The sequence below is a fragment of the Magnetococcus marinus MC-1 genome (genome assembly GCF_000014865.1).
GTDB classification, from domain to species: domain Bacteria; phylum Pseudomonadota; class Magnetococcia; order Magnetococcales; family Magnetococcaceae; genus Magnetococcus; species Magnetococcus marinus.
The window spans coordinates 392,843-1,315,588 of sequence record NC_008576.1 but is presented as its reverse complement, the minus strand read 5'-3'; the positions used below and the strand labels follow the sequence as shown (position 1 = coordinate 1,315,588).

The window sequence follows — 922,746 nt, the reverse complement described above, 5'->3', positions numbered from 1 at the left end:
GCTGCTGCCGGGTAAAGCAGATCCGTTAACTCTATGGCAGCTGGGGGATAAGGTGGCAGAGCGCGTTGGCTACCCGGTGGATCTGCTGGACCTACGCGCCGCCACCACCGTTATGCAATACCAGATTATCACCACCGGTCGGCGGATTTGGGAAAAGGATCATCAGCCTGCCCTCTACGAGAGCTTTATTCTCAGCGAAAAAACGGCCCTGGATGAAGCCCGCGCACCACTCCTGGAAAGGATTCAACGAGAAGGAACCATCCATGGTTGATGATGTGCTGCTTAATAAATCCGCCACGATTGAGCGCTGCGTGGCGCGTGCTCGGGAAGAGTACAACAAAAACCCGGAGACCTTCGCCCAGGATTTTACCCGCCAAGACGCCGCCATTCTCAACATTCAACGCGCCTGCGAAGCCGCTCTGGACGCCGGGCAGCACCTCATTCGCCGGGAACGCCTAGGCATCCCCCAGGGGGCGCGCCATGTTTTTGAGTTGCTGGCCCAAGCTGGCTGGATCACCACCCAACTGGCTGATTCGCTCAAACGCATGGTCGGCTTTCGCAACATTGCCGTACATGACTACCAAACGCTACAACTGCCCATTACCGTCGCCATCATCACCCAACATCTTGATGAATTGCTGGTTTTTACCCAAACCATCCTTAAGCACCACACCGGAGCAGCACCTGCGCCATGATCGCCTCCGCCCCTTACGATCAACCGTCGACACGACTTCCCCGCCCTATAAAGCCGCTTACACCACCCTGGTCTGTGATGCAGCATTCCCGCTAAAAAATAGCGGATTTATGCGAACAGAAACGGACGTGTGCGGACGCTGCAACCTATCAAAACCCTGTATTTAGGCACAAAAAAGGCCCGTTATGAACGGGCCTGAATTGTATAATGGCGGAAGGGGTGGGATTCGAACCCACGGACCCTTGCGGGTCGCTGGTTTTCAAGACCAGTGCATTCAACCGGGCTCTGCCACCCTTCCTTTGCGGAACCTACATATACCACAATTGGGGGCTAGGTTGGCAACCCCTTTGCCCAATAATCTCCACAATTTTTAGAACATCTCCCCCATACATCCCACAACACCCCCAAACCCCACCAAGAGAGACCAACAAGGTTTAAGCGCACCCGGTTTGAATAGGGAAAAACCTGTTCCCCAGCTTGTCCGTCACCCATGGGCAACCATCCGTGCCACCGCTCATGGTCAACATAAGCGCAGATGGGCCATCACCATGGGCAAGGCTCCCTGCAAACACACCCTACCTAGCCAATGATCTCTAGCCCACCCATATAAGGACGCAACACCTCTGGTACCACCACACGGCCATCGGCCTGTTGGTAGTTCTCCAAAACCGCTACCAACGCCCGACCCACCGCCACACCCGAACCATTTAAGGTGTGCACCAACTCCGGCTTGCCCTTGGCCTCGCGCCGAAAACGCGCTTTCATGCGCCGCGCTTGAAAATCCTCCGTATTCGAACAGGATGAGATCTCACGATATTTACCCTGCCCCGGCAGCCACACCTCAATATCATAGGTCTTGCTGGCACCAAACCCCATATCCCCACTACACAACACCACCGTGCGAAACGGTAAACCCAGCCCCTTTAATACCTGCTCCGCGTGGCCGGTCAACTCCTCCAACGCCGCATAGCTCTCCTCTGGGCGGCGAATCTGCACCAACTCTACCTTGTCAAACTGGTGTTGCCGGATCAAACCCCGCGTATCCTTGCCCGCCGAACCCGCCTCGCGACGAAAACAGTTGGTCCACGCCGTCATGCGCATGGGCAGTTGGCTATCTTCCAAAATCTGCTCCCGCACCAGGTTTGTAACCGGCACCTCGGCAGTGGGAATCATATAATAGGCATCATCCCGGGTGCGAAACAGATCCTCTTCAAATTTGGGCAACTGCCCCGTACCAAACAGACACTCCGCATTGGTCAAAACCGGCGGCAAAATCTCTTGATAACCATGGGAACCGGTGTGCAAATCCAACATATAGTTGGCTAAGGCCCGCGAAAGCCGTGCCCCCACCCCCTTAAAGACCGTAAAACGCGAACCCGCTACCGCCGCGCCAGCCTCAAAATCCAAAATCCCCAGCGCCTCACCAATCTCCCAGTGATTCTTCGCCTCAAAGCCCAGCACCTGGGGATCACCCCCCTCACCCCCGCTGGGGGACCAACGCCGTACCTCGACATTATCCTGCTCACCCAGGCCATCGGGCACCGAGCTGTGGGGCGTGTTGGGCAGCGCCACAATAATGGCCTCCACCTGCCCTTCCAACTCGGCCAACACGCTCTCTAGCTCTTTGAGACGCGGCCCCACACGCTGCATCTGCTCAAACAGATCGCTGGCATCCTCTCTGGCCGCCTTGCGCTGACCAATCTCCTTAGACAGCGTGTTGCGCTGGGACTGCAACTGCTCCACCTCTGTTTGAATGGTGCGCTTACGCCCCTCCAACGCACGAAAGGCGTTTAGGTCCACCGCACCACCACGACGTTGCAATGCTGCCTCAACAGCATCGGTTTCAGTACGAATGCGTTTGATATCCAGCACAGTTAAGCTCCCTCTTCCTCGGATGCAGACGCATCAGCCACACCATCGTCCGCCACACCATCTTCACCCAACGCATCGCCCTCGGTTAGGGGGGCTATGGGTTCGCCCTCTTCATCAAAGGCGTCCACCTCTTCCGCCTCAGCCAGACGCGCCACCGAAACCACCCGCTCACCCTCAGCCACATTGAGCACCCGCACCCCCATGGTGGCACGACCCGCAACACGAATGGAGTCCACCTTGGTACGCAGTACCGTACCCTGGTCGGTAATCACCATCACCTCATCTTGCTCATCCACCACCAGCGCACTCACCACATTGCCGGTCTTATCCCGCACATCCATGCCGATCACGCCCTGCGTACCCCGCCCCTTGGTGGGATATTGGCTCAGGTCACTACGTTTGCCATACCCCTTTTCGGTAATGGTCAGCAGTTGCCCCACCGCCTCACCATCAATCACGGTTAAGGCAATCACCCCATCCTCACCTTTAAGGCGCATACCACGCACCCCCTGGGAGACACGTCCAACCCGCCGCACCTTCTCATCGGCAAAGCGCACAGCCTTACCACCCTGGGCAAACAGCATGATGCGCCCTGGCGCGGCATCCGCGCTGCTCTCATCCTCGGGCAGCTCTTCATCCACCCCTTCGTCCCCCTCAGGCAACTCCGCATCCCCACTGCTCGGCAGCAATGCTACCCCAATGAGATCATCAATCTCCAACAGATTAATGGCGCGTATGCCGGTGGTGCGAATGTTGGCGTAGTTGGAGAGCACCGTCTTTTTAATTAAACCACGACGGGTGGCAAACAGCAGATCCCAGCTCCCCCACTCGGCCTCGGCCACGGGAATGGGCACAATCTGACGCACCTTTTCGCCCTCTTCGAGCTGCAACAGGTTGACGATAGCCTTACCCCGCGAGAGACGACTGCCCGAAGGAATTTCATACACTTTAAGCTTAAACACCCGCCCCGTATCGGTAAACAGGAAGATGGTATCGTGGGTCGATGCCACAAACATCTGCTCCACAAAATCCTCATCCTTAACCCCAGTGGCACTCTTACCCTTGCCACCACGGCGCTGCGCCTGATAAGCCAAGCTGGGCTGCCGCTTGATATAACCGCCATGACTGACCGTTACCACCATCTCCTCTTCCGGGATCAGGTCGGCAATGGAGAAATCCCCTACCGCCTCAACAATCAGGGTGCGGCGTGGGTTGGCATAGCGCTCTTTAATTTCCAACAGCTCCTGGCGGATCACATCCATCAACACACCGTCAGAGGCCAAAATCCCTTTAAGGTAGGCGATCTCTTTTAAGATCTCTTCAAACTCCTCATGGATCTTCTCTGTCTCCAGGCCAGTCAAGCGGTGCAGACGCATATCCAAAATCGCCTGGGCCTGATCCGCCGAAAGGGTATACCCCCCCTCCACAAACTGCGCGGAGCGCACATCATTTTCACCCAAGGCACGGGCCAGCATCGCCTCCACCGGGCCGCGCTCCCACCGTTCGGCCATCAAGCCCTCTTTGGCCTCTGCCGATGTTTTTGCCGCGCGGATCAAGGCAATAATGCGGTCAATATTGGCCAAAGCGACCGCCAGACCCTCCAAAATATGGGCACGGGCTTGGGCCTTGTTGAGTTCAAATATGGTGCGTCGGGTTACCACCTCGCGACGGTGTTTGAGAAAGGCCACCAAAAAGGCTTTTAAACTCAACGTCACAGGCCGTCCATCCACCAACGCCAGGGCGTTGATGCCAAAACTGCTCTGCATGGCGGTATGTTTAAAGAGTTGGTTGAGCACCACATCCGCTTGGTGATCCCGTTTGATCTCGATCACCACCCGCATCCCTTCGCGGTCGGACTCATCCCGCAGGTCGGAGATACCCGTCACCTTTTTTTCGCGCACCAGTTCGGCGATGCGCTCCACCAGCTTGGCCTTGTTGACCTGATAGGGCAACTCATGCACCAAGATGGTCTCTTTGCCATCTTTACGGGTTTCAATGACCGTTTTAGCGCGGATGATCACCGAGCCCCGCCCCGTCTCATAGCCCGACACGATGCCCGCTTGGCCATGGATCGAGCCCCCGGTAGGAAAGTCTGGACCGGGGATATACTGCATTAAGGCGCGGGGGTCTAACTCGGGATCATCAATCAGGGCGCAGGTCGCGTCGATGACCTCCCCCAGGTTATGGGGGGGGATGTTGGTGGCCATGCCCACCGCGATGCCCGATGAGCCATTGACCAGCAGGTTGGGATATTTGGCGGGCAGCACTTCGGGCTCTTTAAGTGAGCCATCGTAGTTGGGGCCAAAGGCGACTGTCTCTTTATCAATATCCGCCAGCAACTCGGAAGCCAGCCGGGTCATGCGCACTTCGGTATAACGCATGGCGGCGGCGGAGTCGCCATCCACCGAGCCAAAGTTGCCCTGACCATCCACCAGCAGGTGGCGCATGGAGAAATCCTGTGCCATGCGTACGATGGTGTCATACACGGCAGAGTCACCATGGGGGTGATATTTACCGATCACGTCACCGACCACGCGGGCCGATTTTTTATAGGAGCGGTTCCATTCGTTACCCAGCTCTCGCATGGCAAAGAGCACCCGACGATGGACCGGCTTTAAGCCGTCTCGCACATCGGGCAGGGCGCGTCCTACGATTACGCTCATGGCGTAATCCAGGTAGGAACGTTGCATTTCATCTTCAATATTGATTGGGAGCCGTTCTGCGGTGGGGGTGGTATCGCTCATGGTCATCCTTTGTTCACCCTGCGGCGTACTCTATGCAGGAGAGGGCACAGAATCCAAATGGGCCAGTTTTTGAAACCGGCATTATACACCAAACCAGCCCATCAACCCAGGGCTGACAAGCTGGCTTAGTGCGCTTTTGACGAAGCTTAACAGGGAAAAATCGGGCAGGAGAGGCCCAAAGCAGGTCTTTTCACCCGCCATGGCTTTTGGCAGCGCCCCATGGCGGAGCGATAAATGGGGCCAACACCCCCTTTAGTCGCGCAGGGCTTATCCCTTGTAACGCAGAAGGGGTCGCTTAACCAACAGAGCCTCCCCCATGCAACCATAGAGACGCCTGAAGAGGTCACGGGCAAGCACGACCCCCTCTTTAGGGTTGGGCCCAAAAGCGCTTTTACGTTCCCGCAGTTCGTTTAACGCCATCAAGCAAGCGCCGGGCACCTTACGGGGGGTCGTTGGGCCAAACAGGCGCCCCGTCTCTCTGGTGAGCGGACCCTGTTTAGACCTCGGCCAATTTTTTAATCTCTTCCTGGGGATCAAAGCCGAGAATGTGGGGCACATCCAGGATGACCAGCAGATCTTTTTGTTGTTGCACCACCGCGCTGATAAATTGGGCGGAGATCCCCGCCATATTGGCTGGGGAGGGGCGCAATTGTTGACCAGAGACCTCTAACACGCCGCCCAACTGATCCACGATCAGGGCGACGGAATCGTTCCAGAACACAGTAGTATGGGCCAGTTCTTCGTCGATTTGGCGCACATGGCTACGGGTTTTCAGGATGATAGCGAACTCTTTACGGGGGTCACTGGACTCTTCTTCACTGCCCCCGAGCCAGCCGAGGCGGTTACGCAGATCGTAGAGGGTTGTGACCCGGCCCCGGTTATTGAGCATGCCGCGAATATAGTTGGGGGAGCCTGGTACGGGGGTGCTCCCGTAGCAGCGCTTGATCTCCTGCACCATACGGATATCGATGCCCATACTCACATCACCCAGGCGAAACGTGCACAGAACCATCCGCTAGACTCCTTAAAACCTGATTATAGCGAGAGATCTTTCACAGAGAACAGGCTGTGAAAGAGCCCAGCAAAAGCGCGCAAAGGGTGGTGCCGGATCACGGGCAAACCCGCTGGGGAGCAGGCTTGCTCTCCCCCGAGCGGTTTATGACGCACCCCCTTAAGAGAGGGAGCTGCCACGCAAGGCCGGTTATGGAACGATCCCCCTTGAGGGGTCCGACTCCAAAAAAACCGATAGAAAACCGCTAACACCATGCGCCCTACTCTAACAGCATAACCATGCCCGCTGCAAGCAGCGTGCGTGCTGTCGCCGCACCTTTTCAGCAACCTAACGCCGCAGCTGGAGGGCACCCTGAAAACAGCGTGCCTGGGTAGCCCCAGCGGGCCTTGGGTGCAGCCTGTGGCCAGCAGGTTCACCACAGGGCAGATGCGCCCCGGCAGCGTGCTGACGGGAGGGTATTTTCGCCCCCAACCCTTGCGACGCCCAGCCACACAGCAGGTCAAACCGAGCTCTTACCGCACCATACCCACGCCGCCCCAGCCAGCGCCGACCCGCAACACCTTTTTACATCATGTTACGGAAAGACCTTTAATAAATAGACTTATCCATTTGAAAAATATTAATGCTTAAAGATAACTCATTTGATGCGGAACCGCTGAATGAGAATCGCGCGTTGCAAATTGGGATAAAAGACGTACTTTATTATCGTCACGCCCTTACTCTATACTCTATATGAGGCGCGCACCTCCAACGTCACCCAATCAAACCCTAAATCAAAACGCCGTCTAGCGAGATAAAGTAGGTTGATGATCGCCAATCAAATTCTTTCCAAAAAACGATTACAAGGGCTACACATTGATTACTGAAATAGTCGAAGTTCTTGAACGATCAGAACAAGGCGTTACAAGGCCTTTTATCTGCCGTGGTAATAATAATAAGCTCTATTTTGTGAAGGGACACGGAGCCGGTAAACGATCACTGCTGTGTGAATGGATTGCAGGAAATCTTGGGGTTTCCCTAGGCTTGCCCATTGCCCCATTTGAGACAGTGCTCATCCCCGAAGCGTTGATTTCATCCATTCCTGAGGGTAAATGGCGTGATCTGGGCACCGGACCAGCATTTGGATCAATCCACCAACAAGCAATGGAACTCACTGCCCAGTCGATGACAGAGGTACCCGACCATGTGCAACAAGATATTTTTGTTTTTGATTGGTGGATCCGCAATGAGGACAGAACATTGTCTCAATACGGAGGGAACCCTAACTTAACTTTGGAAATCGGCGTCCAAAGAACTTATCATTATTGATCATAATTTAGCCTTTGATGACGGGTTTGATCAAGGCAAATTCATGGATTATCAAGCCTTTAGAGAATGTGGCAAGCTCGTTTTTCGTGACAATTTCCTCAGGGATATGTACACTCGGAAGCTCGCTAAGGCATTAGCGGAATGGAATGTCATAGTGGCCACCATTCCAGAGGATTGGAAGTTCCGCGATGAAAGCTATACCGACCCTGTGAACTTTGATCTATCTGTGGCACACAACATTTTGTCAAAATGCCGATCAGATGACTTTTGGGACCCGCTATGGAAAAAATAGCCTGCCAATATACTATTGTACGGTTTGCGCCCTTTGTAGAAACTGGCGAGTTTGCCAATGTGGGTATCCTTATGATAGCTCCAGATCAGCGCTTTTTCGCTTTTAACCTGGAAACCCGTCGTTACGCCAGAATTACTCACTTTTTTGATGAACTTGATCCACAGATTTACTGTGCATCATTACATGCACTTAAAGGTGAATTCGAGCGCGTGCAACGGTTATTAAATGACCACGATTTTTATGGTAGAACAAAAAATGTCACGGCAGATTTCGTGAGGGAAATGTTTGGGGAGATTGTCAGGCCACGTGAAGGCATCATTCGATATGCAGAACCTAGAATCGTACTGACAGAAGATCCAAAACAAAAACTAAATGATCTTTTTGCTTTTTATGTAGAGCGTAATTTTATCACCAAACAGTATGAAGAGTGTGTGCTTGAAAAAGGGATGCGAAAATGGCTTTCTCGGGTGCAACTTGGAGATCGCTTTCACAAAATGCCTATTGGAGATGCTGAGTATCACGCCACATTTCCATTTGTTCAAGTTGATCATGATACCCCTGTAAAAATAATCAAGCCTTTGCATCTGGCTCAATCTAAACCAAGCAAAATTATTGATCACGGTGGAACATGGGCTTTTCGCCTAACCGAACTCAGTCGCCGCAAAACACTTCCTGAAAAAGTCCTGTTTTCAGTCTCTGGCCCCGATCAAATGGATGAGAAACGGTACGCTGCCTTTGAAAAAGCTGTAGATTGCTTGAAACATACAGGGATCGAAGTTGTGAACCACACGAATCGAGATAGAGTTCTTGCTTTTGCAGGAGCTTGATTGTTTGTTCCATTTTGTTATCCAAGCACTTTTGCCGTGGATTGACTGGCCCACAAAAAAACCAGCCCGTAGGCTGGTTTTTTATCACGGCTTACCCCAACAGATTACTGCATGGCGGGCATAGACCCCTTGGCGGCCTCACCGGCCTGCTCCATCCCATGTTGCATGCCTTGATGCCCCATCATGCTGTGATCCATCATCTGCTGCTGCCCCTGCTCCATCATATTATGACCCTGCTGCATCATCTCATGACCCTGATGCAGCATGCCATGGCCCGCCGCGCTGGGGGGCACCATGCCTGCGTGGCTGGGCATCTTTTTCACCGGCACCACCAAACTTAGCTCCTGCCCATTATCAAAGCTTAAGGTTAAATCCACCGTATCCCCCGCTTTCAGGGCGGCCTTACCCATCATCAACATCACATGCCAATCGCCGGGCTTGAGAATGGTCTTGCCCTGGGCCGGTACCGGTATGCGCGACTGCTCCACCATACGCATCACCCCATCCACCGGCATGGAACGGTGCAACTCCACCCGCTCAAACTGCGGGGAACTGGCTTTTAACAAAGATACCGCATCCATGCTGTGGTTCATCAACACCATAAAAGCCGCACTCATGCGCATATTGGCAGGCATCTCCCGCACCCAACCATCAGAGACCATCATGGCATTGGCCGGGGCTTGCGCCTGCGCCACACCAACCCCACTTAACAGCAGCATCACCACCCGCAGCATTGCTTTGATCATGGTTTAACATCCTTTATTTTCATTGTTTTAAGTGTTTTTAACAGCTCAACCAGCGCCTCAGGCGAGCGTTCGCTCGGGAGCAGCGCCACCAACTGCCCAGCAGGATTAACCACATGCAACTTCGCACTGTGGGAGATAAGATAATCGGTATCCGAACGCCCAGGCTCGCGATAATACAACGCGCCCATCTGCCCCGCCACCCCTGCAATGGCCGCTGGCGTGCCCGTGACCCCCATAATGGCCGAGTGAAAATAGCCGGTGTACTCTTTAAGCAACTCCACCGAATCCCGCTGCGGATCCACACTGATAAAAAGCCCCTGATACGCCTCCGCCAGCTGTTGCGCCCCCATAAGCTCAAACATCTCCGCCAGCAGGGTAAGCGAGGTCGGGCAGACATCTGGACAGTAGGTGTAACCAAAAAAAATCAGCGACCACTTGCCCAACAGGCGACTCTGATCAAAAGGCTGCCCCTGCTCATCCACCAACTGAAACTGGGTCACAGGACGCGGCCCTTGCAAAGCGATGCCCTTTAGCGCTGCGGGCACCGCCACCCACTGCGGCGCCCCCTTTTTTTCAGCGGGCTGCGAACAAGCCACCAACAGCAGCCCCATGAATAGCCCTAAGATGGGCCAAATGCCCCACCTCTTTAAGCCGTTTGCCACACTTTTCATTCAGCTTTTCCTTTATATGGGTTGGGGCGCACCCTCCGCTCAAGCCCAGACCATGAACAGAGGCTTCTTTTTAAGAGGTTGGAACAAAAGCGCTTCCCTACCCCACCTCAATGGTGGAAACTCGCACCAAAGCGGGTTAAAATGACGCTTTTGCTGCCGTTGCCTCTCTACCCACCAGGGCAGGAACCGTGCCGACAGGTAGCAAGAGGGGTCGCACCCCCTGTTTATTGGCTTTTATGCACTCAAAAAAGGTATCCCCCATGGCTTTGCAGCTCTCCGCCCTTACCGCGCTCTCCCCCTTGGATGGCCGCTACGGCAGCAAAACCGCCGACCTGCGCGCCCATTTTTCCGAATTTGGCTTAATACACGCCCGTGTGCTGGTGGAGATTCGCTGGTTACAGGCCCTCTCTCAAGAGCCGGGCATTCCTGAGGTTCCCCCCTTCTCCGCCGCCGCCATGGCCCAGTTGGATCACTTGGCCGATGCCTTCGACGAAACAGGTGCCCAGCGCATTAAGGATATTGAGGCCACCACCAACCATGATGTCAAGGCGGTTGAGTACTACCTTAAAGAGTCAGTCGCCACCAGTGAGATCGCCTCGGTTAGCGAGTTTATCCATTTTGCCTGCACCTCTGAAGATATCAACAACCTCTCTCACGGTTTGATGCTGCAAGGTGCCCGGCAAGCGGTGCTACTGCCCCAGATGGACCACGTGGTGGAGGCCGTGACCCTCTTGGCCAAACGCTATCGGGATCTGCCCATGCTGTCGCGCACCCATGGTCAACCCGCCTCGCCCACCACCTTGGGTAAAGAGATGGCCAACGTGGCCGATCGCCTTAAACGGGCCCGCAACCAGTTTGCCCAAGTGGCAATCCCCGGCAAAATCAACGGTGCGGTGGGGAATTTTAATGCCCATGTCAGTGCCTATCCCGAGGTGGACTGGCCCCGCTTCGCCCAAGCTTTTGTGGAGAGCCTGGGCCTAACATGGCAACCCTTTACCACCCAAATTGAACCCCATGATGGCATGGCCGAACTGTTCCATGCGCTGATTCGCTTTAACACCATCCTGATCGATTTTTGCCGGGATGTCTGGGGTTATATCTCTTGGGGATTCTTTAAACAGCGCACCGTGGCCGGTGAAATCGGCTCCTCCACCATGCCCCACAAGGTTAACCCCATCGACTTTGAAAATGCCGAGGGCAACCTGGGCATGGCCAACGCCATGTTGGACCATCTGGCCCTCAAACTGCCCATCAGCCGTTTTCAACGGGATCTGACCGACTCTACCGTGTTACGCAACATGGGGGTAGGCTTTGGTTATACCCTGCTGGCGCTGCAATCGGCACTCAAGGGGATCGGCAAATTAGAGGCTAATGCATCGCGCCTGCTCGATGACCTAGATGCCAACTGGGAAGTATTGGCGGAACCCATTCAGACCGTCATGCGCCGCTATGGTATTGAACAGCCGTATGAAAAACTCAAGGAGCTTACCCGTGGTCAACGGGTGGACCAAGGGATTATGCAGGCCTTTGTAGCCAAATTGGAGATCCCCGATCACGCCAAACAGGCCCTTATGGAGATGACCCCAGCCACCTATATCGGCTTGGCCAAAGAGCTCACCGATCGGTTGGAAGGCTAACCCCCATGGCCGACCGCTACGGCATTGACAGCCATAAACTCAGCTACCACCCCCTACGGGTGGCGCAACTCTTGACCGGTCAAAACCAGTGGGAAACGGCCAAATCCATCTACCCCATCTATATGGAGATCTCCCCCATGGGGGCGTGCAACCATCGCTGCACCTTTTGCGCGGTGGACTATATTGGCTATAACAGCGCCAACAAGCTGGATGCCGATATGATGAAAGCCCGCCTGCCACAAATGGGGGCGTTGGGCATTAAATCCATCATGTACGCCGGGGAGGGGGAACCCCTCTTACACAAGCGCATCAGCGAGATCTTGCTGGATACCAAAGCCGCCGGTATCGACACCGCCTTAACCACCAACGCCACCGTGTTGCCGATGGATTTTTTGGATAAAGCACTGCCTACCCTCTCCTGGATCAAGGCATCCATCAATGCGGGCAGTGCGGAAAACTATGCGCAGATCCACCAGACCAAAGCGGCGGATTTTAATAAGGTGGTGGAGAACCTCAAGGCCATGGTAGCGGCCAGACGGGCGGGAGGATATGGGGTTACATTGGGGGCACAAGCGCTGCTGCTGCCGGAAAATGCCCATGAAATGGCCCAACTGGGGCGCCTCTGCCGGGATGAGATTGGGCTGGACTATCTGGTGGTCAAGCCCTATTCCCAACATATGTTTAGCGAAACCCGCCGTTATGCTGGGCTCGACTACCAGGCTTTAATGGATCTGGAAGCCCCCTTGGCGGAGCTAAACAGTGCGCAGTTTCAGCTTATTTTTCGCCGCGCGACCATGCAAAAGTATCGCGATGAAAACCGCTACACCCAATGCAAAGCCACCCCCTATCTATGGGCCTATGTCATGGCCGATGGCACCGTCTCTGGCTGTAGCGCCTTTTTGTTGGATAAGCATTTTGAGTATGGCAACCTCAATGAGCATGACTTTAAAACCATTTGGGAAGGGGAAAAACGTCATGCTGGTTGGCACTATGTGCGGGAGTCGCTGGATATCAGCCAGTGCCGCAGCAACTGCCGCATGGATGCCGTCAACCGCTATCTGCATCAGTTGGAGCAAGGGGTGCCCCACATTAACTTTATTTAACGCCCCTCTCTAACAAACCGCACCCGCTGGGTGCAAGGTGCATCGAACAATCCCCGTGCCCCTTCGAAGAGCAGCCCCACCCCCCCTGTGAAAAACAGTCTGTGGGGCATAAATCCACTGGCAAACCCTGTCTAGTCATGGAAAAACCGCCAAAAACGGACATGAAATAGAAGATTGGTCTCTGGCAACCTTTGACAATATCGCCTAAAGAACGCACTCTTGGGGGATGTTTATGCACAGGAATTCAAGACTCACCTACACGCTATTTTGGCGGGGCTCGTTATACGGCACGAGGGAATCTTTATGATCGCTCTGGTAACAGGTGGTGCTGGTTTTATCGGTAGCCATCTCTGCGAAATGCTCCTTGAGCAGGGCCACACCGTGCGCGCCTTGGATAATTTTTCCACCGGACGCCGGGCCAATGTGGCGCACCTCATCAACCACCCCAAGTTTACCCTCTACGAAGGGGATATTCGCGATCCTGAAACGCTGGTAACGCCGTTTCAGGGGGTGGAGTGGGTTTTTCATCTGGCGGGGCTGGCGGATATTGTGCCCTCGGTAGAGAACCCCACGACCTATTTTGAGGTCAATGTGCACGGCACCCTCAATGTGCTGGAGTTTGCCCGCCGCAACCAAGCCAAGCGGCTGGTTTATGCGGCTTCTTCCTCCTCCTATGGCATTCCCGAGCTCTATCCCACCCCGGAAGAGAGCCCCATTCAGCCCCAATACCCCTACGCCCTAACCAAATATATGGGTGAAGAGCTGGTGCTACACTGGGCCAATGTCTATAAAATGCCCAACCTCTCCTTGCGTATGTTTAATGTTTATGGTCCGCGCTCCCGTACCACCGGGGCCTATGGTGCGGTCTTTGGGGTCTTCTTGGCGCAACGTTTAAACAACAAACCCTATACGGTGGTCGGGGATGGCCAACAGAGCCGCGACTTTACCTATGTAACCGATGTGTGTGCGGCCTTTTATGCGGCGGCCCAGTCGACGTGGGTAGGCGAAGCCTTTAATGTGGGCAGTGGCGGCCACCAGACCATCAACCGCTTGGTGGAGCTACTGGGGGGCGAGATCACCTATATTCCCAAACGCCCAGGCGAGCCCGATTGCACCTTTGCCGATACCCGTAAAATCCACGCCAAGCTCAACTGGCAAGCCCAGGTTAGCTTTGAGCAGGGGGTGGCCAATATGCTGGCTTGTATTGACGATTGGCGTGATGCCCCGGTATGGGAGCCCGCCTCGATTGCCACAGCCACCGCCTCCTGGTTTAAGCATCTCGGCACCCCTTGAACCGACACCCCCGTTTTTCGGCATCCGCAGCAGGGGCCGGCAACGGGGCGCGATTTTTTGCTTAACTTGAGCGTTGATCAACCGATAACAACCGTAGAGCGTTAGTTACGCCCACCTTTTAAACGGACGGCATGGATTGAAACAGGCGAACATGGCACCTTCACTCAAAGTGTTAACCCTTGATCAGTTAGCGGCTCAGTGCCAAACCCTGCGCATGCAGGGGCAGCGCATTGTGCAGTGCCATGGCACCTTTGATCTGCTGCATCCAGGTCACATGCGCCATCTGCAACGGGCCCGTGAGCAGGGTGACGTGCTGGTGGTTACTTTGACCGCCGACGGTTTTGTCAACAAAGGCCCCAACCGCCCGGTATTTCCTGAGCACCTGCGTGCGGAATCGTTAGCCTCGCTCACCTATGTGGACTATGTGGCGGTTAATTACGACCTTACGGCGGTACCCGCCATCACCAAGGTACGCCCCAATGTTTATGTTAAAGGACAGGACTATAAACAGGCCAAGGATGATATTACCGGCAATATCGCCCTAGAACGCCACGCGGTCGAAGTCCATGGCGGCGAAATCTTTTTTACCGAAGAGATTGTCTTTAGCTCCAGTTCATTAATTAATGACTATCTGGATGTCTTCCCCCCGGCCACCAAAGATTTTTTAGACCAGTTTAAAAAGCGCTGGCCGCCACAGCGGGTGATTGATGCGGTGCGCACCTTTGCCGACATGAAGGTGCTGGTGGTAGGCGAGGCCATTATTGATGAATATTGCTACACCACCCCCATGGGCACCATCGGTAAGGGGGGTAATATTATTGCCACCCGTTATAATGATAAAGAGATCTTTGCGGGGGGCTCACTCGCCATTGCCAACCACCTCTCTGGTTTTGTTAAAGAGGTCGCTTTGCTTACCGGTATTGGCCCCAACTGTCCCCATGAACCCTTTATGCGCCAGCAGTTGCAGGAGAATGTACACCCCCATTTTTTCCACTATGAAGAGGCGCCAACCCTGGTTAAGCGCCGCTATGTGGATGAGACGGCCAAACTGTTTGAGATCTACTACTACGACCCCTCCCCTTTAACAGAGGAGGTCGATCAAGGGCTGTGCGCCTGGATACGCCAGCACGCCCCAGATTATGATTTGGTGGTGGTTCCCGACTACGGCAACGGCTTTATCAGCCCAGCCATGGTGGACGCCCTGTGTGACGCGGCCCCCTATCTGGCGGTCAATACCCAGATTAACAGTGGCAACCGGGGTTATCATGTGATCAGCCGCTATCGGCGTGCGGATTTTGTCTCCCTCAATGAGCCAGAGGTTCGGTTGGCGGCGCACAACCGCCGTGATCCGTTGGAAACGGTCGCCTTGCAGATCGGCCACCAGGTACACGCCAAACAGATGTCCATTACCATGGGTACCAATGGCGCAATGATGTTGGATATTGAGCAGGATCAGGCCATGCGCATACCGGCGCTGGCCACCCAAGTGGTGGATATTATCGGGGCGGGAGATGCCTTTTTAACCTTGGCGGCACTGGCGGCCCGGGCGGGACTCGCCACCGAGCTAGGCGCCTTTTTGGGCAGTACGGCGGCGGCGTTGGATCTGCAAATTGTCTGTAACCGCAGCTTTGTTACCCCAGAGGCACTCTTAAAATTTGCCACTTCACTGCTTAAATAGCATGCGTATCGGCATTGATTTTGATAACACCCTTATCTGCTATGACGCTCTGTTTGTACAGGCGGCGCAGCCTTGGTTGCCCGCTCAATGTCCCGCCGAGGGGTGGCATAAGGGCACCATTCGCGACCATATCCGCCAGCTACCCCAGGGCGAATTAACATGGCAACGGCTCCAGGCCCAGGTCTACGCCCACCGCTTGCAGCAGGCCCCGCCCAAAGCGGGTGCGTGGCTGGCGTTGCAACGGTTTAGCCAACACCAGTTTGCTCTGGTGATCGTAAGCCATAAGAGCCAATATGCCCGCCAGGATCCCCAGCGCATTGATCTGCGCCAGGGGGCACTGACATGGCTGACACGCCACCAATTTTTTACACTGCCGGGGCTGACCCCCCAACAGGTCTATTTTGAGGCCACCCGAGATGAAAAAATTGCCCGCATTGCCCAGCTTGAGTGTGATTTTTTTATTGATGATCTTTATGAGGTTTTGACCCATCCGGGCTTTCCCGCCACAACCCAAGGGGTGCTCTTGGCCCCCCAATCTGGCGGTGACGACCCAGCCCCGTACCAACATTTTACAAGTTGGGCTGCGCTAGAAACAGCCCTTATGGCCGCGACGGCCCCCTTGGTCTCTTTGACCCCTATGGACACCCCCTTGCTATGACCCACATCTCCCCCTCACAGCACGGTGCCCAGGCCGATTACGACCCTTGGCAGTTGGCGGAACATCTGCTGGGCCGCCCCCCCTTGGCCCTGCAACCGGTCGGGGAGAGCGGCTGGAATAACCACCTGTTTAAGGTCAAGACCGAAGAGGGTTTGCTCGCCCTAAAACGCTACCCCGTCAATGATCTGCGTGGCCGTATGGCGCGAGAGGCCGCCGCGCTCTGGTTTTTAGCGGCACACCCCCCCTCTCCCTCTCCCCGTCTGTTGAGCATGGATCCAACCGCCAACGGCATGCTGCTTACCTGGGTAGAGGGCGAGCCCATTAGCCAATCGAGCGCCGACATTGCCACCATAGATGCGATGCTGGCCTGCATGGCCCAACTGCATCAACTGCGGCACAGCAGCACAGCCACCAATCTGGTGGCCGCCTCCGATGCGGTGTTTAATGTGGAGGGTGCCAGAAGGCAGATCCGCCAACGCATGCGCCGCCTGGATGACGCCCGCCAGCAGCACCCCAGACTGGATGATTTTTTACGCCGTTTGCAAAGCTTGGCCGACGAGCTTCTGCCCCGTGCTCAGGAGCAGTGGAGCTGTGAAGATCCCCTACCCAGCGCCCTGCGCACCCTGAGTTTTTCAGACTTTGGTTTTCACAATGCCATCCGCCAGCCCGATGGGCGCATTGTGTTTGTGGATCTGGAATATTTTGGCTGGGATGACCCGGTTAAGCTGGCCTCGGACACCCTCTGGCACCCCGCCATGGCCCTACGCGGAGAGCTGCGCCGCCACTTTTGTGAGCATGCGGTCAAACTTTATGAAGAGAGTGGCGACCACAACATTCGCAAACGATTTGCCACCATGCACCCGCTCTATGGGTTAATCTGGTGTCTGATTGTGCTCAACCCGTTTATTGCATCGGCCCAACAGGCCCCGGCCTTAGTTGGGCAGGCCAACGCCCAGCGTCTGGAGGCCCAATTGGCCATGGCGCACCGCTACGCCGACACCCTTAAAACCGGCTGCCACCTGACCTATCATCCCGCCATCCCCCCCGAGCAGGAGAGCTAAGCGACCATGCGCGCCGCCATTGAACGCCCCCACTTTGACACCCCTGTGCTGGATGACCGCGCCCGTCATCTACGGCGGCTGGTACTGCGTGCCTTGGACAAGGGAGGTCGTGGCCACCCTGGTTCTGCCATGTCGCTGATGGAGCTGCTGCGGGTGCTTTACGACGATGTGCTCAATATCGACCCCCACAATCCCCTGTGGCAAGATCGGGACCGTTGCATCCTCTCCAAGGGGCATGGCTGTTTGGCCCTCTATGCCCTGCTGGCCGACAAAGGGTTTTTTCCCGTTGCAGAGCTGGATCGCTTTTGCCAGCTGGAGAGTCGCTTGGGGGGACATCCAGAACGGCATGTTCTGCCTGGGGTGGAAGCCTCCACGGGGGCCTTGGGGCATGGTCTCTCCCTGGCGGCGGGCATGGCCCTAGCCGCCAAGTTAAAGGGGGCAAGCTGGCGGGTCTTTGCCTTAATGGGGGATGGTGAGATCAATGAGGGCTCGGTATGGGAGGCCGCCCTGTTTGCCGCCAAACACCAGCTCAACAATCTGGTGGCGGTGATCGACTATAACAAGTTGCAATCCTACGGCCCCATCTCTGCGGTGCAGGGGTTGGAGCCGCTGGCGGATAAGTGGCGCGCCTTCGGTTTTGGCGTGCAGGAGGTGGATGGGCACGATGTGGGCGCACTGCGACACTGCTTTACCCAGCTCACGCCGGACCAGCCCAATCTGGTGATTGCCCATACGGTAAAGGGCAAGGGTATTCCCGAGGCCGAGGATAACCCCAGTTGGCACCATAAATCCTCCCTCAAACCCGCTGAAATGGAAAGCCTCTACCAAGCGCTGGCCTAACCTGCGAACAGGAAACCATAACCATGCGACGCCGCTGTTTAGATGAAGTTTTTGCCCTGGCGCAACAGGATGCGCGGGTGCTGTTCATGGGTTCGGACTTAGGCGCAGGCACGCTGGAGACCATGCGCCAAGCCTGCCCCCGGCAGTTTTTTATGGAGGGCATTGCCGAACAGAATCTGATTGGTGTTGCCGCAGGTTTGGCGCTGGAGGGTTATCTGCCCTACGTCAACACCATTGCCACCTTTTTAACCCGCCGTGCATTGGAACAGATTGCCATAGATGTGGCCCTGCACAAGCTGCCGGTGCGGCTGATTGGCAATGGCGGCGGCATGGTCTATGCACCGCTAGGCCCCACCCACACCACCTTGGAGGATGTCGCCCTCATGCGGGCGCTGCCCAACATGACGGTGCTGGCCCCTTGTGATGCCGACGAGATGCAGCGGCTCATGGGGCAGACCTTGGCATGGCCCGGCCCCATCTATATTCGCTTGGCCAAAGGGGGGGATGCGGTGGTCTCCCGCGAGGAGCTGCCCTGTACCATAGGCAAGGCGATTCCCCTGCTCTATGGGCGGGATGTGCTTATTATCAGTTATGGTATCATGGTGCAGCGGGCGCTTACGGCGGCCCACGCGCTGGCCCAGGAGGGCATTGAGTGCAGCGTGCTCAACATGCACACCCTAAAACCGCTGGATGAAGCAGCCATTGTGCGCGAAGCCCAAGGTAAACGGCTGGTGGTCACGGTGGAAGAGCACAGCCAGATCGGCGGTTTGGGCAGTGCGGTAGCCCAACTGCTGGCGACCCGTGATCTGCTGGATGGCGGCCCACGCCTACGTATTCTGGCCTTTGCCGATGCCTTTTGCAGCGGCTATGGCAGCCAAAATCAACAGATTGCCCAAGCGGGGGTGGATGTGTTGGATATTCAGCGCACCATTAAAGAAGCCTTTGTTTAAGTGCCCCGAGGGGGCGAGCCCCCGCGCACACCCACAGAGCCCTGTTTACCCCAGGCGACCGACCTGAGCATAAAGGCAAAAGACCATGGCCCAACTCTACAGCCACCTGAAATTTTTGCGCTTTCACTCTCATCTACAAGCTTTGCAAGAGCGGCGGGTCGAAGCCCCGGTGCATATACGCATCAAGCCGACCAACCTGTGCAATCAGGATTGCTGGTACTGCGCCTATAAGGTAAGCCACCTGCAACTTGGGCAGAACATGGTGGAACGAGACGCCATTCCTGAAGCCAAAATGCACGAGATCGCTGAAGATTGCCTGGAGATGGGGGTGCGTGCCGTCACTTTTTCCGGGGGCGGCGAACCGCTGGTTTACAAACCCTTGCCAGATATTGTCGAGAAGCTGGCCAAGGGGGGCATACGGGTAGCGACCCTCACCAATGGGGCCAACCTCAAGGGGCGTGTGGCGGAGGCCTTTGCGGAATATGGCACTTGGGTGCGTATCTCCATTGATGCGTGGGACGGCCCCAGTTATGTAAAGGCGCGGGGGGTTAAGGATGACGCCTTTGACCAAGTGTTGGACAATATGCGCGGGTTTGCGGCCCGCAATAGCCGCTGTGTCTTGGGCGTTAGCTTTATTGTCACCAAAGATAATGCGGCCCATCTTTATGAGGCGGTTAAGCTGTTTAAACAGGCTGGGGTTAACCATGTTAAGCTCTCTGGCGCCGTTATTTCTAACAGCGGGGCCGATAACAATGCCTACCACCGTCCTTTACACCCCCAAGTTACCGCGCAGATTACCCAGGCGCAGCAGCTTGCCGATGCGCGTTTTGCGGTGATCGACCACTATCATGAGCTAGAAGAGCGGTTTCACAAACCTTATACAAGCTGTCCCTTTTTACAGTTTCTCACCGTGATTGGCGCCGATCAGCGGGTTTACACCTGTCAGGACAAAGCCTATACCGACCTGGGCCTGCTGGGCTCGATTGAGGAGCGGCGCTTTAAGGATTTTTGGTTTTCAGAGGAGAACCGCCAGCGCATGTTTGCCTTTGACCCCTCGGCCAACTGCAATCACCACTGTGTGAGTCACAGCAAAAATCTGGCTATTTTGGAGTATCTCAAGCTAGACCCTGACCACGCCCTGTTTGTGTAAGGAGCCCCCTCATGGCCCGTTTGGATTTTCTTTCGGAGTACCACAACCGCACCCAGCGCAACTATCTGCAACGGGTGATGGAGCATGATAAAGCCGAATGCACCCGCGTGGCCCGTCAATGGGGGTATGAGTATTGGGACGGCCCCCGTCAATTTGGCTATGGGGGCTACCACTACGATGGACGCTGGTTAAAACTGGCGCAGCGGTTGGCGAGCCACTATGGTTTAAAGGCGGGGGATCGGGTGTTGGATGTGGGCTGCGGCAAGGGTTTTTTACTCTATGAGTTGACCCAGGCGGTACCGGGCATTGAGGTGGTGGGGTTGGATATTTCCAGCTACGCCAAGCAGCACGCCAAAGCCGAGGTGCAACAGGCCATCATGCTGGGCCATGCTAAGGCGTTGCCCTTTGCCGACAACAGCTTTGATCTGGTGTTTTCCAATACCACCTTGCACAATCTACCCTTACCGGAGTTGGATCAAGCCATACGTGAGATTGAGCGGGTGGGCAAAGGGGCCGCCAAGTTTATCTGTGTGGAGTCCTACCGCAATGATCGGGAGAAGGTGAACCTGCTCTATTGGCAACTCACTTGCGAATCCTTTTTTACCCCCGAGGCGTGGGCGTGGCTCTACCAACAGTGCGGCTACCAAGGGGATTGGGATTTTATCTTTTTTGAATAAGCGGCAACAACGGCTAAGCAGGCATTGTTCCGTTAGAGTTGCGCAATAGCTCTTATCTTTCCAAGGGATTAAACCGATAAGATAAACATCCTCCCTGGCAGGCAGGCAAAGGGAGGCACCTTTATCCCTATTGGCAAGCGAACTTATGGCTATGGCACGTTTTCTCATCATCGGTGCATCGGGCTTTATCGGCCAACATTTGCTGCGGCAGCTAGGCCCGGAGCAGTGTTTGGGTACCTACGCCCACACTCCCTTTGACGGCGGCATCCATTTTGACCCGACCCTCATTGATCCTGACCAGTTTTTGGATCTCTACGGCCATGTGGAACAGATCTATCTGTTAATGGCGGTGAGCAGCTTGATCACCTGTGCCAACGACCCTCAAGGCAGCTACGCCATTAATGTCGAGGCCTCTAAGGCCATTGCCCTTTGGTGCAAAAAGCATCAAATCCCCCTGCTGTTTACCTCCAGCGATGCGGTGTTTGGGGGGCAACAGGGGCTCTATGACGAGCAGCACATCCCCACCCCCCTTGTGACTTATGGCAAACAGAAGCGCGAGGTTGAGGTTTTTCTCCAAGCGCACCTTCCCCATTTACACACCACCGTGCGGCTCTCAAAAACCTACAGCAGCAACCCCCAGGACAAAACCTTGTTGTCAGCATGGGTGCGGGCTTGGCAGCAGCAGCAGCCCATTATGTGCGCCACCGACCAGCGTTTTAACCCCATCCATGTGGAAGATGCGGTGGTGGGCATGCAGCAATTGATGGCGGGCCAGCACCGGGGCCTTTACCACCTTTGTGGCCCTACCCCGGTAGACCGCTACCAGCTGCTGCTGGATCTGCAAGAGTGCTATGAACAGCAGCTAGGCCCCCTGCCCAGTTGGCAGGTAAAAGCTTGTCTTATCAATGAACTTGGCCTCGCGGAAACCTGGCCCATTGATATTTCCACCCGTATTGACAAATTGCTGGCGACCATCCCCCTACACCCCCGCACCCCACAACAGGGTTGCCAACAGTTGATCCAAGCCATCGTGGCGGAGCGTTCCTGTTAATTGTGACAGAATCACTCTTTTAATGACAATGCCTGACAAACAGGAAAAAACAGGTTTTCGCTAAGATTACTAGCTTTTATTCATCCTATTTGTTATATTTTAATTAACGACAAATGATTGTATGCGTGCATAGATTGGTACGGGTTGCATTTTTGCTTGATTGCGGGAGCCTTTCTGCTCCACAAGGTGGTGTATGATGAAAATTTTTTTATCCTCCATACTATTGTTGGGCAGCTTGTGGGCAGGAGGGCTGGTTTTGGCCACGGCACAAGCTGGGGAGCCTAGAGGGGCAGCCCTGCGGGATTACTGTTTACAGCCGTCCATCGACAGCCACTCAGAGGGTTTGGGTCCGGCACTCTCTCAAGACCAAATCCATTCGGCGGCCTGTCAGAACCTCTATCGGCAAGAGGTAGCGCGTCTGCGGGCACGCAACTTCCAGAAGGAGCACGGCCCCCAGTGGTGCCAACAGCTTATTGAGCAGATTCAGCAGCTAAAAGCCCGCCGCGCGGCGGTGCCGGGTTACGTGGAACAGTTGGTTCAAACCCCCCAGTGTCAGTCTGGGCTGAACAACAATTAACCAGGCCATTTGGCCGCATGCAAGATAGAACGGATTACCCCCTGTTTGCGCACACAGGGGAACAGCCATCTAACCCTTAAATTGATAAGAGATTTTACCATATGAACGACCCTTCTCCCGGTGCCAGGAAAAGGGTTTTTGGGCCTTGTCACGGATAACATGACCATTCAATAAAGTCAGCCTAACTTGAACAAATGACGCTGTTCCGGGCACCCCCCGTCAGCGGGGCTCGCTGGGTTAGGTGCTGGGTGCCCCCTCCAGTTGATCCAACTCCCAGGGGGTAAAACCGGCGCGACTGCGCAAAGTGCGGTCAATGGCACCCTTTGAGCCCGGTTTAAACCGCCCTTTTCCCTCCAACAAATCCAAAAAGGCACGCTGTCGGTCCAACCCACGCTGGCTACAAAGCTGGGCAAACCAGCGGCTGCCCGCCGCCACATGGCCCACCTCCTCTTCACCAATCTCGGCAAGCAGTTGCGCCGTTTGCGGATCCCCAGCCTCTAAAAATTTACGCCGCATGATGGGGACCGCCTCCAGCGCGCGAGCCTCCAAATAGCGGGGCACCAACATCATGCGCTGCAACGGATCTTCCGCTGTACGTTGCGCCATCTCCCACAGCCCATTGTGGGCCGCAAAATCACCATAACCATAGCCAAATTGCCCCAATCGCGCCTGCAATCGCGCATAATGGTCGGCCTCCTCCAAGGCCACCTGCACCCAATCCTGATAATAACCATGGGGCAGACCACCAAACCGCAACACCGCATCCCAAGCCAGATTGGTGGCCACAAATTCAATATGGGTCAAAGCATGAATATGGATCGCCCGCCCCTGCTCTGTGTTAGGGTTGCGTTTCGGCACCTTATTGGGCGGCACCAAACAGGGTGCCACAGGCCGCCCAGGTTCCGTTACCCCCCCATGAGCCATGGGTCCATAATCGGTGTCGGCAGGTAACGCCAACCACAGCGCCGCCGCATACCGGGTAAACGCCATCTTATCCTCTGGGTTTGGGGCATAGTAGGCCGCTAAAGCGGCCTCCCGCGCCGTTGCATAGAGATTATCCATCGACCTCTCCCTCCACCACACACAAGCACCGTCGCGCGACCAAACCCCTACTGACCACCCCATAAACAAGCCACTCTATCGAAGCCGCCGCCTAAGTGAAACCCCCTTACCAGCGCTTACCCATTTTACCAACGGTTGATTCCCCTTAACGGGCAGTCCATCATAGAGGGGGTATCAACCCTGCAACCCCCATGGACCCATGTACAGCAACGATACCCCGAGCTGGAAAAAAGTGCTCAGCGTCTTTGAGCTAAACAGCGCCATCCGCGATCTGCTGGAGGAGGGCTTTGCCTTTGTGCGGGTACAGGGCGAGGTCTCCCGCATCAGCGCACCGGCCTCGGGCCATCTCTATTTCAATTTGGTGGATGAGCAGGCGCAGATCCGTGCGGTGGTATGGCGGGCCAGTAAAGCACGGTTAAGCCATCACCCCCGCGAGGGCGAAGAGGTACTGATTACCGGACGCATCAGCGTCTTTGCCCCACGCGGGGAGTACCAAATTATTGTCGATGCGCTCACCCCCAAAGGGGCAGGCAGCGAGCGGGAAAAGCTGCTGCAACTGCACCGCCAACTGGAACAGGAGGGGCTGTTTGACCCCCAACGCAAACGCCCCTTACCCTATCTGCCCCACGTGATCGGCGTTGCCACCTCCGAGAGTGGCGCCGCATTGCAAGATATCATCCGCGTATTGGAGAGTCGCAATCCCGATTTCCATCTGCTGCTGGCCCCCTGTCAGGTGCAGGGGAGCGAGGCCCCCCAGGCCATTGTACAGGCTCTGCGGGCCCTAAACGCCGATGGCCGCGCCCAAGTGATTATCTGTGGCCGGGGCGGCGGCTCAGCCGAAGATCTGGCCTGCTTTAACAGCGAACAGGTGGTGCGTGCCATCGCCGCCAGCGCCATCCCCGTGGTGAGCGCAGTGGGGCATGAGGTGGATACCACCCTGGCAGATCTGGCTGCTGACCTGCGAGCCGCCACCCCCTCCCAGGCCGCTGAGCTGATTATGCCAGAACGTCTGGCCCTCGCTCAGGAGACCACCGCCCTTGCCCTGCGGCTGCAACGGGCCATGCACCAGCAGCTACATAACCAGCAACGCCGGGTGCAACAGGCCTCTCAACGGCTTCTGCACCCCAGCCGCCGACTGGACCAAGCCCGTCTACGCTGTGACGAACTGCAAATGCGCCTGCAAGGGGTGCTTGAACGCCTTCTACCCCAGCAACAACAGCGTTTGCGGCGCGCCACAAACACCCTGCACCATTGGGCCACCGGGCCGAGCTTACCCCGTCAACGGCAACAGCTAAAACAGCAGCAACACCGCGCCCATACAGCCATGTTATACCAACTGCGCCAGTGGCAAAGCCGTCTGCATAGTGCCCAGCTACAGCTCATCGCGCTATCCCCCCTACAGGTTTTAGAGCGGGGCTATGCCATTGTGCGGGATAACCAAGGCAGCGTGCTGCGGGATGCCCAAGCGGCCCCCCTGGAGAGCACCCTAACCATCACCCTTGCCAAGGGCACCCTGGCCGCACGGGTGACCCAACGCAAGCCTTAACACAACGTGGGAAAAGCGCCATGCATGGACGCCTATTCATCCTCTTGATGCTGCTACTGCCCAGCCCACTGTGGGCTGCCAGCTTGGAGCTTTCAGACACCCTCATCCCCGGCTCGGCGGTACTGCTCACGGTGCGGGATTTCCCCCCTAACAGCACCTTTAAGGGGCGTTTGGGGCAGGAGCCCTTTCCCATCCGCCCCAATGGCATGGCGCTGGTCGCCCTGGATATGGCGCAACAGCCCGGCACGCTGCCCCTAGAGGTGACGATTACCCCACCCTATGGGCCACAACAGCGGCTACAACAGACCATTCAGGTAGGCCCACGCAGCTATAAGACCGAACGCATTGATGGGCTACCCCAAAAAAAGGTGGATCTGGATCCTAAAGATCTGGCCCGCGCCAGCCAAGAGACCAACGCCATCAAGGCGACCTATACCCGCCGAGGGGCGATTCCCGGTTACTTAGGGGGGTTTAGCATGCCCACCAAGGGGCGTTTTTCCGGCGTATTTGGTAGCCGCCGCATTCTCAATGGACAGCCTCGACGCCCCCATAATGGGGTGGATATTGCCGCCCCCACAGGCACACCACTGCGGGCAATTGCCCCAGCCGAGGTGGTTTTGACCGGTCATAACTATTTTTTTACCGGCAATACCGTGGTACTGCACCATGGTGATGGCATGACCAGTCTCTATGCCCACATGGACAGCATCCAGGTTAAAGAGGGGGATATGGTCGCCCGTGGCCAGCAGATCGGGACCATCGGCATGACCGGGCGCGTCACAGGCCCCCATGTACACTGGGGCACCATGGTGCGCGGTCAACGGGTAGACCCCCTGCTGCTACCGGGGATTCGTTCGACCCCCAACTAAACCACGGCCCCTTACCTCACCGCCGAGACAACGCGCCCAGCTGGCCCGCGCTCCCTCAGCCAGCCCCAGCTTGGACGCCCCTAAGTAACCTTACAAAAGCTTATCCACCATTGCTTTTTTTGGGGGGGTGGCCTATTTTGGGCTATTTTACAGGTTGGGCGAAGCGTCACAACACCTTAACCGATGGATCGTCATGAGTAGTGATAAAAAACAGGGCTTTGAAGCCTCACTTGAGCGGTTGGAAGCGCTGGTCGGTGAACTGGAGCGCGGCGAACTGCCCCTAGAAGAGGCACTGGCTGCCTATGAAGAGGGCATGAAATTGGCCCGCTTGTGCCAAAAACGCCTGGATAGCGCCGAAAAACGCATCGAAAAAATCGCCACCCCCAGCGGTGATGAGGAGGCTTGAACGCATGGAGTTAAAACCCTACCTTGCGGATCGTAAATACTTGGTCGAGAGCGCCCTTGACCGGCTACTACCCGCCGCCGACCGAGAGCCCAGAGCCTTGACCGGGGCTATGCGCTATAGCCTGCTCATCGGCGGTAAGCGGCTGCGACCCATCCTAACCCTAGCCTGCTGCGAAGCCGTTGGGGGAGCCCTAGAGCGCGCAATGAACTTTGCCTGCGCCATGGAGTGTGTGCATACCTACTCCCTTATTCATGATGACCTACCGGCCATGGATAATGACGATCTACGCCGAGGTCACCCCACCTGTCACCGGCAATATGGTGAAGCCACCGCCATTTTGGCTGGCGATGCCCTGCTTACCCATGCCTTTGAGCTGGCCGCCAAGCCGGTCACAGGGGTATTGCCCGAGGCACGCCTAGAGCTGATTGGCGAACTGGCGATGGCAGCGGGAACCTATGGTATGGTGGGGGGGCAAATGCTGGACATCCAGGGGGAGAAACGCCCCTTGGAACTGGTGCAGTTGCAAAACATCCATATCCATAAAACTGGCGCCCTCATCCGGGTTGCCTGTCTGGCCGGTGCCCGCTTGGGTGGGGGAACCCCCGATCAAGTTAAACACCTTAAACGCTATGGCGAGGCGTTGGGGCTGGCGTTTCAAATCACCGATGATATTCTCGATGAGGTTGGAGACACCAAAACCCTGGGTAAAGCCACCGGCGTGGATCGCGCTTTGGATAAAGCCACCTACCCCAAACTCATGGGGCTGGCCCAGGCCCGCGAGGCGGCTGAAAATCTTATGCAAGAGGCGACCCGCTGCCTAACCGAGTTCGGCCCGCAAGCCGATCCTCTGCGCGCACTGGCGCAGTATGTCATCGCCCGCACCCATTAATAAGGGATCTGTCAACAGGTTTGGCCAAGCAGGGCGGCACGGTTCAACCGCTGCGAGCCCTTGGCCTATTTCCAAGCATCCGCCTACCACGGGCGGTGCGTGTGCGAAGACTGGGGGCATTTTGTCATCACTCTACCCGGCCCTAACCGGCCTTAAAAGATTCTGCCCATGACCACGCTGCTTTCTACCATCGACTCCCCCAAGGCGTTGCGCCAGCTGAACGAAGCTAAGCTGCCGCAAGTGGCCCAAGAGATGCGCGACCATATCATTGAGTGTGTCTCACAATCAGGGGGCCATCTGGGGGCCAGCCTCGGGGTGGTAGAGCTAACCATTGCCCTGCACTACGTCTTTAATACCCCCGATGATCGCCTGGTCTGGGATGTAGGGCACCAATCCTATGGCCATAAGGTATTGACCGGACGCCGCGATCAATTGGCTAGCATTCGCCAACGCCACGGCTTGAGCGGCTTTACCAAACGTTCCGAGAGCCCCTATGACCCCTTTGGCACCGGTCACTCATCCACCTCCATCTCTGCGGCCATGGGCATGGCCCGCGCGGCCAAGGCCAATGGCATTCAGCGTAAGGCGGTAGCGGTTATTGGCGATGGTGCCATGGGCGCGGGCATGGCCTTTGAGGCGCTTAACCATGCCGGTCATGATAACCATGATCTGGATCTGGTGGTGGTGCTCAATGACAATGAGATGTCCATCTCCCCCAATGTAGGGGCGCTCTCTTCCTACCTTAACCGCATGCTCAGCGGCGGGGCCTATAATGCTTTTCGTGATGGCACCGGCAAGGTTTTAAAGACCATCTCCCGCTCCATGTGGGACGCCGCTAAAAAGGCCGAGGAGCATGTCAAAGGCTTGGTCATGCCCGGCACCCTCTTTGAGGAGTTGGGCTTTACCTATTTTGGCCCCATCAATGGTCACGATTTTGATGCCCTGCTGCCTACCCTGCGCAATGTGCAAAAATTGGGTGGCCCCATTTTGTTGCATGTAATCACCAAAAAGGGGAAGGGCTTTCCCCCCGCCGAAGAGCATCCCTGCACCTACCACGGGGTGGCCCCTTTTGATAAAGATACCGGGATTATTCAGTCCAGCAGCGGGGGCACCTCCTATACCAAAGTGTTTGCTCAAGAACTCTGCGCCTTGGCGGAGCAGAACCCCCACATTCACGCCATAACCGCCGCCATGCGTGAAGGCACGGGTCTTAACCTGTTTGAAAAACGGTTCCCGGAGCGTTTTCACGATGTCGGCATCGCCGAACAGCACGCCGTAACCTTTGCTGCGGGTCTGGCGACCGAGGGCATTTTGCCGGTGGTGGCCATTTACTCCACCTTTATGCAGCGGGCTTATGACCAACTGATCCATGATGTGGCTCTACAAGATCTACCGGTGATCTTTGCCCTGGACCGCGCCGGTCTGGTGGGGGCCGATGGGGCCACCCATGCGGGGGCCTACGACCTCTCCTATCTGCGCACTGTGCCGGGCATGACCATTATGGCCCCAGCGGATGAAAATGAGCTACGCCATATGCTGCACACGGCAGTGGCCCTTAACAAACCTGTCGCCCTGCGTTATCCCCGTGGCACCGCCCTAGGGCTCCCCCCAGAACCGCCCCACGTACTCGAAATTGGCCGGGGCCGCACCCTACGCAAGGGGGAGCATGCCGCCATTCTTGCGGTGGGGCAACCGGTACACCCTGCTTTGGAGGCTGCCGCCATCCTAGAGCAGCAAGGTATTTCGGTTTCCGTCTACGATGCCCGCTTCGTTAAACCCCTGGATCAACGGCTGCTGCAAGAGGTGGCCATGCACGGGGTGGTGCTGGTGGTGGAAGAGAATGCTGTACAGGGTGGTTTTGGCAGCGCCGTGTTGGAGTCCCTGAGTAACCAGGGTGCGCTGGATCGCGGTTTAAAAATCCGCTGCATGGGCATTCCCGACCGCTACATTCCCCACGGCACCCAAAAGGAGCTGCGTGGCGAAATCGGCTTAGATGCCGTGGGTATCGCCACCACGCTCAAAGAGTTGCTGGGCTGACCCCCTGGGCATTTTTATTCCCTGCGGGGCTTTTATGCAGGGGGGGGCCATTGGCACCACCGGCAGACCTCCGGCCCAATGGGCACAAAGCACTTTCACCTCTGCCCTGCAAAACCAATCTTTGCCTTGGATATGATCGTGATTTCAAAGAATGGTTACATGGCCAATGAAAGACCCATCCTAAACGCACAGCCACGGATGAGGGCCTGGAGCAAAGCGCTGCTGCATCTGTTTCTTGGCCGTATGACACACCTGTTATTTGAAACAACGCGATAGCCCTGCCCAATGTCACGCAAAGCCCCCAAACAACGCCTGGATCATCTGCTTATACAGCTTGGCTTAGCCAACAGCCCAGCCCAGGCTCTGGGCCTGATTATGACCGGGCAAGTATTGGTCGAGGATCGCCCCATGTTTAAACCTGGGGAGGCCGTCCCAGAGAGCGCCGCTATCCGCCTAAAAAACAGCACAAAAAGCCGTCAATGGGCCTCGCGCGGGGGGGATAAATTGGTGGCGGGGCTGGATCTTTTTCAGATTGATCCCCAAGGCATGGTGGGGCTGGACATAGGGGCCTCAACCGGAGGTTTTACCGATCTGCTGCTGCAACGGGGGGCCGCCAAGATCTATGCGGTGGATGTAGGCCATGGGCAGCTTGCTTGGCGCTTGGTGCAGGATGCGCGAGTGATTAATCTGGAGCGCACCAACGCACGAGAACTAAGCCCGCAATTGATCCCCGAGCCCATTGATATTTTGGTTTCCGATGTCAGTTTTATCTCGCTGAGCAAAGCACTGCCTGCCCCGCTGAGCCTCTTAAAGCCTGGGGGGCTGGGGGTGGTGCTGGTTAAACCCCAGTTTGAGGCACCCCGTGCCGCCGTGGCAACCGGTGGGGTGGTGCTGGATCTTGCTGTGCAGCAGCAGTGTGTGGCGCGTATTGCTCACTGGCTTACCGCGCAGGGCTGCCGAGTGGTGGGACACACCCCCTCACCCATCAAAGGCCCCAAGGGCAACCAGGAGTATCTGCTGCACTTTAGCAAACCCGCCTGAGCGACCCGCAAGCCCCACCACCAACGACCCGCAAACGACCCCTATTCAGTAGAACGAAAAGAGCCACCTACAGGGCACACCATGCTATGGTGTGCCTAGAGCCCCGTACCCGAGGGCTCCCGGAAGCATCACCCCCATTGGCCCATCCAGAAGGGCTCTCCTCCCATAACCTCACCGTGACGGCTGCGGTTGCAAACGGCGTGGGCTATTTCGTGCTAAAATGACACACGCCATCCCACGCAACAGGTGGGGGTTCCTGGGTATATTGCCCACAGCGCTTAATATAAATCTGAGCCAACTCATCCGTGCTATCTTCTGCGGCCAGCGCACTAAACTGCTCGATGGCACCTTTCCAGTCCTGCTCCAAATAGCGCGCTTTGGCAATCTCCCAACGTTGGCAACGCTCGATTTGCGCCGCACTGACCTGTAAATAGTCGGGGCCTTCCCCCACCAAACCCAGCAGCTCATAGACCTTAACGGGAATAGAGGTCCCTTTCGCCATAACCCGATCCACGGAGCGCACCAAGATACGCTCTTGACAGGCGATTTTAACGGACTCGCTCACCAAAATGGTCGTACCATAATATTTATTCAGCCCCTCCAAACGGGCGGTCAAGTTAACCGCAGCCCCCATTACCGTGTAGTCCATACGGTCCGATGAACCCACATTACCCACCACCATATCATCGGCATGCAGGCCAAAGCGGGTCACCATAATGGCCTGACCTTGGGTTTGCCACGTCTGGTTGAGCTCCTGCATGCGGTGTTTGCTCTCCAGCGCCGCCAAACACCCTTTAAAGGTATGGTCGGCCACCTCATTGGGAGCATTCCAAAAGGCCATCAAGGCATCCCCGATAAACTTGTCGATGGTGCCCTCTTGGGCCAGCACCGCGCCCCCCAGCACTTCAAAATAGGCCGACACCTTGCGCATTAACGCCTCGGGTGGCATACCCTCGGCCATATTGGTGAACTCTTTGACATCGGTAAACATCAAGGTTAGGGGTTGGCGTTTTCCGCCCAATGCAACCTCGGCATGGTTGGCCATCAACTGCCGGACCAGCGCCTTGGGGGCATAGCGACCAAAGGTGTTCAGGGTCGCCTTCATGGCACCAATGGCTGTGGCCAGCGTATGAATTTCATCAATATTGGAGACCACATGCACCGGCCCATCCAGTTCGAAGCGGCCAATGCGTTTGGCCTCTTCGGTGAGGGCTTTGATGGAACGGGCAATGCGCAGGGCAATCCAGTAGCTCAGGGGCAACATGGCCAATACAATGGCTAAAGAGATGAGCAAACTTTGGTGTAAGACCTCTTCAATGGGTTCCACAAAGTGCTTCAAAGGTGCAGTAAGAGCCAGATACTCGCCATTACCAAAGCGACTGGCCACTGGTGAGAGTGTGCCCAGATGCTGTACTCCACCCACCGTCACCATGAAGGTGTGGCTGTTCATTGGCCCATGACCCGTAAAGCGGCTTTTAAATTGCCGATGCACCGCCTCAATCAAGGGGTTATTAAGGTCACTAAGCTGGGCGGGCTGTAGTTTGGTTTGGCCGCTCACTGGGTCCAACTTAGAGACCATGGCCTTATTGGCATCGGGGTAGGCGGTCAAAGCGCCTTCGGCATTAAACGTAAACACCTCCCCGGCCTGGGTAATGCTCTGCTGACGCAAAAAGCGTGAGATCGAGGAGAGGGTTACATCCATCCCCACCACCCCATCCCGCCCGTCCCCGTTAAAGCGCTGAGAAAAAGTGACCCCAGGTTGTTGCAAAAAAGAGTAGATGTAGAGGTCAGATTTTACAGTTTTCGTGGACTCCTGCGCCTTTTTATACCAAGGACGCTGACGGGGATCATAACTGTCGGGTTGAGGTTCACTCTGCCCTAAGAGTTGTTCCTGCTCATCTAAAAAATACCACAAGGACATGCGCTTACCTTGGGCATCGGCCACGATGTGTTTAATCCCAAAAACCGTCTTGGCGGGAGCCCCCAACTTTTCCCGCAAGTGGGGATAGGGCTCCAGATTGGCTGCTTCATGAAAATCGCCATTATCAAAGCCCACCAGCACGGCATAGATATCTCGGCTGGCCCGCAGGGTGGCAATGAGATAGGCTTGCGAGGGGTGTGCTTCTAATAGGTGCAGGTCACTTTTGAGTGCGGGGTTGGCTGCTGCGGCATCGGTAAGGGCGATAATTGGGGTATAAACCCCTTGAATACGCTCAAAAATTTTCTCGCTTTTCTCTTCCATCAAGCTCCAGGCTGACTCGATGGTCACAAAGTGGCTGCGATCATAATTGAACCAAATAATGGAGCAGGTCGCCCCCAGCAGCAGCAGGGATAGAACCGATAAGATATTGATATGAAAAGGTGTTTTACGGTGAGAATAAGCCATACTAAAACCACCTAACCGTTAAAAAATGGCCCGGAGCGGGCTAAGGAGACCCCCAATACGCTGCATTAGTATATTCATGATAAGCCGTTGACGCAATTGAATTTTACCTAAAAGCACCATAAAACATAATATTACAATTCAACATCTTACAGCAATCATGCAACAACTTAAACAGGACAAAAAGTCATAAACTTATAGAATTCGCACGCCAACAGTGATAGATGTTGTGCTGACGGTAAGAATCGCAGGCACCCACCTAGCCCGATCTATCTGAACTTTTTCCCAAGTCTCTTGGCCTTTTTTCAATCTCTGCCTGCATCGCCCTTAGAGCCGAACCACGCAAAAAGTGAGCGTAGAGTAGTATTGGTAAAGTCGATTTTGCTGGACGCTCTGGGTTGATTTCAGGAAAATAATGGGACACCGCTACGGTCGATAGGTGTGCGTCGTAGCAAACCCCAGATTTTGCCCACATAGCCATCGGGCCTCAGCAAAATGCGTGTTCTTTGAAAATCCAGAATCCTGAAGCGCTCTGAGATAACGCTAGAGCAGCCTTGAACGTCAAGAATCCCGTGAAGACGCACAGTAAATCGGATAGTATTAGAGGGGTTTCAGGCATAAGAGATGGAAGGGGATATCCGTGGGGGATCATGACAGCAGCTATAAGCAGCTTTTCAGCCATGCGGATATGGTGCGTGATCTGCTGTTGGGATTTGTAGAAGATGAGTGGGTAGAACAACTGGATTTTGCCAGCCTTGAGAAGGTGAGCGGCAGCTATATCACAGATGATCTTCGTAATCGTGAGGACGATGTAATCTGGCGTGTGCGCTGGGGTCATGAATGGCTGTACCTCTATCTATTGATTGAGTTTCAATCAACCGTAGACTGGATGATGGCGGTTAGGATGAACGCCTATGTGATGCTGCTGTACCAAGATTTGGTGAAATCTGGTCAGGTAAAACGAGGGGCATTGTTACCACCGGTCTTACCGATGGTGCTTTATAACGGCAAAAAAAACTGGACAGCGGCTATTGATGTCAGTGATATGGTGGCTTCTGTCCCGGCTGGCCTAGAGCGGTTCCGGCCTCATATGCGCTACTTGCTTATTGATGAAGTGAGATATGAGGATGCTACCCTAGCTGAAATGAAGAATCTTGTTGCAGCCCTGTTCCGCCTGGAAAAAAGTCAATCGCCGACGGATATAAGGGCGGTTTTAAAAAGTCTGATTGAATGGTTAAAGGCCCCTGAACAATTAAGCCTAAGGCGGGCTTTTACCGTGATGCTAGGCAGGGTACTGTTGCCCAGAAAGGTGCCGGGCCAGACAATACCAGAGTTAAACAATTTGCAGGAGGTTGATGCGATGCTCGCCGAGACTGTGCTGGAATGGACCAAAGAGTGGCAAGCTCAAGGTATGCAAAAAGGGCTTCAAGAGGGACGTCAAGAGGGACGTCAAGAGGGACGTCAAGAGGGACGTCAAGAAGGGCTTCAAGAAGGGCTTCAAAAGGGGCGTCAGGAAGAGGCGGCATCCATGCTGCTCCGACTTTTGTCACGCCGTTTTGGTCCATTACCCGAAGGGATTTCTGCTAAAGTCATGACGGCAAAGGTGGAAGAGATCGAGAACTGGGGAGATAACATTTTCGATGCAAAAACGTTGGGTGACGTGTTTGAATAAAACTCCCTATTTTTCTAAATCTTGACACGCAAACAAGTCCCACCTTTTTCTTCGTTTGTGCGGGGGAGGGATGGACCCCTGACAACAAACCCTTCTTCAAAGCGGTTTTTGTCAGGGGGGGCTCGCTGAGGATTTAAATAATAAATATTTTTTAATCTGAAGCATTCATCCCTATTTATGGACATTAAAAAGACAGAGTCTTGTCAACAAGCAACTATGCTACATACGGTTAACGTGTTATTTCAGACAAACTCAATCCATGCTGCCCCTCTGACAAACGATAAAGCGATAAGATGAAAAAGTGTCATGCAGGACGACCTCTTTCCCCTACGGCTTGAAAGCATTTTTGATCTAGACCACAAACCGACCCCTCTTGCCAACCGCTGCTGGGGATGGCTTGTGTGACAACAACGCGCATGCGATCGCTCAACGTGGTTTAGGCGCAATTGACACGTCCGCAAACACAGGTAAATAAACGCACCATTAACGGTTAAAGAGACGGTTCATGGTGAGCGTGCCTCTGCCCGCTTGATAAACGGCTTGAGCCAAAAAGAGCTCACCACAGGCGATGGCATCCATTAAGGCATCGTGGGCCGCATAGCGAGGTAGATTATAGCGGGTTCGCGCCGTAAACAGGCGCAGAGCGCCAGGCTCGTAGGTGCCGCTGCGACGATCCATAATCTGCCGCTCGATCACCAAAGTATCCACTGCGGGAATAAGTGGCATCTCACCATAAAGCCTTTGACAGGCTTTGCGTATAAAATTCAACTCAATGGGACAATGATGGGCCAGTAAAACATGCCCCTTCAACGCCTTGAGCACCCGGGGCAGCACCACAGACAATGGTTCACCATAGGCCTCGGCATGATCGTCGGTAATGCCATGCACCACCGCCGATGCATGGGAAATGGCCCCCTCCGGCTGCACCAAATAGTGGGCACACCCGCTAAGCACCACACGACCATTGTATACCGGCACAAAACCGACACTCAAAATCTCACTCTTGTTAGGATCCAGCCCCGTGGTCTCCAGATCCAACGCCAGAAATTTTACATCCCGATAGTCGGTCTTGGCATCCACAATGGGGACCGATAGATAATCCCGCACCAACTCATGTTGCGAAGCAGCCCACAACCGCTGGCGACGCCACTCCATAATGGCACGTTTAAAAAACATCGCTTACCCCCACCCCACACTCTGAGTCAGCCCTTTAACCCCATTGCGCACAGCCCAAAATCCCTACTGTGCGCAACACACCCATGGCCCAGCACCCTGTGATACTTAACCGAAGCGCCCCACCTGAAAGCGTTGACCCAAAGCAGCCTGCATGGTCTTGACCACCGAAAAGGCGTCTTTTAAATGGCTGCGGTCAAACTGTGTCAACGCTTCAGGGGGCATAAAATTATCCGCCTTTTTGCCCTGCTTGATCAATTTTGCCTGATGCCGCAAACGCACCGTGTTAATAAAACGCATGGCATCAATCAGGTCCGTAGAGCCCTCTTTGCTCACTGCACCGCCATCCATCGCCATCTTCAGCCGTTCAATGGTATCCACCGCTGTTACCCCAGCATCCAGCGCGTAAACACGGGCTAGATCCACAATGGGCACCACCCCTGTGTGTTTTAGATCAAAGGTATCCTTGTGCTCCTTATCCCGCACCAGCACAAAATTGCGGAAAAATCCCAACGGCGGCGTGTGCGAAAGCGCGTTAAAGGCCATGAACGCCAAAAAGATATTATTGCCCCTGGTCTTGCTCAACATATGCTGCTGCACTTGGGTAAACAGCGCCTCATGCCCGGCCACAAAGCGTATATCAAAAAACACACTGGCTAACATTAAAGCCTTGGGATCGGGCTCCTCGGTCCACTTGCTAAAGTAGCGCAGCCACTTTGATACCGGCTGGCGCCACTCACGGTTGCTGGCCATCACATCCCCTGGGCAGAGATAGTAACCACAGCGATCCAACGCATCACGCATGAAAATCGCCAGTTGTTCAAAATAGGCGCCATGCTCTGCTTCCACATAATCATCGGACAAAATCAACGCATTATCCTGGTCCGAATGCGCCGTCTGTTCGTAACGCGCCTGAGAGCCCCCCACCATCCAAGCATAAGGGACCGGCGACGGCCCCAATTTTTGATGCGCCAACTCCAACAAACGACGATGGATCGCATCGGTAACAGAGGTGATCATTTTACCGATCAAATGGCTATCCACACCGCTTTCAATATGGTTAACCAAAATGTTAGGAATGCGCTCCGACGCCGTCGCAAGCACCTCCACATCCTCCGCCTTGCGCACAATACCCATCAACTGCACCGCCGAGGCCGGCTGGTTGCGCACCAGATCGGTATTGGTAATCATGCCCACCAACTTACCTGCTTTGGTCACAGGAATATGGTGAATATGGGTGCGCATCATCATCAACTGCGCCTCACTTACCGAGGCCGCACTTTCAATGGTGGAAGGATTGGCCGTCATAATATCGGCAACTGGCCGAGCGGTGTCCAACCCGGCCACAATCACCCGTTTACGCAAATCTCGGTCGGTAATAATGCCAATAAGCTGTTCCTGTTCATCCACAATCAACAGCGACGAAACCTGAATCTCCGTCATTTTGGCCGCCGCTTCACGAATGCTCATGTGCGCCGTACCGGTAATGGGTGAGCGGGCCATCACATCTTCGATCGCCTGGATAATAATGGGGGTTTTGCTCTGCACCTCATGAGAATCCCGCACCTGAATGGCACTGCGCAGACGCTGTGCCCCCATGGGGTCAAAGTAATAAGAAAAGTGCGAATGGTTGTCACAGAGCTGGCGAAATAGATCGAAGGGCATAAGGTAGATCAGGCTATCTTCTGTGGCCACATTGGCGTTTTGCACCTTGCCCCCATTCATCAACGAACCCACCCCAAACACATCCCCCTCATCCAGGTGTGCCAGCAGTTGGTTATTGGGATCCCGTGTCTCCACCGCACCGGTGCGTATAATGTGCAGATAGTTATTGTGGTTCCCTGGCGTCAATACCGCTGTATTACGGCGTACATAACGTATCTCTAGCTGACTGGGAATGGTATCCATCACCTCTTTTGGCAACTGATCAAAAGGGTGACGTTGGGTGAGAAAATCCCTGATTTGTAAAAGCTCAATATCCATAACAGGCCAGCCCTTGCTGAATGTTTAACCCCACCCCAAACAGGGTGTCAAAAAGGAGGTGCTTGCCCTCAAGCGCAGATCCCCAGCGCTTTTTGCCCACCCCCACCCCTGATTAGGGGGTGTGCCGCAAGCCCAGGGGCTGAGAGGCCAAGACCGATGCTCATCTCTAAAAAAATGACGGGTTTTATAAAAAAACCCCGCCCAGGCGGGCGGGGTTTCTTCATGCACCACCAGCGCGAGGGCTTAGTGATGGGTCGCCGAACCCGCACCCTTAGGAATGCGGATATCTTCGACCATGTGTTGAATCGCCTCTGGCGGAGCCTTGGTGATCCGGGAGATGGTGAAGGCGGTTGCAAAGTTCAGCAACATACCCACAGAGCCAATTCCCTCAGGAGAGATACCAAACAACCAATACTCTTTGGTGTTGGCAATGGCGATGGGATCAATGAAGATGCCCTTGAAGTAGATGATGTAGCCCATGGTAAACATCAGGCCCACCAACATACCCGCAATCGCCCCTTCACGGTTCATACGGGTGCTAAAGATACCCATAATGATGACCGGGAACAGGGATGATGCCGCCAAACCGAAGGCAAAGGCCACCACCTGCGCCACGAAAGCAGGAGGATGGTAGCCCAAATAACCAGCCACCAACACCGCCACCGCAGCGGCAATACGACCTGCCAATAGTTCGTTTTTCTCGGAGATACCCGGTGCAAAGGTACCCTTGAGCAAGTCATGGGAGATACTGGCCGAAATCACCAGTAACAGACCCGCAGCGGTGGAGAGTGCCGCAGCAATACCACCGGCTGCCACCAAAGCGATGACCCAGTTGGGCAGTTGCGCAATTTCTGGGTTAGCCAGCACCATAATGTCGCGGTCAACATAGATCTCGTTGGCGAAATTTTTGGTGCCCTTTTGAACAGGCTTGGGATTGGGGTTGGTGACCACACGCTCACCATGGGCACCCCGTGCGGTGTCACTAAAGGCAGGCTTGCCAGCCAGGGCATTACCACCCGCATACTGCAATTTACCGTCGCCATTGTGGTCATACCAAGCGATCAGACCCGAGGTCTCCCAGGTTTTAAACCAGTTGGGCATTTCGGTATATTTGGTGCCTGTGCCATCTTTACCATTAACGGTGTTAACCAGGTTCATCATGGAGAGGGCACCCACCGCAGGCGCGGTGGTGTAGAGCAGGGCAATAAAGATCAAGGCCCAACCGGCTGATTTACGCGCATCCCGCACTTTAGGCACGGTGAAGAAGCGCACAATCACGTGGGGCAGACCCGCCGTACCCACCATCAACGCCAGGGTGATGGCAAACACGTCAATGCGCTCTTTGCTGTTAAAGGGTTCGGTATAACTAGAAATACCGATATCCACCAAAACCTTGTCCAAGGTTTGCAGCAGATAGCCAGAACCGTCCAGCATCTCGGAACCCAAAGCGATCTGCGGCAGAGGATTGCCGGTGAACTGGATGGCAATAAACACCGCCGGTACCGTGTAAGCCACAATCAACACACAATACTGAGCTACCTGGGTGTAGGTAACACCCTTCATCCCCCCCAACACGGCGTAGGAGAAGACGATCCCCATACCCACCACCATGCCCCAGAAAATGTCCATCTCCAAAAAGCGGGAGAAGACAATACCCACGCCGCGCATCTGGCCGGCCACGTAGGTAAAGGAGATAAAGATAAGGCAGATCACCGCCACCACCCGCGCGGTTGACGAGTAGTAACGATCCCCAATGAACTCGGGCACCGTAAACTTACCAAACTTGCGCAGGTAGGGGGCCAGCAGCAGGGCCAACAGCACATAGCCGCCGGTCCAACCCATAAGGTACATACCCCCTTCATAGCCCATAAAGGCGATCAAGCCCGCCATGGAGATGAAGGAGGCCGCGCTCATCCAGTCCGCCGCAGTGGCCATGCCGTTGGCGATGGGATGAACACCACCACCCGCGACATAAAACTCACCGGTGGAGCTGGCTTTAGACCAAATCGCAATGCCGATATACAGAGCAAACGACAGGCCAACAAACAGGTAGATTAACAGTTGCAGTTCCATATTGTCTTAATCCTCTCGATCACTCTTCAGAGACGCCGTGCTCTTTATCCAGAGCATTCATTCTGACCACATAGACAAAAATCAGAATCACGAAGGAGTAGATGGCACCTTGTTGAGCAAACCAGAACCCCAGAGGATAACCACCAAGCGAGATGTTGTTCAACACATCCACCAGCAGGATACCAAACCCATAGGAGACAACAAACCACACCACCAAAAGGCTCAACAGCAGGCGCACATTGGCCTGCCAGTAAGCTGTATTATCCGTCTTTCCACTCATACCGTTCTCCCTCATGCTCAAAATTGGCCGTGCGCAAACACCCCACGCCAATAGATTCAGGGGCCGTCCATGGTGCGACCCAACCAAAAAACACACTGCTACCAGGCACAGATTTCACTTAAACGTATATCTGTTGATGGATATTCACAGCACTTATCCGATGGATGATTGATTATTCATACTGCATTCCGCCACCCACTGCCAAGCTTTTTTCCAGAAGCTTTCTATATTTTATTGATAGTTTTACCCATCACTTTTAACTTTTCAATGTATAGTCATATCTACTTATTTTATATGGATATTTTTTTATTCTCTACATGCATTCACAGCAATAGCTAACATTCATGCAATCTATAATGACGTTCTATTTCCTACATATCGTGACATTGATTTCATGAATGGCGTGAATAAACATAATAAAACTTCCTTTTTCTACAACAGCAAACGCTTATATAAGAAGGATTTCCAATACAACCCCATCTTTATTATCCATGCCCCTTTAATTGCCAGCCTCTACTTGCAATCAGATAATCATATATATAATAAAGAATATGTATACCTGCGATGGTGTTACCAACCTCGTTGCGTCTGTAGCAACGTCTACCACGCTACTTAGCCACGCATCGCCGGTTTTTTTATCCCGCAGGAGGGCCTTTCTACAAACACCGCTTTTCTCGCTTGGGCTCCCCTACCCGCTTCTCCTTAACGGCGCTCAAACAGGCGCTCCAGATCCGCCAAACTCAACCGAACATGGGTAGGCCGACCATGGTTACACTGCCCCGTGTGGGGGGTGCGCTCCATCTCCCGCAACAGGGCGTTCATCTCTTCACGGGTAAGCGCCCGCCCCGATCGCACCGAACCATGACAGGCCATGCTGGCCAATACCGCATCCTGGGCTTCGCTCAAAGCGCTCTCCTGACCCACCTGCTCCAACTGCTCCACCACATCCCGCACCAACGGTGCGATCTGGCCCCGCGCCAATAGGGCGGGTACCTCACGAATGACAAAGGCGTTCTGCCCAAAGGGCTCCACAGCAATCCCCAACTGCTGCAAAGTCGAGCGCCAATGGCTCATACGTTCGGCCTCCACCTCGCTTAGTTGCAGCACCTCGGGCATCAACAACATCTGGGTCTCGACCTTCTCCTTACGGGCCCAGGCCCCTTTCATGCGCTCATAGACAATCCGCTCATGGGCTGCATGCTGGTCAATTAACACCATGCCCTGCTCACTCTGCGCCACAATGTACAGATTGTGCAACTGGGCCACCGCCTGCCCCAAGGGGCCATGATCCATAGCAGCCTCATGGTGAGGTGCTGTCGGGCGGGGTTGACCCGGGGCGGGGCTGTAGCTATCCCGGCTCTGCAAAGGCAAGGCCCCCTGCCGCTGAGGGGACCAGTTGGCCACCGCTGCGGCACGGGGCACCCCTTCACCCGCAGGCGGATAGCTGGGCCGCCAACGCTCCGGTTGGCTCACCGCCGCCGGCAACTGCACAGGCTCCGCCAGCCGCTGCTTGCCCAAATCCGCGCCATACTCCGGTGGCTCCTCGGCACTCTGCAATGGGGCTTCGCTGGCTTGATAACACCGCGCCCCCATACCGTGCAGCACCTCGGCTAAGGTGCGTCTAAGCAGGCCATAGACACTCTGCCCATGGCGAAAACGTACCTCGGCCTTGGCGGGATGCACATTGACATCCACCTCTTCTGGGTCCACCTGCACAAACAGCGCGGTCAACGGAAAACGCTCCCTGGGCATCAGATCCCGATAGGCCTCGCGCACCGCCGCCGTCACCACCTTATCCCGCACCCAACGGCCATTCACAAACAGATGCATCGCCGAGGCCGAGCCCCGATTAAGGGTCGGCAGCCCCACCCAACCACGCACCCGCATCTGCGCATCGCCGCTGTTAATCTCCATACAGTTGGGAATAAACTCGGCCCCCAGCACCGCCCCCAAACGCTCCACATAGGCGCTCTCGTCGGCCACCGCGCGATAGTGTTGCACCTCCTTACCATTGAGGCTCAGCTTAAACCCAACATGGGGGTAGGCAATGGCAAAGCGTTGCATCAACTCCATAATTTGATTGGCTTCCGTACGATCTGCCTTGAGGAATTTTAACCGCGCCGGAGTATTAAAAAAGAGATTGCGTACCGTTACCCGCGTCCCCACCGGCATCGCCAACCGCTTGGACGCCTGCCGAGCCCCCCCCATAACCGTGAGTGCCACCCCATCGGCGTTTTCTTCAATGCGGGTAGCCAACTCCAACTGGGCCACCGATCCCACCGATGGCAGCGCCTCACCCCGAAAACCCAGGGTGGCAATGCGAAACAGATCCTCAGCGGTATGAATTTTAGAGGTCGCATGCCGGGTCAAGGCCAAACTGGCCTCATCCTCGGACATACCATGGCCATTATCCACCACCTGCATCAACCGCTTGCCGCCCTGCTCAGCCTTAACCTCAATCAGGCTGGCACCGGCATCAATACTGTTCTCCACCAGCTCTTTGATCACCGAAGCGGGGCGCTCCACCACCTCACCGGCGGCGATCTGGTTGGCGAGGGTTTCTGGCAACTGCTGCACACGGGGACGGCTAACAGGGCTCATGACAGGTCATCTCAGCGGGCCACAAAGGCACAATAGTGGGTTACGGGGCATCCCTGGCATTGGGGTTTGGCGCTACAGTGTTGTTTGCTATGTTGCACAATTAACGCATGAAATTCCCCCAAAACAGGGGCACTGTGGGGCAGCAGCGCATGGACCGCCTGCTGCACGGTCTCATAGGGCCAAGGCTGATCCAACCAGCCCAACCGTTGAAACAACCGCTGGGTGTAACGATCCACCACAAACCAGGGCTGCCCGGCCTCGTAACAACAGATGCAATCTGCCGTCTCTGGGCCGATACCATGCACCGTCAACAGGGTAGCGCGCAGGGCCGCCCCCTCCTGCTCAAACAGCCGTTGCGGGCTATCTTGATATTGGCCCATAAACTGAGCCAACGCTTTGAGTTTTTTTGTTTTTTGACGAAAATATCCGGCACCCTGAATCCGCTCGTGAATCGACTCATCGGGTGCCGAGCGCAAGGCGGCGGGGCTATCCAGCGCGGCCAACTGGAGCGCTCGCACCGCCCCATGGGCGGCGCTCCAACTGGTATTTTGCACCAGCAACGCCCCCAACATCATCTCAAAATGGCTCTGGGCGGGCCACCAGTGTTGCGGCCCATAGTGCTGCAACAGATGGCTGTAGAGGGTTGGCAAGGGCCAACTGCGGGCCTGCATCAAACAAGATGCCTGCCCCGCCGTGCTCATGCCTCATCGTCCTGGCCGCCCCCCCGCTCTGGAATCGCCTGAGCGCTCTCCCCTGGGATTGGCCGTTTAGAGATCTTTTGCAGCATGTTCCACTCATCCACCGTCACCGGACGCCACGCGCCGGGTTCCAAGTTCCCCAATGAAATGCCGCCATAGCCCACCCGCAGCAAACGCGCCACCTGTAGCCCAAAATGGTCAAAGATGCGCCGCACCTCGCGGTTACGCCCTTCACGTAGGGTGATGGTATACCAGCTGTTATTGCCCTGCTCCCGCCCCCGGTCCAAAACGATCTCCAAGGGGCCGGTGGGGCCATCTTCCAGCCGCACCCCGACGGTACGGATCTGCTCCAACTGCGACGCCAACAAAATACCATGGGTCTTGACTCGGTAGACGCGTGGCACCTCCCGCGAGGGGTGCATCAAGCCATGGGCCAGTTGGCCGTCACTGGTCAGAATGATCAAGCCTTCGGAGTTGATGTCTAAACGCCCCACCGTAATCAACCGGCTACTGCCGTGATTTTCAATAAGGTCAAAGATGGTGCGACGCCCCTGGGGATCGCTGCGGGTGCAGATAATGCTCTTGGGTTTGTGCAGAATAATGGCGGTATCGCGGCTACGCTGAGGCGTCACCAATTGACCATCCACCGCTACCCGGTCACGCTTGGCAACCTTAACCCCCAGCTCCGTCACCACCTCGCCATTGATGGAAACCCGCCCCTCTTGAATCCACACCTCGCCCTCACGACGGGAGCAGAGCCCCTGCTCGGCCAACCATTTTTGCAGTCGTGGGGCTTCGCCAATCACCCGCGGCGAGCCCGCCGCCCGCACCGTGCCCGCCGCGCGGGGTGCAACATTGCGGCTTTTGGCGGTGGTGGAGCCCTTACCTTTGTGTACAGCCCCACCGCTGCTCCGTTTGGGACCCCCCGTATTGGTGGCACAGCTCCCTGTGCTGCAACTGACCACACGTTTTTTACGGCGGCTTTTAGCCTGGCTCATAATGGTTTCCTAACACCCTAACAGAAACGAAAACTTCATTTTTTATGCAAACGTAGAGCAACCACCCACCCTAGCGAAAGCGGTGGGTATCCAACGGCAGGCCGATCGCCTGTTGCACCTTACGCATCACCCCTTCGGCACGGGCGCGGGCCTTCTCTGCCCCCTGCGCCAACACCTCTTGCAGATAGGCACGGTCGCCACGAATCTCGGCATAGCGGGTGCGGATAGGCTCCAACACCGCGACCACCGCCTCGGCGGTCTCAACTTTGAGTTTACCATACATATGGTGATCAAAGTGGGCCAATGCCGCCTCCATGCTCATACCGGTCAAGGCGGTATAGATATTCAGCAAATTGGCCACACCGGGCTGATTGACCTCATCAAAGCGGATGGTGGCCTCATTATCGGTGACCGCTTTTTTAAATTTTTTCACGATGCGGGCAGAGTCGTCCAGCATCATCACTTTCGCCAGATCCGACTCCGCACTCTTGGACATTTTTTTGGTGGGCTCTTGCAGATCCTTAACCCGTGCCCCGCCACGAGGGATCATCGGTTCTGGCACCACCAGCACATCCCCATAGAGCCCATTAAAGCGCATGGCAATGTCCCGCGACAGCTCCAGGTGCTGCTTTTGATCCTCGCCCACCGGCACCCGTTGGGTGCCATACAGCAGAATATCCGCCGCCATCAATACGGGATAGGTGAACAGACCGGCATTAATATTATTTTTATGCCGCTGGGACTTATCCTTAAACTGGGTCATGCGCTCCAGCTCACCCATTTGGGTATAGGTATTGAGCAGCCACGCCAGCTCGGAATGGGCCGGCACATGGCTCTGCACAAAAATGGTGCTCTGGCTGGGATCAATCCCACAGGCCAGATAGAGGGCCGCCAAACTGTAGATGGAGTCGGCCAGCTCTTCGGGGTCTTGCCGCACCGTCAGGGCGTGCAGATCCACCACACAAAAGATACAGTCGTGGTCGGCTTGGAGCGCGATCCACTGGCGCAGCGCCCCCAGATAGTTACCCAAGGTCAATTGACCGGTGGGTTGGGCCCCGCTGAACACGACTGGCAGATGGGATTGGGACACAAAAACTCTCCTTACAACACGTCTTTAAAAAATCGTTCACACCCCTCACCACGCGGTGAGAAAAAATCCTGAACCGCCACCGCGAGCCCCCCGCTACGCCATGCTGTCCTTTGCCACCGGTCGGATTAAACGCCCGTCCTCGTATTAGATCAAGCCGGTCATGCTGGCCACGGCGTGGGTCACCATCGCCATCATGGGCCCCAAAATCTGCCCCAACAGGCCGGTGAAAGCCAAACCCATGACAATCACAATCCCCCAGCGCTCCATACCGGCCCAGTAGCGATCCCAGGGATGTGGTAGCACAGCCACAGCAATGCGCCCGCCATCCAAAGGCGGCATGGGCAGCAGATTGAACACAGCCAAAATGACGTTCATCTTGAGCATGGCCAGCAACATCAAGGCGACTGGAGTGGCAAAAAATTCGGGCAAAAAACCCACGCCGTGCAACAGTAGCGCCGCCACCACCGCCAAAATCAGATTCATCAATGGCCCCGCAATGGCGACCCAAAACATAGCCACCCGCAAAGAGCCCCTAAAATTGCGCGGATTAACCGGCACCGGTTTGGCCCCGCCAAACGCAAAGGGCTGACCCATGGTGACCATAGAAAAAATCAGTATCCCAATGGGTACCACAATGGTCCAGATAAGATCAATATGCACCAAAGGGTTAAGACTTAACCGCCCCATCATGGCGGCTGTGTGGTCGCCAAAACGGCTGGCTGCGTAGCCGTGGGCCCACTCATGCAGGGTGATCGCCAGCAACACCCCCGGGGCCCAAATGATGATATTTTGCATAAGGGTTGCCAAATCAGGCATAACCTAGGCCTCTCTCGCTTGCGGCTTCTCCAACAGCAGCCCGATATGGGCAATCAACGGCTCCAGATCCAGGGGCTTTTGCATAAAACGGGGTGAACCGGGCAGATTCCGCACCCCGCTCTCTACCTCATCATCCGCGCTGATGGCAATCACCGGCAGTGCTTTAAGATGCGGCGTTTGCTGCATCCACGCAAACAGCGGGGCACAACGCTCCACCCCACCACCAATATTGATTAATAACAGATCCACCTCGCCTTGTTGCAGTTGCGCCTGAGCGACCTCCAGATCACGCACCGCATCCAGACGCAAATGTTCATAACGGCGCATCAACACCGACATCAATTGCAGATCCACCGGGTTGCTTTCCACATAGAGCACCACTTGGCGCACCGACACAGGCTCCACCAGCGAGGCGTGTGGCTTGGTTGGAGAACAGATCCCACTGTTGGGTAGCTGGAACCAAAAACGGCTGCCTTGCCCCTCCTGACTCTCCAAACCCAACGTGCCCCCCATGGCTTCGACCAACCGCTTAACGATGGAAAGACCGATGCCGGTCCCCTCAATGGTGCCATCTTCCACCAAACGGTGAAACGGCTCAAAAATATCCCCCTGCTTTAAGGCGGCAATGCCAATGCCCGTATCCCGCACCTCAATGCGGGCACGCCCCGCCTCTGCCAAACGACAGCTTATCTCCACCTCGCCCCCTTCGCGGTTGTATTTTACCCCGTTGGTGGCAAGATTGATCAAAATCTGCTTTAACCGCGTGCGATCTGCCTGCACATCACACCGCTCACACACGCCCTCGCCCATACCATGATAGAGGCGAATACCCTTGCGGTTCGCCATGGGCGTGACCAACGCCACCGCCTCGCGAATCACCTCTTGCACATGCACCGGAGCCATTTTAAGGCTGATACGGTTCTCCTCGATCTTGGCCAAATCCAACACATCGTTAATCAGCTCCAGCAGATGCCCACCCGCCTGAATAATTTCACGGGTACACTCTCGCTGGGACTCACTCAAGGGCTCGTTGGGGTCGGACTGCATCACCTGCGCAAAGCCCAGAATGGCGTTCATGGGGGTGCGCAACTCATGGCTCATACTGGAAAGAAAACGGGTCTTGGCCGCACTGGCCCGCTCGGCGACCTCTTTGGCCTGTTTAAGCTCGATCTCCTCCATTTTACGGGCGGTAATATCCCGCACCACCGCCACACACACCGCGCTCTCTTCCAAATGAAAGCTGCTCACGGAGACCCCCAACAACATACGCGAACCGTCCGAGCGGTTGGCGGCCATCTCCCGATAAAGGTTGGCGTGGCTAACATCGCCAGCCCCACCCCCTTCGTGGAGATGGGCATCATTTAAAATGTCGGTTAAAGGGAACTCGGGCAATAACCACTGGATGGTTGGTTGCGGCATGTCGGCCAAGGTATAACCAAAAATACGGGCCGCCGCTGGATTGAGCATCTCAATCTGACCGCTGGCCTCCATCACCACCACCCCTTCATGGGTGTTATCCAAAATCGCCCGCAGACGCTGTTCCGAGGCGCGGTAGCGCTCCTGGGCAGCCTTTTGGGCAGTAACGTCGGTGCGTACCGAAATATATTCCCGAGGCGTACCATCCCCATCCAAAAAGGGCACAATGGTGGCCGAAACCCAATAGGTGGTCCCATTTTTACGCCGGTTTTTAACCTGGCCGTGCCACGTCTGCCCCTGGGTAATGGTCGCCCACATCTCTTGATAAAAGCTGGCAGGGTGCTGGTCCGATTTCAGCATGCGGTGGTTGTTGCCAATCAGTTCATTGGGGGTATAACCACTGGTTTGACAAAATTTTTGGTTTACGAAGGTAATATTGCCATCTTGATCGGTGACACTGACAATGGCGTGTTGGTTAAGCGCGAGCTGCAACTGTTCCAGCTCATGCAGCGCCGAGCGCATATACTCCACCCGGCCCACCGTCTGGCGGCGCTGCCGCACCCGTTCAATCACCGCCCGCACCATCAAACCCGGCTGCACCGGCTTGATCAAAAAGCTCTCGCTCTCCTTGGTTTGGTCCAGTATGCGCCGCCCGGCATTATTTTCGACCATCAGCAAAATCGGCAGATCCGCGTTGCTATCGCTCTGCCGCACCACCGCCGCAATCTCCAAACCATTGGCGTCAGGCATATAGAGATCCAGCAACAGCACCTCGGGCTTAAAACGCTGAATGGCAGGCAGCAGCTCCTCGGCCTCACGGATATAGACGACCTCCATCTCCGCCAGCTCCAGCAACATCTGATAAAAGCGCCCCAAGGGTTCATTATCATCCATAATCAACACCCGCGCCCGCTGGGCGTGGTTATGACGCTGGTGATGGGCAATCAACTGCCGCGCCAACTCGTCCGCAGCGATGGGGCGAGCCCGAAATGCGGTACTCCCCAAACGCACCGCACAGAGACGGTGATCCATATTATCGCTGCCCCCCAATACCAACAGCGGCATGGGCATGGGCTGCTCTTGACAGAGTAAACCGGGAATATCCCCCTCATCCACCCCCGCCGACATCGCCTCCAGATCCACCAACACTGCGGCAGCGGAGGAGCGCACCACCTCATCCCGCATGGCGCGATAGCTGGGCATGGGCACCAGTCGGTAGCCCTTACTCGCTAAAGAGCGGCCCAACTGCTCTAACAAACGTGCATCATGGGAAAAGGCCAACACCGTATGCGAGAGCACCTCCTCCTGCAAAAACAGGCTGTACTCCTTGGGCAGAAAGACCAGCTCTGGCTCGTTTAATTTAAGCTGGGCACTCTCTTGCAAGGCAGCCAGCAGGTCACGCAACTCCTGGCGCATCTGCTGGCTGCTCTGTGGGGGGACATCCTGACGCGCCAATTTTTGTAAAAGATTGCCCGCGTCCTGCGCCAGATCCCGCAAGCCACGGCACTCAAAGGTGGCACAACTGCCCACCACCCCCTGCAAACGCGCATGCCACTGGGCACAGTGCCAACGGCGGTGACGCTTACCTTCGCTGGGTTCTGCCACCAAGCGATCCAAATGGCGGCAGAGCGGCGGAATCTCCGCAAGGAAATCCATGCGCAGGGTTTGAAAACGCTGCGCCAGTTCACGCTCCTGCCGGGAAGGGTGTGACATTATACGCTCCTAGGGGGCGTCCCCATCGACAATCTGGCCATCCTGCATGCGCACACGGCGCCCCATGCGGGCGGCTAAATCGGGATTGTGGGTCACAATCAACTGGGTAAGTTGCTGCTCGGCATTGAGCGCCAGCAGCAGATCAAAAATACCATCCGCCGTATGGGTATCCAGATTACCGGTGGGCTCATCGGCCAACAGCAGCTTAGGCCCCCCCACCAAGGCCCGCGCAATGGCGACCCGCTGCTGTTCCCCGCCGGAGAGTTGACCAGGGCGATGGCTCTGCCGATGGGCCAGCCCCACCCGCTCCAACACCTGCTGGGCCTGTTTGCTGGCGGGAGCCTGCCCCATGCGGCGGATCAGCAAGGGCAGCATCACATTTTCCAATGCTGAGAACTCGGGCAACAGCCGGTGCTGCTGGTAGACAAAGGCGATATTTTCATTGCGCCAACGGGCCAATTGGCTGCGGGAGAGCTTAAACAGGTCGACCCCCGTCATCCGCACGCTGCCGGTGGTGGGACGATCCAGGGTGCCAAGAATCTGAATAAGCGTGCTCTTGCCCGCGCCTGACTGGCCCAGCAGTGCCACCATATCCCCCCGTGCCAGAGAGAGATCCACCCCCTTGAGCACCTCGACGGTGCCCCCCTCGGTTTGAAAACCCCGGGTTAGGTTATGAGCCTCCAGCAGGGGCGTTGCGGTATCATTCATAACGCAGCGCCTCCACCGGGTCCACGCGGGAAGCCCGCCACGCAGGATAGAGGGTCGAGAGCAGGCTAATGCTCAGCGAAATAACGGTAATCCAAAACAGATCCGATGGCAGCACCTGGGCCGGGAGTTTGTCGATAAAGTAGACATCACCATGCAGAATTTGCAAACCAAAGGTGCGTTCAATCCAACCGATGGTACGCTCCAGATTTTCTGCCAGCACCAAACCCAAGGCCAACCCGGCTAACGTTCCACCCACCCCAATGATGCCACCGTTGATTAAAAAAATCGCCATAATCGAGTGACTTCTGGCCCCCATGGTTTTCAGGATCGCAATATCCTTACCCTTCTCCATAACCACCATGATCAACGAGCTGATGATATTAAAAGCCGCCACCAACACCACCAGCGAGAGGATCACAAACATGGTGGCCTTCTCTAGTTTGATGGCATTAAAAAAGTTACGGTTCATCTGCATCCAGTCGCGTATCCAAAAGTGGCCGGATAGCTGTTTTTCCAAATCCTGCCGCACCCCCATGGCCAGATCCGGGTGGGGGGTTTTAACCTCAATACCGGTCACACTCTCTCCCAAGCGCAGCAGCTTTTGAGCGTCGTTAATATGGATATAGGCCAGATTGGTGTCATACTCATGCATGCCCGAATCAAAGATCCCCGCCACCCGAAAGCGTTTAACCCTGGGCACCGTACCGGCGGGGGTCACATTGCCCTTGGGCACCATGAGGGTGATGCGGTCATTGAGCCCAACCCCCAAGTTGCGGGCCAAAGACTCCCCCAATACCACCCCAAAACCGGCCATGGCGGCCACATCCCCGCGCACCATGTTGACGTGCAGGTTGGAAACCCCCTTCTCCCGTTCAGGATCAACCCCACGCAGGGCGATACCATAGGCTTGCCCGCCGTTGTAAATAAGGGCGTTGGCCAACACAAAAGGGGCCGCCCCGGTTACATTGGGACGGCTCTGCACCTTGCGCAGCACGCCCTCGACATCCTCCATGCTGCCGCCGTAGGACTGCACCACCACATGGCTCACCACGCCCAGGATCTGCCGTTGCAGCTCTCCCTGAAAGCCGGTCATGACGGCCAACACCACAATCAGCGCCGCCACCCCCAAGGCAATACCCGCCACCGATAGGGCGGTAATGGCACTAATAAAACGCTGGCTGCGTTTGGCCCGCAGATAGCGCAGCCCCACCCGCCACTCAAAGCTGCTGAACATGGCTGCTCCCAGGAGTTAGGCTCACCCCTCCCGCTTCATCTGCGGGAAGAGTAATACTTCACGAATATTGGCCGCATCGGTTAACAGCATCACCAAACGGTCGATGCCGATGCCCTCACCACCGGTGGGGGGCATGCCATACTCCAAGGCGCGGATATAGTCGGCGTCAAAGTGCATCGCCTCCTCATTACCTGCATCTTTGGCCTCTACCTGCTTTTGAAAGCGGCTGGCTTGATCGGCGGGGTCATTGAGCTCGGAAAAGGCGTTGGCGATTTCACGACCCGCAATAAAGAGCTCAAACCGCTCCGCAATGTCAGGATTGTCATCACTGCGGCGGGAGAGCGGCGAGACCGAAATGGGGTAGTCTATAATAAAGGTAGGAGCCATCAACTTATGCTCCACCCCCTCTTCAAAGATGGTGAGCAGCAGCATGCCATCATCCCAACTGGTTTCGGCTTTAATGCCCAGCGATTCGGCCAGACTCTCCAGATAACCACGCTCTGTGATGCGTGCGGCGTCGGCCTCCATATAACGCACAATCGCCTCAGCCGGGGTTAGCCGCGCCCATGGGCCGCTAAAATCCAGCTCTTGCCCCTGATACGCCACCGTCAATTCACCCTCATTGACATCTTTCACCACATCCTGCACCAGCGCCTCGGTAAAATCCATCAACTCCCGATAGTCGGTATAGGCTTGGTAAAACTCCATCATGGTAAATTCTGGGTTATGCCGGGGCGAAAGCCCCTCATTCCGGAAGTTACGGTTAATCTCGAACACCCGCTCAAAGCCACCCACAATCAGCCGTTTAAGGTAGAGCTCAGGGGCAATGCGCAGATAGAGATCGGTATCCAAGGCATTGTGGTGGGTCACAAAGGGACGCGCCGTCGCGCCACCAGGAATGGGGTGCATCATGGGGGTTTCGACCTCCAAAAAGCCCCGATGCTCCATAAACTGGCGAATGCGGCTAATCACTCGACTGCGGGTTTTAAAGATCTCCCGCACCTCGGTATTCACAATCAGATCCACATAGCGCTGGCGGTAGCGGGTCTCTACATCCTCCAAGCCGTGAAACTTCTCTGGCAGGGGGCGCACCGCCTTAGAGAGCAGCTCAAAGCGCTCCACCTGCACCGTCAGCTCCCCCACCTTGGTACGGAACAGATGCCCCTCCACCCCTAGAATATCCCCTACCTCAATCTTGCGAAAAACCGTGCTGTAGAGCTCGGCCCCCACAACATCCCGCTGAGCACTAATCTGTAGGCGACCACTCTCATCCTGCAAGGTGGCAAAGGTCAGTTTGCCAAAGTTGCGCAGCAGCATAATGCGCCCCGCCACCTTGACGCTCACCCGCTCCAGGGTAGCCGGATCCATCTCATTGCCGTTGGCCCGACTCACACTCGCGAGGTCAATATCGGGTTTAAAGCCGCTGGGATAGGGGTTAACCCCCGCTTCACGCAGGGCTTCTAGTTTAACTTTACGGGCGGCGATCTGCTGGTTCTCTTCCTGTTGGGACATGGTGTTGGTTTCCATCTTTCAAGATAGCAATAGACCCCACCCCCCCATACGGGCCGAGTGAAAGCCAAACTGTTAGGTTGGAGCGTGCGGCGTCAACTCCGCGCTGCCCGCGTGCCTGTGGTTAACCGCTATGGTCATCCCCAACAATGCGTTGCGAGAGGGCCGCCTTAATAAAGCCATCCAACTCGCCATCCAATACCGCATCGGTATTGCCGGTTTCATAGCTGGTACGTAGATCTTTAACCAGCCGATAAGGGGCCAGCACATAGGAGCGGATCTGGTGCCCCCAAGCAATGTCACTCTTGGCGTCGGCCACCGCTTGGGCGGCCTCGGCCCGTTTATCCATCTCTAACTGAAACAGCCGCGCCCGTAGCATTTTCATCGCCTCATCCCGGTTACGGTGCTGAGAGCGCCCCGATTGGCACTGCACCACAATACCGGTGGGCTGGTGGGTAATACGGATGGCCGAATCGGTTTTATTGACGTGCTGCCCACCCGCTCCAGAGGCACGGAAGGTATCCACCCGCAGATCTTTATCGAGGATCTCAATCTCGATGGAGTCATCAATTTCTGGATAGACGTTGACCGAGGTAAACGAGGTGTGCCGCCGCGCCGAGGAGTCAAAGGGGCTGATGCGCACCAGGCGATGCACCCCACTTTCCACCTTGAGATAGCCGTAAGCGTAGTCACCCTCAACCTTGATGGTGACCGATTTAATGCCCGCCTCATCCCCGGCCAGATAGTCAACCTCTTCGGTTTTAAAGCCGGATTTCTCGCAATAACGCAGATACATGCGTAGCAGGATAGAGGCCCAATCCTGGGACTCTGTACCCCCAGCACCGGGATGGATCTCGATAAAGCAGTTGTTGGCGTCGGCCTCGCCGGAGAGCATGCGTGCCAGCTCCAGCCCCTCTAACCGTTTGAGAATGGCAGCCACCTGCGCCGTTACCTCAGCGATCATGCCGCTATCGCCCTCCTCCTGGGCCATCTCCAGCAGATCACGGGCATCGGTGGATTCGCTATTGAGCGCATCCCACTCACCAATGGTTTTTTCCAGACGGTTTTTCTCCGTCATCACGGTGCGCGCACGCTCAGAATCCCCCCATAGATTGGGATCTTGAGCCAGGGATTCCAGCTCGCTCAGACGCTCTTTCCCCTGCTCATAGTTTAAATGACCACGCAATAGGGTAAGCTTCTCCCCAATGGCCTCAAAGGTTCTTTGTATATTCTCTTCCACGGCGTTCGTTCCATTGCTGCGCATGAAAACAGGGCTTTAGCCTTAACACACGGGGACAAAACAGCCACACCCCGGCTCCCCACCCCCAGCCCAGCAGGTGGAATGCCCCTAAGGTCATCCCATGTTTAAGCTAAAAACCTCGCTTTATACCACATTTTAGCAGGTTGCATAAACTGGATTCGCATGTAAGCCGCGTAAAGCGTCACAATAGACCCACGAGACGGGGCAGCGGGGCAACAGCAGGGATGCCGTGGCCGCCGCAACGGACCAGCCAAGCCAGAGGGAATGGCACCAACCAGTGGGCCATCGCACATGAAAACAGAAGGGGAAAGATCATCCACGACACAAAGCAACACAAACAGGCTTAGCGGTCCAACGTCACACCCCGAGCCCGCCCTTTTCCACCAAAAACTGGATAATGGCCGCCACCCCATCGCCCTGTTTAAGGTTGGTAAACACAAAAGGGCGCGACCCACGCATACGCAGGGTGTCTTGCTCCATCACCGCCAAATCGGCCCCCACCAGCGGGGCCAGATCGGTTTTATTAATCACCAGCAGATCGGAGCGGGTAATGCCTGGGCCACCCTTGCGGGGTATCTTCTCTCCGGCGGCTACATCAATCACATAGAGTGTAAGATCAGCCAACTCTGGCGAAAAGGTGGCCGCCAGATTATCCCCCCCCGACTCAATAAAAATCAGCTCCAAATCGGCAAAGCGTAGCTGCATATCCTCCACCGCTGCCAGATTCATAGAGGCATCCTCACGAATCGCGGTATGGGGACACCCCCCCGTCTCCACCCCCATAATGCGCTCCGCCGGCAACGCCCCACTGGCGGTAAGGATGCGTTGATCCTCCTTGGTGTAGATGTCGTTGGTGATGGCTGCCACCGAATAGTGCTGCTGCATCTCGCGACAGAGCCACTCCAACAGCGCCGTTTTGCCCGAACCCACCGGTCCGCCCACCCCTACCCGCAAGGGATTGCTCATGATCGAAACAGCCTTGTATATTGAGTTTCATGTTTAAGGGAGCACCACTCCGCCATCCACGCACAGCCCCCAAGTTCTGCTTGAAAAGCGCTGGCAGGCTGGCTTAACAGAGCGCGGACCAGGGTTTGAATCTCCCCCTCCAGCGCCGATTGTACCAACACCCCCGCCTGCTGACCCAGCGGAATCAAACGCACCGCCGCAGAGATCCAACCCGCCACCATGCCATGCAATAACGCGCTCAAGCCCATGGCTTCGGGCACACCATGGGCGGCACACGCCAATCCCGTTACCACGCCATAGGGCGCATGCTCGGCCAAGCCGTCACCCCACCGCTGCACCCATGGATGAGGCCACCCCTGCTGCACCGCCACCAAAAAGGCCCGCCCCTGACCACGGCTCTCCAACGCCAACTCCGCCGTGGGGCGCAGCGCCTGAGCCCACACCGTGACCTCGTGCAGGGCCGCCCAATCCTGCCGCACCGCCGCACCATAGGCCCCATGAAAGAGCACCCCCTCCCCGTGACCCGCCCCCCACTGCAACAGCCCCTCCAGCCATGTTTGCAGGCTCTCCCGATGGTGGATCAAACCGCACTCCACCCCATATTCCAAACCGTGGGAATAGGTATAACCCCCGACGGGAAAACTGGGGGAAAACCAGCTTTGTAGCTTGAGCAGGGCTGCCTCAGTGCTCATGCACCGCACCCCCAGGGTCGTGGTCATGGCTATGGCCATGAGTGCTGTGGTCGGACGCTTGGGTGCCGGCCTGTGCATGTCCCGCCGTGCGAGGGTCTTGCGCTTGGGGGTGGGCATGCTCGTGACTCTGGCCCCCATGGTCATGCCCATGCTGAGCCGAACCGCCACCATAGGCTCCCCCCTCGGGTGCAAAAGGGGCCATCACTCGGTGTACCGTCGCCCCCAAACCCTGTAACATCGCCATCAACACATGGTCTTCATGAATGCGCATCACCCCACCCACCAGGATTTGCGCGGGGGTGTGGCGGTTGCCCACATGCCACGCCAGACGGGCAGCATTTTGGGCATCCCTTGGGATAATCTCCAGCACCGGCTCCTGGGCGGCAATTACCTGGATGATCCCCCCTTCGTCCAGCAGCAAGCCATCGTCATGCCCCAGCAGCACAGGTCGCGACAGATCCAGTAAAAAGGGGCTGCCCGCATCATCCTGCCACTGAATACGCCGACGAAAACGCTGATCGTAGGGCAGTGTAATCGAACCCACCCGCTCTGCTTGCGCCCAACTGCCCGCGCCCTGTACCGCAATGGCTCGCCGCATGATCCACCCCTTGTTTAAAACAGGAAATAGCGTTGCGCCAAGGGCAATACCGTGGCCGGTTCACAGGTTAACAACCGCCCATCGGCCCGCACCTCATAGGTTTCTGGATCCACCTCCATGTGGGGGGTGGCGCTGTTGTGCACCATATCGGCTTTGCCGATGGTGCGACACCCCACCACCGGCAGCAGGGTTTTACGCAGCCCAAACTGCTGGGCAATCTCCCCATCCAACCCGGCCTGACTGACAAAGTTGACCGCGCTGTGGGTCAAGGCCCCACCAAAGGCCCCAAACATGGGGCGATAGTGTACCGGTTGCGGGGTGGGGATGGAGGCGTTGGGGTCCCCCATCGCCGCCGAGGCAATGGTGCCGCACTTTAAGACCAAATCAGGCTTAACCCCAAAAAACATCGGTTTCCACAACACCAAATCGGCCAACTTACCCACCGCAACCGAGCCCACATAGTGGGCAATACCGTGGGTAATGGCGGGGTTGATGGTATATTTGGCAATGTAGCGCTTAACCCGCTGATTGTCGTTTTGCCCCCGCTCTTCCGGCAAGGCGCCCCGCTGGCGTTTCATCTTATCGGCGGTCTGCCAAGTGCGGATAATCACCTCCCCCACCCGCCCCATGGCCTGACTGTCCGAGGCGATCATGGAAAAAGCCCCCAGATCGTGCAAAATATCCTCCGCCGCTATGGTCTCGCGGCGAATACGGCTCTCGGCAAAGGCCACATCTTCGGGAATCCGGCTATCCAAATGGTGACATACCATAAGCATATCCAGGTGTTCATCAAGGGTGTTGCGGGTAAAGGGACGGGTCGGATTGGTGGAACTGGGCAACACATTGGCCTCGCCACACAATTTAATAATATCCGGCGCATGGCCACCCCCCGCCCCTTCGGTATGAAAAGCGTGGATGGTGCGCCCCTTAAAGGCTGCCGTGGTGTTCTCCACAAAGCCCGACTCGTTCAAGGTATCGGTATGGATGGCCACCTGCACATCCCACTTCTCCGCCACACTCAAACAGACATCAATGGCGCTGGGGGTGGTGCCCCAATCCTCATGCAACTTCAGACCACACGCCCCGGCCCGTAACTGCTCCTCCAACCCCTGGGGGCGCGAGGCATTGCCCTTACCAAAAAAGCCCATATTCATGGGCAACCCCTCTGCCGCCTGGAGCATACGCGCAATATGCCACGGCCCCGGCGTGCAGGTGGTGGCATTGGTCCCCTCAGCCGGACCCGTGCCACCCCCCAGCATGGTGGTAATGCCGCTATGCAAAGCATCCTCAATCTGTTGTGGGCAGATCCAGTGAATATGGGCGTCAATGCCCCCAGCGGTGAGAATACGCCCCTCCCCGGCAATGGCCTCGGTACCGGGGCCGATTATAATATCCACATTGGGCTGCACATCGGGGTTGCCCGCTTTGCCAATGGCGCAGATACGACCATCCTTAATACCCACATCCGCTTTGACAATCCCCCAGTGATCCACAATCAGGGCGTTGGTGATCACCGTATCCACCGCCCCCTCCTGACGGCTGTGCTGGGACTGCCCCATGCCATCACGAATCACCTTGCCGCCGCCAAATTTAACCTCTTCACCATAGGTGGTGTAATCCTGCTCCACCTCAATAATCAGCTCGGTGTCGGCCAACCGCACACGGTCGCCAACCGTCGGTCCAAACATGGCCGCATAGCTGCCGCGATCTAGGGTATATGCCATCGGTTTAGTCCTCCAATTGGCCGTTGACCAAGCCATTAAAACCCACCACCTGCCGCCGCCCACCATAGGGCACCAGGGTAACATCCCGCGCCTGCCCCGGCTCAAAACGGACCGCCGTGCCCGCCGGAATATCCAGCCGGTAGCCCCTGGCCCGCTGCCGGTCAAACTGTAAGGCGGGGTTGGTCTCGGCAAAGTGGTAGTGCGAACCAACCTGTATGGGCCGGTCGCCACCATTGGCCACCGTTAGGGTCAGGGTCTCACACCCGGCATTGAGAATAATGTCACCTGGGGCAGGGAAAAGTTCACCTGGAATCATCAAGCTACTCCTCAACGAATGGGGTTGTGCACCGTCACCAACTTGGTACCATCGGGAAAGGTCGCCTCGACCTGGATCTCATGGATCATCTCAGCGATGCCCTCCATCACCTGCTCCCGGCGTAGCACCGTGGCCCCGGCTTGCATCAGCTCGGCCACACTGCGGCCATCCCGTGCCCCCTCCACCACATAGTCGCTAATCAGCGCAATGGATTCGGGATAATTTAACTTGACCCCCCGCTCCAAACGCCGCCGGGCCACCATTGCCGCCATCGCCACCAGCAGCTTATCCTTCTCTCTTGGTGAAAGATGCATGACGCTCCCCTACCCCTCTCTCATCTTAGCCGTGGGTTAGATATCCCATAATCTTGGCATCCGCGCAGGACGCCCCAACTGACCCCGCAACCAGCTCCACATCTGACCATAGCCTTGCCGCAACAGCCGCGCATCCCACCCCAACCAGCGCACCACCAGCAGACCATGCACCACCCCTGCCGCCACCTTAACCGATGGCCCCTCCATACCGGCCTCTGCCAACCACCCCCGCAGGGGCTCTAACAGTTGGGCGGCCTCCTCCCCGGCCAACAGCAGGGTGGCGCAGCCCTTGGCCCCAGCCAAGGCGGCGGGATGCTGCAAAGGGTGTTGCAGATCCCCCTCCAGCTTGAGCAGGTCGGCCCACACCAACGCCCCCTCACGATGCACCAACCAGCTATCCCGTAACAACCCCTGGCGCAACTGCTCCCCATGGGCGCTGCGCCCAAACAGCACCATCTCCCCAGCCAACAGGCGGGCATTCTCCCCCAAATAGACTTGGGTGGTGCGCCGCAAACGCCCCTGGTCAAACAGGATGGTCTCCTGGGGCAGCCACTCCAAAAAGGCCCCCGCCTCCACATGCAGGGCGATCTGCACCGTGCTATCGGCCCCCGTCGAACGGTAGACCTTCTCTGCCGCCTGGGTCATCACCAACAGCTGGGTATGGGGCCGGGCGATAAGCTCGATATCCAACTGGTCCCCCCCCACCAGCCCACCCGAAGTGGTCACCACCACCCCATGCACCGGCTCGCCGGGGGGCGTTTGGGGAATGATCACCCGCATGGGGTCGCTGTGGTAGAGGCTCTCCAAGCGGCTCTGCCCATGGCGCTGCACAAAAGAGAGCCGCACACAGCCCTGCACCCCCTGACTGGGGTTGCTCTCATACGGTAAGGTGGCTGCGGACCTCATCTTCGTTCATCCCCTCACCCCGGCCTGCCAACACCACCTCGCCCCGGTCCAAGACCACAAAGGCGTCGGCCAGATTGCGGGCAAACTCAAAATATTGCTCCACCAGAATAATGGCCATATCCCCCCGATTGGCCAACAACCGGATAACCCGCTCAATATCCTTGATAATGCTGGGCTGAATCCCCTCTGTGGGTTCATCCAGCACCAGCAGGCGGGGGCGTGTCACCAATGCCCGCGCAATGGCCAACTGCTGCTGCTGCCCACCGGAGAGATCCCCACCCCGACGGCCCAGCATATCCCGCAATACCGGGAACAGCTCAAACAGCTCATCGGGGATGTGCCGCAGCGCTTTGGCCAGCGGAGCAAAACCGGTTTTCAGGTTCTCCTCCACCGTCAGCAGCGGAAACACCTCGCGCCCTTGGGGCACATAGGCGATGCCCCGTCGCGCCCGCTCGGGCGGGCTGAGCCCCGTGATATCCTGCCCCTCCCAGACAATGCGCCCGGCGCGAATGCTCTGTTGCCCCACCACCGCCCGCATCAAGGAGCTTTTACCCACCCCATTGCGCCCCAAGACACAGGTGACTTCGCCCACCTCTGCCTGAAATCCTACCTGTTTTAGCGCCTGACTGGCACCATAAAACAGATCAACCTGTTCCACTTGCAACATGGCTTAACGTCCCAGATAGACCTCAATAACCTGTTCATTGGCCTGCACCGTCTCCAGTGATCCTTCGGCCAACACCGAACCTTCATGCAACACCGTCACCCGACACTGCAAGCTTTTTACAAACGCCATGTCATGCTCAACCACCACCACCGAGTGATCTTTGGCAATCTCTTTGAGCATCTGCGCCGTGCGCATGGTCTCTTCATCGGTCATGCCCGCCGCAGGCTCATCCACCAGCAATAGCTGGGGATCTTGCATCAACAGCATGCCGATCTCCAACCACTGCTTCTGCCCGTGGGAGAGATTGCCCGCCAACCAATCCCGCCGCTCGTGCAGACGAATGAGCGCCAACACCTGTTGAATACGCTGCCGCTGCGCCCCATTGAGCCGGAAAAAGAGCGAGGCCCAAATACTCCGATCCCCCGCCAACGCCAGCTCCAGGTTTTCAAACACCGTCTGGTTTTCAAACACCGTGGGTTTTTGAAATTTACGCCCGATGCCTAGGTTGGCAATCTCCGCCTCATCCAATTTGGTTAGGTCCACCCGATCCCCAAACACCACCGAGCCCACATCGGGACGGGTTTTGCCGGTGACCACATCCATCATGGTGGTTTTACCCGCACCATTGGGTCCAATAATGGCGCGCAGCTCCCCCCGCCCCACATAAAAGCTTAGGGCGTTCAGCGCCTTAAACCCATCAAAACTCACGGAGACCGCATCCAGATAGAGGATAAGATTATCGGGCCGGTGACTGGTGTTAAAAACGCTCATTGGCCCACCTCCGCCACCTGATGATCCCCCTGGGCCGGGGCTTTGCGAGCCCGTAGCCGGTTCTTCCACTGGGCCACCAACCCCACCACCCCCTGGGGCATAAACAGGGTCACCGCCACAAACAGAGCGCCTAACATGTAGAGCCACGCCTCGGGCAGGGCACCGGTAAAGTAGGTTTTGCCATAGTTGACCAAAACAGCCCCCAGCACCGCCCCATACAGGGTGCCGCGCCCCCCGACCGCTACCCAGATAATAATCTCAATGGAGTTCCCTGGCGAAAACTCGCCAGGGTTGATGATGCCCACCTGGGGCACATACAACGCCCCGGCCAAACCGGCCATCATGGCCGCCACCACAAACACAAACAGTTTATAGTTTTCGACTCGATACCCCATAAAACGGGTACGGCTTTCGGCATCCCGCACCGCCAACAGCACCCGCCCCAGTTTGGAGGCGGTGATGTATCGGCACACCCCATAACTCAGGGCCAAAGCGAGCGCCGTGACACTAAACAGCGCCGCACGGGTGGTATCGTCATGCAGGTCAAAACCCAGCAGATCTTTAAAGTCGGTCAAACCATTGTTGCCACCAAAGCCCATATCATTCCGGAAAAACGCCAGCAGCAGCGCATAGGTCATCGCCTGGGTAATGATGGAGAGATAGACCCCCGTAACCCGGCTGCGAAAGGCAAACCAACCAAATACCAAGGCCAACAGCCCCGGCACCACCAGGACCATCAGCGCGGCAAAGGCAAACCACTCAAAACCGTGCCAATACCAGGGCAACTCGTGCCAGTTGAGAAAGACCATAAAATCCGGCAGCTCTGGGTTGCCATAGACCCCTCGATCCCCAATCTGCCGCATAAGGTACATGCCCATGGCATAGCCACCCAGGGCAAAAAAAGCACCATGCCCCAAACTTAAAATGCCCGCATAGCCCCAGATCAGATCCGCCGACAGCGCCAACAGCGCAAAAGCTAGATATTTCCCCATTAAACTGACCACATAGTTGGGGATGTGATAGGGGCTCTCTGGCGCCACCGCCAGGTTAAGGATGGGCACCACAATGGCCGCCCCCAATACCAACACCAGCAGAGCCATCCCCCCACGATCCCCCAACAAAAACCCGATGCGCTTGCTTATAGGTCCCATGGTTTATGCCTCCACCGCCCGCCCTTTTAGGGCAAACAATCCCCTGGGGCGTTTTTGAATGAACAGAATAATGCCGACCAGCACCAAAATTTTACCCAGCACCGCCCCTGCCAAGGGCTCCATAAATTTATTCAACACCCCCAAGCTAAAGGCCCCCACCAGAGTGCCCCACAGGTTGCCCACCCCACCAAACACCACCACCATAAAGCTATCAATAATGTAGCTCTGCCCCAGGTTGGGTGAAACATTGTCCACCTGACTAAGCGCCACCCCCGCGATGCCCGCAATACCCGCCCCCAAACCAAAGGTTAGCGCGTCCACCCAGCCGGTACGGATGCCCATGGAGCCGGCCATGCGGCGGTTTTGCGTCACCGCGCGCATCTGCAAACCCAGCGAGGTTTTGCGCAACACCAACGCCAAGGAACCGATCACCGCCAGCGAAAAGAGAATGATGGTGATACGGTTATAGGTGAGCACCAAGCCCTGACTGGTTTGAATCGCCCCACTCATCCATGAAGGGTTGCTGACCTCTTGGTTGGTGGGTCCAAACAGGGTGCGCACCAACTGTTGCAGCATTAAACTCAAGCCCCAGGTCGCCAACAGGGTCTCCAGGGGGCGCCCATACAAAAAGCGGATAATGCCCCGTTCAATGGCCACCCCAAACAGACCAGAGACCAAAAAGGCCATGGGCACCGCCACCAGCAACGACCAATCCAACCAATCCGGCAGATAGGCCCGAAACAGATCCTGTACCACAAAGGTGGTATAGGCCCCCAACATAACCAGCTCACCATGGGCCATATTGATCACCCCCATCACCCCAAAGGTGATGGCCAACCCCACCGCCGCCAACAGCAACACCGAACCCAGGCTGATGCCCTGGAACAGGCTACCCACCATGTTCCATAGTCTTAAGCGCTCCTCAACCCGCTCCAGCGCAGCCTTGACCACACCATACAGCTCCGCGTGGTTGTTGTGCAGATCCGGCTCCTGCACCAGTTGCGAGAGCAGCGCCCGCACATCCTGCCCACCCACCTGTTCCAGCAAAATCACGGCTGCTTTGCGTTTTTCCAAGCTCTCGCCATGAAACAGCTCAATCACCGCTTGGGCCTTCTGCATAGCAGCCAGAATGGTGGCATCCTCTTCGCGGGCAATGGCCTGTTGCAGGCTCTCCAGCAGCTCCACATCCCGACTATTAAAAATGGATTGGGCCGCCTGTAAGCGTAGGGCAGGATCTTTGCTCAGCAGGGTCAAGCCCCCCAGGGCACCCCGAATCAACCGCCGCAGCCGGTTGTTGATGCCAATCTTGGCCAGCGCACTCTCCTGCACCTGCCCCAGCTCTTGACCGCTTAATGGATCAATCAATAGATAAACTTGTCCGCTTTTTTGGCCGATCACCACCATGTTATCGGTTTTACGTCCATAGAGGTTGCCCTCTAACAAAGCGGTCAGCGCGGGCACTAAGGCCCGATCACCACTGGCACCAAGTTCTTTAATCGCCTGCATTTTAACAGAAAAAGATCGATTATTCAGACGTTGCAGATCATCTTGGCTGGCTGCCTTCGCCAGGGGTGCCGTCAAGCAAACCGCCCACGTCAAGGCACACCACAGAAAAAATTTCAGGGATCGTTGCATGGTGGATCTATCCATCTAAAGGGGGTGTGGCGGACCCCGCCGAGGGGGTCCGCCGGATCAACAGCGGGGTAAACTTAATATTTGGGTTTTTCGCAGTTACCGCAAACCCAGGGGTAGGTCCAATCGGCGGTCAATTTGGCCGACTGGGGAATAAAGTCGGACCATGCGTCACCCACCACGGTACCTTCGGTTTTCCAAACCGTTTCAAACTGACCATCGGGTTGAATTTCACCGATCAGCACCGGCTTGGAGAGGTGGTGGTTGCTGTTCATTACTGCCATACCGCCAGTGAGGTTAGGCACCTTTTGGCCATACATGGCTTGACGCACCGCATCCACATTCGCGGTACCCGCCTGCTCCACCGCTTGCACCCACATATTAAAGCCAATGTAGGTGGCCTCCATGGGATCATTGGTGACGCGCTTGCTGTCTTTAATAAAGGCGTGCCACTTTTTGATAAAGGCGGCATTGGTGTCGTTATTCACGCTCATAAAGTAGTTCCAGGCGGCCAAGTGACCAACCAGGGGCTTGGCGTCAATACCGGAGAGCTCCTCTTCACCCACCGAGAAGGCTACCACAGGGATCTCTTCCGCCTTGATGCCCTGGTTGGCCAGCTCTTTGTAAAAGGGTACGTTGGCGTCGCCATTGATGGTGGAAACCACAGCGGTCTTTTTACCCGCCGAGGCGAACTTTTTCACATCGCCCACAATGGTTTGCCAGTCGGAGTGACCAAAGGGGGTGTAGTTCTCCATAATATCCGCGTCGGAGATACCCTTGCTGTTCAGGTAGGCGCGTAAAATTTTGTTGGTGGTGCGGGGGTAGACATAGTCGGTACCCAGCAGCACGATGCGCTTGGCGGCACCGCCCTCTTCGCTGAGCAGATAATCCACCGCAGGAATCGCCTGCTGGTTGGGGGCCGCTCCGGTATAGAAGACATTGCGGGAGCTCTCTTCACCCTCATACTGCACCGGGTAGAAGAGCAGACCATTGAGCTCTTCAATAACCGGCAAAACCGATTTGCGGCTTACCGAGGTCCAGCAACCAAAGATAACGTCCACCTTCTCTTTTTCAATCAACTCACGGGTTTTTTCCGCAAACAAGGGCCAGTTGGAAGCGGGATCCACCACCACCGCCTCAACCTTTTTACCCAACAAACCGCCCTTTTTGTTCAGGTCATCCACCATCATTAAAACCGTGTCTTTAAGCGTGGTTTCACTGATCGCCATGGTCCCCGATAACGAGTGCAACACACCAACCTTAATGGTCTCCGCCGCTTGGGCCAAACCAGCCCCCAGTAAACTTGCCGCAATGGCTCCCGCACCCAGCAGATGTTTAAACCGCATACTCATCCATTCGCTCCTTACGTCGCAGAGTAAAAGTGTTTCTGCCAACCCATAGAGCAGGGAGCGTGCCTACTTTTCAATCTGCTTAAAAAAGCGGCTACACAATGATTTATCCATTATTTATCTATAGGTTATAGGACACTTTACCACGCAACCCAGCCCTTCCACACCGAACAGCCCAAAAACTGTTAAAAAATTGTCTATCTTAATGTTATTTAATATTATTATCTAATTATAACAAATTTGTTACAATCATACCGCCTAGCATTTAATCAACAACACCAACTCACATGCGCACAAACCATTCATCCAGCACAATTTTTAATCATGCCGCATGACCCCCCAAACGCACAAAGGGGGAACACCATGGCTCCCCCCCCTTGCCTGCCCGCAGCTTTGATCTCCCCAGCCACATCTCCTATTCAGATCACCCCTTGCTGCTGTAAAAAGTGGACCACTTGATCGGCCAACTGCTCCGGGGTTTCATCGCCAGCGGCCAGATGCAGGTCGGGCGTCTGAGGGGCTTCATAAGGGCTGCTGATGCCAGTAAAGTTGGGGATCTCCCCCAGACGCGCCTTTTTATAGAGCCCCTTGGGATCCCGCTGCTCACACACCGCCAGCGAGGCATCCACAAAGATCTCATAAAAGGCTCCGGCACCCATTAACTCCCGCGCCATGCGCCGCTCGTTGCGAAAGGGTGAAATAAAGCTGACACAGACAATCAAACCCGCCTCGACCATTAATTTGGCCACCTCGGCAATGCGCCGAATATTCTCCACCCGATCTTCGTCTTTAAACCCCAGGTCGCGGTTTAAACCGTGGCGCACATTATCGCCATCCAGGGTCATGGTGCGCCGCTGCATGCGGTAGAGCTTTTGCTCCACCAGATCGGCCACCGTGGATTTACCCGACCCGGAGAGTCCAGTGAACCACAAAACACATGGACGCTGCCCATTGGCCGCCGCCCGCGCCGCGCGATCCACCTTCATATCATGCTGATGGATATTGGCCGCCCGCCGCAGTGCAAAATCCACCATGCCACAGCCTACCGTGGCATGACTCATACGGTCCACCAGAATAAAGCCCCCCAGCGACCGGTTTACCTTATAGGGCTCAAACGGCACCGCCCGATCCAAGGCCAGATTGCACACCGCCACATCGTTTAACTCAAGATGGGCCGCCGCCATTTGCTCCCCGGTATTGACATTGATTTTATGTTTAATCTTGGTCACTTGGGCCGTCACTTGGGCTGTACCTATCCTTAACAGATAGGCGCGGCCCGGCAGCAGGGCGGCCTCGCTCATCCACAGCAGATGGGCGGCAAACTGATCCGCCACCTCAGGCCGGGCATTGGCTTGGGCAATCACATCCCCCCGTGAGACATCCAGCGCATCGGCCAACACCAGTGTCACCGCATCCCCTGCAACCGCCTGTTGCAGAGGGCCATCCATGCTCACAATACGAGAGACTTGGCTCAACTTGCCCGAGGGCAGAACCACCACATCATCCCCAGGCCGCACCTCTCCAGCGGCCAAGGTGCCCGCAAACCCACGAAAATCGGCATGGGGGCGATTGACCCACTGCACCGGCATACGCAAAGGAGCCTGCGAGGCCTCTTGCTCCACCGGCACCGACTCCAGATACTCCAGCAGGGTTGGCCCGCTATACCAAGGCATATGACCCTGCCGCTGCACCACATGTTCACCCGTCAGGGCCGCCAGTGGAATCGCCTGTAGGGATGTTATACCCAAGCGTTGCGCCAACGCTTCATAAGCCTGCACCAAGGCCACAAAGGGGGCCTCCTGATACCCCACCAGATCCATTTTGTTCACCGCCAGCACCACCGACTTAATGCCCATAAGCCCCACAATAAAGCTGTGCCGCCGGGTCTGGGTCAAAATGCCTTTGCTGGCATCCACCAAGATAATCGCCAGCTCAGCGGTGGAAGCGGCAGTGGCCATGTTGCGGGTGTACTGCTCATGGCCCGGGGCATCCGCCACAATAAAGGTGCGCCGCTCGGTGGATAAAAAACGGTAGGCCACATCAATGGTAATGCCCTGCTCCCGCTCGGCGGCCAGACCATCCACCAACAGCGCCAAGTCCAGCTCACCCGCACCGGTGGTGCCAAAGCGGCTGGAGTCAGCCACCAACGCCGTCAGTTGATCTTCCATCACCCGTTTACTGTCGTAGAGCAGACGCCCCAGCAGGGTGGATTTACCATCATCCACCGAGCCGCAAGTGAGCAAACGGAGCAGATCCTTTTGGTTTTGTTGACCCACAAAGGCCTGCATATCAAAGTGCGCGGGAGGGGTATGCAAATCCACCATTAGAAATACCCCTCCTGTTTTTTCTCTTCCATGGAGGCCCCCCCATCATGATCAATCACCCGACCCTCCCGTTCTGAACGGTGCGCAACCAACATCTCCCCGATGATGCCCGCCACATCGGTGGTGGTACTCTCAACAGCCCCCGTCAGGGGATAACAGCCTAGGGTACGAAACCGTACCGAGCGTAACGACGGTTCTTCACCCGGCAGCAAGGGCATACGCCCATCATCCACCATAATCAACGCCCCATGACGCACCACCACCGGCCTCGGTTGGGCAAAATAGAGCGGCACCACAGGGATCTGCTCTTGATGGATATATTGCCAAATATCCAGTTCGGTCCAGTTGGAGAGGGGAAAAACCCGGATGCTCTCACCCGGGGCGATGCGGCCATTGTAGAGATTCCACAACTCCGGGCGCTGATTTTTGGGGTCCCAGCGATGGTTGGGGGTGCGGAAGGAGAAGATGCGCTCTTTGGCACGGCTCTTCTCTTCATCCCGTCGCGCGCCGCCAAAGGCGGCATCAAAGCCCCCTTGCTCCAGCGCCTGTTTAAGGCTTTGGGTCTTCATGATGTCGGTATAAATCGAGGCGCTTTGATTGAAGGGGGTAATGCCTTGGGCGATGCCCTCTTGATTGATGTGTACCCGCAGATCCAACCCCAGCGCTTTGACACGCTGATCACGAAAGACGATCATCTCACGAAATTTCCAGGTGGTGTCCACATGCAACAGGGGAAAGGGGGGCTTGCCGGGATAGAAGGCCTTGAGCGCCAGATGCAACATCACACTGCTATCTTTACCGATGGAGTAGAGCATCACCGGTTTACGGAATTGCGCCACCACTTCACGCATGATGTGGATGCTCTCGGCTTCCAGCCGTTGCAGATGGGTCTTCATGGTCATTCCATATCAAAGAGGGACAACTTAAATGAGCCGCGACAGCCCGTACCATACGCCATGCAAGCGCCTAACGTTACCACAGCAACAAAGCCACAACCCAGAGAGAAAACACATGGGGGCTGAAGGGCCATTGGAAAGCGACCAGGGGAGAGGCGGCAAAGGGGGCGGGAGCGGCCAACAATGGCTTGTGGGTACGCTCCCCCAAGGGCAGGTTGCGCGGCGCGAGCACGTGAGGGCCCCTCCCGCCCTCCCCCTGGCAAAAGGCGGCGTGCCCGGTTGGGTTGGTCTCCCGTGAAGAGCACCCACCCAGACCATGCACGCCGCCCAGCTTATGTTTTACTTAACCCGATGCCTAAGCACCCCGTGATGGATGTTAAGACGCAACCCTCCGCCCTTTAGACAAAGCGATGCGGCTTATCCGCCCTGCCCCATGCAGGGTCCGATGGTGGTGGAGAGGGGGCATCCCTCCCGTTAGGGGTTGCTGTTCGTGGATCTGCTGTGTGGGCGGGTGTGGCGACATCCCGCTGCTCCAGGCGCTCTTTGAGGGCGCGCACCCCCGGTGCGATACCTCGGGAAAAGGCACGAATCCCCTCTGCCATGGCGCGACCAGCGGGGGCCACATCTTCCGCCTCGACCCCGATGGCGTGGTGCGCCTGCTGCTTGATAAGCGGACTATGCTCCCCGCTTACAGCGGTCTCCACCACCGGGCTGAGCTGGGCCTGTCGCGGCACCAGCTCGGGACGGAACTTGAGCACCGCCTGCGTGAGCGAACTCAAACCCGGCTCTTTTTGCAGATCCGTGCGTGCCATCACGGCCCGGGTCATACTGTTTAAGCTGTTCATATCAATCATGACCCATGCTCCTGCTGAGCTGCCTGCAACTGTTCCACCTGGGCGATCAACCCCTGTACCGCCCCCAGCAGCAGACCTGCCACATCCAACATATTCAGGGTTACGCCATCCCCCAACCCGGTAACCTGCTGCCAATCTTCGGCATAGGGCCCCACATGCACGGCGTCATCATCCGGCACCATGGCGGGATTATACCGCCACGCCTGCACCGGCAGACGCTTAACCGCATCCAACATATCCTCGGCGGCCAAATCGGCAAAGTGCTGTTTAAAGCGGCGGGAACTGATCCACGCCCCACCAATGGCGCCCAAACCGCCAATAACCGCCCCTGTGGTCGCAGCATTGGCCGCCCGTGCCGAGTTCGCCGCCGACACCTGGGCATTGTAGTTATTTTGAATGGCCCCCATCACATCAGCGGGGGCCACACTGTATTGACTGGGCGCACCAAAACTGGGCGCCTGGATGGCGGGTGAACCCTGCAAAATCGCCGACAACTCGTTCATGGGCTGGGTGCGTTGGAACACCATTTCCTGGATCTCGTCATTGCGCATTTGGCGTCCTAACTGGTACTGCTGGCTCGCCTCTGACGAACCCGCCAGACGCGCCCGCGACTCCAACTCCGCATAGGCTTCATGGCTCTGTTCCTGAAAATCCTGCATCGCTTGACGGTAGGCGCGGGAGTCCAATCCCACCCCTTGCTGGATCAACCGATCTTGCAACTTGGATTGCTCATTGGCCGTACGTTTGTCGAGAAACTGGCTGCCATGGGCGTAGTACTCCTGCATGGCCTGATTGCGCGCCTGCTCTAGGCTGGCGCCATTGGGCACTTGAGCCACCCCATCCAGGGAGAAGGGACCCGCATCAATCTGCCCCATACGGCCCATGGCAATCTGCGCCAAATTGGCGGCAATGGCCTGCTGATCCCCATAAGCCCGCTGGGCATCCTCAGAAAGTGTCACCTTCATGGTGCGGTCGGGGGTGCCGATCTCACCGCTCCAATCCAACACCCCATAAGGGGTCTCTTGACGAAACTGGTTAACCTTGGCGGATTCATTAACCGCCTCTTTATTGGCCGCCGCTTGAGCATTGGCGGTTGCCACCGGATCCGGCGCCGCCGGCATGGCAGGTGCTGATTTACCCATACGTTATCTCCCCCGCCCTTACATGTAGCCCAAACGTTTCATGTTGTGGATAATCTCCTCACGCAAGGTGCGGTTTTGCGCGCTACCCTCTGCCTGGGCAGCACCCAAAGAGCCACTGACCATCTTATTGGCCCGCGCTGCGGCCCGCGCCCGGCGCTGCTGTTCCGACTCTTGCACCGGCTGCGCCACCGTCTCACTACGCATCTGCAACTCGGGATGATTCGCCAGGGCTTCAGCATACAGGGCTGGCAAATCAAACGGCTTACCCTGCTGGAGCTGCTGGGCCATCTCGCCCTCTAACAACGTGCAAAAGGGACGCTTGGGCTGGCCGGAGGCATCCACTTCATCGCGAAAGGCCTCCCACTGCCGTTCCAATTTGTGGGCATCGGCGCGACGCTCCATCCAGGCCATACGCGCTTCCATCTGCTCAAGCTGCTGCATCACCTGTCGAGCCATGGCATGCTCCGGGTTCGGCAGCGGTGCAACACCCGCCCCTTGTACCCCATAGGCCGCAGCGGCATCCCCCCCGAGCTGTGGCGACCGCTCACCCGCATATGCGGGGGCGGCGGGCGAAACCCCTTGCTGCGCCTGCCCGTGTGCCTGCCCTTGTACCAGGGCCTGTAGATCCAACCCCACATGGCGGGCAAAGTGCTGGATATAACCATGGGGATCGGTGCGGGTCATTTCATGAATATCCAGCAGCTCCCGCAAGCCCTGGACACGGGTTTTCCCCAAGCTTTGCAGCAGATCGTCTTGCCGCTTCATCAACTCATCCAGCTCTTCATAGTCGCTAAGGGTCATTTCTCGTTCAATAATAATGGCCTGAGCCTGCTCGGGCAGCTGCAAAAACAGCGCCTGCCAATGCTGCCATGCCGGGGGAATAAGGGTCTCCTGAGCAAGCTCCTGCCCATAACCTTGCGGCCCCTGCCCACTCTGCACCAGCGGTGCCGGGGCAACCCCACCCGACATACGCCCACCTGGCGGATAGGCGGCCTCACCATACTTGGCGGCGATGGCATTATGGTTGTTGATGATCTCTTGACGAAGGCTGTTTGAATTCTGCATGTCCATACTCCAATTGGGTTTAATGGGGGCATCCTCTGTTTGCCCCTTGATTGACACCAGGCAAGGCCATGATCTGGCCTTGCCCATCGCGCCCCCTCGATCCCAGGGGTGCGCTCCCATGGCGGCGCCCTGGCCGCCGCCATAAAAAAACCCGCCACTGGCGGGTTAACCAAAACCTATTGTTTATCTAGTCCAAAAGCGCCCAGACAGCCCCCCCTACACGCAGCGCTCAGCATCATGCGCCCCCATGCAAAGCGGCCCTCAGCCATTCAGGGGGGAGTGTGCGTAACAAACGCACCGATTGCTCTGGGGAGATCCCTTGTAAAAGCTGGCTCAGAGCCTGAGCCAACCCAGGGGGCAGACCGGCCAAAGCGGACGGCAGTTGCCCCGCACCACCCGGCCCCGTGTCTGCCTGCCTCCCCTGCGCAGCCCCCCCTGCGGGCAATCTTGCCACTGCGCTGGGCGCGGCTATGGCCGTCGTCAGCCCAGCTTGGCCGCCCCCCTGGGCCACGCCCAGCTTCTGCTCTGCGGGCAAGGGTTGCGCTGGAGAAGCTTCGAGCTTCTCCAACATGCCATCAAAGGCCGACTCCAAACCGCGAATATCATCAAAGGAGCGCAAGCCAAACTTAAACAGCTCCACCACGGCGGGCATCAATTGGGGCACCTGTTGCAGCATGGGGATGGATTGCTGAAACATCATGCCAATGTGGCGCACGGCCTCCAACCGCGCCCCCTTCTCGGCCAAACGGTCGCCGGTAAGGGTGGAGTCGGTCTGTATATCAATGGCATACAGACGCACCCCGTCATTCTGCAAAAGCTGCAAAGCCTGGGCGATGGGCACATCTCGATTGGCCTCTGCCCCCACCATTTTTGCAATGGTTTGGGGCTGAAAGTGCTCCACCATAATCTCCCCCACCATACGAAACAGATCCCGTACAAAGCGCTGCACTTGGCTTTGTCGCTCCTGCAAACGCCGCCCGCCCCACTGGGATTTAATGGATTGGGCGGTGGCCGTCTCACTGGCTTTACTCACACCCCGCACAATGTCCGAAATTCCGGTGATCTCATAGATCACCGACTTAATGCTCTCACGTACCGAACTGAGCACGGTAATGGCCTGCACCACATCGGTCAGGGGCAGATACTCTATCTGCCCCCGCAACCCGCCCCGTTCGCCAAACAGCGCCCAGTTATCCACCGGGATCAACTGGTTGCCCGTCGATTGCAACAGCGAACCGATGCGATCCCCCAACTCACCATTGTAGACACCAGAGACCTTCACCGCCCGCGTCAGCAGGCTTAGCCGCTCGGTGATTTGATCCAATTCTATGGCTTGATCCTGGTAGAGCAGATAGTCGGGCACGGGAATCATACTATCGGTACTGCGGGTCGCCAGCAGGGGCCGGGGACAGGGAAAAAATCCCTCCAGGCCCAAGGGATCGGGCTCCCAATCCAGTAAAATCCCTTTGTCGCTACCATCCAACCAATAGACACTGCTACTGGCACGATCCCAGATCTCCCACACCGCCCCTCGGTTTTGCGCCGCCAACATCGAGGCCTCATTGCGTTTGCCCTGGGGCAGAAACGCCAACGGCACCTGCTCCCCTTTTTGCCCAAACCGTTCTATGAGCGCCTCTTTGGACATATAGACCCGCCGCGCCACCCAAGTGACCTCTTTCCAATGACGGGCAGGTTCGTGGACAAAATCGGTCCAGTGCAGGTGGACCACCTCCACACTCTCATCGGTAATCAGCGGCACCGGTTCACCATCACGGCCCGGCTCGCTGCCCTCAATTTGGGGTCGATACTGCACCCAGGCCACTCCCCGCCCCGGCAATAGATAATCTTGCACCACCCGCCACATCGCCTCATCCAGATCCATCCGGTCACAGGCCACATGCAACAGCCGTTCGACAATCTCCGAGGCACTGCGGGCGATGGCATCACCATCGCGAAAGCGTCGATGCACTTGGGGTTTTGGCGTATTGCTATAGAGGGTGGGCCGAATGGTTTCCACATTGCTCCACAAAATATTGGTGCGTGAAACATTGCGCTCCTGCACCCCACGACGTTCATTTAGATAGCGCTCAGTCACCGCCCTACCCTGCTCCCGCCACTTTTCACCCCCTTTCAGAGCCAATGTGATCTCCTCCTGCCAACGCTTAGCAACACCCTCTTCATCCAACATAATGGACTCTTTTTTTTCCATGTTGATTGCCTCACTCTCTGGTGCCGCAGGGTGTTGTTGCATGCTCTAGGCGATGCCAACCATAAAAAAAGGCCCCTCCTTGAACCGGAGAGACCTTTTTTAAACAACCCATGTGCTGCACACGCTATGATCTATCAATGAACGCCATTAAACCGTTGCCCGACCGGTTTTTCCGACCCTATAGAGGTTAGCATAGATCCTCTGCCCATCCCGCGTCAAGCATTTTTTTACCATTAATGTTGATATAATCCTTTTTTTCCGTTTTATAGCTAAAATACTGCTGTACTTTAACATCCCCTTTTTTTACGCTGCACACCCGCCGCCACCCAAGCGGCCACAAAAAACTCACCCCGGTTGAGCAACAACCGGAACCCCCGCTCATCGGCCACCCCAACCCCCTTGACCGAACGAGCGATGGGCTCTTGGAGCACATAGCGGTTAATCAAGGCCCGCGCTTCATCCTCGGCCCCATGGCGCAGCATGTGGGAGACCGCCTGTTCCACCAGCTCCACCATAGGCTCAAGAGTATGATCCATAAGCGATCCACGCCCACCATCGATACGGGCCCCGCCGTTCATCAAAATACGCCCTGTCGCCGAAAGGCTTGCATGCCCCCCTTGCAGGGAGCGACGACTGCTCCCCCCCCAACGCTCCAACAAGAGCTTGGCCTGTTCTGAAATTTTCATACCTGCACCCACTCTTTTTGCCTTTTAGAACTTGGCCGCTACCAACCGTTAAGGCTGTTTTTTACCATTTCAAACCATTTTTATAAAGCATTTTATTTCTTTTCGCCTCCGCCACGCTCACGCAAACCCCAAGCAAGCCACGTCGATCTAACCCTTCGACCACACCCTACCTGTTCCCACCGGCTAAAATGGGGCACAATAGAGGCCATCTCCTTGACGGTGGTTGGCTGCGCACCAACCGTCCTAACCGCGATCCACAGGAAAGCTTTTATGTACTACGCCATCGTTGCCCAAGATATCGAGAACAGCCTATCCCTACGGCAGAGCGCCCGCCCGGCCCACCTTGAGCGTCTCAAAGCGTTACAGGCCCAGGATCGTTTACTGGTTGCCGGCCCACTACCCGCTGTGGACCGTGAAGATCCTGGCGAGGCTGGGTTTACCGGCAGTGTGGTGATTGCCCAGTTTGATTCCCTCAGCCAAGCACAAGCGTGGGCGGCGGCTGACCCCTATGTTGCGGCGGGGGTCTATGCCCAAGTCAGTGTTAAACCCTTTAAAAAGGTACTCCCTGCTTAGGGAATGGCACCCGATTTCCCAACCAAAATTTAGAACAGCTCTTGTAAAACAAATGGGTTGATTTTTTTGACGACAAAATCCACCAAAAGGAGTTCGGCCATGACCCCTCGCGTATTGATCCCCATTGCTCCGGGTAGTGAGGAGATGGAAGCCATCACCATCGTCAATATTTTGCGCCGTGCGCAGATTGATTGCACCCTGGCAGGCACCGTAGAGGGGCCGATCCGCTGTAGCCGGGGCAGCGTCATTGTGCCAGACACTACCCTGGAGGCGGTTATGGATATGCCCTTTGACCTCATCGCCCTACCCGGTGGTCAACCGGGCACCACCCATTTGGATGAAGATCCACGCATGCACACCCTGCTACAGCGCATGCATGCCGAGGGCAAGTTTATCACCGCCATCTGTGCGGCCCCCACCATCCTTGCCCACGCGGGCCTGTTGACGGGGAAAAAGGCCACCTGTTACCCCACTCTGCTCGACACCCTGCACGGTGCCGAAACTGTCGCCATCCATGGCGTGGTGTGCGATGGTAACATTATCACCTCAACAGGTCCCGGCACGGCCATGGATTTTGCCCTGACCCTGGTAGAGACCTTGGTTGGAAAAGCGCAGCGGATGCAAGTAGAAGAGGCCTTGGCACGCCCTTAACGGCATTGGCACAGCAAGGGTTGATCTCTCTTGCTTGGCACGGGAGCGAGGCCCTCTGTCGTTGGGTGTTGCAGGTTAGCCACGCAAGCGTAAAACGGCCTTGGCTACGGCATCCAACCTGCCCATGCAACCGCACCCAGCGCTGGGTGGATCGGTGCAAAGCCCAGAACGCACCCATTTTCTCTCCGTCAAAGGAACATCTGCTGGATTTTGTAGCATTTCAACCCGTACAATGACCGAAGCTACTGTAGAACCCTAGGTAAGGCCATACCCCAACCGGAAGGTGTGCCATGTTAAGCGATGATGAGCTGATTGCTGACCTGAAAAAGCGGTTTGACGCCAACAAAAAAGCGCTCTACGACCTGCGCACGGTTACCCGTAAGCTTGAGGAGGTGAATAAAAAACTTGCTAGTTCTGAAGAACTTAAAAGCCATTTTATCGCCCACATGAAAAATGAGATCAACAATCCCTTAAGCACCATTTTGGGCATGGCCCAAGCCATGAGCACGGGTCGCATTCAGGACCCCGAGCAGCTCAAGAGCTTGAGCGCAACCATTTTTCATGATGCTTATGACTTGGACTTTCAGCTCCGCAACATTTTTGCGGCGGCAGAGGTCGAAGCGGGGGATACCTTGGTGGAGACTGTCACCACCGACCTAAACGATGTTATTCGAGATGTGCTGGAAAATTTTGACCACCTCTTGCGCGCCAAACAGATCCAGCTCACCCTGCCAGAAAGTTTGAGCCAACCCCGCCCCTTTGTGACGGACACCACCAAATTTCGGCTTATTCTGAGCAACCTACTCTCCAATGCTATTGAGTTTAACCAACCCGGCGGAGAAATTGTTCTTACCCTGGGTAGCGAAGATCAGGACGCACCGCTACTAACGCTCTACAACAGTGGAGCCACGATCCCAGAAGCCTCTCTCCATGATATTTTTAACCGTTTTACTCAGCTAGACACCGGTACCACCAAGGTCCACCGGGGGCATGGTTTGGGTCTCTCTATCTGTAAAGCGTTGCTGGATTTACTGGGCGGCGAGATCACCGTGAAAAACCAAGCCCAAGGGGGCGTCGAGGTCTCAATATGGATAAGCTCTTTAGAACACAACGGCCAAGAAGGGGGGTTTAGTCTGGATGGTGATCTCTTTTTTGATGATCAGATCGAGGCTTTTTAATGGTAGCGGGCTCCGAGATAGGCACCCATTTTTTACTGCCTGGCACCCTCTATGCCAAGCCGGGCGTGCATCGCATAACCACCGTACTGGGCTCCTGCGTGGCCATTTGCCTATGGGACCAACGCCGCCGCGAAGGGGGCATGAACCATTTTAAGCTGCCTTTGTGGAATGGTGACGGTCTGCCCTCGCCCAAATTTGGCAACATCGCCACCGAAAAGTTGTTAGAAAATCTCCTGCTCATGGGTTGCGACCGCCGCCAAATGCAAGCCAAGGTGTTTGGTGGTGCCGCAGTATTGAACCATCAGAGCGGTCTGCTTAACGTGGGCGAGCGCAACATACAGGTCGCCATGGATATGTTACGCCAATTTAAAATACCGGTTACAGCCCAGGATTTAGGTGGGGAGATGAGCCGTAAAATTGTGATGGACACCAGCACCGGAAGCATCTTGATGAAACGCGCCAAAAACGCATGAGCGTGCCATTTTCCCCTTATGACGGAGAGATTAATTGATGGATGCCCTAACCGCTTTAGAAACCCGCCGTTCGATCAAGTTATTTGATCCCCAGCACACCTTGAGCGAAGCCGAAGAACGGCGTCTTTTAGAGTTAGCCAAACTCTCCCCCACCGCCTTTAATCTGCAACACTGGCGCTTTGTGTTGGTGAAGGACCCCGCGCTGCGCCAACAGTTACGGGCCCTTGCGTGGAACCAAGCCCAGGTGACGGATGCCTCTCTCTTGGTGGTGGTGTGTGCTGACCTCAAAGCGTGGCAGCGTTACCCGGAACGCTGCTGGAGCCATGCTCCAGAGCAGGTGCAGCAGCCCTTATTGAAAGCCATTGATGGGTTTTATCGGGAAAATGAGGCCTTGCAGCGGGATGAAGCCCTACGTTCTTGCGGGATTGCCGCGCAGAGTTTAATGATCGCGGCCAAAGCCATGGGTTATGACAGCTGCCCCATGGATGGTTTTGATTTTGATGCCGTCGGCGAGGCAATTAATCTGCCCGATGATCATATTGTCACCCTGTTTGTAGCCATTGGCAAAGCGGTAGAACCAGCCCGTCCCCGTGGCGGTTTGCTCGATTATGAGGATGTGGTGATTATCGACCGTTTTTATCCCTAAGCCCCACCTTTGTTTAAACCGCCATCCCTGTTCGTTGCGCAGGGGTGGCGGTGATTCCGGGCGCTATGGCCAAATACCCAACTGCCGCATGCGGCGCTGGAGCAAAAACAGACCCAACAGCCCCAGCAGTTGTGCCACCATTAATCCGGCGTAGACCACCACCATTTCATAACGCCCTTGGTGCATACCAGAGATTGCGGCCATTTGGTATATCTTAGAAAAAAACATCAGATTAAAGAGGTTAAGCAGCGCGATCCCTAGACCAAGCCACCGGCTAGGCCCCGCCGTCAAGGGCAACAGCAAGGCCGAAACCGCCAGAAAATAGCCCCCCCACAAGGGAATAAAGCCTGCCACCGCCATAAACAGCGCCACCCAACCCGCCATCGCTGACAGGGGCAACAGCGGAGGTTGTGGGGTGGTTGCCCAAACATTAAAACGGTGCAGCATGTCAACCCAACTTTCTCGCAGCTAAGCCGCCACGGTGGCAACAAGAGATAACCCTCAACGCCTGGACCTCTCACCCTCAGCGCGCCACTGGGTTACGCGTAGCTCCCCGACATCCAGAGCACAGGAGAGATGCCACCGGTGGGTTACACCCCACCTAAGCTCGGCATCGCCCACCCCAACAGCGCAACAAGCAATCCTCACACCATTTACGCTTATTCTGAAAATTCATCCGGGTACAACGGGCATGACTACTAAATTTTGACCAACCGTGTTAAAGTGACCATTGGTTGTTTGAATGGTTATACAGAAACTGTATAAACACCGGAATTTGTCTCACTTTATACGAGCTCCGTAGGGGGGGTTGTGCCTTGCGTGCGCAACCTTACTGCGACAAGCTTGGCGCCGCTGTGCTAGGCTAAAGGATCCGGTCACCTTATACAGGACTGTTCAGGTTTATAGGCGCGCAGATCTGTTTTTTTACGAGGGACGGTCTTAAATGGACTTCTCATTTGATGGTCAACATCTTCTTCACCATCTGGCCGATGGCATCATTATCCATGAGCAGGATATGATTCTCTACGCCAATGAGATTGCCCGCATTATGCTGGGCACAGAGATCCACACGGATCTAACTCAAAGCCTCTTTTCACTCCGCATTGACCCCACCTGCCGGGAAGCTTGGTTACACAACGGGGCCAACCATAGCCACGAGGCCGACAGGGTTAAATTGGTCGACCTCAAACTGCTGCCCGAAGCCAAACCCTTTACGCATGTCGAGGCATTGACCATCCCCTTTCAGGGTAATGAACGGCTGCTGGTCACCACGCTGCGGGATATTAGCGAGAAAAAACGTCAAGAAGAGCGTATACGCCATCAAGCCAACTATGATGCCCTTACCGGCCTGCCTAACCGTGGCCTGTTTTTAGACCGTTTAAAGCTGGAGCTGGCACGGGCCAAACGTACCGACGTGCGTGTCGCGGTGATGTTTATTGACCTAGACCGCTTTAAGTGGGTCAACGACACCCTGGGTCATGCGGCGGGGGACGATCTGCTGCGAGAGGCCTCCAAACGGCTGCTCTCTTGTCATCGCCAATCGGATACCGTGGCCCGCATGGGGGGGGATGAGTTTACGGTTATCCTGCCCGACATGGCCCGTGGTCCCCATGCTGAGCGGGTGGCGGCGCAAATTTTAGAGCAACTCGCCGCCCCTTTTACCCTGGAGGGTCAGGAAGTTACCATCTCAGGATCGGTGGGTGTCACCATTTTTCCCGACGATGCGGACAACCTGGATGATCTGCTTAAAAACGCCGATACTGCCATGTACCGGGCCAAGTCCCAAGGCCGCAACGCCTACCGTTTTTATACCCCCGACATGCATGCCGAGGCGATGGCCCGTATGGCCCTGGAGCGGGAGCTTTCCAGTGCGGTAGAAGACCAAGAGTTGGCGCTCTGTTATCAACCGATTGTTGATCTTAATACCAATCGAATCGCCGGGGCTGAAGCCCTGTTGCGCTGGAACCACCCCACCTTAGGGGCGGTCTCGCCTGAGGTGTTTATACCCATTGCCGAAGAGATGGGGTTAATCGCACAGATTACCGAATGGGCCGTGCGCGAGGCGTGTACCCAAGCCTGCCAATGGCGCAGCCAATATGGTACGGCCAAAGATTTTTTTATCTCGGTCAACCTAACCTGCACCCGCTGCCGGGAGCTTTCCACCGACGACAAAATCCCCTCTATCCTGGCCGAGACCCAACTGCCCCCCCACGCGCTGGTGCTTGAGGTAACCGAGACCATTTTGGGCGAAGACCCCCCCAAAGCGATGGCAATGCTTAACCACCTGAAACAGATCGGTGTGCGCTTATGGCTGGACGACTTTGGCACCGGCTCATCCTCATTAAGCGTGTTGCGCAATCTGCCGGTTTGTGGGGTTAAAATTGACCGTACCTTTGTACCCGATGCCCTTAATGATAAAGAGGCCGAGGTGCTGGTCACCACCATCATCAACATGGGCCGCAGCCTTAACCGCATTTTGATTGGTGAAGGGGTGGAAACCGAAGCCCAACGCCTCTATCTAGAGGGCAAAGGGGTGCAACTGGCCCAGGGCTATTTTTTTGGTAAGCCCTGTTCTGCCGCCGAATTTCCCGATCAATTTTTTGACCACTGATCCTCACCAAATATTGCGCGTAAAGGCGCACCATGGGCCGCATTGCTGGGGCGGGCTTGTTACCTATGACGGCGGGGGGCGCAATCCGCAGCGAGACTACAACCGCAAACGCCCCAAACGCAGAGCGTTGCTCACCACCGTCACACTGGACAGCCCCATGGCCGCCGCCGCCCATGCGGGCTCCAACATCACCCCCCACGGTACCAACACCCCAGCGGCGATGGGGATGAGCAACGCATTATAACCAAAGGCCCAAAACAGATTTTGCCGAATATTAACCAGCACCGCCGCCGACAAAGCGATGGCGCGCGCCACCCCTTGCACATCCCCCCCCATGAGAATAATATCGGCGCTCTCCATCGCCACATCGGTGCCACTGCCTAGAGCAATACCCACATCGGCCCTGGCCAAGGCAGGGGCATCATTAATACCATCCCCCACCATCGCCACCACCAACCCCTGCCCCTGCAACTCTGCCACCACCTGCGCTTTACCATCCGGCAGGGTATCGGCCCGTACATGGCTTGCCGCAATACCCAACTGGGCCGCCACCACCTGAGCGGCCTTGGCATTATCCCCCGTCACCATATAGACCGCACAGCCCCGCGCCTGGAGCGCCGCCACCCCTGCCGCACTCTCTGCTTTAACGGCATCTGCCACCGACAGCAAACCCGCATGCTGCCCCTGCCAAGCCACGTGAATCACACTCTGTCCCTGCTCGGCCCACATGGCAGCCTGCGCCATCAAGGTGGGATCCAGCCCCACCCCACGCTGTTCCAGAAGGATGCTCCGCCCCAATAAAAGCGTCTCTTCTCCCACTTGGCCCTGCATACCATAACCGGTCAACGATTTAACCTTGCTGGCTGCGGCTGGCACCACCCCTGCCTCGCCCAGCCCCTTCACCAACGCCTGAGCAATGGGGTGCTCCGACTGGGCCTCCACCGCCATAACCCCGGCGAGTAAAGCGGCCGCGCCCTGATGGTTAACCAATACCGGTGTGCCACAGGTCAGCGTGCCGGTTTTATCAAAGATCACCGCATTCACCTGCTGGGCCCGCTCCAGCACATCCCCACCGCGCATCAACATACCCAACCGCGCGGCCCGGCCCGTGCCAACCATCACCGAGGTCGGCGTGGCCAACCCCAACGCACAGGGGCACGCCACAATCATTACCGCAATAAAATGGGTGAGACTATGGGTAAAAGGGGCCCCCAACAGCAGCCACCACACCAGCAATACCAGGGTTGCCAACGCCAAAATAATGGGCACAAACACCCCGGCAATGCGGTCGGCCAACCGGGCAATGGGCGGTTTAGCCCCCTGGGCTTGACGCACCATGGCAATAATCCGTGCCAGTGCGGTATCTCCCCCCACCCGGCTGGCACGCATGGTAAAGGGAACCGCCCCATTTAGGGTGCCCCCACTCACCTCATCCCCCAGCCCCTTTTGCACGGGTAGCGGCTCGCCGGTGAGCATGGCCTCGTGCAGATAGGGTTCGCCCACCTCCACCACCCCATCACTGGGCACCGCCGCACCTGGATGTACCAGCAACCGATCTCCCACACGCACCTGCGCTGCGGCTATGGTTTCGGTACCACCATCCTCTTGCACGCGTAGGGCGGTTTGTGGGGTCAGGGCCAGCAAGGCTTGAATGGCCCCTGCGGTTTTCCCCTTGGCTCGGGCCTCCAACCATCGACCAATCAAAATCAGCACAATAATCATGCCTGCGGTATCAAAATAGAGGTGCCCACCCTGCCCGGCTTGGCTCCACCACTGGGGAACCAGAGCGATGCCCACAGAGGCCACATAAGCGCTCAATGAGCCCACACTCACCAGGGTATTCATGTTGGCGCTACCATGTTTGAGCACCTGCCATGCCCCCCGGTGAAACCCCCAGCCCGACCATAACACCACCGGTGTCATGCAGACCCCTTGCAACAGGTTGCGCCACCCTTCATCCAGCGTGGCTACCCCTGGCAACCAACCGTGCATCATCGCCATATTCACCAAAACCAATAGCGCCCCCACCACCAAGCGGTGCTGCAACTGGCGGATCTCCCGCTGTTGCATGGTTTGGGCACGCGATTCGACCTCGCCCTCTTGGCTGGCCAGCAGCGAATAACCCACCCCCTGCACCGCCTGCTGAATGGTTGTCTGGCTCACATAGTCGGGAATCAACGTGACCAACAACGCCCCCGTGGCAAGGTTTGCCGCCACCCGTTCCACCCCGGACAGTTTGGCCACCGCCTGCTCCACTTTGGTTACACAGGAGGCACAGGAGAGCCCCTCTAACTGAAACGTTTGGGTGATGCGCGGCACGGAAAATCCGGTCTGTTTAACCAGCTTTTCCAACCCTTCCAGGGTGACCACGCCCTCAATCCGGGCTGAGGCTGTCGCCAAATTAACACTGGCCTGGGTCACACCCGGCATGCTCTCTAAACGGCGCTGCAAGCGGCTGGAACAGGCCGCACAACTCATGCCTTCGATGGGGAGTTGCATAACAGAAGGAGACAAGGACATAACACAAACCACGCTGGTGGACGAAAAAAGAAGAAACGCACCGCCCCAAAACGCCAAACCGTAGGCGTATCATCTGGAGAATTTAGCCTTACAGCAGAGTATTGTCGCGCTTACCAGACACTTCTGAAGCCCCTTACCGTGGGACCATAAAGTGGGAGCGCTTTTACATATCACACGCTCCCCTACACGTCGTGCTCATCGGGGCCAAAACGTTTAAACCACCACTCATCGGGGGGCAGATAACGCTCGACCTCCTGTTTTGAAAATGCGTATTGATAGTGGGCAATATAGCTTTTAATTAACGCGTGGGCTTCTAAAATGGCCTTGGTCTGGCTGTGGCACTGGGCTGCTTTTTCCGGGGGGTTTTTGTCTGGGTGCCAACGTTTGAGTAGGGCCTTGGTGCGGGTTTCAATATCCGCAAGCGAGGCCCGCTCGCTTAGCCCCAGCAGCTCCCGTGCCGCCGAGATGCGGGCATAGAGCCCGGGTGCAGGCTCACGCATCGGGGTCTGACCAACGACGGGTCAGCGCATAACGATCCTGCGCCGTCTGCCATGGCAGCCTTAACATCCCCAGCAACGAGCGGGTGTGCGGCCCTTGATGGGTCGTGATACCAATCTCCATCGCCACATGACCCCGTTTGGGCTGGGCCGTATAGGTGCCAAACAGACGATCCCAAAGGCTTAGGTTAAAGCCAAAGTTACTGTTCGCCTCGGAGGGTAGTGTGGAGTGGTGAACCCGGTGCATATCTGGCGTCACCACCAGCCAACGGAGCAACCGATCCAACCCCAAAGGCAGCGTGATGTTGCCATGGTTAAACATCGCCATGCCATTAAGAATCACCTCAAACAGCAAAACCGCCGCAGGTGGCGGGGCCAAACAGAGGATCGCCGCAAATTTAATACCCATGGAGAGTAAAATTTCTATAGGGTGAAAGCGGGCACCCGTGGTCACATCGTAGTCAGGATCGGCGTGATGAACCTGGTGCAGCCGCCACAGCAGCGGCAGTGCATGGACCAATACATGTTGCAGATAGATAACCCCATCCAACAGCACCACCCCAAGTAGCAGCGCCCATAGGCTGGGGAGGGACCACATTTGCAAGAGTCCCCACCCTTGCTGCTGCACCTGGGCCGCCCAAACCACCGCCGCCATGGGAAACAGCAGCCGCACCAATAGGGTATTGATGAGCACCAGTCCAAGATTGGCGGGCCAGCGTTGCATGCGGGGATGGCGCGGCACCCGCCGGGGACGCCACCACTCCCACACGGCGATCAGCAGAAAAATCGAAAAGAAGGCCACCACTCTTAGCGTGGGTTCCTGCTGCAACAGCCAGCTATCCATGGTTTTCTCAATTGGTTCAAAGCGGTTCTAGGTAAAATCCAAGCGCGGCGCACACCCCAAAAAACAGAGGACCGCCCATCGGTAACGATACGCGGTCTCGTCCCACACAGCTCTGTTGCTCCCCGATTAACGGGTGCTAGCGACCGTCCCGCACTTTGCGTGTGTGGGCATGCTCACGCAAAATGGTTTCCATATCAGAGCTAAAAAAGCTAATGGCCATATAGCGACCATGGGTGCAATTACGGCACTGTGAGCCCGCACTGGCCCACCCCTTAACGCCACTCAAACTACCGGTGCAGCTATCCTGACCACAACGTACTTCGTTGCAGCTGTTGCATTTATAAATTCGCGCAGGGCGACCACCACAGACGGGACAACGAACACTGGACACAAAAGATCTCCTTCACATACCACAGGGGGGCAAGCTGTACAGACAGGGCGCACCCCACGCTGGTTACCTATCTGGGATCCAGCATAGCACACTCTTTCCAGAACAACCCACTGCATTCAATAGAGTTCTATTGTCGGAAATTTTACGACATAAATTCAATGTTTTTTTGAAATAATACCATTTTAGTCGAAATAGTGATCTTGAAATTACCATCACCGGCGACTCAATGACAGGAGCCTCGCGTCCCAATACACCAACCCTGCCCCCCTTACCGCAACGGCAGCAACCGCAAAGCAGCCACCTTAGGCGCGCGGTTTACTCCTCGCGGTTGGTGGTACCGGGAAAGGGTGGCAGTGGTTCATCCAACACCTTGGGTTTCTCGCCAACCTCCGGCTCCAGCGGGATGGGGCAGCGCCCCAAGGGCATCTCCCACTCCGGTTGCGCCGCTAGCACCTCATCATGCCGTAAAAATTCCAATCGGATCTCGACCCGACGGCTCTCTTCGCGGCTGCTACGGATGCTGGTGGAAGCCGCCCCATCAATGATAATCATGCGCTGCAACTCACGCCGTTGCGCCTCACTAACCTCGGCCTCCATCAGGGTACAGAGCACCGCCTGGGCACGGTTCATGCTCAAACGCACATTGTACAAATAGGTTCCAATATCATCGGTATAGCCCTCAATGTGGACCCGTTTTAACCATTTACCCTCACCCTTTTTGCGCACCTTCAGCAACATCGGCACAAAATCTTTAAGCTGCTGACGTACCTGAGCCGAAAGATAAAAACTATCCAGCTCAAAGCGCGCGCTGTTGCCAAAACTGAGGGTCTGCTCCTTACGGTTGATCACCAGAGGCAGGTTGGACTGTGCCGCACTCTGCTCCAAGGCGTCAAACACCTTGGTGATCTCATCTTTGCGCTGGTTTTGGCGCACCTCATCCCGCGAGGCCACCGCGATCATCGAGATACTCATCACCACCAAAAACAGCATCACCAAGGCGGTCATCAAATCGGCATAGCTGATCCAAAAGGGGTTATCCCCCACATCCAGCCGCTTTCTCTCGGGCAATTTACGCAGATTCATGATCGCTCTCTCCCTCCCCCAGCCGATCATGCCAAGCGGGGGCAGGCACCTGTTGCAGGGCGGCCAACAGCGTTGGCCAATCCCGCTCCGCTACCCCCAGCACCGCCAGATAGGGCAACACCTGCTCCAGTGTTGACGGGCCTGCCAGGGCAGCCGTCACCAACCCAACCATAGCCTGCATCACCACCCCTTGCCGAAAAGCCACCGAGCGCCCCGCTTTGAGCAGACTCAACCCCCCATCCGGGTTGGCCACCACCGCCACCACCGCTTCCGGCAAGCCCCAGTGACGGCAGAGCGCCGCCCCCACCTGCTGCTGCTGAAAACCGAAGCTCTCCTGCTCATAAGCCAACCACTGCGCGGGCGTCCACTCCCCATGCCGTTTAAGTTGCATACGGTACTCTGCATGGTGGCCCAGTAAAGTGATGCGCCCAATCCCTTGCAACAGCCCAGCACAATGGGCCAGTTCCCCAGAGATGCGTTGCCGCGCAGGCACCCGCCCCAGTCGCCCCACCAACTCAGCGCAACAGGCCATACATAAACCCCGATGGTGCGCCTGCGCCGCCAAAGGGTAGAGCGGGCTATAGGGGTTGACCATGGGCACCTCTAAAAACAGATCCTCCAGCAGCCCTTCTAACGCCGTCAGCCCCAACTGCACAACCCCCTGGCGTACCCCGCTGCTGGAGCTCGCCTGCAAAACCATCCCGGTCAAGGCGCCATCGCTCTCCACCAGGCCCGCCACCGCCATAAGGTCCGGGGTAAAATCATCCAGCGCATGCCGCAACTGCACCAGCGTGCGCGGCAGGGGTTGAGGCGGATTTTCCGCGATCCACTGTGTGAGCGAGGAGCTCATACGCCTTCTCCCCAATGCTCGACCCAAAAGCCCGCCGAGAGCTCCAACTCCGCCATGGATTGCGCAAACAGCCCCTGCTGCTGGCGTAGCACCCTCTGCCACCACGCCTCAAAATCGGCACGGGTGGCCCCATCAGCCTCCACCGCTACCTGTTTGAAGCGCTCGGCCAAAGGGGCCACCTGCTGCACAAAACGCCCACTTTGCAGAACCCGCTCCAGCGCTTCCTGGTAGATACCGTATTCCATAAGCGAAAGATCTAAGGCAACCTCATGGGAGCTACTCACCGAAATTTGCTCAAACAAGGCACCAAACAGCTTGAGCAACAACCACTGCTGCCAACTGCGCCGTAAGCCATCGGCCTTGCCTGCCCGCAGCGCCGCCAACATGGGCCCACTATTCTCCTCTAAACGCTGCCGCAGCCAGTGGTTAAGCGGCTCCATGGGCTGCTGTTCATCCTGCCGTCGCAGCCAACCCCGTCGCGCCAGCCATAACCCCAAGCCCAGCAAAGCTTGCGCAAACGCCACCCCATGACAGAGCTGCGCCAACTGCTGTTGACCCTGCTGCCCATAGCGCTGGCTGCGGTGCAACCAAGGTGCTGTGGTAAAGGATTCATCCAAATTCTCGGCATAGGGCTCTAACAAAGCCTCCAAAAACAGCCCCCAGCCCTCGCGATCCTGTAACTGCTCAACCAATTTTTGCCACAGCTCCACCCCTTGGGCATGCGCCAAAGGAGGGAGCCATTGATTGAGTAAAGCCAGGGCCTCCAGCAACGCGACCCCGTTGCGTTGTCGCGCATAAGGCTTGTCGCTGCGGCCATGCAGGATCTGCGGCAGCTCGTCATAGAGGGCATGTAATAGGGCATGATTTAATAGATAATAGGCTTCGGCCATATCCACAGCGGGCATGCTCGGCAGTCTCGGCCAAGCCGGCTCGTCTGTAACCGGTTGCGGCCACGCTTGCGCCATGCTGCGCTCCTCGGCGGCCACAAACAGCAACCCCCCTTGCAGGGTGTGCAACAGGCTTAGGGCGATCTCATAACCCAACTCACTGGCATCATCGTCGGCCATAATCACCAGATCATGAAAGGGTGTTGTGCCCCCAGCATCCACAATCTCCCCCGCCTCTTCCAGCAGCGTCACTGACCGCCCCGCCCCCCGCGACAGCCGCAACTGCCGTTGCTGCACCCGCACCGTCAAACGGTGCCCAAGGGTGCCTGCATCCAGCGTGGCAAAGCTGGCTGCTGCCGCAGGATCCCGCAGCATGCGCAGCAGCTCCAAGCGCTCCCCGGCCAGATCATGGCGTACCAAAGTCTCTCCCCGCCACTTCTCCAAACCCAAACGGCCCCGCGCGGTCACCCGCAACAACCGTTGCCGCCAGCCTGCCCCCTTGTTATGCACCAGCAGTTCGAGTCCCGCCTGCCGTAGGCTCCATTGAGGGGTATCATAAAACCGCAACACCCGCTTTTTTATCCCCCCCTGCCCCTGTGCCATGCCCAGCAACGGATGCTGGTGCAGGCTGTTAGCCCGTTCCGGTGGTACCCGTAACCGTATGCACTGTTTGGGAAACATGGAAACGCCTTATTTTTTGACGAGCTTTTTACGTAGCGCATCCATGCGCTCACCCAGCATCTCAATATAGACCGCTTGCTCCTCGCTGGCACCATGGACCACCTTGCGCAACTGCTGCACCAGCTTGTCCGCCGCCTGATCGGTGCTCTCTTCCATATCCCGCCGCATCTGCTCCATATCGCCACTAAAGGCCCGACTCACCTCATTAAGCGCCCCCATCATCCCCTGATGGCGACTCTCGTTCTGAGCATCAATCGAGGCGATACGGTCCACCAACTGGCTCTTTTCTTCTTCTTTACTCTGCACAATACGCTCAGCCCACGCCTCCAAGGTATGCTGCATGGCCGCCTGCTCTTCGGCCATACGCTTTTGCAGCAGGGTTAAGCGGCCATCCATATCGGCCACCAACGCCTCCAACCGTGGGCTCATGCTGGACGGTTCTGCCACCGCCCCTGTACTGCCCGCCTCCCGCTGTTGGCTCAACTGCTCCATCGCCTGGGCCAGTTGATCGCTACGGGCATTGCTCTGGGCCGTACTCTCCTCCAACAGTTTCTCCAACTCACCCAGGGTACCTTTAAGGCTCTCTTCCATCCGTTTTTGCAGCAACGGCACCAGGGCACTGGCATCCACCCCATCCCCAACCGCACCTGCCATAGGCAAGCCCGCGACCGCCTCCAACAGGGCGGCATTCTGCGTCCGGCTCTGCTCGATTAACAGATCCAATTGTTGGGCGATCGGCTGCCACTGAGACGCCTCGCCACCTTGGCTCTGCAACAGCGCACTCACCTCATCCAGGCCCTCCAAAGAGCCCTGTAACATCTGCCCCACCCGCTGCTCTACCTCGTCGGCAAAGTGCCCCATGGTACCGTGCAACAGGTCGCTCAGGTGCGCCTTGAGCCCGGTTATGGCTTGTAGCTGGCTCTCACCCTGCTGCTGGACCAACTGCTCCAACACCGCCTGCTCCACCCCACTGTCCGCCGGACGAGGGGTCGCGTTCCCCCCTTGCAGCTGTTCAAGCATCTGCTTCGTACTGCTCTCCAAACGGTTTTGCATCTGGTCGCTGCGCTGCACCAACCGTAAAGAAAGCCCCTCTAGCGTATTCATCAAGGCTTGATGTCGGTTGCGGTTGGCCTCGCCCATGCTCTCTAGCCGCTCGGCCATACGAGCATCCCGCTCGGCACCGGTCTGCTGCAACAACGCTCGGATCTCATTAAGGGAGAGCCCCATGGCACTCTGCGCCCGCTCCATGCCTTTGCCAATGCCCTCAACCCGCTGCTGTAGTTGCTGCATATTCTCCCGCAAGGTCTGCCCAACGCTGCTGCGCAGACTCTCTACCACCTCCGGCAAATCCTCCGGCAGACTGCTCCGCATGGTCTTGATCGCCTCCATCACGCCACGCTGCATCATGCCCTGCTCGGCGCGCATCTCGCCCAAGCTCTCCTGCACCACCCCTGTCAGCGCATGCTGCCCTTGCAGCGCCTGCTGCACCTCGGCATAGCGCTGGGCCAACTCTGTCACCACACCATCCATACGTGTCTGGCTCTGATCATGGGCACTGCTGGCGCTGTGCAGTGCTTGACGCACCTCATCCTGGGTGCTCTCCAACGCACCTAGGGCATTTTGCAAAAGCCGCTGCACATCCCCCAGCTCCCCCATGCGGGTACGAATCGCCTGTTGCGCATCCATCACCGACTCCATAAAACGGCGGCTCTCCAAGCCATCGGAGCGGGTTAAATTCATGGCATCGGCACTCTCCCGCTGGGCATCCGCCACCCCGGCCAGATTTTCCGAAATGCTCTTTTGGTACTCACGCAGCTTTTTATATTCACTGGCGGTCTCGGCTTGATGCTCCCGCACCTGCAACAACACCTCACCTTGTAGGTTCAGGTTATCTTGCAGATTACCCAACAGCCCTTCAACCCCCTCTTCCAAAGCCAGCTTCTGACTGTTCTGGTTATGTTGGCGCTGCTCCACATAGGCGACCACCCGATCCAGCCCCCCCTTAAGCACATCCAACATGGCAGGTTGTCCCTCCAAGAGACTGCGCAAGCCGGCCAATTGGGCCGCCGGGTCTTGTTCCAACACCTGCGTCAACTGACTCTCCAACCCCTGCAACTGCGCCCCATAACCGCGCATGGCGGTTTGGATCTCCACCACCCCACCCAGCGCTTCGTGCAGATTCACCAACCCCTCACTCTGCTCTTGCTGGTGCTCCTGAATATTCTCCAAACCGCCCGCTAAAGCCGCCAGCACCAACTGCTGACTCTCCAACCCCTGCTGCAAGCCCTGTACGCTGCCATCCAAATTATCAAGCGCTGCCAAACGTTGCTGCTCCTGAGCCAGCTCACCCACCCGGTCGCGCAACTGGGCAAAGGCTGTAGAGATCCGCTCCATGCGGCTTGCCAAAGCGCTCTCTGCGCCCTCGCTACGGCTCTCCAACTGGGTGAGCTGCTGGGCAATGCGCTCTAGGTGATGATCCACCCCTTCCGCTACGCTTTGCGCCTGCTGTTCGGCTTGGTTCAAGCGCTCGGCAATGCCCTGCAACTGCGCCCCGACGCTCTCTTCGCCCAGCTGCGTCTGTTCGGCCACCTGCGTGATCTGCTGGGCCAACCCAGCAAGCTGTTCAAGGTGCTGCTGCTGACCCTGCTGGAGCTGCGCCACGGCCTCCTGCAACTGCCCCTGAACTCTATCCAACTGACTGCCCAGTTCCCCTTGCCGCTGTTGCTCGTTGCTGGCCGCCTGCTGCAACTGGGCGGCTATGCCCTGCAACTGTCGCTCAGTGGCCTCCCCCTCGCCACGAGCCTGTTGTTGAGCCTGCTGCACCAGTTCCACCACCTGCTGCAAGCGGCTCTGCTGCTCTTCATTCATCGCTTCCAAACGCTGGGCACTCTGCTGTTGCGCATCGCCCTTTTGAATCTGCTCTGCCTGTAGTTGAGCCATCATGGCCACTTGACGATCCACCGCCTCGCCCAACTGTTGAAGCTGCTGCCCACCCTGTAATAACGCCTCACTGTTGGCACTGACCAACTGCTGTTCCAAACGGTGCAGCCGGTTGGCCAGTTTGCGTTGCAGCCGCGCCAACCGATCCGCATGCCGTAGATGGATAGACTCCACCAACTGCTGCATCACATCGCCCCGCTGCAAACCCTGTTGCTGGGCCGCCCGCATCTCCTGTTGGGATTGACGGAGATCTTCCATCCCCTCCAGTTGGGTAAGCAACTGCTGCTGTTGCCCTTGCAAAGCCTCGCCCAGCGCATCGGCGGTGCGATCTTGTGCCGCATGCATGGTGTCTAAGCGGCTGGCCAACGCCAGTTGATCCCTCTGCATCGTCTCCCAAAAGCCCCGTTGCGCGGCCTGCTCTTTAAGTAAGCCCAGCTCCTCAGAGACCATGCTCTCCTGCCGGTGCAGCAGTGAAGAAAGATTATCTAAGCTGGTTTGGTGCTGCCCTTGATTGATCTCAACCCCTTGCAAACGGGCATCGGCATCATTGTGCAAGCCCAACAAACGCTCCAACGTCTCTTCTTGCCCCTCTAGGGCATCCCGCACCGCCTCCAACTCCTGCCCTTGATAGAGATCCTGATCCCGCAATTGGTCCAGGCGCGATTCCAACTGGTTTTGCCCCTCCTGCAAGCTTTGAAAATGTGCCTGCTCGGTCTGCTCTCGCTTGGCTAAATCGGCCAGCAGCGTAACCACGCTGCGCTCCATGGTCTGCACCCCGGTTTGCAGCATCTCTTGCAGCGACTCGGACAAAGAGCCCTGCTCCTGAGACATGCGTGCCAGCAACAACGCCTCCCGCTGAGCCGCACCACGATTGAGGTTATCATCCAACTGAGCCAATACCGCCAACAACTGCTGCTGGCCAGAGCCCTGCTCCGACACGCGCTGCGCCAGCGTTTGCCGAATCTCTTGCAGTGCTGACTCCATCACCGGTAAGCTGCGCGCGGCCTCGACCAAAGCGGCATCATCAAGACCACCGCCCTTGTTTTCTCCCGGTGCCACAACATGGGGTTTTAGGCTAAGCAGGCTCTCATTTAAAGCCACCAGCGCGCTCTTTACCCCCTGTAGTAGCTGCTCCTGTTTGGCCAGCGAGCGACCCAGCTCATCCTGGGCGGGCGGCGGTGTAGCGGGCATCAACTGCTCCAAGCGCTGTGCAATCTGCGCCAACAGCTCAGGCCCACGCGCCAGAGCGGCAAGCTGCGCCTGTTGCCCGGCATCCAACTGCTGGGCCAAGCCCTCTAAGCCACCGCGCATGGCCTGGGCCATGGCGGCGTCGGCAGCCACCGCCTGAGTTGGGGGGGATTCCAACAAGCGCTGCAACTGCTGTTGGGTGGTCTGATTAACCCCCTCAAAACGGGTCATGGCCCCTTGCATCTCCGCCGCCATACCCTGCACCAGCTCAGCCAAACGCTCCACACTCTGCCGCTGCAAGCTCTGCTGCTGGGCCGCTTGCTGGGCGGCGTCTGCCATCTGCCGCACCGGTTCGGCCAGGGCTGCGTGCAGGGCACGGGCCGCACCATCATCCCGCTTACCGGGCTCGCCGACACGCCCCCCCTGGCAAGCCATGTCGGCCAGATATTCCGACTCGACCCCGCCAGGAAAAAGATCATCCAAGGTCCCTTGCAAACGGGTGATCTGGGCATAGCGCCAATGCAGCAACAGTTTTTCCACCACGGTGACCGAGATGGCGGTAAGAATGGCAATAAAAGAGGCCACAAAGGCGGTGGAAACACCGGTGAAGAGATGTTTTAGTTGCAGCGTGACCTGACTGGCTTCCACTGTGGGGTTAAAGTCAGTCAGCCCCAACAAAATGCCCGCAAAGGTCGAGACGATGCCCGCCCCGGTAAGAATGCCCGGCAGATGGCGGAAAAACTCCACCCGCATGGGGGTATCCACCAGATTGGTCTGGTTAAAATAGAGCTCAGCGGGTACCGTGCTGCGGTAGTGGGTGGTGGTCACACCGCTCTCGTCCTCCACCATTTGGCGGTGCAGGGAGTCGGTATAGTCGTGCCATAGGCGGGTAAACAGGGGGTAATAGAACCAACTGTAGAGCTCTGGCTCGGCCTCGCCCCGGGCAAACTCGCCCCGCTTAACCGCCCGCGCCAGCGCACCATGGGCCAGACTGACCCTCAGCGCATCCAGCACCGCTTGCCAGACATACCCCCCTAAAAAGAAGAATAAAAAACCACTGATCACCCCCAACAGTGTCATGACGATAGGGGCTTCGGCCTGATTGCTCAGCGGCACAGCCAAAAAGGCCGGCAGTGGCAACACGGTCATCAATTGGGGGGCATGGCCCGAAACCCAAATACCGGCCATAACCGCCAGACCCATTAATACCAAAGACCATATGGTACCGAATAACGGTCCCTTCATGGTGACACTCCAAAGCTGCGAAACCAAACCAACAGGGGCCTGAACCCCCCACCCACCGCCACCCCCTAACCAACCCGCAAGAGAACGGCGCTGGCTTAGAATAAGGCTATCCCGCCGCAAAGACCATGCTTTGCCTGAGCAATGGAGGAAGTTTCACCCAAACCTCTTTTGCATTGCGCCAACCAAGGGCACACAACAAAAGGTGAGATTTAAAGAACCAGCCATCGTTCCCTCAATCCCACGACCACCTATGCAGCTGGCTTGAAAAGCCTCTGTTTGCCCTGCTCACCCAGGGATGCCCCCCATGCAGAGATGAGCATTCAAAACCGGCGGATACCGCTCTACAAGTGCGACCCTTCACTCCATTAAACACATCGCCGGTTGGAGACCCCCTAAACCGACCATTGCCACACCAGCACACCCAAGCAACAGCCACCCTTACAAGGCACCCTCAGCGCAAGAGCACACGCCTGATAAAACTGTTTGATCCATACATAACACGCCTTGTACGATCTAGCCCCGCGCCCGGGGCACATGCTCAGCCACTAACCCCCATGCGTCTTTTCTGCCCAACCAAAACCAGCGCTTAAAAAAAACATAATATATTGCTTTTATTATTCTTTTTAAAATCGCGCCGCCACTATACCAAATTTTCATACCGCCAACAGGGGCTTGGCCCTGGTTTACCCCATTCATTATGCATATTTTTTAACCATTGAAAAAAATAGACGCCTTTTCTTGAGTCGTAATGCTTATATTTTGTGCATATAACGCCACAAAAACGCCCACACCTTTGAATATTTTGGTTGTTTTTCATGTATTTAACTATACATGGCACGACCCGTGCCCTATAAGGTGGCAGAACGGAGTGGGAGAGTCATTGCTTCTCCCTTCACAAGCCCCCACAGCGCCAGCGGCGCTTAGCTAGGCAAAAAAGCAGGAGCCAAACATGAAATGGATCGTAGCCATTATTAAACCCTTCAAGTTGGATGAGGTACGGGAAGCACTCACCTCTGTGGGTATCTCCGGTATCACGGTTTCCGAAGTGCGCGGTTTTGGTCGCCAAAAGGGCCATACCGAACTCTATCGTGGTGCCGAGTATCGTGTGGATTTCCTGCCCAAGCTCAAAGTGGAGCTGGCCGTGGATGACAGCATCCTTGAGCAAGCCGTCGAGGCGATTCAAAAAGGCGCCAAAACCTCCAAAATTGGTGACGGTAAAATCTTTGTGTATGACCTGGAGAGTGCTGTACGCATTCGTACCGGCGAATCTGGCCCCAGCGCGCTATAAGTTTTGAGAAAGAGGAGCAACTCGATGAAATCCATCAAACGAACCCTGCTGCCAGCCGCCGCTTTGGCTATGGGCAGCATTCTGCCCGCTACCGCTTGGGCCGAAGATACTTTAGACAGTGGTAACACCGCTTGGATGTTGACCTCCACCGCGTTGGTCTTGTTCATGACCCTGCCCGGTCTGGCGCTGTTCTATGCGGGCATGGTGCGTTCCAAAAACGTGCTGTCGGTGCTGATGCAGTGTTTCGCCATTGCTGGCGTCATGTCCATTTTGTGGGCGATTTATGGTTACTCCCTGGCCTTCTCCAGCGCGGCGGATGCAGGCGTCAACCAATTCATTGGTGGCATGGGCGACTTTTTCTTAAAGTCGGTTAAGGCGGACTCCCTAAGCGGCTCCATCCCCACCTCGGTCTTTGTTACCTTTCAGATGACCTTCTTCATCATCACCCCTGCGCTGATTGTGGGTGGTTTTGCCGAGCGCATGAAGTTCTCCTCCATGCTGGTTTTCATGGCCCTATGGGGAACCATCGTCTACCTGCCCATCTGCCACGCGGTCTGGGGTGGTGGTTTCATGGCTGAAGATGGCGTGCTCGATTTCGCGGGTGGTACCGTGGTGCACATCAATGCGGGTGTGGCTGGCTTGGTTGCTGCCCTGGTACTGGGTAAGCGTCGTGGCTACCCCACCACCGCCATGCCCCCCCACAACCTGAGCCTGACCGTAACCGGTGCCGCCATGTTGTGGGTGGGTTGGTTCGGCTTTAACGCCGGTTCTGAGTTGGCTGCCGATGGTACTGCTGGCATGGCGATGTTGGTCACCCAACTGGCCGCCGCCACCGCCGCTATCGTGTGGATGGCGCTGGAGTGGATGAAACACGGCAAACCCTCTGTGCTGGGCATTGCCACCGGTGCGGTTGCTGGCCTGGTTGCCATCACCCCTGCTTCTGGTACGGCTGGCCCCATGGGCGGCATCCTGATCGGTCTGGCCGCTGGCTTCTTTGCCTTCATCGGTGCCACCTCCATCAAACGCGCCCTGGGCTACGATGACTCGCTGGACGCCTTTGGTGTGCATGGTATCGCCGGTATCGTTGGCGCCATTCTGACCGGTGTGTTCGCCGATGCCTCCTTGGGCGGCTCTGGCTTAGCAGAAGGCAAGACCATCATGAGTCAGGTTGCGGTGCAAACGACCAGCGTTGGCTACACCATCGTCTACTGTGCGGTTGCGACCTTCATTATCCTCAAGGTACTGGATGTGATCATGGGGCTGCGTGTGGATGACGAAGCCGAAGAGATGGGCTTGGATCTCGCCGAACACGACGAGCGTGGCTACAATATCTAAGTGTACCAAAATGCGGCCCGGTGGCTTGTGCCGGGCCGCACCGCTACAAAAGCTGGACCTCTTCCTTAACAGCCCCCTTATGCGGGGCTGTTTTTTATCCACCCCTTTATGCAACCCAACACCCCCCCCCTTTAATTCCATCTATTTATCTTTCATCCGCATAAACAGTGTGATACTTTTTGATATTCTGGTTGCCTGTATCGACACATGATGCAAGGTCAATGGCATGGCTAAACATTAAAAACCATCTTTTATATCATACTAATAACTATAAATTCGGCTGCAAAGTTAACACACTTCCAGGCAAACACAGCAATCTGGCTAAAGGAACGCTCTTGACGATGGATCGGTTAGAAAGCGTGTTAAACTTTCCCATCCATTATGGTTTAGGGCAAGACTCTCCCATCCGCAGCCAGTGGCAGCAACATAAATTGCTGACCGCCTTTCAACCGATTTTCAGCCTAGCCCACCAGCGCCCAGTCGGGTATGAAGCCTTGGTCCGCCCCTATCACACCACTCTAGGAGCGATCACCCCCAACCAGCTTTTTGGCAACATCAACCCAGAAGATATTATGCAGCTGGACCGCGCCTGTCGCTTGGCTCATGTCGGCAATTTCAAAACTTTAAACCCTGAAAATAGCTGGTTATTTCTTAATGTTAACCCAACCGTTGTATTGCAGGGCATGCAGGGAGATAACCATTTTCTGCGGGATTTGCTGGCCTTCTTCCAAGTACCCGCCAACCGGGTGGTGGTGGAAATTCTGGAAAAAGCCATTGAGGATGAAGCGCTGTTAGTGGACGCAGTGGCCTATTTCCGTGAGATGGGCTGTCTGGTGGCCCTGGATGATTTTGGCGCAGGTCAGTCCAACTTTGATCGGGTCTGGCGTTTGCAACCGGATATTGTCAAACTGGATCGCAATATGATCCACAATGCGGTTACCAACAGCCGCGCCCGCACCGTGCTACCCGGTCTGGTCTCGCTGCTGCACACCGCAGGCTGTCTGGTCTTGTTGGAGGGGATTGAGACTGAAGAAGAAGCCATGATCGCCATGGACACCGAGGCCGATTTTGTACAGGGCTTTCACTTTGCCCGCCCCCAAACCGACCTAGGCACCATTCTACAAAAACAGTGCCGTGATCTCGCCAGCCTGAGCCGTCGGTTTCGCTCCCATGCCATGGATGAAACCCGTCTCATGTGGCAACGCATTCATCCCCAACTTGAGATGTTCACCCAAATGGTTGAGTGTTTTGCAAACAACCCTCAGCCCGAAGCCTTTGACGCTATCTTGAGCCATAGCAGTGTGTTGCGCTGTTTTATTCTGGATGAAAACGGCATTCAACAAGGCCCCAATCTTGAGTCGCCAACCGAGCTTCGAGAGCGCTTCACCCGTTTTAGCCCAGTCTCCGACGCTACCCAGGCAGATTGGTCTCGCAAAGCCTATTTTCGCCGCGCTGCATGCAATGAAGGCACCATTCAGCTCTCGGGTCCTTACCTCTCAATAACCGATGGTCGCATGTGCCTTACCCTTTCCCAAAGCCTCTTCAGCCAAGGCAAAAAAATGATCCTCTGCTGTGATGTGGCCTGGGAAACCAGCACCCCCCTGATGACCGCCTCATTTAGCCCCTCCAGTCAGGGACTGCAACGGGCTACCGCGATTTCGGCTTAGCCAGTTGCCCAACCGCCTCTTGCAACTGCTCGGCCTGAAGCGGGGTCAATGCGATCCACACCCCGCGCCGGGGTGCTGCCAACCAGTAGCTCGACCCCTCTTGCCAGACAGGTATGGTCTCACCCTGCACCTCTAGGGACAACCATGGCGACTTGGGCGCGGCGGCGGGAACTGCGGCAGGTGCGGGCCTAAGTTCAGCCCCCTCCCGCTGCAAGGCATCCTCCACAGCTTGCCATAAGGGACGCGACCAACCCTGCGCCCTCTTACGCCCTAGGTAGCGCGTGCCATTGGGGTGGTGTAAAACGATCTCTGTGATCGGCTCGGCGTAGGCCACCCGCGATAGCCACTCTAATGGCTCTTCATGCAGCAACGCTTCCATCCCGGCATCAATCCACATCATCTGCTGAGGCTCCCAGGGGCGCCACACCCCATATCGCGCCCCCTCACGCTGCAACCCCACCACCCAGCGCTGCCCCTCGGCATGCTCGACGGTCAGTTGCCATGGCAGGGGAGCCTGCGGCGTATAGGGCTCAAAGCGCTGCCCTTGTAGGCTCATCAACTGGCTCAACCAGCGTTGCAGACGCCCTACATGGGCCGGTTGCAGCGGCAGATCCGCCAATTTTACCCACCATCCCCCCGCTTTACGCACCAGTTGAACCGAGCTTTGACCACGCTGATGCAGCGTTATATGGCGCAACCGTAAGGGGCTCCACCCTGGCAGCAGATGGCGGTCCCGCAGTTGCGTCACCGTCTGGCGCAAGGGCTGTAATGGCGCCAACCCCATGAGCACCACCGAACCATCGGCCAAGGCCACATAGCGGGTGGCTGGGGTGGTGCCACGCTTACCCAACTGCATCCCCCACAAGAGCGCCCCTTGGGCATCCTTATAGGTAATGCGCGCCCCCGTTTCGCCAAGACCAAAAGCCCCTGGCTCCACTGGCCCAGCCATCCGCTTTATCCAACGCTGGTTCAGAGGCTCTAGCAGTTGCACCACCGCTTTTTGATCCAACGACCAGCCGGGATGTGCCTGTACTTGCCAAGCATGGGCTTGGCGTTGCAGGGTAATGGCGACACCATGGCTATCTTGATAGTGGATTTGCTCTACCCGATTGGGGTCAAGATAGGCTCGCTGGGGCAACACCACCGGGGGCTGTGGCCGCTGCCACCACAACAGCGCTCCCAGCAGCAACACCAGCAGCAGCAGTTGAGCATTAAAGCGCCAACCCAGCAACATATCTCCCCCCTACAAATGGCGTCGCAACCACCAGATTCGCCCCCCCACCAACAGCAGTAGCAAGGGTAGCAGCAGCACAAACAGTACAAACAGCCCTTGCACCTGGGCCTCATCCATCATCAATCCGGCATCCACCATGGGCTTAGGTTTCAGCGCGATCAGCGCCTCATCCTGCACCAGCCAGCGCACCATGCCCATGGCCAGATCCAGATTGGCCCCATAGCGGCTAAACCCATCGGCTGCAAAATCAGAGTCTGTCACCACCACCAAACGCTGCGCGCCCTCTTGCACCGCCACCCCCATGGTGATGGGACCTTTGATGTCGGTCTCGGCATCAAACGCCACCCGACCACCGCGCCGCTGCACGTGATTATCTTGCTCCAACCAGCCCTGTTCGGCACCCGCCAGCAGTTTTTCCCGATGCCATGGACCCGCTGTGCGAACCAGTTCCAAGCCGCCCGCCGTCACCAAAAACGGAACCTGATCCATGCCCCTGAAAATATCATGCTCTTTGGGAAATTGCGTGATCAAAGGCGTGGTGGGGTTAGCCCCCAACACCTGTGCCCCCACATCAATCACCATGCCCGGCAACCACCGAATACCATAGGGGGTAAGCAGTGCTTGCAATCCGTCATCCTGGCCTGGGTCCAGCATCAACAGCAGCTTACCGCCATCCTCAAACCATGCTTTAAGGTGCTGCAACTCCCCCTCAAACAGGGCCGATTGAGGACCCGCCACCACCAGCAAATCCAGATCATCAGGCACCTGGGGCTGCTGGTGCAAAGCCACTTCGCGCACCCCATAACCTTCATCCCGTAGCTGTTTGGCCCATTGCCCATAGGCCATACGGCCCGCCCCCGCCAGTGCGTGTTCGCCATGTCCCACGAGAAAACCAATCTGTTTACGCTGCGGTTTGGCCAGCCGCAACAGAGCATTGGTAATGCCGGATTCATCGGGCTGCTCCACTTTTTCCCAGCGCTCACCGTGACGCAGGACCAATACCCCTACCCCCTTAACCCCATAGGGTTCCGCCGCAGCGGGGTTAAGGTCGGGGTCTAACAGATGCAGGGTAAGTTGGGGATTGTGTAAGCGGTAACGCTCCAGTAAGCGCCGCAAAATACCGTCGGGATCCCCCCCCTCTTCGACAAACAGAGTCGCCTGCACCGCCCCCAACGCCTTGACCGCCGCCAGGGATTGGGGACTCAGGGTGTGGCGTTGGTTGGCGGTCCAATCCCACTGTCGATCATGCTGATAGCCCCCCCACAGGAGCATCAACAGCAGCGCAAAGCCCAACAACAGCGCCATCCAATAGTGTAGCCGATGCCGCATGTTAACCCCCCCATACCCGTTGCAGATGCAACCGTAGCGTGGCGAGATAGAGGGCAAAGCCACTCAAACCCAGCAGGTAGAGCAGATCCCACAGCCGCAGGGTACCTTCCAAAAAATTTTGCAAACGGTTCATGAGGGAGAGATGGAGCAGAAGCTGTTGCCAACCCGCCTCGGCAGAGCCAGCCATCCACCCGATAATCCATAGCAGCAGCAGCAAGGCAAACGCAAACAGCGCCGCCATGGCCGGGTTATCGGTATGGGCCGAGGTTGCTATGCCCAGCGCACAAAAAGCGGAACTTAACAAGCCCAATCCCAGCATGCCCGCCGCAACCTGCCCCCAATCCAGGCGGGCAAAGGGCAACAACGACAGTGGCAGCAGCACCAACAGGCCCAGCAGTAGCCATAAAAACAGCAGCAATCCAAAAAATTTGCCCAGTACAATGGCACCCGGTGTAATGGCCGAGGTCGCAAGGGCTGGCCAACTGCCCGCCCGTTTTTCACCCGCTAAGGTACCCATCGTTAAAACCGGCATAATCAACAACAACAGCACGGCCACATTGCTCAACAGGGGCAGCATGACAAAATCGCTCAGGGGTAGCTGCTGCACCCCATAGGCACTGTATTGGAGGAGAGCCTGTTTATAGTTGAGCAGCGCCCCCACAAACATGTACCCCCCCAGGGCCAGCCAGATGGCCATCAAACTCCACGCTAGGGGAGACAGCATAAGCATGCGCCAGCTGTGTCGCGTTAAACACCACAAACCCTTCACCGTAGCTCCTCCTGGTCTGTTTGGGCGAGCGCGGTAAAGAGACTCTCCAAGGGGGCCTGCTGAGGCTGCAATTGACGCAGACCCCAATGCTGGGCCACCGCAGCGGCCAGCAAGGCAGGTACGGGATCCGCATCCTGCTGCGGGGTAATGCGCCACCCTCCCGCACAGGCTTCAACATGCGCCACCCCCGGTAGGGCGGCTAACACCGCCTGACCTGGATCGTTGGCTAAACTTACCTGCACCACTTGGGGAGCTTGCAGATGTTGCTCCAGGTCGGCCATACTGGTATCCAGTTGGATTTTGCCTTGATGAATCAACACCACCCGATCACAGGTCATGCGCACCTCAGAGAGAATATGGGTGGATAACAACACCGCGTGCTGTTGGCCGAGACTACGGATCAACAGACAAATTTCCTGGATTTGCAGGGGGTCTAATCCGCTGGTGGGTTCATCTAAAATCACCACCTCTGGGCGATGCACCAAAGCCTGCGCAATACCCGCGCGTTGTTGATACCCTTTAGAAAGATGCCCCAACACGCGCCCGGCCACGGGGTTAAGACCGCATTGCGCCATAACCTGGCTAACCGCCTCACGGCACTGACGGGCCGCCACCCCGCGCAACCGGGCCAAATGGCTCAGATACGCCTGTACCGTCATCTCTTTATAAAGCGGGGGCTGTTCGGGTAGAAAGCCTATATGCGGTTTGGCCTGTTGCGGGTGGCGCAGCATATCCACCCCGGCCACCTGCACCACGCCCTCTGTGGGGGCCAAGAGGCCAGCCAAGATGGACATGGTGGTGGTTTTACCTGCCCCATTGGGGCCCAAAAACCCCACCACTTCGCCCCGCGCGACGGTTAGGTTAACCCCTTGCAAAGCGGATAACGCACCATACTGCTTGCACACGCCCTGCAAGCGGATCAACGGAACCGGCGCGGCATGGGGAGCCTCGGAGTTTGGCGACAGTTTGACTATTTTAGCATCGTTTTGCATATATTTTAATCACACTAAGTTATGTTTTTAACCAATCAGATGCCTGCCAGGCCCATTCCTGATGGCGAAAACCTCCAACATTTAATGCTATACGTTTGTATTCTTTCGATTCTAGCATCGTAAAACAGCATGGCACAGCGATTGCTCAACAATTGCTCGAAGTCGGGGTGCCATACGCTGCCATATTGTGCAAGCCCACCCAGCCCAGCTCACCGAGCATGGATTTTTCGGGAGGATTTTACCCTGCCCAGCGGGGGATGGATGAAAAATGATCCATTTTTTTCATCGGTACGCACGGTTATGTATGACATCCTGAGAAAAATTGATTAATCTATGTGCTGTTTTACGTGACTCACCCCAACCTCTGCCTTTAGAGAGGTTGGATAAGGCGGCCAGTTCGGCCACACCTGCTAGAATTGTGTCACGTTCTGCCTCAGGGGAAAAGTCTCCATCCCTTCCCTGAGGTCCATTGTGGTTTATGTTATGAGATTATTTAGGCAGCCCAACGCTGCTGTGGGTAATCTTTCAGACGGAAGACTCCTTTCACGAAACTGAGGAAGAGCGAAGCATGGCTAATAAGGAAGCGGTAAATAAAGTTCTGGGCATGATCGATGCCAACAATGTGCGCTTTGTTGATTTTCGATTCACCGATTTTAAAGGCAAGTGGCAACACATTACGGCCCCCGCTCGCATGTTGACCGAAGATGTTTTTGAAACCGGACTCGGTTTCGATGGCTCATCCATCACGGGGTGGTGTGAGATCAACAACTCCGACATGGCCTATGTACCCGATCCTGAATCGGCTGTCATGGATCCCTTCTCCGAGGACGCTACCCTGATCCTCGCTTGTAACATCATCGACCCCTTCACCGGTGAAGATTACAGCCGTGACCCCCGCTCCGTGGCCAAACGCGCCGAGGCTTACCTGGCCTATACCGGTATTGCTGACACCGCCTATGTGGGTCCCGAAGCTGAGTTTTTCGTGTTCGACTCCGTGCGTTACAATGTGGGCATGAACAACGTCTCTTACCACATTGATTCCGAAGAGGGCGCTTGGAACACCGGCACCGAGTATGAGGATGGCAACACCGGCCACCGTCCTGGCATCAAGGGTGGTTATTTCCCCGTACCACCTGTGGACTCTCTGCAAGAGATGCGTAATGAGATGTCCAACCTGATGGAAGAGATGGGTCTAACCATCGAATTCCACCACCACGAAGTGGCCACCGCCGGTCAGTGTGAAATTGACATGCGTTTTGGTACCATGCTGCACACCGCTGACAACATTCAGAAATATAAATATGTTGTTCACAATGTGGCCCACCAGTATGGCAAGACCGCAACCTTTATGCCCAAGCCTATGGCGGGTGACAACGGTTCTGGCATGCACTGCCACATGTCGATCTGGAAAGATGGCAAGCCCCTGTTTGCCGGCAACCAGTATGCCGACCTCTCTGAGATGGCTCTGCACTTCATCGGCGGCATCAAGAAGCACGCGAAGGCTCTGAACGCTTTCACCAACCCCTCCACCAACTCCTATAAGCGTCTGATCCCCGGCTTTGAAGCTCCCGTGCTGTTGGCCCACTCCAGCCGCAACCGTTCTGCTTCGATCCGTATTCCCGCTTCTAATAGCCCTGCGGGCAAGCGTTGTGAAATCCGCTTCCCCGATCCCTCTGCCAACCCCTACTTGGCTTTTGCGGCCCTGTTGATGGCGGGTATGGACGGTGTGGAGAACAAGATTGATCCAGGTCCTTCCATGGACAAAAACCTCTATGATCTGCCCCCCGAGGAGCTCAAGGATATCCCAACCGTATGTGGTTCCTTGCGTGAAGCTCTTGAGGAGCTTTCTAAAGATCGTGAGTTCTTGCTCAAGGGTGACGTTTTCTCCAACGACCTGATTGATGCTTACATCAAGATGAAGATGGATGAGGTCTATGCCGTTGAGCATTGCCCCCACCCCATCGAGTTCCAAAACTACTACAGCGTCTAAGCTGTAAGGTTTGCGGGGTCTGCTGCGGCAGACCCCGACGCCACACGCCGGTCTTGTCTAAAGACCGGCGTTTTTTTTTGCGCGTGACAGCATTTTCCACCCAACACCCTGGGCAAACCATGAACCGTAGCCTCACCACGTGCCACGTGTTGAAAGGGTGGGCATGCCCGAACGAAGGTTATGACGCCATCGGATTATTTTAGACGTAACCTGTGCCTTTTTTATCAAGCACCCGGCCCTGTTTATTGCCTACAGAGAAACCATATACTATTTAAAGTTTTGATTTTATTGTCCATTCTGCTGCCGTCCCTTACCACCGTGGCCCAGGGGGCGACATGTCCAGAGGGGGTTACGCCCCAGGTGAAGCTGCTATGGGTACCGGCCCAGGCCGACACGGTACAGCGTATCTCCCCCCAGGTTTTACATGCCAAGCGTGGTTCCGCTCATCTACGGGGTTTTACCACCACGCGTTTTTTCGATAACGCCCAATTTATCTATCAAATTACCCCCCACACTCAGGGTCATCTTTGCTTACAGATGCAAGCGCTTAACATGAAAATTGGCTATGGCCAGACAGCGATGTTTAGCGAGGACAGCTATCCCCCAGAGAGCTGTAACAGCCGGGTCATTGCAAGCCATGAGCAGCAACACCTGCGCATTTACAATCAAACTCTGCTGGCTCAACTGCCCGCTTTAAAAAAGCGGCTGCTGCAAACCTTGCACACCTTGGTGCTCCCCGCCACTAAGCAGACCCTCCCGCAACGCCAACAGGAGATGGAGCAGCCGATCAAACAGCTTATCGCCCTCAGCACAGAGCGTGCCTTTAAGCAGGTACACCAACACAATGCCCGTATCGACACGCTTGAGAACGATCGTTTGGTACACGCCCAATGCCCCCATTGGTAAGCATGCCCACACCCTCCTCAATCACACCGTTGAGCGGCGCAGAGGCACCCCAATTTTTTTCTTTTCCTTTCTTTTACATAACCATTACTGGCAAATTTCACTTAACTGTTGAACAATAGGAGCGTCATCGTCAACCTGTGAAAGAGCCTCATGAAACCCAACTTTTTTACTCTATTTATCCCCTTCATCCTCATAAACTTCGCACAAAACGCTCAGGCTGCCCCCTGCGCCACACCACCACCACCGACCATTTTAATTCAGGAATTACAAGCCAAACCCTTAAACATTAAACGCATTCCACGCTCTGCATTAATTCGAATGGCTGGCATGCCCTATGTGCGGGGCTTAACGAAGGTCAGCAAATTTTTTAAAAGCACTTTTAAGTTTGGTTTACAACGTGCGGACGATGGCACCCTCTGCCTCTATGTAAAAAGTTTAAATCTGGCGCTGGGCTATCAAGATACCGAAATTTTTATGGACAACAGTTACCCCGTCGGCAGTTGCGAGTTTCGTGTGATCAAGCTCCATGAGCTCAAACATGTGCGGATCTACAATGACTCCCTACTCCGAGAGGTTGGCCCCCTTAAACGTACCATTCAACACACCCTCAGCAGCTTGACCTTGCGCAGCAATGATCGTGGGTTGGAACGCAGTAAACAGCAGTTGGAGCGCAAGGTGGGGGATCTGGTCAAACGTGCCTACCGACAGCTGGACCATCAAGCCTCCCAGGAGAATAAGCGGATTGATACCATAAGTGCCTACCGTCGTGAGCAGCAGCGGTGCAGCCAGTGGTAAGCCGCCCGTGCTAATCCAATCAAGTATCCCCCTTTTTATGCCGATGAGTGGGGTAAGGGTTGGCCAGCAAGCGACCCTGCCCCCAAGGACCGTGCCAGCATGTGGCAAAAAGAGTCCATAACAAAAGATTGGCTTTAAGGGAAATGGGCTCATGGTGGAACGAAGCAGCAACTACACTCAATTGATCTCTCAAGCACAGCATAAATTGGAAGAGGCCGAATATAAGCGCCTGCATGGGGGAGAGGCCGTACCCAAGCGCAAAGATATGCCACCCTCTGGATGGGTGAGCATGGCCGATTATGTGCTCAAAGGCAAACGCCCCCCCCGCAAACAGCCCAAACCAAGCCTACCAGATCTGCCCAAGCCCACCCGTTGGGTAGAGATGTATCAATTTGAGCTACAGGGCATGCGGCCCCCCAAAAAGGTGGTCAATGAGCGGGATTTTTTACCCGCATTTTTGCGCAATCCACCCCCCCCGCCCGAGCCACCACCGGAGCAGTCCATTACCGTGTTTGACGCCCTCGCGGAGGTCTATCAGGTAACACGCATGGCGGATAGTGTGGTCTTTCGCACCCTTAACCAGCTGGCCGCCGAGTGTGCTCAGGAGCAGGCCCAGGGCATACGGGATATCCCCTCTGCGCACCGCTGCCAAATGGATTTACAGGAGGTCTCTACCCGCTACGCAGCCAAGGTTGAAGAGATTTGTGACTGGTATTTGGAGAACTATTTCCGCGACATTCGCAACCCCAACGAGCTTGCCTGAGCAGGGGGAGAGAGCATGAAAGTTCTGGACCAAGAGTCGCTGCATACGCTGTTTGAGCATGCCGCCCGACAGCCGCGTAAACGGACCAATCTAAATTGGCATCCCCAATTAGAGGATCCCATTCAGCGGATGTTCAACGCCTTACAGCCGGGTACCTATGTACGCCCCCACCGTCATCAGGCTGGCCGTTGGGAGAGTTTTGTCCACATTTGTGGACGTGCCCTGGTATTAACCTTTGATGATGCAGGCCGGGTCATGGCACGCCAAGAGCTCAGCGAGGCACACACCCGCGCGGTGGAGATTCCCGGTGGTGTTTGGCATACGCTGTTGTGCCTTGCGGCCAATACCGTGGTGATGGAGGTCAAGAGTGGCCCCTATCAGCCCACCGATGACAAAGATTTTGCCACGTGGAGCCCAGAAGAGGGGGATGCTGCCGCCATGAGTCTCTTGGCCTGGATGACCCATGCCCAGCCGGGCAATGGCTACAGCGCCTATTGATTTTAAGCTGTCGCCGTTGTTCCACCAAGCAGATGGCGGGCATCCGGGCTGGACCCTGCCGCCCGCCATGCTTGGGGAGCAATCCAACCCGCGCCCTCTCCTGTTTCACAAACACCCTCAGCGCCAACTTCCGCCTTGACCTGCCCAAGGCAGACACCGGTTTTATAAGGTACGCGCTTCATCAGGGTGGGAATATTCCCTCCAATGGCCCCAGATTGTTCATGGGGTGGGCCATATGGTTCACGTTGCCACCCAAATGCTGCACCCGCTGGGTCATCACGGTAAAGCGTTGGCTCATCTGCTTTACATCGCCCGAGATACCGCCGACATCTCCTTGCATGGCCTGCAAATGCCCCTGCATTTGCCCCACCGATTGCGTCATGCCGCCCATGGTGTCTGCCATACTGACCATACTGGTGGAGATGACCGGCATACCATCGGTACTCACCCGCATATCGTTGACCGAGGCGGTCATGACCTCCATATCCGCCGACATTTTTTCAAAGTTGGAGTACATCTGGTTCATGTTGTCCAACATATCCCCCATAACCATGGCCATATCCTGGATCATAAAGACCAGCATCACACTAGAGGCCACCAGAATGGTCAAGGAGGTGCGAATAAAGAGTTGGGTGCGTTTGGCGATCTGCGCACCGAACACCTCTACCCGCCGCATCTCGTTACCAAAATCTTCTAAAGAGCCAGAGACATAATCCACCACCAGATGGATATTTTTATCTTGCTCCGTCTCATTGGGTTCCTTGCTCATATTACGTGCTCCCCAAGGGCCAAACCTTATTGGAAGGGACTCATCCAGTTAAACAGACGCGCCGGTCGGGACATACGGTTTACATTGCCATCCAAGCCCTGGACCGCATGGTCCATCAGAAAAAAAGTTTGGCTCATAACATTCACATCCTGCCGCATAGCCCCCATCTGTCCTTTAAGCACAGCCATATCCTGTTCAATGCTCTGCATGCTGGCATACATACCCTTTTCATAACCATCCATAGCTTGAACTTGCTGCACAATGTTGGGCATAACCCCCATATTATCCCGCATCGTGGCCACCGATTTTTCCATGGTCTCCACATTTTTGGACATACTTGTAAAGTTGCGGTTCATGGTCTGCACCACATCGATCATAGACTGCATCTGTGTGGTTAGGGTGTAGATCAGCAGCGCCATGATGATGGCCACAATGGCAAAGCTGGCCACCCCCACCCGCAGGATGATGGTCACCCGTTTGGCCACGCGGATATTCATGCCTGAACGAATATCCATAGCCGCGCGAAAGGCATCCACAGAGTGGCGAAATTTTTCGATCTCCTCATCGGTCAAACGCATCTTCATCTACTCCTGCTAGCCGTGTCACGCAGTTGGCCATACCCTTAGGCTGTGGCTTGTGCGGCAAATCGTTTATTCATCACACTGTAGTATGTCACAGGTATCACGATCAGGGTGAGCATGGTTGAGACAAAGATCCCAAAAATCAGTGAAATGGCCAAACCACTGAAAATGGGATCATCCAGAATAAACAATGCGCCCAATATCGCCGCAAAACCCGTCAGCAAGATGGGCTTTGAGCGCACCGCTCCAGCATGGATCACCGCTTCGGCAAAGGGTAGACCAGCGGATGTCTCTTCATTGATAAAGTCCACCAGCAAAATCGAGTTTCGCACGATGATACCCGCCAGCGCGATCATGCCAATCATAGAGGTAGCCGTGAACTGCGCCCCCATGATCGCATGACCGGGCATAACCCCAATCACGGTGAGCGGAATGGGCATCATAATCACGATGGGCACCACATAACTGCGAAACTGTGCCACCACCAATAGATAGATCATCAGCAGACCAATACCATAGGCAATGCCCATATCGCGGAAGGTCTCGTAGGTAATCTGCCACTCACCATCCCATTTGGTGGAGATCTCGGCGGTCATGCTGGGCTGCTTGATAAAAAAGCGCTCCATGGCCTGACCACCCTGGGCACGCATCTGCCCCATGGCACTGTCGATCTCCATCAAGCCATACAACGGGCTATCCTTTGCACCCGCCATATCACCGGTGACATAGACCACCCGTTTGAGGTTTTTATGGTGAATAACCGGGTTGATCTTGCCATAGGAGATCTGCACCACCTCGGTTAAAGGCACCTGTTGACCCAGATGAGAATCCAACTTTAAGGCCATCAGGTTATCCACACTATGCTTCCAATCGTCGTGCAAGGAGATACGCACAGGGATCGCCTGCTTGGCATCGGTCACATGCAGATAGGTCGCATTTTTCCCCTCTAGGGCGCTCTGAATTACATTGATAACCGATCCGGCATCCACCCCCAACTGAGCCGCCCGTTTGCGGTCTACCCGAATTTGCATGCGCTTGGCTGGGGATTCGACACTGGTGTCAATATCCACAATATCCGGTGTGGCATGGAAAAGTTTTTCGATCTGTTGGGCATATTCGATCTGGGTGACATAGTTGGGTCCGTAGACCTCTACCACTAGGGGTGACTGCACCGGCGGTCCGGGTGGGACCTCCACGATCTTGACGTTGGCACCATATTTCGCCCCAATCTCTTGAAGAGGCTGACGTACCGCCCGGGCGACATCATGGCTCTTGCGCTCGCGGTGATGCTTATCCACCAAATTGATCTGAATATCCCCAACATTAGGCCCTTTACGCAGGTAAAACTGCCGCACCAGACCATTAAAACCAACGGGGGATGCGGTACCCACATAGGATTGAATATCTGTCACCTCAGGTACCGTAATCAGATAGGCCCCCAACGCTTCCATGACGGCGGCGGTGCCCTCGGTGGTGGTCCCTTCAGGCATATCCACCACCACTTGAAACTCCGATTTATTATCAAAGGGCAGCATTTTTAGGATAACCGAACCATTGACCACCAAATAAAGCGAGGCGGCGATCAAGCCAATCATCACCAAGGCCAGCACCGTACGGTTAAACCAAGCTACCTTGCTGGTCACAAACGGACCATAGATACCACGAAACAATTTAAGCATACCCGAAGAGACCTCCTCCGTGGGGGGGGCGTCATCCTCATGGGCCACCGCAGCACCCGCGTGGGCCGCCAAATGCTTGTTGTGAACCCCGTTCAAGCCTTTATAGGTAAGCCAGGGGGTTACTACAAAAGCCACCACCAGAGAGATCAACATACCCGTACTGGCATTGATGGGAATGGGGCTCATATATGGCCCCATCAAGCCCGTCACAAAAGCCATGGGTAACAGGGCGGCAATCACCGTAAAGGTAGCCAAGATGGTAGGTCCACCCACTTCATCCACCGCTTTGGGAATAATATCCAATAGCTTTTTTGTACTGCCATGCATGTGCCGGTGAATATTTTCCACCACCACAATGGCGTCATCCACCAAAATACCGATGGAGAAGATCAATGCAAACAGCGAAACCCGGTTCAAGGTAAAGCCCCAGGCCCAGTTACCAAACAGGGTCAAGGCCAGGGTAAGCAGCACCGCCACCCCCACGATCAACGCCTCTCGCCAGCCCATGGTGAGCAACACCAGCAACACCACAAAGGCGGTGGCAAAACCAAGTTTTCCAATCAGTTTATTGGCCTTGGCTTCGGCGGTGGCACCATAGTCGCGGGTCAGGGTCACCTGCACATTATCGGGGATCAGATAGCCCTTGAGATTGTCCATCTTGGCGATGACCGCCTTGGAGATCGAGACCGCATTCAAGCCTTCCTTTTTTGAAACCGCAATGGTAACAGACTGATAACGTCCAGACTTTTCAATCCCTTTTATCCAAGCCGAGGGCCCAGTAGCAAACCAACCGTAGGAACTCGGCGTATCTGGCCCCAACTCGACATCCGCTACGTCAGAGAGATGAACCAACCGCCCCTCATGTTGAGCGACAACCAGATCGGCGATCTCCTCGGCACTGGAGAGGAAATCCCCCGCATAAACCGGGATGGCTTGATTGCCCTCCACAAAGGTGCCCGACAGGCCATGACGGTTAGCCCCCATTAAACTTTTGGCCAAACCCTCCATGGTCAGACCGTAACCGGCCAGCCGCACGGGGTCCAGTTGCACATTGACCACGCGCTCCACATCCGCCACCGTGTAGACCTTACGGGTGCCTTCAATCCCCTTGAGCTCTGCCTCAACAGAGTGGGCTACTTGGGTCAACTCATAACCGTTGATGGCCGGATCATCACTCCATAGGGTAAAGGAGAGGATGGGTACATCATCAATCCCCATGGGCTTGACCAGGGGTTTACCCACCCCCAACCCCTGGGGCAGAAAATTTTCATTGGAAAAAATGGCGTTGTACAAGCGCAAAATCGCCGCATTTTGGTCTTCTCCCACCCGATAGCGCACGGTCAACACCGCCATGCCATCCCGGGAGAAAGAGTAGACATGTTTAACCCCCGAGACCTCGGACAGCACTTGCTCAGCAGGCACCGTCACCGTCTGCTCCACTTCGGCCGCGCTGGCACCAGGGTAGGGAATAAAGACATTGGCAAAGGTGACAGAGATCTGGGGCTCTTCCTCCTGCGGGGTCACGGCAATGGCAAACAGCCCAAGCAAAAAACCCACAATGGCCAACAGGGGAGTGATCTCCGAATTTTGAAATTTTTTAGCCACGCTACCCGATAGGCCCAATCGCTCACTCATGGATCGCATCCTTTTTACGCATGGATTGGTAGTGACTCAACGCCACCTGGGTAGCCAGCGCAGGCTGCTTGACCACCAGATCTCCCTCCAATAAGCCAGAGACCACCTCGACCTGTTGAGCCTCATCTACCTGGCCGAGGCGCACCATGCGCAACATGGGTGCTGGTTGCCCTGGGTTCATGACATAGACGGCGGTTAATTCGCTGCGCCGTACCACGGTGGATTCTGGAATGATCAGTTTTTCCTGCTGACCGATGACAAAAAACACTTTAACCAGCATCCCCGGATAGATACCTTGTATGCCTTCGGGCAGCTTGATACGCACCCCCACCGTACGGCTCGCGGGGTCCGCTACGGGGAACACCACCACATCCTTAACGGGTATGCGCCTTACCTGCTGCGCCAAGGAGGATGAGATTTCCACCAGCGCCGAGCGGGTGACCCGCACCACATCCGCATATTTTTGCGGAATGTTGGTTATTACCCGCAGCTCATCCAACGAAATTCCCGTAAACAACCGCTGCCCCACGCTGGCATTTTCGCCCAGTTGCACAAAGCGTTGCGTCACATAACCGGAATAGGGCGCACGCAGCACCGTGTCATCCACCCCTTCACTGGCACTGGTGAGCCCTGCTTTGGCGGCGTTCAAGCGTGCGCGGGCCGCTTGCAGCGAACCCTGCGCTTGATCCATTTGCGAGGCCGTCACCATCTTTTGATCAAACAGCGATTTAAGCCGGTTATACTCATTACGCGCTTCGACCACACGGGCTTCGGCTTCACTGACCCCGGCTTGGGCTTGAGAGAGGCCCGCCTGATTGCGCTTACCCTTAAAGCTGAGCAGAACCTGGTCTTTTTTAACATAATCGTTTACGTCAAAGTTTAACTCCACGATGGTACCCGCCGTTTTTGCGGTCATGGTGGCTTGGTTAATGGCCTCCACATTGCCTGGTATTGGGAGCAGTTTGGGGCTCTGCGTTTTGGTAACCGTGACGGTTGCCAAAGACGAAGCTGCGGCCACGGATGATAGACCCACCCACATAGCAACGGACAGCACGAGATATTTGACATAGAGATTCATGAAGCATCACCTGGTTAGAAGTTTGGTCATTGCCTTTTAAAGCCGCCGCTCAGACACCCTTTTGCAACCAACTGTTAATGCGTTGCATGAGTTCACCGTTGAGCTCACCCGCTGCGCGGTGTAGCGCTAATGTATTCAGAACATAGCCAATACGGGCTGCGTTTAAATGGCGTTGTGTATCGCGCAGGGCCCGCTCGGCATTGAGAATATCCAACATGGTCCGCACCCCGGCGGTGAACCCCGCTTGGGTGGTTTTTAAGGCGGTTTGCGCCGATTTTTCCGCCTGTTTGAGAGCGTTTACCCGTGCAATCGCGGTCAACACGCCACGGTAGCTATCCCCCACTTGCCGGGTAATTTTACGGTACAGATCCTCGCGTTTAAGCTGGGCCTCATCCTTTTGCGAGAGCGCTTCGCGCATTTGTGCCTCTGGCCGCCCTCCTTGGAAGAGGGGCACGCTCAAGGTCACACCCAAGACCTGGGTGTTGGTATCGGCCCCCAACCAAGTGGCAGAGGCGGTATTGTTATAGACGCTATGGGAGGCGTTTAGAGAAAGGGTGGGATAGAGACCACCCCGTGCCTTATCGGCCCCCAACTGGGCCGCTTCGGCGGCGACATCCAATACCCGGAACATGGGATTACGGACCAATGCCTTTTGTATCCAGTAGGCGACATCCTGTTCGGGCTTATCGAGGGGAAAGCTTTGCTCAAGGTCCGCCAGGCTGGCAACCTGCTTGCCGATTAACTCTACCAGCGCCTCTTGTCGAGATTCGCGGGTTTCCGCCAGGGCCAGCAGTTGGGCATTGGAGAGATCCACCCGTGCCCTAGCCTCTTCAAGATCCGTGACAATGATCCGGCCCACCTTAAACTCGGCCTGGGCACGTTCCAGCAGGCGAGTAACGGCCAAATTTTCTGCCTGGGCGACTTCCAGATCTTGTTGCGCCAGCAGCACCTGGAAATAGGCTGTTGCCACATCATAAGCGAGCTGCATGGCGGTATCTTCGCGGCTGAGGGTTAGCCGCTCCACATTTTTTTTGGCCTGCTGGTAACCCTTATAGTGGCTGTAGTGGATGATGGGCACCTCCACCTGCAAAGCATAACCATCAATTTTATAGCCATCATGATCCAGGGTGTTTTGTTTGTAGCGTTTGGCCGTAACCTCGCCACCGGCATAGGGCAACAGTTACGAAAAAGCCTGTTTCTGCTGCTCTTGGGCCCTGCGAATGCGGGTATCATCCAGTTGTAATGTCAGACCAGAACGCAAGGCTTGGTGGTAGACATCGCTCAGGGTTTCGGCATGACAGACCGGACTGAACAGTAGAAAGAGAAGGGCGAGTTTTTTCATGACAAAGTACCGTTTCTTGAATCGGTGGTTTGGCTTGATAGGGAGAGCAATTGGTCCAAGCGTGAGGGCGCTTCGCCCCTCCTACCCATAACCGGAGTGGCACAGGATGCTGGCGTGAGTGTGCTCAAAAAACGACCTCCTGTTGAGAGAGACCAAACATTCGATGACTCACAAAATCAACCCCTTGAAAAACGGATCATATCCGTCAACTTTCTCGAAAAATCTCACATTATTTCAGAATACTTCACTATATTTCAATAAGATGCTTACCTATACCTACGCGCCATTAATACCAGATATGCTGTCGCTTTTGAACTATTATTTGATAAAAATAAATCCTGGATCCGTGAGTTTATTTTTAGTTTGCGTCCTGCAACCGTATGGCAAAGCAGATAAATTTGTTATTATATGAACTGTTTTTTGATTCACCCAGGGGGTGAGATGAAGCGGTTCAAATTGGAGCAATCGGAGCAGGAGATCTACACGGCGACCAGTGGTCTGGCACTGGCAGGCGCTTGTCTGGACCGCTATGTGAATTTGGACAAGGAATTGAAGAAAGCACAGCCGTTGCGACACGGTATCAGCCATGCTGACATTGCTCGCAGCTACCTGGGTTTGTTGTTGCAGGGCAAGAGCGACTTTGAGGCGATTGCACAGTTCAGAGAAAATCGATTTTTCATGGAGGCACTTGGTATAGCCCATGTGCCATCCATTGCGAGAATGCGCCAGCGGCTGGATGAAGGGGCTGAATCGTGGTTGTCTGTAATAGAGTGCTGCACAGTTGATTTTTTGGTCAACGCCGAAGTTCCCGTGACGTGCTTGGTGACCGGGCATGTGGCGCTGGATATGGATGTGTTTCCTATGGACAACTCCAGCACGAAGAAAGCGGGGGTTTCCCGCACCTACAAGGGACATGACGGATTCGCGCCCATTGGGGCCTACCTCGGGGAAGAGGGCTGGTGTGTTGGGATGGAGTTTCGTGAGGGCAAACAGCACAGCCAGAAGGGATTTATTTCCTTTTTGACGCGTGTGTTGCCCCAAGCCCGCCGCTTGAGCGCCAGTCACCGTTTACTGGTCCGCCTGGATAGCGGGCACGATGCGCTGGAAACGCGTGTGGCGTTGGTAAACGAGGATACCGATTATATTCTCAAATGGAATCCCCGAACCGCTGATATGACACCCTGGCTGGCCATGGCGGAAGAGGAAGAGTGCTGGGTTGAAACACGTCCTGGAAAGTTTGTTTCCCGGTTCAGCGTCATTGAGGAGCAAAGCTACGAGGGCCAAAGCTATCAGTTCCGGCGCGTGATGCAGGTGACTGAACGCCGAATTGATCGTCACGGACAAGGCTTGCTGGTTCCCGATGTGGAAGTTGAGGGCTGGTGGACATCGCTGGACTTGGTGGAAGAGGATGTCATTGCCCTTTACAAGGCACACGGGACATCAGAGCAATTTCACAGCGAGTTCAAGACAGACCTGGATTTGGAGCGGCTTCCGTCGGGCAAGTTTGCCACCAACGCCCTGGTTATGGGAATGGCGGCATTTGCCTACAATATCCTGCGGTGGATCGGACTTTTGGGTCTGATGGGCAAAGATGGGCCAGTGCGGCACCCAGCTAAGCGTCGGCGTTTGAAGACGGTTATCCAAGAGATGATCTATCTGGCCGCTCGCTTGGTCAGAAGCGGAAGGCGGCTACGATTGCGCTTTGGACTGAATTGCCCTGCATTCGACGCATTCGAACGGGTGTATGAGCGATTTGCTCCTGGAAAGCTGTTGGTTGGATGATCACAGAGCACAGAAATGGCGGCGTGAATGCACGCTAATCCGGGTATTTGCGCCTTGATATTGAAAAATGGGGGCGTTCGGGGTAAACTGAGACAGCATCTGGCCACATATTGCCGGGAAACAGTGGTCTGACCATATTCTGAGGGCAAAAACAGGGGTTGATGTGTTGGGAGAAGCGTTCGGTCAACACGCCCCAAAGAAAGTCACCGATTCAGGTAAATAACAATTATCAATCAATATGAATCCATGCATATAATTATATTTGTATTTTTAATTTATCTAATGACTATGCCGGATACAGATTGCCATATTTTCCCTGTATCCTGCATGGAAACCGATAAACCACACTATAAAATCAATATTTTATGTTTATAGATATAATTATAATCTCTTCATCAAGCATGCTCAACAGCGTGTTTTTCAAACGCACGTTTCACCATTTTAAGGAACAGGGGCCACGTCCTGGATGTTTTAAGAAAGCAGGTGATGAATTCCTGGGAAGAGTGAAGAGTGTTTAAAATCCATTTGGCGCATAAAAAATACAGGAACTCCTTTATAGAAAAATGCTCGAAGTTAAGTGTTACCCCAGTACATGATCCAGGGAGATTTGACGATGATACTTATTACCGGAGCCACAGGATTTGTTGGACAAGCCCTCATTCAACAACTTGTCTCTGAAGGTCATAAAATTCGCGCCCTCGCCCGTCATATACCCGCAAGGCACGCGCCAGAGGGGGTCCAGTATGTCGCAGGGGATATTCAGATCCCCAGCTCCCTACAAACGGCCATGGAGGGGGTTACGTGTGTGATACATCTGGTGGGTATTTTGGCCGAACAGCGCCACCGTAGCTTTGAGGAGATTCACCACCAAGGCACCCTAAACGTGCTGCAAGCGGCCAAGCAGGCAGGGGTTAAACGGTTCCTCCACATGAGCAGTCTGGGCACCCGGGCCAATGCCGTCGCCCGCTATCACCAGAGCAAATGGCAAGCCGAGTGCGCCGTGCGGGAGAGTGGCCTAGACTACACCATTTTTCGCCCCTCGGTGATTTTTGGCCCCGGGGATAACTTTGTAAACCAATTTGCCCGCATGATCCGTTTTTCTCCCATGGTGCCTATCTTAGGGGATGGGCAAAACCGCATGCAGCCCATCGCCGTGGGGGATGTCGCCCGCTGCTTTGCCATCGCCCTAACAGACCGCCAAACCCTTGGCCAGACCTACGAGTTGGGTGGTCCACAGCAGCTCACGTTTCAAGAGATCATGGAGAACATTTTGGATGCGCTGCATAAAAAGCGCTTTAAACTACGCCTACCCTTTGCCCTGCTCAAGCTGGAGGGTAAAATTTTTGAGGTGCTGCTCAGCAACCCCCCGCTCACCTATGACCAGATGCTTATGGCCCAGGAGCACAATGTCTGCGCCGCTGGCACTTCGTTGCCCACTCCCTTTACCTTTACTCCATTAGCCTTTGCCGAGGGCATTCGACGCTACCTAACCCCCTAATTGGCAGCCGCGCATCCTGCCTTTACACAGATCATCGCCCCTGCAACCGGTAACGCCGTTTTAGCCCTTGCGGGGGCATGTTCTGTGTGGCGCGTGTCGGAATAAGCTTGCGGGGTAAATTTCATTTTATAATTATATTTCATATCGTTGCATCACTCATCAAAACACCATTGTACACATCTAAGTTATCCACATTTTTATACAGAGCTGTGGATAAACCTGTGGATAACCCCCGTTTTTGGGCCACCACCAACGCACCCCCTACCCCAACGGGTTTTCCACAGCAGCGGGTAGAATTCCCCAGCTTCTGTGGATGAGGCTGTGGAAAACCTCTGAATAACCCCCACAACCTGCCAATTTATAAGAACAATAAACTTTTTGCCCATTTTTTAACCATTTACTCCATTTAGCGGGAAAGAGATGTTTTTCCACCGTTTTTCCACAGTTATCCACACCCTGTGGATAAAGCTGTGGATAAAAGCCTTTAGCCTGCATGGTACAGGGCCGATTCGGCCATTTTTGCCAACGGCATAAGCCCTTTTTGTGTAAGCGGTTAGCTCAACGCCCGCGCCAGCAGGTGACGGGCATCGGCATCCCAGCCCACAATTTCCACCGGTAGCAGCGTGCCAGCTGTGGCAGGGGTATTTTCCACCACCACATCGAAAAAGCTGTCATTTTTTCCCAATAACCGCCCCTGGGCATCGCTCTGCTCCACCAACACACGGTCATGACAGCCCACCCGCCGCTGGGCCACCTGTTGCCATACCGCTCCCCCCACCATGGCCAACTGTTTGGCCCGTGCTTTAATGCGCGTATCCTCCACATGAAAACGGCGGGGAATGGCGGCTGCGGGGGTATCGGGTCGGGCCGAGTAACGAAAAATGTGCAGCAGTGAGATCTCCAAGCGGCGCACCATGTCACAGCTTTGCTCAAACGCGGCCTCGGATTCTGTGGGAAAGCCCACAATCAGATCGGCCCCCAATACCAGTTCGGGGCGCACCGCCCGCAGTTGAGCAACCCGCTCCAGCAGGGCCTGCCGGGTGCTGCCCCGGTGCATGCGTTTGAGCACTTGGTCATCGCCGGATTGCATGGAGAGATGCAGATGGGGGCAGAGCTTGGGCGCACGCCCCATCAACGCAATCAACGCTGGCTCCATATCCATCGGGTCAATGGAGGAGAGCCGCAAACGGGCCAAGCCATCCAGGCTTAGCAGCTGCTCCACCAAACGAGCCAAGGACCACCCCTGCCCCGTCTGCTCCCGGCCATAGCTGCCCAGGTCGATGCCAGTAAGCACCAACTCTTGATAGCCTGCCTGCAAAAAGCTTTGAGCTTGCGCCATCACCCACTGGGGGGATTGGGAGCGGGATGGTCCCCGTAACGCCGGGATCACACAAAAGGTGCAGCGTTTATCGCAGCCATTTTGCACCTGCACAAAGGCACGCGCCTGCCCTTTAAAGGCATCGGCAGCCACCAGCGGCCCCTCTTCCCAGCGTGGCAAGGGGGCCTCCTCCGCGAGGGGTTCTAATCCGCTCTGGCGCAGGGGCGTACGCGGCATCGGGGCCACTTGCTGGGTGGCGGGTTGCGCCAGGGGTTTGGCTTCCAGGATGGCCAACTCTTTGGCGATGCCGCGTTTTTCCTGATTACCCAATACCAGCGCCACACCGGGTAGCTCCGCCAGCAGTTGGGGATTGCGCTGGGCATAACAGCCGGTCACCAATATTTGGGCATGGGGGTTCTCCCGCGCGATACGGCGAATCTGCTTACGCGCCTGACTATCGCTCTGGGCCGTGACCGAGCAGGTATTGACAATCACCACCTCAGCCGTCTCATCTGCCGTTGCGCTGACGTAGCCCATTTGGGCAGCCTCCGCCTGCATGGCCGCCCCTTCAAATTGATTAACCCGGCACCCCATGTTAATGATGGCGATGCGCTTTTTTGTGGTATCATGGTCATCCATCTTGACGAACGGTTCCTATTGACCTAACGTTGTGGTAACAGGGCAGCTCGTAGGCTGCCTTTTTGTCCCTTTTAGAGATAGACAAGCGGGCCATACGTATCATGCCTTCGGCACTGCGCAACGGTTTTTCCCCTTTTGTACAGAATCTACTGGATGATCTGCACTGGATCGTAGGCCCCATCTATATGGTGGGCGGTGGCCTGCGTGACAGTTTGCGCCACCGCTTTACCGCCCACGAATTGGATTTGGTGGTGCTTAAACCGCTGGATGAAGCCCGCGAGCTGCTACAAAAGGCAGGCTATCCAGCGGTGGTGCAGGGACAACGCCCCAACACCCTTATCCTCCCCCTCAAACGGCAAGAGCCCCCCAATACCATCAACCTCTCCTGCTGCTGTGGCGGAGTTAAGGCCGAACGAGGCATTGAAGAGGATCTACGCCATCGGGATATTACCGTCAACGCCATCGCCTACTGCTGGCCCGACGGCCCTTTGATCGACCCCTTTAATGGGGTGAAAGATCTGGAAGAGAATCGCATTCGCTTGGTCAATGGGGAAGAGACCGTGCGTGAGGACCCCTTGCGCGCCTTGCGTTTTTTCCGCTTTATCATTCAGCTTGCGGGCGAACCTGACCCCGAGGATCTATACGCCGCCGCCCATACCACCCTCTACCAGATCCAACCGGAGCTGCTACGGGGTGAAACCGACCGCATTCTCTCTCTGCCCCTACGCGACAAGCACAGCCAGCACTATATCTTTGAGCTGTTTAAAACGCCACTCGGCAAAGATCTACTCCCAGAATTCGCCCCGCTCAAGGCCTTTCCAGAGCAGCCGAACAGCAAAGAGAGCGTGTGGGAAAATGCCTTAAACACCATGCTCAAGCTGACCCCACCCCAGAGCGGTGAAGAGATCTCACTGCTGGATCTGCGCTGGGCCGCCCTGCTACACCAATTGGGCAAACCGGCCTCTGCCCGCTGGGATGAAAATGGCCTCGTCAATGGTTATGGTATTCACCGGGACCACTCGGTACGACGTAGCGCTAGGGTGTTGCAGCGGTTGGCCTTTACCAAGCGGCGGCAACGACGCATTTTAACCATGATTCAGTTTATGGAGATGCCCTTTCCCCCCAGTGAGCGGGTTTTGCGCCGCATGATCAACCAAAATGTGCCGGTCGAAGGGGTGTTCCGCCTGTTGCGCGCCAAGGCCGAGGCCACCCAAAGCAACAGCCCAAATGAAGAGCAGATCCAGGAAACCTTTCAAAACCTGATGCGCCGCTGCAAACAGATACGCGAGCGGTTAAATACCCCCGCACCAGAGGAGCTTAACCTCACCGGCGGTGATTTAATTGATTTGGTTCGGGGTGAACCTGGACCGTGGATTCAGCAACTCCAACACCATTTGGCTTTATGGATACAGAAAGACCCCCGGCGCAACAACCCTGAACGCCTCAGTGAAGAGGTGCAAAACTGGGTGGTTAACCACCCCAGCCTGGATGACATTGCCCCGGGCAGCCGTTCTAGCTGCTAAGCGGCTCCACCCCCTAGACCGTGATCATACTGCGTTTGGACTGGCGTTTCTCCAACGATGAAGAGAGCAGATAGTCCGTGACCACTTGCAGCGCCTCTTCCGGGCTATCCACAATCTTGACCAGGTTCATATCTTCTGCACTAATATTACCCTGCTGTTCCAGCATTTTATCCCGCATCCAATCCAACAATCCAGACCAGTAGTCCGACCCATAGAGCACGATGGGGAAACGGCCCAATTTGCCGGTTTGCTCCAGGGTTAGCGCCTCAAAGCACTCATCCAGGGTACCAAAGCCACCGGGGAACACGATAATGGCATCGGCATACTTGGCAAACATAAGTTTGCGCAAAAAAAAGTAGCGAAATTCCAGACTAATATCTTGGTGTACATTGGGGGACTGTTCAAAGGGCAAGGAGATGTTTAACCCCACCGAAAGGCCACCCCGGCCATAACAGCCCCGATTGGCGGCCTCCATAATACCCGGCCCCCCTCCGGTAATAATGCAGATCCCCTTAGAGGAGAGCATGCCCGAGAGCTTTTCGGCTGCTTGATAAAAGGGGTTATCCGGCTTGGTGCGGGCACTACCAAAAACCGTAACAGCCGGTTTATTACCCAGTTGACGAAGGGTTTCAATGCCTTCTACCAACTCAGCCTGAATACGCAGCACCCGCCACGCCTCTGAAGTGACAAAACTATCTGCCATATGAAACCGCCTCCCTGAGCTCTACCATCACCATTGCTGCTTCCTCTTGAAGTATGCTTGATTCACCGGGGTTCGTCTACAGCGCCCACACGGCACAAGTAACCCTATTATACCGATTTACTCAAACAGCCTTCCCTGCTCACCAGGCCGCATGGGCAGTCGGCTAGACACCTGGTGCTGGCCCGCTGGCCACCAACGCCACCCCTCTAACAGTGGGAAATAGAGCCCCAAGTGGATAGGCCGCTGTTCCAACGCCCCAAGAATCCGCGCATAATTTTCCAACTGTTGGCGGTAGCGCACCACCTCATTATCCAAAAAGCCATCCACATCCTGCCCGCTGTGGGCCGAAGTTTTATAATCAATAATCCAGCGCACCCCCTCTTCATCCACAAAGGTACGGTCGATAACAATGCGGGTTAAGCGCCCCCCCAGCACCCCGGTTAGCTCCCGTTCGCAGGCGGCCTCTTGATGGCCGTCATGCAAAATCCAACGGCCCAAGAGCGTCGTGAGTGCCTGTTTAAGAGCCTGCACCACCCGTTGCGCGGTCTCCTCAATACGGTTTTTAGCCAGCCCCAGTGCCACCAGACGCGACGCAATGGCCCCTTGCAGCGCCTCGACCCGGGCGGGTCGCCAGCTTGCTACCCCCTGTTGCGCCATAATCTGCAACCACTCGTGGGTCACAATACCGGCCATACGGGCCGGCTCCCCGGCCCAGTCATAGCGGGGCGGCTCCCCCTCGGGTTCTGCCATGCCCTCATCCCGCAACACCGCAACCGCTGGGGGCGGTGGTGGGGGCTGCCAACCATCCGCCAAGCGCTGCAAGGTCTGGGGCCAGAGGGGACGCGGCGCCTGCGCCGCCTGGGGCGGTGGCGGTGGGGCGCCGGGCTCGGCGGGATCCATGGTCGACAGAGTGGGCCAGAGCATACCCAGGGGCAGATTGGCTTTGGGATCTTTATCCTGCTCCGACAAGAGTGCCAACAGGTGTAGATGCTGCTTGGCGCGGGTGGTCGCCACATAGAGCAGGCGGCGCATCTCATGCCGCTCTTGCTCACCTTGCACACGGCGTAAAAAGGCAAACAGGGGGGCCTCTTCATCCGCCGCCGAAGGGATCGGTGCCACCAGCAATTGCCGCTCCACCCCGCCCCATTCATGAATGTGGCTGCGCTCCCACATCTCTAACAAGGGCCGTTCGGACACCTTACCCGGTCGATTGAGACCCGGTAAAATCACCGTATCAAACTCAAGCCCCTTGGATTTATGAATGGTCATCAACTGCACCACCCCAGGACCCGCCTCGGCACCCGCCCCATAGAGACGTTGCAAACGCCCCCCCAAGGCGGGCCAATCCACCACCTCACCCCGGCTTTCCAACTGCTCCAGCAGGGCAAAATAGCGGCTGGCATCCTGCATACCCTCGGCCCCCCCGGCGGTGGCGGGACCACCCAGCGCATGCCAACACCCCTCAATCCACTGCCGCAACCCTACCCGTCCCCGCTGGGCCAACGCCCCTTGCAGCACCTCGACCAAGCGGTTTAGACGCCCCTGGGCCATGGGTTCCAACTGTTCCACTCGTCTCTTATCCTGTAGCGCCTGCCACAGGGGCGTGCCGCTACCCTGCCCCTCCGCCAGCGGCACGAGCTGAGCGGGGCTTAATCCACACCATGGCGCCCGCAGCAGCGCCAGCCACGCGATACGGTCAGCAGGCTGATGCAAGGCTCGGCTCAGGCTCCATAAATCCTGCACCACGGGCCGACGCTCCAGCGCATCAATCTCCACCGCTTGAAAGGGAATACCCGCCGCTTTCAACAGCGGCACCAGCGCCGCCAAGTGGGGCCGCGCCCGCACCAGCACCGCCAATGAACCTTGTGGGTTCTGCTGCCGGGTCTGTTCAATGATCCGCACCATCTGTTGGGCTTCGCGCAGGGCCCCGTCAAGCCCCCCTTGCACCGGATGCCACTGCACCGCCACCCCATGACTGGCCCCATGAAAGGGCACCGAATGATGGTAGGGCACCGCCCCCAGGTCTCTATCTTCCTGTTCAGGAAAGAGCTGCTCAAAGGCTTCGTTAACCCACCCTACCACCCCCGCATTGGAGCGAAAGTTTACCTCTAACTGCAACGGTTCGACGCTTATGCTGCCCAAACCCTGCTCACGCACCTGTGCAAACAGGGCCACCTCGGCCTTGCGAAAACGGTAGATGGACTGCATGGGGTCCCCCACCAAAAACAGTGTGCGCCCATCTTCTGCACTCCAGCCTGCGGTCAACCCCTCCAGCAGTTTGATCTGCAACTGCGAGGTATCTTGAAACTCATCCACCAACAGATGGCGCAGTTTATAATCCCACACCAGGGTTAGATCGGTGGGGTTATCTGGCGTGCCCAAAGCGGTTACCGCCTGCAACGACACCTCGGCAAAGTCCACCTTGCTCACCTTATTAAAGACCCAGCGCAGGTGAGCCACCGCCAACTTGAGCACCAGCCCCAACGCCTCCAACACCGCCCACTCTGCTTCGCCATAACCGGGCGTGGGCATGCTTTTAACCCCTTGCAGGGCCTCATTAAGGGTGAGTTGAAAGCGTTTTAGATCCTCCAGCAACGTGGCATGTGCCGTTTTCTGCTGCTGGGCCTGCTGCTGCTCCTCTTTATTATTAAAGGCGCTGGCGGGAGGAAAGCCCAAATTTTTATCCACCCTTTTGCGCCAAGCGCCATCAGCCGTCACCAGCAACTCAGCCAAACCCCGCCATAAGGGCAGATCATGGGGGGCGGTACCGGGAAAATCCTGCGCATCCAGCCACGACCTTAAAGAAGCGTTCCCCTCGTCGGGCAGATTAGCGGCGGCGTAGCGGGCCAGTTGCACCAATTGCAGACGCTTATGCGCATCAAAGCGCTGGGCGAGCCCTTGCAACTGCCCCTCCACCAGATGCCACAACGCCTGCTCCAACACCTCACGCTGCAAACCATCCTGGTTTTGCAGATGATAGATCCATTGATCCCGCCGCGCCAGCATCTCCACCAGCAGCTGCTCCAGCCGCTGAAAGTCATAATCCCGGTGCTGCAACAGTCGCCAGACGGCTTGATGGCGGGGCGAGTCGGCGGGCTCCTGCATCGACGTTTCTAAACAGCTGCGGGCCGCTTGTTGGTAGAGCGGCTCAGGCTCATCGGCCCGTTCAAAACTGCCGCCAAAGCCAGAGAGCACCGGCATTTGCCGGGTTAAACGACTTGAAAGCGCATCAATGGTCATCACCGCCAGACGCTGGGGATTGTGCAGCAGCTGCCAGCCATGGGCATGATCCTGCGCCAGCGCCCCACGCGCCAGCTCATAGCGTTGCCGCTCAAAGGGTTCAACGGGCACCACACCACGGGCCGCCTCGGCCAGCGCCTCCACAATGCGGCCCCGCATCTCCGCAGCCGCTTTGCGGGTAAAGGTAATGGCTAAAATTTGCTCCGGTTTATCCACTACCGCCAGCAGCCGCAAAAAACGCTGGGTCAGCAGTCCGGTTTTGCCGGAACCCGCCGGGGCTTGGACAATAAAGGAGCCTTCTGGATCCAACGCCCGCGCGCGGGCTTGGGCATCAACCAGCGACATCTTGCACCTCCCCTTGCCGTAACTGCTCTTTACGACACAGCGGGCTCAAATCACAATAGCCACACCCCTTGTCACCCTCATGGGGGTCCACCGCCGCTGAGCCTGCCATAAATGCCTCCACCAGCTCGGTCAACCACTGCCGCCACTCGCTTAACTGCGCTGGCCAGCTTTGGGCTTGACTCTCTTCGCCTACGGGTTTCCACGCCTTTAAGCCGGGTAGCAATTCGGCCTCCTCCCCCATACCGATCCAGGGTTTGTCGCCCTTGTTGGCTTTGAGCGAGGCAAACGCCAAACCCGCCACATGCAGCGCCCCCTGTGCATGGCTAAGCAGGGTGTAAAGGGGTAATTGGGGATCGCTCATGCGTGGCCCCTGCCAATCTTTTGTGGTGGGCTGACCCGATTTATAGTCGATTAACAGATGTCGCCCATCGGCCAACCGGTCCAGCCGGTCCAGCCGTAGCTCTAGCGTGGCCCCAGCGATGGCAAGCTTTTGGGGATCTTCGGCAACCTCCACCACAAAACCCGGCGCACGGGCCAGCTCCACGTCGATCCAACGCGCCATGAGCTGCTGCAAACGCTGCTGCTCCAGCCCTGCAAAATCCCCTTGAACCGTCCATTTTTGCAGCGCCGCCGCCACCGCCTGCGCCACCCACTGCTGGCGCTGCGCAATGCGAGCCTGACGCAAGTTTGCCTCACTCTGTACGGTTTTCCAGAATTTTTCCAACATGACATGGGCCAAGGTGCCTCGCCGCCGATCATCCGCACCCGGCACCGTTACCTCCAACCCTTTGGCCTGCAACCGGTGCAGGGCAAAGGCTTTAAAAGGGCAACTGGCTTGGTTTTTAACCAGCGCCGCACCACCGGGCAGTACCGACTGAGGGGGGCACGTCAGCGGGATCGAAGCCGCTCCATCGTATGCCTGCCAGCGCCCCGCCGCCGCAATAAGCTGGGCATCCAACGGATAGTCCGGGGGAGAGGCCGTCACTGGGGCCAGAGGGAGATCGGACCACAGCGGGGAGATTAGAAAATCCCGATCTCCATCACTGCGGCACCAACTAACCACCACGGTTTTCGCCGCCTGCCGCAGCCGCTGGGTAATCTGGCGAGCAAATGTGAGCTCCCGCTCTGCCGAGGCGCGGGGCATGCCCCATTGACGCTGCAAGGCCAACGGCAGAAAGGGGTTGGGCATGGGTGCGGGGGGCCACTGTTCGTCCCGCATATCCAGCAACCACAAGGCGTCAAAGCGCTCCCCCGCCGACTCCAAAACCCCCATCACCCGCACCGGTGCTTCGCCGCCATCGGGTTGGAAATCCCGCCGTAACGCCATGCCCTGTAACAGCCCTAATGCGCTCTCCCACGGTAAAGCGGGCGCGGTATGTTCCAACGCCGCCCACTGGGTGAGCAGATCCCGCCATGCACTTACCGCCTGATACTCTCGACTGTCTAGGGCACGGTCCGTACCGGGCCAACCCATCAGCTCCAACCAACGACTCACCCGGGCCGCCCACCGCCCTAAGGGCAACGCTTTATCCAACTCCAGCTGGGCCAAGCGGTTGATGCGTTCATACCAACTGTTTTCGCTGCGCTTATGTGTCTCCAACAACCTACACATCTGTGTCACATTCAGGCTAAAGCAGCCAAGAGCGCGCAATTTGGCCTCCAAGGCCCCCCGGCTATCGCGCCCCTTTTCACCCCCGCTAAAATAGGGAGAGCGCAACAGCGCTGCCCAAGCAGCGGGCAATAAAGGCTCTTGCAAAAAGTGCAACAGCAGCAGCGCATCGGCCACCACCGGCGTGTGGGCCAACGCTGACCCACTCGAAATGTTCACCGGCAAGGGCTGCGGGGGGCTGTGGGGACGATCAAAACCAGGGGTTAACACCGCCGCCAAAGTACGCGCCAAACCGCTCTTGATCTCCGGCAGGTTGGGTGCCACCACCCCAATATTGCGCACCCCTGCCTCCAACTGCTGACGCACCCAACGGGCCATGGCCAACAGCTCCTGCTCCTGATCGGCAAAGCCCCAACGCTGCATGCTGTGGGGTTGTAGCGGCTCCGGCAGCCATTGGTTGACCATGACCCCATGCTCACCGGCTAAAACCTGTAAAAAATGCTGCATCTGGGGGGAAACATCATCAAAACCCGCCACGATCAACTGCCTGGGCGGCTGCCAACAAGCCGCACGACTAAGCAACTGACTGCTTAATTGCTGGGCATCCAACAACCCCTCCCGCTGTAAGCGCTGTTGGTAGGCTTCTATCCACTGCAACAGCACTTGGGTTTCCGGCTCCGGTTGCTGGCGCAACAGCTCTTGCGTAACCCCCCACTGTGCCAGTAGCACCCAAGCTTGCCGCGCCCCTTCGGCGGCCCCGTGCGGCGAAAGCAAGCTTTGTCCAACCTCCGACTGACGCACCACCGCCGACCAGATAAGGCGCTCCTGCTCGCCATTCATCAAGCGCGGCAACTCCCGGGCTTTGCCCTGCACCGCTGCGGTCGCCACCGCCTGCCGCCAGCAGCGCTCTAACCAGCTCCCCCAAGCCAGCAGATCTGGGGTGGCCCAAGCTATCAAACCCTGTGCCATCTTGGCCTCACCATGGCGGTGCCGCAGCCAGCGCGCCAAACGACGATTGACCGTGACCACCACCGCTCCGGCATCCATCTGCGCAAACAGCGCCGCTTCGCCCACACAAAGGGGTAAGGCCTCTCGCTGCATTTGGTTCTCTGCTGTGCTGGCAATCATGGTTAAATCCCTTTATGCTCTACGCTAACGACCCTAACCCAAGGCACACCTGGATAGCTATGCATCGACCGACCCCCCACACGCTTATCTCTTGGCGACACGCTGCTCTACTGCTGGTGTGGCTCTGCATGCTAACACCCCAGGCTTTGGCTCTGACCCCAGAACGACAGGATGCCTCGACAGCTGAACAGGAACAATGGCTCACCCGACTCACCCGCCATTATGTCCATACCAACTTGGCGCTACCCCAGCCCGGCGTCTACCAAAAAACCATTGACCTGCTCAGGCAAGAGCTTGAGCGGCTCTTTTTAAATGCACCCGCAGACCTTATGTTCACCCCCAAGCTGCGGGCTGCTTTACAAAGCCTTGCCCACGGCGACCTTGACGCCACCCAACGTCAAATCGCCCTCTTGGATCAATCTTTTAATCATGCTTACAACAAATACCATCCGCTCTATTTACCCCTTTACCGACTACAAGCGGCGCTACAGCAACAACAAGGTAACCCGGCGGAAGCCCTCACGACCCTAGAAAAACTGCTACAACTTGAAGAGCGACTACTCAGCGATAGTCATCCTGCCCTCTACCGAACCTTATTAAACATGGGCGACTTGCTGATTTTGCTCAACCGCATGGAGGCCGCCAAGGGTTACTATGAGCGAGCCTTGACCCTATTCATGAAAAACCCTGGCCCCTATCAACAGGCCCGCATAACTCTGCTTAACCGTTTAAGCCAGATTGAGATGGCCGCACACCGCCCCAAACAGGCGGTACTGCGCTTAGGCACGGCGCTCTCCATGGAAGAGGCCCGTCTGGGCCATGAGCACCCTGCCCTCATCACCACGCTGGATCAACTGGCCACGGCCCTAACCCTAGCCGGTCGTCAATCTGAAGCGATCAAGCAGATTGAACGCGCCCTTGCCATCTGCACCACCCAGTTAGGGGGAAACCCCATGCTCACCGCCCAACTTACCGGTCGTTTGGGGGATCTGGCCGTAGAACAGCAGCAGATGGCACAAGCCGGTCATTTTTACCAAGCTGCCTTGCATACCTTAACCACAACCCATTTAACAGAAAACGACCATTTCCCCACACTCAAACTAAAGCAGGCTTTTATTCATCAAATTTTAGGGGAGTGGTGGCAAGGCGAGTTGGCTCAACGCACCGGTTTAATGGGGCTACAGGCCCACCCACCCCCACCCGGTAGCCAGATTAGCCTTAACCGCGAGGTTGCCACCTATCGCCAGCTTATCCAGGCACTCAACACCTTAATTTGGAATACCGACACACAACCAGACAATCTGAAGGGGGCCATTCTTACCCTCCAGCAACGCCTCAAGGATCTGGGTTTCAATCCCGGTGAGATGGATGGACATCCAGGCCCCAACACCTTGGCCGCACTCACCGCCTGGCGCAATGCCCTGGGCATTGCTGCCCCCCCCATGCGTTGGCGTTTGAGCACCCTGCAACGCGCCTTGCAAGAGGTACCGCCCGCACCGCGCCCCACGCCAAATGATTTGGTGGATATGATTCGCCACGAGCAGGCAATGTCAGAGCAGCACACCACCGAAGAGCCCCTGGACTCCACCAGCGCCATCACCGACAAACAACGTGCGGAGGCGGCCGCCAAAGCTGCTGACGCTGCCGCCGCCCCCCCGCGCCAGGAAGCCGCCACCCCGGCGGTTGACCAGCCAAGCCCAGACGCTATAAAACCCCCTACCGTGATCTCCAACACACCCTCGGCGCCAGTTGCCGCACCCACAAAACCTGCTGCCCCTGAGACCCACGGCACGCCGTTGCAACCCACCGAGGCTGCCAGCCATAAACGGCATCCGCAACCCACGGCACCCGCAACAGTTCTACCCGCTACGGGACAAACGGCCCACCCGAGCACTGGAGATTGATCACCATAAACCAACCCAGCGGAAATAGGCTGGAACTTTTAGCCCATCCTGCGAGCCCAATGCTCTTCTCAACGCCATGGCCATTTGCTTAAGGAACCATACTATGGAATATGCGATTGTTCAGAATGTTAACACCGACTTTGAAACCACCGTTGCCAAACTGCGGGCGCTTTTACCCAGCAATGGTTTTGGCATCCTCACCGAAATTGATGTTTCTGCCACACTCAAGAAAAAACTGGACGTCACCTATCCTCGCACCCTGATTCTTGGTGCTTGCAACCCCCCCATTGCCCACCAAGCGCTGCTGGCCGATCCCAACATTGCTACCCTGATGCCCTGTAATGTGGTGGTGCGTGAAAACAATGAGGGTGGGGTTGAGGTTGCCATCGGCAATTTTTCCGCCATGGCCCGCATGATGCCCAACGATGCCCTTGCTCCGGTCATTGACCAAGCCCAAGAGCGCATGGACAATATACTCAAACAGTTGGTTTAAACGCGCCGACCCACAGCGCCAGCTTGAGCCCAACAAAAAAACGGGGTAGCGTTTCCATACCGTAAGGAACCGCTACCCCGTTTTTATCAAGCTCTCGGCCTTAACGAAAAAAAGGCCCTCCGACAGCTTACCCCTGTCGTCTTGATCCTGCTACCTTACACCGCGTCGCTGTCACGCTCACCGGTCCGAATACGAATGGCCGTATCCACGGGAGAGACAAAGATCTTACCATCACCAATACGACCGGTGCGAGCGGCGTTTTCAATGGCTTCTACAGCGCGCTCCACATGATCATCGGTAAGCACCACTTCGACCTTAAGTTTAGGCAGGAAGTCCACCACATACTCAGCACCACGATACAGCTCGGTATGGCCCTTTTGACGGCCAAATCCGCGCACTTCCGAAACGGTAATCCCTTGAATGCCTACCTCAGCCAGCGCTTCTTTAACGTCATCCAACTTAAAGGGCTTAATGATTGCTTCCACCTTCTTCATTGACCGCTTCTCCTGTGATTTCCATACTTTTTTGGATAGCTGGTTTACACCCGCGCCGCAGTGGTGTTTGGTTGTGTGCCCCCCGAACCATATAGGACGATCACACCCCGCTTAACCCGCACCATAGGTGCCCTCACCCCAGGGCTACGCGCATAAATATTGTGCAACCTCAACGGCCTCCCCGTTCAACCGTTTTTTTATTGTACGCTTTCCCCATTCAAAAGGTCACCCCAAAAAGTACGCCACGGGTCCACAACCCGCCCCTTTTTGGCCTTGCCCTTAGGCTTGCGGTTTGTGCTTTTGCTTGGGGGTTTGGCGGTCAACCTAAGCAAACGAACCAACTTAAACCCGCTACATCGCAGCAAGGGGTGCCCACCGGCGCGGCGGCAACACCCTTTTAAACAGGTTTAACTTTATCTTTAAACAGCTTGTACTTAACCGCCTCAACCATGGCATCGTAAGAGGCGGCGATAATATGGTCCGAAACCCCCACAGTGCCCCAGCGGCAACGGCCATCATACCACTCAATAAGCACCCGCACGGTAGCCTCGGTACCCTTGCGATTGCCCAAAATACGCACCTTAAAATCTTCTAACTTCAGCTCTGTCACCATGGGGTAATCCCGCCGCAGCGCTTTACTTAGCGCCTTGTGCAGGGCATCCACCGGGCCAGCCCCTTCGGCCACCAGATGCACCGATTCCCCCGCTACCCGCATTTTGACCGTCGCTTCTGCCCCCATGGGGTGTTGACCATCCTTGCGCACCCGGCGTTCATCTATGACCCGAAAGCCCAGCAGCTCAAAATAGTTGGGCAACTCCCCCAGCGCCTTCCACACCCGCAGTTGGAACGAGGCATCTGCCCCATCAAATTGGTAGCCTTGGTGCTCCAGCTCTTTAACATCCAGCAGCAGTTCAGTTAGACGGGGATCTTTGGCATCCACCCCTTCAATACCCAACTCCTCTAACTTATAGATCAGATTGCTGCGCCCCGCCTGCTCACTGACCAATACCCGCTGCTGATTGCCCACCAAGTCTGGACTAATATGTTCATAGGTGCTGGCATCTTTAAGCACCGCCGATACATGGATACCCCCCTTGTGGGCAAACGCCGACACCCCCACATAGGGTTGATTTTTCTGGGTGGGACGGTTGGCCATTTCATTAACAAAACGGCTCACCGCCGTAAGTTGGGTAAGATCCTCATCGTCCAAGGTTAAGCTGCGCTGCATTTTAAATTTAAGATTCGGGATAATGGAGATCAAATTAGCGTTGCCACAGCGCTCCCCAATCCCATTAATGGTGCCCTGAATATGGGTGACACCGGCCTCCACCGCCGCCAAGGAGTTGGCTACCGCCAGCTCACAATCGTTGTGGCAATGGATGCCCAATGGTGCGCCCAGATCCGTCACCTCGCCGATCATGCGGCGTAAATCTTCAACCATCGTGCCGCCATTGGTGTCGCACAAAACCAGTGCGTCGGCACCGCCCTCATAGGCGGCTTGCAGGGTCTGGCGGGCATATTCTGGATTACGCCGATAGCCATCAAAAAAGTGCTCTGCATCATAGAACACCTCATCCACATGCCGTTTGAGATAGCGAATGGTATCAAAAATTAACTCTAAATTTTGTGCCAGGGGGATGCCCAAAGCGCGGGAAACATGCAGATCCCAACTTTTGCCAAACACCGTAATCACCTGCGCACCCGACCCCAACAGACCCTTGATAACCTGATCCTCTTCCACCTTAGACCCGGCCCGGCGGGTGGAACCAAAGGCGGTAATGCGGCTTTTTTGCAGCTTGAGCTGTTTAGCCTGCCGGAAAAAGTCATCATCCTTAGGATTAGCACCGGGCCAGCCACCCTCGATATAGTCCAACCCAAGCGCATCCAAACGCTTGGCAATGCGCAATTTATCTTCGGCAGAAAAGAGCACATCCTCGCTCTGAGAGCCATCACGCAGAGTGGTATCATAGAGAACAACAGGGGGGTGCGCTTGAGCGGACATAAGACGTGAACTCCAGAAACAGCGGCGGGGCGGTTCTTATCCAAACCGCCCCGCTGATTGACCACAAAAAAAGGGGGAATCTTTAAGCGTTGATGCGGTCGCTTGGATCTTTTTCCAATTCAAACGCATCGTGCAGGGCACGCACCGCCAACTCGGTATATTTCTCTTCAATCACCACCGAAATTTTAATCTCTGAGGTGGAGATCATCAAAATATTGATCCCCTCGTCGGCCAGCGCCTTAAACATTTTTTGCGCAATGCCCGAGTGACTGCGCATACCCACCCCAACCGCAGAAATTTTGGCAATATCGCTATTACCTTGCAGTTGCCGGGCACCGACATCCTTGACCGCATCTTCCATAACCTTCATCGCCTGGGGAAAATCCGCCTTGGGCACGGTAAAGGTCATATCCGTGGCATCCCCCGCTGGAGAGACGTTTTGCACAATCATGTCAATGTTGATATTGGCATCGCCCAAACGGCCCAACAGATTGGCCGCCACACCGGGCTTATCCGGCACCCCAAGGATGGTGATTTTGGCCTCATTTTTATCGTACGCCAGCCCAGAGACAACAACGCTTTCCATGGTATCCTCTTCTTTCGTCAACATGGTACCGCTACCGGGCTCCAGCGAGGAGAGCACACGCACAGGTACGCTGTATTTCTTAGCCAGTTCAACAGAGCGAGTTTGCAGCACCTTGGCCCCCAACGAGGCCAACTCCAGCATTTCGTCGTAAGAGATACGATCCATCTTACGGGCTTTCGTCACAATGCGTGGATCGGTGGTATAGACCCCATCCACATCGGTATAGATGTCACAACGGTCGGCTTTCAAAGCCGCCGCCAGCGCCACTGCCGAGGTGTCCGAGCCACCACGCCCCAAGGTGGTGATGTTGTTATGACTGTCCACCCCTTGAAAGCCCGCGACAATAACGATGGCACCGGCATCCAGATCCGCTTGAATGCGAAAGGCCTCCACCTCTTTGATGCGTGCCTTGCTGTGTGAACCATCGGTAATAAAGCGCACCTGCCAACCCAGGTAGGATTTAGCCTTCTGCCCCATGGATTCAATGGCCGTCGCCAATAGACCGATGGAGATCTGCTCGCCCGCCGAGACCACCACGTCATATTCACGTTTATTATAGAACTGGGTCAGATCTTCCACCAGCCCCACCAGCCGGTTGGTCTCACCAGACATGGCCGACACCGCCACCACCACCTGGTTGCCTGCCTGCTGTTCGGCCATGGCCATACGCGCCACATTGCGGATCCGTTCAATGGATCCCACCGATGTGCCGCCAAATTTTAGTACGATAAGCGCCACGTCTACCCTCTTCATAGTTTATGATTATCACGCCGCCAGGGGCTGCTCATTCCACCCCTTTTGGTCCAACAAGAGCAACTGGCCGAGGTCACACAACGGCAAAACGCCGCAGGATGAACCAGATCACTCGCCCTGGTTTATCTTCACGGCGCTCTGCAACAGATCCAACCACACCACAGGCGCTTGCCCTTAACCGCAAGCACGCTCAACCAAGCACGACAACAAACCCGGTCACCGCCAAGGAGCGCAACGAACCATGCCTAGCTACAGCTTTTGTCCGCACCGGGGGCATAACCCAGCGTTTGCCGCCCCTTGCTCACGCACCAACCCCTATGCCCCCTGGGAGGGACGCTTACGCCGCGTACCTTTGGCGGCCTCGCGCTCTAATTTGAGTTTTTCGCGCTTATAGCGATCCAGCATACGCATCACCAGATAGCCGCCCAAAAAGAAAGCCAATACAATCATCATCCCCACCAAGGTCCACATCACCGGAGTGTTGGATACCATGGCGTTATACCCATCCGAAGCGCCTTGGATACGGTTCATAAAGTCACCTTTTTTGGTTAATTCTCTGACCTATGCCCTGGAGACAGCGGTGCCTCCACTGCATTCAGTATACCCTTTTGCCGCAACATCGGCAAATCAGCGAACACCCTTAAAGGTTCTCGCAGCACCCTTTACCCATGGATTACAGCTGAAAAGCCACCGGCTCTGCAAAACCGGGCAGTGGATCAATGCGCGTTTCATAAAGCCGCTCAGGATGGTGCAGACCGGTCGGCCCAATGACCCGCACCGCACTCATGGTGGCGGCACCGGCCTGCCCCACCACTGCGACCATCACACCATAGGCATCCAACTGTTTGGCTAAGGCGGCGGGCATCTTCTCCACCGCGCCGGTGAGAATAATGGCATCAAAGGGGGCTGCACTGGCCCACCCTTGGGTCAGATCCCCCACCTGCCAACTTACCGCCAGCGCTTGGGTTAGCTCGGCACCTTTGTCGGCCAAGCCTGGGTCGCACTCCAGCGCAAACACCTGCGCCCCCATATGGGCCATAAGCGCCGCTTCGTAACCGGTGGTTGCCCCCACCAGCAGCACCTTGCTCCCTTGCGTAACCTTTGCCGATTTAATCAACCATGCAATCTGCATGGGGGTCAGGCAGCGCCGCCCTGGAGCCATGGTAATGGGCATATCGGAGTAGGCCATATATTGACGATCGGCCGGAAAAAACTGCTCCCGTTCCACCACCATCATGGAGCCCAGCAGGGTCTCATCCAACACCTCGTGCGGCTGCACCTGGGATTTAACCATGTTGGTCCGTGCCAGTGCAAAATCCATCACTCTCCCCTTCCCATCTATTTAAAAACCCAATCACGCTTCCCCTGTGCTGGCCAGTGGGCCATGCTAACAGGGACAAGCCCCCCCATACCAGTGTCACTCAAAACTTCTACCCCATTAGGGTGGTGCATTGCAATCCAAACCCGCTTTATGGGCGGCAAGCGCCCCTTTTTAATCCAGCGCATTTTGTGCAACAATCCTCTGCATCACCACTGGGTTATGCTCACGCCAGTGCTTTTCGGTTTGGGCCAGCCGTTCAGGGGTGCCCATATCCGCCCAAAACCCCCGCAAGGGGACCCCCTGCAAACGCCCCTTAGCCAGCGCCGCATCGTAGACCCGGTTGAGCGAAAAGGGCTCTATCGCATAACCCTGCAAGGCATGCCGGGCCAATATTTGAATACCACTATAGGTCCAACTGCCCACCACCCCACGACCCCGTTGCAAACAGCCGGCCCCATCCCGCACAAAATCCCCCACCCCTTCAGCTGGATTTTCTACTAAGCCCAACAGGGCATCCATGCGCCGGGGATCAAATCCCTCCAGCAACGGTCGCAGATCCAGATCCCATACCACATCCCCATTCACCACCAAAAACTGCGGGGCATCCAGCAGCGGCAAGGCCTGACACACCCCCCCGCCCGTCTCCAGCAACTGCGGCTCCATGGACCACTGAATCTGCACCCCCCAGCGTTGCCCATCCCCCACCTGTTCCCGCAGTTGCGCCCCCAGATGGTGGGCATTAATCACCACCCGGCGAAACCCCAGCCACGCCAACCGCTGCAAGGTTAAAAAGATCACCGGCGTGCCAGCCACCGGCACCAACGGCTTGGGGGTGTGCTCGGTCCACGCCGCCAGTCGCGTCCCCCGACCCGCAGCCAAAATCATGGCGGGAAAGGGTATCTCCATTACAACGCTCCGGTCTGACGCGCCGCCACTTGGGCAGAACTCGGCTCTGTGCCTGGGGGAATGGTCCGTTGCAACAGCGTGTGCAGCCGCCCTAATTCTGGATAACGGGCCAGTGTTTCCCATACATAGCCCATGGTGCGGGGCACATCGTCCAGATAAGCAAACTTGCCATCCCGCAGCGCCAACCGTCCAAAGATACCTACCGCTTTTAAGTTGCGCTGAATGGCCATCCAATCAAATGCCCGCTCAAAGCTGGCCCAGGTTGGTGCATACCCCAGCCGCTGGGTGGCACCGCTGAGCCACTGCTGCATCATGGCATGGCGAAAGGGGCGGTCCCACGCGACGTAACAGTCCCGTAGCAGACTGGCTAGATCATAGGTAATGGGTCCCATTACCGCATCCTGAAAATCCAGCACCCCAACCTGCCCTTCCAACCACATGAGGTTGCGGCTGTGATAGTCCCGATGCACCAACACTTGGGGCTGCGCCAAGATCGGCCTCAACAGCTCATCAAAGGCCCGCTTAAACTCCGCCTGTTCCGCCCCACTCAAGGTATAACCCATCACCCCAGGGATGTACCACTCGGTCAACAACGAGGCCTCATAGGCAAACAGAGGGGGATCAAAGGCGCGTTGATGGGCAACCGTACCCCCTTCCAACGGTGTCGCCTGTAGGGTGAGCAGGGCATCCACAGCCGCCCCATACAGCCGCTCCGGGGCCACCCCCTGTTGCAGGGCGCGGGCAAAGGTTATATCGCCAAAATCCTCCAACAAAAACAGCCCCTGTTCATAGTCAGCTTGCAAAACCTGAGGCGCCAGCACCCCATGCTCACGCAAAAAACCGGCGATGGCCACAAAGGGATGGCTATCCTCTTTATCCGGTGGGGCATCCATCACAATGCGCGAGGGGTTATCCACCAACCGATAGTAGCGGCGAAAGGAGGCATCCCCCGCCACCTGCACAATCTCTTGATGATGGGGAGCGTGGCGTTCAGCAAAAGCACGAAGGGCATTATCCAGCATGATATTCCTGGCGAAAACGGTGAAGAAGTTGTGTCGTGACCAAACCTGCCGCACGAAACAGCACGCGGCGTCCCAACCCATCTGCGGTTATTTCCAACATAACGTCCAGCCGGTCCTGGGGCAGCCAATCCCCCGCTAAGGAGGCCCACTCCACCAGGGCCACGCCGTCGGGCTCAAACAGCGCTTCGTCTGCCCCAATGGCCTCCAACTCCTCCGGCCCGGCCAGCCGATAGAGGTCAAAATGGTAGACTGGCCAAGCCCCCCCCACATAACTCTGCATGATGGCAAAGGTAGGGCTGCTCACCACCACCCTTTCGCCCAACATCGCCTGAACAAAACCACGGGAAAAAGCGGTTTTACCCGCCCCCAAATCGCCGCTTAAAGCGATCACCAGCGGGGCATCCACCATACCCGCCAACGCCGCAGCCAGCGCCTCGGTCTGCGCTTCGGAGTGGCTTTCCAGCACAAGGGTTGCGGCCATAGCGTGCATGACCTAAGCTTCGTTACTCAGCAGCATGCCACGGATCACATCGCTCTTATCAATCAACCCCAGCAGCCGCTCTTCACCCACCACCGGCACCACCGACACATGTTGTTCCGCCAACACCGTGGCGATCTTGCGCAGATCCGCATCGGGACCCACCGAGATAAGGGTGGGGGTCATAATCTCCGACGCCTTACACGCGGCAACCTTACGCAGATCCTCTTCAAACTGATGACTGCCCCCCACCGAGATCACCGCGTCCAAGATATTGATAAGGGTGGGCAGATGCACCTGCTTGACCCGATCAATCAGATCCCCTTCCGTAATAATCCCCACCAGCACCCCCTCATCTAAAACCGGCACGGCGCAGATGTTCTTCTGGGCCAACAACACCGCAACCTCATGCACCGTGGCATGGACGGTTACGGTTGGCGGGTCGCTATTCATGATATCGCGAGCTGTTAAGGTCATGTTATCTGCTCCTCAGTGGGTGCTTAAACTTGGGCAAACCAGGGCTGTGTGTGTTTTTTTATGCATACCAGTTTGGCACACCCCCTGTACCCATGGTACGGTATTTGGTCTCCGCATTCAATTTCAGGCAATGGCGGTCTTACCCCATGTTAACAAAAATTTTGATTCTTCTGTTGGTAATCGCGGGCGTTTATTCGGTTGGTCGCCTACACGCTCGCTCTGCCGAGGTTGCTGCCGCCCCCCAGCGACGCGCCTTGGAGCACCAACCCCACAGCAGCCGTAGCGCCCGTACCATGGCCCTCTTGGCCCTACTGGCCATTGTGAGCATGGGGGGATTTATGGGGTACAATCGCTGGGCTGAGGGGCAAGAGATCCACCTGATCCGGGTAATCAACAGTCAATCCGGGGAGCACACCCTCTACCGCGCCAAACGCAAGGATATCCACCATCGTGATTTTTTAACCCTGGATGGCCGCCAAATACGCTTGGCCGATCTGGAGCGCATGGAAATTGAACCCACCAGTGAAGGGCTCTAGGTATGGATAACCCCGCCAACATTATCTATCAGCGCCGTCACCAGGGCACCACCGTCGAGGTGGTGGAAAAAGAGGGCTTGCGCTGCCTAACCTTTGGTTCCCACCTGCGCCAGAGCTGCATGTTACTCTCGGACCCTGCCTTTCTCTTTTTGCCCTACTCGCGCCATATGATGGCGGCCCTGCTCTTTTTACCCCAACTTCCCCAGCGTATTCTGCTGATTGGTTTGGGGGGTGGCTCACTGGTTAAATTTTTTCTGCATCATCTGCCCCAATGTCATGTGGAGGTGGTGGAGTATGATCCCCATATTGTCACCATTGCCCAGGATTTTTTCCATCTCCCTAAAAATCATCCCCGGCTCACCATACATCTTGGGGATGGTGCCCAATTTTTCTCCCTTGGTGGCGCCCAACAGGCCCCCTATGACTTGATTTTATTGGATGCCTTTGATGCCAACGGGCTGGTGACCAGCATTTATCGCCCCCCCTTTCTCAAGCTCTGTCAAGACCATTTGGCCGCACCAGGTATCGTCGCCGCCAATGTCTCCCGTGGTAATAAGGGCCATTTTCAAGAGGCGCTGGGCAACTGGAAAAACGCCTATCCAGACTATGGTTGGATGGTCCCTGTCGCCCGCTCACAAAACGCTATTCTCATCGCCACCCCGCACCATACGGCGATGCCGCAACATATGCCCCAGGCCGATCAGGCCCATGCCCTGGGCCAACATCTGCCCCTTAATTTTATCCCCCTCATGGAGCGCATTGACCCCATTGCCAACACTTTTTGGCAGCGTATTGCCCAAGCGGTATCCTCCTAAAATCGCCCCACACGCCCCCTGCGCAATCCGCTTTACGCAGAGCAAGGGTTGCATCGTCACCTCTTTGGTCGCAAAGTATGCCCCGTATTGACCCTAACCAGAGAACCTCTCCCATGTCTTTTTTGAAACAGATCTTCGCTTATATCGCCGCCTCACTGCTCCTGCTGTTGCTGTTGGTGGGCACCATGGCGGCCATCAACCAGTGGCAACAGAACTCGACCACAGCGGCTAGCCAGCAACCGGCCACCGCCCCACAGGCCGCTACCAGCCCTGCTCAACCCTTCAGCCCGCAAGCCCCACCGCTTACGCCAACCGCGCAAGCGGAGATCGTAAAACGGTTGACCCAGCTAGAGACCCAGCAGGCTAAAAATATAAAACGGCTGCATGCGGTTACCAACCTTCAAACGGCCCAAGGCACCGTGGAGATCACCAAAAAAGACAACCGTTGGGAGCTGACCAACCTGTTCACCAAAACCCGCGTCTATCGGCAGCCCATCCTCTTCAGCCCGCCCTTCACACGTCTCCCCAAAGTGATGGTGGCGCTCCAAGGCTTACAGCTCGACAAGGCCACCACCCTCAAAATTGAGGCACAGAACATCACCCCACAAGGTTTTGAGTTGGTGGTCACTTCGCAGTCTGATCAACGTGTTGAGCAGCTAACCAGCGGATGGTTGGCGGTGGAGGGAGACTCCTAGGGGGGTTATTTAATCACCAACAAAATGGGGGTTAAGCCGTGACTGAGATCTAGGCTCTGCATTTTAGCCTTGGCCTCATCCATGCTGACAAACGCCAAACGGACCGAGTAGAGGGTCTGGCCGTCCCGCTGGGAGCTGTGAATAAAGGGCTCCACCCCCGCCTGCCGTACCTTGTCTGCCAACACATCGGCATAGAGTATCTTGCTCACCGTACCAAATTGCAGCACATAAGGCCGATCTAAGGTGTGCCCCCCCGACGCTTCCAGCACAAAGCCGCCGTCGGTGACGGGGATCTTCTCCTGCGCAGCAACACCACTCTCCTGCTCAAACTCAGGCACCACCGCCCCTTGAGGCGCACCAATGGCCTTAGCAAGATTGATGGGCTCCTGTCCACCGCCAATATTGGACACCTGATACGACAACAACGCGATGGGTGGAACCGCTTGCTTACCGGGCTGAGGATTGGGTACGGCAGCAACCTCACCCTTGTGCGCCTCCTTAGTAGCCGTCCCCGCAAGGGTTGGTAGTGCCTTTTGCTGAGCGGCCACCGCGCGCTTAGCGGGACTTTCCCCCTGCCTTTTGCCTTGTGAGGCCGCTTGCACCGCCAACGGGGCTGGTTTGACAAACCCCACAGGGGAGCCATGCTCACCATCGAGTTGGGCGGCCATCCGGGGGGGGGGCACCACTTTGACTTGTGCCAACGGGGGCAGCAGGTCATCCGTCTCTTGCGGGAGGGGTAATTGGGCAGGCTTGGAGTCTGGCATTTTTGGGATTGCTACCTTTTCCACATCCAGCAGAGGCCGTGTCGGGGTAGCATAGGGATAGCGCTCTGCGGGAACGACCGGTTGGTTGAGCGGCGCTTCACGGTTTTGCTGGCCCGTAGGGTCACGCCCCTGCCAAGCCTCGAATAGCGGTAAGGGTAGCAACTGCCCGGCGATGAAACCCAGCAACGGCAACGCCACCCAGCGCAACCCTTTTAGCCCACCGCCAATGGATTTCCAACGCCAATTTTCATGCTCACCGGCCAGGGCTTCGTGGATGGTACGGTTATCAATACGGGTGACTTGCCACTGGCGGGCCTTAATCATGATCTGATTGACCAAGCGGTTAAGCTTGCGGGGATTATCCCCCCCATAACGGGCCAACACTTTAAAGGCCGCAGGGGTGAACTGGTAGTGTTCATCCAACTCCAGCCGTTTGAGCAGATAGGCCACATAGCCTTCCACATCATGGCTATCAAACGGACCCAAGCGCAGACGCTGCTCGACCTCATTCCCCAAAAAATCATAGTCCGGCAACTGGAGCTGTTCATGCAGATGGCGACGACCACTTAACACCAACTGCACCATCACCCCATTGACCGGCTCAATGGCAAGAATATGTTGGACCAAACGGAGATTGTCGCCTTTGAGCAGATGGGCCTGATCAATGGCCAACACCAGACCAAAGCCAGCCTGTAGATGGACATGAATGGCCGCAACCAGCGCCCGGCCATCCTGCCAGAGAGGGGAGTTGATGTTATGATAGCGCTGCTGCACCGCCAAGTCGGCGGCGATTTCGTGAATAAAGGTATCGTTGGGTTGCCCAGGATTTTCCACCAACAGACAGCCACTATGGGGGGGCACCCAGTCGTGCAGTTGGCTGAGCAGATAGCTCTTACCCACCCCCGGCGCACCGGTTAGGGTTATGACCCGCTGCCCCTGCTGCAAACCTTCAAGCAAAGCAAGGCGACACTTCTCAAAGTGGTGTGCAGGATACCATACAGGCCCCGCTACGCTCTCTGTACCGGCCTCTTGCGCGCCCCCATGCGTCATGCCTAGCCTACCCCGCTCTTCATCTGTTCCACCCTCGGCTGCCGACTATAATGCCGCGACTGCCTTGACGATGTCCACCCTCTTGATGCAGCCCCCACCATCCTCGCCAACCCCTTACAAGCCACCTAACGCCACTGGTCGCGGCGACCAAGGGGCAGACGTAAGGTTGGCGGGCCATTTAACCCGCAGGATGGCACCCGCCTCACCCTTAGGGCGGGGGTAGTGGCACCACTAGGCCGCCGCCATACCTTTTTGGGTCAGGGTGGTTTGAATCTGCATAACCAACTGCTGAAAAATGGGTTCCAAAGGCGAATTTTTCAGGTCGCCATCTTCGGCCAGTTCGGCAAAAAAGGATTTGGTGTAGACCATCTGCCGGGAACGGCTTTTTTGAATATGCGCCTCCCAGTTGCTGAGCAGTGAGCTCCAGCCCTTGACGGTCAGGGTCCCGGGCGGGGTGTTGTGGGCGGCACGATCCAAAGCCAGCGCCATGCGCAGACTCTCTAACAGGGGAATGGCACACTCCAACCGTTCATCCTTGGCACGGGTCGAGATCTCTTGAATCTGTTGCCGCAGCCCCTCCACACTGGCGGGACGATAGCCATGATCCTGTCCCTGCACACCGGCGGTGCGGCTGCTGGGGCGACGGCTGCGCGGCTCCATGCTGGGCTCACGACGGCTCGGGGGAGCCTCATCCCGGGAAAGGCTACGCCGGGCTGGCGCGGCACTGCTTGGCTCGGCCCCGTTGCTGTCATAGCTGGCGCGCAGACGAGCAAGCCCGGCACCCCCACGACTAAGAGAAGATTTGGATAGGGAGCTATTATTGGATTTCATTATGACCCTCATGCCGTTGACCTGTTAACGGTCCACCGGAAAAGGCGCAAAGCACGCTTTAGCCATGCCACTGCGCAAACGGTATTGCCATCTAAACGCCCCATTAACAGGGGATCTTACGAACTAGAATAGCAACTGTAGTACCAACTTGCGCACGCCCAGCAAAACGTTCTGAACAAAGGGCCTAACGAACGGCTCAGGCTAAACTCGCCAAAAATCTGGCTCATTCAACACCCTGCCCTGCTGCTTATCCCAAAAAATCTCCTGCAACCGCCAGAGCATCGACACTTATCACCGTTTCCTCCCCCACCACCTCCGCATCATGCCGCACCAGAGCGGGCACCCTTACCCCTTGCATGGGGCCAAGCTCCACACGTTGGCCTTGCAGCCGCAGCAAAAAGCAGCCAGCCACCACCCCCACAATTTTATCCACCCCATGGGTGTGGGGAGCAAAGTAACTGTTGGGCGCATAGTGATAGGTAATCGGGTAGCACCCAAGCTGCCGCATCTCTTGCTCCATAGCCGCCTGATTGGGCCACTCAAACCGTTGAATCATCACCATTCTTCTCCTTGTGTTACGCTTTTACCAAGGCATACATTGTTCCGGTCGCCAAGCTTTCGTACACTGTTTACAGCTTTGTATCCTCTTTTAGGAATGCGCGCACCATGACCCAACCCCAACGTGTCGCCGTTGCCATGTCCGGCGGTGTTGACTCCTCTGCCACCGCCGCCCTATTGGTGGAGCAGGGTTATGAAGTGATTGGGCTGACCATGCAGCTATGGGATCACAGCAGCCCCAAGGTGGCCGGTTCACGGAGCTGTTGCGCCCTGGATGATCTCTACGATGCCCGACAAGTCGCCCAGACCCTGGGCATACCATACTATGTGGTTAATTATGAAGCGGATTTTCGTCAAGCCGTGGTGGACGATTTTATCCAAACCTACGCCGCTGGCCAGACCCCCAATCCCTGTGTGCGCTGCAATCAGATCCTTAAATTTGATCTCTTGCTCAAAAAGGCGTTGGCGCTGGGCGCTGACTTTCTTGCTACGGGTCACTATGCCATTCGCCGCGAGGATGCTCAAGGCGTTCCCCAATTATGGCAGGGCAGCGACCCTGCCAAGGATCAATCCTATTTCCTGTTTACCACCACCATGGCCCAACTCGCCCATGTCCGTTTTCCGTTGGGGGAGATGGACAAACAGCAGACCCGCCAACTTGCCCAACGTTTTGGCCTACACCTCTCCACCAAACAGGAGTCGCAGGATGTCTGTTTTGTGCCCGATGGCGACTACAGCGCCTTTTTTGCCAAACAGGCTCCCCATCTCTTGACCCCTGGTGCCATCGTCGATCAACAAGGCCACTCCCTGGGGCAACACAAAGGCTTGGGCTGTTACACCGTGGGGCAGCGCAAAGGGTTGGGCATTGCCCACCCCACCCCCTTGTATGTGCTCGCCTTGGACGCGCCCCACAACCAGGTGATTGTGGGCCCCGCCGAGGCCCTCTATCAGCAGCAGTTAACCCTGCATCATGTCAACTGGTTAGAGCCCACCCCCCCCACCGAGCCCTTTGCCAGCATGGCTAAAATTCGCTATGCTGCACCACCGGTGGAAGCCCGTGTCGAGCCCCTGCCCGATGGCGGCGCCCAGATCTACTTTAACCAACCCCAACGGGCCATCACCCCAGGTCAGGCCTGCGTTTTTTATGACGGGGCACGGGTCGTGGGTGGCGGCTGGATTGTGTGATGCGGTTGGGCCACCACCCCCAAACCCTGCGGGCCTTTCTAAGGGTTTGCCAACGAGACACCTTTTGATTTAAGGTGTGAGCTCAGCGCTTACCCACAAGGAACAACCATAATGGCCACACTTTCCCTCAAACTGTTAGAGCAGATCCCCTTTTTTTGGGGGTTCACCGCCGAACAGTTGACTATGCTCCTAAATAAAGAGGACGACCTCTTTGCCACCTTTTCCCCGGACCAGTCACTCTGCCGCGAGGGGGAGAACGACGGCACCCTATTTGTGGTACTACGGGGCAGCGCCAAAGTGGTTAGTGACGCCGCCCCCAACACCATTTTGGCCGAACTGGAGGATGGTGCTGTGCTGGGAGAGATGGCTTTGTTGGCGCAACGGCCCCGCAACGCCCATGTGATCGCCACATCCGAACTAACCGCCTTTCGCATCAATGAAGCGACCATCCGTAGTCTGGATACGGCGTTGCAATTAAAGATTGTTCATGAATTGGCCCATGTTTTAATTAAGCGTCATGATGAAACCCGTGATGCCCTGATTAAACAGAAGCAGATCAACGCAACTTTGGTTCATGCCCTGCGCGAAGCCAAACTGGGCGATTGATGCGGTTTTATGGCAACACCCTGCTTTGATTCACAGCTTCCCCAAACTCACGCCAAACAGGGCACAATTATGTTACGCATGTGGGCACTTTTAACGCTGCTAATTTGCTGCTTTCCGCTCCCCGCGCAGGCTGGGACCGCCGAGCCGCTGTTTCCCTTTATTAAATTGGAAGAGCCCTATGGATCGGTCAGTGATGCCGCCAACCGGATCGCCCGCACGCTCTCGGGTGCAGGTTATGTCAGCCTAGGTTTTGCGGATGTCAATAAAGGTCTGCGGGTTATGGCCTTTTATAAACCACAATGGCTGCAAGCCTGGGCCAATAGCAGCCCTGTCGCCCTGTTTGGTGCGGTGGTACATGTGGGGGTTCAACAGGAGGGACGCCACGCCGTGGTTTCATTGGCCAACCCGCTATGGCGCACCCATCTCTACCATATGAGCCCAGCCATCGGGCAACAACTGGCGGCGGATCTGGCGGCTCATTTGGGGCAAGGTACCCCCTATGGGCTCAAACAGGGCTACCCCCCCGAGCGCATTGCCGACCTGCGCTATTTTCCCCTGGCCTATGGTGTCGAGGATTTTACCACCATTGCCCAACACCCCAGCCACGCCAGCGCCGTCGCCGCTGTAGAGGCCGGTCTTAAAAAGTATCATACCCTGGCCAAATCGCTCTACAAGCTGCACCTGCCCCAGCGGGGCACCACCCTGTATGGCATTGCGCCCATCGCCAAGGATGACCTGATCACGCCATTATGGCAAAAGCACACCTTAAAACCCGCAGCCCATCTGCCGTACACCTTACTGGTGCAACCCGACGGCCAGGTACAGATGCACCACCCCCAATTTGCCCTGCTGGCCCACTATCCCAACCTCTCTCTGCGCAGCATGTTGAGCAGTCTGGATGATCTCTACCGCCCTGTGACGGAACTGCTCACCAAAATCGCCCGTTAAAGGCGCGGCATCGGTGTGCGCGACAAAGCGCCCGACATGCGCGCGCCCATCTCGCGCAACAACCACGCATGGGGGCGGGACAAAGCAGCACCAAAATGGTTGCGTCTAAACCCACCTGCAAAGCAGCTACATAAATCGAACAAACATGGGGATAACCAGCGCCTTGGCAGCCCTGAACAGGGCCAGCGCTAACCCGGATATTTCATAAATCCCTTCGACGATCAAGCGAGAGCGTCTGGGATTCATGAAATATCCGGGCTAAGGAGAACGACCCTCAACAAGCGGCCTTCCATCTTGGGAACATGACCAGCAGCCTAAAAACCGGCACCCATTCTTGACCCGCAGGCCCGGTTTAACCGACCGTGAAAAAAGGGGGAGAGCGTCGCGTGACCATCTCCCCCCTTTTTTTATTAGGATTGCTTACCATTTTTCAAGCTTTGAGCAGCAGCAGAAGGAAGTTGCTCAATGCTTTGTTCGACGACTTTCTTGTCACTATCCACAGGGTTCATTGCCGAATCAACGGTGGCAACCGTAGGAACCATAGCGAACATAAGGATGAGTAGTGCAGCGGCCATTTTGTTTCTCCATTTGTTAATATCAATATTAGGACCTGCTTAATGTTATATAGGATTCCGCAAGCTCCGTCTATAAGCAAATGGTAATATTTGTAAAGAATGAGTAACTTACCTGTGATATTTTGCATTGCACCATAATTTTTTACATATCAATATAAATACATTCTTTTCCAATGCCGCGCATGATCCAAAATAAATCAGCCACATATGCTCTCCTCTCGCCCCCACATTTCTGCTGAAAAGCCCACCCCAACACTTTTTTTAGAATTAAAAAAAAGCGGCGCGCTTACAAAAAAAGGGCGTACCGTTAAGTACGCCCTTTATCCCCTGGATCGGTTTTTCCTGCTGCCTATTCAGCTCAGCAATTTTCTGACTTCCACTTAATGCTGCAACCCATGGAAGGGTGCTGAACCTCTACGTTATGCCCCTCGGCAATGGCTATCGCCGCCAGTTTTAGCTCTTCGCGGGTCACCTGGGCGGGATTGCGCGGGGCGTCGTCCAGTCGCCCGCGATAGCGTAGCGTGCGCTGGGCATCGTAGATAAAAAAGTCAGGGGTACAGATCGCGCCATAATCTTTGGCGACCTGCTGGCTTTCGTCATAGAGGTAATCAAAGCTGTAACGCTTTTCGGCTGCACGCTGGCACATCTTTTCAAAGCGATCTTCCGGGTAGCGGATGGCATCATTACTGTTGATGGCCACCACCGCAATCTCACGGGTTGCCAGATACTCGGCCAGACGGATTAAGCGCTCTTCCACCGCTTGCACATAGGGGCAGTGGTTGCAGATAAACATAAGCACCAGCGCCTTGGCATCGTTATAATCAGCCAGTCTGTGGATCTTTCCATCGGTGCCGGTGAGCTCAAACGGGGCCGCTTGAGCACCCAACTCCCCAGGCGGGGTATGCAGCAGTACCATGATTGTTTCTCCCTCGTTATCCCGTGAAACCGATACCCCTATTAAAAGCCTGTGGCCTGCCGCCCCATCACCATGGGCATCAAACAGGTACGGAACTAAGGGTCAAGCCTGTGGGAAGTCGCCGCTCATAGCGATTAGACTTCCTCCATAATCACCTGTTCAAAATCCTGTCCCGCTGACGCGCCACACCCATGCCCCACACCTACCAGGCTCTACCTTAGACCCGCTGTTGCGAAAAGGGCATCACCTCATCCAGAGAGGTTGCGCCACATTGTAACATCAGCAGCCGATCCACCCCCAGCGCCACCCCACTCACCGCCGGCAACCCGGCCTGCAAGGCGGCGAGAAAGCGTTGATCCACAGCAATGGGGGATAACCCTTGCACAAGGCGCTGCGCGTTGACCTGTTCCAGACGGTGCCGTTGTTCAGCCCCGTCGGTTAGCTCCAGATAACCATTGGCCAGTTCCACCCCATTGACGTAAACCTCAAACCGCTGGGCCACCGGGGGGGGACCCGGATCAATCTGCGCCATGGCCGCCCGCTCTGCGGGAAAACCGTTAACCACCACCACCTGCTCATGGGGCAACTGGGGCTCCACCACCACCGCTTGCAGATAGTCCAGCAACGCCCCTCGCTCCAGTTCGGCTGGCAATGACACGGCCCGCTGCTCGGCCCACGCCAGCAGCTCGGCCATTGTGGCCGTATGGGGATCTGGCCCACCTACCTGCATAAAGGCTTGGGCATAGCTCATGGCACAACCTGCTTTTATACCCAATAGATCCCCAATCAAGCCAGCGGTTTCATCCTGCAACTGGGCTAACGACCAGCCCACGCGGTACCACTCCAACAGGGTGAACTCGTGGTTGTGGTGCTCTCCTTGCTCTTCACTACGATAGACTTTACCCAGAAAATAGATATCACCACTGCCAGCGGCCAACAGCCGCTTCATGCAGCTCTCTGGCGAGGTATGCAGGTAGCAAAGCTGTTGGCCATCGTAGCAGCGGATGGGCTCGATATGATGTTCAGGAGCAATGGCACGCTGTAAAGCAGGTGGATCGACCTCCAGCGCAGCGGTACGCGCAAAATGCGCCCGCAGTTGCGCCAAAAGCCGGGCACGCTGACGCAACCGTTCACCACCGCAACCCGGTCGCCACTGTGTCACGCTCTCCAAGGCTTAACCTTTGGCCCGTTCCATATACTCGCCGGTGCGGGTATCCACTTTAACCCGTGCGCCAATCTCTACAAACAGGGGGACCTTGATGGAAGCACCACTCTCCACCACCGCCGGCTTGGTTGCCCCTGTAACCGTATCACCCCGTACACCGGGCTCGCACTCGGTAATTTCCAGGATCATAAAGGAGGGCGGCACCACGTTAATGGCGCGGTTTTCCCACAGCGTCACTTCGTAGACCTCATTCTCTTTAAGCCACTTTTTACACTCTTCCACCTGCTTTTCGCTTAAAGCAACCTGTTCAAAGGTGGCGGGGTTCATAAAGTGGTAGAGCTCGCCATCGTTATAAAGATACTGCATCTCCACATCCACAACATCGGCTTTGGCCACACTGTCGCTGGATTTAAAGGTGCGCTCGATAACCCGACCATCCATCAAGTTTTTAACCTTGATCTTGGTGAAGGCTTGCCCCTTACCGGGTTTTACAAAATCGGCCTTCACGATGATCCACGGCTGATCATCAATCAGAACACGTTTACCTTGCTTCATTTCTGTATGGGATAACATGGATTTCCTCTGTGGAAAGATCGTTCCTATCTGGTGGGGCGTCGTTTAGAGCGCCCATTAAAGCACTTCTGTACAAAAGAACCCATACGTATACCACAAAAGAAGCGGCTTTCTCCACACTTCTTACCGCCTACTCTAGACCTAACCTGACCGCCATGGTATACGGGGAGCCTCGCCCGCCCCAACAACCCATCACCGGTTTGCCACCATGCCCGCAGAACCCCAGCTTACCCCACAGCAGCAACTGGCCCATCGCGGTTTTCCCATGCTGTTGACCCCAACCATGGCCGATTGCATGCGACAACCCCAGGAGCAGGATCCCATCTATCGCCAATTCTGGCCCTCCGCTGAGGAGCTACAGAACCCCCCGCACTACACCACAGACCCCTTGCAAGAGGCCGCCAGCTCCCCCATGCCCGGCCTTGTGCATAAATACCAAGGCCGCGCCCTCTTGCATTTGACCGATGCCTGCCCGGTCCATTGCCGTTACTGTTTCCGCCGCCATGGCGCCATTACATCCCCTATGGATCCACAAGCCGAGCAGCAGCTTGTTGACCATTTAGCCCAAGATCACACACTACAAGAGATCATTTTATCTGGCGGTGATCCGCTCATGCTGAACGCACCCAAATGGCACTGGTGGATGACCCAGTTGGCGCAATTACCCCATCTGCAACGCATCCGCATCCATAGCCGGGTACCCGTAGCAGACCCCTCCCGCCTGACCATCCCCATGCTTGAAACACTACAAAATACGGCTAAATCCGTGGTTTTGGTGATCCATTGCAACCATGCGCAGGAGCTCACCCCAGCCAGTGAAGTGGCTTTACAGGCGTGTCGTCAGGCGGGGTTTTTAGTGCTTAATCAGTCGGTATTATTAGCTGGCGTCAATGACTCGGCAGAGATCTTGGCCAAACTGAATCTAGCCTTGGTGGGGTTGGGCGTACTGCCCTACTATTTACATCTTCTGGACACCGTGCAAGGAGCCGCCCATTTTGAGGTCAGCCCCCAGCGGGCGATGGAGATTATGCGGCAGTTGCACCAGTGTTTGCCCGGTTATGCCCTACCCAAGCTGGTCAGGGAACGCCCCGAACTACCCGGCAAAGAGCCCATCCACTGGTTTTAAGTTCCTATTCAATGCGGAACAGGCGATTAAACTGCGCCGATTCTAAAAGAGTGCGCATCTCCAGGCTGGCCCCACGGACCACCAAATTTTTTGCTGTTCCTTTCACTTGCTCACGCAAGCGCAGCAGAAAACCCAATCCTGATGAGTCCAAATAGCGGGTTTGGCTCAGGTCGATCACAAACAGATGCTCCGGATCTGTTGCGGGTGCTAGGGTATCTATAACGTGCATATGTTTGGCGGCAAAACGCACCAAAATTTTAACCACCGTCTCCTGCTTCCCTTGCGAGATCTCAATCTCACCATCCTCCATGTAACTCATACTTTCATCTCCAACGCTACAGCAGCCCACACTCTTACAGGATTAAAAAAACAGACCTCTACGGGTTAACATTTCTGCATTGGGGCACGATCCAAAGCCCACGGAGTGAAAGCATGCATGGTTTAGCTGAAAATTACCAGTTTCAGCAGGTATTTTTGCAAAAAAAACGGAACTCCATAAAGAAATTCCGTTTTCACATGCCACCACAACCTCAATTTTTGATCTGCATCAAAGAACCGTGAACAGCTTGTCAAACTGCACCGTTTCTAACAGACGGCGAATACCTGGGCGGGCATTACGAATGACCATATTCTCTTTGGTTCCAGAAACCTGTTCGCGCAGTCGCAAAATAATGCCCATACCCGAAGAGTCTAAAAACTCTGTCTCTGTCAGATCAATGATATAGCTGTGATTGGGCTGATCTGAAGGGCGGATATTGTTCACTTCAAAGAGTTGCTGCACATTAAAGCGTCCCCGCACACGGATTACCGTCTCGCTGTCATTTTGGGTTACCACAATTTCCCCAGAATCACTGAACGTCATATCTCACCCCTTATTCTTTGCTCGATTCACTGTTTTAGCCGTTCACCCCATCGCGAAAGCGGCTAGACAGGATTCCGCGACAAAAAAACATTCCCGTCCACCTTTTCTCACCCCGTGATTATGGCACGCACCATGCTCCAGTAACAATTCATAACCGACATAAAACCGATCCTGACCGATTTTGTTTATATGGTAGGGGTACAGCGGCGATATTTTAGCCGTTTGCGCCATGAACCCGCTGTTGAAAAAAGCTTAACAGCACCTCAAGCCGCCGCAAGCTCTCATGCCGCCCCACCAGTTGCAGAATATCATAGATACCCGGCGCAATATCACTCCCAGAAATGGCGATGCGCACCGGCTGCCCGATTTTACCCATTTTCGCCCCTGTTTCCGCCATAACCACTTTAAAGGCGCGCTCCAACCCACCGTTATCCCACTCATCTGCTGTAACGGTGTGCAATTTTTCCAGCAAAGCGGCATAAGCGGGCAAGATATCGGCGTGCAAATGTTTGGCCACGGCTGTTTCGGCATACTCGGTGGGCGCTTTAAAGTAGAACATGGCCATTTGCGCCATCTCTAACATGGTTTTCACCCGCTCCTGCATACCGGGGATAATTTGATCAATAAAATTAGGGTTGGGGTTGTCCACCCCTAGGCGTTGCAGGTGCCACATCAACTCGCCCCGCAACTGTTCAGGCCCTGACTGGCGAATATGCACACCGTTAAGCCACAACAGCTTGGAGGTATTAAAAATCGCCGCACTGCGTCCCACATTGTTGACATCAAACAGCGCCACCATTTCATCCATGGTGAACTCTTCTTTTTCACCATGGGACCAGCCCATGCGCACCAGATAGTTATTCAGAGCACTGGCCAAAAATCCCTCTTCGCGAAACTGCAAGACCGACACCGCACCATGCCGTTTAGACAGCTTAGAGCCATCCTCGCCATGCAGCAGGGGGATATGAGCATAGCTGGGCACATCCCACCCTAGGGCCTGGAACAGATGGATCTGGCGAGGGGTATTACTGGTGTGATCCTCGCCCCGAATCACATGGGTAATCTCCATATCATGATCATCCACCACCACCGCTAGGTTATAGGTGGGGGAGCCATCCGAGCGCAGCAAAATTAGGTCATCCAGCTCTTTATTGGCGATGTGGATGGTACCCTGCACCATATCCGGCCACACCACTTCACCCTCCAACGGGGTTTTAAAACGGATCACATAGGGTTGATCCGAGGGGGGCTCGCTACGGTGGCGGCAGCGGCCATCGTAGCGTGGTTTTTCTTTACGGGCCTGCTGGGCCGCGCGCATATCATCCAACTCCTGCTTGGTGCAGTAGCATTTGTACGCCTTACCCTCTTCCAACAACTTAAGCGCCATATCGGTATGGCGTTGGGTATGGTCAGACTGGAACAGAGGGCCCTCATCAGGATCCAACCCCAGCCAGTGCAGTCCATCCAGAATGGCATCCACCAGCGCCTGATTGGAGCGCTCACGATCGGTATCCTCAATGCGTAGCACGGTGGTACCGCCCACATGGCGGGCTTGCAGATGGCAAAACAGAGCGGTACGGGCACCACCCACATGCAAAAATCCAGTGGGTGAAGGGGCAAAACGGGTACGCATGACCATGATTCATTTCTCGTCATTTAAGGCTCTTGGCACGGGGCTGCACCGGGTTGACACACCCCCCTCTTACATAAACTCGCACAGCCATCTCCCCCAAGGGGAGAGGCCGACTGTGGCATTCTAGCTGGAATAGAGCGTTGTTACCACGGTAACTGGAAATTTACAATGGCGGACCGCCGTTTTTCTCTCCAATCTCCTAGCGTTTACCCCCCGCTGTTTAGTATAATGTTGCGTTTCTATTCTCGAACCCCCTGGTCGATTGGAGCACACACCGTGGTTCAGCCTAAAAATCTGAATGATCCTAACATCTATGCCGAGGCCCTTTGTCGTGCCGCCCTGACCGACGATCAAGAGAGCCTGATGCAATGGCTGGCCGACAACGATGCGGTCGCCAAAGATCCGCTGGTTAAGCGTTATGAATTTTTTGCACAGCGCCTGACCGATATGGCCCCTCGCGCTGAGTTGGGATTTAAATCCCGCACCAATCGTCAAGCCCCGGCCCCCAAAATAGGCCGCAACGATCCCTGCCCTTGTGGTTCGGGTAAAAAATTTAAAAGCTGCCACATTGATCAAGCCGAGCAGTTGAGCTTTAAGTTGGGCAACCCTACGGCCCCCATCATGGCCACCGCCACCGCCATGCTCATTAGTAAAATGGGCCTAGAGGCGCTGGATCAAGTTCCCCGCGACCATCTTTCTGACCTCGTGGCCAGCGAAATGGCCTCGGCCTACTACCGTCACGATGATATTGACGCCGCCCTTGAGCTGTTGGAAGGGGTCATGGATGGGGATCGTGAGCATGAATATCTGCTCTACGATTATTGGATTGCCCGCTATGCCGAGTGGCTGGTGGAGGTCGATCAGGGCAAGCAGGCTGAATCTTTCTTGCTGGATGAGTATGACCACCCCAAGGGGGTAGAGCGTCATCAGGTTGCCCAAAAGCTGGCCGCCTTCTACCTGGACCAAGGGGACCCCAGCAACGCGGAGATCTGGGCCGACACCGCCCTGGAGCAGGATGCCCACAACCCCTTTAACCACTATCTCAAGGGGCTTACCCATCATGCTACCGGCAACTGGGAGCGTGCCATTATCGCCTATGAAACCGCCATTGAGCACACCCAACACCTCGCCGAGCAAGAGCAGCAGGCCCTGCAAGCGATGATTAATGACGCCCTGGACAAGGCCAAACGTCAGGAACTTCCCGATGTTGAGTCAGACGAAAGCCCGACAGAAGTGTAAATAACCAGGGGGACCCATGGTGTCGCAACACCCGGCAAGCTCCAGCTTGCCCGTGAGCAAGCCTTCAACCATGGCGCTTTGGTAGGCGTAGAGCATAACCATCGGCACCATGCCCCCTCAGGCTGGGGCCCACGCCGACCAAGCCAAACGTGCTCTCGCCACACCAACGGCCCCTATATAAAACCATCCCCCTTGCGCTCACACGGGCGCAAGACATTGCATACTTTGGAGCATCAGCAACATGAAGCGCACCCACTATTGTAACGATGTGCGGGAATCCCAGATTGGTGAAACCGTTGTGCTGGAAGGTTGGATCAACCGCCGCCGGGATCATGGCGGGGTTATCTTTGTTGATCTGCGGGATCGCACGGGTCTGGTCCAGGTTGTGTTCAGCCCCGAGCTGTTTGCCGAACCCCACGCCCAAGCCCACACTCTGCGCAGCGAATATGTGATTCGCGCCACCGGCAAGGTGACAGCCCGCAGCGAAGGCACCATCAATCCCAATATGGATACCGGTCGCATTGAGGTGGTGGTGGAGGATTTAACCATTCTCAACAGCTCGCTGCCGCTGCCCTTTCAGTTGGATGATGAGATCTCGGAAAACCTGCGTTTACAATACCGTTTCCTTGATCTGCGCCGCCCGGATATGCAGCGCAATCTGATGTTCCGTCACCGGATCATGCAATCGGTACGTAAACATCTGGATGGCTCGGGCTTTGTGGAGGTCGAAACCCCCATGTTAACCCGCAGCACCCCTGAAGGGGCGCGGGACTATCTGGTGCCCTCACGGGTCAACCCAGGGGATTTTTATGCCCTGCCCCAGTCACCTCAGCTCTTTAAACAGCTGCTCATGATGGCGGGCTATGATCGTTATTTCCAGATTGTACGCTGTTTTAGGGATGAAGATCTGCGCGCTGACCGTCAGCCCGAGTTCACCCAGATTGATCTTGAGATGTCTTTCGTTGAGCCCAACGATGTCATGGAACTCACCGAGAGCGTGGTGGTGGAGGCCTTTAAAGAGGCACTTGGGGTCTCCATTCCCCAACCTGTACGGCGCATCACCTATGCCGAAGCCATGGATAAATATGGTTTGGATGCCCCAGATATGCGTATTACCATGGAGCTGAAAGATCTGACCGAAGTAATGAAAAGTTCGGAATTCAAGGTGTTCCGCCAAGCGGCCACCCTGGAGGGGCGTGGCAATGAGCACGGCTTGGTCAAGGTGCTCAAGGTTCCTGGTGGCGGCAGTTTGACCCGCAAACAGATCGACACCTATACCGAATTTGTAGGCATCTATGGGGCCAAAGGGCTGGCTTATATCAAGGTCAACGGCCCCTGGCAGGAGGATGGCTGGCAATCCCCCATCGTTAAATTTTTGGGCGATGCTGAAAAACAGGCCATTCAAGAGGCTACCCAAGCCCAGGTCGGTGATCTACTCTTCTTCGGCGCGGACAAAGCCAGTGTGGTGAATGAATCTCTAGGCCGTCTGCGGGTAAAATTGGGCAAAGAGTTAGAGATGCTCTGTGACGAAAAATTTGCCTTTGTCTGGGTAACGGACTTCCCCCTGCTGGATTGGGACAACGAAGCCCGCCGCAACACAGCGGTACACCACCCCTTCACTGCGCCCCACCCCGACGACATTATCTATTTAGAGAATGCCGATGGAGCCTCGGTGGAGCATCCTTTGGAGAAAGTGCGCTCGCTGGCCTACGATCTGGTGTTAAATGGTACCGAGGTTGGCGGTGGCTCGATTCGTATTCACGATACGATGCTCCAGCGCCGCATGCTGGAGCTGCTGGAGATTGGCGAAGAGGAGGCCGAGGGCAAATTTGGCTTCCTCCTCCGTGCGCTACAGTATGGTGCGCCACCCCATGGTGGTTTGGCCTTGGGTCTGGACCGTTTGGTCACATTGATGTTGGGGTTGGACTCCATTCGCGATGTGATCGCCTTCCCAAAAACCCAAAAGGCCACCTGTTTGATGACCGAGGCTCCCTCCAAGGTGGATGGCGCTCAGTTAAAAGAGCTGCACCTACGCAGCACCTTTAAGCCCAAAACGGCGGAGTAAGTTACCCGTCCGAGCCACAAAAAAGCCCTCGCTGGTCAACCAGCGGGGGCTTTTTTGTGGGCAGTATGGCGTAACCCTATACTGTAAAGTGGGCCCGGTCACTGGCCAACACCACCTCCCCAGCATAGGCCAAACGGCACTCGGCCAGCCGGTCGCGGTTGGGGCGCCCTTGGGCAAGGGGGTAGAGATGGGAAAGAATGAGCCGTTTCACCCCCGCTTGCTGAGCCACCTCTCCGCACTGCAAGGCGCTCATGTGCCCGGCCACCTGCCCTTGGGCCAGGGTGGAACAATCAAAAACGGCCAAATCCGCAGCGTCACTCAAGCCGATCAACGCAGCAGAGGGCTCCGCATCCCCAGAATAGACCAGCGTGCCTCCTTGGCTTGTCACCCGGTAGCCGATGGCTGCTGTCGAGGTGGAGTGCTGCATGGGGGCAGAGCTCAGGCTCAAGTCACCCAAGCGCACAGCCTGGGGATTTTCCTGCACGACCAGCGCAAAGCCTTTGGGCTTTTTGGTCTGTTGAAAAATAAACTGCTCCAAAAAGGCGGCAAATCCGGTTGGGCCAAAGAGGTATAAAGGCTTATCGCGTTGCATACCGGGCAGATGCAAGGCATGCAACAGGGTCAGCAGATCGCCGCAATGGTCTGGATGGGTATGGCTGATGGCGACACCATCCAGCGTCACCAACGACCCGCCCAGGGCCGTCAGTCGCCAAACGCTACCGCTGCCGCAATCCATCAAGAGCTGGCACCCTAGGCTCTGCACCCAATAACCAGGGGGCTGATGCTCTGGCAGCGGCACACCGGTACCGCTGCCCAAAATGGTAAGCCGCATCGTTATCCTCGCTTAGCTGTGGGGGGCAGGCCACAACCAAGCGGCCCCGCGCACCCCGCTGGAATCCCCATATTTTGCTTTGACCAGCTTGGTATCTACCCGGTCGGAGAAGACATAAGGACCCCATATTTTTGGTACATTTTCATAAAGACGCGCCACATTGGACATGCCCCCGCCCAGCACAATCACATGGGGGTCGACAATATTGATGATGGAGGCCAAAGCGCGCGCCATACGGTTTTCGTAGCGCTCGATGGCGGCAATGGCTTGGGGCTCTTGGGCGTGCAGCCGCTCGGCCACCTGTTTACCGCTCAATTGAGTCGCCGCCGCCGCATTATAGTCCCGGGCAAAACCGGTACCGGAGATAAAGGTTTCAATACAACCCGCTTTGCCGCAGTAGCAGTCGATGCCGGGGCGTTCATCATCCAGCGGGCCGGGCAGCGGATTATGTCCCCACTCCCCGGTGATGCTGTTGCCCCCTTGCAGGAGCTGCCCATTGACCACAAAGCCTCCCCCACAACCGGTGCCCACAATCACCCCAAACACCACGGGGGCACCGGCGGCGGCTCCATCGGATGCCTCGGAGAGGGCAAAGCAGTCGGCATCATTGGCCAAGCGCACCGGTCGTGCCAACATCCGTTCCAGATCCTCGCGCAGGGGTTGATTGATCAGGCAAACGGAGTTAGAGCCCTTCAACCGTCCGGTATAGGGTGAGACCGCGCCAGGGGTGCCCACTCCCACCGGCAATTGGCGTTCCGCCACACCGGCCTGTTGTTCAATGGTGTTAACCAATGCAGCAATCGCCTGCACGGTACCGGCATAATCTCCCTGGGGGGTTGGGCAGCGATGTCGCGCCCGCACCTCTCCCGCGTTATCCATGACAATACCCTCAATTTTGGTTCCACCCAAATCCACACCAATACGCATACCACTATCCTTTATGGCTGGCGAGGCTACGGCCCCGCCATTTATTGATCCATCTTGGCACAAACAGCAACAGAGCCAGCAGAGCCAGCGCCAACAGCCCTTGGTGCATCACATGTTCACCGCCACCGGCGGCCTCTTTTCCCACATAACCCAGGTAGGTATAAACTGCGGTGCCCGGCAACATAAACAGCCACGAAGCGACTATGAAAGTCCAAAAGGGCAGCTGCGTCAAACCAAAGGCGTAGTTAAGCAGGCTAAAGGGGAACAACGGCACCAAGCGGGTAAAGGCGACAAAGCGCCACCCTTCATCCGCCACCCCCTGCATTAAGCTTTTCAGCATACCCCGTGTACGCGCCTGCACCCAATCCCGCAACAGATAGCGGCTCAGCAAAAAAGCGATGCCCGCCCCCAAACTGGCTGCGGTTAGGCTATACAAGGTGCCCCACACGGGACCAAACAGCGCACCACCTGCCATCGTGACCAAAACACTCGGCAACAACAACACCGTCGCTAAAATATAGAGCAGCATAAAGAGCAGGGGCATCGCCCAACCCAGCCCCCGCAACCCCCCTTCCAGAGCAGCGGGTTGTAAATTTCCCCCATAGCGCCAAGTGACAGCCATAGCCAGCAGCAGCAAGAACAGCAGCAGGATCTGAACATACTGTTTTTTCATCCTGCCATCCCTTCTGCAACCCTGCTAACATACGGGCACCGTGTGACAGAGTCATGACGCACGCCACCTTCCTGATCTTCACCCACCAGCCACCGGAATGACCGATGCCAGAGACCCCGCCTAGCCCATTGGTACTGGAGAGCCCTGCCCAAGAGGGGTGGATCGCAGAAGAGCGCATCACCTGCCACCAGTGGATTCCCCCCGAGGTCGAGCCGGTAGAGCGGGAAGGTCGTTATTACTATGCCCTCAAGGATATCGTACCGCTGCGTTCGCGCAAGGCTTGGAAAAAGAAAGGTCGCCGCATTCCCCAAGATGCTGAGCCCCTATCCCACACCGAAGGGGAGCACCCCACCCCACTGTTTGCCTATCACCAAAGCGTGAATGAGCGGGAGTTTTTAGAGCTTCAGCGCGAGGCCATGACCGAACGTTGCGCCCAGTGGAACCAGGCTTGGCTGAGCTTGGACGAGGCCCGCAGCGATCTGTTGAGCAAAATGGGCGAGCAGCGCCCTGAAGAGGTAGAATTTGACCTGCAAGAGCTGTTACGCCGCTATCGGGAACTGGTGGATCAGCATGCTCATTTGCTGCGCCCAGCCCGTGAGTTGGAGCTGGATTTAGGGGAACTTACCCATGCGATCTGGTTCGACACCCTCAACGCCTACCGTCGTTACCGAGACCAAGCCGCGTTGGAGGATCTGGAGGAGCGCAACGATGCCCTCGCCCGCCCCATTTTGGAGCAGATGCGCCATCAGGAACAAGAGAGCCAGGACCCCTTTGCATTACAGCCCTTTTGGGAGTTTTACGGCAAGTTTCACAAACGCTATGAGGGGGCGCTGTTTGAACACCAGATTGCCAAAGCGACCCGCATTGAGGAGTTTCATAATCTTTTCCCCGCGCGGGAGAACTACCGCCGGTTCACGCTCTATCTTGGCCCCACCAACTCGGGCAAAACCTATCAGGCGCTGCAACGCCTCAAGGATGCCGCCACGGGCTGTTATCTGGCCCCCTTGCGGCTGTTAGCCTTGGAGGTGGCCGACACCCTCAACGAGTGGGGGGTGCCGTGCAGTATGGTTACGGGCGAGGAGCGTATTTTGGTCCAGGGGGCCAAGCATACCGCCAGCACCATTGAGATGCTCTCCACCCACACCCGCTATGATGTGGCGGTGATTGATGAAGCCCAGATGGTGGGGGATGCAGATCGAGGCTGGGCCTGGACTCAGGCCATTTTGGGGGTACGTGCCAAAGAGGTGTGCGTCATTGCAGCGCCGTCGGCCCGCCCGGTGATTGAAAAACTGTTACGCCTGACCGAAGAGCCCTGGGATGTGGTGGAGCTGGAGCGTTTAACCCCCTTGCAGACCATGAGCAAACCGGTGGAAGCCCTCGCCGAAATGGAGCCAGGCACGGCCTTGGTGGCCTTTAGCCGTGCCCAGGTGTTGCGTCTTAAAGCGGAGGTTGAGCAGGCCACGGGCAAAAAGTGCGCTGCTCTTTACGGGGCGCTCCCCCCCGAAGTGCGCCGCATGCAAGCCAGACTGTTTAATAGCGGCGAAGCACCCTATTTGGTGGCAACGGATGCCATCGGCATGGGGCTTAATCTGCCCATCAAAACCATTCTGTTTGCCCAGGATCGCAAGATGATCAATCGCACCGAGCACCTACTAACCCCAATGGAGGTTAGGCAGATTGCAGGGCGGGCGGGTCGTTTTGGTAAAAATGAGGTGGGTTATGTGGGCACCTACCGCATTGGTACGGCCCATATTAAACAGGCGTTGCTGGCGGTACCCTTTGATGTCAAAAAGGCCCACTTGGCCCCCAACTTGGACCATCTTACCGCCATTGCTCAGTTACAGGAGGATCAAAAGCTACGGTTAACCCGGCTGTTTACCCTCTTTATCAAGACGGTCAAGCCCGACCCTGCCCTCTATGAACTGGCCGATTTGGACGACCAGACCACCCTGGCGCGCATTGCTGATCGACATAAACAACTGGATCTACCGACCCGTTTTATGCTCTCTGCGGCCCCGGTGCCGCTGCGGGCCACGGTGGTGGTAACGGCGTTTGAACATATGGTGGCGGCCATTGCTAAAAACAGCCCCATCACGCTGCAAGATGCACTACCCACCCCACCCCACAAAGCGGACCCCAACCGGTTGGTCAAGCTTGAGGATGCGGTAAAAATCGTCAATCTCTATTGTTGGTTACACTTCCGCCAAGAGCAGCTCTTTCCCGATCTTGCCGAGGCTGAGGGCCTACGCGCCCATTTAAATACCGAGATTAATACCCTGCTGGGTCGCCCCCGCAAGGTGCGCGAGGCCGGACATTGCGATAAGTGCCACGCCCCTTTGCCGGAACATTGGCGCGGTAAACTTTGCCGCCGTTGCGAACCACCGGGTCGTCGGCATACCGAGCACCCCCCACGCGGTGGTCGTAAACCCATCAAAAAAGAGCCCAACAAACGCAACCATGGTCGCCATGGCTAAGGCAGCTCAAGCTTGGCTAAGCCTTCACAAGCGGTAAAAGCGTTCGCTTGCCCCTCACGATATGAAGGGGGGCGGCTATAGGGCGACCTATATCCACATCCCCACAGGTTTTCCTTGGCCACGAGCGCTCCTCTCTTGAAGGCATGGCACGGCAGAGCTTAGCCAGTTTGGCCGATACGGCCCTGTCAAACGGCAACGCTTGGTTTCGTCCTCCACACCCACTTAGGTATATTTGCACCGAGATTAAGGTGATGTTCGAGCATTCCGGCTGGGCGTGGCACGCGGAATATGGCATAGTTCCAGCTTAGCTAGGGGCTGTGGGCATGCCAGCCATTTCTGGCGCATCGTATGACAGTCGGACAGAACATCACTAGGGCGGCGGTTTAGAACCATGAGCGATCAAAAAAATCCCGGTAGCGGCATCAAACTCTCTCTCCTTCCCATCGGGGAAGAGCAGAACCGTGCCCCTGAACCTTCAGCCCCAGTGCCAACCCCCCCGACCCCCATAACGGGTTTGTCGCTTAAATCCACGGCTGACGACGCCGCCTATATCCAGGACCCTACACCGGTTACGCCCACAAAGCCCGCCGCACCCGTGCAACAGGCCGCACCCGTGCAACAGGCCGCACCCGTGCAACAGGCCGCACCCGTGCAACAGGCCGCACCCGTGCAACAGGCCGCACCCAACAGCGACTTCTCGCCCCCAGATCGGGGTAGCTTTAAATTGGGCTCCAGCAAACCTGCGGCCCCGGCGCCCAACAGCGACTTCTCGCCCCCAGATCGGGGTAGCTTTAAATTGGGCTCCAGCAAACCTGCGGCCCCGGCCCCCAACAGCGACTTCTCGCCCCCAGATCGGGGTAGCTTTAAATTGGGCTCCAGCAAACCTGCGGCCCCGGCGCCCAACAGCGATTTCTCGCCCCCAGATCGGGGTAGCTTTAAATTGGGCTCCAGCAAACCTGCGGCCCCGGCGCCCAACAGCGACTTCTCGCCCCCAGATCGGGGTAGCTTTAAACTGAGCAAAGCCGCCCCTAGCCAGGCTAAGGTCGTGGAGGAAAAGCCCGAAGCCGAAGCGCCTACCCCTGCCAACCAGGGGGCCTTTAAGCTGGGGGGTTTAGCCACCCCTATTGCTAAACGGCCACTACCGGCTAAAAAACAGGGGGATTTTCAACCCACCACGCGGGAAGAGATTGCCCCTGCTGGATCAGCTGGCCAACCCCCTGCCCCCTTTACGGTGGACCCCGATGAGCAGGATGATGCGCCAACTCTTTTGGCACCCATACCACCCATGGGCAAACCCCAATCCGGCTTGAACCAAACGGCGGGGCAACCCAAACCCTCTTTGCTTGCCACAGCCCAGCCCCCCGCCGGTTCCTTCAATTGGGATGAGGACGACGAGGCCACCCTGCTGGCCCCACGCGATACCGATGACGAGGCCACCCTGCTGGCCCCCCACGCTGGGGATGACGACGACGAGGCCACCCTGCTGGCCCCCCACGCTGGGGATGACGACGATGAGGCCACCCTGCTGGCCCCCCACGCTGGGGATGAGGACGACGAGGCCACCCTGCTGGCCCCCCACGCTGGGGATGAGGACGACGAGGCCACCCTGCTGGCCCCCCACGCTGGGGATGACGACGATGAGGCCACCCTGCTGGCCCCCCACGCTGGGGATGAGGACGACGAAGCCACCTTGCTGGCCCCCCACGCTGGGGATGAGGACGACGAAGCCACCTTGCTGGCCCCCCACGCTGGGGATGAGGACGACGAGGCCACCCTGCTGGCCCCTCACGATGCCTTGAATGAGGAGGATGAAGAGGGCGCCACCATACTGGCACCCCCATCTGCATCTTCAGCAAAATTGGCCCATTTAGCCGCCCAGGATGATGCCGATAGTGACGACGACGCACCAACCATCATGACCCAATCCCCCAGGCTAAGCATGCGCGATGAGGATGAAGAGCCCATCACAGGCATGACCCAAGAGGGCATGTCCGACGAGGACGACCCAACCGAAACCACCGCAGCAACCAGTAACACCACCGGGACCACCACGGGCACGGGTTCGGTATTGGCCCGCCGTCGCCGCAAAAAAAAGGATGAGGATGCCGAAGGGGAGGATAGCGATCATAAACACCCCGACGCCCTACCCATCGGTGAACTGCTGTTCAACAATATGTACCAAGTGGAAAAGGTATTGGGCCAAGGGGGCTTTGGGCTTACCTATCGGGCGAAGGATCTTAACCTCAATCTTAATGTGGCCATTAAAGAGTATCTGCCCAAACAGATTGCGCAGCGTATGCCGGACAAATCGATCCAGGCGCGCAACCAGTCTGACATTAAAATGTTCAATCAAGGGCGCGACCGTTTTCTGGATGAAGCCCGTACCCTCGCCCAGTTTAAGCACCCCTCCTTGGTGCGTATTCTCACCTATTTTTCCCACAACAACACCGCCTATATGGCCATGGAGTTTGAAGAGGGGGAACCCCTTTCGGACGTGCTCAAGCGGGAAAAAACCCTGGATGAAAAAGCGATGCTCGCGGTCATTATGCCGCTGCTTCAGGGGGTAGAGGTTCTTCACCAGAAAAAATATATCCACCGGGACATCAAACCCGACAACATTTTCATCCGCTCCAAAGATGGCACCCCTGTGCTGTTGGACTTTGGTTCAGCCCGCCAGCAATCGGGCAATGAGGATGGCCAAATGACCGCCATGCTCACCCCCAACTATGCTCCCATGGAGCAATATTTCGACGACGCCTCCCGTCAAGGGCCATGGACCGATATCTATTCGGTGGGGGCGGTCATGTACCGCTGCATCAGTGGTCGCAAACCTGCCAACGCGCCCCAGCGCAGCAATGCCCTTATGCGCAATGCTCCAGACCCCATGAACCCGGCGGTGGATGTGGGGGCGGGGCGCTACTCCGAAGCGGTGCTAAAAGCCATTGATCTGGCCCTAACGGTGGTGGAGACCGAGCGGCCACAAAAGATCTCTGACTGGCTCAATGCGGTGGCCACCGAAGAAGGCTCTGCCGAATTCTCTTCAGAGATGCTGGCCGCCGATTTTACCAGTGGTCGCAACCGGGTTATTTTGATTGCCGCTGCGAGCATTCTGCTGGTACTGGTTGGAGGTCTCATCTGGCTGGGACAGATTGGCACCGGGGATCTGCTGCTCAGCGATAAGGAGCGCACCCAAAAGGTCATTGCCGAGCTGCGCCTGCAAGCCGAGCAAGGCAATGCCACCGCCATGTATCAACTGGGGCAGCGCCGCAGTGTGGGGGATGGCCTGCAAAAAAATGATGTAACCGCGTTTAACTGGATGGTCAAGGCCGCCAAACAGGGCCACGTGCGGGCCATGCGCCAGGTGGCTTTGGCCATGCGCCAAGGGACCGGCACGGCTAAAAGCCTAACAGAAAGTGTGACTTGGTTTGCTAAGGCGGCCCAAAAGGGGGATGCCCTCTCCCAGTTTTACTATGCCGTAGCCCTTGGCGAGGCGGATCATGGGGATCCGCTCAAACATGCTCAAGCGTTGGAGTGGTTAAAAAAATCAGCGGATCGCGGTTTTGCCCCCGCCCGTTTTGTCATGGCCCAGCTTTATGAACTGGGGGATGAAAAGTTTGCCAAAGATCCGCAAAAAGCTTTTCAACTCTATTTACAAGCCTCCGCGCAACGGGTAGATCTTGCCACCTATCGCTTAGCCCAGCTCTACGACAGCGGCATCGGTACCCAGCAAGACCCCAAAAAGGCCCGTGAGGTGATGACCCAAGCGGCCAATAATGGTCTGGAAGGTGCGCAATACCAGTTAGGGCTGTGGTATAAATATGGGCATGGTGGCCCCATCAGCCATACAGAGGCTTATAAATGGCTGATCAAGGCGGCACGCCAAGATATTATACCGGCTCAATATTTGGTGGGTGAGGCGCTGATTACTGGCATCGGCACCAGCCCCAACTATACCGAGGCGCGTAGCTTTCTCACCAAAGCGGCCAGCCAAGGTTATGTCCCTGCCCAACTTAAACTCTCGCAGATTTTAATGGAAGGGCTGGGCGGCTCATCCAGCGACAGCACCGAAGCAACCATTTGGTTACGCAAGGCCGCCGAGTTAGGCAATCGGGAGGCACAATATCAAATGGCGGTCCACCGCCGGGATGGCATTGGGGTGGATGAAGATATGGCGGATGCCTTTTATTGGTTTGGTGAAGCGGCCAAACAGGGCCATGTGGCAGCACAGAACCAACTTGCGCTCATGTATGAGCGGGGCCAAGGGGTGGTTAAAAACCTGGAAAAGGCGATTTTCTGGTATCGTACTGCGGCGCAGCAAGGCTCCCGAGAGGCTCAAAAGAACTTAGCTTGGATGTACGAAGAGGGCAAAGGGGTTGAAAAAGATATTACCCAAGCGGTCAAGCTCTACTTAATGGCCGCCCGCCAAGGGGATATGAAAGCCCAGAAAAACCTCGCTTGGATGTTTGAGGTGGGGCGGGGTGTGCCCAAGGATATCGTCCGTTCCTATTTTTGGAACGCCGTTGCCGCCGCCGCTGGAGACCAAGACGCCGCTAGCAATCTAAGCCTGATTATTCGCAATATGGATCAGCAGCAGCGCCTGGATGGGGATAAGATGGTCAAGGCGTGGATTAAAGCCAAAAAACAGAGTGATAACGCCTCCAATGGACACGCGACCCAGCTCTAATTTTGTCGCCGCGCTTTGAAATAATTTCCCCCAACTCAACAAAAGCCCAAGCCACGCCTTGGCTTGGGCTTTTATCTTGTGACTAAGCCGCACGGGATTTTACATACGCTCCAGCATGCCCTTGTAGTTTTGAATCATCTTGAGCGAGTCTAAAATATTGCCAACGCCCAGCGCCTTTTTTTGATCCGCCGCCGCCGCAGGTGTTTGCAAGGCTGCCGCAGCGGCAGGATCCACCGGGGCCGCGGCGCTTGTTGCTTCAGCGGGTTTGAGCTTCTCTTTACGCTTCACCTCAACCGGGTTAAACACCTCGACCCACTGTAACGTTTCCCGCCCAGCGATGAGCACTTTATCGGGGCGGATGGTGCGGATTTTGGCCCCATCCTCGAAGGTATCCCCCTCTTTATAAAGCACACCATCAATCACCGCATAGCGATCTTCACCGGTTACAAAGGTCATTGAGATGATACGCTTACGAAAATCTTCGCCCAACGCCTGCATGTTTTCGCGGCTTTGCATGATGGAGTCTTTCGAGTAACCCAACATGGCCATATTGATCTTACCGCTCTCCCGCCCCCGTGGGGAGCGCAGTTGCCTGAGCAGGGGTTCGTTATTTTCCCGCATCACATCAAGCCCGGCATCGGGCTTGGGGAGTTTGCCAAAGCTATTTTCCTGTTTGGCGTTACGTGCGGCGCTATAGGGTGAAAAAAGCCCCCCTGGCAAGCTTTGGCTCATATAGAGGTCATAACCGGTATAGGCAATGGCCAACCCCAGCACAGAGGAGGCGATCAAACCGAGCAGTTTGCTCTTCATGATTCGCGCTCCCGGGTCAATTTAAGCTTAAAATTAAGCTGCAAGATATCGGTATCCAATTGATTTTCCAAGAGCGTATAACCCTTTGAGCGCAGAGCGCTTAAAAATTTTTCGTGCTCCTTGCTGGCCACCGAAAAAGGGTTATCAATGCGCCCCTCAACAAGAATGGTAGGCAATTGGTTTTCGTGGGTTATCAGGAGATGCAAAAGCTGTATTTTACGGTCGGAACGGGCCTGGGAGAGATCCGCGATGATACGTTTGGCATCATAGATTTTGGTTAGGTTGGCAAGTTGCCCAGCAAAGCGCACCATATCCTTTTCGGCATCGCTCAACTCGACCACCGTTTCCACCTGCCCCTGCTGTTCAATTTTACTCTTGAGTTGCCGGGCATCCGCTTGAATCAGCGCGGCATTGCGCTCAAACCAAAAATGCACAAACAGTCCCCCAATGACCAGTACCCATACGGCGGCGGTCAACCAAGGGGCCAAACGTTGTCCGCTATAGGCGGCTTTATCCAGATCTTTATTGACCGCATCCCACGCTTTGAGCAGCGGCAATACTTTGGGTATGGAGGTAATGAGAAAGCTGCCATCCCCCATGGATAAGCGCGAAGGCGAGAGCACCTCTGGCGTGCACTCCAGCAACTCGGCCAGGGCGATGACCCAACTGGCATCAGCGCCACCGGTGGCTTGTCCATCCTCACCCACCCAACCGGTTTTGGCATCCCCTACCTTGGTTTGGCCGAACGCGGTGGACGAGGTTTGCACGGTCGACTGGGACTCACCCCCCTCAACCGCTTCAGATCGGTAGTAACCAAAATGGATGATTCGATCAATCTTTTGGTGGTTCTCTTTTTCCAGCAGTTTCATCTCTTCGGCAATGGTCTCGGCCAGGGCCAATTTGGCCTCACTGGTAGCCGCGAACGAAGACATACGCCCGGCTCCCAAAATACGCCCCTGTTTGCCCACCATATAGTCCACATGGCGGTCATGCTCAAACAACACCACCACGTTCTGTTTGAGCCCATATTTTTCTAAAGTCGCCAGCAACAGCCGGTTAAATGAAAAGGTCAGGTGCAGATCACGGCTCTCAAAGGCCAGATCCTCATAGACCCCCATGTTGGCCCCAGGCACCACGCCAAACAGCACCTCGGTACTGTTTTCACCCCGTTTTTTCTTCCACAGGGTGAGGATGCGGCTATTCTCGTCCCCTTCCCCCATCTCTTGGAGTTTGCGTTGCAGCTTGATCTCGGCATATTTCAGTTGAGCATCCACCATCATCAGGCGTGGTACCGAACCGCCAAAATCGGTGATTAACCAACGATCTCCGCTGACTTCATTAACGTCGGCCACGTCCTTGGCACGCTTAACCGAGAGCTGAACCCGCTGTCCATCCAGTTCAAGTATCGTGTTTATGCTCATTTTGTCTCATACACCAAAAAGGTGCCTTTTATGGATACCAGGGCCTGACTACCCTCCGCACCTGCGTCGTCGCCCATGGCTTCGGTATGCTTTTCCATGACCGGATGCTCACTGGCAAAGAGTTCAAAAGAGACCGGGTCATAATAGTAGTGGCCACCATTGCGGGCATTTTCCAACAAAAAGCCCATCTGCGGCACATCCACCAAACGCTCTTTCATATCCACTTCATAGCGCACCCACTCCCCCCGCACAATGCCACTATCTTGGGCCACTTGGCTAAAGGCGGACATCCGCTGCCGGTAAGCTTTGTAGAGATCCACACCCCGTTGGTACTCTGCATAGGCACCTTGCAACCGCAACACGTTTGATCTAAGTTGCTGGGCTTTTTGATAGGCTTCATAAGATTTTAGGGCGTCACTTACCACAAAGGGCAGCATACCGCCCCCCACCACAGCCAAGATTAATGTGACCAATCGAATGATCTGCAACATAATGAATCCCTGTTCCCAGGCCGAAACCTTACCCCGTTACACATGACCAAAGGGCATCTGAGCCCCCATTTTGCCCCTATCAAAAAAAACATGATAGTCTGCTGCTCAAAGGGATGCTACCCTAGAGTTTAGGATGGCACGCTAATTACACATTATCCTACGCATTTCAAACCTCTGTAGGTAAATACACCTAGCAGACTGTCTGTGCTTGTAACGTAAGGGCCGCTTGTTATATTTTTATGCCCTAGTCGCACCAGCCCTGCAACTTTACACGTTATGCTTGACACACACCATTGAAACGTTAAACTCACACCAGTATCTTAGCTGGAGTGTGGTATACTTCTTTATAGATGAGACAATCCAATCCAGATGGGATCGGGTTGGACGTTAGGTTAGGCGGCGGCCTGTTGGCCGTTCACCCAGATATCCGTGGCCGTACAGGAGCTGTTAACATGTTTAGTTTTGTCAAAAAATACAACCAACGCAAAGAGGCTGGCTTCACGCTGATGGAGATGGCCATTGTGTTGGTGGTGATTGGTTTGATCCTCGGCGCGGTCTCCGTTGGTAAAGATCTGCAACGAAATGCAGAGTACCGCAAAATCACCAACAAGTTTATTGGCCAGTGGGTGCAAGCCTACAACCAGTACTATGAGCGCACTGGGGTTGTACCCGGCGATGTTATTACCGCCCCCACCGGTATTGCCAGTGTAGCCGATGGCGCTACCTTTGCCGAAATTTTCACCAACACCGGTATTAAAGTACCCCGTGGCCGTGGTACAGGTAACGAAAACGAATATCTCTATTATGATGCCGCTGGCAGCCCCCATACGCTGATTGTCTCGTTTGTTAACTCGACGACACCCACCAGCACGGGCACCCTGATCGGTAACTTGATGCAAATTGAAGCGGTCTCCCCTGTGCTGTTCAGCACCCTGGAGAGCTCCATTGATGGCATCGTCCAGTTCGATGATGGTGTGTTCCGTTGCGCCAGCGACATCGCCCCCACAGCCACCACCGTTAAAGATGAGACGGCTGTCACTGCGGCCACTTGCTGGTATAAAATGCAGCAATAGGCTCTGGATTTAATCGACGGTCTTGTTGATGCAGCGTTAAAAAAAAGCCCCCGCCATACGACGGGGGCTTTTCTATACACCCCTTCTCTCATGCGCCTCCACTTATCTTGCTGAAAGCAAGCCCCCCAACTTGGCGTTGTCGCACCCCCACCAACCAGACTAAGAGTCGGCAAACATACAGAGCCCCCTTCAATCTCCCCCACAGCGTTTGGCTTAAGCTTAAATATTTTTAATCAACTGGTAGAGGGGGGCAAACAGCGCCATGGCCAGCGCAATAAACAGACCGCCCCCCACCACAATGGCGATGGGCTCCACCAACTTACCAATATTCCCCACCAACTCATCAAGCTTAACCCGATAATCTTCAGCAATATACTCCAGCTGTTCACTCAAGGTACCCGACTGCTCCCCCACACCGATCATACGCACCACAAAGTTGGGAAAGATCCCCACCTTATCAAAGGATTCCCGCAGGCCAATCCCCGAAACCAAATTCTCCTGTACTTGGTCCAAATGCTCCCGGTAGATCTCGTTGGGAATCGCCTCTTTCAACACCTGCAAGGTGCGCATCACATCCACCCCGGCCCTGAGCATCATGCTCATATATTGGGTAATAAAAGCGAGGTTAAAAGCGGTAAGAATCACCTTAAAAATCGGTGTTTTCATCAAAATTCTTTGGATTAATTTACGCACCGCTGCGCTGGATTTAACCAGGGCGACCAAGGTAAAAATGGTCCCCAATAGCACACCGAAGATCATCCCCACATTGGCTTTGATCACCACAGAACCGTCGATCACCATCTTGGTAAATACCGGCAGATCCAGCTGAAACTGTTTAAACATATCAGCCATGGGCGGGACCACCAGGTAGATCCAGAAGAACATCGCCCCAAAAATGGCCACAAACATAAAGGTGGGATAGGTTAAAGCGCTTTTGGTATCCCGCCGGATTTTATCCATCTTCTGCGTGTGGGCGGCGGCATCACGCACGGTCTGATCCAGGCTACCGGTCTCCTCCCCCAAGCGCACCAAAAAGACCAAGGTATCGGGAAAATAACGGGGATAAGCCGCCAATGCCTCTGCCAGACTGGAGCCACCCTCCACCCGCATAACCAACTGCTGCCCCACCTTGGATAGGGTCGAGTTGTCATGATCGGCAATGGTATCTTTAAGACAGGTGATTAGGGGAATACCGGCTTTAAGCATAACCGCCATGTTGGTTAACCCCTCGGCCAGCTCCTCCATGGTCACTTTTTTTTCAAAGGTGTGGATCGCCAACCCCGCCAACGCTCCCATAAAGGGGCTCAGCGGGTTAACCACAATCACCGTGTGGCCCTGCTGCTCCAGATAGGTGGTAGCCGAAATCGGGTTATCGTAGGGCAGATCTATCAACCCCGTTGCAATGGGGCCATCCTTGCTCAAGTATTTGTAGTAGAAATAGGCCATGCCACCACCGTCACCTGCAGATTATCCCACGATTGCCCTTAATAACCCAGCACCCGCACCACTTCTGACAGGGAGACATCTCCCCGCACCAGCTTGGCGTGGGCACAGGTCTCAATCTCACGATACCCATTGCTTACCGCAATATGGCGCATCTCATCCAAGGTCGCATCATTACCAATGGCAACCGCCAAGGCGGGGAACGAACGTAGCACCTCATAGACCAAGGTACGACCATGAAAACCTGTCCCAAAGCAGGTTTCACACCCCACCCCCCGGTAGAGGGTATCCAACCCCTCAATCTTGAGGTAGTCCAACTCCTCCTGACTGGGGGTATAGGCCTCTTTGCACGTGGGGCAAATTTTACGGACCAAACGCTGACTCACCACCCCAACCAAAGAATCGGCCAACATAAAGGGCGGGATCCCCAGCGAACGCAAACGGGGCAACGCACCAAAGGCGGTGTTGGTGTGCAAGGTCGAGAGCACCAAGTGGCCGGTCTCCGAGGCGGAGATGGCGGTTTCGGCGGTCTCTTTATCGCGAATTTCCCCCACCAAGATAACATCTGGATCATGCCGCAAAAAGTGGCGAATGGCGCTGGAGAAGGTGTAACCAGCCTTGGTATTAATCTGGGTCTGGCGCATCAAGGGAATACGATATTCGATGGGGTTTTCCACCGTCATCACATTCTTTTCGGTCAAGTTTAACGCCCGCACCGCCGCATACAGCGTCGTGGTCTTACCCGATCCGGTCGGCCCAGTCAGCAGCACAATGCCATAGGGTTCGTTAAAAATCTGCCGCACCAGCTCAATATCGTCGGGTTCAAAACCCAACTGGGGCAGGCCCATAAAGTCGCTCTTGGCGGGCAACAGACGCATCACCATATTTTCCCCATAGGGGCAAACCGTGGTGGAGACCCGAAAATCATAGTGGTTGGTCAAAATGGTCTCACCAAAGCTCCCATCCTGGGGCAGACGCTGCTCGGCAATATCCATATCCGCCCGCATCTTCAGGGTGGTAATCACCCGTTTCATGCTGGGGGGCAGGGAAAACATGGGACGCAACACACCGTCAATACGAAAGGCGATGTTAATCGCCCGGTCCATGGGGCGTATATGAATATCCGAGGCGCGGTTTTTAACCGCCAACTGAAAAAGATGCGCCACAAAGTTATCCAGATTGCGCACATCATCCTTATCCATACTAAGCAACTGGATTTCCCGCTCCAGCAACTTCTCCACCGGGTTTTCCAGAAAATAGTAATAGTACTGCACCGCATTGCGGATTTTGCCCTTTTCCCCCTGGTAAAAGAAGGGCTTTAAACCGGTATGGCGGGTAATCAATTTATCCAGGGCCACCACATCATCTGCGGCGGTTACGCACTCAATGGCCCCGGCTTGGGTATCATGGCGCATGGGCAAAAAATCGTTTTGTTCGCAGATATTGCGGTTAAACAGCCGCAGGCTCTCCTCCGCTGGGCGTACCGCGTTAATATCCAGATAGGGGCGATCCTCCTGCTCCGAGATGGTGGTGGCCACATCGTACTGGGAGACAAAGCCCAACCGCTCAAGAATTTCACCCACCCGCTCTTTTGTGATTTTCTGATCCTGCAAAGCCAGACCGATGTGGGCATCGGAGATCAAACCCTTCTCTTGCAGCAGCACACCAATGGGTTTTTTACGCGGCTGATCGTTCATGATGTCACTCCCCCGTGGCTACAGCGTGGCCCACCCCATCCTGCGCTTCAGCCGCATGGGGGGTTTCTCTCTTAAGGTGAACAATAATGGCTGAAAGCTGATAGCGTTTTTTTATCTGGTCCCGCGCTTGAACCGCCACTGCGCCATCAAAATAAGGACCCATGCGTACCACATGCCACACGCCCCCGCTCGCCGCATCCAGTTGCTGTACAAAGGCCGGCATACCGCTCTGCTGCAACTGTTCGGTCAATTTAACGGCCTGTGTTTGCGTCTGAAAGGTCGCTACCTGTACCGCATAACGGAGCTCATCCCCTTGCGCCGCTGGTGCGGTATTATCCCCACCGGTACGGTTGGGTATCACCCCCTCATCCAGAGGGGCAACCACCGCCAGCGGCTGGCTAGGTTGCAACGGCGAAAGGGGCAGGGTACGGGTTAGATTATGCCTAACCGGTTGGTGCCGCAACGGCTGTAACTCGATCATGGTTGGGTCAAGCTGCGCAGCAACAGCAACGTTTGACGCTTGCGGAATATGCGCTTTATTCTGCTGTAATCGTTCAGAAAGCTGCAACTGTTTACGCACATAGAACGCCAACATAAACTGCGTCTCAGCATCGGGCTGGCCGCTCTCGGGTAGATCATAAGCACGTTGAAACGCCTTGATCGCATTCAAGCTCTCTGGGCCAATCATGCCATCGGGCAGACCCTTGTAAAAAGGGGTCATCGCCAACATGCGTTGCAGATGGGCAGAGGCTTCATTCCGTGGACCAACCTGATCAGGGGCTAACCAACGCTCAGGCTTCCACAGCAAGTGAAACGACTCACCCCGCACAGGATCATTATATTTGAGCAGCAAATAGCTTTTGCGCAGGGCATCAGGCACCTTATTTAGGCGCACCAAGCGATAGCCGGATTCGTTATGAATATGTTGGGCCAGCGTCTCCAACCACCCCTCTTGTAGGGCTTGCAGATAACTTTTTGTGTGACGTTGCAGCCCTTTATCACTCAAAAAATGGTGAACTGCCACATAAAATGGCGCATCCTCGGCCCCCATTTGGGGAGCGGTCGCAGACGCAGGAGAGCTTACAGCGTTTTCTACCGCGTTATCCGCAGACGGCATCGGCGCAGACGGCATCGGCGCAGGCAGGGCTGCCAGCGGCGCTTCCGCCATACTCGGGCTACCCATGGAGATCACCACCGGCCCATCGCCCCGCCATGGTGCCTGAGGCACCCCCAACACCCCAGCCAAATAGAGCCCAGCCATCACCAGCAGCCCACCGCCAGCCGCCGCCAACACATAGCGGATAAGAGAAGAGCCCGTCCAGAGGGAACGGCGGTTAGGCCGCCCCCATTGATCGGTCAACCCCACCTCGGCGGCCACCCCATCCACCAGCTTGGCCTCAATACGGGTGGTATTCTCCGCAAACAGTCCGTAGAGGGTGCGATCCATCAATTTATTGATCAAACGGGGATTGCCACCGGTCCAGTTAAACAGCCGAGCATAGGCCTGCTCGGTAATGCCAATCACCCCACCAGAGCCTGCACGGTTGAGGCGAAAATGGATATACTGTTTCATCTCGTCGGCATTAAAGGGGGTAACCTGACCCAAAATAACAATGCGGCTTTTTAACTGGCGCAGCGCGTGCTCATCCAGCCTAGCACTGAGTTCACTTTGTCCAACCAATAGAATTTGCACCAATTTTTCATGCTCTGTCTCCAAATTGGAGATCATGCGCACCAGTTCCAAACTTTCATGGGAGAGGTTTTGTGCATCGTCAAAAATAATGGTGCAGATTTTCCCCTGTTTGTGTTTTTCAATCAAAAATCGGTTGAGCTGTTTTAAGCGGTTGCCCAACCCTCCATCCTCATCCAAGGCGATGCCAAAATCGTGGCAAATTTCCTCGATTAGCTCCACCCCCTGGTAGAAGGTGTTGATGATCAAGGCACTCTCTACCGGATGGTGTTCCAGGGTGTGCAAAATGCGCCGGGTGATGGTGGTCTTACCACAGCCCACCTCGCCGGTAATCACCATAAACCCCTTACGGGTTAGAATGCCGTGGGTGATCTCGGCAATCAGCACATCCAGGCGAGCGGGCAGATAAAAATTCTCCGCATCTGGAACCACCGGAAAGGGGGGGCGGATAAGACCTAAAAACTCCAGATAGAGCTCCCCATAGGCAGGGGCTCGATTACTTGGGGTGGGGTTTAACCCATGTTGGGGGGCACTCATTGTACGTAGCGTTTCATCAATTGGGCAATTTGCAGATCCTCGGGATACTCCTCCCGCAGGGCACGTAGACCTCGCTTGGCCTCACGCAGTTGTCCCACATGGAGTTGGGCCACCACCAGATTAAAGCGGGCATCACGATCCTGCGGCTGAGTATAGAGCACCTTGTACAGCTGCTTAATAGCGCGCCCATAGCGCTGGTTTTTCATATCCCAAAAGGCTTCCATTTTAAGCACAATGGGGTGATCTTCCCCACGGGATTGACGCAACTTGGTGAGCAACTTGGCCACACTCTTCGCCTGCCCCTTTTGCATGGCATAACTTAGGTCTAGCGTCAGCTGACGCACCGACTCCAACTGCACCAGGGTGCTGCTCTCGTCAACCTCACGACCCCTTTGTTCCGGCTCCTCGCTCTGCGGGGCCACTTGCTCTGCCTGAGGCGGCGGCGGTGCAGCGGCTACCGCGCTCTGTACCACACTCTGCACGGGGGGCTCTGGCTGGGGTTCTTCGAGCAGCTGCTCTAGGGAGAGAAAACGCTCCAAGGCATCCGGTAAGGCAGCCTCGATCACCGGCTTTTCATCCCCTTGCGCTGGATCGGCCTGGGCCTGTTGAGGGAGGGCCGCCTCCAACATCGCAAAATAGTCCGGCATGGGCACCACGCTGCCTTTGCTGAACACCTTGACCACGCTCTCCAGCTTAAGATCCCCCAGCGACTCAGCCGAGGCATCCTCTGCCGCGCGGCGCTCCCGCTCGGCTTTATCTTTTAAACGCTGCTGTTGGGCTACCTGCTCCTGTTTTTGCTGATCCAGATAGTAGTAACCTAACCATCCCCCCAGCAGTACCACCACCAAGCCTGCACCGCCCCACACCAGCCCTCTACGTTTTACCGACGGCCTCTCTTCCTCAATGGCTTCGACAACGGTTGGGGCATCCATGGGCTCAGCCGCAACGGTCTCTTCGGCTTTTTTTCTTTGCAGATTACGCATCGCCTTATAAATGACACTCATGGCTGAGCTCCCTGCACCCTCACAGTACCGAAACCCGCAGCATGATAATCATCTCACGGGTTTTATCGCTGCTAGAATCGGTGGAAAAAAGACGGCCTAACAGCGGAATATCCCCCAGCAGCGGCATACCGGTTTTGGTGGCACTTTTTTCCTTATCAATCAGACCACCCAAAAAGACCAGATCCCCACTATGGGTCTCTAGAATGGTGCTCATCTCTTTTAACTCCACCTCGGGCAGGGCCACCTGATTGGTGCCGCCAACCGAAACCAGATCCAGACTAGAGGCGGTCACGTCGCTCTTAATGGGATGCACGGTCATCACCACCCGACCATCCTCTTTAATAAAGGGCGTCACCCCGATCATCAGACCATCAAACACCGTATTGACCACCACATCGGCCTGGGTCGTGGCGGTGGTCCCGGTACCGGTGGTGGTGATTTCACTCTCCGAAACATAGGTGTTACTGGTACCCACACTGATCATCGAGGGTTGACCGTGACGTGCCCGGATGGTGGGATTCGAGAGCACCTGGACATCACCAAACTGTTTCAGCAGATCCACAATCGCCGCACCATTGGCTCCAGAGATCACTAGGCCCAAACCCGTTGCGGCGGTGGTGGTGGTAGGATAGCTAATATCCGCCAAACCAAATGTGTTGCTACTCAGGGCGTTGGTGCTACCAATACGGCCCGTATAGGTCCCGCTCTGCCCCATCATGGCGGCGATGCTACCCTTAAAAGCCCACCAATCGACCCCGGTGCGATAGGTTTCGTTGAGGGTAATCTCCATCACCCGCGTCTCGATCAACACCTGACGGCCAATCACCTCTTTAAACTGATCCACCAATTTGGTCACGGTGCGCACCACCGAAGGACGCGCTTTAAGATGCAAGGTCCCCGTCATGCGGTTCAGGGAGTAGGCTTGACCTTCGGTACCCTGACTGCTGATCAAATTTTGGATGATGGGTTCAATGGCGTCATAGGGGTTGGTAATGTTGCCAGAGGCCCCGCTCATACTGTAAGAGCCGGTTAATTTACCCCCGCCTTGGCCGGAACCCGCATTGCCCAGCACATCCCCGCCCACGGAGAAGTTGGACTTATAGGTGGTCTCTAAGAACTCCAGGGGATAGGTCATCTCCTGGAACATATGGACCCGCAAGATATTCCCATCAATGGCACCATAGAGGTCGGCCAAGCGTAGGATCTCTTCAAACACCTGCGAGGCGGGCATTTGCCGGAAGGAGACCGTAATCACCGGAGGTTCCTCCAACACCCGAGGATCAATCAGCAGGTTCATACGGGTCATTTTGGCCAGCGCTTTGAGGATATGCCGTACATCCTCTTTGTCCATCTCCAGACTGACCTTTAGGTCATCCAGGGGATTATAGACCGGGGGCACCGGCAGAGGCGGCGGGGGTTCGCTCGCGGTGCGTTGCAAGTCCCGTTGGATGGCCCGCATGCGGTCATCCATGTGGGCCCCTTCGCGGGCCAAAACCCGATGAATGTCGCGCCCTTCGGTCAGACCCACGCTCAGCGCTTTCATATCTTGCACCAGCTCGTGGCGCTGGCGGGCGATCTCATCAGACTCTTTGGCAAGCGCAGCATGGGCTTTTTGCAGAGCGCTACCTTTACTCACTTCCCCTTGCTTATCCGCATTTTTGTTGGGCATACCAAGAGATTGGCAGCCACCCAAGAGCAGCAGCAAACCCAACAGCCACACTTTGTATACGCGAGCATTGCTCATCAACCAAAATCCTTCATACCGATCAGCCACAGCTGCTATTTCCTGGATTGATCCGACCACCTGCCCGACACGCATTCCGCCAAGCTTGGTTAACATATCATAAAACGACCGCAAGCCCTATCCAACAAACTTGACCAAGGGGAAAATTTGCGCATTTTCTCATCAAGTACCTGCAAACTCCATGCAAACCACTCGACAAACTTGAAAGCCTGACACGATTACCGCACAATTACCCCATTATGGTCGATACCTTTTACCCATCATGCGGTTTTACCCAAGGATATTAACCGTGCTGCACCGAATCTACACCCTGTTGCTTATACTCGCGGGGGTCATACTTGCCCCACTTTTGTTCTACCGCTATGTCACCACCCCCAAATATCGTGGCACGCTCGCCCAGCGCCTTGGTCAATTGCATCCGCAACTGCTGGCCGATGCCCAACAACGCCCGTTGATCTGGCTGCATGCGGTCTCCGTCGGTGAGGCCATGGCGGCCCGCGATCTCACCCAACACATGGCGCAATGCTATCCAGATCATCTGCTGGTTGTCTCCACCGTCACCAAGACCGGCCAGCAGGTTGTGCAAGAAAAAATGCCCTGGGTTGCTCACCATCTGTTCCTGCCCCTGGATCTACCCCTCTGCATCAATGGGGTGATAAGGGCGCTTAAACCCAAGCTTTGCGTGGTTATGGAAACCGAGTTATGGCCTAATTTTTTCAAGGCTTTGCAACAAATTAACTGCCCCATTGTGGTGATCAATGGACGGCTCTCCCCAGGCTCCTACCGCAACTATCGTCGGGTTCGCTGGGCCATGACGGCCTTTCTTGCCCCCATCACCCACATGGCCATGCAGTCGAGCATGGATGCCCAACGTATGCGAGAGATTGGTGGAGATCCCAACCGCGTCAGCGCCCTAGGCAACTTAAAGTATGACCAAGCCCTCAAGCCACCCACCGCTCTGGAGCAGCAGCAGCTTGTGCAAAAGGTGGGAGCGTTGCCGCCCCGCCAATGGCTCTGGATGGCCGCCAGCACCCATCCGGGTGAAGAGCAGCTGGTTTTACAGGTTTTCACCAACCTACGCCAGCGTCATCCAGAGCTACGTCTTATCCTTGCTCCGCGCCACCCCGAGCGGGCCGAGCCAGTCGCCGCCCTTATCCGCGCCCAAGGGTTGAGCTTTACCCGCCTCAGCCAAGCCACGCCCCCCTGGCAGAGCGCCATTTTACTGGTCGATGGCATCGGTTGGCTCACCCGTCTCTATCCTCACTGCCACGGGGTTTTTATGGGGGGCAGCCTTATCCCTCGGGGTGGACAAAACATGCTGGAACCCTCGGCGTGTGGGGTACCTACCCTGTTTGGTCCCCACACCTTCAACTTTAAACATATTGCTCAGCAGTTGGAGGAGGCCCATGCCGCCCTACGGGTGGCCGATGCCCAGCGCTTAGAGCAACAGCTTGAGTGGCTCTTGCAGAATCCTCTGCATCGGGACCAAATGGGCCATGCCGCCCGCCAAGTGGTGGAGGCCAACACCGGGGCATTGGCACGCACCTTGACCTGCATTCAGGCCATCTACCCCCCCGCAGCCCGAGCCGTTCCATGACATTTTTGCAACGATTATTACCGCTTTTACACGGTGAGCAGGTACCATCGGGGGTCATACAGAAGGGGCTATTGCGGGTTTTAGGATCGCTGGGAGAGGGTTATGGCTACGCGATGCAGAGACGACGGCACCACTATATGCATGGCCATCGCTACCGTTACAGGCCCCCCTGCCCGGTTATCAGCGTGGGCAATCTCACCACCGGAGGCACGGGTAAAACCCCTTTGATACGCTGGCTGGCCCACCATCTTTTGGCGCAGGGACACCAACCGGCCATCATCAGCCGTGGTTATGGACAGCAGAGCCAACAGAGTGTCACCGCCGTCTCTGACCTTGAACAGCTACGCTGTCACCCCCCCATGGCGGCGGATGAAGCCTATCTGTTAGCCCGCGCTCTACCTGGGGTTGCCGTTTTAACCGGCGCTCAGCGCCAGACGGTGATTGAAGCGGCACTGCACAACGGCTGGTGCGACACCCTGTTGCTGGATGATGCCTTTCAGCACCTACGGGTGCAGCGGGACCTGGATCTGCTGCTACTGGATGCCCGCCACCCCTTGGGCAATGGGCGCATGCTGCCCGGCGGGGTGCTGCGGGAACACCCACGCACCTTGCAACATGCCGATCTTATTATTCTTACCCGCGCCGAAGATCCCCAACGCGCCCGACAGGCAGAACAGCTTATTGCCCCCTATCTCAAGGCGCAAACGCCCATTTTACGGGCCACCCATGCCCCAGCGGGTTGGCATCACCTAGACGGCTCAAGCTGCCCCATGCCCCATCAACCCGTGCTGGCCTTTACCGGCATTGGTCGCCCCGAAAGTTTTTGGCACACGCTCGCCACCCAAGGGGTGAGACCACTCGCCCACCGCGCCTTTGCCGACCACTACCCTTTTTCTGCGACAACCCTCTCAGAGCTGGCGCTCCAGGCTCAACAAGCAGGGGCAAGCGCCCTGGTTTGCACCGAAAAGGATGCCGTCAAACTGCAACCGCAATGGTCTCCCCTGCCCATTTACTGGCTGGGCGTCGAGTGGCACTTTATCACCGACCCAGCCCCTTTATTGCAAAGGATCAAAACCTTATTCTGGTAACAAAAACAGGGCATTGTTCGCACAAGGCCCTGTTTATTACCAAATCATTAACCCGGATATTTCATGAATCTCTACGCGATCATCCCAGGGATTCATGAAATATCCGGGTTAATGGTGTATCAGGCCACCACCTCGGGCACATGCTCTTTGCGCACACACTGGAACACCCAAGGATTATCTTCATGGTGCGTGACCTCAACCGCGTCGCAGCTAACCACACTCAGCGATGGATCACCCCCACTCAAACTGTCACGCATCCACTCGGCTACTTGAGCACAGTGGGTGTGGGCAGGCACCGCCAACGATGCCCCCGCCTTGCAGGCCATGGAGAGCAACAGGTTACGATCATAGCTGGTATCGGCCCCGACCAGGGCCACAATGGGCAACGCAATTCCCGCCGTACGCAGGTTGCGTAGCATGCTCCAACCCTTGGTGCCAGGCATACTGAGGTCCATCACCACCCCACGCACCTCGGTATTTTGCAGGATATCGAGCACGTCCAAAACATGCTCCGCAGAGATCGCTTCACACCCAACCTTGTGTAAAGAGAGCTGTAAACGTTCCATTCTTTCTGGGCTTCCATTGACAACGATGATTTTATCCATGGCTCACATCCCGTCCACCAAAAGCGTTACAAGCGCCCCCCTGTTTCGTATTGAGGGCAAGCATAGCGACTTGAAAAGTGCTCTGGGTGGCGGCTGTGTGAAGGATAAACGACAAACGCCATTTTACCCCCGTTTTCTCCCATGAGGGGGGTAAAATGGCGCTCGTGTAAAGGGGTTGCTTAGCGGCTGCGGCCTGGGCCACACCCTTGACCATCTCGACCGGAGAAGGTGGCATCACGAATAATGGGGCGCTGCAAACCAATCTGTTTTTTCAACCGCTCCACCACCGCCTCGGCTTGACCACGGGTCGCAAACGGACCGGCACAAACGCTGTTCATAACCCCGTTATTAACCTCCACTTGGCGCTGAAAAGCGGGCAGTTGCAGCGCCTCGATACGCTGGCGCAGTCGGGTGGCATTCTCCGCATTGCTAAAAAAGCCCGCATAAACGGTATAGTCCTGGCGCCCCGTATCACTAAAGAGCGGCGTTGCAACCACTGCCGCCTTAGGCTCTGGCGCGCTGTTGGGCTTAGGGGCCACAATGGCGCGCTGCCATGTTCCACCTACAGGGGCCACCGCCGCTGGCGCAGCTGCTGCCGTTGAAGAGAGCGTTGCAGCGGCATCGTCCCCCTGCTGAAAGGGAATCACACTGCCTTGCAGACCCAGCTCATCTTTAACAACCCCTTGCACACCCTCGGCTTGAGCGCGGTTTTGATAAGGGCCAACCAACACCCGATAGAGCTGCCGACCACGAGCTTGCAGACGGTTTTGATAGACCGGCAGGCCCAATTCCACCAACCGTTTTTCCATAAGATCCGCCGCCGCTGGCTCCAGATAAGAGACCACTTGTATGGCGTAACGCGCCACCTTAGCCGGTTCCATCGGTGTCTGGGGGGCCTCGCTACGCACGGTTACGGGCAGCACCGCTTGGGGGACAGGCTCAGGCAGCACCGCTTGGGGGACAGGCTCAGGCAGAGCCGAGCTTGGCTGCAAACGGGCCAATCGCTCTGGGTTCCACCGCTGAATGACCCCCGAAATTTTAAAGTGCGCCAAGATGGAGCGCATGGCCACCTCCGCCTCTCGGCGGCTGCTATAAGGCCCTACAAACACACGGGTAAATTGCCCATTTTTGCCCTGCACCTGTTCGGTCGAAACCGGCAATTGACGCTTATGTAGATTGTGTTGCAAACGCTGCGCATTATCCACATTGCCAAAGGAGCCCAACGCCACCACATAGCGGGGCATTGCCGCTGCTACCGCAACTTTAGGCGCAAACAGCCCCAAGGTAGTATCCGCTGCTGGCTGCGGTGTGTTGGCCGTCGGCGTCGTCACCGCCGCAGCTTGAGCCCCCACAGAAGGATTGCCATCTGTACGAATGCGACTCTCTAAACCGGTCTGTTCCACAATAAAACGGCGGGCAAATTCAGCCGCTTCAATACGACTATAGGGACCTGAGAGCACCTGTTGACCACGAGCAGAGGTTTCTATTTGCACGGGCAGCCCCAGATCAGAGATCTGTTGCAGCACCGCCTTAGCCTTCTCCGGGCCAAAATCTCCCCCACCGATTAGCACATAACGGCCATCGCTGGCGGGCTCTGCCATGGTACTCTCCACGGCAGCCGTCGGCTCGGTCACCGGGGCCGCTGGAGGGGCTAATCCAGGTTGGGGTACAGCGACCGGCAGCGGGGTTGGCTTAATTTCGGCCTTCACCACGGGGGATGGCGCCGTATGGGCGGGCATGGGCGGTTGGCTTGCCAACGGCTTAGTGGGTTTTAACGGGGCCGACGGAACCGCAGCATTGGCCATTGCGGTATCCGCATCCGCCGTGTTCAAACGTGCCATGATCGAAAAAGTACTGATATGAATACGTGGACCACCATTAAAGCGGTCATAAACTTTAAAATAGAGCCAACCCGGCGGAAAAGCCCCAGCGACAGAACCCACCACCGTGTAGATATGTTCGGTATCTTCAGCCAGCACGGCATCATAGGCCATATCGGCCACCTTCCGCCGCTGCTCATCAATAATATCGATTTCAAAGAGATGCTTGCCCTTGCTGGCCAGCAGCACATCCATCACAAAATAGCCCACCATGCTGGGATTGCTGGCAGGCAGTACACTGACCAGGGCATTGGGCTTAACCTGGTTCTCTTGCACATCCAGCTTATCGGCAAAATAGGCATTGGTAATAAAAGCAGGCTGCTCCTGGGCGATGCTGCGCATGGGGACCAACAGCATACCCAAAGCCAACACAAGGTAGCTCAGTTGACGAATAGCCATGTATCCCAGAGCGTGTCGATAGGCGCTCATGTTTACTCCCCTGTTGATCCAGCCCCCCGTCGTACTCCTGTCAACCAGAGCTTGGACAGAGAGCTGGCGCGATCCTTTTGTAGCTCTGCGACGTTACTTAACCGCCAGATTGCTGAGCAACCACCAACTCTTCCAACTCTGCGGCATCTTGCGCCACTTGCTCAACACGCCCTTTAGAAACCCCCTCAAGGCGCTTCCACTGGGTCACTTCGCCCCCCTCTAACCCCATCCGGTAGCGCGCCTGACGCAACCCCATACGGGCATCCAACCAGCTTGCATAGGGACCGGTATAGACTTGATAGAGTGGGCCATCCACCTGCGCATCATGCCGGAGGCGAGCCGGAATACCGCGACCGCGCAGATCTGCCACCAAACGCTTAGCGGTTTCAACATCACGATAATGGCCCAGCAGCGCCATAAATTTGGCCATGGGATCCCCCGTAGCCAGAGATTTAGGCTGCACCGGCTGACGCTTATCCTCTGTAACGGCGGGGCTCGCTGCGTCTGGGGGCAGGCTCTGTTTTGCCATGGCCGCCGGTGCTGCGGCACCATGCAACCAAATGCCGGTTGAACCCAGATGTTCACGGGCCACCTGCACCTGCTCACGGGCCTGCTGCTGCGCCCCAAAGGGACCCATCAGCACAAAGGCCGCGCGTTTGTCACTAACCGGTACTTCATAGACTTTAAAGGGGGTACCAATGGTATCCAGCACGCCCTGAATGCGCGAAAGCTGACGGGCTGAGGCGGTGGCCGCAATAAGGTACCAGTAAGAGCCTTGACCATCACGCACCATAGAGGCCCCGGTGGCACCACGCTGGGGGATCTCAAACTGGCCATCCCCATGGATGCACAGCACCTGGCTCTGCCCACCCGGGGTCAACTGGCGGGCAGCCATGCGGGCTTGCAACCAGCTGGTATAAGGGCCTACCCCATCCAAGCGGAAGGTCCGGTCGTCCAGTTTAAGCGGAATATTAAAGTGGGGAAAGCGCATCTTAACATTATCGCTGTTGGCCAGCGCTGGTGAGACCGGCAACCAACAGAGGGTGTCTTCGCCCTCATAAGCCCCGGCGATGGCATTATCCAACCCGGTAATCTGCTCGACCAAACGCAGGGCACTGTGCAACATGGCCGAGGCGAAATGGGTCTCATCCTTACCATTGGCCTTTTGTTCAGCGCGCAGTTGGGCGGCATCAATGGAACGCAATACTGCGGCGGCCTCCTGTAGGGCATCGGGGGAGAGCCGTTTAACACTCAAGGCTGGCTGGGCTTCGCCATTGGCCCCTTTGGGTGTCAAAATATTAAACACCCCAATGGGGGTACGCTCACCACCCACCAGACGGTCATACAGATGCACCGTGCGGGCACCCTCTTTTTGGCCAATTTTACCGACGATGGTATGGATAAAGCCATCTTGTACCGAGGGCACGGCTTCATAGGCTAAGGTATTGAGCTTTTCACCGCGCTGATTACGCACCTCAACATCCAGATTGTGCAATCCCTGCACGTTCATAGCCACATCCATAACAAAGTAGCCCTCACCTTGGGGGGTTACTTCATACAGATTGGATTGATTGGTGGGAAACAGCAAGGTTTTGGCGCTACTCAAATTTTCGGTAAAATAGGCATTGGCAATCTGCGCGGGGGCCTCAGGCTTGTCCCACAGACCAGGGCGCAGCAGCAGCGCCCCCATCAAACCCACAAAGGAGACAACCAGCAGCAGGGAACGCCGAATCCCGTAGCCAGAGAACAGTGAGGTGGTCCCCATGATGCCAATCCTTCCTTGGAAAGTCCGCTTACCTTCTTTGATGACGTCACACTTTTGGGTCAGCTTCCCTGCCGAACACGCAAAACGTCACTTGCAGCGCTTTCTTCGCAAAGATCATGCCTCACATTTTTTTATTACGCTGGTCACGCCAATAGTGGCGGATGAATTTTAAATAAATCAAGAACAAGGCAACCACCAAAAAAAAGGGCGCTGGCCCCTTTACCTGCAACCAAGCACAGAGGAGCGGCACCCCACCCGCCAAAATTCCCACACCCGCCAACAAAGGCGCCACACCCCCCACAGGCACCCCCAAATGCCCCAACAGGTGGTGCAGATGACGCCGGTCCCCCTGCAACGCGCCCTCACCGGCCAACAGCCGCCGAAACACCGACCCAAACAGATCAAACAGTGGCACCAGCACCACCCACAATACCGTTCCTGGTGTGGTCACGGCGGGCTCTTGCTGGGTTAACATCATAGCAAACCAAGCCAAGGCATAACCCAGCACCATGCTACCGGCATCCCCCATAAAGAGCGCGGCCCTAGGCCGCCAAGGGGTGCGCATGTTGTAATAGAGAAAGGGCAACAGCGTCACCACAAACAGCCACGCCAACAGCATCAGTTGCTGCCGTCCGCCCATGGCACTGAGCAGCGCCATCACCACCATCGCCACCAGGGTCACGGCACCACACACCCCATCCACCCCATCTACCATATTGAGGGCATTAATCACCCCAACCACACAAATCACGGTAAACAGCGTACCCAAGGGTGCCAACTCAATGACGCCAAAGCCCAACAGATCACCAAAATGGTGCAGCCCCACCCCACCCCACAGATCCAACATTAAAGCCACCAACACCTGAGCCAACAGCCGAAACCGCACACTCAGGTTGTAGCGATCATCCATCACCCCCATCAACGCCAAAGCACCCATGCCGATAAACAGAGCCGCCTCCCCTCGGACAATGGGACCATCCACCAACAGCCACCAACCACACCCCCAACCCAAAAAAATCGCCAAACCACCCACCACCGGGGTGGGCGTATCGTGCAATTTACGCTCTTGATCGGGATGGTCCAGCAACCCCAAGGGATAGGCCACCCGGCGCAGCAAAGCCAGCAATAGCCATGTGAGGGTAAAGGCGCTTAAAAGTGCTGTCACAAGGGAACATCCTCACGGGTAATCACCCAGTTTCCCATAATCAGGCAATCCATTTTGGTGCGCAAATAACAGTTAAGCGCCTCTTCAGGACGGCACACCACCGGTTCATTTTCATTGAAGGAGGTATTGAGCAAAATGGGTACCCCTGTTATCTCCCCAAATCGGCGGATCAACTGGTAGTAGAGCGGATTGGACGATGCCTCCACCGTTTGCAAACGTCCAGAACCATCCACATGGGTCACAGCGGGGATCAATGCCCGTTTATCGGTTCGGATGGGAAACACCTTCATCATAAAAGGAACCTCATCTTCCCGCTCAAACCAATCGGCCACCGCCTCACGCAAAATGGCCGGGGCAAAAGGCCGAAACGACTCTCGCCGTTTAATTTTAACATTCAAAATCTCTTTCATATCGCCCCGGCGTGGATCACAGAGGATGGAGCGATTGCCCAAGGCACGCGGCCCCCACTCCATACGCCCCTGAAACCAGCCGATCACCTCGCCTGCGGCAATACGCTGGGCGGTAAAGTTCAGCAGTTGCTGCTCATCTTGCATCTGCTGCACCTGACACCCCTGATCGGCAATTTCCACCTGACGGCTTGCCAGCAGCGTGGCAATATCATGCTCCCGGTAGGCGGGTCCCCAGTAGGCGTGGGACATAACCATGGAGCGCCCCTGCTGCGGATTATGCGTCGCCCAATGCTGCACAGCCGCCCCCACCGCCCCACCGGCATCCCCCGCCGCAGACTGCACATAAAGCTGCTTAAAGGGGGTGTTACTGGTGATTTTGCCATTGGCCACCGAGTTCATGGCGCAACCACCGGCCAGGGTCAAGGCGTCGACCCGATAGCGACCATGCAGATGGTTGAGTATATGAAACAGGGCCTGCTCATAGACCACCTGTATGGAACGAGCCAGATCTTTATGAAAGGCTGTAAGGGGTTGATCTTGACCCCGAGGTGGCCCCAACAAAGGTTCGAGTGCGGTGCGGTTATAGAGGGTCGCCACGCGGGGCGCCCCCCCCTCCCAAGCGAACACCGAGGGGATTTTATGGTGTTTAAAATAGCGCATCTCCAGGGCAAACCGCCCGGCGGGCCGCAGCCGCACGATCTTGTTTAATTGATCCACGTAGCGGGGCTCACCATAGGGGGCCAAGCCCATCACCTTATACTCATCCCCATAGTTGGGAAAGCCCAGATATTGGGTGAGCGCTTGATAAAAAATGCCTAAAGAGTGGGGAAAATGGATCGCCCCATCCATGGAAAAATCGCTGCCCTGCCCTAACCCCCAAACGGTGGAGCTAAAATCGCCAAAACCATCCACCGACAACACCACCGCCTTGTCATAGGGCGAGACTAAAAAAGCCGAGGCCATATGGGCCCGGTGGTGCTCCACCGCCACCACTTGTCCTTGAAAGGGGGTGCCAGGGAACAAGCGTTCCAGCTCTTGCGCCACCCCACCCCGTTTGCCTGCGCTGCGCACCCGATCCAGCAGCAGCGCCGGGCTGGGCCAGCGCAGCAGGGTAAAGGCCAGCTTACGGCCAAGGTTGGCTTTGGGGTCTGTATTGACCGCCACCACATCCACATCCGACAATGCCACGCCCGCCGCTTGCAGACAGTAGCGCAAGGCGAGCTCTGGAAAGCCCGCCCAATGTTTGATCCGTCGAAAGCGCTCTTCTTCCGCCGCTGCGATTAACCGACCATCCACCACAATGCACGCCGAAGCATCCGCGTGGTAGGCGTTGATCCCAACAATCACCTGCATGGTCTACCCTTTCAAGCTCCACCCATTGGGCGGTTTTGACGGTATGAACGCCTAAAACGACGCCTTTTGCCATCCCTCATTTTGGAAAAACCTTAAACAGGATACACGAACTGGGCCAATCCCACGAAGCATTCCCTTTTCAACACCGCACCGTAGCAGGCCCCCAATTTGCATCCCTATGCAAACAACCTTCCCCATAGCCCAAGCGTTTGCCGCCAAGAGCACCCGCCAGCGTTGCAAAGGAGTTTCCATGAGCAGCTATCTCAATGCCCTGATACTGCTGGCCGAAGGGGGCGATCCCGAAGCCCAGCACCGCATTGGCGTCTACTGCCTGCAAGGGGATGAGGTACAGCAGGATTTAGAGGGCGCACGACTCTGGTTTGCAGCCTCGGCTCAGCAGGGCTACGCCCCCGCCGCTTATGATCTGGCCCTGCTCTATCTGCAAGGCATCGGTGGAGAGCGAGATGCAACCACCGGATTGAGGTGGCTTCGCCAAGCGGCTATGGCAGGGGATGCCAAAGCACAAAACAATCTTGCCATTCACTTACTTAGCGGTGATGGCCAAGAGCCCGACCCCTTACAAGCGCTGATTTGGTTTGAACTGGCCGCCCGCCATGATTTGGCCGAGGCGCAAGAGAATCTAGCGGCCCTACGCCAGGCAACCACGGCAGAACTACAGTTCAAAGCACAGCTCGGCGTGGAGGCCATTTTGGCACAAATGGGCCAATAAACCGGAATCAAGCCCGCCTATACAGAAAAAGCCCTGGCACCATACGGCACCAGGGCTTTTTTATCCGCACAAAACAGCGACAGCTTAGAACTCGTAGCTGTAATTCAAGCTCCAGCTCAGTTGGCTGTGCTCTACCGTAATGTCATCGTTTGCACTGGTCGAGTTCAGCGAGATGGCCTTGCTGTTGGGCACATAGACCACCGAAGCGTTCACTTTGCTCCCTTTGCCAAAGTCATAGCCAAAACCGCCGGAGATATGGCTCTTAACCGTTGCTGGGAAGAGCATGTTCAAATAGGTGTTGGGGATAGGATTATCCGCCAAGTTCAAACCGGCGCGGAGTGCCAGTTTTTCTGTGGCCTTATACTCCGTACCCAGCGAGAGCACAAACTGGTCATCCCACTTCTGGTAGAGGAAGGCATCCATGGTCATGTTGGCAAAGCCGGCCGCGTTTGCATCCGCCTGGGTGGCGTCGGATTGAAACGACATGGAGAACTTTTTCATGGTGCTGGACCAGTCCGTCCAGGAGATATCCCCGACGAACATCCATTTATCGCTGTACTCGTAAGCGGCACCGAAGGCTGCCTTTTGGGGCCACTCAAAATCCTTGACGGTGATCTTACCGGTCACAGGGATGGAGGTATCGCCACCACCCATATCGACGTTAAACCACACTTTCGCGTTTTTGGAGGTTAGATCCTGCATCGCGGTCTGGGAGTGGTAGGTACCACCAAGGGTCAATTTAGGATTGACTTTATAGGTAAAACCAACCTTAAACGCGGCACCAATGCCATCGGCTTCGCCGAACATATCGCTGCCGTTGGTCCAATCGAAACGCGCCCAGTTCATGTCGACGATGGGGGCACCCAACATACCGGCCATGGTGGTCACCATGGAGCCGCTAAATTGGCCATTGGCATAGAGCTGTTGGAATTGGTTACCGTCGATATCCATCTGTAGGTCCAGGCCCATCCAGACCATATCCACACTACCGCCCACATTCAACTTTTCGTTGACTTGGTAGGAGAAAGGCAGCATAAAACGCCCCACCCCAAGCTCAGAGCGCTGCTCTTTGCCACTCAGGGTACCGTTGGCATCTGCACCACCCAAACCAGACATGTCATCCCACAAATTGGTATCCGAGAAGAGCGATGTCCCCTCTTTAAAACTCGGTACCCATGCCACCTTGTGCCAAGACGGCCAAGCCATAACGCCACTTACCTGAACGACGAACATAGGAGAGCGAGGGCATAAAATAGGCGTCACCATCGGATTGAGCCGAAGAGGTGTTGCTCTTCAGCTCCACATCGGGACCCAGCATGCGCAGACCCAGACCCAGACGACGATCGCCTTCCCACAAACCCAGGGTAGCCGGGTTGTTCATGGCGGCCGAGTTACCGGTGTCGTAGGCCATCGAGGCCCCACCCATGGCGTGGGAACGGGCACCATAGCCCTCCAAGTTCATACCATTGGTAGCGTGAGCTGTACCCACATTGGCGCCAACAGAGACCGCTCCAGCAGCAATCAATAGATATTTAATGTTCGATTTCATGATTCCCCGTCCATCCCTCAAACCAGCGTTTAACCCGACTGTCGGATCCGAAGCTCTGCGTAGCGTCAAGCCATTCTGTTCAGACACGCGACCCCTTAATCATAAATCCATTCATCGACGAATCCCCCGCAGGAGTTAAGCCAACTTTTCGCCAACTCCACACAACCCCATAATTTTGTAAGTTGAAAAAGTTCCCTAACCACTTATCCGCAACAGCGATTCGTGGATATGCCCCTCATTTACAAAAGTATATATTTTCGTGCACTGTTCACATAACCTCCATTTGCCTTTTTTTACCAGAAAAAAATCAGCCTATCGGGTAATCACCCTATACAAAAAATTTCATGCCATGATAAATATTTCTGCTCACAAATGATTACGCCCCCCCGCCACAACCCTTAAATTGACAAAAACAAAAATCGAAGTTGGCTTTTGATTTGCAACATGTGTAAGAATGACAGAAATGGATTTTTGGTTTGTTTCCGTCTGTTACCCTAATATCGCACCATGGGACAACTGACAAGCTGTCAGGAATAGGGGCGTTGGATGGTATCCAAATTGTCCGTGACCCTATCTATTACCCAGGGTCGCGCAAGGCTTGGCATGGGGTCATTAAAGATCGCGACAGCCATCCGCCATGGGTTTATGCCAAACATACTTAAAAAGTGAAGAGCCTCCATACCATAGAAAAGAGGACATAACCGTGAGTGGGCACTATAAACAGTTCAACCTTAAAAGCCGCTTTATCATTGGCTTTGTGGTTATGTCGGTGGTTGTGATTTTATTTGGAATTCTGCAACTCTCCATGACCCAAAATCAGGTAGAGCGCACCTACGACTTAAAGCGCTATGGCGAAAAAGCCACGCTGCTGCACAAAATGCTGCTCAACTTGGAGAGCACTCAGCACACGATTACCCGCACCCTAGCGGGTGAAGCGATTGCCCCTCTACAGCAAGAACTGGCCAGTCTGGCGCAAGGGGCAGCCGCTCAATTCAAAGCGTTTCAAAACACGCCCAATGTGGGCAAGCCCATTCGTTTAGCCAAAACGGTAGGGGAGCACTACCCCAACAGCTTCACCGCAGCCAATACGCTTATTGAGACCATTAAGATCGGCGATAAAGAGGCCATTGCCGCCCAAGCCAAGGTTTTTCATAACCTGACCGCAGCGGCCAGTTCATCTATCTACACCACGCTAACCTCAATTGAGGTTGCCCGCACCCAAGCCGGTGCCCTGGCTGCCAGTCGTGCGCGCACGGCCTTTTGGTTTACCATCGTCGGAATGGTGACAGCCATGCTGTTTGTCGGCACGCTCATCTTTCTCATCATGAACAACGTGCTCACACGGCTAGGGGGTGACCCTGAGGATTTGGCCAAACGGGCTTGGCAATTTTCCGAGGGGGATTTGACCATTTTTGGTAAGGATGGACGGCAATCCTCCGGCATCGACCAAGCGTTGAACAAGATGGCGGCCAATATTGGCCAAGTTTTAGGCCATGTTCGCGAAAGCGCCCGCGTACTGGGTGACGTAGCCCAGGAGTTAGCGGATACCGCAGGCCATATGCACGGACACGCCAGCAGCATGTCAAACAGTGCCAGCTCCACCTCGGAAGAGGCAGATAAAATGTCCGAAGAGATGGACAACATCGCCATGGCTTCGGAGCATGCCAGCCAAAAAATGGATACCATCGCCTCCTTTGCCCAAGATACCAGCGGCAATATGGAGAACATCTCCCAAGCCGCCGACGAAGCCAGCCACAACCTCTCCACCGTGGTGGATTCCTCCGATACCGCCAGCACCACCATGCAAGAGATTCAAGGAGCCGCCGATCGGTCCAGCGAAGATATTCGCAGGGTTAAATCCTCGGTTCAATCCATGAGCCTCTCCCTTGAAGAGATTCGTAAGCAGTGCGAAGCGGCTTCGCGCGAATCCAGCCAAGCCAGCAGCTACGCCAAAGAGAACAAGCAGGCCATGGATAACCTGACCACCTCGGCAAGAGAGATTGGCAAAGTGCTGGCCTTAATTAACGATATTGCCGAGCAAACCAACATGCTGGCCCTAAACGCCTCGATTGAAGCGGCCGGGGCTGGGGATGCAGGCAAGGGTTTTGCCGTGGTGGCCAACGAAGTCAAAGATCTGGCCGGCAAAACCACCGAAGCGACCCAGATGATTGCAGCCCAAATTGATGAAATTCAGGATAACACCGTCGCGGTGGAACGCATGATTAGCCGGGTAACCGAAGTGATCAGCAGCCTCGAAAAATCCAATGCTGGCATTAATCGCTCTGTGGATGAGCAGGGCTACACCCTGCAAGAGATCACCCATGCCATGGAAAAAGCCTCCTCCGAAACCGAAGCGGTCACCAGCCGCGTGTACAGCGCCTCAGAGGGTATGCAGGATGTCAGCCGCAACATTACCGACATCTCCCGTGGCATTAACCATGTGACCCATAATGTGGCGGAGGCTTCGGGGCATATGGCTGAAATGGCCAACAATGTGCGCCAAGCCTACGCCACCAATGCGGAGATTGCCAACCAACTTACCATGGCGGCCAACATCTCCCGCGCCATCAGCGGCACCATGCAGGAGGTCAAAAATTCCGCCGGTGAGGTCAACACCTTTAGTGAGCGCATTAATGCGCTCTCCGAGCAGGTCTATGCCACCACCGAAGAGCTGAACTACATCATTCAACTCTTCAAGATGCATGAGGATGCGTAGGCGACCCAAAAAACAGCCTTAAAACCACAAAGCCCGCTCTTCACCGAGCGGGCTTTGTGGTTTGGGTCGCATGGGCCAGCGGGTCAAGCCAACAGCGCTATCCTTCCAACCATTTTTGGCGTAACTGCGCAAGGCGGTTAAAGTTATCCAAAGAGAGCAAGTGCGCATGGATAAGCCGTAAATAGCCGTTTTTTAACCACTGTTGGGCCAGCTCTGGGGTAAGCGCATGGAAACGGTTTTCATCTACCCGGAACATATGCACATGGCTATGCGCCCCGCCCCCCACATGCATTTCGATGAGCAGTTGGTGCTCTTCCAATGCCTGGATAAAGCGCTCCCCTTTGGGTTTCATCTCCTCGGCTTCCATGAGCAGTTTATTGATATAAATCCAAGCCGGGGTATCTTTACCACGATAGTCGATAAAGGGGCGATCATTGGGTTCAAGCATCTCCTCATCCACACAGACAATGCGTTGCATGGAAGCTTGCCCCTGGGCGGTGGTACCCCGTTTGAGTTGCACCAAACAAAAGGGATGCCCACGCACAAAGGCTGGCACATAATAGGGCTTGCGCCAGTTACCTTTGCGGGAGATAAAGATATTTTCCTCTTGTCGGATACCCGTAATGATCATGGGGATGACCGGTAGACTAGGGGCTGTCCGGGCAAAGATGATGGGGTAGTCACGGCAGGCGGGGAAAAATTCGCTCAAGGCAATGCGGATCGCAGGATTTTTTAGCGCAAAGGCTTGGGAGCCTGCCTTTAGACCCAAACCACGATGGCGTACCCGGTCCAAGGGACGAACCGGCCCAAACCCCGGGGGTGAAGGCCACTGTGCGGTCATGAACGCTCTCCTTCCCTACTGCAAATCAATGAACCAGCTTGGGGGGAAACCCCACAATCAAGGGGTACCCCTATTTTTAACCAACTCCGCTGGGAATGGATACTCTTTTTGTCTGTTTGGCTGAGGCAACAAGCCCTCTTTTGCAAGGCGCTCTCACCTACTTAACGGCCAAATTTCATCAAACCTTTACCACCGTTTAAGCTTGAAATCGGTCAAAGTCGGTCTACTTGGCTTTGGGCGAGAGCACCACCCACTCGACCCCTTCAAATTGAAAGATCACCAACGTCCCCTGACTGAGCCAGTCCTGGGCCATGCGCGCCCAATCAATATACCGTACAAAGGGATCAGGAATGGCATCCAGATCACCGCGCATTTCGTGGATCTCCTCCAACACATCGGCGGCATCCCCGGCCAACAGCGGCAGATCCACCATCAACTCCAACGCCTCGGGCAGGCTATGGCTACGGTAGAGGCGCAAAAAATAGAGCGCTGCCCGCTGGGGCTGTTTAAGCTCACGCAGTTGTTGAAACCAGACCACCAAACCATCCAGATCCAGCTCCAGCATATTAAAAAAGGACTCATGGGGTCCTTCTAGGTAGCTGATCTCCACGGGCTCCATGGGGGTCGAGGCCATCTGCAACAGCTGTGGCAGCTCAGGCTCGGCCTCGCCACTGGCTTGGGCGGCCTCCCGCGCGATTTGGGCCAGACGTAGCTGCAAACTTTGCAGCTCTTGCAGAGAGCTCACGATCACCGGACCGTTAAGCCCCCCCCCTTTAATGACAATCTGTTCCCATTGATCCATGATTTCACCTTGTGGTTTATACGCTTTGACGGCCATTAAAGTACACTACACGCCAGAGCCGGGAGAGAAAAGGAGCAGTCGGGCATGGCTTTTGCTTTTTAACCTAGAGCGACCATTAGGTGTCTACCTGCTGACACCGACTATCCCTTGAAGGAGTGAACCACCATGACGGCAGCATTGACCGTAGACCCCACCACCGCCGATGCCCAAGGCGTTGCAGGTGAAATTTTAATCCAATATATTGAGCGCATTGAGCGTCTCGAAGAAGAAAAAGCCGGCATCGCCGAAGATATTCGCGATGTCTATGCCGAAGCCAAAGGCAATGGCTTTGATGTTAAGGTCATCCGTGAGTTGGTCAAAATCCGTAAAATGGAACAGCATGAGCTGGACGAAAAAGAGATGCTGCTGCACCTCTACCGTCAAGCCATCGGCATGGGCTGATTTTCAAGCCATGCAGGGCATAAAAAAGCCGTCGCCGGTTGAGCCTGCGACGGCTTTTTTAGCGCTCCCCGGCTAACTTAACCGTTGACCTTTTCACGCAAAGATTGACCCGCTTTAAAGCGAATGGTACGGCTGGCAGAGATATTGATCTTTTCACCCGTCTGGGGGTTACGCCCTTCACGGGCCGCGCGCTCACCCACCGAGAAGGTACCAAAGCCCAACAGACTAACCGTGGCACTCTGGCCCAGACTTTCGCTAATCGCTTCCAACGTTGCCGCAACGGCGCGACCGGCATCCGCTTGACTCATGCCTGTTTTATCTGCGACGATTTTTTTTAGTTCACCCAGATTCATTATTCACTTCCTCCTAAGAGGCCCAAAAGGCCGATGGGAACCCACAACCGGATCATCAATAACCCCCATGCTGAGAAACCAGAAAAAATCCAGCGCATTGAGGTATACAAGGGGAGCGGCGGTGCACTAAGCACCCCTATCACCCAAAAACATGTGAAGCATGTGCCATGTGGAGTGTTGCATCCACAGGTATAACAGCGCAATATGAAGATATTGAGGCTGTTTTTGCAAGGAATCTTTTGCTCTTACTCCGGTTTTTTCAGGGTTCAGGGGCATTTTTCACCCCTATGCACCCTGTTTGTCTCTAAAAAGCTTTAAAAGTAGATCATACACAGGAAGTTAACGATGTTAATACCCACAATTTTGGCAGGTGGTGGTGGAACCCGACTCTGGCCGCTTTCACGGGATCTCTACCCCAAACAGTTCCATAGTGGTTTGGGCGATGACCGCCCGCTCTTGTTGCAAACCGCCGCGCGGGTACAGGGGCTGCCCCATCTGAGCGATCCCGTAGTGATCTGCAACGAGCAGCACCGCTTTATGGTGGAGGAGATGTTGCGCGAAGAGGGCAACCCCTGCCAAGCCATCTTCCTGGAGCCAGTGGGTCGCAATACCGCACCTGCCGCAGCCATCGCCGCGCTCTATGCCCGCACCCAACAGGCCGATGCTTTGGTATTGTTAATGCCTTCGGACCACCATATTGTCGATTCTGCGGGGTTTCGTGCCTGCGTCGAACAGGGCATGCCCCACGCGGCCAACCGCAAGTTGGTTACTTTTGGCATTGTGCCACATAGCCCCAACACCGGTTATGGCTACATCCGTCGGGGCGAACCCCTGGCGGAGGGGGTTTTTCAAATCCTCAACTTTACCGAAAAACCCAACGCCTCCACCGCGCAGGCCTATCTTGAGCAAGGGGACTATAGCTGGAACAGCGGTATTTTTCTGTTTCATGCCGGATTTTTTTTAGAGACCCTCGCCCGCCTCGCCCCGGCCATGTATGACACCTGCCTAGCCGCCTTTGAAGCCGCCCAGCCCGACCACGCCTTTACCCGCCTAGGCAAAGCTTTTCTGGCGGTACCCGCCGACTCCATTGACTATGCGGTTATGGAAAAAAGTAACGATGGGGTGGTCATTCCCATGGGGGTCGGCTGGAACGACATGGGCGCCTGGGATGCCCTGTGGGAGGTTGGTAACAAAGATCCCCAGCATAATTTGTCCGTTGGCGACACCCTGTCGGTGGATACCCACAACAGCCTAATCTGGTCTTCTAGCCGCTTGGTGGCCACGGTGGGGGTGGAGAATCTGGCCATTGTAGAGACCGCCGATGCCATTTTGGTGGCGCGTAAGGACCGTGTGCAAGAGGTCAAAAAGATTGTTGACCAGCTCAAGCAGAGCAAACGCTGTGAATTTAGCCACCATAATATGGTCTACCGCCCTTGGGGGACGTTTACCCAGGTCGACGCAGGCCCCCGTTTTCAGGTTAAACGCATTATGGTTAAACCCGGGGCCAAGCTATCCTTACAGATGCATCACCACCGCTCGGAACACTGGGTGGTGGTCAAAGGCACGGCGCTGGTTACGCGGGGCGACACCGAGATCTTGCTCAAAGAAAATGAGTCCACCTACATCCCCTTAGGGGTCAAACATAGCCTTGCCAACCCGGGCAAGATCCCCCTGGAGATTATTGAGGTACAGAGCGGCCCCTACCTGGGGGAGGATGATATTATCCGCTTTGAGGATATCTATGCCCGCCTAGAAGATCACCCGCGTTAAAAGAAACGGGCCTGGGCAAACGCTTGCCCAGGCCCGCTACAAAGCCCTCCAACATCATCCCTTTAAAAGGTAATTTTTACCTCTTGGATCATCTTACGGGTGGCTTTTTCCACCGTAAAAGTCATTTTATGATAGTTTAGGGACTGCCCAACCTTGGGGATATCCTCCAGATGTTCCAGCATAAAACCGCCCAGGGTTTTATAGCTGCCTTCGGGCAACTCCACCCCGATACGCTCTTTTAAAGCCACCACATCCATACCCGCACTCACCACATAGGTGGTGGGGTTAATCTTTTGCACCCAGCGCGGCGACTGCTCCTTGGTATCATACTCATCCTCGATATCCCCGACCACGCGCTCTAGGATATCTTCCAGGGTCATAATCCCCTGTGAGCCGCCAAACTCCCCCACCACCACCGCCACATGCTCGCCACTTTTGCGAAACTCCACCAGCAGATCCTCCACCGGTTTGGACATGGGCACATAGGGCACCGGTTTAATAAAAGGGCTAATGGGGCTCTGCTTGGGTTGACCCAGCAGATCCAGCCCACTCACATGGCCCACCAGATTATCCACCCGCCCCGCATAGACCGGCAGCCGGGTGTGACCATGCTGGGCACACAATGCCAACGCCTCGCCACAGGTGGCGGTGCGGGTGGTGGAGACAACCTGGATCAAGGGCACCATAATATCCCTGGCCCGCAGTTCACTAAAGGTGAACATGCGGCGTATCATGGTGCGCTCCTCCTGCTGCACATCCCCATCCTCATGGTTGGGCATTTGCAACATGAGATCCAGCTCTTCCCGCAGGGTATAGGGGTTGCGTGCTTTGCCCCGGCCCACCACCAAGGTAATCAAACGGGTGAACAGGGTAAAAATCAACAAAACCGGATAGAAGAGCACCGATGCCCCTTTGAGCACAAAAATCACCCGGGGCGTGATGGTGTCAGCATGCTCTTGAAAGATGCTTTTGGGGACGATCTCCCCCACAATCCAGATCAGCGGGGCCACAAACAAAATCGCCACCCAGCCTTTGCCCTCCCCCAGCCACTGGGTCGCCAGCAGGGTCGCCAGGGTGGTATTGCTGACAATGGCAATATTGGTCCCTACCAACGTGGTCGCCAGCAGCCATTCCGGCTTTTCCAACATATCCAGAGCCAACCGGGAGCCCCGACAACCCTTGGCCGCTTGATGGCGTAACTTGAGCTTATCGGCATTGACCACCCCAATTTCAGACCCGGAAAAAAAGCCTTCCATCAGTAGAAACAGCGCCATGAGCAGAAGAATCAACCAACTCTCCATGCCTAAACTCCCTTATTCTCATGGGGTGAATCACTCAAATCGGCATCGGAACCGAGCCCTTGCACCGCCTCGTCCGCAGGTTCCGCTGGCACCATTTGCCCCTCTAACACGGTCAGAGCCTCTTCAGGCTCTTGCGCTGCCCCATCCGTCGCAGGCAAGGGTTCCACGCTGGCAGGCTGCTCAATGATGGCCGCTACACCCGCAACAGCCGCGCCCTGCGGAGGGGCCTCATCCAGCTTTTGTAGGGGCACGACTTTGACATCCAGTCCCTCTTCCAACAAGGCCGCACAGCCAACCCGCCCCATGACACGCCCGGCATGACAACCCATGGCCTCCATAATGCGGGTTCCCTCCATGCGGGTAATGCGAAAACACCACTCGCCCAAGGGGATAACCGAGCCCTCTTCCGGCAACTCCCCGTGGGCATGCATGAGCAGGCCCGCAATGGTATCGGAAATCTGGGTATCAAAATCGGCCTGCATCAGCAGGTTGGCCTGCTCCACGTCCAGATTGCCATCCAACCGGTAGCAACCATTTTCCAAACTCTCTACGGTGGCGTCATTATCGGGATCTTCGGGGTCATGAATATCCCCAAAAATCGACTCCAACAGATCCCCCATGGTCACCATGCCGATGGTGCCGCCATATTCGTCCAAAATCAGCGCCAGAGAACGCTTTTTCTCTCTAAAATTGTGCATCAGATCCAAAATAGGCTTGGTCTCTGGCACATAATAGGGGCGCCGCAGGATCGAGCGCAGCTCCTCCATATTTTTAAACTGATCCAGGTCATTAGAGAGCAGATCACGGTAGTAGAGCACCCCCACCACCTCTTCATTCTCTTCATCAAACACCGGCACCCGACTCACCCGTTCGGTGCGTAATACATTGAGCACCTCTTCCATGGTGTCATCCATATTGAGCGTCACCATGTTGGAGCGGGGCGTCATCACCTCTTCCACAGTCTGATTGCCAAACTCAATGATATTGTGGATATATTCGGCTTCTACCTCATCCAGATCCCCATCACCGGCGGCCTCGTCGGCCAGGGTACGCACCAGATCTTCGGTAACCAAATTGGCCACCGAGCGCTTGCGCCCCATAGTAATCAGATGGATCAACAGTTCCGAAATCATGCGCACCACACGCCGCAGCGGTGTCACCGATTTTGCAAACAGCGTAATGGGTCGTGCCACCCAGCCCGAGACCACATCATTGTTGCGCACCGCCAGCGTTTTGGGGGTGATTTCTCCAAACAGCAACAGGATGGGCAGCATGACAAAGATGTTCACCCACCAACTATCCGTGCTGCCCATATACTGCATAACCAGGGTCGCCGAGATGTTGGAGGCCGCCACATTAACCAGTTCATTGCCAATCAGAATGGTAACGATCAAACGCCGGGGTTCATTCAGAAGGGTCTGGATCAAGGCCAGTTTGGGATGGTGCTGCTGGCGCATACGCTCCAGCGTCAGTTTATCCAGCGAAAAGAGGGCGGTTTCCGAACTGGAAAAGAGCGCCGAAAAGAGCAGCAACACCACAAACAGCAGCAGCTGCAAAACGGTCAACAGCTCCATGGCAATCCCCCGTGAGCAATTGCGGCATGGGTGCGAACGGCAGCGGGCATTTGCGCCACGCCACCGCATGTACTAGGAGGTTGGTCAAGCATCATCCGCCTCTAATTTTCGAGCCTCTTCCATCAGCATAACCGGGATGTCGTCCCGCACAGGAAAGGCCAATTTATCCTTATCACACACCAGCTCGGTGTGCCCTTTATCCACACTTAATGTTCCTTTGCAGACCGGGCAGACCAGAATATCCAAAAGCTGCTTATCCAACATAGAACTTGCTCCTTTTACAACAATTCAAAGGCACCCAACGGTGCCCACCAACTCACCACAACGCTAGCCCCTTGCCCACTTGGGTGCCTATCCACTCAGCCACGCCCCCACTTAGAGGCCGAGCTAGGCAAGCCCCACAGCCCTAAAAAAGGGCTGCTGGGCATGCAATACCTTTTCACCATGCTGTGCCAGTAGGGCAGTGGTCAACATCACCAATTCGGCTTGGTCGGCCGCACCGCCGGGCTGCCCCCGCATCACAGCCAGCACCCCTTCAGGCAAGGGCAACAACCGGTGGCGATGGGGCGTACCGCAAGGGGCGCACACCGTCTGATTGCGCTTGGTGGAAAAAAAGCGTAAATCCGTTTCCCCACCACACCCGGCGCAATGCGCCACCTGCCAGCCAAAGCCCAAATTATGCAACAAAAAGCCCTGCCATAAACCCACCACCTCTAACGCCGCTTCACCCGCCTCCAACCGGTCCAACGCCTCTTGCAAGGCGCCAAACAGCTTGGGGTTGGCATCCTCCACCGGCAACAGGCGGTAGACCTGCTCCAACATCAACTGGGCGGCACTGCTGCCCACCCGTTGGTGTAATAAGCCGTGCCGGGGTTGCAGAATCTCCGCACTGCGCAAGGTCAGCATATTCTGCCCCTCACGCCCCCCCAATTGCACACCAAGGGTATGATAACCGGCCAGATCCCCCCGGGGCAGGGTTTTTGAACCTTTGCGCGCCCCCCGCGCCATCACCGCACGCACCCCGTGATCCTGGGTAAACAAGCTCACCACCAAGGAGCTGTCTCGAAAGGGAATCCGCCGCAGTATAATCGCCGGCTGCACACCCGTTTGCGCCATGGCTACACTACTCGCGCAGATCGTCGGGATAACCAAACTCCTGCAACAGTTGGCGGTTATCCATCCAATCTTTTTTTACCTTAACCCAGCACTTGAGGATCACCTTACAGCCCAACAGCCGTTCCAGCTCATAACGAGCCGCAGAACCGATTTTTTTCAACATCGCCCCCTGCTTGCCAATGACCATCGCCTTATGGCTATCCCGATGGACGATGATCAGGGCGTGAAACTCCAGCGCGCCACTCTCCCGCTCTTCATAGTGCTCCACCTGCACCGCCAGGGCGTAGGGTAGCTCTTGTTGCAGGTTTAAAAACAGCTTCTCCCGCACGATCTCCCCGGCAATAAAGCGCTCGGGCTGGTCCGTAACCATACCCTCTGGAAAATAGCGGGGACCCTCAACCATCTTGGCATCCAACAACCCCACCAAATAATCCACATTGCTGCCCTCTAGGGCAGAGATGGGAATAACCTCATCAAAGGGCAAGCCGCTCTCCCCTGCTTTGGCCAGCAGTGGTAGCAGACTCTCTTGAGGAATTTGATCAACCTTGTTGATAATCAAATAAATGGGCGCCTCTCCTCGGGGCAGACGCTGCACAATTTCCAAATCACCCTCTGTCACCCCGCGCTGGGCATCTACAAAGTAGAGTACCGCATCCACCTCCTGGCAGCTCTGCATGGCGGTCTGCACCATGGCGCGATTGAGCAGGTTTTTCCCCGCTTTATGAATGCCTGGGGTGTCTAAAAAGACGATTTGGCAGTTGTCCCGGTTAAGCGCCCCCAACACGCGGGTGCGGGTGGTCTGGGGCTTGGGGCTGACGATGGCAAGCTTCTGCCCCATCACCCGATTAAGAAAGGTGGATTTGCCCATATTGGGACGGCCAACAATGGCCACAAAACCGGAGCGGAAGGTATCAGTCATGGTGTTCGTTCTCACTCTCTATCAGCAGCTCAAGGGCCTGTTGGGCGGCGTGCTGCTCCGCCTCTCGTTTGGAACGCCCCTGCCCGTGACCGCACAGTTGCTCACGGGGATGGCAAGAGACCACAAACACCCGTTCGTGGGGTGGCCCCTCGGCACTGAGCACCGCATAGATCGGCAGCGCTTCACCACGGGCTTGTAGATACTCTTGCAGCAGGGTTTTATAATCCTTCCCCTGCTGTTCAGGCTCAATGCCGGCGACCTGATGGGCAAAGAGGCGGTCCACCACCCTCTCCGCCGCCTCAAATCCCCCATCCAGATAGATCGCCCCCAACAGCGCCTCAAGGGCGTTACCCAGGATAGAATATTTCTCACGCCCGCCGCTTTTGGCCTCACCCCGCCCCATACGCAGATAGCGGCCCAGCTCCAGATCTTTAGCCACCTCACTCAGGGAACGGGTATTAACCAGCATGGCGCGCCATTGGGAAAGCTGCCCTTCGGGAACCTCACCAAAGCGTTTATAGAGCCGATGGGAAACAATCAGGTTCAATACCGAATCGCCGAGGAACTCCAGACGTTCGTTGTGGGTCGTGGCCACCACCTCGCCCGCTTTGGAACCATCCAGCGGAGCGGAGCGGTGCGTAAGCGCCAGTTGCAGCAAGTCAGACTGAGTAAAGCGGTAGTCGAGCGCCTGCTCCAATCTCTCCAGGCCGGATGGCTCGCGCTGGGCATTCATGAGGACACCTTGGACTCTTGTTAGCGGATGGCGTCGCCTACTCGGTCAAAGCGAACCCGCCCCTCCACATGATCCCAAGACCAAAACAGACGGGTGGCTCGACCGACGAGACGGAAGGCGGGCACCATACCCCAGTAGCGGCTATCGTTACTGTTGTCGCGGTTATCGCCCATGGCAAAATAGTGGCCTTCTGGCACCACCTGCTCCATGGGAAAGGCCGAGGGCACATTGGGTTGAATCAACACCCGATAGCTGCGCTCCCCATTATTTTCCTGCAAACCGAGGGTATCAATGCGGCGCTCGTACTCATTAAGATAGCTGTATTCGCCCGCTATTTTATAATCCAACGGTTTGCCATTGACATACAGGCGCTTATTTTCATAGGCAATACGATCCCCCGGCAAGCCCACAATGCGCTTAATGTAATCCTTGGAAGGATCCATCGGGAACTTAAATACCACAATATCGCCATGCTGCGGGCCATCCCCCATTAAAATCCGGTTTTGGGTATAGGGAATGCGGTAACCATAGGCAAATTTGTTGACAAACAGATAGTCCCCCACCAATAGCGTAGGGATCATCGAGCCCGACGGAATTTTAAAGGGCTCGATCACAAAGGTGCGGATCAGCAGGGCAAAGCCCAAGGCCACCACGATGGCATCATAGTATTCCAGTGCCACGCTCTCTTTTTCAAACCAGCGACGGCCCCGCAACATCATGACGCCGCCACCCAGGATCAGCACCACCGCCACCGCTGTCCACAGGTGAAACTGCTCCACCACCTTGCCACCATCTGGACCCACCACCACGTAGCCACCCAGCATAAACAGGCCAGTCAGCATAAACAGGGCGCCGTGCCACAGATGTTTACGTTGCCGCTTTACCATAACTCAATCCACTTTCAATACGGCCAGGAAGGCCTCTTGGGGAATCTCCACCTTGCCGACCTGCTTCATGCGTTTTTTACCCGCCTTCTGCTTTTCCAACAGCTTACGTTTACGGGTAATATCCCCCCCATAACATTTGGCGGTGACGTTTTTACGCAGTGCCTTAACCGTTTCACGGGCAATGATTTTACCGCCAATACAGGCCTGCACCGCCACATCAAACATTTGGCGATGGATCAGCTCTTTCATTTTTTTGGCCAGCTCACGGCCCCGATACTGGCTGATGTTACGGTGAACAATGACACTTAGGGCATCCACCGGATCACCATTAATGAGGATGTCCAGCTTAACCAGATCGCTCATCCGATAGTCCAGCAGATGGTAATCCAGCGAGGCATAACCCTTGGTCATGGACTTTAAGCGGTCAAAGAAATCCATCACCACTTCCGACATGGGCATCTCATACTGCACCATTACCCGTGTATCCGAGATATAGCTCATATCTTTTTGGGTACCACGGCGGTCGGTGCAAAGCTGCATGACCGGCCCCATATACTCAGCGGGCACCATGATATTGGCTAGGATGTAGGGCTCTTCAATATACTCCCGCTTGGTGGTGGGTGGCAGATCACCGGGGCTGCGTATATCCATGATCTGACCATCGGTCTGTTTAACCCGATAGACCACCGTTGGCGCGGTGGTGACCAGATCCAGGTCAAACTCCCGCTCCAAACGCTCCTGAATGATCTCCATGTGCAGCATGCCCAAGAAACCGCAGCGAAAGCCAAAACCCAGCGCGGGCGAGGTCTCTACCTCATAGTTGAGGGAGGCATCGTTGATGGCAAGCTTTTCTAAGGCATCTTTCAGATCTTCATAATCGGCGGAATCCACCGGGTAGAGACCTGCAAACACCATGGATTTGGCCGGTTGAAAGCCGGGTAGTTGGCTGGCACAGGGCCGCCGTACCGTGGTGATGGTATCCCCCACCCGTGCATCGGAGAGCTTTTTAATGCCCGCCATGATACACCCCACTTCGCCCGCCTTGAGCTCGGCCACTTTGGTCAATACGGGGGTTAAAAAGCCCACATTGTCCAAGGGGTAGTCCATGCCCACCCCCATAAAGCGAATTTTTTCACCCGCCTTGAGCACGCCATCATAGACCCGCGCCAGGGAGACCACCCCCAGATAGTTATCGTACCAAGAGTCCACTACCAGCGCCTTAGCGGGGGCATCCAGATCCCCCTTAGGGGGCGGCACCCGTTTCACAATGGCTTCCAGGATCTCTTCAATACCAATGCCCGACTTGGCCGAGGCCAAAATCGCCTCACTGGCATCCAGACCGATCACCTCTTCAATCTGCTCGCGCACCCGTTCGGGTTCGGCCGAGGGCAGGTCGATCTTGTTGAGTACCGGAATAATCTCCAGATCATGTTCCAACGCCAGATAGACGTTGGCCATGGTCTGCGCCTCAACCCCTTGGGCGGCATCCACAATCAGCAAGGCCCCCTCACAGGCGGCCAAGGAGCGGGAGACTTCGTAGGTAAAATCCACATGTCCAGGGGTGTCGATGAGATTGAGCACATAGGTTTTGCCATCTTTGGCTTTATAGTTCAGTCGAACCGACTGCGCCTTGATGGTGATCCCCCGTTCGCGCTCGATATCCATGCTATCGAGTACCTGCTCTTTCATATCCCGTTCGCTTAGGGCGCCGGTAAACTGAATCAAGCGGTCGGCCAGGGTACTTTTACCATGGTCAATGTGGGCAATGATGGAGAAGTTGCGTATATGATCCAACGACATATTGGGTCGTCACAGGCCAAACAGAGGTTGAACAGAGACCCGACCAACACCGCGCAGGGTGCCTAGAGCCGAGTAGGACTTAGAAGCGGTTGGTCAAAGGACGGTTAACCACTCACCAGCGGCCACCCCCATACCGACCCACTCCCGACAGGAGCACAATCGGAGCATCATATAAAAAAAAGCCGCTGTCGTCACCTAGTATCGACAGCGGCTCTTCAATTTCATGGACAAATCGGCAAACCAGCGGCACCACAGGGGCTAGTGATAGTCGCCCCGGTCCTTTTTTGCCAACTCCACCGTGGCCAGCACAGCGGTACGGTGCAGCAGTTCCCGCTCTTCACCACCACGGGTCTCTTCGGTCAGGTTACGCAACGCCTCATCACGGGTTTCCCGTAGACGCTCCATCACCCCATCATCCCCCTGAGCGGCGGAGTTATGCAGCTCTTTCTCCAAGGCGCACAGGCTATCCAACACCTCATCGGCCTGTTTAAGCTGGCGATGCTTGGTCTGGTCTGAGATCTGCTCAACCTGTTCCACAGCCTCGGCAGCATTGACCTCATCAATCCCATTCACAGCGGCAACCTGGGCACTATCCAGCGCTTCGGTAAATTTTGCCCCTGACACCGCGCCACGCTGGCCGGTACGTCGGGTAGCCGTCGTGGACACAGAAGCGCCCGGTTTATCAACGCGACGGATGCTCATGTTCATCTCCCTTACTGGGCAATTTGATCCAGGTTCGGCCCCATTTAGCGGTACCTTATCCTATTACAGATCAAGCAGTGTGCCAACTTATCGTAACAGGGGCGCGGGTAACTGTCCAATGTCTCGGTTGCCCTCGGTCATAACTTATGCCGTGGACACCCCACAAGTTGCACGCCCCCCACACCACAACGTTTACTTACGCACGCTGAGACAAACCAGACGACAACCACTCAAACCCGCCCTTCAGCGCCACCAAACAAAGGGTTCCGTCAGGCCCCATCCGCCCCTTAAACCCCTTTACCCGGCTTATGCCGCTGATAAGCCGCCTTGTTCAGGGCGTTGATAAAGGCATGGGCCGAAGCAATAATAATATCGGTATCCGCCCCCTGCCCCTGCACAATGGATTCGCCCAAACGCAAACGCACCGTCACCTCACCCTGGGCATCAATCCCCTCGGTCACCGCCCGCACCTGATAGAGCAGCACCTCAGCCTCGGCGGCCTCGGGAATCAATTTACGCAGCGCATTAAAGACCGACTCCACCGAGCCCTTGCCCCAGGCGCTGTGCATGCTCTCTTCGCCATTATACTCAACCTGAACCACCGCCACCGGCGTATCCCGCGTACCACTCGCCACATGTAGCCGTGTCAGTTTATAATAGGCGCCAAAATGCCGGTACATCTCTTCATCCACCAGCACTTCCAGATCTTCATCAAACAGCTCATGCTTTTTATCGGCCAACTCCTTAAAGCGTTCAAAGGCACGCTTGAGTTGTTCATTGTCCAGATCGTGGCCCAAACTCTTCAGCCGCTCTTTGAAGGCGTGCCGTCCCGAATGTTTACCCAGCACCATACGGTTGGTGCTCAACCCCACCGAGGCGGGGGTCATAATCTCGTAGGTATCGGCCTTTTTCAGCACACCATCTTGATGAATACCCGACTCATGGGCAAAGGCATTGGCCCCCACAATGGCTTTATTGGGCTGCACCGGAAAACCCGTCACCGAGGAGACCAGTTTAGAGCTGCGCATAATCTCGGTGGTATCCACCCCACAGCTGTAGGGTAAAATATCCTTGCGGGTGCGCAGGGCCATCACCACCTCTTCCAACGAGGCATTGCCCGCCCGCTCCCCCAAACCATTGATGGTACACTCCACCTGCCGCGCCCCATTGATCACCGCCGAGAGCGAGTTGGCCACCGCCAAGCCCAAATCGTTGTGGCAGTGTACCGAGATGATCGCCTTATGAATATTGGGCACCCGCTCACAGAGGGTGCGAATACGCTCCCCATATTCGTGGGGCAAGGTGTAACCCACCGTATCGGGAATATTAACCGTGGTAGCCCCCGCCGCAATCACCGCTTCGACAATCCGGCACAGAAAATCTGGCTCGGTACGTCCCGCATCCTCCGCCGACCACTCCACATTGCTGGTGTGGGACTTGGCCCGTTTAACCGCCGCCACCGCCGCCTCAATCACCTCGTCGGGTTCCATGCGCAATTTATGCTGCATATGGATGGGACTGGTGGCAATAAAGGTGTGAATACGGGGATCGACCGCACCCTGTAGGGCCTCCCAGGCGCGATCAATATCGGTATCTTTCGCACGACAGAGACCCGCAACCTGACACTCCTTAATGGTATCCGCGACGGTTTTTACCCCAATAAAATCACCGGGGGAGGCAATGGGAAAACCCGCCTCGATCACATCCACTTTAAGCCGCTCAAGCTGTCTGGCAATACGCAGTTTCTCTTCCACATTCATGGAGCAACCGGGAGACTGTTCACCATCCCGCAAGGTTGTATCAAAGATTACAATGCGATTTTCAGACATCTTCATGGCCTCTATTTGGCGATTACATACACGATGGTAACAACCCACTCCGTTGGGTGGATCTCACAATAACAAAACGCATGGCATGGGGGGGGCGCAAGCTGGCCCGTCTGTTTGCCCCATTTACACGCTCAAATCTTCCACCTCATCCTCTTCCACCTCTTTACCCTCAGCCAACAGCGCCAAATACTCTTTGTGGCTGTGGATGCCCAGCAACAGATAACCCACCATCACCACAAACAGGGTGGTATTGGTGTGCATGGTCAGCAACGTGATGGAGGCCACCACCGCCACCAAGGTCATAAAGGGCTTTTTTCGGTGCAGGCTAAAGTCTTTAAAGCTGCGAAAACGAATGGAGCTCACCATCAAGCCGCCCATCACCAATACCACCCCCAAAACCACCCAACTACCTGCTGTTTTGCGCCCCTCATCGGCCACCGTCAGCAGATCCCAATCCAGCAACAACAGCACCATACCTGCCATCACCATGGCCGCCATGGGGCTGGGCAAGCCCTGGAAATAGCGTTTGGAGATGCGGGACTCCTGCACATAGTGCTGCACATTAAAGCGTGCCAGACGCAGCGCCCCACACACCGTATAAAAGAAAGCCGCCGCCCAACCGACCCGGTTAAAGGGGTCCAACGCCCACTGCTGCACCAAAATAGCGGGGGCAATGCAAAAAGAGAGAAAGTCCGCCAACGAGTCATACTCTTTACCAAACGCCGAGGTCGCCCCCATAGCCCGCGCCACGCGACCATCCAGCGCATCAAACACCGCCGCAATAAAGATGGTTATGGCACCCAACTCAAAGCGCCCTGTCAGGGCCGCAATGATGCTGTAAAAACCAAAAAACATCCCCCCCGTGGTCAAGAGATTGGGAAGAATATAGACCGCTCTCTTGGACTTGACTGCCTCACTATCACCCATGCTCTTAGCTCTCTTTACCTTTAAGCCGTCCCATCTGCGTTACCCCAGAGTGCGTCATCTCACCCAACTTCACGGAGATCTCCGCATCCATGGGAAAAAACAGATCCACACGCGAACCAAAGCGGATCAAACCAAAACGCTCGCCCCGCTGCAACACGGTGCCCTCGTTAATACGACACACAATGCGCCGCGCCACCAAGCCCGCCACCTGCTGAAAGGCCATTTTTACCCCGGCTGGGCTCTCCATCAACAACACGTTGCGCTCGTTCTCAATGGAGGCTTTATCCAGATCTGCGTTGACGAATTTGCCCGGATGATAGCTGATTTTAGTCACCGTACCCGCAATGGGTGCCCGGTTGACATGCACATTAAACACATTCATAAAAATCGAGACCATGCGCACCGGCTCATCGGTCAGCGGCCCCTTTTCCATCTCACGAATGGCCACCACCCGACCATCGGCCGGGGCGATTACCGCATCTTCAGGGGCGTCGCTATGGCGCTCTGGATCGCGAAAAAACCAGATGCACCAGCCAGCCAACACCCATAATACGAACTGCACAATGCCATACCAACTGAGCGCCGAACTCACCGCTGCAACCCCGATAAAGATCGCCATAAAGGGATAGCCCTCTTTTGCGACCAGGCCACTCTTTTCCATGCTGATTCTTCCTTATAAAGTCCCGTAGGCTCACGGTTGATACCGCCACAACTGCTTGCAGGCCAGTTGACTTAACGGAGCAAACAACCCCACCTAACCCTTTGCCCGCAAAGCGCTCATGCTATGGGCCACAGTTTTCACCCTTACAGGTTATGGAGCAAGGGGAAACTCGGGTTAAGCACCATTTTTCACCCAGCTGTGGAAAAAATAAGGGCGTTCGCACCCTTGCGCGAACGCCCCTACCCCACAAACCCAGCCTTACGGCTTAGTTTTTCGCCTTATCCACCAGCTTGCTGGCTTGAATCCAAGGCATCATGGCGCGCAACTTGGCACCCACCTGCTCAATCTGGTGGGCCTCGCCCCGGCGGCGCAGACCCAAGAATTTGGGACGGCCAGAGATGTTCTCAGAGATCCACTCACGGGGGAACTCACCGGTCTGGATCTCATCCAGAATTTTCTTCATCTCTTTTTTGGTCTCTTCGGTGATAACCCGGGGACCACGGGTCAGATCACCATACTCGGCGGTATTGGAGATGGAGTAGCGCATGTTGGCAATGCCCCCCTCATAGATCAGGTCCACAATCAGCTTGGTTTCATGCAGACACTCGAAGTAGGCCATTTCAGGGGCATAGCCGGCTTCCACCAGGGTCTCAAAACCGGCTTGAATCAGCGCCGTAATACCGCCACACAACACCGCTTGCTCACCAAACAGGTCGGTTTCGGTCTCTTCCTTAAACGAGGTCTCAATGATGCCCGCACGCCCACCGCCATTGGCCGAAGCGTAAGAGAGGGCCAGATCCAGCGCTTTACCCGTGGCATTTTGATGAATCGCCACCAGGCTGGGCACACCGCCCCCACGCAGATATTCGGCACGCACCAAGTGACCAGGCCCCTTAGGGGCCACCAAGAACACATCCACCCCCGCAGGGGCTTCAATCTGGCCATAGTGAATATTAAAACCGTGGGCAAACACCAGCGCGGCGTCATCTTTGAGGTTGGGGGCAATCTGCTCACGGTAGATCTTGGCTTGATGCTCATCCGGCACCAACATCATAACCAGATCGGCACCGCCAACGGCATCGGCTACTTCAGCAACTTGCAGACCAGAACCCTCTGCTTTCATCCAGGAAGAGGAGCCGGCACGCAGACCCACCACCACATCCACGCCCGAATCTTTCAGGTTCAAAGCATGGGCATGCCCCTGGGAACCATAACCAATGATGGCCACTTTTTTGGATTGAATCAGACCCAAATCTGCGTCGCTGTCGTAATACACTTTCATCGTAGGTGACTCCTCTGCCCTCTATTCGAGGTTTGTTCCGGTATCGCACCCGGCAGGGTGCGGCTCTATTAACATGGGACCACCCTCCAGCCGCAATGGGTGGCCTAAATCCAGCGGGGCGACCCTGCCCCAGACGGTGGTTTGTTGCATGCCCCCACCGCTTATGGCTCTAACCCCACCTTATGCAGGGAGAACTTCCTTCATACGTTTAGGACCCCGCGCCATGGCGACCTTGCCGGTACGCACCACCTCCACCACCCCCAGCGGGGTGAGCAGGTTAAGACAGGCATCCAACTTATCACTGCTGCCCGTCACCTCAACCACAAAGGTGTTGGGGGTGGCATCCACCACGCGGGAGCGAAAAATATCGGCAATGCGCAGCACTTCGGCACGCACTTCACGCTCAGCATCGACCTTAACCATCATCAACTCCCGCTCCACATGGGAACGGTCGGTCAGGTCGTGAACCTGAATAACCGGCACCAGCTTGTGGAGCTGCTTGATGATCTGCTCAATAATATTATCCTCGCCCGTGGTCACAAGGGTAATGCGGGAGGTCTCTCCATCCCCTACCGGAGCCACGGTGAGACTCTCAATATTAAAACCACGGGCTGAAAAAAGGCCGGAAACCCGCGTCAACACACCCGCTTCATTCTCCACCAACACCGAAAGCACATGTTTCATGACACGCCCCCTTACAGCAGGATCATTTCGTTAAGGGCCGCACCGGCGGGCACCATAGGATAGACATTGGCTTCGCGATTGACCCGAAAATCCATCAATACCGGTCCATCAATGGCCAGCGCCTTTTCAATGATGCCACTTACCTCAGCCGGACGGGCCGTCATCATGCCGGTGGCGCCATAAGCCTGGGCCAACTGCACAAAATCGGGGTGAACCGTCATGTCCGACTCAGAATAACGGCGCTCATAAAAGAGCTCTTGCCACTGCCGCACCATACCCAAAAAGCTGTTATTGAGGATGGCAATCTTCACGGGCAGATTGTACTGCTTGAGGGTAGCCAGCTCCTGAATGTTCATCTGAATGGAGCTTTCACCGGTAATCAACACTACCGTCTCATGGGGAAAAGCCATCTGCGCACCGATGGCCGCTGGCAGACCATAACCCATGGTGCCCAAACCACCCGAGGTAAGCCAACGACGGGGTTTTTCAAAGCCATAAAACTGGGCGGCCCACATTTGGTGCTGCCCCACATCGGTGGCCACAATGGCGTTGCCCTTGGTCAACTCATAGAGTTTCTGGATCACATATTGGGCCTCGATCACCTCGTCGCCCTGGGTGAATTTTAGACACTCTTTGCGCCGCCACTGCTCAATTTCAGCCCACCAATCCCCCAGATCGGGCAATTCGGACTGATATTTACCATCTTCCATCATGGCGAGCATTTTACCCAACACCGTCTTAATGTCACCCACAATGGGCACATCCACCTCCACATTTTTGGAGATTGAGGTGGGGTCGACATCCAGATGGATAATCTTCGCCTCTGGGGCAAACTGGGAGATTTTACCGGTGACGCGATCATCAAAGCGCGCCCCAATGGCCACCAACAGATCGCAGCGGCTTACCGCCATGTTGGCCTCGTAGGTACCGTGCATGCCCAACATGCCGACAAACTGCTTATCGGTGCAGGGAAAGCCGCCCAAACCCATCAACGTATTGGTAATGGGGGCACCCAATTTACGCACCAGTTGGGTCAGCTCTTCAGCCGCGTTGGAGAGGATTACCCCTCCACCGGTATAGAAGAGCGGACGCTTGGCCTTGGCCATAAGCCCCGCCGCCTTACGGATCTGCCCGGTATGGCCCGAAATACTGGGTTTGTAGGAGCGAATGCTCACCTCACCCTTAGCCGGGCTATACTCGGTCGCCGCGATGGTGATGTCCTTGGGGATATCCACCAACACCGGGCCTGGACGCCCGGTTCTGGCAATATAAAAGGCCTCCCGCAGCACCCGCGCCAGATCCTTCACATCCTTAACCAAGTAGTTATGCTTGGTACAGGAGCGGGTAATGCCTACCGTGTCGGCCTCTTGAAAGGCATCGTTCCCAATGAGCGCCACCGGCACCTGACCGGTAATGCAGACCATAGGGATCGAATCCATATAAGCGGTTGCCAGACCCGTTACCGCATTGGTCGCACCAGGGCCCGACGTCACCAGGGCCACCCCGACCTCACCCGTCACCCGGGCATAACCATCCGCCGCATGCAGCAGACCCTGTTCATGGCGACCCAGCACATGCTGGAGATCCTTACACTTATAGATTTCATCATAGATGTTCAGCACGGCCCCACCGGGGTAACCAAACACGGTTTTAACCCCCTGCTCAAGCAGGCACTGAACAATGATTTCTGCGCCGGTCAATCTCACGACTCGACTCCCTTGGCAAAGAACTTAATACCGATCCACCCAGGCCCGCACAAGGCCAATAGATGAAGAGACCCCGTAAAAACCGGAATCCGATCAATCCCGACCTCAAACGCGGTGCAACCTGACGTGAACAAGACGCCCGCCTCCAGTGATGAAGGCGGGCGCGATTCTCAAAGGATGTAAATATCGAACTATGCGATTTTACACCCCACTTTGTCAATAGTGGGTTTTACAGCACCACTTTAGTGGGCTTATCCCCGTTGATCCATGGGCACATAGTCACGCTGCGGTGCGCCCATATAGAGCTGACGAGGCCGCCCGATGGCCTGTCCCTCCTCTTCGATCATCTCTTTCCACTGACTGACCCAGCCCACGGTACGAGCCAGCGCAAAGATCACCGTAAACATATTGGTGGGGAAACCCATGGCCGAAAGAATAATGCCCGAGTAAAAATCCACATTGGGGAAGAGCTTTTTGCTGATGAAATAGTCATCATTCAGAGCAATCTCTTCCAACTTCATGGCGATTTTAAAGAGGGGCTCATCATGTTTGCCAACGGCATCCAGCACTTCTTGACAGGCCCCTTTCAGCACAGCGGCGCGGGGGTCATAATTTTTGTAGACGCGGTGCCCAAAGCCCATTAAACGGAAGGGATCGTTGGGGTCCTTGGCTTTAGCGATGTATTCGTCAATGCGCTCTACGCTGCCGATCTCGCCCAACATTTTCAAAACCGCCTCGTTAGCGCCACCATGGGCCGGCCCCCACAGGGCGCTGATGCCCGCAGAAACCGCCGCAAAGGGGTTGGCACGGGAAGAACCGGCCAGACGTACGGTAGAGGTAGAGGCGTTCTGTTCATGGTCGGCGTGTAGGATAAAGATTTTATCCATGGCACTAACCAAACGAGGATCTATTTTAAAATCATCGTCGCAGGGGGTTCTGAAGGTCATATTCAGAAAATTCTCTGCATAGCTCATCTTATTGTTGGGGTACACAAAGGGCTGACCATAGTGATATTTGTAGGAACAGGCCGCAATGGTGGGGATTTTGGCGATCAAACGATGGGCCGAAATCTCCCGATGTTTAGGATCGCTAATATCCAACGCATCATGATAAAAAGCCGACAGCGCCCCCACGACCCCCACCATAATCGCCATGGGGTGGGCATCCCGGCGGTAGCCCGCAAAAAAGCGCAACAACTGCTCATGCACCATCGTATGATGGGTGATTTTATCATCAAAATCGTCGAACTCCGCTTTAGTGGGCAGCTTTTCGTTGAGCAGCAGATAGCAGACCTCTAAAAACGAGCTCTTGGCGGCCAATTGCTCAATGGGGTAGCCCCGGTGCAACAGAACACCCTTATCCCCATCAATAAAGGTGATGGTACTGCGGCAAGAGCCCGTGGACCGAAACCCCGGATCCAGCGTAAACAGACCAAAATCTTTATAAAATTTGGTCACATCTACCACGGGCGGCCCGGCGGTTCCCTGTTGGATAGGCAGCTCTACCTCTTTGCCGGTACGATTGTCGCGAATGGTGATGGTTTCCTTAGACATAACTCAACCCCGCTCTTCCATAGGTTGCTGGACAGGTGATTTCAGCGGTACCGTCCACGCTACTGAACATCGGCCCACCGGTTTAAACTTCTCCCGCTTTTTAAAATTTAACAAAAATTGAGATTCAATCCCCACCTCAATGTGTTTACACTGTTTTTTAGCAAGTGAGGAACAAGCCCATATGATAATGGACACGGCACCGGGTGTATAAAATAGACCTATACCCCGATTCAGACTACACCATTCATATTAAAAGGCGTAGCTTTTTCCGAAAAAAGTGTCCCCTATGCAACAAGGAGGCGTGGAAGATGCAGCAAGGTCCCAGTACCCTGGTAAAACGCAGACTCGACAGTCTGGAGAGCCACCTACAGGCAGAAAACCCTGTACTTATTCAAGCTGTTAAACATTTTCGCGAGTTAGACAGTATCGCCTATAAATTGGGCATTTTGGACCCAGACGACTCCTATGCCACACGGGTTCCGTGGTGGCCGTTGATCTCTGTGTTGGGCACTTTCTCTGCGGGTAAATCCACCTTTATCAATACTTTTTTAGGGGACAAACTCCAACGCACGGGCAATCAGGCGGTGGATGACAAGTTTACTGTGCTTTGCTACAGCAAAGAGGCCGAGAGCCACACACTGCCGGGTTTGGCCCTGGATGCAGATCCCCGTTTCCCCTTTTACCAAATTAGCCGGGATATTGATCAGGTGGTCGAGGGTGAAGGGCGCCGTATTGATGCCTACCTGCAACTCAAGACCTGCCGTTCAGAGAATCTGCGCGGTAAAATCATCATCGACTCGCCGGGGTTTGATGCCGATGATCAACGCAACTCCACCCTGCGCATCACCGACCACATTATGGATCTGGCGGATCTGGTATTGGTCTTTTTTGATGCCCGCCATCCCGAACCCGGTGCCATGCGCGACACCCTGGAGCATCTGGTCTCCAACACCATTCACCGCCACGACTCCAATAAATTTCTCTTTGTGCTCAACCAGATCGACTGCACCGCCCAAGAGGATAATCTGGAAGATGTGGTGGCCGCTTGGCAGCGTTCCCTCTCTCAAGCGGGATTGACCGCTGGGCGCTTTTACCAAGTCTATAACAAGGATGCCGCCAAACCCATTGAGGACCCCAGCTTGCGCGCCCGCTATGAAGGCAAACGGGAAGAGGATATGCAGCAAATCATGGGGCGCATTCAGCAGGTGGAGGTGGAGCGCGCCTACCGCATTATTGGTGTGTTGGAATTTTCAGCCCGCACTATCCATGAAGAGATCATTCCCCGTATCACCGACCTCCTGGCCCAGTGGCGCACCAAGGTGTTGATCACCGATGCCATCGTGTTGGGTTCGGCGCTGGTGGCGGTGTTGTTGGCCATGTTCTCCAGCGCACTGCCCTGGATTGGCCCCAATCCAGCTCAACTAAGCTGGGTCAATCCCGAGGGTGGCTATGGACTTGCTCATGCGGGCTCGATCGCCATTTTGGCATTACTGGCTGGCATTGGGGGGTATCTGCACTTTACCATCCGCAACCTCATGGCCAAATTTGTGGGCGCCAAAGCGGTTAAAGCGGAGAAAAAACCGGAGATGCAGGAGACCCTGGCACGGATCTTCAAATTTAACACCCGCTCCACCCGCTCCCTACTACGCAAGCGCCCCAGCGAATGGAACAACCGCCGCATTCAAGAGTTGGAAAACATCTTAAAAGAGAGCGATGCCTTGGTGCAGCGTCTGAACGATCAGTTTACCAACCCATCAGGCCACGATCATAAGCAAAATCCGGACATCCTTGGCGACCGTCATGGAGAGACCGCCTAACCACGCCGCACACGCCCCTTTCCCGGTTTGGCATAAAAGCCATTTGCCCAGGCCGGGAAAGGGCGTATCATCCACCATGGATGGTTGCTCAATGCCTCTATTTGTGGGAAAAAAATCTCGGTTTTACCGCGTTTTTGTAACGGCTCGCGCAGGGCATCACCCCTGTTTGAGCGCGGCCCTGCCGCATGGGCCTCAGCAGCCCGGTTGGGGTGGCGCTCCACTTATATCCAGGCTTAAACGACCTGCATGCCTTACCATTCAAACTGTAAATTGACCGGCGACCATGGATCAAGAGACCCCTTCACTGCGCAGCATGATGCGCCGCACCTCCCTAACCTTCAAAACGTTGCTGGCAACCCTGCTGGTTGGGGTGGCCACGTGGGGCGTTTTGGACCATTGGCAAACCGGCCACTTAAAGGCGCTCTTTCATGATGAGCTACTGCACCAGGTATGGGAGCGGGCGCTGGATAGCCGGGTAGATTTTGAGCGCAAGGTGCTCGGCTACCAGGATGCCTTGAGCCTACTGGCTGGCCAGCAGCGTATGGACGCCTATCTACAGACCCCCCAATCCCGTTGGGTGGGGCGCACCACACCGCGCATTCACAATGCCACCCCCGAGTGGCTACCTGAGCAGAGTTTAATCAACTCTCTACTGCCTGTTCCCTATTTGATGATGACCAACGCCAAGGGCCACGCGCTGGAGATCTATCACCGCATCACCACCGCCCCCCCACCCAAGGGGCTGCTCACCCTGGATACGCTTAACCGCAGTCTCTCCGAAGAACCGGTGATGATGGTGGAGATTGATACCATCCCCTACCTGCTCTTTACCGAACCGGTAGAGAGCGCTCAGGCCAACCGCCTGCTGGTCGCCGCGACCCCCTTAGATGACACCTTCATGACCAGCCATATGGGAGCCAGCCAACCCTCCAATGGCATTATTGCCCTAGCGACGGGCTCCCCCGAACATATTATCGCCAGCAACGCCCCCCAGACCCTGCTGCCCGGCACCCTCCTTAAAGCACTGGAGCGGGAGTATATTATCGCGGGCAAGACCTACATTAATCTGGAGGGTCGCGGCACTTCGCGCACCATGATTGAGATGGTCAGTTTAATCTCCAGTGAACTGGCCGAAGAGCGCAGCCAAGATATTTTAATTACCGAACGTCAACAGCGTGCCATCACGGCCTTTGTGCTTATTTTAGCGTCGATTTTGATTATGTTATGGGTGACCCGTACAATCCGCCGGGTTTCCTTACGCATTTCGGAGTTTTCCCAAGACAAACTCGGGGCACCACTGACCCAAGAGGGTAGCCATGATGAGTTGGACACCCTGGCGAGCCGCTTTGAACGGTTGATGCAAGAGGTGGTACGCACGCGGGACAATTTGCGCGGCGAAATTGAGGAACGCAAACGTATTGAGGCGGAGGTAACCAAGCTCTCCCAAGCGGTGGAGCAGAGCCCCACCGCCCTGCTGATTACCGACACCGAGGGTAGCGTTCTTTATGTTAACCCGGAGTTTGTCAGTCTCACCGGCTATCGTCCTGATGAAGTGATTGGCCGCAACCCGCGCATGTTAAAGTCGGGAGAGACCGCCAGAGAGACCTACCGGGATCTCTGGGGTACACTTAATCAAGGCCGCGCATGGCAAGGGGTGTTTCGCAACCGCAAGAAAAACGGCAAACGCTATTGGGAGAAAAACACCATCTCTCCCATCCGTGACAGCGATGGCAAAGTGATCAACTTTATGTCCATTAAAGAGGACATTTCGGCCCGCATCGCCTTGGAAAAAGAGATTGAGCACGCCCGCACCGCCGCCGAGACGGCCAACCAAGTCAAGAGTGAGTTCCTCACCCATATGACCCATGAGTTCCGCACGCCGCTCAACATTATCAAAGGGTGCGTTAAGCTCATTCGAGATGAAAACAACCTGAGCGACAAGCAGGGCCGCCAGTTGGAGAATATTTTGGATGGCGCCACCCATCTGGCCACCATGATTCAGGATCTGGTGGATCTCTCCCGGGTGGAGAGTGAGCAGTTTCATCTTCATGAAGAGCCGTGTGATCTCAGCCACCTGCTTACTGAGTTGCATGATGAAATGGAGCTAAAAAGCCAAGAGAAGCAGTTAACGTTTGCGGTGGAGGTCTCCCCTACCCTGCCTCCTGAAATCATGCTGGATGCCGCACGGCTACGCCATGCGTTAACCAACCTGTTAACCAATGCCATCAAGTTTACCCACGAGGGACAGGTTAGCCTAAACTGCTGGTATGAAGGGGAGACCAAAGCGCGTACGGGCACCTTGCACTTTGTCATTTCCGATACCGGGGTGGGCATTCCCAGCGAGCAGATCCACGCGATTTTTGAACCCTTCAATCAAGGGGATATGCCCGCCATGACACGTGGCGGGGTGGGGCTGGGGCTGACCATTACCAAGCGCTTGGTCGAGGTTATGGATGGCACCATTGAGGTGCGTAGCGAACCTGACCATGGCAGTGTTTTCCATATTCAACTACCCTGTCGTAAGGTGTGGCGTCCTCAAGAGGCACTTGCCAACAGCGCCACCACCACCGTTTTTGATCAAGCCTTATTGGTCAGCCACAACCCGGTCGCACGCATGATTTTAAAGCGTATTTTGGAGGAGTTGGGGCTTAACACGGTGGAGTTGGATGGCTGTCAGGCGAGCTGTGGCTTTTTGGAAAATGCGCAGGCGGCCCGTTTTGGGGTGATCATCATGGATTGCGCCCACCAGCCCGACGGGGGGTTGTCTGAGGTACGGCGTATCCGTCGTGCCGAGACGGTTAATGCCACCACCCCCATTGTGCTCTTGGGCGAGCCCAGTGAGGATGATGAGGTCAACGCCAAACACCGCGCCACGCCACTACCACCACGGGTGGTGGTTTTACCCAAACCCTTACAGCGGGATCAAGTGGTCAGTGCGGTGCGCAATTTCCTCAACATCACCCCATAGCCCGGGGGGAAATCTGGGGAAAAGCCCGACCACACCTTGTTTTAAAAGGGAGCAGGCAGGCAGCCCCAAAAAAACGCCCCGCACAAAACGGGGCGTTTTTTTTGATGCCACAGGAGGATAAAGCCTATTTGCGATTGGGGCACGCCTCGCGGGTACACTCAACATAGAGGTAGAGGGCGTGGGCCTTCACCTTAAAGCCGTGTTGAGCGGCCAACATATTTTGCCGGTCTTCGATCTCTTGATCAAAAAACTCTTCCACATGACCACAGTTAAGACAGACAAAATGGTCATGGTGGCCGCCACCGCTGAGCTCAAAGGTCGATTTACCGGCTTCAAAATGGTGCCGCGAGAGCAGGCCAGCCTGTTCAAACTGGGTTAAAACCCGATAGACCGTTGCCAGACCAATATCATCTCCGCTCTCCAGCAGGCTTTTATAGACATCTTCCGCACTCCAATGGCTCTCAGCGTTAACCTGGAACAGCTCTAAAATTTTACGCCTGGGTGCGGTGGCTTTAAGCCCAGCACTTTTTAGTTCCTGATTGATCTGAGCATCGCGCATCGTAAAATCCATACGGTTGGTCATTCATAGTTAGGAAGCCAGCTTGCAAATAAGATGTCATCACATGTAAAAAGAGGTATATTATGCCGCCAAACAAGAACAATAACAACCCTTTCTAACTACACCTAACACTTAATGACGGTCTTGTGGCTTTTGCTCTTCGGGCACGGCCACCGCCACACCCTATTGGGATTGAAATCGAATGGGTAGCCGCTTCGCCCCCCACTGGCCGGGTTTGGCTTCAAACCGGCCCGCCATGGGGGTAGCACAACGGGGGCATTTGCCTTGGGCGTCCAACCCCCAATGGCTAATCACATAGCGATTGCGGGTAATCAGCTGCATGCCACAGTGGTGACAGTAGCTGCTGCCCCCGGCGGCATCGGATACATTGCCCGTATAGGCATAGCGCACTCCATTCGCCAAGGCGATAGCCCGCGCACGGCTAAGTGTATGTGCCGGGGTGGGGGATTGATTCCGCATACGAAAATCGGGGTGAAAGGCGGTAAAGTGCATGGGCACCTCCGCGCCCAAGGTGGCCACCACCCACTGGGTCATCTCGTGGAGCTCGGCCTCGCTATCGTTTTCATTGGGGATCAACAAGGTGGTCAGTTCAAACCACACATCGGTATGGTGTTTTAGGTAGATGAGGGTCTCTTTAACCGCCTCTAAATGGCCACCACACAATTTGTGGTAAAAACGTTCGGTAAAGGCTTTAAGGTCCACATTAGCGGCATCCATATGACGAAAAAACGCCTCGGCGGGTTCAGGCTCAATATAACCCGCAGTCACCGCTACCGAGCGCACCCCATGGGCCTTGCAGGCTTGCGCCACATCCACCGCATATTCAAGAAAGATGACCGGATCGTTGTAGGTATAAGCCACACTGCGGCTTTGGGTTGCCACGGCGGCCTGGGCGATCATTTCGGGGGAGGCTTGATCGGCCAAGGCATCCATCTGTTTGGATTTGCTCATATGCCAATTTTGGCAAAATTTACAGGTGAGGTTGCAGCCAGCTGTACCAAAAGAGAGAATGGGCGTACCGGGCAAAAAATGGTTTAGCGGTTTTTTTTCAACAGGGTCCACACAAAAACCACTGGAGCGCCCATAGGTCTCCAGGATCATCTGCTCCCCCACCCGGCGGCGCACAAAACAGAGCCCCCGCTGTCCCTCTTGCAGCAGGCAGCGCCGGGGGCAGAGCAGACACGCCATACGACCATCGGTATGCCATTGCCAATATCGCCCAACATAAGGGGGTGCTGCTGGTTGCATGGTTTGTTTCTCCCATTACTGGGTAGGGCAATTGCCATTGGCGAAGCTCTACCTTTTGCGCTATTTTTACCTATGATCGTTGATCACTCAGCCCACACACCAGGGAGCACCCCAGGGGGCACCCAAGGGGGATAATCCACCTTTTATGGAAATGAGAAACCACGGCATGGATCCGCAACCGGCACTTTTGATCCTCGTCTCCCAAGCTGGCTATCCAACCCATGCGCCGCGTATTCGTGCCCTGGGCGAGGCCACATCCCTCTATTTAGCGGGACCTGGGCAGCTGGACCAACTGGATGGCTTGCCCTTTTTTGCCTGCGATGCCACCACCCCCGTAGAGAGCCTGCTGGGGGAGCTGCAAGAGCGGGGGTTTCGTCCCGACGCGCTACTGCAACTGGAGAGCCTGGATTTCTACCCCCAAGGGTTGATTGGCCAGCCCCTGCCCGCTTTTTATTATGCTACGGATATTCACCAACATATCCACTGGCAAATGGAGTATGGCAAACTTTTTGATGCCCTGTTTATCCCTTCGCCCCATTTTTTAGAGCCCATGCGCCGCAATGGTCATGTGGCGGTTTATGCTGCACCCGAGGGGGTTGATCTAACTCTGTTTAGCAACCCCGGTTTAAGTCGGGATCTGGATCTGGTCTTTGTGGGCTCAACCCAAGCCGATCAACACCCGCTGCGACCTGTCCTGCATACCCTACTCCGGGACCAGGGTTATAAAATACAGTTTTCACCCCGTGCCGATGCCGCAACCCGCGCCAAGCTCTATGGGCGTAGCCGGGTGGTGCTGCACCAAGGCGAACCGGGGATCTTTAGCGCCACCCAGTTGGAGGGGGCCGCCTGTGGTGCGGTGCCCTGCACCACCGCCTTTAGCGGCTTGGAACCCGAGCTGCGCAGCGAACAAGAGTGCATTACCTATCGGGACGAACATGACCTACTGCATCGACTGGAGAGCCTACTGGGCGAAGGGCCTCGCTGGCACCAGCTCAGTGATGCCGCTCAACAACGGGTCAAACAGGCCAGCTGGGGCCAGCGCAGCCAACAGATGCTGCAAAACATGCTCCCCTTTCTGCGGCAAAAACGCACCCATTTTGCTGAAGCCGATCAGATGAAAGCGCACGCTTTTGTCTATCATGTGCGAGGCTTTGGGGGGCGCGGCATCCGCATGCTCAACACCCTCTCCAACCAATTTCCAGAAGATGTGGAACTCCACCTGCTCAAGGCACTGAGCTATTTAAACAGCAACCTCTATCTTGAGGCTGCCCGTGAATTGGACACCCTGCTCACCCAGGCTACGCCCCCCCCCACCGCGTTTGTGGAACAGATTGCTGACATTCTACTCAACACCTTTGAACTGGCCGGCCATACCGCTGGAGCGCTACACACCGCCCAGGCCTTGAGCCTGCCCAGTGACGCCCAAAAACGACGCCTTGCGCGACTGCTCTCCCGCACGTCGGACCCGCTACCCCCAGAGATTATGGAAAAATTGCGCATCCCCGCGCAAACCGCATAATAGGGATGGATAAACTGACCTTGTTTATGATGCGAAACCCAAGCCCAGCAAACCGATGGAAAGCCTTATGAGATTGCGCATTAGCGGCCAAGCGGCGGCAACTGGACCCTGCCTTTTTGTGCTGCACAACGAAAGCTCGCTCAAGCCTGCTCACTTTCTAACCCACCTACCCAGCCACTGTGCAGGTATCCATTTTTTCCATGAAGGGATCACCCACAGCCAGCCGCCTTGGCCCAACCATGACTGTTTTCGGCTCAATGCCCACACCCCCAACCGTTGGCAAGCACTGCTTACCTTTTTGCATGACGGGGGACACGCCCTATGTAACGCCCACGCCCAACAACCGGCCCCCGAGGGTTTTGAACGGCTCCCCCCCGAGTTGGTCGCCCTGGCCGCACAACTGCCCTGCCCCATTCAGCCGCTGGCCCTCTTTGAAGAGGGTCGCCGTGGCTTGGTGCTCCATTTTGGTGAGCCCGTCCAACTCCAGGGCGATATCGAATCGCGGCATCTTGCGTTGCTGGACCGCCTGCGCCTTACCCGTTTAGAAGGCGCCCTAGAAACGGGGCCAACCACCCTCTTTCAAGCGGCCCGTCACGCTTTGATGCGCTATCCTCAACGGCGTTTGAGCGACAGCACCGGGGTAGCGCTAAACGGCCCAACGCTGCTGCGCAACAGCCATATTTTAGCCACCATCATGGCTCAACACATTCCACCACACCGTTGTGTTGGGGTGATGCTGCCCAGCTCCATCGCCAGCATGGCCACCCTGCTGGCCCTGAGCGCCACCGGTCGCGTGCCCGCACTGCTCAATTTTACGGCGGGACCACGGGGCATTCTAGCGGCCTGTCGCAGTGCGGGGATCCGCCCAATTATAACCGCCCGCGCCTTTGTGCAAAAAGCGGGGCTGCAAGAGATCATCACCTCCTTGCAACAGCATAACCAAGTGCTATTTTTAGAAGATCTTAAAGCCCAACTAAGCCACCGCCAAAGCCTGCGTGGCTTGCTCAGCTACACCCTAGCCGACCGGTTGGGCGGCTTGCACCTGCTGCACAGCAATCAGCGCTCTGCCCAGGCCAGCGACCCGGCCATGATTCTGTTTACCTCTGGCAGCGAGGGGCACGCTAAAGGGGTGGTACTCAGTCACCATAACCTGCTCGCCAATGTTCGCCAAATCGCCCTATCGGTGCCCCTACACCACCATGATCGCTATCTCAATACCCTGCCCATGTTCCACGCCTTTGGTCTAACGGTGGGCACCCTTACCCCGCTTTTACAAGGGCTGCACCTACATCACCACCCCTCCCCCTTGGCGCAACAGGCCATTTGCCATCTGGGGCGCAGCTATCGACCCACCATTTTAGCGGGAACCGACACCTTTTTAGCCAACTATGCGCGTAGCGCCAAAGTGGGGGATTTTAGCAGTGTGCGCTTTGTCTTTGCCGGGGCCGAGCCTCTACGCGCGGCCACCACAGAGCTATGGCAGCAACGCTTTGGGGTCAATGTCTACCAGGGCTATGGCGCCACCGAATGCGCACCGGTCATTGCGGTCAACACCCCCGCAGCCAACCGCCCCCATACGGTGGGACGCCCCGTTGCGGGTATACGCTGCCGTCTGCAACCGGTGCCGGGCCTTGCCCACGGCGGGCGCCTGTTGGTCGCAGGACCCAACATTATGCAAGGTTATCTTGCCCCTCAGGATAGCGCGCCAGACCAAGGTGGCTTACCGATCCAAGCGCTGGCTGAACCACCCTGGTACGATACGGGAGATATTGTAACATTGGATGAGCAGGGCTATATCAGCATTGATGGCCGTGCCAAACGGTTTGCTAAAATCGGCGGGGAGATGGTCTCACTGGCGGCGGTCGAACGGCTGGCCAGTCGGGTATGGCCCCAGCAGCAACATGCGGCCCTGCGCCTACCCAGCCCCAACAAAGGGGAGTGGATTTTGCTCTTTAGCGAGACCCCTGGTTGCAGCCGCGAGCGTCTACTGGAACAGGCCGATCAAGAGGGCTCAACCCGGCTGCTGGTACCCCGTCGGGTGGTGCATGTGGACACCCTGCCGCTCTTGGGTAATGGCAAGTTGGACCATGCCGCCCTTGCACAACTGGCCGCTACCCTGGAGACCTAAAACGGTGCCACACGGGTTATCCGCCACGAGAGGCAATCCCCAACGCCAAGCAACCCAGGCACACCCCGCAAAACAGGCATCCCCCCTTTACTTGAACACCCCCATCAGCTGCTCAGGACGGTTGCGGGTGGCGCGATAGTTGGAGATGGGGTCAAAACGCGCCTCCTGATCTTTATCGCCATTGGTGTGCCAACCCAGCAGTCCCTCTGCCCCGGGCGAGGTGGCATAATAGCCATGACTGTTCCAGGTAATCCAGGAGCTGCCATTGCGGTGGGGAAACAGCGCCACCTCTTCGCCCCCGCCTTGCACCCGCAGCCAGCGAATGACCCCATCGCTCCCGGCCACCACCACAAATCGGTCATCCCGGGTTAGGTTAATCGCAACGGGCTCGGCACCCAGACTCTTCTGCCAAAACAGCCCGCCATTGGCATGCTGTAGGCGCACCCCCTGAGAGGTGGCCACCGCCAGCAACGGCATGCGTAAGGAGAGCGCGTAAGCCACCAGCGTTTCATCTTTATCCAGATTGAGTTTAAGTTTGCCGTCCACCAGTAGCGTTGGGCCAGCGGCAGCCACCTGCAACTGGGGGCTCTGTTTGGCCGCGCTGTAGAGGGTCTCTTTGGGCTCGCTCTCACGCAAGGTCAGGCTATCAAAGTAGAACTGACGCACCCGCTTGCCTCCGCTATCCAGGGCAAACTGCACCACCGAGCCATCCTGAGAGAGCTGGAACGCCCCGCCCATGCCGCGAAAGTCCGCATAGGGGCGCTTGAGTAAAAAGCTGACAAAACCCTCCTCATCCAGAGCGCCCAAGGCTGGGTCGGCGGTGCTATAGGCCAAAGCACCTTCCGCCAGCGGGGTGAGTGCCATCACCGTATCAAAGCCCACAGGAATATCCAGATAACGGGCTGGCGCAGCCCCATTGGGCACACCGCCACGCTGCCATTTACGAATAAAAAACCGCCCATCCCACGAGGCCGTACCGGCCCCATAGAGATAGCGCCCATCGCGGCTCCATGTCACCAGATGCATGCTGCCTTTTTGAATATCCCCCATATCCGGTAGATACTTTAGGGTAAGATCACGGCCAGAGAGCACCTGAATGGCGGCCCGATCCCGATAAGCAACCGCCAGATAGCGCCCATCCGGTGAGAAACGCAGCCCATAGGGTTGCCCCCCTGGGATCGGCGTAACTTCCTTAATGGGTTGGATATAGCTGCTGTATAGACGCACTTTGCCATCATAAGCTGTGGCCACCACCCCGTCATCGGGGGTAAAAGCAATGCGATTACAGATCCCCTCAAAGCGCCTATCCCCGCCGACCAACACCCCGTCTTGGGCGCGATAGATCCTAAACCCCTGATTTTCGCCCAAGGCCACCGCCAGCAGAGAACCATCCTTATTAAACGCCAAATGGTTGATCTGGGCAGGTAAATCGCTGATGCGGCGCACCATCTTGCCATCGGCCACCGCCATGATATAGATCGAGATGCTCTTATCCCATGACCAGCCCGTCCACCCCCCGACCGCTACCCACTGCCCATTGGGAGAGATCGCCCCCGCGAACAGTTTGCCATCCCCTTCCACAAAATGAATGGGGGGGCGATAGACCTTTAACAGCTGCCCGGCGCTGTTCCACAAACGGGCGGTTTTGTCGTCGGCTGCGGTGAGAAAAAACTGACCATCTTCAGAAGCTGCCACCGCCCGTATTAAATCGGTATGCATATACCCTTCAATACGGGCGGTGGTGGTGTTATCGGGTTGAGGCTCCTTGTCATTTTTCAGGGCATAGGCCACATTCACCCCCCCCAGCATGAGCGCCAGCAGGGATAAGAGAAAAAGACGTCCAACAAAGGATGCTGCATACATGGTGGAAAACTCTCTTACAAACCAGTTATCTCAAAGCGCTTAGAGCGGCTCATATGACGCGCTTACAGGAGCCCAACAGGCGATTACCCAAAAAATGGATCTCACTCACGCTTACCGGAACATGCCTGGCCAAGCAGAGGGGTAACCCGCCCACCCCCAACAGTCGCGCCACAAACCGTACCGCACCCCCCTTTGTTAAGTGACGTCGACACAGCGGCGGTTACAATCAACCCCTCATCTTTTCAACCCCACAAACCGATAAAAGGGGTAGAAGGCCGTTCGCCTGCGCACGATCTTTGCGCCCAAAGCATGCCAACCAGAAGAGAGATCATGGGTAAATCCACCCCACCAGCCCCCACCCCATCGTTCAGCACAGAGCAGATGGAGCGCATTGCTTGGATCGCTGAACAGACCAAACAAGCCCTGCTCTCCGGGATGAGCGCCATGCAGCAGCTTGAACAAGCTGAGTCGGATAAAGTCCTGGCGGGGGAGCCCGTCTCCGACGAGCTGCAACAGATGCGGGATAAGCTGGGTCGTTTGGTCTTAGCCTGGGATGAGGTACAGAGCCAGATGAACCGCTTGGTTGCCAAACGCACACCAGCACGGCGGCCAGAGCAGCAACAGCGCCCCAACTAAGTGCGGCCCACGCTGCCACAAGCTGAACCCCGTTTTACGAGGAGCTCTGCTCCTGCGCGTGACCATTTTCAGCCCGACGAAAGCCGCGCCTTGGTAAACGTTTTGGTTTTACCGGCTGCAATGTCACCCGATCACGCTGGGCATCCACCAAAGAGAGATTGGCCAATGCCACATACAGTTCCCGGCTAATCCAAGCATCGGTTGCAGCATAAATAATCTGAAAGGGTTGTAAGGCCTCCTGAGCCCAGTTGGAACACTGCGCCCGTTTGGAGATGCGTACATGAAAAAAAGCCGCCGCCATGCTACGCAAACCCCGGGTGGCAATATTATTGTGGCGGGCGGTCTCCCCCACATCCACAAAACCTCCGGGTTTAAAGCTAAAGATCGCCTGCAATTGGCGAATATCCTGACTTAACCCCACCCCCACCTTATGGATGCTGGTATCGGCCAACAGCTCGGCCAAAGGGCGATGGTCTTGAAGCAGGTTGATCTGGAACAGATAGACCACCTTCTCTCCAGCCAGTTGGATCAAGGTGGGATCGTAGCTGGTACCCTTACGAAACGATGGGCGGGTTTCGGTATCAAATCCCAGCACCCGCTCTTGCCGCAAGGCGGCAATGGCGGCCGGCAGCGCTTGGTCCTGGTTAACCAAGACCACATCACCCTCCCACCGCACCACAGGCAGGCCATTGATCTGCTCTTTATCCTGCTTTTCAGCATAGTGTGGTTGCAAACTCAAAACCGATGACATCAAGGTAGAAACAGACATAGGGGCGCATCGGCACGACCGACACGTCTTCACACCCGCTAGCGTGGATACATGGAGATCGGTTCCAAGCTGGGTTTGCAACCGATCTCCATGGACCCCATACGGGGGCAGATCCATGGATAGATCACGGGCAGGAGCCCCACCCGTGATCTTTAATCTTTAGCCTTCGAGCCGACGCCCCTCACGCAGCAGCGCGGTAAACTCTTCGGCAGGCAGTGGCTTACTGAACAAAAAGCCCTGCATTTCATTACAATTAAGCTCTTTCATAATGGTGAGCTGAGCGGATGTTTCCAACCCCTCCACAATCACCGTCTGCTCCAAGCTATGGGCCATGGCAATAATGGCGCTCACAATGGCTTTATCGCCACTGCTCTCCAGATCGGTCACAAACGAGCGATCAATTTTAAGGGTTTGGAAAGGAAACTGGCGCAGTTGACTCAGGGATGAATATCCGGTACCAAAATCGTCAATGGAGAGTTTAACCCCCAGCGCACTGATGCGTTTGAGCATCTCAATGGCCCGCCCCACATCATCCATAATGGCACTTTCGGTAATCTCCAGATCCACCAAAGAGGGGTCAATATCATGCTCATTCAGCAACTCTTCAACCAAGGCCGCTAAATTTTGCCGCTTAAACTGTAAGGCCGAAAGGTTAATACCCACCCGTACCGGCGTTACCCCCAGCTCTTTCCAAATGGCGATTTGGCGAATGGCGGTGCGCATCACCCACTCACCAATGGGCACGATTAAGCCGGTCTCTTCCGCAACGGGAATAAATTGAGCCGGACTGATCAAACCCCGCTCGGGGTGCTTCCAGCGGATCAGCGCCTCTGCCCCGATGATGGTGCCATCATGCAGATCGACCTGGGGTTGGTAATAGAGAACCAGTTCATTCTTTTCAATAGCTTGGCGCAGGTGCGTCTCTAGCTCAAAGCGCTCTCTGGCGGCCTCGGTCATCTCCGACGAGAAAAACTGATAGTTATTCCAGCCCCGATGGCGAGCATGGTTAAGGGCGGTTTCTGCATTCATCAACAGCTCGCGGGGGGTTGAACCATCCTGGGGGAACAGGGTGATCCCCATGGCGGCATTGACCTCCACAGGCTGACCGTTGAGAATGACCGGCTTCACCAGTGACTCATACACCTTACGCGCCACCACCGACGAGTTACGCACCGCATCTTTATGACCATTCAGGTCGGTAAGCAGCAGGGCAAAGCTATCCTCAGCAATGCGCGCAACGGAGTCGGTGGTACGCAAGCAATCATCCAAACGTACGGCCACTTCACGAATCAGCTCATCGGTGGCGGTTTGGCCAAGGGAGTTACGGATCAGCTTAATGCGTTCGGTGTCCAAACCCAAGAACATGGCACCCACACAATTTTTGTGGCGCACCGCCAGGGAGATGGCCTGCTGCAAGCGGTCTTCAAACAGAATACGGCTAGGTAGACCGGTAAGGTCGTCACGATTATCCTTTGGCGGGGGTGGGCTAGAGACCACCGAACTGCCCCGCAACTGGGCGATATAGTAGCTTACCTTCCCATCTGGGGGCAGCACCGCACTGACTTTTAAATCCACGGTCAACTGTTTGTCATCCCCGAGCGACTGGGAGAGGCTACCCTGCCAAAACCCGCTTTGCCACAGCTCTTCACGAATCTCTTCGAGCAGGCGCTCTCGGAACTCCTCGGGCATTAAGCGCAGGATATGGCGCCCCACCAGCGAGCCTTTTTTCATGCCTGTCATGTTCATAAAGGCTTGGTTGGCTTGATGCACGGTGCCCCGAGCATCCAAAATGAGGATGCCCTCATGGCTATTTTCCAGCAGGGTCTTGATCATGCGTAAGCTTTGCTCTTTCGCTTTATGAGCAACCCCGGCCTGCTTTTGACTTACCTTCATAAAATCACCATGGTTTCCAAGATATGCGCGGCACCTTATCTGTCAGCGACAGCCATTATGCACGTTTCAACCGAGTGCGCGCAATCGTTCTATGAGGGGTGGGTGCGAATAGTGCAACAAAACGTAGCCGGGATGGGGGTTCAGATGGGTTAAATTATCATTATGCAGCCGTTTAAGCGCCTGCCCCAACTGCGCCCCATCGGTCAATTGAGCGGCGTAGTGGTCCGCTTCATACTCGTGACGGCAGGAGATCCGGTTAAATACCACCCCCAACGCCATCTCTACTGGACTATAGAGCAGGGTAAAAAAGACCAACCCCCCATGCACCGTTGGCTGGTTTAAACCAAAGGCCTGAAACAGTGCGGGCTGCTGCATAGCCAGCCCCATTAAAAACAGCAACAAACCACTATGCACAATGCCCATGGCGGTACGCTTAAACACATGGTTAAGCTTATAATGGCCGATCTCATGGGCCAATACCGCCTCTAATTCGGCCTCGCTATGTTTTTCAATAAGGGTATCAAACAGGGCGATGCGCCGCCGTTTGCCAAAACCACTAAAAAAAGCGTTACCCTTGGATGAACGCCGCGAGCCATCCATTTGATAAAGACCCTCTAGGGGAAAATCCGCCCGTTGCGCCAACCGTTGTAAACGCTCTTTCAAAGCCCCCTCGGGCAAAGGGTCAAACCGATTAAACAGAGGCATAATCCAGCTAGCCGCCACATACTGGATAAACAGAGAGACCACCGTGAGCATACCCCACGCATAGAGCCAACCCCAATCCCCGGCCCATTGAAAAAACAGCAGCAGCGCCGCCAACAATGGCCCACCCAGCAACAGTGTTAACAGCAAGCCTTTTAACCGATCCTTCAGAAAGGTTGCCAGCGTGGTACGGTTAAAACCATAACGATTTTCAATCGAGAAGGTGCTGTACAGTGTACCCGGCAGCCCCAACAGGGCGGTGGTCGCCAACAGGGTTCCAATGAAGATTAGACCGGTACCCAGTGGGCCCAATCCAAAACTGTTGCTCCAACGTTCTAACCAGACAAAGCCCCCCAACAGCCAAAACAGCAGCAAAGCCGCCAGTTCTAGCCCCCCCACAAGGCTCTCTAAACGATAACGCTCAGCATGATACCGCTGAGCCAACTGCTGTTGACTGGCCTCGCGAAAATCAGCCAAAGCGGTGGGCAGCGGCATCGACCAACGCTGATGGTTCAGATAGGCAAACCACGCCCCCACGCCATGGGCCAGCAATAGCGCCAGCAAAATAAAGCCGCCCCAGGCGGTTAGTGTAATCATGACGACTCCCTGCACCCCACCCAGAGAAGGGGCATCCAAGATTTAATCTTCAACAGGGACTATACATAGGCCGTCTATAGATTGCACGTTTTGACAACACCACCAACCCCACCGGTGACCGGCATTCACACCTCAGGCGAGCGTTGATCTAGCCCGGATCTTTCATGAACCCCAGATGCTCTCGCTTGATCTTTGAAGGGATTCATGAAAGATCTGGGTAGGCCATCTACGCAGAAAAGAAAACCACCCCATACACAGGAAAACTGCCCACAATAATGAACTAAACGGACCTGGACCGGTCCCATAAATCGTACGACAGGTATCGTACGATTCCCGAAAGGCCCGCCCCACCATGGTTGCCATGCAAGGCGGGTCTTTTTAACACCCCCCCGCGCCCTGCTGGGCAAAGCCCCGTTGCAACCAAGCCAGCAAATCCATCCCCCCCGCCGCCACCGCCGGTGAAAAACCCGGCCCCATGCGAATCTCAGCAACTTCCAACAGCAGCCAATAGAGCGTGACACCCTGCCACGCCTGAGGGGCACGCCGCTGCTCTAAGCAAAGCGCCACAGGGGCCGACAGTTGATGGGCCGAACGCATGCCCCCTACCCCGGCCACTTCTCCATCCCCATAGGCCCGCCACTGCCCCACCGCCATCGTGCCACTGCGCACCGCATCCACCACCAACAGGGTGGCCGGATAGGGCGTATGGTTGGCAATACCCAGCAGATCCGTTCCCAAATCCCGCAACCATTGCTGGGGATTGTGCTGCTGTAACTGGGCCACCAACCACGGCCCCACACCATCATCGCCCATCAAGGGGTTACCCAACCCCACCACCCCCCACGGTGGCGGAAACTGAGCCGCATTCGGGCGATCCAGCATCACACCTGCACCGTTAAATCCACCAAGTGGGTCGAACAGGAGATACAAGGGTCATAGGCACGGGCAATCATCTCCAAATACAAACGCAACTGCTCCTGCTGGCGCTGGGGCTGCTCCAGCCAGTATCCCACCCCATGGGCAAAATCCCGCTCCACATGGGCGAGGTTCTGCGCCGTGGGCGTAATAATATCGGCCTGGGTCAACACCCCCTCCCCATTGACCCCATAGAGATGATACAGGGTGCCACGGGGCACCTCTAACGCGGCCAAACCCATCTGCTCACCCTCAAAGCCCATGGTGGTCATGGGGGGGATCAAAGCAGGCCCCTCCTGCAAGGCTTCACACAGCGCAACCGCCTCCTCCAAGGCCCACACCAACTCCACAAACTGCGCCGCGTTGTTGTGCAACGTCGTCGGTTGGGCAGGCAGCAGCGCCTCCCGCAGTTGTGCCGCCTCGCCCGTTAATCGCTCACCATTATGAACCATCCGCGCCAACGCCCCCACCATAAAGGGCTTCTTGGCATAGGTAGACTGCTTGGCGGTAGAGTGACGCACCACCTTTTCGTTAACCCGCTGGTAAAAGTGCGCCACGGGAATATCCTCATGGCCGCTGGCGGCCAAATGGGTACCGGTAAGCCCATAGCGCGCCCCACTAGCCCGTAATGCCACCAGAATGGGCGGCTGCAAACCCATCTCCGGATTTTGCAACGACGCCACAAAGCCGCGCAACGAGAGGGCCAAATCCAAGGCGTTCTGCAAATCCTGCAAGAGCGTCTGCATCGCCTGCCGAGCAGGACGCCGCCCCAATCCGCCCACAATCACATTAACCGGGTGAATGGCCCGCCCGCCAACCACCTCCTGCACCAGATTGCCAACCCGTTTAATCTCTAACCCCTTCTGCACCTGTTCGGGAAAGTGACTCGCCATCTGCAAAATCGAAGCATTCCCCAGATAGTCCGGTGCGGCCAAAGCAAACAGATGCAGGGCGTGGCTCTCAATAAACTGCCCCAGGTTGAGCAGGGTGCGAAACCCCTGCACCGTGTCACTCACATGAATCCCTAAGGCGCTCTCTAATGCCATGACACTGGCTAGAGTGTGACCCGCCGAACAGATTGAGCAGACCCGACAGACGATACCCGGGGCATCCCTCGCCAATTTACCCTTGAGCAGCAGCTCGTAAAAACGCGCCCCTTCAAAGATGCTCATCTGGCAGGATTGAATCCCCTCCTCATTGACCGCGACCGTAATACCCCCATGTCCCTCAACCCGGTAGAGATGATCAATGGTAATGGTTTCCATACTCATGGCGCATCCCCTTCAGGCTGCTGGCCCAGGCCCATATGTTGTGGATCTTGATAGTGGGGAATCAACCGATTCTCCACCCAAGCCGGGGCGGTAAATCGGCGGATCTGCTCAATCACCGCCCCTTTATTCAGACCATGATCACTAAAGAGCCGCGCCGTAGCCACATAGGCGGGATCCTCCACCGGCCCCCGACACCCATAACAGGGTTGACCATACTGTATGCAACGCGCCTTACACCCCGCCAAGGTGATGGGACCACAGCAAACCCGCCGCTCAGCCTGCACCAGACAACGGTTCTCTGCTATACGACACTCCGAACAGACGGAAGCATCCGTTTGCACGGGCCGCACCCCATTTAAGATGGCCGTCACAACCTGGGCAAACTCATCTATCTCAATGGGGCACCCCGTTACCGCATAATCCACTTTTACAAAGCGAGAGAGCGGCTCAGCCTCACGGGCACCCGGAAAGACCGTACTGTCGCCATAAACCTGCTCTTTCATGGTATGGATGGGGATGGTTTTGGCGTTCATCGCGGGCAGCCCCCCCCACACCGCACAGGTCCCAAGCGCCATAAGAGCATCGCTGCGCTGCCGTAATTTTTCGAGGGCAGTGCGCTCTTGCTCCGAACAGATTGAGCCCTCCACAATGGCCAAATCCAGCCGCCCCTCCTGATCACTCTCCTGTGAGCTGGCCATAATAAAGGAGCAGATCTCCGCCCGCTGGGCCAAACCCAACAGCACCGTTGTATCATTGAGAATGGCCAACTGATCCCCCGCACACCCGGTGAAGGAGTAGATGCCCACCCGCAATTTTTTAGTGGGTCCTGGTAGTGGTTTGCTCATCTCACGCCCCCTGTTCCCACGCTTCACGCAAGCCACGGGCCTCCCACGCACTAAACACCGGCCCATCCTTACAGGTGTAACGATAACCAATGGCACAGTGCCCGCACTGACCAACCCCACACGCCATGCGCCGTTCAAAGGTCATAAAGGTTTTTTGCGGCCACACCCCTTTGTTGCGCAACATCTCAGCGGTGCCTTGATACATCACCGGTGGGCCACACAGTGCCACCGTGGTCCGTGCCGGTTCTAGGGTCAGCCCCTCCACCAACTGCCCCACATGCCCTTGCATGGCGCTAAAGGCTTGCCCAGGCTGGGGCTGATCCACCGCCAAATGCAGTTCCACTGCACCGCTCTGCGCCAACCCCTGCAACTCCTCGCCAAACAGCATCTCCTGTGGATTGCGAAAACCGTAGGCCAGCATCACCCTGTGGTAGCGCGGCCGATTGGCCAACACCCCTTGCAGCACACTGCGCAAGGGCGCCATACCCAACCCACCAGCCACCAGCAGCACATCATGATCCTCCATGCGCTGTAGGGGAAAGCCATTGCCATAAGGACCACGCAACCCCACTTTCGAACCGGGCGACAGCTCAAATAGCCGCTCCGTCACCCGCCCCACCCGGCGAATGCAGAGCTGTAAAATGGGCACCTGGGCGGCGGCATGGCAAATAGAAAAAGGGGCCTCCCCCGCACCCAATACCGAGAGCATCACAAACTGCCCAGGTTTATGGTTCATACCGTTGGGACCAACGCCACGGCCATCGGCCAAGGCCAATTGAAACAGCGCGGTATCGGCGGTTAAATCTTCCCGCGCAACCAGCAGCGCCGTAAGAGGCTGAAGGGGATCGTTCATGAGCGCGTCTCCTCACCACCATGGCCACAGGCACGGCGCACCTTAGTAAAGACCGACACCACATCAATACCCGCAGGACAACTGGTTATACAGCGCCCACACCCCACACAACTGGGTTTGCCAAAGCCATTCACATAGCCGTGCTCTTTGTGGTAGTAACGGTTTTTTACCCGATCACCACGGTCACGGCGAAAATGGTGATCGCCCGCACCCCGGTCAAAATCACGGAACAGACAAGAGGACCATGTGCGACACCGCGTCCCACACTCGCCATTTAGCTCCAGCCGATCCAGCATGTCGTAGCAGGTGCAGGTGGGGCAAACCATGGAACAGGCCCCGCAGGTAAAACAGGTCTGTGCAATCTCCCCCCATACGGCACAATCCTGTTTGACCTCCAGCACTTGGGGTAGATCGGCCACCGGCATACTCAGTTGAAAGGCGCTCTGGCGTTTTTTCAGCAGTGCCAGATAGCTCTGTCGGTCGCTATCCGTGACCGGTTTAAACAGCGCCCTTGCCATGTGCAGCATATCGTGCCCCGCCTCGGTACGGACCATCACATAGAAGCGTGGCCCCAAATCCCACAAAAACATGTCATACAGACCATCCACATGCTCCGTACCCTGGGATTGACAAAAACAGTGGGCATCGGGCATGCAACCCAGCCCAATCAACCAAGCTTGTGAACGCCGATTTTGATAGGTACGGTCAGGATAGTCCCGGGCAAAAAAATGATCGACCACATCCACACCGTGCAGATCACACGGGTGTAGACCAAACAGGATCATGGGGGGCAAATCGGGCTGCTGGGGGGTATAACCCTCCGCATCAAAGCGGTAGAGCACCTCTTCAGGTGGGAAAAAATATTTTTTGGGCGGCAATGCCGTGCGCAAGTAGTGCAGTGCTACAGAGGCCGCGCCAGCCTCGGCTAACGGCTTAAAGATAAAATGATGCGTCTCCATCTCTACCGGAATATGCACCCGCCGGTGCGCTTCACAAGCATTGAGAAACGCGGGTAGATCCTGCCGCTCAAGTAAAAAGGTTTCCATGTAGCCCTCCCCTGTCGCCTTGCATGGAACGGATACCCACCACAGCCATGGTACCAGTATCGACGCCTAACCGCGCCTTAGTCGAGCAAAAAGCGACCGCTCACGGAGAATGTCACACACTCTTTACTGCACCGTAAAAGTTATATAAACGCATGTTTATTTAAGAGTTTTACTATATTCGGATAGACTCTTTTCTCACACTGACCCACCCCCCTCCTGTTGGCCAAGGAAGAGATTCCCAGCCCCTTAACAGATGGGCACACGTTCACCGCTCTGGCCGACAAACCAGATCTTTGCAGAGGCTCACAGGTACCCCGTGTAAGCCGCAACAAAAGGGCAAATTTGAGGGCGAGCACGCCGTCCAAAAGGGGTAAGCCTAATCCAATAGCTCACTATGTTGGCGTTCCCACATGATGCGGCAAGCCCCATCCACCGAGGCCATACAGGGACCCACGGGATTATCCGGCTGGCAATCATGGGCATAACGCAAGCAGTCATGGGGGCTCTGCTTACCCATAACAATAGAGGCACAAAGACAGTCGTTGGGCATATCGCCCATCTCAGGCTGAAAGGTTGCCAGGGCGTGAAAACGTTTGCGGGCATCTCGATGGTGCCAAGCTTCACGTAGGGCGTAGCCCGAGTCTGGCACCCGACCAATACCCCGCCAATGCACACTCTGCACATCAAACACATTATTAACACAGGTGAGCGCATAGAGGTTGCCACGGGGGTTAATACGATAGGGTTCTTGAATGTCCAATTGGGGTTTACCCGACACAACTTGGCGCACCACCGTATCCAGTGAAGCCAAAAAGCTACGGTCAGAAAAGCCACTAATGGAAACGGGAATGCCATACTGGGTCACCGCAAAACGCCAACACTCCGAACCGACAATGGCCGCCACGTGACCCGGGGCAATAATGGCTTTAAAAGGGCGCCGCTCATGCTGCGACAACATGGTATCCACCACCGGCCAACTTAAACGCAGCGCATTTAAAATCGAGAAATTATCCGGCACACCCGCCAGAAACTGCGCCGCCAGTGGTGCCGAGACCGTCTCAAAACCACTGGCAAAAAAGACCACTTCACGGGTGGGGTGACGTAAGGCCAGCTCGACCGCCTCATGAGGATTGGCCACAGCAACCACATCCGCGCCATCTTGCCGCGCACCATCCAAGGTGGCATAGCCCGCCGCCCCATAGGAGATGGGTACCGACAGCATGTCACCAAACGCCGCCAAGATCACATCCTCACGCACCGCCAAATGCATGGCCGCGCGAATTTCAGCTTCGGGACAGACACATACCGGACAGCCCGGCCCTGGCATGATATGCACCACTCGGCTAAGGGATTGATGCCAATCGCTCTCGGCCCAAAACCGGGCAAATCCTCCACACAAATTCATCACCTTAATAGGCTCACTTACCTGCAAACGGGTAAGGGCCAGTAGTTTCTGTTCCATGCTTGCTTGGTCCATTTAACCACTCCTTACCCGTTGCTTACGCTGTACAGAAATACCGACTTATGCCATGCATCTTACCTACTCCTCCCAAAAAAAGGGCAATTTTCTTAACCTTCTCTATAAAAATGAGAAGTTTAATCCACAAAACGCAGGATCATCGCCCTTTGACCCGACTAAGGTTGGCAAAGCGGGGTGGAGTGGCCATGGCCGCCCCTCTCTGTTGAGTATCGCCAACCGAGCCCTGTCACCGCGCGAAAGTTTTACACAAACATAAGCTCTTGCATCCACTTAGCAGAAGCCGTTAGGCTGACACAGTTGATTAACGCATGAGGAGAGCGCAGTAATGTGTGAACTGTTCGCCATGAGCAGCCGACTGGCCGCCACCATTAATTTTTCCTTGGAGGAGTTTGCTCGGCACGGTGGCATGCAAGGCCCACACAAAGATGGTTGGGGAATTGCCTTTTATGAGGAGTATGACGCCCTGATCTTACGGGCCCCAGAGCCTGCCTCTGAAAGCCAGTTGGTTAAATATATTGAAAAAAACTCCTTTCACAGCAATTTGGTGCTCTCCCATATCCGCAAAGCAACCCATGGCGAGGTGTGCCTCAAGAACACCCACCCTTTTAGCCGTGAAATCGGTGGGCGGCTGCATGTATTTGCCCATAATGGCGAATTCCCCGGCGTCCGCAGCCACCCTGACTACAAACTCAATATTTTCCGCGCCATTGGCAGTACCGACTCGGAACACGCCTTTTGCCTATTGATGGACTGTTTAACCGATGTTTGGCTCAATCCAACCCCACCCTCGCTTGAACAGCGCCTATCCATACTCGTTACATTCACCCAGCGCATGGAACACCTTTCGCCCGATGTGCAAGCCAATTTTCTCTATAGTGACGGTGAATATCTCTTTGTTCATGGACATGTGCGCCGCCAAGCCAGCGATGGCATGATCCGCGCACCCGGTCTCTATACCCTCTGTCGCAGCTGCCACCCCAACAGCAACAAGCGCCCCAGCCCCATCACCGGCCTACGTATGCAAACGTTTAAACACGACGGCAACCGCCAATATGCCGCGCTCGCCGCCAGCGTGCCCCTAACCGATGAATCATGGGAACCCTTACTGAGGGGGGAAATCGTGGTGATGCAAGATGGTAAAATCATTAAAAGGGTTCCACCGCCCTCCTTATAAAAAAAGGCCCAACTGCACAGAGCAGCCGGGCCTTTAAGCATTAACCGATCACAGCCCTAGTGGTCGTCATAACCGGTAATCATCGCCTTCAGGTGGGCGTATACCGGACGGCAGGTAAAGGCCATATAAACATGCCCAATAAGAAACACCAACATCGCAAACGCGGCGGCGGTGTGAGCCATAGCCACATATTCTAAGGTCAACATGCCATCCAGCCCAAACTGTTGCCAATCATTATAGAACATATAGAGCAAGCCAGAGATCCAGATTACCGGCGAAATCCCCAGTTTGAGCCCCAGGTAAGCCAGCCGTTGCAACGGGTTGTGCTTGGCGTGAATTTTTTTCTTATACGGGTGCTCTTTCCCCTCAAAGATGCCGCCACCATAATAGATCATGACATCCAACAAATTTTTGGTGGTGGGGATGTAGTGCTTCCAAGCGCCGGTGGTAAAATGCCAAAAAATGGCAAGAATCCATAACCCAATCAGCGCCCAAGCGAGATTACCATGCAGATGGGTGGCCGCTTCGTAACCCAGATTCGTATAGGTGCCATGGACCTCAAAACCCGTAATGAGCAGCGAGATCACCAAACCGGCCTGGGTCCAATGCCAAAGACGCTCAAAAATGCTGTATACCATGTAGCGTTCCATTATTGAGCCTCCCCATTTTGACGCTTTTCACGACGACGACGACGGTAGTGCCAATAGACCCGCAAAGAGCCATGCCCAACCACTCCAACAGAGGTCATCAGCACCGCAAACCAACCAATACCATCCAACACAGGCTGTCTATCCCGCCCCGGCATATAAAAGTCGGTCAAAGCAGCCAGCCGTCCCTCTTGCACATGACACGCTTTGCATTTAAGTGCATCGCTGGCGGGCGCAACCATGTGGGTTATGGGCCAATACATCTCTGTATTCACAAAAGCATACTGCCCATTAAAGGGGGGCGCCTCGGGCTCTTTGGCACCCGCCTCTAGAGATTTTTTCCAATCGAAATTGGACCAAAAGGAAGAATCGTCATCCCCATAGGTATGCATCACCAGCAGGTGCTTTTCGACAGGATCATAAACCTGCTTACCTTTCATGATCTTAAAAGGCCAAATGCGGGATTGGTTATCCGTGTAGGAACCGTGGATACCATTGATCTGTACAGGTTTGCTATCATCCACTTTGTCCCCAAACAGGGTATAGCGCACCTGACCATCGAACCAACGGTATTCGGGTTGCACATCTTCTGCCCACTCAAAATGGCCTTTTTTAGAGCTGTAGGTAATCTCCCCTGCCGAGTTACGTTCACTGATTGGCTTGCCGTTTTCATCCAATTTGCCCGCCGTTGACCAATCCCAGACCATTTTGGTCTTAACACCACCTCGGGCAATTTTGGGAATATGGCAGGTTTGACAGGCTACCTTGTCTACATGGTCATTGAGTTTGGCACTGTGCTTCTTAACCTCAGAACCATGACAGGACTCACAGGAGGTCCGTGAGTGTGCTTCACTGGGGGTCTCTACCCCTTTGGTATCTTTGGCCGTTGATTTATAACGGCTGCCTGGTATCACGTGGCCATGGGTGCGATGACAGGCTGTGCAGCTAAAGTTTTTGCCATTCACATCCATATGGACATCAAGGAATTCATCTGGCTCAATGAGGGAGGTGTCCATATCCCCATGTTTAACCCCATCGTCGCCGCCACCAACAAAGTGACAACTACCACAGTTACGACGGCTGGGACGTCCAACACTTTGGGCCGCTGCAACCAGATCGACCGCATCACGGGGGGCTTTAGCTTGGTCGTCCAGATATTTTTTATGTTCTGGGCTCTCAAACCCTTTGGGATGACCCGCCCCACCAACGGATTTTTCATATTGACCCGAGTGGTCATGGCACACCAAGCAGTCCACGTTTTCCTGCTTGGTAAAGTCAAAATCGTTATCTTGCCAGCCATAGCCTGCATGGCAAGCGGTACAGGCGGCCCAATTGCTTTTTGGGGTGCCGCAAAAACTGTTGACCACATGTTTTTTACCCAACATCTGGCCGGTATCTGCTTGTTTGCTCTCCCAAGTCCAATGTTTGGTTTTCATCACCTGTTTTGCCGCTTCGGTGTGGCACCCCAAACAGGCTTTTGTCACCTCTGGACCGGAGTTAAAGGGACCTTCCAACTGCTTAAATTTGCTATGGTTGGCCGTAGATTTGCTGTCTGTCTTGCCATCTGTGCTGATTTCTGCATGCAGCGTCGTGCTGCCCAACAGCAAGCCAGCCATAAAAAACAGCACCCAGACCCCTGTGTGCATCGGTACTCTCATCCCCCACCCCTTTCAATTGGTGGTTAGGGCCTCAGCAGCCCGTCCACAACAACCCTGACGATGCTATCGTGTGGCTGGCCACGTTAAACCAACCCATACCCGTCACAATCTGTAAGAGAACAGAATAAATAAAACAGAGTGCTCGAACAAGCCTGTTATATCCCAAACCAAGTAAGCATGCCGTGACGCTTGAGCGCTGCGGTCTATAAAAGCGTCAATGGTATTCAAAAAAAGAACGGCCTCGCCATCGGGTAGGAGGCGGGGTCACCCCCGCCGACCTCCCACACCACCGAGCATACGGTTCCGTACCACGGCGGTTCACGTTAAAGATTGAAGTCTCCGTATCTGCCCAAGCAGCGAAAGGAGACCGCGATGATCAAAGAACTTCTTGGGAAAGGCGGCGTTCATGTGACATGCCCTCGGCTGACTTCTGCACACCCATCCCAGCACCTCTCGATGCCGGTAGCACATGGCTGGTCTACAGATCTCCCCGGGTAATGCACACGCACCTTCACGCTTATATCCGCCGCATATACGTCCATGCTCTCCGTACAGGTTTCGGACTTTAGAGATAGTCCCCTCCTCATCCAGCATGACCGCCTCGTATGCGATTCCTGTTCGTCGGATCAGCGCTTTGCTTTCGGTTTCCTTCAGATTTTACCTCACGGTAAACACCCTTGCCGTTCGGCTAACCGTTCCCCCTGTCGGGCCGGTAGAGGCGTTCCACCTCCAAGTTCGTGTGCCCTGCCGGGCACACCATAAAAAAAAGGGACCTGACAATATCAGGTCCCTTTGATAACGCTATTGGCTCCCCAGGTCGGACTCGAACCACCGACCCGATGATTAACAGTCATCTGCTCTACCGGCTGAGCTACTGGGGATCACAACGGAAAGTTGGGAGAATATATCAGTCGCCATTTTTAGCGTCAACGCTTTTTTCTAAAAAATCCACCCAATCGCCACATTTACATGAAAGCATGCTGGCTGCATGGGCTTTATTTGCCACAATTTCAACCGTTCCAAACCCTCCAACCAACATTCCAACCTCACCAACCCTAAGATCTGCGAAGGTTTTTACCCATTTTGTGATCGAAATCCCATTGACTACGAGCGCAGCGGATGCCCAACAAATATCAATATATTTTAAAGCAGTTACGACATTTCCAAAACGATCAATGTGGGTGATCTTAACCTGTGCGCCATGCGGTTTTTTTATCAATAAGGCCGGCATAGGCTGGCACTGTGCCACTTGAATCGCGGGTCCAATACGGTTTAGGTCTCGATAATTCAACCAATCCACAAGCACTGGGGCAAACAGATCGCGCCCATGAAAGGTTGCTGAAGCCGGTTTCCAATGGGTGCCAATACGGTGAACCTGAGCATCCTCCTGACTTAATGCCCACCCCAATATTCCATTATCAGGCCCAATAAAAACCCGCTCCCCCAATTTGACCAAAAGCGCTTCTCTTGGCGTACCCACGCCAGGGTCTACCACACAGATCCAATGACTCTTTGGTGGAAAATAGTGTTGGCATCGTGAAATGAGCCAAGCAGCACTCTCTATGTTAAAGGGAGGAATATCATGAAAAAAATCTATGATCTGTATCTCCATGGAAGCGCCACAGAGAACCCCTTTTAATTGGCCGACATAGAGATCATTTACCCCAAAATCTGTTATGAGAACCACACGTTCCATATCACTTTTCAACCCGTTAAAACACAGCTATCCACACACCCGCTAACGTACTCTTTGCTAGCACGGACAACCTCATATAATAAAGCCACTCCCCAGGCCACCAGCCTGAGACAAACCAGTGGTAACCGTTCAGAGACCCCGATATCAAGCGGCTACTGGAGCCGGTAACGGCGGTACGAGGTTTCCCTTTCTCCGTTCAGCAATCACCTCAGCAAGATAGTCCCAGGGAGACACGTTCCGCAATCGGCAAGTTTCGATGACGCTAGCCAGCACACCCAATACCCGACTCCCTTCTGCCGTACGAGTTCCGTGGCTGATCAGACGCGCAATGACCCAGTGGCGCAGAGCCCGCTCCGCATCGTTGTTGGTCAGCGGCAGCCCTGGAACTCTCACAGGTTGCCAGATAACATCCCAGTCATTGAGAAGCTCAACGGCAAGGCTGCGAACTTTCTCGGACGGGGGATAATCTCTGTACAATTCGCAGTATCCCTGGAATTCTTCCAAAATCGACTCGGCAGCTGGCGGATCCGATCCATCTTTGACCTCTTCGACCATGTATTCCAGGACCTCCAATACCCTGGAGCCGAATCGTTTGCTCTCTTTATCCAGGCTTGTCGACAACCCCTTGGCTTTTCGGATCAAGTGCGCCCAGCAGCGCAGCCGCCTGGAGAAAATCCGGTAGTTCATGAGTCCATCGCTCATTAGCCAGCCTGCATATTCCTCGGTCAGGATATCAAGGACCATTTGTCGAGTCCGGCGTCCCACGCAAAACAAGACCGTATTTGCCGTCGCGAAAACCCAGAGCCACAAAGCTTGACCTTTTTGCTTCCAAGGCGTTTCGTCTACATGAGCCAGAGCGGATGCACGAAGTTCGGCAATCAGTTCATCCTGAACAGGGGCGGCAGCCAGTCCGACCTCACGTATGCAATTGTCGATGGTCCCGACACTCAACTCCAGGCCGAACCAATCGATCAAAAACTCCTGAACCTTGGAGCGAGACAACCGCATCCGTTTTGCGAGCGCAACAATGAAAGCAGCCAACATGGGGCCGACAATACGCCATTCACTCAAACTGGTTGCGGTTTTGCGTCCTGCAATCTCAAGTCTATCCCCTGTGCCGGGACCGGTACATGAAATATGGCCGCATCTACAGGCAACTTCCCCAAAAAGGTGCTTGGTCCCCTCTAGCCTCAATCCAGGCTGATCCGGGGCACCCCTTATCAGATCGATGGTCACATAGCCGATTCGAGCTGTAAATCGAGCATCCAAGGGAAGGGCAGCATCGCAGGCAGCACACGTTTCCGCTCGATGAACCACGGTACTCCGAATCGGAATTATCTGCGTTCTGCCGAATCCCTTGGCCCCAACTGGCTTCCCAGCCCTGCCTTTCGGCTTCTTGCCTGAGGAATCCGACTTACCATTTCCTGGAGCAGAGGGAGTAGAACTGCCGGATGGCCCTGGTGAATCATCTCCATCCGCATCATCGGTTCCCTTCTTCTCCACCGGCGAAACGTCCTCTTCATCCTCATCCGAAAGCGTTTCGTCTTGCTCAACTGGAATCCCAAGGTACGCCGGACGACTGCTGGGCGGCTGGGAACTGTTGTCGGGTGTTCGGTTCAAACGCTCACGAGATTCCTTGAGATCCTCCAACATTTTCCGGCTGACGGCCAGTAACTCTGCAGACGATAGTGAGGAGAGATATTCCTCATCAATCTGGAGCAGGTCGTGATCTGAAAGCTTCATGGTTCGCGCACCACATCATCGCCGGTGAATGAATCCTCGCACACATGATAACACGGGTTTCCAGGAAGAGATTTTTGCGCTTCTGCGCCCCATTGGATCCAGCGCAAAAATTCGCTCGTACCCGGGGGTGGGCGCCACAGCTGAAAACCCGCCAGAACTCTCCTCAAGGCTTTGATAGGCAAAAACAGATCGGATCGCACTCTCCTTCTGAAATTTCACATTTTCGACGAAAATCGTGTCAAGGATATTCTTTGCCATGGTCAAACAAAATTGGCGCTATTCCCGGCAGTTGACTCCTTCTCAAACGGTGAACATCCTCACTGAACGAGGGGTCTCTGAACGGTTACAACCAGTGAATGCATAACCCCTGAAGAATTCATTAAGTTTAAAGGAAACTTAGCAACAAGAGCTCGCTTGATATTGTAAGCGTCTTAAATACCCTTTTACACAGTTTTTTAATAAACCACCATACACCAACCGTAAGTAACTTATCGGCTACCTCAAGACAGATACGCCTTGCCTACTTCAACCTGCGTAGGGCTTCAAGAAGGTCGATACCCCTACTATGCCCTCGGCTGACTTCTGCACACCCATCCCATCACCTCTCGATGCCGGTAGCACATGGCTGGTCTACAGATCTCCCCGGGTAATGCACACGCACCTTCACGCTTATATCCGCCGCATATACGTCCATGCTCTCCGTACAGGTTTCGGACTTTAGAGATAGTCGCCTCCTCATCCAGCATGACCGCCTCGTATGCGATTCCTGTTCGTCGGATCAGCGCTTTGCCTTCGGTTTCCTTCAGATTTTACCTCACGGTAAACACCCTTGCCGTTCGGCTAACCGTTCCCCCTGTCAGGCCGGTAGAGGCGTTGCACCTCCAAATTCGTGTGCCCTGCCGGGCACACCAAAAAAAAAGGCCAAAATGCAGAGCATTCTGGCCTTTCTTACTTACAACCCTAAGATTTATTCAGCGGCTGACGTCGCATCACGTTCAACAAGCTCAATAAAGCTCATAGGGGCACAATCTCCGTAGCGGAAACGTGTTTTGAGGATACGGGTGTAGCCACCCTGACGATCCTTATTACGCTCCGCTAAATCGGTGAACAGTTTATGCACCACCTCTTTATCCCCATTCAGTATGCTCAGAGCCTGACGGCGCGCGTGCAGATCGCCACGCTTGCCAAGGGTGATCACCTTCTCAGCCACGGGACGCAGTTCCTTGGCGCGGGGTACGGTGGTTTCGATGCGCTCGTGTTTAAACAGACTGACCAACATGTTCTTAATCATCGCTTGGCGATGAGAAGTATCACGGCTCAGCCTACGACCACGTTTTTTATGTCTCATGGCGTGCTACCTTAAAAGTTCTCTTCTTCGAACTGCTTAGACAGATCGTCGATGTTCTCAGGAGGCCAGGTATCCAACGTCATACCCAGCGACAGCCCCATTTCATCCAAGACTTCTTTGATCTCATTCAGAGACTTACGACCAAAGTTTGGCGTCTTGAGCATCTCGGATTCGCTTTTTTGCACCAAATCACCAATATAAACGATATCATCGTTTTTAAGGCAGTTGGCACTACGTACCGAAAGTTCCAGCTCATCCACCTTGCGGAAAAGGTTAGGATTCCACTGGGGCCGATCCTCCATTTCATGATCATGTGCCGTCGGCACATCATCAAAATTGATGAAGGGGTTTAACTGATCTTGTAGAATTTTAGCCGCCAACGCCAGGGCATCCTCAGGGGTTACCACACCGTTGGTTTCAATATCCATAATCAGCTTGTCATAGTCCGTCTGCTGACCCACACGAGCGTTTTCCACCCGGTAAGCCACTTTCTTGACTGGGTTATAGCTTGCATCAATGGGAATATCACCAATGGCGTAGCTTTCATCTTCACGATTAAGCTGTGCACGTACATAACCTTTACCAGTGGTAACGGTCATGGTGATATCCAAGGTGCCACTTTTATTCAGGGTTGCAATGTGGTGATCAGGATTAAGAATCTCAATCCCTGTCTCACACTCAATCATGCCGGCCGTCACAGGTCCTTCTTTATCTACCCGAAGATAGATATTTTTAATACCTGTGGACTCCATACGGAGTGCCAACCCTTTAATGTTCAGAATGATATCGGTTACATCTTCGATAACACCGGGTACACTAGAAAATTCATGTAGTACACCCTCAATGCGAACAGTACTTACCGCTGCACCTTGCAAAGAAGAGAGCAGCACTCTACGCAATGCGTTACCCAAAGTCGTACCGAAACCCCGTTCGAGCGGTTCAGCAACCAATGTTGCCTTACGCTGAATTTCAGTTTCATCCCCACCCAGTTCAATGGTGTGAGGCTTGATCAGCTCAGTCCAATTCCTGTACATGCGCTCACCTGTCTTGGTTTAGACCATATCAGGGTTTATTTAGAGTACAACTCAACAATCAGGTTTTCATTGAACTCGGCCGGCAGATCGGAGCGCTCCGGAATGCTACGGAAGGTACCAACCAACTTTTCAGCATCCACCTCGACCCAACTGGGTAGGCCCCGTTGCATAGCACTGGCTAAGGCACCTTTAATACGCAGTTGCCCACGTGATTTCTCACGCACCGCAACCACATCACCTGGTTTACACAGGTAAGAAGGTACGTTAACCATTTTGCCATTAACCAACAGTGTTTTATGACTGATGATTTGACGGGCTTCGGTGCGGGATGCCGCCAGACCAAGACGATAGACAACATTGTCTAGGCGACGCTCCAATAGCTGAAGCAGATTTTCGCCGGTCACACCCTTCATGCGCTCCGCTTTTTTGTACAGCGTGCGGAATTGGGCTTCTAATAGACCATAGCTACGCTTAACCTTTTGCTTTTCGCGAAGGTGTACGCCGTAGTCGGAAACCTTACGGCGGCGTTGGCCATGTTGACCGGGTACATAGTTACGACGTTCCATCGCACATTTATCGCTATAGCATTTTTCACCCTTAAGAAAGAGTTTTGTGGCTTCACGACGACATAAGCGACATTTAGAACCAAGATAACGAGCCATTTTTTCAGACGCTCCTTACAGTGAGTGACAAATCACACACGACGCCGCTTGGGAGGGCGGCAACCGTTATGCGGGATGGGTGTCACATCCTGTACATGGGAAATGTTAAAACCAATTGCGGCCAGGGCGCGCAGAGCCGATTCACGGCCGCTGCCGGGACCCTTCAGACGCACTTCCAGGTTACGCATCCCATGATCCATGGCTTTTTTACCGGCATTCTCAGCAGCCATCTGTGCGGCAAAGGGAGTGGACTTACGCGAGCCCTTAAACCCTTGTGCACCAGCACTGCCCCAGGAAATCGAGTTACCATGGGTGTCGGTAATAGTGATCAACGTGTTGTTGAACGTAGAATGAATGTGAGCAATACCGCTCGCAATATTCTTACGCTCTTTTTTCTTAGTACGGGCACCTTTTTGGGCCTTGGCCATGACTCTACCTCAGCTTATTTCTTCTTGCCCGCAATGGGCTTACGTGGACCCTTACGGGTGCGTGCATTCGTATGAGTGCGCTGACCGCGACAGGGCAAGCCCCGACGGTGGCGCAGACCACGGTAGCAACCTAGGTCCATCAGACGCTTGACATTCATGGCGATCTGACGGCGCAGATCACCTTCAACCGTATGGTTGTTGTCGATGATGTCACGCAGTTGCGCAACTTCAGCATCAGTCAGATCAGACACGCGAACCTGGGGCTCAATGCCCGCCTCTTTGGTGATTCGCTTGGCACTGTCGCGACAGATGCCGTAGATGTAAGTGAGCGCGATTTCAACGCGCTTGTTAACAGGTATGTTAACACCAGCAATACGGGCCACTTGACACTCCTCCGGCCAGTTCGAATCTCGAATTACTCGACGAAAAGACGGAGACTATACACAAATCATTCCATCTTTTCAATCAAATTTTTCAGGTGTGGCACCGCGCTGTCATAATCAGCGCACCACCCTTGGGTATTCCGCACACATGCAGCTCAAAATTAGCCTTGACGTTGCTTGTGACGAGGGTTTTTGCAAATCACACGCACGCTACCATTGCGGCGAATTACCTTGCAGTCCTTACAAATTGACTTTACCGATGCACGTACTTTCATTTCCTCTACTCCAACTTCATCGCATGAGGGAAGGAACCCTGGTAACGGCCCCTTAACGCCCTTTGATCTTCGCCTTCTTCATCAACCCCTCATACTGGCGGCTGATTAAAAAGGATTGTATCTGAGCCGTGGTATCCATGGTTACACCCACAACGATCAGCATGGAGGTGCCGCCAAAGTAAAACGGAACGTTATACTGGGCAATCAATATCTCAGGCAAGAGACAAACCGCCGTAACATAGATCGCACCGACCAACGTTAAGCGACTTAAAATTTTATCCAGATAATCCGAAGTACGCTTACCAGGGCGTATTCCAGGGATAAAACCGCCATACTTGCGCAGGTTATCTGCTGTCTCTTCAGGATTGAAAACAATCGCTGTATAGAAAAAACAGAAAAACAGAATCGCTGCCGAATAAAACACCATATAGCCAAGCTGCCCAGGTGAAAACATCGCGGCAAACTCCTTGAAACCTTCCCAAGGCATGAAATTCGCGATGGTCACCGGAAACAGAATAATGGAGCTGGCAAAAATGGGCGGAATAACCCCCGCCGTATTCACCTTCAAAGGAAGGTGCGAACTTTCACCACCCACCATCCGCCGCCCACTAACCTGACGTTTGGCGTACTGTATGGTAATCCGTCTTTGTGCCCGCTCCATAAAGATAATGAAAGCGGTTACCACAATGGCCATAGCAATCAAAAACAACACCAACAGCGGTGCCAGATCACCCGTTCGAGCCAACTGCAAAGTATTGAACAAGGCTACCGGTAGGTTGGCGACGATCCCCGAGAAGATGATCAGGGAGATCCCGTTGCCAATACCTCGATCCGTAATCTGTTCACCCACCCACATAAGAAAGGCTGTACCTGCGGTCAGTGTCAATACCGTCATGAGCCGGAATTCCATACCCGGTTCAATAACAACATTTAACCCACCAGCCTTCATGGATTCTAAACCATACGCGATACCAAAACCCTGGAACAAAGCCAGCACAATGGTACCGTAACGGGTGTATTGGGTTATCTTACGACGTCCCGCTTCACCCTCTTTTTTAATCGCCTCTAGCTTGGGAAACACGGCTGTCATCAACTGAATGATAATCGAAGCCGAGATGTAAGGCATGATCCCCAGGGCAAACACCGTCAATCGTGACAGTGCGCCCCCGGAGAACATGTTAAACATACCAAGCAGAGAACCCTGCTGTTGCTCAAAGAAGGTTGCCAAGGCCTGGGGATCAATACCCGGCGTGGGTACATGCGCACCAATGCGATACACAATGAGCATACCCAGCGTAAACAAAATCCTTTTACGCAACTCAGGGATTTTGCCCAGATTACCCAGACCAGCCAAAGGGGCTTCGTTGGGAGTCGCAGCCATATGGAATCTCTTCCCTTGTAACCTACGTCTGACTTAAGCGTCCCCTTCAGGGTCCGCCACTACCGCCAGCACAACCTTACCACCCGCAGCTTCCATCTTAGCGACAGCCGCCGCAGAGGCTTTGTCCACATAAACTGTGATCGCCTTGGTGATATCGCCATTGGCTAGCAATTTGATGCCGCTTTTCTGCTTTTTACCCAACAGACCCAAATCGTTCAGGGCCTCGGCATTCACTTCGCTACCGGCATCAAAAAACTTCTCCAGATCTTCCACCTGTACAATGGTGTACTCTTTCCGAGTAAAGTTTTTAAAACCGCGTTTAGGCAAGCGACGCTGCAAAGGCATCTGACCGCCCTCAAAGCCGCTCTTGTGGAAACCACCACTGCGGGCCTTTTGACCCTTGTGACCACGACCCGCAGTCTTGCCGTTACCGCTACCTGGGCCGCGACCCACACGGTTTCTGCTCTGTTGGTTGCCAGGTACGGCGGGGATTTCGTTCAATTTCATGGTTCTTTACCCGCACCCTTTAATCGACCACGCTTACCAAGTGACAGACCTTATTGATCTGACCACGGATGGCGGCGTTGTCGGGAAGTTCCTTCACACGGTTCATCTTGTGCAAACCCAAAGAAGCGCAAATCCGACGCTGCTTATCAGGACGCCCAACAAAAGACCGTACCAACTTTACTTTGATCATGTCAGCCATTTTATCCTCTCCCTTAGTCGCGGATGCGGACATTTTTGGCAGCCAACCCACGCTTTGCAGCAACCCGCTTGGGCGGGCTGATGTTTTGCAAGGCAGCGAAGGTGGCTTTAATCAAGTTGTGCGGGTTTGAAGTCCCGGTGGACTTGGCCAGCACATCACTAATGCCAATGGCTTCGAAGATGGGACGCATGGAACCACCTGCGATAATACCCGTACCAGCCGAAGCTGGACGCAACACCACGTTGCCTGCACCAAACCGCCCGATGGTCTCGTGGAAGATGGTACGACCATCTTTAATCTCCACTTTGATCATCTGTTTTTGCGCTTGGTCGGTTGCCTTACGAATGGCCTCAGGCACCTCTTTGGCTTTACCCAAACCGTAGCCGACAGAGCCTTTACCATCTCCAACCACCACAATGGCGGAGAAATTAAAGCGGCTACCACCCTTTACCACTTTAGCCGTACGTTTGATCGCAACGAGCTTTTCAATAAACTCGCTCTCACTCTCATAGACAGCTTCTTGGTTCTTCTTTTCACGCTGACTCATTCTTCATCCCCTCTTAGAAGTTCAACCCGGCTTCACGGGCTGCTTCAGCCAGGGCCTTGGTGCGGCCGTGATAGAGGAAGCCACCGCGGTCGAACACCACCTCGGTGATGTTCTGCTCTTTCGCTTTTTCAGCGATACGTTTACCAATAAAGGCTGCCGCATCCGCATTACCGCCGTTTTTCATATCCTCACGCAGATCTTTTTCTACCGTAGAGGCAGAAACCAGGGTACGACCCTGTTTATCATCAATGATCTGAGCGTAGATATGACGAGCGCTACGAAAGATCGAAAGACGAGGACGTTCGCCCTGTACCTTCTTGATCCTCGAGCGCACACGTGCGCTACGGGCCTTTCTTGCTTGATTCCGATCCTTAGCCATCGCCAAACACCTCGATTATTTCTTCTTACCTTCTTTACGCAGAACAAACTCGCCCACGTAACGGACCCCTTTACCCTTATACGGCTCAGGCGGACGCCAAGAGCGGATCTCGGCACATGCCTGACCCAACACCTCTTTATCATAGCCTTTAACCGTAATCAGGGTGTTCTTCTCCACGGTAGCTTCCAGCCCATTAGGGAGCTCATAGTTTACCGGATGTGAGAAGCCCAGGGACAACTCCAGTGTTCGGCCTTTAACCGCAGCACGGTAACCCACGCCTTGGATCTCAAGCTGCTTGGAAAAGCCTTGGGATACACCAACGACCATATTATCCAGCAGAGTGCGGGATAGACCCCACAACGAACTGCTTTTTTTATCAGTACCACTCACAGCCACGTTTACTTCTTTACCCTCTTGGGCAAAAGTGATCGCTTCGTGAAATTGACGGGTGAGTTCACCCAATTTGCCTTTGGCGGTCACCACGGTGCCGTTGATCTTCAGATCCACACCGTCGGGTACCACCACCGGTTTTTTTCCAATACGTGACATGGCTCAACCTCGACGATTAGTAGACGGTGCAGAGCAGTTCGCCACCGACGCCCAACTCAAGCGCACGACGACTGGAAATGACACCCTTACTGGTAGAGAGGATGGCGATACCCAACCCCTGATACACCGAGGGAATCTCTGCTTTGCCCACGTAAGTACGGCGACCGGGGGTAGAGATACGTTTGATCTCTTCGATAACCGGTTTGTTCTGGTAGTACTTTAAAGTCAATTCCAAAGTGGTGTGATTGGCTTCATCCACACTCTCGGAAATCGACTCAATGTACCCCTCTTCTTTTAAAATATCCGCAATACGCTTTTTCATTTTGCTGGCGGGCATACGGACACTGTCCTTGCCTACCATCTGCGCATTGCGAATGCGGGTCAGCATATCGCTGATGGGATCATTCATGCTCATGACGTTCTCCTTACAACCTCTTGCCGCTTACCAGGAAGCCTTGGTGACGCCCGGAATCTCACCACGCAATGCAAGCTGGCGCACACAAAGGCGGCACATCTTAAACTTGCGCAGGTAGCCACGGGGACGACCACAACGTTGGCAACGGTTATACGAACGCACAGCAAATTTAGGCTTGCTATTGGCCTTATTCACCATGGACGTCTTAGCCATTGTTCCCCTCCTTCTTCCTGAACGGCATGTTGAAGCCTGCGAGAAGCTGGCGGGCTTCATCATCGGTCTTGGCACTGGTCACAATGCAGATATCCATACCACGGACCTTATCGACTTTGTCGTAATCGATCTCGGGGAAGATAATCTGTTCTTTGATGCCCATGGTGTAGTTGCCGCGACCATCAAAGGCCTTTTCACTGACACCACGGAAGTCACGTACCCGGGGCAGGGCTGCATTGATCAAACGATCAAGGAATTCCCACATCTGCCGACGACGTAACGTAACACGGCAACCAACCGCTTGTCCTTCACGCAGTTTAAAACCAGCGATGGACTTTTTGGCGTAAGTGGTCTGAGCCTTCTGACCCGTAATCGCCTCTAGGTTGCCAATAGCGTTATTCAAAAAGTTTTTATCAGCAATTGCCTCGCCGACGCCCATGTTCACCACGATCTTCTGTAAGCGTGGCACCTGCATGACGTTGGAGTAGCCGAACTTCGCTTGGAGTTCGGGTACCACCTTGTCATGGTAAACCTGTTTCAGATCAGCCATTTTTAGGTCCCTATCTCGTTCACTTGTCCAGCACTTCGCCAGAACCCGCCGCTACGCGCACTTTACGACCATCCTCAAGATTTTTCTTCTTGATGCGTGTCGCTTTGCCCGTGGCCGGATCGACGATCATGACGTTACTGATATGGATGGGGGCTTCTTTCTCAACAATGCCACCTTCACGGTTTTGAGCAGGCTTGGTATGACGCTTGATCATATTCACCTTTTCAACCAACACAGAAGATTTCTTGCCAAGAACTTGCAGGATCTGCCCCTGCTTGCCCTTGTCTTTACCGGCGACCACAATAACGGTGTCGCCTTTCTTCAGATCGGTACTGAAGTCACTCTTATGCTCTGCCATGGATCACGCCTCCCCTTACAGTACTTCTGGGGCCAGGGAGATGATCTTCATATAGTTCCGTGCCCGCAATTCGCGAGTAACGGGACCGAAGATACGTGTTCCCACAGGCTCACCTGCCTTGTTGATTAACACAGCCGCATTCTTGTCAAAACGAATGAGACTACCATCAGGGCGGCTGATCTCTTTTTTGGTGCGAACCACCACAGCACGGGCCACCTCACCCTTCTTGACCTTACCACGGGGCAGCGCCGCCTTTACCGCAACGATGATCACATCACCGACACGTGCGTAACGACGCTTAGAGCCACCAATCACCTTGATGCACTGTACTTTTTTGGCTCCGGAGTTGTCAGCCACTTCCAGTCTTGATTCGACTTGAATCATGTCCGCTCCCCCTTAGCCTTCGACCGCAACAGCGGTGCGCTCAGTTACAACCCAGTTTTTGTCCTTACTTAAAGGACGGCTCTCCTGGATCATAACCATGTCACCGGTGCGGTACTGGTTTTCCTCATCATGCGCCTTATATTTTTTGGACTGACGCACAATCTTGCCGTATAGGGGGTGACGCACCTTACGCTCCACCAACACGACCACAGTTTTGTCCATTTTGTCGCTTACCACGACACCTTGCATAATACGCTTGGCCATTACACTTCCTCTTTAGCCTTCCGCTCTCCGATCACGGTCTTGATAAGCGCGATTTCGCGGCGAACCTGACGGATACGGGACGTATTCTCCAGTTGGGCCGTCGCGTGCTGAAAGCGAAGGTTGAAAGCCTCTTGATAGAGCGCCTTCATTTTATCATCCAACGCCTCGACGGACATTTCCCTCATTTCGGAGGCTACGCTCATGATCAACCCCCTTCACGAACAATAAACTTGGTCTTAACCGGCAGCTTGGCGGCAGCACGCTGCATTGCCTCACGAGCCAGTTGTTCGTCCACACCCTCCATCTCATAGAGAATGCGACCAGGCTTGACGCGGGCAATCCAGAACTCTGGGCTACCCTTACCTTTACCCTGGCGAACTTCTGCTGGCTTTTGCGAAACCGGCACGTCAGGGAAAATACGAATCCAAACACGACCACCACGTTTAATGTGGCGTGTCATTGCGCGACGGGCTGCTTCGATCTGGCGTGCTGTGATACGCGCCGTCGCCATCGCCTTTAGGCCAAACTGTCCGAAGCTTAAAGAACTACCGCGGTAAGCTAGGCCGTGAACGCGCCCCTTGTGCGCCTTCCGGAACTTGGTCTTCTTTGGTTGAAGCATGGGATTATACCCCTGTCCTTATTTCTTTTCAATGAGCATGCCTTTGTAGACCCATACCTTAACGCCAATGATGCCGTAGGTGGTATGTGCCTCAGCAAAACCGTAGTCGATATCTGCACGCAGGGTGTGCAGGGGCACACGGCCTTCACGGTACCACTCGGTACGGGCAATCTCAGCCCCACCAAGACGACCCGCGCAGTTAATACGAATACCTTCTGCACCCAAACGCATGGCCGAGGTAACAGCCCGCTTCATGCTCCGGCGAAAAGCAACCCGACGCTCCAACTGTTGGGCTACGTTCTCGGCAACCAACTGTGCATCCGCTTCAGGCTTACGGATCTCAACAATGTTGATCTGCACTTCCGAACTGGTGATTGCCTTGATATCGTTTTTCAACTTCTCGATATCGCCGCCCTTCTTACCAATGATAATGCCGGGGCGCGCGGTGTGAATGTTGATGCGCGCTTTCTGGGCAGGACGCTCAATGACGATCTTGGAAACACTGGCATGGGCCAGACGTTTTTTTAACCAAGCTCGAATTTTGATATCCTCAAGCAACAGATCTGCATAATTTCTGTCTGCAAACCAGCGCGTGTCCCAGGTTTTGGTGGTTCCCAAACGGAACCCTGTCGGATGAACCTTCTGTCCCATGGTATCCTCCTCGTTCCTTGGGTTAATCTACCTGAGGACAGACCGCCACAGTGATGTGGGAAGTCCGCTTCAGAATACGAGTGGCACGACCACGAGCACGGGGCTTAAACCGTTTCATGGACGGACCTTGATCTACATATGCCTGGGAAACCACCAGGGTATCCACATCCAGGCCTAAGTTCTCCTCAGCGTTGGCAACCGCAGACTTTAAAGTCTGACGAACCACCCCTGCTACGCGCTTCTTGGAGAAGGCCAGGAGATTCATAGCGCTCTCAACTTGCATACCGCGAATCTGGTCGATCACCAGACGCACTTTGTAAGGAGAGACGCGCTGGTACTTTGTCGTTGCACGTGCTTCTTGCATGACGATTCTCTCCCGTTCCTAGCGACGCTTGGCTTTTTTGTCCACGCCGTGACCATAGTAGGTACGGGTGGGTGCAAATTCGCCCAGCTTGTGACCAACCATGTTTTCGGTCACCAATACTGGAATAAATTTGCGGCCATTGTGAACCCCAAAAGTATACCCTACAAATTCGTGGATAATAGTGGAACGACGCGACCAGGTTTTGATCAACTCCTTGCGGGAGCCCTCGCGTAGCACATCCACTTTCTTGACCAAAAAGTCGTCTAAAAACGGACCTTTTTTGACTGAACGAGCCATTATCTTCGTCCTCTCTTGGATTACTTACGACGACGCATGATGAGACGGTCAGAAGCTTTGGTCTTAGACCGCGTCTTCTTACCCTTGGTCGGGACACCCCAGGGCGTCACAGGATGACGACCACCAGAGGTACGACCTTCACCACCACCATGGGGGTGGTCAACAGGGTTCATCACAACACCGCGAACAGAGGGACGCTTGCCCATCCAGCGGGTACGTCCTGCTTTACCAATTTTGGTGTTCGAGTTGTCAGGGTTAGAGACCATACCAACCGTGGCCATGCACTCTAACAACACCAAACGCATTTCACCAGAGGGCATTTTAAGTTGGGCATATTTGCCCTCTTTACCCATCAGCTGAATATAGTTACCGGCACTACGGGCGACCTGCCCACCCTTACCGGGCTTAAGCTCGACGTTGTGGATGATGGTACCGATAGGCATCACCCGCAAAGGCATGCAGTTACCGGGCTTAACATCCACATTGTCCAAGGTTTTGGCCGATACAACAGTATCGCCCACTTGCAAACGCTGCGGCGCAAGAATGTAGCTCTTCTCGCCATCCGCATAGTGCAGCAACGCAATAAAGGCGGTGCGGTTAGGGTCATACTCAATACGAGCAACCTTAGCCGGCACATCAAACTTATTACGCTTAAAGTCGATGATACGGTAGCGACGCTTATGACCACCACCTTGATGGCGAACAGTCATGCGTCCATTATTATTACGACCGCCGGTACGCTTCAGAGGGGCTAACAACGAGCGCTCAGGGCCCTCATTGCTCAGCTCACTGTAGTTAATTGCTACCTGATGGCGTTTTCCGTCGGAAGTAGGTTTAAAATTCTTCAGTGCCATTGAGACTCTCCTTAACGTGCCAATCAGGCGCCCTGATCGAACAGGTCGATGGATTGACCCTCTTGGAGACGAACCACGGCCCGCTTCCAATCCTTGCGCTTGCCTTCAAGCTTACCAAAACGCTTGGTTTTACCCTTGGCGTTGCTCACCTGTACCGCCTCTACTTTGACGCTATAGATGGTCTCGATCGCTTTTTTAATCTGGGGTTTATTGGCCCATGTGGCGACGGCAAAGCTGATTTGGTTGCCCTTCTCCAACTGCATGGTGGACTTTTCAGTCACCAGCGGGCGCACCAGAACGTTGTACATTCTCAAATCGTTCATGCCAGCTTCTCCTCGAGGCTACGCACCGCTTCCTCGGTGATAACCAGCTTTTCGTAACGCAGCAGATCGTAGACATTCACACCATCCACATCCGCAACCATCACGTTAGGAATGTTGCGTGCCGACAAGACGATCTCGTTAGAAAGCTCTTTGACCACTAAAAAGGTCGAACGCGCAGCACCCAAGGTGCTTAACAGCGCTTTCATCTCCTTGGTCTTGATGCTTGCCAACTCAAGCTTGTCAACCACAACCATCTCTTCGCTGGATGCCTTGACGGACAATGCGGTCTGCAAAGCGAGCTTGCGAACCTTTTTATTCAGTTTGTGACTGTAGTCACGCTGCTGGGGACCAAACACAATACCACCGGTGCGAAACTGAGGCGCACGAATGGTACCCTGACGGGCGTTGCCTGTGCCTTTTTGACGGTAAGGTTTCTTACCACCACCACGGACATCGCTGCGGCCTAGTACCGTAGCGGTACCTAAGCGGCGTTTGGCCAATTGATAGTTGACGGCCATACCCAGAAGGTCCGCACGGATCTCTCGACCAAAAACGGATTCATTTAACTCCGTACTGCGAACTTCCTGGTTATTGGCGTCTTTAACGGGTACTTGGATCATGGTGATTTCCTTCTATCCACACCTTATTCGGCAGAGCCTTTTTTCAAGGCGTCCCGTACCAACACCAGAGAGCCCTTGGAACCGGGAATGCTCCCTTTTACCGCAATAATGGACTGTACTGCGTCCACATATGCGACCTTAAGATTTTGTACCGTACGGGTCTGTTGACCCATATGACCGGCCATCTTCTTATTTTTATAAACACGGCCAGGGGTTTGACACTGACCGATAGAACCACCGGAGCGATGCACTTTATGGGCACCGTGGGATGCACGACCACCGCGGAAACCCCAGCGCTTCATAACACCAGCGAAACCTTTACCCACCGTCTTACCCGTCACATCCACAAAGCTGTCCACCGCAAACTGCTCCGCAGTCAACTCTTGGCCAACTTCATAAGATTCTGGATTGGAGACGCGAAATTCACGCAGCACCCGCCGAGGCGTCACATTAGCCTTGGCATACTGTCCACGGACAGTTTTGGAGAGGCGAGAGGGTTTGGCTTCTTCAAAACCGAGCTGAACCGCGTTATAGCCGTCTTGCTCGTCACTACGTTTAGCCACTACAGCACAGGGACCCAGTTGTACAAGGGTGACAGGGATACGCTGCCCATCCTCAGTAAACATCTGGGACATGCCGAGCTTACGGCCAATTAGACCACTACGCATGTCTTTTCCTCATTTTTATCGATTGCCTCCCCGATCCCGACGTTCGAACAACCCTGTCCGATAAGGGAGGATGCTTTAAAGGGAGCGCAGATCATACGCCTTCGCTCTCCAAAGTCAAGCAAATTATAGCTTGATCTCTACGTTCACACCCGCAGCCAAGTCTAACTTCATCAGTGCATCCACCGTTTGAGGGGTAGGATTTACGATGTCGATGATGCGCTTATGGGTACGAATTTCAAACTGTTCACGGCTCTTTTTGTCCACGTGGGGTGAACGCAGCACCGTATAACGGTTGATTTTAGTTGGCAGTGGGATCGGCCCACGAATATCAGCACCGGTACGACGTGCCGTTTGTACAATCTCACCCGTGCTTTGATCCAAGATACGATGATCAAAGGCCTTCAAGCGAATGCGGATTTTTTGGCTTTCCATCATTTGATGTCCTTCAAACGTCTACAGAGCCAGTGCTCAGTCAATTACTTCGGCAACCACGCCTGCGCCGACGGTACGGCCACCTTCGCGAATGGCGAAGCGCAGACCTTTTTCCATGGCGATGGGGGCGATCAGTTCAACTTCCATGGTGATGTTATCACCTGGCATAACCATCTCTACACCCTCAGGCAGCTTCAACACACCGGTTACGTCGGTGGTGCGGAAGTAAAACTGGGGACGATAGTTCGAGAAGAATGGGGTGTGACGACCGCCCTCTTCTTTGGTTAGAATGTACGACTCAGCATTAAACTTGGTGTGCGGCTTGATCGAGTTGGGCGCAGCCAACACCTGACCACGTTGCACATCCTCACGCTTGGTGCCACGCAGTAGCACACCCACGTTGTCGCCAGCCTGACCTTGATCCAGCAATTTACGGAACATCTCAACGCCGGTACAGGTGGTCACAACGGTATCTTTAATACCGATGATGGCAACTTGCTCGCCTACTTTAACAATACCGCGCTCAATACGACCCGTTACCACCGTACCACGACCGGAGATGGTGAACACATCTTCAATGGGCATCAAGAAAGCTTGGTCCAGGGGACGCTCAGGCTCTGGAATGTAGGCGTCAACGGCATCCATTAACCTGTTGATCGCATCAACCCCCATCTCCGACTCTTCACCCTCAAGAGCCTTCAACGCAGAACCCTTAATGACGGGGATATCGTCGCCAGGGAAGTCGTAAGAAGAGAGAAGTTCACGCACTTCCATCTCCACCAACTCAAGCAGCTCTTCGTCATCCACCTGATCAACCTTGTTCAGGAAGACAACCAGCGCAGGCACACCAACCTGACGGGCCAGCAGGATGTGCTCGCGGGTCTGGGGCATGGGGCCGTCCGCCGCACTCACCACCAGAATACCGCCGTCCATCTGTGCAGCACCGGTGATCATGTTTTTCACATAGTCTGCGTGTCCAGGGCAGTCAACGTGGGCATAGTGACGTGCCTCGGTCTCATACTCAACGTGGGCGGTGGAGATGGTAATACCACGCTCACGCTCTTCAGGAGCGCCGTCAATTTGATCATAGGCGCGAAACTCCGCGCGACCCGCAGCCGCCATCACCTTGGTGATCGCAGCGGTCAATGTGGTCTTACCATGGTCAACGTGGCCAATTGTGCCAATGTTGACGTGGGGTTTAGTACGTGCAAACTTTTCCTTGGCCATTATGACCTCCAAATCTTTCTTAGTTCAGCCGAATTAACCGGTGGTTTTGGCCTTGATCTCTTCTGCAATGGATTTAGGCACCTGGGCATAGTGGCCAAACTGCATGGTAAAGGTCGCACGCCCCTGACTCATTGAACGCAAGTCTGTCGCGTAACCAAACATGCCGGACAAAGGCACTTGTGCCTTGACCAACCTGTTATTGCCAGAATCTTCCATACCTTGGATCTGACCACGGCGGGAGTTCATGTCACCCATGACATCCCCCATGTAATCTTCAGGCGTCTCAACTTCAACATCCATGATGGGCTCAAGCAATACGGGCTTGGCTTTCATGGCGCCCTCTTTGAGACCCATCGAACCGGCGATTTTAAAGGCCATCTCAGAGGAGTCAACTTCATGGTATGAACCATCAAACAGGGTCACTTTGACATCGACCATGGGGAAGCCAACATAGACACCATTGGCCATGGCTTCACCCACACCGTTTTTGACGGCTGGAATATACTCTTTAGGTACAACCCCACCCTTAATGCCATCCACAAACTCGTAACCAGCACCTGGTTCGTTGGGCTCTAAACGCAACCACACATGACCAAACTGACCACGACCACCGGACTGACGTACAAACTTAGATTCATGCTCAACCATTTGGGTAATGGTCTCACGGTAGGCCACTTGAGGCTGACCGACGTTTGCATCAACCTTGAATTCGCGCATCATACGGTCGACGATGATCTCTAGGTGCAGCTCACCCATACCTGAGATAATGGTCTGGTTGGTCTCATGGTCGACCTCAACCCGGAAAGAGGGGTCTTCTTGAGCCAAACGCTGAAGGGCCACACCCATACGCTCTTGGTCAGCTTTGGTCTTGGGCTCCACAGCAATGGCGATAACCGGTGCTGGGAAATCCATTTTTTCAAGAATGATCGGCTTATTTGGATCGCAGAGAGTTTCACCTGTGGTGGTATTTTTCAAACCAACCACGGCACAGATATCCCCAGCACGCACTTCTTTAATGTCTTCACGCTTGTTGGCGTGCATCAACATCAAACGACCGATGCGCTCTTTACGATCTTTGGAGGCATTAAGAACACTGGTACCCGATTCCATAACACCGGAGTAGACACGTACAAAGGTCAAGGTACCGACAAAGGGATCGGTCATGATTTTAAAGGCCAACGCGGCGAAAGGCTCTTCATCCGAAGGCTTACGCACGGCTGCTTCTTCACTATCAGGCAACAACCCTTCGATGTAGGGGGTATCAGAAGGTGAGGGGAAATAATCGACAACGGCATCCAAGAGAAGTTGAACGCCCTTGTTTTTGAAGGCAGATCCACAGAACACAGGTACAAACGCGCTAGAGATAACCGCACGACGCATGCAGGATTTAAACTCTGCAATGGTGATCTCTTCACCTTCCAGATATTTTTCCATTAAGGTGTCATCTTGCTCCAAAGCGGCCTCTAACAGCGCTTCACGAGCTTCTTCGACTTCAGCCTCAATATCCTCAGGGCAATCCAGTACTTCAAACTCTGCACCCAGGGATTCATCGTTGAAAATATAGGCCTTGCGGGTGATCAAGTCCACCATGCCGCGCAGATCTTCTTCAGCACCGATGGGGTACTGAGCAGGGATCGCACGTGCCTTCAGACGGTCCTTCATGGTTTGCACCGCTTTATTAAAGTCGGCACCCATACGGTCCATCTTATTCACGAAGGCCAAACGGGGTACACCATAGCGATCAGCCTGGCGCCACACAGTTTCTGACTGGGGCTGCACACCGGCCACACCACAGAAAACCGCTACGGCACCATCCAAGACACGCAAAGAACGCTCTACCTCAATGGTAAAGTCAACGTGGCCGGGGGTGTCGATAATATTGATGCGGTGCTCTTTCCAGAAACAAGTGGTAGCCGCAGAGGTGATGGTAATGCCACGCTCTTGCTCTTGCTCCATCCAGTCCATGGTGGCAGCGCCCTCATGAACTTCACCAATCTTATGCGAACGACCGGTGTAGTAGAGAATCCGTTCCGTTACTGTCGTTTTACCGGCATCAATATGGGCCATGATGCCAATATTACGTACGTGATCCAGGGCAATTTCTCGAGCCACTGTAATCCCCTGTGTTCTGTAGATTGTCAAAGAACAAAACCTGCTCTGCTCACCACACCGGGTGAGCAGACTTGCAGCTTACCAACGGTAGTGCGCAAACACCTTGTTGGCTTCGGCCATACGATGCGTATCGTCGCGCTTCTTGATGGTCGCACCACGGCCCTGAGAAGCCTCGATCAACTCGGCGGCTAAACGCTCACGCATGGTTTTTTCACCACGGGACCGTGCATAACCAATCAACCAACGAATGGCCAAAGTCTGACGACGCACAGGGCGCACCTCAACCGGCACCTGATAGTTGGCACCACCAACACGGCGGGAGCGCACTTCAAGCGTCGGACGCACATTGTCCACAGCCTCTTTAAACACCTTGATGGGATCTTCTTTTGTGCGCTGTTCGATCAAATCAAAGGCACCGTAGAAGACACGCTCAGCAAGCGACTTTTTGCCGTCTACCATAAGACAGTTCATAAACTTGGCGACAAGCTTATCATTATAACGCGCGTCTGGGATCACCTCGCGCTTGGGCACTTCACGACGTCGTGACATGACCTATCCTTAAACCTGATAATCAGTGAGCAACCCCCTGCCCTAAATGGCAGGAGAAACACATTACTTAGGACGCTTGGCGCCATACTTGGAACGACCCTGCTTACGGTCTTTCACACCCTGGGTATCCAATGAACCACGCAGAATGTGGTAACGCACACCGGGAAGGTCTTTTACACGACCACCACGGATGAGCACCACACTATGCTCTTGCAGGTTATGCCCTTCACCAGGAATGTACGCACTTACTTCGTGACCATTGGTCAGACGTACACGGGCCACTTTACGAAGCGCCGAGTTAGGCTTCTTAGGGGTGGTGGTGTAAACGCGGGTGCAAACACCACGACGCTGGGGGCATGCTTGCAAAGCAGGCACGTTGGTTTTCTTCTTCTGAGGCTTACGGCCCAGACGTACCAACTGGTTAACGGTCGGCATATCAATCTCCACAGAAAACAGGCCTGTTACCTTGCAGCCTTTGGCTACAAAATTTCCAGGCGATATCTCTTAGCAATGGCAGAGGAGGACGAATGATAGCCTGGTTTCGCATGGCTGCGACTTCTGGCTACGTGCTCCCCTTATGGGAATGTTTAAAGGTTAATCATCAAAAGAATTCGCGCATTTTACCTGTTTTTAACATAAATACAAGAAAAAAATATTGGGCAGCAGCCTGCTGCTGCCCAATAGCGCGATCTAAAGACGATTATCCTTCAGTAACTTCACTGGAGCTGGCTACCTTGGCAACGTGTTGCTCGCCACCTTGAGTAGATTTTTCTCCTTTGGTCAAACTGCCCATCTTTTTCAACTGCGACAAAATATTCCCCGTACCAGCAGGGATCAGACGTCCCACAATGACATTCTCTTTTAAGCCATTGAGGGTATCCACACGACCGGAGATCGCCGCTTCAGTCAGCACCCGTGTGGTCTCCTGGAAGGAGGCCGCCGAGATGAAAGAAGGGGTAGAGAGCGAGGCCTTGGTAATGCCCAGCAGTAGCGGTGTACAGGTCGCCACACGACCACCGCGCTTATCGGTCTTGACGTTCTCCAACAGGTAGTCATCTTTTTCTACCTGCTCACCACTGACAAACATGGTGTCACCCGGATCGGTAATCTGCACCTTCTGCAACATTTGGCGAACGATCACCTCAATGTGCTTATCGTTGATACGCACACCTTGCAACCGGTAGACCTCTTGAATTTCGTTGACCATAAAGCGGCACAACTCTTCCAAGCCCAACACCTTGAGAATGTCCTGAGGTACCGGTGAGCCCTCCATCAAGGGTTCGCCCTTACGCACCCAGTCGCCCTCGTTCACCGCAAGCTGCTTACCCTTAGGCAACAGATACTCCATAGGCTCGCCACTATCGGGTGTCACCACCAAACGACGCTTACCTTTGAGATCCTTACCATAGGTGACCATACCCTCATTTTCCGCAATGAAGGAGTGCTCTTTAGGCTTACGGGCCTCAAACAGCTCCACGACCCGTGGCAAACCACCAGTAATGTCGCGGTTTTTAGTCGACTGACGCAACACCTTAGCAATGATATCACCGCCATGTACATGATCCCCCTCGTTGACGACAATCACGGCGCCAACCGGCAGATAATAGCGGCATTCGCTACCATTGGGCATCATCAGCGTCTCATTGCTGTTCACATCCTTCAGGGTAATACGGGGACGCATATCACCCTTCTTGGAGCTTTGACCCTTCCACTCTGTCACCTCTTTGGAGATCAAGCCGGTGGTATCATCCATGTTTTCCCGCAAGGAGACACCATCCACCAGATCGCCAAACTTAACGATCCCCTCTACCTCCGTGATAATGGGCATGGCGAAGGGATCCCACTCAGCAAAGGTCGTGCCCTTCTCCACCACCGAGCCCGGTGCACTAGAGATACGCGCGCCGTAGGGAATACGGTAACGCTCGCGCTCACGACCCGCTTCAACCTGACCCTCATGCTCAACCGCTTCGTGTAAAGAGACCTCACTGTTGCGAGAGAGCACCACATACCGACCCGCACGATCCTGCACCGTAATCAGGTCATGAAACTTGAGCACACCACCATGGGTGGTCTCTTGGTGAGACTGTTCCGCTTGACGGGATGCCGTACCACCGATGTGGAAGGTACGCATGGTCAACTGGGTACCGGGCTCACCAATAGATTGTGCCGCGATCACCCCAACCGCTTCACCTACCGTCACGCGGGTACCACGCGCCAGATCACGACCATAGCAGGTGACACAAACGCCGCGAGTGGTCTCGCAGGTTAGTGGTGAACGAATCAGCACCGAGTCCACATTGGAGTTTTCGATCTTCTCAACGATATCCTCATCCATGATGGTGCCTGCTTTAACCAGCAGCTCATCGGTGATGGGATCCTTGATATCACTCACCGGGGTACGACCCAACAGACGGTCGCCCAGGGTTTCTACCACATCATTACCTTCCACCAGTGCCGCCACGGTGATGCCGATAGAGGTACCGCAATCCTCTTCACGGACAATACAATCCTGCGCCACGTCCACCAAACGGCGGGTTAGATAACCGGAGTTGGCCGTCTTCAAAGCGGTATCGGCCAGACCCTTACGGGCACCGTGGGTAGAGATAAAGTACTGAAGAACCGTCAACCCCTCACGGAAGTTTGCCGTGATGGGGGTCTCCATGATCTCACCCGATGGTTTTGCCATCAGACCACGCATACCCGCCAACTGACGCATCTGCGCGGCTGAACCCCGGGCGCCGGAGTTGGCCATCATAAAGATGGAGTTAAAGGAGGGTTGCTCCACCATTTCGCCATCTTTGTTCAAGACCGTATCGGTAGAGATGGTACCCATCATCTCATCGGCCACCCGCTCCGTGCAGTGCGACCAGATATCCACCACCTTGTTATATTTTTCACCCTCGGTGATCAGACCGTCAGTGTACTGCTTTTCAATCTCTTTCACCTTCTCCTGGGCAGCGTCGACCAACTTACGCTTGGCTTCAGGAATAACCATGTCATCTTTACCGAAAGAGATACCGGCCCGACAGGCGAAGGCAAAGCCCATAGCCATCAGACGATCGGTAAAGATTACCGTATCTTTAGTACCACACATACGGTAGGTATGGTCGATCAGCTTGGTCACCTCTTTTTTGGTGATAAGCTTGTTAATCGCCTGGAAATCAATCCGTTCTGGCAGCATATCGGCCAACAACATACGACCCACCGTGGTATGCACCCGCTTACCCCGGAAACGACACTGGATGGAAGCATGCAGGTTAGCAACCCCAGCATCAAAGGCCTGTTTAACCTCCATCGTATTGCTGAAGATCATACCCTCGCCAGCCACATTGGCCCGCTCTGAGGTCATATAGTAGAGACCCAGAATGATATCCTGCGTCGGCACAATAATCGGCTTACCGTTGGCGGGAGAGAGGATGTTGTTGGTGGACATCATCAACACCCGCGCTTCAATTTGTGCCTCAATGGAGAGGGGCACGTGTACCGCCATTTGGTCACCGTCAAAGTCGGCGTTAAAAGCGGTACACACCAGCGGGTGCAACTGAATGGCCTTGCCTTCCACCAGTTTAGGTTCAAAGGCTTGAATACCCAAACGGTGCAGGGTGGGTGCGCGGTTGAGCATAACCGGGTGTTCCCGGATCACCTCTTCCAAAATATCCCACACTTCCCCCTTCTCTTTTTCCACCATACGCTTGGCCGCCTTGATGGTGGTGGCTAGGCCACGCTCTTCGAGACGGTTGTAGATGAAGGGTTTGAACAGTTCCAGCGCCATCTTTTTGGGCAAGCCGCACTCGTGCAATTTAAGCTCAGGACCCACCACGATCACGGAACGACCCGAATAGTCGACCCGCTTACCCAGCAAGTTCAAGCGGAAACGGCCCTGCTTACCCTTGAGCATCTCGGATAAGGATTTCAGCGGTCGCTTATTGGTGCCGGTAATCACACGACCACGACGACCATTATCAAACAGGGCGTCCACTGACTCCTGCAACATACGCTTTTCATTGCGGATGATAATATCCGGTGCCTTGAGCTCAAACAGGCGCTTGAGGCGGTTGTTACGGTTGATCACGCGACGGTAGAGATCGTTCAAATCGGAGGTCGCAAAACGCCCACCATCCAGCGGCACCAAGGGGCGCAGCTCGGGGGGGATAACCGGAATCACCTCCAAAATCATCCACTCAGGTGAGTTTTTGGAATCCTGAAAGGCCTCCAGGGTATGCAACCGTTTGACAATCTTTTTACGACGCGCTTCGGAACTGGTATCACGCAGTTCGTCCCGCAGTTGATTGATCTCTTCGGGTATTTTGAGATCCACCAACATTTCGCGGATGGCTTCGGCACCAATACCGGCGCGGAACTCGTCACCAAACTCTTCTATAAGCTGGTAGTAGCGGTCTTCGGTCAGCAGCTCCCCGCGCTTCATGGGGGTCATGCCACTCTCTAGTACCACAAAGTTCTCAAAGTAGAGAACCCGCTCCAGATCCTTCAAGGTCATATCCAACAGCAGACCAATCCGGCTGGGCAGGGATTTGAGGAACCAGATGTGCGCCACAGGCGCGGCCAGTTCAATGTGACCCATGCGCTCACGGCGCACTTTGGATTGGATCACCTCAACGCCGCACTTTTCACACACCACACCACGGTGTTTGAGACGCTTATACTTGCCACACAGACACTCATAATCTTTTACGGGGCCAAAGATTTTGGCACAAAAAAGACCATCGCGCTCCGGCTTAAAGGTACGATAGTTGATGGTCTCTGGCTTTTTTACTTCGCCAAAAGACCAAGAACGAATCTTCTCAGGTGAAGCAATCGAGATACGGATACCATCGAAGCTCTGCCCCAGCATAGGCCGGGAGAACAGCTTAAAAACGCTCTGCCCAGCCGCAGAAATTTCCGAGCTAGGTGTTGCAGGCGCATCGCTAACCGGTGTCATAGCGTGGCTCTTTTCCGGTGCCTGCGAATCAGAGATATATTCCATGTTCAATGCCCTCGTTCAGGAGGTAGCCCCTGCCCCATCGCCTACGGCGTTGAGACAAACTTGTAAAGGAGGTTCTGCCCCACTGGACAGAACCCCTTGGAGCAAACGTGCTCAGTCGTCCCGTTGCAGGGTTACATCCAGCGCCAATGCCTGTAGCTCCTTCACCAACACGTTAAAGGATTCGGGCACGCCCGCCTCAAAAGTGTCATCCCCTTTGACAATGGACTCATAGATCTTGGTACGACCCGCCACATCATCGGATTTTACTGTCAACATCTCTTGCAGGGTATAAGCCGCGCCATAGGCCTCCAGCGCCCACACTTCCATCTCACCAAAGCGCTGACCCCCAAATTGGGCTTTACCACCCAAGGGCTGCTGCGTAACCAGTGAGTAGGGACCAATGGAACGCGCGTGGATTTTATCATCAACCAAGTGGTGCAGTTTCAGCATGTAGATGTAGCCAACCGTGACATGACGGTCAAAAGGCTCACCTGTACGGCCATCAATCAGTTGGATCTGACCCGAGGTAGGCAGGCCCGCCTTATTCAGCCAACTGGAGATATCCGACTCAATGGCACCATCAAAGACAGGTGTTGCCGTGGGCACACCGTACTGAAGATTTTTCGCCATATCCACCAGTTGATCATCACTCAGGGCGGCGATTTCAGCGCTTTCGCGGGTATTGTCATAGATCTCTTCAAACTGACGACGCAATACATCCGCCACACCCTTACGGTGTTGCTTTAATGCCTCTTCAATTTTAAAGCCCATGCCCCGAGCGGCCCAACCCAAGTGGGTTTCCAAAATCTGCCCCACGTTCATACGTGAAGGCACACCCAGGGGGTTAAGCACGATATCCACAGGAGTACCGTTGGCCATATAGGGCATATCTTCCAAGGGATTAATCTTAGAAATAACACCCTTATTCCCATGACGGCCTGCCATCTTATCACCAGGCTGGAGCTTACGCTTAACGGCGATATAGACCTTGACCATTTTCAACACGCCTGGGGGCAGATCATCCCCACGCTCAAGCTTTTCAACCTTGCTCTCAAACCGCTTTTTCAGACGATCCGCTGCCTTTTCAACATGGTGACGGATCCCCTCAATCTGCTGGGTAATGGCGTCATCATCCAACACCACATCCCGCAGATGGGAGCTAGGACTCTTATCCAACCAAGATTGCGAGATATGATCCCCAGGCTGTAGACCAGGGGCGCTGCGCACCGGTTTGCCGTTCATCAGATTGCGAATACGCTCATCCGCATCCCGCTCGATAATACGACGCTCGGCGGCCATATCCTTACGCAGCAGAGCAATCTCATCCTGATCAATCAGCTTGGCACGATCATCTTTTTCCAACCCACGGCGGCTAAAGACCCGTACATCCACCACTGTTCCGGCCACCCCTGGAGGCAGACGCAGGGAGGTATCCCGTACATCGGATGCCTTTTCACCAAAGATTGCGCGCAGCAACTTCTCTTCTGGGGTAAGCTGAGTTTCACCCTTGGGGGTTACTTTGCCCACCAAAATGTCACCGGGCTTAACTTCTGCCCCAACATAGATAATGCCCGATTCGTCCAGATTGCGCAGGGCATCTTCCCCCACGTTGGGCATATCACGGGTAATCTCTTCAGCGCCCAACTTGGTATCCCGTGCCATCACCTCAAATTCATCAATGTGAATGGAGGTAAAGACATCCTCAGCCACCAAACGCTCTGAGATCAAGATGGAGTCTTCAAAGTTGTAACCGTTCCAGGGCATAAAGGCCACCAGCACGTTACGCCCCAGCGCCAACTCACCAATCTGCGTCGAGGGACCATCCGCGATGATATCCCCCGCCGTTACCCGCTCACCGTTTTTCACCAATGGCACCTGGTTGATACAGGTATTTTGGTTAGAACGTGAAAACTTGGTCAGGTTATAGATATCCACCCCAGGCTCTGTGGAACCGGGCTCTTCATCGGCCTTGACCACAATACGCGCAGCATCCACCTCGTCCACCACGCCTGTACGACGGGCCGTGATGGTCACACCCGAATCACGGGCCACCACGCTCTCGATACCGGTACCCACCAAGGGAGCATCGGTTTTGATGAGCGGCACCGCCTGACGTTGCATGTTGGAGCCCATCAAGGCGCGGTTGGCGTCATCGTTTTCCAAGAAAGGAATCAACGAAGCCGCGACCGAAACCGTCTGTTTAGGCGAAACGTCCTGGTAGTTAACCCGGTCTGGTGTTGCCACCATGAACTCAAGTTTATGCCGGCATTGAATCAAGGCATCTTCTTCGGAGGCTTCATCACCCAATTTGGCGTTAGCCTGGGCGATGATGTAATTCTCTTCATCAATGGCAGAGAGAAAATCCACCTGATCAATGGGCGTACCCTCTTTTACCTGGCGGTAAGGTGACTCAATGAAACCAAATTCATTGATACGCGCATAGGTTGAAAGCGAGTTAATCAGACCAATGTTGGGACCTTCTGGGGTCTCAATGGGGCAGATCCGTCCATAGTGAGTGGGGTGCACGTCCCGCACCTCAAAGCCCGCGCGTTCACGGGTCATACCCCCTGGGCCCAAAGCGGACAAGCGGCGCTTATGGGTAATTTCCGAAAGGGGGTTGGTCTGATCCATAAACTGCGAAAGCTGGGAAGAACCAAAAAACTCGCGGATAACCGCAGAGAATGGCTTAGAGTTCATCACATCATGGGGCACCAGCTGGTCGGCTTCGGCGGAGGACATGCGCTCGCGAATGGCCCGCTCCATACGCACCAAACCGATACGCACTTGGTTTTCCAGCAGCTCACCCACGCTACGCACACGACGGTTGCCCAAGTGGTCGATGTCATCCACCTTACCATGACCATCTTTGAGCTTGAGCAGAATGTCCACAACACCCAAAATATCGTCATGTTGCAACGTACGGATGTGCAGCTCGGTATTAAGGCTCAAGCGACTGTTCATCTTCAAACGACCAACCGTTGACAGATCATAGCGGTCAGAATTGAAGAACAGGTTATTAAACAGCGCTTTTGCTGCATCAACGGTGGGTGGTTCACCCGGCCGCATCATACGGTAGATATCAATCAGAGCCTCATCTTGGCCACTGTTTTTATCCAGTGCGAGGGTATTACGCAGATAGGCCCCTACACTCATACCATCAATGAACAGCACATCAATCTCTTTGATACCACCATCTTCGAGATACTGCACCATCTCTTCAGTGATCTCGGCACCCGCCTCAATGACCACCTCACCCATGACGTCACTCATGTTACGCGCCACAAAGCTACCAATGAGCTCCTCCTGGGAGACCGGCAGCCAATCCATACCAAGCTCTTCAAATTTTTTGATATGCCGTGCGGTGACACGTTTTTTGGCTTTAACAATCTCTTCACCGCTCTCAGGGTGAACGATGGCATAGTTCAAACGGTTGCCCATCAAACGCTCGGGAACCATGCGCTTTTGCCACACCACACCCTCTTTACGAAAGGTTTCAATTTCGTAAAAGCGCTCAAGAATTTGCTCGGAACTCATGCCCATGGCCCGCAGCAAGGTGGTTACCGGCAGCTTGCGGCGCCGGTCAATCCGAGCAAACAACAGATCTTTGGGATCAAACTCAAAATCAAGCCAGGAGCCACGGTAGGGAATAACCCGCGCTGAGAAGAGCAATTTGCCGCTGCTGTGGGTCTTACCGCGATCATGATCAAAAAAGACGCCCGGCGAACGGTGCATCTGGGAGACGATCACCCGCTCGGTACCATTGATAATGAAGGTACCGGTGTTAGTCATCAGTGGGATTTCGCCCAAATAGACATCTTGTTCTTTGATTTCGCGTACGGTTTTGGTGCCTGTCTCTTCATTTTCGTCCCAGATAACCAGACGAAAGGCTACCTTTAATGGTGCGGAAAATGTCATACCTCGTTGCAGGCACTCATCCACATCATATTTGGGTTCGCCAAGGGCATAGCTGACATATTCTAGGCTTACGGTGCCTGCATAGTCATGGATGGGGAAAACCGATAAAAACACACCGTGCAAGCCGGTGTCCTTCATCTTTTCAAATTCGGTACCGGTTTGCAAGAACCGCACAAACGACTCTTTTTGCACCGAAATCAGGTTAGGGATGTCAATAATGCTGGAAATTCGCCCGAAGTTTTTCCGTAGCCGCTTCTTCTCAGTAAAGGTAAGAGCCATCGGAACTCCTCTAATCGCAGATGCAGGAGGTGAAATCATTCGCTTTGACAAACTTTTTTTACCCAGAGGGCAAACAAATGAGTGGGTAAGGCGCACCGACTCATCCGTTCGTCAGCGAACGAAAAAAAATTTTAGGTCGAGCCATAAGTCGCTCAAATCAACACGTTATAACTATGACTGGTTTTAAGTTAAAACAGAGCAGCACGCTGTTTTAACTTATAAAAGGGTTTCGGCACTTAAAAAATGGGTGCCCGACATCTATAACAAAAAAAGTGTACCCTAAAAATGGCGGTTGGGTTGAGGGCAAAAAACCCTCAACCCAACCCTTTGCCTTACGGCCTTTGCTGGGGGGAAATTACTTAATTTCCACCACGGCGCCGGCTTCTTCCAATTTGGCCTTAAGCTTGTCGGCCTCATCTTTAGAAACAGCTTCTTTAACCGCTTTAGGTGCCCCTTCAACCAGATCTTTAGCCTCTTTCAGGCCCAGACCGGTCATTTCACGCACGGCTTTAATGACGTGAATTTTCTTGTCGCCAGCACTGGCCAAGATCACGTCAAATTCGGTTTTGGCTTCTTCAACAACGGCTTCGCCACCACCAACCGCAGCAGCAACCGCAACAGGAGCGGCAGCCGATACGCCGAACTTCTCTTCCAAAGCTTTAACCAGCTCAGAAAGCTCCAGAACGGTCATGGATTCAATAGCGGAAATCATTTCTTCTTGGGTCATGAGAAACTCCTATGTGTGTTCAACGCAAGATGCGTCGTGTTTCGATTAGATTCGGTTATAAAAAAGCGCTTACGCGGCTTCTTTCTGTTCACGCACAGCGTTGAGTACCCGTACAAAGCTGCCAGGAACGGCGGCCAGTACCCCAACGAAGTTGGTGATGGGTGCATTGAGGGAGCCCAGCATTTTTGCCAGGAGTTCCTCTTTGCTGGGCAGCTTTGCCAGCCGCTCAATACCCTCAGCATCCATTGCTTTACCGTCGAGTACACCACCGACGATCTGAATTTTCGGGTGAGTCTTGGCAAATGCCGAGATCACCTTAGCCGGAGCAACAGGATCTGCCGAGAAAGCAATGCTGGTTGGCCCAACCAGAAACTCACCAAGAGCTTCAAATGGGGTCCCTGCAACCGCACGCTTAGCCAAGGTATTCTTGACCACGCGCACATTTGCACCAGCTTCGCGCAACTTAACTCGGAGTTCTGTCATTTCGGCCACGGTCAGACCACGATAGTGCGTAACAACAGCAACGCTGGAGCTGCTCAGGAGTTCCCGAACCTCTTCAACAATTTTGCTCTTATCTGCTTGCTTCACGCACGCACACTCCTTTTGACTGTGGGTCAAAAAGTCCAAAACCAAAAGGCGTTCTCATGATAAGTACCCTTTTGTCTCGGCAGGTGGATATTCCCATTAAAGCTGCTTCGGGAGATACGGCCTACACCGCCTTACCCAGCCACAACCGCCTGCTCTCTTGGACCATACGCCCAAATGGGCGTGTTACGGCTATTAAACTGTGTTAGTGGTCTAATAACCGAATGCTTTAACATGTTGGGCTGCGAAAGGAGACCAGTGCAACCCAACATGTATCTCTACTTTTTTAGATGCTGCTTTGGTCAACCTTAATCCCAGGACCCATGGTCGAGCTGATGCTCACCTTTTTCATATAGGTCCCTTTAGCGGCTGCGGGTTTCATACGACGCAGTTGCTCCACCAAAGCGGTGATGTTCTCAACCAAATCTTCAACAGGGAAAGAGGCTTTACCCACACCTGCGTGGATAATACCGCTTTTTTCTACCCGAAAAGCCACCTGACCCGCTTTGATCTCTTGTACAACCTTGGCAACATCAAAGGTCACCGTACCCAATTTAGGGTTGGGCATCATGTTACGGGGACCCAGAATTTTACCCAAGCGCCCCACCACACCCATCACATCGGGGGTAGCGACCACGCGGTCAAACTCCAACCAGCCACCCTGAATTTTTTCTAACAGATCATCGGCACCCACCACATCTGCACCCGCGGCTTTGGCCTCTTCGGCCTTTTCGCCCTTGGCGAACACCAAGACGCGAACCACTTTACCGGTGCCCTTAGGCAGGCTAACACTACCACGCACCATTTGGTCTGCGTGACGGGGATCCACACCAAGGTTGACAGCAACCTCAATGGTTTCATCAAACTTGGCGGTGGCGCACTCTTTGATGATCTTAATCGCATCACTCAAAGGATGGTTGACGCTACGATCAAATTTTCCACCATGCGCAGTGGCGCGTTTGCTAATTTTGGCCATGTTATCCCCCTTACACCACTTCCAAGCCCATGGAGTTGGCTGAACCAGCAATGATTTTCTTTGCTGCTTCAATATCGTTGGCGTTTAGATCCACCATCTTGGCTTTGGCGATCTCTTCAACCTGCGCCCAAGTAACCTTGCCCACTGCGGGGTCACGGTTGGGGGCTTTGCTACCGCCCTGCAGGCCCGCGGCCTTTTTCAGGAAGTAGGAGGCTGGAGGGGTCTTCAACTCAAAGCTGAAGGTACGGTCCGCATAGACCGAAATGAGCACGGGCACAGGGCTGGCTGGTTCCATATTGGCGGTCTGTGCGTTAAACGCTTTACAGAACTCCATAATGTTCAGACCATGCTGACCCAGCGCAGGACCCACCGGGGGGCTTGGCTTAGCAGCACCAGCGGGGCACTGTAACTTGATATAAGCTGTAATCTTTTTAGCCATTGTTTACTCTCCTGGGTCAACTGGTGGTGCGAGATATCAAATCTTCTCAACCTGGATGAAATCCAGTTCCACCGGGGTCGCCCGTCCAAAAATGCTTACGGATACCTTCAGGCGTGACTTATCCTCCTCCACCTCTTCAACGACACCGTTGAAGGATACAAAAGGACCATCGGTCACTCGTACCTGCTCACCTACAGCGAAGCTAACCTTCGGCTTGGGTTTCTCCATGCCGGTTTCAACTTGCTGTAGAATTTTTTCAACCTCACGATCCGAAAGGGGCTGTGGCCGCCCACCACCACCCAAGAAGCCCGCCACTTTCGGTATATCTTTAACCAGATGCCATGTTTCGTCATTCAGGTCCATTTTAACCAGCACGTAGCCAGGAAAAAACTTACGCTCAGAGGTTACTTTTGCACCCTTGCGCAGTTCAATAACCTCTTCTGACGGAACCAGAATCTCATCAAAATATTTTGACATTCCGGTAAGACGCACCTTTTCTTCCAAGGAGCTCTTAACCCGTTTTTCAAAGCCTGAATAGGCGTGAATTACATACCATCTTTTCGACATGGCGTCTCTACCCCCAGATATGGTACAGGCTTTTCCCGGTTATACTCTTTGACCCGGGCACGTGAGCCAATGCGTTTGAGATACGCTCTGGCTGCCAGCCTATCGGTTAACCGATAATGGCCTGCACTGTGCTGGAAAGAATGGCATCCACCAACCACAGGAAGAGCGAAACAGCGACGACCATACCAAACACCACGATGGTGGTTTGCATGGTCTCTTTGCGGCTTGGCCATACGACCTTACGCATCTCACTACGCACATCACCAAGATAGGCCTTGGCTTGATCGATACGTTCCATGATGTCTACCAGCCTTCGACTTGCACCCTGTTAATAGCCTATCCAGGAGCCCTTAACGGGCTCCTGGACACAACTATATGGCAGGACAGGAGGGAATCGAACCCACAGCCCTCGGTTTTGGAGACCGATGCTCTGCCAATTGAGCTACTGTCCTATGGGGTGTGTGGTAAGAAGTAGGATCTTACTTGATCTTACCTTCTTTATGAGTGGTATGTTTTTTACACCACTTGCAGTAACGGCGTGCCACGAACTTGTCGGGCTGATTACGCTTGTTCTTGTCCGTAGTGTAGTTGCGGCGGCCGCACTCTTCGCAGGCCATGCTGATAAGTTCGCGCACGGATTTAACTCCAGATCCATAAAGGCACCCCTCCTCCCGCCTGCCATGTGGCTTTGCCGAATGATGGCTGCGGTAAGCGGAGTGGCTGCCCACTCTATCGAGGCCTATTTGGCCGTCAACATAAAGAGGCTATTATCAGTGATGTTGTTCAAAAAGTCACGCAAAAAACATGAACTCCATCACCATTTACCAACAATGCGTCAAACAATTGGATACTAAAAGATTCAATAAGTTTCTTTTCATTAAACGTTCGACGGCACCCAAAGGGTGCCGTCGAATCTCTATCTACAGACCCGTGATATTAATCGATCACTTCGGCCACAACACCTGCGCCAACAGTACGGCCACCTTCGCGAATGGCGAAGCGCAGACCTTTTTCCATGGCGATGGGGGCGATCAGTTCAACTTCCATGGTGATGTTATCACCTGGCATAACCATCTCTACACCCTCAGGCAGCTTCAACACACCGGTTACGTCGGTGGTGCGGAAGTAAAACTGGGGACGATAGTTCGAGAAGAATGGGGTGTGACGACCGCCCTCTTCTTTGGTTAGAATGTACGACTCAGCATTAAATTTGGTGTGCGGCTTGATCGAGTTGGGCGCAGCCAACACCTGACCACGTTGCACATCCTCACGCTTGGTGCCACGCAGCAGCACACCCACGTTGTCGCCAGCCTGACCTTGATCCAGCAATTTACGGAACATCTCAACGCCGGTACAGGTGGTCACAACGGTATCTTTAATACCGATGATGGCAACTTGCTCGCCTACTTTAACAATACCGCGCTCAATACGACCCGTTACCACCGTACCACGACCGGAGATGGTGAACACATCTTCAATGGGCATCAAGAAAGCTTGGTCCAGGGGACGCTCAGGCTCTGGAATGTAGGCGTCAACGGCATCCATTAACCTGTTGATCGCATCAACCCCCATCTCCGACTCTTCACCCTCAAGAGCCTTCAACGCAGAACCCTTAATGACGGGGATATCGTCGCCAGGGAAGTCGTAAGAAGAGAGAAGTTCACGCACTTCCATCTCCACCAACTCAAGCAGCTCTTCGTCATCCACCTGATCAACCTTGTTCAGGAAGACAACCAGCGCAGGCACACCAACCTGACGGGCCAGCAGGATGTGCTCGCGGGTCTGGGGCATGGGGCCGTCCGCCGCACTCACCACCAGAATACCGCCGTCCATCTGTGCAGCACCGGTGATCATGTTTTTCACATAGTCCGCGTGTCCAGGGCAGTCAACGTGGGCATAGTGACGTGCCTCGGTCTCATACTCAACGTGGGCGGTGGAGATGGTAATACCACGCTCACGCTCTTCAGGAGCGCCGTCAATTTGATCATAGGCGCGAAACTCCGCGCGACCCGCAGCCGCCATCACCTTGGTGATCGCAGCAGTCAATGTGGTCTTACCATGGTCAACGTGGCCAATTGTGCCAATGTTGACGTGGGGTTTAGTACGTGCAAACTTTTCCTTGGCCATGCCAAATACTCCGGAATTTAAGCTGGTACATTGAGCCGAAGGCGTTTTGTCTACTCAAGTAAATAATGGAGCCCACGACCGGGATTGAACCGGTGACCTCTTCCTTACCAAGGAAGTGCTCTACCCCTGAGCTACGTGGGCATATAGACGCCTGCGACACGACGATATAAGACCTAAACCGCTCTTTGTAGGCACCGATTGACATTATGCCAACCCAAGCACCTTGTTGGAGCGGGAGAGGGGAATCGAACCCCCATGATCAGCTTGGAAGGCTGACGTTCTACCACTAAACTACTCCCGCACAACAAGAGCAAATGGTGGAGGGGGAAGGATTTGAACCTTCGAAGGCTGAGCCGGCAGATTTACAGTCTGCTCCCTTTGACCACTCGGGAACCCCTCCATTTGGTAGAGGCGCAATGTATACCTCTAACGACTTTGCAGTGTCAAGCAAAATTCACAGAGAATTTTAACTTTCTGGACACTTGCGCCAACCGTTCTAAAACGACTGGCTGAACCTACCCTTCTGTTGCGGAAGTCGGAGGATGTTAGCACTCCCTCCACTGGATGCAAAGAAGGAAATGCAGATCCAGCAAAAAAAATGCTCCGCGCTGTGAAACCCCCTATTTACCAACCGCTTCTAGAATGGTCACCAAGCAGCGCACTGTCTGCTCTGTGGGGTTACGGTACTGGTGTAGTACATTTCCCCCAAAACGTGCGCTATCGCCTTTAACCAGCCGCTTACACTCGCCAGCCAGTTCTAATTCCAACGCCCCCTCCAGCACATGCAGGTACTCTTCACTGCCTGGAGGATGGGGCCGCCCCTCATAAACCGCGCCTGCTTGTAACGAGAAAATCTGCTGGAAAAAATGCAGCGCATTGCCCGGTGAAACCACCACGGCACGGTAACGGCCATCGGCGGTCTCCACCCAGCGCATCTGGTCCGCCGGTACCACCTGGATGCGCTCTCGCTCTGTCACCAATAATTGATCAATGCTTAAACCCAATGCCCGGGCTATCTTATAGACCACCGCTAGGGAGGGATTGGCGTCATCTTTCTCCACCGTTGCCAGGGTAGCGCGGGGAATTTCTGCCATATCTGCCAAGGCTTGCTGTGTTAATTTGCGCTGAGAACGTAGCTGACGAATTCGCATGCCCGCTAAATTGTTCACCATAGCCGTCGCCTTAGTTTATAAAAGCCAGTCGATATAAAAACAATTTTGTTGATATAGCACTTTATCTTCGCTACGTACAGAAAAATTTAAAAATGCTGCCGTCACCAGCCTAAGTCGGACGTCGATCCTTGAGCGTGACCCGATATTGAATGGCTTCTGCCAAATGGGCTGGCTGTATCTCTGTGGCACCCTCCAGATCCGCGATGGTACGGGCAAGTCTCTGGATACGGTGATAAGCCCGCGCCGAAAAGCCCAGTTGCTTGGCCGCTTGTGCCAGCAATGTACGGCAAGGCGCATCGAGTGCGGCCCATTTCTCTAATTGACGCCCGCTCAACCGTGCATTCACCACCCCATCGCCATTACGTGCAAACTGTTGTTGGCGTCCCACTGCAATGCGCTGGCGGATTGTTTGTGAACGCTCCTCGGACTGATTGCTCGACAGTTGCTCCCATGCCACTGGGGGGACCTCCAAGTGCAGATCAATACGATCCAGCAGTGGACCGGAAAGGCGTCCTTGATAGCGCTGGATCTCATCAGGACGGCAGCCACAGCGATGGCGGCTATCTCCCAAATGGCCGCATGGACAGGGGTTACAGGCACATACGAGCTGAAATTTGGCTGGGTAGTTGGCGGAACGACTGGCCCGTGCGATGGTAACATCCCCTGTTTCCAACGGCTCACGCAGTGCCTCAAGCACATTGCGCTTATATTCGGGTAACTCATCCAAAAACAGCACGCCATGGTGGGCGAGACTTACCTCGCCGGGTTTTGGTATGGACCCTCCCCCCACCAGCGCCACCGAGGAAGCGGTGTGATGCGGTGCCCGAAAAGGCCGCTCGGCCACCCATGGTTGCTGGGCATCCAATCGACCAGCCACCGAATAGACGGCCGAAACCTCGAGCAGCTCATCCAGCGAGAGCGGGGGTAAAATCGAGATCAGTGCACGGGCCAGCATGGATTTGCCCGAACCGGGGGGGCCGCTCATCAAAATATTATGCCCGCCCGCTGCCACAATCTCTAACGCCCGTTTGGCGTGGGCTTGCCCTTTGATTTCAGCAAAATCCACATGAGCCTCACGGTGGCAAGCTTGCGCCAAAGGATCATGTTGTACCTGATGCGGAACAATCACCCCCTCCCCCCGCAAGTGGGCCACCAATTGAGCCAGATTCTCCACCGCAATCACCGTCACCCCGGCAACCAGTGCAGCCTCGGGGGCATTCGCCATGGGCACCACCAATTGCGCATACCCAGCACGTTTGGCCAGCAAAGCGGCGGGCATGCATCCAGGCACCGGTTTAACCCGCCCATCCAGTGCCAGCTCACCCAGCAGCAGTGTCTGTTGCAGGGCCTCTTGCGCCAACACACCCATGGCGCACAACATGCCCACGGCCATGGGCAGATCGTACAGTGAACCACTTTTGGGTAGGTTGGCCGGTGCCAAATTAATGGTGACCCGCTTAGGGGGGATCTGCCACCCCCCGTTTTTCAGCGCAGCACGTACCCGGTCTTTGGCTTCGCGCACCGCGCCCTCAGGCAAACCCACCATATTCAGGCTCGGCAGACCATTGGCAAGATCCACCTCCACCTCCACGGTCTGGGCCGACACCCCCTCTAACGCGATACTATAAATACGGGCCAGCATTAGTAGACCATCCCAGTCAATCCAGGCCATAGCCAAACTGCACCCCAACCGACCACTCGCTCAAAAGGCATTTTTCATACTCTCAAATTCCAGCATACCATGGGGTATGGGTGAGCCAGCTGCGTCGCTAGGCACCCATCACCCTAACATTTTTTCAACCACTTGCTTGGTCGAGCAGCCATGCACATGATGCAGTTTGCCACGCCCATTCCGGCTGCCCATCTTAGTTGACGATGTTGCCTAGCCGGCACAAAGGAAGGGGGCCGTGCCCCCCTCTCCGTAAGCTTGACCACACTTGGCTCGCTGAAAAGCCGTTGCCTTAAGTAGAGGGCGGCGATGCGTTCTGTTAATAGACCAGCACCCGGGGCTCCAACATATCTTCCATGGCATATTTGACCCCTTCCCGACCCAAGCCAGAGTCCTTTACCCCCCCATAGGGCATGCTGTCCACCCGAAAGCTGGGCACATCATTGTGGATAACGCCTCCCACCTCCAGTTGATCTAAGGCGCGCATGACCGTCGCAAAATCCTGGGTAAACAGACCGCACTGCAAACCAAAGCGGGAGTTATTCACCAGATGAAAGGCTTCATCCATACTCTGCACTGGGGTAAGGGTCACCACCGGTCCAAAGGCTTCATCGGCATTAATGCGGCAACCGGCATCCACCTCTTCTAAAATGGTGGCGGTCATTGAGTTACCCGCCCCCACATCCGCAATGGTATTGCCGGTGACCAGCGCGGCCCCCTGATCCAGGGCTTCCTGGATCCAACCCTGCAAGCGCTCCACATTGGCCCGATCAATCACGGGGCCAAGGGTGGTTTTGGCATCCAAGGGGTCCCCAATCACCAGCGCTTGGGCTGCCTTGGCAAAGCGAGCGCGGAACTCGCCCATCACATCTTGATGCACAAAGATACGCTGCACAGAAATGCACACCTGCCCGCACTGATAAAAGGCCCCCAGGATGGCCCGTTGAATCAGATGGTCCCAATCTTTAACATTATGGTCGATAATCAGGCCCGCATTGCCCCCCAACTCCAAGACTACCTTTTTTTTGCCTGCTTCAGACTTCATTTTCCAACCCACCTCTGGCGAGCCGGTAAAGGAGAGCAGCTTAATGCGCTCATCCTCCACCAACATTTGCCCCGCCGAGCGGTTGCAGGGCACCACCGAAAAAGCCTGTTTAGGCCAGCCCGAAGCCTCTACCACCTCTGCCATCATCAATGCCGTCAAGGGGGTTAAGGAGGCGGGTTTTAACACCACCGGACAGCCCACCGCCAACGCCGGCGCAATTTTATGCACCGCCAGATTGATGGGGAAATTAAAGGGTGCAATGGCCGACACCACGCCAATGGGATATTTACGCACCAGCGCCCGCCGTCCAGACCCCATTGGGTTAATCCCCAGATCATAGGCTTCGCCATAGATCCGCGTGGCTTCACCCACCGCAATATCAAAAGTGGCCACCGCACGCGCCACCTCTAGGGTAGATTCGGCGAGGGTTTTACCATTCTCCAAGCTTAGCACCCGTGCAAATTCGGCACCCCTAGCGGCGATACCATCCCGGATTTTGGCCAAACAGGCGGCCCGTTCGTAGGGTTGCATACGGCTGGTCTGCTCCAGCGCATCCACCGCACCATCCAAAGCCCGGTCTATTTCGTGCGGACCACACTGGGCAACCGTGTCTACCAACTGATCGTTATAGGGATTATATACCTTTAGCTGCGTACCTGTTTCTACCCATTGGCCGGCCACATAGGCTTTTTTCATGGAATATCTCCTCCTCCATTGCCACCGAGCATCCCTGTTCAGGCGGACATCTATAAGCTTAACTCGACGCCATTATAAAGATCTGCACACCCCCTGTCTGCCCACAAAAAAAACGCCCCACCAGAGAGAAGCAGGGCGTTTTTTATAACGTACAACCAGGATTGGCCAGGGCGGCGAATCACTCCACCGTTTCATCCTTGCTCAACTTTTTCTCCATCTCCACCACCCGCTTTTCCAGGGCATCCAGTTGCAGACGTGCATTGGCCGCCATTTTCCGGGCTACCTCAAACTCATCACGGGTCACTAGATCAAAGTGCTCCACCCCCTCACGCACCACCTCGCGCACCTTGCGGACCATCTCTTCGCGGGTCTCCCCCACCGACGAAACAACCCCCAGCACACCCTGGGCAATACGGTCAATAAAGGCATTATCCAACTGCATGTTCTCTCTCCAGAGTATCAGGGTCACGCCTAAAGGTCCTCCTTACACGAGCCTAGGAGACGCGATAACGGCGAATGAACCGTTGGTTTATCCAAGTTTTCACCCATGCGCTGCATGGGTGCTCTCCACATTAGTCCAGTTGCTCGGATTGGATCATACTGGCATCCACAAAATCGAGCCCCGCCCGACCGTGGAAATAGCCATTGCAAAAATCTTGTCCACGGTTGAGTTCGATCAATTTTTGGCGCGCCTCAGCACCGGAGATTTTACCCGCTACCGCCTGTTTCCACAATGCCACCACCGCCACCATATTTTTACTTTGTGGTGATAAGCGCGCAATATGAACACCCCCGGCCTGCATCCGCTCCATACCATCGACCACATTAAACAGCTTGTCCGACATGGTTTGAATACCATTGACGGTAAGCAGCGGTTTGCCTTCTTGGGTGCGCATGACCATACCATCAGCATAATCACCACACTTATATTGGCAATTGGATTTGGGCAGATTAAACGCCCTAGAGGTATAACAACGCGCTGAAAAGGTAAGTGGAATTTTGCCATAGGCAAACAGCTCATACTCCACTTTAATGGCGCTTTTGGCGATCAACATGGCCACCATATCCATCGAAAGTTCCACCGGCATCACAATGCGGTCAACCCCCACGGTGGTTAGAAAATCAGCGGTCTCTGGATTGTAGGTGGTAATATGAGGTCCTGCCACGGCGGCTTGCCCCTCCCCCACATAGAGCGCCGCCATATCGTTGGCCTCATAGCGGATGCCCAGCTCTTTACAAGCCGCCACGATCTCCCGCAGAGCCTGCTGCTCAGGCTCGTTCATAACCAGCCCCAGCGTCGAGAAGACCAGCTCTTTACCCGATGGCTTGAGCGCCTCGGCCAGTTCCACCATCTCTGCTGGGTTAAGGTTGTAGCGCTTGGAGCAGACCACCTCGCCGATATAGAGAATATCTGCCTCGGTTTCAAAGGCCATTTTTTTATAAAAATCGCGGAAGCCGTTTTTACCCCAGTCAAACAGCACCGGTCCAATGGAGAGTTTCATTACTGCCAATTCTCCTGATAAGTTCCCAAAGTGTGGGTAGAGCCCTCTGAGGTTTGGTTCAGCGTACGCAACCAGCTACCCTTGGCGCGAAAACGTTCGGGATTGGCATAGTAGGCATCCACCGCCTGACGCATGGTCTTGGTCACCGTAGAGACATAGGATTTGGTGCGCTGCCGTCCTTCAATTTTTAAACTGGCCACCCCAGCTTCAATCACCTCGGGCAGCATCTCTAAAATATTCAGGGAGCTCGGCTCCTCCATCACATGATAGATATGGTCATTAGCTTCAAAGCGGCCCTTGCAGATGGTGGGATAGGCCGCCTCTTCGCCCTGTTCATACTCCGCAATCAACACATCATTAAGGCGGGTTTGCAGTTTCTCTCCCTCATTTTGAAACTGCACATGACGTGCTGGCGAACAGACCCCCTCAATATTGGGCGACACCCCGGTCACATAAGAGGAGAGATAACAGCGCCCCTCGGCCATGACACAGAGCCCGCCAAAGGCGAACACCTCTAGCTCGACATCGGTTTTCTCTTTTAAGGCAACAATCTCCGGCACATTCAGCACACGCGGCAAGATCACCCGTTTAATGCCAAAGTGTTTTTGATAAAAATTGACCGCCTCATAGTTGCTGGCCGACGCCTGCACCGACAGATGCAGCCCCAGGTTGGGATAACGTTCATGGGCATATTTTAATAAGGCCATATTGGCCACGATGACCGCATTGGCCCCATATTTGGCCGCCATGTCTACCGTGTCATACCACGCGCTGGGATCTTCAATTTGGGGATAGGTGTTAAGCACCACATTGGCTTTAACCCCATGCTGATCGCAATAGGCGATGCCTTCGATTGCCTCGGCCTCACTAAAATTAAGGCCCTCAAAGTTACGCGCATTGGTCGCATTACGAAAGCCGAAATAGACCGCATCCGCACCGGCATCCACCGCCGCTTTTAACGATGGCAGATTACCAGCCGGAGCAAGAACCTCTACTCTGTCCATGATTTCTAAACCGTTTTTCTCGTGCGTTAGCACGCCTTGCTGGGCACGAACCGCCCCAGCCGACAAACAAAAACGCGATTTATAAAGGCCCATCGCTCAGCCTTAGCCCAGCGATTTAACCACCCCAGCGGGGACTTTTACGCATTGGCACGCCAAGATGGTCCATAATCCGCGCGACAATAAAGTCCACCAAATCATCCACACTCTGCACACCGTGATAAAAACCCGGCATGGCGGGCATCATCACCGCACCCATGCGGGTCAGTTTAAGCATATTCTCTAGGTGAATCTCTGACAGGGGCGTCTCTCTGGGGACCAGAATCAGCTTACGCCGCTCTTTTAGGGCCACATCTGCCGCCCGCTCGATCACATTATCAGACATACCGTGGGCAATGGAGGCCAAAGTCCCCATGGAGCACGGACAGATGACCATGGGCCGATTGCCCGATGAACCGGAGACCTCGGGGCAGAACCAATCATCCCGCCGCAAATATTTTAACCGCCCGCCCGAATTGCTAAAGTGACTGTCTAGGCGGGCCTGTAGATCCGCATTTTCCTCTTTAAGCTCCAAACCGACCTCGTGGGTGATCACATCTTGCGCCGCGCGGGTCATCACCACATTAACCCGTTGTCCCTCCTCCAACAGACGCTCAATAAGCCGAAATCCATAAATGGCCCCTGAGGCACCGGTTAGGGCAACCAGAATGGGGTATTTTGGTTTTTCGTGTAGATAAGCACTTGGCATGTGAACCTCCTCGATGGATTGTTCTTATGGCTACAGACCTCGATCTTGGCCAGTCGGTTCACCGATTCGTTAGATCGTGGTCCATTTTTTGGTTTTATCACACCCATAGTTTACCCTAAGCTGCGGTTAGGGATCGAACAGAAAACCAAGATCACCCCATGATAATATTTAAACGCCCTGCCAAGGCGCTTAAATCATGGTACGCCCATCCCAAAAAACATAAACAAGGCGTCATTCGATTCAGACAGGGAGATACGCATGTCGGTCTATACCACCCTTACTTTGGCAGAATTGGGCCCTTTTTTAGCCCGCCATGACATTGGACAGCCCCTTAGTTTAGAGGGGATTAGCGCGGGGGTGGTCAACACCAACTATCGGCTTACCACCAGCCGTGGCATCTATATCCTCACCCTGATTGAGAGTGGTGAGCGTGATTATTTACCTTGGATGTTGGCACTGCTTGCCCACTATCGGGAACGCGGCGTGCCCTGCCCGCTACCCATTGCCGACAATCGACGCCAGATGCTACACACCCTAAAAAATCGCCCAGCGATCCTGGTTAGTTTTTTGGATGGCGAACTGCCCAACCCCCTTACCCCAGGCCACGCTTGGCAAGCGGGCCGCCTATTGGCCCGTCTGCACCATGGGGCGCAGAGTTTTGACTACCCACGCGAAAACCCCCTTGGCCCTGTCGCATGGCGCTCGATCCTTGCCCAGCTAACCCCCATGCTCCAAGAGGATGTTACCACCCTGGAGCTGTTGCAGAAAACCCTAATTGAGAGCGAAACGGTTCTATTTTGCCACAAAACCCTGCCCTCAGGCATTGGCCATGCCGATCTTTTCCCCGACAACACTCTGTTTGATGGCGAAGTGCTCACCGGTGCCATTGATTTTCACTACGCCTGCACCCTACCCTGGATTTATGATCTGGCCATCTCGCTCTGCGCCTGGGGTTTTGATGAAGAGGGGGCACCACGACCAAAGATGATGAGCGAACTCTGGCGGGGTTATGCCGAAGCGCGCCCCATTGATCCCGATGAGTTGCAGATCGTACCAGTGGCCATGCGGGCCGCCGCGCTACGCTTTAGCCTAACCCGATTACGGGATTTTCATTTTCCCCGGCAAGGGCTGCAAGTCACCCGCAAAAATCCCGCCGCTTTTCTCAGATTGCTGCATTGGTTATGGGAAAACCCATCCATTATCAAGCAACTGGGGCATCCCTAATCGAACAAGCCCCCACCACCTAGGCAGGTGCTGGGGTCTTTTTCTCTCTACCCTAACAGAAGCAATCTTTACCACATCTTACCGTCTGTTCGCCCTCGACCCGACCACGGTTTGCGCCAAGCTCAGCGCGTGATCCAGGATCCCATCACCATCACCAAACACCTGGGCCGCTAAACCGCGCGATTAAAGCCATGGCTTACCATGATTGATCGGTTACACATTAAAGCGGAAATGCATGACATCCCCATCAGCCACCCGATACTCTTTACCCTCAAGGCGTAGCTTACCCTTCTCTTTCGCCCCGGCCTCGCCCTTACAGGCAATAAAATCGTCGTAGCTGGTTACTTCGGCCCGAATAAAGCCCTTTTGAAAATCGGTATGGATTACCCCCGCAGCTTCGGGAGCCGTTGCACCCTGTTTGACCGTCCAAGCGCGCACCTCTTTAACACCCGCCGTAAAATAGGTCTGTAATCCCAGCAACCGATAGGCCGCTTGGATAAGGCGATCCAATCCCGACTCGTGCAGCCCCAAATCTTCTAAGAAGGCAGCCTTTTCATCCCCCTCCAACTCGGCGATCTCTGCCTCAATGGAGCCGCACACAGCCACCACTTCTGCCCCCTCCCCTTTGGCATGCTCGCGCACCTGATCCACCAGCGCGTGGGAGCCAGGGGTCTGCGCCGCCGCCACCAGGGATTCCGACACATTGCACAGATAGAGTACCGGCTTGTTGGTCAGAAAAAACAGCTCTGCAAGGGTCGCTTGTTCCTCTTTACTAAGGTCCAGGTTACGCATGGGCTTACCCGCATTAAAGCCCGCGATCACTTTTTCCAATGCATCCGCCTGAATTTTAGACTCTTTATCGCCACTTTTGGCTTTTTTCACCACGCTGTTGTAGCGCTTTTCTGCACTGGCCATATCGGCTAAAATCAGTTCGGTATCAATAATCTCAATATCCCGCAGCGGATCAATGCTGTTGGCTACATGGGTGATATCATCATCCTCAAAACAACGCACCAGATGCACAATGGCATCCACCTGCCGAATATGCCCCAAAAATTGGTTGCCCAGCCCCTCGCCCTTGCTGGCCCCCGCCACCAAACCGGCAATGTCCAAAAACTCCATGGTGGTGGGCAGTACCCGCTGGGGGTTAACAATGGCAGACAAAGCATCTAAGCGGGGATCCGGTACCACCACCACCCCCACGTTGGGTTCGATGGTGCAAAACGGATAGTTGGCCGATTCGGCACCCGCTGCGGTTAGGGCGTTAAAGGTTGTGGATTTACCAACATTGGGTAGGCCGACGATGCCGCATTGCAGTGCCATGGGTGTGTTCCTCTTGAGTATAGACGACTTTACTAAAACAGACACCCCAGGGACACACCAAACGCCCCTGGATGCGCTTCACCGCTCTTTGCACAGAGCGCCAACATTAAGTTGCCACCGCGCCAGAGTAACGCCCATGGCACCCTGTGTCGCGGGTGGTTTATGCTTGACCATCCCCCCCCAAGCTTAGTCGGTGCGTTGGGCACGCGCAAAGGCCTGGGCCACGGCACTGAGCTCGTTACTCGGGTTTGCCGCCCCCTGCGTTTGCGTTTCAGGAGGGCGCGCTGGGCGGCGTGGTGCTTGAGCGGGTTTCTCTTTTACAGGTTGCACCGGGTTGATCGCCCGTGACAAACGGTTCATCGCCTCGACCAGATTACCCGCTTGCAGCGCCCCTAGCGCCGCTTTTGCCAACGCCATGAGCACCGGCATCACCACGTCCCGCTCCTCTTTGGTAAAGCTCGATAGCACATAGTTGGCGGGATCCCATTTGGCGGGAGGACGCCCAATGCCCAACCGTACCCGCACAAAATCGGCGGTGCCAAGGTGTTGTTGAATGGACTTCAGCCCATTATGGCCCCCATGCCCACCCCCCACCTTCATTTTTATCTTACCCAAGGCAAGATCCATATCATCATGAAAAACGATAACGTTCTTTGGCTCAATTTGATAATAGCGGGCAGCCTCACTCACCGACTCCCCTGAGAGGTTCATAAAGGTTTCTGGCAGCAACCAATAGAGTTTTTCGCCCTGCACCACACCGCTACCAAAACGGCCTTTAAATCGACTGCTGGGGGCAGGCAGACCATAGGTGTAACAGATCGCATCCATGGCATCCCAGCCTAGATTATGCCGTGTCTCCCGGTATTTTTCTCCTGGATTACCCAAGCCGACCAACAACACCGCCATCACCAACACTCCCAAACAGCAGAACGGGAGGCGCTTGACACGCCCCCCGTCCCGATTTCCATCCTGGCCGCTTACACAGGGGTTATGCCTCTGCTCCAGCCTCTTCATCGGTCTCTTCAACCTTAACACCCACCATAACCACCACGGTGAAGTTAACGTCGGTGAACACCTTGGTCCCCTCGGGCAGAGTGATGTCCTCAATATGGATTGATTTACCAATCTCCATCTCGGCACAATCCACCAAAATCTCGGTGGGGATGTTGCCGGACAAGCAGTGAATCTCCAACTCATGACGCACGATCTGGATGATACCGCCACGCTTGAGCCCAGGAGCCTGATCTTCGTTGCGCAGATGCACAGGCACATGCACGGTGATCATCTTGGTGGGGTCCAAACGCAGAAAGTCCACATGCTCAGGCAGATCGGTCACAGGGTGACGCTGTACGCCACGTACCAACACGTTTTCAACCTTGCCATCCACACTCAGTTGATGAACGGTGTTAAAAAGGGTTGGTCCCTGACCGGCAATCGCAACGCGAAAAGCGTTCAGGTTCATCTCCAGACTGATGTTCTCTTTGCCTGCGCCGTAAACCACAGCAGGGATACGCCCCTGTTGACGCAGCTTACGGGCCACCCCCTTGCCGAGCCCTTCACGCGTCACGGTCTCAAATGTTGCCATTGTGCTCTTCCTTCTTCTCTTAATACAACATGGTCACTGTTTTATGACCGCGCAGTCGACCTCCAGGGGTGTCGAAAAGTCGGCATAAAACCCACAAAACGGTATCGACAGGATACCGCAATTAAACGAATAGTGAGCTAACCGATTCGGCATCAGAAATGCGGCGAATCGCCTCACCCAGCAGGTTGGCCACGGTGTAAACCTCAATCTTTTCACACGCCAAGCCACGCTCAGAGAGGCGAATGGTATCGGTAATCATAAAGTGGGAGATGGCGGATTTTTCAATGCGCTCGATGGCCGGCCCAGAGAGCACGCCATGGGTACAGGCTGCATAGACCGAGTTAGCCCCTTGTTCCAACAGGGCGTTGGCGGCCGCGCACATGGTACCAGCGGTGTCCACCATATCGTCCACAATCAAGCAGTTTTTACCGGCAATTTCCCCAATGATATGGTGAATTTCCGCTTGGTTGGGTGCTGGGCGCCGTTTATCAATGATCGCCAGATCAACATTGAGACGCTTGGCATAACCCCGGGCCCGCACTACCCCACCAACATCTGGGGAGACCACCACCACATTATCCAGCCCCTTGGCACGGATCGCCTCCAACAGCACTGGAGAGGCGTAGAGGTTATCCACCGGCATATTGAAAAAGCCCTGGATCTGCCCAGCGTGCAAGTCCAGCGTCAGGGTGCGTTGTACCCCAGCAGCATGCAGCAGGTCAGCGACCAGTTTGGCCGTAATGGGGGTACGTCCAGCCTCTTTACGGTCTTGGCGGGCATAACCATAATAGGGGATCACCGCAGTGATATGACCTGCCGAGGCGCGCCGCAAGGCGTCAACCATAATCAGCAGTTCCATCAAATTGGCATTGGTGGGGGCCGAGGTGGGTTGAATGATAAAGACATCCCGCCCTCGCACATTTTCGTCGATCTGGACAAAGATTTCACCATCGGAGAAACGGCGGACCGTAACCTCACCAAGCGTTGTGCCCAAATAGTCGGAGATCCGTTCTGCCAGCTCGGGATTAGCCGTACCGGAGAAGATGCGCATTTTTTGATGGAGGCTCATTAGAATCTACCGGATGCGGATCACGAGATGACCTCCCATAACTCAAGAGGCTGGTCTCGTATAAAAAACAAAAGAGTGTCCCAGTACCCCGGTGACACTCCTGTCTTAGAAGAATGGCTGGGCCGCCAGGATTCGAACCTGGGGATGCCGGAATCAAAATCCGGTGCCTTACCGCTTGGCGACGGCCCATCACAATCGTTTCAAATATGTCCCCTCGGAAACGGACGCCATTATAGCGCTCTGTCACGCAATTGCAATCTTCTTTTTGAAAAGCACCTGCATTTTATCGGCTAGAACTGTCCAAGGCAGGGGTGCGTATGTAACATTTTACCTTCGATTACAAGCCATTGAGCATTATTTTGGCGTAACGTTTGCGCCGCATTCACCGCGTTCACTTCGTCGTCAAAAACCCCAAAACAGGTGGTACCACTGCCGGACATGCAAACCCCATCCGCCCCCTGTTCCAGCAACGCCTCAAGCACGCTCCCAACCTGCGGGCAGAGCTGCACCGCCGCCTGTTGGAGATCATTATGCAACTGATGGGCATGCTGAATACCCCCATCAAGCCACGCCTGTGCCGCTCCGGGCGGCGTATAACAGCCCCCCACCTGCGCGGCATGGGCCTTAAACACCGCCACCGTTGAGAGCGCAACACCCGGATTGACCACCACCAGATGCCAAGCCGGCAAGGCTGGCATGGGGCTGAGTCGTTCGCCAATACCCTGCGCCAAAGCGGCCCGCTGGTAGAGAAAAATGGGCACATCCGCGCCTAACCCCAGCCCAATTTCCGCCAATTCTGCCGCGCTTAGCTGCAATCCCCAGAGCCGGTTGAGCGCCAACAGGGTGGTTGCGCAATCGGACGAACCCCCACCCAGCCCGGCACCGTGGGGAATCTGCTTGCGCAGTTGAATCGCCACCCCCTGCTCCACCCCAAAGCCTGTTTTTAAGCGTTCTGCCGCCCGATAGACCAAGTTATCCGCCACACTGGCCGTTACCGCTGGTTCACAGCTTAGATGGATTCCACCGCCTCTATCCAAGCTAAACTGCAACGTGTCCTGCAAGGGAAAGTAGGCCATCACCGTTTCCAACAGATGATAGCCATCGGCACGCCGTCCCACCACCCGTAGGGTTAAGTTAAGCTTGGCGGGCGCCGCATAGATAAGTGGTGCGGGCTCCATCATGGTGCCCGCCGCAAGGGCCAAAACTCTTTAAAAATCGTCTTAGGGTAGGCATCGCGCCACGAGCTCGGGCCTAATTTACCCCCCAAGCGCCATTTTTTGGCCGACACGCTCAAACGGTTACTCTCCCCCACCCGCACCTCGATACTGTCGGGCGTCAAGCTGCTGGGCGCACGCTGCTGATCCCGCCACTGATAACGCACATGGTAAGGCAGACCCGCACGCACCAGCCCCCACCGCTCCAAGGGACGGCCATCCTCCGGTGAGACACGGATCCGCTCACTGGCGCCGCTGTGCAGCCAAAAATCGCCATCCACCTTTTGCCAGGTCCAGCTACTCTCCAGATCGGTCACGCCCAACAGCATGCGTACCAGCTGCTGAGGAGGGATCTCCAGACCCGTAAAATGGGCCATGCCTTCACCATTAGCCGGAACCCGCTCCACCTCTAACCGGTCAGGCAATACCCGCTCTAACCAGAGGGCGCTCAGCCACACCTCCATCGCCAACTGTCTAAACGGCCCATACGCTTGCAAACGCATGCTCTGCTGCCCATGACCGGTAATGCGTACCCGGCTGCTGCGCCCCTCAGAGGCATTTTCCATACGCAGCACCCCTTCCACCTGCCAAGCACCGGCCACCGCATCACGCAAGCGTATTTGCCAGTTACGGGCATGGTCAAACGCTTGCCAACGCAGGCTCTCGCTCTCCAGCAAGGGGGGCTGCTTGGGACCGCATCCACCCATCCATAACAACATAGACAAAAGCGGGATCCACAACGGGATCCCGCCCAATTTTTCGTGTCGTCTGCGCACCATTGGCACCCCTGGTGTCTACGCGGCCCAACCCCCGATTATGGCAAGTTAAGCTGGCGTAACTTCTCCTTGAGATTCGCATTATCTGGACTGATCTTGAGATATTTTTGCCAAAAGTTCGCCGCCTCTTTATCACGACCCAAAGCCTTTAACACATCCCCCAGATGTTCAACGATGGTAGCATCATCGGGCTGCAAGCGCACGGCCTCACGCATGGCGTCCACCGACTCAGAGAGACGGTTCATGCGAAACAGCACCCAGCCCAGACTGTCGGTAATAAAACCATCCCCGGGTGCCAACTTGGCGGCCTTTTTTAACAGCTCCAGCGAGCCTTCCAAATTCTCATTGCGGTCTGCCCAGGTATAACCGAGATAGTTCAGTGCATGAGCGTCATTGGGATTAACCTTAATGTAGGCTTCCAAATCGGCTTCAGCCTCTTTCCACTTACCCAGCTTGTCGTAGGCCATGGCACGGTTAAATAGAAAACGGGACTCCTCGGGATCTAACTTTAACCCCTCCTCCGTAGACTGAATCACCTGCTCATATTGATCGTTTTGTAGCTGCAAAAAATTAAGCGCCAACACCACATCCACCCGTGTGGGATGGCTCTTATAGAGGCTTTCAACAATCTCTACCCCCTCTTTTTTACGCCCAAGATCCGACTGCAAATAGGCGATGCGAATCTGCGACTCGGGATAGAAGGTCTCGCCCAACTGCACCTTGGCATACTCACCAACCGCCTCTTCATCCCGCTTTAAATACTCCAGAGCCTGCCCTAGGTAGTAGCGGATGCTAGAATTTTCGGGTTGCTGCACCTCGGCCAGCCGCAAGGCACCCAGCGCCTCTTCGTAGCGCTCTTGCGAGAGTAGAATAAAGGCACTGCTCAGGTGAGCCTGTACACTGGATGGGGCCAACCTTTGCAAGTTACTAAAGACCGCCAGCGCCCCTTCGCGGTCGTCCACATTCAACAACAGACGGCCCAAGCGGGTATGCACCACCTCACTGCGGGGATGCTCATCCAAATAGCGCCGATAGATCGCCTCGGCCTCTTCATTTTTTTTCAAATCCTGCAATACGGAGCCCAGCGCCAAGGTGGGCTCCAACTGCTCTGGGGCCATGGCGCGGGCGCGTTCAAAAGCCGCCAACGCCTGCGCTTGATCATCTTGGTGCAGCCAGCCCCGACCAACAGCCAGCTCCGCACGCCAGCCAATCAAGGGATGGCTAAGCAGCGCCTCCACCACTTTGCTGGACTCAGCCGCACGCCCAATACGCCCATAAAGCTGCGCCAACACCAGTCGCACACCACTGTCGTCAGGATCCTGTTTAAGCAGCTCCTCATACTGCACCACCGCCTCGGGATAGCGTTTAAGCACCCGCAGGATGGTCGCCAACGTACGTCGCGCCAGCTCATGCTCTGGGGCCAGATCCACCACCTTACGAGCATGCACCAGGGCTTTTTCATAATCCTTGCCCTGCATCGCGAGGCGCGCCACCATCACCTGTGACTCCACCGCACCAGGATCGCTCTCCACTACCTGGGTAAAGGCGGCTTCGGCCCCTTTCCAATCACGCTCTTGCAGCAGCAGGTGCCCCACTAAAAAGCTAAAGGTCGCGGTGGCATCGGCCAACCGCTCCTCTGGGGTAAAGATGTGGGGCTCCTTAGTGGTAGCCGCCGCAGTTTCTGCACGACTCTGATTGAGCCCGCTCTCCACCGCCCATGTACATCCAACCAACCCCAGTACCACGAGGGAGCTGATGGCTTTGATCGTTTTAAACCGATTTTTTTTCACGGCATGTACCAATCGCAGGGTCTGTTGATGCACCGGCTTACGCCTATGCGCCAGGTTCGTCCATGAGAATCAGGCTCTTTTTCCACTGGCCCGCTCTCTTTACTTCGACCATTTTGGACAAACACTTAACCTACTCTCTCTCTTTTTTTGTTCATAATCCGCCAAAAAGGTTGCGCCAAGTCTCCTATTATATCGAAGTTCCCTAGCCTTAACCTATTCTACACGCACCGCTTTATATTTTTCTACGGGCTATCCTTTAACCGGGCAAACCCGCCTCTTCGGCACTCAGCCCCTCCACCTCTTGCAGCAGACCGGCGGCATCAATATTGTACATACGCACCACGTCGCCCAACGTATCGACCTGCGACGCCAAGCAACTGGCACACTCAATACCCCGTTTGGCAAGAGCTTCCTCCAATCCCGGATACGCTTCCATAAGCTGCGAGACACTCTTTTGTTTCGGCTTGTCAGACATCACGTCATTCCTTCTAAGACCGCCTAGGCCAACAGCACCCCTACGGTGGGCAGGTTTTTATAACCCCATGTTCAACATAAACAGCTCGATCGCCCCTAAATCGACCAACAAGGCAAGGTTTTTTTTACCCTACTCTATGCTACATTTTTTCGTTGGCAATTTGGTATTTACTTTATATTACAGTCATTAATAAAAAACTTCGCCCGTTATTCACAGCTGCGACGTTCTTTGGTGTCACCCCTTCGGAACTGGTTTGACACATTCCGTGCTTGTCATGTTCACCTCCTTTATATATAATTTCGCGCTTTCTGATAAGGATGAATCTTGACTTGTCAAGTCGACCCATAGAAGGAGCCGCGCCGTGGCACGCAAAAGAACGCTGGGTGGAAAAGCCCCCCAGGCTGGTAACAAAGTATCCCACTCCCAACGCAAAACCCGTCGTCAGTGGATGCCTAATATTCAGACCAAAGCCCTTTGGAGCATCACCCTGGGCCAATCTGTCAAGGTCACCATCTCCACCAGCGCCCTGCGCTCTGTGGATAACGCCGGTGGGCTGGACAACTACCTGCTTAAAATTCTGCCCTCCGAACTGACCCCCTCCATGCGTCGCGTGGCCCGTCAGATCCGTGAGCGCAAAGCCGCTGCCTGAATAAGCCAATCTCCCCCTGGGGAGTGGCGTTAGTAACGGCGCGACTGCGAACTTAAAAAGGCCCTTTGACCCCGCTGGTCAAAGGGCCTTTTTAATGAACACCCGCTCGCTTCGACGTGCGCTTATTGGCCACCCAACAGCGCAGGCATCATACGAATACCCGGATCATACGCCACACTGCCCCGTTCCAACAGATTTTCGTCATAGCGCGCATTGTCATCAGGCTCAATCCCCGTGCCGCACATGGCAAAAGGGACCGGATTCATATTATGGGTTTTGGTCTCTACCGGGGTGGGATGGTCCGGCAAGGCCACCGCCCGATAGGCCCCCTGCCCCCGCAGGTAAGCCAAGACAGGACCCACCACCTTAGCATCAAAATCCTCAATGGCCTTAATTTTATAGTCCAACCGTCCTGCATGGCCCGATTCATCGGGGGACTCCACATGCACAAACACCAGATCATGCCGCTGGAGCGCCTCTACACAGGCAGCCGCTTTACCCGCATAATCGGTATCAATCCAGCCTGTCGCCCCCGGTACCACCATATTTTCAAAATCGATACAGTTGGCAATGCCACGCATCAGATCCACCGCCGTAATCATGGCACCACTTTTGCCAAACCGCTTCTTAAAGTGCGTCAATTGAGGCCGGTAGCCATGCCCCCACAACCAGATGCTATTGGCGGGGAGCTTACCCTCGGCCACCCGTTGCTGATTGACCGGATGGTCGCCTAAAACAGCGCGAGAGGCCATCATCAACCCCACAATAGGCTCGGCATCGGGTCCTGTGGGTAGATGCCCCGCAATCGCTTGGTCCGAAATATCGTGGGGGGCACGACAGCGCAGATCCACCCGACCGCCGCGCCACACCAGCAGGTGTCGATAACTCACCCCTGCATGAAACTCAAAAGCCTCGCTCCCCAACTGCGTTTGCAAGGCATGGATCAATTGAGCCGCCTCTGCGCTGGTGATATGCCCGGCTGAAAAATCGGCCATCACCCCATAATCTTGAGAGAGCGATACCAAGTTACAGCGAAAGGCCACATCCCCCGCATTCAACGTGACACCCATGGCAGCGGCCTCCAAGGGGGAACGCCCGCTATAACTTTCCCGCACGTCATAGCCCAGCACCCCCAGGTTAGCCACATCACTACCGGGTTCAAACCCATCCGGTGTATTACGGCACCAACCCCCCACCCCATCTTTAACCATGCTGTCTAGATTGGGCGTATTGGCAACCATCAGCGGCGTTCGACCATCCAAGGCATCGACCGGATTGTCGCTCATACCATCGCCGAGAAACACCACATACTTCATAGGGACACCTACCATCACCAGAGAAAGCCCATCATCAGGCAATTACCACCAAAAAAAACGCGCTGGTCTCTGCTTCCGACCTGTCGAAGCAGCCACCAGCGCGCCTATTATTTCATATTTATGGTGCAGGAGGAACCCTGCAACCCTTTTTATCCCGGCAACAGATCTTTTACCATCTCACGCTCACGGCGCAACTCGTCCAACACCGCGTCAAATTTGCCTTTGATAAAAGGACTCATAGGGACCCCCTCCACAATGGACCAATCCCCATGGCCGGTGGAGGTCAACGGCATACCCGCGATCAAACCGGCATCCACCCCATACGCACCATTGGCCATAACTGCGGCACAAAAGGTATCCCCTGCGGGGGTTGGGGTAATCAAGGAGCGGACATGATCCAACGCCGCATTGGCCGCAGAGGCCGCGCTGGAGGCACCACGGGCCTTGATAACCGCCGCACCACGGTTCTGTACGGTGGGCATAAACGCATTCTCAAGCCAAGCGGCATCGGCAATCACCTCGGGTACCGGCTTACCGCCAATCTTGGCAAACTCAAAATCAGGCACCTGATTATTGGAGTGGTTACCCCAGATCACCACGTTGGTCACATCTATAACTTGGGCACCCGCCTTGCTGGCCAGCAAATATTTGGCGCGGTTTTGGTCCAACCGCATCATGGCAGAAAAGCGCTCATGGGGCACATCGCTGTTATGGGCTGCAATCATACAGTTGGTGTTGCAGGGGTTACCCACCACCACCGCCCGCACATCCTGAGCAGCCCGGTTCAGCGCTTTACCCTGATTAACAAAAATAGGGCCGTTGATTTTGATAAGATCACTGCGCTCCATGCCCGGCCCACGCGGGCGCGAACCCACCATTAAACACCAGTTGATGCCGTCAAACGCCTGCTCAGGGTTATCAAAGGCCTCCACCTTGGCCAAGGTGGGGAACGCACAATCTTGTAGCTCCATCATAACCCCCTCTAGGGGGCCCATAGCTTGTGGGATCTCCAACAATTTAAGCTCAACCTTGCGGTCTTTACCAAACAGTTGACCCGAAGCCAAACGAACCAGCAAAGAGTAGGCGATTTGACCAGCGGCACCCGTGACCGCGACGCGAATGGGATCTGCCATTATGACAATCTCCAAAAAGATGTGAATGCGTGCCGATCATTCACCATGGTGATGACTGGCTTTTTCCTAAACTATTACCAGGATTCCCTCATATACTCAATGGTTCACCGTATCACCATTTACCCCAAAAAGGAATTATGCGTGCATCCTTAAATTCTTTTTAAACCAAAATTCCCTTTCATTACAAGGTTTAGATAATGCATACCCCCCATTCCAGAAATCTACATTCATCCTCTGTGCATATAAAATCCAATATCCACTAATATTCGCCGCTAAACAGCCCCCCATCACCACCACCTATAACGTCAAAGGTGGCCTTTCAGCACGAGCTGCGCTAGCATAGGATTTTCCAAGGATGGAAAGGAGTTAACGTTATGCTTAAAAAACACGACCCCAGTGCCGGTTTGCAGTGGAATCTCTTCATACCCCGTATTGAAGAGGAGATCGACCCCAACCTGCCCCTGGTGCGACTGGCCGATGAAATCCCCTGGGAGAGCATCGAAAAACAGTTTAAACACGGTTACGCTCGCCGTGGGAGACCCGGAAAAAGTGTGCGCATGATGGTTGGTCTGCACTTTTTGCAGCGCCTTTTTGCCCTCTCTGAGGAGCGTTTGGTTGCCCAATGGTGTCAAGAGCCCAGTTGGCAATATCTGTGTGGCATGGCTTTTTTTGACCCCACCCCACCCCTGGAACGCAGCGCCCTGCCCCATTGGCGCAAACGTTTTAGCCCCGAAAACCTAGAACGCGCCCTGCTGCGCATGGTTGAAGTGGGGGAGTCTCTGGGCATTCTACAGTATCATGCCGGCCAACTCACCCTATTGGAGCAGCAACCCTAACCCCACATGGCGCTTAAACCCGCCAGGCCGGGTTAAGCGCGACCGCCCCCTCTCCTACCCCAAGAGCCTTTGATAAAGAAAGGGGGAGCGATTGCTCCCCCACATCGTTCTACCACAACCCTTGCAACTCAGTTACCGCTGGCATCTTTTTCTTCTGGCGTTGTCGCGGCTTCATCAGCCTCATCAAATTGTTGTTCTTCTTGCTGAGTCTCCTGCTGAGTCTCCTGATTGGTTTCTTGCTGGCCCTCTGTCCCTGTCGGGGGGTTATCATTGGTATTGACTGCATCATTGGCATTGGTTGCGGCCTGCTGACCTGCCACACTATCCTGAGCAGCCGTGTTCCCAGCATCTGTAGCAGCCTGCGCCGTCTCTTGTACCGTGGCCGCAGCCTGGGTAGCGGCCTCATTGGATTGTACCACAGCGGCTTGAACCTGCTGGGCTACCTGAGCTTCTGATGCATTGGCAACCTGATTTAAAGCCTCCGTCGTTTGCCCACTTGAAAGCGCCAACGCATTTGTAAGTTCTTGTTTTTGCTCACCTGCAACACCACCAACGCTGGCGATAATTAGCCCCATGGACTGGGCATCTTTGGTCCCCGTCGCCTTGGCGATTGCCACTGCGATGGCAACGGCACTGCGTTTATTGGTCTGCGTCACGGCTGCTGCCACCGAGGCCATATTTTGCGCACCAGCCTCTTTAACCACAGCCCCTGCAATGGCCGCTGCTTGCTCCGGTGCCACGCTGGCGACGGCCGCCGCAACCTTAGCGGCATCAGCCCCCCCCACCGTTTTGGCCACAGCCCCCGCCACCGCTGCGGCATTCTGCGCACCTGCCGACTGCGTGACCGCTGCGGCAATATTGCCCCCTTGGCCTTTGGCCTGTTGGGTCACAGCGGCGGCGATGGCCGCCGCTTGGCCACCTGCCACTTTAGCCACCGAGGCCGCCACCAATGCCGCAGAACCTTCCCCAGCAACGCGCGTTACCTCAGCAGCGACCGCAGCGGCCTGCACTGGCCCCGCGGCTTGTGCAACCGAAGCCGCCACCTGTGCGGCCTGATTGGGATTACTGACCGCAGCCACCTGACCGGCTACCGCCACCGCCGATTGGGGTGCCGCCGCTGCCGCTGCGGCGGCCACTTGGGAAGCGGCGGCGCTCTGCTGGGCGGCGGGCAAACCTGTCACCGCTGCACTGGCCACATCCCCTGCTACCGCAGGATAAGCTTTGGCTGCCACGGCGGCCAACTCAATCGCAGAGGCCGTATTATCGGTTTTTCCTGGTACCGACAAGGCACTCTGCACAATGACTTGCACCAGCGCTTTGGCGATGGTCAATTCGGTTTGCCCCGTCGCTTGCACCGCATTGCCCACCACTTTACCCACTTCTTTAGCATCGGTGGCGGTTGCCGCAGTTGAGCGGATAATGGCATCGGTCGATTGGCTCTGATTGCTCTGCTGGGCTGCCTTTTGGTTGGCCACGCTTTGACTTAATATCTGCGCTGCCTGAGGGTTAGCCGCCTGTACCTGCGCCACAAACGCCTGCTGCGCCGCACTTAACGCCTCCCCTGGCCCACGGGGCGAGAGCAGACCCAACTCCGCTGCTTGACGCAGCATGGTCAAGGCTTGCGCCACCCCTTGCGCATGCGCGCTGCTTACAAACGAGAGGGTCAATTTTTCAGCCCATGCGGCATCCCAGCCATGCCCAGCCGCCAGGGCTAACCGCTTTAGCTGCTGCATTAGGCGATTATCCGATTGGGTCGGCGCGGAGGGCACAAGCCCTTCTGTCTCCCCTTCAACTGGATTAGCAAGACCCAACTGCTGATAGAGCGGCAAACGACTAGCCCGCGCATCCTCCTCCAGCATCTCTTTGGTAAAGCCCTGTTGCGACTCTTTACTGTTATCACCCAATTGCGCCTGAATCTCTTGCAACAGGCTGGATGTCATCTCTAACGGCATCTGCGCCGGTGGCATAGGTCCGTTACCCTGCATACTTGCGCTGCTCTGCCCCTGTTTGATCTCTTGAGCCCCCTTAGCATTGCTCATTACCCCGCGACCATCGGACAAAAACGCAAACACCGGCGCATCAGGGGCAATCAATCCTTCTAATGCGGTCCCCCGCACACCCATAGAGGCCACAGGTGTGTTAATTTTGACATCCTGGCGTTTTACCTTAAAACCAGAGAGATAACGGTAAGCGCCTTGGTGGACTTTAACCAGCTTGGTGGTCTGGCTATCCACAGGGCTAAAGGCAAACTTTTGCAGCTCCAACGCCCCATCTGGCCCCAGTGTAAGAGAGGACCCATCACGAAAACGGATCGTCACCTTTGCCCCTTCCCCTGTACGGATGGTCTGGTGGGCAAACAGCTTTTCGCCAAATTTGGCCCGTCTAGCCTCTCCTTGCTCAACAATCTCAACATTTTTTACCGACAGCGCAATGCGGCCCACATGCACGGGCTCAGCCCGACTTTCCCGCACGGGCAGCAACAGCACCATGGAAAAAAACAGCAGCGGTGTAATCCATCGATAAACCTGCATCGGTTCCCCCTTAAAACGGGTTGCTCACCTAGTGATCCCTCTACCATCAAGGCCGCCCGCAAACACAAGCCACCCCTTGGACAAATATACCGACCTAACCCTTGGTGACGCCCCCACCAGCAAGAGTTACCCATAAATCACCATACCCCACCATCATAACCCATTCAACCAAACAGGGGTTACGTCATTTTGGCACTTCTCCCACCAGACTCTGCACAAAAAAAGGGGGCTTACGCCCCCTTTTTGCCAACTTATCGTGCCCATACGGCTCACCAAAACCCTTCTGGAACCGTAATGATATCATCTGGATAGACCTGATCATCCAACCCAATGGGTTGCTCTTTGTGGCTCTTATCGCCACTTCGTATGACGGTCATGCGCTTTTCATCGGCGCGATCTGAAAATCCCCCGGCCAAGGCAACCACTTTGCGCACCGTCAAACCAGGGCGGTAGGGATAGCCACCCGAGCTGTTGACCTCGCCGTTAATAAACAGGGTGCGATAGTTCAGGATAGCGACTGAAACGAGGGGTTTTTTCAGGTAGCCATCCACCAAGATGCGATACAGGCGCTTCTCCAAATCCTGAATCGACAACCCAGCCACCTGGATATCACCAATAAAAGTGTAGGATATTTTACCGTCCGGTGCGACCTGGGCCTCCATGCTAAGATCCGGCTCACCATGGACGCTGATCTGAATTTTATCCCCTGGTCCAAGCTGATAGTTGGACCGTAGGCCCTCACTCCAAGCTGACGCCGCCAGCATCGAGCCTGTCAGCAACATGACGCAACAGAGGACAAGTGCTGATTTCAACCCGCCACGCATACCTCACCCCTTACCCGTACCCTATTTTCTACAGAGATTACCCGCGATTACAGGCCACCCTTCTTCCCCTATGAAAGAGGTGTGGATGAACGACACCAGCGACGTTCACTCCAGAGCAAGCCCCGCGCAAACACCATGGTCTATGGGCATTTTGACGCGCTTACAGGCCGCCTTCAAGGGAAAGTAGAAACTGATTATTTTTATAGGAACTGCTCGCTTCACTCGACTTTTTATCGGTCATGGAATAGGTACCATTTACGCTCACCCATTTGGGGAACTGATAGCTAAAGCCCGTGCTCATGGTCCAGGTATCATCCTCACGCTGCGTATTGTAACTACTCTGGGCCAGCTTGATCTCCCCATTAACTGAGAGGAAACTACGCAGAGAATGTTTCAGCGAAAGTGAGCTCGTGGTGTCAATATAGTGGATTCCCGTGGTGCCACCCTCAGCAAAACTCCGATTGACGTTCAGATCCACATCGGTGCGTGACGTAGGACTCCAGGTCAACCCCCCTTGAAAACCGTAGGTCTGCGCATCGGAGCCGGGATCATCGGCATAGCGCTTATCCAACCAGTTGACATCAAGCTTGGCATTGAGCTGAGCACGCGCTTTCCAGCTGAAACCCACCCCATACTTCATACCGATATTATCCCGCAGCAGCGCTGCATCGTCATAGACGTGACGCTGAAACTCAGAGTGCACGTTCACATCGGTTTTGGGTGCCAGCGACAAGCGTAATTTAGCGGCGAAGGTATCCCAAAAACGCCCGACGCTTTCCTGGGTATCCACATCATGGGCAACCGAAAGCTCGGCACGATAGCGGTTATAGGTGTAGTTACCGCCCAGTTTGCCGCCGAAGGTATTGTACTTAGCTGGAACCTGCGAAGCGGTTAAACCACCGGTGTCGGGCTGGCCACGGCTGGAGTGGGTCGATTTGACATAAGCCTGGGCGTGCAACTTAACCCGTTTGCTGGGCTCCATATCCATTTTTAGTGTCAAGCTGTTGTCGGCATAATCCTCAAGCTTGCGCTTCATGTGCCGCGCGATGTCCGACTTGGCTTCCAGGGAGATTGCCAACTTACGCCAATGGGTCTTCAACGTGACCACCGGCGTCAATTTGACGATGGAGTCAGAAACGTGATCATTCTGAGTTTTTAACAGGTTATCTTCATAACTGTAGGCAGCGGTCAATTTGGGTGTAACCCTAAAGATCCCGACAGGAATACCCCGCGCTCCGCGTTCTGCACGCAGATCTCCCAGAAGACTCCACACCAGCAGCAGCAAAAACAGCGTAATGCCTGCGGTGTAGCGCTGTCCGGAGCTATGTTTAAGCGCGGATTGCATCTTGTGGGTTAGCCCTTCACGGGTAATGGACAGAAACCCTGCCCCGTTAATTCAGGCTTTGCTCAACCGTGGCTTGCAACGCCAAGTTTTAACAAAACCAGTGTGCTTCTGACAGATTTTGAAATGCTCCTAACCTTATGCAACAGTCAGGCCAATCTAAACAAAACCTCCACACGTCGCCAACAAGACGCGCCACCCTACAAGACGCAATAACCAAACCACCTTTTGCCACAATCCCTTTAAAAAAAACAAAAAGAGGGCGCCCCTTACAGAGTCGCCCTCTCTATTAATGACTACTTGCCCGTCATTATCCACACTTGGCGCGTTACGCGACCCGCACCAGACCATCCTCAACCACTACCGAAACAGGGAACAGACCGGGTTTGCCCTGAGGATCTGGCTCGGTACAGGCCCCACTTTCCAGATCAAATACCCAGTTATGCACACGACACTCGACCTGTTGACCATGATCCACCCCTTCGCAGAGGGATGTTTTTGCATGGGGGCAACGGCTTTGCCATACTTTGACGTTCTGCTCGCTGGCGCGATAAACAATCAAATTGCCGTCACCATAGGCCACACAGGTCATTTTTTGCAGGGGAAAATCCTCCACATTGCCCAGCACACTGTCGGGGAGCGCTTGTTTTTGGTCCCCTTCTACCTCTGGCACCAGATCCAGATCCCGCAGCACTTGGATGGCATCCAACACTTTATTAAGACCCGCCGCAGGAAAAGCCATAAGCACGGCATCCAAAATTTCCTCTTTACTGGCCCCTGCCTTGAGCGCCTTGGGCGCGTATTGACGCAAGCCCCGCTCAGTACCCACGCTTACTTTGGTGACGATCTGAATTAAACAACGGGTCTTATCATCCAGCGCCTGCACACTCTCTTTATAGAAGGTCAACAGACTGGTCGCTGCCGCTGGACGGGCAGCCGCTAAATAACGTAACGCTTTAGACATAACACTCTCCGGTAAAAAGCTTGCGCCCAAAGAAGAACCTTCGCATGGGCATACGCCTTTTTTTCTAGTTGATGAGGGAGGATCGCCAATCGGGCCGCTCACCGGCCCGCACTCGATATGACACAAACACAACCCCCTACCACGCAAAGCGGTAGAGGGCCAAAAAACAGAATGTCAACCTTTTATTTTGATCGCGCTCATGGTAACACTTGACAAACCAACAAGCGCCCGCCAGAATCTCTCGACCTGCGTATCTGAACTTTTTACGCTTGGTTCTTAATGCAGCCATACACACCGCCACCCCGAGGCGCAGGATCGCACCTCAATCAATGACGCTCTATACGGAACAGAGCAACCGACCAGGGACTCGGCACCCTTACCGGGCAACCGAAGGCTCAAGCCAGCTTTTATCGCACGAAACATTCTGGAAATCCAGCCTCCAACCACTTGGCCTGTGCTGAACAGCGGCACACAGCCCTTTGCACAGCTCGGTTGCAGGGCCTATTTTTTAATTGATCGCTTCAGTTTAAGGAAGAACCATGAGCATTCAAACGCAACTCAGCGAACGTATGAAAGATGCCATGCGTAGCAAGGATACCGCCACCCTGTCGGCGTTGCGCATGCTCAAAGCCGCCCTGCTTAACGAAGAAAAATCGGGCAAGGGGGAGATCAGTGACGCGGATGCCATTCGCATCATCCGCAGCCAGATCAAACAGCGTGGCGACTCTGCCGCTGCCATGCGCGAGGGCAACCGTGAAGAGGCCGCGGCTAAAGAAGAAGCCGAAGCTGCCATTTTACAGAGCTTTCTGCCTGAACCTCTAAGTGATGCTGAGATGGTGGCATTGGTTGATCAAGCTGTTACGGCAACCGGTGCAGAGAGCCTCAAGCAGATGGGCGGGGTGATGGCTTGGTTAAAATCCCATAGCGATGACCGTGCGGATTTTAGCCAACTATCAGCCATGGTTAAAAGTCGTTTGGGTTAGTTGCCTCGGTGGCCTATTTTCCAGACACTTTCCTTGATCAGCTCAAGGAGCGGGTAGACATCGTTGATGTCATTGAGCGCCAGCTTCCTTTAAAAAAACAGGGGCGCAACTGGATTGGCCTGTGCCCTTTTCATCATGAAAAGAGCCCCTCTTTTTCGGTGAACCAAGAGAAGGGCTTTTATAAGTGTTTTGGGTGCGGTGCCAGTGGTGATGCCATTAAGTTTGTCCAGCAAACCCGTGGCATCCCCTTTGAAGAGGCGATCCGCGAACTGGCCGCTCAGGCGGGCTTGCCACTACCCCAGGAGCAACGTCAAAATCCCGCCCAGGCCCAAGCTAAGGAAAAACGGGATCGGCTACGTGCTCTGTTGGAAGAGAGCAAACGCTTTTTCCAAGGCCAGCTCCGTGCCCCCAATGGTGGGCTGGCTCGGGCCTATCTACAGCGCCGGGGGTTAACCGCAGAGACCATCTCCAGCTATGAGCTAGGGTTTGCACCGGCGGGCTGGCGAAATTTGCTGGATTTTTTTGGCGGTGGCGACAGCGCCATTGAATTGATGCTGGAAGCAGGTCTGCTGGTTAAAAAAGAGGATGGCAGCGTTTACGACCGTTTTCGTAACCGTATTATCTTTCCGATTCTCGACAGTCGCGGACGCTGCATCGCCTTTGGCGGTCGAGTACTGACCGATGAGAAGCCCAAATACATCAACTCGCCCGAGACGCCTCTCTATAATAAAAGCGAGGTTCTTTACGCCCTCAATCGCGCCCAAGAGCGTTGGAGCCGTGGAGAGATGGCGTTGGTGGTCGAGGGCTACATGGATGCGGTGATGCTGGCCGAGCACCATTTAACCGGCACAGTAGCGACCTTGGGAACCGCTGTGACGGAGCAGCATCTTAAACTATTATGGCAACGCACCAATCGCATTATTTTTTGCTTTGATGGTGACGCTGCGGGGCGACGGGCCGCATGGCGGGCGCTGGAGCGTGGTTTACAGGGCTTGCAGGCCGACCGTCACATGCAGTTTTTATTTTTGCCGGAGGGCGAGGATCCTGACTCCTTGGTGCAAAAGGAGGGGGTGCAACGCTTTAAAGAGCGGGCAAATGGGGCTTATAGCCCTATGCAGCTTATGCATAAAGTCATGGGGGAACAGCTGGATCTGTACACACCAGAAGGTCGGGCTGCGGCGGTGCATCGCATGCGCCCGCTGATTACCAGCGTGGCAGACCCGGTTTTACGGCAGCTCTATGCGGATGATTTAGGCCACAAGCTGGGGGGGGTCAGTGGTGCTCAGCTGCTCTATGGCGGAGAGTCTCCCGCACCCGCTACACCGGCATGGCCAGGGTCTACACCCTATGGCGAGGGTCATGCACCCAGATTTCCGGTTAGAAGTGGGGGTTCCCGCCGCGCGGAGTGGCGCAACACGATTAAAAACCGGGGGGGTTGGCAACCTGCGCAAAAGCCTAGCTGGGAGCAAGAGGTCTCTTCGCTGTTGTTGGGTGGAGAGGTCAGGGGACGGGATTTTGAGCAAGCACTCTTAGCGCAACTGCTCAATGATCCACGTTTGCTACTGGAACATCAGGAAACTTTAAGCACGATTCAGCTGAAAAACACTCAACTAAATCAGTTATTGACCGAACTGTTGGAAGTGGGACCTGATTTGCAGCACTTGGATCAACCTTTTTCCATAGACCAACTGAAGGATGGTCAATCAGCACAGCTGGCAAGACGCATTCTGTTGGAGGAACAGACCCCTTTAGACGACCCTGCGCGGGAGCTTGAGGGGTGCATGAAAACCGATCAACTTCGCCAATTGCAACAAGAAATGGTCGCAGTCAACGCCCGTATACGGCAAGGCAACGCAGAGACCTTCAAAAAGGACTTTGACCACCTTATGCAGTTAAAGAAGGATATGGATCGGCTTAAACAGCGATAGCAGGGGTCTCTATCGCTGACATTCGGCAAACACCGTGTAATGGACGGAAAAAGTAACATGGCCGAGGATACCAAACGCGAAGACATGAAAAAGCTCATCGCCCGTGGCAAAGAGCGGGGATTTTTGACCTATGATGAGGTCAACGATGTGCTACCCAATGACATGACCTCTGCGGAGGATATGGAAGATGTTGTTGGTCTCCTAGACAACATGGGCATCGATCTTATTGATGATGAACGAGAAGAAGGGGCGCGTCCGAAGAGCCGCCCAGCAGCCGGTATCGGCAATCTCGACAGTCTAGATGACGATGTTGATGAGGAGATTCTTGGCATCTCCGACTTTGATAGCGAGGATGATGAGAGTGACGATGAAGATGGCCTGCGCAGTGATGGTGCCATCGAAGATATCGACTTAGGCAAGACTGATGATCCTGTACGCATGTATTTGCGTGAGATGGGCTCCGTTGAGTTGCTGACCCGTGAGGGTGAGATCGCCATTGCCAAGCGAATTGAGGAAGGCTGCAATGAGGTGATTGCCACCATCTGCGATGCACCTTCCACGTTTAACGAAGTGATGATGCTGGCTGAGCGGTTGCGGGCCGGTGAGATTTCACTGCGGGAGGTGCTGGACATCTCCACGCCCCAAGATGAGGGGAGTGAGGACGAGGATCTCAACAACGACGATGATGAGGTTGAGGCCAGCACCGAGAGCGATGATGAAGATGTGGATGAGGATGATATCGTCAACGGGCCTGTCAAGGTGCGCAATCCGGTACCAGAGCCTCCCCCGGTTAAGACCGAGGAGGAGATTGCGGCCCAGCGGGAGGCGGATAATGAGCAATTTCGTGAGCTTTACGAGGCCACATTAGCCATCTTTGACGAAATTACCCGTGAAAATGAGGTATTGGTAGAGCTGCGGGATCCGCTGAACGATGCTTTGCAGAATGATCCTGAGGGGGAAACCTGCAAACGGCTGCTGGCGGAGTATCAAGCGCACAAGGCACGGATTGTGGAGATTGTCGCGGGCATTAAGTTTTCGCCCAAGCAGCGGGATCGGCTGGTTGAGCGCATTAAGAGCTACGTGGCTGCGGTGCGCGCGCAGGAGCAGAAGATTATCACCATTGTGACCCAGTGTAATGTCAAAAAGCCCGAGTTTATTGAGCAGTTTACGGGCAATGAGAGTGACACGACCTGGATACAAAACTTTGCCAAGACGCGCAGTGCACCGTGGAAGCGGCTTTATGAGCAGTCTGAGCTCATCTGCGAAGCGCAGTTGGTTATTCGCAGCATTGAGGAAGAGGCTGGTCAAACGGTTGCGGATTTGAAAAAGTGCAACAAGAAGTTGATGGATGGTGAGCGGCGTGCCAATCAGGCCAAGAAGGAGATGGTGGAAGCCAACTTGCGTCTGGTGATTTCCATTGCCAAGAAGTATACCAACCGGGGTTTGCAATTTTTGGATTTAATCCAAGAGGGCAACATTGGTTTGATGAAGGCGGTGGATAAGTTTGAGTGGCGTCGGGGTTACAAGTTTTCTACCTATGCTACGTGGTGGATTCGTCAGGCGATTACCCGTTCTATTGCGGATCAGGCGCGCACCATACGTATTCCGGTGCATATGATTGAGACCATTAACAAGCTGGTACGCACCAGCCGTCAGATGGTGCAGGAGATGGGCCGCGAGCCCACGCCGGAAGAGATTGCTGAGCGCATGAGCATGAGTTTGGAGAAGGTGCGCAAGGTATTGAAGATTGCCAAGGAGCCGATCTCTTTGGAGACACCTGTAGGGGATGAAGAGGACTCCCATTTGGGAGACTTCATTGAGGACAAGTCCATGCTATCGCCATCGGAGCATGCGATTATGTCTAATTTGCGGGATACGACGGGGCGGGTATTGCAGACGTTGACCAGTCGCGAGGAGCATGTTTTGCGCATGCGCTTTGGTATTGGTCTGCCGACGGATCACACGTTGGAGGAGGTGGGTAAGCAGTTTAATGTTACCCGTGAGCGTATTCGTCAAATTGAGGCTAAAGCACTTCGCAAGTTGCGTCATCCGACGCGTTCGCGTAAACTGCGCAGCTTCTTGGAGTCATAATTTCGGGGTCCCCTCCCCTTCTGCTGGATGGGTTGTGGGGGGGGGATTTTGAGAGGGCCTATAGCTCAGCGGTCAGAGCCGCCGGCTCATAACCGGTCGGTCCCAGGTTCGAATCCTGGTGGGCCCACCAAACAAGGATCCCAAGGGATCCAATGCAGTGCAGAAAGCCAGTGGAAACACTGGCTTTTTTGCGTTCTTCCGTCTAAAGTCGTCCAATAGGAGTTCATGAAATCCGGGGGCAACTGGGGGCAATTCTGGGGGCAGAGCAATGAGATTGAAAATCTGTTGCCCCCAAATCCTACCAAGGCGGTCGGAATCGAACCCTGCTCCAACCGTTGAGAGGACGCAAACCATGCCACTGACCGACCGCGCCATTCGACAAGCCAAACCCACCGACCGGCCCCAAAAGTTGTTTGACGGTCGCGGGCTGTATCTTGAGGTGGCCACCAGTGGCGGCAAATGGTGGTGGTTAAAGTTTCGTTTCGGCGGAAAAGAGAAACGCATCTCCCTGGGCGTCTATCCCGACGTTTCCCTGAAACAGGCCCGGGAGCGTCGCGACGAATCCCGCCGCCTATTGGCGGATGGAATCCGATCCGGGCGAACACCGCAAGGCCACCAAAGCCGCCAAGATTGCCGCCGAGGCAGGTTCTTTCGAGACGGTTACCTTGGAGTGGTACGCCCGACACCTCCCCAACTGGACCGACATGCACTCCACCCGACTGTTGCGTTTGTTCCAACGGGACATTTTCCCTTGGATCGGCAACCGCCCTATAGCCGACATCACGCCCCCGGAACTGTTGTCGATGTTGCGCCGTATCGAAAAGGAAGCCGGTCTGGATGGTGAACCCCAAGCTGGGGGAGGCGTTGGCGGAATGCTCACCGTGTGCGGCGTAGGGGCGGCCCGTTTGGCCCATTGGCCCAACATCCTGCAACCGCTTATGATTGCGGTGAATGTAATGGGCCAGCGGGCGGCCCACCCTGGCCCATCAGCGGACCGGGCCAGCCAATGGGCCAAACCGGGCCAGGGAGCGGCCCATCAGAATGCTTTGAATAACATACCATTGCATCCTGATGGGCCAAATGGGCCGGGGGTGTCACCCCCACCTACCATGTGGAAATTGCCGAGGTACTTCCCAGGGCGTCCCTATGCGGGTTCCGTGCGACCCCGACACGCCGCCAGCGTGCCACTGGCCCATAGGGGGTTCCGGTTCCTTGGCCTGGACAATCTGAACCCACTTCTGGTAATTGTGGATATGCTCAATTGATACGAGAGTAGGTTCGACGATCAAGGACTCTTTGTACCTGGCCGTTGTCAATTGCCCCAACCTTTTCTTGGATTTTATCTGCCGGATAACCCAATGCAGATAAATACCTGATTTCCCGGACCTGATCAGCAGTCAATCTATTTTCTCTGCCACAGATTACGGCTTCTGCATACCCTGGATCATTCCATTTCTCCGCGACACCTGGATTAGGAACCCCAATTCTTGGATGGTCATGGAGATATCTATCCAACAATTCCTCACGTGATTCTGTGTCAATTGAATCTGGCCCGGTTTGAATTGACAGTTTATGCAATGAGCGCACACCCTCATACCCCCCAGGAATCATGTTCAATCCTTTCCCATACTTCGAGGAAAGGCTATACTTATCAACCAAATACTCCTCTGCATCCATCGCCTGATCTTCAGATAGGCCAACAGCACACAGAGCCGTAATTATTCCGGACAGCTTTGGGCGGGAATCAGAGACATTGTTCATCTCTGCTGCTCGTGCAGAAATAAGATCCCCTAATTTTCTCGGAAATAATCGCTTTGATTGGTCACGAGTTGAGGCTGTGACGTGTTCCATGAACCGCTTATTCCATCCGCGCCTTGTTATTCCATAATAAACAAACTCTTCGCCATTATCAGCAAACAAACCATGAAGATACACAGAATATGTTCCATTTAAACTGCCTCTCCCCTTTAACAGAGCACGCAGTGGAATTTCAAGTCTCATAGGGATATCAAGAGCAAAAGACTTCATGATGAAAAATACAACAGGAGCAGATTGCGCCTCGTCCTTTTTATTTAGAACAGTGCAAGCATGGAGAGTTTTTCCTGTGTTTTTATTAAATGTTTGAGTCACTTCAATAATCAATCGACCATCAATTGGCAGGCTCGGAAAAAGAGCAGGATTCATGCCTTTTTGGTTCCATTTTACTATTGTTGCGGGAATTTTGGTTTTTTTGTTTAATTCAATAAGGGATGAATCCAGAACTTCAGCGCAACGACTCACTTTGAACGTCAATCCATCAATCAAATGATGCATTGCTGAAAGGTCAACAAATTTTAATTTCTTTCCCATAAGGAACCAGCTTTGCCTTAATTGTAAGGAGAATTATATGTGTTTATAAGCTACAGCGAAACACATCCTGCCATTTTAAGGGTTTTACATCCTAAGTCGAATTGTCGTCTTTTTCTGGTTTGATCGTCATCATCTCCAAATGGGACAAAAATCCCCAAACCAGCCCGCGCCCGAGTCAACAACACCCGGTAGGTGTTGAGGCGATACATGCGGGCGTCATCTTTACGGACCATCTGCCATTTCGGTGCCCGCATAGCCCGGGGTTGCCAGCCATCATCCCAGATCAAATCCCCACCCCAACAGATCCCAGCATAGTCGATTTCAAGGCCCTGGCAGACAAACTCACTCAACGGGACTTCCAGAGCATTGGAGGAGCGATAGTCCCCGGATGGCTTCAGAAACCAATGGGCCACCTGGTCCAGTTCGTTGGAGCGTGGCGAAGGGGGGATGCCATCGGCAATCAGCCGAACCGCCCCCGAACTGGCCAACAGTCCCACCCGCTGGTTTCCCCGGCACCGCTCACGAAGCCACGACTTGAGCATGGGCAGATCCCGGGTGATATAGGCCGGTGGTGCATCCATCCCGCGGGCAATGCTGGCGGCCTCCTCAATTCGCCCGCCGAGCAACGCCGCCACCCATTGCCCATGGGATGGCGTTCGGTAGGATCGCAACCCCGCGGTCAAGTGGATAGATGGCTCCTCCACCAACTGGAGGGCATTCCGCTGGCTATGCATTCCTGAAAGGATGCCGTCGCCAACATACTCCCCACCATGGATGGCATCATATCCCGCATGGACCACCCAACGGTTTCCATCCTGTGCAGCCTCCTCAAGGGCCTGGCCCCACAAGGCAAGACCACCTTCCCCCCGGTTGATTTCCTGTCCTGGCCCCACCAGGCAGACCAGACAGGCCCATGGCATACGGTTGAGGATATCTAAAAACAAAGCCGGTTCCGAACGCTCCCTGCCCAAGAGCTTTTTCCCGACTTCGGCGTCCCAGGCCCGTTGGGCTTCATCAAAGACCAGAACATGTTCAGGCGGCGCTTCCCCTTGGGAGTGCTCCTTGAGGTAGTCCAGGAGGTTCTGTAGGCCCTGATACACCTGCCGCCTGGCTTCCTTTTTGGTCATCCCACGGCTTGCGGCGTCTTCTGCCAATGCTTCCCGAAGAACATGGACCAAAGGCCGATTCCCTGACAGCAGAGCCGCGGGTTCGCCAGCTACCCGCCCGGCATCCCCTGTGAACACCAGATCAAGCCCCAGCATCGTTTTCCCGGAGCCTGGCGTTCCCGAAACGAAACAGATCCGTCTGGAACCTTTTCGCTTCGCCTGAATGGCAATCTCCTTGAGGCGGTTGGCCGCCGATTCCAACACTTCCGCGGACGCATCAGCCCTGCCGATTTCAGCGACGGCATGGCCAGCGTACACATGGCGGGCTGCATCCACGATGGATGGCGTTGGATTGTAGGAAGAGGAGTCAAAGGTTTCCCAATCCAACTGGGGCGCTCCATCATTAAACCGTTGGATCATGGCCAGGCAATTGGCCAGACCGCCAGCATTGCATTGGAGCACGGGGGAAACGTTTTCGAGCACATGAATGGATGGGGGTAAATCTACAGGGGGGGCGTGTTCGGCGCATACGATGGGAACGACATTCCGCCCCCGGGACCCAGCGTGGAAATCCCGAAGGCAGAGCGCATAATCTTCAACCTGCTGCACATCAGAGGAGGAGCAGGTACGAGAACCCACCTTGAATTCCACGACGGCGATGGTGCCGCCGATGATCACGACAGCATCCAACCGCCTGCCGAGCCTTTGAAGAGGCATTTCCAGCAAGACACCCCACGGGAGCACATCTGTCCCCAGTGTTTCAAACGCACCCTGCAAAATGTCTAACTCCCTCTTCCAGGCAATCAACTGCTGCTCTTCATTGCCTGAATGGATCAAGGAGACACGAACGGCCAGTTGTCCCAGAATTTTTTCAAAATCGGCCTGCAAGAACGATCCAACTGTCCCAGCCCAAAATGACCTTGTTTCCGCCATTGCGACCCCTTGTAAAGAAAACTGAAGATGCGTTGATAGTCAGATATATTCAAGGGCAGATATTTGGTCAGATATGGAGAAAACAATGGCCGATGCTGTGGCCCTGCTGCTGGAACGCATGGAGGCGGTAAGAGACGCCTTCCGCCAGGCCGATGGCGACGCCCGCCAAGCCCATGAGCAACTGCGCAGCCACCCTGTGGGCATTATCCCCTGGGAGACCTTCCAGATTCATGCCCCGATGCTACTGGCTGCCTGGGATGCTGGGTTCCAGGCGGGCCTCCGGGTGGGCGCGGATGACGACGACCAAGGGAGCAACCACGACGCTCCCCGCCGCCTGGCCGGGTGGTCCCTTAATCAACACGCCCGAGGATACTGGCGCGCCTTCCGCAAAGTGGCGGGCAAAAGCCGCTGCGTCTACCTGGGCACCAAACTGGACCTGGGGCGGCCCGGGAGAAGCTGCACGCCAAGAACGCCGAACTGGGGGTGGACCATGGCAACCCAGGCTGACATCGCCGCCCACCTGGACCTGTCCGAACGCCGGGTGCGGGATCTGCTTAAGGAACTGGGCTTGCCCGCCCGCAACCCGGACCTGGACCAGGTGCGCACCGCCTACTTGCGCCACCTGCGGGCGGTGGCGTCGCGCCACAAGTCGAAAGGCGGCCTGGACCTGACCACGGAGCGGGCCAAACTTGCGGCGGCGCAACGGGAAAAAACCGAAATCGAGGTGACCCGGCTGCGGGGAGAGTTGATCCCAGCGGACGAGGTGAAACAGGCGGCCTTCGCCCTGGCCCGCCGGGTGCGGGATCGGCTGATGCTGGTTCCCCACCGCCTTGCTGTCACCCTGGCCGCCGATCCCAACCCCGCCGCCATGGAACAGAAGATGGAAGAGTCCCTGCGGGAGGCGCTGGAGGAACTGGCCGACCGCGCCCATGATGACCGCCAGCCAGAGGAGGTAACGGCATGATGACCCCATCCGGAATCGTGGAACGCACCGCCTACGCCATCGTGGGCCGCATGGTGGAGGCCGCCGAAGCCGCCAAAACAGTTCTGGCCTGGGCGGAAAAGGCGTCCCAGACGCTCCCCCACGCCACAGTGGCAGCGGAAGCGATGAAAGCCGGTCTGGCCGGTCGTGCGATGCCCGACGCCGACACCCTGGCCGCCGAACATGAACGCCGGGTGTGGGAGGAAGCCGCCCGGGTGCTGGAAGAATTGGCTTCACAAAGGGAGTGAAGCGCCGCCCACTGCCCACCAGGAAGCATTAAGCGGGGGCAACTTTGGGGGCACCTGAAAATCCATATTATATTTTCATCATTGTTTATCAATATGTTGTTCTGACTATTCAATTGTTGGTTGGCCACCATTCAAAAACTCAGGGACCAACTCCCTGGTGAAGAACCGCCTGATCTGTCCCGGATTGGGCGGTTTTTTTCATGCCTGAATTCTTCAAGGGGAATGTCCCGAACTCTGTTGAAATTCAAGGGGGTGCCTGATTCGTCTTACGCGGCCTCAGATTGTTTTGGAAGTAACATTTCAGCCAAGGTCTTTTGCGTATGCTGCTCAAGCTTGACCTTGAGCTGAGGCAACTCTCTATAGGCTCGTAATCGCTGAAATCCTTTTTGGGCCTCCAGCATACCGGCAACTCTCCACATGAAACGCATGTTGCTGTTTTTCCATCGCTTGATATTGCGTGTCACGTTACAAATGGTCCCATTCAAATTTTCAATGCGTTGGTGCTAGCCAGCGCTCCGCGCAGTGCCGGTGGTAATCCAAGCCGAATAAGTCAAAGAATCTCATCCAGCCCTTCCAGAAGAGTGGCTGCGGCCTGCTGATTGGTTGATTTTAGGCGGTTGGCCAGATTGCGCAGCAGTTTTTCAGCTCGTTCTGGGCTTTCAGCATCCCACGCCTGCCTAAGAACTTTGCGCGCTGAAATTTTCATGACCCTACCAGTCGGTCGAGGATGTTACGTGACTTATGAACCTGACAACGTTGAATCAGCGCCAACTAGGCCGTAGGTGTTGCCTACGGCCTTATCAGAGCTTTGGATCCACACCACGCTCAATAAAATCATCCAGACGGGCTTGTACTACCATGTCATTCTCAGTGGCACCCACCACTATTTTTTTTGCGGCTGTTGTCGTTGTAAGAGCTCGTTGTTTTGCGCAAGCTGCTTTTCGATCCTATCTAGGCGATCTCCCAGATGGAGCAATGTTTGGCTAATAGGCTCTTGGTGGTGGCCGGTTTTGGCCTCTTCCTCCTGTTCCTTGGTGATGGCCATGGCATCTACAATAATGCCAATAAACAGGTTGAGCACGGTAAAGGTGGTGAGCATGATGAAGGGGATGAAAAAAACCCATGCGTTGGGATGAACGTTCATCACTGGACGCACAATGCCCATAGACCATGACTCTAAGGTCATCACCTGAAATAGTGTGTACAGGCTCTTGCTAAGATCACCAAACCATTCAGGGAAGGTTGCCCCGTAGAGATTGGTGGCCATGACAGCCGCAATATAGAAGACCACCGTCAACAGTGCCGCTACCGATCCCACGCCGGGCAGTGCCAAGAGCATGCCTTGCACCACTCTTCGCATGGTTGGTATGACCGATACGAGCCGCATGACGCGGAATATACGGAAGGTTCGCAGCACCGATAGGCTACCCTGGGCGGGCATAAGCGCGATGGCCACAATCACAAAATCAAACAGATTCCAGCCGCTGCGGAAAAAGCCTCGCACGCCATAGGCGTATATTTTCAGGGATATTTCAACAATAAAGATAGTCAGACAAAGTTGATCCACACGCTCCAGCAGGTTTTGGCTGGAGGCCGATAGGGTTGTATCGGTCAGCAGACCCAGCACAGCGCCATTGAGCACAATAATGGCGGTGATGACGTTTTGAAAGCGTTTGGATTCGATTAAATCTCTTATTTTGCGTGACATGGATTGTTTCTGCCAGAGAGAGGTTATGCTCGCCCACCCCAAATATCTAAGATGACCGACGACACCATCGCATAGGGTCATGGAGCGTCCAGGGGCACACGCACCCAAAGGGGGGGCATGGTGTATCCCCGTACGGGGTTGCGCGGCAAGCCAAAAAAGGGTGTCGGATGGATCAAAGCTCCGCAGGTGCACGAAGGTTGGCGGTGCGCATCTATCCAACAGGCTAACGGTGTCAATAAAAACCCAACCAAACCATGGTTGAGTTGTGATGAGGTTTCTGAGCGTTTGATATTTTTCAGGAAAAACGCGCAACGGTACGCACAAGCCCCTCCACAACGGACACACTTGACCATGCGGAGATGATAGGTGAGTGTGCATACTCTGTAAATTCGAAAATTATGTCCATCATATCAGAAATATTCGATGTTTGCAGGCATCCCGCAAGACCATTTTACTGCCAGCTAGGGAGGATGAAGAGGATCAGAGTGGGGAGCTACTGAATCCAACGAGTCCATGGGGATTGTGTTTAAAGAAGCCAATCCCAAAGGCTCAAGACTGGAACTCTTTTTTTAAATAATTCAAAAAACTTAGCGTTCTATCCGGAGAGAGATTGATAACGGAGTTGTAGGATTCTAGATTATACGGATTCTTTTCCTCAAATTTAATTTCATCAAAAGGGATGTAGCCCATGGACCATTGGGTAAATTTTCTGTGATAATCCGTGTAGGTATGAAGCGTTTTGCATGCGATATGGCGAGGATCGTCACAAATGATTTTATACATTTTTTCGACGTTGCTCGCGGGGCCTTCCAGCAGTTGAAAAAAGAAATCAGAGTTGTAGATGAGCACCCCGGTGAGATTCAATGGTGGGTTATTTTTTCTTGCCGCAAAAAGAATATCACCCAAATCTCCAGGTTTTAGCACATCGGTCTTGCTAACATATATGAGGTGAAAGATGGGGTCTAACATGGGGTTTTCCTCACATCATTGGGTTTGTAGATCCTCACACAATTTAACCATTTTAAAGGGAGTTTTTTTGTTTAGTGCTTTGAAATATATAATACACGCTACCATATTTAATTTTTTGGTGTCAATGGAGGTGGTGTAATCACTCTTGTTGGCCACCATTTTTGCGATTTCACAGTAAAGATCAGAATGAGGTATGCACTCCATTTTTAGACGTGTTCAAAGGCAGGGTTTCCCCAAAAGTCAGTAGCCGATAGAGAGCAAACCATGCGCCCATGGATCACGTATAGCCGGAGATTGTCCCACGATAGAGGGGCATTTTGGAATACCGACAAACGACCGCATTATTGATATTTTTTAATGAGCTCGCCAGCTTTATTCCAATAATCTTGGTTTTTAGATTTTTCCCCATACATCCAGCGTATTATTTTCGCGAATTTTGGGTGATCTTTTTCCCACTGCCGAAAATCAATTGGATGAGTCTGTAATTTCTCACCGAGCGATTGGGCGTGGTTGAACCCCGCAATGGCAAGCAACAGGGTCGAGCCTATAACGAAGGGTAAAAGCAGCAGCTTATATTTTCGGCAGGTCCGCACCACTTGTTCGGCTTTTTTTATGACAGCTCTCTGAGTCATCTGGCGAAAGGAGAGTTGCTCAGGCGGGGGCTCTTTCCAAAGATTTTGATTATCAAACTCTTTTGTTGCGGTGCGATGTTGAAGTTGGGCACGTTTGCGCCTCTGCGCGGTTGATTCATCTTTGCGCACAGGCTCACGGTTTAAAATTTCTTGACGGGTCTTATTCTGCTGTTTTACCCGTTCCCAGTATTGTTTGGCGGCCTCTAATTTTGCCTCGATTTGAGATTTATAGGCACCAGAAGAACGGTTGATGATGCTCTCTTTTTTGGCCTCATTTTTTGCAACGCTATCGCGGAATTTCGCGTCAATCATCTCTTTACGCTGCTTGTCGCTAATCATGACGGTCTATCCCTCAGAATGATGCGTGCTTCGCTGTGTGGTCGGTAAGGTTGAAGCGCATGAGTCATGCCCTATGTTGGATGCAGATTTTGAACCACGCTCTGCTTCGTTTTATAGTAACCGTTCACTTGAGCAAATCAAGATCGACTTTCAAGGAGGATCGCACACAAAACAAGGGGCAAGACCCTGTCCTCTTTGTCCTCTTGCTTTGGACAAACCTGGATAAATAGGTGAAAATGGCTCCGCCCTTTAAATTATACTGGCCGCTGCCATGCTGTAGCGGCTACGTTGAGCCAAAAAATCTTTCCGTTTAATTCACCAATCCATCCCAAGAGGCGCGCAGGCGTGATGAATAAAGAGAGCGATACGAGGTCCCGTATTCTAGATATAGCCCGTGAGCTGTTTCATGGGCGCAGTTATGCGGATGTGGGCATTAAAGAGATTTGTGATCGAGCGGGGGTGCAAAAGGGGTCGTTTTACCATTTTTTTACTTCTAAACAAGAGCTTGCTATGGCGGTCATTGACAGTATGGCCGATGCTTGGGCATTGGGCTTTGTAGCCGAAGCCTTCGATGATGCGCTGCCCCCATTAGAGCGGTTGGAGTATATGGTGGATGCCATCTACTACTGGCAAAAAGCGGCCCAAGACAAAGATCAACAAAAACGCATGCCTGGTTGCCTGTTTGGGAATTTGGCGCTGGAGGTTTCAACACGAGATGAGATCCTGCGCGCGCGACTGAACGCTGTGTTTGCCAAGGCCAGCGGGCAGTTTCACGCAACCCTGAGCGAGGCGGTGCAGCAGGGGGCGTTGCCGCCTATGCAGATTGAAGCGACGGCGGAAGCGATGTTGGCTTTTCTGGAGGGCGTTATTCTGCTGGCAAAAACCCGCAATGACCCTGAAGTCGTGCGCCGACTCGGATCTGCTTTAAAATCGGTGCGGGTGGTGTGACGAGCCTATCTTCCCGAGTGGGAACTTGGGTGGGTATTAGCGGCTTGGTTTTGTGCCACGCATGCATGCTTCAATGGGGCTGACGCCTGCTGTTTGTTTAGCATGTTCACAGCGGAAAGTACGGAAAATAAAGCGTATAGAAGATTTTTCAAAAAGGAGTCGTGTTTTTCTTCTTGACTTGACTGACCGGTCAATTTATACAGAAGCTGTAAGCATATTCTAATATGCTAATTTTTCCACACGGCCTCTGTCCGATCCAATTTCCCCCATGCTTTGGATGGGGATTTTTTTCATCGCTGGACTTGACCGACCGGACAACTATAGAGAGATCGTATCACACCCAGGAGATCATTATGAACCAGTCAGACGCACAATTGGACGCACGCGGGATGACCTGCCCCCTCCCGATATTAAAGGCGAAAAAGATGCTCAATGGGCTCGCTACGGGGCAGGTCTTAGCGGTCATGGCGACCGATCCAGGTTCGGTGAAGGATATGGACTCCTTTTGCCAGCAGACGGGCCATCACTTGATGTCAACCGAGCAGCAAGGTGAGGCCTTGCTTTTTTATATCCGCAAAGCGTAGGGGGTAGCTATGACCACTCAAGCCGCATCCACACTGCCAACAAACCTTGAACAGATGGAAAACTGGTTTGACCAGCGATTTGCGCAAAAGATGGCGGAGCAGCAGGCTAACCACACACCATCCATGACCATTATCGCCACCAAAGGAACTTTGGATTGGGCCTATCCTCCCTTTATCCTGGCATCAACGGCGGCAGCGTTAGGGTGGGATGTCTCAATCTTTTTTACCTTCTACGGACTTAATCTGTTAAAGCGGGATCTGGATTTAAAAATCACACCACTGGGAAATCCTGCGATGCCCATGAAATTCCCTAATGGTCCGCTCAAGGGTAAGCCGCTTAACATTCCAACCTCGGTTATGGCGTTGATGCCCGGCTTTGAAGACATAGCGAGTGGAATGATGCGACAGACCATGAAAAACAAGGGGGTAGCTTCGGTTCAGGAGTTGCGTGATCTCAGCCTTGAGGCGGATGTGCAGATGGTCGCCTGTCAAATGACGGTGGATCTGTTTGAGTATGACCGGCAGATGTTTATTCCTGAGATTGCCGATTGGGTGGGCGCGGCCAGCTTTCTGCCCAAAGCGCTGAAGGCGGATGTTAATTTCTACATGTAGGCGCTGTGATGCACGTTTGGTTGTAAAAGGCCGTCTTGCTGGCCCCATAGCGGCCATTTTTCTTCGACCGCCCCTTAAATTCCGGGAGAATCGGCTGGTTAGCCTCTATCGGCAGATTAGAGCGGTACAAAGCCCCTGCCATGCGCCCCATGGTGGGGTGCTTTGTATCCAGATATTCCACCAGTGGGTTGCGTGGATGTTCATGTCCAACATTGCCAACAGCAGGGTGCTCTATAAAATCGCTTCCGATGATCATAAACCAGTATCAACTTGCCTTTGGGTGATTCCCTATCCACGGTAAAAGCGCGCCTTGATCAATGAGATTTGGTCGTTTTTCCTATCCTTGCGGTCTTTCTACAGGGGAAACTTTATGACTTCACCCTCTTCCTCTCATGCAAAATCTTCTTTTAAGTAACCTGTCTCATATATAGAACCAACTACAAGCAGATTTGGACACAATGTAATCTATTTCTAAAATGAAAAATCGTGTACCATCGGTGCAAATAAAATATTCTGGAGGCGCACCGATGATACGTTTTAACGATCTACCCCTGGCAAAAAAACTGTTGACGGCCTTTATTGGGCTGGCTCTGGTGACAGCCGTGACCGGTTTCGTGGGCGTCAAGGAGATCGACACCGTCGGCGAGCATGCCGAGCAGGTTGGCGCCCGCTTGGCTCCCCTGGGGGATGCCGCCATGGAGATCAAACTAACGGCTACCGAAGCACACCTTTACTTCGAGGAGTTGCTTGGCGGAGAGTATGACGGGAAAATCGAAGAGATCTGGGCCATTCTCGACGAAACCGCTTGGTATGCCAACGCCATAATCAACGGCGGTGAAAATGACGAAGGCCATTTTTACCCCTCCAGAGATCCCCAGGTTGTGGCAAAAATGAAGACGTTGCTCACCCAGTTGCAGGTGTTTCGGCAAGCTGCTGAAGAGCGTTACGGCTTTCTCTCACAGGCGGAAACCACCGGTAGCGGGGTCGACCAGGCATTCGACGCGCGTTATGAAGAGGTCCAGCAACAAATTGACCAACTTTTGGAACGCATTGAGTCGATCCCTTCGCCCCTCAACGTCAAACAACTCGCCGTCAGTAAATATTTTCTCGCCGATGGCCACCTTTTTCTGGAGGAGGCCCTGGGCGGGGACGAATCGGTGAAAATCGAGGATGTGCTGGCCCAGTTTCAGGAGGCCGTGCAGCGGCTGGAGTCGGTGGAATCCAGTTGGCCCACCGCAGCCGAACATAAACTCTCCAAAGCGGCGGCAGCCCTGAAAACGCTGGCCACCCAGCGCTACGAAAATACACAGCGCTCCCTACAAGCTGGGACCGAGGCGGAAAAGCGCTTTCATGAAACGTTCAAATCTTTCATCAAGGATGCGGACGATGCCGAAGAGTTGATCCACGCAGACATGGCGGCCGGCATGCAGGAGATGGCGACTGAAATCAGCCGGGCAGAGATGTTGACGGGGCTCATCACCCTATTTGCCTTGGTGCTGGCCTTTTTGTTGGCCAAACTGATCGGTCGTTTTGTGACAGAACCGATGTTGGCCTGCATCGATGTGGCCACAAAAATCGCCAATGGGCGGTTGGGTAGCCGGGTAGAGCTGAGTCAGAACGATGAAGTAGGTCAACTGGCCGTAGCATTAAACTCCATGAGCGAGCGGTTGCAGGGATTAATCGAGGGCTTCATCGAACAATCCCGAATTCTAGGCAACTACTCTGGCGACCTGCAAGCCCTCTCTCAGCGGATGACCGAAGATGCCAATTTGGTCAAAAATGGTTCAAAACAAGCGGAAGCGTCCGCAAGATCCGTCTCTGTGCAGATGAGTGACGTCAACGCAACCATTGAAATAAATACCCGTGATTTGAACGCCACCGCCCAAGCCTCCGATCAGATGAGCGAGAACATGACCACCATCTCGGCCGCTGCCGAAGAGGCGTCGGTCAACCTCACCCACGTTGCCAGCGCCTCCAAACAGGTCAACCAATCCATGGTGGAGGTACAGGGTGCCGTGGGCCGATCCCGGGAAGGGGTGCAGAACGTTGCTAGCGCCATCGGTGCGTTGAAAGAGGCACTTGATGCCATCCGCCAGCAGGGGCGCGATGCGGCCAAAAGCTCGCAAATGGCCGCACAGGAGGCCCAGAACATGGCCCAGGTGATCGACGCTCAGGTAAATGCCAGTAACAAGATTAGCGAAGTGGTTGGGATCATCCGTCAAATCGCAGGACAAACCAATATGCTGGCGCTCAACGCCTCCATCGAGGCGGCAGGCGCAGGGGAAGCCGGTAAAGGCTTTGCCGTGGTGGCCAACGAGGTCAAAGATCTGGCCCGGCAGACCGGCGACGCCACCAACACCATCTCCAATAACATCGATGAACTTCAAGCTGGCAGTGGTCAGGCGCACCGCAGCAGTCAGGAGATGCTTACCCGTATTCAGGAGCTAAGCATCGCCAATGACCGTATCGTGGACTCTGTAGATTACCAGTACGGCACCATGGAGGAGGTCAATCAGACTGTGATTCAGATCGCTGAGGGAAGCGTCGAAGTGGATCAACAGCTCGCTCAGTCGGTTCTTAACATGTCCGACTCTGACGTTAACCTTTCGGAGGTGACGCTGGGCATTGAGGAGGTGACCCGCAATGTTGGAGGTATCTCAAATGCGGTGCAGGAGGTAACGGACAATGTCAAAGGTCTCTCTGAGGGGGGCGAGCGCATTTCCGCCTTGGTTGCAGATACGGCGGAAGCCGCCAGCGCCTTGCAGCGCATGATGGTAGAACTGGAAAAAACCGCGGAGAAGTTTGTCGATATGAGCCACTCTTTGCAGAAGCAATCTGGCAACATCAACGACATCGGCAGCGCCATTCAGGAGCGGTTGGGGTTCTTTGAATTGATGGACCGCCACACCTCGTCTGCCGCTCAGAAGAAGCGGGCAAGCGCTGCTTAGGGTTGTTTTGGATGAGCGCCCCCTGCCAAAACATGGTTTGTCCGGGTTTTGGATAATGTTTGGTTGGTTCTTGGAAAAATACCGAGATTGGAATCCATCGGTGATGCGGCTGGCGTGACGCTTACCCTCAATTGGCGATGTGAGTCCTTTTCAATACCAAACAGAGGGCTTCAAGTCTGCATAAAAAAACGGCTCTAAAAAGGAAGCCCACAGCAGCACAGCATGGCGATGGTATTGGCGATCTCGGCGGCGATTTTCTGTCTTCTACCTTGGTCATCAACGTCATCTCCGCACAGCAGGTGCAGGTTAACCAGAGGGTCGCATATTACAACTGCGCCATCAGGTCATCGCTGTTGGTGGCCACCACATAGCGCGCTGGATTCTCGCCTACCGCCAGTGCCTTGAAGTGAGCCTTGCCGCAGGCGATTTTGGCTTTTTCCTTATCCCTGAGATCGTCAGCGAACAGCTGCCCTTCAACACGCCCCTTGGTTTCCACCACGAAGTACAGCCTTTCCTCGCCGTCCTTCTCCACCAACACTGCCCAGTCCGGGTTGTAGGTTCCCAGAGGCGTAGGCACCTTGAACCAGCCCGGCAGCTTGGCATACACCCTGACGGCCTCGTTCCGCTCCAACTGCTCTGCAAACAGCCGCTCCACGCCGCCGGAATCGTAGATGACGTGCTCAAAAACCGATTTCTTGGCATCCTTCAGCATGTCCTTCAGGTATCCCGTCAACTCCTCCTGCTCGAACAGCTCCTGGGCATAGAACTGGTCGTCGCCGATACGCTGGTAGCGGATGCCGTCCACCAGGGCTAGGCGTTTGGCGCGGTTGATCGCCTCGGTGGCCAGTTCGATAAACTGCTGAGGGTTGTGGGCGAAGTCGCTGAGCCTACCGCTGCCGGTCAGAATCCGAACGATGCTCCGGCGGGTCAGCTGGGTGTTGTCCTGCAGGACCGAGAGCAAGTCGGGCAGTTCGATGTCCCGCTCGTCAATGGTGATCGGGGCGGCTTTGGACGTCTCCTTGGCTTGAACGCCGCCCTTGCCGATGGCCAGATCCGCCTTGCTAATCTGCAACCGGGCGCGGGAAACCGGCGGCGCACTGCCGATGGCCTTGGCGCACTCCTCCAGCAGACGGTCGTTGTCGAACTCTACTCGGTAGGTGGTCTTGTGCTTGATGCGATCCCACAGGGCCTGAAACTCGGGGCTGCACAGCACCTCCTTGCGGACTCTGACGCTCTCCCGTTCGTCGGCATTCTTGATCTCCAGCCGCCCCGCTAGTTTCTTCAGGATCTCCTGAATCTGCGGGGCCTGGGCGTTGAAGGCTTCTGGAACGTCCAGGGTTCCCTCCTTTAATGCGGTACGCAGGGCGTCCTGGACCTTGCCCTTGGTATCCACGTAGCCGGTTGCATGGAGGTGTTTCCAGAGTGCCTCCGACTTCTCGACCCCCAAGGGGGACTGGCGGCCATGCTCGTCAGTGACGGGGATGGTGGCAAACTGATGCTTCTCCACGACCCCGAAGCGGATGCCGGTGTCGGCCTCGATCTCCTTCTGCAATGTCTCGGCGAACTGCTCGTAGCTCTCGGTGGCGATGACCGTCAGGGTGTTGATGTCGAAGCCCCGCTGGCGTTCGCCGTTCTGGTTGACGCACAGGCGCAGGCCGCGACCGATGGATTGGCGGCGGGCCAGTTCGGAGCCCATGTCCCGCAGGACGCAGATCTGAAAGACGTTGGGGTTATCCCATCCCTCGCGCAGGGCGGAGTGGGAGAAGATGAACTTGAGCGGCGTCTCGAATCCCAGAAGCCGCTCCTTGTCCTTCATGATCAGGGTATAGGCCCGTTCGGCGCTCTCCCGGTTGGCCTGGTTGTTTTCGGCGGTATCGGTCCAGGAGCCCTTCTTGTCGATGGAGAAGTAACCGTCGTGAACCTGGGCCGGCAACGTTTCGGTGTCCACCTCGCGGAACAGGGTGTTGTAGTCCGGGTGGCGAATCCAACGGCGGTACTCCTTCTCGAAAATCTCGGCGTATGGACCCTTTGCCGGATTGCCTTCGGCATCGTAGGCGCGGTAGTTGGCCACCGAGTCGATGAAGAACAGTGACAGCACCTTGATGCCGAGGGGGCGCAGGCGCTTCTCCTTGTCCAGGTGCTCCTTGATGGTGCGCCGGATCATCTGGCGCTTCATCTCCTCCTGGTCCACGTCGCCAATGGCCTCTCCCAGACGAAGGAAGGTTTCGCTGCCGGGTATGCGCACCTCCAGGAATTCATCCCCTTTGGCCACCCGGATTTCACCGATGCGGTGGTCTGCATAGAGGCTGCGTTCGGTGATCTGCTCCAGGTCATCCCCGTCCTGCACCGTGACCGTTTTGCGGCGCACCGCCTTTCCTTGCAGCGCGTCCACTTCCACCTTGGCGGCGATCCGGCCCCGGGTGTTGCTGACGGAGAGGAGCCGGAGATACGGCTTGTTGTGACCGCCTTCCACCTCCAGGGATGCAACCTCGATCTGTTTCACCAGACGGCGCTCGTAGGCATCCACGGCGTCGAGGCGGTAGATCATGTGGTGCTTGTCCACATGGGTGGCGGAATAGCGCAGGGTGCAGAGGGGGTGCATCTCGGAGAGGGCGGCCTTGCCCTTGCCGGTCAGGCCACCATCCACACTCTGGGGCTCGTCCACGATCAGCACGGGTCGGGTGGCCCGCACCAGATCGATGGGCTTTTCGCCGCCGGTCTTCTCGCTCTCCTTGTAGAGGTTGTTCACGTCCTGCTTGTTGATGGCGCCGACGGTGACCACCATGATCTGGATATTGGGACTGGTGGCGAAGTTGCGCACCTGTCCCAGCTTGCCGGAGTCGTAGAGGAAATATTCGAACGGGGCGTTGGCGTAGAGGCCCCGAAAATGCTCCTCCATGATCTGAATTGACTTGTAGACCCCCTCCTTGATGGCCACCGAGGGGACGACGATGACGAACTTGGTGAAACCGTAGCGCCTGTGCAACTCGAAAATGGTGCGCAGGTAGACGTAGGTCTTGCCGGTGCCGGTCTCCATCTCCACGGTAAAATCCATGGTGGCCAGAGATGACGCCGGACGCAGCCCGTTGCGGAGTTGGGCCTCCTTCAGATTGGCGTGGACTTCATCTTCCAGCATCTTCAGGCGGTTGCCGATGCCAAGACGATCCTCTCCATAATCCAACGTGCCCGATGGCAAGGTCACCGTGAACTCGGTTCGCCCAATCTCCTGGCCCCGAAACAGGGCGCAGACCGACTCGATGGCCGCCAGTTGATAATCCAGGTCTGGTTCAAAATGAAGTTTCATGCGGGATGCCCCCCCGATATGGCGTGATAAATTTTCAGTTTCAACGACTCATCGTCCGAGTTGCCGTCCAGATGGGCTGTAATGATCTCTCGGAGCAAATCCTTATCGATGTTCCCAGCGGCCACGTGATAACTGATGTTCTCCATCTCTGGCAGAAAGGCGTTGGTGCAGTAGAGATAGCCGTTCAGCAACAGCATTTGGGCACAGAGCACAATGGCAATCCGCTTGTTGCCGTCCTGAAAACTGTGAAACTTGCAGGCACAGAAAAAGAGATGGGTCAGCTTGTCGGCCATGGTCGGGTAATAATCATCATTCTGGATGTGCTGTAATACACTGTCGAGTTTACCCAGTTCCAAATGGCCATCGGAACCGCCGCCGCTTTTTTCAACGGTGAGTTTGTGGCTCTCAATCGCCTGTTCAAGGGTAAGGTAGATCAAGGCCACTACCCGCGCTCCTTCAGGCGTTTGAGAACCTCCTTGGCCTCTTCCAGCCTCTCAGCCAAATCCTTGCTCTTATCGCCAATAAACCGTTCGAAGTCTTCTCTTTGGACAGGGGTGATGTACTCTTTGAGTCGTAGATGGAGTGCATCCCGAAAGGCCAGATCCCGACTTGCCATCTTGTTGCGAGCTTTTTCGACCAACGGGTTCCACAAGGCTTGGGACTCGAATTCTGCAAACAGAGCATCCACTTCCCAAGTGCTGAGAGCGCTTCCCTTTTCCCGGCATTTCTTCTGCAACAGGTCGGCGAACCCGCTTTCATAGGCCGCGATCAGGTCAAGGACTTCCGCATAGAACGTGTCACGGATCTTTTCGCTCTGCTCAAGCTTCAGAACCTGCCTGTATTCATGAGCCTTTTCCAGGAATATGCTGACGTAGATCTTATTGGTAAAGACCGCATATTTAAAATTGCCCATCGCCACGCAGTCCCGCAGCGCGTCCGTAAACTGTTTGCGGTAGTTTTCGCCTTCAAAAGCCGAACTGAGAAACTCTTCATCACGTTTATTGATGTATTTGGTTCCACCGCCGGTCCGCTGATTGATGGTGTCGATGACGATATCAAGGATGGCTTGCCGCAGAAGTCTTGCGCGAGGGCTTTCCGAAACCAGCATGGCAATGTTGAGGAATGCCCGAAAATCGAAGATGCCGAGCGCCGTGGTTTTGGTCACGAAATCCATTTCGTTACCACCGTGGGCAACAAGAACTTGTTTGAAACTTTTCAAACGGTTACCACGGAGCACCTCATAGCCGTTCTGACGCAGTTCGTCTCCATGCCTGTCGAGATAGTTGTCGATGGTCCTGGGGGTCACTTCGAAGAAGGCGGACACCTGTTCCTTGAGCACCACCGTTCTACCCTCAAACGGAATTCCCTGAATGCCTGCCGCTTTCTCGATTTCAGCCAGCGCATAGGGGTTGTTCAGGATATTCTGGCGGTCGATTGGAGAGTTGGTGAGGTCCTTGCTCATCGTCATCTCCTCACAAACTACGGATGCCGGCCAGTTGGTCGGAGGGGATGTTCTGCTCCAGGATGGCGGCCAGATTGGTCTTGGCCACATCGTCGGCAAAGCCACTGTCGCGGAAGACGAACTGCACCGGCACTGCCGGGGCCAGCTCCCGCCACCAGTCGAGTATGCCCTGGGCCAGGGGCTCCACGTCGGCGCGTTTGATCTGTTCGGCCAGGCAGACCATGAGCGCCCCCAGGCCGATGCTGTGGACCGTCTTGCCGGCGAAGGCGCGTTGCTCCATGGGAACCGTCAGGTCCAGACCCAGCTTCAGCAGCAGCTCGAACAGGATGTCCTGCTCGCTGCGGCCTTCCACCAGATGTTCTTGATGGTTGAAGAGGGTCTTCTCCAGGTCGTCCCGGTCCGGCTGCCAGGGGCGGATGTTGCTGGTGTCCAGCTTGAAAACGCGGAAGCCGGTGTCGCCGGCAAAGAGCGGGTTTTTCTCCTTGATCTTCTTTCCGGCGCGGCGGAGGCGTTCCTTGGTGATCTCAGAGATATTATGGGGGCGGTTGATGCTGTCACAAAATGCAGCTGGCACTTTCTGATCGCTAGACGATCCATCTATTGGTTCAGGTAGTTGTACTAATACATATTTCAAGCTATCAGCGCTTATTTTTGAATTTCTGCTGATAGCAGCATGCCCAAATGCACCTGAACCCGCAAAAAAATCTACAACTATCCCTCCATCAGGAGCACCAACCTCAAGAAGTCTTTCAAGGAGTCTTATGGGTTTTGGAGTGCTAAAAACCTTTTTCCCAATGAGTTTTGCTGTCTCTTTCTGACCTTCATCATTATGTCCGCTATCTTCAAATTTCCACCAAGTTGGAGGCACAATACCCTGTTGAACCTCATTAAGGTACCTCTTTAATCTCGGCTTTCTGTAAGAATGATCTGGCCCCCAGTAAAGCCTCCCTTCGCGCTCCAGTTGATCGTGCTTGTCCTTCGTGTAGCGCCATACAGCATGCTCTTCTGGCCAGACTTCTTCCCCGGTTCTAGGGTGCTTAATGGAGTACCATAAGGTAGGCCTTTCATCTTTTGACTTGTTGCTAACATAGTTATCAGATGCCCACTCTCCTCTTGGGTCATTATCTGGATTCGAGTATCTGTCGTTTTGCTCCTTTGTTCTTGGGAGGAGCCCACGCTTAAACGTTTCAGATTTTCGGTACGCGATAATATGATCGTGCATTACCCCGATTCCGGGATCATCATTTGAAACGGCATATTTCTTCTGCCAAACGATGTTAGCAACAAAGTTCTCAGCGCCAAAAATGTCATCGCAGACAGATCGGGCATTAGCAACTTCTGTGTCATCAAGTGAAATAAATATCACCCCATCATCCCGCAACAAATTCCGCGCCAACCGCAAGCGGGGATACATCATGTTCAGCCAGTCGGTATGGAACCGCCCCGAGGCCTCGGTGTTGCTGGTGACGCGGCGGCCCTCGCCGTCGGTCTGGCCGGTCAGTTCCAGGTAGTTGCGGATGTTGTCGCGGAAGTCGTCCGGGTAGACGAAATCCTTGCCGGTGTTGTAGGGCGGGTCGATGTAGATCATCTTGACCTTGCCGGCATAGCTCTTCTGCAACAGCTTGAGCACCTCCAGATTGTCCCCCTCGATCATGAGGTTCCGGGTGGTGTCCCAATCCACGCTCTCCTCCCGACAGGGGCGCAGGGTGCCAGTGGAAGGGGTCAGGGCGATCTGCCGCGCCAGCCGCTTGCCATGCCAGTTGAGGCCGTATTTCTCCTCGGCGTCGGTCACCGTGGCGTCGCCCACCAACGCCTTGAGGACGTCCACGTTGATGGCCGTCCCCTGCGGCCCCTCGGTGACCAGCTCCGGGAAAAGAGCCTTCAGCTGCTCTATGTTCTCCGCCTTCACGTCGGCGCTCTGGGTCATGGGGTCGCCGGGTTCGATCTTCTTCATGGTCATTGTTGTTGCTCTCTTTCGATGTCCTCCAAGGTGGGGCGCTCCGTGACGATGCGGCCTTCATGCATCACCACCACCCCCGTGCCCGTGCGGGCCGCCAACTCCCGGGCGCGCCGCGCCGCACGCTCCATGGCAACCTGAGCATGACGCAAATCAGCGTCCCGCGCTTCACTCAATGGTTTTCCGTTCATCGTTCGCTCCATTCAATCAGCCTGGGAACCATATCCGCATTGTCATAATGCGCCCAAGCATCGACAATATCCCGGTAGATTTCGACAAAATTTCGCCTCCCCACCGCAAAACGCCGGTGGATGGTCTCAACCGGTACATCGTGCCCCCCCTGCCGAACCCGCATTGCCACACGGTCGATGGCCATTTGTACATCCGGTAGTTCCAGAAAAAACAGTTTCACATGGTATCCCATCGCCTGCCATTGCGGGATGGAACGGGCATATCCCCTGCCGCTCAAGGTGGTCTCAAAGGCAAAGCTGCGCCCTGCCGCCACATGATCGGCCATGGCGCGCAACATCAATCGTCCGGCCTGAATCGCCGCCCGCTCCGGCGCAAAGGGAGAAAGCCCGGCGGCGATCAGATCCGCATTGACAAAGGCCGGGCAGCGCGCCTCATTGGGAAGGAACTCCCGGGCGAAGGTGGTCTTGCCCGCGCCGTTCGGCCCGGCGATAATGACGATTTTCTTCTCGACAGGCACGGTCATCTCCTCGTTCCTTATCCCTTCAACCGGACGACAAGCGCGTCCAATGCCTTTTGAATACCCTGAATCTCCACGTTCAATTCCACCCGGCGGTTGAGCTGCTTCTCCTTGGCCGCCTGGGCGCTCAATCCCGCCAGCTTCTTTATCAGCTCCTCATGCTCCCGAAGCACCTCGCGCCGGTCCTGGTCCCCTTCCACCGACGCCGACACCCCATAGATTCCGGTCAACCGGGCCGCCGTCAAGGCGATCATCCGCCCCATCCACCCCTGGTAGAGGGCGTAGAGGTCGGTTGCGTTCTGCCGGGAGAGGGCCAGGGCCTCCAGAAACGCCGCTTCCACGCCATCGCCATCCCCCAGCCGTTCAACGGCCACCACGCCATCCAGCACCACACGGCCCGCCTCCCCCTGAGAAAACCGCTTGTGGGCCAGGGAGAAGAGTACCCCTTCATCTCCGGTCACCAGCAGTGCCAGCGGATAGGGAATGGCCCGGTGGATCAGCTCCAGCAGCCGGGCCGTCCTCGCCTTGGGCCGCAACACGGCATGGGCCACCGCCAGCTCCGTATATGCCCGCACCTCATCCCGAAAGACCGGCACCGCCACGTTGCCCGGCTTGAGCGCGGCGATCCAGTGCAGCGCCTCGATGCCCTCCTGAATCAGCCGCTTGTCCGCCGCCGTGGGCGCGCCCTGTTCCAGCAGGAGCTTCTTGGGCACTTTTTTGTCCACCCGGGCGTCGTCGGGCAACCCCAAAGCGTCGATGATGCGGGCCGCGTCCATCATGCCGTGGTCTCTCCGTCCTCCGGCAAAATAGCCAGCCAAGCCACCACCTCGAAATCGTAGATGCCCGAAAACTCCCCCTGCATGGCATGGGTGCCACCAGGAGAGAAGAGACTGGCCATAGCACGCTCCTCTTTTTTCCCGAGGATGGAACCCACCCCCTTGGCCAGCAGATCCTGCCACAGCCCCATCTCCCGCCCTCCTTTACTCGCCCGGTCGAACCGTTCACAGATTGCCGCATCCACATCGGTCCGCTCCAGGGCCACCTTGCGCAGCCGATCCAGAATCCGTTTGGCCTGGGTGAAGGGCAACAGCACCGCGCCATCCTCACCCACATGCACCAAATAGTGGGGCGAGAGCGGATAGCCCGGCTCCGGCCCGCTTTTTCCATCAATGCCATCGCGGGCCGCGCCCGCTTCGGCCCGCAGGCAAAAGATGACGCCGGGTGGCACGATGGAATCCCCTAGACCAAGGGAGCTGGCCACCGCCATGGAACCCAACGGCATCCGCTCCAGTTCCACGCCGCCCCCGCGCTGGAATCCGGCCAAGTCCATGCGGAAGTCGTTCAGGGTCATATCGGTGATGGAGATGCCGCCTTCGATCTCCTCCATGTCGATGACTGCTTCCTGAAGCTTGAGCAGCTGCTTGCGCCGATACTCCAGGTCGTTCATCTGGTCGCCGGACTGGTGCTCGATAACGTTCTCCTCGCCGGTGGCGGAGATGTCCAACAGCACCATGCGCCCGCTCACCCGTTGCTCCAGGTTGATGTACTCGTCCAGCTCCATATTAGGCCAGAAGTTGACCAGTTGGATACGGGCGTTGGGCGAACCGATGCGGTCGATGCGCCCAAAGCGCTGGATGATGCGCACCGGGTTCCAGTGAATGTCATAGTTGACCAGAGTGTCGCAATCCTGGAGGTTCTGCCCTTCGGAGATGCAGTCGGTGGCGATGAGCAGATCCAGTTCCCCTTCCTGGGCCATCTCTTCAGGCCGTTCTTTTGAACGAGGGGAGAAGGATGACAGAATGCCACCCAGATCCGAACGGATCTTCTTCAGCGTGCATTTATTGCCGCCCGCACCAGTAACCTGGGCGCTCTCTATGCCATATTGGGCGCGGACCCAAACGGAAAGATCCCGATAGAGGTATTCCGCCGTGTCAGCGAAGGCGGTGAAGATGATCATTTTGCGATTGCCGGGGTTGAGCGGGTTTTCTACCTTGTCTGCAATGAGTGCCTTTAACTCTGCCAGCTTGGCGTCCCGCTCGTATCCAACCTGGGTGGCCTCAGCATGCAGTCGGGCTAGGCGGTCATGGTCATCCTCCAGCTCCTGCCGCCAGCGGATGGCATCCACATCCTGCAACAGCACCTTGACTTTGGTTCCGATCAACAGGGTCTCAAAGGTGGGATCGTCCACATCCACCTCGTCAATGGACAGCGCCTCCACATCCTGAATGTGGGAATCGAGTTTCTCCAGCAACCCATCCACCTGGGTCAGTTGCCGCTCCAAGGTGAGCGCGAAAGCGTGGACGGAACTCTCCATCCGCTTGAGCAGGTTGACCCGGATCAGATGAACCATGCTCTCTTCCCGGTCCACCTGACGAAAGCGGCCCTGCCCCCCGCGCACCTGGGTATCGTACTTGGCCTCGTAGGCGGCCAGCCTGCCCGGCAGGAGATAGCGCAACGGCGCATAGGCAGCCAGATTCAGGCGGCGTATGTCGTCGTTGATCTCCCGGACCGGCGGGAAGCGGCCGGAGGAGTCCACGTCGGCCTTGATGTTGCGGGGCGTGAGGCGTTCTGGAAATTTGCCGGTCTCGGCGGTGCCGTAGTACTTCTCCACATGCTTGCGCGACCGGGCGATGGTCAGCATGTCCAGCAGCTTGAAGTAGTCGAAACCCAGCATCTCCGTCAACATGTCCTGGCGGCGTCCGGCGTTGGGCAGGTCCAGCCACTTGTTGAACTGGGTCTGGGCCAGGCGGATGGTCGCCTCGATGCTGGGAATGCCCTGATCCACGAACGCGCCGTCGTTGCCTTCGGTAATGAAGGCGATCTGGTTCTTGAGGTCGGCCAGACGGTTGTTCACCGGCGTGGCGGAGAGCATCAGCACCCGGGTCCGCACCCCCGCCTTGATGACCCGCTGCATGAGCCGTTCGTAGCGGCTTTCTCGCCCTTTGTGGGTGGGCTTGTTGCGGAAGTTGTGGGACTCGTCGATGACCACTAGGTCGTAGTTGCCCCAGTTGATGTAGGAGAGGTCAAGCTCCCCAGACAGCCCGCCATCCCGGGAGAGGTCGGTATGGTTGAGTACGTCATAATTGAAACGGTCGGCGGAGAGGATGTTGCGCCGGTCGTTGGCCTTGTAGAGGGTCCAGTTGTCTCGCAGGCGTTTGGGACAGAGAACCAGAACCCGGTCGTTACGCAGCTCAAAGTACTTGATGACCGCCAGCGCCTCGAAGGTCTTACCAAGACCCACGCTGTCGGCGATGATGCAGCCGCCGAAGCGTTCCAGCTTGTCGATAGCTCCGAAGACGCCATCCCGCTGGAACTTATAGAGCTTGCGCCAGACAACCGTGTCACGGATGCCGGTGGCAGAGCGGATGATCCGCTCCTCGTCCAGCTCCTCACCGAGATCCCGGAACAGATGGTGGAGTATCATCAGGTAGACGTGAAATGGGGGACGGTGGTCAGCGATCTCACCGAGCTTTGCCAACAGCGCCTTGCTTCCGGCATCGGATCTGGGCAGACCGGACCACAGGTTTGCAAACCAGCCGTTTAAGAGCTGCCACTCCTCGTCGGTCTCCGAGCATTGAATCAGGCTGAAGGGCGCGTTGGGAGCCAGCCCCAGCCCTTCCGTGGTAAATGAACAGTTGCCGGTAATGACGTGGTTTGCCACCGGCGTCACCCCTTCCGTCACCAGCGCCGCCTGGGGCAGTGGCGAAGCAGCGAGACGGACTTCGGCCTTGGCCTTGAGCCACGCCATGCATTGAGCTGCGAGCCATCTGTTCTGAAGGCGATTCCTGGCAAGCCGGTCGGAGTCGGTTCCCAGCAGTTGGATATTGGCAGAGTCAAGCGCTGGCATGACCAAACGGCACTGTTTTCCCCTAGCGAGCCGTTCACGCAATTCCGCAAAAGCAAACAGGGAGAAATGCGAAGAGGCGATGCTCAACTGTGAACCCGCCGGCAGGCTCTTGCGCAGTTCATCTATAACTCTGTCATTGCCGCTGTTTTTAATTAAACGCATGATAACCCTTCCGTCCATGCACGGCACCGCATGCCCATTACCATAATTTCCGTCCATGCCAACTCTGAACGCGCATAAATTTCCTTGTTTTGCAATGCCATATCAAACGCACATGACGTACTCAGAGAGCTTGTCTGGTGCTCCATCCAACCACGTTATTAATAAAAGTCATTTCACCCTTCACTGGCCTATTTTCCAAATAACTCAGAAGGTATTCTCCCCATTTTTAGGGGCGATAAAGAGTAGAGATTGTAACCTTCACCATGCCGATTCCGTCGTGCATGCTCATATCGTCACCCTATTCATTATTGTTTCGATAAGGAAAACTAAAATGGGATGAAGCAACCATCGCAAACGGTTTGGTTGTGGTGTGAAATACGCGCAAGCGCTATCCGCGAGGTATGCGAACCATCGGGCACCATGGCGCGGGGCTGGTTGAGCCGTGCGCAACACGCTCTGCACAGCTACCCAACCCAAGGCCAAGCCGCCCTTCTGTTAAGGGTGCAGAGGCCCTCAAGAGATCGCCCACTCATTCGAGCACAATGGGCATCAAACCGTTCTTTTCTGCAAAACGTTTTAACCGACCATCCCTCTTGATCTGGCGAACAAAACCATTAACCCGCGCCAACCACTCGGGCTCGCCCTTGGGAACGGCATAGGCATAATCGGTGGGGGCCAAAACCTGCGGGGGGGTTAATAGCTTCGCCCAACTACTGAGCAGCGCCATGCGGCGGCCATAAGGGTAGTCGGTCATAAACACATCGGCTCGACCGGCTTCAACCTCCTGCTCACGGGCCTTAAAGGTGTCGACCACGGTGAGCGTGCCTTGGTGCAGATAACTCCGCATCACCGGTTCCATATAAGTGCCTTTTTGCACCACAATAATGTGACCCTTACGATCAATATCCTGCCACGCTTGGATCGCAAAGTGATTTTTATCTACCACCGCGTAAATGCCGCTGCGCAGATAGGGTGCTGAAAAATCCATAAACTCTGCCCGGTCGGCCCGCACACCCACGCCATGCATCGCAATATCACACCGATCCTGCGTGAGGTTTTCTTTCAATTTTGAAAATGAACTGTCTATAAATTCGACCGTTACCCCTAGATCTGCGGCAAAGGCGTGGGCCAAATCAATATCAATCCCCTCTAATTGTTGGCTGCGAGGATTACGATAGGTAATCGAAAAATAACCGGGCCAGATGCAAACCCGCACCGTTTGGCGCGCCTGAATCGTTTGCAAGCGCGATTCAGCCTGTGCGATGGCAGGCTCTGCCAGAGCAACCAGGAAAATGACCGTACTGAGGCAGCCAATCCAACGACAAATACCTGATAGCATGCGTATAGCTCCTGTATCAGAGGTGCGATATTCACTAAACATGACCCATTTTGACCGATTTAAACAGATTCATTCGATTTTCCACCCGAAATGATTCTATACTGCACTGTATCTGTCTAATATTTACACTTTTACTACCGTCATAGGCGTATGATCCCACTCTCACAGAGCGATGCACGTTTGATGTGTACGGGCATCTATTTCAGCCGCCTCCTAGGCGGTGCTGCGTTGGTTATCCTGGTGCTGGGGGTTTGCCTACTGGTGTTGTTTAATAGTTTTCAAAACCAGCGCGAAGCCACTCAAGCAGGCATGCTCAAAACAACCCGTTATCTACAACTGGGCATGACCCACGCCTTTGAATCGGTTGATAATGCCCTTGAGCGGGTCAAGGATGTTGTGCATTCGCTCAAATCACCCAAACAGCTAAATGATACCCTTACCCAAGTTCTTAAATTTTCCCCTCATCTCCGACAAGTGATCATAGCGGATAAAGAGGGGCAAGTCATCGCTGACAGCGCTTTGGCGCTGTTTCCCACGCTACCCCGCGTTAAACTTGATTTGCCAGCTTTGGGGCTCAGCCAGGAACGCCTGCGCAGCTTGGGGGACCGCATGTTGTTGGGCATTCCCCAACAAGGGCGCTTTCTCGGAGCTGCCCATGATATTGGTGCGCGGAACGATCTGTGGTTTATGCCCATCGCCCTATTGGATGAGGGGCCACAGGGCCGCCACTCTATCGTTGCGGCCCTTAACCCACAGGCACTCTTTGGCAGCTTTCAGTCTGCGGTGGAGGGTTCCCAGGGGAGCTCCGCTTTGGTGCATCTGGATGGGCACATTCTGTTTGCCGCAACCGCCAAACGGCACCGTGGTGCGGCGATGAAGGGAAAACAGCTCCATGCATCGTGGCAGGAGACCTGGAGCCAAGGCGATGAAGGGCTGGTGCCCCGCCTGCCGTTTGCGCGCCAACAATCAGGTTTTACCGCCTACCGAATCTCACCCATCTATCCCTTAGTTACCCTGGTTTCGGTCACGGATGAGGACATATTGAGCGGGTGGATCCATAAGAATACCGCATTCATTGTCCTTATTAGCATAACCCCTATAGCAACCATGCTACTGATTGGTTTGCTGTTGTGGCAAGAGCGCCGACGTTTGCGGTTAAATGACCGCATTCGGGTTTTGTCAGAGGTGGTCGAAAAAAGCCCGGCGGCGGTCATGATTACCGATCCAAAAGGTGCCATCATCTATATCAATAAAAGTTTTGAAACCCTGTTTGGCTACTCTGCTGAGCAGGTGTTGGGCAATACGCCGCGCATGCTAAAGAGTGGTTTAACCGAAGATTTTGTCTATGCAGAGCTGTGGCAAACCATAACCGCAGGCGGTGTATGGAGTGGGGAGATGGTTAACCGTACCGCCTGCGGACAGTTATGCTGGACCTCTTGCATTGTATCGGGGTTAATCAACGATCAAGGGGAGATGGGCTACTATGTGGCGGTGGAGAGCGATACAACGGAAGCCAAGCAGAGAGAGTTGGATCTACATAAGCTTTCCACCGCAGTCGAGCAGAGCCCCATCGCCATTGTCATCACCAATCAAGAGGGGGCGATTGAGTATGTCAATCCACATTTTTGCAACATCTCGGGCTATAGCGCCCAAGAGGTCTTGGGAGAAAACCCCAGGCTGTTAAAATCGGGCGAGATGGCAGCGGCGTATTACCAGGAGTTATGGTCAACCATTACCCGTGGTGAGGTGTGGCGTGGTGAATTCCGCAACCGCCGTAAAAATGGCAGCACCTACTGGGAGTCGGCCACCATCGCGCCGGTACGGGATATTAACGGCCAGACCAGCCACTATATTGCTTTAAAGGAAGATATCTCCCTGCGCAAGAGCTATGAAGAACAACTGATTGAAGAGAGACATAAATATCAAGAGGCCAGCCGGGTAAAGTCTGATTTTCTGGCCACCATAAGCCATGAAATCCGCACCCCAATGAATACCATTTTGGGGATGACCGGAGAGCTCAAAGAGAGCCACTTGAGTGGTGAACAGCTCAAGCTGTTGCAATCCATCCAGGCCGCCGCGAGCAATCTGCTACAGATTATCAATGATGTCTTAGATTTTTCCCGTTTTGAAGCGGGTAGTATTGAATTATTTATCGCCCCACTGTTGTTGCGACAAGTCGTGAGTGAGGCCGAGCAGATTGTCGCATTTCAAATTCGCAAACAGGGCATTCGCTTTCTCACCTACATGGATTCGACCGTTCCCCCCTTTATCTTTGGTGATGCGCAGCGACTGCGACAGGTATTGGTCAACTTGCTGGTCAACGCCAGTAAATTTACGGAACAAGGGACGATTGCGCTGTTGGTGCACCTTCAACCGGGTAAAGCGGAGGCCAGCGATCAGCAGGAACTCTGTTTCCGGGTTGTGGATACGGGGATTGGTATTTCAGAAGCGCACCGCGATAAGTTATTTCACGCTTTTTCCCAGGCGGATGGGAGCATCACCCGGCAATATGGCGGCACGGGGTTAGGGCTTTCCATCAGCAAGCACTTGGTTGGGATGATGGGCGGAACCATTGGCTTTGAGAGTTGCCAAGGGGTTGGCAGCACTTTTTGGTTTACTTTGCCTTTGCAGGCGGATCAAACAGAGGACGGCACACCCCAGTGGCGCCCTATTTTGAAAGAGATGCAGATCTATAGCCTGCATGATCACCCGATCCATCTCAATTTTTATGAATCTTTTTTGGAGCAGTTGGGGGGGATTGTTACGCCGGATCATTTTTCCGTGGACGAGCATGTTGGGGTGGTTGATCGTCTCCGTGAGCACCCGCAACTTTTGCTGTTTCATTTAGAAAATATGGGGCAGATTCAGATCCAGGGGATGGTCTCCGCCATCCGCGCACGCTATTTTGAGTTACCCATGGTGTTTTGTGCGGATTGTTCTGAGAATCTGCCTCTGCTCAATGAGAGCATGTGGGGCGTCTATTTTGTCCATGATCAGCAAGACCCCAGTCGCCTCTATCAAATTTTAGAACAGGCGGTATCGGCACCACGGCCTATTCGAGAGCTGGCCCAGAGTGGTCCGCAAAAGCGGATTTTGGTGGTCGATGATTCGACGGACAATTTGGAACTTATCCGTCTGTTTTTAAAACGTCAGCCCTATACGCTTGAATTTGCCGAAAGTGGTCAGGAAGCCGTGGACAAGGTCAGGCAACGCCCCTCTTTTGACTTGATCTTGATGGATGTGCAGATGCCAGGTATGGATGGTTATCAGGCGACTCGGACGATTCGCCTTTGGGAAAAGGCGAACGATTTGGCGAGCATCCCTATTATCGCTTTAACGGCCCATGCCATGCCGGAGCATCGGGAGAACTCGTTAAGGGCGGGGTGTCAGGAGCATTTGACCAAACCTATTCATAAATTGGTGCTTATCCAGGAGTTACAGCGTTTTTTAGCGTAAGTTTGAAAAGTGCTTAGCGGCTTGCAAACCCCATGGAGTAAAGGCTGTTTAGACCTGGCCTTTAAGGCCCGCCAAAGCCACACCTACACAGGATTGGAGGGAGGGTTTTATCCGCATCACCAGGGTGCAACATAAACGGTGTGCGTCGATTACGAATAAGCCACCTTTGAGCACAGCTTTTTTGCACAAATGCGGTTGACGATATGGTGGTGTTTGGCAGCACCAAGGGCATCGCGTCAAAAATGGAATTAGACCCTCTGCACACCTCGCTGCATCGTGAGTTCAGGTTAGATGCGGCACCTTTTACATGTGATCCTCTCCCCATGCGGGGACAGAACTCTCCCTGCTTAACGGGACGAAGGTGAAGGTTGGGGCTCCTCCAGAGTGGCCCCCAACCTTCACCCTGTTATTCAAGCATGCTTACCAGCGCAAAGCCAAGCTCAACCGGCCTTGGGTGCTACCGGCTTGGAACTGGCTGAGCCATTGCTGTTAGGCTCCTCGGTGGCGGAGGTATTATCCCCCTTCACCCTGCTTGTTGACATCACCGTCACCACTGCCCGGAGAACCCGTGTCACCACCGGCTCCATCGGTGCCACCCGGACCACCCCGATCACCACCGGCTCCATCGGTGCCGCCAATGCCACCCGCATCACCACCGGGGCCGCCACCGGGAGCACCTTCACCGCCAAATCCACCGGCATCGCCACCGGGAGCACCTTCACCGCCAAAGCCACCGGCATCGCCACCGGGAGCACCTTCACCGCCAAAGCCACCGGCATCGCCACCGGGAGCGCCTTCACCGCCAAATCCACCGGCATCGCCACCGGGAGCACCTTCACCGCCAAATCCACCGGCATCGCCACCGGGAGCACCTTCACCGCCAAATCCACCGGCATCGCCACCGGGAGCGCCTTCATCGCCAAATCCACCGGCATCGCCACCGGGAGCGCCTTCACCGCCAAATCCACCGGCATCACCACCGGGAGCGCCTTCACCGCCAAATCCACCGGCATCGCCACCGGGAGCGCCTTCACCGCCAAATCCACCGGCATCGCCACCGGGAGCGCCTTCACCGCCAAATCCACCGGCATCGCCACCGGGAGCGCCTTCACCGCCAAATCCACCGGCATCACCACCGGGAGCGCCTTCACCGCCAAATCCACCGGCATCGCCACCGGGAGCGCCTTCACCGCCAAATCCACCGGCATCGCCACCGGGAGCGCCTTCACCGCCAAATCCACCGGCATCACTAACCAGACCACCACCCGCGCCGCCAAAGTCTCCACCCGCACCGCCAAATCCACCACCTGCACCGCCAGCACCGCCAAAGCCGCCGCCGGCTCCACCACCAATGTCACCACCTACACGGTTTCCTGTGGACTGAATCTCTTGGAAGAGGTTGCTATCATCCCCCCCTACAAAGTCCCCATCTATCAACAGGGCGTTGGCCGATTGGCCGGGAGCCTCAACAATGGGGCTATCCCCATCGGGAGCCACCAAAGAACTACGAGCCCCTGACTCAGTCTCTGAAAAAAGATTGGCCGCTTTAATCTCAATGGCATCTTCAACGGTACCAATATTATCGTTCTCACCTTGGGCCAACAGTACAACGCGCTCCGCTTTCAAATCCACCGCAGCATCCGAACGGGTGGGACTCTCTTCAATACTTCCCTCCAAGGAGACCAAACGCAGCTCGGTACCCATGGCAATATTTGTGGAAGCCGAGTTGGTGCTAACCAGATCCACATAGAAACCATAATCAGCATCCGCCATGTAGATGCTGCCACCCTCGGTGGTTACATTGACAAAAGTCGTCAGATCCACATTGAGATCATTATCCACATGACCGATCCCAAAACCATGCCCCGTTACATTAAGGTAGAGCTCATCGGCAATAATTTTTGGGGCATGACCATGGCCGGGATCTTCCGTAACCCCGCCATTACTAACCATCATATCCACCCGGGTACCCTCGGTCGTACCTGTGGTTATTAAGCCGACGGCAACGCCACCTGCTGTATCGTGCAAATAGACATCTCCCTTATCGGTGGTCACATTCAACACTTGGGCATTCAGCTCCAGACGGTTGGCCACATCACCCACACCATTACCTAAGCCCGTGGTGGTCAAGGTAATGATATTCCCCACCACATCGGCTGCGGCACCACTGTTGGTCTCATTGATGTTACCGCCTGTGGCCTGCAATGTGACGGTCAACCCGGCACCCTGCACGAAACCGTCGCTAATCAACAAGTTACCCGTCGTTACCAACGAAAGCGCACCATCGGCTGCTGAGAAGCTGGTTACACCCTCAACCGTGGTTAGGCTTAAATCACCACTGTTGGAGATGGTCACACCGCCCGAACCACCGGTAGCGGCCAGATTACTAACCTGGGTCTCCAACGCATCTGCGGATGCCCCTACCCCCCCATTGGCGACCATGGCTAGGTCGGCTGCGGTAACATTCGTTGCGGCACCGTTATTGTCGGCAATCCCTGCCGTTGCAGTACCGGTGGCGGAGATCTTAACCGAGTGACCCGCCGCCGAAATGGTGCCTAAAGCGATGCCGTTATACGGTGATGAGAGGGTCGAAACCACGGCGATATCCACATCGCCACTGCTGGTAATGGTACCGGTCTGTCTAAAGCCTGCCGCGCTGACATCCACCGACGAACCGTTTACGTTACCATAGAGATTGATACTACCACTTACCCCATCGCCATCCCCATCACCGGCCTTATCGGCAATGAGGGTGATACCCGTACCTGTAACCTGTGAACCCAAGCCGAAGGTCATGCTGTCCCCTGCACTAAAGGCCACACCGGCGCTACTCTGCACCGTTACCCCAGCATCGACGGTCAGGTTATCCACGGAGGTTGTTTGTAAACCTGCCGTAATGGTGATTGGCCCCCCAGTGGATTGCACATTTTGGGTCAGGGTTAAAGCGTGACTGGAGGTCACATCAATCTGACCGCCGGCTGTCACTGCCGCCAACGAAATGCCACTAATGGCCGAGGTCGCCGCAGAGTTGACGTTGACACTCACCGTGCTATTACTGGTGATGCTACCGGTATGGGTCAACCCGGCTCCGCTGATGGTTACGGTTTGACCACTCAGATTGCCAGCCAGCACCATGCTACCAGAAACCCCGTCGGCCACCCCAGCCCCCTCATGATTGGCGGCCAATACAAGGGTCGTACCGGTGATCTGAGCCGCCGCACCAATGCTCATATTATCCCCAGAGGTCAGGGTAATGGTGTTATCACCACTGCTGATGGTTTTACCTGCCGCCAGGGTCAGATCATCGCCACTGGCGCTGCTATCACCGGCGGTCAACACCACGGCACCACTGGTGGTGGTGACATTTTGGTTCATCACCAATTTATTGCTGGAGACCACATCAATTTGACCACCGGCCGTCACACTACCCAGGGTGATGCCATTAACCGACGAAGCGGCGGTGGAGGTGGCGCTAATGTTGACACTGCCCGCACTGGTTATGGTGCCAGAGTGGTTAACCCCACCCCCGCTGAGCACCAAGCTGCTGGCGTTAATGTTACCGGCAATGGTTGCACCACCGTTAACCCCATCGGCCTCGCCATCGCCGGTATTGTTGGCGGTAATGGTCACCGTGGTACCGGTAATCTGTGCACCGGATTCAACCGCCACATTATCACCGGCTGTCAGGGTAACGGTACTGGCCGCTGAGATGGTGGTATTGGCGGAGAGGGTAAAATCATCGCCACTGTTGGCGCTATTACCCGCCGTCAGGGCGACCGTGCCGCCAGAAGTGGTGACGTTGTTGGAGACGGTAAGGGGGCTGGTTGCCGCAATCACGATATTACCCGCAGTGGTGATACCGCTCACCCCGTCTACCGTACCAAGCGTCAAAGCCTTATTGTTGGTCACGGTGACATCACCGGTGGTGGTGCTGGCCGCCATGGTGGTAACCGAGGTGTTCAAACCACCGCTGGCCCCAATACCGGTTCCAGCCACACCCACAAATTTAGAGGCGGTCAAGCTATGCCCGGCATTACCATTGATAATCTGCCCGGTGGTCTCTAGGCGGATGTAGTCATCGGCAACCAAGGCTCCCACCACGGAGATATTATCGGTGGCAGTGATGGACATGATCCCCGTACCTGCTGTTTTGGTTGCAGACATGGAATTGAGCACGGCAGGGCCGGTAATGGCTAGCACCACATCACTGTTGACCGCATTCACATCCAACTGCCCCGAGATCTGAATACCAAAGGGTAGTGCCAACGTACCAGCTGTGGATGAGGCATCTTCAGCCAGCACGGCCTGCCTAGCCACCTGCCAATTATGGTTACGCTCGATGACCGCCGCATCATAAGCGGCCTGACTGATGGAGGTTGCCTCTTTGTAGGCTTGGTGGTTGGCAATAGCATCGGTCAATGTGCTTTTAGCCGCATACATTTCTGCATCTTTATTAAAGGCCAAATCCTCAGCATCATCCAACTGACCCGCAATTTCGGAGTGGGCAATGCCGATCGCATAAGCCGCAATACCTGCAACGTTTGCCGCCAAACCGGTCACCGCAGCGGCCGCCTCGGAGCCAGCATCACCGGAGAATGGAATAGCCTGAGCCGCACCCGCAGCCACCTCAATGGCAGAGGCCGCAGTCGATAGCGCAATCGAAACCCCATCCAACACATAAGTAGTTATTTTTAAACCGTTTTCGATGGGGGCCAAACGGTCAACTTCGGCTTGTGCCGTGTCATAAGCACTGGAGGCGAGCGTCAACGAGTAGTTCGCCGTGCTCTCGGCCGTTGACATAATGTCCATGGCTGCGGTGTTTGCCTCCAGCAACGTCAACTTCGCCGCGACCTCGGAATCATGGGCGTGGGCATTGGCAATGGAGTTGGTGGTGTGCAGTTCTGCCTGCCGCACCGTTGGCGTGGTACCGCTCAGGGAAAAATTCCGCGCAATGACGTTCACCGCGGTGCTGTTGCCATCCAAAACCACCCCATAATCGGAGCTGACACTGACATCACCGATCCCCGCATTGAGCAAACCGATGGTGATATGGCTATCCGCCGTGATACTGATGTTTTGGTTGGCGGTGGTAATATTGCCGATGATGGCTACCGCACCACTCTTATCGGTGGTACCCGCGTTGATGGTAACCGTACCACTGCCCTGGGCGACGATGGTGTCATTGGTGTCTAAAAAGACAATATTACCCGTGGTGGTTTGCAAGGTTAGGGATGTGTTATTGGCGATGGTTGCGGTATCGCCTGCCATATCTAGAATGGTCAGTGACTCGGCAATAAAGGAGCTACTACCTCCCTCTAGCGATGCCTTGGTAATGGCCATCGCCCCAGCATTAACAATATCTGTGCTGCCCGTTGATGAGAGTTGGGTAATGGAGGTCTCCAGCCCTTCTACACCATTGGGGCCGGTAACGTTTAGAATATCGGCAGTAACGTTGTTGGCGGCACCATTATTATCGGTAATTTTGCCAGCGGATACCAGGGTGACATCATCCCCTTTGGCGGTGATAACACCTAGGGCGATATCGCCCGCGCCGGTAATAGAAACGTTGGCATCCGATCCCACAGCGGTTGCTGCGGTTATTGTCAAACCACCACTACCTAGCTCATTAAGATAGATCCCTCCGGATGTGGTGGTGGCCGTCACGCTGTTAACCTGGGTATCCACCGCGCCATTGGTGGCCGTACTGCCGATGGAGAGACCAACAAGGGTCAATGACTCGGCGCTAATGTTGTTGGTGGCGCCATTACCATCGGTAATCGCGCCACTGGCAGTCAGGGAGACCGCTTGTCCCGCAGCGGTTACGCCATTAAGCACCAATGCACCGGTGTTACTCAACTGGAACCCCGCCCCCGTGGCCACCGCTGTGGTTAGGGTCACATCACCTGCGTTGCTCAGATAGACCCCACCCGCGCTGGCCGTTGCCGAGAGGTTGGCCGCGACCGTATTAACCGAGGCACCACTGGCGCCAATCGCTGTTCCCGCACTCAATACCACCGTGGCACCTGTAGCCGAGGAGCTGGTACCTCCAGAGAGCACAGAACCCGCTGTGGCTGTTAGGGTAACACTGCCTTTGGCTGAAATCGTACCGATGGTCAGGTTGCCGGTGGTGGTGGCAAACTCAATATTCTTGCCCGTACCAACCGCCTTTGCGTTAACGGTGGCACCATCACTCTCTTGGGCATAGATGCTACCTGCTGAAGCCAAATAGGTCAGAGTGGTGGCTGTGGATTTGATGGTACTACCCGAGGCACCAATGCTGGTACCTGCCGTAAGCACGACCGTATCGGCGGTAATGGCAGAGGTAGCATCGGTGATGGCTGTGGATGCGGTAATGGTCGCGCTACCACCGGTCGCTGTTACCGTACCAATGGCAACACCACCCCCTGTATTTTCAAAAGTTACACTCCCAACACCGGTGGAGGAAAAGGCACCTGTGGTTGCGTTAAAGGCAAAGGAACCACCGGTAAAGTTCAGGTTGGTAGAACCATTATTGACTTTGGCATTTATGCTGGTGAGGGCATCACTCTCGTCGATGTAAAAAGATTTACCAGAACCGGTAATCTCAACAGCCAACGTGTCAACCGTCGTTTCTAAGGCATCCGATGCGGTACCGGCACCCTTGTCACTCTTAATCGAAGCTGAGTTGGCGATAATGTTGGCGGTTGCGCCATTATTATCCAAAATCGAACCCGTACCGCCATCAATGGTTACACTGCCACCCACCGCAGAAACCATGCCCAGCGACAACACCCCATCGGAGGCATTAATCACCACATCATGACCACCACCCGCCGTTACGCTGGCTACGGTGCTGGGCACACCCATAGCAAAATATACCCCACCATTGGTGGCGGTTAGCGTGGCACTTTCAGTGGTTAGTTCGAGCACATCGCCGCTAAGCCCCATGTTCAAACCAGCATTGAGCACCACATTTTTGGCTAGGATATTATTTGTGGCGTCATTGTTATCATAAATATTGCCCGCTGTGCTGGTTAAGGTAACGGTTGAGGTCGCACTGGCCGTTCCAATAATAATATCACCCGCAGCCGTTACGGTAACGTTGTTGGTGCCGGTCTCCGTCTGGCCATCCAGGGTAGTAACCACAACGGCATAACTGCTATTTACCTTGGCAGTAACCCCTTTTTGATTGGCGTTAATGCTATTGATTAAGATGCCTGAGGCTTCATCAATATAGACACTGCCATTGCTGGATGAGGCGGTCAGAATACCCAGCTCGGTTTTAAGGGCATGGGTTGCATCACCAATGCTACCACCACGGGTACCATCGTTACCCAACACAATGGCCCCGGCCACCACCGACTCACCGCCATTGGTGGTTAGATTGGCCGAACCGGCCGTAATGTTGGTGCCTGTTCCGGCCAAGCCATCCAGAATGCCACCATCGGTTACCACCAACATGAAGGTAGCCGTACCCACATTGACCGTACCGAGATTAAGATTAACAATCTTACTCTCGTCAATATCGGTGGTGCCGATATCATCGGTGGGAGCCGCCCCAAACCAATCCACCGTACCACTGAGATAACCGGGACTGGCAAGGGCAACAGACCCGTTGTTTGTGGTCACATCCACGCGGGTTTTCGCATGCACCTCCAGATAATCGGTGGTAGAGGTCCCTGGGGCACCGATGTAGGCACCGTTGGTATCGGTCGTGGTCAAACTTAAAATATCACCACGTAGATCGACTTCACTGTCTGCATCAATCTCGGTAATGGCATCGTGGGAACTGACGGTCAGGTTGCCGTCGGTGGTCACCAGATCAATGGTAATACCGCCTGCGGTGCTGGCATTGGTGCTGTCCACAGTAAGGGTTATGGCAGCGCTACCACCATTTAATGTGGTCCCTGCCGCCATGCTGATGGCCCCATCACCGCTGCCCCGATTGGCCAAGGTTTGGGTCGAGTCGTTGGCCTTAATGTTGACGGTGCTGGTGGTGGTTACATTGCTGTTTAATGCCACCGAACGGCCCGCCGCAATGGTCAGGCTGCCAGTTGTTAAGGCGCTCCCCACCGTGACATCATTATCTGCTGTCAGGCCGATAGATGTGGAGCCACTGGCAAAGTTGGGACCGTTTACGATGATCGAACCTGCGGAGTCCAGCGCTACGGCGCCACTGCTGGTCACGTTGTAGGCGGTAATATCTCCCATCAATCCGTGACCGCTGGCATCAATGGTCATATTAACCGCCGCACTACCGGCATTAATTGTGGTACCGCTGGCCATGGCGATACTGGCTACCCCGGCATCCCGATCTGCCGACAGCGCGGTATGATCGTTCGCCGTGAGCGTGACAACACCATTGTTGGTGGTTAAGTCGGCATTGATCAAAATGGAGCGCCCAGCCTGTAAGGTCAGCCCAGTGCCCGCATTGGCAATGTTAATGGCTGTGGTTACGGTAATATCCGTGTTGGCCTGCAACACCACATCCGCCACTTGGGCGTTGATGCTGGCGGCGGTAATGACGGTCGTACCACTCTGGCTATCATCAAACTGGACGGTGGTGCTGTTGTAGGCCCCGCCGCCCGCATCGTTGATCTCAATATGTTTAGGGTCGATCACCAACTTGGCGTTACGTCCACGCGGGGCTAAGCCCACCACTTTACCAATGAGTTGCACCTCACCCTCACTGGAGACATCCACCAAACCGCCGTCGCCGCCATTTTGCCCGGCATCTGCCTTCACTACCCCATCAAAGGTGGCCCGGTTGGCCGAGCGAATCTGTACCACCCCACCCGAACCGCTGTCGGCTCCGCCACTGACATCAATGACGCTGTTAACGGTAGTCAGGGTATGCTGGGCCGATATTAGCGTGACCTGCCCGCCATCGCCCGAACCACTGCCTTTGGCCTCGATCACCCCTTCGTTGCCCACAAAGTGGCCTGTCATGACCACTTCGCCACCAGCGCTATTGGGTTCTGCCGCTGAGACATCGAGAATCCCGCTGTTGCTGACGATTCCCCCCTCGTCATCGCCACCGAGATAGATTTTACCATTCTTCTTTTGCAGAGATTGAGCCTGGATAATCCCCTCATTATTCACCACCGAAGAGAAGACATCCCCCGCCGAGTGGCCCTGCATCACCACATTGCCGCCATCGGCTTGAATGGTCCCGGTGTTGCTAACCAAGGCTTCTAATGGTTGACCATCGGCACCCAATACCTTTTCGGCCACCGCGCCGGTCACTTCATAGGAAACCAAACCATCACCGTGGAAGTCGATGGTCATTTTATCGCCAGAGGCCAGTGCAACCGAGCCCAACTTAGCAATAATCAACCCTTCGTTACGTACCCCAGGGGCCACCAAAAAGGCAAAACCCCCTTCACCGATATGGATCTCACCCTTGTTCTCCACCGCAGCATCTTTGAGCCCAGGCACCTTCTCAAAGGCATATTTACCACTAAGAAAGTTATTATCCTTAATACTCAAGGTGGTGGCCAACAGCCCGGCCACATCCACCTGCGCCGAACGACCAAAAATCACACCATTGGCGTTAAGAATAAACAGACGCCCATTGGCCTGCAACTGACCCAAAATGTTGGTTGGCAAGTTGCTCTCGACCCGGTTAAGGGCGATGGAGCCTACATCCGGTTGGATAAACTTCACCAATTCATTGGGATTAATATCAAAGTTTTTCCAGTTGATAATCGCCTTATCGGTAGCCTGATTGATAATGGTATCGTTTAGGTTACGGTCAATCGTTACCTGACCGGCAATCACCTGCTCACCCGAAGGGCCCGCCAGCGCCTGACCGGGGAAACTCAGCATGATCAGGCAGACCGGCACCCCGCGCCACAAAAAAGAGAGCTTCTTAGCAGGGATGGATGCCAGAGGCGCACTTACACAAGCCGCTTTTGCTTGGGATTTGTTCATGGCATCACTCCTTAATAGGTGATCGAGGTAGAGAGACTTACAACAGGGCTCTCTTTCAGGGTGTTAACTGCGGGATAAATGGGCCACCCCATATCCAGATTCATGGAACCTGTCACACCAAACTTGGTGTAGTTGAGCATGGCACCAACACCATAGCCGGTAAGAAAGGCCGACTTCTCCTGGTTGATCAAGGGCTCTTTACGTCGTACATAGCCATGATCCAAGAAGCTGTAGATCATATATGGAACGGTGGCGGCAGGATCGGTGTAACGGAGCTCAAAGCTGGTTCGGTAACCATTATCGCCACTCTCAGCACCAGAGGTATGCCCCCGTACGGAGTCCTGACCACCAATTTGAAACTCTTCGCTCGAAACCAAGCTATCATCGGCAGCCTGCCACGTTCCCGTACCATAAAAGCTATATTTTTCATGAAGCTGACGGTTATGGGCATAGGTCAGTTGCAAACGAGAGAATTGGTTATCCGCACCGGTACGGCTGGTTTTTGTCCCGTTTGGACTACCCCCTAACATCGCCCCCAAACCCTGGGTTACATTTGCCGAGATGGTATTGCTACCCCCGAGCAGATCAAAGGTGCTGTCCACCTGGGCGTAGGCAATGCGCACCCGGTCTTTGCTGTTAAGCGTCCCTAACAGGTAGAAGGGCGCGTTCTTACCTTCCACACCCACCTCCCCATACAGAGAGAGGTTACGCCGCAGCACAAAGGGGTGCTGCACATAGATTTTACCTGTGGTACTCTCACCTTTGATGCCCAAGTCAGAGAAGACCTGCGTGACGTCATAGTTACCCGTGCTATAAGAGACCCCCAACTTGGTACCGTAGTAGCCAACGGGTGCCTGTATATCCAGGGTTTTATAGGCCAGATCTTTGGGCGTTTCCCCCACCAGCACAGCTGCCGTGGCTTGGGCACCCGAGCCCATAATATTGTCCCAACTCAAAGTGGTTTGATAACGTTCACGGCTGACCGATGTCGAGCCGTGGTTGTTATATTCCACGCTCACACCAAAGGGCTTGCTCTCCTCCACCTGCACATTGACACTGGCCGTACCGGGTTTTCCACCTTTTTGCAAGACGGAGCGGGCCGAGAGTGCCGGCAAGGTGTTAAGGGTCAGCAAACCACGCTCGATATCATCACTTTTAAGAGGAGAATTACGGGCCGCTTTCTCCATGATTTTCTTCAGGTAGGATGCATTGTAAGATTTGTTACCGGCCACGGTAATCTGGTCGACCTCGGCCTCAACAATCTTAATCTTGACGGTACCGTTGCCAATCTCCTGTTTTGGCAGATAGGCGCTGGCCAGAATACTCTCTTTTTGGCGGTAAAATTTGGTCACCTCGGCGGTAACCTCCTTGAGCTTGGTTATGCCAAGCTCGCGGTCGGTGTAATCGGCCAAGGCATTATTGAGCTCTTCGGTGGTGAAACTTTTATTGCCCACAAACTCAAACGCTTTAACCAAAAAAGTCTCTTCCAGCTCTTTCAGGGGGGCCAGACCAATCACCGGGGCATAGTTACCCACCTTGTCAGGCAGGCTCATCGCCGAGGTCTGTAAGGGGACCGATTCGCCACTGCTGCGATCATGGGCCGTCACTTCCACCGCCAGATAAAGATGGTTATCGGCCTTTGTTACCTGATAGGTCTGCTCGGTTGCCCCCTCGATGGCAACCATATCGGCCAACTCGGTACTGTTGGCATCTTTTGCGCGCATCCACTGATAGGAGTAGAAAAAATCGCCCTTTTCCCCGTCAATACTATCATCCCACTCCCCCATGCGCGCGGTCAGGATACTGCCAATAATCGCATGCCCAATAATCTGCGGAGGCTTTTTATTTACCGGAGCATCGTTGGTGGGTTCCACCACCACCTTGACCAACACCTCACTCGCCCCACCCCGACCATCGGCAAGCTGCACGGTAAATTCATCGTTGCCGTGCCAGTTGGGCTCTGGCTGATAATCCACCTTAACCGCAGAGCCATTTTGCACCACGCTGGCCTTACCATGGGCACCCTGCGCAGAGATTGACCACACGTAGCTCTCTTTATTGTAATCAATACCGTGCAGAGTGAGATCAAACGCACGGGGCAAGCCGTCCTCATCCATAACCCGCTCCACCATGGAGAGGCTTTGCACAGGATCGGACAAGGCATGGGCCTGCGTCACCCATAGACTCGATGCGCTGATCACCAAACCTCCCACCACACATTTTTTTACAAATTGGGCGAAACCAGCTTGGCGCACAACAGAGAGAGGGGTTGTCTGTAAAAGCATCGTATCAACTACTCTAAAAGAGGGGGGGAAGTAACCGTGTAAGACAGGGAACCTATTGGACCTGTTTGTTCCCATCGGTAAAGCCCAGCAGGCTAAATTTCATGGCCAACTTACGACGACCATTGTAAAGGCTTGCATTAAAGTTTAACGCAGTGCCCTTCTCCAATTTTTGCAGTAGGGGTTTGGTCATTTTCAACTCCGCAAGACAGCCATCTGTAACGCAGGTTAGCCACTCCAGTATTTCTGGTTTGGCACTCTCCTCATCCACCACCATGGTTACTTTTTCTCCCAAGTACATTTCCAAAGGCAAAATTAGCCGCAGAAAGGACTCTTTACGACCCTCACCGCCCTTGATCAGAGAAAGACTGGCAATACGCTTAACCTTTTGGGTGCCCACATTCTGGGTCAAGGTGCAGCGCTCCTCAGCCTTTTGCCCCGCCACAGGCACTTCAAAACACTGCAACAGCCAATCTTTGTAGGCTTGCGAGCGGCTAAAGGTTGCCTGGGCATACACAGGTTCTGCCAAAAGAACCATGCCAAGAAGCATAACTGAGAAGACAAATCCATTAACAAAACGCTGCATGTATAAACACCTTTCCAACTTTTTTGCACACATTTAATTCATTCTCACCCACTTTGCCCGACCTTATCATACACATGTATTGTGTTGCATCAACGAGATAGTTTGAGAATCATAGATTTGCATTTGAACCCCTCTCTTCCAAGCACGCCTATAAGCCATGCAACGGAGAACATTCACAACAAATCCATCTGGGCCATGGTTGGTGCGCATACACGGATTTGGAATGACAATAGTGCGCAATCTCCCCCTGGTTTTGCTGGCGAATGGCGACACACCGCCATGATTTCTGGCTGTTGTTGGTTGTTACTTAGCAGGTAACGGCTGGCTTTGGGCGAGCAGGAATCGAGACATACCCAGCGGGATAACCGTTGGCCTCTCTTGGCCTACATAGGCGGATTGAAGTGACACTGTCGTTTAAGATACGGACAAAAGGGGGAGAACCTATGTCGGCGTAACCATTGTACCCACCGGCGTTCCAGACAAAAGCCGTGAAGCTGGTCCTTGAACCGGGATCAACAGATACAGCGGCTGCAAAGCGCTTGGCGAACGCATAAAGTATATTTCTGTATAGAGCTAACTTTTTTGCGTTTTTCGTGACATAATATGTAAGATTCCCCAACAACATCCATGCGTCCACCTAAAGGAATCTGCCCATGGAAATCTGCCATAATGAGCAAAAGGCCATTGTCTCTTTCAAACTGGAGCTCATCAGAATCATGCAGGAGCATCAATCTGACCGGGATGCTTTTATTGCACTGGCAAGTGTGTTTGATGCGATCCCCAAATTAACCTCGGATAATCAAACCGTAACCCGATGCGACCCATGTACGGGAGAAAATTGCAGCTACCGGGCACATCTGCTGATGCTGGCCGAACGGTTATCACAGATTCATGGTGTTGATGAAGCGCTTCAACTGTTCAAGGAGCACAGCCCCTACCAGGAGCAGCAAAGGGTCAGCCGTTTTAAATAAACCCAAGCGTTTGTTGCATATGGGTTGAATGGTGCCTTATAATTGATTCATTAAAAATGGCCGCTTTGTATTGCCCTCCGTTTTGAGCATATGCCATAACCGATCACAAGGGTTCAGGATCCATTTGATTATCTATAAAGGGGATCATCATGAGAGAGGCACTCATTATTGAGGATGATTTTATTGTCCAAGAATCAATTACAATCATCCTGGAAGCACACCATTTTAATGTCTTTCAGGCACCCAATGGTGAGGTTGGCATCCGTTTAATGGAGCATAACCACTTTGATGTGATCATCACAGACATCATAATGCCTGTTAAAGAGGGGCTACAGACCATCAAAGAGGCCAAGCAGCGCTGGCCCTACCTAAAGATCATCGCCATCTCAAGCGGGGGTTCCGAACCGCAACTTGATTATCTGACCGCCGCCAAATTGCTGGGCGTTGATGCCACACTGCGAAAACCCATTGATGCCGATGACTTAATGGCCTGTATTGATAAACTCATCTCAAAATCACCACCAGATACTTAGTCAGGTCTACCCTTGGACGAGAGCAGACCATGTTGCTCAACCCTCTTCTCACGGCGCTTAAAACTTCTCGAACAGGGTTGTCCAGCCCCCTTTGTGTCATCTTCTAAAAAATCACACCGCCATCGCTTCTCCCCCCTCGCCAGCAGCGATGGCTGCTCACCCACCATGAGCCTCACCCCCGCTAAAGAAAGTTACCCGTTTCATAATCCTGCACCGCTTGCTGAATCTCCTGGTGCGTATTCATAACAAAGGGACCATGGCGCGCAATGGGCTCGCCAAGGGGTTGGCCCGCCACCACCAAAGCCCCCCCTAAACCCGACAACCTGACATGATCGCCCTCAGCCAGAATCGCCAAGGCATCCTGGTCAACCCGTTGAGCCGCTATCTGCATACTCCCCCCATAGACCAGCACAAAAGCACAATGTCCAATAGGGATGGGCAGTATCACCGCACCACCCTGCAAACGAACATCGACCAACAGCGGATCTGTATCAATGCCGCTAACGGGCCCCTGCTGACCCGCCACCCGCCCGGCAATGAGGCGCAGCAGCCCCCCCTGCTCCACCTCCACCTCGGGAATGGCAGAGGAGGGAATATCCTGATAGCGCGCGGGAATCATTTTACGCCGCGCGGGTAGATTGACCCATAACTGAAAACCATGCAGCCGACCCTCATGCTGCTCTGGCATTTCTGAGTGGATCACCCCGCGCCCTGCGGTCATCCATTGCGCCCCGCCGGATTCCAGCAAGCCCGCCCCACCACTGCTGTCGCGGTGACGCATTTTGCCCTCAAGCATGTAGGTTACGGTTTCAAAACCCCGATGGGGATGATCAGGAAAACCCCCGCTATAGTCGCTCGCTTGATCCGACTCCAGCGTATCCAGCAGCAGAAAGGGATCCAATGCCCGCAGGGAGGGGGAACCAATGGTGCGTTTAATTTTAACCCCATCCCCATCTGCCGTTGCTGTGGCTGGCACGATGCGTTCGATACGGCGTTGTTTATCCATGGTGCGCGCTCCTGGTGGCTTGTCCTTCAACCCAAACACGGGGGCATTCCGCCGTTTTACCCGTAATATTGAGCTGCGATGCCCTGTCCTTTAAAAAAACGGGCCCTACGCTTACCCTTGGGCCAGCGTCGGATAATCGGTGTAGCCCTCCGCCCCTTGCGTATAAAAAGTGGTGGGATCAGGCGTGTTTAATGGCGCCCCGCAGCGCAGACGCTCCGGTAGATCTGGATTGGCCAGATAGGCGCTCCCAAAGGCCACCCCATCCAGTTGACCCGCCGCGATAGCCGCCTCGGCTTCCTCTCCCCCATAACCCATATTACCGATCAGGGTGCCCTTATAGTGCTGCCGTACCAGGGGAACCACATCTCCCTGTTGTTGACCCAAAAAGTCGCGACGCATCAGGTGCAGATAGGCCAATGGATAGGCGTTTAGTCGCTTGGCCAGCCACTCCGCCAACCCCATAGGATCGCTGTCGATCATATCGTTAAAGCTGTTAAGGGGAGAGATCCGCAGCCCCACCCGCTCACTGCCCCAGGCTAGGGAGACCGCCTCAATCACCTCCAACAACAAACGGGCGCGGTTCTCCACCGAGCCACCATAGGCACCGCTGCGATGGTTGCTGCCATCCCGCAGAAATTGATCGAGCAGGTAGCCATTGGCCCCATGCACCTCTACCCCATCAAACCCGGCTGCGCGGGCATGGCGGGCCGCACGGGCAAACCCATTTACAATGGCCGGCAGTTCGTCATCTCGCAAGGCCCTAGGCAGAGTATAGGGTTGTTTGCCCTGGGGGGTGTGGACCTCATCATGGGCAATAGCCAGTGGCGAGGGTGCTACCGCCTCGCGGCCATCATTCAACAAGGGGTGACAGGCGCGTCCTCCGTGCCAAATTTGCATGAAGATGCGCCCCCCCTTTGCGTGTACGGCCTGGGTAATCTTTTTCCAACCCTCGATCTGGGCGTCGGAGTAGATGCCCGGTTCACGCCAAAAGGCCGAGTAACCTTGCATGACCATGGTGGCCTCGGTAATAAGCAGCCCGGCACTGGCGCGTTGCGCATAATAGTCGACCATCATAGCGGTGGGCACATGTTGGGCATCCGCCCGGCACCGGGTGAGCGGCGCCATAAGCAGACGATTTGGCAACTCCAGATCACCAATACGGAGCGGTTTAAACAGATGGTTCATGGTAAGCCCCCCTTTCCTAAGCGGTGCTCAGGAAAATATTAACCTCGGAAACAGCGTAAATTTACCATACCATTGCACCGACAGCCTGATAAGATAGCATTTTCACACTAGCATGGTGCATTTTTGCAACAATCCATATGAACGATTTAAACGATCTCGCTTTTTTTGCCGCCGTCGTTCGCTATGGTGGCTTTTCTGCCGCGGCCCGTGCGACCGGTATTGAAAAAACCCGCCTCAGTCGCCGTGTGGCCGCGTTGGAGCGGCGTTTGGGGGCCTCATTACTCCAGCGTTCGACACGCATGATCGCATTGACGGAAGCAGGCGAGCGGTTTTACGAGCGCTGTCAGGTGGTTATTGAGGGGGCACAAGGCGCTTATGAGAGCATTGATGCGCTCAAAGCCGAGCCCATGGGCAGGGTACGTATTAGTGCCCCTGTGGTTCTGGCACAGAACTATCTGGCACCGATCCTACCAGCCTATATGGCGGCCCACCCTAAGGTAACGGTGCATCTGGATGCGACCGACCGGGTGATTGACCTGTTGGAGGGGCGGGTGGATGTGGCATTACGGGTGGTCGCGCAGATTGAGGACTCCCCCAATCTGGTGGCGCGGGAGGTTGCCCCTACACGCCGTATTATGGTCGCCAGTCCTGCTTTTTTGCAGGCACACGGCCAGCCCACGAGCCTGCTTGTTTTAAAAGAGATGGCGGTGATCTGCTGCCATGCGGATCTGCACGAGGGACGGAGCCGCTGGGTATTACGCAATGGTGCGGCTATGCAGGAGGGGGTGCAAGGCTCACCACGTCTGGTTGCGGACGACATGCGGGTGCAGCTGAAGGCGGCGGTTCACGGTATTGGTGTTGCGCTCTTACCAGAACCTGTGGTTGCAGCCGAGCTGCGCGCGGGTAAATTGATGCGGGTATTACCGGAGTGGGCCACCGCAGAGCGCATGATCCATGTGATCTACCCGCGCCCTAGGGGGATGTTGCCTTCCGTGCGCAGCTTCATTGATTATCTGTTGATGCACCTGTCCCAGGCGATTCCGTCGGAGACCACACCCAAAAAAGACACGCCCTTGTGCCATTAAGTGATGGCGCGTTTGAAGGTTCGTCTACCCTTGGGGAAAAGGGGACCACACCAACCTTTTTGAATGCGCTGTGCCAACAGCTAGGCCGCCCTTATACGGGCACAAGGGCGGCCAAGATAGGCTTTTATTAAAGCAAAAACTCAATAAACTTCTGCTGTTGTTCTGCAACTTCACCACCCATCACGGTCGCCACATTGCCACCAAACAGGGTACCCAACAGACCCGCATTCATCACCCCGACGTAGGTTTTGCCATCCGATTTTTGATAGACGCTAATGGTGCAAGGCATCATCACAGAAACGATTTTATTTTCATCATCTTTCAAAATGTTATAGGCGTGGTTTGCTTGACACAAATTAACCAACATGACCGGCGGCAGGTTACCACCCCCATGCTTTGCTACCGATTTGTGCAGCGGTTTAACCCCAGCCACCACCCACCCTAAAGCAAGCGCATTACTGGATATTTTTGCGACCGTTTCGTCCACACTCAAGGGGCTCGCATGCTCCTTGAGCATCATACTCGGGGCAAGTTGCCACGCGACCCCGACCACACACAAAACCCCAACTAAAAAACCGACCAAAATATTTTTCACTGCATTTCTCCAATAAAAGCCTAGGTTTGATTGCCCTTCAACCCAAATAGGGCGCGCCATTTACAACAGTTTCGTAACAAATACGACACAAATGTAACGCTATCACCCTTGAAATGACAACATCTAAATATACATGCCATTCGATATTATATAGGTTTTCTTTGGCCTGTTATGCCATCTTCTCCCACTGAGCGGGCACCCTTATGCTGCTATAGTCGGCCAACCGCTCCCATGAGCGCGCAGACTATCCCGCGCAGAGACGCTGCAAATACCCCCATGCTTAGCCCCTACCCGTCAATCCCACAGCGTTCTAAACTGAGGCCGCACAAGCCATGCCCAAATCCAATCAAGATAATTTTTGAGTTTTAACCGTAACCAGCTTAAATTCTGTTCCATTCATGCGCATGTTCGGCAAAGGAACACCCCCCATGGGTTCCATAACGCCCCACCTTTTACGCACGGGAGCCTATGATGGCCACGACAAAGGATACCAAATTGGGTTTCACCACCCGCGCCATCCACCACGGCTACGACCCCTACGCTGGGCACGGTTCACTAACCCCACCCATCTACATGAGTTCCACCTACACGTTTGCGACCACAGAATCGGGGCAAAAACGCTTTGCCGGTGAAGAAGAGGGCTACATCTACGCCCGTGTAGGCAACCCCACCACGGCGCTTTTGGAGCAACGTCTTGCTGAATTAGAGGGAGCCGAGGCCGGATTGGTGACCGCCTCAGGCATGGGGGCCACCAGCGCCCTACTTTGGACGCTGCTTAAACCCGGTGACGAAATTATTACCGATAAAACCCTCTACGGCTGCACCTATGCCTTTTTTAACCATGGTCTGCACAAATTTGGCGTCACCATTACCCACCTGGATCTCACCGACCCCACGCAGCTGGCGCAAGCCATCAGCGCCAAAACCCGCGTGGTCTTTTTTGAATCCCCTGCCAATCCCAACATGCGCTTGGTAGATATTGCCGCCATCGCCGAAATCGCCCACCAGCACCATGCACTGGTGGTGGTGGACAACACCTATTGCACCCCTTATTTACAAAGACCTATCGAGTTTGGTGCGGATTTTGTGGTACACTCTGCGACGAAATATCTGGGGGGGCATGGGGATCTGCTGGCCGGTGCGATTCTTGGCCCCAAAGCGGCCTTAACCGAGGTGCGTTTTTATGGCCTCAAGGATATGACCGGGGCGGTGCTCTCGGCCCAAGATGCCTTTTTGATTCTGCGCGGTCTAAAAACTCTGGCCCTTCGCATGGATCGCCACTGTGCCAATGCCCTCACTTTAGCGCAATTGCTCGAAGCCCATCCCCAAGTGACAGCCTGTTACTACCCTGGTCTACCAAGCTTTGCACAGTACACCTTGGCCCAGCGGCAGATGGCCCAACCAGGGGGCATCATAGCCTTTGAGCTCAAAGGGGGCATGGAGGCAGGCCGACGTTTTCTGGATGCCCTACAGCTGATCACGCGGGCGGTCAGCTTGGGCGATACCGAGAGTTTGGCCCAGCACCCCGCCAGCATGACCCACTCGGTCTATCGCCCAGAAGAACGGGCCGCTCATCTCATTAGCGAGGGCTTGGTGCGCCTCTCGGCTGGTTTGGAAGATCCTGAGGACCTCATAGCCGATGTCACCCAGGCTCTTGCCGCAATTTCATGATCTTAGGGTTTGAAAAGCCCTACCCACTGCGCCACACAAAGGAAGGTTGTATGTCGTCGCCCGTTGGCCACAAGGCCCAAGATGCCGGCCTTAACCTTACTCAACAGAGTGAGGCTTTTTCGCATGCTGTGATTGAAGGGCTCTCAGGTATTTTTTACCTGTTTGACGGGCAGGCACGCCTGATTCGCTGGAATAAAAACTTTGCCACCGTCACAGGCTATGACGATACCACCCTACAGGGCAAACAGGCCCTTGATTTTATTGCACCGTGCGATCAAGCGCTGGTGAGCTCACGTATCCAGCAGGTCTTTAGCGAAGGTCATGCTACGATCGAGGCCGCCCTACGTGCCCATAATGGCCAAGAAACCCCCTATTTTTTATCGGGCTCTTTGGTGATGATCGACGAGCAGCCCTACCTGAGCGGTACCGGCATTGATATTAGTGCCCGCAAGCGGGTTGAAGAGACGTTACAGGCCGAACAACAGCTCACGCAGGCGAGCCTAGATGCCTTACCCGATACCTATTTTCTATTTCATCCTGAAACCGGCAAGGCCCTACGTTGGAACCGCGCTTTCCGCGAAATTAGCGGTTTTAGCGATCGCCAAATCGGCGCGCTGCCCGCCCCCAGCAGCTACTATAGCCAGAGCGATCTATCGATAATGGCCACCGCGCTGGAGCAACTCCGCAAAACCGGCACCGCTAAGCTGGAAATCAACCTTATTTGTCATAATGGGCAGACTATCCCCTTTGAGTACGCCATTTCCAGTTTAGCGCATCAAGGCCAAAATCTTATCATCTCCATTGGCCGCGACATCTCGGAACGTCGCCTTGCCGAAAACCAACTGCGTGAGAGTGAACAAAAATTCCTGCGTCTTTTCAAAGAGGTCTCCATTCCCCTTGTCTTGGTCAACAAGCAGGGTATGGTTACCCATATCAATGATCGCTTTACCACCCTGCTCGGCTATAGCATGGCGGACATCCCCGACTTGGATAGTTGGTGGCAACGGGCCTATCCCGATCCGCGCTATCGCGCATGGGTGAAGGAAACCTGGACTCTTGCCGTACAAAAAGCCATGGCAGACGGCCAAGATATTGCCCCTTTAGAGTACCAAGTCACCTGCAAAAACGGTGAACAACGGGAGATTCAGATCAGTGGCGTCACCTTTGGGGAAGATACCCTCGCCACACTTATTGATGTAACCGAACGCAGCCGCGCCGCCAAGACGCTGCAACAAGAGCGCGATTTTGCCGACAGTCTGATCCACACCGCCCAGACCATCATTTTGGTGCTGGACACCCAAGGCCGCATTATGCGCATCAACCCCTATATGGAGGAGCTCTCGGGCTATACTTTGGCTGAAGTGCAGGGTAAAGATTGGTGGAATACCTTTCTACCCCAACAGGATCATGCCACCTTACGCGCACTCTTTGCCAAGGCGGTGGGGCATATCCATAACCAAGGCCATGTTAACCCTATCCTAACCAAAGATGGCCGTTTACTAGAGATTGAATGGTACAACAAGACCCTGATAGACAGCCATGATGAGGTCATGGGTCTCTTATCCATTGGCTATGACATCACCCACAAAAGAGCGTTAGAGGCGGAAAACCGTGAGGCCCTGGCCCGAGCAGAGTCAGCCAACCAAGCCAAGAGTGAGTTTTTAGCGATCATGAGTCATGAGATACGCACCCCCCTTAACGTGCTGCTGGGCATGGGCGACCTGCTGCATGAGAGCCTGTTAACGGAGGAGCAGACCGGCCAATTGGAACTGCTTATTAAAGCTGGCAAACATCTTGTTGTTTTAATTGATGATATTTTAGATCTCTCTAAAATTGAGTTTGGCGGTCTAACATTAACCCGAGAGCCCCTCCAACCCCACCGACTGTTTTTGTTAATCTGCGATATTGTGCGTCTACAGGCCCAAGAGAAGGGTTTGACCTTCAACTGTGACATCCCCACCGAATTGCCCCCGTGGGTACTGGGGGATGAAGGACGCTTGCGCCAGATTATGATCAATCTGTTGCACAACGCCATTAAATTCACCCAGCAAGGGCATGTCACCCTGAAAATCGCCTATCAGCCCGCAGGCAGTCTGTTTAGCATAACCATTAGCGACAGTGGCATCGGCATTGCCGCGAAGCATCTCAACCACATTTTTGACAAATTTTCCCAGGCCGATTCCAGCATATCCCGGCGTTATGGGGGCACCGGTTTGGGGCTGGCAATTGCCCGCAATTTGGTTACGTTGATGGGGGGGCATCTTACCGTGGAGAGCTGCGTCAACCAGGGCAGCCATTTTCAACTGACCTTAGAGCTGCCGCCCACCCAGCCCCCCATACGGCCATCCACCGTGGCACTCACCGACCTTGCCACCTTAAAACCACTCAATATTTTATTGGCTGAGGACTCTTTGGATAATCAAACCCTGTTTTTAACCTACTTAAAACCCACCCCTTGGCAGGTTGAAATCGCCATGGATGGCCAGCAAGCCGTGGAACGGGTTAAACAGGGTGGGCTAGATCTGGTTTTGATGGATTTACAAATGCCTATCATGGATGGCTATCGGGCCACCCAAGCGATTCGCCACTGGGAGCAAACCTCAGGCACAACCCCCCTGCCCATTTTGGCCCTAAGTGCCCATGCGCTTAGAGCAGAACAGCAAAAAAGTCTCGAAGCCGGCTGTAATGCCCACTTGGTGAAACCGATCAAGAAAAAGGCCCTCATTGAGGCCATTCATCAAAACATGGCACGCACCACCGCCAAAGTCTCCCACGAGACTCCCTAGCCCCACGTTAAGCCCCAAACCCGCGTTTGCCGATCCACCGCACCAGCTCAGACCAAGAGAGCTTAAACCCCTTTTTCCAGGCTCTAAATCTTGTCCATCTTCTTTTTAACAACAGATACACCAGCACCTTGACTTGATTGTCTCGCAGCCGCTGCAATGCCTCTAGACGGCGCTTCTTTGATAAGGGACAACGCGGATGGTTAAGGGCGGCCTGTTGCAGCTCATAATGCATGATACCCTTCTCATGTTCGGCATCATAAGCCTGTTCCTGTTGGGGGTGTGTGCGGGACCAATAGAACACAGGTGGCAGCGCCAACACGGCATGCTCACGGGCCATCAACAGCCACATTTCATGGTCCCCCACCTGACGCTTGCCCGAAAAGCCGCCCAACTGCATGAAAACATCACGGCGGATAATGACCGCACCCGGCGCACGCCCAAAAAGGTAGTCATCCTCGCGAAAAAAGGCATCTTCATAGGCCGCAGCGGGGCTAAGCAGCACCGGCATAGGGCGCTGGGCATATTGCACCCGACTTAACCCCAATGCCGCCTGAGGATGGGCTTCCATCATGGCGACCATGCCTTGTAAACCAAACGGGTAGAGATAGTCGTCGGAATCCAAATATTTGATATAACGCCCCCCCGCCAAAGCGGCGGCGCGGTTACGGTTGGCATAGTCCCCAAGATTTTCGGCATTGATAAAGAGCTTGACCCGCTTATCCCGCGCCGCATACCCCTGGGCAATGGTCACGGTCTGATCGGTTGAGCCATCATCCACCACGATGAGCTCAAAATCCTGTAGGGTCGAGGCCAATACACTCTCAATGGCCTGGGCGATGTAGAGCTCGCGGTTATAGGCGGTCATTAATACCGAAACAGTAGGCGCAGGTTCATGGTTCACCGATGGACTCCTCTATCCCATCTACCACGGGGGGATCTTGGCGCCGCTGCATCCAGCGCCAAGCACTCGTTAAAATAATTTCCAAGGTACCATATTGAGGCTGCCACCCCAGCTCTTCCCGCGCCTTTTCTGCGCTGCCCACCAACACGGCGGGATCGCCAGGGCGGCGGGCACCCAACTGCACCGCGATGCTTTTGCCGGTCACTGTCTCGGCCACTTTAATTAACTGTCGAATGGAAAAACCCTGACCATTACCTAGGTTAAAAGCGCGGCTCTCACCCCCCCGCCACAACCATTGCAACGCCAACAGGTGCGCCTGGGCCAGATCGCTCACATGGATATAATCCCGCACGCAGGTGCCATCCTCACTCTCATAATCGGTACCATAGATGGTAAAGGGGCTACCCTTACGGGCGGCTTCTAACAAGCGGGGTATAATGTGGGGTTCTGGTTGGTGCTGCTCACCAATCTCGCCCTCCAGATCGGCACCACTGGCATTAAAATAGCGTAAGGCCACACTCTGCAAGCCATACACCTGATAGTCCTGCAACATCCACTCAAACATCAACTTAGAACGCCCATAGGGATTGATGGGATGTTGGGACATCGCCTCGGTTATGGGCATCTGCCGATGTTCGCCATAGGTCGCACAACTACTGGAAAATATGATATTTTTACAACCATATTGACGCATACATTCCAACAGCACCAACGCGGCCTGCACATTATTGCGGTAGTATAGGGCCGGGTCCGTCATGGATTCACCCACATAGGCACGACCCGCCAAGTGGATCACCGCTTGCGGCTGGTACTGTGCAAAGAGACCTGCCAATTTAGCCCCATCGTCAAGCCCCCCGACCACCAGCGGCCCCCAACGGACGGCCCAGGGGTGCCCCTCGCTTAAATTATCGTAAGTTATCGGTAAAAAACCACTTTGTGATAACACCTTACACACATGACTGCCTATATACCCTGCACCACCCGTCACCAAAATCGCCTTCATAAATTCTCCCAACCGTGCCTGCGGGGATTCGATCGTCAGGGTTTCATCGGTAAAAAGTTTCTGCACAACCTTGACTGGATGATGCTTCTAGCCCGCTCCAAACGGGCAGAAAGAGGCCCGTTTCACCCCCCCCTGCCCTGTCTCAAACGGTTCCTTAGCGGACAGGGCTTAGGCCAACGCCACCGCTTGGGCAGAGTATCACGATACCCACCATAAAACACCCCTCTGCTCATCCACCAGCTTGATGCAACCGCTACCATGGGAGCCCCCTGGAGCCGAACGCGACAAGGGTCTCATTGACCAACTGTAACGACTGGGCCTGCGGCTAGACAGAAAACGCGCCTATTGCATGCAAAATGTCTTATTAACGTCTCTTTGCTTTCACATTAATCTGGCATACTTGACCGATGCAGGGCAATTCCTGGAGCGGGCTCCCCCCCCCAGGCTAACCGGAGTAGAAAAACAGATGGGCAAAACATTTGATAGCAATCGTTTAAAAGAGCTTACCGGACATGCCAACCCGCTGGAGATCCTGAACGATCCCTACATGAACAAAGGCGTGGCTTTTACGGAAGAAGAGCGGGATCTGTTTCATCTCCGCGGTCTACTGCCCCCCAGGGTCCAGACCATGGAGGCTCAGTTAGGGCGGGCTTTAGATAATTTTCGCTGCAAACCTAACGATTTAGAGAAATATATTTTCCTAACCGGCCTGCAAGAGCGTAATGAAACCCTCTTCTACCGGTTGGTCATGACCAACATTGAAGAGATGTTACCCATCATCTACACACCCACGGTGGGTAAGGCGTGCCAAACCTATGGTCACATCTTTCGCCGCCCCCAAGGCATGTTTATCTCCATTAACGACAAGGGCCGCATCGCTGAACTGCTGGGCAACTGGGTCCATAAGGATGTACGGGTTATTGTGGTAACCGATGGTAGCCGTATTCTGGGCCTGGGGGATCTGGGCGCACACGGTATGGGTATTCCAGTGGGTAAGTTGGCACTCTATACCGCCTTGGCGGGCATCCCCCCCATCCACTGTTTACCTGTCACCCTGGACATGGGCACCAACAACGAAGCCCTGCGGAATGATCCCCTCTATGTGGGCCTGCCCCAACCCCGTGTCACCGGTGAGATCTATGATGAAATGATCGAAGAGTTTGTGCTGGCGGTACAGGAGCAGTTCCCCCGTGCCATGATTCAATTTGAGGATTTTTCTAACGACAACGCCTTCCGGTTATTGGAAAAATATCAGGACCGCATCTGCACCTTCAATGACGATATTCAAGGCACCGCCGCCGTGGCACTCGCTGGCATTTTGGGCGCTTTGCGCATTACAGAGGCGGATTTATGCACCCAGCGTTATCTCTTTATGGGCGCTGGCAGTGCAGGCTTTGGCATTGCCGACCTCATTTTACGCGCCATGGAACAAAAGGGCATCCCCCGTGAGCAGGGGCTCAAGCAGTTCCGCTTTATGGACTCACGGGGGCTGGTCACTCGCAGCCGCACCGATCTGCGGGGACGTAAATCAGAATTTGTCTGTGATGACCCGCCACTCACCGACTTGCAACAGGTGGTGGAACGCTTTATGCCCACGGTATTGATTGGGGTTTCGGGGCAGCCCGGCGTTTTCCACCAGGGTGTGGTCGAGGCCATGGCCCGCATCAATCCTCGCCCCATTATCTTTGCTCTCTCCAACCCCACCAGCAAGGCCGAATGTAGCGCCCAACAATGCTACCAGTGGAGTGATGGGCGCGCCATCTTTGCCAGCGGCAGCCCCTTTGAGCCCGTCACCATTGCCGGTCAAACCTTTGTGTCGGGTCAGGGGAATAATGCCTACTGTTTCCCCGGTATTGGTTTAGGGGTGATTATGTGTGAAGCCAGCCGCGTGACCGAGGAGATGTTCCTAGTCGCCGCCCAGACCCTGGCCCAAATGACCGCCCAGAGTGACCTGGATCAAGGGCGTGTCTATCCCTCCATGCAGGACATCCGCGCAATCTCTCTAAACATTGCTTTAGCGGTGGTCGATCTGGCCAGCAAGCGCGGACTGGCCCAGCGAGATTTGGGTGAACACGCCAAAGAGCGCATTAGTGCGTGGATGTGCAATGCCAACTATCGCAACTACGCCAACCGCTAACAGAGATCCGTTAGGTTAAAAAGGCGGGCTTGTGCAAACAAGCCCGCCTCATTTTACCCCCACGCACCGCCCCCCATTAAGCCACACTGGTTATAACTGCTGATGGACCATCTCCCCCAACCGCGCAATCGCTTTTTCGACCCGGCGGCTCCATAACGTCCCTGCGCTTAAACGAATGCAATGACGATAACGCCCCGACGGCGAGCAGACCGCCCCGGGCACAATGGCGATGCCTGCGGCCAACGCCTCTTCATACAGCGCCACACCATCCACCTGGGCAGGCATCTCCACCCACACGGTAAAGCCCCCCTGGGGGTGCGTCATGCGGGTTTCAGCTGGAAACGCACTGGCCACCCCATGGCGAAAGCGCTGGACATTGGCCGATAGCGCCTTGCGTAGATGGCGCACCTGACGCCCATAAGCACCGGATAACAAAAGCGACGCCACCGTTAGCTGAGTGAACATGGATGAGGTTAGCGAGGTGGCCATCTTTAGACTGACCATTTTTTCATAAAAACGAGGACCTGGCATACACAACCCCACCCGCAAGCCGGGACCCAAGACCTTGGAAAAAGAGGAGACATAGATAACCCAGCCCTCTTTATCCCACGCCTTCATGGGGGTTGGACGCACCCCCCCATAGTGCAGATCACCATAGATATCATCCTCAATCAAAGGCACCTGCCGTTGGGTAATTAAACGCACAATCTCCTTGCGGTTTGCCTCGGGCATGACGGCCCCCATAGGATTATGAAAACTGGGGATCGAGAGCACCGCCTTAACCCGTGGGTCTTCCAAGGCACGGGCCAAATCTGCGGGCTGCATGCCGTGTTGGGCATCGGTCACCACCTCCATAGCATAGAGCCCCATCTGTTCAATCATCTGCATAAAACCATAAAAACTGGGGGATTCCACCACCACCGCATCCCCGGGGCGGGTAATGGTGCGCAGGGCGAGGCTAATGGCCTCCAGAGCTCCTTGGGTCAGCAGAATTTCATCCACCCCTGGCGGCTGTGCAAACCCCCAGGGTTGCTGCGCCAAAGCACGCCGCAAGGGCATGGCACCCGCAGGGGGACCATAGGCCATGGCCGCAGCGGCCTGTTCGCGCATGACACTGCGCGCGGCGCGGCGTATATCGATCAGTGGCAACAGCGCTTCATCCAAAATCGCCCCCGCCAAGGGCACCAATGCATCGCTCATCGCGGCGGATTCCACCGCGCGGGTCATGGGGCCTTGGCGCACCTTAACCGGCTCCCCAGGCACCGCACTGGTTTGAGGAATCGGTTGTTTGAGGGGAGTCCGCGCAAAATAGCCAGAGCGGGGCCGCGCCTCCGCCAACCCCCGGCGTTCCAACTCGACATAGGCACTGGAGATGGTGGTTATGCTGACATTAAGGCGCCGTTGCAGATGACGCACAGAGGGCATGCGCTCACCCGGCGCATAGGTACCTTGCTCAATCGCCTGTTGTAACTGATCGGCTAATTGTTGATAACGCGGCGACCTGTTCTCCATGATATCTGTATCCTACCAAAACGCACTAAACTGTTATGCCTAGACCAGCTAGGTCACTTAAAAAACAGGCTTCTTATCCATCATTATGGCACATAGTCCTTCCTGAAACCCTGCTGGCACGCCTATCTGTTCTGATTATTTTTTATCTTTTTTGTATCTGTCATGTATCGCCGCCAAGACCCACACTAGAGAGAGACACCAACTCGGAGCGCGCGCATGCAAAACCATCCTTATGACACCGCCACCCAGCCATCGCCATGCCACCGCACAGATCCATACTGGCCGGCTGAGCACCGCCACCCCTTGGGGGCGAATGGCGGAAAGCTCTCTGTTTGCGCCGCATGGGCAGCGTTTTGGGTTAACCTGATCAAACTCATTGGGTTGATCGCTTGTGCCGCGGGTGTATCGCTTTTGTTGGCACAACTGCACTAGCTCAAAAGCTGGCCTTCGTCTGTTATGTGATGCTTTATCCGCTATGGGTCGCAGCTTATTTTTACAGGAGCCTTTTCTCCACACAGCGCCCCCCTGTTTCACGAGGGGGTCTAAGCGCAGCCAACCCGCGAGCAGCAAGACAACCCATCCTACAAACCGTTGCCTACGACCTAGCATTGCGCTTAACGTGGATGCGGGCACATTCTTTGCCTTCCATAACGGAGATTAAGCCATAATCCCTTCAACCTATGGGCTACCATGACGCACACCACCGTAAAAACCACACCGCCGCCCCCTTCTGACCGCAGCTTTGGTTTGGTCTTTGTGGGCGTTTTCTCCCTTGTGGGGCTACTCCCCCTACTACAGGGTGGCACGCTGCGTTGGTGGGCACTGGGTTGCGCCGCGCTGTTTTTGCTGCTGGCCCTGCTTAGCCCCCAACGACTGCACCCGTTGAATCTGTTGTGGTACCAATTTGGGCTGTTTTTACATCAACTCATGACCCCCTTGATCATGAGTGTGCTCTTTTTTATGGTGGTAACGCCCACGGGTCTGCTCATGCGTCTGAGCGGCAAAGATCCCTTACGTCTAAAGTTTGACAAAAAATGTTCAAGCTACTGGTTAGATCGCCCACCGGGCCCTGATCCTGACAGCATGAAAAATCAGTTTTAAGCCCCCCGTTCTAAACACCAAGAGGTTTACCATGTCCTTTTTTGGCGAGTTATGGCAGTTCATGAAGGCCCGTAAAAAGTTTTGGCTGCTCCCCATTATGCTCATGATGGTGTTATTGGGTGGCTTGGTTGTCATGACCCAAGGCAGCGCCGTTGCTCCCTTTATCTACACCCTCTTTTAAACGCTGTTCACGGGATGTGATGCATGTATATTCTTGGCATTTCCGCCTATTATCACGACTCTGCTGCCGCCCTGCTCAAGGATGGCCACATCATCGCGGCGGCCCAAGAAGAGCGTTTTACCCGCATTAAACACGATGCCGCTTTTCCCCGTCATGCCCTGGGCTTTTGTTTGCAACAAGCCGGCATCTCCCTTGCTGAGGTGGATCATATTGTCTTCTACGACAAGCCGTTTTTAAAATTTGAACGGTTGATGGAGACCTATCTGGCCTTTGCGCCCAGAGGGTTTAAATCGTTCCGTATGGCCATGATGGTGTGGATTAAAGAGAAGCTGTTTCAAAAAAAACTGCTGCTTGATGAACTCAAAGCGTTGGATGGGGGGGACAACCTAGCACAGCGGCTGCTTTTTTCTGAACACCATCAAAGCCATGCCGCCAGCGCCTTTTTTCCCTCTCCCTTTGAGAACGCTGCGGTGCTTACCATGGATGGGGTGGGCGAGTGGGCCAGCACCTCGCTGGGCATTGGGCAGGGTAACGATCTGAAATTGATTAAAGAGATCCACTTCCCCCACTCATTGGGGTTGCTCTACTCGGCCTTTACCTACTACACCGGTTTTAAGGTAAACTCGGGGGAGTATAAAGTGATGGGGCTGGCCCCCTATGGCGAACCCAAATATGCCCAGACCATTCTGGACCATCTGCTGGATCTTAAAGAGGATGGCAGTTTTCGACTGGATCTCAGTTATTTTGATTACTGCACCGGTTTAACCATGACCAACACCAAGTTCGACGCCCTGTTTGGCGGCCCACCCCGCACCGGGGAAGAGCGTTTGACTCAACGGGAGATGGATCTGGCCGCCTCTATTCAAGCGGTGATCGAAGCGGCCGTCTTGCGTTTAACCCGCGATATTGTCAAACAGACCGGACAAAAAAATCTCTGCATGGCGGGTGGTGTGGCGCTCAACTGCGTCGCCAATGGTAAAATTCTGCGGGATGGGCATGTGGAAAAACTCTGGATTCAACCCGCCGCAGGGGATGCCGGGGGGGCACTGGGTGCCGCGCTGGCGGTCTACCACGGTTTTTTGGACCAGCCACGCCAGCGCGACGCCCAAAGTGGTGATGCCATGCAGGGGGCCTATCTGGGTCCTGCCTTTAGCCAAGCCGAGATTGAAGCCCGGCTATTGGCCGAAGGTGCCCACTTTGAGACCCTGACAGAGGAAGCGTTGCTGGAGGCCTGTGCCCAAGCCCTCGCCGAAGGCAAAGCGGTTGGCTGGTTTCAGGGCCGTATGGAGTTTGGCCCGCGTGCGTTGGGGGGGCGTTCTATTTTGGGTGATCCGCGCTCCGCGGAGATGCAATCGACCCTTAATCTCAAGGTAAAATTTCGCGAATCCTTTCGCCCTTTTGCCCCTTCCGTATTGCGGGAGGATGTTGCAACATGGTTTAATTTACATGAGGATAGCCCATATATGCTGCTGGTGGATGATGTCGCGCCCCCGCACCGCATCGCCATGACTGCCGCACAGCAACAGCTGTTTGGCATTGAAAAGCTCAATGTGCCACGCGCCACGATTCCAGCCGTTACCCACGTGGACTATTCGGCACGTATCCAGACGGTGCATGCCCAGACCAACCCGCGCTATCATGCCCTCATCAGCCGGTTTAAACAAAAAACCGGCTGCCCCCTGGTGGTCAACACCAGCTTTAATGTGCGCGGCGAACCCATTGTCTGCACGCCGGAGGATGCCTTTCGCTGTTTTATGGGCACGGGGATTGAGCGGTTGGCGGTGGGCAATGCGTTGCTCCGCAAAGAGCATCAAGATCCGCAGCGGTTACGTGACTACAGCAGCCAGTTTGCCCTAGATTAAGCAAACCCCGCCAAGGCAAGCCTACCAACAAACAGGGCGTGCCTTAGCACGCCCTGTTTGACGACTGCGCTGCATGAGCAACTATTTTTTGTCTGAACGGGTAAAGATAAAGACAATGAGAGCAATGCTCACCAGAACAACGCCAGCCATGCTGGCCAGAACAATAATCGAACCGGGGGATAGATTCATCTGCAACACTCCTTAAGCGGGTTCAAATCGCAACCTATGTACGCATTCATACATTTTAAGCATCGCCCGGCCAAAGGCAAGAAGATTGCACACAAGATTCTGGTTTTACTTATTTTATGCACCATAGCATTCATTAATAACAACTATTTTATCAATAAATTCTAGCCTCTAAGCCATGCATCCAAGGCGTACATCGCGACAGCTTGCGTATCATTGTTTCCCACACAAACCACCAGCTACGCTTTGGCTTGGTGCTTTTCCACGTTTTAACAAGAGATCGGCAGCCGGTTTTCGCTGAACATGGCGCACCTGTATGGTGTGTGCCATAATGCAAGAAGGTGCTGCGAAAGCAGTGCTTCCGAAGCGGGTTGGGTGATCGCCGGTGTTCCTTGGAACACGGGAGGAAAGTCCGGGCTCCGTTAAAAGGGTGCCGGGTAATCCCCGGCGGGGGAAACCCCAGGGAAAGTGCCACAGAGAGCAGACCGCCGGCCAGGAGCAATCCGCCGGTAAGGGTGAAAGGGTGCGGTAAGAGCGCACCGCGTGCACCGGTAACGGTCACGGCATGGTAAACCCCACCTGGAGCAAGGCCAAATAGGGGGCGCTTGACGCCCCGGGTAGGCTGCTTGAGACCTACGGTAACGTAGGTCCTAGATGAATGATCACCGCTGCGCCCTCCTGGGAACAGGGCGCAACACAGAACCCGGCTTACAGACCCGCTTCGGCCCTTTAATCCATTTTATTGCTCTTTTATATCAACCTGGCACCGCCACGGATGGCTGCATGAGTTTTCAACACACCACCGTTTTGCTGCAAGAAACTGTCGCGGCTTTAGCCCCGCAGAGAGGCGGCTGCTATCTGGATGGCACCTTTGGCGGTGGCGGCCACAGTCGTCTATTATTGGAACAGTGTGCCCCAACGGGTCGCGTCATTGGCTTGGATCGAGACGCCGACGCCATTGCCAATGGTCAAGCGCTGGTGGCCCAAATGGCAGGCCGTCTCACCCTGGTGAAAGCCCCTTTTGCCCAAGTGGCAGAGGTTCTTCAACAGCTAGAGATTGCCGCTTTGGATGGTGCCATGCTGGATCTGGGGGTCTCATCCCATCAACTGGATACCGCTGAGCGGGGTTTTTCTTTCATCCGCTCAGGTCCATTGGATATGCGTATGGATGGTGACAGCACCACCCCGACGGCGGCAGCCTTATTGAACACCTTGGATGCCGATGCATTAGCGGATATCTTTTTTCACTATGGCGAGGAGCGTCACGCCCGCCGCATCGCCCGCATGGTGGTTAAGGTGCGTCAGCAACACCCTTTTACCACCACCACAGATCTGGCCGAGCGCATCGCCCACATGACCCCAGGTTATAGCCGCATTCATCCGGCCACCCGTGTGTTCCAGGGTTTGCGCATTGCGGTTAATGAAGAGTTACAGCAACTCGAACAGGCCCTATCCGTGCTCATTGGGTTGCTTAAACCGGGAGGACACCTCGCGGTGATCAGTTTTCATTCGTTGGAGGATCGTATTGTCAAACGGCTCTTTCGAGATGCGGCCAAGCCTCCTGAAGATCCCGTATTACGCGGCCTACCCATCGCCCAGGCCCAACGCCCCAAGGCGACTTTAAAACTGGTGCATAACAAACCGCTTACCCCTTCGGAAGCGGAGATTGAGCAAAACCCCCGCGCCCGTAGTGCCAAACTACGTGTGGCGCAAAAGCTTGCCTGATCTCGGGCAATCGCTCAGGAGCTGCGATTGATGAAATTGACCGGATGGATTCTCAATACGGTTCTAGCCATGGTGTTGATCATCTCTGGCGTTGCCATTGTCTCATCCCGCAACAGCATGCAGTCGGCACATCGCGAGTTACGGGATGCCGAAAAGAACTATCTTCAACTGCTGGATGAAGAGAGTGCGCTACAAATGGAGTGGGTCTACCGCAACAATCTGAATGATGTGGAGCGGGACGCCCGGGAAAAATTAAACATGCGCCCTCCCCGGCCCGACCAATGGCGAGTGATTAAGCCATGAAACGTCCACAGCAAAATAGTACGCGCCATAAGCGTGACAACCGCTCCGGATTGCTCGGTTTTCTTAAATCCCAGCGCAAGGCCGAAGCCAGCGACCAAGCCGCACGCAAGGGACTCTCGTGGAAAGGCAGTAGCCGTGGCAGCGAACGGTTGTTGGGCGTGCCTAAAAACCGCTTAGATCTCATCATTGGTCTCTTTATGCTGGCCTTTGTCATCCTGACGGTACGGGCGGTGGATCTCTCGATCCTGCAAGGCCCCCAACTGCGCGAGATGGCCGAGCAGCAGCATGAACGACGCATTCCCGTGCCTGCCAATCGTGGGCTTATTCTTGACCGTCACGGGCGCACCCTGGGCATTAGCTTGCCCATGAAAACCTTGTCGGTGGATGCCAGCCGCATCCAAGACCCAGAGCATCTTGCCAGCATGCTGTATGAACATTTGGGCATGTCAAAAGAGAAGTTGATCCAGAAATTGCGCAGTGCCAAGCCGGGCTCTTTTCCCATCATCAAACGGCAGATTCCCCCCATGGAGGCGCTCAAAATCAGCAGATTGGATCTGGATGAGCTTTTTTTCCTACCGGAATCCAAGCGGGTCTACCCCATGGGCGAAGTGACCGCCCACGTGGTGGGTTACACCAATTTTAATGGTGAAGGCCGCGAGGGCATGGAGGGGGCCTTTAACGATCACCTCAAAGGCAAACCGGGCACCCGTCTGATTGTGCGGGATCGGCTGGGGCGTCTTATGCCCGGTGGCACCTCGTTAGAGCGCGCTGAACCGGGCACCGATCTGGTTTTGACCATTGATGCCAATATTCAATATATCGCCTACCGGGCCCTGCTTAAATCGGTGCGTAACACCAATGCCAAGGCGGGCACGGTGGTGGTGATGAACCCGAATAATGGCGAGATTTTGGCCCTGGTCAACCAACCCAGCTACAACCCTAATGACCTGCGCCATAGCCAGGACCACCAACGCCGCAACCGTGCCATTATGGATACCTATGAGCCGGGCTCTACCTTTAAAATTTTTACGGTTGCCGCCGCGTTGGATAAACATATTGTCACCCCCGACCACTTGATCAACGCAGAAAATGGCCGTTTTCGGGTGGCGGACCGCATTATCCAAGATTTTAGCCGCCATAAAATTTTAACCGTCTCGCAAGTGCTGCAAAAAAGCTCCAACATTGGTGCGGCGAAGATTGGTCTGCTCACCGGTTTGGAGTTACAGGAGAGCTACCTACAAAAATTTGGTTTTGGCTCTGGCACCGGCATTGAACTACCCTATGAGGCACGCGGGCGCATCCCCGATGTCAGCCAATACCGGCAGGTTGGCCTAGCGAGCCGATCCTATGGTTACGGCATTACCGCCACCCCGCTACAATTGGTCACAGCGGCCTCTGCGGTGGTCAACGGTGGCCTGCTCTATCCACCCCGATTGGTTGCACGGCAGGTGGTTAAGGGACACTCCCACTTAGCTGAACAGGCCAAACCGGTACGGGTTATTAACGCCTCCACCTCAAAAATGATGCGTGACATACTCAAAGGGGTGGTCGATCCCGACGGCACCGCCCCAGAGGCGGATGTCGAAGGTTACAGCGTGGCGGGTAAAACCGGCACGGCGCGCAAGGCTGGCCCAAAAAGTCAGGGCTATGACCGCCGCTATTTTGCCTCTTTTGTTGGATTTGTACCGGCGCAAGCCCCGCAGTTGGTGATCTACGTCAGCATCGACGAGCCCCAGGGCAAACGCTATTATGGAGGGCAGGTCGCTGCTCCGGTTTTTCAAGAGATTGCTGAAGAGGTACTCCCTCTGCTGGCGGTTTTGCCGGAAACGCGACGTAAAAACAAAACCCCTCTTCCCCCCATTGATGGGTATGTATTTAACCCTGACCGGGACACTAAAGACCCCAGTGACGTCAAAAATGCCAGTCTAGCCAATGCCCTACAGGTTTTTTCCCGCAAGGAAATTATTCCCCTGGTCTCGGGTTCGGGCAAGGTGCAACTGGTCGAAGAGGTGGAGCAGGGGCAAATTCGCCTCACGCTGCAATAAGAACATTATGCGCCATACTTTAAAAAGCTTAGCTGCAAATATTGATCAACTTACCGTGCTTGGCGATGGCGAAACCGTCATCACTCAACTCTGTAACGACTCCCGTTTATGTGAACCGGGCAGCCTGTTTGCGGCCCTGCCCGGTAGCCGGGTGGATGGCCGCGACTACATCCCTCAAGCGCTAGAGCTAGAGGCGGCAGCCATTTTACATGATGGCAGTTTAAGCCTAGACCCCAACACACCTCAGCTCATTCATCCTGATCCACGGCGCGCCTTGGCCCATGTGGCGGCGGCCTTTTATGGTCAGCCCCAGAAAAAGTTAAAATCCATCGTCATTACCGGCACCAACGGTAAAAGCACGGTGGCCTCCATGTGTGCCACCATCCTGCGCCACAGTGGCCAGCGGGTTGGATTGATCAGCACCGTTGGTATTGATATTGAGGGGCAAAAGCTGGCCACCAGTCACACCACCCCTGATGCCATTACCCTCTATGGTCTGTTGGCTGACATGGTCCAAGCCAACTGTCGTTGGCTGGTCATGGAAGCCTCCTCCCACGCCCTGGATCAACATCGGCTGGTGGGTATTCAACCAGATGTCGCCCTATTTACCAACCTAAGCCGGGACCATTTGGACTACCACGGGGATATGGGGGCCTATTTCCAGGCCAAAGCCAAACTGTTCCGAGAATACCATCCCAAATTGGCTCTGCTACCCAGCTCCGATGCCCATGCCCAAGCGCTTAACTCTATCTGCCGTGAGCAAGGGGTGGCGGTACAGACTTACGGGCGGGTGGCGCGTCAAGGGGTTTATGCCAAACAGATTTCAGCCGCCATTGATTGCACCCGCTTTGTGTTACAACAGAAAAACCAATCGGCTCCGGTAACGCTTATGGCACCTGGCCGTTTTAATCTGGACAATGCCTTAGCTGCGGCCTCGGCCTGTCTTGGCATGGACTTGGATTTAGAAACCGTGGCCGAGGGGTTGAATCGGTTTCAATCGGTGGCGGGGCGGGTTCAAGCCATCCATGAGGGACAAAACTTTGCGGTGCTGGTGGATTTTGCCCATACACCAGACGCGCTGGACCGATTGCTCTCAAGTCTGCGTCCCCTGACCCCGGGTAAGTTGTGGGTGGTGTTTGGCTGTGGGGGCGATAAAGATAGCGGCAAACGGCCCCATATGGGGGAGTGCGCGGGCCGTTTGGCCCACTTTCCCATCATTACCGATGACAATCCCCGCAGTGAAGATCCTGCGGCCATCCGCGCCCAGATTATGCGCGGCTGCCGCAACCGCAACGCCCAAGAGATGGACGACCGTGAGGATGCCATCACCTACGCCCTTGTGAACGCCCAGCCCGGGGATACCGTCGTGATCGCCGGCAAGGGACATGAGCAGAGTCAAATTGGCGCCCACGGTGCCACCCCCTTTAGCGATGCGGAGGTCGCCCGCCAAGCCCTGCGTGGACGCGCCGCCATGAGCCGGGATTTCTCTGCATGAGTTCGGCACACGGCATCACTCCAGCGTTGTTGGAACAGACACTGAGCGCAACCCGCGTGGATGCTCAGGATGGTACCCTGCCAGAGGTTTTTCATAGCCTCTCCAGTGATACCCGCAGCCTGCAACCTGGGGCACTATTTGTGGCCCTTTCCGGTCCCAACCATGATGCCAATCTCTATGTACAGCAAGCCGTCACGGCAGGGGCATCGGGCATTTTATGCAGCCGCCCCCCCGCGCAGTCGCTGCCCATTCCGCTGTGGGTGGTGACCGATCCCCTGGCCGCCATGACCCAACTGGCGCGGGCTTGGCGTGCACACTTATCGGCCAAAACCATTGGTATAACGGGATCTTCCGGCAAGACCACGGTTAAAGAGATGCTGGGATTGATCGTCAGCAGCCGCTACCGCACCGGGATTACCCGAGGCAACCTTAATAACCATATTGGTTTACCCCTGACCCTGCTCAACTGCCCCAGCGACCGCACCCATTTGGTGTTGGAAATGGGCATGAGCGCCCCCGGCGAGATCGCCCATCTGGCCGAGCTCGCCCAACCCCAGATTGGCATTGTCACCAACATTCTGGCGGCCCATGTGGCCGGTTTTGGTGGGGGGAATCTGGTTTCGGCCCTGCGGGGCATTGCCCATGCCAAAGGGGAGCTGTTGCAGGCCCTGCCCCATGATGGCTTGGCGGTATTGCCCGCCATAGATCCCCACCTGGCGCTTCTACAAAGCCTGACCGGTTGCGCTATCCTGAGCTTTGGGCCACAAAGCAGCGGTGCCGATGTGGTTTTTACGCCACCAAGCTATGGGGATGACGGCATGCTGAGCACCCTCATCTTACCCAATGGCGAACGGTTTGCACTAAACTTGCCCGGTTTTGGTCCCCATCTGTGGCTCAACGCGGTGGCCGCCTGTGCCGCTGCCTATGGGCTGGGTTTGGATGCCGCCGCGATGCAGGAGGGACTTAGCCGTTTTAAACTCCAAAAAGGCCGAGGCAGCGTGGAGCATGGCCAAGTAGGATGTCGCATCCTCAATGATACCTATAATGCCAATGTAGGGGCGATGCGTGTGGCCCTGGAGGCCTTGTCGCACATGGCCCCTGCGCCCCAACGGATTGCGGTTTTGGGAGATATGCTGGAGTTGGGGGAAGCCGCCGATACGCTACATGCCGAGTTGGCCCAAACCATTCTGGCCTTAGGCATTCAACGGATATTTTTGGCCGGGCCGCATATGGCCGCGCTCTATCAGGCGCTACAGAGCAGCCCCGGTTTGCAGCTGTTTCATTACGCTGACCCTGTAGCATTGGCGAAGGATCTGTCACACTATGTTGGTCATGGCGATGCGGTGTTGGTCAAGGGCTCACGGGGCATGCGCATGGAGCGCGTGGTAGAAGCTCTGCACTCTTAAATACTACCTTTTCTTTGGTACAGGTTGGTTACGGCATGTTTTATCATCTGCTCTACCCCCATCACGATCTCTGGTCCGTTCTTAATCTGTTTCAATACGTCACCTTTAGAACCATCATGGCGATTTTGACCGCCCTGTTGATCTCGTTTGTATTGGGACCTTGGCTGATCCGCAAGTTACAATCGTTGCAGAGCAGCGGGCAGCCCATTCGCAAGGATGGCCCGGAGCGCCATATTATTGAAAAGGCCGGCACCCCCACCATGGGGGGTACGCTGATCTTGGTTGCGGTACTGGTGGCGACCCTGCTGTGGGCCAAATTGACCAACCCCTTTATCTGGTTGACCCTGGCGGCCACCTTTGGTTTTGGTGCCATCGGTTTTTGGGATGATGCGGAAAAACTTATTCACAAAAACCCCAAGGGGGTCCCCGGTCGTACCCGTTTTCTGTTGCAGACCCTCATTGTGCTGGCCATTGCCTTGGCCCTAAAATTTTATGTCAATCCCGAGGTGTTCGGTAAGCTCGCCTTCCCAGTTTTCAAGGATCTGGTCATCGACCTAGGCATCTGGTTTTTCCCCTTTGCGGTCATTGTGATCGTGGGCTGTGGTAACGCGGTCAACCTGACCGATGGCTTGGATGGTCTGGCCATTGGTCCGGCCATGTTTACCGCAGCGGCCTTTGCCTTAATTTCACACGCGGCAGGCCACTATAACTTCGCCAACTACCTGGGCATTCCTTTTATTCCTGGGGCCAGCGAATTGGCTATTTTTTGTGGCGCTATTGTGGGCGCGGCGCTGGGTTTTCTCTGGTTTAACACCTATCCGGCCCAAGTGTTTATGGGCGACGTGGGCGCACTGGCATTAGGGGCCGCCCTGGGCAGTGTGGCGCTCATGACCCAACATGAATTGGTGTTGGCGATTATTGGCGGCGTGTTTGTCATTGAAACCCTTTCAGTGATCATTCAGGTGGCCTCTTTCAAGCTGATCGGCAAACGGGTGTTTCGCATGGCCCCTTTGCACCACCATTTTGAACTCAAAGGGTGGGCCGAACCCAAAATCATTGTGCGCTTTTGGATCATCTCCATCATTCTGGCCCTGGTTGGGCTGGCGACCTTAAAGGTACGCTAAGATGGCCGATCTACCCGCCCGTTGTGTGATCGGCCTGGGGGGAAGCGGTATGGCGACGGTGCAATTTTTGGCCGAGCGCCAGCATGAGCTCCTCGCCTGGGACGAGGGCAAGCCCTGCCCACACCACACCCCTCTGGCTGCAATGGCCGGTGTCACCAGCCGCTTTGCGCCGTTGCACGGTCCAACCCTGGCCCAGTTCCGCGAGATCTATCTCTCCCCTGGCGTGCCCCGTAGCCACCCTGCCATTCAGCACGCCATTGCCGCTGGGGTGCCGGTTATAAACGATATTGAGCTGCTGTTCCGCCACAGCGAGCAAGCCGCATTTGTGGGCATTACCGGAACCAATGGTAAATCCACCGTCACCACCTTGGTAGGGTTGATGCTGGCGCGTCTGCCCGGCACCACCCGCACTGGTGGCAATTTGGGGGATGCCGCGCTTTCGCTGTGGCAAGCGGATGTAGAGCGCTATGTGCTAGAACTCTCCTCTTTTCAATTGGAGAGCATCGAGGGATTTCACCCTGAAGTGGCGGCACTGCTCAATCTCTCAGACGATCATCTGGACCGCTATAACGGACTACAGGGCTATCTACGCGCCAAGGCCCGCATTTTTCAGCGTCAAACCCAGCGGGATCGCGCGGTGATTAATGCCGATGATCCCGCCCTGCAACCGGTACGGGATATTCTGGGCCACCCCTCGGCCCCCCGGGTGGTGCCCTTCTCCACCCAGCAGGTGATCAAGGGCGGGGTCTATGTACAAGATGGGCAACTGCTGGACCATCGCCAGATGACACAGCCTGCCATCCCCATTATGGCGATAGCAGAGATGCGCATTCAGGGACGTTGCAACCATGCCAACGCCGCCGCCGCCGCCGCCATCGCCCTGGAGGCCGGGGCCAGTCACGCAGATGTGCGTCAGGTGTTGCGCGACTTTCCAGGTCTCCCCCACCGCATGGCATGGGTACGCCGGATGGATGGCGTCACATACATCAATGACTCCAAGGGCACCAATGTGGGAGCGGTACTGGAGGCGATTCCCTCTTTTCCCGAGGGCGTGGTGTTGATCGCGGGTGGCAAAGCCAAAAAAACGGACTTTAGCCCGCTTATCCCGCTGCTGCAAAAATATGTGCGTCATTTGATTTTGATCGGCACCGCAACCGAAGAGATGGCCGCCATGTTCCAAGCGGTTGTGCCCCTTCAGCGGGCCACTTCTATGGAAGATGCGGTACAGATTGCCCAACAGGTTGCCCAACCAGGGGAGACTGTTTTGCTCTCACCTGCATGTGCATCCTTTGACATGTTCCTCAATTTCGAGGATCGTGGTAGGCGGTTTTGCCAAGCGGTGGAGGCTTTGGTCGCGCAAGCGTGACCATGGCGTACGGGTTTGTTCCCCCTAAAATGTGCACGGACGCACGCTGTGAACGGGTTTGCATCATGGATCTACGCAATCAACCCTACGATCTTTTTATTGCCAGTGTCGCCATGGTTTTGGTGACAGCGGGTTTGGTGATGGTGTTTTCAGCTTCATCGCCCATCTCGCTACGCATCTACGGCGACCCTACCCACTTTGCCATACGCAACATGATCTATGCCGCCATCGGTATGGCGCTCATGGTCACCTTGGCGCGTATGCCCTTAGAGACCATTCGCAAACTGGGCCGCGTGGGCTTTTGGGTCTGCCTGCTGATGCTGGTACTGGTGCTGATCCCTGGCGTAGGCCGGGCGGGCGGTGGGGCGCAACGCTGGTTGGATCTGGGGGTGATTAATATTCAGCCCTCTGAACCCTTTAAGGTAGCGTTGGTGCTCTACGTTGCGCACCTACTCACAGCGGACCCAGAGCGGGTTAACCGCATCAAAGGGGGTCTGCTGCCGCTGGTGGGGCTTTTCTCCTTGGCCGCAACCATGCTCATGGCCGAACCGGATTTTGGGGCCACCCTCACCGTGGGTGCCGTGATGCTGGGCATGATCTTTGTTGCGGGCATCCGCATCGGCTGGATTTTAACCCTGTTGGCGACCACCCTGCCAGCAGCGGCGATTGGGGTGATGATGGCCCCCTACCGACTCAAGCGGGTGATGTCCTTTCTTGATCCCTGGGATGACCCTTTGGGGACCGATTTTCAGCTTGTGCAGTCCCTGTTGGCCTTTGGCAATGGTGGCCTGATGGGCACCGGCTTGGGCGAGGGACAACAGAAACAGTTTTATCTGCCCGAAGCCCACACCGATTTTATCTTTGCGGTGATTGGTGAAGAGTTGGGACTGTTTGCCGTCATTTTGATCATTGCCCTGTTCGCCACCTTGGTATGGCGGGCCTTTCGCATTGCGCGGATGAGTGAAATCCGCTTTGTCTCACTCTCTGCGGCGGGTTTGGGCATGCTCATTGGTTCACAAAGCCTTGCCAACATGGGGGTGGTGATGGGACTGTTACCACCCAAAGGGTTGACCCTACCCATGGTGAGCTATGGTGGTTCATCGATGATTATCACACTGGGGGCGGTGGGGCTGCTGTTGGCTTTTTCTCGCACCCTACCCAATGATCCCAACCGTGTCACGGCGGCGGTATAAGCCATGAACAACACACCACGACGGCTGCTTATTGCGGGCGGTGGCACCGGGGGGCACCTGTTCCCAGCCCTCGCGGTGGCTGAGCGTTGGCGCGAGCGCTATGGCCTCCACTCGGTACACTTTATCGGGGGGCAACGGGGATTAGAGAATCGTTTGGTCCCCAACGCGGGTTTTACCCTAGAAACCTTGGCCGTAGGCCAGCTAAAAGGTAAAGGACTACCCCATAAACTGCGCACCTTGGGCGGGCTTCTACCCGCCGTCTGGCAAGCGCGGGGCATGGTGCAACGGTTTGATCCCCATGTGGTGTTAGGGGTGGGGGGCTATGCGTCAGCACCGGCCATGGTGGCCGCCCGCAGCTTGGGTATCCCCATGGCCCTGCATGAACAAAATGCCCGCGCAGGTCTGACCAACCGTTTATTAAGCCATCTGGCCCAGCAGGTTCTGGTCAGTTTTAATGGGGTGTGTGCGCAGTTTCCTGGCCGCGCTTGCCAGCTTACGGGTAATCCGGTGCGACAGGCACTGGCAGCGGTACCACCGTTGCAAATCCCCACCCTCTTCACCCCGCAACGGCCCTTGCGTATTTTGGTGTTTGGTGGCAGCCAAGGGGCCAGCATTTTTACCCAACGAGTCCCTGAAGCCCTGCTTCCCTTAGCCCAGCATGGCGCGCCTATACAGGTCACGCAGCAGGTGCAAGAGGCCGACGCAGATGCCTTGCAAAGGCGTTACCAGGAGGGGGGGATTGAAGCGATCACCACCCCCTTTATTGAGGATATGGCGACAGCCTATGCCCAAGCGGATCTGGTTATCTGTCGCAGCGGCGCTACCTCGGTGGCGGAGCTGGCTGCCACCGGTCGCCCCAGTATCATGGTGCCCTACCCTTATGCTGCGGATGACCATCAAGCGGCCAACGCCCAGGCGTTGGTCTCTATTCAAGGGGGCTGGATGCGCCGTCAAGAGCAGTTCCACAGCGCGTGGTTAGAGGCTTTTATTACCTCTCTGTGCATGCAGCCTGCACAGCTACAGCGTGCGGGGGAGATTGCCCGTAGCTATGCCAGGCCCAATGCCGACATGCAGATTGTGACGTTGTTGGCGTCGATGGTTAAGATGAAGAGATAACGGTTTCTGGCGAAGAACCGTAGGTGGCCCCGCAGGGTGCCGTTTTGTTTGGGGAGTGAGCGGTGTATCCCAAGATTCAACATATCCATTTTGTAGGCATTGGCGGTATTGGCATGAGCGGCATTGCCGAGGTGCTGTTGACCTTGGGCTATCGAGTCAGTGGCTCGGACCTGTCGGAAAATGCCAATATTAAACGTCTCCGCGACAAAGGCGCCCACATTCAACAGGGCCACACGGCCCAGGCCATTGAAGGGGCCGACGCGGTGGTGACCTCATCGGCGGTCAAGCGGGATAATCCCGAGGTCATGGCGGCGCGGGCCTTACGTATTCCGGTGGTTCCCCGGGCGGAGATGTTGGCCGAGTTGATGCGTCTTAAATATGGCATTGCCATTGCTGGAACCCATGGTAAAACCACGACCACATCCTTGGTAGCGGCCCTGTTGGGGGCGGCGGATATGGACCCTACCGTGGTTAACGGCGGCATTGTTAAATCGTTGGGCAGTAACGCCCATGTGGGACAAGGGGCCTTTTTGGTGACCGAGGCCGACGAGAGCGATGGCTCATTTTTAAAGCTCTCCCCGACCATTGCGGTGGTAACCAATATGGATCCCGAGCATATGAACCACTACGGCACCTTTGATGCCGTGCGGGAGGCCTTTCGCGGTTTTGTCAGTAAAATCCCCTTTTATGGTTTGGCGGTACTCTGCGGGGATCATCCCGAGGTTAGTTTGCTGGCCGAAGAGATGTTGGATAAACGGGTGATCACCTACGGTTTGAGCGATCAGGTTGATTTGCAGGCGGTGCATATCCGCCAAGAGGGGATTGTTACCCACTTTGAGGTGATTCAACACGACCGCCACCATGGCCGCGAAAGCCGTTCACTGGGCACCATTCAACTCAATATGCCCGGCTGTCATAATGTCTCCAACACCCTTGCGGCGCTGGCGGTGGCCATGGAGTTGGCGGTACCATGGGAACGCTGCGTTCGCGCACTGGCCGGTTTTGGCGGGGTACAGCGCCGTTTTGATCTGCTGCACCAAGAAGCGGCCATCACCATTATTGATGATTACGCCCACCATCCGGTTGAGATTGCCGCCACCATGGAGGCCGTGCGCAATGGCTATCCCCAACAGCGGGTAGTGGCGGTTTTTCAGCCCCACCGGTATAGCCGGGTGCTGGACCACATGCATGATTTTTGTCGCTGCTTTAAAAATGCTGATGTGGTGTTGGTGGATGAGATCTACCGGGCGGGCGAACAACCCCCAGAAGGGCCATTAGGGGAGCAAGGTGCCATTGTATTGGTCGAGGGCATACGCCGCCACAGCAGCGCCCAAGTGGCCCTGCTGGCCGATGATGCCCGTTGGGGTCTGGATTTAGGCGGACAGTTAAAGCCCAACGATGTGGTGGTTTTTTTAGGCGCCGGGGACATTAGCCGCCGCGCCCACAGCTTTGCTGCGGGTTGGAGTCAGCAAACCGACCCAAAAACGGTGTAGCGTGGCCCCTTAGGTGCTTTTACCTAATGGGCCGGAATGCCCATTTTTAAAGCAGCCTTTTCTGATTGTTACAAAAAAGTTTGGGCAATGGTATTAATCCCCCTTCGAGCAGGGCAGGTTTTAGTTTAAAGTAGCTAGCGAGGTGGCAAACGGATGAAGGGAAGTCACGGGCCCTGTTCCGACCTTACTGTAACTATGCTGGAGAATGTGCCGCTGGCACCTTTGACCACATTAAAAATCGGGGGCAACGCACGATGGCTCGTGCGGCCGAGTGGTGTGAAGGGGTTAAGCCGGTACTGCCGTACCTGTCCGGGGGATCTGCCTCGGTTCATCCTGGGGGGTGGTAGCAACCTTCTGGTGGATGATAACGGTTTCCATGGCGTAGTGGTCGATCTGACCCACACCCTCAATGCCATCGTCGTTGAACATCAAGATGCCCATGGCGGCATACTGCGTGTTGAAGCGGGTGCCGCGACCCGAAAGACCGCCCATGTGGCGCGTCAAAACGGCTTAGCGGGACTGGCCTTTATGGCAGGAATACCCGGCACAATCGGTGGTGCGCTGCGCATGAACGCAGGTGCCTATGGATGTGATGTCAAAGGGGTCTTGCTGGACGCGCAACTGATGGATGCAACGGGCAATCTACATACCCGAAACGCTCAAGAACTTGGTTTGGCCTATCGCCACTGCGACCTTCCTAAGGGATGGATCTTTGTTTCAGCCCGCTTTCATCTGGCGCGGGGCGAAAGCGAAGCGATTAAGTCGCAGATGCGGGACTACAACCACAAACGAACACAAGCGCAGCCGTTGCGCTATCCCTCGGCGGGTAGTGTATTTCGCAACCCGGCTGGGGCGGCGGCTTGGCAGCTAATTGATGCAGCGGGATTGCGCGGACACCGCATTGGTGATGCGCAAATTTCCGAAAAGCACAGCAATTTCTTCGTCAACCTGGGCGCAGCCTCCTCCTTGCACATGGAGGAACTGATCGAGCTGGCCAGAAACCGGGTGGCGCAGCACTCTGGCGTACAGTTAACACTGGAGATTGGCATTCTCACACCTCAGGGACTCCGCACCGAGCCTGGGAGATAGGGATGTTTTTAGGCGTTGTCCACCTTTGGCAAGAGTATAACCGTTGAGCAAGCACCCAGCCCCCACACCCATCTTAGTAACGACCCGCTGCGGCCAACTGGCTGTTCTGAAGCGGGCGCTGCGCGTTGGGCTGTGCCACAACGGAGAGGTTTGACAAAGCGATGGATTGGAAACAGAAAAAAATTGGCGTGCTCTACGGTGGCCTGTCTGAGGAGCGCGAGGTTAGTTTACGCAGCGGTCAAGCGCTGTTTGTTGCCCTGCAAAGTTTGGGCTATCAGGTGGTGGCCATTGATGTGGACCGTCACATTACCAAGGTGCTGGAGCGCGAAGGCATTGAGGTCGCGGTGCTGGCCCTGCACGGCCCCATGGGTGAAGATGGTACCATCCAGGGTTTGCTAGAGTTTATGGGCATCCCCTATACTGGCCCCAACGTGGCCGCTTCGGCCATCTGCATGGACAAAGGCTTGAGCAAGCGACTGTTCCATAGCGAAGGGTTGCCAACCCCTGCTTGGATTGAGTTGGCCGGGGACCATGAAGAGGCCGATGAGTTGGTGGACCATTTTCTAGGGGATTTCCATGGCGCTGCTTTTGTTAAGCCACTAGACTCCGGTTCCAGTGTGGGCATTAGCCGCGCCGTGGGTAAGGATGAACTGATTCGTGGGGTTGCCAAAGCGCTGTCGGTTTCGCACCGCTGTATGGTGGAGCGCGCCATTGAGGGACGCGAACTTACCTTGAGCATCTTGGATGGCGAGGCTTTTCCGCTGATTGAGATTGTGCCCATTGATGGCTTTTACGACTACGACCATAAGTATACGGCGGGCAGGACCAACTATCTGGTACCTGCACCTAACCTGGATGATAAGAGCCTTGAAGCGGTGGTTAAGATTGGCTTGGCGGCCTATCATATTACCGGCTGTCGTGGCCTTGTGCGGGCCGATTTTATCTTGGATGGCGAGGGCACACCGTGGCTGTTGGAGCTCAACACCATTCCCGGCATGACCGAGCTTAGTTTGGCACCAAAGGCCGCCCATGCCGTAGGGATTGAGATGCCACAATTGGCTGAACGCATTTTACAAGGCGCGCGGCTCAAATAAAGATTTGACGACCACCGTTGCATAACCACCCTGTATGCGGTTAAAAAGATTGGGTCTTAACAGTATGAGCCCAAAATATATCAAGGGATCGTTGCTGGCTACCCTTATGTTGGTTGCTTTAGGGTGGGGTTGGCAGACGTTACACGCACCGGGACGCTTTGCCCTAAAAGATGTTCGTGTCCTGGGCAATAAGTTCACGGATGTGGGTAAGTTAAGAAAAGATTTAGGTTTAGACCAAGCGGTCAACCTGCTGACACTTAGCCCCCAGCACCTTCGAGCCCGGCTGCTTACTTACCCTTGGGTACGTGAAGCACGGGTAGAACGTATCTTTCCGGGCATGCTGGTGATTGAGCTGGAAGAGAAGACCCCGTTGTGCATGACCAAGGTAGGCGAGCATCTCTACTTGGTGGATCGACGGGGAGAGCGCATCAAACCCTTGGAGGCGGGTGACCCCATGCCGCTGCCGGTGGTGTCGGTTGATTATGCGCCGGAGTCTGAAAAGCCGCTGTTGATTCGCTGGTTAATTGACCGGATGCAGCGTAACGAGTGGCTCTATAATCGTCTCTCTGAAGCGGTTGGCTTGCCCGGTGGGCGTTGGGTGCTCTATACCCGTAAAGGGGTAAAGCTGTTACACTCGGCGCGGATGGAAGAAGAGCTGGGCAGATTGGCGATTTTACAAGAGCGCTACAGCATCTTAAACCGCAGCATTCGCCAGATTGATCTACGGGTCAGTGGGCAGGTGGTGGTAAAACCCCAAACCTAACGGTTGGGACGGCCTATATTGAGCCTTTGTGCCGCTGGTAAAGAAGTGTTTATACGGCGGTTTTTATAAAAAGCAAACAACGGTAGAACCGGGCTAAGGGATTATGGCCAAGCACGACCAAAATCTAATTATCGGACTGGATATCGGTACCACCAAGATCTGTTGCATCGTTGCGGACGTGCAGCCGGATGGGCGCTTGGATATTATCGGTCTGGGTACGCATCCATCACGGGGACTGCGCAAAGGGGTGGTGATTGATATTGACTCCACCGTTGAGAGCATTCGCATGGCGGTGGAAGAGGCGGAGATGATGGCCGGGGTCGAGATCCGCATGGTGTATGCGGGGATTGCCGGAGCGCACATCGCCAGCAATAACTCCGAAGGGGTGGTTGCAACCAAGGATAACGAGGTGCATGCCTCGGATATTCAACGGGTGTTGGATGCAGCCCGGGCGCAATCTATCCCCATGGACCGTGAAATTTTGCATGTTATCCCCCAGGAGTTTGTACTGGATGCCCAAGAGGGCATTAAAGACCCCTTGGGCATGGCGGGTGTTCGTTTAGAGGCTCGCGTACATTTGGTGACGGGGGCGGTGGCATCGGCGCAGAATATTGTCAAGTGCGCCAACCGCTGCGGCTTGGATGTTGGGGATATTATTCTTGAGCAACTGGCCTCGGCAGAGGCCTGCTTGACCGAGGATGAAAAAGAGCTTGGTTGCTGTCTGTTGGATATTGGTGGTGGTACAACAGACATTGCCATCTATGCAGAAGGTCATATCAAACATACCGCTGTGCTGGCTATTGGCGGCGACCATATGACCAATGACATTGCGGTGGGGCTACGCACCCCCACCCGTGAGGCGGAGCAGCTCAAACGTAAATTTGGCTGTGCCCTTTCGGCGTTGGTGGGTCCAGATGAGACCATCGAGGTTCCCAGCATCGGCGAACGCCCCCCACGCTCACTGGGTCGACACATCTTGGCAGAGATTATCGAACCCCGCGTTGAAGAGCTGTTTACCCTGGTTCAGCGTGAGATTGTACGCTCCGGATTTGATGAGCAGATTGCCGCAGGCATTGTGTTGACCGGCGGCGCGGCCAATACTGAAGGTATCGTGGATCTGGCCGAGGAGATTTTTAACAAACCGGTTCGGCGCGGCTTGCCCCAAGGGGTTGGTGGCTTGACCGATGTGATCGCTAACGCCAGCTATGCCACCGCGACGGGTTTGGTACTCTATGCCAATCGCTATGGACAAGAATCAACCATGCGTTACAACCAGGATGATGTCGGTGGCAGCCGCTCCATGGTTTCGCGCATGCGCTCCTGGTTTGGTGACATTTTTTAATGCACCGACTTAAACAATAACCATAACAAAACCCAAAATAGACGCGGATAAACGCGCAATACCAAGGGGGTATAAATGACCATCGAGTTCGCACACACAGATGACCTAGAGGCCCGCATCAAAGTAATTGGTGTCGGCGGTGGCGGCGGTAACGCTGTCAACAACATGATTCAGTCCCACCTAGAAGGGGTTGAATTCATTGTTGCCAACACAGACGCACAAGCCCTTACGAAAAGTTTGGCCCCAACCCGTATTCAAATTGGTGAAGATATTACCCGTGGTCTGGGCGCTGGTGCCAAACCCGAAGTGGGTAAAAACGCCGCCATGGAGACCGAAGCACGCCTACGTCAAGCCATTGAAGGGGCAGACATGGTGTTTATTACGGCGGGCATGGGGGGTGGTACGGGTACCGGTGCAGCGCCGATTATTGCACGCATCTCCAAAGAGCTGGGTATTTTAACCGTTGCGGTGGTGACCAAGCCCTTTCATTTCGAGGGCAAGCGCCGCATGCGTCAGGCCGAAGAGGGTCTGGAAGAGCTGCGTGATCATGTGGATACGGTGATTACCATCCCCAATCAAAAGCTTATGGCTGCGGTTGGCAAAAACACCACCATTTTGGACGCTTTCCGCAAGGCTGACGATGTTTTACAACAGGCTGTGCGTGGTATTACCGATCTGATTACCCATCCTGGCCACATCAATGTTGACTTTGCCGATGTATGCACCGTTATGGAAGAGATGGGGCAAGCGATGATGGGGGCCGCTGAAGCCTCTGGCGAAGGGCGTGCCATGACCGCCATCAACAACGCCATCTCCAGCCCGCTGTTGGATGATGCCTCGATCCACGGTGCCCGTGGTGTGCTGGTCAACATTACCGGCGGTTACAACCTCACCCTGCAAGAGGTGGATGAGGCGGTGATGGTGGTTCGTGATATGGCCCATGAAGATGCCAACATTGTGTTTGGTACCACCCTCAACGAAAACCTCGATGATACCGTGCGTGTCACCGTGGTGGCTACGGGTATTGGTCAGAGTGATAAGATGGCCTTCCCTGCGCAAGAGACGACCTTTACCGAAACGGTAGCGCCCCAGCCCCACGCACCCGCCGCACGCCAAGCGCCCTCCGCGCGCCAAGCTGCGCCAGCCTATCATCAGCAGGCTGCCCATTCTACACAACACCCCGCCTACCAACAGCAGCCCAGCCAGCCACAGACAGCCGTTGATTATGCCGCCCAAGCCAAAGTGGTGGACAACAGCTATGTACGGCAGATGCGTCAAGAGCGCCAAGAGCGCCAACGTCGCAATGTGGACGGTGTGCATGGTGGTCATGAGGACTTTGATGTCCCAACCTTCTTGCGCCGCCAGATGGATTGAGATCACCTCTCTAGCACCACGCCCTTTTGGGCGTGGTGCCCGGAGCGGATCACAAAGGGGTATGCTGCGTACATCGCTTAATTTGGTTAAGGACGGTTCAACCTTTGGGTTGAACCTTGGCCAGGGATGGCCATTTAATATCCCAGGGAACGATCCTGTACCTTTCTTGTCAGAAAGTGGCAACAGGATCTACGGTCGTTGGCAGGATTGCCAATGTTAGCGAAGGGTAACCTTTGCGGGGTCGCCAAGGAAGGCACTTCCCTCCCGTATTTTATTCCTAAAAGAGCCTGAATCCGATTTATCTCCCCTTCCATGTGGTTTTTGTGCATAATTCTTGCTCTTTTGTTTTCTTAACAGGAACGGTCCGTTGTATCCTGCACCGATGCAACTTTTTTGGGCGTATTGACGGTTAATAAAGCGGATGAGAGTAAACGAGGTGCCCAGTTTTGTATGAGGGTTCATCTCATGAGGAGTTATCCATGCATTTCCAACGCACACTCAAAAACACGGTACGCTGCACGGGCATAGGTTTGCACAGTGGCCAAAAGGCCTACCTTTCGTTGCAACCGGCACCTGCGAATCATGGCATTGTGTTCCGCCGTACCGACCTTAATAATGCGCGGGTACCCGCCCACGTCATGAATGTCAAAGATACCCGTTTGTGTACCACCATCTCCAATAATGATGGGGTGAGCGTCTCGACCATTGAGCATCTGCTGGCCGCCTTTGCGGGCATGGGGGTGGACAATGCCATTGTGGATATTGACGGCCCTGAAGTGCCCATTATGGATGGCAGTGCGGCCCCTTTTGTGTTTCTGCTTGAGTGCGCTGGGGTAGTTGACCAAAATGCGCCCAAGCGTTGGATCCGCATTAAACGCAAAATAGGGGTCAAAGATGGTGATAAAATGGCCCAATTTGAGCCTGGCCCAGGTTTTCATCTCAGCTTTTTATTGGATTTTGATCACCCCGTGCTCAAGCGCCAACAGGTTGGCATCTCTTTGACGGAGACCGCCTTTATCAAGGAGGTTAGCCGCGCCCGCACCTTTGGTTTTGTTAAAGAGGTGGAGTATCTGCAAGCCAATGGTTTGGCGAAAGGGGCTTCACTGGACAACGCCATTGCCATTGGTGACTACCAGATCATCAATGAAGATGGTTTGCGCTATGAAGATGAGTTTGCCCGCCATAAAGTGATGGATGCTTTGGGAGATCTTTATCTACTAGGCACGCCTATTATTGGTAAATTTGTGGGCGAGCGTTCTGGACATGCCTTAAACAATCTGTTGTTACGCGCCCTGTTGGCCCAAGCGGATGCGTGGGAGATGGTGGAGGGCTACCCCGAGGGCGAATCGGCTCATATTGTTGATTTTGCCCCTATTCCAGGCTCCCTTGTGCTCCCTGCTACGGTAACGCGCTAACGATGGGTTTTTTCTTCATGCCCAAACATGGCATGCTTAGTCAGAGGACGATACAGCGGTATCGTCCTCTTTTTGTTCGTGGTGGCACACTGCTGGTGCTGCTGCTGCCGCTCTTGTGGTTAAGCGCTTGCTCGGACCGCCCGGTAGAAGAGCGTATGATGGTGATTGAATCGGTCGAGGCGGTGGTGCGGGGCGATACCCTGTATGCCCGCGCAAAGCTGAGCAAAGAGTATCAAAACACCCTTAAAGCGCGTTTAAACTCGGGACAGCCGGTATTGGTAAGCTACCATTTTACCCTGACCCGGCATAACCGTTGGTTACCCGACCACACCTTTGCCCGCGGTCAGGTCATCCGTAAACTACGCTACCACCTGATCACCCAACGCTATGAGATGGAAGATGTGACCAAGCAACACATCAGCTATACCCAGGAACCCTCTGAAGCGCTTAATTTTTTATGTCAACCCCGCTATGTCCCTTTGACACAATCCGGCAGTTTGGGGGGCATTTTAGTGGCCTCCAAAGCGGGGCAATTGAGTGATTTTATTCTACATAGCCGCTTTGAGCGGCACCGTCAGGGCATGTCCCGCATGTTTCGGGTATTGTTCCGCTTGCTCACCTTTTGGGAGCCTTTAACTTACGATAAATTCGCGGAGTACCAGCTACAATGAGCGAACGTCGTTGGAAAAACGCCGCCACCCCATTAAGCCGTTGGATGCTCCTGGTCCTGCTATTGGGGGTGGTCATCACCTCGGTGGTGGTGGGTCGCGGCCTCTACGGCAGTGCCACGGTGGATGGCGGAGGCGACTATGGCGCGGTCTTTTTGATCTTGCTGTATGTCAATCTATTTTTGGTGTTGGCCTTGGGCTTTTTGGTCATCCGCAACTTGGCCCGGCTGTGGTTAGACCGGCGGCGGCGGATGGCGGGCTCGCAGTTACGTACCCGCATGGTCACACTGTTTGTGGCGCTCTCCCTGTTTCCGACGCTGGTTATTACCCTATTGTCGGTGGAGTTGCTGAACAAAGGGGTGGATAGCTGGTTTTCGGATCAAGTCTCCCAAGCTTTAGAAAAATCGCTGGAGGTCTCCCGCGCACTCTACCGTGAAAATCAGCGCTCGGTTGGACATGATGCCGAGGATATGGTGCGTAACCGCATTATCAGCTCATCCTTTTCACTTCAGGGCAATGAGGCCAACATGGCCGCCCTAGAGATTGAACGGCAAGCCCGCCAGTTGGATGAAATTGCGCTGATTCATAGTGACGGCACCCATATTTCTCGGGTTGGCGAACTCCCCCAGGAGCCCACCCCCGATCTTACCGTCATCGCCCCCCGCTCCACCCGTGCGCTCATGCATACCAACGACACCGGTAACATCGTACGGGCCTATGTGCGGGTCGGGCCAGATCTGTTTTTGGTCACGGGCCGCTATATTGATGGTCAGGTGCTTAACCATATGGAGACCATTGAGTCCACCTATGTGGATTATAATAAATTGGGGGCCTCCCACGGATTATTGAAAGGCAGCCACACCATCACCCTCATTTTGATCACCCTGCTGCTGGTATTGGCGGCGGTGTGGTCAGGCTTTCGCATCTCCGAAACCATCACCGAGCCCATTACCGCCTTGGTGGTGGGAACGCGACAGGTGGCCGATGGGGATCTTTCGGTCTCTCTCCAAGTAACGGGGGATGATGAGTTAGCCACCCTTATGCGCTCGTTTAACGCCATGACCCAACGCTTGGCAGAGAACCAACAGGCTCTGCAAGCGAGTAATAATCTGCTGGAAGATCGTCGTCGTTTTATGGCGGCGGTGGTCGGTAACATCAGCTCTGGGGTGATTAGTGTGGACCACCTTGGGCAGATCAGCCTCATGAATCCAGCGGCGGGTTCTCTGCTAGGCATTGACCCCACCAACAGTGTGGGGCACCATTTTGAAAAGGTCATGCCTGAACCGGTGCTCGCCCCCCTTTCAAGCCTGCTGGAGACAGCCCTCACCCTAGAGGCGGTAGGCAGCGAGAACGGCATGAGTGAGCTTTCGGTGCAGATTATGATGGATGTTTACAACAGGCCGCGTACCCTGCTGGCACGGCTTACCCTGCCCGATGTCGGCGGACCGGGTTTTATTGTCACCTTTGACGATCTGACCTCCGTGGTACACGCCCAGCGCTCCCAAGCCTGGAGCGATGTTGCCCGGCGTATTGCCCATGAGATCAAAAATCCCCTCACCCCTATTCAGCTGTGGGCACAGCGCATGCGCCGCCGCTACCTAAAACCGGAGCTGGCCGATGTCACCGATTGGAAGGTGTTGGACGAGGGAACCCAATCCATCATTCAGCAGGTGGATGAGCTCAAGGTTTTGGTGGATGAGTTCTCCACCTTTGCCCGCTTGCCCCGCCCGGATATGAAAAAGGACTTCCTCTCCGACACCTTGCATGAGGTGTTGACCCTACACGATGCTGAGTTTAAAGATCTGAGTATCGAGGTGCATCTGGATGAGAGCATTCCGCCCTTTCCTTTTGATCGAGCCCAGATCAAACAGGTGGTCACCAACCTGCTCACCAATGCGGTGGCGGCTATGGAGGATGATCGGGCGCAAGAGATAAGCGCCGCGCCATCGGACACGCTTGTTATCCGTGCCTGTGTGGCAGAAAATGGACGCGGTGTCTATGTGCAAGTCGAGGATAATGGACCGGGCATTCCCGTTGGTAGCCGTGATCGGGTATTTGAGCCCTATTTTACCACCAAACAAAAGGGCACGGGCTTGGGGTTGGCCATTGTCAAAAAAATCATTGAGGACCATGGCGGTCGCCTGTGGGTCAAAGAGGCTCCCAATGGTGGCACCCTCATGGAGTTTATGCTGCCCCTTGCGGGTCCTCGGCAGTTGCCGATTCCTGAACATGGCGGCCAAGAAGAGAGTGTGAACGCGATACCATCATGAGCCATACCATTTTGATTGTTGATGACGAATCGGCCATCCGCACCTCCCTTCGGGGTATTTTGGAGGATGAGTCCTACAGGGTCGTGGAGGCCGCCAGCGCCGAGGACGCCCTACAACTGCTGGCGGAGACACCGGTCTCCGCCATCATGCTGGATATCTGGATGAAGGGCATGGATGGCATCGAGGCGCTGCGCTGCATCAAGGGCATGGAGGGTGCGCAAGATGTGGAGTTGCCCACCCACAACCGTGAGGTGCCGGTGATTATGATGTCCGGCCATGGCACCATCGACACAGCGGTGCAGGCCACCCGCCTAGGGGCTTACGATTTTCTGGAAAAGCCACTCTCCCTGGATCGGGTTTTACTGCTCTTGGATCGCGCCATACGTGAGTGGGGCTTGCGCCGTGAAAACCGCGCCTTACGTGCGCGCATGGATCATGCCGATGTGCTGGTCGGCAGCTCCCCCGCCATGCAGCGCTTAGAGGCGCAGATCCAGCGGGTGGCCCCTACCGATGGCTGGGTCTTGATCAATGGCGAGATAGGCTCCGGCAAAGAGGTGGTGGCCCGCCGCATTCACGCCCTCTCCAAACGGGCGCAGGGGCCCTTTATCGGGGTTAACTCGGCCACCATTCCCGACGAACGCATCGAGACCGCCCTGTTTGGTCAGGGGGGCAATGCCAAGGAGGATAGTCGGGGTCTGCTGGAACAAGGCCACCAAGGCACCCTGTTTTTGGATGAGATCAGCGACATGTCCCTACCTGCGCAAGCGCGCATTTTGCGTCTGTTGCAGGAGCAACGCTTTGAACGGGTTGGGGGTGGTCATATCATTCAGGTGGATGTCCGGGTGATTGCCGCCACCAACCGTGATCTTAGCCAAGAGATGGCCCAGGGGCGCTTTCGGGAAGATCTTTACTACCGCCTTAATGTGGTGCCCTTGGATGTGCCCCCCTTGCGGGAACGCCGCGAGGATATTCCAGCACTGGTTAACCATTTTCTGCTTTCGGGCATGGGCTCCCACGACCGCACCTTCACCCCAGAAGCGTTGGCGTTGCTACAGGCCTACCGTTGGCCGGGCAATGTGCGGGAGTTGCGCAATCTGGTGGAGCGGTTGGCGATTATGGCCCCACAGGCGCAGATTGGCGCCGACGATCTACCCAGCTTTGTCGCCCCCCAACGGGAGAAGCGTCAAAATTGCCCCGAGGTTGGCCCCATTGCCCAGCTACTCAACACCAATCTGCGGGATGCCCGGGAGCAGTTTGAAATTCTTTATTTGCAAGCCAAACTTAAAGCCAATGATGGCAACATCTCCCGCACGGCGGAGGAGGTCGGCATGCAACGCACCGCTTTTCACCGCAAGCTCAAGACCCTCGGCATTACCTCTTAAGCGGGGCGTTGGGAAATCGACGGGAACGGTCCGCTGCTTGCTTATAACAGGGGCAGCAGCAACCATTGACGCCAGATCCCCTATTCAAGAGAGTCGTTCCCTATGAAGACCAATGAACGTGGTGAGGGTTTTTTACGCAACCGCCAAGAGGCCACCGCTCTAGACCGTTTAAAAGAGCTCCATCTTGATCTCATTCCCCGGCTTGGGGAAAACTGGAACCAGCACGCCCTGGTCACACTCAGGCGGCAGAGTCTATCCCGCATTCTTTACTATCATTGGATTTACGAAAAGATTGTGGGCAAACCTGGGGTTATCTGTGAATTTGGGGTGCAATGGGGCTCGGCCCTAACCACCTTGCAAAGCCTGCGTGGCATCTATGAGCCCTACAATCATCAGCGCCGCATCTACGGCTTTGATACCTTTGCAGGCTTTGTGGATGTGCATGCCGAAGATGGCAGCGGCCACCAAAAACACGACTATGCCACCGATCAAGGCTATGAGCAGCAGTTGGCCGAGATTTTACAGCTCCACGAGCAGCAATCCCCCCTAAACCATATTCAAAAGACCTTTTTGGTTAAAGGGGATGCCTCGCAAACCATCACCACTTGGCTTAACCAAAACCCCGCCTCGGTGATCGCCCTCGCGATCTTTGATATGGATGTCTACAAACCCACCAAGGATGTGTTGGAGCAGATTAAACCGCGCCTCTTTAAGGGCTCTGTCTTGGTGTTTGATGAGTTTAGCTGCGAGGCTTGGCCCGGTGAGACCATGGCTGTCAATGAGGTCTTGGGGCTCGCTAACCTGCGTTTTGAGCACTTTCCCCATCAGCCCAACTGCGCCATTGCCGTCATCGAATGAGCCCTCCGCCCCTTGAGTCGAGCGGCTGTTGGATACGGGGGGCTAGACGGCCTCCCGTTTCATATCCCGGTTTAGCAGTTGCGTCACCGCCTGTTGTGGGGGTACCTGTTCAAATAAGATGGCATGTACCGCCTGGGTAATGGGCATCTCCACCCCATGGCGCTGGGCCAACAGCCAAGTACTGGCGGCGGTTTGCACCCCTTCGGCCACCTCTCTTGAGCTGCCGCTAATGTGGCTTAGGCTCTCCCCCTGGCCCAAGCGAAAGCCGGTGGTATAGTTGCGCGACAGGGTGGATGAGGCGGTCATGAGCAGATCCCCCATACCCGACAATCCGGCAAAAGTCTGGGGGTTGGCCCCATAGATGTGACCCAAACGGGCAATTTCGGCCAAACCACGGGTGATCAACGCCGCCCGCGCACCAGCCCCATACCCCAATCCATCACTAATACCCGCAGCAATGGCAATAATGTTTTTCAACGCCCCACCCAGTTCAACCCCCACCACATCGCTGGTGCTGTAAGTACGAAAATGGGGGAAGAAAAAGAGCGCCTGCATAGCCGCCAAGGCCGCTTCATCGGCACCGGCCATGGCCACCGCCACCGGCTGCCCGGCGATCACCTCCCGGGCGAAGGAGGGGCCGGAGAGATAACAGGTACGCTGGGCGATGGGGGCCGCAAAGGTTTGGGTAAAGATCTCCGAGATCAGGGCCAGATTGGCAGTCTCCACCCCTTTGGTGGCCGACACAAAGGTGACATGGGGCCGCACATGGGGTTTGAGCTGAGCCAGCACTTGACGGCAAAATTGGGTAGGCACCACCATGACCAACACATCATGGTTGGCCGCTACCCAGGCTAGATCTTGATGGGCAACCAGGTTAGGCGGCAGATCCAGGTCTGCCAGATAAACCGGGTTGTGGTGACCCTGGTTAATGCCCTCCACCACCTCGGGTTCCCGTGCCCACAGGGTTACTTGGGGCAGCTTACCCGCCAGCAGGGCCGCCAGCGCCGTGCCCCAAGATCCCGCGCCAATAACGGCCACCGAAGGATTGTCAGCATACTCAACGGCCATAAATTTTCTCCAGTTCATGAATCGGCAGCCGGGGCACCGCATTCACCACCCCCCGCGCTTGATCCCCCCTGGCCAAGCGGCACACGCCGGCAGAGGCGATCATCGCGCCATTATCAGTACACAGGTGGATGGGGGGAGCGTAGAGTTGCACACCCTGTTTAAGAGCTTGTTTGGCCAATTTTTCCCGCAATCGTCTATTGGCCCCTACTCCACCGGCAATCACCAAACGCGACACCCCCACATGGCGGCAGGCGCTCAAGGATTTAATCACCAGGGTATCCACAATGGCCTCTTGATAACTGGCGGCCACATCGGCCAAAGAGGGACCACCGGACTCCGGCGGGAATTTAAGAAGATGGGTACGCAAGGCGGTTTTTAGGCCAGAAAAGGAGAAATCAAATTGGCTGCGGTCCAGCAACACACGGGGAAAAGCCACCGCCTGCCGATCCCCCGACTGGGCCAAGGCGGCGACCTCTGGACCACCGGGATACCCCAAGCCCAGCATGCGCGCCCCCTTGTCAAACGCCTCCCCCACCGCATCGTCACGGGTCTGCCCCAGCAGCTGGTAGTCGCCAAAATCACGGGCGTGCAGCAACAGGGTGTGCCCACCGGAGACCAGTAAGGCCACAAAGGGGAACTCCATGGCAGGTACCACGCCCGCCATGAGAAAAGGGCTCATCAGGTGCCCTTCCATGTGGTGTACCGGCACCAGCGGCTTATCCAGCGCCACCGCCAACCCCTGCGCCGCCGCTACCCCCACCAGCAGTGCGCCCACCAACCCGGGAGCCACCGTAACCGCAATGGCATCCAACTGCTGGGGTCGCACCCCAGCCTCAGCCAAAGCCTGCTCAATCACCGGCTGTATATGGCGTATGTGGGCCCGGCTGGCCAGTTCGGGCACCACCCCGCCGTAGAGGGCGTGTACCTCCAACTGGCTCCACACCACATTGGAGCGCACCACCACCCCATGGGGGTGACCATGTTCTGCCCCTTCCACCACAGCGGCGGCGGTCTCGTCGCAACTGCTCTCTATGCCTAAAACCCGTAACATCGTATCTCCCAATGGGTCGAACTGTTTTGCGTCATCATAGCCCAACCCCCATCTCCGATGAAACCACCCAGTGGCGCTTTCTCCCCAAGCGCCCTCTTTTCATCCCAAGCGAAGCGCTAAAAATCTGAGCCGATAGAGCCGTTTTATTACCGACACCACCGCGCACACACTCTAATGAACTGTCACCCAGAGCCTACCCGGGGAAGCACGATTTTAGCAAAGGGCCTCACGGCCCGTTACGTAGCTTTTCAAGCTGTTCCACCAAAACTACCTTTTTATCGCTTAAATTTTGCTTGTACACCAAGGTTCTCTATATACTACTGTGCTAAAGATGTTTTTTTTACACAACACCGGTCAGGTGCAGGACATTTAATAATACACCTAGCGCGTTACTACCCAAACTTTGCGGATTGGGTTGTCTTTATGGTGCGGAGAGTTGGGCATGTTTAAAAATGTACGGATTGGCATGAAGTTGGCCATTGGCTTTGGCATCGTGATTGTCCTGATGCTTGTGTTGGGCGGATTTGCCGTGCACGAGATGCAAAATCTGGCGGATAATACCAATAAACTTTACAAACATCCCTATACCGTGAGCACCGCTGCCCTGCGGGTACAAGGGGATATGGTGCGTATGCACCGTAGTATGAAGGATGTCGCTCTGGCTAAGCGGATAGAGGATATCGACAAGGCCAAAAAACAGGTGGATGCCTATGAACAAAATGTTCTGCAAGACTTCGCCACCCTCAAAGAAGCCTATTTGGGCGACCTAGAAGATATTGATAAGCTCGAAGAGCGCTTTAATGGGTGGAAAACCATTCGGGATGAGGTCATTGCCCTCATGCGCGAAGGCAACCGCGAAAAAGCCGCCGATATTACTAAGCATAAAGGGGCTGAGGTGGTCAACGAGCTTGAGAGCGGCATCAAGGAGATTGTCGATTTTGCCACGCAAAAAGCCAGTGCCTTTGCCCAAGGGGCCGCCGCATCAAGCCAGCGCACCATTACCATTACGGTCATTTTGTTGCTTGTCTCGGTCCTCTTCGCGCTGGCTATCTCCTGGACCATCACCACGCTGATTGTTGCTCCCCTCAAACGGGCGCTGGATGTCACCCATCGCATAGCCAAGGGGGATTTAAGCTATGACCGCGAAATTACCCGCACCGATGAAGTGGGCATGCTGCAACGCTCGTTGCAAGAGACCGTGGTGAGTTTGCGCCAGATTTTTACCGAAATTCAGGATCGCGTCGGCCAACTCAATGGTGCCGCAGAGACCCTGGGCGGCGTGGCAAATGCCATGAAATCCAACGCCACCACCATGCGTAAACGGGTTGATGAAGTGGCATCCTCTGCCGAGGAGATGAGCACCAACATGGATGCCATCTCAGACCAAGCCAGACGTTCAGACGAGAATATGCAGACCATTGCCCAAGCCTCTATGCAGGCTTCGACCAACATGAGCACCATCTCCGCCGCCGCCGAAGAGGCCTCCACCAACCTAAGCACGGTGGCCGCCGCCGCAGAGGAGGCAACCACCAGCATGGAGCATGTAAACAGTGCCGCCAAACGCTCCACCCACAGTGTGGAGAGTGTGACCGGTGAAGTCCAAGGGGTGACCGATTCCCTGGTTGAAGTGCGCACCCAATGTAAAGCCGCCAGCAGTGAATCGGCCAGTGCCAGCGCCATTACCCAAGGCAACGCCGCCGTCATGAATGAGTTGGCTAAATCCACCCGTGAAATCGGCAAAGTGGTGAAGTTGATCAATGATATTGCCGACCAAACCAACATGCTGGCCCTAAACGCCTCTATTGAGGCCGCTGGAGCGGGTGAGGCAGGCAAGGGTTTTGCGGTGGTGGCCAACGAGGTTAAAGAGCTGGCGGGCCAAACCGCCGACGCGACCCGCTCCATCAGCCAACAGATTGATGAGATCCAGAAAAAAACCCTGCAAGCCACCGACTCCAGCCAAGAGATCTCACGCATTATTGAGCGGTTAAACCTCTCAAACGAAGAGATTTTAAATGCGGTGGATATCCAAAGCAGTTCCATTGAGTCCATCTCCACCTCCATGAATGACGTTAACCGTGAATCCATGGAAGTCAGCCGTCGCGTTATCGAGTCCCACGAAGGCATGGAGGAGGTCACCCGCAATGTGAGCGAGATTAATGCCGGCATTGTCGAAGTTACCCGCAGCGTGAGCGAAGCAAGCACCGGCATTGATCAAATGGCCTACAATGTCCAACAAGCCACGCGAGGCAACGCGGAGATCAGCGGCAATGTGGCCATCGCGGCCACCTCATCTAAAGAGATTGCCCATAATATGGTCGAAGCCCGCAAAGCGGCGGTGGGCATTGCCGACATGAGCGGCACGGTCAACAACCATGCCTCATCCGTCTCCACCATCGCCAGTGAACTGGACGCGATGATGAAGCGCTTTAAACTCGCATAAGGGGGACGGTCATGCAGCGCCTCATCTTAACCCTACTGTTGTTGCTTTGGCCCGTGCTCGGCATGGCGGCCACCCCGGGTGATGTGCTGGTCTCGGTTCAGGCATTGGCTGAGGATTTGGAGGCCATTCGCGTCAAAGTGGGCGGCCAAGCCAATACCCAACCGGAGCTTCCCATCGAGGGGGCCTCCCCCCGTGAGGTGTTTTATCAAGCGGAAAGTATCGAGTCCAAGATCATCGACCTGCTCGCCCAACGGGCCAATCTTGAGCGCCGCCCCCTGCTGTTCACCCCCAAGGGTAACATTACACCGGGTCACTCCTTACAGGTGCTGGAACATGCTCGCGCCCTGCTGGCCGAAGGTAGAGTGGCGCTGGGCGCGGGCCAAGCTGCCGTCAAAGCAGCCCCGGCAAAGGCGACCCCAAGCGATGTTTACAAGGCGCTGTTCCAGGCCAATCGCCAAATCAACCTGCTGCTTACACGAAAAATCATCCCCAGCGATGTTTTTCAACGGGTGGAGCAGTCGGTGCAAATCGCTCAACTACTCAATAGAGTGTATGGCGGCAATCCCGCCTTACAGCAACCCGCCCTGGATTTAAGCCATACCCCCGTGCAGGTCTACGACGCAATGTTAGCCTGTTTTCACATCACCCATGAGATTATGCGCGCCGCCAACGTGAAGAGCATGCAGTTGGATCTAGCCCACAGTGCCACGAAGCAGGTGACACCAGGGGATGTCTATGATTTGGCATCGTTGCTCTACTCAGAGCTGGCCCATCTCTATTTTGCTCTACCCAACCGCCCGCTCACACCTGGGGTCTTTTACGCAGGCCAAAAAAAACCCGGCCATGTGCTGCAACTGGCTAAGGGATTAGAGCACCAATTGCTTCAACTTAAAGAGCATGTCGCCAGTAATCCAACCAAATTGAGTCACTAATTTTGGGCATACCCCCGCGTTGTTGCCAGATCTCCACCACGACGGATGGACATCTGTGTTCATAAACGGCACAATGCGGGGCATCTGGATGAATATATTGATCAAGGAGTAGCATCTTGAGTGACCCACAACTGGTTCGTATCGGTACCCGTGGTAGCGCCTTGGCGGTGTGGCAGGCTGAATGGGTAAAGTCCCAACTTCAAGCGCACCATCCCGGTATTATCGTGGAGCTGGAGCTTATCAAAACCAAAGGGGATAAAATTTTAGATGTCCCCCTTGCCAAAGTGGGTGGCAAAGGTCTGTTTGTTAAAGAACTGGAAGAGGCGATGCTTGATGGCCGCGTCGATCTGGCCGTCCACTCTATGAAAGATGTGCCCGCCGAATTTCCCGATGGCCTTATGCTAGGTCCCATCCTCAAGCGCGAGGACCCCCGCGATGCGCTACTCTCCATCCACTACCAGAGTTTGGCTGAACTGCCCCAGGGCGCTCTGATTGGTTCCTCTTCGCTGCGGCGCCAAAGCCAGATCAAGGCCAAACGTCCGGATCTGCGTCTGGATTGGTTACGGGGCAATGTGGGCACCCGCATACAAAAATTGGTAGAGGGGCAATTTGATGCCATTATCTTGGCGGCGGCCGGGGTAAAACGTCTGGGGCTGACCGAACACGTGGTGCAATATTTGGAACCTGAAGAGATGCTGCCTGCGGTGGGCCAAGGTGCGGTAGGCATCGAACATCGGGTGGACGATGCCCGCATCGCCACGCTGCTTGCCCCGCTCTACCATAAAGAGACCCATAGCTGTGTTACCGCAGAACGGGCCTTTTTGGCTAAGCTAGAGGGGGGCTGTCAAGTACCCATCGCCGGTTATGCCACCCTGCACGAAGATACCTTAACCCTACGGGGATTGGTCGCCGAGGTTGAGGGGGGCCGCGTGGTGCAAGCCCAGTGTCAGGGTCCCCGCGCCGATGCTTATCGCATGGGACAGCAATTGGCCACCCAACTGCTGGAGGCCGGTGGCGGTGCCATCCTACAAGCCGTATACAACCAGGACACCTTGTCTTAAAGGGGCAATAAGAGGTTTAACCCCCCGGTTTAAGCCTCTTCTGTTCTAAGGATATTGATGGGGGGGCACCATGGCAACACCTGCACTGCACCAGCGCACCATCCTGGTAACCCGCCCTCAACCCGAGGCAGATGCCACCGCCCTGTTGATTCTCCAAGCAGGGGGCACCCCCATCATCACCCCTATGCTGAATATCGCACCTGCCGAGGATAGCCAGCCTTTGCAGCAAGCCATAGCGGCCATCCACAGCTTTGATGGTGTACTCATCACCAGTGCCAATGCGGCCCGCGCCTATCTGGATGCCTTGGCCGCCCAAGCACAACCCCTCTCTGGCACCCCACCCTGTTTTGCCGTTGGCCCCAAGACGGCGGAACTGCTGCGGGCGGGCGGGGCAACGGTCTGTCAACCCAGCAGCCGCTTTGATGGCGAAGCCTTGGCCGAGGCGATTAATCAATGGCAGGGCAAGGGGCGCCATTTTCTCTTTCCCCGTGCCGCTATTGGTCGTGAAACGTTGATTGATGGGCTGGAAAACGACGACCACCGCGTCACCATGGTTGCCGCCTACCGGGCGCTACCGGCCCAACAGTTGAGTGCGCAAGCGCACCGCTACTTGCGTGAAAAACGGGTGGATGCGGCCCTGTTTTTTAGCAGCCGCACCGCAACCACCTTTTTTGAACTCTTGATCTCGCAAGCTTTGGAACCCGCAGAGATGGTGCTGGCCGCGCTAAGCCCAGTGACCGCTGAACGTATGGCCTCCCTTGGGTTTGCTGCCCATGTTATTGCCCCTCAGGCGACGGCAGAATCTCTACTCCAAGCCTTAGCCGACCACTGGAACCGCCCGACGCTTTAACGCCAACCCAACCGCACTGCCACCACCCAAGCTGGGGCTTCTCCACATCCTCCGCCAGCCATCCATTCAGCGCGCTTGCTCCTCACGGAATGTTAGGGTTGTTTGGCGATTTAACTTTAGCCGAGCCTGCCCTCGCAAGGTATAGAGCCCCTGGGAAAGCGTGCTGGCCAATTCTGAAAAGAGCATGGACTCATCAGGGCCAAACACCCCTTGCTGTTGAGAATAGAGCGATAACACCCCAAAACTGCCGCTCTCATCCCCTAAAGGAAAGGACGCACAGGTAGAGAAATTTTGACTTTTTGCACTATTCAACCATGGTTTAAAGCGTGGGTCTGTCTCAATATCATCCACGATAACGGGTCGATTTTCCCGTATGGCACGGCCAGCGGGGCCGCGCCCCAACAACGAATCATCCCAGCGCACACAGAGTTTTTCCATATAGCTTTGCTCAAAACCGTGCCACGCCACCGGGATCACGCGCTGTTCCCCCCCCTGCTCAGCCATTCCGATCCACACCAGAGAATAGCCCCCCTGATGGGCAATAATGTGACAAATCTCTTTTAATAAAGCCTCTTCATCCACACTTTGTGCGACCGCGATATGGCATTGACTAACCAGTCGATAGTGGCGATTGAGCGTCTCCAACTGTTTTTGGTTCGCCTCCAGCGCCGCCTGCACCAGTTTAATATTGGTGATATTTTCCTGGCTGATCACAACCCGTGGCGGCCCCTGCCATGGGACTTGATAGGCCCGCAAGCTGTACCAGCGACGCGCTTTGCTATAGCTACACTCATACTCAAGCACAAAACGTTGCCGCTCGCCACGCAACACCTGCTCAATACCTTGCCGCCCATAATTTTCTTCTCCTTGGCCAAACCAGGAGGCCGGATAGATCTCAAAAAAGGAGCGACCCACCCCGTAGGAGGCCTGTTCCAACTGGGGATTATTCTCACGCCAAGCACGGTTGGTGGTGACGATTACCCCCTCGTGATCCACAATCACGATTTGGGTAGCGGTGGCATCCAACATACTGTCAAGAAAGGAGAGGCTTTGGCTTAAATCTTGGGTTCGTCGTGCAACTTCAGCCTCCATCGGTCGCAGCGTCCAACGAAACAGCAAGTACCAAAGCAGCCCGCCGGTCAGCAGCACCATGATGAGCGAAAAGCCTAGCAGTTGCTGTTGGAGCGTGCGCAAGCTTGCGTGCATGTCACGGCTTAGGTAGGCCAATTTTAGCTGGAGCTCATTGTCGGAAAAATGGACCTGTAGTTGGTCCACTTGATCCTGCTCGCTATAGCCACCCCGCTGCTGGTGAAAGAGGGGTTGCCCATTGGTAAAGGTGGCTTGAAAAAGGGAGATATCTTGATGATTGTTAAACCAACGGGCCAGCAGTTGCTTGGCTTCAATATAGTCATGACGCGACATCGCATCACCAAGAAAGTCACCAATCAACTCTAACTCAGCATGGATACGCTGAGTTTCGTACTTGTAGCGTTCGTGCTTCTGCTGCTGATAGATCCCATACACAATGCCACTCACCAGCACAGAGAGAACCAGCAAAATGGTTCCCAGCATGATGCCTTGCTTCATGGTAAACGAGGGGCGCATCACGGTTGCTGCAAAACAGGTAGGACTTCCCGCAAAATGGTGCGGTGCAAGTCATAATCACTATCCTTAACCGAAACAAAGGCGGTTAATTTACGGTTAATGCTTTGCAGCACACCAAGCCCCTGCTCGGTGGTATGCAACTGCATCAGCAGTTGACGGATGCGCGCTTGTAGCGCCGCAGGCATATCACTACGGGTAACAAACAGATGGGTCGAAAGCAGGGGCGAGGTTGCCAACAGATGCAGATCTAACCCCATGGATTCACGATAAACTTCTTCGGCCACAGCGCCGGCATCAAACTCTCCAAAGGCAACCCCTAGCAACACATTCTCATGATTGCGCAGATGTTTATAGGTGGCCAACTGGGCCAGCCGCACCCCTTTTTGCATGATCATATAGAGAGGCACCTGACTGCTCAGGGTCGAGTTGATGTTGCCAAATGCCATACGCTTACCGGCTAACTGATCCAAGCTGGTTATGGGACTGTTGTTGCTCACAACAATAACCGCGCGAAAATAGGGCGTGCCATCAAAGGCGTAGCGTACCAGCAATGGTTTTTTGCCATAGTGGTCTGTAACCGCCACATAGGGGCTGCCCCCTAAAAAGGCTATATCTAGCTTATTCTCACCAATTTGTTCGATGTGTTCCTGATAGTTACGTGCAATTTTAATATGTACAGGCCGGCCCAGTTGTTCCCCTAAATAGCGCACAAGTGGGGTATATTTTTCCAGCAAACTGGCGCTACTTAAATAGGGCATAAACCCCAACGTCAGAGGTTTTTCCTCTTGCGCATGCAGCGGAAATAATGGCAGTAACAAACCTATCGCCACCCCCAACAGCCGAATGAATGGGGACATAAAGTTCTCCGTACAACAGAATAATTACCGTTAGCTGACCTCGGTCAACCTGTTTCGCCGTTGTAGCGTGGCCAGTAAACAGGCTTAACAAACCGCTCATCATCACACAAATACATTCATAATTCAAGATCTTGACAACAGTTGCAACACCTTTATAGCGGCATCACGGGGTCCGTTAGCCCGTTGTTCCTCGGCATCCAACAAAGCGCCGACGCAAGCCGGACAGCCCTGCTTACACGCGCACCGCTGGACCAGGTTTAAGCCATCCTCAACAATCTGCTCAGCCCATTGGTAAAGGGGTTCGCTAAAACCGATACCACCGGGGTAATTATCATATAGAAACAGGGTAGGGGCAAAAGTTCCGCATAAATTTTCTAGCGTTAGGGGTTGACCTTCGGCATCGCGCAAGCCTCCCCGCCGGTTGGCGTCTTGGGTTGCCGACCAACCTGCCTGATCATCCCCGACAGCCCGCCCCAGATCCCCCCGCTCGGCCATTACCCGCACGGCCGCCACCGTATGCAACGCATACGCCGCCCCCAAAAATCCGCTCAGTGCCTGCCAACGGTTGGCAAAGGCCGCCTCCAACACTTGGGCCTGCATCCGCCACCAGAGGGCGGTGGTGTGCATCTCTTGATCCGGCAAATGAATCTGCCCAAAGCCAACATTCTCATGGGTATAGTAACGAATTTTTTTAAACCCTGCGACCCGCCGCACCAGGTGTACCTCACCATGCCCCTTTTCTATGCCAGCGCGATCCTCGCCTTCAAAGCGGTCTAGAATCTTGAGTTTGGTATAGTCGATGGCATCGGTGTAGTAGTCTGCTTTGGTTCGCTTAACAAATGCCTTACGCCCCTCCCAATCCAGCTGCTCCACCTGATAGGGTGTCGCTTGGATCATATAGATGGCCTTTTCATAGAGGGTCATGGCTGCGGCACTGTAGTCTACTTCCGCCACCACCCGTTGACCACCATCGGTCCGATCAATCACCACAAAGTTACCATCGGCCACCGAGCGCAAGCTGACACTGTTGGCTGGATAGCTATCGGCGTTCCAGTGCCACTGGTTGCCCTCATGGTGCAACACCCCCTCCTCTTCTAAATAACCCAGCAGCTCCACCAGCACCTCTTTGCCAAACGACTCCCCATCCTTAAAGGGCAGCTCAAAAGCCGCACAACGCACATGGTCAAGTAAGATTAAAAGCTGATCTGGGGCAATACGCGCCTGTTCCGGCGAGGCTGCGCTAAAAAAATCGGGATGCCGCACAATAAATTGATCCAAGGCATCGCTGGCCCCCACCAATATCCCCAATGCGGGTTGATTGCGCCGCCCAGCCCGCCCCAAACGTTGCCAGGTCGCCGCGATGGAACCGGGATAGCCGTTGAGCACACAACAGGCCAGATCCCCAATATCCACCCCCAACTCCAAGGCAGAGGTCGCCACCACACAGCTTACATCCCCCTCCCGCAGTTTTTGCTCGACATGGCGCCGTTCGCTGGGCAGATAGCCCCCCCGGTAGGCGGCAATGCGTTCGGGACGGCGGGGATCTTTATCAAAAATATCCTTTAAATATTTGGTAATAACCTCCACCATCAGGCGCGTACGGGTAAACACAATGGTCTTCACCCCATGGTCGACCGCCATATGCGCCAATTGCGTACTCTGGGAGCGGGCCGAGGCACGGATCCCCAGATCTTCATTTACCACAGGCGGATTCCAGAGCAGAATGCTCTTTTCACCACTTGGCGCGCCACTTTCGGTAATGGCCGTCACCGGCGCTTGCAACAGGGCCTCGGCCAGTTGCTGAGGATTGGCGATGGTGGCGGAGCAAAAAATAAATTGGGGCTTTACCCGATAGAACGCGCAAATACGTTTTAAGCGCCGCAACAGGTTGGCCATATGCGACCCAAAAACCCCCCGGTAGGTGTGGGTCTCATCAATTACCACATAGGCAAGACTTTCAAAAAATTGCGCCCATTTGGTGTGGTGGGGAAGCACCCCCTGATGCAACATATCCGGGTTGGAGATCACAATATCCCCTTTGCTCCGCACCGCTTTACGGGCATCCGCAGGGGTGTCACCATCAAAGGTAAACACTTTAACCCCAAGGGACTGCTGACGGTTAAGCTCCAGCAGCTCTGCCAGTTGATCTTGTGCTAATGCCTTCGTTGGAAAAAGGTAAAGCGCTTTCGCCTGACGCTGGCGGACCCCTTGCAACACCGGCAGATTATAGCAGAGGGTTTTACCTGATGCGGTTGGGGTCACCACCACCACATGCTCACCAGCGGCCAGAGCATCCCAACACCCCCGCTGGTGAGTGTAGAGCTGCTGCACCCCACGCCCTTGTAAAGCGGCAACAATCGAGGCATCCAATCCTTCGGGGAACGGCGCATAGCGGGCCGCTTGCGCCGGGATTTTAATGTGCCCTGTAATGCGTTGCGCATAGCCCTTCTGCAAACGCTCAAGCAGGGCGTTCACCCCCCCCTGATCCACCGGGGAAAGGGGAGGCGCCATGCCGGGATGCGGGGTAGAATGGGACGTCACAAGAACACTCTCCTGCTCTTAAAGTTGCATGCCATAGCTCTGTTTAGCCCCGCATAACCCCGATCATTAAGTGATGCTCTCATCATGACCGCTTGTCCAGTAAAGACGCACACAGGCACAGGCAAAAAATTCTAAGGCTTTATATTCGTTTTATTTTGCAACATTTTGTGTCGATGTAGCCGAATTTCTTTCCGAGTTAGGCACGGTGTTTGCTTAAATTATCCTACGTTTACCAGAAATCATGAGATCGTAGCACCATGGATCATCCTTTTTGGTAGGCATTTGTGCTGGATTGCCGCATAATTCCTGGTTGTCTAGTCAGACATTTTAGACAGCCCCCCTTTAACTGGCACGCATAGCTAGAGACTCTACGGCACCAATGAACGTTCAAACCTTCTTTCACAAAGAGGATTGGCCTGCAAAACTTACCCCCTTTACCATCATGCGGGGGGTGATTCGTTATGTGCTGCTACTGAGTGTCGTCATCAACTTGTTGGGCCTTGCCCTACCGTTGACGCTGCTCCAGGTTTATGATCGCATCCTACCCAACCAAGCCTATAGCACCCTTCAAGTGCTCATGTTAATGGTGCTTGCTGCGGTTACATTGGAGAGCACCCTTAAAACCATCCGCACCTATATTGGTGGTTGGGTAGGGGCGCGTTTTGAACACCGCTCCAGTTATCTGGCGCTGGAGCGCATGCTCTATACCAACCTGTCCACCTTTGAAAAATCGGGCTCTGGGGAACACCTTGAGCGCATGGAAAGCCTTGGTACAATTAAGGATTTTTATGCAGGCCAAGCGATGCAGGTCTATTTGGACCTTATTTTTGTACCCATTTTTCTTTTTTTCATTTGGCACATCGGCGGCTATATGGTTTTTGTGACCATTGCCACTTTTGGCTTCTTTGTGTTTGCCGCGCTGCTGGTGGGTGATCGCCTAAAAAAAGCGGTCAAAGAGCGTTCCGTGGCCGACGAACGACGCCTGAACTTTATCATCGAAGTTCTCACCGGCATGCACTCCGTTAAGGGCATGGCGATGGAAGCTCAAATGCTACGCCGCTATGAACGCCTGCAAGAAGGGTGTGCCAACAACGCCAAACAGGTGGTTCTAGAGAGCAACAGCGCTCAGGGTTTAGGGAGCTTTTATGCCCAAATCAACACCATTTTGATCGCGGCTGTAGGCTCGACCTTGGTGATTGATCACCAGCTAACCATCGGTGGCTTGGCAGCATGTACCATGCTCTCTGGCCGTGCCATGGGGCCCCTTCAGCAGGCGGTGGGCATCTGGGCCCGTTGGCAGACCATCCGTCTGGCCAAAGAGCGCATGCAAGAGATCTTTCGCATGCAGCCGGATATTCATGACAACATGGAAGATTGCCCGGAGATCGAGGGTAAGCTGGAGCTGAAAAATGTCAGCTACCAATTTGACGATGACCACCCCCCCCTTCTGCACGATCTTAATTTGGTGGTTGAACCCGGTGAAATCATAGCGGTACGTGGTGACAACGGTAGCGGCAAGACCTCCCTCTTATGGTTAATGATGGGAGCTTTGCCCGCCACCGAGGGCGAGGTCTATCTGGATGATGTGCCCATCCGCATCTACGACCCCAAATCGATGCGGGATAAAGTCTCTTATCTACCCCAGGCTGGGGTATTATTCCAAGGCACCTTGCTCGATAACATCACCATGTTTCGTGAAGAGTTGTATGATGCCGCCATGGACGTCATCGCCTTGATGAAACTGGAAGAGGTGATCTCCAGCATGCCCAAAGGCATCGACACGCACATTGATGATGGCTCCAAAGAGTCTCTGCCCAAAGGGATTCGCCAACGCATTTGCATTGCTCGGGCACTGCTGGAAAAACCCAAGCTTATTCTCTTTGACGAGGCCAATGCCGCCATCGACGGGGCCGGTGATGAGCAACTTAAACAGACCTTAGAGGGAATGCGCGGCAAAGTGACGATGATACTGGTGACAGTGCGCCCCTCTCTCTACAAGATTGCTGATCGCGTCTATGACCTGAAAAAAGGCACTTTAACCCTCGCGCCGCCGCCACCCCCTCGTGCGGATGCCCCTCCTGCTGCTGGTGCGCTACCCGCCGGGGCTAAACCCCCTGCCCCTCCTGCTGCTGGTGCCCCTCCTGCTGGTGCCCCTCCTGCTGGTGCCCCTCCTGCTGGTGCCCCTCCTGCTGGTGCTGGTGCCCCTGCTGCTGGTGCCCCTGCTGCTGGTGCCCCTGCTGCTGGTGCCCCTCCTGCTGGTGCCCCTCCTGCTGCTGGTGCCCCTGCTGCTGGTGCGCTACCCGCCGGGGCTAAACCCCCTGCTACGGCGACCCCCGTACCACCAGATAGCAAACCGCCCGCAGCAACGGCGGCATCGACGGGCGTACCATCAACCGTGCCCGCATCCGCCACGCAACAGCGTTCTGCACCCTCTTCTTCGCCAGCGGTGGACGCCGTTGCTAAAGCGGCGCAAGAAGATATGCAACGCCGTGCCGAGGCGCGAGCCCGTGCCCGAGCTGAAAAAGAGAGTAAAGAGCGGGTCCGTGCCGATATGATCGAACGGCGCAAAATGGAGGCTGAAGAAAAAGAAAAACAAGAGGCCGAAGCGGAACTACGTCGGCTGGCTGCCATGAAACAGGCGGCCTTACGACAGACCGCCCTGCGCCGTGCCCGCCAAGAGAGCGCGATAGAAAACACCCAAGGGGAGAGTGCTGTCACCAACCCTCCTACGGGGCGCCGCCCTAGCCGACCGGAAGATGAGGGCGGTCCGGACCGTCCCGGTGGTGGTGGCGGGCGTCGGCCCAAGCGGCGGCGCGTCCGCGATACGGCCAAGGGCAAACCAGCCCAAAGTGGTCACAAAGCAGGGACAACTCAAGCTTCGTTAACCGAATCGCTGCCCCAGCAACCGTCTATTCTGCGTCGACCCAAACGCGGGCAACGGCTGGAAGACTCACCTCAGGCTGCACGCGCCCAGGCGGCGTGTAAACCCAACGCCAGACGTAAAAAAGTTGTTGGCGATAGCAGCGGGGAGCCGGTATGAGTGTTGAAATTAAAGCCGTTGAGATCCCAAAGGTAAGCGGTATTCTGGCTGAATTTGCCCAGGCATCCGACTTTGGGGCCTGTATGATTCCCCTGCTTTCCGCGCTGAATTGGCGTGGCGATATGCGCCATGTGGCAGAATCACTGCCCCACTTTGTGGAAACACTGGACCTCACCGGCTTCCGCAACATGATGGCCCACCTTAATTATCGCAGCGAAGATATTCGCATGCCCATTGATAAGGTGGATGATCGCCTGTACCCCTTTCTCTATATCCCTGACAAACAGGGTGCCATGGTGGTTTTTGGGCGTAATGAAGATGGCAGCCTAGATATCTTTGATGGCTCTTCTGGCGAGCGCTTTAACCTAACCGACTTTAAGGTAAAAGGACGCGCCTTTTTCTTCCAACCCATGGATGTCGAAGAGGTTCAGCAAACCCAATCTCGCATTGGCTGGTTTCGTATGGTCATGGAGCGGTTTCGCACCTTTTTTTACTATATTCTAGGTATTACCTTTGTGATCACCCTATTGCAGGTGGTCACCCCTCTTTATGTGATGCAGGTCTATGACCGGGTGGTCGGTTCGGGCTCTATGAGCACATTGGCCTTTCTGGTCGGTGGCGCCCTCGCTGCGCTGGGCTTTGACTGGGGCTTTCGGCGCATGCGCGCGGTTATGTTAGGCTACGTGGGGGCGCGCCTTGATAACATCATTGGCAACGCCGTCTTTCAGCGTATTCTCTATCTACTCCCCGCCTATACCGAGCGGGCTACCATTGGCTCTCAGGTCGCGCGGATTCGAGATTTTGAATCCATCCGTGAATTTTTTACTGGCGCCCTGGTCGTGGTCTTTCTTGAGCTACCCTTTACGGTGGTCTTTCTGCTGGTGATTGCCTCACTGGCTGGTCCTTTGGCCTTTGTACCCATGGTTACCATGATTTTGTTTGTCATCCTGTGGGTGACGATGACCCCACTGGTGAGCAATTCGGGCGCGACGGCACGTCGCTTTAGCTCTCAAAAGCAGTCTTTCATTGTTGAAGCCCTCAACTCCATGCGGGCCATTAAATATTGCCGCGCAGAAGATATTTGGCTGGATCGCTTTCGCGAGATGTCGGCCAAGGCCGCCCAAGCAAATTTTAAGACCTCGTTTATCAACGCGATTGTGCAATCGTTGGGGTCGGCATTTATCGTGCTTTCCGGCCTGGGCACCATCGGTTGGGGGGTGTTGCGCGTCCTTTCGGGGGACATGACCGTTGGGGGACTGGTGGCGTGCATGGTGCTGGTGTGGCGGGTATTAACCCCTATGCAGGCCCTGTTTACCGCGATGACCCGGTTAGAGGCGATTCGTGCCTCCGTTGCTCAGGTTAACAACCTCATGAATGTTAAACCCGAGCGCGAGCCCCACGCCCCCATTAAAAAGATTGCCCAGTTCCGTGGGGATGTCACCTTTTCACGGGTCTCTATCCGCTACAGTCAAGAGGCTGACCCTGCGCTGGTTGGCGTCACCTTTGAAGCCAAGGCTGGAGAATGTATTGTCGTGATAGGCGGCAATGGTTCAGGTAAATCAACCCTGGTTAAATTGATTGCCGGCATTTACAGCCCACAAGCTGGGGGTATTTTTATTGATGGCCGCGATACCCGGCAGTTGGACCCCATTGAATTGCGGCAGGCGATTGCCTATGTTCCACAAACGGTCAACCTGTTCCACGGCACCATTGCACAAAATCTACGACTGGCCCACCCCACCGCCTCCCAAGAAGAATTAGAGGACGCGTGCAGCAAAGCTACCGTATTGGAAGAGATTTTGGCTTTGCCCAAGGGGTGGTGGACCCGCATTGGCGACTCTCGCTCTTCTCAGCTTTCGTCGGGATTTATCCAAAAGCTATCCTTGGCGCGGGCCTATCTTAAAAAAGCGCCGGTTATCCTGTTTGATGAGCCTGCCAACGCTTTGGATTGGGATGCGGACGATGCTTTTCAAAATGTGGTGAAAGAGTTAAAGGGAAAATCCACCATTTTCATAGTGACCCACAGTCCCAGACACCGCAAATTAGCCGATCAACTGCTCTATCTGGAACGGGGCTATTTGCAGCTTGCAGGCCCTGCCGAAGAGGTAGAAGCGCGCCTGCCAAAAGGGTTGATTTAAGATGAACGCCGAACGTGAAGAAAAGCAACCTAACGAGGTCAAAAAAATCCCCACCGGCAAACGTCAGGAGCGTTTGTTAGCCCAATCTGTGGTATTGGAAGAGGCGGGTATCTCTCGTCTGTTAAAGATTGCCACCGTGGCCGTTGCAGGGGCTATTTTGATTTTTTTCATCTGGGCTAATTTTGCCAATATGGAAGAGGTTGCACACACCACCGGCGAGGTAGCCACAACGGATACCATCCAGTTTGCACAGCATCTGGAAGGTGGCATCGTTGGGGAAATTTTTATTGAAGAAGGGCAGCGCGTTACCCAGGGACAGCCTCTTGCCCAGATGAAATCGGAAGATGTGCTGGCAGAGTATAACCAAATGCACGCTCGCGAGGCGATTTTAGCGCTACAGGTTGCCCAAAAGCGGGCCTTGATCAACAGCGAACCTATTGATCTAAGCGGCATTGAGCGCCCTCTTTTTGACCATATGATTGCGGAATCCGTCGATTTTTTGGATGCACAGCGCACCTCTTTGGCCAGCCAGCGTGAGGTTATTCTGATCCAGGTCAAGCAGAAAGAGATGAAGCTAAAAAAGCTGCTCAACCAAGCCCAAGCCAATCGTCAGCAAGTACAGTACTACAATGAAGAGTTGGAGGTGCGTCGGCCCTTGACCGAGCGCAAACTCATGAGCCGCCTACAGACCCTCTCAGCCATGCAGTCTCGGGAGAAAACCCGGGCGGATATGTTAGAGTCTGAAGGGGATGTAGAAGTCACCAAATTGGAGCTCGATGAAAAATGGCAAAATTTGCGTGAAACCGAGGATAGTTTTTATCAAGATGCCATGCGCGAGCTTGATGGTGCCTATTCGGAGCTCACGCAAATTCGCACCACCCTACCCCGGTTAAGGGATCGCATGACCCGCTTGGTGGTACGCTCGCCGGTTGATGGGGTTATTAAAGAGATTAAGGTCAACGGTGTCGGCAGTGTACTGGGTCCTGGTGGTGAAATCGCTGAAATTGTCCCCCTTGAGGATACCAATAAAGTTGAGGTTAAAATTACCACGGTGGACATTGGTCACGTCGCGGTTGGTCAGGATGTTACGGTGAAAGTGAGCACTTATGATTATGCCCGTTATGGTGGCATTCAGGGGAAACTTATTGCCGTTTCACCCTCCACTTTTGTGGATGAAAACGGCAAGGACCCCTACTACCGGGGCACCATTCAATTAGATCAGAATTACGTTGGAAGCGACCCAACCAAAAATCTGCTTTTGCCTGGCATGACGGTGGAAGCGAGCATCCATACAGGTTCAAAAACCCTTATGGAATATTTGCTTAAACCCATCTATGCCTCGGTTAATGATTCGTTCCGCGAACGCTAACTCCCCGTTCCATAGCTATCGTAAAAAAGGGCCTATTCGGCCCTTTTTTATCGTTCAAAATACGTTATAACACGAATATTTTTGGCCATTTTATTGTCGTTACGCCTGTTTTTCGAAAGGGCGTGTTCTATTTTTGAAAAAAAAAGATCTGTCGAAGCTTCGCAGCGGAGCGCATATTTGCGAGAGATGGCCCTTCTATAGAAATTCCTAAAAGAACTATGCATAAAATTCACATCTAATACATAAATATATTTTTGCCTAAGTCCGGCACTACAAATGGCTATATCGTTGTTTTTATTGCCTCCTAACACTTCTATTCCCCACTTTTTTTTACTGTAAGCGTAAGCATACCTTGGTATGATGGCTGTATCGGAATTTTTCCGTAGCCCTTCCCGTGCGCCCAAAACCAAAAGGGCATACAACTTCACCGTATCGTTTTGCGGGAACAGGCAACCAATCGAGATCAAAACGCTGGTGGGCGTTTTTCTTATACTCATGGCAGGAGATGATCATGGCTGAAGATACTGGCAACCAAACCCCCACGGTTCAAGTAACCGCTGACGATGGTGAAGAGGCCCGGCAGAATCTGGACGACATGACTGTCCTGCAAAACGACAATAGTGTCAATTTGGACGCTGAGCAGCAGCAGGGACACGATGGCAGCCGCAATCAGAATGAAGACCTGCAAAGCATGTCGACCATTCAGATGGGCAGCCGAGTTATACCCAATGAGTCGGTTACCACCGATGCTGAGATAGCCGCTGTGGAGAGCGGCACGGTTGAGGTTGAGAAGACCGATAACGAAGCCCCCGTGCAAGCAGAGAGCAACAGCGTGGATGCACAAGAGGCCGATGGTGGTGATTTTGCCATCACCCCCCCCACGGCGGGCATTGCATCCCAGGCTGGTTTCCAGTTTGGTTTGCCTGAGACCGAAGTGGCGATCCCAGCCAACAACGAGAGTGAGCCGAATGCTGCTGTCGATGAGCCTGCCGCTATCGCCACCCCTGAGCAGACCGCTTTTGCCCCTGAGGCCACCACCCCAGAGGTTGTTGAAGAAGAGGTGGCAGCTGAAGAAGAGGCTGTTGTTGAAGAAGAGACACCGGATGAGACAGAGGTTGACGACACCTTGCTGGCCGATGGCATTACTTTAACGCCCGAAGCTGCCGCCGGGAACGAAGATGGTTGGATTGATATCAACCTCAACGTCTCTCAAGAGGATGGCGCGGAACAGTTGGTTGTTAAGATTGAAGGGGTCCCAGAAGGTTCTGAAATCCGTTCGGATGCTGCGGATGCTTTCCTGGCAGAAAATCCTGACGCGGAAAACCCCATTGTCGACAATGGCGATGGCACTTGGACCATCACTGGGGATTTTGCCGATGGCTTGCAACTGCTGCCCCCTGCGGATTCCAACGAAGATTTTACCCTTAACGTTACGGCTACCACCACAGAGACCTCATCGGGTCTTTCTAATACCGTCACCGCAGATTTGAATGTGACGGTGGCCTCGGTGGCCGATGCGCCAGAATTGAGCGCCGCTGATGCCACAGGCAATGAAGATGCCACCACCATCCCTCTGAACATTGAGACCGCCATCACCGATATGGATGGCTCTGAGTCCATCACCTCGGTGGTGATCTCGGGTGTGCCCGATACCGTTACCCTCTCGGCGGGTACCGACAATGGCGATGGCACCTGGACCCTGGAAGCCGGGGATCTGGATGGCCTCTCCGCCACCGTGGATGGCAACGTCTCCGGTGTGTTTGACATGGGCGTTACGGTTAATGTGCTGGATGTCGATGGTGACAGCGGTGGGGATGATACCACCAGCAGCTCCACCAGCTTTACCCTGACGGTGAATCCCGATGCCGATGAGGTGACCTTTACCGCAGGCAGCGCCAGCGGTGCCGAGGATAGCTGGATTGATGTGAACTCCAGCTTTGCCGTCACCGATACCGACGGCTCCGAGGCGGTGACCGGCGTGACCATCACCGGTATTCCTGAGGGTGCGACCCTGCAAATGGCCGATGGCACCCCCATTGAGATCACCGATGGTTCCGCCACCCTGAGCATGGATCAAGTCACCGACAATGGCGATGGCAGCTACAGCCTAGCTGGCTTGCAGGTGATGGCCCCGGCGGACTCCAACGAAAACTTTGAGTTAGGCATCCGCGTCACCACCACTGACGACAATGGGGTGAGCACCGACAGCGAAATCACCACGGGCAGCATCTCCGTCGAGGTGGCCTCGGTGGCCGATGCCCCTGACTTGAGCGCCGCTGATGCCACAGGCAATGAAGATGCCACCACCATCCCTCTGAACATTGAGACCGCCATCACCGATATGGATGGTTCTGAGTCCATCACCTCGGTGGTGATCTCGGGTGTGCCCGATACCGTCACCCTGTCGGCGGGTACCGACAATGGCGATGGCACCTGGACCCTGGAAGCCGGGGATCTGGATGGCCTCTCCGCCACCGTGGATGGCAACGTCTCCGGTGTGTTTGACATGGGCGTTACGGTTAATGTGCTGGATGTCGATGGTGACAGCGGTGGGGATGATACCACCAGCAGCTCCACCAGCTTTACCCTGACGGTGAATCCCGATGCCGATGAGGTGACCTTTACCGCAGGCAGCGCCAGCGGTGCCGAGGATAGCTGGATTGATGTGAACTCCAGCTTTGCCGTCACCGATACCGACGGCTCCGAGGCGGTGACCGGCGTGACCATCACCGGCATTCCTGAGGGTGCGACCCTGCAAATGGCCGATGGCACCCCCATTGAGATCACCGATGGTTCCGCCACCCTGAGCATGGATCAAGTCACCGACAATGGCGATGGCAGCTACAGCCTAGCTGGCTTGCAGGTGATGGCCCCGGCGGACTCCAACGAAAACTTTGAGTTAGGCATCCGCGTCACCACCACCGACGACAATGGGGTGAGCACCGACAGCGAAATCACCACGGGCAGCATCTCCGTCGAGGTGGCCTCGGTGGCCGATGCCCCTGACTTGAGCGCCGCTGATGCCACAGGCAATGAAGATGCCACCACCATCCCTCTGAACATTGAGACCGCCATCACCGATATGGATGGCTCTGAGTCCATCACCTCGGTGGTGATCTCGGGTGTGCCCGATACCGTTACCCTGTCGGCGGGTACCGACAATGGCGATGGCACCTGGACCCTGGAAGCCGGGGATCTGGATGGCCTCTCCGCCACCGTGGATGGCAACGTCTCCGGTGTGTTTGACATGGGCGTTACGGTTAATGTGCTGGATGTCGATGGTGACAGCGGTGGGGATGATACCACCAGCAGCTCCACCAGCTTTACCCTGACGGTGAATCCCGATGCCGATGAGGTGACCTTTACCGCAGGCAGCGCCAGCGGTGCCGAGGATAGCTGGATTGATGTGAACTCCAGCTTTGCCATCACCGATACCGATGGCTCCGAGGCGGTGACCGGCGTGACCATCACCGGCATTCCTGAGGGTGCGACCCTGCAAATGGCCGATGGCACCCCCATTGAGATCACCGATGGTTCCGCCACCCTGAGCATGGATCAAGTCACCGACAATGGCGATGGCAGCTACAGCCTAGCTGGCTTGCAGGTGATGGCCCCGGCGGATTCCAACGACAACTTTGAGTTAGGCATCCGCGTCACCACCACCGACGACAATGGTGCGACTACCGACAGCGAAATCACCAATGGCACCATCTCCGTGGAGGTGGCCTCGGTGGCTGATGCGCCAGAATTGAGCGCGGGGGATGTGACCGGCGGTGAAGATGCCACCACCATCCCCTTGGATATCGCCTCTGCGGTTACCGATATGGATGGCTCTGAGTCCATCACCTCGGTGGTGATCTCGGGTGTGCCCGATACCGTCACCCTGTCGGCGGGTACCGACAATGGCGATGGCACCTGGACCCTGGAAGCCGGGGATCTGGATGGCCTCTCCGCCACCGTGGATGGCAACGTCTCCGGTGTGTTTGACATGGGCGTTACGGTTAATGTGCTGGATGCCGATGGTGACAGCGGTGGGGATGATACCAGCAGCGCCTCCACCAGCTTTACCCTGACGGTGAATCCCGATGCCGATGAGGTGACCTTTACCGCAGGCAGCGCCAGCGGTGCCGAGGATAGCTGGATTGATGTGAACTCCAGCTTTGCCGTCACCGATACCGACGGCTCCGAGGCGGTGACCGGCGTGACCATCACCGGCATTCCTGAGGGTGCGACCCTGCAAATGGCCGATGGCACCCCCATTGAGATCACCGATGGTTCCGCCACCCTGAGCATGGATCAAGTCACCGACAATGGCGATGGCAGCTACAGCCTAGCTGGCTTGCAGGTGATGGCCCCGGCGGACTCCAACGAAAACTTTGAGTTAGGCATCCGCGTCACCACCACCGACGACAATGGGGTGAGCACCGACAGCGAAATCACCAATGGCACCATCTCCGTAGAGGTCTCCTCGGTGGCCGATGCGCCAGAATTGAGCGCGGGGGATGTGACCGGCGGTGAAGATGCCACCACCATCCCCTTGGATATCGCCTCTGCGGTTACCGATATGGATGGTTCTGAGTCCATCACCTCGGTGGTGATCTCGGGTGTGCCCGATACCGTCACCCTCTCGGCGGGTACCGACAATGGCGATGGCACCTGGACCCTGGAAGCCGGAGATCTGGATGGCCTCTCCGCCACCGTGGATGGCAACGTCTCCGGTGTGTTTGACATGGGCGTTACGGTTAATGTGCTGGATGCCGATGGTGACAGCGGTGGGGATGATACCAGCAGCGCCTCCACCAGCTTTACCCTGACGGTGAATCCCGATGCCGATGAGGTGACCTTTACCGCAGGCAGCGCCAGCGGTGCCGAGGATAGCTGGATTGATGTGAATTCCAGCTTTGCCGTCACCGATACCGACGGCTCCGAGGCGGTGACCGGCGTGACCATCACCGGTATTCCTGAGGGTGCGACCCTGCAAATGGCCGATGGCACCCCCATTGAGATCACCGATGGTTCCGCCACCCTGAGCATGGATCAAGTCACCGACAATGGCGATGGCAGCTACAGCCTAGCTGGCTTGCAGGTGATGGCCCCGGCGGACTCCAACGAAAACTTTGAGTTAGGCATCCGCGTCACCACCACCGACGACAATGGGGTGAGCACCGACAGCGAAATCACCAATGGCACCATCTCCGTAGAGGTCTCCTCGGTGGCCGATGCGCCAGAATTGAGCGCGGGGGATGTGACCGGCGGTGAAGATGCCACCACCATCCCCTTGGATATCGCCTCTGCGGTTACCGATATGGATGGCTCTGAGTCCATCACTTCGGTGGTGATCTCGGGTGTGCCCGATACCGTCACCCTGTCGGCGGGTACCGACAATGGCGATGGCACCTGGACCCTGGAAGCCGGGGATCTGGATGGCCTCTCCGCCACCGTGGATGGCAACGTCTCCGGTGTGTTTGACATGGGCGTTACGGTTAATGTGCTGGATGCCGATGGTGACAGCGGTGGGGATGATACCAGCAGCGCCTCCACCAGCTTTACCCTGACGGTGAATCCCGATGCCGATGAGGTGACCTTTACCGCAGGCAGCGCCAGCGGTGCCGAGGATAGCTGGATTGATGTGAACTCCAGCTTTGCCGTCACCGATACCGATGGCTCCGAGGCGGTGACCGGCGTGACCATCACCGGTATTCCTGAGGGTGCGACCCTGCAAATGGCCGATGGCACCCCCATTGAGATCACCGATGGTTCCGCCACCCTGAGCATGGATCAAGTCACCGACAATGGCGATGGCAGCTACAGCCTAGCTGGCTTGCAGGTGATGGCCCCGGCGGACTCCAACGAAAACTTTGAGTTAGGCATCCGCGTCACCACCACCGACGACAATGGGGTGAGCACCGATAGTGAAATCACCAATGGCACCATCTCCGTCGAGGTGGCCTCGGTGGCTGATGCCCCTGAGTTGAGCGCGGGGGATGTGACCGGCGGTGAAGATGCCACCACCATCCCCTTGGATATCGCCTCTGCGGTTACCGATATGGATGGCTCTGAGTCCATCACCTCGGTGGTGATCTCGGGTGTGCCCGATACCGTCACCCTGTCGGCGGGTACCGACAATGGCGATGGCACCTGGACCCTGGAAGCCGGGGATCTGGATGGCCTCTCTGCCACCGTGGATGGCAACGTCTCCGGTGTGTTTGACATGGGCGTTACGGTTAATGTGCTGGATGTCGATGGTGACAGCGGTGGGGATGATACCACCAGCAGCTCCACCAGCTTTACCCTGACGGTGAATCCCGATGCCGATGAGGTGACCTTTACCGCAGGCAGCGCCAGCGGTGCCGAGGATAGCTGGATTGATGTGAACTCCAGCTTTGCCGTCACCGATACCGACGGCTCCGAGGCGGTGACCGGCGTGACCATCACCGGCATTCCTGAGGGTGCGACCCTGCAAATGGCCGATGGCACCCCCATTGAGATCACCGATGGTTCCGCCACCCTGAGCATGGATCAAGTCACCGACAATGGCGATGGCAGCTACAGCCTAGCTGGCTTGCAGGTGATGGCCCCGGCGGACTCCAACGAAAACTTTGAGTTAGGCATCCGCGTCACCACCACCGACGATAATGGGGTGAGCACCGACAGCGAAATCACCAATGGCAGCATCTCCGTCGAGGTCTCCTCGGTGGCCGATGCGCCAGAATTGAGCGCGGGGGATGTGACCGGCGGTGAAGATGCCACCACCATCCCCTTGGATATCGCCTCTGCGGTTACCGATATGGATGGCTCTGAGTCCATCACCTCGGTGGTGATCTCGGGTGTGCCCGATACCGTCACCCTCTCGGCGGGTACCGACAATGGCGATGGCACCTGGACCCTGGAAGCCGGGGATCTGGATGGCCTCTCCGCCACCGTGGATGGCAACGTCTCCGGTGTGTTTGACATGGGCGTTACGGTTAATGTGCTGGATGCCGATGGTGACAGCGGTGGGGATGATACCAGCAGCGCCTCCACCAGCTTTACCCTGACGGTGAATCCCGATGCCGATGAGGTGACCTTTACCGCAGGCAGCGCCAGCGGTGCCGAGGATAGCTGGATTGATGTGAACTCCAGCTTTGCCGTCACCGATACCGACGGCTCCGAGGCGGTGACCGGCGTGACCATCACCGGCATTCCTGAGGGTGCGACCTTGCAAATGGCCGATGGCACCCCCATTGAGATCACCGATGGTTCCGCCACCCTGAGCATGGATCAAGTCACCGACAATGGCGATGGCAGCTACAGCCTAGCTGGCTTGCAGGTGATGGCCCCGGCGGACTCCAACGAAAACTTTGAGTTAGGCATCCGCGTCACCACCACCGACGACAATGGGGTGAGCACCGACAGCGAAATCACCACGGGCAGCATCTCCGTGGAGGTGGCCTCGGTGGCTGATGCGCCAGAATTGAGCGCCGCTGATGCCACAGGCAATGAAGATGCCACCACCATCCCTCTGAACATTGAGACCGCCATCACCGATATGGATGGCTCTGAGTCCATCACCTCGGTGGTGATCTCGGGTGTGCCCGATACCGTCACCCTCTCGGCGGGTACCGACAATGGCGATGGCACCTGGACCCTGGAAGCCGGGGATCTGGATGGCCTCTCCGCCACCGTGGATGGCAACGTCTCCGGTGTGTTTGACATGGGCGTTACGGTTAATGTGCTGGATGCCGATGGTGACAGCGGTGGGGATGATACCAGCAGCGCCTCCACCAGCTTTACCCTGACGGTGAATCCCGATGCCGATGAGGTGACCTTTACCGCAGGCAGCGCCAGCGGTGCCGAGGATAGCTGGATTGATGTGAACTCCAGCTTTGCCGTCACCGATACCGACGGCTCCGAGGCGGTGACCGGCGTGACCATTACCGGCATTCCTGAGGGTGCGACCCTGCAAATGGCCGATGGTACCCCCATTGAGATCACCGATGGTTCCGCCACCCTGAGCATGGATCAAGTCACCGACAATGGCGATGGCAGCTACAGCCTAGCTGGCTTGCAGGTGATGGCCCCGGCGGACTCCAACGAAAACTTTGAGTTAGGCATCCGCGTCACCACCACCGACGACAATGGGGTGAGCACCGACAGCGAAATCACCACGGGCAGCATCTCCGTGGAGGTGGCCTCGGTGGCTGATGCGCCAGAATTGAGCGCCGCTGATGCCTCAGGCAATGAAGATGCCACCACCATCCCCTTGGATATCGCCGCTGCGGTCACCGATACCGATGGTTCGGAGTCCATCACCTCGGTGGTGATCTCCGATGTGCCCGATACCGTCACCCTGTCGGCGGGTACCGACAATGGGGATGGCACTTGGACCCTCTCGGTGGAGGATCTGGACGGTCTTTCTGCCACGGTGGATGGTGATGTCTCTGGCGTCTTTAATATGGGCGTTACGGTCAATGTGCTGGATGTCGATGGTGACAGCGGTGGGGATGATACCACATCGGTCTCTTCACAGTTTACCCTGACGGTCAACCCAGAAGCGGATGGGGTGGAGATCACCGCCGGCAGCGCATCCGGTAGCGAAGATCAGTGGATCTCCGTCAATGAGCCCACCTTTATTATTCAAGACAGTGACGGGTCTGAATCGGTCACGGGGGTTACCATCACCGGTATTCCTGAAGGGACCGAACTGCGTTTGGCCGATGGCACTGAGATCACCGTGGAGGCCGATGGCACTGCCGTTATCCCCATGGGTGCGGTCTCTGAAACCGCTACCGAGGGAACCTTTACCATTGATGGTTTGGAGATCAAGGCACCCAGCGACTCCAATGTGGACTTCTCCTTGGGCATTACGGTCGAAACCACCGACACCAACGGTGTAACCAGTGATACGGTGCTGGATAGTGGTGCGATCAATGTTGAAGTGGTTTCGGTCGCGGATGCACCGGATCTGGTGGCCAACGATGTCACCGGCAATGAAGATGCCGCCACCATTAACCTAGATATCGCCACTGCGGTTACCGATGTGGATGGTTCTGAATCCATTAGCTCGGTGGTCATTACCAATGTTCCTGAGAGCATGACGCTGAGTGCCGGTACCGACAATGGCGATGGCACCTGGACCCTGGAGGTTGGCGATCTGGAGGGCTTGACCGCCAGTGTGGAGGGCGATCTTTCCGGCAGTTGGGACCTTGGGGTTACGGTTAATGTGCTGGATGCCGACGCCGACGGTGCCGCTGGGGATGATGTGACCAGCCGCAGCACCAACTTTACCGTAACGGTTACGCCGGATGCCGATGGTGTCACCATTACCGATGGCAGTGGCTCTGGGGTTGAAGATCAATGGATCTCCGTCAATGAGCCCTTGTTTGAGATTCAAGATACCGATGGTTCTGAAACGGTAACGGGCGTGACCATCACGGGCATTCCTGAAGGTGCTGAAGTACGCATGGATGACGGTACAGCCATTGAAGTGACCGATGGTAGTGCCACCATTCCCATGTCGTATGTGACCGATCTTGGGGATAATACGTTCACCATCAATGGTCTGGAAGTCAAAGCCCCGGCGGATTCGAATGCTAATTTCTCCCTGGGTATCGACATTGAAACCACAGATAGCAATGGCGTTACCAGCGACACCACCATTGATAGCGGCTCGATCAGCATTGAGGTTATCAGCGATGCTGATGCCCCCGACTTGAGCGCGGGGGATGTAACCGGCGGTGAAGATGCCACCACCATCCCCTTGGATATCGCCTCTGCGGTTACCGATATGGATGGCTCTGAGTCCATCACCTCGGTGGTGATCTCGGGTGTGCCCGACACCGTCACCCTCTCGGCGGGTACCGACAATGGCGATGGCACCTGGACCCTGGAAGCCGGGGATCTGGATGGCCTCTCTGCCACCGTGGATGGCAACGTCTCCGGTGTGTTTGACATGGGCGTTACGGTTAATGTGCTGGATGCCGATGGTGACAGCGGTGGGGATGATACCACCAGCGCCTCCACCAGCTTTACCCTGACGGTGAATCCCGATGCCGATGAGGTGACCTTTACCGCAGGCAGCGCCAGCGGTGCCGAGGATAGCTGGATTGATGTGAACTCCAGCTTTGCCGTCACCGATACCGACGGCTCCGAGGCGGTGACCGGCGTGACCATCACCGGCATTCCTGAGGGTGCGACCCTGCAAATGGCCGATGGCACCCCCATTGAGATCACCGATGGTTCCGCCACCCTGAGCATGGATCAAGTCACCGACAATGGCGATGGCAGCTACAGCCTAGCTGGCTTGCAGGTGATGGCCCCGGCGGACTCCAACGAAAACTTTGAGTTAGGCATCCGCGTCACCACCACCGACGACAATGGGGTGAGCACCGATACCGAGATCACCAATGGCAGCATCTCCGTGGAGGTGGCCTCGGTGGCTGATGCGCCAGAGTTGAGCGCGGGGGATGTGACCGGCGGTGAAGATGCCACCACCATCCCCTTGGATATCGCCTCTGCGGTTACCGATATGGATGGTTCTGAGTCCATCACCTCGGTGGTGATCTCGGGTGTGCCCGATACCGTCACCCTCTCGGCGGGTACCGACAATGGCGATGGCACCTGGACCCTGGAAGCCGGGGATCTGGATGGCCTCTCCGCCACCGTGGATGGCAACGTCTCCGGTGTGTTTGACATGGGCGTTACGGTTAATGTGCTGGATGCCGATGGTGACAGCGGTGGGGATGATACCAGCAGCGCCTCCACCAGCTTTACCCTGACGGTGAATCCCGATGCCGATGAGGTGACCTTTACCGCAGGCAGCGCCAGCGGTGCCGAGGATAGCTGGATTGATGTGAACTCCAGCTTTGCCGTCACCGATACCGACGGCTCCGAGGCGGTGACCGGCGTGACCATCACCGGCATTCCTGAGGGTGCGACCCTGCAAATGGCCGATGGCACCCCCATTGAGATCACCGATGGTTCCGCCACCCTGAGCATGGATCAAGTCACCGACAATGGCGATGGCAGCTACAGCCTAGCTGGCTTGCAGGTGATGGCCCCGGCGGATTCCAACGACAACTTTGAGTTAGGCATCCGCGTCACCACCACCGACGACAATGGTGCGACTACCGACAGCGAAATCACCAATGGCACCATCTCCGTGGAGGTGGCCTCGGTGGCTGATGCGCCAGAATTGAGCGCGGGGGATGTGACCGGCGGTGAAGATGCCACCACCATCCCCTTGGATATCGCCTCTGCGGTTACCGATATGGATGGCTCTGAGTCCATCACCTCGGTGGTGATCTCGGGTGTGCCCGATACCGTCACCCTGTCGGCGGGTACCGACAATGGCGATGGCACCTGGACCCTGGAAGCCGGGGATCTGGATGGCCTCTCCGCCACCGTGGATGGCAACGTCTCCGGTGTGTTTGACATGGGCGTTACGGTTAATGTGCTGGATGCCGATGGTGACAGCGGTGGGGATGATACCAGCAGCGCCTCCACCAGCTTTACCCTGACGGTGAATCCCGATGCCGATGAGGTGACCTTTACCGCAGGCAGCGCCAGCGGTGCCGAGGATAGCTGGATTGATGTGAACTCCAGCTTTGCCGTCACCGATACCGACGGCTCCGAGGCGGTGACCGGCGTGACCATCACCGGCATTCCTGAGGGTGCGACCCTGCAAATGGCCGATGGCACCCCCATTGAGATCACCGATGGTTCCGCCACCCTGAGCATGGATCAAGTCACCGACAATGGCGATGGCAGCTACAGCCTAGCTGGCTTGCAGGTGATGGCCCCGGCGGATTCCAACGACAACTTTGAGTTAGGCATCCGCGTCACCACCACCGACGACAATGGTGCGACTACCGACAGCGAAATCACCACAGGCACCATCTCCGTGGAGGTGGCCTCGGTGGCTGATGCGCCAGAATTGAGCGCGGGGGATGTGACCGGCGGTGAAGATGCCACCACCATCCCCTTGGATATCGCCTCTGCGGTTACCGATATGGATGGCTCTGAGTCCATCACCTCGGTGGTGATCTCGGGTGTGCCCGATACCGTCACCCTGTCGGCGGGTACCGACAATGGCGATGGCACCTGGACCCTGGAAGCCGGGGATCTGGATGGCCTCTCCGCCACCGTGGATGGCAACGTCTCCGGTGTGTTTGACATGGGCGTTACGGTTAATGTGCTGGATGCCGATGGTGACAGCGGTGGGGATGATACCAGCAGCAGCTCCACCAGCTTTACCCTGACGGTGAATCCCGATGCCGATGAGGTGACCTTTACCGCAGGCAGCGCCAGCGGTGCCGAGGATAGCTGGATTGATGTGAACTCCAGCTTTGCCGTCACCGATACCGACGGCTCCGAGGCGGTGACCGGCGTGACCATTACCGGCATTCCTGAGGGTGCGACCCTGCAAATGGCCGATGGTACCCCCATTGAGATCACCGATGGTTCCGCCACCCTGAGCATGGATCAAGTCACCGACAATGGCGATGGCAGCTACAGCCTAGCTGGCTTGCAGGTGATGGCCCCGGCGGATTCCAACGTGGACTTTGAACTGGGTATCCGCGTCACCACCATCGACGACAATGGTGCGACCACCGATACCGAGATCACCAATGGCACCATCTCCGTTGAAGTAACCGGCGTGGCCGATGATCCGAGCTTGACCGTTAACGATACCACCGGTACGGAAGATCAGGCCATTACCCTGGATATCAGCGGTGGTTTGGCAGATGTGGATGGTTCTGAGACCCTGGTGGTCACCATTGGTGGTGTGCCCGCTGGGGCGCAGCTCTCTGCGGGTACCGACAATGGCGATGGCACTTGGACCATTACCAGCACAGGGGATGCCCCAGTTGACTTTAGCGCCATTCAGTTGACCGATCTGCCCGAGGATTATAGCGGTAAGTTTGATCTGGATGTCTCTTGGAACCTTAATGATGTTGGTGACGATGGCGTCACGGTGGATGATTCCTTAAACGGTTCGTCCAGCTTTACAGTGACGGTTAACCCCGACGCCGATGCACCTGACCTGAATGTGGGGGATGTGGTGGGTCAAGAGGATGCCACCAGCATTCCTCTGGATATCGCCGCAGCGGTCACCGATACCGATGGTTCGGAATCCATCACCTCGGTGGTGATCTCCGATGTGCCCGACACCGTGACCCTGTCGGCGGGCACCGACAATGGGGATGGTACCTGGACCCTCTCTGTGGGGGATCTGGACGGTCTTTCTGCCACGGTGGATGGCGATGTCTCTGGCGTCTTTAATATGGGCGTTACCGTACATGTGTTGGATGATGGTGCCAACAGTGGCGGTACGGACACCACTTCGGTCTCTTCGCAGTTTACCCTGACGGTCAACCCCGAAGCGGATGGGGTGGAGATTACCGCAGGCAGCGCCTCCGGTCGTGAAGATCAGTGGATCTCGGTCAACGAGCCCACCTTTGCTCTGCAAGACACGGATGGGTCTGAATCGGTAACGGGCGTTACCCTTACGGGTATTCCCGATGGTACAGAGATCCGCTTGGCTGATGGCACGGAGATCACGGTTAATGCCGATGGCACCGCCGTTATCCCCATGGGGGCTGTGACTGAAACCGCCACCGAGGGAACCTTTACCATTGATGGTTTGGAGATCAAGGCACCCAGCGACTCCAATGTGGACTTCTCCTTGGGCATTACGGTCGAAACCACCGACAGCAACGGTGTAACCAGTGATACGGTGCTGGATAGTGGTGCGATCAATGTTGAAGTGGTTTCGGTCGCGGATGCACCGGATCTGGTGGCCAACAATGTGGCCGGCAATGAAGATGCCGCCACCATCCCCTTGGATATTGCCGCCGCCGTCACCGATATGGATGGCTCCGAGTCCATCACTTCGGTGGTGATCTCGGGTGTGCCCGATACCGTCACCCTGTCGGCGGGTACCGACAATGGCGATGGCACCTGGACCCTGGAAGCCGGAGATCTGGATGGCCTCTCCGCCACCGTGGATGGCGATGTCTCTGGCGTGTTTGACATGGGCGTTACCGTTAATGTGCTGGATGCCGACGCGGACGGCGCGGCGGGGGATGATACGACCAGCCGCAGCACCAGCTTTACCCTGACGGTGAATCCCGACTCCGATGGTGTGAGCATTGTGGATGGCAGCGCCTCGGGTTTGGAAGATCAGTGGATCTCGGTCAATGAGCCGGTCTTCACCCTGCTGGATACAGACGGATCTGAGCATGTCACGGGGGTGGTCATTACCGGTATTCCAGCGGGTGCGGAATTGCAGATGAGCGATGGCACCCCCATTAACGTCAACAATGGCCGCGCCACCATCCCCATGGATTATGTGGTGGAGGGCGATGCCGAGAACAGCTACACCATTAATGGTCTGGAGATTAAGGCCCCGGCGGATTCCAACGTGGACTTTGAACTGGGTATCCGTGTTACCACCACCGACAGCAATGGTGTCACCAACGACACGGCGCGCACCAATGGCACCATCTCCGTTGAAGTAACCGGCGTGGCCGATGATCCAAGCCTTGCCTTTAACGATACCACCGGTACGGAAGATCAGGCCATTACCCTGGATATCAGCGGTGGTTTGGCGGATGTGGATGGTTCTGAGACCCTGGTGGTCACCATCGGTGGTGTGCCCGCTGGGGCGCAGCTCTCTGCGGGTACCGACAATGGCGATGGCACTTGGACCATTACCAGCACAGGGGATGCCCCAGTTGACTTTAGCGCCATTCAGTTGACCGATCTGCCCGAGGATTATAGCGGTCAGTTTGGTTTGGATGTCTCTTGGAACCTTAATGACTACGCTGAAGATGGCGTGACGGTGGATGATGCCCTGAGCGGTTCATCCAGCTTTACGGTGACGGTGAACCCTGATGCCGATGAGGTAAGCGTTACGTCCAGTGCATCGGGTAGTGAGGATAGCTGGATTGATGTGAGCACCAGCTTTGCCATCACCGATAACGATGGTTCGGAGTCGGTGGGTAGTGTTACCTTCTCGGGTCTGCCGGCGGGGGCGTCTCTGCAAATTGTGGATCCTGATAGCGGGGATATTATTGATCTGGGCACCTCTACCGGGACGGGGGATAGCTTTACCATTCCGGCTGAGTATGTGGTTACCAGCGATCATGAGAACTTTGAAGTGGTCGGTTTGCAAGTGCAGGCCCCTGCCGACTCCAACGTTGACTTTAACATGAATCTTAATGTTGAAGTGACCGACGACAATGGCATAACCACCGATACCATTACCAGCACCAACGCGGTGCATGTGGAGGTGGTTGGTGTGGCCGATGGCGTGCAGAACATGGCCGATGCCCAAGATGTGGATGTGCGTGAGGATAACTGGTTCTATCTGAACAGCAGCAGCAACGGTCCTGGCATCTCCAGTGATTTGATTGACACCGATGGTTCGGAGCAGATCTTCTACCAGATCAACGCCGACAGCAGCGATGTCAAACTGCAAGTTAAAGTGGGCAACAACTGGACCACCCAATCCACCGATGGCGATGGTAACTGGAACGTCTCGGCGGCGGATGTGGACTCTGGCAAGGTGCGCATGTATGGCGGTTCTAACGAAGACAGCGACTTTACGGTCAACGTCAACGCCTACACCAAGGATTTTGCTGAAGATGGCAGCACGGTGGATGATGTCAGTTCGCTGCAATCCACCAGTTTTTCGGTGAACGTGCAGTCTGATGCCGACGGCACCAAGATCTCCTTTAGCGGTGCGGGTGTTGAAGATACGGCGATCACCATCAACAACTCGATCCAGCTTAATGATACCGATGGTTCTGAGAGCTTGCAGGGTCCGGTGATCATCTCTGGGGTGCCTGAGGGTGCGACTCTGAGCATTGTTGGGGATAATGCGGGCTTTATTCATGACAATGGCGATGGCAGCTACTCCATTGATCAAGAGGCGTTGAGCCCCACGGCCAATAATGCCCATGGCGACTATAAGTGGGAGATTCCTGGACTGACCTTTACCCCGGCGGAGAATGATTCGACGGATGTTAAGCTGACCTTTACCACCACCACGGTGGAGGCCACTGATGATGGCAATGGTTATGCCACGCAGTTGACCAGCAAAGCGGTTACGATCCGTGTGGATGCGGATGCGGATGGGGCGACCATCAACACGGTGGATGCCCATGGGCTTGAGGATCATGCCATTAGTCTGGAGCCTACCATCACCCTGAATGGGGATATTGATGGATCTGAGACCATTTTGGGGGATGTGATTATCACCTCGGATGATCCTGGTGCGGCGGGTGCGACGATGGTTGTGAATGGTGTGACCATTCAGAGCAGCAGCCATACGGTGACCACACCGGTGACTGATGGTGCGGGCAACGTGGTACTGGGTGACAATGGCAAGCCGCAGACCACCACCGAGACCACCACCACATGGCGGGTACCCACCGCTCTGCTGTCGGTTACGGTGGATGGAGATGGCAACACCACCGGTTGGACCTTTGACACGATGACGGTGACACCGCCCGAGAACAGCGATGCCGATTTCCAGTTGGATTTCGCCTTGGTCATTAGTGATGACGGGCAAGATACCGCCATGGCCACTGGCAGCATCCATGTTGAGGTGGATGCGGTGGCTGACGCGCCAGAACTGAGCGTGGGCAACGTGGGCGGTACCGAAGACACCGCCATTAGCCTTAACATCAACGCGGCGCTGGTGGATGTGGATGGCTCTGAGAGCATGAGTGTGGTGATTGCGGGGGTTCCCAGTGGTGCCATGCTGAGCGCAGGTACGGACAATGGTGATGGCACGTGGACATTGGAGCCGGGAGATCTGCAAGGGTTGACCATTACCCCACCGGCGCAGAGCAATGATGCGATGCATCTTACGGTGACGGCCACCTCGACGGAGAGCAACCCTACCACCGATCAGGATGCGGGTACGGTGGATACCCCCAGTGCCTCGACCAGCGCCAGTTTTAGTGTGACGGTGATTGGGGATGCGGATGCGGCGGAGTTTGGGGATCTTTCTGCCAGCATGGTGGAGGATCAGGTGGTTGCGGGTGCGCCCAATGGTTCGGTATTGCTGGATTTGACCAGTATTACGCTGGGTGCGGATGCAGATGACAACTCGGAACAGTTGTCGGTGGTGTTGAGCATTCCCAATGATGCCCCTGCGGGCACCTATTTGTGGGCACCGGAGGCGGATGATCTGAGCTATGCGGGCAATGGCAACTGGGTGGTTAGTGAAGATGCCATGGGTTCGATTCGACTGGTGACGCCGGAGGATTATTCGGGTGAGATCAACGTGGATGTGGCCATTACGGTGACGGAGCGTGGTTTCCAGGTGGATGATCAGGGCAACTTGATGTTGGATGGCAACGGCGAGCGCATTGAGTTGACCGGTGGGGATAAGTGGACCACCACGGAGCAGTTCCATGTGACGGTGATTGCGGACGCGGATGAGCCGCACATCAGCATACAAGCGGCGGGTCATGAGGATATGGATGGGGGTATTCCTTTTACCATCTCTCCCAGTGTGACCGATGGCAACGCCCATGGTGGGGCGGAGGTGATCACTTCGGTGACGGTATCTGACATTCCGGCCAACGTGGTGTTGATGCAGGATGGCCTGCCGTTGACCCCGGATGCGGATGGCAACTATGTGTTTGAGCCGGACAATCTGGATGGTTTGACCCTGGTTACGCCGACCCACAGTAACGAAGATTTTCAGGTTACGGTGACGGCCACGGCCATGGATAACAATGGCGATGTGGAGAGCAACAGCGTTGTTCACACAGTCGATGTGGTGGGTGTGGCCGATGGGGTGAATGATCTGGTTGCCGGTCAGAGTGCCGATGCCACAGCGCTGGTATTGCAGATCGCCAAGGGGACCAACAGCGCTCATGCCGGTGAGTTTGAAATTTTCATCGACGGTGAGAGCGTTGGCACCTATCAGACGGATGTCTTCCATAACAATGGCAACGATGCTTGGGACACCCTGACCATCAATGATGTGGATTTCAGTCAGGTTGATCCCAACAGCATCACCTTCCAACCCACCAGTAACCAGTCGAACATTCTGATCAAAGGGGTGGAGATTGCGGGACATACGTATGATCCTACCAACGGATCGGGGGATTTTTCGGTCAATGGTGATGGCGATGGTGGTGACTATGTGCGTATGGCGGGCAATGGCAAAGAGTTGAGCCTGGATCTAAGCGGTACGGACTTTAGTGACATGCCACTCAATAATGACATTGCGAGTGACGGTGTGCATCAGATCCCCATCCAGATTGAATCGACCATGATTGATCAGGATGGCTCTGAATCACGTTACTATATTGTCAGCGATGTACCCGATGGCGCGTTCTTGGCTGCGGGTGTGGATAGTGATGGTAATGCGATTCACGCAGGCATCAATGCGGGCGAGGGCCAGTGGATCGTTACAGAGGATCAGTTAGGCGCACTACACATTGTGCCCCAGGGTGGTTTGGTAACGGGAGACCATTTTGATATAACCGTAACCGCCGTAACCGTGGAAAACGATGGCGATGTGAACTTTGACAGCCATGTCACGGTGAGCATTCACATTGATACAGACCTGGATCAGAGCTACAACCCAGGCCCTGGTAATGGACACCCCAATAGTGATGTCGCATGGGATGGTGAAGTAAGCGGCGTTTCTATTAGCAGTGGTGGGGTTGGTAACGAAGATAGCAGTATAGATATGGGTATCACCGCAACCTCTTTGCAGGGCAATGCGGGTGGCAATGACGACAATGATAACCAGGGTCAGGGTTCCGGCAACCACGGTTCCGGTAACGATGGTCAGGGCTCCGGTAACCACGCCTCCGGCAACAGCGGTCAGGGTTCCGGTAACCACGGTTCCGGTAACCACGGTTCCGGTAACCACGGTTCCGGTAACAGCGGTCAGGGCTCCGGCAACCACGCCTCCGGTAACAGCGGTCACGGCTCCGGTAACCACGCCTCCGGTAACAGCGGTCACGGCTCCGGCAACCACAGTTCCGGTAACAGCGGTCACGGCTCCGGCAACCACGCCTCCGGTAACAGCGGTCACGGCTCCGGCAACCACAGTTCCGGTAACAGCGGTCACGGCTCCGGTAACCACGCCTCCGGTAACAGCGGTCACGGCTCCGGCAACCACAGTTCCGGTAACAGCGGTCACGGCTCCGGCAACCACAGTTCCGGTAACAGCGGTCACGGCTCCGGCAACCACGCCTCCGGTAACAGCGGTCACGGCTCCGGCAACCACGCCTCCGGTAACAGCGGTCACGGCTCCGGTAACCACGCCTCCGGTAACAGCGGTCACGGCTCCGGTAACGGTGGCCAATGTTCCGGTGGACATGGACAAAACTCTGGCAACAACGCGATTGAACCGCCCCCAGCCGCCGACGCTGGTAATGCACAAAGTAGTTCTGCGGGTTCTGAGATCACCTCGTTTGTGATCGCTGATGCCGACCTGCCAGAGGGAGCCTCTCTATCAGCGGGCATCTTTAATCCACTCAATGGCACCTGGGTCTTTACCGCTGAGCAGGTTGAAACCCTGGAGGTCACACCGCCTGAAGATTTCAGCGGTGAGATGAACATCCCCATGCAAGCGATCACCATTGATGTAAACGGTCAGGAGTTGGTGCAAGATCACATCGTGACTGTAGATGTCAATGCCATAACCGACGGTCCAAACATCCATATCAGCCCTGTGGGCGGGATGGAGGATAGCGCCATTGAGATCCAAGTCACGCTGAACATGCCCGATGCGGATGGCAGCGAGACCCTGAGTGGTGTGGTGATTGTAGAAGGGGTGCCAGAGGGTGCCACCCTGAGCTTGGGTGAGCAGAACCCCGACACCGGTAACTGGGAGATCCCTGTTGCAGAGCTTACGGTGACGGGCAGTGCCGAGGATGGTACCGCCACCTCGTGGCGTACCGATGGCCTGACCCTTACGCCGCCTGAAGATGGAAACACCAACTTTAATCTGACCTTTAAAGCCACCGGTGGTGAAGGTGGGGTCGATGGTGCGGAGGATATTACCGTTAGCGCGACGGTTAATGTCAATGTGGTCGCCGATGCCGATGATGTGCTGCTGACGGTACAAGATCAGGTTGTCACGGGTCTTGAAGATACCGGCTTTGAGCTTGAGGGTCTCTCGGCGGTATTGGATGGCAGCGGAGCAGAGTCGATCAATGTGGTGATCAGTGGCTTCCCAGAGGGGACCACCTTCTCCCATGGCTTTAACAATGGCGATGGCACATGGAGCGTCGCCCCCGATGATCTGGATGATCTGAGCGTTAAACCGCCGGTGGATTTTTCGGGCAACATGGATCTGCAATTGACCTCTTACTCGGTGGACCGTGATCCGGATACCGGTGAGATTGATATTCAGGCCAATAGCTCGGCTGAGTTTACCGTGACCTTTGAGGCTGATGCCGACATCTTTAACGCCTCGGCTGAAGATGCAGCGGGTATTGAAAACTCGGCCATTAGCCTTAACCTGAGTGCGGCATCGCTGGATATGAGTGACGCCTCACCCGAGACCATGCTCATTATCCTGGATGGTTTGCCTGATGGCTCGCAGCTATCCGCAGGGACCGACAATGGGGATGGTACCTGGAGCTTGACCGGCGACCAGCTGAATGGTCTAACCATGACCCCACCGGAAGAGTTTACCGGTACCATCCATGTCACCATGTCGGTCAGCAGTGACCAGAACAATGTCAACGTGGTGGATATGGATCTTGGCTTTACCATTGAGGTGGATGACACCCCCGTGGTGACCATGGATGAGATGCTGGTGTATGACGATATTGGCGATGGTTTGGTGGATATTGGCAGCCATATCACCATCACCGACACCGACAGCCAGAACTTTAGCGGCGCAACCATTGCCATTACCGATGGCGAGGGTGCAGGAGACAGCTTTAGCTTTAATGGCTTCCAAGTCAGTGAGCTGGTGGCCGATGATGGTTCGAGCACCTTTATGATTGATGGCACCAACATTACCGTGAGTGGCGGTGGTTTTGGTGGAGAGGGTGATCTGGTACTCTCTGGTGTAGAGAGCACTGATACCTATGAAAATGTTCTGCACTCCATACAGTTGGATGTGGATGAGCCCGGTACCCGTAGCCTCTCCGTTGAGGTTACTGACGAAGAAGGTGCCACCAGCGAAGCTGGCCTGTTTGATGTGGCGGTCACTCAAGATGAGATCCAGGGTACCGCAGGCGACGATGTTATGACCGGCACCGATGGTAACGATCATCTGAGTGGTGGTGACGGCAATGACATCTTCCAGGGTGGCATGGGCGATGACATCCTCTCCGGTGGTGCTGGGGATGACCTGTTCATCTTTGGCATGAACGATGGTTCTGACTTTATCAGCGGTGGTGCTGACTATAATGATGTGATCCGTATGGATGGCATGACCAGTGATCCGGTGCTGGATCTGGGGGATGTGGGTAACTGGACCATTGACACCAACTCGGACTTTACCTTGCAAACCATCGATGTGGGTGGCGATGTCTTCGATGCCATCACCTTCGATGCGGGCGATGCAGCGGGTTACATCACCTTGGAGGATGGCACCCAAATCGACTTCGACGGCATCGACCAGATCATCTGGTAAATCAGCAACACTTAACCTTACATACCGCCAGGGGGCGTTTGCCCCCTGGCGACTCCGACCGAGCCGGATGACCTTCACGTCATCCGGTTTTTTTTGTGCCAAGATGTCGCAAAAGCGTGACATAGGGGGGAATTCTCAACATTTGATTCTAAAAATGCAGAGCGTCACTTTTACTTACCACGGGAAAAGCGTATGTTAGGCAGCGTCGCGAAGCCTGTCCACAGCGCGGCTTACGACCTAACCTAGGAGACCCCAATGAAATCAATACGTCGTACAAAAATTATCGCCACACTTGGCCCTAACGCTTCAAGTCGCGATTTTATCAAACATTTAGCGCTGACCGGCGTGGACACCTTCCGCCTAAACTTCAGCCATGGTTCCCATGAAGATCATCGTCGTCGGCATGGTTGGATCCGCTCTGTCGAAGAAGAGTTAGGCCGCCCCTTGGGCATTATGATGGATCTACAAGGTCCTAAATTGCGCATCGGTACCTTTGAAAATTCTGAAGTGGAGCTTGTTCGGGGCCAAAAGTTTGCCCTCTATAAAGAGGAGCGCACGGGGGATATCAACGGTGTTACCCTGCCCCATAATGAGCTGTTTCAGGTGATGCGTCCCGGTTTGGAGTTGCTGCTCAACGATGGGCGCATCAATCTAAGGGTCATGGAGGTTGAGGATTTTGGGGTCTGCTGTGAGGTTCGTGTGGGGGGTATTCTCTCAGATCGCAAGGGCTTGAATGTACCTGCCGCCATGCTGCCGGTAAAAGCCCTAACCGACAAGGATCTAGAAGATCTGGAATTTGGGTTGGAATTGGGCATTGACTGGTGCGCACTAAGCTTTGTACAGCGTCCTGAGGATTTACGGGAAGCCCGTAAGCTGATCCATGGTCGTGCCGCCCTATTGGCCAAGATTGAAAAGCCCCAGGCTGTTGATAATTTGGAGGAGATTGTTAAAGTCGCCGATGGGGTGATGGTGGCCCGTGGGGATCTGGGTGTTGAGTACACTCCCGAGCGTGTTCCAGCGGTACAAAAGCGGCTTATTCGCATGTGCCGAGAGCAGTGCAAACCGGTTATTGTAGCGACGCAGATGTTGGAGTCGATGATTGACGCCCCCATCCCCACCCGTGCCGAGGCCTCGGACGTGGCCAACGCCATCTATGACGGGGCCGACGCGGTGATGCTCTCTGCGGAGACAGCGGTGGGGTCTTATGCGTGTAATGCGGTTTCTGTGATGGACCGTATTGCCCGGGTCACAGAGGCGGATCCTGACTGTCTACAGCGTAATTTGCACACCCCCTTAACATTTGACAATAGCGACAATGACGCCATAAGCAAGGCCGCGCGGGATGTTGCCATGAGCCGTGGTTGCCAAGCCATTGTGGCGTTTACCAAGACGGGCTCAACGGCCTTACGGGTCTCGCGTACCCGCGCTTCGGTGCCCATTTTGGGTTTGACACCGGATATACGGGTAGCCCGCCGTTTAACCATGGTGTGGGGCGTGCACAGTGTTAATACCAGTGATGTGAGCAACTTTGCTGAGATGGTGGGCAAGGCTACACGTATCTGTCGCCGTGAGGAGTTAGCCAACACCGATGACCGTATTGTGGTGATTGCGGGTGTGCCGTTTGGTCAGGAGGGCACCACCAACATTCTCCGCATTGCCCGCATTGGTGAGGCTGAGCGTCCCCTTGACGACGGCCCGCTGGATTAACAAGCTTGTTGCTGGTTAAAAATAAAAAGGCCGCGAGACGCCCATCTCGCGGCCTTTTTATTGTTATGGGGAAACGAAACCGTTACAGACTGCCCAACCCTTGGCTTTTGAGTATACCAATAAAAACAAAAAACAGGGCATAGAAGAGCAGCGCCAATTTAAGGTAGGCATCGGCGGGTTTGGTATCCTCAAGGGAAACCCGTTTTTTTTTCTTTGCCATGTTGGAACCTCCCATTTACCCGTCAGAAGGTGAGACCGACAAACCGAAACCCGAAATATTTATGGTTAAGGACGAAGCCACAACCGCAACCAAAGAGAGGGCTGATGGAGCGGCCCAAGCGGGGCATAGCCCAGAAAATTGCTTGCCTCCATGGGTGTGATATAGCGCTCTAACCTTGGAATGTCAAGCACAAGCCCGTTGGGGCACATGGTGAAGCAAAACCACCATGCAGCCTTTAAAGATCTCTATCTCCCCCATGTTAGCATCTTTCAGGTTCGCAGCCTAAACCTTGTTGTGTATTTATGGTGTTCTGCCACGCTTATTCATGGCTATTGCCTTACTCAGCGGTCCTTAAACGAGGCACGCGCGCGTTTGTCATAGAGAACCTCTACCAAAAAACCTCCCAAAATCTCTACACCTGCGATCCCGCAACTTTGAGGCCCTCCTAGGCAACAAAAAACCCCCTCAACGTACTCTGAGGGGGCCTATATTTTTATCCTGATTTGGTACAAACTTGGTCGAAAATCGCGATCTGTGCAACTTTTAAACCGCTCGCTACCTTTTGACTGATCAGGGTTTTTTCTAAGTGGTGCCCAAGGGGAGAGTCGAACTCCCACGTCTGTTAAGACACTAGAACCTGAATCTAGCGCGTCTACCAATTCCGCCACCTGGGCAATAGGTGCTAAGGAGCCTGATTATACGTATATCGGTCACAGGGTCAAGCGGTTTTTATTTTCCCGCCAGTTTTTTTTCACTTACCTTCACAAAGCCCTGTAATACATGGTAAATCAGCCTGCAATGCCTGCGGTACCATCAACAAACCGTGGGGATCAACCCAGTAACTCGCCACCCCAATGACCACCAAAGCCCAACCCGCCAGTGTCTGCCACCGCATCCTTACCCGCTGCATGCGCTTGACCGCCAAACCAATCCCCAACATGGCCGGTAATGTGCCCAGCCCAAACAACGCCATGCGTAAGCCACCCTCCCACACCGTCGCCGCACCTAAGCTCCAAAAAAGCGCCGCATAGACCAAGGCACACGGCAACCAACCCCAAATTAAACCAAATAACAGCGCAATCCCCGGATGACGAATGGGTAATAAGCGCCGACTTGACGGCTCCAAACGTTTCCACAAAGGCCGCCCTAAACGCTCTACCACCGCAAACCAATGGGCCTTGCCCGCCAAATAGAGCCCCATAAAAACCAATACCAGCGCAGCCATGCCCCGTATAACCTGATGCCCCCAATCCCCAGGAGCAAATGCCATCACCTGCTGCCCAACCGTTGATAAAATCAGCCCCATGCTAATGTAGCTGAAAATACGCCCCATATTGGCCGCAAACAGATAACCCATGCGGCGCCACACGCCCATCTCTTGCCAGCCCGGAATACCAAAGGCTATGGCACCCATAATCCCGCCGCACATGGCTGTACAGTGAATGGTGCTAATCATGCCCAATAAAAATGGGATGGTAAGTTCAGTAAGAGGCAGGCTCATGGTGTTCCAATAGGCTTAGGTTTGGCCGCATGTGCATCTCTTGATCCCCAGCAAATAAGGTCTTTCCCCTTAATCGCTGGGCTAATCCCTAAATGCATGTAACAACAGCGTTTACGATGGATTATTTACACCCCACACAACAGGGTTTTACGCTTAAAAAATCTTGGTACTGTGGTTGTTTGCCCCACACAACCACATCCCTGCTTCCTATTTTCTATATTTTCTCTCAATCACTCGATTAATTCGCAAAACCGTGACTGGCATCCACCAACAAAGCAGGGTCGATACCCATGCTGCGGATGGCGGCTTCCCAGCGCTGGGCATAACCCATATCAAACAAAATACTACGCTGCGCATCGCATACCAACCAGCTATTTTCCTGCAACTCATGTTCCAGTTGCCCCGCCTCCCAACCAGCATAACCCAATGCGAATAAAAAACGCTCTTGAGCCCCTGCACGTCCCATAAGTCGTATAATGTCGGGGTTGGTGCCCATATAGAGGTCGTCGGGTAACATCATAATCCCTGGCAGATCCAAGGCTTGTTCAAACAGCACAAACCCCTGCTCCGGTGAGACAGGCCCACCCATATAGACCCGATCCACCCCAGGCCGCTGCCAATCTAGCTCTAAATAACCCGCCATCTGGCTCATGGTGGTATCCAGCGGCTGGTTAATCACCAAACCCAAAGCGCCATCCTCATTGTGCGCACAGAGATAGAGCACCGTGCGCTCAAAAAAAGGATCCGCCAAGCTGGGTACCGCGATCAAAAATTTGCCCGCCAATGTGGCAAACTTCATCTATCTACCCTTCAAACTTCTGCTGCATCAACATTTCTAACTTTCCATGCAAACCATCAAATCCCCCATTACTCATAACCAGTAGGTGGTCCCCAGGACGCAGATCCTCACCCACCATCTGCACAATGTTCTCAACATTTTCCGCAACCCGCGCCCAGTTTAAACCGGCCCGGTTAATCTCACCAACCACCACATCCACATTGAGCAACTCATCACTGTGTAAACGTTTATCCTCGGGCCGCACAAAAATCACCCGATCAGCCCGCCCCAATACCCCAGCCAAACGGGACTGATGCACCTTACGCCGCATGGTGTTGGAACGCGGCTCAATAATCGCCCAAATTCGCGCTTGCCCCACCTTGGCACGCAACCCCTCCAGCGTGGTCTTAATCGCGGTGGGATGGTGGGCAAAATCATCATAAAGGGTGACGCCGCCAAGCTGCGCACGCACCTGTAAACGACGCGCAACCCCACTAAAGCCCTCTAACCCAGCTTTCACCACATGGGCGGGCATACCATGTTCCAAGGCGGCCGATGCTGCTGCCAAGCCATTGTAAATATTATGCATACCAACCTGTCCCCACGCCACATCAAACAGCTCTTGCTCCTCTTTAATCAGGGTCCAGTGACTGCCATCTTTTTGATTAAGTCTCGCGCGATAGTGATAATCTCCATGGATGCCATAATAGAGTACCGGACTACAGGCATACTCGGCCAGCTTCGTCACCTCTTCATCATCACCATTAATCAGCACTACCCCAGAACGGGGTACGGTGCGCAACAGCAAGCGAAACTGCACCCGAATCGCTTCAAGATCCGCATAGATGTCCGCATGGTCAAACTCAAGGTTGTTCAAAATCAGGGTACGGGGACGATAATGCAGAAATTTAGGGCGTTTATCGTAGAAGGCCGTATCATACTCATCTCCCTCTACAACCACCCATGGCCCCTTGGGAAAACGGCTGCCACGGCCAAAATCCGCCGGAATACCACCGATCAGAAAGCCTGGTTCCCATCCGGCCTCTTCCCATAAGCGTGCCAGCATAGAGGATGTCGTGGTTTTGCCATGGGTGCCTGTCGCCACAATCGGGTGACGCCCCTCCAACACAAATTTTTGAAACCACTCTGCCCCGGACATGTAGGCCAAGTCGCTGTCCATCAACGCTTCGAGTTCTGGATTGCCCCGCGAAATCGTATTGCCAACCAGCGTCAAATCGGGGCGCTCCTTAAGATTATCGGCTGAAAAACCATTTATAATCTCAATACCCTCTTGCTCCAAAAAGGTGCTCATGGGCGGGTAAACCCCTGCATCGGAACCGGTAACATGCCAGCCATCAATCTTTGCCAATGCGGCGAGGTTGGCCATTGCGGTACCACAAATGCCGATAACGTGCAGGTGTGCCATAACTGTATATCCGTTCGTAAAGGTCCAGAAAGTATGCTGAGGAAAACGATAATAGCCCTTTTTATGGCGTCACACACCCCGTGTTCTTCCACGCAAGCAACCCAGCGAGGGGCCTGGGATGCCCAAAAGCTAGCCTATTCGACAAAGTGCTGTTATGCAGCCCACTCATTAACAAAACAAGCCCTCGTTAAGGACGTCCTTTACAACCTCATAGACGCTCCCAGCCACAGCTGACAAGGGCTAGCACGGTTTATACTTTCGCGAAAATGAACAACGATGTGTTTTTATGAACGCCCCCATATGGGCGCTGCGCAGAGTTTGCACCCCCTACGCGATCCAAACCTTGCGCACGATGCATACCGCTAAAAAGGGGAAGTAAACCCAAGCTATGCAATGATGGGCAGATCTAGGGGTTCAACGTGGGGCAACATGGCCCTAAACCTTGGCCAGTCAAACTGCCGACCCGGATCCCACTTGCGACCCGGGGCGATATCTTGGTGGCCTACAACCTCCACCAAACGGGGCAGTCGTTGCTGTAACGTACGTGTTAACTGGGCCAGACGTTGATATTGAATGGCTGCAAAGGGGTGCTCTTCATCCCCTTCCAACTCAACACCGATGGAAAAATCATTGCAGCGTGGTCGGCCCTGCCACACACTTTCACCCGCATGCCAGCCGCGTTTACTAAGCGGTACATATTGGGTTATGCCGCCATCACGACCAATCAAAAAATGCGCGGCCACCCGCAACGATGCAATGCCAACAAAATAGGGGTCAGCTTGGGCATCCAACACCCCCATGAACAGGTCGTCAATCCAGCCACCCCCAAATTGACCCGGGGGCAGGCTAATGGCATGTACCACCAGCAGCTCCACCACCTCCCCCACCGGACGCTCATCACAGTGGGGAGAGGGCAGATACCGAAACAGGCTTGTCATACCCTTAAACAACCCCTATTGAAAGGGGACATTCTCAACCGAATGAACCTCTGGAATACGCTCTTTCATCAGCCGCTCAATACCGCCCTTGAGCGTCATCATCGCGCCGGGACAGCTACCACACGCACCACGCAGACGCACCTGCACAACGTTATCTTCGGTAAGGTCCACAAACTCAACATCCCCACCGTCTCGTTGCAACATGGGGCGAATCTCTGCCAACACTGCCAATATTTTCTCTTTCATTTCAGTACCTTTCAACATACAGCAGGCCATAATCCCAATTATTTAGAGGCAACCTCTTGTGTCAACCCCAGATTTGCCAAAGTCAACTCACCCGTTGCACTTAACAAACGGAAACGGGCCAAAATCACATTAAAGCGCTGTTTAGCCAGTTCGGTCTGATTTCTAAACACTTCATTTTGCTGATCCAACAGATCCAGAGCGGTGCGGGTACCCACCTGGAACTCCTGCTCCACACCGTTTAGGGCGTCCTGGGAGGCCGCTAATGCGGACTCATACGAAGTGACCACGGCCAGCGCACTGCGGTAGTTAAGCAGGGCCTCTTCAACCTCACGTCGGATCTGCAACACTTGGCTGTCCAAATCGGCACGAGAGGCCGCCAGTGTATGCTTGGCTTGGCGCAGCGTGGACTGGGTTCCACCCCCCTCATAAACCGGCACCTCTGCCGTTAACACAAAGGTATAGGCACGGCTGTCCTGGGTCTTGGTGGAGATCTCCGCATCATCCGTAAAGGTACCATTGGCCGAAAAAGTCAGGGTTGGGTAGTGACCTGCACGGGCATAATTAACCCCCAACTGATCGACCTTTAAGCGCTCTTGCGCGGCCAATAAATCGGGACGATGGGCCTCTGCCTGGGCGATGAGTTGATCCAAATCCCGATGCATCAGGGCATCCTCAACACTGGGAACAGGCATCTGTTGAGGAGGAGGCATGCCCACCACTTCACGATATTTGGCTTCGCTCACGCTTACAGCATTTTGATTGCTCTTGACCTGTGCCTCGGCACTGGCAACCCGGGCTTCCCCTTGGCGCACATCGGTACGGGTGATTTCACCCACCTCAAAACGGGCTCGGGTGGCCTCTAACTGGCTGCTGGTCACTTTTAAATTATTGACCGACAGCGCGGCGACCTCTTGCGCCTCCAATAACCCGACATAAACCTCGGCCACACTCAAGATGGTATCTTGCAGTGTATTTTGCACATCCTCTTTTGCGGCCTCGACATAGGGCATCGCCTGTTCATCGGCCACAAAGAGCTGTTTGTTGTAGATGGGCTGACTGAGATCCAACTTGTACGCACGTGGGTCTGATTTGCTTTTGGTGGTACCATAAAAACTGGCCGTGTGGGTGGCTGTACTGGTAAAAGTTATGGTTGGTCGCAATGCCGCCGTGGTACCAACCGGCTTCTCTTTGGCACTATCCAGACTGGCTCGACTGGAGCGAACATCGGGATTTGTCTGCAAAGCCTGCATCACTGCTGCGGCGAAGGGGTGCTGCTCCTGCGCCTGTAACGCACCAAGCGGTAAACCCACTACAAGCGCCGCCAAAAATGCCCAACGCGCTGGTTTTAGCACACTGCTAACCGTGAATTCATAACGTGAATCAGACACAATAGATCTCCAACCACACCGATCAAAAGAGGTTCTTAACATAGGTCCCGCAAAAGTTATCTAGGCCATCATACCCAGATCCCCAGTAAAAATCTTGGGACAAACCGCGCCATCTTTAAAAACCTCTTTCCCCAAAAGAAGATGACCCACCAGACCCATCATGACCGTGAGGTCAAATAGGGGCATCCCTTCACCAAGCGGGCATAGGCCTCAATAAACTGGGCCGCGCGGTCATCTTTGCAAGCACCCCGCGCCAAACGGCCTACAGCATCATACAGTTCCGAGGGTTCATACGAGACCGCTTTCAGCACGTCCACGCTGCGTTGCCCCCGGCGCACCACCGGCTTTGCCATACTACCATCGGCTTTTAAGCCTACTTCCACCACATGGGTATCCCCAAACAGGTTATGGTAATCCCCCAATATCTCCTGGTAGGCCCCCACCAGAAAAAAGCCCAAGCGGTAGCGTTCCGTTGGCCCAGGGTGATGTACCGGCAGTGTGGCATTCTCCCCTTGCACCCCAATAAACCGTTTAACTTGGCCATCCGAATCACAGGTTAAATCCTGCAAAATAGCCTCAGCGGCGGGCTCTTCATGCAAACGCTGCAACGGCATAATGGGAAACAACTGACCAATGGCCCACGCATCCGGCAGCGATTGAAACATGGAAAAATTGGTCAAATAGCGCTCCGACACATACCCCTGCAAACGGGACTCAGGCTTAGGGTCCTGCCCTTTTGCCTCATGCACCAACCGCCCCAAATGCACCATCACCCGCTCGGCAATACTGCGCGCGGTCAAATCCAGACGGCCCAGTACAAAGCCTTGCTTAATTGACTCGAACAACATCAGCGCCTGTTCCCAGATCAGGTCGGCGCGCTCTTTATCAAACTCCATGGCCAAGGTGTGCAGCGTCTGCACCTCGGGAGCCTGTTCGGGGATGGTCTCTGGGGCCGGATCTCGCCCAACCGGCTCACTCCAGCCCATAACTTCCACCACCAGCACCGCATGGGGGGCGGTCAATGCTCGTCCACTCTCCGTGACCACATTGGGCTCTGGTGCACCAGCCTCGCGGCAGCGCTCGGCAAACACCCCCAACAGGGCATCGGCATATTGACCCAAGGAGTAGTTGACGCTACACGGGGCACTGCTGCTTAACCCCTCATAATCCACACCCAAACCACCGCCCACATCCACATACTCAATGGGGCAGCCCATTTTGCGCAGCTCCAAATAGAAGCGTACAATCTCTTGGGCGCTCTGGCGCACCACATCCAGCAGCGAGATCTGTGAACCCTGGTGCATGTGCAACAGTTTTAGACTCTCTTTCAGCCCCTCCCGCTCCAACTGATTAACCGCCAACAAGATCTCACCCGCGGTCAACCCAAATTTGGAAAAGCCCCCTGCCGACTCTGACCATTTGCCCACCCCCTCGGTGAGCAATCGTGCCCGCAACCCCAGGTTGGGTGAGACATTTAAACTCTTCGCCAGATCAATGATGGGAGCCAACTCTTCCAGCCGATCCACCACCACAAAGATGGGAAAACCCAACCCTGTAGCCCGCAGCGCCAGCTCAATATAGTCTCGGTCTTTATAGCCATTACAGATAATCAGCGGGGTACGGTCCATATAGGCCATCGCCAGCACCAGCTCTGGTTTAGAGCCCACCTCCAACCCCATCGGGGTACCGCTGGCCACCACCTCAGAGACCACATGGCGATCTTGATTAACTTTGACCGGGTAAACACCCTGATAGTGCCCGGCATAATTCAATCGACTGCGGGATTCTGTAAAAGCACGGTTCAAACGGGTGATTCGATCTTGCAAAATCCCGCCAAAACGGATCAACATCGGGCCTTGAAACCCCATCGCCTCCACATCATCCACCAACTTTGGCAGGCTGATGGACTCAATATGGGGTTGGCTGCCCGGGGTAATGGTTAGATCCCCCTCGGCATCCACATGCACATATCCCAAACCCCACCCTTGGGTGCGGTAGAGCTCCATGCTCTCTTCAATGGTCCAAGCGGTAGCAGGTGCTGATTGCGTAGTCAATGCTCTATCCATCCCTTGCAAGGAGAACAAAAAGCCCATCGCAGGAGAGATGAGGATCACCTCTTCTCAACCACAGACAGGCATCTTAATGTGTAGACCGTGTGAATCGTAACACCCCTTGCACAGCACTCAACACCCTCGGCTGTGCCCCAACAGGCATTCTACAAACCGCCTCTGCGCCGCCACGCGCCCCAGCCGACGACATACAGCTTCATAGCACAGTTACACCACGGGATACCAGCGGCAAACCGCCCATCACCCCTTGTTACCCCCAGCGTTTAGGCACTTTACCCATAGTGATCCTACAACCACAAGGCGGTGTGACGCTCCGACCACGGCAGCAACGCTTGTTTGACTTGAGAACTCAAAAACAAAATACATGTTTAAAGCCGTTAGACCAGACAAGCGGGCTGACACATGGGCTTTTGCTTATTTTATCATGGGGGTTATGGCTGGTTCGATAATGTGGGATGTTGGGTCGCAACCGCCCCCTCAGCAGGGCGACCCTTGGCCCCAAGGCAAAGCAGCTCTACCCGCAAAACAATGGCCATGCAGAGCCCCACACGCTTCAACATGGGGCCTCACCCCCCTTGCGGCCACCCAATCCACACAGGCCGCCCCTGTCGATAGACGAGTACACTTAGATATCCAGAGCACCCTTGGCAAAATCTGCGTGCTCTTGGATAAATTTAAAGCGCTCAGCCGGTCGTTTCCCCATCAGCCGATCAAAGGTATCGCTGGTCACATGGTCATCATCCACCATCACCCTGAGCAGGCGGCGGCTAGAGGGCTGCATGGTGGTCTCTTTAAGCTGGGACGGGGGCATCTCTCCTAGCCCCTTAAAGCGTGAGATCTCCACCTTAGCATTGGGTTTGGAGCGGGTTAGGCGGTTGATGACACGCTCTTTTTCGTGCTCATCCAGGGCATACACACTCTCGCGCCCCACCGTTACCTTAAACAGCGGAGGCTGCGCCAGATAGAGATGCCCACGGTGCACCAAATCCGGCATAAAACGGTAGAAAAAGGTGAGCAAAAGCGAGGCAATATGGGCACCATCCACGTCCGCATCGGTCATGATAATGACTCGCCCATAGCGCAAGGCGGTGATATCAAACGCCCGCCCCACACCACAGCCGATGGCGGTAGTCAGTGCTTGCACCTCGGCATTTTTTTCAAATTTTTCCGAGTTGGCCTGCTCCACATTAAGAATTTTACCCCGCAGCGGCAAAATCGCCTGGGTATGCCGGTCCCGCGCTTGTTTGGCCGAACCACCCGCAGAGTCACCCTCCACAATAAACAGCTCGGTAAAATCGGGATCGGTTTTAATACAGTCGGTCAATTTGCCCGGCAGGGTCAGGCGACTGGTGGGGCTTTTGCGCTTGACCAGCGGGGTTTTTTTGCGTCGATTGATGCGCTCTTGAGCCCGCTCAATCATGGCCCCCACCAAGCGGGTCGCGCGTTCGGGTTGACCATGCAGCCAGTGGTCTAGGTTATCCTTAATGGCGCTCTCCACCATACGGCTAACATAACCGTTGGTGAGCTTATCCTTGGTCTGCCCGGAGAATTGCGGATCGGGGATAAACAGCGAGATGACCCCCATCATGCCCCCCATAATATCCTCACCGGTGAGGGCCACGTTTTTGGGCATCATGTTGCGGGAGTCGGCAAAATCCCGCATACCCCGCAGCAATGCGGCGCGAAACCCCGCCTCATGCACGCCGCCATCGGGGGTAGGCACCGTATTGCAGTGGGAGCGCAACCGTGACTCATCCACCTCATCCCACAAAATCGCCCACTCTACCCGGCTTTTGCCCGCATCCCCTAAACCGGTAATGCGCCCCTCGAAGGGGTCCTCCACCACCAAGCGACTATCTTTGGAGATCTCACGGATAAAGTCGGAAAGCCCATTGGGAAAATGAAAAAGATGCTCTTCCCCCTTGGCCTCCAGCTTGACCGTCATGCGTACCCCACGCTGAAGATAGGCGCGAGAGCGGCACATTTCGATTAAGCGGTCTGGGTTCAGAATGGTACTGGGAAAAATCTCAGGATCGGGCTGAAACTGCACACGGGTGCTGCGCCGACGACTTTCATCGCCACGCACCACCGGCGTTTCCACCTTGCCCCGACTAAAGCGGGCGTTCCAGACATAACCATCGCGGTGAACCTGCACATCGGTCCACACCGAGAGGGCCGTGACGGCACACACCCCTACCCCATGCAAACCAGCCGAGGTGGCATAGGCATCATTATTAAATTTACCCCCAGAGTGCAGGGTGGTGAAGACCACCTCAAGGGCCGACTGACCGGGATAGCGGGGATGGGGGGCCACCGGAATGCCCCGGCCATTATCCAGCACGCTCACAGAGCCATCTTTATGCAGGGTTAGGGTGATTTTATCGGCATGCCCCTCCCCGGCTTCATCCATGGCATTATCCAGCACCTCGGCCACCAGATGATGCAGTGCCCGCAGGTCGGTACCACCAATATACATGCCGGGGCGCTTGCGGATACCCTCAAGCCCCTCCAGAACCTCAATCTGTGACGCGTCGTAGCTCTCGGACATGGCACCATCGAACGCTGGTGGGCGCACAGCGCCCTGAAAACCGGAATGGGAGCGGATAAATCAAGATGGAATGACCTGGGCCTTGCGGCCCCCACAGCTTATTTGTGACGGTAGGAGATCCGTCCCTTGGTCAGGTCATAGGGGGTTAGCTGTACCGTAACTTTGTCGCCGGGCAGAATGCGAATGTAGTTTTTACGCATACGGCCCGAGATATGGCACAATAAGCTATGCTTATTTTCCAACTCTACCTTAAACATGGCGTTGGGCAGGTTCTCCAGAACCGTGCCTTCCATTTCAATGACATCTTCTTTACTCAAGGGAGGTGCTCCTCTGAACGATCCCTGGGCCCCATTTTGACACATGCCAAAAGGGCCTGCTGCGCATGAAACGGGCAGACTAACAATATGACGCAAGGATGTCAATCTGTGCTTCGTCAGAAACCCCCTCACAGCCTCTATTAAAGATTTTTTACACCGCACAGCACCGCCATAAAAACGCTATTTGCGCCCTTAAAGGGCCTAACGGAGCAGCAATTTACCAAATTGAGAGAGACGATTGGGTTGAAAAGCATCCTCGGGCAGTGGGCCGCACTGCAACGTTCCCAGCAGCATTTCACTTTTAAAAGTACTATTAAGGCCGTTAAAGATCTCCACCCGACCTGGGTGCGGACGCCCATCGGACATCCGTTTAAAATCGTTGTAGACAAAATATTTTAGCTGCCGCTCCCCCGCACCAAACAGCTTTAACCAGCGGGGACGGTTGCTATCGGCATCCACACTCAGCATGGCATAATTATAGCCATCCACCTTATCGCCCTGTCGTGGGGTCAACCGCATGACCAGTTGTGGTGGGGCTTCACCCACCGCCAGCACCCCATCCCCAGAACGGTCTTTAATTCGCAGATGCCCCGTCTCTAACATAATTCCAAATCGCTCATTTTGCACAATTTTATCATATTCCGACAGAGCCTTTTGTTTCTCTTCTTTTCGCGCTTGCCGCTCATCACTCACCACCTCGGCATGGCTCTGTTCCAAAATCAAGGGGAACAGATCTTTATTGGTCAAGATCCCCCCCAAAAAGGTTTGGTTGGGCCGCATTTCGCGGTTTTGCAGCTCCCCTGGATTGCGGGTCCAGTAGTGCGCACCCTGACGCAACAAGGCCCGTCCCTTGAGCATATCGGGCGCGGCAATTAACACCGCCCACTGGTCCGCGCTTAACTTGGCCATGTAGGCGACGGTAAAGACCCCCTTTTTGGTCTCATGGGTACGGGTGGTATCAATATTCCAATAATATTCACAGGGGGAAGGCTGCAACATACCAACCACCTCCCGCAAACGCTCCTCGGCAGTGGGTTCTGCAAAGGCCGGCACCACAAACATCATGAGTGCCAGCCACAACCCTTCAACCCCAAACCGCTTTTTCATCGCCGACCATCCCTTTTTAACAACTCTGTGGCTTGCTTTCCGCAACTTTTATATGCCATTTTGACACTAACCTAGCGGTGCCACGCATCATGAACCCTATGTCCTTCTTCTACAATCGGCTAACATAAGCTAGACGACAATAAAAAAACCGCAGGGGCGGCCATTCATTACAGATAAGGATGCCTAAGGCCCCTCCTTACCGAGCCCTGCATCGTTCCATTTTTTAAAAACCAGACGAACACGAACTTATGCAAACCTTTGCCATCCTAGCAACAACCCTGACCCTCTGGTTTTTGCTCTATAAGTTGATCCTGCGCCCTTGGTATCGGCGCCAGCGTGTCATCAAAAACATGGGGCTTTGCCGCCCCTACACCATCCCCACCCTGCCTGCTGAATTTGACCGTACCATCGCGGTTTCCAGCCATAGTAAAGCCGACCAAATCTATAGCATTAACCTGCACGCGCTACGCTGTAATTGCCGCCGCTACACACAGTATCGAGGCCTTTTCCCCGCCGGGGATATTCACCGCCTCTGTCGCCACCAGCGTCGCCAGCTGGTTGAACTCAACCTTCTCGACTATTACGACGAGCTTACCCGCTGCATTATCCAGAGTGGCATCCGGGATCGTTGCTACCGTGCCATTACCATTGGTAACTGCCAAACGATTTTAGGCTATCACCCAAGAAATCCCTTCCTGCGCCTCTATATGCATACCTTTCAGGAAGGCGATCCGGCCAAGGGTCCCTTTAGCGGCCCTTGCCAAAAATATGTCTTTAACACCGCGCAAGAGAGCTGGATCTACGGCGACCTCCCCCCTATGGAAGAGGAGGTCATCGCCACCATCACCCGCTTTCGTGAACAGGTGCAAAAAGCCCACAAAGAACATACCGCCATTTAGCCTTCTGTTCCGGCACGCGCCCTTACCCCCTACAGCTGCGTTTACCCTACAGACCGCAGCCCTACACACATGCCCTACAACACCACAGCCCCCAGGGTAACGCTGTGCGCTCTTTACAGCAAAGTGCTCTTCTCTACACGTGACGCACACCACACCCTATAAAAAAGGCCCCCACCACATGATGAGGGCCTTCTTAACAGAGTGCTGCTAGATTTACGCTACGGCAACAGGGCATCAACATGGGGCAAACCGGCACGGCTCTACCCCAACCCAACCCTATCGAGCAATCTCCGAGGCCCGCATCTCCCGAATCACCGTTACCTTGATCTCACCGGGATAGGTCATCTCCGACTCGACCTGTTGGGCAATCTCACGGGCTAACAGCATCGAACCCTCGTCATTCACCCGATCATAGGCAACCATCACCCGCAACTCACGCCCGGCCTGAATGGCATACGCCTTCTCCACCCCTTTAAACTCGGTGGCAATGCGCTCCAACTCTTCCAAACGTCGAATATAGGTCTCCACATTCTCACGACGCGCCCCTGGGCGGGCCGCCGATAGGGCGTCCGCCGCATTGGTCAATGGCCCATACACCGAGTTGGGCTCAATATCAAAATGGTGCGACCACACCGCATTAGTAACGGTGTCATCCTCTTTATATTTTTTACACAGCTCACCACCCAACACCGCGTGACTGCCCGGATTATCATGGTCCACCGCTTTGCCGATGTCATGCAACAGGCCACAGCGCCGCGCCAACTTGCCATCCAAACCCATCTCTTCGGCCATAATCCCGGCAAAGTGGGCCACCTCCACCGAGTGGGCCAGCACATTTTGCGTATACGAGGTGCGAAATTTTAAAGTCCCCAGCAGCTTGATAATCTCCGGGTGCATATTGCTGATACCCACATCGTAGACCGCTTGCTCCCCTGCTTCACGGATCTCCTGACTCACCACCTTACGCGCCTTGCGCACCACCTCTTCAATGCGGGCCGGGTGAATACGTCCATCCCCCACCAGCTCTTCCAAAGCGCGACGCGCCACCTGACGACGTACCGGGTTAAAACCAGAGATAACCACTGCTTCTGGGGTGTCATCAATAATCAGGTCGCAACCCGTGGCGGCCTCCAAAGCCCGAATGTTGCGTCCCTCACGGCCAATGATGCGTCCTTTCATCTCATCGGTGGGCAACTGCACCACCGAAACCGTGCGATCCACCACAAACTCACCGGCAAACCGTTGAATGGCACTACAAATAACCTCTTGTGCCTTCTTTTGCGCTTGGGCGCGGGTATCATCCTCAATTTGCTTGAGCTGGCGCGACGCCTCATGCCTTGCTCGATCCACCAGTTCAGCTTGAATGCGACTTTTCGCCTCATCCCGCGTAAGCCCAGCAATCTCTTCGAGCTTTTTATCCGCATCCACAATCAACCGCTCAAAGTGCTGCTGCCGTTCTTCAACCTTTTTCTGCTCTTTATCCAACTGACCACGCCGTTGGTCCAGCTCCTGATCCCGTCTATCCACCTGCTCAATCTTGCGATCCAACTGGCTTTCACGTTTATCTAAGCGCACTTGGTGGCTATCCACCTCTTCCCGGCGGCTTCTGAGTTCAGATTCCAACTCTTCACGAATCTGTATGCGTTCACCCTTCATGGCCAGCTCCACCTCTTTGGCGGCATTTCTGACCTGCTCTTGGGCTTGTTTCTGCAACAGATCGATGCGGGCATCCCGCTCAACCAGGGCCTGATTGCTCTGATTGCGCAGCATCACAAAGACACCGCCCGCCCCCAGCAGCAAGCCGACCATCAACAGAAGAATATCCATAAACCGTTCTCTCCAAACAAAACCAACCCTGACCAGAGGGTATCGTCCATGCCTCCATTGTTGTACCAAAAACCACGGGTACACTTCACGGAATTCACGATCTGGGGCGTAACCCCTCACACGCCCCACACGGCACCATGCATCCCCATAACCCAAGCAGTAGACGCACTTTGTGTACCGTGGCCAAGCGCTAGCGAAAAGGTAAAACAACCCATCTCACAGAAACAACACGCCCCAACAGAGCGAGCTTGGTCATCGTTAAAAGACTATCAACCGGCCATTAGAATCAGGCCCATTTGGCCTAGCGAGTGCCGTATCCCTCGCCAAAAAAACACCAACCTGTTTCGGTCACCACCGCATCCAACGGGATATCATGGTCAGCCCGTGGCAGATGTTCAACCTGTTGCCCCGCAAAACCCAACCCCACCAATAACTTGGGGCGCTGACCGGCCAGGGTACGGTCATAAAAACCACCCCCATAGCCCAACCGCCCACCCTGTGCGTCAAACCCCACCAGCGGCACCAGCATGAGATCCACCGCCCCAGGCTCTATCTGCGCCCTATCGGGACCGGGCTGGGGTATACCAAACGGCCCCCGCTGCCAAACCTCCCCCTGCTGGTGACGTGCAAAACGAATCTGCGACGCACCAGCTTCCAACCGTGGTAGATAGAGTATTTTACCCATCTGCCACAACGGGGCCAACAGCGGGGCCGGGTCCAACTCACCCCGTATGGCACAGTAGAGCGCCACCCGCTCAGCTTGCCCAAGCCAAGCATGGCTCAGCAAATGGGCCACCGCCGCCGCATTGGCAGATGCACGCCACGCTGGATCAAGGGCACCACGCCAAGCCAGCAGCGTTTTGCGCAGCGCCTCTTTTTTTTCGTCACGCACGAACCACAAAGTCCCACTGAATTAAAGAGAAAGAGATAACCATGGAGAGAGAAAGGCGGGCATATTCAGGACATGATAGACAACAGAGCACTTTTGCGGCAGCATAACCAAACCCGCCAATAGGCCCATACCGATGCAGGTGGTGAACAGAGTCACCCTGCACCCGTTGGCCTTAGATACAATCCCATACCCCCAAAGTACCGTTAGAGACAAGCTTCTTGAACCCGTTCGTCTAGATTGGCAGCCTGGTAACCGCTTCTGGTGAACCACAAGAGGTTCTCGCTCCACGGTCAGTGCCGGCCACCCGGGTTCAGAATTATCGGCTCAGGAAGACTGTACTCCTCACGCATACCCCAGGGGATTGGATTACTCAGCCAGCACCCGATCCGTCGCCTCGATGAGACGCTGGATACGGCCATTGGCCAACTCTTTATTGCCTTCCGTGCGCTGGCGTAGCTGAAAATAGCGGTCAGCAATCTGCAAAGCCGCCATCAAAGCCACCCGGTCGGTGGAGGCCGAGCGGGAGTTACGTCGCAACTCCTCTACCAAGCTCTCCACATACTCTGCCAGCTCATGTACATAATCGTTGCCAGTATCGGTACGCAGCTTAAAGTGCTGCCCCAGAATCGTTACTTCAACCATATCTGCCATGGATTTTGCCCTCTATTCTACCTGTTCCGCCTGTCTGGAGCACGTTTAAATAAACCATTCTGGTTTAGTCATGATCCTCAAAGCGGGAGAGCAGACCCTCAATACGGCCCATAGTTTGATTGCGATCTTGTTGCAAACCTTCAACCTTGTGTTTCAGCTTGGCGGTCACTTCACCAACGCGCGCCAGCTGCTCTTCCCGTTCCCGCACCCTCTCTCTCAGGGCTTGGTTTTCACCTTTTAGCGTCCGGACAGTTTCGGCCAGCGCGTTCCAACGCTCTTCCAGAGCGCCCAGGAGCTCCTGATCCATCTATTTCCTCCACCATGCGGTCATGGTCGCCACCAAAACTGTCAGAACCCGAAAAAAACCGGTATAGCCTATCACCCAACTGAGCCACACAGATGACGCCATGCTAAATCGTCAAAGCCAGCCCATGGCAAACGCCCAACGGGCCCTGAGCTCTACACGACTGCCCAGCCAGTTATGCTCCAAAGACAACATCCAAGCGATCCATCCAACAACCTACTCAATTTGGCACCCAATGAGCACCAAACTAGGAGGGCACCAAACTAGGAGGGCACCAAACTAGGCCACTTCCCGTTGACCGTTTAACCCGCCAACGCTAGAAGCCCCTGCACGGGATCAACGCTTACTCAAATATTAAGCGCTATGAAAAAGCCCTGTCAAGCACCCAAACCCCTTTAGGGTACCGCTTTTCCGTATATTCGCAACGAAACTGCATGCAAGGCGAAAGTCAAGCTAAATCGGCCCCCTTTTCAGGGTTTTCCCCTCCCTTTTTCAACGCACTGAAGCGAGCCCGGCATCCTCTAAAATCCGCTGGGCGAAGCTCTCGTAACTGTAGGAAAGGGCCATTTCATAGGGATCATGCAGCGGGCTTTGGCTAAAAAGCTGTCGCATATCCGCTTTAGTCTTATAAAAAAGCATATGCTCATCCCAGTGGGGGAGGTCAGCAAACTGCCGATGATCATTTAATACAGGTATCGCACCGCAAGCGGCAATCTCAACCGTGCGTTGACTGTTCACCAAGTGCGCTTGGGGAGAGAGCGCATATTTCGCCTCATTATAGATCTGCACCAGGTGCATGCCTTGTTGGGCGACCCCTTTATAATAGGGAGCCACCACGGGATCATTTTCCCAACCATAACCATACACCTCTACCGCATAGGGTAGTTCTGGGGCCAGCTCACACAGCCACCGTACGCTTAGATCCCGCACCGCAAAGGGATAGACATACTCACGGATAAACAGCGGACTTAAATGGACCTGCTCTGCCATCTGGTTAATCTGCGCGGGCGAGAGCGCCTCGCCCGCCTCACTGGCTTGTACAAACTGCTCAACCAAACCCCGCTCGGCATCCGAAGTCGGCGTCAAATGCCGCGCATATGCGCTGCCAACAAAAATGATTTTATGCCGCTTCTCAACAGATTTGTGCCGCTTGTAGAGATCCAGGTCCACACAAAAACTTTGCCGCCTGGGGTTTTTATAGCCGCTCTTTATGATCATTTCATCCAGATAAGGCAGGACCGAATAGACCAAATCCCGCTCTCGCCAGGGCTGTTTTTTACCCTTATTAATATCGGGCATGGGGTCTTGGTACCACACGGCGTTCCACCGCTCTGGATGATAATAACCACTGACCGCCCAATTAATGCTCACCACCAAATGGGGATCAAAGTCGTGGTGAGCGGTCATAATATCCAGGGCGTCGGCATCTTCCCGGTTGTTGCGCCCCATCAAAAAGCGCACATCACAGCCAATTTTTTTGAACGCCTGGATCAAGCCAGCCGAACTGTAGCGCATCACCGTGGTCATACGCGAGGCGGTTGCCAACACCCGCACCCGGCCATTGAGCATGGGCCCCGGCGGGGTCTGTCGGTAGCGCTCCAAAATGGCATTGGCGCGCTTTTGCCGTGCTTTATTGATCAGATCAAACAGCTCCGCATACTGTTTTGCCGTGGCAACCTGCTCAGGATTGGCCGGATCAAACAGCACTTGAGTGGGCCGCCGGATTAAAGGCACCGAAAAATAGTGGCTCACTTTTTCTTGTATGGCGATCAAATTTTCCAGACCATGGTCATCCAGCGCTTCGCCCTGGTAATAGCAGATCTGTGGCAAAGCGATTGCCGCCGTATGCTTGACCAACAACCCCTTGTGCGCCTGTGCCAGCGCCAGTTCAGGGGTGACACAAAACAGATCTTCAGTCGCCACATGCACCCGCTTGGACGGGTCATGCACAAAATGATTCATCATCTGCATGGCCCAATTTTTCTGCACGTCATCTTCTGTCATGGCCCAATAACAGACCAATGCAGCATAAATACTTGGTTCTTGACGGTTCAAGCGCAGCAGATGATTAAGGTGGGCCAAACAAACCTCCGGTACCGGTTTAACATGGTCCAGATAGAGATTGGCCAACGCCAACAGCCCCGCCTGATGGTCTGGCGCAAAGGCCAACAACCGCTTTAGCACCGCCTCGGCCTCGGTAATCTGCCCCATCTGCACATAGGCTTGCGCCAGCAACTCCAAACAGAGTTCATGCCGGGGGTTGGCCGCTACCGCCTGCAATAGACGATTGCGCGCCTCTTCGGGTTTTTTTTGCGCCAACGCCAGATTGGCCAAAATGGCTTGGATCTCGCCTTGCTGAGGATAGAGCCGTAGCAGCGCCTCTAACTCGCCTACGGCTTGCTCTACCTGCCCTGCCAACAGGGTTTGGTAACTGACCGCCAATTGTTGTTGATGCTCAGCCTGCATCACCCCATGGGTGGCAACCGCCGCCTCCTGCTCACCGCTCGGCACTTGGCTGAGCAGCCACTGGGCAAAGCGTTGCAGCACCTCTGTCTGCTCAGGGTGCAAACCCTGGTAGCCCTCCCCCCCTTGCGGCTGTAGGGCCTGGGCGGGCAGCAGCACCACCTGCTCTGGCTGCTGGGTACGCTGGGCAGCTATCCAGCTTTGCTGCTTTTCCATAGGGATAATCAAGCGACTGGGCAACGCCAGCACCGGACCCTCCCACCACACCACGACGTGGGGTTGCCACTGGTTTATCTGCTCTAGGATATGGCACACATCCAGTTGCGCATAGTCACTGGCCTCGTCACACAACACCACCTGAGCCTGCGCTTCGAGCATCTGCACCAGCCCCACGACCCCCGCATAACTGGGATGCTGACGGGCACAGATCAAGAGCAACCGGGGAGGCTCGTCCGGCGCACACCGTGGAGCAACCGCGAGCATGCGCTGGGTGATTTCCTGTTCCCGCTTGTCCCGCAAATGTTGCGCGGCAAAGAGCTGCCTAACCACCCAAAAACCTTGTTCTATTTGCGCGGGATTATCCCAGTCTGGCTCAATGCGGCTCGGCATCCTCAAGGCGCTTTCACTCCAGCGCGACAGCAGTTCGCTCTCTTTTACGCCCAACAGCCCAGGCTCCTCACCCTCCCCCCCCAATACCACGCAGAGCTGCCGTGCCCGCCCCCCATACGGGGTGTTAACCAGCAGGGCCTGAGCGGCCACCTGTCGAGCTTGCTGTTGATCAAAAAACAGCGTATCCGCCGGTTCCGTAGCAGGCACCGTCCCCACATGGGGCAAAAAATGCCGCAACATGGCCTGGATGTATTGGGTCAATAGTGGTTTTTGCAGCTTCTCGCTCAGTTGTAGCATCAACACATAAGGAGGGCTCCAGCGCGGCGCTTGCAGCAGTGCCTGTCGGGCGGCGTCCTCGGTGGAATCCAGTTGGTTAAGCACCAGATAACCATAGGCTGTTAAAAGGTTTAACATGCCAGCTGGCAAGGGATATTTGCTCAACAACTGACACTGTTCTAAAGCCTTTTTACCCTGCCCCAGCGCAATATAGACCAGTACCTTTAAACGCAGAATATCGGGATAAACAGCCCCCCACGCCATGGACTGCTCCACCAGATAGAGTGCCCCGTTAAAATCCCCTTGGTGGAACTTTTGCCAACCCAGTAAATACTGTTTCTGGGCATCCTGGGCATCCCGACATAACCATGCAGTGACATCTTGCGCGGCCTGTTGAGGGTCGGGATCTTGGGCGATGGCCTGCTGTAACGCCTGCTGCAATTGCTGGGCATCCAACTGTAATAATGAGCTTAACTGCTTATTCATAAAAACAATTCCTATTCAAGCCGCAACGATCATGTGGGGCGTAGGTTTGCCCGCTGTGTCAAGAACTGTCTGCAAAATGGAGACCCTTTCCGTTCTGCACATAGCTTTATTTCCCACTACTGTGTAATATAAACCCTAATTGGTCTTATTTTTAAATCAGCCAAAATCAAGTCTCTAACAGCCACATGTTTTAAATTCAGCTCAGCGTGGCAAAGCCTTTGCAATGCACCCTTGGGTGTGATGCGTTAAAGACGGGGGCAATGTGCCATTGCCCTGGCGGAAAAATAGCCTTTCTGGCGGAAGGCCCATGCTTTAAGGAAGAAAAACCATGTCTCATGTCAAACGGGTTATGATTACCATGCCCAACACTTCATGGTTTGGGAAACGTCTGTGGGTGGTCCCCCCTTACACCCTGGGTATTCTGGCTGCGGTGGTGGATCAACAACGCTTTGAAGTGGAAGCACTCGACCCCCACCTGGGCAACCTGAGTCTTGAGCAATCTCTGCAGAAGATCCTGGACTTTGCCCCCGATGTGGTGGCCCTAACCTGTATGTCCCTGGAGTATGCCCAGAGCTTTCATGCTTTAGCGCGGGCGATTAAAGAACGTGCACCGGGCATCACCCTGCTGTTAGGGGGGGTTTATGTCACCACCTCAGTGGATCTGGCCATGCGGGATCGGGTGGCCGACTATGGAGTTATGGGAGAGGGCGAGCATCGTTTTCCCCTCATACTGGATATGCTGGACCGTGGTGAAACCGATTTCAGCCAGTTTGACGGCATCGCCTACTGGGAGCAGGAGCGTCTTCAAGTCAACGCACCGGTGGCCTACGTAAAACCCCTGGATGCGGTGCCTTTTCCCGACTATGAAAAAATGCGTTTAAAAGAGTATTTTAACGTCAACAACAGCTTTGGCAATGTCATGAACGCCCGCTACGAGCCCTATGTGCTCACCTCCACCAGTCGCGGCTGCCCTTATGACTGCATCTACTGTAGCACCCACTCGATTGATGGCAGCAAGGTCCGACTGCGTTCGGCGGAAAATGTGCTGCAAGAGATCGACATTCTCTACAACGACTATGGCGTTAAAGAGATCCTGTTTTTGGATGACAATCTCATCATCAACCGCAAGCGCTTTAAACAGATTTTGCAGGGCCTCATCGACCGGGATTATGATTTGTGGTGGAAATCCCTAAACCTTGCCACCTTTTTGTTGACCGAAGATATGCTGGAGATGATGAAGGCGGCCAAGACCTACCAACTGATTCTCCCCATCGAGTCGGGTAACCAGTATGTGCTGGACCATGTGCTCAAAAAGCCGCTGGATCTAAAAAAGGTGCCACCCTTGGTGAAAAAGGGTAAAGAGCTGGGGTTTGAGATCTCCGCAGACTTTATCATCGGTTCACCCGGCGAGACCTGGGATCAGATACGTGATACCTGCACCTTTGCCGATGAGATGGATGTGGATATGGTCTCCTTTCACATCGCCACCCCGCTGCCCAAAACCGAGATGTACACCCGCGCCATGGAGATGGGGGCACTGCCAGACAATTTTGATTTTGGCGACACCAACTTTTTTGGTTTTGGCCGAGGTGCCATCGCCACCGACGAGTTTCAACCCCAAGATCTGCACATGCTACGCGCCCTGGAGTGGGACCGCATTAACTTTAAAACCCCAGAGCGCCGCGCCCGTTTTGCCAAAATGTCCGGCATTAGCCTAGAAGAGCTGGCCAAATGGCGTAAAAACACCATCCGCAACCTAGGGCTCTACTTCCCCAATGCCGAGGGTAAAGACTATACCGATGGGGCCAAAAAACCCGCCATCCCCAAAAACGGGCTGCTGGATAAAAATGGCCGTTTTATGCAGGTGGTCAACGCCTAAAGCCTCTCTCCAGGGGGTGTCCTTAGGGGCACCCCCTGGATCTTTCCCAAGCCCAGCCCCTTACCTTTCGCCCCCCTTAGCCCACCTACCCTTTTTATAAGGCATGGATCGCTTCGATTACCCGTTGCACATTTTCCAACGGCTGCTCAGGCCCCGAAGGCAGAGTGATAAAGTGCCCCTCGTAGGCTTGGGCATGGGGGTATTGCTCACAATCGGCCAACTGGGCACCAATGTGGGGCACCCGATGCAAACCGGTGCTGCGCGCCGCTACCTCAATGCCCTGCTCTGCCATCCTTTGGATAAAACGCTGCCGGTCTTGGCAGTGCCATTCGGCCCTGAGAGGATGCTCACCCGCCGCTGCGTTGGCCGAGATTGCACGCATGCCTGCCACCCCAGCCAAGCCCCTTGCATAGGCCTCTTGAATGGCCAAATGGTGGCGTACCCGACCCGCCAGCAGCGGCAACTGCACCAAACCAAGGGCGGCCAGCACATCATTAAATTTAAAGTTACCGCCTAGCCGCTCCATCTTCTCCCCCAGCACCCCACCACATTGGCCCTGGTTGCGGATCGACTCAATGGCTGCGGCATCCTCGGCACTCTGGCACACCAGCAGCCCCCCCTGACCGGTGGTAAGCATCTTCGCCACCCCCAGCGAAAAGGCCCCAAACCGACCAAAACTGCCCAAACAGCGCCCGTGATGGCGGCTGAGCAGGGCTTGACAGGCATCTTCCACCACACCGATACCGTGCGCTTGGGCTATCGCCAACAACGGCTCCATCTGCGTGGCAATGCCGTTGAGATGCACCGCAATGATCGCTTTGGTTTTTGGGCTAATGGCCGCCTGTAGCTTGTTTATATCCATGACGGGGCGGGTGGGTTCTACATCCACCAACACCACCTTGGCCCCCAGCAACAGGGGGGCGTTAGCCGTTGCCACCCAGCTCATCGCGGGAATAATCACCTCATCCCCACAGCCGACCCCCAGTTGGATAAGGGCCATGAGCAGGGCGTTGGTACCACTGGTGGTGCAAAACAGATGGGGCACCCCCAGCAGCTGAGCCAACTGCTGCTCAAACAGACGGGTCAGCTTACCCTGCCCAATTTGCCGATTTTGCACGGCGTGGGCCACCGCCTGAGCCGCTGCTGGTCCGGTATCAATGCTCCATACGGGGATCTGCGTGGGTGTGGACATAGGCTAAATGGTCACCTCTTTACCGCGTTGCTTACGTTTGACCAAATCCAAACGCTGTTTAAACTGTCGTACCATGGGGTTCTCTTCACTATAGAGTTCACGGGCGATGGCCAACCCTTGCTCAAGATAGCCCTGCATCGCCTGCCACTGCCCCATCACCAGCCCTGCGTCAATGAGGCGACTGACCGCTTGCAAGGTCTCAATATGGCGATGGCCGTAGAGCTTAACGCGGATTTTATGCGCTTGCCGATAGTGCCGCAAGGCGATTTCCAGCTCACCCTTGCCACGGGCAACATCCCCTAGGGTCATCCATAAACTGGCGGTCAAAAAATAGTCCTGGCCCGATTTTTTTATGACCTGTTTAACCATCGGTGCCGCGATCTCTTCTGCTTTTTGATACTTTTTCAATCCAATCAAATAACCGGCATAGCGATTAACTGCCGCCACCACGTCGGGATGATCTGGGCCAATCTTTTTGAGCAATAGGGGCACTGCTTTGCCACTAAGCTGGGCGGCCCGGGCATAATCTTTACGCACCACAAACACCTCGGCGGCACGGGTCATGGCAAAGGCCATGGCCACCGGACGATCTGCATAGCGTATTTTGCAGATCTTTAGATAACGCACCATCAGGGCCTCACCCGCGCGGTTTCTGCCCAACAAAAATTTAAGATTGGCCAGGGGGCTAAGGATATGAAAGGCCTCTTCCGAGGTTTCGCCAAACACCTGATCGGCATCCCGCAGGGCAGCGCTATAAAGCGTGTCCGCCTTTTGCACCTCACCCCGTTTATAAGCGGCACTACCCATCATTAAAGCTTCACGCATGGTGGTGACATTGCCCCCATACCCAGGCAAGGGCACCCCCAACAGCAGGAAGATCAATAACAGTAAGCGCATGGCCCATCTTTCCCATCGTGTTGCAGTCTGATTTCACCCATCACACCACGCCTGCAACGCCCAACGCCTCGCAAACGCGTAGGATGAACGCTCACGTTTGATAACCCGCCATCCCCTTTAGCGTCCCATATATCTAGAGGGTAGTACAGCCTGCACCTCGCTGGGCACACAAAAAAACGGCCTCTGTAGAGGCCGTTTTTTTGTGTGCCGTGAAACACCCCAAGATCAAGGCTCCAGAATGGATTCCCCGCCCCGCAGGTAGGCGTCCACACCACGGGCAGCCTTGCGCCCGCTATCAATGCACTTGAGCACCAAGGATTGACCCGTCGCCATATCCCCTGCCGCAAAAACACCCGCAACACTGGTCTGGAACTGATGATCCACCTTCACGTTACCACGGGCATCCAGCGCCACACCCAACTCATCCAGCAAGCCGGTTTTAACCGGACCCAAAAAGCCCATCGCCAGCAACACCAGATCCGCTTCCAGCACAAACTCGCTGCCCGCGATCTCCTCCATCTGTGGACGGCTGCCATCCTCCTGCTCGATCCAACGCAGCTTCACACAGTGCAGGCGCTTAACGTTGCCTTGCTCATCCCCCTCAAAATATTTGGTCAAAATGGACCACATACGGTCACACCCCTCCTCGTGAGAGGTGCTGGTGCGCAACATATGCGGCCAGGTCGGCCAAGGGGTCTCATCGGCACGGTCCCGTGGCGGTTTGGGCAGCAGTTCCAGTTGGGTCACGCTCACCGCACCATGACGGTTTGAGGTCCCCACACAGTCAGAACCGGTATCCCCACCACCGATCACCACCACCCGTTTGCCCGCCGCATGGATCACCTCATCCGGCGCAATCTTTGATCCGGCTACCCGGCGGTTTTGCTGGGCCAAAAAGGACATGGCAAAATGAATGCCCTTAAATTCCCGTCCTTGAATGGGCAGATTGCGGGGCTGTTCAGCCCCACCGGTGAGCACAATGGCATCACTCTCTTGGCGTAGCTGCTCAATGGAGAGATCCACCCCCACATGCACACCCGTCTTAATGGTCAAACCCTCTTCTTTCATCTGGTTGACGCGGCGTTCCACCACCTCTTTTTCCAGCTTGAAATCAGGGATACCAAACCGCAACAAACCACCCACCGACTCATTTTTTTCATACAACGTCACACTGTGGCCCACCCGCGTAAGCTGCTGGGCACAGGCCATGCCCGCCGGGCCAGAACCGATCACCGCCACCCGTTTGCCGGTCAGACTCAAGGGCTTGAGGGGCTTGATATAACCCTCCTGCCAACCCTTTTCAGCCACGGTTTTTTCAATTTCACGAATCGCCACCGCTTCGCCATTGATGCCCACCACACAACTGGCTTCGCACAGAGCAGGGCAGATACGACCCGTGAACTCCGGAAAGTTATTGGTGCGGTGCAGTGCTTGACTGGCATCCTCCCAACGCTCCCGATAGACCAGATCGTTCCACTGGGGAATCAGGTTACACAGGGTACAACCGCTATGGCAAAAGGGAATGCCACAATCCATACAGCGGGCAGCCTGGATACGCAAAGCGGACTCTGGAAAATCCTTATAAAGCTCTTTGCTGTCTTTAATGCGCTCGGCAACGGGCCGCTTTTCAGGCAGCTCACGTTCGAACTCCATGAACCCTGTAATCTTACCCATTGGCCACCTTCTCCTGCTGCTGCTTCATCTCTTCCAGCACGCGCTTGTATTCGCGGGGCATCACCTTAACAAACCGACTTAGAGCCTCTGTCCAGTTTTCTAAGATCTGTTTACCAACGGTGCTGCGGGTATATTTAACATGTTTTTCGATCAAAGCTTTCAACGTAGCTTGATCCTCCTCGGTCTCCACCGACTCCAACCCCACCATGGACTGGTTACACAACTCAGCGAAGTTTCCTTTGACATCATAAACATAAGCCTCACCACCGCTCATGCCGGCAGCGAAGTTACGCCCGGTACGGCCGAGCACCACCACGGTTCCGCCGGTCATATACTCACAACCGTGGTCCCCCGTTCCTTCGACCACCGCCTGGGCACCGGAGTTCCGCACGGCAAAGCGCTCACCCACCATACCCCGGAAATAGGCCTCGCCCTTGATGGCACCATAGAGGATGGTGTTACCGGCAATAATATTTTCCTCGGCTACAAAGGTCGCACCAGGATGGGGCTTAACCACCACCCGCCCCCCAGACATACCCTTACACACATAGTCGTTGGCCGCGCCGGTTAGATGCAGCGAAACCCCCGCGACGTTAAAGCACCCAAAGCTTTGCCCCGCCACCCCGGTAAAATGGCACTGGATGGTGTTATCCGGCAAGCCCTCACCACCAAAGCGTTTGGAGATCTCCCCACCCAGCATAGCCCCCACCGAACGGTCGGTATTATGGATGGGTAGATGAATCTGGATCGGCTCACGGGTTTCAAAGGCGATACCCGCCAGCTCCAACAATTTATGATCCAGCACCTTGTCAATGCCGTGATCCTGAGGCTGCACATAACGGGTGGCAATGCGTGAAGGCACATCGGGCTGTTTCAGGATGTTAGTAAAATCCAGCCCTTGCGCCTTAAAGTGGTCGATGGCCTCACGGGCTTCCAGACGGTCCACCCGCCCAATCATATCATCCATCTTGCGGAAGCCCATAGCGGCCATGCGCTCACGGACTTCATTAGCAATAAAGAAGAAGTAGTTGACCACATGCTGGGGCTGACCGGTAAACTTTTTACGCAGTTCCAGATCCTGGGTGGCAATGCCCACGGGGCAGGTACCCAGATGGCATTTGCGCATCATGATACACCCCTCCACCACCAGCGGACCGGTGGCAAAGCCAAACTCTTCAGCACCCAATAGCGCCCCAATGATCACATCACGCCCGGTGCGTAGCTGACCATCGACTTGCAGGCGCACACGCCCACGTAGATCGTTGAGCACCAAGGTCTGTTGGGTCTCGGCCAGGCCCAGTTCCCAGGGCACCCCGGCATGTTTGATGGAGCTAACCGGGCTTGCCCCGGTGCCGCCATCATGACCGGCAATCAAAATCATATCCGCATGGGCCTTAGAGACCCCCGCAGCAACCGTACCCACACCCACCTCAGAGACCAGCTTAACCGACACACGACCGTCGGGATTGACATTTTTCAGGTCAAAAATCAGCTGCGCCAGATCCTCGATAGAATAAATATCGTGGTGGGGGGGTGGCGAGATCAGGGTGACACCAGGGGTGGTGTTACGGGTCCGCGCGATCACCTCGTTCACCTTGTGACCGGGTAGCTGCCCTCCCTCACCGGGTTTGGCACCCTGGGCGATCTTGATCTGCATCTCGTCGGAGTTGACCAGATAGTGACTGGAAACACCAAACCGACCCGACGCCACCTGCTTGATGGCACTGCGGGCGTTATCCCCATTGGGACGCGGCTTAAAGCGTTCGGGATCTTCACCGCCCTCACCGGTATTGGACATACCCCCAATACGGTTCATGGCAATGGCCAGGGTCTCGTGGGCCTCTTTAGAGATCGAGCCATAAGACATGGCACCGGTCACAAAACGACGTACGATTTCCGAAGCGGGTTCCACCTCATCCAACGGCACCGGTTGAGCGGCCTTTTTCAGGCGCAACAGGCTACGCAGGGTGCAGAGGTTTTTGCTCTGCTCGTTGATGGTCCGCGCAAACGCTTTATAGGTTTCGTAGTTGTTTTCACGGGTGGAGTGCTGGAGCTTGGCAATATTTTCCGGGGTCCACAGATGGCTCTCGCCACCATGTCGGTATTTATACTCGCCCCCCACCTCCAGCTGGTTTATGGAGATCACATTCTCCGCATAAGCCAGCCGGTGTTTACGCAAAATCTCCTCTTTAAGGGTGGTCATATCCACCCCTTCAATACGGGAGACGGTGCCGGTAAAGTAGCGGCTAACCAGACTTTTAGCCAGACCCACCGCCTCAAAAATTTGCGCGCCACTGTAGCTTTTAAGGGTGGAGATGCCCATTTTAGAGGAGATCTTTAACAACCCTTTATTGACTGCTTTTGCATAGTTTTTAAAGGCCACCGCCGGCGTGATCTCCGGTGGAAAGAGCCCTTTTCCGCACAGATCAGAGAGAGTGCTAATGGCCAAATAGGGGTTGACCGCACTGGTGCCATAGCCCACCAACAGGGCGAAGTGGAATACCTCGCGCACCTCGGCGCTCTCCACAATGATGCTCACCTTGCTGCGGGTACCCGCACGGATCAGGTGGTGATGCAGACCCGCCGCCGCCAACAGGATGGGCAGTGGTGCCTGTTTTTTATTGGCCCCCCGGTCAGACAGAATGATCAGATTGACCCCATCTTCTACCGCTGTAGAGACCTCATCAAACAGACGGCTCAGGATGTCATCCAGGGAGCACTGCCGCTCCACCAAAAACAGGGTAGAGAAGGTACGTGCATGCAACCCTTTGACGTTGGCGGCACGAATTTTCTCAAGCTGTTTATTGTCGATGACCGGTTGCAGCAGGCGAATATGGTTTACATGCTCGGGGCTCTCTTCCAGCAGGTTGCCCGCAGGCCCTAGCTGGTTGTAGAGGCTCATCACCAGATCTTCACGAATGGGATCAATGGGGGGATTGGTCACCTGCGCAAAGAGCTGTTTAAAGTAGCTAAACAGCGGCTTGTTTTTGGTGGAGAGCACCGCCAAAGCGGCATCGTTACCCATGGAACCAATGGGCTCGGATCCCCCCAGTGCCATGGGACCCATAAGCAGGTGCAGATCCTCTTCGGTATAGCCAAAGATTTTATGCAGGGTACCCAGCTTTTCCTGCTCCTCTTTGGTGCTATCGCCCTCTTCCATATCATCCAGATTGATCAGGCCATCTTCCACCCACTGGCGGTAAGGTTTGCCCTCTAAAATCTGTTTTTTAACCTCGGTATCATCAATGATGCGACCCTCTTCCAGGTCGATCACAAACATACGTCCTGGTTGAAGGCGACCATTGTAGAGCACCTCTTCAGGGGGGAACGTCACCGTACCCGCTTCGGAGGCCATCACACACAAGCCGCTTTTGGTCACCTGATAACGGGCCGGACGCAGACCATTACGGTCCAACGTCGCACCGATAATGCGGCCATCGGTAAAGGCCACCGCAGCCGGGCCATCCCAAGGCTCCATAATGGAGGCATGGTACTCGTAAAAGCCTTTTAGCTCGTCACCCATCTGCTTATGGTTTTCCCACGCTTCGGGAATAAGCATCATCATGGCGTGGGGCAACGAACGGCCTGAGAGCACCAAAAACTCCACCGCACGGTCAAAAGCGGCAGAGTCCGACAGCCCCTCAGGAATGACTGGGAACAGTTTTTTCAGATCATCCCCAAAATGCGGATGGGTCAGGGCCGCTTCACGGGCACGCATCCAGTTGATATTACCCCGTACCGTGTTGATCTCCCCATTATGGGCAATCATCCGGAAAGGCTGCGCCAAACCCCAGGTCGGAAAGGTGTTGGTGGAGTAACGTTGGTGTACCAACGAAAAGCCAGAAACCACCGCTGGATTAACCAAATCCAGATAGTAATCTTCAACCTGGTCGGCCAGGAACATACCCTTGTAGAGCAAGGTACGGCTGGAAAAACTGGGCACGTCAAAGGAGCTAAGCTCCTCCATACCATAATCACGCACCGTATTTTCAATGCGCTGACGAATAATATAAAGCTTGCGCTCCAACCAGTTAGGGTCGGCATCGGCAGGTTTGTTGCGGGCGGCAACGATTACTTGGCGCACCAAGGGTTCGGTCTCTTTGGCGGTGTAGCCAATGCGCGCCCCTTTATTAATCGGCACATCTCGCCAGCCCAGCACCACCTGCTCCTCATCCATAATCAGCTTTTCAATATGCCGCTGAATGGATTCACGGATGGAGGTCTCTTTGGGCAAAAACACCATGCCCACACCGTAAGCGCCCAGCTCGGGCAGATCAATATGGAGGGTGCGGCAAGCCTGCCGCAACATGGCATCGGGCATCTGGATCAGAATACCAGCCCCGTCACCGGTCAGGGGATCAGCCCCGGCGGCGCCACGGTGGGTAAGGTTGACCAGCAGTTTAAGCCCCATACGGACGATCTCATGGGTTTTGCGGCCTTTAAGATCTGCCACAAAGCCCACGCCACAAGCATCATGCTCGAAGCTTGGATCGTACAAGCCTGTCTGTTTCGGCAAGCCGGATTGAATCATATTGTTTTCCCAACTTGATAGGTTTACACCTCGCACAGGTCTACGACCCGTGGTCTCCACTCAGGGAGACAACCACGCTACCCCAACCACCACCCCATTGCCAGCCCCACAGCATGGGAACGCGGCACCGAAACGGCTTCTTTTCGATCCCGTGTGGAACATAGTCGGGTTTTCGATGGCGATTCAATGCTCTTAGGTGGGTCTGCTCTGTTTCCGTGCTAAGGAACAGACCGAAGGGACGGAGCACCCCCACAGGAACACCCCGAAAAGGATACAAGTATGCTGGCTTTTCACAATTGTGTCAATTAATTTGAGCCCACCACGCTACCCATCACCCGTTACCCTTAACAAACCCCGGCATGGCACCATGCAGACCCATGCAGACCCCCTACAGGCCACCCTTTGCCCTGTTAATAGACAAAGGCCCTTTAAGTTAAAGGGCCTTTGTACCTTAATCTGTTGCGCACAGGCACAACATTTCTATTCCATGAGCGACCCTGCACGCGCCTTAAACCTTACCTATGGTGGGGCCTGTCGGTGCCCTGAGCAGCCCTGTTGATTAACCCGGAGCGTGCCGTGTTACCATGGCCGAAAGCCCCTTAACCTGCCAACGATGGGCGGTATTGTCGGCATCGGTACGGTTTTGGAAAGGCCCTACCCGCACCCGAAACACCGGTGCGCCATTGACCGTACCCGGCAGAATACGCGCCGGCTCCCCTTGGCGCATAAGCCTTCCCAACAATTTTTGCGCCGGCTCATAGCGGCTAAAGGCCGCCACTTGCACCACGAACATACCCTCAGCCACCCGTCCCGTGGGCGGGGGGGTGTAACGTTGCCGCTGTGCGGCATCGTCTTGGCGCTTGAGATAGCTCTGTACCGAGGCCACCGGACCCTGCCGATTACCCATCGACAACGCCTGTAAATTCCGCGCATAGAGCATAGATTTTGCAGGGCTCCACGCTTCTGCCGTATGATTTTGCGCTTCGTCACGTGGGGCAAATTTGGCCTTTTCATCGGCACCATCGGCGGGGCGTGCGCTGCTCACCGTTTTGAGAACCGCAGACTGAATGGCACTAAAGTCGGGGGCATGGGCCTGCTCAAGGGGACGTTCAGAAACCGCCGTGCGCATGCCCTTTTGCCCTTGATCCCCCGGCAATACCACCCGATGCTCCACCAAGCCTTTATAAAATTGAAACTCCACATCACGGTCCGCTGGGTCCAACTGGGCCACCTGCTGAGCAGCGGTGGCGTGCGCATCCCCAGCGCTGTTGGCCGCCGGTTTTTTTGCCGATGCGGCGATTTCATCGTGCTTAACCGGCACCGGGGTAGGCAATGGCGAAGGGGCGGGGGCCGATTTAGCCGCCATCACCGGCAATACCACCGCCACTTTCTCGACCTGCAACGCTGCGGGCGCCTGTATTTGACGCACCTCTTGCACAGGGGCCTCTTCCACAACCGGTTTATCCACGATAATCGGCTTGTTCACTTCAACAACACGCGCCTGCGCCACAGGCTGTTGTGCCTGCTCACCCGGCTGCCCAGGATTTTCAGCCTTTGGCCAGATTAACCATCCAGCCACCACCACGCACACCCCCAACAGCAGCAGCCTGGCTGGTTTGGGTTGGCTGGTTTCGGCATGGCGACGATAACGTCGCGAGGTGGGATAACGTGGGTTCACATCGACCTCGGTTGTTGAACACCCAGCAGCTCCAAGCCATTGGCAATGACCTGCTTAACCGCTAAAATCAGTACGAGGCGGGCATCACGCGTGCCCGCATCAACATCCATAATACGATGGCTGTTGTAAAACGTATGAAACGCCGCCGCCAAATCCAACAGGTAATAGGGGATACGGTGGGGCTCTTGATGCACCGCCGCGCCCTCCACCACATCGGGAAACAGATCCAACTTACGGATAAGATCCCACTCCGCCCCTTCGCCAAGGGGCGACAGATCTACCCCAGACCACCCCTGCGCCTGCAACGCCACCCCTTCATGCTGGGCTTTATCCCAAATCGAACAGATGCGCGCATGGGCATATTGAACATAGTAGACCGGATTATCGTTATTCTTGGCCACCGCCAGATCCAGATCAAAATCCAGCTGGGCACCACTGCCCCGGCTTAAAAACCAAAAACGCACCGCATCCGAACTGGTGGCTTCCACCACCTCTTCCAGGGTTACAAAGGTGCCTGCCCGTTTGGACATCTTCACTGGTTCGCCCCCACGGGTGAGGTTTACCATCTGAATAAGCACCACATCCAACAGGTTCTGTTTACCGGTCAAGGCACCCAGCGCAGCCTGCACCCGGCGCACATAGCCCCCATGATCAGCCCCCCAGATATTGACCAACCGCTCAAAGCCGCGCTCCGCTTTATTGAGGTGATAGGCCACATCAGCGGCAAAATAGGTGTAGCTGCCGTCGCTCTTACGCAACGCCCGGTCCACCTCATCCCCAAAATCGGTGGCCTTAAACAGCAACTGCGGACGCGACGCCCACGCCTCACTTTTTTTACCCTTGGGTGGTTCCAATACCCCTTCGTAGAGGCACCCCTTTTGGCTTAACACCTCCAGGGCATGCTCAATGCGCCCCTCGCTGTGTAGGCTGAACTCCGAGAACCAGTGGTCAAAACGAATATTCAACCGCGCCAAATCGGCCTTAATCCAGGTGAGTACCTGTTGCATGGCAAACTCAAGCATCTCACGGGGATACTCATCGGGCTCAGCCCGGGCTACCTCAAGCCATTTATCTTGATCTTTTTCCTTAAGTGCGCGGGCAATATCGACGACGTAGTCGCCGGGATAGCATCCCTCCGCCACCTCAACGGCATCCCCAAACAGCTGCCGATAACGCAGCATCACGGAGCGCCCCAGCACTTGTACCTGCACACCCGCGTCGTTCAAATAGTACTCGCGCTGCACCGCATACCCGGCACATTCCAGAATACGTGCCAAAACATCTCCGGTGACGGCACCCCGCCCGTGGCCTACGTGCATGGGGCCTGTGGGGTTGGCCGAGACAAACTCAACCAGCACTTTTTGCCCGGCACCGACGTTCCCCTGGCCATAACTGCCGCCACGCTGCAACACATCGGCAACCACCCCGCGCAGACGCTCGGGGGTGACAAAAAAATTAATAAAACCCGGTCCAGCGATCTCACAGCGCGACACCACACCCTGCCCACTGGGCAAGGCATCCACCAGCCGCTGCGCCAGATCCCGTGGCTTCATCCGCGCCTGTTTTGCCAGCACCATGGCGGTATTAATGGAAAAATCCCCATGGCTCTTATCCTTGGGACGCTCCACCTTAATACCCCCAAGTTTCGCATCGGCAGGAATCACCCCTTCCGCCAGCAGGGTGTTTTGGGCGTGCTCCATCAACTCTTCGATACTCTGCCGCATGGTTTTTTCCACCTATAGATGCTTTTAAACGAACCCTATTCCCGCTATGCTCCAACCCAACCCGAGGGGCCGCAGGCACAACCGGCCATCGAACCGCATAACTTACCCCTGTTGGCCACGAAGTTAAAGCCCAAAGCAGCGCTGACAGGCTGGCAGATGGGCTATTTTATCCCTTAAAAGGTGTACCATGAATAAATTCCCGGCACCCCACAGCCTCACCCTTGACCTGCTACGCCATGGCGAACCCTGTGGCGGTGAGCGTTACCGAGGCCGCCTGGATGACCCCCTCAGCGAAACCGGCTGGCAACAAATGCATGCCGCAGTTGCCCCGCAGGAGCCCTGGACCCATATTATCAGCTCACCCCTACAACGCTGTCTGCACTTTGCCCAACAGCTGGCCCAACAGCGCCAGTTGCCGCTCACCATTGAACCGGCGCTGCAAGAGCTCCGTTTTGGTCGCTGGGAGGGACGTACCGCCACAGAGATCCTCGCCTCGCCCCAAGCCGAGGCGCTAACTGCCTTCTGGCGTGACCCCTGGCGCAACCCCCCACCTGAGGGTGAGACCCTTAAAGATTTTGAACAACGGGTCATTCCCACCCTGCAAAACCTTATTGAACACCACCCAAAGGGGGCGCATCTGTTAATCGTCGCCCATGGTGGCATTTTACGTCTGGCCACGGCATGGGCACTGGGCATGCCGTTAAACAATCTCTCTCGCCTTGTTATCCCGTACGCCTGCCGCATCCGTTTGGTGATGGACCACATTGAAGGGCAGACTCTACCGCGCCTACTCTACCTGCGCCCCAATGACACACCACCCCAACCGACATGCCCCACCTGAAATAATGGTGTGCGTGTTCGGATTAATCTTTAATCCATCCTGGCAAGTGTGCCATTTTCAAGAGAGACCCTTCCACCCTGCACAAGGTAGAGTATGACGACCCCTTGGACTTTTGAGATGGACCTGCTTAAAGAGCTGTTCAACATTGGCATTGGACGCTCGGCCGATACTCTCAGCCGCTTGGTCGATGATGAGGTGGTCATCCATCTGCATGACGCTTGTCTGATGGATAACGCACAATCGGTAACCTCCCTTAAACGGGCAGCGTTCACCAACGATACCCAACAGCTAACCTTTCATTACACCCTGGATTTTGATGGGCATAAGATCCCCAGCATCGTGGTTTTGCTGGCCAGCACAGAGCAGATCAACCGCCTGATCGGGCGGCTCTATCAAGAGGAGCCCCCGCCCGCCGAACCCGATGGCCCAAGCCGAGATGTTTACCAAACCGTGATGGATCTGTTTGTCTCCACCTGCATGGGGAGTGTGGCGGATCTGCTGGCTGTTACCATGCAGCAGCAGCGTGTTCTCTTTACCAACCATGACCTTAGCCAGTCGGGCCTACCCTGCCCTTCGAATAAGCCATGCCTCTGTTTAGAGATCCATTTTTCTATGCCCAGCGCTGCTCTGGAGGGACACCTTCACCTTTTGTTTGATGCTGCAATCCTACCCGATCTGACCCAGCGTTATCAGACCATCCTAAACCGGGCCGAGGGCTAACCCCCATGCCAGCCCCCCAAAGTGATCTAATCCTTGCCCCTGGGGAGCTCTATATTGGCTTTCACCCCGCCAAGGTGCGTACCATTTTGGGCTCTTGCGTCTCTGTGACCCTGTTTCACAAAGGCCCTCGTCCCATGGGGGCGATCTGCCATGCCCGCCTACCCCACTGTGAGCACCCCTTGGCCCCTGCCATTTTAATCCGGGATGGGGATAGCCACTATATGGATAGCGCCTTAACCTTCATGATTCGCCTCTTCCGCGAAATGGGCTGCCGGGATGAAAATATCGAGGTCAAGCTGTTCGGTGGTGCCAACATGTTTAATCGTGATACCGACCGTAATATGATGACCGTGGGCTTGCGCAACATCCAAACCGCCATGGAGATCATCAACCGCGAACATTTACATCTCATTAGTTCAGACGTCGGGGGTAACAAAAGCCGCTCCCTGCTGTTCGATACCCACAGTGGCGAAGTTCTACTGCGGCGCGGCACAAACACCGATACCTAAGCCCGCCCCTCGCCCTAAGAAAAAAAAGGGGGGAAAGCTGTGGCTCTCCCCCCTTTTTCTACCTATTGATCCAGCAAACCAGGACTATTTTTTCTTTGGCAAGGTTTGCATATAGTCGATGATATCCAACATAATTTGCGGATCCAGCGCCAGCAACGCAGGCATCTCTTCGCCTGGTTGTCCATTGCGGGTTTTATGCAGGGTTTCCCAAGGATTCCCACTGGCGGCATCACCCATCTGCGCCATGCCCTTTTGAATGCCTTGTTTGCCATGGCACTGGGCGCACAGGGTCTGGTAGTAGTTAGCCCCCTGTTGCCTGTTCGCCTGCTTGATCGTTTTATCTTTACGCTCAATGACGGCGTCCATGTCAACCTGACCCAGGCTGACGAAATGGGCCAGATCCAGCAGCGAGGCATCATCCAGCTTGTCCCCATAGCCGTGAGTGGCCTCTTTCAGCAGCGCAACCAAGGCCTGTGGATCCCGTCCCTTAGCAGCCGTTATACCCACGATGCCGGTAAAATGTTTACCCTTGGCATAAGCACCCTCTTTACCCATACCGTCCCAGCCATGGCACTCCTTACAGCGCCAGCTATCTTTAGCCTTGGCCTTGCCGCTGCTGGGGTAAGCCGTGTGGGCGCCTTGGGGCGGCTTTTGATCCAGCTCCTTGTACCAACTATCGTACAACCGCCCACCCCGCGCGATGGAAGAGAGCATGGCCGCCTCATCCATAACCCCCTGCTGGCCCTCTTCTGCCTGAACAAGGGGGGTCGCCAACAGCCCTAGCAGGCCACATAGAACCGCCACCCCCAATTGCACGAATCTCTTATTAACCGCTTGAACCTTATGCATGCCACCCTTCCCCTTCGTCATATACCATGGATTCATCCGCCGCCCTGTGGGTCGTGGAGCCATCCTTGAGCGCCACCACGCCATGAACCACCCGCACCGCATACCAGCATATCTCAACTTTTTGCACAAGTACATGCCTGCACGACTGGATTCATCAAAGTTGTTTTCGTTTTCCTCTCCCTGCACCCGCCTCGGTTTAGAGCAGGGAGGCCTTCTCCAGCGCGATAATTTGATCGCGGAACAGGGCAGCCTGCTCAAAATTGAGCGCCGAGGCGGCGTCATGCATCTCTTTTTCCAAGGCTCGAATACGTTTTTCTAACGCCTTGCCGTGCAGGGGCACCACAGGCTCTTGCAAAGCAGCCACCTGTTTACCCCGTCCTTTGGCCGCTGATTTCGATGTGCTATCGCCACCGGTCATCTCCCCCATCAAATCGGCGACACCGCGCACCACCGACTGCGGGGTAATATTATGCTGCTCATTATAATGCTGTTGGATCGCCCGCCGTCGATCGGTTTCGGCTAAGGCCCGCTCAATGGAGCCAGTGCGTTTGTCCGCATAGAGGATGACCCGCCCCTCTACGTTGCGGGCGGCCCGGCCAATGGTCTGTACCAGTGAGGTTTCCGACCGCAAAAAGCCCTCTTTATCGGCATCCAAAATCGCCACGAGGCCCACCTCAGGAATATCCAACCCTTCCCGGAGCAGGTTGATGCCAATCAGTACATCAAACGCCCCCAACCGCAGATCGCGGATAATCTCCATGCGTTCAAGGGTGTCGATATCCGAGTGCAGGTAACGCACCTTAATATCCAGATCCACCAGATAGTCGGTTAAATCCTCGGCCATCCGTTTGGTCAGGGTGGTAGCCAACACGCGATAGCCGGTGGCAATGACCTTTTTGATCTCGTGGATCAGATCATCCACTTGGTGCTCCACCGGGCGAATCTCCACCGGGGGATCCATCAAACCAGTAGGACGGATGATCTGCTCCACCACCTGCCCTTGGGCCTGTTCCAACTCCCACAGGGCGGGGGTGGCCGACACATAGATGGTTTGAGGACGCATCTGCTCCCACTCTTCAAACTGCAAAGGACGGTTATCCATGGCCGAGGGCAACCGAAAGCCATACTCCACCAAGGTGCTTTTGCGGGAGCGGTCGCCGCGATACATGGCCCGTACCTGAGAAACGGTCACATGGCTCTCATCCACAAACAGCAGGGCATTCTCGGGCAGATACTCAAACAGGGTGGGTGGCGGTTCACCGGGTTGACGGCCCGTTAAAAAGCGGCTGTAATTTTCAATGCCGGTGCAGTAACCCAACTCCTGCATCATCTCCAGGTCCTGGCGGGTGCGGTTTTCCAAACGCTGGGCCTCCAACAGGTAGCCTTGTTGGTTAAAGCTCTCCAGCCGCTCTTTAAGCTCGGCCTTAATTCCCTCCACCGCCCGCACAATGGTAGAACGCTGGGTCACATAGTGGCTGGCGGGAAAAAATGAGGCGTGGGGGGCTGGGCCAAAATTCTCCCCAGTCAGGGGGTCAACCTCGCTAATGCGGTCGATCACATCGCCAAACAGCTCCACCCGGATGGCACGGGCATCCTCATGGGCGGGAAAAATCTCCAGGGTATCGCCCCGCACCCGAAAGGTGCCACGTTGAAAGTCAATATCGTTGCGCTGGTACTGCATGGCGACCAATTTACGCATAATCTCCCGCTGCTCAATCTCTTGCTCCACCTCTAATTTAAGGGACATGGCCGCATAAGATTCCGGCGAGCCCAAACCGTAAATGCAGGAGACCGAAGCGACAATAATCACATCTTGCCGGGTGAGTAGCGCCCGTGTGGCGGCATGGCGCATGCGGTCGATCTGCTCATTGATGGAGGAGTCTTTTTCGATAAAGGTGTCGGTGCGGGGCACATAGGCTTCGGGCTGGTAGTAGTCGTAATAGGAGACAAAATATTCCACCGCATTGTTGGGGAAAAAACTTTTCATCTCGCCATAGAGCTGCCCAGCCAGGGTTTTGTTATGGGCCAAGATCACCGCTGGGCGCTCCAAACGCTGGATGATATTGGCCATGGTAAAGGTTTTACCCGAACCAGTAACCCCGAGTAGCACTTGATCTTTTCGCCCTTCGCGCAATCCTGCCACCAATTTTTCTATGGCCTGGGGCTGGTCCCCACAGGGTTGGTAGTCAGAAATCAGCTCAAACTTTCTGTTCTCATCGCGCATGGGGGGGCTCCGCTGTTGTTACCAACAAGGGTATTGAAAGCGCTGGGCAGGAGGCGTATAAAGAGCGGGTCATCATCTTATAACATCTTGGAGTTTCGTGAATCATGGGTATTTTGTCAAATCGTGTTGCCAAAGTAAAACCCTCAGCCACACTGGCGGTTACCGCCAAGGCCAAGGAGTTAAAGGCAGCCGGACGTGACGTCATCGGGCTGGGTTCAGGCGAGCCCGACTTTGACACGCCCGATCACATTAAACAAGCCGCCATTGACGCCCTGAACGCTGGCTACACCAAATATGTGGCCGTAGCGGGTACGCCAGAGCTGCGTCAGGCCATCGCCGATAAATATAAGCGCGAGACCGGCCTGGACTACTCCGCCGAGCAGACCGTGGTGACGGTTGGTGGCAAACAGGCGTTCTTCAACTTGGCCCAAGCCACCCTTAACAGTGGGGATGAGGTTATTATTCCTGCGCCTTATTGGGTCTCTTATCCTGACATGACCCTGCTGGCGGATGGCACCCCTGTGATTGTGGATACCCAGGAGAGCCATGGTTTTAAGATCACACCTGCTGAGTTAGAGGCGGCCATTACCCCGCGCACCAAGTTTGTGGTGCTCAATTCGCCCTCCAACCCTACGGGTAACGCCTACAGCATTGCCGAGCTGCACGCTCTGGCCGAGGTGCTGCGCAAGCACCCCCATGTATGGGTGATCAGCGACGATATCTATGAAAAGATCATCTATGATGGCTTTGAGTTTGCCACCATGGTTAAGGTTGCGCCCGATTTGCAAGATCGCACCGTTATTCTGAATGGCGTCGCCAAGGCTTACTCCATGACCGGTTGGCGTATTGGCTATGCGGTGGGACCGCTGGATGTGATTAAGGCCATGACGAAAATTCAGGGACAGAGCACCTCCAACGCCACCTCTTTTGCCATGAAGGGCGCCTTAGAGGCCATCACCGGCCCCCAGGATTGCGTTGAGCCCATGGTCAAGGCATTCAAGGAGCGCCGTGACTATGTGGTTGCCCGTTTGAACGCCATGCCCGGCATTAGCTGTCTGACTCCTGAGGGTGCTTTTTACGTCTACCCCAACGTCGCGGGCTTGGTGGGTAAAAAAGCCCCCGATGGCAGCGACCTGAAAGATAGCGTGGATCTGGCCTCTTACATGTTAGAAGCCGAGGGGGTCGCGGTGGTCCCAGGGGTTGCTTTTGGTCTGGATCCTTACTTGCGTCTCTCCTACGCCACCAGCATGGAAGATCTGATTAAGGCCATGGACCGCATTGAAAAGATTGCGCAGCAGCTCGCCGGTTAAGCTCTGTTTGGGTACGGTTAACACACACGCCTCCCTAGGGGGGCGTGTGTTTTGTTGTGGATCATGGGCCACCAAGCCACCTCCCCGGCCCACTCACAGGCTATTGCGTCATCAACCAGCGGGAGAACACTTAGATGAATCATCCACATGAGGTAACAAAGGGGCTTTTCCCTGGTGATATTGTCTTCGACATAGGGGCCCATATTGGTGATAAGGCCGCTTGGTTTGCACAGCGTGGTCTTGAGGTTGTCTGCGTCGAACCACAACCCGAAATGGTCAAACAGCTCACCGAACGCTTCCAGAACACACCCAATGTCTCCATTAAGGGGGTAGGATTGGGGAGCAAGCGGGGCTTGCTTCAAATGAGTATCGCCAGCAAAACACCGACGTTAAGCACCTTTGCCCCCCATTGGAAGGCGGGGAGATTTGTCAATTGCGAATGGGATAGCAGCACCAACGTTGAGATTATATTGCTTGATGATTTGGTCAACGAGTTTGGGGTTCCGCGCTATTGCAAAATCGACGTCGAAGGCTATGAGCGTGAAGTCATCAAGGGCCTAAGCCAACGAATCGGCATTATTTCTTATGAGTTTACCAATGAATATATGGATCACGCACTCGACGTCCTTCAATCTCTCATCAAGATTGGCTATACCAAATTCAACCTCTCGCTTGGTGAGCAAGATCACTTCTATTTCCCACGTTGGCTAACCTATTATGAGCTAGCCAGCACCCTGCATGCATCCCGTCAGAATGTCAATCTGTGGGGGGATGTTTACGCCAACTAACCCAACCTCCCACCCATGTGGCATGTTGCCCGGACGCAACCTTATTCTGTGGTGCTTATCGCTCTCCCATGGCGGGTTTGTCGGTTATGGTTTTTTTGTCTTTGATCGTTCAGCCTTTGCGGGCCAAGGAAAAACGCAGCACCAGATAACCCAACACCCCAGACACCAACGAACCGGATAAAATACCCAAACGCGCATGACCAGCATCGGCTGCGCCAGCGACCACCTGCGCCCCAGAATGCTCAAAGGCCAAGGAGCTGATAAACAGACTCATGGTAAAACCAATGCCACACAGCAGCGCCCCCCCTGCACAGCTTTGATCTGCTACAAAAAGCTGTGCGCCAACCTGTTTTCCCATGAGCCTCGGCACCATTACATAGATGTGCATGCACGTTGCCGCTATGAAGCGTCGGTTACTAGAATTTCAAATTCTCTCCTACTCAAGTGCTTTTGGTACTGGTTTTCGCCTATCAGGAGAACTGTTTCTTTTGTTGCGTTTGTTTCGTTTATTTTGCATGATAAGGGAAAACAGATTTCCCTTATCACACCTTCGTTCCATGTGGCCGCTGTGACCAAGCTGGGATACTAGAGATGGAGACGCATAATGGCATCATCCGTAAAAAAAATGATGGATTTCTTCGATCTTCCCTCAGAACAAGAGGTCGATGCGGCCACCAATGCGAGGCGTCAATTAGCAGCCATACTTGGTAAGGGTGATCACGCTCAGCTACGCTTGGTGGACGGTGAAAAGGAAATAACCCTTCCATTCGTTGCGATTCAAATACTCGCAAAAATTCTTGATCAAATGGCTGAAGGTCATGCGGTTTCATTGGTGCCGGTTCACGCTGAGTTAACCACTCAAGAGGCCGCCGATTTTCTGAATGTATCACGGCCCTACTTTGTAAAATTGTTAGAGAAAAATGAAATCGCTTACCATAAGGCAGGTGTTCGTCGCAGAGTTACATTCAAAGATTTGGTTGCGTATAAAGAGCGCATACACATTAAAGCCAATAACGCTTTGGATGAATTGGCTAAGCAGGCACAGGAACTCGATATGGGGTATTAAAATGGCTACTTTTACTGCCATATATGACGCCTGTGTATTATACCCCGCCCCTCTTCGGGATTTATTAGTGGGGCTCGCGACCACCGGTTTATTCCGGGCAAGGTGGACAGATGAGATCCACGAGGAGTGGATAAATAACCTTCTTATCAATAAGCCGCATCTGACAAGGGAGGCGCTTAACCGGACCAAAGAGTTAATGGATGCTGCCGTTGCAGACTGCTTGGTAACGGGCTATGAGAAATTGATTCCAAGCCTAACACTTCCGGATGCTGACGATCGACATGTCTTAGCTGCTGCGATCAGGTCTTGTGCAGAAGTTATTGTAACCTTCAACCTCAAAGACTTTCCGTCAGATGCACTTAATAATTTTGGTGTCTTTGCAGAACATCCCGATGATTTTATCAGTAATCTACTCGATTTAAATCAGAAAGCAGTCATTAGAACAGTTAAAAATCAACGGGCTAGGTTGAAAAATCCGCCAATCACAAGTCAAAATTTTATTGATACCTTGCGCAGGCAGCAGCTTACAAAAACAGCCGCCTTTCTTGATGATGCAATTGATTTTATATAGAATTTTTTTCTATCCGCGTGGCCCCTATTGTCTGTCCATTTTTGTGTGTATCACCCGTCATAGACCAGATTTTGGCTCAAAAAAAACGCCCCCAAACGGGGGCGTTTTTTTTGTCTTTGATCGTTCAGCCTTTGCGGGCCAAGGAAAAACGCAGCACCAGATAACCCAACACCCCAGACACCAACGAACCGGATAAAATACCCAAACGCGCATGACCAGCATCGGCTGCGCCAGCGACCACCTGCGCCCCAGAATGCTCAAAGGCCAAGGAGCTGATAAACAGACTCATGGTAAAACCAATGCCACACAGCAGCGCCACACCATAGAGTTGGGTCCAACTCAAACTCTCCGGTTTTTTCGCCACACCCAGTAGATTGGCTAACCATACCGCACCCATGACCCCAATCTGCTTACCCAGCAACAAACCCAAACCGATGCCCATCGCCACAGGTTCCAACAGCACATTCAGCCCCAGCCCTGCCAAAGAGACCCCCGCATTGGCAAAGGCAAACAGGGGCAAGATAACCAGACCCACCACATGGTGCAGATCATGTTCCAGGGCATGCAAGGGAGAGCCATGCTCAGGGGTTTCCCCTTTTATAGGAATCGCCATGGCCAACACCACCCCCGCCAAGGTCGCATGCACCCCAGATTTAAGCACCGCCACCCACAATACCATCCCTACCAGAACATAGGGGGCAATACCCTTAACCCCGATACGGTTAAGCAAAAACAATAACGCAATCGCCCCCCCGGCTACCGTGAGCGAACCTACCGAAAGGTCGCTGGTATAAAAGATCGCGATGATAACAATCGCCACCAAGTCATCAATGATCGCAAGGGTCAACAAAAACAGTTTAATGGCCGCAGGTACGCGTTTACCCAGCAGCGCCAGCACCCCCATGGCAAAGGCAATGTCGGTGGCGGTAGGAACCGCCCAACCCTGTAGCGCCACTGGGTTGGTGTAGTTAAACATAACATAGATCAAAGCAGGGCCAACGATCCCCCCCACAGCCCCCACCACCGGCAAAACAACGTTGGCGGGTTGGGCCAACTGACCCTCTAAAAATTCCCGTTTGAGCTCCAATCCAACCAAAAGAAAAAAGACCGCCATCAAACCATCGTTAATCCACAACAGCAGCGGTTTAGCGATTTTCAATTCGCTAAATTGCACCGCCACGGGAATATTGAGAAAGCTGTTGTAATAGGGCTCTAAGCTAGAGTTTTCTATCAACATCGCAGCCACTGCCGCTAGAAAAATCAGTACGCCACTGGCTGCCTCGTTATGCAGCATATTTTTTAGCCAACGGTTCATCGTTTGGATCCTTTGTTCACGCCTGTTATGCTCTTTATGCAACAGAACCCCCATCCCCAGGGCATTGGCACACCATAAACCGATTGAGCCCCTCTTTCAACAACGCGATGCAGGATTAGGCTCGCCATTCTGTCCAATTAAGATATGATAGTCCACCTGTCACGCTCGCCCGTTGAGAAAGCGTCATTTATGCGCACAGCACAGCCCTCTTACCTTAAATCATCTCGGCGCGCCATAGCATACACCCTCACTACTTTGCTGCTGGTACCCTTGTTTGGGTGGATCGGGTTAGGTGGCTGGAAACAGGCTGCTCAGTGGCTGGTTATCACACAGCCACCCGCCGTGGCCGATGCCATTGTGGTATTGGGTGGCGGCATTCCCACCCGGCCCAAGATGGGCTTTCAACTGCTCCACCAAGGGTGGGCCAAACGCCTTATTTTTGTGGGGGATCGCCCCCATGTTTTAACCCAGGTCGGGCACAGCTACTGCCCTGCTTGTGATTTTGCACGCCCTGAAGTGACCTTATTAGGGCTAAGTCGTAGCACTCTGGACGATCTACAGCGGGTCTTACCCCATATCCAAGGGGGACTTAATCGGCGCATCCTATTGGTCACAGACCCCTACCATACCCGTCGCGCCGACTGGATTGCCCGTCATCTACTCAATCAGCACGGCATTGAGGTGCGCACCATCAGCAGCAATGCCTACTTTAAAATGAACGCCCCGCAAACCCCTTGGTGGCAAGATTTACCAACACGCCAGGTGGTGCTCAGTGAGTGGACCAAATTTCTGTTCTATTTACCCTACATATGGGGCTTGACCTGGGTGCTCTAACGCAACTAGGCGCAGCGCTTGAACTTACGCCGATCAGGGTTAAACTCAAAACGGGCGGTCCTGTAAGAACCACCCGTTTTGAAGATTACACAGCGGATACAACAGCGGATACCGCTCTATTCAATCACAATTTTTGGCATTTTTGGTGCGCCGGCACCATCCTGGAGTTTGCTTACCACATTGCGGGCAATCTCTAAATATTGCTGGGCCTGGGGTGAATCGGGACGGGCCACCACAATGGGCTTACCCGCATCGGAATCCTTACGGATATCCTCGCTGATGGGAATATGCCCAAGGAAGGTCATACCGCTATTAGCGGCCTCTTTTTCTGCACCACCGTGGGAGAAAATCTCCGCACGGTGTCCACATTCGGTGCACAGATAGTAGGACATATTTTCGATAATGCCCAATACCGGCACCTCGACTTTTTTAAACATGTTAATGCCCTTGCGCACATCGGCCAAAGCGACATCCTGCGGGGTGGAGACAATCACCACTCCGCTTAAGGGCACTTTTTGGGTCAGGGTCAACTGGGCATCCCCGGTGCCGGGGGGCAGATCAATAACCAGATAGTCCAGCTCGCCCCAATCAATATCACGCAGCAGCTGTTCCACCGCCATGCCCACCATGGGACCGCGCCAGATCATCGGGGTATCTTCGGGCATAAAAAAGCCCATGGACATAATTTTCACCCCATACTTTTCCATGGGGGTGACCTTTTGGCCCTTTTCGGCCTCCATGCGAGGGATACCATGCACCCCCATCATACGGGGTAGGCTGGGGCCGTAGATATCGGCATCCAAAATACCCACCTTGGCGCCTAACTGTTGCAGGGCCAGGGCTAGGTTCATGGTGGTGGTGGACTTACCCACACCACCCTTACCGGAGGCGACGGCAATGACCTTTTTAACACCAGGAATCAACGGTTCAGCTTGTTGCTGAGGATTTCCACTCATATTCACGGTAACACGCTCCACTCCAGGAATGGCACCCAACACCTGGGCACACTGTTCTTGTAACTGTTTAAGATAATCCGCACTTTCGGGACGAAATTGCAGTTGAAAGGCCACTTCACCGGCATGGATTTCAATGCCACTCACATAACCTGCGGAAACAATATCCCGGCCAGCGACAGGATCGACCACCATACGCAGGGCATCCCTAACCTGCGGTTCTGACACCTGCGACATGCACCTACTCCCTACAAATGGCTTTATTTTTATGCGGTGGTACTTTTAGGCCATGGTTCAAAGCATAAAGCGCCTAATGCCGAGGTCAAGTCCTGGTTTTTTACGCTACAGGCTGTAGACAGATTGGCGTGAATGAAATTCCCTGAGCAAGCCTAGATTTTCTTGTGCCACCGGCAATTAGGGGAGACAGCATACCTGAGTGAAGCCTATATAAGCAAACGGTTTAACCCAATAATACCTTGTTAATGCGCATTTTTTAAGCAATACACCCCATAATCGCTTGCCATTTACAGTGGACATTATGTCGGCCATTTTGTAGAGTTATCAGTCGAGCCTATGCGATATTTAGCGAATGCTAAATTTTGCACTGCCAAATTTATATATTCTATGAAAATATAAAAAGGCAGGGGTATCGTGCAGGGGCGCGTTGTTTATTTGCCCTTGCGCCAACGGGGTCGTCAACGGTGGCAGGCTCCAACGCGAGGCAGCGCTTGCCTCTCAACCGGGACAGTGTGGCTATGACCGAAGTCTCCTTTTCCAATTTCCTGTTGATCTTGATCAGCACCGTGTTTGTTAACAACTATGTGTTGGCGAAGTTTCTTGGCATTTGCCCCTTTTTGGGGGTTTCCAAAAAAGTAGAAACCGCCGTGGGCATGACCCAAGCGGTGATGTTTGTGATGACATTGGCCTCGGTTATTTCGTGGCTGGTGCAGCACTATATTTTGGACCCGCTCAATCTGGGTTATCTACAAACCATCTCCTTTATTTTGATCATCGCTTCGTTGGTGCAGCTGACGGAGATGGTGGTACACAAGACCTCGCCGGTACTGTACGCCTCGTTGGGGATCTTTTTACCGCTGATCACCACCAACTGTGCGGTATTGGGGGTGGCCCTGCTTAACATTCAGCAGGAAAACAATCTCATCAATGCCAGTTTCTATGGGGTAGGTGCCGGGTTGGGTTTTGGACTGGTGCTTATTCTGTTTGCCGGTATGCGGGAGCGTGTGGATCTGTCGGATGTACCACGATTGTTTAAGGGCTCCCCGATTTCCCTGATCAATGCTGGCCTGATGTCGCTCGCGTTTATGGGTTTTGCTGGACTGGTCAAATAGACGTTTTTTTGGAGGGCTAACAATGTTAGAAGCGGTTAGCGCTGTAATGAGTTTAGGGGGCATGGCCCTCTTTGCAGGTTTGGGTTTGGGCTATGCGGCGAAAAAGTTTCATGTCGAGGCCGATCCTGTTGTGGAGAAGTTGGAGGCGCTGTTACCAGCGACCAACTGCGGCATGTGTGGGCATCCGGGTTGTGGACCCTATGCCCAGGCCATCACCGAAGGTGAGGCCATTAACCTATGCACGCCGGGCGGCAAAGCGGTTATGGAGTCGATTGCCGCCATGTTGGGGGTTTCTCCCGCAGCCATGGACGATGAAGGTCCTAAGGTCGCCTATATTGATGAAGAGGCCTGCATTGGTTGCACGGCCTGCATCAAGGTTTGCCCGGTGGATGCCATTGTGGGGGCCAACAAGCAGTCCCACACGGTCATTGTTGCTGAGTGTACCAGTTGTCAGCTTTGTCTGGAGCCCTGCCCGACGGATTGTATTACCATGCAGCCGGTGCCAGAAAATATCTATGACTGGACGTGGGATAAGCCAGCGGGCCCCAACAGCAAGGCGCTGCATTAAGTCGTCTATGTATGGTTCCAGGGCTTTTGAGCGAGGCTCTTGGTGCTTAACCTCATTCGATCCGACGTCCTAAGGGACGCTCTGTGAGGATATTCCATGGGTATTTTGCAGCAGGTGTTACGTGCCTTTCATGGTGGCGTACACCCCGATGAGAACAAAGATCTGACGGCGGCGTGCCGTATTGAGAGCATGCCCATACCGGCCAGGCTCTATGTGCCGTTACATCAGCATATTGGCCGTCCTTGTGATCCGGCGGTTGGTATTGGTGACAAGGTGCTCAAGGGGCAGTTGATTGGCAAGCCAGACGGCTTTATATCGGCCCCGGTGCATGCGCCGACCTCGGGTACGATTGTGGATTTTGTAGAGCATGCGGTGGGGCATCCTTCTGGGTTGCCCATGCTGTGTGCGGTGTTGGACCCCGATGGCGAGGATCGCCTGATTGATGGGATCCAGGGCTGTACGGATCCCTTTAGCCTGGAACCGGCGCAGATACGTGATGCGGTGCGTCATGCGGGCATTGTGGGCTTGGGTGGGGCGACTTTTCCGAGTCATGTCAAGCTTTCGCCGCCGGGGGAGAAGAAGGTTGAGTTGCTGGTGCTTAATGGGGTGGAGTGCGAGCCCTATTTAACTTGTGATGCGCGTTTGATGGAAGAGCGCAGCGGGTTAATTGTGACGGGGGTGCGCATCATGCTGCACGCCTTGCACTGCAAAGAGGCGGTGATTGGTATTGAGGATAATAAACCCGGTGCCATTGCGGCGATGAAGCGTGCGGTGGAGGGGGAGAAAAACATATCGGTGCGGGTATTGCCGGTGATGTATCCTCAGGGTTCGGAAAAGCAGTTGATTGAGGTATTGACGGGGCGTCAGGTACCTTCTGGTGGACTGCCCATTGATGTTGGGGTGGTGTGTCACAACATTGCCACGGCCATTGCCATTAAAGAGGCCATTGTGGATGGCATGCCGTTGCTCAAGCGGGTGGTGACGGTGACGGGGCGGGCGATTAATCGTCCGGCCAATGTGGAGTGTCTGTTGGGCACCACGGTTGGGGACCTGCTCAAGCAGTGCGGGGGCAGCCGTTCCAGCATGGCTAAGCTGGTGATGGGTGGTCCCATGATGGGTGTCGCCTTGCAGAGTTTGGCTGCACCGGTGGTTAAGGGGACGTCGGGGCTGTTGGTGTTGGAGAAGCAGGAGACCACGGATAATCCTGAAGGTCCCTGTATTCGCTGTGCCAAGTGCGTGAATGTTTGCCCCATGAGCTTGATGCCCAACGAGATGGCGTGGTTGGCTAAGAATGATCAGTTTGATGCTTTAGCGGATCATGATCTATTTGATTGTATTGAGTGTGGTACTTGCTCGTATGTCTGCCCTTCGTCGATACCGTTGGTGCACTATTTCCGGTATGGCAAATTTGCGATACAGGGTAAGAAGCGGGCCAAGCACCGTTCGGATGTGATTAAGGTCCGTACGGAGATGAAAGAGAGGCGGGTCGCGGCTGAAAAGGCGGCGAGAGAGGCAAAAAAGGCTGCTCTTAAAGCCAATCGCGGGGCAGCCAAAGAGCCCGCAGCTGCTGTAGCCGCTACGGATGAAGGTGCCGAAGCTGGTGAAGAGAAGGCCGCCAAGATTGCCAAGGCCAAAGCGGCGGTAGCGGCGGCTAAGGCGGCTAAGGCTGAGAGTGGTGGGGCTGAGCCGGTTGTGGCGGCGGGTATGGATGAAAAAGCGGCCAAGATTGCCAAGGCCAAAGCGGCGGCGGCAGCGGCTAAGGCGGCCCGCGAGGCGGGTCGTGCTGGCGAGGTGGCTGCTGAGCCGGTTGTGTCAGCGGAAGTGGATGAAAAAGCGGCCAAGATTGCCAAAGCCAAGGCGGCGGCGGCAGCGGCTAAGGCGGCGAAAGCAGCCCGCGAGGCTGCTGGTGAGTAGTCGATCCCTGGGCCTTTTATAGGCGGGGTTGGATGAGGTGGGGGATAGGGTTTACCTCTACCGAAGCGGAGCGCGGAGCTCCACCCGAGATGCTGGGAAGAAAGCTAATGACTCTTATGACCTCTTCGTCGCCCCACGTGCATGGGGGCGACTCGGTCGACAAGGTGATGTTGAATGTGATCAAGGCCTTGGCACCGGCGACCTTGTTATCAATCTTTCTGTTTGGCTGGCCTGCGCTGTTGGTGATTGTGTTGACCGTGCTTTCGTGTGTGGTGATGGAGCGGTTGACCAATATGTTAAGGGGGCGTCCCTCGACCATTGGGGATTATTCGGCGATTTTGACCGGCTTGTTATTGGCATTGACCTTACCGCCCCATTCGCCCTGGTGGATATGTGTGGTGGGGGGGGTATTTGCGATTGGGGTTGGCAAGTCGGTGTATGGGGGGTTGGGTTACAACATGTTTAACCCTGCGTTGATTGCGCGGGTATTTTTGTTGATTTCGTTCCCTGTGCAGTTGACCACTTGGCCACAGATTAGCCCTCTTTTTGCGGCGGACTCTTTTTCATTGGCGCAATCCTTTTCGATTATTTTTGCGGGGGATTACGGCAGTGTGGTGATGGACAGCATTACGGCGGCGACGCCGTTGGGGCATTACCGTATTGAGACGGGGTTGGGCAAGAGTGTTGCGGAGGCTTTGGGTGGGGATTTTGGCTTTAGTTTTTCTCACTCGATTGCGGGGGACATTGGTGGTTCGTTGGGTGAGACGTCGGCGTTGGCGTTGGTGGCTGGCGGCATATGGATGATCCGCAAGGGTTTGATCACGTGGCACATACCGGTTTCGATGATTTTGGGTACGGTTATTCCGGCGACGGTGATGTGGCTGATTAATGGTGATGTTTATCCAGATCCGCTGTTTCATTTGGTGACGGGTGGTTTGCTTTTGGGGGCTTTTTTTATGGCCACCGACATGGTGACATCGCCGGTGACGCCTAGGGGTATGTTAATTTTTGGCGGGTTATGTGGGGTGTTGACCTATGTGATTCGTACTTGGGGGGGGTATCCTGAGGGGGTATCTTTTGCGGTGGTGATTATGAACACGGCGGTGCCGTTGATTGATCAGTACACCAAGCCGGTGGTTTATGGTAAGTCCAAGAAGGAGAAGGCCAATGCCTAGTTTTATTCGCATGGGTCTGGTGTTGATGGCGGTGGGTGCCATTGCGACGACGATTTTGGCGACGACCAACGCTGCTACAGAAGGTGCGATTGCTGAGGCGGTACGTTTGGACACATTGAAGGCGTTACGCAGTGTTTTGCCGGTTGGGTATGACAATGATCCGGTTGAGGACACGGTGATGTTAGCGGATGTGGGTTTGAACAAGAAGGGCACGCCGGTTAAGTTTTACCGTTCGCGCAAGGGTGATCAGGCCATGGCGGCGGCTTTTGTGGTGACGGCACCGGATGGTTATTCGGGGGATATTGATACGATTATGGCGGTGTCTGTGGATGGCACGGTGACGGGTATTCAGGTTGTGAACCACAAGGAGACGCCTGGCTTGGGGGATAAGATTGAGGCGAGCAAGTCGGATTGGGCGGAGAGTTTTCGGGGCAAGCGTCTTGATACTTTCAAGTGGGGTGTGAAGAAGGATGGTGGTGGGTTTGATCAATTTGCGGGTGCGACCATTACGCCGCGGGCGGTGGTTAAGTCTGTGAAGTATGGTTTGGAGTTTTTTGTTAAGCATCAGGCCCAGATATTTGCTCAAGCTGAGCCGGTAGCTGTGCAGCCCGCGCAAGCGGCTCACTAGGTTCTAGGGAGCGTATGTGATGAGTGAGATAACCAATCGAGAGATTGTTGCCAATGGTTTTTGGAACAACAATGCGGTTTTTGCGCAGTTACTGGGTATGTGTCCGTTATTGGGTGTGACGACGACGGCGATGAACGGTATTGGTATGGGATTAGCTTCATTGGTGGTATTATTGGGGGCCAATGTGGTGGTGGCGATGGTACGTAGTTACATACCGTCGGAGGTACGCATACCGAGTTATATTGTGGTGATTGCGTCGTTTGTGACGATTGTGGATTTATGCATGAATGCGTGGTTGCATGATTTGCACAAGATATTGGGTTTGTTTATCCCGTTGATTGTGGTGAATTGTGCGATTTTGGGTCGTGCGGAGGCGTTTGCATCGCGCAATTCGGTGGGGAAGTCGGCGATTGATGGTATAGCGACGGGTTTAGGGTTTACGTTTGCGTTGTTTGTATTGGGTGCTGTGCGTGAGATTTTGGGTGCGGGTGAGATTTTTGGTTATGATGTGATGTCATGGTCTGGTTTTCATCCTGCATTGGGGTTTGTGTTACCGCCGGGAGCGTTCATTGCGTTGGGCTTTATTTTGATGGGCGTTAAGTGGTTGAACGAGCGTCGTGAGTTGGCTGCTGCGAAGAAGCCCAAGCAGAAGCGGGCGTCTGGTGAGGCGGTTGGGGTTGTGGCATAGCGTTAGAACAAGCAGAGTAAAAAACCCGCCCTCGTAATGGAGATGGCGGGTTTTTTATGGGGTTTGCACGGGCGGAGGTGGTAGCGGGAATTGTTGAGGGGTTTTGAATGCCCATATACCCAGGGAGTCTCATTATTAAAAGGGATTGGGGGGTCTGGGGGGAAGCTCTGCTTGCCCGCCCAGCGGGTGCAGGGCGGCGCCCTGCCGGGTCTGGGCAGCGCCCAGTGGGGTTCGGGGCGAAGCCCTGAGATCTTTTGATCTTTTAGCCCCGTACCGATGGAGCAAGGGCGCAGGTTTTTTTTTAAGAGAGCCGGGATTTTGTAGGGGCGCGGTACGGGGCGAGGGGTAGCGATGTCACGCGCCAGCGTGGCGGGCGGTTGGGCACATGGTGGCTGGGGTAGAAACCATGCAAGGGGCGGAGGTGGTAGCGGGAATTGTTGAGGGGTTTTGAATGCCCATATACCCAGGGAGTCTCATTATTAAAAGGGATTGGGGGGTCTGGGGGGAAGCTCTGCTTGCCCGCCCAGCGGGTGCAGGGCGGCGCCCTGCCGGGTCTGGGCAGCGCCCAGTGGGGTTCGGGGCGAAGCCCTGAGATCTTTTGATCTTTTAGCCCCGTACCGATGGAGCAAGGGCGCAGGTTTTTTTTTAAGAGAGCCGGGATTTTGTAGGGGCGCGGTACGGGGCGAGGGGTAGCGATGTCACGCGCCAGCGTGGCGGGCGGTTGGGCACATGGTGGCTGGGGTAGAAACCATGCAAGGGGCGGAGGTGGTAGCGGGAATTGTTGAGGGGTTTTGAATGCCCATATACCCAGGGAGTCTCATTAGTAAAAGGGATTGGGGGGTCTGGGGGGAAGCTCTGCTTGCCCGCCCAGCGGGTGCAGGGCGGCGCCCTGCCGGGTCTGGGCAGCGCCCAGTGGGGTTCGGGGCGAAGCCCTGAGATCTTTTGATCTTTTAGCCACGTACCGATGGAGCAAGGGCGCAGGTTTTTTTTAAGAGAGCCGGGATTTTGTAGGGGCGCGGTACGGGGCGAGGGGTAGCGATGTCACGCGCCAGCGTGGCGGGCGGTTGGGCACATGGTGGCTGGGGTAGAAACCATGCAAGGGCAGACGGGCGTTGGGGTAGAAACCATGCAAGGGGCGGAGGTGGTAGCGGGAATTGTTGAGGGGTTTTGAATGCCCATATACCCAGGGAGTCTCATTAGTAAAAGGGATTGGGGGGTCTGGGGGGAAGCTCTGCTTGCCCGCCCAGCGGGTGCAGGGCGGCGCCCTGCCGGGTCTGGGCAGCGCCCAGTGGGGTTCGGGGCGAAGCCCTGAGATCTTTTGATCTTTTAGCCACGTACCGATGGAGCAAGGGCGCAGGTTTTTTTTAAGAGAGCCGGGATTTTGTAGGGGCGCGGTACGGGGCGAGGGGTAGCGATGTCACGCGCCAGCGTGGCGGGCGGTTGGGCACATGGTGGCTGGGGTAGAAACCATGCAAGGGCAGACGGGCGTTGGGGTAGAAACCATGCAAGGGCAGACGGGCGCTGGGGTAGAAACCATGCAAGGGCAGACGGGCGTTGGGGTAGAAACATCTGCACCCCCCCAAGCCCAGCCTAGAACCAACCCCCGCTGGGGCATTTGGCATTCCCTAAAGGGGGGAACATTGAAAAAAGACTCAATGTTCCCCCCTTTAGGGAATTAAAAGGCTGGCTCGCTGGTCGCTAAGCGGCAAAAAGACGCCGCTTAGCTCCCCTAGCGAAGGGCGAGCCTAAAAGCAAAAAAATCAAAAAATCAAAAAATCAAAAGCAAAACCCTGGGGGGAGACAGAGAACTTCTCCCCCCAGACCCCCCTCTAACCTTTTTTTAATACTAAAAACAACTCCCCTACAGACTCAATTTTTCGACATCTCAAAAAAATCAAAAGCAAAAACCTGAGGGGAAACAGAGAACTTCTCCCCCCAGACCCCCCTCTAACCTTTTTTTAATACTAAAAACAACTCCCCTACAGACTCAATTTTTCAACATCTCAAAAAAATCAAAAGCAAAACCCTGAGGGGAGACAGAGAACTTCTCCCCCCAGACCCCCCTCTAACCTTTTTTTAATACTAAAAACAACTCCCCTACAGACTCAATTTTTCAACATCTCAAAAATCAAAAGCAAATTCCTGAGGGGAAACAAAGAACTTCTCCCCCCCTCCAACCTTTTTTAAGAATAAAAACCCACACCGTTATTCACACTACACCCAAAAATCAGCACACCCCCCCCTCAAGCACAAGCCCAAAGCCAAAAATCAATCGCCTAAACATCCACCCTTATTGATGCAGAAGCCCCGCTGTGTTAGTTTTTCTCTCTTTAGCCTATGTTTCCCTACCCCCCCTTCGGAGTCGGACATGTCCGTTACCAAAGAGACCGTACAACACGTGGCCAACCTGGCCCGATTACAGTTCAATGAAGAAGAGACCGAACGCTTTTCCGGCCAAATCTCCCGCATTGTCGACCTAATGGATGCCCTCAGCAAACTCCCTACTGAAGGGGTTAAACCCATGTCCCACGCCGTGGATATGGCTATCCCCCAACGGGACGATGTGGTCACCAACGGCAACCAACGCGACACCATGCTCGCCAATGCCCCTGATGCCGAAAAAGGTCACTTCCGCGTTCCCAAAGTTATCGAATAATCGGAGCTAATATCGTGGCACTGAATGAACTAACCCTACGGGAAGCTGCCGATAAGTTGGCCACCAAGGAGATCTCCTCGGTGGAGTTAACCCAGGCTTGCCTGGACCAAATCGCCAAGCATAACCCAACCATTAACGCCTTCGTCACCGTGGATGCCGAAAAAGCCCTCGCCGCCGCCCAAGCAGCCGATGCCCGCATCGCCGCTGGTAATGGCGCACCCTTAACCGGCATCCCCATCGCCCATAAGGATATTTTTAATACCACCGACATGCGTACCACCTGCTCCTCACGCATGCTGGAAAATTTTATCCCCCCCTTTGACGCCACCATCACCACCCACCTGCGCCAAGCCGGTGCCGTCATCCTGGGCAAAACCAACCTGGACGAGTTCGCCATGGGCTCTTCCACCGAAACCAGCTACTTCGGTGCCTCCCGCAATCCGTGGGATACCCAACGCACCCCCGGCGGCTCCTCCGGTGGTAGCTCAGCGGCCATCGCCGCCAATATGGCCATCTGCGCCACCGGTACCGATACCGGCGGCTCCATCCGACAGCCCGCCTCTTTAACCAACTTAACCGGGCTTAAACCCACCTACGGTCGCTGCTCCCGCTACGGGATCATCGCCTTTGCCTCATCTCTGGATCAGGCCGGCCCCATGACCCGTACCGCCGAAGATGCCGCCATGCTGCTCAACGTCATGGTTAGCTATGACCCTAAAGACTCAACCTCCATCCAGAGCCCCGCTCCCGATTTTACCCAAGCCCTGACCGGCGACGTCAAGGGGCTGAAAATCGGTATCGCCGCCGAATATTTTGGCGACGGGCTCAACGATGAAGTGCGGGCCGCCATCGAAACCGCCCAACAGCAATACCAAGCCATGGGCGCAGAACTGGTGCCCATCTCGTTGCCCAACAGCGGTTATGCCATTCCCACCTACTACATCATCTCTCCCGCAGAGTGCAGCTCTAACCTCGCCCGCTATGATGGGGTTAAATTTGGCTACCGCTGCGAGGAACCCAAAGATATTCGCGACCTCTACTTCCGCAGCCGCTCCGAAGGGTTTGGGGATGAGGTCAAACGCCGCATCATGCTAGGTACCTATGTGCTCTCATCGGGTTACTACGATGCCTATTATCGCAAAGCCCAACAAGCCCGCCGCTTGATCGCAGACGAGTTTAAAGCAGCCTTTGAAAAGGTGGATCTTATCTTAACCCCCACCTCGCCCACCACCGCGTTTAAGTTTGGCGAAAAAGATGATCCGGTACAGATGTATCTATCGGATATTTACACCATTAACGTCAATTTGGCTGGCCTGCCGGGCATCTCTGTGCCCTGCGGCTTTGACAGCAAAGGCTTACCCATTGGCATGCAGCTTATCGGTCGCCCCCTGGATGAGGAGACCCTGCTACGCAGTGCCGACGCCTACCAGCGCCAGACCGACTGGCACAAACGCCGCGTCCACTTGGGCTAACAGCACCAACCTACGTAACCGCAACGGATGATGAAATCATGAGTATCGATCCGGCATATGAAATGGTCATTGGTCTGGAAGTACATGCCCAGATGTTGACCCAATCCAAAATTTTCTGCGGCTGCTCCACCGCGTTCGGAGCCCCCGCTAATACCCAAATCTGCCCTGTTTGCAGTGGTTTTCCAGGTGTGCTTCCGGTATTGAACAAAGAAGCCGTCAATATGGCGATCAAAACCGGTTTGGCCATTGAAGGCGAGGTTCGCATGCAAAGCGAATTTAGCCGTAAAAACTATTTTTACCCCGACCTACCATCGGGCTATCAGATCACCCAGTTTGAGCTGCCCATTGTTGAACATGGCAAGGTGTTGATCGAAGATAAGGATGTACCTGCTAAAGTGGTGGGCATTACCCGTATTCATATGGAGGTCGACGCCGGTAAATCCATTCACGAAGGGGTGGTTGGGGGTACCTGGGTTGACCTTAACCGTACCGGCGTACCGCTGATGGAGATTGTCTCCGAACCGGATATGTCCACCCCCGAAGAGGCCGGGGCCTACCTGAAAAAATTACGCTCCATCGTGCGCTACCTGGAAGTGTGCGATGGCAACATGGAACAAGGCTCGTTCCGCTGCGACGCCAACGTGTCGGTGCGTAAAAAAGGCGACCCCAAACTCGGTACCCGCTGCGAGCTGAAAAACCTAAACTCCATCCGCAATGTCATGCGCGCCATTGAGTTGGAAGCCGAACGCCACATTGATATTTTAGAAGAGGGGGGTAGCATTGTACAGGAGACCCGGCTCTATGACGCCAACCTCAACGAAACCCGCTCCATGCGCAGTAAAGAGGATGCCCACGACTACCGCTATTTCCCCGAGCCCGACCTGCCACTATTGGTATTGAGTGAGCAGCAGATTGCCACCGTCAAGGCCACCCTGCCCGAGCTGCCCGATGCTAAGCGGGAGCGGTTTGAAACGGCCTATGGCCTCTCCCACTACGATGCTTCGGTGTTAACCACCAGCCGCGCCCTCTCTCGCTACTATGAAACGGTGGTGGAGCAGGTTAAGGCGGGGGGACAAAATGACCCCAAAATCTGCGCCAACTGGGTAACGGTTGAGCTGTTGGCGCTGCTGAATAAAGAGAATAAAGAGATTGAGCAATCGCCGGTGAGTGCGACCAATCTGGCTAAAATGGTGGTGCGTATTCTGGATAACACCATCTCGGGCAAAATTGCCAAAGAGGTGTTTGCCAGCATGTTTGAAAGCGGCAGTGATCCCGACACCATTATTGAAGAGAAGGGGCTTAAACAGATCACCGACAGCGGTGCCATTGAGGCCGCCATTGATAAGGTTTTGGCCCTCAATAGTACCCAGGTTGAGCAATATCGCGGTGGCCAAGAGAAACTGTTTGGCTTTTTTATCGGTCAGGTGATGAAAGCCACCCAAGGCAAGGCCAATCCAGCGGAACTAAACAAACTGCTCAAGCAAAAGCTCGGCGGATGAAACGCCCCAGGCGCTTACTCTACGGAATTTTATTGGTGATGGTGGCGGGTTTGGGCGCCACCCTCTTTTTTCTGTCCGACCATCTGGATCCCGCCCCCTATCAGCACAAGGTGGTGAAGACCCTAGAGGCCGTGACCGGCAAAAAAATTTCCGTAGGTGGGGTGAGTTTCACCCCATCCGCCGGTGTAACCCTGCGCCTAGAGCAGTTTAAAGTTTATGACAATGACACCAATCCACGCCCCCTTATGGAGGTAGAAGCGCTGGATCTCGGGGTGGGGCTGGACTTTTTATTGGACAAGAGCCCCACCTTTAGTTCCGTAGTTATGGTGCGCCCCTTTATTAATTTGGTCAGTGATGATCCTGAGCAAAACCCCCTAGAACTGCTCAAACAGGACGCCCAACGGGCGCAGCGCATGATCCAAGGGCTGTTTGACAATCTGAGCGGCTTTCATCTTGGCCGCTTAGAGGTGCGAGATGGCACCATCGCCATTCACTCTTCCCAGCCAGGCCGCCCACCGCTACGCATAGATCAACTGCTGATTAACATGTTGGAGCTGGGGCCTAGCCGCGAATCGACCCTGCGTGTGCTGGGCCGTTTTCAGCATATTCCCTTTACCATCACTGGACGAGTGGGGCCATTACCCAAAAATCACGATCTGGCGACCATGCCCATTTTGCTCAATGCCGATGCCAAAACGATCGAGATGGGGCGTCTGTCGGATATTCTTCCCAATTTTTCCAACACCACCCAGATAGGCCGGGGTAACTTTACCGCGCTGGTGCATGGCAGTTTGGAGAAGGGGCTCAACAGCACCATTAACTTTCGCTTGGAAGATCTGCAAAACCTGCCCCCCGTCGGGCATGAAGATCATGAAGAGCGCATGCCGCCGTTGGATCTGACGTTGCGGCAAAAATCGACCCTGCGTCTGCACCGGCAAGCCCTTGAGCTGAAAATTCAAGAGTTTTACCTCTATCAAAATGGCCGCCCCCTGTTGGAGATTTCTGGACGCGCCACGGTCAACCGGGGCACCAGTGCCAACCTGACGCTCAAAAGTCTTAATCCGGTACCAGTCTTTTTGCTGCCCCAGGGATTGCGTCAACCCCTAGCCTTGCATGATGGGGAGGTTACGGGGCTGTTAAAGGTGCAGGGCAGTTATCCCCAGCGTCTGACCCTGACCACCGAGTTGGATTTAACCGGTGCCGCCATGGAGCGCCTGCCCTATGTACAAAAGGCCGAAGATCTACCCTTGACCATTCGCAGCCGCCTGCTGGCAACGGATTTGGGTACCCAGTTGGAGTCGCTGACCATCTCCCAACCCAACAGCTCCAACATTTTCAAGCTCTCTGGGGCGCTCTCGCCCACCCCGCAGTTGCGGGCGGTGGGGCGCTGGAAGCTGGAACAGCTGGCGGAGATGTTTCCCACCTTACAGAGGTGGCACCCCCAAGGTCAGGCCCATATTGAGCTGCGTTTAAATGAGGGCAAGGGTAAGCGGAGCCCCTTTGAGATCACCGGCCAGATACGCGCCCCCGAGGGCAAATTAGAGCGCTGGCCGTGGGAAAAACTGACCCTGTTTTTTGATAGTGATTTAAAGAGCCATTTTACCATCAACCGCATGCAGTTAAACATGGCGGGGGGGCATCTTTCGGGCTTGGCCCATGTGCGCCATACCGATGGCACACCAGCGCTACACGCTTTTGTAAGCGGTTCGGGCATCTCGGTTGAAAAGTTGCAGGAGGTGGTTGCAGAGCAGGTCTCTTTGTTGGATCGCATAAGCCCGACTAGCCCGCCCATCCAACGCTCTTTGCGGGTCGAGGGTCTGCTGTTTGGCGAGGGCGAGTTGCATGTGCAGATGGATGAAGGGGCGGCCCTAACGCCTGCCAACGTGCTGGCCAGTGCCGATTTACGTATTGAGCCGGGTCAAGTGGTGGGGATTGATGGGGCGCTGTTTTTACGGGCGCTGCTGGATGGCAGCCTGCGGGAAAAAATGGTGGCGGCCCCCCAAGCCAGCTTCGCCTGGGATACACTACAGACCCACCTGCTCTACCACCAAGGAAATTTGGATTTCAAGCAGTTACAGATTCAGGCGGGGGATCTACAGCTACGGGGTTCGGGCAGCATACATGCGTTGGGCAAGCATGCCTTTGCGTTACAGCTTATCCACCCGAGTTTGCTCAATCGAGATCCGCCCCCCGCGCCGCTGTCGTTTAAACTGTTGGGCCGGGCCGACACCCTAACCGTGGAGATGCCACCACCCCAACCCGTGTCACCGCCCCAACCGTGACATCACCCAATAGGCGGGGGCTTGCGGTGATAGCCCAGCGGTTTACCGTAAGCGCCCATTTATCCCCAGGGTTCAGTTTGATCTGAAGGTATGTCACGCTTTCTGAAATTCAAAATTTTAGGAGGCGAACATGGAAGACAAATCAATTGAGGCGTCTGTGCTGAGTGAGAAGCAGCGGTACTGGCTGGATCATTTACGCAGTTGTCGTTCTGAGGTCGGCACCATTAAGGAGTACGCTGAAGTCCATAAGCTGAGCCTTCCATCGTTGTATTTTTGGAAGCGCAAGCTGACGCAAATGGGTTTTCTGGAAGAGTCAGGATCAGGCAAGCGACGTTTTCAGCGATTGGAATTGAGTTCAAAGTCTTCAGCAGGGGTCTGCCGGATTCAGTTCCCAAATGGTATGACGGTGGAGTGGTCAGGGAATGGTGGCGAGAGCTTGCTCTCTGTCCTGCGATCTGTGGCAGCCTTGTGATGATGCGCCCATCGCCGGATATTTCTGTCGTCCATCTTTGTTTGGAGCCGGTGGATTTCAGGAAGGGGATCAACGGACTGGCTGCATTGGTGGAGGCAGAACTGGAGTTGAATCCCTTTGATGAGGCTCTGTTCGTGTTTCGCAATCGATCATTGGACAAGGTGAAAATCCTTTACTGGGAACGTAATGGCTTCTGCCTGTGGCAAAAGCGGCTGGAAAAGGACCGATTTCACTGGTTGCGCCAGGGAGGTGCCGCAGAAATCCAAATCACGGGGCGGCAGCTGAATTGGCTACTTGATGGCTACAACCTGGCGGCAATGAAGGGTCACAATAAACTGCATTTTTCTTCGATTGTATAGAGTGTTAAGGCGGTTTTTTTGGTATAATTTCGGCTATGAAAACGCTACCAAAGACACTCCCTGATGACCCTGCCGCTTTGCGGGAAATAATACTTTCCTTGCAGGCTGAAAATGTCCTTTTACAGGACAAAAGCAAGCGTATGGAGCATGAAGCCCAGCTTCTGAGGGAGAAGCTGAATATTCTCATTGCCAAGCGGTTTGGGCGTTCCAGTGAGAAGAGCGATCCCCGTCAGTTGGGTCTGTTCGATGAGGCAGAAGTGACGGCTGCCGAGGAACCTGAAGAGGATGCCGAAGAGATCCAGGTTCCTGCCCATAGCCGCAAAGTGAAGTCCAAAGGGCGCAAGCCATTGCCAGAGTGGCTACCCCGGGTGGATATCATTCATGAGTTGCCTGAGTCGGCATTGGTTTGTGGCCTGGATGGTCACCATTTGGTCGAGATTGGCCGTGAGACCAGCGAGCAACTGGATATTATTCCGGCCAAGGTGCAGGTATTGCGGCACATCCAGATCAAATATGGCTGTCCTCATTGCAAACAGGGCGTGAAGACGGCCCCTACACCCAAACGTCCCATTCCCAAGGCGTTGGCTACAGCTGCTCTATTGGCCCATGTGGCGGTATCCAAGTATGCCGATGGGTTACCGCTCTATCGACAGGGCGCCATTCTGACCCGTGCAGGGATTGATGTCTGTCGAACCACGCTGGCCAATTGGATGATCCAGTGCGGCCAACTGGTGCAGCCGTTGATCAATCTGATGCGGGACAAGATGCTGGATTACGATATCCTGCAGATGGATGAAACTACGATTCAAGTGCTTAAGGAAAAAGATAAAGTTGCAGCCAGCAACTCCTATATGTGGGTACAGCGAGGTGGTCCCCCGGGTAGTCCGGTGATTTTGTTTGATTACGATCCCACACGCGGTGCCGAGGTTCCGAAACGGCTGTTGGCGGGCTATAAAGGCTGGTTGCAAACGGATGGGTATGCAGGTTATCTGGGTGTGGGTGCGCAGGAAGATGTGATCCTGATGGGGTGTTTTGCGCATGCCCGTCGTCAATTCGACGAGGCGATCAAAGCGTTGGGAAAATCCAAAAAAGGCAAGATAGGCAAGGCTGGGCAGGCACTGTCGCTGATCCGGAAACTGTACGCTGTGGAAAAGGATCTGCGTGAGGAAGAGGCTACTCCAGAGCGACGTTACAAGGTGCGCCAGGAGCGTTCCCGCCCCATTATCGATGAGTTGAAAACCTGGCTGGAAGATAATCGAGCAGGGGTGTTACCGAAAAGCAAACTCGGCGAAGCGATGGGATATCTGACCAATCAGTGGTCCTCTCTGATTCGATATCTTGATGATGGACGCCTGGAAATTGACAACAACAGAGCCGAGAACGCCATTCGCCCCTTTGTGATTGGCAGGAAAAATTGGCTCTTCAGCAACTCTGTTCGAGGTGCAAAGGCCTCGGCAAACCTCTACAGTTTGATTGAAACGGCCAAAGCCAATGGTTGGGAGCCCTTCGTCTATCTCACAAAGGTCTTTGAGGGCCTCGCCACAGCGCAAACCGTGGATGAGTTCGACTTGTTGCTCCCGTGGAATTTGAAATCTGCTGCTGAACCGGCAGGGTAGTTGATGGGGATAAATGGGCGCTTACGGTTTACCGCCCCCCCTTCAAGCCCCTCTTTCAACCTTTGGCCACTCTCCCTAGTCTCTCTCCCTTGCTCGTCCCCGCCCTTGTGGGCCTTTTGTGTGGGCCATAAAGACCGAGCGGGGGTGGCGTAGTCGCCACCACAACGGCACGAAAAAGGGCATCTTCCGTAAGGAGGATGCCCTTTTAAGGTTCTGGACCACACCCGCGCGGGGGCGTAGAGGGAGGGGGGGTGCGCAGGTGCGGTCACAGAGCGAACGTCCACCCAACGGGGGCGACGTATCCCTATGCTATTAAGCAACAACCCGGTTTAACAGAAGCGCCTGTGGGGCCGGTGTTTGCTCTGCTGGTTATGAGTATCACTCCAAAACCCTGCATGAGGGAAATCAAATTTTGAAACACCTTGTAACAATGTTACATATGCCGAGCCACTTGCTAAGCGTTGGCTGGCTTTGGCTCGGGTTTGCCCCTGTTGGCTTGCGCTCCGGCGCGGGCAAACCAGCGCCCTTTGGGGCGGACAAGTTACCGTAATTTTGGTTAAAAGGAAACAAGCCTGTGGCTTAGCATGCAACGCTGTTGGTGGAAGCCTGCGGCGACACCCCTGCCCTACCCCCCTTTTTACCCCCGCCCATCTGTTACAAAAAACGCAACGGGGGTTGGGTGGAGGGGCCATGTTTCACCGATTTTTGGCTGGCTCCAGTGTGCGCAATTGGGGAGGATCGCTTATCCAGGCGTCCCGCGCCTCGGGGGGCCAGGGTTGTTTATCTTTGTCCCAGCCGGCCTCTTTGAGTGCCAAGAAATAGTGTTCAAGGGGGGTGTGGGCGGGGGTGAGCTGCCGTTCTTCCCGCAGATAGGTAAAAAATTTACGGTTGCGTGGGTTATCTGGGTGCCAGCGTTCAAACAGCGCCCCAGGCTGTAGCTCTAGGTTTTCGGGCAGGTCGCGCATATCTTCCCCTCGCTCCTTGAGCCAGTGGCACAGGTAGCGGTAGAGTTTATGGCAGAGCGCCTCCACCGGTTCCACCTGCTCATGGGTGGTGTCCACCTGTTGCAGGGCATGGTAGGGAAACCATGGTAGCTCAAACAGCGCAGCAATTTCTGGATCCTGCTGCCCCAACTGCGCCCATAGCTGCAACTGTTGCCCCAAGCTGGCAAAATAGAGGGGGCTGGAGGCGACAGAGGTCACGGTAAGCCGCCATAAATTCACAGTTTGATCCAAATCTTGATCCCCATTGTGCGCCTGAACCCGAAACAGAGCCCGATCCAGAGCCCAATCCAGATCCAGAGCCCAATCCAGATCCCGATCCCGATCCAGAGCCCGATCCAGAGCCCGATCCAGAGCCCGATCCCAATACAGAGCCCGAGCCAGAGCCCAATCCCGAGCCCGAGCCTGAGCCCGAGCCCGAGCCCGAGCCTGAGCCCGAGCCAGAGCCTGATCCCGAGCCCGAACCCGAACCCGAGCCAGAGCCCGATCCAGAGCCCGATCCCGAGCCCAAGCCCGAGCCCGAGCCCGATCCCAATCCCTCTCCTGAGCCTGTGCCTGTGCCTGTGCCTGTGCCTGTGCCCGATCACAATAGACAAAAAATTTCAATCGACTCTGCCTAGGGCAATTTAACGTCTCATACGCACTGGAATAGAGATATAAACGGTCGTTTTCCTGCCACTCCCGTAGCAGTGAAACGGGGGGAGGATAGATCTCTGTAGCCAGCAAGATCTCTTGCACCGTTAACACCTCGCGATACAAGGGTGCTGCAACGACGGCAAAACGTCCATGCAGATCCAGCGGGCCAAACAGATGCCGATTCTGTTGAATGGCTTCCATCCACTGGACAAGGGGTGCGCCCCCCTGCTGCCACTGCTGCTCCAACCAATCATCGGGGGCCACACTGAGCAGTTTTAGCCGTGCCACTCCCAGGGGATCATCCGGGCGGGCCTGGTTAAACTGCGCCTTCATATAGGCATAGACCTCATCCTGCCAAGACGCCCAATAGGGGGAAATCTCATCGTATAGGGACAGCCAATCATGATCTCCTCCACTCTCCCCCGCATCTTGAAGGGCCCTTTCCCAATAGTGGCTCCAAATCTCCCGCCGCTGGCTGGGGGTGAGGGTGGGCTCCCCTTCCGAGAGCAGCTTATTAAGAAATTGCAGTTGTGTTTGCGCCTCTTTAGGCTTGGTTTGTTCCTGTTTGTTTAACCAGCTACGTTTGATCAGCTCATACTGTAGTGATCCCGCCTGTTTGGCACTCTGTAGGCCAAAAAAGGCCAACCCCACCGGGTGCCACTTGGGCTTGGTCACCATCGGTACCAGCAGCTCCTTTTCCAGAAAATCCACCAAATCAAAGCTATTGTTGCCCATCTGCCGGTAGATGTAGCTGCCCACCAAAAACTCTTGGAACGAGAGGTGCGAAAAACCCAATACCCCCTCCTCTGGCTCCACCAACAGCCCAGCACGGATCAGGAAAAAGCGCAATAGATCCTCAACATGCTTTCCATTAGCCGCCCTATCGCCCCCCTGGTCGAAGCTTAACGGGTAATTCCCCCCCGCCAACAGATCCAACAACCACTGCTTAAACTGGCCGTGGGTGATCTCCAAATGCAAAACGGCACGCTCACCACCACCGGTAGAGCCAATTTTGGCATGGTGAAGATCGTAGGCCAAACGCTCCAACACCCGCCATTTATCATCGTCACTAAAATCAAAGCTTAGCTCTTTGTTGCCGCTGTTTCGCGCCTCCATCAGCTCTTTATGGGTATCAAGCACGGAGAGATAGGCCTTGACCATCTCTTCATAGGCCTGGGCGTGGCTGTGGGGCAGCGCTCCGCGCACATCGTGAACAAAGGTAAGGCTGGCAAGAAAGATGGGGCGACGTTTGATCGCCTGAAAAGCGGGGTAGTGCTGCAAAGGCCCCAACAGTTTGCCGCTTTGCCGCCGCTGTTTCTCCCAATCATTGGGAAAACGGGCCTTAAACCAGCGGCTGACATACTGTTCTATCTGCCCATCGTCAAAGGGACGCATGTAGAGCGTCTGATGTAACCGGGCACCTTGGGTGACCAATAGGCGCTTGGATAATGATTGTGGCTTCGCCCAATCAGCAACCCTTTGCAGCCATTTTTTGGAGGGCTTAAAATCATAGGGCAGCTGTTCGAACCCCACGGGCCGCCCCGTAACCAGCACCGCACTTTTATCAAAACGCATACAAAAGGCGTGAAAGATGCGGCGGATCCGCCGGCGCATGGCCAGACCGATCTCATCCACCCCATCCAGACAGAGAATACCCCAGCCTCGGTCCAGCAGATCCACCACATGGTCCAGGTCCACCAGATCCTGCCCCGTTTTACCCTTGACCTTGGTCTGCCAAGCCTTGAGCAGATCCATAGGGGTATGAAGGTCTTTGCTTAAAGTGAGTTCCCGTAGAATAATGGGCACCACCATGCGCCGCCCCAGATATTCATTCATAGGGTTACGAGCGGCACTGGAGCAGGCGGTCGCCAACATCTGCACCAAAACCGATTTACCCGAACCGGGTTGACCAATCAACACCGCCTTGCCATCCACCCCAATGGGCTTGTCCTCTTCAAAAGTGATGAGCAACTCCTCCAGCCCCAACCCCGGCTGCTGTTGTAACTGCTCAGCAACCTTGTCCGGAGCGGCTCGTTCCTGGATCTCCATTTCAGCAAAGCGTTCTTCCACATAGATTTTTGCCATGGCCATGGGGGTCCGCTGGCTGGCATCGGCAATACCGGCGAAGTTGGCGTCGCTGAAGTTTTTAACCAGCCACTCCCGGTAGCGGATCAACCACTTGTGCTGTTCCAACGATGAACAGACCGGTTCCCGCCACTGGTGAGCACGGGCATTATCGGTAAAGATATGGTGAAAATGGGCTTGTTGTTTCTTATTCATGGTTTAATTACACCAAGTAGCGTTCAATTTTCGCATATTCTGGCTCAACACTTGTCGTGCTCTCCCTCGGCGTACCATCGGCTACGGTTTCCGTTGCAGAGCTCTCTACAGAATCCGCACCTTGTGTGTTAGGGTTAAAGGCTTTGGCAAACTCATCCCGAAAGCGTTGAATAGCTTTTGCCCGCCAAGCGGATGCTCGCACATGGCGAAACTCTTCCGTATCCATGCTTGGCTTTACGGCGGCATCAAAAGCAGGGGGCTTATTTTCTGGTGAGATTAAAGGATTTTCTAAAATTTTAGCATAGTAGCGTTTGCGGTCATCCTGACTAGGATCATCACCAACACACACATGCAGCAGAGCCTGTAAGGCCCCCGTTTGGCGTTGCGCCAATAGCTCATAGGCATCGGGAAAAACCGTGCGCAGGTAATGAACCAACAATAATGGATGAATATGATCCTTTAGCTCACTCTGTTTGTCATTATTCTCCTTCTCTAAAAACAGCTTTTTATACAAAATCAAACCATTAATTAAATTCTTTATAAAACGTGGATTATTAGGTGACAGCACAGAAAGCAGCTCCGCCAAACGTGACAATTTTTCGTCTTCGAGTGATTTAAACTCCTCCGTCTTTTTGAGCATCTCCTGCACAAATTTCTTAATCTGATCATGGCTTGGGGAAGGTAAGGTTAGGCGGGTTTGAAAAAGCTTCTCTACATATTGGGCTGCTTCAACCGGGGTAAACATGGCGGCCTTTGCCACAGCATTTTCGACATGCCCACGATCCATACCAAAAACAAAGATACAATATTTACTGCTTAGGTAGAGCTTAATTGATTCCAACAGAGTAAAGACCGTTTGATCACTACAGCGATCTAGGTCATCAATAAATACGACCAGTCGAACACCCGTTTGATTATTGCTTTTGGTGGCAAGTTTTGGTGAAACAACCTTAATGACGGCGTCCTCAAAAGCCGAGCGGAAATACTGCGACTCCAAACGACCAGAGAAGTTTTGCTTCTCTTTACGCTGAGCAACGCTCTGCACCTGGGTCATAAAAGTTTTGCCCGATGAGACAAGATTACGCCCATAAGATATGTTTTGAGCATCATCAATCAGCGCACCCATGGTGTGTATCCCTGCTTCAAACACGGTTGCACAGCCTGCTAAACCTTGATGAAGGGTTTGGTGACGCATTTGTTCACGAATTTCATGCAACAAAGGCACTAGCGGGTTTTGTTCATGTTGATGTTGCCAAGGATTAAACCACACCGTTTTAACATATAGGCCCCGCTTTTTTTTCTTCTGCTCGGCATCCAACTCTAAGCTTGCAGGCAGTTTACCTTCTATGGATGTATCCGTTGCATATCCATGTGTTAAACTGGCCCACAAGGCACGCAACGTAGAGCTTTTACCACCCCCCCAACGTGCTCCAATTGAAAAGGAGAAAGGAGGGGTAACCTCTAGGATCATGCTTTGAATTGGCTTGGCAAACTGAGCAGCACCAAGTTGTTCAATATCTATCGTTTCAGTATCATTCAAATAGCCCATACTTCAATCCATTCCATCTGAAGGGGTCACTTATGACGCTTTACCCGGGCAGGGGCGGTTGGCTTGGCTGGGGGTGGCCTTGGCCAATTTGGCAGGGCGCTGGTCGTTGAGCACCCCACCGCTGCCACCTTGGTGGCGTAGTTGGATCTCCGCCAAAATAGAGAGCGCGATACTGGCGGTATCCTCACCGCCCAGATCCAAACCCGCTGGGACTGAAATCATTTTTTGCAGCTTTTTTTGGCTCTTTTTATCCAAACCGGCCATGGCCTCGTCCAGCACCTCCTGCCCGCGCGTGGCAGAGGCAATTAAATAGATGTGCTTAGCCCCCCGCTTAACCAAAGCCTGCACCACCTCCGCATCCTTTTTATGGCCACGGTTTATAATGGCGTGGGTGTTGGGGGGTATACCCAACTCGGTCTTTAAAAAATGGTGGGGGATGCTCTCCACATTGGGGGGCCAGGGGTATTGCGGCGTATCTTGGTCCATGACCGTGACACTCCAACCCAGGGTCGCCGCCGTACGCGCCATTAAACGGCCTATTTTTTTGCAGCCCACAATCAATAGTTGGGGCTCCTGGGTTTGCGTTGCCATGAAATAAACCTCATACTAAGCTGAGAAAACGTTGGTAAAAGGGATAGGGCCAATTTTTTGGACCCCCGCGCAACCAAAGGGGCAACCTGCACTCATAGGCATAGAGGGGTTTTATGCCCTACCGCGCCAAAAGCCCTTGGCGCTGAACCAACATGGGTGCAAATACCAACCGGGTTTGCACATACGACCGCCCACGCTGCCCCGTTTGGATGCAGCTTAATTAAAACGGCGCCCCCCCACAGAGGGCCTGCCACAAGCCACACAACAGCGCCATGGTGGCCCCTGCTACAGGCCACCCACACCCATGGGCGCAGTATGGTTAATGAAACAGAATACAATAGGGTTAGCATGGCGACTGAGGAACCAAACCTAGACGATTTTGTGAAACTCTTCTCACTCTATCCCGAGGAGCAGTTTTATCACCTGGAGCCGCACCCCCAACCGGACCCCTACCATTTTCTATTCCGGCAGGTCATGCAGTTGCTCGCCACCCGTTCGGCCTTTGTTATCTCCATGCCGCGCCCCTTTTTAGAGGCTTCTCGCCACTATAATGGAGGAAACGCCGCCACGGTGAAACATTTTAATAATGCCGAAAACCGCTATTTCTTTCTTTCTGATCTTAAAGATTGGGTCCTTTTACAAAAAAAACGACGCAAGCGCCCCTAACCAACCCGGCCACTCTTGATCTTTACCCGCTCTAAAATTTTGCCCATTGGAGTCTGCCCATGCTGGAAATCGTTGCTGCTTTAGGGCCGGTTTTTCTGCTGGTGCTGGCCGGGGTCGTTTTAAACCTATTGCGTTTTCCAGGGGATGACTTTTGGCCCCTGGCGGAGCGTTTTGTCTATTTTCTGCTGTTTCCGGCGCTCTTAATCCGCACCTTAGGCGGAGCCAATTTTAACGATGTGGCGGTGACCCCTTTGGCGCTGTCGGTGGTGGTCCCCCTGCTGCTGGTCACAGCGCTCATGTTGCTGGCTGGCCCCTTGGTCCACCGTCGCGGGGCGGGCTTTACCTCGGTCTATCAAGGGGCCATACGCTTTAATACCTACGTGGCACTCTCCGCCGCCGAGCAGCTTTTTGGTGAGGCCGGCTTGGCCCTAGCGGCCATGACCATCGCCTGGATGATCCCCCTGATCAATATTTTATGCGTCGGGGTTTTTGCCTTAAAAATTAAGGAAGATGCCTTTTCTTGGCGTAGTATAGGCCGTAATCTGGCCCATAACCCACTGATTGTAGGCTGCACCGTGGGTTTATTGCTGAACATAAGCGGGATTGGTCTGCCGGGCTGGTTGGGGCCAAGCCTAAACCTGCTGGGTCAACCCGCCCTGCCCCTGGGGCTATTGGCGGTTGGTGTGGGGCTGCACCTGCACCTCGACCGGGGGGTGTTGCGGGATCTGGGGCTGTCCGCCCTCATTAAATTTATGCTCATGCCGCTGCTGGTCTATGGGGTGGGACGGCTGGTTGGCTTGCAGGGCATGGGCTTGCAAATCGCGGTGCTGTTTTTCGCCATGCCCACAGCCTCCTCCGCCTATATCCTGGCCAAACAGATGGGCGGTGACGCCCCCTTGATGGCTAAAGTGATTACCGGGCAGACCCTTTTAGCCATGCTCACCCTACCCTTAACCATGGCCTTGGTAAGCCGCTTATAAGCCGCCTGAGGGGTAAACCACTGCCCCGCCTGACAGGAGCTTTTGACCCCGAGCCTACCCAGGCGCAGAGTCAAAAGCTGCTCTCTTAGGAGCGGAACAGGTTAAACAAACCCCGCCGCGAAACCGGTTTATCCAGATGGTTGCTCAAGGATTGCTTGGTGCGGTGGGGCTGCGCCCCCCCCACCGCTTTAGCAGCGGCCATGGCGTCATAACTGTTGATGTAGTTTTGCACCTGGGGCAGCAACACCTGGGCAAAATGGTGGCCGGTCTCTGGCTCCCATGCGATCACCACCGGCGTTGCCCCCTTGGCGGTGTGCAACAACACCCCCTGTCCAGCGGCCACCCGCCCTTGGGCATCCCCCTCTAGAGGATAGGCCGACTGCACCGGCGGGGCAAGCTGCCCCGCCCCCAGCCAATAGACCCGCTCAATGGCCCATGGGGTAATCAGCAGGGCCGAGGCCAAGCCGTCATCCCGGGCGGCGGACTCCATCTCAACCATCACCTCCAGGGCGGGGTTAAGGCCAGCACGCTCCCCATCCAAAGCCTCGGCCAGACGATCATTGGCCACCTTTAAGGCCACCGGATCGGGCCAGCGACAATCCCACACAAACTCCGCCTGTGACGGCATAACCCCCACCCCTAAAAGAAGGTGCCATCCAGCGGGCTGGAGGCCGTTGCATAAAGTTTTTTCTGAATACGCCCGGCCAAATAGGCCTGCCGCCCCGCCAACACCGCATGTTTCATGGCATGGGCCATGAGTATGGGATCTTTAGCCCCAGCAATGGCGGTATTCATTAATACCCCATCACAGCCCAGCTCCATGGCGATGGCCGCATCCGAGGCGGTGCCCACCCCGGCATCCACCAGCACCGGCACCTTGGCTTGCTCCACAATAATGCGGGTGGTGTAGGGATTACGCACCCCCAAACCCGAACCGATGGGAGCTGCCAAGGGCATGACCGCGACACAGCCAAGATCTTCAAAACGTTTGCACATATGGGGGTCGTCGGTGGTATAGACCATGACCTTAAAGCCCTCTTGCACCAATATCTCGGCGGCTTTTAGGGTCTCGGGATTATTGGGCCAGAGATATTTTTCATCGCTGAGCACCTCTAACTTAACCAGATCCCACCCCCCGGCCTCCCGCGCTAGACGCAGGGTGCGCACCGCATCTTCAGCGGTAAAACAGCCTGCTGTGTTGGGCAGATAGGTATATTTTTTGGGGTCGATATAGTCGGTTAACATGGGGGCGTTAGGGTTGCTTACATTAACCCGCCGCACCGCCACCGTCACAATCTCTGCCCCCGAGGCTTCAATGGCAATCTTGGTCTCTTCAAAATCCTTATACTTACCGGTGCCCACCAGCAAGCGGCTATTAAAGGTCAAACCCGCCACGCTCCAGCTATCCGCCGGGGGGTGCTGGCCACCACCAATAAAGTGGACCACCTCAATCTGGTCATCCTCTTGCAACACCACCGCGCCATAGGTGCCCCTACTCACCACCGCTTTATTGCGCTCAACCGCCACCTTCTCTGGGGCAAAACCCAAACCCATAAGCAGACCCTCTAGGGTTGTGCCGGCTTCGGCGTTATGGGGTTCACCGTTCAAATGAATCTTCATATTCAACCTCTCCATGAGGGGGTTGCGCCACCAAACGGCTGCATGGGCTGTAAACCGATTATCAGGAGGCGGGCTCGTTGTTGTGGGTTTGGAAGATCATAAAGGGCGAAAAGTTCCTACTCAAGGTAAACTTGCACCCATACGCCAACCGCCCCATCCTACCGTGGGCGCCCCCCAGCTAGGCCCCACCACCCCATCCACAGCAGCCACTCTTGGCGTTTTGCTCAGTTTGCCGCTTTTTTTTTAAGCTGGAACGTATGGTTACGACTTCCCCTGTGGTTAAAAATGGGTCACACTGATTCGGTCCGTTCGCAAGGAGAAGAGCATGGCTTTGGATTGGCAGAGCAGCATTGAACAGTTGGCCGCCATGGCACGGGAAAACCGTGTGGAGGAGGCCAATACCCAGATTGACGAGATCTTAAACCTTTATCCCGAAGTGGTGGGGCAGTGGTTTTTAATCTCCAAGCTGTTGGCCGGGCAGGATCATCTGTGGGAAAACCGCATTGCCACAGAACTAGAGCGCTTTGGCAGCGCCCCAGCGCGGGCCTACCGCGCTACCCTGCAAACCCTCAATCGTTCGGTGCAGGCCCAACAGCCCCAGCCGGAAGCGCCACCCCCTGCCTGCGCCACCCCAGAGCCTGCTATCATCGAGCCCGTGGTCGAACCCAGCACAGCAGCGCAACCCACACCCCCTGCGACCACCAGCATAGACGAACGCCCCTTGCCCATACCTAACGAACCCTTGGCGGTAGCCCCCCAAGCAGCCCAGCCCTTAGAACCCTTATCCATAGCGGCGCCAACGCCCACACCGCCGGATCAACCGCTGGATGAAGAGCAGCAGATGCAACTATGGCGTCTACAGGGCATGCTTGGACGCATCTACGTTTATGACTTTATGAGCAAGACCCGCAACCAGCAAAAGCAGCGCCTGACCGGGCTACTGCAACAAGTAGAAAGCTATCGGACACAAAACAGGCCTTAACATACAGCCCTGCATATAGGCCAGGGCATTTGGCCGCTTTTACCGATATTTAGAGGAAATATTTAAAAAAGGCGCAAAATTCTCCTATTTTGCGCCTTTTTTTGTGTAACCCTCTCATTGCCCTAACCAACCGGTGAAGGCTTGAGAAAAATAGCTTTTCCTCGCTGTTTCTGCCCAAAAAATGCATTTTTTACAGATTTTTTATAAAAAATCATAAAATTTTGCGATTTTTCCCTGAACCTTTTGACGAACCGCTCTATACTGTCCGGGCGACGGGGTGAAGACCCTTTTTGATAACCTGTGTCGGAACGTGCCGGTCGCACTGTTTTACTTCGCTGCCGACAGTGAAGCAACGGAAGGGCAAAACGATGTCCCCATCCAAACCATGGCGCATATTGGTGCTCAACGGCCCCAACCTAAATATGTTGGGTAAACGTGAGGCATCCCTCTACGGCCACGAAACGCTGGCCGATGTCGAGGTGCTGTGCGCCGCAAAAGCCGCACAACTGGGGGCACAACTGGCCTTTTACCAATCCAATTATGAAGGGGCGTTGGTGGAGCGCATCCAACAGGCCCGGGAAGATGCCGATCTGATCGTCATTAATCCCGCCGCCTATACCCACACCTCGGTAGCCATCCGTGATGCCCTGTTGGCCGCAGAAAAACCGGTGGTGGAGATCCACATTAGCAACATCCACAAACGGGAACCCTTCAGACACCACTCTTACGTTAGCGACATCGCCCTGGGACAGGTGGTTGGGCTGGGCATACGTGGTTATGCATACGCCATGGAAGCCGGCATCACCCACCTTGAGAGTCAGGTAGCATCTAAGCCATAAGGAAGCGTAATATGGATCTCAAAGAGATTCGTCAATTGATCAAAATGCTCGACGACACCGATGTGTCGGAGATTGAAGTTTGTCAGGAGGGCAGCACGGTGCGTATCAGCCGTGGCATACAACCCACCTATATGACAGCCCCACCCCAGCACTATATGGCCCCACCCCAGCACTATATGGCCCAAGCACCGGGCTATCATGGCGCACCGGCTGCGGCACCCGCTCTGGCCACTGCCGAGACCAGCAGCGATCGGGGCAATGCCGTGGTGGTCACCTCACCGATGGTGGGCACTTTCTACAAATCCCCCTCCCCGGATGCCGCCGCCTTTGTTAAAGAGGGTGAAATGGTGGAAAAAGGCCAGGTGCTCTGCATCATCGAAGCGATGAAGCTTATGAATGAGATCGAATCCGAACACTCCGGGCGGCTGGTGAAAATTTTAGTGGACAATGCCAGCCCGGTCGAGTTTGGTGAAGAGCTATTCCTCATCGAGCCGGTGTAACGCCATGTTTAAGAAAGTATTAATCGCCAACCGGGGCGAAATCGCCCTGCGGGTGCATCGCGCCTGTAAAGAGTTGGGCATTCAAACGGTGGCCATTCACTCCACCGCCGATGCCGACTCGATGCATGTTAAGGTGGCCGACGAGTCCGTCTGTGTAGGTCCCCCCTCCTCCATGGACTCCTACCTCAACATCTCTTCCATCATGGCGGCGGCTGAGGTGTCGGATGCCGAAGCGATCCATCCTGGATATGGTTTTCTTTCAGAAAATCCAGAGTTTGCCGAGATTGTCAAAGCCTCTGGCCTGACCTTTATTGGCCCCGAACCGGAAGTAATCCGGCTGATGGGCAACAAGGTGCAGGCGCGTAAAACCATGATTGCCGCCGGGGTACCGGTGGTGCAGGGCAGCGAAGGTGCCGTCAATAGCGAAGAGGATGCCCTGCGTATTGCCCGTGAAATTGGTTTTCCGGTCATCATCAAGGCCGTTGGCGGCGGCGGTGGACGGGGTATGAAGGTGGTGCATGCCGAGGCGGGCTTGATCCGCGCCTACACGGTAGCCCGCAACGAAGCCCGGCAGTTTTTCCGCAACGACGCCATCTATATTGAAAAATATCTGGAAGCTCCCCGCCATGTGGAGATCCAGATTATGTGCGACCGTCACGGCAATGCTGTACACTTGGGCGAGCGGGACTGCTCGTTGCAGCGGCGTCACCAGAAAATTTTGGAAGAGGCTCCCTCTCCAGCGGTCTCACCAGAAGAGCGCCATAGATTGGGCACCCTCGCGGCCAAGGCGGCCCATGCTGTGGGTTATGAAGGGGCGGGCACCTTTGAGTTCCTCTACGACAAGGGCAACTTTTACTTCTTGGAGATGAACACCCGTATTCAGGTGGAACACCCGGTTACGGAGATGGTCACGGGCATGGATCTGGTTAAAGAGCAGATCCGTATTGCCGCCAATCTGCCCATGAGCTTTACCCAGGAAGATATTGTCATGCGCGGCCACTCCATCGAGTGCCGCATCAATGCCGAGGATTCAGAGACCTTTCTCCCCTCGCCCGGGCTGATTACAGAGTATCATGCGCCGGGTGGTGGTGGGGTGCGGGTGGATTCCAACTGCTACACCGGGTATCGCATTCCCCCGCATTATGACTCGATGATCGGCAAGTTGATTGTGCATGGGCGCAATCGTGAAGAGGCCGTAACCCGCATGCGGCGGGCGTTGGATGAGTATATCATCTGCGGCATTTCCACCACCATTCCCCTGCACCAGCGCATTATGCAGGATGCCACCTTTATTAGTGGCACCTATGACCTGCACTTTCTGGAGCGTTTTTTAGGAAAGTGAGCCAGCGGCACACGAGCGGGTCTTTGGTACGGCATCAAAGGCCCGTTTTTTTTATTAGAATAGGGATGACCGTGACCCAAAACGCCGAAGCCAAAGCCAATCTGGATCATCTGGAACCCTTTATTGACCGCGCCCATATTGCACTGCGGGTTGCGGAACTGGGGGTGCAGATACGTGGCGATATGGTGGGCAAAGACCCCGTTTTTCTGGTGGTCTTAAAGGGGGGCTTTGTATTTGCCGCCGACTTAATGCGGGCGCTGGATCATACGGTGCCGGTGGCTTTTACCAATGCCCGTCCCTGTGCCCACCTGCCCATTTTTAGCCGCGAAGATGAAGATTTGTTGCGGGGTAAAGATATATGGGTGGTGGACGCCCTGTTGGACCAAGGCCACAGCGCCATGCGCCTTATGCAGGGCTTACAGCCGTTGCAGCCGACCTCCATACAGTTTGCGGTATTACTGCACAAAACCGTTGAGCGTGCGGAAAAAATACCTGTCCGCTATGTGGGTTTTGAGGTGCCCGATACCCGGCTGGTGGGCTATGGGCTGGATGAAAATCAGCAATTTCGCGGCATGCGCAATCTCTACGCTTGGTGGCCATACGCGCAGGCTATTCGCGCCGACGAGCCCGAAGAGTTCCTGTAACCCCCCCCGGCCCACCGCCGCCTTGCTTCTTTGATCAGATAGGCACCCAACCCTCCTCCTCGCCCACAGCGTCACAACAGCACCGCAGGTGGAGAATTTCGATTAGGGACGCGCGCGATATACATGACTACGTATTAAACGCGATCATACCAGTGTTGAAAAGAATATAAATGACATTTACATGGGCGCATATCCTGCCAGCATAGTACTTTTTTGCCTAATTTTAAAAGGATTTCATATAAATTTGAGAAGAAGCTCCGGCTACGGGCAAGGTGTTTGAAAAAACAGCGTGAGAAGTCGATTGATTATAGATTTTATTGAGGAACTTGAAAACTGTTTAGGGAGAAGGTTGAGGCGAGTGAAGCCTGGGCCAAACCCCAAAAGTAAAGATTAAAAGACAGGAAAGGTGTTGGCTGATGCACATTTACCTGGAATTACGTAACTGTCTCCGGAATTACGGAGGAGTTCGAGAAGGAATACGCCATTCGCGCTGGAGGCGAATCGGTCAATGCGGCACTCAAGACGGCTCATGGCCTGGGGAAGGTCTGGACCCGGCGCCTTCAGCGAGTAACCTTTGCGGTCACAATGAAAGCTCTGGCCAGCAATGTGAAGCGCTTCCTGCGCTACCAGTGCGTCCAAATGGCCGGGAAAGAGCAAAAAGTGGAGCCTGTTCCGGCGTAATGGGGTAGAATACCCCTCGTTTCACGCTGAAATCGGCTCCGTAAAGAGGGATCAGAGAAGGGCCGTGTGGGGGTCCATAGCCGTTTTGCAGGATTTTCTTATCACGCAGTCGACTGGCCAGGGAATACACTCAAGCTCAAGCGGGCTTTTTTCGGGGGGCTCAAGCGTATGTCCCCGGAACTCCTCCCAAACGTATGTCCCCGGAACTCCTCCCCCCGCATTAAGTGTATGTCCCCGGATCTAGCATTAAATTTCAACAGAGCTCGGGACATCCCCATACAATCAAACAGGACTCAGAAATGCGAAAGTCAATTTCACTGAACACAAAAATGAAAATGGCTGAAGATGGTAGGATGGTCCAGTGTGTGTCGTGATATAGGATCAACAAGGTCTCTGTGATAAAGGGATATATAGATATGCTTAATAAGTCTGGAGTGATCTTTTGGCCCGTTGGAACAGGGGATAGCACGAGTATCGTGATCCAAGAAGGGGTCGTTCTCCAAGTAGACTTGCGCGATCTGAAAATGGCCGATGAAACCGGTGATGACCACGCCACATTGATTGATGCGTTGGCAGCAAACTTGCCGAAGGTTGAAGGCAAACCGTATCTCTCTGCTTTTGCTCTTACACACCCTGACAAGGACCACATTCTAGGTTTTGAAGAGTTGCTCGATAGGGTGACCATTGGTGAGATCTGGTTTACACCAAGGGTGTTTATTGAGCATGACCAGGACTTGTGTGACGATGCCGTTGCGTTCAAAAATGAAGCCGAACGACGTGTCCAAGAAATGATTAAATCAAATGGTGATGTGGGGGCAGGAGAGCGCGTCCAACTTATCGGTTACAATACGCTACTTGAAATGGAAGAATTCAAGAATTTTCCAGAAGATCGGCTAACTGTTCCGGGTAACTCAATCACAGAGATTGATGGGAATAATTATGAAGGTGGGTTCAATGCCTTTATCCACGCTCCTTTTGCGGAAGAAATAGTAGGCGACCGAAATGACACAAGCATGTGTATGCAGATTGTGCTCGGTAATGATCCCTCTCAAGGGGGAGTTTTACTTTTTGGCGACATAGCTTATCCACGCATTCGTAGGATATTTGATGCAACTAGAGAGGCTGGAAATGAAGAGTATCTGAAGTGGAAGGTATTTTTGGCCCCACACCATTGTAGTAAGTCGGCCATGTATCAAACTGAGGACGACAAGGAGGTTCTCAAACAGGATATGCTGGACGACCTTGCTGAATTCCAGGTCGAAGGTGGTGTCATTGTTGCCAGCAGCGAAAAAATTCCGTCTCAGAATTCGTCAGGAGACAATCCGCCGCATGCCAAGGCCAAGAGTCGCTATGAAGAGGTCGCAGACAATGGGTTTCTATGTACTCACGAAGACGGAGGAAAAGGTGCACCCCTTGTGTTCCAGGCTGAGGGTGGAACGCTAACTACCTCAGATCTTGCCGAAGCTGCGTTTACTGGATCAACCAGCAGACTGGCCACGGCTGTTGATGAAGCTCGTGGTTCAGACAGCCCCCCCTCGGAACAGGTCGGATATGGTGACTGAATGTCTATCATGGGGGCAACAACTTGCTCTGGAGCAAGTTGCGGATATTGTCGCAGCTAGCAATGGAACAGTCGAACTGGTGCAAATAGATCCGCCAACATCTGAAGGCGACACTCTGTTATTGCGCGTATCCATTGATACAAGTGATTACACGTTTCAAAAAGGTGGATTAAAATTCCGGAAGCGTGAAGGGTTTCACATACGTGTGTCATCCCGGTTCCCAATAGAGCCCCCTATTGCGAAATTTACACATCAACGTTTTATGGGGCAGGCTCATGTCCAATGGGGAAATCAGATTTGTCTTTATCTTGCGACCGACGTTGAATGGTCTGCAAGTGACGGCATGTTTGGCTTCATCAAACGGCTAGATCAATGGCTAGGTGATGCTGCTCAAGATCAGTTGGATCCTGACGACGCCCCACTGCATCCGCCAGCTGTATATCATAGCTCTGACACGAAATTTTCCGTTGAAATCGATACGCCGGAACTGGCAGATGGGGCTTCTCCCTGGATCGGAACTGCCAAGCTGAGAAAGCGAAACGACCATTGTCTTGATGTTTTCGAGTGGGCTGAGATACCAAATTCGCTTTCAAGAAGTGAGAAATATGCTGCTGTAATTTTGCTTGGCCAATCGATGCCAATGGAGTTCCCAAACACTGTAGATAAACTCATTACTACATTTCAAAGCTGCAATATCTCTTTTGGTCTGCTTTTTTCTGTCTTAAGATTATTTTCCCTGCACCAGAATTCTGGTGACCCGCTTTATTTTATTATCGGGGCCCCAATGCGCCGCCGAAAGGCAGGCGAGCCGCTACGTCAACACCTGACAGCTTGGAAAATAGATATTGAATATGTTACGGCTTTACACACCATTGTATTAGAAAAGGAAAGTGAAGCTGCTGACAAAGCGTGGGAGCTCATCAATGAATGGGCTTGCAATGCTACAACAGAATGGTGCCGTGTTTATGACAACCGCCCTGAAGTTACATTTAGGCGTGATCAAGAAACGAATGCGAGTTGGTTTTTGGGGAAGAGTGTCGTCTTGCTTGGATGTGGTGCCCTCGGTTCACACTTTGGAGAGTATTTGATTCGTGCAGGAGTTACAAAGCTACGTCTTATAGATTACTCGAATGTCCATCCTGGCATTCTTGTCCGGCAGCAATTCAAATATAGGCAAGTGGGGTATTCAAAAAATAGCGCCCTGTCTATGACACTTGAATCAATCAACCCGAAAGCAGATATAGATCACAAATTTTTCGATCTTACACAGGGCTGGCCTGAATCACTGTCTCTAGATGAATTTGACCTTGTGATTGATGCGACAGCTTCCAGGAGAGTTGCTGCTGCCCTCCAACTAGATTGGATAGCTCTTATTTCGTAAGCGCCCATTTATCCCCATCAACTACCCTGCCGGTTCAGCAGCAGATTTCAAATTCCACGGGAGCAACAAGTCGAACTCATCCACGGTTTGCGCTGTGGCGAGGCCCTCAAAGACCTTTGTGAGATAGACGAAGGGCTCCCAACCATTGGCTTTGGCCGTTTCAATCAAACTGTAGAGGTTTGCCGAGGCCTTTGCACCTCGAACAGAGTTGCTGAAGAGCCAATTTTTCCTGCCAATCACAAAGGGGCGAATGGCGTTCTCGGCTCTGTTGTTGTCAATTTCCAGGCGTCCATCATCAAGATATCGAATCAGAGAGGACCACTGATTGGTCAGATATCCCATCGCTTCGCCGAGTTTGCTTTTCGGTAACACCCCTGCTCGATTATCTTCCAGCCAGGTTTTCAACTCATCGATAATGGGGCGGGAACGCTCCTGGCGCACCTTGTAACGTCGCTCTGGAGTAGCCTCTTCCTCACGCAGATCCTTTTCCACAGCGTACAGTTTCCGGATCAGCGACAGTGCCTGCCCAGCCTTGCCTATCTTGCCTTTTTTGGATTTTCCCAACGCTTTGATCGCCTCGTCGAATTGACGACGGGCATGCGCAAAACACCCCATCAGGATCACATCTTCCTGCGCACCCACACCCAGATAACCTGCATACCCATCCGTTTGCAACCAGCCTTTATAGCCCGCCAACAGCCGTTTCGGAACCTCGGCACCGCGTGTGGGATCGTAATCAAACAAAATCACCGGACTACCCGGGGGACCACCTCGCTGTACCCACATATAGGAGTTGCTGGCTGCAACTTTATCTTTTTCCTTAAGCACTTGAATCGTAGTTTCATCCATCTGCAGGATATCGTAATCCAGCATCTTGTCCCGCATCAGATTGATCAACGGCTGCACCAGTTGGCCGCACTGGATCATCCAATTGGCCAGCGTGGTTCGACAGACATCAATCCCTGCACGGGTCAGAATGGCGCCCTGTCGATAGAGCGGTAACCCATCGGCATACTTGGATACCGCCACATGGGCCAATAGAGCAGCTGTAGCCAACGCCTTGGGAATGGGACGTTTGGGTGTAGGGGCCGTCTTCACGCCCTGTTTGCAATGAGGACAGCCATATTTGATCTGGATGTGCCGCAATACCTGCACCTTGGCCGGAATAATATCCAGTTGCTCGCTGGTCTCACGGCCAATCTCGACCAAATGGTGACCATCCAGGCCACAAACCAATGCCGACTCAGGCAACTCATGAATGATATCCACCCGGGGTAGCCACTCTGGCAATGGCTTGCGCCCTTTGGACTTCACTTTGCGGCTATGGGCAGGAACCTGGATCTCTTCGGCATCCTCTTCAGGTTCCTCGGCAGCCGTCACTTCTGCCTCATCGAACAGACCCAACTGACGGGGATCGCTCTTCTCACTGGAACGCCCAAACCGCTTGGCAATGAGAATATTCAGCTTCTCCCTCAGAAGCTGGGCTTCATGCTCCATACGCTTGCTTTTGTCCTGTAAAAGGACATTTTCAGCCTGCAAGGAAAGTATTATTTCCCGCAAAGCGGCAGGGTCATCAGGGAGTGTCTTTGGTAGCGTTTTCATAGCCGAAATTATACCAAAAAAACCGCCTTAACACTCTATACAATCGAAGAAAAATGCAGTTTATTGTGACCCTTCATTGCCGCCAGGTTGTAGCCATCAAGTAGCCAATTCAGCTGCCGCCCCGTGATTTGGATTTCTGCGGCACCTCCCTGGCGCAACCAGTGAAATCGGTCCTTTTCCAGCCGCTTTTGCCACAGGCAGAAGCCATTACGTTCCCAGTAAAGGATTTTCACCTTGTCCAATGATCGATTGCGAAACACGAACAGAGCCTCATCAAAGGGATTCAACTCCAGTTCTGCCTCCACCAATGCAGCCAGTCCGTTGATCCCCTTCCTGAAATCCACCGGCTCCAAACAAAGATGGACGACAGAAATATCCGGCGATGGGCGCATCATCACAAGGCTGCCACAGATCGCAGGACAGAGAGCAAGCTCTCGCCACCATTCCCTGACCACTCCACCGTCATACCATTTGGGAACTGAATCCGGCAGACCCCTGCTGAAGACTTTGAACTCAATTCCAATCGCTGAAAACGTCGCTTGCCTGATCCTGACTCTTCCAGAAAACCCATTTGCGTCAGCTTGCGCTTCCAAAAATACAACGATGGAAGGCTCAGCTTATGGACTTCAGCGTACTCCTTAATGGTGCCGACCTCAGAACGACAACTGCGTAAATGATCCAGCCAGTACCGCTGCTTCTCACTCAGCACAGACGCCTCAATTGATTTGTCTTCCATGTTCGCCTCCTAAAATTTTGAATTTCAGAAAGCGTGACATACCTTCAGATCAAACTGAACCCTGGGGATAAATGGGCGCTTACCTTATTTCAACGCCACCGACCCTCAGATGCACCATCAGTGATGATGCGTCTCTAGGAATGGCCTTCCTTAAAATGCCAAAGGCCGGTTTTGGCCCGTCCGACTTAATGCGAAAAACAAAATTGGCTGCATTCCATACAGATGGGCTAAGTGATTTCGCTGGTTCGTTCTGGCCGCAAGGGCAACAGGAGCGGGGGTTTCAGCCTGAACCGGGTTGCTCTGAGCCAACCTTTGTTGGATCAGCAGCTGATATCGCTTTCTTCGCATCGTCCTTTTTTAATTTTGCAGCAAGCGTGCTCCAGAGAGAAACTGATTATGTGGCAAAAGCTCTGTTTGTGTCCGCACAAAATGATCGCCGACCAATAGAGTCTCGCGTAGTTGACCTTGGAGTAGAGGATCTGAGTGAAGATGTAAACTATCAGTATCGTGTGTCTATTTCTCTAAGTGCAAGAAAGGGAGTGGAAAGCGAGATAGCATCAAATGCTCGGTCTGGTAACCGAACAAACGAAACTGGTGGCCTATTACTCGGTGAGATTGATGATTCACTTCAAAGTATCTATATCGATATTGCGACTGGCCCTCCACCTGATAGTCATAAGTCACCACAGCGTTTTCTATGCGGTGTTGAAGGGACAAAGGATCAGTGTTCGTTTTATGCGAACCGTAGTGGGAATTCCACTAAATTCGTTGGTGTATGGCATACCCACCCAGTTTCGATGCCGAATGCGAGCGATGTAGATCTTGAAGCAATAGCTCAGATTCTACATGCGCAAGAAAAAACACCCCGCCACGTCGTTATGTTGATTGTTGGTTTTGCAACGACAAACCCTACGTGGCGCTTTTATCTATTCCGGAAAAATCAATTCCGGTTTATTCCCGTTGAGATAGAGGCTGAAAAAGATGGAAGGTAAACCACGCAAAATCGGGCTGGCACTTTCTGGAGGGGGATCGCGTGCGGTAGCATTTCACCTTGGTTGTATGCGGGCACTGAACGATCGCGGTATTTTAGATAAGGTTAGTACACTGTCCACTGTTTCAGGTGGAAGTGTTATAGGCGGACTCTGGGCTTACTCAGACGATAGTTTCGAAAAGTTTGATATAAGAATTCAGGAACTACTCCGAAATGGGCTGAGGGGTGGGATACTGAAATTTACCCTGTGCTCAGGCACCACCTTAAAGATTATTGCGACGGTCTTGACTTCAGGATTATTGACAGCGATATGCTCATCCATCAATCTATTTTCTAAGCTGCTGCGCATTCTAGGTGTTCCAGCCTCTGCACTAAGAAGAATAGCAAATCACCTTCAGGCTCCTCTTCCACGCTTCGCAAGCATGACAACAGCATTTTCTGAATTTTTGGATAGAGAATATTTCAAAGGCACGATATTAAAAAACATCAAACGAAGAAATCTCAGAATTGTTATTAATGCTTCTGAGTTGAGAACACAGTCTGCTTATAGGTTCGGCTCAGATGAGTCTGGCTGCTGGCGTTTTGGGATACTTGCAGATGATACAAAAGTTGCAAAGGCAGTGGCGGCAAGCGCGGCATTTCCTGTTCTGTTGCCGGCATTGGATGAGCAAAGGCGATATATCAACAAGTTAGGCGAGACATCCATCCATAGAACAATTGTTACGGATGGAGGGGTTTACGATAATCTTGGTACCAGTTGCCTTGTTCCAGGCCGGAGTAGTGACTACAGCACAAACGTCGGGGAAATAGATTTCATCATTGCATGCGTCGCTGGACAAGGGCTTCCCGATGGTTCAAGTGTTCCATATCTCTGGCCTTCTCGGATGATTGCAACGCTTGATACCATCCATCGCCGAACCCATTCAATGACTTTTGATCTTCTTCACAAATTAAAAGATAGTGGCAAAATTGAAGGATTCCTGCTGCCATACCTGGGGCAGAATGATAGCGCTCTTACTTGTCCTCCAAAAGACCTAGTGTCGCGCGATGCTACTTTCGATTATCCCACAAATTTCGACCCGATGACTCAGGAAGACATTGAGCTGCTAACAAAGCGAGGCGAACAATTGACGAGGAATCTCATTGAAACCTATCATCCAGAATTATAGGTTGAATGGTTGATATGGTTAACCTGTTGTATTTTTAAGGTATATTGATTGATTCCGAAATGTGTATACACTGCTTTTAGCTTATAATACAAGCATATGATGCACTTTTTGGCGAGCGGTAGTAATGGGCTTTATGCCGCTTCCCTATAGTAGGATTTTATGATCCCACCAAGCCTTTCTTTGCATTTAATGGGACCATCGCGGGCAGCCTTAAAATTGATGTCCAGAACGTAAGCGCCCATTTATCCCCATCAACTACCCTGCCGGTTCAGCAGCAGATTTCAAATTCCACGGGAGCAACAAGTCGAACTCATCCACGGTTTGCGCTGTGGCGAGGCCCTCAAAGACCTTTGTGAGATAGACGAAGGGCTCCCAACCATTGGCTTTGGCCGTTTCAATCAAACTGTAGAGGTTTGCCGAGGCCTTTGCACCGTAAGCGCCCATTTATCCCCATCAACTACCCTGCCGGTTCAGCAGCAGATTTCAAATTCCACGGGAGCAACAAGTCGAACTCATCCACGGTTTGCGCTGTGGCGAGGCCCTCAAAGACCTTTGTGAGATAGACGAAGGGCTCCCAACCATTGGCTTTGGCCGTTTCAATCAAACTGTAGAGGTTTGCCGAGGCCTTTGCACCTCGAACAGAGTTGCTGAAGAGCCAATTTTTCCTGCCAATCACAAAGGGGCGAATGGCGTTCTCGGCTCTGTTGTTGTCAATTTCCAGGCGTCCATCATCAAGATATCGAATCAGAGAGGACCACTGATTGGTCAGATATCCCATCGCTTCGCCGAGTTTGCTTTTCGGTAACACCCCTGCTCGATTATCTTCCAGCCAGGTTTTCAACTCATCGATAATGGGGCGGGAACGCTCCTGGCGCACCTTGTAACGTCGCTCTGGAGTAGCCTCTTCCTCACGCAGATCCTTTTCCACAGCGTACAGTTTCCGGATCAGCGACAGTGCCTGCCCAGCCTTGCCTATCTTGCCTTTTTTGGATTTTCCCAACGCTTTGATCGCCTCGTCGAATTGACGACGGGCATGCGCAAAACACCCCATCAGGATCACATCTTCCTGCGCACCCACACCCAGATAACCTGCATACCCATCCGTTTGCAACCAGCCTTTATAGCCCGCCAACAGCCGTTTCGGAACCTCGGCACCGCGTGTGGGATCGTAATCAAACAAAATCACCGGACTACCCGGGGGACCACCTCGCTGTACCCACATATAGGAGTTGCTGGCTGCAACTTTATCTTTTTCCTTAAGCACTTGAATCGTAGTTTCATCCATCTGCAGGATATCGTAATCCAGCATCTTGTCCCGCATCAGATTGATCAACGGCTGCACCAGTTGGCCGCACTGGATCATCCAATTGGCCAGCGTGGTTCGACAGACATCAATCCCTGCACGGGTCAGAATGGCGCCCTGTCGATAGAGCGGTAACCCATCGGCATACTTGGATACCGCCACATGGGCCAATAGAGCAGCTGTAGCCAACGCCTTGGGAATGGGACGTTTGGGTGTAGGGGCCGTCTTCACGCCCTGTTTGCAATGAGGACAGCCATATTTGATCTGGATGTGCCGCAATACCTGCACCTTGGCCGGAATAATATCCAGTTGCTCGCTGGTCTCACGGCCAATCTCGACCAAATGGTGACCATCCAGGCCACAAACCAATGCCGACTCAGGCAACTCATGAATGATATCCACCCGGGGTAGCCACTCTGGCAATGGCTTGCGCCCTTTGGACTTCACTTTGCGGCTATGGGCAGGAACCTGGATCTCTTCGGCATCCTCTTCAGGTTCCTCGGCAGCCGTCACTTCTGCCTCATCGAACAGACCCAACTGACGGGGATCGCTCTTCTCACTGGAACGCCCAAACCGCTTGGCAATGAGAATATTCAGCTTCTCCCTCAGAAGCTGGGCTTCATGCTCCATACGCTTGCTTTTGTCCTGTAAAAGGACATTTTCAGCCTGCAAGGAAAGTATTATTTCCCGCAAAGCGGCAGGGTCATCAGGGAGTGTCTTTGGTAGCGTTTTCATAGCCGAAATTATACCAAAAAAACCGCCTTAACACTCTATACAATCGAAGAAAAATGCAGTTTATTGTGACCCTTCATTGCCGCCAGGTTGTAGCCATCAAGTAGCCAATTCAGCTGCCGCCCCGTGATTTGGATTTCTGCGGCACCTCCCTGGCGCAACCAGTGAAATCGGTCCTTTTCCAGCCGCTTTTGCCACAGGCAGAAGCCATTACGTTCCCAGTAAAGGATTTTCACCTTGTCCAATGATCGATTGCGAAACACGAACAGAGCCTCATCAAAGGGATTCAACTCCAGTTCTGCCTCCACCAATGCAGCCAGTCCGTTGTGATGTGGCAACACTAAAACGGACAGTGTTTTACGCGGACTTGAACCACTCTATTTCGTACTGAGAAGGACTCATATAGCCGATGGATGAGTGCTTGCGCTTTCGGTTATAAAAGACCTCTATATATTCAAAGATGATCTGTTTAGCCTCATCGCGTGTCTTAAAGTCACAGGATGAAACCAGTTCAACTTTGAGAGTGTGGAAAAAGCTTTCCGCTGGTGGTCGAGTAGACCGAGGGAATTTCACCCTCAGCCTCTCACAGAACCGTACGTGAACCTCTCAGCTCATACGGCTCTTGTCATCCAGCCCTGATATTTCCAATGCGCAAACAAAGATGGCTCTCTCTGGGCAACCCCTTTGAGCCACTTGTGCGCTCGGGTCTTGTGCCCACGGAGTTTCTTGAACTTACGCATTGCCCAGAAGGCAAGAGCGGTGTTTATCCGGTCCAATACAGAGTGCATCTCCGATCGACAGAATCGGCCATAATAGTTTATCCAACCTGTGATCACTGGATTTAAACGTCTTGCCAGTTCCTCAATAGAGTGCTGGCTCCTCGCTTGGAGCTTCCACTCCCGCCGAATGGTCTGCCGTAGAGATTTCGAAGCTTTCCGACTGATTGCCGGACTAAAGCTTACAAAAAGCTCTCCACGGTGGTTGCGTGATGACCTTGGACGAAAGGTATAGCCCAGAAAATCAAAGCTCTGACACGTCCACTCCCCTGACCTACGAGAATCTTTACAATAGACAACTCGCGTCTTTTTGTCGTTGAGAGACAATTTGCAGAGCTTCAAGCGCTGTTCAATCCTCTTCTTGATCCACTGCAACTGCTTCAAGGAACGGCAATGCACGACAATATCATCGGCATAACGCTCAAAATGAATGTGAGGATAATTCTCCTTCATCCACTGATCGAAACCAAGATGCAGAAAAATGTTTGCAAGCAGAGGGCTGATTACACCGCCCTGGGGGGTTCCCATCTCCCGATGAAGGATGGTCTCATCCTGTAGTTGAACATCTGCTTTTAACCACCTCTCGATGTAGAGCAGAACCCACTTACAATCTGTAAACCGCTTCACCGCACGCATTACCAATGCATGATCCAGTTTATCGAAAAACTTGCTGATATCCAGATCAAGCACCCAGTCATCCCGCCAACAGCGCTGGCGGGCCTGTCTAACGGCATCCAAAGCTGAGCGATTGGGACGATATCCATAGGAGTCTTCATGGAATTTTGGCTCCACCAATGGCTCCAGATATCGTTTCACAACCGCTTGCGCGATACGATCACCAATCGTCGGAATACCCAGCCCTCGCACACCACCATCTGATTTGGGGATTTCTACCCGCATGACAGGTGGTGGAAAGTAGCTGCCCGACGACATTCGGTTCCATAACCTATACAGCTGATTCTTCAAATCTTCTTCAAATGCCTCCATCGTTAGACCATCAAGGCCAGGCCCTCCTGAACTTCGTTTCACATCCAGATAGGCCTGCCACACTAACTCTTTCGGTATATCAAAAGCCTTTGTCGCATTCATAAGCTCCTCCCCTTTTGGGTTGGCTTATGCCTTTGACTGAATGACGCAGCCCCTTTGCTCCATGACCTTTCGGCCACTTCAACACTACTACGGGCTGCTCCGTCCCTGTGCTCCGCATCGGTACTCTTCTCCGCCAGGGGGCTGCCCTCTTGGATTTCTCCCTTATCATCGGAACGACAGGTTCCCACGTTCCTCATAAAAGCCTGTAATGAGCTCACGCCGTCTCCACACCGGATACCATTCAGCCCGTAAACAGGTGCCGTCTGAACTTGTCCTGGATCAACAACGCTATCCAGTTTTGATATCAGTTGAATTGCTTTTCGATGCGTCATCAACGGTTCACTTGCGTTCGTCTTCTCATTTCTCACATGACGTTTTCCACAACGCCTTTTCGCCGACGCTCACTACCAAGGCTCTTTACCTAAGCAGCTCGACGCTGTTTGAAACCCGGTCCTGCAACCCGATTCCGAGAGGCCACACTCTCATCTTTTATGAAGCACCTCCTATAAGGAGTTCGTGGCACACCGTTGTCCCAACAGTTACCACGGCGACTCATACTCTGTGTATAGCCTCTTTCATCCAGATATTTTCTCAAGAGTTCAGATGCATATTGGCTACCACGATCACTATGAACAATCAGCCCGGCCTCTGGGCGGCGCTTGAAAAAGGCCATGCGTAAAGCGTCTGTTACCAGTTCTGCTTTCATAGGGTCTGCCATAGACCAACCGACAACAGCTCTGGAATAAAGGTCAATCCAAACAGCCAGATAAAGCCAACCTTCCTTGGTCGGAATATATGTGATGTCACCAACATAGGCGTTATCAGGGCGTTCCGTATCGAATTGACGATCAAGAAGGTTAGGCGCTATAGGCAGTGCGTGATTTGAATCTGTCGTTACAACCTTATAACGCTTCTGAGCTTTACAAACCAAGCCAAGCTTCCTCTTGATTCTGGAGACGCGTCGGCGACTCACTCGTACACCATGCTCATTTAACGCTTTGCGTATACGCCGTGTTCCATAGGTTGATCGACTCACCTTGAAAATCTCTGCTATCCACTCTTCAAGCAGTTGATTCTCTTCAGCCTTACTCGTACTGGTTCGATTAAGCCAGCCATAAAATCCACTACGAGAAACATCCAGAACACGGCATAAAGACTCGACAGAGTAGCTTTTGCTATGAGCTTGAATAAAGGCGTACCTCACGGAAGGGATCTCGCGAAGTACGCACACGCCTTTTTTAATATCGCCTGCTCCTCCTCAAGCTGAGCCAGCTTCTTTTTAAGGCGCTTATTTTCTTCTTTCACTTCTAATATTTCATCTTTATCTCTGGATGTTAGCTTCTCATGAGATCGCTTTCTCCAGTTGTAGATATTCTTAGCTGATATGCCAAACTCCTCAGCAATCACTGGTATGGGCTTGTCAGAGCTCTCTACCATTTTGAGCACCTGCTCTTTGAACTCTGGGGCAAAATTTTTAGGACTTCTTCTGCTCATTGGACACCTTTCTGAATGAGGTCTCATTTTCCCTCATTTTTTGTGTCCTTTAAAGTGTAGCCCCATCACTACCGTGATGAACCGCACCCTCGCACCAGCCTTTACGCCGGGTCCACCCGATCCCAGCAACGAATGCGGTACATCAAGCGGTTGGCTTGGCCCTCGGGGGCGGCATCAAAATGGCCCCGGGTGTGTAGCACATTATTACAGATCAAACCCTGGCCAGGCTGCATGCGCAGATGGTGGGCATAGGGCTCATCCGTCGCATGCTTTAAGATCGCCTCCAACGCCGTCACTGCGGCCAACGTAGCGGCATCCTCTCGCCAGGCGATGCTAACCGTGCGGGCCGTGTAGCGCATATGCAGATAGCCGTTGGCATCCACACTAAACACCGGGCCAACACAGGCTGCCCGCACCACCTCGCCCGCGCGGTTGGTGCGGGCGGGAATGGTCAACACATCCTCAGCCATCAAGGCGCGAATATGCTCAGGATTTTGATCCCGCAGCCTTATATACATGATCTCATGATCCAGCAGATCATTTTCACCGCCCTGCTCGGCCTGTCTGGCGCAGTGTAGCGCCATGCCCCGAATGGTGCGCTCTGGCTCATTATAGTAGCCATCGGTGTGCCACTGAATGGCCTGGGCTTTATAGGGAATATAGTGCTTAAATGGACCATCATCCCGCAGGGTCAGGGCGCTGACCCCTTGGGCATCGGCCCCCTCATTATGGTCCACCCGCAAGCGCTGCATCACCTGTTTGAGAATCGCCATGGGCAGCGCCGTATCCTCCACCCTGCCCTGGGCTACCTGATAGAGCGCCATATTGCTGCGGGCGCATAGATCCACAATTCTGCCCCGCTCCAAAGAGCTAAGGTTGAATGGATCGGCAATCTCCACCATCATATCTTCAAGGGCCGGATAGGCGGCCAACTTGGCATGACGCCACTGGGCATACCCCTGTTCATTATCAGGATGAAAGGGGGAATCAACTGGAATAGGAAGCATGGTGCGTATCACCTTCAATCTGGGAACCTTGATCCTGCACGGTTCTGCGGAAGAGCTGGCCCTGGTGGCCGAGCATGTCACCTGGGATGACCGCATTCACGCCTACCGAGCCGAAGCCCGCTATTATGGCACGATTGCACTGGCCCTGCATCGCGCAAAGATCGCTTTTGACGATCAAGCGCGTGCCTTTGACAAACAGCCTTTTCAGTTGGTGAGCCCCCTACACCCCCGCCCGCACCAACAGATTGCCATTCAAAAGTGGGCAGAAAACAACCACACCGGGGTGGTGGTGCTGCCCACCGGTTCGGGCAAATCCTTGGTGGCCCGGCTGGCCATGCAGCGGGTCCGCCGCAATACCCTGATCACCGTCCCGACCCTGGATCTGATGCATCAATGGGTCGAGCAGCTACATGCGGCTTTTAACCAAGAGATCGGCATGTTGGGTGGTGGTGAACACAGCCTACACCCCATCACCGTCAGCACGTATGATTCCGCTGCCATTCATATGGAGCGTTACGGCTGCCGATTTGGTCTGCTTATCTGTGATGAGTGCCACCATCTGCCCACCCCCAGCACCCGGCTGGTGGCCACCATGTGCATGGCACCCTTTCGCCTAGGGCTTACCGCCACCCCAGAGCGCAGCGATGGCGGCGAAACCACCCTCTATGATCTGTTGGGTGCCCAAGTCCACCGGGTCGAGATTCAGCATCTCGAAGGGGAGTATCTGGCCAACTATGATCTGCATCAGGTACCCATTATCTTGGACGATGACGAGCGCGAAGTCTACGATACCGCCTACCACCACTATAAACAGTTTGCCCAAATCAACGGCTGCCGTTTAGGCTCACCGGGGGGATGGAACAACTTTATCATGCTCTGCACCCGCTCCAAAGAGGGGCGCGAGGCATTTAAAGCCTACCACACACAAAAGCGCATCGCCCGCGCCAGCCGTGCCAAACTACGCGCCGTCTGGCACCTATTACGGGAACACCGTGGCGAGCAGGCGATTCTTTTTACCGACGATAACGCCACGGCCTACGCCATTGGCGAGACCTTTTTTCTACCGGTTATCACCCATAAAACCCGCCTCGCCGAACGCAAGGCACTGTTGGATCACTTTCGCGCGGGGCAGATCCGCCACATGGTCACTTCTCGGGTGCTCAACGAAGGGGTGGATGTGCCGGATGTCGCGGTGGGTATTATTGTCTCGGGCACCGGTTCGGTGCGGGAGCATGTGCAGCGGCTGGGGCGCATCTTGCGGCCCCGCCAGGGTAAACAGGCGGTGCTCTATGAGCTGGTGAGTGAAGATACCGCCGAGACCTACACCAGCGCCCGCCGCCGCCAACATGCGGCTTACCAAAAAGAGCAAGGGGTGTTGGATCCATGCTAACCAAAGAGCATATGCGCTTTAGCCAGCGTGGCGGCATCCTGAAACCGGGTTTTATTGATGTCAATAACCGCACCCTGCTCAATGCCGTGGAGGCCCTTACCGAGCTTTTTCAACATGGGGCCGGTCTAACCCGTGCGGAGCTGGCCGAACAGTGCGAACCCATCATTGCCACCGGATTTAAAAACCCAAAAATATTAAGGGGCATCGAGAAGCTGCTGCTGGACCGTTGCCAGTTTGCCGAACCCGATGAAAGCGCCATGCAGCGGCGTAGCGCCATTTTTGCCAAAGCTGCCGAGCTGCTTGAGCAAGCTCATTTGGAAGAGTTGCCCCGCTACCGCAGCGCCATTGGCCAAGCCTTTAACAGCGATCCTGAGCAGTTGGCAGCGGCGCTCTATAATGATTTGCCCGAGCGTCAACCGCTGCTTACCTTTCGCCCCTTACAAGCGCAAAAAATGCTCTACCGCTACAATGCCGCCCAGGTCCAAGGGCTGCTGTTGCGGGCGGAGCGCTTAACCCTCACCTTTAATGCCAACGACCCCGGCACACTGCGGCTGCTGCTGCAACAACTGCGCTTTCACCGGCTTTTGGCCCGTGTCACCCGACTGCCCCATGAGCAGGTAAAAATGGTGCTGGATGGCCCCGTCAGCGTCTTGGAGCAGACCCAAAAATATGGGCTGCAACTGGCGCTATTTTTCCCCATTCTGCTGCTCCAGAAAGGTTGGAGCCTAGAGGCGCTCATCCGCCCCCAAGGCAAACCCGCCGCCACCCTTAAACTCGATCCCAGCGCCCCGTTAAGTTACTGGAACAGCCATACCCGCGCCTACCGGCCCGATGCGGAATTTGCCCAGTTTGCCGCCAATTTTCGCGAAAAATTTCCCGACTGGACGGTGGATGAACACCCCCCCTTACTGGATTTGGGTCAGCAAGAGATCTGCGCCCCGGATATGGCGTTTCATAAAGGGGAGCACCCCTTTTATCTGGAGCTGTTTCACCGCTGGCACGCCACCCCCTTGCTGCGCCGCTTGGAACACCTCAGCAAACGGGGGAGAGACAAGCCACCCCTTATTCTTGGGGTTGAACGCTCATTGTTGAAAAACAGCCAAGTGGCCCAAGCCCTAGAGAGCAGTCCGCTGTTTGCGCAGCGCGGTTTTATGTTTCGTGATCTGCCCTCTTCCCGCACCCTAGCTAAATTGCTCGAAACACTTATTTAGCCAAAATTAACCCAGGAACCCTTGCAACTTTTGCAAAAAAACTTGCTTACGTATGGGTTTGGTTAGGTGCCCATCACAACCCGCCTCTAAGGATTTAGACTCGTCCTCTTTCATGGCGTGGGCAGTCAGGGCCAAAATAGGGGTGCGTTTTACCCCTTGTGCCTGCTCCCAGGCACGGATATGACGGGTCGCTTGCAAGCCGTTCATCACCGGCATTTGTAGATCCATAAGCACCAGATCAAACGGTTCTTCTTGAAAACGCTCAAACGCCTGCTGACCATCCCCCACCACACTGATTTGGTGCCCTGTTTCTTCCAAATAGGCTTCAATCAACAGGGCATTTTCTGGCACATCCTCGGCCAGCAAAATTTTAAGCCCTTTCTGCGGCCCGGACTCCACGCCCTGCCCAAGTACAGGAGCATCCTTGACACCCTTGCCTGACTGCATCAACTGGGCGATGGTTTGACGTAACAGCTGCCGCTTGACCGGCTTTAACAAAAAGGTCACACCCATGCTGTTGGCCCGCGCCGCCGCCGCCGGCTGTTGATCGGAACTCAGCATCAGTAGAGGCATGTTGGGCACCATCTCCTGGATACGCCCGGCCAGGGTTAAGCCATCCTCTGAGGGCATATGAAAATCCAACACCGCCAGATCAAAGTTTGCCTCGCTCACCTGTTGCATGGCCGTCTCGCCTGTGGCACAGCCCACCACCCGGGCCCCCTCTTGCTGCAAGAGCTCCGTATAAATTTCGCGGTTGTTGGCGTTATCATCCACCAACAACAGGTTCGCCCCGTGTAGCGGCACCTGCTGACGAACAGCCGCCACCATGCCATGGCGTCCCACCGGCAACACCAACTGTACCGTCGCGGTCGTACCCCGACCCAACGCACTCTCCAGTTGAATATCCCCCCCCATTTTGCTCACCAAGCGCTTGCAAATGGTCAAGCCCAAACCGCTGCCACCATACTGCCGGGTAATGGTGGAGTCCCCTTGGGTAAAGGGTTCAAAGACCCGCTCGATCATCTCTTCGGCCATACCCACCCCGGTATCGCGCACCTGTAACAGAACAGCCCCCGCCGCCGAACGGGCAGCATCGTGGCGAATATCCAACATCACCTCGCCATGCTTGGTAAACTTGACGGCATTAAACAACAGGTTAAATAAAATTTGGCGCAGACGTTTTTTATCTCCGATCAATACCGGTGGTAACAGCGGGTCGATGCGCATGAGTAGAATCAGCCCTTTATCATGGGCCGAGGATGTTACCACCTCGCACACCTCCTCCACCAAGGCTTCCACCTCAAACGGTGCAGGCTCCAGCTCCAGTTCACCCACTTCTATACGGGAGAGATCCAGAATATCTTCAATCAACTCCACCAGGGTTTCCCCCGCATGCTGGCTGATGCTCAGATAGTGGCGCTGTACCGGACTGAGCGCGGTCTCTCCCAACAGATCCCCCATCCCCATAATGGCATTAAGCGGAGTGCGAATCTCATGGCTCATCACCGCTAAAAACTCACTTTTGGCGCGGTTGCCTGCATCGGCCTGCTGGCGGGCACTCTCCAAGCGCTGCTCATACTGTTTACGCTCGGTCATATCCAGCAAGACGCCGTAGAGCACCTCGGCCCTACCCGCTTCATCATAGACCGCTTGCCCACGATCCATCACCCAACGTGGTTTGCCGTCGGTGTGGTTAACACGATACTCCAGGTGATACACAACCCCCTGCGCCAGTGCTTGATCCAAGGCTTCTCTCACCCTGGGCCAATCCTCGGCATGCACCACACTGCTAAAACTACGCTCATGATTTTCAATAAAGCTGTCAGCTGCATAACCTGTCAGCTCGGCAATGTTGTCACCCAAGCTGTACATGGTACACAAGGGATCTGGGGCACACTTATAAAAAGTACCGGGTAACGCTTGTACCAAAGTGCGGAAATGCCGCTCGGACAGGCGCAGTTTCTGTTCGGCATCCAAGCGTCGTGAAATATCATCAAACAGCACCACCGCACCCACCACCCTCCCCCCCTGATGCATGGGGTGAATGCGCATCTCCACCGGGAACACGCTACCATCCTGGCGCTGTAGATACTCTTGAGCCAGGTGCACCGGCTCGCCACTGGCAATGACCTTGCAGCCGGGGCAATCGCTGTGGGGCATATGCGTACCCTGTTCATCGGCACGATGGCACAGGGTATGGATATCCCGACCCACCAGTTCGGTGCTGCTGGCATACCCCAACAACGCGACCGCCGCAGGGTTACACTGAATGCAAATACCCTGGGTATCAATAGCATAGATCCCTTCGCCGGCAGAGTCCAACAGCAGCTCGATCTGTAACTGACGCTCTTGCACCTCGCTCTCTCGCAGCACCACTGTACTGGCCATATCGGTCAAGGTGTGAAGCAATATCTGAAATTCACCCGGTTGCTCTTCAAACTTGGGCAACTCCCGAGTCTGTCCAAATTTGCGCACCGCATGTGAGATGGCCTCCAAGGGCTGGCCCACATCCCGCCTTAAAAAAAAGCTGATGGCAAAAAAGGCTGAGCCAAAGATCAGCAGATGGATTAAACTATTTTCCAAAAATTGCTGTTTAACCAAACGGTTGATGTGGGCGGCGGGCAGCTTAATACTCACCACGCCACGCAGATCCCCAATCTTGTAGTCAAAACCGGTGCTGTACATTTTTTGAATGGCCGCAGGCGCTTTTTCTTTAGCCCCATGACATTGCATGCAGTAAGGTTCGATCCAGATGGGGGTGGCGTAGTGGTAGTAAGCCTCGCCATTTTCCTCTTGATATTGGGTGAACCAGCGTTTTTCTTCGGGATTTTGGCGAAAATGGGCCATCGCCTGTTGCTCGATACCCTTGGCCCTTTGCTGCTCATTGCGGGGTTTGTCGGACACATTATTAAAGCTCACCCCACCTTTAAACCAAGTCGGGAACTCTTTGGAGATGCGATTGATCGCATGGGCCGGCAACAGCGGCACGGTATCGGACGATAGGGGAATATGGCTATCAAGAAAGGCATGATGGTAGACCCGCCGGATGGACATTAGAAGACCCTGCACAATCTCTGCTTGCGTGCGCAAACTCTCCTCGGCATACGCCTTTAACTGATAATAGGAGCGCACCTCTACGGCACTAAAAGCCACCAACAGAAAAAACGCGATGAGCCCCAATACGCGACGCTGTATCCCCATGCCGCCCCCCATGGGCATGGCGCAAGCCTAGCCCAGCAACCTGTGTGCGATCCATTAGAGCACGAGCCATGCCCTTTCAACACTGCCAGTATGTCATACTTTTTTTTAAAATTCTCCTCGTTATTTTAACACAATACAATCCAACACCATAAAACCAAGCCCAAACAAAAAGGGGTACCGAATACGCACATTTGGGTTACACTAGGGTCACTCTACCGCCCTTGGTTTGCGAGGAACGCCCCATGCTCTCCTTACTGCATCGCTGTCAGACTACCCGAGTGATCGCCCACCGGGGGGCTCGCGCTTATGCGCCAGAGAACACCCAAGCTGCCTTTGAAAAGGCTGTTACCCTGACCGGGGCCGATGCCATTGAGTTGGATGTGCAACTCAGTGCCGATGGTGTTGTCATGGTATGCCATGACGATACCCTAACCCGTACCACCAACGCCGCCCACAAGCTCCCAGCTGCCCCGGGCGGGGGCTATCCGTTGCACCACTACAGCGCCGCCCAACTGCTCCAGTTGGATGCCGGGAGCTGGTTTGTCAAAGCCCATCAGGATGCCCTGCAAGGCCGCCCCGCACCGGCCTATCTGCACCAGCGCCAAGCCGACGAACTCCACTGTTATCTCAGTGATGACGATCTGCGCCACTACGGTTCGGGCAGCGTGACACTACCCACCTTAGCCAGCGTTTTAACGTGGGCACAACAGGCGCATGTTGAGCTTAATATTGAGATAAAAGAGGGCACCTCACCCGCCGATGGCACCCTCGCCCAGCAGGTGGTGGCGCTGGTGCAGCGCCATGGGATGGCTCACCATACGCTGATCTCCTCGTTTAGCCGCCAGCAGCTCCAGCATCTCCGCAAATGGGATGCTCAACTGCCCATTGCCCTATTGGCGGACCGCCCCCAGGCCCATGTGGAGGAACAGTTACGCGCCCTTGGGGCCAATGCCTACCACCCGGGCTGCACCCCACCCGATGATGCCCTAGGCGATGCCGCCGAAGCCCACATTGCCCAGTGGCAAAAAGCCGGTTTTGCCATTACTTTATGGACCTGTAATGATAAATCGCACATGGCACGCTGGATTGACGCCGGGGTCTGCGGTATCATCAGCGACCTACCCAACCGGGTGCGGGAGATGGTGATGCAACAGACCACCCACCCCCGCAAAATTGCGTACCCTGCAACGACGGAAAACTGAGATTGCCCCATGATGGATTACGTTGCTAAGCTGTTTGCCAATAAGAGCCCTAACCAGCAGCAGGTCGGTGGTTTTCTGCTGCACTATGTGATGATGAGCTTCTACTTTGGTGTTATTTTGCTGCTGTTTACCCTGCTCTTGCTGCTCCAGATAGAGGCCCACGTCATCGACCGCGTTATCAGCGTGCCGATCCTCTTTTTTGGTCTTGGCCAATTTCTGTTTACCCCCTTTGTGGTCAAGGCATTGGCCGAACGCGACCTGCCCAATGCCACCCGTGGACTGCAAAAAGCGGCGGGCACCCTGGTGGTCTTTAATATCCTTGTGATTGCCCTCAAGCTGGAGCTTATCGGATGAACCAAGCGCAACTCAGCCTTATAGACAAACTGGTGCTGTGGGCCAAACCCTGGACGGGGATCAAGCAGTATGCCGCCGGCGTGGCGGTGCATCTGTTGCTGTTTGTACTCTACTTTATGCTGGCCATTTTGGTGGGTCGAGTGGCACACATGGCCCCCTTGCTGGAGCCTGTGCATATTGCGCTCTACTATTTTTTTGGTTTTGGACAGCTCATCTTTGTGGTGCCCCTCATCCGGCGTGCCCGGCGGGAGGGGATGAAGCACTATATTTTAGGCATGCTCAGTCTTACCAATGCCTTAATCTTTTTTAACCTAATCCTCTACTTTTTTGTCTATCTCAAAGCTTAGCCGCGCACGGAATGGCCACTCTGGTTATGCCTCATCCTGGGTATAACCAGGGCAGCAAACCTGAGCAATGGGATGTTCTGGATCGTCCAAACGCAGGGCGGTAAGCTGCCCCCCATAGACACAGCCAGAATCCAACCCCAAGCTATGTTGTTTGAGCTGTAAACCCGCCATCGCCCAGTGACCGTAGAGCACCTTCTCCCCCGCTTGCCACCCACGCTGGGCAAACCACGGCTGATAGGCACACTCTGGCGCGGGAAACCCATAAGGCTCAATACCCTGCTGCTTGAGCTGTTTGGGCCAGATCAGCTGCCCCTCGCGGTTGCATAGGCGCATGCGCGTTAATGCGGTCATAACAAAGGCGCTACGCTCCAAAGGGTCTGCCTCGGGGCCAGGGTCGCGCTGGGGCAAACCCCGTCGTAACATCCCAAACAGCCCTATAATCCCTGCATCATCCCGCAGATAGGCCACCGTCTGTTGCGCCAACGCCTGCGCCTGAGCAAGGCTCCAATGGGCCGGTATGCCCGCGTGCACCATATAGGCCCTGCTCAGCGGCTCTTGCACCATTAACGGCATCTGCCGCACCCACTGATAGAGACTCGACCGATCCTCTGCCTGCAAATAATCCCGGTGCCAATGGTGTTCACTGGCCGGTAGCGCCCCATGCTCCAAAGCCAGCAGACGCACCTCATGGTTGCCCAGCAGCGTCACCGCCTGAGCCCCTAGGGATTGCACCAAACGCATGCAATCCAAACCATGGGGACCACGGCTTATCAGATCACCGGTAAAATAGAGACGGTCTGCCGCCGGATCAAAGCGGATCAACGCTAACAGCCGTTGCAACTCATCCAAACACCCGTGCAGATCACCAATGGCATAGACCGCCATAACCCGCCTACCCCTCTGTCGACCACCGACGGTACGGGTTGCTCACCAGCGAGGCATTGGCATAACGATGATCCTCCGTCACCTCCTGCCCGACCCAATCGGGCAGCTCCACCGACTCATCCTCCGCAGAAAGCTCCACCTCGGCAATCAGCAGACCCGCATTTTCACCGATAAATTCATCAACTTCCCACATATGTTGGCCATGAGGAATGCAGTAGCGATGTTTTTCGATCAAGGGTTGATGGCACAGTTCGTCCAGCAACAAAGCGGCCTCATCCAAGGGAATTTCATACTCAAATTCCCGCCGTTTTGCCCCCCGGGTTAACCCTTTGATGGTCAGACTGCCCCGATCCCCAGCGATGCGCACGCGCACCACCCGCTCTTTATCGGTGCTCAGAAAACCCTGGCGGTAGAGGGTGCCTGTTGCCAACCCGCGCCAGCCATCGTGGCTCAGTAAAAATTTTCGCTCGATCTCAAAGCTCATCCAACATCTTTCCCGTAATCAGTGCTTTATCCCAATGTTCAAGACGCCCATGCAGACGCTTGCCTTGCAACAGTCCGGCAAAGGTCTCCATGGTGCGGCGGGCGTCGCCAATGGGGTGATAAAAGGCATCCCAGTTATCATGCCCCTCGCCATCATGGTTGGCGATTACCGCGTCATAGTGGTGGGCCTGCGCCATCTCCGCCAAAGCCCGGGTAGCGCGTCGCTCCACATCCTGCAAATCGGGCAACCCCAATGGCCCTTTCCATTTAGAGGTCCGATGCAGCAGTTTACGGCGCATCACATCCGCCACAAAATTTTTCAGATCCACCCCAGGCACACACTCCTTCAAGTGTATAATCTCCGCTTGAGAGAGGGGGGAGAGAAAAATTTTCAGGGTTTCATAGCGGTCAAACAGGCCGATCTCCCGCAATTTATTGACCAGGTAGGTGTTGCCCTCAAACAACACATCCTGCCCCTCCCCCAGCGCTTTATCGATGGCCGCCAGATCCACACACTGAAGTTCGCCACGGGATTCAAAGCTCAGATAGCCCTTTTTCTGACCGATCTGGTCAATTCTCTTACGGGTACGAAAATGGTAATCCACCCCATCCCGCTCATGGGGGCGCGGTGCTCGCTCACTGTAGAGCACCACCCGCTGCATATGGGCGAGCAGCTCGGGATAAAACTTCGCCATGGCCGCCATCAACGGCCCTTTGCCCACACAGGCTGGCCCGGAAAGTATGATAAAACGTGCCATGTGCTGACTCCTTATAGGGCAAAGGTCTTTTTAAAAATGGCTTGGTGAATATCGCTCAGACTGACGATGCCCACCAGCAACTGCTTGTCATCCACCACCGGCAGCCGCCGGAAGTGGCGGGAGGTCATCCGCGAAGCGGCATCCAATACCGGATCTTCCGGGTTGCAGGTCATGACCGAGGCGATCATAACCTCTTCGACCGAGCGGCCCATCACCTCGGGATAGGTAGCCTCCATCGCCTCAAAATCGTTGCCCTTGACCGGGTCGGCCAGATAGTCCGAATAGCTGGGTAGCAGCGCATTGAGAATATCCTTCTCCGAAACAATGCCCACCAACCGCCCCCCCTCTTCGACCACCGGCAATCCGCTCACTTTTAAAGCACAAATTTGCGAGGCCACACTTTTAAGATCATCGTGCCGACGGGCCGTCCGTACATGGGTGGTCATGACATCTTTAACACGCATGGATCTCTCCTATCGCGCTCTATTGTGTTAAACCCCTCATTTAGTGTACCGTCGGCACACCACCGGAGTTTTCATCCAGCTCATCCAACGCCTCTCGCGCAATCTCCCGCACATCTTGATTTTCATCATCCAGGCGAGCTTCCAGATAGGGTACCGCGCTGCGATCCTTGGTTAATGGGAGATAGTGACAGGCATCCCCCCGAATGCGGGGATCCCGATGCTCCGTCAACCGGCACAACCCCTGGGTAATGGTTTGTGCCAACCCGCTGTCTTGTAACTCTTCCAGCACCACGCCAACCCCCAAGCGGGTGTTGATACCCACTTTATCATCCCCCAGCAGATCCACAAAGGCTGCCAGATGTTTGGGTTGGTTGCGCACCATGGTCTCTACCAGTTGCCGCTGCCCCGACGAAAAGAGATGATCAAAGTAAAGCGCCATCCCCTTGGGGTCACGGCGTTGCGCCAACCAATGGCGCAGCTCACCCAGGCTCATGGCACCACTAAACACAAAGGGGCCCAAACTTAACCACGGCACACTGCGCACCCCCCGCGAGGCCGCCTCTTCGGGGAAAAAATGCACATTATAGATCTCCAATTTAGCCAATTCACCCTGCTCCAACAGTTCATTGAGGGCTTTAAGCATGCTGCTACAGTGGGGACACCCCGGCCCCATCAACAATATGGCTTGTGGTCTTGGCATGGTTTAACACCCCCTTTGGCAACCTTACACATATTTCCCCCGCACTCTAAAGCAAATCCATCCCAGGGGTCACTGATTGATGGTATCGGCCCCCAGCGCTAATCCCATCAATACGGCATCTTCGCGGCCATGTTGGCCCAAAGGGTAGTAGCGGGGCCGCACCCCCAGATGTTTAAAACCGAGCTGCTCATACAGACCAATGGCTGCACCGTTAGAAGCCCGCACCTCCAGCTCCAACTCCGCACCGCCACGCTTGGCAACCCCTTGGATTAAAGCCCGCATCAACTGCCCACCATAACCTTGGCGGCGCTGTTGCGGGTCGACCCCCAAGGTCATCACATGCCAGCTTGCATATTGATCTCGGGCAATGGCAAAACCAAGCAAGACCCTATCCTGCTGTGCCACCAGCGCAACGCTTTGCGCACCCAACTCCTCGGCAAACATCGCCTGGGTCCAAGGCCTCGGTGAAATATGGTAATCCAGCCTCGCCAAAGCCTCACAATGGTGTGACAACAGGGGACTAATGTGCATCATGCTGCGCGGCCTGTCGCTGCAAAAGGTTCTCCTCGGCCTCGCTGCGGCGCAAATAGAGCGGCTCTAACAGGGCATCTTCGTTGACCGCGAGACGCGCCCCCAACCGCGCCAGTGCCAGGGGCTCCACCAAGCCCGGCAAAACCTCACCTATGTTCCGCTCGGTCAACAGCGGGCTGAGCAGCGCCACGCCGCTACCGCACAAACGCATATCGGTTTGCACCAGCGCCACCGCCTCTTCAGGCGTCTGTTTTTGCGGCGGCTGTTGGGGTGTGCCATCCCCAGCGAAGGGCTGCACAAACAGCTCACCCCGGCGGGCATCCATCACCACCAGCAAGGGCTGCTCACTGGGCGCCACCGAGACAGCAATGGCCTGCGTGGTGGAACAGCAGACCAGCGCTGTGCCGTGGGCAATGTGCCACCCCTTGGCAAACCCCATGGCAATCCGCACCCCGGCAAACGAGCCCGGCCCCCCCGTCACCACCAAGCGGCGCACCTGCTGCGGCTGCACCCCGGTGCTGGCCAACAGCCGTTGTACCATGCCCGGTATAATCTCCAGATGCCCACCCTTGGCCACAAAGCGTTCCTGTGCCAGCAATTCTCCCTGCTCCACCAGGGCCACACACCCTTCTGGGGTTGCCGTATGTAGGGCTAAAATCATGGATTCACCTCGTCCATTAGGGGGCTTGCCGTAGGCTCTTGGGCAAAAAAGTGTTGTACCTCCTGCAAATCATAAATGCAGGTCGCCGGAGGCAGACCGTTGATAAAGCGTTTGCCATAGGGACGCCGACTGATGCGGGTATCCAGCACCGCAATCACCCCCCGATCACTGCGGCGCCGCAACAGCCGCCCCGCCCCCTGCTTTAGGGTAAGAATCGCCTGGGGCACCGATAGTTGCATAAAAGGGTTGCCGCCCTCGCTCTCACAATACCGGTTGCGTGCCGCACTGATGGGATCATCCGGGGGGGTAAAGGGCAGCCGATCGATCACCACCATGGAGAGGGCCGCACCGGGGATATCCACCCCTTCCCAAAAGGTACTGGTGCCCAACAGAACCGAGGCCTCATGATTTTTAAACATCTCCAGCAGCGCCCGTTTGGGACGCTCCCCCTGTACATAGACCGGGTAGGGAATGCGGCTGGGTAAAAGCTGTTGCACCTGCCCCATCATGCGGTAGCTGGTAAACAGACAGAGTGCCCGCCCCCGGCTGGCATGCAGCAGATCCACCAACTCTTCCATAAACATGGCGGTAAAACCCGGCGCGGTAGGCTCCGGCAAGCGCCGGGGCAGATAGAGCCGCGCCTGGGTTCCATAATCAAACACCGGCGGCAGTTGCTCACAGGTGGCCACTTGGGCATCCAAACCCAACTGCTGCATAAAATAGTGAAAACCCTTCTCACCCTGCCCGGTGGCCAAGGTGGCCGAGGTAAACACCGCGCACTGCACCCGGGGATAGAGCATCTCTTGCATGGTCAAGCCCACATTCAGCGGTGACGCCTGCAAAAACACCCCTCGGTTGCGGGTTTCATACCAGTAGACCCGCGCGGGATCATCCAGGGTGCGGATAGAGCCCGAGGCGATCAACAGCTTCTCCAGACGCCGCCCACAGCTCGCCATACCAGCGCTGCGTTCAAGATGGGGCTCTAACAACTCCGCCAGTTTATGCAGGGCCTGTTCCGCCATGACCAGCGCCCGGCCCGGCTCCTCTTGCAAATGGTGCGGGGCTAGGGCATCCCGCACATTTTCTACGGGAAAGGCGCTGCGTAACAGTGCGGCCCGCTCTTCGATCACCGTTAAATGGTGGAGCAGATCCAGATCATCCATGCCCACCATATCCATCTCACGGCGGCAATCCCTGGCCAGCTCCAGCATTTGAAAATTACTCACCTCTAAACCAAAAAACCGGGTCACCACATCGGGTATCTGGTGGGCCTCATCAAACACGACCACCTGATACTCGGGCAGGATCTCCCCAAAGCCCCCTTCGCGCACCGCCAAATCGGCAAAAAACAGGTGATGATTAACCACCACCAACTGCGCCTCTTTGGCCCGTGCGCGGGCCTTAAACAGATAACAAGCTTGCAGGTCAGGGCACTCCTGCCCCAGGCAGTCATCCCCATTGGTGGAGAGTTCAGGCCAGATATCCAACCGCTCGGGCAGCTCCTTGAGCTCATCCCGATCCCCCTGCACCGTGGTGCTGGACCACTGCTCAATCGCCTCCAACCACGCCCGCGCCTCATGGCGTAACAGGCTACGGTTGGCGCGCATCTGGGTTAAGCGGTGCAGACAGAGGTAGTTGGCCCGCCCCTTGAGCAGGGTGGCGCTAAATCGGCTACCCACCACCTGCCGCAACAGGGGCAGATCTTTTTCCAAAATTTGATCTTGCAGCGCTTTGGTGGCGGTGGAGACCACCACCTTTTTGCCCATGGCCAGCAGCGGCAGCATATAGGCCAGGGTTTTGCCCGTGCCGGTACCGGCCTCCACGATCAAAAGATCCTGTTGGTGGGCCGCACGGGCGACCAGTTCAGCCATACGCACCTGGGCAGCACGGGGTTCGTAGCTCTCCAGACACTGTGCCAAGGCGCTTTGCGGACCAAACAGCGCGTGGGTCCAACTCTCGATTTCGTCCATAGTTACCATACAAGCCCAATAACGCGCCTACAGAGGCGAAACGGTGATGATGACGCCCCGCCGCGCCAAAGGCAACGCGCTTTGATTGACGCTGCCCCATCCCCCCCCTACAATGGCTCTGTTGATGGGTAAAAACACCCCCCTTTATTCACACCATTTTTTTAGATACCGAGATGGACCATGAAGATCGCCCGCATGTTTAAATTTGAGTCCGCCCATCGCCTGCCTTACCATGACGGCAAGTGTCACCGACTGCATGGACACTCCTATCGATTAGAGATGATCTTCTCAGGAACCGTCCGCCAACCCGATGAAAAAGATCCTCAATCTGGCTTTGTAGCCGATTTTGGCATCGTCAACGATCTGGTTAAAGAACAGCTTATTGACCGCTATCTTGACCATCGTGACCTTAACGCCTCGGTACCAGGCATTCCCTATACCTCGGCCGAATATCTGTCGGCCTGGATTGTCGGCTGGTGCATGCGTGAGCTGGAAGGACACCCCCAATTGGGGGATCTAAAAATTGAGCGGGTCAGAGTGTGGGAAACCATTAACGCCTGGGCCGAAGCCGACCGCCAAGATGCCGAAGGGATGAACTTTCATGTCTGACACCTATGCCATCTGTGACATTTTCCACTCCATCCAGGGCGAAGCCACCCATACCGGCCTGCCCATGGTCTTTATCCGTTTTTCCGGCTGTCCACTGCGCTGTAGCTGGTGCGACGAACCGCTGCACCGACAAGCGGACAAAGCGGAACACCTGACTCTAACACAGCTGCGCAGCCGTATTTTAGAGCTTGCCCCCCATACCACTAACCTACTGCTCACCGGGGGTGAACCCCTGATGGCCCCCCACCTGGACCGTTTGGTGGACTACTTTAAAGATCAGGGCTATTGGATCGCCATGGAGACCTGCGGCGAAGGCGGCGAGATTCCAGCAGAGGTGGATTGGGTCACGCTCTCCCCAAAAAATCAACTGCCCCAATCTCTCTACGAGCGGGCCGATGAGGTCAAATTAGTCCTGGGGGCCGATGCCGACCAAAGCGATAAAGAGCGCTTAACCCAGTGCCACCACCCCAATTTGTGGCTGCAACCCCGTGCCCTGCCCACCGGACCTGACCCTATGGCGGTGGCGCTCTGTTACCGCTGGGCGTTGGAGAGCGGAGGGGCGTGGCGACTCTCGCTACAGACCCACAAATATATTGGCGTGCCCTAACGCCTCATGCGTGCCCCTAGGTTGCTCATTATTGCCGATCTCCAAGCCTGCCCGCCCTGGTCCCAGTGGCTACCCGCCGCCCTCGCGGGGGGGGCGCGGCACCTGCTGTTCCGGGCACCCGGCATGGAGGATGCGAGCTATCTCCAGATTGCCCAGCAGCTGCACGCCCAACTCACCCCCCATGGAGCCATGCTGCTGCTGCACAACCGCCCCCATCTTTTACCCAAACTGCCGGGTGCAGGCCTGCACATGAGTGATGGCCCGCCATCCTTAACCGCCATCCGCCACCAAATCGGCCCGCAGGTCTGGTTAGGGCGCTCCTGCCACACCCTGCACGGGGGCCAGCACGCCTTTGCCCAAGGGGCCGATTACATTACCCTCTCCCCTCTTTTTCCCACCCTCAGCCACCCTGGGGCCGCCCATTTAGGGGTGGCCCAATGGCAGCAGTGGGCGGCCCAACTACCCGGACCGGTATTGGCATTGGGGGGCATTACCGCTGACAATGCCCACCTCGCCAGGGCCGCTGGTGCCTATGGTGTGGCCTTAATCCGTGGCATTTGCGGGGTTAGCGACCCCCAAACCATGACGGCACGGTTGCTAGGCCGGGAAATTGGGGCAAAAGAGTGACCCTAACCACTTTTTTATTGATCCCCCCCCTTCAAGCTTTGTTACACTGTGGGGCGTGCCTCATTGATTTGAACGCTACAGCAGGGAGCACTCAACCACTTGCTGTTAACTCGGGGCAACCCCCCTGTTAGCTTACCGCACAGGCTATGGGAGACAACCATGTTCGAACTGCATGTTGAGGGCTCATCGGCCCGTTTACAACTGACAGGCGACCTAACCATTCAACAAGCCGCAGAGCTTAAAGAGAGCTGCGTGCAAGCGGTACAGAGTGGGGATAGCTTAGTATTAAATTTAAGCGGTGTTACCCGCATTGATCTGGCTGGGCTCCAGATTCTTTGCGCCATGCACCGCGCCCTCGTGGATGAGGGCAAAAGCCTGACCCTTCAAGGAGAGATTCCCAAACCCTTTAAAGAAACAGTCCACATTGCCGGTTTCCAAGGGTGTCTCTCGGCAGATCAAACCCGCTTGTGGAAGTAAGAAAGCAAATAAAATGGCTAAGACAATCATGACCGTGGACGACTCGTCCAGCGTGCGACAAATGGTAAGCATGACCCTTAAAAGCGCCGGTTACACGGTGGTGGAAGGGGTCGATGGACAGGATGCCCTAAACAAACTCAAGGCGTCTCCCGTGGATATGGTGATTACCGACCTGAACATGCCCAACATGGATGGTATCACCTTAATCAAAAATTTACGGGCGTTGCCTGCCTTTAAATTCACCCCCATTGTGATGCTCACCACCGAGTCCCAGGCGACCCGCAAACAAGATGGCAAGGCAGCCGGTGCCACTGGGTGGATTGTAAAACCCTTTAAGCCCGATCAACTGCTGGGTGTCATCAAAAAGGTGCTAGGCTAGTCTGCCTAAGCCAAGGTGGCGATCCCTTCCAAAACAGTGTGACCACTGGGGAGTTGGAATCCATGGAAATTGATACCAGCGCATTTACCGAAGAGGCTTATGAACTCCTTTCGGAGCTTGAAGACTCGCTGTTAGTGTTGGAAGAAAACCCCCAAGATATGGAGCTCATTGGCCGCGTCTTTCGCGCCATGCATACCATTAAGGGCTCGGGTGCCATGTTTGGCTTTGATGAGGTGGCTGAGTTCACCCACGATGTGGAAACGGTTTTCGATAAAGCCCGTGAAGGGGCTATCCCCGTCACCAAAGAGTTGATTGATTTAACCCTGGCCGCTCGGGATCAGATTCGCGCTATCCTGGATGAAGCAGGCGGTGGCGCACCCTCGGATAAGCAAAATGCCCAGCGCATCATCTTAGGTCTACGAGCGCTTATTCCCGGCAATACCGCCAGAGCCCCACAGCCGGCCAATGAGGAGCCCGAGCCTATTGAAGCCTCCTCCGAGAGCGCCGCAGGCAAGCACACCTACCGTGTGCGCTTTAAACCTGACGCCAACATTTTTATGAGTGGCACCAACCCCCTGCTGCTGATTGAAGAGCTCATAGAGCTTGGCTCGTGCAAGGTGGTAGGCATCACCGACGCGCTACCCCCACTAAGCGAGATAAACCCCGAGCAGTGCCACACCTCCTGGGAGATCTTTCTCACCACCGATCAGGGCGAAAGTGCCATCCAGGATGTCTTTATCTTTGTTGAAGATGAGTGCGAACTCAACATTCGCCGCATCGACCGCGATGAGGATGTGGATGATCAAGCCCAGATCAAACGGCTGGGGGATCTGCTGGTTGAACGCGGCGATATTGACAAGCAAACCTTAGAGAGCATCACCGACCCCCTCGGAGATCGACTGGTCAAGGCTGGACTGGTCAGCAAAGGCAAGGTGGATGCCGCGCTTATTGAACAACAGGTGGTCAAAGAGAAACAGCAAACCAACAAGGTACAAGAGCAAGCCGCCAGTGTGCGGGTACCTTCGGACAAGCTGGATCAATTGGTGGATCTGGTGGGAGAGCTGGTGACGGTGCAAGCCCGCCTTAACCAGACGGCCCACAGCCATGGGGACCACGATCTTCAATTGATCGCCGAAGAGGTTGAGCGCCTCACCGCTGAACTGCGTGACAACACCATGTCCATCCGCATGTTAGCCATTGGCACCACGTTTAATAAGTTTAAGCGACTGGTGCGAGATCTCTCTAAAGAGCTGGGCAAACAGATTGAGTTAACCACCGCCGGGGCTGAGACTGAGCTGGATAAAAACGTCATTGATCAGCTCAATGATCCGCTGGTTCACATTATCCGCAACAGCATTGACCATGGGGTCGAAAGCCCCCAACAGCGTCAGGCGGTGGGCAAACCTGCTGCGGGTACGGTGCATCTTTCGGCGGAACATAGCGGTGCCAATGTGCTGATTCGTATCACCGACGATGGTGCCGGTCTGGACCCCAAAAAACTACGTACCAAAGCGGTGGAAAAGGGACAGCTACCCGCCGATAACGAGTTGACCGATAAAGAGGCTTACCAGCTTATCTTTGGGGCCGGCTTCTCGACCGCCGCCAAAATCACCAACGTCTCTGGGCGTGGGGTGGGTATGGATGTGGTACGCAAATCCATCGACAGTCTGCGCGGTTCGGTGGAGGTCGACAGCACCTTGGGGCAAGGCACCTCCATTACCCTCAAACTTCCGTTGACCTTGGCCATTATTGAGGGGCTATTGGTCCAGATTCATGATGAGTACTTTGTGCTGCCGCTGGCCGCGGTGGAGGAGTGCGTGGAGCTCACCCGCACCGATGTTGCCAATACCCATGGCCGCCAAGTGATCAATGTGCGGGGCCATATTGTGCCCTACATTCGTCTACGGGATCGTTTTGAGATCAGTGGGCCGGCACCGGATGTAGAACAGATTGTGATCTCTGAGGTCGAAGGGCAGCAGATGGGGTTTGTGGTGGATCATGTCATTGGTCAACACCAGACCGTGATCAAATCCCTGGGCAAAGGGTTTAAACACCCCGATGAATTTTCTGGTGCCACCATTCTGGGCAATGGCACCGTTGCCCTGATTATTGATCTTTCCAAGATTGTGCGTCTGGCCGAGCAGCACGAAATGACCGGCACCAACGGCTAAGCCTGAAATGCGCGGGCCTGGGCGAGCAAGCGTTTCTCCCCAGGCCCTGCCATGACGCGGTTTTTACCCTCCTCTACAGCGCCTCACCCAGATGTTTTAACAACACCTCGGCCAAACCGTCGGGCTGAAACTTACCCACAAAATCGTTGGCCCCCACCTGTTTGGCCAGTTTCAGGTTAGAGGGGCTGCTCATGGAGCTATGCAACACCAAGGGGATTACCCCCAAGCTCTCATGCTCTTTGACATGGCGGCAGAAGGTAAAACCATCCATACCGGGCATTTCAATATCCGAAAGAATGAGGGCATAACTGCTCTGTCCATGCACCTCAAGATCCCGTTCCAGTTCGGCGAAGGCCTCCCGCGCATTGGTAAAGCTCTCATAGCTCAGTCCCAAGCTTTGCATCGCCTGTTCCAGCAAGCCGCGAGCCGCGCTAGAGTCGTCGGCAATCAACACTTTACGCCCTTTAAGATCCAAAGAACGGGTACGCGCCACCAGATCGTCCGAGAGGCGATGTTTAATTTTGAGCACCTCTTCAAGCACCCGCTCCACATCTAAGATCTGGATGGTTTCACCGTCATCGGTATAGGTTGTCGCGGTTAGATAGGTGGCTGACGACAGAGAGCCTGGCTCTTTAACCTGCTCCCAGCTACGGGTAATCAGGGCATTGGGACGATTGATCAACAACCCCTGAGTGGTATTGCTGTATTCACAGACAATGATATAGGTGATACACCCCTTACGCGGCTGCATGGGCAAACCCAGTGCCAAGGAGAGATCCAGCACGGTCACGGCTGCTTCTCGAAAGCGCATGGTCCCTACCACAGCGGCGGGCGTACCCGGCACCTGCGTGATCACGCTAGGGGTCTCAATCACCTCAATAATTTTAAACACGTTGATGCCGTAGAGCTGCTCATCGGAGAGAAAAAAGGTCAGCATCTCCATTTGATTGCTCAGGGCCAGATTGGCACGTTGATCAACTTCTTCCATTAGTTCGGCCATCGGCGTGCCTCAATTCCTGGTTAAAGCAAACGTTGTGAAACCACCCCTTATCGCCCGCTTGTGCAGCTTAACATATTTCGCTTAAAAACGCTCATAGTCCCGATCTCCGGCATCAGCTCGTTGCCCACCCTTAGCTCCATCCACGCGACGGGGTAGCGCTGGTTTGGTTTGGCCAGCCGAACCGGTTGGCAGGTGTTGGGCCACAGCCATCACCCCAGCGCGGTTTGGTGCGGCATCCGAGGCCAATTTAAAAAAGGCGATGGAGGCTTGCATAACCTCTGACTGAGCAGACAACTGCTCGGCGGTGGCGGCCATCTGCTCAGCAGCCCCTGCGTTTTGCTGGATCACCTGATCCAGTTGTTGAATGGCACTGTTGACCTGCCCCACCCCTTGCGTCTGCTCCTGCGCCGATAGCGCGATGCCCCGTACCAGCTTAGCGGTGCGTTGAATATCGGGCACCAAGGCATCAATAATCTGCTCAGTACGCCCCGCCAGTTGCACATTACTGGACGACATTTGGCTAATCTCGCCCGCAGCCGTTTGACTGCGCTCGGCCAGTTTGCGCACCTCGGAAGCCACCACCGCGAAACCCTTGCCATGCTCGCCAGCCCGGGCCGCTTCAATGGCGGCATTGAGTGCCAGCAGGTTGGTTTGCCGCGCGATCTCCTCGATAATGGAAATTTTACTGGCCACTTCATGCATGGCTTTTACAGCCAGCGTCACCGCTTCACCACCCTGCTGGGCATCTTGGGAAGCTTTATTGGCGATCCTTTCGGTCTCTTGGGCATTTTCAGCGCTTTGCTGAATATTGGAGGAGATCTCCTCCATTGCCGAGGAGGTCTCTTCTATCGAAGCCGCCTGCTGAGAGGCTCCGTCAGAGAGCACTTGCGCCCCCACCGAAAGCTCATTACTGCCCAGGCTAACTTGGCTGGCGGCCACCTCAATATCTGTAACCACCTCGCGCAACTTGCCCACCATACCATCCAAAGCGCCCAGCATCTGCCCCACTTCATCTTGGCGGCTGGTGGCGCAGCGGCTGCTTAGGTCGCCGCTGGCAATGCGTTGCACCACCTGGACCCCGGCCTGGATTGGCCGCACAATGGAGCGGGCAATAAGCACCGCCAACACAATCCCTACCAGCAGCGCAATAATCGACAGGGTTGCCACCGATGCACGGGTCTGCTGCCCGCCGGCGACCATCACATCCTCGGACATCACATTATCCGCTACCGCCTGATCCATTTTATGGAACAGCGCTTGAAGATGGCTCAGATATTTTTGGGTCTGTTGCACAAAAATCGCATTGACCTCATCCCGCACTTTAAGGTTGCCCTGGGCACGCAGTTGCATCTCCTTGAGGTAGGTACGGACCTCGTGCAGCACTTTTTTAACCTCATGGCGGTAAATCTGCATGGCCCGATCACGCTCGCCCTGCGCAAGGGCGGCATTAATCTGCCCTCCTAGGGTATGTAGACGTTTGTGGGCTGGCTCCATGCGGTTAAGCAGCACCCCCAGTTGGTTATCCTGGGCCATCTTCTTACCCTCGCCACCATAGATAAATTGTCCCAAGCCGCACTTGGTATAATCTAACTGTACAGAGAGGCTGGTTTTTTGGTCCACCAAATCGGTGAGTACTTGATCGGACCACACCACATGGTCGGTCTCTTTTTCTGCCAAAAACCGGGGTAAACCGCTGTCTACCGGGCGGTGTTTGGCTTTAATTTCAGCCGCAGAGGCATGCAAACGCTGGTGGGGCTCTTCAATCTCGCCCAGCAGGGGCGTTAAGGCGGGAACCAACTTTTCGGCATCTTTGCGACCCTGGCCGTAGTACCATTGGCCGAAGGCGCATTGGGTGGGGTCAAGCTGCACTTTGAGTTCACCGGCATGCTCATCATTAATGAAAGCGCTTACTTTGCCTGCCCAGTTAAGATGGTCAATCTCTCGCTGTAGAATCGCGCCCCGCAGCCGGTTGCCCCCCACCACCTCTAAACCATCCGCCACCATATGCGAGATACCTTGGTGGGCGACCACCCCCACCACCGACAACAGCAGCAGCACAACGCCGATACCCATACCAATTTTTTTGGCCAGCCCAAGATTTTGCCACATGACCTGTTCTCCAGGGGTTGATCAACGTTTAGAGGCCAAACCTGCATACCCATGCCTACTAGGATACTGGAAAATTACCGCTATTCATACGATCCGAATGTTACAATTGTGTAGCAACATTGAAAACATCCCTATCACCCCTTTCAAAAGAAACCCTTATATAAATTTTTTTATATGTGTTAATAAATGGTTATCCTATTTTTCACACCTAAACCCAAGCCTTATTAATGTGGCCCATTGTGCCAAACCATCGGCAACCAACGCCCCCTTGCGCCGTTTAAACCTGACCCGGTTGCGGCCTCGGCCCACACACCGCCCTAACAGAGCGCTTGCAACTTTTGTCTTTGTTCTGCTGCAATCGTGGTAAAGTGTTCAAGTAGCAGTTCCGCCCCACGGGTATGGCGCTGTTCACAGCAGATCTCCACCATAAAATTCCGCAGCGGCATCAGCGCCTCAACGGGGGGGTTGGGCATCTCTAGCAGTTCCACCAGTAACGCCAACATCTGTGGAAAAAACCCAAACTGAGCATAGATGGCGGTTATCCGCACAGGCACTTCAAAATCTCTTTCTACTTGCCATGCTATGCTGCGCCAATAGCTTAAAGCCTTACCCGGCAATCCCCGACTTTGGTAAACCATGGCATTGGCCCGCATCTGCTGCTGCTGTGAAAAATGGGTGCGTATGGGCACTGCGGGCTCTTGCGCCATGGTAAAGAGATCTATCATACGCTGATCCCAACTGTGCTGTTTGACCACCGCCGCAGCCCCCGCCGCTAACTGTGCCAAGCGTTCTGGCTGGGAGAGCACCACCTGAACCAACTTAACCAGTGAAGGGGCGTCTTCATAGATTAAGATATTTTCCCCTGGGGTAAAAAAATCGGTAAGATTTTCTGCGGGATTGGTTACCACCACAGAACCGCAACTGGAGCCTTCAAAATTACGCGGATTAAATACCCCGTCGTGGTTGTGGTTAAACACCAGCTTGCTGCGGGAAAACAGCTTGGCCACCTCTTCTTTCCAGATTCCTTTGGTAAAGCAGGTTTGCAGCCCCGCCGCTTGTAGCGCTTGCAGCAGCATCACCCGTTGGGGCCGAGTTTGCGGGTCCATATCCCCCACAAACGCAATATCTATATCCCGCTCAGGTGCGCCATGATCATAATAAACATGGGGATCATAAGCATGGGGCAGCCACCTTACCCAGGGATGCCCCACATTTTCAAAAAGAGGCAGGTATTGCTTAAACGACACAAACAGGCGATCAAACAACAGGGCGTAGTCACGCTGCCACTCGCCATTAAAGTGAGGGTCAATGGCGTAGTACCAGCACGGGCAAGGGGCATCCTGCAAACCATCGGGGAAAAATTTCTCCCCCGATTCCACCACCAAAATCACCTCTGGTTCAAAATCTCTAGGCAATAGCTGGTAGATCTCTTGCAATGTTGCGGCCCGCTCGCAGCCGGCTCGCCAGCCCGGCTCAGTAGCCTGCTCATGGCCCGCACCAACGGCGCATAGCTGCACCTGGCGGCGCAGCGACTGCTCGATAAAACTGCCCGTGGTACCATAGTGATACCCATATAATAGCAACACTTTACTGACCATCATTTGCCCTCTTTCACCGCTGCTCTACAGGGGGGATCAAACCCGCATCACACCAAAGCCCAGAGCGGCAGCCCAGATCCTGTTTAATCTTGCATGTTCTGACCTACGCTCTGCCAACAAGCTTGTCATGTGCGGCTTGCTTGAGCTATAGATGGTGTCAGACAAATCTTGCTCCTTTTCTACTGACACCCATGCCGAGAGCTGCTTTTGCACTATGCCCAATGCCCCTACCATCCGTGTATTGATCATTGATGACTCGGTTACGGTACAAAAAACGTTAACCAAAATCCTCAACAGCGATCCTGGTATTGCGGTCATTGGCTGTGCCGCCGACCCCTACCAAGCGGCTGAATTGATGCGCACTCAAGCACCTGATGTCATCACCCTAGATGTCGAGATGCCCCGCATGGATGGCCTAACCTTCCTGCGTAAGCTTATGCGTCAACACCCCATACCGGTGGTCATGTGCTCCTCACTCACGCTAGAAAACTCTGCTAAAGCGGTACAAGCGCTGGAGCTAGGGGCTGTGGAGGTCTTTGCCAAACCAAGATTGGGCGATGCCTTGCAGCTAGAAGAGATTAGCATTCAATTTTGTGATGCCATCAAGGCCGCCGCCAAGGTCAACTTTAACAACAAACCCACACCGAAACCCAAAAAAAACGATCCGGCCCCCCATTCCGCTATCAAGGTCCCCCCCAAGCTCAATGCGGACTCAATTCTTCCACCCAAAGAGGCCAGTTTTTGCCGAGCGGCCCCCGGTCAAGGGCGGGTCTTGGTGATTGGGGCCTCCACCGGCGGAACCGAGGCGCTTAAAGCGGTGCTCACCCAACTCCCCAGCCACTGCCCCCCGGTTTTTATTGTGCAACACATGCCCCACCAATTTACCGGCCCCTTTGCCAAACGCATGAATGAACTCTGCGCGATCCAGGTAAAAGAAGCGGAACATCAAGAGGTGGTCACACCCGGCATGGCGGTCATCGCTCCAGGCGACCGCCATATGCTGCTCCGCTATAGCGCCGGCAGCTACCGGGTCGAGCTGCGGGATGGTGCCCTGGTTAGCCGTCATCGTCCCTCGGTAGATGTGCTGTTTCGCTCTGCCGCCCAATTTGCCCCTGGGGTTGCCGTGGGCGCTATTTTGACCGGCATGGGGGATGATGGTGCGCACGGCATGTGGGAGATGCACCAAACCGGCAGCCCCACCGTTGCCCAGGATGAAAAGAGCTGTGTGGTGTTTGGCATGCCCAAGGAGGCCATTGCCAGGGGAGGGGTAGATACCGTCATACCGCTGCCCAACATACCGGCTAAACTTATGCAGCTAAGCAGTGAAAAACCATGAACGATGCCTCGTATCATGAACCCTTAGGCACCCCCCTTACCGATCAAGAGTTTCAACAGCTGGCCCAGCTGATCCAGGGGCAGTTGGGTATTCAGATGCCCGCCTCTAAAAAAACCATGCTCTCCGCACGCCTGCAAAAGCGGCTGCGTGTGCTCAAAATTGAGTCGATGCAGGCTTATGTGCAGTGGATTACCGATCCCGTCACAGCGGGGCAGGAGTACATTAATTTTCTGGACATTGTCACCACCAATAAAACCGACTTTTTCCGTGAGCCGGTCCATTTTGACTTTCTTACCCACACCCTTTTTCCGCAATTAAGCCAGCTTGGTCTGGGCCAGGGTCGCGCGGTTAAAATTTGGAGTGCAGGCTGCTCCACCGGCGAAGAGCCCTACACCATCGCCATGGTCGCCAAAGAGTATGAAGCCCAACTCAGACAGCCCTTTAAGGTGGATATTCTGGCCACCGACATCTCCAGCCGGGTACTCAAGCAGGCCAAAAACGGGGTCTATGGCATGGAGCGTATCTCCCCCATATCCCAAGCCTTACGCAAAAAATATCTGCTGCGCCACAAAGACCCCAACAGTGACAAGGTGCGCATGGGGCCTGAATTACGCCGCATGCTGCGGTTTGGACGACTCAATTTTATGGATGGTGAATTTGGCCTGAAAGAGCGTATGCATGTGATCTTTTGCCGCAATGTCATGATCTATTTTGATCGACCCACCCAACAGCGGCTGGTCAACCAATTTTGCCAACATCTTGAACCCGGCGGCTTTCTGTTTATTGGCCATTCAGAGACCCTCAATGGCCTTGACGTACCTCTGGAGTTGCTCCAACCCACCATCTACCGCTACGCGGGCCGGTCATAGCCCTCCCCTTAGCGGTTCTCCATGGCTGCTGGTCGGAAGCCATTTTAAACAAAACCTAAGCCTATTGAAACCTCTCCTCGGTCTGCCCCATAGGGTCATAAAAACTTTGCAGCACAGCGCGTGGGGGCGGTCTCCGCGCAGTGGCTTGCAAAGCCCCCTCAGCCTCCACCAAACGAGATTTTACCCCCTGCCAGTTTTTCGGCGGTTGCAGCCGTTCAAGCCCAGGCCCATGGGGTTGAATCCACGCCTTTAATGAAGCCTTACCCTGATAACGTAGCAGATAGATCGCCTGTCCATGGGTAACCCGTTTGACATAGTGACGGGTTTCAGAAAAGGGGATATTCTCAATAAAGGTCAAGTCATCCATTTTATCCCGGTTCACCTTCCATAAATTAGCCCGGTTTGGTCCGGCATTATAGGAGATCAAAGCCAGGGTCATATCCCCCTCATGGTTATTTAACATACGCTGTAGGTAGGATTGCCCCAAGGAAAGGTTATACTCCGGGCGCAACAGTTTTAAGGAGGTTGCCCGAGGCAGATTAAGAATACGCGCCTCGCCTCTGGCGGTAGCCGGCATGAGCTGCATCATACCCATGGCCCCTGCTGAGGATTGAATACGGTGGTTAAACAGGCTCTCCTGCCGTACCGTGCCCCACACGGCGGCGGGATGCAACGACCAACCCGTCGAAGGCTCCCAGCCACTGGGTTCTGGATAGAGCCCCCGCCACAGCCGCCCCCCCCCCTGATTGCGCAAAGCCGAGGCGGTTCGCAGGACATAATAGGGATCTTGATACGCCTCGGCCAGACAGATCTGTTGTAATGCATTAAGCTTGAGCTTGCGTGCCGCCCGCTGCACCTCGCCACCCACATAGTAGGCACGATCCATCTCGACCAATTTTGCCATGCGTTGCCGGGCTTCGGCCAACCGGGTATCCGTAAAGGGCAGATCATCGCACGCTAAGGCACGCCCCCCAATGGCTGCCGGGGTTAGTTCACCTTGTAGCCGCTCAATGGCCAGTAAGCCGTAAAAAGTGTCGGGATGTTTCGCCGCCCGCTGCAACCATTTTTTATAAGGTTTACCCTCACTCTCCAGCAATTTGGCGCTCCAATAGGCCCCTTGGCTGGCGCGGTCACGATCCTTGGCATAACGACCTAAACGGCGAAAATCCTCAAGCGCAACCCCTTGTTTACCCAGCTTCAGGGCACTCCATCCGGCCATCCAGGTAGAGTCGTCTAACCCTTCTGCACCACTGGCTGCATTGGCTTGCAACAGCCGATGCGCCTGAGCCACCTCATCCCGGCTATATAACAGCTCTTTGCCAAATTTATAACGCATAAGACGACGCTGTTGATCCCCCAGATAGGCCCATTCGACCCCCATTAACAACTGGATCGCGTCGGTGTAGTGGCGGAGCCGCCACAAGCCGTTAATACGTGCCTCCCACAGATCCGCATCCACCTTTTGTTTGGCATCCAGCACCCCATAGCGTTTGTCAAAATCACTGCGCCCATAGGTGGCCGATGCCAGCGCCCGAAAATAGTTGGCCTGCTCCTTCGGAAAATCCGCCAGCAAGCGATCAAACTCTTTGACCTGTTTTTTCTGGATGAGAGCCCGCGCCCGTGCTTCATGGTCTGACTGCTGTAAGCGCTTATTAAAGCGCCAACTTTCTGCATTTGCGCCCTTTATTTCCAGATTGGCCCCTTCGCGATAGAGCTGGCGCCACACGGGGTAGGCTTGCTCGGTCATTTTTTCATGCAGCAAGGCCTCCAGGTAGCGAAGCCGCTGTGAGGTTTTTACCGATTTAATGGTACGTTTAGCAAACCATGCCAGCACCGTTTGATCATCTTTATGACCCACCATGCGCTGATCCATCAACGCCTCAACCCGATCGGCCATGGGGTGTTCCGGCCATTTTTGCAGAAACGCTTGTAGGCGGGGGACCGTGGCGTGATAATCCGGATGAAACAGCAGCTCCCAAGCCACGTAAGAGGCTAAAAAATCATCCTCGGCCCAGAAGTTATCCTCAAACAGTTCTGTGGGCAACTTGGGTTTAAGCAGAGCCTCGAACCGTTTTTTAAAGCGCTGTTCTACGGGTAATTTAAGCCAGGACTGCCGTCTTTTTGGCATGGGCGTAGCCCGGCTATTGGAGGTTACAGCCTGCTTTTGTAGATCGTTGGCGTGTGGCAGGGGGGGCCGTACTGGGATCGCGGAAGCCACCCCCGCAGTGGGCTTGGAGGATGGCGGGAGCGCCACCAGCGGTTTAGGGGGCGGGGCCACCGCAGCCAGCGGTTTGATCTCAAGAGGAGCCTGTACGGAGTGGGCTGGTTGGCCCACGGCAGGCTGCGGCAGATTCTCTACCTGCCGTGGCGTGGGCACAGCACGCTTTTCGACGGTGACTGGACTCTGCTCCAGAGCGGCGTCCGGCACAGCCGACCACAGGGGCAGAGGCAGCAACCACACCAGCAGCCCAACCCCACCAACGCGCATTTTAACAGACCTGTTCACCGCAGCTATTCCTTAGCCAGTTACCCGCGCATACAGCCCAGAGCAGGCCAATCCTTTGGCTTTTGCTCGTCAGCTCTCTGCAAAAAGCGCCTCCACAAACTCCTGGGGATCAAAGGGACGCAGATCCTCAACCCCCTCACCCACCCCTATAAAGCGGATGGGCAGATTAAACTGTTCACAAATGCCCACCACCACACCACCCTTGGCTGTACCATCCAACTTAGTAATGATCAGCCCAGTCAGGCCCAGTGCCTCATGAAAAATTTTCACCTGATTAATGGCATTTTGCCCCGTGGTGGCATCCAGCACCAACCAGATATCGTGGGGGGCGGTGGACTCCAACTTTTTGATGACCCGCAAGACCTTTTTCAGCTCTTCCATCAAATTGGTTTTGGTGTGCAAGCGGCCTGCGGTATCTGCAATGAGCAAGTCCACGCCCCGTTTATGGGCTGCGGCATAGGCATCGTAGATAACCGAGGCGGCATCCGCATTTTGCCCCTGGGCGATGACCGGGGTTTGGGTGCGCTCACCCCAAATTTGCAACTGCTCCACCGCCGCCGCGCGAAAGGTATCCCCCGCCGCCAACAGCAGATCCAACCCCTGCTCTTTGTAATAGGCACTCAATTTGCCGATAGTGGTGGTCTTACCCACCCCATTGACCCCAACCATCATCAAGGCGTGGGGACCTGGGGTCACCAATTGCAGCGCCGCGTGATGCCGCCGCAGTCGATCGGCAATCACGATTTTGAGCATCTTCTTGACTTTATGGTTTCCCTCCGGGGCCTCCCGAGGGAACCGCTCTTTGGTCTCTGCAATGATGTTATGGGCCGCTTGCACCCCAAAGTCAGAGGTAATCAGGAGCTCTTCCAACTCCTCCAACACATCCACATCCAGCGCATTGCCGGTAATGATGGTTTCGAGTGTATGGGTAAAGCTCTCACGGGTCTTAGCGAGACTCTTCCGCAATTTATCAAAAAAGGCCATGATCTCTTCCAAACAAAAACGCCCGACACAGCCGCTTTAACCGGCATGCAAGGGGCGTGCAATGGATAACAACCAACTAAAAAACGAGGCGGGTTTGGATAACCCGCTCCCCTTGCTGTCAGGGTTTAAGCAGCAGGGCCTGGGTTTCTTTGACACCCTGCAATTTGGCCACCAAACGCTCCAGGTCATACCACCAGAACTCTTCACCCCGGTAGCCGCTAAAGCTGGCCTGGATCTGATCATCCTTACCCAAAATAAAATAGGCGGGCACAAAATGTACCTTGCGATTAAGCTGTGCGTAACGGGAGACAGGGCGGTCATGGTCCACCTTAACCAGCGGTAGTTGCTTGGAGAGGGCGGTTTTGGGATAGACCTCCCCCACCTCCTGTTCAAATTTGCGACAGTAAGGGCAGTGATCGGATCCCACGTAGATAAGCGTACCCACCTCCTGCGCCAACGTCTCCCCATACACCGGGCCACACAGCAAACACCACAACCCCAACAGCCATAGGCTTATATGCTGACGCGCTGCCATCCTGTTTCCCCACGCTAGCTCTGGACATTAACCACAAACACCATTTAAATAGGCCATTATGGCTCACTTTCAGCTTTCTGTCATCATTCCTGTCCTCAACGAACAGGCTGCTCTACCCGCCTTGCTTGCACAACTTGCACAGCAACAAGGGGTTATGCTGGAAGTGGTGGTGGTGGATGGTGGCTCTAACGACACCACCCTCGCCGCTGCTCAGGCCGCTGGCGTGATCACGCTGCAAAGCCCACCGGGGCGGGGTCAACAGATGAACAAGGGCGCCACCCACAGCCGCGCCCCATGGCTGCTGTTTCTGCATGCCGACAGCCGCCTGACCCATGCCCGGCAGTTGGCCGAGGCCCTGCACCATCTACAAGCGCAGGCCCGTGCCCACGACCCTTACCAGGAGGATGGAACCCTGGCGGCGGTGGCGGGGCATTTTCCCCTATGTTTTGTGGAGGGCTCCCCGGCCACCCTGCACCGACTTGCTTTTCACGCTGCCAAATCCCACTTAAACCGTGCCCAAGTGATCCAAGGCGATCAGGGATTTTTACTCTCCCGTCATTTTTTTAATGCCCTTGGCGGCTTTGATACCCGCCTACCCTTTTTGGAGGATCAACGGCTGGCGGCGGCGATTCACGCCCAGGGGCGCTGGATCACCCTGCCCGGCCTGTTAGAGAGCTCTGCCCGCCGCTTTGAGCAGGAGGGCTACGGCCAGCGTACCCTGCTCAATCTACTTATTATGGCCGCCTTCAGCCTGCCTTTAGAGGCTTTTTTTAGTCAGGCCAACGCCCTCTATCGCCAACGCCGTGGCCCACCCCTACTGCATCCCTTTTTCAAGCTGTTCAAACAGCTTATGCGCCAACCCCATGCCACGGGCACCCCTTGGTGGCAGGCGGGCCGCTATCTTCAGCATAACCTCTGGCAGCTTGCCCTCTGGCTGGATCATGACCCCACCCCGGCAGGCTGGCTCACTTTTTATGAACACCACCTCGCGGCACTCTTGGAGCATCGCGCCCTAACACCGGTGTGGGTGGGAACAGCGTGGCTCTTGTTTCATCTCATTTGGTTCTACTGCTGGTTTCAGGAAGAGGTCCCATGAGCGAGCCCACCCTAGAGAGCGACTATATCCGCAACAAACAGCGGGCTTTTAAAGAGGCTGTGGCGCGGGTCAATCGGCTTTTGCAGCAGCGCGTTGTGCCGCAACCGGTGCTGGAGCCCATGCTCGAACCCCTCGCCCATCTGTTTGCCAATGCGTGGTTACGTAGCGAAGTACACCCCCGCTATCTTTCGGCGGTCGCCGCCCTTTCCCGCAACCCAGAACATGCTTTTCTGGTGGCACTGCTCACCCAACAGCTCGACGATCGTGCCTTTATGGAGGCCCATCTACGTAGCGCTTTGGCCACCCCAGCGGAGCATCCCCGCCACCTGCGTGTGCGACAACTGCTGGCTCACCACGACCACGATTTTGCGCAAACGGTGGCAGCGGTATTGGCCCAGTGGCAACAAAGCGACCTCCCTCCCTGTGCGGATTTTCAACAGGCGGTGCGCCAAGTTGGCGCCATAGAAAAAAGCCGCTACGCCGAGCGGCTCGATGAGGATGAGCGCGCTCGACTGGCGCTGGTGGACCGCCTGCCCGACCGTTTTCCCACCCCACCCAGCTTTGCCAAGGTGGGCCTTATTCCCCGCATGGCCTGTGCCCAAAGCTGTCGTCACTGCATGTTTGTATGGCGTCCGGTGATGCGGGATCTGCCCGATCCGACTCCGCTCTATAAACAGGTCAATGGTCTAACCACCCAAGTGTTGTTTACGGGGGGGGACCTTACCCCGGTTATGCCGCAATTTTATCAGGCCATCCGCAGCATGCCACGGGTTAAGCTGTTTGCCCTTTTACTCAATGGCAGCTTTGCCCATGACGAGCAGGCCACCCAAACGCTGTTGCAGGGCATGCTTTGCGCCTTACAGAGCCGCTCTAAAAAAGCGGCGGTGGCTCAGGTTGTCTTACAGATCAGTTTTGATGAGTTTCACCAAGAGATTTTGGCCGATCGTCAGGGTCACTTGAGTGAACGTATTCCGGTTGCCCATATTGCCCGGATTGTCCGCGCGGTCTCCCGCATGCCAGAGATTAAGCTCTCTCTCTTGCATAAGCAGAACAGCCTCAATTTTTCGGACGCGCTGTTTACGGATGGGGTGTTTGAGCGGCTCCAGCGGGCACTCGCCGACATGGGCGAATCGCTACAACTGTTGCAGGTGACCCAGAGCAGCACAACCAAACGCCACCCCGCTCGATCCGATCACCACGCCCCGGTCATACGGGAGGCGCTCATGGCCCTGGCCAGCGCCCCGCAAAGCCCCATCCACTGGATGAGCGGCACCACCGACCGCTATGGCCGTGCGGCCTATCTGGAGCCGAGCCTGTTTATCAATGATCAGGCCCAACTGGAGCGCTATCTGCAAGGGGAAGCCCCAACGGAGGGGTTTGATATTGACCCTATGCTCTGGCTGGATGGGCACGTCTCGCTCTTTTCAGCGAGCCACATCACCATGGGAGATTTTTTCCAGGAGCCTCTCGCGCACATCCTCACCCGCTGGCGGCGGGACCCCCTGCTGGCTGCACTGGCCCGTTTTGATCCACGGTTGTTGCAACTTTACCGTACCTTAAACAAGGATGGTGACGATCTCATCGCCAGCGCCAGCAGTGTACACCATCTGTTTCACCGTATCACCGAAACGGCGCATATACGCTTAGAGATGACCCGCCTGCTGGCCAAATAGTCCCGGCACACCCCCCGGGGGGAGATAACCCGCTTTTTATCTATAAAACCTAATGCTGTCGTGACATAGTGTTGTGGGTGAACCCTTTTTTTGGCTCGCGAATCAGGGGTTTTGGCTCACGAATCAGGGGTAATTACATGCAATATTCTCGTTATCTATTGGCACTATGGTTATGTTTTGCGTGGCTGCCTTTTGCAAAGGCCCAAGCGCCACTGCAATTGATGACCGAGAGTTATCCCCCTTTTAACATGGCCAAGAGTGGCCGCACGACGGAAACCTACGCCCCCATGATCCAGGGCATTGCCACGGATATGGTGAAGGAGCTGTTCAAACGTGCGGAGATCCCCTACACCCTGCGCATGATCTTATGGCGTCACGCCTACGCACTGGCCCAAAACGAACCGGGCTATGGTCTCTTTTCCACCACCCGCACCCCCAACCGGGAGAAGCTGTTTCAGTGGGTGGGGCCGCTGGTGGAAAATAACTGGGTATTTATGGCAAAAAAGAGTCGCCATATCACCCTTAACAGCCTTGATGATGCTCGCAGCTATAAGGTTGGCAGCTATACGGGCGATGCGGTCGCCAATTTTTTGCAGGGTGAGGAGTTTATTGTTGAGCTCGCCTCTCTGGACAGCAGCAACCCCAAACGGCTGGAGCAAGAGAAGATTGATCTCTGGGCGACGGGTCATCTTTTAGGGCCCTATCTGGCTAAACAGATGGGGGTAGCGGATTTGGAGGCGGTCTATACCTTTAAAACGACACAAATGTATCTTGCGCTCAACCATTCGGTCCCCCAAGAGACCATAGAACGGCTCAACGCCATCTTGGTTGAGATGCGCAAGGACGGCACCGTGCAAGCGCTACATGATCGTTATATTCAATAACCTTACCCCTCGGTAAGGGCTAAGAAGGGGCGCCCTTTTTGGCCAAGCAGGCGATGGGTTGGGCATTGCCCCCCTGAGCAGATGCGGATGAGATCCGCAACATGCCCAAAATCTGCACGCAACCTGTGCCAGAGGGATGGTTTACACCGATTTTTCATTGATCCCGCCTTACACAGTTTCCTAGAATGCAACGTCGATCTGTTCTCCCTACCGATGCCCCAACCTTAGTTAGACAAGGACGTTTGTCTTATGCACGCACAGCTTTCCATCTTGGTTACTGGCGGTGCCGGTTATCTTGGCTCCATGCTGGTACCGGCCCTTCTTGAATTGGGGCACAAGGTTACGGTGGTTGATAACTTTATGTTCCAGCAGGACCCCCTGAATACCCTCTGTGTCAACGATCATTTTTCTGTGGTGCGCGGGGATGTCCGCAACGAAGCCCTCATGCGTCCCTTGGTTGCCGCCGCCGATGTGATCATCCCACTGGCCGCGTTGGTCGGTGCACCGCTGTGCAGCCGCGATCAAGTGGGGGCTACCACCACCAATAAAGATGCTGTCATCACCATGCTGGCCTGGCTTAGCAAAGAGCAGCGCATTCTTATGCCCATCACCAACTCCGGCTATGGCATTGGTCAGCAGGATAAGTTTTGCACCGAAGAGAGCCCCCTGCGCCCCATTTCCCTCTATGGCCGAGATAAGGTTGAGGTGGAAGAGGCGATTTTGAGCCATGGCAACGCCATCAGCTTTCGTCTTGCCACCGTGTTTGGCATGGCCCCGCGCATGCGCCTGGATCTACTGGTCAATGATTTTGTCTATCGCGCCGTCCATGATCGTGCCGTGGTACTGTTTGAGTCTCACTTTAAGCGCAACTATATCCATATTCGCGATGTGGCCAAGGTCTTTATCCACGGCCTGCACCATTTTGAACAGATGAAAGATAAGCCCTACAACGTGGGACTATCGGATGCCAACCTCTCTAAATATGAGTTGTGTGAGCGCATACAGAAGCAGCTACCCAATTTTGTGTTCATGGAGGCCCCCATCGGCGAAGATCCCGACAAGCGCGACTACCTTGTCTCTAATGCCCGTATTGAAGCGACAGGGTGGTCCCCGGATTACTCGCTGGATCAAGGCATTAAAGAGCTGATTAAGGGCTATACCATGATACGCAATACCCGCTATACCAACGTCTAGGCCGATCATAAAGGGATGCTCGCGTGATCATTACCCGCACACCGTTTCGCATCTCCTTTTTCGGTGGAGGTACCGACTACCCCGCCTGGGCCGAGGCCCATGGTGGGGCCGTGCTCGCCACAGCGATCAACAAGTATTGCTACATCTCCATACGCGAATTGCCGCCCTTTTTTGAACACAAATATCGCATTGCTTACTCCCGTCTGGAACATGTGCGGGAGATTGATGAAATTCAACACCCGGTGGTGCGTGAAGGCTTGCGTAAATATGCCATGCAACATGGGCTAGAGATCCACCATGACGCCGATTTGCCTGCCCGCTCGGGTTTGGGCTCCAGCTCCTCGTTTGCAGCGGGCTTTCTTAAAGCCCTGCATGCTTTTGAAGGTCGCATGATCACCAAGCTCGAACTGGCCAAAGAGGCCATTGATCTGGAACAAAACCTGATTGGTGAAAACGTGGGCAGCCAAGATCAGATTTTGGCCACCTACGGGGGGCTCAATAAGGTTGAGTTTTTGCAAAACGGCAGTTTTAATGTCATTCCAGTTATTCTCCCTAGGGCACGCATCGCAGCGTTTGAACAGTCGTTGTTACTGGTCTTTACCGGTCTTACCCGGATTGCCTCGGATGTCGCCAAACAGAAGATTGCCAACCTGCACAAGCGCAGCACGCAACTGCATAGCATGCGCGCCATGGTGGATGAAGGCTTGAGTATTCTCAACGACAGCAAACAGCCCATCGACCGTTTGGGGACGTTGCTGCACGAAAACTGGCAACTCAAACGCACCCTCTCTGACGTTGTAAGCAACCCCCACATCGACGAAATCTATGCCGAGGCCATGGCCGCCGGGGCGACCGGGGGCAAGTTGATGGGGGCAGGTTCCGGTGGTTTTATGGTGTTTGTGGTCAAACCGGAGCGACGCGAACAGGTAAAAAAACGGCTGCATAAGCTGATTCATGTAAACTGCGCCATTGATAACGATGGCTCCCAGGTCATTGTGTATGAACCCCAGACTGGATACCGTTGATGAGCTTCTATCCCTTGGCTTTTGACACCTTTGGTCCCGAAGAGAAACAGATACTGCATGAGGTGATCGACTCTGGCTACTTCACCATGGGGGCACGGGTTAAACAGTTTGAAGCCGCCTTTGCCGACTATTTTGGGGTCAAGCACGCGATTATGCTCAACTCGGGCTCGTCGGCCAATCTGGCTGCGGTGGCTGCGCTGTTTTACAAGCAGGATAACCCGCTCAAAGCTGGGGATGAGGCCATTGTGCCCGCCATCTCTTGGAGCACCACCTATCACCCTCTTCAGCAATACGGCATGCGCCTGCGGGTGGTGGATGTAGAGCCAGAGAGCCTGAACATGGATGTGCGCCAACTGGAGGCCGCTTTAACCCCTAAAACCCGTCTGCTGGTAGGTGTCAGCATTCTCGGCAACCCAGCGGCGCTGGATGTGATGCGCCAATTTGCAGATCAGCATGGCCTCTATTTTTTAGAGGATAACTGCGAATCGTGCGATGCTTCGTTAAACGGGCAAAAAACCGGCACCTTTGGTGATTTGGGCACCTTTAGTTTTTTCTTCTCCCACCATATTTCTACCATGGAGGGGGGCATGGTGCTTACCAACCATACGGAGCTGGATCACCGTATGCGTGCCATCCGCGCCCATGGCTGGAGCCGGGATATACCAGCTGAGACCGACATTTTTCAACGGGGCGAGAGCGACCATTTCGAAGCCTACCGCTTTCTTATGCCCGGCTATAACCTGCGCCCTGGTGAGTTGCATGCGGCGGTGGGGGTGCAACAACTGGCCAAAATGCCGGAGATGACCGCGCGCCGTCGCCAAAATTTGGCGCTTTTTCAATCCCTGTTTCAGGATGATCCACGTTTTATCATCCAGCGTGAAAATGGGGTGAACTCCAGCTTCTGTTTTCCCATTGTGCTCAACCCAGCCATGCAACCTGACCGCAACCGCGTGTTTGCCGCTCTGAAGGCGGCGGATATTGATTTCCGCATCATCACCGGTGGCTGTTTTACCAAGCACGATATGGTTAAATATTACGACTATGATGTGGTCAACACCCTAACCCACGCCGAAACCGCCCATGATCTTGGCTTTTTTGTGGGCAATGCCCCGGTGGACCTCACCGCGCAGATTCACCGCGCTCATGGGGTACTCGACAAGGCGTGTTCCTAATGTCTCACCGTCAGGAGAGCCCCATGGAGCTCAGCGCCAAAGCGATATGGGTGCGTGAACAGACCCTGCTGCTGCACCAATACGCGCCCGGTACGCGGGTTGCCTCGTCACTCTCGCCGGTAGAGTTTTTGGTCTCCCTTTACTATGGCGGCTATCTGCGCCACCGCCCCCAGGAGCCGCGTTGGGCGGGGCGGGATCGGCTGATTATGAGCAAGGGGCATGGTCTGGTTAGTCTCTACCCCATTTTGGCCGATTGTGGCTATTTTCCCATGGAAGAGCTGCCCAAAATTGCCACCCAACAGAGCTATTTAGGGGTTATCCCCGATGCGGGCATTCCCGGCGTCGAGACCACCAATGGCGCGTTGGGGCATGGCCTGGGGGTAGGCGCCGGTATGGCCATAGCACTCAAAGCGCAGGGCTCCCAAGCCCGCGTCTGTGTGGTGTGTGGCGATGGCGAAATGAACGAAGGCTCGGTGTGGGAGGCCATCATGTTTGCCCCCAAGCATGGGCTGAACAATCTTATGTTGGTGATTGACGACAACAAAATCTCCATGCTGGGTTTCCAACGGGAGATCCTTAATCTCTCCCCCTTTGTGGATAAACTGAGCGCCTTTGGTTGGGATTGCCACCGCCTCGATGGTCACGACATGGCCCAGGTGCAGACACGGATGCAGCAGCTATGGCTTAACCCAGGGCAACGCCCCTGTGCGGTGGTGTTGGATACGGTTAAGGGCAAGGGGGTGGCCGCGCTGGAGAACAGGGCATTGAGTCACGTACTCTCCCTAAGCCACGACCAAGTGGAGACGGCCATCCAGGAGTTGCGCCCATGAGCGGCATAAAGACCATGCGCGATGCCATGATCGCCCGGATTCTTGATTTGATGGCAACCGATGAGCGCCTCTTTTTCCTCTCGGCGGATATGGGGGCCCCCCTGCTGGACACCCTGCGGGAGAGCTACCCCAAGCGTTTTATCAATGTGGGCATTGCTGAGCAAAACCTTATCAATGTCGCCGCTGGTCTGGCGATGGAGGGGTGCTGCGTCTACACCTTGGCCATTGCCCCCTTCTATTTGCGTGCTTTTGAGCAGATCCGTAACAATCTTTCCATAGCCGCGCGCTTTAATCCGCTCAATGTCAATATGATGGGGATTGGTGGCGGTGTGAGTTATGATATTTCCGGCCCCTCCCACCACGCCCTGGAGGATCTGGCGACCCTGCGCTCTTTGCCCGATGTGGCGGTGATCTCACCCGCCGACTGGTTGGCTGCGTCCCAGTTGCCCGATTTTGCCCAAACCGCGCCTTACCCTAAATATATTCGCCTCGACGGCAAGGGTCATGAACCGGTAACCACCCAACCGATGGTGTGGCGTCAAGGTTTTCAAACCCTGCAACAGGGGGCGCGGGCCGCTCTACTGACCACCGGCTTCATGACCCAAAAGGGGCAAAAACTGGTGGCTGAGTTGGGCGAGGCGGACATCGGGCATATTGATCTGTTTCAATTCACCCGCGATTTGGATGAACAGGCGCTGGCCCAAACCCTGCGCGGTTATGGACGCCTCGTTACCCTGCACGAAGGCTATCTGGGCCGGGGTGGGTTGGATACCCTAATTGACACCCTCTGTCGCCAGCATGGTCTAAGCATGCCGGTGACACACTTGGGTTTTCCTCTTGCCCACCAATTTTTATTTGCCCCCCGCGAGCATCTACACGCCGCTTGCGGCATGGGCATCGAGGATGTCAAAACTGCTTTGCTGGCATAAACCACCCTCTTGGTCACAGGCACGGGCTCCTTATCCCCAACGGGAGTCCTGCTTGGCCAAGGGCATTGCTCGTCCCTTCTCCGTGAGGCCACACCATGTCCACCGATGCCCCCTTAATCTCCATCATTCTATCATTCCGCAATGAAGAAGATAATCTGGATGAACTGATTCGGCGTCTTAAACTGGCCTTTGTGGATGTGCCCGAAGATTTTGAACTGCTGTTTGTGAATGATGACTCCAATGACCGCTCCTTGGAAATTCTGGAGCGTCACCACAGCGAAGATAGCCGCATTAAGATCTTGAACATGTCTCGTCGTTTTGGCGTGTATGAGTGCATGTTGGCAGGCATGATTGCCTCGGTTGGCGATGCGGTTATCTATCTGGATTCCGATCTTCAGGACCCCCCCGAGCTCATCCCGCAAATGTTGGAGCAGTGGCGCAATGGTGCCGATATTGTGCACACCACCCGCACCGAAAGGCAGGGGGAAAACGCCATAAAAATGTTTATTACGCGGCTCGCCTATCGGACAATCAATGCCATCTCACATGTAGATATGCCTGAAAATACAGGTGATTATAAATTACTTAGCCGCCATATTGTGGATCGTTTGATCACCATGGATGAGATCGAGCCCTATATGCGCGGCTTGATTCACTGGATTGGTTTTGACCAACGTTACATTTACTATAAACGCGAGCCTCGTTTTGCGGGTGAGGGCCATTTTCCCCTGTTGCGTAGTTTGATGCCCACCAAGGTGTTCATCAATGGGCTGCTCTCTTTTTCGGTGGCCCCGCTCTATTTTGCCCTGATCACGGGTTTGGTGGTCTCGGCCCTGGCGCTGCTCTACATTGTGGTTATTCTTATGACCAAATTGATCGGCTGGAACTTGCCAGGCTGGACCGCCATTATGGTTGCACAACTGTTACTGGGGGGGCTCAACCTCTTTACGGTGGGGGTATTGGGCATGTATGTGGGTAAGATTTTTAAACAGATTAAAAACCGCCCACGCTTTATCGTTAACACCACCAAGGGTTTGGATGGACGCATGGTGCACGATGCACGCACCCCCTTGCCAAGAAACCTTGACCGATGAGCCGCCCAAGCTGTGGCCATATTCCGGTGTTTGTACTGGCGGGGGGTCAGGGCACCCGCATTCGCTCGGTGTTGGGAGAGAACACGCCAAAACTGCTCGCTCCGCTGGCGGGTCAACCCTTTTTGCACCATCTCTTGGGGTGGTTAACGCATTTTGGGTTTTGTGAAATCAGCTTTGGTCTGGGTCATCTCGCCGCACCCATTGTGGAGGCTTTGCAGAACCATGCCGATCCTCAACTTAGGCTGCGTGCCGTCACCGAGCCAACCCCCATGGGTACAGCGGGGGCCATTCGCTATGGGCTGCAAAGTGGCGTGCTGGACCCCCACAGAAGCCTGTTGGTGATGAATGGCGACAGCATGGTACAGACCGACCTCACCCGGTTTGTCGCAGCTCACCAAGCCAAGCAGGCCGCTGCCACCCTGCTCTGCGTGGCCATGCAGGATTGCAGTCGCTTTGGCCGCATCACCTGCAATGGGGATCAACAGATTGTGCGTTTTTCGGAAAAAGATACCCAAGATCACCGCCCCGGCCTGATCAATGGCGGCTTTTATCTGTTTGAACCGGCCATGCTCGAACAGATCCAACGCATGCCCGGCCCCTCCCTTGAGCATGATGTTTTTATGGGGAGCCTGCCCTTTCCTCTCTATGGCTACCCCTGTGACGCCCCCTTCATCGATTTTGGCACCCCCGCAAGTTTTGCCCAGGCCCACCACTTCTTTGCCCCCAGCCGCAGCGACGATCTGTAAACAAACGACCTTTTTGCCTAACATGAATGATTATTAACCTATTTATTACGTTTTGCAGGGGTTACATAGCGTTTTGATCGATCTAAATACATCTTTTAGGCATGTTACCGATAAATTTTGCATGGATTTTGCTAATTAACAACCAATACACGGTCACCTGCGAGCAGGGCTTGGACCCAAAGGCAGTCGTGTTTGCGCACCCTTTGCGGGTACGTTTTGGCTCGGTGCATTGAGCAAAAGTCTGCCCTTATGCATGAGAGAACCACGCGGTTGAGACCTCCTTTTGGTCGCATAATGATATTTTTGCCCAAAAATGATCATCAACCCTGTTTTAACCCGCGCCCACTAACCTTACAGGTGGGGGCGATGCCCATGCATGTGGCTCTACCATCTTAGGCATCTTATGCATAGGCCATTATATGGTGGTTGCATGGACCGGTTGCATGGATCCTCGCATGAAGAGTGCGGCCCTTATGCATTCGAGCAACAAACGGGCGAGCCCATGACAGATCAATACCCCTACAGGAGTATGGCATGTTTGTTTTAGGTTTAAATGGCGGTCTGGGTCATGACCCTTCCGTCTGTTTGATGCGCGATCATGAAATTTTGTTTATGGCCGAGGAGGAGCGTTACACCCGCCAAAAACATGCCCGCCACCAAGCCCCCATACATGCAACGGCCGCCGCTCTACAGCACGCGGGCATCACCATGAACGATGTTGACTATATCGCGGCAAGCTGGATGCTCAACCCAACCAATCAAGGGGCTTTGGAAGGTCTATTAAAAAGCAAGTCGTTTTTAGGGCTGCGTGTACCAAAAATTGTACAATCGGAGCACCATCTTGCCCATGCCATGTCTGCCTATTTTAGCTCTGGCTATGACGATGCCGCCATTTTGGTTGTTGATGGCAGCGATGCTGAGGGTTTTTCCACCAGTATTTATAAGGCCTCGGGTTATCATGTCGAAAAGATACAATCGTTTCCCGTGCATGACTCCTTAGGCCACTTCTACGATGCCGCCACCCGCTATCTGGGCATGAAAAATGGGAACGAAGGCAAAACCATGGGGCTGGCCTGCTATGGAGAGGTCATCGACCCGATTGAACCCTTAGAGATCACGGAGGATGGCTACCAAGTTAATTTAAGCAACCTCTTTCCCGATGATAACGACGATTTTGGTACCATCAAAATGTGGTTTGCCTGGTTTGAGCACCAGTTTGGCGCGTCACCCTATACACGGCCTGAGTTTAATCATAACGCCTCACAATTTCACTATGAGATCAACTTTACCCAGCACCAAAAAAATGTGGCGGCCTCCGTGCAACGGGCTTTAGAGCGTGTACTGCTCAACCTGGCCAAACAAGCGCTGCACAAGAGTGGTTCTCGTAACTTGGTGCTCTCTGGCGGGGTTGCCCTTAACTGCTCCGCCAACGGCTTTTTGTTGGCACAGGGCATTGCAGACAGCATCTATCTAATGCCTGCCTCTCACGATGCGGGCACTGCGCTGGGCAGTGCGCAATATTGCTATCAACTCTACCATCCCAATCCACAAAAGTTTCAACCCTTGCGTAGTGCGGCGTTGGGTAGCCGATTTACCAATGATGATGTGGCCGCCACGCTTAAACGGTACAACATTAAAGCCAAACGGTGTGATGATATTGCCGCCACCACCGCCAAGTCTCTTGCTGAGGATAAAGTGGTGGGGTGGTTCCAGGGTGCTATGGAGGTCGGGCCACGGGCATTGGGGCAACGCTCCATTTTAGCCAACCCCAGCCGCCAAGGGATGCTTGACCATGTGAACCATATTAAAGGCCGTGAAACGTGGCGCCCATTAGCCCCCTCCATGCAACGGGAACATGCCGCCGATTACCTGGAAATTGCCGATTTTGAACCCTTTATGCTTAATGCGCGGCAAGTCAAGCAGGAGATGCGCAACGAAATTGCCGCCGTTACCCATGTGGATAACAGCTGCCGCCCCCAGATGGTGGATAAACAGACCCACGGGCGTTATTGGCATATGTTGGAACATCTCAAGGGCTATACGGGGCATCCTGTAACCATGAACACCTCATTCAACCTACGGGGCCAACCCATTGTCTGCACCCCAACCGAAGCCATTCAAACCTTTTACAGCAGCGGCTTAGACTGTCTTGCGCTGGAAGATTTTTTATTGGAAAAATAATAAGATCAATACAGATTTAGCCATGCAGCGGCGGTTCTCCCCAAGGCGTTTTTGCGCCTTGGGGAGAACCGCCGCTGCATCCTGTTAGACGCTGGACCCTGGGTTTTATTGAGGGATCTCATACAGGCGCATGCGACAAAACTCGGCAACCACCGGCAGATCTAACTGCCAGCGATCATCCACCAACAACCGGTCATAATGCAGCGGCGTGGCGAGGGCCTGCCACTGCGCTTGTGAACGGCCCTGCCAACACGTTTGCACCTCCTCAGGGGTGCCCTGCGCTTGCGCACAGCCAAACTGCTGCCCCACCTGCTGAGCTTTCCATATACTATTGGGGTTATAGGCATGACCCATGATGGGAAACGCCGCCTGACACTTACCCGTGGCATACAGGACCATTTTATTGAGTGAACCCCGACCTAGGGCACCCGGGCCGATCATCATCATGCCATCCCCCTGGGCCACCTTCTCTTTAAAGGCACCTAAATCATCGTAACAACTGTTTTTTACATGATGACGACGCTTATGGAAGGCCTCTTCCGAAAAAATCTGGGCGGGGCGAAATTCATAGATGGAGCCCCCCACAAACAGCGCCACCACAACCCCCAGCAACACCTTGGGGGCCGCCACCCATGACCAGCGATCCGTGGGCAGCGCAACCCCTTTTAAGGTCAACAGAACCGCAAGATAGAGCAGCGCCAACAGCACCTCCGCCGCCGCGCTGCCCCCCGGGGATTTGCCAAATATTTTACAATCCACGCAGGGTGTTAGAGGCAGGTGGTTACGGTACACCGCTGAAATGATAAAAAGCAGGGTCAGAAAGGCCAGCACAAACCGGGCACTACGGTTTTGACGCTGCCAGCCAAGCTGTACCATCAAGGAGACCATCAGGATAAGATTAAGGATGGTATTAAGGTTAAGCCAACGGTTATAGAGCAGCATGTCTAGGAAAACCGGTACCTGCTGGGCAAACAGCTCATGCAGGGTGCGCACCCCCACCAACAGCGCTGTAAAAATCAGCATGGTAAATAGCAACGTGCGCCCAGCTCCTTGGAGCAACGTGGTATCTTTATGCCTCATGGCCAACCAAGCAAGCATTGCCAAGGTCAGTTCTGGTAAGAAGAAATGCAAACCCGTTAACCACGGGTTGGCGGCGTCGCCAATGAGTTGGTTGTGTCCAGTGCGCCCGTGTTGCTGCACCCATTGCTGGGCAAGCTGTTGTAGCTGCTCGGCATCCACCCCCAATGCCGGCGGGTGAACATAGAGGAAATGTACCGTGATGGAGGATAAAAAGACCAGCAGCCCAGCAGCAAGGGGTATGCCTAGCGATCTTTGCAAAAGCGGCTCACGCTGCACTTTAAGGGCGATGCCGCACAGCAGCCACGTCGCCACCCCCCAGGTTGGATGGATAGCCGGGGCCATACCTGCCATGAACAGGGCAGTGGTACGCCATCCGGCGCTCAGCAGGGCAACCGTTAACAGCGCCCAAAACATGGCGACAATGCCAAATATGGACTCATTGACCGGGTAGGAGACCACATAAAAATGGTCCGGCATAAGCCGCACATCCAAAAAGGCCAAAGGCATGAGCAAGGCCATTAAACGCATCCGCGCAATCACCAGGGTCGTCACCCCCACCGCCGCAAAGGCCAGGGCGGTATAGAGCCCTGAACAGAGCAGATTGGCCACCCAACTTGAGAGACCCCACTTAATCATGAGCGCCGGCAGTTGGGCGATTAGGGTATAGGTCGCCCCATGCAAGAGGTAGAGCGTGCTGTCGCTGCGGCAGGTGGTACTACCACTCATCAATTGCCCCAGGAGGGTACTGACCAGCCATTTTGGTTCGATGAGGGTGCCATAGGTAAAACCCAAGAGCAGACAAAACAGCAACACGACCCCAACACTGCCATCTTTGGCCTTAGGGTTCCACGCATCGAAAAGCCATGTTTTCATCATTTTTTCCATTCGTAACACCAGCGTCTGCCCTGTATAGCGCGTCACCCCACCTGCCGGCCATGATCCATACCCACCGCACAACAACCCTTTAAAGCGGTCGAGACCTCAACCACTGGGCGCACCGTACCGCATGTTTAATAACAGCCCTCGCGCACCCAACGCCAATCATTGTGCCGGTCTGGAGCGTGCAGTACCGATCCACAGGTTTGGCACAGCCACACCGGGGCTGCTTTTAAAAAAGCCTGGGTCGCCTGCGGCTGACTTTGCAGCGCGCCATGGGGCGCCGCATAACGCCCCAAACGTAGCTGTTTTTGGCACGCCTCACAGGGGTAACTCATCTTAATGCTCCCAAGCCAATGCAGCCGTCGGTTCCATAATCGGTTGAGGCTCCCTTTGTACCCACGCGCAATACCTTTCCAGGTACCCCACTGGATCAAACCGCGCGGTTGCCACGGCAACCCAAAACGGGCATGGCTTAGGACAATACAATAAGAGTGCCCTTAAAATAGATTTTTTTTTAAACTTTCACTATACTGTGGTCACAAAGGGAAGCGCTTAATGCGACCACTACCCATCATCTAACCCATGCTGGACCTTAGATCATGCGACCCCTACTTAAACGCCTTAACCGCCACGCTGTCATCAAACCATTCATGCTCTGTTTGGGTGGCTTGAGCGGCAGCCTTATGTTTTGCTGCAACGCCTTGGCCGACAACCTAACCGGCTTGGCTTATCCCGTCTTGGTCGCCTCACAACTGCATGCGCATCAAGACCCCAGCAGCCGCTTTACCGCACCGGCTACCGAACCCTTATCTGACGGGCTTAACCTACAGCCTAACCTAAAGACCACGCTGTTTTTGGATGGCGCGAACCTCACCACCCAAGAACAACCAAGCTTACGCCTGTTTTATGGGGATAACCCCAATCTTTATCTGGAGGTTGGACGCAAGAACCGCCCCTTTGCCGCCACCGCCACTCATTGGGATAATCTCTCCCTAGCTGGTGAGATGGCGCAACTCCCCGAACAGGGGGTTGCCCTTGGTGTGCAAGCTGCCGATGGCCTTTATGGTGAGCTCTACGTGGGTAGCCTGCACAGCAGCTTAGCGCAGCCCAACAGCTATGCCGCCCATATGGGCTACCTACACAATGGTGAAAGCTTCTCCATGGATGTGGGGGTGCGCTATAGCAGCCATATGCAGTTAAATAGCAGCATGGGAACCCAGGAACTTCAAGGCATCGGTGCCCACGGCATTTTTAACATGGGCTCATTGACCCTACTTGGGGAGTATGTCGCCACCACAGATGGGGGATACGTCTCAGAGAGCGCAACCGCCCTGCGCCCCAGCGCCTGGAATACCGAGTTGGGCTATCGCTACGTGCTAGGCCGTGTCAACACCACCTTTGCCGTGGGTTATCAGGGCAGCGTCTCATCCTTAAACGCAGAATCGCCTGAGGATAGTTTTTTGGCGGGGGTGCGCATGAACCTCTTCCCCAACAGCGCCCTCTCTTTGGAACTGCGTCGGGATAGTCTGCCCGATCAAGCCTCGGATGAGGCGGCTACCGTCAAATTTGCGGTGGATTTTTAGCCAATTCAGCCTGCTAAATCGTGCGCCTCTGCCTAAAATAACGCAACATGGCGATCTGGGGCGGTTGGTCGCTGGTGCTGGCAGCCTAGAGACGGGCAAGGATAGAGCGTGCCGCCGAAGCGTGCCCATGGCTTAACGGGGTGCTGGCCACAAGCTTAACGGTTCGCATCCAGACGACCCTTGATGCGAACCCAGCGCGGCTCACCCTAGCTGCCACGGCACCTTGCCCGCCCGTTCGATGCACCAGGCCATGGTGCAACGATGGTTGCAACGCCGCAACACAAGCCGTTTTTCTCTCACCCGTATGGTTACGAAAGGACGCCCATGGCTAATCTGCTATTTTTTGCCTCGGTCAAAGATAAGATGGGCATGCCTGCCACCCAACTGGCCCTGCCCGCATCCGTCACGAATGTTGCCAGTCTGATGCTTTATCTACAGGGTTTGGGTGATCCCTATGCCCATGCCTTGGCAGGCGGAGATGTGCAGGTTGCTGTCAACCAAACCCATGCCCGAGGTGAAGACCCTGTGCAAAATGGAGATGAAATCGCCTTTTTTCCACCCGTCAGTGGCGGTTGACACCATGGATACCCCCATCATTGGCTTTTTTGCAGCCAGCGGTACCGGCAAAACCACCCTGATCGAACAGCTCACACATATTCTCAGTCAGCGGGGTTATGTGGTCACTGTGGTTAAGTATGGGCATCATGAGGCCAACCCCGATACACCGGGCAAGGATAGTGATCGTTTTCGACGTGCAGGGGCCGAGAGCGTCTTTTATGCGGGACCCAACAGCTGGTTTCAAATACGTCAGCATCCCACCACGGAGCAACCCGACCCCCGTCAGCTCCTACCCTATATGGATGACCCGGATCTAATTTTGGTAGAGGGCATGAAGGGCGGTGATATTCCCAAAATTCTGGTCCATCGGCACGCATTAGATCGCGCCGCCACGCCACCCTCGCCATCCCCACTGCGGGCGGATAACCTGCTTGCTGTGGTGAGTGATGATCCCCACTACCCCACCCAGCTCCCCCTGCTGCCGCTGAATGATGCCGAGGTCGTGGCGAACTTTATTATGGACCATTTTTTCCTTGTTTAAACCTGGACTGCCCTGAGCTGCCACTAACGAACATAGGTGCCATAGGGCTTGTCGCTGCCGAGAATGTGGTTGCTTAGCCAATCTTTAAGAAAACCCACCAGCCTTAAATTAATACTGGCCTGACCCCTTTCAAAATCTTGCTGAAAATGCTGCACCTGCTCGATCAACGCCCGATGTTCTGCCATATGCGCCTGCAAATCGGGGTAGTGCATCTGCTTGAGCAGCGCCTCCTCATGCTTAAAATGGTCCTGGGTATAACGCATTAAAGCCTCTAGAACCGGCTGCCCCTGTTTGGAGCTGCCCCCCTCCAGAATGGTATGGTAAAGTTGGTTAATTAACGCCACCAACTGGCTGTGCTCTTTATCCATCTGCGCGACCCCAATGACCAAATGGCTGTTCCATGGCATGAGGTTGGGTTGCGTATCTTTTGCGATGGCCATCTCTGCCACCATATAGAGTTGGTCCAGCATATCGAACAGTCTGCCACGTAGCGTATCAAAACGCTGCATCCCTGCCACGGCAGCCTCTAACTCCTGTTGATTGGCTAAGGTGACCACCTCTTTGGCCATTTCGTGCACCTTAAGGTGAACCTCCCCCAATTCTTGAAAAATCGGCAAGTGGCTAAATTTGGTTTCACCCTCGCTATAATACCACAGGCCAAAGGCACATTGACGACCGCTGGCCATCTCCTCGGCACGCATGGCAATGCGACCCCGGATCACCTGTTCCAATTTACCCAGCCACGCCAAGTGGGCCTGTTTAACCCCCTGCACATCAAAGGGCTCGGGGGGCGTATGGTAGCCACGGACCGCATCCCGCAAGGCGACATCGGTGGCGTCGATCACCCCGGTTAAGAACCCCGCATGCTCCACCGAACCGTGCAGATAATCCATCAAGCGGATGGATTGAATCATGCGTTTCTGCACCTCCACCGATGACGAAAAAATCTCTTTTGCGCCCAGCTGAACTTTATCTGACTCGCGCTGGGCCAGTTCGCTCTGACGAGCGACCTCTTCGGCAAGTTCCGCTAAGTGCGAAGCGGTCTCGGCAATAACCCGGGTACCCTGGGCTGCCTCTAAAGCGGAACGGGCCACCTCCTGCGCGGCCACGGAAAGTTCAGAGGTATTACGCGTTACCTCATCTGCGGCAAAGGTCACAGACTCAATAGAACGGCTAATTTCATCCACCCCAGCCGCTTGGTCATCCACCGCATCGGTAATGGCTTGGTTGGTTTTAGCCAGACTGTTGATTACCTCATCCACCTTGCGGGTAGCTTGCACGGCACCCTCGGTGCTGGCCTGCATCTGCTGAATGCGACTCTCAATCATGTTGGTTGCTTCACCGGTCTGGGCCGCCAGCGCTTTGACCTCATTGGCCACCACCGCAAAGCCCTTACCCGCCTCCCCCGCGCCAGCCGACTCAATGGCCGCATTCAACGCCAACATATTGGTTTGGTCCGCAATATTACGGATGGTTTTTACGGCCTTATACACCTCGGCAGCCTCTCCAGCCAAGCCCCGCATCACCTCACGGGTAGCATGGGAGAGCTGGTTAGCCTCGGCGGACATGCCATCGGCGGTTTGGCAGCGACTGCGCACATCATTGAGCGAAAGATTTAAGCCACCAATAGCCCCCGATACTTGACTTACCGAGTCATTAACCCGCCCCAACAAAGACCGTACTTGGTCAATGTTGGAGGTCATCTCTTCAGCCGCCGAAGCCATGGTAGAGACATTGACATCGGCCAACTGCGCCGATTGAGCAATTTCTGTAATATTTTGCGCCAGACTCTCCACCGCGCCCGCGACATTGACAATACGTTGTTGCGCTTCACCAACATGCTGATTGAGTTGTTGAATCTCTTGATCCAGGCGATCATTCTCCCGTGTCACTTCCCAAGAGAGCGCTTTAGAGTCATGCGAATCTTTATACAACTGCTCCCGCAGCGGCCCCAACTCCTGCACCACCGCCGCCACGCTCCGGGCCTGGAGTTTGACGATACGCAACACCCAATCCAACTGATCGGTCAGCATACCGACTTGCTGCTCCACACCACTCCCGCGCGTCTTTGCGTCTAAATCGACCCGATGCGTAAGATCTCCTGTGGTCAACACATCCAACTGCTGGTTTAACCGCCACTGTTGCCGCTGGAGTTGCTGCCGCAACACCAGTAAGCCCATGCTAAGCAGCCCTATTAAACCGCACACCAGCACCATCGACCAAGTAACCAACGATTGGGCCTCACCCGAGAGACTCATGTGACGCAGCTGCTGGCCGCTCCATACAGTGATTCCCAGTACCAAGAGGATACTCACCATGATGACGATTTGAACGGCCTTGGTCCAAGCAGCTTTTTCCAACATGGCGATCCACCTTCTGCAATCGAAGTTTTTTCGTATCTCTAATTTCTAACTGTAAAATTGTGTTGGCTAAGCGGGAAGATGTAAAGCACCAAACTGTTACAAAAGTATGTCAGTTTTCAGTAACCTATTGGATATCCTAAAAATCCACACGTCACTCTCCCCCATTTTTTTTGCCAGGAAAAATTTCAACAAGGGTGGATAGATGATATTTTTCATTTATTATACGAAAAGCCTATGCCGAGCGACAGGCTTTCTTCCCACAACCCCTAAGCACCCTCTGTCACAGCAAAGTAGTTGTGCAGAAAATTTGCTTTAAAAGCTGCGAAATCACCCTGGCTAATCGCCTGCCGCATTTCAGCCATAAGCGTTTGGTAGTAATGCAGGTTATGCAGCGTCATGAGGCGCATGCCAAGGATTTCATTGGTGCGGAACAGGTGGTGGATATAGGCACGGCTATAGTTTTGGCAACAGTCACAACCACAACTGGGATCCACTGCTTCCAGACTCTCCCGATACTCAGCGCGCTTGATATTGATTGGTCCATAACGGGTGAGCAACTGCCCATTGCGGGCATTGCGGGTGGGCAACACGCAATCGAACATATCTATACCCCGCTCTACCGCCATGACCAGATCGGGGGGTTTTCCCACCCCCATCAGATAGCGGGGTTTGTCTGCGGGCAGAAAAGCGGGGGCATAGCTCAGTACCTCTTCCATCAACGCTTTGGGTTCGCCCACCGATAGACCACCCAGGGCATAGCCATCAAAGCCCATCTCTAGGGTACGCTGGGCAGAGATTTCCCGTAGATCGGCATACATCCCACCCTGCACAATACCAAACAGCGCCCGCCCGGGTTGGTTGGGCGTTTTAGCGGCCAAACTGCGGCGTCCCCAACGCAGGGTAAGCTCCAGGGAGTTGGCCACATAATCCCGTTGGGCGGGATAGGGGGGGCACTCATCAAACTGCATCATGATGTCTGACCCCAGCGCCTGCTGAATCTGTATCGAGATTTCTGGGCTGATAAACTGCTTGGAGCCATCAATATGGGAGCGGAACGTCACCCCATCTTCGCTAATTTTATTCAGTTCGCCCAGACTAAAGACTTGATAACCGCCACTGTCGGTTAGAATAGGCCCCCGCCAGTTCATAAAGCGGTGTAGTCCTCCCAACTGTTGAACCCGTTCATGACCTGGGCGTAAAAACAGATGGTAGGTATTGCCCAAAATAATCTGTGCACCCAGTTTTTCCACCTCCTGGGGGGTCATTGCCTTCACGCTGCCTTGGGTTCCCACCGGCATAAACGCGGGGGTCTCAATGCTACCACGGGGGGTATGCATGACCCCGCGCCGCGCACCGCTGGCATCGGTGTTGTGCAGGGTAAAAGTAAAAGGGGTGCTCAGCTCGGCAGAAAAGCGGTCTGCGGGGGCCATATAGGGTTCTCCACCTTGGCGCATCGAAGGAAGGGGAGTTATAACCAAATTCCCCACGCGCTACCACCGTAAACGCACCAAGCAGCGATTTCAAGCCCACCCAGCCAACCGCAAGATTACCCTGCCCATGGGTGATGCCTCGCAAAATACAGATGAAAAGAGAAAGAAGGAGACTGATGCAACGTAACCTGGAAGGACGTGATGGTCCCCATAATTCGGTCAAAGTCAAAAAAGAGCGTTGCTCATGAATAAAGTGTATGTCCTGAATTTCCTGGTATAAGCCCTTAACTTAGCGCCATTCGTGTATGTCTCCAGAATTTTCACCAGTGGTTTGAAAAGCTTTATCCTGTGGGTTCGGGTAGTGGTCGGCGGTAATAAATAATAGAGATGAAAAAAATATCTATTATGGTGCGATGAAAAAGGCTAGCATGAGCGCAACAGCAATCTGTACGAGAGAAAACAACACCATTTTAAGGTGTGCGCTGGCTGCGTCCCCCGCCAAAAGTCACCGTTTTGGGTGGGTAATCCCTTATGAAATAGAGGGGTTTCAGCCGTAGAATTGTCTCGTCATGTTTTTGGGGAAGTTCTGGGGCACGCCTAACCCCAACAATGAAGTGTGTGTTCCCAGAATTCCCATGAATAAAGTGTATGTCCCCGGAATTCGGAATTCCATTCTGAGGGTAAAAACAGGGGTTGATATGTTGGGAGAAGCGTTCGGTCAGCACGCACCAAAGAAAGTCACCGATTCAGGTAATAACTTGTTATAACTCATCAGGAACTAAATTTTATGCGACGCGCACTTTTCGTCATGATACTAACCTGCCTCTCGTTCAACGCTCTAGCTGCGGATGATTCCTTTTCCGGAACGCATTGGGTGATATTTCAGCCTATCCAAGTGGCCGGTGATATCCAAGGATGTCAACTAACATTCTTGACGGCAACCGCAGATCGCGTTTATCTCAACGGTAATCAAGTCGCTGTAAATGGAAGCATAGTTCTCAGAGCAACCGATCGTGCTTTAGGCCTGGCGCTAAAAGTCGGCTTGAAAAACATGACCTCGCCATCGTCTTCATTTGAGCGGCCAGCCTTTGCATATCTACAGACTGCTTCTGGTTCTACAGCGAAGTCACGACAACAATCGTTCGATGAAGAGCCTGGCTACAAGCTCTTTGTTTATAGCGCCACCGATAACGATACTAAGAAGGTGCTACTTGAACTAATGGCTTCGAGAAAAGTATCTATCGTGTATAACCGAAAGATTGGTGGGATGGATGTATTGGTGCCGTTGGATCTTATGGTTGCTAATTCTGAATACACGCAAGACCAAAAAGTGATTCGCACGAGGTCGCTGGAGGGAGTAATTGGTTTCGTGAAATGCTCCGAGCGTATTATCAGTCGCGTCCTCGATTAGACCGGACTTTCTTCTTAAAAAAAACAGCATAATATATTGATATAAAGCTGAAAACAACTTGAATTGGGTGTAAGTCACTGGGCACATCAGGGTTGGAGTTCTGGGGACATACACTTAGGAGTTTAGGAGTTCTGTGGAGTTCTGGGGACATACACTTAATTGGGTAATGTAACTGTCCCCGGAATTCGGCGACACTACCAAAAATTAATGAGGTCTAATCATGCGCTCTCTTTCTTTCAGCTTAGTATTCCTTCTGGTTGGTTGTGCTTCTATTGAGCCTGAACCTTTTTTAGGCCCGGATGGAAAACCTGGTTTTATTATGCATTGCAGTGGGATGGGGCGGAATCTGGCTCAGTGTTACCAAAAAGCTGGGGTTTTATGTCCTGAAGGTTACAAGGTAATCAATCAAGATAGTTCCATGGTAGGCTTGCCCACAGCTAACGGGATGATTATTGCCCCAAGACAGTCACTAGCCATTGAATGTAAGTGAATCCAAAATTAGGGAGTTCAGGGAGTTCCGAGCAGTGGGGGAGTTCTGGGGACATACACTTAATTGGGTAGAGTTCTGTGAATTCTGGGGACAGGGGCGAATGGCGCTAAGTTAAGAATTCCGAGGACATACACTTCATACGGAATTCTCAGAATTCTATTCCTACTTGTGGCCCGAGTAGCCGATGCCGTCGCCCCCTTTTTGCAACGATGTTTGAACCATCACCATGAAGGAGAGGCTGGTCCAGCTTTTCCTGCTCTCCCAAATACTTGACCGATCCGGTAAAGGCTTTAGCCAAAGAATCATCCTCAGCCCAGCGTGCATAGGGTTTATAGAGTCCGGTGTAGTGGATCACTGGCTTCCCCGGTGGCTCTTGAGGGATCGGTTGCTGTTTCCACGGCATACCCGTATAGAGGAGCTGAAGGATCAGGTTGAACACCTTGTGGTAGCCAATTTGGCTTCTGGGACCACGCTTGGACATTGCGAGCTACGGTAGGATCCATTGATTGAACACCTGCTCCTCAAGTTAAACTGGCATCCGATTGTATGGCTGAGCCTTCTTGGCTATATCACTCATCCTTGATCTCCTTGAATCGAACCCTTCGATGATCCAAGGCCCATCAAAAAGACTCCGCATTGCAAGGGGTTGTAGAGTCTAAACATTTGCAACCATTCATCAGCATGCAAGCGGGTCGCTCTTGTAAACTTTGCAACGATTTTATTATCATAGCGATAGAGTGGTCGTTAACCGCCCATATTGGCCTATTTTAGGGCACCTTAGTGCCTCTTGAGTTAAGGAAAACCCTTCAATGACAGCGGTTAAACAGGCCCTGTGGCAACGCTTACTCCCCAAGCAGCCCCTTTTAATGGAGGTTGGCTCAGCCACCCTGCACCATACCCTGCTGCCCCACTGCCACGATGCCCAGTTGCACCAATTGCTAAGCGACCACAAGGTGTGGCATACCACCCTGCATGGCGAGCCCCCCTTCCCCCTCTCTCCCAGCAACCACTGCCTCTACCTCTGTGTGGACCATCAGCCCGACCGCGCCCGTTACCCCCACACACCGCCCAATTCGAGCTTGGATGATTACTGTCTCAATGGCGGATTATCCCATATTGACTATCTCCAGCTTGGGCCGGGGCTGGATCTGCAAGCTTTGCTGCAAGGAGCGCAGCGGCTGTTGCAGCGCCGCGCCATCGAGTGGCTGCACCTACCCCACTTAACCGCTCCGCTGGATGAAAGTTTGGCCCACCTGTTTGAACGCTGTGGGGTACATGGCTACCAGATCATACAGGTGGCCGCCAATGGGCAGCTTACCCGCCATCAACAGCCCCAAAGTTGGTTGACTGAGCACCCCGCCGAGGTGATGGTGCTGGCCCCACGCCACATGGGACGACTCATGCCCCAGGAGCAGCATAGGTTTTTGCTGCATCAAACGTTACCCCAACATGGCATCCAAGCCCAAAACGTGATCCATGTTGGGGCTCATTTGGGGGAGGCTTACCCCAACTATCAACAGGCTGGCTGTGGGACTGTGCTGTTTATTGAAGCAGACCCACAAACCTACAGCCAACTGGCCCAGCGTTTTGCTCACATCCCCGCTGTGCGCTGCCTGCAAGGAATCCTATCCGACCAGCCTCAGCCGCTCACTGTGCACCGGGCTTCTGTTCGTCAAAGCCATACAAGCTCGCCCGTCAACGCGCCGATAGAGAGACACTCACCAACGGAAACCGCCGCAACCCTGCCCCTGAACACCACCACGCTACCCGCCCTTTTAGAATGGCATCGCATTGATATAAAAGGTTTTAATTTATTAATTTTGGATATTAAGGAGACGGCATTAAAGGTACTGCGGGGGGCAGAATCGCTGCTGGGGCGGTTTGATGCGATTATTGTTGAGGTTAGCTATCGGGAACTCTATGCCGGGGCCCCCCTTATTGATGAGATGGATGACTGGTTAGAGCAGCGGGATTTTGTGCGCAAGGCCGAGCGCTCACCCTATGACATAAACTGGGGAGATGCCCTCTATGTGCGGCGTCGGCGTCTCTCCATGCCCACCTTTGGCAAAATTGGTCGTTTTGCCAACCAGATTTTTCAATATTTTGCCCTGGAGATCATGGCCAAGCAGCTCGATGCCGTGATTGAAACCCCACCCTGGGCGGGTAACGCCCTGTACGGCATCCCCAGCCGAGGTTTAACCGGCCCCTATGGGGTGGTTAAAGACACCACCGACCGCATGGCCGCCCAACAGATGGTGCCCCTCATCCAGCAGCAGCCCCAGCGAGATTGCGAGATTATCGGTTATTTCCAGCCCCATAGCTCGCTGATGCGCCCCTGGCGTGAACTTTTTCTGCGCCTGTATCGGGTACAGGATGAGATTCGTCTGCCCCTGGATCAAGCCATTGAGACGATGATTGGTCCAGAGGCCACGCTGGTGGTGCTGCATCTCCGTCGCGGGGATTATGGTTATGGCTATTTTTTTGTCGCGCCAGAGGCGTGGTATTTAGCCTTTTTGGCCGACATTTGGCCCCGCTTGCGCAACCCTGTGCTCTACATCGCCAGCGATGATCTGCCGCAGGTTTTACCCGCCTTTGCCCACTACCAGCCCAAGACCGCTATGGATCTGCGTATCGGGCTGCAAGGCATCCCCTATTTTTCAGATTTTTATGTGATGAGTCAGGCCCACCTGCTGGCAATCTCCAACTCATCCTTCTCGTTTGCCGCCTCCATGCTTAACCAAAAGAGCCGCCTGTTTATGCGACCAGATCCCGCCTTGGAAAAGTTGATTCCCTATGATCCCTGGAATGCCGATGTGCTGCTGCGGGATATTCACCCCCATCTGCTCGACCCCAAGCATCCCAGCAATCAGCGGATTTTTGACTATTTTGGTTACACCCCACCCTCAGGATAGACCCCTTTCCTCCTCAAGCTGGGGATAGAGCAGCGTGGTATCCCCATAGGAGTAGAAGCGGTAGTTTTTCCCCATGGCATGGGCATAATCCCGGCGTAGCCGCGACCGTCCGACAAAAGCGGCCACCAACATCAATAGGGTGGATTTGGGCAGGTGAAAATTGGTGAGCATCAGGTCCACCACCTTAAAGCGGTAGCCTGGCCGTATAAACAGCCGCGTCTCTCCACAACTGGCTTGCAACACCCCCTGGTCATCCACCGAGGATTCCAAGGTACGCACCGCCGTGGTCCCCACCGCCACCACCCGCCCCCCTGCGGCTTTGGTTCGCTGGATCTTGGCAACGGCATCGGCCTCCAACTGCCGCCACTCACCATGCATCGGGTGGGCATCCAGATCCTCCACCCGTACCGGTTGAAAGGTCCCCAATCCCACATGCAGGGTCACATGGCACCACGTTACCCCCTTGGCGGCCAAACGCTCAAACAGCGCATCGGTAAAGTGTAAACCCGCTGTCGGGGCGGCCACTGCGCCATCGCGCCGGGCGAAGACGGTCTGATAGCGGCTTTTATCCTGCTGCGCATCGGAGCCGCTGATGTAGGGTGGTAGGGGCATCTGCCCATAATGCTGCATCGCCTCATCCAGACCCATACCTACCGCATGCAGGGCCACCAGCACGTGCCCCTCGGCCTGTCGTTCCACCAACTCAGCATAAAAATCTTCGCCAAATTCGACCCGTTGACCCACCTTTAAGGGCTTATTGCTGCGGGTCATGGCTCGCCATAAGGGGGGGTGCTGGGGATCGGGTTTGAGCAAAAAAATCTCCACCCTTCCACCGCTGGGTTTGTGCCCCAAGAGCCGCGCGGGGATCACCTTGGTATCATTTAATACCAACAGATCCCCCGCCTGTAGATGCTCCACCAGTTGGTCAAAACGGCTATCTTCAACCCCTTGCGCACGGCTAACCAGCAGCCGCGCATGATCCCTGGGCTCCATGGGGCGCTGGGCGATGTGCGCTGCGGGCAGATCGTAGTCATAGTGGGAGAGCCGCGTGCCATCGCCGCCAAAAAAAGAGGTCCCATTCATCCCTTAACCGCCTGTTGCCTATCTCAATGTGGGGCGTCAGCTTAACCCGCTTGCCTTTAAAAATCAAAAGATCCCACACCCGCCTTGCAGCAGCCCCCTGCCCATCACCTTGGTGCCAATAATCACGGGCAACCTTGCAAGGGGTTTTCCTGCCAGTTTTGCTGGTGAACGCCCTGTTTATCCACACAAAAACGTAGCGATCCGCTGTGGTCGGTGCGCCAAATCCGGGCACCACTCTGGCGCCAGCGCTCCAGCACCTCCGCTTTGGGGAAACCCCATTGATTGGCAACCCCCACCGAAAAAACCACCTGTTTGGCTGCGCTGGCTCGCACAAAGGGCTCGGAGCTGGAGGTGCGACTACCATGGTGCGGGGCCATCAGCCAATCCACCCCATGCAACCAGCCAGAGCGTTGCAGGGCAGCCTCCCCCCTTTTTTCAATATCACCGGGAAACAGCAGCCGTTGCCCTTGCGCCACCAGCTCCACCACCAGACAGCCCTCATTGGCATCACGCTCCAGGTTCTGCGGATCGGGGTGGCCGATGCGCCACAGCAGCTCCCCTGCTCGCTGCTCAAAGCCCTGGCTCAGATAGCGCACCAGCACCCCCCGTTGCTGGGCTACCTGCACGAGATGCTGCAAATCCCCACGTGGTTTTTCATCGGCGGGGCGCAGGGGCAGCCACAGCTCCTCCACGGCAAAATTCCGCAACAACCGCGCCGCACCGGCCATATGGTCACGCTGGGCATGGCTCACCACCACCCGTTGCAGGTGCTGCACCCCACGATCCCACAAATAGCCCGACAGCAGATGTTCCCCCACATGGTAATGGCTGCTGACCACCCCACCTGCATCCAACACACTCCAGCCATTGGCGCGATCTCGCACCACCACCGCCTGGGCTTGCCCCACCTCCAACACCGTCACCTCTAGGGTGGTGGGGGGGGTGGCACTTTGGGGCCAACTGGCCAGCAGCAGCGCCAGCAGCAGCAATGGACCACGGTAAGCACGCTGCATAAAAGCCAAACCCACCACCAGCACATAGGCCCACAGCAGGTCATCCCCCTGCCCGGCAACCCGCCACCACGCTCCGGGCAGGGTATTGACCCAGCTAACCAGCTCCTGCACCGGCCACAACAACCAACCGGTCAGTTGCAACAGCCAACCCGCCAGGGGGGGAACAAGGGGATAGAGCACCACCGCCAGCAGCCCCACCGGTACCACCAAAAAACCGACCCAGGGTATGACCAACAGATTTAACCCCACCCCATAGAGGGCGACGCGGTGGAACACCCCCGCCACCAGCGGCCCCGTCACCAACCCCAGCAATAGGGAGGCTTTAGCACTCTCTAGCCCCCCTTTAAGCAGCCTATGCCAGCGGTTGCTGCTCTGCGGTTCTGGAGGCGACCACGCCCGCTGCATGACCCCGGCCAGTTCAGGAGCTGCTGGGCTGAACACGCCCAGCAACACCACCACACACAAAAAGGAGAGCTGAAAGCCCGCCCCAAACAGATCCCATGGTTGCCACAGCAGCAACAGCAGCGCCGCCCACTGCAACGCCCGCCAGCTTTGTGGCCAGCGACCACTGCCCAAGGCCAGCAGCAACACCACCGCCATCACCACCGCCCGTTGGGTCGAGACCCCCCAGCCCGCCAAAAAACCATAGGCCAAGACACCGGGCAGGCTCAACAGAGCGGCCCACGGTTTAAGATCCCAACGCGCCACCCAGCGTAAACGGCGGCTGAGCAACCAGCGCCATAACTGGAACAAGCCTGCCGCCACCAGCCCCACGTGCAACCCTGAAATGGCGACCAGGTGGTAGAGACCCGCCACCTGCCACTGCTCTTGTAAGGGCAACGCCATGGCGTCGCGCATGCCCACCAACAGGGCTTGTGCCACCGCGCCGGTGGCTCCGGGCAGAGTGGTGGCGATCCATTGGCTGACCTGCCAGCGAAAACGGTTCCAGGCATAACCTCCACCATCGGCCAGCGCCACCACCGGGTGGCTGCTATGGCCTGTCATCACCACCCCTTGCCGCCGCAGCCATAAACCGTAGTCAAAACCGCCGGGCACCCGCAGCCCCTGCGTGGTGCGGAGCTTGGCGTGCAGCCGCAGCCGTGTACCGGGTGTGACCGACGTGGTTTGGTGGTAGAGGGTAATCCACGCTTCGCCCGGCAACGCCTCTCCCTCTACCACCAGCTCGGTAAGCTGTAAACGGTTGGCAAGCCCCCGCTGGCTCCGTTGCGCCAGCAACCCCTCTACCACCACCCCCTGCTGCCACTGGGAAGGCACGCTGAGCGGGGCCGGATTACCCCGCCACTGCATATTAAAAAAACCGACCCCCAACCCTAATAAGAGAATCAAGCCATGGCGCCACGACTTAAAATGACCCCCCATCAACCCGAGCAGGGGCAGCACCAACAGCAGCCCCACCAGCTTGGCAGCACCCCCTTGGGCGCCAACAATGCCGCCAATCATAGCGAATAAAAACAACACCAAACCACGCCCCCGCCCACCCTGGGCCGCGACCTCGTAGAAAAGAGTGTTGCCTACTTTTTGAATAGCCCCTATCATTAGCTTGCTTGAGGGGGCATATTTTTACGGTTAATGTCGGGTCGTATGAAATGCAGATTTCTATGCCTGCCCACAAGTCCAGGAGTTGCGTTCATGAGTAAACATGCAAGACCCTTGATCAGAATCAACACCCTGATCTTCGTAGGCGGTTTTTTAATCATGCTCTGGACCCTCATCGGTATTTTAGAGATGGGTGGCATTATCTCCGACGATGCCGCTATGGGCCCTTTCCTGGCTGCTGCGATCATTATTTTACCCATCTTTATCATCTTGGGTTTGGTCTACTATATGGCCCACGTTAAAAAGTGTGAAGCGTGTGGCCGCATTCTTTGGTGGCGCTGCGGACCCGATGAGGATTGCCGAAATTAACCAATTATCTTTGTATTATTGCAAAGATATGACAATAAAATATCACTATTAGTAAAAAACCCTCAAACCGCCCCGGGATTCCACCCGGGGCGGTTTTTTTGTGGTCACATATATAACGTTTACAGCATATATTAATAAATAAATCATTCTATGGTGTTAGGTTAATTATCCTGAAACGACAAGCTCCCTTTCAGGTTAAGCGCCCCATTTTTTTCTGAAACCCCCCCCATACATGCTTGCAAGGACCTTTTGCGCCGCTACAATCGAAACATAATGGTAACATGCAGGTAGGAGAAAGCTGTTTCTTTCCTTTCGCAAAATTCAAGGAAGGAGAACCACCATCGTATCCTATACCAATAACGATCGGTGCCGTGGGGGGTGTTTGTCCTATTGCCAGCTTTAGGTGGAGAGAGAATCTTATGAGCGACGTTAAAGTCTACCCCGTTGATCCCAATGTTGCGGCCAACGCGCTGATCAACGAGGAACAGTACCAAGAAATGTATAAACGTTCCATCGACGACCCGGCGGCCTTTTGGGCTGAACAGGCCGAGGCGCGCATTGATTGGTTTAAAAAATGGGACAACGTTCTGGATTTTGATCTGCGTAAAGGTCATATCAAATGGTTTGAGGGGGCCAAACTCAACGTCTCCTACAACTGTATTGACCGCCACCTGGAAAAACGCGGGGATAAAGTGGCCATCCTCTGGGAAGGGGATAATCCCGCTGCCGACCGTAAAATCACCTACCGTGAACTCTCTGCGTTGGTCAATAAGTTTGCCAACGCTTTAAAAGCACGGGGCGTTAAAAAAGGGGATCGGGTTTGCATCTACATGCCCATGATTCCCGAAGCCGCTGTGGCCATGCTCGCTTGTACCCGCATTGGCGCGGTGCACTCCATCGTCTTTGGGGGTTTCTCTCCCGATGCACTGCGGGACCGCATTATTGATGCCGAGTGTCGCGTGGTGATCACCGCCGATGGCGGCATGCGTGGTTCTAAAAAGATCCCCCTGCGTAAAAATGTCGAGACCGCGCTGGCCCAGTGCCCCAACGTACACACCTGTTTTGTGGTGCAAGATACCCAATTAGAGATTGAGTGGACCGAAGGGCGCGATGTTTGGTATCACGAAGCCATTGCAGCCGCCAGTGCCGACTGCCCCCCCGAGGAGATGGATGCCGAAGATCCGCTGTTTGTGCTCTACACCTCGGGCTCCACCGGCAAGCCCAAGGGGGTTCTGCACACCACCGGTGGTTATCTGCTGTATGCCTCTATCACCCACCAATATATCTTCGATTATCATGAGGATGACATCTACTGGTGTACCGCAGACGTAGGCTGGGTAACGGGCCACACCTACATTGTTTATGGACCCTTAGCCAATGGGGCCACCACCTTGATGTTCGAAGGGGTGCCCACCTACCCGGACGCTTCCCGCTTTTGGCAGGTGGTGGATAAACATCAGGTGAGCATTTTCTACACCGCTCCCACCGCCATTCGCTCCATCATGAGCCAGGGGGACGCACTGGTTAAGGCCACCTCGCGTCAATCGCTGCGCATCCTTGGCAGCGTGGGTGAGCCCATCAACCCCGAGGCGTGGGAGTGGTACTACCATGTAGTGGGTGAAGGGCGCTGCCCCATTGTGGACACTTGGTGGCAGACCGAAACCGGGGGAATTTTGATTACCCCACTGCCTGGGGCAACCCCCTTAAAACCCGGTTCAGCAACCCGTCCCTTCTTTGGGGTCAACCCCAAAGTGCTCTCCAACGAGGGCAAAGAGATGGAGGGCCCCTGTGAAGGCATCCTGGTTTTGGATCATCCCTGGCCGGGCATGATGCGTACCGTGTATGGCGACCATGATCGTTTTATCAACACCTATTTTGCCAACTATCCCGGCTACTATTTCTGTGGGGATGGCTGCCGCCGTGATGAAGATGGCTACTATTGGATCACGGGGCGGGTGGATGATGTGATCAACGTCTCCGGCCACCGTTTGGGTACCGCTGAAGTAGAGAGCGCCTTGGTGCTGCACGATCAAGTTGCCGAAGCGGCGGTGGTGGGCATGCCCCATGAGATCAAGGGTCAGGGCATCTACGCCTATGTGACCCTTATGAGCGGGGTTGAGCCCTCTGACGCACTCAAAACCGAGTTGGTCAAGCTGGTCCGCAAGGAGATTGGCCCCATTGCCTCATTGGATGTGATCCAGTTTGCCCCCGGCCTGCCCAAGACCCGTTCCGGCAAGATCATGCGCCGCATTCTCCGCAAGATTGCTGCCCATGAAGTGGACACCCTAGGGGATACCTCAACCCTGGCCGATCCATCGGTGGTGCAAAACCTCATCGACAACATGCCCAAATAGATTTGGCGGGCTCGTGTCGGTTTGATCATCAGGGGGGGCACAAGGGCGCCCCCCTTTTTGTATCTGTGGTACAGCCTCTGCGTGCGGGCACCCCTCTGGCGACGGTGCACAACGCACCACCAACCTTAGAGCGATCATCGCTACGCCCCCTAATATTGGACGCAGCTTGCCCACTCATTCGCCAATCATTGCTATTTTTTACACGCTTGTTACCCTTTTTCTCTGTTTTTTCTGGCAAATGGTCAATGAAAAGCGTATAGAATGAGGTCAGTATTTTTTGACCCATCACCTTGTCAGGAGACTTACCATGGCCAAGAAGACCGCCACCCTGGCTCTGGCCGCCGCCATGTTGCTTGGTGGCTGCGCCACGTTGAGCCCCGAAGATCAAGCCAAGCTTGATAAAGCTATGGTCACTGCTGAGCGTGCATCCGTTGCCGCCAGTTCTGCCCAGATTGAAGCCAATGCCGCACGTGAAGAGGCTAAAAAGGCCAAAGAAGAGGCCGCCGCCGCTTGGAGTGCCGCCGAGAAAGCCAAGCTGGAAGCCTCCAAGGCTGGCACCTCTGCTGAAAAAAGCAAGCGCATGTTTGAGCACAACATGCACAAGTAAGTTTAGCCTAAGCGCTGACTTGCTGAACCCACAAAAAAACCCGCCAGCTTTGGCGGGTTTTTTTGTAAAGGGGTAAAGCGGCATGCCCCCCGCCCTCTCCTCTTCACCTCGCGGGCTTACCTAACCCTTATTTTGCGCCTTGCGCAGCATGCCCTCAAACATCAACAGCGACCACAGGGGCATGGAGAGATCCTGTTTTTTCTTGCGGTGCTGTTCCAGCATCCAGTGGATCCAGCGGGGATGAAACAGCCCTGACTCCGTGATCACCCGACTGCTCAAACGATCCTGCAAACGCTCTTGCAACGGCCCCCGCAACCAAGCCGCCAGGGGTGGGATAAAACCCTGTTTTGAGCGGTAGACGGCGGTCGCAGGCACCTGTTGCGCGGCCAGTTTTTTTAACAGATATTTGCCCTGCCCCCCCTGCATCTTGAGGCACCAAGGCAGACGCCCCGCCCACTCTACCAAGCGATGATCCAGCAACGGCACCCGCACCTCCAGCCCCACCGCCATGCTGGCACGGTCCACCTTGGTCAACACCCGCCCTGCCAGAAAGGTCTTAAAATCGAGATAGAGCATGCGATCATGAAAGGCTACCTGCTCGGGCAACCGCGCATTCAAGCGGTAAAAATGCTCTATGGGATGATAATCCAGCAACATTAAATCGGGGGCCAACAAGCCCTGCCCCATGGCCGGATCCATCATGGAGGCCCCCCGAAACAGCCCCTCAAGGGGCCCCTCACCCAAGGCTTGCAGGGTGCTCTTGGCCCGCAACCAGCGCGGGGCGTTATCCAGCTTGGGATAGAGCATGCCCATGGGCCCAAACAGGCCACGACGCAGCCAACTGGGTACCCGTTGCCGCACCTGCTGTTCGGCCATAAACAGGCGATAGCGGCTGTAACCTGCACACAACTCATCCCCACCATCCCCAGAGAGCACCACCTTCATACGACTGGCCGCCGCCTCGCAGAGCAAAAAAGTGGGCCACGCCGAACTGTCTGCAAAGGGTTCATCATAGAGACCCGGCAGACGCTCCAAACGCTCAAAATCCAGGGGATCCACCGTCAACAGCTGCTGCTGTACCCCCAGATGTTGGGCGACCGCACGGGCATGTGGCGCTTCATCCTCACGGCTACCGGTAAAGGCCACCGTCAACGCCTGGAGCGGGGTTTGACTCTGCTTGGCCAGCAGCGCGGTGATTAAGGAGGAGTCCACACCACCGGAGAGGAAGGCCCCCAATGGCACATCCGCTAGGGTGTGACTCTGCACCGTCTGCCCCAGCAGCTCTTGTAACTGCTGGAGTGCGGCGGCCTCTGTCAAGGGTTGGGCGGCAAAGCTTAAATCCCAATAACAGCGCAGACGCCAATCCCCAGAGCCCAGGGTAAAGCGGGCGCAGTAGCCCGGCTCCAATTTTTTTACCTGACGGTAGATGCTGTGGGGGTCGGGAATATAGCCATAGGCGAAATAGTCCATCACCCCCTTAGGATCCAAACTCCGCGACAAACCAGGATGGGCGGTCAGCGCCTTTAATTCAGAACCCACCAGCAGCCAACCATCCTCACTAAACCCATAGTAGAGGGGTTTAATACCCAAGCGATCCCGAGCCACAAACAGCACCCCTTGGCAGCGGTCCCACAGGGCGAAGGCAAACATCCCCTGCAACGCCTCCACACACTGCTCCCCCCACTGCTCCCAGGCATGCACAATCACCTCGGTATCGCTGCGGCTGTGGAATTGGTGCCCTAGGCCCTGCAAACGCTGCATAAGATCTGGGAAATTATAGATCTCCCCATTAAACACCACCGCCACCGAACGATCTTCATTCCAGAGTGGCTGCGCCCCCCCGGCCAGATCAATGATAGAGAGACGCCGGTGCCCCAACCCCACCCCCGGCTCACGATGCATGCCCTCACCATCGGGGCCACGGTGGGCCAAAGCGCGGGTCATCGCGGTCAGCTGTTCCGCCTCGGGTAGGCGCTGGCCGGTCAGGTCAAGGATTGCGCTGAGTCCACACATCGGGCCCCCATCGTCTGGCACTTTTACGGCTGAGATGTTTCAGCAATAGCCCCACAGGCATACGCAACCAGTGGGCTCGGATATACATAAAAAATCGTGCGGGCAGATCCAGCCCATCCTCTCGCCCCACCGGGCGCAAACGTGGGGTAAACAGGCGTGTCATCAAGCCATTCATAAACCAACGCAGTGGGGCACGGGGTGCATGGGCCGCGCTGGCCTGCAACACCGGCGCGGGGATGGCGCTACCCAACCGATGATGGCACTGATAGAGCGCGTAATAGAGGGGCCGCGTCACCTTGAGCTGCTGAGCACGGGGCACCAAGCTTTCCCAAAACGATGGCTGGGCAAAGGCTTGTAGCAGGAGATGAATATCCATCAAACCCCGCAAGCCATGGTGCAGATCCTCTTGAAACAGATGGACAATCGCATGTAACACCATATCGGTAGGGGCCAACACCAACAGCCCCTGATATTGCCCCTCTACCGGAGCTTGCAGGGGCTCGGCGGCCTGCCACAGCGCCTGCACATCCGGCTTTAAACGGCTGGTGAGGGGCACAATGGTGTGGTGAATATCCAGCTCGACCTGCCGCTTGCTGTGGATCAACGGGGGCAGTTCATGCATCCATTGCCGGTAGTAGTGCTGATCATAGGCATCCAGCTTAACCGCCTCCCAGCCCTGCTCCAAGAGCGCCTGCTCCACCTGCGCCAGATCCTCGCGCCGCAGCATAATATCCACATCCGCCACCAAGCGGCCCCGGGCATTGGGCAGCGCCAGGATGGCATACGCGGCCCCCTTGAGCAGTAGAATGGGGCACGCCAGGTGCCGCACTGCCCGACGGATGCGATTAACCTCCCACAGCAGCATACGGCGGCGATCCTGGGCGTAGACCATGGCGGGCAGAAACACCCCTTGTAAATCCTCAGGCATATTCTGCCAGTGGGGGCTGGCTTGCAAACGGGCCCCCACATGGGCCAGCAACCCCTCTACCCGCAACATGCGCAACAGCGGCTCCTGCTCAGCAGGGGGCAAGCTGAGCAGATAACGGGGCTCACGCAACACCGCAAGCAGAGCATCACCCCAGCTCATGCGATCCCCTCATCGGCCATTTGCGTAAGCACCTGCACCGCCTCCGATAGCTGACTATAGGGCATCTCAAAGGCGGTGCAGCTTTGGCAAAGCTGTGCCACCGTGGTAAAAGCCGCCTCGCCCAGGGTCTCATAGTTAAAGGCCCCTCCCGCCAAACGGGGAAAGAGCTGTTCCGGAGTAAGGGGATAGAGTTGCAGCGGGACACCCGCCTGATAACGGGGAAAGACAATCCAACGCGCCACCGCCCCCTCATCCATGCGCTGCACCGCCTCGCGGGCAGGATAAAGATGGCACACCGTGCCTTTACGGGTTTTGGGAAACAGCGGACCCAGCGGCGCTTGGGGGGCCCAGGCACGGATCACCTCAATGGCCTCATTTTTTAAGGCGATAGCCTTGGGCATCGGTTTCGCTAGCCCCTGGCCCGGCTCAAACAGGCCAAATTCATCGGAAAAGAGCCGCCATCCGCGCAGACTTAGGGCGGCGGTTAGGGTGCTTTTGCCATATCCGGGAAAGCCCGGCAAGATCAGCGCCCGCCCGTGCCGCTCCACCACCCCCGCATGCAGCAGCAGCTTATGGGCGTGACGGGTGGTAAATAAAAAATTGAGTCCCCACTCCAGATGGGGCGGCGCATGATCCAGCGGAAAGGGCAAAAATGGCGTGGGACCATCCACCCACAAACGCACCTGGGGCCTGAACCAGCGGCGTAAGCCCGGCTCCCGCAGCAGCGCCGCGTGACAGCCCGTCACCCCCTGCCCGGCCTCCATCACCGGTGCATCGGCATAGAGCGTCTGCAACCACACCCCAATCGCCGCCACATCGCTGTGCAAATGGTAGAGGGCTGGCCCCAGCCGCCAACGCAAACCTTCCTGCGCCAGCCGCCGCACCACCTCGGCGTGGGGTAAATCCGCCAGCCTCAGCATGGCAATGGGGCAATAATGCCCAGATTATCCAGCTCCCATAATAGCCGGAGCAAACCGCTCTGCACCACCTGGGCTTCGGCCTCCTCTCGCGCTTCATCCAGCCCCAGACAGGCCATAAGCGCCGTCATGGTCATGGGCTGCTGCACGAGGGCTTGTACGGTTTCGTAGGCACTCTCTTGTAAAAAATGGGTAGCCCCGTTGAGCGGGTTATACAGGGCGTATTGCTGCCCCACACGGCACCACCTAGGCGGGGAGCCCAAAGGCACATACCACACCCTCTCCGCCGCCCAGGGTGCAAAACCCTGGAGCGTAACCGGCAAGGGAGGGGAGAGACGATCAGCCATAAAGATTAGGTAGCAAGCGAGGACCAGCAGGAGGATTTGACCAGATAGTGGGCACCATCATTACCCCAACCCGTCGCATCGCCGGTGGCGGTATTGTTGACCGTGCCGGTGCCATCCACAAACACCAAACAGTCATCGGTGGCAATATTGGTACCGCCGGTCATAAAGCTGGTATCACCAGAAAATTCACTGCGATCCTTAACAATATAACCGCTCCAGGTATTATCGTTCACGGCGGTATCGTTGGTGGCATCGCTGGTACAGCGATTGCCCCCAAAAGCGTTACCCCCAAAGTTGAGGGTCTGCTTGGGGTCCCCCTCCATAAAACACTCCGGGGAGTTACTGCCCCCCGCCAAAGCGGCACCGGGACGCAGTGTCACCACCATGGGGGCGCACAGCGCCAGACCCTTAATCAGTTTGCGCCGCCGCGCCCGCTGCTGTTCCTCTGACGTAACCGTCGCTTGCGTGCTCTCATCAGATAGATTTTGCTCAGACATTTCGATACCCTCGCCCACCCTGACAGGCGCTCTAACCACCATCCATCACGATCCCCCAGCCGCTGCTGATCGGTTGGGGGCACTGGAGCCAGTCTAACCGCTCTTGCACAAAGCCGCTATGGTAAACTGCCCCCACACCTATTGGAACAGCCCTTCATAGGCGGCCACGGTGCGCGCCCAGCCAAATTGAGCCTCGGCCCTAGCCCGGCCTTGTGCGCCTTGCGCCCGACGCCACGCTTTGGCCGACACCACCCCATAGGGTTGCAAAGCCTCGGCCAAAGCGGGGGCATCTCCCGGCGGTAACAGGGCACCCTGTTGCCCTGCTTGCAGCAGCGCCGGCACCCCACCTACGGCAGTGGCAACCACTGGCACGCCACACGCCATCGCCTCCAACACCGTTAAGGGGGTTCCTTCGGCCAGGGAGGGCAATACCAACAGATCGGCGGCCGCCATCAGCGGGGCCACATCAAACTGAGTGCCCAAAAACCGCACCACCGTTGCCAACCCGCTGGCCGACACCTGCTGTTCCAATGCCCCACGTTGGGGGCCATCCCCCACCAGCACCAAGCGCAACCCCCCCAAACGCCCCTGCTGCTGGAGCAGTGCCAGCGCCGTTAGCAGATTGGCCTGATCCTTCACCGGCCATAACCGCCCCACACACAGGGCGATCACCTGCTCATCGGCAAAACCGCTCTTGGCCAACAACTGGGCACGATCCGCCCGCGCCGGGTGAAACCGCTCCAGATCCACCCCATTGGCGATGGTTACAATCTTGGCGGGTTGAATCTTCAGTGGCCCAGCCAACCAGTCGTGTAGCTCCCCACTCACGGCGACCCAGTGGTGAATCAGGGGATTCAGCAACCGTCTTAACCATCGATATTTGCGGTTGCTGCCGTCCAGATCATAACTATCCCGGCCATGTTCGGCATGGATGCGCCGAGGCACCCCCGCCAAAAAGGCGGGCAACTGCCCCTCGATGGTGGCCAGGTTGCAACTATGCAGCAGGTCTGGCCGCAGTTGACGCAGCAGCCGATAGAGCCGCCACCAAACCGCCAGATCCTTGCCCGGCTGTTTATGCAGCGCGTAAAACGCTACCCCATACCCCTGCAAGCGCTGTTGCAGCACCCCCACCTCGGTCAACGCCACCAGCGAGTGCCGATAACGCTCTGCTGGCAGCCGCTGCATCAGCTCCACCAACACCGACTCTAGCCCCCCCACATCAAAGCGGTAGACCAAGTGACAGAGGTGACGCCGCCTCACAAGAGCTGCTCTAACGTGGTAAGCAGTGGCGCAATATTGGCCGGCCAATGGTAGTGGCTCTCCACGCAGCGCCGCCCCGCCGCACCGCTCTGCGCCGCCAACTCGGGCTCGGCCAGCAGGGCTAACCCATGGGCCACCATCGTCGCCGTCTCCGCCGCCACCCAACGGCCCACCCCAGCACAGCTCGCCAACCCCTCCATCGCCTGGGGCGTGGCCAATACCGCCTTGCCCATGGCCATGGCCTCCAGCACCTTATTTTGGGTGCCCCGCGCCGTCAACAAGGGTGCTATGGCAAAAGCAGCATGAGCCACATAGGGCCGCACATCCGCAACCCGTCCCGTCACCATAACGCCGGGTAGTGCCGCCAGCTGTTTCACCTCATCCGTGGGCTTGGCCCCCACAATCGCCAACTGAAGATCCCCATGGTGGGCGCGGAGTGCGGGCAGAACCCGCTTACTAAACCATACGACCGCCTGAATATTGGGCCAATAGTCCATCATGCCCGTAAAGACCAAGACAGGAGCACCACGGTAAGGGTTGGGAAAAGCCAGCTGGGGATTAAATTTCTCCAGGTCCACCCCATTATCATAATGGTGCACCATCCCACGACGCGCAGGATGCAGGCTGCGAAAGTGCTCGGCCTCCTGCGCATTGACAAAATAGGCAGCCTCTACCCGGTCGGCGATGGCCTTCTCCTGCCACTCCAGCAGTGTGCCTTCCCGCTGATACAACCAGCGCATCACCCCCCGCTGTTGCTGGGCATATTGACGCCACTTATCCGAATCCACATCCACAAAATCCATGATAATAGGCTGGTTATGATGGGCCACATATTGCGCCATGGGCGACGAATAACAGACCGTGGCATCCACCAACCCAGCGGCAAACCGCGCCTCTACCCAGCGCCGCATACGGCGGCTGCGGTAGTAGGGCATGCTCAACGCCTCGCCCTTGAGCAGCCCCCGTAATGAGGCGGGCTTGGCCCGCTTGGGGTCCAAGGGCACCAGATGACACGGACCCTCCACCAACGCCGCCAATTCTTGGGCATATTGGAGATCATGGGGGTCATCCACAAAGGCACCCACCGCGACCCGATGCCGCGCCGCCAGCTCCAACAGCAGATGGTAGGCACGCACCTTATCCCCTTTGTTGGGGGGATACGGAATGCGATGGACCAAAAACAGAATATTCGCCATACCACCCTATCCCAAATTTCTCGCCAACAGCGGACCCAAACCATTGGCAACCGCTAAGGGGAGTCGCCGCCACAGGGCGATAAAACGCTGATATTTTGGGTTGAGGGGATTTAGATCCGGCAATTCCCGGCGCTCATACAGGTAATAACCATAGTGCAGGGGTTGCGGGCTAAAACCATAAAAGCGTTTAAAATCGTAAGCCCCAGTGCCCCGTTTGCTGCGGCCAAAATCAAACCATCGGCACCCCTGCGCGGCAGCGCGATTCATCAGATCATAATACATGTAGGGATAGGCCCCCACCTGCCGCCCATGGGGCAGAGCCCCCCCATAATAGGGCAACACCTGATCGCGAAAATAGAAACTCAACACCCCGCTTACCGCCACCCCGTGCTGCTCCACCACCGCTACTTCGCAGCGCTCGGCAAAGATCTGTTTAAGGGTTTGAAAATGGGCGCGCGCAAAGACCGGCGTGCCCAGATTGCGCAGACTCTCCGCATAAATACGGTAACAGGGATCGGGATTTTGCAACAGGCGGGTCACCAAACCCGCCTGTATGCCCCGCCGCACCTCGGCCCGTTGTTTCCGGGGGATCTCCCGCAAATTGGCCGCAGGCTCTGCCACAATGGGTTTGCGAAAGGTGGCATACAGCGGTTTGTTGATCCACCCATCATCCAGCGGTGTCACACTGCGCAACTCCAAATGGGCCACATTGAGCCGGGCTGTCAGCCAGCGGGCCTCATCCAACAGCGCCTCTTGCACCTGAAGATCCTGCGCCACCACCCCGCCATAGACACAAAAGGGGGTCGAGATCAAGGCATCCCCGAACAGGCGGCTCCGCACCCGCGCCAGGGGTAATACCCCCACCACCTGCCCATCACGTTGCCCATAAAGATAGTAGGTTGGGTGTTTATAGAGCCCGCTTAACAGCCTTTGCCAGCCTGCTAGATGAAAAAAACTCCCACCAGCCGCCGCTTCCACAAACCGGTCCCAAGCTTGGGCCTGCTGGGGTTCATCCTCTCGCAGCCAGTAGAGCTGCAACCCCCTAGCCATGGGCAATCTCCTGGGCAAAGACCCGATCCATACGGTCCCAGCTAAAATCCTGCAACAGTGCTTTAAGCCGGGGTTCGGTGCGATGCAGATTAAGATAGTGTCGAAAGCGCGATCTCCACCCCACCCCGGCCACCCGCGGCTGCTGGGGGTCCACCTCCCAGGGGTGGCAATAAAAGACCACCGACTGCTGGTCATGCCCGTTCACCCGCTGCAACGCCCAGCGGCTTACCCCATAGGGCAGCAACCGAAACCAGCCCCCACCCCCACACGGAAAACGCCGCCCCCCCCACACCACCGTCGCGGGAGGAATCTCCACCACCCCTTGCGGATGGGGTTTATGGGCAAAACGGGGTGCCTCGGGCATGCCATACAGATCGTGGGCGATGGGATAGATGCTGGAGCTATAGTGATGCCCCGTCTCTTTAAGAATGGGCAGTGCCCACAGGGTTTGCGCGTGAATGGAGTAGGTGGACGCCCGGTACCCCACCACCGGCACCCCCCCCACATCTTCGAGCAGATGTTTGGTGCGCAGCACATCCTGGCGAAAATGGGCGGCATCTTGCCGATCCACCCGCACATGGCTGTAGCCATGGCTGGCCAGCTCATGCCCCTGAGCCACGATGCGCCGCACCAGTTGGGGAAAGCGCTCCGCTACCCAGCCCAGGGTAAAAAAGGTCCCCTGCACCCCCGCCTCATCCAGCAGCCCCAACAGGCGTTCGGTATTGGCCTCCACCCGTGGCGTAAAGCTTGACCATTGCTCGGGACCAATCCAGGGTTCAAAACCACACACCTGAAAGTAGTCCTCCACATCCACACTAAAGGCGTTACTGTGTGGTGACATGGGGAGGCTCCTTACCCTTGGCGGTGGTACCACTGCTGTAACTGTTGGGCGATGCGCGGCGCGGCCTGACCATCCCACAGCTCGGGGATGCGTCCCGCTTTTCCCCCATTCTGCATAATCTGAGCAAAGGTGGTGCGCAGTTTATCCCCATCCCGCCCCACCAAGGTATTGGTGCCGTGGCTAACGGTAATGGGCCGCTCGGTGTTCTCCCGCAGCGTCATGCAGGGAATACCCAGCGCGGTGGTCTCCTCTTGAATACCACCGGAATCGGTCAATACCACGCGTGCCCGCGACATTAAACCCAGCATCTCCAAATAGCCCACCGGCGGCAGCGTCACCAACTGCGGGGCACTCTCCAACAGCCCTTGCAAGCCCGCCGCCTGCACCCGCGCCAAAGTGCGGGGATGCACCGGAAAGAGTAAAGGCAGCTCGTGACTGATGGCACACACGGCCTGGAGCAGCTCGGCCAATACCTGTGGATCATCCACATTGGCTGGCCGGTGCAGAGTGAGCAGACCATACCCCCCCGCCGCCAACGAGACCCCCTCAGGCAGACTAAAACGCTGCGCCAACGCCTCCACCGTGGCCGCCTGCGGCAGCAAACGGCGCAGGGTGTCGATCATCACATTGCCGACAAAGTGAATCTTATCCGCCGCAATTCCTTCACGCTTTAGATTGGCCTCGGCCTGACGCTCGGTGGTAAACAGAAAATCGGCGATTTGATCGGTCAGAATGCGGTTGATCTCTTCGGGCATGCTGCGGTCCTGACTGCGCAAACCCGCCTCTACGTGAATGACGGGAATCCCCTTTTTCACCGCCACCAAGGCGGTGGCAATGGTGGAGTTGACATCCCCCACCACCAATACCGCAGCGGCCCCATAGTGGTCCAACACCGGCTCAAAACGCTGCATCACCAAACCGGTCTGCACCGCGTGGGAGCCTGAACCTACCCCTAGATCCACCTGGGGTTCGGGAATGCTCAACTGCTCAAAAAAGGCCTGCTTCATGGCCGCATCATAGTGCTGCCCAGTATGCACCAACAGGGTGGGCACGGGCTGCGCACCCGCCCCCAAGGCGGGCAACACGGCGGCCATCTTCATAAAGTTGGGACGCGCCCCCACCACACAGACAATTGGCTTATCCTCTCCCACGGCGTCACTCCCCGTATGCCCCGCCTAGGGCGTTATGCCCATCCCATTCAACCTCTAGCAGGAGGGATCACCCACCCAGCAAACGTTGGAAAAAGCCCTTTTTCTTTTTGGTCTCGCTGCCATAGCCGCCGTAACCGCCATAGCCACCGTAACCGCCATAGCCACCGTAACCGCCATAGCCACCGTAACCGCCATAGCCACCGTAGCCGCCGTAGCCGCCGCCACTGCGCATTCTGGCCTTGTTCAGCACAAGACCAACGATCTCCATATTATCCAGATAATTAAGCGCATCTTTTACCGCATAGCGGGGGGTATTGTCCGCTTCGACCACCATCACAATCTGGCCCATATTGCGGGCCAATTCCCGCGCCTCGGTGGTGACCAACAGGGGGGGCGAATCAAATACAATAATACGGTTGGGATCTTTTGCCAGCTCCAACAACAGCAAGCGCATGTTCTCGCTGGCCAGCAGTTCGGTGGCATGATGGTGGCGCCGCCCCGAAGGCAACAACATTAACTTGGGCACATTGGTGCGGATTAAAATTTGGTGATAATCTTCGACGTTGCCCAAGAGATGGTCGATCAAACCCTCTTTGGATTTAAAACCCAGAATACGGCTCACCGAGGGTTTGGCCACATCCCCATCCACCAACAGCACCGTTTTGTCCATTTCGGCGGCCAAGCTCATCGCCAGATTGATGGCCGTAAAGGTCTTACCCTCCTTAGGGAAGGCGCTGGTCACCATAATCATGTTGTTATTACGCTTGGTGTGCGCATCTATCCCTTGCTGCGCGTTGAGCAGTAGGGGGCGTTTGACCACGCGGAACTCCTCGGCGCGAAAGCTGCGACCAACATCCGGGGTCAAGATACCCCTGACCTTGAGCTTTTCAAAGTCCAATACAACCTTTTTGCGTACCCGATCATCAAACGTCATGTTACCCTCGACCACCTTGTAAACCCGCCCGCTGCAACCCTTAAATCCAGCTACCCTGCCATCGAACAGCCTCCTGACCGGCTATCATCTGGCGATATACATGGTGATGGCAAAGATCACCAGTAGCGAGATCATCAACAACATAAACAGGGTCCGCGCCCCCAAACCCACCACTGCGGTCTCATCGGCCATAGAGACCGTGCCCAACACCGGCAGCCCAAGATCTTTCTTTAATGCCGATGGGCTATCATAAACGGGTCGCATAATCGACATAAACAGCGACATGGTCATACCGGCCCCTAAACCCGCCAGCAGGGTAACCACCAAAAACAACGGACGATTGGGCCCCTCTGGCGCAAAAGGCAGACGCGGCTTCTGCAACACTTTGATGTGTACCCGCTTGCTTAAACCTTCAGCCACATCCCCCGAAAACTCCGCCTCACCCTGGGTCGTCAAAATACTGTTCAGCTTACTCAGGGCGGTATCCCGATTTTGCTTGAGACGCAGATACTCCGCCTCCTTGGCGGGTACCGTGGCCTCCCGCCGCCGTAAATCGGCCAGCTGCGCATTATACTCCTGCAACCGCCCCTGGGCTGAGGCAAGATCCACCTCTACCTTGCGCAGATCCAATAAAATCTGCTGTGCAACAGGATCCTTTTCATCGTTAAATGCCTGCTGGGGCATCTCACTCAGACTTTTCAGCCGGGCCATCTCTTCTTCTTTGCGCCGTTGCAGTTCCAAAATCTGATTGCGCAAGGAGCGAATTTCTGGGTGAGCTTCATCATAGAGATAGCGCTTTTCCCCCCCCACCACATAGTGGGTTTCCAGCATCTCCAGAATGCGCTCTTCCAACTGCTCCAGGTTGCGATCAATCTCTTCATTGAGCGGTGCAACCACGGCACGGGGCGCCTGTAGCGGGGTCGAGGCCAAGGTCGCACGCTGGCGTTGGGCCAACTGCTCCGCCAGGGCGTCCCGCTCTTTACTCAAGGCACTCAGTTTGAGCCGTTCATCTTCTGCACGCTGTTTAAAGTCAGCCAAGCGGGCATAATAACCCTGGCCTTGATCGGGGCGAATCAAGGGGTTACTACGTTTAAACTCTTGCCACGCCAAGTCGCTTTTGGCAAATTTATCCTCAAATTTTTGCACCTGCTCCGATAAAAAGCGCTGTGCTTTTTCCTGACGCCGGTTTTTGACCCCCTCCACCGAGTGCTCCATCAAGATGGTCAAAAAGCCTTCCACCACCTGTTTTGCCACCTCAGGGTCAGAGTGGTGATGGGTCAGAGTGTAGACCGACTGGGTGCTACTGCTGCGGGAGGTAATGGTCAGTTGCTGACCCAGTTTGGCGATGGTCTCTTCCAAGCTGCGCTCATCACGCACCTCTTCACGCAGTTTGGTCGAGAGCACCACCCGCTCACGATTTTTTTGGTTGAGCAGGTTATGCACAATGCGCTGCGCCTCACTGGTGACATCAAAGCGCATTTTTGCCACACCCGTTAGATACTCGTTCAGGTCGCCTTGGGGGTTTTCAATAGAGACCTTGGTGAAGGCTTTGTACTGATCCTCCATCATAAAGGTGCCTGTCCAACCCAAGATACACACCGTCCACGACACCAACACAATATGCCAGCGATACCGCCACATACCGTGCAGTTGTACCAAGAGCTGATACTGTAAATTGCGCAGGCTGTACTCTTGCATGAATCGTCCGAACAGCAAATTAGAGATTAAAGAGAGCGCGCAAAGCCGCCACCCATGCAGACCCCATACGCCCCTTAGGCGACAGCGCCCCAGCTATCGTGGGTTTACAGACACCGTAAGGGGCCACACCCACAGCAACCCGCCCATGACCCTGTGCAGAGACCAGGATTGCAGCCATCGGTCTTGCAAATTACAGGCCCAATCGAGCTTTGACCCCAAGAACCAAGCGGGTTATCTTAACCCTGCCATCCCCCCAAGTACAGGTAGAAGCATGGCACCCCCCCTTTTTGCTCCCCACCCCCCGCACCGAACACCCCACCCTGCGGCGCGCCCCAGTTCGGCACCCTATTGCGGCTTGCGCCCAATAAAATAGGCCCCAGAGTGGACCACATAAGCCTGCCCATAAGTGGCAATCCAGCGATCCAGATATTTGATCCAAAACAGCAGCCAACTCCACACATCCACCCAAAGGCCATAGAGCACTTTGCGGTTAAAAGAGCATAAAATAGCCAAAAAATGGATCAACACATGCACCATTGTCGAGGCAGGACCCCGGTTAAAACCTGACTCCAAACACTCAAAAGCCCCGCACAATTTGCCCAAGCCATGGTGAGAAAAGCGGTAAAAATCGTCAGGATCACCATGAAAGGGAAACACAAAAGGAGTATTCACATAGAGCATACCACCGGGCTTGAGCACCCGATAGATCTCCGCCACCACCTGCCAAGGGGCCTGCATATGCTCTAAGGCGCTCACCGCAATCACCAGATCCACCGAGGCCTCCCCCAGCTGGCTTAGATCGTGGGCATCGGCCACCATATCCACCCCGGGGCCGGGCATAATATCCAAACAGATTAAGCGACTCTCCGCAGGGGGTTGACCAAACGCATAACAGCCCCGTGCATCCTTGCCGCCAATATCCAAAATCACCCCACCCGCCCCTACATGATCATAGGGGTTGAGTGAAAAATCCCGGTAGTGGTAGTTACTGGATGGCGGTCTAGGTAGCGCGTGGTAAAACTTTTTCAGCCACGCCAGCAGGGCTTGGGACATGCTGCTCTCCTCAAAACAGACGCAAATACCCCATGGGTTACAAAGCGCTGAACAGGGTCAAACATCTTTGCGTGGGGCATCGGCCCCCTTGCCAAACAACACCACCTCAACAGAGTGGATTAACACCAGCAAATCAAAAAAGAGGGTGTGATTTTTAATGTAGTAAAGATCATATTTCAGCTTTTCCACCGCATCCTCGACCGAGGCACCATACCCATATTTTATCTGCGCCCAACCCGTAATACCCGGTTTAACCCGATGCCGCTCACTGTAGTAAGGGATCTGCTGTTGCAACAGCTCCACAAACTCGGGGCGTTCTGGGCGTGGCCCCACCAGACTCATTTCACCCCTGAGCACATTAATAAATTGGGGCAGCTCATCAATGCGGGTATTGCGGATCACCCGCCCCACACGGGTTACACGATTATCATTTTTTTGCGCCCACACCGGACCATCCTTCTCGGCATCGGCCCGCATGCTGCGAAATTTGATCACGTGGAAAATTTTACCCCCATAACCGACCCGAGCTTGCCGATAGAAAACCGGCTCCTTGCCCCGCCCCTCTATAACAATGAGCAGTGCCGTCACCAGCATGATCGGCCACAGGGTGAACAGCAACAGCAGGCTAATCAAAATATCAAAACTCTTCTTCATCACCTCTTGCACCAAATTGGAGGCAATGCCGTCGGAGTGGGCAATCCACCATTCGGTACCCAACGCCTCCATCAAGATTAACCGCTCTTCCCGTTCAAAAAATTGCGGCAAATCCAATACCAAAATGCGGTTGCTCTTACAATCAAGCAACTGCTGCATCTCCTCCATGCTAACCCCATGGTCTGCCGCCACCACCACTTCGGAAATATGGTGTTCCTGGCACCAAACCAACAGGCGCTCATCACTATAGATCAAATGGTTAGCAACCACATTTGGGCTATTATGAGGGCTCCAAAAACCGACGATCACACGATCACCAGGGTCTTGATCGATCATGCGCTCCACCATGCCCGCCTTTTGACCACTACCATAGATCAAAATGCGCCGCTGTAATGCACTGGGTTCAATAATAAATTGGTAAAAAGCCACGCGAATGAGCAGCACCAACCCCAGTGCAATAAACCAAGCGTAGATAAAGGCCCCCCGGCCAATAAACAGATCAGGCAGTGCATAAAAGAGCACCGAGGTTGCCACCAAGCCGATAATAAAGCTCAAACCAATACTAAGCGCCTCTTCGGTCATGCCCTGCCGCATCAAGCGCTGATAGCGCCCGGTGGCGGTCATGCTAATCAACATCACCGCAGCAAAAAAGAGCGCCCTAGGCAACAGCTCCGCACGGTGGACCTCATCCAACTCGGCCGCCCAAAAAAAACGCAGCTCCACACCAAAGTAGACCGATGCCAAAAAGGCGCTCGTCTCACACAGCACCAGCAGTAACGACCAGCGGGAGATGTAGTGTTTAAAGATGCGTATCATAACGATCCCGTACCGCTCGCCCGGCAAACCCGCCGTGGCACGTCTCTTAAAAAAAATGGTCGCTGCCCAAGCTCCCACCTATGCCCTAATAACTGGGCCGAGTGGTCGGGCCTCAAGGCGCTGTACCGTTACCTAAAATCACCTCAAACGCCCCTTGTTTTGGCGGCACCAGAACATCCCTACCCAAGTCAACTACTGGCCCGCAGAGCGACCAAAAATGGAATAGTCCGTCTTACGTGACCAAGTTGTCATTCCATAGGTCGGTTCTTGCCAAGCTGTGGCAGAGGGGACCACTTTTTTATCACTGTGTTTGAGTACAATATGGTGCAACATCACCAAAATGGAGATTAGGTGATAGGGCAGGTCAAAATAGGCCAAGCCTAAAAACACCCCCGCTACATAGTACCCCAACAACGATATTTGCAACATAGTCGCAAGGGTAACCGCCCAATCCAACTCGGGCTTGCCACGAGCTAAATGTTTGACCTTAAAGCCTAGTAGCACCGCAAACAGATGCATTCCAATAAACAGGGCAAAACCAAAAAAACCGTGCTCTGCCATGACCTCAAAATAGATACTATGGGCATCGTGCCGCTCAAAGGGCACCGGTGCGTAGGTTTGAAAGCGCTCCGCAGTAAAGGTATTAAAGCCCCCACCGACAAAGGGACGATCCTTCGCCAACTCCCAGGCCAACACCCAAGAGTTGAGACGTCCCATCATAGAGGCATCCTCGCGCAACTCATAAGCCGTGCTGATCGCAAAAAAATCATCCATCCGCTCCTGCCAATGCTTGGGCATGGAGGTATAAGAGAGGGCCACCAACACCACCCCCAGCAAAAAGACAATCATGCCCCGTCGGCTACGGCCAAACAACACGCCCAAGACCACCACCAAGCCCAACATCCCTCCACGGGAGTAGCTGCCCACCACGGTAATGACCGAAAAAATAATTAATACGAGCGCCAGCTGCTTTTGCCATAATCGTTTGGCAAACTGTCTAATATAAAAAGTCAGCGGCAGCCCCATTAACACGGCCAACGCCAAGGCATTATTGTCGGTAATAAAGCTACGGGCCGGACCATACACCCGGAAATTCCCCCCCGAGGTCAGGGTAAACAGTCCACCCTTCATGACCCACACCCCAATGGAGAGCACAATCACCCAGATCAGCCAATCCATCCATTTTCGGTCTTTAATCAAAAAGAAGGTAATCAACACCATCAACTGAATTTTTAGAAAACGGTCAAACTCCGAAAAAGCCCGGTCAGGATCAAAGGAGTTGAAAGAAGTGACCACCGTCCATAAACAGAAGAACATCCAAAAGATGGTGGTACCATGGATGGGGATGCGAAACTTGACCTCTTTATTAAAAAACACACCAGCCAGAGTGACAAACGCGACTAAAAAGTTGAACCGAAAATCATAGGCATAGCTCCAAGTGAGCCGGTGGGGGTTCATATAGCTGAGCAACGCCCACATCAACAACCCATAGCTGGGCCGCATAAAGGCATACGGTAGCGAACCGACAATAAACAGTGTAAGGATCAGATCACGCATGGACTGGATAAAACCTCAACCGCGCTTCATATCGACACTACTCTTCAAGCCCAAACAAGAGCAGAACTTCCTAGCTAATATATTGTACTTCTTATGTTTTATCCACAACACCTAGACAAAACATTGGGCAAGAAAAAACGCAACCCGCGCATCGCCACCCCCTCGCGCCCGCATCGCTCACCGCACCGACCATAACAGAAGCACGCCGGATTCTCCCCCCTTTTTCATACCACCCCCGGCTAAACCAGGGCGAAGAGCCATCTTCAGATTCCAGCATCCGCTTCTGCGGACCTATTTACTCACCTCACGCCCCAGCGCCATCCCATAAGCCGCCGCATAAGCTTGGGCACTGCGCAGCCAGGTCCGCTGGGTGGTGACAAAATCCCGCCCGGCATCAATCAACCCCTGCCGCGCCGTCCCCTGAGGCAGCTGTTGTAGCACCGTCACCAATCCAGATAGATCCCCCGCCGGGAACAGCAGACCCGTCACGCCATGCTGAATCAACTCCCGGTGCCCCCCCACATCCGAAGCCAACACGGGCCGCCCCAGCGCCATAGATTCCAGGGGTTTCAGCGGAGTAACCGTTTCTGTGATACGGTGGGAGAGACGGGGATAGACCATCCAGTCACACACCCCATAATAATCCTCTACCAAGGCGTGATCCACCCGCCCCGTCATACGCACCCGCGCCCCACACCCCAACTGCTCAATCAATCTCTGCAAACGTTGGGTTTCTGGCCCACCCCCCACCAACAAGAGATTACAAGCCTGCCCAGTGTGGGCCAGTTGCGCCACCGCCTCTACCAAGAGAGCCAGCCCCTCATACCCATAAAACGAACCGGCAAAACCCAACACCAGCCCAGGGGGAAAAGCCAGCTCCTGCCGCAAAATAGCGCTGCCCTGCGCGGGCAATGGGTTAAAGAGTTGCACATCCACCGCATTGGGGATCAGGGTAATTTTCTCTGCCGCGATCCCCCGCGCCAGCATATCCCCCTTTAACCCTTCGCACAGGGTGGTCACGGCATTGGCCTGCCGCAGCACATGGCTCTCCATGGCGCGGCTCAGCCGGTAACGCAAGGAACCCGCTTGGGTCTGTCCATGGCTGACGGCGGCATCCTCCCAAAAGGCGCGCACCTCATAGACCAAGGGCACCTTAAAATGCCGCGCCGCCCACAACGCTGCCCAGCCATTCAAGGCCGGGGAGTGGGCATGCAGCAGATCGGGTTTAAGGTGGGGAATCAACCCCCGCAAGCGCTGCTTGAGGGCTTGGATCACCCCCAGCTGATGCAGCGGGCCACGCTGCACCCAGCGCCCCTGCAAGGGCAGGGTGCGGTAGTAGTGCAGATCCTCGAAATCTTCTTCCAGGCTCTCCACCACGCCCTGTTTGGGACCGGTCAACAGCAGGGGCTGCCAACCCATGCTGCGCTGCGCCCGCACCAAAGCGCGGGTGCGAAAGGTGTAGCCACTGTGCAGCGGCAAACCATGATCCAGGATATGCAACACACGCATGAGAGACCGTTTCCTAGGGTTGATGCGGTAGAATGGCTTGAAACATCTGGAACTGCCCGGCACTGGTGCTGTGCCAAGCAAAGCCCTCGGCATAGTGGCGGGTGGCACTGCGCGGGGGGGGATCGGCCAGCAAAGCCTGCACCTCTGTGGCCAGCGCTTGGGCGGTGCGGGGGGTAAACAGCCGTCCCGCCGCCGGGCTGGCCACCACCTCTGGTGTGCCCCATACCGAGCTGGCCACCACCGGTGTGCCACAAGCCATGGACTCCAACAACACATTGGCCCAACCCTCACGGTCGGAGGCCAACACCAGGGCGTCTGCCGCCCCATAATAATCCTTGAGTGATGCCGCCGCCAACGCGCCCGCAAACCGCACCCGTGGCGCTACCCCCAAGCGTTTCGCAGTGGCCTTTAATTCGGCCAACATGGGACCTTCGCCACACACCACCAACTGCACTTGAGGCAACTGGGGCAAAGCGGCGATCACCAACTCATGCCCTTTACGGGGGATCAGGTGGCCCACCGACAATAGGGTGGGATGGTGCATCGCCAGTTTGTCCCGCAACGCCTGTCGATCCAGGGGCGGTGTAAAGGTTTGCAGATCCACCCCATTGCGCAACACCGTCACCCGCGATGGAGCGACCCCCAACCCCACCAACGACGCTTTCAGGGCGGCGCACACCGTCACCAACCCGGCTGCCTCGGCGGCGGCCCATGTGATCCAACGGCGGGGCAGTGTGTAGTTGGGGATCAGGTTTAAATCGGTCCCCCGACTGGTAATCACCACCGGCTTGTTGAGCCAGCGCCCCAACAGAATCGCCGCCACCCCATCGGGATACATATAGTGGGCATCAATCAGGTCAAAGGGCCAGCTCTGCTCCAACCGTTTGAGGGGAGCATAAGCCCCACGGGCCAACATCCAGGGAGCACTGCTCATGCCGATCTTTGGCAATAGCAGATAGCGGGGATGTTGCACAGCAAAGCCCTGCCACTCACTCTGCGCCGCCACTGCACCCCAGCGTCCGTAACGGCCAAAGCGCGGGGAAGCTACAGGAAACCACGGCACCGGTGCCACCACCCGACTCTCCAGCGCCAACCCGGTCGCTTGGGCGTAGCTCTGCAACTGGGCCAGCCGACGCGCCACAAAGATACCGTGATAGGGCATCTGCGGGTTAGGGAACAGAGTGCTAAAAGTCAGGATACGCATGGTCTCGCAATGCCATTCAACGGCTTGAATTGAGAGGGGCTGACCCTCACACACCCGCCACACAACCCCAGCGGCCCCCTATTGTGCCCCATCCCCTGGGTGAAGACCATATTTGGCGTGGCACATAGGCTGCATTCTCGGTGAAAGGCCCTCCATTGGCCGGTTTCATACCCTATGCCCTGACAGCGGGGCGAAGCTGTGCTATTAAGGAGGGTGGCGTTGTAGGGGGAGCACCCCCACCCTTAATTGTGTTGATTGGGAGTGCTGTATGTGTGCAAAAGATGAGTCCCACACCCTAAGTCCCCAGCGGCTGGCCATGCTCTGCTGCCCGGACTGCCGGGGAGAATTGACCCACCAGCCCGAGGTACCCCGCCTCTGGTGTCCGGCCTGTAACCATCGTTATCCCATTGTGGAGGGCATTCCCGTGCTGCTGCCCGGCGATGTGGAGGCCACCATTGAGGCCCGCTTTCACCGCTATTGGGATACCGAAGAGAAGTCCCAACTCTATAACCAAAAGGTTGAGGGGGATGGCGACCCGTTTGGCATCTATAACCATGAATCCGAAATCTACGGCATGGAAAAACTGCTGCGTCCCCAGCAGCAGGGGCGCATTTTGGATGCCGGTTGCGGCAATGGTCGCATGTTGGCCCGTTTTTCGGCGCAGACCGACGCGGTGGGCATTGATGCCTCCCTTAACCTTTTGCGCATTGTCAAACGGGCGGGACGGGGCTCTTTTCATGTCTGCTGCGAGTTGGAACAGATTCCCTTTAAAGATGGCCTGTTTGATACCGTGTTTAGCTGCCGGGTGTTGCAGCATCTCACCCAACAGCAGCAAGCGGTTCAAGAGATGAGCCGCGTCACCAAACCCGGCGGCGATCTGGTGCTGGAACTCTATAATAGCTGGAACCTGAAAGCGCTCTATAAAAACCTGCGCATGTCCAAAACCTGGGCACCCCGGCTTAATGCACCATTTCGGGCCATCTTTCGTTCCATGTCGCCCTTTCAGGATTGGGGCATTGACTATGATCGCTACAACCACTGGTTCCAGGTTAAACGGTGGCTGCAACAGGCCGACATGCACCAAATCCAGGGGCGTGGTGTGGGTTTTGGTTATCATAAATATCTGTTACAACCCTTCTATATTGATGCGGTGCTGCGCGACCATGCGCCGCGCTTGCTGAGCGGCTATTACGCCTTCTGTTTCCGGCTGGAGCGGCTGTTGGGGCATCTCCCCCCCTTTCGCTGGGGTTGGGAAAAATTTGTCATCCGGGGCACCCGCCATGGTTGACCGCGCCTCATTAACCCAACGAGTGGGTAAAACCCTCTACCACCATTGGCGCAACAGCTTTCTGTTTGATGGCGCGGCCCGCCGTGAACTCAAGGATGAAGGGGATCTAAGCCAACGTCAGGCGGGTTCGGATGAGGACCACCTGCGAGGGGCCCTGGCGTGGCTCTGTCGTGCCCACGATAGCACCGCGCAGCGCGGCGTGGCGCGGGGTTATGCCGCCGCTTGGAATTTTCATTTTGATGCCCGGGGCTGGCAGCCCGCCTATCCCGAAACCACCGGTTATCTCATCCCCACTTTTATGGATGTGGCCCTCCAGCAGGGGCAGGATGCGCTTATGCAACGCGCCCTCGGCATGGCCGATTGGGAAATTGAGGTGCAACTGCCCAGTGGTGCCGTGATGGGAGGAACCGTTGAGCAGCCCCCCTCCCCCGCCGTCTTTAATACCGGACAGGTGATCTTGGGCTGGGAGCGGGCCTACCGGCAGAGCGGCCAACAACGCTATCTGCTCGCGGCCTGCCGCGCTGCCGATTATCTGCTGGCGGTGCAGCAAGCCGAAGGGCAGTGGCGGGTGGGCAACTCGCGGTTTGCCGACGCCAAAACCACCACCTACAATGTGCGGGTGGGCTGGGCATTAATCCTCTTGGGGCAGACGGCCAATCGTCCCGACTATATCGCCGCTGGACGGCGTAATGTGGATGCCACCCTCGCGATGCAAAATGATAATGGTTGGTTTCGCTGCAACTGCCTCTCCGACCCAGGGGCCCCCCTGCTGCACACCATCTGCTACGCCATTGAGGGCATCGCCGGGGCCGCTTTAGCCCTGCAACACGATGTTTATCTGCAACGGGCACAGCTGGCCTTGGACCATCTCTTGCCCCTAATCGACCACCGAGGATTTATCCCTGGTCGCTTAGATGGCAACTGGCAGGGCCGGGTTGAGTGGGCCTGTCTGACCGGTTCGGCCCAACTCGCCGGGCAACTGCTGCTGCTGGCGCACCCCCTGCAACGCCCCGACTATAAAGAGGGCGCCGCGCGTTTGCTGGCGTTTGTGAAACGCACTCAAAATTTACACAGTGCCGATCCCGGCATTCGCGGTGGTATCAAGGGCTCATACCCTTTCTCGGGCGGTTATGGACGCTATGAACTGCTCAACTGGGCCGCCAAGTTTTTTATAGATGCCCTACTGCTCCAGCAGCAAAATCGCTAGATATCCCTATGGAAAACCTTATTCTTGTCTTTCTTTTGGTGGTGGCTGGCTACGGTTTTCAACGTCTACCGGCCTTTCCTGCCCCCCAAGCGGCCGCCATTCTCAACCAATATGTTATTCACGTCTCGCTGCCCGCGCTGGTGCTGTGGAAGGTCCCTACCCTGCCCATCTCCAGCGATCTACTGGCCCCCATCCTGATGCCCTGGTTGATGCTGCTTGCCAGTGCCGCGCTGGTGCTGTTGGTGGCTAAGCTGCTGCACTGGCAGCGCCCGCTGGTTGGCGGCATGCTGATGGTGGTGCCCCTGGGCAATACCTCCTTTGTGGGGGTGCCCATGATCGAGGCGCTCTATGGTAGCCATGGCTTGCCCTACGCCATCCTCTATGACCAAACCGGTAGTTTTTTGGCGCTGGCCACCTATGGCTCCATCATTCTTGCCAGCTACCATGGCCAGGGCATGCCGGGGTTTCATCCCCTCATTCGGAAAGTGGTCACTTTTCCACCCTTTTTGGCGCTGGTGGCGGCGCTTATACTGCGCTTTACCCACAATCCGCCCTTTCTGGAGTTCTACCTGCAACGCTTGGCTGAAACCTTGGTCCCGGTGGTCATGGTGGCGGTGGGGCTCTCCTTTAAACTCCGCCCACCCCCGGGTGAAAGTTTGGCACTGGCGGTTGGCTTGACCCTTAAACTGCTGGTCACACCGCTGCTGGCACTGGCGCTCTGCCTGTTGCTGGGATGGCAGGGGGTGGCGGCGCAGGTTTCGGTGCTGGAGGCCGGTATGCCCTCCATGATCACCGCCGGAGCCTTGGCCATGGCTGCCGGTTTTGCCCCCCAGGTGATGGCCGCCATGGTCGGTTGGGGCATCCTGCTGGCCTTTGCCTCGCTGCTGCTGATTAAACAGCTGCTCTACCTGCTGGTGTAGCCTATTCCAAGCGGCAGCGGCCAACCCACCGCGCCGCCCAGGGCGGCGGGGCAGAGGGAACATAGACTTTTGCGCGAAAAAGCGGGAAAATCGCTTACCATCTGTGCCAAAAAATTAGGGAGACCCCACACCCATGACATGGTTTCGCGGGCGCTACATACACCTTAACCGACAAACCCATGAGCAACTGGTCAGTCTGGTACGCGCCTTGGTGGTGCGGGAGTTCAAGGGACAATACCGGCGCTCCCTATTGGGGCCGGCTTGGGCCTTTTTGCAGCCCATGGCCTATATGGTGGTCTTTATCTTTTTACGCGGGGTGCTCAACATTCCCAGTGATGAGGGGGTGCCCTACGCCCTCTTTACCTTTGTTGCCTTGGTCCCCTGGACCTTTATGTCCAATGCGGTGATTCGCTGCGCCCCCAGCGTCTACGCCAACGCTCCCATTTTAAAAAAATCGGCGGTGCCACGGGAGATCTTTCCCCTTGCCTCCATGCTCACCTCGTTTATTGATTTTCTCATCGCGGCATTGATTTTATCGCTTATGCTGATCTGGTATCAGCACCCGGTGGGCTGGACCCTGCTCTGGATCCCCCTGCTGGCCCTACTCACCGGCTTGCTGGCCCTAGGGCTGGGTTTGGGATTGGCGGCCATTGGCACCTTTAAACGGGATGTTATCTTTGCCATCCCGTTTGGCATGCAGTTCTGGTTGCTGGCAACCCCCATTATGTACCCGGCCAATCAGGTACCGGAACGCTGGCGCAGCCTGTTTGATCTTAACCCCATGGTGGGCATTACCGAGAGCTTTCGCAGCGTGCTGCTGCATAACCAGAGCCCCGATCTCACCCTGTTGGGTGGCAGCGCCCTGACCATCGCCGTGATCTGGCTGATCGCGTGGCCGCTGTTTCGTTCGGTCTCTCAATATTTTGCGGATGTGCTGTAATGTCTTCAACCCCGCTTATTGATGTGCAAGGTGTCTGGAAACGTTATGGGCTGCCCCTGCTACCCACCCTTAAACGCGGCATCAACAGAGTGCGCGGGGTGGAGACGCAGGAGAGCGGCGGCCTACCCTGGGCACTACAGGATATCTCCTTCCAAGCCTTTCCCGGTGAGACCCTAGGCATTGTGGGGCGCAATGGTTCGGGCAAATCCACCCTGCTCAAGGTGCTGGCTGGGGTGACCCCACCCACCCAAGGCAGCGTGCATATGCGCGGTAGCCTGTTCCCCATGATCGAGCTCAATGCGGGCATACACATGGAGCTAACGGGCCGGGAAAACATTCAAATGTTGGGGGCGGTATTGGGTTTAACCCATAGCCAAATCCAGCAGCAGATGCCCGCCATCGAAGCCTTTTGTGAACTGGGGGAGTGGCTGGATCGGCCAGTGCGCATGTACTCCAGCGGCATGATGGTGCGCCTAGGCTTTGGTACGGGGGTGCATGTCAACGCCGACGTCCTGCTGATGGATGAGGTGATGGCGGTTGGCGATGTTAATTTTTTTAATAAGTGTTTAGGCTATTTGGAAAATCTGCGGGAACGGGGCAAGTGTACTCTGTTTGTTTCGCACAACCTGCACCGCATGCGCCGCATGTGTGATCGGGTTTTGGTGTTGGATAAGGGGGTGCCGCTGTTTGTTGGCCCTACCGAAGAGGGCATGATGGTCTATGAGGAGGTGATCCGCCGCGATGGTGACGCCGCTGGGCGTGGCAATTTGGGGCAGTTTGATCATATTCACGCCAAGCTTACCCACCCCCATTTTTTACCCTCGGGCAGCGATAAGATAGAGATTGAGGTGGGGGAGGATGTCACCTTTCGCTTTGATATGAACTTTGCCCATGCCCTTCACGATACCAGCCTGCATGTGGCCTTGGAGAGTGTGGATGCGGTAGATGTGGTGTTTGACCAGCGCATTTTTGATGAGCTGCCTGCGGGAACACACCAGTTTGGTTTAACCTGGCAGGATATGCGTCTAAAACCGGGCAAATATCGCATCCGTATCGGCATTGGTGTGGGTAAAATGCAGGGCAAGGGGTTCCGCGTCAGCGATGTGGCGCAACTGCATATTAAGGGCAGTTCTGTGGTACGCGGTGTCTACCTGCCAGAGACCCACTTTACCCACCACACTGAGACAGAGACCCCATGAAACTTCTGGTGACACTCAAACCGGAGGGGTATGAAAAACCCACCGCCTCCTACGGGGTGGTGGCGGAGATCGACTGGGAGCGGCGTTGTGTGCTGCGTCAGCTCCGTCTACCCAGCGCCAGCTTTCGCTGTGGGGAGGCCTTTATGGCCCCCCTGATTGGCGGTCTATGCCTCACCGGCCACCGTCTGTTTGTGGCGATGTGGAACCATATTGTGGAGATTGACTATCCCAGTTTTGAGGTGGTCAACGCCTTCTCCACCCCACAGATGGGGGATCTCCACGGTCTAACCACCGACGGCACCACCCTATGGGTAACCGCCACCGCCACCGAAATGGTGTTGGGATTTGATCTAAACACCATGGAGCTGATATGGCAGTGGGGGGCGGATGCCCCCATTCTCGCCAGCTATCCACAGCTCTACCGCCCTCCCCGTTGGCGCCAGAATTGGCGTAAACGCTTGGCCTATCATCTCCAAGGTGGCCCACAGCACCCCCCCTTAGCGGCGGGGGAACACCGGCACCGGCATAAAAGTTGTAGCCCCACCTATCACCACCATTTAAACGATGTCACCTACCACAAGGGCAAACTTTACGTCACCACCAGCGGATGGTATGGCAGTCAAAACCCTGGTGCGGTGATTGAGTTAGACCCCAATAGCCATGCGGCCCACTTTGTTGCCCCACCGGGTAGTTTTGACGGCACCCACGACACCGTTTTTGTGGATGATACCCTGTTTGTGACCGAATCTCGCCGCAACAGCCTTGCTTGGCTTAACAGCGATGGCCGCACAGGACGTCACACCCTGCAACCCAGCCCCTATTTTGTGCGGGGTTTATGTTGGAGCAACCATCTGTTCATCGTGGGCTACACACGCATGCGCGGCACCCAGGATCCCGCATTGTTGGTCGCGTTTAACCGCCACTTTGCCCCCATGGGGCAGATGGCCCTTGACCAGTTTCATCCCCCGGCGCTGGGCAGTGCCATCCACGCCGTCATCCCCGTGCCCGAGACGCTCTAATGTGCGGAATTCTTGCCGAAGTGGGCCAGCAGAGCCCCGCCGCAGCGCGCCAACGCGCCTTGGATCGGCTCCGCCATCGCGGCCCTGATCATGGGGGCCAATGGTCGGCCCAGCAGCCCGTGCCGGTCTGGTTGGGCCATCGCCGTCTGGCCATTGTGGATACCAGCAGCGCGGGCAACCAACCCTTGCACCTTCACGCAGCGGATCTGCATCTGGTGGGCAATGGAGAGATCTACAACGCCCCTGCTCTACAAAAAACGTTGGAGGCATTGGGCCATGTATTTCACTCCCACAGCGATAATGAGGCGATTTTGCACGCCTATCGAGAATGGGGGAGTGACTGTCTTGCCCATTTGGAGGGCATGTTTGCCTTTGTGTTGTGGGATGCCCGTCAGCAAACCCTACTGGCCGCCCGTGACCGCATGGGCATCAAACCGCTTTTCTATGCCGCCACCCCAGCGGGTGGGCTGGTGCTGGCTTCGGAGGCCTCCGCCCTGGTGGGGCTGGATGGGGTGGCGCAGCAGGGTTACGAGCCGCAAGCCCTCAGCCATGTGCTCGCCTACGGACATATTCCCGATCCCTACGCCATTTGGCGGGGGGTCAACAAGCTCTCCCCCGGTCAGTTTTTGCGCTGGACCCCCCAGCAAGGGCTGCGGCTGCACACCTATTGGAGCCCCCCCAGCCAGAGCGACGCGCCGAGCGATGATCAGGCGTGGGGCCAACGTTTTGAGCAGGTATTGCAAGAACATTTGCTTAGTGATGTGCCCTTGAGTCTGTTTTTGAGCGGGGGTTTGGACTCCACCTCGGTGGCGGTGGGGGTTAAGCGGTTGGGGCATCAGCTCAAGGCTTTTTCTTTGGGCTTTCCGGGCCATCCTAGGGATGAGTCCGCACTGGCCCAGGCCACCGCCGAGCGGTTGGGCCACCCGTTCGAGGCGGTTGTCATGGATGGCCGCGATCTACTGCAACAGGTGGATGCCGCTCTATTGCAACAGGATGAACCCCATCTTTTTGGCTCCTACCTAACCATGTTGAATATCTGCTCGGCGGTGGCGAAAGAGTATAAGGTGGTGCTGTCGGGGGATGGTGGTGATGAGCTGTTTGCAGGCTACAACTGGTACCGGGATATACCCACGGCATTACCGACCTTAGCGCCGTGGAAAGCGGCTTTGGCCAAACCGTTACTGCGTCACAGCCCCCTACCTGCGGCACTGCTGGAGCGGGCGCGGCTGGCCTTCGCCTGCTGTTCACCGCTGCACCGGCATGCATGGCGTACCAGTCAACGCTTTTTACCGGCGGAGGTTGAGGCGCTGTTGCGACCGGCGGCGATCCGCTATGATGACGAGGCTTTTTTGGCCCCTTTGCAGCGCTGGTTTACGCCGGAGCTTCCTTTGGTAAGAGCGCTGCAACGCATTGATCTTATGAGTTTTTGTAGCAACCATGTGTGTGCTAAGGTGGACCGTGCCAGCATGGCCCATGCGCTGGAGGTGCGGGTACCTTATCTGGATCGCCGTTTGGTGGAATGGGCCATTAGCCGCCCCGCTGACCCCCGCGAGGCCCAGGGTAGCAAGCCGTTGATTCGGGACTATATTGCCCCCCATGTGCCGGCGCAGGTTCTTGAACAGCGCAAGCAGGGTTTTAGTTTACGCACCACCCCCCCGGCCAATTTGGAGTCCACTTTTGTGGCGTGGATTGAGCAGAGCCCGCTCATTTCGCAATCCATTTTACGCCGCGACTGGCCGCGTTTTTTGCGGGCTGATGACCGTTTACGGGCACAAAAGCTGTGGCACCTCGCCCTACTCGCCCGCTGGATGCACCACCACCCGGCATAATCGGCAGCCTCTGCCGGAGCCTGCGCGCCTGCTGTGCAGCTCGATTGGGTGGGAATCTACCCCACCAGCTTGCCATGGGCTTTTAGGGGAATCTGCTTTATGGGTTAGGGGCTGCATTCAACCCCTCAAGTCGCTTTATCCAGGCATCAAACAGCGGGCAGTGCTGGCGAATGCTTTCCAAACCAATATCTAGGGCGATCAAGGTGCCATGCACCACTTTATCGTAGCTCTTGCAGATTGTCTGAATCCGTTTGGAGGGAGCCGTGGCTGGGCTATCATTAATATGCTCTGGCGAAGCAAATGCGCCACAAATCTTGGCCAGCTTGTTGTTCTGTAAAGCATTTTATGACTTTGGAACCAATATGAGATGAACATGATTCATCATCAAACAGTAAGCCCAGTTCTCCACACCACAAGCTTCACACCAAACACACACATCTTTCAAATAGGCCTCATAATCGGATTCCTCAAAAAATACATCCTGCCTGCGGTTACCCCTCTGCGTAATATGGTGCGCTACACTTGGAATGACCACTCTTGCCAATCTCGCCATTATTTGTAATCACTCCTAATCGCTCATTAAGTGTATGTCCCCAGAACTCCCCAATTGATGGGCATGATGTCATTATTTCCTACCAAGGTTACGGACAAGAATTTGTACTGAATCTTGATAAGGTAAAAACAAACGAGGAAAGAGAGCATATCAAAAAACATATAAGCCTGATGCTTTGATAGTTGTGGATTTCATATGGTTTTTATTCCCTTTCCGTCCCCAGAGGTCTCTTGAAAACAACCCCATAACAAAAAGCCACAGAATCAAAAGCTGTGTACTCCATTGAATTCGTTCATGGTACACAGCCATTGTACTTTTTTACACGGTACACAGCTTTTGGAGAATATGGCGGAGAACAGAGAATAACGGGCCTTCCTGGAGGCCAATGGAGAGGAGTTTCAACGATCGGACATCAACTGTAACCGTTGGATTTATTGGTCTTTTCCACATAGCAAAAAACCCCGCATCCGTTAGGACGCGGGGTTTTTCGTAACCTAATGGTGAAGCATACGCTTCTCAAACCAGAAACTCTCTACAACCTTTAATAATTATTTATTCTGTTTTCAGATATGAACGCCCAACCAAAAAGCATAAAAGAAAAACATCGCTACACATTGAATTTAATAATTATTTCAGTTAACCATCAACTCACCAACCTCTCATGCAGCAAAAAAACAACTATCGCACTGAAAAAATCGCACTTAGGGCTTGAACTTTTTGATGACCATACTTATCTATTAGGAGTTACACAAAGCAGAATGCCAACTTAGGTCAGCACTCTGCTTTGCGAGATTCGTCCACCCGCGCGGCAACGCGGATGACTTCACCAGATTTAGCCTGAGCGTAATCAGGACCACCCAAAAGGGCAAGGAAAAAGTCGTGGCGATCTCTTTTCACTTGTATGACCTCAATCACGAGATAAAAGGAAATCGTAATGGGAAGGAATTGGTATCCTGGAGCACCTTGGCGGCTCCAATCAGCCTATGTGGCTGAAGCAACAGACCGGGTTGGTCAGGCATTTAACCAAGTTGGCCAAGCAGTTAAACACATGGGGCAAGCTGCACTTGGTGCAGCCGACATGGCACACGAATATGGCAAAATGCGACATGACAATGTCCAACTCAGTGATAAATATCATCACTGTATGGCCAATTGCCGCGCAACGTCTCGTGGCCCTGGTGGTCATCAAGCCGCCGAAACCATTAGCCATGTTCGAGAGCTTTACGGTACCCACGTCAAGGGAGATCCACTTTGGGACCGTCGCGCCGATGAGGCTGCAAATCAGCATGGCCGTTCAGGTGCAGGTCAAGGACAATCCTGTAAACAGGTCTGTTCTCCTTATCGTGTAAGAGGTATCAATCCAAAATACTGAGCCCTCACAATAGAGAGGGGCAACGCCCCTCTCTTTTTTTAGAGCATCTCATGAAACGACTTAGACTTTTAGCTCTCCTTGCACTTATCGGCTTATCTATAGCTTTTCCAATACATGTTTTTGTTGGATTTCCCATGTTTATTGCCGTTCAAGCATCATGTCTCTTCACTCTTCCTGGAATCAAAGGGCAGTGGTTTTGTCAACAGGCTGATTCGTGTCAGGATTTTGGTGGCGTTTGGGTGCATAAATATTCTAAATGCTGCTTTGATCCTTACTCAGGGGCAGAAAGGGAGTGTCTGCAACTCGTCGACCAAGATCCTGCCGCATTCCCCGATAATATTGAAATTCAAATTGAAGAAGAAAGGGCTCGCTTCAATATGCCTCGAAAATCACCGGCCCTGGTAACGCCATCCCCGTGAATACATTTATCCAGATGATTTTCACGTTGCTTACCAGCCTTTTCAAATCGCGTGCAGTTTTTCAAACCGAGAACATGGCGCTTCGGAATTCCGGGGACATACACTTTATTGAGTTCCGGGGACATACACTTTATTCATGATCAAAGGAGTTCCGGGGACATCTATGGACCCACCCCCTGGAATTCCGGGGACATACACTTTCACACCAAACACGTACATCTTTCAAATCGGCCTCATAATCGGATTCCTCAAAAAATACATCCTGCCTGCGGTTACCCCTCTGCGTAATATGGTGCGCTACACTTGGAATGACCACTCTTGCCAATCTCGCCATTATTTGTAATCACTCCTAATCGCTCATTAAGTGTATGTCCCCAGAACTCTTGTCCCCGACTCGGATTACCACCAGAACTGCGCAAGGCGCTGGCTACCACCAACGCCATCGAAAATATGATGGGAACTATCCGTCGTGTGACCCGCAACGTCAAGCGGTGGAAAAACAGCAATATGCGCCTCAGATGGACTGCTGCCGGTATGCTGGAGGCCAAAAAAGGGTTCCAGCGTCTACGGGCCTATAGACAGCTACCCCACTTAAAGGCCAAACTTGAGGAGCATACGCAAAAGGTCTTGGCAGAAACTTCGCTTCAAAAGCAATCTGAGGCCGCGTAAGATGGATCAGGCACCCATCCGAATTTCAACAGAGCTCGGGACATCCCCCTTTCCGTTGGCGTTTGAGACTTCATTTATCTTCAACAGTAGAGCAGCGTAAATATTAACTTAACAATCTATTGGGTTAAGTTTTTTTTGCTAACACAACCAGAATTATGCCCCCACAAAAATTAAGCATTCCTTGGGCGTAACTTGCATGGCCGCCTTCACCCCAAATTCCTAAAACAGTCACAGCTATTATCCACACGATAATGACTGCTGCGGGCCCAGTAGCTCGTATGTTTACTGAAATATTTTTTAGCCAATCCGTATTCATAAATCCACACGCTCCTTGGTTCTTGAAAAGTATAAGAGGCAATAAAACTACCATAGGGCCTCCTCAAAAAGCCCGTACTGACGACACCCCTACAGGCTCCCTGTGACTGATTGTGAGAGTTCCGGGGACATCTATGGACCCACCCCCTAATTGCAAGAAGAATTTTTTTATCTGACACAAACAAGGTGCGAATGCAGACATCTATTCGGCCTTTAGGTGGGATGACTATTTGATCCCTGGCCCTGATGGAAACCGCGCGTTTTCTCCTGGTCAGTTTCACGGCCTCGAAGGCCCCTGTCCCCGTGAGGTTTTGAAAACGCCGGGCTCGACCCGTTGCCATCAAAACTTATTCTCTCGCAATCTTCGGTGAGAACTCAGAACAACCCCTTCACTTTCCCTTATCAGAATCTTTTAACAGCGGTTCGAATTCCGGGGACATACACTTTATTCACGATCAATAAAGTGTATGTCCCCGGAACTCCCACAAGCTTCACACCAAACACGCACATCTTTCAAATAGGCCTCATAATCGGATTCCTCAAAAAATACATCCTGCCTGCGGTTACCCCTCTGCGTAATATGGTGCGCTACACTTGGAATGACCACTCTTGCCAATCTCGCCATTATTTGTAATCACTCCTAATCGTTCATTAAGTGTATGTCCCCAGAACTCCACCTCAGAACTCGTCCCCGGAATTCCCATAGATGTCCCCAGAACTCCCCTAGACAGTTGCCTCAGCTCAAGGTCAAGCTTGAGGAGCATACGCAAAAGACCTTGGCCGAAATGTCACTTCCAAAACAATCTGAGGCCGCGTAAGATGAATCAGGCACCCACCCGAATTTCAACAGAGCTCGGGACATCCCCAAAAAAGCCCAGACCTCTCTGGATAAACTTCGCAAACAGCAGGAGGAGTTATCTCAGTTCGACGAGAAACTCCGCCACTACGCCGACCAGCGCGTTGACCTGGATTGGATGATGGCGTGAAGGTTAACTATGGAAAATTTGGAGCTCTGCTGGCCCAGGTTAAAGACGTGACCGGAAAAAAAGGAGACGCCTGATGTTTACCCGACTCACCCTGTCCAACTTCACCGTGTTTGAATCCCTGGATCTTACTTTTTCGCCGGGGATTAACGTCTTTGTGGGTGCCAATGGTACAGGCAAGACCCATCTTATGAAGTTGCTCTATGCCTTGCAGTGTAATTATCAGCAAGATTCTGCGGCCATCTCTACTAAAATTGCTAATGTGTTCTGCCCCAAAGATCGCATGATCGCTCGTCTAATTCATCGTGCAACTCCAGTTCCCATATCGAAAATCGCAGCACGTTGGAATAACTCCACAAAGTTAATTCTGGAAATCCTTCCACACCCACAAAATATGCTCTTAAGTGAGAGAGTAGTCGATGTGGATTTTGGCTCTGCTGTTTTTATTCCCCCCAAAGAAATTCTATCCTGGGCAGCTAAGTTTCGTACCTTGTATGTAAAGTACGAGATGGAGTTTGAGGAGACTTACAACGATATTCTTGTCCATGCCTACGGGCCCCCTTTGAAGGAGCCCCCCCAGGGTGTATATGCAGAGATCATGGAATCTATTCAAGAGATTATCGGCGGCTCTGTGACCGAAGAGGGGGAACATTTTTATATCCAGCGTGACGATGATCCAGACCAATCCTATCCCATGGAGATGCATCTGGTCGCCGAGGGCCACCGTAAATTGGCGCTCATTTGGCAACTCATACGTAATGGTACCCTCATGGAGGCCAAAACCCTGTATTGGGATGAACCCGAGGCCAATCTCAACCCCGTCCTGGTGCAACATGTGGCACGCATCCTTCTCATGCTTGCCGACCAGGGGGTACAGATCTTCATTGCTTCCCACCATTTTGCCCTTCTGAAAGAGCTGGAATTACAGAAAAAAAAGACACCTATTACCTACTTTGCACTGGATGATGCTGGGGAACATGGGGTGACCGCTAATGTATGTTCCAACTATGCTGCCATCACCCCCAACAAAATCGCAGAAGAGTATTTACATATTTATGATCAAGAGTTGGCTCAGACCTTTGGAGAGAGTGAGTCATGACAGTGCCGAACCAAGAGTGGATGGAGGGGGAACTCTATTTTGACTTTTCCCAGGCGTTGTCTGTGATTTCCTTGGATGGTCACGGCCAAGGACACGGCATGAGCCACCTCATGAAGGCGGTCGACTTTGTGGTGGAGTGGGAACAAGAGCTCTGGCTTATTGAGATCAAAGATCCAGAAAAAAGCACAATTCCAAAGCAACATAGAGTTGCTCAATTAGAATCATTCCACCAAAAACTATCCTCGCAATCTTTACTCCACGCAGAGCTCTTCCCCAAGTTGATAGACAGCCTTATCTACCTGGGGCTGAACCAGGGTATCTCCAAAAAGCCTATGCGCTATCTGACCTTAATAGGAATGAGTTCTTTGCAGCCACCATTCCTGACGGTGTTAAAAGATGCACTACTTAATTTACATGGTGGCTGTCTGCTCGGTCGTCCTACGAAGGGTTGGGAAAAGGGGTTTGACGTACACCTATTTAACTTGGAATTGTGGAATGAATGGTTTCCTCATTGTCCAGCCTCTCGCATCGAGAAGTGAGGGGGGAGTTAGGGGGGAGTTCCGGGGACATCTATGGACCCACCCCCTAATTGCAAGAAGAATTTTTTTATCTGACACAAACAAGGTGCGAATGCAGACATCTATTCGGCCTTTAGGTGGGATGACTATTTGATCCCTGGCCCTGATGGAAACCGCGCGTTTTCTCCTGGTCAGTTTCACGGCCTCGAAGGCCCCTGTCCCCGTGAGGTTTTGAAAACGCCGGGCTTGACCCGTTGTGCCATCAAAACTTATTCTCTCGCAATCTTCGGTGAGAACTCAGAACAACCCCTTCACTTTCCCTTATCAGAATCTTTTAACAGCGGTTCGACGGCTATCCATGTGCGGTTTGCTCACGATAGTTTTCTCCCTTTACCAACAGAGCCCACAATATCCGGGCATTTTTGTTGGCTACCGCCACACAGGTGATGTTATAGCCTCGGCGCTCCCTTAATGCGTTGACCCATTGGCTTCGTCGATCTGTTTTGCCAATGGCCCATCTGACTACTGTTGTGGCAACACTAAAACGGACAGTGTTGTATCGAATTGACGATCAAGAAGCATGCGTGATAAGTGGTTCGGGTTCACCTGGACATCTCCTTTGAGCTAGCCTCTGCTGGCCAGCAGGCACACCTCTCTAAAGCCCTTAGCAAACATCGGCCTTTAATGATTGCGCAGGCTTTCGGCGGCTTGGGCGATTTCGCGAAAGCGCTCCACAGCACCGCCCCGGTCAGGGTGGTGCTGCTTGGCAAGCTCGCGGTAGCGGCGCTTAATCCGTGCCGCATCCGCATCACCCGGCAGATCCAACACCGCCAGCGCCTCGCTGCGGGCAGGCAAACCTTCAAAACGTTCAAAACGGGCCCAAAAATCGTTAAGAAGCTGCTCAACCTGAGCACGGGTGGTCTGCTCCAACTGCTGCAAATCCAAATAATAGCCCGCCAAAGCATCATAAGGAATGGGGCTGGCGGGTGGCACAGTTGGGGCTGGCGTGGGGCTTATTTTGATGCACAGGCAGTGAATATGCAACATCCCCTGCCCCTGCTGCCAAAGCCGCTCCCGCAGCCGATACAGATGGTGAAACAGCAGAAAATGGACCCGAAACAACACCTCGGGATCTTGCAAATTTTCCACCGCAAAAGGCTCAATCTGCCGCTCTTTCAAGATTTGATAAAGGGTAAACTCTTTAAGCCCCTCAGGATGCTGCCGCAGCAAGTTTTCCAATAGGGTCAAGATCTCTTCAACCGCCTGTTGCATCACATTTGCCTTATGCCAAGCGGGCACCGAGGCACCCACTGGTGGGAAGTGCGCCGCCCATGGCCGCAACACTAAAGGGAGGGGGCAGTGGCCGCATAACCCGTGCTATACGCCACCAATTGACGCAGTTGCGCCGTTACCTGGGCAATCACCGGTTGCCACGCCCCCGGTGCTGGCTGACGGTAGAGACGCATGCCCGGATACCACGGCGTGCTATTACCCGTCACCCCCCAACGCCAATCCGCCGCATAAGGGGTCAACAACCACGTGGGCCGCTTTAAACTACCCGCCAAATGCGCCGCTGCGGTGTCGATGGTGATAATCAAATCCAACTGCTGCATCGCCGCTGCGGTGTGATGAAAATCATCCAGATAGGGATTTAAGTCTATTAAGGGCGTATCACCCGCCAGTTTGCTTGGCATGTGATCCTCCTCCAAACCAGTTTGCAGGCTATAAAAATCCACCCCCGCCACCGTTGCCAGCGGTGCCAGCTCAGCAAAGGGACAACTGCGACGCCGCGCCGGATCTCGCGGGTGCAGCGGTTTACCGCTCCACACCAGACCCACCTTAAACCCACCCGAGGGGATCTGCGCCGCCAACTTGTGCATCAACGCCGCACTGACCCGATAGAGCGGCAGATCAGCCGGTATGTTCTCTACCCGGGTCTCCAACAAACGGGGCAGCTCCAGCAAGGGTACATAATAATCGGCCTGCTGCTCTTTTACTTCCATGACGTTGCAATAGGCATCGGCCAACTCATTATACCGAAACAGCTCGATTAAATGGCCCTTGCTCTCCACAATCAACTTCTTGACACCCCGCGCCCGCAGCATAGGCAGATAACGGGCAAACTGAAGATTATCCCCATACCCCTGCTCACATAAAACCAGCAGGGTCTTATCCTGCAACGGTTCACCATTCCATGCTTCCACATTGGCCGGTATGCGCTGCATATCATTAAAAACATGGCTAAATTGAAAACGCGCCGTATAATATCGCCACCCGTTTGCATAATCCCCCATCGCCAATAGAGCCATAGCATAATCCACCTTGGCCTTGGCATCGTCGGGATTAAGCTGCAAAGCGGTAGTAAAGGCTTGCAAGGCACCCGGCAGCTCTCCAGCCGCCTTGAGACAGAGCCCCAGATTGAGCCACGCCTCCTGCAAATCCGGCTTGCACTTAATGGCCTGCGTAAAAGCCTCAATGGCTTGCCGGTTCTGGCCCAGATCAATACAGCTATCCCCAATATGGTAGTAGGCTTGATAATCTTGAGGGTCCAACAACGCCGCCTGGGCATAACGCTGCTTGGCCTGTTCTGGCAACTCCAACTCTTGCAGAACCATACCCAAAGCCAGTAAAAAATCAGAACGTTGCCCATCCAACGCCACCGCTTGTTCCAACCGTTCACAGGCCTGCGGCCACTGCTGCAAATCCTGGTGGGCCAAGCCGGTCAGATAGTAGAGATCGGCCTGCTTGGGATAGTGCTGCAACAGCGCGTGGTAAAGCAGCAGCGCTTCTTCTGCATGCCCTTGCTGTTGCAGGGTAATGGCCTTTTCCAGGCTCTCTCGAATGGTATCCACGGCTGCCATGTGTACCTACTTGAAGGGTTGGTTAGAATTTTGCGAGCAATGCCCCAGGGTATGGATGCCCAAGAGCTTTACTCAATTGTTATACCAATTGCAGGGTGTGGTGGCGAGGTGAAGGGATGATTCCATTGGCAATCCCCCATCTAGGGGGGCGGGAAGCGGACTATTTGCAGCAGTGTATTGAGAGCACCTTTGTCTCCTCTGTGGGTCCCTTTGTGGACCGCTTTGAGCAACAGGTGGCGCAGGCAGCCGGAGTAGCCCATGGGGTGGCGGTCGCCACCGGCACCGCTGGACTGCACGCCGCCCTAGCCGCCCTGCATGTGCAGCGGGATGATCTGGTTATTCTACCCGCCCTTACCTTTATTGCCAGTGCCAATGCCATCGCCTATCTCGGGGCGACACCCTGGATTATGGATGTGGATCCCCTGAGTTGGACCCTGGATCCCCACGTGGTGGAACAGGCCCTGGCCCAACACAGCCACTGGCAGGGGGATCGTTTGATCCACACCCCCAGCGGGCGACGCATCGCCGCCATGATGCCGGTGCATGTACTGGGTACCCCGGCAGATATGCAGCGGCTTATCCCCATCGCCCAGCGCTATAAACTGCCGGTGGTGGCCGATGGTGCCGCCGCCCTGGGGGCTATGGCCCATGGTCAAGCCATTGGGGCACTGGGGGCGGAACTGACGGTCTTCTCGTTTAATGGCAACAAAACCGTCACCTGTGGCGGTGGCGGGGCGGTGGTCAGCCACGATGCGGCTTTGATTCAACGGGTGCGTCATTTGACCACCACCGCCCGCCAAGGCCCTGGCTACGACCATGACGAAGTAGGCTTTAACTATCGCATGACCAATTTACAGGCAGCGGTGGGCTGTGCCCAAATGGAGCGCTTGACGGAGCTGGTGGGGGCCAAACGGCGCATTCGCGACCGCTATGCCGACGCATTGGGAGATCTGCCCGGCGTCACCCCGTTTCAGGCCCCAAGTTGGGCCAAGAGCGCTTGGTGGTTCTCGGGGGTGGTGGTGGATCGCCCCCCCCAGAGGCAAGAACACCTGCGCGCGCAACTGCGGCAGTTGGGGGTGGACGCACGCCCCTTCTGGAAGCCCATCCACCAACAGGCCCCCTACCGCAACGCCCCCGTTAGCGCCACCCCAGTGGTGGATGGTTTATGGTGGCAGATCTTGACCCTCCCCTGCTCCTGCGGGTTGACGGAACAGGACCAGCAGCGGGTTATTGATGGGGTAAGGCAGGTATTGAAAGGGTAACATGCATGGCAACATTGGTGATTGCAGAGGCTGGGGTGAACCACAATGGCAGCCTCTCTATGGCCTTGGAGTTGGTGGATGCCGCCGCCCACTGCGGGGCGGATGTGGTAAAGTTTCAGAGCTTTGACCCCCAACAGATCGCCAGCCGCCATGCGGGCAAGGCGGCCTATCAAAAACGCACCACCGACGCTACCGAGAGCCAACAGGCGATGTTGGCCCGGCTGGCTTTGTCGGTAGAAGATCACCACCAATTGCTGCAACGCTGCCAGCAGCGGGGTATTGGGTTTCTCTCCAGCCCGTTTGATCTGCCGAGTCTGGCGCTATTGGTGGGGCTGGGCTGTCGCCCCTTTAAGATTCCCTCAGGGGAGATCACCAACCTGCCCTTGCTACGGGGCATTGGTGCCACGGGGGAAGCGGTGCTGCTCTCTACCGGCATGGCCACCCTGGGCGAGGTGGAGGCGGCCATCAACGTGCTGGTCATGGCAGGCACACCACGGGCGCAGATCACCCTATTACACTGCACCACCGAATATCCGGCACCGTTGCAGGAGGTCAATCTACGGGCCATGCTCAGCATGGGCCAAAGCTTTGCCCTGCCCTACGGCTACAGCGACCATACCGAGGGCATTGCCATCGCCATCGCAGCGGCGGCCTTGGGGGCGACGGTCATAGAGAAACATTTTACCCTGGATCGTCAGCTGCCAGGACCCGACCACAAAGCCTCGTTGGAACCCGCTGCTTTGGGGGAGATGGTGCAGGGCATACGGCAGGTTGAGCAGGCCATGGGGGATGGCATCAAACGCCCCACCCCAACGGAGCTGGCCAACCGCCCCATCGCCCGCAAAAGCATTGTTGCCCGCTGCGCCATCCGGGCGGGGGAGCCCCTAACTGCGGAGAACCTCACCACCAAACGCCCTGGCGATGGCCTTAGCCCCATGTATTGGGATGAGCTGGTGGGACGCCCTGCCCAGCGCGACTATGCCGAAGATGATCCCATTGAACGCTAAAGCCGCCTATCCGCGCGGTTGGACACGCTCTGCAAGCCCCACGGCCCTATGGCTTGATCCTGGGCACCCCCAAGAGATGGAATAAGCTTATGAAACTCCTTGGTATCACCTGCTCCCGTGCAGAATATGATCTGATGAGCGGCCTTTATATGCGGCTGCATGCCGATCCCGATGTGGAGCTCAAGCTGCTGGTGGCCGGCTCGCATCTCTCCCCCACCTTTGGCCGCAGTGTGCAGGCGATCCGGCAGGATGGTCTGGATATTCTGCTGACCTTGGAGACCCTGCTGGATGCCGATAGTCGGGTTTCCCGTTTAAAATCGGCCAGTCTGCTGCTCCAAAACAGCATTGATCTGGTGGCCCATTATGATCCTGATCTTATCCTCTATGCCGGAGACCGTGAGGAGGTGATCATCGGCGGCCTGTTGGGGGCCTATCTGGAGATCCCCACCTGCCACTTTTTTGGGGGAGACCATTCCCAGGATGGACATGTGGACCATATGGTGCGCCATGCCACCAGCAAGCTTTCGACGGTGCATATGGTCTCGCTGCCCCAGCATGCCCAGCGGCTGCTCAAGATGGGGGAAGCCCCCCAGCGGGTGCACCAGATTGGTAGCATTGCCCTGGATAAATTTGTGCGCCATCAACCCGCAGAGTTGGCGGCGATCCATGCCCAATTGGGGATTCAGGAAGGGTTTACACGTTATGCCCTGGTGATTTTTCACCCGGTGGCCGAGGAGAAAGCCCAGGCCCATCACTATTTTGAGAACATTCTATTAAGCCTGAAAAAGCGTAACATACCTGCCCTGGTCAGTGCCCCCAATGCCGATGAAGGCTTTAGTCGTCTGCTGGAGGTGGTGGAGCATTACCGGGGCGACCCCCATTTTCATTTTTACCGCAATTTGGAGCGGGCGCTGTTTTTATCGGTCTACAAGCGGTGTGACTTTTTAATAGGTAACTCTTCCAGCGGCATTATTGAAGCAGCCTCCATACCCATCCCGGTGATCAATGTGGGGTTGCGCCAGCGTGGACGGCTGGCGGGTGCCAATGTGCACTTTTGTGACCCCCACCCCGAGGCGCTGGATCACGCCTTAGAGCAGGTGGCAAAACCTGCCTTTCAAAACAGCCTAAAGGGGCTAAAAAACCCCTATGGCGATGGGCAGAGCGAAGTGAAGGCTCACCAACTTATCCGATCTCTGGACTTTAAAGCGCTGCGCTTAAAACGGGAAGATATTCTCTCTTTATAATCTGTTACGGTATTTTCTATCCAGACGCCCGACCAACCCCACCCAACACAGGCATACATATTGCATTTATCCTTACGACAGGATTCCTTAGGGCATCTTGCAAGGAGTTATGGAGCCTTTTCCTGGCATAGGGTTGGTCAATCCTAGCTGGGTTTGTAGGGGAGTTAGAGCATGTTAACCATCTCTTGGAAGTCGGTCCGGGTCGCCCCGGAGGCACCGCTCATGCGGGCGCTGGAGATTATCAGCGAGGGGGCCTTAGGTGTGGCCCTAGTGGTGGATGCTGACGACAAACTGCTGGGACTGGTCACCGATGGGGATGTGCGGCGGGGGTTATTGCGGCATATCTCGTTGGATGTGCCCGTGCGTGAAGTGATGTGTACCACGCCGACCGTGGCGCGGGACAGCGACACTCAGGAACATATCATGACCCTGATGCGCACCCGCACCCTGCACCACATACCGGTGGTGGATGATCAGGGGCGGGTGGTTGGGCTGGAGTGGTTAAAGGATATGACCCTGCCGACTCCCCGTGATAACTGGGTGGTGTTGATGGCGGGGGGCTTGGGTTCGCGCTTGGGGGAGTTGACGCGGGATTGCCCAAAACCTCTGTTACATGTGGGTAAGCAGCCGATTTTAGAGATGATTATTGAAAACTTTGTCAGTTATGGTTTTCATAAATTTTATTTGGCCGTCAATTATAAAAAAGAGATGATCAAAGCCTATTTTGGGGATGGTTCCCGGCTGGGGGTACGCATTGAGTACCTAGAGGAGGAGCAGCGTTTAGGCACGGCGGGTCCTTTATCGTTGATGCCCGAGGCTCCCAAGGATCCCTTTTTTGTGATGAATGGGGATCTCTTGACACGCATTCATTTTGGTCGGGTATTGGATTATCACCGCCAACAACAGGCCGACGCCACAATGTGCGTGCGGCAAGTGGAAGAGACCCTGCCCTATGGGGTGGTGGATCTGGGGGAGAACCATCGTTTAAACGGCATTACCGAAAAACCGGTCAACCGCTATTTTGTCAATACGGGCATCTATTTATTAGAGCCCCACGTTTTACCGATCATACCCAAGGGGCAATTTTTTGATATGCCCGATCTGTTTCGTTCGTTGGCAGATGAGGGTAAACACCCGGTGGCCTTTCCCTTTTTGGAATATTGGATGGATATTGGGCAAGTGGGTGATTTTCATCAGGCTTGCCGGGATGTTAAGGACAGCTTTTAATGGTTGCAGGCAAACGGGTATTGGCGCTTATTCCAGCGCGGGGGGGCTCCAAGGGCATACCGGGTAAAAACCTGGTGGAGCTGGGGGGCAAGCCCTTATTGGCGTGGAGCATTGAGACCGCTTTGGCGTGCAGCGGCATAGATCGGGTGGTGTTGAGCTCTGATGATGCGTCGATTATGGCGTGTGGCCGTGCCTATGGCTGTGATGTGCCGTTTGTGCGTCCGGCGGCGTTAAGCACCGACGCCGCACCAGCAGCCGATGCCATTATGCATGCCTTGGAGAGTCTGGAAGAGGCTTATGATTATTTGGTAATTTTACAGCCCACCTCCCCCTTTCGCCGGGTTGAGGATGTGGAGGCTTGCCTTGCATTAAGCATCAAACAAGGTGCCCCGGTGGTATCGGTCATGGAGCCTCGGCATCCCCCACAATGGATGTTTTCGCTGGGGGAAACGGGGGAGATGCAACCCTTATTAAGCGGCGAGATCCCCTACCAGCGGCAAAAGGTGCGCCCCTATTATGCTTTAAATGGTGCTGTATATGTGGCCGAGGTAGCCTATTTTCGGGAACATCGGAGTTTTTTGGGGGAGCGCACCTTGGCGCATCTCATGCCAGCGGCTTTTTCGGTGGATATTGATACGCCGGATGATCTCATCTGTGCGCGGGCACGGCTGCACGCGCTGCCCGGTTAGGGATGATGCGCTGAGCCTCGATTATGCATGGCACACCCCTCTGTCCCGCGCGACCTTGGGGGGGCAAGCCGCCCGAAAATGCCCATTAAAACCGTTACAATACCACCTCTAGTTGCTGGTTTTCCCCCTGCCGCCAGAGGGTTATTTTGACCGTATCCCCCACCCGATATTTGGCCAATGCCTTTTGCAGCTGATCAATATTTTCCGTTGGCTGGTCAGCAATGGCCACAATCACATCCCCCAACACAATACCGCGTTCGTCTAAACGGCTGGCTTGAATGCCCGCCCGTTGCGCCGCCGAGCCCGACGCCACCCCCAACACCAATACCCCAGTGATCTCGAAGCGGGATAAGATTTGCGCACTGCTGCGGTCGCTGGCTTGAATGCCCAAGCTGGGGCGCTGGTAGCGTCCTTGGGCGATGAGTTGCGGCACCACCCGATTGACCTCATCCACCGGCACGGCAAAACCAATACCCGCGTAGGCCCCCGATGGGCTATAGATGGCGGTATTAATACCGATCAAACGCCCGGCACTATCCAATAAGGGGCCGCCGGAGTTGCCGGGGTTAATGGCTGCATCGGTTTGAATAAGATCCTCCATAACGGCGCCGGCTTCGCTGTCAATACTGCGCTCCAGGGCGGAGATGACGCCGGTGGTAAGGGTGTGATCCAGCCCAAACGGGTTGCCGATGGCGTAGACTTTTTGCCCCACTTGCAGGTTGTGGCTCTCACCAATGGGCAGGGGCTGTACATGGCTGGCGCTGGTTTTGATCCGCAAGACGGCCAGATCATGTTCTGGGCTGGCCCCCACCAACACGGCATTGTAGCTGGTTTGGTCCGACAGCCGCACAATGGCCTCGGTGGCTTTTTTTACCACATGCCAATTGGTGACGATGTGCCCTTGGTTATCCCAAACAAAACCCGAGCCGGTACCTTGGGGGGTTTTAAGGATATTGCGGGTCCAAAAATCCCGCACATGTTTAAGGGTGGTGATATAGACCACCGAGGGCTTGGCGGTTTTGAAAATATCAATGGTATTGCGCTCATCCTCGGCCAGATTGCCCCGCGCGGTAACGGCGCGGGGTTCGGTAGAGAAGGCAATAAACACCCGCTCTACGGCGGGTCCAAACAGCATGCCCGCCAGCAAAAACAGCAGAGCCCAAACGATCCAATGGCGCAGCGAAAGGGGGTGTACGGACATGGTTCACTCACAACGTTGGGGCCGCAACAAAAACGCAAACGGGACCAGTATAACCGCCGCTCAACGCTTATGCCATTTCCTTTGTGCTACCGTTTACCCCACGACCTAGGCGCATCAGCAATGGGCACAACCAATGCGATCACCTCTATACCGCCACAAACAGGGCTTGATCCATGACCGAGACGGCATAAGGGCGTGACCCATGACCAAACAGGGCTGTTTTGCCCTACCGTTGGTTGGGCAGTGACGCCAAATAGGCCAGCAAATCGGCAACGACCTGCTCACCATAGGGTCGCATAAAGGGCTTGCCGGACACTCCTGGGCTACCATTTAAAATGCGGTGCAAGGTGCGCCAAGGATTGCGCTGAGCCACCAGCCCCAAGGGCGCAGAGGCACTTAACATACCCCGTTCACCATGGCAACTCTGACATAGGGCTTGATAGTGAGCGGCCCCCTGTTGGGCATCCCCTCGACGCAGACGGCCATTGGATGGGTCAATATAGCGGCGCATGTTAATCTGCCCTTCCCGCATAAAGCGGATAAGGTCATCTTCATCCTGGGGCAACAGCAGGGCATTAAAGCGATGCTCCTGCTGCAAAGTCTGCCTAACTTGGGCATCACTTAGCGCGTCCACATCCTCAATACCCTTGATAAAGGTGTAGTCTGGCCCTGAGCGGAACACCCCATTACGGCCATAACCATCCCAACCATGGCAGCTGCTACAGCGCCAAGTGATGCTGCCGCGATAGCTACCTTGGGTGGGGTACAAACGGTGACTGGTGGCCGGGGCACCCGCCTGTTTTTCGGCAAACCAGTTATCGTAGAGGCGTCCCCCCCGAGCCATGGCACTCTGCCGCTGCGCCTCTAACTCTGGGCTGAGAGGTTGGGGGTTTTCCGCACATCCCACCAACAGCATCAGTAGGAGCAGGCCAGACAGACCTAAACTCTTGCCAGCACGATTCATAATCCACCCCAAGACAATAGCACCATGAAAACCCAAGCCCTAAACCAACATGCCGTTCATTTATCGGTTACCAAGGTCGGAATATCGAGCGAAAAAAGGGCACATCGTCAAATGGATTGATTCTGCTAACGAGCTGGGTCAAAGTTAAACCTGCGTGGATTCACCCAATCACTGCGGAGTCACCCCATTATGTCCGACACCTTTAAGGCGCTGGTCTTACGCCAGGATGCCCAACAAACGCTGGCTGCCATTGAACAACTTAGCCTTGATCAGCTACCCGAAGGGGAGGTTTTGGTTGCCGTTGAGCACTCCAGCCTTAACTATAAGGATGGCCTTGCCATTACCGGGACAGGCAAAATTGTACGGCATTTCCCCCACGTGCCGGGCATTGATCTGGCCGGTGAAGTGATCTCTTCGGAGAGTGCGCTGTTTAAACCCGGCGATCGGGTGGTGCTCACCGGTTGGGGGGTGGGGGAACGCCACTGGGGCGGCCATGCCCAGCGGGCGCGGGTTAAAGCCAAATGGCTTAACCATCTTCCCACTGGCTTTTCCAGCGCGCGAGCCATGGCGGTGGGCACCGCAGGCTTAACCGCCATGCTCTGCATGATGGCCCTGCAAACATCCGGCATCACCCCACACGATGGCCCCATTTTGGTGACAGGAGCCGCCGGTGGAGTGGGTAGCATTGCGGTGGCCCTGCTGGCTGCTGCGGGCTATGAGGTGCATGCCAGTTCTGGCCGGGCCGCATTGGAACCCTACCTTAAAGAGCTTGGTGCCCATCACATCATCCCCCGGGAACAATTAAGCCGAGAGAGCCGCCCACTAGAATCAGAACAATGGGCCGGTGCCATCGACACCGTAGGCAGCCAAACCCTTGCCACGCTGCTTAGCCAAATGCGTTATAATGGGGCGGTGGCCGCCTGTGGTCTGGCCGGGGGCATGGATCTACACACCACGGTTTTTCCTTTTATTTTGCGTGGGGTACGCCTATTGGGCATCGACTCTGTCTATGCCCCTGCACCGCACCGCCAACAGGCGTGGCAACAATTGGCCCAGCAACTGCCCATGGCATTGCTCGATAGCCTGACCCGGCATATTCCCCTGGAAGCGTGCCCGGAAGCGGCCAACCAGATCATGGCCGGACAGATCCAGGGCCGGGTCGTGGTGGACCTTTAATCCAAAAAAAGGGGGGATGGCCTTAAACACCATCCCCCCCTTGTAAAAACATGCTTGCTACAGCCTAGACCATCACTTGCGAACCCTCATCGGCATCCAACAATTTAGCCACCTTGTGGATAAAATCGGCGGTGCGGTCGGGGATGGCATCGGGATTACGCTCCAACTGGTTCACGCCCCAGTGCATGGCGGCCAAGGCCAGATCCCGCTGCCCTTGATAGCGGTCTAACAGGGTACGCAGATAGCGGCTACCCCCCATCACATTTTGCTCGGCCTCAAAGGGGTCGGTAACCCCCATATCCGACCAGACTTGCGGCTTTAACTGCACCAAACCTTGGGCACCCTCTGCCGACACCGCCCGTGGGTCAAAATGCGAACCCACATAGATGACAGAACGCAACAGCCGCTCATCCACCCCACTGCTTACCGACGCCCGTTCAATTAAACCGGCAAAAGGGATGTTGGGCGAGGTGGTTACGGTTTGGGCGGCCACACGCCGCCCCCCTGTTACCTCGGCCAGACGCGCCGCCGGGCTGTGGTTTAGGGCAATGCGAGGCACCTCTCGACGGTGCTGCTCATCGGCCATACCACCACCATTTTGATGGGTCGCTCCAAAGGCGCTTTTCGCCACCTGCCCCACGCTGCTGCGGTTAACCTGACCGGGGGCTACATGACTCTCTACCCGCTGCTGCATATAGACCGCGTTGACATGTTTGGGGTTGACCAGCACCACCCCACCATTGGGCACCGACTGATAGATCCAGTTGGCCGCCGAACGATCCACCAAATGCGGCCGCGTCTGTACCGCTGCACCACCTTGAGCCGGTGTTTGACTGTTTAAGGAGCCTTGCACCGCACGGGTAAGATACTCCACCATGGTGTTATTAAGCGCAGCAGGGCGCAAGCCTGTGTCACTGGCCCGTTGCAGCGCCTGTTGAAAGGCTTCGGCATCGCCACCCACCGTGGTCGTGGTGTTCGCGACACGGTTTTGCTGTTGCCAGGCCGCTGGCGTTATGGATGTTGGGAACATATTCATGATTGTCCCTCCTTGGCAGAAATCGCAACCGGCCTACTCTCCGGCGGCATGCTGGGCGTTCCTTTCGCCCTGACACCCTTGCAACCTCATCTTCCAAAGGGCTAAGCTGTCCCTGCTTATCCCCTTGGCGGTCCCTCCTGGACCGATGGAAATTGTTTCCCAAAGTATAAAAAGCAATTGCCATGCCATCATGCATTACATACTGTTTATAAACCTTATATTCACAAATTCAGGCGCGCCTCCATGGCCGCCCACCACCCCCGGCAATGGTTATAACCAACTGTTTTTTTGGATGCTTAACCGGAGCGACCCATGACAACCCTTGAGATCATCCTTACAGATATCACCCAATTGCCCATTGATGGGGTGGTTAATGCGGCCAATAACAGTCTGTTAGGGGGGATGGGGGTGGATGGTGCCATCCATCGGGTCGGCGGCACAGCCCTGACCCAGGCGTGCCAAGCCCTGCGCCACACGCACTACCCCGATGGTCTAGCCACCGGCGCAGCGGTGGCGACCTGTGCAGGAGAGCTACCCGCTAAACGGGTCATCCACACCGTCGGCCCCGTCTATGCTAAGGATCCTGATCCCCAGGCCCGCTTGGCCGACTGTTACCGCAACAGCCTACGCTGTGCCCAAGAGGAAGGGCTACGCAGCATCGCTTTTCCAGCCATCAGCACGGGGGTCTACGGTTTTCCCAAACAGCAGGCGGCCAACATTGCGGTGGCTACTTTATTGCAAGCGCTGCGCGAGGGGGTGGCACTGGAGCGGGTGGTATTGGTGGCCTTTAGCGAAGAGGATGCCCAGATCCTGCGTCACGCCCTAAACCAGGCTCAACACAGTATAATATTATAATTTATTGAATATAATAGATATTTCCAGATTAAACCCACAGACAATGGCAACCCTAAGTCGCGCTCACCCATGGGTTTATGCGGCGGTATGTTTGCCTTAAGCCATGGGCTTGGCCATCATCCGCCCATACCACCTCAACAGAGGTATGGGCGGCGCATGATCGCCCTTAAGGTTTTGGAAACTTATAGTAGGTACGGTTTAGATGGTCTGTAACCAACCCTACCTCCTCATCAAACCAACCTGTACCCACCTGATTGTTGCAGAACGCGACCATTTGTTTTAGGCTGGCATAGCTGTTCTTTTTGCGCTCTGCGCGGGTGTACATCTGCTCGGCTTGGCCATTGAAGCGGCTGGCATGACACGCTATGCAGCTCTCGTCGTGCAGCACCTTGCCCTCGTCGGCCGCCGCCGTTTGTCCACTCAGTAAACCCAGCATGGCGACCGCCATGAATATCTTAACCTTCATTTGAGAAGCTCCTCATACGCAATGACTGACTCAACCACACCCCCCCAAACCCCACACACACCCACCGTATTGGTGGTAGGTACCGGCGCTGTGGGCGGCTTTTATGCCGCCCGACTGGCCGCCGCTGGGGCACAGGTTTCGGTGGTATGTCGCTCCGATTATGCTACCATCGCCCAACAGGGTATCACCATTCACAGCTTTAAGTTTGGCGAGCAGCACTTTCACCCCTACTCTGTACACGAGCAGCCAGAAACGTTTCCCGGCACCCCCGATTATATGCTCATCACCCTTAAAGTGCTGCCCCAAATTGACCTAGCTGCCATGGTCGCCCCCAAAATTGGGCCAAACACCACCCTACTCCTCATCCAAAACGGTATTGAGATTGAAGAAAAGCTTCACCAAGCCTTTCCCAATACCCCAATGATCAGCGCATTAGCCTTTGTTTGTGTAAGCCGTACCCAACCTGGCCACATTGACCATCTCTGCTTTGGGCATCTCAGCATGGGGCACTATCCACCCCAACCGGTGCAACCCGCCCTAACCCAGCTGGTGCAGCTCTTTAAGCATGCACAAATTGACGCACACGCCACCGACAATGTGGTTACCGCCCGCTGGCGCAAATTGGTCTGGAATGCCCCCTTTAACGGGGTCTCTGTACTGGCTGGTGGGCTAAACACCCGCGAAATCATGGACGACGCCCCCCTGCAACAGCTCTGTCGGGATGTCATGGCCGAGGTGGTGGATTTGGCCGCAGCGGCGGGCCATGCCCTGGCGGATGATGTGATCGAGGTCAATATGCAGGCCACTGAACGCATGCAGCCCTACCGAACCAGCATGCTGTTGGACCATGAGGCTGGCCGTGAGATGGAGGTGGAGGCTATTTTTGGCAACGCCCTACAACGCGCCCAGCAGCTGGGCCGTAGCTACCCACACTTGCAAAGCTTTTATGCCCTGCTTAGGGCCATCGGACGAAAGAGATGAAGGCAGAACGTCAAAAAAGTGCCATGCCAACTCTGTGACATCGCACCTATACACACGACCTTGTTAAAATGGGATGGATGGAACCATGCTTGTGGTTATGGCGTCATTTTAAAACAAAACATGCGCCCCATTAACACCACAAGCCCGGCTTCAAAGCCCGAGTGCTGCATCTTCAGCACTACGCAAACATCGCGTGGAACAACTAACCCGGATATTTCATAAATCCCTTCGATGATCGCGTAGAGATTTGGATTTTAAAGGATATTTTACCATGCACAAGATACTTATGGATATTTTCAAGCGCTAACAAAGTTCTCTAAAATCCAAAGATCAAACGAGAGCGTCGGGGATTCCTGAAATATCCGGGTTAGAGTCCCTGACTGAGCAACAGAAAAAGCTGGGTAACCGCGACCAAAATCAATCCATAGATTCCACCAAAATAGACGGCCCCCACCAACTTGACGGCAATCTCCTTGGTGTTTTGCCAGGATGACGATGTGAGTGTAATAGAATTGTGCATAAGGCATCCCCTTAATATGGTCCAGCTCTGCTCGGCATTGGCTGCCAGAGTCACCCTTTAAGCGACAAAATTTAATGGGTTTTGCCGCTCTGTTGTTGCTCTTTCCCCCTCTAAAGCAAGCATTATTCCAGTTTAGCTACGGATAACGCCTATCTATGGGTAGCGGTTTGCTCCAAAAAGTCTCTCATTCCCCGTTGTGGCATTAAAAAAAGGGCCACGGTCTCCCGTGGCCCCACTCAACCTGATTGCTCTACCCGTTATCCGCCAAAGGTTGCGGCAAATCCGTGCAGCGCAAAGATACAGAGGATAATACCCATGATAATGAGTAGTGCCCCCAATTTTTTCGCGTTTTTCTCTGCCCGGCAGCTTGGGGGGTCCACCAGATATTTCTCCAGCTTACCCTCGGCCACCAGACGATCATACTCATGCCGACGCTCATCTTTGAACTCCGACAGGGGAATCGTTCCGGTAAACATAACGATATCCTGCGGAAAACGGGTGGGACGATAGTGGCAGTTAAAGTAGTGAACCGAGAAGAGGAACACCGTTGCCAAAAACGCCTCATCCGCATGCACAATGATGGCAATGTTAAAGACCCATCCTGGTAAGTAGGTTGCGGCCACATTGGGGAACCACATCATCAAACCAGAAACACCGATGATAAACATACCCCAGAAGGGTGCCCAGTAGTCAAACTTCTCCCAGTAGGTCCAGTGGTCAAACGTGGGTTTTGGGCCACGATGGAAAAACCACTTAAACATCGCGATCACATCCCTAAGATCCTGCCAACGGGGCAGTAGGGAGTATGGGCCAAACCACTGCAACTTGTAGCTGCGTACAAAGATAATACGGTAGAGCATGTAGCCAATGTGACCAAAGAAGATCACCGCAAACATGACTGCCCCTATCCGGTGCAAAATGGCCGCATTCTGAGGGCCACCCAACAGTTTCATGACATAGTATGCCCAGAGGGTCTCACTGTAGAGCACCGCCAGACCGGTCAAAGAGAGGATCATCACCCCCACCGCCAACACGCCGTGGGCAATCACCCAACCCTTGGTGAAACGCCGGATATATTTACCGGCATAGGGATCATCGCTCTGAATAAGATCATGCCCATGCCCGTGGTGCGGATGGTTCTCCGCTGTGTAACGATAGCTGCCAACCTCTTTATACTCTCGCAGATACCACAACAGCGAGTGGGTCCAGAAGAAAGCAAACACCCCAAACACCAAACCCAGCATCGACGTAGCGACCCAGTACATAAGGGGGTATTTCTCTTTGTCATGCATATCCCCATGGGCATGGAAGGTGGTAAAACCCGGGGGGGCGTTGGCATGACATTTTTTACAGGTTGCTAGCCGGTTATCCGGATGTGCAGGTGAGATCGGATCTTTTACCTGCCGCAGTTTATGGGCGTCGTGACAATCGTAACACTTGGCCGTATACCCATAACCCAACTCGTTGACCTGACCATGATAGGTCTGACGATAGGTCTTCAGCGCCTTGGCATGGCAGGTTCCGCAGTTCTCCGTGATGGCAACTTTGGCCTTACCATCCTTGGGCGAGGAGATCTGGTGCGCGGTGTGACAGTCCGAACAGACCGCCGCAGTCCGATCCCCTTTTTGCAACACCAACGAAGCGTGATAGGAGTCCTCATAATCCATCAACTGCTTTTCGTGACACGTGCCGCACTTTTGCGGGGTGGTGAGACGAAAGTTGATGCCCTGCGCACTGCGTAATGGAAACACCGCATGAGCGTCGTGACAATCATGACAGTAAGCACGGGGCCGACTGGGATCCGTTTTACTGGGTTGCGCATGGGTCGAGGCTAGAAAATTGTTGGCATTGCCAACCGCTTTCTCCAAGGTCGCCCGTTTACTGGCGTCCGCTGTGGTTTCCAGTTGATGCAACTGCTTTAAGTGACAACTTTCGCAGTTTACCGTACGTTTGACCCCCGGTTTATGGGGGATCTGCTGAATATCGGTATGACACTCGGTACAACGGCGCACCCCATGGACGCTATTTTTGAAGGCCTCGACCTTCACATCCAAATGGCGGATCTGCTGTTTACCGAAGGCATCCGGTTTAAGCGGCACACCAAAGCCTGGAACGCCATGGCACTCCAGACAGTGGTTGTTGGTGGTCTCTTGCGTGACCGCTACAGGATTGGCCAGGGTAGCCCGCTCCAACATCTGCGCCGCAGAGTCGATGACCGGAATCTGGTAGCCCGGATCCTGGTCCCCCTTGCCAATGGTATAGGCTTGCGCCTCCCCCCCAAGGGGGGAGAGGAGCAGCATTAACAGTAAGAGATAACGAAACATAAACGCTGCCTCACTTATCCGTGGTGGCAGCGACCTGCTTTTCACTCATCCAGAGATGCTCTGGACGGGTAGCAATGGCATCCAATACACCACGAACTTTATCCGCCGCAGCTTTATTACCGGCCGCTTCTGCCTTGTCTGCCAGTTCACGGGCTTGGGGAATAAGCTGGGTGTAGAAAAGATTGGAGAGTTCATACATGCCTTCCCACTGCTGTACACTGGGGGCGTTCATCGCGGCCCCGTGGCGCATGGCGCGACCAGCATGGTGCCACAAGCGGAACCAAGTCCACTCAATGGTATCATCCAACTGCTTGCTGGTGATCAAACCAGCTTCGGCCAAACTCTCCATAATCTCTTTGCCGGGGTTGGCAAACTTTTTATTATAGAGCTCAACCGCACTGTCAAACTGCTCGTAGAAGTTTTTCACAATGCGCTCAGAGTGACAGGAGATACAGACGTTCGCCATGGCATCGCGACGCTCGTCGCCATCTGGACCTTTGGCACCGGTGCGCTCCATCATATCGTTGACGGTCTCAGAGACGGGGCTGCGCAGGTTCCAGCTAACACGTAGGCTGGTATTGTGGGTCAGGGGCTGCTCTTTGGTGGCCGACATGTGACAGGTGGTGCAGGTTGGTGCTGCATCATAATCCTCACCGGGGATCCACTTGGGCGAGGTAAGGTTCATGCGGTCGATATTGGAGTAGTAGCTCACCCCATGCTTGGACTGGTTATAGATCTCTTTTTGCAGATGGCCGGGACCCAAGTGACACTTGCCGCACGCCTCAGGACGACGGGCCTGGGCACGGGAGAATTCGTGACGCTGATGGCACGCCGAACAGGCCCCACGGGAACCATCGGGGTTCAGACGGCCAATACCGCTGTTGGGCCAGGTCTCGGGCAGCAGCTTGCCGCTCATGTTCACTTTGATTTTGGCACCATGGCACTGCACGCAGGCCTGGGAACCCGCCGCTTTATCCACATCTTTGCCCTCGTGGGCCCCCTGCGCCATCATCGCCATGGCGTGCTCGGTGGAGCCCTCGAAATCAGCGGCACCGGCATGGGCACTGCTTTGGAACTCTATGGACTCTTTTTCATGGCAGCGACCACAATCCTTGGGACTGACGATGGTGCTGATCACCTTACCCTTGTGACGGTAGGCATCTGGATCATTCGGGTTGGCTTGGTGGCACTCGTAGCAACCCACATTCGCCCCATAGTGCTTAGAACGCCCCCACTGGTTATACAGACCGATATTGTCTTCGCGGTGGCAGGTGGCACAGGTTGCGCTCTCTTTGCTCATAGAAGCAAAGGCTTTCAGCGCCTTGAGGGGCCGATCCAAGGGGTTAACCACCTCTGCTGGCAGCTCCTTGTCCTCGGCCATAGCCGGTTGGCTGGCAACCAGCAGCAACACCCCTATGACGCTGAATAATCCTCTTAAAAACGTATGAGCACGTTTTTTCATGGTGCACTTCATCATCGTTCACCCCTTCCTCAAAAGAACATCTTCAGGTTTTTTTTTGCCCCTTACGGGAACTTTTTTAGATTTTTTTCAGAATATACACTAGCTCACATTTTCTATAGAAACGACCAGTTTTTTACACCCACATACACTTTTTTCTCGAAAAAAATGGAACTCTGAACCCCATAGCGGGTCTATATTCCCCTTTATATTTAGATAATTCAATTCTTTAACTGACCACCTTCACCCTCTTTTTCCCCGACAATACAAAGCGCCACCCTCTGCTTGCTATCTGGCAAGATCTTCATGGGAACAGGGCTTTGACCGTCCAACGCACCCCACCACCGCCATTCGCGCCCCCGATAACCCCACCAGCTGGCTCGCCACAGCAGCAACGTTAAGCTCCAAACACCCTCAACAAAGCCAACACACCGTAGGTTTTTTTACAACAAACATAGAGTGGGACTTACGGGAAATTTCATGACAACACGAGGGGCAATACGAGGGACAAGAGAGCGTGTAGACCCGACCTAACGGGCGTAAGGCGAATCGAGCAGAGACCCCAGCGACCAAGCGGTCTCTGCTTGTGGGTTAAGCGCTGATTTGGGACATATGGCGGATCACCGATTGTTTACGCTCGGCGACAAACAGGGTAATCAATTTTTTGGCGTTATCGGTCAGAACGTCGAAGATCAAGCGCACAATGACCTCTTTTTCATCCATGATAACATCCAAAATATTGCCCTCGGCAATAAAATATTGGTTGGTATTGGCTAACGAATCTTGGTTTTCAAAGGCACTCAGCGGCACCAAAAACTCCAGCTTGCAATTAAGAAACAAAAAGTGCTCACTCAACCCAGAGCGGCTAAAACGACACGAGGCTCCATTGGCAGAGATGTCCTTTAAAAATCCCTGAAAACGTTTGCCCGCAACCCCCATCTGTAAACGAATCTCGGCGGGAGGCTCCACCCGTGTTTCCTGACGCTGGCCCACGGCTCCATCGGTCAACAGCATACGGTCCAATACCACCATGCCTTTATTGACATCCATTTTGCGCACGTGGGCATGCACCCCCACCATGAGATGCTGCAATGCCAAAAAGGTCTCATTGGTCCGTCGCATAGCCAACAACTGGTCCCGCGTGGTCAGCAGTTGGATGCCATCCTCATTGACATCCAGCACGGTGCCCTCGTTGGTAAACGGAACCCCCATAAACTGGTTGTAAAACTTAACCTTGCCACCCTGAGTACGAACCGTATTAAACTCCCGCACCATATCCACTGCACGCAGTTTTTCATGATCAGCCAAGCGCACATTGATGCGGTAAAAATGGCTGCCCGCACGGGGTTCTGCCACCCAGATATCCAGCGGCTCTTCAAAATGCTCACCCAACCCTTTGGCAACCCCTTTCAGTAACGGACCCATGCGGTTTTTTGCCATGTAGGCCACGGCGGCCTCCCCCTGCCGCAAACGTAGGGTACGGATATCCGGCGGGATAAAACCAGGGATTTGCATGCGAATGGCGGCCTGAATCAGCTCCTTACCATTCTCCAAATAGTCCATGGTGCGCCAGCGGTGATCCAGCAAATTCATCGCCTCGCCCATCTCCATCAAGCCCGGCACGATATAGGCACCAAAATCCTCTAACAGTGCAGCACGCTCCATCTCCATAACCTGGGCCGCAGCCAACAGTAGCGCTTCCCAATCCTGGGCATCATACATACGATCTGGCGTAAATTCCGTGTCGGCAATGCCGGCGGTTTCCACGACCTTTTCCCATGCATCGTCGCCCAGCCGCTCATCCAGGTACTCTTCCAAGGCTAAAAAAATGACACCGTGCATCATTCCATCCGGTCGCTGCGGGCCTCTTTGATAGTGACGACAAAGAACCCATGGCTGCTATTATAAGGTCGACTGACCTCTGGCACCTCATCTCTGGCACATGACGTGCCATCCTGCACCCATTTTCTACCACATAATTTGCAAAAGGTATCCCTGTTCTTCAACCTTTACCCGGAAGCTGTCACTAATCTTGGGTAAATATACTAGTATACAAGGCGGGTTCGCACTATCCTTAACATGGAAGATGGGCCACCTTGGCACCATTCACTCATGAAACACCGGTTAGAGCATTATGGATCAAACCACCCCCCAACAACCCCCACATTGGACACTGGAGGGGCACGACCCACGCAGTGAAGACCCCCTTTTGGGCACCCTGTTGTTTCTGGCCCACCATTGGCACTTGCCCGCCACGGTGCAGAGCCTAACAGCAAACCTACCCCTGACCGAAGCGGGCCTAACCCCCGAACTTTTTTTGCGTGCTGCTGAACAGGCTGGCCTGAAGGCCCATATTCGCAAACAGCCCTTACACGCACTGCACACGGAACACCTGCCCGCCGTGCTGCTCTTGCATGGCCGTATGGCTGTGGTACTGCTGGGCTGGGATGAGGATGAAGCCCACCTGCTGCTGCCCGAAAGTGGCCGCGAAACCCGTCTGGATCGCCAAGCACTCGACGAGCGCTACGAAGGCCACGCCATTCTGGTAAGCCCCATGTTTAAACATGATGCCCGCACCAGCTTTATTGGCAACCCAACCACGGGTCACTGGTTTTGGAGTGCGCTGTTCCGTTACTGGCCTATCTACAGCGAAGTTGCCGTGGCCTCCTTACTTATTAACCTCTTTACCGTGGCCTCCTCACTGTTTGTCATGAACGTCTATGACCGCGTGGTGCCCAACAAAGCCATGGAGACCCTCTGGGTTTTGGCCCTTGGGGTAGCCATTGTCTACTGCTTTGATTTTTTACTACGCACCCTACGCGCCCATTTTTTGGATACCGCTGGAAAACGGGTGGATATTGTACTGGCCTCAAACATCTACCGCCATGTTAGCGGCATGCAGTTAAGCTACCAGCCCCAAAGCACCGGAGCCATGGCGCGTAATCTTCAAGAGTTTGAACCCCTGCGTGACTTTTTCACCTCGGCCACCCTTACCGCCATTATCGACCTCCCTTTCACCCTGATTTTTGTGGTGTTGGTCGCGCAACTGGGTGGCCTTAATGTCGCCATGGTCCCCCTGGTCTGCATGCCAGTGGTGATTCTGGTTGGGCTTCTGCTGCAAGCCCCCCTTAACCGGGTCATGAATCGTGCCCTCAAAGAGTCTGCCCAGAAAAACGCCATGCTGGTGGAAACCCTGGGCCGCCTAGAGACCATCAAACTTAATAATGCCGAAGGACACCTTGCCGGCAAGTGGGAAAATTGCATCATCGAAACCGCTAAAACCGCCCAGCAGTCGCGTTTTCTCTCCACCCTGGGGGTGAATTTCGCCATGCTTGTGCAGCAGTTTAGCTCGGTGGCGGTGGTGGTGGTGGGGGTTTATGCCATCAATGCCGGTGAGATCACCATGGGGGCGCTCATCGCCTGTACCATTCTGACCGGGCGGGCCTTGGCCCCCCTCTCCCAGGTGGCAGGTTTGATGGTGCGCATTCAACAAACCATGATCTCCCTACGCACCCTCAATCAAATCATGAACACCCCCCAAGAGCGCCCCGAGGGACGCACCTTTCTTAGCCGCCCTCGCCTCTCGGGTAAGATTCAACTCAAAGATCTTTCGTTCCAGTACCCCAATGCCAAAACCGCCGCTTTGCAAAAGCTTAATCTACTCATTGAACCCGGTGAAAAAGTCGGCTTTATCGGACGGGTTGGATCAGGCAAAAGCACTTTGCTTAAATTGCTGCAAGGACTCTACCCCCCCACCGAAGGCCTGGTTTTGGTGGATGATATGGATGCCCGTCAAATCGACCCCGCCGACCTGCGCCGCAATATGGGTTGTGTGACCCAAGATGCCGGCCTACTCTATGGTACCATTCGTGAAAACATTACCTTGGGCGCCCCCTTTGCCGATGATTCCACCCTACGCCGCGCGGTGGAACAGGGGGGTGTTGCGGCGTTTACCGATCGCCATCCCGATGGCTTGGATCTGGTTATCGGTGAGCAGGGCCAGGGCCTTTCGGGTGGGCAGCGGCAGTGCGTTTCCATCGCCCGTGCGTTGATCCATAACCCTCCCATTTTGCTGCTGGACGAACCTACCAGCGCCATGGATAGCGGCTCGGAGGAGCGTTTTAAAAAGGTGATTGAAGATACGTTACCTGGCAAAACCTTGCTGTTGGTAACCCATCGGGCCTCCTTACTCTCCTTGGTGGATCGTGTTGTAATCATTGAAGATGGCCAAATTCTTGCCGATGGCCCTAAAGAGGCCATTTTATGGCAACTTAAAGAAGGCAAATTTAGGGTTAAAAGCTGATGTCGCAATGGAATTCAGAGAGTTTTGCAGACGCCCGCATCACCGCGCGATCCGCCCGTATTGGGGTAGTTAGCCATGTGCTGTTATGGTGCTCGACCCTCTTTTTTGCGGTGGCGCTGCTGTGGGCGGCCTATGCGGAGGTGGTTGAAGCCACCACCGGCATGGGTAAAGTCATTCCATCAGGTCAAGTCCAGCGCATTCAAAGCCTAGAACCGGGCCGTCTGACGGAACGCTTGGTGCGCGAGGGGGATGAGGTTAAGACGGGGGATATCCTACTGCGTATTGATGATACCCAGTTTCAGGCCACCTATAATGAGAGTGCGGCCCGTATCCTTGCTCTGCAAGCCCGCATCGCGCGGCTAACGGCTGAAGCGCAAGGGGCCAGCGTGTTTGAAGTGCCGGGGGCCATTCTTGAACAAGATCCTGAGCTGGCGGCCTCGGAGCAGTCGCTGTTCAAAAGTCGGCGCCAGAGCCTGCTCAACAACATACAGATCCGTGAACAGCAGATCGTGCAGCGCCAACAGGAGCTGGCTGAAGCAGAGTCGGCCATCCTGCAATTTCAAGAGCGCCTCCACCTAACCCGTAAGGAGATCAAACTGACCCAACCGCTGGTCGAAAAAGGGTTGGTGGGTGAAGTGACCCTGCTGCACGCGCAACGGGAAGAGGCCAACCTAAAGGGTGAAATCACCAGCCTGCAACATGCCATCCCCCGCGCCCGCTCGGCATTAATCGAGAGCAAAAGCAAACTTGAAGAGGCCACCCTTGCCTTTAAATCGCAGGTTCAAGAAGATCTGAACACCGCCAGCAGTGAACTGACACGCATCCAACAATCCAGCAGCGCTTTGGAAGATCGGGTGACACGCAGCGCCATTCGCTCACCGGTCAACGGTACAGTTATCCGGGTCCATGTCAACACCATCGGTCAGGTGGTGCAGTCTGGCGCAACCCTGATGGAGATCATGCCTACCGAGGATTCTCTCCTGGTCGAGGCGCGTATTGACCCCAAAGATATTGCGTTCCTACACCCAGGGCAGCCCGCCACGGTTAAGTTTACCGCCTATGATTTTTCCATCTATGGCGGGTTAGAGGGTGAGTTGACCCACATCAGTGCCGATGCCATTACCGATGAAAATGGGCAAGCCGCCTATCTGGTGCAGGTGCGCACCAAAGATAAGAGCATGCGCCGCAACGGCAAGGTGCTGCCCATCATCCCAGGTATGGTGGCATCGGTGGATGTTATAACCGGTCAAAAAACCATTTTAAACTATCTTCTTAAACCTATTTTTAAGGCCCGCGACAATGCACTGCGTGAACGCTAAAACAGCACAACCAGACGCCTAATCATAGGTCGTCGTAAAAAATAGTGCCAAGGTTGTTTTTTCACTACAGCCCCCCGCCACTCTACCGATAAAATGGTAAGAAACGCCTAATGCACTTTACTCTCGCCTTTTTTGTGTTATTTGCTTATATTGTGCAAGCTGTGTCGCTAGGTGCGCCTCTTTGCCTTGCCTATGACTTTTGCGTGGGCACGTAGCGGGTTCGGTTTTTTTAGGCCGCCCTGCTTCTACACTAAAAACTTTGGCATAGGGTATGCGGTAGCCCTTTGTCAGGGCATACGACTGCCATCAAACTGGCTCTTGTGCGTAAATAGTGGCGGGGTTGTCACTTTAAGTCTTACCGCAATTAACGATCTGACAAGATCTCTGTGCTCTTTGGCTGGGAACGCATTTATGCTCAAGCATCGATCGACTCAACTTTTAACCCTGTTATCCCTCACATGGGGTATGGGTAGCGCTTGGGCACAGGAAGGTGCTCCCTTGACCTTGCAGGATGCTGTGCTCAAGGCGCTCAGCAGCAACCCTGAAGTGCTGGCCTCGTGGGAAAACAAACAAGCCAATACCCAACTGGTGCGCCAGGCACGGGCAGGCTATTTTCCTACCCTCGATCTGGCTGCGGGTTACGGTAAAGAGGTGACGGATAATACCACCACGCGGGCCGCTAATAAGGGTACCACCACCATGAACCGGGGGGAATCCAGCGCCACAGTGAGTCAAAAACTGTTTGATGGCCTGTCCACCTACACCAACGTTAAACGTGCAAAAGCCTCAGACCAATCCTCATTACACGCCTTTGATCGCACCGCTGAAAAAGTGGGTAGACAAGCGATGGAAGCCTTTATGGAACGCGCCAAGCAGCAGCAAATTTTGGCGCTGACCGCAGAGAATGTGCAAGACCACGAAGAGACCCTAAAAAAGCTTAAAGCTCTCGCCGCTGGTGGCCAAGGCAAAAAGGCTGACGTACAACAGACCGAAAGCCGCCTGTTTAGCGCCAAGGATACCCTGGTTCAAGCCAAAGGTAAGATTAATATCGCCGGGGCAACCTACGAACGGGTTATTGGCGAAAGCCCAGGCATGTTGGCGACCCCAGCGCTCCCTAAAGAGAATCTGCCTGAAACCCTTGATCAGGCCCTAGAGATTGCCGCACAGATGCATCCGCTGCTGTTAGGTTCGCAACAAGACCTCAATGCGGCGACCTTTGCCAAGTTAAAATCCAGATCCAGCTTCATGCCTAGCATTACCCTGGACCTTACAGCCAGCAATAATGGCAATGTGAGCGGGACCCGTGGTTATGCCCAGGCTATGTCAGCCATGCTGAACATGAAATATAATATTTTCAATGGCGGCAGTGATTTAGCAGCTTACCGTGAGAGCGATCATCGCATCAACCAAACCCGTGAAACGCTCTCTCTAAACCAGCGTACTGTGCGTGAGCAAGTGATCACCGCATGGGAACAGATGGAGATGGCTAAGCACAGCGTTGCGCTGGTGGAAAAACAGGTCAAAGCGCAGCAAGATACCGTTAAATCCTACCTGCAAGAGTTTGAACTGGATAAACGCACCCATTTGGATGTGCTCAATGCCAAAAACGAGCTCTATCGGGCACGTGTCCAGCAGGTATCTGGTAATTTTGACTATATCATGCGTGTTTATCAACTCTGGTCAGCAATGGGTGTGATGCGAGAGAATATGGGTCTTCATCAAACACCCGTTATGGCGAAACATTAAATCACCTGTTTGACGCTGCTCGACCAGATTTTGCCCGAACAAAATGACAGGCCCTGCGGTCAACACCCAGGGCCTTTATCATAAGCCAAAATCAACAAAAGGCCCTGTTGCATCCTACAACAGGGCCTTTTGTTTGTTAAAATCCCAGGGCGTTTAATAGCGCCAAGCAGGTTTATTTGCTCCCCCTCTGCATGCTGGCGGTGGGTAAATACCACCGAACTCCACCATCAAAAGGGCCCTACTCGCTGCGAATGAATCGCTTCATCATCATTTTGACCACCCAACATCTCATGCCTTCTATTTATACACATGCCATGTAAACATGGTTCGGCCACACTGTTAACACTTTCCGAAAAAGTGTTAATGAGTTGTAAATACTTTGGCCGACCATCCCGACCATGTTATATTTCGAGATGGGTGGCTTTCTTGGCTTGGCCCTGGGACCTGCTGCATCGTGGCGACTAACCCGTTTTTGGGGGGCGTCGTTTCAGCGCTTAACCAAGGGCCACCTTGCGGTACCAGGTTAAAGCAGGAGGATCTATTGTCTCAGTAGGCCACCATCAACCTAACGGAGCGCCCTTATCACTTCTCCATCAAGACCCTAGCGTCCCCTTTTTTTCTTGATCAGGATTATTATGCCTCAGCGCCACGAAATATTGATTGTGGAAGATGACAAGGTAACCCGTGCGTTGCTCAGCGGTTATTTTAACAATGCCGGCTATCGGACCCATGCTGCCGAGGATGCTCGGAGCATGCAGAGGGTGCTTAATGGTGGTGGGATAGATCTGGTGCTCTTGGATATTAACCTACCCGGTCGTGATGGTCTTAGCATCACTCAGAATTTACGGGCCGAGTCTGCTGAGTTGGGCATTATTCTGGTATCGTCTCGATCAGAAGAGGTTGACCGAATCATCGGGTTAGAACTGGGGGCGGATGATTATGTGGTCAAACCTTTCAACGAAAGGGAACTGCTGGCCCGGGTCAAAGTACTCTTACGACGCATTGATTTGATCAAGCACTATGCTAACAGTTGCCGCGATCTGGATGAGCTTGGCAGCTATCGATTTGATCATTGGACACTCTCGCATTCGGCGCGGCAGGTTTACCATCGGGATGGACGGCAGGTTGAATTAACCAATGGTGAATTTCGTCTGCTCTTGGCTTTTGTCAACCGCGCGGGTCGTGCGCAGAGCCGGGATCAGCTGTTGGATGCGGTAAGCAATCGGGAATGGAGCCCCAACGACCGTACCATTGATGTGATGGTCAATCGCCTTAGGCGTAAATTAGAGGTCGATGCGAGGGACCCTAAACTGTTGATCACCATCCATGGTGTCGGTTACCAATTTACCCCAGAGGTGGTGCAACTAACCAGCCCTCTACAAGAATAACCGCTGCGTCGGGCACCGCTTACACGACATGCTTGGCCGAGCATCAAGCACCCTTAGGGTGGCACGCCAGACCCATTCACCCATGGCGTTAGCAGCAGCCGTGAAACCACAGATACAGGATGTCACGGCCAGGATCTCCAGGGAGCATGCACCTTCAGCTCCCTGGTTTCCTTGAGGATTTACCACACCCTCGTTGGCTTAACGTAACTGGGATGAGATGCGATTTGAGCGTTGCATGGCTTCATCCACGCTCTCCCAACCGCCACTCATAAATTGCACGAGGTAATGCATAAGGGTACCAGAGGCCACCAATAGGGCGATAATGCTGACGGCCCAACCCATATCTTGGCTTAAACCCTGCCAACCCAGGATACAAAGGGCACTGACCAGCCACATTAGGGCGACGCCGGCCCCCAAAATTACGGCTTGACGCATCTTAACTCTCCTTACAGACCTTGTAGGCAAGGCTTGTCTGTTTAGCCTCATTTGTTATCCCCCGCCTACCCTCCCTTCAAAAACTGTTCCAGCCCGAACGCTCCCTCTGGCACACCGCATCAATCTGCTGCTAATAGGGTGCTTGGTCTATTTTTACAAAACGACTAACACTACGAAACTACCTGTTTTTTTGGCATGGCAATCGCATATATACATCAAGACATATGGGAGCAGGGCTTTGACACGGCCAGGGGGGGCTGAACCAAGTTTTGCGCATTGGTCTTGGTAAGCGGCGTGGGAGAACAAGGTGGATGCGGCAAAAAATGCACAAGGGACACCTGTTCAGCGGTCTATCGGCAACCTTCTCCCCCTTAAGATAAAGTGGCCAAGTTGCCCTAAGAGTTCGTTATGACACCTTACCACGCTTGGGTTTCATCACAAACTCGGCTACAATGGCCGGGTTCTAAACAGCATATATATGACATTCGTATCCTCACGGTTTTTTCCAGTGTGATGGAGAAGACGTTGAGTCACCACAACAGATAAGGATCATGCGGTGTTTAATCTATCGCTATGGAAGTTCAAAACACTGATTAGATTGCTTATTTTAGTGCCTACCTTAACTATGCTCGGCACAGGGTTGGTCATATGGAGCGCCAGCAACAGCTCCCAGCAGCGAATTCACCATGTGCAATCTCGTGTAGTGCCCCTCAACCAGCTTGCCCTTAGCATGAAGTATGAAGTGGCCCAGGTTAACCTGTGGCTCACCGATGTTTCCGCCACCCAAGCCCTCAATGGTCTAGATGATGGCTTTAATGAAGCCGCCAACCATGCCAATTTGTTTAAAAAACAGTTGCACGAGTTCCGTAAAGTCTCTGCGGCTGAAGGCAAAGACAAAAACTTTTTAGACCTCCTGGAGAGCCATTTTGACGCCTACTACGCGCAAGCGCGGCAGATGGCCCAAAGCTACGTCAGTGGCGGCCCTACCGAAGGCAACGCCTTAATGGGTGACGTGGATGAAAAAGCCAAAGCGCTAGAAAATGACCTAATTATTCTAGAAAAGAAATATGTGGCGGGCATGCTCAAGGCGTTGGAAATCGTCGAGACGCAAATGGGCCATTTGGTTACCCGCTCCGTGCTGATTTTTATCGTTTCAATCATCGTGATCTTGGCCATGGGAACCTTTGTTGCGCGCCTTGTGCTTGATAAATTGGGGGCGGATCCCATTGAATTGAGCCAAGTGATGGAACGCTTGGGCCGTGGGGACCTCACCCACCGGGTCATTTTCAAAAACGCCAAACCCCACTCCTTGGCCCAGCATGTCATGCAAATGTCCCGTGATTTGTTCCAAATGGCGGCCACCTTAAAACTGCAAGCCTTAACCATGCGCGCCACCGTCTTGGAGCAGAAAGAGGCCCAGAATGACCTAAAAAGAGACTCCGGTGAGAGCTATGGATTGGCTCAAGAGGTGGTCTCTATCAATGATGGTATTGATGCCATGACCCAATCCCTGCGGGTGGATTTGGAACAGGCCGACAACAACATGGCAAGCCTTACCGCCACGGCGGATGACCTTTCTGGTAGCGTCTCCTCGATTGCCGCAGCCTCTGAACAGGCCAGTCAAAATGTGAATACCATGGCCGCCGCCGCCGAGCAGATGACCGGCAACATCACGGCGGTGAACAGCAGTCTCGAACAGGTTAACCTTTCCGTTGGGCATGTTTCTGGTGCGCTGGATGAGCTTAACCACTCTCTGGATCAAGTGCGCAACCGCTGCATTCAGGCTGATCGCAAATCCAATGAAGCCCAGCAATTTACCCAACAGACTCAGACCACCATGGAGGCTTTAACCGAGTCAGCCCGTGAAATTGTTAAGGTAGTAGGGCTTATTAAGACCATTGCCGATCAAACCAATATGCTGGCGCTGAACGCGTCCATTGAGGCCGCCGGTGCTGGCGAGGCTGGCGCGGGCTTTGCGGTGGTTGCCAACGAGGTCAAGGATCTGGCCAAACAGACTGCCGATGCCACCAAACAGATTGAACAGCGCACTCAAGAGATCCAAAACAACACCCAAGAGGCGGCCAAGGTTAGCTTTAATGTCAATGAGATGATCCAACAAATTGGCAAAACCACAGCCCAGATCACCGAAGCGGTGGAGGAGCAGTCCGGGGCAGTGGCCCGCATTAATGACTCCATGCATGATGTCACCATTGCGGGGCAAGAGGTTGGGCGCAACGCCATGGAGTTGGAAGCCGCCTCGACCGAGGTTGCCCGTGCCGCCTTAGAAGCCGCCGCAGGGACCAATGAAATCGCGGCCTCGGCTTCGCAGGTAGCGCGCAGCGCAGAACAGGTGGCTCAGAACAGCAGTCAAGCATCGCAGCGGCTGAATGTGATTAAAAATAACTCGGGCGAGATCTATGAAGCATCGGCCAACGTACAGAAAAAAATGTTGCAATCCATGGATTTTGCCAACTTTTTGGATGGTGCCATTGCCCATGCAGGTATGTTGAGTGAAATGAGCGATGAGTCCTGTGACGCCCTGAACAAAGCCGCAGAGGCCTTTAATATTGGCACGCCTGCCTTGGATATCCAATCGGTTAAAAAGGCCCATATTGGGTGGCTGGGCAAACTGGTTGGGGTTATTCGCGGTCGTAGCAGCATTAAACCAGAGGATGTGGCCACTGCCCGTGATTGTGCCTTTGGTCAATGGTACTATAATGAGGCCCAGTCAACCATGGGGGATAACCCCTTGTTTATTGAGATTGCGACCCCCCACCAAAAGGTACATGAAACCGCCCGTGAGGTGGTGAAACTGATGAATGAGTTTAACCAGGAAGGGGCGGAACAGGGATTGCATCGCTTTAATGAACTGCGCAAGGATCTCTTTAAACGCCTAGATCGGCTCTACCTCGATACCCTATAACACCGGGATATGATTAAGCCACCAACGCGACCTACTCGGTCGCGTTGGTGATTATACTCGGCCTGTTGGCGTTGCGACGATAGAATTGTGCGGATGCTCAGAACAGGCTAGCCTGAGCCTGTTGCCTGCTTTAACATGTACAGATGTACCCGGTTGCGTCACAAACAAGGGAGGCCTCTTCCTCGACCCAAGCATAGGGGCTGTGCAGAGGATGACGACCCCTTATCTCCGCATCCCCATAAAGCTCCCCTACTGCGTAGGAAGCATATATGTTGCCGTTTTCACTGCCTATTCGTTATGCCTTTTACGCCTTTGTCTTGATGGGCGGCGGCTTATTGTCAATCGCCAGCTATGGTTTTCAACAAGCCAGTGCCTTGCTGGCGTTGCAGACCGCACAAATGGTGACCAGCCACGTTACCAATGAAATTAGTTTTTTGCGTGACACCATTGTGCAGATGCGCCAGGACATGGATATTTTGCTCCACAGTCCGGTGCTGCTCGACTATCTGGACAACCCCCAAGGGAGCCCCGCGCCACTGAGCGAGCAGATGATTGGCATCATGCAAAATCGTCCCTCCTATGCTCAGTTCCGATTGATTTGTATTGAGGATGAGGGCAAGGAGAAGATACGCATAGAGCGAAGAATCGGTAATATTATAGCGACCTTGGTACCGGCCCAGCTACAAACCAAAGGCAACCGACCCTATTACAAAACCGCTTTAGAGTTGCCCCGTGGACGCGACACCATAAGCCCCATTGAGCTCAACCAAGAACATGGTCAGGTGGAGCATCCCATTCGCCCTGTTATGCGCCTTTCTACCCCAGTGTATGATTCTCACAACCTCATCCGTGGGGTTATGGTGATTAATCTGGATTTTTCCCAAGTGGTCAAACGCCTCGCCACTCTGGACAATCGGGTATCCATTCGCCTTATCTATCCCAATGGCGAGTACCTCTACCATCCCGATGCGACCCGCATGTTTACCCTTAGTCAGGGTGGCCCTGCGGGACTGTTTCAGGAGTATCCTCAACTAACATGGCCTGACTTTAATACCCTTATTGAAGGGGAACCCTTTCTGATCCCACTCAAAGCCCAGCACAAACTGATCGCCGGACAGCTCATCCATCTCGATTCTCAGCAGCGGAGCCCCCCTTTGATTGTGCTGGGTGTAACCTCAGATCGCATGCTTCAGTTGCTTACCAATCAATTGGCGCACAAGCTTACCTTGATCGTGCTTGCACTGGTGACCCTGCTTACCCTCCTAACGGCCTGGATGGCCTATCGCCTCTGGGCGCCCTTACGGGACCTTACCGAGTCGGCGCACATGTTGGCAAAGTCACTTCATGAGGGCAGCATTCCCCACCAAAATCGCCAGGATGAGGTGGGCACCTTGGCGCGGGCGATTCACCTTTTATTGCAACGATTACAGCATATTCATCAACGCACACAACGGTTTAATGAGCAGTTACAAACAGAGGTTGCGCAACGCACCACCGCACTGCAAGAGACCATTGCGCTGGCTGATGAGCGGCGCTCTTTGCTTGCCGAGGTACAGAGCATGGCCCGCATCGGGGGATGTGCGTGGGATCCTACCCACGACCAGCTGTCGGTAACAGAGGCCTTTTTACAACTGACCAACAGTTATGGGGCTCCCCCTACCACGTTGCAGGATCTGCTTGATCTCTATGGGATCGAGGATCGAGAGCGGCTCCAGCATATGTTGGAGATTGCCCTTCAGAGTGGTCTAAAAGGGGATATGGTCGCCAGTCTGGGCGGGCATAACCAGCTCTGGCTGCGCACCCTGTTGCAACCCATTCGACAAGGCCCGGCCACCATAAAAATTCACATCGTTATTCAGGATATTACCCGTGAACATCTGATCCAGGAGGCCCATACTCGCGAGGAACGTCGGAATACATGGCTCTTAAAACTCAATGAGGTGGCCTACGCCAGTGGGGATGCCCTCATGGAGCTTGCGCTCCAGGGTGCCATTACTTTATCGGCCAGTCCCCAAGCTTTTTTTATCTGGATGGACAGCAGCCTAAACCATATTTGTCAGGAGCGTCTCTATCCAGCGCCAAGGGATCCTGCCGCGGTGGATCGCTACCGCCCGGCGCGTTTTGCCCCCAGCCAACAAGCGTTTATTAGTAAGGAGTCGGTGCTCCACCATGCCCAAGCGGCGACGGATCAGCCTGCTTTGGTGCTGCCCTTGTTTGAGGATCGTCAGGTTATCGCGCTACTGGGGGTATTGGGTGCAAGCACACCCTATGACAACCGGGACATCCAACACCTACACTATTTTGCCCAAGGGTTGTGGCGGGTATTACAGCGGCGTCGGGATCAAGAGATGGTTAAACAGGCCACCGCCGAAGCCCAACGGGCCAATGCCGTTAAAGGGCGGTTTTTGGCCAATATGAGTCATGAAATTCGCACCCCCATGAACGCTATTATGGGTTTTACCGAGCTGAGTCTAACCCAGCATCCGCCCGCCCCCCATGATCGCCATCTGCAAGCCATCCGCACCGCCAGCCAGACCTTACTGGCTTTGCTGAATGATGTGTTGGATTTTTCAAAAATTGATGCTGAGCAGTTGGCGTTGGAGCAGATTCCCTTCTCCCCAACGGAACAGTTGCAGCAGATCGCGCAGATGCTGGCGCCCCAGGCGCAAGCCAAAGGTTTGCACTTTCATACCTTTCAACAAGGGAGCATGCCAACCCTGTTGTTAGGCGATGCCTTGCGGCTACGCCAAGTGTTGATCAACTTGGTGAGCAATGCCATCAAGTTCACCCACCAGGGCAAGGTGGTGCTGGGCATGTATGGCAACGAGCCCACCCCCGAGGGCCGTTGTCTGCTGCGCTTCGAGGTGATCGACAGCGGTATTGGCATTGAGGCATCCCAACAAGAGCGGCTGTTTCAACCCTTTGTGCAGGGAGATCTCTCTACCACCCGCACCTATGGTGGTAGCGGTTTGGGGCTGGCTATTAGCAAGCGGTTGGTCCACCTCATGGGGGGAGAGATGCAGCTTGAGAGTACCCTGGGCGCAGGCAGTAAATTTTCGTGTCTGCTGCCTTTTAGTCTGTGTAAGGATGACCTTGCGAAGAGCTTAACCCCATCGGCACAGACATTAAGCATTCCCCATTGGCCCGATGTAACGCTGTTGGTGGCGGAGGATAACCGGCTTAATCGTGAGATGCTGCAAGAGCTCTTGGCGCGGGCGCAGATTGGCTGTCTGCACGCCGTCAACGGCACCGAGGCGGTGGCGATGTTAGAGCGCGATAATTTTCCCCTACACGGGGTTTTGATGGATATGCAGATGCCCCAAATGGACGGCCTAACCGCTACCCAGCTGATCCGGCTGCACCATCCTAAGGGCACCCTACCCATCATTGCGATGACAGCCAATGGCACGGCGGCGGATCGTCAACGTTGTCTAGAGGCAGGTATGGATGATTGTTTGATCAAACCCATCGACATGCAGACCCTCTACAGCACCTTACGCCTCTGGTTGCCCGAACCCCAGGGCGAAGAGGACCCCTACCAGCAACCCCTGTTAGCGAGTCAGCAGCGCTGGCAGCAGTGGCAACCTGACCCTCAACTCATCGACAAGCAAGACCTGTTTCTGCGATTGGGTGGGGATTTTGACCGTTTAATGAACCGCCTTGGCTACTTTGCCACGGAGTGTGAGCGCTACTTTACGCCCCTTACCCACGCCTATACCGAACGGGACACCACCACCGTACTGAGTGCTGCCCACGCCATGAAGGGGATCGCTAAAAACCTCTCCCTGCTCCAGCTTGCTGACTACCTGGAACGTTTGGAAGCGATGGTGCAGCAACATGGCTGCGATGCACCCGGACTTAGCAGCTTGTGGCAGCATCTGCTGACCTGCCAACAGGCTACGTGCTTGGCCATGCCTGCGCAACTGCCCCCCGCGACCACGCCCCCCTCCCCACAATTAGAAGCGGACATGACCCAATTTATGGCCTTGTTAAACGACAATGACCTTCAGGCCAAAGCGCTGCTGCAACAACTTTTCCCCCTGTTACAACAGCGCGGGCAGGGGCAGTTGGCGGCAGATTTAGAGAACGCCCTAGCCCAGTTTGACTTTGCCCAAGCACGCGCGCTGTTGCAGAACCCTAACCCCTCATACAACCCTCTCAAACCTGCCGTGCCTTGACCCACCATGACCGTGGGGCACCCAGTATCACTCTATCCAATTATGACCATTAGCAACAATTAGGCTGTTTTAGGTTTTTTTCTTTGCGCCCATACCGATTGGTATGTACCCTCACCATGAACAAACCAATTGGTATGTTCATCCCCTTTTGGAACGGTTTTATGACTGATACACGTGATCCTGCCACAACCCGCCGACGTCTGCTGGAAGCCGCCTTGGGGGAGATCCATCGCAAGGGTTTTCAGGCCGCCTCGCTGTCGGCCATTCTGGAGCGGGCAGAGATGACCAAGGGGGCCATGTATCACCATTTTCCCAACAAAAAAGCGTTGGGCTTAGCGGTGATTGATGAGCTGCTACCGGCCATTTTTCAAGATGAGTTTAACATCCACATGGATGAAAAAAAGGGGTTTGTGGAAGGGTTTATCCACGCGCACCAAACCTTTATCCGCAACCGTGGCGCCAGTTTTATTGAGTTGGGCTGCCCGGTAGCCAACTTGGCCCAAGAGATGTCCCCCATTGATGAAGACTTTCGTGTGCGCATTGATGCGCTGTTTCAGTGGGGGCTTAAGACCATGGCCCAGCAGATCCGTACCGCCCAACAGCATGGAGAGTTGCGCCAAGAGTTGGATGCCGACGCCACTGCGCTGTTTATTTTTGCTGCCCGCGAAGGGTGTGAAAGTGTCGCCAAAACGGCCCAGGATAAGCAATTGTTTTTCCGCTGTTTTGAGCAACTTTTTATCTATATTCGGACGCTTAGCCCAAACAACGCGCGGGGCTAACCCCTTTGTTTTTTTTGCCCTCAAGGAGCCCACTGTATGATTCGTAACTATGCCAACTGGCTGCTGCGTTATCGGCTGCTGGTGATTTTATTGACGGTGGGGGTGATGCTGGCGGCGGGCTCGGGGGTGCGATTTTTAAAGTTTGACACCGACTACCGCATCTTTTTTGGTAAGGATAATCCGCAACTGCTGGCGTTTGATGAGTTGCAAAACAGCTATACCAAAGATGACAACGTGATGTTTGTGCTCACCCCAAAATCGGGGCAGGTGTTTGATGCCCAGAGCATGAGCGTGATCAAAGATCTCACCAAACAGGCTTGGCAGATCCCCTATTCGATCCGGGTGGATTCCCTCACCAACTATCAGCACACCTGGGTTGAAGAGGATGATTTGGTGGTGGGGGATTTGGTGGATGATCCAACGGCGATCACCGCCCAGGGGTGGCAAGCCATCCAGAACATCGCCACCACGGAACCCCTGTTGCTCCACCGCTTGGTCAATCCCCAAAGCACGGTTACAGCGGTTAATGTGACCATCCAGCTACCGGATGACAATACCCAGACCGCCGTGCCAGAGATTGCTGCCTTTGTACGCAATATGGCGGCACAACTACAGGCGGCCCACCCCGAAATGGAGGTACGGCTCACCGGCATGGTGATGATGAACAACTCCTTTCCCGAACTCTCCAAAAGGGATATGAGCACCCTGGTGCCCATGATGTTTGGGGTGGTGATCTTGACCTTTTTAATGCTGTTGCACTCCCCCTGGGCAACCCTTGGCACGCTGTTGGTCATCCTCTTCTCCATTATCACCGGCATGGGTTTGGCCGGTTGGAGCGGCATTGTACTGACCGGCCCCAGCGCCAGTGCACCCACCATTATTTTGACCATGGCGGTGGCCGACGCGGTGCATCTGCTGGTCAGTTTTTTTGTGGTCTACGGCTATAAACATGTGGATAAACATGGGGCCATGGTGGAGGCGTTGCGTATCAACTTCGCCCCCATTTTTCTCACCAGTTTGACCACCGCCATCGGCTTTTTGAGCATGAATTTTAGCGATGCCCCGCCCTTTCGGGATCTGGGTAATATCGTCTCCATGGGGGTGGTGGCGGCGTTTGTCTATGCGGTCACTTTTTTGCCAGTGTTTATGGCCATGGTACCGGTAAAACCCCATAAAAAACGCCCGCGCACCAGCCATGCCATGGAGATGCTGGCCAACTGGGTGATCGCCAAACGTACCCCCTTGTTCTACATCATGACCGCCGTTTCCATTGGCTTTATCGCGTTTATTCCGCGCAACCAGCTCAATGATGAGTTTGTGAAATATTTCAGTAAAAATGTGGATTTCCGTAATGCCACGGACTACACCGCCGCCAACCTGACCGGCATCTACAATATCGGTTTTTCCATTGATTCTGGCGAAAACTCCGGCATTGCCGACCCCGATTTTCTGGCCCGTGTGGAGCAGTTGGCCATCTGGCTACGCACCCAGCCAGAAGTAACCCATGTGAGCACCATTACCGATATTTTTAAACGGCTCAACCGTAATATGCACGGGGATCAACCCCAATGGTATGCCCTGCCCGATGAGCGTAATCTGGCCGCCCAATATCTGTTGCTCTATGAGATGTCGCTGCCCTATGGATTGGATTTAAACAACCAGATTAATGTCAACAAATCCAAGACCCGTCTGTCGGTCACGTTACAGAGCATCAGCTCCAATGAGGTATTGGCGTTTGCCGACCGGGTGCGGGGCTGGATGCAGAAAAACTGGCCCGCGCAGATGGTGGTGGAAGGGGCCAGCCCCACGGTGATGTTTGCCCATATTGGTAAGCGCAACATTGTGAGCATGTTGGGGGGGACTACTGTGGCGCTGTTTTTAATCTCTCTTTCCATGATTATTGCTCTACGCTCGGTCAAGCTTGGCCTGCTCAGCCTGATCCCCAACTTGGTGCCAGCGGGGATTGCCTTTGGTTTGTGGGGCATGATCAATGGTCAGGTGGGTTTGGCGCTGTCGGTGGTAACCGGCATGACCCTGGGCATTATCGTGGATGACACGGTGCACTTTTTGAGCAAGTATCTACGCGCCCGCCGCGAGTATCACCATACCGCTGAAGAGGCGGTGCGTTATGCCTTTTCCACGGTGGGCACCGCCTTGTGGGTGACAACCCTGGTCTTGGTGGCGGGCTTTTTGGTGCTCACCCTATCGGACTTTAAACTCAATGCGGAGATGGGCTTAATGACCGCTATTGCCATTGCCATCGCCCTGATTGTGGATTTTCTATTGCTGCCGGTTCTGCTGCTTAAAATGGAAGGTAAAAACCATGCGTAAGACCCCCCGTTTGTTCCCGCGCCTGCTGCTGGGCACACTGCTGCTGCTACCCGCTTTGGGCAGCCCCCAAGCCCAGGCCGAAACCAGTCAGGAGAAGGGTTTGCGGCTGGTGCAAGAGGCCGATAAGCAGGATTTTGGCTATGTGGATCTCACCGCCCAATTGGAGATGGTGCTCACCAACCGCCAAGGGGATAGCAGCAGCCGTAAGATTCGCATTAAGATGAAAGAGGTCGCCGATGATGGTGATATGTCCCTCTCGGTGTTTGATACCCCGGCGGATGTTAAAGGCACGGTGATGCTCACCCACTCTCACGCGGTCAAACCCGACGATCAGTGGATGTTTTTACCCGCCGTCAAACGGGTTAAGCGTATTGCGTCGCGTAATAAATCGGGTCCCTTTATGGGCAGTGAATTTGCCTTTGAGGATCTGGCCTCGCAAGAGGTCGCCAAATATACCTACAACTATCTGCGTGACGAGGTGATTGATGGCCGCGACAGTTGGGTCATTGAGCGCCGCCCGGCCTATGCGTACTCTGGTTATACCCGCCAGGAAGTGTGGTTGGATAAGGTGCGTTTGCAGCCCAATCAGGTTATCTACTATGACCGTAAAAACGACCTTTTAAAAACCCAAACCTTCTCTGGCTACCAGCAATATCTGGGGCGCTATTGGCGCCCATCGCTCATGCTTATGGTCAATCACCAGACCCACAAACAGACCACGCTAAGCTGGCTCGATTATCGGTTTAAAAACGGCTTTTCTGACCGAGAGTTCCACAAAGACGGCATGCAACGGACCCGCTAATCATGAAGCTGTTTTCCTCAATGATCCCCCAACTCACCGGCATGACCGCTGCCACGGTCCTAGGGTGGGTGATTGGCAGCCCCCCAGCTTGGGCCGATGACGCGCCGCGTAGCGAGTGGTCTGGTTATATGGCTGGGGAGCTGCGCCTTTTCCCCGAAGCCCCGTTGCGGGGTGGGCAGGTGGTGCTCTACCCCGCGCTTAGCGCTCAGGGGGAGTATTTTCGCGCGTGGGATCAAGGCCATAAGCAGCTCCGTTTTACCCCTTTTGTGCGCCTGGATGCCCAGGATCATGCGCGTAGCCATGTGGACCTGCGGGAGCTGGCCGTCACCCATTTAGATGATGCCAACTGGGAAGTGAGTGTGGGGTTGCGCAAACTCTATTGGGGGGTTACAGAGTCCCGTCATCTGGTGGACATCCTCAACCAGACCGATGCGGTAGAGGGCATTGATGGTGAAGATAAGCTAGGGCAGCCCATGCTCTCTGCCGGCTTTTTTCAGGATTGGGGTACCCTAAACCTCTACTGGATGCCCTATTTCCGGGAGCGCACCCTGCCCGGTTGGCAGGGGCGCCCAGGCTATTTTTACCGGGTTCGTCAGAACGAGGCCAGTTATGAATCCCCGGCGCAGGCGTGGCATCAGGATTTTGCGGTACGCTACAGCCACACCGTGGATATGTGGGATTTCTCCCTCAGCCATTTTTCCGGAACCGCCCGCGAACCTCAACTGCGCAGTAAAACCGAAGCCAGCGGTGCGCTGGTACTCTACCCCTATTACTACCAGCTTGAGCAGACCGGGTTAACGGTGCAGGCCACCACCGACGCTTGGTTATGGAAGTTTGAAGGGGTAACGCGCCATGATCTGCAAGGGCGCAGCCTGGCAGCGGTTGGGGGGTTTGAGTATACTTTTGTCGGTATTTTGGAGAGTGATGCCGATCTGGGGCTGATCAGCGAATATATGTGGGAAGAGCAGGGCAACAACAGCCTTTCGCCCTTTCAGAATGATCTGATGGTGGGGGGGCGTGTTACCCTCAATGACACCCAATCCACCGAGTTTTTGGCCGGTGCCATCGCCGATTTAGAGAGCCACGCCCTCTACCTGAGTGTCGAGGCCAGCCGTCGCTTAGGCGAGCAGTGGAAGCTCTCGCTGGATGGCTGGAGCAACCTTAACCTCAAGAGCAGCGACCCCCTCTACAGCCGCCGTCGGGATAGCATGCTCCAGTTGGAGCTGGCCCGCTACTTTTAAGAGGGGGGGGTTAAAACTCAATCCCCTTGGCGGCTTGAATCCCCTGTTTATAGGCATGTTTAAGCATGCCCATTTCGGTGACGGTATGGGCGACTTCGATCAACGCTGCCGGGGCATTGCGACCGGTGAGGATGACATGCATGGCGTGGGGTTTCTCTTGCTCTAAAAATTCGGCGATCTCCTGACCGCTTATCCAGCCATAACCACAGCAGTAGTTAATCTCGTCCAGCACCACCAGATCATACTCCCCGCTGCGCATAATGGCCTGACTAAAGGCCCATATCTCGCGGGAGGTGTGGCGATCTTTTTCCGGGTTTTGGGTATCCCAGGTAAAGCCATCGCCCAGGGCGTGCCAGTCGATGTTTTCAAAGCGGCTGGCGGCATGCTCTTCGCCGGTCTGCCATTTTCCCTTGATGAACTGGATCACACAGACCCGCTTACCCCAACCTGCGGCGCGAAACACCACCCCAAAGGCGCTGGAGGATTTCCCTTTGCCCTCACCGGTATGCACCAGAATCAGCCCCGGTTTGTGGGGGTTCTCTTTGGGGGCGGCGCGAGGCACGCTCTGGCCACGCTCAAAACAGCCCTGCTGAAGAAAACTCACCACCTGCTGGGCGGCTTGCGGGTTGAACAGCAGCCCCATGTGGTTGGTATGCACACAACACCATTGGGCACCGGCCAGGCGGGTCTCATCCAGCCGCACCACGCCGTCATTCTGCCCCGGCAGGTCGGGTATGAGCAGACGGGTCAAAGAGTAGGGCCAATCCCCGGCCACCACCCCCAGTTCACAATCTTTGGGCAGTTCGCCCATCGATTCACCATCCAGACCACTGCTGTAACTCTCCCCCAACAGGGAGCGCCCCCACCATTTTTCAAAGGTGGTGTGGGCCGCATGGCTGCCTAAAAAGGGCGAACCCAGCGCCACCACCCGGCCCATGCTCAGGTCGCTGTGGCGCTGGAGCATACGCAGCGCCACCACCCCACCCAGGCTGTGACAAACCAGATGCACCGGGGCGGCCATCTGCCTTACCCGTTGGGCCAGCGCATCGGCGTTTTCATCCACACTGCGGGTGCGGGTGGGATAGTTGAAATAGTGGGGCTCAAAACCAGCCTGCTCCAGACGATAGGCCAGTTGCAGCATTTCGCCACCCTTCATCAACAGACCATGTACGCACAACACCTGTTCAGCCATCGTGACTCCCATTCAATTGCTGCAACGCCTGTTGACGCTGCGCATAGGGTAGCTGCCCCAGCGCCGCTGCCGCTGCGTGAAACCGTGCCCAGTCCCCCTCGGCTTGGGCAAACAGTCGGGCAAAAGCGGGTAACCACTGCCGATAGAGCCCCAGCAGCGCCAACCGCGCATTGTTCAAATCTTTATACACCCAAGCATCATAGTTTAGCCCCAACTCCTTTTTGCGTTGGGCGTAATCATAGCGAAAGCGGGCCAAGGCTTGCCGTTTTTGGTAGCCCTTGGCGGTCTCACTAAGGGTGCTCTCATAGAGTCCCTGCAACTGCGCCCGCAGCTCTAGCAAGCGCTGTTCAAACTGCTGACGTCCCTCTTGGTGCTGCTGGTAGCGCTGGGCGGCGGCGGGGCTACCCTGCTGGGCCAGCCAGCTGCGCACCCCCTGCTGGGCGACCCACTCGGCATAGGACTCATTAAAGGCGGTATCCCCCGCAATATAGAGGCGCTGATGGGCCAGTTCATGGAACAGCAGATGGGCCAGCTCCCCTGGAGGCCAAAACAGGGTGGTGCTCAACAATGGGTCAGAAAACCAACCCAAGGTGGAGTAAGCCGCCACCGGCGAGACCGCCACATCCCACCCTTCGGCGCGTAGCTCGCGGGCAAAATCCTCCGCCCCCTGGGCCGAAAAATAGCCCCGGTAACTCAAACACCCCACCACCGGAAAACACCACTGTTTGGGGGTTAGCCCCAAGGGGGGGGCCGCTGTCACCGACCACACCACATAGGGGCGATCCAACGCCACATAGGTAGCATAGCTTGCCTCGCTGGGCAGGAGGAGCTGCTGTTTGGCAAACTGACGTATGCGCTGACTCATCGCCAGCCGTTGCTTGAGCGGCGCATCGGTCTGCGCATCGGCCAGGAGCTCGGCCACTGGCCGCGCCTGGGTCATCAGCTGCCATTGGCCCTGACTCGCCTGCCACAGATAACCCGGCGAAAGACACCCCGTTAGAAGCAGCGGCAGGAGTAGCCCAAGCCAGCGCATCTTAACGGTTTTGGCCCATATGGGCCAAACCACAGACAGGACACGCCCAGGTGCGACCATTCCACTTGGTGCGGGCGATGACCTCCTCATTATCCAAACAGGGGGTGCACATGGCATAACCACACGAGCAGGTCCAGGCGAAACGCACCGGCTCTTTACAGAGGCTACAGGGGGGAAAGGTTTTACCCTTTTTGGGCGGTCGCGCGGTACGCTCCATAATAAAAACACCCTTTTTATCTTTTAAAATAGCGCCTTATGGCGCAAGACTCAACAGCCGCCACACGCTTGCTGGTACCCCATGGAAACTTTATCCCCACACATAGACTCCCAGCATAAGGGTGACGCCGCTAGCATGCCCTGCCCTTGATGAGGTATCAACAATTAAGTTGACTAATCATCTATTGCCTGTCATGCTTAGATCGCCTATGCTGGGCACCCTGACCTTTCTCGCATCTACGGTATCTGTGGATTGTACCCCCAGTTGCCGGTAGCGCAAACCCTTTCAATGACGACCAGACCCCTTGTTGTGGGTTTTATGTTAAGGAGAGCTTTCCCATGTCCATCACTTTGACTGAAAATGCGACCAGCAAGCTGACCTCGCTTATTGCTGAAGAGAACAATCCCAACCTTAAACTGCGTATTTTTGTCTCTGGTGGCGGCTGTTCTGGCTTTCAGTATGGTTTTACCTTTGACGAAAATCAGGAAGATACCGATTTGGTCGTTGAATCGGGCAGCGTCAAGGTTCTGGTTGACCCTACCTCCATTAACTATCTGCGTGGCGCGGAGATCGACTTTGTCGAAGATCTCAATGGGGCCTCCTTCCAAATCAAAAACCCCAATGCCCAAAGCACCTGCGGTTGTGGTAACTCCTTTACCCCCGCCGCCACCGGTGGTGGTGGTTGTGGTCACGCCGCCAGCTAATGCTTAGGCCAAGCGCATGCTAAGGTTAATTTAAGGTTATACCAAAGGCTCCTCACCCTGGTGAGGAGCCTTTTTGGCTTGTATGACTTAAACACTGCCTCTTTTTGCCACCACGCTACCTTGCATTCCCCGCCTCACAACCTCATATTTACCTTGAGCCCATTGTGTATGGCGTAGGGCGTGCATAGCAACACCCCTCACCATCTCGGGCTATTCTCCCTTTATTACCGTATTGAAGGTGGACCTTCTATGTCTGAACAGCGCAGCGACGAACCGGAAGTTGTGGATGCCATTATTGAGGATCAGCAGGGGGCTCAAGCCACCACTGACGCGACCCCACCGGTACGCATAGAAAACAGCTTGCCCACCGAGCTGGTAATCTACCCCTTGGGCGGACGCCCCTTCTTTCCCGGCATGTTAACCCCCATTCAGGTAGAGGGCTCCCCCTACTATGAGACCATCAAAAAAGCGATGGACTCCCACGGGCGGCTGTTCGGCATTCTCGCCAGTCACGCCGAGGATGGACAAGAGGTGTTTGACGCCAATCAACTGTTTGGCATCGGTACGGTGGTGCGCATTTTAGAAGCCTCCGTCAATGAGGAGGCTAAACAGATCAAGCTGCTGGCCGAGGGTCTCTGGCGCTTTGAGGTGCGGGATGTGGTGAGCGTGGGCCCCCCCATTGTGGCCCAAGTTACCCACCATAATAACCCGGTCTCGGTGGTGGATACCGACGCCCTTAAACCCTACACCATGGCGGTGATCAACACCCTTAAAGAGATTCTTAAATATGACTCGCTCTATCAGGAGCAGGTCAAAATGTTTCTTTCACGGCACAACTTTAGCGAACCGGATCGGTTGGCGGATTTTGTCGCTTCCATGACCTCCTCCAGCCGTGAAGAGCTGCAAGAGGTGTTGGAGACCCTGCCCATTATGGCGCGGTTGGAAAAGGTCTTGACCCTGCTCAAAAAAGAGCTGGAAGTGGTCAAACTACAAAACAAGATCCAGCGCCAGGTGGAAGAGGGTATCGCGGAACATCAGCGTCAATTTTTCCTGCGGGAGCAGCTCAAAGAGATCCAAAAGGAGCTGGGCATCACCAAAGATGACCGCACCGCCGAGATCGACCGTTTTCGCGAACGCTTGGAAAAACTCACCCTCTCCGAAGAGGCTGAGCAAAAAATTGAAGAGGAGCTGGATAAACTGGCCATCCTGGAAACCGGCTCTTCGGAATATGGCGTGACCCGTAACTATGTGGATTGGCTCACCAGCCTACCCTGGGGGGTACACTCCACCGACAAGCTGAATATTGCCCGAGCGCGGCGCATTCTGGACCGCGACCATGATGGTCTGGAGGATGTTAAAGAGCGCATTTTAGAGTTCCTGGCGGTGGGCAAACTCAAGGGTGAGATCGGCGGCTCTATCATTCTACTGGTGGGTCCGCCCGGGGTGGGCAAAACCTCCATTGGTCGCTCAGTAGCCACGGCGGTGGGGCGTGAATTTTATCGTTTCTCCGTAGGAGGCATGCGCGATGAGGCTGAAATCAAGGGGCACCGCCGCACCTATGTTGGGGCGATGCCGGGTAAATTTGTGCAGGCGATCAAACACACTAAGGTTGCCAACCCACTGATTATGCTTGATGAGGTGGATAAGATTGGGGCAAGCTATCAAGGTGATCCCGCTTCGGCACTGCTGGAGGTGCTGGACCCGGAGCAAAATTCCGAGTTTCTTGACCACTATATGGATGTGCGGTTTGATCTTTCCAAGGTACTGTTTATCTGCACCGCCAACCAGCTTGACACCATTCCCCGCCCCTTGCTCGACCGCATGGAGGTCATTCGTCTATCCGGCTATATTACTTCTGAGAAGGTGCGCATTGCGCGTAATCATCTGCTGCCAAAGCAGTTGGAAAAAAATGGCCTGGATAAAAGCCAGTTACGGGTCAGCAATGGTGCCCTGCGGGAGATCATTGAAGGCTATGCCCGTGAAGCGGGGGTGCGCCGTCTTGAGCAAAAGATTGGGGCCATTGCCCGCAAAGTGGCGGTGAAGGTGCTGGAGGAGGCTGAACTCCCCATCAGCGTGGGACAGAATGATCTGGATAGCTACCTGGGCAAGCCCGATTTCCGTGAAGAGAAACCTTTGACCGGGGTGGGTATTGTCACCGGTCTGGCCTGGACCGCCCTTGGCGGGGCGACCTTGGATATTGAGTCCGCCCAGACCAGCACCGAGGGTAATACCCTGTTGCTCACCGGCCAGCTTGGCGATGTGATGAAGGAGTCGGCCCGTATCGCCTTTAGCTTTTTACAATCCAATGTGGAAAAGTTGGGCGGCAAAAGTGAGCGGCTCAAGGGCAATATTCATCTGCACGTACCCGAAGGGGCCACCCCGAAAGATGGTCCTTCCGCCGGCATTACCATCGCCACCGCGCTGCTGAGTCTGGCACGCACCCAGCCCCTGCCCCGCCGTTTGGCCATGACCGGCGAGATCACCCTAACCGGCAGTGTACTGGCGGTAGGGGGGGTTCGTGAAAAGGTGATTGCCGCGCGCCGGGTGGGCATCCGCGAGCTGATTATCCCCGAGGCCTGCCGTAAAGATTATGATGAGGTGCCGGAACATATTCGTGAAGGTTTTACGGTACACTTTGTAAAAAAATATGCCGAAGTGGCTAAGCTGGTTTTTGGGTGATTCCTTGATGCGTCAACTCTCTTACATGGTGGTATGTTTCTCTTTGTTAAGCAGCGGGCCTGCCTTGGCACAAAACGAGCTGGAGCCGCCCTCTCTGCCCAGTGTTGCCCCCCCACTGCATCAAGAGCTCACCAGCGAACAGCTACGCGCCGCAGAGGGGGCTGCGTCCCACCTATCACCCCACCGCCCCCCCTGTGCGGGTAAGGAGCGCTGTCCCCTGGATAAGCTGCTGGGGGCGAACCTTTATGGTACCAGCTATCAAAGCGCACCGGCATTATTGCCCATGCAGTTGGCCGATGCTCAAACCTGGAAAGCACGCAAACGGCGCCCCTTTCCCACCCAAAAAGTGGTTCCTCAACCCTTTAAGGTCGGGCAAACTTGGCAGAGATCCTGGCCTGTTCGCTATGCCCCCCTAGGTGGCCCTAAATCCACCCGCAGCACTACCGAGACGGCGGAGGATGAGCAGACGCTGGCCGATGCAGAGACGCCCGAAGAGGCCGCCGCGCAAGCCCCAGCCACGCCTGCTCCCGCTGCGGCACAAACCGCAACCCCAGCCACGCCCGCCGCACAAACCCCAACGGCTATCAAGCCCGCCACCCTCCCTGAGGGAACGGTGGATGCCCCAAGCATGGCTGGGCAACCCGCTCGGTTGGCACAACCCCCTGCCAAGGTTAAGGCCTCCCAGGACAGAGCGACGTCAGCCACCCCCCACCCATCGACTGAACGTCGTGAAACGGCGCCTCTTTCAGCATCCCTACCGCAACGGGCGGATCGCACAGCGACGGCGGCGGTCAAGCGGGCCATACCCGCCCCTGTTCCCAAAGCGGTGGTGCTGAGTGGCCAAACCGTGCTTCATCAAACCCCTGTCCCAGAGGCCACCGACAAGCGGCGACCAGAATCCCATCTTGCTGCCACGACCTCCCGCCCAGAGCAGCCCCAGGAAACCCCTACCCAGCTGCCTGCGCTGCTGAGTCAACCCAGCACGGCCCCTGCGGGTGAACCCGCACCAACCTTGGCCAATCTTGGTTTGGCAGGTGCTGCCGCTCTGCTTGAGCAACCCGCAGCAGCCAAACCCCAAACGGCCCCCCGTCTAACAAGCCCCGAGCAACCTCTCTCGGCTGGGGCTTGGCAGTTGGCGCGACCCAGCCATGACGGCGTGGCCGAGGAGCCTATGCAACTGCCCAATCTCGCGACCGCAGATTTTGTGTTAAATGCATCCCCTGATTTGAAAAGCCACGCGCCCTCCGTGACCCCTGACATGGAGCACCCAGGTTTTGCCATGCAGCTGCTGCTTCAGGCCGATGCGGCACTCAAGGAGAAGGCGCTCTCCCGTCCCGCTGGGCGGAATGCGCTGTTTTATACCGAAATGGCCTTGGATCTCTACTCCTGGAACCCGCAGATCCGAGTACACGCCCTCACCATGTTACGGCGTATTCACCGCACCTTTTTAGTGTTAGCGGAAGAAGCCCTGGAGAAGGGGCAGAAAAAAAAGGCCAAACGCCTGCTACAAAAATCCCGGCAAATGTTTGTCAAACATATGCTGCGTGATCCTGACGGCTCCCTACAAGCTTACATGGATCGCTTGGAAAAGCGCCTAGGATAACATGGGACCGGCCCCCCATGCGGCTGCTTTGGTAGGCATTCAGCGAGGATCTGGCAAGCCGTTACACCTCCAGGCTCATCTAGGGGGATTCCTAATGTTGGCTGCATGGCAGAGGCCTTGTGGATATCGGGCAGGGGCAGTCTACGGGGGGCTACCTATTTCTTGAGCAGTTTGGGGTATTTTTTAACACAACGCGCTTACCTGGCTGTAGGCACCGCCAGCGCGGCAAGCTACCAACGCAGTCGGTGCTTGTACCTTTATTAAAGCCTGCAACAACCCTTCCAAGCAGGTTGGTGGCAGGGGAGAACCCCTCAGCAACCCGTCCGAAGCTGCACACCAACCGTGCTAGCCACCCTTATGGTTGGGGTTGACAGAGCTTTAAGGGCTTCTGCCCACTCTGCCACTGCACCGTGCTGGTCCCCCGCTGTTGACCACAACCCAGACGCTTGATCTCCACTTTTAGCGGCAGCGGCGCAGACTCAATGACAAAGGGTGCTTGATTATCCCGCAGGGTTAGGTAGGCTGCATCAATGCTCAACCCAACCTGTTTTTTGCCCCACAAGGGCAGCACCATACCGGCACTTTCCAACCGACCCGAACCTTGGTCGGTCGCACTCAAGCTGTAGGGCATGCCACCAGCACCAGTGCGAGTCAAGTGCCCCTGCCAACGCCAAGGGGAGAGGTGAACCCCCTCTAAATCGGCCCGAAAACCCAGGGTGTCACTGTCACTGGGATAGAGCGTTGCGGGGCGAATACTCTTGAGTTTAACCTCCCCATCAAACAGCCTTACCACACCAGAGCCCTGTTGCAATAATAGCTGTCCATCAGAGATGCCTATCCGCGCCAGCATCGCATGCAGCGTGGCCTGTTGTTGCCCCTTAAAGGGTAGCGGTAGATGCTCGGCCCCCACCCAACTGAGCAAGCCTTCCTCCATACTCAACTGGGCATCCCCTCTCCACCCCTTCAGGGGATTTTTGGGGCCGCTGGGGGGCCACATACCGCGCAGTTCGGTTTTGCCCAATTTAAGGGTACCCTGCGCCAGGGTAAGAGACCGAATACCCAAATGTTGCTCCTGGGCCAACAGCCGTTTACTTAACGGGGGATGATCCCGCACCAACTGCCACAGGGGCTGACTAAACAGCGCACCACCACGGCTGTTCACCACAAACATAACCCGCTGGTCCGCATGGCTGGCCTTAAGATGCACCGGCTGTAAGGCCAGTTGCGGTATTTGTGCCGCCAGTATGGTGATGTCTGCGTGGCTGGGTGTACCACTGCCCTGCAACTGGGTCAGTTGCAAGGGGAACACCCCTTGGGGCAAGCGCATACGCCCCACATTGTCGGTAAGCCGCAACTGCTCAAAAGAACCCCGCCAGCGGTCACCCTGGGCCACCACACTCAGTTGATTTATCTCACCCTGTTGAAACTGTACCTGCTCAGCCGTTAACTCTGCCCACTGGGTACCATTAACCCGTAAAGAGCCATTGTTAATGGTGGTCACACCCAATTGTCGCCACATCTCCAGCCCGCTCTGCTTGCGGGTCCAGGTACTGACGAGTTTGATCACGCTCTCCATATGGCCCTTAAAGTGGGCAATTTTAAGTTCCACTTTAAGGGGCGAGAGGGTGTGCAGATAGACCTTACCCGTCAGTTCCGCGTTATCCTGGCTCAGTTGCAGCCGCTGCACCAACACCGCCTTTTCAGGATCCCAGAGATCTTCGGCCCCAGCGTGGTTGCATAACAGCAGGGCCAGCAGGGCAAGTATTAGTGTACGTTGCATAAATCACTCACTAAATAAAGGCTGGCGACAAACCAAAGGGACAATCACTGTGGCCGGTTGAATAAAACATCCCTCACCACACGGCCCAAAGCATCACCCTACCATAGGTGGCACCCCTTACCTAGGCGCGCTGGTGCTTCCGTTCACCAACAGATGCCCCCCTTAGACTTGACGGGCATTTACATAGGCCTGTTCCGAGACCCGATTCCAGGCGACCGCTTGATCCCTAAAACGGCGAAAGGAGTCATACACCTCTTTAGAGAGGGGATCTTCAAGGGCGATTTCCGCCACCACTTCATCGGAGAGCGTTTTGAGTTTGGCCAACACTTCATCGGGATAACGCCGCAGCGAGACTTTGTGTTTGTTGACCAAAATCTCCAAGGCGGCATTGTTACGCGCCGTAAAATCCGACAACATATTGAGGTTTGCAACCCGAATGGCGTTAAGCACGATGCTTTGCAGATCTTTCGGCAACTTCTCGAACGATTTGCGACTGACAAAACACTCAAGGGTGGTACCCGGTTCATGCCAGCCCGGATAGTAATAATATTTGGCCGCCTTATAGAGACCAAAGGCCAGATCATTATACGGCCCCACCCACTCTGTCGCATCAATGGTACCCGCTTGTAGCGCCGCAAAAATCTCCCCACCGGGAATGTTCACCGGCGTACCCCCGGCCCGCTTGAGCACCTCCCCCCCTAAACCGGGCATGCGCATCTTCAGACCTTGCAGATCCTCGACCTTATGAATCTCTTTGTTAAACCACCCCCCCATCTGGGTACCGGTATTGCCCGCCGCACCGGGGATCAGATCAAACTGAGCATAGAGTTTCTGCCACAATTCATAACCGCCCCCCTGATAGATCCAAGCGTTCATCTCCTGCGCGGTCAAACCAAACGGCACCGCCGAAAAAAATTGGGTGGCGGGATGTTTGCCCTTCCAATAATAGGAGGCACCATGCCCCATATCCGCCGTACCCCGTGAGACCACATCAAAGATCTCAAAGGCCCCCACCAGCTCCCCTGCCCCAAAAACCTGCACCTCTAGCCGTCCACCGCTCATTTCGGTAATCAGGTTTGCCAACGCATTGGCCCCCGTGCCTAAACCGGGAAAATTACGCGGCCACGCCGTGACCATCTGCCAACGGGTGCGGGCCTTGCTGCTCACGATCGCGGGAGCCGCCACCGCTGCCGTGGCGGTAGCCGCCAACGTACCCTTAATAAATTGACGCCGAGGCAATGGTGCGGGCTTGTCTGTCGATTTTTGCTGCATATAACCACTCCTGAAAATCATAATGTTGGATGTTGCAGCGCTCTACCCCTGCGCCCCACGCCCTCTTTTTGAACGCGCAGGTCAGGACAGGGCAGGAGCCGTGGCACACCCCCCCTCAGCGTACCATCACCCGTATCCGACGCTCACCCCGCTCCAAGGTGAGCAGCATCTGCCGCCCATCCACAGCTAGCGCTTTCCCCATATCGGCCAAATTTTTCACCGATTGCTGGTTGACTTCAAGGAGACGATCCCCCTCTTGCAGCCCCATGCGGGCGGCCATGCTGCCCCGGACCACCTTGCGCACCACCACGCCGGGTTTTTCATCCTGCTCCTCTTTTTCCAACACAGCGCCCTCAAGGCGGGGGCTTAACCGGCTGCCCTCAATCTGCTCCCGTTTAGAAGCCTCAACCACCGCTTTGACCGTGCGGCTATGACCATCCCGCAGACGGGTTAACTGCACCGCCTCCCCCACCCGCAGCAGCCCCACTAAATTGCGCATATGGGCTGCATTGCGCACCGCCACACCATTGACCTCGGTAATAATATCCCCTGCTTGTAAACCCGCCTTTTGGGCCGCTGAACCACGGGTGACACGGGTTACCACACTGCCATGTTGATGCTCCAGCCCAAAGGCCTGGTTCAACTCCGGGGTGAGATCCTGGCTGGAGATACCCAGGAGCCCACGGCGCACCTCGCCATACTCAATCAATTGGGCCATCAACTGCTTGGTCATGTTGGCGGGGATAGCAAAACCAATGCCCACATTACCACCGCCCTTGGCCAAAATGGCGGTGTTAATCCCCACCAACTCCCCACGCAAGTTGACCAAGGCCCCCCCCGAGTTACCCGGATTAATCGAAGCATCGGTCTGAATGAAATCCTCATACCCCTTAATGCCTAAACCACTACGCCCCAGCGCACTCACAATGCCCGAGGTCACCGTCTGCCCCAGACCAAAGGGGTTACCAATGGCCACCACAAAATCCCCAACCCGCAGGATATCTGAATTGCCTAAGGGCAGGGCATGCAGATCCTTCGCCTCTACCTTAATCACCGCCACATCGGTCTCGGGATCTGCCCCCACTTGCACCGCTTTCAAGGCCCGCCCATCATGCAAGGTCACGGTAATTACCTGTGCCTTGTCGATCACATGATGGTTGGTCAGGATGTAACCATGCGCGGCATCCACCACCACCCCCGAGCCCAACGAGCGGATCTTTTTCGCCCGACGCATGGTAGGTATATCAAAAAAATGCCGAAAAAAGGGATCGTTCAACAGGGGCGTCTCCGCCACCTCTACCGAACCGCTGGTGGCAATGTTCACCACCCCCGGCGTGGTCCGCTCCAGCATATCGGCCAGGGTGGGCAGTTTGTCGCCCTCCACCGCCACCGGCCAAGCACCCGCATGCAGGGGAGCACTGCCCAACAGCAGCGCCAACCCAACCAATACGCCCCCAACCACCCGCCATTTTTGCTTCTGTCCCAGCATGGGAAACTACTCCCTTTTAATCCGATTCATCCATGCGCAAGGGCGCCAACCGCCCCTGCTTACGGTAAGCAACCAAGTCCCTTAAAATCAACCCATGATCAAATGCCAGCGCAACCCCTGGCGCAGCGGGATCGACCAAACGTACATTTTTTGCATCATCCGCCGCCCTCGGCTGACCGGTAGCTTCGGCCATATAGACCAAACTACAGGTGTGCAAACGAGCATCCCGCTTGGGGTCGGAGTAGACCCCCAATAGCCCAGTCAAGGTGACATCCAGACAGGTCTCCTCTTGCGCCTCGCGCACAGCAGCCTGCTCGGCCCGCTCGCCGCGATCCACAAAACCACCGGGAATCGCCCAACCATGGGGTGGATTAACCCGCTCGATGAGGACCACCGGACGGCCTGGACGATCCACCAACTCAATTAAAATATCCACCGCTAAAAACGGTGTTTCAGGGGACCAAGACATGGGTTATGACGCCTCCCAACAACGGGCATTAAACTGCCTTTCAAAAGCCTCGACCATGCGCTGCTCCAGCGCCTGACGGGATACCGCCACCCCCAATGCCGCCAGCGATGTCACCGGCCTGCCCACCTGCCCGCAGGGGATAATCCCCTGAAAATGGCTGAGATCAGGATCGCGATTAAGGCTCAGGCCATGCAGCGTCACCCCCTGCGTTACCCGTACCCCGATGGAGGCAATCTTGGCATCCCCCACCCAGATACCCGGCCCCGCCCCATCACGCTGGCCCACCACACCATAGTGGGCCAACACTTCCATGACCATCTCTTCCAAGCGGGCCACATGGGCCCGCACCCCGTGTAGCTGACCACGCAGGTTCCACAACACATAGACCACCAGCTGCCCTGGTCCATGGTAGGTCACCTGCCCCCCCCGGTCGGTGTACACAGCGGGAATATCCTGCCGCAACACATCCGCCCTCGTGGCCCGTTTACCCAGGGTGTAGACCGGCATGTGCTCCAATAAAATCAGGGTATCCTGGCGCTGCCCCTCATGAATGGCCTGCACCCAGGCTAACTGCTGCTCCCATGCCTGCTGATACGCCCAGACATCCCGATGCACCACCACCACCGCACGCGGTTCATGCATTGTCTACCCCGTGGAGCTCGCTGGCATGGAATGAGGAACGGGCCAACGGTGCGCTGGAAACCCGCTTAAAACCCAGCTGTAAAGCCTGCTGCCCCAACGCCTCAAAGCGCTCCGGCTCCCAATAGCGCACCACCGCATGGTGGGCGGGGCTGGGTCGCAGATATTGTCCCACGGTCAGATAATCCACCCCGGCGGCACGCAGATCGGCAAACACCGCCAGCACTTCAGCCTCATCCTCCCCCAACCCCAGCATAATGCCCGACTTGGTCATCCCCTCAGGATTGAGCTGTTTGGCACGGCGCAGCACCTCTAGGGAGAAGGCATAACTGGAGACTGGCCGCACGTTGGCATAGAGCCGGGGTACCGTCTCCACATTATGGTTAAACACATCGGGTCTGGCTGCCACCAGCCGCTCCAAAGCACCCTGCTTATGCCGGAAATCGGGGGTCAACACCTCTACCGAAGCCTCTGGCAGCACCCGCCGCAGGGCTTGAATGCAGGCAATAAACTGACCCGCCCCACCATCCTCCAGATCATCCCGATCCACCGAGGTGATCACCACATGTTTGAGTTCCATGCGCTGGGCGGTTAAGGCCAACTGCTGGGGTTCATCGGGGTTGGGGGGCAGAGGTTTACCGGTCTTAACATTGCAGAAGGCACAACGACGGGTGCAGGTATCCCCCAAGATCATAAAGGCGGCACTACCCTCATGCCAGCACTGGCCGATATTGGGGCAGGTCGCCTCTTCACACACGGTGTGCAGCCCCCCCTGGCGCAGCATGCCCTTGAGCTTAAGATAGCCTGGCGAGGTGGGGGCCTTGACCTTTAACCAGCGGGGCTTGCCCGAGGGTAGATGGGTCTGTGGATCAACTCCGCTAATCATCTCCGATTTTAGAGAAGAATTTTTTGCGGATCTTGGCATTATAAGCCTCCCATTTCATCGCCGCCAATTCAGGGTCGTCGGCACCGGAGAGAAATCCCAAGGGGATCTCAAACCCCCCCGCCATCGCTTTACCCCCCCCATAATACTCACCTGTATGGGATTGACCCAAGGTCTCTTTTAGAAATGTATCTGGATTTAAGGAGTGTTTAGTGGTCCGTAAACTGCCCTGAACCGATTCGCGATTATCCGGATAAGTGACCAAACCAAAGACAATAGCGGTATGCACCGTCTCTTCGGTAAGCAGAAACTCCGCCGCCTGGGGGATCGCATCTCGATCCTCAGCGCGGATGGTGCCCACCCCCGATAGGCAAATGCCCTCGCGGGCGATACGGTTGGCGAGGGCTTGGCGAATAACCTCCATCACCCGGTGGCTACGCTGTTGGTGCATAATTTCGGTGAGCATGTCACCATCGCACATGGGCTGTAAAAAAGCGGCCGCCTGAAAATCCAACTGCGCAGCCCCGATCATGGCCCCAGTATCAGAAATAATGCCGTGCATCAGTGCTGTCGCCAAACGCCGATGTTCCGGTTTGGTGGTCTTTAACACCACCATCTCATCCATAAAATAGCTGGTCAGGATCGAAGCACAAGCGCCGACCTTACGCAGGTCAAAGAATTCCGGGGTAAGAAAATTTTGGTTGGCGTGGTGGTCGATCACCACCAAAATGGGAATCTCTGCATCCTTGATAGGCTGGGTCAGGTTCGAGGTGGTCCCCTGGCTATCCACAAACACCGCACCTTGAAACCGCTCCTGGTTGAGCAGGCTGCTCTCAACAATCTGAATCAGTTCAATATCCAACAAATTGATTAAAGCAATGTTTTCTTGATGGCTCACCCGCCCACCAAAGATCAGCTCGGTTTCAATACCAAAGGCATCGGCGAGGATGGCGTAGGCAAAGCCACAGGAGATGGCATCGGGATCGGGAAAATCCTGTAACACCACGGCGTGTCGTTGACCCTCGCAACGGCTTAGTAACTCGCGCAACTCTTGGGTTTTTTCGGCGCTCAGTTCGCTCATTTTGGTTATCCCCTTACAAGACCCTCTGCGACCCCATGTGCTGCCGACCACGCAGGCCATCCACGACCAAGCCCACGCCCTCCACACGTTAAGCATACCCCCTTTTCTAAAATCAGGGGTTATGAAAATGGCAGGCTTTCTCGATTGGTTGCCAAGTGGTCCTGCAACATCATACAGTATTCTATCGGTCTGGAATGACGGACCATTAAAACAACCCTTACGGCGCAGGATTTTTATGCACTCCGCCGTTTAACAGCCACCAAGGAAACGATTTATGGCCACCACCGCACGGGTAAAATGGATTGAGGGCATGCAGATGCTGGGCGAGTCTGGCTCAGGTCACACCGTTGTCATGGACGCCGCCGAGGCGGTAGGTGGGCGTGAGATGGGCATTCGCCCCATGGAGCTATTGCTCATCGGTATGGGGGGCTGTAGCTCCATTGACGTGCTGTCGATCCTTAAAAAGGGACGTCATCAAGTCACCGATTGCGTGGCTGAGATTACCGCTGAGCGGGCCGACAGCCAGCCCGCCGTATTTACCCATATTCAGTTGCACTTTACCGTGACCGGTCAACAGATTCCGGAAAAGGCGGTGCAACGGGCCATTGATCTTTCCATGGAGAGCTACTGTTCAGCCTCGATTATGTTGGGTAAGACCGCCAAGATTGAGACCTCTTTTACCCTGATTGAGGGCTAAATTTCTTTTTGATTGGAGCAGCAACCATGCGTTTTTACTTACGTTTATGGCTAGCCTTTGCCATAACTTTGGGCTTGGCAAGCCCCGTCCAAGCTGGTGATAATGAAAAACTTTATCACCTGATCAACCCCCCCGTGGCACTCCAGGGCGAAGCCCCCGAAGTGGTGGAGGTGTTTAATTTCCATTGCCCCCACTGCAACGATTTTTATCCGGTTTTAGAGAAATGGGCGCACGGCTATCAGGGTAAACTCAACGTGCATAGTCTACCCGTCTATTGGGGCAGCCAACCCGATACCCCGGTACGAGCCTATTTTGCCGCCGAGTACCTTGGGGTAGGCGAAAAGATGAAACGGGCTATCTTTGCCGCCAATTTTGACGACAACCGCTACAAGATTGATGAGGAGCAGGATATCCTTAAAATCGCCAGCGAGGCCGGAATTGATGCCAAAAAGTTGGAAGAAGCCATGGATAGCTTTGCTGTATTTGGCAAGGTGGCCCAGGTCAATAGTCTGGCCCGTCAATATGGCATTCAAGGCACCCCTTCGGTGGTGGTGAATGGACGCTATCGGGTGGTTGCCCACGGCGACTATGGCGATGTGGTTAAAACCATTGAGTCGTTGCTGCAAAAATGAACATTTTAGTGCCCATCAAGCAGGTTGCCGATCCGGCCACCCCGATCCGTTGGTACCCGGATGGTGGTGGTGTGGATGCAAGTGACAGCAAAGCGATCATCAACCCCTTTGATGAGATCGCCCTAGAGGCGGCCTTGCAGCTCAAAGAAGCGGGTCATGCCCAGCAGGTGATCTGTTGCAGCATCGGCCCAGAGTGTTGGAATGATGCCCTGCGTACAGCGCTCGCCATCGGAGCGGACCGAGCCATCCGCCTGCATGGGCCCGCCGATCTGGAGCCCTTGGTGATTGCCCGCCTGCTGGCCCAAGTGGTCAACCAACAGAGCTGCTCGTTGGTGATCGCCGGCAAACAGGCGGTGGACCAAGATGATAGCCAGGTGGGGCAACTGGTGGCGGGGCTGTTGGGCTGGTCCCAGGCCACCTTTGCCGCCCACCTTGCGGTAGCGGATGGTGAACTGCTGGTCCAGCGGGAAACCGATGATGGGCAGGAGCGGTTGAGCCTACCCTTACCTGCGGTGATCACCACAGATCTCCGTCTCAACACACCGCGTTATGCCAGCCTACCCAATATTGTCAAAGCCAAACGCAAACCCCTAGAGCAGCTCGATGCCGCTGCGTTTGGGGTTGATCTTACGCCTCAATGGCAGCGGTTACAGCAACAGCCGCCCCCCATGCGCCCCATGGGCCAGTGGGTGGATTCGGTCGAAGCGCTCCATGCCATGTTACGCAAAGAGGGGCTTTTACATGAAGGATAACCGGGTTTTGCTGGTGGTGGAGCTTCAAGGGGAATCGCTGCATCCCGCCACGGCACACGGTGTTACGGCGGCGCTCCAGTGCGCCGCGAGCTGCACACTGCTGGTCATTGGAGCAGCCCAGGAGAGCGCCCTGCAACAAGCCGCCAGCTTGCAAGGGGTCGAATTGGTGGAGCATCAACCGGTGGCGCTGGCCTGCATGACGGCAGAAAATTTAGCACCCCTTATACGGGATCGCTTTGTAGCGCTGCAAGCCAGCCACCTTTTTATGTTGGAAACCCGTTGGGGCAAAGATCTCTTACCCCGCGTGGCCGCCCTGCTGGGGCGGCAGCCCCTCACTGGCGTGGTGGCCATCCAGGATGCCCGCTCGTTTGTACGTCCCACCCATGCGGGCAATGCCTTAGTCACCCTACACTCTTCTGCGGGGGCGATTTTAGCGACGCTCCGCCTGACCGCTTTCTCCCCCGCCCCGACAGGCGCGCAACCTTGTCCCATCGTCACTGCGGCTGAGTGTGCACCAAGCCACCCTACCCGCTTGTTGGAACGACGCCACCGGGAGGATGCCCGGCCCGATCTGTGTCAGGCGGAGATTGTGGTATGCGGTGGGCAAGCGCTGGAGAGGGCGGGCAATTTTGCCCTTATCGAAGCGCTGGCCGATGCCTTGGGTGGGGCGGTGGCGGCCACCCGCTCGGCGGTGGATGCCGGCTTAGCGGACAATGCCCTGCAAGTGGGGCAGACCGGCCAAGTGGTGGCCCCCAAGCTCTACATTGCGGTGGGGCTGTCGGGGGCCATTCAACATCTGGCAGGGATGAAGGATTCCGGCTGTATTGTCTCCATCAACAGCGACCCTGGCGCCCCCATCCACGCGGTGGCCGACTATCGGCTGGTGGCCGATCTTTACCAAGCTCTGCCCGCTTGGCTCACCCTTTTAGCGATGCAAAAGGGGAAGGTATAGCAACGCTGTCAGTCGCACCATCCTCCCGCGCCCATGTTCTGTGGAGGGAGCGCACAAAACCCTGACACAGCCCGGATAAGCAGGCCTATTTATGACAACTTTTTGATCCGTCCGCTCACTTATACCCATGCTCGTCGGGGCATATTCCCATTGATTGGATTCAGCACCCTTGCTTAAAACGTGGTTTACTGCGTTTTACCGCATACCTCGGGGGTTTTGGATTGAGAAACTTTGGTGTTACCTTTCATGCTCAACACTTACCCTACGATCTGGTATCATGACACCCATTCCTATTGAGCCCATTTTTATCCCTGATGCCGATCCCAGCGACCGTTGGAGTTGCGCCAAAGATGCGGTGTGTCGCATTACCTGTCCCGGTTCCACAGTCTGCGATGAGTATGAAGAGACCCTCTATGCCCGTCTGTTACGCTTTGAGGCACTCATTGATCTGGCCTGGGAAGAGGGCATGCAGCACACCCCCAGCGCCATGGACAGCCTGCTGCGGGACACCATCCATGAGACCATCCAAATGTTGGATGATGGCATTATCAGCGTGGCCGCCATCAATCCACTGCGGGCGGATGCTCGCCACAACTGGGCGGTTAATTGGTGGATCAAACGGGCCTTAATCATCTATGACCGGCTGGTTCCCAACCGCATGTTGGGGGATAGTTTGGAATCTAAATCGGTGATGGATCCGGGTCGCACTTTTTATTGGGATAACCGGCATCTAAAATTTAGCAACTGGACCGAAACGCAGTTTGAGGCGGCCAAGATCATTATTGCGCCACCGGCCATTGCCCAAAAAGGGTGTTTTATTGGTCCAAAGTCGATACACAAAGGCATTCGGATTGAGATGGGGGCCTATGTTAGCTCGGATGTCTTTATTGACGATGGCGCCATGGTCGGCTCCTGTGCCCACATTGGCATGGGGGTGCAGATCTCTAAAAATGCCACGGTGGGCGGGGCGATGCGTCCGGTGGAGTTGGTACCGGCGGTGATTGAGGATCGCGCTTTTATTGGCTCTTTTTCCAAGGTCTCAGCGGGGGTGCTGGTAAGCAGCGAGGCGATTTTGGTGGGCAGTGTTGATCTAGAGCGGGAGACCCCCATCATTGATGAGATCCGGGGCGAAGTTTACCGAGGTTACGTGCCCCCTCGTGCGCTGGTGGTAACAAAACGCCACGCCCAATCAGGACTTAACCTCCCCCACATTGTCTACTATCGTCGTGATGAAGAGTCCCGCTATGCCGCCCGTGACATCCTCAACACCTTCTACCGCAATGTGCGGATTGAGTGAGCAGAGGCCCCTCCAGCATGTCAGCCAAGGCGTGTTTGTTCTGGTCTACAGGCTACGTTGGCGTTTTCGCAGCAGGCTCACCCCATCCACCAGCCTGCCCGCTTACCCCCGCTGACCCTTGCGTTTGCGGGGTTCGGCCCAGGGCAGCGGGGCGGCCATAAAATGTCCCCAACGCTCTGGCAATTGGCCCCGTTGCGTCTCTAACGCATAGGCCCGCCAACCCAATATCGCATCAGCATAGCTACGCGCCGGGGCATCCTCAACCCCCTGTAAAATCTCATCCAACAAAGCCGGCATCACCGCCCCATCGTTCATAATACCCAACAGATCCTGCACCTGTTTAAGCTCACCAATAAAGGCATCCACCCGCTTGGCCGGATAGAGCTCACGAAAAAAATCGGTGGCATAACGCAGCTTTTTGCAATCAATGCGCAGCTGATGGAGCTCCTCGGCAGAGAGACGGCTTATCTCTTCCCCATCACTCATCACCCGCGCCATCTGCTTTTCTAACACCTTACTGGCAAACTTGGCGATGGGGCCATCCAAACGCTCCAATTTACTGGCCTCTTGAATCTCTACCCGCCAGCCCCGTTCTTTTAACCAAACATCCAAATGACGCTTAAACTGCCGGTAACGCTCACTCTCCAACACGGCTTGCACCTGCTGGTAGCTCTGCTGACGAAAGCGTTGGCTCTGCGCCGTCAGGTGCTGTTCACCCTCCGCCATGTTTAGGTGCCCATGCAGTTGCGGCAAGCCCTCTTCCAGAAACACATCCACTTCCCGCGCAGGCCCCAAAGAGCTGGCTGCCCAGCGCATCTCACTGCCTATCTGCCGACTCACCTCACGGGGAATGGCCCGCCGAAACGTCGTTAGGGCACTGCGCATGCGCCGATAGGCCACCCGCATTTGATGAACCCCTTCAGAATCACTCCCCTCAAGGGCCAACGGCTCCCACGCCAATACCTGCTCAAACTGGCTGCGGATAATGGCCATAAAGGCCTCTTCCACCGTTTGTTCCACCTGTACCGGTGACACTTTGCTGATCTGCGGACGTTCCATGGTTGTTCAAGCCTCTTTCATAACCGGCATAGGGGGCTCCACGCTATCACTGTGGGCTCATCCTACACAAAGCCATGCCCCACCTCCAAGCGGGTTATAAAACTTTACCAACTTTTTACTGGGAAGTTTCACACCTAACACGCTTCTGTGCTCCAATCGTCGGTTGGTTTGTGGTAGAGTACCCCCGCTGCACTCTGGGAAAGGCGCCATCTCTTCCGAAATCCTGTTATGTACGCGCCTGATAAGACGCTTTGGGAACCGCTCTGCCCCACAGCGCGGCCCGTGTGGTGAGCTCTACGCGACGTTGCTCACCTCTCTTCACCCACGCCCTTTGGTCAAGAAAGCAGGTTCCGTATGGATGGCTCCACACTGCTTCCCGTTTTCACCACTCAGGAGCTGGAATTTGCCCTGCGGATTCTCTTGCAGGTTTTTCTTATGATCGCGGCGGCCATGTTCTCTGGCTCAGAGACCGCCCTCTTTTCGCTGAGTCGTCTGGATCTGCAAAAACTCCGCACCACCCGCAATCCTTATTCAGACCGCATTCACGAGATGCTTGACGAACCCCGCCGTCTGATCATCTCTATTCTATGTGGCAATGAGCTGCTCAACATCGCCTCATCCTCCAACATGGCGGCCATTCTGCTGCTCAGCTTTGGCAGTGAAGATGTGGGACTGCTCAACGTACTGGTGATGGTACCCTTGCTGTTGCTGGTGGCCGAGGTCACACCTAAAACCTTTGCTGTAACCTTTCCCATTAAATTTTCTACCCGTATTTCGGCCCGCATTCTGCCCAAATGGATTATTTTTATCAGCCCCTTGCGTGAGACCATCCGCCTCATCGCCGACCGCATAACCACACTGATTGTAGGGGAGCAGGTGCAACAGGAAAATATTTTACAAAAGGATGAGTTCCGTACTCTGGTCGAAGAGGGTGCCGATCATGGCGCCTTGGATGCCTCGGAACGGGTATTGATTGATAATATGCTGGAAGCCTCGGAGACCGAGGTGCTGCACATCATGACCCCCCGTACCCGTTTGCACCTGCTGAATGCCAATGATCCCCTGCCTAAAATTTTAAAACGTTTTAGAAAATATCGGCACCCCCGCGTACCGGTTATTCGCGGCCATGCGGACAATATTTTGGGCATGCTGCATTCGGAGGATGTGCTGCGACTGCTACGCAGCCAGCGCCCCCTAGAAGAGGTTCGTATTGAGGAGCTTTTGCGCCCCGTACACTATGTGCCACCCACCAAAACCGTGGATGAAATGTTTGACTATTTCCAAGCCCACAACACCCGTGCCGCCATTATCTTGGGGGAGTATGGTGGGGTAACGGGCATTGTCACCATGAAAGATGTGCTCACCTTTATTTTTGGTGAGATCTCTGGCGCGGGCAAAAGCAAAGCCTACTATAAAGAGAAAGATAACAACATTTACATCATACCCGGCGATATGCGTCTCATTGATTTTGAGGATCTGACCGCCTTTGGTATTGACGATAGCATGATGACCACCATCGGCGGGGTAGCGTTTCGGCTGTTTGACCGGCTGCCCAAGGTGGGGGATGCCTTGGTCAATGATGGCCTACGCTTTACCGTGTTAGAGATGGATGGTCTGCGTATTAAGACCCTACGGGTCGGCAAAAGCAGTGTGGACAATGGCCTGCCCGATGAGCAAGAGGCCCCCCATCCGCTGGAAAGCCCCAGCACGGTGGAGGTGGATGAGAGCGGCCACGCGCCAACAGACCACGGCAGTGCAGACGCTGAACAGCAAGTGCTGCTGCGCGATGATGAAGAACCCGAGGCGGCCAGTGAGGTAAGTTTAATGGAAGCCGCGCGCGCGAACCCGGAAGAAACCGCCTGCGAAAAGCCAGAAGAAACCGCCCGCGAGAAGCCGGATGAGAGCCCTGTGGCAGAGACCCCGGTGGTTGCGGCTGAGACGCAAACCCCAGCCCCCACCAAGGTTAAATCAAAAAAACGCAAGGCTGCTGCTTTGGAAAAAGAGCTCCACACACCTGATGCCCCAACCGCCACACCCTCTGGGGAGGTATAAATATGGACTCCTTTGGGCAGATCTTATTGATTGGTCTCTTTGTGCTGATCAAGGGCTTTTTTTCTGGCAGTGAAATCGCCATGGTTAACTGCGATAAGCTTAAGCTGCGCCACCGCGCCAAGTTGGGGGATCAAGGCGCCCGCATGGTGGTGGAGATGTTTAAAAATCCGGATATTGTGTTAGGCACCACCCAGATCGGCACCAACATCGCCACGGTCTCCATCTCGACCATGGCGGCCCTTATGTTTATTGATCTGTTTGGGGGCCATGGTGATATGATCTCGGCCTTGGTGCTCACCCCTTTTCTGCTGATTTTGGGTGAGATTGTACCCAAAAGCATCTATCAGCAAAAGGCTGACGTCATCGCCCCACGCATTATCTATGTGCTTAAATTTTTTTCGGTTCTCTTCTACCCGGTCATCTTTATCTTCAGTCGCATTGCCCGTTTTGTGACCCGTTTGGTGGGGGGCCATAGCCACCAGAACGGCTTTATTACCCGCGATGAGATACGTATGTTGCTGGAGATGAGCGACGCTACCCCCTCTGGCCGGCGCTTTGACCGTGACCGCGTGCGGCGCATCATCCGTTTTGCCGACACCACCGTGGGCGAGGCGATGATCCCCTTGGTGGATGTGGTGGGCATCTCGGAAAAAGCCCCTTTAAGCGAGGCCATAGAACGCATCTATAGCCAAGGTTTTAATCGGTTGCCCGTCTACCGTGGTAATTTGATTAACATTGTGGGGGTCTGTACCATCAATAGCTGGGCCTTGATGGATCCGGATCTTGGCTTGAAAACACTCAAAGATTTTACCGATCCACCGCTCTATCTTTCTCCCAACCAGACCATTGATCAAGCGCTGCCCCTGTTACAAGCACGGCCATCCAACCACATGGGCATTGTGGTGGATGAATTTGGCTCGGCGGCGGGTATTCTTACCATGGAAGATATTTTTGAAGAGGTGGTCGGTGAGATTGATGTTGGTTACGACTTTGATGAATACCAACCCAAGCGTCGCTTAATGTTTCAGCAACTTGGTGAGGATGATTATGTGGCCGACGGGCGCATGCCGCTCTCACAAATCAATGACAGGATTCACATTTTACTGCCAGTGGGAGAGGTTCACACCCTGGCGGGTTGGATGATGCACCGTCTTAAAGCGATTCCTAAACCCGATGATGATGTGGTGGAGCAGGAGTATCATTTTAGAGTGTTAGAGGCCAATGATCGCATCGTGACCAAAGTGCGTATCTCGCGCATATAAAGCAGCTTCTGTCTGCCAAGGTGGGCAGCGGAGATCTATCGGGGCAACACCCTTAACGTTGCACAAGCCACCTTATCGCGCGCGGCTCATAGACCAGTGTTCGAGAAACGAAACGCCCCGGTTTGTGTAGCAGTCTAACCGTTCGATGGCCTTTTTCATGTGCGGGCAGCCTATAGACGGTGCCAGTTGCTACCAACTCGGCAGGGCACACGTTCGCTGAAATGCATATATTATGGCCTATTTTCCCCACAATTTTGGAAAAATGGGCAAAATAACCGTCCATTTCGCACACTTTGCTAAAATATAGCCAAGGATGCGCACAAAAGGGTGCCATTGCGGGTAAATGCCATTAAGATGTTGTCCCGCAAGGTCGGGCTTGAGGGTAACGCCACAGGATGGCCCCGACATAGGCTGTGATTACGCATTAAAGGGGGGGATGCCTATGCGCCCCACCTGTACGGATGTTGGATGTTTTGCCCTGATGTCTACTCGGTTGGTCGCACTCGCCATACGGCTTTGCGCCCCATTCTAAACATGTGCCAAGCTCTCTAGCAGACGATGAGAGCTTGGTAGCGGAGCGTTGTGATTATGAGCAAACCTTCCCTGGACTTGGTTAAATCTATTGTAGGCGCTGGCCTGTTTTCTGAAGAGCAGGTCAAAGAGAGTGGAGAGGCCACCACCGCCCCATTGATTGCCGTTTCACGCACACTTGGTGCAAACGGCACCATTATCGCCCAAAAACTGGCCGAAAAACTCCATGTACCCTACTACGATCAGGGCCTTATTGACCGGGTGTTGGAAGAGGCCGATCAAGACAAACTGTTGATGCAACGCATTGATGAGCGTGCCACCAACTTTATGGATGATTTTATCTACTCCATCTTTAGCGATAAACAGTCTCCTAAGGATGCCTATTTCCAGGCTCTGGTTAAGGTACTCATTAATATCAGCCGCAATGGTGGTGTGGTGGTGGGCCGTGGCTCGCACATGTTACTCCCGGAAAAGCGCACCTTCCGTTTACGCTTAGAGTGTGGCCGTAGCCACGCCATTAAGCGCATTGCCAGTCGTGAAGGCATCTCTGAAAGCGAAGCGGCTAAAAAAATTGAAACGGTCAACGCCCAACGGGCCAAGTTTATTGCGAAAATGCCCAGACGTTTTCCCTCGTTAGAGAGCGAGTATGATCTGGTGCTGCACACCGATCATTTTCATGATGATGATGCCACGGTTGAGGCGATTATCTGCATGATGAAAGCAGGTAACTACGCCACCAGCATGCCCCGTTAAGTGGGTTTGATTTTGTGGCCATAAAAAAAGGCGCTCGGGAGGTTATTTCCGAGCGCCTTTTTTTTAAAAAAACCCAAACAGAGCCGTGGTCTGCTCCCATGAACCGAAGTAGGGCTGCAAAGGGGCTATGGGCGTGGTCAGTTCCTCATTAAATGGTTGGAGAGAGCTGTGGGGAAATCGGCTGTTGCGGCTCTAGGGTCGGTGGTTCCACAGGTTCTGCTGGCACTGGTGCATCGCTAGGGGTGACCTGTTCCAACAGCTCCTTGGATTTTTCTAGCCCCTTTTCACCCAGTTCCTTAGATTTCTCCCACCCTTTAGCACCATACTCTTTGGATTTCTCCCACCCTTTAGCACCCAGCTCCTTGGATTTCTCCAAGCCTTGGCCACCCAGCTCTTTGGATTTCTCCCATCCCTCGGCACCCAGCTCTTTGGATTTCTCCAAGCCTTTAGCGCTTAGTTCTTTGGTCTTTTCCCAACCCTTTTCACCAGCGGGTACGACCTTCTCTTCCACCAACTGTTTGGTGGCATCCCAACCCTGTTTCAGTTTCTCTTGCCAACCTGTCGCCTGCTCTTCTGGTTGAGGCGCGACCGGCTCTTGGGCCATCGCGGGGGTGATCCAGAGCAGAGCCAACAACAGCACAATTTTTGGAGAATGTGACATATCTTTTTCCTTTTATGGCAGCTATCTAAGCACGTTCCCATGAGTGACTTTTTCTCCAGGGTTGTTACCACGACCCGGTCTCCCCGTCGCAGGAGAGCGTTGACAGCCAGTTGCTCTTATTTAGCGGGTGATTTGGTAAATCTTATAGGCCACCGATATGGGCTTGCCAAGAGGATTATTCGGGTCAATTTCCTCCTCTCTGCCCACATAGCTCAAACCGATGTGACACAAGGGGCCATAAAGCGCCATAATCTCTGGATCAATGCCCAAAAAGCACGCTTCGCTCACCCCATCTTCCTGCTCTTCTATGGTCATAAGCACGATGTTGGCTGGTGTTAACTGCTGAATATAGGCCGCATAACGCCTGCGTAATGGCTCAGGTAGTGCGGTTAAAGCAGCCCGGTCATAGACCCAATCCACGTTTTCGCACAACAGGGGGGTAAGATCAAAAAAATCGCCGCACAAGATGGAGACACGCCCGCTCTGCCAGAGGGTAAAATCCCCCAGTTTGCGGTGGGTAGGTTGTAGCCCATTTTCCTCAAAAAAAGCCGCTACCGCTAGGGCGCTAAGCTCAATCCCCAACACTTCGTAGCCTTGCTGCGCCAGCCACAACATATCCAGACTTTTCCCACAGAGTGGTACCATAACCCGCTCGCCACGGGCCATGTGCAACAAGGGCCAGTGTTTCATCAGCAGGCGGTTCACCCGTAACTGATGAAAATCGCAAATGTGGTCATCCTGCCACGCCTGCAACCACAAATCAGAATCTAAGCTGGACATACCCCACCTCGCAATGCATAGCCTTGCGTGGGGCGTGGGGGTGGCCGATGCCCGCACAGGGCAGTGGCGCTTGTAAGAGAGAGCATGAAGGGTACTTTCACCGATGAGGGGGTGTGGCCTCAGGGCAACAGGCACAAAACTTCGGTAGAAGCACCATGCAGGTCAACAAGAGAGGGAATTAGGCGCTGCTGGTCGATCCACCACCAGCCCATCACCACCCTAACATGCCCGAGTTTGCATGGCAATAAAGGTGGCTTGGCGACACCTTGCGCAACAGGGTTGGCGATAAAACCTACCAACCCCTTTTATGCCATGACCGGCTTACCGCTAAACACCGCACCCAAAAGAGGTTTACGGGGCCAAGCTTCCATCCCCTCTCGAAACCGCATTAGCTAAACAGATCGGCAATGGTTTGTTGGATCGCCTCGGCGGCTTTAGCGGGCTCTTCCGCATCCCGGATAGGTCGACCCACCACAATATGGTCGGCACCAAACGCAAACGCCTGCTCCACGCTGACCACCCGTTTTTGGTCATCACTGGGACGGTTTTCCACAGGCCGAATGCCCGGCGTAATCACCAGCAGTTTGTGGTCCAACTCCGCACGCAATCTCGCCGCTTCCAAGCCCGACGAGATCACCCCATCACAGCCATGCAGCAACGCCCGTTTGGCCCGCGAGGCAACCAACGCTTCCACATCACACTGAAAGCCTAGGTCATCCAAATCCCCCCGGTCCAGGCTGGTTAACGAGGTCACACCCAGGATTTTCATATCCCCTTTGGCCGAGGCCGCCGCCTGCAAAATGCCATCATTACCATGCACCGTGAGATAGTGGATCCCCCGCCCCGCCAACTGCCGGGTGGCCCGCTCCACGGTCTTGGGAATATCAAACAGTTTTAGATCCGCAAAAACCTTTTTATCCCGCTTGAGCATCCACTCCACCAGCTCAAAATAGTCCCCCGAAAGAAACAGCTCCAACCCCAGCTTATAGACCGTGACAGAGCCACCCAGCCTTTCTGCCAGGTTTTTGGCTGTGGCACTATCGGGCACATCCATGGCAAACATCAAACGATCCCGCGACGGGATATTTTTTATAGCAGAGATGGGTGGTTGCTTGGACATTTTTATAAACCTTTGCATTAAATGCTAAAAAAGGCGCTCTAGCGAACGCCTTTTCTTAGCGTGTCGTCCCGTAGACACGCGCCCTATTGGCCCCTCAGCAGAGGCTAGGCATTGCCCCGGTCAACCCCAGCGCGCCCCATCGCTGTTTTGAGAAGCAAACCCTATGGCGCTTTAGGCCAACGCTGATCTTTGGATTTTTGTCATAACGAGCATGGCTTAACCCGCTCACATGACCTAAGCCGACGCTTTTATTCGGCGGCCTCTTCCTCATCTTCATCCTCTTCGGGCTCTTCCACCTCAAAACCGCCAACTTCGCGGCCCAGAAAGTCCCACATGACGCGGTCAAGACCAAATTTACCCTCGTTACGCTTTAAGCCCTCTTCCAGTGTCATAGGCTCTAGGGCGTAGTGCAGCGGTTCATCCTCCTCGATGCGATCTTCGAGAATATAGATCTCTTTCTCATCCTCACCCCAATCTTCCATCAGGAATTTTTTGGGCTCGTCCAATTTGGTCAAGGCGGGTTCCAAGTTACCAAACTCAATGGTGATCTTGGTGCCGGGTTTGACTTGGTCCAGTTCGATGATGCCTTCTTCCATTTCCATCCTATAGATCCTCGTTTTGGCGGGGATTAACCCGAGTGGCGCTACCCCTGGGTTATGCTCATGTCCGCATTTTAGGTCTCTCCCTGGTATATTCCAGGATTATTTTTTTATGGTGCTCTTTACTCAACCGCTGACAAACCCGCTTGACGCCTCTTCCGGCTCAACCCGCTATAGGCGCGTGGCCTGTGTTCTGCTTACCCAGCCAGATTTTTACGCTTACCCCTTTGATGGGCAGATCGCGACCGTACCCACCATGCAACCGAGTTTGGCCTTCGCTGCTACCCATCCACACTGGCCAACCCGATGGGGTTATTCCGCACGGCCCCTGCTCAGTGGCTAGGAGAACCTGCTGCGGGGTGCGTTACCCCCCTACCCCATGGCAAAGCCGTTTATTTAAACCCTAAAATGTCCCGCATATCATAGAGACCCGGCTTCTGCTCCACCACCCACTTAGCAGCCCGCACGGCACCCTTGGCGAAGGTCATGCGGCTGGAGGCCCGGTGGGTTAGCTCCAAGCGCTCCCCATCGGTCATAAACATGGCGGTATGGTCCCCCACCACATCCCCACCGCGAATGGTGGAAAAACCGATGGTTTGTGGATCCCGCGCCCCGGTCTGACCTTGACGACCGTAAATGGCCACCTCATCTAAGTTGCGCTCCACCGCCTCGGCAATGGCCTGCCCCAAACCCAAAGCGGTGCCGGAGGGGGCATCCACCTTGTGCCGGTGGTGGGCCTCGACAATCTCAATATCATACTCGCCACCAAGCACGGCGGCTACCTCGGCAGCGATCTTAAACAGTAGGTTAACCCCCACCGCATAGTTGGGCGCAAACACAACGGGAATACGCTCCGCCGCCAGGGCAATCTGTTGACGTTCTGCCGCGCTAAAACCGGTGGTGCCAATCACAATGGGTGTGCCTTGGGCCAGCGCCAAACGCAGATGCGCCAGGGTGGCCTCCACCACCGAAAAATCAATCACCACATCGGCATCGCGAAAGGTTGTCTCGGCATCCCCCCCCACCAGCACCCCCAACTTGCCCACGCCTGCCAGTTCACCGGCATCGGCGCCAATCAATGTGTGCCCTGGGTATTCACTCGCTGCGCCCAACATGCAGCCTTGCGCCTTATGAGTGGCCTCCACCAACATACGCCCCATACGACCACAAACACCTGTCACCCCTACCTTAATGGTCATCTTACGCCGACTCCATCCATACAGACACACCGCCCCATAAGGGCGGCGTGAAAGGATTCATTTCCAAATCCTCGACACCAGGACAAGGAAGCATTCTATCCGATTTACCGCTTAATTGCCGCCTAGAAACTCTTTAACCTTGTCAAAAAAGCCCACAGAATCGGGCTGCGAGTCGGGATCGCCGCAACGGTCAAACTCTTCAAGCAGCTCTTTCTGCTTGGTGGTCAGTTTGACCGGCGTCTCTACCCGCACCTCCACCACCAGATCGCCCAACATGCCGGGGCGGTTCAAATGGGGCAAACCTTTACTGCGCAACACCAAACGCTTACCGGTCTGACTGCCCGCTGGCAAGGTAATACGGGCCTTGCCGTTGAGGGTGGGCACCTCCAGCTTGGCCCCCAACGCTGCCTGCGGGAAGGTAATGGGCACCACACACAATAGATCCACCCCATAGCGCTCAAACATGCTATGGGGTTCAACCTCGGTGATAATATACAGATCCCCCGCCGGGCCACCCTGAATGCCTGCCCCCCCTTCGCCAGAGAGACGAATGCGCGTACCGGTATCCACCCCTGGTGGAATTTTTACGGTGAGGGTTTTTTCCTTCTTCTGCCGACCCGCGCCCCCACAATCGGGACAGGGATCTGAGATAATCTGTCCCTTACCGTGACAGACATGACAGGCCCGTTGCACCTGGAAAAAGCCTTGCTGAGTGCGTATCTGCCCGGCCCCCCCACAGGTGGTACAGGTGGTGGGCTTACTGCCCGAGCGCGCGCCACTGCCGTGACAGGTATCACAGGTGCTCATGGAGGGAATGCGTACCCGCTTTTCCACCCCCCGCGCCACCTCTTCTAACGTCACCCGCAGGTCGTAGCGATAATCTTCACCCTGACGGGCCCCACTACGCCCCCCCCCACGGGTTTGTCGACCGCCCCCAAAAATATCCCCGAAAAACTCTTCAAAAATATCCCCAAAGCCTGCGCCGCCCTGTCCACCAAAGCCGCCAGGTCCACCGGGGCCACCCTGCCCCAAACCGGCATGACCATACTGGTCATAGATGGTGCGCTTTTGAGGATCTTTCAACACCTCATAGGCTGCATTGACCTCCTTAAACTGCGCTTCTGCTGCATCATTACCCGGATTGCGGTCAGGGTGCAGCTTCATCGCCAACTTGCGATAGGCTGCCTTGATTTCAGCGTCATTCGCACCCTTTGACACACCCAGAATTTCGTAGAGATCCTTGGACATAACTGGCCCTAACTTCTGTCAATTACCGTTTATTGCGCCCGATAGGCCAACGGCGGAAGGCGCCCATTGCACCCCCCGCCGCCCTACCTAACCCCCCTCACCTAGCGGGGTCTATGCACCGACTCAACGACCTATTTTTTGTCGTCGTTGACCTCTTCAAACTCGGCTTCTACCACATCTTCGGCGCCCTTGCCATGTTTGTTTGCCCCATCGCCACCACCCGTGGCTGCACCCCCATGCATCCCTGCTGCATGGGCTGCGGCTTCAGGATCCATGCCAGCGGCTTCAGGATTTTCCTTATAGATCTGCTCACCCATCTTCATGGAAAGCTCCATGAGCGCTTGGGTCTTGCTGCTGATGGCCTCAGGATCCTCCTTGGGCATCACCGCTTTAAGATCTTCAATGGCGGCGGTAATCTGGTTTTTCAACGCATCGTCCAGCTTATCGCTGTGCTCTTTCAACGATTTCTCACTGGAATAGACCAGAGAGTCCGCATTGTTGCGGGCTTCGATCAGGGCACGCTTCTTGGCATCCTCTTCCGCATGGGACTCGGCCTCATGCACCATGCGATCAATCTCTTCCGAGGTCAAACCGCCCGAGGCTTCAATATGAATGGACTGCTCTTTACCGGTACCTTTATCCTTGGCGGACACATGCACCATGCCATTGGCGTCAATGTCAAAGGTCACCTCAATCTGGGGCATGCCACGGGGCGCGGGGGCGATACCAACCAGATCAAACTGCCCCAAGGTTTTATTGTCGGAGAACATTTCGCGCTCGCCCTGGGCTACCCGAATGGTCACGGCCGACTGATTGTCGGCTGCCGTCGAAAAGACTTGCGACTTCCGGGTAGGCACGGTGGTATTTTTCTCAATCAATTTGGTGAACACACCGCCCAGGGTCTCAATACCCAAGGAGAGCGGGGTCACATCCAGCAACAACACATCCTGCACTTCACCCTTGAGCACCCCCCCCTGGATGGCCGCACCAATGGCCACGACTTCGTCGGGGTTCACACCCTTGTGGGGCTCTTTACCAAAAAACTGACCCACCACTGCCTGCACTTTGGGCATGCGGGTCATACCCCCCACCAAGATCACCTCATCAATGTCAGCCGCGGTCATGCCAGCATCCTTCAGGGCGGTGCGGCAGGGGGCGAGGGTGCGCTGCACCAACTCATCCACCAGCGATTCCAGCTTAGCCCGGGTCAAGCTCAGGTTTAAGTGCTTGGGGCCACTGGCATCGGCAGTGATAAAGGGCAGGTTAATGTCGGTCTGGTTGCTGCTGGAAAGCTCAATCTTAGCCTTCTCAGCGGCCTCCTTGAGGCGTTGCAGCGCCATGGAATCCTTGCGCAGATCAATGCTGTTCTCTTTTTTGAATTGATCGGCCAGATAGTCGATAATGGCCATATCGAAATCTTCACCACCCAGGAAGGTATCCCCATTGGTGGATTTTACTTCAAACACGCCGTCACCGATCTCCAGAATGGAGATGTCAAAGGTACCCCCCCCCAAGTCGAACACGGCGATGGTTTGACCATCCTTTTTGTCCAACCCATAGGCCAAGGCGGCGGCGGTGGGCTCGTTAATAATGCGCAACACCTCAAGGCCGGCGATACGCCCGGCATCTTTAGTGGCTTGACGTTGGGCATCATTAAAGTACGCGGGAACGGTGATAACCGCCTCGCTCACGCTCTCTCCGAGGTAATCTTCGGCGGTCTGCTTCATCTTTTGCAGAATCATCGCGGAGCACTCGGAGGGGCTCATTTTTTTACCATCGGCTTCCACCCAAGCATCGCCATTATCTGCTTTGACGATTTTATAGGGAACCAAGCCTTGATCTTTAGCGGTCAACGGATCGCTAAAGCGACGCCCGATGAGACGTTTGATCGCATAGAGGGTATTGGTCGGGTTGGTTACCGCCTGACGTTTGGCAGCTTGCCCCACCAGACGCTCCCCTTGATTGGTAAACGCCACCATCGAGGGGGTGGTACGCACCCCTTCACTATTCTCAATGACTTTAGGCTCGCCGCCCTCCATGATTGAGACACAGGAGTTGGTGGTACCCAGATCAATGCCAACCACTTTGCCCATTGTATTGTCCTCTTATGCTATGCTTAACAAGCCCTATATGGGCTATGATTTGCGTGTTAAAGACCCTGATTTGGCCTACTTTATCTCTCTCTGCTCACCATATGGGGATTGCCTTTGCGCTTTACAAGCCCCCCACAGCTTAATTGGGCAGATTATTATGGCGCTTTGGCCACACCCACCATACTGGGGCGCAGCAGACGCTCATTGAGGGTATAACCGGCCTGCATCTCTTGCACCACGGTATCTGGGGGTACGCGGTCATCGGCCACTTGCATGACCGCTTGGTGCAGATTGGGATCAAACATTTGCCCCATTGCCTCAATTCGTTTAATACCGTGTTTTTCTAGGGATTTGGCCAACTCAGAGTTGACCATTTTGACCCCGTCCACAATGGCTTTGATCTGCTCATTGTCACTCTCTTGGTCCATATGGCTCATGGCGCGTTCCAGATTATCGGCCACACTGAGCATATCCCGGGCGAACCCTTCGACCGCAAATTTGCGGGCTTGTTCCATTTCGCGGGCATTGCGTTTGCGCAGGTTATCCATATCGGCCATGCTGCGCAGATAATTTTTCTGCTGCTCCTCAGCCTTATCGAGGGCCATTTGCAGTTGGGCTTCCAATGAGGGTTCGGTGCTGTTCTCCTCTTCGGGCAGGGTACAGCTTTCGGTCTCTTCCTCGACCACTTCACCTTCGACAGCCTGGGATTCCGTTTTTGAGCTCTCTGAGTTCTCTGGCTCTGGGCTCTCTGGCTCTGGGCTCATCTTTTTCTCTTCGGCTTCACTCATGGCGCCGCATCTCCTTTAATAAAAAAAACAAGCGCCGCACATGGTTAGGCAGCGTAAAGATCGTCAATCCAGCCTTTATGTAAGTAGCCCAAGCGAAGATTGCAAGTAGGTCGGGAAAAAAAACGGCTTCCACACTCAAGAAAACAGCTCGGCGCAGCGGCATTAACGAGGGCGACGAGCCGCTTTTGCGCCATAGGTGGCCGCTAAACCAACGATCGCCATGATTCCGCACCTAATAACGGCGCACGTTGGATGCAACGTTTCAACGTGGTGGGTTTTAGCACGCCTTTATGCATCAATTTTTCGTTTTCATGGAATTTGACGACCTCCAGTGCTGATGCTGGCGCGTTTCCACAGCCACTCTTTCCTGGTTGCCCTCATCCAGATTGGCCAACCCGACAGATGAATGGCACCTTTCAAGACGGTTAAATCACCTTGGTTTTGCATTCTAAACCATAGGCTTACATTGTTTGATTCGTTGAGCTCTATTTTGCCTCGGAGGCATACCGATTGCTTATGTGACAGGCTCAGAAGGAGGGGCGTTACCACAAAAACAGGCCTACTGCCAAAATATCAGTGGGGAAGCAACTGCTTAACCGGTTTAAAGCTGCGACGGTGGTGGGGGGTTACGCCATGCAAAGCGAGGGCTTGCAGATGGGCTTGGGTAGGATAACCCTGGCTTTTGGCCCAACCATAGTGAGGATAATCTCGATCCAACTCGGCCATGATGCGGTCCCGCGTCACCTTGGCAATAATAGACGCCGCCGCTATGGAAAGCGATTTAGCATCCCCCTTCACCACCGCTTGCCCCGGAACCGGTAAGGTTGCTGGCACACGATTGCCATCAATTAGCGCATGGTCCACAACCAGTCTACCCTGGAGCGCCGTCACCGCTCGCACCATGGCCAACATACTGGCGTGCAGTATGTTCAACGCATCAATCTCCGCCACCGATGCTTCACCCACACCAACCTGTGAAGTGACGTAAATCTGCTCAAACAGCTGTTCGCGTTTTTTGGCGCTCAGCTGTTTGGAATCATTCAACCCCACGGGCAGGTTGTCCAAATCCAGCACCACCGCCGCAGCCACCACCGGACCACACAAAGGGCCGCGTCCCGCTTCATCCACCCCGCAAAGGGTTTTAATGGCCCGATTTGAACGCAACAAGGCGCACTCCAGCTCCAGATCGGGGCCAGGGTGCGCCTTGTGTCTCATCTCGCTTTGTGCTCCGCTAAAAAAACGGACTACCAGTCGCGCTTCTCTTTGATGCGGCTGGCTTTACCCGTACGGCCACGCAAGTAGTAAAGCTTGGCACGACGTACGTCACCATGGCGAATCACTTCAATCTTGTCTACCCGGGGTGAGTAGACAGGGAAAGTCCGCTCCACACCCTCGCCAAAAGAGATCTTGCGCACGGTAAAGGTGGAACGCAAACCCGCGTTCATGCGACCGATGCAAACCCCTTCAAAAACCTGGATCCGCTCACGGGTGCCTTCTACAACCTTCACGTGTACCTTCAAGGTGTCACCTGCGCCAAACTTAGGCACGGCGGTCTCAGGGATCATGCTCTGTTCAAAAGCCTGCACTTGGTTCATCGTCTCATTCCTCGTATCCACACCGCCACCATTTAAACCCAGCTATGTCGGGCTGAGTTGGCGGCGCTAACGCAAACACCTTGACAGTGTCCTAATCAATGCTTGTTTTCCAGCGCGTCCAGATCAACAGCAAGGGCCTCGATCAGACGTTTTTCAACCCGGCTTAACGGGGCTTTGCCCAGCAGATCCGGTCTGCGTATCAACGTGCGCAACAGCGCCTGTCGTCTACGCCATTCTGCAATGGCCCCATGGTTGCCCGAAAGCAAAACCTCTGGTGCCCCATAATGATCACCATCCACCACCCAATGCGCTGGACGTGTATAGTGAGGATGATCCAGTAACCCGGTTTGAAACGAGTCTGCCTGGGCACTCTCCAGATCCCCCAACACACCGGGAACCATGCGAGAAACCGCATCCACCACCATCATGGCGGGCAGTTCACCCCCGGTGAGCACAAAATCCCCAACCGAGAGCTCTTCGTCCACATGAGCATCAATAAAACGCTCATCCACCCCTTCATAGCGCCCACACAGCAGCACCACATGGCCATAACCGGCCAATCGCTGCGCCGTTGCTTGATCAAAGCGGCTACCCTGGGGGCTCATGTAGACCACATGCGCGGTCTCACCCTGCAACGTCGCGCGTAACGCATGGCTGAGGATATCCGGCTTTAACACCATGCCGGGACCACCACCAAAGGGGGTATCATCCACATTTTGGTGACGGTCAGTGGCAAAATCCCGTATCTGTACCAGATTAAGATCCAGCCGCCCGCTCTTTTGCCCACGACCGAGGATCGAGGCCTGTAGTGGCGCAAACATCTCGGGAAAAAGGGTTAGTATGGAAAACCGCATGGCCACTTCAGCCCCGCACGGTTCCACCCCTACATCCCTTCCATCAGCTTAACCTTGATGATCTGCCGGTCCAGGTCTAGCTCCACCACCACCTCCTCGATATAAGGAAGCAGCTTCTCACCCTCAGGCCCGCCGCGTACGATGAGTACATCGTTGGCACCGGTTGCCATCATTTCAACAACCCGGCCCAGCTCGGTACCATCCACCTCAACCACTTGGCAGCCAATGAGATCCGCCCAGATACCATCTACCCCAGGATCATCCCCCCCATCCGGGAGCATGCTGCGAGGTACTTGGATCTCTGTACCGAACAGTGCCTGCACCGCCTCACGGGTGGTAACACCCGCCAAAGTGGCCACCACACCCTTGCCATGCAACCGCCCAGAGCCCAACCGCATCTCTTGCCGCGTCTTCTGCTTGGGGTTGAATAGCCACCAGACTGGGTGGTCGAAGATGCCATCGGGCCGTTCGGTCAACGAGCGAACACGCATCTCGCCTTTGAGACCAAAAGCCCCCATCACATAGCCCAGAGTGACCCAACGGATCTCTTCAGTACCTGACATGGTGGTCTTCCACCCCGCTTGAAGAATTAGGCTTCAGCGGCGTTCTGTTGCTTGGCAACCAACTTACCCACCGTTTCGGAAGGCTTGGCACCTTGGCTGATCCAGTGCGCATAACGCTCTTGATTGATGGCGAATGTACCGCCCTCTTTCATGGGGATGTACTGCCCCAATTTCTCAAGAAAGCGACCATCACGTGCCATGCGCTTGTCAGCGACAACCACACTGTAGACGGGTTTCTTTTTCTTACCACCACGTGCCAGACGGATGCAAACGGCCATCTGTTTTCCTCTCTCAACTACAACAAAATTGCAAAAAAGGACCTCAGCGCTAAACCCCTTTTGGGCAGCACGGTCCTTGGGTACCTTGGAAATCCTGGGATTGTATACGAATTAATCAAAGCGTCAAGACAAATCCGCGTCTAAGACACAAAGAGGGTATAAAATCCCGCTAACAGGCTAAAAATATTGGACCTCAAAACCTAGCCCATGGCGTTGCTTCTTTTAGCCTCTCCACAACGCCGTTTATTTGTAAAGATGGCTTACCTTCTTTGCTCGGTTGGGTCAAAGGCCGCTTGAGGAGACCAATGGGTGCCCAAGGTTTAAGCCTTAAAAGGGTAGCTTAGGAAAACCGCCACCGCCAAGACCAGGAATTTTGGGCAAGCCTTTCATGCCCTTCATCATTTTACCCAGGCCACCCATACCGCCCAATTTTTTCATCATGGTCTGGGTCTGCACAAACTGTTTGAGCAGCTTATTGACCTCTTGTACCGAGGTACCAGAGCCCGCCGCAATGCGGCGTTTGCGGGATGCATTAATGAGCGCGTGTTTTTGCCGCTCTTTTTTGGTCATGGAGAGAATAATCGCTTCGAGGCGTTTAATCTGTTTATCGTCCACATCCAGCTCTTTACCCTTCATGGCCTGTTTGGCACCGGGGATCATGCCCACCAGATCACTGATGGAGCCCATTTTCTGCACCTGTTGCATTTGGGTGAGAAAATCCTCCAAGGTAAAGCCCTTTTTATTGGCCAGTTTTTCCTGAAGTTTAAAGGTCTCTTCCAGATCCACCTTTTCCATGGCGGTTTCCACCAGGGAGACCACATCGCCCATACCCAAAATGCGGGAGGCTACGCGGTCGGGGTGGAAGGGCTCTAGGCCATCCAGCTTTTCCCCAGTACCCAAAAATTTAATGGGTTTGCCCGTCACTTCACGGATGGACAGGGCGGCACCGCCCCGCGCGTCACCATCGGTTTTAGAGAGCAGCACGCCGGTGATATTCAGTCGGTCATCGAAATTTTTAGCCACGCTGACGGCATCTTGGCCGGTCATGGCATCGGCAACAAACAGGATTTCGTGAGGGTTGACCAGAGCGGCCACATCGGCCAACTCGCTCATCAGGGCTTCATCAATGTGCAGGCGTCCAGCGGTATCCAGGAACAGCACATCAAAGCCGCCCTTTTTGGCTTCCTCCAGCGCACGTTTGGCGATCTCTCGCGGGTTTTCTGTCGGTTCCGTTGGCAATACCGTCGCACCAACCTGTTCACCGACGGTTTGCAGCTGTTTCATAGCCGCAGGACGGTAGACATCCAAGGAGGCGAGCAGGCATTTTTTCCGCTCTTTATCAATGAGGCGTTTGGCGAGCTTGGCGGTGCTGGTGGTTTTACCAGAGCCTTGCAGACCCGCCATCATCACCACCACCGGGGGTTGGTTAGCGAGGTTTAGGCTTTCGTTGGCTGCGCCCATGACGGCGACCAGTTCGTCATGGACGATTTTGATGACCTGTTGCCCTGGGGTGAGGGATTTCAGCACCTCAACGCCAATGGCTTTTTCTTGAACCCGACGGATAAACGCTTTGGTGACGTTTAGGTTTACGTCGGCCTCTAGCAAGGCGATGCGCACTTCGCGCAGGGCATCTTTAATATTTTGTTCCGAGAGTTTTCCTTGGCCTTTGAGTTTTTTAAAGGTGATTTCAAGGCGGTCGGAGAGGGATTCGAACATGGTAGCGTCTCGTTTAAGGCGGCTTTAGGTGTACAAAGTGATTAAAGAATAGCAGGTTTAGGCCATGAGGCACTGATTTTAAATTTTGTTTTACCGCATTCGCCATACCCTTTATTCAGGGCTTCTACTTTTAAAAAAAGTTTGAGGGGGGAGAAGTTCTCCCCCCCCCAGAGTTTTGCTTTTGCTCTTTTGACTTGTTCGCTTTTTCTGGTCCGCTTTTTCAAGGGATCTCCCAAAGGGAATGCCAAGCGCCCCAGGGGGGGTATGCGGGGGCTGGGGTTGGGGCACGGAGCGGTTCCAGCACCCCTGAGACCACCCGCCACCACTGGCTCGTGGCCGTCGCAAACGCCCCGTACTGCACCCCCTTCAACCGATCCCCCTCTTCCTTAACGTGGCACCATGCCCGCCACCACTGGCTGCCCAGAGATACCCCACTCCGCCATAGAGCCATCGTACAAGCGCACCTTGGCATAGCCCAAATGACGCAAGACCGCCCAAGTGTGGGCCGCCCGATGTGCCGTCTGACAATAGACCACCACCTCATCGGTGTGCGGATTCTCTACCCCACGACCTGCCAACATTTCACGCAACGCCTCATCATCCTTCAATTGGGGATCCTGTGGAGTGCGCAGGGCATCCATCCACTCAAAATGGCGCGCCCCTGGGATATGGCCCCGTGGTCCACGGATGGTCTGCCCCTCATACTCTGCCTCGCTACGGGTGTCCAACACCTTCATCTCAAGCTCACCCGCAACCACCCGCTGCATCAACTCAATGTCCGCATCCCAACGCAAATCTTCATCCACACGATACTCAACCGGTGCAATCTGTGGCATATGATCCGTACAAACCCGCTTCTCGGTATACCACGCACCCATGCCGCCATCTAAAATATAACACTGCGTATGCCCCATACAGTGCAGCGTCCACACCATACGTGCTGCATCCATACCACCACTGGCGTCATAAACCACCACATGGCTCTCAGGTGTGATGCCCAAACGCCCAAACAGTTTGCGTAATAACGCTGTCTCGGCACGAAAACCCGGTATTCCATCTCGATACCCGGTTATATCTTGATAGCCAACCATGACCGCCCCAGGGATATGCATGCGGCTGTAAAAGTTCTCACCCCCGACCTGAATAATCCGCAAATTCTCCCGCTCCAAGTTGCTCTGCAACCAATCGGTTTGAATAAATAGACCCGTAGGCCACCCACGCCCAGCATTATCTGTCCCAGACATTTTCAACCCCAAAGTTAAACACTCACGCCACCATGAGCGTTCGCGCTGAATGGAACACGACTAGCCCCCCCAGACCCGTGTTTCGATGCGTTAGGAAACCAACTCGCCCCCCAACGGTGCAACCCCCATGGCCTCCAGCATGCGGGTCAAGCGGATTAATGGCAGCCCCATCAAGGCGGTAGGATCCTCCCCCACCAAGCGCTCAAAAAGCACAATGCCCAATCCCTCTACCTTAAAACTCCCAGCACAATCATAGGGCTGCTCAAGCGCCAAATAACGGCTTATCTGCGCTCTGCTCAACGGGCGAAACACGACCTGAAACGGCTCAACCGCGCGCTGCATACGACCACTCGCAACATCCAGCACGGTCACGCCTGTATAAAAGGTCACACTCCGACCCGAAGCCGCCTCTAGTTGCGCCAGTGCCTGTTCAAAATCACCCGGCTTACCCACCGCCGTAACCCCGTCCAGCGTTGCCACCTGATCCGAACCAATCACCAACCCATCCTGCAAACCCGCCGCCACCGCCTGCGCTTTACAGGTGGCCAAACGCCCCGCCATAGCAGCCGGCAACTCCCCCGCCAACGCCGCTTCCGCACACTGGGGTGCCTGCTGCCGAAACGGCAGCCGCAACCGCCCCAATAGCTCCGCCCGGTAGGGAGAGGTCGAGGCCAAAATCAGCTCTGTCTGCACCATATGCGCACCCACATCCCCAACCCTACAGCAGCAAGCCCAATAAACCCTGCAATTTGGGCTACCCTCCACCAACTGTCAAACTCTTTTTCCTGCCCAACAGGGTGCCCCTAACCACCCAAATCGCCCTATGGCACCGGCGTAGCAGGGGGCGCCAGCGGCGCTTCAACCACCGGCTCAAGCGGTTGGATGCCCTGAATGGAGAGGCGCACTCCCCCATCCCAACCGCTGGGCACATCGTCGATTGAGGTACCAAAGGTGCGTATCTCACCGGCCCGCAAAGGCTTGATCGTATCCCCAAACACCCCCGTAGAAATGGCCAATGGGTTCAGCATACGCTGCTCCACCACGCCCCCTTGCCCATTGGTAAAGGCAATCACCACCGCCACCTGGGTCACCACCGATTGACCCTGGTTGAGGATCTCCGCAAAAAACCGCCGCTGCCCCAGCAGCGAATTACCTAAGCGACCATTACCTACCTTAATGGGGCCGAGCTCCACCACATTAATGCTCTGTTCTTCAGAATTTTCAGGCTCTTTAATCGCCGTGCGGGTCTCATACGCCTGCTGTGCTTGGGGCTGTGCTTGGGGCTGCGCCTGCTGTGGCTGTGGCTGAGCCGCAAACTGCTGCATCTCTTGTTTAGCCTGAGCCATTTCATCTTTTGAGATCAGCTGGTTGGGTGGTCTTGCAAGCTCATTTTCTGGGCCGCCCGCACCACCACTGCGGCTACCACTGGCAGCGCTACTGGATGCGACACCACCGCTCACCACCACAGGGCTCTCCCCCTTTTTCTTCCACTCTGCCTTTTGCCGCTCTTTTACAAAGGGGCTATCGGTCGCCACATCCTCACGAACATGTAGGATAATCCAAAAACCGCCAGGCAGGCCCACCAACACCACCAGCAACATCATAAGACGCTGTATGCGTCGCTCTTTGCGCAGCAAGTGTCGTAAGCGATTTTTTTTGACTGGTTCCACCATAACACACTCCCGGCTATCCCTTTCGCTTAACCCGTACCCTTGGGCCCACCACCCCATCTACCCTAGTGTGGGTGTCCACCAAGCGTAAAATGGTTGCGCCGATTAGCCGACCCACTTACGTGCATTGCGGAACATCGCCATCCAGGGGCCATCCTCCCCCCAATGATCGGGGTGCCAGCTGTTCTGTACGGTACGAAACACCCGCTCGGGATGGGGCATCATAATGGTAACCCGGCCATCCGCCGTGGTCAGGCCCGTAATACCCTGGGGCGAACCGTTGGGGTTGGCCGGATAACGCTCCGTCGCCTGCCCATAACCATCCACAAAGCGCAATGCCACCAGCCCCTCGGCCAAAGCGCGATCCTGGTGGGCCAAATGGGCAAACTCCGCCCGACCCTCGCCATGGGCAACCGCCACCGGCATGCGCGAACCCTGCATACCGTGCAAGAACATGGAGGGGGTTTTGGTGACCTCAACCATGCTAAAACGCGCCTCAAACTGCTCCGAGCGGTTGCGCACAAAACGGGGCCACAGCTCGGTACCGGGAATCAACGTATGCAGGTTAGAGAGCATTTGGCAGCCATTACATACCCCCAACGCAAAGCTATCGGAGCTACCAAAAAATTGCGCAAAACTCTCCCGCAAAGCCGCATCAAATAAAATGGATTTGGCCCACCCTTCCCCTGCGCCCAGCACATCCCCAAACGAGAAACCACCACACGCCACCAAGCCCTGATAATCGGACAAAAAGCGCTCACGCTTGGCCAACGCCGCCATGGTGACATCCACCGCCTCAAACCCGGCACGGTGAAAGGCCGCCGCCATCTCCACATGCCCATTAACCCCCTGCTCCCGCAAAATCGCCACCGACGGACGCACCCCACTATTGATATAGGGGGCCGCCACATTATGTGCAGGATCAAACGTTAAGCGGGCATGCAAACCCGGATCGTTCACATCCAACAAGGCATCATACGCCTGCTGGGCACACTGGGGATGATCCCGCAGGCTCTGCATGCGCCACGAGGTCTCCGACCAAGCCCGCTGTAACTCTACCCGTGGTAGATCCAACACCGTCTCATGCCCACGCCGAAAACGCAGCCGACCACTCTCACTGGGCGCGCCAATGTCGGTGGCTATGCCGCAACAGTTGAGCAACTTAAGCATTTTTTTTGCGTCGTCGGCACGCACCTGCACCACCGCCCCCAGCTCTTCGCTAAAGAGCACACCCTCCCGTTGCGCGCCCAACCCCGCCAACTGAATATCCAGGCCGCAGTGCCCCGCAAAGGCCATCTCGCAGAGGGTTACAAACAGGCCGCCATCGGAGCGGTCATGGTAAGCCAAAATCTTTTTAGCTTCGTGCAGCACCTGTATGGTCTGAAAAAACTGTTTAAGGCTATCCGCATCATCCAAATCCGGCGGCACATCCCCCATTTGCCCCAATACCTGAGCCAATGCGGAGCCACCCAAACGGTTTTTTCCCCCCGCCAAATCCACCAAAATAAGCCGGGTTTCGCCCAGATCGGTACGCAGTTGCGGCGTTGCGGTATCCCGCACATCCACCACCGGCGCAAAGGCTGAAATAATTAATGAAACCGGTGCTGTCACCGCACGGGGATTGCCCTGGGCATCCTTCCACACCGTTTTCATGGAGAGGGAGTCCTTACCCACCGGAATGCTGATGCCCAGTGCCGGGCAGAGCTCCAGACCCACCGCCTCCACCGTCTCATAGAGGTTGGCATCCTCCCCAGGATGCCCCGCTGGGGCCATCCAGTTTGCCGACAACTTCACCCGGCTCAAATCCCCCACCCGGGCCGCCGCCATATTGGTCAATGCTTCACCAACCGCCATACGCCCCGCCGCTGGGCTATCCAGCAGAGCGATGGGCGTGCGCTCACCCATGGCCATGGCCTCGCCCACATACCCGGTATAACCTCGGGCGGTTACCGCGACATCCGCCACCGGCACCTGCCACGGTCCCACCATCTGATCACGGGTTACCATACCGGTGACACTGCGGTCGCCAATGGTGATCAAAAAGCTCTTGTCCGCCACCGTGGGCAGCCGCAATACCCGGTAGCACATTTCACTCAAAGAGAGCCCAGTGGGTATGCTCAACGGGTGAACCTGCCGCCGATGATGGCTAACATCACGGCTCATACGTGGGGGTTTGCCCAGCAGTGTGTTTAGGGAAAGATCAATACAGCGCTCTCCATTCATACTGTCGATCAACACCAACTGCTCTTCTGTGGTGGCTTCGCCCAGCACACTAAAGGGGCAGCGCTCACGTCGGCAGATCGCCTCAAAGCGGGCACGATCCTTGGCATCAATGGCCAGCACATAGCGCTCTTGCGCCTCATTACACCAGATCTCCATGGGGGACATGCCTGGATCGGCATTGTCGATCTGACGCAGATCAAAGCGCCCCCCCACCCCGCCATCGTGGATGAGCTCGGGCACCGCGTTAGAAAGACCACCCGCCCCCACATCGTGGATGGAGCGAATGGGGTTGGCCTCTCCCAACTGCCAGCAACGGTTGATCACCTCCTGACAGCGGCGCTCCATCTCGGGGTTATCCCGCTGCACCGAGGCAAAATCCAACTCCGCATGGGAGCTGCCGCTGGTCTGGCTGGAGGCCGCCCCGCCACCAAGCCCAATCAACATGGCCGGGCCACCCAGTTGAATAATCAGATCCCCCGCTTTAAGGGGCTTTTTTTCCACATGGTCGGCATTAATGTTGCCCAAACCACCGGCAATCATGATGGGTTTATGGTAGCCCCGCACCTCACCGGCAACGCTCTGCTCAAAGGTGCGAAAATAGCCACAGAGGTTGGGACGGCCAAACTCATTGTTAAAGGCCGCCCCGCCAAGGGGGCCATCCAGCATGATATCCAGGGCCGAAACAATGCGCTCTGGCTTGCCGTAGGGCTGCTCCCAAGGGCGTACCGCGCCGGGCAAGTTAAGGTTAGAGACGGAAAAACCGGTTAAACCCGCCTTGGGGGATGAGCCACGCCCCGTGGCCCCCTCATCGCGGATCTCCCCCCCCGAACCGGTGGCCGCACCAGGAAAGGGCGAGATGGCGGTGGGGTGGTTATGGGTCTCCACCTTCATTAAAATATGGGTGGTCTCGTCATGAAAACGGTAGACCCCATCTTGGGTATCGGGATGAAACCGCTGACCTGCCCCCCCCTCGATCACCGAACTGTTATCTGTATAGGCCACCACCGTACCCTCGGGGGCGCGAATGTGGGTATTGCGGATCATGCCAAACAGGGTATGGGGGCGGGCCTCCCCATCAATATGCCAATCCGCATTAAAAATTTTATGGCGACAGTGCTCTGAGTTGGCCTGCGCAAACATCATCAACTCCACATCGGTGGGGTTGCGACCCATGCGCTGGTACTGCTCCAGCAGATAGTCGATTTCATCCTCCGAGAGGGCCAAGCCCCAATCCGCATTGGCCCGCTCCAGAGCGGTACGCCCCTCCTGCTGGGTGGGTACCTGCCGCAAGGCCCCCGGTGAGAAGCTTTTAAACAGCCCAGGCAGGGCGGCGGCATCCACCACCACCTGTTGGGTCATGCGATCATGGATAAGGGGTAGCAGCTTTTCCAGATCCCCCGCCATAAGCCCACCAAAGCGAAAGGCCATGCCCCGTTCCAGACGGATCACCGCATCCAGCCCGCAATGCAGGGCAATATCGGTGGCCTTGGAAGACCAAGGTGAGGTGGTGCCAAAACGGGGGATAATCCACAGATCAGGTTGAGCAACCTGGCTTAGGCTCTGCTCTTTGGGCCCATAGGTGAGCAATTTTTCCAATGTGCTCTGTTCATCCCCCTGCAAGGGGCGCTGTAGATGGGCGAAGTGGACAAACCAAGCCTCCACGCTTTGCAGTTGGGGAACCACCCCCTGGCAGGCATCCAATAACTTTTCCAACCGAAAGCTGGAGTATGCGCTGCTGCCATTAAGGGTCAAAACGTGGGTTGCGTCCATGGGGTGCTCCGATGCTACAGCATACCGAGGTTGGAAAAGAGGTGCATAGGCTACCGTAAAGTGTAAATTATTTCAGCCCCAAAGGGCAGTACCGCCACGATATTTTCATCACCTCAGGAGAGGTAAGGGCACATTGTGGCACCCAGCACCCAAGCAGCCACCCGGCCCGCAGCCAATCTCCACGCCGCAAAACCCTTACTGCCACAACGATACCCCCTTTTTTTCACATTTTATTAGGTGGCTTAACCCACCCATGCAGGGTTCTACCACCGCCCTACCGATGGTGACCAGCTTGACCAAAAAAAGGGGGTTCGCTCCAGTTGGCGCGAACCCCCTTTTTTGTACCCCATCCCGCCTAATTTTAGCGACCTGGAACCTCAAGCCCCATACGGCGGGCGACCTCTTGGTAGGCCTCCTCCACCCCGCCCAGATCCCGGCGGAAACGGTCTTTATCCAGCTTTTCGCCGGTCTCCATATCCCACAAGCGGCAGCCGTCGGGGGAGATCTCGTCCGCCAACACCAAAGTAGAGGGGCTTACCGCCAGACGACCATACTCCAGCTTATAGTCGATCAGATCAATACCGATGTTGGCAAAAAAGCCAATGAGAATATCGTTGATACGCAAGGACATCTCAATCATCTCTTCAATCTCACGATGCTTGGCCCAGCCGAACACCTCGGCATGGTCAATGGTCACCATGGGATCATCCAGTTCATCGTTCTTATAGTAGAACTCCACCAGTGGGCGGGCCAGCTCGGTGCCCTCTTCAATACCCAACCGGCGCGCCAAGGAGCCCGCTACACGGTTGCGGATAACCACCTCGATGGGCAGAATTTCTACCTTGTGCACCAACTGCTCACGGGGGGAGAGCAGCTCTTCCAAATGGGTGGGGATGCCCACCTTCTCCAGAATATGATAGATCCGCGTAGAGATCAGGCTATTCACCACCCCTTTATCTGCGATGGTGCCTTTTTTGATGCCGTTAAACGCAGTTGCGTCATCCTTAAAATATTGGATGAGCATATTGGGATCATCGGTGGCAAACAAAACTTTAGCCTTACCTTCGTAAAGCTTTTCCCCTTTTTGCATGGCACGCTTCCTTCGCAAAGCAGAGTGGGTCTTAAACAGCAAATGGCTCTAGGGGGCGGGGGTTAGCCCAACACCCCGGCGAACCGGTTGAATATCCACACAACGGCCATTTTTGGCCTCGGCGGTGATCAGGGCACCACACAGCATGGCTGGCCCCTCTTGGGTAACATGGCGAGCGGGCATACCATTGACAAAGCGATTGACCACCGATTCTGGCTTAACCCCGATGACCGAGTTAATATAGACGCCGCACATGCCCAGGTCGCTCTGTAACCCGGTGCCACCGGGCATGACCCGGTGGTCCGCCGTGGGCACATGGGTATGGGTACCCACCACAGCGGTGACACGGCCATCCAGATAGATACCCAGCGCCAGCTTTTCAGAGGTAGCCTCGGCATGCATATCCACCAAGATAATATCACACTCCCGGTGAATTTTATCCAGCAGCGCATCGGCCGCCCGGAAAGGACAGTCTACATCATTCATAAAGACGCGCCCAATCAGATTGATCACCCCCACCTTAATACCCGACCGGGTGGTGACAATACCGTGGCCGTGACCGGGGGCGCCGGGGGGGTAGTTGGCGGGGCGCAGCACCCGCCGCAACTGTTGGATCTCGTCAATCAACTCGCTATAGTGCCAGACATGGTTGCCCGTGGTGATCAGGTCAATGCCCATATTGAACAATTGATCGGCGGTTTTTGGGGTTAGGCCGTTGCCATTGGTGGCGTTTTCCGCGTTGGCCACCACCAGATCCAGTTCCAACTCTTTTTTAAGATCCGCCAGATGTTCGTTCACCACATTACGTCCGGGACGCCCGACAATATCGCCGAGTATCAAAATACGCACCTGACCGGCGCCTTTTGCCGCAACGGACATAGGTTTCCTCTCCTGGAAAAAAAGGCGTGATTCTAACACAGAACCGCACTTTGGCAATCAAAAAGTGTTTTATATCCCTTCTACCCCTGGCCAAAAAGCCAACCGTGGCGCCACTTTTTACCGGGTAAAGCCTGCTTGGGCGCAGCCCAATCCTTTACCTCTCTCCCATGAATGGCTAGAGTCAAGTCCGGTATCGCCACCGATCATGATCCACGCATACCATCATTTTTAAGGAAATCCAGGCCATGTCCAGCCATCAACAGGATATTCAACAGGGCGAGCGGTTTAAATTTGGTGAAAATTGGAGCCTTTTTTTATCCTTGGTGGATGAAGAGCGCATTCAATCTGCCGAGCACTCGCTGCAACAGCTGTTGGGCATAACCGACCTAACGGATAAACGATTTTTAGACATTGGTTCGGGCAGCGGCCTTTTTAGTCTGGCGGCGCGTCGGTTGGGGGCGCAGGTGGTCTCTTTTGATTTTGATCCCCACTCCGTCGCCTGCACCACCGAGCTACGCCGCCGCTACTTTTGCGACGATGCCCACTGGCAGGTGATGGAGGGCTCTGTGCTGGACCCTGCTTTTATGGAGGGGTTGGCTACCTTTGATGTGGTCTATTCATGGGGGGTTTTGCACCACACCGGGCAGATGTGGCAGGCCATAGATTATGCCAGTCAACGGGTGGCTGCGGGGGGGCTGCTGAGCCTTGCCATCTATAACCACCAAGGGGTTCGTTCGGCGTTGTGGAAAAAGATTAAGCGCTTCTACTGCCGGGGCCGCTTAGCCGCGCTGCTGGTTAAATTTCTTTGCTACCCTTATTATTTTACCAAAACCCTCGCCAAAGGGGTGCTCTTGCATGGCGGCAACCCCATTGGGGCCTTTTTAGATAAGAGCAATCGGGGCATGTCCGAACTGCGTGCCTGGGATGACTGGCTGGGCGGCTACCCCTTTGAGGTGGCCAAACCGGAAGAGATTTTTCATTTTCTTAAAGCCCGCCACTTTAGTTTGGAAAATCTAACCACCCTCAATGGCCATGGCTGCAACGAATTTCTCTTTATCAAGCGTTAACCCCCTGGTGGCCATGCCCTGCAATAAGGAGGATTTTTTAAATGCGTTTATTTATACTCCCCTGCAACAGGTTGGTTAATTTTTATACAACGTTCTGACCGACATGCTTTTTGGTGCGTTCTCTCTCGATATGGGTAAGCCGTGTCGGTGCCCTAGCTGCTAAAGACCAGACAATCCCACGGAGGTGCAAACATGGCCATAATCCTACCATTTGGCTCAACACCACAGCCATCCCAGACCCCGCCATCAGAGCAAAAGCCCCGTCAAGGCTCTAGCCGCTGGGTTAAAGTACTCGGGGGAGGAATGATCGGTTTTTTTTTATTGGGCAGCCTCTCCTTCAACTATTTGGATGGCTGGGGCAGCCTACCCATTACCGGTGGCTTGGGCCTGATAATCGGTGCATATACCCTATGGTTCTGGACCCAACCGTGGCAGGTTAAACTGTTGGGTCGACTCATAACTATCTTTATTTCAGCTGTATTACTGGTATTAAGCTCACTGTTCTACAACCCATTTTGGGAGCTTGTGCCACAACGGTTGAACATCATAAATCTTGGTAGACCAACTGCCATTAATTTGAGTTATGCCATTATTATTTTAATGTTTATTGTGGCAATCATTCTAGCTCTCATCCACGCCAAGTCGAGAGAGGATTCTACAGAAGTTATTCCTGCACAAAGTCAAAAACGTTATCAACATGTTTTTATAGATTTAAATTATATTGTAGTCTTGCTTTTAGGCTTTATGGCGTTTCTTGTTTTTATGGCTATGACACCACCCAAGACACCCTCTACGCCATCCCACACACCAGTCAGTGGTTCCATAGCATTATTAGAAACGGCCCTACGCCCCCCTGCGCCTGCCCCCTCATTTACTGGACGGCAAGGTGAACTCAAACAGTTGAAAGAGCATTTACTCAGCCCAACCGGCGCGACCGTGGGTATGGTGGTACTCACAGGGGAAGGCGGGGTTGGTAAAAGTCAGATCGCCAAAAAGTTTGCCCAAGAGCATCAAAAGCACTTTGAGAAAATAGTTTGGCTGCCTTCGGAAAATCGCAGTCAAATTCAAAAAAACCTGCTCCAATTGGCCGATCTGCTGGGGCTCCCCCCTTTATCGGACTCTTTACGTGTGCGACAGGTCGTTAGCATACTCTCTGCACAAGGGGGGTGGCTGCTTATTTATGACAATGCCGATGATGGGCCTAGTCAACTGGAGGGGCTGTTACCCAGCACCGCCATGGGTGGGCGCATTCTTATAACCAGCCGCAATCCAAACTGGGGCCAGTTGCAAATCCCAACACTAGAGGTTAAGACTTTTGCAACCCAAGTTTCTGTGCGTTTTTTAAACAAACTCACCAGCCGAAAAGGTGACGATGACACCGCTGCCCAACTGGCCGAATTCCTCGGCAATCTCCCCTTGGCGCTGGAACAGGCGGCCGCTTATATCGAACAAACCGCTATCAGCTATAGAAACTATCTATCCCTATTAAGGGGCGCTAACACTCTACTGCCCATTCTTGAAAAAAAGACTGTACCGCACAACCACAATAGACACTCGATTGCCAGCACATGGAAACTCTCAATAGATAAACTAGCCGAGCAACAGCAGCAACCTGCCATTCAACTACTCAACCTGTTGGCATTTCTCAATCCTGATGGGATTCCTTTAACCCTGCTAAAACAGATACCCAATACACAACCCCATGACCCCTTGGCAAAGCTCCCTCAAAACTCGTTGGCGCTTAACGATGCGGTTGCCGCACTTCGCAGCTACTCCCTGATTAAAGTAGAGAATGAGGCACTAACCATACACCGTTTGCTACAAGAGGTTATCCGACATGACATGGATCAGGAAGCCAAAACAGCCTGGGGTAGTGCCACAGCGCGACTATTGAAGCCTATCTTTCTCTACGACGTAAAAGATTCTTCCACCTATCCTGCGGCTCTACCCTGGCTACCTAACCTTATGGCTTGGTTTAAACAGGCGCAGCGTCTGGAGTTGCATGATCCCACCGCACTGGATATTATGGATCGTAGTGCATCCCTGCTCCGAGCCATGGGCAACTTGAAGGAAGCCAAGAGCATGGCACAGACCATACTGACCCTTAAACAAAAATATTTAGGGGCAGACGACCTAAGTATCGCCCTTAGTGAAAACAATCTCGCCTCGGTGCTCAAAACAATGGGGGATCTAAACGGTGCCAAAGCGGGCTTCGAACGTGCCCTTATAATCGACAAAAAAAACTTCGGAGATCAGCACCCTAACGTTGCCAACAATCAACGCTATCTCGCCCTGGTGCTCAAAGCAATGGGGGATCTAAATGGTGCCAAGGAGATGTTAAAACGCGCACTTAAAATCTACAAAAATGCCTACGGCGATCATCGCAGTAATATCGCTAGGGTTGAAAATGCCCTCGCCGGGGTGCATCATAACATGGGCGATCTCAACGAAGCCAAGGCGGGCTATGAACGTGCACTCACGATAAGCACAGAAATTTTTGGCGATCGACACCCAGAGGTGTCAAGATATTACAATAACATTGCTTGGGTGCTCCAAGATATGGGGGATCTTAATGAGGCGAAGAAGCTCTTCGAACGTGCCCTCCAAATCAGCACTAAAAACTATGGCGATCAGCACCCCAGCGTTGCCCTCCGAGAAGACAATATCGCCGGGGTGCTTAAAGAGATGGGGGATCTCAACGGGGCCAAAGTACGCTTCGAACGCGCTCTCCAAATCGACACTAAAGTATATGGCGATCAGCACCCGAACGTCGCTAGGGATGAAAGCAATCTTGCTAAGGTTCTCCAAAAGATGGGGGATCTCAACGGAGCCAAAGATCGCTTTGAACGCGCTCTTAAAATCGACACAGCAATTTTCGGTGATCAGCACTATAGAATTGCCACTCGAGAAAACAATCTCTCTGGGGTGCTCCGCGAGATGAAGGATCTCGACGGAGCTAAGGCGCGCATTGCACGCGCCCTCCAAATCGACACAGCAGTTTTCGGTGATCAATCTCATAAAGTTGCCAGAGATCTAAATAATCTTGCCTTGATACGTAAAGATATAGGAGATCTTGATGGGGCTAAGGCGAACTTAGAGAAAGCGCTCAATATCGACTCCAGAGTATACGGCGAGCACCCTAACATCGCTAGGGATGAAAACAATCTCGCCTTGGTGCTCCAAGCAATGAGGGATCTAAAAGGTGCTAAGGCGGGCTTCGAACGCGCCCTTAAAATCGACACAAGAATATATGGCAATCAGAACCCGAAGGTGGCCATTCGAGAAAACAATCTCGCCGGGGTGCTCCAAGATTTGGGGGATCTAGAAGGGGCTAAAGCGGGCTTCGAGCGAGCGTTGAAAATATTGGACAACAGCTACGGGCCGGAAAATCCCCTCACCAAAAAAGTAAGGGCCAATCTTGATAAACTGCTTAAACAGATGGCCAGCCCAGCCCCCTAAGCCGTGGAGCAACCCATAACACGCAAAGAGGTCGCGCCATCAGCGCCCGGGCCGGTTGCTCTGCCCAGCTTGGGCCTATACCGCAAAGCGGGTGCCACCCCCCAAGGTTGGGGGCGGCCACCCGCTTTATTATGTGGGGCTTATCTGGGTTCAATTAACCGGACCGGCACCAACTGTTTGACATCATCCCCCACCAGCATACGCCCCACCACGCGGGGGATGCCATCGGGGGCGCGGGCCATGCCCCGCACCAGATCCCAATCAATCTTGGCCGAATAGCCCGAGCGCCGCTCCAACGCCTTACGAATGCTCATGGCGGCTTGCTCCTCCATGGGTTGCGGGGGCGTGGTCTCTTTTTCACCCTTTTTCCTGGTAGGCAGCCCAGGATAGATCTCCAGCAGCAGATTATCCCCAAACCAACCCGCCTTGGCAGGCTCGTTGACAATGGCCACCGTCGCCCCAACGCGGGCACTGGTGTAGAGACGGGGGATATCCTCGGGATACATGCGTATGCAGCCATGGCTAACCCGCCGACCAATGCCATAGGGCTTATTGGTTCCGTGGATTAAATAGCCGGGCAGGCTTAAATAAATCGCATGGGAACCCAAAGGGTTGCTGGCCCCAGGGGGGATAACAGCGGGCAGCTTGGGATTCTCTTCGCGAATGGAGGCAGGCACATACCAACTGGGCGCCGATTTTTTACGAATAATCTTGGCGCGGCTGATGGGGGTATCAAACCCCTCGCGGCCAATGCCCACGGGAAAGGTCTCTAACCGGCCATCGGCGCGGCGGTGGTAAAGACGCATCTCCGGCAGGTTAATGACCAAGGCGGTGCCCTGGTGAATATCGGTGGGCAGCACATGGGTCATGGAGAGGAACACCTCCTGCCCCTTTTTGGGAGCCCAGGCATCCATTTTTGGGTTGGCTAAGGAGACCTCGTTATAACCCAGATCATAGGTGCGGGCCAGCAGCAGCAGGGTTTCGTGCCCCTGTATGCGGTAGTTAAAGGCACCGCTACCGATCACCTCGTTCTTATTGGCATAAGGCAGTGGGCGGTTCTTATGGGCCAAGGTGCTATCCAGTTGCAGGTTTTTTAGGCCATCCTTTTCGGTGCCATCAAACCATTTCCAGTTTTGGTTGCCAAAGGCGCTGGCACAGCCAAAGCTTAACGAACTGAACAACAGCAGTGCCATGCTGAGCAGAGAGCGTTGATAATGCCATTTTTTCATTATGATCCAACCTTTTCTGCCAAACGCCGCAGCAGATGCAACGCCGTTTGGCTGGCCTGATACCGAATACGATCCCGATTACCATGGTAAAATCCGCGATGTTCCAGTATGTTACCTTCCTTGGAAACCACAGCCAAAAACACTGTACCCACAGGTTTTGTTTCACTACCGCCACCGGGGCCTGCCACGCCGGTAATGGCTACGGCCAGATCCACGGCGTGCCCTTTTAGGGCACCACGGGCCAGGGCTAGGGCGACCTCGGCACTGACGGCCCCGCAGCGTTCGATGAGTGGTTCGATACCCTCCACCAAGCGGGATTTGGCCCCATTGCTATAGACCACCCAGCCGCCATCCAGGTAGTCACTGCTACCGGGCACGGCGCTTAGGCGGGCGGCGGTGAGCCCGGCGGTGCAAGATTCGGCGGTGGCGACCCGCCAACCGCGCCGCCACAGCAGTTCGGCCACATATTGTTCTAAAGCGACAGCCCCTTGGGCGTAGACCCGGTTGCCCCAGATGCGGGGTAGGCTCTCTGCCATGACATCTTCATGGGGGATTAATACCGCTGTATCGCCGTTGGGCATGGGCATGACTTTGCAGCGCCGGTGCATGGCGGCGGCGGTCTGTTCGTCCATGTGCAGGGTGATATTGTCTGGCTCTCCGGCGCACTCCACCAGGCGGCAGGTGCTGAAGGGCAGTCGGCGCAGGCTGTGGGCCTCTTCGGTGAGGATCACCCGCAGGCCATATTCTAGGGCGGGCATCACCTCGCCGACGGTGTGGTCGCAATAGGCCACCACGCGGCCACGGCGGTTGGCTAAAAAGCCGACCGAATCCCCTGCGCCATTGCGCAAGGGTTTGGCGCCCACCACGCGCAGGGTGGAGGAGGTTTCGCCATCCAGCCCCAGTGATAGGCCCAGGCGAGAGATGACCCCACGGCGCAGGCGTGGGGATTCGCCTTGGGCTTGGATGATCACCACGGCATAGGCAGCATCAAGGCTGGTGGGATCAAAGGGTTCTGCTGGGTCGATCTCCAGGGTATCCAACTGGTCATAGCCCAGGGAGAGCAGCATAAGATCCAGCAGCGGGCGGTTAGAGGGGCGTAATAATCCTTCTAACTCGCTCCAGCGGGGTGTGACCAACAGAGCGCGCATAATATCTGCATTCAATCCTTGGTTAACATGGTCTTAGGTGTCGTGAGCCAACTTTTTACTGACCCTGTTTGGTTCATTTTTGGGTCGGTTTTGGGCATAGCTGTTTACACCGCTTGCAGCTGTTATCGACACAAAGGGGCGATTAGTGAAGCGGCAAGTAGCTTTGTAGCAGCAAAAGGGGGATTCCGGCGAAGATTCCGGCCAGCAGGTCATCTAGCATAATGCCTAGGCCGCCGTGGACATGTTGGTCTAACCAGCGGATGGGCCAGGGTTTTAGGATATCGAAAAAGCGGAACAGCAGAAAGCCCAGCAGCAGGTTTAGGTTGGCGAGGGGGACGAACAGCAGGGTGAGCAGCAGTCCGGCGGTTTCGTCGATGACCACGGCACCGGGGTCTTTTTTACCCAGCAGGGTGATGGCGCGGTGGCTGCTCCACCAGCCTATGCTGCACACCAGCAGCAGCACGGCTAGGTGACTATTAGGCCCTAGGGACATTGCGGCCCAGGCGATGGGTAGCGAGGCGATGGTGCCCATGGTACCGGGTGCTTTGGGGGACCAGCCGCTGCCGCCGACGGTGGCGATGAGCATGGTGATACGGTCGCGGGTTGACCATGATTTCCAGTGGGTAGGTGCGGTTCCCCAGAACATGTGTTGGGCCTCTTATGGGTGTGGGGTGGTGGTTTTAATCTTTTGATTTTGTGATAATTTCAAAAATCCCGCACTGAATTTCATCGCTTTTATTCTTAAAAAAAGGTTAGAGGGGGGTCTGGGGGGAGAAGTTCTCTGTCTCCCCCCAGGGTTTTGCTTTGGCTTTTGCTTTTAGGCTCGCCCTTCGCTAGGGGAGCTAAGCGGCGTTTTTTTTGCCGCTTAGCGACCAGCGAGCCACTCTTTTAATTCCCGAATGGGGGAACATGGAGTCTTTTTTCAATGTTCCCCCATTCGGGAATGCCAAATGCCTCAGCGGGGGTTCGTTCCGGGCTGGGGTTGGGGGATGCAGAGGTTTTACACCCAGCCACTGGGTGGGCAAGCGAGGCTTTCCCCCCAGCCACTGGGTGCCCCAACCGCCCGCCACGCTGGCGCGTGACATCGCTACCCTATGCCCCGTACCGCGCTGCCACACAACCCGTGCTCTCTTAATAAAATCCCCGCGCCCCTACTCCATCGGTACGGGGCTAAAAGATCAAAAGATTAGAAAAATCAAAAAATCTCAGGGCTTCGCCCCAATCCCACTGGGCTCCGCCCAGACCCGCTGGGTGGGCAAGCAGAGCTTCCCCCCAGACCCCCCAATCCCTTTTAATAGGGCAACTCCCTGGTTATAAAGGCATTCACACCCCCTTAACCTACCCCCCCAAATAAGCCCCCCGCACCTCAGCATCCCCCAATAGCGCCTGCCCCGAACCCGATAACGTTATACGACCATTCACCAATACATAACCCCGATCCGCCAACTGCAACGCCTGATTGGCATTCTGCTCAACCAAAAAAATCGTCACACCCTCATCCGCAATCTGTCGCAAAATGGCGAAAATCTGCTTAATCATCAACGGTGCCAAACCCAATGAAGGCTCGTCCAATAATAATAACCTAGGCCGACTCATCAACGCCCGCCCAATGGCCAACATCTGCTGCTCGCCCCCCGACAAGGTGCCCGCACGCTGCTCACGCCGCTCCCCCAAACGGGGAAATAACGACATCACCCACCCCAAATCCCGCCCCTCTCGTTCACCATCCCGCGCCCCCAACGGCGTCACCCCCATTAATAAATTTTCCCATACCGTCATCTCACCAAAAATACGCCGCCCCTCCGGTACCTGCGCAATGCCCCGCCGCGCAATCCCATACGTAGACTCCCCCACAATATCCACCCCATGCAACCGTATAACCCCCGCTAACGGTCGCGGATTGCCAAAAATTGACATCAATAACGTACTCTTACCCGCCCCATTGGCCCCAATTAAGGTGACAATCTCCCCCGCATGCACATGTAACGAAACCCCATGCAACACCCTAACCGGACCATAACCCGCCGCTACCCCCTCCAACTCCAACACCATGCGCGGCTCAACCTGCCTCATGCCGCCTCCTCCACACCCAAATAGGCCTCCAAAACCCGAGGGTTCTTCTGCACCTGCTGCGGCGTGCCCCGCGCAATCACCTCACCATGATCCAATACCACCACATGATCCGAGATCTCCATCACCAACCCCATGTCATGCTCAATCAAAAAAATCGTTAAACCATGCCGCGCCCGCAAACCCTCCATCATCCCCGATAACTCCGCCGTCTCACGAGGATTCAAACCCGCCGCTGGCTCATCCAAACAGATCAAAACCGGGTCCGTACATAACGCCCGTGCAATCTCCAAACGCCGCTGATACCCATACGGCAACGCCCCCGCTAACTGATTCGCACTCTGCTCCAACCCCATCTCCGCCAACCAATACAATGCCCGCTCCAACGCTTCGCGCTCACTGCGCCGAAATGCCGCCGTCTGCACGATCCCCGCAACCAAATTTCGATTCACCCGCCCATGCTGCGCCACCAATAAATTCTCTAACACCGTCATCTCACGAAACAGACGTATGTTCTGAAACGTCCGCGCCACCCCCGCCCGCGCCACACGATGACTGCCCCCAAATACCTTAAACCACACACGCCGCGTAAACGCCCGAGCATCCACCCAATCCCCCAACCGAAAAGGCTGCCCCAACATCTCCACCAAATCCTGCCCCTGCTGCCCCGGCCTATGCAGCCATATTTCCCCAGCCGTGGCCCGATAAAACCCCGTAACACAGTTAAATAACGTGGTCTTACCCGCCCCATTGGGACCAATTAATGATGTAATACTGCCCCGTTCCACCCCAAACGAAACCTGGTTTAATGCCGTCAACCCACCAAAACACATGGTTAAATCTTCTACCGTAAGCAGGCTCATGGCACCCTCTTTTCCACCACAAATTCAGGTCGATGAATCCGCAACAAACCCCGTGGCCGCCACACCATCATCACCACCATGGCACAGCCAAAAATCAGCACCCGATACTCGGTAAAATCCCGCAACAGCTCCGGCAACACCGTCAACACCACCGCCGCCACAATAACCCCCACCACCGAACCCAACCCCCCCAAAACCACAATGGCCAAAATTAATGCAGACTCAAAAAAGGTAAACGACGCCGGGTTCACAAAACCCTGGCTGGCCGCAAAAAACACCCCACCAACCCCCCCCACCATGGCCCCCATGGAGAAAGCCGACAGCTTAACCATGACATGGTTAATCCCCAACGAACGACAGGCGATTTCATCCTCCCGCAGCGCCTCCCACGCACGCCCAATGGGCATGCGTTTAAGCCGCTGCACCATATAAACCAGCAGCGTCACAACCACCAATAACGTAACATAAATAAAAACATAACGTGCCGCCCGTGAATAGTCGATCTCCATCCACTGCCCCAACACCTCATGATACGGGGTACCCCCCTGGGTGGCCCGCTTGGTAAACTCCATGCCAAACAGCGTTGGTAGTGGCGTGCGCAAACCATTGGGACCACCGGTTAACGAGATCCAATTATTCAACACCAACCGAATAATCTCCCCAAAGCCCAAGGTCACAATCGCCAAATAATCCCCATGCATGCGTAATACAGGAAAACCCAACACAGCCCCAAAACTGGCCGCCAACAGCGCCGCAAAGGGGATCGCCTGCCAAAAACTTAAACCCAGATACTCAGCCCCCAGAGCATAGCTGTACGCCCCCACCGCATAAAAGGCCACAAAGCCCAAATCCAGCAACCCAGCCAGCCCCACCACAATATTAAGCCCCAACCCCAGCAAGATATAGATCAGCGCCAAAATCGCCACATTGAGCCAATATTTACTCAGCAAAAAGGGCAGCGCCATGGCCACCATCAAGGTAAGCACCACCAAGATCTTATGGTGTTGCTGGCCCATTGGCGAAACCACCACCTCAACCCGATCTTTGCGTTTAAACAGATCCGCCACCCCGCTCAGTGCCGGGCTGTTCATCACCACCACCACCATAAAGCGCCCCAGCAACAGCAAACCCACCAGCCAAAAGGCCCGGCTGGGCGCATAGTGGATACCGTAGCCATCCAACAACATACCCGTCATGGGGCCAAACAGCAGTAGCCCCAACAGGCCAACTTTCAAGGCATCCATGGCTGCGTGTTTGATCACCTTTTGCATGGTTTTATACCTTTTCGACAGCAGGGCGACCCAACAACCCACTGGGTTTAAAAATCAACACCAATACCAGGATAGAAAACGCAAAGACATCCTTATAGTCACTGTTGACAAACCCCGCAAAAAACGACTCGGACAGCCCCAAAATCAACCCCCCCAACATCGCCCCAGGTAGGGAGCCGATGCCCCCCAGCACCGCCGCCGTAAAGGCTTTAATGCCGGTGACAAACCCCACATGAAAATCAAACGAGCCATAGTTGACCGTAACCAGCACCCCCGCCACAGCAGCCATGGATGCCCCCAGCACAAACACCACAGAGATAATACGATCCGTATTCACCCCCAGCAGTTCTGCCATAACACGATCTTGTTGCGTAGCCCGGCACGCACGCCCCAGCGCGGTTTTTTGGATCGTCCAGCTTAAAATACCCATACTGATCAAAGCGGTGAGCACGATCACCAACTGCACATAGGTTACTTGCACAAACTGCTCGGGGTTCTCCCCCACCAGACGCAGATTACCTTCCATCAAACTGGGCACCCCTTGGTTACGACTGCCTTGGGCCAAACGTACATAGTTTTGCAAAACCAATGACATGCCAATGGCAGAAATCAAGGGGGCCAAACGGGTGGAGCGGCGCAGAGGTCGATAGGCGATACGCTCCACTGTCCAGCCATACAGGGCGGTAAAAGCGATGCTGCTGATAAGGGTCAGGATGAGGGCCAGAAAGACCGAATCGACGCCCCATGTTGTAAGCACGGCCAAGGTAATGGCGGTCAGGTAGGCAGAGATCATATAAATTTCGCCATGGGCAAAATTGATCATACCAATGATGCCGTAGACCATGGTATAGCCCACCGCGATAAGGCCATAGATGGAGCCGAGCACCACTCCATTGACCAGTTGTTGTCCGATAACGTAGCTATTCATAGGGTTCTAACGTTAGGGGGCCATAATTGGCTTGGTGGTTGGGGTGTTATTCTTAATTTAAATGACTCAATAAGAGCTCTGTGGCCTTGGATACCGCGCCCCCATCCCCGCACCGAACTTTAAGTGGCTACGCTTAACACAAGGCTTGCGGGGGGCAGGAAGGAGAGCTGGACGCTCCCCCCCCAGCCCGCCGCAGAGCAAGCCTACTCGACCTCGGCATATTTGCCGTTCTCGTCCCACTGATACATCACATAGTCGCTCACCTTTAAATCACCCTTGGCATCCCACGATTTAGGCCCCATTACCGTCTCGACCGAGTGACGCTTTAGCCAATTGGCCAACTCAACCCCATTATATGAACCGCTCTCTTGCATCGCCGCCGCAATGGACTGCACCACCGCATAAGCATAGAGGGTATAACCCTCTGGCTCATAACCGGCCTCGCGAAAACGGGCCACCAAGGCCTTACCCTCGGGGCTCTTACGGGGATCGGCCCCAAAGGTCATATAGACATTCTTGACAAAACGACCCCCACCCGCCGCCGTCACAAACTCTTCCGACACAATACCATCCCCAGAGACCAACGGTACATCCACCCCCTGCTCACGCATTTGACGTACCAACGGCCCCGCTTCGCTATGCAGCCCCCCAAAATAGACGGCATCCGCCTTAGCCGCCTTAATTTTGGTGACCAACGCATTAAAATCCTTCTCGCCCCGAGTCAAACCCTCATACATAACCTCGGTCAGACCCAAGGTGTGCAAATGCGCCTTCATGGCGTCGGCCAAACCTTGGCCATAGGTGTCCTTGTCATGCAACACCGCAACCCGCTTGGCACCCAAACGCTTCACCACAAACTCCGCACCCACCGTGCCCTGCTGGTCATCCCGACCACACATGCGCAACACCGTCTTTAAACCCCGCTCCGTCACCATTGGGTTGGTGGAACCATGGGTCATAACCAAAATACCTGCCTCATCATAAACCTCTGAGGCTGGCATGGTGGTCGAAGAGCAAAAATGGCCCACCACCGCTTGCACCTCATCATTGTCCACCAACCGGTTGGCAACCGCCATCGCCTGCTTAGGCTCGCACGCATCATCCCCCTTGATGAGCAGAATCTGCTTACCCAAAATACCGCCCCCACGGTTGATATCGACAATGGCCGCCTCGGCACCCCGCCACTGCTGCTCACCAAAAGCCGCATAGGCACCGCTAAAAGGGCCTGCCACACCAATACGCACCATCTCCTCCGCCTGCACCGCAACCGCTGCCAAACCCCATACCCCAACCGCCGCCGCCATGGTGCCCTTAAGCCAAGCCTTCATGCCACACCCCTTCTGGTTATCTATCCCGTCCAATGCTTACCAAATCATCCACCCCCACAAAACCAGATTTTACCCCGTTTGAAAAGGTATCAACACCCCACGCCCTGCAAAATCCCCATACAGCCAGCCATCTTTTTGCTACACTCCCCCCCTTAAACTCCCCAACCACAACCCCCTTGGGCGCCCCCTATGGATAAGCGACACGCCGAAACATTGCTGCAAACCATGGTCGGCTCAGCAGAAGCCCATTTTCGCCCCGGTCAGTGGCAGGCGGTGGATGCTCTGGTTAATCAACAGCAACGACTTATGGTGGTACAACGCACCGGCTGGGGCAAAAGCGCCGTCTATTTTGTCAGTACCGCTATCCTACGCCAACGGGGGGCCGGCCCCACCCTGATCGTCTCGCCCTTGCTGGCCCTCATGCGTAACCAAGTCCAAGCGGCTGAGCGCCTAGGTATCCGCGCCATCTCCATCAACTCCGCCAATACCGAAGCGTGGGATGGCCTTCTAGACGACCTCCATGGCGACCGTGTCGATGCCCTGCTCATCTCCCCCGAACGCTTTAGCAACCCCCAGTTTGCCGATACCGTGCTACCCCACATGCTCGACCGCATCGGCCTGTTTGTGGTGGACGAGGCCCACTGCATCTCCGACTGGGGCCATGACTTTCGCCCCGACTACCGCATGCTGGTCCATATCATCCAGCAGCTCCCCCCCACCACCCCGGTGCTGGGCACCACCGCCACCGCCAATGATCGTGTGCTGGCCGATATTCAGGCCCAATTAGGCAACGTGCAGATCCTGCGCGGCCCCCTTATGCGTGAAAGCCTGCTGCTGCAAAACCTACATCTACCCGACCAAATCAGCCGCTTAGCCTGGCTCGCTGAGCATATCCCCCACCTGCCCCATAGCGGCATTGTCTACGTGCTCACCAAACGCGATGCCGAACAGGTCAGCCAGTGGCTTAACCGGAACCATATCGCCGCCCTGCCCTACTATAGCGGGGTGCAGGGCCATGGATTTACCGAGAGCAACAGCTATCGACTCTATCTGGAAGATCAGTTAATCCATAATAAAATTAAGGTGCTGGTGGCGACCTCAGCCTTGGGCATGGGCTATGACAAGCCTGACCTTGGCTTTGTCATCCACTATCAAGCCCCTGGATCCGTCATTAGTTATTATCAGCAGGTGGGACGGGCGGGACGGGCGCTGGAACAGGCCTATGGCATTCTTTTTCATGGTGCGGAGGATGAGGCCATCCATCACTATTTCCGCCAACAGGCTTTCCCCTCGCCGCAGGAGGTGGAAACCATTCTTGAGATGTTACACCAGCACGGTGCCACCACCACCCGTGGGTTGATGCGCCATGGCAATTTGGGTTGGGGGGCGGTGGAGAAGGCCCTAAAATATCTCAGCGTGCAAAAGCCTGCACCGGTAACGCGTGAGGGCAGCCAGTGGCAGTTAAGCGGCCACCCCTTTAACATGGACCATGCCCACATCGACTACCTGACGAGCCAGCGGGAACTGGAGTGGCAGGAGATGCAACGCTATGTACAGAGCCCAACCTGCTTAATGCGCTTCTTACGCAATGCCTTGGATGATCCCGATGCCTCCAACTGCGGGCGCTGCGCCGTCTGTCGTGGTCAAGCCATCGTGCCTACCCGCTGGAGCGCCGCTCAAGCCGCTGCCGCCCGTACGGTCATGCAATCCGACCCCATCACCTGGGAACCCAGAAAACAGACGGAAAAGGGGGCCTTTGTCCTCACAAAGCTGGCCACCCACCTGCCCAAAGCGCAACAGGCCCAAGTGGGCCGTGCCCTCTGCCGCTGGCAGCAGGCCGAGTGGGGCCAACTGGCCGCCCAAGGTTATAAAAAGGGCCATTTTGCCGAAGCCTTGGTGCAGGCCATGGCCCACATGATTCAACAGTGGAACCCCCAACCCGCCCCCACTTGGGTGACGTGTGTACCCTCTAGCCGCATGCCCACACGGGTGCCGGATCTGGCCTTACGCTTGGCTCAGCAGCTCAAGCTACCCTTTGCCACCTGCGTCAGCCAAAGCAGGCCCAACGCGCGTCAAAAAACGATGCGCAACAGCTTTTACCAATGCCGCAACCTCGATGGTGTGTTTGCCCTTGGCTCCATCCCCCACAACGGCCCGGTGCTGCTGGTGGATGATTTTGTGGATAGCCGCTGGACCTTCACGGTGGTGGCCGCCCTGCTGGCGCAAGGGGGTGTTCCACTCATCTACCCTACCGCCATGATCAGCCTAGAGCAAACGCTTTAATCCTGCTGCCCTTCTGGCCACAACGCCATATTTTTTGGCGCAAAAAAATAGAGTGCCCCGCCATCTTGTTTCATCTCACCGGCGGTGCGTTCGGCATCAGGGCCAAACCCTGTGAACAGATCCACCCGCCCGGCACCACGGATAGCCCCTCCGGTATCTTGGTTGGCCACCAGCCGTACCTCTTTTTCCCAGCCACTGGGGGGACCCTCGCCGCTAAACACGGGTAATTCGGTGCGGATCATCGCCGGAGCCCCACGGGGAAACAGACGGTAATCGGTGGCAATGGAGCGCCCCGCCGTCAGTGGTACCCCAATATTGCCATAGGGCCCCCCCTTGATCTCCTTAAAGAAAACGTAGGAGGGATTATGATGCATCACCCTCTGCATCTCATCGGGATGCGCCGCCAGCCACTGCCGCAATACCGGTAGGCTCATCTCTTCTTTGGGAACACGCCCCTCTTCGATCAACAACTTGCCAATGGAGCGGTAGGGATGCCCGTTAGCATCCGCATAGCCCACCCGCATCAAGCTGCCATCGGGTAATTTTACCCGGCCCGAACCCTGTACCTGTAGAAAAAAGTGCCCCACCGGATCATCCACCCAGACCAGTTCCAGCGCTTTATCCCGCAATACGTTACGTTGCTCAATGGCCTGGCGATCATGAAAGGGTACCAATTGATCCCCTTTACGCTGACCCCGTAACATCACATTGGGCAGATCGGTTCTAAAATCCTGCAAACGCAGGGTAATCAACTCGGGAGGACGCTTATAGAGGGGATAACGAAACCGCTCAGTGGGGGTTTTTGAACCCAACAACAGGGGCTCATAATAGGCGGTAAACAGCACACTACCTTGGCCATCATGCCCCACGGCACGAAAGGGGGTCACGTTTTTGTAGACCCAACGCGCAAAACCGTAGGGTGACGTGTGGGCCGCATTCTCAGCCAGCTCAAGGGTGAACTCGGCCATCTTGGCGTTGGTGGTATAGTAGCGGCCAAAGCGTACCTTTTTGGCCGCTGGCTGACTTTTATAGTAGTGATAGCTCTGCTTCAGCGCCTCGGCCCAGGCCCGCAGATCGGCCCGTTTTGGTTTGGTCATCGGCAAATCCTGCCAGTTGACCTCCTGCAATGCTTGCGCAGGCTGTATCTCCACAGGCGGGAGAGGTTCGTCTGGCACACCAAAAAAGCTACATCCCGAAAGAAGTGCCATAAGGGCGATCAGCGCTGCCCATAGGCTTTTGCGTAACATGAAAGTGCTCCCCAAAGTTGGGTTTGCATGGATGTTTAAGAAAGTCCGATCAGCTGACCTCATGCAACCCCTGTTCCTGTTAGGCATTATTATTGTCTTTTACCCTAAAAAAACCATTAAAACGGCCACTACTAAAAACTGCGCCGCTGTGGCTTGCCTGCCTGTTTGGGTAGACCTCCCCTTTAATAAACAACCGGGCTCGCACCATTGTCACATTACGAGGGTTTAACCGTTGTCTCCTTGTCGGTTTTTGCCGCTTGCCCCTGATTTTTGGCCTCAGCCGTGCCCCCCAACCCCTCCAGATAGGCATCCCCCAAACCGGTCATTCCACGCGAGGGCATGCGGCTTATCCAGCGCCACAACAGCAACACCACCAGTAACGGCAGCCCCCATGCCATCCACCAACTGCCCTGGGATTCCGCTACCCTGCCACGCTCCACCCTGGCAAGCGGTGCCACAGACACCTCACCCGGCTCCCCCTGGAGACGATCCACAGCCCCCGGTGCCACCGCCGCGCTAGAATGCTGCTCAGGTGCACCATACAGCGGCAGAGCAATCAACAGCAAAAATAGGCTTACCATCCCACCAAACCGCCACATATGCAGACTCCCAGGTAGAAAAAAGGCCCGGATGGCGAAACCACCGGGCCTTATAACCGTTATGCGGCAAGACTATTGCGCTTGCTGAATGGCCGACAGTTGCCAATTGGGATTACGCGCCCCTTGCGCCCGCGTGAATACCCAGAACTCCTGCACCTGTTGCGGGTGGTTGGCATCCCCACTCACCACCTGCCCACTGGCGTCTTCTACATATTCCACCAAGGAGACATCAAAGCGTACGGTCAGATAGTCCTGACCCTGTTCACTCCAGGCTTCCACCAGGGCGGCCTCGCTAAAATGCACATTTTTTACCACATCCCGTTGACCATTGGCCTGCAATTGGCGGGCATGGTTCTCTACCTCCTCCATCATTTGCGGCGTCAACAACCCTTGCAGGGTAGTCATGTCAAAGGTGCTCCAAGAGGTTTGCAGCATCTCGAAGCAACGTTTGGCCCCGTCAATAAAGGTAAATTCGTCAAAGTTAGAATCTTCCGCCAAGAGCCGATCCAGCGTCTGTTGCCGCTCATCCTGTGCTGAAAAATCCTCAACATCCGACCCGCTACCCATGGGCAGGCCCTGGGGCATGTGCATCTCCCGCTGCATGGGTTGGTCCATCTCCTGGGGCTGGGGGCGATAAGCACCATGGGAACGGGCGTAGGCCGCCTCATCCGCTGGGGGACGCGTTCCCATAAAACGTTTGACCAGAAAAAAGACCCCCGCTGCCAACAGCACCATCATAAGCAAACCACCCAAGCCACCCCCGGCCCCCATCAAGGATCCCAGCAGCCCCCCCAATAACAGCCCTCCAAACAGCCCCCCCAACATACCGCCAAAACCACTCTTTTGTTGAGGCTGATTGGCAGTTTGCTGTGTGGCCGAAGGGCGTTGCGTGCTAGAAAAACGGCTGGGGCTACTCTGGGGCAGTGTACTCATGCTGCGACTGCCTTTTGAGCCAAATGAGGAGCTGCGGCCCATGCGTGCTTCGGCCTGCTCAGGCCACACCGTTAGGGTGGAAAACATTAAGGTTAGGGTAATGGCAACAAGGGCAAACCCTCTGCGTTGACCCATGGTGATTCTCTCCTATTTAGGTTGTTCAACAAAAATGTGTGTACAGTTCAGCCTCGCCAAGTTACTTAGCATGGAGTAGCTTGGCAAGGCTAAGTTCCCTATTTTTGCGCTGCGCGGCATAACCCTACGACTGTTTCACCCGGGGCAGTAGATTTTCCCGCGATTTCCACAATACTTCCGCCAAGTGCCTAACCTGCACGGGGCTGTGCTCGGCCTCTAACCCGGCTTGGGTATTGAGCATGCAACCTGGATTGGTGGCAACCACCGTTTGCGCACCGCTGGCGTGGATGGCCTCCAGCTTATCTTGGCGGATCAAGCGACTGCGTTGCGGATAGCGCATCATATACTCACCACCCGCCCCGCAACACGCCCCGTCGCCAGCTATTTCCGTCACCGCCACGGGCAGGGCATCCAACAGATTACGGGGTTCGGCATAAGTGCCCAAGCCATGGCGCATCTGGCAGTGATCCTGATAGGCCAACGTACCCATACCGGGATCAACGGCGGCCTGCTGCCAGCGCGGCTGGTGCTGACTTAAAAATTCGGTCAGATCCATCACCTTACTGGAAAAGGCTTTGGCGATTGGGGCATAGTCGCCATCGCGCTTACTAACCGCTTTGTCATAACTGCGGGCGGTAATGGTGCAGACGGAGCTATCACAGATAACCGCTTCAATGTGGTCCAGCGCCCCAAAGGCATCCAAGGTTTTTTTGGCTTGGCGCACAAACGCCTCTTTATCCCCCCGTTCCCGGTGGGGCGCACCACAACAGCCAAATCCTTTGGGGGTAATCACCCGAAAGCCCATACTTTGCAGCAAAGCCCGTGCGCTCATGCCCACGTGGGGCAGGAAGAGTCTGGCCATACAGCCCCCCAATAGCGCCACCGTGGGAGCATCTGGCGGGGGTTCGGGCAAAAACACCGGGGGTTTAGGCCGGTGGCTAGGGATTAAACGCTCTTTATCAGCAAGGGGGGGAATCCCTTTTAACAGAGGGCGCACCACCCTTTGCAGACCACTTCTCACATAGAAGTCCAACATGCGCGAGGCCACAGCGGTTGTTTGGTGGCTATCGGTAATACGGTGCAGCCACCCCCCCAAACGGGTGGAGGGAATGGGCTGAAACGCCCGCGCCGCCAGCGAAAGCTTACCCGGACGCACCCCCACTGGGCAGGCCCCATGACAGGCCCGACAGCCGATGCAGTGGGAGAGTGCATCCACAGCCGCTGCGGGTTGCATGGCTCCCCGCATCAGCGCCAAGACAATGGAGACCCGGCCACGGGGCGATTGCATCTCATCCCGCTCCACCCGATAGGTGGGGCAAACAGGAAGACAATAGCCACAATGGGTACATTTTTCGGCGTTTTTAAGCGGACCATAGTTTGGTTTGTTCACGAAGATTCCAGAATATAGAGAGCCTTTCCCATCCGTCCCCCTACTATATGGGTATGGGCTGCCCCAATTGCAAGTGGCCTAGAGGCTTACCACGGACCATCCGCGCAAGCTGCCTGCCATTGGCTGCGGGCTTGCCCAGACAAACCCCTCCTTGGTGCTTAACCATATTGTGTGGCTGCGTGATCCCCACCGGTTTGCCTAAACCCCTTTTCACCCATGCTTATCTTAAAACCTCCATCACCAGCCCCTTAGCCCTAGCTACCCTGCGCGCCCTCTATACTTGCTTGGGCTTTACGCGTGGGGGCTAAATGGTTATTATGGGTGATTAACTCTATATCAGACACGCAGGCGACCACCCTGCGTTTTGCTTTTCATACGCAGGGAGAGGACCATGGCAGGGCATAGTAAATGGGCCAATATCAAACACCGTAAAGGCGCCCAAGACGCTAAGCGCGGTAAAATTTTTACCCGCTTGATCAAAGAGATTACCGTTTCAGCCCGCATGGGCGGCGGGGATGCCGCTACCAACCCCCGGCTGCGCAGTGCCATCACGGCGGCACGGGCCCAAAACCTACCCAAAGATACCATGGACAAGGCCATCAAGCGGGGCACAGGTGAGTTAGAGGGCGTCAATTATGAAGAGGTCCGTTTTGAAGGGTACGGCCCAGGCGGTGTTGCCATTATTGTGGATTGTCTAACCGATAACAATAACCGCACGGTTGCCGATGTACGCCACATCTTCAATAAATATGGCGGCAACATGGGCACCCATGGCTGTGTGGCCTTTATGTTTGATAAAAAAGGCCAAATTATGTTTGATGCCGAGGGTATCAACGAAGATGCCATAATCGAAGCGGCGTTAGAAGCTGGAGCTGAAGATGTGGTCCATGAAGGGGATAGTTTTGAGGTCCTCACTGACCCCAACGATTTCTCGGATGTGTTGGAAGCCCTAGCGACTGCTGGCTTTGCCACCCCCAGCGAGGCCGAAGTGGTCATGCGCCCGCAAAACCTCCAGCAATTAGATGAGCAACAGGCCAGCACCATGCTGAAACTTTATGAAAAGTTGGAAGAGAATGAAGATGTGCAAAACATCTACGCCAACTTTGACATATCCGATGAGATTATGGAGACACTCTCCGCATGAGCTCCGCAAGCCCCATCCGTGTCATTGGTATTGACCCAGGCAGTAATGTCACCGGATGGGGCGTCATTGATGGCTTAGGCCAGCGTCAGCAGGTGGTGGAGTATGGCACCATCCGCCTTGATGGCAAGGAGCCCTTACCCATGCGCCTGCATCAAATCCACGCCCAGTTGGTCAGCCTTATCCAGCGCCTGCAACCCCATGAAATGGCGGTGGAGGAGGTGTTCGTTTCGCAAAACGTACAGAGCGCGCTCAAGCTTGGCCATGCGCGGGGGGCCGCCATTGTGGCCGGTGCGCAGATGGGTCTGCCCATTGCGGAGTATACCGCCATGCAGGTCAAAAAAGCGGTGGTGGGTTATGGCCGGGCCGAGAAAAACCAGATGCAGGAGATGATGCGCATGCTGCTTAATCTGGATAAAAAGCCGGCGCAGGATGCCGCCGATGGTCTTGCCATTGCCATGTGCCACCTTAACCAACGGCAATGGCATCAGCAGACGCTGCCAGCGGCGATCCTTGGTCTACAGCGGGGGGGGCGTGCATGATTGCCCAACTTAAAGGTTCATTAGCGGCCAAACATCCCGACCATGTGGTGATGGATGTGCATGGGGTGGGCTACCGGGTGTTTATCTCTCTGGCCACCTATAATGAGTTGCCTACCGTTGGGGAAGCTTGTCTGCTTTACACCGTGACCCATGTGCGGGAAGATGCCTTTTTACTCTATGGTTTTCATAGTGAATCCCAGCGCAAGGTGTTTAATTTACTCACCAGTGTGAATGGGATTGGCACCAAGCTCGCCTTGGCGGCTCTCTCTAGCCACACCCCCGAAGCCCTGCTTACCGCCCTTTCCCGTGAAGATCTTACCCTGCTCTGCACCATACCCGGCGTAGGCAAAAAGACCGCGCAACGCATGGCGATGGAGCTCAAAGACAAGCTGGGTGCGCTACCCATGGCGGCCCCTACCACGGCCATTGGTGCAGCCACCATGGCAGCCAACCCGGCGGGTCTGCGCGAAGAGGTTGCCTCGGCCCTGCTTAACTTGGGCTATAAACCCCCTCAAGTGGATGCGGCCTTGGCCAAGCTGTTTAGTGCCGGGGAGATTACCGACATCTCCGTCGCCCTCAAGGGCGCCCTTAAACTGCTGGCTCCAGCTTGAGTTTTTCCGTGACTAGCAACCATTAGACAGGGGAGAAAGGTCTATTGTGGCTATATAGATCGCTGTTAATATAACCGACACCAGAAATAACACTAAGGAAACCATGAATGGGTACCTATGACAATCTAACCATACATTAAACTGACCTCGGTGTGCTGAAGCGATGGATACCCACAGCGTCCATAGCATGGACCCTATTGTGATTACAGACAGTATTAACGCACTTACAGAGCAAAAGTTAATAGCATTGATGCCTGCTGCTCCACCCGCTCTGCTGACTAAACCTATAAGTGCAATGAGTCCAGAGATCATGACACTTGCAAGCGTGAGCATGGTCTTTACCGTATCAACCATAAGCTTGAATGCTTCTTTTTCATCTTCTGCTGTACCATTTATCATTGTACCTCTCCGTACAATTTCAGAACATCCCGTTTATCTCTACTTATACGGAAACCCTACAAGCGCAAGTCACCACCCTGTTGCAACTCGGCTTGTCATTCGTCTCATGAGTGGGCAAAAAATCTAGGGATTGACGGATTCTTGATGTCGTGGGCAGAAGGGGTAGGTTTCTGGGTGATAAATTTGCAAACCCTTTTTTACCTTTGGATCATCCCTCCAATTATCGATACATTGAGCAATGTGCATGTCATGCTCCGCACTACCCAACATGACAAGACTGCCTGCAAATTTGCGGGCCATCGATTTAACCCCATCCCGGTGATTTCGCATTAATTTGGTGCGCCATTTCCCCGAGCTGTTTTGCAGTAAGCGCCCATTTATCCCCAGGGTTCAGTTTGATCTGAAGGTATGTCACGCTTTCTGAAATTCAAAATTTTAGGAGGCGAACATGGAAGACAAATCAATTGAGGCGTCTGTGCTGAGTGAGAAGCAGCGGTACTGGCTGGATCATTTACGCAGTTGTCGTTCTGAGGTCGGCACCATTAAGGAGTACGCTGAAGTCCATAAGCTGAGCCTTCCATCGTTGTATTTTTGGAAGCGCAAGCTGACGCAAATGGGTTTTCTGGAAGAGTCAGGATCAGGCAAGCGACGTTTTCAGCGATTGGAATTGAGTTCAAAGTCTTCAGCAGGGGTCTGCCGGATTCAGTTCCCAAATGGTATGACGGTGGAGTGGTCAGGGAATGGTGGCGAGAGCTTGCTCTCTGTCCTGCGATCTGTGGCAGCCTTGTGATGATGCGCCCATCGCCGGATATTTCTGTCGTCCATCTTTGTTTGGAGCCGGTGGATTTCAGGAAGGGGATCAACGGACTGGCTGCATTGGTGGAGGCAGAACTGGAGTTGAATCCCTTTGATGAGGCTCTGTTCGTGTTTCGCAATCGATCATTGGACAAGGTGAAAATCCTTTACTGGGAACGTAATGGCTTCTGCCTGTGGCAAAAGCGGCTGGAAAAGGACCGATTTCACTGGTTGCGCCAGGGAGGTGCCGCAGAAATCCAAATCACGGGGCGGCAGCTGAATTGGCTACTTGATGGCTACAACCTGGCGGCAATGAAGGGTCACAATAAACTGCATTTTTCTTCGATTGTATAGAGTGTTAAGGCGGTTTTTTTGGTATAATTTCGGCTATGAAAACGCTACCAAAGACACTCCCTGATGACCCTGCCGCTTTGCGGGAAATAATACTTTCCTTGCAGGCTGAAAATGTCCTTTTACAGGACAAAAGCAAGCGTATGGAGCATGAAGCCCAGCTTCTGAGGGAGAAGCTGAATATTCTCATTGCCAAGCGGTTTGGGCGTTCCAGTGAGAAGAGCGATCCCCGTCAGTTGGGTCTGTTCGATGAGGCAGAAGTGACGGCTGCCGAGGAACCTGAAGAGGATGCCGAAGAGATCCAGGTTCCTGCCCATAGCCGCAAAGTGAAGTCCAAAGGGCGCAAGCCATTGCCAGAGTGGCTACCCCGGGTGGATATCATTCATGAGTTGCCTGAGTCGGCATTGGTTTGTGGCCTGGATGGTCACCATTTGGTCGAGATTGGCCGTGAGACCAGCGAGCAACTGGATATTATTCCGGCCAAGGTGCAGGTATTGCGGCACATCCAGATCAAATATGGCTGTCCTCATTGCAAACAGGGCGTGAAGACGGCCCCTACACCCAAACGTCCCATTCCCAAGGCGTTGGCTACAGCTGCTCTATTGGCCCATGTGGCGGTATCCAAGTATGCCGATGGGTTACCGCTCTATCGACAGGGCGCCATTCTGACCCGTGCAGGGATTGATGTCTGTCGAACCACGCTGGCCAATTGGATGATCCAGTGCGGCCAACTGGTGCAGCCGTTGATCAATCTGATGCGGGACAAGATGCTGGATTACGATATCCTGCAGATGGATGAAACTACGATTCAAGTGCTTAAGGAAAAAGATAAAGTTGCAGCCAGCAACTCCTATATGTGGGTACAGCGAGGTGGTCCCCCGGGTAGTCCGGTGATTTTGTTTGATTACGATCCCACACGCGGTGCCGAGGTTCCGAAACGGCTGTTGGCGGGCTATAAAGGCTGGTTGCAAACGGATGGGTATGCAGGTTATCTGGGTGTGGGTGCGCAGGAAGATGTGATCCTGATGGGGTGTTTTGCGCATGCCCGTCGTCAATTCGACGAGGCGATCAAAGCGTTGGGAAAATCCAAAAAAGGCAAGATAGGCAAGGCTGGGCAGGCACTGTCGCTGATCCGGAAACTGTACGCTGTGGAAAAGGATCTGCGTGAGGAAGAGGCTACTCCAGAGCGACGTTACAAGGTGCGCCAGGAGCGTTCCCGCCCCATTATCGATGAGTTGAAAACCTGGCTGGAAGATAATCGAGCAGGGGTGTTACCGAAAAGCAAACTCGGCGAAGCGATGGGATATCTGACCAATCAGTGGTCCTCTCTGATTCGATATCTTGATGATGGACGCCTGGAAATTGACAACAACAGAGCCGAGAACGCCATTCGCCCCTTTGTGATTGGCAGGAAAAATTGGCTCTTCAGCAACTCTGTTCGAGGTGCAAAGGCCTCGGCAAACCTCTACAGTTTGATTGAAACGGCCAAAGCCAATGGTTGGGAGCCCTTCGTCTATCTCACAAAGGTCTTTGAGGGCCTCGCCACAGCGCAAACCGTGGATGAGTTCGACTTGTTGCTCCCGTGGAATTTGAAATCTGCTGCTGAACCGGCAGGGTAGTTGATGGGGATAAATGGGCGCTTACGTTTTGCAGTGTGATGTCTACCTTAGCTTGCACATCGGAAAATGCGATAGACTTCATTAATAACCGCAGCATGGCAGCTGTAACATCAACTTTTAGCTCTTTTGCTGAGTGCAAAAATGCTTTCTCAGCGACTTGTACAACGTCGACACGGTGCTTGGGCAAATTTTCCATTCCAGGACTCCTATTTGTATCCACAAAGTGACTCATTACAGAAACATCTTATATGTTATCACTACATATTTATCAATTATTTTCTTATTTTATCGTATTTAAATCATGTTTTAAATATTATTTAACATTTGTTTTATATTTTTGTTATTTTTACTACTGGTTTTGCGTAAAGTTTGCGATACGCCCCTGCTTTCTTTTCAATTCTATTTCAACCAAGTCCCGTTAACCGGCCATGCCATCCCTTCCCCTCTCAGCTTATCCCCAGTAGAGTGTGGGGTTGTAGAGTCCAATGGGGGTATGCACCCCCCGTCGTACCACGCCATGGAGGGCGTGCCCATGGAAGAGATGGCTTCCCGTATGATTTCGGGAGATCCTGAGCTTGGCGAACCGTTCCAGGAGAATGGTCTGCGCCCCAAATACCTCAAAGAGTTTGTCGGTCAAAAGCCGCTCAAGGCAAACCTCACCGTCTTTCTACACGCCGCCAAACAGCGTGCCGAAGCCATTGACCATATTCTGCTGCACGGCCCCCCCGGTTTGGGTAAAACCACTATGGCCCAGATTATCGCCTGGGAGATGGGCGTGGGGTTGCGCTCAACCTCAGGACCGGTGATTGATAAAGCGGGGGATCTGGCCGCCCTGCTCACCAACCTTAATCCCGGAGATGTGCTGTTTGTGGATGAGATCCACCGCCTCAGCCCCGCCGTGGAGGAGATCCTCTACCCCGCCATGGAGGATTTTCAGCTCGATCTTATGATTGGCGAAGGGCCCTCGGCCCGCTCTGTCAAGATCGACCTGCCCCGCTTTACCCTGGTGGGTGCCACCACCCGCGCAGGCATGCTCACCAGCCCCCTACGCGACCGCTTTGGCATCCTAGCCCGCATGCAGTTTTATGAACCCGATGAACTCCAACAGATTGTCACCCGCTCTGCCTCGATCATGGGCATCGACATTTCAGCGGATGGTGCCTTTGAGATCGCCCGCCGCTCCCGTGGCACCCCGCGTATTGCCAATCGCCTGCTGCGCCGGGTGCGTGACTTTGCCCAAGTGGCCGGACCTGGCTACATTGATAAAGATCTTGCCGACCGTGCCTTGCTGGCTTTGGAGGTCGATCGTAATGGCTTGGACAATATGGACCATCGCTTGCTTAAAGCCTTGTTGGATAAGTTTGCGGGTGGCCCGGTGGGGCTGGATACCTTGGCGGCGGCCATTGGTGAGGAGCGCTCCACCATTGAGGATGTCATCGAGCCTTACCTGATCCTACAGGGTATGCTGGACCGCACCCCCAGGGGTCGCAAAGCCACCCACGCCAGCTACACAGCCATGGGCCGCACAGCGCCGCGACCCGTGCAACAGGGTACGCTGCTATGAACCTGTTTTCACAAGACATACGTGTCTATTATGAAGATACCGATGCGGGCGGAGTGGTCTACCATAGCCGCTATCTTAACTTTATGGAGCGCTGCCGCACCGACTGGCTGCGCAGCCTGGGCATCGAGCAAGCAACGCTGGCAGAGCAGACCGGACTACGTTTTGCGGTGACGCATATGGAGATCGCCTTCCAAAAACCGGCGCTGCTTGACGATCTTTTGACGGTTTCCGTGTCAGAACTCCGACGCCGGCCCGCCAGTCTTGAATTTACCCAGGAGATTGCCCGCCAGAACACTCCCCTTATTCGTGCCTCTGCCCGCGTGGCATGTCTGGATGAGGGATTGCGCCCCGTGCGCCTGCCGGCTGTTTTACTGCAACGATTGCCACAATAGAGGCTATCATGACTAAGCATAGCGTTTTTGACCTCATTACTCAGGCCGGACCCTTGGTCCAGCTGGTGATGCTCGCCCTGTTGGCGGCCTCGGTGGTTTCCTGGGCCATTATTTTTGACAAATGGCGCCGCTACCGCCGTATCACCCAGGATGCCGAAGCCTTTGAAGAGCGCTTTTGGAGTGGTGGCAGTGTCGCCAGCCTATTTCAAAGTGCCACCAAAGAGTGGCCCGATAGCCCCATGGTGGTGATGTTTTCAGCCGGTTTTCGCGAATGGAAACGCTGGGAGAGCAATGAACCTACCTCGGAAGGGGACGGCGGTGATCTGGTCACCAACGTGCGCCGCGCCATGACGGTGGCCCTTAACCGAGAGCTGGAAAACCTGGAAAAGGGTCTTACTTTCCTCGCCACGGTGGGCTCTACCAGCCCCTTTGTGGGGCTGTTTGGCACGGTTTGGGGCATCATGAACGCCTTTTTAGGACTCACCGGGGCCAAAGCCAGCACCCTGACCATGGTGGCTCCTGGTATTGCCGAGGCGCTGATTGCCACCGCCATGGGGCTGGTAGCCGCCATTCCATCGGTGATTGCCTATAACAAATATTCGTCAGAAATGCGCCGTTTACACGCCAAAATGGATAATTTTGGTGCCGAGTTCCTCAATATTCTGGAGCGCCGCTCCGCCAGCCGCCGCCGGGGACAATAAGATGGGTATGAATGCAGGCATGGGTAATGGTGGGGTCCACCGTTTTCAGGCGATGAGCGATATCAACGTCACGCCGCTGGTGGATATCATGTTGGTGTTGCTGATTATCTTCATGGTAACGGCACCTTTGCTCACCCATGGTATAGAGGTGGAGCTGCCCCATGTGCAGAGTGACGCCATCACCGCCCAAGTAGAGCCCCTCACCATCAGCGTTAGCCCCGATGGCAGCGCCTCTATCGAAGGGGAGCGCATGAGTTTATCGGAGATGACCGATAAGGTCACTTTTGTGCGTAAATCCACGCCAAGTATTCGTATTTTTGTACGGGGTGACACCCATGCTGCCTATGGTCACGTTATGGCGGTGATGGGTGCGCTCAAAGCCGCGGGTATTGAACAGGTTGGGTTAATCACCCAACCCAACAGCTAAAAATTAGGGATCTGGTATTCGTATGTTTGCGGATCGGCAATTTCTCTGGTGGTCACTGGGCCTGCACGTTGGTGTGGTGCTGATTGCACTGCTGTTGCCGCTGCTCACCCCCCGTGTGGCACCACCGCCAGCAGCCATGATGGTTAATTTGGTGGATCTGCCCGCACCGCAAGCCAAAGCGACCCAGCCCGAACCTCCGCAGCTGCAAAAGCCCAAGCCCCCCGAGCCCAAGCCCGTGGCACCCAAGCCCGTGGAGCCTAAACCGGTGGAGTCCAAGCCGGTAGCCAAGCCCGAGATAGAGCCCACCCCCCCGGAACCCAAGCCCCAACCGGCCCCAAAACCCCCGGAAAAGGTTGTGGAAGAGCCGGATCAACCGGCTGAAAAGGTTGACATCACCCCCATGCGTCGCAAGCCTGATCCCAAAAAGATTGCCGAAGAGCAGCGCGCCAAGGAAGAGGCCCTTAAGAAGAAGCAGGCCGAAGAAAAACGTCTTCAAGAAGAGGCTGCCAAGAAAAAGCAGGCTGAAGAGCAACGCAAAAAAGAGGAAGCCCGCAAGCAGGCTGAAGAGCAGCGCAAAAAAGAGGAGGCCCGCAAACAGGCCGAAATCAAGCGTAAGCAGGAGCTCGCCGCGCAGCAGATGCGCGAAGCCATTGCCAAACAACAGGCTGAAATCAAAGCTCAGCAGCAGCGTGAGGAGGCCATTCGCCAGCAACAATTGCGCGAAGCCGCCCTTGCGCAGCAGCAGGCTGAGGAGATCCGCAAGTGGCAGGGGGCGCTACGCGAGGCCACCTACAAAGCGTGGCGGCCCCCCTTTGGGGTGGATATTTCCAGCATGAAGTGTCTGGCTACGGTTAAAATTACCGTGGATGGTCGCTTGAGCTTGATCAGCATTTCGCAGACGTCGGGTTTTGCGCCCTATGATGATTCGGTCCAACGGGCCATTGCCGCGACCCGCAATCTGCCCAAGCCCCCCAGCCACTGTTCCGCATGCCGGGGTGAGATCACCATCAGCTTCACCCCCTCGCGGTAGCGACGATGCGTAGGCGCGGATGGCTCTTACTGTTGTTTGGGTTATGGCCTGGGCTGTTACACGCGGCCCCTAGCCGCCAAGCCATTCAACAGTGGGGAGCCGAGCTGGTTGCACAGGTTGAAGCCAACTGGCTGGCCCCGGCTGGCATTGATAGCCATGGTTTAACCGTACAGTTGAGCATTCAATGGCAGAGCACGGGCGCTTTAATCATGCATGGCATTCGGCGGGCCTCGGGGCAACGCGCCTTTGATGAGTCGGTGGTACACGCCATTGAGCAAAGCCAAAATTTACCCGCGCCGCCGGTGGGTTGCCAAATTTGTCTAAAGCCCATTACCTTTAACTTTGCTCCAGGGGCAAAACCCCAACAGCCGGCGCAGATCCGCCCACGCGCAATCTCGCGGAGTGTACCGCCCCCACGGGCCAAGGCTGGTTCTGCCCCACCTCCAGCACAGGGGGATTTTAGCCAAGCCATTGATCAGATGCTTAAAAGTCAGCCGACCCCCCAGCAGTTGGCCCAACAGCAAGCGGAACAACAGGCGTGGCAGGCACAGCTCTACCCTTTGTGGCAGCAGCAGTGGCAACCCCCCGCTCAGGTGGATACCCGCACCCTGTGGGGCCAGTGGCGGGTTGGCTGGAATGGCAAGGGTGGCTTGCAGGTCTTAGAGCGGCTCCAGAGCAGCGGTCATGGGGCGGTGGATGCTGCCATTGTACAGGCTTTGCAAGGGATTACGCAGCTACCCACCCCCCCGCCTCACTGCACCGTGTGTCAGCAGCCGATGGTGATGACTTTTGAACGGGGTTCATTGCGCAAGGCCGCTGAGCAAACTGCGGCAAGCGAGCTCGCGGCACCTTCGCCACCTGAAACACCGGCTCTGCCCCATTGGTTAGGTCCCTCTTGGCATGAGGATGCCAAGCCGATGGAGCCGACCTTGCATAAACCCTATGAACCCCCACCACAGCCCAGCTCGGCGGTGGAAAAACAGCGTGAAGTGGCCCAATGGTTTCAGCATGTGCGCCACGCCATTAGCAACCAGTGGCAGCGCCCCAGTGGGGATATTCATGTGGGACGCAGTATGATGCTGCGTGTGCAATGGCTGGAGAACGGAACATTAGAGTGGGTTTCTACCGTGCGCCCATCGGGTCACGAAGGGTATGATGAGACGGTATTGAAAGCGGTGGAGGCCGTGGCGCAACTGCCACCTCCCCCCGAGGGTTGCACGCTTTGTCTGCGTCCCATCTATATCACCATGCATAACGAACAACCCTGAACGGGCGAGTGCAGATTATGAACATGATTTTTCCCCCAATCCATCGCCTCGGCATCCGGCTGTTGGCCTCTCTCCTGTTTCTCTTGCTGAGTGGTTCAGTGCATGCCCAGGGCATGATGATTGAGGTACAAAAACAGGGGCTGGAACCCATGCCCATCGCCATCCCCAGCTTCGCTTCGGTGGGGCTCAATGGTCATGTGGAGGTTGGGGACCGTTTTAGTCATCAACTCACCGGCTTGGTTATCTCCGATTTAAGCGGCAGCGGCCTGTTTCGGCCACTGGAACAACGGGGTTTTTTGCAACCGTCGGATAAATTGTGGCAGCAAGGCCCCGATTTTCGCAAATGGCGCTTGGTAGGGGCCGATGCCGTGGTACAGGGTGCCATCACCTATCGGGGCAGCCGTATTCAGGTTGATTTTTTCTTGCATGACATCTCCCGTGGTACCTTGATTGGCAAAGGCTGGCGTTTTACCACCAAGCCTGAGAATTGGCGCCATGTGGCCCACCGCGTGGCCGATGAGATCTACACCCGCTTGACCGGTGAGCGTGCCTATTTTACCTCGCGCATCGCCTTTGTTGCCAAACGGGATAAACAGAGCTTTCTCTCCATGATGGATGCCGATGGTGCCAACCGCATGGATCTCAAGGTCAAGGGTCGCAACGACCTGGTGCTCACCCCGCGCTTTTCTCCCAATGGTGAGCAGCTGCTCTATATCTCGTACGAGAGCAGCGAACCCCGCATCTATCTTTGGGATCTCTACACCGGCAAACGGGTTAAACGCTCCAACTATCCTGGTTTAAACTCCACCCCGGCGTGGTCGCCCGACGGCAACCGCATGGCGTTGACCCTGAGTAAAGACGGTAACTCAGAGATCTATGTGATTGACATGCGCAACCAGAGCCTGCAACGCCTGACCTATAATGCAGCCATTGATACCTCCCCCTCTTGGTCGCCGGATGGCCGGCGCATGGTCTTTACCTCGGACCGTGCCGGGACCCCCCAGCTCTATATCATGGATGCCGACGGCAGCGATGTGCGCCGTCTTACCCAACGTGGTCAAAGCAGCACCGCACCAAGCTGGTCTAACCGGGGGGATAAGATTGCCTTTGTGCGGGGAGGGGGTGGCAAGTTTCGCATTGCCGTGATCGACCCAACGGGACGGGATGAACAGCTGCTTACCGACTCCTGGATGGATGAATCCCCCACGTGGTCGCCCAATGGGCGGGTGATTCTCTTTTCCCGTCAGCAACAGGGTAGCAGCCGCACGCGACTCTTTACCATCGACATCACCGGCTTTAATGAGCAGGAGGTACCGTTGGAACAAGATATCAGCGCGTCGGATCCCTCCTGGTCGCCGGTGATCAAATAAAGTAGAGTAGTGTGCATCTAAAGCCTCAAAAACGGCACACAATATGCTGTGAAATCTGTTAAAGAGGGGGCCTTAGCCTTGGGCCAACCGGGTGGCGATTTTTATGGATCGCACAACCCATTGAAAAAGAAAATTAATCGCCTACAGGCGTAGGGAGAATGAGACGATGAAACGCACAGGTCTGTTCATTACTGCGACACTGCTCACTGTAATTTTGACAGGGTGTGGTGGGGTGCCCAAAGATAAGCCCGGTGATCTGCGTCAAGAACAGATGCAGGATCAGTACAAAGGCACCACCGACGAGGGGCAAGCGCTTACCCGTCCCGAGGGCATGGCCGAAGAGATTGGTGGTGGGGCCGGTATGGATGGTAGCCAGTACAAATCGGGCTCCTACTATGATGAACAGTCTGCGGCGGGCAGTGCCGGTGGCACACAAGACCCCATGGGGCAGCCCGAGAATATGATCTTCTTTGGCTATGACTCCGAGGCGTTGACCTACGAGGCACAAACTGTGCTGGCCCAGCATGCGGTGGCGATCATCAAAGGTGGTGTACAGTCGGTGAGCATTGAGGGCCACTGTGACGAGCGTGGTACCCGTGAATATAACCTTGCTTTGGGTCAAAAGCGGGCCGATTCGGTGAAAAACTTTCTGAACGCCCAAGGTGTACCCACAACGGTGATGCGCACCGTCTCTTATGGTAAAGAGCGCCCTCTCTACACCGGCCATACCGAGACCTCATGGGCACGCAACCGTCGTGCGGTATTGGTCTACCAGTAAGATTTCAGCAGAACCCTGTTGGTGATGCGTGTGGCAGGCCCGACCTTGGTTTTATAGGGTCGGGTTTGCCTGTGTCATCACCCTAAAAACGAGAAGTGCGAGGTTCGACATGGATAAGTCGATGCAAACCCAGTCTCTATTGGCAACCGCTCGACGCTTGGCGTGGGTGACAGCCCTCAGTGTGACGCTTTCGGCCTGTGTAACCAATCCAGATTTTAGCAGCGCCCCCACCACCACCAAGGGTGCCAAAAGTCCCGTGGAACTGGCCATGGATGAGGTTCACTCCAAGCTGGATGCCCTTACCGCTGCCGATGCTTCGCGGCGCACGGCGTTGACCGATCAGAACAAACGTTTGGAGCTGTTGCAGCAGGAGATCACTTCTCTGCGCGGAGAGCTGGACCAAACCCGTCACGGTGCACAGCAGCTGGGGCAGCATGTGGCTGAATTGCGCAACTATATTGCGCGGGCCTACGGTATGCCCATGCAATCCTCCCCCAGCGTCGATTTTGCCCAACCCCCAGCCGAACAAGGTGCTCAGGTCGGCTTTAACCAACCCGGTATGGGTCTGGTGGGGATGCAGCAAAATCAAGAGAGCGCGCGCCAAGCCCAAGCCACGATGGAACAACCGGGCATGAACCCCAATGCCGCTATGCAGCCCGGCATGGAGCCCATGGCCCAATCGAACCTGGGTAACGGCACGCTGCAACCTCAAGGAATGGGGGGGGCAGTCATGCAACCACCCCCCCTGTTGCCACAACAGCCCGGCATGGGACAGCCAACCATGGGCATGCTGGGCCAGAACACGCAGCAAGCCTTGACGGCGGCCCAGCCACCCGCGCCCAAGGTATTACCCCAAGCCACCAATGCCAAGGAGGCCTACGATCAAGCCAAGCTCTATGTCACCAGTGGTCAATATGACCGGGCCCAAGAGCTGTTTGATGGCTTTTTAAAGCAGTATGGCAGCGATCCTTTGGCGGATAATGCTCAATATTGGCTGGGGGAGATGCACTATGTGCAACGTAATTTCCGCAGTGCCTTGGTGGAATTTAACAATGTATTGGTTAAATGGCCCAACAGCGGCAAGGTACCCGACAGTCTCTTAAAGATTGGTTTCAGCTTTTATGAGCTGGAGGATTATGAAAATGCTCGCCGTGCCCTTGAGCAGTTGGTGCAGAACTATCCTAATGCCAATGCGGTACCCCTGGCCATGCAGCGCTTAAAGCGCATTGAGCAGGTCAAGGCGAACATTCACTAAGGGGATCTCAAGTCAGCGGGAACGACTTGACCCCAGCGGTGCCCAACAAAGGGCTGGTGCTTGACACCAGCCCTTTGTTGGTTCTGGCCAGCCTGACGCCACTTTACTCAGGTGGTGGGATAGTTTCGACCCGGTGCCAGATGGTTGACCAGCAGCGCCACCACCAGCAGGCAAATCGCCCCACTCAGCGCAGGCAGCAGCGCATACCAGTAACCCAAGTCGTGAATGCGTTGCGAGCCGATAACCGCAATCAGTGCGGTGGCCCCACCGGGTGGGTGCAGGGTGCGGGTAAACTGCATGGCGACAATAGCCAAAGAGACCGCCAACGCCGCCGCCAACCAAGGCAGGCTACCCATCGTTTGGAACACAGCAACCCCCACCAAGGCCGAGATCAAGTGACCACCCAGCAGGTTGCGGGGCTGCGCCAAGGGGGAGCTGATGGCGCCGTAGATCAACACTGCGGAAGCCCCAAAGGAGCCGATGATAAAAACCAAATCTTGTTGGGTAAGCAGATGGTCATGGAGCCAAGCGACCAAGCCAATACCCAAAAAGCTACCGAGCCAAGACCAAAACATGTCGGCAACTTTTGCGTTTGGTGTCGCAGGGGCGATCAACCGTTTAAGATAACCGGTCATAGCAACTTCCTTAGGTTGGGAGGAATCCTGAAGCTCCACCTTAATTAGGATTTGCTAAAATAGCCAGGGATACCGCATGATTCTCATGAACGGCTATTCACAACCACGCGCTGCCCTAAAAGCCCCTCTCTCCGCAACGGCCACACACCGAACTGGCGACTTACGCCCCACCCAAGCAGCCCTATGAGCGGCTCAAGAGCACCTTCTCTGCGGTTACAAAATCAAGTTCTGCCATGGCCTTTTCTAAGGCTGCGGCCTTGCTTTCGCCCAACCACGCCATCAATACCCTACGATGTCGCTTATAGTGGTCCCGCGCGCCCATTTGGCGTCCGGCCAATAGCTCTAAAAGTTCTTGCAGGATATCGTCCCCTTTACCCTGCTCATCACGCTTCCCGTGCCCTTTATCCCCCTCCATACACTGCTGCTGCCACTGCCCATAGGTCCCTACAAAATCGCGGATTGAGCCTGCTAAAATATGCCAATGCTGGGCAACCTGGGAGGCCACCACCCGCTCTTTGCACAGCCCTTGTTCCATGATTGAGGCATTCTTTTGCAAGATTTCTAACCCCAAATTGCCGGTAATACCCTTAAAGCCATGTACGCTGGCCAACAGCTCAGGCCACGCCTGTTGTGTCAACAGGGGCTCCACATGGGAGAGCAGCCTATGACACTCCTCCACCAACCGATCCAACAGACGCCGCACCAACGCCTCATCACCTTCAAAGCGGATCAACACCTGCTGCTGTTGCCACCCTTGCAAAGGGGGAAACACCACCACCTCCTCGGCCTGACTTAATAGATCCAGATGGCCGATGGCACGATCTTTACGGTCGATCCAACGTTCCAAGGCCGCATAGAGCAACCCTGGAGCGATGGGTTTGGTGATATGGTCGTTCATACCCACCTGTAAAGCCCGCTCCCGGTCTTGGCTAAAGGCATTGGCCGTCAGGGCAATAATGGGTGGCTGAGCCCAAGCCGTTTTACTGCGTATTACCCGTGTTGTTTCAAAACCATCCATCACCGGCATTTGTAGATCCATAAGGATGGCATCAAAGGCGGCTCCCTCGGTCTGCTCTAACAGCGCCAACGCCTCGCCCCCATGCTGCGCGGTGATCACCCGTATGCCAACCCGCTCCAAAATGGCTTTTGCCACCTCCATATTAAGGTCGTGGTCCTCCACTAAAAGAACATGCAACCCCGCCAAATGGGCGGCATGGTCCCGGCTGCTGACGCTCTCCAACCCCCCCATATTCAGGGAACCGGTATGTAAAAGGCGCATCAACACATCATAGAGCGCCATGGGCAGTAAGGGTTTATCCAGCACGCCATCCATCCCCGCCGCACTCAGACGCTCCAGCAGCGTACTATCCTGGTGTACGGTTGTCATGAGTATGGTGGGTTTTTTTTGCTCCGTCATCATGAGGGTAAACTGTGAAATCGCATTGACCAGCTGAGTGCTATCGCCACAATTGTCATCCAGCAATACCACATCGGGGTAAAACCCCTGGGCAACCAGCGCGGCCATGGCCTCGGGATCAACGGTATGGCGTAGCTGAAGATCCAGCGAGCCCATGGAAAACTGAATGGATTCTGGTAACGAGCCGCTGTTACTCACCACCAGCAAACGCTGCCCTTTAAAGGCATCCTCTGGCATTGGGCAGCATGTGACTGTGCAAGATTGGATCTGTAAGGGCAAACGGCAGGTAAAGGTGGAACCCTGCCCCAAGCTGCTCTGCAAAGTGATCTTGCCGTGCATCATCTCCATCAAGCGGCGGCAGATCGCCAGACCCAGCCCTGAACCCCCATATTGGCGGGTGGTGGAACTGTCGGCTTGAATAAAGGATTCAAAGAGTTTGGGCTGCACCTCCGCCGGAATACCAATGCCACTATCCTTAACCTCAAAGGTAAAGAGGTAGTGATCGGTCAATTGGACATAGGGCTCTGCGGTGAGGGTGATACGCACCTCCCCCTCATGGGTAAATTTCATGGCGTTGCTCAACAGATTGTGCAACACCTGCCCCAAGCGTAAGGCATCCCCAACCAGCGCCAAGGGGGTACCCGATGCGATGAAAAAATGCACCTCTACCGCTTTATTACGCATGGCGGGTAGTACATTGGCCGCCAACTGTTTGAGCAACTCATCCAACCGAAAGGGTTGAGACTCCAGATCCATACGCTCAGCTTCGATTTTGGAGAGATCCAAAATATCGTTGAGCAGACCCATTAAAAAGTGACCAGAATGGTTGATTTTCTCTAAGAAATCCCGCTGACGCGCTTCTTTAGCCTGCTCCAAAGCCAGCGACGAAAGCCCCAAAATGGCATTCATAGGGGTGCGGATTTCGTGGCTCATGTTGGCCAAAAAGCGACTTTTGGCACGGCTGGCGGACTCCGCCTCGACCTTGGCATCGTGCAAGGCGGCTTCCATATCTTTACGCGCGGTAATATCGGTAAAGGTCCCCACCGCCCGGATCGGTTGGCCCTTGCTATTGCGCTGCACCACCTTACCTCGGTCTAAAATCCAGAGCAGTCGACCACTGGCTGAGTTGATGCGATATTCGGCTTCATAGAGATCCACATGACCATCTAGGTGAATGCGCAAGAGCGCCTCTACCCCTGGGCGCTCTTGCTCCACAATCATGGATTTAAGCCGCGCCATGCTGCCGGTTAAACTGCCCCGTCGAAAGCCCAACATCGCTTCTAAGCGAGGGCTACAGTGCAGGTTATCTTCGGCAATATTCCAATCCCACAAGCCATCGTTGGAGCCTTCCAGGGCAAAGGTAAGGCGCTCTTCACTAACCCGTAGGGCGGTCTCGGCGCGTTTACGCTCGGTGGCATCGCGCAGCATATGTACCACCACCGGCTTACCCGCTTCCAGCTCCACCCACTGCACCAAAGCATCGGTCTCGATGCATGATCCATTGGTATGTTGAAGCGTTACCTCAAAGCGTAGCATGCGGTCTAGGCCAACCACCAAGCGGTTCATGATCCGGTTGACTTTGGCTTGGGATTGGGGGGTCGTAAGGTCGGCGAGGCGTTTGCTTAACAAGCCATCCAAGCTCAACCCGGTGCTCTCCACCATACCTCGGTTGACATCCACAAACCGTAGGGTACGTGGGTCGGCCAAGGCGATCATATCATCCAGATGGTCCAACGTGGCACGAAAGCGGGCCAGACGTTCGTTGCTCCACTGGAGCGCCTGCATCCGTTGTTGCTGCGCCAGATGGGTACCCACCCATTGCGCCAATAGCTCCAAGAGGGCTTCATCTCTACGGCTATCCAGCGATTGAAAGGGTTGCATACTGGCAAATGCCAACACCCCATAGGATTGATGTTCCACCACCAAGGGGGCACAAATAAGCGCTTGAAACTGGTGGAGTTGGGCACACACCATCTCCGCACAACAGGCACTTAACAGCGGCGAGACGACCCCTTGTTCATTCTGTGCCAGCTGCTTTAAACAGCATCTATTATCCATCACCAAACGGCTATTCTTTTGCAACGTGTCGCTGTTTAAGACGTGGATAACCCGGCAGATTCCTTCACGTACCTGACCAACAAAGGAGATCTCCATACCAAACAGGGATTGGCCATACTCTAATCCCTGTTCAATTTTTTCATCCATACTCATTTGGGTGGATTCTGTAATGTGATGCAAAAATTGCGACATACGCTGTAAGCGTAGCGCGTGTGCATTGGCTTCATGCAATTGGTGTTGGTGTTGTTTGATCTGGTCGTGCTGGTCTAGGCGTTGTTGGTCCAGCACGTTGAGCTGGTGATGGTAACTATTGAGCAGTGGATAGACCACCCCTCGCAACAGCCAGAGGGTGGTGCCAACCAGTAAAACAACACCTGGCAGTAGTGTCCAAAGGCGGGGTTGCAGAGCCTGCCACCAAGCGGTTAGATTAAATCCCTGCAAAAACGGCAGCGCCCCTAGGAGCAAGCCTATACCCAGCGCAACCAGCAGCGCAAAGAGGGTAAGCAAGGTTAACACGCGGCGGGTTAAGCGCAACTGTGCAGGGCGCGGACTGGGGGGCACTGCCTGTGGGGTGCTCGCCTGGGCAGGATTGGGTTGCATAGATGGATTGGTGGATTGGGGCATCCCATCGCTCTCTCGCGGCCTCTGCATAGCCGACCTGGTAGCCTGACAGAACGTCAGAGCTTAGCGCTATCAGCATACGCCGAACCAGCCATTTTCTCTAGTCTCAATTGGTCTGTGGGGCTTGGGTAGATTTTGATCATGGGGTGGGTCTGCTCTGTAAAGCACGGAGAAAGCTCTACTTGAGTGGAAAGTGCCCATGGCGGGAGGTGTTGAAGCGGTCCCCAACAAGCGCCCAGCCACCATTGGGCAGGGTGCCGTTGGGGTGACCCTCTAGGGTAGAAACATTTGCATCTGCTGGGTACCGTCACCGCTATAGAGCTTGACATGTACCCCATGGGTAAGCCGGTTGGTGTCCCGCCATGCTCTGGCTAGAGCGATCATCTTGCGACGGCGCAGATTGCGGGTAATAATGGGTTCAAACATGTGATCGGTACCCACCAGGATCAAGGCACCATCCTGTGCCAACCCGACATCGGCAAAAAAGGGATGACCCACCAGACGCTGGGTAGCGGTCTGTATCGCTGTGAAAGCCTCTGTAAAGGCCTTATTGTCCGGGTGCTTTAGGATAAGGTTTTCCAAGGGGTTGGGTACCGCGGCCATGACCTCTTGCACATCCGCCATGAGAGGGGTCTCTGGTGCCATAGACGCCACCACATCCCCATCATCCGAGCTGCCCTGGGCCAACATAGCCTGTTGGCTGACGGGAATATCCAACACTTCAGCAGCGACCATAGGGGTTTTGTCGGCGAGGGAGACCTCAGGCAGAGAGGTCTCTACCTGACCTTGGGCTTGCTGCTCCAGTTGACGAATAAGCCGAGCATTGATCCAACCTGGACCACCCACGCCATCGGCCCGCTGCACCTTTTGCCAACCCTGTTGGCTCTCTTGCAGCATGACCATGGCTTGCCCCTGATAGAGACGTAAGAGCTTATCTGCCTCAGCGCTTGGCTCTGCGCGCAGGTTGGCCTGGGGGACCACCACCTCGGCCAAGGTTCCTCTGGGTTCCGTATCCGTGGCATTTTTCAACAGCTCAGCGTAGATCCAACCATTGAACTGTTTTGCATTTTTATACTCTTGGCGAACCCGCATCCAGCCCTTTTGCTGCTCTAGGACGATCAGCACTTCACCATGGTGGGCCACATCCAAAGTGGCAAACTCAGATCCCGGCCCCTGCCGCACACGTGCCGATTGAACCTTAACCACCCAGCGGCTATTTGGTGTGAAGCCATCAGCATTCTGATTTTTCGCCACCAATCGCTGAATATCCGCTTGCGCTTGTGCCGCCAAACGCGCCTGCTCTTCTGCTTGCGCCCGCGCTGTAGCACGGGCCTCCTCCGCTAAACGGGCCTCTTCGGCGATACGGGCCTCTTCGGCGATGCGGGCCTCCTCAGCTACGCGGGCCTCTTCAGCTTTACGCGCTTCTTCCGCTAAACGGGCCTCTTCCGCTACACGAGCCTTTTCCGCTATACGAGCCTCTTCCGCTATCCGAGCCTCTTCCGCTATCCGAGCCTCTTCCGCTATCCGAGCCTCTTCCGCTATCCGAGCCTCTTCCGCTATCCGAGCCTCTTCCGCTACACGAGCCTCTTCCGCTATCCGAGCCTCTTCCGCTATCCGAGCCTCTTCCGCTATCCGAGCCTCTTCCGCTATCCGAGCCTCTTCCGCTATCCGAGCCTCTTCCGCTATCCGAGCCTCTTCCGCTATCCGAGCCTCTTCCGCTATCCGAGCCTCTTCCGCTATCCGAGCCTCTTCCGCTACACGAGCCTCTTCCGCTACACGAGCCTCTTCCGCTACACGAGCCTCCTCAGCTTTACGCGCTTCTTCCGCTACACGAGCCTCTTCGGCTTTACGCGCTTCCTCCGCTATACGGGCCTCTTCGGCGATGCGGGCCTCTTCGGCTTTACGAGCTTCTTCCGCTACACGAGCTTCTTCCGCTAAGCGGGCCTCTTCGGTATTCTGGCTTTCTGGTGCGTCATCATTTGCTACTTCAACATGAGATGCCACCGCATCGGGTAGCCGTTGCACCAAATCCTCACGTACCCAGCCAACGCCCCCTATACCATCGGCACGCTGAACCTGAACCCAGCCCTCCACGGGTTCTGCTACCAACATAACCCCTTGATCTTGATAGAGACGCAACACCTTATTGCTCTCTTCACTAGGTTCCGCACGCATATTGGTCAATACCGCTCGCAAAGCCGCCGGTTGACCCGCCATAACTTGACCCGCTCCTTGACGCAGCAGTGGGGCATAAATCCAACCCTGTTTGGCGGGCTCCTGCTCCATATGCACCTGTAGCCATGCATCCTGTTGAGCCGTGGCAATCAATACATCACCCTGGCCCACATAACCCATCTGCTCAAACTGCGTACCAGGACCCCCACGCAGACGAACCGTGTCCGCATTAACCACCCAATACGCCGCCGCCTGATCTGGGCTCACCGCCACACCTTGCACCACCATGCTCGATGCTGGCGAGGATTCCTCCGCTATACGGGCCTCTTCGGCGATGCGGGCCTCTTCCGCTACACGAGCCTCTTCCGCTACACGGGCCTCTTCGGCTAAACGGGCTTCCTCCGCTATCCGAGCCTCTTCCGCTATCCGAGCCTCTTCCGCTATCCGAGCCTCTTCCGCTATCCGAGCCTCTTCCGCTATCCGAGCCTCTTCCGCTATCCGAGCCTCTTCCGCTATCCGAGCCTCTTCCGCTATCCGAGCCTCTTCCGCTATCCGAGCCTCTTCCGCTATCCGAGCCTCTTCCGCTATCCGAGCCTCTTCCGCTATCCGAGCCTCTTCCGCTATCCGAGCCTCTTCCGCTATCCGAGCCTCTTCCGCTATCCGAGCCTCTTCCGCTACACGAGCCTCTTCCGCTATACGAGCCTCTTCCGCTACACGAGCCTCTTCCGCTACACGAGCCTCTTCCGCTACACGAGCCTCTTCCGCTATCCGAGCCTCTTCCGCTATCCGAGCCTCTTCCGCTATCCGAGCCTCTTCCGCTATCCGAACCTCTTCCGCTATCCGAACCTCTTCCGCTATCCGAGCCTCTTCCGCTATCCGAGCCTCTTCCGCTATCCGAGCCTCTTCCGCTATACGGGCCTCTTCCGCTATCCGAGCCTCTTCCGCTATCCGAGCCTCTTCCGCTATACGGGCCTCTTCGGCGATGCGGGCCTCCTCAGCTTTACGCGCTTCTTCCGCTACACGAGCCTCTTCGGCTTTACGCGCTTCCTCCGCTATACGGGCCTCTTCGGCGATGCGGGCCTCCTCAGCTACGCGGGCCTCCTCAGCTTTACGCGCTTCTTCCGCTACACGAGCCTCTTCGGCGATGCGGGCCTCTTCGGCTTTACGAGCTTGCTCGGCCAAACGGGCCTCTTCAGCTTTACGCGCTTCCTCCGCTATACGGGCCTCTTCGGCGATGCGGGCCTCCTCAGCTACGCGGGCCTCCTCAGCTTTACGCGCTTCTTCCGCTACACGAGCTTCTTCCGCTAAGCGGGCCTCTTCGGTATTCTGGCTTTCTAGTGCGTCATCATTTGCTACTTCAACATGAGATGCCACCGCATCGGGTAGCCGTTGCACCAAATCCTCACGTACCCAGCCAACGCCCCCTATACCATCGGCACGCTGAACCTGAACCCAGCCCTCCACGGGTTCCGCTACCAACATAACCCCTTGATCTTGATAGAGACGCAATACCTTATTGCTCTCTTCACTAGATTCCGCACGCATATTGGTCAATACCGCTCGCAAAGCCGCCGGTTGACCCGCCATAACTTGACCCGCTCCTTGACGCAGCAGTGGGGCATAAATCCAACCCTGTTTGGCGGGCTCCTGCTCCATATGCACCTGTAGCCATGCATCCTGTTGAGCCGTGGCAATCAATACATCACCCTGACCCACATAACCCATCTGCTCAAACTGCGTACCAGGACCCCCACGCAGACGAACCGTGTCCGCATTAACCACCCAATACGCCGCCGCCTGATCTGGGCTCACCGCCACACCTTGCACCACCATGCTCGATGCTGGCGAGGATTCCTCCGCTATACGGGCCTCTTCGGCGATGCGGGCCTCTTCGGCTTTACGCGCTTCCTCCGCTACACGAGCCTCTTCCGCTATCCGAGCCTCTTCCGCTATCCGAGCCTCTTCCGCTATCCGAGCCTCTTCCGCTATCCGAGCCTCTTCCGCTATCTGAGCCTCTTCCGCTATCCGAGCCTCTTCCGCTATCCGAGCCTCTTCCGCTATCCGAGCCTCTTCCGCTATCCGAGCCTCTTCCGCTATCCGAGCCTCTTCCGCTATCCGAGCCTCTTCCGCTATCCGAGCCTCTTCCGCTATCCGAGCCTCTTCCGCTATCCGAGCCTCTTCCGCTATCCGAGCCTCTTCCGCTACACGAGCCTCTTCCGCTACACGAGCCTCTTCCGCTAAGCGGGCCTCTTCGGTATTCTGGCTTTCTGGTGCGTCATCATTTGCTACTTCAGCATGAGATGCCACCGCATCGGGTAGCCGTTGCACCAAATCCTCACGCACCCAGCCAACGCCCCCTAAACCATCGGCACGCTGTACCTGAACCCACCCATTGTTCGGCTCAGAAACCATTGTAACCTGTTGGTCCATATAGATACGTAACAGCTTCTGGCTCTCTGCATTGGGCTCGGCACGCAAATTAATCTGTTCCACCCGTGGGGTGGCCGCTTCTCCCTGTACCACCGATCCGGCCGCTTGACGCAGCAACTCCGCCGAAACCCAACCGGTTACCCGAGAATCCCGCTCTGTACGGATATGTAACCATGCGCCTTGCTGCTGACTGGCGATTAACAGATCTCCCTGACGCACCTGCCCCTGGACCGCAAAACGTCTACCCGCACCCTCACGTAGGTTGACGGCATCAACATTAACCACCCAGTGGGCCATCTCTGGCATAACGCGCTTAATTTCTTCAGCCGGTCCAGTATCACCCCCTAGGGCAACGGGTTCCTGCATGGGTGGTTGTGGTTTAGCAGACTCCGCATCCCTCGCCAGCGCTTGATCAACCAGATCACCATAGATCCAACCCTGCGGCCCAAAACCATCTTGGCGGGCGACACGCATCCAGTTATCATGATTTTCCTCAAATACCACCAAGGGGGTTTTGCGAAATACCTGCATCACCACCGGTGCGCCCGCATGGGGAGACTGGCGTACCTTAGCCCCAAGTACACGCACCTCAACCGTGCGGTCAAAATGTTGGGGTAAGCGCTGCTCAACCGGCTCCAAACCACTCTTTAAGGTCCAACCAGTATCCTCAGCACTGCCCCACTCGGCACGCACCCTTACCCACTCACCCTGCTCTTCTAAAACCTGAACAAAACGGCCCGTCAACCACGCAAATTGACGCTCCCCCGCACCATTTGGTGCGGAATAAACCACCGCTTTCTCATGGCTTACCGACCATAAGGAGAGTGACTCTGCCCGTAATGCAGGGGCCCAAGCAAAACAGGCTGCAAGGGCCAATAGGCTCTTCAGGCGTCTGAATCGGGTTGGGTTATTGCGTCGTGTCATGGTTCATTACCATCTTCAACAGGCTTTATTGTTGATATTTCCCTGATATTATAATTGGTTATTTTGATAAACATCAAAAAATCCATCTTAAAGAGGCAACACTCTATGGCAAAAAGTATTACACAAATGCGTCATAGTATACGATTTTTACCACTTTTAGACATCTACCAATTGTTACATAGCCATATTCCACGCCCTACTTAAGAATTTGAGCGATGAAACCACCTCTCGCGCGGTTTGTTCCTCCCCTTGACGGCCCGTTTAAGACATACTGGAACGTCAAGGATTGACCACACTGTTTTTTATCCAACCCATGCTAGGCACGAGTGGATTATGAACCGGGAAGAGCTCCTATCCAAATTGGCACTGGCCCGTCAACAAGGCCTAAAAGCGCTGGATCTCTCCAGCTTAGAACTCACCGAACTGCCCGATGAAATCGGCTTGTGCAGCAATTTGGAATCCCTAGACCTCTCTGATAACCGTTTAACAACGCTACCCGTAGCATTAGGTCATCTAGATCGCTTGCAACTTTTGGACCTAAGAGACAATCAACTCACCGATTTACCAGAAAATCTTGTCAAGTTGCAGCGGTTGGCCTTTCTACGCCTCGGTAATAATCACCTCAGCAAACTGCCCAATGTGGTCTGCCGCCTGAGTGGCTTGCGACGTTTGGTGTTGCGGGGCAACCGGCTCAGCAGCCTACCACCCGAGCTCGGCGCCCTAACCCAGCTCCAAGAATTGGCCTTACATGACAATCTCTTGACTGCCCTGCCTGAGACCATAGATCGCCTGCTCCATCTGGAAACCCTGCTGCTGCCGGGCAATCAGTTGCAAACCCTGCCCGAAAGCTTTGCCCGCCTGCCCGCCCTAAAACGGCTGGATCTCGCCCGCAACCGCATTATGGATCTTCCGCCTGAACTGGGCGGACTGCGCCATTTGGCTTGGTTGGATCTACACCACAATAGCCTGCCGGTACCCGAAGCCATTCTTGATGAGGTTCAGGAACCCAGCAAAATTATTGCTGCCTACCACAAAGCACTCGCCAGCGAACGACGCCATTTGGATGAAGCCAAGTTGATGGTTTTGGGCGATAGGGGTACCGGTAAATCTTCACTGGTGGCGCGGCTGTTAGATGGCCGCTTTGTAGCGGACATGCACCCCACCGAAGGGGTCTCCCTGCGCACGTGGCGTTTTTCCGACGGTCAGCGCCGCCTGCGCTTAAACCTATGGGATTTTAGCGGTGCGGATCACTATTTTGCCGCCCATCCTTACTTTATCACCCCCCAGGGCTTAATCCTGCTGGTCATGGATGGCGCTGAACCTGAACCCGAACGCCGCTTGGCCCGCTGGATGCGCATCATACGCTCACTGGCGGGTCGTCAAGCCAGTGTGGCACTCATTTGCCACCGTGCCGACCGTTTTCCCCTCGAATTGGACTGGAATGAAATACGCCAACGCTACCCCAGCATTAAGGTGGCCGTGCGGCGGGCCTCTTCCATGACTGGAGAGGGGATTGAGTCGGTGCAACAGGCCATTACCAAGCTGCTGGATACCTTTGAACCGGCCCAAGCGTTGTACTGGCGCAGCTGGTTGGATACAAAAGCGATTGTTGAGGAGATCAACGAAAGCCATATTCCCTACCGTTTCTACCAAGCTTTATGTCGGGAACGCGGCATCCATGATGGGGATCAACAGGAGCAGCTCGCCAACCGTATGCACTTACTGGGCAGTGCGGTCTATTTTCGCAACCACCCGCTGGCAGGCTCCACCGATGATCTGCTAGATCCAGCGTGGTTAACCCAAGCGCTTTACCGTCCGCTGGGTTCCAAGCGCATCCGCGATAATGGAGGGGTGTTAGAGCGTAAAGAGTTGGGACAGATTCTTGACCCTGGCCTGCATGGCAGCAGCAAACATGCTTTGGTATTAACGTGGTTGCGCCGTTTTCAAATCTGTTTTCCGTTGCTCGAAGAGCCTGGTGAAGAGCAGGCCCAAGCCCCCCACGTGGAGCGCTTTTTATTCCCTGATCTCTTACCCGTCAACTACACTTCGGTGGGCATGAGCCGTGAAACCTTGGATTTTTCCTACCACTATGACCATCTTCCTCCCGCTTTGATGGGACGCCTGCTGGTGCGCTTTTATCCCTTTTTACACAGCCGCACCTGTTGGCGGGATGGCCTGTTGTTGGCCTCGGAGGGGGGTGGCAACCGTGCTTTGATCCAAATGGATCGTGAAGCGGGCACGCTGCGTATGCGCATTTGGGGGCAACCCAAAATGCGCGCTGTCTTTTTAGCGCTGCTGCGGCTTTCACTGGAACGCTTAAACAGCATCTGGTCTGATTTTGAGGTGCAAGAAAAGGTTCCACTGGCCATCACTGGTGCTGAAGATGTGGGTTATCGTCATCTCCATGCCATGCAAAAGGCCGGACTGGAGCGCTTTTTACCTGTGGGCGTTACGGAGCCCATCGCCATCTCCCCTCTGCTTGAAACCCTAGAGCTCCCCCCCGCGCCGCCCCCCGAATCCCGCCCATTACCCAACAAACCTGGGCGGGTCACGTTAAAGCAGCGTTTACAGCAGCGTCGCATGCAAGCGCACGAGCCAACCGCTACACCAACCCATTAAGGGTAGAGATACCAACGATGAATCATCACCCGCTCAAAGATGCAGATCTGGATCAGACCCGCAAGAGCCATCTGTTTACACCCTTATCGGAGCCTGCTTGGCTTCCCTTAGCGGCGCAGTTGAGCCGTCGCACCTTGGCGAGCGGAGAGATTTTATTTCAACAGGGGGATCCCTTTGAGGCTTTTTTTCTGGTGTTGCGGGGCGGCATCAAGCTCTATCGTCTCTCTGCCGATGGTGCTGAAAAGGTCATTGAAGTGATTATGCCCGGACAAACCTTTGGTGAAGCGGTCATGTTTGCCCAAGGCAACCGCTATCCGGTTACGGCGGAGGCGTTGGAAGCCACGGTGTTGGTGGCGGTTCCCTCCTCGGCCTACATGGCTATGTTGCAACGCTATCCTGAAGCCAGCGTGGGACTGCTCAAAGATATGAGCCAGCGCCTGCACCATTTGGTGATGGAGGTGGATCGCGTCACCTTGCAGCGCGCCCGTGAGCGTCTGCTCTCCTATTTAGGGCAACAGGTTGCCTGTGGCAATGGTAGCAGTTGTACCCTAAAGATGCCCCGCAAGGTGTTGGCTTCGCGCTTATCCATGCAACCAGAAACCCTCTCTCGGCTGTTTCGTGGGCTTAAAGATCAAGGCATTATTGCCGAACAGGGCCAGATTATCACCGTGCTCGACCCCCATGCCGTACAAGAGGGCTATCTGGATGAGCTCTAACATCCCACAGCCACCGGACCCTATGTGCGGCATCCGTTAAGCGACAAACGCCGTGATAAAATAATACCTCATTATTTGAACAGTAGCCGTTTCACGCCGTGTACAATCGGGCCACCCCCCAGGAAAGTTGGGGCAGTCGCGGGCTCGATAGGGCGCTACCCTATCCTTCAAACCGCCTTACCCACAAGGTGGATACCTGGAGCGTAAGGCGGCCTATCTGGCGTTCCAACCCTAGGCGAGGGTCTGTTCAACCTTGGCTTTGATCGCTGCGGCGGTGGCGGGTAAAACCTCACAACGGGTCGGTAGGGTCATTAAATCCTGCATAGAGGGTGGTAAAGCCACCGCCTCACCCGTAGCCTGCCGTACGGCATCGGCAAACTTGGCCGGATGCGCCGTGGCCAGACAGATCACACCCTGCCTACCGGCCGCCGCTGCCACCCCAACCGCAGTGTGGGGGTCCAACACATAACCACTCTCCCGATGCACGCGGGTAATGGTCTCTAATGTTTGCGCCTCGCTCACCGCGACAGCGTCAAAAATGGTGCGCACCTGCGCCAGCTTTTCCGCAGAAACCGAAAATCCACCCTGCTCGGCCAGCTCCGCCATGCACCCCTTTACCCCATCCCCATCACGCTCCAGCAGATCAAACAGATAGCGCTCAAAGTTCGAAGAGATCTGAATATCCATGGAGGGGCTGATGGTGGGCTCCACCACACCCTTGCTGTAGCTGCCGTGCAACACAAAGCGGCTTAAAATATCGTTGCGGTTGGTGGCCAAAATCAATCGATCCACCGGCAAGCCCATCTGTCGCGCCAGATAACCGGCGTAGATGTCACCAAAATTACCCGTTGGCACCGAAAAACTGACCTTCTGCTCTGGATTCCCACCCGTGGCTCGCGCCCAACCCCGGAAATAGTAGACAATCTGCGCCAAAATTCGCGCCCAGTTAATGGAGTTAACCGCCCCTAAATGGTACTTTTCCTTAAACGCAAGATCATTAAACAGCGCTTTAACGATGGCCTGACCATCATCAAAATTACCCTCTATGGCGATGTTGTGTACATTGTCGTCCAACACCGTGGTCATCTGCCGCTCCTGCACCGGCGATACCCGTTGGTGGGGATGCAGAATAAAGATGTCAATGCCACTCTTACCCCGTACCCCATGGATCGCCGCCGAACCGGTATCCCCCGAGGTTGCGCCAATAATGTTCAGGCGTCCCCCCTGCTTTTCCAACAGATACTCAAACAGATTGCCCAAAAACTGTAACGCCACATCCTTAAACGCCAAGGTAGGGCCGTGAAACAGCTCCAATATCTGCACATCCCCCACCTTGACCAGGGGGGTAATCTCATCATGCTCAAACTTGGCGTAAGCGTTGATCACCAAGGGGCGGAGATCGGCCTCGGGAATATCCTCCTCCACAAAGGGGCGCATCACCTCTAGGGCCAACTCTTGGTAGGAGAGCTTGGCCCACCGCCGCAGGGTTGCGCCATCCACCTGGGGCAGCCGCTCCGGCACCAACAGACCCCCATCCGTGGCCAAACCCATCATCACCGCTTCAGAAAACGAGAGAGGGGCCACACCGCCCCGGGTACTGATATAACGCACCGTATCTACCCTTTACAAACCTTATAAATATCAGACCTATACAGATCCATAGGTCACCACGTACAAAACTTGGGCAAAGCCTGCCCAGGCTAAACCAGCCTAAACCACCACACCCTAAGCCTGCAATAAACCCAACAACAGCAACCCAATGGCAAACTTAGAGTGGGGGGAAGGTACCAGTTTATAACGGTGGGTCAAGCGCTTGGCTAAGGCCTCCACTGGGGCCAGCTCCCCCTGCAACAGTTCCAGCTCCACCTCACACAAGCCTTGGAGTTGCCCCCCGGCCTCAACCTGCCCTCGATCCAGCGCCATTTCAACCTGCGTCCCACCAGCCAAGTGTAACCGCACCGCCCTTCGCTCAAAATCCGTCACCATCAACGGTTGCAGAGGCGCTAAGGGGGCACGCTGGCGCAAATGGGCCAAGGCTTCGCGCATCTCCCCTGGGGGAAAATCGCTCAGGTTGGTGGGATTGTGGGGCAAAAAGCCTTCCCACTCCTCCCGCCGCGAGACCCCATCAACCACCCCGCCAAAACCCTTGACCGCCGCACGCCAACGCCCATCCCCTTCGGGCCGGGAACGAAAGGCCAGCTGGTTATGCAATAACAGCAGATCCGCCGTATCGTAATAGGTGGCCCGATAATCCACCCGCTCTGGGGGATCGGCCATGGCGGCGATTTCCGCATCCGCTAAGACCGCATCCAGAGTCAGAGCATCCTCAGCCGTGAGCTTGATCTCCAACTCCAGCGCCACGCTTAAACCTCCATGGGCTTATGGGCACGCAGCCAATATTGACAGCCCCCAAGCCGCTCTCCAGCCGCCTCTTCCACCAGTCCCGCCGCCTGTAACAGCCCCCGCAGGGTATCCAGCAACAGACGGTGATCCTCCGGTGGACCCATCTTTTTACCATCCGCCCGCTCTGGGCAGGGGCCAAACACGCCCCAATCCAGCGCCACCAATACCCCCCCCGGCTTGAGCAAACGCTTGATCTCCACCAAAGCCTCGGCCACCGTCACCTCATGCAGGGTAAAAGCAATAAAAACCGCGTCATAGTGGGCCGCCGGCAGACCGGTTTGCGTGAGATCCGCACAACAATCCTGCAAATTTGGTGGCGTCCCCACATGCCCGCGAAAGAACGCCAGCACCTCTGGCTGAAGCTCCACCGCCGTCACCGAACCCTCTGCCCCCACCGTTTGCAACAAGGCTGGGGTAAAAAAGCCCGCGCCGCAGCCCAAATCCACCAGCGCCATGCCGGGCTTGATGCCTATCTCCTGCACCAAGGCATGGGGATCCTCAATCCCCCGCCGCGCCGGGTCCAACAAACGCGCTGCGTGGCTTGGATCAAATCGGTGTTTGGGGTGATGGTGGTGGTGATGGCCCATCAAGAGATCTCCAAAATGCGGTTAATCCAATCCCGCAACGCAGGCAGCGTCATGGAGCCAGAGACCTGATCCTTCAACTGACCATGATCGAACAGCATGAGGGTGGGGATGGAACGAATGTTAAATTGGTTGGCGAGGATGCGGTTATCGTCGGTATTGACCTTAACGACTTTGATGCGTCCGGCCATCTCACGGGCAAAATCCGCCAGTAAGGGCGACATCTGCCGACACGGACCACACCATGGCGCCCAAAAATCCACCAGTACCGGCATAGGCGAGTGTAATACCTCGTCATGAAACTGAAGCTCGCCCACCGTTACGGGAAAATCGGGGCCGACCCGGTTAAGGGGCTCGCCACACTTGCCGCAACGGGCATTAAAGCCCGCCTTGTTGGTGGGAATACGGTTGCCGGTACCGCAACCGGCACAGGTAGCTATAAGTGACTCGCTCATCTCTAGATTTCCGACTGAGAGCTCAAAAAATAACGATCTCGGCACGCGGCCACCGTAGCCTCATGCTACTGGCAGCCACCAGCCAACATGGTTTACCGCCTATCGGCGCACTTTATAACCCTGGCTCTGCCAGTTAAGCATGCCCCCCGTAACATTATAGACTTTGGCAAAACCCGCCTTTTTTAGCCCCACAGAACCCATGATGGAGCGATTACCACTGCGGCAGATCACCGCCACTTCTCGGCCCGGATATTGCTTAAACATCTCTGGTGCCCGGCGGCTTAAGTCGCTCAAGGGGACTAAGATCGCATGTTCAATGCGGCCATCGGTATTAAATTCCGCTGCTGTGCGTACATCAATAAGCAAAGGCGGTGGTTTATGAGCCAGCATCTCGGCCAGTTGATGTGGCGTGATCTGATTGATTTTATAGAGAATAGAGAGGATGGGACCCTTGAACATTAATCCCATCAAAACCAGTACCAACAACAGGGTAAGCCAATTGTCTTGTAACCAACTCATGGTTCTATCGTTCCGTGGCAAGCATGATGAGAGAGATGGGCGAACGGCTCTGCATCAAAGGCAGTCACAGGGCTATACCCCATGGGAGAGACGTGTCGCACCGGTGAATTTTGGGTGGTCTGGCTGTCAACGTGTCAAAAAAACAGCTCTAGGGTTTTTTATTGCCTGTTTTATCGTCTTCTTCCTGACAAAAGATTTTTTTGGTCAGGGAGACCAGATCCAGCACCTTGCAATCTCCAACGCGGTAGAAAACCTGATTGGCTACCCGTCGCGAGGAGAGAATATTTTTATCCCGCATGATGGTCAAATGTTGGGAGACGTTGGATTGAGTGGTGCCGACAGACTCAACCAACTCCTGCACCGACAGCTCTTTTTCGTTCAAAGCAACAATGACCTTCAGACGCAACGGATGAGCCAGTGCCTTCATGCAGCGGGCGACCTTTTCAACGTTGTTTTCATCGAATTCGCAACCCACACATCACCTCAAAGTTCGATGGGTCTGGCATGATTCTGCCGACCTCTGTTAGTTTTGTATTTATTAGCTTTTTAGCTTTATCTAATAATAATAGAAGTGTCGTGCCTTAACGTCAATCCAAATCGGGGTAAATCTACTCTGCCCGGTCTACCCTATTATGGGTAACAGGGCCAAGTTCCCGTGCAGCCAGATAGAGACGATCATGAATAAAGCCGCAATCCAACAGGCGATGACTGAACCACTCAGCGAAAAGCAGGTGCGGGATTATTTACTCGATAATCCTTCGTTTTTTAACGAAAATGGGGACCTTCTTCCCAGCGCCATCAACGTTTCGGGACGGGTTTTGAGCCTAGAAGCCGGCCAGCTCAATCAACTGCGTCAAGAGAATACTCGTATACGTGAACAGGTGGACCATATCATGGAGCGCATCGGCCAAAATGATGCCATCTACCACGCCTTTCATACCATCCAAAAGGGGCTATTGGTCGAAATGGGGCAGGATGTCGCCACCCTCATCAACCGTTTTTGCCAATCCCTAGAGGATACCTTTAACATCTACCGGGTAGCACTTACCCTCAGCGATAGCGCCCCGGCGCTGTTACCCCTACGCCACGCCATGCAGAGCAACCCTGCCTTGGCCGGGGCTCTCATGGGCCGTGTACATATCATGCCCCATGCTGAGCTGATCAAGGTAATCGGCCATACGGGCCGTTCGGTCATCCGGGTTGGACGTGAAGGGGGCGACCGCACACCCTTTTTTGGTATGCAGGCTGGCCAAATTAAGAGCGATGCCCTTATCCCTATTTTTAATCCACCCTTGGATCTGCTCCCTATTGAGAGCCCAACCCCTGAACCCATTGCCTCCTTAAACCTTGGGGGGGAGAGCACCAACCGTTTTCTACCCGGTTACTCGTCGGATCTGTTGCAAGATATGACCGATATTTTTGTGCTGATCCTCGACCGTACGCTTGAGGCGGGTTAAGCTTGTGGAACTCCCCTATCTACAGCGCTTTTTTGATCATTTAATGCAGGAGCGGCGCCTCTCTGTGCACACAGAAAAGGGCTATCGCCGTGATCTTGAGGCGTTTTCTGCCTTTTATGCGGAGTATGAGGGGGAACCCCTCACGCCAACCAAGCTGGCGCAGCTCGATGGTGATCATATTCTGGCTTTTTTAGGGCGGGGACATCGCGAAGGTCTGGCCCGCACCACCATGCAGCGACGCATGGCTGCGCTGCGGGCTTGGTTCAATTATATGCAGCGAGAAGGGCTGGTCAGCGGCAACCCTGCGGCGGCGGTCTCTTCACCCAAAGCCCCCAAGCGGCTGCCCCGCGCCCCCAGCGTGGAGCAGACACTCAATCTATTGGATAAAAGCACCCCGCGCCCCCTCTCCCCAGAGGCGAGCGATTTTGACACCAGCGCTTGGGCGGTCTTGCGCAGTTTGCGCGATACGGCTTTGCTGGAGTTGCTCTACAGTGCCGGTTTACGGATCAGTGAAGCGTGCAATCTGGACCGGGCCGATGTGGACCTGCGTGGGGGCGAGCTACGGGTACGCCATGGCAAGGGGGGCAAACAGCGCATGGTGCCGCTAGGACGCACCGCCGTTGCAGCCATTGAGGCTTGGTTGCAAGCCCGCACCCGCGCCAAACCCCAGTTGGACCCCATGGGTCCAATCTTTACCGGTCAGTTGGGCAAGCGGCTTAACAGTCGTGAAGGCCAGCGTTTACTGGAAAAATGGCGGGCACGGTTAGACCTACCCGAGAGCGTGACCCCCCACGCCCTGCGCCACGCCTTCGCCACCCACCTGCTGCAAGCAGGGGCGGATTTACGGGCGATCCAAGAGATGATGGGCCACGCGAGCCTATCGGCCACGCAAAAGTATACCCATTTGGACATGCAGGCACTGGCCAAGGTTTATGACGCGGCGCACCCCCGCGCCCAACGCCGCACCCCACGACCCAGTACAACCCCTCAATTTCAAAAAGATCTACCGTGACTTCACCACTGTTTAACAGTTTAATCAAATCTTTAATCTTTCCGCCGGGCAATTTACTGCTATTGATGCTGCTGGCTTTTTTGTGCATGCGGCGTTGGCCTAAATTGGCTCGTTTTACCCTGGTGTTGGCCATGTTGGCGCTCTATCTACAAAGCGCACCTTGGGTTTCGGAGGCGATGATCCAATATTTGGAGTCTAAAACCCAAGCGCTTAACCCCCAGCGAGCGGCGGCTGACCCTGCTCAACTGACGGTGGTGTTGGGGTGCGGTCGCTACCCAGAAGCGCCAGAGTATGGTGGGGTAGACACCCTTTCTACCTGTGGTTTGGCGCGGGTACGCTATGGCGCCTACCTTTACCGCGCCACAGGACGCCCCATTTTGGTTGCAGGGGGGGCCCCTTATGGAGAACAGCGTTCCGAGGCCGATGCCATGGCCGAGGTGCTGGAGCGGGAGTTCCGCATCCCGGTTATGTTTCGCGAAGGTGGCAGCCGCAACACCTGGGAAAACGCCAAAAATAGCGCCGCCATTTTAAAGCGAGAAGGATTGACCCACATTTTTTTAGTCACCCACGCCAAAGATATGTCCCGCGCCGCTTGGGCATTCCGGGAACAGGGCATACAAGTTACAGAAGCCCCTACCCTATTTAAAACCAAAAGCCCTGCGTGGCCCCTTCCCTATCTGCCCGATAATTTTTATGAGTTTCGCTGGGCCCTTCACGAACTGGTCGGTATACTCTATTATCGACTGGTCGCTCACTGAGTAGCTTCAAGCGTACATTTGTTTTTGGCATCAATACGCCTATATACAGAGGAACCTTTCGGGCGTCGCCGCCCGATGTGGGCCGGTGCTTGATTGCGCTATTTGCTTAAAATAAATTCATGCTATTGTTTTCCACCCTGGTATGACGATACTTGCACCCCGTTTGGAGAGGTTAAGACCCTACTGTGGAAACGTTGTTAACGCTACTTCTGTTGCTGTTCCTTTCCGGTTTCTTTTCTGGCTCTGAGACAGCCTTGACAGCGCTTTCCCACGCACGGGTTGAGTCGCTTATGCTGGAACGGCGGCCAGGGGCCAAGGCGCTTTATCGACTAAAGCTAAATACGGACCGCATGTTGATCACCCTGTTGATTGGCAACAATCTGGTCAATATTGCCGCTTCGGCCATCGCCACGGTCTTTGCCACTGAACAGTTTGGTCATTTGGGGCCGGGCTTGGCGGTGGGGGGGTTGACCCTGTTTATTTTGATCTTTGGCGAGATTGTGCCCAAGACCTTTGCGGCCCGCAATATGGTCTCTATCGCCCTTGTGGTGGCACCCCCGCTCTATCTGTTTGCCCAAGCTGTGTTTCCCCTAACATGGTTGCTGGAGCACATTACGCAATCCTTACAACGTTTTTCCCGGCAGAGTGAGCCGACTGTCACCGAATCGGAGCTGTTGACTCTGGCCAGTCATGGGGCCCGCGAGGGGGCGATCGAGGCTGATGAAGAGGCGATGATCAAACGGGTGTTTGAGCTGAATGATCTCTGCGCCGAAGATATTATGGTACCCCGCCCGCAGATGGTGATGATAGATGGTGATTTAACCGTGGAAGCCGCCGCCAAGCGCCTATTGGCTCAACCTTTTGAACGCATTCCCATGACCACTGGGGGTTCTGATGAGATCCACGGGGTGATCCATATCCGCGATGTGCTGGAGGCGCTGATTCAGAATGAGGGTAGCAAATTACTCCGAGATATGTCTCACGAGCCTATCTATGTGGCTAAAAATCAGCGACTGGATCACCTGTTAGAGAACATGCGCGGCCGCAAACAGAAGATGGCGGTAGTGGTGGATGATATGGGTATGGCGTTGGGGCTGTTTACCCTGGAAGATATTCTGGAAGAGGTGGTGGGGGAGATCTACAACGAGTCCGATGGACCTGAACACCAGGCGCTTATAGAGAACAGTCCCGGGGAGATCGTGGTGGATGGTATTACCGAGATGCGTCACGTTATCGCTTATTTTGGACGTAGCTTGGATGCCAAGCCCACGGACCGGGTGAACCAATGGTTGTTGGCCAACATTGCGCGCATCCCGGATCTTGGGGAGCGGTTTACCATTGCGGACCTGGAGATAGAAGTGAAACGGGCCAGCCGGCGGCGCATTTTAAAGGTGGTGATACGGCATCTGCTTACAGAAACCGATATGGAGAGCGAAGAGTAGGTTTCTGCTCGGTATTCAACCCATTAAAAAGGCCCGGCAAGGGCCTTTTTAATGGGGTTTGAACGACGCTTTATTCATCAATGGGCGAGACCATATGTTTGCAGTGATCTTTGGCAAAGTTGATGAAGGCTTCCACCGCTTTAGAGCGAAACTTCTGTTTTTGGTGAATAAAGTTAATGGTACGGGTAATGCGCATGCCTTGCACCCGTTTGGCGACTAAAATACCCAATTTGAGCTCTTTGATAAGCGAGGCGCTGGAGACGATACCAATACCAATGCCCCCTTCAACGGAGCCCTTGACGGCCTCGGTTGAGCCCAACTCCAATACAATATCCAATTGATCATAGGGCAGCCCGGCATGGAGCAGATGGTCGTGTACCACTTGGCGGGTACCGGAGCCCTCTTCGCGGCTGACGAAGGGGTAGGCCTTGAGCTCCTTGACAGGGATTTCGTCCAGGTCGCACAGCGGATGGTTGGGGGGCAGGATGACCACCAACTCGTCATCCAGACAGCCATCGCGGGCGATATTTTTATTTTTGACGGGGCCTTCGATCATACCCACATCAATGGTGGCATCTTCGAGTTTGCGCACCACCGTGCGGGTGTTATCAATGGAGAGCCGAATTTGCACATCGTTGAACTGGTCGCGATAATCACTGAGGATACGGGGCAGCAGATACTCCCCAATGGTGGTTGAAGCCCCCACTTTGACCACGCCCCGGGTGACACCGGTGAGTTCGCTGACGGCTTTTTCGGTTTCGCGGTAGAGATCCAAAATGCGCTCGGCGTAGCTATACACCTCAAGACCGGCCTCGGTCAGCGAGATACGGTTATGGTGGCGGTCGAACAGGCGGGTATCAAAATGCTCTTCGAGTTGCCGTATTTGAAACGTGACCGCGGGTTGGGTCAAATAGAGCTCCTCTGCCGCACGGGTAAAGGAGAGATGTTTGGCAACGGCATAGAAAACCCGTAGACGTGTATCGGAAAAACTCATATTCCCCCCCCCGCCCCTTAGGGCGTGTCGTCTATTAACCCATGGCCGTGCCGTAAACCACGAGAAAAGGATTAAAAAAATCCTAACCTAGGGCCCCTCCACAGCGTTAAGCTGGCAGGGGGCGCATTAAGGCAATTTTTGTACGCGCCTCGCGCGTGGCGCAGGCACTTTATGTGGGGCCTTAAAACGCGGCTCAGGTTAAGATGTTGACCGAGCCTGCTACCCAAAAAAAATCTTATAACTTATTTGTTATGTTAAAAAAATCTCTGATGGATGTATAGATAAAAATGTGTTGCTTGGGGAAGGTTTTTTATAATCTGGCGGAGAGGGTGCTGATGTCGAAACAGATCATTGGGGATGGTGCGCAGCTGCGGCGGCTTTATCGCAGTTATGGGCGCTGGTTGAGCCCGTCATGCGGGGGTTTGGGTAAGCGCCCCTTAGAGTCGACCTTTATGGGGGTGGTGGAACCCTTTAGCACCCTTTTTTTTGATGCGTATGGGGTACTCTATGGGGGTTCGGTTGAGCCTGCGGGGGTTGCTCAGGCGATGGCGTTACTGCGCAGACAGGATAAGTGCATACGTTTACTTTCGAATAATGGACACGAGTCTGTACCGGTTATTGTGAGCAAGTTGGCTGCGGTTGGTCTGTTTTTTGAGCCCCATGAGATCATTACATCGGGTATGGTGGTTGCGTCGTATTTGGCGCGAGGTGGGTTGCGTGGGGCGCCCTATCTCTTGATTGGCTCGGAGCAGAGTCGTCAGGCATACGCGCCGGAGCCTATGCGGTTGGAGCGTCCACCTGGGGATGCCCGCTTAGGGCTTGAGCCGCCACGTGTGTTGCTGGTCTGTAGTGATTCGGCCTATTGGGGTACGCCTTATCAGGCCCATGTTGAGTCTATTTTAGCGGTGCATCCCTTACCGATGTTGGTGGCGAATCCTGATTTGGTGGTACCTTTACCGGAGGGGGGATGGTTACCGGTGGCTGGCCATGCGGCGCTTACTTTGAACCAACGTTATGGTGCCGCCTTTATTGGCTTGGGTAAACCATTTAGACCGGTGTTTGAGCGGGCCATGGCGTCGGTACCGGGGGTTAAGGCAGATGAGATTTTAATGATTGGCGACACGCCCGAAACGGATATCTTGGGGGCCAATGGCATGGGGATAAAGAGTTGTTTGGTGGGGAGCGGTATTTTGGCAAAGATGGATTTGACATGGTACGACTACTGTGTCCAGCAGGGGATTATGCCCGATTTTTATGTGCCGGCGGTTGCCTGTTAGGCGTGGAAGCAAACCATGTCGTTGGGGGTTTTTGGGTATTTTGGCGGGTTTTAAGGATCGTACGCGGGTTTGTATTCATTTTTTTCTTCGTTTTTGTGGGGGTTGGGAGAGATGGGTGGCTTTATCTGAGTATGGCTCTATCTCTTTCGCACTACAGGTTTTTTTCAGCGGGGCACAGAAGGATTGGAGGTTGAGAGGTCTCATATTTAGTCTTTATGTTGCAAGCTGTTACATGACAGAACGTTATCGTATTGCAAGGCTGGTAGTAACCAGCTAGAATTTGCCGCTGTTGGGCACTTATGTGGTGTTAGCGATAACGTATATAGGGATTCCGACAACAGACACCATCCATAGTTTTTAGGAGAAAGCCTTGAATAAGCTCTTCTTGTACAGTTTGGCGGCGATGCTGGTTTTGTTGGGCATGCCTGAGTTGGCGCTTGCGTCTGGAGGGGCGGCGTTATCGGCCTTACCGGCGAATATGCCTGATCTTACGCAAACATGGGTTGGCCCCACGGCGGTTATTATCTTTGTGGTGGCTTATGCTTTAGTGATGGGTGAAGAGTTTACCCACATGCGTAAATCTAAGCCGGTGATTTTCGCGGCGGGTTTGATTTGGGCCTTTATCGCTTATGTTTATGCTGGTTTTGCAGCGGGTTTAACGGATCCGGCGGCGCAGAAGGCGGTCACGCATGCGACGGAGATGGCGGTACGGCATAACATTCTGGAATATGCTGAGCTTTTCCTATTCTTGTTGGTGGCGATGACCTACATCAACGCGATGGATGAGCGTCAGGTATTTCAATCTTTGCGTGCGTGGTTGGTGCGTTCGGGTTACACCTATCGTCAGATGTTTTGGATGACGGGTTTGCTGGCGTTCTTTATTTCACCGGTTGCGGATAACCTGACGACGGCTTTGTTGATGTGTGCGGTGATTTTGGCGGTGGGTCGGACCAAGCCAAATTTTGTGGGCATTGCGTGTATTAACGTGGTGATTGCGGCCAATGCGGGTGGGGCGTTTAGTCCGTTTGGGGACATTACGACGTTGATGGTGTGGCAGAAGGGTGTGGTACCGTTTGTTGACTTTTTCTATCTCTTCATTCCTTCGCTGGTGAACTGGGTATTGCCGGCCTATATCATGTCGCGCACGGTATCGACGGAGACGCCGGAGGCGAGCAACGAGGTTGTGAAGATTCGTCGTGGTGGTTATGTGATTATCTTTTTATTCCTGCTGACCATTGTAACGGCGGTCTGTTTTCACAACTTCTTGCACTTACCGCCGATGTTGGGTATGACGACGGGTTTGGGTGCATTAAAGCTGTATGCCTACTATCTCAAGCTGACCCATGCTAAGGAGCAGCATGGTAGTAATGGTGAGATTGGGGATGTCCGTTTTGACATTTTCAGAAAGGTTGAGCGGGCTGAGTGGGACACCTTGTTGTTCTTCTATGGTGTGATTTTGTGTGTGGGTGGTTTGGGTTACATTGGGTATTTGGAAATTGTTTCCAAGGTGCTGTTTGTGGATTGGGGTCCCACTTGGGCCAACATTACGGTGGGCTTTTTGTCGGCCATTGTGGACAACATTCCAGTGATGTTTGCGGTATTGACCATGATGCCTGACATGGACATGCAGCAGTGGTTATTGGTGACGTTGACGGCGGGTGTGGGTGGTTCGATGTTGTCCATTGGCTCGGCTGCGGGTGTTGCGTTGATGGGGCAGGCTCGTGGTATGTACACATTCTTTGGTCACTTGAAGTGGGCACCGGTGATCATGTTGGGTTACTTTGCGAGTATTGGGGTCCATTTCTTGGTGAATTCCCATCTTAAGGGCGTGTTGGTTCACTAAGGGCTTTTCGTGGTAGGAGAGAGAGGGGTCGAATTCTGAGGGATTCGGCCCTTTTTTTTTATGGAAAGTTATTCGGGCCGATGTGGTAGAGGGTGTATTGGAGGGATCTTGAATGCCTCTATGTCCAGGGAGTTCCATTATCAAAAGGGATTGGGGGGTCTGGGGGGAAGCTCTGCTTGCCCCCCAGCGGGTGCAGGGCAGAGCTCTGCCGGGTCTGGGCAGCGCCCAGTGGGGTTCGGGGCGAAGCCCTGAGATCTTTTGAGCTTTGTAAAGCCCCGTACCGGTTGGACAAGGGCGCAGGGGTTTTATTAAGAGAGCACGGGTTGTGTAGGAGCGCGGTACGGGGCGTGGGGTAGCGATGTCACGCGCCAGCGTGGCGGGTGGTTGGGCACATTGGAGTTGGGAGGGTAGATCTCTACATCCCCCAACATAGCCCAGGCTGAAATTGAATGCCTCTATGTCCAGGGAGTTCCATTATCAAAAGGGATTGGGGGGGCTGGGGGGAAGCTCTGCTTGCCCCCCAGCGGGTGCAGGGCAGAGCCCTGCCGGGTCTGGGCAGCGCCCAGTGGGGTTCGGGGCGAAGCCCTGAGATCTTTTGATCTTTGTAAAGCCCCGTACCGGTTGGACAAGGGCGCAGAGGTTGATTAGGAGAGCACGGGTTTTGTAGGGGCGCGGTACGGGGCGTGGGGTAGCGATGTCACGCGCCAGCGTGGCGGGCGGTTGGGCAGAGAGTGGCTGGGGTGAAAACCGCACTAGGCCACATCGGCGCTGGGAAGGTAAATCTCTACATCCCCCCACCACAGCCCAGGCCTAAGCCCCGCCGGGGCATTTGGCATCCCCTATGGGAGATCCCTTGAAAAAAGCCTCAAGGGACCCCCCATAGGGGATTAAAAGGCTGGCTCGCTGGTCGCTAAGCTGCAAAAAACCGCAGCTTAGCTCCCCTAGCGAAGGGCGAGCCTAAAAAAGTCAAAAGATCAAAAACAAAACCCTGGGGGGAGACAGAGAACTTCTCCCCCCAAACCCCCCTCTAACCTTTTTTTAATCATAAAATCACTACCGCTATATGCGTATCCTGCTGTTATAAATAATATTTCAAAAGATCAAAAACAAAACCCTGGGGGGAGACAGAGAACTTCTCCCCCCAGACCCCCCTCTAACCTTTTTTTAATCATAAAATCACTACCGCTATATGCGTATCCTGCTGTTATAAATAATATTTCAAAAGATCAAAAACAAAACCCTGGAGGGAGACAGAGAACTTCTCCCCCCAAACCCCCCTCTAACCTTTTTTTAATAAAAAAAACGATCAAGCCACGTGCAAATATGAATAAAAATACAAAAAAAACAAACACCAAAATTAAAAAAGGCCCCAACCAAAGCAGGGGCCCTTTTTACAATCAATACAACCGACCTTATGCCTTAGAGGCCATGTGCAGAATCAAATCCAACACACGGTTGGAATAACCCCACTCATTGTCATACCAGCTCATCACCTTGATCTGCTTACCATTCACCCGGGTGCAACCACCATCAACAATGGAAGAACGAGGATCACCCTGCATGTCAATGGAGACCAAAGGCGCATCAAAATAACCCAAGAAACGGGTGGTCGCCGCCTTCAAAGCCGCATTAACCTCCTCAGCCGTGGTCTCAGCACGAACCTCCATCACCGCATCCACCAAAGATACGTTAGGGGTAGGCACACGTACCGCCAAACCATCAAAACGACCCTTCATGTTGGGCATAACCAAACCAATGGCCGCCGCCGCACCGGTCTTGGTGGGAATCATCGAAAGCGCCGCCGCACGAGCACGACGCAAATCACTGTGAGGCTGATCCAACAAAGCTTGGTCGTTGGTGTATGCATGCACCGTGGTCATCAAACCACGCTCAATACCAAACTTGTCATCAATAACCTTCGCCATAGGGGCCAAACAGTTGGTCGTGCACGAAGCGTTGGAAACAATGTCATCCGTCGCAGGGTTGTAGTCGTTCTCGTTAACACCCATCACAAAGGTAGGAATATCCCCACCAGCAGGGGCCGAAATAATAACCCGCTTGGCACCACCCTTAAGATGCGCACCCGCAGTCTCACGCTTACGGAACAAACCTGTGGATTCTACCACATAATCAACACCTAACTCGCCCCAAGGCAGTTTGGCAGGATCACGCTCTTCAAAGACAGTGATCTCTTTGCCATCCACAGAAACACCCTTCTCTGTGGCGCTTACTTCAGCATTCAATACACCCATTACCGAGTCATACTTAAGCAAGTGCGCCAACGAAGGCTTGGGGGTAAGATCATTCAACGCAACAATTTCAATATCTTTGAACGCAGGGTCCATACGTTGTGCGCGAAAGATGCTTCTGCCAATTCTGCCGAACCCGTTGATGCCAATGCGGATGGTCATGTGTTTCTCCTGATTCCTAGTCTGTTCTCTGCTCGAAGAGCGATACCTATCGCCCAAGATGGTTTGTCGGTCACTCTGATCAAACTTAAAAAAATAGTGATAAATGCATTTTTACACCCTAATGGGCCCACGGTCGATGGTTGACGAAAACCTCGTAACCACAAGCCTGAACGCAGGGCACATGCTTGTCTATGGGCAAAGCATGTGGGAAAGTTAAGTTTGTTCTACCCAAATAGCGTTGATCCAGCGGCCAAGAAGGCATAGTCTGTTGGCCAGATCGCCACCTAGGGAAGCGTAGGTTAATTTACTTAACCTTTCAATCCTATCGTGGTACCAAAATGGTAAATTTACGCCGAAGTTTTAGAGCACGGACGGTGACAATCCATGCCCAAGATAAAAATAGAAGAGATCGTTCCCTTCTCACCCCAACAAATGTATGACTTGGTGGTCGACGTGGACCGCTATCCTGAGTTTTTAAATTGGTGCTGCCATGCCCATATTGTTAAACAGGAAGGCAACCAGTTTGAAGCTGAGTTAACCATTATGTTCAAAGGCATACGCGAAAAATTTCGTACGTTGGATAAGGTTGTTCCTGGCGAACGGGTCGAGATATCCCTGGTTTCAGGTCCTTTTAAACATCTGACCAGTTTGTGGGTATTTGAACCCGTTGAACCCCAAGGTGCACGCTGCCGGATCCATTTTAGCATCGACTTTAAGTTTCGTAACCCCGTTCTTAACATGACCTTGGGGCCTGTTTTTAGCATGATCTCTAAACAGATGGTCAGTGACTACCGCAAACGTGCGGCCAAACTCTATCGATAACGCGTTAGATAGCCGCTAGACTTTTGCTGTGGCCAATGCTCCAATAAACAAACTTTCGATTTTAACATCATACAGGGCACCACACAGGGCTCCAGATCGGTATACCCCCGTGTGACATAAGGAGTAATGGATGATCACCTATCTTAAACAGGCTGCACTGGCCCTGGCCGTGATGGTTCCTATGCTGAGTAGCGCTTATGCAGAGTCACCCGTGGTTGGCCAAATGGGCACGTGGAAAGTCACACTGGAGGAGCTGGATAAAAGCATCGCCGGTGAGCTCTTTGAGCTGGAAAATAAAATCTACGAAACCCGCGCCAAAGCCTTAGACAGCATGATGGTCGAGCATCTGCTCGATACCGAAGCAAAAAAACAGGGTATCACCATTGATGCCCTAGAAAAGCGCGAAGTCACCGATAAAGTTACCCCCGTCAGTGATGCCGAAGTGGCACAATTTATTGAGCAAAATAGTGAACGTTTGCCCAATGCTGGCGAAGGGCTGGAAGAGCGCATTAAATCCTATCTCACCGAGCAACGTGCCGCTAAGTTTCGCCGTGCGCTGCTGGCTCAGCTGATGTCGCAAGTCGAGGTCACCACCAACTTGCCAGAACCCGAAGAGCCCCGTTACACCTTTAACTCCACCATGACCCCCTCACTTGGAGCAGCCGATGCCCCTGTCACCATTGTGGAGTTTTCTGATTTCGAATGCCCCTACTGCCGCCGTGTTCAACCCGCCCTCAAACAGCTAAAAACCAAGTACGGCGATAAGATTCAATTTGTATTCCGCCACTACCCCCTATCCTTTCACAAGCTGGCCCCGCTGGCCTCTAAAGCGGCCATGTGCGGTGAAGATCAGCAACAGTTTTGGGCCTTTCACGATGCCCTGTTTGAAGAGGGTGTGGACCTCAGCCGCGCCGGTCTGGACAAAGTGGCCGCTGACCTAAAATTGGACATGGCGCTCTTTAAAAACTGTCTGGACAGCAATAAGCATGAAGCCAAGCTGGATGCCGATTTAACCGAAGGTCAATCCCTGGGCGTTACCGGCACCCCTACCTTCTTTATAAATGGCCGTAAAAGCTCAGGCGCGCTCCCCTATAGCACCCTTGAAAAAATGGTTGAGCAAGAATTAACCAGCAAATAAGCCATCTCTTTCCCTAATGCTCCAAAAACAGGCCCAATATGGGCCTGTTTTTGTATAAAAAAAATTTTACATGCTATTGTTAATATGGAAAAAAAAATAGATACCATATTTTGCTATTCCATCGTATCGCCGCTTGGTTCATGCTATGTTCTTGAGTCGTTCGCAGCTTGATCCTATGCACCTGCATTTTAAATTGTGGGTCCATAAACCTTGGATTTCTAGTAAACGCCATTGAGTGATGCTTGGTTCTCGTCTCATTTAAACATTTAATGATTTTCTTGATGTAGGTAAAGTGTACACAGCTTAGGGGTTTTCAAAGTAGCAATCCCTGCAAGATCATCGCTGTCGGATGACCCAAACGTGATGTGAGGTCCTGTTCGTAAACTCAGTCACATGGTAACCGTTCAGAGACCCCTCGTTCAGTGAGGATGTTCACCGTTTGAGAAGGAGTCAACTGCCGGGAATAGCGCCAATTTTGTTTGACCATGGCAAAGAATATCCTTGACACGATTTTCGTCGAAAATGTGAAATTTCAGAAGGAGAGTGCGATCCGATCTGTTTTTGCCTATCAAAGCCTTGAGGAGAGTTCTGGCGGGTTTTCAGCTGTGGCGCCCACCCCCGGGTACGAGCGAATTTTTGCGCTGGATCCAATGGGGCGCAGAAGCGCAAAAATCTCTTCCTGGAAACCCGTGTTATCATGTGTGCGAGGATTCATTCACCGGCGATGATGTGGTGCGCGAACCATGAAGCTTTCAGATCACGACCTGCTCCAGATTGATGAGGAATATCTCTCCTCACTATCGTCTGCAGAGTTACTGGCCGTCAGCCGGAAAATGTTGGAGGATCTCAAGGAATCTCGTGAGCGTTTGAACCGAACACCCGACAACAGTTCCCAGCCGCCCAGCAGTCGTCCGGCGTACCTTGGGATTCCAGTTGAGCAAGACGAAACGCTTTCGGATGAGGATGAAGAGGACGTTTCGCCGGTGGAGAAGAAGGGAACCGATGATGCGGATGGAGATGATTCACCAGGGCCATCCGGCAGTTCTACTCCCTCTGCTCCAGGAAATGGTAAGTCGGATTCCTCAGGCAAGAAGCCGAAAGGCAGGGCTGGGAAGCCAGTTGGGGCCAAGGGATTCGGCAGAACGCAGATAATTCCGATTCGGAGTACCGTGGTTCATCGAGCGGAAACGTGTGCTGCCTGCGATGCTGCCCTTCCCTTGGATGCTCGATTTACAGCTCGAATCGGCTATGTGACCATCGATCTGATAAGGGGTGCCCCGGATCAGCCTGGATTGAGGCTAGAGGGGACCAAGCACCTTTTTGGGGAAGTTGCCTGTAGATGCGGCCATATTTCATGTACCGGTCCCGGCACAGGGGATAGACTTGAGATTGCAGGACGCAAAACCGCAACCAGTTTGAGTGAATGGCGTATTGTCGGCCCCATGTTGGCTGCTTTCATTGTTGCGCTCGCAAAACGGATGCGGTTGTCTCGCTCCAAGGTTCAGGAGTTTTTGATCGATTGGTTCGGCCTGGAGTTGAGTGTCGGGACCATCGACAATTGCATACGTGAGGTCGGACTGGCTGCCGCCCCTGTTCAGGATGAACTGATTGCCGAACTTCGTGCATCCGCTCTGGCTCATGTAGACGAAACGCCTTGGAAGCAAAAAGGTCAAGCTTTGTGGCTCTGGGTTTTCGCGACGGCAAATACGGTCTTGTTTTGCGTGGGACGCCGGACTCGACAAATGGTCCTTGATATCCTGACCGAGGAATATGCAGGCTGGCTAATGAGCGATGGACTCATGAACTACCGGATTTTCTCCAGGCGGCTGCGCTGCTGGGCGCACTTGATCCGAAAAGCCAAGGGGTTGTCGACAAGCCTGGATAAAGAGAGCAAACGATTCGGCTCCAGGGTATTGGAGGTCCTGGAATACATGGTCGAAGAGGTCAAAGATGGATCGGATCCGCCAGCTGCCGAGTCGATTTTGGAAGAATTCCAGGGATACTGCGAATTGTACAGAGATTATCCCCCGTCCGAGAAAGTTCGCAGCCTTGCCGTTGAGCTTCTCAATGACTGGGATGTTATCTGGCAACCTGTGAGAGTTCCAGGGCTGCCGCTGACCAACAACGATGCGGAGCGGGCTCTGCGCCACTGGGTCATTGCGCGTCTGATCAGCCACGGAACTCGTACGGCAGAAGGGAGTCGGGTATTGGGTGTGCTGGCTAGCGTCATCGAAACTTGCCGATTGCGGAACGTGTCTCCCTGGGACTATCTTGCTGAGGTGATTGCTGAACGGAGAAAGGGAAACCTCGTACCGCCGTTACCGGCTCCAGTAGCCGCTTGATATCGGGGTCTCTGAACGGTTACGTCACATGTGCTACCTGCTATGTTCCACTGGGGGCTTTTCTAAACAGCAGCTGATTGGAATTGCGTTATTTATTGGGGGGAATGGATGTCTCTGTTCAACTATTTACTCGGGCTTTCCATCAAAAACAAGATGTGGTTGGTGGCCATCTTCTCCATTATTGTCGAGTTGATTCTCATCATACCCAACTTTCAACTTATCCAAAATAGCGGTACGCAAGTTGAACAACAGATCACCACGGTGGAAAAAGAGCTTACCCATCTAGAGGATCTACAGAGCCGTCAAGGTGTGGTTTCAGACTTAATGAAATCGGTGCTTACCATCCACCATGGCATTACCCTCATTGCAGATGAAGAAGAAGGCTGGAACCGGGAGCGCCTCCAAGAGGTGGTCAAGGAATTTACAGCGGCTCGTGAGCGGCTTAATACCATGTGGCCCCCCAATGGTAACCGCGATAAGTTGGATGAACTGTTGGAAAATGTGCAAATTATTATCAATATGGGCATGGAGTACGACCCCCAGGAAGAGGGGGGACGAGAAGCTTTGCTCAACGGCATGAACCTGATGATGGTTGACCTTATGCATAGCTTAAACGGGGTCAATGCCATCTATCGTGACTATATGGAAAAGGAGATTGAAGGGGTCTCTAAAGCCATTATTGGCGGAGTAAAACAGGCTCAGGACATGGTGAGCAAGCTTGGTCACACCTCGCTACAAGGTATGCTTTTTCAATTTGTAGTGGTGCTGTTTTTGATCATCCTCATGGCGGTTATCCTAACCTGGATTTTGCGCCGTCTCGATACCATCCAAATCGTTTTCCGCGAAGTCAAAGCCGGGCGTATTACAGCCCGCGTGCCTGTTGCAAGATGGCATGACGAAATTACCGAAATTTCGGATGGGGTTAACGAAACCCTGATGGAGCTAACCAAGCTTATCCGTGAAATCCGTATCCACGTGGCCGGTACCCTACCCCCTGTCAGTAAAGAGTTTGCCGATGCGGTTGATCGCCTTAATGGTGCGGTCGGATTGGTCTTTACGGCCATTACTAAGGCAGACCAAGCCAATGAGAACCTATCCCTCAAAATCAGCGATAATGTAAAAGCTGCGACAGAGTGGATTGTACAGGCCCTTGAAGAGATCTCTAAATCTGCGGCAACCCAAGCCGAAGCCGCAGGCCATGTGGCAGAATCCGCCGATGAGGGCAGCTACCGCAGTAGCCGTCTCTCTACCGCCATCGACGAAATGGTTGGCAATGTGGATTCCGTGAGCAACAGCATTAATAAAATTTCTGGTTTAATGGGGGATATGCATAAGACCATTCGCGAAAACGCCACCAGCCAGAAACAGGTGCTGGCGTTTAGTGAAAGCGCCGTGCGCGAAGCCGGTGAAGCCGCAAACCAAGTTGAAGAGACGCAAACGGTCATGTCTAGCTTGGCTGAGTCTGCCAACGAAATTGGCAAAGCGGTCAGTAGTATTAAGAACATTGCCAAACAGACCAATATGCTGGCCTTAAACGCCTCTATTGAAGCCGCAGGAGCCGGCGAGGCGGGCAAAGGCTTTGCCGTGGTGGCCAATGAGGTCAAAGAGCTGGCTAAGCAGACCGAGCAAGCTACCAACATGATTTCTCAACGGGTTGAAGAGATCCAATCTGGGACCAAAGATGCCACCAGCCGCGTGATGCAGACCGTGGAGGTGGTCAACATGCTCGCCGAAACCAACCGTCACGTTGGGGATATGGCCCAAGAGCAGAGCGCACGGGTCGACGATGTTAACCAAGCTGTGCAAGGGGTGGCCAGCGCCACCAATGACGTGGCGCATAATTTAAATTCTCTCTCCACCAAAGCCCAAGAGGTTGCCAACACCGTTGCTGAACTCAGTGAAAGTGCTCAAGCCCTCTCCAATACCGCTACGGCGATGTCCCATAATGCACAAGGTGCTCGGGAGCAATCTTCCAAAGCCAATGAACACGCCCAACAGGTCTTAATTTCTGTTGGTATGGCCATTGCCGCGACCGAATTAATGGATAATGAGATGGGCCATGTCACCCACGGATTAGGGAATTTGCAGATCACTACGCAAACCATTAACCTATTCATCGGTGTGCTTGGCGAGGTCGAAACCAAACTCAACCATGCTCAGCAAGCCTTTAACTTAGGCCCTGAAAAGCTCAAGATGAGTCTCATCAAAGGCGCTTTGCTGGCGTGGCTCTCTAAACTGGAACTGCATGCTTGTGGGCAGATTAAACTGGAGGATGGCGGGGATCCTCGTCATTCACCCCTCGGAGAGTGGCTCTACCATCCCGAAACAGGCAGCCGTTTAAGCCATCTACCCGTTTATAAGGAGGTGGAGCAAAGCAACCGTAAGCTCCATGAGCTGGTCAGTGCTGCCATTGTTCAACTTAATCAGAAAAAGAAAGAGGCCGCCAAGACCACCTTGGCCCAGTTGCACGATGAGCGTCGCAAACTGTTTACCGCCTTGGATAACCTCTATCACGCATCGGTTGATGAAGCTAAGAGATAACCATAAACTTTTAGCTCACAGGGTTATCTCTCCAAAAACAGGCTCTCTGTCTGCCTTAGGGGGGCCCTTTGCAACGGGCTGAAGATGCCGAGCTCGCACTGACATAAAGGGGGTTATGCAAGCCTGTTTACCGCTCTGTTTGATTTTTGCACCCTTGCGTCCTGCACATGCATGGCCTCACCAGAGCAGAGGAACCCAGCAGGGTTTAGCGTCAGACCCCGTTTATTCATCCGCTTTTCGCGTTTTCCCAAAAAGAGCATTTGGCCTGTCGAGCGAAGTTTGTTATTGTCCTGTGAACGCTTATAACGGGTTAGATCTGGGTTTTATAAACCATAGTGTATCGTTGATTTTGGAGGGGCAGGATGGATCTCATCAAAAAGCAGTTCGACGAAGCCGGCAACCTAACCATTATACAACTGCCCGAAACCTTCACCTTTCGGCTGTTTAATGAGTTTCGGGGGTGCTATGAGGCGTTGGATCGCCAAGGCTCCGTTGAGGTTGATCTTTGCCATGTCACCCACTTGGATAGTTCGGCGTTGGGCATGTTGGTCGCAGTGTGGGAACACATGGGCCGTAACCGCGAGCAGGTGCGCTTGAGCAACACCTCTATCGCCGTGCGTAAGATCCTTATGGATGCCAACTTTAATCAGTTGTTCACTATCTCTTAAACAAACCCTTTTTACCCCCGCTCACTTCGCAGTGGCGTTTATCTTGGCGCGTTCTGCGGTTCCCCCTTACCCTTAGCCGTTGGCCTGTTCATACCAGACAACGCAACGCCTGTTGCATACCCGCCACATCGTGTACCCTTACCCAATTGGCCCCCCGCTGCACCCCCAAAGCGGCCATAAGATGGCTGCCAACATCACGCTGTGCGGCATCTTCACACCCTGTTAAATGGCCCACAATACGTTTGCGTGAAATCCCCAGCAACAGAGGCGCGGCCAAACCCGTAAAGGCACCAATATGGGCCAACAGCTCCAGATTGTGCCCATGTGTTTTACCAAAACCGATACCTGGATCAATCACCAGCCGCTCCCGCCCAATACCATTTTCCACACACCACTGCATACGGTCACCCAGAAAACCATACACCTCAGCCACCACATCCTCATAGTGGGGGCTATTCTGCATGTTTCTAGGTGTGCCCTTTTTATGCATGAGCACCACAGGGCAGTGGGCATCCCGTAATACTCGAAGCGACAGGGGATCCCCTTTGAGTGCGGTGACATCATTAATAAGGGCTGCCCCAGCCTCTAAGGCCGCTTCCATCACCCGACCCTTCGCCGTATCTACCGAAATGGGCACCTTTGTCTGGGCGGCAATGGCCCGCACCACCGGTACTACGCGACGCAACTCCTCATCCACGGGCACCATGGCCGCACCAGGGCGGGTGGATTCCCCACCAATGTCTAACAGATCTGCCCCTTGTTCGACCAGCGCCATGGCATGCGCCACAGCCCTGCCGGTATCATGGTAGTGGCCACCATCCGAGAAGGAGTCGGGGGTTACATTGACAATACCCATGATCAGGGGACGATCCCCGGCCAATTTCCGCCGTTTGCCTTGTGCATCCAAGTAGCTCATGGCCGCGCGGGGCGTGTTTAGGTTGCGCAGGGATTGGTGCAACGCCATGGCGCTATCCTGAGCCACGGTCTGAAAAATGCGTTCTTGCCAACGCTCTAAAACGCTGGGTAACAGCCACCCACGGGCCATGCGCAAGGTGCCACTGAGATAAATCTCCATACCCTCTGGCAACAGCCCATCCCACGCCTCAGGCCAGGGAAAGAGCCGTACCGCCATGGGCAGTTCGGGCATAGCCGGGAAGGGTGCCACCCCATCGCCCATGCGGGGTGCTGCAAAAAAATGGGCGCCTGCGGCGCCCATGGTCGGTGTTACTACGGCATAATGCGTCATCTATCCTTATCATCGCCTTCAGGGGTGTCCTTAGATACCACCTCCTGCGTGGATGCCTCTGTTGCAGTACGGGTGGATCCTTCCACATCATCCTCTGCTTGGGTGACACTCCCTGCCACTGCATCTTTTGCCGTTTGGTCCCCTTGTTCCCCATCGTCTGCCACCGTTGGGGTTGGCTTGTTCGCACGCTCATCCTTTTTCTTCAAAGGCTTTAAAGCGGTCTCGGCAGGCTCGCCTGCCATGAGCTTAATCACCTCATCCGCATCAATGGTTTCGCGCTCCAACAGTGCCTGGGCCATGGTGTGCAGCACCTCCATTTTATCGGTCAAGATCTGTTTGGCTCTTTTGTAATTGCGATCAACGATGTCAAATACCTCTGCATCAATGCGCCGAGCTGTCTCTTCCGATACGCTTTTGTGCTGCGTGATCTCCCGACCGAGGAAAATCTCTTGTTCATTTTCACCATAAGTAAGGGGACCCAAGGTGTCACTCATACCATAGGAGCAGATCATCTTACGGGCCAGATCGGTAGCCCGTTGGATATCATTGCCCGCCCCGGTGGTGAGCTGATTGAGCACCAACTCTTCTGCCAGACGCCCCCCCATTAAGATGGCGATATTTTGTTCTAGCTGCACCTTGGAGTAGGTGTAGCGATCTTCCAACGGTAGTTGCATGGTCAGGCCCAAAGCGCGACCACGGGGGATGATGGTCACTTTATGCACGGGGTCTGCCCCGTCCAGTGCCATGGCCACCACCGCATGCCCGGCTTCGTGATAGGCTGTTGTCTTGCGCTCTTTTTCTGAAATAACCGCGCTTCGACGCGGTTTACCCATCATGACCTTATCCTTGGCGTTCTCAAAATCCTCCATCTCCACCACCCGTTTATCCAACTGGGCGGCAATCAGGGCGGCTTCATTGACCAAGTTGGCCAGATCGGCCCCAGAGAAACCGGGGGTCGCGCGGGCGATCACCTCGGCATCCACCGAGTCCGACAGGGGTACTTTGTTCATGTGCACTTTAAGGATCTGGGTGCGGCCCAAAATATCGGGGTTAGGCACCGTCACCTGACGGTCAAAACGACCGGGCCTGAGCAGTGCAGGATCCAACACGTCGGGGCGGTTGGTGGCCGCGACCATGATCACACCCTCAGTCGATTCAAAACCATCCATCTCCACCAATAGCTGGTTGAGGGTCTGCTCCCGCTCATCGTGCCCCCCGCCCAACCCGGCACCCCGGTGGCGACCAACGGCATCAATTTCATCAATAAAGATGATGCACGGCGCATTTTTTTTGCCTTGCTCAAACATATCCCGCACACGGGCCGCACCCACCCCCACAAACATCTCCACAAAATCGGAACCAGAGAGGTTAAAGAAGGGCACGTTGGCCTCGCCAGCGATGGCACGCGCCAGCAGTGTTTTACCGGTACCCGGAGGACCCACCAGCAGCACACCCTTTGGAATTTTACCACCAAGCCGTTGGAATTTATGAGGATCTTTAAGAAACTGCACCACTTCTTGCAGCTCCTCTTTGGCCTCTTCAATGCCCGCCACGTCCTGAAAGGTTACTTTCGCCGCCTTATCGGACATGAGCTTGGCTTTGGATTTGCCAAAGGACATCGCCCCACGTCCACCGCCGGACTGCATTTGCCGCATGAAGTAGATCCACACCGCAATGAGCAGCAGCATGGGGAACCAGCTAATTAAAATTTGCATCAACATGGGGGTGCCTTCGGGCTCCCGCACGTCAATATCCACCCCATGGGCCAGCAGATCCTTGGTAAGATCGTAGTTATCCGGCACGCGCGATGAAAAAGGGCTACCATCGGTCGAAAGCCCGCGTACCGTACGCCCTTCAAGGGTAACTGCTGTTACCTTGCCTTGGGCGACCATTTCAGAAAAATCGGAAAATGTGATGCTCTGCCCTGGTCCTTGGGGGCTGTTAAACAGATTAAACAGCATGACCATAAGAAGGCCGATAACCAGCCACAGGGAGAGGTTTTTAAAAAACCCGTTCAAGAAAGCAACTCCTCGCTCGGTTTGGGGAAACGTTTAGGATATAGTCGCGATCCGCACACCAACGCTCTACACTTTGCCAAGGCTTCGTGGTAAGAACAGTGGAACAGGGGATCACGCCTCACTAGAAGATAGGCATGCTTAGCCAAAAGTTCAATGGTTCGTCTCGCCTCTTTTTCCTGGAGCCCTAAGAACCGGCTGGACCAACAAGCGCTGCTCGACTCTTGTCACGGCCACCCCCTGCATACGCATCTGCCATCGTTTGGCGGGCAAGCTCAGATGGTGCCACAGATTTTCCTTAGCCCGCTGGCCAACTGCCGTTATGCCCACCAGGGTATGCAGCATGTGATCCAACAACCGCGCGCGTAGCTCCGCAGGCAACTCTGCAAAGGGCTGTAACGGTAGTTGTAAGCCATTCTCTTGGTAGGGTTCAATGGGCAACTGCTGGGCCAACTGCACCACCATCCACTGGAGTGCCGCATCGGCCTGTTGCAGGTGCAAAGCCGTTTCTGCCAACCGTTGAGGAATCGCCTCACCCACCCCCAAAGCATTTAAACTGGGCAGCAGACGGTGGCGAATATGGTTGCGGGTATAACGCAGATCTTGGTTGCTGGGATCTTCACGCCATGTAATCTGCTCCCCCTGCAACCAACTCGTTAGCTCTTTTTTGCTAAAGGGCAGCAGGGGCCGTAGCAGTTGCACCTGGGCGAATTCCGCCATGGGCAGGGGTGCCAGAGGGCGCATGCCGCTGAGCCCTTTTAATCCTGCGCCCCGTAGCAGTAAACGCTCCAGCAGGGTCTCTGCTTGATCCTCCTGATGGTGGGCGATACCGATGAACGGCGCCTTTAACCCATAGGCTGTTTGTGCCAAAAACCGATAGCGGGCCTGTCGGGCCTGGGCCGCCAAGTTGGCTTTTTGCGCGGGGGGGAGCCAATGGCCCACATGCAGGGGAATGGCGTACTGGGCACACTGCTGCTGCACATGGGCCAGATCCTGTTTGGCACAGGGGCGTAGAGCATGGTCAAAGTGGGCCGCCTGTAGCGGCCCAGGATAGCAGAGCCGTAACAGATGCAGCAACGCGCTAGAGTCCACCCCCGCCGACACCGCTACCAACAGCGGGGCAGAGAGCGGCCATTGGGGTAAGAGCCCCTGAAGATGGGTGGCAAAGCGGCGCTGCAACGAGGCGCGCTGTTTGGCGTCCAAGCGTCACGGCCCCTGGTAGGGTGCCGGATCGGGCACCCCAGCTTCGGCAAATCCCTGTAGGCGCAGACGGCAGGCATCACACAAGCCACAGCCTGCACCCTGAGCGTCGGGATCATAACAGGAGCGGGTTAGGCCATAGTCTACCCCCAGGGCCAATCCCTGCTGAATAATCTGAGCTTTAGTAAGGTTAATCAAAGGGGTATGCACAGTGAAGGGGTGTCCCTCTACCCCCGCTTTGGTGGCCAGATTGGCGGTTTGCTGGAACGATTGAATAAATTCAGGGCGGCAATCGGGATAACCGGAATAGTCCACCGCATTGACCCCGATATAGAGATGTTGCGCCCCTAACGACTCTGCCCAAGCCAGTGCCAGCGAGAGAAACACCATATTACGCGCCGGCACATAAGTAACCGGGATCGTGTTCTCATCCACCCCACCCTTTGGCACGGGAATATCCGCCGTCAACGCAGAGCCGCCGAATAGGGAGAGTTGCAGGTCCATGATGCGATGCGCCACCCCAGGCAGGCTAAGGGCCTGTTTGCGGGCCATCTCCAACTCCATGGTGTGGCGCTGGCCGTAGCGAAAGCTCAGGGCATGGATACGCTGACCCGTGGCATGGGCCATACGTAAAACCGTGGCGGAATCCAAGCCGCCGGAGAGTAGAACCACTGCTGACATGATCGTTGGCATTCGATTTTTAAAAAGAGGGTTGCAAAAGAGGGTGATGCTACCACAAAACCACCTGCTTAAGGAATGGTCAAGACCACCGCTGTAATATCATCATAGGCACCCGTCAATTGATCGAGCAAGGGTTGTGGCAGGGCCGTAATGGCACCTTCCGTCGCTTCGCAACAGAATAGCTGGTCTAAAAATTGGATCAAGGGTGTGGGATCATCCTTTTCCAACATTACCCCAAGGGTGTCACACAGACCATCGGAATAGGCATAAACGCGGTCGTTGGATTGAACCGCCAGAGTTGCCGACTCCAAAGGCTTTGGCAACTGCTCCACTGCGCCCAAGGGCAATTGATAAAGGGGGTAGGCCTGCCACGCCTCCCCTCGCCGGATAAAGCAACCCGGTGCTGCAAAATTCCAGAAGGTTACCTGCTTGGCGTGGGGATTAAACTCGATAACAGAGGCCGCCATAAAAAAACCACTGGGCAGTTTTTCATACAGCGTTGTATTGATCGAGCCGATAATGGATTCCGTGTCCGCATCCGCTGCGGCCATCTCATAAAACAGGGGAATCACCAAGGAACCACAGATAGCCGCTGGCAGACCATGGCCCGTAAAATCACCAATCACAACCAGACGGTTCCCATTGGCTTTACTGGTCGAGAGCACCACATCCCCACTAATGCGCCCTAACGGCCTTTCCAGAAAAACCAAATCACTGGTTTGAAAATGGCTGCTCTGCCTGAGTTTGTCCAACACGGAGGCGATCTGAAACAGGGCAAGCTGCTTCTCTTCAGCCAAGGCCAAACGCTCTAATAGGGAGTGGATACGGGCTTTCAAGATGATGGGATTAAAAGGTTTAACCACAAAATCATCCCCCCCACAATCCAGACAGCGGGCCAGTTCGGCATCACTCTCAATGGCGGTGAGAAAGATAATGGGGGGCGGTGAATCCTCATTCCGAGTGATGGCGCGTATCTGCTCGGTGGCCGCATAGCCATCCTGACCGGGCAACAGGATATCCATAATAATCAGATCTGGATCGGCCGATTGATAGCGCTCAACCGCTGCAAAACCATCCCGCGCCAGAATGACCTCGTAACCCTCGCTACGCAAAAAACTCTCCAGCAACCAAGCGCTGGTTTCATCATCTTCTACAATTAAAATTTTCCGCACGGTACCTATTCCTAACATCCATAAGGGACTTATTGACTCATAAAAAATGCGCGCGCTGGCCGTGTCAACCCCACCCGTTCGTCTTCTCCCCCGCTGTGCCACGCTTGTTTGAGCGACGTTCCAGCCATGTGTCGACTGCGGTTTCCCCATACAGAGGGCAACACCCCGGTTAACATGGCAGAGCCCCCCATCCTGGACAGCACGGCTTAATCCCACGCGAGCCGGTTGCTAAGGGTAGCAAAGTTTCCTCTTTAAAAAACGGCTTGTACGCACTTCAATCCTACGTTAAACATTTTCCACGCAACCTTTCAAGATCTTCCTTGATTACCTCTCTTGTTGCTCCAGATAGGCTTGCAGTTGGGGTATCACCTGCTGCCACTGTTGTTGCAACGCGACAGACAAGCGTTGGGGATCCTGCTCCGCTTGACAACACGCTTCCAGCCTGCGGGCCTGCTGGCTTATGCCCTGCAAACCCACCGTGAGACTGGAGGATTTTAGGGTATGCGCATGCAAACGCATGGCGCTCCAATCCCCCTGTTGGTGTGCGTGCGCAAAGTGCTGTTGCAACTGCTCGCCATTACGTATGTAAAGATTAAACAACTTTTTCAGAAATCCTGGAGAGCGCTTATTTTGTTCGAGCAAGCGTGCAAAAATCTGCGCATCCAGACCGATTTCAGCTAGGGACAACATAGGTGGGCTCCACGGTTTCTAAAGTTGCCTTGCCATAGCTCCTGGGGCGGGCCACAAGGTAAGCTAGGCGGCCAAAGAGGGTCCCCATGCTAACACACAGCGGGCCAATCCCCATAGCTGCGCTACCCTACTGTCAGTATGGCGTAAATAGACACCCTCATTTACCACACGCGCCATGCAGACCCCTAAACCAAGTGCTTATTTTTCCGATTTAAACGCACTTTACCCGTCATCCACATGGCGCTGATTTGGGGAATCGCATGGAGCAATCCCATACCACCATACCCCTAAAAAAAGAGCACCTCCACAACGGAGGTGCTCTTTTTTTAGGGGTCTCATGCTGTCATACCACCCACCACGGGCTGGATGCCGCCATTTTTCTCCTAGGGGAGATGAGGCGTTTCATATAATACCGTGGCCAGCGACGCCACCAACTGTTTAATCGCCTCTTCCCGCGCCAGGTCGGAAGCCGCTTGGTTGGTGGTGGCAGCCTGCATTTCGTAGTAGTTGGCCCGCGCTTTAACCATGGGCAATTTGGGCAGAGCCGTCTGCCCGCCGATCTGCCAACTGGGTTGGGCGCTGGCGGTAATGCGGTAGTGGTCCGAACGACCCGACTGCTCCTGCACCCGCAGCACCCGCTCCAGCGTGCTCATCTCCACAATAAGCACCGGCCAAGTGCGCTTATCCCCACTGGGGGTGCCCCCCAAACGCTGTTGCAACTGCTCTTGCAACATCCGCGCAAGGCGTGGATGACTGTATGCCCCATCCCCCTTAACCTGCACCAGCACCGGGGGCAAGCCCTCACCCGCGGGGGCCGCCGAACCAGGAAAACGATAGCCCAGACAGGCGCTCAGAAACAGGGAGGATAGGATCAGCAATAACCGCAGAGTCACGTTCATATCTTAGTTCGCCACAATGTTAACCAATCGACCGGGCACCACCACCACTTTACGTATGGTTTTACCCTCCGTCTGCACTTTAACATGTTCATCGGCCAGAGCCAGCTTTTCTATAGCCTCTTGTGCCATATCCACCGGCACCTCAAGCTTAGAACGCAATTTACCGTTGACCTGAATCACGATCAACACACGCTCCTTAACCAATGCTGCCGCATCAGCCAGCGGCCATGGGGTATCGCTCAGCAGGCTCTGCTCGCCCATACGCTGCCATAACTCCTCGGTCATATGGGGGGCGTAGGGATGCAATAATTTTACCGTTACCTGCGCGGTCTCCCACAGCAGCGCGGACGCCTCGCCGGTTAATCTATCCTCTCCTTTAAAGGTGGCGATGGCACCGTTGCTCATCTCCATCACCGCCGCTATGGCGGTATTGAAGGATTGGCGATTAAGATCCTCCGTCACCTTGACAATGGTGTTGTGTAGCTGGCTACGAAAGGCTTTCAGCTGCTCATCAGCCGGGGTGGTGGTGCAAGCTTGGCGCTCACCACAGCGCTCGATGGCTGCCAGTACCAAGCGCCAGACCCGACCCAAAAACCGCCATGCCCCATCCACACCACTGTCGTTCCACTCCAAATCCCGATCTGCGGGTGCGGCAAACAACATGAACAGACGCGCCGTATCTGCCCCATAGCCCGCGATCAGATCATTGGGGTCCACCACATTGTGCTTGGATTTGGACATCTTTTCATTACGACCCACCGTAACGGCCCCACCACACTCGATGCAGTATAATGCGCCGTCACGCTCTTGCACCTCTTTGGGGTAGCGCCAGCCATGCTGCGCGCAGCGGTGGGTATCCTTGCGTACCATGCCCTGGGTCAGCAACCGGGCAAAGGGTTCGTCGCAGCTTACTTCGCCAATATCCCGCAGCGCCTTGTGGAAAAAACGGGCGTAGAGCAGATGCAGCACCGCATGCTCAATGCCGCCCACATATTGGTTCACCGGCATCCAGCGATCAACCGCAGCCTTGTCCAACGGGACTCCACCCATGTGGGGCGAACAGTAACGCAGAAAATACCAGGAGGACTCCATAAAGGTATCCATGGTATCGGTTTCGCGGCGGGCGGGCTGGCCACATTGGGGACAGTCACACGTTTTCCAGCTTGGGTGCCGCTCCAGGGGATTGCCCGGCTCGCTAAAATCCACCTCATTGGGCAGTTGGATCGGCAGTTGTGCCACCGGTACCGGCACCACACCACACGCTGCACAATGCACCATGGGGATGGGGTTGCCCCAGTAGCGCTGGCGGCTGATGCCCCAATCCCGCAGACGATAGTTGATGGTGCCCTTGCCGATCCCTTGGGCCTCAAAATATTCGGCGACCCGCTGCTTGGCCTGCTCATTGTCCATTCCGGTAAACAGACCCGAGTTGACCAATCGACCCGGACCGGTATAGGCCTCGCTCAGCTGCTCGGCGTGCAGAGTCTGCCCTTCGGGCTGGATCACCACTTTGATCTCGATGCCATGTTTTTTGGCAAATTCAAAATCCCGCTGATCGTGGGCCGGCACCGCCATGACGGCACCGGTGCCGTAGCTCATCAATACAAAATTGGCAATATAGACGGGCAAGGATTCGCCGGTGATGGGGTGGATGGCCTTAATGCCTGTATCAAATCCCTTTTTTTCCAGCTTTTCCAGGGCCTCTTCCGAGGTACCCACCCCTTGACACGTCTTAATGAAGGCCGCTGCGGCTGGGTTATTCTCTGCCACCGCCGCCGCAATGGGGTGTTCGGCAGCCACCGAGCAGAAGGTAACCCCCATCAGGGTATCGGGGCGGGTGGTGTAGACCGGCAGGGTGCCTGGATAGCCCTCCAACGCAAAGGCAAACTCCACCCCGTGGCTTTTGCCTATCCAGTTGGTCTGCATGGTGCGCACCGTTTCCGGCCAACCATCCATATGTTGGAGATTATCCAGCAACTCGTCGGCATAGTGGGTGATGCGGAAAAACCACTGGTTGAGCTCGCGCTGCTCCACCGGGGCACCACTGCGCCAACCACAGCCATCAATCACCTGTTCGTTGGCCAGCACGGTGTGATCCACAGGATCCCAATTTACAAAGGCGTGTTTGCGGTAGACCAAGCCTTTTTCATAGAGCCGCAAAAAGAGCACCTGTTCGGCGTGGGCGTAATCTTCATCACAGGTGGCAAACTCACGATCCCAATCGTAAGAGAGCCCCATGCTTTTAAGCTCTTCGCGCATGGTGGCAATGTTTTCATAGGTCCAATCGCGGGGGTGTACCTTGCGCTGGGCAGCGGCATTTTCGGCGGGCATGCCAAAGGCGTCCCAGCCCATGGGGTGCAGCACAGCTTTGCCCTGCATACGCTGATAGCGGGCAATGACATCACCAATGGCGTAGTTACGCACATGGCCCATGTGGATACGCCCCGAGGGATAGGGGAACATCACCAATAGATAGAAGGTCTCCTTATCCCCCAGATTTTCGGGGGTGGCGAAAGTTTTTTGCTGGTGCCAGATCTTCTGCCATTTGGATTCTATCGCTTGGGGATTGTACTTTTGGTCCATGGATCGCCAACTTTTCGGTTATTCGGTGATGTGGGAGTCTCCACCCACCCAGAGACAGGGTGCGCCGCCCCGTAGCGGTGGGCAAGCAGCCATTTGTACCACAGTTCACCCCGATCGGCAATTTTCCCGCCATGCGTTGCACCCACTCTACAGCGATGGGCAATCTGTGGTACTGTGCGGTTCTGTGAATGGAATGTATCCATTCACCGCCCTGTCGGACAAAAAATCCTTGCTACGGTTTTTCGCGTATTTTAAAGAAATCTCCAGCCAAGCCAAACCCATTCCGCTTTCGCCTTTTACCGAATGCCCACCACCCGACCAGTACCACCGCAAAGGCAAACGGGGTAGACTCAAACGCAGCAACTCCAGAAACCTTCTGACAACGCTTGCGTAGCCATGAACATGGCCTCCTGCTGTTCCTGGACAGCCCCGATCTCCCCTTTTCGAACAACCCAGCCAAGAACGACCTGCGCATAACCAAGCTCTACCAGAGGATCTCTGGCTGTTTCCGTTCTCAGGTAGGAGCCGCAACCTTTTGCCGTATCCACAGCTTCCGCTCCACCTGCCGGAAAAACGGCGTCTCAGCGACCCAGACGCTGAAAACCTGTTCCAGGGAAAAGGGCCGAACTTCATGGCCCCTCCCTGCTCACGACACCACCTTCAGGGAGGGCGTGGTCAATGGTTACAATGCGAATGGAGAAAATTTTTATATGTACAGCGTACACCATACAGCAACCCACGGATTTTGCGTCTCTTACCAGATTCACTTACACCGCATCAATAATTATGGGAATGCCCCTCATTTATAATGAATAATAACATGTTGAGCTATAATCACTTTTTTAGATTATTCCATAAAGTAAAGGGTTGCTATCTGCTCTCAACAGGCGCACACTGCGCCAATACGTTGTGGAAGCCACTTTAAATAGTACAGTGACAAGATGTTTTATTGTCTTTAAAGCACAAAAAAACATTACATCCTCAACTGTCAGGTATCAGCCCCAGCAATCCTGGGCATTGGTTTTTTAAATTTGGTGTTCTACGCTATTCAGGCCACAATCGAGACCTTAATTCCCCGCCATCGGTTTTTGCTAGACCGTTTCGGCGTTTTCCATCCGCCACACCGACATCCTGGCGGATCTTGATGCTCGACCCCACAGGCATGACTGTGGGGAGATGAGAACCGGAGGTGTTATGTACAAGCACGACCTGATTATTGTCGGTGCGGGATTGGCAGGCATGCGGGCCGCTGTTGAAGCGGTCAAAGCGGGGGTTGACGTTGCCGTCATCTCCAAAGTGCACCCCTTACGCAGCCACTCCTGCGCAGCCCAAGGGGGCATTAACGCAGCCATTAACCCCAAAGACTCCTGGGAATCCCACGCCTACGATACCGTAAAAGGGTCCGATTTTATCGGTGATGAGGATGCCATTGAACTGATGTGCCAAGAGGCCCCCAATTCGGTGCTGGAAATGGACCGTATGGGCACCCCCTTCTCCCGTCTGGAAGATGGCTTGATTGCGCAACGCCCCTTTGGGGCCGCCAGCTTCGACCGCACCTGCTACGCCGCCGACCGCACCGGGCAAGTGCTGCTGCATACCCTGTGGGAGCAGTTGGTCAAGGCTGGGGTGCGGGTCTACGAAGAGTGCCAGATCCTGAAAATCTCCAATGTGGATGGCCGCATCGCCGGTGTCGTGGCCTACGATATTAAAAAGGGTGAGGTGTTTGGTGTGCAAGCCAAAGTCACCCTGCTCTGCACCGGTGGTTATGGGCGGGTGTTCCTCACCAGCACCAATGCCACCGCCAGCACTGGCGATGGTATGGCCCTGGCCTACCGGGCCGGTGCCAGCCTGTGCGATATGGAGTTTGTGCAGTTTCACCCCACCGGCCTACGCTACTCCGGCATTCTGGTCACGGAAGGGGCCCGTGGTGAAGGGGGCTATCTCATCAATAAAGATGGCGACCGCTTCATGACCAAATACGCCCCCAATAAGCTGGAGCTGGCCTCCCGCGATGTGGTTTCCCGGGCGGAACAGACCGAAATTCTTGAAGGGCGCGGGGTGGATGGTGCCATCTTCTTGGATCTGCGCCACTTGGGTGCGCAAAAAATTAATGAGCGCCTGCCACAGGTTCGCCAACTGGCCCGTGACCTAGAGGGGGTCGATCCAGTCTATACCCCCATTCCAGTACGCCCCACCGCCCACTATTCCATGGGTGGCATTCGTACCAATAAGTATGGTGAAACCATCCTGCCCGGCCTGTGGGCCGCAGGTGAGTCGGCCTGTGTCTCCGTACACGGTGCCAACCGCTTGGGGGGCAACTCGCTGTTGGATACCATTGTGTTTGGCTACATCGCCGGTCGTGAACTGGGTGCCAAGCTTGGCTCCATGGAGATGCCGACCCTGCCCGCAAGCGAAGTTCAGGCGGTTAAGGATAACATTGCCCAGCTGGTCGACCGTCCTAACAAGGGGGTGCGCCCGGCCTCGATCCGTGAACGCTTGGGTGAGTCCATGAACGCCTATGTCAGCGTCTTCCGTCACCCAGATAACATTCAAAAGGCGGCGGATCTTATCCCCACCCTGCGCCAAGATCTCACCACCATGCACTTGGATGACAAATCCAAAGTGTTTAATGTCGATCTGCTGCGGGCTATGGAGATGCAAAACTTGGTGGATCTGGCCGAGACCATCATCGCTGGTGCCATCAACCGCACCGAGTCCCGGGGTGCCCACTCTCGTGTTGACTTCCCCGAACGGGATGACGAGAACTGGCGTAAGCACACCATAACCAAGTGGGATAACGATGCCCAGACCACCGCCTTCTCTTATGAAGCGGTACGTACCGTGGGCAAAGATGCCTATAAACTCGCGGTGCGGTCTTACTGATCCCAAGGAGGTAGCTCATGAGCGATCAGGTTTACACCCTGCGCATTCAACGCAACGTGCGCCGCGATGACGGCACACTGGAAACCAAATGGGACGAGTTCCAGGTCAAGGCCACCCCTTTGACCCCCGTTCTCAACCTGCTAGAAGATGTTAAAGGCAATCAGGACGGCTCACTCACTTTCCGTCAGTCCTGTCGTTCGGCCATCTGCGGCTCTTGCGCCATGCGCATTGGTGGCAAAACCCGTCTGGCCTGTAAAACCCAGATTGGTGAAGTGGTGGACGAAAATAACACCGTGCAAATTGCCCCCCAGCAAAACTCGCCGGTGCTCAAGGATTTGGTGGTGGACATCACCAAATTTTTCAACAAAGTGCATCAGATCAAACCCTACCTACAAGAGGGGGCTGAGAGCGCAACCGAGGTCAATGATACCGCCTTTGATCAGGTTAACCATGTGACCCAGTGCATCATGTGCGCCTGCTGCTTCTCCGACTGCACCATGGCCGAGGTCTCCGATGCGTTTATCGGTCCAGCGGCGCTGGCGAAGGCGTTCCGGTTTGTCTCCGACCCCCGCGAGGGGAACAAACGGGAGCGGCTGCGGGTGCTCTCGCAAGATCACGGCATCTGGTCCTGTTCGCGCTGCACCATGTGCGTGATGGTCTGCCCCAAGGATGTTAAACCCATGGAGGCCATCGTCAAGCTACGTACCCGTGCGATGGATGCCGGCAATGTCAGCGGCTATGGGGCCAAACATGCCCAGGCGTTTCATGGTGATATCACCAGCAACGGCAGCTTGAACGAAGCGTTTATTCTAAACCGCACCCTGGGGGTATTGGGTGCCTTGGGTGAGATGGGCGCTGCGCTGCACTTGGCCAAAAAGGGTAAAATTCCTTCGCCCTTCCCCCACAAGATTGCCAATCTTGGTGAGGTACAGGCGATCTACGACGCGTTGGAAAAAAATCCACTTGACGTAGAAACCAAAGCTGAAAATGCCGTTCCTGAGTGATCGGAGGAAATGCTAATGACGATGAATTTTGCTTACTATATCGGCTGTGCCGCTCAACAGACCCAAAAGGAGGCCGATTGGGCCGCTGAAGCGGTGTGTGAAGAGTTGGGCATTAAGCTGCACCGTATGAAAAAAGCCACCTGCTGCGGTGCGGTGAGTCTGCGTGAAACCAAACCTGCCTTTGCCCTGGCAGTAGCGGCCCGTATCTTTGTCGAAGCCGAAGAGATGGGCATGGATATCGCCACCATCTGCAACACCTGTTTGCAGACCCTCAGTCAGGCCAACCATCGTCTTAAAAATGATGACGAGCTGTTGGACAGCATCAATGAGGTGTTAAAAAAGAGTGGTGTGGCCCCCTATAAGGGCACCGTTAAGATCAAGCATTTGGCTTGGGTAATGGTGGATGATGTTGAGGCGGATGTGCTGAAAAGCAAGATTAAAAAGCCCCTCAATGGTCTGCGGGTTGCCCCCTTCTATGGCTGTCATTCGTTACGGCCGGCGGAGATTTTTGAGGCCGAAGCGGGCGAGAAGGCCAAACATCTGGAGACCCTCATTGAGTTGATGGGGGGCAATCCGGTGCGTTTTGACGGACGGGATAAGTGCTGTGGTTTCCATGTCATGCTCTCCGACGCAAAAGAGATGCGGCAGATGGTGTTTAACAACACCACCTCCGCCAAGGAGGCCGGGGCCGATGTAATGATCACCCCCTGCACCCTGTGCGACATGGCCATGGGCTCTTACCAGGGTATTGCCGAAAAGAGTGTGGGTAAAAAGGTTGGCCTGCCCGAGATGAACTTTGCCCAGTTGCTCGGATGTGCCATGGGGTTGGATGAAAAACGTCTGGGTCTTAACCGCCTGCACGTTAGCCCCCGTCCCCAGTTGGTTGCCCGTGGTGTGCTGTAAGCAGCGACGAGGCTCATGTGTGTGTGCGAAAAGGCCGGTTCAACATCCTTGAACCGGCCTTTTCCATCTCGGCATTCCCCTGCCCCACCGCCTTGCATCGGGCAGCCGCTCATCAGCCCTGCCATCTCACCCATTGGCAGCGGGGTTGGCCTCTGCCATACTAGCCGGCATCACTCACCCTAACCCTACACAACATTGCCATGCCTGCACTCTGGGTCGATGTTGCCCCCTGGGGCCAGCCCTTACAGTTTGATAAACCCTTTGCCCAGCGCCAAGCGGAGCAGGCCGAGCAGGTGGCCCCGCTGTTGCGTTGGGCCGATGTCCAGGCGCATCAAGGCCACTGGGTTGCTGGTTATGTGCGTTACGAGGCCGCCTGCGCCTGGGATCTGCCGGTGCACCCCACCACGCAACCCTTGGCTTGGTTTGGCTGTTATGCGCCCCCCCAGCCAGCCTGTTACCCCCACCTGCCCACCCCGCCCCCAGTCACCCTGGAGCTCTTAATCCAGCAAGCGCGGTATGACCAAGATCTGAAGCGCATACTGGACTTTATCCATGCGGGGGACACCTATCAGGTGAACCACACGGTGCGCGCCCTGCCCCACTTTGAGGGTACCTTGTTGGATCTCTTTTTAGATCGGCAGGCGCGTTATCGTTTCCCCTATGCCATCTGGCTGGAGAGCCCTGGGACCAGCGTGGCCTCTCTCTCCCCCGAACTGTTCCTCCACCGGCAGGGTTCGCTTGTGACCACCGCACCCATCAAAGGCACCCGCCCCCGTGGTGAGACCCTAGCTGAGGATCAGCAACTGGCCATGGCACTCAGCCAAGCCAGCAAGGATGCCGCCGAACATATTATGATTGTGGATATGGCCCGCAATGATTTGGGCCGCGTTTGTGAGACAGGCACCATTCGGGTACCCCACCTAAAAAACCGCCGCAGTTTTGCCACGGTACACCATCTTGAAAGCCGGGTGGAGGGGCGTCTGCGCGAGGGGTTGGATCTGGCCCACCTGTTTGAAGCGCTCTTTCCAGCGGCCTCCATTACCGGCGCCCCAAAAAAACGCACCATGGAGATCATCAAAAGCCTTGAGCCCCAACCCCGTAGCCTCTACACCGGCTGTGTAGGGGTCATTCGCCCTGGTGGTGAGGCGCTGTTTAATGTGGCCATTCGTACCCTAGAGCAGCAGGGCCACACCCCGCCACTGCTTGGCTTGGGGGGCGGCATTGTGGCGGATTCGCAACCCCTGGACGAGTGGCAGGAGTTGGCCCACAAAGGGGGGTTTCTTACCAACCCGCCTACCCTAGAGGCACCGGGCTTAATTGAAACCATGGGCGTGGCAGACGCTGGTATGATTCCCTGGCGAACCCAGCATATGGCACGCATGCGGCACGCGGCGGCGGCATTGGGCATCCCCTTTAACGCCCAGACTGCCCAGGATTTGGTGGATACCGCCCTCGTCCAAAAGCCTCACATGGTCAGGCTGGCCTTACACAGTAGCGGCTTTCTAGAATATACCACGCCACCACGACCCCAGCCGCAGCATGGTCTTAAATTGTGGATCTACCCCCATGCGGTGGATGGCGAAGATCCCTTGCTGCGCTATAAAACCAGCCGCCGCACCCTTTTTAATGAAGCCCTCAGCCAAGCCCGCGCCCAGGGTTTTGATGATGTCCTGTTTGTGAATACCCACGGCCATGTTACCGAGTGCGCCATCCGCGCCATACTGCTGCAATGCCATGGGCAGTGGTACGCCCCACCCTTACAGGATGGCCTATTGGATAGCCTCTGGCGGCGTCATGCTTTGGCCCACTATGGTGCCACACCCCGTTCCCTTAGCCTAGCAGATCTACAACAGGCCCAGCAGATGCGCGTTGGCAATGCCTTACAGGGGGAACAAAGCGTACTTTCCCTACACACCTGCACCGATCCGTGGGTGAGCTATCACTCATTTTCCACGTTCTAACCGAGCTGTTCTGCTTCTTACAAAAGATTGCGCATTAGCCATTTCACCGCAGATTCTGTTAGAGTGAAAGCAGGAGGTGTGGTCCATGCGGTTAGCATTGGGTTATCTGCTTAGTTTTTTCTATGCTGTGGCACTGTTTTCCAGTGCCCAAGCTCATGATATTCTACAGATACCAATGGACAGCCCATTCTACGACTTTTGCGCGGGAATGGACGCTTTTCAGCACTTGGACGGCGATCACTCCGCTTTAACCGAACACCACCCAGCTCCTTGTCTATGTGGCGAAAAATGGCATACCCTTAAAGCCAGCTTGCGCTTAAACACCACTTCGTCAAACCCTTTAAGTAATGATAGCTTTACTGGTTTTCAGGATTTGCTTACGCTGGAGGCCTTTTGCCGACAGAACCTACGTATCTCTTTGACGCATCTGGCGGGCAAACCCTCCCTGCACATGGCCAACCGTGGTGTGGATGATGGCACAGTCGGCCGTATTGCCAGCCTGTTGGAAGATGCCCATCTGTCTAATCTTGTTGCGGTGCCTGAATCCATCATGGCCTGGGATTTTTCTGCCTTTACCCGCACCCCTTCGATGCAACCCCATAGCTGGGCGGAGCTGGCCCCCTACCATGTTGCCTATAATCGTGGCTGGATCATTCTCGATCATGCCATTCGCACCACCAAGTCCACCGTACGCACCCAAGATAGCGTTCAGTTGTTGACGCTGTTGGCCAAAAATAGGGTTGATGTGGTGGTGGTGGAGAAGTGGCAAGGGCTCGCTGCGGCTAGCCAAATCGGCATGCAGCCGCTCTATTTGGTCAACCCGCCATTGGCCAGCCAGCCCATGTATCTTTTTCTACACCGTAACCATCGTGATTTAGTCAAACCCCTGGCCGCTACCCTGCAACAGATGAAACAAGATGGCACTTACCAGGCAATCTTTGCGCACACTTTACAACCCCTCATCGCACCGATTGTAACGCCGTGAGCGTTTTTCACCACAACCAGCCCCGCAAGGTGGATCGACCTATTGGACGGCGCTTGACCCTCGTGATGATCGGTGTCAGTTCCTTGATCACCCTGCTGGCTACCGGGTTCCAACTGTATGATGATTATCAAGGCGGGATTAACCGTATTCAAAGCAGTTTAGAAATGGTCCAGCAGAGCCGTCTTAAAGCCCTCTCCCATGCGGTGTGGGTAGAGGACAATGAGCAGATCAGGCTTCATTTAGAGGGCATCATGCAGCTGCCAGATCTGGATCAGGCGGCGATCTTTGTCGAAGGCACCATGCAGTGGTATCGCGGCATTGTGAGCTCGGCTCACTACATTACCCGCCATTTTCCCTTGAACTACCCTTATGGCGACACCATTCAGGAGCTTGGTTCACTGCGGGTGGTTGCCAGTGTCGATCGGGTCCGTGCAAGGCTTATCCACAGTATCCCCTTTATGCTTGCCAGCAATGCGCTAAAAATCACTGCGGTCGCTTTATTACTGCTGCTGCTGTTTCACCTGTGGGTGATCCGCTATCTGGGCCAGTTGGCCCACTATGCCAGTAGTGTGGATCTGGAGCAGCCCCCACCTGACTCCATTGTATTACGTGCGCCTTCCCATCACACCGACGAGTTGGACACCATTACCGATGCCCTATTGGGCATGCATCATAAAATTCGCACCGTCTATCAGGATTTCAAAAGCCGTGAAGAGAGCCTGCGCACATTATTAGAGTCCACCCGGGCGGTGGGTTGGCGCCTTAACCTGACGAAAAAACGTTTGGAGTATATCAGCCCCCAAATCTACACTTTGCTCGGTTACCCCCCTGAAAGCTGGTTAGATCTGGCGGTATGGCAGAGCCGCATTCATCCCGACGACCGCCTTGCCACCCTAACCAGTATGGAGCGTATTCTGGCCCAGCCTAGGGAACATAGTATGGAGTACCGCATGCTTGCGGCAGATGGCCGTACGGTTTGGGTACGGGATATGTCCTCGCCCCTATCCGGCGATAAACCGGGGACGTTTACCCACTTAGGGGGCTTTCTGCTGGATATTAGTGCGCAGAAGGATTTAGAGCGGCGCCTGCGTACCACCACAGAGCGGGCGGAATCTGCCAGCCGTGCCAAGAGTGATTTTTTGGCGGTCATTAGCCATGAGATTCGCACCCCGCTCAATGCCATCATCGGCATGGGCGAGGTATTGCTGGATGACCCTTTAACCACCGAGCAAAAACACTATGCCATGGTCTCTCAGCAGGCGGCGCATACGCTTTTGGATTTGATCAACGATGTGCTGGATCTCTCTAAGATTGAAGCCGGTGAATTTCAACTGGAACACGCACCGTATGACCTAGTGGGTCTTATTCACAGCGTCGTGGAAGTCAACACCATTACCGCCAACCAGCAGGGCTTGCCCATTGAGTGCAACCTACCCGACACTTTGCCCACCCTTATGCATGGCGACCTCAGGCGCGTTCGGCAAGTGCTGTTTAACCTGCTGGGCAACGCCATTAAATTTACCGAACAGGGGCTTATTCGTGTTGAAACCGAGCGGTTAGAAACGCCGGTGGCCAGTTGGATCCGTATCTCGGTGAAGGATACTGGTATTGGCATCGCCCAAGAGAAGCAATCCCTAATTTTTGATGCGTTCACCCAATCCGATGGCTCCATCACCCGCCGTTATGGGGGCAGTGGTTTGGGGCTTACCATCTCTAAGCGCTTGGTGGAGATGATGGGGGGTAAAATTGGGGTTGATAGTCAGTTGGGTAAAGGTAGCCACTTCTTTTTCACCCTGCCTGTCACCGCCAGATGGGATGTACTGGAACCCCTATACCCGCCCCCCGCCACCCTCTTACAGCAGCAGCGAATTTTACTGATACACAGCGATGTAGAAAACCGCGACCGCATGCAAACGCTGCTTGAGCAGGCGGGTGCAACCGTTATTCTAGGGGGAGATTGTCGCCAACCCACGGCCTGTTTGGCCCAGTTGGACGCATCGCTGGATGGTATCGTCATGAACTGCGGTACCCTCAATAGCGCCGGCTTAAACCATTTGGAACAACACCTGGCCCACTATCCCAAGCTGGCCAAACGCACGGTTATTCTAACCAACAAAGTCAGGGGTTCCCTGCTGGACCGCACCACACCATTGGGCATACACTACCTTAACACTCCGGTTCAAGCTGAGCAGATCTATCCGTTATTAAAGGGCATTTCTGACACATCATCCCTCTACCAGACCCCATTCGTGGGGCATACCGAGGGAGCAACACCCCTACTTACCCAGGCAAACGTGTTGGTGGTGGAGGATAGCGAAGACAATCGGCTGCTGATTCGCACCTATCTTAAAAAATCTCCGTATATTCTAGATTTCGCCAGTAACGGTCTAGAAGCCATCGAAAAGTGGCAACAAAACCACTATGATCTGGTATTAATGGATATCCAGATGCCGCTCATGGACGGTTTAACCGCCACACGCCACATTCGCAAGCAGGAGCGGCGTGAGCAGCGGCCACACACCCCTATTGTGGCTTTAACCGCCCACGCCATGGCCAGTGACCATCAAAATGCCATGGCGGCGGGTTGCGATGATTTTTTGACCAAACCGATTAAGCGAGACACCCTTTTCAAAGCGCTACACCACCATCTACCTGCGCTAGAAACCAACCAATCCTAGGAGCGCTCGATGTTTAGGTGGCGATTTTGGCAACGTTGTCTTTTTACCCTACACCTACTCTTGGGGGGGGCCGTGGGTGCTTGGGCCAATGATGCCCAACTGGCCGAGCTCTTTACACAACAGGGGGTTAAGGGAACCCTGGTTATCGCCTCATTGGATGGTGAAAAGCAGTTTGAACACAACAGCAGCCGCGCTGCTCAGCGCTTTGTACCCGCCTCAACCTTTAAGATTCCCCATACCCTGATTGCCTTACAAGAGATGGCGATCTACCCCCAGGAGGTGTTTATTTGGGATGGTCAGCACCGTAGCTATGCCGCGTGGAACCAAAATCACACCCTAGCTACCGCCTTTAAGGTCTCTTGTGTCTGGTGTTATCAAGAGCTTACCAACCGAATTAGCGGCTTGGCCTACCAGGATTATCTGCAAAAAATGGCCTATGGCACGGCCAAGCTGGGTCCAGAGTTGTCCACTTTTTGGTTAAAGGGTGATCTAAAGATCAGTGCGCGGGAGCAGGTTACATTTTTACGGAACCTTTATCATCAAGGCTTTACCATCGCCCCGCCGTACTATCACTTGCTCAAGCAGATGATGCAGGTTGAAAAGACCGACCGTTACAGCCTCTATGCTAAAACCGGCTGGGGCAGCGGTGTTATCCCCCAGGTTGGCTGGTATGTGGGCTATGTGGAGAGCCCATCGGGGGTATGGTTGTTTGCCCTTAACATGGAGATAACCAACCCCGATCAGCTCCCCCTACGTCAACAACTGGTCATGGCTGGTCTGCGCACCAAACAGATTATCGTGGACCACGCAGCCGCCCTGCCCTAGCCTGGATATGGACGCAGCTTACGTCCCACTTATCGATTTCCTGAAATCGGCGGGTGCCATGCCAAAATGACGGCTAAATGCCGTAGTAAAACCACTTACCTGTGCATATCCCAGTTGAAAGGCGATCTGCTTGATGGCCAACTCCCCAGAACGCAGCATGTCGGCGGCCATCTCCATCCTACGTTCCAAAATCCATTCCGGCATGGTCATTCCGGTAAATTGGCGGAAGGCAGTCGCCAATTGGCGCTGTGACAATCCCACAAGGTTGGCCAGTCTCTCCTGGGATGGCAGATCCGTCAATTTGGAGCGCAAATACTCGCAGGCCTGCTTGATCTTAGCTTGCTCTTTCCCCAGCAGTCGTGTGCTCTCCTGTGCCTGTGCGCCAAGATCGGTGAGGATGGCGGCGGCAATCTCCATCAGTTTGCTCTCGCCATAGAGCCTGGAAAGAGCGCCCGCATATGGGGTTGCGACCAACGCCTTAAAGAGGCGTCTGCTGGTGGTAGACATGGTCAAACTGGCCATGGCATTGGCGGCATGGGGGCCGGATAGTGCCTCAAGGGGACGGGGGAGTTTCATCCCATCGCACAACGACAGCAAGCGGGAGGCCGAGAGCATAATCCCCACCACATCCATGGCCTCGTGGGCTGGGTGGGTGGAGATACAGGCATCCTCGGGATTGCCATGTACAAATAGGTTGATGCGGTCAGGTGAATCCTCTGTCTGACCGACCCCCTCAAAATTGAAGTTGGCTACCCCGGCTAAAGGTGCCCGGATCATCAAAAAGGGTTCGTCGGTTTCGATGCGTACCTTGATGTGAAGGCGATGGAAGGCTTGACCGCGATAGTGGAACGCATCGCATCCCTCTCCTAGGTCAATGTGGGATAACGTCTCTTGACCAACATGTGGGGGAAAACCAGGATGAGCCTCTTCGGGTAATTGGTTTGAACTGTAGCCGCTGTCTAGAGACCACTCACGCGACAAGATTGGGGTTTCTTTATCTTTCATGCGCTCCATCCCTATCCGGTCACGGAGGAAGCCGCCAACCGGAGCCTTTTCAAGGCCATCATCACCCGCACACCATCGAGCCACGGATAACGACCGCGCAAATGATCATAAAATCTGGCAAAACATCGAAATCCAGGATGCTTGTTTTGACTGCCATACTCCCCTATAAATTTCTGCAATGTCAAGCTCAGTGAGGGAATCATGGAGCAAGAACGGCACTACTTTAGCGTGGGTGATGGCGTTGAGATCGGTGTGATCGAAGGGGTTTCATCAATGCCGTTTCCCTACGCCGAAATTCACCTACACACCTATCTTCCAAAGTCGGATAGCGGTCACAGCAGGACTAAAGCGGCGCTCTTGGTGCATTTGACTAAGGATGAATGGCGAAGCTTGTTACAAAACGTACCCATCGAAAATGGGATTTTGACCGGCAAAATGACGAAATTCCACATCAATAACCCGGTACTGGTGCGACGTGTTGCGCTTGAAATCTTAAAGTCCGGTTATAACGATGCTGGTCGCAGTATGTTTTTAAGGGCAAAGGTCGTGGAGCTTTTTGTTGAACTCTTAGCACGACCACACGCTCAAGGCCGGTTCACTGCGGCGTTCGCCGCCCGCCGCATCTTAGCGCGGGATCCTCTTCATATGCCCACCATGGCAGCGTTGTCCCGCATGGTGGGTGTCACGCAGCGCAAATTAGGCGCGGAGTTCAGGCAGGCTTTTGGACTGAGTGTCTCGGCATGGCTGGCTGACTGGCGTTTAGGCCGGGGGCTAGAGTTGGTCACGGCTGACGACCTCTCCATGGCCGACATTGCAACTGCGTTGGGCTATGCCCATTTGTCGGCCTTTACGGCCGCATTCACCAAAAAGTTTGGAATCTCGCCTACCAAGGCGCGTTCGTACAGAGTGCTGGAGGTACAGCCATGACTGACCATAAATCTACCCATCGCAGAACGGCTTTGGGCCTGCTGGCTCTGGAGCCCCGCTGGATGTTCGACGGTGCCGGTGCCATAGATGCCACCCATGCAAGCCAAGATGCCACCGTAGATACACAAGATGCCACCATGTATGTAAGCGTGCCCGAGGTACCGGGGGCCGTCGCCACGCCGCCGATCCGGGTGTTGCTGGTAGCCTCCAATGTGGCCGATGGTGACGATTTGGCGGCGGCTGCTCAAGAGGGGGTTGTGGTTGTGCGCTATGACGCGTTTAACGACAGTGGCGCGGCTATCCTGGAAAAAATTGCGCAAGCGTTAGATGGGCGAGAGGCAGACAGTATCGCTTTTGCCACCCACAACGCCGGGACCGGGGCACTGGACATCACAGAGGCACTGCCCATGGACTTGGCAAGCCTTGCCGCCAATGGCGAGGCACGGGCATTCTGGACGGAAATCGGCACGATGCTCAACCAGGACGGGCATATTGACCTGCTGGGCTGCGAGGTGGCAGGCTCCGTCCAGGGCGATATGCTGGTATCGCTCATATCGGACATCGCCGGACGAGCGGTGGCCGCCTCTGACGATGCCACCGGCAACGCCGCCAGCGGTGGCGATTGGGTACTGGAGCGGGGCAATGTGGACGCCGCCACCACCTACTTTGATGGGGAACGCTTGCAAGACTTTACCGGTCTGCTGCGTGGAATTGAGTTGTGGAGCACAGACGGGACCTCGGACGGCACCCAATTGGTCAAGGATATTACCGGAACATCTGGAGATAGTTATCCCACCCCTATTGAGGGAACCTCCGAACGTGACTCCACGGTGTCGCGATCCTTTACCGTCATGGGTGGCTACCTCTATTTTCAAGCGATCGATGGTTCCCACGGCTCCGAGTTGTGGCGCACGAACGGCACAACGGCTGGGACTACGTTGGTTAAGGATATTAATCCTGGTTCCAACAGTAGCTCCATTCAATATGCCGTGGTCTGCAATGACATTCTCTATTTTTCCGCGAACGATGGCAGTGGTGCGGCACTGTGGCGTTCGGATGGAACTTCCAGTGGTACGGTTAAGGTCACAGCCGCGACCACGGCGGGCATCACCAATCCAGTTGCCCTTACCGTTTTGTCGGGCAAGGTCTATTTTATTGGTGACGTTCCCTTTCAGGGATCAGAGCTGTGTGTTTACGACCCGGTTGGTAACACCGCCTCGGCCGTAACCGATATTTTTCCTGGCTCAACGGGTGGTGTTTCTGCTTTGGAGAATCTGGGCACCCAACTTGTGCTGGCGGCGAAGGATAGCAATAGCAATGGTTTAGAGGTTTGGGTCAGCGACGGCACAGCCGCCGGTACCACGCTGGTGAAGGATGTCAGGCCCGGTCCCAGCAGCGGTTTGACGCTCTACACCCCCTACCAATTTTTTACGGTGATCAACGGTAAGGCTTACTTCGCGGCCAGTGATGGTAGCCACGGAATCGAACCCTGGGTAACAAACGGCACAGCAGATGGGACCGTCATGCTGGCCGATGTTAACGCAGGTGGTGACAGCAGCCCGCTAAATTTTACTGCCGTGGGTGGGGATGTCTATTTTACCGCCTATGATGGCACCGCCAGTCAAATTCTAACAACCAGCGGGACCTTTGCCAGTACCGTTTCGGTCGCCGGTGGTTTTAATAGTACACCACAATTCCTGATCGGCATGAACGGTATTCTCTATTTCTCATCGAGCAACACCGACTTCAATGAAGAATTCTACTTTTCAGATGGAGCGTCAGCAGGAGTTGTAAAGAATATCAATATCTATGGCAGCGGCAATGATAAATTTTATTATCCAGCTGTGTACAATAACAATTTGTATTTCCGTGCGCAAGATGGATTGACTGGTAATGAGCTTTGGCGCAGTGACGGCACCTCGGCTGGTACCACGCAGGTCAAAAATATCCATAGCGGTGGCTACAGCTCATCTCCCCAATATTTAACGGTTTTCAACGGTAAGCTCTATTTCAGTGGCAGAACCACCAGTCAGAGTGAGGACAACTATTACGGCCCGATCTTCTCTTCCTCGGGGAATGCCGTGTTTAGCGAGAACGGCGGCGGCACGGTATTCACAGCCTACGCCAATGCCGACGGCGAGGTCATCTTCACACTTGGCGGGGCAGACGCCGACAAGTTTGATATTAACGCCGCGACGGGTGTGGTGACTTTTAAGTCGATACCCGATTACGAGACACCAGCCAGTGCCGCTGGATCCAACTATTACGAACTCACCATCACCGCTACGGATACGAGCGGCAGCATGGATAAGGCGTTACAGGTTTTGGTCCATAACGTTGCTCCCATCTGGTCACAAAGCGCTGTGGAGGTTGCGGATACCAGTGCGAACGGTACCTCGGTAGCGACGCCGAGCAGTACCGGTGACACCACCAGTGTTACATGGTCCATCCAGGGTGGCAACGCCAGCGGTCTGTTTGCGATCAATGCCAGCACTGGCGCGATCACCATCGCCGATGCCACCAAGTTTGACCATGCCACCACACCGAGCTACACCCTCTCGGTGCGGGCAAGCGATGGTACCACCAACACCGACCATGACATCACGGTCACCGTCACCCATGTGACGCCGGGGCCGACCTTTACCTCTGGAGCAACGGCCACCTTCGCCGAAAACGGCACGGGTATCGTCTACACGGCGGCGGCCACCACCAGCGGTGGCACGGTTAGTTATGCCATTGGCGGCACGGATGGTGCCAAATTCAATATTGACGGAAGCTCTGGGGCAGTCACCTTCAAGGCTGCGCCTGATTTCGAGGCATTGGCCAGCGCGGCCAGCTCCAACGCCTATACCGTCACCCTCAGCGCCACCGATGACAACGGTACCCACACCCAGGATGTGGTGATTACAGTAACCGACGCTGCCCCCGCCTGGACAGCCCTTGCTCCCGTCAGCCTGAATGATAACAGCACCGCTGGAGCCGTTGTGGCCACACCGGTGGCAACGGGAGATAACAGCGGGGTCACATGGTCGATCCAAAGTGGCAATGCCAGCGGGCTGTTTGCCATTAACGCGGCCACCGGTGTCATCACAGTGGCCGATGCCAGCAAGTTTGATTTTAGCAACACACCCTTCTATACCCTGAGCGTGCGAGCCACCGACGGCAATACCAGTGCCGACCATAACTTAGTGGTGGCGGTGGTGCATGTACCGTCACCGACCTCTGCGGCACAGCCATTGCCCGCACCACCCGCACCACCCGCACCACCATCCGCCCCGCCGCCGGTGGTGGTGGCTCCAGTGGGGGAGAGCACCGTGACCGTGCTTCGCGACAACGCGCCGTCCCAATCTTTTATACCCTTACCTGCGGTTTCGCTACGTGCTACCCCACCAGCCGCGAGCGACGCTGCACGCACGGCCCCGGCGGCGCTCCCGGCCTCGGCGGCCTCGGTCGTCCCGGTGGTGATGACAGCACAATTTACCGTATCTACAGAATTAGGTGGTTTTCGGGTGCCTGTGGTCACCGCTAGCCAAGGGGGGCCTGCGGTAGAAGGTCTCATTGCGCTGCACCCCGAGATTTTGGCGCCAGACATGGTCGATGATGTGGTGCGGGTCTCTTTGCCGGCGGATGCCTTTGCCCATACCCGCACTGATGCGGTTGTGGTGCTAACCGCTGCCCGCATTAACGGTCAACCGCTTCCTTCGTGGCTTAATTTTGATTCTCGTTCCGGCACCCTTAGCGGCTCCCCCCCAGCCGACCTCAAAGGGACAACGGTGGTAAAAATTATCGCCCGTGACAACCTCGGTAACGAGGCCATCATCACCGTGCGCATCAACGGGCAGACGGAACGCTCTGGGGCGTTGCGCGATGCAGCGACCCACAAGCTGGTAGAAACCCTCACAGGTAAGCCCGCTTTTACCCAACAACTCAAGGCCGCAGCCCGTCTGGCCGCGGTTCGGTTCGGCTAAGACAAAGAGGATGTTTTAACGATGACCACGATCACCAATCGCCGTTCTACGCGCCTCTTGGCGGCGCTCTCTGCGTTGGCGCTGCTTTCTGCCTGTTCCGTGAAACCGACGCCGTTCACCCAGGCGGAGTTCGCCGCTCAGGCTAAAGCGGACCGCACCGCCATGTTCCAGGGGCAGCAAGCTGTGACAACGCCCCTGACCTTGAATGAGGCCGTTGCCCGGGTTCTGAAATATAACCTGGATAAGCGCTCCAAGATGATGGACGAAGCCTTGGCACTGGGGCAGACCTACCTGGATCGGTACGACCTGCTGCCCAAGCTGGAAATCAATGCGGGCCATACTGAACGTTCGGAAATCAACGCCACGCGTTCGCGGGACCTTGTAACCCAAACCACCACCGCGAACCCGACCTATTCAGAGGACCGCTCCTCAACCACAGCCGACTTGGGGCTCACTTGGAACATTTTGGATTTTGGTGTGAGTTATTTCACAGCGCACCAAAACGCTGACCGCGCTTTGATCGCCCAGGAAAAACGCCGTAAGACCATCAACAATCTGGTGCAGGAGGTGCGTTTCACCTTCTGGCGTGCCGCCGCTGCGCAAAATTTAAAAACCCGTGTCAGTCAAGTCATTGCCACGGCAGAATCGGCCTTGCAAGATTCTGAGCGGGTCGAGGGGGAACGCCTGCGTAACCCTATAGAATCCCTGCGTGTTCAGAAAACCATGCTGGAAAGCATCCGTCAATTAGAAGCCATCGACCAAGAGCTGAATGCGGCTAAGGCCGAGTTGGCGGCGTTGATCAACCTGCCACCTGGCAGCGATTTTCAGCTTGATGTACCTAGCAACGATGGTATGGCCATTCCCGAATGGCCTCTCTCTGTCGAGGAGATGGAAGAGGCGGCCATGGTCAACAACCCTGACCTGCGTGAGCAGGGTTACCAAAGCCGCATCGCCCTTGATGACACCCGTAAAGAGATCTTAAAACTGCTGCCCGGTATAACGCTGTCGTTCTCCCGGCAGTACGATTCCAACTCCTTTATGGTGGACAATCGTTGGAACGATGCAGGTGCCAAGGTGACATGGAACCTGCTTAACTTACTTTCGGGTCCAGACCGTATCGCCCATTCGGAGAGTGTCGAGAAGCTTGCCGAAGTGAAGCGTCTTGCCTTGCGCATGGCGGTATTGGCTCAGGTGCATGTAGTCTCGCACCAGTTTGCCAGTGCCTCAAAACAGTTTGAACGCGCCCACAAGCTGTGGACCATAGAGCGGCGTTTGGCCGAGGCGGCTGGCAATCAAAGCCGGGGCGGAACCGTCAATGAAATTGAGCGTATCAGCACGGAGACATCGGCCATTGCAGCTGAATTGCGGCGTTACCAGACCTATGCACAGGTGCAGTTATCCTACGGCAAGCTCCAAGCTACCATCGGGGCCGATCCGGTTCCAGAGCGGCTGGCTTCCCATGCGTTGGACGGCATTGCGGGTGCCATTGTGTTAGATCCCGTGGGGGGAACGCAACATGTTCTGGCGGAGGATGATCTCTTTCGTCAGCAGGATCCGACCCATACTGTTCGGGATGAGAATGCCGAGCCGCTCGCCGACGCCGACGCCCACACCGGTGCGGCCCTGAGCTGGTTGGAGGATTCCACCAGCAAAGCGATCAAAACGGAGGGGCATGAATGATTCGTGGCATCACTCTGGCGGCCTGCTTATGCTGTTGTGGTTTAGCCACGGCAGCACAAGATCTCACCATTCCGGTTCAGTTGGTAGCGGTGCAGTTTACCACCTTGTCTGCGGAGTTGCCGGGCAAGATTGATCGCATCACGGTTAAGGAAGGTGAACGCTTTAAGGGTGGGCGGGTATTGGTGGGCTTTGACTGCACCATCCAGCAGGCGCAGGTGCAGGAGGCGAGCGCGGTGCTGGCGGCCGCCGAAAAATCCAAGGCGGTACACAAGCGACTGTTGGAGTTGCACGCCACCGGCACGCTGGAGGCCGAAAAGTCGGTTTGGGACGCTGAGGTGGCCCAAGCCAAGCTCAACTCAGCTCGTGCCGCAGCCTCCAAATGCATCATCGTTGCCCCCTTCTCAGGGCGGGTGGCAGAACAGAAGGCAAGGGCTTTCCAATATGTCCAGGTGGGCCAGCCGATTTTGGACATATTGGATGATTCAGCCTTTAATGCGGAATTCATTGTGCCTTCATCGGCGCTGAGCACCCTTAAAGCAGGTTCCCAACTACAAATTGTGGTGCATGAAACCGGCAAGCTCTATCCCGCCAAGGTCGCTCGTATCGGTGCCAAGATTGACGCGGTAAGTCACTCCATGAAGGTGGTGGCGGAAATCCGTGGTGACTATCCAGAGTTGGTGGCCGGTATGACCGGACGCCTGCAATTCACGCCAATACCGCCATAACAGAGGGGGTTGTTCGTTTATCAAACACAGTACCCGACGCGGCGTGCTTGGCCTGCTGACCCTGGGGGTCGACGAAGGCCCGGGTCTGGTCAAGCGCATTTCAGAGGGGAGGGTGGATTGACTTATGCCGCTCTGATTTTGCCGAGTTACGGGCGCTGCGTCGATACAACAACGGGGGCTGTCTACCGAGGGTCCCCATAGTCTTGGCTGCGGCTAGCCGTCATACGGCAGAGGATAGGGTATGAGTGATAATCCACTGGTCGCATTGCTGGGGTTAGAAGAGCTTGCCCGCAAGGCGGTCGACTCTGCCGCGCTGGGCTTTGTTATGGTCAACGATAGTCGGAGATTGGCTCTCTACCGCCAAGCGGCACTCTATATTGATGGAGAGGGGTTAAAGGCGGTATCTGGGGTGACGGGTATCGAGAAGGGTGCTCCCTTTACCCTGTGGTTGCAACGGCTGCTCAAGCGCTTTGCCGCTGAAGATGTCCGTCAATTAGGCCCGCACGACATGGAGGGGAGCGATAGGCAGGAGTGGTCAGAGTGGCTGCCCAGCCACGCCCTTTTGTTGCCCTTGGCAGAGCGAGACGGTAAGCGGCTTGGCGTATTGCTGTTAGCCCGCGAAGAGGCGTGGAGTGAGCAAGAGGTGGCATTATTGACCCGGGCCGCCGATTTTTATGGCCATGCATGGTCGGTATTACATCGGCCATCGCGCTGGGTTACGTGGAAAAGTGGGTTAATGGCCATCCCAAAATGGCCTCTCAAACTGGCGGTGGTGATGGTGGTTGCGCTCTGTATTCCGGTGCGTCTATCGGTGCTAGCCCCCGCCGAGGTGGTACCCCACAATCCAGCGGTAATTCGCTCGCCTATGGATGGTGTGATCCAGCGGGTCCATGTGCGCCCCAACCAGTCGGTGGCTGAAGGGGATCTCCTGTTTGAACTGGAACGCACCATGCTGGCCAGCAAGCTGGAGGTGGCCAAGAAGGCTTTGGATACAGCTAGGGCCGAATTGGACCAAGCCTCGCAACAGGCCATTTTCGACCCTAAGGCCAAGGGTACCCTGGCGGTCATCCGTGCCCGTGTTGAGGAGCGCAGCGCCGAGGTGGCGCAGCTCGAAGAGCTGCTGGCACGCGCTCAAGTCCAGGCACCACGGGGTGGTGTTGCGGTGTTGGACGATCCCACCGAGTGGCAGGGTCGGCCCGTGGTGGTGGGTGAGAAGGTGTTGGCGGTGGCATCGCCCCATGATGTAGAGGTAGAGGCTTGGTTGGCTCCAGCCGATGTGATTCAGTTGGAAGAGGGCGGGCCGGTTAGCCTGTTCCTCAATGCCGACCCGTTGTCACCGGTCTCGGGAAAACTGCGCTACATTACCTACGAGGCTATTCCTCAAGCCGATGGTACATTGGGCCACCGCGTGCGGGCAGAACTCAACAAGGGTGAGGCTGGTCCACGCTTGGGTTTAAAAGGTACGGTCCGTCTTGATGGTCGCCGGGTACCTTTGATCTATTGGCTGGGGCGGCGTCCCTTGGCGATCATCCGCACTTTCGTGGGGCTGTGACGATGGATGCCGCAGCCTCCCCTTTGCCGGGTTTACGAGATGAACTGTCGCTGCATCCTGGCCCGGCGTTATGGGATGGCTCCCCTACTTGGACAATACGTGATCCTGTGCGGAACCGCTATTTCCGCATCGGCTGGGCCGCTTTTGAGGCACTTAGTCGTTGGGAAGGCACGGCGGGCGAGGTGGCTGCGGCGGTACGGGCAGAGACCACCATTGACATGAGCGACGCAGAGGTCATGGAGGTCGCCAGATTTTTGTCTGGTAATCAGTTGACCCAAGCGAGCAGTCATGCCGATACCGTACGTCTAACCGCACAAGCGACAGCGGAAAACCATTCGGTATTCAATCGGCTGCTGCATCATTATCTCTTTTTTCGCATTCCGCTGCTGCGGCCTGACCGGTTTTTGGGAAAGGTCTTGCCGCTGGTGGCTTGGCTGGGCAGTCCCTGGTTCCGCTGGGCCAGCTTGGGGGCGTTGTTGCTCGGTTTAACGCTGGTGGCGCGGCAGTGGGAGCTCTTTGCCGCCACCTTGGTCGAGACCTTCAGCATCAGCGGTATGGTCAGTTACGGCCTCGCTCTTTCGCTGGTAAAGATTATCCATGAATTGGCCCACGGTCTGACCGCTAAGCGATTTGGCTGTCGGGTTCCCACCATGGGCGTTGCCTTTCTGGTGATGTGGCCGGTGCTCTATACCGACGTCAACGAGACCTGGACCCTAGCATCGCGCCGACAGCGGCTATTGGTCGGTGCGGCGGGGATTATGGCCGAGCTGTCGGTGGCGGCCTGGGCCACCTTGCTCTGGGCCTTTCTACCGGATGGGTCGTTACGCCAAGGTGCTTTTATCTTAGCTGCTTTTACCTGGGTGTCGTCACTGGCCATCAACCTGCTGCCCTTCATGCGTTTTGATGGCTATTTTTTGGTTATGGACGCGCTGGAGCTACCCAATCTCCATCCCAGGGCCTTTGCTATGGCGAGATGGTGGCTGCGTGAAAGCCTATTTGCGCTGGGCGAACCACCGCCAGAGCCCATGAAACCAGGTCGGCAAAGGGCCATGGTTGCCTTCGCATTTGCGGTATGGATCTACCGGTTAATGCTGTTTTTGGGGATTGCCGCGCTGGTCTATCACTTTTTCATTAAAATCGTGGGTATCTTATTGTTTGCTGTGGAGATCGGTTGGTTTGTGTTGCTGCCCATATGGAGCGAGGTGAAGGCGTGGGTCAAGCGCCGTGAACGCATTTTTTGCGGCACCCGTTGGATGCGTCCACTGTTTGGTCTTAGTCTCGTGTTATGGGTAGCGATTTTCCCTTGGCGCACCCGCATTGAGGCTCCGGCCACGGTTGCTGCCGAGATTGTGGCACCGCTGTTCCTGCCGGCAGCGGCTCGCTTGGAAGCGGTGTTGGTTAAACGTGGTCAGCCGGTGCATGCCGGGATGCCGCTCTTACTCTTTACCGCGCCCGACATTCTCGCTCGGCAGGCCACAATCGCCGCAAAATTGGCCGGTAAGCGGGCGGAAGTAGAGGCGGTTAAGCTTGACCTTTTTGGCCGAGAGCGTTTGTCTGCCCTCACAGAAGAGTTGGCGCGTCTTGATTCTGAGAAAGCGGGGTTGGATGCCGAGGCGGAGCGCCTGACTGTAACGGCTCCCCATAGTGGGCTTTTTCTTGATCCATTACCAGATCTGCAAGTCGGCGCTTGGCTGTCGCCCAGGCAGCAATTGGCCCTAATCCGCGCGGACGGCGCGACCATTGCCACAGCCTACGTGGCGGAAGATGACCTGGAGCGGATTCACGAGGGTGACGCTGTCCGCTTCATACCCTACAGTCTGGATCAGGCTAGCATGGTGGGCACCATTCACACCATGGATCGCAATCCCGTTAAGGTGCTGACAGACCCAGCCTTGGCGACTCTCTATGGCGGTGAAATTCCGGTGCGGGTATCGGGTCAAAATTTGGTGCCCCAAGGTGGTTTTTTCCGGATTATCATACACCTCGAAGGTCTTCCTCCCCCCATCAAGCTGGTGGGTCATGTACAGATTAGCGGGCAAGCTCAAAGCCTTGTTGGACGTGTGCTCCGCTCAGCGCTGGTGGTCTTGGTGCGTGAATGGGGGGCATGATCCTCACACCGGTGCTAGAAAATGGTAGGATAATCCCGTAAACCATGGCAGCAATGACGGCGGTGGTTTTGGCCTAGCCTAGATTTTTCATGAAAGCTATTGAAAGTTGGAACTCTCATGATACGCAACACCCAACGCATGCGATTCCTGTTGTCCGGGCTAACGCCTTGTTAAGCAAACCTTGCGGCTTTTACCTAGCCTGCACGCTGTCTAAGCACCTCGTAGAGGGCCACCCCGGTGGCGACCGAGACATTGAGCGAACCCACACCACCCCCCATGGGGATAGCGGCCAGTTGGTCGCAGCGCTCCCGGGTCAGGCGGCGTAGACCGCTGCCCTCATTGCCCATCACCAACGCCAAAGGCCCTTTGCAATCCAGCGTACCAATAAGGGGTGCCCCCGCCTCACCCGCCAGTCCGATCACCCACACATTGCGCTGCTGCAACTGCTCAATGGCGCGGGCCAGATTGGTGACTCGAATCAGATCGAGCCGCTCCGCCGCCCCTGCCGAGGCTTTAATCGCCCCCGCATTTAAAGGTGCTGTGCGGTCTTTGGGTAAAATAACCGCCAAAGCCCCAAAGGCCTCGGCACTGCGCATAATCGCCCCAAGATTATGGGGATCTTCCACCCCGTCCAGAATCACCAACAGCGGCTGTTTGGCCTTCTCCACCACATCCAGCAGATCATCCCAACTCATCGCCTCGCGGGGGGCACACCGGGCAATAACCCCTTGATGTGCCCCCCCGTCGGCCATGCGATCCATGGCGGTGCGCTCACAAAATTGAATCGGCACACCCCGCGCACGAAAGCCCTCAATCATCTCCTCAACCCGCTTGCCGTGCCGCCCTTTAAGCACCCACAGCGACGAGACGGGACGCCCACTCTCCAGCAACGCCTGCACCGGGTTGACCCCATGGATCTTTGTCTCGTCGCTCATTTACGGCTCCATTGTGTCCCGTGTTGGCCATCTTCCAGCACGATACCCTGTTGGGCGAGGGTGTCGCGAATACGGTCGGACTCTGCCCAATTTTTGGCAGCCCGTGCCGCGCTACGCTCTGCAATGAGCGCCTCGATCGCCTCGGCTTGCAGACCTTGTTCTGCCCCTATGCCGCTGCGGAACCAGAGCTCGGGATCTTGACCCGCTAAGCCCAAATGATGCCCCAAACCCCGGATCAAACGGGCCCACGTGGCAATGACAGCGGGATCTTTCTGTTCGCTGATGGCGGTATTCAGCATTTTGGCGGCCTCAAACAGAAAAGCGATGGCTTGTGGGGTATTAAAATCGTCATCCATCGCTTTGAGGTAGTTTTCCACCAAATCTTGGGGGGCACCGGCGGGCACATCGGCGGGCTCTCCAATGGGTGTACCGGGCAGCTTGCCCAGCAGCGCTTGGGCACTGCGCAGGGCGGTATAAATACGGTCCAGACCCGCCTTGGCCGCCTCTAGCAGTGAGAAACTAAAATCCAGTGGGCTGCGGTAGTGACTGTTTAAAATAAAAAAGCGCAGCACCTCACCCGGATAGAGGGCCAACAGATCCCGTATGGTGTGAAAGTTGCCCAATGACTTGGACATCTTTTCAGACTCCCCCTCTTCATTGACCACATTGACAAAGCCATTGTGGATCCAGTAGTTCACCGCATGTTGGCCGGTACACCCTTCGGTTTGGGCAATCTCATTTTCATGGTGGGGAAAGATCAGATCCCGCCCGCCGCCATGAATATCAAACGATGCACCCAGATATTTGGTACCCATGGCCGAACACTCAATGTGCCAACCGGGACGGCCCGCACCCCAAGGGGAGTCCCACTGCGGCTCTTCCGGCTTAGCCCCTTTCCATAAGACAAAATCCATGGGGTTCTGTTTATTGCTGTCTACCTCGACCCGTGCACCAGCCTCTTGCTCATCCAGCACCTTGCCAGAGAGTTGCCCATAGTTGGCAAAGCGCTCCACCGCATAATAGACATCGCCGCCACTGGCGTAAGCCACCCCTTTATCCATCAAAGTACCGATCATTTGCATCATCTCGGGCAGATGCTCGGTGGCTTTTGGTTCAATATCCGCCGGTTGCACCCCAAGCGCCGCCATATCTTGGTGAAAGGCGTCGATATAGCGTTGGGTAAGGGTTTGGATTGATTCGCCCCGTTCATTGGCCCGCTTAATAATTTTATCGTCAATGTCGGTAAAATTGCGCACATAGGTAAGGTCAAAGCCCGTTACCCGCAGATGCCGGGCGATTACATCAAATACCACCATCACCCGTGCATGACCAATGTGGCTGTAGTCATAGACGGTTACGCCGCACACATACATGCCCACTTTTCCGGGAATCATGGGAACAAATGGTTCTTTTTTGCGTCCAAGGGTGTTGTAAATGGTGATACCCACACTGTTTTCCTTGTTTATCATGTTGTTATAAAGGAGCAGGGATTATACCCCAATCATCCTTTATTTGCTATTGGATAAGGATGTGGTTATATTCACACCATACAACATCCGGACACTGTTTTTGGTCCGCTGGGCCAAACAAAATTAACCTAGTACGTCAACCACGGGTTATTTTTGCATTAAACCCTTAAAATAAACAGCTGATGTCTTATTTGGAGCAGAAATCCATGTCTGAAGCCAAGCACCACAAACTGATCATTCTCGGCTCTGGTCCCGCTGGTTTTACGGCGGCCATCTACGCAGCTCGCGCCAATCTTAGCCCTGTTGTGATTCAGGGGTTACAACCCGGTGGGCAGCTCACCATCACCACCGATGTGGATAACTATCCCGGCTTTGCGGATGGCATCCAGGGGCCTGAGCTCATGCAGCGTATGCAGGCCCAAGCGGAGCGCTTTAATACCGAGGTGATTTTTGACACAGTTATGCACGCTGACCTGAGCAAGCGCCCCTTTACCCTGAACTGTGACAGTGGCGATGTTTACACCTGTGACGCGCTGATTATCTCTACCGGTGCTTCAGCCCGTTGGTTGGGTATGGAATCGGAGAAAAAGCTCAACGGTTTTGGTGTTTCTGCCTGTGCCACCTGTGATGGCTTTTTCTTTAAAAACCAAGATGTCTGTGTGGTTGGTGGTGGGGATACGGCGGTGGAAGAGGCGCTCTATCTTTCCAACATTTGCAACAAGGTCTACTTGATCCACCGTCGCGATGCACTGCGCGCCGAAAAGATCATGCAAGATCACATGTTTGCCAAAGAGAACATCATCCCCGTTTGGGATAGCGTGCCCGACGAAATGTTGGGCGATCCCAACAAGGGCGGCCTAACCGGCGTACGCATTAAAAATGTGAAGACCGGTGCGCTTTCTGAACTGACCGTTACGGGCTGTTTTATTGCCATTGGCCACCGCCCCAATACCGAAATCTTTGGCGACCAGTTGGATAAAGATGCCAATGGCTATCTGGTTACCAAACCCGGCTCTACCGCCATGAATATTGAAGGGGTGTTTGCCGCTGGGGATGTACAAGATACCGTCTTCCGCCAAGCCATCACCGCCGCAGGCACCGGTTGTATGGCCGCCATTGAAGCGGAGCGCTGGTTGGCGGCCCACGCCTAAGTCGCCCGCCCCCCACGGATCATGTTAAGGCCGGGATCGTCAAGATCCCGGCCTTTCTGTTTGCGCCTCCCCAACCATTACCGGTATAACAGGGAGACTTTTAGCCCTTTTACCCCCCATGGCCACGCTTATGCTCACCTGCCGTCAGATTGATCTGGTGTTGCTGCTCTCAGAAAGGGTACCCCTGCAAAGCTGGGCACAAAAGGGCATGCTGGAGCGTGAGTTGGCCCTTTACCGCGCCATGCAACCCCATTTGCGTTCTATTACCCTACTCTCCGACGGCAACCGCCATGAGCTGGATTTTCGCCCACAGGTGCCGGGTATGCATATTCTCTGTAACCGCTGGGGATTACGCCCTTGGCACTATCAGCGCTGGCTTAAAATGCCTTGGCGGGGGTGGCAACGGGGCCATGTTCTCTTTAAAAGCAATCAATTGAGCAGCGCCCTGCTTGGTTTGTCGCTGGCCAATCACTTTAAGCAAAAATCCATAACCCGCTGCGGCTATTTGCTCAGCGAATTTGCCGCACTGCACCATGGTGCGGCCTCCCTGGCCAGAGTCCGAGCCTTTAGTCGCGAACACCGAGCCTTCCATGGCGCTCATCGGGCGGTGGTCACCACCCCCCATATGCATAGCCTGCTGCAACAGCGCTATGGGATTGACCCGCAAAAAATCTTTGTGCAACCCAACTATGTGGATTGCGACCTCTTTCAACCCGCGCCCCGTGTCCAACAGAATGCCACAACCCAGCGCTTGCTGCTGGTGGGGCGTCTACACCCTGAGAAAAATATTCTGGCGCTGCTCCAGGCAATGATCGGTCTGCCCAAGCTCCATTTGGATCTTATTGGTCAAGGGGAACAGTTAGAAACCTTGCAGCAGTTTGTCGCCCAACAGGCTCTCTCCGTTACCTTTCATGGTGCCCTACCCCATCGCGCTTTGGTGGATTTTTATCAACAGTGCGACCTGTTCGTGCTGCCCTCTTTGCAAGAGGGCCACCCCAAAGCACTCTTAGAGGCCATGGCTTGCGGTGCGCCAGTACTGGCCTCGGACGCACCGGGCAATCGTGATGTGGTGATGCATGGCAACAATGGCTGGCTCTGCCAAACCGACTCTGCCAGCATCCGCCACGCCCTACAACAGCTACTCCCTAACCAAGCACAGCGCCAAAGCTTAGGCCAACAAGCCCGCCACTATGCCCTGCAAGAGGTCTCTTTGCCGGTTATTGCCGCTCGCGAAATGGCCCTTTACGAAGCGATTTTTAATGACTCACAGCGGCCTTAATGCCGACACCTTAGCACCCCGATCTCAAGCAGGCTCGGAATCGTTCCTTTGCTCGTAAATTTGATTGCCTCTACCCGCCATTGGCTTGATAATCAGTGTGACATTCTTATGACAAAGCGCCTCTCAAAAAAAGCGTCGCAGCGCGATGGGGATAGGGAGTAAAGGCATGGCAAAAAAAAAGAAAAAAGGGGCCAAAGAGAAACTACTGTCCGCCGCCAAACGGCTTAAACAGGAAGAGCGTGCCCGTAAAAAGCTGATGCAGGCAACCAAGCAGCTTAAAGATCAAAAAAAAGCCTCCGCCCGTGAAGATGCACCCTCCGGCAGAGGCGCAATCCGCGTTGCCCAGCACCTGCTCACCACCCCCCAACCCGAACCCCCCAGACAGCCACCCCCCCCCGTGCAAGCCAGCGTGCCAACATTAAAAGAAATTACACCAGAAATACTGGACTTGGATCGACTACACATCTTAGGACAGATCCTTGATTATGCCATCGCCCATAATTTTCTGGATGAAGAGACCGTGCTGCGCTGGGGTAAACGCTGCGTCAATGACCCCATGCTGGCAAAGCTAAACCTAACCGTACATGATGAAAAATTACCCCCCACCAAACCCATTCGCCTCAAACCCAATCTCTATGGCGGCTAATAAAACAAATAAAATATGTTAATTAATAACTAATATACAGACTCCTTGATCTATTTCCTTGCATTCAAATTTTGAATACAACATATTGTAAATACTTATTGTCTTTAACCACCCTTTTTTTAGGGAGGCCTTTCATGCTCGAATGTATAGCCCGCATTGAGAATGATCGTCTTACCATCTGCCTGCCGAGGGATTTTTCCAACCGACACTACCCATCTTTTCGGGCCAGTTATAAAGATCATCCCAACCACTGGCACTATATAATAGACTGTTTGCAGGTCACCCATTTGGATAGTGGTGCTTTGGGCATGTTTTTATTGCTCGCTCAGCATATTGGTACGGGGGATGGCCATATACGCTGTATCAACTGCAAGCCGCTGCTGGCCAAACAGTTGCAGGCTGCTGGTTTTGCGCAACTGCTGACCATTGAAACCCTCTACCAGGGGGGTGGTTCCAACCTCCATGACGGTATCAATCCGCTGGCCAGTTACGCATGGTAATCACCCGCCCGGTTTTAAGCCGATAACCTGATTGCGCCCCCCATCTTTGGCCATATAGAGCGCTCGGTCGGCCAACCTGACCATTTCATCTTTGCTGACCAAACTGGCATCGTAACAGGTGACACCTATGCTAATGCTTAGGGGACGCCCTGCGTAGCGCCGTGCCATGGCTTCGCCCACCTGACAGATCGCCAAACGGATACGCTCGCAGTAGCGGGCGGCTTCGCGGTAATCGGTATCGCGCAGCACCACAATAAACTCCTCCCCGCCATAGCGCCCCACCGAACCGTTGCCTCGGGTGAGTTTTTTTAACACCGCCGCCACCAACTTGAGCACATTGTCCCCCATCTGGTGACCGAAGGTGTCATTAAATTTTTTAAAAAAGTCCACATCCAACATGGCCACAGAGAGCTCCCCACCCTGCTGCTGCACTTGCTGAAAAGCCTCTTGGACAATCTCATCAATGCGGCCACGGTTATAGAGTTTGGTCAACGCATCCCGGTGAGCCATTTGATTGGCGATCTGTAGCTGTTGCGCATGCTCCAGGGCCATACCCAGCTCATGGGCTACTTGGGTAAGAGAGGCCAAACCGGCAAGATTGAGATCCGCCCCATCCCGGCCATTATCCAGGGCGATTATACCGTAGGCTCGCTGAGGCCCCACAATGGGGGTTAGGGCCATCTGTCGCGCCCCTATTTGATTGCGCACCTGTTTTTCTAAAGGTGTTTGACCGCTTAACAAAAACTGCTTACGTTGCCGTAAACACTCTAAAAAAGCGCTTGGCTCATCATTGAGGGGGATCTCTTGCAGATGCTTAAGGGGCATCAATAAGTCACTGTCGGTACTGTAGATGGCCTCATTAACCAAGCACCGTTTAACCGGATCTACATGAAAAACCACACCCCGCTTAACCTGAAAAGCGGCACACACAGATTCCAACGTATTATGTAATATCTCTTTTTTTATCAAACTTTTATGTGGTGCTAACAGGGTTTCTTGCACAGGCGAAGGCAGGGGTACAGCGGCAAGCTTAGGCTGGTATTTTAACCTATTGTCATATTTTAATTCTGTGTTTACCCGGGCCAAGGAGATGCCTGCATCCAACAGATTACGGTTAAAGGTCAAGCTATCTGGAAAGTCGATACCATCATGGGCAGCGATCCGCTTTATCTCACCATTAACCTGTTCCACAATGGTTGCATACGCGGCGCGATTCAGGGGCAAATAGAGACTCACCTCGGGTGGTAATACCGGGTGTTGTCCACGGACTGTAGAACCCAACCCTTGGATCCATGCTAAAAAATCCGCCAACTGCACAATGGCGGTTAACTGGGCGGCCTGTTGGCCGATCTCCTTGGCCTGATAGCGGCTATGGTGCAACGCCACCGCCAATACCACAGACGTGTTCATGCCCCATTTATGCAGGGTATGGGCACCCACCCCATCATGCCCCACCCCCAGTAGGGAGCGCTCATAGGTCACACCATCCCAATCGGTACGCATAGAGATCTCTTGCAATGCGGCATAATCCATCGCACCTAGGGCATCAATCAGCAGCTTACCCAGGTCATGCAGCAAGCCGGTCATATAGGCTTCTTCACAATCTCCATAACCCACCTGGTTGGCAATGTGGCGACACGCGCAGGCCACCCATAGGTTGTGACGCCATAGGGTCATACGATCAAAACTGCTCTCTTTTGCGGGTTGAACCGTGATAAAATGCTTAAAAATCAAACGTTCTAATGCGGTTGCGCGTAACGCATTAAAGCCCATCTGCACAACCGCCCCATGCAAGCCCCGCTCACTTTCTCCCGTGCAATCCAATACCGCCTGGGCCAGATCGGGCGAGCGCTCCACAATGGCAACCACATCGGCAGCATTGGTGCGCTCCAGCCGGGTTGATTGCAGCAGCTCCAACAGCGTATTTGGCAAACCCAGACTGGCAATATCACCCTGCGTCAGCACGCTCGCCATTGATTGATCCGACGGCAACCAAGATGCTATGTTCATCCCCATTCCTTTATGTCATTTGTGCAGTTGGACAATCGGTGGTGGTCGAGGCACCCTTTTATAAGTTACTTTTTCAGCGGGCGATGTTGCATCCATTGGCGTCACCCCTGTAACACCACGGCCTCTGTTAAGGGATTTTGGCACCCATTCAGACCTGTCATTTATTTAGCCAAAATCCATTTAGGCCGCACCGCGAACGTGTCCAGGATGGTACCCATAACCGCCGCAGACGCCTACTCGGCACACGTTCAAGGGGTCGGACATTGTTAGTGCTCCGTAGCGGGGCTTTTCCAGGGCATCGCCCCCCTCAACCCAAACTAGGGAACCATATGACGATGTTTTACCCTAGGGCACTAACGATACGGCGTCATGTGGCGACCCTGCTGCTCGGCGGGTTACTGCTGAGCGGTTGCCAGAGCAACCCCTACACCAGCCGGCTGCATAAAATGGCCCGTCAAGCCATGCTTAGCTACCACCTACTGCCTGGGGTAACCTTTGATCTTGCCAGTTGGCAGCGTACCGAAACACCCGGAGCTGTCTTGCATCTTTATGTGGAATCCAGTGGATTTGTGCAACAAGGCGGGGGGCAACTCAGCCAGGATCCGACCCCGCACCACCCCATGGCCTTTTACCTGGCGGCTGTCGATCCACACCCCAATGTGGCCTATCTGGCCCGTCCTTGCCAATATGTGCTAGAAAACCCTCAACAGCGTCGCAACTGTGCACCACGCTATTGGAGCAGCCACGCTCTTGATGATGTGGTCATGGCCGATCTACTACGCGCTACAGATTGGTTGCAACATGCGGCTGGCGCCACACAGATCCACCTCATTGGGGTGGGCAGTGGTGCCAGCGCTGCGGCTTGGCTAAGCGCGAAACGCCCCGCTGTCACCCGTTTTTTGAGTGTCGATGGCATTTTTACCCCGCAGGCCGCCCCCCCTTTAGAGCTGCCCCCCCCTTCAGAGCTGCCCCCAAGCTTGAGCACCATGGAGGCGTTTAACCTCCTTGCCCAACAACTGGCTAGCGTGCCACAAAGACACTATATCACTGGTCTGGATCACACGCTATCTAGCAACCACATTCAACCCTTCATCATCACCATGGGGCGCCATGCCTGCGCTCACGTGGCACTGCATCGCTATGCTGATCTTAATCAACTACTTAAACATTGGCCAAGCTTGCTTACGGAACCGTTGCACTGCGCCGACCGCTCCTAAACCTATACGCAGAAGCCTGTTGATGCGGGTCTTTTGGCTTGCACGGGCAGAGCTCTATGACGCCCCATGTTTATCGCTTTGCGCATGGGTTGCAAACCATTCACGCCCCTTAATCCTCTCCATTTCGCCATCAACCATGGGGTTATGCATCACCCCCCTGTTGCGGTTTGCTCCCTTGCCTTAATGAACGGCTAACCTTTTGCTCGGCCCATGACGCTTCATCGCCATTCGATACCTGTTTTTTAGTATACCGCCCAAACAAAGCTTTTTTTCCGCCGACTCTTTAGTTTTGTGGCAACTGCGTGCCACATTCGCTAAAGTGAAACTTTGTGAAATGATCATTGGGGGGTGGAACTTTCACGCTCTTCGCTTTTTCCGCCCATCGCACATGGGGGGCAAGCCGAAGCGCGGTGAAGATCCAAGAGGGGATATCCGCATGGCGGTTAGACGATCCAAGGTGATGGTGCCACTGCTGGGGGGGTTTGTTGTGCTGCTCACGGTCATGGTTGGCATGTGGGGGTACAACTATAAAACATCAGAAGCGTTGATTGGCACCCTACAAGGCAGCATGACCACCGTGCATAAAATGCACATTATCTCAGAATTAATGGAGGTTATTCGCGCCCGCACCCGTATAGCCGCGGTTATGCTGGATGAAAACGATGTGTTTGAAAATGACCGTCGTAAAATGGAGCTGGATGGACTGGCCAACCGCTTTATCACCCTGCGCAGTGAGCTGCTTAAACTCCCCCTTGATCAGGTCGAAAAGAGAATCCTCCACGATCTAAGCACCAACGTCATCCCTACCACAGTCAAAAGCCTACAGGAGGTCATTGAAGTCGCCCTATGGGTCGAAGATAGCGCGCTGCGGGACGCCGCTCGGCGCAAGCTGTTTAATACCGTGCAACCCGGCCAAGGTCAAGTCATTGACCATTTTATGCAGTTTCAAACCCATCTAGAGACCCAAATCACCCAAGCCACCGCGGTTACCATCAGCTCCTACCGCACCAATCTACACAGCCAACTGCTGGTATTGCTGCTGGTATTGCTGGTTGTCTTGCTGACCAGCTACATCACCATGCGCCGGGTAATGGGCATCGAAAGCACCCTTCATTATGAAAAGGAACGGGCTCAAATCACGCTCATTTCGATTGCTGATGGGGTTATCACCACCGATACCGAAGGCTACATTCAGGACGCCAACAAGGTGGTTGGCGCCCTGCTGGGGCATAAGCCAGCGTCACTCATCGGCAAACAGTTGGAACAGGTTTTTCCCACCCGCGCCCGTGATGAGGAGAGCCCCCCCTTACATGAGGATCTGAAAACCCTGTTGAGCAGTGCCACCCCCCAATCCATGAACACCATGGTGGTTCTGGAAAGCGACGGCGATGATCTGCTGCTGGACGCGACCCTATCCCCTGTACAAAGCAGCGAAGGGGTGGTGTTGGGGGCCATTATTACGGTTAAGGATGTGACTGAGCAGCAACGCATGTCCGAAAAGATTCGCTATCAAGCCCGTCACGACCATCTCACCGGTTTATATAATCGCCACGCCTTTGCCGACCTCTGCCGCGAGAGCATGGAGGCCATGAAGGCCGATGAAGTACACTGCCTTTGTGTCATCGACCTAGACCGCTTTAAAGCGATCAACGATACCTGTGGTCACAAAGCCGGGGATATGGCGTTAAAACAGATTTCCACCATGATCCAAGGATGTGTGCGTAAATATGACTACGCCGCACGCATCGGCGGCGATGAATTTACCATTTTTTTGGCCGACTGTAGCCAAGCCGACGGGGTCAAGGTGATGGAAAAGCTGTTGGAACAGGTGCAAGATTATCGCTTTTTGTGGGAGGGGCAACAATTTAACCTGGGTTTTTCCATCGGCATCTGCGAGATCCACTTTCAAGTGCCCTTTGAAAAAAGCTTTCAAGCCGCGGATGCGGCGGTTTTCCAAGCTAAGGATGATGGCCGCATGTGCATCCGCACCCGTACCGTTGAGAGCAACCTTCTTGAAACACCCACCAAGGAAGAGACCAACTGGGTTGGCCGCCTCCACCGGGTGTTGGGGGTAGAGCCGTTGGCCTTGGTGGCACAGCGCATGGTACCCTCACCCTCCATGCAGGACCATCCACCCCTCTACGAAATTTTTATGCGCCTACCCGATGGCGAGAAGCACCATCCACCCAACGCCTTTTTGCCCACCGCTGAGCGCCATGGATTAACCGGGGATCTGGATTATAAAGTGCTGAAAATGGCCTTAGATAATCTTTTATTACATAGCGATGGGCGCATTTACAGCATCAATTTATCGGCCAAAACGCTGGAGGATAAAGCGAGCAGTGCCGCCCTACTGGCGCTACTTGCCGCGCACCCCAAACGGGCCAAACAGATCTGTTTTGAGATTGATGAGAATACCCTCATCAACAATATGGAGGTATGCAGCCAATTTTTGTTTGAGGTCAAGCAGCACGGGGCTGTGACCGCCTTGGACAACTATGGGGGCTCCTTGGGCAACTGTCTCTATCTGGAACAGCTGGGGCTGGATATCTTAAAGGTGGATGGGCAGTTGGTGCAGCAGGCCAAAAACAAGCTGAGCACCCGCACGGTGGTTTCGTCCATCCACAATATCTCTCACTCGATGAACATTTTAACCGTCGCCAAACATGTCGAAGATGCAGAGCTTGCCGCGCAGTTGCTTACCATAGGTTTCGACTTTCAGCAGGGGTTTTATTACGCCAAGCCGGAACCGCTCATGGTGTAATGCCCCGCGCTGGCGCGCTCATCGGACGGGAGAGGTTAGGTTAGCAGAGGCAGGCCCCACAAAAAAACAAAACCCGCCAGCTTGTGTGGCGGGTTTTCCTCTTGTGGACTACTCTTCGCAGAACATCCATAAGACTGCCGGTACGCTCCAGGGGGCGGTCCGTTGCCTACTCGGCCGGGGCCTGGGGGTCCATTCACTGGGCTGGCGGGCGTCCGCATCCGCCGCGCACCGGCTTGATACTGAGGCTCCCTCGCCGCTAACGTTATTGACCGGGACGGGTCAAGTTACACACGGTACAGCTACGGCTACTACAACACGGTTACAGCTAACGCTACTACAACGTCTGTCACAGTTACGGCTACTACAACGTTTGTTACAGCTACAGCTACGGATAGGTACAACTCATACTGCTCAAAGTCCCGGCCTTCTCACTGCCCCCACCCGTGAACCTCCGGGGGGGCTTGTGCCCGTTAACGCTTAGTTGCAGGGTTAGTATCTCTATTTGCACCCTAGCTGGCAATAGAAAAAACATTCCTTTAAGTATTTTCAATGCATGATCAATTAATTTTTGGTTTCACCTACTGCCCCAACAGGGGTGTGGTAGGGCGGCAGGTCGCTGGGCAAGCGGCAAAAAAATCGTTACGGGATGCCCCTCTCCCGCAGTTTGTGGCATAGTGTCGGTTAACGTATGGCGGTAACGGGCACCCCCCGAGGTCGTACCCCCTGGGATAACGATCGAGCGCAGGTTTCTCCCCCCGCCAAGCCTTGCCCCCGCCAAGCCTTGTTAGGAGGTTACGGTGACAGAGAGTACAGGTGCGGCAATCATGGAATATCGTCGATTTGGGCAAACAGAAAAACAGATTTCGGTCTTTACCATGGGCGGTATGCGGTTTTTGCATGTCTGGGATAAACCCCATGACCAGCTACCGGCGGATAGCGAGGAGCACTGCTATCAGATGCTGCAAACCGCCCTGGATGGGGGTATTAACCTCATTGAAACCGCAAAAGGTTATGGCAAGAGTGAGCGTCTTATCGGTCGGGCGCTGCCCAGGTTGCGGCAAAGCCGGGACCAATACCACCTTATGACCAAAGCCAGCCCCACCGAAACCGCTGGCCAAATGCGCCGCCACGTGGAAGACGCGCTTCGCCATATGGGGGTGGATCACATTGATTTTTTTGCCCTACACGGTATTAATACCCGCCCGTTATTGAGATTAAGCCTGCGCTCTGGTGGCCCCATGTCGGCATTGGAGGCGCTGCAACGGGAGGGCAAAATTGGCCATATCGGTTTTGCCACCCATGCCCCGCTACCGGTGATTTTGGATACCATCCAATCGGGCCGATTTGCCTTTATCAATCTCCACTACTATTTTTTTCGGCAGGGCAATCGAACGGCCATTGAGGCCGCTGCGGCGCGGGATATGGGCATTTTTATTATCTCCCCCCAAGATAAAGGGGGACTACTCTACACCCCACCGCCACGCTTGGCCGAACAGAGCGCACCCCTGCCCATTGCCAACTTTAATGAGCGCTGGATTCTCTCTCATCCGGCCATTCACACCATGACCGTGGGCATGAGTGAGCCAAGCCACTTGGATTTGCATCTGCACTCTTTGGCGCTGGGTAAACCCTATTGGGGGGCGGCTGAACGGGCCGTGGAGATTCGTTTAAAACAGGCTGCGGCCACCACAGAGCTAGATCGCTGCGGCCATTGCACCGCCTGTTTGCCCTGCCCAGAACGCATTGAGATACCCGATTTACTGCGCTTAGAGCATCTGGCCCGCGCCCATGATATGGTCGCCTTTGCACAATATCGGTATGGTTTGATGGAGCCTAACTGCCACTGGGTACCCGGTGCCCATGGGGATCGGTGTAGCGATTGCGGCGACTGTCTACCACGCTGTCCGCAAGGGTTGGATATTCCGCTACTGGTGCGCCAAGCCCATACCAGAATGCATAAGGCCAGCGGGAGCTAACCCCTCCTTGCCTAACGGAGCTCCGCAAGCCGCTACTCTTTAACGGGGACCGCCGGCTGGATCTCTTGCATGGTTTTTAATGCGACCTGCTTATCACACCAAATACCCAGCCGTTCATGGGCTTCGCGACACTCATCCGCTTTGACCCCCAACGTTTGCAGCGCTTTCAACAGTTGGCTGGTCTGACCCACGAGATGGGACTTTTGTACCATGTAGGGTGCGCTACAGCGGGTAAGCTCGGCCCCATAGGCACCCATAGCGGTTAGTTGCGTGGTGGCATATTTAATCCCCCCCAGCACCGCATCCATGCGTGCCACCCCCATGGCAAAATTATCTTGATAGCGCGGACATGTCTCACCATCTAGCTCTTGAAAATAGGGGTGTTTTGTCCAACATAGCGCCTGGGTTTCTGCGTTCATCTGGGTAAACACCTGGGCATGCTGCCGCACTTTGGCCATCTTGTTGGGCAGTTGCGCGCAATCCGCCGCCATGGCCCCATGGCTACCCATGCCCATCATCAGCAAAGCTGTCATCCCTACCTGTTTCAAGATCATCTATCGCGCTCCAAGAGGGGGGGTCTCTTATGCTGCACGCTATAGTAACACTTTTCCAGCGCGATTTAAGCCGCTTATTTAGCACTCAACGCGGCATACCCCACCAAGCGCAAACCCACTCACCTTTTTTTGTAGTGCAAATGCCGGATGATGCGCCCGGCGGCAACCCCTTTACGTTCAAAGTTGGTCTCAATCCACCAAGGTGGTGGGGCGGCAAAAGGACCCGGCTCCGCCTGATTGACAAAGGCCGTATGGGGCTCAAGATGCGCAACCATCCACTCCGCATAGTTGGCCCAATCGGTGGCTAGGGTCAAATCGGCCCCGCTGCGCATCTTGGGGGCTAGCGCATCCAAAAATTCCGTCTGCACAATGCGCCGTTTAAAATGCCGCTTTTTACGCCATGGATCGGGGAAATTAATGATCACCCCATCCAAACTTGCATCGGGGATACGCTCTAACAGCACCTGTAAAGCATTTTGACACACCAACCGCACATTGCTTATGTCACCCCGCGTCAAGCGGTTGAGCAGCGTGCCAAAGCCCTCTAAAAACACATCAATGCCAATAAAACAGTCCTCTGGATGCCGCGCCGCTAGCGCCGCTAGGGTTTCGCCATTGCCAAAGCCAATCTCCAAAATCACCCGTTGGCTCTGGCCATTCCCCCCCAGTTGGTCAATCAATGCCCCACGGTCCGCACTGCCCGGTGGCAGGCTCAGGGCGAGCAAACCGGCCTCAATACGGGCCAGACGGGTATCATTGACTTTGCCCTTTTTGCGACCATGGGTCTTGAAACGGCGGCGTTTGGCCTCGGCCTCATCCACGGGTTGGCCGACATCCACAGGTGGAGCTTGGTCTGGCTGTGGCATTGGCGTCTGGCTCATGCTTGCTCACCCATTTTGGCACGCTCTTCCAAAACACGATTCATGGTTTCGCCCAACAGGGGCATTTTTTTACAAAACATCTCATACGCGGCATCGGCATATGCACGGATCTCATACTGGGCATTGGCTTTGCGGCGTAGCTCAAAAAAGTTCATGAGGGCGCGAAAGTTAATGGTCCAGTAAAGATCCGAATAGGTACTTACCGGCATGGCATTACGCAGCAGTTCGCGGGCACGGGCGCGGTAAGGGTTGCGACTGCCTGCGGTTTTTTCCACAAGGCCCGCCTGCTCGGCAGCCTCAATGCGCGTACACACCTGTTGGTATTCATCATGGTAAAAACGGTGCATCGACTCCACCAACTCGCAATAGCGCTCCACCGACTCCTGACTAAGCACCTCAAAACCATCCACCGTACGGGCCTCTTGATCGGGCACATAAAAGGCGGTTATCGGCATACGATAACGCTGGGAAAACTCATTAAATGAGCAAATGCGATGGCGCATCCACTGGCGCAGCACAAAAATGGGGGCCACCACACGAAAGCGAAAGTGGACCGTCTCAAACGGGGTACCATGGTTGTGCGCCAACAGATAGTGAAGCAACGTGCGCTCTTTGTCGGTAAACGCGTCCAGACTGTTAACCCGTTTGTTGGTGGTGGAGATGCGAGCGGTATTAATAATCGTGGCTTCATCTCCCCAACTCTCTTCCAACTCTAGAAAGCCAAAATTGCCAATGCGCTTGGTGTAATCCGGATTAAGTTGCAGACGTGTCTCAATCTCTGCAGCCATTTCTAGGGTGGGTTCAGATTGGAATGCAGTACCTGTTGAGGCTTCCATAACAGTTAAAACTCGCTTGGCATAGGAGGATAAATTAGGAGGTGAAAAAGATAGCAGATTTCCCCCAAAAGGTGAAACGTACAGATTGGTATTTATAAATAGAGAAAATCTGCCGATCCTACACCATAGCCCCTCGTGCGCTGCTGCCACCCCAACGCCCCTGCTCCGACCACCCTAGAATCGCTTGCCGGGGGGTGATCCAAGTACGTTGATTCAACAGGGGGAGAAGCGTTCTCAACCGAATACGGACACAATCGGACCATGACCAAAAAAAAAGGGAGGCTGTTCAAGAAGCTTCCCAAGCTGTTACGTTGTGTGAAACAATCAGTCCCATTGCGCAAAGGTTTATTACCCTCTCTCAATCCTTCGCTTAACCGCTAGGGGAGAGGATTATCAGGCTACTGGGTGTTACGATGGCTTCTCCATTATTTCTGTATAATCCCCTTAAAAGCATCAAAGGATTTATCCTTAGCATTGCCGTTGGGGCCACCCTGTTGATGAGTCTTTCCCTCTACTGGGTCATTTCAGATATCTATGAACGCAGTGTACGCAATGATGCCCGCAAGGTGGCCACGCTCATGGCCGAGCAGACTTTTCAATCCATGTATCAGGTTATGCGCAAAGGTTGGGTACGCCGCGATGTCGAAGATTTTATCGGTGCCCTGCGTCGCAGCGTGGAGGGGGGAGATTACCGTTTAGAGGTGCTACGCGCGCCCTTGGTAGAAGAGCTGTTTGGCCCTATTCATCAGCCTGCTCTGGATGAAGCTGTGGGCGAGGTTGTCGGTACGGCTGAACGCAAACTCATCGATCAACCCACCTCCCTACGCCTTATTTACCCTTTGCTGGCGCGCGAAGAGTGCCTTAAATGCCACACCAATGCGAACGTGGGGAATGTGCTGGGGGTGATTGATGTTCAGCAAAATCTGGTGCCCATTTTAAGACGCACTCGCGCCGAGTTTATTAACACCCTGCTGTGGATTGCACCCATCCCGCTACTGGCTGCCTTTTTTGTGGCGCTGTGGATCCATGGCCGTTTGGTTGGCGCGTTGAACTATCTACGAGATCGCATGACCCGTATTAATAAGGTTAGTGATCTCACCCAGCTTAATGAGGGCACCCCCCCACCCACATTTTGCGAAGTCAGCGAAATTTTAGAACAGATTAATGACTTCTCCAGACGGCTACAAAGTTTTGCCGTGGATAAAGAGTTGCTGGAGTTTGAAATTCGGCTGCTGGAGCGCTTTGTCATTACCTCGGATGTGGTCAAAGATTGGCAAAACTATGTCAAACAGCTACTGCTAGAGATCAATCAGGTCATGAGCACCTATGCCCTTTTCTCCATCTTTAAGGTGGAGGAGGAGCAGTTTGATCTGGAAATTTTCTGGCGCGATCCCCCCAGCGCTGACACCCGCATGGGCATTGAATCCATTATTTGCACAGAATTACAAAAAAATAACAGCTTCCACGTGGATAGTTCAGTCACACGGATCAACCACCATGTGGCCCGCCCCGATGCCTCTGAGATGGTGGTCAACCCCGAGGTGTTCCGCCTACAAATTAAATCATTGGTGGTGGAGTTACCCAAAATTGGCGGCATTGTGGGCATTGGTGTGCATGTGGATCTAACCCGCGACCCCACCCGCATCTTGGTTATGGAGAGCACCCTTTCCACCCTGCTGAATGTGGTAGGCTCGGTTAAAGCGATCTCCAAATACACCCGTGATCTTGAGTTCTACGCCACCCGCGACCCCCTAACGGGCCTTTATAATCACCGTATTTTGTGGGAGCTGTTACGCACCGAGGTTGAGCGTGCCCACCGGCATAACCATCAATTTGCGCTGCTGCTGGTGGACCTGGATAACTTTAAAACCATCAACGACAGCCACGGTCACGCCGTGGGGGATGATCTACTCATCGCCTTTGCCGATCAGATCGGGGCCACCCTGCGGCAGGGGGATATCCTAGGCCGCCATGGCGGTGACGAGTTTGTTATTATGCTGCCCGAGGTTGAAGAGGGGGTCCCCTTTGCCGCCGCAGAACGCATCCTCTCTGCCACCGATAAAATCCGCGTACAGACCCATGATGGTCAATCCATTGGCATTAGTGCTTCCATTGGCGTAGCCATTTTCCCTGACCACGCCAACAGTGCCAAAGACCTCTTTCTGTTTGCCGATAATATGATGTTCAAGGCCAAGGCCGAAGGGAAACACCGTTTTACCATACCCTCTGAAGAGGATGTGGTGGATGCTTTTAAAGAGATTGGTGAAAAGAGCGCCTTGGTCATGCGGGCCATAGAAGAGAAGTGGGTACAGCCCTTTTACCAGCCCATTTTTGATGGCCACACCGGGGAAGTGGTGGCCCATGAGGTGCTCAGCCGCATTCAGGTGCCCGATGCCCGTCTCTACAGCGCCAACGAATTTATTGAGATTGCCGAACGTCTGGGCGTGGTACATAAACTCGACTATGTGGGGATGGAAAAGGCCTTTAACCAAGCGGGCCGTGAAGGCTATGAGGGGCTGTTATTTATTAACATGTCCCCCAAAGCGATGGTACTTAGTGAGTTTTTTCCCACCGTGAAAAAAATGATCGAAGCCGCAGGCTTGCAAAAACAGAACATTGTGTTTGAAATTACCGAGCGCGACACCGTACGTAACCTCAAAAACCTAGAGATATTTATCCGCAACCTGCATGGTGAAGGGTATAAATTTGCCATTGATGATTTTGGCTCGGGCTTTTCATCCTTTCACTATCTTAAACGGTTTCCCATCGACTATCTCAAAATTGAGGGTGAGTTTATCGCTCATATGTTGGATGATGTAAAAGATCTTGCCTTTGTGCGTAGTATGGCTATGTTGGCAAGGGATCTAGGCATTGCCACGGTGGGTGAGTTTGTGGAGAGCGCGGCCATTGCCCAAGAGTGTCGCACATCAGGGGTGAGCCTGCTACAAGGCTACCACCTTGGGCGCCCCAGTGCTCACTTTATTACCAACAAGGTAAAGGTGTGATACACGGGTCGGCGATGCCCACACAACCACGATGATGCCCTCTAAAACCCGATTGCGGGGTTAGCTGGGTTATCACGCCTTTTCATCGGGATTGTTTCGATTGCTATGTCCATACGTACCCAGATAGTGACCCTGCTGCTCCTGTTTGCCCTGCTGGTGGCGGGTCTGTACGGGTGGGTATTGAACCGCCATAACAACGATGCCTTACTCTTTGCCGCAGATCAAAAGTTAGGCGCGGCCGCCGCTCTTGTGGCGCAAATTCTACCGGTTGAATACCACGATCACATTGAGGGGGCCGACTCGGTCTCCCAAAAAAAATATCAGTCCATTGTGCAAAACTACAACAGGCTCTGTCAGGAACTCAAACTTGACGGCATGTGGAGTGTGCTGTGGCTGGATAAACAGCCCTACCTGACCTCCAGCACCTCACGCAGTTTGGTTCTTCAACAGGGAGATTATCCCCCATTTTTTGCCCCCCATCCCCATCCTGAACTGTTTTCAGAGAACACCACAACCCCCGACTACCGCACCATTACCCAAAAGGGTGTGCCCCTGCGCATGATCCAACTGCCCCAATTAGATAAGCGGGGCCGCCTGTATATCATTGGCGCAACGCTGCCTCTGTTGCCCTTGCAAGAGGCCCTTTTAGAGACCGTCTCTCCCGCGTTAACCCTTGTTTTGGTCTTTTTCACCCTTTTGCTCTTGTTTGGCTTTTTAGGCTCTGCCTGGATAAGCCAACCCCTCCAGCAATTGGTACGGCTTGCGCCACAACAGACCGCAAGGGCTGCTCTCGTCATGCTGGAGCGTACCGGTTCACCCGAGGTAGAGACGCTACTCGCCAGTCTAAATGCACTATCTAAAGATTTTACGGATCAATGTGCCCTTAACCGTACCTACCAGCATCTCTCTTACGCCATGGATACCAGCCCCATAGCCACTGCTATTCTGGATAACAGAGGGCGGCTCCTTTACGCCAATGCCCGTTTTCGAGCCGCGGCTGGGGGCCAGGAATTGACCCAGCCTGGGGCACATATGGATCAATTTCAGCTCGGTTTTCCTGCGGCCTTGGATCGCTCTTGGCGCAAACATGTCTCCCTTAGCCAACCCTGGGCTGCTGAAGTTGAAACCAACGTTTCCGGAGCCGCCAGTGGTTATGAACGGGTTACCATTACCCCCTTTCGTAATAGTAACCACGCTGAGCACGCCATCCTCTTTACCTTACAAAATGTCGCCCGCCGTAAAAAACTTGAACAGGAACTTCGCCATGAGATCAATTTTCAACGGGTGTTGATGAACACCCTGCCCATTCCAGTCTTTTTTAAAGATACCCAAGGGGTATTTTTGGGTTGTAATGCCGCCTATTGCACCCTGCTGGGTATGGCCGAATGGGAGATTGTGGGGCGTACCATTTTTCAAATATTACCCAATGAAGCCGCCAGTTTTTACCATAAAAAGGATAACCTTGTGTTGCAGGGGGGTGGCTTATTGGATTATGAGGGCTATCTACGCAATAGCACGGGGCAGGAGCGCTTGCTCCATCTGTTTACCGCCCCCTTTCATAATGCCGATCGCTCCTTAGCGGGGCTTGTGGCTGCCATTGTCGATATTACGGATCGGGTGCTGTTCGAGAGTAAGATCATGCAGATGAATGCTGATTTGGAGCTCCGCGTTGTAGAGCGCACACGGGATCTCGAAGAGAGCATGGAGAGTGTGCAACGCCTACAGCGGCTCTTGGTAGAGACAGAGACCATGGCGACCTTGGGTACCATGGTGGCTGGAGTGGCCCACGAGGTTAACTCGCCGCTGGGGGTTGGGGTAATGGCCTCTAGCGAACTACAGCAGGAAGTTGCCAAGTTTCGTAAAACCTATGAAACCGAGGGGATTAGCGAAGAGGAGTTTGAAGGGTTTATTCACCGCAGTGAAGATCTGTTGGGCTTGACCGTCACCAACCTTAGACGGGCCGGTGAGCTGCTGCAAAACTTTAAACGGGTGGCCGTTGACCAGTCCGACGAAGCCCAGCATGTTTTTCAACTCGATGAACAGATCGAAGCGGTACTGCATGCGCTCTCTTATCTCTTTAGAAAGCGGGCCATACAGATGCGCCTGGAGTGCCCCAAGGGATTAACCATCAAAAGTCTCCCCGGTGCTGTTTCGCAAATTGTCACCAACCTGATTAGCAATGCCATCAAACACGGCTTTGATGTGGGTATGCGTGGCACCATAACGCTGACCGTAAAGCGGCACGATCAGCAGATAATTTTGGATTTTTATGATGATGGCAAAGGGATGGACCAGGAGACCCAAGAAAAGATTTTTGAACGCTTTTTTACCACCCAACGGGGCAGTGGTGGCAGTGGTCTAGGCATGCATATTGTGCAATCATTGGTGGTGCAAAAACTGCGTGGCAGCATACACTGCGAAAGCGAACTGGGGAAAGGAACCCGCTTTGTCGTGACATTCCCCGTCGAAGCATAAAGGGTAGCGAGGCTTCAAACCCATATTTTATGGTTTGCGTTTTGTCTAGCCAACCACAGCCAGGGTAAAGCTAAAGCAGGCCCCTACCCCATTGGGGTTGTTCTCTGCCACGAGGCTGTCACCATGGTTTAGGCAAATTTCACGGGCAATGGCCAATCCCAGGCCGGTCCCCCCATCGCTCTGTTGGTTGCTGGTGGATTGCTGATAACGACCAAAAATATGCTCTATCTCTTCCTCTGGAATCCCCCGCCCAGAGTCGCTTACCGCAATCTTTACACGTCCCGTATCCAGGGCATGGGCGGTAATACGGATGACCCCGCCCGCCGGGGTGAACTTAATCGCATTACTCAACAGATTGACCAATACCTGAATTATTTTGCCCATATCAAACAGCAACTCCAGCGGCTCAGTGCATTGGGGATGCTCCAGGGTCACACCCTTTTCTTGCAACAGGGGCTCCATTTCCATCTGTAAAAAACGTACTGCGTCCCAAATATTATGGGGCTCTATGGCGAACTCCATACGCCCGGACTCTAATTTAGAAAGATCCAATAGATTATTAATCAAGCCTGCCAATCGCTCAGAACTTATTTGCGCATAGCGGATAAACTTGGCGATCTCTGCTTTGACGTCTGGCTCAATATTGCTCTGGCTGACCGCATCCATAACGTAGCGGTTAAAGCCCATAATGGATTGTGTGGGCGAACGTAGCTCATGCCCCAATGAAGCGACAAAATCGCTTTTGGCTTGACTGGCCTGTTCCGCAATCTGACGCAACACCTGCTCCCGTTGCTGGCTGCGTTCCAGGTCACGCATGGTCTCAAACGAACGAAAGGCCGCTTTTAGGGCCACTTTCATACGATGTGCAGAGAGCTCCGCTTTATCCAAATAGTCATTAATATCGTATTTTTCAAATACTTCATCTTCTGGAAACAGCCATGCCTGACCGGTACGTAACACAATTCTTAACGATTGATTACCCAACACGTCCCGCACATACTCCACCACATCCAGTCCCGCGTGGTCGCTTTCCATCACCACATCCAGCAGCAACACCGCCATATCTGGGTGGTTGCATACCAACTGCTTGGCTTCTGCCCCAGAGTAGCCTTGCACCAACTCGACGCGGCGCCCTTGAAAAGAAAAATTACGCAATACGTGGGCGGTGACCTCGTGTAGATGGGGTTCATCATCCACTACCCCCAGCACCCAAGGCGGTTGATCACTCACCTGTTCAGGTTGTTTACTTTTCTGTTTGAACACCAATTTCTTTTTAATATCGGCACCGCTCATGATTGTTTCCAGTCTAATCTATTCAATTTTCACTACCTTGATTTTTTAAAGCACTTTGCATAGCCCGGCAATACGGGCTTGAGTCGGCTAAAACAGCGTTTGCAAGCCGCTAAACAGCCCATAGAGCAGCGCGCGACTGCCCCAGCGCTTATAGCAACCCAATCCAGCGGGATAGGCTTGATCCTCCCTACATCACGCTATAGCAGAAGATAACCAACCATTATATTTGGGAAAAAAGCGATCAAAGGTCATTTTTGGCCAGCCATCCATGGGATGGCTGGCGCCTATTTTGGGTATGTAAAACGACACGCTTTAGCTGGGTTGAGGTAAATATCCACGGCACCGTCGTGTCGGCGTGAACGCCCTCGAACGGGGTTTGACCCCCGTAGAGAGCTGCCTGTCCACGCTGTTACGGCTGGGGCTCACGCTTAAACGGCCCCTTTGCTCAACAGATAATCACAATGCTTACGATCTTCGCTACCAATATGACTGACAAGCCACTCCTGGATAAAATCGCGCAACTCCTCAGCACGCTTAAATTTCTCATTGTCATCAGCGGCCTGTTTGACTGCGTGGGCCCGTTGGACCAGATCCTCTCTCAGCTTGATATGCAATTTTTGGTGGTCCGCCAGCCTTGGATACGCATAACGCTGTAATAGGGCCTCTTCGTCGGCTAAATGTTTGTTTGCGTAGTTATTTAGGGCCATGATCATGAGATCCACCCGGTTATCCCGATTTTCAATTTGCGCCTGTAAAGCATACATCAATTGAAACAGCTGCCGGTGCTGTTGGTCGACCAATGAGATGCCCAACAAGGGAAATTCACAAGGACCAGCCGCGCCAATTTTTTTCAGCTTTGCCTCATCAGAGGGCACTAACTTCGCTTTGGCGGGTGGGGCATAATTTTTACCCCCCATGCTGCTGGGTTTGATGGCGCCCGATGCTTCTAAAAATTTAACCAGTGTCTGTTTGGCACTTAAACGCTTTTCATCCGCCGACTCGCCCCTAGCGTCGTCTAAAAATCGATTAAACTCTTGCTTGGGCAGAACAAACAGATTGTTATCCTTAATCGAGCGGACGATCTCTAGGGTCGCAAGGGAGGTCAAGAGCAGCACCGGCATGTTCGCATTGCTTTTACGCACATGTTTAAGCAACTCACTACCGGTCATATTGGGCATATCAAAATCGGTTACCAACATATCATAATGACCGGTACTAAAGGCTTGGGCTGCCGAAAAACCATCGTTGCAGGCTTTAACTGCAATGCCCAACGGTTTAAAAAGTTGCTCTGTTACAATAAGTCGCGTCTCACCGTGGTCTTCCGCATAGAGAACCGATACATTGGGGCGTATCAGAGGTTTTAATTCTTGAGCGAGTTTTGTCAAGAGCATGGCGTTTCCCTATTTTTATACGTACTTTAACTTCGCCAACATCCATCGTTGTGATCACAACCGATATTAGGCTCGTTTTACGGCACAGGTGCGTTAAACACAAGCGATCGTGCTTGTTCTTATAACGATACTCTTTTCTCGTTACATATTCAGTAGAAAAAATGGCGCTAACCCGTATGTTACATAAAATGACATTTTACAGCAAGCCCAATGTGCTTTACCCATTTACAGGAATCCATCACAACCCCTAAGAAAGCTCTCAAAAAATAGGCAAATATAGGCTACTATGCAGAGGATATCCGGTGTAATTTGGCCTTTAGTTTGCTCTATAGGCCCTATGCACCCCCAATCTAAGGAAAACAGATCCTAAATTTGCACTTTTTTTGTGCGTGTCGATCTGATTTTGACCTTGGTAGGATGCGTTTTAATCCTTCCCCACCTTTTTAGAATTAAGGGAGGCGGCGTCCATGGCTGCCAAAAATTTGCCCACGACTGGTCTGACTTATGAAGCGCCAGGGCTTTTTGACGAATTGATCCACTACGCGCAGTCAAACACAGGCTGTGATCTACTGCCCCATTTGCTGGATATGGGGTTAGATACCCTGCGTACCCGTCAACAAGGGGCTGAGCTGGCCATTGAAAGCTTGGGCATCACCTTTACCATCTATTCAGAAGGGCAAAATATTGATCGTGCGTGGCCCTTTGACATTATCCCACGCTGCATACCCGATGGGGAGTGGCAGCAGCTTGAAGCAGGACTACTTCAGCGCAGCCAAGCGCTTAATGCTTTTATCCATGATCTCTATAACGACCAGAAGATCATTAAAGATAAAAAATTTCCTGGTGAACTCCTGGATAAGTCGAAAAATTTTCTACCTCCCCTGATCGGTGCCAACCCCCGGTTCGGCGTGTGGGCCCATGTGTGCGGCAGTGACCTGATCCGGGATAAAGATGGGGTCATGTATGTGCTCGAAGATAACCTGCGGGTTCCTTCTGGTGTATCCTACATGCTGGAGAATCGTCAACTGACCAAGCGGGTTTTCCCCGAACTGTTCCAACGTTATCACATTCGCCCAGTGGATGATTATCCCTCGCAACTCTACGATGTATTGGCCTCGCTCCACCCACGGGATCAAAAACCCAATATTGTGGTATTAACCCCCGGTGTCTACAACTCTGCCTATTTTGAACATGCTTATCTGGCCCAACAGATGGGGGTTGAGTTGGTCGAAGCGGGCGACCTGCTGGTGGATGACGACAAGGTTTATAAAAAGACCATCCGGGGGTTGCAACGGGTGGATGTGATCTATCGCCGGGTGGATGACCTCTACATGGATCCCACCGTGTTTATACCTGACTCACTGTTGGGTATTCCCGGCATTATCAAGTCATGGCTCAAAGGCAATGTCGCCATTGCCAACGCACCCGGTAGCGGCGTGGCCGATGATAAGGTGGTCTACTCCTACATGCCCGATATTATCCGCTACTATCTGGGTGAGGAGGCCAAAATTCCCAACGTGCCCACCTACCGCTGTAATGACCCGGTTGAGCGGCGGCATGTGATTAAAAATATGCATCAGCTGGTGATCAAGCCCGCTAATGAGTCCGGTGGCTATGGTATTATGATCGGCAACCGCGCTACCCGTGTGGAGCGCGAGGCTTACGCGGCCCGTATTGAAGAAGATCCGCGCAACTACATTGCGCAACCCATATTGAGCCCCTCCACCTGCCCCACCTTGGTAGAAGAGGGCATGGAGCCCCGGCATCTTGACCTGCGCCCCTTTATCTTACAGGGTAAAAAGGGCTATGTAACCGCTGGAGGATTGACCCGCGTGGCACTAAGACGGGGTTCGTTGGTGGTAAACTCCTCCCAGGGTGGGGGGAGTAAAGATACCTGGATTGTAGCGGGGAGGCGCGACTAATGCTGTCACGGGTTGCCGAACATATCTATTGGCTGGGCCGCTACATGGAGCGGGCCGAGGATACAGCACGCCTAATCATGGCCACCAGCGGCGCCACGCTGGAGTTGATGTCCGTACCCGGTCATCAACCGGTGGACTGGGAGCAACTACTGCTCATCGTTGGGGTCTTGCCCAACTATAATGAGCACCACCACACCTATGAAGAGCGGGAGATCGTGCATTTTTTGCTCGCCTCTGAACGCAACCCCTGCTCGATCTACAATGCCATGCGCATGGCCCGTGAAAATTTGCGCATTACCCGTGACGCCTTTCCCCGCGAAACGTGGTCACAGATCAACGGCTTGCGGCGGCGGGTTGAGCATATTCCCGATTTTGCCCTCTATGGTTCGGGTCGGCAAGATCTGCTGGAGGGCATTATTGGTAGCTGTTTGCAGATGTCCGGCCTGCTTATCTCCACCATGAGCCGGGATGAAGCCTATCAGATGTTTCGTCTGGGACAGCTGCTTGAACGGGCTGATATGACCACCCGCATTTTGGATGTGCAAGGGGCTGGCGTGTTGGGTGGGGATAGTGACGCCGAACTCTCTATGGAACATGCGGTGTGGACCACGGTGTTACGCTCGCTCTCGGGCGACCAGATGTACCGCAAGCAGGTTGAGCCTCGGGTGCGGGGTCGCCAGACCCTCGCCTTTGTACTCAAAGATAAACAGTTCCCCCGCGCCTTTTACTACTGCCTAAACGGGGTAAGAGACCGCTTGGTCAAATTGGGGCGCGCCGAAGCCGCCCAGGGTATCCTAGGGGAGTTAGAAAAGTCTCTCTATTTAGCCGATTTGGATACCCTCGCAAAACAGGGACTGCATGAGTTTTTGGATGGTTTGCAGGTCCAGTTGGGGTCGTTGCATGAAGCGGTGGTTGATACCTACTTCCGCTTTCGGCAGGAAGAGACACCCCCAGCCGCTCCGGCCAGCCAAACCCAGAGCCAAGAACAACGGGCTTAGCACCGAAACCTCGTTGCCCACACACCGTGAACTCCGACGGCACGGCACCCCAGTGGGGCGCTGTGCCGTCGGGAACCATCTGACTACCCCAGCAGAGCTAGGATCGACCTGTGCATCAAACCGCTCTATGGCACGCCGCCCTGTTTTTTTCTACCTATCACAGCCGCAGCCAGCCTGAATCCCACCCTGCCCAAACCAGCAAGCGCTTGTTGGAGATAGGTGGCCAGAATGTTAATGGCTCCATCCGTGATGTTGCGCCAGAGGGTATTCACTATATTGCCGCCGATTTTGTGGCGGGTAATGGGGTTGATGTGGTGTTGGATGATCCCTACAGCCTGCCCTATGGGGAGAACAGCTTTGACTATGTTATGGCCTCATCGGTCTTTGAACATTCGCAAATGTTTTGGCTGTTGCATCTGGAGATTATGCGCGTCTTAAAACCCAGCGGACTGTTTTATCTGAATGCCCCAGCCAATGGTCAATTTCATCGTTTTCCGGTGGATTGTTACCGTTTTTATCCCGATGCTGGCGGTGGGCTGGTCACTTGGGCCAACCGCAATGGCTATCAGAGTGCCTTGTTGGAATCCTTTGTTGGCAAACAGAAACAGGATGAGTATTGGAACGATTTTGTCGCGGTATTTATTAAGGATGAAACGCACCACGCCCATTATACCGCGCGTATGTTGGACAAGCACCCAAGCTTTAATAATGGTCTGCGTTATCCTGATCCTGAGTCCTTTATCCGCTTAAATCCCATCAGCGAGGATCAACGCAAGCTGTTTGCCATGACCAACATGGCCCAAAACAGACCCTTAAACCACTATTTGCGGGATTAGGCTTATCTTCCGCCTAGCAGAGCCTGCGCACGCCTTTTCATCAAACGGTCTAAACTTGACGCACCTCATGCCGGGTAGGCCAACCCCCCTTCGGGCTATTTTGGTTGGTGCAGCTGTTCGTCATAGCGGGCTTCAAAGCCCATAAAGCGATGGAGCAAACGCACCACACTTTGCAAGGGTAGGGTCGATTCTGGCGCGGCCCCCCGCTGCAACCGCTCCCCCCGAAATACCCTTAAATCCTTGGACTGGAACGCCTCTTCCAAAAATTTCAGTGTCGGGGCAATGAGGGTGACAAAACGGCGATCTTGTACCACATTGCGGGGACGATCCGGCTCCAGCTGCCCCTCTGCCGACAAACTGTGTTGGCGCCACATCTGCGGCAAACGCCCCTCTTGCTGCATGCGATAGACCAACTGATTTTGCCAACCCAACTGGGGTGAAACGCCACTTTCCACAAAAATCTGCCCCATACGCGCCTTGCGTTGCAACCGCGCCCAACTCAACATGGGCAGATGCACCACCGCCACTGTGTCGGCATGCATTAACCGTTTGGGGGTGCGGTTAAAATCCCGCACCGTATGCGCACCCACATGCAGACGCAGCATAGGGTCATTTCGCACGATCAATTTGGGAAAAAACGGTAGGGTAAAGAGATTGCGTTCACCCTGGCGCACACCCTCTATGATTTGCGCAAGAGTGATCGGAGCCCGCTGGGTAACCTGCGCCTGCCACTGCAACGCTGCATAGCCATGCAACTGACACTCGTCAAAGGTGTCCAACGAAAGATAGTTATACAGAGGGTAGCGCAGCGCCCCCACATCGGCGGCTACCGTGCTGAGCAGCGCCTTGAGGGAGACTCCAGTGGTGGTGTAGAGAAACTCATCGGCATCAAAAGTGTAACACCAATCTGCCTGGGCCGATTGGCTCAGGTGCATCAATACCGTGCGGGAACTATCCTCTAAAAACTCATCCCCCAGCATATGGTAGAGGTGCAACCGGCCCGGAAACAGCGTTTGCAGTTTCAATAGCCCCTGATAACTTTCATCGCTGCTGGAATCATTAAGAACAAATACCTCATCCACATGGTTGCGCAGAGCGTGGGTAATGGAGAGCGCTATCAACCCCCACTCATTCTTACACTGTACCAAGCCCACCACTTTGCATGGCTTTTCCATGGCCCTACCCCAACCAACGGCGTCAACTACAACCCACAGGTTTGCAACGAAGCGTCCACCCTTGCAGATCTTAACCCTCGAACGATAGGCTGCTGGGGCCAGCGTTACTTATACCCCCAGCCCCTTGGTATGGGGGGGTTTGCGTTCCTCCCCGCATAAATCAATCCACTTAAACCGTCTGCCTGACCACATCCACCGCCACTTCCAGGGTATGCTCCCAACCCCCCATCACCACCCCTTTAACCGGGGGCACGTCGGCATAGTCGCGTCCCACCGCCACCACCAGGTGGTGACTCTCGGTCATGCAGCCATTGGTGGGGTCAAAATCTACCCAACCCAAACCCGGCAGATAGAGAGAAAACCAAGCGTGGGAGGCATCGGCCCCCTCTAAGCGTGGTTGACCCGGTGGCGGTAAGGTCTCCAGATAGCCACTCACATAACGGGCGGCCAGACCGATTTGGCGTAAAGCACCCACCGCAATATGGGCAAAATCCTGGCACACCCCGGCCCGTTGCGCCAGCACCGCCGTGATGGGGGTGGCGATGGTGGTGGCCTCGGGGTCATACTTAAAACCCTCATGGATCGCCTGGGTAAAGGCCATGGTCGCCTCTAGAATGGGGCGTCCGGGGGTGAAAATGGGGTCGGTCAACTCAGCCAGTGCCGGCAGTGCCGGTATCATGGGTGAGGGCATGCGGTAGAGCGCCACATGCACCATATCCTCATTACCATCACCGGCATCAAACTGGCTGCGTACCGACTCCCACGCAGGAGAGTTCTCCATGGCCATAGGGGGTAGCAACACCGGGGTACGGGTTAGCTGGCTGGTGGCGGTGATCTCCAGCTGCTTGTGGGGCTCGTGGATCTCAAAATAGTGCACCGTGTTACCAAAGGCGTCTTTATGGCTCTCCATAATGGCGGGCTCAGGATCAATGCGCAGGGTAAATTTATGGCACTTCTGCCCCATGCCATCCTTGGGTTTGAGAATTGCCCGGTTATGGCAGAGAGTCACCGGCTCGCTGTATTGATAAAGCGTGGTATGTTTAATCCGGTACTCCATCACTCGCTCCCGGTTTTAAAGAGTAGGTGCGTTGCCTCGGCATGGCGGAAATAACTGTTAGAAGCCGATTCGGAAAAGAGCGGCAGAAACTTTTTCATCAACTTGAGCAGCGCCACCAGATGGGTTCGACTGCCCCCCGCCTTCTCCGGTTTGCTCAGCAGCTCGGGTGTGGCCAGTCGCACCGTGGCCAAAGCCTCGAACACCACCCGTCCCAAATGGGTGCGGTAAAAGCTCTCATCAGCCCCAGTGGCCACCGCGCGGGCATGTTTTTCCATCAACTCCAACTGGAACACCAAAGAGCGGGGATCGGTTTCATCCTGCAACAGCTTTTCCAACACCTGGGGCACCCCTAACTGGGTGCGGTAACGCATGCGGAACGCCGCCAGTGAGTCATTGATGGCCAACAACCGCTCCAACACCGCGATCTCCAAGGAGTCATCGGCATCCGAGCCGAGGGTGGTCTCCAACAGGTGGGTCAGGAACAGGCCCCGCTCCATACGCCGCCCCATATCCAGAAAACGCCACCCCAGATCCCGATACATATTTTCCCAAATCAGCCCAGAAAAAGCGGTCAGGCCATGCAACAGAGGGGCGGTCTCCCAAAATAGGTTTTGCAGATCCTTATCCGGGTCCTGCTGCAAGCGGTCCAAAACCGTGGCAATGTCATCCACCACATGCCACGTATCGGTGGAGAGTCGATCCCGTACCGAAAAGGCGTTTTGGATCATCGCCCGCAGCGAAAAGGCTAGGGAACCGGCTCGGTCCGAGTCCAGCAAAGCGGAACGCAGCTCCGGGGCCGGATTGGCAAGGTTATAAGCACCCTCCTCCCCCTCAAAGCCGGGCCGGGTACCGGTGACGCGGGTAAAGGCCACCAAAAAACGGTTGCGGCAGTGAATACGCTGACGCACCCCCAAGCCGGTCTCCTGGGTTTGCAGCATTAAATGCTCGCGGAATAGGCGGATGGCACTCTCGGAGCGCTCCATATAACGCCCCAACCAGAATAGGCTCTCCGCCACCCGGCTGGGCACCCCCACCATGGGGGAGGGATCAATCGAGGTGGCGGTAATCACACCACCGCGATCTTCGATAGGGTGATCGTGCATCACCCAAATATCTTTGCTCAACCCCCCCTGCCGGGGTGAGAAGGTGAGCCGCTCCACCTGGGGCGAGACCCGCGCCAAACCACCGGGCATAACGGCGGTATCCTCGCCATCGCTATTGAGGTAAAGACGCATCTGCACCGGCTGACTGGTGATCTGCCCCCGCTGTACCGAAGGGGTGCGCGAAGGATACAAACGCTCCCGCGCCACAAAGGCATGGGGCTGCTCCAGCAGAGCCTGTTCGAGCGCCTCATCGCGGCTCAAGCCATTCATGGGGGTACTGGGATCATAACGGGCAGGCAGAATGACAAAGCGGTGTGGCTCCTCCGCCACCAGTTGGCGGTGGAGTGGATCCCCCATCCATAGGGTATAGGGATTTTCCAACAGCAACGGCTCGTCGAGGAAAAAACGCGCCAAACGGGGTAGATAGGCATGCAGAGCGAGGTTCTCCAGCATGGCAGTGCCCAATGCATTGGCCAGCGCCAAGCGACCACTGCGGGCCACCTGGGTCAGCCCCACCACCCCCAAGCGTGAATCGTCCCGCAGCTCCAAGGGGTCACAAAAGCTCTCATCCACCTTGCGCAGCAGTACATCCACCGGCAACAGCCCACTTAGGGATTTGATCCACAAGCGCCCATTGCGCACGGTCAGATCGGCCCCTTGGCTGAGGATCAACCCCAGATAGTGGGCCAGCAGCGCGTGCTCCACATAGATCTCGTTGGCCGGCCCTGGGCTAAGCAGGACCACATGGGCATCGTGCTTAGCGTAGGGGGTTAAGCCCGCTAATCGGCTGCGCATGGATTTAAAAAAGGGTAATAAGACAGGAACATTGTTAAACTGTGAGCTTTCGGCGTAAAGCCGGTTCATCACCCGTCGGTTTTGCAATACATAACCATGTCCCGACGGGGATGAGGTGCGGTCACTGACCACCTTGTGGCGGCCATCTCGGTCGCGGATAAGATCCACCCCATAGAGGGGCATGGGGATCATATCCTCTGGGGTGGCCCCATGGGCTGCAAACAAAAACTGACCGCACCGGTAGAGCAGTTCCGGTGGCAATAAGCCTTGGCGCACCGATGTCTGCTTGCCGTAGATGTCACGATGCAGCAGAGTAAGCAACCTATGGCGCTGGATAACCCCCTCTTCGAGAGCTTTCCAGTTGCCGGTATCCAGAATCAAGGGAATGGGGTCAAAGGGCCACGGCTGACCACGCCGCCCCGAACCGCCGTGCAGATTGTAAGTCACGCCCAGTTCACGCATCAGGCGGTCGGCATCCCGTTCCAATTGTACCGGCAGTTGTGGCCCTCGGCTATAGAGATAGTCCAGATAGCGACGCCAGTGGGCACGGGGTTTTCCTGGCTGTTCGAATGCCTCATCATAGGCAGGACCAGCTGCTCCATCAACAATGGGTATGGCTTTAGGCGTCATAATAGGCTACAGATCTTTGAATTTGCTGATAAGGCGTACAGAGGGGACCCCCTCTTATATCGGTTGAGGAAGAGACTTCCACAACCGATCCGTTACACAGTCTACGTGATTCACGCCCTAAGGGGAATGACCACAATAGGTTTTTCGTATTCAGGAGCTGGTTATGACCATTCAAGTTGCCATTCATCACCATACCCAATATTGCTACGACCGTATGGTTAACCTTTCGCCCCATGTGTTTCGGCTGCGTCCAGCCCCCCACTGTCGCACCCCCATTCGGGCTTACTCCTTAAAAATTTCTCCTGGAAACCATTTTATTAACTGGCAACAGGACCCCTTTGGCAACTATCTGGCCCGGCTGGTGTTCCAGGAAAAGACCGACCAGCTTACTGTGGATGTCGAGGTGGTGGCCGATATGGTCACCATCAACCCCTTTGAGTTTTTTCTGGAAGATAGCGCCAAAGCGTTCCCCTTTGCCTATGAACAGGCCCTGCGCGAGGATCTCACCCCCTATCTTAAAATGACCGAAGAGAGCCCCGCGCTCAAAAAGTGGTTAAAAGATTTTAAGGGCAGCAAAGGCACCGTCGATTTTTTGGTGGAGCTCAATGCCAAGCTGAATAAGGATATTGGCTACACCATCCGCATGGAACCCGGCGTGCAAACCTGTGAAGAGACCTTTAGCCGAGGCACCGGCTCCTGCCGCGATACCGGGTGGCTGCTGGTGCAGGCCATGCGCCAACTGGGTTTGGCCGCTCGCTTTGTCTCCGGTTATCTGGTGCAGCTCACCCCCGATGTGAAAAGTCTGGATGGCCCCTCAGGGCCTACCGAAGATTTTACCGACCTGCACGCCTGGTGTGAGGTCTATATTCCCGGTGCTGGCTGGGTTGGCCTGGACCCCACCTCCGGCCTGTTTGCCGGTGAGGGGCATATTCCCCTCGCCTGTACACCCATCCCTGCTTCAGCCGCCGCCGTCACCGGTGCCACCGATAAATGCGAGACCACCTTTCACTATAAAAACACTGTGGTACGCATCCATGAGGATCCCCGCGTCACCAAGCCCTACAGCAGCAGCCAGTGGTCTGACATCCTCACCCTGGGTGAGGATGTAGATAAGCTGCTTAAAAAAGAGGATGTACGCCTAACCATGGGGGGTGAACCCACCTTTGTCTCGGTGGATGATTTTGAGAGCCCCCAATGGACCGAGGCCGCCGATGGCCCCCATAAGCGTGAGCGGGCGGTGGATCTACTGGGACGCATGCGCAATCACTTTGCCCCTGGGGGCATCTACCACTTTGGGCAGGGCAAATGGTACCCTGGAGAACCCATTCCCCGCTGGCGCTATGGCTGCTACTGGCGCACCGATGGCGAGCCGATCTGGCGGGACATCAACCTGCTGGGTTTTCCCACCGTGGATTATGGCTATGGTGCCGATGAGGCCGAAGCCTTCATGGGCGAGTTGGCCCGTCGCTTGGGCCATTTGGGCAAATTTGTCAGCCCAGCCTACGAAGATCCCTTTTACTATGTGTGGGCCGAAGCCAAGCTGCCGGTCAATCTGGATCCCTTTAAATTTAACCTCAAAGATGGCATTGAGCGGCAAAAGATGGCTCAAGTGCTCCAGCATGGCCTGCAAAACCCGGTGGGCTACGTGCTACCTATGGCGTGGAACGCCTACGACCAGCGCTGGGATAGCTGTAAATGGAGCTTTCGCCGGGAGCATCTGTTTTTAATTCCGGGTAACTCCGCCATCGGGCTGCGTTTGCCGTTGGAGAGCCTCTTCTATCAATCCCCTGCCGAGCGCCCCCTCACCCCGGAACAGGATCTTTTCGATACCCTAGGCAGACTGCCCAAATATAAACAGTTGGCCAAACAGGCGGAAACCAAAACGGCCAAAAAGGGCAAAGAACCGGCCATTCCCCCCCATCCCCAGGTGGAGACCTTTATGCAGACCGCGCTCTGTGTCGAGGTGCGGGAAGGGCGACTCTATCTGTTTATTCCCCCTCTTACCCATGTAGAGGGCTTTTTGGCGCTGGTCTCCGTCATAGAAGCCACGGCGCAAGCTTTGGGCATCTGCATTTTGCTGGAGGGCTACTCACCCCCCGAAGATCCCCGCCTGAAAAAGTTTTATGTCACCCCCGATCCCGGTGTGATCGAGGTCAACGTACACCCCTCTGCCCATTGGCATGAGATGGTGGAAAATACCGAAGCCCTCTATGAGATGGCCCATCAAGCACGCTTAGGCACCGAGAAATTTATGCTCAATGGCCGCCAAAATGGCACCGGCGGCGGTAACCATGTGACCCTGGGTGGGATTACCCCAGCCGATAGCCCCATGCTGCGCCGTCCCGACCTGCTGGCCAGCTTAATCACCTATTGGCAGCACCACCCCGGCTTGAGCTATCTCTTCTCTGGTCTGTTTATTGGTCCTACCTCCCAGGCCCCCCGTGTGGATGAGGGACGGGATGATGCCCTCTATGAGCTGGAGCTGGCCCTCAGCCAGTTTCCCAGCGGGCAGGTGGTACAGCCATGGATTGTAGACCGGCTGCTGCGTAATATTTTGGTGGATGTCACCGGTAATACCCACCGCACCGAGTTTTGCATCGACAAGCTCTACTCCCCCGATGGCCCCACGGGACGCCTGGGTTTGCTCGAGTTACGCGCCTTTGAAATGCCCCCCCATGCCCAGATGTCGTTGGTGCAAATGCTGTTGCTGCGCACCATCATTGCCCGCATGTGGAAAGCCCCCTACCGGCACCCCTTAATCCGCTGGGGCACCGATCTGCACGACCGCTATCTGTTGGGCCACTATGTACGGCGAGATATGGAAGAGGTGGTGGACGACCTCAACCGCGAGGGGTATCCCTTTCAGTTGGCTTGGCTGGAACCCTTCTTTGAATTCCGCTTCCCCAAATGGGGGGAGATTCAGGTGGGGGATATCCACCTGGAGCTGCGGGCCGGCCTGGAGCCGTGGCATGTGCTGGGTGAAGAGGCTGGGCAGAGCGGTACAACCCGCTTTGTGGATTCATCCTTAGAGCGCATGCAGGTCAAAGTTAATGGCCTACACCGCGATCAATATACGGTCATGTGCAATGGCTTTGAACTGCCCCTGCACAGCACCGGCATCAATGGCGAATATGTGGCGGGGGTACGCTTTAAAGCGTGGCAACCCTGGGCCGCCCTGCATCCCCTTATGCCAACTCATGCCCCCCTGGTGGTGGATGTGGTGGATCTGCGCAATGGTCGCTCATTAGGGGGTTGCACCTACCATGTGGGGCATCCAGGTGGGCGTAACTATGACACCTTCCCCGTCAATGCCTATGAGGCCGAATCTCGCCGCATCAGTCAGTTCTGGAACCATGGCCACACCATTGGTCCCTTTGTCCCCAGCCCCTCTCCGGCGGGACCGGGCAAATTTATACCCCAAGGTAGTGGTAAAGTAGCACCCACCCCCCCGCTGCCCCTGCGCAGCAACGAATTTCCCCACACCCTGGACCTGCGCCGCTGGGGTTGACCGCTGACACGGGAGAGGCCCAAGGGCCTCTCCCGCTACCTTGATGCATGGGAGCGCTCCGCTGCATGTAGGGTATTTACCTGACCCCCCTCTCTAGGGCAAAACCATGGACCTCTCACCACCACAGTTTTTTAACAAAGATCAATAGCTTCTCATTTACCTCCATTTTTAACGATAAGTTTTACAGCATGGGGGTCGCAGATATATATGACCCCATGCATAGAATCTTGTTGCGTTAACGTCGCTGGCCCGATATCAACAATCTATCGCTATTAAATCTTTTTGATGGAGAACACCATGCTCAAGCGCCTCTGGTCGTTGCTGTTTGCCCTCTGTTTAGTCCCCGTTGTGGCGCTCTCCACGGCCCACGCGGAAGTTTATTTTCCTTACGTTTTGGCCGATATTGCCGCCCCCACGGTGGATGATGGTTTAACCCAAGTAAAGGACCGTTTAAGTGGTGCGGGCTTTGATGTGGTGGGTCAATATGCGCTCAACGGCGATGCCCAAGTGCTGATTGCCACCAGTGGCGCTCAACAAGCCTTGGCCGCCAAGAGTGAGCATGGTGGTTTTGGCGCAGCAACCCGCATCTCGGTTACGGCAGTGGAGGGCACGGTGCAGGTGGCCTATACCGATCCCCGCTGGATGGCCCATGCCTATCGGCTGGAAGATGATGGTAGCGCACTGTTGGGTCGTTTGACCGCAGCTTTGGGTAACAAACAGAGCTTTGGTTCGGCGGCGGGTATGGAGAAGGAGCGTCTGCGTCTCTACCAATACATGATCTTTATGCCCGATTTTGAGGATGTGGAGAAATTGGCCAGCCATAGCAACTATCAAGCGGCAGTGGCTGCGGTGGAGGCGGGTCTGCAAAAGGGTGCGGGTGGTACAGCCAAGGTCTACCGCATTGATATTCCTGGTAAAGAAGAGAGCCTGTTTGGTGTGGCTCTCAATGAAGGGGCCGGGGCTGACAAGGCTGTTATGGGTATCATTGATACCGCCCCCCTGAAACATACCGCCCACCTGCCCTATGAGATGCTGGTGAGTGGCGGCAAGGTGGTTATGTTGCACGGCAAGTTTCGTATGGCACAGAGCTTTCCTGATTTAAGCATGGGGACTTTCATGGAGATCTCTGCGGCCCCCGATGCCATTGTCGAAGCCCTGAGCCAAGCAGCCAGCGGCAAATAAGGGATCTCATTTTGAAATCAAAGAGCCGTGTGCCTTCGCACACGGCTCTTTTTTTATGGCTATGACCGCCAAGTTTGATGGCCTCAGGCCAACCACAAGCGGCTCATCTGTGCCTCAAACTGAGCGGCTGCCCGCTGCCAGTCAAAGCGCTCGGCAAAGTGTCGCGCTTCGTGCCCCATCTGGCCCAACCTTTGACGCTGGCTATCCAGTGTCAAAAGGGCCTCTGCCAGGGCGGCTTCGTTGGGATCATGCAGCACCATTACTCCACGACTCCCCACAAACTCGGGTCCCAATGCCTGGGGGGTAGCCAACAGGGGTAGACCACTGGCTAAGGCTTCCAACGCAACGTTAGAGACCCCCTCTGCACCGGAGAGGTGGACCAACAGATCATGCGCCCGATAGAGTTGGGGCATTGCCTCGCGCTGAGTATGGCCACAAAAGTGTACCTTAATGGGGGGGGGCAGTTGCGCTGCCTGGGCTTTTAGGGGCTCTTCTAGTGGGCCGGAACCTGCCAAGGTGATCTCTAAGGGTCTTTGCAACAGGGCCGCCCCTGCCAGCAATAACGCCACCTGTTTGCGGGGGATCAACTGCCCCACTGAGAGCACCCTTAAGGGACCATCATGGGCACCCACCGCCCGATCAGCCGGGCTAAACTGTTGGGTATCCACCCCATTGGGGATACTCGTCACCGCAATGTGCGGGGCAAAAGCGCGGGTTAAGGTGGCCAGGGTTTCACCATTGGCAAAGACTCGATCGGCTCCCTCTAACACAGGGCGCACCAGCCAGGGTTGCAGCCATTGAAAGAGCCCCCAACGCTTTTTGGAAAATCCGGGAATATCTGAACCACGAATGGAGACCGCCATGGGACCGGTCAAACGGCGCCGCTGTTTAAGCAAGGCATGCCCGGCGGGAAAGGCAAAAAAGGCCACCGAGCAGTCGGGTTTAAATTCGGCCAGATCCCGTTTACTGCGATGACGCAACGCCCAGTAACTACGTAATAGCTCTGTGGTGGTTGGCGAAAGCATACTGCGCCGCCCCACCCCATAGCGAATGATTTGACGCTCATCCAGGGTTTCACGCAGGGTTTTTGCCCCCAGACCAATGGTCAAAATCTGGACCCGATGGCCCCGCTTAACCAAGACACGGGTAAAGTGGTCCAGGGCCGATGCAGCGCCGCCGCCGGTGGGGGGAAATTCGTGACATAAAAAGCTCAGGCGCATGGTTGATCCTATACATGGCGCAACATGAAAACCCGGTTGGGCGACCTACAGCATACCCAAGGGGAAAGGCAGACCCAAGTGCTGGTGGGATTAGGCGACCTTTTTGCATGGTTGCAAGGGAATCATCTCTTCAGCAGGCATAGGATCATTAATCGGTGCTGTTTAACTCTTACACTTTTTTGCTCTATTTTCTCCCCACCGTATGGGCTGTGACCATGCTGCTACGCCGCTATGCCACTGAGCAGTTGACACTGCCATGGTTGGTGGCCGCCTCGCTGTTTTTTTATGGGTGGTGGAACCCACGCTATTTGCTGTTAATTTTACTCTCCATGGGCATTAACTATGCGCTGGCGGGCATGATTCTACAGCGGCGCGGCAGTGTTGCGCTGCTGACTGTGGGCATTTTGGTTAATTTGGGCCTATTGGGTTGGTTTAAGTATGCCCTGTTTGTCGGTCATACCCTTAACCAGTTGTTGCACAGCTCGTGGTCCTTACCGCAGATTGTGCTACCTTTGGCGATCTCCTTTTTTACTTTTCAGCAGATTGCCTATCTGGTGGATTGTCATCGCCAGCAGGTCGATGTGCATAACCCTTTACACTACATGCTCTTTGTTACTTTTTTCCCGCAGCTTATAGCTGGGCCTATCGTACACCATAAGGAGATGATGGGGCAGTTTCGCGGGGCAGAGGCCCTACGGCCCAGTGCGACTGATCTCTATGTGGGGCTGACTATTTTTATCATTGGCTTGGGTAAAAAAGTGCTCATTGCCGACACATTAGCCCCCCATGCGGATGTCATTTTTAACCAAGCAGAGGCGGGGGGGGCGCTCTCCTTGGTCGAGGCATGGCTCGGGGTGCTGGCCTATACCGGGCAGATCTATTTTGATTTTTCTGGCTATTCGGACATGGCTATCGGTTTGGGACGTCTGTTTGGCATTCACTTGCCCCTTAATTTTAACTCCCCTTATAAAGCCCACTCGATTATTGAATTTTGGCGGCGCTGGCATATGACCCTCTCCCGCTTTTTAAGAGACTATCTGTATATCCCTTTGGGGGGTGGGCACTGTGCACCCTGGCGACGCTATACCAACCTGATGCTCACCATGCTGTTGGGTGGATTATGGCATGGCGCAGGTTGGACCTTTATGGTGTGGGGGCTCTTGCACGGCACTTATTTGATGATTAACCATGCGTGGCAGCATGTGGGCACCAAGCGTTTCACACTGCATCCTTGGTTTGCAGTGGGGCTAACCTTTATGGCCGTGGTGGTGGGGTGGGTCTTCTTCCGTGCCACCAGCTTTGCCGGAGCCAGCCACCTATTGGCTGCCATGTTTGGGTTGCATGGGGTGACGCTACCGGCCACTTTGGCACCGTGGCTGCCCCATTGGAGTTGGTTAAATTATACGGGCATCGCACCCCATGGTCTGTTAAACCACACCACCGCCATAGCCCAAGTTGGCATGGCTTTGCTGGCCGCTTGGGTGCTGCCCAACACCTATCAAATGATGCGCCAGCATGTAGCCCCGGAGTTGGCCAATCAGCTAAGCCACAGCCAAGCATCTTTCCAAGGCTTGCTTTGGCGACCAACGGCACGGTGGGGGATCTATACGGGGTTGATTTTAGCCGGGGTGCTGCTCTCCTTGCAGCAGGTCAGTGCCTTTCTCTATTTTCAGTTTTGAGGCCCCTTATGCAGCCCATACACCGTTACGGCCTCGCCCTTAGCCTTACCGTTATCGGGGTACTGGGCGCTGTTTTTCTCTACAACGCCTTGTGGGACCCTCTCTGGTATTTTGCGGGCAACCAATTTCGTCCGGTGAACTACACCTTTGACGAGCGCCTCTCTAAAACCAATCAGTTTTTGCGCCATCCCGACAGCTATGACTGCTTTATCTTTGGCAGCTCCCGCACCACGCTGCTTAACCCCCAGCAGATTAAAGGGTATCGCTGTTTTAATTTTGCCTTTTCCTCCGGCCGCATTGAGGAGATTGTGGCGTATGCCCGCTATGTTAAAAAATGGAATCCCAACCCTAAGTTAATTATTGTGGGGGTGGATCTGTATAACCTAGCCAAGTGGGAGGATGCCCTCTCCATTCCTGCGTTTGTGCAGCGTATGGAAAAACCGCCTAGCGCCTTACGCAGCTATCTTTCGTGGGGTGCTGTGGCGCTCTCTCGCCAACTACAACGGGGTCAATCGCCCCTGCCCCGCTATTATGACGGGCAGTTTATCTGCCGAGTCGAGGATGGGCTGCCCCCCTATCAACCTGCCCTGGATAGACCGTCGGATCGTTTGAAGCTGCCACTGGGCGGGCACAATCTACATCACTACGCGGCCTTGGCCGAGATTTTTCCCCACAGTCAACGGCTTGGCTACATACCCCCGGAATCTACCCGGCATGTGGCTTTTTGGCTGGAACATTACCGTTTAGAAACAATTATCAATCTCTACCAACAGGTTAAAACCCATTTTACACGCTTTTATGATTTCGCCCTACCCTCCCAGATAACAGCCAATCCCGCCTATACCTATGATGGCAGCCACTATGATTTGTCGGTCACGCAACGCATCGCTCACCGTTTATCGGGTCATGTTGATGAATTTGGTTTAGAGGTCACTCACGATTCCACCGCAAACTGGGTAACCCACTATCAAAGCGCGATCAACCGATAAGCCACCTGAAAAAATATGGCCCATTTTCTCCACCCAAACCCCTTTACCCCCTATTCAATAGAGAAATAATAAACTTGATTTGGCCGTGCATTATTCCTACTAATCGGCAAAACATCCCCATCTTTCATAGACATTATGCAAAGCAACACGTGCTCTGTTTAGGTATATCAACGGGCATCACTATTATCTCTGCCAACACCCCACATAAACCACGCAAATAGTTAAAAAACATAGGCTTGATTAATTCAAACCGTTTCATATATGGTGGTTAAATAGCGTATTCCCATGATCGGGCTAAGTGCAATTGGCACGGCATGCCCCCGCTCCAATGGTTTAATCAGATGGACGTGCATGCCAAGCGTTTAACGTGGAATACGCTTTGAAAACCATTCATGCAGATGCACTGACGGCATACAGGGGAACACCACAATGGCCCACAGCAAGCCTACTTTGGCAGATTGGCAAGCACTGGCGACAAAAAGCCTGAAGGGAAAACCGCTGGAGAGCCTGCACTGGCACAGTGCCGAGGGTATTGAGGTTAAAAGCCTCTACACTTCAGCCGACCTCACGGCCCATGGTTGGGAGAGCGACACCATGCCCGGCATGGCACCCTATACCCGTGGTCCCTACCCGACCATGTATGCCAGCCGACCCTGGACCATCCGTCAATATGCGGGGTTTTCTACAGCGGAAGCCTCCAACGCCTTTTATAAACGAGCCTTGGCGGGTGGTGGTCAGGGTATCTCTGTCGCCTTTGATCTGGCAACGCACCGGGGTTATGACTCGGACCACCCTCGGGTGGTGGGGGATGTAGGCAAAGCTGGGGTGGCCATAGACAGTGTGGAAGATATGAAAATTTTGTTCGACGGCATTCCTTTAGACAAAGTTTCGGTCTCCATGACTATGAATGGTGCGGTGCTACCCATTTTAGCGGGGTATGTGGTGGCCGCCCGTGAACAAGGGGTTACGGAGGATCAGCTAAGCGGCACCATTCAGAATGATATTCTCAAAGAGTTTATGGTGCGCAACACCTACATCTATCCCCCTGAGCCTTCCATGCGCATTATTGGGGATATTATTGTGTATGCCTCTGAGCATATGCCCAAGTTTAACACCATCTCAATCTCTGGATACCATATTCAGGAGGCGGGAGCGGATGCGGCCTTGGAGTTGGCCTATACCTTAGCGGATGGCAAAGCCTATGTAGAGACAGCTATTAGCCGTGGCTTGACGGTGGATGCTTTTGCCCCTCGCTTATCGTTTTTCTTTGGCATTGGCATGAATTTCTTTATGGAAGTTGCCAAGTTACGTGCGGCGCGGCTGCTCTGGACGCGGATTATGGAGGGTTTTAAACCCAGTGATCCCCGGTCGAGTATGTTACGCACCCACTGTCAGACTTCGGGTTGGTCGTTGACCTCGCAAGATCCCTACAACAACGTGGTACGCACGACGGTGGAGGCGATGGCGGCGGTTTTTGGTGGCACTCAATCGTTGCACACCAACGCATTGGATGAGGCGATGGCCCTACCCACGGATTTTTCGGCCCGTATTGCCCGCAACACCCAGCTTATTTTGCAGGAGGAGTGCCACATTACCCACGTGGTTGATCCGTGGGCGGGTTCTTACATGATGGAGAGTTTAACCCGGGCGTTAGCGGAGAAGGCGTGGGCGATTTTTGAGGAGGTTGAGGCCAAGGGTGGCATGGTCAAGGCCATTGCGGCGGGTTTGCCGAGCCGCCGTATTGAGGCCTCGGCGGCGGAGCGGCAGGCACGTATTGATAAGGGGTTGGATGTGATTGTGGGGGTTAATCGGTATCGTCCCCCACAGGAGGATCCGGTGGATGTGTTGGTGGTGGATAATGATGCGGTACGCACGTCACAGGTAGCCCGGTTGCAGTGGGTCAAGGCGAATCGGGACAATGCTCAGGTGGCGGAGATTTTGGCTCGCATGACGGCGGCGGCGGCTTCTGGGGAGGGCAATCTATTAGCACTGGCCATTGAGGCGACGGCGGCGCGGGCTACGGGTGGGGAGATTACCAGCGCTTTGGAGCAGGTATATGGTCGTTTTCAGGACAAAGCGCAGGCAACCACGGGAGTGTATGGCAAGGTGTGGGAAGAGGATGAGACGTGGAAGGCGTTACGGCGGGATATTGAGGCTTTTGCGCAGGAGGAGGGTCGGCGTCCGCGTTTGTTGGTGGTGAAGATGGGGCAGGATGGGCATGACCGGGGAGCCAAGGTTATTGCCAGTGCTTTTGCGGATTTGGGTTTTGATGTGGATCTTGGTCCGCTGTTTCAGACCCCGGAGGAGGCGGCGCAGCAGGCGGTTGAGAACGATGTGCATGTTTTGGGGGTATCGACCTTAGCGGGTGCGCATCATACATTGATACCGGCGTTGATTAGGGCATTGTGTGCGGAGCAAGCGGAGGATGTCTTGGTGGTTGCGGGTGGGGTGATCCCGGAGCAGGATTATGCTTTCTTGCGTGAGGCGGGGGTGGCGGAGATTTTTGGGCCGGGCACTTCGGTGGTGGATGCGGCGGGTCGGGTTTTGCGGGCGATACGGGCGAAGCGGGGTTAAGGGGTTTGGGCATGCGCCACACGGGCCAGGAGTATATTGCCGGGGTATTGGCGGGCAACCGGCGCATGGTGGCCAAGGCGATTACGTTGGTGGAGAGTTCACGGGCTGAGGATAGGCTCTTGGCGCGTGAGGTGTTGGCGGGGTTGATGCCTCACACGGGGGGGGCGTTACGGGTGGGTATAAGTGGACCGCCTGGGGCGGGCAAGAGCACCTTTATTGAGGTTTTTGGGCTTTATTTAATTGAGCAGGGGTTACGGGTTGGGGTGTTGGCGGTTGATCCATCGTCACGGCGCAGTGGTGGTTCCATTTTGGGGGACAAGACGCGCATGGCGCGTTTGACGGGATCGCGGCAGGCGTTTATTCGGCCTTCGCCGGCGGGGGAGAGTTTGGGTGGGGTTGCGCGTTGCACGCGGGAGTCGCAGTTGATTTTGGAGGCGGCGGGGTATGAGATTATTTTAATTGAGACGGTTGGTGTGGGTCAGAGTGAGACCTTGGTGGCGGGCATGGTAGATTTATTTGTGTTAATGGCCTTACCCAATGCGGGGGATGAGTTACAGGGGATGAAGCGGGGCATTATGGAGTTGGCGGATCTGGTATTGGTCAACAAGAGTGATGGTGCCTTTGTGGATGCGGCGCAGCGTACGGCGGGTGGGATTGAGTCGGCATTGAGGTTATTGCATGGGGGTTCGGTGGGTTGGGATCCTGAGGTGATGACGATCAGTGCGGCGGAGGGTCGTGGTTTGGCTGAGGTATGGTCACTGTTTTCACGTTTTCGTGAGGGCATGACGGCATCGGGGGCGTTGGCATATAAGCGTCAGGAGCAAGCGCGGGCGTGGATGTGGGATTTGGTACGGGATGGTTTGACGCAGCGTTTTATGGCGCATGTGCAGGTTAAGGATATTTTGCAGGGTTTGGAGTTACGGGTGGTTGCGGGTGAGGTGACGGCGGTGGTTGCGGCGGAGTTATTATTGGATCGTTTTACCGATGGTGGTGGGGCAGATGGTCTTTAGGTTGGGGGAGGTGGTAGAGGGAATGTGTTAGTGATTTTGAATGCCTCTATGCCCAGGGAGTCCCATTATTAAAAGGGATTGGGGGGTCTGGGGGGAAGCTCTGCTTGCCCACCCAGCGGGTGCAGGGCAGAGCCCTGCCGGGTCTGGGCGGAGCCCAGTGGGGTTCGGGGCGAAGCCCTGAGATCTTTTGACTTTTTTAATCTTTTGATCTTTTAGCCCCGTACCGATGGAGCAAGGGTGCAGGGGTTTTATTAAGAGAGCACGGGTTGTGTAGGAGCGCGGTACGGGGCATAGGGTAGCGATGTCACGCGCCAGCGTGGCGGGCGGTTGGGCACATTGGAGTTGGGAGGGTAAATCTCTACATGCCCCAACAGAGCCCAACTCGAAACTGAATGCCTCTATGTCCAGGGAGTCCCATTATTAAAAGGGATTGGGGGGTCTGGGGGGAAGCTCTGCTTGCCCACCCAGCGGGTGCAGGGCAGAGCCCTGCCGGGTCTGGGCGGAGCCCAGTGGGGTTCGGGGCGAAGCCCTGAGATCTTTTGACTTTTTTAATCTTTTGATCTTTTGTAAAGCCCCGTACCGATGGAGCAAGGGTGCAGGGGTTTTATTAAGAGAGCACGGGTTGTGTAGGAGCGCGGTACGGGGCATAGGGTAGCGATGTCACGCGCCAGCGTGGCGGGCGGTTGGGCACGCAGTGGCTGGGGTGAAAACCGCGCTTGGGCACACCGGCGCTGGGAGGGTCAATCTCTACATCCCCCAACCACCGCCCAGACCTAAGCCCCGCTGGGGCGTTTGGCATCCGTATGGATGGGGAAATTGGAAAAAAACCCCAATTTCCCCATCCATACGGATTAAAAAGCTGGCTCGCTGGTCGCTAAGCTGCAAAAAGACGCAGCTTAGCTCCCGTTGCGAAGGGCGAGCCTAAAAGAAAAAACAAAAAAAACAAAAGACTAAAAGCAAAACCCTGAGGGGAGACAGAGAACTTCTCCCCCCAGACCCCCCTCAAACCTTTTTTTAAGCGTAAAAGCTATAAAATTAAGTGCTATACCGGGAGATTTTGCTACAAAATCAACAAACTAAAAGCAAAACCCTGAGGGGAGACAGAGAACTTCTCCCCCCAGACCCCCCTCAAACCTTTTTTTAAGCGTAAAAGCTATAAAATTAAGTGCTATACCGGGAGATTTTGCTACAAAATCAACAAACTAAAAGAAAAAACCTGAGGGGAGACAGAGAACTTCTCCCCCCAGACCCCCCTCAAACCTTTTTTTAAGCGTAAAAGCTATAAAATTAAGTGCTATACCGGGAGATTTTGCTACAAAATCAACAAACTAAAAGAAAAAACCTGAGGGGAGACAGAGAACTTCTCCCCCCAGACCCCCCTCAAACCTTTTTTTAAGCGTAAAAGCTATAAAATTAAGTGCTATACCGGGAGATTTTGCTACAAAATCAACAAACTAAAAGAAAAAACCTGAGGGAAAAAAACACCTCCCCTCAGACCCCTTTTTAGCATAAAAGCCCTGAATATAAGGGCAAAATGGAGATAACACTCCGTAAAGTCTAACGACTTAGAAAGCAACCGGGAGAGACCATCGCCATGCAGGAAATTATTGAAAAACTCGATCACCTCCGTAACCAAGCACGCCTGGGCGGTGGCCAAGCTCGTATCGATAGCCAACACGCACGAGGCAAACTCACCGCCCGTGAACGCATCGACGTACTGCTGGACGAAGGCTCCTTCGAAGAACTGGATATGTTCGTCACCCATAACTGCATCGACTTCGGCATGGCCGACAAACGTATCGCCGGTGATGGCGTCGTCACCGGTCACGGCACCATCTTTGGCCGCGCCGTCTTTGTGTTCTCCCAAGACTTTACCGTGTTTGGCGGCTCCCTATCCGAAGCCAACGCCACAAAAATATGCAAAATTATGGATATGGCCCTCAAAGTCGGCGCCCCCGTGATCGGACTCAACGACTCCGGCGGTGCCCGTATCCATGAAGGGGTTAGCTCCCTCGCCGGCTACGCCGAAGTGTTCCAACGCAATGTCATGGCCTCCGGCGTCATCCCGCAAATCTCCGCCATTATGGGACCCTGCGCCGGAGGTGCCGTCTACTCCCCCGCACTGACCGACTTTATCGCTATGGTCAAAGATACCTCCTATATGTTCGTGACCGGTCCCGATGTGGTAAAAACCGTCACACACGAAGAAGTAACCGCCGAAGACCTGGGGGGAGCCGTCACCCACGCCACCCGCTCCGGTGTAGCAGACTTTGCCTTCGACAACGATATGAGCATGCTCAAACAGCTACGCCGCCTCATGAGCTTTCTGCCCTCCAATAACACCGAAAAACCCCCCCTGGTCGAAACCCATGATCCCGCAAATCGCCCCGATATGACCCTGGATCATCTGGTACCCATGGATGCCACCAAACCCTATGATATGAAAGAGCTTATCGAAAAGGTGGTGGATAATAACGATTTTATGGAGGTGCAAGCCGGTTACGCCAAAAACATTATCATCGGTTTTGGACGCATGGAGGGCAGCACCGTAGGGATCGTCGCCAACCAACCACTGGTACTCGCAGGCTGTTTGGATATTAATTCCGCCATTAAAGCAGCCCGCTTTGTGCGGTTTTGCGACTGCTTTAATATTCCCATCGTCACCTTTGTGGATGTGCCCGGTTTTCTACCCGGTACCCAGCAAGAGCTGGGCGGTATCATTAAACATGGCGCTAAATTGCTGTTTGCGTATGCCGAGTGTACCGTGCCCAAAATCACCGTCATCACCCGCAAGGCTTATGGCGGGGCTTATGACGTGATGGCCTCCAAACACCTACGTGGCGACCTAAATTATGCTTGGCCCAACGCGGAGATTGCGGTGATGGGTCCCAAAGGGGCATCGGAGATTATCTTCCGTAATGAGATCAAGGAGGCCGATGACCCTGCCGCCAAGCTGCAAGAGAAGACCGACGAGTATACCAATAAGTTTGCCAATCCGTTCATCGCCGCCAGCAAAGGCTTTATTGATGATGTCATCATGCCCCACAACACCCGCTATCGGGTGATCCGTGGATTGCGTTTGATGAAGGATAAAGATCTTCAAAACCCTTGGAAAAAACACGCCAACATGCCCCTGTAAGGACGGACTATCATGCAGAAGATTCTTATCGCCAACCGGGGCGAAATTGCCTGCCGCGTGATCAAAACCGCACGCCGCATGGGTATTCAAACCGTTGCTGTTTACTCGGATGCCGATCGTGAGGCGCTCCATGTGCGCATGGCGGACGAGGCTTATTATATTGGCCCATCACCAAGTAACCAGTCCTATCTGGTTATGGATAAATTGTTGGAGGTTATTAAGCAGTGCGGGGCGGATGGTGTACACCCAGGGTATGGATTTTTATCTGAAAATTCGACTTTTTGCCGCCGATTACAGGAGATGGGGGTTATTTTTATTGGTCCTAATCCCACGGCGATTGATGCCATGGGGGATAAAATCAGCTCGAAAAAGCTGGCGCAAGCGGCCAACGTCAACACCATTCCGGGCCATATGGGCATTATTGAGAATGCCGACGAGGCGGTGCGTATTGCCGCTGAGATTGGTTATCCGGTGATGCTTAAGGCCAGTGCGGGTGGGGGTGGCAAGGGCATGCGCATTGCCCACAATGACGCCGAGGCAGCCGAGGGTTGGCAGAGTGCCACCAATGAGGGGCTCTCCTATTTTGGTGATGGGCGGGTTTTTATTGAGAAGTTTATTGAGAACCCCCGTCACATTGAGATTCAGGTTTTGTGTGATGGTCATGGTAATGGGGTTTATTTAAACGAGCGCGAGTGTTCGATCCAGCGTCGCAACCAGAAGGTGATTGAGGAGGCTCCATCACCCTTTGTGGATGCGGATATGCGTAGGGCGATGGGTGAGCAAGCGTTGGCATTGGCGCAGGCGGTGGATTATGTCTCTGCGGGTACCATTGAGTTTGTGGTGGGTGCGGACAAGGGTTTTTATTTTCTGGAGATGAACACCCGTTTGCAGGTGGAGCATCCGGTGACGGAGTTTATAACCGGGTTGGATTTGGTGGAGCAGATGATACGGGTTGCCCGTGGCGAGCGGCTGTCGATCACCCAGGATCAGGTGTTGTTGAAGGGTTGGTCGATGGAGAGCCGGGTTTATGCGGAGAATCCTTATCGTAATTTTCTGCCGTCGGTGGGGCGTTTGGTGCGCTATGAGCCCCCCCTCGAAAGTGCCCATGTACGGGTGGACACGGGGGTATTTGCTGGGGGTGAGGTGACACTTTTTTATGATCCGATGATTGCCAAGTTGATCACTTGGGGCCAGGATCGTGGGGAAGCGATTGAGCATATGCGTGAGGCGTTGGATAGCTATTTGATTGAGGGTCCGGGGCATAACATTGACTTTTTGAATGCGGTTTTACGGCATCCTCGCTTTGTAAGTGGCAACATTTCCACGGCGTTTATCGCGGAGGAGTATCCTGAGGGTTTTGAGGGTGCGCCTTTGAGCGGGATGGATAGGCAGTTGTTTGCGGTTGCGGCGGCCTATATTGAGCAGCAGGCGCAGGCGTTATTGATGGACCTGGGGGTCGAGAAGTCTTGGGTAGTGAGTGTTGATGAGGAGGTTTTACCCCTGATTTTTAGGGAGGTTGAGGGGGGGGATGAGGTTGAGTTTGGGGATGGTTCGCGGTTTGGGGTGAGTGGTGTTGTACGGCCTGGGGCGAAGAAGGTTACGTTAACCATAGCTGGGCAGGTATGCACGTTTGGTGTTGTGCGGGGTGAGGAGGGGTACCATTTAACGCGGGGTGGGCGTCAGGTAGGGGTTTATGTGCGCACACCGCGTCAGCATCAATTGGCGCAGAGGATGCCGGTTAAGGTTGCTCCAGACACCTCTAAGATGTTGATAACGCCCATGCCGGGCTTGGTTTTAAAGATTATCGTTGAGGTTGGGGATTGCGTTTCGGCGGGGGATCCAGTGTGTGTGTTGGAGGCGATGAAGATGGAGAACATCATGCGGGTTGAGCGTGATGGTGTGGTAGGGGCGATTTTTGCCAAGCCGGGGCAGGCGGTGGAGTCGGACAGCATTATCATGACCTTTGAGTAAGGGGGGTAATGGGATGATAGGGCGGTTAAACCATGTCGCGATTGCGGTTGCGGATTTGGATGCGGCGGAGCGGCAGTATGGTGATTTATTGGGTGGTATTTTGAGTGCGCGTGAGGATTTACCGGAGCATGGGGTGACGACTGTTTTTGTACGGTTGTCCAACACCAACATTGAGTTGCTGCATCCTCTTGGTATGGATAGTCCCATTGCCAAGTTTTTGGAGAAGAGTCCATCGGGTGGTTTGCATCATGTTTGTTATGAGGTTGAGGATATACGGGCGGCGATGGAGCGTTTGGTTGCGGGGGGGGCTCGGGTTTTGGGTCGAGAGCCGAAGATAGGGGCGCATGGCAAGCCTGTTATTTTTCTGCATCCCAAGGATTTCAGTGGCACGTTGGTGGAGTTGGAGCAGGCGTAAATGGTTGGCTGATGAGGTAGAGGGGCATTGAAGGGGTTCTGCATACCTCTATGTCCAGGGAGTCCCATTATTAAAAGGGATTGGGGGGTCTGGGGGGAAGCTCTGCTTGCCCACCCAGCGGGTGCAGGGCAGAGCCCTGCCGGGTCTGGGCGGCGCCCAGTGGGGTTCGGGGCGAAGCCCTGAGATCTTTTGACTTTTTTAATCTTTTGTAAAGCCCCGTACCGATGGAGCAAGGGTGCAGGGGTTTTATTAAGAGAGCACGGGTTGTGTAGGGGCGCGGTACGGGGCATAGGGTAGCGATGTCACGCGCCAGCGTGGCGGGCGGTTGGGCACATTGGAGTTGGGAGGGTAAATCTCTACATGCCCCAACAGAGCCCAGGCTGAAACTGAATGCCTCTATGTCCAGGGAGTCCCATTATTAAAAGGGATTGGGGGGTCTGGGGGGAAGCTCTGCTTGCCCACCCAGCGGGTGCAGGGCAGAGCCCTGCCGGGTCTGGGCGGAGCCCAGTGGGGTTCGGGGCGGAGCCCTGAGATCTTTTGACTTTTTTAATCTTTTGTAAAGCCCCGTACCGATGGAGCAAGGGTGCAGGGGTTTTATTAAGAGAGCACGGGTTGTGTAGGGGCGCGGTACGGGGCGTAGGGTAGCGATGTCACGCGCCAGCGTGGCGGGCGGTTGGGCACATTGGAGTTGGGAGGGTAAATCTCTACATGCCCCAACAGAGCCCAGGCTGAAACTGAATGCCTCTATGTCCAGGGAGTCCCATTATTAAAAGGGATTGGGGGGTCTGGGGGGAAGCTCTGCTTGCCCACCCAGCGGGTGCAGGGCAGAGCCCTGCCGGGTCTGGGCGGAGCCCAGTGGGGTTCGGGGCGGAGCCCTGAGATCTTTTGACTTTTTTAATCTTTTGTAAAGCCCCGTACCGATGGAGCAAGGGTGCAGGGGTTTTATTAAGAGAGCACGGGTTGTGTAGGGGCGCGGTACGGGGCATAGGGTAGCGATGTCACGCGCCAGCGTGGCGGACGGTTGGGCACGCAGTGGCTGGGGTGAAAACCGCGCTTGGGCACACCGGCGCTGGGAGGGTCAATCTCTACATCCCCCAACCACCGCCCAAACCTAAGCCCCGCTGGGGCGTTTGGCATCCGTATGGATGGGGAAATTGGAAAAAAACCCCAATTTCCCCATCCATACGGATTAAAAAGCTGGCTCGCTGGTCGCTAAGCTGCAAAAAGACGCAGCTTAGCTCCCGTTGCGAAGGGCGAGCCTAAAAAAATCAAAAGATTAAAAGCAAAACCCTGAGGGGAGACAGAGAACTTCTCCCCCCAGACCCCCCTCTAACCTTTTTTTGATAATAGAAGCTCTACCGGTAGCTGCGTAACCTGGAGTCAATGCTTAAAAATCAAAAGATTAAAAGCAAAACCCTGAGGGGAAACAGAGAACTTCTCCCCCCAGACCCCCCTCAAACCTTTTTTTAATAATAGAAGCTCTACCGGTAGCTGCGTAACCTGGAGTCAATGCTTAAAAATCAAAAGATTAAAAGCAAAACCCTGAGGGGAGACAGAGAACTTCTCCCCCCAGACCCCCCTCTAACCTTTTTTTAATAATAGAAGCTCTACCGGTAGCTGCAAAAACCGGAATATAAAGCCACACATCCATTGATTTAAGAATACAAAAACCTGGGTAACACAGGGAAATCAACTCTAACCAACCCCACCTAATTGGGATGCACCCTAGGTAGCGAGGAGACGGCCAGCATGGAAAACCGTGAAAAATATGAAGCGTTCTATAAACGCTCCATCGAAGACCGCGATGGCTTTTGGAAAGAACAAGCCAAACTGATCCATTGGGATAAACCCTTTAAAACCGTGCTCGAATACCAAAAACCCCCATTCGCTAACTGGTTTCCCGATGGCACCACCAACCTCTGCTATAACGCCGTCGACCGCCACTTGGCCGAACGCGCAGACCAAACTGCCATCATATGGGTCTCAACCGAAGTCGAACAAGAAAAGACCATCACCTACCAAGAACTCTACCAGCAAGTCAATGAATATGCCGCCCTGCTCAAAGATCTAGGCGTCGGTAAAGGCGACCGCGTGCTGGTCTACCTGCCCATGATCGCCGAAGTTATCCCCGTCATGCTTAGCTGCGTACGCATCGGTGCCATACACTCCGTGGTGTTCGGCGGCTTCGCCAGTACCGCCCTCGCCTCACGCATTGATGACGCCGCACCCAAATTGATCATCACCGTGGATGCCGGTATTCGTGGCGGAAAAGTGGTACCCTATAAACCCCTGCTGCAAGAGTCCCTAAACCAAATCAGCGTCACACGCCCCAAAGTGCTGCTGATCAACCGTAACCTAGACCCCAACCTGAAAATGGAAAAAGGAGATCTGGATTTCACCACCGAATTGGCCAAACATAAAGATGCCGTGGTGGAACCCGAATGGCTGCCATCCTCCCACCCCAGCTATATCTTGTACACCTCTGGCACCACCGGCAAAGCCAAAGGAGTACAACGGGATACCGGCGGACACGCCGTCGCCATGCGCGCCTCCATGAAACACATCTATGGGGTCGAACCAGGCCAAGTGATGTTCGCCGGCTCCGACGTGGGCTGGGTGGTAGGCCACTCCTACATCGTCTATGCACCCCTGCTCACCGGTGCCACAACCGTGGTCTACGAAGGGCTGCCCATCCGCCCCGATCCCGGTGTTTGGTGGTCGCTGGTCGAAAAATATAAGGTGAACTGCCTCTTTACCTCCCCCACCGCCATCCGCCTGCTGAAAAAATCTGGCGAAGAGTGGATCTGGAAATATGACCTCTCCAGCCTAGAATCCATGTTCCTGGCCGGTGAACCCCTGGATCGCGAAACCCATCGCTGGGTCACGAGCGCCCTAAAACATGCCCCGGTGGTGGATAACTATTGGCAAACCGAAACCGGCTGGCCCATCCTCACCAACTTTAAAGGGATGGGACTCATGGAGACCAAATTTGGCTCCCCCTGTCGCCCCGCCTATGGTTTTGATGTGGTGCTCATTGATGACCTAACCCAACAACCCGCCGAACCCAATACCAAGGGCTCGTTGATGATCCGTCCCCCCCTACCACCCGGTTGCCTAAGCACCGTATGGGGCGACGATGAACGGTTTGTGCAAACCTACTTCAGCCGCATGCGCGAACCCATTTACGCCACGTTTGACTCCGCTGTTTACGACGATGACGGCTACTACTACATCATGGGCCGGGATGATGATGTCATCAACGTGGCAGGCCATCGCTTGGGTACTCGCGAGATCGAAGAGGCCCTCTGCTCCCACCCCGCCGTGGCCGAGGCCGCCTCGATCGGCATTAAAGACGAGCTACGCGGCCAAGCCATTAGCTGCTTTGTGGTACTCACCACCGGTGCCGAGCCCCCCAGCGAAGCCGACCTGAAAAACCATGTGGCCAGCCAACTGGGGCCGGTTGCCCGTCCTCACTTTGTGCGGGTGGTCACGGCGCTGCCCAAAACCCGCTCGGGCAAAGTGCTGCGCCGCGCCATTGTTGCTATTAATGAAGGGCGCGATCCTGGCGATCTACCCACGATTGAAGACGCCTCCGCCCTGGATAAGATCAAGGAAGCCTGCAAAAACTAACCCCTATGGGCGCACCACCCCCCCGGTGGTGCGCCACCCTGTTTTTGTACGTTCATTTTAAGCATGTTGTTTTTCAGCCACCCTTAACGTCAAGTGTTCTTCTTTGACTTTAAGTCGTGCCATGCCGATGTCATAATCATCCTGGAGACCTTTCCACAATTTAGCCGGCATTTTAAACACGAATTCAAGTTTAACGGCTACCTCTGCTGATATGGCGCGTCTACCATTGACAATTTCGTTGACTGTATTATTACGTTCCTTAAAGCCTAGCATTTCTGAGAGTTGCGCCTGTGACAGACCATAGGGACGGATAAACTCTTCCTGTAGAATAATACCAGGATGTACGAACTCAAGTGTATGATCCTGTCAAATCGTGTGTGTGAAGATGTGTATGTTTGTCCATCATCCTCAACCCCTTGATGATGCTCTAAGTGTGTGACAACACCCAGGAAGCAACGGTTATTTCTTTTATTGTTATTATTATATCGGTTAGATACATGAAAAGTTTTAAAGCTCTACATGTTTTCCGTAGATAGTCATGCCTCCCATGGTAGAAAGCCCTTCAGGAACCAGATTGCCACTGCATGCTTTGATAAACATGTGCCTATCGTGGTAAACCCACAAGGCATAAATGTTAGGTGAATCTGGAAAGCCGTAGCTTGGCCTGCCTGCAATTTGGTTGAGCCATTTAGGCTCATCCAAATTCCTAACCATGGAAACACAGAACGTCAGTTTTATTTCATAAAGCGATATCGGGTAACCGTTTTTGCTGTTTTTATTATTTATGGCGTCTTGGAACGCTTTTTTTATGCGCTGCTGCAATTTCCATACAACCTCCGACGGCTATACCACCTATTTTAACTTTATTTATACTGTTTCACGGTGTTTCAGTGTAGGTCAACATGGTAACAGCGTATTGCGGAGATGTTCAGCTTTTAAAAGCCTGTTTCGTTTGCGTGCCTGCCATGGTAGAATTTTGGCTCTTCATCTGTTCAAAGGAGTTTTTATGCAACGCATGATGCTTGTCTCCCGCTCCGGGCTGCCGGAACTTGGGATGGGGTTGTAACACCACCTCTGACTGCTCCCCCGGTCGGCCCGGCTTGTTTGAGCTGGGCTTCTTGACGGAAGCCCGATCTTCTCTTCTTGATCGAGGTTTCATACCGTGTCGAATGCGCTTTCTACGCTTTCTAATGTGCCCTTGCGCCCATTTTTTCAACAACAACTGAGCATGGAAGAACAACACGCTACCCATGTGGTCAGGGTAATAGCGCGCCATGGCGACACCCTTACGCTTTTGGGTAACGATGGCCAAAGTTCTTTAAAATTGCCGGGAAAATGGCGCTTGCAGCCACCCGAAGAGCAACCCATTGTCGGCGATTGGCTGGTCATGGACCAACAAAACCAACCCCTGCGATGGCTAGAGCGGCTTTCCCATTTATCCCGCAAGGCCGCTGGGTCAGGACAACAGACCCAGCATATGGCGGCCAACATTGATACGCTGTTTGTGGTCTCCTCTTGCAATAGGGATTTTAACCCTTCACGGCTTGAGCGCTATTTGGCCCTAGCTTTTGCGGGGAACGTGCAACCGGTGGTTCTGCTTACCAAAGCAGACTTGGTGGATGAACCTGAACCCTTTTGCCGACAGGTCGAAAGTCTGCATCGGGGTGTTGTTGCCATCGCGCTGGATGCCCGGCACCCTGACCTACACCACCAGCTCGGGCCATGGATTGGGCCGGGGGAGAGTGTCGCTTTTCTAGGCTCATCCGGTGTGGGAAAATCAACCCTGATCAATGCCTTGCTTGATCAAAAGAGCATGGCCACCCAAGCAGCCCGGGCTGACGATGACCGGGGTCGCCACACCACCACGGCCCGCGCTATGTTTCACATGAAAAGTGGCGCTTGGTTGTTGGATACTCCTGGCATGCGAGAGCTACGCTTGGGCGAGAGCAACCAAGGATTACAAACCCTCTTTTCCGATATTGAAGCCCTTGCCCAGGCGTGCCAATATCGGGATTGTGATCATGAAAGAACCTCTGGCTGTGCCGTGTTGGCTGCCGTTGCATCCGATACCTTAGATGCGCGAAGGGTACGAAATTACCTAAAACTCCAGCGGGAACAGACCTACTTAACGGAAACAGTCTGGCAGCAACGCGACCGGCACCGCCAGTTTGCCCGCTTGGTTAATCGGGTAAAAATTGACAAATTCGGTAAACGTTAAAGGTGTTGCCTCTACCGTGCTACACAAGGGGGGAAAGGCAATCCAGCCCCCCACAATAAAATCATCCCCTTCAACTCAACGGCCCCTGCACAGGGGGCCGTTTATTGAATCAAACAATTCCATCCTCCCCCAACCGCTACGTCTATTTGGCTTACCGCAATCCCCCCGTAAACCGCCCGCAACGGTTCTGCATGAACTGCTTTTATAGAGGACACTGTCATAATTGTTCATGTCTTATCCAAGTTACGGATGTCTACAGAAGAGCGCGCTCAAACTTGCTAGAGCCAAGCTGGCAATGCTCAAGAACCGTGTAATGGGAGCGGACATGCACCCCTACAAAAGCGCGTAATTAAGAAAATGCTTTACAAAAATAGTTCATACAAGCTACAGCTTGCTTCAGCCATCTCCATAAAGACAGTCGAAAGCGGAGAGTATTCTATGCTCCTTCGCAAGGGCTTCGGCTTGGGGCTTATCATAAATTTTTACAAATCGCTCCAACCCTATTAATTTCATTAATGCGTAGTTTTGCTCCGAAACATTGGTCAGACAAACTTCATATTTATCTTGGTTGCTTATTTGGATCAACTTACCCAACTGTTCACTATTCAATGTTTTCATCATGCCTACATTGAACACGACCAACTCAACTTGACGGCTGTTATGCAGATCCTCCCTCAAGCGTTCAAACTGAGCATACCGATCCCCATGCAGATACTCACACGCACACAAGACCCAAACGGAACCCTCCCTGACTTCAGCCATTACACCCCCCTTCTGCTCCCTTTCCCTACTATTTCAAAACACCCGGTGCCTTATCTAATTTTATTGATACCATTTAACTTATACAACTCAAAAATTCAAAATGGTAAGTTTTGTAGCATTGCCTCTGCACGCTGCATCCTGGTCTAGGAGATCCCATCCAAGCCTACGTCACGCGCGGCCATGGGCACCACACCTCCTTTTCCGCGCCATGTTCGCGTCACATTCCATCGCTCCTTACCCTTATGCCAAGCTGCCCACAATTTTCACCCACCCCCCTTGCAAATGGGTCTAAGCTGGCCTACATATGCCCCGAGTGAACCCGCGTTCACAAAGGTTGTTGGTCTGGCCACCCGTTTAACAGGCTATCAAGAGGTACGCTATGTCCGCTGAACAGGGCTTTATCGACTATGTTAAAACCACCCAACCCAAAATGTGGGAACTGATCCGCAAAACCGCCGATGAGAGCGGCCTCATTGTGGTGGATGAAGCCAATGATGCCATTACCGCCACCAACCGCTTGCTCTGGTGCAATCCGGTCTTGCACGACTGTCTGGCGACCTTGGTGGATCAATGGTGTGGCAAACAGACCACCCCAGCCGAAAGCTTTCGCGCTCTGCTCAACCCCCCATCGAAGGATTAACCCCCCATGGCTCAACGCGCCGCCATTGTCGCCCTATTTGATCAACTGCAAGAACCCAAGCTAAAATGGAACATCAACACCCTCAACCTGCTGCAAGAGGTCACGCTGCACGAGCAGCATCTCCGGGTGGTGGTGCATCTCATTACCGGTGATCGGCAACAACGCATCGCCTTTGAAGAGCAGGCAAGGCAGGCCATTCAGGCCATCCACACCGGCAGCCTAGAGCTTATTGTTGCCCAAGCACAGGTGGGTACCGAGGGCATTCAAGGGGTTAAACGCATTATCCTGGTAGCCAGCGGTAAGGGGGGCGTGGGCAAATCCACCGTAGCGGTCAACCTGGCGGTGGGGCTCAACCTGCTGGGCCACAAGGTGGGGCTGATGGATGCCGATATCTACGGCCCCAGTGTGCCCACCATGCTGGGCTGCCACGATAAACCCCAGGTGCTGCCCCATGAGTATCTCTTACCCCTGCAACGGCATGGCATTCGCTTTATCTCCACCGGTTCGTTGGTCGACCCGGGTAAAGCCCTGGATTGGCGCGGTCCATTGGTGAGTGGTACCCTGCTACAATTTATCACCAAAACCTGCTGGGGTGAGCTGGATTACCTGATCATCGACATGCCCCCCGGTACCGGAGACGCCCAATTAACCATCGCCTCCAAACTAAAAACCCATGGGGTGGTACTGGTCACCACACCCCAAGAGGTCGCCTGGGGCGACGTGCGCCGCGCCATCGAGCTGTTTCAAAAGCAGCAAGCCCCCATTCTGGGCATCGTGGAAAATATGAACCACCAAGTGTGCACCGCCTGCGGCCACCAGAGCCACCCTTTGATCCATAGCCAACTGCCACTGCCCCCGGGCATTGTCTCGCTGGCCCAACTACCGCTGGCCCATGAGATCTCCCAGGCCGGGGATGCGGGAGTGCCCCTGCTGCTGCAAGAGTCGTCGAGCCCCGCCAAGGCCGCCCTGCTGGCACTGGCCCAGCGGGTCGCCCAGTGCACCGCCCCAACCCAAGAGCCTGCCTAGATTCCTGCTGCATGCCAGCCTACCCACAAGCCGCAAAGCAGCCGGGTAGGCTGGAAAATCACCCATGGCCCCTTGCAAGCCATCCCAGGGGTACTTACATAAAAGGCACGAGGGGGCGAAGGAATGGCCCCAGATAGACCGTTCAAAGCCAATCTGATTCGTAAACCGGACCCTCTGGGGTCCCAACCTAAGACATCTCTGGGGGACTGCATGATTGAAGTATCCCAACTCAGCCGCGTCTATGGCGATTATACCGCTGTAGAAGCCTGCTCCTTTGCCATCCAGCGGGGTGAGGTGGTGGGGCTACTGGGCCATAATGGCGCGGGCAAAACCACCATCATGAAGATGCTCACCGGCTTTCTGGAGCCCACCTCTGGCACCATTCTTATTGATGGCTTGGCCCTCAACCGCGAGGCCAACACCGTGCAGGGTCGCATCGGTTATCTGCCGGAAAACTGTCCGGTCTGGCCCGAAATGACGGTTATGGCCTATTTGGAGTATCATGCCGATCTACGGGGCATCGCCGATATTGACAAACCCCGTGCCATCGCCCGCGCCATCCGCCGTACCGCCCTGCAAGAGAAGGCGCTGGCCCCCATCGCCACCCTCTCCCGTGGCTACCGGCAGCGGGTGGGTGTGGCCCAGGCTATTTTGCATGATCCCGATATTATTATTCTGGATGAGCCCACCAATGGCCTAGATCCTACCCAGATCCGCCAGATGCGGGATCTTATCCGGGAGCTGGCCAAAGAGGCCACGGTGATTCTCTCCACCCATATTTTGCAAGAGGTGCAAGCGGTCTGTGAGCGGGTATTGATCCTAAAACAGGGCAAGCTGGTGGTGGATGCTACCCTCGCCACCTTGCAGAGCGGTGGACGGTTACGGCTCACCACCGCAAAAACCGCCCAAGCCACGCTGGCCTCACAGCTGGAGAGCGCGCAGATAGAGTCCCTGCCCAGCACCGATGGGCTCTACCACTACGCCCTCAACGTGCCTGCTCAGCAGACACCCCAGATCGCTCAAGCGGTGGTGGAAGGCGGGTTGGGTCTGCACGGGCTACATTTTGAAAAACAGAATCTGGAGTCGCTGTTTGCGCAAATCAATCAACAGCCGCAGACGCATGGGGAGGTGGGCCATGGATAAGATTATGCGCATTGCCCAAAAGGAGTTTCAAAGCTTTTTTGCCTCGCCAGCGGCCTTTCTGTTTCTCGGCGCGTTTTTGGCGGCAACCCTGTTTATCGTGTTCTGGGTGGAGACCTTTTTTGCCCGCAACATTGCCGATCTGCGCCCCATGTTTCAGTGGATGCCCCTGCTGTTGATCTTTTTGGTGGCCGCTCTGACCATGCGCAGCTGGTCCGAAGAGCGCCGCAGTGGCACCCTGGAGACGCTGCTCACCAGCCCGGTCAATCCCCTGCACCTCATCGCGGGTAAATTTGCGGCGGCCCTGGCATTGGTGGTGGTGGGGCTGGCCCTAACCCTGCCCCTGACCTTGACGGTGGCCCTGCTGGGTCCGTTGGATTGGGGCCCAGTGCTGGGGGGGTACATCGCCACCCTGTTCTTGGCAGCGGCCTATGTTAGCATCGGCCTGTTTATGAGTGCCCGCACCGATAACCCCATCGTGGCCCTTATCCTGACCACAGCGGTGTGCGGACTCTTCTATTTTATTGGCAGCCCGACCCTAACCAACCTGTTTGGTCACGAGGTCAGCCACTTTTTGGCGCTCTTAGGCAGTGGTTCCCGCTTTGACGCCATCACCCGTGGGGTGGTGGATCTGCGGGATCTCTATTATTACCTCTCCCTTGTTGGGGTGTTTTTAACCCTCAACCTGTTTACCTTGGAACGCCTTAAATGGGCAGGCAACCCCATAAGCCAGCGCCATAAACAGTGGGGTTGGTTAACCGCCCTACTGGTGGCAAACTTTGTGGCGGGCAACCTATGGCTGGGCTCCATCGGCTGGCTGCGCCAAGATATGACCGCCGGCAAGCTCTACTCCCTCTCCGAGGCCACCCAGCAGCAGCTCCAACAGTTGCAAGAACCCTTGCAGATCCGGGGCTATTTTAGTGCCAAAACCCACCCCCTGCTGGCCCCGTTGGTGCCGCAAATTCGCGATCTGCTCAAAGAGTATGCCCAGCTCAGCAAGGGCCGGGTCGAGGTCGCCTTTATTGATCCCCAACGCAGCCCCGCTCTGGAGGAGGAGGCCGCCAGCCGCTACGGCATCCGTCCGGTACCATTCCAAATGGCCAGCCGTCACCAAGCCTCGGTGGTGAACGCCTATTTTGATCTGGTGGTCGCCTACGGCGATCAATTTCAAAAGCTCAGCTATACCGACCTCATCGAGATTAAATCCGGTGCCAGCCGTGAGCTTGAGGTGATGCTTAAAAATCCTGAATATGCCATCACCCAATCCATTCGCAAGGTGCAGCACGCCTATCAATCCGGCGGCAACCCCTTTGAGGGTCTTGCCCACCCGGTTACTTTTACCGGTTATCTCTCCCAACCGCTGCCCGCTGGGGTAGAGAAGCTGCAAGGTGCCTTACAAAGTGCCCTGGATGAGCTAACGGCCCAGGGTAAAGAGAAGTTTAAGGTGCAGTTTAAAGATCCGGGTCAAGACCCTGCGCTGGCCAAACAGCTCAAGCAGGATTACGGCTTTAAACCGCAAATTGCCAGCTTGCTAGATCCTCAACCCTTCTGGTTTTACATGGTGTTGACGGGTAATGACAGCGATGGCATCCCCGTGCCGCTGCCTGAAGAGCTCACCAAAGAGGGGCTAAAACGCACCATTGAAGCCGCCGTACAGCGTATGGCACCGGGCTTTTTGAAAAACATCACCCTTACCACCGCCACCCCAGCCCCAGCGGGCATGATGGGCCGGGCCCCCACCCCGGGTAAGGGCTACACCCTGCTGCAAGAAGCGTTGGGGGAGTCTCTTAAAGTCACCAGCAACGACCTGCAAAGCGGCCAAGTGCCCGCCCAGACCGATCTGTTAATGGTGATGGGTCCCGATAAGCTGAATGAAAAACAGCTCTTTGCCATGGATCAATTTCTCATGCAGGGGGGCACAGTGGTGCTGGCCACCTCCCCCTTTGATGTGGATCTACAGGGCTCTTTGAGCGTCGCCAATAAGCATGACGCCGGATTGACCGAATGGCTAGCCAGCCACGGCATTACCCTACAAGAGAAGATGGTGCTGGATGCCCAAAAGGCCTCTCTACCAGTACCGGTCACACGCTATATCGGCCCTATGGCGGTGGAGGAGATTCAACAGTTCCCCTACCCCCATTTTCCCGATCTGCGTGGCGCGAGCCTCAATCCTAAAAGCCCCATTACCGCTGGCTTGGGGCAGTTGACCATCAATTGGGCCTCACCCATTGTGGTGGATGCCGAACCGAACAAAACCCGTCAGGTGATCCCCCTGCTGCATAGCTCCAAACAGAGCTGGAGCTCGGATGCCTTGAATATTCTGCCCGACTATCAAGCCTATCCCGACCAGGGTTTTCCCAAACCCGACAGCCAAGAGCCTCAACTGCTGGCGGTGGCGCTAGAGGGACGCTTTGACTCCTTCTTTAAGGATAAAGCCTCGCCCCTACTGCACGAGCAGGAGGCTCCCTCTGCGCACGCCCCCGAGGAGAAGGCGCAGCAAACCGATCCAGAGCCAACCAAACCCCAATTTGGCGGCGTGCTTGAGCACTCCTCCCCCGAGGCGCGTTTAATCCTGATCGCCTCCAACGGGTTTGCCTCGGACGAGGTCTTGTCCTTGGCCTCACAAGGGGCGGGTACCCTCTACAATAAACCCATCGAGTTGCTGCAAAACAGCATCGACTGGGCCTTACAGGATGCCGCCTTGATGCAAATTCGTGGACGCATGCAGTTTGCCCGCACCCTGCTGCCCATGAGCGATGGCAGCCGCATGGTCATTGAATATTTTAACTACGGGTTGGTGCTGCTGGGGCTGTTGGGCATCTGGCTGTGGCGCCGGGCGGTGCGGTTGCGTCAGCTGCGTCGTCACCAAGCGATTCTGGCGGAGGTGTAATCATGGCACGCAATATTCGTATACTGGCCCTATTGCTGGCGGCACAGATGGGCTTGGCGCTGGTGTTGCTGGGCAGTGGCCCCAGCTTACAAGCGGTCAACCCCAACACACCCCTGCTCAACTTGGGTGAAGGCGAGCTTGATGAACTGCTCATCGAGGGCGACGATCACAGCCAACTGCTGCTCAAAAAACAGGATGGCCTTTGGCGGCTGCCCGACCACCACAACTACCCGGCTGAGCAGGGCGACGTGACCGCCCTGCTCAGCCAACTCAAGAGCCTGAGCCACGGCACTCCCATGGCCACCAGCGACGCGGCGCTGGAACGGTTTAAGGTTGCCGATACCCACTTTAACCGCCGCATCACCCTCAAACGTCAACAACAGGTGGTGGCGGTGCTCTATCTGGGCAGTGGTCAGGGGGCACGCAACAGCGCGGCCCATGTTGAGGGGCAGCCGGGCATCTTTAATGTGGCCATAGCCCTGCACCAAGTGCCGCAAACCGCGAAAGCGTGGCAGGATAAAACCCTGTTGCAGATACCGGCGGGGGAGATCATGCAGATCGCAACCCATGGCCTAACCCTACAGCGCCAGCCGGTGGATAAAGAGGATAAAGCTGCCAAGCCTAGCTGGCAGGCCACCGGCTTACAAGCGGGGGAAACGGTAAACAGCACCGCCGTAGAGAGCTTGAGCACGAAGCTGGCGACCTTGCGCATTGAGGAGCTGCTGGGGGTGACGGATCAACCCGCATATGGGCTGGACAAACCGGTCTGGCAGGCCACCCTTACCCGCCAGGGGCAACCCCCACTGATCTATCAACTGGGGCACCAGAGCGAACCGAACAGCTATACCCTGAAACGCTCTGATCGACCCGAATATTTTAAACTCCCCACCTATCTGGCGGAGTCGTTGATTGAAGCGGGCAAGCGCGACAGCTTGCTCAACAAAGCCCCCTAAACAGCGTTGAACCCCAGCATGGAGGGTCTGCCCCTGGGCAGACCCATCCATGTCTGGCATAGAGCCCCGTACCAACCGCCTTTTCTAACACCCTTGTTTGTTTTCTCATCCCCCTGCTTGAGGCCGGGCAATCTTTGCCTGTGAAGCCAGGGCGGTTTCTACCCATAGCCAGGATTTATCTGGCGGATCACTGCTAAAAAACACCACCATAACATATGCTTTTCAGTGTCTTACCAAGATCTTACCCGATATTGCTTGCTGTGGTTTCAATTTTGCAAAGTGGTCTGTGGCAAACGGGCTACTGAAAATGGGTGTTTCATGTTGATACTGCTTACCAATGATGATGGCATCGCCTCGCCGGGTCTTCAAGCGCTCAAAGATGCGCTTAAAGAGCGGCACGATGTGGTGACGCTCGCCCCGGTCAAAGATATGAGTGGCACAGCCCACGCTATCTCCCGTGGCGAGGATATTAAGCTCACCCGCATCGCCGAATATGAGGTTGCGATCAACGGCACTCCGACCGATTGTGTTATGGCTGGGCTGCGTATGGTGTTGCGGCGCCCCCCGGATTTGCTGGTCTCTGGCATTAACATGGGGGCAAATGTGGCTGAGGATCTCAGCTACTCAGCCACCGCTGGGGCCGCTTGGGAAGGTGCCCTCTCGGGCATTCCCTCCATGGCGGTATCCCTGTGTGGCAGCGCGGCACCCTGGCATTTTGAGAGTGCCATTAAAGTCACCCACATGGTGATCCGGCAGTGGTTGGAAAATCCCCTGCCCCCTGGCACCTTTTTAAATGTCAATGTGCCCAATGTGCCGGAATATGAGTTAAAAAATCCCAAGCCCACACGCCAGGGATTGCGCTTTAACTGGCCGCCACCGCCGGTCACGGCGGCGGGTAACCCGGCTTTCTGGGATCCAACGATTCCCACCCCCAGAGAGGAAGAGTTTCAATTGGCCACGGATGAAGAGGCGCTACGCGACGGGTTCACCTCGGTGACCGCGCTGCACTGTCTGTTTCGCCACCCCCACGCTACAGAGAGATTAAAGGCATGGTCGCTGTTTCGCTAAAGATGAGCCAACCGGCTGCTCCACCACCACCCATGGGGGAGCGTGCCCGTACCCGCATGTTGCTCGCCCTGCAAAGTCGGGGGATTCATGATCCACGGGTGCTGGAGGTGATGGGTGCCCTACCCCGTCATGACTTTGTGGATGAAGCCCTCGCGGGCCACGCTTATGGTGATGCCACCCTGCCCATTGGCGAGGGTCAGACGCTCTCCCAGCCCTATACCGTGGCCCGCATGAGTCAGGCCCTGGAGTTGGGGTATGGCATGCATGTGCTGGAGATCGGCACCGGATCGGGGTATCAAACCGCTGTCTTGGCGGCGCTCTGTCGGCGGGTTTACACGGTGGAGCGTATCCCCTCACTGGCACTGCTGGCACGGGAGCGGTTGGAGCGCATGGGCATCACCAATGTACGCTACCGGGTGGGCGATGGCACCCTAGGCTGGCCAGAGCCGCGCCCCTTTGAGCGCATTATTGTCACCGCGGGTGCCCCCGCCACCCCAGAGCGTCTGAAAAGACAGCTCGAAATTGGGGGACGCATGATTATCCCTGAAGGGGGTAAACTCAACCAGCAGTTAATTTGCATTCAGCGCACCGGTCCTGAAAGTTGGCAACGTGACGTGCTGGAGGCGTGTCGTTTTGTGCCCCTCGTGGGCCAACAGGGGTGGGAATAGTGGCATTGATGCGGGGTCTTTACGATTGGACCATGCATTGGGCTATGCACCCCAAGGCGGTGGTCGCGCTGTTTTTGGTAGCGGTGGCGGAATCTTCCTTCTTTCCCATTCCCCCTGACCTACTGCTCATGGCAATGGCCCTGGCGGAGCCTATGCGCAGCCTGCTCTATGCGGCGGTGTGTACAGCAGGTTCGGTATTGGGTGGGGCGTTGGGGTATCTCATTGGCTACCTCGCCTGGGATTGGATCGGTGCGCCTATCCTTACCTTTTACGGCAAGATGGAAGCCTATGATCAGTTGGCCGGATTATTTGACGCCCATGGTGCATGGGTGGTGGCCATTGCAGGGTTTAGCCCCCTGCCTTACAAACTGTTTACCATAACAGCCGGGGCCCTACACGCCAACTTTGCCCTGTTTATGGTCATGTCCCTGCTCTCACGTGGGGCACGTTTTTTCCTGGTGGCTGCCCTGTTACGTTGGGGTGGTGAACCACTGCGCAAACTGGTCGAGCGACATCTGGATCTGCTTACCGTTGCGGTGGTGGTGGTGATTGTTGCCATTGTGGTGGTGATGAAATGGATCGTTTAACCATAAAACACAGGCTGACAGGCCTAATGACCCTGCTGCTACTGGGTGGGTGCATGCCTCTGGACACGCTTAACCTGTCCACCACCCCAACCGATACCCCGGTACGGGTGGCGCGCGGCCCTGCTTTGGGTTGGCAACCAACCACGACCCCCAACCATGTCGAGCCATCTAACGCCCCGACCTATCAGGTACAGGCCGGTGACTCCCTTTGGTCCATTGCCATGAGCCATCAGGTTGATGTGTTTGATCTGGCCCGTTGGAACGGGGTCGATGATCCCGATAAGGTGGTGGCGGGGCAACTGCTCTATGTGCGCTCCCCCAGCATGCCGGTGCCTAACGGCAAACCCGATGTGATGGATGAAGGCAACAGCTCGGGGGATACCCCCCTGCGCACGGTACATCTACCCCAGCCCTCGGTGGTGGCACAACCCGATCCCATGGGGGTAGCCCAGAGCGGGGGTTTTCTTAAGCAGCACTCCTTTATTCTGCCCACGGGCCGCACCGCGCCGCTACCGCTACCCGCTCTGGCCACCCCCTTAGCGGCGGTGGGGAGCACGGCAACGCCTACGGATAAAGCCACCCCTGCACCCAAAAGCCGTGATCTCACCACGCAGCCCGCAACACGGCAAATTGTGGTTCAGATACGGGGTGACGAAGAGAAACCCGGTATTATCCAACAGCCTGCCACCCTCTCTAGCGCCACCGCGGCGGCCAATCTACAGCGGATGAAAGGCAAACCCGCCCCGCAACAGTGGAACTGGCCTGTACAGGGAACCGTGGTCGCCAGCTTTGGCAGGCGGGGTGCCAAGATTAACCCAGGTATCGACATTGCCGCCGAAAAGGGTACACCGGTGTTGGCACCCGCAGCCGGCGTGGTCGCCTATGTGGGTGGTCATGATAGCTTTGGCAATCTCATTATTGTCAATCATGGGGGGGATTATAAGACCTTGTATGCCCACAATGATGTCAATTTGGTAGAGCGGGGACAAGAAATTCGTCCCGGTCAAATGATTGCTCGGGTGGGCAATACGGGGGTGCGGGTACGTTCACCACGGCTCCACTTTGAGATCCGCAGGCCAATCAAACCTCTGAATCCGTTGAACTATCTATCTAAATGATGATGGGTATATAATATCGTGTTGTTACAGTGCGTTATGCTACTGTATGGTATTACTGTTATTTATCCCCATCATCAAAACTCTACACTGGCTTTTTGTCGCCTAGAACAGCAAAATACTCCTAGCAATCTAGAATATGCTCTACCTGTTAACCGCCCACTACCCGTTGCAGAACGGCTGCTGTGGTGTTACGCAAGAAACAGGTGGTGATCGCGAGGGGTTTTTACTCTCGCTGTGAAGCGTTTATACCGCTACCCCTGCGGCACTCTGCTTGCCCTACGTGGATAGGATCCATTTTTTGCTCCCATGATGGAGCTGCAAATACCCAGGGGTTACCGCAGGCGCGGTTTCACTGATGGAATGTAATACCGAGCATGGAACAAGATTTTAGGGTCTTGACTCCTAGGTTGATGAGAGGTCATCTGCCATACTCTGATTTTGGATGACCAAAGCCCTTTTCGTGCCACACTGTGGTGAGTACGCATACTTGATCGCTACGCAGAAAGGTTTCCACCCATGTCCAGCACTTTGACCTATAAAGAACGCGTCGCAGCCGTCACCAAACAGTTGGCGGAACGGGGAATCAGCAACCCTGGCGTCGTCAACCTGGATCTCCCCACCCCCAAACTCTATGAGCAGATTATCGCCCGCGGTGAAGGGCAGATTGCCCACGGTGGTTCGGTCGTGGTGGAGACAGGCATCTATACCGGTCGTTCTGCCAAAGATAAATTTATTGTGGAGGAGCCTACCAGTCAGGCGGATGTGGATTGGGGCACGGTTAACCGTCCTGTTTCCCAAGAAAATTATGAAAAGGTGCGCGGTCGCTTGATGGCGTTTTTACAAGGTCGGGAGCTGTTTGTACAAGATGTGCGGGTTGGTGCCGATCCTCAATTTCAGCGCCGGGTGCGGGTGGTTAACATTAAAGCGTGGCAAAATCTGTTTGCACGTAACCTGTTTATCACCCCTGAGACCATGGAAAATGAGGTTGTTCCCCCCGATTTTACCGTCATTGCCTGCCCCGATTTTAAGGCCGATCCTGAACTGGATGGCACCCGTTCCGAAGCCTTTATCTACATGAACATTGCCCAGCGCGAGATCATTATTGGTGGTACGGCCTATGCGGGAGAGATGAAAAAGTCGATCTTCTCCATCATGAACTATCTGCTGCCTAAGCAGGCCGTGTTCCCCATGCACTGTAGCGCCAATATCGGCACACAAGATGATGTGGCCATCTTCTTTGGCCTCTCTGGTACCGGCAAAACCACTCTCTCCACCGATCCCAAACGCCGTATGATTGGCGATGATGAGCATGGCTGGTCCGATAAAGGGGTGTTTAACTTTGAGGGTGGCTGCTACGCCAAGACCATTCGTTTGAACGCCGTGGCCGAGCCGGTTATCCATAACTGTACCCAAACCTTTGGTACCGTCTTGGAAAATGTGGTGATGGATGAGGAGAGCCGTACCCTGGACTTGGATGACGACCGCAAGACCGAAAATACCCGTGCCGCTTATCCTTTAAGCTCGGTGGGTAACATTAAGGCTGACGGTATGGGGGGTCATCCCAGCCATGTGATTCTGCTAACGGCGGATGCCTTTGGGGTACTCCCCCCGGTCTCGCGTCTTACCTCTGAGCAGGCCATGTACCACTTTATCTCCGGCTATACCGCCAAGCTGGCCGGTACTGAGCGGGGCGTCAAAGAGCCCCAAGCCACCTTCTCATCCTGTTTTGGTGGCCCGTTCATGGTTCACCACCCCACAGTCTATGCTGAAATGCTGGGTAAACGGCTGAGCGAGACCGGTGCCAAGTGCTGGTTGGTGAATACCGGCTGGACCGCAGGCCCTTATGGTGAAGGGCATCGCATGCCCATCCGCGAAACCCGCGCCATCATTGACAGCATTTTGGCCAATGAGCTCAACGATGTGGCTACCCATGAAGACCCTGTCTTTGGGCTGGCCGTGCCCACCGCCATTGATGGGGTGGAAACCGTACGTCTGACCCCTCGTGATACCTGGAAAGATGGTGCGGCCTTTGATGCCAAGGCCAAAGATCTGGCCCGTCAGTTTAATGAAAATTTTGCCAACTTTGCTGATCGCGTCTCCGATGCCATCAAGGGTGCTGGTCCCAAGGTGTAAGCCACTGGGGCAACCACCACGGGCTTAACTCCAAAAAAAGGCCCACCATGCTCGGGAAGCATGGTGGGCCTTTTTTGGTGGCGATGGCAGGCATGATGCTTGGGTTGCGCTATTCTATCTCAGAACACCCCGGGGGCCAGAAGGGCACACCCCTTAGGCCCGCAGCACGGCATTGAACTGTTTTTCCAACTTGGCCGTAACCTGGGCCATAACTTGATTGATCTCACCCTCATCGAGCGTACGATCATCGGCTTGCAGCACCAGCCCAAAGGCGATGCTCTTTTTATCCTGGGGCACATGCTCGCCGGTATAGAGATCAAACAGCTCCACCTCACGCACCAACTGCTTGGCGACACTGCGGGCACTCTCCAAAATGGTCGCTGCGGGGGTGTCACGATCCACCACAAAGGCAAAATCCCGTGTCACCGCCGGGTAGCGGCTGACATTGGCCGCCTCTTTTTTGTTAACCTGAGTTAGGGCATCACTGCGCAGTTCCAGCATGAGCACCGGTTGATCTATGCCCATGGCCTCTCTGAGGGAGGGGTGCAGCTCCCCCATCCACCCTGCAACCCGGCCCCGTAGATGGATCTCCGCTTTGCGTCCAGGGTGTAAAAAGGCTGGTCCACCGGGTAGATAGCGGGGTTCGGCCCCTTGCAGGCGACTGACCACCGTTTGAAAATCCCCTTTAAGGTCAAAGAAATCCCATACCCGCTGGGGGGTGTGCCAGATACGTGGGGTGCCGCGACCGGCCAGCACCATGCTCACATGCTCTTCTTCCTGCACCTGACCTTGGGCATCCAGTTTAAAGATGTGTCCCATCTCGAACAGGCGCAAACCATCATTCCCCCGGCTTAGGTTGCGCCGCACCGCCTCAACCAATCCAGCAATGAGCGAGGTGCGCATGCACGATTGCTCCTCCGACAGAGGGTTGGTCAGCATAATGGGGTGCAGATCGGCATCAAAGCGGGCTTGCACCTCGGGGGCAACAAAGGCGTAGTTGACCGCTTCCAGATAGCCCAGCCCGGTTAGGGCCTTGCGCAGCCGTTTTGCCAGTTGCCGCTCTGGGCTATCTTGGTGGGTGGCCACCGCGCCACTGGGCAGCTCGGTGGGCACCTTGTCATAACCAAACAGACGCACTACCTCTTCCACCAAATCTTCTTCTCGCAGCAGATCATGCCGGTGGGTGGGGGGTAGATACCAAACGGCACCTTCTACAGTGGCGCTCTGGGCGGGTTTTGCCACCTCTACACAGCCGATAGCCTGGAGATAACGGGCCTGTTCCGCTTGGGTCAAGCACATACCGGTCAGGGCATTGGCGCGGGTATGGCGAAAGGCCACCGGTGGATTACGGCTCCAGGTGCCTGCATCGGTCAGGGTGATGGCCCCGGCTTGCCCGCCGCACAGCTCCAACACCAGTTGGGTTGCGCGATCCAGTGCCAGCTCGATCGCCATGGGGTCGGTACCCCGTTCAAAGCGGTGACGTGAGTCGGTGACAAGGTTTAACCGCCGACCGGTGCGGGCGGTGCGCACAGGATTAAAATAGGCGGATTCTAAAAAGATGCTGGTGGTTGCATCGGTCACACCGGAGTTTAACCCCCCCATCACCCCGGCCACGGCCAGCGGGCGTTGTTGATCACAGATCAGGGTCATCTGCTCGGTGAGTTGCCGCTCGACATAATCCAGGGTTGTCAGGCGCTCATCTGGGTTGGCGCGGCGCACCACGATGGGGGCTGCGAGCTGAGCCAGATCAAAGGCGTGCATGGGCTGGTTGAGTTCCAGCATCACATAGTTGGTAATATCTACGATATTGTTGATGCTACGTAGTCCCACTGACTCCAAACGGTTACGTAACCAGTCGGGGCTGGGGCCTACTTTGACCCCTTCTACCACCCGTCCGGCGTAGCGGGGACAGCCTTCACCGTCTGCGATCTCAACGGCGACGGTGGGCACGTTGGCCGCCACTTGAACGGCGCTTTGCAGGGGGATAAGGCTTTCGCCGGTTACGGCGGCCAAATCCCTGGCGATACCACGCACCCCTAGGCAGTCGCCCCGGTTGGGGGTAATGCCCAGTTCAAAGCAGATATCGTTACGTTGAAAATAGTCGGCCATGGTGGCCCCTTCGGGGGCATCGCTGGGCAGGATGATAATCCCTTCCGAGCTTTCGGCCATGCCCAGTTCGGTGAGGGAACAGAGCATGCCCTCGGAGGGTTGGCCCCGTAGTTGGCCCTTTTTAATTTTTAGTCCATTGGGCAGCTCGGCACCATCACGGGCCACGGCTACTTTATCGCCCTGTTTATGGTTGGTGGCCCCACAGACAATGTTGAGCCGTGTTTCCCCCACCCGCACCTGACAGCAGGTTAGGCGGTCGGCGTCGGGGTGCGGTTGCACGGCTTCGAGAAAACCTACCTGCACTTTATCCAACCCTTTACCCAGCCGTTCCATGGCATCCACTTCTAGGCCGGCCATGGTCAGGGTTTTGCTGATCTGTTCGCTATCAAGCTGGGTATTAATTTGTTCACGCAGCCATTTTTCGGTAAATTTCATGATATTTACGCTCGCTCTACAGACGGTGCGGAGACCGTATCTTTTTTTAGCTATGGGGGCGTTCGGCCCGACCTAAGTGCCTCAACCCTGTCTTAATAGACGGCGTGTCGAGAGAGAAAGCGCACATCATTTTCAAAAAAGGTGCGCAGGTCATTGATGCCATATTTGAGCATACCCAGGCGTTCTACCCCCATACCGAAGGCAAAACCGGCGTAGATTTCGCTATCCATACCCACATTTTTCATCACTTCGGGGTGGATCATGCCGCAGCCCAGCACTTCGAGCCAACCAGTACCTTTGCAGATACGGCAACCTTTACCGTTACAGAACAGGCAGGCCATATCCACCTCGGCCGAGGGTTCGGTAAAGGGGAAAAAGGAGGGGCGAAAACGCACAGGCAATTTTTGTTCAAAAAAGGTTTGTAGAAAGCTTTCGAGTAAACCTTTGAGTTGCCCAAAGTGCACCCCTTTATCCACCATAAAGCCTTCCACTTGGTGGAACATGGGGGTGTGGGTCACGTCGGAGTCGCAGCGGTAGACTTTACCGGGCGCGATCACGCGCAGGGGGGGTTGGCGATTTTCCATGACGCGGATTTGCACGGGCGAGGTATGGGTACGCAGCACGCGACGGCCCCCATTGGGATCGTCGGCGATGTAGAAGGTATCGTGCATCTCCCGCGCGGGGTGGTCATCGGGGATATTGAGTGCGCCGAAGTTATGCCAGTCGCTTTCGATTTCGGGACCGGAAGCCACTTCAAAACCCATACCTGCGAAAACTTGGGCGATCTCTTCGATGGCGCGAGTGACGGGGTGGATACCGCCGGTGTGGGTGTGACGACCGGGCAGAGAGATATCCAGGCGTTCGCTTAGCAGGCGCGCATGGAGTTCATCTTTTTTTAATTTTTCGAGTTGGGCCTCGAAGCTTTGATTATAGGCCTCTTTAAGCTGGTTAAGCCATTGACCCAGCTCTTTTTTGTCTTCTGGTGGGCAGGTTTTCATCAAACCGTACTGTTGGGTGATGCTGCCTTTTTTCCCCATAAATCGGATGCGCACGTCTTCGAGATCTTTAAGGTTCTCGCTGCTGGAGATGGCGGAGATGGCTTCTTGTTCCAGTTGTTGCAGTGCGTTGCGCATGGTCATGACCGTTATATGGGGTTATTGGGTTATCTGGATTTTTTGACCTGTTTTTTACCCTGTTTGCCACATTGTGAACAGGGTTACAGGGAGAAAGGGAGAGGTTTTTTTCTCCCGGCTATTTAAGGTTGCTCTGTTGGTTTAGTCTCCCGCTATCGCACCTAATCGGCTAGCTTCTACGCTTAAAAAAGGTTTGAGGGGGGTCTGGGAGGAGCAGTTCTCTCTCTCCCCCCAGGGTTTTGCTTTTGATATTTTGACTTTTTTGCAGTTAGGCTCGCCCTTCGCCAGGGGCGCTAAGCGGCATCTTTTGGCAACTTAGCGCCCCTGGCGAAGGGCGAGCCAGCTTTTTCATGCCCCAGCAGGGGTTCGTTCCGGGCTGGGGTTGGGGGTATTGAGCGGTTTCCACCCCAGCGCCCGTGTGCCCAGGTTCCACCCCAGCCACCATCTGCCCAACCGCCCGCCACGCTGGCGCGTGACATCGCTAGCCTACGCCCCGTAGCGCACCCCTACACAACCCGTGCTCTCTTAAATAAAACCCCTGCGCCCTTACCCCATCGGTACGGGGCTAAAAGATCAAACGATTAAAAAAATTCACCAATCTCAGGGCTTCGTCCCGAACGCCACTGGGCGCTGCCCAGACCCGGCAGGGCGCCGCCCTGCACCCGCTGGGCGGGCAAGCAGAGCTTCCCCCCAGACCCCCCAATCCCTTTTAATAATGGGACTCCCTAAACATAGAGGCTTTCAAGACCCCTTGAATATCTCTACCCATCCACCCCGCAAAATCCCCATAAAACCCAATTTCTCAACAAAACCAACCACCCTAAATAAAGAAAGAGGGCCCATCCGGACCCTCTTCCCTATTTGGTAAGGTAGACGCACCTTTTAGGTTCCGATTCCTCGCGCTTACAGCGCAGCCTTGGCCTGTTCCACCAGGGTACCAAAACTCTCCGGCTCGCTAATCGCTAGCTCAGACAGAACCTTACGATCCAGCTCAATGCCCGCTTTATTCAAACCGTTCATGAACTGACTATAGGACATACCATGCAGACGGGTCGCCGCGTTAATACGCGCAATCCATAACCGACGCATCTCACGCTTGAGATTCTTACGGTCACGGTATGCATACTGCAAACCCTTCTCAACCTTCTGCTTGGCAATACGGAAACAACTATTATTGCGCCCTGTATAGCCCTTAGCCGCCTTCAGAACCTTCTTGTGTCGCGCCTGCGACGTTACACCACGTTTTACTCTCGGCATTATCTTACTCCACTTCTACTCTTATATAGGCGGGACTACCCTCGGTGTCAGGTCGTCCACACGTTGCCGTCTCTTCTCTTAACTCAAGCCTATCCCTAAGAAGGCTCTCTTAGAGATAAGGCAACATCTTACGTACACCAGCCACATCACGCTCATGAACCAAATCACCAGCACGGAAACCACGCTTCCGCTTGGCACTCTTCTTGGTCAAAATGTGACTCTTAAACGCCTTGTTCCGGCGAATTTTGCCGCTACCGGTCACTTTAAACCGCTTCGCAGCTCCTCGATGGGTCTTCAATTTGGGCATTTCAAGCTCCTACATATCTACGCGTCTACCTCACCTATACAGCTGCCAAACAACAGCTACCCCGCCTATAACCCAAACCTCCACAACAGACAAACCGCAGGGCATTAAAAATCCCCTGCGGTCCGGGTGGAACCTGTGGACACTTGAGTCAAAACAAGGTCTGTAAAGGCAAACCCTTTATCGTGCCAGCCCAACCGCTGACACATACCCCATAACCCCCCTTACCAAAAAGGGCTATGCGACTATTTCTTCACCAATGCGTTGGGAGCTAACATCATCGTGATCTGTCGGCCCAGCAGCTTAGGCTCCTGCTCAACCTTACCCAGATCCAAAACCTCACTCTCAACCTTCTTCAACATCACTAGGCCAAGATCCTGGTGGGCCATCTCACGCCCACGAAAACGCATGGTACACTTAACCTTGTTGCCACCTTCCAGAAACTTGCGAATGCTGCGCAACTTCACTTCATAATCATGGGTATCGGTACCAGGACGAAACTTAACCTCCTTAGTATCAATACGTACCTGATTCTTCCGCGCTATACGCTCACGTACCGCCTTCTGGTACTTGTATTTGGTGTAGTCCATGATCTTGCACACCGGTGGCTTTGCCTCAGGGGCAACCTCCACCAGATCAAGGCCCACATTCTGTGCACGGTACAGGGCGTCGTTTCGTGAAACCACGCCGACCTGTTCACCCTCCTCATCAATGAGTCGAACCTCCGGCACACGAATCGCTTCGTTAATGCGCGTGGAATCCTGGTTCTGCGGTAAACTCCGATCGAATCTCATGTTCCTGCTTATGACGATATCTCCTATGAGATGGCACGAACCAACCGCAATCAATACGGTAAATGGCCCAGCTTCAGCTCAGACACCCAAAAGATGGTACGAAACCACCCCGGTCTAAACCGTAAATTACGCCTCTTCCTGATCTTCCGAAGCAGAAAGGGCACGACTGGCGGCCTCCTCCACAAGACGCTCAACCACATCTTGTATAGGCAGACTACCCAAACTCTTGCCAGAGCGTAGACGAACGTTAACCGTCCCCTCTTCCCGCTCCTTATCCCCCACCACCAATAGGTAAGGTACCCTTTTTAGCGTATGTTCGCGAATTTTATAACCCACTTTTTCATTACGTAGGTCGATTTCTACCCGCAAGCCCGCTTTTTTCAACGCTGCCAACACCGTTTCAGCATAAGCATGCTGTGCATCGGTAATGCTACACACCACCGCCTGCACTGGAGCCAACCACATGGGAAACCACCCCGCATAGTGCTCCACCAAAATGCCAAAAAAGCGCTCCAACGAACCCATCAATGCCCGGTGGATCATAATGGGACGATGACTCTCGCCATCCTCGCCAATATAGCCCATATCAAACCGCTCAGGCAGATTAAAATCCAACTGCACCGTCGAACACTGCCACTTGCGCCCAATGGAGTCGGTTATCTTAACATCAATTTTAGGGCCATAAAACGCGCCACCGCCCTCATCTACCACATAGCTCAGATCCCGCGAGACAATGGCCCGCCGCAGCGCCTCAGTCGCTTTGTCCCAGATCGCCGCACTCCCCACCGACTTCTCCGGACGGGTGGAAAGGTTGATCTCAAAATCACTAAAGCCATAGGTGCGCAGAATATCCAGCGTCAAATCCAAAATCCGCTGAATCTCCTCCTCAATCTGCTGTTCTGTGCAGAAGATATGGGCATCGTCCTGGGTAAAACCCCGTACCCGAAACAGGCCATGCAACGCCCCAGACATCTCATAACGGTAGACCGTGCCCAACTCTCCCCAACGGAACGGTAGCTCACGATAGGAGTGCCGCCGATCCTTGTAAATCAGGATATGAAACGGGCAGTTCATGGGGCGAATCTGGTACGCCTGTTCATCGACCTCCATGGGCGAAAACATCGAATCCGAATAAAAATCGGTGTGCCCAGAAGTGTTCCACAACTGCCGATTGGCAATATGTGGCGTGTAGAGGAACTCATAACCCGCCTCGACATGGCGATCTTTCCAAAAATCCTCAATCACCCGGCGAATGCGCGAACCCCTGGGGTGCCAAAAAACCAAACCACCCCCCGCATCCTCCTGCACCGAGAAGAGATCCAGATCCTTGCCAATACGCCGATGATCCCGCTTCTCGGCCTCTTCCATCTGGGTCAGATAGGCCTTTAAATCAGCCTCTGTCGCCCAGGCGGTACCGTAGATGCGCTGCAACATTTTATTGCGAGAATCCCCACGCCAGTAGGCACCCCCCGCCTTCATCACCTTAAACGCCTTTAACTTACCGGTGCTGGGCACATGGGGCCCCCGACATAGATCGGTAAACTCACCCTGGCTATAAAGGGAGACATCCTCCCCCGCCGGGATCGCCCCAATAATCTCTGCCTTGTAGAGCTCGCCCATCGCCTGAAAATAGGCCACCGCTTCATCACGGGGCATCACCCGCCGCTCAACCTTTTCATTGCGCTTGGCCAACTTGCGCATGCAGTTTTCAATGGCGGTTAAATCATCCGGGGTAAAGGGTCGCTCATAATCAAAATCGTAATAAAACCCGTTTTCTATGGCAGGACCAATGGTCACTTGCGCTTGAGGAAACAAGGTTTTAACCGCCTGCGCCATCAAATGACTTGCAGAGTGGCGAATGATCTCCAAGCCCTCTGGGCTATCTTCCGTAATAATCGCCACCTGGGCACCATGGGGCACCGGCGCATCTAGATCCACCTTTTGCCCATTCACCACCCCGGCAATGGCCGCCTTCGCCAACCCTTTGCCAATGGAGGCCGCAATCTGACCACAGGTCAGCGTCTCTTGGTCATAGGAGCGGCTGCTGCCATCGGGAAGTATAATCTCAACCATGGTCCACCTGGATAAAATACGGCTTCCTGCACCAGTGCGGGAAGCCGCATGAGTAATCTAAAGCAAGAAAAGTTTAGAATGGTAACCCTTTTTCACCAAAACGTCAAGCCCAACTCAACCACGTTGGTGGATCATCAAGCCGCCACTTCCTCCCCATCCTTGACCTTGTGCAAAAATAGATCGGTATTGGCCTCCACCAAGCGGGCCGCCAGATTTTGCAACCCCGGCCTCTGCTCTGCCCATGGGGGGGGCGGGCTGTCGTGCTGCAACGCTGGCGCTTTAAAGATCTGCCCAATCTGCCCCTTCACAAACTGATCATCGGGCATGCCCGCATCTTTTGCCTCCCCAAGAACCGCCTGTCGCAACCTCTGCCAAGCCTCGGCCTCTCCCGCTGCGGCTTTTAGCCAATCTTTCACCAAACGCCCTGAGAGATGCCTTGCTACCTCCTGCAAACCCTCTTGCCGTGCTTCCACCGACACCCCCTCAGCCAACAGGAGGCGATCCAGTTGCATCGCCCACCGATTAAGGCTCTCGCCCTCCAACGGTTCCTCAGTAAGCCCATGTCGGCTGGCATAAAAGCTCACCACCGCCATACCGGCGTGCTGCTTTAGCATCCCTTGCAGATCCTGCTGACCCTGCTTTTTAAGGACAGGGATATGATCCTCGCTTATCCTCAACCGAAAATCGGCACGTACCAACACGCCCACCAGCGCCACAGGGTCCGACTCCTGCACCTGGGGTGGTGCCGCTACCCGTTGAACAGAACCATGGGACTGCTTAGGCTGGCTAAGATCCCTAGCAGCAGGCTGTTCCCCCCGTTCAAGCCGCGATAACAGACCCCGGGCAACATGATCCTCGCTTTCGATGTCCAGCACCTGCTCAAGAACCCACCTGGCCTCTTCCCGTTTGCCCTGCTGCATGTAGAGACGCCCCAGCTCCGTGCGGGGAGGGATATTGTTAGAATCCAACGCCATCGCCTCTTGCAGTACCTGCTCCGCCTCTTTCAGTTTACCCTGCTGCATGTAGAGACGCCCCAGCTCCGTGCGGGGAGGGATATTGTTAGAATCCAACGCCATCGCCTCTTGCAGTACCTGCTCCGCCTCTTCCAGTTTACCCTGCTGCATGTAGAGACGCCCCAGCTCCGTGCGAACATGGATATCGTTAGAATCCAAACCTATCACCTCTCGCAGCACCTGCTCCGCCTCTTCCAGTTTACCCTGCTGCATGTAGAGACGCCCCAGCTCCGTGCGGGGAGGGATATTGTTAGAATCCAACGCCATCGCCTCTCGCAGTATCTGCTCCGCCTCATCCTCTCGGCCCGGCTGCTTGAGCAGCAGTTGGCCAAGCTCTGTATAGTTTAGGCTGTTATCAGGAAACCGCCGTGTAGATTCCCAGAACACCCACTCTGCCCGCTCCCGCTTGCCCATGGCCACCAGCAGGCGACCCTGGAGGTTCCAATTAGCGGGATCCCAGGGGTCTATTTCCAACACTTGCTCAATCCATCGCTGGGCAAACGGGTAAGCCGGCGGACATTTGAGCAGTTTCTGGATGGTGAAATTTACCGCCCGCACAAAAAAGTAGCTCTCTGCTGTCTGTGCATAGTAGTGCTGATGCCGCTCCAGCAGCTTGTGCAACGGTTTCTCAACCTGGGGCCAAGCTTGGCGGTCATCTTCTATAGTCTTTAAAAGGGGTTGCAGTTCGTCCCTATAAGGAGTCTTATGAGGAGCATATAACGCGCTCGGCTTGGGTCTACTCTGGCTCCTATCGGGCGATTGTTTCCCTTCCCGCACGAGCGCTCGTAACCAAGCAATACGATCCGTAGGTACCTTTTCCCGGCTTTCTAAAGTCGCAATAATCGGTTGTATCAACTTTTCCCAACGGCTCGGCGTGCTGGGATAGAGCACTTTGATCATATAAAAGGTGTTTATAAACTGCTCTTTGCTGGAGGCGTTGGGCAGCCAAGCCACCAGCCCACCCACCCAAAGTGGCGCCTGTTCATTGATGGGTTTGGGGCAGTTGCGTAGACCACGAATGCCAATGTGTAGATAATATTCAGGAATGGAATACCCGGCCTTTTGACAGAGACCCATCCAAAAATTGGGCACGTTGGAGGCGAACTCACGCGAGCCCGCCATCACCCGCAGAAATTCCGCCAGTGCATCCCTGGAGGGGGCCAACTGTAGGGGTGTCAATCGCCCACGATAGGTGAAAAAATTATCCATAAGATGTTGTCGTAACTGGGGCAGTGGCAGCATGGTGGCGGCAACCATGATTTCAGCGATCCAATAGACATACCGGCTTAAACCAAACTGCTGGCGGGTGGGGCTATCCCACTCAACAAAACGGGGCAACCACTGCGTAAGGGTCTTATCCAACAAAGCAAAAGCGGCATGGTTATCGGGCAACTCCACATAGAGCTGCTTTAAGCTATCGGCTGGGTCCAACCGCTCAGAACCAGGGATACGACGGGCACCCGTGACGTAATGCTGCCAGCTCTCCAAGGGCGCCGCCATAAAGCTATTTAGCCACTCTTCAAGCCGTGGGTTCATCCAAACGCTCCTTAACCCGGATCTCTTCGCCCCAATCGTAACGCTCGGTTACCATGCGCACCCCATCCAAATGAGCATTACGCAGTTCCTCAACGGGGTGTTCAGGTCGTGGTGTCTCCAGTTGACCCAATTGTCGCACATGTGCCAATTGATAATCGACACGGGTGTGCAGCATCTCCACCTGTAACTGCTCTTCAGACGCCAGCGGCTGCAACGACATGGCCCGCCCATAGCTCAGGGTCGTTGCTCGCCGATCCACCGGGGCTGGAAAAAAATATTCCCACATATCGGCATCCAACACAGTGGGCGCAACAAATGGAGAGCTCAATTGGGTATACTTCGCAGCCTGCGTTTTGACATCCTGTACGGGATAGGCCATTAATGCCAGATAAATAGGCTTGCCAGGGGCACCCGAAAAGTGCGCCAGACCGAGCTGATCCCTTAGTGCCACCACCCAATCATCCCGCCGCAAATAGGATGCCATTTCATCCCCTATGGTGACAAAGGCAGGGCGGGCATCCCGTTTTTCGTTCCAGCGGGCGATCCAGCCTTTTAAAGCTCTCTCCGCCTCATTATCCTTGCGCTGCTGATAATCCTCCATTGCTTGGCGGAGGCGTGCAAAGGCGTCATCGGCGCTCTCTCCATTGCTTTCGGAGATCAACGCCAGCAGTTTATCCAGGCGCTCCACGCGTATGAGCATGACACCATCATCAAAAGGACCCAACAGGGCCGCTCGGTTGCTCGGTAAAAAGGTCGCTGGGGTAATGGCATCGCGCACATACTGCGCACAATAGCTGGCGTGTTGCGCGGCACACGACTGGTGCCCAACAGGGGCTTTACCCATATGCGCGAGATACTCGGCCGCGCGTGCCTTGTCAATACGCTCATCATGACGAAAATTGTGGCCACGGGCGACCTCAACCGGATCTGCATGGTCACAAAGGGCATCCACAAACTGGGTAAAGGTAGGATCGTTTTGATACCACACCATAGCAAAGACCTATTCTATATATGAAAAGTCATCTTGGTCATATCTAATATCGACAGCCCGCACAGATTACTGAAACGTACAGGAAAAATGAATTAAAAAAAGGCATCGGCCCCTCTCGGCAACCGATGCCCCTTGCTTACCCCTCGCCAAAGCCGTTGCTGGCGCGCTTAATGGCCTCACACACCCCACTGGCCAGCGCGGTAATGTGCGCCGTATCATCCCCCTCCACCATCACCCGCACCTTGGGCTCGGTGCCGGATTTACGCACCAAAATCCGCCCCCGCGTGCCCAACTGCGCCTCAGCCTCGGCAATGGCCGCCACCACCCGGCTGTCATCCATGGGATCACTGCCACGGGCTATGGTGACGTTCTGCAACACCTGGGGGACCCGCTGCATCACATTGGCAAGCTTGGAGAGCGGCTGGGCCTGGGTGGTCATCAACGCCAACACGCTCAAAGCCGAGATCAGACCATCACCGGTGGTGTTGTGGTCCAAAAAGATAAGGTGCCCCGATTGCTCACCCCCCAAATTAAAGCCATGCGCCAACATATGCTCCAGCACATAACGATCCCCCACCTTGGTGCGCGCCAACGTCAGCCCCTCCGCCGCCAAAGCCCGCTCCAAACCCAAATTGGACATCACTGTGGCCACCACCCCATCCCCGCGCAACACCCCCTTGCGCTTCATCTCCAGCGCCGACATGGCGAGGATCACATCCCCATCCAGGATCTCCCCCCGCTCATCGCAGATCACCACACGGTCGGCATCCCCATCAAAGGCAATGCCCACATCGGCCCGTACCTCCTGCACCCGCTTGACCATCTCTTGCGGATAGAGCGAGCCCACCCCATCGTTAATGTTGGTGCCGTTGGGATGATTGCCTAACGTAACCACCTCCGCCCCCAGCTCCCACAACACCGCCGGCGCAACCTTGTAGGCGGCACCATGGGCACAATCCACCACCACCCGCAGCCCATCCAGGCGTAAATCTTTAGGAAAGCTGGTCTTAGCAAACTCTATATAACGGCCCAAGGCATCATCAATACGGTGCGCCCGCCCCAAATGGTGGGGGGTGGGCATGGGCAGATCCTCGTCAGAGAGCAGCACCCGCTCAATCTCCAGCTCCAACTCGTCGGGTAGTTTCATGCCATTGGGTCCAAAAAACTTGATCCCATTATCGTGAAAGGGATTGTGCGAAGCCGAGATCATAATGCCAGCGTCGGCCCGCAAGGCCCGCGTTAAAAAGGCAATCGCCGGAGTTGGCAACGGCCCCACCTGAAGACAATGAATGCCCATAGAGGTCAAACCCGCCAGCAGGGCCGATTCAAACATATAGCCCGATAGACGGGTATCTTTGCCAATAATCACCGTGTGGCGCTTATCCCCCACACGAAACACATGCCCGGCAGCGCGACCCAGTTTAAGCACCAGATCCGGCGTCATGGGGTGAATGTTGGCCATCCCCCGTATACCATCCGTGCCAAAAAATTTACGTGTTTGTGTCACTTGCGGCTGGCTCTCGCTGGTCATGGTCTCTTCGCTCTTGATCGTGGAAAGAAAACAGAATATCGCCCGATTTTGCACCACATTATGATAAATCCCAATGGAATGCACCCCGCACCAAGTAACCAGCCATATTTTGGCCTGCCCGCCTTAACCCAGTCACGCCAGCAAGCGCCAATCTGAGCGCTAAGCCATCTCTGGATAATTTAACTGGCGTAACGCCTCATACAGCACCACCGCGACCGTATTGGCCAAATTTAAACTGCGGGCGCGGGGCAACATGGGCACCCGCACCGCATTGTGCCCCAAAGCTTGGTGGATCTCTGCGGGTAGTCCGCTACCCTCACTGCCAAACAGCAGACGATCCCCCGCTTGGTAGCGCATAGTGTGGTAACCTTGTGTGGCTTTGGTGCTAATGGGTATCCAACGCACCCCCAAGGGCTGCATGCGCAAGCAGTGAGCCCAATCATCATAACGTTGCACATCCACCCACTGCCGATAATCCATACCAGCCCGCTTTAAGGCCGCATTGTCCAGACGAAAGGCAATGGGCCCCACCAAGTGCAACATCGCCCCAGTCGCCGCACAAATACGCTGAATATTGCCTGTATTGGGGGGAATCTCTGGACGATAGAGAACCACATGCAGTAACGTGTCAGGTAATGTGGGTGCTGGAGCGCTTGCATCAGGCTGCTGGAAGATTTGGTTCATCTATGCACCTCATCATTTACATTTTAAATCTGGGGAATCAACTTGACGCATGGCGTCGTTTCTGCCATAGTACGCGGGTTTGAATATCATCATTTGTTTATATAGCATGCTCTCTCAAAGCGAAACGCTTCGTCGCTTTCGCTTTTTTACCCGGATTCTGTAAAGAGTCCAAGCGTCCAACCCCCTAACGGGAGGTCGATTGTGTCCACGGTTAACGAACACGATGAAAATCGCCGGGATTTCCTGATCATGGCAACAGGTGCAGTGGGTGCCGTAGGTGTCGCTGGGGCAGCGTGGCCCTTTATTGACTCCTGGTCGCCCTCTGCCGATGTGCTCTCACTCGCCACCACCGAAGTCAGTGTTGCTGCCATCGCTGAAGGCCAGATGATTACCACCATGTGGCAGGGCAAGCCTGTTTTCATTCTGCACCGCAACGCCGAGCAGATTGAAAGAGCAAAAACGGATGACAAGGCCACTGATCTGGTGGATCCGCAAGCAGATGCTGACCGGGTCAAGAAAGATGAGTGGCTTATTGTCCTGGCAATCTGCACACATTTAGGCTGTGTACCCCAGCCTATTGGCACCGGTGACTTTGGCGGTTTTCTCTGCCCTTGTCATGGCTCGCATTACGACACCTCTGGGCGTATCCGCAAAGGACCTGCCCCGCGTAACTTGGAGGTGCCCTACTACGAGTTCAAAGATGACGAAACTGTCATCATTGGCAAGGCGATGGGTTAACAGAGCCAACGGTTGACGTTTAAGGAGATTGTCACGTGTTCAAATCGTTAATGGGATGGGTGGATGAGCGTCTACCCATCAGCGAGTTTATGCGTACTCAAGCTGTTGAGTACCCAACGCCAAAAAACCTAAATTACTGGTGGAACTTTGGTTCCCTGGCGCTTTTGGTTCTTATTATCCAGTTGGCGACTGGTATCTTTTTGGTTATGCACTACAAGCCTGACGCCCTGTTGGCGTTTGACTCTGTTGAGCATATCATGCGGGATGTCAACTGGGGTTGGCTGCTGCGTTACATGCACGCCAACGGCGCTACATTCTTCTTTGTGGTGATCTACATCCATATTCTGCGTGGCATGTACTACGGTTCTTACCGGGCTCCTCGTGAGATCCTGTGGTGGATCGGTGTGATTATCTTCTTCCTGCTCATGGGCACCGGCTTTATCGGCTATGTGTTGGTGTGGGGGCAGATGTCCTACTGGGGTGCGGTGGTTATTACCAAGCTGATTACGGCCATTCCGCTTATCGGTGAAGGGCTGGTGGTCTGGGTGTGGGGTGGCTTTAGCGTGGGTGACCCCACCTTGAACCGCTTCTTCTCGCTGCACTATTTGCTGCCCTTTGTGTTGGTTGGCCTAGTGGTTCTGCACATCTGGGCGCTGCACGCTGTACACTCCAATAACCCTGACGGTATTGATCTGGAAGAGAAGGATACCATTCCTTTCCATCCCTACTTTACCATCAAGGACTTCTTTGGTTACGGCGTGGCATTGACCATTTACTGCTATTTTGTGTTCTTCGCGCCCAACGCTTTCTTGGAGCCGGATAACTATATCCCCGCCAACCCGATGCAGACCCCCCCGCATATTGTGCCTGAATGGTATTTCTTGCCCTTCTACGCCATTTTGCGCTCCATCGACTTCTTGGGTCCCTATTCCAAGTTGGCGGGTGTGGTGGCCATGGTAGCGGCGATTGCCATTCTGTTTGTTCTGCCCTTCCTGGATCGTTCACCGGTACGCTCGTTCCGCTACCGTGGTATCAGCAAAGGGCTGTTCTGGATCTTTGTGGTCGACTGTTTTGTACTGGGCTGGGTAGGCTTCAGCCCAGCGGATCGGATGGTCTTTGGTCTACCCATCGTCTATATCGGTCGTACGGCAACGGCGGTCTATTTCGGTTACTTCTTCTTGCTGTGGTTGGTTACGGCATTGAATATCGAAAAACCCAAACCAGTGCCCAAGAGCCTGTAAGTTAACGGAGGCAAATCGCATGAATCTCAAGAAAGCACTTGCACTCTCCGCTCTGGTTTTGGGTCTGGCTGTCGCACCCCAGATGGCCACTGCATCCGGTAATGCGGTGGAGCTGCCCAATGAAGAGTGGAGTCATCTCGGGCCTTTCGGTAAGTTTGACAAGGCTCAAATTAAACGCGGTATTCAGGTTGCGACGGAAGTGTGCATGGGTTGCCACTCCATCAAATATCTGAAGTTTGACCAACTTCGTCAGTTTGGTATCACTGAGGATGAGGTCAATAATATGGCGGGCAACTACAATGCCACCAAGTTGGACAAAATGCTCACGGGCTTAGCCCCTGAGGATGCAAAAGAGTCTTATGGCACCGTACCGCCAGATCTGTCGTTAATGACCAAAGCCCGTAAGGGTTATGAGAACTATCTCTACGGTATTTTGACCGGTTATCTGACCGATGATGAGGCTGCTAAGGTATCTGAAGCCAGTGAAGATGGTAATGTGACCGATGAAGAGGCCAAGCACTTGGCTGAAGTTCTGCACATGGATCCCCATAATCTGGAAGCCGTGCGTAAGGCTGTTACCCGCATCAATGGTGGGGACAACTTTAACAAGTATTTCGCCGGTCACTTTTTTGCCATGCCCAAGCCCATGGGGGCCAATCAGGTTGAGTATGCCGATGGCACCAAAGCAACCTTAGAGCAACAAGCTAAGGATGTGACTGCTTTCCTAGCTTGGGCTTCTGAGCCTAACCTAGAAAAGCGTAAAGCGACGGGTAAATATGTCATCCTCTATCTGCTGCTGCTCACCGGTATGCTCTATGCGGTTAAGCGTCGCATCTGGTCGCGCATTCACTAAGCGACCGGTTAGGTAAGTCATTTCAAAGGGCCCCTACACGCAGGTGTGGGGGTCTTTTGCTTTTATGGTCAAACGTGTGGCGCTTTCAACATACATTGGTGCTACTGGATACATCTGTAACCTAGGCTGCACGGCGAAGCTACCAGGATAGTGCTCTGTTCCAGCAGAGGCACCCCATTACCTTAGCGGCACCCTCTCTGCGACACACCCATCTATGGTAAGTTAGGATTGGGGTATCTGGGTTTTGCGGGGTAAAAATGGAGGGTGTTGGGAATTTTCTTTCTGTAATAGACTCTATAGCCCGTCTCTTGAGTGGCATTCACCTTACACCAGGTAGGTATGAACCATGGAAGTTGAAAACGTCAAAGCGCTTATTGAAGCAGGTTTATCCTGTGACTATATCCATGTTGATGGCGATGGCCGCCATTTTGAGGCAACCATTGTCAGCCCCGAGTTTTGTGCAGATGCCGGTATGGTGCAACAACATCAACGGGTTTACCGGGTTCTGGGTGAACATATGAAAGAGGCGATTCATGCGCTCTCCTTAAAAACCTATACCCCTGAAAAGTGGGCCCAGCAGAAGCGCTAAAACACCCTACAAATTAAAGGAAATTACATCCATGAGTGATATACAAGCGACCATTCAAGAGCACGTTAATAGCCACGCCGTGGTGCTCTATATGAAAGGTAATCCGAGTTTTCCCCAGTGTGGTTTTTCGGGGGCTGCCGCTAAAATGCTGGCTGCCTGCGATCTATCCAATGATGATTTTTTAGCGGTTGATGTGCTGATGAATCCAGACATTCGTGAGGGGATTAAGGCGTTTGCCAACTGGCCCACCATTCCCCAGCTCTATATCAAGGGACAGTTTGTCGGTGGTGCTGATATCATGCGGGAGATGTACCAGAGTGGTGATCTAAAAACCCAACTAGACGCCGCCCTGGGCCGTTAACAGCGCTCATATACGTAGGGGGGGGGAGTTCCCCCCCCTATCCATCGGCTACGCTGGCCAATCATAGCGAGTGGGCTGCTCCAGTGATGGCGAGCGCTTTTTAGGCTGGTTTATTGGCCGTTGGTGGCAAGGTTTTTCAGGGCTGGGACCGCATCGGGATAGCTCTTGAGCAGCATGCGGTAGTCATAGCTGTTTTGCAGGTAGCGGCTATCCCCCTCCTTTAAGGCTTTCACCATAAAGGGATCACTTAACAGTGCCCGCACGTGGGGATCTGCATTAAACTTGAGCATAGAGCGCAGTACCTCGGGCTCTTGCATCACCTGCTCACCCACATCGTGTAGCTGCTGGACCATCTGCTTTTTGACTGCTTGCTTGGCCTTTAACTGAGCATCCGCTGAACCATAAGTCGGTGGCTCGCCTCGCTCTTCCGGTGATCGCTTACGCAGCTTAGGTTCGCGCCGATGGACGACGGCGGGCTCGGTGAAGGTGCGGCTGTTGACCGCTTCATTTTTCTCACACGGTGAATTGCGCAGGGTAATGATACCTTGGGCATCGCGACAGCTATAGATATCTGCCTGGGCCAGCAGCGGGGTAAACACCAGCAGAGCCACCAACCAACCGATCTTTCGGTTTTTTTGCTTTGCGATCATGTTGCCTTGTCCCATTTTTTGCGCATTCATGTGCATGCCCTGGGTACGTAGCTACCCACAACCTTTGCACCTTATGGGCCTAACCGGGTAAGGTTTCTGCGGCTTACCAGGGTGCTAAGTCGCTATCATCCTCAAAGGGGGAACGGGCCAGCAAAGGACCAATCTCTGTGCGATCCAGACCATGCAGCAGATGCTCCGACTTTTCCGCCACCGCAGAGAGCGTATATCCCAGCATATAGATGGAGATCCCACGCCACAGTGCCGAGAACTCTTTATCCCCTTGACGATCAAAAATTTGCTTGGCAATACCCAAAATGGTTTTGCGCTGGATGCGTAGCTCATTTTCTAATGCGGTGATGGTACCTAAATTAAGATAAGAAAGGTGGGTCGCCACTTCATCAATAAAGTCGCCATTGTCCTCTAGTGAGACATTGATGATGGCGGCCAGACGGGCATCCATCTCTCGCACCAAGGCATTTTCTTGAATAAAGCGGGTTAGGGAGTCGTTACCAATGGGATCACGTCGCATGTCCGAGGGCACGGGATTGTCATGCCCTTTATTGCTCTGCTCAAGCATACGCTGGCGGTAAGGTTTGAGAAAGCGGTGGGTTTCATTAAACTCCTGATCCGCCAACTCCAACATACCGGCAATGCGTGAAAACTGGCGGCGGCGCTCCTTGGGAAAGGTATCACGACTGGTATAACCCATGCGGGTTTCAATCTCTGCCCAAGCGTGTTGTAGCAGACTACGAACCTGGATTTCCGCCGTACACCCAACAAAGCGTTTATACTCGATCAGCTTTAAGCGGTTATCCAATAAGCCCACATTATAGTAACGGGAACGGTAACCCCATCGCTCGGGGTCCAACGCCTCACCGCGATCAAGAATGTGGGCTTCATTAATCTTAAACTCTTTGCGAATCACCTCGGCGACCTGCTCGACTTCCTCTTCAAAGAAAGTGACGATGCGGATGCCAACCAGATCCTGAACCTCTTCCATGCGGGTATATTTACTGCCGGGACGGGTCACTTTACGACGCAGGCTCTCCCGCTCTTTCACACGTCCCGTGATGGAGAAGACGTTGGGTCCATTCTCCTTGAGGAACTCTGTCAACAGAGTAACCTGGCGGTTTCTGAAATCGTCATAGAGCGCACGACGTTCGTCATAGCGTTCCATGATTTGTTCCACGGTCATGTCGTCCACACTGTCCATCGCCACTACCCACCCGGTCAACTAGGCTTTTCAGAGTTTGTTGCTGCACAAAGGCCGGATCATTTTGCTTACGTGGCAGGTGCTGAATAAAAAACCGCACTAACCCTTTCCTACCCGACCCTGCCCCATGTTAAGATTGGACATAGCGCCCATCGGGTCATCTTCGGGTATCCGTGGGACAATGGGAAGTGAAATTCGGCTGTTGCGCCATGGTTTGGGTTAATTTTTTACAAAGCTTTTGTACGCCAACGGTCAGCAAGCCTCGTTGATGAAGCATGCGGAAAAGGATTACGTCGATGAAAAGCGGTAGCGGTACCTTTAAATGGATGGTTATCTCGGTCGCAGCGCTGTTTTTATTAAGTGGCTGTGCCGCCCCACAGAACAAGGCCCAAGGCGGTGCTATGGTGGGTGCCCTAGGTGGCGGTCTGGCCGGTAGCCTGATGGGAAACAGCAAGCATAAAGAGCGTAATGCACTCATTGGTGCCGCTCTGGGCGGGTTGCTGGGCTACAGCATTGGTAACGAGATGGATAAAGCCGATCTCTTAAAGCTTAATAATGCTTATGAGTCCACCCCCTCTTATCAGACCACCGATTGGGTCAACCCTGACAGTGGCCGCAAATATGAAGTCACCCCTAAGCCCGCTGCGCGTACGGCTGGCCGTGTCTGTCGTGATGCAGAGATTAAGGTGTGGATTGATGGCCGTCCCGAGACAGCCATTCAGCGGGCCTGTCGTAACCCTGATGGGACATGGCAAATGATCTAAACCACCGGTGGCGTGCGTTCTGCCCGTGGAGCATGGGAGCCTGGGCTTGCTGGGGAAGATGCGCAAAACCCGCATCGGTGCAGGGGTTGCACGCAAGCCATGCACCGGGGCTTGGGGATGCGGTAGGGCTGAGTTTTTTAAGCGACCACTGCGCGTTGCGGGATTTAAGAGAGATACCGTAGCGCGTGGTGGAGCAAACCGCGCTCTTTTCGAGGCAAGCCAAACCGCTAACTGATGATGCGCCCCCCCTGCCCTTCGACATGGCGGCGGTAGAGATAGTGCACCATACCATCGGAGAGGCCAAATTGAGGCACGATGATTTTTTTGATTTTGGCCCACTTCATCGTGCTTAAAAAAATCTCACCAGCCGGCACAATGACATCGGCCCGGTCGGGACGCATGCCCAATTCGCGCATGCGCTGTTCATTGGTCATGCCCCTGAGTGTTTTAAGCAGTTTGCTGATCTCATCGCGCTGCATCTGTTTGGCCTGTTTATCCCCCCCCATACGCACCAATTTATTGATGTTGCCCCCTGAACCAATGGCGGTAAGATGAGGATAGGGCGCAGCTTTAACCTTGATCCAACGCTTCATCTCGCTCCAAATTTCACTGTCTACCAAATTTTCTTTAATACGCACCGTACCGATGGGAAAAGAGGTCGCCTCTACTTGGCGCCCTTTGGCCAACAGGGTCAGCTCGGTGGAGCCCCCCCCCACATCAATAAATAGAAAATGGTCTTGGTCAAAGCTGCCATCCGCCCGGTTAAGGGCGATCAGTTCGGCTTCCCGTTGGCCCTCAATAATCTCAATATTAATGTTGGCTTCGCGGCTAACCCGCATCACCACTTCGTGGCCATTACGGGCGGTGCGCAAGGCAGAAGTAGCACAGGCAAGCATATCCAGCGGTTGAAAAAAATCGATTAATTTACGAAAGGCCTGCATCACCACAACAAATTGCTGTTCGGTTTCGGGGGTAATCTCTCCCCGCACAAAGGCATCCGCCCCCAAACGTAAGGGTACGCGGTAGAGGTCATCCTTGCGCACAATGGGCATCGCTTGGCCCGTCTCATAGACGTGCGCAATAAACAGACGAACGGCATTCGAGCCGATATCAATGGCAGCAAATTTCACGGCAGGTAGGTCTCTATGGGCCTGTTCACACAGTTGGTGAGGTTAGAATGAAGGCGTTTTATGCTCTCTTTTAGCATCAGGCATCGCACCAAAGACACGCGCTCAAGCCAATGCTTTACATGGACATGCCGCTCTGCTGTTATCCATGATGTCTGCGTGAAGGGTGCCCCGCTGGCTCTCAAAGCCCATTGACCAACGATAAACAAGTTCAGAGCGCTTAACCTGTTTGCGGCGGAGTTTACGAGATTTCCCCTGCACTGTGAAGGATAACGACCCGATGAGGTATCTTTTCACACAGCTGTCACATGGCAACAAGACTTGGAGCGCACCAAAAATTAGGCTATAGTGCCAGATCTTTGAGGCAGCTTTGCAGCGGCTTCATCTCACTTTTTTCGTAAGGATCGTCCATGTTTTTTACTCGATTCTTCCAACCTTCGGCATGGTGGATGACGCTGGGACTGCTGTTAGTCGTCACCTCTCCAACCATGGCGGGTGCGCAAGGCAAAGGAGCCAACCCGGTGATTGTAAAGCTTTCTACCTCTATGGGCGACATCAAACTACAGTTGGATGCCGAAAAAGCCCCCATTAGCACTGAAAACTTTCTCAGCTATGTGAAAAAGGGCCACTATGACGGCACCATCTTTCACCGTGTCATTCCCGGCTTTATGGTGCAGGGTGGTGGCATGGATGCCAATATGAAAGAGAAATCCACCGATGCCCCCATTAAAAACGAGGCCGATAATGGTTTAGTCAATAAGCGCGGTAGCGTCGCTATGGCCCGCACGCAGGTTGTTGACAGCGCCACCAGCCAGTTTTTTATCAACGTCAACAACAACGATTTCCTCAACCATGGTGGCCGTGATTTTGGCTATGCGGTGTTTGGTGAGGTGATTGAAGGCATGGATGTGGTGGATCAAATCACGGCGCAGCCCACAGGCAACAAGGGCTACCACCAAGATGTTCCCACCACCCCCATTACCATTAATAGCGCCACGCAGGAGTAATCTCCATCGCGGGGTGGATTGTTTGCTTAAAGGTTTGCTAAAATCTGCTAGAGTGGTAGGCTAGATCGGTTTTTTGGTATCTAGCCTACCCATTTTGGTGCCAAGGATGGTCACTTAGAGAGACGGAACTCGGTTCAGCGGCCACGGTTTATTCGCAAGAGGATATGACCAGACCCATGAAGCCTCTTTTCATCCTTGCCTTGCTCGGGCTGCTATGCGCGGTTCCACCCCCAGCCGCTGCGGATATCTATGCCTTTATTGATGCCGATGGGGTCATCCATCTCTCTAACCGTGCCAATGATCCCCGCTACCGACGTCTCATGCGCATCAACAGCCAGGGCCGTCGCCTCGCACTGCCCCAATATGCCAGCGTACCCAGCCGGGGTGGGGATGCCAAACGCTATGAACAGACCATCCATAACATCGCCAAACGGTTCGATTTGGATGCCGGATTGGTCAAAGCGGTCATCCAGGCTGAATCGGGCTTTGACCCCAACGTGGTCTCCCACAAAGGGGCCGTGGGGCTTATGCAATTAATGCCACAAACCGCCCGTATTTATGGGGTTTCCGACCGTACAGATCCTCACGAAAACATTCTAGCTGGTAGCCAGCATCTGCGTTATCTCTTGGATAAATATAAAAATAATATTAAACTCACGTTGGCGGCTTACAATGCTGGTGAGGGGGCTGTGGAACGTTACGGTAATCGTATTCCACCCTTTCGTGAAACCCAAAACTATGTGCGTAAGGTGCTGGCCTTTTACCGCGAATTTCGTTAATACCCACGCTTAGCCAGCGCTCTTCATTGACACCCTCAACCCCTTCATTCAGCGCCTCGTTTAGGCCATTAAACATTTCACGCGCTTTTGCCTCTAAGTCCGCTCGGTTTCAAAAAACAGGGGGCTTGTGCAAGCACAAGCCCCCTGTTTCCCACACGTAGAGCCCCACATTAGGGCCAGAACAGCTCATCTAAAAAATGGGTGAACGCTGCCCACGAGCGGTGGTCCGCCTTGGCATCATATTTCACCGTGGGCATCCAGCTACCATCGGCAGCGGGATTGGTAAAACTGTGTACCGCTCCACCGTAGCGTAACAGTTGCCAATCCGCCCCGGCCTCATTCAAACCTATCCGAAAGGCCTCCAGCCGCTCTAGGGGCACAAAGGTATCGGCATCCCCATGGGCCACAAAGATTTTGGCCTTAATTTTGGCATAATCCTTTTTCTCCGCAGGGGGTAAAGGACCGTGGAACGAGGCCACCCCCAGCAGATCGGAGCCACCATAGGCCATCTGCATGACGGTCCCCCCGCCAAAACAGTAACCCACCGCCGCCAAACGGGTTGTGTCTACCTGTGGCGCGGCCTTGAGCTGCTCCAAGGCCAAATCCGCCCGTCGACGCCACCCTTCCACATTGGCGGTCACTTGCTGCATCCACCCCTTCGCCTCTTTGGCGTGCTCGGTCACATGACCCTCACCATACATATCCGCTGCAAAGGCGATATAGCCCATACGAGCCAATTGTCGGGCGCGGCTTTTGGCATAGCTATTAAGACCCCACCACTCATGCACCACCAAAACCCCTGGCCGCTTGCCACTAAAGGCATCATCCCACACCAAATAACCAGCTAGTCCCGTATCGCCGTCTTTATAAGGCACCTCTTGCTCCTGTACCACCGCCCAAGCGGGCACCGACCACAGTAATGCTAAGGCGACTCCCATCCATTTTGCATAGGTGCGCATCACAATCTCCCTTGTTAAAATAGACCCTGGTTAACAGCTTACTCTGCCTGCCAATCCCACACAATACATGTGTGTTACCCTTATGCACTTGCAGCACTCTGCTATTCTCTTTAAATTGCCAAGATACGCATTTTTTCAAGCGAGACCATCTTGTTAGGGTTACCTTACCCTAGCCGATCTTCGCTGTTGTTCAGTCCAGCAAAAGGGATAGGCCGATGCAAACCAAAATTCTGCTCGACGAGTCAGAGATGCCCACCCAATGGTATAATGTAACCGCAGATATGCCTAACCGTCCGCCACCACCTTTAGGTCCTGATGGCAAGCCGGTAACCCCTGAAATGATGGGGATGATTTTTCCACCGGATATTCTGCAACAGGAGATGTCTACCGAACGCTGGATTGATATCCCCGATGAAGTGCGCCAAATTTTATCCCTGTGGCGCCCCTCCCCCCTCTACCGAGCCCATCGGTTGGAACAGGCCTTAGCCACCCCTGCTAAAATTTATTACAAGTATGAAGGGGTCAGCCCGGCGGGTTCCCATAAGCCCAATAGTGCCGTACCCCAGGCCTATTATAACAAAAAGGCCGGGATTAAACGGTTAACCACCGAGACCGGCGCCGGTCAGTGGGGCAGCTCCATCGCCTTTGCGGGGCAGATGTTTGGCCTTGAGGTCGAGGTCTATATGGTCAAGGTGAGCTATCACCAAAAACCCTTCCGTCGCTCGATGATGGAGACTTGGGGCGCACAGGTTTTTGCCAGCCCCTCCGATCGTACCGCGTCGGGGCGTAAAATTTTGGCTCAAGATCCCGATAGCCCAGGCTCGTTGGGCATCGCTATCTCAGAAGCCGTTGAGTTAGCCATGCAGGACCCCCACACCAACTATTCGTTGGGTTCGGTTCTCAACCATGTCTGCTTGCACCAAACCATTATCGGCCTAGAGGCCAAAAAGCAGTTCGCTAAGGCGGGTGATTACCCGGATGTGGTAATCGGTTGTTGTGGTGGCGGCTCTAATTTTGCGGGCACAGCCTTTCCTTTCCTGGCCGACAAAGCCGCGGGTAAAGCGTTACGTCTACTGGCCATGGAACCCAGCTCGTGCCCCACTCTGACCCGTGGTCATTTTGCTTATGACTATGGTGACGTGGCCGGTTTAACCCCCATGATGATGCAGTATACCCTGGGCCATGACTTTACCCCGCCAGGTATTCATGCCGGTGGGTTACGCTACCATGGGGATTCTAGCCAGCTCTCTCAACTGGTGCATGACAAAATTATTGAGGCCCGTTCTGTCAACCAGTTGGACACCTTCCGTGCGGGTGTTACCTTTGCTCAGGCCGAGGGCATTATCCCTGCGCCCGAATCCAACCATGCCATTCGTGGCGCCATCGAAGAGGCTTTGCGCTGTAAAGAAGAGGGCAAGCAAGAGACCATCTTCTTTACCCTCTCCGGCCATGGCCATTTTGACATGACCTCCTATGACCGCTTTTTTGCCGGTGAATTGGAGGATTATCCCTACCCTCAAAGTGCCATCGAAGCGGCACTTAAACATCTGCCCGACCCAACCAAAATGGGTTGATGTCATCGCAGGGGCCTGCCTACGCGGGCAGGCTCCTTGTTTCATATATCTTAATTGAGTGTGTTAATTACTCATTTGACCGTTATCTTTTTTGTTCCGTTTTCGACACCCTACCCTTTTTTTATGCCCTATCCCTGCTGGGTTTTCTTGTTTACCTTATTTATTAGGTTTAAACCACTAAGGGCTCAACGGATGGGCTGGCTTAGGTATTGTGTCATTTCGTGAAACTGCTGGCGATCAATATCCTGTACCCGGTAAAAACCCCAACGCCGTTTGAGATCCACCCAAACCTTTTGATGCCCTATACTTTGCTGCACGGCATACTCCTTGATTAAAGCTTTAAGCAACAGCTCTTGATAGGGACTAATGGGCTGATGCATATACCAAAACCAACCACTACCCAGCAGCAGAATGAGCCCACAGAGAGTACCGATTAAGCCCTTTTTTTGACGGCTGTTCCAGCCATCTTCTACTCGCTTGACGGGCAGAGCATCTGTTTTGCTAGCAGAACGGTGCTTACTTAGCAATTTTTGTATGGTCTGCTCGGCTTGGTTTGCAGAATGACTCATGATAATCTCCATGGTTTATGGGCGTAGCGCCAATGTGGGGGACCGTGTTCACGGGCAAATATATGCAATCTCACCGACCTGTTGTTTGCGGCTTACTAGCAATCATCGGCATATAGCCTCAAAATGTTTAGGCACTCTACCTATATGAGATTTTTTTGAAACGGTGGGCTGGTACACTTGCCACGCTTGGCTAAAACGCTATTCTTTGCAATATTGGTGGCTTACTTAAGCTACTGTAAGTTCGTTACCACACCTTCAGAAACCAGATAAAAAAAAACCGCTTCAAGCGCGTTCTCTACCTTTGAGCACGCTTGCAACGGCTGTTAAATTGGTTTTATTTTATAAGCGCGTTAACCGGCCAATCGCATCAACGCTTGCACATGCGGTAGCTGAATAACATTGCCTGCGGTTGTGGGCTTGTCAGGCTGGTGCGCCTGTTCGCGCTGCACCAACTCATACACGGCTTTAATCAACTGCACTTTATCTTTGGCATTGCCAATGGTAATACCCTCGCCCAATAAGAAGTGCTCAACTTCATAGATTACTGAAAATAATAGATCTTCATCCAGAGAATCCAGATAGCTATCCCCTGAACGGCGCTCCATAGGCCCCACCCCGGTGAGTATCCAAGCGGGATCTAAACCCGACACCTTGGCAATATCTTTAATGGTGGATGCGGTAGGTTCGGTCGCACCTTGCAAATAATTACCCCATGTGCGACGGGAAACATCTACCTTTAAGGCGATGGCATCGGGACCACCAGCCCGTTCAGCAGCCTTTCTAAGCCGCTCAATCAGGCCACGATCCATTTGCCGTTTCTCCTTTTGACCAACCATTGCAACCCCCATAACAATTTTTTGCTTGATTCGGTGCAGGGAATAATGCAATTATTTTCCTGCTGCCTGCTCACGGCTGAGTGTTTATGTGCAGCCCCATGGTGTAGTGTAAAATCAAGAATTATAGGTCGCTTAGCGCGGTAATTTCTAGATTTTTAGGCAGCTTATCGCCACAACAAACCTGGGTTTCGGTCGTAGTTTACCACGCTAGGAACGTAAAGCCGCGCGAAAAAATGGCATGATACCGCCTTTCTTCCTTCGACAAATCACCAACCTAAAGCAGGGGAGTGCTGCTTATGCAAAAAACCGTTGCAAGCCTAGACGATGCCAATGCAGCTTTGGCCCAAATCGCCAACCTGCTGGCACAGCAGTCGGAGTTAGCCAGCAAGCGCGATCAGGCCGTGGAACAGCTCCAGCAGCGTTACCAAGAACCCTTGGCCAAAATTGCTGAGCAGTTGAATCAGCTGCAACAGCAACTCACCCAGTTTGCTCAGGTCACCCCTGAACTCTTTATAAAAAAGCGCACCCTCAGCTTACCTCAAGGTCAGATTGGCAAACGCCGTCAGAGCCGTATTATACCCACAGCCTCACAGACAGAAACCGAAATTTGTGACGCCATCGAAGCACAGGGTTGGCATGAGGCTCTGCGTCTACAGCGGCAGCTTAACCGAGCCGCACTACGCAGTTGGTCGGCACAAAGGCTCGCCCAAGTCGGCTTACAACGCTGTGTCAATGAGCAGGTCTGGGTTGAACCCAAATAAGCGCAACGAGGGACTTACCGCTAACTTTATTTCTGCGGACCTGCGTGATTACTGCTTGTATAAGGATGAGACTCTTTGTAGAGACCGACATAATTTTTTATGCGTCGTTTTTCGCGCAAAGCTTGGTATTTACGCACCAACCGCAGCGTGAAAAAATAGCCTGCCCAGCCACATATCAGCGCCCACGGCAAACAACCGAGCAGTAAGGGCAAACCAAAGGTGGTAAAGAGTTCATGAAGCTGGATCCAGATGGACTCTAACCAACCTGCATCGGGTGCCAAAACTTGGGCAATCCGGGCGGTATACTCATCATACCCAGAGAGACCATCCCAGTGACCCATCATTAAGCGGCCCGTTACCACAAACATAAAATAAATAGGGGGTAGCGTAACCACATTGGTCACCATGGTCCAGGCAATGGCCACCATAGGGTTAAAGTCCCAGTCGGGCTTACGGGCCTTAATCCAGGCCCATAGTGCCATAACTGCCGCAATTTGCACCCCAACCGTCGGGGTCATGGCAATCGCCAAACCAATGCCAGAGGCCCGCGCCGCATACTCCGGTGGATGCCCGCCCTGTAGCATAGGCCGGATCAAACGAAACCGAAACATGGTGCGCATCCAGAAAAACGGATAACGCCAACCTTTGGCTGCCATATAGGCTCCCCCGTCATAAGCTGGCCCACCAAGCGGTGTGGCGCATCGGTTCTCTTGGCTGTGGTCGTGCGTGGTGGGAAAAACGTGGATATTCTACCACACCAACACGCACTTGTTGAGCGCAATAGGCCCCACACTGCGCAATTCGTTCACCCTGCAACCGTGCATGGCCTTTCCTAACGAGCAGGAAGAGCAGGGGCGCTAACGACACCCCTTTGCCATATCCATAGTACCATCAGGACCAAGGCGCCTGGCTTTGGCTATGTGCTTGTTCAGGGCAGCCAGTGCAGCTACGCATCGCCGTATGATCCCCACAGATTACCTTACGGCTGGGCGCTACCAAAAGGGGCATGCACAAGGTCGCCCTGTAAATCGGCATCAACCTCAAACACTTTTAACAAAAGAGGCGCCAACCCATCATGGGAGTTGGGTTTATCTTTGTTAGCCAGCAGCTCTTGATGATCCAAATCGGAGTTGGGGCCATTCCAGATTACTGCCGGTACATGGGTTTGGCTGGCTGGCGCCATAAAGTAAGGCAGACCGTGCAGATAGATGCCATTTTCGCCCAACGACTCACCATGATCTGACATATAGACCATCAGCGTTTCAAAATTTGGCGTATTGGACTTGAGCAGCTCAATGACCTTGCCCAAGAAAAAGTCGGTGTAGAGAATGGCATTATCATAGGCATTGCTGATCTCTTGCTTGGTGCACTGGGCCAATTCGATGGTCTGGCAGGCGGGCTTGAACTTCTCGAACTCTGGGGGATAGCGCTTAAAGTAGGCTGGGCCATGGTTTCCCATCTGGTGCAGCACGATCAAAATATCGCCCTGTTTATGGTCATCAATATAGCGTTGCAGGTTTTTTAGCATGCCGATATCCCGACACTCCACCGCATCACAGATTGGGTTGTTTGCTGAGGTACGAAAATCTTGGTAGGCCACCCGATCCGCTACCCCTTTGGAGGAGGAGTTATTATCCAGCCACAGCACATGCACCCCTGCCTTAGCCAGGACATCCAACACATTTTCGGTGTAGGGTGCGGTACTACCCTTGTAGGTGCTGCGCCCATGGAAAGAGAACATGCAGGGCACGGAGATCGCTGTGGCGGTACCGCACGAGGAAACCTGGGAAAAATTAACCACCCTCGGCTCTTTGGCCAGGGTTGGATTGGTCTGACGCGCATACCCGTTGAGGGAGAAGTGATCGGCACGCACCGCCTCGCCCACCACCATAATCACCAACTCGCGGCTGGTATCATCGGCTGCTTGACGGGCATAAGTGGTCACGGTGGTATAGGGCGGCTTACCCGCTTGATATTTTTTCTTGATATAGTGACCCACCGAATAGATTGGATAGGCCGGATTGGCGTGATAACGCAGACTTTTATGCTCCCGACCCGCGCTAAAATATTGTGCATTAAAGGGGGCCAATGCGGCCACCATAACCAGCAGTGCCACACCCATGGTTTTGCCGGTTTGGCTTAAACCACGCAGCCAACCAAGCCGGGGCAGTGAGAGCCGCCCCACCAGTAGCGCAGGCAGCAGACCCAACAACAGCACCCGCACCATGAGTCCCAGACTCATCAGGTCAGAGGCTTCCGACAAGTTGGTTTCCAGCGTGTTTTGCAGCATATCCCGATCAATGATCACGCCAAAATTATCGGAAAAATAACCAATAAAAGCAGAGAGGATAAGCATAAAAATGGCCACACTACGCTGGCCAAACAGCAAACTAAGCAGGCTAAACAGCAGCACCAAAAAGGCACTATAAGCCACCACCAGCGAGACAAAAAAACCGGCGTGTTGCTGCCACGGGTAGACCTGCAACACGCCACTAAAAAAGGTGTAGTTGCCGGTTAGGCAGATAAACAGTGCCACCAGTAAGATTAGATAGGGTCTAGAGATCTGTAGATTGGGCATAAACGACAACTCGTCAAGGAGTGAACTGAAAACCCCAACTAGGCAAACCGTATGGGATGATTAGGCAAGCCACACCAAAACAGAATCAACAGGGTGGCCATGGGATGTTTTGTCAAAGCGGTTTGTCACGGTATGCCAGCGTAGCCACCCAAGGACAATAGATGGCCTAGCACACATGCCAGAGACCACCCAGAATGGCAGAGAAGGGGTTGCTCGAAACCACCGGCAGGAAGAGGAAAATCATCTTACCAGCCACGACCCACCCGGCAATATAGCAGGGTTAGCCAGCCATGACAGGGAGCAAAGTATCCTGATTATCAAAAATTTTCAACCAGCCTTTCACACTGTTAGGGTATACACTTTGGTAAGTGAGAGATACCCTTATTGGACTTTTCCACGCCATTAATGGAGCCACCACTGCCCTGCTCTCGGGGCAAGCCAACCTTTGGAAAGCGAGAAAAAGCGATGCAGATTCGGCTATGTCGCTGCAATAAAGGCGGTATAGGCGCACTGTGGAGGGTAATCAGGGTGCCGTTTTATTATTTTTAGCCTCAGCATGACCGCCCAAGCTGTTATGCTCTAACGGCTCAACGCTCGTTCCTTTTACTCTTTTAGAAGCCTGCTGCCATGATGAAAGCGCGTGATCTACATAGCCTGCTGTTGGTTGAAGATAGCCCCTCTATGGCGATGGTCTATCAAGAGTACATCAAAGGGGAGCCACAGTGGCAGGTGAGCCACTGTAAAGAGGGTCATGCCGCGCTGGTCTATCTGCACCAGCATACGCCTGATCTGGTTTTATTGGATCTGCAACTGCCCGACATGCATGGTTTAGAGATTCTCAAGGCGATCCATGAGCAGCAGCTACCTACGCAAGTGGTGATCATCACCGCCCATGGCAGCGTGGACACCGCCGTGGAAGCTACCCGTTTGGGTGCTTTTGATTATCTAGAAAAACCCTTCTCAGCCAACCGCTTGCTGGTCACCATGGGCAATGCCCTGCGCCAGAAAAATTTATCCCTGGAGGTACAAGCCTACCGGGATAGTTTTGACCGGGACCACTACCACGGTTTTATTGGGGCATCCCCTACCATGCAAGCGCTCTATCAAACCATCGAGAGTGCGGCACCCAGCTCGGCCACCATCTTTATTACCGGAGAGTCCGGTACCGGCAAGGAGGTGTGCGCCGAGGCCATTCACAAGGCCTCGACCCGCCGCAACCGTCCCTTTATTCCCGTCAACTGCGCCGCCATACCCAAAGATTTGATGGAAAGCGAGCTGTTTGGCCATGTCAAAGGCTCCTTTACCGGGGCACTCTCGGACCGACAGGGTGCCGCCCAACGCGCCCACCATGGCACACTATTTTTAGATGAGATCGGTGAACTGCCCCTGGATCTACAAAGTAAGCTGTTGCGGTTTTTACAGACCGGTCAGGTGCAAAAGGTCGGTGCGCAAAAGGGTGAGGTGGTGGATGTGCGCATTCTATGTGCCACCAATCGAGACCCCTGGGAAGAGGTTCAGGAGGGGCGTTTTCGCGAGGACCTCTACTACCGCCTTAATGTGATCCCCCTCCACCTACCCCCGCTACGCAAGCGGGATCAGGATGTGCTATTACTGGCCCATCATCTGTTGCAACAGTACAG

The 922,746-nt window shown here is 54.9% G+C and carries 727 protein-coding genes, 9 tRNA genes, 2 other RNA genes and 9 pseudogenes (2 of these 747 only partly in view); 319 read left to right on the top strand and 428 right to left on the bottom strand.

Annotated elements, in window-relative coordinates; genetic code table 11:
* Both mntA and hepT read left to right on the top strand, forming a co-directional pair.
* A protein-coding gene (mntA, locus tag MMC1_RS05505) for a type VII toxin-antitoxin system MntA family adenylyltransferase antitoxin (protein ID WP_011712750.1) crosses the window boundary here: on the top strand, positions 1-271 show its 3' portion. 128 nt of this gene lie to the left of the window's left edge; 271 of the gene's 399 nt are visible here — the last part of the coding sequence; the start codon falls outside the window, past its left edge; its stop codon occupies positions 269-271.
* Positions 264-695 carry a type VII toxin-antitoxin system HepT family RNase toxin gene (gene hepT, locus MMC1_RS05500; protein ID WP_011712749.1) on the top strand — a complete coding sequence of 144 codons (432 nt, stop codon included), beginning with the start codon at positions 264-266 and terminating at the stop codon, positions 693-695. Before mntA ends, hepT begins: the two co-directional genes overlap by 8 nt.
* Before the next feature lie 207 nt (positions 696-902).
* On the opposite strand, the gene MMC1_RS05495 is transcribed toward hepT, so the two are convergent.
* The 4 genes from MMC1_RS05495 to MMC1_RS19650 form a co-directional block, all read right to left on the bottom strand.
* Positions 903-992 (bottom strand) — tRNA-Ser (locus MMC1_RS05495).
* Between the two features lie 281 nt (positions 993-1,273).
* A complete protein-coding gene (serS, locus tag MMC1_RS05490) occupies positions 1,274-2,566 on the bottom strand; it encodes a serine--tRNA ligase (RefSeq protein ID WP_011712748.1) in 1,293 nt (430 codons plus the stop codon).
* Between the two features lie 2 nt (positions 2,567-2,568).
* On the bottom strand, positions 2,569-5,310 hold the full coding sequence (gene gyrA, locus MMC1_RS05485; protein ID WP_041640848.1) for a DNA gyrase subunit A: 2,742 nt from the start codon (positions 5,308-5,310) through the stop codon (positions 2,569-2,571).
* 496 nt (positions 5,311-5,806) lie between these two features.
* On the bottom strand, positions 5,807-6,322 hold the full coding sequence (locus tag MMC1_RS19650) for a chemotaxis protein CheW (RefSeq protein WP_011712746.1): 516 nt from the start codon (positions 6,320-6,322) through the stop codon (positions 5,807-5,809).
* Between the two features lie 855 nt (positions 6,323-7,177).
* On the opposite strand from MMC1_RS19650, the gene MMC1_RS21550 reads away from it, so the two are divergent.
* From MMC1_RS21550 to MMC1_RS05465, 3 genes are read left to right on the top strand one after another with little or no spacing between them, the layout of a single operon-like run.
* A complete protein-coding gene (locus MMC1_RS21550) occupies positions 7,178-7,630 on the top strand; it encodes a HipA family kinase (protein ID WP_011712744.1) in 453 nt (150 codons plus the stop codon).
* Positions 7,620-7,922 carry a HipA family kinase gene (locus MMC1_RS22500; RefSeq protein WP_407081016.1) on the top strand — a complete coding sequence of 101 codons (303 nt, stop codon included), beginning with the start codon at positions 7,620-7,622 and terminating at the stop codon, positions 7,920-7,922. Before MMC1_RS21550 ends, MMC1_RS22500 begins: the two co-directional genes overlap by 11 nt.
* Positions 7,910-8,749 carry a DUF3037 domain-containing protein gene (locus MMC1_RS05465; protein WP_011712743.1) on the top strand — a complete coding sequence of 280 codons (840 nt, stop codon included), beginning with the start codon at positions 7,910-7,912 and terminating at the stop codon, positions 8,747-8,749. Before MMC1_RS22500 ends, MMC1_RS05465 begins: the two co-directional genes overlap by 13 nt.
* A gap of 104 nt (positions 8,750-8,853) precedes the next feature.
* Here MMC1_RS05465 and MMC1_RS05460 read toward each other — a convergent pair whose 3' ends face one another.
* Together MMC1_RS05460 and MMC1_RS05455 are read right to left on the bottom strand one after the other, a co-directional pair.
* Positions 8,854-9,495: a copper chaperone PCu(A)C gene (locus MMC1_RS05460; protein WP_011712742.1), complete on the bottom strand. Its 642-nt coding sequence runs from the start codon at positions 9,493-9,495 to the stop codon at positions 8,854-8,856.
* Positions 9,492-10,166, bottom strand: a complete 675-nt coding sequence (locus MMC1_RS05455; RefSeq protein WP_011712741.1) for an SCO family protein — start codon at positions 10,164-10,166, stop codon at positions 9,492-9,494. The genes MMC1_RS05460 and MMC1_RS05455 overlap by 4 nt, the downstream gene beginning before the upstream one ends.
* A gap of 260 nt (positions 10,167-10,426) precedes the next feature.
* Here MMC1_RS05455 and purB point away from each other — a divergent pair, with 260 nt between their 5' ends.
* From purB to MMC1_RS05395, 12 genes are all read left to right on the top strand, one after another.
* Positions 10,427-11,803: an adenylosuccinate lyase gene (gene purB, locus MMC1_RS05450; RefSeq protein ID WP_011712740.1), complete on the top strand. Its 1,377-nt coding sequence runs from the start codon at positions 10,427-10,429 to the stop codon at positions 11,801-11,803.
* 5 nt (positions 11,804-11,808) lie between these two features.
* The gene (locus tag MMC1_RS05445; RefSeq protein ID WP_011712739.1) at positions 11,809-12,906 is read left to right on the top strand and encodes a radical SAM protein; all 1,098 of its coding nucleotides are present in this window, start codon (positions 11,809-11,811) and stop codon (positions 12,904-12,906) included.
* A gap of 303 nt (positions 12,907-13,209) precedes the next feature.
* Positions 13,210-14,199 carry an SDR family oxidoreductase gene (locus tag MMC1_RS05440; protein WP_011712738.1) on the top strand — a complete coding sequence of 330 codons (990 nt, stop codon included), beginning with the start codon at positions 13,210-13,212 and terminating at the stop codon, positions 14,197-14,199.
* 151 nt (positions 14,200-14,350) lie between these two features.
* Positions 14,351-15,877: a PfkB family carbohydrate kinase gene (locus MMC1_RS05435; protein ID WP_011712737.1), complete on the top strand. Its 1,527-nt coding sequence runs from the start codon at positions 14,351-14,353 to the stop codon at positions 15,875-15,877.
* 1 nt (position 15,878) lies between these two features.
* Complete coding sequence (locus MMC1_RS05430) at positions 15,879-16,535, top strand: hypothetical protein (protein ID WP_011712736.1); 657 nt, start codon at positions 15,879-15,881, stop codon at positions 16,533-16,535.
* On the top strand, positions 16,532-17,596 hold the full coding sequence (locus MMC1_RS05425; protein ID WP_011712735.1) for an aminoglycoside phosphotransferase family protein: 1,065 nt from the start codon (positions 16,532-16,534) through the stop codon (positions 17,594-17,596). The genes MMC1_RS05430 and MMC1_RS05425 overlap by 4 nt, the downstream gene beginning before the upstream one ends.
* A 48-nt stretch (positions 17,597-17,644) precedes the next feature.
* Complete coding sequence (locus MMC1_RS05420) at positions 17,645-18,436, top strand: transketolase (protein ID WP_041642011.1); 792 nt, start codon at positions 17,645-17,647, stop codon at positions 18,434-18,436.
* 23 nt (positions 18,437-18,459) lie between these two features.
* On the top strand, positions 18,460-19,386 hold the full coding sequence (locus MMC1_RS05415) for a transketolase family protein (protein WP_011712733.1): 927 nt from the start codon (positions 18,460-18,462) through the stop codon (positions 19,384-19,386).
* Positions 19,387-19,471: 85 nt separating this feature from the next.
* On the top strand, positions 19,472-20,536 hold the full coding sequence (locus tag MMC1_RS05410; protein ID WP_011712732.1) for a radical SAM/SPASM domain-containing protein: 1,065 nt from the start codon (positions 19,472-19,474) through the stop codon (positions 20,534-20,536).
* An 11-nt stretch (positions 20,537-20,547) separates the two neighbouring features.
* On the top strand, positions 20,548-21,213 hold the full coding sequence (locus MMC1_RS05405; protein ID WP_011712731.1) for a class I SAM-dependent methyltransferase: 666 nt from the start codon (positions 20,548-20,550) through the stop codon (positions 21,211-21,213).
* Between the two features lie 145 nt (positions 21,214-21,358).
* Positions 21,359-22,264, top strand: coding sequence for an SDR family oxidoreductase (locus tag MMC1_RS05400; protein WP_011712730.1), 906 nt, complete (start codon positions 21,359-21,361; stop codon positions 22,262-22,264).
* A 193-nt stretch (positions 22,265-22,457) separates the two neighbouring features.
* Complete coding sequence (locus MMC1_RS05395; protein WP_011712729.1) at positions 22,458-22,841, top strand: hypothetical protein; 384 nt, start codon at positions 22,458-22,460, stop codon at positions 22,839-22,841.
* 237 nt (positions 22,842-23,078) lie between these two features.
* On the opposite strand, the gene MMC1_RS05390 is transcribed toward MMC1_RS05395, so the two are convergent.
* On the bottom strand, positions 23,079-23,903 hold the full coding sequence (locus MMC1_RS05390; RefSeq protein ID WP_011712728.1) for a ferritin-like domain-containing protein: 825 nt from the start codon (positions 23,901-23,903) through the stop codon (positions 23,079-23,081).
* A 199-nt stretch (positions 23,904-24,102) separates the two neighbouring features.
* On the opposite strand from MMC1_RS05390, the gene xseA reads away from it, so the two are divergent.
* From xseA to MMC1_RS05360, 6 genes are all read left to right on the top strand, one after another.
* On the top strand, positions 24,103-25,449 hold the full coding sequence (xseA, locus tag MMC1_RS05385) for an exodeoxyribonuclease VII large subunit (RefSeq protein ID WP_011712727.1): 1,347 nt from the start codon (positions 24,103-24,105) through the stop codon (positions 25,447-25,449).
* Between the two features lie 20 nt (positions 25,450-25,469).
* Positions 25,470-26,318: a M23 family metallopeptidase gene (locus MMC1_RS05380; protein ID WP_011712726.1), complete on the top strand. Its 849-nt coding sequence runs from the start codon at positions 25,470-25,472 to the stop codon at positions 26,316-26,318.
* 193 nt (positions 26,319-26,511) lie between these two features.
* Positions 26,512-26,724, top strand: a complete 213-nt coding sequence (gene xseB, locus MMC1_RS05375) for an exodeoxyribonuclease VII small subunit (RefSeq protein ID WP_011712725.1) — start codon at positions 26,512-26,514, stop codon at positions 26,722-26,724.
* Between the two features lie 4 nt (positions 26,725-26,728).
* Complete coding sequence (locus tag MMC1_RS05370; RefSeq protein ID WP_011712724.1) at positions 26,729-27,613, top strand: polyprenyl synthetase family protein; 885 nt, start codon at positions 26,729-26,731, stop codon at positions 27,611-27,613.
* Between the two features lie 168 nt (positions 27,614-27,781).
* A complete protein-coding gene (gene dxs, locus MMC1_RS05365; protein ID WP_011712723.1) occupies positions 27,782-29,650 on the top strand; it encodes a 1-deoxy-D-xylulose-5-phosphate synthase in 1,869 nt (622 codons plus the stop codon).
* A gap of 285 nt (positions 29,651-29,935) precedes the next feature.
* Entirely contained in the window at positions 29,936-30,691 is a 756-nt protein-coding gene (locus tag MMC1_RS05360) for a TlyA family RNA methyltransferase (protein ID WP_011712722.1), read from the top strand.
* Positions 30,692-30,896: 205 nt separating this feature from the next.
* Here the strand turns inward: MMC1_RS05360 and MMC1_RS05355 are convergent, their stop codons facing one another.
* Complete coding sequence (locus MMC1_RS05355; protein WP_011712721.1) at positions 30,897-33,077, bottom strand: adenylate/guanylate cyclase domain-containing protein; 2,181 nt, start codon at positions 33,075-33,077, stop codon at positions 30,897-30,899.
* 637 nt (positions 33,078-33,714) lie between these two features.
* Here MMC1_RS05355 and MMC1_RS05350 point away from each other — a divergent pair.
* On the top strand, positions 33,715-34,746 hold the full coding sequence (locus tag MMC1_RS05350) for an Rpn family recombination-promoting nuclease/putative transposase (RefSeq protein ID WP_011712720.1): 1,032 nt from the start codon (positions 33,715-33,717) through the stop codon (positions 34,744-34,746).
* A 483-nt stretch (positions 34,747-35,229) separates the two neighbouring features.
* On the opposite strand, the gene MMC1_RS05345 is transcribed toward MMC1_RS05350, so the two are convergent.
* The 33 genes from MMC1_RS05345 to MMC1_RS05185 all read right to left on the bottom strand — a co-directional run bounded on the left by MMC1_RS05345 (position 35,230) and on the right by MMC1_RS05185 (position 74,561).
* Entirely contained in the window at positions 35,230-35,922 is a 693-nt protein-coding gene (locus MMC1_RS05345) for an exonuclease domain-containing protein (protein ID WP_011712719.1), read from the bottom strand.
* A gap of 105 nt (positions 35,923-36,027) precedes the next feature.
* Positions 36,028-37,902, bottom strand: coding sequence for a putative nucleotidyltransferase substrate binding domain-containing protein (locus tag MMC1_RS05340; protein ID WP_011712718.1), 1,875 nt, complete (start codon positions 37,900-37,902; stop codon positions 36,028-36,030).
* Positions 37,903-38,145: 243 nt separating this feature from the next.
* A complete protein-coding gene (locus MMC1_RS05335; RefSeq protein ID WP_011712717.1) occupies positions 38,146-39,975 on the bottom strand; it encodes a sodium:solute symporter family protein in 1,830 nt (609 codons plus the stop codon).
* 19 nt (positions 39,976-39,994) lie between these two features.
* Positions 39,995-40,255, bottom strand: a complete 261-nt coding sequence (locus MMC1_RS05330; RefSeq protein WP_011712716.1) for a DUF4212 domain-containing protein — start codon at positions 40,253-40,255, stop codon at positions 39,995-39,997.
* Between the two features lie 702 nt (positions 40,256-40,957).
* Positions 40,958-42,856, bottom strand: coding sequence for a DNA mismatch repair endonuclease MutL (gene mutL / locus MMC1_RS05325; RefSeq protein ID WP_011712715.1), 1,899 nt, complete (start codon positions 42,854-42,856; stop codon positions 40,958-40,960).
* An 11-nt stretch (positions 42,857-42,867) separates the two neighbouring features.
* Complete coding sequence (locus tag MMC1_RS05320) at positions 42,868-43,557, bottom strand: endonuclease III domain-containing protein (RefSeq protein ID WP_011712714.1); 690 nt, start codon at positions 43,555-43,557, stop codon at positions 42,868-42,870.
* Complete coding sequence (locus tag MMC1_RS05315; protein WP_011712713.1) at positions 43,554-44,552, bottom strand: pseudouridine synthase; 999 nt, start codon at positions 44,550-44,552, stop codon at positions 43,554-43,556. Before MMC1_RS05315 ends, MMC1_RS05320 begins: the two co-directional genes overlap by 4 nt.
* 70 nt (positions 44,553-44,622) lie before the next feature.
* Positions 44,623-45,642 (bottom strand): tryptophan--tRNA ligase, encoded by a 1,020-nt coding sequence (gene trpS, locus MMC1_RS05310; RefSeq protein ID WP_011712712.1) that lies wholly within the window; start codon positions 45,640-45,642, stop codon positions 44,623-44,625.
* Positions 45,643-45,786: 144 nt separating this feature from the next.
* Positions 45,787-46,458 carry a site-2 protease family protein gene (locus MMC1_RS05305; protein WP_011712711.1) on the bottom strand — a complete coding sequence of 224 codons (672 nt, stop codon included), beginning with the start codon at positions 46,456-46,458 and terminating at the stop codon, positions 45,787-45,789.
* Between the two features lie 3 nt (positions 46,459-46,461).
* Positions 46,462-49,587 carry a PAS domain S-box protein gene (locus MMC1_RS05300; RefSeq protein WP_011712710.1) on the bottom strand — a complete coding sequence of 1,042 codons (3,126 nt, stop codon included), beginning with the start codon at positions 49,585-49,587 and terminating at the stop codon, positions 46,462-46,464.
* A gap of 9 nt (positions 49,588-49,596) precedes the next feature.
* Entirely contained in the window at positions 49,597-50,295 is a 699-nt protein-coding gene (locus MMC1_RS05295) for an ABC transporter ATP-binding protein (RefSeq protein ID WP_011712709.1), read from the bottom strand.
* Entirely contained in the window at positions 50,288-51,529 is a 1,242-nt protein-coding gene (locus tag MMC1_RS05290) for a lipoprotein-releasing ABC transporter permease subunit (protein ID WP_011712708.1), read from the bottom strand. The genes MMC1_RS05295 and MMC1_RS05290 overlap by 8 nt, the downstream gene beginning before the upstream one ends.
* Positions 51,530-51,550: 21 nt before the next feature.
* On the bottom strand, positions 51,551-53,056 hold the full coding sequence (lysS, locus tag MMC1_RS05285) for a lysine--tRNA ligase (RefSeq protein ID WP_011712707.1): 1,506 nt from the start codon (positions 53,054-53,056) through the stop codon (positions 51,551-51,553).
* 106 nt (positions 53,057-53,162) lie between these two features.
* Positions 53,163-54,302, bottom strand: a complete 1,140-nt coding sequence (prfB, locus tag MMC1_RS05280; RefSeq protein WP_011712706.1) for a peptide chain release factor 2 — start codon at positions 54,300-54,302, stop codon at positions 53,163-53,165.
* A gap of 354 nt (positions 54,303-54,656) precedes the next feature.
* The gene (gene ureG / locus MMC1_RS05275) at positions 54,657-55,265 is read right to left on the bottom strand and encodes an urease accessory protein UreG (protein WP_011712705.1); all 609 of its coding nucleotides are present in this window, start codon (positions 55,263-55,265) and stop codon (positions 54,657-54,659) included.
* Positions 55,262-55,957: an urease accessory protein UreF gene (locus MMC1_RS05270; protein ID WP_011712704.1), complete on the bottom strand. Its 696-nt coding sequence runs from the start codon at positions 55,955-55,957 to the stop codon at positions 55,262-55,264. Before MMC1_RS05270 ends, ureG begins: the two co-directional genes overlap by 4 nt.
* Positions 55,947-56,555: an urease accessory protein UreE gene (locus MMC1_RS05265; RefSeq protein WP_011712703.1), complete on the bottom strand. Its 609-nt coding sequence runs from the start codon at positions 56,553-56,555 to the stop codon at positions 55,947-55,949. Before MMC1_RS05265 ends, MMC1_RS05270 begins: the two co-directional genes overlap by 11 nt.
* Before the next feature lie 14 nt (positions 56,556-56,569).
* A complete protein-coding gene (gene ureC / locus MMC1_RS05260) occupies positions 56,570-58,279 on the bottom strand; it encodes an urease subunit alpha (protein WP_011712702.1) in 1,710 nt (569 codons plus the stop codon).
* Between the two features lie 4 nt (positions 58,280-58,283).
* Positions 58,284-58,595 carry an urease subunit beta gene (locus MMC1_RS05255; RefSeq protein ID WP_011712701.1) on the bottom strand — a complete coding sequence of 104 codons (312 nt, stop codon included), beginning with the start codon at positions 58,593-58,595 and terminating at the stop codon, positions 58,284-58,286.
* Between the two features lie 11 nt (positions 58,596-58,606).
* Positions 58,607-58,909, bottom strand: a complete 303-nt coding sequence (locus MMC1_RS05250) for an urease subunit gamma (protein WP_011712700.1) — start codon at positions 58,907-58,909, stop codon at positions 58,607-58,609.
* 36 nt (positions 58,910-58,945) lie between these two features.
* Positions 58,946-59,815, bottom strand: coding sequence for an urease accessory protein UreD (locus MMC1_RS05245; protein WP_011712699.1), 870 nt, complete (start codon positions 59,813-59,815; stop codon positions 58,946-58,948).
* A complete protein-coding gene (urtE, locus tag MMC1_RS05240) occupies positions 59,787-60,482 on the bottom strand; it encodes an urea ABC transporter ATP-binding subunit UrtE (protein ID WP_011712698.1) in 696 nt (231 codons plus the stop codon). Before urtE ends, MMC1_RS05245 begins: the two co-directional genes overlap by 29 nt.
* Positions 60,483-60,485: 3 nt before the next feature.
* Complete coding sequence (gene urtD, locus MMC1_RS05235) at positions 60,486-61,253, bottom strand: urea ABC transporter ATP-binding protein UrtD (protein ID WP_011712697.1); 768 nt, start codon at positions 61,251-61,253, stop codon at positions 60,486-60,488.
* On the bottom strand, positions 61,250-62,404 hold the full coding sequence (gene urtC / locus MMC1_RS05230) for an urea ABC transporter permease subunit UrtC (protein WP_011712696.1): 1,155 nt from the start codon (positions 62,402-62,404) through the stop codon (positions 61,250-61,252). The genes urtD and urtC overlap by 4 nt, the downstream gene beginning before the upstream one ends.
* Before the next feature lie 3 nt (positions 62,405-62,407).
* Positions 62,408-64,039 carry an urea ABC transporter permease subunit UrtB gene (gene urtB / locus MMC1_RS05225; RefSeq protein WP_143711366.1) on the bottom strand — a complete coding sequence of 544 codons (1,632 nt, stop codon included), beginning with the start codon at positions 64,037-64,039 and terminating at the stop codon, positions 62,408-62,410.
* 74 nt (positions 64,040-64,113) lie between these two features.
* A complete protein-coding gene (urtA, locus tag MMC1_RS05220) occupies positions 64,114-65,388 on the bottom strand; it encodes an urea ABC transporter substrate-binding protein (RefSeq protein ID WP_011712694.1) in 1,275 nt (424 codons plus the stop codon).
* 416 nt (positions 65,389-65,804) lie between these two features.
* Positions 65,805-67,709 (bottom strand): sulfate adenylyltransferase subunit CysN, encoded by a 1,905-nt coding sequence (cysN, locus tag MMC1_RS05215; protein ID WP_011712693.1) that lies wholly within the window; start codon positions 67,707-67,709, stop codon positions 65,805-65,807.
* Positions 67,709-68,611 carry a sulfate adenylyltransferase subunit CysD gene (gene cysD, locus MMC1_RS05210; RefSeq protein WP_011712692.1) on the bottom strand — a complete coding sequence of 301 codons (903 nt, stop codon included), beginning with the start codon at positions 68,609-68,611 and terminating at the stop codon, positions 67,709-67,711. The genes cysN and cysD overlap by 1 nt, the downstream gene beginning before the upstream one ends.
* Positions 68,612-69,003: 392 nt before the next feature.
* Positions 69,004-69,459, bottom strand: coding sequence for a hypothetical protein (locus tag MMC1_RS05205; protein WP_011712690.1), 456 nt, complete (start codon positions 69,457-69,459; stop codon positions 69,004-69,006).
* Positions 69,456-70,601: a tail fiber domain-containing protein gene (locus MMC1_RS05200; protein ID WP_011712689.1), complete on the bottom strand. Its 1,146-nt coding sequence runs from the start codon at positions 70,599-70,601 to the stop codon at positions 69,456-69,458. Before MMC1_RS05200 ends, MMC1_RS05205 begins: the two co-directional genes overlap by 4 nt.
* 18 nt (positions 70,602-70,619) lie before the next feature.
* Positions 70,620-71,666 carry a hypothetical protein gene (locus MMC1_RS05195; RefSeq protein WP_143711365.1) on the bottom strand — a complete coding sequence of 349 codons (1,047 nt, stop codon included), beginning with the start codon at positions 71,664-71,666 and terminating at the stop codon, positions 70,620-70,622.
* Between the two features lie 235 nt (positions 71,667-71,901).
* Positions 71,902-73,917 (bottom strand): hypothetical protein, encoded by a 2,016-nt coding sequence (locus MMC1_RS05190; protein ID WP_011712687.1) that lies wholly within the window; start codon positions 73,915-73,917, stop codon positions 71,902-71,904.
* Positions 73,918-74,162: 245 nt separating this feature from the next.
* The gene (locus MMC1_RS05185; protein ID WP_011712686.1) at positions 74,163-74,561 is read right to left on the bottom strand and encodes a hypothetical protein; all 399 of its coding nucleotides are present in this window, start codon (positions 74,559-74,561) and stop codon (positions 74,163-74,165) included.
* A 270-nt stretch (positions 74,562-74,831) separates the two neighbouring features.
* On the opposite strand from MMC1_RS05185, the gene MMC1_RS05180 reads away from it, so the two are divergent.
* The 5 genes from MMC1_RS05180 (at position 74,832) to MMC1_RS05160 (ending at position 78,082) form a co-directional block, all read left to right on the top strand.
* On the top strand, positions 74,832-75,134 hold the full coding sequence (locus MMC1_RS05180; RefSeq protein ID WP_011712685.1) for a YciI family protein: 303 nt from the start codon (positions 74,832-74,834) through the stop codon (positions 75,132-75,134).
* A gap of 99 nt (positions 75,135-75,233) precedes the next feature.
* Complete coding sequence (locus MMC1_RS05175) at positions 75,234-75,785, top strand: DJ-1 family glyoxalase III (RefSeq protein ID WP_011712684.1); 552 nt, start codon at positions 75,234-75,236, stop codon at positions 75,783-75,785.
* Positions 75,786-76,075: 290 nt separating this feature from the next.
* A complete protein-coding gene (locus tag MMC1_RS05170) occupies positions 76,076-76,963 on the top strand; it encodes a sensor histidine kinase (protein ID WP_011712683.1) in 888 nt (295 codons plus the stop codon).
* Positions 76,963-77,436, top strand: coding sequence for a chemotaxis protein CheD (locus MMC1_RS05165; RefSeq protein WP_011712682.1), 474 nt, complete (start codon positions 76,963-76,965; stop codon positions 77,434-77,436). The genes MMC1_RS05170 and MMC1_RS05165 overlap by 1 nt, the downstream gene beginning before the upstream one ends.
* A gap of 37 nt (positions 77,437-77,473) precedes the next feature.
* Positions 77,474-78,082: a nitroreductase family protein gene (locus MMC1_RS05160; protein ID WP_011712681.1), complete on the top strand. Its 609-nt coding sequence runs from the start codon at positions 77,474-77,476 to the stop codon at positions 78,080-78,082.
* Positions 78,083-78,145: 63 nt separating this feature from the next.
* On the opposite strand, the gene MMC1_RS05155 is transcribed toward MMC1_RS05160, so the two are convergent.
* The gene (locus MMC1_RS05155) at positions 78,146-78,529 is read right to left on the bottom strand and encodes a hypothetical protein (RefSeq protein ID WP_011712680.1); all 384 of its coding nucleotides are present in this window, start codon (positions 78,527-78,529) and stop codon (positions 78,146-78,148) included.
* 496 nt (positions 78,530-79,025) lie between these two features.
* Here MMC1_RS05155 and MMC1_RS05150 point away from each other — a divergent pair, with 496 nt between their 5' ends.
* The gene (locus MMC1_RS05150; protein ID WP_011712679.1) at positions 79,026-80,693 is read left to right on the top strand and encodes a putative bifunctional diguanylate cyclase/phosphodiesterase; all 1,668 of its coding nucleotides are present in this window, start codon (positions 79,026-79,028) and stop codon (positions 80,691-80,693) included.
* Positions 80,694-80,789: 96 nt separating this feature from the next.
* Here MMC1_RS05150 and MMC1_RS05145 read toward each other — a convergent pair whose 3' ends face one another.
* From MMC1_RS05145 to MMC1_RS05110, 8 genes are all read right to left on the bottom strand, one after another.
* On the bottom strand, positions 80,790-83,213 hold the full coding sequence (locus MMC1_RS05145; protein ID WP_011712678.1) for a heavy metal translocating P-type ATPase: 2,424 nt from the start codon (positions 83,211-83,213) through the stop codon (positions 80,790-80,792).
* A 182-nt stretch (positions 83,214-83,395) separates the two neighbouring features.
* Positions 83,396-83,713, bottom strand: a complete 318-nt coding sequence (locus tag MMC1_RS05140) for a J domain-containing protein (RefSeq protein WP_011712677.1) — start codon at positions 83,711-83,713, stop codon at positions 83,396-83,398.
* Positions 83,706-84,554: a sterol desaturase family protein gene (locus MMC1_RS05135; protein ID WP_011712676.1), complete on the bottom strand. Its 849-nt coding sequence runs from the start codon at positions 84,552-84,554 to the stop codon at positions 83,706-83,708. The genes MMC1_RS05140 and MMC1_RS05135 overlap by 8 nt, the downstream gene beginning before the upstream one ends.
* A 136-nt stretch (positions 84,555-84,690) precedes the next feature.
* Positions 84,691-84,945, bottom strand: coding sequence for a hypothetical protein (locus MMC1_RS05130; RefSeq protein ID WP_011712675.1), 255 nt, complete (start codon positions 84,943-84,945; stop codon positions 84,691-84,693).
* Positions 84,946-85,260: 315 nt separating this feature from the next.
* A complete protein-coding gene (locus MMC1_RS05125) occupies positions 85,261-86,028 on the bottom strand; it encodes an OmpA/MotB family protein (RefSeq protein WP_011712674.1) in 768 nt (255 codons plus the stop codon).
* A complete protein-coding gene (locus MMC1_RS05120; protein WP_011712673.1) occupies positions 86,015-86,878 on the bottom strand; it encodes an HDOD domain-containing protein in 864 nt (287 codons plus the stop codon). The genes MMC1_RS05125 and MMC1_RS05120 overlap by 14 nt, the downstream gene beginning before the upstream one ends.
* Positions 86,875-88,446, bottom strand: a complete 1,572-nt coding sequence (locus MMC1_RS05115) for a CYTH domain-containing protein (RefSeq protein ID WP_011712672.1) — start codon at positions 88,444-88,446, stop codon at positions 86,875-86,877. Before MMC1_RS05115 ends, MMC1_RS05120 begins: the two co-directional genes overlap by 4 nt.
* 9 nt (positions 88,447-88,455) lie before the next feature.
* Entirely contained in the window at positions 88,456-93,819 is a 5,364-nt protein-coding gene (locus tag MMC1_RS05110; RefSeq protein ID WP_011712671.1) for a chromosome segregation ATPase, read from the bottom strand.
* A 949-nt stretch (positions 93,820-94,768) separates the two neighbouring features.
* Between MMC1_RS05110 and MMC1_RS05100 the strand changes: the two genes are divergently transcribed.
* The 3 genes from MMC1_RS05100 to MMC1_RS05090 all read left to right on the top strand — a co-directional run bounded on the left by MMC1_RS05100 (position 94,769) and on the right by MMC1_RS05090 (position 98,109).
* Entirely contained in the window at positions 94,769-95,107 is a 339-nt protein-coding gene (locus tag MMC1_RS05100; protein WP_011712670.1) for a P-II family nitrogen regulator, read from the top strand.
* Positions 95,108-95,131: 24 nt separating this feature from the next.
* Entirely contained in the window at positions 95,132-96,442 is a 1,311-nt protein-coding gene (locus MMC1_RS05095) for an ammonium transporter (protein ID WP_011712669.1), read from the top strand.
* A gap of 341 nt (positions 96,443-96,783) precedes the next feature.
* On the top strand, positions 96,784-98,109 hold the full coding sequence (locus tag MMC1_RS05090) for an EAL domain-containing protein (RefSeq protein WP_011712668.1): 1,326 nt from the start codon (positions 96,784-96,786) through the stop codon (positions 98,107-98,109).
* Here MMC1_RS05090 and MMC1_RS05085 read toward each other — a convergent pair.
* The 4 genes from MMC1_RS05085 to MMC1_RS05070 form a co-directional block, all read right to left on the bottom strand.
* Complete coding sequence (locus MMC1_RS05085) at positions 98,090-99,343, bottom strand: DUF4340 domain-containing protein (protein ID WP_011712667.1); 1,254 nt, start codon at positions 99,341-99,343, stop codon at positions 98,090-98,092. The two genes, MMC1_RS05090 and MMC1_RS05085, sit on opposite strands and share 20 nt — an antisense overlap.
* A 9-nt stretch (positions 99,344-99,352) precedes the next feature.
* Positions 99,353-100,672 (bottom strand): GldG family protein, encoded by a 1,320-nt coding sequence (locus MMC1_RS05080; protein ID WP_011712666.1) that lies wholly within the window; start codon positions 100,670-100,672, stop codon positions 99,353-99,355.
* Position 100,673: 1 nt separating this feature from the next.
* Positions 100,674-101,369 (bottom strand): ABC transporter permease, encoded by a 696-nt coding sequence (locus MMC1_RS05075; RefSeq protein ID WP_011712665.1) that lies wholly within the window; start codon positions 101,367-101,369, stop codon positions 100,674-100,676.
* Positions 101,370-101,437: 68 nt separating this feature from the next.
* Entirely contained in the window at positions 101,438-102,433 is a 996-nt protein-coding gene (locus MMC1_RS05070) for an ABC transporter ATP-binding protein (protein WP_011712664.1), read from the bottom strand.
* 568 nt (positions 102,434-103,001) lie between these two features.
* Here MMC1_RS05070 and glnA point away from each other — a divergent pair.
* The 5 genes from glnA to MMC1_RS05045 all read left to right on the top strand — a co-directional run bounded on the left by glnA (position 103,002) and on the right by MMC1_RS05045 (position 107,385).
* Positions 103,002-104,423 (top strand): type I glutamate--ammonia ligase, encoded by a 1,422-nt coding sequence (glnA, locus tag MMC1_RS05065; RefSeq protein ID WP_011712663.1) that lies wholly within the window; start codon positions 103,002-103,004, stop codon positions 104,421-104,423.
* 288 nt (positions 104,424-104,711) lie between these two features.
* Positions 104,712-105,329, top strand: a complete 618-nt coding sequence (locus MMC1_RS05060) for a hypothetical protein (protein ID WP_041640834.1) — start codon at positions 104,712-104,714, stop codon at positions 105,327-105,329.
* A gap of 150 nt (positions 105,330-105,479) precedes the next feature.
* On the top strand, positions 105,480-106,124 hold the full coding sequence (locus MMC1_RS05055; RefSeq protein ID WP_011712661.1) for a hypothetical protein: 645 nt from the start codon (positions 105,480-105,482) through the stop codon (positions 106,122-106,124).
* A gap of 151 nt (positions 106,125-106,275) precedes the next feature.
* Positions 106,276-106,887, top strand: a complete 612-nt coding sequence (locus MMC1_RS05050; protein ID WP_011712660.1) for a hypothetical protein — start codon at positions 106,276-106,278, stop codon at positions 106,885-106,887.
* Positions 106,888-106,902: 15 nt separating this feature from the next.
* On the top strand, positions 106,903-107,385 hold the full coding sequence (locus tag MMC1_RS05045; protein WP_011712659.1) for a WbuC family cupin fold metalloprotein: 483 nt from the start codon (positions 106,903-106,905) through the stop codon (positions 107,383-107,385).
* A gap of 181 nt (positions 107,386-107,566) precedes the next feature.
* Here the strand turns inward: MMC1_RS05045 and MMC1_RS05035 are convergent, their stop codons facing one another.
* From MMC1_RS05035 to MMC1_RS21830, 6 genes are read right to left on the bottom strand one after another with little or no spacing between them, the layout of a single operon-like run.
* Entirely contained in the window at positions 107,567-108,154 is a 588-nt protein-coding gene (locus MMC1_RS05035) for a hypothetical protein (protein WP_011712658.1), read from the bottom strand.
* 26 nt (positions 108,155-108,180) lie between these two features.
* Positions 108,181-108,738, bottom strand: coding sequence for a hypothetical protein (locus MMC1_RS05030; RefSeq protein WP_143711363.1), 558 nt, complete (start codon positions 108,736-108,738; stop codon positions 108,181-108,183).
* A 38-nt stretch (positions 108,739-108,776) separates the two neighbouring features.
* Positions 108,777-112,049, bottom strand: a complete 3,273-nt coding sequence (locus MMC1_RS05025; RefSeq protein ID WP_011712656.1) for an efflux RND transporter permease subunit — start codon at positions 112,047-112,049, stop codon at positions 108,777-108,779.
* Complete coding sequence (locus tag MMC1_RS05020; protein ID WP_011712655.1) at positions 112,042-113,127, bottom strand: efflux RND transporter periplasmic adaptor subunit; 1,086 nt, start codon at positions 113,125-113,127, stop codon at positions 112,042-112,044. Before MMC1_RS05020 ends, MMC1_RS05025 begins: the two co-directional genes overlap by 8 nt.
* Positions 113,128-113,176: 49 nt before the next feature.
* Complete coding sequence (locus MMC1_RS05015; protein WP_011712654.1) at positions 113,177-114,304, bottom strand: TolC family protein; 1,128 nt, start codon at positions 114,302-114,304, stop codon at positions 113,177-113,179.
* 3 nt (positions 114,305-114,307) lie between these two features.
* Positions 114,308-114,469, bottom strand: a complete 162-nt coding sequence (locus MMC1_RS21830; protein ID WP_160162663.1) for a hypothetical protein — start codon at positions 114,467-114,469, stop codon at positions 114,308-114,310.
* Between the two features lie 441 nt (positions 114,470-114,910).
* Here MMC1_RS21830 and MMC1_RS05010 point away from each other — a divergent pair, with 441 nt between their 5' ends.
* Both MMC1_RS05010 and MMC1_RS05005 read left to right on the top strand, forming a co-directional pair.
* Positions 114,911-116,251: an IS1380-like element ISMasp7 family transposase gene (locus tag MMC1_RS05010; protein WP_011712653.1), complete on the top strand. Its 1,341-nt coding sequence runs from the start codon at positions 114,911-114,913 to the stop codon at positions 116,249-116,251.
* Positions 116,252-116,864: 613 nt separating this feature from the next.
* On the top strand, positions 116,865-117,749 hold the full coding sequence (locus MMC1_RS05005) for a complex I NDUFA9 subunit family protein (RefSeq protein ID WP_011712652.1): 885 nt from the start codon (positions 116,865-116,867) through the stop codon (positions 117,747-117,749).
* Positions 117,750-118,302: 553 nt separating this feature from the next.
* Here MMC1_RS05005 and mtaB read toward each other — a convergent pair.
* On the bottom strand, positions 118,303-119,706 hold the full coding sequence (mtaB, locus tag MMC1_RS04995) for a tRNA (N(6)-L-threonylcarbamoyladenosine(37)-C(2))-methylthiotransferase MtaB (RefSeq protein ID WP_011712651.1): 1,404 nt from the start codon (positions 119,704-119,706) through the stop codon (positions 118,303-118,305).
* Positions 119,707-119,768: 62 nt separating this feature from the next.
* Here mtaB and MMC1_RS04990 point away from each other — a divergent pair, with 62 nt between their 5' ends.
* Positions 119,769-121,229 carry a tRNA nucleotidyltransferase/poly(A) polymerase family protein gene (locus MMC1_RS04990; protein ID WP_143711362.1) on the top strand — a complete coding sequence of 487 codons (1,461 nt, stop codon included), beginning with the start codon at positions 119,769-119,771 and terminating at the stop codon, positions 121,227-121,229.
* A 13-nt stretch (positions 121,230-121,242) separates the two neighbouring features.
* On the opposite strand, the gene MMC1_RS04985 is transcribed toward MMC1_RS04990, so the two are convergent.
* The 3 genes from MMC1_RS04985 to MMC1_RS04975 form a co-directional block, all read right to left on the bottom strand.
* Entirely contained in the window at positions 121,243-121,932 is a 690-nt protein-coding gene (locus MMC1_RS04985; protein WP_011712649.1) for an LOG family protein, read from the bottom strand.
* A 117-nt stretch (positions 121,933-122,049) separates the two neighbouring features.
* Complete coding sequence (locus MMC1_RS04980; protein WP_011712648.1) at positions 122,050-125,517, bottom strand: UvrD-helicase domain-containing protein; 3,468 nt, start codon at positions 125,515-125,517, stop codon at positions 122,050-122,052.
* Positions 125,504-128,254: a PD-(D/E)XK nuclease family protein gene (locus tag MMC1_RS04975; RefSeq protein WP_011712647.1), complete on the bottom strand. Its 2,751-nt coding sequence runs from the start codon at positions 128,252-128,254 to the stop codon at positions 125,504-125,506. The genes MMC1_RS04980 and MMC1_RS04975 overlap by 14 nt, the downstream gene beginning before the upstream one ends.
* Positions 128,255-128,313: 59 nt before the next feature.
* Here MMC1_RS04975 and MMC1_RS04970 point away from each other — a divergent pair, with 59 nt between their 5' ends.
* Positions 128,314-130,158: a tetratricopeptide repeat protein gene (locus MMC1_RS04970; RefSeq protein ID WP_160162662.1), complete on the top strand. Its 1,845-nt coding sequence runs from the start codon at positions 128,314-128,316 to the stop codon at positions 130,156-130,158.
* A gap of 103 nt (positions 130,159-130,261) precedes the next feature.
* On the top strand, positions 130,262-130,651 hold the full coding sequence (locus tag MMC1_RS04965) for a DUF302 domain-containing protein (RefSeq protein ID WP_011712645.1): 390 nt from the start codon (positions 130,262-130,264) through the stop codon (positions 130,649-130,651).
* A 155-nt stretch (positions 130,652-130,806) separates the two neighbouring features.
* On the opposite strand, the gene MMC1_RS04960 is transcribed toward MMC1_RS04965, so the two are convergent.
* The 9 genes from MMC1_RS04960 to MMC1_RS04920 all read right to left on the bottom strand — a co-directional run bounded on the left by MMC1_RS04960 (position 130,807) and on the right by MMC1_RS04920 (position 138,690).
* Entirely contained in the window at positions 130,807-131,145 is a 339-nt protein-coding gene (locus tag MMC1_RS04960) for a P-II family nitrogen regulator (protein ID WP_011712644.1), read from the bottom strand.
* A 397-nt stretch (positions 131,146-131,542) separates the two neighbouring features.
* Positions 131,543-133,147, bottom strand: coding sequence for a citramalate synthase (gene cimA / locus MMC1_RS04955; RefSeq protein WP_011712642.1), 1,605 nt, complete (start codon positions 133,145-133,147; stop codon positions 131,543-131,545).
* A gap of 82 nt (positions 133,148-133,229) precedes the next feature.
* Complete coding sequence (locus MMC1_RS04950) at positions 133,230-134,471, bottom strand: aspartate kinase (RefSeq protein ID WP_041640826.1); 1,242 nt, start codon at positions 134,469-134,471, stop codon at positions 133,230-133,232.
* 330 nt (positions 134,472-134,801) lie between these two features.
* Positions 134,802-135,017, bottom strand: coding sequence for a hypothetical protein (locus MMC1_RS04945; protein ID WP_011712640.1), 216 nt, complete (start codon positions 135,015-135,017; stop codon positions 134,802-134,804).
* Positions 135,018-135,159: 142 nt separating this feature from the next.
* Complete coding sequence (locus MMC1_RS04940) at positions 135,160-135,807, bottom strand: protein-L-isoaspartate O-methyltransferase family protein (RefSeq protein ID WP_011712639.1); 648 nt, start codon at positions 135,805-135,807, stop codon at positions 135,160-135,162.
* Positions 135,808-135,978: 171 nt separating this feature from the next.
* Positions 135,979-136,713 carry a nucleotidyltransferase family protein gene (locus MMC1_RS04935; RefSeq protein WP_011712638.1) on the bottom strand — a complete coding sequence of 245 codons (735 nt, stop codon included), beginning with the start codon at positions 136,711-136,713 and terminating at the stop codon, positions 135,979-135,981.
* Positions 136,713-137,735: an aminoglycoside phosphotransferase family protein gene (locus MMC1_RS04930; protein ID WP_011712637.1), complete on the bottom strand. Its 1,023-nt coding sequence runs from the start codon at positions 137,733-137,735 to the stop codon at positions 136,713-136,715. The genes MMC1_RS04935 and MMC1_RS04930 overlap by 1 nt, the downstream gene beginning before the upstream one ends.
* Positions 137,725-138,216, bottom strand: a complete 492-nt coding sequence (gene tsaE, locus MMC1_RS04925; RefSeq protein ID WP_011712636.1) for a tRNA (adenosine(37)-N6)-threonylcarbamoyltransferase complex ATPase subunit type 1 TsaE — start codon at positions 138,214-138,216, stop codon at positions 137,725-137,727. Before tsaE ends, MMC1_RS04930 begins: the two co-directional genes overlap by 11 nt.
* A 12-nt stretch (positions 138,217-138,228) precedes the next feature.
* A complete protein-coding gene (locus MMC1_RS04920) occupies positions 138,229-138,690 on the bottom strand; it encodes a CBS domain-containing protein (protein WP_011712635.1) in 462 nt (153 codons plus the stop codon).
* A 146-nt stretch (positions 138,691-138,836) separates the two neighbouring features.
* On the opposite strand from MMC1_RS04920, the gene MMC1_RS04915 reads away from it, so the two are divergent.
* The 3 genes from MMC1_RS04915 (at position 138,837) to MMC1_RS19635 (ending at position 140,736) form a co-directional block, all read left to right on the top strand.
* Positions 138,837-139,226, top strand: coding sequence for a hypothetical protein (locus MMC1_RS04915; RefSeq protein ID WP_041640824.1), 390 nt, complete (start codon positions 138,837-138,839; stop codon positions 139,224-139,226).
* Between the two features lie 2 nt (positions 139,227-139,228).
* Positions 139,229-140,041 carry a spermine/spermidine synthase domain-containing protein gene (locus tag MMC1_RS19640; protein ID WP_011712633.1) on the top strand — a complete coding sequence of 271 codons (813 nt, stop codon included), beginning with the start codon at positions 139,229-139,231 and terminating at the stop codon, positions 140,039-140,041.
* A 113-nt stretch (positions 140,042-140,154) separates the two neighbouring features.
* The gene (locus tag MMC1_RS19635) at positions 140,155-140,736 is read left to right on the top strand and encodes an H-type lectin domain-containing protein (RefSeq protein ID WP_011712632.1); all 582 of its coding nucleotides are present in this window, start codon (positions 140,155-140,157) and stop codon (positions 140,734-140,736) included.
* Between the two features lie 5 nt (positions 140,737-140,741).
* On the opposite strand, the gene MMC1_RS04900 is transcribed toward MMC1_RS19635, so the two are convergent.
* The 3 genes from MMC1_RS04900 to MMC1_RS04885 all read right to left on the bottom strand — a co-directional run bounded on the left by MMC1_RS04900 (position 140,742) and on the right by MMC1_RS04885 (position 143,937).
* Positions 140,742-142,550: an ATP-binding protein gene (locus MMC1_RS04900; protein ID WP_011712631.1), complete on the bottom strand. Its 1,809-nt coding sequence runs from the start codon at positions 142,548-142,550 to the stop codon at positions 140,742-140,744.
* A 231-nt stretch (positions 142,551-142,781) separates the two neighbouring features.
* On the bottom strand, positions 142,782-143,381 hold the full coding sequence (locus MMC1_RS19630) for a hypothetical protein (protein ID WP_011712630.1): 600 nt from the start codon (positions 143,379-143,381) through the stop codon (positions 142,782-142,784).
* A gap of 247 nt (positions 143,382-143,628) precedes the next feature.
* Complete coding sequence (locus MMC1_RS04885; RefSeq protein ID WP_143711360.1) at positions 143,629-143,937, bottom strand: cupin domain-containing protein; 309 nt, start codon at positions 143,935-143,937, stop codon at positions 143,629-143,631.
* Positions 143,938-144,047: 110 nt separating this feature from the next.
* Between MMC1_RS04885 and mnmA the strand changes: the two genes are divergently transcribed.
* The 3 genes from mnmA to MMC1_RS04870 all read left to right on the top strand — a co-directional run bounded on the left by mnmA (position 144,048) and on the right by MMC1_RS04870 (position 146,678).
* The gene (mnmA, locus tag MMC1_RS04880) at positions 144,048-145,124 is read left to right on the top strand and encodes a tRNA 2-thiouridine(34) synthase MnmA (RefSeq protein ID WP_011712628.1); all 1,077 of its coding nucleotides are present in this window, start codon (positions 144,048-144,050) and stop codon (positions 145,122-145,124) included.
* 111 nt (positions 145,125-145,235) lie between these two features.
* A complete protein-coding gene (locus MMC1_RS04875) occupies positions 145,236-145,730 on the top strand; it encodes a cyclic nucleotide-binding domain-containing protein (RefSeq protein ID WP_011712627.1) in 495 nt (164 codons plus the stop codon).
* A 69-nt stretch (positions 145,731-145,799) separates the two neighbouring features.
* Complete coding sequence (locus MMC1_RS04870; protein WP_011712626.1) at positions 145,800-146,678, top strand: hypothetical protein; 879 nt, start codon at positions 145,800-145,802, stop codon at positions 146,676-146,678.
* A gap of 410 nt (positions 146,679-147,088) precedes the next feature.
* On the opposite strand, the gene MMC1_RS21825 is transcribed toward MMC1_RS04870, so the two are convergent.
* From MMC1_RS21825 to efp, 4 genes are all read right to left on the bottom strand, one after another.
* On the bottom strand, positions 147,089-147,253 hold the full coding sequence (locus MMC1_RS21825; RefSeq protein WP_160162661.1) for a hypothetical protein: 165 nt from the start codon (positions 147,251-147,253) through the stop codon (positions 147,089-147,091).
* A 358-nt stretch (positions 147,254-147,611) separates the two neighbouring features.
* A complete protein-coding gene (locus MMC1_RS04865; RefSeq protein ID WP_011712625.1) occupies positions 147,612-148,169 on the bottom strand; it encodes a thioredoxin family protein in 558 nt (185 codons plus the stop codon).
* 217 nt (positions 148,170-148,386) lie between these two features.
* Positions 148,387-149,331, bottom strand: coding sequence for an EF-P lysine aminoacylase EpmA (gene epmA / locus MMC1_RS04860; protein WP_041640816.1), 945 nt, complete (start codon positions 149,329-149,331; stop codon positions 148,387-148,389).
* A 12-nt stretch (positions 149,332-149,343) separates the two neighbouring features.
* Positions 149,344-149,907, bottom strand: a complete 564-nt coding sequence (gene efp, locus MMC1_RS04855) for an elongation factor P (RefSeq protein WP_011712623.1) — start codon at positions 149,905-149,907, stop codon at positions 149,344-149,346.
* A gap of 208 nt (positions 149,908-150,115) precedes the next feature.
* On the opposite strand from efp, the gene MMC1_RS04850 reads away from it, so the two are divergent.
* Entirely contained in the window at positions 150,116-151,033 is a 918-nt protein-coding gene (locus MMC1_RS04850; protein WP_011712622.1) for a KamA family radical SAM protein, read from the top strand.
* Between the two features lie 4 nt (positions 151,034-151,037).
* On the opposite strand, the gene MMC1_RS04845 is transcribed toward MMC1_RS04850, so the two are convergent.
* From MMC1_RS04845 to gltX, 3 genes are all read right to left on the bottom strand, one after another.
* Entirely contained in the window at positions 151,038-151,352 is a 315-nt protein-coding gene (locus MMC1_RS04845) for an STAS domain-containing protein (protein WP_011712621.1), read from the bottom strand.
* Between the two features lie 228 nt (positions 151,353-151,580).
* Positions 151,581-151,895 (bottom strand): STAS domain-containing protein, encoded by a 315-nt coding sequence (locus MMC1_RS04840; protein ID WP_011712620.1) that lies wholly within the window; start codon positions 151,893-151,895, stop codon positions 151,581-151,583.
* A 214-nt stretch (positions 151,896-152,109) separates the two neighbouring features.
* The gene (gene gltX, locus MMC1_RS04835) at positions 152,110-153,534 is read right to left on the bottom strand and encodes a glutamate--tRNA ligase (RefSeq protein ID WP_041640813.1); all 1,425 of its coding nucleotides are present in this window, start codon (positions 153,532-153,534) and stop codon (positions 152,110-152,112) included.
* A gap of 270 nt (positions 153,535-153,804) precedes the next feature.
* Here gltX and MMC1_RS21455 point away from each other — a divergent pair, with 270 nt between their 5' ends.
* Both MMC1_RS21455 and aspS read left to right on the top strand, forming a co-directional pair.
* Complete coding sequence (locus MMC1_RS21455; protein ID WP_041640811.1) at positions 153,805-154,767, top strand: SEC-C metal-binding domain-containing protein; 963 nt, start codon at positions 153,805-153,807, stop codon at positions 154,765-154,767.
* Between the two features lie 241 nt (positions 154,768-155,008).
* Positions 155,009-156,832, top strand: coding sequence for an aspartate--tRNA ligase (gene aspS / locus MMC1_RS04825; protein ID WP_011712617.1), 1,824 nt, complete (start codon positions 155,009-155,011; stop codon positions 156,830-156,832).
* A 76-nt stretch (positions 156,833-156,908) separates the two neighbouring features.
* Here the strand turns inward: aspS and MMC1_RS04820 are convergent, their stop codons facing one another.
* The 3 genes from MMC1_RS04820 to MMC1_RS04810 are packed head-to-tail and all read right to left on the bottom strand — an operon-like array spanning position 156,909 to position 159,264.
* On the bottom strand, positions 156,909-157,664 hold the full coding sequence (locus MMC1_RS04820) for an MBL fold metallo-hydrolase (protein WP_011712616.1): 756 nt from the start codon (positions 157,662-157,664) through the stop codon (positions 156,909-156,911).
* 12 nt (positions 157,665-157,676) lie between these two features.
* Entirely contained in the window at positions 157,677-158,591 is a 915-nt protein-coding gene (locus MMC1_RS04815) for an ROK family protein (protein WP_011712615.1), read from the bottom strand.
* A 4-nt stretch (positions 158,592-158,595) separates the two neighbouring features.
* The gene (locus MMC1_RS04810; protein ID WP_011712614.1) at positions 158,596-159,264 is read right to left on the bottom strand and encodes a TVP38/TMEM64 family protein; all 669 of its coding nucleotides are present in this window, start codon (positions 159,262-159,264) and stop codon (positions 158,596-158,598) included.
* A gap of 104 nt (positions 159,265-159,368) precedes the next feature.
* On the opposite strand from MMC1_RS04810, the gene MMC1_RS19625 reads away from it, so the two are divergent.
* Entirely contained in the window at positions 159,369-161,738 is a 2,370-nt protein-coding gene (locus MMC1_RS19625; RefSeq protein WP_011712613.1) for an SUV3 family DEAD/DEAH box RNA helicase, read from the top strand.
* Between the two features lie 391 nt (positions 161,739-162,129).
* The gene (locus MMC1_RS04800) at positions 162,130-166,422 is read left to right on the top strand and encodes a serine/threonine-protein kinase (protein ID WP_011712612.1); all 4,293 of its coding nucleotides are present in this window, start codon (positions 162,130-162,132) and stop codon (positions 166,420-166,422) included.
* Positions 166,423-166,521: 99 nt separating this feature from the next.
* Here the strand turns inward: MMC1_RS04800 and MMC1_RS04795 are convergent, their stop codons facing one another.
* The 3 genes from MMC1_RS04795 to MMC1_RS04785 are packed head-to-tail and all read right to left on the bottom strand — an operon-like array spanning position 166,522 to position 169,144.
* On the bottom strand, positions 166,522-167,232 hold the full coding sequence (locus tag MMC1_RS04795; RefSeq protein ID WP_011712611.1) for a hypothetical protein: 711 nt from the start codon (positions 167,230-167,232) through the stop codon (positions 166,522-166,524).
* Entirely contained in the window at positions 167,229-168,653 is a 1,425-nt protein-coding gene (locus MMC1_RS04790) for a hypothetical protein (RefSeq protein WP_011712610.1), read from the bottom strand. Before MMC1_RS04790 ends, MMC1_RS04795 begins: the two co-directional genes overlap by 4 nt.
* Complete coding sequence (locus tag MMC1_RS04785) at positions 168,650-169,144, bottom strand: hypothetical protein (protein WP_011712609.1); 495 nt, start codon at positions 169,142-169,144, stop codon at positions 168,650-168,652. The genes MMC1_RS04790 and MMC1_RS04785 overlap by 4 nt, the downstream gene beginning before the upstream one ends.
* Positions 169,145-169,596: 452 nt before the next feature.
* Between MMC1_RS04785 and MMC1_RS04780 the strand changes: the two genes are divergently transcribed.
* Positions 169,597-170,217, top strand: coding sequence for a type II secretion system protein (locus tag MMC1_RS04780; protein ID WP_011712608.1), 621 nt, complete (start codon positions 169,597-169,599; stop codon positions 170,215-170,217).
* Positions 170,218-170,436: 219 nt separating this feature from the next.
* Here MMC1_RS04780 and MMC1_RS04775 read toward each other — a convergent pair whose 3' ends face one another.
* From MMC1_RS04775 to mshL, 5 genes are read right to left on the bottom strand one after another with little or no spacing between them, the layout of a single operon-like run.
* Complete coding sequence (locus MMC1_RS04775; RefSeq protein ID WP_011712607.1) at positions 170,437-171,663, bottom strand: type II secretion system F family protein; 1,227 nt, start codon at positions 171,661-171,663, stop codon at positions 170,437-170,439.
* 38 nt (positions 171,664-171,701) lie between these two features.
* The gene (locus MMC1_RS04770; protein ID WP_011712606.1) at positions 171,702-173,357 is read right to left on the bottom strand and encodes a GspE/PulE family protein; all 1,656 of its coding nucleotides are present in this window, start codon (positions 173,355-173,357) and stop codon (positions 171,702-171,704) included.
* A gap of 4 nt (positions 173,358-173,361) precedes the next feature.
* Positions 173,362-175,584, bottom strand: coding sequence for an AAA family ATPase (locus MMC1_RS19620; RefSeq protein WP_011712605.1), 2,223 nt, complete (start codon positions 175,582-175,584; stop codon positions 173,362-173,364).
* The gene (locus MMC1_RS04760; protein WP_011712604.1) at positions 175,581-176,588 is read right to left on the bottom strand and encodes a tetratricopeptide repeat protein; all 1,008 of its coding nucleotides are present in this window, start codon (positions 176,586-176,588) and stop codon (positions 175,581-175,583) included. Before MMC1_RS04760 ends, MMC1_RS19620 begins: the two co-directional genes overlap by 4 nt.
* Before the next feature lie 19 nt (positions 176,589-176,607).
* Entirely contained in the window at positions 176,608-178,332 is a 1,725-nt protein-coding gene (mshL, locus tag MMC1_RS04755; protein ID WP_011712603.1) for a pilus (MSHA type) biogenesis protein MshL, read from the bottom strand.
* A gap of 289 nt (positions 178,333-178,621) precedes the next feature.
* On the opposite strand from mshL, the gene MMC1_RS04750 reads away from it, so the two are divergent.
* On the top strand, positions 178,622-179,929 hold the full coding sequence (locus tag MMC1_RS04750; RefSeq protein ID WP_011712602.1) for a 3-deoxy-D-manno-octulosonic acid transferase: 1,308 nt from the start codon (positions 178,622-178,624) through the stop codon (positions 179,927-179,929).
* Positions 179,926-181,017, top strand: a complete 1,092-nt coding sequence (gene lpxK / locus MMC1_RS04745) for a tetraacyldisaccharide 4'-kinase (protein WP_081436199.1) — start codon at positions 179,926-179,928, stop codon at positions 181,015-181,017. Before MMC1_RS04750 ends, lpxK begins: the two co-directional genes overlap by 4 nt.
* 119 nt (positions 181,018-181,136) lie before the next feature.
* Here lpxK and MMC1_RS04740 read toward each other — a convergent pair whose 3' ends face one another.
* The 5 genes from MMC1_RS04740 to MMC1_RS04720 form a co-directional block, all read right to left on the bottom strand.
* Positions 181,137-181,622: a response regulator gene (locus MMC1_RS04740; RefSeq protein ID WP_011712600.1), complete on the bottom strand. Its 486-nt coding sequence runs from the start codon at positions 181,620-181,622 to the stop codon at positions 181,137-181,139.
* Between the two features lie 179 nt (positions 181,623-181,801).
* Positions 181,802-183,931 (bottom strand): SPOR domain-containing protein, encoded by a 2,130-nt coding sequence (locus tag MMC1_RS04735; protein ID WP_011712599.1) that lies wholly within the window; start codon positions 183,929-183,931, stop codon positions 181,802-181,804.
* Between the two features lie 97 nt (positions 183,932-184,028).
* Complete coding sequence (locus MMC1_RS04730; RefSeq protein ID WP_011712598.1) at positions 184,029-185,696, bottom strand: SPOR domain-containing protein; 1,668 nt, start codon at positions 185,694-185,696, stop codon at positions 184,029-184,031.
* Positions 185,697-185,817: 121 nt separating this feature from the next.
* Complete coding sequence (locus MMC1_RS04725; protein WP_011712597.1) at positions 185,818-186,861, bottom strand: MraY family glycosyltransferase; 1,044 nt, start codon at positions 186,859-186,861, stop codon at positions 185,818-185,820.
* Positions 186,858-188,624 (bottom strand): carbamoyltransferase family protein, encoded by a 1,767-nt coding sequence (locus MMC1_RS04720; protein ID WP_011712596.1) that lies wholly within the window; start codon positions 188,622-188,624, stop codon positions 186,858-186,860. Before MMC1_RS04720 ends, MMC1_RS04725 begins: the two co-directional genes overlap by 4 nt.
* Before the next feature lie 250 nt (positions 188,625-188,874).
* Between MMC1_RS04720 and MMC1_RS04710 the strand changes: the two genes are divergently transcribed.
* On the top strand, positions 188,875-189,354 hold the full coding sequence (locus tag MMC1_RS04710; RefSeq protein WP_011712595.1) for a tetratricopeptide repeat protein: 480 nt from the start codon (positions 188,875-188,877) through the stop codon (positions 189,352-189,354).
* Between the two features lie 84 nt (positions 189,355-189,438).
* On the opposite strand, the gene MMC1_RS04705 is transcribed toward MMC1_RS04710, so the two are convergent.
* A complete protein-coding gene (locus tag MMC1_RS04705; protein WP_160162660.1) occupies positions 189,439-190,560 on the bottom strand; it encodes an OmpP1/FadL family transporter in 1,122 nt (373 codons plus the stop codon).
* On the bottom strand, positions 190,514-190,903 hold the full coding sequence (locus MMC1_RS19615; protein WP_049757613.1) for an outer membrane protein transport protein: 390 nt from the start codon (positions 190,901-190,903) through the stop codon (positions 190,514-190,516). Before MMC1_RS19615 ends, MMC1_RS04705 begins: the two co-directional genes overlap by 47 nt.
* Positions 190,904-191,606: 703 nt before the next feature.
* Between MMC1_RS19615 and MMC1_RS19610 the strand changes: the two genes are divergently transcribed.
* Complete coding sequence (locus tag MMC1_RS19610; RefSeq protein WP_049757612.1) at positions 191,607-193,619, top strand: methyl-accepting chemotaxis protein; 2,013 nt, start codon at positions 191,607-191,609, stop codon at positions 193,617-193,619.
* A 97-nt stretch (positions 193,620-193,716) separates the two neighbouring features.
* Here MMC1_RS19610 and MMC1_RS04695 read toward each other — a convergent pair whose 3' ends face one another.
* Both MMC1_RS04695 and MMC1_RS04690 read right to left on the bottom strand, forming a co-directional pair.
* Entirely contained in the window at positions 193,717-194,460 is a 744-nt protein-coding gene (locus MMC1_RS04695; protein ID WP_011712593.1) for a SapC family protein, read from the bottom strand.
* 223 nt (positions 194,461-194,683) lie between these two features.
* Positions 194,684-195,262: a hypothetical protein gene (locus tag MMC1_RS04690; protein ID WP_011712592.1), complete on the bottom strand. Its 579-nt coding sequence runs from the start codon at positions 195,260-195,262 to the stop codon at positions 194,684-194,686.
* A 165-nt stretch (positions 195,263-195,427) separates the two neighbouring features.
* On the opposite strand from MMC1_RS04690, the gene MMC1_RS04685 reads away from it, so the two are divergent.
* A complete protein-coding gene (locus MMC1_RS04685; protein ID WP_011712591.1) occupies positions 195,428-195,703 on the top strand; it encodes a DUF2312 domain-containing protein in 276 nt (91 codons plus the stop codon).
* A 77-nt stretch (positions 195,704-195,780) separates the two neighbouring features.
* On the opposite strand, the gene MMC1_RS04680 is transcribed toward MMC1_RS04685, so the two are convergent.
* Positions 195,781-196,056 (bottom strand): HU family DNA-binding protein, encoded by a 276-nt coding sequence (locus MMC1_RS04680; protein WP_011712590.1) that lies wholly within the window; start codon positions 196,054-196,056, stop codon positions 195,781-195,783.
* Between the two features lie 345 nt (positions 196,057-196,401).
* On the opposite strand from MMC1_RS04680, the gene MMC1_RS04675 reads away from it, so the two are divergent.
* Positions 196,402-197,826, top strand: a complete 1,425-nt coding sequence (locus MMC1_RS04675) for a mannose-1-phosphate guanylyltransferase/mannose-6-phosphate isomerase (RefSeq protein WP_011712589.1) — start codon at positions 196,402-196,404, stop codon at positions 197,824-197,826.
* A gap of 62 nt (positions 197,827-197,888) precedes the next feature.
* Here the strand turns inward: MMC1_RS04675 and MMC1_RS04670 are convergent, their stop codons facing one another.
* The 16 genes from MMC1_RS04670 to gltA all read right to left on the bottom strand — a co-directional run bounded on the left by MMC1_RS04670 (position 197,889) and on the right by gltA (position 215,500).
* A complete protein-coding gene (locus MMC1_RS04670; RefSeq protein ID WP_011712588.1) occupies positions 197,889-199,127 on the bottom strand; it encodes a hemolysin family protein in 1,239 nt (412 codons plus the stop codon).
* Positions 199,128-199,129: 2 nt separating this feature from the next.
* The gene (locus MMC1_RS04665) at positions 199,130-200,701 is read right to left on the bottom strand and encodes a hemolysin family protein (RefSeq protein WP_011712587.1); all 1,572 of its coding nucleotides are present in this window, start codon (positions 200,699-200,701) and stop codon (positions 199,130-199,132) included.
* An 84-nt stretch (positions 200,702-200,785) separates the two neighbouring features.
* On the bottom strand, positions 200,786-200,965 hold the full coding sequence (locus MMC1_RS04660) for a Trm112 family protein (RefSeq protein ID WP_011712586.1): 180 nt from the start codon (positions 200,963-200,965) through the stop codon (positions 200,786-200,788).
* A 123-nt stretch (positions 200,966-201,088) separates the two neighbouring features.
* A complete protein-coding gene (gene recO, locus MMC1_RS19605; protein WP_011712585.1) occupies positions 201,089-201,817 on the bottom strand; it encodes a DNA repair protein RecO in 729 nt (242 codons plus the stop codon).
* Between the two features lie 7 nt (positions 201,818-201,824).
* Positions 201,825-202,736: a GTPase Era gene (gene era / locus MMC1_RS04645; protein WP_011712584.1), complete on the bottom strand. Its 912-nt coding sequence runs from the start codon at positions 202,734-202,736 to the stop codon at positions 201,825-201,827.
* Positions 202,729-203,469, bottom strand: coding sequence for a ribonuclease III (gene rnc / locus MMC1_RS04640; RefSeq protein WP_011712583.1), 741 nt, complete (start codon positions 203,467-203,469; stop codon positions 202,729-202,731). The genes era and rnc overlap by 8 nt, the downstream gene beginning before the upstream one ends.
* Positions 203,470-203,489: 20 nt before the next feature.
* Positions 203,490-204,356 carry a signal peptidase I gene (gene lepB / locus MMC1_RS04635; RefSeq protein ID WP_011712582.1) on the bottom strand — a complete coding sequence of 289 codons (867 nt, stop codon included), beginning with the start codon at positions 204,354-204,356 and terminating at the stop codon, positions 203,490-203,492.
* Between the two features lie 3 nt (positions 204,357-204,359).
* The gene (lepA, locus tag MMC1_RS04630) at positions 204,360-206,156 is read right to left on the bottom strand and encodes a translation elongation factor 4 (RefSeq protein ID WP_011712581.1); all 1,797 of its coding nucleotides are present in this window, start codon (positions 206,154-206,156) and stop codon (positions 204,360-204,362) included.
* Positions 206,157-206,414: 258 nt separating this feature from the next.
* The gene (locus tag MMC1_RS04625; protein WP_011712580.1) at positions 206,415-206,858 is read right to left on the bottom strand and encodes a hypothetical protein; all 444 of its coding nucleotides are present in this window, start codon (positions 206,856-206,858) and stop codon (positions 206,415-206,417) included.
* A gap of 287 nt (positions 206,859-207,145) precedes the next feature.
* Complete coding sequence (locus MMC1_RS04620; RefSeq protein WP_011712579.1) at positions 207,146-208,687, bottom strand: 2-isopropylmalate synthase; 1,542 nt, start codon at positions 208,685-208,687, stop codon at positions 207,146-207,148.
* 123 nt (positions 208,688-208,810) lie between these two features.
* Complete coding sequence (pssA, locus tag MMC1_RS04615; RefSeq protein ID WP_011712578.1) at positions 208,811-209,614, bottom strand: CDP-diacylglycerol--serine O-phosphatidyltransferase; 804 nt, start codon at positions 209,612-209,614, stop codon at positions 208,811-208,813.
* A 4-nt stretch (positions 209,615-209,618) separates the two neighbouring features.
* Positions 209,619-210,275: a phosphatidylserine decarboxylase family protein gene (locus tag MMC1_RS04610; protein WP_011712577.1), complete on the bottom strand. Its 657-nt coding sequence runs from the start codon at positions 210,273-210,275 to the stop codon at positions 209,619-209,621.
* A 265-nt stretch (positions 210,276-210,540) separates the two neighbouring features.
* Positions 210,541-211,557 (bottom strand): ketol-acid reductoisomerase, encoded by a 1,017-nt coding sequence (gene ilvC / locus MMC1_RS04605; RefSeq protein WP_011712576.1) that lies wholly within the window; start codon positions 211,555-211,557, stop codon positions 210,541-210,543.
* 180 nt (positions 211,558-211,737) lie between these two features.
* The gene (ilvN, locus tag MMC1_RS04600) at positions 211,738-212,241 is read right to left on the bottom strand and encodes an acetolactate synthase small subunit (protein ID WP_011712575.1); all 504 of its coding nucleotides are present in this window, start codon (positions 212,239-212,241) and stop codon (positions 211,738-211,740) included.
* Between the two features lie 11 nt (positions 212,242-212,252).
* Positions 212,253-213,947: a biosynthetic-type acetolactate synthase large subunit gene (ilvB, locus tag MMC1_RS04595; protein WP_011712574.1), complete on the bottom strand. Its 1,695-nt coding sequence runs from the start codon at positions 213,945-213,947 to the stop codon at positions 212,253-212,255.
* 251 nt (positions 213,948-214,198) lie between these two features.
* On the bottom strand, positions 214,199-215,500 hold the full coding sequence (gene gltA / locus MMC1_RS04590) for a citrate synthase (protein WP_011712573.1): 1,302 nt from the start codon (positions 215,498-215,500) through the stop codon (positions 214,199-214,201).
* A 308-nt stretch (positions 215,501-215,808) separates the two neighbouring features.
* On the opposite strand from gltA, the gene MMC1_RS04585 reads away from it, so the two are divergent.
* Both MMC1_RS04585 and MMC1_RS19600 read left to right on the top strand, forming a co-directional pair.
* On the top strand, positions 215,809-217,317 hold the full coding sequence (locus MMC1_RS04585) for a dynamin family protein (protein ID WP_011712572.1): 1,509 nt from the start codon (positions 215,809-215,811) through the stop codon (positions 217,315-217,317).
* Positions 217,318-217,600: 283 nt separating this feature from the next.
* Positions 217,601-220,285, top strand: coding sequence for a hybrid sensor histidine kinase/response regulator (locus MMC1_RS19600; protein WP_011712571.1), 2,685 nt, complete (start codon positions 217,601-217,603; stop codon positions 220,283-220,285).
* A gap of 124 nt (positions 220,286-220,409) precedes the next feature.
* Here MMC1_RS19600 and fur read toward each other — a convergent pair whose 3' ends face one another.
* Positions 220,410-220,844, bottom strand: a complete 435-nt coding sequence (fur, locus tag MMC1_RS04570; protein WP_041640800.1) for a ferric iron uptake transcriptional regulator — start codon at positions 220,842-220,844, stop codon at positions 220,410-220,412.
* A 183-nt stretch (positions 220,845-221,027) separates the two neighbouring features.
* On the bottom strand, positions 221,028-222,113 hold the full coding sequence (amrS, locus tag MMC1_RS04565; RefSeq protein WP_011712569.1) for an AmmeMemoRadiSam system radical SAM enzyme: 1,086 nt from the start codon (positions 222,111-222,113) through the stop codon (positions 221,028-221,030).
* 166 nt (positions 222,114-222,279) lie between these two features.
* On the opposite strand from amrS, the gene MMC1_RS04560 reads away from it, so the two are divergent.
* Both MMC1_RS04560 and MMC1_RS04555 read left to right on the top strand, forming a co-directional pair.
* On the top strand, positions 222,280-223,632 hold the full coding sequence (locus MMC1_RS04560) for a glycosyltransferase family protein (protein ID WP_041640797.1): 1,353 nt from the start codon (positions 222,280-222,282) through the stop codon (positions 223,630-223,632).
* A gap of 67 nt (positions 223,633-223,699) precedes the next feature.
* Positions 223,700-225,760, top strand: a complete 2,061-nt coding sequence (locus MMC1_RS04555; RefSeq protein ID WP_049757611.1) for an AMP-binding protein — start codon at positions 223,700-223,702, stop codon at positions 225,758-225,760.
* 87 nt (positions 225,761-225,847) lie between these two features.
* Here MMC1_RS04555 and MMC1_RS04550 read toward each other — a convergent pair whose 3' ends face one another.
* Complete coding sequence (locus MMC1_RS04550) at positions 225,848-227,623, bottom strand: hypothetical protein (protein WP_011712566.1); 1,776 nt, start codon at positions 227,621-227,623, stop codon at positions 225,848-225,850.
* Positions 227,624-227,953: 330 nt separating this feature from the next.
* Here MMC1_RS04550 and MMC1_RS04545 point away from each other — a divergent pair, with 330 nt between their 5' ends.
* Positions 227,954-228,259, top strand: a complete 306-nt coding sequence (locus tag MMC1_RS04545) for a hypothetical protein (protein WP_041640795.1) — start codon at positions 227,954-227,956, stop codon at positions 228,257-228,259.
* A 34-nt stretch (positions 228,260-228,293) separates the two neighbouring features.
* Here the strand turns inward: MMC1_RS04545 and MMC1_RS04540 are convergent, their stop codons facing one another.
* From MMC1_RS04540 to hypD, 9 genes are all read right to left on the bottom strand, one after another.
* Entirely contained in the window at positions 228,294-229,028 is a 735-nt protein-coding gene (locus MMC1_RS04540) for a 3'-5' exonuclease (protein WP_227665300.1), read from the bottom strand.
* A 159-nt stretch (positions 229,029-229,187) separates the two neighbouring features.
* Positions 229,188-230,921 carry a sensor domain-containing protein gene (locus MMC1_RS04535; protein ID WP_011712563.1) on the bottom strand — a complete coding sequence of 578 codons (1,734 nt, stop codon included), beginning with the start codon at positions 230,919-230,921 and terminating at the stop codon, positions 229,188-229,190.
* Between the two features lie 66 nt (positions 230,922-230,987).
* On the bottom strand, positions 230,988-232,220 hold the full coding sequence (locus MMC1_RS04530; protein WP_011712562.1) for a M48 family metallopeptidase: 1,233 nt from the start codon (positions 232,218-232,220) through the stop codon (positions 230,988-230,990).
* Positions 232,221-232,598: 378 nt separating this feature from the next.
* Positions 232,599-233,102, bottom strand: a complete 504-nt coding sequence (locus MMC1_RS04525) for a hydrogenase maturation protease (protein ID WP_011712561.1) — start codon at positions 233,100-233,102, stop codon at positions 232,599-232,601.
* Positions 233,102-234,406 carry a Ni/Fe hydrogenase subunit alpha gene (locus tag MMC1_RS04520; RefSeq protein ID WP_041640793.1) on the bottom strand — a complete coding sequence of 435 codons (1,305 nt, stop codon included), beginning with the start codon at positions 234,404-234,406 and terminating at the stop codon, positions 233,102-233,104. The genes MMC1_RS04525 and MMC1_RS04520 overlap by 1 nt, the downstream gene beginning before the upstream one ends.
* Positions 234,403-235,251, bottom strand: coding sequence for an NADH-quinone oxidoreductase subunit B family protein (locus tag MMC1_RS04515; protein WP_011712559.1), 849 nt, complete (start codon positions 235,249-235,251; stop codon positions 234,403-234,405). Before MMC1_RS04515 ends, MMC1_RS04520 begins: the two co-directional genes overlap by 4 nt.
* Position 235,252: 1 nt before the next feature.
* Positions 235,253-236,104 carry an FAD/NAD(P)-binding protein gene (locus MMC1_RS04510; protein WP_011712558.1) on the bottom strand — a complete coding sequence of 284 codons (852 nt, stop codon included), beginning with the start codon at positions 236,102-236,104 and terminating at the stop codon, positions 235,253-235,255.
* The gene (locus MMC1_RS19595) at positions 236,101-237,150 is read right to left on the bottom strand and encodes a 4Fe-4S dicluster domain-containing protein (protein ID WP_011712557.1); all 1,050 of its coding nucleotides are present in this window, start codon (positions 237,148-237,150) and stop codon (positions 236,101-236,103) included. Before MMC1_RS19595 ends, MMC1_RS04510 begins: the two co-directional genes overlap by 4 nt.
* A gap of 376 nt (positions 237,151-237,526) precedes the next feature.
* A complete protein-coding gene (gene hypD / locus MMC1_RS04500; protein ID WP_011712556.1) occupies positions 237,527-238,627 on the bottom strand; it encodes a hydrogenase formation protein HypD in 1,101 nt (366 codons plus the stop codon).
* A 328-nt stretch (positions 238,628-238,955) separates the two neighbouring features.
* On the opposite strand from hypD, the gene MMC1_RS04495 reads away from it, so the two are divergent.
* Positions 238,956-239,804 (top strand): class II glutamine amidotransferase, encoded by an 849-nt coding sequence (locus tag MMC1_RS04495; protein ID WP_011712555.1) that lies wholly within the window; start codon positions 238,956-238,958, stop codon positions 239,802-239,804.
* 56 nt (positions 239,805-239,860) lie between these two features.
* Here MMC1_RS04495 and MMC1_RS04490 read toward each other — a convergent pair whose 3' ends face one another.
* The 41 genes from MMC1_RS04490 to rplJ all read right to left on the bottom strand — a co-directional run bounded on the left by MMC1_RS04490 (position 239,861) and on the right by rplJ (position 274,633).
* A complete protein-coding gene (locus tag MMC1_RS04490) occupies positions 239,861-240,454 on the bottom strand; it encodes a cytochrome b/b6 domain-containing protein (RefSeq protein WP_011712554.1) in 594 nt (197 codons plus the stop codon).
* Complete coding sequence (locus MMC1_RS04485) at positions 240,454-242,109, bottom strand: tetrathionate reductase family octaheme c-type cytochrome (protein ID WP_011712553.1); 1,656 nt, start codon at positions 242,107-242,109, stop codon at positions 240,454-240,456. The genes MMC1_RS04490 and MMC1_RS04485 overlap by 1 nt, the downstream gene beginning before the upstream one ends.
* An 805-nt stretch (positions 242,110-242,914) precedes the next feature.
* Positions 242,915-242,990, bottom strand: a tRNA-Asn gene (locus MMC1_RS04480).
* Between the two features lie 26 nt (positions 242,991-243,016).
* The gene (locus tag MMC1_RS04475) at positions 243,017-243,805 is read right to left on the bottom strand and encodes an SAM hydrolase/SAM-dependent halogenase family protein (RefSeq protein ID WP_041640788.1); all 789 of its coding nucleotides are present in this window, start codon (positions 243,803-243,805) and stop codon (positions 243,017-243,019) included.
* Between the two features lie 144 nt (positions 243,806-243,949).
* The gene (locus MMC1_RS04470) at positions 243,950-245,548 is read right to left on the bottom strand and encodes an IS66-like element ISMasp4 family transposase (protein ID WP_011712137.1); all 1,599 of its coding nucleotides are present in this window, start codon (positions 245,546-245,548) and stop codon (positions 243,950-243,952) included.
* Between the two features lie 967 nt (positions 245,549-246,515).
* Entirely contained in the window at positions 246,516-246,896 is a 381-nt protein-coding gene (gene rplQ, locus MMC1_RS04465) for a 50S ribosomal protein L17 (RefSeq protein ID WP_011712551.1), read from the bottom strand.
* Positions 246,897-246,907: 11 nt separating this feature from the next.
* Entirely contained in the window at positions 246,908-247,930 is a 1,023-nt protein-coding gene (locus MMC1_RS04460) for a DNA-directed RNA polymerase subunit alpha (protein ID WP_011712550.1), read from the bottom strand.
* Between the two features lie 35 nt (positions 247,931-247,965).
* Positions 247,966-248,592 carry a 30S ribosomal protein S4 gene (rpsD, locus tag MMC1_RS04455; RefSeq protein WP_011712549.1) on the bottom strand — a complete coding sequence of 209 codons (627 nt, stop codon included), beginning with the start codon at positions 248,590-248,592 and terminating at the stop codon, positions 247,966-247,968.
* Positions 248,593-248,624: 32 nt separating this feature from the next.
* Positions 248,625-249,020, bottom strand: a complete 396-nt coding sequence (gene rpsK / locus MMC1_RS04450) for a 30S ribosomal protein S11 (protein ID WP_011712548.1) — start codon at positions 249,018-249,020, stop codon at positions 248,625-248,627.
* A 14-nt stretch (positions 249,021-249,034) separates the two neighbouring features.
* The gene (rpsM, locus tag MMC1_RS04445) at positions 249,035-249,403 is read right to left on the bottom strand and encodes a 30S ribosomal protein S13 (protein WP_011712547.1); all 369 of its coding nucleotides are present in this window, start codon (positions 249,401-249,403) and stop codon (positions 249,035-249,037) included.
* A 161-nt stretch (positions 249,404-249,564) separates the two neighbouring features.
* On the bottom strand, positions 249,565-249,678 hold the full coding sequence (gene rpmJ, locus MMC1_RS20875; RefSeq protein WP_011712546.1) for a 50S ribosomal protein L36: 114 nt from the start codon (positions 249,676-249,678) through the stop codon (positions 249,565-249,567).
* 52 nt (positions 249,679-249,730) lie between these two features.
* On the bottom strand, positions 249,731-251,059 hold the full coding sequence (secY, locus tag MMC1_RS04440; RefSeq protein WP_011712545.1) for a preprotein translocase subunit SecY: 1,329 nt from the start codon (positions 251,057-251,059) through the stop codon (positions 249,731-249,733).
* A 33-nt stretch (positions 251,060-251,092) separates the two neighbouring features.
* Positions 251,093-251,566 (bottom strand): 50S ribosomal protein L15, encoded by a 474-nt coding sequence (rplO, locus tag MMC1_RS04435; RefSeq protein WP_011712544.1) that lies wholly within the window; start codon positions 251,564-251,566, stop codon positions 251,093-251,095.
* Between the two features lie 19 nt (positions 251,567-251,585).
* Positions 251,586-251,765: a 50S ribosomal protein L30 gene (rpmD, locus tag MMC1_RS04430; protein ID WP_011712543.1), complete on the bottom strand. Its 180-nt coding sequence runs from the start codon at positions 251,763-251,765 to the stop codon at positions 251,586-251,588.
* Between the two features lie 13 nt (positions 251,766-251,778).
* Positions 251,779-252,312, bottom strand: coding sequence for a 30S ribosomal protein S5 (rpsE, locus tag MMC1_RS04425; protein ID WP_011712542.1), 534 nt, complete (start codon positions 252,310-252,312; stop codon positions 251,779-251,781).
* Between the two features lie 13 nt (positions 252,313-252,325).
* Positions 252,326-252,691 (bottom strand): 50S ribosomal protein L18, encoded by a 366-nt coding sequence (rplR, locus tag MMC1_RS04420; protein ID WP_011712541.1) that lies wholly within the window; start codon positions 252,689-252,691, stop codon positions 252,326-252,328.
* A 15-nt stretch (positions 252,692-252,706) separates the two neighbouring features.
* Positions 252,707-253,240 carry a 50S ribosomal protein L6 gene (rplF, locus tag MMC1_RS04415; RefSeq protein ID WP_011712540.1) on the bottom strand — a complete coding sequence of 178 codons (534 nt, stop codon included), beginning with the start codon at positions 253,238-253,240 and terminating at the stop codon, positions 252,707-252,709.
* A gap of 16 nt (positions 253,241-253,256) precedes the next feature.
* Positions 253,257-253,655, bottom strand: coding sequence for a 30S ribosomal protein S8 (rpsH, locus tag MMC1_RS04410; RefSeq protein ID WP_011712539.1), 399 nt, complete (start codon positions 253,653-253,655; stop codon positions 253,257-253,259).
* Positions 253,656-253,682: 27 nt separating this feature from the next.
* Complete coding sequence (locus MMC1_RS04405) at positions 253,683-253,868, bottom strand: type Z 30S ribosomal protein S14 (protein ID WP_011712538.1); 186 nt, start codon at positions 253,866-253,868, stop codon at positions 253,683-253,685.
* On the bottom strand, positions 253,861-254,418 hold the full coding sequence (gene rplE, locus MMC1_RS04400) for a 50S ribosomal protein L5 (RefSeq protein WP_011712537.1): 558 nt from the start codon (positions 254,416-254,418) through the stop codon (positions 253,861-253,863). Before rplE ends, MMC1_RS04405 begins: the two co-directional genes overlap by 8 nt.
* 19 nt (positions 254,419-254,437) lie before the next feature.
* Positions 254,438-254,776: a 50S ribosomal protein L24 gene (gene rplX / locus MMC1_RS04395; RefSeq protein WP_011712536.1), complete on the bottom strand. Its 339-nt coding sequence runs from the start codon at positions 254,774-254,776 to the stop codon at positions 254,438-254,440.
* 15 nt (positions 254,777-254,791) lie between these two features.
* A complete protein-coding gene (rplN, locus tag MMC1_RS04390; protein WP_011712535.1) occupies positions 254,792-255,160 on the bottom strand; it encodes a 50S ribosomal protein L14 in 369 nt (122 codons plus the stop codon).
* A gap of 12 nt (positions 255,161-255,172) precedes the next feature.
* Positions 255,173-255,424, bottom strand: coding sequence for a 30S ribosomal protein S17 (rpsQ, locus tag MMC1_RS04385; protein ID WP_011712534.1), 252 nt, complete (start codon positions 255,422-255,424; stop codon positions 255,173-255,175).
* Entirely contained in the window at positions 255,424-255,627 is a 204-nt protein-coding gene (rpmC, locus tag MMC1_RS04380) for a 50S ribosomal protein L29 (protein WP_011712533.1), read from the bottom strand. The genes rpsQ and rpmC overlap by 1 nt, the downstream gene beginning before the upstream one ends.
* A gap of 2 nt (positions 255,628-255,629) precedes the next feature.
* Positions 255,630-256,043 carry a 50S ribosomal protein L16 gene (gene rplP, locus MMC1_RS04375; RefSeq protein WP_011712532.1) on the bottom strand — a complete coding sequence of 138 codons (414 nt, stop codon included), beginning with the start codon at positions 256,041-256,043 and terminating at the stop codon, positions 255,630-255,632.
* An 18-nt stretch (positions 256,044-256,061) separates the two neighbouring features.
* Positions 256,062-256,694 (bottom strand): 30S ribosomal protein S3, encoded by a 633-nt coding sequence (gene rpsC, locus MMC1_RS04370; protein ID WP_011712531.1) that lies wholly within the window; start codon positions 256,692-256,694, stop codon positions 256,062-256,064.
* A gap of 22 nt (positions 256,695-256,716) precedes the next feature.
* Positions 256,717-257,058 (bottom strand): 50S ribosomal protein L22, encoded by a 342-nt coding sequence (gene rplV, locus MMC1_RS04365; RefSeq protein ID WP_011712530.1) that lies wholly within the window; start codon positions 257,056-257,058, stop codon positions 256,717-256,719.
* A gap of 18 nt (positions 257,059-257,076) precedes the next feature.
* Complete coding sequence (gene rpsS / locus MMC1_RS04360; RefSeq protein WP_011712529.1) at positions 257,077-257,355, bottom strand: 30S ribosomal protein S19; 279 nt, start codon at positions 257,353-257,355, stop codon at positions 257,077-257,079.
* Between the two features lie 20 nt (positions 257,356-257,375).
* On the bottom strand, positions 257,376-258,209 hold the full coding sequence (gene rplB / locus MMC1_RS04355; protein WP_011712528.1) for a 50S ribosomal protein L2: 834 nt from the start codon (positions 258,207-258,209) through the stop codon (positions 257,376-257,378).
* 23 nt (positions 258,210-258,232) lie between these two features.
* Entirely contained in the window at positions 258,233-258,532 is a 300-nt protein-coding gene (gene rplW / locus MMC1_RS04350) for a 50S ribosomal protein L23 (protein WP_011712527.1), read from the bottom strand.
* Entirely contained in the window at positions 258,529-259,152 is a 624-nt protein-coding gene (gene rplD / locus MMC1_RS04345) for a 50S ribosomal protein L4 (protein WP_011712526.1), read from the bottom strand. The genes rplW and rplD overlap by 4 nt, the downstream gene beginning before the upstream one ends.
* Positions 259,153-259,175: 23 nt before the next feature.
* Positions 259,176-259,820 carry a 50S ribosomal protein L3 gene (rplC, locus tag MMC1_RS04340; protein ID WP_011712525.1) on the bottom strand — a complete coding sequence of 215 codons (645 nt, stop codon included), beginning with the start codon at positions 259,818-259,820 and terminating at the stop codon, positions 259,176-259,178.
* Between the two features lie 123 nt (positions 259,821-259,943).
* Entirely contained in the window at positions 259,944-260,252 is a 309-nt protein-coding gene (rpsJ, locus tag MMC1_RS04335; protein ID WP_041641963.1) for a 30S ribosomal protein S10, read from the bottom strand.
* Positions 260,253-260,288: 36 nt separating this feature from the next.
* Complete coding sequence (gene tuf, locus MMC1_RS04330; protein WP_011712511.1) at positions 260,289-261,479, bottom strand: elongation factor Tu; 1,191 nt, start codon at positions 261,477-261,479, stop codon at positions 260,289-260,291.
* A gap of 33 nt (positions 261,480-261,512) precedes the next feature.
* The gene (gene fusA / locus MMC1_RS04325; protein ID WP_011712523.1) at positions 261,513-263,591 is read right to left on the bottom strand and encodes an elongation factor G; all 2,079 of its coding nucleotides are present in this window, start codon (positions 263,589-263,591) and stop codon (positions 261,513-261,515) included.
* A gap of 78 nt (positions 263,592-263,669) precedes the next feature.
* The gene (gene rpsG / locus MMC1_RS04320) at positions 263,670-264,140 is read right to left on the bottom strand and encodes a 30S ribosomal protein S7 (RefSeq protein ID WP_011712522.1); all 471 of its coding nucleotides are present in this window, start codon (positions 264,138-264,140) and stop codon (positions 263,670-263,672) included.
* A 63-nt stretch (positions 264,141-264,203) separates the two neighbouring features.
* Positions 264,204-264,575, bottom strand: coding sequence for a 30S ribosomal protein S12 (gene rpsL, locus MMC1_RS04315; protein WP_011712521.1), 372 nt, complete (start codon positions 264,573-264,575; stop codon positions 264,204-264,206).
* A 265-nt stretch (positions 264,576-264,840) separates the two neighbouring features.
* Positions 264,841-269,079, bottom strand: coding sequence for a DNA-directed RNA polymerase subunit beta' (rpoC, locus tag MMC1_RS04310; RefSeq protein WP_011712520.1), 4,239 nt, complete (start codon positions 269,077-269,079; stop codon positions 264,841-264,843).
* Positions 269,080-269,235: 156 nt separating this feature from the next.
* Positions 269,236-273,318, bottom strand: a complete 4,083-nt coding sequence (gene rpoB, locus MMC1_RS04305) for a DNA-directed RNA polymerase subunit beta (protein WP_011712519.1) — start codon at positions 273,316-273,318, stop codon at positions 269,236-269,238.
* A 355-nt stretch (positions 273,319-273,673) separates the two neighbouring features.
* Positions 273,674-274,045 (bottom strand): 50S ribosomal protein L7/L12, encoded by a 372-nt coding sequence (rplL, locus tag MMC1_RS04300; RefSeq protein ID WP_011712518.1) that lies wholly within the window; start codon positions 274,043-274,045, stop codon positions 273,674-273,676.
* A gap of 69 nt (positions 274,046-274,114) precedes the next feature.
* Complete coding sequence (rplJ, locus tag MMC1_RS04295; RefSeq protein ID WP_011712517.1) at positions 274,115-274,633, bottom strand: 50S ribosomal protein L10; 519 nt, start codon at positions 274,631-274,633, stop codon at positions 274,115-274,117.
* 56 nt (positions 274,634-274,689) lie between these two features.
* Between rplJ and MMC1_RS21820 the strand changes: the two genes are divergently transcribed.
* The gene (locus tag MMC1_RS21820; protein WP_160162659.1) at positions 274,690-274,839 is read left to right on the top strand and encodes a hypothetical protein; all 150 of its coding nucleotides are present in this window, start codon (positions 274,690-274,692) and stop codon (positions 274,837-274,839) included.
* 77 nt (positions 274,840-274,916) lie between these two features.
* Here the strand turns inward: MMC1_RS21820 and rplA are convergent, their stop codons facing one another.
* From rplA to MMC1_RS04210, 17 genes are all read right to left on the bottom strand, one after another.
* Positions 274,917-275,606: a 50S ribosomal protein L1 gene (rplA, locus tag MMC1_RS04290; RefSeq protein ID WP_011712516.1), complete on the bottom strand. Its 690-nt coding sequence runs from the start codon at positions 275,604-275,606 to the stop codon at positions 274,917-274,919.
* A 10-nt stretch (positions 275,607-275,616) separates the two neighbouring features.
* Positions 275,617-276,045, bottom strand: a complete 429-nt coding sequence (gene rplK, locus MMC1_RS04285) for a 50S ribosomal protein L11 (RefSeq protein WP_011712515.1) — start codon at positions 276,043-276,045, stop codon at positions 275,617-275,619.
* 36 nt (positions 276,046-276,081) lie between these two features.
* A complete protein-coding gene (gene nusG, locus MMC1_RS04280) occupies positions 276,082-276,612 on the bottom strand; it encodes a transcription termination/antitermination protein NusG (RefSeq protein ID WP_011712514.1) in 531 nt (176 codons plus the stop codon).
* 106 nt (positions 276,613-276,718) lie between these two features.
* Positions 276,719-276,910 (bottom strand): preprotein translocase subunit SecE, encoded by a 192-nt coding sequence (secE, locus tag MMC1_RS04275; RefSeq protein WP_011712513.1) that lies wholly within the window; start codon positions 276,908-276,910, stop codon positions 276,719-276,721.
* A gap of 78 nt (positions 276,911-276,988) precedes the next feature.
* Positions 276,989-277,064 (bottom strand) — tRNA-Trp (locus MMC1_RS04270).
* Positions 277,065-277,091: 27 nt separating this feature from the next.
* Positions 277,092-277,247 carry a 50S ribosomal protein L33 gene (gene rpmG, locus MMC1_RS20870; protein WP_011712512.1) on the bottom strand — a complete coding sequence of 52 codons (156 nt, stop codon included), beginning with the start codon at positions 277,245-277,247 and terminating at the stop codon, positions 277,092-277,094.
* 301 nt (positions 277,248-277,548) lie between these two features.
* Complete coding sequence (gene tuf, locus MMC1_RS04260; RefSeq protein WP_011712511.1) at positions 277,549-278,739, bottom strand: elongation factor Tu; 1,191 nt, start codon at positions 278,737-278,739, stop codon at positions 277,549-277,551.
* 66 nt (positions 278,740-278,805) lie between these two features.
* Positions 278,806-278,880: transfer RNA gene (locus MMC1_RS04255), tRNA-Thr, on the bottom strand.
* A gap of 86 nt (positions 278,881-278,966) precedes the next feature.
* Positions 278,967-279,040: transfer RNA gene (locus MMC1_RS04250), tRNA-Gly, on the bottom strand.
* 14 nt (positions 279,041-279,054) lie between these two features.
* Positions 279,055-279,139: transfer RNA gene (locus MMC1_RS04245), tRNA-Tyr, on the bottom strand.
* Between the two features lie 220 nt (positions 279,140-279,359).
* Complete coding sequence (locus MMC1_RS04240) at positions 279,360-279,911, bottom strand: XRE family transcriptional regulator (RefSeq protein WP_011712510.1); 552 nt, start codon at positions 279,909-279,911, stop codon at positions 279,360-279,362.
* A gap of 109 nt (positions 279,912-280,020) precedes the next feature.
* Positions 280,021-281,583, bottom strand: coding sequence for a YifB family Mg chelatase-like AAA ATPase (locus MMC1_RS04235; protein ID WP_011712509.1), 1,563 nt, complete (start codon positions 281,581-281,583; stop codon positions 280,021-280,023).
* Between the two features lie 316 nt (positions 281,584-281,899).
* Complete coding sequence (locus MMC1_RS04230) at positions 281,900-283,321, bottom strand: aldehyde dehydrogenase family protein (RefSeq protein ID WP_011712508.1); 1,422 nt, start codon at positions 283,319-283,321, stop codon at positions 281,900-281,902.
* 178 nt (positions 283,322-283,499) lie between these two features.
* Positions 283,500-283,790, bottom strand: coding sequence for an accessory factor UbiK family protein (locus MMC1_RS04225; RefSeq protein ID WP_143711356.1), 291 nt, complete (start codon positions 283,788-283,790; stop codon positions 283,500-283,502).
* Between the two features lie 103 nt (positions 283,791-283,893).
* Positions 283,894-284,823 (bottom strand): U32 family peptidase, encoded by a 930-nt coding sequence (locus MMC1_RS04220; RefSeq protein ID WP_011712506.1) that lies wholly within the window; start codon positions 284,821-284,823, stop codon positions 283,894-283,896.
* Entirely contained in the window at positions 284,823-285,827 is a 1,005-nt protein-coding gene (gene ubiU / locus MMC1_RS04215; protein ID WP_041641961.1) for a ubiquinone anaerobic biosynthesis protein UbiU, read from the bottom strand. The genes MMC1_RS04220 and ubiU overlap by 1 nt, the downstream gene beginning before the upstream one ends.
* A gap of 115 nt (positions 285,828-285,942) precedes the next feature.
* Complete coding sequence (locus MMC1_RS04210; protein ID WP_011712504.1) at positions 285,943-286,572, bottom strand: UbiX family flavin prenyltransferase; 630 nt, start codon at positions 286,570-286,572, stop codon at positions 285,943-285,945.
* 258 nt (positions 286,573-286,830) lie between these two features.
* Between MMC1_RS04210 and MMC1_RS04205 the strand changes: the two genes are divergently transcribed.
* Positions 286,831-287,796 carry a homoserine kinase gene (locus MMC1_RS04205; protein ID WP_011712503.1) on the top strand — a complete coding sequence of 322 codons (966 nt, stop codon included), beginning with the start codon at positions 286,831-286,833 and terminating at the stop codon, positions 287,794-287,796.
* Positions 287,797-288,009: 213 nt separating this feature from the next.
* On the opposite strand, the gene ychF is transcribed toward MMC1_RS04205, so the two are convergent.
* The 9 genes from ychF to MMC1_RS04160 all read right to left on the bottom strand — a co-directional run bounded on the left by ychF (position 288,010) and on the right by MMC1_RS04160 (position 296,028).
* Positions 288,010-289,119 (bottom strand): redox-regulated ATPase YchF, encoded by a 1,110-nt coding sequence (ychF, locus tag MMC1_RS04200; protein ID WP_011712502.1) that lies wholly within the window; start codon positions 289,117-289,119, stop codon positions 288,010-288,012.
* A 186-nt stretch (positions 289,120-289,305) separates the two neighbouring features.
* The gene (gene pth, locus MMC1_RS04195; RefSeq protein WP_011712501.1) at positions 289,306-290,025 is read right to left on the bottom strand and encodes an aminoacyl-tRNA hydrolase; all 720 of its coding nucleotides are present in this window, start codon (positions 290,023-290,025) and stop codon (positions 289,306-289,308) included.
* 82 nt (positions 290,026-290,107) lie between these two features.
* Positions 290,108-290,704 carry a 50S ribosomal protein L25/general stress protein Ctc gene (locus MMC1_RS04190; RefSeq protein WP_011712500.1) on the bottom strand — a complete coding sequence of 199 codons (597 nt, stop codon included), beginning with the start codon at positions 290,702-290,704 and terminating at the stop codon, positions 290,108-290,110.
* A gap of 121 nt (positions 290,705-290,825) precedes the next feature.
* Entirely contained in the window at positions 290,826-291,773 is a 948-nt protein-coding gene (locus MMC1_RS04185) for a ribose-phosphate pyrophosphokinase (RefSeq protein ID WP_011712499.1), read from the bottom strand.
* A gap of 114 nt (positions 291,774-291,887) precedes the next feature.
* Positions 291,888-291,962, bottom strand: a tRNA-Gln gene (locus MMC1_RS04180).
* 101 nt (positions 291,963-292,063) lie between these two features.
* Complete coding sequence (locus MMC1_RS04175; RefSeq protein WP_011712498.1) at positions 292,064-292,954, bottom strand: 4-(cytidine 5'-diphospho)-2-C-methyl-D-erythritol kinase; 891 nt, start codon at positions 292,952-292,954, stop codon at positions 292,064-292,066.
* Positions 292,951-293,712 carry a hypothetical protein gene (locus MMC1_RS04170; RefSeq protein ID WP_143711355.1) on the bottom strand — a complete coding sequence of 254 codons (762 nt, stop codon included), beginning with the start codon at positions 293,710-293,712 and terminating at the stop codon, positions 292,951-292,953. The genes MMC1_RS04175 and MMC1_RS04170 overlap by 4 nt, the downstream gene beginning before the upstream one ends.
* Positions 293,713-293,801: 89 nt before the next feature.
* Complete coding sequence (locus MMC1_RS04165) at positions 293,802-295,586, bottom strand: tetratricopeptide repeat protein (RefSeq protein WP_011712496.1); 1,785 nt, start codon at positions 295,584-295,586, stop codon at positions 293,802-293,804.
* Positions 295,587-295,809: 223 nt separating this feature from the next.
* Entirely contained in the window at positions 295,810-296,028 is a 219-nt protein-coding gene (locus MMC1_RS04160; RefSeq protein WP_011712495.1) for a DUF1858 domain-containing protein, read from the bottom strand.
* A 361-nt stretch (positions 296,029-296,389) separates the two neighbouring features.
* On the opposite strand from MMC1_RS04160, the gene rpmB reads away from it, so the two are divergent.
* The gene (rpmB, locus tag MMC1_RS04155; protein ID WP_011712494.1) at positions 296,390-296,677 is read left to right on the top strand and encodes a 50S ribosomal protein L28; all 288 of its coding nucleotides are present in this window, start codon (positions 296,390-296,392) and stop codon (positions 296,675-296,677) included.
* A 122-nt stretch (positions 296,678-296,799) separates the two neighbouring features.
* Here rpmB and MMC1_RS04150 read toward each other — a convergent pair whose 3' ends face one another.
* A complete protein-coding gene (locus MMC1_RS04150; protein ID WP_011712493.1) occupies positions 296,800-297,993 on the bottom strand; it encodes a cofactor-independent phosphoglycerate mutase in 1,194 nt (397 codons plus the stop codon).
* Positions 297,994-298,142: 149 nt separating this feature from the next.
* Entirely contained in the window at positions 298,143-299,126 is a 984-nt protein-coding gene (locus MMC1_RS04145) for a malate dehydrogenase (protein ID WP_011712492.1), read from the bottom strand.
* A gap of 374 nt (positions 299,127-299,500) precedes the next feature.
* Here MMC1_RS04145 and MMC1_RS04140 point away from each other — a divergent pair, with 374 nt between their 5' ends.
* Complete coding sequence (locus tag MMC1_RS04140; RefSeq protein WP_011712491.1) at positions 299,501-299,962, top strand: transposase; 462 nt, start codon at positions 299,501-299,503, stop codon at positions 299,960-299,962.
* A gap of 128 nt (positions 299,963-300,090) precedes the next feature.
* Here MMC1_RS04140 and MMC1_RS04135 read toward each other — a convergent pair whose 3' ends face one another.
* The 4 genes from MMC1_RS04135 to MMC1_RS04120 all read right to left on the bottom strand — a co-directional run bounded on the left by MMC1_RS04135 (position 300,091) and on the right by MMC1_RS04120 (position 305,623).
* Positions 300,091-302,493 (bottom strand): FecR family protein, encoded by a 2,403-nt coding sequence (locus MMC1_RS04135; RefSeq protein WP_011712490.1) that lies wholly within the window; start codon positions 302,491-302,493, stop codon positions 300,091-300,093.
* 269 nt (positions 302,494-302,762) lie between these two features.
* A complete protein-coding gene (locus tag MMC1_RS04130) occupies positions 302,763-303,317 on the bottom strand; it encodes a polysaccharide biosynthesis/export family protein (RefSeq protein ID WP_011712489.1) in 555 nt (184 codons plus the stop codon).
* Positions 303,318-303,477: 160 nt separating this feature from the next.
* The gene (locus MMC1_RS04125) at positions 303,478-304,662 is read right to left on the bottom strand and encodes an outer membrane beta-barrel protein (RefSeq protein WP_011712488.1); all 1,185 of its coding nucleotides are present in this window, start codon (positions 304,660-304,662) and stop codon (positions 303,478-303,480) included.
* A 325-nt stretch (positions 304,663-304,987) separates the two neighbouring features.
* Entirely contained in the window at positions 304,988-305,623 is a 636-nt protein-coding gene (locus tag MMC1_RS04120; RefSeq protein ID WP_011712487.1) for a Rieske 2Fe-2S domain-containing protein, read from the bottom strand.
* Positions 305,624-306,162: 539 nt separating this feature from the next.
* Here MMC1_RS04120 and MMC1_RS04115 point away from each other — a divergent pair.
* The 6 genes and pseudogenes from MMC1_RS04115 (at position 306,163) to MMC1_RS19590 (ending at position 311,890) form a co-directional block, all read left to right on the top strand.
* Complete coding sequence (locus MMC1_RS04115) at positions 306,163-306,606, top strand: GatB/YqeY domain-containing protein (protein WP_011712486.1); 444 nt, start codon at positions 306,163-306,165, stop codon at positions 306,604-306,606.
* Between the two features lie 8 nt (positions 306,607-306,614).
* On the top strand, positions 306,615-308,534 hold the full coding sequence (gene dnaG, locus MMC1_RS04110) for a DNA primase (RefSeq protein ID WP_011712485.1): 1,920 nt from the start codon (positions 306,615-306,617) through the stop codon (positions 308,532-308,534).
* 57 nt (positions 308,535-308,591) lie between these two features.
* Positions 308,592-310,625: an RNA polymerase sigma factor RpoD gene (gene rpoD, locus MMC1_RS04105; RefSeq protein WP_173361574.1), complete on the top strand. Its 2,034-nt coding sequence runs from the start codon at positions 308,592-308,594 to the stop codon at positions 310,623-310,625.
* 54 nt (positions 310,626-310,679) lie between these two features.
* Positions 310,680-310,755 (top strand) — tRNA-Ile (locus MMC1_RS04100).
* Between the two features lie 138 nt (positions 310,756-310,893).
* Positions 310,894-311,154: pseudogene (locus tag MMC1_RS22495) on the top strand (Arm DNA-binding domain-containing protein); the annotation flags it as partial.
* A gap of 52 nt (positions 311,155-311,206) precedes the next feature.
* Positions 311,207-311,890 carry a phage integrase central domain-containing protein gene (locus tag MMC1_RS19590; protein ID WP_049757608.1) on the top strand — a complete coding sequence of 228 codons (684 nt, stop codon included), beginning with the start codon at positions 311,207-311,209 and terminating at the stop codon, positions 311,888-311,890.
* On the opposite strand, the gene MMC1_RS04090 is transcribed toward MMC1_RS19590, so the two are convergent.
* Positions 311,883-312,974 (bottom strand): hypothetical protein, encoded by a 1,092-nt coding sequence (locus MMC1_RS04090; protein ID WP_011712483.1) that lies wholly within the window; start codon positions 312,972-312,974, stop codon positions 311,883-311,885. The two genes, MMC1_RS19590 and MMC1_RS04090, sit on opposite strands and share 8 nt — an antisense overlap.
* Positions 312,975-313,024: 50 nt before the next feature.
* Positions 313,025-314,968 carry a DNA/RNA helicase domain-containing protein gene (locus MMC1_RS04085; RefSeq protein WP_049757606.1) on the bottom strand — a complete coding sequence of 648 codons (1,944 nt, stop codon included), beginning with the start codon at positions 314,966-314,968 and terminating at the stop codon, positions 313,025-313,027.
* A gap of 130 nt (positions 314,969-315,098) precedes the next feature.
* Here MMC1_RS04085 and MMC1_RS19585 point away from each other — a divergent pair, with 130 nt between their 5' ends.
* Both MMC1_RS19585 and MMC1_RS04075 read left to right on the top strand, forming a co-directional pair.
* Positions 315,099-315,977, top strand: coding sequence for a Fis family transcriptional regulator (locus tag MMC1_RS19585; protein WP_011712481.1), 879 nt, complete (start codon positions 315,099-315,101; stop codon positions 315,975-315,977).
* Entirely contained in the window at positions 315,974-316,243 is a 270-nt protein-coding gene (locus MMC1_RS04075) for a hypothetical protein (RefSeq protein ID WP_011712480.1), read from the top strand. Before MMC1_RS19585 ends, MMC1_RS04075 begins: the two co-directional genes overlap by 4 nt.
* A 266-nt stretch (positions 316,244-316,509) precedes the next feature.
* On the opposite strand, the pseudogene MMC1_RS20865 reads toward MMC1_RS04075, so the two are convergent.
* From MMC1_RS20865 to MMC1_RS04055, 4 genes and pseudogenes are all read right to left on the bottom strand, one after another.
* Positions 316,510-317,130: pseudogene (locus MMC1_RS20865) on the bottom strand (transposase); the annotation flags it as partial.
* Positions 317,127-317,951: an ion transporter gene (locus MMC1_RS04065; protein WP_011712479.1), complete on the bottom strand. Its 825-nt coding sequence runs from the start codon at positions 317,949-317,951 to the stop codon at positions 317,127-317,129. The pseudogene MMC1_RS20865 and the gene MMC1_RS04065, both read right to left, overlap by 4 nt.
* Positions 317,952-318,500: 549 nt before the next feature.
* Positions 318,501-318,920, bottom strand: coding sequence for a BLUF domain-containing protein (locus tag MMC1_RS04060; protein WP_011712478.1), 420 nt, complete (start codon positions 318,918-318,920; stop codon positions 318,501-318,503).
* A 341-nt stretch (positions 318,921-319,261) separates the two neighbouring features.
* Positions 319,262-319,891, bottom strand: a complete 630-nt coding sequence (locus MMC1_RS04055) for a hypothetical protein (RefSeq protein ID WP_011712477.1) — start codon at positions 319,889-319,891, stop codon at positions 319,262-319,264.
* A 348-nt stretch (positions 319,892-320,239) separates the two neighbouring features.
* Between MMC1_RS04055 and MMC1_RS04050 the strand changes: the two genes are divergently transcribed.
* The 4 genes from MMC1_RS04050 to MMC1_RS04035 all read left to right on the top strand — a co-directional run bounded on the left by MMC1_RS04050 (position 320,240) and on the right by MMC1_RS04035 (position 324,983).
* The gene (locus MMC1_RS04050; RefSeq protein ID WP_011712476.1) at positions 320,240-320,839 is read left to right on the top strand and encodes a TetR/AcrR family transcriptional regulator; all 600 of its coding nucleotides are present in this window, start codon (positions 320,240-320,242) and stop codon (positions 320,837-320,839) included.
* A 353-nt stretch (positions 320,840-321,192) separates the two neighbouring features.
* The gene (locus MMC1_RS04045) at positions 321,193-321,423 is read left to right on the top strand and encodes a sulfurtransferase TusA family protein (protein ID WP_011712475.1); all 231 of its coding nucleotides are present in this window, start codon (positions 321,193-321,195) and stop codon (positions 321,421-321,423) included.
* Between the two features lie 9 nt (positions 321,424-321,432).
* Entirely contained in the window at positions 321,433-322,035 is a 603-nt protein-coding gene (dsrE2, locus tag MMC1_RS04040; protein ID WP_011712474.1) for a sulfur carrier protein DsrE2, read from the top strand.
* Between the two features lie 527 nt (positions 322,036-322,562).
* Positions 322,563-324,983, top strand: a complete 2,421-nt coding sequence (locus tag MMC1_RS04035) for a methyl-accepting chemotaxis protein (protein WP_011712472.1) — start codon at positions 322,563-322,565, stop codon at positions 324,981-324,983.
* Positions 324,984-325,308: 325 nt separating this feature from the next.
* On the opposite strand, the gene MMC1_RS04030 is transcribed toward MMC1_RS04035, so the two are convergent.
* The 9 genes from MMC1_RS04030 to MMC1_RS03990 all read right to left on the bottom strand — a co-directional run bounded on the left by MMC1_RS04030 (position 325,309) and on the right by MMC1_RS03990 (position 337,763).
* Positions 325,309-328,287, bottom strand: a complete 2,979-nt coding sequence (locus MMC1_RS04030; RefSeq protein WP_011712471.1) for a type III restriction-modification system endonuclease — start codon at positions 328,285-328,287, stop codon at positions 325,309-325,311.
* Positions 328,284-328,730, bottom strand: a complete 447-nt coding sequence (locus MMC1_RS04025) for a type II toxin-antitoxin system death-on-curing family toxin (protein WP_011712470.1) — start codon at positions 328,728-328,730, stop codon at positions 328,284-328,286. Before MMC1_RS04025 ends, MMC1_RS04030 begins: the two co-directional genes overlap by 4 nt.
* Positions 328,730-329,749 carry a hypothetical protein gene (locus MMC1_RS04020; RefSeq protein WP_011712469.1) on the bottom strand — a complete coding sequence of 340 codons (1,020 nt, stop codon included), beginning with the start codon at positions 329,747-329,749 and terminating at the stop codon, positions 328,730-328,732. The genes MMC1_RS04025 and MMC1_RS04020 overlap by 1 nt, the downstream gene beginning before the upstream one ends.
* Before the next feature lie 10 nt (positions 329,750-329,759).
* The gene (locus MMC1_RS04015) at positions 329,760-331,709 is read right to left on the bottom strand and encodes a site-specific DNA-methyltransferase (RefSeq protein ID WP_011712468.1); all 1,950 of its coding nucleotides are present in this window, start codon (positions 331,707-331,709) and stop codon (positions 329,760-329,762) included.
* Positions 331,706-331,897: a hypothetical protein gene (locus MMC1_RS04010; protein ID WP_011712467.1), complete on the bottom strand. Its 192-nt coding sequence runs from the start codon at positions 331,895-331,897 to the stop codon at positions 331,706-331,708. The genes MMC1_RS04015 and MMC1_RS04010 overlap by 4 nt, the downstream gene beginning before the upstream one ends.
* Positions 331,894-332,421, bottom strand: a complete 528-nt coding sequence (locus tag MMC1_RS04005; RefSeq protein WP_011712466.1) for an ATPase — start codon at positions 332,419-332,421, stop codon at positions 331,894-331,896. Before MMC1_RS04005 ends, MMC1_RS04010 begins: the two co-directional genes overlap by 4 nt.
* A gap of 11 nt (positions 332,422-332,432) precedes the next feature.
* Positions 332,433-333,194 (bottom strand): DUF4391 domain-containing protein, encoded by a 762-nt coding sequence (locus MMC1_RS04000; protein WP_227665297.1) that lies wholly within the window; start codon positions 333,192-333,194, stop codon positions 332,433-332,435.
* Positions 333,191-336,424 (bottom strand): helicase-related protein, encoded by a 3,234-nt coding sequence (locus MMC1_RS03995; RefSeq protein ID WP_011712464.1) that lies wholly within the window; start codon positions 336,422-336,424, stop codon positions 333,191-333,193. The genes MMC1_RS04000 and MMC1_RS03995 overlap by 4 nt, the downstream gene beginning before the upstream one ends.
* A gap of 529 nt (positions 336,425-336,953) precedes the next feature.
* Complete coding sequence (locus MMC1_RS03990; protein WP_011712463.1) at positions 336,954-337,763, bottom strand: substrate-binding periplasmic protein; 810 nt, start codon at positions 337,761-337,763, stop codon at positions 336,954-336,956.
* A gap of 150 nt (positions 337,764-337,913) precedes the next feature.
* On the opposite strand from MMC1_RS03990, the gene MMC1_RS19580 reads away from it, so the two are divergent.
* Positions 337,914-341,219, top strand: a complete 3,306-nt coding sequence (locus MMC1_RS19580; protein WP_011712462.1) for a PAS domain S-box protein — start codon at positions 337,914-337,916, stop codon at positions 341,217-341,219.
* A 513-nt stretch (positions 341,220-341,732) separates the two neighbouring features.
* Here the strand turns inward: MMC1_RS19580 and MMC1_RS03980 are convergent.
* The 3 genes from MMC1_RS03980 to MMC1_RS03970 all read right to left on the bottom strand — a co-directional run bounded on the left by MMC1_RS03980 (position 341,733) and on the right by MMC1_RS03970 (position 353,999).
* A complete protein-coding gene (locus MMC1_RS03980) occupies positions 341,733-351,131 on the bottom strand; it encodes a two-partner secretion domain-containing protein (protein WP_011712461.1) in 9,399 nt (3,132 codons plus the stop codon).
* Between the two features lie 11 nt (positions 351,132-351,142).
* Complete coding sequence (locus tag MMC1_RS03975) at positions 351,143-353,332, bottom strand: ShlB/FhaC/HecB family hemolysin secretion/activation protein (protein WP_160162658.1); 2,190 nt, start codon at positions 353,330-353,332, stop codon at positions 351,143-351,145.
* A 136-nt stretch (positions 353,333-353,468) separates the two neighbouring features.
* Complete coding sequence (locus MMC1_RS03970; protein WP_041640773.1) at positions 353,469-353,999, bottom strand: invasion associated locus B family protein; 531 nt, start codon at positions 353,997-353,999, stop codon at positions 353,469-353,471.
* 653 nt (positions 354,000-354,652) lie between these two features.
* On the opposite strand from MMC1_RS03970, the gene MMC1_RS03965 reads away from it, so the two are divergent.
* A complete protein-coding gene (locus MMC1_RS03965; RefSeq protein ID WP_011712458.1) occupies positions 354,653-354,970 on the top strand; it encodes a hypothetical protein in 318 nt (105 codons plus the stop codon).
* A 149-nt stretch (positions 354,971-355,119) separates the two neighbouring features.
* Positions 355,120-355,503 carry a response regulator gene (locus MMC1_RS03960; protein WP_011712457.1) on the top strand — a complete coding sequence of 128 codons (384 nt, stop codon included), beginning with the start codon at positions 355,120-355,122 and terminating at the stop codon, positions 355,501-355,503.
* Between the two features lie 181 nt (positions 355,504-355,684).
* On the opposite strand, the gene MMC1_RS03955 is transcribed toward MMC1_RS03960, so the two are convergent.
* Together MMC1_RS03955 and MMC1_RS03950 are read right to left on the bottom strand one after the other, a co-directional pair.
* A complete protein-coding gene (locus MMC1_RS03955) occupies positions 355,685-356,509 on the bottom strand; it encodes a pirin family protein (protein ID WP_011712456.1) in 825 nt (274 codons plus the stop codon).
* A gap of 111 nt (positions 356,510-356,620) precedes the next feature.
* Positions 356,621-357,694, bottom strand: coding sequence for an alkene reductase (locus MMC1_RS03950; RefSeq protein ID WP_011712455.1), 1,074 nt, complete (start codon positions 357,692-357,694; stop codon positions 356,621-356,623).
* Between the two features lie 137 nt (positions 357,695-357,831).
* On the opposite strand from MMC1_RS03950, the gene MMC1_RS03945 reads away from it, so the two are divergent.
* Positions 357,832-358,779, top strand: coding sequence for a LysR substrate-binding domain-containing protein (locus tag MMC1_RS03945; protein ID WP_011712454.1), 948 nt, complete (start codon positions 357,832-357,834; stop codon positions 358,777-358,779).
* A gap of 127 nt (positions 358,780-358,906) precedes the next feature.
* On the opposite strand, the gene MMC1_RS03940 is transcribed toward MMC1_RS03945, so the two are convergent.
* Positions 358,907-359,374 carry a DUF302 domain-containing protein gene (locus tag MMC1_RS03940; protein WP_011712453.1) on the bottom strand — a complete coding sequence of 156 codons (468 nt, stop codon included), beginning with the start codon at positions 359,372-359,374 and terminating at the stop codon, positions 358,907-358,909.
* 471 nt (positions 359,375-359,845) lie between these two features.
* Between MMC1_RS03940 and MMC1_RS03935 the strand changes: the two genes are divergently transcribed.
* The gene (locus MMC1_RS03935) at positions 359,846-361,045 is read left to right on the top strand and encodes a methionine gamma-lyase (RefSeq protein WP_011712452.1); all 1,200 of its coding nucleotides are present in this window, start codon (positions 359,846-359,848) and stop codon (positions 361,043-361,045) included.
* A 50-nt stretch (positions 361,046-361,095) separates the two neighbouring features.
* Positions 361,096-363,831, top strand: a complete 2,736-nt coding sequence (locus MMC1_RS19575; protein WP_011712451.1) for a PAS domain-containing hybrid sensor histidine kinase/response regulator — start codon at positions 361,096-361,098, stop codon at positions 363,829-363,831.
* Between the two features lie 7 nt (positions 363,832-363,838).
* On the opposite strand, the gene MMC1_RS19570 is transcribed toward MMC1_RS19575, so the two are convergent.
* Positions 363,839-364,732: a glycosyltransferase family 2 protein gene (locus MMC1_RS19570; RefSeq protein WP_011712450.1), complete on the bottom strand. Its 894-nt coding sequence runs from the start codon at positions 364,730-364,732 to the stop codon at positions 363,839-363,841.
* The gene (gene galE / locus MMC1_RS03920; protein WP_011712449.1) at positions 364,722-365,735 is read right to left on the bottom strand and encodes a UDP-glucose 4-epimerase GalE; all 1,014 of its coding nucleotides are present in this window, start codon (positions 365,733-365,735) and stop codon (positions 364,722-364,724) included. Before galE ends, MMC1_RS19570 begins: the two co-directional genes overlap by 11 nt.
* Positions 365,736-366,201: 466 nt before the next feature.
* Here galE and MMC1_RS03915 point away from each other — a divergent pair, with 466 nt between their 5' ends.
* Positions 366,202-367,872 carry an NAD-dependent malic enzyme gene (locus tag MMC1_RS03915; protein WP_011712448.1) on the top strand — a complete coding sequence of 557 codons (1,671 nt, stop codon included), beginning with the start codon at positions 366,202-366,204 and terminating at the stop codon, positions 367,870-367,872.
* 90 nt (positions 367,873-367,962) lie between these two features.
* On the opposite strand, the gene MMC1_RS03910 is transcribed toward MMC1_RS03915, so the two are convergent.
* The gene (locus tag MMC1_RS03910) at positions 367,963-369,384 is read right to left on the bottom strand and encodes an aminotransferase-like domain-containing protein (RefSeq protein WP_011712447.1); all 1,422 of its coding nucleotides are present in this window, start codon (positions 369,382-369,384) and stop codon (positions 367,963-367,965) included.
* A 690-nt stretch (positions 369,385-370,074) separates the two neighbouring features.
* Between MMC1_RS03910 and MMC1_RS03900 the strand changes: the two genes are divergently transcribed.
* From MMC1_RS03900 to MMC1_RS03795, 24 genes are all read left to right on the top strand, one after another.
* Positions 370,075-370,485 carry an SxtJ family membrane protein gene (locus tag MMC1_RS03900; RefSeq protein WP_011712445.1) on the top strand — a complete coding sequence of 137 codons (411 nt, stop codon included), beginning with the start codon at positions 370,075-370,077 and terminating at the stop codon, positions 370,483-370,485.
* A 31-nt stretch (positions 370,486-370,516) separates the two neighbouring features.
* Entirely contained in the window at positions 370,517-370,666 is a 150-nt protein-coding gene (locus MMC1_RS22015) for a DUF5989 family protein (RefSeq protein WP_011712444.1), read from the top strand.
* A 23-nt stretch (positions 370,667-370,689) separates the two neighbouring features.
* A complete protein-coding gene (locus MMC1_RS03895) occupies positions 370,690-372,528 on the top strand; it encodes a carbamoyltransferase family protein (protein ID WP_011712443.1) in 1,839 nt (612 codons plus the stop codon).
* A 549-nt stretch (positions 372,529-373,077) separates the two neighbouring features.
* Positions 373,078-373,441: RNase P RNA component class A (rnpB, locus tag MMC1_RS20790), an RNA gene on the top strand.
* A gap of 56 nt (positions 373,442-373,497) precedes the next feature.
* Positions 373,498-374,439 carry a 16S rRNA (cytosine(1402)-N(4))-methyltransferase RsmH gene (gene rsmH, locus MMC1_RS03890; protein WP_011712442.1) on the top strand — a complete coding sequence of 314 codons (942 nt, stop codon included), beginning with the start codon at positions 373,498-373,500 and terminating at the stop codon, positions 374,437-374,439.
* A gap of 30 nt (positions 374,440-374,469) precedes the next feature.
* The gene (gene ftsL, locus MMC1_RS03885) at positions 374,470-374,742 is read left to right on the top strand and encodes a cell division protein FtsL (RefSeq protein ID WP_011712441.1); all 273 of its coding nucleotides are present in this window, start codon (positions 374,470-374,472) and stop codon (positions 374,740-374,742) included.
* Positions 374,739-376,787 carry a peptidoglycan D,D-transpeptidase FtsI family protein gene (locus MMC1_RS03880; protein ID WP_049757600.1) on the top strand — a complete coding sequence of 683 codons (2,049 nt, stop codon included), beginning with the start codon at positions 374,739-374,741 and terminating at the stop codon, positions 376,785-376,787. Before ftsL ends, MMC1_RS03880 begins: the two co-directional genes overlap by 4 nt.
* A gap of 7 nt (positions 376,788-376,794) precedes the next feature.
* Positions 376,795-378,282 (top strand): UDP-N-acetylmuramoyl-L-alanyl-D-glutamate--2,6-diaminopimelate ligase, encoded by a 1,488-nt coding sequence (locus MMC1_RS03875; RefSeq protein WP_011712439.1) that lies wholly within the window; start codon positions 376,795-376,797, stop codon positions 378,280-378,282.
* Positions 378,279-379,688, top strand: a complete 1,410-nt coding sequence (locus tag MMC1_RS03870; RefSeq protein WP_011712438.1) for a UDP-N-acetylmuramoyl-tripeptide--D-alanyl-D-alanine ligase — start codon at positions 378,279-378,281, stop codon at positions 379,686-379,688. Before MMC1_RS03875 ends, MMC1_RS03870 begins: the two co-directional genes overlap by 4 nt.
* A gap of 35 nt (positions 379,689-379,723) precedes the next feature.
* A complete protein-coding gene (gene mraY, locus MMC1_RS03865) occupies positions 379,724-380,812 on the top strand; it encodes a phospho-N-acetylmuramoyl-pentapeptide-transferase (RefSeq protein WP_011712437.1) in 1,089 nt (362 codons plus the stop codon).
* Position 380,813: 1 nt separating this feature from the next.
* Positions 380,814-382,178 (top strand): UDP-N-acetylmuramoyl-L-alanine--D-glutamate ligase, encoded by a 1,365-nt coding sequence (gene murD / locus MMC1_RS03860; protein ID WP_011712436.1) that lies wholly within the window; start codon positions 380,814-380,816, stop codon positions 382,176-382,178.
* A gap of 65 nt (positions 382,179-382,243) precedes the next feature.
* Positions 382,244-383,371 carry a putative lipid II flippase FtsW gene (ftsW, locus tag MMC1_RS03855; RefSeq protein ID WP_011712435.1) on the top strand — a complete coding sequence of 376 codons (1,128 nt, stop codon included), beginning with the start codon at positions 382,244-382,246 and terminating at the stop codon, positions 383,369-383,371.
* A 3-nt stretch (positions 383,372-383,374) separates the two neighbouring features.
* On the top strand, positions 383,375-384,487 hold the full coding sequence (gene murG / locus MMC1_RS03850) for an undecaprenyldiphospho-muramoylpentapeptide beta-N-acetylglucosaminyltransferase (protein WP_011712434.1): 1,113 nt from the start codon (positions 383,375-383,377) through the stop codon (positions 384,485-384,487).
* Positions 384,488-384,549: 62 nt separating this feature from the next.
* Positions 384,550-385,980 carry a UDP-N-acetylmuramate--L-alanine ligase gene (gene murC, locus MMC1_RS03845; protein ID WP_011712433.1) on the top strand — a complete coding sequence of 477 codons (1,431 nt, stop codon included), beginning with the start codon at positions 384,550-384,552 and terminating at the stop codon, positions 385,978-385,980.
* A gap of 153 nt (positions 385,981-386,133) precedes the next feature.
* Complete coding sequence (gene murB, locus MMC1_RS03840; RefSeq protein ID WP_011712432.1) at positions 386,134-387,069, top strand: UDP-N-acetylmuramate dehydrogenase; 936 nt, start codon at positions 386,134-386,136, stop codon at positions 387,067-387,069.
* Positions 387,070-387,230: 161 nt separating this feature from the next.
* A complete protein-coding gene (locus MMC1_RS03835) occupies positions 387,231-388,163 on the top strand; it encodes a D-alanine--D-alanine ligase (protein WP_011712431.1) in 933 nt (310 codons plus the stop codon).
* A gap of 64 nt (positions 388,164-388,227) precedes the next feature.
* A complete protein-coding gene (locus MMC1_RS03830) occupies positions 388,228-388,926 on the top strand; it encodes a cell division protein FtsQ/DivIB (protein ID WP_011712430.1) in 699 nt (232 codons plus the stop codon).
* A gap of 103 nt (positions 388,927-389,029) precedes the next feature.
* The gene (gene ftsA, locus MMC1_RS03825; protein WP_011712429.1) at positions 389,030-390,268 is read left to right on the top strand and encodes a cell division protein FtsA; all 1,239 of its coding nucleotides are present in this window, start codon (positions 389,030-389,032) and stop codon (positions 390,266-390,268) included.
* Between the two features lie 75 nt (positions 390,269-390,343).
* Complete coding sequence (gene ftsZ / locus MMC1_RS03820) at positions 390,344-391,642, top strand: cell division protein FtsZ (protein WP_011712428.1); 1,299 nt, start codon at positions 390,344-390,346, stop codon at positions 391,640-391,642.
* Between the two features lie 479 nt (positions 391,643-392,121).
* Complete coding sequence (lpxC, locus tag MMC1_RS03815; RefSeq protein ID WP_011712427.1) at positions 392,122-393,057, top strand: UDP-3-O-acyl-N-acetylglucosamine deacetylase; 936 nt, start codon at positions 392,122-392,124, stop codon at positions 393,055-393,057.
* Between the two features lie 17 nt (positions 393,058-393,074).
* On the top strand, positions 393,075-393,728 hold the full coding sequence (locus tag MMC1_RS03810; protein ID WP_011712426.1) for a DUF4390 domain-containing protein: 654 nt from the start codon (positions 393,075-393,077) through the stop codon (positions 393,726-393,728).
* A complete protein-coding gene (locus tag MMC1_RS03805) occupies positions 393,725-395,995 on the top strand; it encodes a sensor histidine kinase NtrY-like (RefSeq protein ID WP_011712425.1) in 2,271 nt (756 codons plus the stop codon). Before MMC1_RS03810 ends, MMC1_RS03805 begins: the two co-directional genes overlap by 4 nt.
* Positions 395,992-397,377: a sigma-54-dependent transcriptional regulator gene (locus tag MMC1_RS03800; RefSeq protein WP_011712424.1), complete on the top strand. Its 1,386-nt coding sequence runs from the start codon at positions 395,992-395,994 to the stop codon at positions 397,375-397,377. The genes MMC1_RS03805 and MMC1_RS03800 overlap by 4 nt, the downstream gene beginning before the upstream one ends.
* Before the next feature lie 102 nt (positions 397,378-397,479).
* Positions 397,480-398,235, top strand: coding sequence for a TylF/MycF/NovP-related O-methyltransferase (locus MMC1_RS03795; RefSeq protein WP_011712423.1), 756 nt, complete (start codon positions 397,480-397,482; stop codon positions 398,233-398,235).
* Between the two features lie 42 nt (positions 398,236-398,277).
* Here the strand turns inward: MMC1_RS03795 and MMC1_RS03790 are convergent, their stop codons facing one another.
* Complete coding sequence (locus MMC1_RS03790; protein WP_011712422.1) at positions 398,278-399,303, bottom strand: NAD(P)H-dependent glycerol-3-phosphate dehydrogenase; 1,026 nt, start codon at positions 399,301-399,303, stop codon at positions 398,278-398,280.
* A complete protein-coding gene (gene tsaD / locus MMC1_RS03785; protein WP_011712421.1) occupies positions 399,293-400,354 on the bottom strand; it encodes a tRNA (adenosine(37)-N6)-threonylcarbamoyltransferase complex transferase subunit TsaD in 1,062 nt (353 codons plus the stop codon). Before tsaD ends, MMC1_RS03790 begins: the two co-directional genes overlap by 11 nt.
* Before the next feature lie 442 nt (positions 400,355-400,796).
* Here tsaD and MMC1_RS03780 point away from each other — a divergent pair, with 442 nt between their 5' ends.
* From MMC1_RS03780 to MMC1_RS03765, 4 genes are all read left to right on the top strand, one after another.
* Positions 400,797-402,794, top strand: a complete 1,998-nt coding sequence (locus tag MMC1_RS03780; protein WP_011712420.1) for a methyl-accepting chemotaxis protein — start codon at positions 400,797-400,799, stop codon at positions 402,792-402,794.
* A gap of 11 nt (positions 402,795-402,805) precedes the next feature.
* Positions 402,806-403,726 (top strand): hypothetical protein, encoded by a 921-nt coding sequence (locus MMC1_RS03775; protein ID WP_011712419.1) that lies wholly within the window; start codon positions 402,806-402,808, stop codon positions 403,724-403,726.
* A 116-nt stretch (positions 403,727-403,842) separates the two neighbouring features.
* Positions 403,843-404,787: a hydroxymethylbilane synthase gene (hemC, locus tag MMC1_RS03770; protein ID WP_011712418.1), complete on the top strand. Its 945-nt coding sequence runs from the start codon at positions 403,843-403,845 to the stop codon at positions 404,785-404,787.
* A gap of 70 nt (positions 404,788-404,857) precedes the next feature.
* Complete coding sequence (locus MMC1_RS03765; RefSeq protein ID WP_011712417.1) at positions 404,858-405,637, top strand: uroporphyrinogen-III synthase; 780 nt, start codon at positions 404,858-404,860, stop codon at positions 405,635-405,637.
* 66 nt (positions 405,638-405,703) lie between these two features.
* Here MMC1_RS03765 and MMC1_RS03760 read toward each other — a convergent pair whose 3' ends face one another.
* The 3 genes from MMC1_RS03760 to MMC1_RS03750 all read right to left on the bottom strand — a co-directional run bounded on the left by MMC1_RS03760 (position 405,704) and on the right by MMC1_RS03750 (position 410,610).
* Complete coding sequence (locus tag MMC1_RS03760; RefSeq protein ID WP_160162657.1) at positions 405,704-407,209, bottom strand: GAF domain-containing protein; 1,506 nt, start codon at positions 407,207-407,209, stop codon at positions 405,704-405,706.
* Positions 407,210-407,241: 32 nt separating this feature from the next.
* Positions 407,242-408,099 carry a phosphate/phosphite/phosphonate ABC transporter substrate-binding protein gene (phnD, locus tag MMC1_RS03755; protein WP_011712415.1) on the bottom strand — a complete coding sequence of 286 codons (858 nt, stop codon included), beginning with the start codon at positions 408,097-408,099 and terminating at the stop codon, positions 407,242-407,244.
* A 123-nt stretch (positions 408,100-408,222) separates the two neighbouring features.
* Positions 408,223-410,610, bottom strand: a complete 2,388-nt coding sequence (locus MMC1_RS03750) for a DEAD/DEAH box helicase (protein ID WP_041641935.1) — start codon at positions 410,608-410,610, stop codon at positions 408,223-408,225.
* 409 nt (positions 410,611-411,019) lie between these two features.
* Between MMC1_RS03750 and MMC1_RS19565 the strand changes: the two genes are divergently transcribed.
* Genes MMC1_RS19565 through MMC1_RS03735 form a run of 3 tightly spaced genes read left to right on the top strand, consistent with a single transcriptional unit; the run spans position 411,020 to position 417,187 of the window.
* Entirely contained in the window at positions 411,020-413,680 is a 2,661-nt protein-coding gene (locus MMC1_RS19565) for a peptidase domain-containing ABC transporter (protein ID WP_011712413.1), read from the top strand.
* Complete coding sequence (locus MMC1_RS03740) at positions 413,677-415,818, top strand: peptidase domain-containing ABC transporter (RefSeq protein WP_011712412.1); 2,142 nt, start codon at positions 413,677-413,679, stop codon at positions 415,816-415,818. Before MMC1_RS19565 ends, MMC1_RS03740 begins: the two co-directional genes overlap by 4 nt.
* 1 nt (position 415,819) lies before the next feature.
* A complete protein-coding gene (locus tag MMC1_RS03735; RefSeq protein WP_011712411.1) occupies positions 415,820-417,187 on the top strand; it encodes an HlyD family type I secretion periplasmic adaptor subunit in 1,368 nt (455 codons plus the stop codon).
* Positions 417,188-417,234: 47 nt separating this feature from the next.
* Here MMC1_RS03735 and MMC1_RS03730 read toward each other — a convergent pair whose 3' ends face one another.
* A complete protein-coding gene (locus tag MMC1_RS03730) occupies positions 417,235-417,684 on the bottom strand; it encodes a hypothetical protein (protein WP_041640763.1) in 450 nt (149 codons plus the stop codon).
* A 14-nt stretch (positions 417,685-417,698) separates the two neighbouring features.
* On the opposite strand from MMC1_RS03730, the gene MMC1_RS03725 reads away from it, so the two are divergent.
* Both MMC1_RS03725 and pyk read left to right on the top strand, forming a co-directional pair.
* Entirely contained in the window at positions 417,699-438,800 is a 21,102-nt protein-coding gene (locus MMC1_RS03725; protein WP_041640760.1) for a hypothetical protein, read from the top strand.
* Positions 438,801-439,055: 255 nt separating this feature from the next.
* A complete protein-coding gene (gene pyk, locus MMC1_RS03720; RefSeq protein WP_011712409.1) occupies positions 439,056-440,507 on the top strand; it encodes a pyruvate kinase in 1,452 nt (483 codons plus the stop codon).
* Positions 440,508-440,589: 82 nt separating this feature from the next.
* Here the strand turns inward: pyk and MMC1_RS21815 are convergent, their stop codons facing one another.
* From MMC1_RS21815 to MMC1_RS03665, 12 genes are all read right to left on the bottom strand, one after another.
* Positions 440,590-440,727 (bottom strand): hypothetical protein, encoded by a 138-nt coding sequence (locus MMC1_RS21815; protein WP_160162656.1) that lies wholly within the window; start codon positions 440,725-440,727, stop codon positions 440,590-440,592.
* A 587-nt stretch (positions 440,728-441,314) separates the two neighbouring features.
* Positions 441,315-441,401, bottom strand: a tRNA-Leu gene (locus tag MMC1_RS03715).
* A gap of 77 nt (positions 441,402-441,478) precedes the next feature.
* Positions 441,479-442,228, bottom strand: coding sequence for a sulfite exporter TauE/SafE family protein (locus tag MMC1_RS03710; protein ID WP_011712408.1), 750 nt, complete (start codon positions 442,226-442,228; stop codon positions 441,479-441,481).
* Between the two features lie 238 nt (positions 442,229-442,466).
* Positions 442,467-443,027, bottom strand: coding sequence for a YqgE/AlgH family protein (locus MMC1_RS03705; protein ID WP_011712407.1), 561 nt, complete (start codon positions 443,025-443,027; stop codon positions 442,467-442,469).
* A 4-nt stretch (positions 443,028-443,031) separates the two neighbouring features.
* Entirely contained in the window at positions 443,032-444,432 is a 1,401-nt protein-coding gene (gene mpl / locus MMC1_RS03700; protein WP_011712406.1) for a UDP-N-acetylmuramate:L-alanyl-gamma-D-glutamyl-meso-diaminopimelate ligase, read from the bottom strand.
* A gap of 386 nt (positions 444,433-444,818) precedes the next feature.
* Positions 444,819-445,370, bottom strand: coding sequence for a 1,6-anhydro-N-acetylmuramyl-L-alanine amidase AmpD (ampD, locus tag MMC1_RS03695; protein WP_011712405.1), 552 nt, complete (start codon positions 445,368-445,370; stop codon positions 444,819-444,821).
* 15 nt (positions 445,371-445,385) lie between these two features.
* Positions 445,386-445,616: a NifU family protein gene (locus MMC1_RS03690; RefSeq protein WP_011712404.1), complete on the bottom strand. Its 231-nt coding sequence runs from the start codon at positions 445,614-445,616 to the stop codon at positions 445,386-445,388.
* 38 nt (positions 445,617-445,654) lie between these two features.
* Positions 445,655-447,004 carry a TolC family outer membrane protein gene (locus MMC1_RS03685; protein ID WP_011712403.1) on the bottom strand — a complete coding sequence of 450 codons (1,350 nt, stop codon included), beginning with the start codon at positions 447,002-447,004 and terminating at the stop codon, positions 445,655-445,657.
* Between the two features lie 158 nt (positions 447,005-447,162).
* The gene (gene speA, locus MMC1_RS03680) at positions 447,163-449,058 is read right to left on the bottom strand and encodes an arginine decarboxylase (RefSeq protein ID WP_160162655.1); all 1,896 of its coding nucleotides are present in this window, start codon (positions 449,056-449,058) and stop codon (positions 447,163-447,165) included.
* A 640-nt stretch (positions 449,059-449,698) separates the two neighbouring features.
* Positions 449,699-451,621 (bottom strand): DNA gyrase/topoisomerase IV subunit B, encoded by a 1,923-nt coding sequence (locus MMC1_RS03675; RefSeq protein ID WP_041640753.1) that lies wholly within the window; start codon positions 451,619-451,621, stop codon positions 449,699-449,701.
* Positions 451,622-451,719: 98 nt separating this feature from the next.
* Positions 451,720-451,938, bottom strand: a complete 219-nt coding sequence (gene infA / locus MMC1_RS03670) for a translation initiation factor IF-1 (RefSeq protein ID WP_041640750.1) — start codon at positions 451,936-451,938, stop codon at positions 451,720-451,722.
* A gap of 201 nt (positions 451,939-452,139) precedes the next feature.
* Positions 452,140-453,045 (bottom strand): outer membrane lipoprotein-sorting protein, encoded by a 906-nt coding sequence (locus tag MMC1_RS03665; protein ID WP_011712398.1) that lies wholly within the window; start codon positions 453,043-453,045, stop codon positions 452,140-452,142.
* A 248-nt stretch (positions 453,046-453,293) separates the two neighbouring features.
* On the opposite strand from MMC1_RS03665, the gene MMC1_RS03660 reads away from it, so the two are divergent.
* On the top strand, positions 453,294-453,944 hold the full coding sequence (locus tag MMC1_RS03660) for a hypothetical protein (RefSeq protein WP_011712397.1): 651 nt from the start codon (positions 453,294-453,296) through the stop codon (positions 453,942-453,944).
* A gap of 276 nt (positions 453,945-454,220) precedes the next feature.
* On the opposite strand, the gene rny is transcribed toward MMC1_RS03660, so the two are convergent.
* From rny to MMC1_RS03635, 6 genes are all read right to left on the bottom strand, one after another.
* Positions 454,221-455,771, bottom strand: coding sequence for a ribonuclease Y (gene rny / locus MMC1_RS03655; protein WP_011712396.1), 1,551 nt, complete (start codon positions 455,769-455,771; stop codon positions 454,221-454,223).
* A gap of 301 nt (positions 455,772-456,072) precedes the next feature.
* A complete protein-coding gene (locus MMC1_RS03650) occupies positions 456,073-456,663 on the bottom strand; it encodes a 5-formyltetrahydrofolate cyclo-ligase (protein ID WP_011712395.1) in 591 nt (196 codons plus the stop codon).
* Positions 456,664-456,848: 185 nt separating this feature from the next.
* A non-coding RNA gene (gene ssrS, locus MMC1_RS20860) (6S RNA) lies at positions 456,849-457,026 on the bottom strand.
* Between the two features lie 3 nt (positions 457,027-457,029).
* Positions 457,030-457,314 carry a cell division protein ZapA gene (locus MMC1_RS03645; RefSeq protein WP_011712394.1) on the bottom strand — a complete coding sequence of 95 codons (285 nt, stop codon included), beginning with the start codon at positions 457,312-457,314 and terminating at the stop codon, positions 457,030-457,032.
* A gap of 64 nt (positions 457,315-457,378) precedes the next feature.
* Complete coding sequence (locus MMC1_RS03640) at positions 457,379-457,621, bottom strand: cell division protein ZapB (protein ID WP_011712393.1); 243 nt, start codon at positions 457,619-457,621, stop codon at positions 457,379-457,381.
* A 489-nt stretch (positions 457,622-458,110) separates the two neighbouring features.
* On the bottom strand, positions 458,111-461,452 hold the full coding sequence (locus MMC1_RS03635) for a tetratricopeptide repeat protein (RefSeq protein WP_011712392.1): 3,342 nt from the start codon (positions 461,450-461,452) through the stop codon (positions 458,111-458,113).
* A 328-nt stretch (positions 461,453-461,780) separates the two neighbouring features.
* Here MMC1_RS03635 and MMC1_RS03630 point away from each other — a divergent pair, with 328 nt between their 5' ends.
* A complete protein-coding gene (locus MMC1_RS03630) occupies positions 461,781-463,331 on the top strand; it encodes a B12-binding domain-containing radical SAM protein (protein ID WP_011712391.1) in 1,551 nt (516 codons plus the stop codon).
* Positions 463,332-463,425: 94 nt separating this feature from the next.
* Here the strand turns inward: MMC1_RS03630 and MMC1_RS03625 are convergent, their stop codons facing one another.
* The 6 genes from MMC1_RS03625 to argS form a co-directional block, all read right to left on the bottom strand.
* On the bottom strand, positions 463,426-464,523 hold the full coding sequence (locus tag MMC1_RS03625; RefSeq protein ID WP_011712390.1) for a DegT/DnrJ/EryC1/StrS family aminotransferase: 1,098 nt from the start codon (positions 464,521-464,523) through the stop codon (positions 463,426-463,428).
* Between the two features lie 3 nt (positions 464,524-464,526).
* The gene (locus MMC1_RS03620) at positions 464,527-465,420 is read right to left on the bottom strand and encodes a tetratricopeptide repeat protein (protein WP_011712389.1); all 894 of its coding nucleotides are present in this window, start codon (positions 465,418-465,420) and stop codon (positions 464,527-464,529) included.
* Between the two features lie 225 nt (positions 465,421-465,645).
* The gene (locus MMC1_RS03615) at positions 465,646-467,094 is read right to left on the bottom strand and encodes a glutamate synthase subunit beta (RefSeq protein WP_011712388.1); all 1,449 of its coding nucleotides are present in this window, start codon (positions 467,092-467,094) and stop codon (positions 465,646-465,648) included.
* A complete protein-coding gene (gene gltB, locus MMC1_RS03610) occupies positions 467,087-471,625 on the bottom strand; it encodes a glutamate synthase large subunit (RefSeq protein ID WP_011712387.1) in 4,539 nt (1,512 codons plus the stop codon). The genes MMC1_RS03615 and gltB overlap by 8 nt, the downstream gene beginning before the upstream one ends.
* A 559-nt stretch (positions 471,626-472,184) precedes the next feature.
* Positions 472,185-473,303, bottom strand: a complete 1,119-nt coding sequence (locus tag MMC1_RS03605; RefSeq protein ID WP_011712386.1) for an SPOR domain-containing protein — start codon at positions 473,301-473,303, stop codon at positions 472,185-472,187.
* Positions 473,300-475,027: an arginine--tRNA ligase gene (argS, locus tag MMC1_RS03600; RefSeq protein ID WP_011712385.1), complete on the bottom strand. Its 1,728-nt coding sequence runs from the start codon at positions 475,025-475,027 to the stop codon at positions 473,300-473,302. Before argS ends, MMC1_RS03605 begins: the two co-directional genes overlap by 4 nt.
* A gap of 187 nt (positions 475,028-475,214) precedes the next feature.
* Between argS and MMC1_RS03595 the strand changes: the two genes are divergently transcribed.
* The 3 genes from MMC1_RS03595 (at position 475,215) to MMC1_RS03585 (ending at position 477,097) form a co-directional block, all read left to right on the top strand.
* A complete protein-coding gene (locus tag MMC1_RS03595; RefSeq protein WP_011712384.1) occupies positions 475,215-475,868 on the top strand; it encodes a histidine phosphatase family protein in 654 nt (217 codons plus the stop codon).
* Between the two features lie 93 nt (positions 475,869-475,961).
* Positions 475,962-476,588: a hypothetical protein gene (locus MMC1_RS03590; protein WP_011712383.1), complete on the top strand. Its 627-nt coding sequence runs from the start codon at positions 475,962-475,964 to the stop codon at positions 476,586-476,588.
* A 5-nt stretch (positions 476,589-476,593) separates the two neighbouring features.
* A complete protein-coding gene (locus MMC1_RS03585; protein ID WP_011712382.1) occupies positions 476,594-477,097 on the top strand; it encodes a chemotaxis protein CheD in 504 nt (167 codons plus the stop codon).
* 84 nt (positions 477,098-477,181) lie between these two features.
* On the opposite strand, the gene MMC1_RS03580 is transcribed toward MMC1_RS03585, so the two are convergent.
* Both MMC1_RS03580 and uvrB read right to left on the bottom strand, forming a co-directional pair.
* On the bottom strand, positions 477,182-477,946 hold the full coding sequence (locus MMC1_RS03580; RefSeq protein ID WP_041640745.1) for a c-type cytochrome: 765 nt from the start codon (positions 477,944-477,946) through the stop codon (positions 477,182-477,184).
* A 196-nt stretch (positions 477,947-478,142) separates the two neighbouring features.
* On the bottom strand, positions 478,143-480,170 hold the full coding sequence (gene uvrB, locus MMC1_RS03575; protein ID WP_011712380.1) for an excinuclease ABC subunit UvrB: 2,028 nt from the start codon (positions 480,168-480,170) through the stop codon (positions 478,143-478,145).
* Between the two features lie 104 nt (positions 480,171-480,274).
* Here uvrB and MMC1_RS03570 point away from each other — a divergent pair, with 104 nt between their 5' ends.
* Together MMC1_RS03570 and MMC1_RS03565 are read left to right on the top strand one after the other, a co-directional pair.
* Complete coding sequence (locus tag MMC1_RS03570) at positions 480,275-481,480, top strand: pyridoxal phosphate-dependent aminotransferase (protein ID WP_011712379.1); 1,206 nt, start codon at positions 480,275-480,277, stop codon at positions 481,478-481,480.
* 134 nt (positions 481,481-481,614) lie between these two features.
* A complete protein-coding gene (locus MMC1_RS03565; RefSeq protein WP_011712378.1) occupies positions 481,615-482,268 on the top strand; it encodes an FkbM family methyltransferase in 654 nt (217 codons plus the stop codon).
* A gap of 109 nt (positions 482,269-482,377) precedes the next feature.
* On the opposite strand, the pseudogene MMC1_RS03560 reads toward MMC1_RS03565, so the two are convergent.
* Positions 482,378-482,575: pseudogene (locus tag MMC1_RS03560) on the bottom strand (Na+/H+ antiporter NhaA); the annotation flags it as partial.
* Positions 482,576-482,872: 297 nt separating this feature from the next.
* On the opposite strand from MMC1_RS03560, the gene MMC1_RS03555 reads away from it, so the two are divergent.
* The gene (locus MMC1_RS03555) at positions 482,873-483,334 is read left to right on the top strand and encodes an excisionase family DNA-binding protein (RefSeq protein WP_011712376.1); all 462 of its coding nucleotides are present in this window, start codon (positions 482,873-482,875) and stop codon (positions 483,332-483,334) included.
* A 1-nt stretch (position 483,335) separates the two neighbouring features.
* Positions 483,336-483,905 (top strand): PIN domain-containing protein, encoded by a 570-nt coding sequence (locus tag MMC1_RS03550; protein ID WP_011712375.1) that lies wholly within the window; start codon positions 483,336-483,338, stop codon positions 483,903-483,905.
* A gap of 124 nt (positions 483,906-484,029) precedes the next feature.
* Here MMC1_RS03550 and nhaA read toward each other — a convergent pair whose 3' ends face one another.
* Positions 484,030-485,220: a Na+/H+ antiporter NhaA gene (nhaA, locus tag MMC1_RS03545; protein ID WP_011712374.1), complete on the bottom strand. Its 1,191-nt coding sequence runs from the start codon at positions 485,218-485,220 to the stop codon at positions 484,030-484,032.
* Between the two features lie 270 nt (positions 485,221-485,490).
* Here nhaA and MMC1_RS03540 point away from each other — a divergent pair, with 270 nt between their 5' ends.
* The gene (locus MMC1_RS03540) at positions 485,491-486,054 is read left to right on the top strand and encodes a YdcF family protein (RefSeq protein ID WP_160162654.1); all 564 of its coding nucleotides are present in this window, start codon (positions 485,491-485,493) and stop codon (positions 486,052-486,054) included.
* Between the two features lie 116 nt (positions 486,055-486,170).
* On the opposite strand, the gene apbC is transcribed toward MMC1_RS03540, so the two are convergent.
* Positions 486,171-487,244 (bottom strand): iron-sulfur cluster carrier protein ApbC, encoded by a 1,074-nt coding sequence (gene apbC / locus MMC1_RS03535; RefSeq protein WP_011712372.1) that lies wholly within the window; start codon positions 487,242-487,244, stop codon positions 486,171-486,173.
* Between the two features lie 518 nt (positions 487,245-487,762).
* Here apbC and rsxA point away from each other — a divergent pair.
* From rsxA to tnpC (MMC1_RS03465), 13 genes are all read left to right on the top strand, one after another.
* Positions 487,763-488,356, top strand: a complete 594-nt coding sequence (gene rsxA / locus MMC1_RS03530) for an electron transport complex subunit RsxA (RefSeq protein ID WP_011712371.1) — start codon at positions 487,763-487,765, stop codon at positions 488,354-488,356.
* A 22-nt stretch (positions 488,357-488,378) separates the two neighbouring features.
* Positions 488,379-488,924, top strand: coding sequence for an electron transport complex subunit RsxB (gene rsxB / locus MMC1_RS03525; RefSeq protein ID WP_011712370.1), 546 nt, complete (start codon positions 488,379-488,381; stop codon positions 488,922-488,924).
* A 96-nt stretch (positions 488,925-489,020) separates the two neighbouring features.
* Positions 489,021-490,838 (top strand): electron transport complex subunit RsxC, encoded by a 1,818-nt coding sequence (gene rsxC, locus MMC1_RS03520; protein ID WP_011712369.1) that lies wholly within the window; start codon positions 489,021-489,023, stop codon positions 490,836-490,838.
* Positions 490,839-490,945: 107 nt separating this feature from the next.
* Positions 490,946-492,013, top strand: coding sequence for an RnfABCDGE type electron transport complex subunit D (locus MMC1_RS03515; RefSeq protein ID WP_011712368.1), 1,068 nt, complete (start codon positions 490,946-490,948; stop codon positions 492,011-492,013).
* Positions 492,006-492,641, top strand: coding sequence for an electron transport complex subunit RsxG (gene rsxG / locus MMC1_RS03510; RefSeq protein WP_011712367.1), 636 nt, complete (start codon positions 492,006-492,008; stop codon positions 492,639-492,641). Before MMC1_RS03515 ends, rsxG begins: the two co-directional genes overlap by 8 nt.
* A gap of 19 nt (positions 492,642-492,660) precedes the next feature.
* Positions 492,661-493,329: an RnfABCDGE type electron transport complex subunit E gene (locus tag MMC1_RS03505; protein ID WP_011712366.1), complete on the top strand. Its 669-nt coding sequence runs from the start codon at positions 492,661-492,663 to the stop codon at positions 493,327-493,329.
* 2,368 nt (positions 493,330-495,697) lie between these two features.
* Positions 495,698-495,985, top strand: a complete 288-nt coding sequence (gene gatC, locus MMC1_RS03495; RefSeq protein ID WP_011712364.1) for an Asp-tRNA(Asn)/Glu-tRNA(Gln) amidotransferase subunit GatC — start codon at positions 495,698-495,700, stop codon at positions 495,983-495,985.
* 20 nt (positions 495,986-496,005) lie between these two features.
* The gene (gene gatA, locus MMC1_RS03490; RefSeq protein WP_041641913.1) at positions 496,006-497,457 is read left to right on the top strand and encodes an Asp-tRNA(Asn)/Glu-tRNA(Gln) amidotransferase subunit GatA; all 1,452 of its coding nucleotides are present in this window, start codon (positions 496,006-496,008) and stop codon (positions 497,455-497,457) included.
* 38 nt (positions 497,458-497,495) lie between these two features.
* Positions 497,496-498,956, top strand: a complete 1,461-nt coding sequence (gene gatB, locus MMC1_RS03485) for an Asp-tRNA(Asn)/Glu-tRNA(Gln) amidotransferase subunit GatB (protein WP_011712362.1) — start codon at positions 497,496-497,498, stop codon at positions 498,954-498,956.
* Entirely contained in the window at positions 498,953-501,238 is a 2,286-nt protein-coding gene (locus tag MMC1_RS03480) for an AsmA family protein (RefSeq protein WP_011712361.1), read from the top strand. Before gatB ends, MMC1_RS03480 begins: the two co-directional genes overlap by 4 nt.
* A gap of 130 nt (positions 501,239-501,368) precedes the next feature.
* Entirely contained in the window at positions 501,369-501,710 is a 342-nt protein-coding gene (gene tnpA, locus MMC1_RS03475; RefSeq protein ID WP_011712018.1) for an IS66 family insertion sequence element accessory protein TnpA, read from the top strand.
* Entirely contained in the window at positions 501,710-502,069 is a 360-nt protein-coding gene (tnpB, locus tag MMC1_RS03470; RefSeq protein ID WP_011712019.1) for an IS66 family insertion sequence element accessory protein TnpB, read from the top strand. Before tnpA (MMC1_RS03475) ends, tnpB (MMC1_RS03470) begins: the two co-directional genes overlap by 1 nt.
* A gap of 35 nt (positions 502,070-502,104) precedes the next feature.
* On the top strand, positions 502,105-503,685 hold the full coding sequence (tnpC, locus tag MMC1_RS03465; RefSeq protein ID WP_011712020.1) for an IS66 family transposase: 1,581 nt from the start codon (positions 502,105-502,107) through the stop codon (positions 503,683-503,685).
* A gap of 695 nt (positions 503,686-504,380) precedes the next feature.
* Here the strand turns inward: tnpC (MMC1_RS03465) and MMC1_RS20855 are convergent.
* From MMC1_RS20855 to MMC1_RS03450, 3 genes are read right to left on the bottom strand one after another with little or no spacing between them, the layout of a single operon-like run.
* Complete coding sequence (locus MMC1_RS20855) at positions 504,381-507,602, bottom strand: NACHT domain-containing protein (RefSeq protein ID WP_011712360.1); 3,222 nt, start codon at positions 507,600-507,602, stop codon at positions 504,381-504,383.
* A 7-nt stretch (positions 507,603-507,609) separates the two neighbouring features.
* The gene (locus MMC1_RS03455; RefSeq protein WP_011712359.1) at positions 507,610-509,151 is read right to left on the bottom strand and encodes a KAP family P-loop NTPase fold protein; all 1,542 of its coding nucleotides are present in this window, start codon (positions 509,149-509,151) and stop codon (positions 507,610-507,612) included.
* A 30-nt stretch (positions 509,152-509,181) separates the two neighbouring features.
* Positions 509,182-509,742: an XdhC family protein gene (locus tag MMC1_RS03450; protein WP_011712358.1), complete on the bottom strand. Its 561-nt coding sequence runs from the start codon at positions 509,740-509,742 to the stop codon at positions 509,182-509,184.
* 348 nt (positions 509,743-510,090) lie between these two features.
* Here MMC1_RS03450 and MMC1_RS03445 point away from each other — a divergent pair, with 348 nt between their 5' ends.
* Both MMC1_RS03445 and MMC1_RS03440 read left to right on the top strand, forming a co-directional pair.
* Positions 510,091-510,408, top strand: a complete 318-nt coding sequence (locus tag MMC1_RS03445) for a hypothetical protein (RefSeq protein ID WP_011712357.1) — start codon at positions 510,091-510,093, stop codon at positions 510,406-510,408.
* A gap of 59 nt (positions 510,409-510,467) precedes the next feature.
* The gene (locus tag MMC1_RS03440) at positions 510,468-511,388 is read left to right on the top strand and encodes an AEC family transporter (RefSeq protein WP_011712356.1); all 921 of its coding nucleotides are present in this window, start codon (positions 510,468-510,470) and stop codon (positions 511,386-511,388) included.
* Positions 511,389-511,473: 85 nt separating this feature from the next.
* On the opposite strand, the gene MMC1_RS03435 is transcribed toward MMC1_RS03440, so the two are convergent.
* Positions 511,474-512,016: a hypothetical protein gene (locus MMC1_RS03435; protein ID WP_011712355.1), complete on the bottom strand. Its 543-nt coding sequence runs from the start codon at positions 512,014-512,016 to the stop codon at positions 511,474-511,476.
* A gap of 11 nt (positions 512,017-512,027) precedes the next feature.
* Entirely contained in the window at positions 512,028-513,008 is a 981-nt protein-coding gene (thiS, locus tag MMC1_RS03430; RefSeq protein WP_011712354.1) for a sulfur carrier protein ThiS, read from the bottom strand.
* Between the two features lie 325 nt (positions 513,009-513,333).
* On the opposite strand from thiS, the gene MMC1_RS03425 reads away from it, so the two are divergent.
* The 7 genes from MMC1_RS03425 (at position 513,334) to MMC1_RS03395 (ending at position 520,939) form a co-directional block, all read left to right on the top strand.
* On the top strand, positions 513,334-513,990 hold the full coding sequence (locus MMC1_RS03425; protein ID WP_011712353.1) for a hypothetical protein: 657 nt from the start codon (positions 513,334-513,336) through the stop codon (positions 513,988-513,990).
* Between the two features lie 368 nt (positions 513,991-514,358).
* The gene (gene aroQ, locus MMC1_RS03420) at positions 514,359-514,829 is read left to right on the top strand and encodes a type II 3-dehydroquinate dehydratase (protein WP_011712352.1); all 471 of its coding nucleotides are present in this window, start codon (positions 514,359-514,361) and stop codon (positions 514,827-514,829) included.
* An 11-nt stretch (positions 514,830-514,840) separates the two neighbouring features.
* Positions 514,841-515,329, top strand: coding sequence for an acetyl-CoA carboxylase biotin carboxyl carrier protein (gene accB / locus MMC1_RS03415; RefSeq protein ID WP_011712351.1), 489 nt, complete (start codon positions 514,841-514,843; stop codon positions 515,327-515,329).
* Positions 515,330-515,333: 4 nt separating this feature from the next.
* The gene (accC, locus tag MMC1_RS03410) at positions 515,334-516,671 is read left to right on the top strand and encodes an acetyl-CoA carboxylase biotin carboxylase subunit (protein WP_011712350.1); all 1,338 of its coding nucleotides are present in this window, start codon (positions 515,334-515,336) and stop codon (positions 516,669-516,671) included.
* A 65-nt stretch (positions 516,672-516,736) separates the two neighbouring features.
* The gene (locus MMC1_RS03405) at positions 516,737-517,315 is read left to right on the top strand and encodes a phosphoribosyltransferase (protein WP_041640733.1); all 579 of its coding nucleotides are present in this window, start codon (positions 516,737-516,739) and stop codon (positions 517,313-517,315) included.
* Between the two features lie 1,097 nt (positions 517,316-518,412).
* Positions 518,413-519,558: a ComEC/Rec2 family competence protein gene (locus MMC1_RS03400; protein ID WP_011712348.1), complete on the top strand. Its 1,146-nt coding sequence runs from the start codon at positions 518,413-518,415 to the stop codon at positions 519,556-519,558.
* Positions 519,548-520,939: a ThiF family adenylyltransferase gene (locus MMC1_RS03395; protein ID WP_011712347.1), complete on the top strand. Its 1,392-nt coding sequence runs from the start codon at positions 519,548-519,550 to the stop codon at positions 520,937-520,939. Before MMC1_RS03400 ends, MMC1_RS03395 begins: the two co-directional genes overlap by 11 nt.
* Before the next feature lie 21 nt (positions 520,940-520,960).
* On the opposite strand, the gene tnpC (MMC1_RS03390) is transcribed toward MMC1_RS03395, so the two are convergent.
* From tnpC (MMC1_RS03390) to tnpA (MMC1_RS03380), 3 genes are read right to left on the bottom strand one after another with little or no spacing between them, the layout of a single operon-like run.
* Positions 520,961-522,541, bottom strand: coding sequence for an IS66 family transposase (tnpC, locus tag MMC1_RS03390; protein WP_011712020.1), 1,581 nt, complete (start codon positions 522,539-522,541; stop codon positions 520,961-520,963).
* 35 nt (positions 522,542-522,576) lie between these two features.
* Positions 522,577-522,936, bottom strand: coding sequence for an IS66 family insertion sequence element accessory protein TnpB (tnpB, locus tag MMC1_RS03385; RefSeq protein ID WP_011712019.1), 360 nt, complete (start codon positions 522,934-522,936; stop codon positions 522,577-522,579).
* A complete protein-coding gene (gene tnpA / locus MMC1_RS03380; RefSeq protein WP_011712018.1) occupies positions 522,936-523,277 on the bottom strand; it encodes an IS66 family insertion sequence element accessory protein TnpA in 342 nt (113 codons plus the stop codon). The genes tnpB (MMC1_RS03385) and tnpA (MMC1_RS03380) overlap by 1 nt, the downstream gene beginning before the upstream one ends.
* A gap of 140 nt (positions 523,278-523,417) precedes the next feature.
* On the opposite strand from tnpA (MMC1_RS03380), the gene MMC1_RS03375 reads away from it, so the two are divergent.
* A complete protein-coding gene (locus MMC1_RS03375; RefSeq protein ID WP_160162653.1) occupies positions 523,418-524,269 on the top strand; it encodes a Mov34/MPN/PAD-1 family protein in 852 nt (283 codons plus the stop codon).
* On the top strand, positions 524,259-525,437 hold the full coding sequence (locus MMC1_RS03370; RefSeq protein WP_011712345.1) for a patatin-like phospholipase family protein: 1,179 nt from the start codon (positions 524,259-524,261) through the stop codon (positions 525,435-525,437). Before MMC1_RS03375 ends, MMC1_RS03370 begins: the two co-directional genes overlap by 11 nt.
* Positions 525,438-525,692: 255 nt before the next feature.
* Here MMC1_RS03370 and MMC1_RS03365 read toward each other — a convergent pair.
* The 7 genes and pseudogenes from MMC1_RS03365 to MMC1_RS03335 form a co-directional block, all read right to left on the bottom strand.
* Positions 525,693-525,869, bottom strand: a pseudogene (locus MMC1_RS03365) (transposase domain-containing protein); the annotation flags it as partial.
* 25 nt (positions 525,870-525,894) lie between these two features.
* A complete protein-coding gene (tnpC, locus tag MMC1_RS03360; protein ID WP_011712020.1) occupies positions 525,895-527,475 on the bottom strand; it encodes an IS66 family transposase in 1,581 nt (526 codons plus the stop codon).
* Between the two features lie 35 nt (positions 527,476-527,510).
* Positions 527,511-527,813: an IS66 family insertion sequence element accessory protein TnpB gene (tnpB, locus tag MMC1_RS03355; protein ID WP_011712343.1), complete on the bottom strand. Its 303-nt coding sequence runs from the start codon at positions 527,811-527,813 to the stop codon at positions 527,511-527,513.
* Between the two features lie 16 nt (positions 527,814-527,829).
* Positions 527,830-528,018 (bottom strand): annotated as a pseudogene (locus tag MMC1_RS20845) (IS3 family transposase); the annotation flags it as partial.
* A 65-nt stretch (positions 528,019-528,083) separates the two neighbouring features.
* On the bottom strand, positions 528,084-529,337 hold the full coding sequence (gene ltrA, locus MMC1_RS03350; RefSeq protein WP_011712341.1) for a group II intron reverse transcriptase/maturase: 1,254 nt from the start codon (positions 529,335-529,337) through the stop codon (positions 528,084-528,086).
* Positions 529,338-529,863: 526 nt separating this feature from the next.
* Positions 529,864-530,831: pseudogene (locus MMC1_RS20840) on the bottom strand (IS3-like element ISMasp3 family transposase); the annotation flags it as partial.
* Between the two features lie 101 nt (positions 530,832-530,932).
* Positions 530,933-531,838, bottom strand: a complete 906-nt coding sequence (locus tag MMC1_RS03335) for a TauD/TfdA family dioxygenase (protein WP_011712338.1) — start codon at positions 531,836-531,838, stop codon at positions 530,933-530,935.
* Here MMC1_RS03335 and MMC1_RS03330 point away from each other — a divergent pair.
* Both MMC1_RS03330 and MMC1_RS03325 read left to right on the top strand, forming a co-directional pair.
* The gene (locus tag MMC1_RS03330; protein WP_041640728.1) at positions 531,837-533,228 is read left to right on the top strand and encodes a DEAD/DEAH box helicase; all 1,392 of its coding nucleotides are present in this window, start codon (positions 531,837-531,839) and stop codon (positions 533,226-533,228) included. The genes MMC1_RS03335 and MMC1_RS03330 overlap by 2 nt on opposite strands.
* Positions 533,222-534,439 carry a DUF790 family protein gene (locus MMC1_RS03325; RefSeq protein WP_011712336.1) on the top strand — a complete coding sequence of 406 codons (1,218 nt, stop codon included), beginning with the start codon at positions 533,222-533,224 and terminating at the stop codon, positions 534,437-534,439. Before MMC1_RS03330 ends, MMC1_RS03325 begins: the two co-directional genes overlap by 7 nt.
* A 6-nt stretch (positions 534,440-534,445) precedes the next feature.
* Here MMC1_RS03325 and MMC1_RS19555 read toward each other — a convergent pair whose 3' ends face one another.
* Positions 534,446-537,640, bottom strand: coding sequence for a response regulator (locus MMC1_RS19555; protein ID WP_011712335.1), 3,195 nt, complete (start codon positions 537,638-537,640; stop codon positions 534,446-534,448).
* 242 nt (positions 537,641-537,882) lie between these two features.
* Between MMC1_RS19555 and MMC1_RS03315 the strand changes: the two genes are divergently transcribed.
* The 3 genes from MMC1_RS03315 to MMC1_RS03305 are packed head-to-tail and all read left to right on the top strand — an operon-like array spanning position 537,883 to position 539,543.
* Entirely contained in the window at positions 537,883-538,842 is a 960-nt protein-coding gene (locus MMC1_RS03315; protein WP_011712334.1) for a glycerophosphodiester phosphodiesterase, read from the top strand.
* Positions 538,843-538,851: 9 nt separating this feature from the next.
* Positions 538,852-539,196, top strand: a complete 345-nt coding sequence (locus tag MMC1_RS03310) for a hypothetical protein (protein WP_011712333.1) — start codon at positions 538,852-538,854, stop codon at positions 539,194-539,196.
* Positions 539,193-539,543, top strand: coding sequence for a hypothetical protein (locus MMC1_RS03305; RefSeq protein WP_011712332.1), 351 nt, complete (start codon positions 539,193-539,195; stop codon positions 539,541-539,543). Before MMC1_RS03310 ends, MMC1_RS03305 begins: the two co-directional genes overlap by 4 nt.
* A gap of 24 nt (positions 539,544-539,567) precedes the next feature.
* Here the strand turns inward: MMC1_RS03305 and MMC1_RS03300 are convergent, their stop codons facing one another.
* The 8 genes from MMC1_RS03300 to MMC1_RS03265 all read right to left on the bottom strand — a co-directional run bounded on the left by MMC1_RS03300 (position 539,568) and on the right by MMC1_RS03265 (position 546,004).
* Complete coding sequence (locus MMC1_RS03300; protein ID WP_011712331.1) at positions 539,568-540,428, bottom strand: symmetrical bis(5'-nucleosyl)-tetraphosphatase; 861 nt, start codon at positions 540,426-540,428, stop codon at positions 539,568-539,570.
* Positions 540,429-540,435: 7 nt separating this feature from the next.
* Positions 540,436-540,912, bottom strand: coding sequence for a CYTH domain-containing protein (locus MMC1_RS03295; protein WP_011712330.1), 477 nt, complete (start codon positions 540,910-540,912; stop codon positions 540,436-540,438).
* Positions 540,902-541,669 carry a nucleoside/nucleotide kinase family protein gene (locus tag MMC1_RS03290; protein ID WP_011712329.1) on the bottom strand — a complete coding sequence of 256 codons (768 nt, stop codon included), beginning with the start codon at positions 541,667-541,669 and terminating at the stop codon, positions 540,902-540,904. The genes MMC1_RS03295 and MMC1_RS03290 overlap by 11 nt, the downstream gene beginning before the upstream one ends.
* Before the next feature lie 11 nt (positions 541,670-541,680).
* On the bottom strand, positions 541,681-542,133 hold the full coding sequence (locus tag MMC1_RS03285; RefSeq protein ID WP_011712328.1) for a CBS domain-containing protein: 453 nt from the start codon (positions 542,131-542,133) through the stop codon (positions 541,681-541,683).
* A gap of 40 nt (positions 542,134-542,173) precedes the next feature.
* Entirely contained in the window at positions 542,174-542,833 is a 660-nt protein-coding gene (locus tag MMC1_RS03280; protein WP_011712327.1) for a thioredoxin family protein, read from the bottom strand.
* 69 nt (positions 542,834-542,902) lie between these two features.
* Positions 542,903-543,367 carry a ribosomal protein S18-alanine N-acetyltransferase gene (gene rimI, locus MMC1_RS03275; RefSeq protein WP_011712326.1) on the bottom strand — a complete coding sequence of 155 codons (465 nt, stop codon included), beginning with the start codon at positions 543,365-543,367 and terminating at the stop codon, positions 542,903-542,905.
* Positions 543,354-544,025, bottom strand: coding sequence for a tRNA (adenosine(37)-N6)-threonylcarbamoyltransferase complex dimerization subunit type 1 TsaB (gene tsaB / locus MMC1_RS03270; RefSeq protein WP_011712325.1), 672 nt, complete (start codon positions 544,023-544,025; stop codon positions 543,354-543,356). Before tsaB ends, rimI begins: the two co-directional genes overlap by 14 nt.
* Positions 544,022-546,004: a DNA repair helicase YoaA gene (locus MMC1_RS03265; protein ID WP_011712324.1), complete on the bottom strand. Its 1,983-nt coding sequence runs from the start codon at positions 546,002-546,004 to the stop codon at positions 544,022-544,024. The genes tsaB and MMC1_RS03265 overlap by 4 nt, the downstream gene beginning before the upstream one ends.
* Positions 546,005-546,175: 171 nt before the next feature.
* On the opposite strand from MMC1_RS03265, the gene MMC1_RS03260 reads away from it, so the two are divergent.
* From MMC1_RS03260 to MMC1_RS03235, 6 genes are all read left to right on the top strand, one after another.
* Positions 546,176-546,604 carry a 6-carboxytetrahydropterin synthase gene (locus tag MMC1_RS03260; RefSeq protein WP_011712323.1) on the top strand — a complete coding sequence of 143 codons (429 nt, stop codon included), beginning with the start codon at positions 546,176-546,178 and terminating at the stop codon, positions 546,602-546,604.
* Positions 546,597-547,211: a 7-carboxy-7-deazaguanine synthase QueE gene (locus MMC1_RS03255; RefSeq protein ID WP_011712322.1), complete on the top strand. Its 615-nt coding sequence runs from the start codon at positions 546,597-546,599 to the stop codon at positions 547,209-547,211. Before MMC1_RS03260 ends, MMC1_RS03255 begins: the two co-directional genes overlap by 8 nt.
* A 6-nt stretch (positions 547,212-547,217) precedes the next feature.
* Positions 547,218-547,838, top strand: a complete 621-nt coding sequence (locus MMC1_RS03250; RefSeq protein WP_011712321.1) for a thiamine phosphate synthase — start codon at positions 547,218-547,220, stop codon at positions 547,836-547,838.
* Positions 547,839-547,997: 159 nt separating this feature from the next.
* Entirely contained in the window at positions 547,998-548,315 is a 318-nt protein-coding gene (locus MMC1_RS03245) for an STAS domain-containing protein (protein ID WP_011712320.1), read from the top strand.
* Between the two features lie 13 nt (positions 548,316-548,328).
* Positions 548,329-548,694 (top strand): response regulator, encoded by a 366-nt coding sequence (locus MMC1_RS03240; protein ID WP_011712319.1) that lies wholly within the window; start codon positions 548,329-548,331, stop codon positions 548,692-548,694.
* 62 nt (positions 548,695-548,756) lie between these two features.
* The gene (locus MMC1_RS03235; protein ID WP_011712318.1) at positions 548,757-550,865 is read left to right on the top strand and encodes a chemotaxis protein CheA; all 2,109 of its coding nucleotides are present in this window, start codon (positions 548,757-548,759) and stop codon (positions 550,863-550,865) included.
* A gap of 73 nt (positions 550,866-550,938) precedes the next feature.
* Here MMC1_RS03235 and MMC1_RS03230 read toward each other — a convergent pair whose 3' ends face one another.
* From MMC1_RS03230 to MMC1_RS03220, 3 genes are all read right to left on the bottom strand, one after another.
* Positions 550,939-551,865 (bottom strand): chemotaxis protein CheV, encoded by a 927-nt coding sequence (locus MMC1_RS03230; protein WP_011712317.1) that lies wholly within the window; start codon positions 551,863-551,865, stop codon positions 550,939-550,941.
* Between the two features lie 81 nt (positions 551,866-551,946).
* Complete coding sequence (locus tag MMC1_RS03225; protein ID WP_011712316.1) at positions 551,947-553,974, bottom strand: methyl-accepting chemotaxis protein; 2,028 nt, start codon at positions 553,972-553,974, stop codon at positions 551,947-551,949.
* 317 nt (positions 553,975-554,291) lie between these two features.
* Positions 554,292-555,575: a glycosyltransferase family protein gene (locus tag MMC1_RS03220; protein WP_041640724.1), complete on the bottom strand. Its 1,284-nt coding sequence runs from the start codon at positions 555,573-555,575 to the stop codon at positions 554,292-554,294.
* A 211-nt stretch (positions 555,576-555,786) separates the two neighbouring features.
* Here MMC1_RS03220 and MMC1_RS03215 point away from each other — a divergent pair, with 211 nt between their 5' ends.
* Both MMC1_RS03215 and MMC1_RS03210 read left to right on the top strand, forming a co-directional pair.
* Positions 555,787-556,908 carry a protein-glutamate methylesterase/protein-glutamine glutaminase gene (locus MMC1_RS03215; RefSeq protein WP_041640722.1) on the top strand — a complete coding sequence of 374 codons (1,122 nt, stop codon included), beginning with the start codon at positions 555,787-555,789 and terminating at the stop codon, positions 556,906-556,908.
* Complete coding sequence (locus tag MMC1_RS03210; protein ID WP_011712313.1) at positions 556,905-557,777, top strand: CheR family methyltransferase; 873 nt, start codon at positions 556,905-556,907, stop codon at positions 557,775-557,777. Before MMC1_RS03215 ends, MMC1_RS03210 begins: the two co-directional genes overlap by 4 nt.
* 61 nt (positions 557,778-557,838) lie before the next feature.
* On the opposite strand, the gene MMC1_RS03205 is transcribed toward MMC1_RS03210, so the two are convergent.
* From MMC1_RS03205 to MMC1_RS03195, 3 genes are all read right to left on the bottom strand, one after another.
* A complete protein-coding gene (locus MMC1_RS03205) occupies positions 557,839-560,283 on the bottom strand; it encodes a transglycosylase SLT domain-containing protein (RefSeq protein WP_143711346.1) in 2,445 nt (814 codons plus the stop codon).
* Between the two features lie 69 nt (positions 560,284-560,352).
* Positions 560,353-561,267, bottom strand: a complete 915-nt coding sequence (gene ftsY, locus MMC1_RS03200; protein WP_011712311.1) for a signal recognition particle-docking protein FtsY — start codon at positions 561,265-561,267, stop codon at positions 560,353-560,355.
* A 118-nt stretch (positions 561,268-561,385) separates the two neighbouring features.
* Positions 561,386-561,802, bottom strand: coding sequence for a TlpA family protein disulfide reductase (locus MMC1_RS03195; protein ID WP_011712310.1), 417 nt, complete (start codon positions 561,800-561,802; stop codon positions 561,386-561,388).
* Positions 561,803-561,860: 58 nt separating this feature from the next.
* On the opposite strand from MMC1_RS03195, the gene MMC1_RS03190 reads away from it, so the two are divergent.
* The 11 genes from MMC1_RS03190 (at position 561,861) to MMC1_RS03140 (ending at position 574,626) form a co-directional block, all read left to right on the top strand.
* On the top strand, positions 561,861-562,898 hold the full coding sequence (locus tag MMC1_RS03190; RefSeq protein WP_011712309.1) for a TIGR04283 family arsenosugar biosynthesis glycosyltransferase: 1,038 nt from the start codon (positions 561,861-561,863) through the stop codon (positions 562,896-562,898).
* Positions 562,895-564,571 (top strand): hypothetical protein, encoded by a 1,677-nt coding sequence (locus MMC1_RS03185; RefSeq protein ID WP_011712308.1) that lies wholly within the window; start codon positions 562,895-562,897, stop codon positions 564,569-564,571. Before MMC1_RS03190 ends, MMC1_RS03185 begins: the two co-directional genes overlap by 4 nt.
* 137 nt (positions 564,572-564,708) lie before the next feature.
* Positions 564,709-565,455, top strand: coding sequence for a substrate-binding periplasmic protein (locus MMC1_RS03180; protein ID WP_011712307.1), 747 nt, complete (start codon positions 564,709-564,711; stop codon positions 565,453-565,455).
* 249 nt (positions 565,456-565,704) lie between these two features.
* The gene (locus tag MMC1_RS03175) at positions 565,705-566,649 is read left to right on the top strand and encodes an NAD-dependent epimerase/dehydratase family protein (RefSeq protein ID WP_011712306.1); all 945 of its coding nucleotides are present in this window, start codon (positions 565,705-565,707) and stop codon (positions 566,647-566,649) included.
* Positions 566,650-566,672: 23 nt separating this feature from the next.
* Positions 566,673-567,674 (top strand): GHMP family kinase ATP-binding protein, encoded by a 1,002-nt coding sequence (locus MMC1_RS03170; RefSeq protein ID WP_011712305.1) that lies wholly within the window; start codon positions 566,673-566,675, stop codon positions 567,672-567,674.
* The gene (locus tag MMC1_RS03165; RefSeq protein WP_011712304.1) at positions 567,674-568,846 is read left to right on the top strand and encodes a DegT/DnrJ/EryC1/StrS family aminotransferase; all 1,173 of its coding nucleotides are present in this window, start codon (positions 567,674-567,676) and stop codon (positions 568,844-568,846) included. The genes MMC1_RS03170 and MMC1_RS03165 overlap by 1 nt, the downstream gene beginning before the upstream one ends.
* Positions 568,846-569,676 carry a transketolase gene (locus tag MMC1_RS03160; RefSeq protein ID WP_227665295.1) on the top strand — a complete coding sequence of 277 codons (831 nt, stop codon included), beginning with the start codon at positions 568,846-568,848 and terminating at the stop codon, positions 569,674-569,676. The genes MMC1_RS03165 and MMC1_RS03160 overlap by 1 nt, the downstream gene beginning before the upstream one ends.
* Positions 569,673-570,605 carry a transketolase family protein gene (locus tag MMC1_RS03155; protein WP_011712302.1) on the top strand — a complete coding sequence of 311 codons (933 nt, stop codon included), beginning with the start codon at positions 569,673-569,675 and terminating at the stop codon, positions 570,603-570,605. The genes MMC1_RS03160 and MMC1_RS03155 overlap by 4 nt, the downstream gene beginning before the upstream one ends.
* A gap of 95 nt (positions 570,606-570,700) precedes the next feature.
* Positions 570,701-571,699, top strand: a complete 999-nt coding sequence (locus MMC1_RS03150; RefSeq protein WP_011712301.1) for a glycosyltransferase family 2 protein — start codon at positions 570,701-570,703, stop codon at positions 571,697-571,699.
* Positions 571,696-572,445 carry a nucleotidyltransferase family protein gene (locus MMC1_RS03145; RefSeq protein ID WP_011712300.1) on the top strand — a complete coding sequence of 250 codons (750 nt, stop codon included), beginning with the start codon at positions 571,696-571,698 and terminating at the stop codon, positions 572,443-572,445. Before MMC1_RS03150 ends, MMC1_RS03145 begins: the two co-directional genes overlap by 4 nt.
* 534 nt (positions 572,446-572,979) lie before the next feature.
* Positions 572,980-574,626, top strand: a complete 1,647-nt coding sequence (locus MMC1_RS03140; protein WP_011712299.1) for a carbamoyltransferase family protein — start codon at positions 572,980-572,982, stop codon at positions 574,624-574,626.
* A gap of 105 nt (positions 574,627-574,731) precedes the next feature.
* Here the strand turns inward: MMC1_RS03140 and MMC1_RS03135 are convergent, their stop codons facing one another.
* Both MMC1_RS03135 and MMC1_RS03130 read right to left on the bottom strand, forming a co-directional pair.
* Positions 574,732-576,591 carry a hypothetical protein gene (locus tag MMC1_RS03135; RefSeq protein ID WP_011712298.1) on the bottom strand — a complete coding sequence of 620 codons (1,860 nt, stop codon included), beginning with the start codon at positions 576,589-576,591 and terminating at the stop codon, positions 574,732-574,734.
* Positions 576,592-576,716: 125 nt separating this feature from the next.
* Positions 576,717-576,920, bottom strand: a complete 204-nt coding sequence (locus MMC1_RS03130) for a hypothetical protein (protein WP_041640718.1) — start codon at positions 576,918-576,920, stop codon at positions 576,717-576,719.
* Between the two features lie 264 nt (positions 576,921-577,184).
* Here MMC1_RS03130 and MMC1_RS03125 point away from each other — a divergent pair, with 264 nt between their 5' ends.
* The 3 genes from MMC1_RS03125 (at position 577,185) to mobB (ending at position 579,267) form a co-directional block, all read left to right on the top strand.
* Positions 577,185-578,168, top strand: coding sequence for a hypothetical protein (locus MMC1_RS03125; RefSeq protein ID WP_011712296.1), 984 nt, complete (start codon positions 577,185-577,187; stop codon positions 578,166-578,168).
* Positions 578,169-578,492: 324 nt separating this feature from the next.
* Positions 578,493-578,744 carry a molybdopterin converting factor subunit 1 gene (gene moaD, locus MMC1_RS03120; RefSeq protein WP_041640716.1) on the top strand — a complete coding sequence of 84 codons (252 nt, stop codon included), beginning with the start codon at positions 578,493-578,495 and terminating at the stop codon, positions 578,742-578,744.
* Positions 578,745-578,748: 4 nt separating this feature from the next.
* On the top strand, positions 578,749-579,267 hold the full coding sequence (gene mobB, locus MMC1_RS03115) for a molybdopterin-guanine dinucleotide biosynthesis protein B (protein WP_041641889.1): 519 nt from the start codon (positions 578,749-578,751) through the stop codon (positions 579,265-579,267).
* Between the two features lie 23 nt (positions 579,268-579,290).
* On the opposite strand, the gene MMC1_RS03110 is transcribed toward mobB, so the two are convergent.
* Both MMC1_RS03110 and tgt read right to left on the bottom strand, forming a co-directional pair.
* Complete coding sequence (locus MMC1_RS03110) at positions 579,291-581,630, bottom strand: bacteriohemerythrin (RefSeq protein WP_011712294.1); 2,340 nt, start codon at positions 581,628-581,630, stop codon at positions 579,291-579,293.
* A gap of 266 nt (positions 581,631-581,896) precedes the next feature.
* Positions 581,897-583,060: a tRNA guanosine(34) transglycosylase Tgt gene (gene tgt, locus MMC1_RS03105; protein ID WP_143711344.1), complete on the bottom strand. Its 1,164-nt coding sequence runs from the start codon at positions 583,058-583,060 to the stop codon at positions 581,897-581,899.
* 787 nt (positions 583,061-583,847) lie between these two features.
* On the opposite strand from tgt, the gene MMC1_RS03100 reads away from it, so the two are divergent.
* Entirely contained in the window at positions 583,848-584,471 is a 624-nt protein-coding gene (locus tag MMC1_RS03100; RefSeq protein WP_011712292.1) for a hypothetical protein, read from the top strand.
* A 638-nt stretch (positions 584,472-585,109) separates the two neighbouring features.
* Here the strand turns inward: MMC1_RS03100 and MMC1_RS03095 are convergent.
* A complete protein-coding gene (locus MMC1_RS03095; RefSeq protein ID WP_011712291.1) occupies positions 585,110-585,442 on the bottom strand; it encodes a hypothetical protein in 333 nt (110 codons plus the stop codon).
* A 328-nt stretch (positions 585,443-585,770) separates the two neighbouring features.
* Here MMC1_RS03095 and MMC1_RS03090 point away from each other — a divergent pair, with 328 nt between their 5' ends.
* Entirely contained in the window at positions 585,771-587,873 is a 2,103-nt protein-coding gene (locus MMC1_RS03090; RefSeq protein ID WP_011712290.1) for an FkbM family methyltransferase, read from the top strand.
* Here the strand turns inward: MMC1_RS03090 and queA are convergent.
* Together queA and MMC1_RS03080 are read right to left on the bottom strand one after the other, a co-directional pair.
* Entirely contained in the window at positions 587,865-588,956 is a 1,092-nt protein-coding gene (gene queA / locus MMC1_RS03085) for a tRNA preQ1(34) S-adenosylmethionine ribosyltransferase-isomerase QueA (protein ID WP_011712289.1), read from the bottom strand. The two genes, MMC1_RS03090 and queA, sit on opposite strands and share 9 nt — an antisense overlap.
* A 122-nt stretch (positions 588,957-589,078) precedes the next feature.
* Positions 589,079-591,526, bottom strand: a complete 2,448-nt coding sequence (locus MMC1_RS03080) for a DNA internalization-related competence protein ComEC/Rec2 (protein ID WP_011712288.1) — start codon at positions 591,524-591,526, stop codon at positions 589,079-589,081.
* A 93-nt stretch (positions 591,527-591,619) separates the two neighbouring features.
* On the opposite strand from MMC1_RS03080, the gene MMC1_RS03075 reads away from it, so the two are divergent.
* The 3 genes from MMC1_RS03075 (at position 591,620) to MMC1_RS03065 (ending at position 594,856) form a co-directional block, all read left to right on the top strand.
* On the top strand, positions 591,620-591,895 hold the full coding sequence (locus MMC1_RS03075; RefSeq protein WP_011712287.1) for a hypothetical protein: 276 nt from the start codon (positions 591,620-591,622) through the stop codon (positions 591,893-591,895).
* A gap of 419 nt (positions 591,896-592,314) precedes the next feature.
* A complete protein-coding gene (gene acs, locus MMC1_RS03070; RefSeq protein WP_011712286.1) occupies positions 592,315-594,249 on the top strand; it encodes an acetate--CoA ligase in 1,935 nt (644 codons plus the stop codon).
* Between the two features lie 307 nt (positions 594,250-594,556).
* Positions 594,557-594,856 carry an alanine-zipper protein gene (locus MMC1_RS03065; protein ID WP_011712285.1) on the top strand — a complete coding sequence of 100 codons (300 nt, stop codon included), beginning with the start codon at positions 594,557-594,559 and terminating at the stop codon, positions 594,854-594,856.
* Between the two features lie 120 nt (positions 594,857-594,976).
* Here MMC1_RS03065 and MMC1_RS03060 read toward each other — a convergent pair whose 3' ends face one another.
* The 17 genes from MMC1_RS03060 to MMC1_RS02980 form a co-directional block, all read right to left on the bottom strand.
* Positions 594,977-596,869 (bottom strand): XrtA/PEP-CTERM system amidotransferase, encoded by a 1,893-nt coding sequence (locus MMC1_RS03060; protein ID WP_011712284.1) that lies wholly within the window; start codon positions 596,867-596,869, stop codon positions 594,977-594,979.
* Positions 596,844-597,956: a nucleotidyltransferase domain-containing protein gene (locus tag MMC1_RS03055; protein ID WP_011712283.1), complete on the bottom strand. Its 1,113-nt coding sequence runs from the start codon at positions 597,954-597,956 to the stop codon at positions 596,844-596,846. Before MMC1_RS03055 ends, MMC1_RS03060 begins: the two co-directional genes overlap by 26 nt.
* Complete coding sequence (locus tag MMC1_RS03050; RefSeq protein WP_011712282.1) at positions 597,953-598,876, bottom strand: HprK-related kinase A; 924 nt, start codon at positions 598,874-598,876, stop codon at positions 597,953-597,955. Before MMC1_RS03050 ends, MMC1_RS03055 begins: the two co-directional genes overlap by 4 nt.
* Positions 598,870-599,109: an HPr-rel-A system PqqD family peptide chaperone gene (locus MMC1_RS03045; protein WP_041640713.1), complete on the bottom strand. Its 240-nt coding sequence runs from the start codon at positions 599,107-599,109 to the stop codon at positions 598,870-598,872. Before MMC1_RS03045 ends, MMC1_RS03050 begins: the two co-directional genes overlap by 7 nt.
* A gap of 116 nt (positions 599,110-599,225) precedes the next feature.
* On the bottom strand, positions 599,226-599,717 hold the full coding sequence (locus MMC1_RS03040) for a hypothetical protein (RefSeq protein WP_041640712.1): 492 nt from the start codon (positions 599,715-599,717) through the stop codon (positions 599,226-599,228).
* Positions 599,718-599,855: 138 nt separating this feature from the next.
* Positions 599,856-600,977, bottom strand: coding sequence for a TIGR03088 family PEP-CTERM/XrtA system glycosyltransferase (locus MMC1_RS03035; RefSeq protein ID WP_011712279.1), 1,122 nt, complete (start codon positions 600,975-600,977; stop codon positions 599,856-599,858).
* Entirely contained in the window at positions 600,974-602,173 is a 1,200-nt protein-coding gene (locus MMC1_RS03030) for a TIGR03087 family PEP-CTERM/XrtA system glycosyltransferase (RefSeq protein ID WP_011712278.1), read from the bottom strand. Before MMC1_RS03030 ends, MMC1_RS03035 begins: the two co-directional genes overlap by 4 nt.
* A gap of 6 nt (positions 602,174-602,179) precedes the next feature.
* Positions 602,180-603,223, bottom strand: a complete 1,044-nt coding sequence (locus MMC1_RS03025; protein WP_011712277.1) for a FemAB family XrtA/PEP-CTERM system-associated protein — start codon at positions 603,221-603,223, stop codon at positions 602,180-602,182.
* The gene (locus tag MMC1_RS03020; protein WP_011712276.1) at positions 603,216-604,064 is read right to left on the bottom strand and encodes an XrtA system polysaccharide deacetylase; all 849 of its coding nucleotides are present in this window, start codon (positions 604,062-604,064) and stop codon (positions 603,216-603,218) included. Before MMC1_RS03020 ends, MMC1_RS03025 begins: the two co-directional genes overlap by 8 nt.
* A gap of 11 nt (positions 604,065-604,075) precedes the next feature.
* A complete protein-coding gene (wecB, locus tag MMC1_RS03015) occupies positions 604,076-605,215 on the bottom strand; it encodes a non-hydrolyzing UDP-N-acetylglucosamine 2-epimerase (protein WP_011712275.1) in 1,140 nt (379 codons plus the stop codon).
* Between the two features lie 67 nt (positions 605,216-605,282).
* Entirely contained in the window at positions 605,283-606,149 is an 867-nt protein-coding gene (locus MMC1_RS03010) for an XrtA-associated tyrosine autokinase (protein WP_011712274.1), read from the bottom strand.
* Between the two features lie 84 nt (positions 606,150-606,233).
* Positions 606,234-607,847: an XrtA system polysaccharide chain length determinant gene (locus MMC1_RS03005; RefSeq protein WP_011712273.1), complete on the bottom strand. Its 1,614-nt coding sequence runs from the start codon at positions 607,845-607,847 to the stop codon at positions 606,234-606,236.
* A 345-nt stretch (positions 607,848-608,192) separates the two neighbouring features.
* Positions 608,193-608,900 carry a class I SAM-dependent methyltransferase gene (locus tag MMC1_RS03000; protein WP_011712272.1) on the bottom strand — a complete coding sequence of 236 codons (708 nt, stop codon included), beginning with the start codon at positions 608,898-608,900 and terminating at the stop codon, positions 608,193-608,195.
* 57 nt (positions 608,901-608,957) lie between these two features.
* Entirely contained in the window at positions 608,958-610,370 is a 1,413-nt protein-coding gene (locus MMC1_RS02995) for a TIGR03013 family XrtA/PEP-CTERM system glycosyltransferase (protein WP_011712271.1), read from the bottom strand.
* A gap of 192 nt (positions 610,371-610,562) precedes the next feature.
* The gene (locus MMC1_RS02990) at positions 610,563-611,927 is read right to left on the bottom strand and encodes a putative O-glycosylation ligase, exosortase A system-associated (protein WP_011712270.1); all 1,365 of its coding nucleotides are present in this window, start codon (positions 611,925-611,927) and stop codon (positions 610,563-610,565) included.
* A gap of 291 nt (positions 611,928-612,218) precedes the next feature.
* Complete coding sequence (locus tag MMC1_RS02985) at positions 612,219-613,436, bottom strand: TIGR04063 family PEP-CTERM/XrtA system glycosyltransferase (RefSeq protein WP_011712269.1); 1,218 nt, start codon at positions 613,434-613,436, stop codon at positions 612,219-612,221.
* 13 nt (positions 613,437-613,449) lie between these two features.
* Entirely contained in the window at positions 613,450-614,640 is a 1,191-nt protein-coding gene (locus MMC1_RS02980) for a glycosyltransferase family 4 protein (RefSeq protein WP_041641873.1), read from the bottom strand.
* 268 nt (positions 614,641-614,908) lie between these two features.
* On the opposite strand from MMC1_RS02980, the gene MMC1_RS19550 reads away from it, so the two are divergent.
* From MMC1_RS19550 to asnB, 7 genes are all read left to right on the top strand, one after another.
* Positions 614,909-615,928, top strand: a complete 1,020-nt coding sequence (locus MMC1_RS19550) for a methyltransferase domain-containing protein (RefSeq protein ID WP_011712267.1) — start codon at positions 614,909-614,911, stop codon at positions 615,926-615,928.
* Positions 615,921-617,135 carry a prenyltransferase/squalene oxidase repeat-containing protein gene (locus MMC1_RS02970; protein WP_011712266.1) on the top strand — a complete coding sequence of 405 codons (1,215 nt, stop codon included), beginning with the start codon at positions 615,921-615,923 and terminating at the stop codon, positions 617,133-617,135. The genes MMC1_RS19550 and MMC1_RS02970 overlap by 8 nt, the downstream gene beginning before the upstream one ends.
* 8 nt (positions 617,136-617,143) lie before the next feature.
* A complete protein-coding gene (locus tag MMC1_RS02965) occupies positions 617,144-618,055 on the top strand; it encodes an AEC family transporter (RefSeq protein WP_011712265.1) in 912 nt (303 codons plus the stop codon).
* Positions 618,056-618,188: 133 nt separating this feature from the next.
* Positions 618,189-618,995 carry an ABC transporter permease gene (locus MMC1_RS02960; RefSeq protein ID WP_011712264.1) on the top strand — a complete coding sequence of 269 codons (807 nt, stop codon included), beginning with the start codon at positions 618,189-618,191 and terminating at the stop codon, positions 618,993-618,995.
* A complete protein-coding gene (locus tag MMC1_RS19545) occupies positions 618,995-620,194 on the top strand; it encodes an ABC transporter ATP-binding protein (RefSeq protein ID WP_011712263.1) in 1,200 nt (399 codons plus the stop codon). Before MMC1_RS02960 ends, MMC1_RS19545 begins: the two co-directional genes overlap by 1 nt.
* On the top strand, positions 620,191-621,213 hold the full coding sequence (locus MMC1_RS02950) for a YncE family protein (protein ID WP_011712262.1): 1,023 nt from the start codon (positions 620,191-620,193) through the stop codon (positions 621,211-621,213). The genes MMC1_RS19545 and MMC1_RS02950 overlap by 4 nt, the downstream gene beginning before the upstream one ends.
* Entirely contained in the window at positions 621,213-623,042 is a 1,830-nt protein-coding gene (asnB, locus tag MMC1_RS02945; RefSeq protein WP_011712261.1) for an asparagine synthase (glutamine-hydrolyzing), read from the top strand. Before MMC1_RS02950 ends, asnB begins: the two co-directional genes overlap by 1 nt.
* Positions 623,043-623,139: 97 nt before the next feature.
* On the opposite strand, the gene MMC1_RS22485 is transcribed toward asnB, so the two are convergent.
* Positions 623,140-623,364 carry a DUF4276 family protein gene (locus MMC1_RS22485; protein WP_081436174.1) on the bottom strand — a complete coding sequence of 75 codons (225 nt, stop codon included), beginning with the start codon at positions 623,362-623,364 and terminating at the stop codon, positions 623,140-623,142.
* Positions 623,365-624,529: 1,165 nt separating this feature from the next.
* On the opposite strand from MMC1_RS22485, the gene MMC1_RS02940 reads away from it, so the two are divergent.
* The 3 genes and pseudogenes from MMC1_RS02940 to MMC1_RS02935 all read left to right on the top strand — a co-directional run.
* Positions 624,530-624,967 carry a serum amyloid A protein gene (locus MMC1_RS02940; protein WP_011712260.1) on the top strand — a complete coding sequence of 146 codons (438 nt, stop codon included), beginning with the start codon at positions 624,530-624,532 and terminating at the stop codon, positions 624,965-624,967.
* Positions 624,968-625,017: 50 nt separating this feature from the next.
* The gene (locus MMC1_RS21545; RefSeq protein WP_143711340.1) at positions 625,018-625,386 is read left to right on the top strand and encodes a hypothetical protein; all 369 of its coding nucleotides are present in this window, start codon (positions 625,018-625,020) and stop codon (positions 625,384-625,386) included.
* A 390-nt stretch (positions 625,387-625,776) separates the two neighbouring features.
* Positions 625,777-626,055 (top strand): annotated as a pseudogene (locus MMC1_RS02935) (IS256 family transposase); the annotation flags it as partial.
* A gap of 124 nt (positions 626,056-626,179) precedes the next feature.
* Here the strand turns inward: MMC1_RS02935 and MMC1_RS02930 are convergent.
* Positions 626,180-626,371 carry a hypothetical protein gene (locus MMC1_RS02930; RefSeq protein WP_143711338.1) on the bottom strand — a complete coding sequence of 64 codons (192 nt, stop codon included), beginning with the start codon at positions 626,369-626,371 and terminating at the stop codon, positions 626,180-626,182.
* Between the two features lie 1,058 nt (positions 626,372-627,429).
* Between MMC1_RS02930 and MMC1_RS02925 the strand changes: the two genes are divergently transcribed.
* Both MMC1_RS02925 and MMC1_RS02920 read left to right on the top strand, forming a co-directional pair.
* Positions 627,430-628,452: an AAA family ATPase gene (locus MMC1_RS02925; protein WP_011712259.1), complete on the top strand. Its 1,023-nt coding sequence runs from the start codon at positions 627,430-627,432 to the stop codon at positions 628,450-628,452.
* Positions 628,449-628,991: a hypothetical protein gene (locus MMC1_RS02920; RefSeq protein ID WP_011712258.1), complete on the top strand. Its 543-nt coding sequence runs from the start codon at positions 628,449-628,451 to the stop codon at positions 628,989-628,991. The genes MMC1_RS02925 and MMC1_RS02920 overlap by 4 nt, the downstream gene beginning before the upstream one ends.
* Before the next feature lie 660 nt (positions 628,992-629,651).
* On the opposite strand, the gene MMC1_RS02915 is transcribed toward MMC1_RS02920, so the two are convergent.
* Together MMC1_RS02915 and MMC1_RS02910 are read right to left on the bottom strand one after the other, a co-directional pair.
* Complete coding sequence (locus tag MMC1_RS02915) at positions 629,652-630,242, bottom strand: DNA-J related domain-containing protein (RefSeq protein WP_041640702.1); 591 nt, start codon at positions 630,240-630,242, stop codon at positions 629,652-629,654.
* Between the two features lie 71 nt (positions 630,243-630,313).
* Positions 630,314-631,831, bottom strand: a complete 1,518-nt coding sequence (locus MMC1_RS02910; RefSeq protein ID WP_011712256.1) for a tetratricopeptide repeat protein — start codon at positions 631,829-631,831, stop codon at positions 630,314-630,316.
* A 116-nt stretch (positions 631,832-631,947) separates the two neighbouring features.
* Here MMC1_RS02910 and MMC1_RS02905 point away from each other — a divergent pair, with 116 nt between their 5' ends.
* From MMC1_RS02905 to MMC1_RS02885, 5 genes are all read left to right on the top strand, one after another.
* The gene (locus tag MMC1_RS02905; RefSeq protein ID WP_011712255.1) at positions 631,948-633,093 is read left to right on the top strand and encodes a DegT/DnrJ/EryC1/StrS family aminotransferase; all 1,146 of its coding nucleotides are present in this window, start codon (positions 631,948-631,950) and stop codon (positions 633,091-633,093) included.
* A gap of 5 nt (positions 633,094-633,098) precedes the next feature.
* Positions 633,099-634,100, top strand: coding sequence for an N-acetylneuraminate synthase (neuB, locus tag MMC1_RS02900; RefSeq protein ID WP_011712254.1), 1,002 nt, complete (start codon positions 633,099-633,101; stop codon positions 634,098-634,100).
* 89 nt (positions 634,101-634,189) lie between these two features.
* Positions 634,190-635,344: a UDP-N-acetylglucosamine 2-epimerase gene (neuC, locus tag MMC1_RS02895; RefSeq protein WP_011712253.1), complete on the top strand. Its 1,155-nt coding sequence runs from the start codon at positions 634,190-634,192 to the stop codon at positions 635,342-635,344.
* 171 nt (positions 635,345-635,515) lie between these two features.
* On the top strand, positions 635,516-636,571 hold the full coding sequence (locus MMC1_RS02890; protein WP_011712252.1) for a nucleotidyltransferase family protein: 1,056 nt from the start codon (positions 635,516-635,518) through the stop codon (positions 636,569-636,571).
* Positions 636,571-637,260, top strand: a complete 690-nt coding sequence (locus MMC1_RS02885) for an acylneuraminate cytidylyltransferase family protein (protein WP_011712251.1) — start codon at positions 636,571-636,573, stop codon at positions 637,258-637,260. Before MMC1_RS02890 ends, MMC1_RS02885 begins: the two co-directional genes overlap by 1 nt.
* A 94-nt stretch (positions 637,261-637,354) precedes the next feature.
* On the opposite strand, the gene MMC1_RS02880 is transcribed toward MMC1_RS02885, so the two are convergent.
* Positions 637,355-638,461, bottom strand: coding sequence for a S1C family serine protease (locus tag MMC1_RS02880; RefSeq protein WP_011712250.1), 1,107 nt, complete (start codon positions 638,459-638,461; stop codon positions 637,355-637,357).
* A gap of 226 nt (positions 638,462-638,687) precedes the next feature.
* Positions 638,688-639,425 carry a c-type cytochrome gene (locus MMC1_RS02875; RefSeq protein ID WP_011712249.1) on the bottom strand — a complete coding sequence of 246 codons (738 nt, stop codon included), beginning with the start codon at positions 639,423-639,425 and terminating at the stop codon, positions 638,688-638,690.
* A gap of 189 nt (positions 639,426-639,614) precedes the next feature.
* On the opposite strand from MMC1_RS02875, the gene acuI reads away from it, so the two are divergent.
* Complete coding sequence (gene acuI, locus MMC1_RS02870) at positions 639,615-640,601, top strand: acrylyl-CoA reductase (NADPH) (protein ID WP_011712248.1); 987 nt, start codon at positions 639,615-639,617, stop codon at positions 640,599-640,601.
* Between the two features lie 64 nt (positions 640,602-640,665).
* Here the strand turns inward: acuI and MMC1_RS19540 are convergent, their stop codons facing one another.
* Positions 640,666-641,637, bottom strand: coding sequence for a lytic transglycosylase domain-containing protein (locus tag MMC1_RS19540; RefSeq protein WP_049757569.1), 972 nt, complete (start codon positions 641,635-641,637; stop codon positions 640,666-640,668).
* A gap of 312 nt (positions 641,638-641,949) precedes the next feature.
* Here MMC1_RS19540 and MMC1_RS02860 point away from each other — a divergent pair, with 312 nt between their 5' ends.
* Positions 641,950-642,492: an O-acetyl-ADP-ribose deacetylase gene (locus MMC1_RS02860; RefSeq protein WP_011712246.1), complete on the top strand. Its 543-nt coding sequence runs from the start codon at positions 641,950-641,952 to the stop codon at positions 642,490-642,492.
* A 166-nt stretch (positions 642,493-642,658) separates the two neighbouring features.
* On the opposite strand, the gene MMC1_RS02855 is transcribed toward MMC1_RS02860, so the two are convergent.
* On the bottom strand, positions 642,659-642,958 hold the full coding sequence (locus MMC1_RS02855) for a hypothetical protein (protein ID WP_011712245.1): 300 nt from the start codon (positions 642,956-642,958) through the stop codon (positions 642,659-642,661).
* A gap of 21 nt (positions 642,959-642,979) precedes the next feature.
* On the opposite strand from MMC1_RS02855, the gene MMC1_RS02850 reads away from it, so the two are divergent.
* The gene (locus MMC1_RS02850; RefSeq protein WP_011712244.1) at positions 642,980-643,939 is read left to right on the top strand and encodes a 2-dehydropantoate 2-reductase; all 960 of its coding nucleotides are present in this window, start codon (positions 642,980-642,982) and stop codon (positions 643,937-643,939) included.
* 367 nt (positions 643,940-644,306) lie between these two features.
* Here the strand turns inward: MMC1_RS02850 and MMC1_RS21810 are convergent, their stop codons facing one another.
* From MMC1_RS21810 to MMC1_RS02835, 4 genes are all read right to left on the bottom strand, one after another.
* On the bottom strand, positions 644,307-644,459 hold the full coding sequence (locus MMC1_RS21810) for a hypothetical protein (protein WP_160162652.1): 153 nt from the start codon (positions 644,457-644,459) through the stop codon (positions 644,307-644,309).
* A gap of 257 nt (positions 644,460-644,716) precedes the next feature.
* Positions 644,717-646,783, bottom strand: a complete 2,067-nt coding sequence (locus MMC1_RS02845) for a cytochrome c family protein (protein WP_011712243.1) — start codon at positions 646,781-646,783, stop codon at positions 644,717-644,719.
* A 10-nt stretch (positions 646,784-646,793) separates the two neighbouring features.
* Entirely contained in the window at positions 646,794-648,245 is a 1,452-nt protein-coding gene (locus MMC1_RS02840; RefSeq protein ID WP_160162651.1) for a multiheme c-type cytochrome, read from the bottom strand.
* 588 nt (positions 648,246-648,833) lie between these two features.
* Complete coding sequence (locus MMC1_RS02835) at positions 648,834-650,087, bottom strand: heme NO-binding domain-containing protein (protein ID WP_011712241.1); 1,254 nt, start codon at positions 650,085-650,087, stop codon at positions 648,834-648,836.
* Positions 650,088-650,376: 289 nt separating this feature from the next.
* On the opposite strand from MMC1_RS02835, the gene MMC1_RS02830 reads away from it, so the two are divergent.
* The 4 genes from MMC1_RS02830 to MMC1_RS02815 all read left to right on the top strand — a co-directional run bounded on the left by MMC1_RS02830 (position 650,377) and on the right by MMC1_RS02815 (position 656,998).
* Positions 650,377-652,545 (top strand): type I secretion system permease/ATPase, encoded by a 2,169-nt coding sequence (locus tag MMC1_RS02830; protein ID WP_011712240.1) that lies wholly within the window; start codon positions 650,377-650,379, stop codon positions 652,543-652,545.
* Positions 652,545-653,864 carry an HlyD family type I secretion periplasmic adaptor subunit gene (locus tag MMC1_RS02825; RefSeq protein WP_011712239.1) on the top strand — a complete coding sequence of 440 codons (1,320 nt, stop codon included), beginning with the start codon at positions 652,545-652,547 and terminating at the stop codon, positions 653,862-653,864. The genes MMC1_RS02830 and MMC1_RS02825 overlap by 1 nt, the downstream gene beginning before the upstream one ends.
* Before the next feature lie 411 nt (positions 653,865-654,275).
* Complete coding sequence (locus MMC1_RS02820; protein ID WP_011712238.1) at positions 654,276-655,610, top strand: TolC family outer membrane protein; 1,335 nt, start codon at positions 654,276-654,278, stop codon at positions 655,608-655,610.
* Between the two features lie 635 nt (positions 655,611-656,245).
* Positions 656,246-656,998, top strand: coding sequence for a response regulator (locus MMC1_RS02815; protein ID WP_011712237.1), 753 nt, complete (start codon positions 656,246-656,248; stop codon positions 656,996-656,998).
* A gap of 198 nt (positions 656,999-657,196) precedes the next feature.
* Here the strand turns inward: MMC1_RS02815 and MMC1_RS02810 are convergent, their stop codons facing one another.
* Positions 657,197-657,433 (bottom strand): hypothetical protein, encoded by a 237-nt coding sequence (locus MMC1_RS02810; protein WP_041640695.1) that lies wholly within the window; start codon positions 657,431-657,433, stop codon positions 657,197-657,199.
* A gap of 688 nt (positions 657,434-658,121) precedes the next feature.
* Here MMC1_RS02810 and MMC1_RS02805 point away from each other — a divergent pair.
* The 6 genes from MMC1_RS02805 (at position 658,122) to MMC1_RS02780 (ending at position 669,687) form a co-directional block, all read left to right on the top strand.
* Positions 658,122-660,356, top strand: coding sequence for a methyl-accepting chemotaxis protein (locus MMC1_RS02805; protein WP_160162650.1), 2,235 nt, complete (start codon positions 658,122-658,124; stop codon positions 660,354-660,356).
* A 269-nt stretch (positions 660,357-660,625) separates the two neighbouring features.
* Entirely contained in the window at positions 660,626-664,534 is a 3,909-nt protein-coding gene (locus MMC1_RS19535) for an ATP-binding protein (protein ID WP_011712234.1), read from the top strand.
* 161 nt (positions 664,535-664,695) lie between these two features.
* Positions 664,696-665,313, top strand: coding sequence for a TetR/AcrR family transcriptional regulator (locus tag MMC1_RS02795; RefSeq protein ID WP_041640690.1), 618 nt, complete (start codon positions 664,696-664,698; stop codon positions 665,311-665,313).
* Positions 665,314-665,349: 36 nt separating this feature from the next.
* A complete protein-coding gene (locus tag MMC1_RS02790; RefSeq protein ID WP_011712232.1) occupies positions 665,350-667,644 on the top strand; it encodes an efflux RND transporter permease subunit in 2,295 nt (764 codons plus the stop codon).
* On the top strand, positions 667,637-668,446 hold the full coding sequence (locus MMC1_RS02785; protein WP_011712231.1) for an outer membrane lipoprotein-sorting protein: 810 nt from the start codon (positions 667,637-667,639) through the stop codon (positions 668,444-668,446). Before MMC1_RS02790 ends, MMC1_RS02785 begins: the two co-directional genes overlap by 8 nt.
* 2 nt (positions 668,447-668,448) lie before the next feature.
* A complete protein-coding gene (locus tag MMC1_RS02780; RefSeq protein ID WP_011712230.1) occupies positions 668,449-669,687 on the top strand; it encodes a hypothetical protein in 1,239 nt (412 codons plus the stop codon).
* Positions 669,688-669,697: 10 nt separating this feature from the next.
* On the opposite strand, the gene cobO is transcribed toward MMC1_RS02780, so the two are convergent.
* From cobO to MMC1_RS21805, 3 genes are all read right to left on the bottom strand, one after another.
* Positions 669,698-670,249, bottom strand: a complete 552-nt coding sequence (gene cobO / locus MMC1_RS22480; RefSeq protein ID WP_041641842.1) for a cob(I)yrinic acid a,c-diamide adenosyltransferase — start codon at positions 670,247-670,249, stop codon at positions 669,698-669,700.
* A gap of 622 nt (positions 670,250-670,871) precedes the next feature.
* Positions 670,872-671,912, bottom strand: a complete 1,041-nt coding sequence (locus tag MMC1_RS02770) for an aminopeptidase (RefSeq protein ID WP_041640688.1) — start codon at positions 671,910-671,912, stop codon at positions 670,872-670,874.
* A 1-nt stretch (position 671,913) separates the two neighbouring features.
* Positions 671,914-672,129 carry a hypothetical protein gene (locus MMC1_RS21805; RefSeq protein WP_041640686.1) on the bottom strand — a complete coding sequence of 72 codons (216 nt, stop codon included), beginning with the start codon at positions 672,127-672,129 and terminating at the stop codon, positions 671,914-671,916.
* A gap of 338 nt (positions 672,130-672,467) precedes the next feature.
* On the opposite strand from MMC1_RS21805, the gene erpA reads away from it, so the two are divergent.
* The 3 genes from erpA (at position 672,468) to MMC1_RS02750 (ending at position 677,115) form a co-directional block, all read left to right on the top strand.
* Complete coding sequence (gene erpA / locus MMC1_RS02760) at positions 672,468-672,833, top strand: iron-sulfur cluster insertion protein ErpA (protein ID WP_011712227.1); 366 nt, start codon at positions 672,468-672,470, stop codon at positions 672,831-672,833.
* 249 nt (positions 672,834-673,082) lie between these two features.
* Positions 673,083-675,512 carry an endopeptidase La gene (gene lon / locus MMC1_RS02755; RefSeq protein ID WP_011712226.1) on the top strand — a complete coding sequence of 810 codons (2,430 nt, stop codon included), beginning with the start codon at positions 673,083-673,085 and terminating at the stop codon, positions 675,510-675,512.
* A 7-nt stretch (positions 675,513-675,519) separates the two neighbouring features.
* Positions 675,520-677,115: a hypothetical protein gene (locus MMC1_RS02750; RefSeq protein ID WP_011712225.1), complete on the top strand. Its 1,596-nt coding sequence runs from the start codon at positions 675,520-675,522 to the stop codon at positions 677,113-677,115.
* A gap of 355 nt (positions 677,116-677,470) precedes the next feature.
* Here the strand turns inward: MMC1_RS02750 and MMC1_RS02745 are convergent, their stop codons facing one another.
* The 7 genes from MMC1_RS02745 to MMC1_RS02715 all read right to left on the bottom strand — a co-directional run bounded on the left by MMC1_RS02745 (position 677,471) and on the right by MMC1_RS02715 (position 684,728).
* The gene (locus MMC1_RS02745; protein ID WP_011712224.1) at positions 677,471-678,895 is read right to left on the bottom strand and encodes a hypothetical protein; all 1,425 of its coding nucleotides are present in this window, start codon (positions 678,893-678,895) and stop codon (positions 677,471-677,473) included.
* A 162-nt stretch (positions 678,896-679,057) separates the two neighbouring features.
* Entirely contained in the window at positions 679,058-680,167 is a 1,110-nt protein-coding gene (locus tag MMC1_RS02740) for a TRAP transporter substrate-binding protein (RefSeq protein ID WP_011712223.1), read from the bottom strand.
* 115 nt (positions 680,168-680,282) lie between these two features.
* Positions 680,283-681,656, bottom strand: coding sequence for a DegQ family serine endoprotease (locus tag MMC1_RS02735; RefSeq protein WP_011712222.1), 1,374 nt, complete (start codon positions 681,654-681,656; stop codon positions 680,283-680,285).
* Positions 681,657-681,672: 16 nt separating this feature from the next.
* On the bottom strand, positions 681,673-682,125 hold the full coding sequence (locus MMC1_RS02730) for an NUDIX domain-containing protein (protein WP_011712221.1): 453 nt from the start codon (positions 682,123-682,125) through the stop codon (positions 681,673-681,675).
* A 3-nt stretch (positions 682,126-682,128) separates the two neighbouring features.
* A complete protein-coding gene (gene lipB / locus MMC1_RS02725) occupies positions 682,129-682,767 on the bottom strand; it encodes a lipoyl(octanoyl) transferase LipB (protein ID WP_011712220.1) in 639 nt (212 codons plus the stop codon).
* A complete protein-coding gene (lipA, locus tag MMC1_RS02720) occupies positions 682,760-683,689 on the bottom strand; it encodes a lipoyl synthase (RefSeq protein ID WP_227665293.1) in 930 nt (309 codons plus the stop codon). The genes lipB and lipA overlap by 8 nt, the downstream gene beginning before the upstream one ends.
* A complete protein-coding gene (locus MMC1_RS02715; RefSeq protein ID WP_041640683.1) occupies positions 683,643-684,728 on the bottom strand; it encodes a DHH family phosphoesterase in 1,086 nt (361 codons plus the stop codon). The genes lipA and MMC1_RS02715 overlap by 47 nt, the downstream gene beginning before the upstream one ends.
* Before the next feature lie 274 nt (positions 684,729-685,002).
* Between MMC1_RS02715 and MMC1_RS02710 the strand changes: the two genes are divergently transcribed.
* From MMC1_RS02710 to MMC1_RS02690, 5 genes are all read left to right on the top strand, one after another.
* Positions 685,003-685,425 (top strand): OsmC family protein, encoded by a 423-nt coding sequence (locus MMC1_RS02710; RefSeq protein WP_011712217.1) that lies wholly within the window; start codon positions 685,003-685,005, stop codon positions 685,423-685,425.
* A gap of 26 nt (positions 685,426-685,451) precedes the next feature.
* Positions 685,452-686,057 carry a thiol:disulfide interchange protein DsbA/DsbL gene (locus MMC1_RS02705; RefSeq protein WP_011712216.1) on the top strand — a complete coding sequence of 202 codons (606 nt, stop codon included), beginning with the start codon at positions 685,452-685,454 and terminating at the stop codon, positions 686,055-686,057.
* Entirely contained in the window at positions 686,054-686,809 is a 756-nt protein-coding gene (locus MMC1_RS02700) for an electron transfer flavoprotein subunit beta/FixA family protein (protein ID WP_011712215.1), read from the top strand. Before MMC1_RS02705 ends, MMC1_RS02700 begins: the two co-directional genes overlap by 4 nt.
* Positions 686,799-687,761, top strand: a complete 963-nt coding sequence (locus tag MMC1_RS02695) for an electron transfer flavoprotein subunit alpha/FixB family protein (RefSeq protein WP_011712214.1) — start codon at positions 686,799-686,801, stop codon at positions 687,759-687,761. Before MMC1_RS02700 ends, MMC1_RS02695 begins: the two co-directional genes overlap by 11 nt.
* 277 nt (positions 687,762-688,038) lie before the next feature.
* The gene (locus tag MMC1_RS02690) at positions 688,039-689,058 is read left to right on the top strand and encodes a 2,3,4,5-tetrahydropyridine-2,6-dicarboxylate N-succinyltransferase (protein ID WP_041640681.1); all 1,020 of its coding nucleotides are present in this window, start codon (positions 688,039-688,041) and stop codon (positions 689,056-689,058) included.
* A gap of 102 nt (positions 689,059-689,160) precedes the next feature.
* Here MMC1_RS02690 and MMC1_RS02685 read toward each other — a convergent pair whose 3' ends face one another.
* A complete protein-coding gene (locus MMC1_RS02685) occupies positions 689,161-690,117 on the bottom strand; it encodes a CHAD domain-containing protein (RefSeq protein ID WP_011712212.1) in 957 nt (318 codons plus the stop codon).
* Between the two features lie 354 nt (positions 690,118-690,471).
* Between MMC1_RS02685 and MMC1_RS02680 the strand changes: the two genes are divergently transcribed.
* The 3 genes from MMC1_RS02680 to MMC1_RS02670 all read left to right on the top strand — a co-directional run bounded on the left by MMC1_RS02680 (position 690,472) and on the right by MMC1_RS02670 (position 694,715).
* Positions 690,472-692,169 (top strand): CNNM domain-containing protein, encoded by a 1,698-nt coding sequence (locus MMC1_RS02680; protein WP_011712211.1) that lies wholly within the window; start codon positions 690,472-690,474, stop codon positions 692,167-692,169.
* Positions 692,170-692,171: 2 nt separating this feature from the next.
* Positions 692,172-693,431 carry a hemolysin family protein gene (locus MMC1_RS02675; protein WP_011712210.1) on the top strand — a complete coding sequence of 420 codons (1,260 nt, stop codon included), beginning with the start codon at positions 692,172-692,174 and terminating at the stop codon, positions 693,429-693,431.
* 588 nt (positions 693,432-694,019) lie between these two features.
* Positions 694,020-694,715 (top strand): cytidylate kinase-like family protein, encoded by a 696-nt coding sequence (locus tag MMC1_RS02670; RefSeq protein ID WP_011712209.1) that lies wholly within the window; start codon positions 694,020-694,022, stop codon positions 694,713-694,715.
* Positions 694,716-694,863: 148 nt separating this feature from the next.
* Here the strand turns inward: MMC1_RS02670 and MMC1_RS19530 are convergent, their stop codons facing one another.
* The 21 genes from MMC1_RS19530 to MMC1_RS02570 all read right to left on the bottom strand — a co-directional run bounded on the left by MMC1_RS19530 (position 694,864) and on the right by MMC1_RS02570 (position 717,085).
* A complete protein-coding gene (locus tag MMC1_RS19530) occupies positions 694,864-695,376 on the bottom strand; it encodes a hypothetical protein (RefSeq protein WP_011712208.1) in 513 nt (170 codons plus the stop codon).
* 120 nt (positions 695,377-695,496) lie between these two features.
* The gene (locus MMC1_RS02660; protein WP_011712207.1) at positions 695,497-696,156 is read right to left on the bottom strand and encodes a thiopurine S-methyltransferase; all 660 of its coding nucleotides are present in this window, start codon (positions 696,154-696,156) and stop codon (positions 695,497-695,499) included.
* A 388-nt stretch (positions 696,157-696,544) separates the two neighbouring features.
* Positions 696,545-697,276, bottom strand: a complete 732-nt coding sequence (gene pyrF / locus MMC1_RS02655) for an orotidine-5'-phosphate decarboxylase (protein ID WP_011712206.1) — start codon at positions 697,274-697,276, stop codon at positions 696,545-696,547.
* 248 nt (positions 697,277-697,524) lie between these two features.
* A complete protein-coding gene (locus tag MMC1_RS02650) occupies positions 697,525-697,878 on the bottom strand; it encodes a hypothetical protein (RefSeq protein WP_011712205.1) in 354 nt (117 codons plus the stop codon).
* A 389-nt stretch (positions 697,879-698,267) separates the two neighbouring features.
* Positions 698,268-699,074 (bottom strand): 4-hydroxy-tetrahydrodipicolinate reductase, encoded by an 807-nt coding sequence (gene dapB, locus MMC1_RS02645; RefSeq protein WP_011712204.1) that lies wholly within the window; start codon positions 699,072-699,074, stop codon positions 698,268-698,270.
* A gap of 111 nt (positions 699,075-699,185) precedes the next feature.
* Complete coding sequence (dnaJ, locus tag MMC1_RS02640; protein ID WP_011712203.1) at positions 699,186-700,322, bottom strand: molecular chaperone DnaJ; 1,137 nt, start codon at positions 700,320-700,322, stop codon at positions 699,186-699,188.
* 131 nt (positions 700,323-700,453) lie between these two features.
* Positions 700,454-702,415 (bottom strand): molecular chaperone DnaK, encoded by a 1,962-nt coding sequence (gene dnaK, locus MMC1_RS02635; RefSeq protein ID WP_011712202.1) that lies wholly within the window; start codon positions 702,413-702,415, stop codon positions 700,454-700,456.
* A gap of 155 nt (positions 702,416-702,570) precedes the next feature.
* The gene (grpE, locus tag MMC1_RS02630) at positions 702,571-703,203 is read right to left on the bottom strand and encodes a nucleotide exchange factor GrpE (protein ID WP_011712201.1); all 633 of its coding nucleotides are present in this window, start codon (positions 703,201-703,203) and stop codon (positions 702,571-702,573) included.
* 573 nt (positions 703,204-703,776) lie between these two features.
* A complete protein-coding gene (locus MMC1_RS02625) occupies positions 703,777-704,418 on the bottom strand; it encodes a ribonuclease HII (protein ID WP_011712200.1) in 642 nt (213 codons plus the stop codon).
* A gap of 29 nt (positions 704,419-704,447) precedes the next feature.
* On the bottom strand, positions 704,448-704,798 hold the full coding sequence (gene rplS / locus MMC1_RS02620) for a 50S ribosomal protein L19 (protein WP_011712199.1): 351 nt from the start codon (positions 704,796-704,798) through the stop codon (positions 704,448-704,450).
* Positions 704,799-704,893: 95 nt separating this feature from the next.
* On the bottom strand, positions 704,894-705,652 hold the full coding sequence (gene trmD, locus MMC1_RS02615) for a tRNA (guanosine(37)-N1)-methyltransferase TrmD (protein ID WP_011712198.1): 759 nt from the start codon (positions 705,650-705,652) through the stop codon (positions 704,894-704,896).
* A gap of 29 nt (positions 705,653-705,681) precedes the next feature.
* Positions 705,682-706,215: a ribosome maturation factor RimM gene (rimM, locus tag MMC1_RS02610; protein WP_011712197.1), complete on the bottom strand. Its 534-nt coding sequence runs from the start codon at positions 706,213-706,215 to the stop codon at positions 705,682-705,684.
* A gap of 26 nt (positions 706,216-706,241) precedes the next feature.
* Entirely contained in the window at positions 706,242-706,493 is a 252-nt protein-coding gene (gene rpsP, locus MMC1_RS02605) for a 30S ribosomal protein S16 (protein ID WP_011712196.1), read from the bottom strand.
* A 327-nt stretch (positions 706,494-706,820) separates the two neighbouring features.
* Complete coding sequence (gene ffh / locus MMC1_RS02600) at positions 706,821-708,209, bottom strand: signal recognition particle protein (RefSeq protein WP_011712195.1); 1,389 nt, start codon at positions 708,207-708,209, stop codon at positions 706,821-706,823.
* Positions 708,210-708,250: 41 nt separating this feature from the next.
* On the bottom strand, positions 708,251-708,433 hold the full coding sequence (locus tag MMC1_RS21525; RefSeq protein WP_143711330.1) for a hypothetical protein: 183 nt from the start codon (positions 708,431-708,433) through the stop codon (positions 708,251-708,253).
* 162 nt (positions 708,434-708,595) lie between these two features.
* Positions 708,596-709,453, bottom strand: coding sequence for a sulfurtransferase (locus MMC1_RS02595; protein ID WP_011712193.1), 858 nt, complete (start codon positions 709,451-709,453; stop codon positions 708,596-708,598).
* 90 nt (positions 709,454-709,543) lie between these two features.
* On the bottom strand, positions 709,544-710,149 hold the full coding sequence (locus tag MMC1_RS02590) for a Maf family protein (RefSeq protein ID WP_011712192.1): 606 nt from the start codon (positions 710,147-710,149) through the stop codon (positions 709,544-709,546).
* A 125-nt stretch (positions 710,150-710,274) separates the two neighbouring features.
* Complete coding sequence (locus MMC1_RS02585; protein WP_011712191.1) at positions 710,275-711,126, bottom strand: hypothetical protein; 852 nt, start codon at positions 711,124-711,126, stop codon at positions 710,275-710,277.
* Positions 711,127-711,228: 102 nt separating this feature from the next.
* Positions 711,229-715,116 carry a phosphoribosylformylglycinamidine synthase gene (gene purL / locus MMC1_RS02580; RefSeq protein WP_011712190.1) on the bottom strand — a complete coding sequence of 1,296 codons (3,888 nt, stop codon included), beginning with the start codon at positions 715,114-715,116 and terminating at the stop codon, positions 711,229-711,231.
* 361 nt (positions 715,117-715,477) lie between these two features.
* Positions 715,478-716,206: a phosphoribosylaminoimidazolesuccinocarboxamide synthase gene (gene purC / locus MMC1_RS02575; RefSeq protein WP_011712189.1), complete on the bottom strand. Its 729-nt coding sequence runs from the start codon at positions 716,204-716,206 to the stop codon at positions 715,478-715,480.
* Between the two features lie 48 nt (positions 716,207-716,254).
* Positions 716,255-717,085, bottom strand: a complete 831-nt coding sequence (locus MMC1_RS02570; RefSeq protein WP_011712188.1) for a TIGR00282 family metallophosphoesterase — start codon at positions 717,083-717,085, stop codon at positions 716,255-716,257.
* A gap of 245 nt (positions 717,086-717,330) precedes the next feature.
* Between MMC1_RS02570 and MMC1_RS02565 the strand changes: the two genes are divergently transcribed.
* Together MMC1_RS02565 and MMC1_RS02560 are read left to right on the top strand one after the other, a co-directional pair.
* On the top strand, positions 717,331-718,152 hold the full coding sequence (locus MMC1_RS02565; RefSeq protein WP_011712187.1) for a class I SAM-dependent methyltransferase: 822 nt from the start codon (positions 717,331-717,333) through the stop codon (positions 718,150-718,152).
* A gap of 192 nt (positions 718,153-718,344) precedes the next feature.
* Positions 718,345-721,611, top strand: a complete 3,267-nt coding sequence (locus MMC1_RS02560) for a tetratricopeptide repeat protein (RefSeq protein WP_011712186.1) — start codon at positions 718,345-718,347, stop codon at positions 721,609-721,611.
* A 140-nt stretch (positions 721,612-721,751) separates the two neighbouring features.
* On the opposite strand, the gene MMC1_RS02555 is transcribed toward MMC1_RS02560, so the two are convergent.
* From MMC1_RS02555 to MMC1_RS02520, 8 genes are all read right to left on the bottom strand, one after another.
* On the bottom strand, positions 721,752-722,840 hold the full coding sequence (locus tag MMC1_RS02555; protein WP_011712185.1) for a L,D-transpeptidase family protein: 1,089 nt from the start codon (positions 722,838-722,840) through the stop codon (positions 721,752-721,754).
* Positions 722,840-723,988, bottom strand: a complete 1,149-nt coding sequence (locus tag MMC1_RS19525; RefSeq protein ID WP_011712184.1) for a CinA family protein — start codon at positions 723,986-723,988, stop codon at positions 722,840-722,842. Before MMC1_RS19525 ends, MMC1_RS02555 begins: the two co-directional genes overlap by 1 nt.
* Positions 723,989-724,130: 142 nt before the next feature.
* Complete coding sequence (locus MMC1_RS02545; protein ID WP_011712183.1) at positions 724,131-724,634, bottom strand: phosphatidylglycerophosphatase A family protein; 504 nt, start codon at positions 724,632-724,634, stop codon at positions 724,131-724,133.
* 692 nt (positions 724,635-725,326) lie between these two features.
* A complete protein-coding gene (locus MMC1_RS02540) occupies positions 725,327-726,061 on the bottom strand; it encodes an ABC transporter ATP-binding protein (RefSeq protein WP_011712182.1) in 735 nt (244 codons plus the stop codon).
* Positions 726,058-726,921 carry an ABC transporter ATP-binding protein gene (locus tag MMC1_RS02535; RefSeq protein WP_011712181.1) on the bottom strand — a complete coding sequence of 288 codons (864 nt, stop codon included), beginning with the start codon at positions 726,919-726,921 and terminating at the stop codon, positions 726,058-726,060. Before MMC1_RS02535 ends, MMC1_RS02540 begins: the two co-directional genes overlap by 4 nt.
* A complete protein-coding gene (gene livM, locus MMC1_RS02530) occupies positions 726,918-728,192 on the bottom strand; it encodes a high-affinity branched-chain amino acid ABC transporter permease LivM (protein WP_011712180.1) in 1,275 nt (424 codons plus the stop codon). The genes MMC1_RS02535 and livM overlap by 4 nt, the downstream gene beginning before the upstream one ends.
* Before the next feature lie 4 nt (positions 728,193-728,196).
* Positions 728,197-729,120, bottom strand: coding sequence for an ABC transporter permease subunit (locus tag MMC1_RS02525; protein WP_011712179.1), 924 nt, complete (start codon positions 729,118-729,120; stop codon positions 728,197-728,199).
* Between the two features lie 203 nt (positions 729,121-729,323).
* Positions 729,324-730,448, bottom strand: a complete 1,125-nt coding sequence (locus MMC1_RS02520) for a branched-chain amino acid ABC transporter substrate-binding protein (protein ID WP_011712178.1) — start codon at positions 730,446-730,448, stop codon at positions 729,324-729,326.
* Between the two features lie 189 nt (positions 730,449-730,637).
* On the opposite strand from MMC1_RS02520, the gene MMC1_RS02515 reads away from it, so the two are divergent.
* The gene (locus tag MMC1_RS02515; RefSeq protein WP_011712177.1) at positions 730,638-732,731 is read left to right on the top strand and encodes a RecQ family ATP-dependent DNA helicase; all 2,094 of its coding nucleotides are present in this window, start codon (positions 730,638-730,640) and stop codon (positions 732,729-732,731) included.
* On the opposite strand, the gene mltA is transcribed toward MMC1_RS02515, so the two are convergent.
* The 4 genes from mltA to MMC1_RS02495 form a co-directional block, all read right to left on the bottom strand.
* A complete protein-coding gene (mltA, locus tag MMC1_RS02510; RefSeq protein WP_011712176.1) occupies positions 732,728-733,978 on the bottom strand; it encodes a murein transglycosylase A in 1,251 nt (416 codons plus the stop codon). The genes MMC1_RS02515 and mltA overlap by 4 nt on opposite strands.
* 215 nt (positions 733,979-734,193) lie before the next feature.
* Positions 734,194-734,577 carry a hypothetical protein gene (locus MMC1_RS02505; protein WP_011712175.1) on the bottom strand — a complete coding sequence of 128 codons (384 nt, stop codon included), beginning with the start codon at positions 734,575-734,577 and terminating at the stop codon, positions 734,194-734,196.
* A 72-nt stretch (positions 734,578-734,649) separates the two neighbouring features.
* Positions 734,650-735,645, bottom strand: a complete 996-nt coding sequence (locus MMC1_RS02500; protein ID WP_011712174.1) for a Tim44 domain-containing protein — start codon at positions 735,643-735,645, stop codon at positions 734,650-734,652.
* A 124-nt stretch (positions 735,646-735,769) separates the two neighbouring features.
* Positions 735,770-737,035: a (Fe-S)-binding protein gene (locus MMC1_RS02495; protein WP_011712173.1), complete on the bottom strand. Its 1,266-nt coding sequence runs from the start codon at positions 737,033-737,035 to the stop codon at positions 735,770-735,772.
* Positions 737,036-737,426: 391 nt separating this feature from the next.
* On the opposite strand from MMC1_RS02495, the gene MMC1_RS02490 reads away from it, so the two are divergent.
* The 15 genes from MMC1_RS02490 (at position 737,427) to ybgF (ending at position 751,278) form a co-directional block, all read left to right on the top strand.
* Positions 737,427-738,179 (top strand): YebC/PmpR family DNA-binding transcriptional regulator, encoded by a 753-nt coding sequence (locus MMC1_RS02490; protein ID WP_011712171.1) that lies wholly within the window; start codon positions 737,427-737,429, stop codon positions 738,177-738,179.
* Positions 738,180-738,193: 14 nt separating this feature from the next.
* Positions 738,194-738,718 carry a crossover junction endodeoxyribonuclease RuvC gene (ruvC, locus tag MMC1_RS02485; protein WP_041641804.1) on the top strand — a complete coding sequence of 175 codons (525 nt, stop codon included), beginning with the start codon at positions 738,194-738,196 and terminating at the stop codon, positions 738,716-738,718.
* Positions 738,715-739,329 carry a Holliday junction branch migration protein RuvA gene (gene ruvA, locus MMC1_RS02480; protein WP_011712169.1) on the top strand — a complete coding sequence of 205 codons (615 nt, stop codon included), beginning with the start codon at positions 738,715-738,717 and terminating at the stop codon, positions 739,327-739,329. Before ruvC ends, ruvA begins: the two co-directional genes overlap by 4 nt.
* Before the next feature lie 847 nt (positions 739,330-740,176).
* Entirely contained in the window at positions 740,177-740,518 is a 342-nt protein-coding gene (gene tnpA / locus MMC1_RS02470) for an IS66 family insertion sequence element accessory protein TnpA (protein WP_011712018.1), read from the top strand.
* Entirely contained in the window at positions 740,518-740,877 is a 360-nt protein-coding gene (tnpB, locus tag MMC1_RS02465; RefSeq protein ID WP_011712019.1) for an IS66 family insertion sequence element accessory protein TnpB, read from the top strand. Before tnpA (MMC1_RS02470) ends, tnpB (MMC1_RS02465) begins: the two co-directional genes overlap by 1 nt.
* Before the next feature lie 35 nt (positions 740,878-740,912).
* Complete coding sequence (gene tnpC / locus MMC1_RS02460) at positions 740,913-742,493, top strand: IS66 family transposase (protein ID WP_011712020.1); 1,581 nt, start codon at positions 740,913-740,915, stop codon at positions 742,491-742,493.
* 532 nt (positions 742,494-743,025) lie between these two features.
* Positions 743,026-744,057, top strand: coding sequence for a Holliday junction branch migration DNA helicase RuvB (ruvB, locus tag MMC1_RS02455; protein ID WP_011712168.1), 1,032 nt, complete (start codon positions 743,026-743,028; stop codon positions 744,055-744,057).
* On the top strand, positions 744,054-744,449 hold the full coding sequence (gene ybgC, locus MMC1_RS02450; protein WP_011712167.1) for a tol-pal system-associated acyl-CoA thioesterase: 396 nt from the start codon (positions 744,054-744,056) through the stop codon (positions 744,447-744,449). Before ruvB ends, ybgC begins: the two co-directional genes overlap by 4 nt.
* A gap of 8 nt (positions 744,450-744,457) precedes the next feature.
* On the top strand, positions 744,458-745,150 hold the full coding sequence (gene tolQ, locus MMC1_RS02445; RefSeq protein WP_011712166.1) for a protein TolQ: 693 nt from the start codon (positions 744,458-744,460) through the stop codon (positions 745,148-745,150).
* A gap of 1 nt (position 745,151) precedes the next feature.
* Positions 745,152-745,577, top strand: a complete 426-nt coding sequence (gene tolR / locus MMC1_RS02440) for a protein TolR (protein ID WP_011712165.1) — start codon at positions 745,152-745,154, stop codon at positions 745,575-745,577.
* Positions 745,578-745,599: 22 nt separating this feature from the next.
* Positions 745,600-746,607 carry a cell envelope integrity protein TolA gene (tolA, locus tag MMC1_RS19520; protein ID WP_011712164.1) on the top strand — a complete coding sequence of 336 codons (1,008 nt, stop codon included), beginning with the start codon at positions 745,600-745,602 and terminating at the stop codon, positions 746,605-746,607.
* Positions 746,608-746,612: 5 nt separating this feature from the next.
* Positions 746,613-747,875 (top strand): energy transducer TonB, encoded by a 1,263-nt coding sequence (locus MMC1_RS02430; protein ID WP_011712163.1) that lies wholly within the window; start codon positions 746,613-746,615, stop codon positions 747,873-747,875.
* A 17-nt stretch (positions 747,876-747,892) separates the two neighbouring features.
* A complete protein-coding gene (gene tolB / locus MMC1_RS02425) occupies positions 747,893-749,245 on the top strand; it encodes a Tol-Pal system beta propeller repeat protein TolB (RefSeq protein ID WP_011712162.1) in 1,353 nt (450 codons plus the stop codon).
* Positions 749,246-749,411: 166 nt separating this feature from the next.
* Positions 749,412-750,023 (top strand): peptidoglycan-associated lipoprotein Pal, encoded by a 612-nt coding sequence (gene pal / locus MMC1_RS19515; protein ID WP_011712161.1) that lies wholly within the window; start codon positions 749,412-749,414, stop codon positions 750,021-750,023.
* Positions 750,024-750,132: 109 nt separating this feature from the next.
* On the top strand, positions 750,133-751,278 hold the full coding sequence (gene ybgF, locus MMC1_RS19510; RefSeq protein ID WP_081436170.1) for a tol-pal system protein YbgF: 1,146 nt from the start codon (positions 750,133-750,135) through the stop codon (positions 751,276-751,278).
* A gap of 107 nt (positions 751,279-751,385) precedes the next feature.
* Here ybgF and MMC1_RS02410 read toward each other — a convergent pair whose 3' ends face one another.
* The 3 genes from MMC1_RS02410 to MMC1_RS22050 all read right to left on the bottom strand — a co-directional run bounded on the left by MMC1_RS02410 (position 751,386) and on the right by MMC1_RS22050 (position 761,538).
* The gene (locus MMC1_RS02410; protein WP_011712159.1) at positions 751,386-751,913 is read right to left on the bottom strand and encodes an HPP family protein; all 528 of its coding nucleotides are present in this window, start codon (positions 751,911-751,913) and stop codon (positions 751,386-751,388) included.
* A 181-nt stretch (positions 751,914-752,094) separates the two neighbouring features.
* Positions 752,095-756,012, bottom strand: coding sequence for a response regulator (locus tag MMC1_RS19505; protein WP_049757565.1), 3,918 nt, complete (start codon positions 756,010-756,012; stop codon positions 752,095-752,097).
* Positions 756,013-756,282: 270 nt separating this feature from the next.
* Positions 756,283-761,538, bottom strand: a complete 5,256-nt coding sequence (locus MMC1_RS22050) for an SH3 domain-containing protein (RefSeq protein ID WP_011712157.1) — start codon at positions 761,536-761,538, stop codon at positions 756,283-756,285.
* 333 nt (positions 761,539-761,871) lie between these two features.
* Between MMC1_RS22050 and MMC1_RS02385 the strand changes: the two genes are divergently transcribed.
* Together MMC1_RS02385 and MMC1_RS02380 are read left to right on the top strand one after the other, a co-directional pair.
* A complete protein-coding gene (locus MMC1_RS02385; protein ID WP_011712156.1) occupies positions 761,872-764,157 on the top strand; it encodes a COR domain-containing protein in 2,286 nt (761 codons plus the stop codon).
* 17 nt (positions 764,158-764,174) lie between these two features.
* Positions 764,175-764,873: a Crp/Fnr family transcriptional regulator gene (locus MMC1_RS02380; RefSeq protein ID WP_011712155.1), complete on the top strand. Its 699-nt coding sequence runs from the start codon at positions 764,175-764,177 to the stop codon at positions 764,871-764,873.
* A gap of 231 nt (positions 764,874-765,104) precedes the next feature.
* Here the strand turns inward: MMC1_RS02380 and thrC are convergent, their stop codons facing one another.
* From thrC to MMC1_RS02350, 6 genes are all read right to left on the bottom strand, one after another.
* Positions 765,105-766,484, bottom strand: coding sequence for a threonine synthase (thrC, locus tag MMC1_RS02375; RefSeq protein ID WP_011712154.1), 1,380 nt, complete (start codon positions 766,482-766,484; stop codon positions 765,105-765,107).
* A gap of 114 nt (positions 766,485-766,598) precedes the next feature.
* On the bottom strand, positions 766,599-767,234 hold the full coding sequence (locus tag MMC1_RS02370) for a CYTH domain-containing protein (RefSeq protein WP_011712153.1): 636 nt from the start codon (positions 767,232-767,234) through the stop codon (positions 766,599-766,601).
* Positions 767,235-767,236: 2 nt separating this feature from the next.
* Positions 767,237-767,863, bottom strand: a complete 627-nt coding sequence (locus MMC1_RS02365) for a class I SAM-dependent methyltransferase (RefSeq protein WP_011712152.1) — start codon at positions 767,861-767,863, stop codon at positions 767,237-767,239.
* Positions 767,863-768,315: a thioredoxin TrxC gene (gene trxC / locus MMC1_RS02360; RefSeq protein ID WP_041640667.1), complete on the bottom strand. Its 453-nt coding sequence runs from the start codon at positions 768,313-768,315 to the stop codon at positions 767,863-767,865. The genes MMC1_RS02365 and trxC overlap by 1 nt, the downstream gene beginning before the upstream one ends.
* 99 nt (positions 768,316-768,414) lie before the next feature.
* Positions 768,415-768,834 carry a rhodanese-like domain-containing protein gene (locus MMC1_RS02355; RefSeq protein ID WP_011712150.1) on the bottom strand — a complete coding sequence of 140 codons (420 nt, stop codon included), beginning with the start codon at positions 768,832-768,834 and terminating at the stop codon, positions 768,415-768,417.
* 148 nt (positions 768,835-768,982) lie between these two features.
* A complete protein-coding gene (locus MMC1_RS02350) occupies positions 768,983-769,309 on the bottom strand; it encodes an ArsR/SmtB family transcription factor (RefSeq protein WP_041640665.1) in 327 nt (108 codons plus the stop codon).
* Positions 769,310-769,511: 202 nt separating this feature from the next.
* On the opposite strand from MMC1_RS02350, the gene MMC1_RS19495 reads away from it, so the two are divergent.
* The 4 genes from MMC1_RS19495 to MMC1_RS02330 all read left to right on the top strand — a co-directional run bounded on the left by MMC1_RS19495 (position 769,512) and on the right by MMC1_RS02330 (position 773,503).
* Positions 769,512-770,291 carry a DUF484 family protein gene (locus MMC1_RS19495; RefSeq protein ID WP_049757559.1) on the top strand — a complete coding sequence of 260 codons (780 nt, stop codon included), beginning with the start codon at positions 769,512-769,514 and terminating at the stop codon, positions 770,289-770,291.
* Positions 770,292-770,295: 4 nt separating this feature from the next.
* Positions 770,296-771,303, top strand: a complete 1,008-nt coding sequence (locus tag MMC1_RS02340) for a tyrosine recombinase XerC (RefSeq protein ID WP_011712147.1) — start codon at positions 770,296-770,298, stop codon at positions 771,301-771,303.
* Positions 771,300-772,061, top strand: a complete 762-nt coding sequence (locus tag MMC1_RS02335) for a YdcF family protein (protein WP_049757558.1) — start codon at positions 771,300-771,302, stop codon at positions 772,059-772,061. Before MMC1_RS02340 ends, MMC1_RS02335 begins: the two co-directional genes overlap by 4 nt.
* A 185-nt stretch (positions 772,062-772,246) precedes the next feature.
* Positions 772,247-773,503: a hemolysin family protein gene (locus MMC1_RS02330; protein WP_011712145.1), complete on the top strand. Its 1,257-nt coding sequence runs from the start codon at positions 772,247-772,249 to the stop codon at positions 773,501-773,503.
* A 70-nt stretch (positions 773,504-773,573) separates the two neighbouring features.
* Here MMC1_RS02330 and MMC1_RS02325 read toward each other — a convergent pair whose 3' ends face one another.
* Entirely contained in the window at positions 773,574-774,497 is a 924-nt protein-coding gene (locus MMC1_RS02325; protein ID WP_011712144.1) for a selenium metabolism-associated LysR family transcriptional regulator, read from the bottom strand.
* Positions 774,498-774,832: 335 nt separating this feature from the next.
* On the opposite strand from MMC1_RS02325, the gene MMC1_RS02320 reads away from it, so the two are divergent.
* Both MMC1_RS02320 and nhaD read left to right on the top strand, forming a co-directional pair.
* Complete coding sequence (locus tag MMC1_RS02320; RefSeq protein WP_011712143.1) at positions 774,833-775,774, top strand: HAD-IIA family hydrolase; 942 nt, start codon at positions 774,833-774,835, stop codon at positions 775,772-775,774.
* A 403-nt stretch (positions 775,775-776,177) separates the two neighbouring features.
* Positions 776,178-777,617 carry a sodium:proton antiporter NhaD gene (gene nhaD / locus MMC1_RS02315; protein WP_041641769.1) on the top strand — a complete coding sequence of 480 codons (1,440 nt, stop codon included), beginning with the start codon at positions 776,178-776,180 and terminating at the stop codon, positions 777,615-777,617.
* Between the two features lie 1,412 nt (positions 777,618-779,029).
* On the opposite strand, the gene gap is transcribed toward nhaD, so the two are convergent.
* Positions 779,030-780,028 (bottom strand): type I glyceraldehyde-3-phosphate dehydrogenase, encoded by a 999-nt coding sequence (gap, locus tag MMC1_RS02310; protein WP_011712141.1) that lies wholly within the window; start codon positions 780,026-780,028, stop codon positions 779,030-779,032.
* A gap of 384 nt (positions 780,029-780,412) precedes the next feature.
* On the opposite strand from gap, the gene MMC1_RS02305 reads away from it, so the two are divergent.
* The 5 genes from MMC1_RS02305 to MMC1_RS02285 all read left to right on the top strand — a co-directional run bounded on the left by MMC1_RS02305 (position 780,413) and on the right by MMC1_RS02285 (position 787,539).
* The gene (locus tag MMC1_RS02305) at positions 780,413-780,850 is read left to right on the top strand and encodes a type II toxin-antitoxin system RatA family toxin (protein WP_011712140.1); all 438 of its coding nucleotides are present in this window, start codon (positions 780,413-780,415) and stop codon (positions 780,848-780,850) included.
* A gap of 130 nt (positions 780,851-780,980) precedes the next feature.
* Positions 780,981-781,988, top strand: a complete 1,008-nt coding sequence (locus MMC1_RS02300) for a thioredoxin domain-containing protein (protein ID WP_011712139.1) — start codon at positions 780,981-780,983, stop codon at positions 781,986-781,988.
* 743 nt (positions 781,989-782,731) lie between these two features.
* Positions 782,732-784,330 carry an IS66-like element ISMasp4 family transposase gene (locus MMC1_RS02295; protein ID WP_011712137.1) on the top strand — a complete coding sequence of 533 codons (1,599 nt, stop codon included), beginning with the start codon at positions 782,732-782,734 and terminating at the stop codon, positions 784,328-784,330.
* Between the two features lie 108 nt (positions 784,331-784,438).
* Positions 784,439-786,871, top strand: coding sequence for a methyl-accepting chemotaxis protein (locus MMC1_RS19490; RefSeq protein ID WP_011712136.1), 2,433 nt, complete (start codon positions 784,439-784,441; stop codon positions 786,869-786,871).
* Positions 786,872-787,233: 362 nt separating this feature from the next.
* Entirely contained in the window at positions 787,234-787,539 is a 306-nt protein-coding gene (locus tag MMC1_RS02285; RefSeq protein ID WP_011712135.1) for an STAS domain-containing protein, read from the top strand.
* Positions 787,540-787,627: 88 nt separating this feature from the next.
* Here the strand turns inward: MMC1_RS02285 and folP are convergent, their stop codons facing one another.
* From folP to leuS, 8 genes are all read right to left on the bottom strand, one after another.
* A complete protein-coding gene (gene folP, locus MMC1_RS02280) occupies positions 787,628-788,785 on the bottom strand; it encodes a dihydropteroate synthase (RefSeq protein WP_011712134.1) in 1,158 nt (385 codons plus the stop codon).
* Entirely contained in the window at positions 788,782-790,803 is a 2,022-nt protein-coding gene (gene ftsH / locus MMC1_RS02275) for an ATP-dependent zinc metalloprotease FtsH (RefSeq protein WP_011712133.1), read from the bottom strand. The genes folP and ftsH overlap by 4 nt, the downstream gene beginning before the upstream one ends.
* A gap of 150 nt (positions 790,804-790,953) precedes the next feature.
* Complete coding sequence (tilS, locus tag MMC1_RS19485; protein ID WP_011712132.1) at positions 790,954-792,003, bottom strand: tRNA lysidine(34) synthetase TilS; 1,050 nt, start codon at positions 792,001-792,003, stop codon at positions 790,954-790,956.
* 3 nt (positions 792,004-792,006) lie between these two features.
* Complete coding sequence (gene queC, locus MMC1_RS02265; protein WP_011712131.1) at positions 792,007-792,693, bottom strand: 7-cyano-7-deazaguanine synthase QueC; 687 nt, start codon at positions 792,691-792,693, stop codon at positions 792,007-792,009.
* 56 nt (positions 792,694-792,749) lie between these two features.
* Positions 792,750-793,853 (bottom strand): response regulator, encoded by a 1,104-nt coding sequence (locus tag MMC1_RS02260; RefSeq protein WP_041640656.1) that lies wholly within the window; start codon positions 793,851-793,853, stop codon positions 792,750-792,752.
* 324 nt (positions 793,854-794,177) lie between these two features.
* Positions 794,178-794,543, bottom strand: a complete 366-nt coding sequence (locus tag MMC1_RS02255; protein WP_011712129.1) for an Hpt domain-containing protein — start codon at positions 794,541-794,543, stop codon at positions 794,178-794,180.
* A 383-nt stretch (positions 794,544-794,926) separates the two neighbouring features.
* On the bottom strand, positions 794,927-795,442 hold the full coding sequence (lptE, locus tag MMC1_RS02250; RefSeq protein WP_011712128.1) for an LPS assembly lipoprotein LptE: 516 nt from the start codon (positions 795,440-795,442) through the stop codon (positions 794,927-794,929).
* Positions 795,443-795,445: 3 nt separating this feature from the next.
* Positions 795,446-798,025 carry a leucine--tRNA ligase gene (leuS, locus tag MMC1_RS02245; protein WP_011712127.1) on the bottom strand — a complete coding sequence of 860 codons (2,580 nt, stop codon included), beginning with the start codon at positions 798,023-798,025 and terminating at the stop codon, positions 795,446-795,448.
* Between the two features lie 301 nt (positions 798,026-798,326).
* Here leuS and MMC1_RS22105 point away from each other — a divergent pair.
* The 8 genes and pseudogenes from MMC1_RS22105 to blaOXA form a co-directional block, all read left to right on the top strand.
* A pseudogene (locus tag MMC1_RS22105) lies at positions 798,327-798,659 on the top strand (IS66 family transposase); the annotation flags it as partial.
* Between the two features lie 560 nt (positions 798,660-799,219).
* Positions 799,220-800,908, top strand: coding sequence for an FAD-dependent oxidoreductase (locus MMC1_RS02235; RefSeq protein WP_041640653.1), 1,689 nt, complete (start codon positions 799,220-799,222; stop codon positions 800,906-800,908).
* A 17-nt stretch (positions 800,909-800,925) separates the two neighbouring features.
* A complete protein-coding gene (locus MMC1_RS19480) occupies positions 800,926-801,912 on the top strand; it encodes a succinate dehydrogenase/fumarate reductase iron-sulfur subunit (RefSeq protein WP_011712125.1) in 987 nt (328 codons plus the stop codon).
* Between the two features lie 15 nt (positions 801,913-801,927).
* Positions 801,928-802,815 (top strand): CoB--CoM heterodisulfide reductase iron-sulfur subunit B family protein, encoded by an 888-nt coding sequence (locus MMC1_RS02225; protein WP_011712124.1) that lies wholly within the window; start codon positions 801,928-801,930, stop codon positions 802,813-802,815.
* A 200-nt stretch (positions 802,816-803,015) separates the two neighbouring features.
* Positions 803,016-804,776: an aminodeoxychorismate synthase, component I gene (gene pabB, locus MMC1_RS02220; protein ID WP_011712123.1), complete on the top strand. Its 1,761-nt coding sequence runs from the start codon at positions 803,016-803,018 to the stop codon at positions 804,774-804,776.
* 85 nt (positions 804,777-804,861) lie between these two features.
* On the top strand, positions 804,862-805,761 hold the full coding sequence (locus tag MMC1_RS02215) for a substrate-binding periplasmic protein (RefSeq protein WP_011712122.1): 900 nt from the start codon (positions 804,862-804,864) through the stop codon (positions 805,759-805,761).
* Positions 805,758-808,439, top strand: a complete 2,682-nt coding sequence (locus MMC1_RS02210) for a response regulator (protein WP_011712121.1) — start codon at positions 805,758-805,760, stop codon at positions 808,437-808,439. Before MMC1_RS02215 ends, MMC1_RS02210 begins: the two co-directional genes overlap by 4 nt.
* 9 nt (positions 808,440-808,448) lie before the next feature.
* A complete protein-coding gene (blaOXA, locus tag MMC1_RS02205; RefSeq protein WP_011712120.1) occupies positions 808,449-809,264 on the top strand; it encodes a class D beta-lactamase in 816 nt (271 codons plus the stop codon).
* A gap of 18 nt (positions 809,265-809,282) precedes the next feature.
* On the opposite strand, the gene MMC1_RS02200 is transcribed toward blaOXA, so the two are convergent.
* Positions 809,283-810,269 (bottom strand): AraC family transcriptional regulator, encoded by a 987-nt coding sequence (locus MMC1_RS02200; RefSeq protein WP_041640641.1) that lies wholly within the window; start codon positions 810,267-810,269, stop codon positions 809,283-809,285.
* A gap of 201 nt (positions 810,270-810,470) precedes the next feature.
* Here MMC1_RS02200 and MMC1_RS02195 point away from each other — a divergent pair, with 201 nt between their 5' ends.
* From MMC1_RS02195 to MMC1_RS02170, 6 genes are all read left to right on the top strand, one after another.
* Positions 810,471-811,196, top strand: coding sequence for a helix-turn-helix transcriptional regulator (locus MMC1_RS02195; RefSeq protein ID WP_011712118.1), 726 nt, complete (start codon positions 810,471-810,473; stop codon positions 811,194-811,196).
* Positions 811,193-815,164, top strand: coding sequence for an ELWxxDGT repeat protein (locus MMC1_RS19475; protein ID WP_011712117.1), 3,972 nt, complete (start codon positions 811,193-811,195; stop codon positions 815,162-815,164). The genes MMC1_RS02195 and MMC1_RS19475 overlap by 4 nt, the downstream gene beginning before the upstream one ends.
* A 21-nt stretch (positions 815,165-815,185) precedes the next feature.
* The gene (locus MMC1_RS02185; protein WP_011712116.1) at positions 815,186-816,844 is read left to right on the top strand and encodes a TolC family protein; all 1,659 of its coding nucleotides are present in this window, start codon (positions 815,186-815,188) and stop codon (positions 816,842-816,844) included.
* Positions 816,841-817,569, top strand: a complete 729-nt coding sequence (locus MMC1_RS02180) for an efflux RND transporter periplasmic adaptor subunit (protein ID WP_011712115.1) — start codon at positions 816,841-816,843, stop codon at positions 817,567-817,569. Before MMC1_RS02185 ends, MMC1_RS02180 begins: the two co-directional genes overlap by 4 nt.
* A 241-nt stretch (positions 817,570-817,810) precedes the next feature.
* Positions 817,811-819,121: an efflux RND transporter periplasmic adaptor subunit gene (locus MMC1_RS02175; protein ID WP_011712114.1), complete on the top strand. Its 1,311-nt coding sequence runs from the start codon at positions 817,811-817,813 to the stop codon at positions 819,119-819,121.
* A 2-nt stretch (positions 819,122-819,123) separates the two neighbouring features.
* Positions 819,124-821,229 (top strand): site-2 protease family protein, encoded by a 2,106-nt coding sequence (locus tag MMC1_RS02170; protein ID WP_011712113.1) that lies wholly within the window; start codon positions 819,124-819,126, stop codon positions 821,227-821,229.
* A gap of 194 nt (positions 821,230-821,423) precedes the next feature.
* On the opposite strand, the gene rlmB is transcribed toward MMC1_RS02170, so the two are convergent.
* Both rlmB and cysS read right to left on the bottom strand, forming a co-directional pair.
* Positions 821,424-822,164: a 23S rRNA (guanosine(2251)-2'-O)-methyltransferase RlmB gene (gene rlmB / locus MMC1_RS02165; RefSeq protein WP_011712112.1), complete on the bottom strand. Its 741-nt coding sequence runs from the start codon at positions 822,162-822,164 to the stop codon at positions 821,424-821,426.
* A complete protein-coding gene (gene cysS / locus MMC1_RS02160; RefSeq protein ID WP_422655483.1) occupies positions 822,161-823,606 on the bottom strand; it encodes a cysteine--tRNA ligase in 1,446 nt (481 codons plus the stop codon). Before cysS ends, rlmB begins: the two co-directional genes overlap by 4 nt.
* Positions 823,607-823,839: 233 nt before the next feature.
* Between cysS and trxB the strand changes: the two genes are divergently transcribed.
* The 4 genes from trxB to MMC1_RS19470 all read left to right on the top strand — a co-directional run bounded on the left by trxB (position 823,840) and on the right by MMC1_RS19470 (position 827,209).
* The gene (trxB, locus tag MMC1_RS02155; protein ID WP_011712110.1) at positions 823,840-824,784 is read left to right on the top strand and encodes a thioredoxin-disulfide reductase; all 945 of its coding nucleotides are present in this window, start codon (positions 823,840-823,842) and stop codon (positions 824,782-824,784) included.
* 130 nt (positions 824,785-824,914) lie between these two features.
* A complete protein-coding gene (locus MMC1_RS02150) occupies positions 824,915-826,063 on the top strand; it encodes a glycosyltransferase family 4 protein (protein WP_160162648.1) in 1,149 nt (382 codons plus the stop codon).
* A 166-nt stretch (positions 826,064-826,229) separates the two neighbouring features.
* Entirely contained in the window at positions 826,230-826,709 is a 480-nt protein-coding gene (locus MMC1_RS02145) for a hypothetical protein (RefSeq protein WP_011712108.1), read from the top strand.
* Positions 826,710-826,843: 134 nt separating this feature from the next.
* Positions 826,844-827,209, top strand: coding sequence for an STAS domain-containing protein (locus MMC1_RS19470; protein ID WP_011712107.1), 366 nt, complete (start codon positions 826,844-826,846; stop codon positions 827,207-827,209).
* On the opposite strand, the gene MMC1_RS02135 is transcribed toward MMC1_RS19470, so the two are convergent.
* Entirely contained in the window at positions 827,210-829,219 is a 2,010-nt protein-coding gene (locus MMC1_RS02135; RefSeq protein ID WP_160162647.1) for a diguanylate cyclase, read from the bottom strand.
* A 329-nt stretch (positions 829,220-829,548) separates the two neighbouring features.
* Here MMC1_RS02135 and MMC1_RS02130 point away from each other — a divergent pair, with 329 nt between their 5' ends.
* The 3 genes from MMC1_RS02130 (at position 829,549) to MMC1_RS02120 (ending at position 835,176) form a co-directional block, all read left to right on the top strand.
* Positions 829,549-830,436 (top strand): hypothetical protein, encoded by an 888-nt coding sequence (locus MMC1_RS02130; RefSeq protein WP_011712105.1) that lies wholly within the window; start codon positions 829,549-829,551, stop codon positions 830,434-830,436.
* 436 nt (positions 830,437-830,872) lie between these two features.
* The gene (locus MMC1_RS02125; RefSeq protein ID WP_041640633.1) at positions 830,873-833,200 is read left to right on the top strand and encodes an EAL domain-containing protein; all 2,328 of its coding nucleotides are present in this window, start codon (positions 830,873-830,875) and stop codon (positions 833,198-833,200) included.
* A gap of 824 nt (positions 833,201-834,024) precedes the next feature.
* Positions 834,025-835,176, top strand: a complete 1,152-nt coding sequence (locus MMC1_RS02120; RefSeq protein WP_011712103.1) for an aldo/keto reductase — start codon at positions 834,025-834,027, stop codon at positions 835,174-835,176.
* A 32-nt stretch (positions 835,177-835,208) separates the two neighbouring features.
* Here the strand turns inward: MMC1_RS02120 and MMC1_RS02115 are convergent, their stop codons facing one another.
* The 3 genes from MMC1_RS02115 to thyX form a co-directional block, all read right to left on the bottom strand.
* A complete protein-coding gene (locus MMC1_RS02115; RefSeq protein WP_011712102.1) occupies positions 835,209-835,730 on the bottom strand; it encodes a hypothetical protein in 522 nt (173 codons plus the stop codon).
* 119 nt (positions 835,731-835,849) lie between these two features.
* Entirely contained in the window at positions 835,850-836,611 is a 762-nt protein-coding gene (trmB, locus tag MMC1_RS02110) for a tRNA (guanosine(46)-N7)-methyltransferase TrmB (protein WP_011712101.1), read from the bottom strand.
* Positions 836,608-837,447, bottom strand: coding sequence for an FAD-dependent thymidylate synthase (gene thyX / locus MMC1_RS02105; protein WP_011712100.1), 840 nt, complete (start codon positions 837,445-837,447; stop codon positions 836,608-836,610). Before thyX ends, trmB begins: the two co-directional genes overlap by 4 nt.
* A gap of 413 nt (positions 837,448-837,860) precedes the next feature.
* On the opposite strand from thyX, the gene MMC1_RS02100 reads away from it, so the two are divergent.
* On the top strand, positions 837,861-840,452 hold the full coding sequence (locus MMC1_RS02100; protein WP_011712099.1) for a putative bifunctional diguanylate cyclase/phosphodiesterase: 2,592 nt from the start codon (positions 837,861-837,863) through the stop codon (positions 840,450-840,452).
* A gap of 105 nt (positions 840,453-840,557) precedes the next feature.
* On the top strand, positions 840,558-842,927 hold the full coding sequence (locus tag MMC1_RS19465; RefSeq protein WP_011712098.1) for a PAS domain-containing sensor histidine kinase: 2,370 nt from the start codon (positions 840,558-840,560) through the stop codon (positions 842,925-842,927).
* 45 nt (positions 842,928-842,972) lie between these two features.
* On the opposite strand, the gene MMC1_RS02090 is transcribed toward MMC1_RS19465, so the two are convergent.
* Positions 842,973-844,220, bottom strand: a complete 1,248-nt coding sequence (locus MMC1_RS02090; RefSeq protein ID WP_011712097.1) for an ATP-binding response regulator — start codon at positions 844,218-844,220, stop codon at positions 842,973-842,975.
* A 428-nt stretch (positions 844,221-844,648) separates the two neighbouring features.
* The gene (locus MMC1_RS02085) at positions 844,649-845,611 is read right to left on the bottom strand and encodes a hemerythrin domain-containing protein (protein ID WP_011712096.1); all 963 of its coding nucleotides are present in this window, start codon (positions 845,609-845,611) and stop codon (positions 844,649-844,651) included.
* Between the two features lie 467 nt (positions 845,612-846,078).
* Between MMC1_RS02085 and MMC1_RS02080 the strand changes: the two genes are divergently transcribed.
* The 3 genes from MMC1_RS02080 to MMC1_RS02070 all read left to right on the top strand — a co-directional run bounded on the left by MMC1_RS02080 (position 846,079) and on the right by MMC1_RS02070 (position 849,367).
* On the top strand, positions 846,079-847,533 hold the full coding sequence (locus MMC1_RS02080; protein ID WP_011712095.1) for a circularly permuted type 2 ATP-grasp protein: 1,455 nt from the start codon (positions 846,079-846,081) through the stop codon (positions 847,531-847,533).
* Positions 847,533-848,531 (top strand): alpha-E domain-containing protein, encoded by a 999-nt coding sequence (locus MMC1_RS02075; protein WP_011712094.1) that lies wholly within the window; start codon positions 847,533-847,535, stop codon positions 848,529-848,531. The genes MMC1_RS02080 and MMC1_RS02075 overlap by 1 nt, the downstream gene beginning before the upstream one ends.
* A 110-nt stretch (positions 848,532-848,641) precedes the next feature.
* Positions 848,642-849,367 (top strand): methyltransferase domain-containing protein, encoded by a 726-nt coding sequence (locus MMC1_RS02070; RefSeq protein ID WP_011712093.1) that lies wholly within the window; start codon positions 848,642-848,644, stop codon positions 849,365-849,367.
* A gap of 95 nt (positions 849,368-849,462) precedes the next feature.
* On the opposite strand, the gene MMC1_RS02065 is transcribed toward MMC1_RS02070, so the two are convergent.
* The 3 genes from MMC1_RS02065 to MMC1_RS02055 all read right to left on the bottom strand — a co-directional run bounded on the left by MMC1_RS02065 (position 849,463) and on the right by MMC1_RS02055 (position 854,127).
* Positions 849,463-850,542 carry a glycosyltransferase family 2 protein gene (locus tag MMC1_RS02065; protein WP_011712092.1) on the bottom strand — a complete coding sequence of 360 codons (1,080 nt, stop codon included), beginning with the start codon at positions 850,540-850,542 and terminating at the stop codon, positions 849,463-849,465.
* 169 nt (positions 850,543-850,711) lie between these two features.
* Complete coding sequence (locus tag MMC1_RS02060) at positions 850,712-851,599, bottom strand: transglutaminase family protein (protein ID WP_011712091.1); 888 nt, start codon at positions 851,597-851,599, stop codon at positions 850,712-850,714.
* Positions 851,599-854,127, bottom strand: coding sequence for a circularly permuted type 2 ATP-grasp protein (locus MMC1_RS02055; protein WP_011712090.1), 2,529 nt, complete (start codon positions 854,125-854,127; stop codon positions 851,599-851,601). The genes MMC1_RS02060 and MMC1_RS02055 overlap by 1 nt, the downstream gene beginning before the upstream one ends.
* A gap of 163 nt (positions 854,128-854,290) precedes the next feature.
* Here MMC1_RS02055 and MMC1_RS02050 point away from each other — a divergent pair, with 163 nt between their 5' ends.
* Positions 854,291-857,635: a transglutaminase family protein gene (locus tag MMC1_RS02050; RefSeq protein ID WP_011712089.1), complete on the top strand. Its 3,345-nt coding sequence runs from the start codon at positions 854,291-854,293 to the stop codon at positions 857,633-857,635.
* Between the two features lie 297 nt (positions 857,636-857,932).
* Positions 857,933-858,817, top strand: coding sequence for a hypothetical protein (locus MMC1_RS02045; RefSeq protein WP_011712088.1), 885 nt, complete (start codon positions 857,933-857,935; stop codon positions 858,815-858,817).
* A gap of 83 nt (positions 858,818-858,900) precedes the next feature.
* Here MMC1_RS02045 and MMC1_RS02040 read toward each other — a convergent pair whose 3' ends face one another.
* Entirely contained in the window at positions 858,901-860,037 is a 1,137-nt protein-coding gene (locus tag MMC1_RS02040; RefSeq protein WP_011712087.1) for a glycosyltransferase family 4 protein, read from the bottom strand.
* 155 nt (positions 860,038-860,192) lie between these two features.
* On the opposite strand from MMC1_RS02040, the gene MMC1_RS02035 reads away from it, so the two are divergent.
* The 8 genes from MMC1_RS02035 to MMC1_RS02000 all read left to right on the top strand — a co-directional run bounded on the left by MMC1_RS02035 (position 860,193) and on the right by MMC1_RS02000 (position 875,444).
* Positions 860,193-861,716: an MBOAT family O-acyltransferase gene (locus MMC1_RS02035; protein WP_011712086.1), complete on the top strand. Its 1,524-nt coding sequence runs from the start codon at positions 860,193-860,195 to the stop codon at positions 861,714-861,716.
* A gap of 8 nt (positions 861,717-861,724) precedes the next feature.
* Positions 861,725-862,705 carry a hypothetical protein gene (locus MMC1_RS02030; protein ID WP_011712085.1) on the top strand — a complete coding sequence of 327 codons (981 nt, stop codon included), beginning with the start codon at positions 861,725-861,727 and terminating at the stop codon, positions 862,703-862,705.
* A 429-nt stretch (positions 862,706-863,134) separates the two neighbouring features.
* Positions 863,135-865,279 (top strand): methylmalonyl-CoA mutase, encoded by a 2,145-nt coding sequence (scpA, locus tag MMC1_RS02025; RefSeq protein ID WP_011712084.1) that lies wholly within the window; start codon positions 863,135-863,137, stop codon positions 865,277-865,279.
* A gap of 11 nt (positions 865,280-865,290) precedes the next feature.
* Positions 865,291-866,289, top strand: a complete 999-nt coding sequence (gene meaB, locus MMC1_RS02020) for a methylmalonyl Co-A mutase-associated GTPase MeaB (protein ID WP_011712083.1) — start codon at positions 865,291-865,293, stop codon at positions 866,287-866,289.
* A 1,594-nt stretch (positions 866,290-867,883) separates the two neighbouring features.
* On the top strand, positions 867,884-869,428 hold the full coding sequence (locus MMC1_RS02015; protein WP_011712082.1) for an acyl-CoA carboxylase subunit beta: 1,545 nt from the start codon (positions 867,884-867,886) through the stop codon (positions 869,426-869,428).
* A 9-nt stretch (positions 869,429-869,437) separates the two neighbouring features.
* A complete protein-coding gene (locus MMC1_RS02010; protein WP_085987155.1) occupies positions 869,438-871,399 on the top strand; it encodes an acetyl-CoA carboxylase biotin carboxylase subunit in 1,962 nt (653 codons plus the stop codon).
* Between the two features lie 13 nt (positions 871,400-871,412).
* Positions 871,413-871,814 carry a methylmalonyl-CoA epimerase gene (gene mce, locus MMC1_RS02005; RefSeq protein WP_011712080.1) on the top strand — a complete coding sequence of 134 codons (402 nt, stop codon included), beginning with the start codon at positions 871,413-871,415 and terminating at the stop codon, positions 871,812-871,814.
* Between the two features lie 1,749 nt (positions 871,815-873,563).
* A complete protein-coding gene (locus MMC1_RS02000; RefSeq protein WP_011712079.1) occupies positions 873,564-875,444 on the top strand; it encodes a propionate--CoA ligase in 1,881 nt (626 codons plus the stop codon).
* 57 nt (positions 875,445-875,501) lie between these two features.
* On the opposite strand, the pseudogene MMC1_RS22475 reads toward MMC1_RS02000, so the two are convergent.
* Together MMC1_RS22475 and MMC1_RS01990 are read right to left on the bottom strand one after the other, a co-directional pair.
* Positions 875,502-875,780: pseudogene (locus tag MMC1_RS22475) on the bottom strand (HigA family addiction module antitoxin); the annotation flags it as partial.
* 171 nt (positions 875,781-875,951) lie between these two features.
* Positions 875,952-876,266 carry a hypothetical protein gene (locus MMC1_RS01990; RefSeq protein ID WP_011712077.1) on the bottom strand — a complete coding sequence of 105 codons (315 nt, stop codon included), beginning with the start codon at positions 876,264-876,266 and terminating at the stop codon, positions 875,952-875,954.
* Between the two features lie 340 nt (positions 876,267-876,606).
* Between MMC1_RS01990 and rsgA the strand changes: the two genes are divergently transcribed.
* Positions 876,607-877,662: a ribosome small subunit-dependent GTPase A gene (rsgA, locus tag MMC1_RS01985; RefSeq protein ID WP_011712076.1), complete on the top strand. Its 1,056-nt coding sequence runs from the start codon at positions 876,607-876,609 to the stop codon at positions 877,660-877,662.
* A 396-nt stretch (positions 877,663-878,058) separates the two neighbouring features.
* On the opposite strand, the gene MMC1_RS01980 is transcribed toward rsgA, so the two are convergent.
* Complete coding sequence (locus MMC1_RS01980) at positions 878,059-878,424, bottom strand: hypothetical protein (RefSeq protein WP_011712075.1); 366 nt, start codon at positions 878,422-878,424, stop codon at positions 878,059-878,061.
* A gap of 379 nt (positions 878,425-878,803) precedes the next feature.
* Between MMC1_RS01980 and MMC1_RS01975 the strand changes: the two genes are divergently transcribed.
* From MMC1_RS01975 to pckA, 10 genes are all read left to right on the top strand, one after another.
* On the top strand, positions 878,804-879,064 hold the full coding sequence (locus tag MMC1_RS01975; protein ID WP_011712074.1) for a hypothetical protein: 261 nt from the start codon (positions 878,804-878,806) through the stop codon (positions 879,062-879,064).
* A gap of 6 nt (positions 879,065-879,070) precedes the next feature.
* Positions 879,071-880,090 (top strand): Mrp/NBP35 family ATP-binding protein, encoded by a 1,020-nt coding sequence (locus MMC1_RS01970; protein WP_011712073.1) that lies wholly within the window; start codon positions 879,071-879,073, stop codon positions 880,088-880,090.
* A 210-nt stretch (positions 880,091-880,300) separates the two neighbouring features.
* Positions 880,301-881,233, top strand: coding sequence for an ABC transporter ATP-binding protein (locus MMC1_RS01965; protein WP_041641723.1), 933 nt, complete (start codon positions 880,301-880,303; stop codon positions 881,231-881,233).
* Positions 881,226-884,120: a Gldg family protein gene (locus MMC1_RS01960; protein ID WP_011712071.1), complete on the top strand. Its 2,895-nt coding sequence runs from the start codon at positions 881,226-881,228 to the stop codon at positions 884,118-884,120. Before MMC1_RS01965 ends, MMC1_RS01960 begins: the two co-directional genes overlap by 8 nt.
* A gap of 2 nt (positions 884,121-884,122) precedes the next feature.
* Positions 884,123-885,073: a DUF4340 domain-containing protein gene (locus MMC1_RS01955; protein ID WP_011712070.1), complete on the top strand. Its 951-nt coding sequence runs from the start codon at positions 884,123-884,125 to the stop codon at positions 885,071-885,073.
* Between the two features lie 318 nt (positions 885,074-885,391).
* Positions 885,392-886,141 (top strand): 5'/3'-nucleotidase SurE, encoded by a 750-nt coding sequence (surE, locus tag MMC1_RS01950; protein WP_011712069.1) that lies wholly within the window; start codon positions 885,392-885,394, stop codon positions 886,139-886,141.
* A gap of 32 nt (positions 886,142-886,173) precedes the next feature.
* Positions 886,174-886,809: a protein-L-isoaspartate(D-aspartate) O-methyltransferase gene (locus tag MMC1_RS01945; protein ID WP_041641717.1), complete on the top strand. Its 636-nt coding sequence runs from the start codon at positions 886,174-886,176 to the stop codon at positions 886,807-886,809.
* A gap of 32 nt (positions 886,810-886,841) precedes the next feature.
* Entirely contained in the window at positions 886,842-887,396 is a 555-nt protein-coding gene (locus MMC1_RS01940) for a YqaA family protein (protein WP_227665291.1), read from the top strand.
* Between the two features lie 53 nt (positions 887,397-887,449).
* Positions 887,450-888,514 (top strand): M23 family metallopeptidase, encoded by a 1,065-nt coding sequence (locus MMC1_RS01935; protein ID WP_160162646.1) that lies wholly within the window; start codon positions 887,450-887,452, stop codon positions 888,512-888,514.
* 516 nt (positions 888,515-889,030) lie between these two features.
* Positions 889,031-890,647, top strand: coding sequence for a phosphoenolpyruvate carboxykinase (ATP) (pckA, locus tag MMC1_RS01930; RefSeq protein ID WP_011712065.1), 1,617 nt, complete (start codon positions 889,031-889,033; stop codon positions 890,645-890,647).
* Between the two features lie 153 nt (positions 890,648-890,800).
* Here pckA and pheT read toward each other — a convergent pair whose 3' ends face one another.
* From pheT to MMC1_RS01875, 10 genes are all read right to left on the bottom strand, one after another.
* Positions 890,801-893,191: a phenylalanine--tRNA ligase subunit beta gene (gene pheT / locus MMC1_RS01925; RefSeq protein WP_011712064.1), complete on the bottom strand. Its 2,391-nt coding sequence runs from the start codon at positions 893,189-893,191 to the stop codon at positions 890,801-890,803.
* 92 nt (positions 893,192-893,283) lie between these two features.
* Complete coding sequence (pheS, locus tag MMC1_RS01920; RefSeq protein WP_011712063.1) at positions 893,284-894,330, bottom strand: phenylalanine--tRNA ligase subunit alpha; 1,047 nt, start codon at positions 894,328-894,330, stop codon at positions 893,284-893,286.
* Positions 894,331-895,227: 897 nt separating this feature from the next.
* Positions 895,228-895,581, bottom strand: a complete 354-nt coding sequence (gene rplT, locus MMC1_RS01910) for a 50S ribosomal protein L20 (RefSeq protein WP_011712062.1) — start codon at positions 895,579-895,581, stop codon at positions 895,228-895,230.
* Between the two features lie 109 nt (positions 895,582-895,690).
* Complete coding sequence (rpmI, locus tag MMC1_RS01905; RefSeq protein ID WP_011712061.1) at positions 895,691-895,888, bottom strand: 50S ribosomal protein L35; 198 nt, start codon at positions 895,886-895,888, stop codon at positions 895,691-895,693.
* Between the two features lie 242 nt (positions 895,889-896,130).
* The gene (gene infC / locus MMC1_RS01900; RefSeq protein WP_011712060.1) at positions 896,131-896,679 is read right to left on the bottom strand and encodes a translation initiation factor IF-3; all 549 of its coding nucleotides are present in this window, start codon (positions 896,677-896,679) and stop codon (positions 896,131-896,133) included.
* Between the two features lie 126 nt (positions 896,680-896,805).
* Positions 896,806-898,752: a threonine--tRNA ligase gene (thrS, locus tag MMC1_RS01895; protein ID WP_011712059.1), complete on the bottom strand. Its 1,947-nt coding sequence runs from the start codon at positions 898,750-898,752 to the stop codon at positions 896,806-896,808.
* A 134-nt stretch (positions 898,753-898,886) separates the two neighbouring features.
* A complete protein-coding gene (locus MMC1_RS01890) occupies positions 898,887-901,301 on the bottom strand; it encodes a tetratricopeptide repeat protein (protein WP_011712058.1) in 2,415 nt (804 codons plus the stop codon).
* On the bottom strand, positions 901,285-902,292 hold the full coding sequence (locus MMC1_RS01885) for a hypothetical protein (RefSeq protein ID WP_011712057.1): 1,008 nt from the start codon (positions 902,290-902,292) through the stop codon (positions 901,285-901,287). The genes MMC1_RS01890 and MMC1_RS01885 overlap by 17 nt, the downstream gene beginning before the upstream one ends.
* A gap of 136 nt (positions 902,293-902,428) precedes the next feature.
* Complete coding sequence (glmM, locus tag MMC1_RS01880; protein ID WP_049757786.1) at positions 902,429-903,823, bottom strand: phosphoglucosamine mutase; 1,395 nt, start codon at positions 903,821-903,823, stop codon at positions 902,429-902,431.
* A gap of 159 nt (positions 903,824-903,982) precedes the next feature.
* Positions 903,983-904,507, bottom strand: coding sequence for a tRNA (cytidine(34)-2'-O)-methyltransferase (locus MMC1_RS01875; RefSeq protein WP_011712055.1), 525 nt, complete (start codon positions 904,505-904,507; stop codon positions 903,983-903,985).
* A gap of 201 nt (positions 904,508-904,708) precedes the next feature.
* On the opposite strand from MMC1_RS01875, the gene petA reads away from it, so the two are divergent.
* The 5 genes from petA to grxD all read left to right on the top strand — a co-directional run bounded on the left by petA (position 904,709) and on the right by grxD (position 908,289).
* Positions 904,709-905,245, top strand: coding sequence for a ubiquinol-cytochrome c reductase iron-sulfur subunit (gene petA, locus MMC1_RS01870; protein ID WP_011712054.1), 537 nt, complete (start codon positions 904,709-904,711; stop codon positions 905,243-905,245).
* 35 nt (positions 905,246-905,280) lie between these two features.
* Positions 905,281-906,486, top strand: coding sequence for a cytochrome b (locus MMC1_RS01865; protein WP_011712053.1), 1,206 nt, complete (start codon positions 905,281-905,283; stop codon positions 906,484-906,486).
* Positions 906,487-906,505: 19 nt separating this feature from the next.
* On the top strand, positions 906,506-907,339 hold the full coding sequence (locus tag MMC1_RS01860; RefSeq protein ID WP_011712052.1) for a cytochrome c1: 834 nt from the start codon (positions 906,506-906,508) through the stop codon (positions 907,337-907,339).
* A 346-nt stretch (positions 907,340-907,685) separates the two neighbouring features.
* On the top strand, positions 907,686-907,928 hold the full coding sequence (locus MMC1_RS01855) for a BolA family protein (protein ID WP_011712051.1): 243 nt from the start codon (positions 907,686-907,688) through the stop codon (positions 907,926-907,928).
* A 31-nt stretch (positions 907,929-907,959) separates the two neighbouring features.
* Positions 907,960-908,289: a Grx4 family monothiol glutaredoxin gene (gene grxD, locus MMC1_RS01850; protein ID WP_011712050.1), complete on the top strand. Its 330-nt coding sequence runs from the start codon at positions 907,960-907,962 to the stop codon at positions 908,287-908,289.
* Between the two features lie 110 nt (positions 908,290-908,399).
* Here grxD and MMC1_RS01845 read toward each other — a convergent pair whose 3' ends face one another.
* The gene (locus MMC1_RS01845) at positions 908,400-908,939 is read right to left on the bottom strand and encodes a DUF4124 domain-containing protein (RefSeq protein WP_011712049.1); all 540 of its coding nucleotides are present in this window, start codon (positions 908,937-908,939) and stop codon (positions 908,400-908,402) included.
* A 103-nt stretch (positions 908,940-909,042) separates the two neighbouring features.
* Positions 909,043-910,134 (bottom strand): GTP pyrophosphokinase, encoded by a 1,092-nt coding sequence (locus MMC1_RS19455; RefSeq protein WP_160162645.1) that lies wholly within the window; start codon positions 910,132-910,134, stop codon positions 909,043-909,045.
* A 314-nt stretch (positions 910,135-910,448) separates the two neighbouring features.
* Here MMC1_RS19455 and MMC1_RS01835 point away from each other — a divergent pair, with 314 nt between their 5' ends.
* On the top strand, positions 910,449-910,916 hold the full coding sequence (locus MMC1_RS01835; protein WP_011712047.1) for a glycine zipper domain-containing protein: 468 nt from the start codon (positions 910,449-910,451) through the stop codon (positions 910,914-910,916).
* A gap of 227 nt (positions 910,917-911,143) precedes the next feature.
* On the opposite strand, the gene MMC1_RS01830 is transcribed toward MMC1_RS01835, so the two are convergent.
* Complete coding sequence (locus tag MMC1_RS01830) at positions 911,144-912,046, bottom strand: Ppx/GppA phosphatase family protein (protein ID WP_011712046.1); 903 nt, start codon at positions 912,044-912,046, stop codon at positions 911,144-911,146.
* Positions 912,047-912,453: 407 nt separating this feature from the next.
* On the opposite strand from MMC1_RS01830, the gene MMC1_RS01825 reads away from it, so the two are divergent.
* Together MMC1_RS01825 and MMC1_RS01820 are read left to right on the top strand one after the other, a co-directional pair.
* Positions 912,454-913,050 carry a peptidylprolyl isomerase gene (locus MMC1_RS01825; protein WP_011712045.1) on the top strand — a complete coding sequence of 199 codons (597 nt, stop codon included), beginning with the start codon at positions 912,454-912,456 and terminating at the stop codon, positions 913,048-913,050.
* 176 nt (positions 913,051-913,226) lie between these two features.
* Positions 913,227-913,829 carry a lytic transglycosylase domain-containing protein gene (locus MMC1_RS01820; RefSeq protein WP_049757549.1) on the top strand — a complete coding sequence of 201 codons (603 nt, stop codon included), beginning with the start codon at positions 913,227-913,229 and terminating at the stop codon, positions 913,827-913,829.
* A 170-nt stretch (positions 913,830-913,999) separates the two neighbouring features.
* On the opposite strand, the gene MMC1_RS01815 is transcribed toward MMC1_RS01820, so the two are convergent.
* Positions 914,000-914,788 (bottom strand): dienelactone hydrolase family protein, encoded by a 789-nt coding sequence (locus tag MMC1_RS01815; RefSeq protein ID WP_011712043.1) that lies wholly within the window; start codon positions 914,786-914,788, stop codon positions 914,000-914,002.
* A 215-nt stretch (positions 914,789-915,003) separates the two neighbouring features.
* Here MMC1_RS01815 and MMC1_RS01810 point away from each other — a divergent pair, with 215 nt between their 5' ends.
* The gene (locus MMC1_RS01810) at positions 915,004-916,362 is read left to right on the top strand and encodes a TrpB-like pyridoxal phosphate-dependent enzyme (RefSeq protein ID WP_011712042.1); all 1,359 of its coding nucleotides are present in this window, start codon (positions 915,004-915,006) and stop codon (positions 916,360-916,362) included.
* Between the two features lie 185 nt (positions 916,363-916,547).
* On the opposite strand, the gene MMC1_RS01805 is transcribed toward MMC1_RS01810, so the two are convergent.
* On the bottom strand, positions 916,548-916,931 hold the full coding sequence (locus tag MMC1_RS01805) for a hypothetical protein (RefSeq protein WP_011712041.1): 384 nt from the start codon (positions 916,929-916,931) through the stop codon (positions 916,548-916,550).
* A 350-nt stretch (positions 916,932-917,281) separates the two neighbouring features.
* Positions 917,282-917,740: a helix-turn-helix domain-containing protein gene (locus tag MMC1_RS01800; RefSeq protein WP_143711325.1), complete on the bottom strand. Its 459-nt coding sequence runs from the start codon at positions 917,738-917,740 to the stop codon at positions 917,282-917,284.
* 323 nt (positions 917,741-918,063) lie between these two features.
* Between MMC1_RS01800 and MMC1_RS01795 the strand changes: the two genes are divergently transcribed.
* Complete coding sequence (locus MMC1_RS01795; protein ID WP_011712039.1) at positions 918,064-918,528, top strand: host-nuclease inhibitor Gam family protein; 465 nt, start codon at positions 918,064-918,066, stop codon at positions 918,526-918,528.
* Between the two features lie 26 nt (positions 918,529-918,554).
* Here the strand turns inward: MMC1_RS01795 and MMC1_RS01790 are convergent, their stop codons facing one another.
* Both MMC1_RS01790 and MMC1_RS01785 read right to left on the bottom strand, forming a co-directional pair.
* The gene (locus MMC1_RS01790; protein WP_011712038.1) at positions 918,555-919,184 is read right to left on the bottom strand and encodes a DUF2062 domain-containing protein; all 630 of its coding nucleotides are present in this window, start codon (positions 919,182-919,184) and stop codon (positions 918,555-918,557) included.
* 323 nt (positions 919,185-919,507) lie between these two features.
* The gene (locus MMC1_RS01785; RefSeq protein ID WP_011712037.1) at positions 919,508-921,106 is read right to left on the bottom strand and encodes a phosphoethanolamine transferase; all 1,599 of its coding nucleotides are present in this window, start codon (positions 921,104-921,106) and stop codon (positions 919,508-919,510) included.
* A 627-nt stretch (positions 921,107-921,733) separates the two neighbouring features.
* Between MMC1_RS01785 and MMC1_RS01780 the strand changes: the two genes are divergently transcribed.
* Positions 921,734-922,746: the 5' portion of a sigma-54-dependent transcriptional regulator gene (locus MMC1_RS01780; RefSeq protein ID WP_011712036.1), read on the top strand. It continues 400 nt past the right edge of the window; the window shows 1,013 of its 1,413 coding nt (coding positions 1-1,013); its start codon is at positions 921,734-921,736; the stop codon falls past the right edge of the window.

Excerpts from the sequence above, each read along its gene's own strand:
- hepT (WP_011712749.1), top strand. The coding sequence starts at position 264 with ATGGTTGATGATGTGCTGCTTAATAAATCCGCCACGATTGAGCGCTGC.
- gyrA (WP_041640848.1), bottom strand. The coding sequence starts at position 5,310 with ATGAGCGATACCACCCCCACCGCAGAACGGCTCCCAATCAATATTGAA.
- MMC1_RS19650 (WP_011712746.1), bottom strand. The coding sequence starts at position 6,322 with ATGGTTCTGTGCACGTTTCGCCTGGGTGATGTGAGTATGGGCATCGAT.
- MMC1_RS05465 (WP_011712743.1), top strand. The coding sequence starts at position 7,910 with ATGGAAAAAATAGCCTGCCAATATACTATTGTACGGTTTGCGCCCTTT.
- MMC1_RS05460 (WP_011712742.1), bottom strand. The coding sequence starts at position 9,495 with ATGATCAAAGCAATGCTGCGGGTGGTGATGCTGCTGTTAAGTGGGGTT.
- MMC1_RS05455 (WP_011712741.1), bottom strand. The coding sequence starts at position 10,166 with ATGAAAAGTGTGGCAAACGGCTTAAAGAGGTGGGGCATTTGGCCCATC.
- purB (WP_011712740.1), top strand. The coding sequence starts at position 10,427 with ATGGCTTTGCAGCTCTCCGCCCTTACCGCGCTCTCCCCCTTGGATGGC.
- MMC1_RS05445 (WP_011712739.1), top strand. The coding sequence starts at position 11,809 with ATGGCCGACCGCTACGGCATTGACAGCCATAAACTCAGCTACCACCCC.
- MMC1_RS05440 (WP_011712738.1), top strand. The coding sequence starts at position 13,210 with ATGATCGCTCTGGTAACAGGTGGTGCTGGTTTTATCGGTAGCCATCTC.
- MMC1_RS05435 (WP_011712737.1), top strand. The coding sequence starts at position 14,351 with ATGGCACCTTCACTCAAAGTGTTAACCCTTGATCAGTTAGCGGCTCAG.
- MMC1_RS05430 (WP_011712736.1), top strand. The coding sequence starts at position 15,879 with ATGCGTATCGGCATTGATTTTGATAACACCCTTATCTGCTATGACGCT.
- MMC1_RS05425 (WP_011712735.1), top strand. The coding sequence starts at position 16,532 with ATGACCCACATCTCCCCCTCACAGCACGGTGCCCAGGCCGATTACGAC.
- MMC1_RS05415 (WP_011712733.1), top strand. The coding sequence starts at position 18,460 with ATGCGACGCCGCTGTTTAGATGAAGTTTTTGCCCTGGCGCAACAGGAT.
- MMC1_RS05410 (WP_011712732.1), top strand. The coding sequence starts at position 19,472 with ATGGCCCAACTCTACAGCCACCTGAAATTTTTGCGCTTTCACTCTCAT.
- MMC1_RS05405 (WP_011712731.1), top strand. The coding sequence starts at position 20,548 with ATGGCCCGTTTGGATTTTCTTTCGGAGTACCACAACCGCACCCAGCGC.
- MMC1_RS05400 (WP_011712730.1), top strand. The coding sequence starts at position 21,359 with ATGGCTATGGCACGTTTTCTCATCATCGGTGCATCGGGCTTTATCGGC.
- MMC1_RS05395 (WP_011712729.1), top strand. The coding sequence starts at position 22,458 with ATGATGAAAATTTTTTTATCCTCCATACTATTGTTGGGCAGCTTGTGG.
- MMC1_RS05390 (WP_011712728.1), bottom strand. The coding sequence starts at position 23,903 with ATGGATAATCTCTATGCAACGGCGCGGGAGGCCGCTTTAGCGGCCTAC.
- xseA (WP_011712727.1), top strand. The coding sequence starts at position 24,103 with ATGTACAGCAACGATACCCCGAGCTGGAAAAAAGTGCTCAGCGTCTTT.
- MMC1_RS05380 (WP_011712726.1), top strand. The coding sequence starts at position 25,470 with ATGCATGGACGCCTATTCATCCTCTTGATGCTGCTACTGCCCAGCCCA.
- xseB (WP_011712725.1), top strand. The coding sequence starts at position 26,512 with ATGAGTAGTGATAAAAAACAGGGCTTTGAAGCCTCACTTGAGCGGTTG.
- MMC1_RS05370 (WP_011712724.1), top strand. The coding sequence starts at position 26,729 with ATGGAGTTAAAACCCTACCTTGCGGATCGTAAATACTTGGTCGAGAGC.
- dxs (WP_011712723.1), top strand. The coding sequence starts at position 27,782 with ATGACCACGCTGCTTTCTACCATCGACTCCCCCAAGGCGTTGCGCCAG.
- MMC1_RS05360 (WP_011712722.1), top strand. The coding sequence starts at position 29,936 with ATGTCACGCAAAGCCCCCAAACAACGCCTGGATCATCTGCTTATACAG.
- MMC1_RS05355 (WP_011712721.1), bottom strand. The coding sequence starts at position 33,077 with ATGGCTTATTCTCACCGTAAAACACCTTTTCATATCAATATCTTATCG.
- MMC1_RS05345 (WP_011712719.1), bottom strand. The coding sequence starts at position 35,922 with ATGTTTTTTAAACGTGCCATTATGGAGTGGCGTCGCCAGCGGTTGTGG.
- MMC1_RS05340 (WP_011712718.1), bottom strand. The coding sequence starts at position 37,902 with ATGGATATTGAGCTTTTACAAATCAGGGATTTTCTCACCCAACGTCAC.
- MMC1_RS05335 (WP_011712717.1), bottom strand. The coding sequence starts at position 39,975 with ATGGAACTGCAACTGTTAATCTACCTGTTTGTTGGCCTGTCGTTTGCT.
- MMC1_RS05330 (WP_011712716.1), bottom strand. The coding sequence starts at position 40,255 with ATGAGTGGAAAGACGGATAATACAGCTTACTGGCAGGCCAATGTGCGC.
- mutL (WP_011712715.1), bottom strand. The coding sequence starts at position 42,856 with ATGAGCCCTGTTAGCCGTCCCCGTGTGCAGCAGTTGCCAGAAACCCTC.
- MMC1_RS05320 (WP_011712714.1), bottom strand. The coding sequence starts at position 43,557 with ATGAGCACGGCGGGGCAGGCATCTTGTTTGATGCAGGCCCGCAGTTGG.
- MMC1_RS05315 (WP_011712713.1), bottom strand. The coding sequence starts at position 44,552 with ATGAGCCAGGCTAAAAGCCGCCGTAAAAAACGTGTGGTCAGTTGCAGC.
- MMC1_RS05305 (WP_011712711.1), bottom strand. The coding sequence starts at position 46,458 with ATGCCTGATTTGGCAACCCTTATGCAAAATATCATCATTTGGGCCCCG.
- MMC1_RS05300 (WP_011712710.1), bottom strand. The coding sequence starts at position 49,587 with ATGTCACACCCTTCCCGGCAGGAGCGTGAACTGGCGCAGCGTTTTCAA.
- MMC1_RS05295 (WP_011712709.1), bottom strand. The coding sequence starts at position 50,295 with ATGAATGATACCGCAACGCCCCTGCTGGAGGCTCATAACCTAACCCGG.
- MMC1_RS05290 (WP_011712708.1), bottom strand. The coding sequence starts at position 51,529 with ATGTTCAGCAGCTTTGAGTGGCGGGTGGGGCTGCGCTATCTGCGGGCC.
- lysS (WP_011712707.1), bottom strand. The coding sequence starts at position 53,056 with ATGGAAACCAACACCATGTCCCAACAGGAAGAGAACCAGCAGATCGCC.
- prfB (WP_011712706.1), bottom strand. The coding sequence starts at position 54,302 with ATGCGCAGCAATGGAACGAACGCCGTGGAAGAGAATATACAAAGAACC.
- ureG (WP_011712705.1), bottom strand. The coding sequence starts at position 55,265 with ATGAGCAATCCCTTGCGGGTAGGGGTGGGCGGACCGGTGGGTTCGGGC.
- MMC1_RS05270 (WP_011712704.1), bottom strand. The coding sequence starts at position 55,957 with ATGAGCACTGAGGCAGCCCTGCTCAAGCTACAAAGCTGGTTTTCCCCC.
- MMC1_RS05265 (WP_011712703.1), bottom strand. The coding sequence starts at position 56,555 with ATGCGGCGAGCCATTGCGGTACAGGGCGCGGGCAGTTGGGCGCAAGCA.
- ureC (WP_011712702.1), bottom strand. The coding sequence starts at position 58,279 with ATGGCATATACCCTAGATCGCGGCAGCTATGCGGCCATGTTTGGACCG.
- MMC1_RS05255 (WP_011712701.1), bottom strand. The coding sequence starts at position 58,595 with ATGATTCCAGGTGAACTTTTCCCTGCCCCAGGTGACATTATTCTCAAT.
- MMC1_RS05250 (WP_011712700.1), bottom strand. The coding sequence starts at position 58,909 with ATGCATCTTTCACCAAGAGAGAAGGATAAGCTGCTGGTGGCGATGGCG.
- MMC1_RS05245 (WP_011712699.1), bottom strand. The coding sequence starts at position 59,815 with ATGAGGTCCGCAGCCACCTTACCGTATGAGAGCAACCCCAGTCAGGGG.
- urtE (WP_011712698.1), bottom strand. The coding sequence starts at position 60,482 with ATGTTGCAAGTGGAACAGGTTGATCTGTTTTATGGTGCCAGTCAGGCG.
- urtD (WP_011712697.1), bottom strand. The coding sequence starts at position 61,253 with ATGAGCGTTTTTAACACCAGTCACCGGCCCGATAATCTTATCCTCTAT.
- urtC (WP_011712696.1), bottom strand. The coding sequence starts at position 62,404 with ATGGGACCTATAAGCAAGCGCATCGGGTTTTTGTTGGGGGATCGTGGG.
- urtB (WP_143711366.1), bottom strand. The coding sequence starts at position 64,039 with ATGCAACGATCCCTGAAATTTTTTCTGTGGTGTGCCTTGACGTGGGCG.
- urtA (WP_011712694.1), bottom strand. The coding sequence starts at position 65,388 with ATGAGTATGCGGTTTAAACATCTGCTGGGTGCGGGAGCCATTGCGGCA.
- cysN (WP_011712693.1), bottom strand. The coding sequence starts at position 67,709 with ATGGTGGATTTGCATACCCCTCCCGCGCACTTTGATATGCAGGCCTTT.
- cysD (WP_011712692.1), bottom strand. The coding sequence starts at position 68,611 with ATGACCATGAAGACCCATCTGCAACGGCTGGAAGCCGAGAGCATCCAC.
- MMC1_RS05205 (WP_011712690.1), bottom strand. The coding sequence starts at position 69,459 with ATGATTGATATGAACAGCTTAAACAGTATGACCCGGGCCGTGATGGCA.
- MMC1_RS05200 (WP_011712689.1), bottom strand. The coding sequence starts at position 70,601 with ATGGGTAAATCAGCACCTGCCATGCCGGCGGCGCCGGATCCGGTGGCA.
- MMC1_RS05195 (WP_143711365.1), bottom strand. The coding sequence starts at position 71,666 with ATGCAGAATTCAAACAGCCTTCGTCAAGAGATCATCAACAACCATAAT.
- MMC1_RS05190 (WP_011712687.1), bottom strand. The coding sequence starts at position 73,917 with ATGCAACAACACCCTGCGGCACCAGAGAGTGAGGCAATCAACATGGAA.
- MMC1_RS05185 (WP_011712686.1), bottom strand. The coding sequence starts at position 74,561 with ATGAAAATTTCAGAACAGGCCAAGCTCTTGTTGGAGCGTTGGGGGGGG.
- MMC1_RS05180 (WP_011712685.1), top strand. The coding sequence starts at position 74,832 with ATGTACTACGCCATCGTTGCCCAAGATATCGAGAACAGCCTATCCCTA.
- MMC1_RS05175 (WP_011712684.1), top strand. The coding sequence starts at position 75,234 with ATGACCCCTCGCGTATTGATCCCCATTGCTCCGGGTAGTGAGGAGATG.
- MMC1_RS05170 (WP_011712683.1), top strand. The coding sequence starts at position 76,076 with ATGTTAAGCGATGATGAGCTGATTGCTGACCTGAAAAAGCGGTTTGAC.
- MMC1_RS05165 (WP_011712682.1), top strand. The coding sequence starts at position 76,963 with ATGGTAGCGGGCTCCGAGATAGGCACCCATTTTTTACTGCCTGGCACC.
- MMC1_RS05160 (WP_011712681.1), top strand. The coding sequence starts at position 77,474 with ATGGATGCCCTAACCGCTTTAGAAACCCGCCGTTCGATCAAGTTATTT.
- MMC1_RS05155 (WP_011712680.1), bottom strand. The coding sequence starts at position 78,529 with ATGCTGCACCGTTTTAATGTTTGGGCAACCACCCCACAACCTCCGCTG.
- MMC1_RS05150 (WP_011712679.1), top strand. The coding sequence starts at position 79,026 with ATGGACTTCTCATTTGATGGTCAACATCTTCTTCACCATCTGGCCGAT.
- MMC1_RS05145 (WP_011712678.1), bottom strand. The coding sequence starts at position 83,213 with ATGTCCTTGTCTCCTTCTGTTATGCAACTCCCCATCGAAGGCATGAGT.
- MMC1_RS05140 (WP_011712677.1), bottom strand. The coding sequence starts at position 83,713 with ATGCGTGAGCCTGCACCCGGGCTCTATGCCCGCATCTCGGCGGCACGG.
- MMC1_RS05135 (WP_011712676.1), bottom strand. The coding sequence starts at position 84,554 with ATGGATAGCTGGCTGTTGCAGCAGGAACCCACGCTAAGAGTGGTGGCC.
- MMC1_RS05125 (WP_011712674.1), bottom strand. The coding sequence starts at position 86,028 with ATGAATCTGCGTAAATTGCCCGAGAGAAAGCGGCTGGATGTGGGGGAT.
- MMC1_RS05120 (WP_011712673.1), bottom strand. The coding sequence starts at position 86,878 with ATGAGCTCCTCGCTCACACAGTGGATCGCGGAAAATCCGCCTCAACCC.
- MMC1_RS05115 (WP_011712672.1), bottom strand. The coding sequence starts at position 88,446 with ATGTTTCCCAAACAGTGCATACGGTTACGGGTACCACCGGAACGGGCT.
- MMC1_RS05110 (WP_011712671.1), bottom strand. The coding sequence starts at position 93,819 with ATGAAGGGACCGTTATTCGGTACCATATGGTCTTTGGTATTAATGGGT.
- MMC1_RS05100 (WP_011712670.1), top strand. The coding sequence starts at position 94,769 with ATGAAATGGATCGTAGCCATTATTAAACCCTTCAAGTTGGATGAGGTA.
- MMC1_RS05095 (WP_011712669.1), top strand. The coding sequence starts at position 95,132 with ATGAAATCCATCAAACGAACCCTGCTGCCAGCCGCCGCTTTGGCTATG.
- MMC1_RS05090 (WP_011712668.1), top strand. The coding sequence starts at position 96,784 with ATGGATCGGTTAGAAAGCGTGTTAAACTTTCCCATCCATTATGGTTTA.
- MMC1_RS05085 (WP_011712667.1), bottom strand. The coding sequence starts at position 99,343 with ATGTTGCTGGGTTGGCGCTTTAATGCTCAACTGCTGCTGCTGGTGTTG.
- MMC1_RS05080 (WP_011712666.1), bottom strand. The coding sequence starts at position 100,672 with ATGCGGCATCGGCTACACTATTGGATGGCGCTGTTGTTGGGCTTTGCG.
- MMC1_RS05075 (WP_011712665.1), bottom strand. The coding sequence starts at position 101,369 with ATGGCCATCTGGCTGGCCCTGGGGGGGTACATGTTTGTGGGGGCGCTG.
- MMC1_RS05070 (WP_011712664.1), bottom strand. The coding sequence starts at position 102,433 with ATGCAAAACGATGCTAAAATAGTCAAACTGTCGCCAAACTCCGAGGCT.
- glnA (WP_011712663.1), top strand. The coding sequence starts at position 103,002 with ATGGCTAATAAGGAAGCGGTAAATAAAGTTCTGGGCATGATCGATGCC.
- MMC1_RS05055 (WP_011712661.1), top strand. The coding sequence starts at position 105,480 with ATGAAACCCAACTTTTTTACTCTATTTATCCCCTTCATCCTCATAAAC.
- MMC1_RS05050 (WP_011712660.1), top strand. The coding sequence starts at position 106,276 with ATGGTGGAACGAAGCAGCAACTACACTCAATTGATCTCTCAAGCACAG.
- MMC1_RS05045 (WP_011712659.1), top strand. The coding sequence starts at position 106,903 with ATGAAAGTTCTGGACCAAGAGTCGCTGCATACGCTGTTTGAGCATGCC.
- MMC1_RS05035 (WP_011712658.1), bottom strand. The coding sequence starts at position 108,154 with ATGAGCAAGGAACCCAATGAGACGGAGCAAGATAAAAATATCCATCTG.
- MMC1_RS05030 (WP_143711363.1), bottom strand. The coding sequence starts at position 108,738 with ATGAAGATGCGTTTGACCGATGAGGAGATCGAAAAATTTCGCCACTCT.
- MMC1_RS05025 (WP_011712656.1), bottom strand. The coding sequence starts at position 112,049 with ATGAGTGAGCGATTGGGCCTATCGGGTAGCGTGGCTAAAAAATTTCAA.
- MMC1_RS05020 (WP_011712655.1), bottom strand. The coding sequence starts at position 113,127 with ATGAATCTCTATGTCAAATATCTCGTGCTGTCCGTTGCTATGTGGGTG.
- MMC1_RS21830 (WP_160162663.1), bottom strand. The coding sequence starts at position 114,469 with ATGAAAAAACTCGCCCTTCTCTTTCTACTGTTCAGTCCGGTCTGTCAT.
- MMC1_RS05010 (WP_011712653.1), top strand. The coding sequence starts at position 114,911 with ATGAAGCGGTTCAAATTGGAGCAATCGGAGCAGGAGATCTACACGGCG.
- MMC1_RS05005 (WP_011712652.1), top strand. The coding sequence starts at position 116,865 with ATGATACTTATTACCGGAGCCACAGGATTTGTTGGACAAGCCCTCATT.
- mtaB (WP_011712651.1), bottom strand. The coding sequence starts at position 119,706 with ATGGATGACCATGATACCACAAAAAAGCGCATCGCCATCATTAACATG.
- MMC1_RS04985 (WP_011712649.1), bottom strand. The coding sequence starts at position 121,932 with ATGGCAGATAGTTTTGTCACTTCAGAGGCGTGGCGGGTGCTGCGTATT.
- MMC1_RS04980 (WP_011712648.1), bottom strand. The coding sequence starts at position 125,517 with ATGTCGCTGGTTGATGCCCAAGCCCGCGCGCGGGCGTTGGATCCAGAA.
- MMC1_RS04975 (WP_011712647.1), bottom strand. The coding sequence starts at position 128,254 with ATGATTGCCAGCACAGCAGAGAACCAAATGCAGCGAGAGGCCTTACCC.
- MMC1_RS04970 (WP_160162662.1), top strand. The coding sequence starts at position 128,314 with ATGCATCGACCGACCCCCCACACGCTTATCTCTTGGCGACACGCTGCT.
- MMC1_RS04965 (WP_011712645.1), top strand. The coding sequence starts at position 130,262 with ATGGAATATGCGATTGTTCAGAATGTTAACACCGACTTTGAAACCACC.
- MMC1_RS04960 (WP_011712644.1), bottom strand. The coding sequence starts at position 131,145 with ATGAAGAAGGTGGAAGCAATCATTAAGCCCTTTAAGTTGGATGACGTT.
- cimA (WP_011712642.1), bottom strand. The coding sequence starts at position 133,147 with ATGTCCGCTCAAGCGCACCCCCCTGTTGTTCTCTATGATACCACTCTG.
- MMC1_RS04945 (WP_011712640.1), bottom strand. The coding sequence starts at position 135,017 with ATGAACCGTATCCAAGGCGCTTCGGATGGGTATAACGCCATGGTATCC.
- MMC1_RS04940 (WP_011712639.1), bottom strand. The coding sequence starts at position 135,807 with ATGGATTTTGCACTGGCACGGACCAACATGGTTAAATCCCAGGTGCAG.
- MMC1_RS04935 (WP_011712638.1), bottom strand. The coding sequence starts at position 136,713 with ATGGAGATACCCTTTCCCGCCATGATTTTGGCTGCGGGTCGGGGGACG.
- MMC1_RS04930 (WP_011712637.1), bottom strand. The coding sequence starts at position 137,735 with ATGCTGGATAATGCCCTTCGTGCTTTTGCTGAACGCCACGCTCCCCAT.
- tsaE (WP_011712636.1), bottom strand. The coding sequence starts at position 138,216 with ATGGCCGCAACCCTTGTGCTGGAAAGCCACTCCGAAGCGCAGACCGAG.
- MMC1_RS04920 (WP_011712635.1), bottom strand. The coding sequence starts at position 138,690 with ATGACCTTAACAGCTCGCGATATCATGAATAGCGACCCGCCAACCGTA.
- MMC1_RS04915 (WP_041640824.1), top strand. The coding sequence starts at position 138,837 with ATGTTAACAAAAATTTTGATTCTTCTGTTGGTAATCGCGGGCGTTTAT.
- MMC1_RS19640 (WP_011712633.1), top strand. The coding sequence starts at position 139,229 with ATGGATAACCCCGCCAACATTATCTATCAGCGCCGTCACCAGGGCACC.
- MMC1_RS19635 (WP_011712632.1), top strand. The coding sequence starts at position 140,155 with ATGTCTTTTTTGAAACAGATCTTCGCTTATATCGCCGCCTCACTGCTC.
- MMC1_RS04900 (WP_011712631.1), bottom strand. The coding sequence starts at position 142,550 with ATGACGCATGGGGGCGCGCAAGAGGCCGGTACAGAGAGCGTAGCGGGG.
- MMC1_RS19630 (WP_011712630.1), bottom strand. The coding sequence starts at position 143,381 with ATGAAATCCAATAATAGCTCCCTATCCAAATCTTCTCTTAGTCGTGGG.
- MMC1_RS04885 (WP_143711360.1), bottom strand. The coding sequence starts at position 143,937 with ATGATTCAACGGTTTGAGTGGCCCAATCAGGCGGCTATGGAGCAAGAG.
- mnmA (WP_011712628.1), top strand. The coding sequence starts at position 144,048 with ATGACCCAACCCCAACGTGTCGCCGTTGCCATGTCCGGCGGTGTTGAC.
- MMC1_RS04875 (WP_011712627.1), top strand. The coding sequence starts at position 145,236 with ATGGCCACACTTTCCCTCAAACTGTTAGAGCAGATCCCCTTTTTTTGG.
- MMC1_RS04870 (WP_011712626.1), top strand. The coding sequence starts at position 145,800 with ATGTTACGCATGTGGGCACTTTTAACGCTGCTAATTTGCTGCTTTCCG.
- MMC1_RS21825 (WP_160162661.1), bottom strand. The coding sequence starts at position 147,253 with ATGGCCGCTGCACTACTCATCCTTATGTTCGCTATGGTTCCTACGGTT.
- MMC1_RS04865 (WP_011712625.1), bottom strand. The coding sequence starts at position 148,169 with ATGGTACTGCTGCATACCCCGCCTGGGGAGTTGGGTGCTCAAGCGGCC.
- efp (WP_011712623.1), bottom strand. The coding sequence starts at position 149,907 with ATGTTATCCCATACAGAAATGAAGCAAGGTAAACGTGTTCTGATTGAT.
- MMC1_RS04850 (WP_011712622.1), top strand. The coding sequence starts at position 150,116 with ATGCCCGCAGAACCCCAGCTTACCCCACAGCAGCAACTGGCCCATCGC.
- MMC1_RS04845 (WP_011712621.1), bottom strand. The coding sequence starts at position 151,352 with ATGAGTTACATGGAGGATGGTGAGATTGAGATCTCGCAAGGGAAGCAG.
- MMC1_RS04840 (WP_011712620.1), bottom strand. The coding sequence starts at position 151,895 with ATGACGTTCAGTGATTCTGGGGAAATTGTGGTAACCCAAAATGACAGC.
- gltX (WP_041640813.1), bottom strand. The coding sequence starts at position 153,534 with ATGGTCATGCGTACCCGTTTTGCCCCTTCACCCACTGGATTTTTGCAT.
- aspS (WP_011712617.1), top strand. The coding sequence starts at position 155,009 with ATGAAGCGCACCCACTATTGTAACGATGTGCGGGAATCCCAGATTGGT.
- MMC1_RS04820 (WP_011712616.1), bottom strand. The coding sequence starts at position 157,664 with ATGCGGCTTACCATTTTGGGCAGCGGTACCGGTGTGCCGCTGCCAGAG.
- MMC1_RS04815 (WP_011712615.1), bottom strand. The coding sequence starts at position 158,591 with ATGCGTATTGGTGTGGATTTGGGTGGAACCAAAATTGAGGGTATTGTC.
- MMC1_RS04810 (WP_011712614.1), bottom strand. The coding sequence starts at position 159,264 with ATGAAAAAACAGTATGTTCAGATCCTGCTGCTGTTCTTGCTGCTGCTG.
- MMC1_RS19625 (WP_011712613.1), top strand. The coding sequence starts at position 159,369 with ATGCCAGAGACCCCGCCTAGCCCATTGGTACTGGAGAGCCCTGCCCAA.
- MMC1_RS04800 (WP_011712612.1), top strand. The coding sequence starts at position 162,130 with ATGAGCGATCAAAAAAATCCCGGTAGCGGCATCAAACTCTCTCTCCTT.
- MMC1_RS04795 (WP_011712611.1), bottom strand. The coding sequence starts at position 167,232 with ATGAAGAGCAAACTGCTCGGTTTGATCGCCTCCTCTGTGCTGGGGTTG.
- MMC1_RS04790 (WP_011712610.1), bottom strand. The coding sequence starts at position 168,653 with ATGAGCATAAACACGATACTTGAACTGGATGGACAGCGGGTTCAGCTC.
- MMC1_RS04785 (WP_011712609.1), bottom strand. The coding sequence starts at position 169,144 with ATGTTGCAGATCATTCGATTGGTCACATTAATCTTGGCTGTGGTGGGG.
- MMC1_RS04780 (WP_011712608.1), top strand. The coding sequence starts at position 169,597 with ATGTTTAGTTTTGTCAAAAAATACAACCAACGCAAAGAGGCTGGCTTC.
- MMC1_RS04775 (WP_011712607.1), bottom strand. The coding sequence starts at position 171,663 with ATGGCCTATTTCTACTACAAATACTTGAGCAAGGATGGCCCCATTGCA.
- MMC1_RS04770 (WP_011712606.1), bottom strand. The coding sequence starts at position 173,357 with ATGAACGATCAGCCGCGTAAAAAACCCATTGGTGTGCTGCTGCAAGAG.
- MMC1_RS19620 (WP_011712605.1), bottom strand. The coding sequence starts at position 175,584 with ATGAGTGCCCCCCAACATGGGTTAAACCCCACCCCAAGTAATCGAGCC.
- MMC1_RS04760 (WP_011712604.1), bottom strand. The coding sequence starts at position 176,588 with ATGAGTGTCATTTATAAGGCGATGCGTAATCTGCAAAGAAAAAAAGCC.
- mshL (WP_011712603.1), bottom strand. The coding sequence starts at position 178,332 with ATGAGCAATGCTCGCGTATACAAAGTGTGGCTGTTGGGTTTGCTGCTG.
- lpxK (WP_081436199.1), top strand. The coding sequence starts at position 179,926 with ATGACATTTTTGCAACGATTATTACCGCTTTTACACGGTGAGCAGGTA.
- MMC1_RS04740 (WP_011712600.1), bottom strand. The coding sequence starts at position 181,622 with ATGGATAAAATCATCGTTGTCAATGGAAGCCCAGAAAGAATGGAACGT.
- MMC1_RS04735 (WP_011712599.1), bottom strand. The coding sequence starts at position 183,931 with ATGAGCGCCTATCGACACGCTCTGGGATACATGGCTATTCGTCAACTG.
- MMC1_RS04730 (WP_011712598.1), bottom strand. The coding sequence starts at position 185,696 with ATGGGGACCACCTCACTGTTCTCTGGCTACGGGATTCGGCGTTCCCTG.
- MMC1_RS04720 (WP_011712596.1), bottom strand. The coding sequence starts at position 188,624 with ATGCAGGTGATTGTTGGGATCAACGCCTACCACGCGGATGCTTCGGCG.
- MMC1_RS04710 (WP_011712595.1), top strand. The coding sequence starts at position 188,875 with ATGAGCAGCTATCTCAATGCCCTGATACTGCTGGCCGAAGGGGGCGAT.
- MMC1_RS04705 (WP_160162660.1), bottom strand. The coding sequence starts at position 190,560 with ATGGCTTGGCCGTCTTGGCACAAGGTGGCATGGGTACCGAGTTTTAAA.
- MMC1_RS19615 (WP_049757613.1), bottom strand. The coding sequence starts at position 190,903 with ATGAAATCGAACATTAAATATCTATTGATTGCTGCTGGAGCGGTCTCT.
- MMC1_RS04695 (WP_011712593.1), bottom strand. The coding sequence starts at position 194,460 with ATGACCGCACAGTGGCCTTCACCCCCGGGGTTTGGGCCGGTTCGTCCC.
- MMC1_RS04690 (WP_011712592.1), bottom strand. The coding sequence starts at position 195,262 with ATGGATCAATGGGAACAGATTGTCATTAAAGGGGGGGGGCTTAACGGT.
- MMC1_RS04685 (WP_011712591.1), top strand. The coding sequence starts at position 195,428 with ATGACGGCAGCATTGACCGTAGACCCCACCACCGCCGATGCCCAAGGC.
- MMC1_RS04680 (WP_011712590.1), bottom strand. The coding sequence starts at position 196,056 with ATGAATCTGGGTGAACTAAAAAAAATCGTCGCAGATAAAACAGGCATG.
- MMC1_RS04675 (WP_011712589.1), top strand. The coding sequence starts at position 196,402 with ATGTTAATACCCACAATTTTGGCAGGTGGTGGTGGAACCCGACTCTGG.
- MMC1_RS04670 (WP_011712588.1), bottom strand. The coding sequence starts at position 199,127 with ATGGAGAGTTGGTTGATTCTTCTGCTCATGGCGCTGTTTCTACTGATG.
- MMC1_RS04665 (WP_011712587.1), bottom strand. The coding sequence starts at position 200,701 with ATGGAGCTGTTGACCGTTTTGCAGCTGCTGCTGTTTGTGGTGTTGCTG.
- MMC1_RS04660 (WP_011712586.1), bottom strand. The coding sequence starts at position 200,965 with ATGTTGGATAAGCAGCTTTTGGATATTCTGGTCTGCCCGGTCTGCAAA.
- recO (WP_011712585.1), bottom strand. The coding sequence starts at position 201,817 with ATGGCGCAAACGGGTGTGCAGCCGGCGATTATACTGCGGCGGATTCCC.
- era (WP_011712584.1), bottom strand. The coding sequence starts at position 202,736 with ATGACTGATACCTTCCGCTCCGGTTTTGTGGCCATTGTTGGCCGTCCC.
- rnc (WP_011712583.1), bottom strand. The coding sequence starts at position 203,469 with ATGAATGCCCAGCGCGAGCCATCCGGCCTGGAGAGATTGGAGCAGGCG.
- lepB (WP_011712582.1), bottom strand. The coding sequence starts at position 204,356 with ATGGTAAAGCGGCAACGTAAACATCTGTGGCACGGCGCCCTGTTTATG.
- lepA (WP_011712581.1), bottom strand. The coding sequence starts at position 206,156 with ATGTCGTTGGATCATATACGCAACTTCTCCATCATTGCCCACATTGAC.
- MMC1_RS04625 (WP_011712580.1), bottom strand. The coding sequence starts at position 206,858 with ATGAGCATCCGTCGCGTTGATAAACCGGGCGCTTCTGTGTCCACGACG.
- MMC1_RS04620 (WP_011712579.1), bottom strand. The coding sequence starts at position 208,687 with ATGTCTGAAAATCGCATTGTAATCTTTGATACAACCTTGCGGGATGGT.
- pssA (WP_011712578.1), bottom strand. The coding sequence starts at position 209,614 with ATGGGTGATAGTGAGGCAGTCAAGTCCAAGAGAGCGGTCTATATTCTT.
- MMC1_RS04610 (WP_011712577.1), bottom strand. The coding sequence starts at position 210,275 with ATGGAAAAGAGTGGCCTGGTCGCAAAAGAGGGCTATCCCTTTATGGCG.
- ilvC (WP_011712576.1), bottom strand. The coding sequence starts at position 211,557 with ATGAAAGTGTATTACGACAGCGACGCAGATTTGGGTCTGATTCAATCC.
- ilvN (WP_011712575.1), bottom strand. The coding sequence starts at position 212,241 with ATGAAACATGTGCTTTCGGTGTTGGTGGAGAATGAAGCGGGTGTGTTG.
- gltA (WP_011712573.1), bottom strand. The coding sequence starts at position 215,500 with ATGTCTAAGGAAACCATCACCATTCGCGACAATCGTACCGGCAAAGAG.
- MMC1_RS04585 (WP_011712572.1), top strand. The coding sequence starts at position 215,809 with ATGCAGCAAGGTCCCAGTACCCTGGTAAAACGCAGACTCGACAGTCTG.
- MMC1_RS19600 (WP_011712571.1), top strand. The coding sequence starts at position 217,601 with ATGGATCAAGAGACCCCTTCACTGCGCAGCATGATGCGCCGCACCTCC.
- fur (WP_041640800.1), bottom strand. The coding sequence starts at position 220,844 with ATGCGCGATGCTCAGATCAATCAGGAACTAAAAAGTGCTGGGCTTAAA.
- amrS (WP_011712569.1), bottom strand. The coding sequence starts at position 222,113 with ATGCAACCAGCAGCACCCCCTTATGTTGGGCGATATTGGCAATGGCAT.
- MMC1_RS04560 (WP_041640797.1), top strand. The coding sequence starts at position 222,280 with ATGGATCCGCAACCGGCACTTTTGATCCTCGTCTCCCAAGCTGGCTAT.
- MMC1_RS04555 (WP_049757611.1), top strand. The coding sequence starts at position 223,700 with ATGAGATTGCGCATTAGCGGCCAAGCGGCGGCAACTGGACCCTGCCTT.
- MMC1_RS04550 (WP_011712566.1), bottom strand. The coding sequence starts at position 227,623 with ATGTATGCAGCATCCTTTGTTGGACGTCTTTTTCTCTTATCCCTGCTG.
- MMC1_RS04545 (WP_041640795.1), top strand. The coding sequence starts at position 227,954 with ATGGGTAAATCCACCCCACCAGCCCCCACCCCATCGTTCAGCACAGAG.
- MMC1_RS04540 (WP_227665300.1), bottom strand. The coding sequence starts at position 229,028 with ATGTCTGTTTCTACCTTGATGTCATCGGTTTTGAGTTTGCAACCACAC.
- MMC1_RS04535 (WP_011712563.1), bottom strand. The coding sequence starts at position 230,921 with ATGAAGGTAAGTCAAAAGCAGGCCGGGGTTGCTCATAAAGCGAAAGAG.
- MMC1_RS04530 (WP_011712562.1), bottom strand. The coding sequence starts at position 232,220 with ATGATTACACTAACCGCCTGGGGCGGCTTTATTTTGCTGGCGCTATTG.
- MMC1_RS04525 (WP_011712561.1), bottom strand. The coding sequence starts at position 233,102 with ATGCTGGATCGCCCGAATGCGGCTCAGTTTCCGCCACCGTGGGGGGTG.
- MMC1_RS04520 (WP_041640793.1), bottom strand. The coding sequence starts at position 234,406 with ATGAGTATGGAAACCATTACCATTGATCATCTCTACCGGGTTGAGGGA.
- MMC1_RS04515 (WP_011712559.1), bottom strand. The coding sequence starts at position 235,251 with ATGAGCAAACCACTACCAGGACCCACTAAAAAATTGCGGGTGGGCATC.
- MMC1_RS04510 (WP_011712558.1), bottom strand. The coding sequence starts at position 236,104 with ATGAACGATCCCCTTCAGCCTCTTACGGCGCTGCTGGTTGCGCGGGAA.
- MMC1_RS19595 (WP_011712557.1), bottom strand. The coding sequence starts at position 237,150 with ATGGAAACCTTTTTACTTGAGCGGCAGGATCTACCCGCGTTTCTCAAT.
- hypD (WP_011712556.1), bottom strand. The coding sequence starts at position 238,627 with ATGGACCAAGCAAGCATGGAACAGAAACTACTGGCCCTTACCCGTTTG.
- MMC1_RS04495 (WP_011712555.1), top strand. The coding sequence starts at position 238,956 with ATGTGTGAACTGTTCGCCATGAGCAGCCGACTGGCCGCCACCATTAAT.
- MMC1_RS04490 (WP_011712554.1), bottom strand. The coding sequence starts at position 240,454 with ATGGAACGCTACATGGTATACAGCATTTTTGAGCGTCTTTGGCATTGG.
- MMC1_RS04485 (WP_011712553.1), bottom strand. The coding sequence starts at position 242,109 with ATGAGAGTACCGATGCACACAGGGGTCTGGGTGCTGTTTTTTATGGCT.
- MMC1_RS04475 (WP_041640788.1), bottom strand. The coding sequence starts at position 243,805 with ATGGAACGTGTGGTTCTCATAACAGATTTTGGGGTAAATGATCTCTAT.
- MMC1_RS04470 (WP_011712137.1), bottom strand. The coding sequence starts at position 245,548 with ATGAAGCTTTCAGATCACGACCTGCTCCAGATTGATGAGGAATATCTC.
- rplQ (WP_011712551.1), bottom strand. The coding sequence starts at position 246,896 with ATGAGACATAAAAAACGTGGTCGTAGGCTGAGCCGTGATACTTCTCAT.
- MMC1_RS04460 (WP_011712550.1), bottom strand. The coding sequence starts at position 247,930 with ATGTACAGGAATTGGACTGAGCTGATCAAGCCTCACACCATTGAACTG.
- rpsD (WP_011712549.1), bottom strand. The coding sequence starts at position 248,592 with ATGGCTCGTTATCTTGGTTCTAAATGTCGCTTATGTCGTCGTGAAGCC.
- rpsK (WP_011712548.1), bottom strand. The coding sequence starts at position 249,020 with ATGGCCAAGGCCCAAAAAGGTGCCCGTACTAAGAAAAAAGAGCGTAAG.
- rpmJ (WP_011712546.1), bottom strand. The coding sequence starts at position 249,678 with ATGAAAGTACGTGCATCGGTAAAGTCAATTTGTAAGGACTGCAAGGTA.
- secY (WP_011712545.1), bottom strand. The coding sequence starts at position 251,059 with ATGGCTGCGACTCCCAACGAAGCCCCTTTGGCTGGTCTGGGTAATCTG.
- rplO (WP_011712544.1), bottom strand. The coding sequence starts at position 251,566 with ATGAAATTGAACGAAATCCCCGCCGTACCTGGCAACCAACAGAGCAGA.
- rpmD (WP_011712543.1), bottom strand. The coding sequence starts at position 251,765 with ATGGCTGACATGATCAAAGTAAAGTTGGTACGGTCTTTTGTTGGGCGT.
- rpsE (WP_011712542.1), bottom strand. The coding sequence starts at position 252,312 with ATGAGTCAGCGTGAAAAGAAGAACCAAGAAGCTGTCTATGAGAGTGAG.
- rplR (WP_011712541.1), bottom strand. The coding sequence starts at position 252,691 with ATGGCTAAGGATCGGAATCAAGCAAGAAAGGCCCGTAGCGCACGTGTG.
- rplF (WP_011712540.1), bottom strand. The coding sequence starts at position 253,240 with ATGTCACGTATTGGAAAAAAACCGGTGGTGGTACCCGACGGTGTGGAT.
- rpsH (WP_011712539.1), bottom strand. The coding sequence starts at position 253,655 with ATGAGCATGAATGATCCCATCAGCGATATGCTGACCCGCATTCGCAAT.
- MMC1_RS04405 (WP_011712538.1), bottom strand. The coding sequence starts at position 253,868 with ATGGCTAAGACGTCCATGGTGAATAAGGCCAATAGCAAGCCTAAATTT.
- rplE (WP_011712537.1), bottom strand. The coding sequence starts at position 254,418 with ATGGCTGATCTGAAACAGGTTTACCATGACAAGGTGGTACCCGAACTC.
- rplX (WP_011712536.1), bottom strand. The coding sequence starts at position 254,776 with ATGGCAGAGCATAAGAGTGACTTCAGTACCGATCTGAAGAAAGGCGAC.
- rplN (WP_011712535.1), bottom strand. The coding sequence starts at position 255,160 with ATGATTCAAGTCGAATCAAGACTGGAAGTGGCTGACAACTCCGGAGCC.
- rpsQ (WP_011712534.1), bottom strand. The coding sequence starts at position 255,424 with ATGGCCAAGCGTATTATGCAAGGTGTCGTGGTAAGCGACAAAATGGAC.
- rpmC (WP_011712533.1), bottom strand. The coding sequence starts at position 255,627 with ATGAGCGTAGCCTCCGAAATGAGGGAAATGTCCGTCGAGGCGTTGGAT.
- rplP (WP_011712532.1), bottom strand. The coding sequence starts at position 256,043 with ATGCTTCAACCAAAGAAGACCAAGTTCCGGAAGGCGCACAAGGGGCGC.
- rpsC (WP_011712531.1), bottom strand. The coding sequence starts at position 256,694 with ATGGGACAGAAGGTTCATCCGACAGGGTTCCGTTTGGGAACCACCAAA.
- rplV (WP_011712530.1), bottom strand. The coding sequence starts at position 257,058 with ATGCAAGAAGCACGTGCAACGACAAAGTACCAGCGCGTCTCTCCTTAC.
- rpsS (WP_011712529.1), bottom strand. The coding sequence starts at position 257,355 with ATGGCTCGTTCAGTCAAAAAAGGTCCGTTTTTAGACGACTTTTTGGTC.
- rplB (WP_011712528.1), bottom strand. The coding sequence starts at position 258,209 with ATGGCACTGAAGAATTTTAAACCTACTTCCGACGGAAAACGCCATCAG.
- rplW (WP_011712527.1), bottom strand. The coding sequence starts at position 258,532 with ATGAACGATTTGAGAATGTACAACGTTCTGGTGCGCCCGCTGGTGACT.
- rplD (WP_011712526.1), bottom strand. The coding sequence starts at position 259,152 with ATGATCCAAGTACCCGTTAAAGACGCCAATAACCAGGAAGTTCGCAGT.
- rplC (WP_011712525.1), bottom strand. The coding sequence starts at position 259,820 with ATGCGTAGTGGTCTAATTGGCCGTAAGCTCGGCATGTCCCAGATGTTT.
- rpsJ (WP_041641963.1), bottom strand. The coding sequence starts at position 260,252 with ATGGAAAGCCAAAAAATCCGCATTCGCTTGAAGGCCTTTGATCATCGT.
- tuf (WP_011712511.1), bottom strand. The coding sequence starts at position 261,479 with ATGGCCAAGGAAAAGTTTGCACGTACTAAACCCCACGTCAACATTGGC.
- rpsG (WP_011712522.1), bottom strand. The coding sequence starts at position 264,140 with ATGTCACGACGTCGTGAAGTGCCCAAGCGCGAGGTGATCCCAGACGCG.
- rpsL (WP_011712521.1), bottom strand. The coding sequence starts at position 264,575 with ATGCCGACCGTTAACCAGTTGGTACGTCTGGGCCGTAAGCCTCAGAAG.
- rpoC (WP_011712520.1), bottom strand. The coding sequence starts at position 269,079 with ATGACACCGGTTAGCGATGCGCCTGCAACACCTAGCTCGGAAATTTCT.
- rpoB (WP_011712519.1), bottom strand. The coding sequence starts at position 273,318 with ATGGCTCTTACCTTTACTGAGAAGAAGCGGCTACGGAAAAACTTCGGG.
- rplL (WP_011712518.1), bottom strand. The coding sequence starts at position 274,045 with ATGACCCAAGAAGAAATGATTTCCGCTATTGAATCCATGACCGTTCTG.
- MMC1_RS21820 (WP_160162659.1), top strand. The coding sequence starts at position 274,690 with ATGATAAGTACCCTTTTGTCTCGGCAGGTGGATATTCCCATTAAAGCT.
- rplA (WP_011712516.1), bottom strand. The coding sequence starts at position 275,606 with ATGGCCAAAATTAGCAAACGCGCCACTGCGCATGGTGGAAAATTTGAT.
- rplK (WP_011712515.1), bottom strand. The coding sequence starts at position 276,045 with ATGGCTAAAAAGATTACAGCTTATATCAAGTTACAGTGCCCCGCTGGT.
- nusG (WP_011712514.1), bottom strand. The coding sequence starts at position 276,612 with ATGTCGAAAAGATGGTATGTAATTCACGCCTATTCAGGCTTTGAAAAA.
- secE (WP_011712513.1), bottom strand. The coding sequence starts at position 276,910 with ATGGAACGTATCGATCAAGCCAAGGCCTATCTTGGTGATGTGCGTAGT.
- tuf (WP_011712511.1), bottom strand. The coding sequence starts at position 278,739 with ATGGCCAAGGAAAAGTTTGCACGTACTAAACCCCACGTCAACATTGGC.
- MMC1_RS04240 (WP_011712510.1), bottom strand. The coding sequence starts at position 279,911 with ATGGTGAACAATTTAGCGGGCATGCGAATTCGTCAGCTACGTTCTCAG.
- MMC1_RS04235 (WP_011712509.1), bottom strand. The coding sequence starts at position 281,583 with ATGGCCTGGATTGACTGGGATGGTCTACTAATGCTGGCCCGTATTTAT.
- MMC1_RS04230 (WP_011712508.1), bottom strand. The coding sequence starts at position 283,321 with ATGAAAAAAGCCTATGTGGCCGGCCAATGGGTAGAAACAGGTACGCAG.
- MMC1_RS04220 (WP_011712506.1), bottom strand. The coding sequence starts at position 284,823 with ATGAAACTCTCCATTGGACCGGTGCTGTTTGACTGGGGTAAAAACGGC.
- ubiU (WP_041641961.1), bottom strand. The coding sequence starts at position 285,827 with ATGGACAGAGTAGAGGTTCTTGCTCCGGCTGGTAATCTGCCATCGTTA.
- MMC1_RS04210 (WP_011712504.1), bottom strand. The coding sequence starts at position 286,572 with ATGCCAAGTGCTTATCTACACGAAAAACCAAAATACCCCATTCTGGTT.
- MMC1_RS04205 (WP_011712503.1), top strand. The coding sequence starts at position 286,831 with ATGTCGGTCTATACCACCCTTACTTTGGCAGAATTGGGCCCTTTTTTA.
- ychF (WP_011712502.1), bottom strand. The coding sequence starts at position 289,119 with ATGGCACTGCAATGCGGCATCGTCGGCCTACCCAATGTTGGTAAATCC.
- pth (WP_011712501.1), bottom strand. The coding sequence starts at position 290,025 with ATGGCGGTGTTGTTGGTCGGCTTGGGTAATCCAGGAGAAAAATACCGG.
- MMC1_RS04190 (WP_011712500.1), bottom strand. The coding sequence starts at position 290,704 with ATGGCAACATTTGAGACCGTGACGCGTGAAGGGCTCGGCAAGGGGGTG.
- MMC1_RS04185 (WP_011712499.1), bottom strand. The coding sequence starts at position 291,773 with ATGAGCCTCCATCAAAAAATGCGCATCTTCTCCGGTACGGCTAATCCC.
- MMC1_RS04175 (WP_011712498.1), bottom strand. The coding sequence starts at position 292,954 with ATGATGGAGCCCGCACCACTTATCTATGCGGCGCCCGCCAAGCTTAAC.
- MMC1_RS04160 (WP_011712495.1), bottom strand. The coding sequence starts at position 296,028 with ATGTCTGACAAGCCGAAACAAAAGAGTGTCTCGCAGCTTATGGAAGCG.
- MMC1_RS04150 (WP_011712493.1), bottom strand. The coding sequence starts at position 297,993 with ATGAAGTATGTGGTGTTTCTCGGCGATGGTATGAGCGACAATCCGGTC.
- MMC1_RS04145 (WP_011712492.1), bottom strand. The coding sequence starts at position 299,126 with ATGGCAGATCCCATTCGCGTCGCGGTCACGGGTGCCGCTGGTCAAATC.
- MMC1_RS04140 (WP_011712491.1), top strand. The coding sequence starts at position 299,501 with ATGCTTAAAAAACACGACCCCAGTGCCGGTTTGCAGTGGAATCTCTTC.
- MMC1_RS04135 (WP_011712490.1), bottom strand. The coding sequence starts at position 302,493 with ATGCAGGTTTATCGATGGATTACACCGCTGCTGTTTTTTTCCATGGTG.
- MMC1_RS04130 (WP_011712489.1), bottom strand. The coding sequence starts at position 303,317 with ATGCGTGGCGGGTTGAAATCAGCACTTGTCCTCTGTTGCGTCATGTTG.
- MMC1_RS04125 (WP_011712488.1), bottom strand. The coding sequence starts at position 304,662 with ATGCAATCCGCGCTTAAACATAGCTCCGGACAGCGCTACACCGCAGGC.
- MMC1_RS04120 (WP_011712487.1), bottom strand. The coding sequence starts at position 305,623 with ATGTCTAAAGCGTTACGTTATTTAGCGGCTGCCCGTCCAGCGGCAGCG.
- MMC1_RS04115 (WP_011712486.1), top strand. The coding sequence starts at position 306,163 with ATGAGCATTCAAACGCAACTCAGCGAACGTATGAAAGATGCCATGCGT.
- rpoD (WP_173361574.1), top strand. The coding sequence starts at position 308,592 with ATGGCCGAGGATACCAAACGCGAAGACATGAAAAAGCTCATCGCCCGT.
- MMC1_RS19590 (WP_049757608.1), top strand. The coding sequence starts at position 311,207 with ATGGAATCCGATCCGGGCGAACACCGCAAGGCCACCAAAGCCGCCAAG.
- MMC1_RS04090 (WP_011712483.1), bottom strand. The coding sequence starts at position 312,974 with ATGGGAAAGAAATTAAAATTTGTTGACCTTTCAGCAATGCATCATTTG.
- MMC1_RS19585 (WP_011712481.1), top strand. The coding sequence starts at position 315,099 with ATGGCCGATGCTGTGGCCCTGCTGCTGGAACGCATGGAGGCGGTAAGA.
- MMC1_RS04075 (WP_011712480.1), top strand. The coding sequence starts at position 315,974 with ATGATGACCCCATCCGGAATCGTGGAACGCACCGCCTACGCCATCGTG.
- MMC1_RS04065 (WP_011712479.1), bottom strand. The coding sequence starts at position 317,951 with ATGTCACGCAAAATAAGAGATTTAATCGAATCCAAACGCTTTCAAAAC.
- MMC1_RS04060 (WP_011712478.1), bottom strand. The coding sequence starts at position 318,920 with ATGTTAGACCCCATCTTTCACCTCATATATGTTAGCAAGACCGATGTG.
- MMC1_RS04055 (WP_011712477.1), bottom strand. The coding sequence starts at position 319,891 with ATGATTAGCGACAAGCAGCGTAAAGAGATGATTGACGCGAAATTCCGC.
- MMC1_RS04050 (WP_011712476.1), top strand. The coding sequence starts at position 320,240 with ATGAATAAAGAGAGCGATACGAGGTCCCGTATTCTAGATATAGCCCGT.
- MMC1_RS04045 (WP_011712475.1), top strand. The coding sequence starts at position 321,193 with ATGAACCAGTCAGACGCACAATTGGACGCACGCGGGATGACCTGCCCC.
- dsrE2 (WP_011712474.1), top strand. The coding sequence starts at position 321,433 with ATGACCACTCAAGCCGCATCCACACTGCCAACAAACCTTGAACAGATG.
- MMC1_RS04035 (WP_011712472.1), top strand. The coding sequence starts at position 322,563 with ATGATACGTTTTAACGATCTACCCCTGGCAAAAAAACTGTTGACGGCC.
- MMC1_RS04030 (WP_011712471.1), bottom strand. The coding sequence starts at position 328,287 with ATGAAACTTCATTTTGAACCAGACCTGGATTATCAACTGGCGGCCATC.
- MMC1_RS04020 (WP_011712469.1), bottom strand. The coding sequence starts at position 329,749 with ATGAGCAAGGACCTCACCAACTCTCCAATCGACCGCCAGAATATCCTG.
- MMC1_RS04015 (WP_011712468.1), bottom strand. The coding sequence starts at position 331,709 with ATGACCATGAAGAAGATCGAACCCGGCGACCCCATGACCCAGAGCGCC.
- MMC1_RS04010 (WP_011712467.1), bottom strand. The coding sequence starts at position 331,897 with ATGAACGGAAAACCATTGAGTGAAGCGCGGGACGCTGATTTGCGTCAT.
- MMC1_RS04005 (WP_011712466.1), bottom strand. The coding sequence starts at position 332,421 with ATGACCGTGCCTGTCGAGAAGAAAATCGTCATTATCGCCGGGCCGAAC.
- MMC1_RS04000 (WP_227665297.1), bottom strand. The coding sequence starts at position 333,194 with ATGATGGACGCGGCCCGCATCATCGACGCTTTGGGGTTGCCCGACGAC.
- MMC1_RS03995 (WP_011712464.1), bottom strand. The coding sequence starts at position 336,424 with ATGCGTTTAATTAAAAACAGCGGCAATGACAGAGTTATAGATGAACTG.
- MMC1_RS03990 (WP_011712463.1), bottom strand. The coding sequence starts at position 337,763 with ATGCTATCAGGTATTTGTCGTTGGATTGGCTGCCTCAGTACGGTCATT.
- MMC1_RS19580 (WP_011712462.1), top strand. The coding sequence starts at position 337,914 with ATGATCCCACTCTCACAGAGCGATGCACGTTTGATGTGTACGGGCATC.
- MMC1_RS03980 (WP_011712461.1), bottom strand. The coding sequence starts at position 351,131 with ATGAACAAATCCCAAGCAAAAGCGGCTTGTGTAAGTGCGCCTCTGGCA.
- MMC1_RS03970 (WP_041640773.1), bottom strand. The coding sequence starts at position 353,999 with ATGCAGCGTTTTGTTAATGGATTTGTCTTCTCAGTTATGCTTCTTGGC.
- MMC1_RS03965 (WP_011712458.1), top strand. The coding sequence starts at position 354,653 with ATGGAAATCTGCCATAATGAGCAAAAGGCCATTGTCTCTTTCAAACTG.
- MMC1_RS03960 (WP_011712457.1), top strand. The coding sequence starts at position 355,120 with ATGAGAGAGGCACTCATTATTGAGGATGATTTTATTGTCCAAGAATCA.
- MMC1_RS03955 (WP_011712456.1), bottom strand. The coding sequence starts at position 356,509 with ATGGATAAACAACGCCGTATCGAACGCATCGTGCCAGCCACAGCAACG.
- MMC1_RS03950 (WP_011712455.1), bottom strand. The coding sequence starts at position 357,694 with ATGAACCATCTGTTTAAACCGCTCCGTATTGGTGATCTGGAGTTGCCA.
- MMC1_RS03945 (WP_011712454.1), top strand. The coding sequence starts at position 357,832 with ATGAACGATTTAAACGATCTCGCTTTTTTTGCCGCCGTCGTTCGCTAT.
- MMC1_RS03935 (WP_011712452.1), top strand. The coding sequence starts at position 359,846 with ATGGCCACGACAAAGGATACCAAATTGGGTTTCACCACCCGCGCCATC.
- MMC1_RS19575 (WP_011712451.1), top strand. The coding sequence starts at position 361,096 with ATGTCGTCGCCCGTTGGCCACAAGGCCCAAGATGCCGGCCTTAACCTT.
- galE (WP_011712449.1), bottom strand. The coding sequence starts at position 365,735 with ATGAAGGCGATTTTGGTGACGGGTGGTGCAGGGTATATAGGCAGTCAT.
- MMC1_RS03915 (WP_011712448.1), top strand. The coding sequence starts at position 366,202 with ATGGGCAAAACATTTGATAGCAATCGTTTAAAAGAGCTTACCGGACAT.
- MMC1_RS03910 (WP_011712447.1), bottom strand. The coding sequence starts at position 369,384 with ATGGAGAACAGGTCGCCGCGTTATCAACAATTAGCCGATCAGTTACAA.
- MMC1_RS03900 (WP_011712445.1), top strand. The coding sequence starts at position 370,075 with ATGACGCACACCACCGTAAAAACCACACCGCCGCCCCCTTCTGACCGC.
- MMC1_RS22015 (WP_011712444.1), top strand. The coding sequence starts at position 370,517 with ATGTCCTTTTTTGGCGAGTTATGGCAGTTCATGAAGGCCCGTAAAAAG.
- MMC1_RS03895 (WP_011712443.1), top strand. The coding sequence starts at position 370,690 with ATGTATATTCTTGGCATTTCCGCCTATTATCACGACTCTGCTGCCGCC.
- rsmH (WP_011712442.1), top strand. The coding sequence starts at position 373,498 with ATGAGTTTTCAACACACCACCGTTTTGCTGCAAGAAACTGTCGCGGCT.
- ftsL (WP_011712441.1), top strand. The coding sequence starts at position 374,470 with ATGAAATTGACCGGATGGATTCTCAATACGGTTCTAGCCATGGTGTTG.
- MMC1_RS03880 (WP_049757600.1), top strand. The coding sequence starts at position 374,739 with ATGAAACGTCCACAGCAAAATAGTACGCGCCATAAGCGTGACAACCGC.
- MMC1_RS03875 (WP_011712439.1), top strand. The coding sequence starts at position 376,795 with ATGCGCCATACTTTAAAAAGCTTAGCTGCAAATATTGATCAACTTACC.
- MMC1_RS03870 (WP_011712438.1), top strand. The coding sequence starts at position 378,279 with ATGAGTTCGGCACACGGCATCACTCCAGCGTTGTTGGAACAGACACTG.
- mraY (WP_011712437.1), top strand. The coding sequence starts at position 379,724 with ATGTTTTATCATCTGCTCTACCCCCATCACGATCTCTGGTCCGTTCTT.
- murD (WP_011712436.1), top strand. The coding sequence starts at position 380,814 with ATGGCCGATCTACCCGCCCGTTGTGTGATCGGCCTGGGGGGAAGCGGT.
- ftsW (WP_011712435.1), top strand. The coding sequence starts at position 382,244 with ATGGATCTACGCAATCAACCCTACGATCTTTTTATTGCCAGTGTCGCC.
- murG (WP_011712434.1), top strand. The coding sequence starts at position 383,375 with ATGAACAACACACCACGACGGCTGCTTATTGCGGGCGGTGGCACCGGG.
- murB (WP_011712432.1), top strand. The coding sequence starts at position 386,134 with ATGAAGGGAAGTCACGGGCCCTGTTCCGACCTTACTGTAACTATGCTG.
- MMC1_RS03835 (WP_011712431.1), top strand. The coding sequence starts at position 387,231 with ATGGATTGGAAACAGAAAAAAATTGGCGTGCTCTACGGTGGCCTGTCT.
- MMC1_RS03830 (WP_011712430.1), top strand. The coding sequence starts at position 388,228 with ATGAGCCCAAAATATATCAAGGGATCGTTGCTGGCTACCCTTATGTTG.
- ftsA (WP_011712429.1), top strand. The coding sequence starts at position 389,030 with ATGGCCAAGCACGACCAAAATCTAATTATCGGACTGGATATCGGTACC.
- ftsZ (WP_011712428.1), top strand. The coding sequence starts at position 390,344 with ATGACCATCGAGTTCGCACACACAGATGACCTAGAGGCCCGCATCAAA.
- lpxC (WP_011712427.1), top strand. The coding sequence starts at position 392,122 with ATGCATTTCCAACGCACACTCAAAAACACGGTACGCTGCACGGGCATA.
- MMC1_RS03810 (WP_011712426.1), top strand. The coding sequence starts at position 393,075 with ATGCCCAAACATGGCATGCTTAGTCAGAGGACGATACAGCGGTATCGT.
- MMC1_RS03805 (WP_011712425.1), top strand. The coding sequence starts at position 393,725 with ATGAGCGAACGTCGTTGGAAAAACGCCGCCACCCCATTAAGCCGTTGG.
- MMC1_RS03800 (WP_011712424.1), top strand. The coding sequence starts at position 395,992 with ATGAGCCATACCATTTTGATTGTTGATGACGAATCGGCCATCCGCACC.
- MMC1_RS03795 (WP_011712423.1), top strand. The coding sequence starts at position 397,480 with ATGAAGACCAATGAACGTGGTGAGGGTTTTTTACGCAACCGCCAAGAG.
- MMC1_RS03790 (WP_011712422.1), bottom strand. The coding sequence starts at position 399,303 with ATGGCCGTTGAGTATGCTGACAATCCTTCGGTGGCCGTTATTGGCGCG.
- tsaD (WP_011712421.1), bottom strand. The coding sequence starts at position 400,354 with ATGTTACGGGTTTTAGGCATAGAGAGCAGTTGCGACGAGACCGCCGCC.
- MMC1_RS03780 (WP_011712420.1), top strand. The coding sequence starts at position 400,797 with ATGTTTAAAAATGTACGGATTGGCATGAAGTTGGCCATTGGCTTTGGC.
- MMC1_RS03775 (WP_011712419.1), top strand. The coding sequence starts at position 402,806 with ATGCAGCGCCTCATCTTAACCCTACTGTTGTTGCTTTGGCCCGTGCTC.
- MMC1_RS03765 (WP_011712417.1), top strand. The coding sequence starts at position 404,858 with ATGGCAACACCTGCACTGCACCAGCGCACCATCCTGGTAACCCGCCCT.
- MMC1_RS03760 (WP_160162657.1), bottom strand. The coding sequence starts at position 407,209 with ATGCTGGGAACCATTTTGCTGGTTCTCTCTGTGCTGGTGAGTGGCATT.
- phnD (WP_011712415.1), bottom strand. The coding sequence starts at position 408,099 with ATGTCCCCATTCATTCGGCTGTTGGGGGTGGCGATAGGTTTGTTACTG.
- MMC1_RS03750 (WP_041641935.1), bottom strand. The coding sequence starts at position 410,610 with ATGGCGCCTCCCCTTTCCCCGGTGGATCAGGGGGGGGTGAACGCCCTG.
- MMC1_RS19565 (WP_011712413.1), top strand. The coding sequence starts at position 411,020 with ATGAACGTTCAAACCTTCTTTCACAAAGAGGATTGGCCTGCAAAACTT.
- MMC1_RS03740 (WP_011712412.1), top strand. The coding sequence starts at position 413,677 with ATGAGTGTTGAAATTAAAGCCGTTGAGATCCCAAAGGTAAGCGGTATT.
- MMC1_RS03735 (WP_011712411.1), top strand. The coding sequence starts at position 415,820 with ATGAACGCCGAACGTGAAGAAAAGCAACCTAACGAGGTCAAAAAAATC.
- MMC1_RS03730 (WP_041640763.1), bottom strand. The coding sequence starts at position 417,684 with ATGAGTATAAGAAAAACGCCCACCAGCGTTTTGATCTCGATTGGTTGC.
- MMC1_RS03725 (WP_041640760.1), top strand. The coding sequence starts at position 417,699 with ATGGCTGAAGATACTGGCAACCAAACCCCCACGGTTCAAGTAACCGCT.
- pyk (WP_011712409.1), top strand. The coding sequence starts at position 439,056 with ATGAAATCAATACGTCGTACAAAAATTATCGCCACACTTGGCCCTAAC.
- MMC1_RS21815 (WP_160162656.1), bottom strand. The coding sequence starts at position 440,727 with ATGGCAAAGAAAAAAAAACGGGTTTCCCTTGAGGATACCAAACCCGCC.
- MMC1_RS03710 (WP_011712408.1), bottom strand. The coding sequence starts at position 442,228 with ATGAGCCTGCCTCTTACTGAACTTACCATCCCATTTTTATTGGGCATG.
- MMC1_RS03705 (WP_011712407.1), bottom strand. The coding sequence starts at position 443,027 with ATGAAGTTTGCCACATTGGCGGGCAAATTTTTGATCGCGGTACCCAGC.
- mpl (WP_011712406.1), bottom strand. The coding sequence starts at position 444,432 with ATGGCACACCTGCACGTTATCGGCATTTGTGGTACCGCAATGGCCAAC.
- ampD (WP_011712405.1), bottom strand. The coding sequence starts at position 445,370 with ATGACAAGCCTGTTTCGGTATCTGCCCTCTCCCCACTGTGATGAGCGT.
- MMC1_RS03690 (WP_011712404.1), bottom strand. The coding sequence starts at position 445,616 with ATGAAAGAGAAAATATTGGCAGTGTTGGCAGAGATTCGCCCCATGTTG.
- MMC1_RS03675 (WP_041640753.1), bottom strand. The coding sequence starts at position 451,621 with ATGTCCGAGAGCTACGACGCGTCACAGATTGAGGTTCTGGAGGGGCTT.
- MMC1_RS03665 (WP_011712398.1), bottom strand. The coding sequence starts at position 453,045 with ATGAAAAAGCGGTTTGGGGTTGAAGGGTTGTGGCTGGCACTCATGATG.
- MMC1_RS03660 (WP_011712397.1), top strand. The coding sequence starts at position 453,294 with ATGCAAACCTTTGCCATCCTAGCAACAACCCTGACCCTCTGGTTTTTG.
- rny (WP_011712396.1), bottom strand. The coding sequence starts at position 455,771 with ATGGATATTCTTCTGTTGATGGTCGGCTTGCTGCTGGGGGCGGGCGGT.
- MMC1_RS03645 (WP_011712394.1), bottom strand. The coding sequence starts at position 457,314 with ATGGCAGATATGGTTGAAGTAACGATTCTGGGGCAGCACTTTAAGCTG.
- MMC1_RS03640 (WP_011712393.1), bottom strand. The coding sequence starts at position 457,621 with ATGGATCAGGAGCTCCTGGGCGCTCTGGAAGAGCGTTGGAACGCGCTG.
- MMC1_RS03635 (WP_011712392.1), bottom strand. The coding sequence starts at position 461,452 with ATGAATAAGCAGTTAAGCTCATTATTACAGTTGGATGCCCAGCAATTG.
- MMC1_RS03630 (WP_011712391.1), top strand. The coding sequence starts at position 461,781 with ATGTCTCATGTCAAACGGGTTATGATTACCATGCCCAACACTTCATGG.
- MMC1_RS03625 (WP_011712390.1), bottom strand. The coding sequence starts at position 464,523 with ATGTCCACACCCACGCAGATCCCCGTATGGAGCATTGATACCGGACCA.
- MMC1_RS03620 (WP_011712389.1), bottom strand. The coding sequence starts at position 465,420 with ATGCGCTTACTGTTATTGATCTTCCTGCTGTTGGGGGTGCCCTTGCCT.
- MMC1_RS03615 (WP_011712388.1), bottom strand. The coding sequence starts at position 467,094 with ATGGGTAAGATTACAGGGTTCATGGAGTTCGAACGTGAGCTGCCTGAA.
- gltB (WP_011712387.1), bottom strand. The coding sequence starts at position 471,625 with ATGATTCAATCCGGCTTGCCGAAACAGACAGGCTTGTACGATCCAAGC.
- argS (WP_011712385.1), bottom strand. The coding sequence starts at position 475,027 with ATGCGGCAGAGTATCGAAGAGTTGATGGAGCACGCCCAAAACACCCTG.
- MMC1_RS03595 (WP_011712384.1), top strand. The coding sequence starts at position 475,215 with ATGAATAAATTCCCGGCACCCCACAGCCTCACCCTTGACCTGCTACGC.
- MMC1_RS03590 (WP_011712383.1), top strand. The coding sequence starts at position 475,962 with ATGACGACCCCTTGGACTTTTGAGATGGACCTGCTTAAAGAGCTGTTC.
- MMC1_RS03585 (WP_011712382.1), top strand. The coding sequence starts at position 476,594 with ATGCCAGCCCCCCAAAGTGATCTAATCCTTGCCCCTGGGGAGCTCTAT.
- MMC1_RS03580 (WP_041640745.1), bottom strand. The coding sequence starts at position 477,946 with ATGCATAAGGTTCAAGCGGTTAATAAGAGATTCGTGCAATTGGGGGTG.
- uvrB (WP_011712380.1), bottom strand. The coding sequence starts at position 480,170 with ATGCGCGATGAGAACAGAAAGTTTGAGCTGATTTCTGACTACCAACCC.
- MMC1_RS03570 (WP_011712379.1), top strand. The coding sequence starts at position 480,275 with ATGGGTATTTTGTCAAATCGTGTTGCCAAAGTAAAACCCTCAGCCACA.
- MMC1_RS03565 (WP_011712378.1), top strand. The coding sequence starts at position 481,615 with ATGAATCATCCACATGAGGTAACAAAGGGGCTTTTCCCTGGTGATATT.
- MMC1_RS03555 (WP_011712376.1), top strand. The coding sequence starts at position 482,873 with ATGGCATCATCCGTAAAAAAAATGATGGATTTCTTCGATCTTCCCTCA.
- MMC1_RS03550 (WP_011712375.1), top strand. The coding sequence starts at position 483,336 with ATGGCTACTTTTACTGCCATATATGACGCCTGTGTATTATACCCCGCC.
- nhaA (WP_011712374.1), bottom strand. The coding sequence starts at position 485,220 with ATGAACCGTTGGCTAAAAAATATGCTGCATAACGAGGCAGCCAGTGGC.
- apbC (WP_011712372.1), bottom strand. The coding sequence starts at position 487,244 with ATGTCGCAGGTGTCAGAACCGCAGGTTAGGGATGCCCTGCGTATGGTG.
- rsxA (WP_011712371.1), top strand. The coding sequence starts at position 487,763 with ATGACCGAAGTCTCCTTTTCCAATTTCCTGTTGATCTTGATCAGCACC.
- rsxB (WP_011712370.1), top strand. The coding sequence starts at position 488,379 with ATGTTAGAAGCGGTTAGCGCTGTAATGAGTTTAGGGGGCATGGCCCTC.
- rsxC (WP_011712369.1), top strand. The coding sequence starts at position 489,021 with ATGGGTATTTTGCAGCAGGTGTTACGTGCCTTTCATGGTGGCGTACAC.
- MMC1_RS03515 (WP_011712368.1), top strand. The coding sequence starts at position 490,946 with ATGACTCTTATGACCTCTTCGTCGCCCCACGTGCATGGGGGCGACTCG.
- rsxG (WP_011712367.1), top strand. The coding sequence starts at position 492,006 with ATGCCTAGTTTTATTCGCATGGGTCTGGTGTTGATGGCGGTGGGTGCC.
- MMC1_RS03505 (WP_011712366.1), top strand. The coding sequence starts at position 492,661 with ATGAGTGAGATAACCAATCGAGAGATTGTTGCCAATGGTTTTTGGAAC.
- gatC (WP_011712364.1), top strand. The coding sequence starts at position 495,698 with ATGTCCGTTACCAAAGAGACCGTACAACACGTGGCCAACCTGGCCCGA.
- gatB (WP_011712362.1), top strand. The coding sequence starts at position 497,496 with ATGAGTATCGATCCGGCATATGAAATGGTCATTGGTCTGGAAGTACAT.
- MMC1_RS03480 (WP_011712361.1), top strand. The coding sequence starts at position 498,953 with ATGAAACGCCCCAGGCGCTTACTCTACGGAATTTTATTGGTGATGGTG.
- tnpA (WP_011712018.1), top strand. The coding sequence starts at position 501,369 with ATGGAAGACAAATCAATTGAGGCGTCTGTGCTGAGTGAGAAGCAGCGG.
- tnpB (WP_011712019.1), top strand. The coding sequence starts at position 501,710 with ATGATGCGCCCATCGCCGGATATTTCTGTCGTCCATCTTTGTTTGGAG.
- tnpC (WP_011712020.1), top strand. The coding sequence starts at position 502,105 with ATGAAAACGCTACCAAAGACACTCCCTGATGACCCTGCCGCTTTGCGG.
- MMC1_RS20855 (WP_011712360.1), bottom strand. The coding sequence starts at position 507,602 with ATGAATAAGAAACAACAAGCCCATTTTCACCATATCTTTACCGATAAT.
- MMC1_RS03455 (WP_011712359.1), bottom strand. The coding sequence starts at position 509,151 with ATGGGCTATTTGAATGATACTGAAACGATAGATATTGAACAACTTGGT.
- MMC1_RS03450 (WP_011712358.1), bottom strand. The coding sequence starts at position 509,742 with ATGGCAACGCAAACCCAGGAGCCCCAACTATTGATTGTGGGCTGCAAA.
- MMC1_RS03445 (WP_011712357.1), top strand. The coding sequence starts at position 510,091 with ATGGCGACTGAGGAACCAAACCTAGACGATTTTGTGAAACTCTTCTCA.
- MMC1_RS03440 (WP_011712356.1), top strand. The coding sequence starts at position 510,468 with ATGCTGGAAATCGTTGCTGCTTTAGGGCCGGTTTTTCTGCTGGTGCTG.
- MMC1_RS03435 (WP_011712355.1), bottom strand. The coding sequence starts at position 512,016 with ATGCCGTCACAGGCGGAGTTTGTGTGGGATTGTCGCTGGCCCGATCCG.
- thiS (WP_011712354.1), bottom strand. The coding sequence starts at position 513,008 with ATGAAGATTCATTTGAACGGTGAACCCCATAACGCCGAAGCCGGCACA.
- MMC1_RS03425 (WP_011712353.1), top strand. The coding sequence starts at position 513,334 with ATGGCTTTGGATTGGCAGAGCAGCATTGAACAGTTGGCCGCCATGGCA.
- aroQ (WP_011712352.1), top strand. The coding sequence starts at position 514,359 with ATGTCCCCATCCAAACCATGGCGCATATTGGTGCTCAACGGCCCCAAC.
- accB (WP_011712351.1), top strand. The coding sequence starts at position 514,841 with ATGGATCTCAAAGAGATTCGTCAATTGATCAAAATGCTCGACGACACC.
- accC (WP_011712350.1), top strand. The coding sequence starts at position 515,334 with ATGTTTAAGAAAGTATTAATCGCCAACCGGGGCGAAATCGCCCTGCGG.
- MMC1_RS03405 (WP_041640733.1), top strand. The coding sequence starts at position 516,737 with ATGACCGTGACCCAAAACGCCGAAGCCAAAGCCAATCTGGATCATCTG.
- MMC1_RS03400 (WP_011712348.1), top strand. The coding sequence starts at position 518,413 with ATGCTTAATAAGTCTGGAGTGATCTTTTGGCCCGTTGGAACAGGGGAT.
- MMC1_RS03395 (WP_011712347.1), top strand. The coding sequence starts at position 519,548 with ATGGTGACTGAATGTCTATCATGGGGGCAACAACTTGCTCTGGAGCAA.
- tnpC (WP_011712020.1), bottom strand. The coding sequence starts at position 522,541 with ATGAAAACGCTACCAAAGACACTCCCTGATGACCCTGCCGCTTTGCGG.
- tnpB (WP_011712019.1), bottom strand. The coding sequence starts at position 522,936 with ATGATGCGCCCATCGCCGGATATTTCTGTCGTCCATCTTTGTTTGGAG.
- tnpA (WP_011712018.1), bottom strand. The coding sequence starts at position 523,277 with ATGGAAGACAAATCAATTGAGGCGTCTGTGCTGAGTGAGAAGCAGCGG.
- MMC1_RS03375 (WP_160162653.1), top strand. The coding sequence starts at position 523,418 with ATGGCCTTCCTTAAAATGCCAAAGGCCGGTTTTGGCCCGTCCGACTTA.
- MMC1_RS03370 (WP_011712345.1), top strand. The coding sequence starts at position 524,259 with ATGGAAGGTAAACCACGCAAAATCGGGCTGGCACTTTCTGGAGGGGGA.
- tnpC (WP_011712020.1), bottom strand. The coding sequence starts at position 527,475 with ATGAAAACGCTACCAAAGACACTCCCTGATGACCCTGCCGCTTTGCGG.
- ltrA (WP_011712341.1), bottom strand. The coding sequence starts at position 529,337 with ATGAATGCGACAAAGGCTTTTGATATACCGAAAGAGTTAGTGTGGCAG.
- MMC1_RS03330 (WP_041640728.1), top strand. The coding sequence starts at position 531,837 with ATGGTGCGTATCACCTTCAATCTGGGAACCTTGATCCTGCACGGTTCT.
- MMC1_RS03335 (WP_011712338.1), bottom strand. The coding sequence starts at position 531,838 with ATGCTTCCTATTCCAGTTGATTCCCCCTTTCATCCTGATAATGAACAG.
- MMC1_RS03325 (WP_011712336.1), top strand. The coding sequence starts at position 533,222 with ATGCTAACCAAAGAGCATATGCGCTTTAGCCAGCGTGGCGGCATCCTG.
- MMC1_RS19555 (WP_011712335.1), bottom strand. The coding sequence starts at position 537,640 with ATGGGGATACAGCGTCGCGTATTGGGGCTCATCGCGTTTTTTCTGTTG.
- MMC1_RS03315 (WP_011712334.1), top strand. The coding sequence starts at position 537,883 with ATGCTCTCCTTACTGCATCGCTGTCAGACTACCCGAGTGATCGCCCAC.
- MMC1_RS03310 (WP_011712333.1), top strand. The coding sequence starts at position 538,852 with ATGATGGATTACGTTGCTAAGCTGTTTGCCAATAAGAGCCCTAACCAG.
- MMC1_RS03305 (WP_011712332.1), top strand. The coding sequence starts at position 539,193 with ATGAACCAAGCGCAACTCAGCCTTATAGACAAACTGGTGCTGTGGGCC.
- MMC1_RS03300 (WP_011712331.1), bottom strand. The coding sequence starts at position 540,428 with ATGGCGGTCTATGCCATTGGTGATCTGCACGGGTGTTTGGATGAGTTG.
- MMC1_RS03295 (WP_011712330.1), bottom strand. The coding sequence starts at position 540,912 with ATGAGCTTTGAGATCGAGCGAAAATTTTTACTGAGCCACGATGGCTGG.
- MMC1_RS03290 (WP_011712329.1), bottom strand. The coding sequence starts at position 541,669 with ATGGCACGTTTTATCATACTTTCCGGGCCAGCCTGTGTGGGCAAAGGG.
- MMC1_RS03285 (WP_011712328.1), bottom strand. The coding sequence starts at position 542,133 with ATGCGTGTTAAAGATGTCATGACCACCCATGTACGGACGGCCCGTCGG.
- MMC1_RS03280 (WP_011712327.1), bottom strand. The coding sequence starts at position 542,833 with ATGCCAAGACCACAAGCCATATTGTTGATGGGGCCGGGGTGTCCCCAC.
- rimI (WP_011712326.1), bottom strand. The coding sequence starts at position 543,367 with ATGATGCACATTAGTCCCCTGTTGTCACACCATTGTGAGGCTTTGGCG.
- tsaB (WP_011712325.1), bottom strand. The coding sequence starts at position 544,025 with ATGATTTTAGCCCTACATACGGCAACCCCAGAAGGGTGTGTGGCCCTG.
- MMC1_RS03265 (WP_011712324.1), bottom strand. The coding sequence starts at position 546,004 with ATGGTAACTATGGACGAAATCGAGAGTTGGACCCACGCGCTGTTTGGT.
- MMC1_RS03260 (WP_011712323.1), top strand. The coding sequence starts at position 546,176 with ATGAAGATCGCCCGCATGTTTAAATTTGAGTCCGCCCATCGCCTGCCT.
- MMC1_RS03255 (WP_011712322.1), top strand. The coding sequence starts at position 546,597 with ATGTCTGACACCTATGCCATCTGTGACATTTTCCACTCCATCCAGGGC.
- MMC1_RS03250 (WP_011712321.1), top strand. The coding sequence starts at position 547,218 with ATGCGTGCCCCTAGGTTGCTCATTATTGCCGATCTCCAAGCCTGCCCG.
- MMC1_RS03245 (WP_011712320.1), top strand. The coding sequence starts at position 547,998 with ATGTTCGAACTGCATGTTGAGGGCTCATCGGCCCGTTTACAACTGACA.
- MMC1_RS03240 (WP_011712319.1), top strand. The coding sequence starts at position 548,329 with ATGGCTAAGACAATCATGACCGTGGACGACTCGTCCAGCGTGCGACAA.
- MMC1_RS03235 (WP_011712318.1), top strand. The coding sequence starts at position 548,757 with ATGGAAATTGATACCAGCGCATTTACCGAAGAGGCTTATGAACTCCTT.
- MMC1_RS03230 (WP_011712317.1), bottom strand. The coding sequence starts at position 551,865 with ATGGCCGAACTAATGGAAGAAGTTGATCAACGTGCCAATCTGGCCCTG.
- MMC1_RS03225 (WP_011712316.1), bottom strand. The coding sequence starts at position 553,974 with ATGTGGCAAAATCTTGGGCTGGCCAAAAAAATTGGTATGGGTATCGGC.
- MMC1_RS03220 (WP_041640724.1), bottom strand. The coding sequence starts at position 555,575 with ATGATGGTCAGTAAAGTGTTGCTATTATATGGGTATCACTATGGTACC.
- MMC1_RS03215 (WP_041640722.1), top strand. The coding sequence starts at position 555,787 with ATGCCCAATGCCCCTACCATCCGTGTATTGATCATTGATGACTCGGTT.
- MMC1_RS03210 (WP_011712313.1), top strand. The coding sequence starts at position 556,905 with ATGAACGATGCCTCGTATCATGAACCCTTAGGCACCCCCCTTACCGAT.
- ftsY (WP_011712311.1), bottom strand. The coding sequence starts at position 561,267 with ATGGCCTTTTTTGATAAATTGCGGAAGAGTCTCGCTAAGACCCGTGAG.
- MMC1_RS03195 (WP_011712310.1), bottom strand. The coding sequence starts at position 561,802 with ATGGCAGCGCGTCAGCATATAAGCCTATGGCTGTTGGGGTTGTGGTGT.
- MMC1_RS03190 (WP_011712309.1), top strand. The coding sequence starts at position 561,861 with ATGGCTCACTTTCAGCTTTCTGTCATCATTCCTGTCCTCAACGAACAG.
- MMC1_RS03185 (WP_011712308.1), top strand. The coding sequence starts at position 562,895 with ATGAGCGAGCCCACCCTAGAGAGCGACTATATCCGCAACAAACAGCGG.
- MMC1_RS03180 (WP_011712307.1), top strand. The coding sequence starts at position 564,709 with ATGCAATATTCTCGTTATCTATTGGCACTATGGTTATGTTTTGCGTGG.
- MMC1_RS03175 (WP_011712306.1), top strand. The coding sequence starts at position 565,705 with ATGCACGCACAGCTTTCCATCTTGGTTACTGGCGGTGCCGGTTATCTT.
- MMC1_RS03165 (WP_011712304.1), top strand. The coding sequence starts at position 567,674 with ATGAGCTTCTATCCCTTGGCTTTTGACACCTTTGGTCCCGAAGAGAAA.
- MMC1_RS03160 (WP_227665295.1), top strand. The coding sequence starts at position 568,846 with ATGTCTCACCGTCAGGAGAGCCCCATGGAGCTCAGCGCCAAAGCGATA.
- MMC1_RS03155 (WP_011712302.1), top strand. The coding sequence starts at position 569,673 with ATGAGCGGCATAAAGACCATGCGCGATGCCATGATCGCCCGGATTCTT.
- MMC1_RS03150 (WP_011712301.1), top strand. The coding sequence starts at position 570,701 with ATGTCCACCGATGCCCCCTTAATCTCCATCATTCTATCATTCCGCAAT.
- MMC1_RS03145 (WP_011712300.1), top strand. The coding sequence starts at position 571,696 with ATGAGCCGCCCAAGCTGTGGCCATATTCCGGTGTTTGTACTGGCGGGG.
- MMC1_RS03140 (WP_011712299.1), top strand. The coding sequence starts at position 572,980 with ATGTTTGTTTTAGGTTTAAATGGCGGTCTGGGTCATGACCCTTCCGTC.
- MMC1_RS03135 (WP_011712298.1), bottom strand. The coding sequence starts at position 576,591 with ATGGAAAAAATGATGAAAACATGGCTTTTCGATGCGTGGAACCCTAAG.
- MMC1_RS03130 (WP_041640718.1), bottom strand. The coding sequence starts at position 576,920 with ATGAGTTACCCCTGTGAGGCGTGCCAAAAACAGCTACGTTTGGGGCGT.
- MMC1_RS03125 (WP_011712296.1), top strand. The coding sequence starts at position 577,185 with ATGCGACCCCTACTTAAACGCCTTAACCGCCACGCTGTCATCAAACCA.
- moaD (WP_041640716.1), top strand. The coding sequence starts at position 578,493 with ATGGCTAATCTGCTATTTTTTGCCTCGGTCAAAGATAAGATGGGCATG.
- mobB (WP_041641889.1), top strand. The coding sequence starts at position 578,749 with ATGGATACCCCCATCATTGGCTTTTTTGCAGCCAGCGGTACCGGCAAA.
- MMC1_RS03110 (WP_011712294.1), bottom strand. The coding sequence starts at position 581,630 with ATGTTGGAAAAAGCTGCTTGGACCAAGGCCGTTCAAATCGTCATCATG.
- tgt (WP_143711344.1), bottom strand. The coding sequence starts at position 583,060 with ATGGCCCCCGCAGACCGCTTTTCTGCCGAGCTGAGCACCCCTTTTACT.
- MMC1_RS03100 (WP_011712292.1), top strand. The coding sequence starts at position 583,848 with ATGCGACGCGCACTTTTCGTCATGATACTAACCTGCCTCTCGTTCAAC.
- MMC1_RS03095 (WP_011712291.1), bottom strand. The coding sequence starts at position 585,442 with ATGTCCAAGCGTGGTCCCAGAAGCCAAATTGGCTACCACAAGGTGTTC.
- MMC1_RS03090 (WP_011712290.1), top strand. The coding sequence starts at position 585,771 with ATGACAGCGGTTAAACAGGCCCTGTGGCAACGCTTACTCCCCAAGCAG.
- queA (WP_011712289.1), bottom strand. The coding sequence starts at position 588,956 with ATGAATGGGACCTCTTTTTTTGGCGGCGATGGCACGCGGCTCTCCCAC.
- MMC1_RS03080 (WP_011712288.1), bottom strand. The coding sequence starts at position 591,526 with ATGATAGGGGCTATTCAAAAAGTAGGCAACACTCTTTTCTACGAGGTC.
- MMC1_RS03075 (WP_011712287.1), top strand. The coding sequence starts at position 591,620 with ATGAGTAAACATGCAAGACCCTTGATCAGAATCAACACCCTGATCTTC.
- acs (WP_011712286.1), top strand. The coding sequence starts at position 592,315 with ATGAGCGACGTTAAAGTCTACCCCGTTGATCCCAATGTTGCGGCCAAC.
- MMC1_RS03065 (WP_011712285.1), top strand. The coding sequence starts at position 594,557 with ATGGCCAAGAAGACCGCCACCCTGGCTCTGGCCGCCGCCATGTTGCTT.
- MMC1_RS03060 (WP_011712284.1), bottom strand. The coding sequence starts at position 596,869 with ATGTGTGGACTCAGCGCAATCCTTGACCTGACCGGCCAGCGCCTACCC.
- MMC1_RS03055 (WP_011712283.1), bottom strand. The coding sequence starts at position 597,956 with ATGAGCTGGGGTGATGCTCTGCTTGCGGTGTTGCGTGAGCCCCGTTAT.
- MMC1_RS03050 (WP_011712282.1), bottom strand. The coding sequence starts at position 598,876 with ATGCTGAGGCTGGCGGATTTACCCCACGCCGAGGTGGTGCGGCGGCTG.
- MMC1_RS03040 (WP_041640712.1), bottom strand. The coding sequence starts at position 599,717 with ATGTCTGAGCAAAATCTATCTGATGAGAGCACGCAAGCGACGGTTACG.
- MMC1_RS03030 (WP_011712278.1), bottom strand. The coding sequence starts at position 602,173 with ATGGCGAATATTCTGTTTTTGGTCCATCGCATTCCGTATCCCCCCAAC.
- MMC1_RS03025 (WP_011712277.1), bottom strand. The coding sequence starts at position 603,223 with ATGGCTAGGGGGTTGCAGCTCTACTGGCTGCGAGAGGATGAACCCCAG.
- MMC1_RS03020 (WP_011712276.1), bottom strand. The coding sequence starts at position 604,064 with ATGTCACCACACAGTAACGCCTTTAGTGTGGATGTGGAGGACTACTTT.
- MMC1_RS03010 (WP_011712274.1), bottom strand. The coding sequence starts at position 606,149 with ATGACGTTTGATGATCGGGTACGCAAAAAGGTTGTATTGGACTTTGAA.
- MMC1_RS03005 (WP_011712273.1), bottom strand. The coding sequence starts at position 607,847 with ATGCAAGAGTACAGCCTGCGCAATTTACAGTATCAGCTCTTGGTACAA.
- MMC1_RS03000 (WP_011712272.1), bottom strand. The coding sequence starts at position 608,900 with ATGTCCCAAGCCCTGCTGGCGTGGCTGAAAAAGTTTTACCACGCGCTA.
- MMC1_RS02995 (WP_011712271.1), bottom strand. The coding sequence starts at position 610,370 with ATGATACGCATCTTTAAACACTACATCTCCCGCTGGTCGTTACTGCTG.
- MMC1_RS02990 (WP_011712270.1), bottom strand. The coding sequence starts at position 611,927 with ATGCGTGATCTGATCCTTACACTGTTTATTGTCGGTTCGCTACCGTAT.
- MMC1_RS02985 (WP_011712269.1), bottom strand. The coding sequence starts at position 613,436 with ATGCGTGTGTTGCATATCCTGGATCATGGTTTGCCGCTGCACAGTGGC.
- MMC1_RS02980 (WP_041641873.1), bottom strand. The coding sequence starts at position 614,640 with ATGCGTATCCTGACTTTTAGCACTCTGTTCCCTAACCCGCAGATGCCC.
- MMC1_RS19550 (WP_011712267.1), top strand. The coding sequence starts at position 614,909 with ATGTGTGCAAAAGATGAGTCCCACACCCTAAGTCCCCAGCGGCTGGCC.
- MMC1_RS02970 (WP_011712266.1), top strand. The coding sequence starts at position 615,921 with ATGGTTGACCGCGCCTCATTAACCCAACGAGTGGGTAAAACCCTCTAC.
- MMC1_RS02965 (WP_011712265.1), top strand. The coding sequence starts at position 617,144 with ATGGAAAACCTTATTCTTGTCTTTCTTTTGGTGGTGGCTGGCTACGGT.
- MMC1_RS02960 (WP_011712264.1), top strand. The coding sequence starts at position 618,189 with ATGACATGGTTTCGCGGGCGCTACATACACCTTAACCGACAAACCCAT.
- MMC1_RS19545 (WP_011712263.1), top strand. The coding sequence starts at position 618,995 with ATGTCTTCAACCCCGCTTATTGATGTGCAAGGTGTCTGGAAACGTTAT.
- MMC1_RS02950 (WP_011712262.1), top strand. The coding sequence starts at position 620,191 with ATGAAACTTCTGGTGACACTCAAACCGGAGGGGTATGAAAAACCCACC.
- asnB (WP_011712261.1), top strand. The coding sequence starts at position 621,213 with ATGTGCGGAATTCTTGCCGAAGTGGGCCAGCAGAGCCCCGCCGCAGCG.
- MMC1_RS02940 (WP_011712260.1), top strand. The coding sequence starts at position 624,530 with ATGGGAAGGAATTGGTATCCTGGAGCACCTTGGCGGCTCCAATCAGCC.
- MMC1_RS21545 (WP_143711340.1), top strand. The coding sequence starts at position 625,018 with ATGAAACGACTTAGACTTTTAGCTCTCCTTGCACTTATCGGCTTATCT.
- MMC1_RS02930 (WP_143711338.1), bottom strand. The coding sequence starts at position 626,371 with ATGAATACGGATTGGCTAAAAAATATTTCAGTAAACATACGAGCTACT.
- MMC1_RS02925 (WP_011712259.1), top strand. The coding sequence starts at position 627,430 with ATGTTTACCCGACTCACCCTGTCCAACTTCACCGTGTTTGAATCCCTG.
- MMC1_RS02920 (WP_011712258.1), top strand. The coding sequence starts at position 628,449 with ATGACAGTGCCGAACCAAGAGTGGATGGAGGGGGAACTCTATTTTGAC.
- MMC1_RS02915 (WP_041640702.1), bottom strand. The coding sequence starts at position 630,242 with ATGCAACAGGCGGTTGAAGAGATCTTGACCCTATTGGAAAACTTGCTG.
- MMC1_RS02910 (WP_011712256.1), bottom strand. The coding sequence starts at position 631,831 with ATGGCAGCCGTGGATACCATTCGAGAGAGCCTGGAAAAGGCCATTACC.
- MMC1_RS02905 (WP_011712255.1), top strand. The coding sequence starts at position 631,948 with ATGATTCCATTGGCAATCCCCCATCTAGGGGGGCGGGAAGCGGACTAT.
- neuB (WP_011712254.1), top strand. The coding sequence starts at position 633,099 with ATGGCAACATTGGTGATTGCAGAGGCTGGGGTGAACCACAATGGCAGC.
- neuC (WP_011712253.1), top strand. The coding sequence starts at position 634,190 with ATGAAACTCCTTGGTATCACCTGCTCCCGTGCAGAATATGATCTGATG.
- MMC1_RS02890 (WP_011712252.1), top strand. The coding sequence starts at position 635,516 with ATGTTAACCATCTCTTGGAAGTCGGTCCGGGTCGCCCCGGAGGCACCG.
- MMC1_RS02885 (WP_011712251.1), top strand. The coding sequence starts at position 636,571 with ATGGTTGCAGGCAAACGGGTATTGGCGCTTATTCCAGCGCGGGGGGGC.
- MMC1_RS02880 (WP_011712250.1), bottom strand. The coding sequence starts at position 638,461 with ATGTCCGTACACCCCCTTTCGCTGCGCCATTGGATCGTTTGGGCTCTG.
- MMC1_RS02875 (WP_011712249.1), bottom strand. The coding sequence starts at position 639,425 with ATGAATCGTGCTGGCAAGAGTTTAGGTCTGTCTGGCCTGCTCCTACTG.
- acuI (WP_011712248.1), top strand. The coding sequence starts at position 639,615 with ATGTCCGACACCTTTAAGGCGCTGGTCTTACGCCAGGATGCCCAACAA.
- MMC1_RS19540 (WP_049757569.1), bottom strand. The coding sequence starts at position 641,637 with ATGAATATGTTCCCAACATCCATAACGCCAGCGGCCTGGCAACAGCAA.
- MMC1_RS02860 (WP_011712246.1), top strand. The coding sequence starts at position 641,950 with ATGACAACCCTTGAGATCATCCTTACAGATATCACCCAATTGCCCATT.
- MMC1_RS02855 (WP_011712245.1), bottom strand. The coding sequence starts at position 642,958 with ATGAAGGTTAAGATATTCATGGCGGTCGCCATGCTGGGTTTACTGAGT.
- MMC1_RS02850 (WP_011712244.1), top strand. The coding sequence starts at position 642,980 with ATGACTGACTCAACCACACCCCCCCAAACCCCACACACACCCACCGTA.
- MMC1_RS21810 (WP_160162652.1), bottom strand. The coding sequence starts at position 644,459 with ATGCACAATTCTATTACACTCACATCGTCATCCTGGCAAAACACCAAG.
- MMC1_RS02845 (WP_011712243.1), bottom strand. The coding sequence starts at position 646,783 with ATGTTTCGTTATCTCTTACTGTTAATGCTGCTCCTCTCCCCCCTTGGG.
- MMC1_RS02840 (WP_160162651.1), bottom strand. The coding sequence starts at position 648,245 with ATGAAAAAACGTGCTCATACGTTTTTAAGAGGATTATTCAGCGTCATA.
- MMC1_RS02835 (WP_011712241.1), bottom strand. The coding sequence starts at position 650,087 with ATGATGCACGGTGTCATTTTTTTAGCCTTGGAAGAGTACCTGGATGAG.
- MMC1_RS02830 (WP_011712240.1), top strand. The coding sequence starts at position 650,377 with ATGGATCAAACCACCCCCCAACAACCCCCACATTGGACACTGGAGGGG.
- MMC1_RS02825 (WP_011712239.1), top strand. The coding sequence starts at position 652,545 with ATGTCGCAATGGAATTCAGAGAGTTTTGCAGACGCCCGCATCACCGCG.
- MMC1_RS02820 (WP_011712238.1), top strand. The coding sequence starts at position 654,276 with ATGCTCAAGCATCGATCGACTCAACTTTTAACCCTGTTATCCCTCACA.
- MMC1_RS02815 (WP_011712237.1), top strand. The coding sequence starts at position 656,246 with ATGCCTCAGCGCCACGAAATATTGATTGTGGAAGATGACAAGGTAACC.
- MMC1_RS02810 (WP_041640695.1), bottom strand. The coding sequence starts at position 657,433 with ATGCGTCAAGCCGTAATTTTGGGGGCCGGCGTCGCCCTAATGTGGCTG.
- MMC1_RS19535 (WP_011712234.1), top strand. The coding sequence starts at position 660,626 with ATGTTGCCGTTTTCACTGCCTATTCGTTATGCCTTTTACGCCTTTGTC.
- MMC1_RS02795 (WP_041640690.1), top strand. The coding sequence starts at position 664,696 with ATGACTGATACACGTGATCCTGCCACAACCCGCCGACGTCTGCTGGAA.
- MMC1_RS02790 (WP_011712232.1), top strand. The coding sequence starts at position 665,350 with ATGATTCGTAACTATGCCAACTGGCTGCTGCGTTATCGGCTGCTGGTG.
- MMC1_RS02785 (WP_011712231.1), top strand. The coding sequence starts at position 667,637 with ATGCGTAAGACCCCCCGTTTGTTCCCGCGCCTGCTGCTGGGCACACTG.
- MMC1_RS02780 (WP_011712230.1), top strand. The coding sequence starts at position 668,449 with ATGAAGCTGTTTTCCTCAATGATCCCCCAACTCACCGGCATGACCGCT.
- MMC1_RS02770 (WP_041640688.1), bottom strand. The coding sequence starts at position 671,912 with ATGCGCTGGCTTGGGCTACTCCTGCCGCTGCTTCTAACGGGGTGTCTT.
- MMC1_RS21805 (WP_041640686.1), bottom strand. The coding sequence starts at position 672,129 with ATGGAGCGTACCGCGCGACCGCCCAAAAAGGGTAAAACCTTTCCCCCC.
- erpA (WP_011712227.1), top strand. The coding sequence starts at position 672,468 with ATGTCCATCACTTTGACTGAAAATGCGACCAGCAAGCTGACCTCGCTT.
- lon (WP_011712226.1), top strand. The coding sequence starts at position 673,083 with ATGTCTGAACAGCGCAGCGACGAACCGGAAGTTGTGGATGCCATTATT.
- MMC1_RS02750 (WP_011712225.1), top strand. The coding sequence starts at position 675,520 with ATGCGTCAACTCTCTTACATGGTGGTATGTTTCTCTTTGTTAAGCAGC.
- MMC1_RS02745 (WP_011712224.1), bottom strand. The coding sequence starts at position 678,895 with ATGCAACGTACACTAATACTTGCCCTGCTGGCCCTGCTGTTATGCAAC.
- MMC1_RS02740 (WP_011712223.1), bottom strand. The coding sequence starts at position 680,167 with ATGCAGCAAAAATCGACAGACAAGCCCGCACCATTGCCTCGGCGTCAA.
- MMC1_RS02735 (WP_011712222.1), bottom strand. The coding sequence starts at position 681,656 with ATGCTGGGACAGAAGCAAAAATGGCGGGTGGTTGGGGGCGTATTGGTT.
- MMC1_RS02730 (WP_011712221.1), bottom strand. The coding sequence starts at position 682,125 with ATGTCTTGGTCCCCTGAAACACCGTTTTTAGCGGTGGATATTTTAATT.
- lipB (WP_011712220.1), bottom strand. The coding sequence starts at position 682,767 with ATGCATGAACCGCGTGCGGTGGTGGTGGTGCATCGGGATGTCTGGGCG.
- lipA (WP_227665293.1), bottom strand. The coding sequence starts at position 683,689 with ATGCCAAGATCCGCAAAAAATTCTTCTCTAAAATCGGAGATGATTAGC.
- MMC1_RS02715 (WP_041640683.1), bottom strand. The coding sequence starts at position 684,728 with ATGAGCGAACTGAGCGCCGAAAAAACCCAAGAGTTGCGCGAGTTACTA.
- MMC1_RS02710 (WP_011712217.1), top strand. The coding sequence starts at position 685,003 with ATGGCCACCACCGCACGGGTAAAATGGATTGAGGGCATGCAGATGCTG.
- MMC1_RS02705 (WP_011712216.1), top strand. The coding sequence starts at position 685,452 with ATGCGTTTTTACTTACGTTTATGGCTAGCCTTTGCCATAACTTTGGGC.
- MMC1_RS02700 (WP_011712215.1), top strand. The coding sequence starts at position 686,054 with ATGAACATTTTAGTGCCCATCAAGCAGGTTGCCGATCCGGCCACCCCG.
- MMC1_RS02695 (WP_011712214.1), top strand. The coding sequence starts at position 686,799 with ATGAAGGATAACCGGGTTTTGCTGGTGGTGGAGCTTCAAGGGGAATCG.
- MMC1_RS02690 (WP_041640681.1), top strand. The coding sequence starts at position 688,039 with ATGACACCCATTCCTATTGAGCCCATTTTTATCCCTGATGCCGATCCC.
- MMC1_RS02685 (WP_011712212.1), bottom strand. The coding sequence starts at position 690,117 with ATGGAACGTCCGCAGATCAGCAAAGTGTCACCGGTACAGGTGGAACAA.
- MMC1_RS02680 (WP_011712211.1), top strand. The coding sequence starts at position 690,472 with ATGGATGGCTCCACACTGCTTCCCGTTTTCACCACTCAGGAGCTGGAA.
- MMC1_RS02675 (WP_011712210.1), top strand. The coding sequence starts at position 692,172 with ATGGACTCCTTTGGGCAGATCTTATTGATTGGTCTCTTTGTGCTGATC.
- MMC1_RS02670 (WP_011712209.1), top strand. The coding sequence starts at position 694,020 with ATGAGCAAACCTTCCCTGGACTTGGTTAAATCTATTGTAGGCGCTGGC.
- MMC1_RS19530 (WP_011712208.1), bottom strand. The coding sequence starts at position 695,376 with ATGTCACATTCTCCAAAAATTGTGCTGTTGTTGGCTCTGCTCTGGATC.
- MMC1_RS02660 (WP_011712207.1), bottom strand. The coding sequence starts at position 696,156 with ATGTCCAGCTTAGATTCTGATTTGTGGTTGCAGGCGTGGCAGGATGAC.
- pyrF (WP_011712206.1), bottom strand. The coding sequence starts at position 697,276 with ATGTCCAAGCAACCACCCATCTCTGCTATAAAAAATATCCCGTCGCGG.
- MMC1_RS02650 (WP_011712205.1), bottom strand. The coding sequence starts at position 697,878 with ATGGAAATGGAAGAAGGCATCATCGAACTGGACCAAGTCAAACCCGGC.
- dapB (WP_011712204.1), bottom strand. The coding sequence starts at position 699,074 with ATGACCATTAAGGTAGGGGTGACAGGTGTTTGTGGTCGTATGGGGCGT.
- dnaJ (WP_011712203.1), bottom strand. The coding sequence starts at position 700,322 with ATGTCCAAGGATCTCTACGAAATTCTGGGTGTGTCAAAGGGTGCGAAT.
- dnaK (WP_011712202.1), bottom strand. The coding sequence starts at position 702,415 with ATGGGCAAAGTGGTTGGCATTGATCTGGGTACCACCAACTCCTGTGTC.
- grpE (WP_011712201.1), bottom strand. The coding sequence starts at position 703,203 with ATGAGTGAAGCCGAAGAGAAAAAGATGAGCCCAGAGCCAGAGAGCCCA.
- MMC1_RS02625 (WP_011712200.1), bottom strand. The coding sequence starts at position 704,418 with ATGAGACACAAGGCGCACCCTGGCCCCGATCTGGAGCTGGAGTGCGCC.
- rplS (WP_011712199.1), bottom strand. The coding sequence starts at position 704,798 with ATGAACCAAGTGCAGGCTTTTGAACAGAGCATGATCCCTGAGACCGCC.
- trmD (WP_011712198.1), bottom strand. The coding sequence starts at position 705,652 with ATGCGGTTTTCCATACTAACCCTTTTTCCCGAGATGTTTGCGCCACTA.
- rimM (WP_011712197.1), bottom strand. The coding sequence starts at position 706,215 with ATGTCAGGTACTGAAGAGATCCGTTGGGTCACTCTGGGCTATGTGATG.
- rpsP (WP_011712196.1), bottom strand. The coding sequence starts at position 706,493 with ATGGCCGTTTGCATCCGTCTGGCACGTGGTGGTAAGAAAAAGAAACCC.
- ffh (WP_011712195.1), bottom strand. The coding sequence starts at position 708,209 with ATGTTCGAATCCCTCTCCGACCGCCTTGAAATCACCTTTAAAAAACTC.
- MMC1_RS02595 (WP_011712193.1), bottom strand. The coding sequence starts at position 709,453 with ATGTCTGGGACAGATAATGCTGGGCGTGGGTGGCCTACGGGTCTATTT.
- MMC1_RS02590 (WP_011712192.1), bottom strand. The coding sequence starts at position 710,149 with ATGGTGCAGACAGAGCTGATTTTGGCCTCGACCTCTCCCTACCGGGCG.
- MMC1_RS02585 (WP_011712191.1), bottom strand. The coding sequence starts at position 711,126 with ATGGTGGAACCAGTCAAAAAAAATCGCTTACGACACTTGCTGCGCAAA.
- purL (WP_011712190.1), bottom strand. The coding sequence starts at position 715,116 with ATGGACGCAACCCACGTTTTGACCCTTAATGGCAGCAGCGCATACTCC.
- purC (WP_011712189.1), bottom strand. The coding sequence starts at position 716,206 with ATGCAAAAAGGGGAAAAGCTTTACGAAGGTAAGGCTAAAGTTTTGTTT.
- MMC1_RS02570 (WP_011712188.1), bottom strand. The coding sequence starts at position 717,085 with ATGTCCGTTGCGGCAAAAGGCGCCGGTCAGGTGCGTATTTTGATACTC.
- MMC1_RS02565 (WP_011712187.1), top strand. The coding sequence starts at position 717,331 with ATGTCCAGCCATCAACAGGATATTCAACAGGGCGAGCGGTTTAAATTT.
- MMC1_RS02560 (WP_011712186.1), top strand. The coding sequence starts at position 718,345 with ATGGCCATAATCCTACCATTTGGCTCAACACCACAGCCATCCCAGACC.
- MMC1_RS02555 (WP_011712185.1), bottom strand. The coding sequence starts at position 722,840 with ATGAAAAAATGGCATTATCAACGCTCTCTGCTCAGCATGGCACTGCTG.
- MMC1_RS19525 (WP_011712184.1), bottom strand. The coding sequence starts at position 723,988 with ATGCGCGCTCTGTTGGTCACACCCCGCTGGAGCGAGTTAGAAGGATTA.
- MMC1_RS02545 (WP_011712183.1), bottom strand. The coding sequence starts at position 724,634 with ATGTTCTGGGGAACCGCACCTACCCACTGGAAATCATGGTCAACCCGC.
- MMC1_RS02540 (WP_011712182.1), bottom strand. The coding sequence starts at position 726,061 with ATGAGGCAGGTTGAGCCGCGCATGGTGTTGGAGTTGGAGGGGGTAGCG.
- MMC1_RS02535 (WP_011712181.1), bottom strand. The coding sequence starts at position 726,921 with ATGAGCCTGCTTACGGTAGAAGATTTAACCATGTGTTTTGGTGGGTTG.
- livM (WP_011712180.1), bottom strand. The coding sequence starts at position 728,192 with ATGCAAAAGGTGATCAAACACGCAGCCATGGATGCCTTGAAAGTTGGC.
- MMC1_RS02525 (WP_011712179.1), bottom strand. The coding sequence starts at position 729,120 with ATGAATAGCTACGTTATCGGACAACAACTGGTCAATGGAGTGGTGCTC.
- MMC1_RS02520 (WP_011712178.1), bottom strand. The coding sequence starts at position 730,448 with ATGAAGGCTTGGCTTAAGGGCACCATGGCGGCGGCGGTTGGGGTATGG.
- MMC1_RS02515 (WP_011712177.1), top strand. The coding sequence starts at position 730,638 with ATGGATAAGCGACACGCCGAAACATTGCTGCAAACCATGGTCGGCTCA.
- mltA (WP_011712176.1), bottom strand. The coding sequence starts at position 733,978 with ATGTTACGCAAAAGCCTATGGGCAGCGCTGATCGCCCTTATGGCACTT.
- MMC1_RS02505 (WP_011712175.1), bottom strand. The coding sequence starts at position 734,577 with ATGTGGCGGTTTGGTGGGATGGTAAGCCTATTTTTGCTGTTGATTGCT.
- MMC1_RS02500 (WP_011712174.1), bottom strand. The coding sequence starts at position 735,645 with ATGGGTCAACGCAGAGGGTTTGCCCTTGTTGCCATTACCCTAACCTTA.
- MMC1_RS02490 (WP_011712171.1), top strand. The coding sequence starts at position 737,427 with ATGGCAGGGCATAGTAAATGGGCCAATATCAAACACCGTAAAGGCGCC.
- ruvA (WP_011712169.1), top strand. The coding sequence starts at position 738,715 with ATGATTGCCCAACTTAAAGGTTCATTAGCGGCCAAACATCCCGACCAT.
- tnpA (WP_011712018.1), top strand. The coding sequence starts at position 740,177 with ATGGAAGACAAATCAATTGAGGCGTCTGTGCTGAGTGAGAAGCAGCGG.
- tnpB (WP_011712019.1), top strand. The coding sequence starts at position 740,518 with ATGATGCGCCCATCGCCGGATATTTCTGTCGTCCATCTTTGTTTGGAG.
- tnpC (WP_011712020.1), top strand. The coding sequence starts at position 740,913 with ATGAAAACGCTACCAAAGACACTCCCTGATGACCCTGCCGCTTTGCGG.
- ruvB (WP_011712168.1), top strand. The coding sequence starts at position 743,026 with ATGGAAGAGATGGCTTCCCGTATGATTTCGGGAGATCCTGAGCTTGGC.
- ybgC (WP_011712167.1), top strand. The coding sequence starts at position 744,054 with ATGAACCTGTTTTCACAAGACATACGTGTCTATTATGAAGATACCGAT.
- tolQ (WP_011712166.1), top strand. The coding sequence starts at position 744,458 with ATGACTAAGCATAGCGTTTTTGACCTCATTACTCAGGCCGGACCCTTG.
- tolR (WP_011712165.1), top strand. The coding sequence starts at position 745,152 with ATGGGTATGAATGCAGGCATGGGTAATGGTGGGGTCCACCGTTTTCAG.
- tolA (WP_011712164.1), top strand. The coding sequence starts at position 745,600 with ATGTTTGCGGATCGGCAATTTCTCTGGTGGTCACTGGGCCTGCACGTT.
- MMC1_RS02430 (WP_011712163.1), top strand. The coding sequence starts at position 746,613 with ATGCGTAGGCGCGGATGGCTCTTACTGTTGTTTGGGTTATGGCCTGGG.
- tolB (WP_011712162.1), top strand. The coding sequence starts at position 747,893 with ATGAACATGATTTTTCCCCCAATCCATCGCCTCGGCATCCGGCTGTTG.
- pal (WP_011712161.1), top strand. The coding sequence starts at position 749,412 with ATGAAACGCACAGGTCTGTTCATTACTGCGACACTGCTCACTGTAATT.
- ybgF (WP_081436170.1), top strand. The coding sequence starts at position 750,133 with ATGGATAAGTCGATGCAAACCCAGTCTCTATTGGCAACCGCTCGACGC.
- MMC1_RS02410 (WP_011712159.1), bottom strand. The coding sequence starts at position 751,913 with ATGACCGGTTATCTTAAACGGTTGATCGCCCCTGCGACACCAAACGCA.
- MMC1_RS19505 (WP_049757565.1), bottom strand. The coding sequence starts at position 756,012 with ATGCCCCAATCCACCAATCCATCTATGCAACCCAATCCTGCCCAGGCG.
- MMC1_RS22050 (WP_011712157.1), bottom strand. The coding sequence starts at position 761,538 with ATGACACGACGCAATAACCCAACCCGATTCAGACGCCTGAAGAGCCTA.
- MMC1_RS02385 (WP_011712156.1), top strand. The coding sequence starts at position 761,872 with ATGAACCGGGAAGAGCTCCTATCCAAATTGGCACTGGCCCGTCAACAA.
- MMC1_RS02380 (WP_011712155.1), top strand. The coding sequence starts at position 764,175 with ATGAATCATCACCCGCTCAAAGATGCAGATCTGGATCAGACCCGCAAG.
- MMC1_RS02365 (WP_011712152.1), bottom strand. The coding sequence starts at position 767,863 with ATGGGCCATCACCACCACCATCACCCCAAACACCGATTTGATCCAAGC.
- trxC (WP_041640667.1), bottom strand. The coding sequence starts at position 768,315 with ATGAGCGAGTCACTTATAGCTACCTGTGCCGGTTGCGGTACCGGCAAC.
- MMC1_RS02355 (WP_011712150.1), bottom strand. The coding sequence starts at position 768,834 with ATGAGTTGGTTACAAGACAATTGGCTTACCCTGTTGTTGGTACTGGTT.
- MMC1_RS19495 (WP_049757559.1), top strand. The coding sequence starts at position 769,512 with ATGAATAAAGCCGCAATCCAACAGGCGATGACTGAACCACTCAGCGAA.
- MMC1_RS02325 (WP_011712144.1), bottom strand. The coding sequence starts at position 774,497 with ATGAGTTTTTCCGATACACGTCTACGGGTTTTCTATGCCGTTGCCAAA.
- MMC1_RS02320 (WP_011712143.1), top strand. The coding sequence starts at position 774,833 with ATGTCGAAACAGATCATTGGGGATGGTGCGCAGCTGCGGCGGCTTTAT.
- nhaD (WP_041641769.1), top strand. The coding sequence starts at position 776,178 with ATGCTGGTTTTGTTGGGCATGCCTGAGTTGGCGCTTGCGTCTGGAGGG.
- gap (WP_011712141.1), bottom strand. The coding sequence starts at position 780,028 with ATGACCATCCGCATTGGCATCAACGGGTTCGGCAGAATTGGCAGAAGC.
- MMC1_RS02305 (WP_011712140.1), top strand. The coding sequence starts at position 780,413 with ATGCCCAAGATAAAAATAGAAGAGATCGTTCCCTTCTCACCCCAACAA.
- MMC1_RS02300 (WP_011712139.1), top strand. The coding sequence starts at position 780,981 with ATGATCACCTATCTTAAACAGGCTGCACTGGCCCTGGCCGTGATGGTT.
- MMC1_RS02295 (WP_011712137.1), top strand. The coding sequence starts at position 782,732 with ATGAAGCTTTCAGATCACGACCTGCTCCAGATTGATGAGGAATATCTC.
- MMC1_RS19490 (WP_011712136.1), top strand. The coding sequence starts at position 784,439 with ATGTCTCTGTTCAACTATTTACTCGGGCTTTCCATCAAAAACAAGATG.
- MMC1_RS02285 (WP_011712135.1), top strand. The coding sequence starts at position 787,234 with ATGGATCTCATCAAAAAGCAGTTCGACGAAGCCGGCAACCTAACCATT.
- folP (WP_011712134.1), bottom strand. The coding sequence starts at position 788,785 with ATGACGCATTATGCCGTAGTAACACCGACCATGGGCGCCGCAGGCGCC.
- queC (WP_011712131.1), bottom strand. The coding sequence starts at position 792,693 with ATGCCAACGATCATGTCAGCAGTGGTTCTACTCTCCGGCGGCTTGGAT.
- MMC1_RS02255 (WP_011712129.1), bottom strand. The coding sequence starts at position 794,543 with ATGTTGTCCCTAGCTGAAATCGGTCTGGATGCGCAGATTTTTGCACGC.
- lptE (WP_011712128.1), bottom strand. The coding sequence starts at position 795,442 with ATGAACGTGACTCTGCGGTTATTGCTGATCCTATCCTCCCTGTTTCTG.
- leuS (WP_011712127.1), bottom strand. The coding sequence starts at position 798,025 with ATGGACCAAAAGTACAATCCCCAAGCGATAGAATCCAAATGGCAGAAG.
- MMC1_RS02235 (WP_041640653.1), top strand. The coding sequence starts at position 799,220 with ATGTACAAGCACGACCTGATTATTGTCGGTGCGGGATTGGCAGGCATG.
- MMC1_RS19480 (WP_011712125.1), top strand. The coding sequence starts at position 800,926 with ATGAGCGATCAGGTTTACACCCTGCGCATTCAACGCAACGTGCGCCGC.
- MMC1_RS02225 (WP_011712124.1), top strand. The coding sequence starts at position 801,928 with ATGACGATGAATTTTGCTTACTATATCGGCTGTGCCGCTCAACAGACC.
- pabB (WP_011712123.1), top strand. The coding sequence starts at position 803,016 with ATGCCTGCACTCTGGGTCGATGTTGCCCCCTGGGGCCAGCCCTTACAG.
- MMC1_RS02215 (WP_011712122.1), top strand. The coding sequence starts at position 804,862 with ATGCGGTTAGCATTGGGTTATCTGCTTAGTTTTTTCTATGCTGTGGCA.
- blaOXA (WP_011712120.1), top strand. The coding sequence starts at position 808,449 with ATGTTTAGGTGGCGATTTTGGCAACGTTGTCTTTTTACCCTACACCTA.
- MMC1_RS02200 (WP_041640641.1), bottom strand. The coding sequence starts at position 810,269 with ATGAAAGATAAAGAAACCCCAATCTTGTCGCGTGAGTGGTCTCTAGAC.
- MMC1_RS02195 (WP_011712118.1), top strand. The coding sequence starts at position 810,471 with ATGGAGCAAGAACGGCACTACTTTAGCGTGGGTGATGGCGTTGAGATC.
- MMC1_RS19475 (WP_011712117.1), top strand. The coding sequence starts at position 811,193 with ATGACTGACCATAAATCTACCCATCGCAGAACGGCTTTGGGCCTGCTG.
- MMC1_RS02185 (WP_011712116.1), top strand. The coding sequence starts at position 815,186 with ATGACCACGATCACCAATCGCCGTTCTACGCGCCTCTTGGCGGCGCTC.
- MMC1_RS02180 (WP_011712115.1), top strand. The coding sequence starts at position 816,841 with ATGATTCGTGGCATCACTCTGGCGGCCTGCTTATGCTGTTGTGGTTTA.
- MMC1_RS02175 (WP_011712114.1), top strand. The coding sequence starts at position 817,811 with ATGAGTGATAATCCACTGGTCGCATTGCTGGGGTTAGAAGAGCTTGCC.
- MMC1_RS02170 (WP_011712113.1), top strand. The coding sequence starts at position 819,124 with ATGGATGCCGCAGCCTCCCCTTTGCCGGGTTTACGAGATGAACTGTCG.
- rlmB (WP_011712112.1), bottom strand. The coding sequence starts at position 822,164 with ATGAGCGACGAGACAAAGATCCATGGGGTCAACCCGGTGCAGGCGTTG.
- trxB (WP_011712110.1), top strand. The coding sequence starts at position 823,840 with ATGTCTGAAGCCAAGCACCACAAACTGATCATTCTCGGCTCTGGTCCC.
- MMC1_RS02150 (WP_160162648.1), top strand. The coding sequence starts at position 824,915 with ATGCTCACCTGCCGTCAGATTGATCTGGTGTTGCTGCTCTCAGAAAGG.
- MMC1_RS02145 (WP_011712108.1), top strand. The coding sequence starts at position 826,230 with ATGGCAAAAAAAAAGAAAAAAGGGGCCAAAGAGAAACTACTGTCCGCC.
- MMC1_RS19470 (WP_011712107.1), top strand. The coding sequence starts at position 826,844 with ATGCTCGAATGTATAGCCCGCATTGAGAATGATCGTCTTACCATCTGC.
- MMC1_RS02135 (WP_160162647.1), bottom strand. The coding sequence starts at position 829,219 with ATGAACATAGCATCTTGGTTGCCGTCGGATCAATCAATGGCGAGCGTG.
- MMC1_RS02130 (WP_011712105.1), top strand. The coding sequence starts at position 829,549 with ATGACGATGTTTTACCCTAGGGCACTAACGATACGGCGTCATGTGGCG.
- MMC1_RS02125 (WP_041640633.1), top strand. The coding sequence starts at position 830,873 with ATGGCGGTTAGACGATCCAAGGTGATGGTGCCACTGCTGGGGGGGTTT.
- MMC1_RS02120 (WP_011712103.1), top strand. The coding sequence starts at position 834,025 with ATGGAATATCGTCGATTTGGGCAAACAGAAAAACAGATTTCGGTCTTT.
- MMC1_RS02115 (WP_011712102.1), bottom strand. The coding sequence starts at position 835,730 with ATGATCTTGAAACAGGTAGGGATGACAGCTTTGCTGATGATGGGCATG.
- trmB (WP_011712101.1), bottom strand. The coding sequence starts at position 836,611 with ATGAGCCAGACGCCAATGCCACAGCCAGACCAAGCTCCACCTGTGGAT.
- thyX (WP_011712100.1), bottom strand. The coding sequence starts at position 837,447 with ATGGAAGCCTCAACAGGTACTGCATTCCAATCTGAACCCACCCTAGAA.
- MMC1_RS02100 (WP_011712099.1), top strand. The coding sequence starts at position 837,861 with ATGGCTTCTCCATTATTTCTGTATAATCCCCTTAAAAGCATCAAAGGA.
- MMC1_RS19465 (WP_011712098.1), top strand. The coding sequence starts at position 840,558 with ATGTCCATACGTACCCAGATAGTGACCCTGCTGCTCCTGTTTGCCCTG.
- MMC1_RS02090 (WP_011712097.1), bottom strand. The coding sequence starts at position 844,220 with ATGAGCGGTGCCGATATTAAAAAGAAATTGGTGTTCAAACAGAAAAGT.
- MMC1_RS02085 (WP_011712096.1), bottom strand. The coding sequence starts at position 845,611 with ATGCTCTTGACAAAACTCGCTCAAGAATTAAAACCTCTGATACGCCCC.
- MMC1_RS02080 (WP_011712095.1), top strand. The coding sequence starts at position 846,079 with ATGGCTGCCAAAAATTTGCCCACGACTGGTCTGACTTATGAAGCGCCA.
- MMC1_RS02075 (WP_011712094.1), top strand. The coding sequence starts at position 847,533 with ATGCTGTCACGGGTTGCCGAACATATCTATTGGCTGGGCCGCTACATG.
- MMC1_RS02065 (WP_011712092.1), bottom strand. The coding sequence starts at position 850,542 with ATGGAAAAGCCATGCAAAGTGGTGGGCTTGGTACAGTGTAAGAATGAG.
- MMC1_RS02060 (WP_011712091.1), bottom strand. The coding sequence starts at position 851,599 with ATGGAGTACCGGATTAAACATACCACGCTTTATCAATACAGCGAGCCG.
- MMC1_RS02055 (WP_011712090.1), bottom strand. The coding sequence starts at position 854,127 with ATGACGCCTAAAGCCATACCCATTGTTGATGGAGCAGCTGGTCCTGCC.
- MMC1_RS02050 (WP_011712089.1), top strand. The coding sequence starts at position 854,291 with ATGACCATTCAAGTTGCCATTCATCACCATACCCAATATTGCTACGAC.
- MMC1_RS02045 (WP_011712088.1), top strand. The coding sequence starts at position 857,933 with ATGCTCAAGCGCCTCTGGTCGTTGCTGTTTGCCCTCTGTTTAGTCCCC.
- MMC1_RS02040 (WP_011712087.1), bottom strand. The coding sequence starts at position 860,037 with ATGCGCCTGAGCTTTTTATGTCACGAATTTCCCCCCACCGGCGGCGGC.
- MMC1_RS02030 (WP_011712085.1), top strand. The coding sequence starts at position 861,725 with ATGCAGCCCATACACCGTTACGGCCTCGCCCTTAGCCTTACCGTTATC.
- scpA (WP_011712084.1), top strand. The coding sequence starts at position 863,135 with ATGGCCCACAGCAAGCCTACTTTGGCAGATTGGCAAGCACTGGCGACA.
- meaB (WP_011712083.1), top strand. The coding sequence starts at position 865,291 with ATGCGCCACACGGGCCAGGAGTATATTGCCGGGGTATTGGCGGGCAAC.
- MMC1_RS02015 (WP_011712082.1), top strand. The coding sequence starts at position 867,884 with ATGCAGGAAATTATTGAAAAACTCGATCACCTCCGTAACCAAGCACGC.
- mce (WP_011712080.1), top strand. The coding sequence starts at position 871,413 with ATGATAGGGCGGTTAAACCATGTCGCGATTGCGGTTGCGGATTTGGAT.
- MMC1_RS02000 (WP_011712079.1), top strand. The coding sequence starts at position 873,564 with ATGGAAAACCGTGAAAAATATGAAGCGTTCTATAAACGCTCCATCGAA.
- MMC1_RS01980 (WP_011712075.1), bottom strand. The coding sequence starts at position 878,424 with ATGGCTGAAGTCAGGGAGGGTTCCGTTTGGGTCTTGTGTGCGTGTGAG.
- MMC1_RS01975 (WP_011712074.1), top strand. The coding sequence starts at position 878,804 with ATGTCCGCTGAACAGGGCTTTATCGACTATGTTAAAACCACCCAACCC.
- MMC1_RS01970 (WP_011712073.1), top strand. The coding sequence starts at position 879,071 with ATGGCTCAACGCGCCGCCATTGTCGCCCTATTTGATCAACTGCAAGAA.
- MMC1_RS01965 (WP_041641723.1), top strand. The coding sequence starts at position 880,301 with ATGATTGAAGTATCCCAACTCAGCCGCGTCTATGGCGATTATACCGCT.
- MMC1_RS01960 (WP_011712071.1), top strand. The coding sequence starts at position 881,226 with ATGGATAAGATTATGCGCATTGCCCAAAAGGAGTTTCAAAGCTTTTTT.
- MMC1_RS01955 (WP_011712070.1), top strand. The coding sequence starts at position 884,123 with ATGGCACGCAATATTCGTATACTGGCCCTATTGCTGGCGGCACAGATG.
- surE (WP_011712069.1), top strand. The coding sequence starts at position 885,392 with ATGTTGATACTGCTTACCAATGATGATGGCATCGCCTCGCCGGGTCTT.
- MMC1_RS01945 (WP_041641717.1), top strand. The coding sequence starts at position 886,174 with ATGGGGGAGCGTGCCCGTACCCGCATGTTGCTCGCCCTGCAAAGTCGG.
- MMC1_RS01940 (WP_227665291.1), top strand. The coding sequence starts at position 886,842 with ATGCATTGGGCTATGCACCCCAAGGCGGTGGTCGCGCTGTTTTTGGTA.
- MMC1_RS01935 (WP_160162646.1), top strand. The coding sequence starts at position 887,450 with ATGCCTCTGGACACGCTTAACCTGTCCACCACCCCAACCGATACCCCG.
- pckA (WP_011712065.1), top strand. The coding sequence starts at position 889,031 with ATGTCCAGCACTTTGACCTATAAAGAACGCGTCGCAGCCGTCACCAAA.
- pheT (WP_011712064.1), bottom strand. The coding sequence starts at position 893,191 with ATGAAATTTACCGAAAAATGGCTGCGTGAACAAATTAATACCCAGCTT.
- pheS (WP_011712063.1), bottom strand. The coding sequence starts at position 894,330 with ATGACCATGCGCAACGCACTGCAACAACTGGAACAAGAAGCCATCTCC.
- rplT (WP_011712062.1), bottom strand. The coding sequence starts at position 895,581 with ATGCCGAGAGTAAAACGTGGTGTAACGTCGCAGGCGCGACACAAGAAG.
- rpmI (WP_011712061.1), bottom strand. The coding sequence starts at position 895,888 with ATGCCCAAATTGAAGACCCATCGAGGAGCTGCGAAGCGGTTTAAAGTG.
- infC (WP_011712060.1), bottom strand. The coding sequence starts at position 896,679 with ATGAGATTCGATCGGAGTTTACCGCAGAACCAGGATTCCACGCGCATT.
- thrS (WP_011712059.1), bottom strand. The coding sequence starts at position 898,752 with ATGGTTGAGATTATACTTCCCGATGGCAGCAGCCGCTCCTATGACCAA.
- MMC1_RS01890 (WP_011712058.1), bottom strand. The coding sequence starts at position 901,301 with ATGAACCCACGGCTTGAAGAGTGGCTAAATAGCTTTATGGCGGCGCCC.
- MMC1_RS01885 (WP_011712057.1), bottom strand. The coding sequence starts at position 902,292 with ATGGTGTGGTATCAAAACGATCCTACCTTTACCCAGTTTGTGGATGCC.
- glmM (WP_049757786.1), bottom strand. The coding sequence starts at position 903,823 with ATGACCAGCGAGAGCCAGCCGCAAGTGACACAAACACGTAAATTTTTT.
- MMC1_RS01875 (WP_011712055.1), bottom strand. The coding sequence starts at position 904,507 with ATGAACCAAATCTTCCAGCAGCCTGATGCAAGCGCTCCAGCACCCACA.
- MMC1_RS01860 (WP_011712052.1), top strand. The coding sequence starts at position 906,506 with ATGAATCTCAAGAAAGCACTTGCACTCTCCGCTCTGGTTTTGGGTCTG.
- MMC1_RS01855 (WP_011712051.1), top strand. The coding sequence starts at position 907,686 with ATGGAAGTTGAAAACGTCAAAGCGCTTATTGAAGCAGGTTTATCCTGT.
- grxD (WP_011712050.1), top strand. The coding sequence starts at position 907,960 with ATGAGTGATATACAAGCGACCATTCAAGAGCACGTTAATAGCCACGCC.
- MMC1_RS01845 (WP_011712049.1), bottom strand. The coding sequence starts at position 908,939 with ATGATCGCAAAGCAAAAAAACCGAAAGATCGGTTGGTTGGTGGCTCTG.
- MMC1_RS19455 (WP_160162645.1), bottom strand. The coding sequence starts at position 910,134 with ATGACCGTGGAACAAATCATGGAACGCTATGACGAACGTCGTGCGCTC.
- MMC1_RS01835 (WP_011712047.1), top strand. The coding sequence starts at position 910,449 with ATGAAAAGCGGTAGCGGTACCTTTAAATGGATGGTTATCTCGGTCGCA.
- MMC1_RS01825 (WP_011712045.1), top strand. The coding sequence starts at position 912,454 with ATGTTTTTTACTCGATTCTTCCAACCTTCGGCATGGTGGATGACGCTG.
- MMC1_RS01820 (WP_049757549.1), top strand. The coding sequence starts at position 913,227 with ATGAAGCCTCTTTTCATCCTTGCCTTGCTCGGGCTGCTATGCGCGGTT.
- MMC1_RS01815 (WP_011712043.1), bottom strand. The coding sequence starts at position 914,788 with ATGCGCACCTATGCAAAATGGATGGGAGTCGCCTTAGCATTACTGTGG.
- MMC1_RS01810 (WP_011712042.1), top strand. The coding sequence starts at position 915,004 with ATGCAAACCAAAATTCTGCTCGACGAGTCAGAGATGCCCACCCAATGG.
- MMC1_RS01805 (WP_011712041.1), bottom strand. The coding sequence starts at position 916,931 with ATGAGTCATTCTGCAAACCAAGCCGAGCAGACCATACAAAAATTGCTA.
- MMC1_RS01800 (WP_143711325.1), bottom strand. The coding sequence starts at position 917,740 with ATGGATCGTGGCCTGATTGAGCGGCTTAGAAAGGCTGCTGAACGGGCT.
- MMC1_RS01795 (WP_011712039.1), top strand. The coding sequence starts at position 918,064 with ATGCAAAAAACCGTTGCAAGCCTAGACGATGCCAATGCAGCTTTGGCC.
- MMC1_RS01790 (WP_011712038.1), bottom strand. The coding sequence starts at position 919,184 with ATGGCAGCCAAAGGTTGGCGTTATCCGTTTTTCTGGATGCGCACCATG.
- MMC1_RS01785 (WP_011712037.1), bottom strand. The coding sequence starts at position 921,106 with ATGCCCAATCTACAGATCTCTAGACCCTATCTAATCTTACTGGTGGCA.